At 45.2% G+C, this 922,746-nt stretch carries 787 protein-coding genes, 9 tRNA genes, 3 rRNA genes and 79 pseudogenes (1 of these 878 running past the window's edge); 444 read left to right on the plus strand and 434 right to left on the minus strand.

The features are described from left to right. From coaBC to HFV01_RS20500, 4 genes and pseudogenes are all read right to left on the minus strand, one after another. Window positions 1–998, minus strand: partial view of a bifunctional phosphopantothenoylcysteine decarboxylase/phosphopantothenate--cysteine ligase CoaBC gene (gene coaBC / locus HFV01_RS20485; RefSeq protein WP_006621072.1) — the 5' portion only. 259 nt of this gene lie to the left of the window's left edge; 998 of the gene's 1,257 nt are visible here — the first part of the coding sequence; the start codon lies at window positions 996–998; its stop codon lies off the left edge, out of view. A gap of 135 nt (window positions 999–1,133) precedes the next feature. Beyond that, the gene (isiD, locus tag HFV01_RS20490) at window positions 1,134–1,346 is read right to left on the minus strand and encodes a protein IsiD (RefSeq protein WP_006617626.1); all 213 of its coding nucleotides are present in this window, start codon (window positions 1,344–1,346) and stop codon (window positions 1,134–1,136) included. Window positions 1,347–1,365: 19 nt separating this feature from the next. Continuing rightward, a pseudogene (locus HFV01_RS20495) lies at window positions 1,366–1,761 on the minus strand (zinc ribbon domain-containing protein); the annotation flags it as partial. A gap of 186 nt (window positions 1,762–1,947) precedes the next feature. After that, a complete protein-coding gene (locus HFV01_RS20500; RefSeq protein ID WP_006621073.1) occupies window positions 1,948–2,571 on the minus strand; it encodes an alpha/beta hydrolase in 624 nt (207 codons plus the stop codon). Window positions 2,572–2,873: 302 nt separating this feature from the next. Between HFV01_RS20500 and HFV01_RS20505 the strand changes: the two genes are divergently transcribed. The 3 genes from HFV01_RS20505 (at window position 2,874) to HFV01_RS20515 (ending at window position 6,181) form a co-directional block, all read left to right on the plus strand. After that, window positions 2,874–3,974, plus strand: a complete 1,101-nt coding sequence (locus HFV01_RS20505) for a DUF262 domain-containing protein (protein WP_046319905.1) — start codon at window positions 2,874–2,876, stop codon at window positions 3,972–3,974. A gap of 3 nt (window positions 3,975–3,977) precedes the next feature. Further along, window positions 3,978–4,691, plus strand: a complete 714-nt coding sequence (locus tag HFV01_RS20510) for an MAE_28990/MAE_18760 family HEPN-like nuclease (RefSeq protein ID WP_193520347.1) — start codon at window positions 3,978–3,980, stop codon at window positions 4,689–4,691. Window positions 4,692–4,816: 125 nt separating this feature from the next. Beyond that, window positions 4,817–6,181 (plus strand): SGNH/GDSL hydrolase family protein, encoded by a 1,365-nt coding sequence (locus HFV01_RS20515; protein WP_072053714.1) that lies wholly within the window; start codon window positions 4,817–4,819, stop codon window positions 6,179–6,181. Window positions 6,182–6,298: 117 nt separating this feature from the next. Here HFV01_RS20515 and HFV01_RS20520 read toward each other — a convergent pair. After that, window positions 6,299–7,409: pseudogene (locus HFV01_RS20520) on the minus strand (RNA-guided endonuclease InsQ/TnpB family protein). A 96-nt stretch (window positions 7,410–7,505) separates the two neighbouring features. Next, the gene (locus HFV01_RS20525; protein WP_006621079.1) at window positions 7,506–7,673 is read right to left on the minus strand and encodes a hypothetical protein; all 168 of its coding nucleotides are present in this window, start codon (window positions 7,671–7,673) and stop codon (window positions 7,506–7,508) included. 18 nt (window positions 7,674–7,691) lie between these two features. Between HFV01_RS20525 and HFV01_RS20530 the strand changes: the two genes are divergently transcribed. After that, window positions 7,692–9,605 (plus strand): thiamine pyrophosphate-binding protein, encoded by a 1,914-nt coding sequence (locus HFV01_RS20530; RefSeq protein WP_193520348.1) that lies wholly within the window; start codon window positions 7,692–7,694, stop codon window positions 9,603–9,605. A 117-nt stretch (window positions 9,606–9,722) separates the two neighbouring features. Here the strand turns inward: HFV01_RS20530 and HFV01_RS20535 are convergent, their stop codons facing one another. Then, on the minus strand, window positions 9,723–10,556 hold the full coding sequence (locus HFV01_RS20535; protein WP_193520349.1) for an exosortase-dependent surface protein XDP2: 834 nt from the start codon (window positions 10,554–10,556) through the stop codon (window positions 9,723–9,725). Between the two features lie 289 nt (window positions 10,557–10,845). Further along, entirely contained in the window at window positions 10,846–11,199 is a 354-nt protein-coding gene (gene folB / locus HFV01_RS20540; protein ID WP_008049009.1) for a dihydroneopterin aldolase, read from the minus strand. A gap of 221 nt (window positions 11,200–11,420) precedes the next feature. Between folB and HFV01_RS20545 the strand changes: the two genes are divergently transcribed. After that, window positions 11,421–11,493, plus strand: a tRNA-Arg gene (locus HFV01_RS20545). A 318-nt stretch (window positions 11,494–11,811) separates the two neighbouring features. Here HFV01_RS20545 and HFV01_RS20550 read toward each other — a convergent pair. The 6 genes from HFV01_RS20550 to HFV01_RS20575 all read right to left on the minus strand — a co-directional run bounded on the left by HFV01_RS20550 (window position 11,812) and on the right by HFV01_RS20575 (window position 14,912). Further along, the gene (locus HFV01_RS20550) at window positions 11,812–11,967 is read right to left on the minus strand and encodes a hypothetical protein (protein WP_155839082.1); all 156 of its coding nucleotides are present in this window, start codon (window positions 11,965–11,967) and stop codon (window positions 11,812–11,814) included. Window positions 11,968–12,029: 62 nt separating this feature from the next. Continuing rightward, a complete protein-coding gene (locus HFV01_RS20555) occupies window positions 12,030–12,338 on the minus strand; it encodes a HigA family addiction module antitoxin (RefSeq protein WP_006621083.1) in 309 nt (102 codons plus the stop codon). A 9-nt stretch (window positions 12,339–12,347) separates the two neighbouring features. Continuing rightward, window positions 12,348–12,461: a type II toxin-antitoxin system RelE/ParE family toxin gene (locus tag HFV01_RS20560; protein WP_081587642.1), complete on the minus strand. Its 114-nt coding sequence runs from the start codon at window positions 12,459–12,461 to the stop codon at window positions 12,348–12,350. A 128-nt stretch (window positions 12,462–12,589) separates the two neighbouring features. Next, window positions 12,590–13,168, minus strand: coding sequence for a restriction endonuclease subunit S (locus HFV01_RS20565; RefSeq protein WP_006621085.1), 579 nt, complete (start codon window positions 13,166–13,168; stop codon window positions 12,590–12,592). Then, window positions 13,165–13,698, minus strand: a complete 534-nt coding sequence (locus HFV01_RS20570; protein WP_318286297.1) for a PDDEXK nuclease domain-containing protein — start codon at window positions 13,696–13,698, stop codon at window positions 13,165–13,167. The genes HFV01_RS20565 and HFV01_RS20570 overlap by 4 nt, the downstream gene beginning before the upstream one ends. 47 nt (window positions 13,699–13,745) lie before the next feature. Next, complete coding sequence (locus HFV01_RS20575) at window positions 13,746–14,912, minus strand: Na/Pi symporter (RefSeq protein WP_006621087.1); 1,167 nt, start codon at window positions 14,910–14,912, stop codon at window positions 13,746–13,748. A gap of 212 nt (window positions 14,913–15,124) precedes the next feature. Between HFV01_RS20575 and HFV01_RS20580 the strand changes: the two genes are divergently transcribed. From HFV01_RS20580 to HFV01_RS20610, 7 genes and pseudogenes are all read left to right on the plus strand, one after another. Continuing rightward, complete coding sequence (locus HFV01_RS20580; RefSeq protein WP_048894950.1) at window positions 15,125–16,177, plus strand: IS630-like element ISAtsp4 family transposase; 1,053 nt, start codon at window positions 15,125–15,127, stop codon at window positions 16,175–16,177. A 38-nt stretch (window positions 16,178–16,215) separates the two neighbouring features. Continuing rightward, window positions 16,216–17,225: pseudogene (locus HFV01_RS20585) on the plus strand (IS630-like element ISAtsp4 family transposase). Window positions 17,226–17,357: 132 nt separating this feature from the next. After that, window positions 17,358–17,957: pseudogene (locus HFV01_RS20590) on the plus strand (IS4-like element ISAtsp3 family transposase); the annotation flags it as partial. A gap of 10 nt (window positions 17,958–17,967) precedes the next feature. Beyond that, window positions 17,968–18,381, plus strand: a pseudogene (locus HFV01_RS20595) (HNH endonuclease); the annotation flags it as partial. Between the two features lie 33 nt (window positions 18,382–18,414). Continuing rightward, complete coding sequence (locus tag HFV01_RS20600; protein ID WP_228116494.1) at window positions 18,415–18,735, plus strand: glutaminase; 321 nt, start codon at window positions 18,415–18,417, stop codon at window positions 18,733–18,735. Between the two features lie 152 nt (window positions 18,736–18,887). Then, window positions 18,888–19,763: pseudogene (locus HFV01_RS20605) on the plus strand (IS630-like element ISAtsp1 family transposase). A gap of 201 nt (window positions 19,764–19,964) precedes the next feature. Next, window positions 19,965–20,222 carry a hypothetical protein gene (locus tag HFV01_RS20610; protein WP_006670900.1) on the plus strand — a complete coding sequence of 86 codons (258 nt, stop codon included), beginning with the start codon at window positions 19,965–19,967 and terminating at the stop codon, window positions 20,220–20,222. Here the strand turns inward: HFV01_RS20610 and HFV01_RS20615 are convergent. Next, window positions 20,219–21,095 (minus strand): IS630 family transposase gene (locus HFV01_RS20615; RefSeq protein WP_318285837.1). Its coding sequence is split into 2 segments (ribosomal slippage): window positions 20,219–20,281 and window positions 20,283–21,095, totalling 876 coding nucleotides; the frame shifts between segments, so codons are not numbered across the junction. The two genes, HFV01_RS20610 and HFV01_RS20615, sit on opposite strands and share 4 nt — an antisense overlap. A 141-nt stretch (window positions 21,096–21,236) precedes the next feature. Between HFV01_RS20615 and HFV01_RS20620 the strand changes: the two genes are divergently transcribed. Further along, entirely contained in the window at window positions 21,237–22,331 is a 1,095-nt protein-coding gene (locus HFV01_RS20620; RefSeq protein WP_006621093.1) for a cache domain-containing protein, read from the plus strand. Between the two features lie 62 nt (window positions 22,332–22,393). Further along, the gene (locus HFV01_RS20625; RefSeq protein ID WP_006621094.1) at window positions 22,394–23,014 is read left to right on the plus strand and encodes a PAS domain-containing protein; all 621 of its coding nucleotides are present in this window, start codon (window positions 22,394–22,396) and stop codon (window positions 23,012–23,014) included. Window positions 23,015–23,426: 412 nt separating this feature from the next. Here HFV01_RS20625 and HFV01_RS20630 read toward each other — a convergent pair whose 3' ends face one another. After that, on the minus strand, window positions 23,427–23,639 hold the full coding sequence (locus HFV01_RS20630; RefSeq protein WP_006621095.1) for an Hfq-related RNA-binding protein: 213 nt from the start codon (window positions 23,637–23,639) through the stop codon (window positions 23,427–23,429). 43 nt (window positions 23,640–23,682) lie between these two features. Between HFV01_RS20630 and dapF the strand changes: the two genes are divergently transcribed. Continuing rightward, window positions 23,683–24,546, plus strand: coding sequence for a diaminopimelate epimerase (gene dapF, locus HFV01_RS20635; RefSeq protein WP_006669864.1), 864 nt, complete (start codon window positions 23,683–23,685; stop codon window positions 24,544–24,546). 23 nt (window positions 24,547–24,569) lie between these two features. Beyond that, window positions 24,570–25,715, plus strand: a complete 1,146-nt coding sequence (locus HFV01_RS20640) for a hypothetical protein (protein WP_006621097.1) — start codon at window positions 24,570–24,572, stop codon at window positions 25,713–25,715. Window positions 25,716–25,803: 88 nt separating this feature from the next. Here HFV01_RS20640 and HFV01_RS20645 read toward each other — a convergent pair whose 3' ends face one another. From HFV01_RS20645 to HFV01_RS20655, 3 genes are all read right to left on the minus strand, one after another. Continuing rightward, window positions 25,804–26,871, minus strand: a complete 1,068-nt coding sequence (locus HFV01_RS20645) for a branched-chain amino acid aminotransferase (protein WP_006621098.1) — start codon at window positions 26,869–26,871, stop codon at window positions 25,804–25,806. Window positions 26,872–27,034: 163 nt separating this feature from the next. Then, window positions 27,035–27,976 carry a polyamine aminopropyltransferase gene (speE, locus tag HFV01_RS20650; protein ID WP_006621099.1) on the minus strand — a complete coding sequence of 314 codons (942 nt, stop codon included), beginning with the start codon at window positions 27,974–27,976 and terminating at the stop codon, window positions 27,035–27,037. A gap of 165 nt (window positions 27,977–28,141) precedes the next feature. After that, entirely contained in the window at window positions 28,142–28,354 is a 213-nt protein-coding gene (locus tag HFV01_RS20655) for a hypothetical protein (protein WP_006621100.1), read from the minus strand. An 89-nt stretch (window positions 28,355–28,443) separates the two neighbouring features. On the opposite strand from HFV01_RS20655, the gene HFV01_RS20660 reads away from it, so the two are divergent. The 3 genes from HFV01_RS20660 (at window position 28,444) to HFV01_RS20670 (ending at window position 30,977) form a co-directional block, all read left to right on the plus strand. Then, window positions 28,444–28,857, plus strand: coding sequence for a hypothetical protein (locus tag HFV01_RS20660; RefSeq protein WP_006621101.1), 414 nt, complete (start codon window positions 28,444–28,446; stop codon window positions 28,855–28,857). Between the two features lie 89 nt (window positions 28,858–28,946). Beyond that, on the plus strand, window positions 28,947–29,645 hold the full coding sequence (locus HFV01_RS20665) for an MBL fold metallo-hydrolase (protein ID WP_006621102.1): 699 nt from the start codon (window positions 28,947–28,949) through the stop codon (window positions 29,643–29,645). 567 nt (window positions 29,646–30,212) lie between these two features. Next, window positions 30,213–30,977 (plus strand): sulfite exporter TauE/SafE family protein, encoded by a 765-nt coding sequence (locus tag HFV01_RS20670; RefSeq protein WP_006669866.1) that lies wholly within the window; start codon window positions 30,213–30,215, stop codon window positions 30,975–30,977. 129 nt (window positions 30,978–31,106) lie between these two features. Here the strand turns inward: HFV01_RS20670 and HFV01_RS20675 are convergent, their stop codons facing one another. Then, window positions 31,107–32,591 (minus strand): M16 family metallopeptidase, encoded by a 1,485-nt coding sequence (locus tag HFV01_RS20675; RefSeq protein WP_193520350.1) that lies wholly within the window; start codon window positions 32,589–32,591, stop codon window positions 31,107–31,109. 19 nt (window positions 32,592–32,610) lie between these two features. Further along, the gene (locus tag HFV01_RS20680; protein ID WP_006669868.1) at window positions 32,611–34,194 is read right to left on the minus strand and encodes a M16 family metallopeptidase; all 1,584 of its coding nucleotides are present in this window, start codon (window positions 34,192–34,194) and stop codon (window positions 32,611–32,613) included. Window positions 34,195–34,381: 187 nt separating this feature from the next. Between HFV01_RS20680 and HFV01_RS20685 the strand changes: the two genes are divergently transcribed. The 6 genes and pseudogenes from HFV01_RS20685 to HFV01_RS20710 all read left to right on the plus strand — a co-directional run. Next, the gene (locus tag HFV01_RS20685; RefSeq protein WP_006669869.1) at window positions 34,382–35,008 is read left to right on the plus strand and encodes a TetR/AcrR family transcriptional regulator; all 627 of its coding nucleotides are present in this window, start codon (window positions 34,382–34,384) and stop codon (window positions 35,006–35,008) included. 84 nt (window positions 35,009–35,092) lie between these two features. Beyond that, window positions 35,093–35,182, plus strand: a tRNA-Ser gene (locus HFV01_RS20690). A gap of 570 nt (window positions 35,183–35,752) precedes the next feature. Further along, window positions 35,753–36,829 carry a site-specific integrase gene (locus tag HFV01_RS20695; RefSeq protein WP_006621107.1) on the plus strand — a complete coding sequence of 359 codons (1,077 nt, stop codon included), beginning with the start codon at window positions 35,753–35,755 and terminating at the stop codon, window positions 36,827–36,829. An 820-nt stretch (window positions 36,830–37,649) separates the two neighbouring features. After that, window positions 37,650–38,526 (plus strand): IS630-like element ISAtsp1 family transposase gene (locus HFV01_RS20700; RefSeq protein WP_193520351.1). Its coding sequence is split into 2 segments (ribosomal slippage): window positions 37,650–37,979 and window positions 37,981–38,526, totalling 876 coding nucleotides; the frame shifts between segments, so codons are not numbered across the junction. 18 nt (window positions 38,527–38,544) lie between these two features. Beyond that, window positions 38,545–39,447: pseudogene (locus HFV01_RS20705) on the plus strand (IS4-like element ISAtsp3 family transposase); the annotation flags it as partial. A gap of 7 nt (window positions 39,448–39,454) precedes the next feature. Then, window positions 39,455–39,781: pseudogene (locus tag HFV01_RS20710) on the plus strand (HNH endonuclease); the annotation flags it as partial. On the opposite strand, the pseudogene ltrA (HFV01_RS20715) reads toward HFV01_RS20710, so the two are convergent. After that, window positions 39,744–41,382, minus strand: a pseudogene (gene ltrA, locus HFV01_RS20715) (group II intron reverse transcriptase/maturase); the annotation flags it as partial. The pseudogenes HFV01_RS20710 and ltrA (HFV01_RS20715) sit on opposite strands and share 38 nt — an antisense overlap. A gap of 567 nt (window positions 41,383–41,949) precedes the next feature. On the opposite strand from ltrA (HFV01_RS20715), the gene HFV01_RS20725 reads away from it, so the two are divergent. Beyond that, entirely contained in the window at window positions 41,950–42,171 is a 222-nt protein-coding gene (locus HFV01_RS20725) for a hypothetical protein (protein WP_193520191.1), read from the plus strand. A gap of 163 nt (window positions 42,172–42,334) precedes the next feature. Here HFV01_RS20725 and HFV01_RS20730 read toward each other — a convergent pair. Continuing rightward, a pseudogene (locus HFV01_RS20730) lies at window positions 42,335–42,484 on the minus strand (reverse transcriptase N-terminal domain-containing protein); the annotation flags it as partial. A gap of 562 nt (window positions 42,485–43,046) precedes the next feature. Here HFV01_RS20730 and HFV01_RS20735 point away from each other — a divergent pair. The 3 genes and pseudogenes from HFV01_RS20735 to HFV01_RS20745 all read left to right on the plus strand — a co-directional run bounded on the left by HFV01_RS20735 (window position 43,047) and on the right by HFV01_RS20745 (window position 46,207). Further along, window positions 43,047–43,922 carry an IS630 family transposase gene (locus tag HFV01_RS20735; RefSeq protein ID WP_006669876.1) on the plus strand — a complete coding sequence of 292 codons (876 nt, stop codon included), beginning with the start codon at window positions 43,047–43,049 and terminating at the stop codon, window positions 43,920–43,922. A 165-nt stretch (window positions 43,923–44,087) separates the two neighbouring features. After that, window positions 44,088–45,270: pseudogene (locus HFV01_RS20740) on the plus strand (ISNCY-like element ISAtsp9 family transposase). 60 nt (window positions 45,271–45,330) lie between these two features. Next, window positions 45,331–46,207 (plus strand): IS630-like element ISAtsp1 family transposase gene (locus HFV01_RS20745; protein WP_260378383.1). Its coding sequence is split into 2 segments (ribosomal slippage): window positions 45,331–46,143 and window positions 46,145–46,207, totalling 876 coding nucleotides; the frame shifts between segments, so codons are not numbered across the junction. Window positions 46,208–46,430: 223 nt separating this feature from the next. Here the strand turns inward: HFV01_RS20745 and HFV01_RS20750 are convergent. From HFV01_RS20750 to HFV01_RS20765, 4 genes and pseudogenes are all read right to left on the minus strand, one after another. Beyond that, window positions 46,431–46,922 carry a YajQ family cyclic di-GMP-binding protein gene (locus tag HFV01_RS20750; RefSeq protein WP_006615946.1) on the minus strand — a complete coding sequence of 164 codons (492 nt, stop codon included), beginning with the start codon at window positions 46,920–46,922 and terminating at the stop codon, window positions 46,431–46,433. A gap of 262 nt (window positions 46,923–47,184) precedes the next feature. Beyond that, window positions 47,185–47,688 (minus strand): hypothetical protein, encoded by a 504-nt coding sequence (locus tag HFV01_RS20755; RefSeq protein WP_006615945.1) that lies wholly within the window; start codon window positions 47,686–47,688, stop codon window positions 47,185–47,187. Between the two features lie 102 nt (window positions 47,689–47,790). Next, window positions 47,791–48,849 (minus strand): annotated as a pseudogene (locus tag HFV01_RS20760) (group II intron reverse transcriptase); the annotation flags it as partial. 17 nt (window positions 48,850–48,866) lie between these two features. Further along, a complete protein-coding gene (locus tag HFV01_RS20765; protein WP_108615031.1) occupies window positions 48,867–49,742 on the minus strand; it encodes an IS630 family transposase in 876 nt (291 codons plus the stop codon). A 1,327-nt stretch (window positions 49,743–51,069) separates the two neighbouring features. Here HFV01_RS20765 and HFV01_RS20770 point away from each other — a divergent pair. Further along, window positions 51,070–51,249, plus strand: a complete 180-nt coding sequence (locus HFV01_RS20770) for a hypothetical protein (protein WP_008050473.1) — start codon at window positions 51,070–51,072, stop codon at window positions 51,247–51,249. A 724-nt stretch (window positions 51,250–51,973) separates the two neighbouring features. Here HFV01_RS20770 and HFV01_RS20775 read toward each other — a convergent pair. The 5 genes from HFV01_RS20775 to HFV01_RS20795 all read right to left on the minus strand — a co-directional run bounded on the left by HFV01_RS20775 (window position 51,974) and on the right by HFV01_RS20795 (window position 55,784). Continuing rightward, entirely contained in the window at window positions 51,974–52,225 is a 252-nt protein-coding gene (locus tag HFV01_RS20775) for an RNA-dependent RNA polymerase family protein (protein WP_071829309.1), read from the minus strand. Further along, a complete protein-coding gene (locus HFV01_RS31780; protein ID WP_008056131.1) occupies window positions 52,185–52,406 on the minus strand; it encodes a reverse transcriptase N-terminal domain-containing protein in 222 nt (73 codons plus the stop codon). The genes HFV01_RS20775 and HFV01_RS31780 overlap by 41 nt, the downstream gene beginning before the upstream one ends. 21 nt (window positions 52,407–52,427) lie before the next feature. Further along, on the minus strand, window positions 52,428–52,652 hold the full coding sequence (locus tag HFV01_RS31785; RefSeq protein ID WP_008056133.1) for a reverse transcriptase N-terminal domain-containing protein: 225 nt from the start codon (window positions 52,650–52,652) through the stop codon (window positions 52,428–52,430). Window positions 52,653–52,885: 233 nt separating this feature from the next. Continuing rightward, on the minus strand, window positions 52,886–54,535 hold the full coding sequence (locus HFV01_RS20790) for an IS1634-like element ISAtsp2 family transposase (protein ID WP_193520352.1): 1,650 nt from the start codon (window positions 54,533–54,535) through the stop codon (window positions 52,886–52,888). A 178-nt stretch (window positions 54,536–54,713) separates the two neighbouring features. Then, window positions 54,714–55,784 (minus strand): IS4-like element ISAtsp3 family transposase, encoded by a 1,071-nt coding sequence (locus tag HFV01_RS20795; protein ID WP_006669092.1) that lies wholly within the window; start codon window positions 55,782–55,784, stop codon window positions 54,714–54,716. A 196-nt stretch (window positions 55,785–55,980) separates the two neighbouring features. Between HFV01_RS20795 and HFV01_RS20800 the strand changes: the two genes are divergently transcribed. Further along, window positions 55,981–56,148, plus strand: coding sequence for a hypothetical protein (locus HFV01_RS20800; RefSeq protein ID WP_155839083.1), 168 nt, complete (start codon window positions 55,981–55,983; stop codon window positions 56,146–56,148). A gap of 312 nt (window positions 56,149–56,460) precedes the next feature. Here HFV01_RS20800 and HFV01_RS20805 read toward each other — a convergent pair whose 3' ends face one another. From HFV01_RS20805 to HFV01_RS20815, 3 genes are all read right to left on the minus strand, one after another. Next, complete coding sequence (locus HFV01_RS20805; RefSeq protein WP_006617801.1) at window positions 56,461–57,144, minus strand: GvpL/GvpF family gas vesicle protein; 684 nt, start codon at window positions 57,142–57,144, stop codon at window positions 56,461–56,463. A 146-nt stretch (window positions 57,145–57,290) separates the two neighbouring features. Further along, window positions 57,291–59,063, minus strand: a complete 1,773-nt coding sequence (locus tag HFV01_RS20810) for a hypothetical protein (protein WP_046319943.1) — start codon at window positions 59,061–59,063, stop codon at window positions 57,291–57,293. Further along, window positions 59,056–60,999 (minus strand): serine/threonine protein kinase, encoded by a 1,944-nt coding sequence (locus tag HFV01_RS20815; protein WP_008048920.1) that lies wholly within the window; start codon window positions 60,997–60,999, stop codon window positions 59,056–59,058. The genes HFV01_RS20810 and HFV01_RS20815 overlap by 8 nt, the downstream gene beginning before the upstream one ends. A gap of 109 nt (window positions 61,000–61,108) precedes the next feature. Between HFV01_RS20815 and HFV01_RS20820 the strand changes: the two genes are divergently transcribed. Further along, window positions 61,109–61,414 (plus strand): hypothetical protein, encoded by a 306-nt coding sequence (locus HFV01_RS20820; RefSeq protein WP_006621115.1) that lies wholly within the window; start codon window positions 61,109–61,111, stop codon window positions 61,412–61,414. A gap of 148 nt (window positions 61,415–61,562) precedes the next feature. Beyond that, entirely contained in the window at window positions 61,563–62,048 is a 486-nt protein-coding gene (locus HFV01_RS20825) for a 2Fe-2S iron-sulfur cluster-binding protein (protein WP_006621116.1), read from the plus strand. An 86-nt stretch (window positions 62,049–62,134) separates the two neighbouring features. On the opposite strand, the pseudogene HFV01_RS32165 reads toward HFV01_RS20825, so the two are convergent. The 9 genes and pseudogenes from HFV01_RS32165 to HFV01_RS20870 all read right to left on the minus strand — a co-directional run. Beyond that, a pseudogene (locus tag HFV01_RS32165) lies at window positions 62,135–63,061 on the minus strand (pentapeptide repeat-containing protein); the annotation flags it as partial. Window positions 63,062–63,080: 19 nt separating this feature from the next. Next, a complete protein-coding gene (locus tag HFV01_RS20835) occupies window positions 63,081–63,956 on the minus strand; it encodes an IS630 family transposase (protein WP_108614760.1) in 876 nt (291 codons plus the stop codon). Then, the gene (locus HFV01_RS20840) at window positions 63,940–64,266 is read right to left on the minus strand and encodes a pentapeptide repeat-containing protein (protein ID WP_318285842.1); all 327 of its coding nucleotides are present in this window, start codon (window positions 64,264–64,266) and stop codon (window positions 63,940–63,942) included. The genes HFV01_RS20835 and HFV01_RS20840 overlap by 17 nt, the downstream gene beginning before the upstream one ends. 40 nt (window positions 64,267–64,306) lie before the next feature. Continuing rightward, the gene (locus tag HFV01_RS20845; RefSeq protein WP_006621118.1) at window positions 64,307–64,975 is read right to left on the minus strand and encodes a V4R domain-containing protein; all 669 of its coding nucleotides are present in this window, start codon (window positions 64,973–64,975) and stop codon (window positions 64,307–64,309) included. A 48-nt stretch (window positions 64,976–65,023) separates the two neighbouring features. Continuing rightward, a complete protein-coding gene (locus HFV01_RS20850) occupies window positions 65,024–65,491 on the minus strand; it encodes a bilin-binding protein (RefSeq protein ID WP_006669883.1) in 468 nt (155 codons plus the stop codon). A gap of 75 nt (window positions 65,492–65,566) precedes the next feature. Then, window positions 65,567–65,848: a hypothetical protein gene (locus HFV01_RS20855; protein WP_006621120.1), complete on the minus strand. Its 282-nt coding sequence runs from the start codon at window positions 65,846–65,848 to the stop codon at window positions 65,567–65,569. Beyond that, a complete protein-coding gene (locus tag HFV01_RS20860) occupies window positions 65,848–66,546 on the minus strand; it encodes a V4R domain-containing protein (protein ID WP_006669884.1) in 699 nt (232 codons plus the stop codon). The genes HFV01_RS20855 and HFV01_RS20860 overlap by 1 nt, the downstream gene beginning before the upstream one ends. Window positions 66,547–69,225: 2,679 nt before the next feature. Then, a complete protein-coding gene (locus HFV01_RS20865; RefSeq protein WP_081587645.1) occupies window positions 69,226–69,369 on the minus strand; it encodes a helix-turn-helix domain-containing protein in 144 nt (47 codons plus the stop codon). 199 nt (window positions 69,370–69,568) lie between these two features. Beyond that, a complete protein-coding gene (locus tag HFV01_RS20870) occupies window positions 69,569–70,354 on the minus strand; it encodes an MlaE family lipid ABC transporter permease subunit (protein ID WP_006621123.1) in 786 nt (261 codons plus the stop codon). A 198-nt stretch (window positions 70,355–70,552) separates the two neighbouring features. Here HFV01_RS20870 and HFV01_RS20875 point away from each other — a divergent pair, with 198 nt between their 5' ends. Both HFV01_RS20875 and HFV01_RS20880 read left to right on the plus strand, forming a co-directional pair. After that, entirely contained in the window at window positions 70,553–70,954 is a 402-nt protein-coding gene (locus tag HFV01_RS20875) for a fasciclin domain-containing protein (RefSeq protein WP_006621124.1), read from the plus strand. A 99-nt stretch (window positions 70,955–71,053) separates the two neighbouring features. Then, window positions 71,054–71,224 (plus strand): hypothetical protein, encoded by a 171-nt coding sequence (locus HFV01_RS20880; RefSeq protein ID WP_193520353.1) that lies wholly within the window; start codon window positions 71,054–71,056, stop codon window positions 71,222–71,224. Here the strand turns inward: HFV01_RS20880 and HFV01_RS20885 are convergent. Beyond that, window positions 71,221–71,556: pseudogene (locus HFV01_RS20885) on the minus strand (phage integrase N-terminal SAM-like domain-containing protein); the annotation flags it as partial. The gene HFV01_RS20880 and the pseudogene HFV01_RS20885 sit on opposite strands and share 4 nt — an antisense overlap. Before the next feature lie 328 nt (window positions 71,557–71,884). Between HFV01_RS20885 and HFV01_RS20890 the strand changes: the two are divergent. The 4 genes and pseudogenes from HFV01_RS20890 to HFV01_RS31045 form a co-directional block, all read left to right on the plus strand. After that, the gene (locus tag HFV01_RS20890; protein ID WP_187758751.1) at window positions 71,885–72,565 is read left to right on the plus strand and encodes a GTPase domain-containing protein; all 681 of its coding nucleotides are present in this window, start codon (window positions 71,885–71,887) and stop codon (window positions 72,563–72,565) included. After that, window positions 72,562–73,176, plus strand: a complete 615-nt coding sequence (locus HFV01_RS20895) for a hypothetical protein (RefSeq protein WP_046319947.1) — start codon at window positions 72,562–72,564, stop codon at window positions 73,174–73,176. The genes HFV01_RS20890 and HFV01_RS20895 overlap by 4 nt, the downstream gene beginning before the upstream one ends. Before the next feature lie 47 nt (window positions 73,177–73,223). After that, on the plus strand, window positions 73,224–73,973 hold the full coding sequence (locus HFV01_RS20900) for a hypothetical protein (RefSeq protein ID WP_046319949.1): 750 nt from the start codon (window positions 73,224–73,226) through the stop codon (window positions 73,971–73,973). A 14-nt stretch (window positions 73,974–73,987) separates the two neighbouring features. Further along, window positions 73,988–74,134, plus strand: a pseudogene (locus HFV01_RS31045) (AbrB/MazE/SpoVT family DNA-binding domain-containing protein); the annotation flags it as partial. A gap of 145 nt (window positions 74,135–74,279) precedes the next feature. On the opposite strand, the gene HFV01_RS20905 reads toward HFV01_RS31045, so the two are convergent. Together HFV01_RS20905 and HFV01_RS31050 are read right to left on the minus strand one after the other, a co-directional pair. Continuing rightward, window positions 74,280–74,492: a DUF2283 domain-containing protein gene (locus HFV01_RS20905; protein WP_046319951.1), complete on the minus strand. Its 213-nt coding sequence runs from the start codon at window positions 74,490–74,492 to the stop codon at window positions 74,280–74,282. Continuing rightward, window positions 74,480–74,815 (minus strand): hypothetical protein, encoded by a 336-nt coding sequence (locus HFV01_RS31050; RefSeq protein ID WP_046319953.1) that lies wholly within the window; start codon window positions 74,813–74,815, stop codon window positions 74,480–74,482. The genes HFV01_RS20905 and HFV01_RS31050 overlap by 13 nt, the downstream gene beginning before the upstream one ends. A 145-nt stretch (window positions 74,816–74,960) precedes the next feature. On the opposite strand from HFV01_RS31050, the gene HFV01_RS31055 reads away from it, so the two are divergent. From HFV01_RS31055 to HFV01_RS20950, 8 genes are all read left to right on the plus strand, one after another. Continuing rightward, window positions 74,961–75,059, plus strand: a complete 99-nt coding sequence (locus HFV01_RS31055; RefSeq protein ID WP_318285844.1) for an N-acetylglucosamine kinase — start codon at window positions 74,961–74,963, stop codon at window positions 75,057–75,059. Between the two features lie 59 nt (window positions 75,060–75,118). Further along, window positions 75,119–75,382 carry an AbrB/MazE/SpoVT family DNA-binding domain-containing protein gene (locus tag HFV01_RS20920; RefSeq protein ID WP_006669890.1) on the plus strand — a complete coding sequence of 88 codons (264 nt, stop codon included), beginning with the start codon at window positions 75,119–75,121 and terminating at the stop codon, window positions 75,380–75,382. Next, window positions 75,369–75,764, plus strand: a complete 396-nt coding sequence (locus HFV01_RS20925; RefSeq protein ID WP_006669891.1) for a type II toxin-antitoxin system VapC family toxin — start codon at window positions 75,369–75,371, stop codon at window positions 75,762–75,764. The genes HFV01_RS20920 and HFV01_RS20925 overlap by 14 nt, the downstream gene beginning before the upstream one ends. A gap of 233 nt (window positions 75,765–75,997) precedes the next feature. Further along, on the plus strand, window positions 75,998–76,180 hold the full coding sequence (locus HFV01_RS20930; RefSeq protein WP_006669892.1) for a hypothetical protein: 183 nt from the start codon (window positions 75,998–76,000) through the stop codon (window positions 76,178–76,180). A gap of 2 nt (window positions 76,181–76,182) precedes the next feature. Continuing rightward, complete coding sequence (locus HFV01_RS20935) at window positions 76,183–77,100, plus strand: hypothetical protein (protein WP_318285845.1); 918 nt, start codon at window positions 76,183–76,185, stop codon at window positions 77,098–77,100. Between the two features lie 350 nt (window positions 77,101–77,450). Further along, window positions 77,451–78,062 (plus strand): nucleotide-binding protein, encoded by a 612-nt coding sequence (locus HFV01_RS20940; RefSeq protein WP_006621127.1) that lies wholly within the window; start codon window positions 77,451–77,453, stop codon window positions 78,060–78,062. 6 nt (window positions 78,063–78,068) lie between these two features. Next, window positions 78,069–78,509, plus strand: coding sequence for a hypothetical protein (locus HFV01_RS20945; RefSeq protein ID WP_006621128.1), 441 nt, complete (start codon window positions 78,069–78,071; stop codon window positions 78,507–78,509). Then, window positions 78,502–79,071 (plus strand): hypothetical protein, encoded by a 570-nt coding sequence (locus HFV01_RS20950; protein WP_006621129.1) that lies wholly within the window; start codon window positions 78,502–78,504, stop codon window positions 79,069–79,071. The genes HFV01_RS20945 and HFV01_RS20950 overlap by 8 nt, the downstream gene beginning before the upstream one ends. Window positions 79,072–79,181: 110 nt before the next feature. On the opposite strand, the pseudogene HFV01_RS20955 reads toward HFV01_RS20950, so the two are convergent. After that, window positions 79,182–79,460, minus strand: a pseudogene (locus HFV01_RS20955) (ABC transporter permease); the annotation flags it as partial. Window positions 79,461–79,658: 198 nt separating this feature from the next. Between HFV01_RS20955 and HFV01_RS20960 the strand changes: the two are divergent. The 5 genes from HFV01_RS20960 to HFV01_RS20980 all read left to right on the plus strand — a co-directional run bounded on the left by HFV01_RS20960 (window position 79,659) and on the right by HFV01_RS20980 (window position 83,048). Then, window positions 79,659–80,060, plus strand: coding sequence for a fasciclin domain-containing protein (locus HFV01_RS20960; RefSeq protein ID WP_006621124.1), 402 nt, complete (start codon window positions 79,659–79,661; stop codon window positions 80,058–80,060). 99 nt (window positions 80,061–80,159) lie between these two features. Beyond that, window positions 80,160–81,077, plus strand: a complete 918-nt coding sequence (locus HFV01_RS20965; protein WP_318285847.1) for a hypothetical protein — start codon at window positions 80,160–80,162, stop codon at window positions 81,075–81,077. Between the two features lie 350 nt (window positions 81,078–81,427). Then, complete coding sequence (locus HFV01_RS20970) at window positions 81,428–82,039, plus strand: nucleotide-binding protein (protein WP_006621127.1); 612 nt, start codon at window positions 81,428–81,430, stop codon at window positions 82,037–82,039. Window positions 82,040–82,045: 6 nt separating this feature from the next. Further along, on the plus strand, window positions 82,046–82,486 hold the full coding sequence (locus HFV01_RS20975) for a hypothetical protein (protein ID WP_193520354.1): 441 nt from the start codon (window positions 82,046–82,048) through the stop codon (window positions 82,484–82,486). After that, entirely contained in the window at window positions 82,479–83,048 is a 570-nt protein-coding gene (locus tag HFV01_RS20980) for a hypothetical protein (protein ID WP_006621129.1), read from the plus strand. Before HFV01_RS20975 ends, HFV01_RS20980 begins: the two co-directional genes overlap by 8 nt. Before the next feature lie 110 nt (window positions 83,049–83,158). Here the strand turns inward: HFV01_RS20980 and HFV01_RS20985 are convergent. Beyond that, window positions 83,159–83,437 (minus strand): annotated as a pseudogene (locus HFV01_RS20985) (ABC transporter permease); the annotation flags it as partial. Window positions 83,438–83,635: 198 nt separating this feature from the next. Between HFV01_RS20985 and HFV01_RS20990 the strand changes: the two are divergent. From HFV01_RS20990 to HFV01_RS21040, 11 genes are all read left to right on the plus strand, one after another. Further along, window positions 83,636–84,037 carry a fasciclin domain-containing protein gene (locus HFV01_RS20990; RefSeq protein WP_006621124.1) on the plus strand — a complete coding sequence of 134 codons (402 nt, stop codon included), beginning with the start codon at window positions 83,636–83,638 and terminating at the stop codon, window positions 84,035–84,037. A gap of 99 nt (window positions 84,038–84,136) precedes the next feature. After that, window positions 84,137–86,287, plus strand: coding sequence for an NB-ARC domain-containing protein (locus HFV01_RS20995; RefSeq protein WP_193520355.1), 2,151 nt, complete (start codon window positions 84,137–84,139; stop codon window positions 86,285–86,287). A gap of 55 nt (window positions 86,288–86,342) precedes the next feature. After that, entirely contained in the window at window positions 86,343–87,257 is a 915-nt protein-coding gene (locus tag HFV01_RS21000) for a HindIII family type II restriction endonuclease (protein ID WP_111892303.1), read from the plus strand. Between the two features lie 12 nt (window positions 87,258–87,269). Beyond that, the gene (locus HFV01_RS21005) at window positions 87,270–88,085 is read left to right on the plus strand and encodes a DNA-methyltransferase (protein WP_006621133.1); all 816 of its coding nucleotides are present in this window, start codon (window positions 87,270–87,272) and stop codon (window positions 88,083–88,085) included. 73 nt (window positions 88,086–88,158) lie between these two features. After that, window positions 88,159–88,680 (plus strand): WD40 repeat domain-containing protein, encoded by a 522-nt coding sequence (locus tag HFV01_RS21010; protein ID WP_318285850.1) that lies wholly within the window; start codon window positions 88,159–88,161, stop codon window positions 88,678–88,680. Window positions 88,681–88,739: 59 nt separating this feature from the next. Beyond that, window positions 88,740–89,003 (plus strand): AbrB/MazE/SpoVT family DNA-binding domain-containing protein, encoded by a 264-nt coding sequence (locus HFV01_RS21015; RefSeq protein WP_193520357.1) that lies wholly within the window; start codon window positions 88,740–88,742, stop codon window positions 89,001–89,003. A 57-nt stretch (window positions 89,004–89,060) separates the two neighbouring features. After that, entirely contained in the window at window positions 89,061–89,342 is a 282-nt protein-coding gene (locus tag HFV01_RS21020; protein WP_006621136.1) for a hypothetical protein, read from the plus strand. After that, window positions 89,330–89,674, plus strand: coding sequence for a PIN domain-containing protein (locus tag HFV01_RS21025; RefSeq protein WP_006621137.1), 345 nt, complete (start codon window positions 89,330–89,332; stop codon window positions 89,672–89,674). Before HFV01_RS21020 ends, HFV01_RS21025 begins: the two co-directional genes overlap by 13 nt. Before the next feature lie 14 nt (window positions 89,675–89,688). Next, window positions 89,689–89,868 (plus strand): hypothetical protein, encoded by a 180-nt coding sequence (locus HFV01_RS21030; protein WP_006621138.1) that lies wholly within the window; start codon window positions 89,689–89,691, stop codon window positions 89,866–89,868. Between the two features lie 62 nt (window positions 89,869–89,930). Further along, on the plus strand, window positions 89,931–90,287 hold the full coding sequence (locus HFV01_RS21035; protein WP_438861249.1) for a pepsin/retropepsin-like aspartic protease family protein: 357 nt from the start codon (window positions 89,931–89,933) through the stop codon (window positions 90,285–90,287). Between the two features lie 188 nt (window positions 90,288–90,475). Then, window positions 90,476–90,658: a hypothetical protein gene (locus HFV01_RS21040; RefSeq protein WP_006621141.1), complete on the plus strand. Its 183-nt coding sequence runs from the start codon at window positions 90,476–90,478 to the stop codon at window positions 90,656–90,658. A 192-nt stretch (window positions 90,659–90,850) separates the two neighbouring features. Here the strand turns inward: HFV01_RS21040 and HFV01_RS31790 are convergent, their stop codons facing one another. Next, window positions 90,851–91,069 (minus strand): hypothetical protein, encoded by a 219-nt coding sequence (locus tag HFV01_RS31790; protein WP_006621142.1) that lies wholly within the window; start codon window positions 91,067–91,069, stop codon window positions 90,851–90,853. On the opposite strand from HFV01_RS31790, the gene HFV01_RS21050 reads away from it, so the two are divergent. Together HFV01_RS21050 and HFV01_RS21055 are read left to right on the plus strand one after the other, a co-directional pair. Beyond that, window positions 91,044–91,688, plus strand: coding sequence for a WD40 repeat domain-containing protein (locus HFV01_RS21050; RefSeq protein WP_187758491.1), 645 nt, complete (start codon window positions 91,044–91,046; stop codon window positions 91,686–91,688). The genes HFV01_RS31790 and HFV01_RS21050 overlap by 26 nt on opposite strands. A gap of 65 nt (window positions 91,689–91,753) precedes the next feature. Continuing rightward, on the plus strand, window positions 91,754–91,951 hold the full coding sequence (locus tag HFV01_RS21055) for an AbrB/MazE/SpoVT family DNA-binding domain-containing protein (protein ID WP_348620617.1): 198 nt from the start codon (window positions 91,754–91,756) through the stop codon (window positions 91,949–91,951). A 506-nt stretch (window positions 91,952–92,457) separates the two neighbouring features. Here HFV01_RS21055 and HFV01_RS21060 read toward each other — a convergent pair. Both HFV01_RS21060 and HFV01_RS21065 read right to left on the minus strand, forming a co-directional pair. Then, on the minus strand, window positions 92,458–92,781 hold the full coding sequence (locus tag HFV01_RS21060; RefSeq protein ID WP_006621146.1) for a Txe/YoeB family addiction module toxin: 324 nt from the start codon (window positions 92,779–92,781) through the stop codon (window positions 92,458–92,460). Then, window positions 92,771–93,058 carry a type II toxin-antitoxin system Phd/YefM family antitoxin gene (locus HFV01_RS21065; protein WP_006621147.1) on the minus strand — a complete coding sequence of 96 codons (288 nt, stop codon included), beginning with the start codon at window positions 93,056–93,058 and terminating at the stop codon, window positions 92,771–92,773. The genes HFV01_RS21060 and HFV01_RS21065 overlap by 11 nt, the downstream gene beginning before the upstream one ends. Before the next feature lie 150 nt (window positions 93,059–93,208). Between HFV01_RS21065 and HFV01_RS21070 the strand changes: the two genes are divergently transcribed. The 7 genes from HFV01_RS21070 to HFV01_RS21100 all read left to right on the plus strand — a co-directional run bounded on the left by HFV01_RS21070 (window position 93,209) and on the right by HFV01_RS21100 (window position 95,512). After that, the gene (locus HFV01_RS21070; protein WP_006621148.1) at window positions 93,209–93,421 is read left to right on the plus strand and encodes a hypothetical protein; all 213 of its coding nucleotides are present in this window, start codon (window positions 93,209–93,211) and stop codon (window positions 93,419–93,421) included. Between the two features lie 5 nt (window positions 93,422–93,426). Next, window positions 93,427–93,681 carry a pepsin/retropepsin-like aspartic protease family protein gene (locus HFV01_RS21075; protein ID WP_006621149.1) on the plus strand — a complete coding sequence of 85 codons (255 nt, stop codon included), beginning with the start codon at window positions 93,427–93,429 and terminating at the stop codon, window positions 93,679–93,681. Between the two features lie 198 nt (window positions 93,682–93,879). Next, window positions 93,880–94,062, plus strand: coding sequence for a hypothetical protein (locus tag HFV01_RS21080; protein WP_006621151.1), 183 nt, complete (start codon window positions 93,880–93,882; stop codon window positions 94,060–94,062). A gap of 90 nt (window positions 94,063–94,152) precedes the next feature. Continuing rightward, window positions 94,153–94,353: a type II toxin-antitoxin system HicB family antitoxin gene (locus tag HFV01_RS21085; RefSeq protein WP_006621152.1), complete on the plus strand. Its 201-nt coding sequence runs from the start codon at window positions 94,153–94,155 to the stop codon at window positions 94,351–94,353. A gap of 96 nt (window positions 94,354–94,449) precedes the next feature. Further along, window positions 94,450–94,716: a WD40 repeat domain-containing protein gene (locus tag HFV01_RS21090; protein ID WP_006621153.1), complete on the plus strand. Its 267-nt coding sequence runs from the start codon at window positions 94,450–94,452 to the stop codon at window positions 94,714–94,716. A 254-nt stretch (window positions 94,717–94,970) separates the two neighbouring features. After that, window positions 94,971–95,222: a ribbon-helix-helix domain-containing protein gene (locus HFV01_RS21095; RefSeq protein WP_006621155.1), complete on the plus strand. Its 252-nt coding sequence runs from the start codon at window positions 94,971–94,973 to the stop codon at window positions 95,220–95,222. Continuing rightward, window positions 95,222–95,512, plus strand: a complete 291-nt coding sequence (locus HFV01_RS21100) for a type II toxin-antitoxin system RelE/ParE family toxin (RefSeq protein ID WP_006621156.1) — start codon at window positions 95,222–95,224, stop codon at window positions 95,510–95,512. The genes HFV01_RS21095 and HFV01_RS21100 overlap by 1 nt, the downstream gene beginning before the upstream one ends. Here HFV01_RS21100 and HFV01_RS21105 read toward each other — a convergent pair. After that, window positions 95,482–95,829 (minus strand): hypothetical protein, encoded by a 348-nt coding sequence (locus tag HFV01_RS21105; protein ID WP_006621157.1) that lies wholly within the window; start codon window positions 95,827–95,829, stop codon window positions 95,482–95,484. The genes HFV01_RS21100 and HFV01_RS21105 overlap by 31 nt on opposite strands. 89 nt (window positions 95,830–95,918) lie before the next feature. Here HFV01_RS21105 and HFV01_RS21110 point away from each other — a divergent pair, with 89 nt between their 5' ends. Together HFV01_RS21110 and HFV01_RS21115 are read left to right on the plus strand one after the other, a co-directional pair. Beyond that, window positions 95,919–96,188, plus strand: coding sequence for a WD40 repeat domain-containing protein (locus tag HFV01_RS21110; protein ID WP_006621159.1), 270 nt, complete (start codon window positions 95,919–95,921; stop codon window positions 96,186–96,188). A gap of 59 nt (window positions 96,189–96,247) precedes the next feature. Further along, on the plus strand, window positions 96,248–96,451 hold the full coding sequence (locus tag HFV01_RS21115; RefSeq protein WP_006621160.1) for an AbrB/MazE/SpoVT family DNA-binding domain-containing protein: 204 nt from the start codon (window positions 96,248–96,250) through the stop codon (window positions 96,449–96,451). A 124-nt stretch (window positions 96,452–96,575) separates the two neighbouring features. On the opposite strand, the gene HFV01_RS31065 is transcribed toward HFV01_RS21115, so the two are convergent. The 5 genes from HFV01_RS31065 to HFV01_RS21135 form a co-directional block, all read right to left on the minus strand. Further along, window positions 96,576–96,701 carry a hypothetical protein gene (locus HFV01_RS31065; protein ID WP_257720189.1) on the minus strand — a complete coding sequence of 42 codons (126 nt, stop codon included), beginning with the start codon at window positions 96,699–96,701 and terminating at the stop codon, window positions 96,576–96,578. A gap of 192 nt (window positions 96,702–96,893) precedes the next feature. After that, a complete protein-coding gene (locus tag HFV01_RS21120; RefSeq protein ID WP_006621162.1) occupies window positions 96,894–97,106 on the minus strand; it encodes a DUF2283 domain-containing protein in 213 nt (70 codons plus the stop codon). Further along, window positions 97,094–97,309, minus strand: a complete 216-nt coding sequence (locus tag HFV01_RS21125; protein WP_006621163.1) for a hypothetical protein — start codon at window positions 97,307–97,309, stop codon at window positions 97,094–97,096. The genes HFV01_RS21120 and HFV01_RS21125 overlap by 13 nt, the downstream gene beginning before the upstream one ends. A gap of 112 nt (window positions 97,310–97,421) precedes the next feature. Beyond that, window positions 97,422–97,748, minus strand: coding sequence for a hypothetical protein (locus HFV01_RS21130; RefSeq protein ID WP_006621164.1), 327 nt, complete (start codon window positions 97,746–97,748; stop codon window positions 97,422–97,424). Between the two features lie 96 nt (window positions 97,749–97,844). Beyond that, complete coding sequence (locus HFV01_RS21135) at window positions 97,845–98,012, minus strand: hypothetical protein (protein ID WP_157883424.1); 168 nt, start codon at window positions 98,010–98,012, stop codon at window positions 97,845–97,847. Window positions 98,013–98,175: 163 nt separating this feature from the next. Here HFV01_RS21135 and HFV01_RS21140 point away from each other — a divergent pair, with 163 nt between their 5' ends. The 4 genes from HFV01_RS21140 (at window position 98,176) to HFV01_RS21155 (ending at window position 99,390) form a co-directional block, all read left to right on the plus strand. Next, on the plus strand, window positions 98,176–98,376 hold the full coding sequence (locus HFV01_RS21140) for a type II toxin-antitoxin system HicB family antitoxin (RefSeq protein ID WP_006669828.1): 201 nt from the start codon (window positions 98,176–98,178) through the stop codon (window positions 98,374–98,376). After that, entirely contained in the window at window positions 98,373–98,582 is a 210-nt protein-coding gene (locus HFV01_RS21145; RefSeq protein ID WP_006621167.1) for a type II toxin-antitoxin system HicA family toxin, read from the plus strand. The genes HFV01_RS21140 and HFV01_RS21145 overlap by 4 nt, the downstream gene beginning before the upstream one ends. Before the next feature lie 161 nt (window positions 98,583–98,743). Continuing rightward, entirely contained in the window at window positions 98,744–98,986 is a 243-nt protein-coding gene (locus HFV01_RS21150) for a hypothetical protein (protein ID WP_006621169.1), read from the plus strand. Beyond that, window positions 98,986–99,390, plus strand: coding sequence for a type II toxin-antitoxin system VapC family toxin (locus tag HFV01_RS21155; protein ID WP_006621170.1), 405 nt, complete (start codon window positions 98,986–98,988; stop codon window positions 99,388–99,390). The genes HFV01_RS21150 and HFV01_RS21155 overlap by 1 nt, the downstream gene beginning before the upstream one ends. Window positions 99,391–99,739: 349 nt before the next feature. On the opposite strand, the gene HFV01_RS21160 is transcribed toward HFV01_RS21155, so the two are convergent. Next, on the minus strand, window positions 99,740–99,931 hold the full coding sequence (locus HFV01_RS21160; protein WP_071533523.1) for a phage integrase N-terminal SAM-like domain-containing protein: 192 nt from the start codon (window positions 99,929–99,931) through the stop codon (window positions 99,740–99,742). 236 nt (window positions 99,932–100,167) lie between these two features. On the opposite strand from HFV01_RS21160, the gene HFV01_RS21165 reads away from it, so the two are divergent. The 8 genes and pseudogenes from HFV01_RS21165 to HFV01_RS21200 all read left to right on the plus strand — a co-directional run. After that, window positions 100,168–100,398: an addiction module protein gene (locus HFV01_RS21165; RefSeq protein WP_006621173.1), complete on the plus strand. Its 231-nt coding sequence runs from the start codon at window positions 100,168–100,170 to the stop codon at window positions 100,396–100,398. Continuing rightward, complete coding sequence (locus tag HFV01_RS21170; RefSeq protein ID WP_006621174.1) at window positions 100,395–100,685, plus strand: type II toxin-antitoxin system RelE/ParE family toxin; 291 nt, start codon at window positions 100,395–100,397, stop codon at window positions 100,683–100,685. The genes HFV01_RS21165 and HFV01_RS21170 overlap by 4 nt, the downstream gene beginning before the upstream one ends. 523 nt (window positions 100,686–101,208) lie before the next feature. Further along, a complete protein-coding gene (locus HFV01_RS21175; protein WP_006669830.1) occupies window positions 101,209–101,481 on the plus strand; it encodes a hypothetical protein in 273 nt (90 codons plus the stop codon). Then, window positions 101,478–101,843, plus strand: a complete 366-nt coding sequence (locus HFV01_RS21180; protein ID WP_008048963.1) for a clan AA aspartic protease — start codon at window positions 101,478–101,480, stop codon at window positions 101,841–101,843. Before HFV01_RS21175 ends, HFV01_RS21180 begins: the two co-directional genes overlap by 4 nt. Window positions 101,844–102,144: 301 nt before the next feature. Beyond that, window positions 102,145–102,321 (plus strand): hypothetical protein, encoded by a 177-nt coding sequence (locus tag HFV01_RS21185; RefSeq protein WP_155839085.1) that lies wholly within the window; start codon window positions 102,145–102,147, stop codon window positions 102,319–102,321. A gap of 9 nt (window positions 102,322–102,330) precedes the next feature. Then, complete coding sequence (locus HFV01_RS21190) at window positions 102,331–102,585, plus strand: hypothetical protein (RefSeq protein ID WP_006621177.1); 255 nt, start codon at window positions 102,331–102,333, stop codon at window positions 102,583–102,585. Window positions 102,586–102,599: 14 nt separating this feature from the next. Then, complete coding sequence (locus HFV01_RS21195; RefSeq protein WP_006669832.1) at window positions 102,600–102,980, plus strand: PIN domain-containing protein; 381 nt, start codon at window positions 102,600–102,602, stop codon at window positions 102,978–102,980. A gap of 74 nt (window positions 102,981–103,054) precedes the next feature. Further along, window positions 103,055–103,336, plus strand: a pseudogene (locus HFV01_RS21200) (peptide chain release factor-like protein); the annotation flags it as partial. Here HFV01_RS21200 and HFV01_RS21205 read toward each other — a convergent pair. Beyond that, window positions 103,294–103,503: a phage integrase N-terminal SAM-like domain-containing protein gene (locus HFV01_RS21205; RefSeq protein WP_006669833.1), complete on the minus strand. Its 210-nt coding sequence runs from the start codon at window positions 103,501–103,503 to the stop codon at window positions 103,294–103,296. The pseudogene HFV01_RS21200 and the gene HFV01_RS21205 overlap by 43 nt on opposite strands. 278 nt (window positions 103,504–103,781) lie before the next feature. On the opposite strand from HFV01_RS21205, the gene HFV01_RS21210 reads away from it, so the two are divergent. The 7 genes from HFV01_RS21210 (at window position 103,782) to HFV01_RS21240 (ending at window position 107,111) form a co-directional block, all read left to right on the plus strand. Beyond that, on the plus strand, window positions 103,782–104,945 hold the full coding sequence (locus HFV01_RS21210; protein WP_006669834.1) for a clostripain-related cysteine peptidase: 1,164 nt from the start codon (window positions 103,782–103,784) through the stop codon (window positions 104,943–104,945). A gap of 463 nt (window positions 104,946–105,408) precedes the next feature. After that, window positions 105,409–105,666 (plus strand): hypothetical protein, encoded by a 258-nt coding sequence (locus HFV01_RS21215; RefSeq protein WP_008057534.1) that lies wholly within the window; start codon window positions 105,409–105,411, stop codon window positions 105,664–105,666. Then, the gene (locus HFV01_RS21220) at window positions 105,663–106,070 is read left to right on the plus strand and encodes a type II toxin-antitoxin system VapC family toxin (RefSeq protein WP_006621183.1); all 408 of its coding nucleotides are present in this window, start codon (window positions 105,663–105,665) and stop codon (window positions 106,068–106,070) included. The genes HFV01_RS21215 and HFV01_RS21220 overlap by 4 nt, the downstream gene beginning before the upstream one ends. A gap of 14 nt (window positions 106,071–106,084) precedes the next feature. After that, the gene (locus HFV01_RS21225; RefSeq protein WP_006621184.1) at window positions 106,085–106,249 is read left to right on the plus strand and encodes a hypothetical protein; all 165 of its coding nucleotides are present in this window, start codon (window positions 106,085–106,087) and stop codon (window positions 106,247–106,249) included. 33 nt (window positions 106,250–106,282) lie between these two features. Further along, window positions 106,283–106,426, plus strand: coding sequence for a hypothetical protein (locus HFV01_RS21230; RefSeq protein WP_006621185.1), 144 nt, complete (start codon window positions 106,283–106,285; stop codon window positions 106,424–106,426). Window positions 106,427–106,539: 113 nt separating this feature from the next. Then, window positions 106,540–106,686 (plus strand): hypothetical protein, encoded by a 147-nt coding sequence (locus HFV01_RS32170; RefSeq protein WP_432430809.1) that lies wholly within the window; start codon window positions 106,540–106,542, stop codon window positions 106,684–106,686. Beyond that, complete coding sequence (locus HFV01_RS21240) at window positions 106,683–107,111, plus strand: type II toxin-antitoxin system VapC family toxin (RefSeq protein WP_006669836.1); 429 nt, start codon at window positions 106,683–106,685, stop codon at window positions 107,109–107,111. Before HFV01_RS32170 ends, HFV01_RS21240 begins: the two co-directional genes overlap by 4 nt. A gap of 100 nt (window positions 107,112–107,211) precedes the next feature. Here HFV01_RS21240 and HFV01_RS21245 read toward each other — a convergent pair whose 3' ends face one another. Further along, the gene (locus HFV01_RS21245; RefSeq protein ID WP_193520358.1) at window positions 107,212–108,192 is read right to left on the minus strand and encodes an integron integrase; all 981 of its coding nucleotides are present in this window, start codon (window positions 108,190–108,192) and stop codon (window positions 107,212–107,214) included. 510 nt (window positions 108,193–108,702) lie between these two features. Here HFV01_RS21245 and HFV01_RS21250 point away from each other — a divergent pair. The 6 genes and pseudogenes from HFV01_RS21250 to HFV01_RS21275 all read left to right on the plus strand — a co-directional run. Next, entirely contained in the window at window positions 108,703–109,830 is a 1,128-nt protein-coding gene (locus HFV01_RS21250; protein WP_006621189.1) for a DNA-methyltransferase, read from the plus strand. Further along, on the plus strand, window positions 109,827–110,681 hold the full coding sequence (locus tag HFV01_RS21255) for a NotI family restriction endonuclease (protein ID WP_006621190.1): 855 nt from the start codon (window positions 109,827–109,829) through the stop codon (window positions 110,679–110,681). Before HFV01_RS21250 ends, HFV01_RS21255 begins: the two co-directional genes overlap by 4 nt. Window positions 110,682–110,966: 285 nt before the next feature. Further along, window positions 110,967–111,143, plus strand: a complete 177-nt coding sequence (locus HFV01_RS21260) for a hypothetical protein (RefSeq protein WP_155839085.1) — start codon at window positions 110,967–110,969, stop codon at window positions 111,141–111,143. 9 nt (window positions 111,144–111,152) lie between these two features. Further along, on the plus strand, window positions 111,153–111,407 hold the full coding sequence (locus tag HFV01_RS21265; protein WP_006621177.1) for a hypothetical protein: 255 nt from the start codon (window positions 111,153–111,155) through the stop codon (window positions 111,405–111,407). Between the two features lie 14 nt (window positions 111,408–111,421). Further along, on the plus strand, window positions 111,422–111,802 hold the full coding sequence (locus tag HFV01_RS21270; protein ID WP_193520359.1) for a PIN domain-containing protein: 381 nt from the start codon (window positions 111,422–111,424) through the stop codon (window positions 111,800–111,802). 74 nt (window positions 111,803–111,876) lie between these two features. Next, window positions 111,877–112,158, plus strand: a pseudogene (locus HFV01_RS21275) (peptide chain release factor-like protein); the annotation flags it as partial. Between the two features lie 98 nt (window positions 112,159–112,256). On the opposite strand, the gene HFV01_RS21280 reads toward HFV01_RS21275, so the two are convergent. Further along, window positions 112,257–113,237 (minus strand): integron integrase, encoded by a 981-nt coding sequence (locus HFV01_RS21280; RefSeq protein WP_193520360.1) that lies wholly within the window; start codon window positions 113,235–113,237, stop codon window positions 112,257–112,259. A gap of 206 nt (window positions 113,238–113,443) precedes the next feature. Between HFV01_RS21280 and HFV01_RS32175 the strand changes: the two genes are divergently transcribed. From HFV01_RS32175 to HFV01_RS21310, 7 genes and pseudogenes are all read left to right on the plus strand, one after another. Beyond that, window positions 113,444–113,605, plus strand: coding sequence for a lariocidin/triculamin family lasso peptide core domain (locus HFV01_RS32175; RefSeq protein WP_438861250.1), 162 nt, complete (start codon window positions 113,444–113,446; stop codon window positions 113,603–113,605). 73 nt (window positions 113,606–113,678) lie between these two features. Continuing rightward, window positions 113,679–114,992 carry an asparagine synthase-related protein gene (locus tag HFV01_RS21285; protein ID WP_193520361.1) on the plus strand — a complete coding sequence of 438 codons (1,314 nt, stop codon included), beginning with the start codon at window positions 113,679–113,681 and terminating at the stop codon, window positions 114,990–114,992. A gap of 46 nt (window positions 114,993–115,038) precedes the next feature. Beyond that, the gene (locus HFV01_RS21290) at window positions 115,039–116,769 is read left to right on the plus strand and encodes a bis-aminopropyl spermidine synthase family protein (protein WP_193520362.1); all 1,731 of its coding nucleotides are present in this window, start codon (window positions 115,039–115,041) and stop codon (window positions 116,767–116,769) included. A 371-nt stretch (window positions 116,770–117,140) separates the two neighbouring features. After that, window positions 117,141–117,317 carry a hypothetical protein gene (locus tag HFV01_RS21295; RefSeq protein WP_155839085.1) on the plus strand — a complete coding sequence of 59 codons (177 nt, stop codon included), beginning with the start codon at window positions 117,141–117,143 and terminating at the stop codon, window positions 117,315–117,317. Window positions 117,318–117,326: 9 nt separating this feature from the next. Further along, a complete protein-coding gene (locus HFV01_RS21300; RefSeq protein WP_006621177.1) occupies window positions 117,327–117,581 on the plus strand; it encodes a hypothetical protein in 255 nt (84 codons plus the stop codon). 14 nt (window positions 117,582–117,595) lie between these two features. Next, a complete protein-coding gene (locus tag HFV01_RS21305; protein WP_006669832.1) occupies window positions 117,596–117,976 on the plus strand; it encodes a PIN domain-containing protein in 381 nt (126 codons plus the stop codon). A gap of 74 nt (window positions 117,977–118,050) precedes the next feature. Next, window positions 118,051–118,332: pseudogene (locus HFV01_RS21310) on the plus strand (peptide chain release factor-like protein); the annotation flags it as partial. A gap of 134 nt (window positions 118,333–118,466) precedes the next feature. On the opposite strand, the gene HFV01_RS21315 reads toward HFV01_RS21310, so the two are convergent. Continuing rightward, window positions 118,467–119,141: an integron integrase gene (locus tag HFV01_RS21315; protein WP_438861251.1), complete on the minus strand. Its 675-nt coding sequence runs from the start codon at window positions 119,139–119,141 to the stop codon at window positions 118,467–118,469. A 15-nt stretch (window positions 119,142–119,156) separates the two neighbouring features. Further along, on the minus strand, window positions 119,157–119,417 hold the full coding sequence (locus HFV01_RS32180) for a phage integrase N-terminal SAM-like domain-containing protein (RefSeq protein ID WP_396442770.1): 261 nt from the start codon (window positions 119,415–119,417) through the stop codon (window positions 119,157–119,159). A gap of 15 nt (window positions 119,418–119,432) precedes the next feature. Here HFV01_RS32180 and HFV01_RS21320 point away from each other — a divergent pair, with 15 nt between their 5' ends. From HFV01_RS21320 to HFV01_RS21330, 3 genes are all read left to right on the plus strand, one after another. Beyond that, window positions 119,433–119,696: a UPF0175 family protein gene (locus HFV01_RS21320; protein ID WP_008057519.1), complete on the plus strand. Its 264-nt coding sequence runs from the start codon at window positions 119,433–119,435 to the stop codon at window positions 119,694–119,696. Beyond that, window positions 119,693–120,172: a PIN domain-containing protein gene (locus tag HFV01_RS21325; RefSeq protein WP_006621195.1), complete on the plus strand. Its 480-nt coding sequence runs from the start codon at window positions 119,693–119,695 to the stop codon at window positions 120,170–120,172. The genes HFV01_RS21320 and HFV01_RS21325 overlap by 4 nt, the downstream gene beginning before the upstream one ends. A 212-nt stretch (window positions 120,173–120,384) precedes the next feature. Continuing rightward, window positions 120,385–121,815, plus strand: a complete 1,431-nt coding sequence (locus tag HFV01_RS21330; RefSeq protein WP_006621196.1) for a sulfotransferase — start codon at window positions 120,385–120,387, stop codon at window positions 121,813–121,815. A 190-nt stretch (window positions 121,816–122,005) separates the two neighbouring features. Here HFV01_RS21330 and HFV01_RS21335 read toward each other — a convergent pair whose 3' ends face one another. Further along, window positions 122,006–122,317 (minus strand): hypothetical protein, encoded by a 312-nt coding sequence (locus HFV01_RS21335; RefSeq protein WP_006621197.1) that lies wholly within the window; start codon window positions 122,315–122,317, stop codon window positions 122,006–122,008. Window positions 122,318–122,410: 93 nt separating this feature from the next. Between HFV01_RS21335 and hsdR the strand changes: the two genes are divergently transcribed. The 13 genes from hsdR (at window position 122,411) to HFV01_RS21395 (ending at window position 132,873) form a co-directional block, all read left to right on the plus strand. Next, window positions 122,411–125,797, plus strand: coding sequence for a type I restriction-modification system endonuclease (hsdR, locus tag HFV01_RS21340; protein WP_193520363.1), 3,387 nt, complete (start codon window positions 122,411–122,413; stop codon window positions 125,795–125,797). A 484-nt stretch (window positions 125,798–126,281) separates the two neighbouring features. Further along, window positions 126,282–127,739, plus strand: a complete 1,458-nt coding sequence (locus tag HFV01_RS21345) for a class I SAM-dependent DNA methyltransferase (protein ID WP_046319991.1) — start codon at window positions 126,282–126,284, stop codon at window positions 127,737–127,739. A gap of 19 nt (window positions 127,740–127,758) precedes the next feature. Next, window positions 127,759–128,064 carry a hypothetical protein gene (locus HFV01_RS21350; RefSeq protein ID WP_006621203.1) on the plus strand — a complete coding sequence of 102 codons (306 nt, stop codon included), beginning with the start codon at window positions 127,759–127,761 and terminating at the stop codon, window positions 128,062–128,064. Further along, on the plus strand, window positions 128,064–128,198 hold the full coding sequence (locus HFV01_RS31070; protein ID WP_006669842.1) for a PIN domain-containing protein: 135 nt from the start codon (window positions 128,064–128,066) through the stop codon (window positions 128,196–128,198). The genes HFV01_RS21350 and HFV01_RS31070 overlap by 1 nt, the downstream gene beginning before the upstream one ends. An 83-nt stretch (window positions 128,199–128,281) precedes the next feature. Further along, window positions 128,282–128,524: a hypothetical protein gene (locus HFV01_RS21355; RefSeq protein WP_193520364.1), complete on the plus strand. Its 243-nt coding sequence runs from the start codon at window positions 128,282–128,284 to the stop codon at window positions 128,522–128,524. Continuing rightward, window positions 128,521–128,994, plus strand: coding sequence for a hypothetical protein (locus HFV01_RS21360; RefSeq protein WP_193520365.1), 474 nt, complete (start codon window positions 128,521–128,523; stop codon window positions 128,992–128,994). The genes HFV01_RS21355 and HFV01_RS21360 overlap by 4 nt, the downstream gene beginning before the upstream one ends. Beyond that, window positions 128,994–129,428, plus strand: a complete 435-nt coding sequence (locus tag HFV01_RS21365; protein WP_006621206.1) for a type II toxin-antitoxin system VapC family toxin — start codon at window positions 128,994–128,996, stop codon at window positions 129,426–129,428. The genes HFV01_RS21360 and HFV01_RS21365 overlap by 1 nt, the downstream gene beginning before the upstream one ends. A 45-nt stretch (window positions 129,429–129,473) precedes the next feature. Beyond that, window positions 129,474–129,614 carry a hypothetical protein gene (locus HFV01_RS21370; RefSeq protein WP_193520366.1) on the plus strand — a complete coding sequence of 47 codons (141 nt, stop codon included), beginning with the start codon at window positions 129,474–129,476 and terminating at the stop codon, window positions 129,612–129,614. Next, window positions 129,611–131,068, plus strand: a complete 1,458-nt coding sequence (locus HFV01_RS21375; RefSeq protein ID WP_193520367.1) for a restriction endonuclease subunit S — start codon at window positions 129,611–129,613, stop codon at window positions 131,066–131,068. The genes HFV01_RS21370 and HFV01_RS21375 overlap by 4 nt, the downstream gene beginning before the upstream one ends. 405 nt (window positions 131,069–131,473) lie before the next feature. Next, on the plus strand, window positions 131,474–131,689 hold the full coding sequence (locus HFV01_RS21380) for a hypothetical protein (protein ID WP_006621210.1): 216 nt from the start codon (window positions 131,474–131,476) through the stop codon (window positions 131,687–131,689). 126 nt (window positions 131,690–131,815) lie between these two features. Next, window positions 131,816–132,091, plus strand: coding sequence for a hypothetical protein (locus HFV01_RS21385; RefSeq protein ID WP_006621211.1), 276 nt, complete (start codon window positions 131,816–131,818; stop codon window positions 132,089–132,091). A 285-nt stretch (window positions 132,092–132,376) separates the two neighbouring features. Then, entirely contained in the window at window positions 132,377–132,607 is a 231-nt protein-coding gene (locus tag HFV01_RS21390; protein WP_006621212.1) for a hypothetical protein, read from the plus strand. A gap of 41 nt (window positions 132,608–132,648) precedes the next feature. Beyond that, complete coding sequence (locus HFV01_RS21395) at window positions 132,649–132,873, plus strand: ParE family toxin-like protein (RefSeq protein WP_228116490.1); 225 nt, start codon at window positions 132,649–132,651, stop codon at window positions 132,871–132,873. Between the two features lie 92 nt (window positions 132,874–132,965). Here the strand turns inward: HFV01_RS21395 and HFV01_RS21400 are convergent. Further along, window positions 132,966–133,358 (minus strand): annotated as a pseudogene (locus HFV01_RS21400) (zinc ribbon domain-containing protein); the annotation flags it as partial. Between the two features lie 163 nt (window positions 133,359–133,521). Here HFV01_RS21400 and HFV01_RS31075 point away from each other — a divergent pair. The 3 genes from HFV01_RS31075 (at window position 133,522) to HFV01_RS21415 (ending at window position 134,457) form a co-directional block, all read left to right on the plus strand. Beyond that, on the plus strand, window positions 133,522–133,851 hold the full coding sequence (locus HFV01_RS31075) for a hypothetical protein (protein ID WP_006669846.1): 330 nt from the start codon (window positions 133,522–133,524) through the stop codon (window positions 133,849–133,851). Window positions 133,852–134,067: 216 nt separating this feature from the next. Further along, window positions 134,068–134,307: an antitoxin gene (locus HFV01_RS21410; protein ID WP_006621216.1), complete on the plus strand. Its 240-nt coding sequence runs from the start codon at window positions 134,068–134,070 to the stop codon at window positions 134,305–134,307. 9 nt (window positions 134,308–134,316) lie between these two features. Next, entirely contained in the window at window positions 134,317–134,457 is a 141-nt protein-coding gene (locus HFV01_RS21415; RefSeq protein ID WP_006669848.1) for a PIN domain-containing protein, read from the plus strand. Between the two features lie 232 nt (window positions 134,458–134,689). Here HFV01_RS21415 and HFV01_RS21420 read toward each other — a convergent pair whose 3' ends face one another. Then, the gene (locus HFV01_RS21420) at window positions 134,690–135,340 is read right to left on the minus strand and encodes a hypothetical protein (RefSeq protein ID WP_006621217.1); all 651 of its coding nucleotides are present in this window, start codon (window positions 135,338–135,340) and stop codon (window positions 134,690–134,692) included. A 247-nt stretch (window positions 135,341–135,587) separates the two neighbouring features. Beyond that, the gene (locus HFV01_RS21425) at window positions 135,588–136,601 is read right to left on the minus strand and encodes a FecR family protein (RefSeq protein WP_235677617.1); all 1,014 of its coding nucleotides are present in this window, start codon (window positions 136,599–136,601) and stop codon (window positions 135,588–135,590) included. A gap of 16 nt (window positions 136,602–136,617) precedes the next feature. On the opposite strand from HFV01_RS21425, the gene HFV01_RS21430 reads away from it, so the two are divergent. Continuing rightward, the gene (locus HFV01_RS21430; protein WP_193520368.1) at window positions 136,618–139,422 is read left to right on the plus strand and encodes a CHAT domain-containing tetratricopeptide repeat protein; all 2,805 of its coding nucleotides are present in this window, start codon (window positions 136,618–136,620) and stop codon (window positions 139,420–139,422) included. 221 nt (window positions 139,423–139,643) lie between these two features. On the opposite strand, the gene HFV01_RS21435 is transcribed toward HFV01_RS21430, so the two are convergent. Continuing rightward, window positions 139,644–140,564: a glutaminase gene (locus HFV01_RS21435; RefSeq protein WP_006621220.1), complete on the minus strand. Its 921-nt coding sequence runs from the start codon at window positions 140,562–140,564 to the stop codon at window positions 139,644–139,646. Window positions 140,565–140,722: 158 nt separating this feature from the next. Between HFV01_RS21435 and HFV01_RS21440 the strand changes: the two genes are divergently transcribed. Together HFV01_RS21440 and HFV01_RS21445 are read left to right on the plus strand one after the other, a co-directional pair. Then, a complete protein-coding gene (locus tag HFV01_RS21440) occupies window positions 140,723–141,868 on the plus strand; it encodes a peptidylprolyl isomerase (RefSeq protein WP_008057492.1) in 1,146 nt (381 codons plus the stop codon). 7 nt (window positions 141,869–141,875) lie between these two features. After that, window positions 141,876–142,283 (plus strand): hypothetical protein, encoded by a 408-nt coding sequence (locus HFV01_RS21445; protein WP_006621222.1) that lies wholly within the window; start codon window positions 141,876–141,878, stop codon window positions 142,281–142,283. Between the two features lie 51 nt (window positions 142,284–142,334). Here HFV01_RS21445 and iscB (HFV01_RS21450) read toward each other — a convergent pair. Together iscB (HFV01_RS21450) and HFV01_RS21455 are read right to left on the minus strand one after the other, a co-directional pair. After that, window positions 142,335–143,609 (minus strand): annotated as a pseudogene (iscB, locus tag HFV01_RS21450) (RNA-guided endonuclease IscB). A gap of 567 nt (window positions 143,610–144,176) precedes the next feature. Next, complete coding sequence (locus tag HFV01_RS21455) at window positions 144,177–144,374, minus strand: hypothetical protein (protein WP_231296424.1); 198 nt, start codon at window positions 144,372–144,374, stop codon at window positions 144,177–144,179. A gap of 577 nt (window positions 144,375–144,951) precedes the next feature. Between HFV01_RS21455 and HFV01_RS21460 the strand changes: the two are divergent. The 5 genes and pseudogenes from HFV01_RS21460 to HFV01_RS21485 all read left to right on the plus strand — a co-directional run. Next, a pseudogene (locus HFV01_RS21460) lies at window positions 144,952–145,345 on the plus strand (zinc ribbon domain-containing protein); the annotation flags it as partial. Further along, window positions 145,346–145,561, plus strand: coding sequence for a reverse transcriptase N-terminal domain-containing protein (locus HFV01_RS21465; RefSeq protein ID WP_071776838.1), 216 nt, complete (start codon window positions 145,346–145,348; stop codon window positions 145,559–145,561). A gap of 21 nt (window positions 145,562–145,582) precedes the next feature. Next, window positions 145,583–145,660, plus strand: a pseudogene (locus HFV01_RS21470) (HNH endonuclease); the annotation flags it as partial. 915 nt (window positions 145,661–146,575) lie between these two features. Then, window positions 146,576–147,765, plus strand: a pseudogene (locus tag HFV01_RS21480) (group II intron reverse transcriptase); the annotation flags it as partial. 302 nt (window positions 147,766–148,067) lie between these two features. After that, the gene (locus HFV01_RS21485; RefSeq protein ID WP_006621229.1) at window positions 148,068–148,544 is read left to right on the plus strand and encodes a universal stress protein; all 477 of its coding nucleotides are present in this window, start codon (window positions 148,068–148,070) and stop codon (window positions 148,542–148,544) included. A 75-nt stretch (window positions 148,545–148,619) separates the two neighbouring features. Here HFV01_RS21485 and HFV01_RS21490 read toward each other — a convergent pair whose 3' ends face one another. Together HFV01_RS21490 and HFV01_RS21495 are read right to left on the minus strand one after the other, a co-directional pair. Beyond that, a complete protein-coding gene (locus tag HFV01_RS21490; protein WP_006620154.1) occupies window positions 148,620–148,919 on the minus strand; it encodes a 2Fe-2S iron-sulfur cluster-binding protein in 300 nt (99 codons plus the stop codon). A gap of 144 nt (window positions 148,920–149,063) precedes the next feature. Next, on the minus strand, window positions 149,064–151,130 hold the full coding sequence (locus HFV01_RS21495) for a TolC family protein (RefSeq protein ID WP_006621231.1): 2,067 nt from the start codon (window positions 151,128–151,130) through the stop codon (window positions 149,064–149,066). Window positions 151,131–151,229: 99 nt separating this feature from the next. Between HFV01_RS21495 and HFV01_RS21500 the strand changes: the two genes are divergently transcribed. After that, window positions 151,230–151,415 (plus strand): hypothetical protein, encoded by a 186-nt coding sequence (locus tag HFV01_RS21500; RefSeq protein ID WP_006669854.1) that lies wholly within the window; start codon window positions 151,230–151,232, stop codon window positions 151,413–151,415. A gap of 79 nt (window positions 151,416–151,494) precedes the next feature. Next, entirely contained in the window at window positions 151,495–151,941 is a 447-nt protein-coding gene (locus HFV01_RS21505) for a helix-turn-helix domain-containing protein (protein WP_245394381.1), read from the plus strand. A gap of 70 nt (window positions 151,942–152,011) precedes the next feature. Here HFV01_RS21505 and rimM read toward each other — a convergent pair whose 3' ends face one another. Further along, on the minus strand, window positions 152,012–152,650 hold the full coding sequence (gene rimM / locus HFV01_RS21510; protein ID WP_006621234.1) for a ribosome maturation factor RimM: 639 nt from the start codon (window positions 152,648–152,650) through the stop codon (window positions 152,012–152,014). Between the two features lie 75 nt (window positions 152,651–152,725). Here rimM and HFV01_RS21515 point away from each other — a divergent pair, with 75 nt between their 5' ends. The 5 genes from HFV01_RS21515 to eno all read left to right on the plus strand — a co-directional run bounded on the left by HFV01_RS21515 (window position 152,726) and on the right by eno (window position 157,479). Then, the gene (locus HFV01_RS21515; RefSeq protein ID WP_006621235.1) at window positions 152,726–154,021 is read left to right on the plus strand and encodes a tetratricopeptide repeat protein; all 1,296 of its coding nucleotides are present in this window, start codon (window positions 152,726–152,728) and stop codon (window positions 154,019–154,021) included. Window positions 154,022–154,052: 31 nt separating this feature from the next. After that, window positions 154,053–154,586, plus strand: a complete 534-nt coding sequence (locus tag HFV01_RS21520) for a hypothetical protein (protein ID WP_006621236.1) — start codon at window positions 154,053–154,055, stop codon at window positions 154,584–154,586. 2 nt (window positions 154,587–154,588) lie between these two features. Then, complete coding sequence (locus HFV01_RS21525) at window positions 154,589–154,990, plus strand: ribosomal maturation YjgA family protein (RefSeq protein ID WP_187758472.1); 402 nt, start codon at window positions 154,589–154,591, stop codon at window positions 154,988–154,990. A 171-nt stretch (window positions 154,991–155,161) separates the two neighbouring features. Continuing rightward, on the plus strand, window positions 155,162–156,169 hold the full coding sequence (locus HFV01_RS21530; RefSeq protein ID WP_006621238.1) for a 2-hydroxyacid dehydrogenase: 1,008 nt from the start codon (window positions 155,162–155,164) through the stop codon (window positions 156,167–156,169). Window positions 156,170–156,204: 35 nt separating this feature from the next. After that, complete coding sequence (gene eno / locus HFV01_RS21535; protein ID WP_006621239.1) at window positions 156,205–157,479, plus strand: phosphopyruvate hydratase; 1,275 nt, start codon at window positions 156,205–156,207, stop codon at window positions 157,477–157,479. Between the two features lie 59 nt (window positions 157,480–157,538). Here the strand turns inward: eno and HFV01_RS21540 are convergent, their stop codons facing one another. From HFV01_RS21540 to HFV01_RS31080, 4 genes and pseudogenes are all read right to left on the minus strand, one after another. Next, the gene (locus HFV01_RS21540; protein ID WP_006621240.1) at window positions 157,539–157,907 is read right to left on the minus strand and encodes a DUF3082 domain-containing protein; all 369 of its coding nucleotides are present in this window, start codon (window positions 157,905–157,907) and stop codon (window positions 157,539–157,541) included. A gap of 30 nt (window positions 157,908–157,937) precedes the next feature. Beyond that, window positions 157,938–158,885, minus strand: coding sequence for a 4-(cytidine 5'-diphospho)-2-C-methyl-D-erythritol kinase (gene ispE / locus HFV01_RS21545; RefSeq protein WP_006621241.1), 948 nt, complete (start codon window positions 158,883–158,885; stop codon window positions 157,938–157,940). Window positions 158,886–158,926: 41 nt separating this feature from the next. Next, window positions 158,927–159,751, minus strand: coding sequence for a 16S rRNA (adenine(1518)-N(6)/adenine(1519)-N(6))-dimethyltransferase RsmA (gene rsmA / locus HFV01_RS21550; protein WP_006621242.1), 825 nt, complete (start codon window positions 159,749–159,751; stop codon window positions 158,927–158,929). 605 nt (window positions 159,752–160,356) lie between these two features. After that, window positions 160,357–160,544: pseudogene (locus HFV01_RS31080) on the minus strand (hypothetical protein). A gap of 338 nt (window positions 160,545–160,882) precedes the next feature. Between HFV01_RS31080 and HFV01_RS21555 the strand changes: the two are divergent. Then, entirely contained in the window at window positions 160,883–161,101 is a 219-nt protein-coding gene (locus tag HFV01_RS21555) for a DUF2949 domain-containing protein (protein ID WP_035759814.1), read from the plus strand. 106 nt (window positions 161,102–161,207) lie between these two features. Here the strand turns inward: HFV01_RS21555 and HFV01_RS21560 are convergent, their stop codons facing one another. The 10 genes and pseudogenes from HFV01_RS21560 to HFV01_RS21605 form a co-directional block, all read right to left on the minus strand. Next, window positions 161,208–162,305 (minus strand): pyridoxal-phosphate-dependent aminotransferase family protein, encoded by a 1,098-nt coding sequence (locus HFV01_RS21560; protein WP_006621244.1) that lies wholly within the window; start codon window positions 162,303–162,305, stop codon window positions 161,208–161,210. A 57-nt stretch (window positions 162,306–162,362) separates the two neighbouring features. Next, entirely contained in the window at window positions 162,363–163,253 is an 891-nt protein-coding gene (trpC, locus tag HFV01_RS21565; RefSeq protein ID WP_006621245.1) for an indole-3-glycerol phosphate synthase TrpC, read from the minus strand. A gap of 162 nt (window positions 163,254–163,415) precedes the next feature. Then, window positions 163,416–163,751, minus strand: coding sequence for a photosystem II reaction center protein Psb28 (gene psb28 / locus HFV01_RS21570; RefSeq protein ID WP_006621246.1), 336 nt, complete (start codon window positions 163,749–163,751; stop codon window positions 163,416–163,418). Window positions 163,752–163,932: 181 nt separating this feature from the next. Further along, entirely contained in the window at window positions 163,933–164,925 is a 993-nt protein-coding gene (locus HFV01_RS21575) for a PRC-barrel domain-containing protein (RefSeq protein ID WP_006621247.1), read from the minus strand. A gap of 51 nt (window positions 164,926–164,976) precedes the next feature. Then, window positions 164,977–165,238: pseudogene (locus HFV01_RS32185) on the minus strand (chromosome segregation protein SMC); the annotation flags it as partial. 574 nt (window positions 165,239–165,812) lie between these two features. Further along, on the minus strand, window positions 165,813–165,950 hold the full coding sequence (locus tag HFV01_RS21585; RefSeq protein ID WP_193520369.1) for a hypothetical protein: 138 nt from the start codon (window positions 165,948–165,950) through the stop codon (window positions 165,813–165,815). A 4-nt stretch (window positions 165,951–165,954) separates the two neighbouring features. Then, a complete protein-coding gene (locus HFV01_RS21590; RefSeq protein WP_193520370.1) occupies window positions 165,955–166,092 on the minus strand; it encodes a hypothetical protein in 138 nt (45 codons plus the stop codon). A gap of 75 nt (window positions 166,093–166,167) precedes the next feature. Beyond that, window positions 166,168–166,362 (minus strand): hypothetical protein, encoded by a 195-nt coding sequence (locus tag HFV01_RS21595; RefSeq protein WP_193520371.1) that lies wholly within the window; start codon window positions 166,360–166,362, stop codon window positions 166,168–166,170. Between the two features lie 1,033 nt (window positions 166,363–167,395). Next, complete coding sequence (locus HFV01_RS21600) at window positions 167,396–167,614, minus strand: hypothetical protein (RefSeq protein ID WP_318285859.1); 219 nt, start codon at window positions 167,612–167,614, stop codon at window positions 167,396–167,398. A 168-nt stretch (window positions 167,615–167,782) separates the two neighbouring features. Then, window positions 167,783–168,127, minus strand: coding sequence for a hypothetical protein (locus tag HFV01_RS21605; RefSeq protein WP_193520372.1), 345 nt, complete (start codon window positions 168,125–168,127; stop codon window positions 167,783–167,785). Window positions 168,128–168,657: 530 nt separating this feature from the next. Here HFV01_RS21605 and HFV01_RS21610 point away from each other — a divergent pair. Next, window positions 168,658–168,957 carry a hypothetical protein gene (locus tag HFV01_RS21610; protein WP_048894935.1) on the plus strand — a complete coding sequence of 100 codons (300 nt, stop codon included), beginning with the start codon at window positions 168,658–168,660 and terminating at the stop codon, window positions 168,955–168,957. A gap of 121 nt (window positions 168,958–169,078) precedes the next feature. Here HFV01_RS21610 and HFV01_RS31090 read toward each other — a convergent pair whose 3' ends face one another. Further along, window positions 169,079–169,213 (minus strand): hypothetical protein, encoded by a 135-nt coding sequence (locus HFV01_RS31090; RefSeq protein WP_257720188.1) that lies wholly within the window; start codon window positions 169,211–169,213, stop codon window positions 169,079–169,081. Beyond that, entirely contained in the window at window positions 169,214–172,813 is a 3,600-nt protein-coding gene (gene smc, locus HFV01_RS21615; RefSeq protein WP_193520373.1) for a chromosome segregation protein SMC, read from the minus strand. Window positions 172,814–173,072: 259 nt separating this feature from the next. Here smc and HFV01_RS21620 point away from each other — a divergent pair, with 259 nt between their 5' ends. Beyond that, entirely contained in the window at window positions 173,073–173,705 is a 633-nt protein-coding gene (locus HFV01_RS21620; RefSeq protein WP_046320018.1) for a GNAT family N-acetyltransferase, read from the plus strand. Between the two features lie 45 nt (window positions 173,706–173,750). Here HFV01_RS21620 and HFV01_RS21625 read toward each other — a convergent pair whose 3' ends face one another. Next, a complete protein-coding gene (locus tag HFV01_RS21625) occupies window positions 173,751–175,796 on the minus strand; it encodes an ABC1 kinase family protein (RefSeq protein WP_006621255.1) in 2,046 nt (681 codons plus the stop codon). Between the two features lie 63 nt (window positions 175,797–175,859). Continuing rightward, a complete protein-coding gene (locus tag HFV01_RS21630; protein ID WP_006621256.1) occupies window positions 175,860–176,288 on the minus strand; it encodes a hypothetical protein in 429 nt (142 codons plus the stop codon). A 328-nt stretch (window positions 176,289–176,616) separates the two neighbouring features. Between HFV01_RS21630 and HFV01_RS21635 the strand changes: the two genes are divergently transcribed. Further along, window positions 176,617–177,864, plus strand: a complete 1,248-nt coding sequence (locus tag HFV01_RS21635; protein WP_006621257.1) for a hypothetical protein — start codon at window positions 176,617–176,619, stop codon at window positions 177,862–177,864. Window positions 177,865–177,927: 63 nt separating this feature from the next. Here HFV01_RS21635 and HFV01_RS21640 read toward each other — a convergent pair whose 3' ends face one another. From HFV01_RS21640 to HFV01_RS21665, 6 genes are all read right to left on the minus strand, one after another. Further along, complete coding sequence (locus HFV01_RS21640) at window positions 177,928–178,308, minus strand: response regulator transcription factor (protein WP_006621258.1); 381 nt, start codon at window positions 178,306–178,308, stop codon at window positions 177,928–177,930. 19 nt (window positions 178,309–178,327) lie between these two features. Then, window positions 178,328–179,740 (minus strand): adenylate/guanylate cyclase domain-containing protein, encoded by a 1,413-nt coding sequence (locus tag HFV01_RS21645; protein ID WP_006669861.1) that lies wholly within the window; start codon window positions 179,738–179,740, stop codon window positions 178,328–178,330. After that, window positions 179,730–182,978 (minus strand): response regulator, encoded by a 3,249-nt coding sequence (locus HFV01_RS21650; RefSeq protein ID WP_193520374.1) that lies wholly within the window; start codon window positions 182,976–182,978, stop codon window positions 179,730–179,732. Before HFV01_RS21650 ends, HFV01_RS21645 begins: the two co-directional genes overlap by 11 nt. A gap of 64 nt (window positions 182,979–183,042) precedes the next feature. Continuing rightward, window positions 183,043–184,419 (minus strand): ABC transporter substrate-binding protein, encoded by a 1,377-nt coding sequence (locus HFV01_RS21655; protein WP_008057445.1) that lies wholly within the window; start codon window positions 184,417–184,419, stop codon window positions 183,043–183,045. Window positions 184,420–184,644: 225 nt separating this feature from the next. Then, complete coding sequence (locus HFV01_RS21660) at window positions 184,645–185,175, minus strand: phosphate-starvation-inducible PsiE family protein (protein ID WP_006670944.1); 531 nt, start codon at window positions 185,173–185,175, stop codon at window positions 184,645–184,647. Beyond that, window positions 185,168–185,887: an NAD-dependent epimerase/dehydratase family protein gene (locus HFV01_RS21665; RefSeq protein ID WP_006621263.1), complete on the minus strand. Its 720-nt coding sequence runs from the start codon at window positions 185,885–185,887 to the stop codon at window positions 185,168–185,170. The genes HFV01_RS21660 and HFV01_RS21665 overlap by 8 nt, the downstream gene beginning before the upstream one ends. Window positions 185,888–185,936: 49 nt before the next feature. On the opposite strand from HFV01_RS21665, the gene HFV01_RS21670 reads away from it, so the two are divergent. Further along, window positions 185,937–186,950, plus strand: coding sequence for an AEC family transporter (locus tag HFV01_RS21670; protein ID WP_008057450.1), 1,014 nt, complete (start codon window positions 185,937–185,939; stop codon window positions 186,948–186,950). Here the strand turns inward: HFV01_RS21670 and HFV01_RS21675 are convergent. The 4 genes from HFV01_RS21675 to HFV01_RS21690 all read right to left on the minus strand — a co-directional run bounded on the left by HFV01_RS21675 (window position 186,936) and on the right by HFV01_RS21690 (window position 197,165). Continuing rightward, window positions 186,936–188,099 carry a lactate racemase domain-containing protein gene (locus tag HFV01_RS21675; protein ID WP_035758710.1) on the minus strand — a complete coding sequence of 388 codons (1,164 nt, stop codon included), beginning with the start codon at window positions 188,097–188,099 and terminating at the stop codon, window positions 186,936–186,938. The two genes, HFV01_RS21670 and HFV01_RS21675, sit on opposite strands and share 15 nt — an antisense overlap. 636 nt (window positions 188,100–188,735) lie before the next feature. Beyond that, window positions 188,736–190,784: an SBBP repeat-containing protein gene (locus HFV01_RS21680; RefSeq protein WP_315639493.1), complete on the minus strand. Its 2,049-nt coding sequence runs from the start codon at window positions 190,782–190,784 to the stop codon at window positions 188,736–188,738. 1,019 nt (window positions 190,785–191,803) lie between these two features. Next, complete coding sequence (locus HFV01_RS31095) at window positions 191,804–195,154, minus strand: SBBP repeat-containing protein (protein ID WP_318285861.1); 3,351 nt, start codon at window positions 195,152–195,154, stop codon at window positions 191,804–191,806. 409 nt (window positions 195,155–195,563) lie between these two features. Next, the gene (locus tag HFV01_RS21690; protein ID WP_193520376.1) at window positions 195,564–197,165 is read right to left on the minus strand and encodes a bluetail domain-containing putative surface protein; all 1,602 of its coding nucleotides are present in this window, start codon (window positions 197,163–197,165) and stop codon (window positions 195,564–195,566) included. A gap of 43 nt (window positions 197,166–197,208) precedes the next feature. Between HFV01_RS21690 and HFV01_RS31100 the strand changes: the two genes are divergently transcribed. Next, window positions 197,209–197,340, plus strand: coding sequence for a hypothetical protein (locus HFV01_RS31100; RefSeq protein WP_315664629.1), 132 nt, complete (start codon window positions 197,209–197,211; stop codon window positions 197,338–197,340). A 178-nt stretch (window positions 197,341–197,518) separates the two neighbouring features. Here HFV01_RS31100 and HFV01_RS21695 read toward each other — a convergent pair whose 3' ends face one another. Then, on the minus strand, window positions 197,519–202,216 hold the full coding sequence (locus tag HFV01_RS21695; RefSeq protein ID WP_193520377.1) for a Calx-beta domain-containing protein: 4,698 nt from the start codon (window positions 202,214–202,216) through the stop codon (window positions 197,519–197,521). A 407-nt stretch (window positions 202,217–202,623) separates the two neighbouring features. Next, window positions 202,624–205,263, minus strand: coding sequence for a DUF4347 domain-containing protein (locus tag HFV01_RS21700; RefSeq protein WP_193520378.1), 2,640 nt, complete (start codon window positions 205,261–205,263; stop codon window positions 202,624–202,626). Window positions 205,264–205,361: 98 nt separating this feature from the next. On the opposite strand from HFV01_RS21700, the gene HFV01_RS31105 reads away from it, so the two are divergent. Then, complete coding sequence (locus HFV01_RS31105; protein ID WP_315664639.1) at window positions 205,362–205,487, plus strand: hypothetical protein; 126 nt, start codon at window positions 205,362–205,364, stop codon at window positions 205,485–205,487. Between the two features lie 620 nt (window positions 205,488–206,107). Here HFV01_RS31105 and HFV01_RS21705 read toward each other — a convergent pair. The 9 genes from HFV01_RS21705 to HFV01_RS21755 all read right to left on the minus strand — a co-directional run bounded on the left by HFV01_RS21705 (window position 206,108) and on the right by HFV01_RS21755 (window position 225,629). After that, window positions 206,108–206,245, minus strand: coding sequence for a hypothetical protein (locus tag HFV01_RS21705; RefSeq protein WP_193521338.1), 138 nt, complete (start codon window positions 206,243–206,245; stop codon window positions 206,108–206,110). Window positions 206,246–206,491: 246 nt separating this feature from the next. Beyond that, complete coding sequence (locus HFV01_RS21710; protein ID WP_193520379.1) at window positions 206,492–209,002, minus strand: SBBP repeat-containing protein; 2,511 nt, start codon at window positions 209,000–209,002, stop codon at window positions 206,492–206,494. A gap of 1,056 nt (window positions 209,003–210,058) precedes the next feature. After that, window positions 210,059–212,698 carry a bluetail domain-containing putative surface protein gene (locus HFV01_RS31110; RefSeq protein WP_081587649.1) on the minus strand — a complete coding sequence of 880 codons (2,640 nt, stop codon included), beginning with the start codon at window positions 212,696–212,698 and terminating at the stop codon, window positions 210,059–210,061. A 672-nt stretch (window positions 212,699–213,370) separates the two neighbouring features. Then, entirely contained in the window at window positions 213,371–215,404 is a 2,034-nt protein-coding gene (locus HFV01_RS21730; RefSeq protein WP_318285863.1) for an SBBP repeat-containing protein, read from the minus strand. A 2,470-nt stretch (window positions 215,405–217,874) separates the two neighbouring features. Next, window positions 217,875–220,430 (minus strand): SBBP repeat-containing protein, encoded by a 2,556-nt coding sequence (locus tag HFV01_RS21735; RefSeq protein WP_193520381.1) that lies wholly within the window; start codon window positions 220,428–220,430, stop codon window positions 217,875–217,877. A 535-nt stretch (window positions 220,431–220,965) separates the two neighbouring features. Beyond that, a complete protein-coding gene (locus tag HFV01_RS21740) occupies window positions 220,966–221,193 on the minus strand; it encodes a hypothetical protein (protein WP_193521339.1) in 228 nt (75 codons plus the stop codon). 48 nt (window positions 221,194–221,241) lie between these two features. After that, window positions 221,242–221,469, minus strand: a complete 228-nt coding sequence (locus tag HFV01_RS21745) for a hypothetical protein (RefSeq protein WP_193521340.1) — start codon at window positions 221,467–221,469, stop codon at window positions 221,242–221,244. A gap of 140 nt (window positions 221,470–221,609) precedes the next feature. Continuing rightward, window positions 221,610–221,852, minus strand: coding sequence for a hypothetical protein (locus tag HFV01_RS21750; RefSeq protein ID WP_193521341.1), 243 nt, complete (start codon window positions 221,850–221,852; stop codon window positions 221,610–221,612). A gap of 168 nt (window positions 221,853–222,020) precedes the next feature. After that, the gene (locus tag HFV01_RS21755; RefSeq protein WP_006670282.1) at window positions 222,021–225,629 is read right to left on the minus strand and encodes a Yip1 family protein; all 3,609 of its coding nucleotides are present in this window, start codon (window positions 225,627–225,629) and stop codon (window positions 222,021–222,023) included. A 104-nt stretch (window positions 225,630–225,733) separates the two neighbouring features. Here HFV01_RS21755 and HFV01_RS21760 point away from each other — a divergent pair, with 104 nt between their 5' ends. From HFV01_RS21760 to HFV01_RS21780, 5 genes are all read left to right on the plus strand, one after another. Next, the gene (locus HFV01_RS21760) at window positions 225,734–227,116 is read left to right on the plus strand and encodes a folate/biopterin family MFS transporter (RefSeq protein WP_006621291.1); all 1,383 of its coding nucleotides are present in this window, start codon (window positions 225,734–225,736) and stop codon (window positions 227,114–227,116) included. A gap of 200 nt (window positions 227,117–227,316) precedes the next feature. After that, the gene (locus HFV01_RS21765; protein ID WP_008057326.1) at window positions 227,317–228,795 is read left to right on the plus strand and encodes a carotenoid oxygenase family protein; all 1,479 of its coding nucleotides are present in this window, start codon (window positions 227,317–227,319) and stop codon (window positions 228,793–228,795) included. Window positions 228,796–229,073: 278 nt separating this feature from the next. Further along, window positions 229,074–230,240, plus strand: a complete 1,167-nt coding sequence (gene ribD / locus HFV01_RS21770; protein ID WP_006670283.1) for a bifunctional diaminohydroxyphosphoribosylaminopyrimidine deaminase/5-amino-6-(5-phosphoribosylamino)uracil reductase RibD — start codon at window positions 229,074–229,076, stop codon at window positions 230,238–230,240. Then, window positions 230,237–230,833, plus strand: a complete 597-nt coding sequence (locus tag HFV01_RS21775; protein WP_006621295.1) for a hypothetical protein — start codon at window positions 230,237–230,239, stop codon at window positions 230,831–230,833. The genes ribD and HFV01_RS21775 overlap by 4 nt, the downstream gene beginning before the upstream one ends. A gap of 123 nt (window positions 230,834–230,956) precedes the next feature. Further along, window positions 230,957–232,033, plus strand: a complete 1,077-nt coding sequence (locus tag HFV01_RS21780) for a class I SAM-dependent methyltransferase (RefSeq protein WP_193520382.1) — start codon at window positions 230,957–230,959, stop codon at window positions 232,031–232,033. Between the two features lie 10 nt (window positions 232,034–232,043). Here the strand turns inward: HFV01_RS21780 and HFV01_RS21785 are convergent, their stop codons facing one another. After that, complete coding sequence (locus HFV01_RS21785) at window positions 232,044–232,775, minus strand: SH3 domain-containing protein (protein ID WP_006621297.1); 732 nt, start codon at window positions 232,773–232,775, stop codon at window positions 232,044–232,046. Between the two features lie 207 nt (window positions 232,776–232,982). On the opposite strand from HFV01_RS21785, the gene HFV01_RS21790 reads away from it, so the two are divergent. The 5 genes and pseudogenes from HFV01_RS21790 to HFV01_RS21810 all read left to right on the plus strand — a co-directional run bounded on the left by HFV01_RS21790 (window position 232,983) and on the right by HFV01_RS21810 (window position 238,105). After that, the gene (locus tag HFV01_RS21790; protein WP_006621299.1) at window positions 232,983–234,377 is read left to right on the plus strand and encodes an NACHT domain-containing protein; all 1,395 of its coding nucleotides are present in this window, start codon (window positions 232,983–232,985) and stop codon (window positions 234,375–234,377) included. Between the two features lie 357 nt (window positions 234,378–234,734). Further along, window positions 234,735–235,127: pseudogene (locus HFV01_RS21795) on the plus strand (zinc ribbon domain-containing protein); the annotation flags it as partial. A gap of 18 nt (window positions 235,128–235,145) precedes the next feature. Beyond that, complete coding sequence (locus HFV01_RS21800) at window positions 235,146–236,441, plus strand: glucose-1-phosphate adenylyltransferase (protein WP_035759831.1); 1,296 nt, start codon at window positions 235,146–235,148, stop codon at window positions 236,439–236,441. Window positions 236,442–236,527: 86 nt separating this feature from the next. Next, complete coding sequence (locus HFV01_RS21805; protein WP_006621304.1) at window positions 236,528–236,992, plus strand: AAA family ATPase; 465 nt, start codon at window positions 236,528–236,530, stop codon at window positions 236,990–236,992. A 120-nt stretch (window positions 236,993–237,112) separates the two neighbouring features. Further along, window positions 237,113–238,105 carry a DnaJ C-terminal domain-containing protein gene (locus tag HFV01_RS21810; protein ID WP_006621307.1) on the plus strand — a complete coding sequence of 331 codons (993 nt, stop codon included), beginning with the start codon at window positions 237,113–237,115 and terminating at the stop codon, window positions 238,103–238,105. A 428-nt stretch (window positions 238,106–238,533) separates the two neighbouring features. Here HFV01_RS21810 and HFV01_RS32355 read toward each other — a convergent pair whose 3' ends face one another. Continuing rightward, complete coding sequence (locus HFV01_RS32355) at window positions 238,534–240,543, minus strand: Calx-beta domain-containing protein (protein WP_498366159.1); 2,010 nt, start codon at window positions 240,541–240,543, stop codon at window positions 238,534–238,536. Here HFV01_RS32355 and HFV01_RS32360 point away from each other — a divergent pair. Beyond that, window positions 240,431–241,159 carry a hypothetical protein gene (locus tag HFV01_RS32360; RefSeq protein WP_498366160.1) on the plus strand — a complete coding sequence of 243 codons (729 nt, stop codon included), beginning with the start codon at window positions 240,431–240,433 and terminating at the stop codon, window positions 241,157–241,159. The two genes, HFV01_RS32355 and HFV01_RS32360, sit on opposite strands and share 113 nt — an antisense overlap. Window positions 241,160–241,320: 161 nt before the next feature. Here HFV01_RS32360 and HFV01_RS32365 read toward each other — a convergent pair. After that, window positions 241,321–241,902: pseudogene (locus HFV01_RS32365) on the minus strand (calcium-binding protein); the annotation flags it as partial. A gap of 302 nt (window positions 241,903–242,204) precedes the next feature. Here HFV01_RS32365 and ccmS point away from each other — a divergent pair. Beyond that, on the plus strand, window positions 242,205–242,639 hold the full coding sequence (gene ccmS, locus HFV01_RS21820) for a beta-carboxysome assembly chaperone CcmS (protein WP_006621311.1): 435 nt from the start codon (window positions 242,205–242,207) through the stop codon (window positions 242,637–242,639). 57 nt (window positions 242,640–242,696) lie between these two features. On the opposite strand, the gene HFV01_RS21825 is transcribed toward ccmS, so the two are convergent. Next, on the minus strand, window positions 242,697–243,419 hold the full coding sequence (locus HFV01_RS21825; protein ID WP_006621313.1) for a response regulator: 723 nt from the start codon (window positions 243,417–243,419) through the stop codon (window positions 242,697–242,699). A gap of 454 nt (window positions 243,420–243,873) precedes the next feature. On the opposite strand from HFV01_RS21825, the gene HFV01_RS21830 reads away from it, so the two are divergent. Beyond that, window positions 243,874–244,062, plus strand: a complete 189-nt coding sequence (locus HFV01_RS21830; protein ID WP_006621314.1) for a hypothetical protein — start codon at window positions 243,874–243,876, stop codon at window positions 244,060–244,062. Window positions 244,063–244,260: 198 nt separating this feature from the next. Here HFV01_RS21830 and HFV01_RS21835 read toward each other — a convergent pair whose 3' ends face one another. The 33 genes from HFV01_RS21835 to rplC all read right to left on the minus strand — a co-directional run bounded on the left by HFV01_RS21835 (window position 244,261) and on the right by rplC (window position 265,909). Continuing rightward, on the minus strand, window positions 244,261–245,970 hold the full coding sequence (locus tag HFV01_RS21835) for an ABC-F family ATP-binding cassette domain-containing protein (protein WP_006621315.1): 1,710 nt from the start codon (window positions 245,968–245,970) through the stop codon (window positions 244,261–244,263). Between the two features lie 212 nt (window positions 245,971–246,182). Continuing rightward, window positions 246,183–246,593, minus strand: a complete 411-nt coding sequence (locus tag HFV01_RS21840; protein WP_006621316.1) for a response regulator — start codon at window positions 246,591–246,593, stop codon at window positions 246,183–246,185. Window positions 246,594–246,790: 197 nt separating this feature from the next. After that, on the minus strand, window positions 246,791–247,906 hold the full coding sequence (prfA, locus tag HFV01_RS21845; protein ID WP_006670290.1) for a peptide chain release factor 1: 1,116 nt from the start codon (window positions 247,904–247,906) through the stop codon (window positions 246,791–246,793). Window positions 247,907–248,250: 344 nt separating this feature from the next. Continuing rightward, window positions 248,251–248,502, minus strand: coding sequence for a 50S ribosomal protein L31 (gene rpmE, locus HFV01_RS21850; protein ID WP_006621318.1), 252 nt, complete (start codon window positions 248,500–248,502; stop codon window positions 248,251–248,253). A 195-nt stretch (window positions 248,503–248,697) separates the two neighbouring features. Next, complete coding sequence (rpsI, locus tag HFV01_RS21855; RefSeq protein ID WP_006621319.1) at window positions 248,698–249,108, minus strand: 30S ribosomal protein S9; 411 nt, start codon at window positions 249,106–249,108, stop codon at window positions 248,698–248,700. Continuing rightward, complete coding sequence (gene rplM / locus HFV01_RS21860; protein WP_006621320.1) at window positions 249,108–249,566, minus strand: 50S ribosomal protein L13; 459 nt, start codon at window positions 249,564–249,566, stop codon at window positions 249,108–249,110. The genes rpsI and rplM overlap by 1 nt, the downstream gene beginning before the upstream one ends. A gap of 15 nt (window positions 249,567–249,581) precedes the next feature. After that, window positions 249,582–250,418 carry a tRNA pseudouridine(38-40) synthase TruA gene (gene truA, locus HFV01_RS21865; protein ID WP_006621321.1) on the minus strand — a complete coding sequence of 279 codons (837 nt, stop codon included), beginning with the start codon at window positions 250,416–250,418 and terminating at the stop codon, window positions 249,582–249,584. A 56-nt stretch (window positions 250,419–250,474) separates the two neighbouring features. Next, a complete protein-coding gene (rplQ, locus tag HFV01_RS21870; RefSeq protein ID WP_006621322.1) occupies window positions 250,475–250,825 on the minus strand; it encodes a 50S ribosomal protein L17 in 351 nt (116 codons plus the stop codon). A gap of 103 nt (window positions 250,826–250,928) precedes the next feature. After that, complete coding sequence (locus HFV01_RS21875; RefSeq protein ID WP_006621323.1) at window positions 250,929–251,873, minus strand: DNA-directed RNA polymerase subunit alpha; 945 nt, start codon at window positions 251,871–251,873, stop codon at window positions 250,929–250,931. Between the two features lie 140 nt (window positions 251,874–252,013). Then, window positions 252,014–252,406: a 30S ribosomal protein S11 gene (gene rpsK, locus HFV01_RS21880; RefSeq protein WP_006618077.1), complete on the minus strand. Its 393-nt coding sequence runs from the start codon at window positions 252,404–252,406 to the stop codon at window positions 252,014–252,016. A 90-nt stretch (window positions 252,407–252,496) separates the two neighbouring features. Next, window positions 252,497–252,880, minus strand: a complete 384-nt coding sequence (gene rpsM / locus HFV01_RS21885) for a 30S ribosomal protein S13 (RefSeq protein WP_006621324.1) — start codon at window positions 252,878–252,880, stop codon at window positions 252,497–252,499. A 349-nt stretch (window positions 252,881–253,229) separates the two neighbouring features. Next, a complete protein-coding gene (rpmJ, locus tag HFV01_RS21890; protein WP_006618079.1) occupies window positions 253,230–253,343 on the minus strand; it encodes a 50S ribosomal protein L36 in 114 nt (37 codons plus the stop codon). 502 nt (window positions 253,344–253,845) lie between these two features. Continuing rightward, complete coding sequence (gene infA / locus HFV01_RS21895; protein WP_006618080.1) at window positions 253,846–254,070, minus strand: translation initiation factor IF-1; 225 nt, start codon at window positions 254,068–254,070, stop codon at window positions 253,846–253,848. A gap of 221 nt (window positions 254,071–254,291) precedes the next feature. Further along, window positions 254,292–254,870, minus strand: coding sequence for an adenylate kinase (locus HFV01_RS21900; RefSeq protein ID WP_006621326.1), 579 nt, complete (start codon window positions 254,868–254,870; stop codon window positions 254,292–254,294). Continuing rightward, the gene (gene secY / locus HFV01_RS21905; RefSeq protein WP_006621327.1) at window positions 254,870–256,186 is read right to left on the minus strand and encodes a preprotein translocase subunit SecY; all 1,317 of its coding nucleotides are present in this window, start codon (window positions 256,184–256,186) and stop codon (window positions 254,870–254,872) included. Before secY ends, HFV01_RS21900 begins: the two co-directional genes overlap by 1 nt. Before the next feature lie 52 nt (window positions 256,187–256,238). Beyond that, window positions 256,239–256,709, minus strand: a complete 471-nt coding sequence (rplO, locus tag HFV01_RS21910) for a 50S ribosomal protein L15 (RefSeq protein WP_006621328.1) — start codon at window positions 256,707–256,709, stop codon at window positions 256,239–256,241. 77 nt (window positions 256,710–256,786) lie between these two features. After that, window positions 256,787–257,317, minus strand: a complete 531-nt coding sequence (gene rpsE, locus HFV01_RS21915; protein ID WP_006618084.1) for a 30S ribosomal protein S5 — start codon at window positions 257,315–257,317, stop codon at window positions 256,787–256,789. A gap of 50 nt (window positions 257,318–257,367) precedes the next feature. Further along, window positions 257,368–257,730, minus strand: a complete 363-nt coding sequence (gene rplR / locus HFV01_RS21920) for a 50S ribosomal protein L18 (RefSeq protein ID WP_006621329.1) — start codon at window positions 257,728–257,730, stop codon at window positions 257,368–257,370. 3 nt (window positions 257,731–257,733) lie between these two features. Continuing rightward, window positions 257,734–258,273 carry a 50S ribosomal protein L6 gene (gene rplF, locus HFV01_RS21925; RefSeq protein ID WP_006621330.1) on the minus strand — a complete coding sequence of 180 codons (540 nt, stop codon included), beginning with the start codon at window positions 258,271–258,273 and terminating at the stop codon, window positions 257,734–257,736. Window positions 258,274–258,341: 68 nt separating this feature from the next. After that, complete coding sequence (gene rpsH / locus HFV01_RS21930; RefSeq protein WP_006621331.1) at window positions 258,342–258,743, minus strand: 30S ribosomal protein S8; 402 nt, start codon at window positions 258,741–258,743, stop codon at window positions 258,342–258,344. Between the two features lie 23 nt (window positions 258,744–258,766). Then, window positions 258,767–259,312, minus strand: coding sequence for a 50S ribosomal protein L5 (gene rplE, locus HFV01_RS21935; protein WP_008057353.1), 546 nt, complete (start codon window positions 259,310–259,312; stop codon window positions 258,767–258,769). Window positions 259,313–259,441: 129 nt separating this feature from the next. Then, window positions 259,442–259,798 (minus strand): 50S ribosomal protein L24, encoded by a 357-nt coding sequence (gene rplX, locus HFV01_RS21940; protein ID WP_006670296.1) that lies wholly within the window; start codon window positions 259,796–259,798, stop codon window positions 259,442–259,444. Between the two features lie 3 nt (window positions 259,799–259,801). After that, on the minus strand, window positions 259,802–260,170 hold the full coding sequence (gene rplN / locus HFV01_RS21945) for a 50S ribosomal protein L14 (RefSeq protein ID WP_006621334.1): 369 nt from the start codon (window positions 260,168–260,170) through the stop codon (window positions 259,802–259,804). A 56-nt stretch (window positions 260,171–260,226) separates the two neighbouring features. After that, entirely contained in the window at window positions 260,227–260,475 is a 249-nt protein-coding gene (rpsQ, locus tag HFV01_RS21950) for a 30S ribosomal protein S17 (RefSeq protein WP_006621335.1), read from the minus strand. A gap of 120 nt (window positions 260,476–260,595) precedes the next feature. Beyond that, the gene (gene rpmC / locus HFV01_RS21955) at window positions 260,596–260,811 is read right to left on the minus strand and encodes a 50S ribosomal protein L29 (RefSeq protein ID WP_006621336.1); all 216 of its coding nucleotides are present in this window, start codon (window positions 260,809–260,811) and stop codon (window positions 260,596–260,598) included. A 53-nt stretch (window positions 260,812–260,864) separates the two neighbouring features. Continuing rightward, a complete protein-coding gene (rplP, locus tag HFV01_RS21960) occupies window positions 260,865–261,284 on the minus strand; it encodes a 50S ribosomal protein L16 (RefSeq protein WP_006618093.1) in 420 nt (139 codons plus the stop codon). Between the two features lie 110 nt (window positions 261,285–261,394). Then, entirely contained in the window at window positions 261,395–262,123 is a 729-nt protein-coding gene (rpsC, locus tag HFV01_RS21965) for a 30S ribosomal protein S3 (RefSeq protein ID WP_008057354.1), read from the minus strand. 107 nt (window positions 262,124–262,230) lie between these two features. Then, on the minus strand, window positions 262,231–262,581 hold the full coding sequence (gene rplV / locus HFV01_RS21970; protein WP_006621338.1) for a 50S ribosomal protein L22: 351 nt from the start codon (window positions 262,579–262,581) through the stop codon (window positions 262,231–262,233). 209 nt (window positions 262,582–262,790) lie between these two features. Further along, window positions 262,791–263,069 carry a 30S ribosomal protein S19 gene (gene rpsS, locus HFV01_RS21975; RefSeq protein WP_006617591.1) on the minus strand — a complete coding sequence of 93 codons (279 nt, stop codon included), beginning with the start codon at window positions 263,067–263,069 and terminating at the stop codon, window positions 262,791–262,793. A 152-nt stretch (window positions 263,070–263,221) separates the two neighbouring features. Then, window positions 263,222–264,085, minus strand: a complete 864-nt coding sequence (rplB, locus tag HFV01_RS21980; RefSeq protein WP_006621340.1) for a 50S ribosomal protein L2 — start codon at window positions 264,083–264,085, stop codon at window positions 263,222–263,224. 181 nt (window positions 264,086–264,266) lie between these two features. After that, window positions 264,267–264,578 (minus strand): 50S ribosomal protein L23, encoded by a 312-nt coding sequence (locus tag HFV01_RS21985; protein ID WP_006621341.1) that lies wholly within the window; start codon window positions 264,576–264,578, stop codon window positions 264,267–264,269. Further along, complete coding sequence (gene rplD / locus HFV01_RS21990; protein ID WP_006621342.1) at window positions 264,568–265,200, minus strand: 50S ribosomal protein L4; 633 nt, start codon at window positions 265,198–265,200, stop codon at window positions 264,568–264,570. The genes HFV01_RS21985 and rplD overlap by 11 nt, the downstream gene beginning before the upstream one ends. Before the next feature lie 19 nt (window positions 265,201–265,219). Continuing rightward, window positions 265,220–265,909 (minus strand): 50S ribosomal protein L3, encoded by a 690-nt coding sequence (gene rplC / locus HFV01_RS21995; RefSeq protein WP_006670976.1) that lies wholly within the window; start codon window positions 265,907–265,909, stop codon window positions 265,220–265,222. Window positions 265,910–266,440: 531 nt separating this feature from the next. Here rplC and HFV01_RS22000 point away from each other — a divergent pair. The 3 genes from HFV01_RS22000 to HFV01_RS22010 all read left to right on the plus strand — a co-directional run bounded on the left by HFV01_RS22000 (window position 266,441) and on the right by HFV01_RS22010 (window position 268,387). Beyond that, window positions 266,441–266,578, plus strand: a complete 138-nt coding sequence (locus HFV01_RS22000; RefSeq protein WP_193520384.1) for a hypothetical protein — start codon at window positions 266,441–266,443, stop codon at window positions 266,576–266,578. A 94-nt stretch (window positions 266,579–266,672) separates the two neighbouring features. After that, entirely contained in the window at window positions 266,673–266,972 is a 300-nt protein-coding gene (locus HFV01_RS22005; protein WP_006621346.1) for a putative quinol monooxygenase, read from the plus strand. 17 nt (window positions 266,973–266,989) lie between these two features. Beyond that, window positions 266,990–268,387 carry a hypothetical protein gene (locus HFV01_RS22010; RefSeq protein ID WP_318285872.1) on the plus strand — a complete coding sequence of 466 codons (1,398 nt, stop codon included), beginning with the start codon at window positions 266,990–266,992 and terminating at the stop codon, window positions 268,385–268,387. A gap of 11 nt (window positions 268,388–268,398) precedes the next feature. Here the strand turns inward: HFV01_RS22010 and HFV01_RS22015 are convergent, their stop codons facing one another. From HFV01_RS22015 to HFV01_RS22025, 3 genes are all read right to left on the minus strand, one after another. Then, a complete protein-coding gene (locus HFV01_RS22015; RefSeq protein WP_008057359.1) occupies window positions 268,399–269,841 on the minus strand; it encodes a sensor histidine kinase in 1,443 nt (480 codons plus the stop codon). Between the two features lie 20 nt (window positions 269,842–269,861). Then, entirely contained in the window at window positions 269,862–270,539 is a 678-nt protein-coding gene (rppA, locus tag HFV01_RS22020) for a two-component system response regulator RppA (RefSeq protein ID WP_006621349.1), read from the minus strand. Between the two features lie 132 nt (window positions 270,540–270,671). Continuing rightward, window positions 270,672–271,061, minus strand: coding sequence for a NirD/YgiW/YdeI family stress tolerance protein (locus HFV01_RS22025; RefSeq protein ID WP_006621350.1), 390 nt, complete (start codon window positions 271,059–271,061; stop codon window positions 270,672–270,674). A 145-nt stretch (window positions 271,062–271,206) separates the two neighbouring features. Here HFV01_RS22025 and HFV01_RS22030 point away from each other — a divergent pair, with 145 nt between their 5' ends. Next, entirely contained in the window at window positions 271,207–272,070 is an 864-nt protein-coding gene (locus HFV01_RS22030; protein WP_006670082.1) for a hypothetical protein, read from the plus strand. An 88-nt stretch (window positions 272,071–272,158) separates the two neighbouring features. On the opposite strand, the gene HFV01_RS22035 is transcribed toward HFV01_RS22030, so the two are convergent. From HFV01_RS22035 to HFV01_RS22055, 5 genes are all read right to left on the minus strand, one after another. Beyond that, window positions 272,159–273,322, minus strand: a complete 1,164-nt coding sequence (locus tag HFV01_RS22035) for a cupin domain-containing protein (protein ID WP_006670083.1) — start codon at window positions 273,320–273,322, stop codon at window positions 272,159–272,161. A gap of 97 nt (window positions 273,323–273,419) precedes the next feature. Then, entirely contained in the window at window positions 273,420–273,683 is a 264-nt protein-coding gene (locus tag HFV01_RS22040) for a hypothetical protein (protein ID WP_006621353.1), read from the minus strand. 105 nt (window positions 273,684–273,788) lie between these two features. Then, complete coding sequence (locus HFV01_RS22045) at window positions 273,789–274,112, minus strand: hypothetical protein (protein WP_006621354.1); 324 nt, start codon at window positions 274,110–274,112, stop codon at window positions 273,789–273,791. 88 nt (window positions 274,113–274,200) lie between these two features. Next, the gene (locus HFV01_RS22050) at window positions 274,201–275,526 is read right to left on the minus strand and encodes a hypothetical protein (RefSeq protein WP_193520386.1); all 1,326 of its coding nucleotides are present in this window, start codon (window positions 275,524–275,526) and stop codon (window positions 274,201–274,203) included. 84 nt (window positions 275,527–275,610) lie between these two features. Next, window positions 275,611–275,916: a LapA family protein gene (locus tag HFV01_RS22055; protein WP_006621356.1), complete on the minus strand. Its 306-nt coding sequence runs from the start codon at window positions 275,914–275,916 to the stop codon at window positions 275,611–275,613. Window positions 275,917–275,986: 70 nt separating this feature from the next. Between HFV01_RS22055 and HFV01_RS22060 the strand changes: the two genes are divergently transcribed. Next, window positions 275,987–276,748, plus strand: a complete 762-nt coding sequence (locus HFV01_RS22060) for a peptidoglycan-binding domain-containing protein (RefSeq protein WP_006670086.1) — start codon at window positions 275,987–275,989, stop codon at window positions 276,746–276,748. 176 nt (window positions 276,749–276,924) lie between these two features. Here HFV01_RS22060 and HFV01_RS22065 read toward each other — a convergent pair whose 3' ends face one another. After that, entirely contained in the window at window positions 276,925–277,890 is a 966-nt protein-coding gene (locus HFV01_RS22065; protein WP_006621359.1) for a glycosyltransferase family 2 protein, read from the minus strand. A gap of 429 nt (window positions 277,891–278,319) precedes the next feature. On the opposite strand from HFV01_RS22065, the gene cimA reads away from it, so the two are divergent. From cimA to HFV01_RS22085, 4 genes are all read left to right on the plus strand, one after another. Beyond that, a complete protein-coding gene (gene cimA / locus HFV01_RS22070; protein WP_035759840.1) occupies window positions 278,320–279,945 on the plus strand; it encodes a citramalate synthase in 1,626 nt (541 codons plus the stop codon). 164 nt (window positions 279,946–280,109) lie between these two features. Continuing rightward, window positions 280,110–281,843 carry a biosynthetic-type acetolactate synthase large subunit gene (gene ilvB / locus HFV01_RS22075; RefSeq protein ID WP_006621362.1) on the plus strand — a complete coding sequence of 578 codons (1,734 nt, stop codon included), beginning with the start codon at window positions 280,110–280,112 and terminating at the stop codon, window positions 281,841–281,843. A 383-nt stretch (window positions 281,844–282,226) separates the two neighbouring features. Further along, window positions 282,227–284,311: an elongation factor G gene (locus HFV01_RS22080; protein ID WP_006621363.1), complete on the plus strand. Its 2,085-nt coding sequence runs from the start codon at window positions 282,227–282,229 to the stop codon at window positions 284,309–284,311. 159 nt (window positions 284,312–284,470) lie between these two features. Then, entirely contained in the window at window positions 284,471–286,270 is a 1,800-nt protein-coding gene (locus HFV01_RS22085) for an SLC13 family permease (protein ID WP_006621364.1), read from the plus strand. A 99-nt stretch (window positions 286,271–286,369) separates the two neighbouring features. On the opposite strand, the gene HFV01_RS22090 is transcribed toward HFV01_RS22085, so the two are convergent. After that, entirely contained in the window at window positions 286,370–286,597 is a 228-nt protein-coding gene (locus tag HFV01_RS22090) for a YlcI/YnfO family protein (RefSeq protein ID WP_006670089.1), read from the minus strand. Window positions 286,598–286,997: 400 nt separating this feature from the next. On the opposite strand from HFV01_RS22090, the gene HFV01_RS32190 reads away from it, so the two are divergent. The 4 genes and pseudogenes from HFV01_RS32190 (at window position 286,998) to HFV01_RS22110 (ending at window position 290,713) form a co-directional block, all read left to right on the plus strand. Further along, the gene (locus tag HFV01_RS32190) at window positions 286,998–287,645 is read left to right on the plus strand and encodes an RNA-guided endonuclease InsQ/TnpB family protein (RefSeq protein ID WP_396442611.1); all 648 of its coding nucleotides are present in this window, start codon (window positions 286,998–287,000) and stop codon (window positions 287,643–287,645) included. Then, window positions 287,612–287,896, plus strand: a pseudogene (locus HFV01_RS22100) (zinc ribbon domain-containing protein); the annotation flags it as partial. The gene HFV01_RS32190 and the pseudogene HFV01_RS22100, both read left to right, overlap by 34 nt. A gap of 53 nt (window positions 287,897–287,949) precedes the next feature. Then, entirely contained in the window at window positions 287,950–288,711 is a 762-nt protein-coding gene (rpaB, locus tag HFV01_RS22105) for a response regulator transcription factor RpaB (RefSeq protein ID WP_006621368.1), read from the plus strand. A gap of 133 nt (window positions 288,712–288,844) precedes the next feature. Next, a complete protein-coding gene (locus tag HFV01_RS22110; protein ID WP_006621369.1) occupies window positions 288,845–290,713 on the plus strand; it encodes a glycoside hydrolase family 9 protein in 1,869 nt (622 codons plus the stop codon). Between the two features lie 74 nt (window positions 290,714–290,787). Here the strand turns inward: HFV01_RS22110 and purH are convergent, their stop codons facing one another. The 3 genes from purH to tkt form a co-directional block, all read right to left on the minus strand. Beyond that, window positions 290,788–292,335: a bifunctional phosphoribosylaminoimidazolecarboxamide formyltransferase/IMP cyclohydrolase gene (purH, locus tag HFV01_RS22115; RefSeq protein WP_006621370.1), complete on the minus strand. Its 1,548-nt coding sequence runs from the start codon at window positions 292,333–292,335 to the stop codon at window positions 290,788–290,790. A 145-nt stretch (window positions 292,336–292,480) separates the two neighbouring features. Continuing rightward, entirely contained in the window at window positions 292,481–292,984 is a 504-nt protein-coding gene (gene rnhA, locus HFV01_RS22120; RefSeq protein ID WP_286167525.1) for a ribonuclease HI, read from the minus strand. 304 nt (window positions 292,985–293,288) lie between these two features. Then, the gene (gene tkt, locus HFV01_RS22125) at window positions 293,289–295,298 is read right to left on the minus strand and encodes a transketolase (protein ID WP_193520387.1); all 2,010 of its coding nucleotides are present in this window, start codon (window positions 295,296–295,298) and stop codon (window positions 293,289–293,291) included. Window positions 295,299–295,536: 238 nt separating this feature from the next. Between tkt and HFV01_RS22130 the strand changes: the two genes are divergently transcribed. Further along, entirely contained in the window at window positions 295,537–295,854 is a 318-nt protein-coding gene (locus HFV01_RS22130; RefSeq protein ID WP_318285877.1) for a hypothetical protein, read from the plus strand. 67 nt (window positions 295,855–295,921) lie between these two features. Next, complete coding sequence (locus HFV01_RS22135) at window positions 295,922–296,560, plus strand: transaldolase family protein (protein ID WP_006670093.1); 639 nt, start codon at window positions 295,922–295,924, stop codon at window positions 296,558–296,560. Between the two features lie 37 nt (window positions 296,561–296,597). Here HFV01_RS22135 and HFV01_RS22140 read toward each other — a convergent pair whose 3' ends face one another. The 3 genes from HFV01_RS22140 to HFV01_RS22150 form a co-directional block, all read right to left on the minus strand. Beyond that, window positions 296,598–298,187 (minus strand): polysaccharide deacetylase family protein, encoded by a 1,590-nt coding sequence (locus HFV01_RS22140; RefSeq protein WP_193520388.1) that lies wholly within the window; start codon window positions 298,185–298,187, stop codon window positions 296,598–296,600. Window positions 298,188–298,293: 106 nt separating this feature from the next. Further along, window positions 298,294–298,677 carry a thioredoxin family protein gene (locus HFV01_RS22145; protein ID WP_006621376.1) on the minus strand — a complete coding sequence of 128 codons (384 nt, stop codon included), beginning with the start codon at window positions 298,675–298,677 and terminating at the stop codon, window positions 298,294–298,296. 48 nt (window positions 298,678–298,725) lie between these two features. Continuing rightward, entirely contained in the window at window positions 298,726–299,439 is a 714-nt protein-coding gene (locus tag HFV01_RS22150) for an NnrU family protein (protein ID WP_006621377.1), read from the minus strand. Window positions 299,440–299,561: 122 nt separating this feature from the next. Here HFV01_RS22150 and HFV01_RS22155 point away from each other — a divergent pair, with 122 nt between their 5' ends. The 6 genes from HFV01_RS22155 (at window position 299,562) to HFV01_RS22180 (ending at window position 307,852) form a co-directional block, all read left to right on the plus strand. Further along, window positions 299,562–300,557, plus strand: a complete 996-nt coding sequence (locus HFV01_RS22155; RefSeq protein ID WP_193520389.1) for a LysR family transcriptional regulator — start codon at window positions 299,562–299,564, stop codon at window positions 300,555–300,557. A gap of 61 nt (window positions 300,558–300,618) precedes the next feature. Then, window positions 300,619–301,557 carry a LysR family transcriptional regulator gene (locus HFV01_RS22160; RefSeq protein ID WP_006670096.1) on the plus strand — a complete coding sequence of 313 codons (939 nt, stop codon included), beginning with the start codon at window positions 300,619–300,621 and terminating at the stop codon, window positions 301,555–301,557. Between the two features lie 88 nt (window positions 301,558–301,645). After that, entirely contained in the window at window positions 301,646–303,064 is a 1,419-nt protein-coding gene (locus HFV01_RS22165) for a serine/threonine-protein kinase (RefSeq protein WP_193520390.1), read from the plus strand. Window positions 303,065–303,255: 191 nt separating this feature from the next. Next, window positions 303,256–304,383, plus strand: a complete 1,128-nt coding sequence (locus HFV01_RS22170; RefSeq protein ID WP_193520391.1) for an RNA-guided endonuclease InsQ/TnpB family protein — start codon at window positions 303,256–303,258, stop codon at window positions 304,381–304,383. Window positions 304,384–304,439: 56 nt separating this feature from the next. Beyond that, entirely contained in the window at window positions 304,440–305,840 is a 1,401-nt protein-coding gene (locus HFV01_RS22175; protein ID WP_006670099.1) for an ABC transporter substrate-binding protein, read from the plus strand. Between the two features lie 83 nt (window positions 305,841–305,923). Beyond that, window positions 305,924–307,852, plus strand: a complete 1,929-nt coding sequence (locus HFV01_RS22180) for a hypothetical protein (protein WP_193520392.1) — start codon at window positions 305,924–305,926, stop codon at window positions 307,850–307,852. 22 nt (window positions 307,853–307,874) lie between these two features. Here HFV01_RS22180 and HFV01_RS22185 read toward each other — a convergent pair whose 3' ends face one another. Together HFV01_RS22185 and HFV01_RS22190 are read right to left on the minus strand one after the other, a co-directional pair. Beyond that, on the minus strand, window positions 307,875–308,999 hold the full coding sequence (locus HFV01_RS22185) for an aldo/keto reductase (RefSeq protein ID WP_193520393.1): 1,125 nt from the start codon (window positions 308,997–308,999) through the stop codon (window positions 307,875–307,877). Window positions 309,000–309,007: 8 nt separating this feature from the next. After that, window positions 309,008–309,514: a bifunctional nuclease family protein gene (locus HFV01_RS22190; protein ID WP_006619830.1), complete on the minus strand. Its 507-nt coding sequence runs from the start codon at window positions 309,512–309,514 to the stop codon at window positions 309,008–309,010. 311 nt (window positions 309,515–309,825) lie between these two features. On the opposite strand from HFV01_RS22190, the pseudogene HFV01_RS22195 reads away from it, so the two are divergent. Further along, window positions 309,826–310,534 (plus strand): annotated as a pseudogene (locus HFV01_RS22195) (riboflavin synthase). A gap of 84 nt (window positions 310,535–310,618) precedes the next feature. Here the strand turns inward: HFV01_RS22195 and psaB are convergent. Together psaB and psaA are read right to left on the minus strand one after the other, a co-directional pair. Continuing rightward, complete coding sequence (psaB, locus tag HFV01_RS22200; RefSeq protein WP_006621387.1) at window positions 310,619–312,844, minus strand: photosystem I core protein PsaB; 2,226 nt, start codon at window positions 312,842–312,844, stop codon at window positions 310,619–310,621. A gap of 80 nt (window positions 312,845–312,924) precedes the next feature. Next, entirely contained in the window at window positions 312,925–315,180 is a 2,256-nt protein-coding gene (gene psaA, locus HFV01_RS22205) for a photosystem I core protein PsaA (protein WP_006621388.1), read from the minus strand. A gap of 753 nt (window positions 315,181–315,933) precedes the next feature. On the opposite strand from psaA, the gene HFV01_RS22210 reads away from it, so the two are divergent. Genes HFV01_RS22210 through HFV01_RS22220 form a run of 3 tightly spaced genes read left to right on the plus strand, consistent with a single transcriptional unit; the run spans window position 315,934 to window position 319,632 of the window. After that, window positions 315,934–317,061, plus strand: a complete 1,128-nt coding sequence (locus tag HFV01_RS22210; RefSeq protein WP_193520394.1) for an RNA-guided endonuclease InsQ/TnpB family protein — start codon at window positions 315,934–315,936, stop codon at window positions 317,059–317,061. A gap of 59 nt (window positions 317,062–317,120) precedes the next feature. Beyond that, window positions 317,121–318,689 (plus strand): hypothetical protein, encoded by a 1,569-nt coding sequence (locus tag HFV01_RS22215; RefSeq protein ID WP_193520395.1) that lies wholly within the window; start codon window positions 317,121–317,123, stop codon window positions 318,687–318,689. A gap of 28 nt (window positions 318,690–318,717) precedes the next feature. Then, complete coding sequence (locus HFV01_RS22220; protein ID WP_062945706.1) at window positions 318,718–319,632, plus strand: alpha/beta fold hydrolase; 915 nt, start codon at window positions 318,718–318,720, stop codon at window positions 319,630–319,632. A 1,632-nt stretch (window positions 319,633–321,264) separates the two neighbouring features. Here HFV01_RS22220 and egtB read toward each other — a convergent pair. The 6 genes from egtB to HFV01_RS22250 all read right to left on the minus strand — a co-directional run bounded on the left by egtB (window position 321,265) and on the right by HFV01_RS22250 (window position 326,523). Further along, window positions 321,265–322,527 (minus strand): ergothioneine biosynthesis protein EgtB, encoded by a 1,263-nt coding sequence (egtB, locus tag HFV01_RS22225; RefSeq protein WP_187758184.1) that lies wholly within the window; start codon window positions 322,525–322,527, stop codon window positions 321,265–321,267. Continuing rightward, window positions 322,472–323,290: an ergothioneine biosynthesis protein EgtC gene (gene egtC, locus HFV01_RS22230; protein ID WP_193520396.1), complete on the minus strand. Its 819-nt coding sequence runs from the start codon at window positions 323,288–323,290 to the stop codon at window positions 322,472–322,474. Before egtC ends, egtB begins: the two co-directional genes overlap by 56 nt. A 189-nt stretch (window positions 323,291–323,479) precedes the next feature. Further along, window positions 323,480–324,607 carry a cupin-like domain-containing protein gene (locus HFV01_RS22235; RefSeq protein WP_193520397.1) on the minus strand — a complete coding sequence of 376 codons (1,128 nt, stop codon included), beginning with the start codon at window positions 324,605–324,607 and terminating at the stop codon, window positions 323,480–323,482. 60 nt (window positions 324,608–324,667) lie between these two features. Beyond that, complete coding sequence (locus HFV01_RS22240) at window positions 324,668–325,039, minus strand: hypothetical protein (RefSeq protein WP_235720192.1); 372 nt, start codon at window positions 325,037–325,039, stop codon at window positions 324,668–324,670. Between the two features lie 206 nt (window positions 325,040–325,245). After that, window positions 325,246–325,596: an SH3 domain-containing protein gene (locus tag HFV01_RS22245; RefSeq protein WP_006621395.1), complete on the minus strand. Its 351-nt coding sequence runs from the start codon at window positions 325,594–325,596 to the stop codon at window positions 325,246–325,248. A gap of 96 nt (window positions 325,597–325,692) precedes the next feature. After that, window positions 325,693–326,523 carry an alpha/beta hydrolase gene (locus HFV01_RS22250; protein WP_006621396.1) on the minus strand — a complete coding sequence of 277 codons (831 nt, stop codon included), beginning with the start codon at window positions 326,521–326,523 and terminating at the stop codon, window positions 325,693–325,695. An 18-nt stretch (window positions 326,524–326,541) separates the two neighbouring features. Between HFV01_RS22250 and gcvH the strand changes: the two genes are divergently transcribed. The 4 genes from gcvH to HFV01_RS22270 all read left to right on the plus strand — a co-directional run bounded on the left by gcvH (window position 326,542) and on the right by HFV01_RS22270 (window position 328,989). After that, complete coding sequence (gcvH, locus tag HFV01_RS22255) at window positions 326,542–326,931, plus strand: glycine cleavage system protein GcvH (RefSeq protein WP_006621397.1); 390 nt, start codon at window positions 326,542–326,544, stop codon at window positions 326,929–326,931. Between the two features lie 290 nt (window positions 326,932–327,221). Then, a complete protein-coding gene (locus tag HFV01_RS22260) occupies window positions 327,222–327,989 on the plus strand; it encodes an RNA polymerase sigma factor SigF (RefSeq protein WP_006621399.1) in 768 nt (255 codons plus the stop codon). A 179-nt stretch (window positions 327,990–328,168) separates the two neighbouring features. Continuing rightward, window positions 328,169–328,489: a type II toxin-antitoxin system HicA family toxin gene (locus HFV01_RS22265; RefSeq protein ID WP_006621400.1), complete on the plus strand. Its 321-nt coding sequence runs from the start codon at window positions 328,169–328,171 to the stop codon at window positions 328,487–328,489. 161 nt (window positions 328,490–328,650) lie between these two features. Continuing rightward, window positions 328,651–328,989 carry a type II toxin-antitoxin system HicB family antitoxin gene (locus tag HFV01_RS22270; protein WP_006621401.1) on the plus strand — a complete coding sequence of 113 codons (339 nt, stop codon included), beginning with the start codon at window positions 328,651–328,653 and terminating at the stop codon, window positions 328,987–328,989. Window positions 328,990–329,092: 103 nt separating this feature from the next. On the opposite strand, the gene pirA is transcribed toward HFV01_RS22270, so the two are convergent. The 4 genes from pirA to HFV01_RS22290 all read right to left on the minus strand — a co-directional run bounded on the left by pirA (window position 329,093) and on the right by HFV01_RS22290 (window position 332,123). Continuing rightward, entirely contained in the window at window positions 329,093–329,245 is a 153-nt protein-coding gene (gene pirA / locus HFV01_RS22275; RefSeq protein WP_006669082.1) for an arginine synthesis PII-interacting regulator PirA, read from the minus strand. A 216-nt stretch (window positions 329,246–329,461) separates the two neighbouring features. Beyond that, complete coding sequence (locus tag HFV01_RS22280) at window positions 329,462–330,550, minus strand: phosphotransacetylase family protein (RefSeq protein ID WP_318285879.1); 1,089 nt, start codon at window positions 330,548–330,550, stop codon at window positions 329,462–329,464. Window positions 330,551–330,644: 94 nt separating this feature from the next. Next, on the minus strand, window positions 330,645–331,031 hold the full coding sequence (ebsA, locus tag HFV01_RS22285; protein WP_006621404.1) for a type IV pilus biogenesis protein EbsA: 387 nt from the start codon (window positions 331,029–331,031) through the stop codon (window positions 330,645–330,647). A 78-nt stretch (window positions 331,032–331,109) separates the two neighbouring features. Then, a complete protein-coding gene (locus HFV01_RS22290) occupies window positions 331,110–332,123 on the minus strand; it encodes an RRXRR domain-containing protein (RefSeq protein WP_006621405.1) in 1,014 nt (337 codons plus the stop codon). 435 nt (window positions 332,124–332,558) lie between these two features. On the opposite strand from HFV01_RS22290, the gene HFV01_RS22295 reads away from it, so the two are divergent. The 5 genes from HFV01_RS22295 (at window position 332,559) to HFV01_RS22315 (ending at window position 338,915) form a co-directional block, all read left to right on the plus strand. Further along, the gene (locus HFV01_RS22295) at window positions 332,559–334,175 is read left to right on the plus strand and encodes a glycosyltransferase family 2 protein (RefSeq protein ID WP_006621406.1); all 1,617 of its coding nucleotides are present in this window, start codon (window positions 332,559–332,561) and stop codon (window positions 334,173–334,175) included. Window positions 334,176–334,185: 10 nt separating this feature from the next. Further along, on the plus strand, window positions 334,186–335,331 hold the full coding sequence (locus HFV01_RS22300; protein WP_006621407.1) for an ATP-grasp domain-containing protein: 1,146 nt from the start codon (window positions 334,186–334,188) through the stop codon (window positions 335,329–335,331). 98 nt (window positions 335,332–335,429) lie between these two features. Next, window positions 335,430–336,335: a succinate--CoA ligase subunit alpha gene (locus HFV01_RS22305; protein ID WP_006669086.1), complete on the plus strand. Its 906-nt coding sequence runs from the start codon at window positions 335,430–335,432 to the stop codon at window positions 336,333–336,335. A gap of 63 nt (window positions 336,336–336,398) precedes the next feature. Next, window positions 336,399–337,859, plus strand: a complete 1,461-nt coding sequence (locus HFV01_RS22310) for a DASH family cryptochrome (protein ID WP_006621409.1) — start codon at window positions 336,399–336,401, stop codon at window positions 337,857–337,859. 90 nt (window positions 337,860–337,949) lie between these two features. Next, window positions 337,950–338,915, plus strand: a complete 966-nt coding sequence (locus HFV01_RS22315; protein ID WP_006621410.1) for a cation diffusion facilitator family transporter — start codon at window positions 337,950–337,952, stop codon at window positions 338,913–338,915. An 85-nt stretch (window positions 338,916–339,000) separates the two neighbouring features. On the opposite strand, the pseudogene HFV01_RS22320 reads toward HFV01_RS22315, so the two are convergent. From HFV01_RS22320 to HFV01_RS22330, 3 genes and pseudogenes are all read right to left on the minus strand, one after another. Next, a pseudogene (locus HFV01_RS22320) lies at window positions 339,001–339,144 on the minus strand (IS1 family transposase); the annotation flags it as partial. Between the two features lie 18 nt (window positions 339,145–339,162). Continuing rightward, window positions 339,163–340,027, minus strand: a pseudogene (locus HFV01_RS22325) (IS630-like element ISAtsp1 family transposase). Window positions 340,028–340,039: 12 nt separating this feature from the next. Next, window positions 340,040–340,916, minus strand: a protein-coding gene (locus HFV01_RS22330; RefSeq protein ID WP_260378412.1) for an IS630-like element ISAtsp1 family transposase whose coding sequence is annotated in 2 segments (ribosomal slippage) — window positions 340,040–340,102 and window positions 340,104–340,916 — 876 coding nt in all. Because the reading frame shifts where the segments join, the coding sequence is not laid out codon by codon here. Window positions 340,917–340,979: 63 nt separating this feature from the next. On the opposite strand from HFV01_RS22330, the pseudogene HFV01_RS22335 reads away from it, so the two are divergent. Next, window positions 340,980–341,408 (plus strand): annotated as a pseudogene (locus tag HFV01_RS22335) (HNH endonuclease); the annotation flags it as partial. Between the two features lie 317 nt (window positions 341,409–341,725). Here the strand turns inward: HFV01_RS22335 and HFV01_RS22340 are convergent. Beyond that, a tRNA-Met gene (locus tag HFV01_RS22340) sits at window positions 341,726–341,798 on the minus strand. A gap of 778 nt (window positions 341,799–342,576) precedes the next feature. Here HFV01_RS22340 and HFV01_RS22345 point away from each other — a divergent pair. Further along, window positions 342,577–342,825 carry a hypothetical protein gene (locus tag HFV01_RS22345; RefSeq protein WP_008052010.1) on the plus strand — a complete coding sequence of 83 codons (249 nt, stop codon included), beginning with the start codon at window positions 342,577–342,579 and terminating at the stop codon, window positions 342,823–342,825. A gap of 929 nt (window positions 342,826–343,754) precedes the next feature. Here HFV01_RS22345 and HFV01_RS22350 read toward each other — a convergent pair. Next, a pseudogene (locus tag HFV01_RS22350) lies at window positions 343,755–343,925 on the minus strand (HNH endonuclease); the annotation flags it as partial. Between the two features lie 444 nt (window positions 343,926–344,369). Further along, window positions 344,370–345,246 (minus strand): IS630-like element ISAtsp1 family transposase gene (locus tag HFV01_RS22355; RefSeq protein WP_249432974.1). Its coding sequence is split into 2 segments (ribosomal slippage): window positions 344,370–344,432 and window positions 344,434–345,246, totalling 876 coding nucleotides; the frame shifts between segments, so codons are not numbered across the junction. A gap of 185 nt (window positions 345,247–345,431) precedes the next feature. On the opposite strand from HFV01_RS22355, the gene HFV01_RS31120 reads away from it, so the two are divergent. After that, on the plus strand, window positions 345,432–345,554 hold the full coding sequence (locus HFV01_RS31120; protein WP_318286315.1) for a hypothetical protein: 123 nt from the start codon (window positions 345,432–345,434) through the stop codon (window positions 345,552–345,554). A 77-nt stretch (window positions 345,555–345,631) separates the two neighbouring features. Here HFV01_RS31120 and HFV01_RS22360 read toward each other — a convergent pair whose 3' ends face one another. The 4 genes and pseudogenes from HFV01_RS22360 to HFV01_RS22375 all read right to left on the minus strand — a co-directional run bounded on the left by HFV01_RS22360 (window position 345,632) and on the right by HFV01_RS22375 (window position 348,735). After that, the gene (locus HFV01_RS22360; protein ID WP_006621415.1) at window positions 345,632–346,507 is read right to left on the minus strand and encodes an IS630 family transposase; all 876 of its coding nucleotides are present in this window, start codon (window positions 346,505–346,507) and stop codon (window positions 345,632–345,634) included. Window positions 346,508–346,617: 110 nt separating this feature from the next. After that, window positions 346,618–347,493, minus strand: a complete 876-nt coding sequence (locus HFV01_RS22365) for an IS630 family transposase (protein ID WP_193520398.1) — start codon at window positions 347,491–347,493, stop codon at window positions 346,618–346,620. Window positions 347,494–347,658: 165 nt separating this feature from the next. Further along, a pseudogene (locus HFV01_RS22370) lies at window positions 347,659–348,354 on the minus strand (IS630 family transposase); the annotation flags it as partial. A gap of 309 nt (window positions 348,355–348,663) precedes the next feature. Continuing rightward, window positions 348,664–348,735, minus strand: a tRNA-Gly gene (locus tag HFV01_RS22375). Window positions 348,736–349,671: 936 nt separating this feature from the next. Here HFV01_RS22375 and HFV01_RS22380 point away from each other — a divergent pair. The 3 genes and pseudogenes from HFV01_RS22380 to HFV01_RS31125 all read left to right on the plus strand — a co-directional run bounded on the left by HFV01_RS22380 (window position 349,672) and on the right by HFV01_RS31125 (window position 351,551). Beyond that, a pseudogene (locus tag HFV01_RS22380) lies at window positions 349,672–350,741 on the plus strand (IS4-like element ISAtsp3 family transposase). Window positions 350,742–350,776: 35 nt separating this feature from the next. Beyond that, complete coding sequence (locus HFV01_RS22385) at window positions 350,777–351,025, plus strand: hypothetical protein (RefSeq protein ID WP_008052010.1); 249 nt, start codon at window positions 350,777–350,779, stop codon at window positions 351,023–351,025. A 391-nt stretch (window positions 351,026–351,416) separates the two neighbouring features. Further along, a complete protein-coding gene (locus tag HFV01_RS31125) occupies window positions 351,417–351,551 on the plus strand; it encodes a hypothetical protein (RefSeq protein WP_280949133.1) in 135 nt (44 codons plus the stop codon). Window positions 351,552–351,752: 201 nt separating this feature from the next. Here the strand turns inward: HFV01_RS31125 and HFV01_RS22390 are convergent, their stop codons facing one another. Together HFV01_RS22390 and HFV01_RS22395 are read right to left on the minus strand one after the other, a co-directional pair. Then, a complete protein-coding gene (locus HFV01_RS22390) occupies window positions 351,753–353,822 on the minus strand; it encodes a cation:proton antiporter (RefSeq protein ID WP_006621422.1) in 2,070 nt (689 codons plus the stop codon). A gap of 111 nt (window positions 353,823–353,933) precedes the next feature. Then, complete coding sequence (locus HFV01_RS22395) at window positions 353,934–355,697, minus strand: alpha-amylase family glycosyl hydrolase (RefSeq protein WP_111892552.1); 1,764 nt, start codon at window positions 355,695–355,697, stop codon at window positions 353,934–353,936. 376 nt (window positions 355,698–356,073) lie between these two features. Here HFV01_RS22395 and HFV01_RS22400 point away from each other — a divergent pair, with 376 nt between their 5' ends. Further along, on the plus strand, window positions 356,074–357,492 hold the full coding sequence (locus HFV01_RS22400) for a glutaredoxin family protein (protein WP_006621426.1): 1,419 nt from the start codon (window positions 356,074–356,076) through the stop codon (window positions 357,490–357,492). A 9-nt stretch (window positions 357,493–357,501) separates the two neighbouring features. Here HFV01_RS22400 and HFV01_RS22405 read toward each other — a convergent pair whose 3' ends face one another. Both HFV01_RS22405 and trmD read right to left on the minus strand, forming a co-directional pair. Further along, window positions 357,502–357,855 carry a hypothetical protein gene (locus tag HFV01_RS22405; RefSeq protein ID WP_006621427.1) on the minus strand — a complete coding sequence of 118 codons (354 nt, stop codon included), beginning with the start codon at window positions 357,853–357,855 and terminating at the stop codon, window positions 357,502–357,504. 56 nt (window positions 357,856–357,911) lie between these two features. Next, on the minus strand, window positions 357,912–358,610 hold the full coding sequence (gene trmD, locus HFV01_RS22410) for a tRNA (guanosine(37)-N1)-methyltransferase TrmD (protein WP_006621428.1): 699 nt from the start codon (window positions 358,608–358,610) through the stop codon (window positions 357,912–357,914). Window positions 358,611–358,856: 246 nt separating this feature from the next. Between trmD and HFV01_RS22415 the strand changes: the two genes are divergently transcribed. The 3 genes from HFV01_RS22415 to cphA all read left to right on the plus strand — a co-directional run bounded on the left by HFV01_RS22415 (window position 358,857) and on the right by cphA (window position 363,281). Beyond that, window positions 358,857–359,009 (plus strand): hypothetical protein, encoded by a 153-nt coding sequence (locus HFV01_RS22415; RefSeq protein WP_006669095.1) that lies wholly within the window; start codon window positions 358,857–358,859, stop codon window positions 359,007–359,009. A 594-nt stretch (window positions 359,010–359,603) separates the two neighbouring features. Next, the gene (locus HFV01_RS22420) at window positions 359,604–360,461 is read left to right on the plus strand and encodes a cyanophycinase (RefSeq protein ID WP_006621430.1); all 858 of its coding nucleotides are present in this window, start codon (window positions 359,604–359,606) and stop codon (window positions 360,459–360,461) included. A 132-nt stretch (window positions 360,462–360,593) separates the two neighbouring features. After that, window positions 360,594–363,281: a cyanophycin synthetase gene (cphA, locus tag HFV01_RS22425; protein ID WP_006669096.1), complete on the plus strand. Its 2,688-nt coding sequence runs from the start codon at window positions 360,594–360,596 to the stop codon at window positions 363,279–363,281. A 57-nt stretch (window positions 363,282–363,338) separates the two neighbouring features. On the opposite strand, the gene HFV01_RS22430 is transcribed toward cphA, so the two are convergent. Together HFV01_RS22430 and HFV01_RS22435 are read right to left on the minus strand one after the other, a co-directional pair. After that, the gene (locus tag HFV01_RS22430) at window positions 363,339–364,133 is read right to left on the minus strand and encodes a phycobilisome rod-core linker polypeptide (protein ID WP_006621432.1); all 795 of its coding nucleotides are present in this window, start codon (window positions 364,131–364,133) and stop codon (window positions 363,339–363,341) included. 58 nt (window positions 364,134–364,191) lie between these two features. After that, a complete protein-coding gene (locus HFV01_RS22435; RefSeq protein ID WP_006621433.1) occupies window positions 364,192–364,710 on the minus strand; it encodes a bilin-binding protein in 519 nt (172 codons plus the stop codon). 402 nt (window positions 364,711–365,112) lie between these two features. Between HFV01_RS22435 and HFV01_RS22440 the strand changes: the two genes are divergently transcribed. Further along, entirely contained in the window at window positions 365,113–366,306 is a 1,194-nt protein-coding gene (locus HFV01_RS22440) for a COP23 domain-containing protein (protein WP_006621434.1), read from the plus strand. A 173-nt stretch (window positions 366,307–366,479) separates the two neighbouring features. Here the strand turns inward: HFV01_RS22440 and HFV01_RS22445 are convergent, their stop codons facing one another. Together HFV01_RS22445 and HFV01_RS22450 are read right to left on the minus strand one after the other, a co-directional pair. Beyond that, on the minus strand, window positions 366,480–367,511 hold the full coding sequence (locus HFV01_RS22445; RefSeq protein ID WP_006669097.1) for a C39 family peptidase: 1,032 nt from the start codon (window positions 367,509–367,511) through the stop codon (window positions 366,480–366,482). A gap of 178 nt (window positions 367,512–367,689) precedes the next feature. After that, window positions 367,690–368,124 (minus strand): ferritin-like domain-containing protein, encoded by a 435-nt coding sequence (locus HFV01_RS22450; RefSeq protein ID WP_006621436.1) that lies wholly within the window; start codon window positions 368,122–368,124, stop codon window positions 367,690–367,692. Window positions 368,125–368,574: 450 nt separating this feature from the next. Here HFV01_RS22450 and HFV01_RS22455 point away from each other — a divergent pair, with 450 nt between their 5' ends. The 4 genes from HFV01_RS22455 (at window position 368,575) to cbiQ (ending at window position 372,043) form a co-directional block, all read left to right on the plus strand. Next, window positions 368,575–369,516 (plus strand): hypothetical protein, encoded by a 942-nt coding sequence (locus tag HFV01_RS22455; protein WP_006669098.1) that lies wholly within the window; start codon window positions 368,575–368,577, stop codon window positions 369,514–369,516. A gap of 63 nt (window positions 369,517–369,579) precedes the next feature. Continuing rightward, the gene (locus HFV01_RS22460) at window positions 369,580–370,095 is read left to right on the plus strand and encodes a hypothetical protein (RefSeq protein WP_006621438.1); all 516 of its coding nucleotides are present in this window, start codon (window positions 369,580–369,582) and stop codon (window positions 370,093–370,095) included. Window positions 370,096–370,128: 33 nt separating this feature from the next. Then, window positions 370,129–370,773, plus strand: a complete 645-nt coding sequence (gene cbiM / locus HFV01_RS22465; RefSeq protein ID WP_046320161.1) for a cobalt transporter CbiM — start codon at window positions 370,129–370,131, stop codon at window positions 370,771–370,773. 499 nt (window positions 370,774–371,272) lie between these two features. After that, a complete protein-coding gene (cbiQ, locus tag HFV01_RS22470; protein ID WP_006621440.1) occupies window positions 371,273–372,043 on the plus strand; it encodes a cobalt ECF transporter T component CbiQ in 771 nt (256 codons plus the stop codon). Window positions 372,044–372,058: 15 nt separating this feature from the next. Here the strand turns inward: cbiQ and tsaB are convergent, their stop codons facing one another. Together tsaB and HFV01_RS22480 are read right to left on the minus strand one after the other, a co-directional pair. Further along, entirely contained in the window at window positions 372,059–372,691 is a 633-nt protein-coding gene (gene tsaB, locus HFV01_RS22475; protein WP_006669099.1) for a tRNA (adenosine(37)-N6)-threonylcarbamoyltransferase complex dimerization subunit type 1 TsaB, read from the minus strand. 101 nt (window positions 372,692–372,792) lie between these two features. Continuing rightward, the gene (locus tag HFV01_RS22480; RefSeq protein WP_318285880.1) at window positions 372,793–373,434 is read right to left on the minus strand and encodes a hypothetical protein; all 642 of its coding nucleotides are present in this window, start codon (window positions 373,432–373,434) and stop codon (window positions 372,793–372,795) included. 357 nt (window positions 373,435–373,791) lie between these two features. Between HFV01_RS22480 and HFV01_RS22485 the strand changes: the two genes are divergently transcribed. The 10 genes and pseudogenes from HFV01_RS22485 to HFV01_RS22530 form a co-directional block, all read left to right on the plus strand. Continuing rightward, complete coding sequence (locus HFV01_RS22485) at window positions 373,792–374,373, plus strand: hypothetical protein (RefSeq protein ID WP_193520399.1); 582 nt, start codon at window positions 373,792–373,794, stop codon at window positions 374,371–374,373. An 81-nt stretch (window positions 374,374–374,454) separates the two neighbouring features. Further along, window positions 374,455–374,769 (plus strand): type II toxin-antitoxin system Phd/YefM family antitoxin, encoded by a 315-nt coding sequence (locus HFV01_RS22490; RefSeq protein ID WP_193520400.1) that lies wholly within the window; start codon window positions 374,455–374,457, stop codon window positions 374,767–374,769. A 134-nt stretch (window positions 374,770–374,903) separates the two neighbouring features. Then, window positions 374,904–378,350, plus strand: coding sequence for a CHAT domain-containing protein (locus tag HFV01_RS22495; protein ID WP_318286299.1), 3,447 nt, complete (start codon window positions 374,904–374,906; stop codon window positions 378,348–378,350). A gap of 97 nt (window positions 378,351–378,447) precedes the next feature. Then, a complete protein-coding gene (locus HFV01_RS22500; RefSeq protein WP_193520401.1) occupies window positions 378,448–379,035 on the plus strand; it encodes a hypothetical protein in 588 nt (195 codons plus the stop codon). Window positions 379,036–379,086: 51 nt separating this feature from the next. Beyond that, window positions 379,087–379,260, plus strand: coding sequence for a hypothetical protein (locus tag HFV01_RS22505; protein ID WP_193520402.1), 174 nt, complete (start codon window positions 379,087–379,089; stop codon window positions 379,258–379,260). Window positions 379,261–379,472: 212 nt separating this feature from the next. Continuing rightward, window positions 379,473–379,697 carry a hypothetical protein gene (locus HFV01_RS22510; protein WP_193520403.1) on the plus strand — a complete coding sequence of 75 codons (225 nt, stop codon included), beginning with the start codon at window positions 379,473–379,475 and terminating at the stop codon, window positions 379,695–379,697. Further along, window positions 379,694–380,095 (plus strand): type II toxin-antitoxin system death-on-curing family toxin, encoded by a 402-nt coding sequence (locus HFV01_RS22515; RefSeq protein ID WP_006621448.1) that lies wholly within the window; start codon window positions 379,694–379,696, stop codon window positions 380,093–380,095. The genes HFV01_RS22510 and HFV01_RS22515 overlap by 4 nt, the downstream gene beginning before the upstream one ends. Window positions 380,096–380,199: 104 nt before the next feature. Next, window positions 380,200–383,886: a CHAT domain-containing protein gene (locus HFV01_RS22520; RefSeq protein WP_318285881.1), complete on the plus strand. Its 3,687-nt coding sequence runs from the start codon at window positions 380,200–380,202 to the stop codon at window positions 383,884–383,886. Window positions 383,887–384,064: 178 nt separating this feature from the next. Further along, on the plus strand, window positions 384,065–386,674 hold the full coding sequence (locus tag HFV01_RS22525) for a CHAT domain-containing protein (RefSeq protein ID WP_318285882.1): 2,610 nt from the start codon (window positions 384,065–384,067) through the stop codon (window positions 386,672–386,674). A 274-nt stretch (window positions 386,675–386,948) separates the two neighbouring features. Beyond that, window positions 386,949–387,140 (plus strand): annotated as a pseudogene (locus HFV01_RS22530) (DUF2887 domain-containing protein); the annotation flags it as partial. Between the two features lie 1,633 nt (window positions 387,141–388,773). Here HFV01_RS22530 and HFV01_RS22535 read toward each other — a convergent pair. The 3 genes from HFV01_RS22535 to HFV01_RS22545 form a co-directional block, all read right to left on the minus strand. Further along, on the minus strand, window positions 388,774–390,444 hold the full coding sequence (locus HFV01_RS22535; RefSeq protein WP_006621451.1) for a serine/threonine-protein kinase: 1,671 nt from the start codon (window positions 390,442–390,444) through the stop codon (window positions 388,774–388,776). A 76-nt stretch (window positions 390,445–390,520) separates the two neighbouring features. Next, on the minus strand, window positions 390,521–390,769 hold the full coding sequence (locus tag HFV01_RS22540) for a Ycf34 family protein (RefSeq protein ID WP_006621453.1): 249 nt from the start codon (window positions 390,767–390,769) through the stop codon (window positions 390,521–390,523). A 276-nt stretch (window positions 390,770–391,045) separates the two neighbouring features. After that, window positions 391,046–392,707 (minus strand): AAA-like domain-containing protein, encoded by a 1,662-nt coding sequence (locus HFV01_RS22545; protein ID WP_193520405.1) that lies wholly within the window; start codon window positions 392,705–392,707, stop codon window positions 391,046–391,048. A gap of 206 nt (window positions 392,708–392,913) precedes the next feature. On the opposite strand from HFV01_RS22545, the gene HFV01_RS22550 reads away from it, so the two are divergent. Continuing rightward, window positions 392,914–394,173: a tRNA nucleotidyltransferase/poly(A) polymerase-related protein gene (locus HFV01_RS22550; protein WP_006669105.1), complete on the plus strand. Its 1,260-nt coding sequence runs from the start codon at window positions 392,914–392,916 to the stop codon at window positions 394,171–394,173. Between the two features lie 139 nt (window positions 394,174–394,312). Here the strand turns inward: HFV01_RS22550 and HFV01_RS22555 are convergent. From HFV01_RS22555 to HFV01_RS22565, 3 genes are all read right to left on the minus strand, one after another. Beyond that, window positions 394,313–394,386 (minus strand) — tRNA-Asp (locus HFV01_RS22555). Between the two features lie 69 nt (window positions 394,387–394,455). Then, window positions 394,456–395,643: an esterase-like activity of phytase family protein gene (locus HFV01_RS22560; RefSeq protein ID WP_006669106.1), complete on the minus strand. Its 1,188-nt coding sequence runs from the start codon at window positions 395,641–395,643 to the stop codon at window positions 394,456–394,458. 231 nt (window positions 395,644–395,874) lie between these two features. Further along, window positions 395,875–398,958 carry a type ISP restriction/modification enzyme gene (locus tag HFV01_RS22565; protein ID WP_193520406.1) on the minus strand — a complete coding sequence of 1,028 codons (3,084 nt, stop codon included), beginning with the start codon at window positions 398,956–398,958 and terminating at the stop codon, window positions 395,875–395,877. A 1,525-nt stretch (window positions 398,959–400,483) separates the two neighbouring features. Here HFV01_RS22565 and HFV01_RS22570 point away from each other — a divergent pair. From HFV01_RS22570 to HFV01_RS22590, 5 genes are all read left to right on the plus strand, one after another. Further along, the gene (locus HFV01_RS22570; RefSeq protein ID WP_006621459.1) at window positions 400,484–401,734 is read left to right on the plus strand and encodes a response regulator; all 1,251 of its coding nucleotides are present in this window, start codon (window positions 400,484–400,486) and stop codon (window positions 401,732–401,734) included. Between the two features lie 234 nt (window positions 401,735–401,968). After that, window positions 401,969–402,334 carry a response regulator transcription factor gene (locus HFV01_RS22575; RefSeq protein WP_006617199.1) on the plus strand — a complete coding sequence of 122 codons (366 nt, stop codon included), beginning with the start codon at window positions 401,969–401,971 and terminating at the stop codon, window positions 402,332–402,334. Window positions 402,335–402,344: 10 nt separating this feature from the next. Beyond that, window positions 402,345–402,881, plus strand: coding sequence for a chemotaxis protein CheW (locus HFV01_RS22580; RefSeq protein ID WP_006621462.1), 537 nt, complete (start codon window positions 402,345–402,347; stop codon window positions 402,879–402,881). A gap of 219 nt (window positions 402,882–403,100) precedes the next feature. Then, window positions 403,101–406,475 (plus strand): methyl-accepting chemotaxis protein, encoded by a 3,375-nt coding sequence (locus HFV01_RS22585; protein ID WP_006669108.1) that lies wholly within the window; start codon window positions 403,101–403,103, stop codon window positions 406,473–406,475. Window positions 406,476–406,589: 114 nt separating this feature from the next. Continuing rightward, window positions 406,590–410,741, plus strand: a complete 4,152-nt coding sequence (locus HFV01_RS22590; protein WP_006621464.1) for a hybrid sensor histidine kinase/response regulator — start codon at window positions 406,590–406,592, stop codon at window positions 410,739–410,741. A 1,286-nt stretch (window positions 410,742–412,027) separates the two neighbouring features. Here the strand turns inward: HFV01_RS22590 and HFV01_RS22595 are convergent. The 6 genes and pseudogenes from HFV01_RS22595 to HFV01_RS22620 form a co-directional block, all read right to left on the minus strand. Then, a pseudogene (locus tag HFV01_RS22595) lies at window positions 412,028–412,970 on the minus strand (IS630 family transposase). 452 nt (window positions 412,971–413,422) lie between these two features. After that, a pseudogene (locus HFV01_RS22600) lies at window positions 413,423–413,608 on the minus strand (IS4 family transposase); the annotation flags it as partial. A gap of 16 nt (window positions 413,609–413,624) precedes the next feature. Next, window positions 413,625–414,501 (minus strand): IS630-like element ISAtsp1 family transposase gene (locus tag HFV01_RS22605; RefSeq protein ID WP_318285884.1). Its coding sequence is split into 2 segments (ribosomal slippage): window positions 413,625–413,687 and window positions 413,689–414,501, totalling 876 coding nucleotides; the frame shifts between segments, so codons are not numbered across the junction. 64 nt (window positions 414,502–414,565) lie between these two features. After that, window positions 414,566–415,285, minus strand: a pseudogene (locus tag HFV01_RS22610) (IS4-like element ISAtsp3 family transposase); the annotation flags it as partial. Between the two features lie 18 nt (window positions 415,286–415,303). Next, window positions 415,304–416,180 (minus strand): IS630-like element ISAtsp1 family transposase gene (locus HFV01_RS22615; RefSeq protein WP_260378383.1). Its coding sequence is split into 2 segments (ribosomal slippage): window positions 415,304–415,366 and window positions 415,368–416,180, totalling 876 coding nucleotides; the frame shifts between segments, so codons are not numbered across the junction. 50 nt (window positions 416,181–416,230) lie between these two features. Continuing rightward, a pseudogene (locus HFV01_RS22620) lies at window positions 416,231–416,413 on the minus strand (IS4 family transposase); the annotation flags it as partial. A 307-nt stretch (window positions 416,414–416,720) separates the two neighbouring features. Here HFV01_RS22620 and HFV01_RS22625 point away from each other — a divergent pair. Next, entirely contained in the window at window positions 416,721–416,939 is a 219-nt protein-coding gene (locus tag HFV01_RS22625; protein WP_146743385.1) for a hypothetical protein, read from the plus strand. 342 nt (window positions 416,940–417,281) lie between these two features. On the opposite strand, the pseudogene HFV01_RS22630 reads toward HFV01_RS22625, so the two are convergent. Together HFV01_RS22630 and HFV01_RS31130 are read right to left on the minus strand one after the other, a co-directional pair. Further along, window positions 417,282–418,127, minus strand: a pseudogene (locus tag HFV01_RS22630) (RNA-guided endonuclease InsQ/TnpB family protein); the annotation flags it as partial. A 63-nt stretch (window positions 418,128–418,190) separates the two neighbouring features. Continuing rightward, a complete protein-coding gene (locus HFV01_RS31130; RefSeq protein WP_228116472.1) occupies window positions 418,191–418,307 on the minus strand; it encodes a helix-turn-helix domain-containing protein in 117 nt (38 codons plus the stop codon). 60 nt (window positions 418,308–418,367) lie between these two features. On the opposite strand from HFV01_RS31130, the gene tnpA reads away from it, so the two are divergent. After that, window positions 418,368–418,754, plus strand: coding sequence for an IS200/IS605 family transposase (tnpA, locus tag HFV01_RS22635; RefSeq protein ID WP_172973471.1), 387 nt, complete (start codon window positions 418,368–418,370; stop codon window positions 418,752–418,754). 238 nt (window positions 418,755–418,992) lie between these two features. Here the strand turns inward: tnpA and HFV01_RS22640 are convergent, their stop codons facing one another. Next, window positions 418,993–420,825 carry an AAA family ATPase gene (locus HFV01_RS22640; protein WP_006621467.1) on the minus strand — a complete coding sequence of 611 codons (1,833 nt, stop codon included), beginning with the start codon at window positions 420,823–420,825 and terminating at the stop codon, window positions 418,993–418,995. 1,357 nt (window positions 420,826–422,182) lie between these two features. Between HFV01_RS22640 and HFV01_RS22645 the strand changes: the two are divergent. The 3 pseudogenes from HFV01_RS22645 to HFV01_RS32195 all read left to right on the plus strand — a co-directional run. Further along, window positions 422,183–423,076, plus strand: a pseudogene (locus HFV01_RS22645) (IS630 family transposase). A gap of 514 nt (window positions 423,077–423,590) precedes the next feature. Further along, a pseudogene (locus tag HFV01_RS22650) lies at window positions 423,591–424,466 on the plus strand (IS630 family transposase). Window positions 424,467–425,061: 595 nt separating this feature from the next. Continuing rightward, window positions 425,062–425,355, plus strand: a pseudogene (locus HFV01_RS32195) (response regulator); the annotation flags it as partial. On the opposite strand, the gene HFV01_RS22660 reads toward HFV01_RS32195, so the two are convergent. The 3 genes from HFV01_RS22660 to HFV01_RS22670 all read right to left on the minus strand — a co-directional run bounded on the left by HFV01_RS22660 (window position 425,345) and on the right by HFV01_RS22670 (window position 431,367). Further along, entirely contained in the window at window positions 425,345–429,487 is a 4,143-nt protein-coding gene (locus tag HFV01_RS22660) for a diguanylate cyclase (RefSeq protein ID WP_193520407.1), read from the minus strand. The pseudogene HFV01_RS32195 and the gene HFV01_RS22660 sit on opposite strands and share 11 nt — an antisense overlap. A gap of 144 nt (window positions 429,488–429,631) precedes the next feature. Beyond that, window positions 429,632–430,519: a UPF0104 family protein gene (locus HFV01_RS22665; protein ID WP_318285885.1), complete on the minus strand. Its 888-nt coding sequence runs from the start codon at window positions 430,517–430,519 to the stop codon at window positions 429,632–429,634. Between the two features lie 50 nt (window positions 430,520–430,569). Beyond that, the gene (locus tag HFV01_RS22670; RefSeq protein WP_006621470.1) at window positions 430,570–431,367 is read right to left on the minus strand and encodes a C40 family peptidase; all 798 of its coding nucleotides are present in this window, start codon (window positions 431,365–431,367) and stop codon (window positions 430,570–430,572) included. 34 nt (window positions 431,368–431,401) lie between these two features. On the opposite strand from HFV01_RS22670, the gene HFV01_RS22675 reads away from it, so the two are divergent. From HFV01_RS22675 to HFV01_RS22695, 5 genes are all read left to right on the plus strand, one after another. Then, complete coding sequence (locus tag HFV01_RS22675) at window positions 431,402–432,364, plus strand: serine hydrolase (protein WP_006621471.1); 963 nt, start codon at window positions 431,402–431,404, stop codon at window positions 432,362–432,364. A gap of 186 nt (window positions 432,365–432,550) precedes the next feature. Then, window positions 432,551–434,563 carry an FAD-dependent oxidoreductase gene (locus tag HFV01_RS22680; RefSeq protein ID WP_006669125.1) on the plus strand — a complete coding sequence of 671 codons (2,013 nt, stop codon included), beginning with the start codon at window positions 432,551–432,553 and terminating at the stop codon, window positions 434,561–434,563. A 78-nt stretch (window positions 434,564–434,641) separates the two neighbouring features. Next, the gene (locus HFV01_RS22685; protein ID WP_008057127.1) at window positions 434,642–435,043 is read left to right on the plus strand and encodes a hypothetical protein; all 402 of its coding nucleotides are present in this window, start codon (window positions 434,642–434,644) and stop codon (window positions 435,041–435,043) included. Window positions 435,044–435,227: 184 nt separating this feature from the next. Next, entirely contained in the window at window positions 435,228–436,133 is a 906-nt protein-coding gene (locus HFV01_RS22690) for a DNA-methyltransferase (protein WP_006621474.1), read from the plus strand. Between the two features lie 178 nt (window positions 436,134–436,311). Continuing rightward, window positions 436,312–437,310, plus strand: a complete 999-nt coding sequence (locus tag HFV01_RS22695; RefSeq protein WP_006621475.1) for a homogentisate phytyltransferase — start codon at window positions 436,312–436,314, stop codon at window positions 437,308–437,310. Here the strand turns inward: HFV01_RS22695 and HFV01_RS22700 are convergent. The 6 genes from HFV01_RS22700 to HFV01_RS22725 form a co-directional block, all read right to left on the minus strand. Beyond that, on the minus strand, window positions 437,307–437,939 hold the full coding sequence (locus tag HFV01_RS22700) for a Maf family protein (protein ID WP_006669126.1): 633 nt from the start codon (window positions 437,937–437,939) through the stop codon (window positions 437,307–437,309). The genes HFV01_RS22695 and HFV01_RS22700 overlap by 4 nt on opposite strands. Window positions 437,940–437,952: 13 nt before the next feature. Beyond that, window positions 437,953–438,495 carry a photosystem II reaction center PsbP gene (gene psbP, locus HFV01_RS22705; RefSeq protein WP_006621477.1) on the minus strand — a complete coding sequence of 181 codons (543 nt, stop codon included), beginning with the start codon at window positions 438,493–438,495 and terminating at the stop codon, window positions 437,953–437,955. A 109-nt stretch (window positions 438,496–438,604) separates the two neighbouring features. After that, complete coding sequence (locus HFV01_RS22710; RefSeq protein WP_006621478.1) at window positions 438,605–439,657, minus strand: M23 family metallopeptidase; 1,053 nt, start codon at window positions 439,655–439,657, stop codon at window positions 438,605–438,607. A 122-nt stretch (window positions 439,658–439,779) separates the two neighbouring features. After that, window positions 439,780–440,796 carry a S1 family peptidase gene (locus HFV01_RS22715; protein ID WP_193520409.1) on the minus strand — a complete coding sequence of 339 codons (1,017 nt, stop codon included), beginning with the start codon at window positions 440,794–440,796 and terminating at the stop codon, window positions 439,780–439,782. A 92-nt stretch (window positions 440,797–440,888) separates the two neighbouring features. Then, a complete protein-coding gene (locus HFV01_RS22720) occupies window positions 440,889–441,479 on the minus strand; it encodes a COP23 domain-containing protein (RefSeq protein ID WP_006621480.1) in 591 nt (196 codons plus the stop codon). Window positions 441,480–441,507: 28 nt separating this feature from the next. Beyond that, window positions 441,508–441,975: a helix-turn-helix domain-containing protein gene (locus tag HFV01_RS22725; RefSeq protein WP_006621481.1), complete on the minus strand. Its 468-nt coding sequence runs from the start codon at window positions 441,973–441,975 to the stop codon at window positions 441,508–441,510. A 159-nt stretch (window positions 441,976–442,134) separates the two neighbouring features. Here HFV01_RS22725 and gatA point away from each other — a divergent pair, with 159 nt between their 5' ends. Then, window positions 442,135–443,601, plus strand: a complete 1,467-nt coding sequence (gene gatA, locus HFV01_RS22730) for an Asp-tRNA(Asn)/Glu-tRNA(Gln) amidotransferase subunit GatA (protein ID WP_006621483.1) — start codon at window positions 442,135–442,137, stop codon at window positions 443,599–443,601. 4 nt (window positions 443,602–443,605) lie between these two features. Here gatA and HFV01_RS22735 read toward each other — a convergent pair whose 3' ends face one another. From HFV01_RS22735 to HFV01_RS22745, 3 genes are all read right to left on the minus strand, one after another. Beyond that, entirely contained in the window at window positions 443,606–444,988 is a 1,383-nt protein-coding gene (locus HFV01_RS22735) for an MlaD family protein (RefSeq protein WP_046320181.1), read from the minus strand. A 73-nt stretch (window positions 444,989–445,061) separates the two neighbouring features. Beyond that, window positions 445,062–445,844 carry an ABC transporter ATP-binding protein gene (locus tag HFV01_RS22740; RefSeq protein WP_193520410.1) on the minus strand — a complete coding sequence of 261 codons (783 nt, stop codon included), beginning with the start codon at window positions 445,842–445,844 and terminating at the stop codon, window positions 445,062–445,064. Then, window positions 445,829–446,026: a hypothetical protein gene (locus HFV01_RS22745; protein ID WP_146743248.1), complete on the minus strand. Its 198-nt coding sequence runs from the start codon at window positions 446,024–446,026 to the stop codon at window positions 445,829–445,831. Before HFV01_RS22745 ends, HFV01_RS22740 begins: the two co-directional genes overlap by 16 nt. A 39-nt stretch (window positions 446,027–446,065) precedes the next feature. On the opposite strand from HFV01_RS22745, the gene HFV01_RS22750 reads away from it, so the two are divergent. Further along, entirely contained in the window at window positions 446,066–447,442 is a 1,377-nt protein-coding gene (locus HFV01_RS22750; RefSeq protein WP_006621486.1) for a gluconeogenesis factor YvcK family protein, read from the plus strand. A 6-nt stretch (window positions 447,443–447,448) separates the two neighbouring features. Here HFV01_RS22750 and HFV01_RS22755 read toward each other — a convergent pair whose 3' ends face one another. The 7 genes and pseudogenes from HFV01_RS22755 to HFV01_RS22775 all read right to left on the minus strand — a co-directional run bounded on the left by HFV01_RS22755 (window position 447,449) and on the right by HFV01_RS22775 (window position 453,879). Beyond that, window positions 447,449–448,480, minus strand: a complete 1,032-nt coding sequence (locus HFV01_RS22755; protein WP_035759850.1) for a C39 family peptidase — start codon at window positions 448,478–448,480, stop codon at window positions 447,449–447,451. A gap of 45 nt (window positions 448,481–448,525) precedes the next feature. Next, a pseudogene (locus HFV01_RS32200) lies at window positions 448,526–448,747 on the minus strand (peptidoglycan-binding domain-containing protein); the annotation flags it as partial. A gap of 115 nt (window positions 448,748–448,862) precedes the next feature. Further along, a complete protein-coding gene (locus HFV01_RS31135) occupies window positions 448,863–449,894 on the minus strand; it encodes a C39 family peptidase (RefSeq protein WP_035759853.1) in 1,032 nt (343 codons plus the stop codon). A gap of 45 nt (window positions 449,895–449,939) precedes the next feature. After that, window positions 449,940–450,683, minus strand: a pseudogene (locus HFV01_RS31140) (peptidoglycan-binding domain-containing protein); the annotation flags it as partial. A gap of 128 nt (window positions 450,684–450,811) precedes the next feature. Continuing rightward, window positions 450,812–451,927 (minus strand): RNA-guided endonuclease InsQ/TnpB family protein, encoded by a 1,116-nt coding sequence (locus HFV01_RS22765; RefSeq protein ID WP_318286300.1) that lies wholly within the window; start codon window positions 451,925–451,927, stop codon window positions 450,812–450,814. Continuing rightward, window positions 451,884–452,489 carry an IS607 family transposase gene (locus tag HFV01_RS22770; RefSeq protein ID WP_193521301.1) on the minus strand — a complete coding sequence of 202 codons (606 nt, stop codon included), beginning with the start codon at window positions 452,487–452,489 and terminating at the stop codon, window positions 451,884–451,886. The genes HFV01_RS22765 and HFV01_RS22770 overlap by 44 nt, the downstream gene beginning before the upstream one ends. A gap of 94 nt (window positions 452,490–452,583) precedes the next feature. Further along, on the minus strand, window positions 452,584–453,879 hold the full coding sequence (locus HFV01_RS22775) for a M16 family metallopeptidase (protein WP_006669131.1): 1,296 nt from the start codon (window positions 453,877–453,879) through the stop codon (window positions 452,584–452,586). Window positions 453,880–454,048: 169 nt separating this feature from the next. On the opposite strand from HFV01_RS22775, the gene HFV01_RS22780 reads away from it, so the two are divergent. Then, window positions 454,049–454,411 carry a VOC family protein gene (locus HFV01_RS22780; RefSeq protein ID WP_006669132.1) on the plus strand — a complete coding sequence of 121 codons (363 nt, stop codon included), beginning with the start codon at window positions 454,049–454,051 and terminating at the stop codon, window positions 454,409–454,411. Next, window positions 454,408–455,700 (plus strand): recombinase family protein, encoded by a 1,293-nt coding sequence (locus HFV01_RS22785; RefSeq protein WP_006621492.1) that lies wholly within the window; start codon window positions 454,408–454,410, stop codon window positions 455,698–455,700. Before HFV01_RS22780 ends, HFV01_RS22785 begins: the two co-directional genes overlap by 4 nt. A gap of 58 nt (window positions 455,701–455,758) precedes the next feature. Here HFV01_RS22785 and HFV01_RS22790 read toward each other — a convergent pair whose 3' ends face one another. The 4 genes from HFV01_RS22790 to HFV01_RS22805 form a co-directional block, all read right to left on the minus strand. Beyond that, window positions 455,759–456,367, minus strand: coding sequence for an ExbD/TolR family protein (locus HFV01_RS22790; protein ID WP_193520412.1), 609 nt, complete (start codon window positions 456,365–456,367; stop codon window positions 455,759–455,761). 97 nt (window positions 456,368–456,464) lie between these two features. Next, entirely contained in the window at window positions 456,465–457,385 is a 921-nt protein-coding gene (locus tag HFV01_RS22795; protein ID WP_006621494.1) for a MotA/TolQ/ExbB proton channel family protein, read from the minus strand. A 164-nt stretch (window positions 457,386–457,549) separates the two neighbouring features. After that, window positions 457,550–459,016: a cobyric acid synthase CobQ gene (gene cobQ / locus HFV01_RS22800; protein WP_187757928.1), complete on the minus strand. Its 1,467-nt coding sequence runs from the start codon at window positions 459,014–459,016 to the stop codon at window positions 457,550–457,552. Window positions 459,017–459,043: 27 nt separating this feature from the next. Beyond that, a complete protein-coding gene (locus tag HFV01_RS22805; protein WP_228116471.1) occupies window positions 459,044–459,451 on the minus strand; it encodes an Npun_F0494 family protein in 408 nt (135 codons plus the stop codon). A gap of 159 nt (window positions 459,452–459,610) precedes the next feature. On the opposite strand from HFV01_RS22805, the gene HFV01_RS22810 reads away from it, so the two are divergent. From HFV01_RS22810 to HFV01_RS22820, 3 genes are all read left to right on the plus strand, one after another. Further along, window positions 459,611–460,045, plus strand: coding sequence for a peroxiredoxin (locus HFV01_RS22810; protein ID WP_006669135.1), 435 nt, complete (start codon window positions 459,611–459,613; stop codon window positions 460,043–460,045). A gap of 170 nt (window positions 460,046–460,215) precedes the next feature. Further along, window positions 460,216–462,867 (plus strand): C39 family peptidase, encoded by a 2,652-nt coding sequence (locus HFV01_RS22815; RefSeq protein ID WP_008057162.1) that lies wholly within the window; start codon window positions 460,216–460,218, stop codon window positions 462,865–462,867. 110 nt (window positions 462,868–462,977) lie between these two features. Next, on the plus strand, window positions 462,978–463,712 hold the full coding sequence (locus HFV01_RS22820) for a M50 family metallopeptidase (RefSeq protein WP_006621501.1): 735 nt from the start codon (window positions 462,978–462,980) through the stop codon (window positions 463,710–463,712). A 17-nt stretch (window positions 463,713–463,729) separates the two neighbouring features. Here the strand turns inward: HFV01_RS22820 and HFV01_RS22825 are convergent, their stop codons facing one another. Together HFV01_RS22825 and HFV01_RS22830 are read right to left on the minus strand one after the other, a co-directional pair. Beyond that, the gene (locus tag HFV01_RS22825) at window positions 463,730–465,229 is read right to left on the minus strand and encodes an MFS transporter (protein WP_035758743.1); all 1,500 of its coding nucleotides are present in this window, start codon (window positions 465,227–465,229) and stop codon (window positions 463,730–463,732) included. A 133-nt stretch (window positions 465,230–465,362) separates the two neighbouring features. Beyond that, window positions 465,363–465,638, minus strand: a complete 276-nt coding sequence (locus tag HFV01_RS22830; protein ID WP_008057167.1) for a hypothetical protein — start codon at window positions 465,636–465,638, stop codon at window positions 465,363–465,365. 282 nt (window positions 465,639–465,920) lie between these two features. On the opposite strand from HFV01_RS22830, the gene ltrA (HFV01_RS22835) reads away from it, so the two are divergent. The 8 genes from ltrA (HFV01_RS22835) to HFV01_RS22870 all read left to right on the plus strand — a co-directional run bounded on the left by ltrA (HFV01_RS22835) (window position 465,921) and on the right by HFV01_RS22870 (window position 472,145). After that, entirely contained in the window at window positions 465,921–467,684 is a 1,764-nt protein-coding gene (gene ltrA / locus HFV01_RS22835; RefSeq protein ID WP_193520413.1) for a group II intron reverse transcriptase/maturase, read from the plus strand. A 124-nt stretch (window positions 467,685–467,808) separates the two neighbouring features. Continuing rightward, window positions 467,809–468,039: a preprotein translocase subunit SecG gene (gene secG / locus HFV01_RS22840; RefSeq protein ID WP_006618748.1), complete on the plus strand. Its 231-nt coding sequence runs from the start codon at window positions 467,809–467,811 to the stop codon at window positions 468,037–468,039. Then, window positions 468,027–468,746, plus strand: a complete 720-nt coding sequence (locus HFV01_RS22845; RefSeq protein ID WP_006621506.1) for a hypothetical protein — start codon at window positions 468,027–468,029, stop codon at window positions 468,744–468,746. Before secG ends, HFV01_RS22845 begins: the two co-directional genes overlap by 13 nt. A gap of 99 nt (window positions 468,747–468,845) precedes the next feature. Next, a tRNA-Ser gene (locus HFV01_RS22850) sits at window positions 468,846–468,932 on the plus strand. Between the two features lie 199 nt (window positions 468,933–469,131). Further along, window positions 469,132–469,419: an RNA-binding regulator gene (gene rbp, locus HFV01_RS22855; protein WP_006670612.1), complete on the plus strand. Its 288-nt coding sequence runs from the start codon at window positions 469,132–469,134 to the stop codon at window positions 469,417–469,419. Window positions 469,420–469,834: 415 nt separating this feature from the next. Continuing rightward, window positions 469,835–470,008, plus strand: coding sequence for an Asl3888 family RNA-binding protein (locus HFV01_RS22860; RefSeq protein ID WP_006621508.1), 174 nt, complete (start codon window positions 469,835–469,837; stop codon window positions 470,006–470,008). A 190-nt stretch (window positions 470,009–470,198) separates the two neighbouring features. Next, window positions 470,199–470,525 (plus strand): DUF4926 domain-containing protein, encoded by a 327-nt coding sequence (locus tag HFV01_RS22865; RefSeq protein WP_006621509.1) that lies wholly within the window; start codon window positions 470,199–470,201, stop codon window positions 470,523–470,525. A 30-nt stretch (window positions 470,526–470,555) separates the two neighbouring features. Continuing rightward, window positions 470,556–472,145 carry a bifunctional metallophosphatase/5'-nucleotidase gene (locus tag HFV01_RS22870; protein ID WP_006621510.1) on the plus strand — a complete coding sequence of 530 codons (1,590 nt, stop codon included), beginning with the start codon at window positions 470,556–470,558 and terminating at the stop codon, window positions 472,143–472,145. Window positions 472,146–472,150: 5 nt separating this feature from the next. Here HFV01_RS22870 and HFV01_RS22875 read toward each other — a convergent pair whose 3' ends face one another. Further along, window positions 472,151–473,269, minus strand: a complete 1,119-nt coding sequence (locus tag HFV01_RS22875; protein ID WP_006621511.1) for a TRAP transporter substrate-binding protein — start codon at window positions 473,267–473,269, stop codon at window positions 472,151–472,153. Window positions 473,270–473,557: 288 nt separating this feature from the next. On the opposite strand from HFV01_RS22875, the gene HFV01_RS22880 reads away from it, so the two are divergent. The 10 genes and pseudogenes from HFV01_RS22880 (at window position 473,558) to HFV01_RS22925 (ending at window position 486,025) form a co-directional block, all read left to right on the plus strand. Next, window positions 473,558–474,844, plus strand: a complete 1,287-nt coding sequence (locus HFV01_RS22880) for a Glu/Leu/Phe/Val family dehydrogenase (RefSeq protein WP_006621512.1) — start codon at window positions 473,558–473,560, stop codon at window positions 474,842–474,844. Window positions 474,845–475,421: 577 nt separating this feature from the next. Next, a complete protein-coding gene (locus tag HFV01_RS22885) occupies window positions 475,422–475,790 on the plus strand; it encodes a 2Fe-2S iron-sulfur cluster-binding protein (RefSeq protein ID WP_006670614.1) in 369 nt (122 codons plus the stop codon). 4 nt (window positions 475,791–475,794) lie between these two features. Beyond that, on the plus strand, window positions 475,795–476,325 hold the full coding sequence (locus tag HFV01_RS22890; protein ID WP_006670615.1) for a thermonuclease family protein: 531 nt from the start codon (window positions 475,795–475,797) through the stop codon (window positions 476,323–476,325). Window positions 476,326–476,978: 653 nt separating this feature from the next. Next, on the plus strand, window positions 476,979–477,791 hold the full coding sequence (locus tag HFV01_RS22895) for an inositol monophosphatase family protein (protein WP_006621515.1): 813 nt from the start codon (window positions 476,979–476,981) through the stop codon (window positions 477,789–477,791). A 296-nt stretch (window positions 477,792–478,087) separates the two neighbouring features. Next, on the plus strand, window positions 478,088–478,996 hold the full coding sequence (locus tag HFV01_RS22900) for a J domain-containing protein (RefSeq protein ID WP_006670616.1): 909 nt from the start codon (window positions 478,088–478,090) through the stop codon (window positions 478,994–478,996). A gap of 92 nt (window positions 478,997–479,088) precedes the next feature. Continuing rightward, window positions 479,089–480,324 (plus strand): ATP phosphoribosyltransferase regulatory subunit, encoded by a 1,236-nt coding sequence (locus tag HFV01_RS22905; protein WP_008057191.1) that lies wholly within the window; start codon window positions 479,089–479,091, stop codon window positions 480,322–480,324. Between the two features lie 438 nt (window positions 480,325–480,762). Next, on the plus strand, window positions 480,763–482,739 hold the full coding sequence (locus HFV01_RS22910; RefSeq protein ID WP_193520414.1) for a hypothetical protein: 1,977 nt from the start codon (window positions 480,763–480,765) through the stop codon (window positions 482,737–482,739). Between the two features lie 338 nt (window positions 482,740–483,077). Further along, window positions 483,078–483,689, plus strand: a pseudogene (locus HFV01_RS22915) (IS607 family transposase). Next, complete coding sequence (locus HFV01_RS22920; protein WP_235720291.1) at window positions 483,652–484,761, plus strand: RNA-guided endonuclease InsQ/TnpB family protein; 1,110 nt, start codon at window positions 483,652–483,654, stop codon at window positions 484,759–484,761. Before HFV01_RS22915 ends, HFV01_RS22920 begins: the two are co-directional and overlap by 38 nt. Window positions 484,762–484,786: 25 nt before the next feature. Continuing rightward, the gene (locus tag HFV01_RS22925; protein ID WP_008057195.1) at window positions 484,787–486,025 is read left to right on the plus strand and encodes an LL-diaminopimelate aminotransferase; all 1,239 of its coding nucleotides are present in this window, start codon (window positions 484,787–484,789) and stop codon (window positions 486,023–486,025) included. A gap of 105 nt (window positions 486,026–486,130) precedes the next feature. Here the strand turns inward: HFV01_RS22925 and infB are convergent, their stop codons facing one another. From infB to HFV01_RS22940, 3 genes and pseudogenes are all read right to left on the minus strand, one after another. Continuing rightward, window positions 486,131–489,277, minus strand: coding sequence for a translation initiation factor IF-2 (infB, locus tag HFV01_RS22930; RefSeq protein WP_006670620.1), 3,147 nt, complete (start codon window positions 489,275–489,277; stop codon window positions 486,131–486,133). Window positions 489,278–489,542: 265 nt separating this feature from the next. Next, entirely contained in the window at window positions 489,543–490,658 is a 1,116-nt protein-coding gene (locus HFV01_RS22935; RefSeq protein ID WP_369076552.1) for an RNA-guided endonuclease InsQ/TnpB family protein, read from the minus strand. Next, window positions 490,615–491,223 (minus strand): annotated as a pseudogene (locus HFV01_RS22940) (IS607 family transposase). Before HFV01_RS22940 ends, HFV01_RS22935 begins: the two are co-directional and overlap by 44 nt. A gap of 493 nt (window positions 491,224–491,716) precedes the next feature. On the opposite strand from HFV01_RS22940, the gene HFV01_RS22945 reads away from it, so the two are divergent. Next, window positions 491,717–491,884, plus strand: coding sequence for an FHA domain-containing protein (locus HFV01_RS22945; RefSeq protein ID WP_008050452.1), 168 nt, complete (start codon window positions 491,717–491,719; stop codon window positions 491,882–491,884). 373 nt (window positions 491,885–492,257) lie between these two features. Here the strand turns inward: HFV01_RS22945 and HFV01_RS22950 are convergent, their stop codons facing one another. The 6 genes and pseudogenes from HFV01_RS22950 to HFV01_RS22975 form a co-directional block, all read right to left on the minus strand. Continuing rightward, window positions 492,258–492,524 carry a YlxR family protein gene (locus HFV01_RS22950; RefSeq protein WP_006621525.1) on the minus strand — a complete coding sequence of 89 codons (267 nt, stop codon included), beginning with the start codon at window positions 492,522–492,524 and terminating at the stop codon, window positions 492,258–492,260. Between the two features lie 20 nt (window positions 492,525–492,544). Then, window positions 492,545–493,660 carry an RNA-guided endonuclease InsQ/TnpB family protein gene (locus tag HFV01_RS22955; RefSeq protein WP_228116557.1) on the minus strand — a complete coding sequence of 372 codons (1,116 nt, stop codon included), beginning with the start codon at window positions 493,658–493,660 and terminating at the stop codon, window positions 492,545–492,547. After that, window positions 493,617–494,225 (minus strand): annotated as a pseudogene (locus HFV01_RS22960) (IS607 family transposase). The gene HFV01_RS22955 and the pseudogene HFV01_RS22960 overlap by 44 nt, the downstream one beginning before the upstream one ends. A gap of 104 nt (window positions 494,226–494,329) precedes the next feature. Then, the gene (gene nusA, locus HFV01_RS22965) at window positions 494,330–495,577 is read right to left on the minus strand and encodes a transcription termination factor NusA (protein ID WP_006621527.1); all 1,248 of its coding nucleotides are present in this window, start codon (window positions 495,575–495,577) and stop codon (window positions 494,330–494,332) included. 66 nt (window positions 495,578–495,643) lie between these two features. Next, the gene (gene rimP, locus HFV01_RS22970; protein WP_006621528.1) at window positions 495,644–496,105 is read right to left on the minus strand and encodes a ribosome maturation factor RimP; all 462 of its coding nucleotides are present in this window, start codon (window positions 496,103–496,105) and stop codon (window positions 495,644–495,646) included. 315 nt (window positions 496,106–496,420) lie between these two features. Continuing rightward, window positions 496,421–497,881, minus strand: a complete 1,461-nt coding sequence (locus tag HFV01_RS22975; RefSeq protein ID WP_006621529.1) for a hypothetical protein — start codon at window positions 497,879–497,881, stop codon at window positions 496,421–496,423. Window positions 497,882–497,961: 80 nt separating this feature from the next. Here HFV01_RS22975 and HFV01_RS22980 point away from each other — a divergent pair, with 80 nt between their 5' ends. The 3 genes from HFV01_RS22980 (at window position 497,962) to HFV01_RS22990 (ending at window position 500,365) form a co-directional block, all read left to right on the plus strand. After that, complete coding sequence (locus tag HFV01_RS22980; protein ID WP_006621530.1) at window positions 497,962–498,954, plus strand: glycosyltransferase family 2 protein; 993 nt, start codon at window positions 497,962–497,964, stop codon at window positions 498,952–498,954. 359 nt (window positions 498,955–499,313) lie between these two features. Beyond that, window positions 499,314–499,664 carry a 30S ribosomal protein S6 gene (gene rpsF / locus HFV01_RS22985; protein ID WP_006670624.1) on the plus strand — a complete coding sequence of 117 codons (351 nt, stop codon included), beginning with the start codon at window positions 499,314–499,316 and terminating at the stop codon, window positions 499,662–499,664. A gap of 146 nt (window positions 499,665–499,810) precedes the next feature. After that, window positions 499,811–500,365 (plus strand): Npun_F5560 family protein, encoded by a 555-nt coding sequence (locus HFV01_RS22990; RefSeq protein ID WP_006621535.1) that lies wholly within the window; start codon window positions 499,811–499,813, stop codon window positions 500,363–500,365. Between the two features lie 95 nt (window positions 500,366–500,460). Here the strand turns inward: HFV01_RS22990 and HFV01_RS22995 are convergent, their stop codons facing one another. The 6 genes from HFV01_RS22995 to HFV01_RS23020 all read right to left on the minus strand — a co-directional run bounded on the left by HFV01_RS22995 (window position 500,461) and on the right by HFV01_RS23020 (window position 507,017). After that, on the minus strand, window positions 500,461–502,458 hold the full coding sequence (locus HFV01_RS22995; RefSeq protein WP_193520416.1) for a PAS domain-containing hybrid sensor histidine kinase/response regulator: 1,998 nt from the start codon (window positions 502,456–502,458) through the stop codon (window positions 500,461–500,463). Window positions 502,459–502,495: 37 nt separating this feature from the next. Next, window positions 502,496–503,131 (minus strand): chemotaxis protein CheC, encoded by a 636-nt coding sequence (locus HFV01_RS23000; protein ID WP_006621537.1) that lies wholly within the window; start codon window positions 503,129–503,131, stop codon window positions 502,496–502,498. A gap of 12 nt (window positions 503,132–503,143) precedes the next feature. Then, complete coding sequence (locus tag HFV01_RS23005) at window positions 503,144–503,515, minus strand: response regulator (protein ID WP_006670822.1); 372 nt, start codon at window positions 503,513–503,515, stop codon at window positions 503,144–503,146. 228 nt (window positions 503,516–503,743) lie between these two features. Then, window positions 503,744–504,145, minus strand: coding sequence for a DUF1667 domain-containing protein (locus HFV01_RS23010; protein ID WP_006621539.1), 402 nt, complete (start codon window positions 504,143–504,145; stop codon window positions 503,744–503,746). Window positions 504,146–504,174: 29 nt separating this feature from the next. Next, entirely contained in the window at window positions 504,175–505,440 is a 1,266-nt protein-coding gene (locus HFV01_RS23015; RefSeq protein WP_006621540.1) for an NAD(P)/FAD-dependent oxidoreductase, read from the minus strand. Between the two features lie 149 nt (window positions 505,441–505,589). Then, the gene (locus HFV01_RS23020) at window positions 505,590–507,017 is read right to left on the minus strand and encodes an NAD(P)/FAD-dependent oxidoreductase (protein WP_006621541.1); all 1,428 of its coding nucleotides are present in this window, start codon (window positions 507,015–507,017) and stop codon (window positions 505,590–505,592) included. A 271-nt stretch (window positions 507,018–507,288) separates the two neighbouring features. Between HFV01_RS23020 and HFV01_RS23025 the strand changes: the two genes are divergently transcribed. After that, entirely contained in the window at window positions 507,289–507,906 is a 618-nt protein-coding gene (locus tag HFV01_RS23025; RefSeq protein WP_006621542.1) for a GNAT family N-acetyltransferase, read from the plus strand. On the opposite strand, the gene HFV01_RS23030 is transcribed toward HFV01_RS23025, so the two are convergent. Both HFV01_RS23030 and HFV01_RS23035 read right to left on the minus strand, forming a co-directional pair. Then, complete coding sequence (locus HFV01_RS23030) at window positions 507,896–508,792, minus strand: metal ABC transporter permease (RefSeq protein ID WP_006621543.1); 897 nt, start codon at window positions 508,790–508,792, stop codon at window positions 507,896–507,898. The two genes, HFV01_RS23025 and HFV01_RS23030, sit on opposite strands and share 11 nt — an antisense overlap. A gap of 100 nt (window positions 508,793–508,892) precedes the next feature. Continuing rightward, window positions 508,893–509,678, minus strand: coding sequence for a metal ABC transporter ATP-binding protein (locus HFV01_RS23035; protein WP_006621544.1), 786 nt, complete (start codon window positions 509,676–509,678; stop codon window positions 508,893–508,895). A 106-nt stretch (window positions 509,679–509,784) separates the two neighbouring features. Between HFV01_RS23035 and HFV01_RS23040 the strand changes: the two genes are divergently transcribed. After that, window positions 509,785–510,711 carry a metal ABC transporter solute-binding protein, Zn/Mn family gene (locus tag HFV01_RS23040; RefSeq protein WP_006670824.1) on the plus strand — a complete coding sequence of 309 codons (927 nt, stop codon included), beginning with the start codon at window positions 509,785–509,787 and terminating at the stop codon, window positions 510,709–510,711. 63 nt (window positions 510,712–510,774) lie between these two features. On the opposite strand, the gene HFV01_RS23045 is transcribed toward HFV01_RS23040, so the two are convergent. The 9 genes and pseudogenes from HFV01_RS23045 to HFV01_RS23085 all read right to left on the minus strand — a co-directional run. Beyond that, complete coding sequence (locus HFV01_RS23045) at window positions 510,775–512,793, minus strand: ribonuclease catalytic domain-containing protein (protein ID WP_006621546.1); 2,019 nt, start codon at window positions 512,791–512,793, stop codon at window positions 510,775–510,777. An 8-nt stretch (window positions 512,794–512,801) separates the two neighbouring features. Beyond that, window positions 512,802–513,017 carry a 30S ribosomal protein S18 gene (gene rpsR, locus HFV01_RS23050; RefSeq protein WP_006616668.1) on the minus strand — a complete coding sequence of 72 codons (216 nt, stop codon included), beginning with the start codon at window positions 513,015–513,017 and terminating at the stop codon, window positions 512,802–512,804. A gap of 79 nt (window positions 513,018–513,096) precedes the next feature. Continuing rightward, window positions 513,097–513,285, minus strand: a complete 189-nt coding sequence (gene rpmG / locus HFV01_RS23055) for a 50S ribosomal protein L33 (protein WP_006616669.1) — start codon at window positions 513,283–513,285, stop codon at window positions 513,097–513,099. Between the two features lie 37 nt (window positions 513,286–513,322). Next, entirely contained in the window at window positions 513,323–513,874 is a 552-nt protein-coding gene (locus HFV01_RS23060) for an RDD family protein (RefSeq protein ID WP_006670825.1), read from the minus strand. 125 nt (window positions 513,875–513,999) lie between these two features. Beyond that, window positions 514,000–516,883: ribosomal RNA gene (locus HFV01_RS23065) — 23S ribosomal RNA — on the minus strand. 199 nt (window positions 516,884–517,082) lie between these two features. Further along, window positions 517,083–517,155 (minus strand) — tRNA-Ala (locus tag HFV01_RS23070). Between the two features lie 15 nt (window positions 517,156–517,170). Then, a tRNA-Ile gene (locus HFV01_RS23075) sits at window positions 517,171–517,244 on the minus strand. A 114-nt stretch (window positions 517,245–517,358) separates the two neighbouring features. Beyond that, window positions 517,359–518,847 (minus strand): 16S ribosomal RNA (locus HFV01_RS23080). 557 nt (window positions 518,848–519,404) lie between these two features. Next, window positions 519,405–519,800: pseudogene (locus HFV01_RS23085) on the minus strand (zinc ribbon domain-containing protein); the annotation flags it as partial. A 574-nt stretch (window positions 519,801–520,374) separates the two neighbouring features. Between HFV01_RS23085 and HFV01_RS23090 the strand changes: the two are divergent. Beyond that, window positions 520,375–520,596 carry a hypothetical protein gene (locus HFV01_RS23090; protein ID WP_193520192.1) on the plus strand — a complete coding sequence of 74 codons (222 nt, stop codon included), beginning with the start codon at window positions 520,375–520,377 and terminating at the stop codon, window positions 520,594–520,596. Between the two features lie 290 nt (window positions 520,597–520,886). Here the strand turns inward: HFV01_RS23090 and HFV01_RS23095 are convergent, their stop codons facing one another. From HFV01_RS23095 to HFV01_RS23105, 4 genes are all read right to left on the minus strand, one after another. Next, on the minus strand, window positions 520,887–521,492 hold the full coding sequence (locus tag HFV01_RS23095) for an NF038130 family PEP-CTERM protein (protein WP_318286301.1): 606 nt from the start codon (window positions 521,490–521,492) through the stop codon (window positions 520,887–520,889). Then, entirely contained in the window at window positions 521,446–521,778 is a 333-nt protein-coding gene (locus tag HFV01_RS31145) for a hypothetical protein (RefSeq protein ID WP_318285893.1), read from the minus strand. The genes HFV01_RS23095 and HFV01_RS31145 overlap by 47 nt, the downstream gene beginning before the upstream one ends. Before the next feature lie 491 nt (window positions 521,779–522,269). Next, a complete protein-coding gene (locus HFV01_RS23100) occupies window positions 522,270–523,469 on the minus strand; it encodes an LL-diaminopimelate aminotransferase (RefSeq protein WP_193520417.1) in 1,200 nt (399 codons plus the stop codon). Between the two features lie 48 nt (window positions 523,470–523,517). Next, entirely contained in the window at window positions 523,518–523,847 is a 330-nt protein-coding gene (locus HFV01_RS23105; protein WP_006621552.1) for a thioredoxin family protein, read from the minus strand. Between the two features lie 60 nt (window positions 523,848–523,907). Between HFV01_RS23105 and HFV01_RS31150 the strand changes: the two genes are divergently transcribed. Then, window positions 523,908–524,030: a hypothetical protein gene (locus HFV01_RS31150; protein ID WP_006621553.1), complete on the plus strand. Its 123-nt coding sequence runs from the start codon at window positions 523,908–523,910 to the stop codon at window positions 524,028–524,030. A gap of 879 nt (window positions 524,031–524,909) precedes the next feature. Here the strand turns inward: HFV01_RS31150 and HFV01_RS31800 are convergent. The 3 genes from HFV01_RS31800 to HFV01_RS31810 all read right to left on the minus strand — a co-directional run bounded on the left by HFV01_RS31800 (window position 524,910) and on the right by HFV01_RS31810 (window position 526,751). Then, entirely contained in the window at window positions 524,910–525,548 is a 639-nt protein-coding gene (locus HFV01_RS31800; RefSeq protein WP_006667865.1) for a group II intron maturase-specific domain-containing protein, read from the minus strand. 237 nt (window positions 525,549–525,785) lie between these two features. Further along, window positions 525,786–526,505 (minus strand): reverse transcriptase domain-containing protein, encoded by a 720-nt coding sequence (locus HFV01_RS31805; RefSeq protein ID WP_006621555.1) that lies wholly within the window; start codon window positions 526,503–526,505, stop codon window positions 525,786–525,788. A 21-nt stretch (window positions 526,506–526,526) separates the two neighbouring features. Then, complete coding sequence (locus tag HFV01_RS31810; RefSeq protein WP_006667866.1) at window positions 526,527–526,751, minus strand: reverse transcriptase N-terminal domain-containing protein; 225 nt, start codon at window positions 526,749–526,751, stop codon at window positions 526,527–526,529. 284 nt (window positions 526,752–527,035) lie between these two features. Here HFV01_RS31810 and HFV01_RS23120 point away from each other — a divergent pair, with 284 nt between their 5' ends. From HFV01_RS23120 to HFV01_RS23140, 5 genes and pseudogenes are all read left to right on the plus strand, one after another. Beyond that, entirely contained in the window at window positions 527,036–527,254 is a 219-nt protein-coding gene (locus HFV01_RS23120; protein WP_193521343.1) for a hypothetical protein, read from the plus strand. Between the two features lie 387 nt (window positions 527,255–527,641). Further along, window positions 527,642–528,395: pseudogene (locus HFV01_RS23125) on the plus strand (zinc ribbon domain-containing protein). 195 nt (window positions 528,396–528,590) lie between these two features. Then, entirely contained in the window at window positions 528,591–529,628 is a 1,038-nt protein-coding gene (gene glpX / locus HFV01_RS23130) for a class II fructose-bisphosphatase (RefSeq protein ID WP_006621556.1), read from the plus strand. Between the two features lie 134 nt (window positions 529,629–529,762). Then, window positions 529,763–531,061 carry a glutamyl-tRNA reductase gene (locus tag HFV01_RS23135; protein WP_006621557.1) on the plus strand — a complete coding sequence of 433 codons (1,299 nt, stop codon included), beginning with the start codon at window positions 529,763–529,765 and terminating at the stop codon, window positions 531,059–531,061. A 227-nt stretch (window positions 531,062–531,288) separates the two neighbouring features. Beyond that, a complete protein-coding gene (locus tag HFV01_RS23140; protein ID WP_006621558.1) occupies window positions 531,289–534,015 on the plus strand; it encodes a valine--tRNA ligase in 2,727 nt (908 codons plus the stop codon). Here the strand turns inward: HFV01_RS23140 and HFV01_RS23145 are convergent. Continuing rightward, window positions 533,959–534,186 carry a hypothetical protein gene (locus HFV01_RS23145; protein WP_152344040.1) on the minus strand — a complete coding sequence of 76 codons (228 nt, stop codon included), beginning with the start codon at window positions 534,184–534,186 and terminating at the stop codon, window positions 533,959–533,961. The two genes, HFV01_RS23140 and HFV01_RS23145, sit on opposite strands and share 57 nt — an antisense overlap. On the opposite strand from HFV01_RS23145, the gene HFV01_RS23150 reads away from it, so the two are divergent. Next, entirely contained in the window at window positions 534,185–535,585 is a 1,401-nt protein-coding gene (locus HFV01_RS23150; RefSeq protein WP_006621559.1) for an AAA family ATPase, read from the plus strand. The two genes, HFV01_RS23145 and HFV01_RS23150, sit on opposite strands and share 2 nt — an antisense overlap. Window positions 535,586–535,712: 127 nt before the next feature. Here HFV01_RS23150 and HFV01_RS23155 read toward each other — a convergent pair whose 3' ends face one another. Then, window positions 535,713–535,871: a hypothetical protein gene (locus HFV01_RS23155; RefSeq protein ID WP_006621561.1), complete on the minus strand. Its 159-nt coding sequence runs from the start codon at window positions 535,869–535,871 to the stop codon at window positions 535,713–535,715. A gap of 173 nt (window positions 535,872–536,044) precedes the next feature. Between HFV01_RS23155 and HFV01_RS23160 the strand changes: the two genes are divergently transcribed. Beyond that, window positions 536,045–539,629 carry an AAA-like domain-containing protein gene (locus HFV01_RS23160; RefSeq protein ID WP_006621562.1) on the plus strand — a complete coding sequence of 1,195 codons (3,585 nt, stop codon included), beginning with the start codon at window positions 536,045–536,047 and terminating at the stop codon, window positions 539,627–539,629. Window positions 539,630–540,089: 460 nt separating this feature from the next. Further along, the gene (locus HFV01_RS23165) at window positions 540,090–543,626 is read left to right on the plus strand and encodes a WD40 domain-containing protein (protein WP_006667868.1); all 3,537 of its coding nucleotides are present in this window, start codon (window positions 540,090–540,092) and stop codon (window positions 543,624–543,626) included. A gap of 60 nt (window positions 543,627–543,686) precedes the next feature. Here the strand turns inward: HFV01_RS23165 and HFV01_RS23170 are convergent, their stop codons facing one another. Beyond that, window positions 543,687–544,355 carry an L-threonylcarbamoyladenylate synthase gene (locus HFV01_RS23170; RefSeq protein WP_193520418.1) on the minus strand — a complete coding sequence of 223 codons (669 nt, stop codon included), beginning with the start codon at window positions 544,353–544,355 and terminating at the stop codon, window positions 543,687–543,689. A 136-nt stretch (window positions 544,356–544,491) separates the two neighbouring features. Here HFV01_RS23170 and larC point away from each other — a divergent pair, with 136 nt between their 5' ends. After that, on the plus strand, window positions 544,492–545,733 hold the full coding sequence (larC, locus tag HFV01_RS23175; protein WP_046320228.1) for a nickel pincer cofactor biosynthesis protein LarC: 1,242 nt from the start codon (window positions 544,492–544,494) through the stop codon (window positions 545,731–545,733). 232 nt (window positions 545,734–545,965) lie between these two features. On the opposite strand, the gene uvrA is transcribed toward larC, so the two are convergent. Then, window positions 545,966–548,869: an excinuclease ABC subunit UvrA gene (uvrA, locus tag HFV01_RS23180; RefSeq protein WP_193520419.1), complete on the minus strand. Its 2,904-nt coding sequence runs from the start codon at window positions 548,867–548,869 to the stop codon at window positions 545,966–545,968. Window positions 548,870–548,931: 62 nt separating this feature from the next. Between uvrA and HFV01_RS23185 the strand changes: the two genes are divergently transcribed. The 3 genes from HFV01_RS23185 (at window position 548,932) to HFV01_RS23195 (ending at window position 551,609) form a co-directional block, all read left to right on the plus strand. After that, window positions 548,932–550,026, plus strand: a complete 1,095-nt coding sequence (locus tag HFV01_RS23185; protein WP_006621569.1) for a RuBisCO large subunit C-terminal-like domain-containing protein — start codon at window positions 548,932–548,934, stop codon at window positions 550,024–550,026. 16 nt (window positions 550,027–550,042) lie between these two features. Then, window positions 550,043–550,666, plus strand: coding sequence for a methylthioribulose 1-phosphate dehydratase (mtnB, locus tag HFV01_RS23190; protein WP_006667871.1), 624 nt, complete (start codon window positions 550,043–550,045; stop codon window positions 550,664–550,666). A 313-nt stretch (window positions 550,667–550,979) separates the two neighbouring features. Then, window positions 550,980–551,609: a precorrin-8X methylmutase gene (locus tag HFV01_RS23195; protein ID WP_006621572.1), complete on the plus strand. Its 630-nt coding sequence runs from the start codon at window positions 550,980–550,982 to the stop codon at window positions 551,607–551,609. On the opposite strand, the gene HFV01_RS23200 is transcribed toward HFV01_RS23195, so the two are convergent. Together HFV01_RS23200 and dapB are read right to left on the minus strand one after the other, a co-directional pair. Continuing rightward, window positions 551,606–552,313 (minus strand): DUF8619 family protein, encoded by a 708-nt coding sequence (locus tag HFV01_RS23200; protein ID WP_315664045.1) that lies wholly within the window; start codon window positions 552,311–552,313, stop codon window positions 551,606–551,608. The two genes, HFV01_RS23195 and HFV01_RS23200, sit on opposite strands and share 4 nt — an antisense overlap. 102 nt (window positions 552,314–552,415) lie before the next feature. Beyond that, window positions 552,416–553,243, minus strand: a complete 828-nt coding sequence (gene dapB, locus HFV01_RS23205) for a 4-hydroxy-tetrahydrodipicolinate reductase (protein WP_006621574.1) — start codon at window positions 553,241–553,243, stop codon at window positions 552,416–552,418. Here dapB and HFV01_RS23210 point away from each other — a divergent pair. The 6 genes from HFV01_RS23210 (at window position 553,242) to HFV01_RS23235 (ending at window position 560,123) form a co-directional block, all read left to right on the plus strand. Beyond that, window positions 553,242–553,406, plus strand: coding sequence for a hypothetical protein (locus HFV01_RS23210; RefSeq protein WP_006621575.1), 165 nt, complete (start codon window positions 553,242–553,244; stop codon window positions 553,404–553,406). The genes dapB and HFV01_RS23210 overlap by 2 nt on opposite strands. 22 nt (window positions 553,407–553,428) lie before the next feature. Further along, entirely contained in the window at window positions 553,429–555,900 is a 2,472-nt protein-coding gene (locus HFV01_RS23215; RefSeq protein ID WP_438861252.1) for a CHASE2 domain-containing protein, read from the plus strand. Window positions 555,901–556,011: 111 nt separating this feature from the next. Then, window positions 556,012–557,145 carry a redoxin domain-containing protein gene (locus HFV01_RS23220; protein ID WP_006621577.1) on the plus strand — a complete coding sequence of 378 codons (1,134 nt, stop codon included), beginning with the start codon at window positions 556,012–556,014 and terminating at the stop codon, window positions 557,143–557,145. 66 nt (window positions 557,146–557,211) lie between these two features. Further along, window positions 557,212–558,039, plus strand: a complete 828-nt coding sequence (locus tag HFV01_RS23225; RefSeq protein ID WP_006667874.1) for a nuclease-related domain-containing protein — start codon at window positions 557,212–557,214, stop codon at window positions 558,037–558,039. A gap of 12 nt (window positions 558,040–558,051) precedes the next feature. Next, entirely contained in the window at window positions 558,052–559,026 is a 975-nt protein-coding gene (locus HFV01_RS23230; protein ID WP_187758249.1) for an ABC transporter ATP-binding protein, read from the plus strand. A 65-nt stretch (window positions 559,027–559,091) separates the two neighbouring features. Next, entirely contained in the window at window positions 559,092–560,123 is a 1,032-nt protein-coding gene (locus HFV01_RS23235; protein WP_006621580.1) for an ABC transporter ATP-binding protein, read from the plus strand. Between the two features lie 2 nt (window positions 560,124–560,125). Here HFV01_RS23235 and HFV01_RS23240 read toward each other — a convergent pair whose 3' ends face one another. Further along, on the minus strand, window positions 560,126–560,323 hold the full coding sequence (locus HFV01_RS23240; RefSeq protein WP_006667876.1) for a heavy-metal-associated domain-containing protein: 198 nt from the start codon (window positions 560,321–560,323) through the stop codon (window positions 560,126–560,128). 193 nt (window positions 560,324–560,516) lie between these two features. Between HFV01_RS23240 and HFV01_RS23245 the strand changes: the two genes are divergently transcribed. The 3 genes from HFV01_RS23245 to HFV01_RS23255 all read left to right on the plus strand — a co-directional run bounded on the left by HFV01_RS23245 (window position 560,517) and on the right by HFV01_RS23255 (window position 563,920). Beyond that, window positions 560,517–561,194: a class I SAM-dependent methyltransferase gene (locus tag HFV01_RS23245; protein WP_006667877.1), complete on the plus strand. Its 678-nt coding sequence runs from the start codon at window positions 560,517–560,519 to the stop codon at window positions 561,192–561,194. A 7-nt stretch (window positions 561,195–561,201) separates the two neighbouring features. Then, the gene (lipP1, locus tag HFV01_RS23250; protein WP_006621583.1) at window positions 561,202–562,146 is read left to right on the plus strand and encodes a LipP1 family hormone-sensitive lipase; all 945 of its coding nucleotides are present in this window, start codon (window positions 561,202–561,204) and stop codon (window positions 562,144–562,146) included. A gap of 61 nt (window positions 562,147–562,207) precedes the next feature. After that, the gene (locus HFV01_RS23255) at window positions 562,208–563,920 is read left to right on the plus strand and encodes a DUF262 domain-containing protein (protein ID WP_006621584.1); all 1,713 of its coding nucleotides are present in this window, start codon (window positions 562,208–562,210) and stop codon (window positions 563,918–563,920) included. A gap of 26 nt (window positions 563,921–563,946) precedes the next feature. On the opposite strand, the gene HFV01_RS23260 is transcribed toward HFV01_RS23255, so the two are convergent. The 4 genes from HFV01_RS23260 to HFV01_RS23275 all read right to left on the minus strand — a co-directional run bounded on the left by HFV01_RS23260 (window position 563,947) and on the right by HFV01_RS23275 (window position 568,246). Continuing rightward, entirely contained in the window at window positions 563,947–564,831 is an 885-nt protein-coding gene (locus HFV01_RS23260; RefSeq protein ID WP_006621585.1) for a fructosamine kinase family protein, read from the minus strand. 110 nt (window positions 564,832–564,941) lie between these two features. After that, window positions 564,942–565,838: an AEC family transporter gene (locus HFV01_RS23265; RefSeq protein WP_006667879.1), complete on the minus strand. Its 897-nt coding sequence runs from the start codon at window positions 565,836–565,838 to the stop codon at window positions 564,942–564,944. Window positions 565,839–566,031: 193 nt separating this feature from the next. Then, entirely contained in the window at window positions 566,032–567,303 is a 1,272-nt protein-coding gene (gene iscB, locus HFV01_RS23270) for an RNA-guided endonuclease IscB (RefSeq protein WP_193520422.1), read from the minus strand. 253 nt (window positions 567,304–567,556) lie between these two features. Next, complete coding sequence (locus tag HFV01_RS23275; protein WP_006667881.1) at window positions 567,557–568,246, minus strand: SanA/YdcF family protein; 690 nt, start codon at window positions 568,244–568,246, stop codon at window positions 567,557–567,559. A gap of 263 nt (window positions 568,247–568,509) precedes the next feature. Here HFV01_RS23275 and rrf point away from each other — a divergent pair. Then, window positions 568,510–568,626, plus strand: a 5S ribosomal RNA gene (gene rrf / locus HFV01_RS23280). 68 nt (window positions 568,627–568,694) lie between these two features. Further along, window positions 568,695–569,609 carry a carboxylating nicotinate-nucleotide diphosphorylase gene (gene nadC, locus HFV01_RS23285; RefSeq protein WP_006621589.1) on the plus strand — a complete coding sequence of 305 codons (915 nt, stop codon included), beginning with the start codon at window positions 568,695–568,697 and terminating at the stop codon, window positions 569,607–569,609. 2 nt (window positions 569,610–569,611) lie between these two features. On the opposite strand, the gene HFV01_RS23290 is transcribed toward nadC, so the two are convergent. Beyond that, window positions 569,612–570,802, minus strand: a complete 1,191-nt coding sequence (locus HFV01_RS23290) for a class I SAM-dependent methyltransferase (protein ID WP_006621590.1) — start codon at window positions 570,800–570,802, stop codon at window positions 569,612–569,614. A 201-nt stretch (window positions 570,803–571,003) separates the two neighbouring features. Here HFV01_RS23290 and HFV01_RS23295 point away from each other — a divergent pair, with 201 nt between their 5' ends. After that, complete coding sequence (locus tag HFV01_RS23295; RefSeq protein WP_008057052.1) at window positions 571,004–572,203, plus strand: WecB/TagA/CpsF family glycosyltransferase; 1,200 nt, start codon at window positions 571,004–571,006, stop codon at window positions 572,201–572,203. A 55-nt stretch (window positions 572,204–572,258) separates the two neighbouring features. Here HFV01_RS23295 and HFV01_RS23300 read toward each other — a convergent pair whose 3' ends face one another. Beyond that, a complete protein-coding gene (locus tag HFV01_RS23300) occupies window positions 572,259–573,203 on the minus strand; it encodes a glycosyltransferase family 2 protein (RefSeq protein ID WP_006621592.1) in 945 nt (314 codons plus the stop codon). Between the two features lie 89 nt (window positions 573,204–573,292). Continuing rightward, window positions 573,293–582,763, minus strand: coding sequence for a cadherin-like domain-containing protein (locus HFV01_RS23305; RefSeq protein ID WP_193520423.1), 9,471 nt, complete (start codon window positions 582,761–582,763; stop codon window positions 573,293–573,295). 455 nt (window positions 582,764–583,218) lie between these two features. On the opposite strand from HFV01_RS23305, the gene HFV01_RS23310 reads away from it, so the two are divergent. Together HFV01_RS23310 and HFV01_RS23315 are read left to right on the plus strand one after the other, a co-directional pair. After that, window positions 583,219–585,018 carry an ABC transporter ATP-binding protein gene (locus HFV01_RS23310; protein WP_006621594.1) on the plus strand — a complete coding sequence of 600 codons (1,800 nt, stop codon included), beginning with the start codon at window positions 583,219–583,221 and terminating at the stop codon, window positions 585,016–585,018. Window positions 585,019–585,035: 17 nt separating this feature from the next. Beyond that, entirely contained in the window at window positions 585,036–586,268 is a 1,233-nt protein-coding gene (locus HFV01_RS23315) for a glycosyltransferase family 4 protein (RefSeq protein WP_006621595.1), read from the plus strand. A 36-nt stretch (window positions 586,269–586,304) separates the two neighbouring features. On the opposite strand, the gene HFV01_RS23320 is transcribed toward HFV01_RS23315, so the two are convergent. Then, window positions 586,305–587,420, minus strand: a complete 1,116-nt coding sequence (locus tag HFV01_RS23320) for a glycosyltransferase (protein WP_193520424.1) — start codon at window positions 587,418–587,420, stop codon at window positions 586,305–586,307. A 327-nt stretch (window positions 587,421–587,747) separates the two neighbouring features. Between HFV01_RS23320 and HFV01_RS23325 the strand changes: the two genes are divergently transcribed. The 9 genes from HFV01_RS23325 to HFV01_RS23365 all read left to right on the plus strand — a co-directional run bounded on the left by HFV01_RS23325 (window position 587,748) and on the right by HFV01_RS23365 (window position 598,176). After that, window positions 587,748–588,644 (plus strand): class I SAM-dependent methyltransferase, encoded by an 897-nt coding sequence (locus HFV01_RS23325; RefSeq protein WP_006621597.1) that lies wholly within the window; start codon window positions 587,748–587,750, stop codon window positions 588,642–588,644. A 21-nt stretch (window positions 588,645–588,665) separates the two neighbouring features. Next, window positions 588,666–589,901 (plus strand): glycosyltransferase family 4 protein, encoded by a 1,236-nt coding sequence (locus HFV01_RS23330; protein ID WP_318285899.1) that lies wholly within the window; start codon window positions 588,666–588,668, stop codon window positions 589,899–589,901. A 107-nt stretch (window positions 589,902–590,008) separates the two neighbouring features. Beyond that, window positions 590,009–590,965 (plus strand): glycosyltransferase family 2 protein, encoded by a 957-nt coding sequence (locus HFV01_RS23335; RefSeq protein ID WP_193520425.1) that lies wholly within the window; start codon window positions 590,009–590,011, stop codon window positions 590,963–590,965. A 24-nt stretch (window positions 590,966–590,989) separates the two neighbouring features. Continuing rightward, window positions 590,990–591,943, plus strand: coding sequence for a lysylphosphatidylglycerol synthase transmembrane domain-containing protein (locus HFV01_RS23340; RefSeq protein ID WP_193520426.1), 954 nt, complete (start codon window positions 590,990–590,992; stop codon window positions 591,941–591,943). A gap of 14 nt (window positions 591,944–591,957) precedes the next feature. Then, on the plus strand, window positions 591,958–593,094 hold the full coding sequence (locus HFV01_RS23345) for a glycosyltransferase family 4 protein (protein ID WP_193520427.1): 1,137 nt from the start codon (window positions 591,958–591,960) through the stop codon (window positions 593,092–593,094). Between the two features lie 15 nt (window positions 593,095–593,109). Next, on the plus strand, window positions 593,110–594,354 hold the full coding sequence (locus HFV01_RS23350; RefSeq protein ID WP_008056877.1) for a glycosyltransferase family 4 protein: 1,245 nt from the start codon (window positions 593,110–593,112) through the stop codon (window positions 594,352–594,354). Window positions 594,355–594,359: 5 nt separating this feature from the next. Beyond that, on the plus strand, window positions 594,360–595,505 hold the full coding sequence (locus HFV01_RS23355; protein ID WP_006667889.1) for a glycosyltransferase: 1,146 nt from the start codon (window positions 594,360–594,362) through the stop codon (window positions 595,503–595,505). Window positions 595,506–595,572: 67 nt separating this feature from the next. Continuing rightward, window positions 595,573–596,739, plus strand: a complete 1,167-nt coding sequence (locus HFV01_RS23360; RefSeq protein WP_006667890.1) for a glycosyltransferase family 4 protein — start codon at window positions 595,573–595,575, stop codon at window positions 596,737–596,739. Between the two features lie 159 nt (window positions 596,740–596,898). Next, window positions 596,899–598,176, plus strand: a complete 1,278-nt coding sequence (locus HFV01_RS23365) for a hypothetical protein (RefSeq protein ID WP_231296436.1) — start codon at window positions 596,899–596,901, stop codon at window positions 598,174–598,176. A gap of 30 nt (window positions 598,177–598,206) precedes the next feature. Here the strand turns inward: HFV01_RS23365 and HFV01_RS23370 are convergent, their stop codons facing one another. Both HFV01_RS23370 and rpiA read right to left on the minus strand, forming a co-directional pair. Further along, on the minus strand, window positions 598,207–599,388 hold the full coding sequence (locus HFV01_RS23370) for an aldo/keto reductase (RefSeq protein WP_035758774.1): 1,182 nt from the start codon (window positions 599,386–599,388) through the stop codon (window positions 598,207–598,209). Window positions 599,389–599,467: 79 nt separating this feature from the next. Further along, window positions 599,468–600,181, minus strand: a complete 714-nt coding sequence (gene rpiA / locus HFV01_RS23375) for a ribose-5-phosphate isomerase RpiA (protein WP_006621611.1) — start codon at window positions 600,179–600,181, stop codon at window positions 599,468–599,470. Window positions 600,182–600,451: 270 nt separating this feature from the next. On the opposite strand from rpiA, the gene HFV01_RS23380 reads away from it, so the two are divergent. Together HFV01_RS23380 and HFV01_RS23385 are read left to right on the plus strand one after the other, a co-directional pair. Continuing rightward, window positions 600,452–603,763, plus strand: a complete 3,312-nt coding sequence (locus HFV01_RS23380; protein WP_193520428.1) for a tetratricopeptide repeat protein — start codon at window positions 600,452–600,454, stop codon at window positions 603,761–603,763. A 75-nt stretch (window positions 603,764–603,838) separates the two neighbouring features. Then, window positions 603,839–605,599 carry a serine/threonine protein kinase gene (locus tag HFV01_RS23385; protein WP_006621613.1) on the plus strand — a complete coding sequence of 587 codons (1,761 nt, stop codon included), beginning with the start codon at window positions 603,839–603,841 and terminating at the stop codon, window positions 605,597–605,599. A 34-nt stretch (window positions 605,600–605,633) separates the two neighbouring features. On the opposite strand, the gene HFV01_RS23390 is transcribed toward HFV01_RS23385, so the two are convergent. The 7 genes from HFV01_RS23390 to HFV01_RS23420 form a co-directional block, all read right to left on the minus strand. Beyond that, window positions 605,634–606,830 carry a hybrid sensor histidine kinase/response regulator gene (locus HFV01_RS23390; protein ID WP_006621614.1) on the minus strand — a complete coding sequence of 399 codons (1,197 nt, stop codon included), beginning with the start codon at window positions 606,828–606,830 and terminating at the stop codon, window positions 605,634–605,636. A gap of 64 nt (window positions 606,831–606,894) precedes the next feature. Next, a complete protein-coding gene (locus tag HFV01_RS23395) occupies window positions 606,895–610,686 on the minus strand; it encodes an ATP-binding protein (protein WP_006621615.1) in 3,792 nt (1,263 codons plus the stop codon). Between the two features lie 90 nt (window positions 610,687–610,776). Continuing rightward, entirely contained in the window at window positions 610,777–610,980 is a 204-nt protein-coding gene (locus HFV01_RS23400; RefSeq protein WP_006621616.1) for a DUF751 family protein, read from the minus strand. 106 nt (window positions 610,981–611,086) lie between these two features. Continuing rightward, window positions 611,087–612,151, minus strand: a complete 1,065-nt coding sequence (locus tag HFV01_RS23405) for an ABC transporter ATP-binding protein (RefSeq protein WP_006621617.1) — start codon at window positions 612,149–612,151, stop codon at window positions 611,087–611,089. 36 nt (window positions 612,152–612,187) lie between these two features. Then, window positions 612,188–613,060: a carbohydrate ABC transporter permease gene (locus HFV01_RS23410; protein WP_006621618.1), complete on the minus strand. Its 873-nt coding sequence runs from the start codon at window positions 613,058–613,060 to the stop codon at window positions 612,188–612,190. A 3-nt stretch (window positions 613,061–613,063) separates the two neighbouring features. Further along, on the minus strand, window positions 613,064–613,981 hold the full coding sequence (locus HFV01_RS23415) for a carbohydrate ABC transporter permease (protein ID WP_006621619.1): 918 nt from the start codon (window positions 613,979–613,981) through the stop codon (window positions 613,064–613,066). Between the two features lie 10 nt (window positions 613,982–613,991). Next, complete coding sequence (locus tag HFV01_RS23420; RefSeq protein ID WP_006621620.1) at window positions 613,992–615,305, minus strand: ABC transporter substrate-binding protein; 1,314 nt, start codon at window positions 615,303–615,305, stop codon at window positions 613,992–613,994. Between the two features lie 392 nt (window positions 615,306–615,697). Between HFV01_RS23420 and serS the strand changes: the two genes are divergently transcribed. Further along, a complete protein-coding gene (gene serS, locus HFV01_RS23425) occupies window positions 615,698–616,993 on the plus strand; it encodes a serine--tRNA ligase (RefSeq protein ID WP_006667894.1) in 1,296 nt (431 codons plus the stop codon). Window positions 616,994–617,199: 206 nt separating this feature from the next. Here serS and HFV01_RS23430 read toward each other — a convergent pair whose 3' ends face one another. The 3 genes from HFV01_RS23430 to HFV01_RS23440 all read right to left on the minus strand — a co-directional run bounded on the left by HFV01_RS23430 (window position 617,200) and on the right by HFV01_RS23440 (window position 619,764). Then, the gene (locus tag HFV01_RS23430) at window positions 617,200–617,550 is read right to left on the minus strand and encodes a DMT family transporter (RefSeq protein ID WP_006621622.1); all 351 of its coding nucleotides are present in this window, start codon (window positions 617,548–617,550) and stop codon (window positions 617,200–617,202) included. Window positions 617,551–617,570: 20 nt separating this feature from the next. Continuing rightward, entirely contained in the window at window positions 617,571–619,151 is a 1,581-nt protein-coding gene (locus HFV01_RS31155) for a glycosyltransferase family protein (RefSeq protein ID WP_369076477.1), read from the minus strand. 178 nt (window positions 619,152–619,329) lie between these two features. Continuing rightward, window positions 619,330–619,764, minus strand: coding sequence for a hypothetical protein (locus tag HFV01_RS23440; protein ID WP_006621624.1), 435 nt, complete (start codon window positions 619,762–619,764; stop codon window positions 619,330–619,332). 138 nt (window positions 619,765–619,902) lie between these two features. Between HFV01_RS23440 and HFV01_RS31160 the strand changes: the two genes are divergently transcribed. From HFV01_RS31160 to HFV01_RS23450, 3 genes are all read left to right on the plus strand, one after another. Next, on the plus strand, window positions 619,903–620,646 hold the full coding sequence (locus HFV01_RS31160; RefSeq protein ID WP_318285900.1) for a protein kinase domain-containing protein: 744 nt from the start codon (window positions 619,903–619,905) through the stop codon (window positions 620,644–620,646). Window positions 620,647–620,684: 38 nt separating this feature from the next. Then, the gene (locus tag HFV01_RS23445; RefSeq protein WP_318285901.1) at window positions 620,685–622,412 is read left to right on the plus strand and encodes a WD40 repeat domain-containing protein; all 1,728 of its coding nucleotides are present in this window, start codon (window positions 620,685–620,687) and stop codon (window positions 622,410–622,412) included. A 384-nt stretch (window positions 622,413–622,796) separates the two neighbouring features. Further along, window positions 622,797–625,217: a serine/threonine-protein kinase gene (locus HFV01_RS23450; RefSeq protein WP_006667898.1), complete on the plus strand. Its 2,421-nt coding sequence runs from the start codon at window positions 622,797–622,799 to the stop codon at window positions 625,215–625,217. Between the two features lie 33 nt (window positions 625,218–625,250). Here the strand turns inward: HFV01_RS23450 and HFV01_RS23455 are convergent, their stop codons facing one another. The 3 genes from HFV01_RS23455 to HFV01_RS23465 form a co-directional block, all read right to left on the minus strand. Further along, entirely contained in the window at window positions 625,251–629,261 is a 4,011-nt protein-coding gene (locus HFV01_RS23455; protein WP_193520429.1) for a response regulator, read from the minus strand. Window positions 629,262–629,414: 153 nt separating this feature from the next. Continuing rightward, complete coding sequence (locus tag HFV01_RS23460) at window positions 629,415–630,260, minus strand: hypothetical protein (RefSeq protein WP_193520430.1); 846 nt, start codon at window positions 630,258–630,260, stop codon at window positions 629,415–629,417. A 260-nt stretch (window positions 630,261–630,520) separates the two neighbouring features. Then, window positions 630,521–630,724, minus strand: a complete 204-nt coding sequence (locus tag HFV01_RS23465; protein WP_006667902.1) for a hypothetical protein — start codon at window positions 630,722–630,724, stop codon at window positions 630,521–630,523. 592 nt (window positions 630,725–631,316) lie between these two features. On the opposite strand from HFV01_RS23465, the gene HFV01_RS23470 reads away from it, so the two are divergent. After that, window positions 631,317–632,489 carry an FAD-dependent oxidoreductase gene (locus HFV01_RS23470; protein ID WP_193520431.1) on the plus strand — a complete coding sequence of 391 codons (1,173 nt, stop codon included), beginning with the start codon at window positions 631,317–631,319 and terminating at the stop codon, window positions 632,487–632,489. On the opposite strand, the gene HFV01_RS23475 is transcribed toward HFV01_RS23470, so the two are convergent. The 3 genes from HFV01_RS23475 to HFV01_RS31165 form a co-directional block, all read right to left on the minus strand. Continuing rightward, window positions 632,486–632,962, minus strand: a complete 477-nt coding sequence (locus HFV01_RS23475; RefSeq protein ID WP_006667904.1) for a bifunctional alanine racemase/tRNA (adenosine(37)-N6)-threonylcarbamoyltransferase complex ATPase subunit type 1 TsaE — start codon at window positions 632,960–632,962, stop codon at window positions 632,486–632,488. The two genes, HFV01_RS23470 and HFV01_RS23475, sit on opposite strands and share 4 nt — an antisense overlap. Window positions 632,963–633,012: 50 nt before the next feature. After that, window positions 633,013–633,384 carry a DUF1622 domain-containing protein gene (locus HFV01_RS23480; RefSeq protein ID WP_006621634.1) on the minus strand — a complete coding sequence of 124 codons (372 nt, stop codon included), beginning with the start codon at window positions 633,382–633,384 and terminating at the stop codon, window positions 633,013–633,015. A 335-nt stretch (window positions 633,385–633,719) separates the two neighbouring features. Then, window positions 633,720–633,848, minus strand: coding sequence for a hypothetical protein (locus HFV01_RS31165; protein ID WP_318285902.1), 129 nt, complete (start codon window positions 633,846–633,848; stop codon window positions 633,720–633,722). A gap of 364 nt (window positions 633,849–634,212) precedes the next feature. Here HFV01_RS31165 and ltrA (HFV01_RS23485) point away from each other — a divergent pair, with 364 nt between their 5' ends. The 3 genes from ltrA (HFV01_RS23485) to HFV01_RS23495 all read left to right on the plus strand — a co-directional run bounded on the left by ltrA (HFV01_RS23485) (window position 634,213) and on the right by HFV01_RS23495 (window position 638,019). Further along, on the plus strand, window positions 634,213–635,997 hold the full coding sequence (gene ltrA, locus HFV01_RS23485) for a group II intron reverse transcriptase/maturase (RefSeq protein ID WP_193520432.1): 1,785 nt from the start codon (window positions 634,213–634,215) through the stop codon (window positions 635,995–635,997). A 307-nt stretch (window positions 635,998–636,304) separates the two neighbouring features. Further along, window positions 636,305–637,054: an ABC transporter ATP-binding protein gene (locus HFV01_RS23490; RefSeq protein ID WP_193520433.1), complete on the plus strand. Its 750-nt coding sequence runs from the start codon at window positions 636,305–636,307 to the stop codon at window positions 637,052–637,054. A 2-nt stretch (window positions 637,055–637,056) separates the two neighbouring features. Next, the gene (locus tag HFV01_RS23495) at window positions 637,057–638,019 is read left to right on the plus strand and encodes a threo-3-hydroxy-L-aspartate ammonia-lyase (RefSeq protein ID WP_006621637.1); all 963 of its coding nucleotides are present in this window, start codon (window positions 637,057–637,059) and stop codon (window positions 638,017–638,019) included. Here the strand turns inward: HFV01_RS23495 and HFV01_RS23500 are convergent. The 9 genes from HFV01_RS23500 to HFV01_RS23540 form a co-directional block, all read right to left on the minus strand. After that, the gene (locus HFV01_RS23500; RefSeq protein ID WP_006621638.1) at window positions 638,013–639,755 is read right to left on the minus strand and encodes an EAL domain-containing response regulator; all 1,743 of its coding nucleotides are present in this window, start codon (window positions 639,753–639,755) and stop codon (window positions 638,013–638,015) included. The genes HFV01_RS23495 and HFV01_RS23500 overlap by 7 nt on opposite strands. Beyond that, window positions 639,752–640,849 (minus strand): ATP-binding protein, encoded by a 1,098-nt coding sequence (locus tag HFV01_RS23505; RefSeq protein ID WP_006667905.1) that lies wholly within the window; start codon window positions 640,847–640,849, stop codon window positions 639,752–639,754. Before HFV01_RS23505 ends, HFV01_RS23500 begins: the two co-directional genes overlap by 4 nt. 383 nt (window positions 640,850–641,232) lie before the next feature. After that, on the minus strand, window positions 641,233–641,538 hold the full coding sequence (gene nuoK / locus HFV01_RS23510; RefSeq protein ID WP_174447153.1) for an NADH-quinone oxidoreductase subunit NuoK: 306 nt from the start codon (window positions 641,536–641,538) through the stop codon (window positions 641,233–641,235). Window positions 641,539–641,659: 121 nt separating this feature from the next. Then, complete coding sequence (locus HFV01_RS23515; RefSeq protein ID WP_006621642.1) at window positions 641,660–642,280, minus strand: NADH-quinone oxidoreductase subunit J; 621 nt, start codon at window positions 642,278–642,280, stop codon at window positions 641,660–641,662. Window positions 642,281–642,345: 65 nt separating this feature from the next. Then, window positions 642,346–642,969 carry an NAD(P)H-quinone oxidoreductase subunit I gene (gene ndhI, locus HFV01_RS23520; protein WP_006621643.1) on the minus strand — a complete coding sequence of 208 codons (624 nt, stop codon included), beginning with the start codon at window positions 642,967–642,969 and terminating at the stop codon, window positions 642,346–642,348. Window positions 642,970–643,031: 62 nt separating this feature from the next. Beyond that, window positions 643,032–644,150 carry an NADH-quinone oxidoreductase subunit NuoH gene (gene nuoH, locus HFV01_RS23525; protein ID WP_006621644.1) on the minus strand — a complete coding sequence of 373 codons (1,119 nt, stop codon included), beginning with the start codon at window positions 644,148–644,150 and terminating at the stop codon, window positions 643,032–643,034. Between the two features lie 176 nt (window positions 644,151–644,326). Next, a complete protein-coding gene (locus HFV01_RS23530; protein WP_006667909.1) occupies window positions 644,327–645,502 on the minus strand; it encodes a citrate synthase in 1,176 nt (391 codons plus the stop codon). 105 nt (window positions 645,503–645,607) lie between these two features. After that, window positions 645,608–646,117: a phosphohistidine phosphatase SixA gene (sixA, locus tag HFV01_RS23535; protein ID WP_006621647.1), complete on the minus strand. Its 510-nt coding sequence runs from the start codon at window positions 646,115–646,117 to the stop codon at window positions 645,608–645,610. Between the two features lie 674 nt (window positions 646,118–646,791). After that, window positions 646,792–647,289 (minus strand): HNH endonuclease, encoded by a 498-nt coding sequence (locus HFV01_RS23540; RefSeq protein ID WP_006621648.1) that lies wholly within the window; start codon window positions 647,287–647,289, stop codon window positions 646,792–646,794. Window positions 647,290–647,430: 141 nt separating this feature from the next. On the opposite strand from HFV01_RS23540, the gene alr reads away from it, so the two are divergent. From alr to HFV01_RS23555, 3 genes are all read left to right on the plus strand, one after another. Beyond that, window positions 647,431–648,630: an alanine racemase gene (gene alr, locus HFV01_RS23545; protein ID WP_006621649.1), complete on the plus strand. Its 1,200-nt coding sequence runs from the start codon at window positions 647,431–647,433 to the stop codon at window positions 648,628–648,630. An 18-nt stretch (window positions 648,631–648,648) separates the two neighbouring features. Further along, on the plus strand, window positions 648,649–649,152 hold the full coding sequence (locus HFV01_RS23550; RefSeq protein WP_193520434.1) for a DUF427 domain-containing protein: 504 nt from the start codon (window positions 648,649–648,651) through the stop codon (window positions 649,150–649,152). Between the two features lie 177 nt (window positions 649,153–649,329). Beyond that, a complete protein-coding gene (locus HFV01_RS23555) occupies window positions 649,330–652,110 on the plus strand; it encodes a M16 family metallopeptidase (RefSeq protein ID WP_193520435.1) in 2,781 nt (926 codons plus the stop codon). 81 nt (window positions 652,111–652,191) lie between these two features. Here the strand turns inward: HFV01_RS23555 and HFV01_RS23560 are convergent, their stop codons facing one another. The 3 genes from HFV01_RS23560 to HFV01_RS23570 form a co-directional block, all read right to left on the minus strand. Further along, the gene (locus HFV01_RS23560; RefSeq protein WP_006621653.1) at window positions 652,192–652,548 is read right to left on the minus strand and encodes a hypothetical protein; all 357 of its coding nucleotides are present in this window, start codon (window positions 652,546–652,548) and stop codon (window positions 652,192–652,194) included. 69 nt (window positions 652,549–652,617) lie between these two features. Continuing rightward, complete coding sequence (gene psb35, locus HFV01_RS23565) at window positions 652,618–652,809, minus strand: photosystem II assembly protein Psb35 (protein ID WP_006621654.1); 192 nt, start codon at window positions 652,807–652,809, stop codon at window positions 652,618–652,620. A gap of 985 nt (window positions 652,810–653,794) precedes the next feature. Next, window positions 653,795–658,276: a response regulator gene (locus HFV01_RS23570; protein WP_193520436.1), complete on the minus strand. Its 4,482-nt coding sequence runs from the start codon at window positions 658,274–658,276 to the stop codon at window positions 653,795–653,797. Between the two features lie 401 nt (window positions 658,277–658,677). Between HFV01_RS23570 and HFV01_RS23575 the strand changes: the two genes are divergently transcribed. The 3 genes from HFV01_RS23575 to HFV01_RS23585 are packed head-to-tail and all read left to right on the plus strand — an operon-like array spanning window position 658,678 to window position 661,633. After that, a complete protein-coding gene (locus HFV01_RS23575; protein WP_006621656.1) occupies window positions 658,678–659,199 on the plus strand; it encodes a DUF4330 domain-containing protein in 522 nt (173 codons plus the stop codon). Between the two features lie 15 nt (window positions 659,200–659,214). Further along, window positions 659,215–659,856 carry a phosphoribosylanthranilate isomerase gene (locus tag HFV01_RS23580; RefSeq protein WP_006621657.1) on the plus strand — a complete coding sequence of 214 codons (642 nt, stop codon included), beginning with the start codon at window positions 659,215–659,217 and terminating at the stop codon, window positions 659,854–659,856. A 58-nt stretch (window positions 659,857–659,914) separates the two neighbouring features. After that, complete coding sequence (locus HFV01_RS23585; RefSeq protein WP_006621658.1) at window positions 659,915–661,633, plus strand: helicase HerA domain-containing protein; 1,719 nt, start codon at window positions 659,915–659,917, stop codon at window positions 661,631–661,633. On the opposite strand, the gene HFV01_RS23590 is transcribed toward HFV01_RS23585, so the two are convergent. Next, a complete protein-coding gene (locus tag HFV01_RS23590; protein ID WP_006621659.1) occupies window positions 661,630–662,214 on the minus strand; it encodes a DUF2062 domain-containing protein in 585 nt (194 codons plus the stop codon). The two genes, HFV01_RS23585 and HFV01_RS23590, sit on opposite strands and share 4 nt — an antisense overlap. Window positions 662,215–662,376: 162 nt before the next feature. Here HFV01_RS23590 and dnaG point away from each other — a divergent pair, with 162 nt between their 5' ends. Both dnaG and HFV01_RS23600 read left to right on the plus strand, forming a co-directional pair. Beyond that, window positions 662,377–664,311 (plus strand): DNA primase, encoded by a 1,935-nt coding sequence (gene dnaG, locus HFV01_RS23595; protein ID WP_006621660.1) that lies wholly within the window; start codon window positions 662,377–662,379, stop codon window positions 664,309–664,311. A gap of 153 nt (window positions 664,312–664,464) precedes the next feature. After that, complete coding sequence (locus tag HFV01_RS23600; RefSeq protein ID WP_006621661.1) at window positions 664,465–664,644, plus strand: hypothetical protein; 180 nt, start codon at window positions 664,465–664,467, stop codon at window positions 664,642–664,644. Here HFV01_RS23600 and HFV01_RS23605 read toward each other — a convergent pair whose 3' ends face one another. The 6 genes and pseudogenes from HFV01_RS23605 to HFV01_RS23630 all read right to left on the minus strand — a co-directional run bounded on the left by HFV01_RS23605 (window position 664,645) and on the right by HFV01_RS23630 (window position 672,543). Continuing rightward, the gene (locus tag HFV01_RS23605; RefSeq protein ID WP_006621662.1) at window positions 664,645–669,456 is read right to left on the minus strand and encodes a WD40 domain-containing protein; all 4,812 of its coding nucleotides are present in this window, start codon (window positions 669,454–669,456) and stop codon (window positions 664,645–664,647) included. 112 nt (window positions 669,457–669,568) lie between these two features. After that, a complete protein-coding gene (locus tag HFV01_RS23610; protein ID WP_006667916.1) occupies window positions 669,569–669,751 on the minus strand; it encodes a hypothetical protein in 183 nt (60 codons plus the stop codon). Beyond that, on the minus strand, window positions 669,752–670,867 hold the full coding sequence (locus HFV01_RS23615; RefSeq protein ID WP_318286302.1) for an RNA-guided endonuclease InsQ/TnpB family protein: 1,116 nt from the start codon (window positions 670,865–670,867) through the stop codon (window positions 669,752–669,754). Further along, window positions 670,824–671,432: pseudogene (locus HFV01_RS23620) on the minus strand (IS607 family transposase). The gene HFV01_RS23615 and the pseudogene HFV01_RS23620 overlap by 44 nt, the downstream one beginning before the upstream one ends. 55 nt (window positions 671,433–671,487) lie before the next feature. Then, window positions 671,488–672,057 carry a hypothetical protein gene (locus HFV01_RS23625; RefSeq protein WP_006621667.1) on the minus strand — a complete coding sequence of 190 codons (570 nt, stop codon included), beginning with the start codon at window positions 672,055–672,057 and terminating at the stop codon, window positions 671,488–671,490. A gap of 96 nt (window positions 672,058–672,153) precedes the next feature. Then, window positions 672,154–672,543: a hypothetical protein gene (locus HFV01_RS23630; protein ID WP_006667919.1), complete on the minus strand. Its 390-nt coding sequence runs from the start codon at window positions 672,541–672,543 to the stop codon at window positions 672,154–672,156. A 234-nt stretch (window positions 672,544–672,777) separates the two neighbouring features. On the opposite strand from HFV01_RS23630, the gene gatB reads away from it, so the two are divergent. Next, window positions 672,778–674,262, plus strand: coding sequence for an Asp-tRNA(Asn)/Glu-tRNA(Gln) amidotransferase subunit GatB (gatB, locus tag HFV01_RS23635; protein ID WP_006621670.1), 1,485 nt, complete (start codon window positions 672,778–672,780; stop codon window positions 674,260–674,262). 66 nt (window positions 674,263–674,328) lie between these two features. Here gatB and HFV01_RS23640 read toward each other — a convergent pair whose 3' ends face one another. Further along, window positions 674,329–674,721, minus strand: a complete 393-nt coding sequence (locus HFV01_RS23640; protein ID WP_006621671.1) for a DUF3119 family protein — start codon at window positions 674,719–674,721, stop codon at window positions 674,329–674,331. A gap of 553 nt (window positions 674,722–675,274) precedes the next feature. Here HFV01_RS23640 and HFV01_RS23645 point away from each other — a divergent pair. Both HFV01_RS23645 and HFV01_RS23650 read left to right on the plus strand, forming a co-directional pair. Beyond that, window positions 675,275–677,149 (plus strand): caspase family protein, encoded by a 1,875-nt coding sequence (locus tag HFV01_RS23645; protein WP_046320291.1) that lies wholly within the window; start codon window positions 675,275–675,277, stop codon window positions 677,147–677,149. Window positions 677,150–677,493: 344 nt separating this feature from the next. Next, entirely contained in the window at window positions 677,494–679,752 is a 2,259-nt protein-coding gene (locus tag HFV01_RS23650; RefSeq protein ID WP_006621673.1) for a glycosyltransferase family 2 protein, read from the plus strand. 4 nt (window positions 679,753–679,756) lie between these two features. Here the strand turns inward: HFV01_RS23650 and HFV01_RS23655 are convergent, their stop codons facing one another. The 3 genes from HFV01_RS23655 to HFV01_RS23665 all read right to left on the minus strand — a co-directional run bounded on the left by HFV01_RS23655 (window position 679,757) and on the right by HFV01_RS23665 (window position 682,120). Further along, window positions 679,757–680,284, minus strand: coding sequence for a pentapeptide repeat-containing protein (locus HFV01_RS23655; protein WP_231296437.1), 528 nt, complete (start codon window positions 680,282–680,284; stop codon window positions 679,757–679,759). Window positions 680,285–680,381: 97 nt separating this feature from the next. Continuing rightward, a complete protein-coding gene (locus HFV01_RS23660) occupies window positions 680,382–680,999 on the minus strand; it encodes a CP12 domain-containing protein (protein WP_006621675.1) in 618 nt (205 codons plus the stop codon). 131 nt (window positions 681,000–681,130) lie between these two features. After that, window positions 681,131–682,120: a pentapeptide repeat-containing protein gene (locus tag HFV01_RS23665; RefSeq protein WP_006667921.1), complete on the minus strand. Its 990-nt coding sequence runs from the start codon at window positions 682,118–682,120 to the stop codon at window positions 681,131–681,133. A gap of 186 nt (window positions 682,121–682,306) precedes the next feature. Between HFV01_RS23665 and HFV01_RS23670 the strand changes: the two genes are divergently transcribed. Beyond that, a complete protein-coding gene (locus HFV01_RS23670) occupies window positions 682,307–683,641 on the plus strand; it encodes an MFS transporter (RefSeq protein ID WP_006621678.1) in 1,335 nt (444 codons plus the stop codon). On the opposite strand, the gene HFV01_RS23675 is transcribed toward HFV01_RS23670, so the two are convergent. The 13 genes and pseudogenes from HFV01_RS23675 to hisD form a co-directional block, all read right to left on the minus strand. After that, window positions 683,616–683,753 (minus strand): hypothetical protein, encoded by a 138-nt coding sequence (locus HFV01_RS23675; RefSeq protein ID WP_006621679.1) that lies wholly within the window; start codon window positions 683,751–683,753, stop codon window positions 683,616–683,618. The two genes, HFV01_RS23670 and HFV01_RS23675, sit on opposite strands and share 26 nt — an antisense overlap. A gap of 6 nt (window positions 683,754–683,759) precedes the next feature. Beyond that, complete coding sequence (locus HFV01_RS23680; RefSeq protein ID WP_006667923.1) at window positions 683,760–684,041, minus strand: DUF1830 domain-containing protein; 282 nt, start codon at window positions 684,039–684,041, stop codon at window positions 683,760–683,762. 523 nt (window positions 684,042–684,564) lie between these two features. Beyond that, a complete protein-coding gene (hemW, locus tag HFV01_RS23685) occupies window positions 684,565–685,869 on the minus strand; it encodes a radical SAM family heme chaperone HemW (RefSeq protein WP_006621682.1) in 1,305 nt (434 codons plus the stop codon). 23 nt (window positions 685,870–685,892) lie between these two features. Continuing rightward, on the minus strand, window positions 685,893–686,183 hold the full coding sequence (locus HFV01_RS31170) for an EAL domain-containing protein (protein WP_006667924.1): 291 nt from the start codon (window positions 686,181–686,183) through the stop codon (window positions 685,893–685,895). Next, window positions 686,176–686,388, minus strand: a complete 213-nt coding sequence (locus HFV01_RS31175) for a hypothetical protein (RefSeq protein WP_008056938.1) — start codon at window positions 686,386–686,388, stop codon at window positions 686,176–686,178. The genes HFV01_RS31170 and HFV01_RS31175 overlap by 8 nt, the downstream gene beginning before the upstream one ends. A gap of 11 nt (window positions 686,389–686,399) precedes the next feature. Continuing rightward, window positions 686,400–686,831, minus strand: coding sequence for an EAL domain-containing protein (locus HFV01_RS23695; protein WP_006621685.1), 432 nt, complete (start codon window positions 686,829–686,831; stop codon window positions 686,400–686,402). A gap of 21 nt (window positions 686,832–686,852) precedes the next feature. Continuing rightward, entirely contained in the window at window positions 686,853–687,632 is a 780-nt protein-coding gene (locus HFV01_RS32205) for a response regulator (protein ID WP_006621686.1), read from the minus strand. A 121-nt stretch (window positions 687,633–687,753) separates the two neighbouring features. After that, window positions 687,754–688,893, minus strand: a complete 1,140-nt coding sequence (locus HFV01_RS23705; protein WP_006621687.1) for a hybrid sensor histidine kinase/response regulator — start codon at window positions 688,891–688,893, stop codon at window positions 687,754–687,756. A gap of 140 nt (window positions 688,894–689,033) precedes the next feature. After that, window positions 689,034–690,323 (minus strand): annotated as a pseudogene (gene iscB, locus HFV01_RS23710) (RNA-guided endonuclease IscB). 386 nt (window positions 690,324–690,709) lie between these two features. Next, window positions 690,710–691,350: pseudogene (locus HFV01_RS23715) on the minus strand (group II intron maturase-specific domain-containing protein); the annotation flags it as partial. A 771-nt stretch (window positions 691,351–692,121) separates the two neighbouring features. Beyond that, on the minus strand, window positions 692,122–697,431 hold the full coding sequence (locus HFV01_RS23720) for a PAS domain S-box protein (protein WP_193520438.1): 5,310 nt from the start codon (window positions 697,429–697,431) through the stop codon (window positions 692,122–692,124). A gap of 233 nt (window positions 697,432–697,664) precedes the next feature. Continuing rightward, window positions 697,665–698,096, minus strand: coding sequence for a universal stress protein (locus HFV01_RS23725; protein ID WP_006621691.1), 432 nt, complete (start codon window positions 698,094–698,096; stop codon window positions 697,665–697,667). A 48-nt stretch (window positions 698,097–698,144) separates the two neighbouring features. Continuing rightward, complete coding sequence (gene hisD / locus HFV01_RS23730) at window positions 698,145–699,458, minus strand: histidinol dehydrogenase (protein WP_008056952.1); 1,314 nt, start codon at window positions 699,456–699,458, stop codon at window positions 698,145–698,147. A gap of 322 nt (window positions 699,459–699,780) precedes the next feature. Here hisD and rpsT point away from each other — a divergent pair, with 322 nt between their 5' ends. The 7 genes and pseudogenes from rpsT to HFV01_RS31195 all read left to right on the plus strand — a co-directional run bounded on the left by rpsT (window position 699,781) and on the right by HFV01_RS31195 (window position 712,435). Then, complete coding sequence (gene rpsT, locus HFV01_RS23735) at window positions 699,781–700,098, plus strand: 30S ribosomal protein S20 (RefSeq protein WP_193521303.1); 318 nt, start codon at window positions 699,781–699,783, stop codon at window positions 700,096–700,098. A gap of 193 nt (window positions 700,099–700,291) precedes the next feature. Next, on the plus strand, window positions 700,292–701,098 hold the full coding sequence (locus tag HFV01_RS23740; RefSeq protein ID WP_006621695.1) for a TatD family hydrolase: 807 nt from the start codon (window positions 700,292–700,294) through the stop codon (window positions 701,096–701,098). Window positions 701,099–701,274: 176 nt separating this feature from the next. Next, a pseudogene (gene rpoB, locus HFV01_RS23745) lies at window positions 701,275–704,585 on the plus strand (DNA-directed RNA polymerase subunit beta). Window positions 704,586–704,733: 148 nt separating this feature from the next. Then, window positions 704,734–706,626, plus strand: a complete 1,893-nt coding sequence (locus HFV01_RS23750) for a DNA-directed RNA polymerase subunit gamma (protein ID WP_006621698.1) — start codon at window positions 704,734–704,736, stop codon at window positions 706,624–706,626. A gap of 183 nt (window positions 706,627–706,809) precedes the next feature. Continuing rightward, a complete protein-coding gene (locus HFV01_RS23755) occupies window positions 706,810–710,895 on the plus strand; it encodes a DNA-directed RNA polymerase subunit beta' (RefSeq protein ID WP_006621700.1) in 4,086 nt (1,361 codons plus the stop codon). 367 nt (window positions 710,896–711,262) lie between these two features. Next, a pseudogene (locus tag HFV01_RS23760) lies at window positions 711,263–712,206 on the plus strand (IS630-like element ISAtsp7 family transposase). A 19-nt stretch (window positions 712,207–712,225) separates the two neighbouring features. Continuing rightward, window positions 712,226–712,435, plus strand: a complete 210-nt coding sequence (locus tag HFV01_RS31195) for a hypothetical protein (protein ID WP_071533530.1) — start codon at window positions 712,226–712,228, stop codon at window positions 712,433–712,435. Here HFV01_RS31195 and HFV01_RS23765 read toward each other — a convergent pair. The 3 genes from HFV01_RS23765 to HFV01_RS23775 all read right to left on the minus strand — a co-directional run bounded on the left by HFV01_RS23765 (window position 712,382) and on the right by HFV01_RS23775 (window position 713,631). Next, window positions 712,382–712,540: a hypothetical protein gene (locus HFV01_RS23765; RefSeq protein ID WP_155839091.1), complete on the minus strand. Its 159-nt coding sequence runs from the start codon at window positions 712,538–712,540 to the stop codon at window positions 712,382–712,384. The two genes, HFV01_RS31195 and HFV01_RS23765, sit on opposite strands and share 54 nt — an antisense overlap. Before the next feature lie 12 nt (window positions 712,541–712,552). Next, window positions 712,553–713,089, minus strand: a complete 537-nt coding sequence (locus HFV01_RS23770; protein ID WP_006621704.1) for a thylakoid membrane photosystem I accumulation factor — start codon at window positions 713,087–713,089, stop codon at window positions 712,553–712,555. A 311-nt stretch (window positions 713,090–713,400) separates the two neighbouring features. Further along, complete coding sequence (locus HFV01_RS23775) at window positions 713,401–713,631, minus strand: hypothetical protein (protein WP_006667936.1); 231 nt, start codon at window positions 713,629–713,631, stop codon at window positions 713,401–713,403. Between the two features lie 30 nt (window positions 713,632–713,661). On the opposite strand from HFV01_RS23775, the gene apcA reads away from it, so the two are divergent. From apcA to HFV01_RS23795, 4 genes are all read left to right on the plus strand, one after another. After that, window positions 713,662–714,147 (plus strand): allophycocyanin subunit alpha, encoded by a 486-nt coding sequence (gene apcA / locus HFV01_RS23780; RefSeq protein ID WP_006617276.1) that lies wholly within the window; start codon window positions 713,662–713,664, stop codon window positions 714,145–714,147. Window positions 714,148–714,231: 84 nt separating this feature from the next. Beyond that, window positions 714,232–714,717 carry an allophycocyanin subunit beta gene (gene apcB / locus HFV01_RS23785; RefSeq protein ID WP_006617275.1) on the plus strand — a complete coding sequence of 162 codons (486 nt, stop codon included), beginning with the start codon at window positions 714,232–714,234 and terminating at the stop codon, window positions 714,715–714,717. Between the two features lie 249 nt (window positions 714,718–714,966). After that, window positions 714,967–715,170 carry a phycobilisome linker polypeptide gene (locus tag HFV01_RS23790; protein ID WP_006617274.1) on the plus strand — a complete coding sequence of 68 codons (204 nt, stop codon included), beginning with the start codon at window positions 714,967–714,969 and terminating at the stop codon, window positions 715,168–715,170. Between the two features lie 422 nt (window positions 715,171–715,592). Continuing rightward, window positions 715,593–716,453, plus strand: a complete 861-nt coding sequence (locus HFV01_RS23795; RefSeq protein ID WP_193520439.1) for a hypothetical protein — start codon at window positions 715,593–715,595, stop codon at window positions 716,451–716,453. A 12-nt stretch (window positions 716,454–716,465) separates the two neighbouring features. Here HFV01_RS23795 and HFV01_RS23800 read toward each other — a convergent pair whose 3' ends face one another. Then, window positions 716,466–717,209 carry a phycocyanobilin:ferredoxin oxidoreductase gene (locus HFV01_RS23800; protein ID WP_006621708.1) on the minus strand — a complete coding sequence of 248 codons (744 nt, stop codon included), beginning with the start codon at window positions 717,207–717,209 and terminating at the stop codon, window positions 716,466–716,468. Between the two features lie 335 nt (window positions 717,210–717,544). Here HFV01_RS23800 and HFV01_RS23805 point away from each other — a divergent pair, with 335 nt between their 5' ends. From HFV01_RS23805 to HFV01_RS23810, 3 genes are all read left to right on the plus strand, one after another. Next, window positions 717,545–721,843 carry a helicase domain-containing protein gene (locus HFV01_RS23805; RefSeq protein ID WP_193520440.1) on the plus strand — a complete coding sequence of 1,433 codons (4,299 nt, stop codon included), beginning with the start codon at window positions 717,545–717,547 and terminating at the stop codon, window positions 721,841–721,843. Window positions 721,844–722,243: 400 nt separating this feature from the next. Next, the gene (locus HFV01_RS31200) at window positions 722,244–722,366 is read left to right on the plus strand and encodes a hypothetical protein (protein ID WP_008056966.1); all 123 of its coding nucleotides are present in this window, start codon (window positions 722,244–722,246) and stop codon (window positions 722,364–722,366) included. A gap of 185 nt (window positions 722,367–722,551) precedes the next feature. Next, a complete protein-coding gene (locus HFV01_RS23810) occupies window positions 722,552–722,905 on the plus strand; it encodes a rhodanese-like domain-containing protein (RefSeq protein WP_006621712.1) in 354 nt (117 codons plus the stop codon). 103 nt (window positions 722,906–723,008) lie between these two features. Here the strand turns inward: HFV01_RS23810 and HFV01_RS23815 are convergent, their stop codons facing one another. After that, window positions 723,009–723,212: a hypothetical protein gene (locus HFV01_RS23815; protein WP_006621713.1), complete on the minus strand. Its 204-nt coding sequence runs from the start codon at window positions 723,210–723,212 to the stop codon at window positions 723,009–723,011. A gap of 213 nt (window positions 723,213–723,425) precedes the next feature. Next, a complete protein-coding gene (recR, locus tag HFV01_RS23820) occupies window positions 723,426–724,052 on the minus strand; it encodes a recombination mediator RecR (RefSeq protein WP_006667941.1) in 627 nt (208 codons plus the stop codon). 530 nt (window positions 724,053–724,582) lie between these two features. On the opposite strand from recR, the gene purS reads away from it, so the two are divergent. The 3 genes from purS to HFV01_RS23835 all read left to right on the plus strand — a co-directional run bounded on the left by purS (window position 724,583) and on the right by HFV01_RS23835 (window position 727,068). Continuing rightward, on the plus strand, window positions 724,583–724,879 hold the full coding sequence (gene purS, locus HFV01_RS23825; protein WP_006621716.1) for a phosphoribosylformylglycinamidine synthase subunit PurS: 297 nt from the start codon (window positions 724,583–724,585) through the stop codon (window positions 724,877–724,879). Between the two features lie 2 nt (window positions 724,880–724,881). Next, a complete protein-coding gene (gene purQ / locus HFV01_RS23830; protein WP_006621717.1) occupies window positions 724,882–725,559 on the plus strand; it encodes a phosphoribosylformylglycinamidine synthase subunit PurQ in 678 nt (225 codons plus the stop codon). Window positions 725,560–726,186: 627 nt separating this feature from the next. Beyond that, entirely contained in the window at window positions 726,187–727,068 is an 882-nt protein-coding gene (locus HFV01_RS23835) for an SDR family oxidoreductase (protein WP_006621719.1), read from the plus strand. Between the two features lie 2 nt (window positions 727,069–727,070). Here HFV01_RS23835 and HFV01_RS23840 read toward each other — a convergent pair whose 3' ends face one another. Then, entirely contained in the window at window positions 727,071–728,387 is a 1,317-nt protein-coding gene (locus HFV01_RS23840) for an MFS transporter (protein ID WP_006621720.1), read from the minus strand. A gap of 679 nt (window positions 728,388–729,066) precedes the next feature. On the opposite strand from HFV01_RS23840, the gene HFV01_RS23845 reads away from it, so the two are divergent. The 7 genes from HFV01_RS23845 (at window position 729,067) to HFV01_RS23875 (ending at window position 737,789) form a co-directional block, all read left to right on the plus strand. Next, entirely contained in the window at window positions 729,067–730,875 is a 1,809-nt protein-coding gene (locus HFV01_RS23845) for a fatty acyl-AMP ligase (RefSeq protein WP_006621722.1), read from the plus strand. Window positions 730,876–731,004: 129 nt separating this feature from the next. Further along, window positions 731,005–731,811 (plus strand): aspartyl/asparaginyl beta-hydroxylase domain-containing protein, encoded by an 807-nt coding sequence (locus tag HFV01_RS23850; RefSeq protein ID WP_006621723.1) that lies wholly within the window; start codon window positions 731,005–731,007, stop codon window positions 731,809–731,811. 226 nt (window positions 731,812–732,037) lie between these two features. Further along, window positions 732,038–733,819 (plus strand): fatty acyl-AMP ligase, encoded by a 1,782-nt coding sequence (locus HFV01_RS23855; RefSeq protein WP_006621724.1) that lies wholly within the window; start codon window positions 732,038–732,040, stop codon window positions 733,817–733,819. A 168-nt stretch (window positions 733,820–733,987) separates the two neighbouring features. Then, window positions 733,988–734,452 carry an acyl carrier protein gene (locus HFV01_RS23860; RefSeq protein ID WP_008056980.1) on the plus strand — a complete coding sequence of 155 codons (465 nt, stop codon included), beginning with the start codon at window positions 733,988–733,990 and terminating at the stop codon, window positions 734,450–734,452. Further along, complete coding sequence (locus tag HFV01_RS23865; protein WP_006621726.1) at window positions 734,452–735,774, plus strand: aminotransferase class I/II-fold pyridoxal phosphate-dependent enzyme; 1,323 nt, start codon at window positions 734,452–734,454, stop codon at window positions 735,772–735,774. The genes HFV01_RS23860 and HFV01_RS23865 overlap by 1 nt, the downstream gene beginning before the upstream one ends. Before the next feature lie 57 nt (window positions 735,775–735,831). Then, window positions 735,832–737,406: a B12-binding domain-containing radical SAM protein gene (locus tag HFV01_RS23870; RefSeq protein ID WP_006621727.1), complete on the plus strand. Its 1,575-nt coding sequence runs from the start codon at window positions 735,832–735,834 to the stop codon at window positions 737,404–737,406. Window positions 737,407–737,579: 173 nt separating this feature from the next. Continuing rightward, entirely contained in the window at window positions 737,580–737,789 is a 210-nt protein-coding gene (locus tag HFV01_RS23875) for a DUF6464 family protein (protein ID WP_006667943.1), read from the plus strand. Window positions 737,790–737,795: 6 nt separating this feature from the next. Here HFV01_RS23875 and HFV01_RS23880 read toward each other — a convergent pair whose 3' ends face one another. After that, complete coding sequence (locus HFV01_RS23880) at window positions 737,796–739,406, minus strand: peptide ligase PGM1-related protein (RefSeq protein ID WP_006621729.1); 1,611 nt, start codon at window positions 739,404–739,406, stop codon at window positions 737,796–737,798. Between the two features lie 226 nt (window positions 739,407–739,632). On the opposite strand from HFV01_RS23880, the gene HFV01_RS23885 reads away from it, so the two are divergent. From HFV01_RS23885 to HFV01_RS23895, 3 genes are all read left to right on the plus strand, one after another. Then, window positions 739,633–742,713, plus strand: coding sequence for an AAA family ATPase (locus tag HFV01_RS23885; RefSeq protein ID WP_035759877.1), 3,081 nt, complete (start codon window positions 739,633–739,635; stop codon window positions 742,711–742,713). A 168-nt stretch (window positions 742,714–742,881) separates the two neighbouring features. After that, entirely contained in the window at window positions 742,882–746,874 is a 3,993-nt protein-coding gene (locus HFV01_RS23890) for a transporter substrate-binding protein (RefSeq protein WP_193520441.1), read from the plus strand. A 154-nt stretch (window positions 746,875–747,028) separates the two neighbouring features. After that, the gene (locus tag HFV01_RS23895) at window positions 747,029–747,673 is read left to right on the plus strand and encodes a fasciclin domain-containing protein (protein ID WP_006621732.1); all 645 of its coding nucleotides are present in this window, start codon (window positions 747,029–747,031) and stop codon (window positions 747,671–747,673) included. A gap of 261 nt (window positions 747,674–747,934) precedes the next feature. Here HFV01_RS23895 and HFV01_RS31205 read toward each other — a convergent pair whose 3' ends face one another. Further along, entirely contained in the window at window positions 747,935–748,123 is a 189-nt protein-coding gene (locus HFV01_RS31205) for a hypothetical protein (RefSeq protein WP_006667947.1), read from the minus strand. 134 nt (window positions 748,124–748,257) lie between these two features. Here HFV01_RS31205 and HFV01_RS23900 point away from each other — a divergent pair, with 134 nt between their 5' ends. Both HFV01_RS23900 and HFV01_RS23905 read left to right on the plus strand, forming a co-directional pair. Then, on the plus strand, window positions 748,258–748,734 hold the full coding sequence (locus tag HFV01_RS23900) for a DUF4079 domain-containing protein (RefSeq protein ID WP_006621734.1): 477 nt from the start codon (window positions 748,258–748,260) through the stop codon (window positions 748,732–748,734). A 62-nt stretch (window positions 748,735–748,796) separates the two neighbouring features. Next, window positions 748,797–751,244 (plus strand): ComEC/Rec2 family competence protein, encoded by a 2,448-nt coding sequence (locus tag HFV01_RS23905; protein ID WP_187758754.1) that lies wholly within the window; start codon window positions 748,797–748,799, stop codon window positions 751,242–751,244. A gap of 5 nt (window positions 751,245–751,249) precedes the next feature. On the opposite strand, the gene HFV01_RS23910 is transcribed toward HFV01_RS23905, so the two are convergent. The 3 genes and pseudogenes from HFV01_RS23910 to ilvD all read right to left on the minus strand — a co-directional run bounded on the left by HFV01_RS23910 (window position 751,250) and on the right by ilvD (window position 754,910). Beyond that, window positions 751,250–752,317, minus strand: a complete 1,068-nt coding sequence (locus tag HFV01_RS23910; protein WP_318285913.1) for an RNA-guided endonuclease InsQ/TnpB family protein — start codon at window positions 752,315–752,317, stop codon at window positions 751,250–751,252. A 37-nt stretch (window positions 752,318–752,354) separates the two neighbouring features. Continuing rightward, window positions 752,355–752,930, minus strand: a pseudogene (locus HFV01_RS32210) (IS607 family transposase); the annotation flags it as partial. A gap of 297 nt (window positions 752,931–753,227) precedes the next feature. Next, on the minus strand, window positions 753,228–754,910 hold the full coding sequence (ilvD, locus tag HFV01_RS23920; protein ID WP_006621736.1) for a dihydroxy-acid dehydratase: 1,683 nt from the start codon (window positions 754,908–754,910) through the stop codon (window positions 753,228–753,230). A gap of 319 nt (window positions 754,911–755,229) precedes the next feature. Here ilvD and HFV01_RS23925 point away from each other — a divergent pair, with 319 nt between their 5' ends. The 11 genes and pseudogenes from HFV01_RS23925 (at window position 755,230) to HFV01_RS23975 (ending at window position 771,416) form a co-directional block, all read left to right on the plus strand. Then, a complete protein-coding gene (locus HFV01_RS23925; protein ID WP_006621737.1) occupies window positions 755,230–756,054 on the plus strand; it encodes a pentapeptide repeat-containing protein in 825 nt (274 codons plus the stop codon). A gap of 428 nt (window positions 756,055–756,482) precedes the next feature. Continuing rightward, the gene (locus HFV01_RS23930) at window positions 756,483–756,890 is read left to right on the plus strand and encodes a hypothetical protein (protein WP_006621738.1); all 408 of its coding nucleotides are present in this window, start codon (window positions 756,483–756,485) and stop codon (window positions 756,888–756,890) included. A 438-nt stretch (window positions 756,891–757,328) separates the two neighbouring features. Further along, window positions 757,329–757,700 (plus strand): annotated as a pseudogene (locus HFV01_RS23935) (zinc ribbon domain-containing protein); the annotation flags it as partial. 285 nt (window positions 757,701–757,985) lie between these two features. Then, window positions 757,986–759,815 carry an iron uptake porin gene (locus HFV01_RS23940; protein ID WP_008056836.1) on the plus strand — a complete coding sequence of 610 codons (1,830 nt, stop codon included), beginning with the start codon at window positions 757,986–757,988 and terminating at the stop codon, window positions 759,813–759,815. A 34-nt stretch (window positions 759,816–759,849) separates the two neighbouring features. Continuing rightward, window positions 759,850–761,658, plus strand: coding sequence for a GTPase HflX (gene hflX / locus HFV01_RS23945; protein ID WP_008056837.1), 1,809 nt, complete (start codon window positions 759,850–759,852; stop codon window positions 761,656–761,658). A gap of 121 nt (window positions 761,659–761,779) precedes the next feature. Next, window positions 761,780–763,672, plus strand: coding sequence for a hypothetical protein (locus tag HFV01_RS23950; RefSeq protein WP_193520443.1), 1,893 nt, complete (start codon window positions 761,780–761,782; stop codon window positions 763,670–763,672). Further along, window positions 763,657–764,634 carry an AAA family ATPase gene (locus tag HFV01_RS23955; protein WP_193520444.1) on the plus strand — a complete coding sequence of 326 codons (978 nt, stop codon included), beginning with the start codon at window positions 763,657–763,659 and terminating at the stop codon, window positions 764,632–764,634. Before HFV01_RS23950 ends, HFV01_RS23955 begins: the two co-directional genes overlap by 16 nt. After that, window positions 764,624–765,808, plus strand: a complete 1,185-nt coding sequence (locus tag HFV01_RS23960; RefSeq protein ID WP_193520445.1) for a CoxE — start codon at window positions 764,624–764,626, stop codon at window positions 765,806–765,808. The genes HFV01_RS23955 and HFV01_RS23960 overlap by 11 nt, the downstream gene beginning before the upstream one ends. 41 nt (window positions 765,809–765,849) lie before the next feature. After that, entirely contained in the window at window positions 765,850–766,158 is a 309-nt protein-coding gene (locus tag HFV01_RS23965; RefSeq protein WP_193520446.1) for a nucleotidyltransferase family protein, read from the plus strand. Beyond that, entirely contained in the window at window positions 766,155–768,452 is a 2,298-nt protein-coding gene (locus HFV01_RS23970) for a HEAT repeat domain-containing protein (RefSeq protein WP_318285914.1), read from the plus strand. The genes HFV01_RS23965 and HFV01_RS23970 overlap by 4 nt, the downstream gene beginning before the upstream one ends. Before the next feature lie 2,406 nt (window positions 768,453–770,858). Continuing rightward, the gene (locus HFV01_RS23975) at window positions 770,859–771,416 is read left to right on the plus strand and encodes a Uma2 family endonuclease (RefSeq protein WP_193520447.1); all 558 of its coding nucleotides are present in this window, start codon (window positions 770,859–770,861) and stop codon (window positions 771,414–771,416) included. A 4-nt stretch (window positions 771,417–771,420) separates the two neighbouring features. Here the strand turns inward: HFV01_RS23975 and HFV01_RS23980 are convergent, their stop codons facing one another. After that, a complete protein-coding gene (locus tag HFV01_RS23980; RefSeq protein WP_006667964.1) occupies window positions 771,421–773,823 on the minus strand; it encodes a heavy metal translocating P-type ATPase in 2,403 nt (800 codons plus the stop codon). A gap of 143 nt (window positions 773,824–773,966) precedes the next feature. Between HFV01_RS23980 and HFV01_RS23985 the strand changes: the two genes are divergently transcribed. Beyond that, window positions 773,967–775,301, plus strand: a complete 1,335-nt coding sequence (locus HFV01_RS23985) for a methylglyoxal synthase (protein WP_006667965.1) — start codon at window positions 773,967–773,969, stop codon at window positions 775,299–775,301. Between the two features lie 3 nt (window positions 775,302–775,304). Here HFV01_RS23985 and HFV01_RS23990 read toward each other — a convergent pair whose 3' ends face one another. The 4 genes and pseudogenes from HFV01_RS23990 to HFV01_RS24005 form a co-directional block, all read right to left on the minus strand. After that, window positions 775,305–777,068, minus strand: coding sequence for a hemolysin family protein (locus tag HFV01_RS23990; protein ID WP_006621754.1), 1,764 nt, complete (start codon window positions 777,066–777,068; stop codon window positions 775,305–775,307). Between the two features lie 277 nt (window positions 777,069–777,345). Next, entirely contained in the window at window positions 777,346–778,005 is a 660-nt protein-coding gene (locus tag HFV01_RS23995) for a hypothetical protein (protein WP_006667966.1), read from the minus strand. A gap of 219 nt (window positions 778,006–778,224) precedes the next feature. After that, the gene (locus tag HFV01_RS24000; protein WP_008056859.1) at window positions 778,225–778,449 is read right to left on the minus strand and encodes a hypothetical protein; all 225 of its coding nucleotides are present in this window, start codon (window positions 778,447–778,449) and stop codon (window positions 778,225–778,227) included. A 338-nt stretch (window positions 778,450–778,787) separates the two neighbouring features. Beyond that, window positions 778,788–779,411 (minus strand): annotated as a pseudogene (locus HFV01_RS24005) (group II intron maturase-specific domain-containing protein); the annotation flags it as partial. A 163-nt stretch (window positions 779,412–779,574) separates the two neighbouring features. Between HFV01_RS24005 and HFV01_RS24010 the strand changes: the two are divergent. After that, a pseudogene (locus tag HFV01_RS24010) lies at window positions 779,575–780,644 on the plus strand (IS4-like element ISAtsp3 family transposase). Here HFV01_RS24010 and HFV01_RS24015 read toward each other — a convergent pair. From HFV01_RS24015 to HFV01_RS24025, 3 genes and pseudogenes are all read right to left on the minus strand, one after another. Continuing rightward, window positions 780,640–780,963: pseudogene (locus tag HFV01_RS24015) on the minus strand (group II intron reverse transcriptase/maturase); the annotation flags it as partial. The pseudogenes HFV01_RS24010 and HFV01_RS24015 sit on opposite strands and share 5 nt — an antisense overlap. Window positions 780,964–780,980: 17 nt before the next feature. Next, window positions 780,981–781,856 carry an IS630 family transposase gene (locus tag HFV01_RS24020; protein ID WP_006667970.1) on the minus strand — a complete coding sequence of 292 codons (876 nt, stop codon included), beginning with the start codon at window positions 781,854–781,856 and terminating at the stop codon, window positions 780,981–780,983. A gap of 87 nt (window positions 781,857–781,943) precedes the next feature. After that, window positions 781,944–782,291, minus strand: a pseudogene (locus HFV01_RS24025) (transposase); the annotation flags it as partial. Window positions 782,292–782,348: 57 nt separating this feature from the next. Here HFV01_RS24025 and HFV01_RS24030 point away from each other — a divergent pair. Further along, a protein-coding gene (locus HFV01_RS24030; RefSeq protein ID WP_006668645.1) for an IS630-like element ISAtsp1 family transposase occupies window positions 782,349–783,225 on the plus strand; the annotation gives its coding sequence in 2 pieces (ribosomal slippage) (window positions 782,349–782,678 and window positions 782,680–783,225; 876 coding nt in all). 20 nt (window positions 783,226–783,245) lie between these two features. Here HFV01_RS24030 and HFV01_RS24035 read toward each other — a convergent pair. The 4 genes and pseudogenes from HFV01_RS24035 to HFV01_RS24050 all read right to left on the minus strand — a co-directional run. Then, window positions 783,246–783,776: pseudogene (locus HFV01_RS24035) on the minus strand (IS630 transposase-related protein); the annotation flags it as partial. 67 nt (window positions 783,777–783,843) lie between these two features. Further along, window positions 783,844–784,008 (minus strand): annotated as a pseudogene (locus HFV01_RS24040) (IS630 transposase-related protein); the annotation flags it as partial. Window positions 784,009–784,219: 211 nt separating this feature from the next. Continuing rightward, window positions 784,220–784,966: a hypothetical protein gene (locus tag HFV01_RS24045; protein ID WP_006667972.1), complete on the minus strand. Its 747-nt coding sequence runs from the start codon at window positions 784,964–784,966 to the stop codon at window positions 784,220–784,222. Between the two features lie 27 nt (window positions 784,967–784,993). Further along, the gene (locus tag HFV01_RS24050) at window positions 784,994–785,239 is read right to left on the minus strand and encodes a hypothetical protein (protein ID WP_006667973.1); all 246 of its coding nucleotides are present in this window, start codon (window positions 785,237–785,239) and stop codon (window positions 784,994–784,996) included. Between the two features lie 14 nt (window positions 785,240–785,253). On the opposite strand from HFV01_RS24050, the gene HFV01_RS31210 reads away from it, so the two are divergent. Then, window positions 785,254–785,379, plus strand: coding sequence for a hypothetical protein (locus HFV01_RS31210; RefSeq protein ID WP_006667974.1), 126 nt, complete (start codon window positions 785,254–785,256; stop codon window positions 785,377–785,379). A 129-nt stretch (window positions 785,380–785,508) separates the two neighbouring features. On the opposite strand, the gene HFV01_RS24055 is transcribed toward HFV01_RS31210, so the two are convergent. The 3 genes and pseudogenes from HFV01_RS24055 to HFV01_RS24065 form a co-directional block, all read right to left on the minus strand. After that, a complete protein-coding gene (locus HFV01_RS24055) occupies window positions 785,509–786,000 on the minus strand; it encodes a hypothetical protein (protein WP_228116462.1) in 492 nt (163 codons plus the stop codon). Further along, window positions 785,990–786,256 carry a hypothetical protein gene (locus HFV01_RS24060; protein WP_006667976.1) on the minus strand — a complete coding sequence of 89 codons (267 nt, stop codon included), beginning with the start codon at window positions 786,254–786,256 and terminating at the stop codon, window positions 785,990–785,992. The genes HFV01_RS24055 and HFV01_RS24060 overlap by 11 nt, the downstream gene beginning before the upstream one ends. 180 nt (window positions 786,257–786,436) lie before the next feature. After that, a pseudogene (locus tag HFV01_RS24065) lies at window positions 786,437–786,958 on the minus strand (IS630 family transposase); the annotation flags it as partial. 84 nt (window positions 786,959–787,042) lie between these two features. Between HFV01_RS24065 and HFV01_RS24070 the strand changes: the two are divergent. The 10 genes and pseudogenes from HFV01_RS24070 to HFV01_RS24115 all read left to right on the plus strand — a co-directional run. After that, window positions 787,043–788,350 (plus strand): annotated as a pseudogene (locus tag HFV01_RS24070) (IS1634-like element ISAtsp2 family transposase); the annotation flags it as partial. 34 nt (window positions 788,351–788,384) lie between these two features. Further along, a complete protein-coding gene (locus HFV01_RS24075) occupies window positions 788,385–789,260 on the plus strand; it encodes an IS630-like element ISAtsp1 family transposase (protein WP_193520448.1) in 876 nt (291 codons plus the stop codon). 448 nt (window positions 789,261–789,708) lie between these two features. Next, window positions 789,709–790,242 carry a ParB/RepB/Spo0J family partition protein gene (locus HFV01_RS24080; protein WP_006667995.1) on the plus strand — a complete coding sequence of 178 codons (534 nt, stop codon included), beginning with the start codon at window positions 789,709–789,711 and terminating at the stop codon, window positions 790,240–790,242. 3 nt (window positions 790,243–790,245) lie between these two features. After that, window positions 790,246–790,590: a ParB/RepB/Spo0J family partition protein gene (locus tag HFV01_RS24085; RefSeq protein WP_193520449.1), complete on the plus strand. Its 345-nt coding sequence runs from the start codon at window positions 790,246–790,248 to the stop codon at window positions 790,588–790,590. Between the two features lie 276 nt (window positions 790,591–790,866). After that, window positions 790,867–791,208: a hypothetical protein gene (locus tag HFV01_RS24090; protein ID WP_111891559.1), complete on the plus strand. Its 342-nt coding sequence runs from the start codon at window positions 790,867–790,869 to the stop codon at window positions 791,206–791,208. A 41-nt stretch (window positions 791,209–791,249) separates the two neighbouring features. Continuing rightward, entirely contained in the window at window positions 791,250–791,894 is a 645-nt protein-coding gene (locus HFV01_RS24095) for a lysozyme inhibitor LprI family protein (protein WP_111891613.1), read from the plus strand. A 51-nt stretch (window positions 791,895–791,945) separates the two neighbouring features. After that, entirely contained in the window at window positions 791,946–792,599 is a 654-nt protein-coding gene (locus HFV01_RS24100; RefSeq protein ID WP_146743265.1) for a hypothetical protein, read from the plus strand. 250 nt (window positions 792,600–792,849) lie between these two features. After that, complete coding sequence (locus tag HFV01_RS24105) at window positions 792,850–793,521, plus strand: hypothetical protein (RefSeq protein WP_146743266.1); 672 nt, start codon at window positions 792,850–792,852, stop codon at window positions 793,519–793,521. A 12-nt stretch (window positions 793,522–793,533) separates the two neighbouring features. Next, a complete protein-coding gene (locus tag HFV01_RS24110) occupies window positions 793,534–794,151 on the plus strand; it encodes a hypothetical protein (protein WP_193520450.1) in 618 nt (205 codons plus the stop codon). 56 nt (window positions 794,152–794,207) lie between these two features. Continuing rightward, window positions 794,208–794,783, plus strand: coding sequence for a hypothetical protein (locus HFV01_RS24115; RefSeq protein WP_193520451.1), 576 nt, complete (start codon window positions 794,208–794,210; stop codon window positions 794,781–794,783). A gap of 17 nt (window positions 794,784–794,800) precedes the next feature. On the opposite strand, the gene HFV01_RS24120 is transcribed toward HFV01_RS24115, so the two are convergent. The 16 genes from HFV01_RS24120 to HFV01_RS24190 all read right to left on the minus strand — a co-directional run bounded on the left by HFV01_RS24120 (window position 794,801) and on the right by HFV01_RS24190 (window position 804,581). Continuing rightward, window positions 794,801–795,241 carry a hypothetical protein gene (locus HFV01_RS24120; RefSeq protein WP_193520452.1) on the minus strand — a complete coding sequence of 147 codons (441 nt, stop codon included), beginning with the start codon at window positions 795,239–795,241 and terminating at the stop codon, window positions 794,801–794,803. Window positions 795,242–795,246: 5 nt separating this feature from the next. Further along, on the minus strand, window positions 795,247–795,879 hold the full coding sequence (locus tag HFV01_RS24125) for a hypothetical protein (protein ID WP_193520453.1): 633 nt from the start codon (window positions 795,877–795,879) through the stop codon (window positions 795,247–795,249). A gap of 44 nt (window positions 795,880–795,923) precedes the next feature. Continuing rightward, a complete protein-coding gene (locus HFV01_RS24130) occupies window positions 795,924–796,328 on the minus strand; it encodes a hypothetical protein (protein ID WP_111891575.1) in 405 nt (134 codons plus the stop codon). Window positions 796,329–796,590: 262 nt separating this feature from the next. Continuing rightward, a complete protein-coding gene (locus HFV01_RS24135; protein ID WP_193520454.1) occupies window positions 796,591–798,060 on the minus strand; it encodes a calcium-binding protein in 1,470 nt (489 codons plus the stop codon). A gap of 214 nt (window positions 798,061–798,274) precedes the next feature. After that, complete coding sequence (locus HFV01_RS24140; protein WP_193520455.1) at window positions 798,275–798,427, minus strand: hypothetical protein; 153 nt, start codon at window positions 798,425–798,427, stop codon at window positions 798,275–798,277. Window positions 798,428–798,515: 88 nt separating this feature from the next. Continuing rightward, on the minus strand, window positions 798,516–798,752 hold the full coding sequence (locus HFV01_RS31215; protein WP_318285919.1) for a hypothetical protein: 237 nt from the start codon (window positions 798,750–798,752) through the stop codon (window positions 798,516–798,518). A 5-nt stretch (window positions 798,753–798,757) separates the two neighbouring features. After that, on the minus strand, window positions 798,758–798,904 hold the full coding sequence (locus HFV01_RS24150; protein WP_158536339.1) for a hypothetical protein: 147 nt from the start codon (window positions 798,902–798,904) through the stop codon (window positions 798,758–798,760). Between the two features lie 5 nt (window positions 798,905–798,909). Continuing rightward, window positions 798,910–799,056, minus strand: coding sequence for a hypothetical protein (locus HFV01_RS24155; RefSeq protein ID WP_158536339.1), 147 nt, complete (start codon window positions 799,054–799,056; stop codon window positions 798,910–798,912). A 5-nt stretch (window positions 799,057–799,061) separates the two neighbouring features. Continuing rightward, window positions 799,062–799,208 carry a hypothetical protein gene (locus HFV01_RS24160; protein ID WP_158536339.1) on the minus strand — a complete coding sequence of 49 codons (147 nt, stop codon included), beginning with the start codon at window positions 799,206–799,208 and terminating at the stop codon, window positions 799,062–799,064. Window positions 799,209–799,213: 5 nt separating this feature from the next. Next, window positions 799,214–799,360 carry a hypothetical protein gene (locus HFV01_RS24165; RefSeq protein ID WP_158536339.1) on the minus strand — a complete coding sequence of 49 codons (147 nt, stop codon included), beginning with the start codon at window positions 799,358–799,360 and terminating at the stop codon, window positions 799,214–799,216. A gap of 5 nt (window positions 799,361–799,365) precedes the next feature. Beyond that, complete coding sequence (locus HFV01_RS24170) at window positions 799,366–799,671, minus strand: hypothetical protein (RefSeq protein WP_193520456.1); 306 nt, start codon at window positions 799,669–799,671, stop codon at window positions 799,366–799,368. After that, a complete protein-coding gene (locus HFV01_RS24175; protein WP_108615082.1) occupies window positions 799,601–799,822 on the minus strand; it encodes a hypothetical protein in 222 nt (73 codons plus the stop codon). The genes HFV01_RS24170 and HFV01_RS24175 overlap by 71 nt, the downstream gene beginning before the upstream one ends. Then, window positions 799,794–799,916 (minus strand): hypothetical protein, encoded by a 123-nt coding sequence (locus HFV01_RS31220; protein ID WP_318285920.1) that lies wholly within the window; start codon window positions 799,914–799,916, stop codon window positions 799,794–799,796. The genes HFV01_RS24175 and HFV01_RS31220 overlap by 29 nt, the downstream gene beginning before the upstream one ends. A gap of 187 nt (window positions 799,917–800,103) precedes the next feature. After that, window positions 800,104–801,675, minus strand: coding sequence for an asparagine synthetase B family protein (locus tag HFV01_RS24180; protein ID WP_006621781.1), 1,572 nt, complete (start codon window positions 801,673–801,675; stop codon window positions 800,104–800,106). 12 nt (window positions 801,676–801,687) lie between these two features. Continuing rightward, window positions 801,688–802,557, minus strand: coding sequence for a DUF5715 family protein (locus HFV01_RS24185; RefSeq protein ID WP_006668001.1), 870 nt, complete (start codon window positions 802,555–802,557; stop codon window positions 801,688–801,690). 1,406 nt (window positions 802,558–803,963) lie between these two features. Then, complete coding sequence (locus tag HFV01_RS24190) at window positions 803,964–804,581, minus strand: hypothetical protein (RefSeq protein WP_006621783.1); 618 nt, start codon at window positions 804,579–804,581, stop codon at window positions 803,964–803,966. 511 nt (window positions 804,582–805,092) lie between these two features. On the opposite strand from HFV01_RS24190, the gene pyk reads away from it, so the two are divergent. The 4 genes and pseudogenes from pyk (at window position 805,093) to HFV01_RS24210 (ending at window position 809,540) form a co-directional block, all read left to right on the plus strand. Beyond that, on the plus strand, window positions 805,093–806,871 hold the full coding sequence (pyk, locus tag HFV01_RS24195; protein ID WP_006668003.1) for a pyruvate kinase: 1,779 nt from the start codon (window positions 805,093–805,095) through the stop codon (window positions 806,869–806,871). Window positions 806,872–806,931: 60 nt separating this feature from the next. Next, a tRNA-Thr gene (locus tag HFV01_RS24200) sits at window positions 806,932–807,003 on the plus strand. Window positions 807,004–808,094: 1,091 nt separating this feature from the next. Then, window positions 808,095–809,030, plus strand: a pseudogene (locus HFV01_RS24205) (IS630 family transposase). Between the two features lie 108 nt (window positions 809,031–809,138). Further along, window positions 809,139–809,540: a hypothetical protein gene (locus HFV01_RS24210; RefSeq protein ID WP_006668006.1), complete on the plus strand. Its 402-nt coding sequence runs from the start codon at window positions 809,139–809,141 to the stop codon at window positions 809,538–809,540. 139 nt (window positions 809,541–809,679) lie between these two features. Here the strand turns inward: HFV01_RS24210 and HFV01_RS24215 are convergent, their stop codons facing one another. From HFV01_RS24215 to HFV01_RS24225, 3 genes are all read right to left on the minus strand, one after another. Then, the gene (locus HFV01_RS24215) at window positions 809,680–810,477 is read right to left on the minus strand and encodes an SDR family oxidoreductase (RefSeq protein ID WP_008056706.1); all 798 of its coding nucleotides are present in this window, start codon (window positions 810,475–810,477) and stop codon (window positions 809,680–809,682) included. Between the two features lie 59 nt (window positions 810,478–810,536). Continuing rightward, entirely contained in the window at window positions 810,537–811,304 is a 768-nt protein-coding gene (hdhA, locus tag HFV01_RS24220; protein ID WP_006668008.1) for a 7-alpha-hydroxysteroid dehydrogenase, read from the minus strand. Window positions 811,305–811,479: 175 nt separating this feature from the next. Next, complete coding sequence (locus HFV01_RS24225) at window positions 811,480–811,974, minus strand: hypothetical protein (protein ID WP_006621790.1); 495 nt, start codon at window positions 811,972–811,974, stop codon at window positions 811,480–811,482. Window positions 811,975–812,089: 115 nt separating this feature from the next. On the opposite strand from HFV01_RS24225, the gene HFV01_RS24230 reads away from it, so the two are divergent. Next, complete coding sequence (locus HFV01_RS24230) at window positions 812,090–813,301, plus strand: winged helix-turn-helix domain-containing protein (protein WP_193520457.1); 1,212 nt, start codon at window positions 812,090–812,092, stop codon at window positions 813,299–813,301. A gap of 218 nt (window positions 813,302–813,519) precedes the next feature. Here HFV01_RS24230 and HFV01_RS24235 read toward each other — a convergent pair whose 3' ends face one another. Continuing rightward, window positions 813,520–813,858: a hypothetical protein gene (locus tag HFV01_RS24235; protein WP_006621793.1), complete on the minus strand. Its 339-nt coding sequence runs from the start codon at window positions 813,856–813,858 to the stop codon at window positions 813,520–813,522. A gap of 790 nt (window positions 813,859–814,648) precedes the next feature. Here HFV01_RS24235 and HFV01_RS31225 point away from each other — a divergent pair. After that, complete coding sequence (locus HFV01_RS31225; RefSeq protein WP_006621794.1) at window positions 814,649–815,047, plus strand: hypothetical protein; 399 nt, start codon at window positions 814,649–814,651, stop codon at window positions 815,045–815,047. Between the two features lie 22 nt (window positions 815,048–815,069). On the opposite strand, the gene HFV01_RS24245 is transcribed toward HFV01_RS31225, so the two are convergent. Then, complete coding sequence (locus HFV01_RS24245; RefSeq protein ID WP_006621795.1) at window positions 815,070–815,759, minus strand: GDSL-type esterase/lipase family protein; 690 nt, start codon at window positions 815,757–815,759, stop codon at window positions 815,070–815,072. A gap of 467 nt (window positions 815,760–816,226) precedes the next feature. Between HFV01_RS24245 and HFV01_RS24250 the strand changes: the two genes are divergently transcribed. Next, window positions 816,227–816,496, plus strand: a complete 270-nt coding sequence (locus tag HFV01_RS24250; RefSeq protein WP_006621796.1) for a hypothetical protein — start codon at window positions 816,227–816,229, stop codon at window positions 816,494–816,496. Window positions 816,497–816,562: 66 nt separating this feature from the next. Here the strand turns inward: HFV01_RS24250 and phaC are convergent, their stop codons facing one another. The 4 genes and pseudogenes from phaC to HFV01_RS24270 form a co-directional block, all read right to left on the minus strand. Continuing rightward, entirely contained in the window at window positions 816,563–817,657 is a 1,095-nt protein-coding gene (phaC, locus tag HFV01_RS24255) for a class III poly(R)-hydroxyalkanoic acid synthase subunit PhaC (RefSeq protein WP_006621797.1), read from the minus strand. 87 nt (window positions 817,658–817,744) lie between these two features. Beyond that, window positions 817,745–818,737 carry a class III poly(R)-hydroxyalkanoic acid synthase subunit PhaE gene (phaE, locus tag HFV01_RS24260; RefSeq protein WP_233497828.1) on the minus strand — a complete coding sequence of 331 codons (993 nt, stop codon included), beginning with the start codon at window positions 818,735–818,737 and terminating at the stop codon, window positions 817,745–817,747. A 48-nt stretch (window positions 818,738–818,785) separates the two neighbouring features. Further along, window positions 818,786–819,484, minus strand: a pseudogene (locus HFV01_RS24265) (RNA-guided endonuclease InsQ/TnpB family protein); the annotation flags it as partial. After that, window positions 819,481–819,846: pseudogene (locus HFV01_RS24270) on the minus strand (MerR family DNA-binding transcriptional regulator); the annotation flags it as partial. The pseudogenes HFV01_RS24270 and HFV01_RS24265, both read right to left, overlap by 4 nt. A 565-nt stretch (window positions 819,847–820,411) precedes the next feature. On the opposite strand from HFV01_RS24270, the gene HFV01_RS24275 reads away from it, so the two are divergent. From HFV01_RS24275 to HFV01_RS24285, 3 genes are read left to right on the plus strand one after another with little or no spacing between them, the layout of a single operon-like run. Then, window positions 820,412–822,427, plus strand: coding sequence for a patatin-like phospholipase family protein (locus tag HFV01_RS24275; RefSeq protein ID WP_006668013.1), 2,016 nt, complete (start codon window positions 820,412–820,414; stop codon window positions 822,425–822,427). A gap of 41 nt (window positions 822,428–822,468) precedes the next feature. After that, entirely contained in the window at window positions 822,469–823,482 is a 1,014-nt protein-coding gene (locus tag HFV01_RS24280; RefSeq protein ID WP_006621802.1) for a hypothetical protein, read from the plus strand. 38 nt (window positions 823,483–823,520) lie between these two features. After that, entirely contained in the window at window positions 823,521–824,570 is a 1,050-nt protein-coding gene (locus tag HFV01_RS24285) for a patatin-like phospholipase family protein (protein WP_187757937.1), read from the plus strand. 199 nt (window positions 824,571–824,769) lie between these two features. Here the strand turns inward: HFV01_RS24285 and ftsH are convergent, their stop codons facing one another. Continuing rightward, window positions 824,770–826,680 carry an ATP-dependent zinc metalloprotease FtsH gene (ftsH, locus tag HFV01_RS24290; RefSeq protein ID WP_196797698.1) on the minus strand — a complete coding sequence of 637 codons (1,911 nt, stop codon included), beginning with the start codon at window positions 826,678–826,680 and terminating at the stop codon, window positions 824,770–824,772. A 249-nt stretch (window positions 826,681–826,929) separates the two neighbouring features. Here ftsH and HFV01_RS24295 point away from each other — a divergent pair, with 249 nt between their 5' ends. After that, window positions 826,930–828,399 (plus strand): alpha-amylase, encoded by a 1,470-nt coding sequence (locus tag HFV01_RS24295; RefSeq protein WP_006621806.1) that lies wholly within the window; start codon window positions 826,930–826,932, stop codon window positions 828,397–828,399. A 102-nt stretch (window positions 828,400–828,501) separates the two neighbouring features. Here HFV01_RS24295 and HFV01_RS24300 read toward each other — a convergent pair whose 3' ends face one another. Together HFV01_RS24300 and HFV01_RS24305 are read right to left on the minus strand one after the other, a co-directional pair. After that, a complete protein-coding gene (locus tag HFV01_RS24300; protein ID WP_193520458.1) occupies window positions 828,502–830,613 on the minus strand; it encodes a coiled-coil domain-containing protein in 2,112 nt (703 codons plus the stop codon). Window positions 830,614–830,662: 49 nt separating this feature from the next. Beyond that, window positions 830,663–832,000 (minus strand): TRAP transporter large permease, encoded by a 1,338-nt coding sequence (locus tag HFV01_RS24305; protein WP_008056725.1) that lies wholly within the window; start codon window positions 831,998–832,000, stop codon window positions 830,663–830,665. Window positions 832,001–832,434: 434 nt separating this feature from the next. Here HFV01_RS24305 and urtA point away from each other — a divergent pair, with 434 nt between their 5' ends. From urtA to urtE, 5 genes are all read left to right on the plus strand, one after another. Then, window positions 832,435–833,727: an urea ABC transporter substrate-binding protein gene (gene urtA / locus HFV01_RS24310; RefSeq protein ID WP_008056729.1), complete on the plus strand. Its 1,293-nt coding sequence runs from the start codon at window positions 832,435–832,437 to the stop codon at window positions 833,725–833,727. Window positions 833,728–833,806: 79 nt separating this feature from the next. Continuing rightward, window positions 833,807–834,973, plus strand: coding sequence for an ABC transporter permease subunit (locus tag HFV01_RS24315; protein WP_006621810.1), 1,167 nt, complete (start codon window positions 833,807–833,809; stop codon window positions 834,971–834,973). 71 nt (window positions 834,974–835,044) lie between these two features. Further along, entirely contained in the window at window positions 835,045–836,208 is a 1,164-nt protein-coding gene (gene urtC / locus HFV01_RS24320) for an urea ABC transporter permease subunit UrtC (RefSeq protein WP_046321073.1), read from the plus strand. Between the two features lie 25 nt (window positions 836,209–836,233). Next, the gene (gene urtD, locus HFV01_RS24325; RefSeq protein ID WP_318285923.1) at window positions 836,234–836,971 is read left to right on the plus strand and encodes an urea ABC transporter ATP-binding protein UrtD; all 738 of its coding nucleotides are present in this window, start codon (window positions 836,234–836,236) and stop codon (window positions 836,969–836,971) included. Window positions 836,972–836,976: 5 nt separating this feature from the next. Further along, entirely contained in the window at window positions 836,977–837,729 is a 753-nt protein-coding gene (gene urtE / locus HFV01_RS24330) for an urea ABC transporter ATP-binding subunit UrtE (RefSeq protein ID WP_006621814.1), read from the plus strand. Here urtE and HFV01_RS24335 read toward each other — a convergent pair. The 4 genes from HFV01_RS24335 to HFV01_RS24350 form a co-directional block, all read right to left on the minus strand. Beyond that, on the minus strand, window positions 837,726–838,835 hold the full coding sequence (locus tag HFV01_RS24335) for an NAD(P)/FAD-dependent oxidoreductase (protein ID WP_006621815.1): 1,110 nt from the start codon (window positions 838,833–838,835) through the stop codon (window positions 837,726–837,728). The two genes, urtE and HFV01_RS24335, sit on opposite strands and share 4 nt — an antisense overlap. A 35-nt stretch (window positions 838,836–838,870) precedes the next feature. Further along, entirely contained in the window at window positions 838,871–839,317 is a 447-nt protein-coding gene (gene psbQ, locus HFV01_RS24340) for a photosystem II protein PsbQ (protein ID WP_006668826.1), read from the minus strand. A gap of 128 nt (window positions 839,318–839,445) precedes the next feature. Next, on the minus strand, window positions 839,446–840,234 hold the full coding sequence (locus HFV01_RS24345) for an SDR family NAD(P)-dependent oxidoreductase (RefSeq protein WP_006668827.1): 789 nt from the start codon (window positions 840,232–840,234) through the stop codon (window positions 839,446–839,448). 17 nt (window positions 840,235–840,251) lie between these two features. Further along, entirely contained in the window at window positions 840,252–841,493 is a 1,242-nt protein-coding gene (locus tag HFV01_RS24350) for an FIST signal transduction protein (protein WP_193520459.1), read from the minus strand. Between HFV01_RS24350 and HFV01_RS31230 the strand changes: the two genes are divergently transcribed. From HFV01_RS31230 to HFV01_RS24370, 5 genes are all read left to right on the plus strand, one after another. Then, window positions 841,492–841,689, plus strand: a complete 198-nt coding sequence (locus HFV01_RS31230) for a hypothetical protein (RefSeq protein WP_318285926.1) — start codon at window positions 841,492–841,494, stop codon at window positions 841,687–841,689. The two genes, HFV01_RS24350 and HFV01_RS31230, sit on opposite strands and share 2 nt — an antisense overlap. A 436-nt stretch (window positions 841,690–842,125) precedes the next feature. Then, window positions 842,126–842,350, plus strand: a complete 225-nt coding sequence (locus HFV01_RS24355; protein ID WP_193520460.1) for a Calvin cycle protein CP12 — start codon at window positions 842,126–842,128, stop codon at window positions 842,348–842,350. Window positions 842,351–842,566: 216 nt separating this feature from the next. After that, window positions 842,567–843,133: a DUF3177 family protein gene (locus HFV01_RS24360; RefSeq protein ID WP_006621821.1), complete on the plus strand. Its 567-nt coding sequence runs from the start codon at window positions 842,567–842,569 to the stop codon at window positions 843,131–843,133. A gap of 4 nt (window positions 843,134–843,137) precedes the next feature. Continuing rightward, complete coding sequence (locus HFV01_RS24365; protein WP_006621822.1) at window positions 843,138–843,410, plus strand: DUF7734 family protein; 273 nt, start codon at window positions 843,138–843,140, stop codon at window positions 843,408–843,410. 78 nt (window positions 843,411–843,488) lie between these two features. Beyond that, window positions 843,489–844,892, plus strand: coding sequence for a hypothetical protein (locus HFV01_RS24370; protein WP_193520461.1), 1,404 nt, complete (start codon window positions 843,489–843,491; stop codon window positions 844,890–844,892). A gap of 612 nt (window positions 844,893–845,504) precedes the next feature. On the opposite strand, the gene HFV01_RS24375 is transcribed toward HFV01_RS24370, so the two are convergent. From HFV01_RS24375 to HFV01_RS24395, 5 genes are all read right to left on the minus strand, one after another. Next, on the minus strand, window positions 845,505–846,593 hold the full coding sequence (locus tag HFV01_RS24375; RefSeq protein ID WP_193520462.1) for a coiled-coil domain-containing protein: 1,089 nt from the start codon (window positions 846,591–846,593) through the stop codon (window positions 845,505–845,507). A gap of 42 nt (window positions 846,594–846,635) precedes the next feature. After that, window positions 846,636–847,622, minus strand: coding sequence for a coiled-coil domain-containing protein (locus HFV01_RS24380; protein ID WP_006621826.1), 987 nt, complete (start codon window positions 847,620–847,622; stop codon window positions 846,636–846,638). A gap of 55 nt (window positions 847,623–847,677) precedes the next feature. Further along, entirely contained in the window at window positions 847,678–848,055 is a 378-nt protein-coding gene (locus HFV01_RS24385; protein ID WP_046321084.1) for a hypothetical protein, read from the minus strand. Window positions 848,056–848,132: 77 nt separating this feature from the next. Then, window positions 848,133–848,816: a hypothetical protein gene (locus HFV01_RS24390; protein ID WP_006621829.1), complete on the minus strand. Its 684-nt coding sequence runs from the start codon at window positions 848,814–848,816 to the stop codon at window positions 848,133–848,135. Between the two features lie 39 nt (window positions 848,817–848,855). Next, complete coding sequence (locus HFV01_RS24395; protein WP_006621830.1) at window positions 848,856–849,116, minus strand: hypothetical protein; 261 nt, start codon at window positions 849,114–849,116, stop codon at window positions 848,856–848,858. 225 nt (window positions 849,117–849,341) lie between these two features. Between HFV01_RS24395 and HFV01_RS24400 the strand changes: the two genes are divergently transcribed. Together HFV01_RS24400 and HFV01_RS24405 are read left to right on the plus strand one after the other, a co-directional pair. Then, window positions 849,342–849,689 carry a helix-turn-helix domain-containing protein gene (locus HFV01_RS24400; RefSeq protein ID WP_039932693.1) on the plus strand — a complete coding sequence of 116 codons (348 nt, stop codon included), beginning with the start codon at window positions 849,342–849,344 and terminating at the stop codon, window positions 849,687–849,689. Then, entirely contained in the window at window positions 849,686–850,375 is a 690-nt protein-coding gene (locus tag HFV01_RS24405) for an ImmA/IrrE family metallo-endopeptidase (protein ID WP_046321085.1), read from the plus strand. Before HFV01_RS24400 ends, HFV01_RS24405 begins: the two co-directional genes overlap by 4 nt. Here the strand turns inward: HFV01_RS24405 and HFV01_RS24410 are convergent. Genes HFV01_RS24410 through HFV01_RS24425 form a run of 4 tightly spaced genes read right to left on the minus strand, consistent with a single transcriptional unit; the run spans window position 850,364 to window position 852,788 of the window. Next, complete coding sequence (locus HFV01_RS24410; RefSeq protein WP_193520463.1) at window positions 850,364–851,953, minus strand: hypothetical protein; 1,590 nt, start codon at window positions 851,951–851,953, stop codon at window positions 850,364–850,366. The genes HFV01_RS24405 and HFV01_RS24410 overlap by 12 nt on opposite strands. 25 nt (window positions 851,954–851,978) lie before the next feature. Then, the gene (locus tag HFV01_RS24415; protein WP_006621834.1) at window positions 851,979–852,155 is read right to left on the minus strand and encodes a hypothetical protein; all 177 of its coding nucleotides are present in this window, start codon (window positions 852,153–852,155) and stop codon (window positions 851,979–851,981) included. A gap of 12 nt (window positions 852,156–852,167) precedes the next feature. Further along, the gene (locus HFV01_RS24420) at window positions 852,168–852,371 is read right to left on the minus strand and encodes a hypothetical protein (protein WP_006668837.1); all 204 of its coding nucleotides are present in this window, start codon (window positions 852,369–852,371) and stop codon (window positions 852,168–852,170) included. An 18-nt stretch (window positions 852,372–852,389) separates the two neighbouring features. After that, on the minus strand, window positions 852,390–852,788 hold the full coding sequence (locus HFV01_RS24425) for an MAPEG family protein (protein ID WP_006668838.1): 399 nt from the start codon (window positions 852,786–852,788) through the stop codon (window positions 852,390–852,392). 268 nt (window positions 852,789–853,056) lie between these two features. Here HFV01_RS24425 and HFV01_RS24430 point away from each other — a divergent pair, with 268 nt between their 5' ends. Continuing rightward, the gene (locus HFV01_RS24430; RefSeq protein WP_228116458.1) at window positions 853,057–853,374 is read left to right on the plus strand and encodes a hypothetical protein; all 318 of its coding nucleotides are present in this window, start codon (window positions 853,057–853,059) and stop codon (window positions 853,372–853,374) included. A 70-nt stretch (window positions 853,375–853,444) separates the two neighbouring features. Beyond that, on the plus strand, window positions 853,445–853,948 hold the full coding sequence (locus HFV01_RS24435) for a GGDEF domain-containing protein (protein WP_008056766.1): 504 nt from the start codon (window positions 853,445–853,447) through the stop codon (window positions 853,946–853,948). On the opposite strand, the gene HFV01_RS24440 is transcribed toward HFV01_RS24435, so the two are convergent. Further along, window positions 853,903–855,381 (minus strand): aminotransferase-like domain-containing protein, encoded by a 1,479-nt coding sequence (locus HFV01_RS24440; RefSeq protein WP_035759901.1) that lies wholly within the window; start codon window positions 855,379–855,381, stop codon window positions 853,903–853,905. The genes HFV01_RS24435 and HFV01_RS24440 overlap by 46 nt on opposite strands. Window positions 855,382–855,652: 271 nt before the next feature. Here HFV01_RS24440 and HFV01_RS24445 point away from each other — a divergent pair, with 271 nt between their 5' ends. From HFV01_RS24445 to thrB, 5 genes are all read left to right on the plus strand, one after another. Further along, window positions 855,653–855,940 carry a hypothetical protein gene (locus HFV01_RS24445; RefSeq protein ID WP_006668841.1) on the plus strand — a complete coding sequence of 96 codons (288 nt, stop codon included), beginning with the start codon at window positions 855,653–855,655 and terminating at the stop codon, window positions 855,938–855,940. Window positions 855,941–856,040: 100 nt separating this feature from the next. Continuing rightward, window positions 856,041–856,208 carry a hypothetical protein gene (locus HFV01_RS24450; RefSeq protein ID WP_155839093.1) on the plus strand — a complete coding sequence of 56 codons (168 nt, stop codon included), beginning with the start codon at window positions 856,041–856,043 and terminating at the stop codon, window positions 856,206–856,208. 141 nt (window positions 856,209–856,349) lie between these two features. Further along, a complete protein-coding gene (locus tag HFV01_RS24455) occupies window positions 856,350–860,015 on the plus strand; it encodes a hydantoinase B/oxoprolinase family protein (protein ID WP_193520464.1) in 3,666 nt (1,221 codons plus the stop codon). Window positions 860,016–860,401: 386 nt separating this feature from the next. Beyond that, window positions 860,402–860,653, plus strand: coding sequence for a DUF7219 family protein (locus tag HFV01_RS24460; RefSeq protein ID WP_006621845.1), 252 nt, complete (start codon window positions 860,402–860,404; stop codon window positions 860,651–860,653). Window positions 860,654–860,734: 81 nt separating this feature from the next. Continuing rightward, on the plus strand, window positions 860,735–861,652 hold the full coding sequence (gene thrB / locus HFV01_RS24465; RefSeq protein ID WP_006621846.1) for a homoserine kinase: 918 nt from the start codon (window positions 860,735–860,737) through the stop codon (window positions 861,650–861,652). Between the two features lie 5 nt (window positions 861,653–861,657). Here thrB and HFV01_RS24470 read toward each other — a convergent pair whose 3' ends face one another. Beyond that, a complete protein-coding gene (locus HFV01_RS24470) occupies window positions 861,658–861,996 on the minus strand; it encodes a cupin domain-containing protein (protein ID WP_046321095.1) in 339 nt (112 codons plus the stop codon). A gap of 182 nt (window positions 861,997–862,178) precedes the next feature. Here HFV01_RS24470 and HFV01_RS24475 point away from each other — a divergent pair, with 182 nt between their 5' ends. After that, window positions 862,179–862,739, plus strand: coding sequence for a thioredoxin family protein (locus HFV01_RS24475; protein ID WP_006621848.1), 561 nt, complete (start codon window positions 862,179–862,181; stop codon window positions 862,737–862,739). Between the two features lie 53 nt (window positions 862,740–862,792). On the opposite strand, the gene HFV01_RS24480 is transcribed toward HFV01_RS24475, so the two are convergent. Next, entirely contained in the window at window positions 862,793–863,428 is a 636-nt protein-coding gene (locus tag HFV01_RS24480; RefSeq protein WP_006621849.1) for a vWA domain-containing protein, read from the minus strand. 111 nt (window positions 863,429–863,539) lie between these two features. Between HFV01_RS24480 and HFV01_RS24485 the strand changes: the two genes are divergently transcribed. The 12 genes from HFV01_RS24485 to HFV01_RS24540 all read left to right on the plus strand — a co-directional run bounded on the left by HFV01_RS24485 (window position 863,540) and on the right by HFV01_RS24540 (window position 874,819). Then, window positions 863,540–864,010, plus strand: coding sequence for a DUF8738 domain-containing protein (locus tag HFV01_RS24485; RefSeq protein WP_006621850.1), 471 nt, complete (start codon window positions 863,540–863,542; stop codon window positions 864,008–864,010). Between the two features lie 37 nt (window positions 864,011–864,047). Continuing rightward, entirely contained in the window at window positions 864,048–866,069 is a 2,022-nt protein-coding gene (locus tag HFV01_RS24490; RefSeq protein WP_193520465.1) for a WD40 repeat domain-containing serine/threonine-protein kinase, read from the plus strand. 69 nt (window positions 866,070–866,138) lie between these two features. After that, window positions 866,139–866,417, plus strand: a complete 279-nt coding sequence (locus HFV01_RS24495) for a hypothetical protein (protein ID WP_006621852.1) — start codon at window positions 866,139–866,141, stop codon at window positions 866,415–866,417. A gap of 152 nt (window positions 866,418–866,569) precedes the next feature. Beyond that, a complete protein-coding gene (locus HFV01_RS24500; protein WP_008056779.1) occupies window positions 866,570–866,842 on the plus strand; it encodes a hypothetical protein in 273 nt (90 codons plus the stop codon). A 285-nt stretch (window positions 866,843–867,127) separates the two neighbouring features. Continuing rightward, complete coding sequence (iscB, locus tag HFV01_RS24505) at window positions 867,128–868,399, plus strand: RNA-guided endonuclease IscB (RefSeq protein ID WP_006621855.1); 1,272 nt, start codon at window positions 867,128–867,130, stop codon at window positions 868,397–868,399. An 84-nt stretch (window positions 868,400–868,483) separates the two neighbouring features. Continuing rightward, complete coding sequence (locus HFV01_RS24510) at window positions 868,484–868,741, plus strand: hypothetical protein (protein WP_006621856.1); 258 nt, start codon at window positions 868,484–868,486, stop codon at window positions 868,739–868,741. A gap of 131 nt (window positions 868,742–868,872) precedes the next feature. Beyond that, complete coding sequence (locus HFV01_RS24515) at window positions 868,873–870,459, plus strand: glucose-6-phosphate isomerase (RefSeq protein WP_006668847.1); 1,587 nt, start codon at window positions 868,873–868,875, stop codon at window positions 870,457–870,459. A 120-nt stretch (window positions 870,460–870,579) separates the two neighbouring features. Continuing rightward, window positions 870,580–872,688 (plus strand): phosphate acetyltransferase, encoded by a 2,109-nt coding sequence (gene pta, locus HFV01_RS24520; RefSeq protein ID WP_006621858.1) that lies wholly within the window; start codon window positions 870,580–870,582, stop codon window positions 872,686–872,688. Between the two features lie 107 nt (window positions 872,689–872,795). Further along, entirely contained in the window at window positions 872,796–873,233 is a 438-nt protein-coding gene (locus tag HFV01_RS24525; RefSeq protein WP_006621859.1) for a hypothetical protein, read from the plus strand. Window positions 873,234–873,368: 135 nt separating this feature from the next. Beyond that, window positions 873,369–873,566, plus strand: a complete 198-nt coding sequence (locus HFV01_RS24530) for a hypothetical protein (protein WP_006621860.1) — start codon at window positions 873,369–873,371, stop codon at window positions 873,564–873,566. Then, window positions 873,567–874,445 carry a putative bifunctional diguanylate cyclase/phosphodiesterase gene (locus tag HFV01_RS24535; protein ID WP_008056787.1) on the plus strand — a complete coding sequence of 293 codons (879 nt, stop codon included), beginning with the start codon at window positions 873,567–873,569 and terminating at the stop codon, window positions 874,443–874,445. An 89-nt stretch (window positions 874,446–874,534) separates the two neighbouring features. Next, window positions 874,535–874,819 (plus strand): DUF427 domain-containing protein, encoded by a 285-nt coding sequence (locus tag HFV01_RS24540; protein WP_006621862.1) that lies wholly within the window; start codon window positions 874,535–874,537, stop codon window positions 874,817–874,819. Here the strand turns inward: HFV01_RS24540 and HFV01_RS24545 are convergent. Next, window positions 874,816–875,211: a winged helix-turn-helix transcriptional regulator gene (locus tag HFV01_RS24545; protein WP_438861253.1), complete on the minus strand. Its 396-nt coding sequence runs from the start codon at window positions 875,209–875,211 to the stop codon at window positions 874,816–874,818. The genes HFV01_RS24540 and HFV01_RS24545 overlap by 4 nt on opposite strands. 407 nt (window positions 875,212–875,618) lie before the next feature. Between HFV01_RS24545 and ppsA the strand changes: the two genes are divergently transcribed. After that, window positions 875,619–878,129: a phosphoenolpyruvate synthase gene (gene ppsA / locus HFV01_RS24550; protein WP_006621864.1), complete on the plus strand. Its 2,511-nt coding sequence runs from the start codon at window positions 875,619–875,621 to the stop codon at window positions 878,127–878,129. Window positions 878,130–878,598: 469 nt separating this feature from the next. After that, window positions 878,599–878,835: a hypothetical protein gene (locus tag HFV01_RS24555; RefSeq protein WP_006621868.1), complete on the plus strand. Its 237-nt coding sequence runs from the start codon at window positions 878,599–878,601 to the stop codon at window positions 878,833–878,835. 73 nt (window positions 878,836–878,908) lie between these two features. Here HFV01_RS24555 and HFV01_RS24560 read toward each other — a convergent pair whose 3' ends face one another. Then, window positions 878,909–879,214 carry a ferredoxin-thioredoxin reductase variable chain gene (locus HFV01_RS24560; RefSeq protein WP_006668855.1) on the minus strand — a complete coding sequence of 102 codons (306 nt, stop codon included), beginning with the start codon at window positions 879,212–879,214 and terminating at the stop codon, window positions 878,909–878,911. Between the two features lie 20 nt (window positions 879,215–879,234). Next, on the minus strand, window positions 879,235–879,381 hold the full coding sequence (locus HFV01_RS24565; protein ID WP_155839094.1) for a hypothetical protein: 147 nt from the start codon (window positions 879,379–879,381) through the stop codon (window positions 879,235–879,237). 93 nt (window positions 879,382–879,474) lie between these two features. On the opposite strand from HFV01_RS24565, the gene HFV01_RS24570 reads away from it, so the two are divergent. After that, window positions 879,475–879,846 carry a DUF6464 family protein gene (locus tag HFV01_RS24570; RefSeq protein ID WP_006621870.1) on the plus strand — a complete coding sequence of 124 codons (372 nt, stop codon included), beginning with the start codon at window positions 879,475–879,477 and terminating at the stop codon, window positions 879,844–879,846. Between the two features lie 34 nt (window positions 879,847–879,880). Here HFV01_RS24570 and HFV01_RS24575 read toward each other — a convergent pair whose 3' ends face one another. Continuing rightward, window positions 879,881–881,845 (minus strand): ABC transporter ATP-binding protein/permease, encoded by a 1,965-nt coding sequence (locus HFV01_RS24575; RefSeq protein WP_193520466.1) that lies wholly within the window; start codon window positions 881,843–881,845, stop codon window positions 879,881–879,883. Window positions 881,846–882,204: 359 nt separating this feature from the next. Between HFV01_RS24575 and HFV01_RS24580 the strand changes: the two genes are divergently transcribed. From HFV01_RS24580 to HFV01_RS24605, 6 genes are all read left to right on the plus strand, one after another. After that, complete coding sequence (locus tag HFV01_RS24580; RefSeq protein WP_006668859.1) at window positions 882,205–882,525, plus strand: 2Fe-2S iron-sulfur cluster-binding protein; 321 nt, start codon at window positions 882,205–882,207, stop codon at window positions 882,523–882,525. A gap of 20 nt (window positions 882,526–882,545) precedes the next feature. After that, entirely contained in the window at window positions 882,546–882,740 is a 195-nt protein-coding gene (locus HFV01_RS24585; protein ID WP_006621873.1) for a DUF8621 family protein, read from the plus strand. 6 nt (window positions 882,741–882,746) lie between these two features. After that, window positions 882,747–883,805: a DUF3326 domain-containing protein gene (locus HFV01_RS24590; protein ID WP_006621874.1), complete on the plus strand. Its 1,059-nt coding sequence runs from the start codon at window positions 882,747–882,749 to the stop codon at window positions 883,803–883,805. Between the two features lie 29 nt (window positions 883,806–883,834). Next, window positions 883,835–884,428, plus strand: a complete 594-nt coding sequence (locus HFV01_RS24595) for a CPBP family intramembrane glutamic endopeptidase (protein WP_006621875.1) — start codon at window positions 883,835–883,837, stop codon at window positions 884,426–884,428. A gap of 156 nt (window positions 884,429–884,584) precedes the next feature. Beyond that, window positions 884,585–885,133, plus strand: a complete 549-nt coding sequence (locus HFV01_RS24600) for a methanogen output domain 1-containing protein (RefSeq protein ID WP_006621876.1) — start codon at window positions 884,585–884,587, stop codon at window positions 885,131–885,133. 5 nt (window positions 885,134–885,138) lie between these two features. Further along, entirely contained in the window at window positions 885,139–886,536 is a 1,398-nt protein-coding gene (locus HFV01_RS24605; protein WP_006621877.1) for an ATP-binding protein, read from the plus strand. A gap of 77 nt (window positions 886,537–886,613) precedes the next feature. On the opposite strand, the gene fabG is transcribed toward HFV01_RS24605, so the two are convergent. Then, on the minus strand, window positions 886,614–887,309 hold the full coding sequence (gene fabG, locus HFV01_RS24610; RefSeq protein ID WP_006621878.1) for a 3-oxoacyl-ACP reductase FabG: 696 nt from the start codon (window positions 887,307–887,309) through the stop codon (window positions 886,614–886,616). A 1,121-nt stretch (window positions 887,310–888,430) separates the two neighbouring features. On the opposite strand from fabG, the pseudogene HFV01_RS24615 reads away from it, so the two are divergent. After that, window positions 888,431–888,823 (plus strand): annotated as a pseudogene (locus tag HFV01_RS24615) (zinc ribbon domain-containing protein); the annotation flags it as partial. Between the two features lie 29 nt (window positions 888,824–888,852). Continuing rightward, a complete protein-coding gene (locus tag HFV01_RS24620) occupies window positions 888,853–890,442 on the plus strand; it encodes an SBBP repeat-containing protein (protein WP_193520467.1) in 1,590 nt (529 codons plus the stop codon). Here the strand turns inward: HFV01_RS24620 and HFV01_RS24625 are convergent. The 4 genes and pseudogenes from HFV01_RS24625 to HFV01_RS31240 all read right to left on the minus strand — a co-directional run bounded on the left by HFV01_RS24625 (window position 890,428) and on the right by HFV01_RS31240 (window position 892,568). Continuing rightward, window positions 890,428–891,156: pseudogene (locus HFV01_RS24625) on the minus strand (M48 family metallopeptidase). The gene HFV01_RS24620 and the pseudogene HFV01_RS24625 overlap by 15 nt on opposite strands. Beyond that, the gene (locus HFV01_RS31235) at window positions 891,143–891,295 is read right to left on the minus strand and encodes a hypothetical protein (protein WP_228116456.1); all 153 of its coding nucleotides are present in this window, start codon (window positions 891,293–891,295) and stop codon (window positions 891,143–891,145) included. The pseudogene HFV01_RS24625 and the gene HFV01_RS31235 overlap by 14 nt, the downstream one beginning before the upstream one ends. Before the next feature lie 443 nt (window positions 891,296–891,738). Further along, window positions 891,739–891,906, minus strand: coding sequence for a hypothetical protein (locus HFV01_RS24635; protein ID WP_193520468.1), 168 nt, complete (start codon window positions 891,904–891,906; stop codon window positions 891,739–891,741). Between the two features lie 539 nt (window positions 891,907–892,445). After that, window positions 892,446–892,568 carry a hypothetical protein gene (locus HFV01_RS31240; protein WP_318286316.1) on the minus strand — a complete coding sequence of 41 codons (123 nt, stop codon included), beginning with the start codon at window positions 892,566–892,568 and terminating at the stop codon, window positions 892,446–892,448. 369 nt (window positions 892,569–892,937) lie between these two features. Between HFV01_RS31240 and HFV01_RS24640 the strand changes: the two are divergent. Both HFV01_RS24640 and HFV01_RS24645 read left to right on the plus strand, forming a co-directional pair. Beyond that, window positions 892,938–893,775, plus strand: a pseudogene (locus HFV01_RS24640) (reverse transcriptase N-terminal domain-containing protein); the annotation flags it as partial. Window positions 893,776–893,834: 59 nt separating this feature from the next. Beyond that, window positions 893,835–894,711: pseudogene (locus HFV01_RS24645) on the plus strand (IS630 family transposase). A gap of 134 nt (window positions 894,712–894,845) precedes the next feature. On the opposite strand, the pseudogene HFV01_RS24650 reads toward HFV01_RS24645, so the two are convergent. The 4 genes and pseudogenes from HFV01_RS24650 to HFV01_RS24665 form a co-directional block, all read right to left on the minus strand. Further along, a pseudogene (locus HFV01_RS24650) lies at window positions 894,846–895,779 on the minus strand (IS630-like element ISAtsp7 family transposase). A 111-nt stretch (window positions 895,780–895,890) separates the two neighbouring features. Further along, window positions 895,891–896,103, minus strand: a pseudogene (locus tag HFV01_RS24655) (IS630-like element ISMae25 family transposase); the annotation flags it as partial. 17 nt (window positions 896,104–896,120) lie between these two features. Further along, a pseudogene (locus HFV01_RS24660) lies at window positions 896,121–896,996 on the minus strand (IS630 family transposase). 142 nt (window positions 896,997–897,138) lie between these two features. Then, window positions 897,139–902,703 (minus strand): CHAT domain-containing protein, encoded by a 5,565-nt coding sequence (locus tag HFV01_RS24665; protein WP_193520469.1) that lies wholly within the window; start codon window positions 902,701–902,703, stop codon window positions 897,139–897,141. 108 nt (window positions 902,704–902,811) lie between these two features. Here HFV01_RS24665 and coaE point away from each other — a divergent pair, with 108 nt between their 5' ends. Beyond that, window positions 902,812–903,423 (plus strand): dephospho-CoA kinase, encoded by a 612-nt coding sequence (coaE, locus tag HFV01_RS24670; protein ID WP_193521307.1) that lies wholly within the window; start codon window positions 902,812–902,814, stop codon window positions 903,421–903,423. A gap of 31 nt (window positions 903,424–903,454) precedes the next feature. On the opposite strand, the gene HFV01_RS24675 is transcribed toward coaE, so the two are convergent. The 7 genes and pseudogenes from HFV01_RS24675 to recF form a co-directional block, all read right to left on the minus strand. Continuing rightward, a complete protein-coding gene (locus HFV01_RS24675) occupies window positions 903,455–904,183 on the minus strand; it encodes a biliverdin-producing heme oxygenase (protein WP_006621891.1) in 729 nt (242 codons plus the stop codon). Between the two features lie 172 nt (window positions 904,184–904,355). Beyond that, window positions 904,356–905,033: a 5'/3'-nucleotidase SurE gene (gene surE / locus HFV01_RS24680; RefSeq protein ID WP_006621892.1), complete on the minus strand. Its 678-nt coding sequence runs from the start codon at window positions 905,031–905,033 to the stop codon at window positions 904,356–904,358. Between the two features lie 93 nt (window positions 905,034–905,126). Continuing rightward, the gene (locus tag HFV01_RS24685; RefSeq protein ID WP_193520470.1) at window positions 905,127–905,534 is read right to left on the minus strand and encodes a response regulator; all 408 of its coding nucleotides are present in this window, start codon (window positions 905,532–905,534) and stop codon (window positions 905,127–905,129) included. A gap of 445 nt (window positions 905,535–905,979) precedes the next feature. Next, window positions 905,980–908,580, minus strand: a complete 2,601-nt coding sequence (locus tag HFV01_RS24690) for a PAS domain S-box protein (RefSeq protein WP_006668872.1) — start codon at window positions 908,578–908,580, stop codon at window positions 905,980–905,982. Between the two features lie 252 nt (window positions 908,581–908,832). Continuing rightward, window positions 908,833–909,438, minus strand: coding sequence for a TIGR02117 family protein (locus HFV01_RS24695; RefSeq protein ID WP_006668873.1), 606 nt, complete (start codon window positions 909,436–909,438; stop codon window positions 908,833–908,835). Between the two features lie 197 nt (window positions 909,439–909,635). Next, on the minus strand, window positions 909,636–910,004 hold the full coding sequence (locus HFV01_RS24700; RefSeq protein WP_006621897.1) for a hypothetical protein: 369 nt from the start codon (window positions 910,002–910,004) through the stop codon (window positions 909,636–909,638). 92 nt (window positions 910,005–910,096) lie between these two features. Continuing rightward, window positions 910,097–911,237, minus strand: a pseudogene (recF, locus tag HFV01_RS24705) (DNA replication/repair protein RecF). A gap of 116 nt (window positions 911,238–911,353) precedes the next feature. Between recF and HFV01_RS24710 the strand changes: the two are divergent. The 8 genes from HFV01_RS24710 to hypD all read left to right on the plus strand — a co-directional run bounded on the left by HFV01_RS24710 (window position 911,354) and on the right by hypD (window position 922,675). Continuing rightward, on the plus strand, window positions 911,354–912,976 hold the full coding sequence (locus HFV01_RS24710) for an adenylate/guanylate cyclase domain-containing protein (protein ID WP_008056673.1): 1,623 nt from the start codon (window positions 911,354–911,356) through the stop codon (window positions 912,974–912,976). Between the two features lie 2,571 nt (window positions 912,977–915,547). Beyond that, window positions 915,548–916,531: an alpha-ketoacid dehydrogenase subunit beta gene (locus HFV01_RS24715; protein WP_006621902.1), complete on the plus strand. Its 984-nt coding sequence runs from the start codon at window positions 915,548–915,550 to the stop codon at window positions 916,529–916,531. Window positions 916,532–916,658: 127 nt separating this feature from the next. Further along, the gene (gene secD, locus HFV01_RS24720) at window positions 916,659–918,050 is read left to right on the plus strand and encodes a protein translocase subunit SecD (protein WP_006621903.1); all 1,392 of its coding nucleotides are present in this window, start codon (window positions 916,659–916,661) and stop codon (window positions 918,048–918,050) included. A 57-nt stretch (window positions 918,051–918,107) separates the two neighbouring features. Next, on the plus strand, window positions 918,108–919,100 hold the full coding sequence (secF, locus tag HFV01_RS24725) for a protein translocase subunit SecF (protein WP_006621904.1): 993 nt from the start codon (window positions 918,108–918,110) through the stop codon (window positions 919,098–919,100). Window positions 919,101–919,114: 14 nt separating this feature from the next. Further along, on the plus strand, window positions 919,115–919,513 hold the full coding sequence (locus tag HFV01_RS24730) for a hypothetical protein (protein ID WP_006668879.1): 399 nt from the start codon (window positions 919,115–919,117) through the stop codon (window positions 919,511–919,513). Window positions 919,514–919,827: 314 nt separating this feature from the next. Continuing rightward, on the plus strand, window positions 919,828–920,058 hold the full coding sequence (locus HFV01_RS24735) for a hypothetical protein (RefSeq protein WP_006668881.1): 231 nt from the start codon (window positions 919,828–919,830) through the stop codon (window positions 920,056–920,058). Between the two features lie 312 nt (window positions 920,059–920,370). Then, complete coding sequence (locus tag HFV01_RS24740) at window positions 920,371–921,438, plus strand: amino acid ABC transporter substrate-binding protein (protein WP_193520471.1); 1,068 nt, start codon at window positions 920,371–920,373, stop codon at window positions 921,436–921,438. Between the two features lie 130 nt (window positions 921,439–921,568). Beyond that, window positions 921,569–922,675, plus strand: a complete 1,107-nt coding sequence (hypD, locus tag HFV01_RS24745; RefSeq protein ID WP_006621911.1) for a hydrogenase formation protein HypD — start codon at window positions 921,569–921,571, stop codon at window positions 922,673–922,675. Window positions 922,676–922,746: the final 71 nt, after the last annotated feature.

The raw sequence follows: 922,746 nt of genomic DNA on the forward strand, positions 1-922,746 counted from the left end.
TTTTTTTGTGCCAATTGAGCGACAATATCGGGTACTGTTTCCAAGTCTAGTTGTTGAGGAAGCGATCGCTTAGGTAACTTTTCCGGGTGATAAGCCGTAGGTCGGACATCAGCGACCGCCGCCGCCATAATAGTCAGGTTGGCTGCGGGAAATAATGATAACATTGCCTCGGACATTTGCTGGGCGGTAGTCACACTAACTAAGGTAACCTCTGATAGAGTCTCCACCATCTCCAGATTATTCATGGGACCATGTACCATTGTCACCCGTGCGCCTCGGTGGACTGCGGCTTGAGCGATCGCTATTCCCATTTTACCAGTAGCGGGATTACCAATAAACCGCACCGGGTCTAAATGTTCGCGAGTTCCCCCGGCGGAAATGAGGACTTGTTTATTAGCGAGATCTCGATTTCCTTGGGTATGGAGTAGGGAATAAATATGGGCTAATATTTGTTGAGGTTCTGCCATACGTCCGGCTGCTGACACCTCAACTGATTGGCTGTCGGTATTATTAGGGGTATCGCAGGCGAGAATACCAGGAATGGGAGTAATGCTGTGAAAGCGACTATCTGTTAAAAGTAGTTGCCAATTTCGCGCCACCGCTGGCTGTTTCCACATTTCCCGGTTCATAGCTGGAACCAACAAAATCGGACAGGTGGAAGCCAAAACCGTATTAGTGAGCAAGTTATCCGCCATTCCGGTGGCTAGTTTACTGAGGGTATTGGCGGTTAGGGGTGCAATGACGAAAATATCAGCCCATTGTGCCAACTGAATATGAAGGGGGCGACCGTGGGTAGGCTGCCAAAAGTCGCGATCGCTATAACTGCGATCGCGCGATAAAGTAGCTAAAGTTAGGGGGGTAATAAATTGTTGAGCCGAGTCCGTGACGATAGTACGAACTTCCGCCCCCGATTTTGCCAAAGTGGAAACCACCTCACAAATTTTGTAGGCGGCTATTCCACCAGTTACCCCAATTAAAATACGTCGCCGGTCGGACATAAAAGCTAATAGCTGTATTAGTGATATTTGGTAGGCGCAGAAACCGGGTTTCTCACTAACCGATTTTTCCAGAAACCCGGTTTCTATATACTCCCACCCTGGGGAAATTGTGGTTTTGGGGTATCCTAGAATTCTTTAGGCTTCGTCATAGGCTTCTAAATCCAATAAGTGAATATAAGGTTCAACCAATTCTGGACGCTGGAAAGCGATCGCTCTGAGTAAATGCCAATCCTGCAATCCCTCAAATGCGTTGCTGTAATTATCCACTTCCAAGCGGGAAGCTAACTGAGCCACATCATCTGCTGTCAATGCGGAAATCTTGGGCGAAGATTGAGTCAACATTTCCATCTCGCAATACCTGATACATTTACGCGACATTTTTCCGGTTGTTCCCGGACAATGCGACGATAGCACTATTACCCGTTAAGATAACAGAGGCGGTATCCCGCACAGCTTTTAGAAAGATTCCAAAAGCACCGTTTCAGTCCCGTGGTAGAGTGAACCCGCACTCAGGACATCGGAACACTTTTGAGCCACCTAGCTGGGAATGGACATGACCACAGTGAGTACAGGTTTTGCTGGTGTATTCTTCGGTCACATCTACAACTGTGGTTCCAGTTATTTCCGCTTGATGTCTCAGGGTTAGTTTGAATCGATAATGCGCTCATTTCAGCATGGCGCGGGCAGTCTTAGACCTGATTAGACGCTTCACCTTGGCAACCATATTGGAAGTCTCGAAGGTGGGCAAAAAAATCCGGCTGTGTTATGGGATGGCCAGGGATGCGACCCAATCAACCAAGGGGTTGAAGTCCTCACCGGGTAGTTATTTAGCCCATTTCAGCTATATTTCATACCCGAAGGTCTCGCACCATACTTAGTATTATACCGTATTGCCGTAAAATGTTAACCTAATTTGAGATTAAATCATGCTCTCTTTTATATTAAAGGGTTAATGGTTGTTAGGCAGGGTTTTGATCACAAAACTTTGTATTAACCCCAAAATATCGGGACAAATCTCGTGACCCATGTTGTACTCATGATATTCCACCGTTGCCCCTAATTTCTGGAAACTGTCCCGCGCCTGGTGAGCCGCTCCGAGGGGGACGACCATATCTTGTTTACCGTGAGCCATTAAAATCGGCGGTAGGGGGGTCTGTTGGGGTTCTGGTTTAAAGTGTAAGTAGCCACTGAGTACAATCAGACCAGCGAAACCCATTGTCCGTCCGACATCAAAAGTCATGGCTCCCCCCTGGGAAAAACCGCCTAAAATCGTGCGCTGTGGTGGTATTCCAGTAGTTTGGGCGATCGCGTTTAACCAATCAATTAGTTTTTCCCGGCTTTCCTCAATTCCCTCATATTCCTGAGTTTCTAAGGCGTACCAAGCGCGACCCCCCGGAACTTGTGGGTGAGGAAAGGGAGCTTCTGGGAACTCAAACCAATAATTCGGTAATCTCAACATGGGAGCCAAAAAGGTCAGATCCTCACAATTCGCACCCCAACCATGCAGGAATATGATTAAACCTTCGGGATTTTCCGGGTTTTCTGATTTGACTGTATATGAGTGTAACGACATATTTAATTCTGACCTGTTGGTTTACTTATCGCTATCCTACATGACTTATAAAAAACACTCAAGCCATGGGGATATTTATCACTTAAATAATATCTGATATAGCCAGATATTTCCAGGCATAGCCGGGCGAGCTATATAGTCTACATCCATTGACAATTTAAAAAGTATGTGGTAAATTTCCAGGCAGTCCTAAATTACTGATAAACATAGTGGCAGTTTAACCCCGCAGTGCCAAAATCTGGCATTGGTTGCTAATCATTGATTATCTCTACCATGATGATACACCTATTTTAATTGTCAATATGTCGAATACAGAAGTTATTAATACCGCCAAAGTCGAGTCAGCCGAAAATCAGATTAGGGAAAACCAAAAGCGGATTGACTACAATACCCTTGAATATCCCATTGAGGTATTAGTGGATAAATATTTAACTGGAATTGATGAGGACACCAACGAAATATTTATACCTGACTACCAAAGAGAAATGGCTTGGGATGAGCAGCATCAGTCCAAATTTATTGAATCGATTTTTCTGGGTCTTCCAATTCCCTATATTTTCGTCGCTGATGTTTCCAAAGAAGAAGATGATCAAGATTACTCACGGTTAGAAATTATAGATGGAACCCAGAGAATACGAACCTTAGCTAGATTTATCCATAATCAACTTAAACTTTGTGAACTCCAAAAGTTAACCGCATTAAACGGGTTTCATTTTCGATATTTGTCTCCATCTCGTCAGCGACGATTTCTTAGAAATACTATTCGATTAATTAAATTAACTGAAGATGCTGATGAAGAAGTCCGCCGAGATTTGTTTGAACGGATTAACTCAGGAAGCATTGAACTTAACCAAATGGAAAAACGAAGAGGGAGTCAGCCAGGATTATTTTTAAACTTGATAGAAGAGTTATCAAAGGAGCCAAAATTTATCAGCTTATGTGCTTTTTCGGAAGCATCTATCAAGAAACGTGATCCTCAAGAGTATGTTTTGAGATTCTTTGCTTTTTTAGAAAAATATAAATCTTTTTCGGGAAAGATTCATGATTTTTTAGACGACTACTTAAAGGAGAAAAATGAACAATTAAAGCAACATCAAAATCCCACAGCAGAATTAGAGCGTATGCGCTATGAATTTATGTCAATGCTATCGGTAATAGAAACATACTTTCCTGAGAGTTTGCGAACAGGTAAACATAAAATTAGACCTATAACTCGCATCAAATTTGAGTCTCTATGTGTAGGTGTGGCTTTGGCTTTGCGTGAGCAAAAAGATTTAGTTCTCAAGTCTACAGACTTCTTGAAATCACAAGATTTTAATGAGTATACTAAAAGTGATGCTAGTAGTTCTGGTAATAAAGTTAGCCGTCGAATTGAGTATGTTCGTGACCAGGTTTTGGGTTAATCTATGGATAGTACATTATGGGCATATTTTAATAAACAGTCTGTAGAAGTTAGTCAATACTTTATGTTTCTTAAACGACTGGAGCAAAAAACCACGATGATAGACAATTATAAACTTTGTATTGGTGATATCAATGCCAGCACAATGATTCATAAATATGAACAAATTTATTTTAATACTGATATCGAAAAAACTCTCAAAGCCAATGGTTTTTTATTGCTATATAATTTGGTGGAGGGAACTATGAGGAGAGCCATTGAATATATATTTGATTACCTCGATACTCATCAAGTGAATTTTGATGTTTTGAGACGAGAGATGAAGATAGTGATATTAAAGAATATCCAAAAGCGATCGCCTGCAAAAATTATAGATAAAATTGATAAAATCTCTCTGGATATTATCATTGAAACTTGGAATAATGATGATGTTTTTTCGGGAAATATAGACGCTAAAAAAATCAAAGATGTAGCCCAAACTTATGGTTTTTCGAGTAAAGTATCCCCTCGAAGAACCCAAAATAGTGAGGATTTATTGTCTATAAAGAATCATAGAAATGATTTAGCACATGGTTTAAAATCCTTTAATGATATAGGCAGAGATACCACGGCTAGAGAACTTTTTATCATTAAGAATAGAGTGATAATTTATCTACGACAAATTATCATCAATATCGAAAATTATTTAGCAAATCAAGAATATTTAAAAACCCCGTAAATTAACCCCAGGGTAAAATATCCTGCTATACTGTGTAAGATTTGACATCAGAAGAACGGAATATGATTTGTGATATAATCACCTAAAATCGCTTAGATCTGGGTCTCGGTACTTTTGGTGACGATGTGATCATTATCTCGGAGTTACCACCGGAACAGCTTACTCGTTTTAGCGCTTCTCCCCTGACGGAGGCGATCGCTCTTTTGGAGGGTGATGATTATATCATCAATGATGACCCAGAAGGGCGCATTTTGTTAGGAAACCAGGGTAATGATACTCTCATCGGTCATTCGGGTAATGATACCATCTATGGCGGTCAGGGTAATGATTTGATTATTGGTGGTTCTGGGAATAACATTTTATCAGGCGATCGCGGTTTAGACACCCTCACTGGTGGAGATGGAATTAATGAATTTATACTATCCCAGTCAAGTGCGGATCAGGATCTAATTACCGACTTTAAACCAGGTATTGATAAATTGCGCTTGTTTAGGGGAGCCACCTTTTCAGATTTAGACATTGAACAATCGGATTCATCCACTGTAATTGAGTTCAATGGTGAAACCTTAGTCACCCTCAATAATGTCTCGGCTAATTCGTTAACCATTGATGACTTTATCGAGGCTCTGCACTTCGAGGAAATCTATATATTTGGTGATAGTTTATCCGATACCGGAAACGCTTTTATCGCCTCGGAAGGACAAGTTTTAGCAGGATTACCCTACTTTCAAGGTCGCGCCTCTAATGGGTTATTATGGGTAGATTATTTGGGGGATAAACTGAGTTTAAATCCCGTCAATTTTAGCGAAAAATCTCCCTCAAATGAGGGGATTAATTTTGCCTTTTGTGGGGCTAATACTAGCGGTTTAAATACCACAGAACCGGGATTATTCCCGGGTTTGGAAAATCAATTACAGGCTTTTATTGCTCCTTTGTTAGCATCGGGTCAAACAGCTAATCCTAATGCCTTATATACCCTCTGGGTTGGCGCTAATGATTACTTAGCGGGACGACAGACTGATGGTACTATTCCGGTTAATAATTTAACTGAAGCTGTAACTTCTCTCTATCAGTTTGGGGCGCGGGATTTCCTGATGTTAAACTTACCACCATTAGGAGAATTACCAGTAGCGAGATTTAACCCCCTAGATCCCGTCGATCCAGTTAATTCTTTTGATGCGGAGGAACTGAACCGCCTCAGTGCAGAACATAATCAAGGTTTACGGGAAGCTGTAGACCAATTAAATCAAAACCTACCTGGTGCTAATGTGAGTTTATTTGATGTGGGTGGTTTATTTGAGGATGCGATCGCCAATCCTGAACAATTTGGATTAACCAACGTTACCGACAGTAGTATATCATTTATATTAGGAACCATTGCTGATAATCCAGAGCAGTATTTATTCTGGGATATCCTACACCCCACCACCACCACTCATCAAATTATCGCCAGTGATGTCTATGAGCAACTGCTGATAGATTATCAGTAACTTTCCGATTTCCGCCTCACCCTAACCTCTTGGTGATTTAGCGCCAGTATCCCTACCCCCTATATCTTGTTCAATTGCTTGACACTCCCCGGCGTGAACGCACGGGGATTCTTTGTTCTACGACACGACTTGCTGATGCAGGATTTCTCCAACAACAGTAGAGGACTTGTCTCCCAAAGCGTTGCTCGGCACACCGAAAGTTCCGGTATGCCCTACCGTACTCAATCCTCGACTCCGAATATTTCTAGCTGCGTTTTCATCTCTATCCATTGAGCAACCACACTTACAAACGTGCGCGGATTGTGGATAGTGTTTTCTTCACAATTGCACCGCAGTTAGAGCATTCTTGGCTAGTGTATTGCGGATTTACCGCAACCGTTACGTCTTTCAAATGCTTTAGCAAAGTATTCAAGCCCGACACGGAACTGATACCAAGAAGCGTCGTTGATAGACTTAGCTAAACAATGATTCTGCACCATATTTTTAATTCTCAAATCTTCGTAGGCTATCAAGTCGTTTGACTGAACTACGCACCTTGCCAACTTCACAGCATGGTCTTTACGTTGCCTACTTATTTGGAGATAGTGTTTACCTAGAATCTGTCTAGCTTTGCCTCTGTTTTTTGAACCTTTAACCTTCTTCGATACGCGACGGTGACTACGTTTTAAGGTACGTTCGCATTTTTTCAGGAATTTAGGATTTTCAACGGTGACTCCGTTTGAATCGGTGTAATACTCTTTCAGTCCAACGTCTAAGCCAATGGTATTGCCTGTCGGCGCTGTGTTTTCTTTCCTGTCAACGTTAATACAGAATTGAACGTACACACCATCAGCACGTTTCACCAGTCTGACCCGTTTGAGCTGGCTGACTTGGTAAAAGTGTAAATCGCGTGTACCCTTGATTTTGAGTTTACCAATTCCTTTTTTATCTGTGAAAGTTATTGATTTTCTGTCGTCTGCAAGTTTCCACCCGGTTGATTTATATTCAACTGAGCGACAATCTTTCGGAAACTTCGGATACTCCTTTTTACCGGGAATCTTCTTCTTGCAGTTTTCATAAAATCGAGAGATAGCTGACCAAGCTCTTTCAGCGCTGGCTTGTCTCGCTTGAGAATTGAGTTCGTCTAGCGCCAACAGCTATTGCGGACCAACTGTGCTGTACGAATTGCCTCAGCTACTGCAATGAACTGACTTGGTTTTCCGTAGGTTTTGAACTCAAAAACTAGCATGGGTTTACTTCCTATCTTATACTAACGCCATCAGCACAAAATATTCGATATTGCCACAAAAATTTACAATTAAAGCCGTCCTAGAAGGACGGGGTTTTAGACCCAGTTTCTTGATAACAGACACCCCGTCAAACATAGGCGGGATAATTTGGGACTTTTTTGGGAAATGTGGAGAGTAAGTGCTGAAGTGGGGCCGAAATGTGAAACAATCAAATCAAGGCGATCGCAGTCCTTAGCAACCACGATCGCCCATGAAGTTGACATATCTAAACTGGAATACTCATGACTGTTGCTCAAGCCGTCTTCCCCATTGACTTGGGAGCCTACCAATACCTGAAACTTGACCCAGCCAATAGCACCCTAACCGACGAACAACGAAAGGCCCTGAAAGCTAATATTGAACTGGTCAGAGATGCGATCGTTTTCTTCACCGCCACTGGCGCAGCGCGCGGAGTTGGCGGACACACAGGGGGACCCTACGACACCGCCCCAGAAGTAATGATCCTTGATGCCTTATTTCGCGGTTCCCCCGATAAATTCGTCCCCATTTTCTTTGACGAAGCCGGACACCGCGTCGCTACTCAATATTTAATGTCCGTACTCGAAGGCTCTATGCCCGCCGAACAGCTCCTGAGCTATCGCGCCGCACATTCCAAACTACCCGGACACCCAGAATTAGGACTCACCCCCGGCGTAAAATTTAGCTCCGGTCGTCTCGGTCATATGTGGCCTTACGTCAACGGCGTAGCCATGGCTAACCCCAATAAAACCGTTTTCTGTCTGGGTTCCGATGGTTCTCAACAGGAAGGAAATGATGCTGAAGCCGCTCGTCTGGCTGTCTCCCAACAGCTTAACGTTAAACTGATTATTGATGATAACGATGTCACCATCGCCGGACACCCTTCTGATTATATTCCTGGCTACACAGTCGCCCAAACCCTTATCGGTCACGGTCTGAAAGTCCTAGAGGGAGATGGAGAAGATATTGATAGCCTCTATGGTCTGATCTGCCAAGCTATTAATACAGATGGTCCCGTCGCCGTGATTAACCGTCGGAAAATGTGTGTCGGAATTGAAGGTCTCGAAGGTTCCCCCCACGGTCATGATGTGATTTCAGTCAAGGCGGCGATCGCTTATTTGGAAGCCAAAGGTCGCACCGAAGCGGTTAAATATCTCCAAGGTATCCAAGCACCTAAACAAAACTACACCTTCATCGGTTCTAGTGACGATCTCGGTTCCAACCGTAACGTCTTTGGGGATGCCGTCGTTTCCGTTCTCGCTACCATGACAGATAGCGATCGTAAAGAAAAAGTCCTTTGTGTCGATAGCGATTTAGAAGGCTCCTGTGGTCTACAAAAAATCCGCACCGCCTACCCAGAAATCTTTATCAAAGGCGGTATTATGGAGCGCGGTAACTTCTCCGCCGCCGCCGGGTTTGGTATGGAAAAAGGCAAACAGGGGATTTTCGGCACCTTTAGCGCCTTCTTAGAAATGTGCATTTCCGAAATCACTATGGCGCGCCTGAATTACTCCAACGTCCTCTGTCACTTCTCCCATAGTGGCATTGACGACATGGCTGATAATACCTGCCATTTCGGAATTAATAATATGTTCGCCGACAATGGCTTAGATGACGGTTACGAAACTCGTTTGTATTTCCCCGCCGACGCTAACCAGATGAAAGCCTGTGTCGAAGCCGTATTTTTTGACCCCGGACTCCGGTTTATCTTCTCTACCCGTTCCAAAGTTCCCTATATTCTCAACAGTGACGGAAATCATTTCTTTGGCGACGGCTACAAGTTCATCCCTGGTAAAGATGAGGTCATTCGCGAGGGTACTGCTGGTTATATTGTCAGCTTTGGCGATAGTTTGTACCGTTCCTTAGATGCTGTCGATCGCCTCAAACAAGAAGGTATTGATGTGGGGTTAATTAATAAATCTACCCTCAATGTCGTTGATGAAGATATGTTAGCCAAAATCGGAAACGCTCCCTTTGTCATGGTCGTCGAAGCCTTTAACCGTCGCACTGGACTCGGTAGCCGTTTTGGTTCCTGGTTGCTAGAAGGTGGCTATACTCCTAAATACGCCTATCTTGCTACTCACAAGGAAGGTTGTGGCGGTCTCTGGGAACAGTTCCCTCATCAGGGTATTGACCCCAACGGTATTATGACCAAGGTTAAGGAATTAGTCCGTTAGTCACCAAACAACCTTTTTTCTGGTTAAAAAATATAGGGCGGGTTGATCAAGTTGATCAACCCGCCTTCCTTTAGAGTCTATGCAGCATCAAATCTGAACCTAACCGTTACTGCAATTCTACGCTTTATTTGCTTTCTTGCGAAGGTTGGAAGCAACCAAACCAGCACCAATAGCGCCTAGACCGAAAATCATACCTGGTTCTGGTACAGCAGCACCAACCACTTTCCAGTCTGGTCCATTATAATCTGTTCGCATACGATTATTGCCAGGACCATCCAACTCAGACCATGCAGCACTTACACGAATACCACCAATAGACCTTACTGAGGGCTCAAGTCCTAAATCAGCCAAGGAGACTCCCCGAGAACCGACTTGTTGAACAGAATTTCTGGTATTGGCAATTTCTAGTGTAGTAATTTCAAACCCGGCATCATCCCAGTTGTTCCGTCCAATAGTAAAGGTATTACCCAAACTGTTGCCTAGTCGGTCGATCGCTTGAACTGTTACAGCACTGTTCATGCCACGTTCCCACAAAAACAGGTTATCAACCCGACGATCAAACCAAAGATCGATCGCGAAACTTCCGGTGTCCTCTCCATCGATAATGCTGGTAAGGCTATAATTTCCCAAAGATGTCACAATGTCTTCATTGGTGGGGTTTTCCCTGGATATTCCTATGTTTGCTCGTGGTCCCATATCAGAACTAGCAGCACCTGTGTTACCACCTGTATACTCGTCGTTATGAATGATATTAGCGCGGTTGACAAGGGCAAAATCACTGAAAATATTGCCATCAACCTTAACATAATCCAGCAAGACATCCCCACCCGGATCGTAGGAATCCTGGTTTAATAAGTGGGTCTCGAAGTAAAATGCTTGAGCAGAACCTGCGAATCCTAGACCACCGGCTAGTACACCTAAAAATACTGATAGACTTAGTTTAGTGTTCATAATTTTTACCTCTGGTGTGATAATTTGACTAACTTAGATAACAACTTGGCTGGACTTCGTACTTTCGTACTATTAATGTTGTAGCATCATTTCCCTGGTGTGTCTAATGTAAAACACCTTTTTTACCAAAGATTTATAAATGTATGGCTTTTGTAAAGGTAGCTTTTTAGTTTTGTGACTATGGTCTTGAACGTATGTGTCACAAATCACAGCCTGTTGTGATCTGACACCTAGGGAAAGGTATAACCTGAAAATGGAGTTAACCGACTGCTAATTGCGGTGGTGAATGTTAAGGTCTAGTGATTTCAACTTGAATTTGTCCGCTAAAGTCAGGAATGGGGGGAGCGAGTTTAATTAACTGGATCTGAACCCGCTCAACCTGGGACTGTTCCAGGATAGCTTGAGCGATCGCCTCTGCTAGTCTTTCCACCAGAGCAAATTTAGCCGTTTTTACAATATGCTCAACTGTAGCAATGGTTCCCCGATAGTCCACCGTATCTGCGATCGTATCACTATGTCCGGCAACGCGCAAGTCAAACCACAAGCGCACATTAACTTCAAACCACTGACCTAATACCCTTTCCTCCTGGAGATATCCCGTATAACCATAACTGCGGATACCTTTAATTTCAATTGAGTCCATATTTTTAGCTAACCTTTTTGTCATTGTGATCTTAATTTTCACCCAAAGCGCCACCTATGGTAGAAATATAGGCCCATGACCCAGGAAATTTTAGCGTTGAGGTTCCTGGTATTTGGCGAACCGACCCCCTCCCTGCTATAGGGGATTGATTGCTAAGAGATGAAATTGTCGTTGGGTTGATCAATATTTGCCGAATATATGTTATAGTGAATTTGGTCTTAGGGCATGTAGCTCAGTGGATAGAGCATCAGATTCCGGTTCTGAGGGTCGGGGGTTCAAATCCCTCCATGCTCGTTTTTTCTATTGCCTTATCCTGACGGCGATAGCGGGAATTTACTTAACCCGATAGTCGTACCGTCACACTCAAAATGCACTCCATTCAGTCTTAGCACACGGGACAATTGGTGCATATCCCTTAGCAACAAATCTTAATTATTGGCGGGTTAATCAATAAGCACAACTTAATCAATATGTCAAATATCCATACCTCCCCTCAACCAAACACCGATAGGGTAGTTCCCTTGTGATACCCGTCAATGGCAAGCCTATCGGTTCGTTCGTCACCATTGACTGCTATCACATCGGTCACTTCCCCAATAGTACTTGTTCCGGTTATGGGGGGAGGGTATGATTCAAAGTCAACACGATAGCCGTAGGTAGCCGTAGAGGGGAACCTTCTAAGTAATCAATGTACAAAGATATCAGACCGCCTTTCCGTGGACTATACCTATAGGTAAACCTATGAGCGATCGCGTTGTAGTCGGTCATCTATGCCTCCGTTTTGGGAAAGGTGAGCAGTAAATCGCGGTAATATTCGTATGGCTTTACTGTTAGTCTTGCCGGGAACAAACTTCCATTTTTAATTTTTCTCCGAGTGCATCTTCAGCTACATCCAGATCATAATCCATTTGCAAACCCATCCAAAACCGGGCGGACATATTGAAATAATAGGCTAAACGTAGGGCTGTATCTGCCGTAATTCTACGTTTACCGTGAATAATTTCATTAATTCGACGTGCAGGTACACGCAAGGCTAGAGCAACCTGATTTTGACTCAGATTCATGGGCTTGAGAAATTCTTCTAACAGGACTTCGCCAGGATGTACAGGGGTCAATTTATCTAATTTATTTTTTGTCATGATTCCACCTCAGTGATAGTCAACAATTTCTACATCTGTTGCATCCCCATCTTTCCACCCAAAGCAAATTCTCCATTGGTCATTAATTCGGATACTATACTGACCGATTCTACTGCCTACCAAGCGTTCAACGAGTCACGTTAAACGTCAAGCGCAAATTTCTCAGAAAAAATTCTTTCTTTTCCGAGAGATGGAAGTTGAGCCAGCATGATCGCGTTATTGGATTGGGCGATCGCCTTGTAGTTAGTCATCTATGCCTCCGTTTTAGGAAAGGTGAGCAGTAAATCGCTGTAGTAGTTATATTGTTTTTGGCGATCGCTCAGTTCGGCGGTCAGTTCGGCGGTCAACGCTGTAAAAGTGTCCAAAATCCGCACGATTTCGGCTTGAATGGCAAGGGGTGGGATCGGGATTTCTAATTTAGCCAAATCGGACTTATTGACTGCGGGCACTCCCCCTTCTTTTTTTAGACCTAAAAGCAGATCGCTTTCTGACTGAAGAAAATAGAAAAGATATTTGTTGATGAGTAGAGCTTCATCTGTTGATCGTAGCTTGTAGCATAACGGCCCCAACCAAAACGGGGTCTTTTGATATCCAACATAGCAAATTCCCCCTTGACCTCGATATGGCGTTGTAACTGTGTCGCCTTCGCAATTGCTGCTTGCGGTATATCCAGATCTAGTTGTTCCTGCGTTAATGTAATCATAATCTGTCGCGTTATCAAAAATTTCAGTTGGCTTCTGTCCAGTATTGATCTCAGCAATCTCCCCCAAGGTATTCCACTCCACCGCCGCCCCATCTAACAGCCTCCCCAGGAAATTCCTACCGCTCATCCCACACCTCCATCAAACCCCATCAATTCCCGCTCAATCTCTTCAATACTCGGCAATTGAGTTTGTAACGGAACAGGCAAAGATTCCAATAACTTATATTCCGCAATACCCATAGGCTGGCTTTTATCTCCCAAAGCATACTCAGCCACCACCTTGTCTTTGCTTTTGCACAACAACAAACCGATCGTAACCCCATCCTCTTTAGCCTTCATTTGCCTATCCACCGCCGTCATATAAAACCCCAACTGCCCCAAATGCTCAGGCTTAAACTTGTCCGCTTTCAGTTCAATCACAACATAGCAGTGCAATTTCAGATGATAAAACAACAGATCAATAAAAAACTCCTCCTCACCCACTTGCAGCAACACCTGACGACCCACAAAAGCAAATCCTGCACCCAACTCCAACAAAAATTGTGTAACGTGCTTAACTAATGCCCTTTCTATTTCACGCTCCTGAGCCTCCACGGTTTTACAAGATATTGATTCAAGGGGAAATATCCTAATAAACTTTGGCTCAAAATATACAATTAATTTTGCCTGAGTACTTACATATTCAAGTAAGTGACGGGACTAATCTAACCAAAAAGCTTAGTAACCCCCAAGAAAAATCCAGGAATCACAAAAAATACCCCGATAATGTAAACAAAGGCTAAATATTTTCTCTCACTTGCCATAGAAGCAAATGTTACTGCCAGAAAAATCGGTATCCTGTACATGAAGGAAATACAAAAAATAATCAGAACACCAAAGAAGTTAAAAAGAAAATGAACCATGGCAATTTGTAAAGCATAGACTTCGGTATCTCCCGAAATTGCGGTCGCAGCAAGTATAGCAGTCACAGTCGTGCCAATATTAGCCCCCAGGGTAAAGGGATAAACTTGCTGTAAGGTCATCACACCAGCGGCGGCTAAAGGAACAATTAAACAGGTTGTTGTTGTGGAAGACTGAACCAAAATCGTCATGAACATCCCGGCAGCAATGCCAGCAATGGGACCTCTCCCCACTGCTATTTCGAAAATATCTTTGGCACGACCCACCAGTACAACTTTGAGGAGCTTACTAATAAAATAGATCGCTGATATAATGACAATAACCCCTACAAAGATCAGGAAAAGTCCATCAAAAGGTTCAGGGAAATTGCTGGCTATGCCTCTGAAAAAACCGACCACCGGGCTTGTTGCCGCCCTGACAAAGTTGTAATCTCCGATGCTTAGGGAATAATCGCCAATAAAAAACCGTGCAAGATAGCCCGCCGCAGTTTGGAGGGGATGAAAGAGAATTTCAAGGGGGAGAAAAATAATCACACAGAAGATGTTGAACATATCAAGGATAGTGGCGGCCCCCAGCGCTCGCTTAAAAGCCTCTTTATCCCCCATACTGGCTAGACTCACGAGGGTGCTAGTGAGACTGGTTCCGACATTGGCTCCCATGATGATCGGTACGGCAGTTGCCACGGGTAAGCCTCCCCCTACCAAACCAACCGTAATTGAGGTAACAGCACTGGAAGACTGAGTTAGCGCTGAGGCAAGCGTCCCAACGATCAGTCCTAGGAAAGGATTGGTGGCAAAGGCAAAGATTTCTTCGGCTTGGTCGGCGGTAGCTGTCCTAAAGCCTCGGCTCACCAGTTCAACTGCCACAATAATGATATAAACCAGCACTAACACGGCAATCCATTGGGGCAGTTTGTTGCCTTGAGTTGTCCGTCGATTTTTTTCTGGAACTTGCTCTTGAATATTACTCATAGCTAATATGTGAATAGATTTTATCTCTCATGAAGAAATTAGTCTTTACCTTGAATGCTGCCATAAAAATTCTGATCACTGGTTAATAAAAAACTTAATTTTTGATTAAATTCTGGTTATTTCTTTTATTTGCCGTAGTTCATTAGTCAAACGGATGATATCAAGTTCGCTTAATCGGTTATAATATCAGTGACCAATGCCAAACTTGCGTTATGCCCAGACGAATTAGTATAGCTCCCCACTTAAGTACCGAAGAACTTGGCCGGGCTGATCACCAAGCCCAAGAGGGCTTGGAAAGTCGCCAATATCAAATTATTTGGTTGTTGGCTAAGGGGAAGACCACGGAGGAAGTCCAAGAAATTACGGGCTACAGTCGCATCTGGATTTATGAATTGGTAAAGAGATACAACCAATTGGGATTAAAAGGGCTGGGTGCGCGCCGAAAAGGAAATCCCGGACATCCACCGTTAATTGATGATGTGACTCAAGCTCAGTTATGGCAAGCCCTGCAAGGAACAGCGCCGGATGGGGGACTGTGGAACGGTCGCCAGGTGGCAGACTGGTTGACAGGAGTAACTGGACGAAAAATTAGCCGACAAAGGGGATGGGAGATTCTGCGACAAATGACATTTCGGCTTCGTGTACCGAGACCGGCTCACACCGAAAGTGACGAAGACGAGCAGCAAGCCTGGAAAAAAAAACTGGTAACGGAGTTAGAGGGACTTCGCCGGAGATACCCTGATGCACAGGTGCAATTGTGGAGCGAAGATGAACACCGTCTGGGACTCAAACCGGTGATGCGACGTATTTATGTAGCGGAAGATTGTCAACCACTCGCCCATATTAATTGGAAATTCGAGTGGTTATGGCTATATGGTTTTGTGAGACCGGAAACGGGAGAGACTTATTGGTGGATTATACCTTACGTCAATACAACTCTATTTAGTCGAGTGTTACAGGAGTTTGCTGCCGAATTTAAATTAGGTCCAAATCAACACATTATGTTAGTGGTTGATCAAGCCGGATGGCATATCAGTAAGAATCTGAAAGTACCCGAAGGACTGCATTTAATGTTTCTACCGTCCCATTCCCCGGAACTACAACCAGCAGAAAGACTGTGGCCTCTGGTAGATGAACCCATTGCCAATCGTTCATTTGAGAATCTTGATCAGCTAGAGGAACTCTTGTGTGCTCGCTGCCGAAGTTTGTGGAAACAGCGCGAATTAATTCGAGGCTTGACCAGTTTTCATATCAAGTTCGCTTAATCGGTTATAATATCAGTGACCAATGCCAAACTTGCGTTATGCCCAGACGAATTAGTATAGCTCCCCACTTAAGTACCGAAGAACTTGGCCGGGCTGATCACCAAGCCCAAGAGGGCTTGGAAAGTCGCCAATATCAAATTATTTGGTTGTTGGCTAAGGGGAAGACCACGGAGGAAGTCCAAGAAATTACGGGCTACAGTCGCATCTGGATTTATGAATTGGTAAAGAGATACAACCAATTGGGATTAAAAGGGCTGGGTGCGCGCCGAAAAGGAAATCCCGGACATCCACCGTTAATTGATGATGTGACTCAAGCTCAGTTATGGCAAGCCCTGCAAGGAACATCGCCGGATGGGGGACTGTGGAACGGTCGCCAGGTGGCAGACTGGTTGACAGGAGTAACTGGACGAAAAATTAGCCGACAAAGGGGATGGGAGATTCTGCGACAAATGACATTTCGGCTTCGTGTACCGAGACCGGCTCACACCGAAAGTGACGAAGACGAGCAGCAAGCCTGGAAAAAAAACTGGTAACGGAGTTAGAGGGACTTCGCCGGAGATACCCTGATGCACAGGTGCAATTGTGGAGCGAAGATGAACACCGTCTGGGACTCAAACCGGTGATGCGACGTATTTATGTAGCGGAAGATTGTCAACCACTCGCCCATATTAATTGGAAATTCGAGTGGTTATGGCTATATGGTTTTGTGAGACCGGAAACGGGAGAGACTTATTGGTGGATTATACCTTACGTCAATACAACTCTATTTAGTCGAGTGTTACAGGAGTTTGCTGCCGAATTTAAATTAGGTCCAAATCAACACATTATGTTAGTGGTTGATCAAGCCGGATGGCATATCAGTAAGAATCTGAAAGTACCCGAAGGACTGCATTTAATGTTTCTACCGTCCCATTCCCCGGAACTACAACCAGCAGAAAGACTGTGGCTTCTGGTAGATGAACCCATTGCCAATCGTTCATTTGAGAATCTTGATCAGCTAGAGGAACTCTTGTGTGCTCGCTGCCGAAGTTTGTGGAAACAGCGCTAATTAATTCGAGGCTTGACCAGTTTTCATTGGTGGCCTCAAACCGAGACTTTACTATAATTGATTATCCGGACTTGATATCATTGGTGGCCTCAAACCGAGACTTTACTATAATTGATTATCCGGACTTGATATGACCGGGAATTTGTGGGGCGAGATTGGCTCTCGTATCTTCTCATCGACCCCGAGGTTCCTTTCCGCCTACGCATCCGCCACAGCGAGCTGATTAGTCCTAAGTTAGGAGGAACTCGGCGTAGCGGCGAACGAATATTTGATTCTCTGCGACCCGGAGAATTTCGCCAGCTTTCGGGTCGCCGTTGGGTTTGGGGACGGCAGGTTTACGTCATTGGCTCTCGTCTGGCTGATTCGGGGGAGTTGTTGATTCTCATCACTAACGCTTGCCCCGAAACGGCCCTCCCCGACTATGCTCGGCGTTGGGGTATTGAAAACCTCTTCGGAGCCTTGAAGACTCGGGGCTTCTGTCTCGAATCGACTCACTTTAAGGACCCTGAGCGCTTGAGCCGTTTATTGGCTTTGCTTAGCCTGGCTTTTACTTGGGCTATGAAGGTGGGTTTGTGGATTCACCAAGGTTCACCCATTCCTTTGAAGGCTCACGGACGACGCTCCCAGAGTCTTTTCCGCACTGGCTTCGATTTTCTACGCCGCACTTTCTCTAATCTGCCTTTGTTTTCAGGGCGGTTTCACCAGGCTCTACAACTTTTGTCCTGTACTTAGCAGACATAGAACGGTTAGACTTAGTAATGGGAAAGAAAGGCATGAATCTTGGTTATTCCAAACTAAAGATGGATTCCAACTATGGAAACATAACTGGACTCCAATTGTTAGACACACCCCAATACGCCCCGATGCAACACCCTACGACGGAAACTGGACTTACTGGGCAACCAGAAAAGGACAAGCAATCGACACGCCTAACAGGGTAGCAAAACTACTCAAAAAGCAAAAAGGCAAGTGTAAATGGTGTGGATTGTATGTCGCACCAACAGATATAGTTGAAGTAGACCACATTGTACCTCGAAGCCAAGGCGGAAAGGATGAATACAAAAACCTTCAACTACTACACCGCCACACCCGCGATGATAAAACGGCACTTGACAATGCCAGAGCTGTATCCTTAACAATGGAGCAGTCAGACTAGGAGCCGTATGATGGGAAACTATCAAGTACGGTTTTGAAAGGGAGGGAGAGATGGCGACATCTCTCTCGACCCCTACTCACCTGTGGGATGTATGACGCATCAGGAGAATGGGCTTATCGGGTGGGAATGCCTGCGAAAAGTGGCGTAGGCGGCGGTATTTTAGCCGTGGTACCAGGAAAGTTGGGGATTGGTATATTTTCGCCGCCTTTGGATCCTAAAGGTAATAGCATTCGAGGCGTTAAGGTGTGTGAAGACCTATCACAGGATTTTGGTTTACACCTGTTTAATGTAGCTAAAAGCGATCGCAATTTAGAAGAGTGGATTGCTGGTGGTGATGGTCTACATGACTTCTAACAAGTCTCCACTATCCACAGTGGCAGATGTTAGCCTAACATCCAGGTTAACCTAAGTCTTTTGTCTAAAATTTCTGGCACCAGCAGCTATAGCACAAGACAGAACACTTAGGACGTATAATGGAGAGGACGAGATGACTAAGAAGACCAAAAATGCCAGCCCCCTATAGTTACGACCTCAGACAAAAAGTTATTGATGCCATTGAACTAGACGGTATGCCCAAAACATAAGCCAGTCAAGTTTTCCATGTCAGCAGGAACACCATTAATCTCTGGCTGCAAAGAAAAGCACAGACCGGAGACTTCCTCCCTAAACCTCATCACCGACCTGGCAATAACCACAAAATTACCGACTGGCAGAAATTCAAGGCTTTTGCCCAAGAGCATGGCGACAAAACAGCAGCTCAAATGGCTGAACTTTGGGATGACGACATCTCTCCTCGCACCATATCCAGAGCCTTGAAGAAAATTGGCTTCACCAGAAAAAAAACTTACGGCTACCAAGAACGTTGGAAGCAACAGCGAGAGGAGCTTATGGCTCAGATTGAACAGATGGAGCCGGAAGAAGTGGTCTACCTCGATGAAGCCGGCATGAATAGTCAGGACTCGGATTACCCTTATGGTTACTGCGAGGAAGGAAAACGCTTCCATGCACTCAAATCAGGGAAGAGGCAGGGCAGGGTAAGTATGATAGCCGCATGGTGTCATCAACAACTCTTAGCTCCCTTTAGCTTTGAGGGTTGTTGTAATCGGACAGTGTTTGAGTTGTGGTTGGAGTTCATCTTAATTCCAACATTGAAGCCAGGTCAGACTCTAGTATTGGACAATGCAACGTTTCATAAAGGGGGGCGGATTGCTGAACTGGTGGAGGCAGCTCAATGCCGTTTACTCTATCTACCACCTTATTCGCCAGACCTCAACAAGATAGAGAAATGTTGGTCGTGGCTGAAAGCCCGTATTCGCCACTGCATTGAGCAGTTTGATTCTCTCCATGATGCCATGGATTCCGTTCTCAAAGCTGCGTCCTAACCACCTTGACTAATGCTATATATCCCCGCCCGCACTTTAGTCGGGGCTTTAATACTGTAGGGGAAAACAATTTTTTGATCCCCAGAAACTATCTGATTTAAACTGGCTATTAACCTCGATCAAAACTCACCTTTTCGTCGATTTCGTCTCAGAAAAACCCTACTGATTCCCTTTCTTTTGCCAATTGTGGGAGGGGTTGGTTTGGTAGGATGGATTGGTTATAGCAGTGGACAACAAGCTGTGAATAATGTAGCTACCCAATTACGCAGTGAACTGACCAATCGGATTACCGAAAAGTTATCCTCCTATACGGAGATTCCCAAAACTATTAATCGTTTCAATACTAATGATTTTGCCCATGGTTATCTAAATGTCAGTAACACCTTTGGGGAACACAAATTCTGGCAGAAGATGCAGATTTATCCTAGTTTTAGTTATAGCATTAGTCAAGGTGGTTAGGACGTAACTTTGAGAACGGAATCCATGGCATCATGGAGAGAATCAAACTGCTCACGTGCAGTGGCGAATACGGGCTTTCAGCCACGACCAACATTTCTCTATCTTGTTGAGGTCTGGCGAATAAGGCGGAAGATAGAGTAAACGGCATTGAGCTGCCTCCACCAGTTCAGCAATCCGTCCCCCTTTATGAAACGTTGCATTGTCCAATACTAGAGTCTGACCTGGCTTCAATGTTGGAATTAAGATGAACTCCAACCACAACTCAAACACTGTCCGATTACAACAACCCTCAAAGCTAAAGGGAGCTAAGAGTTGTTGATGACACCATGCGGCTATCATACTTACCCTGCCCTGCCTCTTCCCTGATTTGAGTGCATGGAAGCGTTTTCCTTCCTCGCAGTAACCATAAGGGTAATCCGAGTCCTGACTATTCATGCCGGCTTCATCGAGGTAGACCACTTCTTCCGGCTCCATCTGTTCAATCTGAGCCATAAGCTCCTCTCGCTGTTGCTTCCAACGTTCTTGGTAGCCGTAAGTTTTTTTTCTGGTGAAGCCAATTTTCTTCAAGGCTCTGGATATGGTGCGAGGAGAGATGTCGTCATCCCAAAGTTCAGCCATTTGAGCTGCTGTTTTGTCGCCATGCTCTTGGGCAAAAGCCTTGAATTTCTGCCAGTCGGTAATTTTGTGGTTATTGCCAGGTCGGTGATGAGGTTTAGGGAGGAAGTCTCCGGTCTGTGCTTTTCTTTGCAGCCAGAGATTAATGGTGTTCCTGCTGACATGGAAAACTTGACTGGCTTCTGTTTTGGGCATACCGTTTAGTTCAATGGCATCAATAACTTTTTGTCTGAGGTCGTAACTATAGGGGGCTGGCATTTTTGGTCTTCTTAGTCATCTCGTCCTCTCCATTATACGTCCTAAGTGTTCTGTCTTGTGCTATATGTCTATTGTGGTGACGAAGATGGTAGTTTTTTTGGGGTAGGTAGACTTGACTAAGAAGACCGTTCCCATGTAATTATGGTGTATAGCAATTTCTGGACTGACTTTATGCGCCAGGATTTTGCTTTTGATGAACAAGGAAATCGGACTGAACAAATTGGCACTCTTGAACAACCTTATGATCCACGCCAAAGACCTTGGTATAAAGCCGCTCAGGCTGAAGGTAAGGCTGTGTGGAGTGAGATTTATCTTTCTTTCTCCACCCTATTACCTACCATAACAGCAAGTCTCCCAGTTTATAGTTTAACCGATAGTTCTCTGATCGGGGTTTGTGCAACTGACTTTTTTTTACCCCAAGAAGTGAGTTGGTTTTTGCGAAATTTGGAGATTGGTAAAACTGGGACGGCTTTTATTATGGAGCGTTCCGGTAAATTGGTGGCTACTTCTACGGGAGAACCTACTTTTAAAATTGTTGGAGATGATCGTGAACGATTGTTGGCGATCGCCAGTGAAAATGACGCAGTGCGCTCTACGGCTAATTACCTGAGCGATCGCTTTAATGATCTCAGCAATATTCAAACTGTTGAAAAATTAGATTTTCAGTGGCAGGGTGAGCGACAATATGTTCAAGTTGTGCCATTTCGAGATGGAAATTTGGATTGGTTAGTAGTTGTAACCATTCCGGAATCGGATTTTATGAGCGAAATTAATGCCAGTCGTCAAAAGTCTATTGGGTTAAGTTTCGGGGCGTTAATAATAGCGATCGCTGTCGGAATTTTCACCTCTCGCTGGGTGACTCGACCGATTTTGCGCGTTTCCCATGCGGCTGATGAATTAGCGCAAGGTGAACTAGATCAACAGGTAAAACCTAGCCCAATTATTGAAATCGATCGCTTGGCGAAGTCTTTTAATAGTATGGCACAACAACTGAAACAATCATTTTCTGCCCTCCGCCAAAGTGAAGCGACTAATCGCGCCATTGTTAATACTATTCCAGATTTAATGATTCGCGCTAAGGGGGATGGTAGTTATCTTGATGTGGTGGGTAGTGATCGGCTGGAGGGAGTAGATAGTAGTGGCGACCAATTTTTAACCTCTAATCGATTGCCAAAGGCAATCACTATTCAGGAGTATTTACTCGATAATAATAAACAATTAATTAAGAATATTTAACAAGTATTAAAAACGAATAATTACTAATTTACAAGAATCAAATTATCCAGGATAATAAGTCTGTGAATAAAGAGGTGCAAATTATGGTTTTGTCAGAAGATGAAGTTTTGATTATCGTGCGAGATATTACCGATCGTAAACAAGCAGAAGAAGCCTTGCGTATTGCTGAGGAAAACTACCGCAGCATTTTTGAAAATGCTTTAGAAGGGATTTTTCAATCGTCCCCTCAAGGAAAATTTATTAATGCTAATCCTGCTTTAGCCAAAATTTATGGCTATGATTCTCCTGAAGAAATGATGGCAAGTATTACCAACATTAGTGAGCAGCTTTATGTAGACCAGGAAAAAAGAACCGAGTTTAGATATTTGTTATCTAAACAAAATTCAGTCAAAGATTTTGAATATCGTTGTTACTGCAAGGATGGTAGTATTATCTGGATTCAAATTGATGCGCGTGTTGTGAATGATAACAATGGCAATGTGTTGTATTACGAAGGCATTGTTCAAGATATTACTGAACGGAAGCGCAAGGAGGAGGAACTCAAGCGACAATTGCAAGAGTTGCAAATTGAAATTGATCACAAAAAACGTCAGAAAGAAGTGGCTAGTTTAACTGAGAGTAGTTATTTCCAGGAAGTTCAGCAGGAAATATCTAACGTTAACCTGGATGAATTCTGGAGTTGACAAAAAATTGATAATTATTAACTGTAGGGGCGAGTTATGCTGTCAATTCTCAATTCCCCAGGACGATATTAATCAACCCGCCCCGCCCCACCCGGTCATTAATTATTAATTATTAATTATTAATTATTAATTATTAATTGTCGGAGCGGGTTCTGCTATTACCTCACCTACCCAGGACGATATTAATCAACCCGCCCCGCCCCACCCGGTCATTAATTATTAATTATTAATTATTAATTATTAATTGTCGGAGCGGGTTCTGCGAGTATCTCGCCTACCCAGGACGATATTAATCAACCCGCCCCGCCCCACCCGGTCATTAATTATTAATTATTAATTATTAATTATTAATTGTCGGAGCGGGTTCTGCTAGTACCTCGCCATTAATAAACCCGCCCTCTGGGGAGAGGGGTCAAGATTTGGCTTGTATGTAAGCGATCGCCTCTCGCCAGATCAAAATCGGTTCCCCCTGTGGGGGCTGTAAACAGATACAGTTAGGATCTTGCCAGATGATTTTGCCCTCTAGCAGATCTTTGGTGAGTAATTGAATCTCAACAGTGGGTTTATCCTTGATGTAGGTTTGTAACTTGCGGATGCTTGGTAAATCGGTATTAAACTCAGGCATAATCGATTAGTTATTACTAAAGCAGGAGATTGAGATATCAGTGATGGCAATTGAGTTTACAAAGTATCACGGTTTGGGCAATGATTTTATTCTGATTGATAACCGTCATCAGTCGGAGCCGATTTGTACACAGAGACAAGCTGTGCAAATGTGCGATCGCCATTTTGGTATTGGTGCTGATGGGGTAATCTTTGCGCTTCCCGGTGACGGGGCTAGTGACTACACCATGAGAATATTTAACTCTGATGGGTCAGAACCGGAAATGTGCGGGAATGGAATTCGCTGTCTGGCTAAGTTTATCACTGAGTTGGAAGGAAAAACTGGGACGGCGATCGCTTATAAAATTAATACCGCCGCCGGGGTCATCTGTCCCGAACTTTTAACCGATGGTCAGGTTAAAGTAGATATGGGATTACCACGGCTACTGGCTGCGGAAATTCCCACTACCCTATCTGAAAATAACCTCAAGGTGATCGATGTTCCCCTAGAGGTAGCAGGACAGGTTCTGTCTGTTACCTGCGTCAGTATGGGAAACCCCCACTGCATCACCTTTGTAGATGATGTAGCTAGTGTTCCATTAACGGAGATTGGACCGTTGTTTGAACATCATCCCGCTTTTCCTGAACGAACCAATACAGAATTTATTGAAGTAGTGCGACCAGATTATGTCAAAATGCGGGTTTGGGAAAGGGGCGCTGGTATAACTTTAGCCTGTGGAACCGGGGCTTGTGCTTCTGTGGTGGCGGGAGTGTTGACCCAAAGATGCGATCGCCAAGTAACTGTAGAACTTCCAGGGGGTTGTCTACAAATTGAATGGTCAGCTACAGACCAACGGTTATACATGACTGGACCAGCGCAAGCAGTTTTCCAAGGTCAGTTAACCTTTCCAATCAACAATAATCAATAATTAGGTAAACCAAGGACATTGCTATGGGTGGAGGCATTTATCTCATTCAGGATGATGATCAGCTTGTGGAAATGATGGAACAAGACTATGATTCTGAAGACCAACTTCAGGATCTCCTCGAATCTTATCCGAATTTACTGGCTGGGGATGAGATCGATCGCGCCACCCCTAGACGGTGGCTATTGATTTCCAGGGATGCTATGGTTCCCCCGGAAGAAGAAAGCGGCGGTCGCTGGTCTTTGGATCATTTGTTTATCGATCAAGATGCTATCCCTACTTTGGTCGATATTCGCCGTATCCGTAATACGGAAATGCGCCAAAAGGCGATCGGACTTATGTTGGATTATGCGGCCCATGTTAGTTTTTACTGGCCCATTGAATCGACTATTGCTCAATTTGAGGCTAACTGTCGCGAACAGGGTCGCGATCCAGAACAGGTTTTTGAGGAGTTTCTTGGACCTGATGCTAAAGAAGAGCGTTTTTGGCAAAAAGTGAAAACTAATGTACAGGCTGGTAAAATTCGCCTGGTTTTTGTGGCTGATGAAATCTCCCCCTCTTTGCGTCGGGTGGTGGAGTTTCTCAATAAGCAAACTGATCCGGGGGAAGTCTGGGCGGTGGAAATTAAGCAATATGTCAGTCAGGACGGTTTAAGGACTTTAGTACCTCGCGTAATTGGTCAAACGGCGGAAGCACAACAGAAAAAATCTAGCGCTACTGGGGAACGCAGACGCTGGGATGAGGTGTCTTTTTTTGAGGAATTAAATATCCGCCGGGGAAATGATGAAGCACAACTAGCCCAGAAAATTCACGCTTGGGCGAAACAACAACAGCCGAAAATTGATATTCAATGGGGAACCGGGGATATCTATGGCGGGTTTACGGCTTGGTTTCACCAAAAGGGTCAAAAACCCCATAAGTTATTTAGTGTGGATATTTCGGGTCGTTTGGAAATTTCCTCTAATAAATATGCCTCTCAACCTCCTTTTGATTGTCAGGAAAAATGGGGGGAACTTCGCAATAAGTTTAGTTCTATTGGTTTATCTCTCCCGGTAGAACCGACTGAGTATCGATCGCTAACTTTGCGTCTGTCTACTCTCCAGGATGAAACGGCGCTACAACAGGTTATGGAAACTTTTGATTGGGTCATTAAGGAAATTAAGAAAGCCTGATATCTTTTTCGGATAATCACTAAAGAAGCCCGTTAGGTAACAACCAACGGGCAATTAGCCGGCAATTACGGGGAAAAAGCACCCACTACTATGGTCTACATATCCAATTGTGGATATCTTCTGTTCTCCCGGTTTTTATTTCTTCGAGTTTCTGGAAAACTTGATTGGCTACTTTGCGATCGCTTACCGGAGGTAAAATCATGTCTTCTCCCTGATATCCAATGGTGGAAATATGGGCGATAGTTGCTGCTGTTCCCATACCAAAGGCTTCCGTGAGAGTTCCTTGATGGTAGGCTTGGACTATTTCATCAATGGCGATCGCCCTTTCTTCTACCGGAATGCCCCAATCACGACATAAGGTTAACACACTATCGCGGGTAATTCCAGCTAAAATAGTTCCGGTTAATTTCGGGGTGACAACTACTCCATCAATCACAAATGCTAGGTTCATCGTGCCACATTCTTCGATATATCGGCGATGAATACCATCGAGCCAAATTACATTATCATAGCCTTTCTCTTTAGCTTCTCGGTCTGCTATAAGGCTGGCGGCGTAGTTTCCGGCTACCTTAGCCGCACCGGTTCCCCCTTCAAATGCTCTCACATATTTTTCCGTGACAATCAATTTAACTGGATGAGAATAATAAGCGCCTACCGGACAGGAGATAATGATAAATTTATAGGAATCTGAGGGTTTTAATCCGACCGATTCATCAACAGCAAAGTAAATGGGTCTAATATATAAAACGCTGCCATTTTTATTAGGAATCCAATCATCATCTAACTTAATTAACTCTTTCAATCCATCAATAAAAATGGATTCGGGAATAGCTGGCATACATAACCTTTCGGCGGATTGATTAATCCGTTGATGGTTGGCATCCGGTCGGAATAATAGTGGCTCACCATTGGAGTTTTTATAGGCTTTCATACCTTCAAAAATCGCCTGTCCGTAGTGGAGAGCAGACGTAGCGGGTGATAGGTCTATCGGACCATAAGGGATAATTTGAACATCCTGCCAATTCCCCTGGCTATAGTTAGCCACCAACATATGATCACTGAAGATTTTGCCGAAGGGTATCGGTTCGGTATCTAGTTCTTTAATACGGGATTTTTTGGTAGTCTCAATTCGTAAGTGCAGATGCGGATTGTTCATGATAATTTTTCGTAGGTGGCAAAAGATTGAAATGATGGATTTTTTGAGGGGGGGGAACAGTAGATAGCCGCTAGTTAGTAATTATCTGATTAACTAGGCTGCTTAACTGTTCCCTTGACTAGAAAATCTGGGAATTTATCGCCTCAATTAAAAATTCTTTAGGCTAACTTAACTTGCCTTTGCCAAAGAATTTAGGAGGTTCCGAAAGTGTGTAGACTTCAGTTTCGGCGGCGATCGCCTCTCGTAGATGTCGGGGAAGTTGAAATAGTCCTAACAGGGTAGTACCGTCAAACATCCGCATACCGCCTACAGTATGCTGTTGGAGGATTTCATCTGTTTTCTCCGGTTGAGGATAGGGATCAATGGGGTGTTGCGAGGCGATCGCAAATCCCCAAGGAGCCCCATAGGTGGGGATAAAGCTAGTATAGGATTGAACATGGGGAAACACAGCGTTAACTGTATTGACAATGCGAACGTGAAGATTTAAATTTCCGGGAGCCACCGGGCCAGCTTGAATTACAAATATCCCATCATCAGCTAGGACGCGCTGGATATTCTCAAAATACTCCTTCGTAAACAGTTTAAATGAGGGTCCTTCCTCAATGGGGTCTGATAGATCAGAAATAATCACATCCCATTTTTGGTCGGTGGTATCGAGAAACTCCAACGCATCCCCAACCACTAATTCCGTCCGGGGGTCTTCAAAAGCATTCTGGTGCATTTCTGGCAGATATTCGCGGCACGCCTCCACTACATCCCCATCAATATCAACCATTACCACCCGATCAACAGTTTTCCAGCGCAACACTTCCCGGATAGTCGCTCCCTCGCCGCCACCTAAGACTAAAACCTTCTCTGGTTTACCTTGAATGACCATCCCCGGATGGACTAGGGGTTCATGATACAGAAACTCATCCCCGGTGCAAGACTGCCATTTACCGTCCAGGACTAGGGCTTTGCCATAAGCCCCAGTTTCAACTATGTACATTTCCTGATAGGGGGTTTTTTTATGGGCCAGAACATCGATCACCCCGTGAGCATAAATATCCCAAGGTGTGATGTACTCTGTCATCCAAAAATCAGCCTGAACTTCACTGCCAGCCATAAAATATCCTCCCGGGTGTGATTTGACCAAAAGGGATTATATCCCAAATCCGCATAGTGATCGCTTTGATGTCATCCCCCTAATCAACCACTAAGAAAACACAAGACAGATATATATTTATGTTTTCCGTGGCAATATTCCTGCTCGACTCTAGCCTGAGTTAACTTATGATTGACTATCAGGAAAGTCTGGGATTACCCATTGAGGTGGTGCTGTGCGTTTTTTGCGGACGGCTTCTTCTGCGATATCTAGCATTTGATCTAAAGATGTATTTTCAATAAAACTCGATGCAGAACTCACATATTCCCGGTGGGGGCATTTATCACCCAGAATACAACCATTTTTACAGGCTTCTGCACAATTGATGGTAGTTTCCACAATAGTTTCCTCTCTCTCAAATTCGACAACCTGCCAAAAATTGTAGTATAGCAGTCAGATTGTCGGCTACTCATATAGGACATCAGACCATGAATCGTTTAATATACCAATTGAAATCTTTACCCTGGCGGTGGCTACTTCAAAGCGCCGGGGTCACAGTGGCTATAGTGGCGGCGGTTGAGTTGCTGTTGACTCTGGGTTTAACCTATTCGGCTAGTTTCTCTCAGGCGATCGCCTTCTTGTATTCCCCACCCTTGGGCATAATTATGTTTATCCTGTCGGCGATCGGTATCGGCGCTTTGGCTGTTTATCTCTTGGAACTTTGGGACCAAGATATGATCCTTAATTCCGGCAGTCTCTGGGCTTTGCTTGCCTGTCTACTTCTGGGTTTATGGATTAAATCCTTACTTCCCATACCTGACATCGTGATCACTTTATCACGATTTTCCTTTATTGGCGTTCTCGTCGGCGTTTTCTGGAAAGGAAGACCTTACTTTCGTTAACCCCCACCCATTGACGTTTAGCATTTAATATTTTACTATCTAGTTAAGTATTCACATAATATCTAAATGCAACGGCTAAAGGAGAATCAATGCTATTTCGTCAGCTATTCGACCCGGAAACCAGCACTTATACCTATCTAATTGCTGATACTGTCACCAAGGAAGCAGCCTTAGTCGATCCGGTTCTTGAACAAGTCGATCGCGATCTGAAATTGCTGGAAGAATTGGAATTAAAGTTACGCTATTGTTTAGAAACCCATATTCACGCTGACCATATTACCGGGACGGGGAAACTACGCCAGCTTACCGAATGTCTGGGAATTGTACCCCAAAAGGCTAATGCAGCCTGTGCCGATCGCTACATTGGTGATGGAGAAGTCTTAGAATTAGGGGAGATTAAAATTGAGGCGATCGCTACTCCCGGACACACTGACAGCCATATCACTTATTTGGTAAATGGCGATCGTATTTTAACCGGAGATTCCCTATTAATCCGAGGTTGTGGACGTACTGATTTCCAAAGTGGCGACCCCGGACAACTTTATGATTGCATTGTTCAAAAACTCTTTACACTTCCCGAAAATACTCTAGTTTATCCTGGTCATGACTATCGAGGTCATACAGTTTCCACTATTCAAGAAGAAAAACTTTACAACCCCCGTTTAGCCGGAAAAAGCCGCCAGAGTTTTATTGAATTAATGAATAGTCTCAATCTTCCCGACCCCAAAAAAATTATGGCTGCGGTTCCTGCTAATGAACGCTGCGGAAAAGTTCCCAGTCTTTCCTAAGTCTTTAAGCAAAATCTGGACGGGTTTATCTATCTTTCTAGTAACACACCAAAGCCGACTGGTCAGAAAGGGCGGGTTTATCTATCTTTCTGGGTTTCTAGTGATAGACCAAAGCCGACTGGTCAGAAAGAAAGGGCGGGTTTATCTATCTTTCTGGTGATACACCAAAGCTGACTGGTCAGAAAGGGCGGGTTTATCTATCTTTCTGGTAATACACCAAAGCCGACTGGTCAGAAAGGGCGGGTTTATCTATTTTTCTGGTAATACACCAAAGCTGACTGGTCAGAAAGAAAGGGCGGGTTTATCTATCTTTCTGGTGATACATTAAAGCCGACTGGTCAGAAAGAAAGGGCGGGTTTATCCATGTTTCTGGTGACACACCAAAGCTGACTGGTCAGAAAGGGCGGGTTTATCTATCTTTCTGGTGATACATTAAAGCTGACTGTAGAACCCGCCCCTACAGAGCCCGCGCCGATAATTATTAATTATTAATTATTAATTATTAATTATTAATTGCGTAACCCGCCCCAAATGTTTTTTTGATATTCCCTATTTTCTCATAGATTAATGATTATTTTGATTGTCGGACATCTCCTCGCTATTTGTATTGGTTTGAGTCTGGGTTTAATTGGGGGCGGAGGGTCAATTCTAGCCGTTCCGGTTCTCGTTTATATTATGGGAATAGGGACTAGAGAAGCGATCGCCATGAGTCTAGCCATTGTCGGTTCAGTCAGTTTGCTGGGGATGTTACCCCATTGGCGGCGTGGAAACGTGAATTTTAAGACTTTTGCAGTTTTTACCCCAACAGCCATGGTAGGGGCTTATTTTGGCGCTCGTTTAGCATCTTTTCCTGGGATTACCGATACCATTCAAATGGTCAGTTTTGGGGCGATCGCCTTACTGGCTAGTATATTGATGATTTCCCGCAGTAATCATGTCCCCAAGGCGGTCAGTCCGTCTGTGGGTAAAGACAATTCTCGCTGGTGGTTGATTCCCCTGGGGGGATTAGGCGTAGGTGTAATTACCGGATTTGTCGGGGTTGGGGGTGGATTTGCGATCGTACCAGTATTGGTATTGCTGGGGGGAATTCCGATTAAAGAGGCGATCGGCACTTCCTTATTAATTATCACATTTAACTCTATTGCTGGCATTATCGGCTATTTAGGACAGGTTCCCATCAATTGGTCTCTCACCTTTTCCATGACCATAGCTGCTAGTTTAGGGACTCTCGGCGGCGCTTATTTGAATCAGTTTATTGACGGGAAACGACTACAAAAATTCTTTGGTTTCTTTGTGTTAGGAATTGCGACCGTCGTTTTACTGCAACATTAATAGCATTGAACCCCACCCAGTTAAATTATGCCATCCATAGTTCAGCATTTGGTAGGGGGGGGTGATGACCCTCTCCCAGAGAGAGAGGGAGATTTTTATCAATGAGGAATTATCATGCCTTCAAAATACCTAGGTTTGATTGGGGATAGTAATATCAATCGAGGTAACTTTGACATCCTCATTCAAGCTATTAAGGGGGGGATTAATACTCTTTTGATTACCCACCACTAAAATCACCAGCTTTTCCGGTTGGAGATACTCAGCCGCCACCCTCTGAACATCCTCAATGGTGGTCTCCTCAACTTGACGACGGTAGTTGAAGATAAAATCGGCGGGATAACCGAAGTATTCATAACGCATCAAACGGGAAAGGGTTTGGTCGCCGGAAGCGAAATTAAACACAAAAGAATTAAGGGTTGATTCCTTGGCGTAGTTTAATTCGTCGGCGGTAATGGGTTGGGTGCGTATGCGCTTAATTTCCGATTTCATCGCCTGAATTAATGGAACAGTCGTATCTGAACGAGTTTGACCCCCAGAAATAAATAAGCCGGGATAATCAAAATTAGGACTCCATACCCCATACACAGAATAGGCTAAACCTTGACGCGATCGCACTTCATTAAATAGCCTACCACCAAAGCCATTCATCACACCATTAAGAACCATTAGCGCCGGGTAATCAGGATTATTAGCCTTACCGCCTAAATGTCCCATCTGCACATAACTTTGAGTGAGTTGGGGTTGGTCAATCATAAATACCCCACCCATATTAACCTGATTCACATCAGGAAGGGGAGGATTTATAGCTTGATCGCCAGATTTCCAATCTCCGAACTTTTCAGCAATTAGCGATCGCATTTCCGCTGAATCAAAATCTCCTACAATCCCCAATATCATATTTTTGGGGTGAAAATACTGTTGATGAAACTTGAATAAATCTGACCTAGAAATCTGTGCTAAATGTTCATATTCGACACTGCGAGCGTAGGGACTTGTCTCCCCATAAATTAGCTTTTGAAATTCCCGACTAGCTATGCGTTGAGGGTCATCATTTCGACGAGCGATCGCCCCTCGCATTTGATTTTTCGCTAACGCTAATTGTTGAGAATCAAAAGCTGGTTCCCTAATCACTTCTGCAAATAAACTAAATACCGCATCCAGGTCTTCACTTAATGCACTAAAACCCGCATTTCCCATAGTGTCACTAATTCCCGTTTCTACCGATGCGGCTTTGTATTCCAGGATTTCATTTAACACTTGGGGGGGATGTTTTTTGGTTCCCCCAGCGCGCATTAAACTCCCCGTTAAACTAGCTAATCCTACCTTATTATTAGGTTCAAAACGGCTGCCAGTTTTAAAGATAGCACTTCCCCTAACTAAAGGAAGTTCCCGGTCTTCCATTAAATAAATAACAATGCCATTGTCAAGTTCATAGCGACTGTATTCGGGAAGTGCCAAAGTGCGGAGGGGAGGGAATTCTAGTTCCCGATAATGTTTGGGAACTCCGGCGACTGCGGGGGAATGCCAAACCACTGTCATGACCAGGGTTAGACAGGCGATCGCCATTAGTAATAACCTGGATTTTTTCAATTTCATAGAGGTTGTCAATTGCATATTATTAGGAAGTGGTACATTAATTTTGCGATAAAAGACGACCCACCGTGCGATTTTCCGGGCGGAAAGTAGCCTGGGCGACCCTTTGAATATCTTGGGGAGTGATAGCCGAAATAGCATCCAAAGTTTCAAATAGGTTCCGCCAAGATCCTGTTTTCACCTCATAGTTAACTAAAGCAAAAGCCATCCCCATATTAGAATCAAGCGATCGCAATAAACTCGCCCGCGCCTGAGTTTTTACCCTTTCTAATTCCCGGGGAGAAACCAGTTCATTTTTGAGGCGGTCTATTTCCACTTGTAAAGCCGCCGCCACATCATCCACCGTATGATTAGGGGAAGTTAACGCATAAAACAACATCAAATTCTCATGTTTATTTCCCGGATAACTGCTAATTCCTTGGGCGGCGAGGGCTACCTGTTTTTGTTCTACCAAAGATTGATATAACCGGGAAGTGCGACCACTGCTAAGAATACTGGCGATCGCATCTATAACCACATGGTCTGGGTCACTGATAGCCGGGCGATGATACCCTTCTAAATACCAAGGTTGAGAACGTAGATATTTAGTGATTTCGCGAGTTTCAAGTTGTGGCGGTTCCTTCACATCAAGTTGTGGGGGATGAGGTCGAGATGGATAGCGACCAAAGTAGATTTCCGCCAGTTTTTTAACCTGTAATGGCTCTACATCTCCCACCACCGCTACAGTCAAATTACTCGGTACATAATAGGTATCAAAGAAATCCTGAACATTTGGGCGGGTCATCCTTTGCAAATCCTCTAAATAACCAATCACCGGACGACGATAGGGGTGTACTTGAAACGCCGTTTCAGCGAAAGCCTCCACCATTTGACCCACCGGAGAATTATCAGTCCGCAGTCTTCTTTCTTCAAGAATTACCTCTTTTTCCTTAAAGAATTCTCGGAATACAGGTTCTAAAAATCTCTCCGATTCCAGAGACATCCACAATTCTAACTTATTCGATGGTAGACTGTAGAAATATCTCGTTTCATCAGCAGAAGTCGTAGCATTCATTCCCACTCCCCCCGACTGTTCAACAATCCGCCCAAATTCATTTTGGTTAACATACTCAGACGCTTGTTTTTCCACCTTCACAAATTCCGCCGTCAGTTTAGCTACTTCCTCTGTATTACCCTGATTTTGGGCGACCAGGATACGGTCAAATAGTTGATCTAGTTTATCTAAAAGCGGTTTTTCCGCCGCATAATTACTCGTCCCAATCCGTTTAGTCCCCTTAAAAGCCAGATGTTCTAAATAATGGGCTACCCCCGTTTGTCCTTCCGGTTCATCAACACCCCCAACATCTGCATGAATTAAAAAAGAAACCACTGGCGCTTGATTTCTTTGTAAGACTATAAATTTCATCCCATTATCCAGGCGAAATTCACTCACTTTATCGATAACTCGATCTAAGTAAGGTTGGATAGATGGCGAATTGCTGGGAAGTTCATCAGCTTGGGTTGGCTGTCCAAAAGTAGTCACCCCCAGGACAATTGCTAACAGCAACAGCAGAAATTGTTTTAGCCAAGGGGGTAATCGTTTTTGATGGTGGTTATGTGAAGTCACGAACCAACTTAGATTCATAAAGATTTTTGAGTTTCTGGTTTAGATCATAGTTTCTATATTGACATACTCCCCCGTCAACTGCTATCCATGAAAAATACTATTCGTGAACTACAATGTCTCATCCACTCTTGACTCTGGCGAATTGCCTATCATACCATCAACTCAGGGTTTTGATAATTATCTCCCCCACAGCTTCAATTTATTTATGAACATCTTTAATCAATCTCCACCCCGAGAAGTTGACATACCTACTCGTATCCTGAAAGCGGCGACTAAACTTTTTGCGCGACGTGGCTATGAAGCAACTACTATCAAGGACTTGGCTGCTAAGGTGGGAGTGGCGGAGGGGACTATATTTCGCTACTTTCCTAATAAAAAGGCGATTTTGGTCGAGGTCGTGACTCAGGGATGGGTGGAGATTTTGACGGATTTACTCACAGAATTGAGTGAAGTCGCTAATTATCAAGGGATTTCACAAATTATGCGACATCGGATGATGGGTCTGCATAGTAACGCCGATTTACTGCGGGTTTGTTTCCTAGAAGCGCAGTTTCACCCGGAATTGAGCGATCGCATTCAGTCAGAAATTATTGCTAAAATGACAGACGTGGCTGAGGCTTTCTTTCAAACCGCCATCGAGAAGGGGGTTTATCGTCCCATGAATCCCCGTATCGTCGCCCAGGTATTTTTGGGGATGTTTGCTGTAGCTGGCTTCAGTTATCGCACTATTATTGACCCAGCCGCCTCCCCCAACGATATGCAGGAAATGGCTGAAGGACTCACTGATATTTTTCTCAATGGGATTATTAACCGAGAATCAACGGGCCATTAAAATCTCTGGGAAGGTCGAGCAAATTTTTTGGCGACAAGACTAGACTTATTTTTGAGAATCAGTTATAGTAGAATGATGTCACTGGGAGAGGTGGCTGAGTGGTCGAAAGCGGCAGATTGCTAATCTGTTGAGGGGTGTTCAGCCTCTCCGAGGGTTCGAATCCCTCCCTCTCCGTTCACAATTAACCTGGTGGGGAAAAACCAACAAGGCGATGAGTCTCTTACCTAATGTTTGCAAACAGTTACCCATTCACACCGACAAGTATTTGGGTTAATCCGTTGTCTGTGGCTCCTTCTCAATAAGGCCATAGAAAAAACGAGCATGGAGGGATTTGAACCCTCCATAAAAGCTATAACCCTTATTCTACCGCCATTCTAATGCGCTCAATGGCGATCGCACATTTAGGAGTTAGTGCCAAATGAGTGCAAGTATAAACAGTACACACAGTGGTACATATCAAGGCTTTCAAGACATTCTTGAGTTTTTTAATCTATCCCGCAAACAATGTCCCAAGGGTGTCAGGATTAAACGTAACCGGGGGACAATCCAACTAGACATCACCACTGACCCGGAAACGGGGGGCGTAAACAACGGGGATGTAATTGTCAGTTCACTTCTGAGGGTATCCGCAAGGCTGTTGACAAGGCTTGGCTAGTCCATAAATCCCTTGATGGACAATTCCAGTCAGTATCTGAATGGTTGGACTGGTACAAGGCTACTATCCTTGATGAGTCCAAAGTTCCCATGGAAAACGACTTAATCACTTATCGTCAAGTATTCAAAGACATGGAGGATGATTACTTTAATGGGGTACATCGTAACACCAAGCGAAAACGTTCCCGCGATATGGCTAGTGACCGGAAATCTTTCCGACGTTGCTTCACCCAGGTATTCGATCAAGTCACAGATTGGGATACTTACGTTAGTTGGGAAGGTATCAAAGAAGCACTGTATAGTCCACTACCAGACGGTAACAACCCAGTAGGACATAAAGACTTTAAAGACAGATACTACCGGTTAAAACAGGTAGCAGAACGCGCTGGACGCAAGAAAGCACTGGAGAAATTAGAAAAGATTGACCCTACTCAAACAGTATTTGCTGAATCCCAAAGTATAGACTTGGATACCTTGTTAAGTTTGCTAGACAAGGAACGCAACACTGATTATGGGCGGTCAACAGAAAACCAGGCACGTGATGGTTGGTGCTGGGTGTCGGCAATGTGTGCTTTATACGGGTTGAGACCGTCAGAAGTTGCGGCAGGTCAAAACTTAACCAAAGCCATTACGGTTGACGGTATCACTTTCCCGGCTGTATCTGACCCTAACAACCTTGAGTTAGTGCTGGTTATTGGTGAGTTTACTTACTTTGGTGGTAGCACCAAGACAGGTTGGCGGTTAGCTATCCCAATGTCAAAAGACAAGACTCTGATTAACCGCCTAGGAATTCATAACGTCTGCTTACCTATCACAGAATCCAAAGACCCTAGCAAGTTTAACGATAATCACCGCAAATGGTTAGAACGTCACGATTGGGGATTCACTCAAACTTATGCTTTCCAACACCTTGGTAACCAACTAGGAGAAATGAACGGGATACCACAAGAAATCAGAGCGCGTTCATTTGGTCATAGTGTTGCAGTTAATGACAGCAAGTACAAAAAACGCCGCCACCTGGCTACAGAGTTAGGTATCCTGACACGACATCAAAGGCAACCATTGCCACTAGATATGGGGAAACAAGCCTTAATTAATATCGGTATCAATCCAGATTTACCAGAAGTTAAGGCAATTCTTAGGGCAATATATCAACTCGATGATTAATCCCCAATAAACCCACAACACAATACCCTCTAGGCTAAATACCTAGGGGTTTTTTTTGCACTAACTCCTAAATGTGCGATCGCCCTTGAGTGCACTAGAGTAACGGTAGAATAGGGGTTATAGCCTTTATGAAGGGTTCAAATCCCTCCAGGCTCGTTTTTTCTATGGCGTTACCCTGACGGCGATAGCGGGAATTCACTTAACCCGATAGTCGTACCGTCACACTCAAAATGCACTCCATTCAGTCTTAGCACACGGGACAATTAGTGCATATCCCTTAGCAACAAATCTTAATTATTGACGGGTTAATCAATAAGCACAACTTAATCAATCTGTCAAATACCCATATCACCCCCTAAACCCGACAAGTGATAGGGTAGCTCCCTTGTGATACCCGTCAATGGCAAGCCTATCGGTTCGTTCGTCACCATTGACTGCTATCACATCGGTCACTTCCCCAATAGTACTTGTTCCGGTTATGGGGGGAGGGTATGATTCAAAGTCAACACGATAGCCGTAGGTAGCCGTAGAGGGGAACCTTCTAAGTAATCAATGTACAAAGATATCAGACCGCCTTTCCGTGGACTATACCTATAGGTAAACCTATGAGCGATCGCCTATCCGGTTATCTATGGGTCTGATTCATAATCTCCGGTGAGGGGAAACTATGGGCTATCATCTACCGACTCCAACCCGATACCCCTAAACAACTTTTCAACTGGTGACAATTACCGAGATGGGAATCGATACCCACATATAGCACAAGACAGAACACTTAGGACGTATAATGGAGAGGACGAGATGACTAAGAAGACCAAAAATGCCAGCCCCCTATAGTTACGACCTCAGACAAAAAGTTATTGATGCCATTGAACTAGACGGTATGCCCAAAACAGAAGCCAGTCAAGTTTTCCATGTCAGCAGGAACACCATTAATCTCTGGCTGCAAAGAAAAGCACAGACCGGAGACTTCCTCCCTAAACCTCATCACCGACCTGGCAATAACCACAAAATTACCGACTGGCAAAAATTCAAGGCTTTTGCCCAAGAGCATGGCGACAAAACAGCAGCTCAAATGGCTGAACTTTGGGATGACGACATCTCTCCTCGCACCATATCCAGAGCCTTGAAGAAAATTGGCTTCACCAGAAAAAAAAACTTACGGCTACCAAGAACGTGATGAGCAACAGCGAGAGGAGTTTATGGCTCAGATTGAACAGATGGAGCCACAAGAAGTGGTCTACCTCGATGAAGCCGGCATGAATAGTCAGGACTCGGATTACCCTTATGGTTACTGCGAGGAAGGAAAACGCTTCCATGCACTCAAATCAGGGAAGAGGCAGGGCAGGGTAAGTATGATAGCCGCATGGTGTCATCAACAACTCTTAGCTCCCTTTAGCTTTGAGGGTTGTTGTAATCGGACAGTGTTTGAGTTGTGGTTGGAGTTCATCTTAATTCCAACATTGAAGCCAGGTCAGACTCTAGTATTGGACAATGCAACGTTTCATAAAGGGGGACGGATTGCTGAACTGGTGGAGGCAGCTCAATGCCGTTTACTCTATCTACCACCTTATTCGCCAGACCTCAACAAGATAGAGAAATGTTGGTCGTGGCTGAAAGCCCGTATTCGCCACTGCATTGAGCAGTTTGATTCTCTCCATGATGCCATGGATTCCGTTCTCAAAGCTGCGTCCTAACCACCTTGACTAATGCTATACAAGCGATTACAACGTTTTTTTCGGCAATTCAAATTTGACCGGGCAGAGATTGCCCGTTTCGTCGTTAGCCTCATTGACATTCCCCAACCTTGGACTCTTAGTCTCGACCGCACCTGTTGGTTTTTCGGTCAAACCCATTTCAACATCTTGATGTTGGCAGTCGTCCACGAGGGGATTGCCTTTCCCCTGCTGTGGACGATGCTTGACAAAAAGGGCAATAGCAACAGTGGCGAACGCATGGACTTATTCGACCGCTTCGAGGCACTATTTCCTGACGTGGAGGTGGCTTGTCTGACCGCTGACCGGGAATTTGTGGGGCGAGATTGGCTCTCGTATCTTCTCATCGACCCCGAGGTTCCTTTCCGCCTACGCATCCGCCACAGCGAGCTGATTAGTCCTAAGTTAGGAGGAACTCGGCGTAGCGGCGAACGAATGTTTGATTCTCTGCGACCCGGAGAATTTCGCCAGCTTTCGGGTCGCCGTTGGGTTTGGGGACGGCAGGTTTACGTCATTGGCTCTCGTCTGGCTGATTCGGGGGAGTTGTTGATTCTCATCACTAACGCTTGCCCCGAAACGGCCCTCCCCGACTATGCTCGGCGTTGGGGTATTGAAAACCTCTTCGGAGCCTTGAAGACTCGGGGCTTCTGTCTCGAATCGACTCACTTTAAGGACCCTGAGCGCTTGAGCCGTTTATTGGCTTTGCTTAGCCTGGCTTTTACTTGGGCTATGAAGGTGGGTTTGTGGATTCACCAAGGTTCACCCATTCCTTTGAAGGCTCACGGACGACGCTCCCAGAGTCTTTTCCGCACTGGCTTCGATTTTCTACGCCGCACTTTCTCTAATCTGCCTTTGTTTTCAGGGCGGTTTCACCAGGCTCTACAACTTTTGTCCTGTACTTAACGCACGGACACCAATAGTCAGACATACCCTAGTGAGACCGAACGCAACACCATACGACGGAAACTGGACATACTGGGCAACCAGAAAAGGACAAGCAATTGGAACACCAACAAGGATAGCAAAACTACTCAAGAAACAGAAAGGTAAGTGTAAATGGTGTGGACAATACTTTACACCATCAGACGTAATTGAGGTTCACCATATTGTACCTCGATGCCTAGGCGGAAAGGATGTATACAATAATCTTCAATTACTACACCACCACACCCGCGATGACAAGACAGCCCTAGACAAGGCTAAAGCTGTATCCATAACAATGGAACAGTCAGACTAGGAGCTGTGTGAGGTGAAAGTCTCAAGCACGGTTTTGAATGGGAGGGAATGGAGGCGACTCCATTCTCGACCCCTAATGCGTTGGCGTTGTCTAGTGCCGTCTTATTATCGCGGGTGTGGCGATGTAATAGTTGAAGATTTTTGTATTCACCCTTTCTACCGAGGTTTCGAGGTACAATGTGGTCTACTTCAACTAAATCCGATGGCGCGAAATACTGTCCACACCAAGTACACCTACCTTTTTGCTTTTTGAGTAGTTTTGCTACCCTATTAGGCGTTTCAATTGCCTGTCCTCGTCTGGTTGCCCAGTAAGTCCAGTTTCCGTCGTATGGTGTTGCGTCAGGGCGCACTAGGGTATGTCTGACAATCGGAGTCCAATTATGTTGCCATAATGTGAGTCCATCCTTAGTCTGGAACAACCAAGATTCATGTCTTTCTTTCCCATTGCTAAGTTTAACCGTTCCATTTCTGAAATAGTTTCCTAGCTTATCGTGGCTTGCCTTTCCGCATCTTGATACTGTCCATGCCCGTAACATTAACCCAACTTTGTTGTCCAGTTTATTGAAGGTCTCTGTTGAGACTACCGCTGAATAATAGTTTGACCATCCTCGAATAATCGGGTTTAGTCTGCTAATCAGGGCTGACTGGGGTGCGGTTTTAAGTTGTTTTATTGCACCTTTAATCTCTTCTGTGTGGGCTTTAACTGCTTTATTGCTGGGTTTAATGCAGGTTTTGTGACCGATTAATCGGCTTGTCCTTCCCCCTATTTTCCCAGATTTATATTTCCCAACAGGATATTGCCTAATGGTGAATCCTAGAAAATCAAATCCTGGCTCCTCTGTTTTGCCATTGTACTCAATGGGTTTGAGCGTGTGACAGATTCGGGTCTTTTCAGGTTTTATTTCTAGTCCCACAGGTTTTAACCATTCGGAAATAGCAGTTTTGCACTGTTCAATGATTTCGAGTGATGGGGATATCACTACAAAATCATCGGCGTATCTTATAACAGTAGCCTGCGCTCTGTTTGCTTTCTTAGGATACATTGTCTCTATGAACCTAACCATTCCCAACAGTGCGATGTTGGCGAGTATTGGACTTATTACCCCTCCTTGGGGTGTCCCTGTTTCTGTATCATCGAAAACGCCGTTATCTAGCACGCCCGCTTTGAGCCATTGTTTTAGGTCTCTCTTTAGGCTGCTTGGACAATGAATTTTGGACAGTAGGTAATCATGGTTCACGGTAAGAGCATTTTGCTATATCTGCATCGAGAACATAGTATTGTCCTTGATTTATGGCACTGTAAATTATACCAATTGCATCTTGGGCTGACCGTCCGGGACGGAACCCATAGCTTGTGCCTTCAAATCTCGATTCCCATTCAGGTTCGAGAGCCGATTTAACCAAGGCTTGCCTTGCTCTGTCTTGGATTGTGGGTATTCCTAGAGGGCGTTTTTCATCCCTGCCGGGTTTTGGAATCCACACCCGTCGCAGTGGTTTTGCTTTGAGGTTTCCCTTAATGCTCTCCACAAGTTCAAACCTTTGTCTTGGAGAGATTGCTCTCATTCCATCAACTCCAGCCGTTTTCTTGCCTTGACCCGCTTGGGGGGCGGGTTTATTAAGCTGACTGTTGGGAAGCATGGCTGACCGTGGAACCCGCCCCTACAGCCGCACTGCTAAGAGTCGGGTTATGGTCGAAAGGGAAGTCACCTTCCCCAACTCCACTTCAAAACCGTACTTGAGACTTTCACCTCATACGGCTCCTAATGTAGATACCCTTTTTGTCACTAGGAACAGGGTTACGAACCCCCGCTTTATGATTCCAACTTTGGGAGCTTGGCATACAACTCGTAGTCTTTAAACTCGCTCTCGTCATATTACTCCTACTTGTCGCAGTCTCTATATCTACACCGTGACTAGTGGGCATATCCTAATCATTACAATTAGGCATTGGCTTTCAGTCACATCCTTTCCCCTCAATGGTATACGCTTACACTTTTCACTACTCCTTGTGAGTAATATTGCTCACTTTTTTGATAAGGAGAACCAATGAGGAGTTTAAACGTTCCGTTTATATGGGCATTCCATCTTTAGACTTGTCCTCTCCACCGGGGTACTTAAAAAGGTCTGTGTAGGTGTTTTATGCAAAACCCTACTTTTCCCCTTGCTCTTTTGAGCGCAGCGTGGCAACCTATTACGCTGCTAAATCATTACGATGGTTCAAGCCAGACATTCGGTTTCCCTAGTCATGGATGGTTGGCAGTGGTCGCATTTGGTAGTAGGTTCTACCTCACGCCTTCCGTTCCCCGCTTCAATCCCAGAATCGTGTATCCTGAAATTGGGGGTGGCTATCGCCTTTACTCTCTACTCCCTGATTTCTCAGTTTGTTTATGACCTTGAGTCCCCTGCCTTGCTCAGATTTCTCCAAGCGTCGGGACATATAAACAGTTATGGGATGGTCAGGATACGAGTCCCTTATATTCCACCAAGGGGTGGAAGTCCCACTAGGAGGCTATTTCGGGCATTGCATCCCTATTTCACTCCTAAACGTCTCGCACGCATAATATGACTTTACCAATAGACGTTGCAACCTTCTTGCCTTCGCGTCCTGTCCCGATTTAGCTGCTTGGAATATCCTCTTTTGGAGCTTGAAAACTTTCCTCTGGACTTTCGCCCAAGGGATATTAGGGGTCGAGATAGACCTCACGGTCTATCCCTCCCACTCAGAACCGTACATGAGACTTTCACCTCATACGGCTCCTAATTTGACTGGTTATGGTCGAAAGAGAAGTCACCTTCCCCAACTCCAATTCCAAACCGTGCTTGCGAGTTTCCCAGCACACGGCTCCTGATGTAGATACCCTATTTGTCAGTAGGAACAGGGCTACGACCCCCCGCTTTGTAACCTCAACTTTAGGAGCTATATACAACGTCGTAGTCTTTAAACTCGCACTCGTCATCAAACTCTTAATTGTCGCGGTCTCTATATCCACACCGTGGCTAGTGGGCATATCCTAACCATTACAGTTAGGCATTAGCTTTCAGCCACATCCTTTCCCCTTAAAGGTATACGCTTACACTTTTCACTACTCCACAGGTACATCCTGCCGAGAGCCTAAAAGGGGTTTAAACGTTCCGTTTATACGGGCATTCCATCTTTAGACTTGTCCTGTCCACCGGGGTAATTTTAAAGGTCTGTGTAGGTATAGCACAAGACAGAACACTTAGGACGTATAATGGAGAGGACGAGATGACTAAGAAGACCAAAAATGCCAGCCCCCTATAGTTACGACCTCAGACAAAAAGTTATTGATGCCATTGAACTAGACGGTATGCCCAAAACAGAAGCCAGTCAAGTTTTCCATGTCAGCAGGAACACCATTAATCTCTGGCTGCAAAGAAAAGCACAGACCGGAGACTTCCTCCCTAAACCTCATCACCGACCTGGCAATAACCACAAAATTACCGACTGGCAGAAATTCAAGGCTTTTGCCCAAGAGCATGGCCACAAAACCTCCGCTCAAATGGCTGAACTTTGGGATGACGACATCTCTCCTCGCACCATATCCAGAGCCTTGAAGAAAATTGGCTTCACCAGAAAAAAAACTTACGGCTACCAAGAACGTTGGAAGCAACAGCGAGAGGAGTTTATGGCTCAGATTGAACAGATGGAGCCGGAAGAAGTGGTCTACCTCGATGAAGCCGGCATGAATAGTCAGGACTCGGATTACCCTTATGGTTACTGCGAGGAAGGAAAACGCTTCCATACACTCAAATCAGGGAAGAGGCAGGGCAGGGTAAGTATGATAGCCGCATGGTGTCATCAACAACTCTTAGCTCCCTTTAGCTTTGAGGGTTGTTGTAATCGGACAGTGTTTGAGTTGTGGTTGGAGTTCATCTTAATTCCAACATTGAAGCCAGGTCAGACTCTAGTATTGGACAATGCAACGTTTCATAAAGGGGGGCGGATTGCTGAACTGGTGGAGGCAGCTCAATGCCGTTTACTCTATCTACCACCTTATTCGCCAGACCTCAAGAAGATAGAGAAATGTTGGTCGTGGCTGAAAGCCCGTATTCGCCACGGTATTGAGCAGTTTGATTCTCTCCATGATGCCATGGATTCCGTTCTCAAAGCTGCGTCCTAACCACCTTGACTAATGCTATACTTCACGCCTTCCGTTCCCCGCTTCAATCCTGGGGTTATGATTCCCAAAATTGGGCAGCAATTCTCATTTTGGCGAAAACCTGTTCAAGTCCCCAGCATCCCTGTATCGTAATGACATCTAAGAAACCCAGGAGGGCCAGAGCCGTTGAAAAAGCCAGGTTGCTTTGAGACTCTAGTCGGTTCTTTCCGCCAGTGCTTGTCATCGCTACCGGACAAGCGCCGGGGTAAAAATCGCCGCTATGGAATGGAGGATGCCGCTTTAAGTGCGTGAGCGTGTGTTTTTTACTCAAACTCCGTCGTTTCTGGCTTATCAACGTCTGATGGAGGGGAGTAAAGGCAAGAGCAATGCCCAAAGTCTGTTTGGAGTTCATCGAATTCCCTGTGATCACCAGATTCGGGACTTATTAGATGCCGTGTCCCCAGAGCACCTGTTTCCAGTGTTTGAGGAGATCCTACAAGTCTTGGAAGCCCAGGGGCAGTTAGAAGACTTCCGTTGCCTAGGGGACAGTCTATTAGTCGCGTTGGATGGCACGGAATACTTCAGTTCCGACAAAATTCACTGTCCCCACTGTTCAACGCGCACCCAGAAGTCAGGAAAAACCCATTACTTCCATAGTGTTGTCACTCCAGTCATCGTCTGTCCGGGACAGAATCATGTGATTCCCTTAGTCCCCGAATTTATCGTGCCCCAAGATGGTCATGATAAGCAAGACTGTGAGAATGCCGCCGCCAAACGCTGGCTATCGAGGCAAGAACAATGCTTGAGGGCTTTGAATGTCAAGGTTTTAGGGGATGACCTCTATTGCCACCAACCGTTGTGTCAGCAGTTTTTAGAGCAGCAACTTAACTTCATCGTCGTCTGTCGCCCCGAGTCTCATACTACCCTCTATGAACACCTAGAGGGCATCGAACTCCCGACCCTCACGACCAAGAAGTGGACTGGTCAAGTCGAGAAAACCTATACCTACCGCTATCTCAACGGAGTCCCCCTCAAAGATAGCGATGAGGCCCTGTTGGTTAACTGGTGCGAACTTACTGTCACCACCGCTGATGGCCAGGTAACCTATCACAACTCCTTTGCCACGAATTATCCTCTCAGCGATGAGAATGTAGCCGAGGTGGTTCGGGCCGGGCTGACTCGTTGGAAAGTTGAGAATGAGAACAACAACACTCTCAAGACCAAGGGCTACCATCTCGAACACAATTTTGGCCATGGCAAGCAGCATCTTTCTTCCTTGCTGGCGACCCTCAACATCCTCTCGCTGCTCTTCCACACCCTGCTGGAGTTGCTCGATAACAAGTACCAGTTGCTACGAGCGCACTTATAGCACAAGACAGAATACTTAGGACGTATAATGGAGAGGACGAGATGACTAAGAAGACCAAAAATGCCAGCCCCCTATAGTTACGACCTCAGACAAAAAGTTATTGATGCCATTGAACTAGACGGTATGCCCAAAACAGAAGCCAGTCAAGTTTTCCATGTCAGCAGGAACACCATTAATCTCTGGCTGCAAAGAAAAGCACAGACCGGAGACTTCCTCCCTAAACCTCATCACCGACCTGGCAATAACCACAAAATTACCGACTGGCAAAAATTCAAGGCTTTTGCCCAAGAGCATGGCGACAAAACAGCAGCTCAAATGGCTGAACTTTGGGATGACGACATCTCTCCTCGCACCATATCCAGAGCCTTGAAGAAAATTGGCTTCACCAGAAAAAAAACTTACGGCTACCAAGAACGTGATGAGCAACAGCGAGAGGAGTTTATGGCTCAGATTGAACAGATGGAGCCGGAAGAAGTGGTCTACCTCGATGAAGCCGGCATGAATAGTCAGGACTCGGATTACCCTTATGGTTACTGCGAGGAAGGAAAACGCTTCCATGCACTCAAATCAGGGAAGAGGCAGGGCAGGGTAAGTATGATAGCCGCATGGTGTCATCAACAACTCTTAGCTCCCTTTAGCTTTGAGGGTTGTTGTCATCGGACAGTGTTTGAGTTGTGGTTGGAGTTCATCTTAATTCCAACATTGAAGCCAGGTCAGACTCTAGTATTGGACAATGCAACGTTTCATAAAGGGGGACGGATTGCTGAACTGGTGGAGGCAGCTCAATGCCGTTTACTCTATCTTCCGCCTTATTCGCCAGACCTCAACAAGATAGAGAAATGTTGGTCGTGGCTGAAAGCCCGTATTCGCCACTGCACGTGAGCAGTTTGATTCTCTCCATGATGCCATGGATTCCGTTCTCAAAGCTACGTCCTAACCACCTTGACTAATGCTATACCTACCCGCCAAACCTTCTTTAATGATTTGCGCGCGCTTACCCAGACTGTACGCTGAGACAGTTGGGACCACCTTCTGACCTTTATGCTTGAGGGTCTCGAGTTAGACATCCCACCCGATAGCAGTTGAATTTCCCAAATGAGAATTGCTGTTCTGACGCACCCTACCAGGCGATCGCACCCGATCGCCTGGTAGGATATTAACTATCTGTAATTGGTAAATTGTAGTGCTACGGGGAAATCTTCCTGCTTGAGATATCTAATTATCTCCTGTAAATCATCTTTAGACTTACTAGAAACCCGCACCGCATCACCTTGGATAGAAGCCTGAGATTTTTTGAAATTATCTTTAATAATCTTGGTAATCTGTTTAGCCACATCCTTGCTAATCCCTTTTTTCAGGGTAATTTCTTGGCGGACTCGGTTTCCACTAGCTGACTCAACCTTTCCATAATCAAAAATTTTGAGGGATAGATTACGTTTAGCAGCCTTAGTTTGCATAATCGTATGGACCGCATCAAGAGTAAACTCGCTGTCGGTATTGACAACAATTACCTCATCACCAAGTTCTAGGGTAGTGTTAGTATCTTTCAAATCGTAGCGACTAATAATTTCTCGTTTGGCTTGGTCTAGTGCATTGACCAATTCTTGACGGTCGAAATCGCTGACAATATCGAAAGAAGATGTTGAAGCCATAAGCCTTCGTTGCTATGTAATGTTCTACTGATTTCTTAGGACAAGGATTCTAACCCCAAACATCCAAATATGCAACAATTTTGATAAAAAGCCGTCCCCAGCTAGGCTAAAGGACGGGTCTTTGTATCCAATTTTTCGGTAACAGCAGTCTGATTTTGGCATTGAACAGCAAATCAGGCCTTATGGGGTGAGATAGCTTATATCTCTGAGAACTTGCCCCAATAGATCTATACCAACTAAGTGCCACTGGCAACCTCTGGCTTCAATCCAAATAGAACAAAGTTACCACCTTCCGCTGATTTTCGGCTTCTTCACAGGTCCTCAGCAAAGTATCACTGTCATGAAAAGCAAAACATATCAACTGCTGACACCGGGAAATAATTTCCTGATTGCAGGAGGAACTAGCTTCGGCCAAAGATAAGGTATCTCCAGAGGGATTTTCGACCAAATGGATGACCTGTTCTAGCTGTGACCGTGACTCGCGAGGCTGACGTTCGAGACTTTGAGGTAGAATGACTGTTAAAAGATTAGGATCAGCCCGCATTGCCCCTCTAATGGCGGCTGAGTTAGTCCCGGTTGCACCGGAGGTAATCAGATGGTTTCCCCCCAAAACTAGGGCATAACTCATCATCTCAATCAAATTCTGATGGGTTAAGGGAATATGGCGGGAACCGAGTAAGGCAATGCGCTTGGAGCCGGTTTGCTGAATGGCTGCAAGTTCTTCTAAAAATTCATCTACTCTGGGCAAATTGATGGACTGACTCAAGGATACTCTTATATATTTACCAAGAATTAGGGGTCGAGATAGACCTCACGGTCTACCCCTCCCATTCAGAACCGGACGTGAGACTTTCACCTCATCCGGCTCTTAGTCTGATTGTTCCATTGTTAAGGATACAGCTTTGGCGTTGTTTTTGTCAAGCGCCGTTTTATTATCGTGACAGTGACGGTGCAATAATTGAAGATTCTTGTATTCATCCTTTCCACCTAAGTTTCGAGGTACAATGTGGTCTACTTCAACTCAATCTGATGGTGCAAAATACTGTCCACACCAGGAACACCTGCCTTTTTGCTTTTTGAGTAGTTTCGCTACCCTTGTTGGCGTATCGATTGCTTGTCCTTTTCTGGTTGCCCAATAAGTCCAATTTCCGTCGTATGGTGTCGCTTCTGGGCGTACTAGGGTATGTCTGGCAATTGGGGTCCAATTATGTTTCCACAATTGGAGTCCCTCTTTAGTTTTAAACAACCAAGTTTCATGCCTTTCTTTTCCGTTGCTAAGTTTAACCGTTTCCTGCTGGAAGTAGTTCCTTCACTTTTCATGATTCGCCTTTCCGCATCTTGATACTGTCCATGCCCTTAGCATCTTCCAGACTATATGGTCTAGTTTGTTGAAGGTCTCTGTTGAGACTACTCCTGAATAGTAGTTTGACCATCCCCTTATAATTGGGTTTAGTCTACTTATCAGAGCTGGTTGGGGTGCCGTTTTATGTTGTTTTATTACACCCTTTATCACTTCAATTTGGGCTTTAACTGCTTTGTTACTGGGTTTAATATGGGTTTTGTGACCGATTAATCTGCTTCCTCTTCCCCCTGTTTTCCCAGATTTATATTTTCCTACCGGATATTGCCTGATATTGAATCCTCGAAAATTAAACCCCGGTTCCTCAATCTTGCCGTTATACTCAATAGGATTGAGTGTGTTACAAATTCGAGTTTTTTCGGGTTTAATTTCTAGTCCTACAGGTTCTAACCATTCAGAAATTGCAGTTTGGCACTGTTCGATGATTTTTAAGTCTTTTGAGATGACCACAAAATCATCGGCATATCTTATAAAGTTCACCTGGGTGGTTGTTCCTTTATTGGGATACATTTCTTTAACTAACCTTTCCATTCCCAACAGTGCGATGTTGGCGAGTATTGGATTTATAGCATTAGTCAAGGTGGTTAGGACGCAGCTTGGAGAACGGAATCCATGGCATCATGGAGAGAATCAAACTGCTCAATACAATGGCGAATGCGGGCTTTCAACCACGACCAACATTTCTCTATCTTGTTGAGGTCTGGCGAATAAGGTGGTAGATAGAGCAAACGGCATTGAGCCGCCTCCACTAGCTCAGGAATCCGTCCCCCTTTATGAAACGTTGCATTGTCTAGCACTAGAGTCTGACCTGGCTTCAGTGTTGTAATTAAGATGAACTCCAACCACAACTCAAACACTGTCCGATTACAACAACCCTCAAAGCTAAAGGGGGCTAAGAGTTGTTGATGACACCATGCGGCTATATAGCTCACCCTGTCCTGCCTCTTCCCTGATTTGAGGGCATGGAAGCGTTTTCCTTCCTCGCAGTAACCATAAGGGTAATCCGAGTCCTGACTATTCATGCCGGCTTCATCGAGGTAGACCACTTCTTGTGGCTCCATATGTTCAATCTGAGCCATAAACTCCTCTCGCTGTTGCTTCCAACGTTCTTGGTAGCCGTAAGTTTTTTTTCTGGTGAAGCCAATTTTCTTCAAGGCTCTGGATATGGTGCGAGGAGAGATGTCGTCATCCCAAAGTTCAGCCATTTGAGCGGAGGTTTTGTGGCCATGCTCTTGGGCAAAAGCCTTGAATTTCTGCCAGTCGGTAATTTTGTGGTTATTGCCAGGTGGGTGATTAGGTTTAGGGAGGAAGTCTCCGGTCTGTGCTTTTCTTTGCAGCCAGAGATTAATGGTGTTCCGGCTGACATGGAAAACTTGACTGGCTTCTGTTTTGGGCATACCGTCTAGTTCAATGGCATCAATAACTTTTTGTCTGAGGTCGTAACTATAGGGGGCTGGCATTTTGGGTCTTCTTAGTCATCTCGTCCTCTCCATTATACGTCCTAACTTTCCTGTCTGGTGCTATATTACCCCTCCCTGGGGTGTCCCTGTTTCTGTATCCTCAAATACACCGTTATCCAATACACCCGCTTTGAGCCATTGTCTCAGGTCTCTTTTCAGGCAGCTTGGACATTGAGTTTTGGACAGTAGGTAATCATGGTTCACGGTAAGAGCATTTTGTTAGGGGTCGAGATAAACTTCACAGCCTACCCCTCCCATTCAAAACCGTGCTCGCGAGTTTCCCAGCACACGGCTCCTGATGTAGATACCCCTTTTGTCACTGGGAACAGGGTTACAACCCCCTGCTTTATGACCTCAACTTTCAAAGCTATATGCTTGCGTTAGTCTTTAAACTCGCTTTCGCCATTAAACTCTTACTTATCGCGGTCTCTATATCCACACCGTGATTAGTGGGCATATCCTAACTATTACAGTTAGGCATTAGCTTTCAATCACATCCTTTCCCCTTAAAGGGTTAGGGGTCGAGAGTGAAGTCACCTTCACCCTCTCCCATTCAGAACCGTGCTTGATAGTTTCCCATCACACGGCTCCTGGTGTGGATACCCTATTTGTCAAAGGAGCAGAATCAAGAGACCTGCTTTCTACTTCGATGTTCAGAGCTATATGCACCACGTAGTCTTTAAACTCGTCCTCGCCATTATACTCTTACTGACCGCAGTATCTATATCCTCACCGTGACCTGTGGGCATATCCCCACCATGACAATTGGGCTTTAGCTTCTGGTCACATCCTTCACCCTCTAAGGTTAGGGGTCGAGAGTGAAGTCACCTTCACCCTCTCCCATTCAGAACCGTGCTTGATAGTTTCCCATCACACGGCTCCTGGTGTGGATACCCTATTTGTCAAAGGAGCAGAATCAAGAGACCTGCTTTCTACTTCGATGTTCAGAGCTATATGCACCACGTAGTCTTTAAACTCGTCCTCGCCATTATACTCTTACTGACCGCAGTATCTATATCCCCACCGTGACCTGTGGGCATATCCCAACCATGACAATTGGGCTTTAGCTTCTGGTCACATCCTTCACCCTCTAAGCATGCGCTTACATTTTTCACTACTGCCTTGTGAATAGCATTACTCACTGGTTTATAGGCAGAGCATTAGAGGGGTTACAACGTTCCGATTATATGGGCATTCCATCGTTAGATTTGTCCTCTCCGCCGGGGTACTTTTAAAGGTCTGTGTAGGTAGTCGCACGAACCCCCTACTTTTCCCCTTGCCCTTTTGAGCGCAGCGTGTCAACCTATTTCGCTGCTAGTGTATTACGATGGTTCAAGTCGGACATTCGGTCTTCCTAATCATAGATGGTTGGCAGTGGTCGCGTCTTGGTAGTAGGTTCTACCTCACGCCTTCCGTTCCCCGCTTCAATCCTGGAGTTATGATTTCCAAAACTGGGGGTGGCTATCGCCGTTACTCTCTACTCCCTGATTTCTCAGTTCGTTTATGACCTTGAGTTCCCTGCCTTGCTTAGTTCCCTAAGCGTCGGGACATATAACCAGTTATGAGGATGGTCAGGAGAGGTCTCCTTATATCCAGATTCGGAGCTGGAATCCTCACCGGGTAGTTATTTCGGGCATTTCAGCCCTATTTCATACCCGAACGTCTCGCACCATACGCTTACACTTTTCACTACTCCACGGGTACATCCCGCCACTTGAGAGCCAATGAGGGGTTTAAACGTTCCATCTATGCGGGCATTCCATCTTTAGATTTGTCCTATCCACCGGGGTACTTTTACTTTTAAAGGTCTGTGTAGGTAGTTATAGCAGCCTCCTACTTTTTTTCCCTCGCCCTTTTGAGCGCAGCGTATCAACCTATTTCGCTACTGACGCATTACAATGGTTCAAGCCGGACATTCGGTTTCCCTAATCATGGATGGTTGGCAGTGGTCGAGTGAGAGGTAGGTTCCTCTATTACGCCTTCCGTTCCCCGCTTCAACCCTAGGAGTGTGAATCCTCAAATTGGGGGTGGCTACCGCCGTTACTATCAACCTTACGTTATACTCAAGGGGTTCACAACTTCCCTCTTTTTTTTTCGCTCAGTCTTGACCTTGAGTCTCTCTGCCTTATCTGGTTGTCGAAGCCAGATGTTGAGACACATAGATAGTTATGGGATGGTCAGGGGTGCGAATCCCTTATATTCCACCAAGGGGTGGAAGTACCACTAGGAGGTTATTTCAGGCATTGCAGCCCTATTTCACTCCTAAACGTCTCGCACGCTATATCAGCGTCCAACACATAGTAATCACTATGATTGATACATAGATAAATTCGTGCTATTGCATCTTGGGCTGAACGTCCAGGACGGAACCCATAGCTTGTGCCTTCAAATCTCGATTCCCATTCAGGTTCGAGAGCCGATTTAACCAAGGCTTGCTTTGCTCTATCTTGGATTGTGGGTATTCCCATTCCCGCTTTTTTCATCCCTGCCGGGTTTTGGAATCCACACCCGTCGTAGTGGTTTTGCTTTGAGGTTTCCCTTAATATTCTTGACAAGTTCAAACCTTTGCCTTGGTGAGATTGCTCTCATTCCATCAACTCCGGCAGTTTTCTTGCCTTGATTATCTTGGGGGGCGGGTTTATTAAGCTGACTGTTGGGAAGCATGGCTGACCGTGGAACCCGCCCCTACAGCCGCACTGCTAAGAGTCGGGCATAATATGATTTCACCAATAGACGTTGCAACCTTCTTACCTTTGCATCCTGTCCCGATTTAGCTGCTTGAAATATACTCTTTTGGAGCTTGAATACTTTCCGCTGAACCTTAGTCCATGGGATTGTCTTCCATGCGTTGTTCGTAGTCTTGATTGGTTTTGGTTTCCCAAGCCCTTTCTTTAAACTCGCTATCGCCATCTGTACACCTACTTGACTTTATTCCTTACAATCAAACCGTGACCCGTTAGCATATCCCTACCATTACAGTTGGGCTTTGGCTTCTGGTCACATCTCACCCCCTAATAGGCTTACGCTTACACTTTCACTACTGATTCTCTCGACCAGATAATCAGAGCCTAAAAGGGGTTAAAACGTTCCGTTTATATGGGCATTCCATCTTTAGATCCTACATTCCGCAGGTTGATAGGTAATTAACCGGATGCGTAGTAATAGCGCTCAACGGGTGGACCGAAGAGGTGAATAATCAATCGCCGTTCATCATTGAGATTGCTAATCTGCCTTTGCCCATCGAGATTAACCCAGTGGATTCCTTGAAACTTCTGCATAATCCAGCGAAAGGTCGGTTTAGCGGTGGGTTGTTGGCGTTGGTCGCGCACCGTTTGCTTCTGAGCATCTAGCGCCTGTCGCAGTTGGCGTTCGGCGAGGGTATACACCATAAGGGTTAGGGCCATGATGAGAGCTAAGGCCTCGACCCGCTGCGGCTTTTTGACAAAGACGCTACTGGCAAAGAAGAGGGGGTCTTTGAGGAAGCGAAAGCCTCTCTCGACGGTCTGTTGCCCTTTATATTCGCTCAAGCAGGTCTGAGCCGGCCAGAGGGATTGCTCCAGTTGATTGGTGGCTAGAATAAAGCGACTACGCTGACGGCTAAAGCGGTCTTCCGCCGTGGCGGTCTGCTGTAACGTGGCCTGGAGCCGATAGCCCTGAACTGGGGTGGGTTCGGCGGATTTGGCGGGACGACCGGGGGGTCGCTTGGCCCGCACCGTCTCCAGGGAGACCTGAGTGAGCTGATGCACCTCGAGTCCATCTTGAAACTGCATCAAGGCCTCGAGGGCATCGGGTTTGCAAGCAAAGACCCGCTGGGTCAGCTTTTTCAATTGGCGGTTGAGGCGGTGTTCGAGCTTCTCTAATTCGGGTTGCCAGAGGTCGGCATTGGCTTTGCGGGTTTGGCTTTCGACGAGGCGCCAGCGCTGGCGCACTCCGGCATAGGTCTGCTCAATCTCCCACATCCGGTAATCCTTGGAGTTGCAGGGGACTTCAGTCAGTCGGGTGACATCGCTGTGCACCAGCTCTTGAGCCGCTTTTAGGGTCAGCGGGACCCGTGATAGCCACCCCGTGGTCTCCATCTGCTGCAGATTGGCTGCTGTGTAAAAGGCGGCATCCATCACAACGATACCGTCGCTAGTCCATTGGTCACCAAACGCCTTGAGCACCTCTGCAAACTGCTGAGTATCCTGTTCATTGCCACTGGCAAACTGCAACCATAGCGGCACGCCACCGTCGGCGGCACAGACTAGAGTCATCAAAAACTGTTTCAAATCTGGACGATGGTCTCGGGAATAGCCTCGACACAGCCGAATTGGGCTGGGTTCTGCTGATGTCTCACCGGGGGGAGCTGACTCAAGTCCTACCTCGGATTTCCCCTTCGAGCACCGCTGATACTTCCCTTCTACTGAGATCGAGGTGGCATCGAGATGACGCTGTTGAATATCAATTCCAAATCGTTCCACAGCCTGGAGCGCCACCTGGAGAAAAAATGATGTCGTCCCTTCTGCGTAGAGTTCATCCAACACTCGACCTAAGCGGTCGTCATTCAAGTGACGAGCCTCTACCCCTTCCCCGAGCAGATGAGACACCGCTTTACTCTCAAAAAACTCGCTGAATAAATACAACGGTGCACTGAGAAAGCCTAGGGCGTTCAAAATCATGGCTTTAACCACTTGTCCGGCACTCACATGCTCCAAGCTATGAGGTTCAATCCGCTTATCCGTCAACTCGACCAGGCCAAGTTCGTCAATCACTCCAGCCACTAAACCCAGATGGTCTAAATTTTTAATCTGCATCGCCAGAGCCTACCGCTCGAAGGAACCCTTTCTAGCCTAGACTAGCACCATATCTTTTATTCCCTGTCAACCTGCGGAATGTAGGTTAAAACGTTCCGTTTATATGGGCATTCCATCTTTAGATTTGTCCTTTCCACAGGGGTACTTTTAAAGGTCTGTGTAGGTAGTAGACCGAGCCCTAAGTACAGGACAAAAGTTGTAGAGCCTGGTGAAACCGCCCTGAAAACAAAGGCAGATTAGAGAAAGTGCGGCGTAGAAAATCGAAGCCAGTGCGGAAAAGACTCTGGGAGCGTCGTCCGTGAGCCTTCAAAGGAATGGGTGAACCTTGGTGAATCCACAAACCCACCTTCATAGCCCAAGTAAAAGCCAGGCTAAGCAAAGCCAATAAACGGCTCAAGCGCTCAGGGTCCTTAAAGTGAGTCGATTCGAGACAGAAGCCCCGAGTCTTCAAGGCTCCGAAGAGGTTTTCAATACCCCAACGCCGAGCATAGTCGGGGAGGGCCGTTTCGGGGCAAGCGTTAGTGATGAGAATCAACAACTCCCCCGAATCAGACAGACGAGAGCCAATGACGTAAACCTGCCGTCCCCAAACCCAACGGCGACCCGAAAGCTGGCGAAATTCTCCGGGTCGCAGAGAATCAAACATTCGTTCGCCGCTACGCCGAGTTCCTCCTAACTTAGGACTAATCAGCTCGCTGTGGCGGATGCGTAGGCGGAAAGGAACCTCGGGGTCGATGAGAAGATACGAGAGCCAATCTCGCCCCACAAATTCCCGGTCAGCGGTCAGACAAGCCACCTCCACGTCAGGAAATAGTGCCTCGAAGCGGTCGAATAAGTCCATGCGTTCGCCACTGTTGCTATTGCCCTTTTTGTCAAGCATCGTCCACAGCAGGGGAAAGGCAATCCCCTCGTGGACGACTGCCAACATCAAGATGTTGAAATGGGTTTGACCGAAAGACCAACAGGTGCGGTCGAGACTAAGAGTCCAAGGTTGGGGAATGTCAATGAGGCTAACGACGAAACGGGCAATCTCTGCCCGGTCAAATTTGAATTGCCGAAAAAAACGTTGTAATCGCTGGTAATTTGAGGAAATTTGCACAGGATTTGCGAATACAGTCGCTATTTCCATCAGATTAACCGTCTTTGTTTGGAATAGCGCCATCAGGAACAGGCAGACAAAGTTTAATCTCGCCCCGTGCCAGGGCAAGTGAGGGCGCAAAGTGTCTCGTAATCGGTTAAGCTCGTTCATGAGAGGGAAGTTTGGTTTGTGGTAATTCCGATGTAACCCTCTCACCCCAACTTGGCGCTACCCCCCCACCCCTCGACTTTCACCTCAGCCCGGAGCGCCCCCTTCAGAATTTTCGTCTAGATTCCCTTTTGGCTAAGACTTTCAGCTTTTTTGTCCTGTACTGAGGACCGAGCCTCCTACTTTTCCCCTTACTCTTTTGAGCGCAGCGTTTCAACCTGTTTCGCTGCCCAATCTTTACGGTGGTTCAAGCCAGACATTCGGTTTCCCTAATCTTGGATGGTTAGCAGTGGTCTCGATTCTGGTGTTGGGTTACACCTCGGAGCCTTCCGTTCCCCGCTTCAGTCCTGGGGTTGTGATTCCCTAAACTGGGGGTGGCTATCGCCGTCACTCTCTACTTCCTGATTTCTCAGTTTGTCTATGACCTTGAGTTCCCTGCCTTGCTCAGATTTCTCCAAGCGTCGGGACATATAAACAGTTATGGGGATGTTCAGAGACGAGCCTCTTATATTCAACCAGGGAGTTGAAATCCCCATCAGGCGGTTATTTCGAGCATTGCAGCTCTATTTCATGCCTGAACGTCTCGCACCAACCTTGAAGATTGTAGCAAATCAGGGGCAGTTTTCGGCACTTTCATAATTTATCGCGCTCCAATGAGGTCTGGGTAGAGGGTACATTTTTAAAGAAAATGGTAGGCGGGAACGGCATTTCCCAGACTGAACTCCCATAGGTCGATGTTTTGTTGCTGTTGGGCGACCCACTCGACTAGGGCGACTTCTTGACTGCGGGGAATGAGTAAATAAATGCGTTCTGCGTCTTCGGTAGCTTTACCCTGAACTATGGGATATTTGCTGGCGATCGCATTTATAAAATCCTGCCACTGTTGTTCCTGTTGCTGTTCAAAATTGAGGCGCTGCTGGTGTAGACGTTTTTTCTGCAAAAAATAGTCCCGTCCCTTAGTTGGCGGCGCGGTGGTATCAGAAGATGGCTTCTCCTGGTTGAATGGTTGGGGGATAGCCTCCAGTAGGTACTCAGCCCGACCTGTTAATTTTTCTAATTGCCGAAAATAGCGATCGCCCTCTGTGGTCAGATGTTCGCACAATCTCGCCTCGGAATCAAAACAAGTCCCAAACCGCACAGGTAAAACGGTAGTTTCCTCAAATATCTGACACACAATCCGATCATGGGTCAAAACCGCCCGCATTAACTCTTCCTCATTGTCAGCCGAGAGATTTTCCGCCTGTAGGTTTGGTTCCACCACGGCGGCTAAAGCCCCAGCCTCCAGTAACACTACTGGTTCATAGATTCCCTGAACGGATTTCCAACTAATTGATTGACTCTTAATAAAGGCATATACATACATTTAGAGACACTCCTACCCATCGACAGCTTTTTTATCAAAAATCAGATTTATCCTAGGATATAGGCTCTAAGAAAGCCCCTAGGAGGCATTTTTTGGTGTATGGTGGTGGGCGGGGTAACTATGATATACCGGGCGTGAACCCGCGCCTACTTAACCCACTCCCAAACTAATACCAATTGTGCGAGTCCCGATCGCAAAATTGATTCAGTTATCATGGGTTCTTCCCAATCAATTTCTACCCCATCGATCCATATCCCCAATTCCGGCGACACATCTCGCAGTTGAGTAATAATTGCGTCGCTACAGATACCTACTTGCTGAAACCTTTGACCACCTAAGCATTGTACGGGACTGGGAGTATCGATCGCCGATGCTAGACCGCCATTATCAACTCCAGTCTGGTCAGGCTGCCAATCAATCACAGCACTTTCATCTAATATAGTACCTATCAACCGGGGAGGTTCACGGGTAGCGATATCAATTTCCCAATGATAGCCTGGGAAATCAGCACTTAAAATCGCCACTAATCTAAGGGTTCCTTTATACCATAGTTTACCCGGTTCGAGAACGCGGACAGTAATGCCACCAATAAGTCTAGCGATCGCCGCCGAACCTCTAACAGTATGCCACATCAGAGATTGGATCAACTGACTGAGGCTAACTTGAGGAATCATCACATAGCCATAAGGAGATGATTGGCGATTATCTTGAGATTCTGAGGCGATCGCTTCCACCAAATCCCAGGCTTTGCGAATCAGAAAACGATTAAATATATCTGGGGATAGTTTAGGTTCTGGGGAGGAAACCCGGCGATTTTTACTATGAGAAACCGATGATTGAGCCGGTTCATCCGCCGCCGCAAAATTCTCATAACTTAAACAGAATTTTTCCAGGGGAACCGCTATTTTCTGAATAATTATTTCTTGAAAAGAACGACTAAAAATCATCATATCAGTGAGTTTCAGTTGACTTACCAATAAAAGGTATGGGGTCATTTCCTCGGAATCGTAACTACCTTCCATGGGATCATAATTAACCTCATTAACCTGATGGTTACTCCACTGCATCGAAGGATAATTAACTAAAAATTGAAATCCGAAATCTAATAATAGTTGACCGGGTTCCCAATTATATCCAGGTTCGAGAACTGCAATTGATTGTGATTTCCATAAATCCAGCGCCTCAAATTCTTGATTAATAATATTTTTAAGCTGCTCAAGCAGAGACTTGGCTGAACGAGGAACAGTACATAACTCACAGTCAAAAGACTGCACGATCGCATTATGATGTAAATTAAATTTAGGACTCTCACCCGTAGCCAGGTCTAAATCATATTGACCCTGGGGAGTTTTCAGGATTAAACTAGCTACCAGTCGCAAAACCCCTGGTTTTCTTGTACCTCGAGGGGAAGTTACCATCACCTCAATTCCAGTTAGCAGCGCCATAATATTTTCAGCACTACAGCCTAAGCGCCACAATAATAGGGTTTGCAAATCACCGAGAGTTACAATTTCCGATGGACTCTTATCCGATAAATTCCCGGACTTAGGGTAACTTTTTTCTGTGGTTTTTTGCCCTTCTAAAAAATGATGCCAAATATCCACCAGTTCCTCGGCAACGTAGGGAATCAGACGTTCTTCGGCGGCCAAAGGTGGCTCACTGGCGACAGAGAGGGAATCAGAGTTAATCTCAGCATTAGTCTGTAGGAGAGCATCAGATGATGAATCATTAACTAGCGATCGCAGACTAAATATCAGTTCTACCAACTTTTCCAGACTGTTAATTAAAGCGCCTGTTCCCACACCTTTACCCAAATCTCTGAGACGGGAAACATCAACTTTCACTAAAGTTAACTGTTGGGCGATCGACATATTTTTAGCCGTGGTACTATCGTCGCCATAGATAATTAGATCAGACATCAATGTCCTCCGATAATTCTTGTAAAGGTAAACCTAGACTATCCACTACCTTGATAGAGTACCCTGTTGAGGGAACTAAGGCTAAACCAGTTTGTTTCCAAGGTGCTAAGGCTGTAGCGACAGGACAGTTATACTCAACTAAACGATGACCTGACCAATTAAAAATTTGCATTTTTCCAGGTTCGATCGTCCAACCATAACCCCAGTCTGCCATAAATAAAGCTGTCGGGGGGGATGCTACAGCCACACGAATGACACTGAGAGGTTTAAGATTGATTTGCAGTAGGGTTAAGGGTTGATGCTGACATAAAGCCAGGATCGTATAAGGATGAGGGGTGGCGAATACTTGGTTAACATTGATGGGTAATTTTATGGTTCCCATGGGCGCACCTCGGCGACTGTACATCTGAAAAATAGTTTTCGGTGATGAGGGTTTAGTGTTTGACCAAGTAGCCAATAAATGCCGCCCATCAATAAAGGTTAATTGAGGTAGTATTTGTGTGGAAACGGAAATCACTTTTAGGAGTTTTACCGATGAGTGACCCTTATCGTCGGTGCTATGGTGGGGGTTAGTTAATCCTTTGGTGAGAGAGTAAAATCGCAGTTGACCAGGTACAGCGATCGTTAAATAGTCCCGTTGCCATTCTGGCAGTAGATGTGCCTGTCGGGAAGAGTTCAAATGAGATTGAACTACATCCTGGGATATACTCAGGGTAGTTTTTTTAATATTTGTGCCAGTGTCTTTAAAGATTTGGGGCAGAAACCCTAGAGATTGGGAGTCTGGCTGAGGACTGGAGTTATGCCACCAATGGAGATAATTATTGGTCAAAATATAACACCCATGAGACATGGGATATAAACTAACTACAGATTCTGATACGGTGAAGGATTGAGACTGTTGTTCTGTGTAGGACCAGGCGATCACATTGCTACCTGTGGCACTGTAGAGATGGGTCGGATTTGATGCTAGAAGGGGTTGGCTGTCAGAGGGGGGAGGGTTGTTGAATTTATGGGGGAGATCATAAAATTCCAGGGAGTCGATCGCATTGCTGTCCGGGTCTAGGGAGTCCGCCGCCTCCCCGGTTCTGGTCATCTGTGATGGCAAATACCAGGGAATTAAGCGATCGCCTATTTCTTGCACAGATGGATCAGCCATAGCCGCCTTTAAACTTTCCGCCATAGCGCCGGCGCTCGGAAAACGGCGGGCTGGCAGTTTTTCCAGGGATTTTTGTAATATATTTTGTAGGCACTCCGGCAAAAAAGTAGGCCGTTCAACTCGATGGTTCATGTGCGCCCACATAAGTTCACTAAATAAACCATGAAAGGGGCGATCGCCTACTAATAATTCATACAATACCACCCCCATAGCATATACATCAGATTGAGCCGAGTACATACCATAAAACCTTTCCGGGGCCATATAAGCCGGAGAACCCCCTGGCGATTGACTGGAAGAACCTATATCATGGTGACTGGGTAGACGACGAGCAATGCCAAAATCAGATAGTTTCGGCTGCCATTTACCAGCAACTATCGTCAGGAGTATATTCTCTGGTTTAAGATCACAGTGAATTATGCCCCGCTGATGAGCATAGTCTAAGCCTTCGAGTATCTCTACTATAATCTGTAGACCTTCGAGGAGTCCTAGAGTTTGATCACCCTCAATTAAACCCCGCAAAGTTCCAGCCTCACAGTAGTCCATCACTAGATAGCGCCCGTTTTGGATATGTTCCAAACCCAGACAGGCAGCAATGTTAGGATGCTGTAAACTAATGATATACCAAAGTTCTTGTAGGAACTGATTGGTTGGCGATCGCTCATGGCTCAATTCCTTGAGTGCCACCAATTTACCTTTTTGGCGATCGCTCGCGCAATAAACCTTCCCGTACTGTCCTTGTCCTACCAATCCCAAAATTCTATATTTAGAACGCTGCATAGCTTTAGCTAGTGTCCCCCCAAATCCAATTAAAATAGAAATGAATTTACAGTAAGCTGCTCCCACTTTTTGAATTTGTTCATATACAACCGAAGCTCACAGGATTACTATGTCATCTAAAATTGAGTCTCAACCCAATTCCCAATCAAATTATCCTGCTCCTACTAGAATCATACAATCTAGGAGCCAATATCAATCTTGCCATATTAATGTCCCTGATCTGGAACGACCTGTTCCTGCTATTTCTGTCGGTCAGGAATATTATAGTTTTTTTCGGGCCGTCCCCAACGCTGACAAAACCTTTGAGATTATAGCCAAATTGAGCAACATGGGGGAAAATACAGTTATTACTAGAGTACCCACAGCCTATGTGATTTGGGTCCTTGAACCCCAAGCGTCCCTATGTCAAAGGTAACCACCAGGGGAAAGACAACAGGGAAGGGGTCATTTAATTAAATCTGACACCCGATACCCTGTCAATTAAACCCTTAGTCCAGTGTCAATACACTAGCGCCCAACGCTATACTTTAACTAAATTACAATCAAGACTGAACCACATCATTATGGCTAAAGTTATTCGCCTCGAACCTATCGCTGAGGAGATGGAGGTTAAAACTAATTCTAACATTTTATCTGCTTTGCTTTCTAAAGAACTTCATGTCTTGAAAGAATGTGGCGGTCGTGGAATGTGCGCCACCTGTCATGTTTATATTAAAGATGGCATGGAGAGTCTGTCGCCAGTTAACCGACGAGAACAAAGAACCCTAGAAGTAATTACTACCGCCCAAAAAACATCCCGCCTCGCTTGTCAAGCCCACGTTCTCGGAGAGGGTATTGTCATTGAACTACCTTCCGGGATGTATATTAATGCTATTGAGGATGTGGAGTCTTTAATCGGAAGACGCGCCGAACAGGAACTCCTGCATCCTATTACCGGGGATGTAGTTGTGGAAACTGGTAAACTGATTACCCGCTCGATTATTAATCAACTCAAAGAAACTCAGTTCCAGGTTGGTGAGTATATGTCTCGTACTACAGATGCTAAATAAGTTTACACTTCACAGGGTTTGAGGATTGCCACCCCTCTCCCCCAACCTGGAAACCAGGGAGAGGGTATATTACTCGCAAAAAAACATCATTTTGTCGATGGTTTGTAAACTTTGCCATTGGGGAGGGTAGCCCCAGCCAGTTGAGCGCCTTTGAGTTCAACCCCCGCCAAAATAGCGGCGCGAAGATTAGCTTCTCGGAGGTCAGCCTTAGTTAAATTAGCTCCGGTAAGGTTCGCATCAGTTAAATCAACGCGATCGAGATAAGCGCCGCCTAGGTCAGCATGAATCAAGCAAGCACTTTGCAAATTAGCGCCACTGAGGTTAGCAGCACTAAGATTAGCTTCCATTAACAATGCACCCACTAAAGTAGCTTCACTCAAATAGGCTCCGGCTAGATTAATCCCAGTTAATAATTTTTGGCTCAGGTCCACCCCCCCCAAATCAGCACCACTGAGGTTAACCTTAGTGAGGTGAGCGCCATTAAGACAGATATCTCGCAAATAGGTTTTGCTGAGATTAGCTCTACTGAGGTTGGCTCTAGTTAGGTTAGCTTGATACAAATCAGCTTCTACCAGGGATGCTGAGTTGAGATAGGCATCTGTCAGGTTAGCACCACGCAAATTAGCACGACCAAGATTAGCTTTAGTTAAATCAGCTTCCGTCAAGTTAGCACCCATGAGATTAGCGCGAGTCATTTTGCACTCACTCAGATTGGCGGCGCTAAGGTTGACATCCTTGAGGTTAGCAGAACTTAGATCAGCTTGAAATAAGTCCGCCTCAGATAAATTAGCTTTAATTAAATAGGCACGAACAAAGTTAGCTGATTGTAAATTGCTTTTGGTTAAATTCGCGGAACTGAGATCAGCTTTGTGCAAATTGGTTTTGATAAAAATAGCCTCAGTTAAATCAGCCCAATTTAGATGAGCCGATTCTAGGTTGACACCACTTAAAGTTGCACCTTGTAGATTGGCTCCATTGAGACTAGACCCGCTGAGGTTAGCCCCAGTTAAGTTATAGCATTAGTCAAGGTAGTTAGGACGCAGCTTGGAGAACGGAATCCATGGCATCATGGAGAGAATCAAACTGCTCAATACAATGGCGAATGCGGGCTTTCAACCACGACCAACATTTCTCTATCTTGTTGAGGTCTGGCGAATAAGGTGGTAGATAGAGCAAACGGCATTGAGCCGCCTCCACTAGCTCAGGAATCCGCCCCCCTTTATGAAACGTTGCATTGTCTAGCACTAGAGTCTGACCTGGCTTCAATGTTGGAATTAAGATGAACTCCAACCACAACTCAAACACTGTCCGATTACAACAAGCCTCAAAGCTAAAGGGGGCTAAGAGTTGTTGATGACACCATGGGGCCATATAGCTCACCCTGCCCTGCCTCTTCCCGGATTTTAGGGCATGGAAGCGTTGTCCTTCCTCACGGTAACCATAAGGGTAATCCGAGTCCTGACTATTCATGCCGGCTTCATCGAGGTAGACCACTTCTTGTGGCTCCATCTGTTCAATCTGAGCCATAAACTCCTCTCGCTGTTGCTCATCACCTTCTTGGTAGCCGTAAGTTTTTTTTCTGGTGAAGCCAATTTTCTTCAAGGCTCTGGATATGGTGCGAGGAGAGATATCGTCATCCCAAAGTTGAGCCATCTGAGCTGCGGTTTGATCGCCATGCTCTTGGGCAAAAGCCTTGAATTTCTGCCAGTCGGTAATTTTGTGGTTATTGCCAGGTCGGTGATTAGGTTTAGGGAGGAAGTCTCCGGTCTGTGCTTTTCTTTGCAGCCAGAGATTAATGGTGTTCCTGCTGACATGGAAAACTTGACTGGCTTCTGTTTTGGGCATACCGTCTAGTTCAATGGCATCAATAACTTTTTGTCTGAGGTCGTAACTATAGGGGGCTGGCATTTTTGGTCTTCTTAGTTATCTCGTCCTCTCCATTATACGTCCTAAGTGTTCTGTCTTGTGCTATAGCTCCACTGAGGTTGACTTTACTTAGATTTGCTAAACTGAGATGAGCGCCGCTGAGATCGGCTTCACTAAAATCAGCCCCAATCAGTTGTGCTCTGTTATTGATCTGTGAGGCTCCTACGCCGATGGTAGAGATACTACTACTTTCGGGATGGTTCCTGGTGGTGAGGATAATGCCACGCAGGCTAATTCCTTTAAAGTTTCTCTCTCCTTCTGCATATCGACTGATAAGTTCTGTGGCATCCATAAGTTAGGGCAAAAATCAATCTGGTTTAACCTCCCCTCTGTTATCCAGACTTTTGTTGGCAGAGTTGCCGGAGAATAGTGTCATGGTCTTGATTTTCATCAACCATTGCTTCTGCACCCTTGAGACGATCGCTCAATCCCACAATAAAGCAGTTATAATCTGCCCCTAGGGATTGACAAGTCGTTTGCACACAATGCAAATCACGGCCAGTTAACTGGCTAAAAAATATGCTCAATAACCCCGCCTCTAGGTAGCAAACCGGCCGTTTCCATTCAGGAGCCCCCAGGCTAAAGGGGGAGTGAGTTGTCTTAATCAACAGAAATCCTTGTTGATTATAAGATCCATCTATTTCTAAAGTTCCCCAACCGTGAGTTTTCCAACATTGTTGTAAGCATTGAGTAAATTGTATCATTTCCATACTGCCCAGGGGCTGATGGTAATATTCGGCGATTTCTTCGCAAAATCTAACGTAAAAGTGTTTCCCCCACCAGCGACCACAGTTAAATAGTACCAGACGGGCGGCTTGACCTGTTTCTTGTTCTAAGCCCTTATAAATCGCTCTGACTAGGGTATCCGGTAGGGCTAAAATGCGATCGCCGCGCCGATTTTCTAATAAACCCAGTTCTAAATCACCCCTAACGTAACTATTGAATGCGAAGTAGTTACCGGGGAGTTGAGTTTGTCTAAGCAGTTCATCAATTTCGATCATCGTAGTTCTCCTTATTCTAAGTAATAAGCCATCGCCCGTCTGTAGAGGCTAATCTGAGTGATTCAGTAATGTTTCTTTCGCTAGATTTAGGTAATCTTCCAGGTAAATCATAGCTTTAGGAGAGAGCATTTCTTCCAGCTTACCTTGTAAAAGTTCATAAATTTTGGTTTCAATCGCTTGACTTTGGCGAGTCTTCACAAAACCTCTCAGCCAGTCCAATACATTATTTTTTAGGTACTCCGTATCATCTAGCAACATAGCCATGGCACAATGACGCATAATCAGAATCCAATGTTGTAGAGATTTTTCTACAATAGGCTGTTGTGCATCAGAAAAAGCCGTCTGTAATTTTTCCGCAATAGGTTCAAAAATCGTCGCTTCGCGATCGCGCAAAAATTCGTAGATCTTGAGTCTTTGAGCCAAAGTTGACGTATGGCGTTTAAATTCCTGAAGTTCTTCAGGTTTCAGATAGCGATTTTCAGCTTGAGTCAACAAGCTATTAACATCTGAGGACATAAGTTTTACCTAGGAATTATGGATGTGGAAGTTGGATTATGTGGTCAGATTTTCCCTGATAATTAACTTATAGTTTTAGAACAAATTTACCAGATCGTCGATGGTGACATCATTTTCTGTTTCTGGCGAATTTTCCGCGAAAGAAACCGATGATTTGCTGGGGAAGACTCCCACTTCTGGTGTGCCTTCCCAGACAAACCGATTAAAAAATTCCGCCACAGAAATGCTCAACGTTTCTAAGTCTTCACCCCCCGTATTATTGGGGCTGCTGGAACTTTGGCTAGTTCCTTGCCAGTTAAGATTATTGAAGAATTCCTGAACAGAAATAGATAGCCAGTCCTTGGGTTGGTCAGTCATTATCTTCGCTTTCCATCTTGTAATTTCCGTTGAATGTCGCGGGCTGTTGCTCCTTCGTTAAGCCAGAATGCTGCTGCATCAATGCGATCGGGGTTGCCCAGTAGAAATTTACAGTAAGTTTCCCCCATCGAGTAGCATTGCAGTTCAATGCAACTGAGGGGTTTTTTAACCAGCGTGCTAAAAAATCCCGAAAATAGCCCAGCGTAGATGTGACAGACAGGTTTTCCCACATCTCCGAGACTACGAGCCACAGCCGAGTCGAATAGGTTAATAAAAATGCAGCCATGTTGGCGATCGCTCATATCTACCTCCCATCGTCCCCAACCTTGGGCCGTAAAGGGCCACCACCAGGTTTCTAACAGGAACATGAGGTTAGACTTGCGGATACTACGGCCAAATTCTTCCTCAAACCATTTTTGGAAAAATTCCGCATCTTCTAGTCCCCACTGATGTCCAATCGTGTACATAATCACTGATGAAGCTGGACCAACTTCTTCTTCCAATCCTTCTACCAGACCAATAATAAAATCTTCGCTGGTGAGGATATTGCGGGAGTTATTCCAATCCGTGATCGAACCCGTGGACGATTCCAGGCTAAAAAAATCTTGAAATCTATAATGGTTATGAGCCTTGGGATTATAGCGTTTCAGCAGAGATTCTGTCTGAATTTCGTTGGTAGCCGGGGAAGTTGAGGTCATTTGTATAATACTCCTTTTTAACAGGGGTGGATCCAAAGTAGACTCAAATAAGTTTCTTAATTTTAGGGGATTTTTAGATCCAGTAGGGTTGAAGGAACCGAATACCCATAGCTGGCCAACAGATATCAATCAGCTGATACCCTATCAGTCCCTAGGCTGACCGGAAGTAGATACCCGCCTATTGTTACTGCCATCTATTCTGGCTGATATTCCTGGCTGCGACCCCTAGAGTCATGCTTTGCACCCCAAAGAGCCCCCATAATAGGTCAATTCATCCCTTGACCCCAAGGAATCCTGTTACAGCCTGTTCAGAAATCATCTGATCACCTCTCAAAGTCCCTCTCCCTCTCTGGGAGCCAGATTTAGAAGGAATCCTGTTACAGCCTGTTCAGAAATCATTTGATCACCTCTCAAAGTCCCTCTCCCTTTCTGGGAGCCAGATTTAGAAGGAATCCTGTTACAGCCTGTTCAGAAATCATCTGATCACCTCTCAAAGTCCCTCTCCCTCTCTGGGAGCCAGATTTAGAAGGAATCCTGTTACAGCCTGTTCAGAAATCATCTGATCACCTCTCAAAGTCCCTCTCCCTCTCTAGGAACCAGATTTAGAAGGAATCCTGTTACAGCCTGTTCAGAAATCATCTGATCACCTCTCAAAGTCCCTCTCCCTCTGTGGTAGCCAGATTTAGAAGGAATCCTGTTACAGCCTGTTCAGAAATCATTTGATCACCTCTCAAAGTCCCTCTCCCTCTCTAGGAACCAGATTTAGAAGGAATCCTGTTACAGCCTGTTCAGAAATCATCTGATCACCTCTCAAAGTCCCTCTCCCTCTCTAGGAACCAGATTTAGAAGGAATCCTGTTACAGCCTGTTCAGAAATCATCTGATCACCTCTCAAAGTCCCTCTCCCTCTGTGGTAGCCAGATTTAGAAGGAATCCTGTTACAGCCTGTTCAGAAATCATCTGATCACCTCTCAAAGTCCCTCTCCCTTTCTGGGAGCCAGATTTAGAAGGAATCCTGTTACAGCCTGTTCAGAAATCATCTGATCACCTCTCAAAGTCCCTCTCCCTTTCTGGGAGCCAGATTTAGAAGGAATCCTGTTACAGCCTGTTCAGAAATCATCTGATCACCTCTCAAAGTCCCTCTCCCTCTGTGGTAGCCAGATTTAGAAGGAATCCTGTTACAGCCTGTTCAGAAATCATCTGATCACCTCTCAAAGTCCCTCTCCCTTTCTGGGAGCCAGATTTAGAAGGAATCCTGTTACAGCCTGTTCAGAAATCATCTGATCACCTCTCAAAGTCCCTCTCCCTTTCTGGGAGCCAGATTTAGAAGGAATCCTGTTACAGCCTGTTCAGAAATCATCTGATCACCTCTCAAAGTCCCTCTCCCTTTCTGGGAGCCAGATTTAGAAGGAATCCTGTTACAGCCTGTTCAGAAATCATCTGATCACCTCTCAAAGTCCCTCTCCCTTTCTGGGAGAGGGATTTAGGGTGAGGGCAATGTATTAAGCGACTGGTGAACAAGCTGTATCCAACCAAGGGGTTGAAATTCCTGCCCGGCAGTTTTTAGGCTAAACCCCACCCAGAATAGATAGTATATACACCCTTTTTACTAATTTAACTGAACGCGCCTGATGATGGCTGCCAAGTACCCCACCCTCAACCTAGTAGCGTGGGGTAACAACCCCCAAGAACTAACGCTTTTGATACCAGCGTGTTTCAACTGTCTGGTTAGGCGTAAATTCCGACACTTCCCGCCCTATTTGAAACTCCGCCGACGGCAAAAGGTTTAGACAAGCATTAACAGTGCCGTCATGGAATGTCTCGCATTCAGGAAAAGTCCATTCTCTCTTTCAGGCAGTTAAATCATCTTTGATATATCCACAATTATAACATATTTTATAATTCGGAAATCATCCACCCCTCCAGCCAATTAACAGCAGTAGCGTTAACAGTTCCCATCTACCCTAATCTGTTGGGCAAATTGGCGATTGTTTACCAGGAATTTGATTGGCAAGTATTCGCCACTAATAGCTTGGTTTTTGCACCTTAGTTATCGACTAATTTTAGGCTGGGAATCTCATCGTTTATTCGCGACTTTTTCCTTGATTTTAGCTACCATAATCCTGCCTTTTCGGCGATTATTACAGCCTGGGAATTTTCGACTTAGCCTCCTTTGTCTAATTCTCAAGCGTCTTAATCAACTGTTTCCGGCTTGGAGGTAATGGCAAAAATTTTTCACCCAAAGTCCGCGCCGATTTTCCCCCCATTTAAAGGACCTACAGCCTGTTCAGAAATCATCTGATCACCTGTCAAAGTCCCTCTTCCTCTCTGGGAGCCAGATTTAGGGTGAGGGTAATGTATTAAGCAACTGGTGAACAAGCTGTAATGGGATTTATAATTCCGTAACCATACCGCCTATTGACCCGATGGTGTTTGAGTGACTGTAACGCTTTGGATTTACCCTTCAATTTCTCCATGAGTGACCATTTGAATCCGGGTCATTTTCCGCAATTCAGCTCGCCGTTTTCAGTGATTGAGAAATCTTGAGGAACCCTAAAAGACTGTTGATGTCAGCCTTAATGGTGGAAATTTACTCATACTTTCCAAACATCTAACCTCAGCCGTTTATACATCTTTTAAAGTTGGCGCGAACGGTGGGAAATTAACTTCTGGGAACCATTCATATTGCCTCCTTGGTTTTGACATCGGTAGTTAAGCGCAAAACATGGTTATAGACCAACCGAGAATCACCAAAACATTGGGCGAAAAATGCTTTTTGTGGTGGATTCGGATAGAGCCGAAAACGGTATGCCTTATTACCCATGTCTGATACCTGTACCTCCTCCAACCCATCATAGCATAGCCTATCTATTTGGATTCAAAAAGTTAAGTTAAGTTTTGTCGTCCGAACTGACGTTAATATATTGGTCTGGCATTAATTCTCGTAACCATAGCGCATTCTCCCCGACATTTTCCATAAGTTTCTGATCTAGTTGATGGAGTCTGGCTAAAGCGATCGATATTCAGACCGGGGAAAATGCGACTTTGAATAGTAACCAGGACAAAAAGAAATCCAGAATAAAGATAGCCAGCAGGGACGTGACTACAGCAGTTGTAGTTGATTGTCCGACTCCTTTAGCGCCTCCCGTCGTCGTCAGACCCCAACTGGTTCCAATCACAGCGATCGCCCACCCAAAGACCACCGACTTAATTTCCGCGCTAATCAAATCCCACAATCCCATTAAATCTCGAATCGAATCGAGGAACAGCACCGATGGTATATTGTAAAAACTGGTAGCTATGAGTAACCCACCTGCTAACCCCGTAATCAGACAAATGATGGTCAGTAGGGGAAGCATGAGAGAACAAGCCAGGACACGGGGAATCACCAGATAGTCCACCGGGTCAGTTTTCATAATATACAGCGCATCAATTTGTTCTGTAACTCGCATAGTTCCCAATTCAGCAGCAAAAGCCGAACAGACCCTTCCCGCAATAATCACAGAAGTGAGAACCGGGGTAAGTTCACGGCTGAGAGACAAAGCCAGAATTCCTCCCACCAAGTGACCTGCGCCCAGGGTAATAAATTCCTGTGCCACTTGAATAGTGAACACCATACCCACGAAACTAGCCGTCAGCAGGGCGATAAATAACGATTCTGGACCAACGATCGCCATTTGTTCTAGGGTATTGCGGCGGTGAATTTTCCCCTGTAGGATGTGCAGCAGAACCTGTCCCCCCAAAAACAGCGAGGCGATAAAGCGTTGAGTCCAAATACCAAGGCTAGAACGGGTTTTAGTAGGATTCAAGGAACTGACCAGGGTTGTTGTAGCAAATTGTATACTTCGTGGCTAGTAGCCGTAGTCCGATGATATCATTATATCAAATTTCCTATCATTTCCGCATCCGCCCGTCCCCCGTTGGTGGTTGCCAAGCTGAATTTTAGATCCAATTTAGTCTAGGATTAAGTGGAAATTGTTATTTTCGAGTTGGGGAAATTAGGATAAATGGCGGATATTGTAGATATAGCAGTGAGTGCCGGGTGTTTCACCACCTTGGTGGCAGCGGTACAGGCAGCGGGATTAGTGGAAACCCTGAAAACTCCCGGTCCTTTTACCGTTTTTGCGCCCCATGATGATGCTTTTGCGAAACTCCCCCCCGGAACTGTTCAGACCTTAGTGCAGAACCCACCCCAGTTAGCGCGGATTTTAACATATCATGTGGCTGCTGGCAAGTTCCTGAAGGCAGACCTAGAAAAACTGGATTATTTAACTTCGGTGGAAGGTGCGCCTATTTCTCTGAATTTTACCGAGGGATTTGAGGTTAAAAATGCCACAGTTATCAACCCCGATATTGAAGCAGACAATGGGGTGATTCATGTGATTGATACAGTCATTTTAATGGGGTGATATTCCCAGTTACCAATACCGGAAAAATCCCCGCCCACCCCCCAGGTTTAAGTAGACAATCAAGGCAGTTGTAGTCAGTGCATTCGTGGCAGGATAACCATGGATTTAAATAGGTTGATTAGTTTGAATAGTCCGCTATTGGGGGGAACCGCTTTGTTGGGGTTGGGTGCTATTGTCACCGGAGGGGTAGCCGGTTCGGCGGCGGGGTTAGCAGTTCCCGTGTTAGCCGGATTTTCTAACTTTTTCGCGGGGATGACCGGGAATAATTAGCGAATCCCCAAGCCTTCAGTCCCATCGCCAACGTGAGCAAGGATGTCGTGAACTTCAGGTCGAGAAAAAACTGTCGGCAAGCGTTTGGGGCGTTGGGGTCGCTCGATTGATTCAATATCTGGTAAGTCGAGGTACAGGAGTTGGCGGTAAAGAAAGAGCAGGGCACTGAGGGCAATGTTTTGAGTGGAAGCGGCAATTTTCTGATCGAGAGCGAGGCGGGATAGGTAGGCGCATACTTCTGGTGCTCCCATATCTTGGGGGTGGCGCTTCTGATCAAACAGGATCAAGTCTCGGAGGTAGTACAGGTACGATTTTTCAGTTTTGCGACTGAGATGCCGAAAGCGGGCTGTCTAGCAAACGAGATCGAGGAGTTTAGGTTGCTGTGGTCTTTTCATGACGCTGGCTGCGGGAAAAGTCTCTCAATTGGGGTTTTATCGGGCAGTTACGGGATAACCCCATACTATCGGATAGACCGCAAGCACTTGACAACACCGCCTCAGAAGAAGTTATAATGTAGGTGCGGTCTAGTACACGGTTAGACAGATTAAAGCCCTGGTAAAGACAGTACAAAAAGGTGATCTATGGGAAAGACTCATTTCAAGGAATATCTAAAACTGACCCACTCAAACAATTCTATAGATTTTTGTTTCAGGAGGGGAAGTGCTCTATAAGTTCTGGCTACTGCTCATCATAGTCTTTTCAGTAGGCGTAGGAGGAACTACGGTCGTCTGCAAGTGGGACGACATTAATTACGCCTTAAAAGGAAAAAAAATTGCAGTTTTAGGTGCAAGAGCAGTTGGTAAAACAACTCTTTTAAAGTATCTAGAGAAGGGGATTTTGATTGAGAGGTATAAACAAACTCTCGACAAAGAAGAAGTAGAAAGAACAAGAATTAAACTGGGGGACTTAGACATTCGTCTAAGAAAAACAGACGACGTTTCAGGAGATCAATCTGCATATGGGGGATGGAAAAAATTGTTTGATGAATCTGATTTAATTCTTTATATTGTCCGAACCGATGATTTGTTGAAGCGTGATCCAGCTACAGAGAAGCGTTGTGAGGATGATTTTAAGCAAATACAAGGGTGGATCAAAGAGTCTAAAAGAAGAAAGCAATTCTTTATCGTTGGAAACCATTGGAGTGATGATCCTGAATTTAAGAGTCTTGGTCCTGATCAAATGGGAAATTATGTTGATCGATTTATGGCATTACCAGTAGTTAAGACGATGACTCAACGTGCTGGTGGGGCGGCTACAGTTAAAGTTGCTCTTGGCAGTTTAGCAACAGAACGTGATGCAGACTTTTTGATTACAAGAATTTTTAAGCAGGTGGAGAAATGAAAAAATTATTTTTCTGGGCGCAAAGCCTTGATAATAAAGCTCCCGACTTAATTTGGGAAGATTCTGAAGAATTATCTGATCAACTGCTTCGGCAACAAGTTATTTCTGAAATCTATGAAGTTCCAGGCAGAAAAACAACGTTACCTTCAGCTACCTCAGAGATTACAGTTCGTTTTAGTGATCCTAAATTTGTTGTAGAAGCTTTACCCACTGAAAAAGACCAGGCCAATCGTTCTGCCCCTATTGTAATTTATGGGGAATTACCGAAAGAACTCTCTAACGAATGGATCGAGAGTAGTTGTACCAAAATTAGTGATATTGTTTCTGATAAACTCAATCGTACTTTGAGTAAAGATGCAGTAACAGCAATACAAGGATGGTTTATTGAAATTTTGGAAGCAAAAAAAAAGAAGGTCGAGGTGCAACAGCAAACTATCAGTCTAGTCACGGTCTTTTTCGCTCCGTTGTTAATAGGCTGGCTGCTCCAAACCAAAGAGATTCAACCAAGTCTTTTACAGATGGCGGGATTAATCGCTTTAAACAATTTATTGGTGATGTCACTTCAGACTTTTTTAATCAACAGACCTCGCAGAAAAAACAGGACAATATAAATCAAGGACAGGACGAACGGAATTATTCCAAGCAAGAGTCTAAACAGATGAATCTCGATACCATTCCACCCAGAAAAAGAAGAGCTATTTTAGTTATTTCCCCTGATGAGTTCACTAGATTAGAGTACACCCCTCAAGGCAATGAGCTTATTCTCAATGAGCAAGTTCACCTTTTGGTTATTACAGATAAAGTAGAAGGTTCATTAGCTAATAAACTAGAAAGTAGTGGGCTGTTAGAATCAGGTAGCTTACTCATTCAAAACCCTTATGATCCTTCAGATTATGCCTCCCTTGATAAAGCATCTTCAACTTTTGCATTAGCAAAATACTTCCATTTTACTACTTTATGCGGTTTACTAGGTGCGCGGGAAGTTACGGTGGAACAAATTGAGGTAAAAACTTCAAAGGGTAAACAATTGTTCAGGGGATCTCTCGATAGCCTGTATGCTAAAGGAAATATTGAAGGAAAAAACAAAACCTTTGAGGAAATGCGTAACAATCTCAGAATTAAAAGTAGCTTTGATGGTGGACCACCAGATTTAGAGGCAGCCGATTTGCATCTTCGTCAATATAATCTGCTAAATGATATAGCAATGAAGTCGCTTATAGATCAAAGAAAGGGAAGTAATCCAATTAAGAGTCGGGAATTAACCTTAAGTCTTAGTGAGGAGTCTAGAAAAACTCTAAAAGTTATCTCTGACCTCAAAATACCAATTTATGGGGATCTACAGCCTCAATTGGAACAAGCGAAGAAGGAAACATATGAGTTTACTTTAACAATTAAGGTTTATTTTTAGCTACTATAAACTAAGGAATTTTAATTCAGCCTAACTCCACTTTTATTCCCACAACCTTAAATGAAGTTGCCGGATGTTGGAAATATCAAGGTTCCCCCAAAACCCTAGAAGATATGGAAACTGCCATTGCCCAAGGTATTCAAGAGCAATGGCATGATTAGCATCGATGTGAATTTTCTAGTGAGCAAAACGGGATGCTCCCGCCGTGGGTGGGTTGCTGACTCCTGATCAAGGCAAAGTTAAAAGGTTTGGAGTGATAACTTTAGCCATCATCGGGTAAGCATTGCCAAAGCGATGACCACTAACTTAGATCGCTACTGTTTCAAAGGCAATGCGTATGGGATTATCAGAATGCGGTAAAAAGTTGAGCTTTTCAAACCCAATCACTTGCCCCTGTTGATCCTTCATTAAAATCACCTCATCCCCCGTTTCTTCGGCTTCCACCTCATCTTGAGGATTACCAAACCAGACAACAAGTGTATTGCCGGTGCGGTCATAGAATACTTTTACTTCTGCCATAATTGCTCTCCTTCCTTAATAGCACTGGTTCGATAGGCTGTGATTAAAAATCCTTCTCCATTTAAGCGTCTAGTCACCGCACAGACCCAACGTTTTGTACCATCATTACGGTAGAATAGGTAAACCTGAGCATCAGTCTTACTAAGACGAACTTCGTCTGGGTCGCTTAATGTATTTTGTACGTTGGTCAAGCGGTTGCTCATGATTGGATGCTTAACGGTGACAATAAACTGCCAATACTCGGCAGTTGTGCGAACGGAGAAGCCAAGAGGGGTGACGATTTCAAAGAGGATTTCAGGATTCGATGAGGAATCATCGTTCATATTCTAGCGGTTTTGTCGTCATAGAATATCTCGCTCAATACTAGGATTCAATTCATGATAGGCTGCTTCTAACGATCAGACCCTGGAACTGTGGTGGAACTTAGCAACAGGTAAACCATTAGCCACCTTTACCGGGGAAGGTGCGATGAAGTCCTGTGCCGTTGCACCGGATGGGGTGACGGTGGTGGCGGGGGATAATGTGGGTCGGGTGCATTTTCTGCGGTTGGAGGGGTTGAGGGGTTAAGATCACTGTGGACTATCTAATTTTGTTAGAATTACCGAAATATCTCAACTGATTCACTCATGGAAATTGCCAAAGTCTCCGAAACAGGACAGATTATCATTCCACCAGAAATGCGGAAACTCTATAGCTTGGAGGTGGGGACAGAAATCATCTTGACCGATACAGGAAACGGGATTTTAATTCAGCCCAAACCGCCTTTTCCTCTTACTACTTTAAATGAAGTAGCGGGGTGTTTGAAGTATAACGGTTCACCCAAAACCTTAGAGGATATGGAAGCGGCTATTCGCCAAGGCATTCAGGAGCAATGGCATGATTGCAGTTGATACCAATATTGTAGTTCGGCTTCTGACTCAAGATGATCCAGTCCAATATCAAAAAAGTCTAGAACTTTTTCAAAACCCGGAAATCTTCATTTCCCACACCGTTATCCTAGAAACCGAATGGGTGCTGAGATTTGCTTATAAGTTTAAACGGAATCAAGTTTGTTCGGCTTTACGGAAACTTGTGGGATTACCAAATGTTTACTTAACTAATCCGATGTTAGTTCATCAAGCCCTACTGTGGCATGAAAATGGTTTGGATTTTGCCGATGCTTTGCATCTAGCCCAAAGTCAAGATTGCCAGCAATTCTACACCTTTGATGAAAAATTCATTAAAAATGCCAGAGAGCTAACCAATTGTGAGGTCAAAAAACCAGGGGATTAAGAAGAGATAATAAAAATGGTGGGACAGGTGTATTTTCTGCGGTTGGAGGGGTGGAGGGGTTGAGAAACGGGGTTGCTTAACCCGATGGGAGTGAGGCGGCAAAGGTTAGGGCAGAAACTGAGTTTATGGGATGTGGGTAGAGGGCAAGAAACCAGGTTGCTGGGACGATTTGAGCAAAGCCTCAAGGACAGTCAACCCTATAATGGAGAAGCACATTTTCTGGAGAGGACTCTATGTTACTCAGCGAACTGTTACCTACCGTTAATCAGTTATCTCATCAAGATAAACTTCGACTGATCCACTTTCTCCTCTTGGCAGTCGCTAAGGAGGAAGGGTGTAGCCTAGAACTAACCAGAGAAGTTGACTCAGCGAATGAGTTGCTCCAGCAGCTTGCATCGACTGACGTGGCAGGATAACCATGGATTTAAATAGGTTGATTCTTTTGAATAGTCGGCTATTGGGGGGAACCGCTTTGTTGGGGTTGGGTGCTATTGTCACCGGAGGATTAAGCGGCCCTGTTTTAGCCCTGGGGACTAATGTTACCTATGGCTTAATTGCTAACAACCTAGGCACATTAATAGACCGATTACGCAGCCAGAGTAGCGATGTTCTGCGGAATGAAGATATCGCCAAAGCCGCAGGACGCACGGTAGCCAAAGCCTTGACGGAAAAAATCAGCCCCAAGTATCCCGATATTCGGAAGTCCTTAGATAAATTTGGGGACAATATCGAGGGTTATTGGGTGGAATGGGCGGAACAAGCCCAAACCCTGAACCTGTTTGAAACCCTCCAAGAACAGCAATTATATCAGATTTTCTGCCAACCACCGGAGCAGTTTACCGAGTATCAGGTTCTACCGGAACCGGAATGGCGGGAGGTGGTCACTTGGTTATTCCAACAGGGATGTGAGAGAGGGGTTTTGGGGGATACCCCGGAGAGTTATCAAGATGTCATCACCGACTTGGCGGCGGAATTAGCCGTTAACTTCAATAAACACTTGCGCCAAGTCCTGAAAGACGATGCCAACAACGGCGGGAAAGCCTTTGTGGGGATGTTATTTGACCTCCACGGGGCGACCTTGGCACAAATTGCCGAAATTCGGGAGGTTTTACCCCAACTCGCCACCCGTCAGGATATGCGCCGGATATTAGCCGCCATTTCCCAATTACAAAACCCGAACCCCCCCGCACCCGCCACCCCTTGGCACGGTTTAGGGGCTGTGGATACCGTTCCCCAACCTCCCCCTCATTTTCTCCCCCGTCCTGAAGATATGGCGGCTTTAAAAGAACGACTGTTGACCCCACTTCTCAGGCTCTCTATCCCCTGGGTACGTTGACGACGTTGTTTTCCTTCCCGATGATTATTTCGGCATATTTCACCTATCGCTATCTCGCCCGCCTCCCGCAGGGATAATCAGGGCTGACCCTATCTACACCCAGTCTTTCATAATATCCGAGTTAGACCGCAAGCGCTTGACAACACCCTGCTGATGTCTTATAATCGTTTTGGGTTCTAATACATATAGCAGTCCTAAATGATTTGTCCCTAACCCTCTCCCGTTCTTAGCCGCCGACGGTTGGGGTCCGCCATCGTCTTCCACAACTGATTTAGGATGGCTATAGTTATGCAAATGCACCTAATACTGGCTAGAATTAATAGCTGTATTAAAAAAGCTGGAGGCTCTTCTTGATCAAGTATGTGGTCAACACTCCAAAAGGCGGTGTTGGAAAGACGACGATATCGACCAATCTAGCGCTCATGCTCGCCGCCAGACAGAAAAGAGTGTGGGCATTGGATCTAGCTCAGGGCAGCATAATGACTAGGATACTGTCAAATAGTCCTGTTTTTCAGGGTGGCTCATGCAAGATTGATACACGTGAAGGTCAGCAGCTTCCGATTAATTTTCCTGGGGCGAAAGCTTTTGATTATATGGTCGTCGATACAGACGACTATTGGGAGTACCTAAAAGATCTGTTAGAACAGGTAAATCGAGGATGGCGGCTGATTGCTCCGGTGCCTCCAGATGATGAGCTTGCACTAGATCGCGTTCCGGGTGATCTGAGCATACTTGCAGCAGCCGCCATGTCACAAGACAAGAATATCCCGTTCAAGATAGTTGCCAATAAGGTCACTACGTCCGATCAGAAACAACGACTTTATGAGGCATTACAGAAAACTGGTATTGCATCGCGCCTATCCGAGTACGTTGTACCGCTTGTAGAGGGGCATCCGGGCTCCTTTTATGAGAACTCTGCTTTTGCAAAAGCACTCGATGGTGTATTGAGCGAATTAGGATAAGTCCTTATGATTACAACTGACAGGATACTTAGCAAGCAGCTTCGCAAAGTAGCGGGTGAATCCATGTTCGCGAAATTAGAAGTGTGTCTGCGCAAAGATCGGCTAAACATGGATCTTTTGGAACGTCTACGGAATCCCCTCGACACAAGAGACCCTCGATATGTAATCCAGCGTTCATTTATGTGTGTTAGCTTTTCGGAGTCTCAGCATGGCAAAGCATTCCTGGAAATGATTCATCCAGACTCAGCTTCTTCCGTGCTTAAAGCAGCGAAAGAGGAGCGGAGCACAAAGGACACTTATTTAGTGAAGATCCCTAGATGGCAAATTATGCTTCTTTCCAAATATGTAGAGGAAAAAATCGTCAAATCTAAAGGAGTTGAGGTACTTGTAAACGAAGTTTTGAGCAGGTGTGCTAAGTCTCTTGAGATAGTGATGAACGATGAGTAAGCTTCTTATAGAAGGTCTGGTTAACAAACTGCTGGATTTAACTCCAGTTGAAAAGGAATCCGTTGGCAATAGAATCACGGAGGCTCTTGGCGGCGATCCGACAAAAAAGGCACCCGGATTACCTAAGAGGCGCGGCAATCAAGACGGAGGCATCGATGGTCGAGTGCCAGTCTACCGCAAAGTTGTAAGGATGGAGGCAATGCTAACAGAATCTGGTCGAGAGGAAATCGTGTCGCGAGAAGAACCCGTAATGACTAAGGTGGAAGCTGGAATCACAATTAAATTGGAGGGTCAAACATTTAGTGCCGAGCGTCTCGGAGGGTTCAAAATCGCTTTGGAAAGAGAGAATCTTCGAGACGGTATTATAATCACTGCTAGAGGTTTGTCTCCTGATGCTGCTGTGTACATCGAAAAGCTACATAAAGACACGGTATTTCGGTTTATAGCGCCTACACTTGGTGACTTTTTATCTCAGTCTGTCCCAGACAGCCCTATTGAGTTTGTGTGTGATCCTAATCAAGCGATTAGGAGCGCACTGCAACTTTACCTGGATAACACCTGATGGCAGCGGACGGAAGCCCCTAGTGCTGAGTTCCAGGTTACTTGCCGCCGCTGCATTCCACCGTTAAACCAGTTCATCTAAAAGACGGCGATCGCCTCAATCGCCGCGATGCTGAGAGACAAAGCCAGAATTCCTCCCACCAAGTGACCTGCGCCCAGGGTAATAAATTCCTGTGCCACTTGAATAGTGAACACCATACCCACGAAACTAGCCGTCAGCAGGGCGATAAATAACGATTCTGGACCAACGATCGCCATTTGTTCTAGGGTATTGCGGCGGTGAATTTTCCCCTGTAGGATGTGCAGCAGAACCTGTCCCCCCAAAAACAGCGAGGCGATAAAGCGTTGAGTCCAAATACCAAGGCTAGAACGGGTTTTAGTAGGATTCAAGGAACTGACTATGGTTGCAGTAGCAAATTGTATACCTGGTGGCTAGTAGCCGTAGTCCGATGATATCATTATATCAAATTTCCTATCATTTCCGCATCCGCCCGTCCCCCGTTGGTGGTTGCCAAGCTGAATTTTAGATCCAATTTAGTCTAGGATTAAGTGGAAATTGTTATTTTCGAGTTGGGTAAATTAGGATAAATGGCGGATATTGTAGATATAGCAGTGAGTGCCGGGTGTTTCACCACCTTGGTGGCAGCGGTACAGGCAGCGGGATTAGTGGAAACCCTGAAAACTCCCGGTCCTTTTACCGTTTTTGCGCCCCATGATGATGCTTTTGCGAAACTCCCCCCCGGAACTGTTCAGACCTTAGTGCAGAACCCACCCCAGTTAGCGCGGATTTTAACATATCATGTGGCTGCTGGCAAGTTCCTGAAGGCAGACCTAGAAAAACTGGATTATTTAACTTCCGTGGAAGGTGCGCCTATTTCTCTGAATTTTACCGAGGGATTTGAGGTGAAAAATGCGACAGTTATCAACCCCGATATTGAAGCAGACAATGGGGTGATTCATGTGATTGATACAGTCATTTTAATGGGGTGATATTCCCAGTTACCAATACCGGAAAAATCCCCGCCCACCCCCCAGGTTTAAGTAGACAATCAAGGCAGTTGTAGTCAGTGCATTCGTGGCAGGATAACCATGGATTTAAATAGGTTGATTCTTTTGAATAGTCGGCTATTGGGGGGAACCGCTTTGTTGGGGTTGGGTGCTATTGTCACCGGAGGATTAAGCGGCCCTGTTTTAGCCCTGGGGACTAATGTTACCTATGGCTTAATTGCTAACAACCTAGGCACATTAATAAACCGATTACGCAGCCAGAGTAGCGATGTGCTGCGGAATGAAGATATCGCCAAAGCCGCAGGACGCACGGTAGCCAAAGCCTTGACCGAAAAAATCAGCCCCAAGTATCCCGATATTCGGAAGTCCTTAGATAAATTTGGGGACAATATCGAGGGTTATTGGGTGGAATGGGCCGAACAAGCCCAAACCCTGAACCTGTTTGAAACCCTCCAAGAACAGCAATTATATCAGATTTTCTGCCAACCACCGGAGCAGTTTACCGAGTATCAGGTTCTACCCGAACCGGAATGGCGGGAGGTCGTCACCTGGTTATTCCAACAGGGATGCGAGAAGGGGGTTTTGGGGGATACCCCGGAGAGTTATCAAGATGTCATCACCGACTTGGCGGGGGAATTAGCCACTAACTTCAATAAACACTTGCGCCAAGTCCTGAAAGACGATGCCAACAACGGCGGGAAAGCCTTTGTGGGGATGTTATTTGACCTGCATGGGGCGACCTTGGCACAAATTGCCGAAATTCGGGAGGTTTTACCCCAACTCGCCACCCGTCAGGATATGCGCCGGATATTAGCCGCCATTTCCCAATTACAAAACCCGAACCCCCCCGCACCCGCCACCCCTTGGCACGGTTTAGGGGCTGTGGATACGGTTCCCCAACCTCCCCCTCATTTTCTCCCCCGTCCTGAAGATATGGCGGCTTTAAAAGAACGACTGTTGACCCCACTTCTCAGGCTCTCTATCCCCTGGGTACGTTGACGACGTTGTTTTCCTTCCCGATGATTATTTCGGCATATTTCACCTATCGCTATCTCGCCCGCCTCCCGCAGGGATAATCAGGGCTGACCCTATCTACACCCAGTCTTTCATAATATCCGAGTTAGACCGCAAGCGCTTGACAACACCCTGCTGATGTCTTATAATCGTTTTGGGTTCTAATACATATAGCAGTCCTAAATGATTTGTCCCTAACCCTCTCCCGTTCTTGGCCGCCGACGGTTGGGGTCTGCCATCGTCTTCCACAACTGATTTAGGATGGCTATAGTTATGCAAATGCACCTAATACTGGCTAGAATTAATAGCTGTATTAAAAAAGCTGGAGGCTCTTCTTGATCAAGTATGTGGTCAACACTCCAAAAGGCGGTGTTGGAAAGACGACGATATCGACCAATCTAGCGCTCATGCTCGCCGCCAGACAGAAAAGAGTGTGGGCATTGGATCTAGCTCAGGGCAGCATAATGACTAGGATACTGTCAAATAGTCCTGTTTTCCAGGGTGGCTCATGCAAGATTGATACACGTGAAGGTCAGCAGCTTCCGATTAATTTTCCTGGGGCGAAAGCTTTTGATTATATGGTCGTCGATACAGACGACTATTGGGAGTACCTAAAAGATCTGTTAGAACAGGTAAATCGAGGATGGCGGCTGATTGCTCCGGTGCCTCCAGATGATGAGCTTGCACTAGATCGCGTTCCGGGTGATCTGAGCATACTTGCAGCAGCCGCCATGTCACAAGACAAGAATATCCCGTTCAAGATAGTTGCCAATAAGGTCACTACGTCCGATCAGAAACAACGACTTTATGAGGCATTACAGAAAACTGGTATTGCATCGCGCCTATCCGAGTACGTTGTACCGCTTGTAGAGGGGCATCCGGGATCCTTTTATGAGAACTCTGCTTTTGCAAAAGCACTCGATGGTGTATTGAGCGAATTAGGATAAGTCCTTATGATTACAACTGACAGGATACTTAGCAAGCAGCTTCGCAAAGTAGCGGGTGAATCCATGTTCGCGAAATTAGAAGTGTGTCTGCGCAAAGATCGGCTAAACATGGATCTTTTGTATCGTCTACGGAATCCCCTCAACACAAGAGACCCTCGATATGTAATCCAGCGTTCATTTATGTGTGTTAGCTTTTCGGAGTCTCAGCATGGCAAAGCATTCCTGGAAATGATTCATCCAGACTCAGCTTCTTCCGTGCTTAAAGCAGCGAAAGAGGAGCGGAGCACAAAGGACACTTATTTAGTGAAGATCCCTAGATGGCAAATTATGCTTCTTTCCAAATATGTAGAGGAAAAAATCGTCAAATCTAAAGGAGTTGAGGTACTTGTAAACGAAGTTTTGAGCAGGTGTGCTAAGTCTCTTGAGATAGTGATGAACGATGAGTAAGCTTCTTATAGAAGGTCTGGTTAACAAACTGCTGGATTTAACTCCAGTTGAAAAGGAATCCGTTGGCAATAGAATCACGGAGGCTCTTGGCGGCGATCCGACAAAAAAGGCACCCGGATTACCTAAGAGGCGCGGCAATCAAGACGGAGGCATCGATGGTCGAGTGCCAGTCTACCGCAAAGTTGTAAGGATGGAGGCAATGCTAACAGAATCTGGTCGAGAGGAAATCGTGTCGCGAGAAGAACCCGTAATGACTAAGGTGGAAGCTGGAATCACAATTAAATTGGAGGGTCAAACATTTAGTGCCGAGCGTCTCGGAGGGTTCAAAATCGCTTTGGAAAGAGAGAATCTTCGAGACGGTATTATAATCACTGCTAGAGGTTTGTCTCCTGATGCTGCTGTGTACATCGAAAAGCTACATAAAGACACGGTATTTCGGTTTATAGCGCCTACACTTGGTGACTTTTTATCTCAGTCTGTCCCAGACAGCCCTATTGAGTTTGTGTGTGATCCTAATCAAGCGATTAGGAGCGCACTGCAACTTTACCTGGATAACACCTGATGGCAGCGGACGGAAGCCCCTAGTGCTGAGTTCCAGGTTACTTGCCGCCGCTGCATTCCACCGTTAAACCAGTTCATCTAAAAGACGGCGATCGCCTCAATCGCCGCGATGCTGAGAGACAAAGCCAGAATTCCTCCCACCAAGTGACCTGCGCCCAGGGTAATAAATTCCTGTGCCACTTGAATAGTGAACACCATACCCACGAAACTAGCCGTCAGCAGCGCGATAAATAACGATTCTGGACCAACGATCGCCATTTGTTCTAGGGTATTGCGGCGGTGAATTTTCCCCTGTAGGATGTGCAGCAGAACCTGTCCCCCCAAAAACAGCGAGGCGATAAAGCGTTGAGTCCAAATACCAAGGCTAGAACGGGTTTTAGTAGGATTCAAGGAACTGACTATGGTTGCAGTAGCAAATTGTATACCTGGTGGCTAGTAGCCGTAGTCCGATGATATCATTATATCAAACTTCCTATCATTTCCGCATCCGCCCGTCCCCCGTTGGTGGTTGCCAAGCTGAATTTTAGCTCCAATTTAGTCTAGGATTAAGTGGAAATTGTTATTTTCGAGTTGGGGAAATTAGGATAAATGGCGGATATTGTAGATATAGCAGTGAGTGCCGGGTGTTTCACCACCTTGGTGGCAGCGGTACAGGCAGCGGGATTAGTGGAAACCCTGAAAACTCCCGGTCCTTTTACCGTTTTTGCGCCCCATGATGATGCTTTTGCGAAACTCCCCCCCGGAACTGTTCAGACCTTAGTGCAGAACCCACCCCAGTTAGCGCGGATTTTAACATATCATGTGGCTGCTGGCAAGTTCCTGAAGGCAGACCTAGAAAAACTGGATTATTTAACTTCCGTGGAAGGTGCGCCTATTTCTCTGAATTTTACCGAGGGATTTGAGGTGAAAAATGCCACAGTTATCAACCCCGATATTGAAGCAGACAATGGGGTGATTCATGTGATTGATACAGTCATTTTAATGGGGTGATATTCCCAGTTACCAATACCGGAAAAATCCCCGCCCACCCGCCAGGTTTAAGTAGACAATCAAGGCAGTTGTAGTCAGTGCATTCGTGGCAGGATAACCATGGATTTAAATAGGTTTATTAGTTTGAATAGTCCGCTATTGGGGGGAACCGCTTTGTTGGGGTTGGGTGCTATTGTCACCGGAGGATTAAGCGGCCCTGTTTTAGCCCTGGGGACTAATGTTACCTATGGCTTAATTGCTAACAACCTAGGCACATTAATAGACCGATTACGCAGCCAGAGTAGCGATGTTCTGCGGAATGAAGATATCGCCAAAGCCGCAGGACGCACGGTAGCCAAAGCCTTGACCGAAAAAATCAGCCCCAACTATTCCGACAAGGAATCCTTAGACGATTTCGCTAATCAAATCGAGGAATATTGGCTGCAATGGGCCGAACAAGCCAAAACCCTCAACCTGTTTGAAACCCTCCAAGAACAGCAATTATATCAGATTTTCTGCCAACCACCCGAGCAGTTTACCGAGTATCAGGTTCTACCCGAACCGGAATGGCGGGAGGTCGTCACCTGGTTATTCCAACAGGGATGCGAGAAGGGGGTTTTGGGGGATACCCCGGAGAGTTATCAAGATGTCATCACCGACTTGGCGGGGGAATTAGCCACTAACTTCAATAAACACTTGCGCCAAGTCCTGAAAGACGATGCCAACAACGGCGGGAAAGCCTTTGTGGGGATGTTATTTGACCTGCATGGGGCAACCTTGGCACAAATTGCCGAAATTCGGGACTATTTACCCCAACTCGCCACCCGTCAGGATATGCGCCGGATATTAGCCGCCATTTCCCAATTACAAAACCCGAACCCCCCCGCACCCGCCACCCCTTGGCACGGTTTAGGGGCTGTGGATACGGTTCCCCAACCTCCCCCTCATTTTCTCCCCCGTCCTGAAGATATGGCGGCTTTAAAAGAACGACTTTTGACCCCCAACCATCAAACCCTAGTGATGACGGGACAGGTGCAGAAAGTCGGGTTACAGGGGATGGGAGGACTAGGGAAAACGGTGTTAGCGGCAGCCTTAGGGCGGGATAACGAGGTGCGGCGACAGTTTCCCGATGGGATTATCTGGCTGACGGTGGGGACTAACCCGGACTGTCTCGCCCTGTATCAACGCCTTGCCAACACCTTGGGGGAAACCAACGCCTATCTGGAAGGAGAACCCCAGTGGAATGCCTATCTCTCCAATTTGTTGCGGGAGAAACGCTGTTTATTGGTTCTCGATGATGTGTGGTCACAACGGGAAGCGGAGCGATTTGTGGAGGTGTTGGGGCCGGACTGTCGCCTGTTGCTGACGACGCGGGATGCCCGGTTAATTGCGGGGTTGGGGGCTAATGGCTATGAGTTGGGGATGCTGGATGAGACCCAAGCGCGACAATTATTAGCCAATTGGGCGAGAGTTCATGTCGAAATGTTACCCCCAGAAGCGGAGGCGGTGCGGAAACATTGCGGGAATTTGCCCTTAGCCTTGACGTTGGCTGGGGCGCAAATTGGCATGGGCAACAATTGGGCGGATTTGCTGACGGCGTTGGATGCGGCGGATTTGCACTATCTCGACCCTTCCGAGGGCAGTATCTATAAAGTCCTCAAAACCAGTGTGGAGCAGTTAGCGGCATCCTTGCGACAGGCGTATTTAGACTTAGGGATTGTGGCAGCGGATGTGCAAGTGTCGGAGGCGGCGTTAGTCAAGTTGTGGGGACGGCGGGGGGATATGCCGGACTATCGGTTGCGGCAGTGGTTGACGGAGTTGGCGCAACGGGGGTTAGTGTTTGTGTCGGGGGAGTCGCCCTCGCGGTGGATGTCCTTGCATGACGTGCCGCAGAAGTATTTACGGGAACAGGTGCAGAATCCGGCGACGTTGCATCGAGACTGGTTGCGGAGTTATGGCGGCGGCCAGTTTCCCTGGACGGGGGCGGAGGTGGCGGCAGAGGTTTATCTGTATCGGCAGGGGCTTTATCATTTCCGAGAAGCGGGGGAAATAGCAGCGTTTCGGCGGTTGTTATGGGATTTTGATTGGTTACAAGGGAAGTTAGAGGCAACGGATAGTCGGGCGTTGTTGGCAGATTTTGAGGCGGTGACGGTTGGGGAGAGTCGGGACAGTGGGCTGAAGCGGCTGGAAGGGGCGTTGCGGTTATCGGCTCATGTGTTGGAGAAGGATAGCAGTCAGTTGGCGGGGCAGTTATTGGGGCGGTTGTTGTGATTTTCTCACTGATGTTAAGATAATCATGCAAACAACAGAATTAAGGTGATTTTAAATGACTCAAGTAATTTCAGAAGATGCTATAAAAAGGCGAGAACAGTGGATTCAAAAAATCAAAAATCTGAGCGGAAGATTTGGGGTCAATGTGGAAAGCGTAGAAAACGAATTGAAAAGAGAAATAAAACAATTTGGCTCAGATGTATTGATTGATCATTTGCGACTTTGTGGCAATATTCCCGAAGAATATAAGCATGACTCCAGTGAAGAGAAATTATACTCAAAGTACACGGACAGCCTTTTATCTTTTACATATAACGAAATGGGGCTGACCAGTATTGTTTTAACGGAAAAGTCCAATTCAGCAGACGTTGAAGCAGTTGCGAAAAACTATAGCTTCGTTGCGGACGCTAAAGTCTTTAGACTCAGTAGAACAGCTAAAAATCAAAAGGACTTCAAAATTCAAGCACTGGATAATTGGAAAAGAGGTAAACCCTATGCAATGGTAGTTGCCCCAATTTATCAATTGCCAACTCGAAAAAGTCAAATTTATGAGCAAGCATCAAGTAGAAATGTTTGTATTGTAACTTATTCACATTTGTCCCTATTTGTTAACTATGCAAGAAGAGAAGGTAAATCTAAAGCCGAGGAGTTACTCAACCAAATTTTTACTACAATTCCTGCATTAAATCCTTCTACAAGTGCGGTTGATTATTGGTTGGCTGTAAACAAGACAATTTTGAGTTTTTCAAGTATCATTGATGAGCTTTGGAAATTGGAGAAAGAAGCAGCTACTGAATCGACAAGGATTGCCAAAAATGAAGGAATCAGATTTTTGGCTTCTGAGCGGGAAAAAATCATGAGAATGAACCGTGAAGAAGCTGTGATGGAACTGATTAAAGTTAGCAAAATAGATAGTAAAATTAACAAAATTCAGTCTATTGGTGATAGTAATTTATTTGCAATCAAATAAGGTGAATTAATCATGGTTGATGTTAATCAGATTATTAAAGGAAATTGTATCGAAGTGATGAAGTCCTTTGATGAAAATTCAATTGACTTAACTATCACCTCCCCTCCTTACGATAATTTAAGAAAATACAAAGGATATACTTTTCCTTTTGAAGAAATAGCACGGCAATTGTATCGTGTGACCAAGCCAGGTGGTATTGTTGTTTGGATAGTTGGCGATGCCACTATCAAAGGAAGTGAAACTGGTACAAGTTTTAAGCAAGCTCTTTATTTTAAAGAAGAAATTGGCTTTAATCTTCATGACACAATGATTTTTCAAAAATCTAATCCCATACCACAGATTTATAGGAAAAGATATAATAACATTTTTGAGTATATGTTTGTTTTCAGCAAGGGAAATGTCAAAACCCATAATCCCATAAAAATTGATTGCTTACACGCAGGACTTGAACTCCATGGAACTACTTATAAAAATTATTCTAGAGGCAAGCAAAAGCGGGGGAAAATGGCCCACCCGGTCAAAAATCAAAAGATAAAAGGTAATATTTGGGAATATGTTGTTGGCAAAAAATCAGAAGATCAAGAAGCAAAAGATCATCCGGCTCCCTTCCCTTGTGCCCTGGCTTGTGACCATATTAAATCCTGGACAAATCCAGGAGAAATAGTGCTTGATCCAATGTGTGGAAGCGGGACTACTTGTAGATCTGCATTTCAACTTGGAAGGCAATATATCGGGATTGAAATTAGTCATGAATATTGTGAATTGGCAAGAAAACGGATTCAAAAAATTGAAGCGCAGCCCAGATTACCCATATTGGATTTAGAATAATAAAGCACATGAAAATATATTGAATTGTTCGGTTTTTTCGTTATCCAAGAATACCACCCTGAAACTGTGGGATTTGGAGAGGGGGAGGGAACTGGCTACCCTCAGAGGGCATAGTTGGTCGGTAAATGCAGTAGCGATCGCCCCCGACGGGAAACGAGCGGTCTCGGCATCCATGGATAAAACCCTGAAACTGTGGGATTTGGAGAGGGGGAGGGAACTGGCTACCCTCAGAGGGCATAGTTGGTCGGTAAATGCAGTAGCGATCGCCCCCGACGGGTTCCGAGCGGTCTCGGCATCCATGGATAAAACCCTGAAACTGTGGGATTTGGAGAGGGCGACGGAACTGGCCACCCTCAGAGGGCATAGTAGCGTGGTAAATGCAGTAGCGATCGCCCCCGACGGGAAACGAGCCGTCTCTGCATCGGATGATAAAACCCTGAAACTGTGGGATTTGGCGACAGGGGATGTGTTAGCCACCTTTACCGGGGATGCTGATATGCTTTCCTGTGCCGTTGCACCGGATGGGGTGACGGTGGTGGCGGGGGATAGTGGGGGTCGGATGTATTTTCTGCGGTTGGAGGGGTTGAGCGGTTAATATCACTGTGGACTATCTAATTTTGTTAGAATTACCGAAATATATCAACTGATTCACTCATGGAAATTGCCAAAGTCTCCGAAACCGGACAGATTATCATTCCACCAGAAATGCGGAAAATCTATAGCTTGGACGTGGGGACAGAAATCATCTTGACGGATACAGGCAAAGGGATTTTAATTCAGCCCAAACCGCCTTTTTCTCCTACTACTTTAAATGAAGTAGCGGGATGTTTGAAGTATAACGGTTCACCCAAAACCTTAGAGGATATGGAATCTGCTATTAGCCAAGGCATTCAGGAGCAATGGCATGATTGCAGTTGATACCAATATTGTAGTTCGGCTTCTAGCCTTGTAAAATGCTATTCAAAACATCAAACTATGCTAGACATAACCCTAAACTGGAAACCAGACCCCCAAACCTTGACCCAACTGGTACAGGTCGCCATCCAAGAACAGAAAAGTTTAGAAACTCTCCTCGATGAGGCGATCGCTCAGTATCTACAAGCAAATTTAACCCCTAACCCCCTTTCCCCATCCCCCACTCCCCCCGACCCCTTTCTCACAGGTCTCTATGACGGTAGTGCCGAACTTTCTACCGAAGCAGAAGCCATCCTCACCGCAGAAATTCAATCCGCTTCGGGTTTATCATGGAAAAAATAGGGGCGATCGCTGATACTGGATTTGTAGTTGCCTTGCTCAATCGCAAAGATCGCCAGCACGTTGCTGTTGCCACAATTTATCAACAGCACCCAACCATTGCCCTTCCCCAACCTGCACTAACCGAAATTGCTTATTTATTGGGGCGAGATGCGGGAATTCCTACCGTAGTTCAATTTTTGCGTTCCCTCGACAACAGCCGATTTAAAGTCATTTCAGGGAAAGAGAGTCAACCCTATAATGGAGAAGCACATTTCCCGGAGCCCACTCTATGTTACTCAGCGAACTGTTACCTACCGTTAATCAGTTATCTCATCAAGATAAACTTCGACTGATCCACTTTCTCCTCTTGGCAGTCGCTAAGGAGGAAGGGTGTAGCCTAGAACTAACCGGAGAAGTTGACTCAGCGAATGAGTTGCTCCAGCAGCTTGCATCGACTGAGGCAGTGGTATGGTCGCCGCAAACAGATAGCGCATCTGTTCAGGCTTTGTCGGATCTTCTGGTGGCTGCAAAGGAAGGTAGCATCTAATGCTTGATGGACAACGATATTCATTCACTGAACGCATTGATAGTTTTGGGCGATCTGCCATCATGCCCTATTTACCCTTGACGCTCACGTTAGGCGATCGCTCTGTGGACGTGACTGCGTTGCTAGATACAGGCGCAAGTGTCAATGTTTTGCCCTACGAAATCGGTTTACAACTAGGAGCAATCTGGGAAAATCAGACGGTTTCAATCCCCTTAAGCGGTAATTTGGGTCGGAGCGATTCACGAGGTTTGGTTGTATCTGGTGCGATCGCTCAGTTTCCTCCCGTGCTACTTGCATTTGCTTGGACTGAATCGAGAGATATACCCGTTATTCTTGGACAAATGAACTTCTTTGCCGAGTTCAACGTATGTTTTTATCGACACGAGTCGGCTTTTGAAGTTTGCCCGAAGGATAGATGAAATCAATCAACTTATTCGTGAGGGATTTGTGGTAGTTGCCGACTTAACCTATTCCGAAAAACAACAAGCAAAATTTGTGGCAAAATAGATTGCTTGATAGGCAAAAACTCAAAATATGCCAGCAACAAAGTACCTGTTACAGCAATCAATTAATTGAGACCCTTGCAGAAACTTACGGAAGGTAAACTATGACTCAACAAGTTCCCGAACCCAATGCCGAGTTACTATCCGCCGATGATGTTCATCAAGATGTGATGACCCTAACAACGGCATTAGAACAGCGCCATGCTGAACGCCAAGCCTATCAGATTTTATCCCGACCCGATATCCGTAATTTACGCTCATCGCATCCTATCCAAGGGAATTTGTAGTACAGAAGAGGAAGCCAGAGAACGCGCCCTGAGCATTTTAATCGCTGAAGGTTGAGAAAGCGAGTTTCAAATAGCCATTAGAGACAAACCATTAAAATTAAAGCAATCATTTGGCACGAAAAAGATGTTTGGTGCGGTTCAGTCCCCGCCCTTCCCGGTTGCCACACCTGGGCATCCAGTGAGGAAGAATTGTTAGTTATGCTCGCAGATGCTGTTCAGGGTGGGCTCGAAGTTGCCAGCAAAGAACCAGAAATCACCCCAGAAAAAACTGATTGAATTGTCTTTATGAAGTCCATTAGGGTTAGGGATAATTGAGAGATTTGAGGGTTGATGGTAGCTCCTCAATTCTAGCCAATCTGCATCAACGGCGATCGCACCGGGTGAAATGGCGATCGCACCACGGGAAGCCATGGGAGGACATAGTAACCGGGTAGAAGCAGTAGCGATCGCCCCCGACGGGAAACGAGCGGTCTCGGCATCGTCGGATAAAACCCTGAAACTGTGGGATTTGGAGACCGGGACGGAACTGGCCACCCTTACTGGGCATAGTTGGTCGGTAAATGCAGTAGCGATCGCCCCCGACGGGTTCCGAGCGGTCTCGGCATCCATGGATAAAACCCTGAAACTATGGTATTTGGCGACGGGGACGGAACTGGCTACCCTCACCGGGCATAGTCGCGGGGTAAATGCAGTAGCGATCGCCCCCGACGGGAAACGAGCGGTCTCGGCATCCATGGATAAAACCCTGAAACTGTGGGATTTGGAGAGGGCGACGGAACTGGCCACCCTCAGAGGGCATAGTTGGTCGGTAAATGCAGTAGCGATCGCCCCCGACGGGAAACGAGCCGTCTCTGCATCGGATGATAAAACCCTGAAACTGTGGGATTTGGAGACGGGGGAAGTGTTAGCCACCTTCACCGGGGAAGGTGCGATGGAGTCCTGTGCCATTGCACCGGATGGGGTGACGGTGGTGGCGGGGGATGGGTCGGGGCGGGTGTATTTTCTGCGGTTGGAGGGGTTGAGCGGTTAATATCACTGTGGACTCTCTAATTTTGTGAAAATTACCGAAATATCTCAACTGATTCACTCAGGGAAATTGCCAAAGTCTCCGAAACAGGACAGATTATCATTCCACCAGAAATGCCGAAAATCTCTAGCTTGGAGGTGGGGACAGAAATCATCTTGACTGATACAGGCAAGGGGATTTTAATTCAGCCCAAACCGCCTTTTCCTCCTACTACTTTAAATGAAGTAGCCCGCTGTTGGAAGTATAACGGTTCACCCAAAACCTGAGAGGATATGGAAGCGGCTATTAGCCAAGGCATTCAGGAGCCATGGCATGATTGCAGTTGATACCAATATTGTAGTAAGATATTGGGTGGGGTGGGTTAGGCGCGAGACTATTTTCAGCCAAAATAGTGATCTCAAATCGCGCCGTAACCCACCGGCACCCTCTGTTTTCCCCTAAAATAGCGGTGGGTGCGTCCGCTCTAGTTTTGCTCTAACATCTCGTCAAAAACCCGCACCCACCCTACGAAGAGTGATTTTTAGCTCAACCGTAAGATATTGGGTAGGGTGGGTTAGGCGCGAGATAATTTTCAGCTAAAACAGTGAATCTCAAATCGCGCCGTAACCCACCACCCTCTGTTTTCCTTGACAATAGCGGTGGGTGCGTCCGCTCTAGTTTTGCTCTAACATCTCGTCAAAAACCCGCACCCACCCTACGAAGAGTGATTTTTAGCTAATGTAATGACAATTACATTTTACCCCATTTTGTCTCAAGAGCCATTATTTTCAGTTTAATCTGATTGATAATGATAACGTGCTTGTAAAAAATAAACCTTATTTCCTGTTACTTTGTAAACTAAACGATGCTCTAAATCAATGCGTCTTGACCAAGTATCTGCGGCAATATATTTTAGCGGTTCAGGTTTTCCTAACCCGGTAAACGGTTCACCATCAAGGATATCTGCGACTAAATCTAGGATTTTATCTCCTTTTTTGGGTTCAGTGCGATACCACCAAGCTAAATCTGCTTTAAAATCAGGACTAAATACAGGAAAATAACCTGAAATATGATCGTTAGGGGTTTCATTGGCTTGTTTTTTCTTTTTAGGACTCAATTCCTAACTCCTCTTTTAATTCATCTACCGTTTGAGGAGTTGCGGTGCTATTTTCTGACCATTCTAAAGCACGAAATAAACGTTTTGCATTTTCGGGCGATCGCAGTAAATAGACACATTCTAATAAACTCTCTAGCTCATCTTCGGCAATTAACGCCACATTTTTCTCATTGGGGCGCTTAATGACCACAATCTGACGCTGATCACACACTTCATCCAAAATAGTGGCTAAATTCATTCTCGCTTGAGAATAAGTGGTTTCTTTGCTTAACATCATTTTTGCTAGATAACTTCTACAACATTATTGTACAATACTAAGGGGTTCTTGATCCACTAATTCTGGTAAACTTCGATACTGATTCAGCCCGGCCATAAAATCACAACTGTCCCATCTAACCCCCTGTCAAAATCACTCCTTTTTCAATTTATGATGACCCTTACAGAACTACTCCCAGCCATTAAACAACTTTCACCCCTTGACAAAATTAAACTGATTCGTTTGTTGGCTGAAGAAATGGAATCACGAGAAAAAATTGCCCCTTTAGAACCCGGTAAAGCCTATAATTTACCAACTCCTTACAATAGTTTTGGTGCGGGGGCGATTCTGATGCAGGTCATAGAATCCAGTGATGAGGCTTAATGACAATGCGATTTTTTTACTCTACCACTGATTCATCTCAAAATGAATTTGATAGCCTGCCGCAAATCCCCATGATTATTCGGCGAGAGGGTCATACGGTTGAAGCCATTGGATTAGTTGATAGTGGTGCAACGGTAAACGTTATGCAATTAGATATGGGACAACAATTAGGGGCTGTCTGGGAAGACAACAAGGCAATCATTCAACTGACTGGTAATTTAGGAAAGCAACCCGCGATACCTTTGTTGGCAATGGTTTAAATTGGCGATATTCCACCGATTCAGTTGGTGTTTGCTTGGACAAAAAACCTCGATACATCTCTGATTTTAGGACAAACAAACTTTTTTATGGAATTTGAGGTGTGTTTTTACCGTTCCCGGATGGAATTTGAGGTTAAACCTAAGTTTCTATAAACGGTAGGGCGTGCATAATTCCTATCTGAAACCGGAAGGTAAACTATGACTAAACAAGTTCCCGAACCCAATGCCGAGTTACTATCCGCCGATGATGTTCATCAAGATGTGATGACCCTAACAACGGCATTAGAACAGCGCCATGCTGAACGCCAAGCCTATCAGATTTTATCCCGACCCGATATCCGTAATTTACGCTCATCGCATCCTAGCCGGGGGAATTTGTAGTACAGAAGAGGAAGCCAGAGAACGCGCCCTGAGCATTTTAATCGCTGAAGGTTGAGAAAGCGAGTTTCAAATAGCCATTAGAGACAAACCATGAAAATTAAAGCAATCATTTGGCACGAAAAAGATGTTTGGTGCGGTTCAGTCCCCGCCCTTCCCGGTTGCCACACCTGGGCATCCAGTGAGGAAGAATTGTTAGTTATGCTCGCAGATGCCGTTCAAGGTGGGCTCGAAGTTGCCAGCGAAGAACCAGAAATCACCCCAGAAAAAAAACTGATTGAATTGTCTTTATGAAGTCCATTAGGGTTAGGGATAATTGAGAGATTTGAGGGTTGATGGTAGCTCCTCAATTCTAGCAAATCTGCATCAAGGGCGATCGCACCGGGTGAAATGGCGATCGCACTACGGGAAGCGATGGGAGGACAGAATAACGGGGTAGAAGCAGTAGCGATCGCCCTGGACGGTAAATTTGCTATTTCCAGTTCATGGGATAACACTTTAAAAGTATGGAACTTAGAGACAGGTACAGAAGTAGCTATGTTTCTTGGAGAAGCGGAGATGAGTTCCTGCGCCATTGCACCGGATGGGGTGACGGTGGTGGCGGGGGATGAAGGGGGGCGCGTGTATTTTCTGCGGTTGGAGGGGTTGAGGGGTTGAGAAATGGGGTTGCTTAACCCGATTGGGGTGAGGCGGCAAAGGTTAGGGCAGCCACCGGGTTTCTTTCCCTGCATCCGAATCACCAACCCGACCGCTATAATGGCAAAAAGAAACCTCTGGAAAACAGGATGCCAATCACCTTAAACAAAGGACAAGAAAAATTATCACCCAGTAGGGGCGAAAAATTTTTCGCCCCCAAACCCATCAATTCCATAACCTGATTTCTCAATTAATCTGTATTGAAGTGAGCCACCATGAGTTTATCCCTTACGCCAGAAACTGAACAACGCATTGCCCATACCCTCAATCAGGGACAATACCGTTCCGCTGATGAAGTGATATTAGCCGCCTTAGAACTCCTAGAGAAACGAGAACAATATTTAGCCGAACTCCGCCAGCAAATCGAAATCGGGTCAAGCCAAATTCAACAAGGAAAAGTTACCGATGGAGAACTGGTGTTTAGTCGTCTGCTCAACGGTTTACAGCAACAGATAGAGGATTCCTAATGGGGACTTATTCATTCTCTGATGCTGCTCTAGCTGACTTGGAGACCATTTCTGTATCCCTATCGGAAATAAACCCAGACTTAGCTATTAGATTTTTTGAAAAAGTCCGGGATAAATGCCGTCAGTTTGCTCAATTTCCCAATATGGGCAAAAACTACAGTCACATCAAGACAAATCTCCGAGGTTTGATTGTGGAAAATCACATCATATTTTACTTCCCTCGACCTGACGGTATCGATATTGTTCGCATCATTAATGGTTATCGAGACCTAGAATCATTGAATATCTGAAAATCTACAACCGGGTTTCTCCGATTAGCTTGGAGAAAAACCGGCAACTCCCAGCCACCCGGGTTCTGGGCTGTGGTGGTCGGTTGGCGATCGCCCTGTTGGGGTTGGGGATGGCGGATAAAGGTTTCATCGTCAATACAGCCATAGTATTGCGCCAGGGAATTATCCTCGTTTCCAGAGGTGCTTTCTACTGTGGGTGTTGCTTGTGGAAAAGGCGGCGGAGTTGGCTGTAAAGATTCTACCAAGAGTTTGAGCAATACCCAGCGATCGCCTGGAGGTAAATCTAAGACTTGTTTTGGCAATTGTTGGAAGGTCATTAGGGTTAGCGATAATTGAGAGATTTGATGGTTGATGGTAGCTACTCAATTCTAGCAACTCTGCATCAAGGGCGATCGCACCGGGTGAAATGGCGATCGCACCACGGGAAGTCATGGGAGGACATAGTAACGGGGTAGAAGCAGTAGCGATCGCCCCCGACGGGTTCCTAGCGGTCTCGGCATCCTGGGATAACACCCTGAAACTCTTGGATTTGGAGACGGGGGAAGTGTTAGCCACCTTTATCGGGGAAAGTGGTGCGATGAAGTCCTGTGCGATCGCACCGGATGGGGTGACGGTGGTGGCGGGGGATGGGTCGGGGCGGGTGTATTTGCTGCGGTTGGAGGGGTTGAGGGGTTAATATCACTGTGGACTATCTAATTTTGTTAGAATTACCGAAATATATCAACTGATTCACTCATGGAAATTGCCAAAGTCTCGGAAACAGGACAGATTATCATTCCACCAGAAATGCGGAAAATCTATAGATTGGACGTGGGGACAGAAATCATCTTGACTGATACAGGCAAAGGAATTTTAATTCAGCCCAAACCGCCTTTTCCTCCTACTACTTTAAATGAAGTAGCCCGGTGTTGGAAGTATAACGGTTCACCCAAAACCTGAGAGGATATGGAAGCGGCTATTAGCCCAGGCATTCTGGAGTCATGGCATGATTGCAGTTGATACCCAATCTGGGAAAAAGTTACCATTATGTATGGGTAGACTGGCGGGGTTTCCCTTGAGATGGCTACAGGATTTTGGCTCCGGTCAGAGGAGAAATTGTCGAAATATGGCGAGTTTTACATGGCAGACAAGACCGAGAAGAATGGTTGAGCGATTGATGGCGAGGAAGGATGAAAATAGCTGCAGCCATTCTAACCCCAGATGCGATCGCTTTGTTAATCAGGTTTGGGTGAGAAGGCAAAGGTTAGGGCAGCCACCGGATTTCTGGGGTCTAGGTTGCTGGGACGATTTTATCAAAGCTTTAACCTAATGTTGGGAAATTGTCCCCTGATGTTTCCAGAAGGCAAAATAGTAGATACCAGCCCGAGCCATGACCACAAACTTAGAGTGCTACTGTTTCAAAGGCAATGCGTAGGGGATTATCAGAATGCGGTAAAAAGTTGAGCTTTTCAAACCCAATCACTTGCCCCTGTTGGTCCTTCATTAAAATCACCTCATCCCCCGTTTCTTCCGCTTCCACCTCATCTTGAGGATTACCAAACCAGACAACAAGTGTATTGCCGGTGCGGTCATAGAATACTTTTACTTCTGCCATAATTGCTCTCCTTCCTTAATAGCACTGGTTCGATAGGCTGTAATTAAAAATCCTTCTCCATTTAAGCGTCTAGTCACCGCACAAACCCAACGTTTTGTACCATCATTACGGTAGAATAGGTAAACCTGAGCATCAGTGTTACTAAGACGAACTTCGTCTGGGTCGCTTAATGTATTTTGTACCTCGGTCAAGCGGTTGATCATGATTGGATGCTTAACGGTGACAATAAACTGCCAATACTCGGCAGTTGTGCGAACACAGAAGCCAAGAGGGGGGACGATTTCAAAGAGGATTTCAGGATTCGATCAGGAATCATCATTCATAAACCGATTCGGCGATCGCCACATTCATCGAAAAATTCGCCCCCACATCAAAGGTGGGGTCAATACCAATCAGATCCACCTTCGTCCGCCTCGGCTCATCAATCCCCTCAATCTCCTCCCACACCCACTCCGTCCGGGGCGTAGAAAGCAGATGCAGGTTATGGGGGTCGTCGGTGGGTTGCTGACTCATAAAAACACCAGAGACCGCACAGCCCATTATAGCCCCTTCCCCAACCCGAACCTGACATCCAGCTAAAGCATCGGAATGACTGATAATTTCTTCCCAAGTTCCCTTGATTTCTAGCGGTTTTGCCGTCATAGAATATCTCGCTCAATACTAGGATTGAATTGATTATAGACTGCTTCTAACGATCAGACCCTGGAACTGTGGTGGAACTTAGCAACAGGTAAACCATTAGCCACCTTTACCGGGAAAGCGTTGAGGGGTTGAGAAACGGGGTTGCTTAACCCGATTGGGGTGAGGCGGCAGATGGAGCGATCGCACCGGGTGAAATGGCGATCGTATCCTAGCCAGGGGAATTTGTAGCACAGAAGAGGAGGCCATAGAACGCGCCCTGACCATTCTGATAACTCAAAGTTGAGTGGAGAAAAGAAACCGGGTTTCTTAATCAGATTTGGGTGAGGATGCAGAGATTGTCGCAGAAACCCGGTTTCTGGGATGATCGGTGGGTGATACGTTAATGGATGGGCTAAAATCTTGATTAGATAGCCATTAGAGACAAACCATGAAAATGAAGGCAATGATTTGGCAAGAAGATGATGTTTGGTGCGGTTCAGTTCCTGCCCTTCCGGGTTGTCACACCTGGGCATCGAGTTATGAAGAGTTGTTAGAAATGCTTGCTGATGCGGTTCAGGGTTGGCTAGAAGTAGCCAGTGAACAACAAGAAGTCACCCCAGAAAAACAGTTAATTGAGTTGTCTTTATGAAATCGATTTCGGGGAAAGCACTCTGCAAAATTGTGGAGCAACAGGGTTGGCAACTCAAACGAATCACAGGTAGCCATCATATTTATGCCAAAGAGGGTGTGGCAGTTATTCTGTCGATTCCAGTTGATAGCGATCGAGATTTACCGACTGGAACATTAAAAGGTATTCTCAAAGATGCTGGGATGACAGAGGACGACCTGCAATAAACCTCGGTGGGGTTGAGAAACCGGGTTGCTTAATCAGATTTCGGTGAGGATGCAAAGATTGTCCGAGAAACTCGATTTCTTTCTGCAATAGTCGGTGGGTTGTCGGTGGGTGTGGGAGTGTGATAAAATATATTCGAGGGATAAATTGAGGAAAATCACCGATGCAAATTACCATAGACCTACCGCCCGACCTTGAACAAGACCTCATTCGTAAAGCCACACAATCTAATATTCCCCTGCCTACTTTAATTCTGCAAGTTTTACGCCATCAAATGCAAACGCCACCGATTTCAAATTCTCAATGGTCAGAGGCGATTTTGTCTGATCAAGGAGTCCCTGATTTCCCCGCTTTCGAGTCCTATCGGGATGAATTGCTTCCCCCTCGCGAAGAGAAACTATTTTGATGCAATACCTCCTCGATACCTGTGTCATCAGTGACTTCATCAAAGGCGAACCGGGTACTCAAGGCAGAATCCAGCAAACCGCCCCAGTTAACATTGCTGTTTCCTCAATTACAGTGATGGAACTCAACTATGGTTTAATCCTCAATCCACAGCGGGCAGAAAAAATCAAACCGATTATTCTCAGTTTTCTGTCTTCTGTGACGATTCTCCCTTTCACAACCGCTGAAGCTGAAAAAGCGGCTGAAATTCGTGCCATACTCAAATCTCAAAGACAGCCAATTGGGGCTTATGATGTCTTGATAGCCGCCACTGCACTGCAACATCAACTGATAATGATTACCGCCAACCAACGAGAATTTAATCGCGTTGTGGGTCTTAAAACTGAGAATTGGCGACAGACCTAGATGGGGGTTAGAAACCGGGTTTATTAATCGAATTTCGGTGAGGATGCAAAGATTGTCATAGAAACCGAGTTTCTGTGGTCTAAGTGGCTGGGATGATTTGCTCAAAGCCTTAACCTGATGATCGGCGATCGCCCTCTGGCGTTTCCAGAAGGTAAAAGAGTAGATACAGCACCCCAGGAGCTAGATATGACACTCAACGAACTCTGGTGCTCAGGGATTCATCAACTCAACCCCCCCACCACCAGACCCAGAACTCCAACCCGCTAACTTTCCCAACGAGGGCTATTGGCTGGTTGCGGTCTTTGATCGACACTTCAGGGCGATCGCACCGGGTGAAATGGCGATCGCACTACGGTAAGCCATGGGAGGACGAGGCGCGGACTTCTGGCGTTCCCATCTGTCTGGGGTGGCGTTTTTGGTGAAACAAGATGAAGTCTTGGATGTAATCGAGATAGGAGTTCTCGGTTTTGCGACTGAGATGCCGGGATGGCTTGGCGGAGGCGATCGAGAAGTTGGGACGGTTGAGACACTTCCATGGCAAACTTGCGCTAAAAGGCGACGAAAAGGGGTGTTATCCCGCACCGGCGCGATAATACCCATAATATCGGAGTTAGACCGCCAATGCTTGACAACACCCTCCAGAGGCGAGTTATCCTGCAATTGCGGTCTAGTAAATAGTTAGCCGGCAATGAATCCCTCGAAAGCAGTTTTTGGGGACAGATTACCTAGTTTGATACAATTCATTTAGGATTGAGCCTTCTACGAGGGATTGGGATTATGCGGTCAATTGAGCAACTGACTGAGGAAATATTGTCTCTGCCTAGCGAATCAAGAGCACTTCTGGCAGACAAGTTAGTAGAAAGCTTGGAGTTCGACACTGATTCAGCAATCCAGACATTTTGGGTAACTGAAGCCAAGCGCCGGAGAGATGAGGTAAGAGATGGCTCTGTTCAACCAATTTCAGGCGAAGATGCTTTAGCGCAAGTTAGACGGCTGATTGAGCCATGAGGTATGTATTTCATCCTCAAGCGCTGAATGAATACGCTGAGGCGGTTCAATACTACACAGAGCAGCGAGTTGAGGCGGCTCAAGCGTTCATAAACGCAATTGAGGATACAGTTTATCGGATCGGGGAGTCTCCAACCCGTTATGCTGCAATTGATGAAGATGTTCGGCGGTGTATGGCGCGTAAGTTTCCTTATGGTATTCTCTACACAATTGAGCAAGACTACATTCTGATTTTGGCGGTCATGCATTGCAGTCGTGAGCCTGGATACTGGAAAAGCCGCAAATAATTGAAGTTGTCATCTGCCTAACACTGCACTGCAACGGACGGAATGGAGATCCTGGTTTAGTCCCAAAGGTTATCTGCCGCCGTTGAGCTTCACCGTTAAATCTTATTAAGCTGGGAATGTGATGTTTTTGGAGACAATGCCTACTTTTTAACAACATTGGCAGAATCAGGGAAGTATACCCGCTTTCCAAGAGCGCGATCGCACTATGCTCAATCTACCTGAGAGCCGCGATCATCGATAGAATGGGGATAAAGTTCTGGGTAGAGTGGCAATGACTGAGTTGCTGGATCGTGCGATCGCCTTTGTTACAAGCCTTACCTGAAAGTGAGCAGAATGCGATCATCGTTGGGAACCAGCGATACTGCCCAAGGAGGGAGTGTAAGGCCTGCATCGGGGGCGTAAGTCATCCGTAGAGGCATCTGCCGTTGAGTTGGGAAGCCCCGTCCCCTTATGGGCGGAGTAGTTCACTTGTAAGATATTATGAAGGGGAACAAAGAGATGCCTAGCGATTAGGAGCCAGTGTATGCAAGCAATTCTGTTAAGCCGCGAGCAGGTTGGGCATCGAGCAAAGCAACTGTACGAGGGTGGAATCCGTCAAAAGGTCGAAATTGACGAGAATATTGGCAAGATGGTCATCATCGACATTGAGACAGGTGACTATGAGGTCGATAAGACTGGCTTGCAGGCCTCTCGCAATCTGAGTAAGAAACATCCAAATGCTAGACTCTTTGGCATTCGGATTGGATACAATGTTGCCGTCTCCTTTGGTGGTGTCATGGAGCGTGTTTACAAGTGATTTCTGGGATTTTAACAGATACACACGCAACGGTCGCTCTAACGTTCTTATTACCAAATGGCTCAACTGTTTCTATCGAATTTGTCATCGATACAGGATTCACAGGAGAATTGTGCCTTCCGCTAGAAGCAGTTTCACTGATGGGTTTAACCTTTAGACACGATACTTTTGCAAATTTAGCAGATAACAGCGAAGTATCACTCCCCCTTTACGAAGCGGTTGTCCTTTGGGATGGTACGGAGCGGGATGTTTTGGTCATTGCGACAGGAAGGCGACCTCTGCTTGGAACCGCTTTGTTAGATGAACAAGAGTTGGTGATTCAGTTTATAGAGGGTGGATTGGTGACGATTGACGAGTTGTAAGGGCTTGTCGGTGCGTGACAGTGCAGGCTAACAATTCAAATGCAGCGGACGGACAAAAGCTGCTGGTGCTAAGTTTGAGGTTGTCTGCCGCCGTTGAGCTTCACCGTTAAATCTTATTAAGGTGGGGATGTGATGTTTTTCGAGACAATGCCTACTTTTTAACAACATTGGCAGAATCAGGGAAGTATACCCGCTTTCCAAGAGCGCGATCGCACTATGCTCAATCTACCTGAGAGCCGCGATCATCGATAGAATGGGGATAAAGTTCTGGGTAGAGTGGCAATGACTGAGTTGCTGGAGCGTGCGATTTGCATCAAGATTGGGTCATCAAGCGATGCGTCGTTTTGTATCCAACATGACACCTAATACGGTTCAAGTTGAGCCTCTCATTCCAGAGGACTTAGTACGGGTGCATGAAATTTTGGAACAGTATGCTGATAACCAGCTTGATTTTACCCCCTTGCTTACTAAAAAATAGAGGATTAAAATGATTGTCACACTAGATCTGCCAGCAGAATTAGAAGATGAACTGTCTCTTGAGGCATCCCAGTTAAAGCTACCTATCACAGAGTATATTTTGCGTGTCCTATCGTTTCGCCCGTTTCTTCAAAATCCGCCAAAAACAGGTGCAGAACTTGTTACTTACTGGGAAAATAGCGGAATTATCAACTCTCGTCCTGATATTACCGATAGTCAAGAATATGCTCGCAGATTACGTCGTGAAGCCGAAACCCGTGAGTGATTCTAGGTAGCTCCATGTATTTACTTGATACCGATATTTTTATTGACATTCAAAGAGGCTTTACACCTGCTTTAAGTTGGTTTGTCTCTCTCCAAGAACTGCCCAGTATCCCTGGCTTCGTTGTTATGGAGTTGATTCAGGACGCACAAAATAAGCAACAAGTTCGTAAAGCCTTGCAACTTGTTGCACCACTACCTGTAGTCTGGCCTACTGAAATTGACTGTGCGCGTGCGCTCTCAGATTTCACGGCTTACCATTTATCACATAAAGTGGGATTAATTGATGCTTTGATAGCTGCCTGTGCTGTAGGTCAGGGCTTTACCCTTTGCACCTTCAATACTAAGCATTATCGAGTCATTCCAGGACTAAAAATAGAGCAACCGTATAACCGCTAGGCGCGGGCTAACTTCACCGTTAAATTCTATCAAGGTGGGGATGTGCTGTTTTTGTAGCAATGACTGAGTTGCTTGAGCGGGCAATACAGATCCTGCGGGCGAAGCTCTACGATATTAAACTCCAAGAGCGGCAGGAGAAGGTGACTTCGTTGCGGCGATCGCAGGTGGGGACGGGGGCGCGATCGGAGAAGATCCGCACCTACAATTACAAGGACAACCGGATCACGGATCACCGTTTGGGGCAAAATTTCACGCTGGCAAATATCCTCGATGGGGATATTGATCAGGTGATGGAGGCTTGTATCTCTCAGGATCAGCAGGAGCGGCTGGAGCAGTTGGCCAATGCAACGGAGTAGACGCGGACTTCTGTGACTCCCATCTCTCTGGGGTGGCGTTTTTGGTGAAACAAGATGAAGTCTTGGATGTAATAGAGATAGGACTTCTCGGTTTTGCGACTGAGATGCCGGAAGCGGATGGCTTGGCGCACGCGATCAAGAAGTTTAGGCGATTGAGGCACTTCCATGACAGGACTTGCGCTAAAAGACGACGAAAAGGGGTGTTATCCCGCACGTGCGGGATAACACCCATAATATCGGAGTTAGACCGCCAATGCTTGACAACACTCTCCAGAAGTGAGTTATCCTGCAATTGCGGTCTAATATATAGTTGTACCGCTCAATTCTTGGTAGGGGCAGTACCGAAACGTTACCTGTTGGTATCTAAATGCTAATTTAGTTTCCAATAACCACAAAGCTCAAACTCATCATTATGAAGCGAAGAAGTTTCTGCCAATATGTTGCAATGGGGTCAGCGTCTTTTGCTGGGATTGTGGGCAGAGATTTGACCTTTGCCATGAGTTCTGCGTCTTCTCAAGTCAAGTCACGCCACAAATGGGTCGTTTTGTACTGGATGCCTTATGACAATGACCTTGCACGTTTTGGCGAGCCAATCGTTGAAATGTTAACCAATGGTACACAAAACTCTGAAATAGCCGTAGTTGTTCAATCAGACTATTGGGGTGATCCCCAAATGCGCCGTCGCCAGCTTATTAATGGCACTATCACTGAAGTTGATGTATCAGGAGAAGATAGTAGCGATGCATCTGCTTTTACAGCGTATCTTGATTGGGCAAATCAGACTTTTGAAGCAGAGCATTGGGCAGTCATTGTTATGGGTCACGGAGGAAAGATTAATGAAGTTAGTCCCGACGATCACGGAATAAATCGTCAAACCCGCACATGGATGAGAGTTGACCAGTTTGCAGATGCAGTTAGCACCTTCAATCAATCCGTGCATGGGCGGGTTGAACTGCTCTTCTTTCAAAACTGTAATAAAGCCACGCTAGAAGTCGTATACGAAGCGAGGAATTGTGCTAAGTACACTCTTGCCTCCCAGCTTACTCTTGGTGATCCTAATTACTACTACGAAGGCTTTCTAAATCACCTTGCATCGTCGGCTGATGGGCGTGAAGCAGCCATAGCTATCATGGATTCTGAAAGGGCTGATATGTTTCACACGCTAACTTTAGTGGACAATCAAGCGGTTGAGCGCATTCCAGAGAAGCTCTCAAGATTGCTTCAGCCGATTCTTAACAATCGTTTACTAGCAATTAGCCAATCAGACCTCCCAACCTATCACTACTTTGGTGATCAACATTGTGATGTGCTTGTTCTACTTGGTTATCTCTCAAGGGTTAGTAATCAGGAGCAAAATGAGTTTGCTGAGTTTGCTGAGTTCCTAAGTTCATCAGTTATTGCATCTTACAAAACAGGAGGAGAACTTTATGGCAGTCGTCCCTATAGCAACACTAATTCAGAGGAGTTGTGTGGTTTAAGTTTATATCTTCCAGAAACTAGACAAGATATTTCTCGCTATAGTTCTCTTGCCTTATATCAAGGAGTTGATTTAGTAAGTTTATACAGTAAGTTTATACAGAGGGATAGTTACCACTTGATAAGCGAGTGAAGTATGGTAGAGCGATACAACAATTCTGGTGCAGCGGACTAACAAAGTTGGTTGGTGTTGCGGCAGAGGTTATTGACAGCCGCTGACCAGAACCGTTAAATCCTATCAAGGTGGGGATGTGCTGTTTTTGAAGACAATACCTACCTTTCAACAACATTGGCAGGTTCAGGGAAGTATACCCCCTTTCCAAGAGCGCGATCGCACTATGCTCAATCTGCCTGAGAGCTGCGATAATGGATAGAATGGGTACAAAGTTCTGGGTGAAGGGGCAATGACTGAGTTGCTTGAGGGGGCGATCGCCTAATTGAAAACTTTGCCTGCTGATGAGCAAGATGACGGCACTGTTGCCTAAAGGGGTGATCAACGATGAAACCGGTACCCAGTGGAGCTTGATTCCCCCCATCACCCGTTAACCGTTCAGTGTCAATCCTGCCATAATGCAAGATATGCACCTGGAGGTGAGATGATGGAACAACGAACTCTTGAAGGAACCTGGGAAGAGATTCTACTTTACGCGCCTGAACTGGCTGGACGGCGGGTAAAGCTGACTGTACTATCCTCTGACGATTCTAACTCCCAACACCCAGTTACTCTAGATCAGATCTTGAGAGGGAGGGTAGGACGGATTCGGTTTCAACCATCTAGCTTATCCGCACGTACCAAAGCAGCCTTTGCAGACATTCTGGCGGATAAATACAAGTTACCGAGATTAGACCAGTGACACTCTGTGATGCTTCTGCGCTGATTGCTCTGATTAATCAGGATGATGACAACCATGATCGCTGTGTTAGTGTTCTGCCATCTCTTCCAGCACCTCTAGTCACCACTTGGTCATGTTTTACCGAAGCCATGTATTTATTAGGTCGGTATGGTGAGTGGCCAGCACAGATGGAGTTATGGGGCTACATCGCTGACCAAATCCTTGTGTTTCATTTCTCTGATAAGCCAGAACAGATGCGAATGCAGGCATTGATGGAACAGTATCGGGATATCCCGATGGATCTAGCAGATGCATCTCTAGTGGCTACTGCTGAATCCCTTAATCAGAAACAAATCTTTACTCTTGACAGGGATTTTTATATTTATCGTCTTCCAGGAAATCAACCTTTTGATGTTGTCCCCTGAAATGGCGATGGAATATGCCGAGGGCTAACTTAACCGTTAAATCTTATCAAGGTGGTGATGTGATGTTTTTGGAGACAATGCCTACTTTTCAACAACATTGGCAGGAGCAGGGAAGTCTACCCGCTTTCCAAGAGCGCGATCGCACTATGCTCAATCTACCTGAGAGCCGCGATAATTGATAAAATGGGGATAAAATTCTGGGTGAAGGGGCAATGACTGAGTTGCTTGAGGGGGCAATGCAGATCCTGCGGGCGAAGCTCTACGATATTAAACTCCAGGAGCGGCAGGAGGAGGTGACTTCGTTGCGGCGATCGCAGGTGGGGACGGGGGCGCGATCAGAATCGTTTTTAATATAATCTAGACTATCTGCACTAGAGGGCGATCTATGTTACTGCAAAACCTCAAGGAAGAAGCGGTCAAGTTATCACCGAGCGATCGACTTGCGTTGGTCAGTGCCATCATTGAGTCCTTGCAGAATACCCCAAGTCCAAAGCCTGATCGTTCTGGTGCAATTCGACGGATGCGCGGCTTACTCAAAACAGACCAGCCTGCACCCACTGACGAAGAAGTAGCTGCGATGCTAGAAGAGCGTCGGGTGGAGAATTACCTTCAGTGAGAGTTTTAATCGATACCAATATTCTCCTAGATTTTCTATTGCAGAGAGAGCCATTTTTCCACGATGCAGAACGAATGTTCCAGGCGATCGATTCTGGTCAGATCGTTGGGTATGCCACCGCTACAACGCTCACAGATATTTTCTACATTGCTCGAAGGCACACAGGCAGCATCGAACAAGCACGGCAAGCAGTTTTAGAGACATTGACAGTGATGGAGATCTGCCCTGTGAACCGGGAGGTTTTAGAGGTAGCGTTTAGCTCAGGTTTGGCTGACTACGAGGATGCCATTCAGGTTGCTTGTGCTGTAGCTCAGGGGCTTGATGCCATCTTGACCCGCGATAGTCAAGTTTTTTTAAATTCATCTGTACCTGTGTTATCGGTTCAGGAGTGCTTGCATCGCTTGGAAGAACCCAATAACGATTAGGGGTTTGGGAGGCGAAGATTGCAAGCCTGCCCATTGTCAACAGTTGGGTGGTGGATTTTGTCAACCTCCGGAATGTGGGTTTAAGTCTGTTTCTGAACGCTCACTCACCCAGTTCATCCAAAGGACTGCGAACCCCTCGGCCACCGCGATTAAGAACGTGGGTGTAAATCCTGGTGGTTTTCACATCTTTGTGGCCTAACAGTTCTTGCACTGTGCGAATGTCATAGCCATCCTCAAGCAAGTGGGTGGCAAAGCTATGGCGGAGGGTGTGGCAACTCCCGTGTTTGGTGATACTGGCTTCTTGTTTGGCTTGCTTCATCCTGCGTTGAATGCGATCTTCAGAGAGATGATGACGGCGAACGGCTCCGGAACGGGGGTCACGAGAACGATGAGCGGCTGGAAATACATACTGCCAGCCCCATTCTCGTTGGGCATTGGGATATTTGCGGGCGAGGGCATCGGGTAGCTCAACTTCGCCGTACCCGTCGAGGAGTTCGCGATCGTGGGCGAGTTTGGTGCGGGCAATGTGTTGTTGAAGGGGGAGGATGAGCGATCGGGGCAACATGGTGATGCGATCCTTTTTGCCTTTGCTGTTACGGATGAGGATTTGGCCATGGTCAAAGTCCACGTCGTTAACTCGCAGTCGTAGGCATTCAGTCAACCGCATCCCAGTCCCGTAGAGTAGGCGGATGACTAAGGCCTCCGGGTCATCCCCAACCTTAGCCAGGATTGCCAGGACTTCCGGGCGCGAGAACACAGTGGGCAACCGTTTGGGGTGCTGGGGCCGCTCAATGCCATCAAGGTCTGGCAAGGGAGGGTCAAGAACTTGGCGGTAGAGAAAGAGCAAGGCACTGAGGGCAACGTTTTGGGTGGAGGCAGCCATTTTTTTATCGACCGCGAGGTGGGATAGGTAGGCGCGGACTTCTGGTACGCCCATCTCTCTGGGGTGGCGTTTTTGGTGAAAGAGGATGAAGTCTTGGATGTAATAGAGATAGGACTTCTCGGTTTTGCGACTGAGATGCCGGAAGCGGATGGCTTGGCGCACGCGCTCAAGAAGTTTGGGCGATTGAGGCACTTCCATGACAGGACTTGCGCTAAAAGACGACGAAAAGGGGTGTTAGACCGCACGTGCGCGATAATAACCATAATATCGGAGTTAGACCGCCAGTGCTTGACAACATCCTCCAGGGGTGAGTTATCCTGTAATTGCGGTCTAATAAATAGTTGTACTGCCTGCGTAGTACGGGACTTGACATACTATGCTACCATCTAAGAAGCGCAGTCACCACAACACTTCGTTGGAGCCGACAAACACCGTTAGCCCGACGACGCTGGCTAAGCGTCGTTCGCGGCTCAACTCCGCCGTTAGCTAGACCGGTAGCGAAGGGTAAACCCCCTCCCCCTGATTTATGAATGCCCCGTAGATGGGACTACAAGTGCTGTTGCTGAGTGGTTGCAACTTTGGGGTTGAGTGTAGCTTGACTTTGATGCTGCCCTAGACTAATACATTAGCTCTATCTACTGTATAATCCCCTAAAGGTTTAAAGACCTGTAGAAACACCAGTACTGCTTGAAAGTTCAAGGCTCAAAAATGCGAATAGAGGATGATGCTCCATCACAACCACCAGAGAACCTTCGATTACCACTATTTGGTGATTGTGTCATAGCCAATCAAGACTTTCAAAAGAAATTTGAAAATTATCAAGTCAATGAAAGCATCGCCCCTTTGCTTATGTTGGGAGATGTTCTTGAAGTTATGAAAGAGCTACCCAGTGATTCTTTCGATTGTTGTATGACTAGTCCACCCTATTGGGGAAAAAGAGAATATGACGCAGGCGGAATCGGATTAGAGCCGGATTTCAATACTTATATAGATAACTTATGCTTAGTTTTCTCTGAGGTTCATAGAGTTCTGAAGAAAACAGGCTCTTTTTGGCTCAATATTGGTGATTCTTACTACAACAAAAACTTACTCGGCTTACCGTGGCGTATTGCCTTGAACTTGACAGATAATCAAGGCTGGATTCTAAGGAATAGCGTTATTTGGAACAAAGTAAAAGGAGGACCAGACAATTCAAAGGATAGATTGAGAAATATACATGAAAATGTGTTTCACTTCGTGAAGTCATCAAGATATTACTACGATATAGATTCTATTCGTTCTTCACCCAGAAAGACGAAAGTAGTGAATGGTTCTGTTGTTTCTGCGACGGGTGTCACTGGGGTTCGCTATAAACGAAAAATCGAGCTATCCACTGACCTATCTGAAAATGAAAAACACAATGCTTATCAGGCATTGGAAGAAATTCTCCGTCAAGTTTCTGATGGCATCATTTCTGATTTCAGGATGATTATTCGAGGACAACAAAGAACCACACATTCTGATTCTGAGAAAGTTTCTGGTCGAGCCAAAGAACTCAAGGAAAAAGGATTTTACTTTCTGAAATATCATCCTAAAGGATCTAAACCAAGTGATGTTTGGGAAATTCTTCCAGAAGATGCTCAAAAACGAGAACTTCACTTTGCGCCCTATCCCGTCGATCTTTGTAAAATCCCAATATCTTCCACGTGTCCACCTAACGGGATTATTCTAGATCCTTTTTGTGGTACTGGAACTACGATGCTTGTAGCCCAGCTACTTGGCAGAAAGTCCTGCGGGATAGATCTTTCCCCTCAGTACTTAGAGATAGCGAAAGAAAGAAGCGAAACAATTTTATGAGCAAAATAATTGAGATTTTTGGATATTCAAGAAATCAACCCGAACATATAGATTTGGCCAGTCTTATTCAAGGGCAACATTGTCCATATTTAAAAAGACGTTGTATAAAAGTCCGCAAAAGCCAACCTGATATATCTATAGGCACCTGCTCAGTAGTCTATGGCAAAAATTCTATTCCGGTCATTATTTGTCCTCATAGGTTACTAGAGAGAAAACAGATCTTTATAGACTGCTTACACTTGCTCACCAACCATGAACCTGGAAATGAATTGCATGTTGTTTCAGAAATTTCAATTCCAGGAGGCAATGTAGATTATTTTCTCGTATCTGCCTTAAATAATAAGGTGAAGGATTTCGTTGGCATTGAACTCCAAACACTGGATACAACTGGCACTGTTTGGCCGGAACGCCAACGGTTACTTGAAGAACTTGGAGTTCCTACAGAAGATAACCAAAGTCAATCTAAAAAGACCTTCGGTATGAACTGGAAAATGACAGCAAAAACAATCCTTATACAGCTACATCATAAGATTGAGACTTTTGAGCACATCAATAAAAAGCTTGTTCTTGTAATTCAAGATTGTTTTCTAGATTATATACAGCGTGAATTTAGCTTTTCACATGTTAGTCATCAAGCTCAATTAGGAGATTCTATGCATATTCATGCATATCAGATGACGGAGCAACCAGACCATTCTTTCAGGTTAGCGTTGGGTTGTCGTTTAAGTACAGATGTGGAGGGTATTGCTAGATGCCTTGGTCTTCAAGCAGAGGCGAATATTGAACTTGAGCAAATTGTTAAAGCCTTAGAGTCGAAGTTGTCGGTGAACACCCTTTTTACTCCTATATAACCTCTTGACTAGCTAACACTGCGTTGGTGCGGACGGAACAGAGGTTATCGATGGGAGTCCGATATTATCTGCCGCCGCACAACTTCACCGTTAAATTTTATCAAGGTGGGAATGTGATGTTTTTCGAGACAATGCCTACTTTTTAACAACATTGGTAGGATCAGGGAGGTCTACCCCCTTTCCAAGAGTGCGATCGCACTATGCTCAATCTACCTGAGAGCCGCGATCATCGATAGAATGGGGATAAAGTTCTGGGTAGAGTGGCAATGACTGAGTTGCTGGAGCGTGCGATTTGCATCAAGATTGGGTCATCAAGCGATGCGTCGTTTTGTATCCAACATGACACCTAATACGGTTCAAGTTGAGCCTCTCATTCCAGAGGACTTAGTACGGGTGCATGAAATTTTGGAACAGTATGCTGATAACCAGCTTGATTTTACCCCCTTGCTTACTAAAAAATAGAGGATTAAAATGATTGTCACACTAGATCTGCCAGCAGAATTAGAAGATGAACTGTCTCTTGAGGCATCCCAGTTAAAGCTACCTATCACAGAGTATATTTTGCGTGTCCTATCGTTTCGCCCGTTTCTTCAAAATCCGCCAAAAACAGGTGCAGAACTTGTTACTTACTGGGAAAATAGCGGAATTATCAACTCTCGTCCTGATATTACCGATAGTCAAGAATATGCTCGCAGATTACGTCGTGAAGCTGAAACCCGTGAGTGATTCTAGGTAGCTCCATGTATTTACTTGATACCGATATTTTTATTGACATTCAAAGAGGCTTTACACCTGCTTTAAGTTGGTTTGTCTCTCTCCAAGAACTGCCCAGTATCCCTGGCTTCGTTGTTATGGAGTTGATTCAGGACGCACAAAATAAGCAACAAGTTCGTAAAGCCTTGCAACTTGTTGCACCACTACCTGTAGTCTGGCTTACTGAAATTGACTGTGCGCGTGCGCTCTCAGATTTCACGGCTTACCATTTATCACATAAAGTGGGATTAATTGATGCTTTGATAGCTGCCTGTGCTGTAGGTCAGGGCTTTACCCTTTGCACCTTCAATACTAAGCATTATCGAGTCATTCCAGGACTAAAAATAGAGCAACCGTATAACCGCTAGGCGCGGGCTAACTTCACCGTTAAATTCTATCAAGGTGGGGATGTGCTGTTTTTGTAGCAATGACTGAGTTGCTTGAGCGGGCAATACAGATCCTGCGGGCGAAGCTCTACGATATTAAACTCCAAGAGCGGCAGGAGAAGGTGACTTCGTTGCGGCGATCGCAGGTGGGGACGGGGGCGCGATCGGAGAAGATCCGCACCTACAATTACAAGGACAACCGGATCACGGATCACCGTTTGGGGCAAAATTTCACGCTGGCAAATATCCTCGATGGGGATATTGATCAGGTGATGGAGGCTTGTATTTCTCAGGATCAGCAGGAGCGGCTGGAGCAGTTGGCGAATGCAACGGAGTGAGGTGTGGGGTGTGCCCACCGACCTTTTTGTTTAATCAACGGTTGGGTGGTGGATTTTGTCAACCTCCGGAATGTGGGTTTAAGTCTGTTTCTGAACGCTCACTCACCCAGTTCATCCAAAGGACTGCGAACCCCTCGGCCACCGCGATTAAGAACGTGGGTGTAAATCCTGGTGGTTTTCACATCTTTGTGGCCTAACAGTTCTTGCACTGTGCGAATGTCATAGCCATCCTCAAGCAAGTGGGTGGCAAAGCTATGGCGGAGGGTGTGGCAACTCCCGTGTTTGGTGATACTGGCTTCTTGTTTGGCTGGCTTCATCCTGCGTTGAATGCGATCTTCAGAGAGATGATGACGGCGAACGGCTCCGGAACGGGGATCACGAGAACGATGAGCGGCTGGAAATACATACTGCCAGCCCCATTCTCGTTGGGCATTGGGATATTTGCGGGCGAGGGCATCGGGTAGCTCAACTTCGCCGTACCCGTCGAGGAGTTCGCGATCGTGGGCGAGTTTGGTGCGGGCAATGTGTTGTTGAAGGGGGAGGATGAGCGATCGGGGCAACATGGTGATGCGATCCTTTTTGCCTTTGCTGTTACGGATGAGGATTTGGCCATGGTCAAAGTCCACGTCGTTAACTCGCAGTCGTAGGCATTCAGTCAACCGCATCCCAGTCCCGTAGAGTAGGCGGATGACTAAGGCCTCTGCGTCATCCCCAACCTTAGCCAGGATTGCCAGGACTTCCGGGCGCGAGAACACAGTGGGCAACCGTTTGGGGTGCTGGGGCCGCTCAATGCCATCAAGGTCTGGCAAGGGAGGGTCAAGAACTTGGCGGTAGAGAAAGAGCAAGGCACTGAGGGCAACGTTTTGGGTGGAGGCAGCAGTTTTTTTATCGACTGCGAGGTGAGATAGGTAGGCGCGGACTTCTGGTACGCCCATCTCTCTGGGGTGGCGTTTTTGGTGAAAGAGGATGAAGTCTTGGATGTAATAGAGATAGGAGTTTTCGGTTTTGCGGCTGAGATGCCGGAAGCGGATGGCTTGGCGCACATGATCGAGAAGTTGAGACGGTTGAGGCACTTCCATAGCAAACTTGCGCTAAAAGACGACGAAAAGGGGTGTTATCCTGCACGTGCGGGATAATACCCATAATATCGGAGTTAGACCGCCAGTGCTTGACAACACCCTCCAGTGGTGAGCTATCCTGCAGTTACGATCTAATAAATAGTTATCCTGTTTGGTTGTTGTTAATGTTAGATCGAGGAATAAATTCGCAAACTTGAGGTAACGCTATGGCTAAGAAAGATAAACCTGGAGATGGTACACATGGCAAAGGTGAAAAAGGAATTATGTACGGTGCTGGTTGTCTTACACGACTAGATCCCGTGTCTCGTCCAAGCACCTTTCACTCTTTTCTTGAGCTTCGTAGCATCTTACGTCAGGTTCAAGCTTAAATAAAGAATAGGAGTGGGAAGTATGTACTTCACTCCTGTTCTTTGAATAGGACTATCAAACATACATAAAGAAATGGGCATTGAAATGAGTGACTCTAGCAAAAAGAATGGAAAGCTTATATCTTTACGTTCTCTTTCACTTTTGTTTTCATCAGCATCTCTTTCAGAGGCTTTTATTCCTCAGTCTCTTTTAGTTGGCGAACAAAAGCACTGGCAATGCCCTAAGCCAACTTTTTCAGGTGCTTCAATTGAGGATCTTCAGATTGCGTTTCGAGATTCTATTGCTAGAGCGGTGGGTGACAACCAAAAGGTTGCAGTTGCTGTCTCTGGAGGTATAGATAGCTGCGCTGTTCTCAAAGAAGTGTCCAAATTGTGTAGTAACGAGAAACAATGTTTTGCGATAGTTGGTAACTTGCGTGATGATGCTAATGTCGACTGTTTAGACGTTGCATCTCAACTAATCAAGAACCTCAACATAAAATGTACTATAGTGTCGGTTGAGGAACACGAAGCTTCTAGGGAAGTGATGTGGCATCCAAGTGGACCTAATCTCTGCGCAATACCCCTCATGACGAGGGCAATAGCTGAACGGGCGATCGATTGTGGTGCAGAAATTTTACTAACTGGTGAAGGAGCAGATGGTCTTTTCGGTGCGCCTAAATACCTTCTTCCAATCACGCTGGGTAAACTGAAGCTTCGCAAATCTGGAACTCTTTTTCGTGATATTTATTCTGTTGGGTGGAAACCCCTTGCCTTAGAACTTCTCTCAGGTATCAGTCTTCTTCTACCAAAGAAGTTACAAACTCAAATCTATTGGTCTACTAACTTACCAGAATCGTGTTCTGTTTACGTCCCTGAAATCATAAATCCCAAACTACACCCTTACATTCAAGATTGGACATCTCGATGGATTGCAGAGCGAGTTAACTTTCACTTGGGAAATACCTCCAATTGGGCAGCAGCAGATGCAATAGATGCAATTTTTCCTGATGAACCTTATCCACCTTCGGGTAGTATCGCTGAATACAATCCTTTTCAAGATGCTCATGTCTTTGAGGTGGCAATGAGTCTTCCTTTGGAAGAAAGATATAACGAATCTTTTCAAAAAGCCTATCACCGTCAAAAAGCTATGGTAGTTGAACTTCTTGGTAGAGAGGCGGTATCTATTTTACCTCCTGGGAAGCAGTTTTTTCGTAAAGCATTTAATAGAATGGAAGATAGTCGACCTGTAGATTCTACAATCTGCGAAAAGGTTGGTCTTTTTGTTACTAAGCCAAATATCCCTTATGATGAAAGCTGTGCATCTATACTTATCCGTCATCATATACGTGCAGTGGAGACATGGCTTAAGGGCGCTATTGACAGGGGATACTCTGTGGTAGGGTGAGTTTTACCTTATGTTAGAGAAGATGTAATTAAAAAATGACCAAAAAATGTCAAACTACTTAATTAAAGCAAGGCTTGAGTTGTCATCGAGATGGGGAACTGAGTTTAAGCGTATTCGTGCCCTCATATCATGCCTTACTGAAAGGCAGTGGTGTTCAGTTGAGCAACTCATTCAGGAATCTGCTTTATCCCACAAAACTGTGACTAGTCTGTTACGAGACCTAGAGCCTTGGATTGATAAAAATGGGAACTATATACGCTTTAAAGAGCAATTCACAGATGATGCACGATCTGTTTTTGATTGCGAGTCGTTGTTTGTGAAAAAAATTCAAGATCCTTACGATGCCTTAATCATTGAAAATCAGACTCTACTCGACAGCATTACGGATATTGTTCGGGAAATGCCACTGTCTGACTTGAATCTTGATCATGTATCGGCAACTCCTGAAACCTGTATTAAACGTGCGTTGTTCTTATCCTACACATATGAGATTGCTGATAAAAGAATTTTGTGCCTTGGTGATCATGATCTTACATCAATAGCACTTTCACTTATCTATCCAGATTTGGACATAACCGTAGTTGATATTGATGAGCGTATACTTGACTATATCTATAATGTTTCTCAGCAGCATGGATGGTCTATAAAAACTGCCTTTGCTGACTTTCGGGTTGAACTTCCAAGAAGTTGTTTAGCGAGCTTTGATCTGGTTTTTACTGATCCGCCATATACTTCATCTGGAATCGATTGTTTCCTAAGACGTGGACTTGCGGCCCTCAAGCAAGATAAGTTTTCACGTCTGCTGTTTTGCTATGGATTTGGTGAACAGCACCCTGCAATAGGTCTTAAAGTGCAATCTGTTCTGCCTCAACTTAGGTTAGTATTAGAGGCTTTACTACCTAAATTTAATCGATATTTTGGTGCTCAAGCAATAGGTAGTAGTAGTGATTTATATATCTGCCGACCTACCAAAGAGACGTGGATGACTATCACTAAGTTGCCTAACTCAAGTTCACAAATTTATACACATGGAAGTAGTTCTGAGGAAACGACTTCTGCAGTACTGCCAAAAGAAATTTTAGAAGAAACGTTAAAGATTAGCTTTGACTTAAAACTTACAGATATTACTCTTGTTGGTGAAGGATTGAAAAGCTTACCTTTTGATTTAAATTCTTATCAAGTAGAATTCTTATCTCTAGGTAAATATTTTCAAAGTATGTACTTTAAAAAAGGCAAACCTCCTTTTACAAGAGAACCTCATTCTAACTTAGTTATTGTAAGTCTTTATCCAAGCTATTGGTCAAGTTTGATTCGCTTTTTTCTTATCTCTGTCGCGGAGCGCCTTGTAATTGTCGGTAAATATTCTGATTTTCATGAAACTACACTTGCGAACCAATTTCTAAGAAAGATAGTAGAGAGTAAATATGAATGTAACATTCACAAGATGAATGCTAAGGGTCACAAAAACTTGAGTATTTTAGTTGCAGATAAGATAGAATTATCTAAAACAGATGCATTAAGCTATATCTTACGATATGTCATCGATCATCGATATGCAAAATTAAGAAATTCTTGGAGAGAAGCTTTAATATCTTGGTTTAGTCTTAAAAATATTGAAGTGACAAAGAATCAAGCTCGACAAATAGTAGATAAGTATTTATCTTCTCAACAATGCCCAGGCTATCTATCGGAGTTTCCAATGTTTTTGCTTACAACTCTTATTGCCAATATTAAAGCGTCCATTTCTGAGTTATATTCAACACACATTGTAGACTAGGTTGTGAGTCATGTAGGCTAACACAACGTTGAAGCTGACCCAGCAAGAGTAATCTTTAAAAGTCAAAGTTTGACTGAGGCGGCTCAACTAGACCGTTAAATCTTATCAAGGTGGGGATGTGATGTTTTTTGGAGACAATACCTATATCAATCCGCCATGATTTGTGAAAATTTTGACTCCCCTCCCCCAAGTAGGGGCTGGGTCTCCCTGCCATAGCTACTATACCTTTCAACAACATTGGCAGGTTTAGGAAAGTCTACCCCCTTTCCAAGAGCGCGATCGCGCTATGCTCAATCTACCTGAGAGCCGCGATCATCGATAGAATGGGGATAAAGTTCTGGGTAGAGTGGCAATGACTGAGTTGCTGGAGCGTGCGATTTGCATCAAGATTGGGTCATCAAGCGATGCGTCGTTTTGTATCCAACATGACACCTAATACGGTTCAAGTTGAGCCTCTCATTCCAGAGGACTTAGTACGGGTGCATGAAATTTTGGAACAGTATGCTGATAACCAGCTTGATTTTACCCCCTTGCTTACTAAAAAATAGAGGATTAAAATGATTGTCACACTAGATCTGCCAGCAGAATTAGAAGATGAACTGTCTCTTGAGGCATCCCAGTTAAAGCTACCTATCACAGAGTATATTTTGCGTGTCCTATCGTTTCGCCCGTTTCTTCAAAATCCGCCAAAAACAGGTGCAGAACTTGTTACTTACTGGGAAAATAGCGGAATTATCAACTCTCGTCCTGATATTACCGATAGTCAAGAATATGCTCGCAGATTACGTCGTGAAGCTGAAACCCGTGAGTGATTCTAGGTGGCTCCATGTATTTACTTGATACCGATATTTTTATTGACATTCAAAGAGGCTTTACACCTGCTTTAAGTTGGTTTGTCTCTCTCCAAGAACTGCCCAGTATCCCTGGCTTCGTTGTTATGGAGTTGATTCAGGACGCACAAAATAAGCAACAAGTTCGTAAAGCCTTGCAACTTGTTGCACCACTACCTGTAGTCTGGCCTACTGAAATTGACTGTGCGCGTGCGCTCTCAGATTTCACGGCTTACCATTTATCACATAAAGTGGGATTAATTGATGCTTTGATAGCTGCCTGTGCTGTAGGTCAGGGCTTTACCCTTTGCACCTTCAATACTAAGCATTATCGAGTCATTCCAGGACTAAAAATAGAGCAACCGTATAACCGCTAGGCGCGGGCTAACTTCACCGTTAAATTCTATCAAGGTGGGGATGTGCTGTTTTTGTAGCAATGACTGAGTTGCTTGAGCGGGCAATACAGATCCTGCGGGCGAAGCTCTACGATATTAAACTCCAAGAGCGGCAGGAGAAGGTGACTTCGTTGCGGCGATCGCAGGTGGGGACGGGGGCGCGATCGGAGAAGATCCGCACCTACAATTACAAGGACAACCGGATCACGGATCACCGTTTGGGGCAAAATTTCACGCTGGCAAATATCCTCGATGGGGATATTGATCAGGTGATGGAGGCTTGTATTTCTCAGGATCAGCAGGAGCGGCTGGAGCAGTTGGCCAATGCAACGGAGTAAGGTGTGGGGTGTGCCCACCGACCTTTGTGTTTAATCAACAGTTGGGTGGTGGATTTTGTCAACCTCCGGAATGTGGGTTTAAGTCTGTTTCTGAACGCTCACTCACCCAGTTCATCCAAAGGACTGCGAACCCCTCAGCCACCGCGATTAAGAACGTGGGTGTAAATCCTGGTGGTTTTCACATCTTTGTGGCCTAACAGTTCTTGCACTGTGCGAATGTCATAGCCATCCTCAAGCAAGTGGGTGGCAAAGCTATGGCGGAGGGTGTGGCAACTCCCGTGTTTGGTGATACTGGCTTGTTGTTTGGCTGGCTTCATCCTGCGTTGAATGCGATCTTCAGAGAGATGATGACGGCGAACGGCTCCGGAACGGGGGTCACGAGAACGATGAGCGGCTGGAAATACATACTGCCAGCCCCATTCTCGTTGGGCATTGGGATATTTGCGGGCGAGGGCATCGGGTAGCTCCACTTCGCCGTAGCCGTCGAGGAGTTCGCGATCGTGGGCGAGTTTGGTGCGGGCAATGTGTTGTTGAAGGGGGAGAATGAGCGATCGGGGCAACATGGTGATGCGATCCTTTTTGCCTTTGCTGTTACGGATGAGGATTTGGCCATGGTCAAAGTCCACGTCCTTAACTCGCAGTCGTAGGCATTCAGTCAACCGCATCCCAGTCCCGTAGAGTAGGCGGATGACCAAGGCCTCTGGGTCATCCCCAACCTTAGCCAGGATTGCCAGCACTTCCGGGCGCGAGAACACAGTGGGCAACCGCTTGGGGCACTGGGGCCGCTCAAGGACATCAAGGTCTGGCAAGGGAAGGTCAAGAACTTAGCGGTAGAGAACGAGCAAGGCACTGGGGGCAACGTTTTGGGTGGAGGCAGCCATTTTTTTATCGACCGCGAGGTAGTAAGAGGCGCGGAGTTCTGGTACTCCCATCTCTCTGGGGTGGCGTTTTTGTTGAAACAAGATGAAGTCTCGGATATAGTAGAGTATGGAACTTCTCGGTTTTGCGACTGAGATGCCTAAAGCGGATGGCTTGGCGCACGCGATCAAGAAGTTTGGGCGGTTGAGGCACTGATGAGTGGTCATAAGGAGAAAATTATCATGCAGATTACGATTGAACTTCCCGACGACATAGCCAATCAATTACAACCCGTCAATGTTTCCCGCCGAGTTCTAGAACTTATCGCTGCCGATCACTATCGTCAAGGTCGTATTGGAGCCGCCGAAGTGCGACAAATACTTAACTTTTCCTCTCGTTGGGAAACCTACAAATTTCTTAAGCGTGAGAAAGCTTATTTGCCCTATACTGAAGACGATTTAGAGCAGGATGTCCAAGCGATTCGCAATCTGTTGGCTACGGAATGATTATTGTTTCCAATACCTCCCCAATCAACTACCTGATTCTGATTGGGCAGATCGACTTACTACCTGAATTGTTCCGGCAGGTCATCATTCCCCAAGCAGTTTATAGCGAACTATCTGATACGGAAGCTCCAAACCTTGTCCGAACTTGGATAACAACTCCACCCAATTGGCTCAAAATTCAACCTCAACCTGTCAGCCAAGCTTCGGATACAATCATTAATTTGCTTGATCCTGGAGAACGTGCAGCTATCCTTCTAGCCCAAGAACTGAAAGCTAACTTACTTTTGCTAGATGACATGAAAGCGCGACGCACTGCGATAGACAGAGGTTTGAGCATTACAGGTATCCTCGGAATTTTGGATCAGGCAGCAACCCTAAAGCTCATCGACCTACCTCTTGCCGTTCAAAGCCTTCAAGCTACATCTTTTTGGGCATCTGACAGTTTGTTTCAAAGGTTATTAGACAAGCACACTTAAAGCCTCACTACGTAGACTAAAGTACACCGCTCAACTTGAATCTACATCCTCTGAGATCGGGCTAACAAATCGATGGAGCCGACCGTATCAAGATTATCTGTGGGAAACCGAGGTTATCTGCGGCGGCTCATCTCAACGGTTAGACGCTTCGTTATTTACAAAAGTATGCTGATTAAGTTTGGGCCAGATAATCTTAGAAGATCGGGGGAATTATGGCTTTAGGTATCGCTGTTGTATCATTACTTCTGTTATGTTATTTATATCTCAAATTGAGGGCTGCGGATTGCGCTTTTGTGGAAATGAACCAACGCGATTGGCACATCCATCTCTTGCCGAAACCGTCGTTATTTGCCCGTCTTTTTAATATCATCATTGATAAACGCGGCGCTTCACTTTTGATCACGCTCTTAGAGAAAACAGCCATCGCATCAGCTTTGAAGAAGTCTGTTCGGCAAATGGAAGAGGCCGAAGCCAGTGGACGTGTCCCTGCTATTCTATGTGATGCCGCCGCACGTCAAGCTATGCGGTCGCGATTGGCAAACTACGCGGATGATATGCGCGCCTCTGTCACCCTCAACGCGCTTGCCAAAGTATCCAACTACGCCGGAGCATTGCACTATTTTTCTAATCATGCGGGTTTACTCAAATTAGGTGCAGAAGCGCATAATGAAGTTGTGCGTCAACCCGTCTTCATCGTGTCTATGCCGCGTACGGCTACTACCATTCTCCACCGCACGCTGGCTACAGATACTTCGCGTTGGCGAGCCTTCGACTTGGCGGATATGATTATGCCCTTGCCGCCTATCCCCCGTTCAGACCGCGCGCGCCGTGATCAGTTGGCCGAGAAAGTGCAAAAGAATTTTATCGAGCCACTTAAACGAATTTATCCGGGTTGGTATGAGTGCTTGGAGACAATGCATGCGATGAAACCTAACCAAGTGGATGAAGACTTGGGTATCTATGATTCTGGACTTGGCTTTGGCTACCAAGATACGCTAATGCTTCTTTATCCAGAGCAGCGGGCCCGTGGAATGCCTCTTGAAAGTGCTGAACTGGCTGCCTATCGTTATGCTTGGCTCGATATGGTTATGCGCATTCATCAAACTTTGGAGCCCGATAGCGACAAGACGTGGCTGATGAAAGACCCTAACCACACGGCCTTCCTGCCGCAACTCCGGCAGCAATTTCCGGATGCCCGCTTCATTTTTACCCATCGCCCTCCCCGTGAGATTTTACCCAGTATGGCAAAGTTGTTCGTGGTTTTTACATGTATCTTTGTTGAACCCGGCGCACCGGGAACCACTTCAGCAGAGTGGGGACAGTATGCTTTGGAAAAGACTAACTTTTTCTTGAGCGGGATTGTTGATTACACTAAGGCAAATCCGCCGGATGAAGACCACCGTATCGATTTCTTGTTCTCGGAGTTGGCACCGAATATGGTTGAGTGTATCGGGCGAATCTACGAGATGTGTTTTGATGAAAAACCAACCGCAGAGGCGAAGGCGGCTATGCAGGCTTACCTTGACGATCATAAGCGTGATAAAAAGGGGAATCAACCCCGTTCCTTGCAAGATTTTCACTTGACGGAGGCCAAAATCGCCTTTGAGGAATATAGCAATATGTTCTTAAGAGATAGCGTCTAACAACTCGCTGCACCCGACACGCGCTGCGCGCGTGGTGGCGGCGGAGAGCCGCGCCTTGAAGCTAGTTGACTGGCGGTGGTGCTGGCACCGCACCCGCGCGTGCGGGTGAGCTCGAGGTCGTTAAATCTTATTAAGGTGGGGATGTGATGTTTTTCGAGACAATGCCTACTTTTTAACAACATTGGCAGAATCAGGGAAGTATACCGGCTTTCCAACAGCGCGATCGCACTATGCTCAATCTACCTGAGAGCTGCGATAATCGATAGAATGGGTACAAAGTTCTGGGTAGAGTGGCAATGACTGAGTTGCTTGAGGGTGCGATCGCCTTTGTTACCAGCCTTACCTGAAAGTGAGCAGAATGCGATCGCTTCGCGCTCTGGGATAACTCATGCTCCCGGTCTCCCGATATTCTTGCCAAACTGGCAGATACAGAGATATCGCAGTCGCCAAAGCGATTAAGACATTGCCAATCTTGAGGATCTGTAGGGTGGGCATTGCTCACCTGGCTAGTCGTTAGTGTATATTACGTCCTAATCATCTTGACTATGGCTGTAGTATTATTGTTTGCTTTCATAATATCACATTAAAATAAAGTATGTCAGGGGAATCAGCCAATTTTGAATTTTTGCGATCGCATGACCTTCAGTTAGTACGTCTTGGGGCTTTAGCTGAACGCTATTTCCGAGATGACCCCGGTACTTGCCTGATTAAGTTACGGCAGTTTGCTGAAGTGCTGGCACAATTGACCGCCGCCAAAACAGGTCAGTTTGTTTCTACCGAGGAAGCCCAGGCAGATTTATTGAAACGGTTGAAGTTTCAACGGGTGATATCGCCCGAAGTCGCTGATCTGTTCCATCAGATCAGAATTGCAGGCAATAGGGCAACCCATGAATATATTGGCGATCATAGGTCAGCCCTGACCATGTTAAAGATGGCCAGACAACTGGCTATCTGGTTTCATCGAACATTCAGTGGCAATACCAGCTTTAGGGCGGGTGCTTTTGTGCCGCCGCCGAACCCAACAGATGTAACAGCCGAACTGGCAGCCGAACTTGAACGCTTGCGGATTGCCCTTGAAGAGACCCGCAGCGAGGCAGAAAGGGCAAGGCTGGCAGCCGAAGAACAGGCTAGGGCGGTGCTGAGTGCCGAGGAGAAAGCCCGTCAGGAAGCTGAAAACCGTTCATTATGGGAGCAGCTTGCGGTCGAGTCGGAACAGGCAAGATCAGCCCTTGAAGTTCAGTTAGCCACCCTTCAGGCAGCATCGAAGCAGTTACCCGCCCAACAGACCGCCGCTATTATTTCTCTGGCTGATCGGGCGGCGACCGTGATTGATCTCGATGAAGATGAAACACGGGCAATTATTGATCAGCAATTGCAGGATGCAGGCTGGTTAGCTGATACCCAAAACTTGCGTCATGACAAGGGCGTAAGACCCGTTAAGGGGAAGAATATGGCGATCGCCGAATGGCCAACGGCTAACGGTATTGCTGACTATGCCCTGTTTGTGGGTACAAGCTGTATCGGCTTCATTGAAGCCAAGCGCAGGCGCAAGAATGTTTCTGCTGCCATTGATCAGGCCGAGCGATACGCCAGAGGGTTTCAGGCGGGTGATGGTTTTGCTCCTATTGATGGTAGCCCATGGGGTGAGTTCCAGTTTCCTTTTGTGTTTGCCACCAATGGGCGACCTTATCTCAAACAGATTGAGACCGAAAGCGGGATCTGGTTTCGGGATGTGCGCCAGCCCACCAATCGCCGCCGTGCCTTAGTAGGCTGGTACACCCCGGAAGGCTTGGCAGCGCTGCTAGGGATGGATCGTGAAACTGCCCATGCTCACCTGAAAACCCAGCCCTATCGGTTTGGTTTTCCGTTGCGTCCTTATCAACAACGAGCGATCGCAGCGGTGGAAATGGCCCTAGAGTCCGATCGCCGTGAGATGTTGGTGGCAATGGCCACCGGAACGGGTAAGACAAAACTGGCGATCGCCCTGCTCTACCGACTCTTAACCGCCAAACGGTTTCGCCGGGTTTGTTTTGTCGTCGATCGCAGTGCTTTAGGCAGTCAGGCAGCCGGTGAGTTTCGGACGACCAAGGTTGTCACCGCTAAAGCCTTTGGGGATATTTTCGGGTTACAGGGGTTAGGAGATATTACCCCAGAGTCAGAAACCAAGGTGCATATCTGCACCATTCAGGGGCTAGTGAAGCGGGTGCTGTATGCCAGCGAACCCCGAACAGTTCCCCCCATTGACCAATATGATCTGCTGTTGATTGATGAATGTCACCGAGGCTATCTGCTGGATCGGGAAATGTCCGATGCCGAGCTAAGTTTTCGCAGTCAGGATGATTATATCTCTAAGTATCGTCGAGTTTTAGAGCATTTTGATGCGGTCAAGATCGGATTGACAGCCACGCCAGCCCTGCATACCGTGCAGATTTTTGGTGAACCCGTGTTTACCTACGCTTACCGGGAGGCTGTGATCGATGGGTTTCTGATTGACCATGAACCACCCGTGCAGATTACCACTACCTTGAGTCGGAGTGGGATTCAGTTTCGGGCGGGGGAAGCACTCGATGCGATCTACTCTCCCACCGGGCATCTACAGCGCATTTACGCCCCAGACGATCTCAATTTCGAGGTAGAGGAGTTCAATAAGAAGGTGATCACGATTCCTTTCAATAAGGCAGTTGCCAAGGAACTAGCCAAACATATCGATCCGAACTTGCCCGGTAAGACCTTGATTTTTGCCGTGAATGATGCCCATGCGGATATTGTGGTCGATCAGGTGAAGCAGGCAATGGCTGATTATTACGGCGAGATCGAGGATGCCGCCGTTCGCAAGATTACAGGCAGTGTGGACAAGGTAGGGGATTTGATCCGTTCTTACCGTAATGATGCCATGCCTCAGATCGCGGTCACGGTTGACCTCTTGACCACCGGCATTGATGTTCCGAAGATTACCAATCTGGTGTTTTTGCGGCGGGTGAATAGCCGGATTCTTTATGAGCAGATGTTGGGACGGGCAACCCGCCAATGCCCTGAGATTGATAAAGAAACGTTCCGTATTTTTGATGCGGTTGATTTATATGCCAAGTTACAGACTTTGACCGAGATGAAACCCGTTGTGGTCAATCCTGCCATCAGCCTTGAGCAGTTATTTGATGAGTTTGCTCAGGTTACCGAGGCGGATCACCGTGCTGTCATCCGGGATCAGATCGTGGTTAAACTGCGGCGGAAGTTGGGGCGGTTGGCGGATCAAGCCAGAGATCGCTATGAGGCCGATATCGGGGAAACCCCAGAAGAGACGCTCGAGCGGTTCAGGACTTCCCCGCTGCCCGAGTTGGCGGGCTGGGTGAGCGATCGCCCCGGTATCGGGCGGATTTTGGATTGGAATCCAGAAGGGGGTGAGGGGAGCTTGCTGCCGATTTCTCATCACCCTGATGAGGTTGTTGCCGTGACCCGTGGTTATGGATCGGGGCAAAAACCTGATGATTTTCTCGATAGCTTTACCGCCTATGTGCGGGATAACGTCAATCAGTTGGCTGCTTTAACCGTGGTATTGCAAAGGCCCAGGGAGCTAACCCGCGCCCAGCTTCGTGAATTGCGCCTAGAGCTTGATAAGATGGGCTATTCAGAAACCAATTTGCGCCAAGCGTGGCAGGAAGCCAAGAATGAGGATATTGCCGCCTCGATCATTGACTTTATCCGTCAAGCGGCGCTGGGCGATCCGCTGATTCCCTATGATGAGCGGGTCAAAGCAGCCATGAAACGCATCCTGGCAAAACGAGCCTGGACAGACCCGCAGCGCAAATGGTTAAAGCGGATTGGGGAACAGGTCGCCCGTGAGTTTATTGTTGATCGCGCTGCCCTGGATCAGGAGCCTTTCGGAAATGACGGGGGGTTTAATCGCCTCAACCGTATTTTTGAGGGACAACTGGAAGCTATTTTAGGAGATATAAACGAGGAGTTATGGCGAAGGACAGCTTGATTGCCCTCATCCCCCAGCCCCTTCTGCCAAGCAGGGAGAAGGGGAGCCAATCCCCCAGCTCATTTTCTGCCAAGCAGGGAGAAGGGGAGCCAATCCCCCAGCTCATTTTCTGCCAAGCAGGGAGAAGGGGAGCCAATCCCCCAGCTCATTTTCTGCCAAGCAGGGAGAAGGGGAGCCAATCCCCCAGCTCATTTTCTGCCAAGCAGGGAGAAGGGGAGCCAATCCCCCAGCTCATTCTGCCAAGCAGGGAGAAGGGGAGCCAATCCCCCAGCTCATTCTGCCAAGCAGGGAGAAGGGGAGCCAATCCCCCAGCTCATTTTCTGCCAAGCAGGGAGAAGGGGAGCCAATCCCCCAGCTCATTTTCTGCCAAGCAGGGAGAAGGGGAGCCAATCCCCCAGCTCATTTTCTGCCAAGCAGGGAGAAGGGGAGCCAATCAAAGTCCCTCTCCCTCTTTGGGAGAGGGATTTAGGGTGAGGGAGAGTCAATGAGTACCAGTAACGTAACCCGTGATATTGTCGCGAAACTTTGGAATTTGTGTCATATCCTGCGAGATGATGGCATTACCTATAACGAATATGTCACCGAATTAACCTATTTGTTATTTCTCAAGATGCTGGCGGAGACGGGGCGGGAAGATTGTTTACCGCAGGAGTATCGCTGGAGCGCATTGGATAGCCGCGAAGGGTTGGAGCAGTTGGAGTTTTATCGCCAGCTTCTGCTTGATTTGGGGAATCAGAAGAAGGTTGCTGACCCCGTGATTCTGGCTATTTTTACCGATGCTCAAACCAGACTGAGAAAGCCCACCAATTTGAAATCGCTCACGGATGCTATTGATCGGCTGGACTGGTTTTCGGCACGAGAAGAAGGCTTAGGCAACCTTTATGAAGGGTTGTTGGAGAAGAACGCCGCCGAGAAGAAATCCGGGGCAGGGCAATACTTCACACCGCGCCCCTTGATTGATTGCATTGTCAGGCTGGTGCAGCCCCAGGCGGGCGAGGTTATCCAAGACCCGGCAGCGGGGACGGGGGGCTTTCTGGTAGCGGCGGATCAGTATGTCAAAAACCAGACGGATGACTTGTACACCCTGACCCAGGAGCAGGGGCGTTTCCAGCGTAATGAGGCTTATCGAGGGTTGGAGTTAGTACCCGATACGCACCGTCTTTGCCTGATGAATTTGATGTTGCATGGCATTGAAAGCGTGGTGATGTGTGGGGATAGCCTGTCACCGGATGGGGAGAGTTTGGGCAAGGCTGATGTGATTCTCACCAATCCACCCTTCGGAACCAAGAAGGGGGGCGGACGACCTACCCGATCGGATTTTTCGGTGACCGCAGAAACCTCTAACAAGCAGTTGGCGTTTGTGGAGCATATTTACCGCGCTCTGAAACCAGGGGGCAGGGCGGCGGTGGTGTTGCCGGATAATGTGTTGTTTGAGGATAATACGGGGCGCAAGCTGAGGCAGCAGCTTATGGATTTGTGCGATCTGCATACCATTTTGCGCTTGCCGACCGGGATTTTCTATGCTCAGGGGGTGAAAACTAATGTGCTGTTTTTCACGCGGGGCAAGACGGACAGGGGCAACACGAAGGCAGTGTGGGTGTATGACCTGCGGGCAAATATGATCAGTTTTGGTAAGACGAGACTGCTGACGGTGGCGGATTTTGCCGAGTTTGAAGCGGCTTTTGGGGATGACCCGTTGGGGAAAGCGCCGCGCACTGACCAGGGGGAGGAAGGGCGATTCCGCTGCTTCACCCGTGAGGAGATTGCTGCCCGCAATGATAACCTAGACATTAGCTGGTTGCGGGATACCAGCGATGACCCAGAGGATGACCTAACCGAGCCGGAGGAAATTGCGGAGGCGATCGCTACCCATTTAGGCAACGCCCTGCGGGAAATTGAGATTATGATGGAGGAGTTTAGCAACGGAGCAGATAGCCGATGACTTTACGGCTGCATTGACGATGAAACGTTTATTCGTCATCAATAAATTTACACCCAATGAAGATGATATGGAAACAGATCTGAGTATGCACACAATTCAATTAAGGTCTTATGTGGGCAGTGATGGATTATTACATATTTCGTTGCCTGACTTACAGGATACGGAGGTTGATATTATTTTGGTATATCAGCCAGCAAAACCATTAGTAAAAACATCGTCAAAACGACAATGGTCTCCCGATTTTTTAAGTGTATTTGGAGCTTGGGAAGGTGAGCCACTTGTGAGGGCTGTTCAAGAGGAGGCATCCGAGCGGGAGTCGTTTTAATGTCTTATTTGCTGGATACTAATACCTGCATCAATTATATTAATCGGCGTAGCATGAGCGTTTATCAACACCTCATGGCATTATCTCCCGACGATGTGTATATTTGCGAAGATTGGGAGGCCGAAAATCCATGAAAACCCAAGCTGAGGTGATTTATCTATGAATACAACTCAAGAAGCAATTATTCATTGTTTACGACAACAGAGGAGTTTGATTTATGTCTAAGCGGGGCGATCGCGAGCCTTTAGCCGATCGCCTACTCAAACAACTCGCAACTCTAGCCCCAGATGACCTTGATTTAGTCATTGATTTTGTCAGTTTACTACACCAGAGAAAGCATAGCTCTTTGGGCAAACGCCTACGAGACCTATTTCGAGAAACCCAAGCATTACCCGGTGTAAGCCAGATTACTGAGGAAGATATTGCGGCTGAAATTGAGGCATATCGTAGAGGCGAGTGAAAATTTTAATCGATACAAATGTTTTAGTTTCTGCTGTTTTACGGGATCGTATTCCAGAACAAGTTGTGCTTTATGTTAAAGACATATCGGGCGATCTCAAAACTCGATTTTCAAAAATTCCTGATCAGGAGACTGGTTTATGTCTATCACCAACTTTGCCCCCAAATACACCAACCATTGGAGCGATCGCCATGATGACTAAGATTCAACAAACGAATAAACTGCTAGAGCAGCTAGAAACACTAACTCCTGAAGAGATAAATATGGTAATCGCTTTTGCTGATTTCTTGCACTATAAAAAAAGCCTTCAGTCACCAAAGCAAGTCATTCAGAAGCACCCAGGATCTACCACTCACTTCAGTCCCAAAAACTTGTCTAAACTCCGAGGGATTGCTAAACCTGTATCGGTTTTAGAACAGTCTGATCCTCAGACAGACTATGTTGATTATCTAACGAACAAATACACATAATGCGAGTTTTAATCGATACCAATGTGGTGCTTGACTTTCTACAAGAGCGGGAACCTTTTGTAGAGAATGCAGCGAGAATTTTTCAGCAGATTGATGCTGGGGAAATTGAAGGAGTGATTACCGCTACCACAATCACTAATATTTATTATATTATTCGGAAGTTCGCCGGAGATGGAGTTGCTCGAGACGCGATCGCCCAAATTCTGATCGATCTCACGATCGCCCCTGTGAATCGAGATGTTTTAGAAGGAGCGATCGCTCTACAATTCGCTGATTTTGAGGATGCTGTACAGTATGTATGTGGTATTAGCCATCCTGTAGATGTCATTGTTACTCGTGATGTTACTGGGTTTAGCGCGGCAACCATTCCAGTGGTGCTACCGGAAAACTTTGATGATTTCAAGCTAAGATTGCGGCTGGACGATCCCAGATGATGTTGGCAGAGCGATCGCATTATCGCGGCTAAAGGAAACAACCCCATGAGACAATTACCAATGGAGTTCGAGATTAACCAAAATCGCGCGATCGCCCCTAATCATTTGCGAAATGCTCTGGCAGAAATTGGGGCATATAGTGAGAAGATGGAAGGCGATGAACCGCAAGAGGAGAGAGCAGCGTGAGTGAATTGCCGAAGGGGTGGGTTTTTAGTTCTCTTCTGGGTATTGTCAATCTTCACGACAGTCAGCGTATTCCCTTGAACCAGAAGCAACGTGCTGAACGTCAGGGTGCATATCCATACTATGGAGCTAATGGACAGGTAGATTCGATAGATGGTTTTATTTTTGATGGCAATTACATTCTCTTAGCTGAAGATGGTGGTTATTTTGATCACCCATTTAAAGGCGTGGCCTATGAAGTCTCTGGGCGATTTTGGGTCAATAATCATGCTCATATTCTTTCTCCTTGTAGTGAAATTCCAATAAGGTTTTTATTCTATGTTCTTAATTCACTTGATTGGATGCCTTATGTAGGAGGTTCTACAAGATTAAAATTAACCCAAGAATCAATGCGTAGGGTATTAATCCCCCTTCCCCCACTCAACGAACAACGGCGGATTGTTGCCAAGCTCGATCGCCTCTTTGCCCGTAGTCGTTGTGCCCGTGAGGAGTTGGGGCGGGTGTCTGGGTTAGTTCAGCGCTACAAACAAGCCGTCCTAGCCGCCGCCTTCCGTGGCGATCTCACAGCAGATTGGCGGGCAGAGAATCCTGATGTAGAGCCAGCATCAGAACTTTTAAAGCAAATTCAACTAAATCGAGAACAACAAGTTAATTTATATCGTCGAAATAAAAAATCGAAGAAATCGATAGATTTGTTTGATGCTACTACTGTTCTATATAGTGAAAATAAACATCCAAAAGATATACCAAATACATGGATTAGATGCCATATTGGTGACATTGCAAATGTCTGTAATGGCAGCACGCCATCTAGAAAATCTTCTGAGTATTGGAATGGAAATATCAGTTGGGTGAGTTCAGGCGAAGTCCGTAACAATGTCATTTTGAGGACAAAAGAGGCTATAACTCAACAGGGTTATGATAATTCTTCTGTCCGTATTTTGCCAGTGGGTACAGTTCTACTTGCTATGATTGGCGAAGGAAAAACAAGAGGGCAAACAGCAATTTTAAGAATTGACGCAACAATCAATCAGAATATAGCTGGTGTGATTACTGATCATGGCTTAATCTTATCTGAATATTTGTGGTATTGGTTTCAGTATCAGTATGAATCGACTAGGGAGCAAGGGAGTGGATCCGGGCCTCAGGCATTGAATTGTCAACGTGTCAGAGAGTTACCATTCATAGTTTCTCCTCTTATAGAACAAAAAGAGATTGTTAAGCGGGTTGAAAAGCTGTTCAAAGTGATAGATATCATCGAGCAGGAACATCAAAAAGCCAGCAAACTCCTCGATCGCCTAGAGAAAGCCACCCTATCCAAAGCCTTTCGGGGCGAACTCGTACCCCAAGACCCCAACGACGAACCCGCCGCAGTCTTGTTAGAACGCATCCAAGCCCAACGGCAGACGCAACCCAAACGCAAAGCAAAATCGACCCGCAAACCCAAAGCGAATTGAGGGGGTGCGATCGAGGCTAACACTGCTCAACAGGATGTTTCAGAGCGGGATGAGGATATCCTGGTTAATGAGATTGACCCTGTGTATGGGTGGAGTTCCCAGCCAAGTCATTTGGCATGACGGCAATACTTGACACCAGTTTTTTGTTGAGTTGTTGCCCTAAAACGCCAGCTAACAACCCCTTGGCAGCGGACGCTTGAGATATCTTGATGGGGATCCAAAGGTTATCTGTCGCCGCTTATCTTGGTGGTTGGGTAGCCATACTTTTGGATGCCACACTAAAACGAGGTGCTGGATTTTCGTAAGTAGGTAGACTCAATAGCTGCGAAACCGCCCCAAAAAAAGCACAGCCTTGGGTAAAATAAAGAAGCGATGTGATTTTGTCGTGTTAACTGCTTCTGAAAAATGACAAAACTACTTCAACAGGCGATCGCCCAAATCCAACAACTCCCACCGGACCAACAAGATGCGATCGCCGCTCGATTTTTGGCAGAGGACAACATTGGCAGGCTCAGGGAAGTCTACCCGCTTTCCAAGAGCGCGATCGGGCTATGCTCAATCTGCCTGAGAGCCGCGATAATGGATAGAATGAGTACAAAGTTCTGGGTGAAGTGGCAATGACTGAGTTGCTTGAGGGTGCGATCGCCTAATTGAAAAGCCTGCTGATGAGCAAGATGCGATCGCTCCTCGTTTACTTACTCAGATGCTAGAATAGGGCAGCAACGCGGTTTCATTAGCAATATAGCCATGTCTAAAACAATAGTCGAGCGGCAAGATCTTGTTGAGGTAGTAAATGCTCTGCCTGATGAGGTTTTGGTAGAGTTGGCAAATTTTCTTGACTACTTGCGCTATAAAACGTCTCAGGATAAGAAACCTGATCTTTGTCAACAAAACTTTTTGCTCTCTGTTGCCGGCTTAGGTAAGTCTGCTCAACAGGATGTTTCAGAGCGGGATGAGGATATCCTCCTTAATGAGATTGACCCTGTGTATGGGTGGAGTTCCCAGCCAAGTAATTTGGCATGACGGCAATACTTGACACCAGTTTTTTGTTGAGTTGTTGCCCTAAAACCCCAGCTAACAACCCCTTGGCAGCGGACGCTTGAGATATCTTGATCGGGATCCAAAGGTTATCTGCCGCCGCTTATCTTGGTGGTTGGGTAGCCATACTTTTGGATGCAACACTCAAACGAGGTGCTGGATTTTCGTAAGTAGGTAGACTCAATAGCTGCGAAACCGCCCCAAAAAAAGCACAGCCTTGGGTAAAATAAAGAAGCGATGTGATTTGGTGGTGTTAACTGCTTCTGAAAAATGACAAAACTACTTCAACAGGCGATCGCCCAAATCCAACAACTCCCACCCGACCAACAAGATGCGATCGCCGCTCGATTGTTGGCAGAGTTGCAGGACGAGCAAAAATGGGAAACCAGTTTTGCTACCACGACAGACGAGCAATGGGATCAGATGGCCGCAATGGTACGGCAGGAAATCGCAGCAGGAGAAACTCTTGCCCTTGATGAGGTATTCCCAACACAAAAATGAAATCAAGCGTCACAAAGTCATTTCGCCAGCGGCTAGGTGATTTGCCTGCATCAGTTCAAGAACAAGCCCATAAAGCTTACGCCCTTTGGCAAGAAGATCCTTATCATCCGAGCCTTCAGTTCAAGCGAGTCAGTCAGAAGCAACGGATTTATTCTGCTCGTGTCAGTCTCAATTATCGTGTTTTAGGTTTACTCGAAGGCGACGATATTTACTGGTATTGGATTGGCACACACGATGATTACGATGAATTGCTAAAACGGATTTAGTCAGTAGGATTAGGGTGCGTTAGACGGGATCGATAAGGTGATTAGGGTTAGGGATAATTGAGAGATTTGATGGGTGATGGTAGCTGATACATTTACGCGACATTTTTCCGGTTGTTCCCGGACAATGCAACGATAGCACTATTACCCGTTAAGGTAACAGAGGCGGTATCCCGCAAAGCTTTTAGAAAGATTCCAAAAGCACCGTTCCAGTCCCTGGGTAGAGTGAACCCGCACTCAGGACATCGGAACACTTTTGAGCCACCTAGCTGGGAATGGACATGACCACAGTGAGTACAGGTTTTGCTGGTGTATTCTTCGGTCACATCTACAACTGTTCAGTTATTTCCGCGCTTATGTCTCAGGGTTAGTTTGAATCGATAATGCGCCCATGTCAGCATGGCGCGGGCAGTCTTAGACCTGATTAGACGCTTCACCTTGGCAACCATATTGGAAGTCTCGAAGGGGGGCCAAAAAATCAGGCTGTGTTATGGGATGGCCAGGGATGCGACCCAATCAACCAGGGGGTTGAAGTCCTCACCGGGTAGTCCCCACGCCCATTTCAGCTCGATTTCATACCCGAAGGTCTCGCACCATACTTGGTATTATACCGTATTGCCGTAAAATGTTAACCTAATTTGAGATTAAATCATGCTCCTCAATTCTAGCAAATCTGCATCAACGGCGATCGCACCGGGTGAAATGGCGATCGCACCACGGGAAGCCATGGGAGGACATAGTAACCGGGTAGAAGCAGTAGCGATAAGCCCGTTGGGCATAGCTTCGCTTACCGACCCCGACGGGAAACCATCTTCAACAGGCGATCGCCCAAATCCAACAACTCCCACCCGACCAACAAGATGCGATCGCGGCTCGATTTTTGGCAGAGGACAACATTGGCAGGCTCAGGGAAGTCTACCCGCTTTCCAAGAGCGCGATCGGGCTATGCTCAATCTGCCTGAGAGCGGCGATAATGGATAGAATGAGTACAAAGTTCTGGGTGAAGTGGCAATGACTGAGTTGCTTGAGGGTGCGATCGCCTAATTGAAAACTTTGCCTGCTGATGAGCAAGATGCGATCGCTTCGCGCTCTGGGATAATTCATTCTCCCGGTCTCCCGATATTCTTGCCAAACTAGCAGATACAGAGATAGATTTTCACCGATTTTCTGACAGTTGAAACAACAAAGAGGTCACTTATGCAAAACTCTCGTCATGTTTCCTTACTAACAAATGGACAAGATCAAGTCCTAACCATTCCCCATGAACTTGCCCTATCGGGTACAGAAGTTTTGTTACGCAAAGCAGGTCATCGCTTAATCATTGAACCCATTCCTGCTAATTCTCTCCTTTCTTTGCTAACTACGTTGCCAGACATTACGGATGATTTCCCTAATATAGATGAGGGGTTACTTCCCCTTGATGACATCACACTTTAGTACCACCCAATGACCTATCAATACCTCCTTGATACAAATATCCTGTCAGATTTGGTCAGACATCCTCAAGGTCGGATTTTCCAGCATATTGTAGATGTCTGGGAAGACAGCGTTTGTACTAGCATCATTGTGGCGTGTGAACTACGATGAAGTTAGATAATTGGTTGCTTTGAAAATACAAGATTTGGCATAGGATGTCTTTGGTTTAAGCGAAGAGCATGATTTAATCTCAAATTAGGTTAATTCCTACTGTCTAAGATGGAGTTGGTTGAGGCTATAAACTTAACACTTTAAAGACGACAGATAGTAGTAGACACCCGGTTTCCGAGGTGGCAGGCGAGCCAGGTGCAGAAACCGGGTTTTTTAACTATTCTGGATGAATTTAGCGGAAAAGTACATCTGATCGCATTGTCAGGGTCAGATCTTGTTCTGGGTTAATCACAACGACATCCACCTGACCGCGACCAATGAAGACTCCCGCCAGAGCCCCTAGTCCCGCGCCGCCGAGAACTTCCTCAGTGGCGATCGCTTTATCTCCGAGTACCCCCGCCAAAGCCGCCGCCGCCGCCGCACCCACAGCAGCACCTTTAAGGATATTACCAGCAGAAGGACCACGACGGACGGTTTCCGTGCGGGTGACAACGTTAGAATTAGCATCAAGACGATATCGGCGATTGTTGCTGATAATCACCTCATTAGCCACAAACTGAGAACCACCAGAAGCGGGTCGCAATTCCCCAACAATTTCCGCCCCTGCGGGTATCCAAACCCGTCCTTGGTTAGTACGGATATCTTGGGCGACTACCATAGTCAGAGCGGTCGTTTCTGTGGGGGTGAGAACGATTCTATCAGCTTCTGGGTATTCCACGGGGATAGTTGTTCCGGCGGAAATTCTTTCCCGTTGTAGAGAACCCGGTAATTGTTGGGCGCGCGCTACGGTTTGATGCAGCAATAGAGGGGCTGCTAGTCCAGTAGTTAAACCGAGGGTGAGGAAGATAGATGTAGCAGAACGGTAGAGTTTTTGGTGGAACATAGTTTACATTATCCTCGGGTGTAAATTAATTGATTTGTCTCTATTGACGTGGGTTGTTTGAATTTAGTTCACAATTTCTGGAGAAATTTGTTTAACCCGGACAGTTAAAGTTGGCAAAAAGCTGACGGAAACGGCGATCGCTTAGTTGAGCGACAGGGTAGGTTAATTAGGCTGTACTGGCGGTATTTAGCACATCAGCGCTCACCCTGTCTCTATAGTCTATCTGGGTTAAATATTAACCGAGATTTTAGGGAACAGGCACAGAATATTCTCTTTCTCGGACGGCGGGACCTCTGACCACAATGCGGAAGCGACGAGACGGGGGGAGGTTGGCGATTAAATCGAATTTACCTTCAGAATCCGTGACGATCGCCCGATTATCAATATCAACTATATCCATCGGATCAACTTGTCCTACAATTCTAGCTCTCCTAGGGCTAAGTCGCGTTACCTGAAACACTTGTAAATCAGACAAAGGTGGAGTTAGATCAGGAGCAGTGGGAGGTAGGTTAAGGTTAACTACGGAGGATTTTTCTCTGTTAATTTGGGTTTCTTGTCCCTCTGCGGAAGCGCCCACAATACCTTCAACGGTGCTAATACCCGTTTTACCATCTGGTCCAACATCGACCCCAAAGGAAGTTCCCCTAACTCCGGCGACAGTTACAGGGGTTTCTACTCGAAAAGGGGAGGTTTCCACAGACTCTTCAGAGTTTTGGGAGTCTTGGCTAAATATTCCTTCCCAGTTTAGGGCGGCGATTTCCTGGGGGGGGTGAGAAGCGGTAGAATTACGGAATGGGGCGCTAACAAAACGGGCGATGGAAGACCTAACCCGACCTTTGGAAATAAAAACAACGGTTTCTTGGTTAGGGTCGAGTCCTGGTTGTCCTGATAGGCTTCTAATTTCCAGGGTGGTGTTTTCTGCTAATTCCAAAACACCGATATTGCTATCTACTCGTAAAATAGCGATCGCACGTCTTCCGGTTGTGATCACGTCTCCCACCCCTAAGCGATCGCCAAATTGGGCTGGTCTACCATTAATGGTAACTCTCCCCTGGAGTTCCTCTACCATCAAACTGCGGGTGGCGGTCCGGTCAACCTGGGATAATGGGGAGGTATTAGCGATCGCCGGTTTAATAGCCCCGAAGATACCTAATTCCATCATGGTAATGGCGATCGCCGTCATTCCCGGTATCAGAAAGAAGGCATACTTGAAAAAGTTGTCACCGTTGGGCTTTAGCCAACTCGTCCCTGTTGTTACCATTTTCCTAATTAAATCTATGCTGTCGCTTCAGTTTACGCAATTTACCCGCCGGGTTATCCCCTTAGTTGCTGTGGTCTCCTTAGCTTTAGTCGGATTTACTCCGATTTTAGTTGCCATAGGTGAGGAGGTTACTACCCCAGATCCACGTCTGACAGAGGCTGATACCGCTTTTGCTGCGGGGGTAAAATTAGTACAAGAGGGATCTCCAGAATCTCTACAACAAGCCCTGGTTGAGCTTAACCAAGCCCTAATATTGTATCAACAACTGGGTTTAGGGTCTCAGGCGGCTGAGACTTTCCTGGGTTTGGGATTAGTTTATAAGACCTTGGGGGACTTGCGAGCCAGTTTAGAGGCTTATCAGGAGGCTTTGAGTTATTATCAGAGTAGCGATCGCATTTTGGATGCTGCCTATAGCCTCAACCAAATTGGCAAAATTCACTATGAGTTAGGGAATTATCAGAAAGCAGTTGAAGTCTATCAACAGGCGATTATTTTTTATACTCAAGGGGGAGATCTCCGGGGGAAAGCCTACGCTTTAAATAATTTGGGGGCGGTTTATGAACCTTTAGGGAAGTTTCAAGAAGCCCTGGAAGCCTACACCCAAGCCTTAGAATTACACGAACGGGCTAATAATAGGGTAGGATTGGCTAGTAGTCTGAATAATTTGGGTTTGCTTTATGATGCTTTGGGAAATTTTGAACTGAGTTTAGATTATTATAAGCGATCGCTTAGTTTGTGGCAAGAGTTAAATGATGTCCGTGGCGAAGCTAGTACCCTCAATAATATAGGGTTATATCATGAGTCTCAGGATGATTTCCAGCCGGCTTTACAAAGTTTTCAACAGGCTTTAGGACGATATCAGGAAATTGGCGATCTTCGCGGAGAGGCTACTACTCTTAATAATATTGGCTTTACCTATACTAGGTTGGAAAACTGGAATGCTGCACAACAGTCTTATCAGCAAGCCTTACCTTTATGGGAGGAAATTGGCAACCGTAGCGGACTGGGAAGCACTTTAAATAATATCGGTGTGGTTTCTGCTGCACTGGGAGAGTTTGACCGGGCTTTAGAATTTTATCAGCAGGCTTTAGTTATACGCCAAGAAATTGGCGATCGCTCTCGGGAAGCCCTATCTTTATATCGAATAGCGATCGCCCAGAGGGAATTAGGTAATCAAGATGATTCTTTAATGGCTATTCAAGCCGCTATTGAGATTATAGAAGACTTGCGGACTAATGTAGTTAGCCAAGATTTAAGAACCTCATTTTTTGCATCCAAACAAGAATATTATGAGTTTTATATTGACTTGTTAATGGACTTCCATCAACAAAATCCGGGACAAGGATATGATGGTTTAGCCTTAGCAGTTAGTGAACGAGCAAAAGCGCGATCGCTTTTAGATTTACTAGCCGAAATTTCCGGAGAAGTTCAAGGAGGTATTGACCCGCAAATACTAGCTGAAAAACAACAAATTCAGCAACAATTAGCCGCTGCAGAAGAACGTCGCATTCAACTACTCAGTCAACAACATACAGACTCTCAAAAAACCGCCATTGATAATGAATTAGAACAGCTACTAATTAAATACCGCAGTATTTTCGGTCAAATTCGCGCTACCAGTCCCCGCTATGCCGCCCTAACTCAACCAGAACCCTTAAATTTAGCCGAAATTCAAGAAAGCGTTATCGACAAAGACAGTGTATTGTTGGCTTATTTTGTTGGAGAAAAACGGAGTTTTCTCTGGATAGTTACTCACAACTATATTAGTAGTTATGAACTCCCAGGTCGAGAAGTTTTAGAAGCCGAAACCAAGAGGTTTAGGGATAGTTTCATTTTTGGCAATCTCAGAATTAGACGAACTTTAGCAGAAAATGCTGGTAAAAACTTGGGTCAAATTCTCCTCGAACCCTTATCTAATTATACTGATAAAAGTCGGGTTTTAATAGTACCTTATGGAGTCTTAAACTTTGTTCCTTTTGTCGCCCTCGCTTATCAATCCAGTGATGAAGAATATCGACCATTAATTATTACCAGAGAAGTCGTAACTCTCCCATCTGCTTCCGCTTTAGCGGTTCTGAGAAATGAACTTTTTGGCCGGCAACCAGCAGAAAGATACTTAGCAATTTTGGCAGATCCGGTGTTTGGCACTAATGATGAAAGATTGCATAATAATAATGAGATTACTTCAACTTCTTTGCCTCCTGATTTAGAGCAATCGGCGCGAGAGTCCGGCATCTTATTTGACCGCCTACCTTTTACACAGACGGAAGCCGAACAAATTGTATCTTTATTTCCCGCAGAATCTTTTAGCAAAGAATATGGTTTTGCGGCTACCCGCGAGGTGGCTATCAGTGATAAAATGAGTCAGTATAGAATTATTCATTATGCTACTCATGGGATACTCAACAGCCAAAATCCTGAACTGTCTGGCTTGGTGCTTTCCTTGGTTAATCCTGACGGTCAGCCTGTCAATGGTTTTGTGAGACTACATGATATTTTTAACCTAAATTTACCCGCTGATTTGGTGGTTTTAAGTGCCTGCGAAACGGGTTTAGGGCAACAGGTTAGGGGAGAAGGTTTGGTGGGACTTACGAGGGGATTTATGTATGCTGGCGCGGCGCGTGTGGTGGTGAGTTTATGGAGTGTAGATGACCAAGCTACAGCAGAATTAATGGTGTTATTCTATCGTTATATGCTCGACAATGGTCTCTCCCCCGCCGCCGCACTTCGTCAAGCACAAATTGAAATCTGGCAAAACTCTCAATGGCATTCTCCCTATTATTGGGCGGGTTTTACTATTCAGGGAGAATGGCAAAATTAGCGAGATGGTGGGTACGCGATCGCTTCATAATCACCAACCCAGGAAGTGATGAACCGCGTATTATATTAAGGATTGATGAACTGGTAGCGTCAGACCCTTGTATAATAAGTGTTATGGGAATGAATGAACCTGACGCACCAGATAGTCAATTATGGAATTGTACGCGATCGCTTGCTCATCAAAGACCTAGGAAGTGATGAACTGCGTACCTGATTAAGGATTCAATTAAAAATACTCAGATTAAGCGATCGCACTATTTCTTCAATTAAAAATAAACCGGCTACTGAATTTCCGGTATCATCAAGAGGAGGACTATAACAAGCGATCGCCCCCCAACCGGGAATCACCGATAAAACCACCCCACTGACTCCCGACTTAGTAGGGACTCCCACCCGGACCGCAAATCGACTAGAGGCTTCATATAACCCACAGGTCATCATCAATGCTTTCACCTGTCTACAGGGTTCTATCCAAGTCGGTTGAGGAGGCTGCAATAATAACATCCCCAATTTAGCCAGATCTTCCACTGTGGCAGACAAACAACAAATATGATTGTAAGCATCAATAGCAGTGATCGCATCAGAAATAGTCCCCCGGTGATATAATTCCGTAGTGATGGCATCATTACGAGAATTGGGGGCCGAACGCACAGAATTGAGCGTATCGTGATCCAATTGCAGACAACAGCCGCCCCAATGATTTAACCAATCACATAATACTTGGCATCGTGTTTGTCCATCAGGGCCAGGAAGCAACGCCGATAAAGCGATCGCACCACTATTAATCATAGGATTACGGGGCCAGCCACCATCAGCCTGCAATTGTTCCAGAGAATTGAACGGGTAATCAGAAGGTTCCATTCCCACCTGTGCAAATATGCGATCGCCCCCCAACTCTACCAACATATACAACAACAGAAATGGCTTAACCACACTCATCAGGGAAAATCTCAGATCACCATTGCCTAATAAATAACAGTTCCCCTGGGAATCTAAAACTTGAACTGCGAATGCCTTGGGACAGGCTATGGCTAACTGAGGAATATAGGTCGGTAAACTGCCTTCATCGCTGCGAGACTTAGCAGCTTCAACCCATGTCTCTAGTTGCACCAGGTTTAAACTCAATCTTGCCCGACTATTCATAGGCTTATAGATTAACCAAAACTCTATTATCTATTTTGACTCCGATTTGGGAGAGTTATATAAACCACCAGATTGAGTTTGTTATCTGTTGGCTGCTATAGTTTCTCTGAACTGCGCCGGAATATGGCAAGATGGGTTAGGGAAAAAAATAATAATTTATGCTGAATTTGTCCAAGTCCATAATGAATACCTGTAAACGCTGGCTGAAAACTGGCCTGATTGCCCTATTGCTGTGTGTTCTTTCCGTCGGTCTGAGCGCCGCTTGGTGGGATGGCGGCAATAGTACGCCAAAACGGGAAAGTGTCTTACCTGCTGGTAATGCTATTACTGATGGTAAGGCTCTCCTGCGCTATGCTCTCCCTATTGACAATGAGCCGATTCGCAAATTTCAGGGTAGCCTTGAAGAGATTGCTGATCGCATTAGGGGTAAACGCTGGAGTCCTATTAAGGGAGATATTACCACTGCTGCTAGGATTCTATCTATCAATGAAGGGGATATTTTGGCTAGTATCCCCGACGCGCGCCAAGCTGAAGCTAAGGCTATTATTGAGGAACTCAGAGCCGAAATTGAGCGAATGCGATCGGCTTTGGATGTTAAAGATGGTGAAACACTTCTAGAAACCCGCGCCTCTATGTTGTCTCAGGTGACTCAGCTTCAGGAAATGATGGTTGGAGAATTTCCTTTTGAGGTCCCCGCAGAATATGCCAATATCCCCCAACTCAAAGGCCGTGCTACCGTCAAGATGACTACCTCTGAAGGCGATATTACCCTCGTCGTCGATGGTTATAGCGCTCCGGTAACGGCCGGTAATTTTGTGGATTTGGTGCAACGTGGGTTTTATGATGGGTTGGAGTTTATCCGCTCCGAAGAGTCCTATGTTTTGCAAGTCGGAGATCCACCCGGTCCAGAGGAGGGATTTATTGACCCCGACACAGGCGAATATAGGGCTGTTCCTCTGGAAATTTTGGTGCGTGGGGACGATGAGCCTACTTATGGGATTACCCTAGAGGCGGCGGGTCGTTATCGTGATCAGCCAGTTTTGCCCTTTTCTGCTTATGGAACTGTCGCTATGGCTCGTCCTGAAAGTGACCCGGACGGCGGCTCTTCTCAGTTTTTCTTCTTCTTGTTTGAACCAGAACTGACTCCGGCGGGACTTAATTTGCTTGATGGTCGCTATTCTGTGTTTGGATATGTGACCGAAGGTAAGGAAGTTTTGCGGAATTTGACACAGGGTGATGCGATCGCATCTGCTAAGGTCATTCAAGGGTTAGAAAATTTGGTTCAACCTAAGAAGTCCGCTTAACCAAGCCTTGAAAGTGGCAATTAATAAATTGCCACTACCCACTATTATCGATGATTGTACTCTCTCATCATTTGTGCCAGCTATTATGGCTATTTTAGAATTAGTATCTGTGGCTGCTTTGGGTGTTCTCGTGGGATTATTCCTGTTTAATATCAATTCTAAACGGGAAGAACAACGCCAGCTTGATCATGCTTTTTATCAATTAATTGAATCCCAAGATGGCGAAATTTCTTTAATTCAATTAGCCGCTTTGGCGCGGGTTAGTGCTGATGTCGCTCAAGAATATTTAGACCGACAAGCCGGGGTATTTGCTGCTATTCCTGAGTTTGATCAAGATGGTAATACCTTCTATCGATTTCCCCGCCTACGGCTTCCTAAGCAGTTTCCAGAGCGATCGCCTAATCAGGATTGGTAAAACCCCCACCATAAAATCAGTATATCTATAACCTGGTAATTACCGGAAAACTCAGGAAAATTTATACAAATAGCCATCTCTCCTAAAAACAGGTTTCAAATCTATTGGCTTCACTGAAAACTGAGTTTGGTCAGGTTTGGTTAAAACAAAACTGCCACGACTCGACGGGGTGATTCTACCGATTCCTTATGTCTTATGCTTGGCTATATCCCCGGTAAGCCATCCCTTAATTGGTTTTAATGGGTTATGGCGAATCGGAAGCCTCTTGTTAGGAGCCGCTTTTTGACGACCACCGCGCCCAAAACAAGTAATTAGTAGTGGCTGGTGAGTTTTAATTTTCAACCGGGTCGGGGTGCTTTTCCCAACACAAGCCGCATCTAGCCAATGGGTTTTCGGTAATCCTTGAACCGTCCGATTATATTTTGTTAAACCTCCAGTGCCAATTTCAATGGGTAATCCAGTTAGCTTCAGGCCGTTAAACAATGCCCATCGGGTAGAGTTGACGGCCGCCGCATTTTTCAGGGGGGCCTTGGCCTGAACTAGCAACAGCTTCAAGATTTCGGGTTTGGTATCCAGAAACTCACGGGCCGACTGAGAACCTTTTTTCTGATGGCATTTATGGCAAGCAATAGCCAGATTGCTAACTCGGTCGGAACCACCCTGGCTTTTTGGCTGAATGTGTTCGATTTCTAAAGGGATATTTTTGGCACCACAGTAGGCACACTGGTGTTGCCATTTCGTCAAGAGATATTCTCTCAACTCGTATCCAAACAACACCCCTTGCTGGTATTCAACTCCAGATATTTCCGGGTTGAGCAGCTTTTGGGTGTCAAACCGTACCAACTCCATTGATATGTCCGTTATCGGACATGAGGAAATCAGTCGATTTACCCAGGTCAAGGTGGTTTCAACTCGATGTTTGAGGCTGGGAGCCAACCATCCATCTGGGCGCTTTCTGTTATTGAATCTGGCTTGACGGTAACGAGTTTTTCGGCAACGACGGTGGCGGCGAACCAGGCGACGTGCAGCTAACTTGGCTCGGATTCTATCTCCTCTATGAGCCAATTCAGCCCCCCAGATAACTGTACCTGTCTTCTGACTGACTAAGGCAATACCCGTCACTGATGCCCCTGGGTCTAACTTGACCCGTAATGGTTCATTGCCCGGGTTCTCAACGGTTTTCTTGAGGATAATTGTAAATGGATAAGTCCTAAAGACTGCGGCTAAACCCTGCTTCAAAGGCTTTCTGGCTCTAGCCGGATGAGTGGGACTTAACGGTTGCCCCAGTGTGTCAACCACAAAAACGTAATTTTGGTAATTTGGCATTTAAGCCATCTCCCATATGGGGTAATGTTTGCCTCGGTCATGTTAAAGGGGCTTTTTACGTCTAGCTCACTCGAGATTGCCAATCCACTCATCTCATTCCTTAAAGATAGACGACAGAGCAACAGGCTGGCGTTCACCTGTGGGTGTCATCACCCCCTTAACGTAGGTCTAATCCTAGACCTGCATCTTGCAGACTCTGTGAGGAGTAATTTCCGGCAGGAGCCGGAAATTACCGGATTTTATGCAAGAGTTAATAGCTGGTGGTCAACTGTTCGTTTTTTTTGATAAGTACAACGTTTGGGAAGAAAAAAATGTTATCATGGATACGAAAGGTGCGAAACGTTCGGGCATGAAATAGGGTTGAGATACCTGAAATAACCGCCCGGTAGGGACTTAAACCCCTCGGTTGAATATAAGGAGCGCACTCCTGAACATCCCTATAACTGTTTATATGTCCCGACGATTTGTATCATACGATACCAAATCAAGGCAGGGAACCCAGGGTCAAGGCACATTGTAACAAATCGTAATAATTCTTAACATAATGAGAAAGTTATGATAAAGGTGCTAAGGGTAAAAGCGATAGCCACCCCCAGTTTTGGGACTCACAATCCTAGGACTGAAGCGGGGAACGGAAGGCTCCGAGGTGTAACCTAACACCAGAATCGAGACCACTGCCAACCATCCATGATTAGGGAAACCGAATGTCTGGCTTGAACCATCGTCATTATTGAGTAGCGTAATAGGTTGCCACGCTGCGCTCAAAAGAGCAAGGGGAAAAGTAGGGTTTTCCATACAACACCTACACAGACCTTTTTAAGTACCCCGGTGGAAAGGACAAGTCTAAAGATGGAATGCCCATATAAACGGAACGTTTAAACCCCTTTTTTTTTTAGGCTCTCGGCAGGTACATCTTGTTGAGTAGTGAAAGTGTAATCGTATGCCTTTAAGGGGAAGGGATGTGACTGAAAGCCAATGCCTAATTGTAATGGTTAGGATATGCCCACTAGTCACGGTGTAGATATAGTTACTGCAATCAACAGGAGTTTAACGGCGAAAGCGAGTTTAAACACTACGATGTTGTATTTAGCTCCAAAAGTTGAAGTACAAAAGCAGGGGTTGGTAACCCTGTTCCCGTTGCCAAGGGGTATCTACATCAGGAGCCGTGTGATGCGAAAGTATCAAGCACGGTTTTGAATAGGAGTGGGGGAAGGCGACTTCCCTCTCGACCCCTACCTGCGAGACCTTCGGGTATGAAATAGAGCTGAAATGGGCGTGGGGACTACCCGGTGAGGACTTCAACCCCTTGGTTGATTGGGTCGCATCCCTGACCATCCCATAACACAGCCGGATTTTTGGGCCCACCTTCGAGACTTCCAATATGGTTGCCAAGGTGAAGCGTCTAATCAGGTCTAAGACTGCCCGAGCCATGCTGACATGGGCGCATTATCGATTCAAACTAACCCTGAGACATCAAGCGCGGAAATAACTGAACAGTTGTAGATGTGACCGAAGAATACACCAGCAAAACCTGTACTCACTGTGGTCATGTCCATTCCCAGCTAGGTGGCTCAAAAGTGTTCCGATGTCCTGAGTGCGGGTTCACTCTACCACGGGACTGGAACGGTGCTTTTGGAATCTTTCTAAAAGCTTTGCGGGATACCGCCTCTGTTACCTTAACGGGTAATAGTGCTATCGTCGCATTGTCCGGGAACAACCGGAAAAATGTCGCGTAAATGTATCAGACGGTAAAGGATTCGGGAAACCGAATCTTACTAAGATGTGCGTTTGTTTGGAGAGGTATCAACTGGGCTAAAGTTCAGCGGTACGTCTTTAAGCTCCAAAAGAGGATATACCAAGCAGCTAAATCGGGACAAGATGCAAAGGTTAGAAAGTTGCAACGTCTACTGGTGAAATCATATTATGCCCGGCTCTTAGCAGTGCGGCTGTAGGGGCGGGTTCCACGGTCAGCCATGCTTCCCAACAGTCAGCCTAATAAACCCGCCCCTCAAGCGGGTCAAGGCAAAAAGACGGCTGGAGTAGATGGGGTGATAGCGTGCGAGACGTTTAGGAATGAAATAGGGCTGCAATGCCTGAAATAACCTCCTAGTGGTACTTCCACCCCTTGGTGGAATATAAGGGATTCGCACCCCTGACCATCCCATAACTATCTATGTGTCTCAACATCTGGCTTCGACAACCAGATAAGGCAGAGAGACTCAAGGTCAAGACTGAGCGAAAAAAAAGAGGGAAGTTGTGAACCCCTTGAGTATAACGTAAGGTTGAGAGTAACGGCGGTAGCCACCCCCAATTTGAGGATTCACACTCCTAGGGTTGAAGCGGGGAACGGAAGGCGTAATAGAGGAACCTACCTCTCACTCGACCACTGCCAACCATCCATGATTAGGGAAACCGAATGTCCGGCTTGAACCATTGTAATGCGTCAGTAGCGAAATAGGTTGATACGCTGCGCTCAAAAGGGCGAGGGAAAAAAAGTAGGAGGCTGCTATAACTACCTACACAGACCTTTAAAAGTACCCCGGTGGATAGGACAAATCTAAAGATGGAATGCCCGCATAGATGGAACGTTTAAACCCCTCATTGGCTCTCAAGTGGCGGGATGTACCCGTGGAGTAGTGAAAAAGTGTAAGCGTATGCCTTTAAGGGGAAAGGATGTGATGGAAAGCTAATGCCTAACTGTAATGGTTAGGATATGCCCACTAATCACGGTGTGGATATAGAGACCGCGATAAGTAAGAGTTTAATGGCGAAAGCGAGTTTAAAGACTAACGCAAGCATATAGCTTTGAAAGTTGAGGTCATAAAGCAGGGGGTTGTAACCCTGTTCCCAGTGACAAAAGGGGTATCTACATCAGGAGCCGTGTGCTGGGAAACTTTCACGTATGGTTCTGAATGGGAGGGGATGGTGGTGACTCCATTCTCGACCCCTAACAAAATGCTCTTACCGTGAACCATGATTACTTACTGTCCAAAATTCATTGTCCCAGCATAATCAAACGCAACCTGAAACAATGGTTAAAAGCGGGAGTGCTAGACAACGGTGTATTCAAGGATACAGAAGCAGGGACACCACAAGGAGGGGTGATTAGCCCACTCCTAGCCAACATTGCACTGGATGGGATGGCTAGGTTAATTGAAACAATGTATCCCAAGAAAAAGGGAGTAATACAAGCAACCACAATAAGATACGCCGATGATTTCGTAGTAATATCACCTTCACTCGATATCATTGAACAGTGCAAAACTGCAATTTCCAAATGGTTAAAACCTGTAGGACTAGAAATCAAACCTGAAAAGAAAAGAGTGTGTCATACACTAAACCCCATACAATACGAGGGTAAAACTGAAGAGCCAGGATTCGATTTCTTAGGATTTAATATCAGACAATACCCAGTTGGAAAATACAAATCTGGAAAAACAGGTGGAATGGCAAGCCGACTCATCGGACATAAAACCTGCATAAAACCCAGCAGAAAAGCAGTTAAAGCCCACACAGAAGTGATTAAGGGTGTAATAAAAAACATAAAATAGCACCCCAGTCAACCTTGATAAGTAGACTTAACCCGATAATACGGGGATGGTCAAATTACTACTCAGGGGCAGTTTCAACCGAAACCTTCAGTAAACTAGACCACATAGTCTGGCAAATGTTAAGGGCATGGACAGCTTCAAGATGCGGAAAGGCAAACCACGATAAGTTAGGAAACTACTTCAAACGTGGAAAAATTAAACTTAGCAATGGAAAAGAAAGACAGGAAACTTGGTTATTTCAAACCAGAGATGGACTCACATTATGGCAACATGATTGGACTCCATTGGTCAGACACACGCTAGTTCGCCCGGACGCGACGCCATACGACGGAAATTGGACTTACTGGGCAACCAGAAAAGGACAAGCAATCGATACACCGACAAGAGTAGCCAAACTACTCAAAAAGCAAAAAGGTAAGTGTGCCTGGTGTGGGCAATACTTCACCCCATCAGATTTAGTTGAGGTAGACCACATTGTACCTCGAAGCCAGGGTGGTAAAGATGAGTACAAGAACCTTCAGCTATTACACCGCCACACCCGCGATGACAAAACAGCCCTAGATGAGGCTGATGCTGTGTCCTTAACAGAGGAGCAATCAAACTAGGAGCCGTGTGAAGGGAAACTTTCACGCACACCTTTTAAATTGGAGGGGTAGGTCTATCTCGACCCCTAATTGAATTGAAAATCGGTTATTTTTCCTGCCTCTGTAGGGTTGTTATAGGGTGTACCCGTCTAGTGTTTTCCCCAAGACTTAGTTTCAGAAATCTTATAGATGATGAGTAACGGAGTCGGGTGTGAGATTCCTGTTAAATTGCTTCAGGAAGACGAAAGAGGGAAACAATGAGCCAGAACCCTTGAGCGATAGCCCTTGAGAAGTAGGGTATCAATATCAAAGGGAGTTGAATCATGGCATATCATAGGATTTTAGTAGCGCTAGATAGATCGAATCATAGCGAACTGGTTTTAGAGCAGGCGATGGAACTAGCGCAAAACAACTCAGCGGAACTAATGATTTTTCACCGCCTGGAGGTGAGCGAACCGGACCCCTATGGTTTTAGCGATCTTCATGCGACTAATATTGCTCGTTACTCGCGAATTATGCAGGATCGGCTAGAGAGTGAACTGGACCAGATCCGCAGTTGGCTAACAAGTTGTACTCGTCGTGCTACGGACCAGAATATCACTGCTGACTGGAATTGGAAAATGGGGGATGCGGGGCGGTGCATTTGTCAAATAGCCAAAGACTGGAATGCGGATCTAATCGTGGTAGGACGCAGGGGATACGAGGGGGTAATTGAGGCGTTGCTGGGAAGTGTGAGCAACTTTGTGGTTCATCGCGCCCCCTGTTCGGTTTTAGTAGTACAGAGTAGCGATCGCCATTAAGAAAACATTAAGATCAAACGAAATCAAATAGCGATCGCCCAAATGGGAACAGAGTCCCGGTAAGTTTAAACGGATCTATTTAGGTTTAGTTCTAACACTTACCGGGCCATTAACAGTAGTTTGACAAGCCAAGCGGTAGGTATCAGGTTTTTTCTTGAGCATTCGTTCTTCCACCGGAGTTTTAGGGGAGAGATTTTCCATACCCTCAACCACTTCCACAATACAAGTACCACATTGACCGTAGCCGCCACAGTTGAGGAGTTTTCCCTTTAAGGTATACAAATCAATCTGATTTTCCATCGCTTTGAGTCGGAGATTTGCGCCATCAGCGGCAATAACTTCGCGGTTTTCGTTGACAAAATTGATGTTAGCCATGATGAATTTTTGAATCTAGGAAGGTTAGGTTGACAGAGATTTTGTTGTTATCAGACAAGGCTTTGAGGAAAGGAAGTTTCCCAAAGTGTCTACCAAATAATCCGTTTTTGGGGAAACCGACATCCTTGGACAAGTGAATTGCGGTTAAGGTTGATCTTGAAGGATATTATCGGGGAGATTGCTAACAAATCGCCTCAATTGAGCCAGAGCGCGGTTATAACCAATAATTGCTCTGAGTAACTGGTTTTGGGCGCGAGTGAGGCTAGTTTCTTGGTTAATGACATCAGTTTGAGTACCGACACCAGCTTGGAAACGGAGTCTAGCCAATCGGAGAGCTTCTGTAGCCTCCTCAACGCCTAAGTTAGCAACTCCAATGTTCTCAAAACTAGCTTGTAGGTTAAAGAAGGCCTCTTCAATTTCTCGGCGGATCTGGTTGCGGGTTTGGGAAAAGCGTTCTTCAGCGATCGCTATACCAAGTTCCTGTTGTCTAGCCCTAGACCTAGCCGCACCCCCATCAAAGAAATTCCAACGTAGCTGTAGTTGAACATTATAACCATCAGCCCAACCCTGAGCCGCAAAGCGATTAGCGTCATCAGAAAGCTGTCCAAGAACGTTATAACTAGCGGAACCAGTTAAATTAGGTCGAGTTGCAGATAAAGCCTGTCTGCGTCTTTCTGCAGCTAGATTACGGTTAACTAACTGTGTTTCCAACTCGGGGCGATTCCTATAGGCGAGGATGATAGTTTCATTGAGGGTAAATTCCCAAGTTCCCGCCAAGGATATCGGGTCTGCTGCGACTAAATTGACATTTTGACTGACATTTAATAGGCTAGCGAGATTGCGCCGAGATGTTCTTTGGGTGCTAATAGCGCTAGTCAAATCCTGCTGGGTGCTGGCGAGGGTAACACGAGCCTGTAAAACCTCAAACCGAGTACCCACCCCAGCGCGTTCGAGGGCTTCTGCATCCTCCAAACTTTTTTGAGCATTGCGAACAGCGGCGCGCTGAATTTCGACTTCCGCATCGGAGGCTTGTAGGTTATAGTAGGTTTGGGCGACGCTAAGATAACTTTCTTCAATCACCCGTTCGAGTTCTAACTCTGCGGCTCGCAGTTGCTGTTCGGCTTCTCTAATTCGCGATCCTCTGGCTCCACTTAAACCAAAATCATATTGAATTTGCAGGGAGTTATCAAAGCTGGTAGATCCAAAGGGGATCTGAAAGGAGGTTGTGTCAACTTCACCTCTAGCGGCGGCTTGACGGCGTTGATTGCGAATCCGACGATTTTGGGCGCGGGTGGATATGGTGGCTCCTGCTGTTTCGGAACGGGTCAAGCTGGAGGTGAATGATAGGGAAGGGAACAGTTCTGCTTGAGCAACTCGCAACCCCGCGAGATTTTGCTCAACCTGGAGTTGTAGAACTTGGATTTCTGGGCTGTTGCGCCGCACCAAATCAAATGCTTGTTCTAGGGTAATCGGAACGGTTTCTTCGATTTCTACTTCCCCAGGTTGACTGGGAAAATGCAGGGGGTTAGTGCTGGGTAAAACTATTGAAGGTGGTTCAGTGCGTAAGGTTCCATCTGGATACCTTTGGGGGTATGGCTCGGTAGGGGGTGTCAAGTCAGGGATTTGAATTTCTGGTGTATCTACTTGGGACAGTTGTACTGGTGCTGTCAGATTATTTGCGATCGCAGATTGACCATGAGAATTGTTACTGATAGCCACTTCTTGTGAGGGGCTTTCGGAAGATACCTCTGTGGCGGAGTTTACATCAGTTGAGGGGGCGATCGCATCATGGTTAGGAGACTTAGCCTGATATTTTCCCGGCAAGTCTACTGATTCTAAGGCTAACCCATCATGGTTAGGAGACTTAGCCTCATATTTTCCCAGCAGGTTGGGGGGGGTTTCCATGAACCCGTCGTTACTCAAGGTTTCTCCAATGGTGTCATGGGAAGACAATTCTGGAGTCTGTGGGTCAATTTGACCAGCTACAAGGCTAGTGTCGTTAGGTTCATGGTCAGTAATGGGGGTTTGAGCAGTTGGTGAGGCTACAAATTTGGTTGGTTTTTGCTTGAGAGTTGATTCTTGAGTTAGAGGATGGTCAGATAAGCTATCCTGGGACTCAACAGGCGAAGGCACTGCTTCTCCCTGCCCAACATTGAACAACACAATTGCTCCACTCACTCCCACAGCCATCAAATAGCGAAGAACAGGCATAATTTTTTCAATATAGTCAGTCTGCAAGTCCAGAACTCATTTTAAAGCAAGGTTGAAGTATTACTCGAAAATGCCCAATATTAATCGCCATTTTCGGGAATGATGGTAATTTTCACAGGCCTGGGGGCGTTGTCAGATGGGGCATTGAGGGGTGTTTTCATTAATGCGATCGCTTTTGCCAATCAAAATCTCCGTATTTTTACGGACATTTTAGCAGTGATTGGTGTTCACAATTCAAGAAATGTCCGAGAAATTACTGTTGGTGTTTCTGGGAATTTATCTTAACCTGAATATAGGGGCTGCCAATTAGTTAGCTGTCAGCCTGACTATTACAAAATTGCTCCATCCCACACCTGCTATGATGATGAAACCGATATCGTTCTCCGAAAAAAATTTACAGGATATCCCCCAACTGCTTCGTCAACTCCGGGGAGATTTAGAGTTGTCCCAAGCTGAACTGGCGGAATTTCTGGGTGTATCTGCACAAACTATTAACCGCTGGGAAAATGGACATTCTCAGCCTTCCGCCATCTCGATTAATTTGATGCAACATAAGTTAAGTTCTTTGGATTCTCTCAAAGATGTCAAAACTGTTAAGGCTAATTTATCACAGCCTAGTAATAGTCTACGACAGGCTGATGTAGCCCGCATTCTTAATGTTTCGTTTCAGCGAGTGCAGACTATTAGGAAGCGACATTACATAGAATTTACCTGGGATAATACTATTGATGCTTGGGTGACATCTCGGGAAGAAGTACAGCGCTATATTGACAATAAAGGGAAGCGTCGGAAACGAACAATTGATAATTAATGAATTGAGCACAGCCCTGGAGCCAAGGCCTACTTGGTCTCTAGTATTACCTGATAATATTCGAGGGGGGCTATGTTTGCGATTCGATTAAGCCTTGGGGAGGGGTGATTTCCAAACGGCGATTCTCTAAATCCACAACGGGGACGATATCCTTAACAAAGGGAATTAATACGGTTTTGGGTTGCTTTGCTTTGGTTTGGAAATGGCGCTTGCGACGTTTATTTTGGGGAATTTTCTCTAGTTTAGCTTGTCGTTCTGTATCGGTGGCGAGGTCTTCCTCGGTGGGGGTAAAATTTAACTGGACCTCTAACAAGTCATTTCCGGCGGGGATGACATCAATAACTGTACCGATCATGTCTTGGGTGTCTTGATTAAAGACTTCTAAGCCAATCAGGTCTAATACATAAAACTCATTATCGTCTAAATGGGGGCGCGCGCCATATTGAATGAATAGGCGACTATCCCGCAAGGCTTCCGCTTGTTCGCGGGTTTCCACCCCTACCATTTCAATAGCATAGAGTCCTTTTCCAGGAATAAACCTCCCCCCCAGAAGTTCTACGGGTGATGGTTCATTTTGTCCGGGTTTTTGTAGCCAGCGGGTTCCGGGTTCGATAAATCTTTCCGGGAAGTCAGAATTTGGATATACCCGCATCTCGCCATCTAAACCCTGAGCAGCTACAATTTTACCAATTTCGATCCAATCAGACATCTAGCCAGTCTCCTGAACCCCGACACAACACATGATAAGATTTCAGCATTTTAACCAGCATTGGCTTAGTAACTTATGACGCGGAGTTCTCGACAAGTTCCCATTTTCTCCCTACCGGGGGGAACTATCAAGCATCGTATCCCACAACAACAAGCTAGTTTAGCTGTGATTCCTATTCTACTATCTTTGGGTACGACTACAATTTTTGTGGAACCTCTACAGTGGGACGGGTCTAGGTCGAGTTCCCACATTGTAGCTCAGGCGGTAACTGAGTCGGACTGGGAATTGCGCGATCGTGTTCAAACTGAGGTAGATAGTTCTTTTCGCCGCACTCTGGCTTTATTGAATTTAGTGCTAGTGTTCCTATTTTTGCTCCCAACTATCGCGGGGGTGGGAGTCTGGTTTTTGCTGTCTAAGTTGACGGATCAAGTATTTATTGTTCAGCAAGAAATTGAGAGCCTGAAAGCTGATGCTATTGGTCAAATTGAACAGAGTATTAATGAGGCGAGAAATACTCTCTATCAATTGGAACAAAATACTACTAAGGCTGATGAAGCTATCGAGAGTCTCAAGGTGCAAACTATGATTCAAGTCCCTGAGTCGGAGACTGATGATTCCCTAGTCTCGCCAGTCTCGGAGACTACCCAAAACGCGATCGCTAATAATTCCGCTGGGATATCTGATGATTCTAATTCTCAGACTCCTGAGACGGCTGAGACTTCTGAGGATAAGGAAAAAGAACCGGAAACCCCTAGTCGTGATCGCATCATAGCTGAGGCTCATGAGCTGGCTAAACAGGCAGAAAAGTTATTTTTGTCAAATCAATTAGAATCGGCAGTAGATGCTTATAATCAGGCGTTAAAACTTGAGCCTAATTTGGCGGAAGTTTGGAATAATCGAGGGGTGGTGTTAACCAAACTCAAGCGCTATCAAGAGGCGATCGCTTCCTATGAAAAAGCCATCCAAATTCGCACAGATTATCCTGATGCTTGGAGTAATCGTGGGGTGGCTTTAGGGAAACTTAATTATTATCAAGCCGCGATTTTTTCCTATGACCGGGCGCTCGCTTTAAAACCTGATTATTTAGATGCTTGGAATAATCGCGGTCAAGCCTTGATGAATTTGGAACAGTATGACGAGGCGATCGCTTCTTATAATCAGGCTGCTAAAATTCGTCCTAATTTTTATAAAATCTGGTACAATAAGGCTCGTTGCTATGCCCTCACGGGGAATCGAGAATTGGCGATCGAAAACCTTAAACGCGCCCTGCGGATTAACCCAGATGCCGTGCAAAAGTTTGCTCAACAAGAACCTGATTTTGCCGGCATTTGTCAGGAACAAAGATTTCAACAATTGCTGAAAACTAAATAATTAAAGTTAGGTATTGGGAGATTGACTAAATATGATAAATTTGACTAAAACCTATCTCTATATGGTGGCAGGATGGCTGTTATTGATGGGTTGTTCGGGGGTATCATCCGCAGCTATACCGTCAGAAATTCAGGAATTAAACCCGACAGATATCTGGGCGCAAAATCCCTCTTTTATTAACCGTAACTCCGCGAGTCAACGCTTTTTAATTCAGAAAGAAGTTAACCATACCAGGAAACGGTTAAATCCTTTTTTGAATACATGGATATTGATAGCCGTGTTAATTCCTAGTACCATATCAATCACAATTTTAGTCTGGTTTTTCCGACAAGCACAACAGGTTAAAGCCTGTTGCCAAAACCTAGAAGCCTATAAAGAAGAAATCCTGGAACAGATTAGATATATGACCGAAAATGCTCAGGATATTATTGATGAACTTGATGCTACTGTCAATCTTAGCGAGGTACAAATAGAGGTAATTGCATCCCAGATTCAATCTTTATCTATTGAGGATGGCAGCAACTCTGCTTTTACTGTGGAAACCGAAAATTTAGAAGTTAAATAATCATGAAACGCTATCGCTTAATAATCTTGATGTGTTTAATAATTGTGATTCCCATTGGCTGGTTTAGTAAATTTTATAGCGGGCCATTTGATGGGTGGATTAACGATTCCGTATCCTCGATATTTTATGAGATGTTTTGGGTGTGGTTAGTGGCATTAATCTGGCCGCATCTTTCCCCCATATCCGTAGCGGTGGGGGTATTTATTGTTACCTCAATTTTGGAATTTCTGCAATTGTGGAATCCGCCCATTTTGGCGATGATGCGATCGCATATTATCGGGAAACTCCTATTAGGAACTACCTTTGATTGGTGGGACTTTCTTTATTATGCTATAGGTTGTATCTTGGCGGCTTTAGTATTAATTACTGTCCGAAATAAGATCGGACTCCCAAATCATCAATAATACTATCAAGATTTGCCTACAAAATTTCTGCTCAATAGAGATTTTCTTAATCTTTTTTTAAGTTCAATACCTTGACCTATCCCATATAATACGGTCAAGTAAGCAACCAAGTTAGGGCGATCGCCTGGTAAGCTAGTAGGGACAATTGTTGAAGAGGTTTATAACTTGACTATGAAAGTTGCTGTTTTTGGTAGCCAGCCCTACGATACTAAATTCTTTGATGCGGCTAATGCCCAAGGAGGAAGTCCCCATGAGTTAGTTTACTTTGAAACCAGGTTAAGGGCGAAAACCGCCTCCTTAGCCGCTGGTTTTCCGGTTGTTTGCGTTTTTGTGAATGATGAAGTAGATGCCACCACCCTAAAAACCTTAGCAGCCAATGGCACTAAATTAATAGCCCTGCGCTGTGCTGGATTTAATAATGTTGACCTGAAAACAGCAGAAGAAGTAGGTATTTCTGTAGTTAGGGTTCCAGCTTATTCACCATATTCAGTAGCTGAACATACTGTGGGTTTAATCCTTACATTAAACCGGAAACTGCACAAAGCCTATAACCGAGTCCGGGAAGATAACTTTACCCTGAATGGTTTACTAGGTTTTGACCTACATGGTACTACCGTTGGCGTGATTGGCACTGGCAAAATCGGGATGATTTTCGCTCAGATTATGCACGGTTTTGGCTGTCATCTTTTGGGTTATGATGCCTACCCTAACGATGATTTTATCAAGTTAGGAGATGCCCGATATGTAGATTTGCCGGAACTGTTTTCACAGTCAGATATTATCTCTCTGCACTGTCCCTTATTACCAGAAACCCATCACATTATTAACCAAAATGCGATCGCTCAAATGAAGCGAGGGGTCATGTTAATCAACACCAGTCGCGGACCTCTGGTTGATACAGTTTCTGTCATTGAAGGGATAAAATCCGGGATAATTGGCTACTTGGGAATTGATGTGTATGAACAAGAGGAAACACTTTTCTTTGAAGATTGGTCCGATGAAATTATCCAAGATGATACATTTCAGCTACTCCAATCTTTCCAGAATGTTGTGATTACAGGTCATCAGGCATTTTTTACCCAAAATGCCCTAACTGCCATTGCCGAAACCACCATGGCGAATATTAGTGAATTTGAGGAAGGCAAACCACTAACCAATCCGGTTAAACTACCTCATTAACCATCAAACCATCTTAATCAATTAAGGAGAAATTAATGTACATTGACGAAATTATTGCTGGCGAGATTCTTGATTCTCGTGGGAACCCCACCGTGGAAGCCGAAGTAATTTTAGAGGACGGAACCCGTGGGAGTGCCTTAGTTCCCTCTGGCGCTTCAACGGGAGAAAAAGAAGCAGCAGAATTACGAGACGGCGACCCGAAACGCTATGGCGGCAAAGGGGTTCTAAAAGCCGTTGAAAATGTCAATAATCGTATAGCCCCGGCTTTAGTTGGTATGGATGTCACCCAACAGCGGTTAATTGATTTAACCATGATTGAACTGGACGGCACACCCAACAAATCCCAAATGGGGGCTAATGCAATTTTAGCGGTTTCCTTAGCCGTAGCGCGCGCGGCTGCTAATTACTTAGGAATTCCCCTATATAGGTATTTAGGGGGCAGCAACGCTTGTGTATTGCCCGTTCCTTGCATGAATGTAATTAACGGTGGGGTTCACGCCGACAATACTGTTGATTTCCAGGAGTTTATGATTGCTCCCCATAATGCCCCCAATTTTGCGGAATCTATCCGTATGGGTGTGGAAACTTTCCATAGTCTTAAATCGCTGTTGAAAAAGAAAGGATTAAGCACTGGAATTGGCGACGAGGGTGGATTTGCGCCTAACTTAAAATCTAATGATGAGGCGGTTGAGTGTATTTTAGAGGCGATTACGGCGGCGGGATATAAGCCAGGTGAGGATATTTCCATCTGTCTCGACCCAGCCACTTCGGAATTGTGGAAAGATGGTAAATATCTGTTTTTCAAATCAGATCAATCTACTAAGACTCCTGAAGAAATGGCGGAATTGTGGAAAAGTTGGGCTAATCAATACCCGATTATTTCCATAGAAGATGGTATGGGAGAAAATGATTGGGATGGTTGGAAAGTGCTAACTAATTCCATTGGTGATAAGGTGGAACTGGTGGGGGATGATTTATTCTGTACTAACCCGGCTATTTTGGCAGAGGGTATTCAAGCCGGAATTGCTAATTCAATTCTGATTAAGGTTAACCAAATTGGGACTTTAACGGAAACTTTAGATACAATTGAGTTGGCGAAAAAACATAATTACAAGTGCTTTGTGTCCCACCGTTCAGGAGAAACGGAAGATACTACTATCTCGGATTTGGTGGTGGCAACTTGCACAGGTAAAATCAAAACTGGTTCGGGTTGTCGCGGTGAACGGACGGCTAAATTTAACCAACTGCTACGCATTGAGCGAGACTTAGGAAAGGCTGCTAAGTTCGCGGGTCGTGCTGCCTTTGTGTAAGGTATAATTAAGTAAGGCGAAATCGGTGGAGACCAGGGGTTGACTGTCTCCACTGTTCGCTATTTTTCAGAGGCGGAATTTTTTTGGGTTAATCGGACAAATAAGACTTGGACGGTTAAGGCTAATAAACCCAAAGAGGCGATGGTAAATATTCCGGTAACTAAGGCAGCACCCCCAATTACTAAGGTGCGAATGGCTATGGAAATTTGCAGGGCGGTTCGATTATCGGAATAGATGTTTTGGTTGGCAAAAGTGTGAGCGATCGCTGCTGTTAGGGAATACATGGCGATCGCAAAACCCCCAGAAAACAATCCTCCCATCAGCACCTGAAAGGGGTTGACTGATGATAAATCCGGCGATAAATCACGGCGAGACTGGTCGCCGGAATCAGAAGTAGAAATTGATGATTTTTCAGGCAGATCAGACATAATTGATGCACTCTCAAAAAATAGGCAAGTTTAAGATTCAGCCAAATGAATACCTGTGGAGACAAATTTAGTAGTCCACAATAATAAATTCTGATTAGCGATTTGATTTTGGACAGCATCGGAAACCCGGTCAGCTTCCGCCTGACTCTCCACTAAAGCGAATACGGTCGGACCGGAACCAGACATCATCGCGCCCAAAACTCCTTGTGCGATAAACGCATCTCGCAGGTCTGCGACTTGGGGATATTCAGGTAAAGCGACTTTCTCTAAATCATTGTGCAACAACTGACCAATTTTAGCCCCATCACGTTTCATAATAGCTGCTACCATAGGTCCTGAATGCACCCGTTGCTGACGACTTTTCAGATCATCGGCTTCAGAAATGTATGAACTGCTGAACTGCTGGCGGTAGGTTTGATAAGCCCAAGGGGTGGATATAGCGATATTACGGAACTTAGCGAGGACCACATATAAGTTATCTAAATTCAGCAAGGGTGATAGTACCTCTCCCCGTCCGGTAGCTAGGGCTGTTCCGCCACTGATACAGAAGGGAACATCAGAACCAATTTCAGCGCCTAGGGTTTGTAGTTCATCTTGGGTTAAACCGAGATCCCAGATTAAATCTAAACCGACCAACACCGCCGCCGCATTGCTGGAACCGCCCGCGAGTCCGGCGGCTACGGGTATTCGTTTGTTAATTTCGATTTCGATACCGCCATAACGCGCCATCATATCGGGGAATTGTTTAACCATCAAGGCTGCTGCGCGATAGGCGAGGTTACTATGGTCGTTGGGGAGGCTAGGGTCGTTGGAGCGAATGGTAATGGCATCTATACCAATAGGGTTAATGGTAATGCGATCGCTTAAACTGATAGTTTGCAGGACCATAGCCAGTTCGTGGAAACCATCGGGGCGCGATCCGATAATTTCTAAATACAAATTAATCTTGGCGGGAGCAATTAAGGTGACAGAACGCATTAGTAGTAGTGTAAGGTAACACAAGGCAAGTTTACCATTGATTATTGAGGGGCTAATAGCAAATTACTGAGTTGAACCCATTGTTGTAGGCTGAGGTCTTCTGCGCGGACTTGGGGGTTGATGTCTAATGTTTCCAGCAGTTGGTTTAATGTTTGCGGTTCTACCTGGCTTTTGAGGTTATTGCGTAACATTTTGCGACGGGTAGAAAATCCTAATTTAACTAGGGTCTCAAGAAGTTGGGGGTTTTGGGCGGGGGATGCTATGGGACGAGGACGCAGGCGGACTACGGCTGAATCGACTTTAGGGGGCGGATAAAAGGCTGTGGCGGGGACATGACAGATCCAGTCACATTCGGCTAAATATTGGACTCTGACTGATAAGGCTCCAAAGGCTTTGGAACTGGGTTTAGCACAGAGGCGCGCGCCTACTTCTTTCTGTACCAGTAGCACGATCGCATCAAAGGGTTTAACTGCCGGTTTAGCAATAGTTCCCAGTAACCCTTCGATGATTGGTCCGGTAATATTATAGGGAATATTCGCCACTACCTTATTGGGGTTTTGGAATTTGGGAAATCCGCTCAGGTATCCATTCAGGTCGAAGTTGAGGATATCTCCTTGTAGCAATAGGAAGTTATCGATTTTGCCAAATTTTTTGGCTAGTTGAACACAAAGATCGCGGTCAATTTCCACAGCTACCACTGAGCTGACCTTGGGGAGTAGCCGTTCTGTTAATATACCTGTTCCCGGTCCAATTTCCAAGATGCGATCGCCCAGAGATAGATCCGCAGCTTCTAGGATATGGTTCAGGGTCGCAGGACTGCGTAGCCAATGTTGAGCAAATCGTTTCCGAGGTTGGGGGGAAGGCATAGTTCAGGTAGGTCCACGATACTGCGATGATTAGGATATCAGGAATTAGCCATCAATTGGTTTTTCTTGATTCCCGTGGTCCTAGCCTAGGTCTGAGAATTTGGCGCAATTGCATCAAAGTTTACAGAAATCTCCAAGCCGACATCAAATTTTTACCCAAATTCAGATTTATGTGATATGATGCCGTTCATAGTAGATTGTTTTGTTGGCTTTTCAGTCAACACCTCAGTTCTACAATGGTTAGGTGTGAGAAGCGAGCGGAGGTCCTGGCTGTCCTCAAGTAGCAGCAATAAGCTGTTGTCACCAGAGGTCTGCTCGAGTTGCGCTTCAATCCACAAATTAAGGATGGTCAACTCATTATATGCACGCTTATTGGTGCATGATTCTAGTCAGCACCCCCGGCTGAAGCACGGGGGCTTCGTGCCCCCCTTTCAGGTAGCTGACCAGCTTAAGCCTTAACTGGCTCCGTTCAGAGCAAGAGTTAAAGTTCCCACCCTGGAATGCGTGCTAGTTCCAGGCCCTAGAACCGAATCGTTAAACATCTCTAAGGGGTTAAGGACGTGCGATTTGGATAGTACCGACTCTGAACATTGGCGAAGCAAACATTACCCCGCAAGGGAGTCGGAGCCAACCATAGCTCCATGGAGGGGCAACCATACCCCTCCACCCCGCAAGGGGGTGCTGGCGGCTAAAGCCGCTTGAGTCGGTTTTCCTCTCCGTGATCAATCACGGAGCTTCCAACCCTCCCAGGAGTTTTACGTGATTGATAGGGTCTAACTTCTGTTAGGGATATGGCAAATATCCGACTTAATCAATCAACGGAACCAGTAGCAGAATCAGCCGCTTAATTCGGTTAGTTTGTAGAGCGGAAGATATCAAGATCCTGCTACCTCACCAATGAAAGTCCGCCGTGATTTTCAAATCTTGCGGAATTTAATTAGAGACCGATGTAGGTTCGTAGCAGTGAACCCGGCTTACGGTACTGGTGGGCTTTTACCCCTGGTGCTAAGGGGTGGGTATGCTTTGCGCTAGTTGCTTAATCAACGTATACAACAGCCATAGATTTGGATTTCTTTGCGAAGTCAACAGACAGATCAGGTGGTGTCTACTATCTAGGAGGTGAAACCAAAATTGACACCCACAAAATATGCACAATTTCTGAATTTTTTAACAGAAGAATTATCAATTTCCCAGGCTTCTATTGAGGCGGCACAGAGGGTACATAAGCGGTCAGAAGAGAAACATAAGTATCCTGATCCAAGTCCCCTATCGATGACACTTTGGCAATATGGACTTGTGACCCTTGAACAACTTGAGAAAATCTTTGATTGGCTGGCAACAGCTTATTGAGATCTAAAAGCAGAAACGGGGTTTCTAGGTTTTTGATGGTCTCACCAAGATGGTCATAGAAACCCAGTTTCTGGCTATGATGGCGCTTTAACTGTCAAACTTTATTTTAGTTCAACTGTTGGAGGGTAGTTTCTAAGGCAGCGATCGCACAAAGAATATCGCGATCGCAAACAAAACCCAAATGCCCAATACGGAAGATTTTACCCTTGAGGTGATCTTGTCCTCCAGCCAAAACGATATCAAACTGTTTTCGCATGATAGAGCGCACCTTTTCCGCGTCTATAGACTCAGGAGGGCAAACCGCAGTTATAGCGGGACTAGCAGCATGATCGGGGGCAAATAGGGGCAAATTCAGGCCTTTGACCGCATCCCGTGTCATGGTCATTAAGCGATGATGACGGGCAAAAATATTCTCTAACCCCTCGGCTTTCATCATTTGCAAACTCACCTGGAGTGCATAAAACAGATTAACCGGGGGGGTAAAGGGGTTAGTATTTTTAGCTGCGGTTTTCCGGTATGGTCCCAGGTCGAAGTAATAGCGGGGTAGGTCAGCGGTTTTGTAGGCTTCCCATGCTTTAGGACTGACAGAGACAAAAGCTAGTCCTGGGGGAATCATATAACCCTTTTGGGAACCGGACCCTACCACATCTAATCCCCATTCATCAATAGGAAGATTAACAGCGCCTAAACTGGTGACTGCATCAACAATAATTAGGGCTTCCCCGTGGTTTTTGACGTGGCGGTTGATGGTTTCCAGGTCATTGAGAACCCCGGTTGAGGTTTCGCTGTGGGTGATAATGACTGCTTTAATTTGCTTTTCGGTGTCCGCTTCGAGGACTTCGCGGAATTTTTCGGGGTCTAGGGGTTGTCCCCATTCAGCGGAAATGATTTCTACATTTAACCCGTATGCTGTAGCGACTTCCGCCCAGCGATCGCCAAATTTACCGTTACAACCACATAAAACGCGATCGCCACGTTTGAGGAAATTAATAATTCCGGCTTCCATTGCACCAGTCCCGCTGGCGGTAAGGATTAAGACATCATTTTGGGTTTGGTGTAGCCATTTGAGGTTTTCTTGTACCTCCGCCATAATTTGACTAAAATCACCGCTGCGGTGTCCTATGGGGTGTTTAGCCAGGGCGAGTAATGCTTTTTCGGGTACTGGGGTTGGTCCCGGAATCATCAACATTAACTTATCATCCATTGCGGTATCTATCCGTATTTGTACTAGGTTATGGGGAACTAAATATTCTACTGGCTTTTAAGCTCTAGCTAACATTTGTTGCAGGGCGATTTGAGGATCTGGTTGTTTAACCAGGGATTCCCCGATTAAGACGGCTTCCGCGCCAGCTTGGACTACAATATCTAGGTCGGTGCTTTGATGCAAACCGGACTCACTGACCACCAGGATATTACTGGAGTTGATTTGCGATCGCCGTTTTTCTAATAGGGTGGTTGTGGTGTTGAGGTCTACGGTAAAATCGGAGAGGTTGCGGTTATTTATGCCAATCAGGTTAACTCCATCAAGTGCCAAAACGCGATCGAGTTCCGCGAGGGTATGAACTTCTACCAGGGCAGTCATGGTGAGCATCTTAGCAATTTTGAGAAAATATTGCAGATCCTGGTCAGACAAAATGGCTGCAATTAGCAAAACTGCATCAGCCCCATGTAGTCGTGCTAGATAGAATTGATAGGGGTAGATCATGAAATCCTTGCACAGTAGGGGCAGATCTACGGCGGCGCGGACTTTCGCGAGGTTTTCAAAGCTACCCTGAAAGAATTTTTCGTCAGTTAAAACGGAGATACAGCTTGCGCCGCCAAGTGAGTAACTTTTAGCGATCGCCACACAGTCAAAATCTTCTCTAATTATGCCTTTACTAGGGGAGGCTTTTTTCACTTCTGCGATGACGGCGGGACGGGTAGCCGAGGTTTTTAGCGCCCCCAGAAAATCCCGACAGGGGGGCAAGTCCATCACCCGTTTTCTTAATTCTAGTAATGGTAGGCGATCGCGTTTTTGGCTAACTTCCTTTTCTTTTTGCCAGACTATTTCTTCTAATATATGTCGTGGTTTAGCATCTGGTGTGACTATTTGGTAACTGAGATTGAGGACATCAACAGAAGGGTTAGGAGAATGGCGGCGAATTTCGATCATAGTTTCCGTAAAATTATCATCAGCTATCTAAGAATTATATGTCGAGTCCGCCCATAGTATACTGACATAATTTTAACCAATCACAGTTGGGAGGATAGGGAGGAAAACCCCGCCGCCAAGCTATAGTCATGACGGTGGGAGTTTCCATAACTACCGGATATGTTAGGACTTATTGAATTGTAAACCGTTTTCTTCAGCATAGCGACCCATAAATCGCATAAACCTATCCCACTCTTCAGGGCTTCTCATTAAGTAAGTCGCCTCAATATCGGTAGCTTTACCATTAATGAATTTTCCCTTAACTTCACGAGTGACAATTTCTCCTTCCTCGTCAATCAAATACATCCCAGTAATTTCCTCAGTCGCATCATCAGCCAAAGCCTTGGGATTTTGGAAACGAAATGTAGCCGTTCCTTGGCTACCATCTCGGGAACGAGTCAATCGCACATCTGGGATTACTTCTTCGTCAACTCCCCGTGAAAATTGAATTGAAGCCATAAATAACTATGCAGTCAAATACTAAACATTTGCCAGCTTAACATTTTTCGATCGCCCCTGTCTCCCTAAAAAAACAGACTCTGGCGCTACATAGCTACCACATTTTGCAAAATTTGTCAACCCCCAAATGGGAATCCCACGCCATGACATGATCGGAATATTTAGCGTGGGAGCAGGTTAGTTAGTAGCCGCCGGGTTCTTCCTCATATTCCGGCATTTTCTTTTTGTCAGGAATATTGACACGGGGGGCTTTATAAGGTTTAGGGGTTTCATCATCAGCCCAAGCATCAGACTCCACATCATCCTCATATTCATACTGATATTCTCGGGCATAGAGACGTTCTTGGCGGGGCGGTTCTATCGGCACATATTCCGCATCATCATAATCATCTCGTTCAGCATCTCCCCAGTTATCATCTTCATAATCATCATAAACTGGTTCAGGCTGTCTAACGGGGGGAGGGGCGATCGCCTCTTGCCAGGTTTCTTCTTCTTCCCAGGCTTCCTCAACCGGGGCGGGGGTGCGATATTGTTGTTGTGGTGGTGCTTGAGGAACACCAGTACCCAATTGGTTAGCAGGTTTAACCGTGGGGGGATAATACATTCCTTCTTCTTCGCGGTTCCAGGGTGCTTCACCCAGTCCGAGACGTTCCAGAACACCGACCGTCAACTGTTGAAGTTGATCTTCCGAGCCTTCAAAGACAATTAAGCGGTTCGGACCACTACTAACGATCGCATCTATGGAAAGTTCATAGGTACTAATAACCTGATCTGGAATTTGTGGGAAACCCAGAGAGGCAATAATAATGGATTCGAGCTTACCATCACGGGTATCGAAGCGGAAGCCCCGCACTCGTCCGAGGGGTTCTCCGGTTTCTGTAATTACCTCACTGTTGATCAAATCGCTGTAACCTTCTATATCAACATCATCTTCAAGAACCTGGTCGTTATCCACCAAGATCACGTCGCCGATCTCACAGATCCTGTTGAGATAGATGTATTTAGGGAGTCCAGCCACAGCCAGAAAATTGTCTCGCAACCCCAGGGCTACAATTTCTCGTCGGTCCACATCAACCCACAACTGGCTAACGACTCCTAGTCGCTTACCGCGATCGCGGGTAATCACTTGAGTGCCGAGAAGATCGGAACGTTGGCGGATATGTTCAGATGTCATACTTGGCTAAATTTAATTCCAAACGTAAATATATGTTACCGGGTCAACTTACTACAGTTTGATACCCAGAACCTGAGTATAAGCCCCCCTAGCTTGTGTGACCCCAGGTCTGCTGGGAGGCTTCCATCATTGGGCGACGCAGACTAACCACAATAAACTGGGCTTGTTCTGCTTCTCCTTTAATCATTTTAGCTAATAGTTCCACATTTGCCCCGTCGAAGAACATATCGACCTCATCGAAGGCATAAAATGGGGAGGGTCGGTAAGGCTGGAGGGCTGTTAGGGACTTCTCCCCTCCCGACATATAAGCCATGTAGGTTGGGTGAAACCCAACTACTGGGTAGGTTGGGTGAAACCCAACATCACTGATAGGGTGAAACCCAACATAACTGAGAGATGTTGTTGTTGGGTTCCGTACCTCCACCCAACCTACTAAATAGGCGATCGCCTTACCTCCTGGGTAGGTTGGGTGAAACCCAACATAACTGAGAGATGTTGTTGTTGGGTTCCGTACCTCCACCCAACCTACTAAATAGGCGATCGCCTTACCTCCTGGGTAGGTTGGGTGAAACCCAACATAACTGAGAGATGTTGTTGTTGGGTTCCGTACCTCCACCCAACCTACTAAATAGGCGATCGCCTTACCTCCTGGGTAGGTTGGGTGAAACCCAACATAACTGAGAGATGTTGTTGTTGGGTTCCGTACCTCCACCCAACCTACTAAATAGGCGATCGCCTTACCTCCTGGGTAGGTTGGGTGAAACCCAACATAACTGAGAGATATTGGTGTTGGGTTCCGTTCCTCCACCCAACCTACTAAATAGGCGATCGCCTTACCTCCCCACTGAGAGATGTTGGTGTTGGGTTCCCGTACTCCACCCAACCGACTAAATAGGCGATCGCCTTACCTCCCCACTGAGAGATGTTGGTGTTGGGTTCCCGTACTCCACCCAACCGACTAAATAGGCGATCGCCTTACCTCCCCACTGAGAGATGTTGGTGTTGGGTTCCCGTACTCCACCCAACCGACTAAATAGGCGATCGCCTTACCTCCCCACTGAGAGATGTTGTTGTTGGGTTCCGTACCTCCACCCAACCTACTAAATAGGCGATCGCCTTACCTCCCCACTGAGAGATGTTGTTGTTGGGTTCCCGTACTCCACCCAACCGACTAAATAGGCGATCGCCTTACCTCCCCACTGAGAGATGTTGTTGTTGGGTTCCCGTACTCCACCCAACCGACTAAATAGGCGATCGCCTTACCTCCCCACTGAGAGATGTTGTTGTTGGGTTCCGTACCTCCACCCAACCTACTAAATAAGCTCGCCGCCGAAATGCGATCGCCCTACTCACTTTCGATAAATTCGAGCTGGGTAGGTTGGGTGAAACCCAACATAACTGAGAGATGTTGTTGTTGGGTTCCGTACCTCCACCCAACCTACTAAATAAGCTCGCCGCCGAAATGCGATCGCCCTACTCACTTTCGATAAATTCGAGCTGGGTAGGTTGGGTGAAACCCAACATAACTGAGAGATGTTGTTGTTGGGTTCCGTACCTCCACCCAACCTACTAAATAAGCTCGCCGCCGAAATGCGATCGCCCTACTCACTTTCGATAAATTCGAGCTGGGTAGGTTGGGTGAAACCCAACATAACTGAGAGATGTTGTTGTTGGGTTCCGTACCTCCACCCAACCTACTAAATAAGCTCGCCGCCGAAATGCGATCGCCCTACTCACTTTCGATAAATTCGAGCTGGGTAGGTTGGGTGAAACCCAACATAACTGAGAGATGTTGTTGTTGGGTTCCGTGCTAAATAAGCTCGCCGCCGAAATGCGATCGCCCTACTCACTTTCGATAAATTCGAGCTGGGTAGGTTGGGTGAAACCCAACATAACTGAGAGATGTTGTTGTTGGGTTCCGTACCTCCACCCAACCTACTAAATAAGCTCGGCGCCGAAATGCGATCGCCCTACTCACTTTCGGTAAATTCGAGCTGGGTAGGTTGGGTGAAACCCAACATAACTGAGAGATGTTGTTGTTGGGTTCCGTACCTCCACCCAACCTACTAAATAAGCTCGGCGCCGAAATGCGATCGCCCTACTCACTTTCGATAAATTCGAGCTGGGTAGGTTGGGTGAAACCCAACATAACTGAGAGATGTTGTTGTTGGGTTCCGTACCTCCACCCAACCTACTAAATAAGCTCGGCGCCGAAATGCGATCGCCCTACTCACTTTCGGTAAATTCGAGCTGGGTAGGTTGGGTGAAACCCAACATAACTGAGAGATGTTGTTGTTGGGTTCCGTACCTCCACCCAACCTACTAAATAAGCTCGCCGCCGAAATGCGATCGCCCTACTCACTTTCGGTAAATTCGAGCTGGGTAGGTTGGGTGAAACCCAACATAACTGAGAGATGTTGTTGTTGGGTTCCGTGCTAAATAGGCTCCGCCGTGAAATGCGATTCCGCTCCTACTCACTTTCGATAAATTCGAGCTGGGTAGGTTGGGTGAAACCCAACATAACTGAGAGATGTTGTTGTTGGGTTCCCGTACCTCCACCCAACCTACTAAATAGTCTACGCCGAAATGCGATCGCCCTACTCACTTTCGATAAATTCGAGCTGGGTAGGTTGGGTGAAACCCAACATAACTGAGAGATGTTGTTGTTGGGTTCCGTACCTCCACCCAACCTACTAAATAAGCTCGCCGCCGAAATGCGATCGCCCTACTCACTTTCGATAAATTCGAGCTGGGTAGGTTGGGTGAAACCCAACATAACTGAGAGATGTTGTTGTTGGGTTCCGTACCTCCACCCAACCTACTAAATAAGCTCGCCGCCGAAATACGATCGCCCTACTCACTTTCGGTAAATTCGAGCTGGGTAGGTTGGGTGAAACCCAACATAACTGAGAGATGTTGTTGTTGGGTTCCGTACCTCCACCCAACCTACTAAATAAGCTCGCCGCCGAAATGCGATCGCCCTACTCACTTTCGATAAATTCGAGCTGGGTAGGTTGGGTGAAACCCAACATAACTGAGAGATGTTGTTGTTGGGTTCCGTACCTCCACCCAACCTAACTAAATAAGCTTCTACCCGAAATGCGATCGCCCTACTCACTTTCGATAAATTCGAGCTGGGTAGGTTGGGTGAAACCCAACATAACTGAGAGATGTTGTTGTTGGGTTCCGTACCTCCACCCAACCTACTAAATAAGCTCTACGGCTGAAATGCGATCGCCCTACTCACTTTCGATAAATTCGAGCTGGGTAGGTTGGGTGAAACCCAACATAACTGAGAGATGTTGTTGTTGGGTTCCGTACCTCCACCCAACCTACTAAATAAGCTCGGCGCCGAAATGCGATCGCCCTACTCACTTTCGATAAATTCGAGCTGGGTAGGTTGGGTGAAACCCAACATAACTGAGAGATGTTGTTGTTGGGTTTCGTACCTCCACCCAACCTACTAAATAAGCTCGCCGCCGAAATGCGATCGCCCTACTCACTTTCGATAAATTCGAGCTGGGTAGGTTGGGTGAAACCCAACATAACTGAGAGATGTTGTTGTTGGGTTCCGTACCTCCACCCAACCTACTAAATAAGCTCGCCGCCGAAATGCGATCGCCCTACTCACTTTCGAGGAATTCGAGGAAAGCGCAGGAAAGATTTTTATAAAATTCAGGAAACCATAAAATGAATCCCACCAATCCGCCTATTCCATAACATATTGTTATTATGGTTAATCCTAGCGCTGCATCAGAGGCTCCGGCCGCCTCAAACACCAAATATAAAAATAGACCCGCACAAGCACCCAACATTGCAAAAAAACCAGCGGCCGTCCATAACACAAAAATATTTACTAAAATAGCAAATACCAAACATAAGAAACGTGATAACACAGGGGTTCTTGCCATAAAAACGACTATTCAAACTAAAATTAAAATCGCATTAAAAACCCACATAACATCACCTCAATTGCTGTCTATTATCTTCAATCTACCTGATGATAAAGTTTTCGGGTTTAGCGATATCTAAGTCTCCTCAGACTTCAGTCATAAGACAGAAGAGAATAATATTGAGTCCTCAATTGTTTAGAGATATGTCCAGTATGGTTAATGAATTTGCAATTGTCAAGTATAGTGAAAATTTTTGTGACTTATTGTAAAGTAAAATACATTAAATCACCTTTTAGGAAATGCGATCGCTTTACCTCCCCACTGAGAGATGTTGGTGTTGGGTTTCGTACCTCCACCCAACCGACCCGGTGCGATCGCCTTACCTCTAAAAACACTTACGATAATTTGATACCCAGAACCTGAGTATAAGCCCCCCTAGCTTGTGTAACTCCAATCGTCCGCTGGGAGGCTTCCATCATGGGGCGACGCAGACTAACTACAATAAACTGGGCTTGTTCTGCTTGTCCTTTAATCATTTTAGCTAATCGTTCCACATTCGCTCCGTCCAAGAACATATCCACCTCATCGAAGGCATAAAATGGGGAGGGTCGGTAACGCTGGAGGGCAAAAATAAAACTTAGCGCCGTTAGGGACTTCTCCCCTCCCGACATAGAAGTTAGTCGCTGTACAGGCTTACCCTTGGGGTGAGCCACTAAATTTAGACCGCTATTAAAGGGGTCTTCTGGGTCATCAATTTGTAAATATCCATCTCCCTCCGACAATTCGGCAAAAATGGTTTGGAAGTTTTGGTTAACTGCATCAAAGGCTTCCTGAAAAGCGCGACGGCGGAGAGTCGTAAAGTTTTCAATGCGTAATAGTAGCTCTGTCCTCTCCCCGTGTAGGGTAGCCAATTTTTGGCTTAACTCCTCTAGGCGGGTAGTAGTATGCTCGTACTCTTCCAAGGCTAACATATTCACAGGTTCTAGATCTTCCATCCGCTTGGTCAGGGATTTAATCTCTCGTTGGAGGGTAGCTAGATCCAGTTTTTCGGGAATGGTCGGTAGTGGGTCGGGAAGTTCAGCTTTTTGGGTCTCTAGCTGTTGCTGTTTAATGTTCAGTTGTTCACGCCGTCCCTGTTGGGTTTCCTCAAGTTTCTGGATCTGCCATTCCAACTGCGACTGGGCGGTTTGCATTTCCCGTAGTTGTGCTTCGGCGCGATCGCGTTCTTGTTTGGCGGTTCCCAAACGTTGCTCAACCTGGGAGATGGCTGCGCGGGTTTGGCTAATTTGGCTATTGATGGTGGTGATGCGGTTTTGGGTGTCGGTGATTTGTTGGTTAAGGGACTGTTGCTGCTGCTGGAAGTCGGCGGCGCGGAGATGGTCGGCTGCTAATTTTTCGCCCAGGGCGGCTGTAGTGGTCTCAATGTACCCTAACCGCTGTTGAACCTCTCGCAGAGCCGTTTCTTGGGCTTGTAGGTGCGCTTCTTGTTGGCGGAGGCGAACTTGTATCTGTTGCCATTCCGTGTGGCTGTTGGTTCTTTCCAATTGGGCTAGGGTTTCCCGATCGCTTTGTAGTTGTTGTTCTGCGGCGGGAATGGTGCTATCTAGTGCTGCTAGACGTTCCCTGGCGGTGGATAATTCTTGCTGGGCGGTGTTTAGTTGCGATCGTGTTTGTTCTATGGTGGTGGTGATAGCCACAATTTGCGACTGGACTTGAGCCACCTGTTGGGTAGCCTCTCGCAGATTTTGTTTAGCCTCGATTAATTCCGCAGAACGTTGTTTAACAGTTTGTGTGCCTTCTGTAATAGCTTGATGGCAACGGGTGAGGATACGTTCTATTTCCGCTAATCTTTCTTTGAGAGAGGCGATCGCACCAGTGGCGGCTCTAAGTTGATTATCTGCACTGCCAAAGTGTAGGCTAGAACGGGATGTGCTACTGCCCCCGGTCATGGCTCCACTAGATTCTAACAATTCCCCATCTAATGTCACCATCCGATATTGTCCCAGATAGCGCCGGGCTTGATTTAGGGACTTAAATACTAAGGTTGTGCCAAACACATATCGGAAAATGCCATGATAAGGGCGATCGTATTCAATTAAATTTACCGCCAGGTCTACTAAGCCATCCAGGGAGAGCCGAGTATAAGTTTCCATTCTCTCTGATGATGGTCTGATTTTGTTGAGGGGGAGAAACGTAGCCCGTCCGGCTTTTTGTCGTTTCAACAGGGCGATCGCTTCCGCCGCCACCGTATCATCTTCCACCACTATATGCCCTAATCTACCTCCCGCCGCAATGTCTAGGGCTAGTTGGTATTGAGGCTCTACCCTCCCCAACTGACAGACCAAACCACAGACCCCAGTTAACCCCGCTTTTTGAATCGCCATGGTCGCATAGGTCCCCGCCGCCTCCGCTCGGGCTTGTTGTTCAGCTTCTAGGCGGTCTAGCTTGCGTTGACGTTCCCGCTGTTCTTCTAATAAGCGGTTAAGGGTGTCTTGTTGGACAGACAGATCTTCTTCTACCGCCGTAACTATCCGCGAGAGAGACTCTACCTGAGCCGTCGCCTCGCTAACCCCACTGGTTGCCCTTTGCAGGGTTTGCTGGTGGGTAGTTAATTCCCCTTGTAAAGATTCTAGCGCCTGTTCCCTTTCCTGGGTTTGGCGCGCCAACTGTTCCGCCCTCTCCCGCAGTCTCGCTTGTTCTGTCTTTTGGGGGTTCAGGCTTTTTTGCAAGGCTTCTATTTGGCGGTGTAGGTCCGTCTGTTGTACCATCCAACTTTCCGCTTGGTTGGCTATTTGGTCCGCTTCCCTACGGGTTTGGTTAAGGCTAGTTTCTGCCACATGGCGATCGCTTTCCCGTTGTTGTTCTAACTCGGTTTCCGTCTTTTTTTGGGCTTGCAAATTAGCCAGGGTTTGGCTATGTTCTTCAATAGCCGCTTGAGTTTGTCCGAGCTGCTCACTCGCCTTTTGCGCCGCCGTTTCCAATTCCCGCCGCCTTTGCTGCTGAGAAGCCAATTCCGCTTCCTGGGTAGCCAGGGTAGACTGGAGTTGCAGCAGTTCCTCTTCCCCCATGGCTTTTACTAGAGCGTTTAATGCTTCCAGGGTAGTGGTTGCTTGTTTAATTTGGCTTTGCTGCAACTGGAATTGTTCCGTCAATTCACTATGACTGCGATCGCCTGCTTCTATTTGTTCCCTGTACCGCCAGAGTTGTTGTTGTAGGGTTTGATAGTTTAGTACCGCCCACCAAAGGCTTTTTTCCTGTAATTCAGCTTTGAGTTGCTGATATTTCATAGCTTGGGCGCGGTCCTTCGCTAGGCGATCGCGTTGGCTAATAAGTTCCTGTTCAACTATGCGGCTACGTTCCTCCCGTTCCTTCACTGTATCCAGTTTTTCCCGCGCTAGAACAATTTTGCGATCGAATTGTGCCACTCCCGCCAGTTCGTCGATAATTTCCCGCCTTTCCCTGGGTTTCATCGTGATAATACCCGTCACGTCTCCCTGAAGCACCACGTTATAACCTTCTGGGTAGATCCGCAGACGGTTTAGTTGTTCGTGTAGTTCTGTTTGCGTACAGGGTTCCCCATTAATGTAGTAGGTGGAGGTATAAGTTCCCTGTTTCGTCACCCGCAATTTCCGGGTCACACTCCATTCCCCCTCAGCTACCAGTCCCCTTGCTCCCGTTTCTCCCTCCCCTTCCAGTTCCGTCGGTTCCTCTTCTAGTTCTGCAAATGTTAGGTCTGATAGGTCAAAGGTAACCGTAACCCGAGTTTCTACCGTCGTTTTCCGGCTTTGGGAATTATTCACCAAATCAGGTAATCTTTCCGCGCGCATTCCTTTCGAGGAAGACAGACCTAGCGCGAATAATAGAGCATCAAGAATGTTGGATTTCCCAGAACCATTCGGTCCAGACACCACAGTAAACCCCGGTAGCAGGGGAATTGATGTAGTGCCACCGAAGGATTTAAAGTTGGTAAGTTCCACGCGCTTAATGTGAACCATTGAGGCTGGTTAAGATTGCCAATCAGGTATTATAGGGGTTTACCCATTAGGGTAGCATATATGGTTAGTGGCTTTTTCCGTAATCGTGCTAACATGGGGACCTGTGAAAGGCTAGGAAGGTAGATTATGGAAGATACGGCCCTACTTGATGGGATTATCGGCTTTTTGGCGATCGCTATTTTGGTCGGGGGTCTCATTTTACTGTTTCAAGGGGTTTCTTCGATTAAGTAGGATATCAACTGGGAGTTAATTGATTAGTATGTCCGAGGTCGAGTTCCAACAAATTACCCTCGAAAATCCTGATTTTGCCAAGGCGATCGCACTCTATCAACAGAGTTTTTTACCCCAGGAAATCATCCCCATTCCCATCATATCCCGGTCGCTCAAGTTAGGCAATATTCAACTATGGGGGGGATATTATCAGCAAGAATTTGCCCTGATGTCCATTGTCCATCCTCTGCCAAATTCCGAATTTGTTTTGTTAGGATATTTAGCCACCGTTCCCCATTTAAGAAACATTAAAATCGGTTCTCGGTTTTTAGAGTATATTATCAATGTGGTTCAACAGGATGATAAATCACTTATCCTAGAGGTGGAACATCCAGATTTTGGCGAAAATCGCCAGTTAAAACAGCGCCGCGTTGCCTTTTATCGAAGGTTAGGCGCTAAGATATTTCAGGATATTATCTACATTTTTCCTGCCTTAGATGGCACTACAACCACCGAAATGATGTTAATGATTATCGGCGAAAAACATCATGACAAGTTACCCCAAACCCTTGTACAGCAGTTAATCCGCGACTTATATTCAGAGGTCTATAACTGCAATCCTGATGACTCGATTTTTAATTGGATTGCAGATATAAAACACGACATTAATTTGGTTAGTTAGTCGTCATTGTAATTACCTGTGATAATAGGGCGGGTCAATTAATCATTAATTATCAAACCGAAAGGCGGCGGGGAGAGATAATTGTGGGAAAGGTTTAACCTCAGCGGGTTTAGCCGAATTTCCGTTTTGGGATGCGGGGTTAGATTCATCCGAGGCTAACATCTCTCGAAGGAGACGAGCGATCGCTCTTTGTGCTAAATCTCCCGCGACCTGCTGACTCAAATCTCGGACTTCCGGTTTTCCTAATAAGTTGGGAACCCGCTGGACTAATAGCATGGGGTCGAAACCTTTAGTTTCCTGAAGAATAGCAATAATCCGCTGAACATGATCAAGATTTTTGCTGTCAGTTTCTGATACTGGCTTGACCGGTGTTTTAGTCTTAACCCCCATCCATTGAGCAATAGTCCTTTGTGCTTTAGCGATCGCACTTTGGGAAGCCAAATCAATATTATTAACCAGTTCCCGCGCCAGATTTTCTCGGATAAACTCTCCTCTTTCCGAGAACAGGAAATCTAAAGTCTGATCCAGAACCTTATTGATATCATAATCATCGCTATTTTTAGCATTTTTCAGCAAATTTTCCAAACGATTCCACCGGAAGGAACCATCTTTAAATAGTAGTAGGCGCAGAGAAGTTCGCAACTCTGGCGATGGGTCACTTAACAAGCGTTTGGCTACATAAGGATAGGCTTTGCTGAGAACTTTAAAATTGGGGTCTACATTAATCGCAATTCCCTCTAAAGTTACCAGCGATCGGATAATTAGCGCATAATAAGCCGGAACCTTAAACGGGTACTCATACATCAAAGCCGAAAGTTCATCGGTAATGCTTTTAAAATTCAACTCGGCTACACTAGCACCCAAAGCATTATTAAAAACTTCCCCTAAAGCTGGGATAATCGGGGTTAGGTCAGTGTCAGGACTCAAAAACTCCAGTTTTACATAGTCGTTGGCTAAACCTTCAAAATCCCGATTAACTAGATGCACCACTGCTTCTAGTAGACCATAACGCTGATAGGGTTTAACCTCGCTCATCATCCCGAAATCGAGATAAACTAACTTGCCATCTGGACTAGCCAGCAAGTTTCCGGGGTGAGGGTCAGCATGAAAAAAGCCATGTTCTAGGAGTTGACGGAGGGAACATTGCACCCCCACTTCAATCAAATAACGAGCATCAATTCCCTGAGCCGCAATTTCTTCTAAATTCGTGAGTTTGGTTCCCGTCACCCACTCCATTGTTAGCACCCGCCGTCCGGTATATTCCCAATAGATACGGGGTACATAAATATCTTTTAAATGTCCGTAGAGTTCTTGGAAGCGTTCCGCATTATGACCTTCTTGGTTGTAGTCCATTTCTTCATAAATGCGACTCCCCAACTCATCCATAATCGCTACTAAGTCGCTGCGAATAAATTTCAAGTTATTATTCGCCCAAATTGCCAAAGTTCGCAGAATATAAATATCTAGTCCTATTCTTTCGCACAGGTCAGGACGCTGAACTTTGACGGCTACGGTTTCACCTGTTTTCAGTTTGCCTTTATAAACTTGTCCCAGGGACGCGGCGGCGAGGGGGTCGCGGCTAAGTTCAGCATAGATGTTTTCTGGTCGCGCGCCTAATTCCTCTTCAATAAACCGATAGGCTACTTCGTTGGGGAAGGGGGGTAATTGGTCCTGGAGTTTGGTTAATTCCTCAAGATATAGTGGCGGTACTAAATCAGGACGGGTTGATAAGGCTTGTCCGATTTTGATGAAGGCTGGACCGAGTTCGGTTAGCAGGTTTCGCAGTTGAATGGCTCGTTTTCGCTGATTACGATCGCCTCTAGCAAATCGGCGATCGCTCCAAATTCCCCAATACCAGAATCCTAGTTTCCAGATAATTGACAACAGGCGACCCCAAACCTCAAAAATCCGCGAACGATAATGATTGGCGATCGCTTCGGGGTCATAACGCAATAAGACATCCTCCGAGTTGGCTGGTGTATCTATGGTTTCCGAGTAGTTCACATCAATAGCCTCGGTTTCGAGTGCTTTCGGCGTTAGTGAGTTGGAGTCAGCCTCGGACAATGTAGGCAACACTGGTTTAGCTGTCATGTCAATCTTGGTTAGGGTCTGATGTTGATTGTAAACTATCGTAACAAATTTTCAGCTAAAGTTCTAACCGTGTTGAATTGACTCTCGCATCAATCTATGACATAGATTAAGTAAATGACAACGACTGTTGACGGGAAGCCTAGGAGGAGGTGATTCGGAGTTTGGCCAATCTTTTAAGTCAAAACAGGGACAGCAGGGTGTTGGCATACCGTGAGTGCGGACCGGAATAGGAATTGCACACCTAGCACAGTCGATGATTTCCCATTCTGGTGTCAGCAGTTCTGCTATGGTCTCATTGGTTCCCTCTAGGTAGCAGTCGCCAGACTCTGGACTTAAAATTTGTTCCCAGCACTTCTCAAATTCTCGGCTATAGCGATCGCCTGTAATCGTCGGTAATGGTAGTTGAGTTTGGTTGCCGTTATTCAGGACAACTTTTTTGCCTAACTGAAACCAGTAGGCTAGGTATTGTTTCACTTGGTTTTCGGAAGCCATAATTTTTGTTCCTGGTTGCCCTTCATCGTTGCCAATTGGGAGAATTTCTGACTCCTATTGATTATTTTAGCTTAAAAAAGATGATGTCGGGGAGATTCAAATCTTTAATAATATTTAATTTTTGGCAGGAATGACTAATCATTTATTATCAATACTGTAGCCATATCAATCAGTATTATTGCGGATTAGTTGAACCATATAAGCAGATTGGACTAGGGAATTTTCCGTAATTTCCACATTGTCTAGTTTATGGTATGCGGCTTAAAATAAATTTACTGGCAACAGTAGACAGTTGTTGCTAACAGCCCAATTAACGAGGACTCTTAGGATGAGTACGGCTTTCTCGGTTTTAGACCTAGCCAAACAAGGAGATATTAATGCGATCGCTACATTAATTAAAAACAAACTAGAATCGAAAGGTATTCGGGTAAAGTTTGACTGTGTTCAAGGAGACATTAAGTTATTTTTAGAATCTTCCCAACTGGGAGGAAAAACCGTAGGGGATGCTGTTTATAAGTATGTGGAAGCCAGCAAGTTTAACTTACAGTCTATTAACTATATAAAAATCTATAAGACGAATGAAGGTCGTTGGAAATTAGTTTATCGAGTCGAAGTTGAGCAGAAGAAGACTGACAATGTAATCCCCCTAGGAGCCAACTCCCCTCGGGCTATTACCGCACCACAAATAAACGGTAAGACTTCCGACTTACTCCCTCTGAAACAAGACTTGGAACAGTTACACGAATCTGTCAAAACTGAAATTAACCGTCTGTCTGAAATTTCATCCCAATTAGAAAGAGTGTTGCAGGTATTAGAACCTAAGATTCCTTCACCTGAACCCGTAAAAACCAACCAAGAACCGACCGAATTAATTAACTGGCTAGAAAAACTGGAGATTAAAGTTAACAGTAGTAATCAACCTAGTGATTCAGATGATGTGCTAAATCAACTAGCTGATATCATTGGTAATAACTACCAAAATTTAAGCAGATTACATCAAGCGATCGTCCAGAGTATTTGTAGCCGAAGTCCTTTTCATCTCAACTTATCAAATAGCAGTCAACCAGAGATATCGCAATCGACACAATTATGTAATAAGCTAAGTCGTCTCAGCTTTCTGTCAACCTATCACTATAATAAAAATACTAGAACCATTTCCGGTCAAGTTGACCCCCAAGGACAAATCATCAATTTCTTTAATGGTATTTGGTTTGAGAGGTTTATTTACCACAAAATCACCAATTTATTTAATGAGTATAATCTGAGCTATCAGTGCTTAATTAATCCCAAGCTAGAATTTGCGAATGGAAATGTATTTGAGTTAGATTTTCTATTTTGGGTTAACCAACAAGTTCTCTGGGTTGAATGCAAATCAGGTAAAAATTATAACCCGACTATCAGTACCTATGAGAATCATAGAAATTCCCTAGAATTACCGAAAGAATCGTCGATGATGGTATTATTACAAGCAGATACACAACAAACAGGAGATCTGACTACACTGCGAGGCTTAACCATTGTGAATCCTGATAATTGCATTGATCAAATTAAACAAACTCTCAACTTAGATAGTTAAGAGCAAGTGGGAATCTATTTTTTTTAGTTAGGGGTTAGGTGCTAAAGTCCGCGTGATTAGCGGTTAACACATCCCTAGGATTTCCATGGACTTTTCTAGGACTTCATCAGGGTCAAAAGGCTTAGTCATATACAAATTGGCTCCCACCTTTTCACCCTGTTGTTTATCAAATTCCTGACCTTTAGCAGTGAGCATAATCACAAAAACATCAGATAATCCCAGTTCATTTTTGACGGCGTTACAGACATCAAAACCATTCATTTTCGGCATCATCACATCCAGAAAAATTAAATCCGGCTTTTGTTCTTTGATAATGGCTAACGCCGCCTCACCATTATCAGCAATTAATAATTCTACACCCTCATCTTCTAGTTCTTCCAAAGTTTGTTGAAGCAATAGCCTGATATGAGGTTCATCATCTACAATTAAAATACTTGGTGACATCAGCTTTTCCCTAAACTCCTCAATATAACACTTCAAAGACTTCTATCTTATTTTTTTTACCTTTGAGCTTAACAATACCCACCTCTTTAAAAGAGAAATCATTTTGTGTTGCATCATATATACTACGTCCTACCAGTATTTGTCTACCCTTGGCCAAAGATTGTAATCGAGAGGCCACATTAACCTCATCTCCGATCGCAGTATAATCAACGTGATGGGGTGAGCCAATATTCCCAACCACCACCTCGCCGGAACTAATACCAATTCCGGTATGAAAATTGTCTCGAATCCAATGATTAGAGATTTCTTGTAAGCGATTTTGCATTCCAATGGCGGCTTCTATGGCTCGTTGTTCACAATTAGTCAGACTAGCGGGAGCGCCAAACATACAAACCATCATATCTCCGACAAACTTATTGACAGTCCCCCCATGTTCAAAAATGACATTAACCATCTCTTCAAAATAAATATTCAAATATTCGACAATTTTTTCCGGTGGCAATTCTTCGCACTTAGTGGTAAAATCGCGGATATCAGCAAATAAAATCACTAAATTTTTGCGGCAGTTTTTCAGCAAATTTTCATCTTTGGAGTTAATGACAGCCTCGACTAACTGAGGTGACATATATCTTTCCAAGTTGCTTTTAATCCGTTCTTCCTGCAATCGATATTCATGAAATCGGATATTTTCAATAGCATTAGCCGCCTGAGATGCGATCGCTGTCAATAGCTTTAAGTCACTAGCATTATAGGAGACAGATTGAGTGCTGAATAAAACAATAAACCCCAAAATCCGGTTTTGATGTTTGAGAGGCGAAAATAACAGAGCCGATATTTGGGAAGCCATGAAAGCAAAGCGAAAATCATAAGCAATATTATTAATAATTTCCGGCTGAGTAAAATCAAAAATAGCATCGGCAATTTTCTCAGCCAAGGGATAACTCAGTTGAGAAGATTCACCAGATACTACAATCATTTGACACTGTTGATTTGGTGGATTGTCCTGATTACAAGTCATCACAAAACCGCCAGTAGCTCGAATGGCTTGCATAGCTTCTTCTAAAATCAGTAAAGCCAAAGATTTATTATCCAAAACGGCACTCAATTTTTCCGAAATTCGGTAAAGCAGATTAATTTCCTTGTACCTTTCCAAGGTTTCATGAGCCAAAGTTTTCCGTTCCCATTCTCGATTAACTAAATAAGTGAGGAGGGAAGCGACTGTGGCGGCTTGTCGATCGCCTTCCACCCAACCAATAGATTGATTATGAAGTAAAATCGGATAAGTTTCTGTAGGGAGTGGTTGAAGGTTCCCCAATAGACAATTACCCTCATGGTCAAAAATAGAAATCGAGCCATTATTCAACTTAATCATTTCATCGATAATTGAGGCAATATCAGGAAAACGTAAAATTTGTTTAAGTTTAATCTTCATGGTTGCTACGGGAGTCTTCTAACAAAAATAGAAAGATATTAGCTAGTTCTTTTTCAAACTTAAAACTACGGACTAAATTATACTTTTTGGAAAATTCCGCATTAGCAATAACTAAATCTGGTTTCATGGCTCGAATTTGAGGCAAAAACTCTTCCTCCCCTTGGGTCTGAGATACAAGATAACCTTGAGTTTTTAGGACTTCATTTAAAATCTCAAGGGTAGAAATATCGCGATCGACAATTAACACCCGTTTAGGAGACTCTCCACGAGCAAACAAAGATTTAACTTCTTGTAATAAAGTTTCTTGAGCCACTGGCTTAGTTAGGTATTTATCAACCCCTACCTGATAGCCACGACTAACTGAGTCATCAGCGGAGACAACCAAAATAGGAATATGCTGAGTTTCCGGGTCATGTTTTAAAATAGCTGCCACATCAAAACCATTAATCTCCGGCATAATAATATCAAGAATTACTAAATCTGGTGGATTTTGTTTAATTTGACTAATGGCTTCTCGACCATCTTTTGCCAAGCGGACATTATAGCCTTCGGCATCTAATTCTTGACGCAATAACTCTCTAATACTTGGGTCATCATCCACGATTAAAATAGTCTTTTTCTGTTCTCCTATGGACTGATTATCCTGATATTTTTCATTAGTTAGGTGATTAATTAAAGATTGTAAATCGAGGGTTTTAACAGCGTTTTCAATGTCTTTAACGTCAGGTAAAGGCAAGGTAAAATAAAAGGTACTACCCACTCCCACCTGACTTTCTACCCAAATCGACCCGCCGTGATGCTGGATAATTTCTTGGCAAATTGGCAAGCCTAAACCAGTTCCTTGCGGTTTATTAGTTAGGGTATTACCTACCTGTTTAAACTTCTCGAAAACCTGTTCTCTATCAGCAGCATCAATACCACAACCTGTGTCTTTTACGGACACCTTAATCGCGGACTTGACCGCCATTAATTTTAATGTTACATTACCTGTTTCTGTGAATTTTACAGCATTAGAAATTAAGTTAATAAAAACCTGCATTAATTTATCATTGTCTCCCATAATATCGGGGAGATTTTCGGGAATATTAACAATTAATTTAATTGGCTTGTTATTAAATAAAGAAGTAGTGGCAGATATGGCTCGTTCTACTACTGTTTTGATAGATAAGGGTTCTATATGCCATTCGGTCTTACCAGCTTCCATTTTGGCAATATCAAGCACATCATTAATTAGATTGGTTAATCGTATGCCTTCGGAAACAATAATATCTACATTACTAGCGACTTGATTAACGGCTCTATTGATTTTCTTATCATCAGTTTTAATGAAGGGGAAAATCACATCATCGAGTTTTTTCTGAATCAATTTAGCAAACCCTAAAACAGAGGTTAAAGGTGTTCTTAATTCGTGGGATACGGTGGAGATAAAATCAGTTTTCATCCGATCTATTTCTTTTTCGGCTGTAATATCCCTAAATAATACGACTGAACCAATATATATTAATTCTTCTGAACCTGATGGGGAAGATACCTGTTTAAGTACACCCTTAGCGACGGCTTGACCAATGCGATCGCCTTCTAATTTCACCTCTCCCCCGAAAGCATCCAGAGGTTTAGCTTTAGACTGCAAAAGCAAATCCATCACATCCCCATCAAAGGCTTCGCTGCACAATTTACCGCGTATATCCACATCTCCCAAATCAAACAAATTAGCCAAAGCGGGATTAGTGCGAGTAATTTTACCTTCGGTATCAGTGACTAACAATCCATCAGCAATGTGGTCAATAATTGAAGTCAGATTAGCCAAAGTTTCCTGAAGTTCAACGGTAGCCATTTTCACCCTTTCTTCTAAATATTGATTAGCATCAGATAACTGTTGATTAAACTCTTTGATATCAGTAATCATCTGATTAAAAGTCCGAGCCAAAATCCCAATTTCGTCTTGAGTTAAAACGGGTGCTTGACAGTCAAAGTTGCCATCAGAAACTTTTAACGCAGTCTCAGTAATCGCCAGAATGGGCTGGGTAATTTTCCTGGTTAACAGATAGACAGCAATCAACAGTAAACTGATGGAAGTCAACCCTAGTAACAAGATATCTTTAGCAAGTCGATTAGCGGGAGCAAAGGCTTCTTGTTGTTCCATTTCGGCAATCAAAGCCAAATTTTGCTTCTCTAACCAGGTATATACCCCAATCACGGGAATACCATCATAATTGCGATAAATACCCTCTCCGGTTTCTCCCCGCAAAGCTGCATCAATTCCGGGACTGCTAACAGCTTGGATCAGTTTTTCTTCTCCGATTTGGTGACTAGAAATCAAAGCGCTTTGGCTTTCTAAACGACCGACCAAATAAGTTTCGCCACTGTTTCCTAAACCCGCCCTTTTTCGGATAATTTCATCGATGCTATTCAGGTTCAAATCTAGTGCAATGACAGCTATACGTTGATTTTCTGGGGGTAAATTAATATTGTTGGCTGATTGCACCAATTGTTCTAGGGTAGGGCGATCGGGTTGTCCAGTTACTGGGAGTCCATAGGCATTTTGAGCGTTTTCGATCGCTGTTTGGGTTTGCAGACCCCATATATTATCAATGGAACCATTATAAAACCCTCCGTTAGCCAACAGGGTTTGAATAGCAAGGATATCGTCTAACTCTGGTATATCGAGGGTGGCGCTAGTGGAAGAGGTAGGACGAAAAACGGGGGCGGCTAGGGTGATCATGGGTCGCCCAGTTTTGGTGGAGGTGTAAAAATTAGGACGGACTCGATCGCCTGACTCCATGCTTTCAAAATAGGTAGTGGTATTACCTAGAGGTTGATAGTTTCCGATAATGGTGGGGTCGGTAGAATAGATGATAATTCCGGCGGTAGTCAGTAGGGAAATGCGATCAATTTCGGGTTTGAGGGCGAGGAGGTGAGTTAATTCTTGGTTGATGATCTCTTGGGCTTGGGCTTTTTGGGCTTGTGTGGCGTTGGGGTCTACCAGAATTGCGGCTTGAGTCCTGACGGTTAAGTTACTAGCTGTAGCTAGGGTTTCTCGGCGTTGATTTTCGGCCCATTTGTTGACCTGATGGGCTTTAAGGGAGGTGGCGACTTGCAATCGTTCAAAAACTGATTGTTTCAGGGACTCCCGCGCGCGGATATTAACAGTAAAGCTAACCAGCCCAACGGTGACACCGGAAAGTAGAAAAAAGTAACCCACCAATTTTGACAGTAGGCTTTGATTGAGGAGTTTCATTTGTTTACCTCATGGAGACTCTGGCTATAACCTGATTCGGGTTCCTATGGTGGGCCATAAACTATTATTGCTCCCAATTGGAGAAAATTCCCTCAATTTGAGCGATCGCCCGATCGGCTGCCTGTTCTGGTGAGATACCATCAGCTACAATAGCACGGATCACCTGACCCCAAATATTATCCGATAGCACTTGAGAATAAGCCGGATTAAATGATTGTGCAAATGGCCTAGCTTGCTGATATTGCTGAACAGACGCTGAAATATGCGGATCTTCAGGATTTGTCCAAAATGGATCTTCTAATAGTTTTGGCATTACCGGAAAATAGCGTCCTTGAGCACCCTGGAGATAGGAACCTAAGTTCTCTGGTTGAATTAGATAGGATAGTAGACTTTTGGCTTGTTCCTGATTGGGGGACTCTTTAAATATAACAACCATTTTGACACTGGAAACGGAATTAAGGCGATCGCCATTCAGTGTGTTGGGCCAGTCGATGGTGACTAAATCTTGAAAATAGGTCTGGGTATCCTGACGCTGGGAACCGGGAATTGATAGGGATGGGTTAGCGGTTAAAATTGAATTTCGACTCAGGAAAGAGACGTTATTATCAGGATTTGCCCAATCGATGGCACTAGGGGGAACATAGCCATCTTTATAAAGGTTGGTGTATTCGGTCAAGGCGTTAATCAGACCTTGACGCACCCGGGGTTCCCTAATTTGCAGTTGTCCTGTGGGGCTGATTAATTGTACATTGTGGGCTGTTAAAAATTGCTCAAAGGTGAAGTAGGTATCACTGGCGGCGGGAGACATGGGAAAACCAAAGGCGTAGATATTTTGCTGACCCTGGGAACGTAATTCGTCTTGAATGTCTTTCCAAAATTGCCAAAATCCCTCCCAGTCTTGAGGAATGCGATCGCTACTAAATCCGGCTTGTTCAACTAGGGGTTTCCAGTAGTGAATATGAATAGTTTGCTGGCTGAGGGGGGCGGCATATTTCCCAGTTTGTCGGGTGTGGGAATTCTTGTATGCTACGGATTCCAGGGCTTCGCGATCGTAAATGCTTCGCAGGGGAGTAATTATATCCGATAGATCAACCAGTTGATTATCCCACGCTAAACTAGGGATTAAGGTTTCGACTTTGCCTGTGCTAAATAACAGGTCGGGAGGATTAACTGATGCGATCGCATTATTAGTTTCTCTCAGCATATCTGCGTCACTGTAGAAGGTCAATTCTACCCGATTTCCGGTCTCATTTTCCCACTCTTGGACTAATCTCTGAATCTCTTGAGTTTCTTCTGGATAAAAACCCTGTTGCCACCAAACCCTAAATGGCCTATCCCCAGCACCAGAACCCACAGACGATGGGGATGCGTTACAGGTAACTACCCCTAATGATAAGAAGAACAGAAGACCATATTTAATAAATTCTTGGCGTGTTTGCATGGTAAAATACTACCCACAACTATTGTGTCAAGTTAAATCATAACTATATCCAATTTTACCACGGAATCTATTAAGATTCTCAAGATTTGATCAGTTGACTGGATACCATAGCTGCTGGGGATTATTGCCCATCATTTAGTTAAGTTATCTTCCGAAATATTAAGCTATATAAACATGGATAGTTACATAATGTTAACTTCCTGTCTAATTCCGATAAAATTGATGTTACTCATGTTCTTGGTCTTCTTCTTCATCAGGGCGAGATTTGCGAGACTTGTTAAACCTTTTATTTTTGATGGCAATATCTTCATTCATAGTCCGAATTAACCAATAACTAGCAGCCAAAGCTAAACTCGCACCCGCCAAAGCGATCACATCGATTTTTTGATATTTATTGGTGTCAAAAATGATAATCTTTCGGGATACAGCAATTAAAGCTGTCACCACCACTAACTCAACTTGAACAATATGCTTTTTTAAATAAGCTGTTATATTTTCCAGCAACTCCAAAGCAATTAAAATATTCAAGAATAGCCCAAAAATCTCAATTAAAGTTGCATCAAAAAACCCGGTTGGCTTGGCAGCAAATAAATCCGTTAACAACACCCGAATTAAATCCACCAGAGAAACGATGATTACCAAAATTAAAGCCACGGACAAAATTTTAGAGACGCAATTCTCCACCCAGTGAATCATCCCCAAAAAATTCTCATCTTGAAACTGATTTAAAATTCGCTGCAACTTTTTTTTAAACATTGGGTTTATCCGTGATATAATTTAATTCGGCATTATCTTGGGGTTGATAATCAATCAATTGACGGGCGTTGTCAATGTTCCAAATCCGATTAGTATTGTTAGAAACCCCATAAAAAATCTGAAAACCCAAATCTTGATGATCTAGGGATTTTTGCACCAATTGCGCCAAATCTCTGGGACTACACCAAGTCTTCAAACTGCGATCGCTATTAGGATATGGCAAAAATGAACCAATCCGCAAGCAAATAATCGACATCCCATATTGGTCTACAAAAAACTGCGCCAACGCCTCCCCAAAAGCCTTACCAACCCCATATAAAGAATCAGGTCTCACGACCATTTCCGGGGTGATATGGGACTCTCCCATAACTTCTCGCCACCCGGAAACATGATTACTACTAGCATAAATTAACTGCTTTATCCCCACCCGTCTCGCCGCCTCAAAGACATTATAAGTTCCCGCAATTCCCCCCCGATAGACATCCTCCCAAGGCTGTTGTACGTCTGGGTTACTCGCCAAATGAATTACTCCATCAACCCCGTCCATAGCCTGGGATACTGCTTCAAAATCAGTAATATCGGCTATGATGACATCATCAGCACCAGAAATCGGTTTAAGATCCAAACATCGGAATTGGTAACAGCCAGCTAACAATTCTCGAAGCGATCGGCCAATTTGTCCAGCCGCACCCGTAATCAGAACCTTTCGCATTTCCTTTGTCAACCAGTCAAATTCATTCTGATTCTAACATTAACCTGTCATGATTTTAACTCTATTAGAAAATCCAATTGTTAGATTATACATCAATTTAATTGGCTGGGCTTTACTAGGATTTATTCTCGGCAAAAAACTCCCCGATAGTACATCCAAGTATTTAGGCCAGTTTCTCTATTGGATTGGTGTTCCCCTTGGTATCATTGCCTTTATGCGGGGAGTTGATATCTCTGGATATATTTGGATTTCCCCGATAGCGGGATGGCTTGCTATGTTGGTTGGGGCAGTTTTTGCGCGTTTTTGGATGGAATTAGAAATCAGTGATGAACGTATTAAAGCGATCGCTTCTGGTCTGATTAACCCTCGCGATTTAAAATCAGATCAACCCATCCCAGACACCGCCTGGACTCGACCAACCCAAGGCAGTTTTTTACTAGCTATGATGGTAGGAAATACCTCTTATTTAGGCTTTCCTGTAGTCTTGTCTTTAATCGGTCCTGAATACTTTTTATGGGCAGTCCTTTATAATACCCTCGCCACCAGTCCCGGACTTCACGGCATTGGCTATATGATTTCGGCTAATTATGGGAATAATCCCCTAGCACAACGTCGGAAAAGTCCACTACAAATTATTTTCGGAAATCCGGCTTTATGGAGTTTTGGGTTTGGGTTTTTTTTCCGCCATGTTCCCCTCCCAGACCTGGCAGAAAATGGTTTAAGAACTTCGGCTTGGTCTATTGTCACGTTAGCGATTATTATGATTGGGATTCAACTTAGTCAATTAGGGAAACTGCAAAAATTAAGCCAAGCGTTAATTTGTCTGGCTATTAAAATGATTGTAGTTCCGTTAGTAGTAGGAACAGGTTTGATGTTTTTGGGAGTGACAGGTTTACCGAGATTAGCTATTGTTCTCCAAATGGCTATGCCGCCTTCTATTGCTACGGTAATTTATGCGATCGCCTACGGTCTTGACAAGGATTTATCGGTAGCTACTGTAGCTTTAGGTTCGGTGGGTTTATTAATGACAATCCCGATGTGGTTATGGCTATTTGCGCCTTAAAATTAAATCGGTAGCATGGTAAACAATAGCATCAAATTCTGAGGGGTCTAAACTAGCGGGGTCGCGATAGCCTAAATTAATGCGATCGCACATTTTCTCATCAATATATTCCGATGCCAAAAACACCTTAATTCTCTGTAAATGCTGCCCAACCCTAATTAAATGACTAGCCACTAGGGGATTATTTAACTCTCCCGAATCAACCCAGGTTTTCACCTGTTCAGGAATAGCATAACCGAATTGATTAATAATATCCCCGTGGGTGGCAGAAATCCCCTCAGCCAACTTCCCTCTCACCACCAAAGTTCCCCCATCTCTGACCATATCTGCACAGTTATAAACGGCTTTAGCAGCCTGCCAAAAATCGGCACTTTTGTCATCCACAATAGCCAGCAATTTATCGCAGGGTTCAACAGTTTTTAAAAACAATTTAGCACTAAGTGCGGCCGCCTGACGATAGGAAGATTGTAAATCACCCACAAACACATCGACAATACCAGTGGGAAGGGTAACAAAGTTAACGGAAACGAAAGTAGCCGGAAAGGCTTGAGTAGCTAACTCTCCCACTTGAGCTAATATATCCCTAATTGGGTTATCCACTTTTGCCATAATTTCTTCAGTAGGGAAGAGGTTACTTTTCCAGTGAGTGTAATCAATTATGGCTTGATTAGCAATTCCCGGACACAGATATTTTGTCCCCCCAGAAAATCCCACAACTCGATGAGGAAATACACTCCCCAAACACATGACGACATCCTGATTCATCATCACCCTGTTTAACTTGACAGTGACCCCATCAATCACGCCAATTTCGACTAAATGACTATCATCAAAGGCATTATGATTTAACAGGTTTATCTGTTCAGCCTCTGTGGGGGATATTCCCAATTTATTGAGCATTTCGGTCTCAGTCATCGGTCGATGAGTTCCCAAGGCAAAGATTACGGTAATTTCTGGGGATAAACTTCTGTTAATAAAGGCTAATAATTGGGAAAAAAAGAGGTCAATAGGTGTGGAACGGGTGACATCTTCACAGATAATCAGAAGGCGATCGCACCGTTGATTTATGGACAACAAATAATCGGTTATTGTGCGGACAATAGCATCAACAGAAATCAGACTAACTGTTTCTAGGGTGATAATTTTCATACTCACTTAAATATCAGCAATTAGCGCCATCAAATCATGAAAGTAGGTTGGGTGCAACCCAACACCGTCAAATCATGAAAGTAGGTTGGGTGCAACCCAACACCGTCATCTGATGAAAGTAGGTTGGGTGCAACCCAACACCGTCAAATCATGAAAGTAGGTTGGGTGCAACCCAACACCGTCAAATCATGAAAGTAGGTTGGGTGCAACCCAACACCGTCAAATCATGAAAGTAGGTTGGGTGCAACCCAACACCGTCATCTGATGAAAGTAGGTTAGGTGCAACCCAACACCGTCATCTGATGAAAGTAGGTTAGGTGCAACCCAACACCGTCATCTGATGAAAGTAGGTTAGGTGCAACCCAACACCGTCAATCAACCCCTTCTCTAACCCCTCACCCAACCGCCGCCAAATCACCCATTTCAGCCATCCTTAAAAAAACTCCCAAAATCCCAGTTTTACCCCTTGACAAATCCCGCCACTTGACTTATTATAGAAGCATGGAAATCCGTGGCGACATATATATGCCTAGAAACGGGTCAAGGTTCTAATTAGGCAGTAAATCGAAAAAAGCGATCGCACTTTCAGCCCATCTCATAGACAAGTAGCTAAACGGAAAGCCGCCCAACCATCACCTACCCCCAACCGAAGATATTACCATCTTCTAAACTGACATTAGTAACCCCTTCCAGGACACCCACCAGTTGGTCAGAACCGGCTACATAAATAGCTGTACCACTATGAAAACCGCTGGGTAGTGACCCAATTTCATAGTCATCAGGGCTACCGAGCAAAACCACCATATCCTGATTTACCTGAAAGTCAGTTACTATGCTGTAACCTTCTCCCGGAAGCATTACCAAAGTATCATTTCCCTCGCCTCCCACCAGAGTATCAACACCTTGAGCGCCTCCAAATAGGATATCATTACCCTGGTCTCCAAACAAAATATGATTCCCATTACCTGCTACCAAGGTATCATTCCCCTGACCACCATAAATGGCATCATTGCCGTCGCCTCCAAATAGGATATCATCATCTTTATTTCCCAATAGGATATCATCCCCCTGACCAGCAACTAAGATATCATTACCCTGACCGCCAAACAGAGTATTATCTCCCTGGGAAACCTGGAGCCAATCATCACCTTGAAAACCCAGCAAAGTTTCATCAGAAGCCGTCCCGATAATTACATCATGATGGTCAGTCCCAAACCATTGATTGGGTAAAGGTTGAGTAATAGAGCCTTGATTCTCGGTTGGCAAAACTCCGGTAATTTGAGGCGGGAAACTATCCCAATTAATGACTTGATGAATTTCTGGTCTCCCCGGTGTGTCAGTACCATCTACTATCAACCTGCTAATAAAGGCATCCCGCTCACCACTATTGGTTTGCCCATCTAGGTCGCCCGCAGTCGAGCCCGCCACATAAATAGACCCATCACTACCGGTGGTCAGGGCACGAGCATGGTCATTCAACCTGGTTCCCAACAGGCGCGTCCAGTCTTGAGTACCATCAGGCTGGAACCTGCCGATAAAGGCATCCCATTCGCCACCACTATTGGTTTGCCCGTCTAGGTCGCCCCCAGTCCAGCCCGCCACATAAATCGAGCCATCACTACCGGTGGTCAGGGCACTAGCCGAGTCCGAAGCACTGGTTCCCAGGAGGCGAGTCCAATCTTGAGTGCCATCAGGCTGGAACCTGCTGATAAAGGCATCACCCCTACCACTACCACTATTGGTTTGTCCACCTAGGTTGCCTTCAGTATAGCCCGCCACATAAATCGAGCCATCACTACCGGTGGTCAGGGCATGAGCCACGTCCCCACCACGGGTTCCCAACTGGCGCGTCCAGTCTGTAGTGCCATCAGGCTGGAACCTGCTAATAAAGGCATCAGGCACAAAATAAAAACCACCACTATGGGTTTGTCCGTCTAGGCCGCCAAAAGTCCTTCCCGCCACATAAATAGACCCATCACTACCGGTGGTCAGGGCATGAGCCACGTCCCAAAGCCTGGTTCCCAACAGGCGAGTCCAGGCTTTAGCGCCATTGGGCTGGTACTTAGTGATAAAGGCATCTTCCTCACCACTATAGGTTTGTCCGTCTAGGTCGCCCCGAGTCCTTCCCGCCACATAAATCGAGCCATCACTACCGGTGGTCAGGGCATGAGCCCCGTCACCGTCACTGTTTCCCAACAGGCGCGTCCAGTCTTGAGTGCCATCAGGTTGGAACTTGGTGATAAAGGCATCAGGCCAGCTACCACTATTGGTTTGTCCATCTAGGTCGCCCCAAGTCGTACCCGCCACATAAATCGAGCCATCACTACCGGTGGTCAGGGCATGAGCATAGCGCGAATCACCGCTTCCCAACAGGCGCGTCCAATCTTGAGTGCCATCAGGCTGGAACCTGCTGATAAAGGCATCAGCCCTACCACTATTGGTTTGTCCGTCTAGGTCGCCATAAGTATAGCCCGCCACATAAATCGAGCCATCACTACCGGTGGTCAGAGCAGTAGCCGAGTCCTCCTCACCGCTTCCCAACAGGCGCGTCCAGGCGAACTCTGGCGGCGCGGACATCTGTACTGCTACTGGTTCACCTTCTACCCCACTGAATCCCTGTGAGGGCATGAAATTCTGAGAATCTGATGATTCAAAAATATGGAATATTTCGCTAGTATTGTTCATTAGGGTATCCCCCTCCAATGGAGCCATGGGGATTTCATACCTGGATTGGTATTTACATGGCTAACGACAATTGTACTTGGCTCTCAATATAACCGGCCACCATCAGGGCTAAAAAAAAGCGATCGCACCATTTCCCCACACTCTCTAAAACCCGCTACCAATCAGCAGATTACGCAATCCTAAAAAAACTCTAAAAATCCCAATTTTTGCCTTGACAAATATGGGAGCTTTACTTATTATTAAATCATGGGAAACCGTGCCGACATATATAATGGTTTTTTGAGCCTATAGCTCTGGGTAGGTTGGGTGAAACCCAACAGCGGTGAGATGGTGGTGTTGGGTTCCGTTCCTCCACCCAACCTACTTAAATAGGCTATATAACCGGCCACCCTCATTCTTAAAAAAAGCGATCGCACCATTTCCCCACACTCTCTAAAACCCCCCACTCATCAGCAGCTTAGGCAATCCTAAAAAAACTCTAAAAATCCCAATTTTTGCCTTGACAAATATGGGAGCTTTACTTATTATTAAATCATGGGAAACCGTGCCGACATATATAATGGTTTTTTGAGCCTATAGCTCTGGGTAGGTTGGGTGAAACCCAACAGCGGTGAGATGGTGGTGTTGGGTTCCGTTCCTCCACCCAACCTACTTAAATAGGCTATATAACCGGCCACCCTCATTCTTAAAAAAAGCGATCGCACTATTTTTCCCCACACTCTAAAACCTACCCCGTAAAAGCATCCGAACACCCAAAGGACCTATACTGAGAATACCGGACATCTCGTAAGTAGTTATTTATAATTATTAAGCCAAATTTACGCTCATTAATTCATTTTTTTTGCTTTATCAGTTTAATCATAATTTTATGGTAGTACAGGACACCAGATCTCTTACTTATCTAATTTATTTATTTAGATGCGCCATTAGGAGCCATCTTCATCGGACAAACTGTATTCCAGTGATTTGTAGCTAATCATTCGGGTACAAGCCCGAAACCACTGAACATTATCTAATCACTAAAGTTCCTCATTCGCCCTCACTAATGCAGCACTATTAGGTTCTAATGGTTGTCGTCCGGCTTGTCCGCCATCAGCATTACGAAATACCTGATTAACCAGGGTTCGCAGGTTAGGAGCATTGCTATTTCTAGCGTGGGTAAAATTCTCAGGAGCCCCGATATCCCGTCCGCGTCGGTTCAGCAAGTCAATTTTGTCAGTACCGATTTCCAAGTCGGTAATATGGTCAGGAGCCGCTACCCTCGATTCCCCAAACTGGAACACAAAGATATCAGCACCACGACCACCAGTGAGAATATCTTGACCGGGACCACCGTTGAGGGTGTCGTTACCAGCACCACCGATTAAAGTATCCTGACCGGGACCACCAAGGAGGCTGTCATTTCCTGGACCTCCATCTAAATAATCGTTACCTTTTCCACCGATTAAAGTATCGTGACCCGCACCACCAAGGAGGCGATCGTTTCCCGGACCTCCATCTAAATAATCGTTACCTTTTCCACCAATTAAAGTATCATTACCTGCTAATCCATAGATGGTGTCATGACCAGGGGTTCCTCGTAATAAATCATTGCCACGAGTACCCCTAATTGGTTCTGGTTCCGGTGTGGGTTCTGGTGTGGGTTCTGGTGTGGGTTCTGGTGTGGGTTCTGGTGTGGGTTCCGGTGTGGGTTCTGGTGTGGGTTCTGGTGTGTCAGCACCATCTACTATCAACCTGCTGATAAAGGCATCATAGTCGCCACCGCTATTGGTTTGTCCATCTAGGTCGCCCTCAGTCAACCCCGCCACATAAATCGAGCCATCACTACCAGTGGTCAGGGCATGAGCCTCGTCATTCTCACTGCTCCCCAACAGATGCGTCCAGAGTTTAGTACCATTGGGCTGATACTTGGTGATAAAGGCATCAGCACCACCACTATTGGTTTGTCCGTCTAGGTTGCCCCCAGTCCCACCCGCCACATAAATAGACCCATCACTACCGGTGGTCAGGCCATTAGCCACGTCAAAATTACTGGTTCCCAACAGGCGCGTCCAGGCTTGAGTGCCATTGGGCTGGAACTTGGTGATAAAGGCATCCCGCCCACCACTATTAGTTTGTCCATCTAGGTTGCCTTCAGTATAGCCAGCCACGTAAATCGAGCCATCACTACCAGTGGTCAGGGCATGAGCCTCGTCATCCTGACTGGTTCCCAGCAGGCGCGTCCAAGCTTGAGTGCCATTGGGCTGGAACTTGGTGATAAAGGCATCCCGCCCATTAGTTTGTCCATCTAGGTTGCCTTCAGTATAGCCAGCCACGTAAATCGAGCCATCACTACCAGTGGTCAGGGCATGAGCCTCGTCATCCTGACTGGTTCCCAGCAGGCGCGTCCAAGCTTGAGTGCCATTGGACTGGAACTTGGTGATAAAGGCATCCCGCCCACCACTATTAGTTTGTCCATCTAGGTCGCCTTCAGTATAGCCCGCCACATAAATCGAGCCATCACTACCAGTGGTCAGGGCATAAGCATAGTCATTCTCACTGCTCCCCAACAGATGCGTCCAGAGTTTAGTACCATTGGGCTGATACTTGGTGATAAAGGCATCAGCACCACCACTATTGGTTTGTCCGTCTAGGTTGCCCATAGTCAAGCCCGCCACATAAATCGACCCATCACTACCGGTGGTCAGGGCATGAGCCCGGTCCCCCCACGCGGTTCCCAGCAGGCGCGTCCAGGCTTTAGTACCATTGGGCTGATACTTGGTGATAAAGGCATCATCGAAGCCACTATTAGTTTTTCCGTCTAGGTTGCCCCCAGTCCAGCCCGCCACATAAATAGACCCATCCCTACCGGTGGTCAGGGCATGAGCCCAGTCATTCCCGCTGGTTCCCAGCAGGCGCGTCCAGTCTACCTCCGGGGTAAAGTCTACCTCAAGGGCAGCAGCGAGATTAATCCGATTTTTGATAATGCCATTGCGGTGGTCGGTAATTGGATCTCCGGTGTTGATCAGTCGCTGGAGGAGTTCTTCTGAACTTTCATCGGGGAAGGCTTCACTGAGAACGGCAACTGCTCCAGCGACGTGGGGGGCTGCCATTGAAGTACCTTCCGTGGTCAACCCTCCAACAGTAATCCAAGAACCTGGAGCGAGAAGGTCTAAAAATGCGCTACTATTGGAGTACGAGACAACGCGATCGTAGCTGGCTTCCCGGGTGTTGCCTGATCCATCCGTATAGGATACAGTGGTGTCATAGACTGAGCCGACGGAAATGGCACTTTCAAAAGCAGCAGGATATCCGATCGCATCCCTAAAGCTACGATTTCCAGAAGCTGCTATCGGTAGGATTCCGTTGTTCCTGGCATTGGCGATCGCTAGACCGAGACCAGTTGCATTATCTGGCAGGGGGTTGGTATGTTTGTCCTTGCCTAAACTCATATTGATGGCAACAATATTGTAGGTATTAAGATTTTCGATTGACCAGTTGATGGCACTAACAATGTCGTTGTCAAACATCTTCGGTTCATATTTGCGTTTTTCTTCATTCCAAACTGGTCGAGAAACATCTAGGACAGCAATTTGAGTACCAGGGGCCACTCCAGCTACGATTGCACTGACATTGGTTCCGTGCTCATGATGAGCATCATCTTTCTTATCCTTATCATCTGGGGTAAAATCATAATAAGCAACAATTCGTCCTTGCAGTCCAGGAGCATCGGGATCAGCACCTGTATCCAGTACCGCTACAGTTGTCCCTCTTCCGGTAAAACCTGTTGCTTCGATCGCTCTGGGTTGCCCAATTAAAGGCAAACTTTCGGCTAAGGCTTTTTCATGAATTTGAGGAACGTCTACCCTTAAAACATCCGGATTTTGCAGCAATTCGATTAGGGGATCTACCTGCTCAAATTTGGCAAAGGTAATCGGTAGATTTTCATAGTCATCGAGGATTTCTAAATCTTGGCTGAAGGGGGATAAGATGTCATCTTTCAGTTCCGAGAACAGGCTGGCTCGATAGTTAATTACTTCATCGCTACCAACAGACCAATTCTCTAACTCCATTTTCTCCTCAACGGCTTGCTCGATATCCCTGCTCTCAAAGGAAATCAGGAGTTCCTGTGCTTCTCCATCTATGAGAGCATCTAAGGCGTTTCCTGAAATTTTATCAGCGATCGCACTTAATCTTTCAAGGAGATCATCATCTAAACCTCCGGCCATGGTATGATGGCCAGCTATTCCATATACTAAATCGAAATCTCCACCCAACAGAATAACATTATCAGCTTCTGTTCCGAGCACCTCATCATTCCCATTTTGCCGTAAATTTGGGGTCAAGTCATCTCCGTCTCTATCCGCTAGATTGATAGTTATATACGGCATAATTAACCTCCTGAATCTTTTGCTAGTCAGAAATTGCTGAACTTTTAGCAAAGTTTACCTGGTCAGTGATTGGGGAAACAGAAGCGCGTTTTACATCAAAATTGTTAATACTGTTTACCCATAAATATTCTACTTTGTTGCCGAAATATTGTCAAGTATATAATTGTTAAAAAAGCGATCGCACTATTTCCCCACACTCTCTAAAACCCCCCCACTCATCAGCAGATTAGCCAATCATAAAAAAACTCTAAAAATCCCGATTTTTGCCTTGACAAATATGGGAGCTTGACTTATTATTAAATCATGGGAAACCGTGCCGACATATATAATGGTTTTTTGAGCCTATAGAGAAGTGGGGTTAAATAGCCATTCAACCCCACCTCATCAATCGGAACTTAATTCCCCAGGATTACACTACAAAGAAATCCTCAACCGGAATCTCTCCGAAACCTGGTAAATCCCCTGTATATCCAGTGATGTTGATAACTAAATCATTCGGAGCCTGAAAACCACGAACATTATCATTAATCACTAGATAAGTGCCGCGAATATTAGGATGAGTCGCCATCACTAATGCAGCACTATTAGGTTCTAATGGTTGTCGTCCGGCTTGTCCGCCATCAGCATTACGAAATACCTGATTAACCAGGGTTCGCAGGTTAGGAGCATTGCTATTTCTAGCGCGGGTCAAATTCTCAGGAGCCCCGATATCCCGTCCGCGTCGGTTCAGCAAGTCAATTTTATCAGTACCGATTTCCAAGTCGGTAATATGGTCAGGAGCGGCTACCCTCGATTCCCCAAACTGGAACACAAAGATATCAGCACCACGACCACCAGTGAGAATATCTTGACCGGGACCACCGTTGAGGGTGTCGTTACCAGCACCACCGATTAAAGTATCCTGACCGGGACCACCAAGGAGGCTGTCATTTCCTGGACCTCCATCTAAATAATCGTTACCTTTTCCACCGATTAAAGTATCATTACCTGCTAATCCATAGATGGTGTCATGACCAGGGGTTCCTCGTAATAAATCATTGCCACGAGTACCCCTAATTGGTTCTGGTTCGGGTGGTTCCGTTGGTGGTACGGGTATTTCCGGTGGTGTCGGTTCCGATTCTGGTGGTTCGACTACAGGTATGGGTGGTTCCGGTTCTGCGGGTGGTTCCGGTTCTGCGGGAGACCCAACTATCCAATCTTGTTGGACGTTTTCCGAATCCACCACAACTCGATAATTGGCTGTATCTGTTTTACCGTCTCCATTCCAATCACCGGAAAAAGTTACTGTATAGGAGGTATTTGGATGAACTTCTAAGCTATAACCCCCCGAATCCCAGGTTGTAGTGGTGAATACCTGACTATTATCGTTGGTATTAACTGCTCTAACCGTTAGTCCACCAATACCTTCACCAACTGTATAGAAGTTATCCTCAGTCACAGTATCACTATAAGCCACACCCAGAATAAAGGGTCCCCTGTCACTGGAATAAGCAAAATTCTGGGTAGTCATTACCGAATTATAAGTCCGCCCGGTCGAGGTAAAATCTCCTTGTAGGGAAGCCAGTCCAACCTCCCGGAAATCAGCGTTCATTAAGTTCTGACGATGACCTGTAGTTGACTGAAAAAGTCTTTCATAGTTCCCCTGAACTCTCTCAGTAAAGTCAATATCTCCAGTGCTTCCTGACCAAGAAATATTTTCACCACTCATCGATCGCCCAGAAAAGGGATAACCAGCGATCTCCATACGCTCATGAGGTGTTGTACCATCAATACCATCATGAGAGAAATAGTTATCATCCAGCATAGACTGGCTGTGGGTTTCCGCCGCTGCATTCAGGTTTAGGTTGAATGCTAAAGGTTGTTTTGGTTCAGTGGTAATTGTTCCCGCAGCAATTCCTTTATTGAGATATCCATCCAGATATAGATTAGCTTCACCTTGAGGCGATCGCCGACCACGGTTGATCAATTCCAGCATATATTGGTCTTGAGGAGAAGGATATCTAATAGCCATGTTATTGTCACTCCTTGTGATAGTTGTAAATGATTGATGAGCAATGATTCCCTCATCTAATTTCTATTATATTTTCCCCAAAATGGAACGTCAAGTCCGCATCCCTTCCCAAAGGCGATCGCTTCCTACTACTCTCCTGCTAATCCCCGGCAATCAACAGTTTAGGCAATCCTAAAAAAACTCTCAAAATCTGGGATTTTTCTCTTGACAAATTCTATGACTTGACTTATGATTAGAGAATGGGAAACCGTGCCGACATATATATAAGGGGTTTAAGCACCCACCCCCATTTCTGGGAAGGGGTGGTGGTGAGTAGGTGGGGTTAAAAAATCACCCCAACCCACATTATTTAACTAAATCAACTCAATACTCAATCTGTACTTCGTCCGAGCGCTAACATGGGGATGTACCCGCACATGGTAAATTCCGGGTTCAAGGTCTCGTTGGGTAATAGTTTCTGCCTGAGTATCTGGATTATTAGATTGGTCTATCAACTCACCCAGGCTACCCAACAATTGCAGGTTAGCATTTGCCACTAGGTCATCAAGGTTGATTGTGACAGTACCGGTACGATTCAGTCTGAAGCTGTAATAATCATTGACATCACGCTTTTCTGATTCAATAAAGCCGATTCGGTTCGTCCTAACGATTTCACCAGTAAGGTTGCCAAGCACAAAGGGGTTACCCAAACTATTACCCAGTTCTGGGTCATCGTCATCAAGAATAGTACCCGTAGCTTCACCCCGTTCCAACTCGGCATTTTGTGGGTCACTGAGAATTACCTTAAAGGTTTGATCCGGTTCGATTTTGGTATCTCCAATCACCGGAACTCTGATCACCCTTTCCGTTTCGCCTCGCGGGAAAATTAGCTCTCCGCTAGTTGGTTCATAGTCACTGTCAGCCACCTTAGCCGTGCCATCCTTGGTAGTATAATTAACTCTCACGATTTGGTTACTCGGACGGTCGAGAGTTACCTTAAATTCCGCAAAACTGCGACCGCGATCGCCTTCCAGTATTTGGGTGTCTGCAATGGAGATATTGGCACTAACGAGTCCATCATCATTAAGAATAGTACCCGTAGCTTCATCCCGACCCAAATCGGCATTTTCCGGTTCACTGAGAATTACTTTAAAGGTTTCATCCGGTTCGACTTCCGTATCTCCAATCACCGGAACTCTGATCACCCTTTCCGTTTGACCCCTCGCAAAAACTAGCTCTCCGCTAGTTGGCTCATAGTCTCCATCAGCGACGGTAGCCGTGCCATCAGCCGTAGCATAATTAACTCTCACGATTTGGTTACTCGGACTGTTGAGAGTTACCTTAAATTCCGCAAAACTGCGACCGCGATCGCCTTCCAGTATTTGGGTATCTGCTATAGATATTTCTGGTACATCATCATTAAGAATAGTACCCGTAGCTTGACCCCGACCCAACTCGGCATTTTGTGGTTCACTCAGAATTACCCTAAAGGTTTCATCCGGTTCGACTTTGGTATCTCCAAACACCGGAACTCTGATCACCCTTTCCGTTTCCCCTCGCGGAAAAACTAACCGTCCCGTAGTTCGCTGATAGTCACGGTCAGCCACCGTAGCCGTGCCATCAGCCGTATTATAATCCACCCTCACGATTTGGTTACTCGGACTGTTGAGAGTTACCTTAAATTCGGCAAAGCTGCGACCGCGATCGCCTTCCAGTATTTCGGTATCTGCTATAGAGATTTCTGGCACATCATCATTAAGAATAGTGCCGATCGCTTCATCCCGACCCAACTCGGCATTTTCCGGTTCACTGAGAATTACCTTAAAGGTTTCATCGGGTTCGACTTTGGTATCCCCAATCACCGGAACTCTGATCACCCTTTCCGTTTGACCCCTCGGAAAAACTAGCTGTCCGCTAGTCGGCTCATAGTCTTCATCAGCCACCGTAGCCGTGTCATCAGCCGTAGTAAAATTAACTCTCACCATTTGGTTACTCGGACGGTCAAGAGTTACCTTAAATTCCGCAAAGCTGCGACCGCGATCGCCTTCCAGTATTTGGGTATCTGCTATAGAGATTTCTGGTACATCATCATTAAGAATAGTACCCGTAGCCTGTCGATTAGCTAAAGTCACATTTTGTGGGTTACTCAGGATTACCCTAAAGGTTTCATCCGGTTCGACTTTAGTATCTCCAATCACCGGAACTCTGATCACCCTTTCCGTTTGACCCCTCGGAAAAACTAGCTCTCCCCTAGTTCTCTCATAGTCACTGTCAGCCACGGTAGCAGTGCCATCACCGGTAGTAAAATTAACTCTCACGATTTGGTCACTAGGACGGTTGAGAGTTACCTTAAATTCCGCAAAACTGCGACCGCGATCGCCTTCCAGTATTTGGGTATCTGCTATAGACATTTCTGGCACTATAATATCATCATTAAGAATAGTGCCGATCGCTTCATCCCGACCCAACTCGGCATTTTCCGGTTCACTGAGAATTACCTTAAAGGTTTCATCGGGTTCGACTTTGGTATCCCCAATCACCGGAACTCTGATCACTCTTTCCGTTTGACCCCTCGGAAAAACTAGCTGTCCGCTAGTCGGCTCATAGTCTTCATCAGCCACCGTAGCCGTGCCATCAGCCGTAGTAAAATTAACTCTCACCATTTGGTTACTCGGACGGTCAAGAGTTACCTTAAATTCGGCAAAGCTGCGACCGCGATCGCCTTCCATTATTTCGGTGTCAGAAATCGAAATTTGTGCGATATCGTCATTAATAATTGTACCCGTAGCCACTGCATTAGCTAAAGTCACATTTTGTGGGTCACTCAGGATTACCCTAAAGGTTTCATCGGGTTCGACTTTGGTATCCCCAATCACCGGAACTCTGATCATCCTTTCCGTTTCCCCTCGCGGAAAAACTAACCGTCCCGTAGTTCGCTCATAGTCTCGGTCAGCCACCGTAGCCGTGCCATCAGCCGTAGTAAAATTTACTGTGATAATTTTGTCACTGGGACTGTTGAGAGTTACCGGAAATTCCGCAAAACTGCGACCGCGATCGCCTTCCAGTATTTCGGTATCTGCTATAGACATTTCTGGCACTATAATATCATCATCATCATCATTAAGAATAGTGCCGATCGCTTCATCCCGACCCAACTCGGCATTTTCCGGTTCACTGAGAATTACCTTAAAGGTTTCATCGGGTTCGACTTTGGTATCCCCAATCACCGGAACTCTGATCACCCTTTCCGTTTGACCCCTCGGAAAAACTAGCTGTCCGCTAGTTTCCTCATAGTCTTCATCAGCCACCGTAGCCGTGTCATCAGCCGTAGTAAAATTAACTCTCACCATTTGGTTACTCGGACGGTCAAGAGTTACCTTAAATTCCGCAAAGCTGCGACCGCGATCGCCTTCCAGTATTTGGGTGTCAGAAATCGAAATTTGTGCGATATCGTCATTAAGAATAGTACCCGTAGCCTGTCGATTAGCTAAAGTCACATTTTGTGGGTCACTCAGAATTACCCTAAAGGTTTCATCTGGTTCGACTTTGGTATCTCCAAACACCGGAACTCTGATCACCCTTTCCGTTTCCCCTCGCGGAAAAACTAACCGTCCGTTAGTTGGCTGATAGTCTCGGTCAGCCACGGTAGCCGTGCCATCAGCGGTAGTAAAATTAACTGTGATCATTTGGTCACTGGGACTGTTGAGAGTTACCTTAAATTCGGCAAAACTGCGACCGCGATCGCCTTCCAGTATTTCGGTATCTGCTATAGACATTTCTGGCACATCATCATTAAGAATAGTGCCGATCGCTTCATCCCGACCCAACTCCGCATTTTCCGGTTCACTGAGAATTACCTTAAAGGTTTCATCCGGTTCGACTTTGGTATCCCCAATCACCGGAACTCTGATCACCCTTTCCGTTTGACCCCTCGGAAAAACTAGCTGTCCGCTAGTCGGCTCATAGTCTTCGTCAGCGACGGTAGCCGTGCCATCAGCCGTAGTAAAATTAACTCTCACCATTTGGTTACTCGGACGGTCAAGAGTTACCTTAAATTCCGCAAAGCTGCGACCGCGATCGCCTTCCAGTATTTGGGTGTCAGAAATCGAAATTTGTGCGATATCGTCATTAATAATTGTACCCGTAGCCACTGCATTAGCTAAAGTCACATTTTGTGGGTCACTCAGGATTACCCTAAAGGTTTCATCGGGTTCGACTTTGGTATCCCCAATCACCGGAACTCTGATCATCCTTTCCGTTTCGCCTCGCGGAAAAATTAACCGTCCGTTAGTTAGCTCATAATCTCCGTCAGCCACCGTAGCCGTGCCATCAGCCGTAGTAAAATTTACTGTGATAATTTTGTCACTGGGACTGTTGAGAGTTACCGGAAATTCCGCAAAACTGCGACCGCGATCGCCTTCCAGTATTTCGGTATCTGCTATAGACATTTCCGGGAAAAAGTTGGCAGGATTATCAATGACAATATCTTCATTGGCTTCTACCTCAACCAACCCACCCAAAATCATTACTCGGTCATCTTTATTCCTCAAATAAGTTAGATCAACTTCACTCAATACCTCCCCATTCACTAACCGCATGAATAACTCTCCCTCATCCCCAGGAGAGTCAATTTCATTTAATTGGGAGTCTATATAATGCCCGAATTCCTCCGTAATCACATTTACCAGTTGATCACTGTGAATTATCGCATCCGATAAATATACCGTACCCGTCAGAGAGTCAAAACCGCCATTAACACCATTCATTAGGTCTGATGACACTACTATCATATCTGGGAGTTGGCTACTCTTAGCTAAAGCCTCGATGATAGTTGCACCTAATTCCACATCCGTATATTCACCGAAAGCCGTTTGTAAATCTGCCTCAAAATTAGCTGAGGCGACAAACTCTGTTAATTGTTGGTTAACCTGAGTCAATGCCGCCTCGATTTCTAATGCTGCTGTCAGTGGTTTTACGGATACATCACCTATGAATCCCAGTGAGGGTAAGGGATTCAGATAGTCCGGTGGATCTGGTACTGTCAGACCCAATATTTCGCTAGTATTTTCCATGGTGGCTTACTCCCTAGGTACATAAGGCCATAATCGTTTATGGTAGGGGCAATTCATCAATTACCCCGGTGGCAATGGTGAAATGTGACTAAATATGACGAATGCAATAAGATTGCTATATTTGCCTAGTTCTCCCCGCAATACCAATTTTATTCTACCTCAAATATTATGTCAACTCCGAATCGGGTCAAAAAGGCGATCGCTTCCCACTGATATGCTGCTAATCCCCTGATATAAAACAGTTCTCGACTTGATCAGATTTTCTCTTGACAAATCCGATGGCTTGACTTACCATTAGAGAATGGGAAACCGTGCCGACATATATAATGGTTTTTTGAGCCTATAGAGAAGTGGGGTCAAATAGCCATTCAACCCCACCTCATCAATCGGAACTTAATTCCCCAGGATTACACTACAAAGAAATCCTCAACCGGAATCTCTCCGAAACCTGGTAAATCCCCTGTATATCCAGTGATATTGATAACTAAATCATTCCGGGGCTGAAAACCAGGAACATTATCATTAATCACCAGATAAGTGCCGCGAATATGACGATTAGTTGCCCTGACCAATGCAGCACTGTTAATTCCTAATGGTTGGTCGCCTTCTTGCTCCCCATTGGCATCTTTAAATACCTGATTAATCACAGCCTGTAGACGGCGACCCTTATTATTAGCAGCACGGGTCAATCTCCTGGGGGGATTCATTTCCTCCCCGTCCTGTTTCAGCAGGTCAATTTTATCAGTACCGATGTCAAAGTCGGTAATATGGTCAGGATAAACCCTCCTCTTTGCCTGCATTACCCTCGATTCCCCAAACTGGAACACAAAGATATCAGCACCAGGACCACCAGTGAGAATATCTTGACCGGGACCACCGTTGAGGGTGTCGTTACCAGCACCACCGATTAAAGTATCCCGACCGGGACCACCAAGAAGGCTGTCATTTCCCGGACCTCCATCTAAGTAATCATGACCAAAACCACCCATCAGGGTGTCGTCTCCACCTAGTCCCTTAATGGTGTCGTTACCGTCTAATCCCAATAGCAAATCGGCATCGCGGGTTCCGGTTAAAGTATCATTGCCAGGAGTGCCTCGAATCGGAACAACTGAGTCAGGCGCAGCGGTCTCAAATTTAATGATATAAGAATTACCTCTCGCCGAAACCAGGTCAGCAGTGCCGTCCCCGTTGATATCTATGCGGCTATAAAAACCACCTGTAGCATAGATATTCCCAGCATCATCTACGGCGATACCATTGCCAGAGTCCCAACTACTTCTTCCCCCAATACTTTGTGCCCAAACCAAAGTACCATCACGGTTGAATTTGGCAATATAGGCATCCGTCCTATATTCCGCCGAAACCAGGTCAGCAGTGCCGTCCCCGTTGATATCTATGCTGCCAGAGAAACCACCTGTAGCGTAGACATTCCCAGCATCATCTACGGCGATACCATTGCCAGAGCTGAAATAATCACTTCCCCCAATACTTTGTGCCCAAACCAAAGTACCATCACGGTTGAATTTGGCAATATAGGCATCCTCCCTTCCCGCCAAAACCAGGTCAGCAGTGCCGTCCCCGTTGATATCTATGCTGCCAGAAAAACCACCTGTAGCATAGACATTCCCAGCATCATCTACGGTGATACCACGCCTGCCCCAATAACTTCCCCCAATACTTTGTGCCCAAACCAAAGCACCATCACGGTTGAATTTGGCAATATAGGCATCCGTCCTATATTCCGCCGAAACCAGGTCAGCAGTGCCGTCCCCGTTGATATCTATGCTGCCAGAAAAACGACCTGTAGCATAGACATTCCCAGCATCATCTACGGCGATACCATCGCCAGAGTCCAAACTTCTTCCCTCAATACTTTGTGCCCAAACCAAAGTACCATCACGGTTGAATTTGGCAATATAGGCATCATGGGCATCCACCCTTCCCGCCGAAACCAGGTCAGCAGTGCCGTCCCCGTTGATATCTATGCGGCCAGAAAAATCACCTGTAGCATAGACATTCCCAGCATCATCTACGGCAATACCATTGCCAGAGTCAAAATCACTTCCCCCAACACTTTGCGCCCAAACCAAAGTACCATCACCGTTGAATTTGGCAATATAGGCATCCGTCTCTCCCGCCGAAACCAGGTCAGCAGTGCCGTCCCCGTTGATATCTATGCGGCCAGAAAAATCACCTGTAGCATAGACATTCCCAGCATCATCTACGGCGATACCATTGCCAGAGTCAAAATCACTTCCCCCAATACTTTGTGCCCAAACCAAAGTACCATCACCGTTGAATTTGGCAATATAGGCATCCGTCCCTCCCGCCGAAACCAGGTCAGCAGTGCCGTCCCCGTTGATATCTATGCTGCCATAAAAATCACCTGTAGCGTAGACATTCCCAGCATCATCTACGGCGATACCACCCCTAGAGTACCAATCACTTACCCCAATACTTTGTGCCCAAGCCAAATTGTAATGGAGTACCCCACCATAGGTAGCCATTACCTCTGTAGACAATACTGGAGATGCAGATATCCTCCCAATATTGACACCTAAATTCCAACTGCCACCCCGTTGCTTATTTCCGGTTAAGTTATCGGTAGCTGCTAAGTTACTACCCAGAACTTGGTGCAGGGTGTTGACGAATTTTTGCCCTACTTTTTGGGCGGCTACTTGGCATCCGTAGAGAATCACTTGGCTACCAACACCCAAGGCGTTTCGCCATTTTTTTAACTCAGGAGTATACTTTCCTAGGGTAGCTAGGTTGAGGATACTATTGCCTAAATATAGACATCCCGGAGAACCGTGGCAGAGTAGATGCAGTTGTTCAATTTCGGTTTCTGTTGCTAGAATATCGCTAATTTGTTGCACTCCATCCCCCTGGCTATCTAACAATAGCACCTGGGCGCTGGGAATCACTCCTGCTACTAACAGAGAGTAATCCTCTAGGGCGCTATCGATAATTACCAGTAGTTTGGGCTTAACCGCCTCCCTGGTGGCAGGTTCTGTGCGCTGACTGTAACTGAGCGGTTGACTGTTCATAGGTATTACCTGGAAATTAGTTGCAGATAATTGGATAGGCTCTGAGTAACTCTATCAACTAAATATTCAGAAAATGTGAAGTCTTGAAACGGATATTGATGGCTTCGATTATAACTTACTCTGGGGGGTTGGATGGCTGGAAAATTGTGAATATTTGTCAAGGAGAATTCCCGGTAAATCCCCCGGGTTATCGGTCTGAAGTTAAGAAATGCGATCGCTTTTAATTTTGAGCCTCTACCAGCCGACATATATGGGGATGGGGAGACCGTGGAAAAACCACCCCACGTCATCAATTAATCCCCTATCAACCAACCCCTTCTCTACTCCCTCTCTAAAACCCGCTACCAATCAGCAGATTAGGCAATCCTCAAAAAACTAACAAAATCCCGATTTTTCCCTTGACAAATATGGGAGCTTGACTTATTATTAAATCATGGGAAACCGTGCCGACATATATAATGGTTTTTTGAGCCTATAGCTCTGGGTAGGTTGGGTGAAACCCAACAGCGGTGAGATGGTGGTGTTGGGTTCCGTTCCTCCACCCAACCTACTTAAATAGGCTATATAACCGGCCACCATCATTCTTAAAAAAAGCGATCGCACTATTACCTCACACTCTCTAAAACCCGCTACCAATCAGGGGTGAGATGGTGGTGTTGGGTTCCCGTACTCCACCCAACCTACTTAAATAGGCTATATAACCTGCCACCCTCATTGTGAAAAAAAGCGATCGCACCATTTCCCCACACTCTCTAAAACCCCCTACCAATCAGGGGTGAGATGGTGGTGTTGGGTTCCGTTCCTCCACCCAACCTACTTAAATAGGCTATATAACCTGCCACCCTCATTGTGAAAAAAAGCGATCGCACCATTTCCCCACACTCTCTAAAACCCCGCTACCAATCAGGGGTGAGATGGTGGTGTTGGGTTCCGTTCCTCCACCCAACCTACTTAAATAGGCTATATGACCGGCCACCATCATTCTTAAAAAAAGCGATCGCACTATTTCCCCACACTCTCTAAAACCCCGCTACCCATCAGCAGATTAGGCAATCATAAAAAAACTCTAAAAATCCCGATTTTTCCCTTGACAAATCCCGGAACTTGACTTATCATTAAAGAATGGGAAACCGTGCCGACATATATAATGGTTTTTTGAGCCTATAGAGAAGTGGGGTTAAATAGCCATTCAACCCCACCTCATCAATCGGAACTTAATTCCCCAGGATTACACTACAAAGAAATCCTCAACCGGAATCTCTCCGAAACCTGGTAAATCCCCTGTATATCCAGTGATGTTGATAACTAAATCATTCGGAGCCTGAAAACCAGGAACATTATCATTAATCACTAGATAAGTGCCGCGAATATCGGCATGAGTCGCCCTCACTAATGCAGCACTATTAGGTTCTAATGGTTGTCGTCCGGCTTGTCCGCCATCAGCATTAGCAAATACCTGATTAACCAGGGTTCGCAGGTTAGGAGCATTGCTATTTCGAGCGCGGGTCAAATTCTCAGGAGCCCCGATATCCCGTCCGCGTCGGTTCAGCAAGTCAATTTTATCAGTACCGATTTCCAAGTCGGTAATATGGTCAGGAGCCGCTACCCTCGATTCCCCAAACTGGAACACAAAGATATCAGCACCACGACCACCAGTGAGAATATCTTGACCGGGACCACCGTTGAGGGTGTCGTTACCAGCACCACCGATTAAAGTATCCCGACCGGGACCACCAAGGAGGCTGTCATTTCCTGGACCTCCATCTAAATAATCGTTACCTTTTCCACCGATTAAAGTATCATTACCTGCTAATCCATAGATGGTGTCATGACCAGGGGTTCCTCGTAATAAATCATTGCCACGAGTACCCCTAATTGGTTCTAGTTCGGGTGTGGGTTCCGGTATGGGTGGGAGTGGGGGTTCCGGTATGGGTGGGAGTGGGGGTTCTGGTGTGTCAGCACCATCTATTGTCAACTTGGCGATAAAGGCATTATAGTGGCAACTACCATTGGTTTGTTCACCTAGGTCGCCCCCAGCATAGCCCGCCATATAAATTGACCCATCCCTACCCGTGGTCAGGGCACGAGCCATGTCATCCCCATCCCTACTGCTTCCCAACAGGCGCGTCCAGTCTTTAGTACCATTGGGCTGGAACTTGGTGATAAAGGCATCATCCCTACCACCACTATTGGTTTGTCCATCTAGGTTGCCCTGAGTCGAGCCCGCCATATAAATCGAGCCATCACTACCGGTGGTCAGGGCATAAGCCCCGTCCCAACTACTGGTTCCCAACAGGCGCGTCCAGGCTTTAGTGCCATCAGGCTGGAACTTGGTGATAAAGGCATCAGCATCACCACTATTGGTTTGTCCATCTAGGTCGCCCCAAGTCGTACCCGCCACATAAATAGACCCATCACTACCGGTGGTCATGGCATTAGCACTGTCCCCATCACGGGTTCCCAACAGGCGTGTCCAGTCTTTAGTACCATCAGGCTGGAACTTGGTGATAAAGGCATCCCACCCACCACTATTGGTTTGTCTATCTAGGTTGCCCAAAGTATAGCCGGCCACATAAATAGACCCATCACTACCGGTGGTCAGGGCATTAGCCCCGTCCCTATCACGGGTTCCCAACAGGCGTGTCCAGTCTTTAGTGCCATCAGGCTGGAACTTGGTGATAAAGGTATCAGCATCACCACTATTGGTTTGTCCATCTAGGTCGCCCCAAGTCGTACCCGCCACATAAATAGACCCATCACTACCGGTGGTCAGGGCATTAGCACTGTCCCAATCACCGGTTCCCAACAGGCGCGTCCAGGCTTTAGTGCCATTGGGCTGGTACTTGGTGATAAAGGCATCATGCCAGCCACTATTAGTTTGTCCATCTAGGTCGCCCCCAGTATAGCCGGCCACATAAATCGACCCATCACTACCGGTGGTCAGGGCAGTAGCCCCGTCACTCCACTCGGTTCCCAACAGGCGAGTCCAGGCTTTAGTGCCATTGGGCTGGTACTTAGTGATAAAGGCATCTTGCTCACCACTATAGGTTTGTCCGTCTAGGTCGCCTTCAGCATAGCCGGCCACATAAATAGACCCATCCCTACCAGTGGTCAGGGCATAGGCCTCATCATCCAAACTGGTTCCCAACAGGCGCGTCCAGGCGAACTCTGGCGACCCTGACATCTGTACTGCTACTGGTTCTCCCTCTACCCAGATGATTCCCCAATCATCCTGATTCCTTAACCCGGTGATATCTGCTTCTGTCAAGGCTTCCCCATTCACTAGGCGCATAAATAACTCTCCCTCATCTCCAGGAGAGTCGATTTCGTTTAACTGAGAATCCAGATAATGCCCAAATTCCTCGGTTATCACATCCACCAGTTTCTCACTGTGAATTATCGCATCCGATAAATACACCTTACCCGTCACGGAGTCAAAAGCGCCATCAGCACCATTCATTGATGTAGCGGAAAGCACTATCATCTCTGGTGTGTCTCCCTGAGTGAAAGCCTCAATGATGGTTGCACCTAATTCCACATCGGTAGATGCACCGAAAGCGGTTTGTAAATCTGTCTGAAAATTAGGTGAGGCGAGAAACTCTGTTAATTGCTGGTTAACCTGAGTTAATGCTGCTGTCAGTGGTTCCCTGGATACATCACGGCTGAATCCCTGTGAGGGAAGGGAATTCGGAGAATCTGATGATGCCAAAATATCCGAGATTTCGCTAGTATTATTCATGAGGGTATCCCCCTACAATGTAGCCATGGGGATTTCATACCTGATTGGTATTTACATGGCTAACGACAATTGTACCCCACTCCCTATATAACCTTTCACCAGAATTGTTAAAAAAAGGCGATCGCACCATTTACTGACACTGCCTCCCACGCGAAAAATCCCGGTTTTTCTCTTGACTAATTCGCGAGATTGACCTCTCATGACAAGGGGAAGGCTGGCCGACATATATAGGAGATATCCGGGGAGCGATCGCACCATTTCCCCACACTCTCTAAAACCCCCCACTCATCAGCAGCTTAGGCAATCCTAAAAAAACTCTAAAAATCCCAATTTTTTCCTTGACAAATATGGGAGCTTGACTTATTATTAAATCATGGGAAACCGTGCCGACATATATAATGGTTTTTTGAGCCTATAGCTCTGGGTAGGTTGGGTGAAACCCAACAGCGGTGAGATGGTGGTGTTGGGTTCCGTTCCTCCACCCAACCTACTTAAATAGGCTATATAACCGGCCACCCTCATTCTTAAAAAAAGCGATCGCACCATTTCCCCACACTCTCTAAAACCCCCCACTCATCAGCAGCTTAGGCAATCCTAAAAAAACTCTAAAAATCCCGATTTTTTTCTTGACAAATCCCGGAACTTGACTTATCATTAAAGAATGGGAAACCGTGCCGACATATATAATGGTTTTTTGAGCCTATAGCTCTGGGTAGGTTGGGTGAAACCCAACAGCGGTGAGATGGTGGTGTTGGGTTCCGTTCCTCCACCCAACCTACTTAAATAGGCTATATAACCGGCCACCCTCATTCTTAAAAAAAGCGATCGCACTATTTCCCCACACTCTCTAAAACCCCGCTACCCATCAGCAGATTAGGCAATCATAAAAAAACTCTAAAAATCCCGATTTTTCCCTTGACAAATCCCGGAACTTGACTTATCATTAAAGAATGGGAAACCGTGCCGACATATATAATGGTTTTTTGAGCCTATAGAGAAGTGGGGTTAAATAGCCATTCAACCCCACCTCATCAATCGGAACTTAATTCCCCAGGATTACACTACAAAGAAATCCTCAACCGGAATCTCTCCGAAACCTGGTAAATCCCCTGTATATCCAGTGATGTTGATAACTAAATCATTCGGAGCCTGAAAACCAGGAACATTATCATTAATCACTAGATAAGTGCCGCGAATATCGGCATGAGTCGCCCTCACTAATGCAGCACTATTAGGTTCTAATGGTTGTCGTCCGGCTTGTCCGCCATCAGCATTAGCAAATACCTGATTAACCAGGGTTCGCAGGTTAGGAGCATTGCTATTTCGAGCGCGGGTCAAATTCTCAGGAGCCCCGATATCCCGTCCGCGTCGGTTCAGCAAGTCAATTTTATCAGTACCGATTTCCAAGTCGGTAATATGGTCAGGAGCCGCTACCCTCGATTCCCCAAACTGGAACACAAAGATATCAGCACCAGGACCACCAGTGAGAATATCTTGACCGGGACCACCGTTGAGGGTGTCGTTACCAGCACCACCGATTAAAGTATCCTGACCGGGACCACCAAGGAGGCTGTCATTTCCTGGACCTCCATCTAAATAATCGTTACCTTTTCCACCGATTAAAGTATCATTACCTGCTAATCCATAGATGGTGTCATGACCAGGGGTTCCTCGTAATAAATCATTGCCACGAGTACCCCTAATTGGTTCTGGTTCTGGCGTGGGTTCTGGTGTGGGTTCTGGTGTGGGTTCTGGTGTGGGTTCTGGTGTGGGTTCTGGTGTGGGTTCCGTAAAGAAATCCTCAACCGGAATCTCTCCGAAACCTGGTAAATCCCCCGTATATCCAGTGATATTGATAACTAAATCATTCAGAGGCTGAAAACCAGGAACATTATCATTAATCACTAGATAAGTGCCGCGAATATCGGCATGAGTCGCCCTCACTAATGCAGCACTATTAGGTTCTAATGGTTGTCGTCCGGCTTGTCCGCCATCAGCATTAGCAAATACCTGATTAACCAGGGTTCGCAGGTTAGGAGCATTGCTATTTCGAGCGCGGGTAAAATTCTCAGGAGCCCCGATATCCCGTCCGCCTCGGTTCAGCAAGTCAATTTTATCAGTACCGATTTCCAAGTCGGTAATATGGTCAGGAGCCGCTACCCTCGATTCCCCAAACTGGAACACAAAGATATCAGCACCAGGACCACCAGTGAGAATATCTTGACCGGGACCACCGTTGAGGGTGTCGTTACCAGCACCACCGATTAAAGTATCCTGACCGGGACCACCAAGGAGGCTGTCATTTCCTGGACCTCCATCTAAATAATCGTTACCTTTTCCACCGATTAAAGTATCATCACCTGCTAATCCATAGATGGTGTCATGACCAGGGGTTCCTCGTAATAAATCATTGCCACGAGTACCCCTAATTGGTTCTGGTTCCGGTTCTGGTTCTGGTTCAGACTCATCAATAATAGACCATCGTGATGTATACATGGTATACTCTTGGGTGCCGACTCCTTCATAACCATCAACCAGGATATGATAGGTTCCAGCTTCGAGTCCCTCTAGGCTAATGCTATGGGAACCATCGTTGATGGATGATTTAATCAGAACACCCTCGGCATCATACAGGGATAGGTTCAGCTTGTTATCATACAAAAAAGATTTTTCGGAAGAGACAGATATACCATCATCAGCTTGTCCAGTAGCAGGTATCTCAAACTTGAACCAGTCTGCGTCTCCAGAGTAAATCGTCAGATCATACGAATGCAAGGAAAATTCAGGCAGCAAACCTAAATCCGTCGCTGTTTCAATAGTGTCATTGGGTTCAAAGCGGTCTGGTATTTTTGCCCACGGAGGATCAATAAAAAGGGTATAGTTAGGAATAGTGGCTCCCTTATTACCAGAGACCTGAATATGATAAGTTCCGACTTCTAGTTCCTTTAGGTTAATTTGCTGCCCAGTATCGCTGCTGGTGCCAGTTTTAATTAGAACTCCCTCGGCATCATACAGGGCTAATTTTAGGTGATCACTATGGCGCTGGGCGCTGACAGAGATAGAAGTTGTTCCACTGGCTATATCAAACTTGAACCAGTCTAAGTCCCCATCATGAATGCTCAGATCACGCCAGTTATTATCCAGAACAGGATAACGAGACCAATGCTCCTGCCTACGTCGTGACAGGGAGCCTAAATAAGTGGCTGTTTCTATACTGTCATTGGGTTCAAATCTGTCTAGGCTTGCCTCTAGGGGACCCTCAATGATGAGGTTGTATTCAGGGTTAGTTGCTCCATCATCACCATAGACCTGAATGTGATAAGTTCCGGCTTCTAGTCCTTCTAGGCTAATTTGCATCCCCATGCCAGCAGTATCGCTGCTGTTGACGGTTTTAATTAGAGCTCCCTTAGCATCATGCAGGGATAGGTTCATGTTGTCATTACCGTAGGGTGAACCAATAGAAACAGAATCATAGGTTCCCCCAGTATCAGTCATATTAAATTTGAACCAGTCCAAGTCCTCCGAGTGAATACTCAGACCACGCCAGGCTGGAGGCGTTGGTATTCGGTAGTAGTCTAATGCGCTCCACTCGGATTGTGGATGTAAGGCTAAATCCGTGGCTGTTTTTATGCTGTCATTAGGTTCAAATCTATCTGGGACTGCCTCTAGGGGAGTCCCTATCTCAGTACCGCTCATTAGCGTATCCCCCTCCAATTGAGCAATGGGGATTTCATACCTGGATTGGTATTTACATTGCTAACTACAATTTTAGCTCACTCCCTATATAACCTGCCACCCTCATGGTTAAAAAAAGCGATCGCACCATTTCCCCACACTCTCTAAAACCCCGCTACCCATCAGCAGATTAGGCAATCCTAAAAAAACTCTAAAAATCCCGATTTTTTCCCTTGACAAATGCGGAAACTTGACTTATTATTAAATCATGGGAAACCGTGCCGACATATATAATAGTTTTTTGAGCCTATAGATCTGGGTAGGTTGGGTGAAACCCAACAGCGGTGAGATGGTGGTGTTGGGTTCCGTTCCTCCACCCAACCTACTTAAATAGGCTATATAACCGGCTACCATCAGGGCTGAAAAAAAGCGATCGCACTATTACCTCACACTCTCTAAAACCCGCTACCCATCAGCAGCTTAGGCAATCCTAAAAAAACTCCCAAAATCCCAGTTTTACCCCTTGACAAATCCCGCCACTTGACTTATTATAGAAGCATGGAAATCCGTGGCGACATATATATGCCTATAAACGGGTCAAAGTTCTAATTAGGCAGTAAATCGAAAAAAGCGATCGCACTTTCAGCCCATCTCATAGACAAGTAGCTAAACGGAAAGCCGCCCAACCATCACCTACCCCCAACCGAAGATATTACCATCTTCTAAACTGACATTAGTAACCCCTTCCAGGACACCCACCAGTTGGTCAGAACCGGCTACATAAATAGCTGTACCACTATGAAAACCGCTGGGTAGTGACCCAATTTCATAGTCATCAGGGCTACCGAGCAAAACCACCATATCCTGATTTACCTGAAAGTCAGTTACTATGCTGTAACCTTCTCCCGGAAGCATTACCAAAGTATCATTTCCCTCGCCTCCCACCAGAGTATCAACACCTTGAGTGCCTCCAAATAGGATATCATTACCCTGGTCTCCAAACAAAATCTGATTCCCATTACCTGCTACCAACGTATCATTCCCCTGACCACCATAAAGGGAATCATTCCCGTCGCCTCCAAATAGGATATCATCATCTTTATTTCCCCATAGGATATCATCCCCCTGACCAGCAACTAAGATATCATTACCCTGACCGCCAAACAGAGTATTATCTCCCTGGGAAACCTGGAGCCAATCATCACCTTGAAAACCCAGCAAAGTTTCATCAGAAGCCGTCCCGATAATTACATCATGATGGTCAGTCCCAAACCATTGATTGGGTAAAGGTTGAGTAATAGAGCCTTGATTCTCGGTTGGCAAAACTCCGGTAATTTGAGGCGGGAAACTATCCCAATTAATGACTTGATGAATTTCTGGTCTCTCCGGTGTGTCAGTACCATCTACTATCAACCTGCTAATAAAGGCATCACCGCCACCACTATTGGTTTGCCCATCTAGGTCGCCCGTAGTCTCGCCCGCCACATAAATAGACCCATCACTACCGGTGGTCAGGGCACGAGGCACGTCAGCCTCACCGCTTCCCAACAGGCGCGTCCAGTCTTTAGTGCCATCAGGCTGGAACCTACTGATAAAGCCATCAGCCATACCACTATTGATTTGTCCGTCTAGGTTGCCCCCAGTCCAGCCCGCCACATAAATAGACCCATCACTACCGGTGGTCAGGGCTGATGCCCCCTCATACTCACCGCTTCCCAACAGGCGCGTCCAGTCTTGAGTACCATCAGGCTGGAACCTGCTGATAAAGGCATCAAACTCAGCATAAAAACCACTACGGGTTTGCCCATCTAAGTTGCCCATAGTCTCGCCCGCCACATAAATCGAGCCATCACTACCGGTGGTCAGGGCTGATGCATAGTCAGGTCCCCAGGTTCCCAACAGGCGCGTCCAGTCTTGAGTGCCATCAGGCTGGAACCTGCTGATAAAGGCATCAGCGTCACCACTATTGATTTGTCCGTCTAGGTCGCCATCAGTATAGCCGGCTACATAAATCGAGCCATCACTACCGGTGGTCAGGGCATTAGCCACGTCAAAATTACTGGTTCCCAACAGGCGCGTCCAGGCTTTAGTGCCATCAGGCTGGAACCTGCTGATAAAGGCATCCCCCTCACCACTATTGGTTTGTCCGTCTAGGTCGCCATCAGTATAGCCGGCTACATAAATCGAGCCATCACTACCGGTGGTCAGGGCTAATGCCTGGTCCCAAGCACTGGTTCCCAACAGGCGCGTCCAGGCTTTAGTGCCATCAGGCTGGAACCTGCTGATAAAGGCATCCCATTCGCCACTATTGGTTTGTCCATTTAGGTCGCCATCAGTATAGCCGGCTACATAAATCGAGCCATCAAGGCCAGTGGTCAGGGCTGATGCCACGTCATACTCACCGCTTCCCAACAGGCGCGTCCAGTCTTGAGTGCCATCAGGGTGGAACCTGCTGATAAAGGCATCAGCGGCACCACTATTGGTTTGTCCGTCTAGGTCGCCATCAGTATAGCCGGCTACATAAATCGAGCCATCACTACCGGTGGTCAGGGCTAATGCCTGGTCCCAAGCACTGGTTCCCAACAGGCGCGTCCAGGCGAACTCTGGCGGCGCGGACATCTGTACTGCTACTGGTTCACCTTCTACCCCACTGAATCCCTGTGAGGGCATGAAATTCTGAGAATCTGATGATTCAAAAATATGGAATATTTCGCTAGTATTGTTCATTAGGGTATCCCCCTCCAAGGGAGCCATAAAGATTTCATACCTGGATTGGTATTTACATGGCTAACGACAATTGTACTTGGCTCTCAATATAACCGGCCACCATCATTCTTAAAAAAAGCGATCGCACCATTTCCCCACACTCTCTAAAACCCCCCACTCATCAGCAGCTTAGGCAATCCTAAAAAAACTCTAAAAATCCCAATTTTTGCCTTGACAAATATGGGAGCTTGACTTATTATTAAATCATGGGAAACCGTGCCGACATATATAATGGTTTTTTGAGCCTATAGCTCTGGGTAGGTTGGGTGAAACCCAACAGCGGTGAGATGGTGGTGTTGGGTTCCGTTCCTCCACCCAACCTACTTAAATAGGCTATATAACCGGCCACCCTCATTCTTAAAAAAAGCGATCGCACCATTTCCCCACACTCTCTAAAACCCGCTACCAATCAGCAGCTTAGGCAATCCTAAAAAAACTCCCAAAATCCCAGTTTTACCCCTTGACAAATCCCGCCACTTGACTTATCATTAAAGAATGGGAAACCGTGCCGACATATATAATGGTTTTTTGAGCCTATAGCTCTGGGTAGGTTGGGTGAAACCCAACAGCGGTGAGATGGTGGTGTTGGGTTCCGTTCCTCCACCCAACCTACTTAAATAGGCTATATAACCGGCCACCCTCATTGTTAAAAAAAGCGATCGCACCATTTCCCCACACTCTCTAAAACCCGCTACCCATCAGCAGATTAGGCAATCCTAAAAAAACTCTAAAAATCCCGATTTTTCCCCTTGACAAATATGGGAGCTTGACTTATTATTAAATCATGGGAAACCGTGCCGACATATATAATGGTTTTTTGAGCCTATAGCTCTGGGTAGGTTGGGTGAAACCCAACAGCGGTGAGATGGTGGTGTTGGGTTCCGTTCCTCCACCCAACCTACTTAAATAGGCTATATAACCGGCCACCATCATTCTTAAAAAAAGCGATCGCACCATTTCCCCACACTCTCTAAAACCCGCTACCAATCAGCAGATTAGGCAATCCTAAAAAAACTCTAAAAATCCCAATTTTTGCCTTGACAAATATGGGAGCTTGACTTATTATTAAATCATGGGAAACCGTGCCGACATATATAATGGTTTTTTGAGCCTATAGCTCTGGGTAGGTTGGGTGAAACCCAACAGCGGTGAGATGGTGGTGTTGGGTTCCGTTCCTCCACCCAACCTACTTAAATAGGCTATATAACCGGCCACCCTCATTCTTAAAAAAAGCGATCGCACCATTTCCCCACACTCTCTAAAACCCGCTACCAATCAGCAGATTAGGCAATCCTAAAAAAACTCTAAAAATCCCAATTTTTGCCTTGACAAATATGGGAGCTTGACTTATTATTAAATCATGGGAAACCGTGCCGACATATATAATGGTTTTTTGAGCCTATAGCTCTGGGTAGGTTGGGTGAAACCCAACAGCGGTGAGATGGTGGTGTTGGGTTCCGTTCCTCCACCCAACCTACTTAAATAGGCTATATAACCTGCCACCCTCATGGTTAAAAAAAGCGATCGCACCATTTCCCCACACTCTCTAAAACCCCCTACCAATCAGGGGTGAGATGGTGGTGTTGGGTTCCGTTCCTCCACCCAACCTACTTAAATAGGCTATATAACCGGCCACCCTCATGGTTAAAAAAAGCGATCGCACCATTTCCCCACACTCTCTAAAACCCCCTACCAATCAGGATTAGGCTCCTAAAAAACTCTAAAAATCCCAATTTTTGCCTTGACAAATATGGGAGCTCTTATTATTAAATCATGGGAAACCGTGCCGACATATATAATGGGTTTTTGAAGCCTATAGCTCTGGGTAGGTTGGGTGAAACCCAACAGCGGTGAGATGGTGGTGTTGGGTTCCGTTCCTCCACCCAACCTACTTAAATAGGCTATATAACCTGCCACCCTCATGGTAAAAAAGCGATCGCACCTATCCTCACACTTCTAAAAACCCCTACCAATCAGGGGTGAGATGGTGGTGTTGGGTTCCGTTCCTCCACCCAACCTACTTAAATAGGCTATATAACCGGCCACCCTCATGGTTAAAAAAAGCGATCGCACCATTTCCCCACACTCTCTAAAACCCCCTACCAATCAGGGGTGAGATGGTGGTGTTGGGTTCCGTTCCTCCACCCAACCTACTTAAATAGGCTATATAACCGGCCACCCTCATGGTTAAAAAAAGCGATCGCACTATTACCTCACACTCTCTAAAACCCGCTACCCATCAGCAGATTAGGCAATCCTAAAAAAACTCTAAAAATCCCGATTTTACCCCTTGACAAATCCCGGAACTTGACTTACTATTAAATAATGGGAAACCGTGCCGACATATATAATGGTTTTTTGAGCCTATAGAGAAGTGGGGTCAAATAGCCATTCAACCCCACCTCATCAATCGGAACTTAATTCCCCAGGATTACACTACAAAGAAATCCTGAACCGGAATCTCTCCGAAACCTGGTAAATCCCCCGTATATCCAGTGATATTGATAACTAAATCATTCGGAGCCTGAAAACCGGGAACATTATCATTAATCACTAGATAAGTGCCGCGAATATCGGCATGAGTCGCCCTCACTAATGCAGCACTATTAGGTTCTAATGGTTGTCGTCCGGCTTGTCCGCCATCAGCATTAGCAAATACCTGATTAACCAGGGTTCGCAGGTTAGGAGCATTGCTATTTCGAGCGCGGGTAAAATTCTCAGGAGCCCCGATATCCCGTCCGCGTCGGTTCAGCAAGTCAATTTTATCAGTACCGATTTCCAAGTCGGTAATATGGTCAGGAGCCGCTACCCTCGATTCCCCAAACTGGAACACAAAGATATCAGCACCAGGACCACCAGTGAGAATATCTTGACCGGGACCACCGTTGAGGGTGTCGTTACCAGCACCACCGATTAAAGTATCCCGACCGGGACCACCAAGGAGGCTGTCATTTCCTGGACCTCCATCTAAATAATCGTTACCTTTTCCACCGATTAAAGTATCGTGACCCGCACCACCAAGGAGGCTGTCATTTCCCGGACCTCCATCTAAATAATCGTTACCTTTTCCACCGATTAAAGTATCATTACCTGCTAATCCATAGATGGTGTCATGACCAGGGGTTCCTCGTAATAAATCATTGCCACGAGTACCCCTAATTGGTTCTGGTTCCGGTGTGGGTTCTGGTGTGGGTTCTGGTGTGGGTTCTGGTGTGTCAGCGCCATCTACTATCAACCTGCTAATAAAGGCATCAGTCATACCACTATTGGTTTGTCCATCTAGGTCGCCCCAAGTCGTACCCGCCACATAAATAGACCCATCATTACCGGTGGTCAGGGCAGTAGCATAGTCAGCCTCACCGCTTCCCAACAGGCGCGTCCAGGCTTTAGTGCCATTGGGCTGATACTTGGTGATAAAGGCATCAAACCAGCCACTATTGGTTTGTCTATCTAGGTTGCCCTCAGTCCAGCCCCCCACATAAATCGAGCCATCACTACCGGTGGTCAGGGCTGATGCCCAGTCACTCTCACTGGTTCCCAACAGGCGCGTCCAGGCTTTAGTACCATTGGGCTGGAACTTAGTGATAAAGGCATCCCACCCACCACTATTGGTTTGTCCCTCTAGGTCGCCCCCAGTCCAGCCCCCCACATAAATCGAGCCATCACTACCCGTGGTCAGGGCATGAGCCCGGTCATCCTCACTGGTTCCCAACAGGCGCGTCCAGGCTTTAGTACCATTGGGCTGGAACTTGGTGATAAAGGCATCCCGCCCACCACTATTGGTTTGTCCATCTAGGTTGCCCAAAGTATAGCCGGCCACATAAATAGACCCATCACTACCGGTGGTCAGGGCATTAGCCCCGTCCCTATCACGGGTTCCCAACAGGCGTGTCCAGTCTTTAGTGCCATCAGGCTGGAACCTGGTGATAAAGGCATCCAAGCTACCACTATTAGCCTGTCCATCTAGGTCGCCCTGAGTATAGCCCGCCACATAAATCGACCCATCACTACCGGTGGTCAGGGCATGAGCCTCGTCCCAACCCCTGGTTCCCAACAGGCGCGTCCAGGCTTTAGTGCCATCAGGCTGGAACCTGCTGATAAAGGCATCCCTACCACCACTATTGGTTTGTCCATCTAGGTTGCCCGCAGTCCAGCCCGCCACATAAATAGACCCATCACTACCGGTGGTCAGGGCATTAGCCCAGTCCTCTTCACCGCTTCCCAACAGGCGCGTCCAGTCTTTAGTGCCATCAGGCTGATACTTGGTGATAAAGGCATCACCGCTACCACTATGGGTTTGTCCATCTAGGTTGCCTGAAGTATAGCCCGCTACATAAATCGACCCATCACTACCGGTGGTCAGGGCATGAGCCCGGTCATCCTCACTGCTTCCCAACAGGCGCGTCCAGGCGAACTCTGGCGGCGCGGACATCTGTACTGCTACCGGTTCTCCTTCTACCCAGATGATTCCCCAATCATTCTGATTCCTTAACCCAGTGATATCTGCTTCTGTCAACGCTTCCCCATTCACTAGGCGCATAAATAACTCTCCCTCATCTCCAGGAGAGTCGATTTCGTTTAACTGAGAATCCAGATAATGCCCAAATTCCTCCGTTATCACATCCACCAGTTTCTCACTGTGAATTATGGCATCGGATAAATACACCGTACCCGTCAGGGAGTCAAAAGCGCCATCAGCACCATTCATTGATGTAGCGGAAAGCACTATCATCTCTGGTGTGTCTCCCTGAGTGAAAGCCTCAATGATGGTTGCACCTAATTCCACATCGGTAGATGCACCGAAAGCGGTTTGTAAATCTGTCTGAAAATTAGGTGAGGCGAGAAACTCTGTTAATTGCTGGTTAACCTGAGTTAATGCTGCTGTCAGTGGTTCCCTGGATACATCACCGCTGAATCCCTGTGAGGGAAAGAGATTCGGAGAATCTGATGATGCCAAAATATCTGAGATTTCGCTAGTATTGTTCATAAGGGTATCCCCCTCCAATGGAGCCATGGGGATTTCATACCTGATTGGTATTTACATGGCTAACTACTATTGTACTTGCCTCTCAATATAACCTGCCACCCCATCTGAGCCCCATATTTCCCCACACTCTCTAAAACCCGCTACCCATCAGCAGATTAGCGAATCCTAAACAAACTCGAAAAATCCCTATTTTTCCCTTGACAAATGCGGAAACTTGACTTACTATTAGAGAATGGGAAACCGTGCCGACATATATAATGGTTTTTTGAGCCTATAGCTCTGGGTAGGTTGGGTGAAACCCAACAGGGGTGAGATGGTGGTGTTGGGTGGCGTTCGGACCCCCCAACCTACTCAAATAGGCGATCGCTCCGAATAGTAGGTTGGGTGAAACCCAACAGGGGTGAGATGGTGGTGTGGGGTGGCGTTCGGACCCCCCAACCTACTCAAATAGGCGATCGCTCCGAATAGTAGGTTGGGTGAAACCCAACAGGGGTGAGATGGTGGTGTGGGGTGGCGTTCGGACCCCCCAACCTACTCAAATAGGCGATCGCTCCGAATAGTAGGTTGGGTGAAACCCAACAGGGGTGAGATGGTGGTGTGGGGTGGCGTTCGGACCCCCCAACCTACTCAAATAGGCGATCGCTCCGAATAGTAGGTTGGGTGAAACCCAACAGGGGTGAGATGGTGTTGTGGGGTGGCGTTCGGACCCCCCAACCGACTCAAATAGGCGATCGCTCCGAATAGTAGGTTGGGTGAAACCCAACAGCGGTGAGATGGTGGTGTGGGGTGGCGTTCGGACCCCCCAACCTACTCAAATAGGCGATCGCTCCGAATAGTAGGTTGGGTGAAACCCAACAGGGGTGAGATGGTGTTGTTGGGTGGCGTTCGGACCCCCCAACCGACTCAAATAGGCGATCGCTCCGAATAGTAGGTTGGGTGAAACCCAACAGCGGTGAGATGGTGGTGTGGGGTGGCGTTCGGACCCCCCAACCGACTCAAATAGGCGATCGCTCCGAATAGTAGGTTGGGTGAAACCCAACAGGGGTGAGATGGTGGTGTGGGGTGGCGTTCGGACCCCCCAACCGACTCAAATAGGCGATCGCTCCGAATAGTAGGTTGGGTGAAACCCAACAGCGGTGAGATGGTGGTGTGGGGTGGCGTTCGGACCCCCCAACCGACTCAAATAGGCGATCGCTCCGAATAGTAGGTTGGGTGAAACCCAACAGGGGTGAGATGGTGGTGTGGGGTGGCGTTCGGACCCCCCAACCTACTCAAATAGGCGATCGCTCCGAATAGTAGGTTGGGTGAAACCCAACAGCGGTGAGATGGTGGTGTGGGGTGGCGTTCGGACCCCCCAACCGACTCAAATAGGCGATCGCTCTGGGTACGGTGAGATGGTGGCGTTGGGTTCCGTTCCTCCACCCAACCTACTTAAAATAGGCTCTAAAAATCCCAGGTTTTTCTCTTGACAAATACCGGAACTTGACTTATTATAAAAGAATGGGAAACCGTGCCGACATATATAATGGTTTGGGGAGGGGTTCAGTCTCTCCCGGTAAAATTACCTGAAAGAGAGACGGAATTAACTAGCTAAGACCAGTTCTTTTTGGCGGGTTTAATGTGAGGGACTCCTAATCGAAAATATGTAGGTGCTACTGGTTCAATATCGGGGTCAAAACCACCTACTTGATTAGTCCTGAGCATCCATAAATCAGCCCCTAATTGCAGAAAAATCATGGCGATTTGGTCGTGAACCCAACGAGGTAGAAGAGTTCGCCAACTAGACAAAGCCTTAATCAGAGTGTCGCGGGGTTTTTCGACAGTCAAATCACCTAATTTGGGGGCATTAAATCGCCAGTCTGGGCGTACCTTTCCCATGGGGGTTAAATAATGTTCGAGGGTATTCAGTAAATCGCCTAACTGTTGGAAACGGAGAGTTTGCTCATGATTAGGGTGTTCTCGCATCCATTTAATGATGAGGGGATTTAATTCTAACTCGGCTAAAATTTGCCGCAAAGAGGAATATAAGGCTTGGCTAGAGTCCTGACAACAGGAATTAACGGGACTCACAAAAGTAGTTCCGGTTCCGTCTCCGACACGATAACGCGCAGCCATAATATCTAATTCCTGAATAACGGCATTTAGGGGGGAGAATTTGATGCCATCAAAATCATAATCTTCGGTGAGGGGGCTAAACTTAATTAGAGTTTCGCATAATGGTCGCACACCCAACCATCCCCATTGACGATCGCCTCCATAATGTTCCCAAGCATTCGCCCCAGAAATAATACCATCAGTATTATTAGTATAAATTTGTCGGTACTCGATCGCAAAACGTAACTCCCCCGTTAAAGGGTCTCGTTTCACCGTAGCTACCCCGAAAGCAAAATGCCCAAAATAGATTTTCATTGATGCTAATTCGGCTTTCTTTCCGCCAATACCGCCAAACAGGTGCATCATCAAAGCGCGATCGCCTTCTCGCCATTGAGAAATCGCCATATGATCATCTTCACCCTCATTGTGCGGAGATAATAACACATTTTTCATCTGCCCCTTTTCCGCCTTTAAATTACTCAAATAATCACGCCTAAAGTAATCCAAGCATGGTGTCAGACCGTGAATCACCCGTTGAGGGGAGAGGCGGAACATTTCCCTAGGTGCGATCGCCTGTACCGTAAACCGACCTTGCTTATTTCTCGCCCCATAAATATACCATCCTCCGCTGTTAACCGGAGACTCTTCCACCCCCTGATTATTAAAAGAATAAACCCCATTACGATTAGGGATTACCGTCGGCATATAAACTATCTCCTCATACCCATCAAAATCCCCTGTAGACGGGTTAAAATGCCGAACTTGAAACAGGTCATTGCCCAAGTTTTTGACAAACCTTACCACCCCATAAAACCGCCCGGAAATTTGCATCGGTTCCCGTTGAATATACACCACCGGAACACCCTCCCCAGTATCCTTAATTACCACCGGTTCACGAAGTGCCACAATCATATCATCATCAGGTCTCGCCCCCGCCAAAGACTCCAAAGGATCGACATTTTCCCAACCATCAAGTCGGTGAGGATGAACCTTTCCCTGTCGTTGACTAAGCCGCGCTTGATCAGAGAAATTCACATCCATTTTTAACAATTTCGAGTAGTTTTGCACCCACTGTTCATCACTCCAGCGCAAAATTACTACCTGTCCGATGCGATGTTGATTTTCCGGGTCAGCATGATAAATTTCCAGCCGCACCCCTTTCAGGGTTTCCCGTTCATCTTTACTTGGTAAAATTAACCGACCTATCCAAGTATAATTGGGGTGATATAACTCGGGATTTAACCTTTGTTGAATTGGATAATAACCCACCTGATTAAATAACCCCTGCTTGTAGCGTTCATATTCGCTAATGGTGATAAACTTCTGCGGGTCTAATCCGGTGATTTCCCAATTTTGACAGAGAATACCTGTAATAATTTGCACCGTCTGTTCCAGGTGCGTCCGTCCGTCCGGTAACAGCGCATCCCCCATGGGTCCATCATCGCCATTATGACCTACTGGACCCAAAGAAATCAAGATAATTCTGCCCCGTCTTTTGGCACAATTCCAATTAGAAAGAACGGAAATCGGCCAGCGTCCTGAAAACATAATCGGACCGAGTTTTTCCACATTATCTTTTTCCCCCACTAGGTGATAGAGTCTTTGAATCGCCATAGCCCCGGTATTCCCACTAATTACCCCCGCTAAAGAAATCACCTCAATGGGGGCATTAATATTGTATTTCAGGAAGCTAACCGCACCCATAGACATCTGACCACCCCCACTGTAACCAATCAGGGTAATCGGTTTACCACTACCGAGGGGATAGCCAAAGCTAATTAGACTATTATAAATGACTTGGGCTAATCCTTGGTTTTGAATCGGACCATAACGGGGGTCGGCGGCGATCGCTACAGAAACTACATTGCGGAAATTGATAATAAAAGCGATCGGGTTAGCCGGATTTTTTAGGGATATTGATTCAATGATTTGCCAAATAAACGATAGGGGACGGTCTGAGGTTAGGGGTTTATTGGTGACACTATAAGGCATGATTCCTTTGACGATGAGAATATCATCAGGTAAGGACTCAGCTACCTTATCCAACATATTTTCAACTTGGGGGAGGTATTCATGGGAACCTTGATTGATACCGTCTAGGTACATTACATAACGGGAAATACTGTTGGGGTTCTCGATTTCTTTGACCGGGGTTCCTGTATATTTCAGGGTGCGATCGCCATACCATCCCGCCCACCAACTTAGGGCTTCTAGGGGAGTTAGGAATATCGAAAAGAATAGCGCGATCAAGCCAATAGTCGTCAGGTCGATCGCTAATTGCAAAGTTTGTTCTAACGCATTGTACCAACGACTAAACCAACCTGGGGACTGGGAGGAAATTAACACAAACACGAAAAACCCCGTTAATCCTAATGCGATCAATTGGATCGCCCGGTTGCGTTTGATGGTTTCTGGACTGTGGCGGGTCGCAGCATCCAGTATTACTTCATTACCCACATCATCGATGCTTTCGATATTACCTGATATCACCATTTGTGTGAGTTTTTGGCGATCGGTTACTACCTCGGTTCCCGCCACTAGGTTAGTTAACTTTTGACCCAGAATCATTAACGGACTGCCGATCGTTCGTTGTAAAATCTGCAATAGTACCCAGCCTAACCCTACCGACGAAAAAGTAGCCCAGGTGTCAAAATTGGTTACTGCTTTAATCGCCGTTACTTCCGCTAGTAATGACCAAATCGACAGAAATACACCAATGGGAACGCCAAAATAGGGAAGACCCACTATGAATCGTAAAATTTGCGGCGCGTAGCTTAATCCTAGCGTCGTAATCGTTGCTTGTAGGTTAAGTCCGCTATTAAATATCGCATTGTGAACTAGCCAAATACTCGCCGCCCAAAACCAAAACGTGAACACAAACAAAATCGCGGCCATTCCTAAACTCAGCACAAATCGGAAGGGTCGGACTCGGTTAATAAATAAAACAATCGATTGACCTATCGCCTGGGAGACTCCCGCCACCAACACTATTGTTAGGGCTAGTCCTCTACCTAGGGGTAGGATATTAATTTCTACAAAAGCATCTCGGTTTAGGGACAGCGCCCCTAAGATTAGATGCCACCACTGATCAAATGCCGTTTCCATAGTGATTTATACTGCCTAGACTTAAAGCGATCGCATCATTGTGTCGTTTTTGATTGAACTCGCTATGATATCAATATTGAAATTTCTTAACTTTTGTTTACAAAATGGAATTATCCCCAGTTAGCTTTGGCAATACCAAGGCATGGCTCAAGAAGCATATACTATTTGGCAATGAACCTAACCCAGAATTGGTCGCTATTCTGACCGTGTACTTTGTGCAAGGTATTCTGGGCCTCTCCCGTCTCGCCGTTAGCTTCTTCCTCAAAGATGATTTGGGTATGAGTCCCGCCGAAACCGCCGCCCTATTCGGAATAGTCTCTATTCCCTGGGTGATTAAACCCCTATTCGGCTTTATGTCCGACGGGTTGCCAATTTTTGGATATCGCCGCCGACCCTATTTAATCCTATCCGGGTTAATGGGGACTTTCTCCTGGGTTTACCTAGCTACCTTCGTTGATCATCCCATTACCGCGACAATTGCGATCGCCCTTAATTCCCTATCCGTAGCTATCAGCGATGTGATTGTAGACTCCTTAGTTGTAGAAAGGGCGCGAAACGAGTCTATCAGCAATATCGGTTCCCTTCAATCCCTCTGTTGGGCTTCCTCAGCCCTGGGGGGGTTAATTACCGCCTACCTCAGCGGCTATCTCCTGGAAATCTTTACCTCCGAAACAGTTTTCCTCATTACCGCTACCTTTCCCCTATTGGTGATGGTTGTCGCATGGGCGATCGCTGAAGATAAAATTACTAACATCTCCAATTGGCAAACCGTCAAACACCAAGTCCAACAACTGCGGGCTGCCATCACCCAAAAATCCATCTGGCTACCCACTGCCTTTATCTTCTTGTGGCAAGCTACCCCCACCGCCGACTCAGCCTTTTTCTATTTCACCACCAACGAATTAGGATTTCAACCAGAGTTTTTAGGACGAGTCCGCCTAGTTACCAGTATCGCCGCCCTCCTCGGTATTTGGTTATTTCAGCGATTCTTTAAATCTGTCCCCTTCCGTAAAATCTTCCTAGTCTCAACCCTTCTCTCCGCCGCCCTCGGTATGACCATGTTACTCCTAGTTACCCACACCAACCGCGCCCTAGGAATAGACGACCACTGGTTTAGCCTCGGAGATAGTCTCATCCTCACCGTAGCCGGAGAAATCGCCTATATGCCTGTTTTAGTCCTCGCCGCCCGCCTATGTCCCCCCGGTGTAGAAGCCACTCTTTTCGCCCTATTAATGTCCATCTCTAACCTTTCCCGACTCCTATCCCACGAGTCTGGCGCACTTCTCACCCACTTATTAGGAGTCACCGAGACTAACTTCGATAAATTATGGTTGTTAGTCATTATCACTAACTTAACTACCCTTTTACCATTACCCCTAATTCGCTGGCTACCATCTACCACCGCCGAAACTAACACCCATAACATCCATTCACCCAACCTAGAATCAACCGCAGAATTAGTCCCCGAATTAGTCACCACCGATTAATTAATAACTGGGAATCGGTAATCAATCCCCCTTTCCGACTCCCTCCCCCTCACCTAATCGGCGGGATTTATGCCTGCTATTCTCAACCTATCTTGACCTATCACACATCTTGATATATACTAAATATATCTACTAACTGATGTCTGATATCAATTAACCATAATTTCTCAGTTAATCACCTTAAACCAAATCATTGAATCATGCAAAATACCATATCTGAACCCTCCCAAAATCAACTATCATATAACCCCCAAGAATGGCAAAAAGGCTATTTGTCTCAACCCAATGAATACAACTATACCATCACCAATATTGATGGAGAAATCCCCCCAGACCTGAAAGGAACCCTATTCCGTAACGGTCCCGGTTTATTAGATATCGGTGGCTTACCCATTCATCACCCCTTTGATGGAGATGGCATGATTTCCGCTATCCGTTTTCAGGACGGACAAGCACACTATCAAAATCGCTATGTCCGCACCCAAGGCTATATAGACGAACAACAAGCCAAAACTATTCTTTATCGCGGTGTATTTGGAACCCAAAAGCCTGGCGGTTTTCTCCACAACGCCTTTGACCTGCGGATTAAAAATATTGCCAATACTCAAGTCATTTATTGGGGTGGTAAATTACTCGCCTTATGGGAAGCAGACCTACCCTATCATCTCAACCATCAAACCTTAGAAACTATTGGGCTAGATAACCTTAACGGTATCCTCGAACCCGGAGAATCTTTCGCCGCCCACCCCCGCATTGACCCCAGTTCTAAGTTTAATGGCGGTTCCCCAAGTTTAGTTAATTTTTCCATTAAACCAGGACTATCAACCACTATCCGTATTTATGAACTCGACAGCCATGGTAGCCTCCTACAAAAATACGCCCATACAGTCCCCGGATTTGCCTTTATCCATGATTTTGCCATCACCCCTAACTACTGTATTTTCTTCCAAAATCCTGTAAAATTTAATCCCCTTCCTTATCTGTTTGGACTCTGTGGCGCAGGACAATGTGTGCATTTTCAAACTAATCAACCTACCCGCATCATTGTTATTCCTCGTGACCCCGCACAACGACAAAATATCCGACATTTTGACGCTCAATCTGGCTTTGTTTTCCATCATGCTAATGCTTTTGAACAGGAAAATAAGATTGGCGTTGATTCTATATGTTACCAATCTTTACCAGGGGTTGACCCACAAGCTAATTTTCGCGATACTGATTTTAATGCCTTAGAACCTGGTCAACTCTGGCGGTTTACCCTTGACCTCACTACCGGACAGGTTCAGCGTCAATTAATAGAATCTCGCTGTTGTGAGTTTCCTACTACTCACCCTAATTCTGTCGGTCGCCCTTACCGATATCTCTACTCCGCCGCCGCCCATAATAGCCAGGGAAATGCACCCCTTCAGGCGATTATTAAGTTTGACCTGGAAACCGGTTTGCGTCAACTTTGGACTGCTGCACCACACGGCTTTACCGGAGAACCTGTCTTTGTTCCCCGTCCTCATGCTACCTCCGAAGATGATGGCTGGTTATTGACTCTCGTTTATAATGCACAACACCATCGCTCAGATGTCGTTATTTTGGATGCGAAAAACCTTGAAAAAAATGCGATCGCTACCTTACACCTTCAACACCATATCCCCTATGGCTTACATGGGACCTTCGCCAACATTTAACTGACTTAACATTGGGGCAGCTTTTTTGTATACAATCTTCTTGCCCCCTTCTGGCTCGCCTAATGTTAACTTTTGTAAAAAAAAATTAAGTTTTGTTGCAAAAAATTTTTTTTTGGGGAGGGGGGTTGCTTTTTCGCGGCACTTGCGCTACACTTTTAATATAATGGGATGGTTGCAAAATTTTTATTTTAGGCAGTAGTTCATTATTAAACTTAATACAAATATACTATCATTAATCCTGAGCCCCTGTCAACCCCTTTAACAAAAATTGTCGGCTGATGAATTTACCAAATGCTCAATCTGTCTCAGAATTTGACCGCCAGATGATGCGTAATTGTCTAAATCTGGCAAAGGAAGGGCTAGGAAAAACGGCACCAAATCCCCTAGTAGGTTGTGTGATTGTCCGTGATGACCAAATTATCGGGGAGGGATTTCACCCCGGACCAGGACAACCCCATGCAGAAATTTTCGCCTTGCGGTCTGCGGGAGAATTAGCCAGGGGAGCGACAGTATATGTGAACCTAGAACCGTGTAACCATTACGGAAGAACTCCCCCCTGTAGCGAAGCGTTAATTAAAGCAGGAGTTGCTAAAGTAGTGGCGGGAATGGTGGATCCGAATCCTCTGGTAGGTGGACAGGGAATTGCTAAACTGCGCCAAGCCGGAATAGAAGTAATTGTGGGAGTAGAAGAATCAGCCTGTTTAAAATTAAACGAAGCATTTGTTCATCGGATTATTTATAAACAAACCTTTGGTATATTGAAATACGCCATGACCCTGGATGGGAAAATAGCCACAGATACAGGTCATAGTGCTTGGGTAACAGGTGCGATCGCTCGCCAGGAAGTCCACCGTCTACGGGTCGCCTGTGATGCGGTAATTGTGGGGGGAAATACGGTCAGGCGAGATAATCCTCACTTAACCACCCACGGTCAAGGGGAACCCAACCCGTTGCGGGTAGTCATGAGTCGTAGTTTAGATTTACCATCATCAGCGCGACTGTGGGACACTTCCGAGGCTGCTACCATAGTTTTTACAGAAGTTGGTTCCCGTCCCGATTTCCAAGAACACTTGCGGAAAAAGGGGGTAGAGGTGCTGGAATTTGCACCATTGACACCCGCTAAAGTTATGTCATATTTCTATGAGCGTCAATTTTTGTCCGTGCTATGGGAATGTGGGGGTCGTCTAGCCTCTGAAGCCATAACTCAGGGGTGCGTTCACAAGATTTTGGCGTTTATTGCTCCTAAAATTATTGGTGGACAGGCTGCACCCTCTCCGGTCGGTAATTTAGGCTTTAGTCAAATGACTGAAGCCTTATCCCTAGAAGCAGTAAGCCTGCGAGCGATCGGTTCAGATTACCTAATTGAGGGTTATTTGTCGAATGGCTGGTCTGGAGCCTTACCAGAGGCTTTTCAATTCCAGACTACAGGGAGTAAAGCCCTATGAATGAGGTGGTTATTTTAGGCTTGATGGTCAGCAGCCTCGGTGTGGAAGCCGTCCTCGCTGGAAGCTGGCTATGTCAATTGCAGGATGAACAACAACAAGAATATGAAGAGGAGGAAGAAATCTTGACTCATTATGATTCCGATAATCCTAACACCACCACTATTGCATCATCTCAATCTCAGATATCCTCCCCTAATCATCAAGACTGGGAATATAAAATTGTTCGCGCTCAAAGAGATTTATTTCGGAACCCTAAAACCTTTGAAAAACTTTGTCAGGAAGAGGCGATCGCTGGTTGGGTAATGGTGGAAAAACTAGACGATCGCCGCATTCGCTTTCGTCGTCCTAGCAATTACCAACCATCCCAGTCAGATCAGGTAGCCTTGATTGACCCCTATCGGTCTTCCTATGGGTCTAGTTTTAACTTGATGGGTTTACTAACAGGTTTCGCCTTTTTAATCGCCATTATTCTCCCCGCTTATTTGGGATATATATTGGTATCAACCACCTTAAATACTCGGCTCCCAGAACTACCCATAACCCCCGAAATAACTGAAGATAATGAAAGTGAAGACATCGAAATCCCCAGATAAATCCTATAGATACCATCAGAGTTTAGCACCCCATTAAGTTTATACTTTCGATTTCTGAGAAAATGCGATAATTGGTCTATTCTGCTGTAGGATAGACCATTATTCTATAGTGTTCATCTGGTTATGACTGCAACTAAAAGCCTCGAAACCCTTGGCTGTCTTGGTCAAGTTACCTTAGAAGGTGATCTGGTACGCCTTAAAGGTTGGTCTGCTTCCTGGGGAGGTGGTCTCGTCCTGGATTTTCGTATTAATATTGGTGGCTTAGATGTTCCTGAGTTTCGGGTAGAGAAAGGGTTAATTAGTCAGGATGTCCAACAGTTATTTCCTAGTTTAGATCACGCTGACCAGGCTAGATTTTTAATTTATATCCCCCTAAGTTGGATTCAACAAACAGGTTTATTCAATAGTTTGGTAAGGCTAACTCCTATATTTGCATCGGGAGAAGGTGATGTTTTATTTGGGTTCTTGGAACCTTCGCTTCCGGTTCCCGAAAAAAGCGATCAGGTTGGGGTGGGTGGTAGTTTTAAGTTGGTGGCGGCGGACTTTTTAGGACACTTTGTTAATAAAGCCAATTTACAACCAGCAGAGGCGGTTCTTGATGCGGGTTGCGGGGTCGGTCGCATCGCTTATGGTTTGGCTTATTATCTCAACTCTCAAGCCTCTTATCACGGGTTTGATATTGTTCCCCATTGGATTGATTGGTGTCAGCAAGTGATTAGTGCTACCCGTCCTAATTTTCATTTTGAATGTGCGGATTTATACAGCGATCGCTATAATCCCACTGGCAAAACTCCCGCCGAAAATTTTGTGTTTCCCTACCCTAATAACCAATTTAATTTTGTGCTGTTAACTTCCGTTTTTACCCATTTATATGCAGCCGCCAGTCGGAATTATTTACAACAGATAGCGCGAGTGTTAAAGCCGGGTGGTAGGTGTTTATGCACGTTTTTTCTATTAAATGATGAAACCGAATCCTTGATTAAATCCGGTCGCAGTTCCCGGAATTTTGCCTATGCTGTCGGCGAAAGTTTTATCGATGATCCTGATAATCCCGAAGATGCGATCGCACATTCCGAAGCATTAGTAATGGATTGGATTAAGGATTCTGGTCTATCAGTACAACGCCAAGATTATGGGATGTGGTGTCGTCGGAGTCGTTCCGCTAGTTATCAGGATATGTTGGTGTTGTGCAAAAATTAAAGCATTTACCTCATTCTAATCTCACCAAAAACTCATAGGTAAAACCTCGGAAATTCGAGTCAAGCTCGAAAGTATAGGTTCCCGATTCCGGAATCATTCCCGTCCATTCCGTTAGGTCATCATTAGCATTAACATCATCCCCTAAAAGTTGACCATCTGGAGTGATAATATAGGGGAAAATAGAGTTTTCCGCCGTAACTGTCAGGGTTTGACCTGCTTCAGCTTCCAAGGTATAGCTATGGCTACCACCGCCAATAATTTCACCTTGGATAATAGCTGAATTACCACCCGGTAAAAATTGAATCGGTTGGCGGACATTCGGACAACTGCTATGGGTTCGGTTTTTAGCAACCCATCCCGGAACCGGATCGCTAATTTCTAGCCAACCGTCTTGCTCATTTACTACCGAAATAAAAGTATTATTGGGTAGTTGACCAACAATGTTACCTTCCTGAACTTGAGGCGCGCGCCGTACATTTAAAGGAGGGTCAGGGTCTTGGACAATTGCCATAGTAATCTCGCAGCCAGTTGTCGGGGGTCTCACCACAATTGGTGGCGACTCTATAACCCCAGGTGCTTGACTTGGCGCACTAGGAACCGGGGAATCAGTAACTGTTCCTTGAGGTGAGGCGGCGGGAGTTTCCTGTGAAGATCGCCACTGAATAGCGATCGCTGCTACTATAACTGCTGTCACCAGTCCGGCTACACTGGCAACTATCAATTGCTTGGGTTTGAAGGACATGGGACAGACCTCGCTGGTAGACAAAAATCATCTTCAAAAATTGCAGAGTTCCCAATTCCAAATATATCAAAACTTACCCCCTCTTCCCCAATCCTTCAGGACTCTAACCTAAAACTTAACATGATAATTATCCCTAAAGTCATAGTTCAGTGTATTTTTAACATAACCATTATTTCCTGTCCCGATCGCAAATCCTGACTCTATTCAATGCCTAGATTAACTGGTACTCGGGTACAAGTTCCCAAACGCCATCAATTACTCACCCAAGTTAAACAGGAGGTGAGACAATATCGGCTACAGTCTCCCCATCGCCATGTTCTCACCAAGTTAGCCCAGGAAAAACCCCCCCTACGCATGAGGCGCGCTTGGGATGTGGAAGTGAAAATAGGCAGCCGCCCTAGTGTGAAATTAGCAGCTAATGCCGGAATTATTGAAGTATTCGATCACATTGATGGCCGCCTGTTGATTTTGGGGGGGACTGGTTCCGGGAAAACTACCACCCTGGTGGGACTGGCTAAGGTCTTAGTAGAGAGAGCCTTATCTGATGAACATGAACCTATGCCGATTTGGCTCAATTTATCATCTTGGCGAGTTGAGCAACAGTCTATCTCCGATTGGATGGTAGAGCAAATGCACCTCAAATATGCGATCGCTCCCGAATCAGGACGCTACTGGATGGAACAACTCCAGATTCTCCCCTTATTGGATGGTTTCGATGAGGTCGAAGAACATCATCGGGAATCCTGTATTCAATATATTAATGATTTTTTAGACAGTCATCTCTCCCCCCTACATTTAGTAGTATCTAGCACCGTCAAATCCTATCATCCCTGTCAGGCAAGGTTGCAACTAAATGGTGCAATATTGTTACGTCCCTTGACTAATCGACAGATACACAAGTATTTAATGAATGCTAGAAGTCGGGAACTTTGGCATGACATCGAAGAAGAACCACAGTTATTAAAAATCGCCCAAAAGCCATTATTTTTAACAATGATGACCCTAGCTTATGAAAATATCTTAATCTCATCTTGGAAACATTTAAACACCATTGATGATCAACAAGAGTATTTATTAAAAGCCTATCTGCGCCATCAAATTTCTAGCTTACGCGATCGCCATCATAATAGTGATGCCGGAAAAAACTACAGTTCCGAACAATTCCGCCACTGGCTAACAGAACTCGCCAAACGCCTGGAAAAAGAACAAACTCAAGATTTTATCCTCGATCGCATCCCGAAAACCTGGCTACATACCCGCGAACAAGAACGGGCTTATCATCTGGGTATGAAGATAGTCGAAAGTGGGATTTGGTGGTCAATTATAGCAATCATGATCCTAGCAATCATTTGGCGATCGCTGCCATTGTTAATCGCCGCCATGACCCTAGGAATCATATTAGCCCTCACCTACCAACCGTTGAGCCTAAAATTGGCGATCGAACGCCTGATCTTGCGATTTGTCCTATGGGGAGAAGGAGATGCACCCTGGAACTATGCCCAATTTTTAAATGATGCCACCGGGTTACTGTTGCTCAGAAAAATAGGCTCACGCTACCAATTCATTCATCGCCTACTACAAAAACACCTTGGCAAAACGTGACCAGCCTTACAACACAGGACGTAACTCCTCTACCAGGGCTCGCCTCAGTAGTTGATGATGCCCTGATGTCCCTATTTAGCCCGTCTGACCCAGCCCACCAGAGCGTCTATTTGCCAGTTTTAACTTTGCTACTTGCCAAGATTGCCATCCAGTCGGACACTTAGACTTGGGAGAACTGATGCAGTCGAGAGCATGATTTAATCTCAAATTAGGTTAACATTTTACGGCAATACGGTATAATACCAAGTATGGTGCGAGACCTTCGGGTATGAAATAGAGCTGAAATGGGCGTGGGGACTACCCGGTGAGGACTTCAACCCCTTGCTTGATTGGGTCGCATCCCTGGCCATCCCATAACACAGCCGGATTTTTTGGCCCACCTTCGAGACTTCCAATATGGTTGCCAAGGTGAAGCGTCTAATCAGGTCTAAGACTGCCCGAGCCATGCTGACATGGGCGCATTATCGATTCAAACTAACCCTGAGACATAAGCGCGGAAATAACTGAACAGTTGTAGATGTGACCGAAGAATACACCAGCAAAACCTGTACTCACTGTGGTCATGTCCATTCCCAGCTAGGTGGCTCAAAAGTGTTCCGATGTCCTGAGTGCGGGTTCACTCTACCACGGGACTGGAACGGTGCTTTTGGAATCTTTCTAAAAGCTTTGCGGGATACCGCCTCTGTTACCTTAACGGGTAATAGTGCTATCGTCGCATTGTCCGGGAACAACCGGAAAAATGTCGCGTAAATGTATCAGGTAATTGAAGTGAAACAAGTATTAGCAGTAATTCTAGGTGGCGGTGCGGGCACCCGTTTGTACCCCCTAACCAAAATGCGAGCCAAACCCGCTGTTCCTTTAGCCGGTAAGTACCGTTTGATCGATATTCCGATCAGTAACTGTATAAACTCAGAAATTCTGAAAATCTATATCCTGACCCAGTTTAACTCAGCATCCCTTAACCGTCATATTGCCCGAACCTACAACTTTTCTGGCTTTACAGATGGCTTTGCGGAAGTCCTCGCCGCACAACAAACCAGTGTGACTAACCCCCAATGGTTTCAGGGAACTGCTGATGCAGTGCGCCAATATCTATGGCTCATGGAAGAATGGGATGTTGAACATTTCCTAATTCTGTCCGGTGACCACCTGTACCGCATGGACTATCGGGATTTTGTCCAACGTCATATCGACACAGGGGCAGACATCACCCTATCAGTTTTACCCGTAGACGAAAAACGGGCTTCTGCTTTCGGTTTGATGAAGATTGACGAAAGCACTGGTCGGATTATCGATTTCAGCGAAAAACCCAAGGGAGAAGCCCTAAAACAAATGGCAGTGGATACCAGCAGTTTGGGGTTATCCCCCGAAGAGGCTGCCGAGTCGCCTTACATCGCTTCTATGGGCATCTACGTTTTTAAAAAGGATGTTTTATTTAAACTACTCAAGGATGCCCCAGATCAAACCGATTTTGGTAAGGAAGTGATTCCTGGTGCCGCTAAGGATCATAATGTTCAAGCCTATCTGTTTAACGATTACTGGGAAGATATCGGAACTATTGAGGCCTTTTTTGAAGCTAACTTGGCTTTGACTCAACAGCCACAACCTGCTTTTAGTTTCTACGACGAGAACGCTCCTATTTATACCCGTTCCCGCTACTTACCACCATCCAAGATGCTGGACTGTCAGATCACTGAATCTATTATTGCTGAGGGTTGCATTCTCAAGGAATGTCGCATTGATCATTCTGTGCTGGGGTTGCGCTCTCGTGTCGAGTCCGGTAGTCTCGTTGAAGACACCATGTTAATGGGGTCAGATTTCTATCAACCTTTTGCTGAACGTCAATATGGTTTAGAAAAAGGTAGCGTTCCTATCGGTATCGGTAACAACACTACTATCCGCCGGGCTATTGTCGATAAAAATGCTCGCATTGGTCGCCATGTCCAGATTATCAACAAGGACCATGTTCAGGAAGCAGAACGGGAAGAGGATGGCTTCTACATTCGCGGTGGAATAACCGTAATTTTGAAAAATGCCGTGATTCCAGATGGGACAATTATTTAGGTTTACCTTTTGGGTAGTTCTATGGTTGACTAAGGGAAAGGAGGCTATTTTAACCTTCCTATCATATAAACAATCTGCCCTAGTCCATGTCTAAAATTGTCTTGATTATAGGGCTTCCTGCTAGTGGGAAGTCCTTTATTGCTGAAAGGTTATCTCAAGGGTCGCACTTTCAGCGCTGGGTCTCCACTGATAGAATTCGCCAACGCTTATTTGGTGATGAGAGTATTCAAGGACCTTGGTTGTCAATCTGGGCTCAGGTTCGCGGGGAACTTCAACAGGCCGTTGCTGATATGGTTGATGTTATTTATGATGCAACTAATGTTCAACGCCGTCGCCGCCGAGATTTAATTGCTCAGGTCCGTGGTTTTGGTTTTCAGTCCGTGGTCGGATTATGGGTTAATACTCCCCTGGAGGTCTGTCTAGCACGCAATGAAAGGCGATCGCGTCAAGTTCCTGAAGGGGTGATTCTCCAAATGTATCGCCAACTTACTGACGCGCCTCCTACTCTTAGTGATGGGTTCGATCGCCTCCTTGAGATTCAAAATATATAAATATGCTGCTTTTCCTAGCATCCTCTGCTAGGCTGGATCGAATTAGAGTGAATTTTCAGACCCAAGTTATTGTGCGGACGCACCCAAAAGCACAAAATGAGAACAGTAGGAGACTAGATAATGCCGACGACAGATTATAAAGATTACTATTCGGTTCTCGGCTTAACTAAAAATTCTAGCGCCGATGAGATTAAAAAAGCCTATCGCCGATTGGCTCGTAAATATCACCCAGATATGAATCCCGGTAATAAGGCTGCGGAGACCCGCTTTAAGGAGGTTAATGAGGCTTATGAGGTACTCTCTGACCCCGAAAAACGCCAAAAGTACGATCGCTTTGGTCAATATTGGCATCAAGCCGGAAACTCCGGTTGGTCGGGAACTACTAATAGTGCTAATAATCCTGATGTCAGTGGGTTTGATTTTAGCCAGTTTGCTAGTTTTGATGAGTTTATCAATAGTCTATTAGGACGCGCGGCGGGAAGTCCTGGGGGCGCTGGTAGTCGCTATTCCTATCGCACCAATCAGTCCAAATCACCCGGTTATGGTGGATTTGAGGATTTTACTTCTTCCTCTTCCTCTCCGGGTGGTTCTAATCTTGAGACTAAGGTGACATTGACTCTTAGTGAAGCCTTCCACGGTACTCAGCGCCGTATGGCTGGTGGTGAGGTTTCCATTCCGCCAGGGGTGAAGCCGGGAAGTAAGATTAGAATACGGGGACAAGGACAGGTTGATCCCTATACCCAGCAACGGGGAGATTTATATTTGATTGTCGATATTCAACCCCACAATTTTTTTAAGTTGGATGGCGATAATCTGATCTGCGAAATTCCCATAACTCCCGATGAGTTGGTTTTGGGAGCCTCTATTCAGGTTCCTACTCCTGATGGTATGGTCAAAATGAATATTCCCCCTGGGCTTCGGTCTGGACAGTCTCTCCGACTGAGGGGGAAAGGTTGGCCGAAACCAAAGGGCGGCGGACGTGGTGATCAGTTTGTCAAGTTATTGGTGGTGCCACCTGATGAACTTACTGCGCGCGAGCGTGAATATTATCAGAAAATTGCCGCTAACCGTACTTTTAATCCCCGTAGTAGTTTATCTTCCATCACTCTTTAGATAGTCAAAACTCTACAGCCTCAACTCGATTATAACTCGATTCTCCAAAGGCAAGGGACAACCGGGAAATTAATTAATAATTTTACTAACCATATCCCTCTGGGAGATGATCAACCCCCCCATATCAAGCCTAAGCTATGGGGGAATTGTTGACTATGAGATGCGATCGCTTTTTCAATCAACTTATGCTCACACAAGCACAAACCCTATATATCACATTTTAGGTAATTTGTCAACATCTCATCGGCAAAACTGATGGGCTAGTTTAGCCAGACCAAAACCTGGTTTATACCAGCTAAATTTACCTCTCATTTAAGGCTTTATCTGTCTGTTACTTCAATCAAATTCGGGTGAAATCATGAGGGTGTCAGACATTAATTAATAGTGCTGACATCACCTCATTTCCCCCCAATTTTACCTACTCTATACTAAACCCTCCAGGTAGCTAAGTAGGTATCATTTCCACCCAAAGCATTAGGGTTAATAGCTGTGGGAGTCGTGAAAACCTCAGGTTGAGTAACTGTGCCAAAAATCACGGCTTGACCATTGCGAACCGTAAAAGCATTAACAGTTCCTCTTGAGCCATTGTCACCAGGTTGGGTTAGTGGATTCCAGAATCTCCTGATTGTATAATCTGGAGAAAGTCCCAAAACCGCCATTTCTCCCAAGGTGTAGTTTCCTACTGGTTGACCGTTAATAGTTTTATCACCGCGATTTTGGAGTTGGAATGCGGAAGAACCACCAATATAGACCTGTCCAAATTCATCAGCGGTAATAGAGCTGGGGTTAAAACTATTAGCACCAGTGGCAGTGCGGGTAACAATAAATTGACCGCGTTCGATATCTCCGTTATTGGGATCTATTTTAGCATGAAAAGTAAAGGAACCAGCACCCGCGCCAGAAAAGCTATTAAATTGATCAACATTCACCATAGTTGATAGGTTTTGGGTGATGTCTTGACCATCCCTTTGAAAGACGTTATTTCCGCCATCGGTTTTTCCGAGGAAATAGAGTCCGCCATCTTGTCCAAAGGTAATTCGTTCTCCACGGGTATCAGCACCTAAATTCTGTCCGGTGATTTGAGAGGCGCTATAATCCCAGGTATTCCAGAGTTGATTTAATCCGGTATCAAAGGCGCGTAAAAATGGGGTTTGTAAGTTGCTAGTGACTTGATTAAATCCGGTGACAAAAATGCGATCGCCATTGGGGTCAATAGCAATATCTGCGGGACGGATATCAGTTCCTGTCAGGGTAGTAGTAGCCAGTTGGGTTCCTGTCGAACTCCACAGAGTCACGGTATCGCTACTATTAGTTAGGGTAGCAATAGTACCATTGTTAGCAATAGAAACTCGGTCAAAAATTCCCGTGTCTGACCACAAGATATTTGCCGCCGTACTATCATAAACCCGAATGCCAAAATCACCCACAGCCACGATTTCTCCACTGTCTCGGTCTACATCAAGATGTCGGACATTTCCTCCTAAGTTGGTAATTGATAAAGGTTCTGTATTTCCATCCTCCAAGCGTTTAATCTTACCCACACCGTCAAAGTTTCCAGCAATGATAATAGCCGAATCTACAGGAGAAATCACCGCCGCATTAGCACTATCATTTCCAGGTGTTCCTAGATAGGTTGCGCTTTCAAGTTGTAGGTTATTGGTAGAGTCATTATCAACAATGAACAGAGTAGCGGTTTCTTGGGTTCCCAAGGTCGCACTTCCTGTCAGGTTACTCAGACTCAGAATCACGGTTTCTGTTGGTTCAAAGATGTCATCATCAATAATAGGAATGGTGACCGTTTTCGGTGTGGTATCTCCATCCGCAAAAGTGATGGTAATGGGACTATTAATATAGTCTTCCCCAGCGGTAGCTGTTCCATCAGTTGGGATGACATCAACACTAATTTCGCCAATACTTTCACCAGTTCGTATTACCGTAATTTCGGAGATAGGTGTACCATCTTCATTAACACTGAAAACGGCATCACTAAATTCGATAACTGACGGCTCTACATCGTCATCAATAATACTCACGGTTATTGAATCGCGATCGCCTAAAGTTAAACCACCAGTAGGATTACTCAGCACAATCCTAAATTGTTCCGTATCTTCTACTTGATTATCGTCGATAATCTGGATGTCAATATTTTGGATGGTTTCACCTGGAGAAAAAATTAGGGTTCCGCTACTAGCGATGTAATCTTCTCCGGCGATCGCTGTATCATCTACTGTCGCATAATCTACAGTTACTGTACTACTTGTGTCTCCTGTTCTTTCGACTGTAATTATAATATTACCGTCACTTTCAACAACTTCTATTTCCTCCATAGTAAACCCTACAACTGCAAGTTCGGGTTCCGGTTCTGGTTCAGGCTCCGGTTCCGGCTCCGGTTCAGGAGTCGGTTCGGGTTCGGGTTCCGGCTCTGGTTCTGGCTCCAGCTCCGGTTCTGGTTCGGGAGTTGGTTCAGGAGTCGGTTCGGGTTCGGGTTCCGGTTCCGGTTCTGGAGTTGGTTCCGGTTCTGGAGTTGGTTCAGGAGTCGGTTCGGGTTCGGGTTCTGGAGTTGGTTCCGGTTCAGGAGTCGGTTCCGGCTCCGGTAATGGTTCGGGTTCAGGTTCCGGTAATGGTTCGGGTTCAGGTTCCGGCTCCGGTTCAGGAGTCGGTTCGGGTTCGGGTTCAGGAGTTGGTTCAGGTTCCGGCTCCGGTTCTGGTTCGGGTTCAGGTTCCGGCTCCGGTTCAGGAGTCGGTTCGGGTTCGGGTTCCGGCTCTGGTTCTGGCTCCAGCTCCGGTTCTGGTTCGGGAGTAGGTTCAGGAGTAGGTTCAGGTTCCGGCTCCGGTTCAGGAGTCGGTTCAGGTTCCGGCTCCGGTTCTGGTTCAGGAGTTGGTTCGGGTTCAGGAGTCGGCTCAGGAGTCGGTTCAGGAGTTGGTAAAACTGTCGATTCTGGTGTGGGTTCCGGTGTCGGTGTAGGTTCATCTGAAGGGAAGATGGTAGCCTTGAAACCATCGCTATTTACATTTTTAATAATCGCCAAAAACTCATTAGTAGCGCGGTCTTGAATAATTGTATCGGTCGCATATATACCGGCACCTTGATAAATATTTAAAGATGCAAAAGTAAGATTATCTAATAAACCAATAGAGTCTTTATTAATATCAAAATCCATAATAAAATTGCTGCGGTCAGGGGTAAATCCTCCCGTATTCAAACCCAGATAAAACCAGTTATTTCCTTCTCCACCTGTGAGAGTATCAGAACCCTGATCGCCAATTAGTGTATCATTTCCGCGATCGCCAAATAATAAGTCATCCCCTTTACCACCGTAGAGGAGATCATCCCCTTGACCGCCATAGAGGGTATCATTACCTTGATTTCCAAATAATGTATCATTGTCGCGATCGCCAAATAAGAGGTCATCACCCAGATCACCAAATAGCAGATCATTGCCTTTACCACCTCTAAGGGTATCATCCCCCTGACCGCCATAGAGGGTATCATTACCCTGATTTCCATGTAAGAAATCATTGCCTTGATTTCCGGTAATAATATCATCGCCATCTAAACCATAAACCGTATCATCTCCCCCTAAAGCAAAGATGATATCATCGAATTCTGTACCTAGGATAAAATCCGAGTTATCAGTGGGTTCTGATGAAATTTGACCATTAGTTAAGACAGTTATAGAATTTTGCGCCTGAATACCAGTTGCTGTGGAAATCGGATCAGGAGAAATTCCGGTAGTATCTGACTGAAGATCCGGATTAAAATTAACGTCTTCAAATTCAAAGGCAGTAAAACTCATGGGTGCAAAATGGGTAAGTTTAAATAGCTAAACAGAATAGCGATCGCGCTGAATTCCGTTTTCAACTTGCACTCTATAGATCCGGACAATTAGTGGGCGTAATTTTCCGGTTGAGTTATAGAAATGGGAATGAGTTATGGTTTTTTATGTTAAATACTCAAGCATCTAAGCGGAGTATCAATATTTGGGGCAACCGCGTAACTGTAAATGTAAGCGTGACCATCAATTCCCTAAAACTTAGGATACCCTCCTAGGACGAATAAATATACAATGGATTGAGAAATTAATGGAATTCTAGTCCCATGAATATTACCCCCACCCCTGTAGATCAAAATGGCTGGCAAAAACAACTCGATCACTTTGTGGAAAATCACCATCCGCAACTAGCCGCCTTAGCTTGGGGAGTTCACCTAGAAGGGGAAAGCGAACAGGGAACTTTAGGTATTGACCTCAAGCCAACTCCTCACTTTGTTTTTTGTCCGAAATCAGCCATTGAACTCCTTAACCAAAATGCGGATAATAAATTACAGGAAATCCTGGGAATTATCGACGGATATAAACCAGAGATAGAAGTTTTGATGATTTGCATTAGTCCAAATCGGATTAAGTTAATTTATTTCCAGCCGGAGTTGGCACCGCCGGATTGTTATGCTAGAATAGCCACAGATAAAAGGTCTCTCATGAGCGAACTCGAAAAAGCGATGAGTGAACTAATACAACTGCCAGAAAATATGTAAAGTTGGTGGGGCTAAGTTTGGGGATTTTTCAATTTAATCCTGGTAAATTTTACGCCCCTACAATTCCCAATCAGGACACCTATCAGATTTTGATCCTTGAGGATGCACTGCACAATTGATGCCATCCTGCCCATAAAAATAGTGACATATTTGGCAGGAATGATTTGCCTGCAATTCTTTAGTAAAAAGTTTATATCTATGATTAATTATCCGATAATATTGACGCGCTTGAGGATAATTAGGATTGAATGTTAGGGTATGTTCAAGGGCTTGAATTGCCGACTGATAAAGTTTAACTATTTGGAGTGCATACTTATCTGGTTTACCTTTAGAGATAAAACAGACATCAATAATCTTGACAATTAAGAAAAAATAGTTGAACCAGGCTTGAGCAGAATTAACTGTGGGTTGAGATTTAGCAGCAACTGTCACCCATTTAATCGTCTGCAAAAGTTCTTTAGGTCGCCAGGGTTTACTGACATAGGCTTCGGCGTGTTTAATGCCTTCATACACGGCTAGATTTTGTTCTTTTCCGGTTAAAAATATAACGGGGATATTTTGAGTGTCAGGGTTGGATTTAATCAAACGACAGGTTTTGTAGCCGTCCAGCTTAGGCATCACCACGTCCAACAAAATCACATCTGGACACACCTGCTGTAACTTATCTAAAGCCTCCAAGCCATCAGAGGCGGGTATGACTTCCAAACCACTCCAGGTTAGTTGGTAGGAGAGACATTCCCTTTGGGTGAGGGAGTCTTCAACCAGTAAGACAGTATTCATGACACGAGGGGTCTAGTTTAATAAAAATGGTGCGCTACCTACCTCTACCCTGAATTCCCTATTTAAGAGTTGATCCATGAGTGGTGGTGTAACGCACCCAACTTCTCCGAATACCTATAGTTTACCCAGTTTAGTTCCCTTTACGATCGCTCTTTTACCAATTCCAGCACAGTTGTATCTGATCAATACCAGGTCCACCAGGGAAGCGTAATATTAAATTATGTCGCTTTTCACGCTTTTTTCACAGTTGCCTGAAATAGTAAATAGCTGATGAGGCGAAAACGCTATTATACCATGAAAACTGTGGTTTGAGGTGATTATATGATTAATTTATTGGCTGATTTAGATAGCCGAATTGAGTATTACTAATACTTTCCCAAGAATCCCCCAAAACCATAGGGATCAATTATAATAGGTGTTAATGGCTCATTAAACTATCAAGTGAGGCAACGACATGAAAACACTGAAACTGGAAATTCATAAAGTTTCACCCTGTTTGTTTCAATTACTGCGGGACTATTCGCCTAGGCTGCTGGTGGATGGAATTTTGTTTACAATTGATGGCGATAGTTACGACACACTAATGGTTGCTGACAAAATTAGCAGTTTAGTTGCACCCCCTTGGAGTCTAAAAGAAGTGTAGGATGCCAATGCGATCGCCACCATAGGTAAAAATCACTACAACAGACCCAATTTAACATAACTTAACCTCAGTTGTACTCAAGCGAGGAAACCTGACAGAGCGATCGCATAATTTCAACCCCACCCAATTAATAAACACCCGAAAGCCGAGTTTGATATCCCCCTAAATTGGTCTAGGGGGAATTACAGATTTATAAAACTATCTACCCTTAGCCGCTGCCTTTTTCTGAGCCGCCTTAGCCGCCTTAGCTGCTTTTTTCGCGGCTTTTTCGGCTGCTAACTTAGCTTGTCGTTCCTGTTCTTTTTCCTCAGCCAACTTGTCCAAATAATAGTGATAATCTCCCAGATAAACCCGAAACTCACCATCACGAATTTCCACAATTTTATTGGCCACCTGAGAAATAAAGTAACGGTCATGGGATACCAGCAGAACCGTTCCCTCATACTCCTGTAAAGCTGATTCCATCATTTCCTTAGCCGGAATATCCAAGTGATTAGTTGGTTCATCCAAAATCAACAAATTCACAGGTTGGAGCAACATTTTAGCCAAAGCCAGCCGCGCCTTTTCTCCACCACTCAAAGAACCCACTTTTTTAAAGACAGTTTCACCACTAAATAAAAACCGACCGAGGAGGGTGCGAACTTCCTCATTTTTCCAGTCGGGAACTTCATCATGGATAGTTTCCATAACTGTTTTGGTCAAGTCTAAGGCTTCGGCTTGATTTTGTTCAAAGTAACCCGGAATCACATTATGTTTTCCTAGAGATACACTTCCTTCGCTGGGGGTTTCCAGCCCCATAATCATCCGAAGCAAGGTAGATTTACCGCAACCATTAGGACCCAAAAAAGCTACGCGATCGCCTCTTTCAATTAGCAGTTCTGCCCCCAAAAACAGGATTTTCTCATCATAGGTATGCACCAAATCTTGAATTTTAACCACATCCCGGCCACTACGGGGAGCCTCTGGAAAGTGGAATTTCAGCGTTTTTAAAGAAGCTGTAGGAGCCTCAATTTTCTCAATTTTATCTAACTGTTTTTCGCGGCTTTTTGCTTGGGTACTACGGGTGGCACTCGCCCTAAATCTTTCGACAAATTCCTGTTGTTTTTCGAGTTCCTTCTGCTGACGTTCATAGGCGCTTAATTGAGCAGCCTCAGCTTCCGCCTTTTGTAGCAAATAGGCGGAATAGTTACCCAAATAAGTCCGAGAAACTCCCCGTTCGGTTTCGACAATTTGAGTACAGAGACGGTCTAAAAACTCGCGGTCATGGGAAACAATTACCATGGGGGTAGTTAAACCCTTCAGGTAAATTTCTAGCCATTCTATCGTTTCTAGGTCGAGGTGGTTTGTCGGTTCGTCCAGTAGTAATAAATCTGGTTCTTGCAGAAGAATTTTACCTAAACTCATACGCATTTGCCAGCCACCACTAAAGGCGCTAACTAAGCGATCGCCATCTTCCGAGTCAAACCCCATTTCTGGTAAAATCTTCTCAATTTTAGCTTCTAAGCCGTAGCCATCAAGGGATTCAAATTTCCGTTGGAGTTTATCCAATTTATGGATTAATTCATCCAGGCGATCCGGATCAGCCGTTTCCATTTCTCGCTGAACTTCACCATAAGCTGCATGGGTAGCGTTAGCCTCATTAAAAACCCTCCAAAACTCCTCTCGGACGGTGCGCGCCGGATCAACTTCAAATTCCTGGGTTAAATAGGCGATATGTAGACTTGATGGCTTAATAACTTCCCCGGATGTGGGTTCAACTTCTCCGGCTATAATTTTAAGTTGGGTAGACTTTCCCGCCCCATTTACCCCCACTAAACCAATGCGATCGCCCGGTTTAACTTCCCAGTTAATATCTTTAAGAATAGTACCTGTGGGATAGATTTTGCTAATATGTTCTAGTCGCAGCATCAACAGTCTCCTAGGACGAAAATATGTTCAAGGGTGGGGTCAGGAAATCGTGTAAGGATAGGTTCGACCGTAGATCCATTTCCTGGAAAGATATGGCATCACCCCCCTACACTGTCATCAAAGCCAAAAATTACATACCCGCATTGGATCTTAACAAAAATCAACCATTTCTGGAGTCATGGCTAAACGTGATCAAATTAGGCCTTGGTTGTTTATGGATTTTCTGCACCTTGTCGCTGCTGGTAAACTGCTTTAGCATCTTTAATGGTAGCCTCAAACACTGTGGGGTCCCACGGTTTAGTAATACACTGAAACAATTGCGCCGCCTCTAAATTTTCGCCGGATGCTTCTAGGGTTTCTGGGGAGTATCCACTCAGCAAAATCCGAATTGTGTCGGGAAAACGGGCCACAGTTTTACTGAGGAACTCAAGTCCGGTCATTTCTGGCATACTCTGATCGGAAATTATGATCGCCATTTCCCCTTCAGTTTCCAGTAATTGTAAAGCCGCCGTTGGGCTATCTACTCGAAACACCTGAAATTCGCGGCGAAATATCCGATACAGCAAATCGAGGTTATCGGGTTCGTCATCAACTACCATCAGTTTGAGTTTATTTTTAGCCATTTCTCAACATCAGACTGCACTGTTTGCTATCTCGGAAGTAATGGTGCTGTTTTTCCACTCAACTCTGCTTCCCGTAACACGATCGCAGAACCCCCCAACTAGAAACCGGGTTTCTTGGTTAAATCTTTGATCAGAAACGAAAAACTCTCACATCAACCCGGTTTCTTTCCCCAATCATAAAATAGCGATCGCCATTATTATACAGATGCAGGAGCAGTTGATTCTGCTAATTGTGCCAATCGTTCCTGTTGATCTTGAATGATACACGCTTGGATCAAATCTCCTATTCCCCCTTCTAATACTGGGGCTAACGAGAAATTATGACCCAGACGATGGTCTGTCACCCGATTATCCTTATAGTTATAGGTGCGGATTTTTTCCGACCTTGAACCTGTCCCCACCTGCGATCGCCGCATGGAAGTCACAGCATCCTGTTGTTCCCGCAGTTTAGCTTCGTATAACTTAGCCCGCAAAATCTGCATAGCCCGTTCCCGGTTTTTTAGCTGACTGCGTTCTTCCGTACAGAATACCCGAATACCCGTCGGTTTGTGGAACAAATCAACTGCCGTTTCCACCTTGTTTACGTTCTGACCACCTGCACCTCCGGATCTAGCCGTAGTCATCTCAATATCTTTCGGGTCTATTTGCACTTCCACATCATCAACTTCTGGCATAATTGCCACCGTTGCTGTGGAAGTATGAACCCTCCCACCTGCTTCCGTTACAGGAACTCGTTGGACTCGATGAACTCCCGCTTCAAATTTAAGCTGACTATAAACGCGCGCGCCTTGAATTTCCAGAATCGCCTCTTTAAATCCCCCCATATCAGCCAGGGACTCACTCAGTAGCCTTACCCGCCAACCTTTAGTTTCAGCATAGCGGGAATACATCCGCACCAAATCCCCCGCCCAAATACTCGCTTCATCGCCGCCAGTACCTGCCCTAATCTCTAACATGATATTTTTATCATCATTAGGATCTTGGGGTAGCAGGAGAATTTTCAGGCGTGTTTCCAACTCTTGCAACTTCGTGGTTAGTTCTTCTACCTCCAAAGCTGCCATTTCTTTCATTTCCTTGAGTTCAGGATCATTCCCCGTCTCTCGGAGGATTTGTTTGGCCCCGGCTAACTCCGTCTGAGTTGTTTTCCAATCTTGATAGGCATTAACCACATCTTCCAGGGAAGACCGAGTTTTGGCTACCCGTTGAAATTCATCAGGATCTGTCGCAATTTCAGGATCTGCTAATCGTAAAGTTAACTCCTGAAAGGTTTGCTCAACGGATTTGAGTTTATCTAGTAAATAAGTTTCTGCCATGGCGGTTCGGTTGCCTCTTGTTAGTAGTCGGTTGTCGAAGCATAATTTAGCTTAAATTGTCTTTGTCTCCGTCTTGAACCCCGGGTATAAAGATATCTTAAATATCGGAATTTTGCAGCTTTTTACCATCAAAATTATCGGTAAATGTGGGTGATTTACATCATTAAATATTCGATAATTAGGCGTTGGCATTACCTCCATCACCATCATTAACCCTTACTTAATGGTGGTTTACAACTTATTTTACACTGCTAAATATTAGGGATAAACCGGAAACCAAAAATCGGTCGGTTGCCAGTAGTCAGACGCTACGGACAACAGACGACAAACAATCGACAACCCGGCTATTTTTTCGATTGATCCGCTTCCGTTCCTGTGGCTTGACTCTCATCAATCATGCCATACTTACGCAGGAAGCGTTCAACTCGTCCTTCTGTGTCAATAATCTTTTGAGTTCCAGTATAGAATGGGTGGATTCCAGACCAGATATCAACGTGCAGTGATGGCTGTGTGCAACCAACTTTCATAACGACTTCGCCGTTACAGATTACTTCAGCTTCTGGATACCATTCGGGATGAATATCAGGTTTAGGCATGGTTTAAGCTACCAAGTCAAAATCAACAAATTTTACTTTCTTTCTATTATAGCCATAATTGGCTCGCGACAGGCTGAGTCACAAAACCTAATAAATTGAGATTCTGCACCCACCTGGGGATGGGCAATATTACCACCCCCTGTCTAGGATAGTTTACACGATCGCGCTTGAGTCTGGATTGATAGCCAAAACTCTCTAGCGTTTCGAGTATTGGGGAGCCTTGCGAGCTTTCCGCAAGCCGTATTTTTTCCGCTCTTTAGCGCGAGGGTCACGGGTTAAATAGCCTTCTGCTTTCAGTGGTTGGCGATTATCAGGACTTAACTCGCATAAAGCACGAGCCACACCTAAGCGGATGGACTCCGCTTGACCTGTGAGACCCCCACCTTGGACATTTACCAGAACATCGTAATCATTTTCTAGCCCTAAAGTTTCTAGGGGTGCTTTAGTAGCTGAAAGATAGCTCGTGTTAAATTGCAGATACGATTCGCCCTCGCGACCATTAATAATTACCTGGCCACTGCCCGGAACTAAACGCACACGAGCGATCGCTGATTTCCGGCGACCTGTACCCCAGTAAACTGCCTTACCTGTATCTATAGCCTGCATTATTTACCTCCTGTGGGAATTGTGTCAATTTTCAGCACTTCAGGATCTTGAGCCTGATGGGGATGAGTCGGACCAGAATAAACTTTTAGCTTCGTAAATAGTTGGCGGCCCAAAGCATTTTTGGGGAGCATTCCCTTAACTGCTTTCTCAATAATTCGTTCCGGGACTCGGTTTTGCAGTTGATCAAAAGTCTCTGTCTTCATCCCTCCCGGTCTACCCGAGTGGCGACGATAGATTTTTTGCTCCCCTTTTTTGCCAGTTACTGCCACTTTGTCAGCGTTAACCACGATTACAAAATCCCCTGTATCCATGTGGGGGGTGTAAGTGGGTTTATTTTTGCCACGAATGATTTGAGCAATTTCTGTAGCCAGGCGGCCCAGTCTTTGATCCGCCGCGTCAATGACGTACCATTTTCGTTCAATGGAGTCAACCGGCGGCAGATAGGTTTTAGTCATCATGATCTTGCAGTTCTCCTAAGTTAATGGTGATTGTGGTTCAGTTTTTCCTAGGATAAATTTAGGAAAAGTATCGAACCAGATATCAGGAGTAAAGGGGAAATTCGGATAGCCTACCCGTAGTAGGCACAACCCCTGGGGAGGGGCTGCCGATTTGACAATTTCCCGACGTTCGTTGACCCAGATATCTTGGAAGTTTTCTAGCGATCGCTCCCCCGCCCCCACCTGTACCAGCAGCCCCACCAGTAATCGCATCATTCCATACAGAAATCCGCTCGCTTGAACTTCAATATGAATAAATGCTTCGCTCCGCCAACATTGCACATCCTGGACATCCACCCAAGCATGGGGGCGACTAGAACCAGCTCGTTGGAATGCTGATAAATGGTGATAGCCCAGTAATGGTTTGAGAGCTGCCAACATTAGGCTTTCATCCAACCGCTGATGATAGTAGTGCCAGGTAAACCGACGGATAAACAAGTTAGGTCGAGCATCCGTGTAAAGGCTATAGCGATAGCGTCGCCATTGAGCGTCAAACCTGGCGTGCCAATCCTTCGCTACCGGAGCCGATGCCCTAATCAGGACATCCGCTGGCAATCGGCTATTGAGAATGGTTGCCCACCGATAGGCAGGAATATGGGCTGGGGCATCAAAATGAGCCACCTGGGCTGCTGCATGAACTCCAGAGTCCGTGCGACCTGCTGCATGGAGGGGGACTCGCTCCTGCTTTAAAACCTTGCCAATAGCTGTTTCTATGTCCTCCTGAACCGTGCGCTGATTGGGTTGCCGTTGCCATCCGTGGAAGTGGGTTCCATCGTATTGGATAATCAGAGCAATGCGCTGTTTATCAGTCATTGACAATCCGCCTTCCCTTGAGTTCAGCTTGAGTCACCGGCTCCCTGACAATCGCCTTAAACCAGCTCAATGATTGCCATTTCCGAGTTATCTCCCCGGCGAGGAACCGTTCGCACAATGCGAGTATATCCCCCTTTACGGGAGCCATAGCGCTGGGCTGCTCCTTCAAACAACGCATGAACCAGTTGTTTGTCATAGATATAGCCCATCGCTTGGCGACGAGAGGCGAGTGTTCCATCTTTAGCTAGAGTAATCATCCGTTCTACTTCAGAGCGCACAGCTTTAGCTCGTGCTTTCGTCGTAGTTACACGACCATGACGGATGAGTTCGGTAGTCAGCGATCGCAAAAGGGCTTTTCGCTGGTCCGCAGGTTTACCAAGTTGATGAATACGACAACGATGACGCATGACAAATTATTTAGATAAGTTACTTAGATTTAGTTCCGAAACCAGCCATAAACAGGCACTCACAACTCATTTCGAGCCGTGACCTTCTATGGCACTCACCTACTCAAGATTTAGCTGCTCGCTCCTTAGGTAAAGTAATTCCTAGGCGGTTTTGGAGAGCTTCGATCACCTCTTCAGCAGACTTTTGACCGAAATTTTTGATCTCTAGGAGATCTTCCTCTGTATAATCTCGTAAGTCCGCCACCGAGTTGATTTGCGCTCGTTTTAGGCAGTTATAAGCCCTAACCGAAAGTTGTAGCTCCTCAATCGGGATCTGGCTGGTAGGATCGATATCATCCCTTTGATCGCTCGTAATTGATTCTAGGTTGATATCTTTCAGGGCACCGAATAGATCCACCAAAATCGCAGCCGCTTGACTGATCGCTTCTTGGGGAGTCAAACTGCCACTCGTCCAGATTTCCAACGTCAGCCGATCTTTCTCCAAAGATCCACCATCGCGGGCATCTTCTACAGTGTAGTTTACCTTCCGTACCGGCATGAAAATTGCATCAATTTGGAGAAAATCCAAAGCCGCAGAATCATCCCGATGTCTATCAACCGCTCGATACCCTGTCCCCTTTTCAATCTGACATTCCATCTCCAGAGTTGCCCCCGGGGATAAGGTAGCAATATATTGATTTTTATTGACCACCTCCACTTCCGAGGGTAAATCAAAATGGCCGACTGTTACGGTTGCTGGACCTTGCACCAAGAGACGGCCAATTTGCTTCTGATAGGTATGGCTTTTGAGAACTGCTTCTTTCAAATTCAGCATGATCTCTAGGACATCTTCCCGAACCCCTTCAATCGTTGCAAATTCGTGGTTAACGCCAGCAATTCGGACCGCTGTAATGGCAGTCCCTTCTAAATTTGACAGCAGCACCCGCCTTAGTGCATTTCCAACGGTTATTCCCTGGCCACGATCTAACGGTCCCAGGACAAATTTGCCATACTGACTACGGTCAGTGCTTATATTGGATTCAATACACTCAATCTTAAACTGCGCCACCGATTGACCTCCGTTCGACTCTTACCCCAAAAATTAGACCTAACCCATTACCAATGAAAAATGAAAAGTATCGGGGATGTAACTTCTCATTTTTCAAAACCTGTTACGGCTTTAGTTTGGGCGCACGCCACCAGGCTTTTTTACACCCTACGACGTTTGGGGGGACGACAACCATTGTGAGGAATTGGGGTGACATCACGAATGAGAGTAATTTCTAGTCCCGCTCCCTGCAATGCCCTAATTGCTGTTTCTCGACCTGATCCAGGACCGCTGACCATTACTTCAATTTGGCGCATACCTTGGTCGGACGCTCGACGGCCAGCACTTTCAGCCGCTGTTTGGGCTGCAAAGGGAGTTCCTTTTTTCGCTCCCTTAAATCCTGTAGACCCGGCGGAAGCCCAAGATATTACTTCCCCATTTTGATCCGTAATACTAACAATTGTGTTGTTGAACGTAGACTGAATGTAAGCTACCCCGTTGGGGACATTCCGTTTTTGCTTTTTTGGTCCAGTTTTTTTAGTTTGTCGCGCCATAGTTGTCTCTTTAACGACCTATTGAGTTGATTAACTTGCCTACTGAATAATTGATTAATACAGTTGGCCCATGGAAAGCCTCTCCATAGACTATTTCTTGGAGGCGGCTTTTTTCTTACCTGCTACAGTTCGGCGAACTCCACGCCGGGTTCTGGCATTCGTCCTCGTCCGCTGACCCCGAACCGGTAATCCCATTCGGTGACGACGACCACGATAAGTACCAATATCCATTAAACGCTTGATGCTCATCGCTTCTAAGCGCCGCAGGTCTCCTTCTACTTGGTAGTTAGTTTGGATTACAGAACGTAAAGCTGCTACGTCCGCATCAGTTAAATCCTTAACCCGAGTGTCGGGGTTGACACCCGTCTCCGCTAAGATTTCTTTGGAGCGAGATAATCCAATTCCGTAGATATAGGTCAGACCAATCTCAACACGCTTATCGCGTGGAAGGTCTACTCCGGCTATCCGTGCCACGTTTTTTTCTCCCTAATAATCGTGCTGTGCCAAAATTAATTACAGTGCCGAGTTGTTCTATTTAATCCTGCCAGTGATCAGACCGTGAAGGCTAACTTCACACTTCCTAGCTTAGTGACTGAGCCGCCTCGCGCGGCCATCATAACAGCCATTAAGTGCGTTTGACGAGGGTATCACTGGCTTGGGTTAGTGGGATACTTAATTTAGCTTTCCCGCTACTTTGCTTTTCTTCCCTCTGTGTACAATAGACATCAACAGTTAATATGGGTAGGGTGCGCCAGACCAATTAATAATCATTGAATCTGCGTGCATTCTGCCTCTCTGACGCACTTCACTACCTTCATCATCACTATCCTTGTCTTTGCTTATGTTTGGGATTCGAGCAAATCACCATCACTCGCCCTCGACGGCGAATGACGCGACATTTTTCACAAATTTTCTTCACTGATGCTCTAACTTTCATGTCAACCTCATGGGAGTTGGGAAACCACTAGATTTAGCTGGCCGATTACAATTTTATGGCTCATGAATTTGCCTTACCCTACTGGGGAAGAAAGACAGAGGTGCTGTATCTTTCTATGGTTAGCCTGATTTAGGCTGTTTTCAGCACAAAGTTACTTCGCTACTATGGTGTTACTGGTCGGCGGTACTTTCCCCAGAGTATTATTTGACAACTCAGCCCTACGCGCAGGTAGTCCCCTTGTTGATTTTTAACTCTTAGGTTTTAGTGCTTGAGATTAGCGACCCCCCTATCCCCTAGGAAATTCAACTATTGTCCATAACTTAGTTCCCCGGAAACATGGCTGTTGACCAGCCTGGTTTTTACAGGGGGATGCTAACGCTATATAGAACGACACTAACTACTAATAGTAGTTTACAACAAATTCTTAATTATACCACAGGCTAAAAATTTTCAGCCAGGATTGAGGTAAATCAACCTGGAGCGATTCAGCTATGAGGGGAACCTATTTCTTTTTCAGTCGATAGGTGATCCGACCTTTGCTGAGATCGTAGGGGGTTAATTCTACCTTGACGCGATCGCCCGGTAGAATTTTAATGTAGTTGCGCCGGATTTTACCCGAAATGTGTGCTAGTACATTAAAACCATTATCGAGATCGACTCGAAACATAGCGTTGGGAAGGGACTCGGTAACAGTTCCTTCCATTTCTATTAAGTCTTGTTTAGACAAACTGTTAGTTCCTCAATTCGGTAAATAAACCCCCCAGTAGGCGACTAAAATCATCCAACCAGGCAGAATAGCGTCCGGGCTAGGGCCTGAGCGTGTTAACATATCTTATCAAAATCTGGTAATCATCCATGTCATCAACACAAATGACTAAGCCACGATGGGAACCGCCGGGGGGAGATTTGGTGCCCAGATTGGTGAACCTGGATTCTCCATGCCAATGATTAGCTGGTAATTACCTCTTTTAAACTATCGGTTACTTCTTCCATGGTGCGATCGCCATTGATATGATGCAGTTGGTTACGACTGCTGTAAAATTCAATCAAGGGAGCCGTCTGTTCCCGATAAACCTGAAGGCGATGTAAAATCGTTTCTTCATGGTCATCTTCACGACCTCGCACCAGCAATCGTTTCAGGATGACATCATCTGGAACCTCTAAATTAATGACCCAGACGTGATCTTTATCTGGAATTTTGCCCGTTTTCTCATCAACCGACAACAAATGCTCTTGGACAAACTGAGCCTGGCTGACATTACGAGGGAACCCATCGAGAATCCAACCCGTTTCAGCATCAGGCTCTGATAAACGGTGAGTCACCATATCCAAAATCAGTTGATCCGGAACCAAATCACCCAGATCCATATAGGTTTTAGCCTGTTGACCCAGGGGAGTTTGCTTAGAGACATGATCCCTCAAAATCTCTCCAGTAGAAATGTGAGGAATTTTCATAATCTCAGCCATACGAGCCGCTTGTGTTCCCTTTCCCGAACCAGGCGGCCCCAAAAAAATCAATTCCCGCATTATTTTTTCACCATCCCTTCATATCTTTGAGAAATTACATAGGTCTGAACCTGCTTGGCGGTATCAATAGCAACCCCGACCAGAATCAGTAGAGAAGTAGCACCAAAGCCTCGGAAAGTAGGAACTCTGGTAGCGCTTTCGACTACAGTAGGAATAATTGCTACTAAACCCAAGAAAACCGCTCCCAAAAAGGTTAAGCGATTCAGAACCCGCTCAATATACTCACTGGTGGCGCGACCTGGACGAATTCCGGGAATACTAGCTCCCATTTTCTTCAAGTTCTGAGCCATATCTACGGGATTCATAATTAAAGAAGCGTAGAAATAGCTAAAGAACAGAATCATCAGCAAGTAAAAGGCAATATAGAGCCAAGGAGCAGGTCCTCCGGGACTCAGATAAGTAGAAATTTGTACCAGAACCGGATTATTAGCAAACTGGGAGATAGAAGCCGGAAGAATCAAAACTGCCGAAGCAAAGATAATCGGCATCACCCCGCCTTGATTTAGACGCAAAGGTAGATAGCTACTTTTTTCGCGATAAAGTTTGCGACCCACTTGTCGGCGGGCGGAAACAATAGGAATACGACGGGTTCCCTCTTGTACAAAAACAATCCCAACAATCATTGCTAGGAAAATCAATAACAAGATCACAACTCGTCCTACAATAGCGCTATCACCACTTTGAGCTAATTCAATGGTACTGCCCAATGATTGGGGTAGAACCGCTACGATGTTGATAAAAATGAGCAGGGAAGCGCCATTACCGATACCGCGTTCTGTAATCAGTTCCGATACCCACATGACAAACATAGACCCAGCAGCCAGAGCCAGGACTACTTCAGCCATGACTATGAACTGTGGTTGATTGGGGTTTTGAGCAAAGGGGCTGACCCAAATGGCAATACCAATACTTTGCAAGATAGCCCACCCCAAGGCCACATAGCGGGTAATTTGAGATATTTTCCGCCGTCCGGCTTCCCCTTCGTTTTTTTGCAAATCTTCTAAAGTGGGGAGAGCCGCCGTCATCAACTGCATGATAATGGAGGCGTTAATATAGGGGAGAATTCCCAGAGCAAAAATACCCAGGGCTGAAAATCCACCCCCGGAAAATAGGTCGAGAAAACCGATAAAGGGGGTGTTTTGAATATTTTGGCTAAATGCTTGCCGATCAATGCCTGGGATAGGCAGGAACACGCCCAAACGAACTAGAATGAGCAGACCAATGGTTACGAGAATACGACCCCGTAAACCAGCAGCCTGAGCCATCTGCATGAATGTTTCCTGTGCAGTTGGCGTTTTTTCACGACTGACGACCATGAAGGACTACCTCTTGAAAACACTATTGGGAATGTACAGAGCAAGCTAATGCTTAACCTTCCGGGCTGGTGTTTCTGGCTCCTAAGACTTCACAACTTCCCCCGGCTGCTTCAATTTTAGATCGAGCGCTTTGGGTGAAGGCTGCTGCTTTAACCTGAAGTGCTACATTTAGTTCTCCATCTCCCAAAATCTTGAGCGGTCCCCGGTCAGTAGTAATAATTCCGGCCGCAATGAGAGAGGATAGAGTTACTTCGCTGTTGACACTCAGAGAATCCAGACGACCCACATTAATGGTAGTGTACTGTTTTCGGTTGACCAGAGGAAAGCTTTTTAATTTAGGTAGTCGTCGATAGAGGGGGTTTTGACCTCCTTCAAATCCGGGTCTGGTGCTGCCACCGGAACGCGATTTTTGACCGCGCATTCCTTTGCCACAACTAGCTCCTTGTCCGGCAGAAACCCCACGACCAAGGCGACGGCGACGTTTTTGAGAGCCAGCTTTGGGCTTTGCGTCTTGTAATCTCATGGTTGTCTCAGTGCATTGCAATTGATGGGTTATCAGTGAGAGGCAATTGAGGAATTGCCCCGATGGTCCACTTATGATTAAGCATAAAGCTGTTCGATGGGGATGCCCCGTTCTTTAGCCACATCCGATAGGGTCCGCAATCCTGATAGAGCGTTAATGGTGGCGCGGGCGTTATTCAGGGGATTACTGGAGCCTAGCTGTTTAGCTAGAACGTTTTTAACCCCGGCTAGTTCTAGCACGGTGCGGACAGCACCCCCAGCGATTACCCCTGTACCAGGGGCAGCGGGTCTAACAATGACTTGGGCTCCGCCTCCCACACCATTGGCGGGGTGAGGTAGAGAGTTAGATTTGGTTAGGGGAATCTCGACGACATTTTTGCGGCCATCGGCGACACCTTTTTTGACGGCTCCGATGACATCTGCTGCTTTTCCGACACCGACACCCACCTGGCCTTTTTCGTTGCCGACGATAACAATGGCACGGAAGCTGAGTTTTTTACCGCCTTTAACTACTTTAGTTACACGGCGAATTTGAACAACCCGTTCTTGCCATTCGGATTCTTTTTCTTTGGTGCGAGTATTTTTTTTACGACGTTGCTGTTCTGCCATACTTTTAGTTCCTGATTGTTAAGGGCAATTATAAATTGCCCGTCAGCTTATTAAAATTCTAACCCGGCTTCTCTGGCTGCGTCTGCCAAGGCTTTAACGCGGCCGTGATAGATGTAACCTCCCCGGTCAAATACTACGCGCTCAATTCCTTTAGATAGGGAGCGTTTAGCGATTAATTGACCAACTTTAACAGAGGCATCACAGGTGGCCCCAGTTTTTAAGTCGGCAGTTATTTCGGGGTCTAAGGTAGACGCGGCAACTAAGGTGTGTTGCTGGCTATCGTCGATCACCTGTACATAGATGTGCTTGTGAGAGCGAAACACAGCCAATCTAGGACGCTCTGAAGTGCCTAGGACTTTGCGCCGAACTCGACGGTGACGGCGCTGACGGGAATCGTTACGAGTAAGTTTCATGATCTATTTTTTCCCTGCCTTACCAGCTTTACGTCTGACTTGTTCTCCGGCGTAGCGAATGCCCTTGCCTTTATAGGGTTCAGGGGGTCGCACGGCGCGAATTTTCGCAGCCATGTTGCCGACGAGTTCTTTATTAATTCCGCTAACAATCACATTGGTGTTATTTTCAACGGCTACGCTGCAACCTTCAGGGGGAACCATTTCCACCGGTTTGCTGTAGCCGACATTTAAGATCAGGTTTTTACCTTGAACCTGAGCCCGATATCCCACTCCTTGGATTTCCAGTCGCCGTTCAAATCCTTGGGAAACTCCATCCACCATGTTGGCTACCAGGGTGCGACAGAGACCATGACGCTGACGGGCGACTCGGGATTCATCCCGACGCTTAACGATTAGTGTGTCTTCTTCGAGGGAGAGGATCACTTCGTTGGGTAATACGCGGGAAAGCTCCCCTTTTGGTCCTTTGACTGTGACTTTTTGGCCGTCTAAGGTTAGGGTAACTTTGGCGGGAATCGGAATTGGACGCTTACCAATTCTAGACATAATCCTTGTTTAATGGTCGATGAGCAGTGTTTAGGGGTCTGCGGAGTGCGAGGCTGTGGGTAATGGATTTACCACACATAGCAAAGCACTTCTCCGCCTAAGCCCTGAAGGCGGGCTTCTCGGTCGGTCATTACCCCACGGGAGGTAGAAATGATCGCAATTCCAATTCCACCTAAAACCCGGGGGAGTTCTTTGCGGTTTTTGTAAACGCGCAAACCTGGACGGCTCACTCGTTTAAGGGTGCGGATTGTGGGGGTGCGGGTTTTGGTGTTGTATTTTAGTGAAACCACTAAATGTTTTTTGACACCAACACCTGCTTCTTCAAAGTTGGCAATAAAGCCTTCATCCTGGAGGACTTTGGCAATACTGCGGGTCATTTTGGTGGATGGAATTTCTGTGGTTTGATGCCGCGCCATGCAAGAGTTGCGGATGCGCGTTAACATATCTGCAATAGTGTCGTTCGTCGCCATAGTTGTCTCGTTATTTTACTGCCTCAGTTCTCCCGGAAGGGCATTCCCATTTCTTTAAGTAAAGCACGCCCTTCTTCATCTGTCTGGGCTGTGGTGACAATTGAAATATCCAGACCTCGAATTTGATCGATGCGATCGTAGTCGATTTCTGGGAAGATCAGTTGTTCTTTGACCCCCAGACTGTAGTTACCCCGACCGTCAAAACTTTTGGGACTAATGCCACGAAAGTCTCGAATGCGAGGTAGGGCTAGGTGAATTAGACGTTCCATAAAGGCATACATCCGATCAGAACGGAGTGTCACCATTACCCCAACGGGCATTCCTTGACGGATTTTAAAGCCGGCGATCGCTTTTTTAGCGCGGGTCACTACTGGTTTTTGTCCGGTAATAATCGCCAATTCATTAACTGAAGATTCCAGAGCCTTGGCATTTTGGGATGCTTCGCCCAGTCCTCGGTTAATGGTAACTTTAACAACCTTGGGAACCTGATGGATGTTCTCATATTTGAACTGTTCCATCAATTTAGGAACGATGGTTTCCTGATAGATGGTTTTGAGTGGAGATGTCATAGTTGCTGTCTGTCCTAAATACATTCCCTGGGCTTGGTCAGGGATAATCAAAACGAGTGTTTAACAGAGTCCACCTGTCCAGTCAGGGCTGGTGGGAAACCCGCCCCGGGGGAGAAAGTGTGCCATTGATTAATCAATAACTTCCCCGGTTTTTTTGAGCATTCTGACCTTGCGCCCGTCTTCCGTAAAGGTGTAGGAAATACGACTAGCGACTTTTTCTTTGGTCGAATACAGCATCACATTAGAACTGTGAATAGGAGCTTCAAAGTTGACAATACGGCCACCTTCACCCTCTTGTTGAGGTTTAACGTGCTTGGTACGGACGTTAACATCTTTGACAACTACTTTACTCAATTTAGGTAGAGTGGATATCACCTCCCCAACTTTTCCTTTATCTCGTCCGGCAATTACCTGGACAGTATCCCCTTTTTTGACGTGCATTTTGTAGCCCCGGGGCGGAGCTAATTTGCGCTGACGCTTGGGCATAATTTAGAGTACCTCCGGTGCAAGGGAAACAATTTTAGTGAAATTTTTGTCCCGTAGTTCCCGTGCCACAGGTCCAAATACACGGGTTCCCCTGGGGTTGCCATCCTGGTTAATGATAACGGCTGCATTATCGTCAAAGCGAATACTCATACCGCTATCTCGGCGTAGTCCTTGGCGACTGCGAACAATGACAGCTCGAACGACATCGGATTTTTTGACGGCCATGTTGGGAATTGCATCTTTAACGACAGCGATGATGACATCACCAATAGTGCCGTAGCGACGATTACCCCCACCCAGGACGCGGATACACATAAGTTTGCGCGCGCCGCTGTTATCTGCCACATTAAGTATGGACTGCTGTTGAATCATGGTATTGTCTCTGTAAGCGTAATTTGGGGTTCAAGATAAACAGAAACCGGTGAGAATTACTGGTTATTTTTGTTGATAATTTCAACTACATTCCAGCGTTTAGTGCGACTGAGGGGGCGGGTTTCTCGAATGCGAACCCGATCGCCTTCTTGACAAGTATTATCTTCATCGTGGGCTTTATATCGTTTAGTATTAACGACAATTTTCCCATATTTAGGGTGAGGGGAGCGGTTTTCAATAGCTACCACCACAGTTTTTTGCATTTTATTGCTGACGACTACGCCAACTCTTTCTTTAACTGCCATGATTGTGAGAAATAAGAGATGAATGATTGTTTAGGTAATGGGTAATGGGTAATGGGTATTACTGACCAGTATTTCCCATTTCCTATTCCCTAGGGCCTTAGACTAATGAATTAGGGAATACTAAGCCGGACTTTGATTTGGAAGTTGTCGTTCCCTCTCCACGGTGAGTAACTGTGACAATCGATGTCGTGTGTGTCTAATTTCATGAGGTTTTTCCAAGCGTCCTGTAGCTTTCAGGAGGCGCAGATTAGCGAGTTGTTTTTTAATTTCCAGGATTTGCTCAGAGAGGTCATCATCATTTAACTGTCGGGCTTCTTCAATTTTAGAAAGAGCCATAATTATCTCCTCGGTACAATTAGCGGGCAGTTTTCAGGTCAATGCAATCAGTATTAGGACTGTGAATCTTCCCGTGTGAGAAACTTAGTCTTAATCGGGAGTTTAAAGGAGGCTAGGCGCATAGCTTCGCGGGCGACCTCTTCAGAAACACCTGCAATTTCAAACATGATGCGTCCAGGTTTAACAACAGCGACCCAGTATTCAGGGGCCCCTTTACCGGAACCCATACGGGTTTCTGCGGGACGCATAGTGACAGGTTTATCAGGGAATACACGAATCCAGATTTTCCCACCCCGGCGAATATAACGAGTCATTGCCCGACGGGCTGCTTCAATTTGGCGGGAGGTAATCCAAGAGGGTTCAAGGGCTTGTAGGGCAAAATCACCAAAGTTGATATTGTTGCCGCGAGTTGCCTGACCCCGCATTCGACCCCGCTGTTGTTTGCGGAATTTAGTTCTTCTTGGGCTTAACATGATCGCAAATAGTAGTGAGTGAAGTTAATGAGACAGAGGCGTACCCATGAGGGAGATAAGTGTTAGGTTTTGGGTTATGAACCTATCGAGATCGCGCCTACTAGAACTTTTTATGTATCACTAGACCGGTCATCATACTTTTGCCGTCTGGGTGTACGGCGACTTTTCGGCGCTCTTGTATTAGGTGCGGGGGTTTCTTCCTGACCGGGAATAATTTCTCCCTTAAACACCCAAACTTTGACACCGAGGATGCCGTAAATAGTGAGAGCGGTGCAGTAGGCATAGTCAATATCAGCTCGTAAGGTGTGTAGGGGAACACGACCTTCACGGGTCCACTCAGTCCGAGCAATTTCTGCTCCGTTCAAGCGGCCACTGACCTGGATTTTAATGCCTTCAATGCCAGCTTTTTGGGCGCGGGTAATAGCTTGGCGGACAACTCTACGGAAGGAAACCCGTTTTTCAAGTTGAGCGGCGATATTTTCAGCGATGAGGGTAGCATCAGCATCAACGCGGGACACTTCCACAACGTTAATGCGGATCTGGCGATTGCTGCCCAGTTCTTTCTGAAGTCCTTGGCGGAGGGAGTCAATTCCGGCACCACCACGACCAACTACCACACCCGGTCTAGCGGTTAGCACTTCCAGGTCAATTTGATCAGCTTTGCGTTCAATGCGAACATCTGAGATGCCAGCATTGCTGAGATTTTTCTGAATGTACTTACGGATGGTGTGGTCTTCCTGCAACAGTTGCGGATACTGACTAGCATCGGCAAACCAGCGAGATTTGTGTTCTTGGGTAACTCCAAGGCGGAAACCAATTGGATGTATTTTTTGTCCCATAGCAGCTTAATAATTTAGTCTGTACATAAAACGACCAGATAGGCGCTTATCCATGCAAGGTAAGGGTTTAATGCTTAACCCACTGACCCTGGGGAAGCTAGGAGTTGTTATTGGGCTTCCGCGACGGTCACGGTAATGTGACAGGTGGGTTTGCGAATGGGATAGGCTCGACCTTGGGCGCGAGGGCGGTAGCGTTTAAGGCTTGGTCCGGCATCGGCGAAGGCTTGGGAAACGATGAGAGTGGCGGGGTCTAAACCCTGGTTATGTTCAGCGTTAGCAACAGCCGATCGCAGAACTTTCAAGACAGGAGTACAGGCGCGGTAGGGCATAAACTCCAGGATAATCAGGGCTTCGCGATAGCTACGTCCGCGAATTTGATCAAGTACCCGCCGGACTTTTGATGGGGACATTCTGATGTAACGAGCGATCGCTTTTACTTCTGAGTTGGAACTAGCCATATCTTTCTCCTTGATTCGGGCGTGATGTAGGTGTGGTTTAGGGTCGCTCAACCCAGAAATTGTCAGGGCGCTTTGGACTTGGGCGGGTTTCTCAAAACACGCTTTGGGGAATTAAGGTTACGGGCAGAACCAGCCCCAGCCGCGTTTTTTCCGAAAATACCGCATAATCCGCCGCTACTCCACAGTCCTACAGGCGAACGAAGCGCCGCTTATCGGCGAGCTTTTTTATCACTTTTAGCGTGACCTCGGAATGTCCGAGTGGGAGCAAATTCTCCCAATTTATGTCCCACCATTTGTTCGTTAACAAATACAGGGACGTGCTGACGGCCGTTATGAACAGCGATAGTATGACCAACCATTTGGGGAACAATGGTGGAGGAGCGCGACCAAGTTTTGATCACTTCCTTACGATTGTCAGCGTTGAGTTTTTCGATTTTGACGAGCAGATGATCGGCCACAAATGGACCTTTTTTGAGCGATCGAGACATGGTATATGTTTAGGATTCCAATGGTGATCTAGGCTGTGGGCGGAGGCTACCCATTACCCTTTGGGCAGGGTAGGGGTGGGGGGCTTAGTCCGATTTTCTTTTGATGCCTTTACCAGGAATGCAGCCAGATAGCAGTCTGCAAGGCTTGGCGATTAGCTCTGACGGCCACCTTTGCCTCGTTTCGAGGATTTCCGACGACGGCGAACAATTAAAGCAGTGCTGCGTTTTTTCTTGTTTCTGGTTTTCGCTCCCAGGGCTGGTTTACCCCAAGGCGTAACCGGGCCACTGCGACCAATGGGGGCGCGTCCTTCACCACCACCGTGGGGGTGATCAACAGGGTTCATAACACTACCGCGCACGGTGGGACGTTTACCCAACCAGCGATTACGTCCAGCCTTACCAATGCTGATATTTCTGGCATCCACATTACCCACTTGTCCAATCGTCGCATAGCAACGGGCGGGGATTTTCCGTTGTTCACCAGATGGCAGTTTCAGGGTTACATAATCCCCTTCTTTAGCCATAATCTGAGCCGAGGCTCCGGCTGCTCTCACCATTTGTCCGCCTTTACCGGGAATCATTTCCACGTTGTGGATTGATGTACCCAAGGGAATGTGGGATAGGGGGAGAGCGTTACCCACTTCAATGGGGGCATCAGGTCCAGATATAACCACAGTCCCGACAGCCAAGCCTACAGGGTGGAGAATATAGCGTTTTTCGCCATCCACATAGTTAAGTAGGGCAATTCTGGCGTTACGGTTGGGGTCGTATTCAATCTCAGCGACTTTAGCGGGTACATTATGTTTATCCCGGCGAAAGTCAATAATCCGATATAGTTTTTTATGTCCACCACCTCTATGGCGACAGGTAATCACACCGCGATTATTACGACCTTTAAGGCGGTGTTTAGAGACGGTTAGGGATTTTTCCGGCTCGGATCTAGTAATTTCTGTAAATTCCGAGACAGTATGTTGGCGTGTGCTTGGGGTATAAGGTCGGTAAGAACGAATTGCCATATAGTCGATCCTATGTCTGTTTCTGTGGAAGTTAGAGATCTAGATTTCAGGATAGGGAAAGAAAACTCGATCGCCCTTCATGTCGGTGTTCAATAATTACCAGGGTAAAGGTGGGTTCTCGGTGCCGCTTTTTTTTGATAGTTATTCAGAAGGTGGCACACCCGCGTTTTACCCGACACCATTAAACTTCAGGGAAGAGGACTTTTCTCAAGGCTTCCCCATCTTCCAGGGTAACGATCGCTCTTTTATAGCGAGGTTTGTACCCGACGAAACGGCCGACCCTACGTCGTCGCCGGGGAGGATTCTGGGTATTAACACTCAAAACCTTAACTGGAAATAGCAGTTCAACTGCCGCCTTAATAGTTGGTTTATCCGCCCTAGGATCGACATCAAAAGTAAACTGATTCAACTCCATTTGAATTGTGGCTTTTTCAGTTACAATTGGTCGTCGGATCACATCAGCTAAATCACGGGTTTTAAACTCAGTCACCATAAACCTCCTGAATTTTCGCCAGGGCATTAGCAGTGGTTACTATTTTGTCTGCTGCCAGAACATCATAGACATTCAAGCTATCTGCCAGACAAATTCTAATTTTCGCCACATTCCGACCCGACAAATAGACGTTTTCTTGTTTTTCAGGTAGTACCAGCAGCACTTTAGCTTCTGGTGAAACTCCCCAACGTGCCAAAGCATCTGTCAAGTCTTTAGTTTTAGGACGTGGCAGTTGCGTCACAAATTCTTCCACCACCACGATATCCTCTGCCCTACTCTGAAACGCCGTTCTCAAAGCCAACCGACGTTCTTTGCGGTTCATTTTGACGCTGTAATCTCTCGGTTTTGGCCCAAAGATCACACCACCACCGCGCCATAGTGGAGAACGAATTGAACCTGCCCTTGCCCGTCCTGTTCCTTTTTGTCTCCAGGGTTTACGGCCACCGCCTCGCACTTCTGAGCGAGTTTTGGTGCTGGCTGTTCCCTGTCTGGCTGCCGCCTGCTGACGTACTAAGGCTCTATGGACGATGTGGGAGGCATTTTCTTCTTTAGCAACTTTTAGTTCCAGGGTAGTCTGTCCGACTTCTTCCCCTTCCCAGTTGCGAATTACACAGTCAACCATTTTTCCCCCTGTCTTCTCTCTACTTGCCACCCACCAGGTTGGCTGGTTTGATATTAAGCAAGCCACCGGGTTTGCCGGGGATTGATCCTTTAATTAGCAACAGGTTCCTTTCTAGGTCTATCCGCACGATAGTCAGCTTCCTAGTGGTAATCTGTTTCCCGCCATAACGTCCCGCCATTTTTTTGCCGGGATAAACGCGCCCTGGTGTGGTTCCGGGTCCGATGGAACCTGGTAGGCGGTGGTTTTTGGAACCGTGAGCCATTGGTCCACGTCGGAAGTTATTACGTTTTTGGTTTCCCGCAAAACCCCGACCCATGCTAATGCCCGTCACATCTACCATTTGTCCGAGTTCAAAGGTATCTACTTTGATTTCCTGACCTAGTTCAAAGTTATCGGTACTTTCTAGCCGATATTCTTTAAGGTGACGAACTAAGGGGCTGTTGGATTTGGTTAGGTGTCCCTGTTCAGCATGGCTGAGGTATTTATTAACCTCTTTGTCTGGGGATTTTCGGGTGTTTAATTTCCGGGTTTTGTTAGGAACTTCACCATAACCTAGCTGGATGGCCGTATAGCCATCGGTGGCTTCGGTCTTCACTTGGGTGATTGTGCATGGCCCGGCTTGAACTACGGTGACCGGAATCGCTTTTCCTGTCTCTGCGTCAAATACCTGAGTCATGCCTAGCTTGGTGCCGAGGATACCTACAGACACTTAAACTGGCCTCTCTTTTCTACGCATTACAATAGGGCGGAATTTTCCACTGACTAAATCATGGTTAACCCGCCAGTTAACGATGCTTGTGGCATCATAATTTAAACCCGATTTTGGGCAGGCAAACCGACCGTCTTTCCGGCTCAGGAGCAAGGATAGACGTGCTTGGTTGCCTGGAAGTATTTCAGGCTATCAACTTGTTTAAGCTGTTCCCAGACTGAAGCATAAGCCCCAGTGCGGCCCGATGTCGCTAGGACTTGAGCAGATATCTACTCAGTATCCGTTTCTGTTGCTCAGGGTCAAACTAGCATCAGGTTTGACCCAGTTTACTGTTGGCGCTTGGCAAGTTCGGCGAAGCTGCTGTAGCTTAAAGCCATTGATGTCTTATGAGAAGTTCTCGCTATAAGGTTGTATCTGCTTGGCAGATCCTATAGGTTAGCTATCCCTACTCCAACAGTTATGCTACAATTTGATCACGATTCTTGATTGTATGTGATATCTGTGCTTTCGTCAAGTCTATTTTTAACATTTATGATCTGGCTCTATGACGATCGCATTTTGGGGAATGATAGAAGGGGAGGTGCGTATCCCGAAGCCTTTGGGGAAAACAGCCGACCTTCTGCTGGGGGGGGATGCTATTTAAGGTTCGCCGATCTTGGCGACGGGTGAGCGCTAACTATCACCCCTAGTACAAGCTATCTTAGAGACCAAAGCGGCTTTGTGGGTAGCTTTGGGTAAGTCTTAACTATAAGGAACGCTGGCCATGAGTCAATTAACAGTTGTCGCGAGAATCAAAGCTAAAGCCGGAGTAGAAGAGACAGTTCATCAGGAGTTACTGAAACTAATTCCGCTGACTTTAGCTGAAAGTGGATGTCTAAATTATGATTTACATCGGTCGATTGATGATCCGACTTTATTTTTGTTCTATGAGAATTGGGAAAGTCGTTTGTTGTGGGAACAACACATGGCGACGGAGCATATTAAAATATTCCGGGAAAATACAGAAGGTTTCATCGAAAAGCTGGATATTGATTTATGGACGCTTGAGGGTAATCTAGGATGAAGTCGTTTAAATCTGTTTTGACTAGTTGTCTAATTCCAGCCATGGCTTTGCTGACGGGAAATGTCGCGATCGCTCAGACTGTGGAACCGGAGCAGTTGACCATTGCTGGCGATCGCACCACCAAACAAGTCCGCCAGCTTTATATTAGAACCGATAGCGCCGTCAGAGATTTACAGGTGCTTCCGTTTGACCTGAATGGAACTAATGGGGTATCGGTGTTTCCTGGGGCAGCCATCGCCGCCGGAGAAATACAGCCAATTCTGGGTAAGGCGAATGAGGTGATTGTACCCGTGGTGTTTAATTTACGCCAGGCGACTGATAGTGGTGAATTTGTGGGAACTGTGCGCCTAAGTTACTCTGGGGGACAACTGGCGATTCCGGTGACGTTAAGGGTTAAGGATCATTGGTTTTGTCCGCTGGTAGTGCTGGTATTTTGGACAGTATTAGGAATTCGCATCTCTGCTTATCGCGACCAAGGACGACCGAGAGATCAGATTTTGATGCGGGTAGGACAGGTTTATGCTCAGATGGAGGAAGACCCAGATCTTGAGAAGGCTAAGGCGTTTAAGGGTCGCATCAATGCTTATTTAGTTGAAGTGAAGATGGAACTTCAGGGGGAACGCTGGGAAGAGGCGGCGCTGATTATTGATCGCGCTGAGGGAACTTGGCGACGTTGGGTGATGGGAAGGTCTGATTGGTTGGCGCAGTTTGAATATAGCGATCGCCTCAAGCAGAAGTTAGAGGATTATGATGCTACCACTACCTTTGTGCGGATGGTAAGCTGGGATTTGGATGATGCTCTGAACACTGCGCCAGAGTTGGAAGGTCCGCCTCAATTGCGCGAGGAGTTGGAGGCGATCGCCAAACAAATTAACAGTTATGTTCCTTTAAAAAAGGATATTGAGGAACTACAAAAACGCCTCCCCGTTGAAACTGATGATGACCAAAAGCCTCTGGCTGCAATTATTCGCCAACTCGATCGCCAGGTTGACCGTTTAACCCCCATGGAGTTACAAAAAGATGAAACTGTCGGTCGTCAGTTAGAACAGCTAAAGGTTCAGGTAGATGAACAAAGTCTGGCTGAGTCGGATTTGGTTTCTAAAGGATTAGGATTTATGTCCGGTTTGTCTTTAGTGGCTCTCCCTCCGGCTACTCATTACAACGCTTCTTGGAGTGAACAAGCAGCCTCGGCTAATTTGCGGATTAGAGCCTTTGTTTGGAGGAGTTATCTGTTGGCGGTGGTGCTATTAGCCGTAGCCGGTTTTACTGAGTTATATGTGGCAAATTCGACTTTTGGCGCTAACCGTTCTCGGGACTATTTTACTCTCATGGCTTGGGGTATTGGGGCGGAAGCGACCAGGGATGCGATCGCTAAGGTGGTTCAGAGTTGGGGTTTACCCGGCTTGAAGTCTTAGGAGTTACTCAATTAGTGGATCCGGGGCAATTTTATCGTAAATTTAGTACCTTCATTTAGGGTACTAACTACGCTAATTTCGCCCCCATGAGCCTCGACAATTTGTTGGGCGATCGCTAATCCTAATCCCCAACCACCGGAGGCTTTAGAACGCTTTAAATCCGCTCGATAAAATCGCTCAAACACATGAGGCAATGCTTCAGCCGCAATGCCAATTCCAGAGTCTTCCACCTCGAATATAGCATATTTTTCCGAGTTGTGCAAGTTAATTTTAATAATTCCTCCGGGGGGAGTGTAGCGACTAGCGTTGCTGAGAAGGTTGGTGATCACTTGTTTTAATAAACTGCGATCGGCTAATACCCAAACGGGGGTTAATGGTAGGTTAGTTATTAATTCTAATGATTGACTTTTGAGGGGAGTTATCCACTCCGAGGCGATCGCCAATAGCAGTTGATTGACATTGACTTTTTGTATAGACTCAGGTGCTAGTAAGCCTTCATGTCTGGCGAGAAATAATAAATCACTGACCAAGGAACTCATCTGTTTAGTAGTTTTGACGATGTTTTCCAGTCTTCGATGTAACGATGGGGGGATTTCATCCACATCATCTAATTCTAGTAAAGCCACCTGAGCATTACTTAATACAGCCGCTAAAGGCGCTCTTAATTCATGGGAAGCATTAGCGGTAAATCTTTGCAGTTGGTCACAAACATTTTCCAAACGTTGATTGGTGACTTTCAAGTTAATTTGTCTCTGGGATAATTCTTGTTCTAAGTTAGAGAAAAGATGAATAGTAAACATAGTAGCGATCGCACTAATTACCCCAGAAAAACATAAGAAAATCCAGGTTAATTGTCGATACTCATCTCGATGTTGGATGCGTTCAATTAGTAGCTTTTCTTCATTTTCGGCAAAGATATCAATAGCTTGACGTGCTTGATTCATCGTTTCTTGACCTTTAGCCAGCCAATCATATAAAGACTCGATGGGTACTAAAGTATCATTTTGTCCGCGAATCCTAATTAATTCTTGTTGGAGGATTATTTTTTTTTCAAAATTAGCGATATTTTCATCAATATAAAACCTGACATCTTCCAAGTATTCTGATTGTTCAGCATTGTCTTGTACCAAATCTTGTAAAGTGTCTAAAACTCGAGGAATTCTACTTTTAGCATGATGATAACGCTCTAAAAACTCATCTCGTTGAGTCAGTCCATATCCCCTCACCCCCGTTTCCGCATCAAGTAAAGCGTTTAAAAGTTGTTTAGTTTCTAATCTAACATTCTGGGTATGTTGTACCCAAGCCTCGTCTTCAATTATGTGAAATTTCAACCAAGAAAAGGCTAACAATACTATCAATAAACAACTCACGGGAATCGCAATAATTGCTGTACCCCGCCATTTAATCGGTAGAGATAGCCAACGTTTTTGGAGTTTGGTAATTAGCTTAACCATAGATATATATTATTTAATCTTTAATCTGTCCGAGGCTCGAGACGATAACCCATACCATAAACCGTTTCAATCCAACTGTCAATTTCTATGGCTTTCAGGGTTTTACGCAGTCGTTTAACTCTCGCTACTACCGCATTGCTTTCCGGTTCTTCTCCCCATTCCCAGAGTGCTTGTTCTATTTGATTATGAGTGAGAACTTGGTGGGGGTGACGCATCATATATTCTAAGAGTTGAAAGTCGCGACTTTTCAGCTTTAAGCTATCATTCCCCCATGTTAAAATCATAGTATCGAGATTTAATGATAATCCTTTGACTGCTAATATATCCCCCACCCAAAGAGGCGATCGCCTTCTTAAAGCTCTAATTCTAGCTAACAATTCTTGTAGGTCTACTGGTTTAACTAAATAATCATCTGCGCCAGCGTCTAGTCCCATAACTTTATCAGCCGTCGTATCTTTAGCTGTCAGCATTAACACTGGTGATGTTTTCCCCATTTGGCGATAATTTTTACATAAAATAATACCATCTTCTCCCGGTAACATCCAATCTAAAATCAACAGATCATACTCGGTTTCATTCATTAACCACAAGGCGGTTGTGCCATCTTCTACCCCATCAACAATATGTCCATAACGAGTTAAAGCTGCATGAATTGGCTCCCGTTGTTCTGGATCGTCTTCTACCAATAAAATCCGCATTTTTACTTATACCAAAATAGACCATATATAGTTATTATATTAATAGCTAAATTTTGGCAGCCATGTCAAGCCGTCCCCTCCCGGTGAGGGAGAGGACAGGAATTCACGGTAATTAATGCTTATGAACTGTTGTTATCGAGAGCTTTGGGAAGCAGAATTCCGTCTTCTGTAACCACCTGACCAAGGTGGGGGACCCTGTGGATCGCGAATAAAAATCACTTCGCCATTACTGCGAGTAATAGTGAAAGCATCAAAGTCATAGTCATCATATTTACCTGTGACTGTGACCTGTTCTCCGGGTTGTAAATTCAGTTGATGATGGCGCATGGGTCCAGCATCAACAATAATTTGTCCAGTTCCGTCGTCTAAGATAAAGTCATTACCTACAACACTGCGAATTGTACCAGATATAGTCACTCCTGAATGACGCTGCAAATCTTGAATAGAAACTTGTGCATTCACGGCTGGAACCCCTATGGTTAACAGTGCAGAAGTTAGTAAGGCTGTAATGGTTGGTTTCATAAAATTTAATGGTGGTTAACTCCATTACCCTACATAGTAAACTGCAAATATGACCAAAAAATGACAGCGGCTAATTGGTGATCAGCATTACAGTTATGATTAACTTGGGTGATAATATTAACTATACCTACGGGATGATTGAACTATGGCTAAAATTGCTAAAATTGGCTCGGTTTTGGGAGTTGATGAACAAGGCTTTATTATTCGGAAAGCTAATATTGACAAAATTGTGGAACCTTGGCGATCGCTAGTTGATGAAATTGTCACAGCTTATCTTAATCATTGGTCTGACCAAGTTCATAACATTTATATTCGCGGGTCTGTCGCTGTAGGACAAGCTATTCCCTTCATTTCTGATGTTGATAGTTTCGCCGTGGTTTCCGGGAATTATCAAGACTGCGATCGCCATTGGTTTGATGGTTTTAATCAGCACGTTAGACCAAAATATCCCTTCTGTAAGGGAGTCGAATTGTCACCTATTTCAGGCGATCGCTTACGGGATTTTGATGATTATGGTTATGGGGGTTTGCGAATGCTAATTGTCACTCAAGCCGCCTGTGTTTACGGACAAGATATCTCCCCAGAATTGCCAAAGTTTAAGCCTGATATCGATGCGGTTAGTCATGCTTTTGATTTGTCCGAAGATATCCAGGAAGTCAGTTTTGACCTATTATATACAACCCCTCAAAAGCCACCTAATGAACAAACTGCTTATGTTCATAAACTCGGTCAGTGGATTATGAAAAGGATCCTCCGGTCTGGCTTAGAAATTGTCATGGAACGTCATCAATGTTATACCCGTGATTTATATCCTTGTTATCAGATTTTTTCCGAATATTATCCCGCACAAAAAACACTCATGTATCAAGCCTTAAATTGGTCAATTAATCCCCTTGATTCACCCCAGGAAATTGTCGATTTTTTGGCAACTTTTGGTTCTTGGTTGGTCGCCGAAATTGATCACGTTTATCCTCCCCAAATTTCCGATGATTTCCTCTTGACAAACTAGCCGACTTGCTCTATTATATTATCATGGGAAAATGTGCCGGCATATATAATGGTTTTTCAAGCCAAAAGCAGTGATTAATAAACGCCGTTTATGGATGGGAGATAACCAGCAAAATTCCAGCTTTAACCAAACGCGACAGTAGGGGAACAATTTCTGTATCCCAGTCAAAATCTTGTAACCATTGTTGTATGTCTAAGCCACTAAATTCTGTGGATGTAAAAATTTTCTCTAATATATGTTGGTCAAGTCCGGTCAGAGATATTTTCTTACCCCCAGTTTTAATTTCAAATTTACCCGTGGGAGTTAATTGCGTAATATAGACGGGTTGTTGAGGACGATAGAATTTAGTTTCCTGACCTTGGGGGAAGATATCATAGCCAATTTGACTGGGAAAGCCTAATTGTAAGTCGGGTTGTCCTTGTAAAAGTTGTTCATCTAAATAGCGATTAATTAAATCCTCTGACTCTAATATCTCTAGCCAGTTTTGGACTAGGTTTTGTAGATGTTGGCGACAGTTTTCTCGATGGGATTTATTTAATAAAGGTAAATTTTTGCGCCATTGTGGATGTTGTTGCAATTGACTGGTTAACCAATCACTAAAATCAATACCAGTTTGACAGTCAATTCCTAGGGTTAAATGCAAAGAAGGTTCATCAATTGCGATCGCATAATGCCAATGTCCACGGGGTATATAAAGCAGATCGCCAGGGTTAATAATTGCGTCTATATAGGGTTGAGTATCAGGGGGAGAAAACTGGGAAGATCGATTTTCACTCAGGGGATAAATAAAGGTATCTGAAAAAACTCGCCAGTGTTTTCTACCGGAAATTTGCAGGATGAAAACTTCGTGGGAGTCGTAATGACAAGCAAAGCCTTGATGTCCGGGAAATGAACAATAACTATTGACTTGGCTACGATGTCCGATTTCTATGCGTAATAAGGCTACCATTTTGGCGATCGCTTCTATTTTTTCATGAAGTCGATCTATAATGAGAGTAGCACCTTCCTGACATTGTTTAATTATCTGTTCATTGTTGGTAATTTCTGGCAAAGTTTCCCCAGTTTTAGCTAATCTAATTTCTGGGTGTTTTAAGGGATAATAGTTGAGTAAATTATTGAGTTTTTGCCAGGAAAACAAATCGGCAAATTTTTGATGATTAGCACCCGGAATTAGCACAGATTTTTCAGTCCAATATTTATCGAAAAATTCGCTAATTGGTAAAGGGTGTAATAATTCGGTTAAGGTCTGCATTGATAGATAGAAAACGAGATTTTACTAACCTTATGGGGGACGATTAATCCCCCTAAGTATAGCCGCCATTGACAACAGTTAAAGGCTGATTATTTAGTTAAGACCATCTGCGACGACGGTTACGGGAAGCACTACCCCTATCATTATCATAGTCATAATCGACATCATTATCCCGATCTGAATCAGCTAGTAAATTAGCATCCTCCCCAGGTAGTAGGATATTCGGTAGGTCTTCAATGTCTATCTGAATCCGATTTACGAGGGTTGATGATGGGGAATTTATCGCAGCTTGACCAGCTTCAGCAAAACCGATAATAGCGGCAAAGGATAACAGGGTCGCAATTTTCCAGGAAGGTTTCATCGAAGCATCTCCTAAAGAGTTAAATTTGAGTATTGAGATGGTAATTTATGATTACCATAAGTATAGCCTAAATTTACAAATTTATCAATGTTTATCAAGTGGTGACTATCTTTGACGACGACCAGCATTAGGACGGTTAACACGGCGGGGAGTTTGACCATTAAAACGACCAGCATTAGGACGACGAACTCGGCGGGAATTCCGACCTCGATCATTGTCATAATTAAAATCGCGATCGCTATTATTAAAACGATTTGCTAGTAAATTAGCATCCTCCCTAGGTAAGATATTGGGTAGGTCTTCAATGTCTATCTCAATCCGATTTACGAGGGTTGGTGATGGGGGATTTATCGCAGCTTGACCAGCTTCAGCAAAACCGATAATAGCAGCAAAGGATAACAGGGTCGCAATTTTCCAGGAAGGTTTCATCGAAGGATCTCCTAAATTAATTAAATCAATGTTTTTTGTGTTCAATGAAAAACCGGGATTGGTTTATAGATGAGAGTGGCTGAAACTATTAGTTAAAACGACGAGATCTACCGTGGTCATAGTCAAAATCAGGCCGATCATAATCATAATCGCGATCGCCTACTGTTGGGGATGTCCTATTACCCGGATTTAAGGGGGGGTTAGGAATGTTATTAATTGGCGCAAATCCGGGATTATTAATATCAGTAATTTCCATCTGAATACGATTGGATAATACCGGAGTTACGGGAGGAATAGAAGCCGGTGGAAAAGCCATCATTGGCTGTAATGGTAGAACCGCCGAACCGTCCAGACGGGTCAAACTGTAAGCATCAAAATCATAGTCATCAAAATTGCCAACAATGGTTAATATTTCTCCCGGAATTACACTTACCATTCCTTCCCCTTGAGGAATAGCATCTACCAAAATCGGTCCGATATCACTTTGGAAGAAAAAGCTATCCGGTTCAGTTTGGCTAATTACTGTACCTGAGAGAGTCAGAAATTCTGGATTTACGGGAGGAATAGAAGCCGGTGGAAAAGCCATCATTGGCTGTAATGGCACAACCGCCGAACCGTCCAGACGGGTCAAACTGTAAGCATCAAAATCATAGTCATCAAAATTGCCAACAATGGTTAATATTTCTCCCGGAATTACACTTACCATTCCTTCCCCTTGAGGAATAGCATCTACTAAAATCGGTCCGATATCACTTTGGAAGAAAAAGCTATCCGGTTCAGTTTGGCTAATTACTGTACCTGAGAGAGTCAGAAATTCTGGAGTTACGGGAGGAATAGAAGCCGGTGGAAAAGCCATCATTGGCTGTAATGGTAGAACCGCCGAACCGTCCAGACGGGTCAAACTGTAAGCATCAAAATCATAGTCATCAAAATTGCCAACAATGGTTAATATTTCTCCCGGAATTACACTTACTATTCCTTCCCCTTGAGGAATAGCATCTACCAAAATCAGTCCGATATCACTTTGGAAGAAAAAGCTATCCGGTTCAGTTTGGCTAATTACTGTACCTGAGAGAGTAGTTAATCCGACACCTGTTAAAGGGTCTATATTAGGTGGTACAGTCATGGGGGGAATGTTAGATAAACCTAACACCGTAGACCCATCAGGACGGATAATATTGTTAGTGTCGATTTCGCGACCATTCCATTCTCCTACTTGGAGAGTGATGATTTCTCCAGGCATTAAACCAAGTTGCCATGCGGGGAGAGGGGAGACATCAACAATGACTTCTGAACCGTTGATAGGATAGAATAGAAAGTCATCGCCGTTATCAATTAGGCTACCGACAGTCCCAGAAACCATCGCACCAGGAATAAAGTTGTGATCAAGGGGGAATAACTCGCTAAAAGCCATCTCGGTTGTTTCTTTCTTGGGGGTTGAAATATACCTTATTAAAGAAAGATGACCTAAATATGACAATTGGGAAATTTGGAGAGTTTACCTTTGATGATAGATAAATATACCGATCGCACCAGCAATTAAGCCGATCGCCAAGCTGAAGGCCAAAACTACCCCTACAGGTATGTTAATTGACTCGAATATCATAAACTGTAGGGAAACCGGGGTGGCATTTTGGACCGATAATATAGCAACGGCGGCGATCGCCACTGCGAGAATGAGGTTGGTCGTGAAGGGAAATAGTGCTTTCATGGTAATTTGGGTAGCAGTATAGCAACAAAAAGGCAGAAATATTCCGGGGGCGGTCGGTGGAAGTTTGCAGAAGACTTCCAGGGTTTCAGTCACCCGATCGCGATCGCCTGTATTGCTGAGGGTTTAAACTGAATCATATTATACAAACCGTGAGGCTAGACCAATGGTAGATTGGCGCAACTATACGAACCGAGAACTACGTTTTGTTCTTTATGGCTTGGGCTATGGTGTCCCAGTCAATAATGATTCTCCCACAGATGCGATCGCTCAACAAGGCATTCGCGCCTTCCAACACGATCGCAATTTGGTTGTTGATGGAATTGTCGGAGACAAGACCCAAGCCGAGATGGCTGCCATTGTCAGTAGTCTGCATAATCATCTTAATATTGTAGTGCGGCCGAATCCTCCCTTACCCGGAAATCAGTTTTATGGTCCGAAAACTACCGCCGCCGTTAAGGATTTTCAGAAAAGGTATGATTTACCCGTAACTGGGGTGGCTGATACCTATGTCCGCGATAAGTTAGAGGATACAGCCTATTGGTGGGAAAATCGACCCCAACCAGATCCAGTTAAGCCTATTTATTTACCTAAAGATTTTGCCGAGACAATTAAAGGCTTAGGATATGCTAATATTTCGTCATTTCAGCGAGATTATGATATACCTCAAACCGGGACAGCTAACCCAGAAACCCAGGAAATTTTAGCGAAAATTGTTCGGAATCTTCAGCACAACTTAAACTTAATCTTCCAACCTCGTCCTCTGATTCCTTACAGCGAGATTTATGATCATCGGACTGAGGAATATGTGGGTAAGTTTCAGCAGCAGTTAGGATTACCCATAACTAAAACTGCTGATTTGTCACTGCGTAAGCGTTTGGATCGTTGGGCGAGAAATAAGTGGCTGTTAGGATCAGTCAGTTATTAAATATCACCCGATCAGGTCATGCGATCGCATGATGCCCCACTTCCGACCATGTTAGATGATTAAATTAGCAAGAATCCATTATAACCTCAAGTAATTCACAAGCTGCCTTGGTTTGGGCAGCTTTTTTTGGGGATTCCATTATCCCCACCCTCTCCCAGATGGAATTTAACCAACCTTTATTCATGATCAACAATGCCATAGGTATCTCGAATTAGATAGAGAGGTCTTCTTTTGACTTCCGCATAAATTCTGCCTAAGTATTCGCCAATTACGCCTAAACTAATAAGTTGGACTCCTCCCATAAATAGAATGGCTACCATTAAGGAAGCGTAACCGGGAACATCAATGCCAAAAATCAAAGTTCTGATGATTAAAAATAGGGCGTAAAGAAAAGCCGCCAATGAGATAAATAATCCCATGTAACTCCAGACTTTTAGGGGGAGGGCGCTAAAAGAGGTAATCCCTTCGATCGCCAAATTCCACAATTGCCAATAGTTCCATTTTGTCCGACCTTTATATCTCGGTAAGCGGTCATATTCTAGGGCGGTTTGTTTAAACCCTACCCACGCAAATAAACCTTTCATAAATCGATGAGTTTCGGGGATTTGTTTTAAGGCTGCCACTACCTGACGATCCATCAGTCGAAAATCTCCAGTATCTTGGGGAATGCGAACCGGAGTCATCTTTTGCATAATTCGATAAAAACCATTGGCGGTTATCTGTTTAAGCCAGGTTTCTCCCTGTCGCGATCGCCTTTTGGCGTAAACTACATCATAACCTTCTCGCCACTTTTCCAGCATTTCTACAATTAATTCCGGTGGGTCCTGTAGGTCAGCATCAATAGGAATGACCGCTTCACCTTTAGCATGATCTAAACCCGCCGTTAAAGCGATTTCTTTGCCAAAATTCCTTGACAGGTTAATCACTTTAATGTTATGATTGGAATGGTGATGTTTAATGAGTTTGGCGAGAGTATCATCCTGACTGCCATCATTAACACAGATAATTTCATAGGTAATCTGCAAAGGTTCAATCACAGCCAGCAACCTAGATAATAAGTAATCGAGGTTAGGTTCTTCGTTGTAGCAGGGAGCGATAATTGAGAGTTGAACTGTGGTGGGTTTTGCTGATGGTGGCAACACGGTAAAAATAAATTGATATTAACTAAAATTGTATTAATTAAGTGGTGCGTCAGGGTATAATTATCCGGTAGTAGATTGATCTAGTCGGGTTCTGACGCTACGGGAAAGCTGTAATTTTTCGGGGTAATGGCGACTACAGCTTGTTCACCAGTCGCTTAATACATTGCCCTCACCCTAAATCCCTCTCCCTCTCTGGGAGAGGGACTTTGAGATGTGATCAGATGATTTCTGAACAGGCTGTAACTGGGTTAGTGGTTACGAGGAGGAGGGGGACAGTCCAAGGACCGACGGGGTGATCAAATGTGAAAATAAGATTAGATATTAGACCAATGGGGTAAATTGGGGACATACTAGAGAGCGGAGGGAAAGAGCGATCGCATAAAATACCACCGCATGGTTGAAAACAGCACCAACTACCAAAGACAGACTATGAGTAAGCAACTTTGGATTTATGATACAACCCTACGAGACGGAGCCCAGCGCGAAGGACTCTCTCTCTCCCTAGAAGATAAACTCCAGATAGCGCGGAAACTAGACCAACTAGGTATTCCGTTTATTGAAGGTGGTTGGCCAGGTGCTAACCCGAAAGATGTGCAATTGTTTTGGCGACTGAAGGAAGAACCCCTCAGCCAAGCGGAAATAGTGGCTTTTTGTTCGACCCGCCGCCCCCATACCAAAGCAGCAGAAGATCCTAGCCTCAAACCGATTTTATCAGCCGGAACCATCTGGATTACTACCTTTGGCAAATCTTGGGATCTCCACGTTACGGAAAGCCTCAAAACCAGCCTAGAGGAAAACCTGGCAATGATCCAAGATACAATCGAGTTTTTCCGCAGCCAAGGGAGGCGGGTAATTTATGATGCTGAACATTGGTTTGATGGCTATAAAAACAACCCAGAATATGCCCTAGAAACCCTAAAAGCGGCTGTAGCCGGGGGGGCAGAATGGTTAGTGCTATGTGATACTAATGGTGGTACACTGCCCCACGAGGTAACAGCGATCGCCAAAACCGTAGTTACAGCCCTAGCCAATTGGGGTGAAACCTCAGTACAGGTAGGCATTCACACCCACAACGACTCAGGAACCGCCGTTGCTAATGCTTTAGCAGCAGTCATGGAAGGCGCTACCATGATTCAAGGGACCATTAACGGTTATGGGGAACGGTGCGGCAATGCCGATTTGTGTACTTTGATACCTAATTTACAGTTAAAATTAGGCTATTCTTGCATCGCCAATGAACAATTAAGTAAACTGTCGGAGTCTAGTAGATTTATTAGTGAGGTGGTGAATCTAGCTCCAGATGACCATGCCCCGTTTGTGGGATTATCAGCTTTTGCCCATAAGGGGGGGATTCATGTTTCGGCAGTGGAACGCAACCCGTTAACCTACGAACATATCGCCCCGGAAGAGGTGGGAAATAAACGGCGAATCGTGATTTCTGACCAGTCGGGATTAAGCAATGTTTTGGCGAAAGCGCGGAACTATGGTATTAACCTAGAACGGGATAATCCAACCAGTAGGCAACTTTTGCAACAGTTGAAAGAATTGGAAAATCAAGGTTATCAATTTGAGGCGGCGGAGGCGAGTTTTGAGTTATTGATGCGGTCAGCTTTGGGGACTCGGAAACAGTGGTTTGAAATTCGCGGTTTTCAAGTGCATTGTGACAAGTCAAGTATGGCGACCTGTAACTCCCTAGCTACGGTTAAGGTAATTGTAAGCGATCGCGAACTTTTAGAAGTAGCCGAAGGTAACGGACCCGTCTCCGCCTTAGACGCAGCCTTGCGGAAAGCCCTGCAAAATTTCTACCCAGAAATAGCCGAATTTCAACTGCGCGATTATAAAGTGCGGATTTTAGATGGTAAAGCCGGAACTTCTGCCAAAACTCGTGTATTGGTAGAGTCTAGTAATGGTCATCAGCGTTGGACTACCGTAGGAGTCTCTACTAACATCCTAGACGCATCCTATCAAGCCGTCGTAGAAGGTTTAGAATATGGCTTAATGTTGCAACAGCAAACCCCATCCAATTCAGTTATATTAGCGGAATCCTCACTGTAAAATAGCAGTGATAATCAGCTAGGGATGGCATTATTGGCATAGCATAAAATGGCAATAATGGCAAGAGTATTAATCAGAAATTGTCACAAATATAAAAAATTGATGACAATTGCTCAGGTAATCCCAACCATAATTTATCCTAGGCATCAGAGATGGAGAATGTTATGCAGGACCAAAAACAAGCCGTAAAAAGAGTAACAGGAGCCTTTGCCCTGATTGATAGCCTGCGCCGCCACGGTGTGCAGCATATTTTTGGCTATCCAGGAGGTTCAAACTTACCCATTTACGACGAAATATATAGAGCCGAACAAGCCGGGGAAATCAAACATTATCTGGTGCGGCACGAACAAGGAGCGGCCCACGCTGCCGATGGATATGCCCGGAGTACCGGAAAGGTGGGGGTATGTCTAGCCACTTCTGGACCGGGAGCCACCAATTTAGTGACAGGTCTAGCCACTGCTTATCTCGATTCTGTCCCGGTGTTAGCCATTACCGGACAAGTCCCCCGCAGCGCCTTGGGAACAGATGCGTTTCAGGAAATTGATATTTTTGGGATTACCCTACCCATTGTTAAACATTCCTATCTAGTCCGCGAACCTTCGGAATTACCGAGAATTGTGGCTGAGGCATTTCACCTAGCCAGTAGTGGCAGACCGGGACCTGTGTTAATTGACATTCCCAAAGATGTGGGTAATGCTCAAATTGATTATATTCCGGTAGAACCAGGGTCAGTGCGACGGGTGGGATATCGTCCCACGGTGCGGGGAAATCCTCGACAAATTAATCAGGCTTTACAGTTGATTTCCGAAGCTACTAAACCCCTCCTATATGTGGGGGGAGGTGCAATTATGGCGGGGGCTCATGCTGAAATCGCCGAATTGTCGGAACGCTTCCAAATACCAGTTACTAGCACTTTGATGGGAAAAGGTGCTTTTGATGAAAATCACCCCCTATCTCTGGGAATGCTGGGAATGCACGGAACCGCCTATGCTAATTTTGCGGTGAGTGAATGTGATTTGCTGATCGCGGTGGGGGTTCGCTTTGATGACCGGGTGGCGGGTACTGGAGATCAATTCGCCCATAGCGCTAAGGTGATTCATATTGATATTGACCCGGCGGAAGTGGGCAAAAATCGCACTACTGATGTTCCTATTGTGGGAGATGTGCGACAGGTTTTGGGGGATATGCTACAACGTAGCTATCAGTTGGGAACGGAAATTAAGCCGGAACAAACCCAGGAATGGCACTCGCACCTTAATCAATTGCGTAACCAATACCCCCTGACGGTTCCTCACCCGGAAGATGGTATCTCTCCTCAAGAGGTGATTGTGGAACTTAGCCATCAATGTCCTGATGCTTTCTATACTACTGATGTGGGTCAGCATCAAATGTGGGCGGCGCAATTCGTCAAAAATGGCCCCCGACGTTGGATGACTAGCGGCGGTTTAGGGACTATGGGTTACGGTTTACCTGCTGCTGTGGGGGTTAAGGTGGCTCATCCTCATGATACGGTTATCTGTATTAGCGGTGATGGTAGTTTCCAAATGAATATGCAAGAATTGGGAACTATTGCTCAGTATGGTATTGGGGTTAAGGTGATTATTCTCAATAATGGCTGGTTGGGAATGGTGCGCCAGTGGCAACATATGTTTTATAATGACCGCTATGAGGCTACTAACCTGGAAGATGGAACCCCAGAATTTGCCCGGTTAGCTGATGTTTATGGCATTGAGGCTATGACAGTCCGCCAACGGGAAGATTTACCAAAGGCGATCGCTAAAGCTCTATCTCACAAGGGTCCGATGATCCTAGATGTTCGGGTTACCCGTGATGAGGACTGTTACCCGATGGTAGCCCCCGGTCACGATAACAGCGACATGATGGGTTTATCCAGTTAGTTGCTCTAACCCCTCACCCCCCCTTAGTGCTTTATGGGGGGGTATTCTGTCTGAGAGCAAATCTTACATTAACCTTAAAAAACGCCATATTGATTTACAAAAATTCGCAAAAATTAATAATGTTTTGTTTGATTAACTAGGTGTAAAATTGGTGACAAAATATCCTAAATTAAAAGGTAGTTCACTCTCAATCCCTAACCGGAAGTATCTATCCTAATATGAGCCGGAGACTAAGGGAAACTGAGAGCAGCAAAGTCCCACGGTATCCCGGTTGTGAATTGTTGAAAAAATATTAAGTTTCCGAGAGATGATTTCTCGTTCAAAAAATCACAATTGCCACCGTGTTATAATGATTGATTTATCCGGTTTCAGGAGAGCGTCAGATGACAAATAATGTTGCATCAGAAAATCGTAATGTCGCGATTGTCGGCCCCTATTTGAGTGGCAAAACAGCGCTGCTAGAAAGTCTGCTGTTTGCGACGGGAACGATTACCCGTAAAGGTACGGCTAAAGAAGGCAATCGGATCGGGGATAGCGTAGCTGAGGCTCGCGATCGCAATATGAGTGTAGAAATCAATGCCGCTTATACTGAATATGGCGGCATTAACTTTACCTTCCTCGACTGTCCAGGTTCGGTAGAATTTGCCCAAGAAACCTATAACGCCCTGATGGGTGCAGGATTAGCAATAGTGGTTTGTGAACCGGAACCATTACGCATCCTCACCCTATCCCCGTTATTCAAATTTTTGGATGATTGGGAAATTCCCCATATTGTGTTCATTAATAAAATGGATCGGGCTTTCTCTGATGAAGAAGGCTGCACCCTCAACTTTTTAGAGTTATTAAATGCCCTGAAAACTGTATCGAGTCGCCCCATAGTTCCCCAAGAATATCCGATCGCCAAAGGTTCAGAATTAATTGGTTTTATCGATTTGGTCACAGAACAAGCCTATAACTACCATCCTGGTGCCGCCTCAGATCCGGTTCCCATGCCGGAAGAACTAAAAGACCTGGAACACGCCGCCCGCCAGGAGATGTTAGAACAATTATCTAACTTTGATGATCACCTTTTGGAAGAACTTCTCGAAGAAATTGAACCGCCCACGGAGGAAATTGTCAAAGACCTAAAAATGGAATTGGGCGCGGATTTGATTGTTCCCGTATTTTTCGGAGCGGCTGAATTAGAATATGGAGTGCGATCGCTTCTTGATGCCCTAGTCCGAGAAGCCCCAGAACCCAGCTTAACCGCCGAACGTCGGGGACTCAAAGGAACCAGCGATATCCCGATCGCCCAAGTCCTGAAAACCTTTTACACCCCCCAAGGTGGTAAACTCTCCCTAGTGCGAGTCTGGCAGGGAGAACTTACCGAGGGCATTGTTCTTAATGGTATACGCGCAGCCGGAATGTACCGTCTGCTGGGACAACAAACCCAGGGCGTGCAAGTTGCCAAAACCGGGGAAATTGTCGCCTTGGCGCGTATGGAAGGCATCAAAACCGGGGATACTTTGACCGCTCAACCCGATCGCCTCAAAGCACCGTTACCGAAAGCCCAGGTTTTGCCACCAGTATTGGCATTTGCGATCGCCCCAGAAAATCGCAAAGATGAAGTAAAACTCAGCGCCGCCCTCACCAAAATGATCGAGGAAGATCCCTCTCTAACTTGGGAACAAAACACCGACACTCACCAGGTTATCCTCTGGGGACAGGGAGAAATTCACCTAAAAGTAACCCTCGATCGCCTACGCCGCAAGTACAACTTACCCATAGTTACCTCGCCGCCTCAAATTCCCTATAAAGAAACGATCCGTTCTAATACCAACTCCCACGGGCGCTACAAACACCAAAGCGGCGGACATGGACAATTTGGTGATGTTTATTTAGATATTACCCCCTTACCTCGCGGTGAAGGTTTTAACTTTAGTGAAACCATTGTCGGCGGCGCGGTGCCAAAACAATACATTCCCGGCGTGGAAATGGGCGTGCGAGAATACCTCCAACAAGGTCCCCTAGGGTTCCCCGTCGTTGATGTTTCTGTCACCCTGACTAATGGTTCCTATCACTCTGTGGATAGTTCCGAACAGGCTTTTAAACAAGCCGCCAGGCTGGCTATGCAAACGGGTATGGCTAAATGTAACCCCACTTTGCTTGAACCTATTGTTACGGTGGAAGTATGCGCCCCTAATGACTTTACCTCTCAACTGTTCCAATTGATTACTACTCGCCGTGGTCAAATTTTGGGCTATGAACCTGTGGCTGACTGGAAAGGTTGGGATCAGGTGTCGGCTTATTTACCACAGGCGGAAATGCAAGATCTGATTGTAGAATTGCGATCGCTAACTATGGGGGTCGGTTACTTTAACTGGAAATTTGACCATTTACAGGAAGTCCCCGAACAACTAGCCCAAAGAGTTTTAGCTACTGTTGCTGATGATAGCAATGGCGGCGGAAATAGCAAATCCAAAAATTAACTCATTGTAGCCCCCAGCCTTTAACCCAAGGGACGATCTACTGATCGTCCTTTTTCGCAGGTCTAGGGTTATTCACTCCCCTATACCTGACACCTGTTCTAATTGGCTGTATGATCAAACGTTACCTTTGTGAACAGCCACCTTACCATATCTTCACCCATGGAAGTTTTTCTTACTCTGTCTATAGTTGTTCTCGCCCTGATTAGTTTTATAGTTGAATGGCTACCGGTAGATTTAACGGCGATCGCTGTTACAGTTTTATTAATGTTCCTGGGTTTAGTCACTCCCGAACAGGGAATTTCTGGCTTTGGCAATTCAGCCACCATTACCGTTATGGCTATGTTTATCCTCAGCGCCGGAATTACCCGCACCGGAGTCATTCAAATTATACGCGATCGACTAATTAAATGGGGAGGAAACGGCATCAATCAACAGCTTTTTGTGATGGTTGGCTTAGTCGCACCCATTTCAGCCTTTATTAATAATACCGCCGTTATCGCTATTTTTCTACCCATCATCGAAGATTGGTGTAAACAGCAAAAAAACTCACCCTCTCAATTCCTGATTCCTCTTTCTTACGCTTCAATTCTAGGGGGAATGATTACCGTAATTGGCACATCAACTAATATCCTCGCTGGTGGCATCTCTGAACAATTAGGTTATGAGAACTTTCATATTTTCCAATTTACCAGTGTCGGATTATTAACCTTTATCATTGGTTTATTATACATTTCCTTCGTTGCCCCCAAACTTCTACCCAAACGAGAATCACGCATGAATAGTGGCATCGATAACAGCTATGATTTGCAGGAATATCTCAGCGAAGTAGTCGTCACTAATACATCCAGCTTAGTCGGACAAACCCTCCGCCAAAGTGAAATTCAACGCAAATTTGACCTAGACGTATTAGAGTTAGTTCGCAACAAAATTCACCTCCCCCAACCCGTAGCCGATAAAGTCTTAAAACCCGGAGATATTCTGATTATTCGTAGCACCCGTGAAGATTTACTCAAAATTAAAAACGAAAGAGGTTTAGATCTTTTACCTGATGTCAAATTTAGGGAACAATCCCTAGAAACAGTCCTGAGTTCTGGAGAAGAAAAAATCGCCGAAGTCTTGATTTTATCCAACTCCCGTCTAATTGGTACTACCCTCAAAGATTTACGCTTTAGACAGCGGTATAATGTCACCGTATTAGCCATACGTCGCGGTGCCGAATTAGTCCAAGGACGCTTAGGAAAAATCAAACTCAGATTTGGTGACTTATTATTAGTCCAAGGCCCAAAACAGAGTTTTATTGGTTTACAAACCACTAGGGAACTGTTAGTCTTAGAAGAGAGAGAGCTCGAAAACTTACGCACCGATAAAGCTGCGATCGCCATTGGCATTACTTTAGGCGTAATTGCACTAGCAGCCTTTAACATAGTTCCCATTTTAGTTAGTGCTTTAGCCGGAGTGATTTTGATGGTCGCCACTGGATGTCTAAAACCCGGTGAAATGTATGGTGCTGTTCGTTGGGATGTAATTTTTCTATTAGCCGGATTAATTCCCCTAGGAATTGCTATGGAAAATTCCGGCGCAACTGAATGGCTGGCTAATAATTTAGTGTCTGTCGGGGGTCATCTTTCCGGGTATTGGGTGTTAACATTTTTCTTTATCATCACAGTTTTATTAACAGAAATTCTCTCCAATAATGCCACCGTAGTACTCATGATTCCCATTGCTGTCCGAGTAGCTGAAACCCTGCAATTAAATCCCTATGCCTTTATGTTTGCAGTCACTCTCGCCGCTTCCTGTAGCTTTATGACCCCCATTGGCTACCAAACTAATACCATGGTTTATAGTCCCGGAGGTTATAAATTCTCCGACTTTACACGAGTTGGCTTTCTTCTCACCCTCTTAATGACCATTGCTGTTCCTTCATTGGTCATCCTATTTTACGGTCTTTACCCTAGCTGATAATCCCTCAAATTAGGAAACATCAAACCCAAAAATTTGGCAGATGAAAACCGCCCAGAATCACCCGATTTGAGCAGATTAAAATGGCTCATGGTAGGTCTAATCATCTGAATGGGATTCTTCCCCCAACTGTTCCAATTTAAATTCTAAGGCCGATAGTCTGACTTCTAATTGATCAAGTTTTTCCTGCTGAGGTGATATTCCCAGATAGGATCTCAAGGCATCAATGACCAGATCGGACTTGGATTGTCCAGTGATTTTTACCCGCGCCATGAGTGCTTCGTGTACCTCAGAAGGAATCCTGACACCTAGGAATGGATTGGGCATAGTTTCAATAAGATTACATTTTTGACAATGAATGCCAATAGTGTGTTAATGATATCAGTCTCTTGCTACACTGCCTCTCATTAACCCAACGGCGTGGTGTGGGACTTCTTTTGACATCGAGTTAAAAGAATCTTGGTCTTATATGTTAATTTCTTAACAGTAAAGCTAAGACCCCCATTCTTGTAAATGGTTTTTTGTAAAGTTTTTTTGCGTAACCCAAAGTTCTGTAAAGAACCTTAAAGATAAATTGATAACATTACGAAAATCTATGTTATCATCGGAAATCATCGGTTTCCAACCCCGTGCTTCCAGCACGGCTGTACCTTTGAGACAGAAATAGAGGTAGTTGTAGTGAGAAGCTATGTACCTGACTCAAAAGAACCAGATACGAGGACTTCAAGTGCAAGAGTTTAAGGCCTTGCGGGAACTCTGCCGACTGAGTAAAAATCTCTACAATGTAGGACTTGACACTCAATGGCAGTATTACTTCCAGGCTCGGAAACACCTTCCCTACGAGTCCAACTATCACTACTGTAAGGGAAACGAGAACTATAAACGCTTGAATACCGATATAGCCCAACAAACTCTTAAAGTAGTCGATCGCACTTTTCGGAGCTTCTACCGTTTGAGCCAGGCCCTCAAAGAGGGGACCTTTCCACAGAAAGTTAGACTCCCTGACTATCTGCCCAAAGACGGTTATTTTGTCCTGATTATGCCGAGGGTTCAAATCAAGGACGGAAAGTTTAGAGTTCCCGTGTCTCGCGACTTGGGCAACTTGCGGGGCGAAATTTGGATTCCTTTCCCGGAAAGAATCGCTCCCGATACTCTCCAGGAAGTTCGGATTCACCCTCGATATAATGCCCGTTTTTTTGAAGTCGAGTTTATTTACGAGGTGGAAGAAACTCCCGTTCCCACGGAACCCGATACGGCTCTAGCGATCGATATGGGACTGGACAATCTGGCTACTTGCGTCAATACCAACGGGGCATCCTTTATCGTGGATGGCAAAAAGAGGACGCCTCATTTTATGAGTTCCGTCGTCAACTAGGTTACAAGGCAGAACGTTATGGTTCAAAGTTGATTATTGCCGATAGATTTTATCCATCCAGTCAACTGTGTTCTAATTGCGGTTATCGTCAAAAAATGCCCCTAGTCCGTCGGACTTTTGAATGTCCAAACTGTGGCCTGAAGATTGATAGAGATTTGAACGCCAGTAGAAATTTAGAAAAATCGCCTGGTTCCGACGATTACACTTGTGGACGGGGTGCTGCCGACAGTCCCGGACGAAGCAAGAAATAAACATCAAGATCCGGCTATGTCCGGTTTTGTTTAAGTTTTATAGAGCAGTAAACATGACCATAAAAGCACGAGTTGACGAACGGCGCAATCCTGAAAAAATCCTCATTGCCGATGATGAATCTGCAATTCGACGTATTTTGACAACCCGTCTGTCAATGGTCGGTTACAGTGTTGTCGCAGCAGCAGATGGTTTACAAGCTATTGAAATGTTCGATCGCGAAAGTCCAGACCTGGTAGTTTTGGATGTGATGATGCCAAGGCTTAACGGTTATGGGGTTTGTCAAAAAATTCGAGCGATTTCTGATATCCCCATCATTATGTTAACCGCCTTGGGAGATGTCGCCGATCGCATCACTGGTTTAGAATTGGGGGCTGATGATTACTTAACTAAACCCTTTTCTCCCAAAGAATTGGAAGCCCGCATTCATGCTATCCTGCGTCGGTTCAAAGATAACGCATCTTCCCATGATCTAAGTCCTGAAGTTATCCAAGTTGACACCCTCCGCATTGACACCATTAAACGACGGGTTTACAAAGGCGATAAATTGTTGCCCCTAACATATATCGAGTTTAACTTGCTCGAACTGTTGTTTAAGCGATCGGGTGAGGCGGTTTCTCGTTCGGAAATTCTGCAACAATTGTGGGGTTACACCCCCCGCCGCATTGCTGATATGCGCGTTGTTGATGTTCATGTGGCTCGCCTACGAGCTAAAATTGAGACTGATCAGCGTAACCCGGAGTATATTCTCACGGTTCGCGGTATTGGCTACTCTTCCCAGCGACTCGCAGCAGTGGAAGAAGCAATTGGCGCATAATTAATATCAATCCCCGAAAAGAAAATCAATTTGAATCAAACTTAACAATAACCCATTCTGGCTATATCATAACCAGGGTGGGCTTTAATTTCGAGAAGTGATAAGATCGAATTAGGGTGAATTGGTGAGCTAAATGCTAAGGTGGTTTGTCTGTTTCCTGCTAACTATTGCTTTGATAGTAGTCATCAGCGATGCTGACCTTTCGAGTCAGCCCAATATCAGAGCTGATATAAAACCCGGACAATATATCAAAGTTGATCAGTTTGGCTATCGTCCCCAGGATCATAAAGTCGCTGTAATTACTACTCCCGAAGTGGGTTTTAATGCCCAGGAATCGTTCTCACCAGGAACTACCTACGAAGTTTGGGATGCTAATTCTCATCAACAAGTTTATGGGGGTCAAATTCAGCCTTGGTTGGATGGTAACATTCATTATCAATCAGGCGATCGCGCTTGGTGGTTTGACTTTTCCCCGGTCAATAAACCCGGCTCCTATTATATCATAGATTCCGAAAATCAACAACGTTCTTTTGAATTTGAGATTAGGGATGATGTCTATAAACAGGTTCTGATAACTGCTATGCGTACCTTTTTTTATCAGCGTAGTGGCTTTCCTAAACAACCCCCTTATGCTGACCCTAGATGGACTGATGGTGCGGCTTTTTTAGGACCCGGACAGGATACAGAAGCTCGCTATATTTATGACCCAGATAATCCGGCTTTAGCTCGCGATATGCGTGGCGGTTGGTTTGATGCGGGAGATACTAATAAATATGTAACTTTTGCGACTCCGGTAATTCATCAACTTTTGGATGCTTACTCCCACAATCGGGAGATTTGGACTGATGATTTTAACATTCCCGAATCGGGGAATAATCTCCCAGATATTATAGATGAAATTAAGTATGAAATTGATTGGTTAAAACGGATGCAGGATGATGATGGGGGAGTGTTTATTAAACTGGGTACGATTGATCATAATAATCCAGAGCTTCCTAGTCTTGATAAACGTCCCCGTTATTATGCTCCTAAATGTTCTTCTGCTAGTATCTCGACGGCGGGAATGTTCGCCCATACGGCGTTAGTTTTTCGGGAATTTCCGCCTCTGAAGGACTATGCAGAAGACCTGCAAAATAGAGCGATCGCTGCTTGGGACTGGTTTCAATCTAACCCAAAACGGACTGATTGTGATTCCCAGACGATTAAATCTGGGGATGCAGATAGAACCGAACGGGAACAAAAAGGGACAACTGTAACGGCGGCGGTTTATTTATTACAACTGACCGGAGACACCAAATATAATCAATATATAAGTGCCAATTTAACGGAAACTCAACCCTTTAAAGATGATACTTGGTCGAGGTATAACCCCCATGAAGGGGATGCCCTATTATTATACACTAAACTAGCCAATGGCGATAAAAATATCCAACAACAAATAAGCGATCGCTTTCGGGAAATGGTGCTAAGTAATAAGGCCTCCTACGGTAATTCTGACCTCGACCCCTACCGTGCTTATATGAGCGACCCTCAATATCATTGGGGTAGTAACCTAGTGGAATCCAACTATGGTAATACCAACTACGATGTCTTGTTGTATGAGGTAGACCCAGACCACGCGGACAGCTATAAAATCCGAGCCTTAGACCATCTCCATTATCTCCACGGTGTCAACCCATTAAGCATGGTTTATTTAAGCAATATGTATGAATACGGAGCGGAAAAATCCGCTAACAAAATGTATCATCAGTGGTTCGGCGGCGGCATTTATGATCATGCTTTAAACTCTCCCAGCGGTCCGGCTCCTGGCTATTTAGTAGGGGGACCAAATCAATATTATACTGGTTCATCTAAACCCCCTGTTGGTGAGCCTCCCATGAAGGCATATTTTGATGAAAATGACCCCCGCCAAAAAGCCTGGGAAATTACGGAACCTGCTATTTATTATCAAAGTGGCTATATCAAACTTTTGTCTAACTTTGTCAGTTCCCCTAGCCAGTAAATTCCCTCACGCCTAACCCCTCCCCATTGTTGGGAGAGGGGAGTTTAGATGTACATCAATGGGGAATGGCTATTTTAATGGAGAAAATGACGCATTCCGGTGATTACCATGACCAGACCTAATTCATTAGCGGCATTAATGGAATCTTGATCTCGCATACTGCCGCCGGGTTGAACAATAGCCTCAATACCAGCAGCAGCAGCGGTCCTTACTGAGTCATCAAAGGGGAAGAAACCATCACTAGCAAGGAATCCGCCCTTAGCATCTTCTCCGGCTAGTTCTAGGGCAATTTTAGCGGCTCCTACGCGATTCATTTGTCCGGCTCCCACCCCTAGAGTTGTGCGGTTTTTGGTGACAACGATCGCATTAGATTTAACGTGCTTGGCAATTTTCCAAGCAAACAATAACTCAGCCAATTGTGCCGAGGTAGGTTTCTTTTCGGTGACTAATTGCCAATGGTCAGGGATATCGATTTCATCATCACAGGTCTGCACCAAAAAACCCCCAGCAATTAGCTTAATAGTTTCCTTGGGACCAGAAACTAAATCGGGCAAAATCAACACCCGCAAATTAGCCTTTTTCCTGAGAATAGCCTCGGCTTCTGGTTCACAACCGGGGGCGACAATACACTCTAAAAAAGTTTTGGTCATGGCTGTAGCGGTCGCCGCATCAATGGGACGGTTGAGCGCAACAATACCCCCAAAAGCAGAAACGGAGTCCGCAGCAAAAGCCCGTTGATAAGCCTCCGATAAACTATTAGCGATCGCCGCCCCACAGGGGTTAGTATGTTTCAGAACAGCCGCCGCCGGTTCATCAGTAAACTCGCAAATAATCCGTCTAGCGGCTTCCAGGTCCACCAAGTTATTGTAACTGAGGGGTTTTCCCTGCAAAATTTTACCCGCCGACCAGCCATTAGGGACAGTTCCGGTTTGATACCAGGCGGCGGGTTGGTGGGGGTTCTCGCCGTAGCGGAGGGCTTGTATTTGGTTTCCGGCGACAGTGTAGGTGGTGGGGAGGGGATTAGTTTCGGTGGTGTTTTGATGTTCTAAATAATTAGCGATCGCCCGATCATAAGCCCCAGTATGACGGAAGGCTTGTAAAGCGCAGCCTTGACGAAATTCTAAACTCGGTTCGCCGCTGCTGTTTCGCATTTCTTGGAGATAGTCCCCATATTGGTTAGGGTGACAAAGGACGGTCAAATGGGCGAAATTTTTAGCAGAAGCCCGCAGTAAGGTTGGGCCACCGATATCAATTTGTTCGATCGCCTCTGGTAGGGTAACGTTTTCGGATGCAATAGTTTGTTCAAACGGGTACAGATTAACCACTACCAGGTCAATAGGGCGGATCTCATGCTGTTGTAATTGTTCCACGTCCTGGGGAATATCCCGACGCGCGAGGATACCGCCATGAATGCGAGGATGCAGGGTTTTGACTCGTCCCCCCAGAATTTCAGGAAATCCGGTATAGTCAGAAACCTTAGTCACAGGTAGTCCCGCCTCTTGGATAGCTTTAGCAGTTCCCCCACTACTAATCAGGTCAAAGCCAAATTCTTCCACAAGCGATCGGGCTAAGTCAATCAGTCCAGTTTTGTCAGATACACTTAATAGGGCTAAACGGGCCATTTTTCCAAGATTTACAAAGCAACTTCCCTATCTTAAAGTCAACAGACCATTCCAGTTCAAGAAACTATAGCCAATTGATTAGCCAATTATCGGCAATTTCTACAGAGTAACCACGAGATTAAATTAAGATTACACTAAGATCACATTAACTCATAGAATCGATGTCTTGAGGTTGGGGTGGGTTTTCGTATCCTGCATCTGGCGGTAAACTATCTCTATGAGTAGCTTCTACAGCAAGACGATCGCAAATTTCATTTTCGCGATCGCCTGCGTGACCCTTAACCCAGACAAACCGGACTTGATGTTCCTCGCACAAACCTAATAATTGCGCCCACAAATCGGGATTTTTCGCCCATTCCTTCTGATTACGTCGCCATCCATTCTTTTGCCAACGTTTAGCCCATCCCAGGGTCATAGCATCTACGAGATATTTAGAATCACTATAGAGGGTCACAGAACAGGGAAATTTGAGGGCTCGTAAGGCGGCGATCGCTGCCATCATTTCCATGCGGTTATTAGTAGTTAGTCGGAAGCCTCCCGATATTTCCTTCCGGTGACTACCACACATCAACACAGCCCCATATCCTCCCTTCCCAGGGTTCCCGCTACAGGCTCCGTCCGTATAAATTGTCACCTTAGTTATGCCCATATTCATAATAATTGATTATATAATTTATTCCATCATAAATCATATCATTGTCGGTTTGGTCAGTTCACAATTTATCTAAACCATATCTAAAATATGTATGATTAATCGCTCTGTATAATCTTCCCTGCCCTATTCCATATTTTATCAGTGTTAATCAATCAATACTCACGGGTAGAAATAAAAAAACAAGGGTACAAACAATGTTGCACCCTTGCCGATTAAGACGGTAGGGTGCGTCAGACCGCGAGAATGTTGATGATGAAATGCTGACAAACTCTTCTGACTGACGCACCTAGGTAATTAATTAACCAAGAAGTTCCTTAGCTTTCGCCACCACATTATCAACGGTGAAGCCAAATTTCTCCAATACCACACCGCCAGGAGCAGACGCGCCGAAGGTGTCAATACTGATAGTAGCACCTTCATCAGTCACATAGCGACACCAGCCAAAGCTAACACCGGCTTCCACCGCCAAACGCTTCTTAACAGAGGCAGGGAAAACGGACTCCTTGTAAGCAGCATCCTGCTTCTCAAACAGTTCCCAACTAGGCATAGAAACCACGCGGACTTTTTTACCCTCTTCCCGGAGTTTAACCGCCGCATCAACACAGAGGTAAGTTTCTCCACCAGTACCAATCAGAATAATATCAGGGGTACCATCACTGTTATCACTAAGGACATAAGCACCCTTAGCCACATTGTCGATGGAACTACCTTCCAGGTTAGGCAGATTTTGGCGAGAGAATGCCATCAAAGTGGGATAGTGACGGTTTTCGATCGCCACCTTATAGGCTCCAGAAGTCTCATTACCATCAGCGGGACGAATGACAGTCAAATCAGGAATCAACCGCAGAGAAGCGATATGTTCAACGGGTTGGTGAGTCGGACCATCTTCACCCAAAGCAATAGAATCATGAGTCATCACCCACAGCACGGGAGCTTCCGACAGAGCCGACAAACGGATAGAATTACGCATATAATCGGTAAACACCAGGAAGGTCGCGCCATAGGGAATCAGACCCGAACGGTGCAGAGCGATACCATTACAAATGGCTCCCATAGCGTGTTCACGCACCCCAAAGCGGAGGTTACGATTTTGGTATTGACCCTTTTGGAAATCTCCCAAACCTTTGAGTAAAGTCTTATTAGAGGGAGCCAAATCAGCAGAACCGCCAACCAATTCAGGAAGGACTCCAGCGATCGCATTTAGAGTCACACCGGACTGGTTACGGGTTGCATCAGCCTTAGTTTCCGGGGTATAGGTAGGCAGAGATTTTTCCCATCCTTCGGGAAGTTTCCCACTCAGCAAGCGTTCGAGAGTCGCCGCCTCTTCAGGATACTTAGATTTGTAGGTTTCCAAAGTGGCTTTCCACTCATCCTCATAATTCGCACCCCGCTCGACTGCTTTGCGGAAATGCTTAATTGCATCATCAGGAATCACAAATTCAGGATAACTCCAACCCAGATGATCGCGGGTAGCCTGTACTTCTGCTTTACCCAAAGCGGCACCATGAACGTCATGGCTGTTAGCTTTGTTGGGAGAACCAAAACCGATGGTGGTGGTAACTTTAATCAAGGAAGGCTTATCAGTGACGGCCTTAGCTTTTTCAATGGCAGTGGCGATCGCCTCCAAATCTGTATTACCATCAGCAACGTGCTGAACGTGCCAGCCATAGGCTTCAAAGCGCTTGGCTACATCTTCTGTGAAAGATATATCCGTAGAGCCATCAATGGAAATATGGTTATCATCATAGAAGGCGATCAGCTTACCGAGGCCCCAGTGTCCCGCCAAAGAACAAGCCTCTCCAGAAATACCCTCCATGTTGCAGCCATCGCCTAGGATGACATAGGTATAGTGGTCTACCACAGTACAATCAGGCTTGTTAAAACGCGCGGCTAGATGAGCCTCAGCCAAAGCCAGACCCACAGCGTTAGCAATACCTTGTCCTAGGGGTCCGGTAGTTACTTCCACCCCTTCGGTGACGTGGTTTTCTGGGTGTCCTGGAGTTTTCGACCCCCACTGACGAAATTGTTTAATATCATCGATGCCGACGCTATCATAGCCCGTCAGATGCAGAAGGGCATAATGTAGCATACAGCCATGACCGGCGGATAGGACAAAGCGATCGCGGTTAAACCATTTAGGGTTTTTGGGGTTATAACGCATAAAGCGATCCCAGAGTACAAAAGCCATCGGGGCCGCACCCATAGGAAGTCCGGGGTGGCCTGAGTTCGCTTTCTCTACTGCGTCAATAGCTAAAAAACGAATTGAGTTAATGCAGAGTTGTTCAAGTGATTGAGTTGCAACAGCCATAGTTGTATTTTTCTATATAATCGCTCTAAAGTGTGAGTGCCGGAGTAGAGAAACCAGATGATAATGGTTCTATTTTCAGAATGGCTCTGGAATCGCCCTCAGACTACATCTGAGATCATCTCATTTTGAGGGACTATCAGGCAAGGGACTTTCTAGTGAATTACCCGACGCTGAATCGAAGATTACAGCCCGGGCTTCCTACCCACCAAACCAGGAGATAGCAGTTTTTACTCTACTATTGGGTCTTACGGTTTGGCGATCGGCTTTCCCCCACGTCCCACAGGTCATCAACATGGAAGTACAAATGCTGGTGTTTGTGTTTAGCTTGGTTGTCGCTATTTACTGCCATGTCGGGTGCATCTATCATACCATCAAGGATGTATCTCATACCATCAACGATGTATCTATCAATTTTGGGGACATCGTAGCTGACCCTATCGGCGTGGCGGCGCGGCTTGTCGGGGGGGGGTGGTATTTACTCAGCCAAACGGCCAGCGGACCCTACCAGTCTACCCTGGACACATCCCGGAGCGATCGCCACTTGCCATTGTGGTAATTTCCATAGATATTGTCGGAGAGTCTCGGTCAAAACTGGTAATCGGTTAAATTATTAAACAGAAATCATGGCTTTATATCTCGATTCTGCTATTCTGTCGGAAGCTGAAGCAGCTAGTCAATGGGGGTGGGTGAAAGGAGTCACCACTAATCCCACTTTACTGGCTAAAAGTGACCTATCCCCAGAGGCAACTTTAAAAGGACTTAAACAACTGTTCCGGGGGGAGATTTACTATCAGTTAACTGCCTTAGATTTTGAGAATATGCTGGAGGAGGCTTGGGCAGCTTATAATATTTTGGGAGAACAAACAGTTTTAAAAGTTCCAGCCACTAGCTTAGGCTTTCAAGTAGTGGCTCATCTATCGCCTAAAATTGCCTGTTCTGTGACGGGGATTTATAGTGCATATCAAGCGGCTGTCGCCCAAGAAGCGGGGGCAAAATATGCGATCGCTTATGTCAACCGCGCCACCAGATTTTTAGGAGATGGAATCACCCTAGTTAAAGATATGGCTGAAATTCTCGCCGGAAGTGAAACCAAAATTCTCGCCGCCAGCATCAAGTCCCCAGAGGAAGCCGTCGCCACTCTCAAAGCTGGTGCTTATCACCTCACCCTACCCTTGGATATTCTGCAATCTTTAACCACCCATGAACTCTCCAATAAAACTGTACAAGAATTTCACCAAAATGGTCGTGGTTTACTCAGTTAATCGGCTAGGGTACAGCCCTCACCCAGAGGGCGTTACATTATCTTCGGTTAGCGTGAGATACTCCTACTGTACCGCAAAAATCATCGGCAGAAAATTGAGGATTATTAACCCCCAAACCCGATAAATCACTAGATATTAAAGCCGTGTCAACTGACTCGTTAGCCGACCATTTGGGAAAGTCACCTTTTTGATAGGTAGCAATTTGTTCTGGGGTGAGTAAATCCATAAAATCCGCCAATTCTCGATAGGTGATACATTTAACTTCTGGCTGACCACAAACGGCTTCAGCAAAGCGAAACATAGCATTCCAATAAGCGCCATTATTCCAGGCGGAAAAATGATGACCGATGTGAATAGGGGCGCGATTTCCTGTATAGTTAGCTTGAAAATAGTTTAGATAGGTTTGGAAAGTATCTTCTTCGTAGAATTGAGCATTAGCAGGGTTAGGCTTGGCTTGAGAATGAGCATAATAAAAATTATAGTCCATTGACAAGACATTTTTACGGGTTTTAGCGGTAGTTAAACTAGCGAGGGGGAAATTCCAGATGCCGTTTTGTTTTTGTGGCCAGTAGTTAGATTGAGCGACTTTACTGGTATCATAACGAAAACCTTTTTTTTGTAGGGTTTGATATAAACCAGGACCCTGACCCAATTCGGGGGCGCGAAATCCTTGAATGGCGGTTTTGTCAAAGGCGAGACTACCTTCTAGGTTATTAATTTGGTGGGATTGAAAAATAAACTTATCAAAATAGTTAAATTCTCGCGTCCAGTCCGCCTCAGTCCAGCGACTACCATTAAAATGACCTACTGCATGGGAGGCAATTTCATGACCTTCTTGATAGGCTAAATTTAGCTGTTCTAGGCGTTGTTTAACTTCTGGTGGGGTTCCTCCCCAACCGATCGCCGAATGACCGACCCGGTGACCGCCAGGTGGTTGATAAAGTTGGCGATCGCCAGTATTGACAAAATAGACAGCACTGATAAAATAAGTAAAGCGGAGGGGGATATTTTGAGCAGCCTTATCTTTAGCAAAGTGGCGAGATTTTTTCCATGCTTCCAGGGAACGGGAACCGTCAAAAGCCAGCAAGACAAATTGAGGAGGGCGACTAGGGAGATTAATCAAGCCTGCTTGACGAATTAAACTTAATAAAAAATGTGAATCCCAACGATTAGATAAGCAGGAATTACCGCCGCCTTCTTGTTGACAAGCAGTAATTAAATCTTGAGGAAACGGCCCCAATGAGTCATTGGCTTCCATACAATAACCAGTAATGGCGTTAAGATGAGAACCATAGGGACAGATATTATTTCCGTATGCTTGGCGAAATAATGTTTCTGACCATTGGTGATTAAAACAGGCGGAACCGCCGCCCCATTGGAGGCATTTATTAATCATGTTTTGGGTGATAGGTCCGGCAGCCATCTCACCATTAGAGCAGAAAAAGCCGCCCTGCTGATTAACGGTTTTTAGTTCCCATTTAACTGGGGTTTCTGGGTTGTTATGGGGTACAGTTGATGGGGATATAGGGGATAAATCAGATGATAAATTATTGACATTGTGGCAGGCAGTCAGGACAAATAAGAGGCTAAAACCGGATAAAGTTTTGGGAAACAGAGGGGTAAACATAACGCAATTGAATCTCACCTTCAAGAAAAAAACCGGATTTCCGATAGCCATGTATAAGAAACCCGGTTAAATTTGTTTCGACAAATTGTAGATTTTGACAACCCCATTAGGCTTCCAACTGGAGATATTCAGGGGTTTTCAAAGGACGGGTGTAGCAGTCATGTTGATAGTTAAGCATGAAACCATTAAGGGTATTGAGTAGGTCTTCGCGTCTGAGTAAGTGTTCAATGCGGTAGAGTGGTTCTCCTTGATTAAAGAGAATTAGGGTAGGTAGATTCTGAAGTCGATAGGTACTGGCCAGCTTTAAATTCTGGTCAGCATTAATACCAAATACCTGAACCTGACCTGTCCACTGTGTCTGGAACTGTTCCAATTGTGGGACAATAAGTTTGCACAGGCCGCACCAGGGAGCCCAGAAGTGAACGAGAATAGGTGTAGAAGCACTCAAGACCTCTTTGGAAAATTGCTGCTCACTGACCGATAAAAGCATGATGGCTCTAAATTTTATTAACGAACATTTTATATCTCTGGGATCATGCTACCAGCCTACGTTACCTGTGACACGAATTAATAGTGGATGAGCTTTCCAAAGTAGGATAATGAAAACCCCAACCCCCAGATAAGCGGGACGGAGGAATTCCTGTATAACGAGGGTTTGCCGTCCCTGGATAATTGCCAAAAAGGGAATTACGGAGGTTTGGGATTTGAGGGTTTCAAAGGATTCGCCAAAACGGGCTTGTAAACGCCGATCGCCGTGCCAGACTCCAAAAAGGTGATGTAAAACCAAACCAATGGAGGTGAGGAGGGTAAAGGTGGTACCAATCCAGAGAGTATGGGCAATACACCAGATCACCTGTCCGACCATTTGGGGATGTCGGGTAATACGGATAATGCCAGTTTGATGAAGATGGACTTCTGGTTTAGCGATCGCAGCAATTTCCAGTAGATTGAAAGTAGAGGGGTATAAAAACAGAAAGGAGATAGCCGAGAGGACCCAAACGATAGGTTTAACGGCGGGTACACCCTGAACTTGCCAGAGTTGTAGGCCATCATAGCGGTGATTAAAGAAATAGATAATCAAGACCACAGCCAGGGATAAACTGACGAGGGCGAAAAAAATGCGATACAACCGGGGACCGATGACCTGTTCGACAACAGGGCGGAGGGCGGCTAGACCACTATGGGCGATCGCAAAGCATAGAAGTAGCCCCACCATAACAAAATGGCTAAGACTGAGCCATTGATCAGACATTTTGACCTCTTCAACGGATAATAAAGTTAGCTCCAATACAGATCATCTCGCAGTATGCTCAAAGAAGACGATCCTCAGCTACCTAATTCTCGGATCTTTTGTCTGCCGATGAGGTTAACACCATGTCCGATCTTCCATTCACTTTAGATCAGTTACGCATTTTGCAAGCGATCGCTTCCGAGGGAAGTTTCAAGCGAGCCGCCGATCGCCTATATGTATCCCAACCTGCGGTCAGCTTGCAAGTGCAGAACCTGGAACGCCAATTAAATGTACCCTTATTTGATCGGGGAGGTCGTCGCGCCCAACTGACAGAAGCGGGTCATCTATTATTGAGTTATGGGGAAAAAGTGCTTTCCCTGTGTCAGGAAACCTGTCGTGCGCTAGAAGACTTACAAAACCTGCAAGGAGGAACCCTAATTGTCGGTGCTTCCCAAACTACGGGAACCTATTTGCTACCTCGGATGATTGGGATGTTTCGCTCCAAATATCCCGAAGTAGCGGTACAACTTCATGTTCACTCTACCCGTCGCACGGCTTGGAGTGTGGTGAATGGACAAATTGATTTAGCGATCGTCGGGGGGGAGATCTCCCCGGAATTGGCGCAGTCATTAGAGGTAATTCCTTTCGCAGAAGATGAACTAGCTCTAATTATGTCGGTTTCCCATCCCCTCGCCACACAGGAGATTATCGAACATGATGATTTATACGAGTTGAAGTTTATCAGCCTTGATGCTCAATCGACTATCCGCAAAGTGATTGACCAGGTATTGAGTCGGTCTGGGATTGATACCAGTCGCCTCAAAATCGAAATGGAACTAAGTTCTATTGAAGCGATCAAAAATGCGGTGCAGTCTGGTTTGGGGGTGGCCTTTGTTTCCACATCCGCCATTGAGAAAGAGTTACAAATGGGAGTATTGCAAATTCCTAAAATTGATCGAGTCACCATCACACGGATGTTATCAGTGATTTATAACCCCTTACGCTATAGATCCAAAGCAGCATCTGCATTCATGCAGGAGATTTTACCCAATTTCTCTAGTACACAACTCCCACCGGAAAACTTAGAGATTTCTGTTGTGGAGGTTAACGAACCTACCTCAGAACAGATGCCCTTGTAAACTGTAGTGGGGGGTTCGACTTCCAACACACTAGCACATCGAATAGCACTTTTATTTACTGATGTCAGACGTTCCGTTTACCCTGGATCAATTACGAATTCTCAAGGCGATCGCCTCTGAAGGGAGTTTTAAAAGAGCCGCCGATAGTCTCTATGTCTCCCAACCTGCGATCAGCCTACAAGTACAGAATTTAGAGCGACAATTAAATGTTCCCCTGTTCGATCGCGCTGGTCGTCGCGCTAAACTTACCGAAGCCGGACATTTACTGATTAGTTATGGGGAAAAGATACTTTCCCTATGTCAAGAAACCTGTCGTGCGATCGAAGACTTACAAAACCTACAAGGGGGAACCCTAATTGTCGGTGCTTCCCAGACTACCGGAACCTATCTCCTACCGGGGATGATTGGGATGTTTCGGCAAAAATACCCAGATGTGGCCGTGCAACTTCATGTCCACTCTACCCGTCGCACCGCTTGGAGTGTTGCTAACGGACAAATTGACTTAGCCATCATTGGGGGAAAGATCCCGCCGGAATTGCAGGACTGTCTCAAGGTTCAGCCTTATATTGAGGATGAACTAGCCCTGGTTTTACCTGTATTTCACCCCTTGGCTGAAAAAGACTTTATTCAAAAGGAAGACCTGTATAACCTAAAGTTTATCGCCCTAGATGCTCAATCGACTATTCGCAAGGTGATTGATCAAGTCCTCAGTCGCTATGATATTGATCCGCGTCGCTTACGGATAGAAATGGAACTTAACTCCATTGAGGCTATTAAAAATACTGTACAAGCCGGACTGGGAGCCGCTTTTGTTTCTACCTCGGCTATTGAAAAAGAGATCCAAATGGGGATGCTGCATCGGGCTACCATTGATTCAGTAACGGTTAAACGGATGTTATCAGTAATTGTTAATCCTAATCGCTATCAATCCAAAGCCGCCGAAGCCTTCAGCCGTGAGATCTTACCCCTATTTTCTCATTCTGATCCGCAGATTAATTGACCATCAGGTGCATTTTTGCCAAAATCCTAGGGTAGCCGCACTTTTTTAGTGAAAATAAACTCAGGCGATAAGCCCAACCTAACTTCCGATGAAAATCTACTGTACTCGCCCCGGTTGTCCCAAGCCAGAAAACTTATATCCTGACCTTGATGATCATGCCAACCTCAAAACAGTACAACAGAAGTATTGTATCACCTGCGGTATGCCCCTGATTTTAGATGGGCGCTACCTCACGGAACGTCTATTGGGTCAGGGGGGGTTTGGGGCGGCGTTTTTGGCGCGCGATCGCCGATCGCCAAGTTTACGCACCTGTGTTGTTAAGCAGTTTCTCCCCGCCCGAGACTTGGGCCCCCAACAATTAGCGATCGCCCAAGAATTATTTGAACGGGAAGCCCAGGTTCTCGATCGCCTCGGACACCAACATCCTCAAATCCCCAATTTGTTAGCCTATTTTCCCCTGGAAGCAACAGGTTGGCAAACTCGCACCCCTCAGCAATTTTTCTATCTAGTTCAAGAATATATCGACGGTCAGAACCTGGAACAGGAACTATCAAGCCGGGGTCTGTTTTCCGAAACGGAAGTGCTGGAAGTAATGCGGGAAATTCTGAATATCCTGGAATTTGTCCACGGGGAAGATGTCGTCCACCGCGATATTAAGCCCTCTAATATTATGCGCGATCGCTCTGGCACTCTCCATTTGCTCGATTTTGGCGCGGTTAAGGAAGTCACCCAAGCACCAGGAAATAAATCCACCAGAATCTATTCTGCCGGATTTGCTCCCCCAGAACAAATGCGAGGTCGCAGTGTATATCCATCTACCGATTTATATGCTTTGGCGGTCACAGCAATTATGTTATTAACAGCCAAAGACCCTAAAGATTTGTTTGATAACTACAGCAATGCTTGGATTTGGAAAGATCAGGTGACAATTTCTGATTCCCTGGCTAATATTCTTGACCGGATGTTACAACCTACCCCTAGCGATCGCTTTGGAGCCGCTACCGAGGTATTAACAGCCCTCAATGCCATGATATCGCGGCCACCGCCACCGCCACCTCCTCCCGTAGTTCCTGCGCCTTCTGTAACTCCTCAAAGCGCCCCAGTGTCCGCACCAGTAGCTACTCAAATTCAACCGCCAACCCCCACCCTCAGGCGGCCTTTTTCCATCCTGGAAATTCTAGCCTCAGCAGCATTTACCGGCTTTGAGGGGGGATTACTGGTGATGGTGTTGTCGTCGTTGTTAGATACAATACCTTTGATTTTGGGGATTGCTGGCTTCCTGTTAGCGGGGTTACTATTAGCTCAAGTGCGCCGTTGGGTAGAAAAATGGGATCTGCTGATTATTGCTGGGATATCTTTTGCGATCATTTTTTGGGTTGGCACTGGACCCGGTAATCTTGAAGTTACCCAGGTCATCATTTTACCAATATTGACAGCACTATCAGCCGTCGCCGTAACTGCCCTATTTCGTCTAATTTACGGGATTCTCAAACGGCTCATTTCTTGAGTTGAACTACAACAAAAACGGGATTGGAGCCAGAATTTAATCCAAGATTTGCTTGACATCTTATGACAATAAGGTACAATACCCCCAAAGATTCGCAACTCAATAATGAGTATACGGTCAAACCCCAGACCATGCCAAATTTCCCTGACGACATACTCATCAAGTCGGATTCTTCATGGTAAAATCCAATCATGCCTTACAAAGCTTTCCGGACAAAACTAAAACTCAATGACCGTCAAGCCACCTTGATGGCCAAACACGCGGGTTATGCTCGGTTCGTGTTTAATTGGGGATTACACTTATGGAGGTCAGCTTATGAAGAGGGACTCAAGCCTAATATCAACTCCATTAAAAAGGTTTTTACTCATTATGTGAAACCTCAATATCCTTGGATGTCCGAATTGTCTTCTAAAGTTGATCAATATGCCTTCATTAATCTAGGGGATGCCTTTAAGCGCTTCTTCAAGGGAATAAGCAGTTATCCTAAATTTAAGAAGAAAGGCCACCATGATAGCTTTACCCTTGACAATTCCGGAAAGCCATTCAAGTTGTCAGGAACTCGCCATAAGCTGCCTTTTGTGGGCTGGGTTTCTACATTTGAGGCTCTACCCGAAAGTTGGGTTAAGAAAGTCACTATAACGCGCCAAGCAGGTGACTGGTATATGAGCTTTTTCGTAGAAATCACACCAGAAATCACACCGAAATTCCGAGAGAGAATCGGGGTAGACCTAGGAATTAACAATTTGGCGACTTGCTCCGATGGGACCCAATTCTCTAATCCCAAGGCTTATAAAGCAACGACCAAAAAACTAGCTCAATTACAACGTCATTTAAGTCGCAAAGTCAAAGGCTCGAAAAATTGGGCCAAATGTCTCTTAAAAGTTCAAAAGCTACATCAAAGAGTAGCAAACATTCGGCGGGACACCATTCATAAAATAACTACTTTCTTGGCTAAGAACCACAGCCAAGTCGTCATTGAAGATTTGAATGTGTCAGGTATGCTGAAAAATCATGGTTTGGCGGGTTCTATCGCTGATGCTTCATTTTATGAGTTCCGTCGTCAACTAGGTTACAAGGCAGAACGTTATGGTTCAAAGTTGATTATTGCCGATAGATTTTATCCATCCAGTCAACTGTGTTCTAATTGCGGTTATCGTCAAAAAATGCCCCTAGTCCGTCGGACTTTTGAATGTCCAAACTGTGGCCTGAAGATTGATAGAGATTTGAACGCCAGTAGAAATTTAGAAAAATCGCCTGGTTCAGACGATTACACTTGTGGACGGGGTGCTGCCGACAGTCCCGGACGAAGCCAGAAATAAACATCAAGATCCGGCTATGTCCGGTTTTGTTTAAGTTTTATAGAGCAGATTTGATCATGTCTCAAAAGAACGAAACAGCCATTCTGATTGTAGCCTTGCTGCTTACCGGAGGATTATTAGCCGTGGGGTATTTTGCCTTTACCCAGTGGCAATCACAAACAGAGGCAGGTATGACAACATCTCCCACTTCCCCAACAGCTAGGAATGACTCCCGACCTAGGGCGATTAGTGGTGGGCAACAGTTATTGGTTGCCAGCACAACTTCCCCCGCTAAACAAGAGGGAATTGAGGCGATCGCTGCCGGAGATTATTCTAGGGCTGTTTCCCAGTTGGAAGCCTCCCTACAGCAAAATCGCAATGATCCAGAAGCCCTAATTTATCTCAATAATGCCCGCATTGGTGCTGGACAGTCCCATACAATAGCCGTTTCTGTTCCTATCACTACCGCAGAAAATGCAGCCCAGGAAATCCTGCGGGGAGTAGCCCAGGCTCAAAATGAAGTTAACCAAGCCGGGGGTATTAACGGCGTTCCCCTGCGGGTGCTGATTGCTGATGATGCTAATAACCCTAGTGTCGCTGAACAAGTGGCTCAGTCTCTAGTCGCAGATGACCAGGTTTTGGGAGTCGTGGGGCATTTTGCTAGTGATGTGACTTTGGCTGCATCCCCCATTTATGAAAGGGGTCAATTGGTGGCGATTTCTCCCACCAGTACCTCGATGCAGTTATCTAGGGCGGGGAATTTCATTTTTCGGACTGTTCCCAGCGATCGCTTTACCGCTAATACCCTGACTAAATATATGGTAGATACCCTGAATCTGAACCAGGCGGCTATTTTTTATAACCAGGATAGTAGTTATAGTCGTTCCCTCAAAGATGAGTTTACTACCGCTTTATATGGAGATGGCGGCGCAGTCGTCGCAGAGATTAATCTGGCTGAGGGGAATTTTAATAGCTTTGATGCCGTAGAATCAGCTACGCGACAGGGTGCAGAGGCGATCGTATTATTGGCTAATACCGAAACTGTTAGTCAGGCTTTACAGGTGGTGCGTGTTAATGCTAGAAACTTACCTGTGTTGGGGGGAGATAGTCTCTACAGACCTGAAGTTTTACAGGTCGGAGGCGATAGTGAAGGCATGGTGGTCGCTATTCCCTGGCATATTCTTAGCCACACTAATTCCGCGTTTCCAGACGCGGCGACTCAGTTATGGGGTGGTGATATTAACTGGCGGACTACTATGGCTTATGATGCCACTAAAGCCTTGATTGCTGGTATTTCTGGAGATTCTAGCCGCCAGGGAGTCCAAAGGACACTATCAGAACCCGGTTTTTCCCCTAAGGGGGGTGGCGGAAATATCCGTTTTTTACCTTCTGGCGATCGCAACCAAGCCGCAGAATTGGTTAAGGTTGAACCCGGAAGGCGATCGGGATTGGGTTATGATTTTGTGCCACTTCCTTGATGTTAACCCCGTGCGTTTTTCGGTATAATTTACTGATAGCATAGTTTGGGCATAGTCATCAATAACAAACAAGGAGATGGGGGTTGTTTGGTCGCCAACTGATTTCTTTTCTATCATTATCTGGGTTCCGACCAAAATCTGATCTCGACAGAAAGGTTTGGCGATCGCATTTTCGGCTATTCATTGATAGGGCGATCGCTATCTTAATTCTCGCCAACCTCAGCTTAGTAGTTTTTGACTTTATCTACCTCAAAAACCGCCATTTATATATACGCATCGATGATTATCGCCAACAAATATCTAACACTCCCCAAAGGCAATATTTACAACTCGTAGATAATCTCCAGATCATCCTAGAACAGGAAGGCTTAAACTCTCCCCAAGTTGACCCTATCTTATCCGAAATTAGACAATCTAGCATCGAAATTCTCATAAAACAACCACCATTTCGGGTTCAAGACTCCCACGGAACTTTAGCAGTTATTAATAACCGACTCCGGGAACATCTCAACACCGATGACCTAGAAACAGCCATCAATACCTTTTGGAGTCGAGCATATTTCACTGATAATGGTTGGGAAAATTCCCTGAGATTTTTTAATATCAATTTACGACATCTATTTACACTATATGAACCCCAATTAAGCTATGATATAATTAAGGGAGTCGAAGCCTATCGACCCTCCCAAAGCTATCTGATGATTGTAGCAGACCTGAAAGCCATCTTAGAATATGAGGGTTTAGAATCCCCTCAAGTTGAACCCTTATTACAGCAGCTTCAGCAACTCAGCACTGAGATGATAGACCGCAGTTATATCCCCCAAATTGACAACACTTTAGGGTTAATCACTCATATCAAATATAGGATGGTCGAACATATCCACAGTGGCGATCCATCCACGACTAATCACTTAACACCCACCTTAAAATTTTTGTATTCAATGAGGGTATTAAGTATCCTCGCACCCGAAGTTATTTGGGTAGATCAGTCCTCAAGAGAAGCCTTGAGAACCTTCTGGAGTCTTGATAACTTCAGCCAAAAAGGATGGGAAACAGAACTAGATTTTTTTGACAGTCAAATAGCTAGTTTAATGCGTCAGATGTATTTCCGCCACCTGGGAATAAATGGCGAATTTATCGACCGTTTTTGGCTAGTTGATTTCCCTTGGGTAATCGTTTTTTGGCTGATTTTTCTCGTGGAACTCTCCTTTATTCGTCGTCGCCATCCCCAACTAGGGTTATGGCCATGTATTAGGATGATCTGGTATGACCTATTTTTACTGATTGGGGTTATTCGCCTAATTCGGATAATTCCAGTTATCATTCACTTAGAAAGAGCCAAATTACCTAATATGGCTACACTGAGGGCTCAAATTAAACTCAAAGTTATTGCTAGTTTTGGGAATGAATTAATCCAGGTAGTAGTTAACCAAAGCATTAGCCAACTCAAAGCAACTGTCAGCAGCGGAAAACTGCGAAAAATGATTTTTAAATCTCAACAAAAATCGATGAGTATCACCAAGCCAGAGAGTCCGAGTCAAGTCAAAGTAATTAGCCAACAATTATTAAAAGTTACTGCTTGTCATGTTTTACCAGAAATTCAACAGGACTTAGAAGCCTATCTTCATTATCAGGTCAGTCAGTCTGTTAAACAATCAGGAATTTATCGCCGTTTACAGAAAATTCCGGTGATTCGGAAACTTCCTGAACAGGTGAGTGATAATCTGGTCAAACGCATCGCCGCCATTATCTCCCAGCAGCCACTAAAATCCTATTATGCCTCACAAAATAAACAACCAGATCCCATCGCGCAAGAATTGCAACAGCGATTAGTTAACCGTTTTTTAGATGTGTTACGTTCCGAACTCAAAAATAATGAGACTATCCAAGAAGTAGAATATATTTTAATTGACTTTTTAGACCAAGCCAAAATCAATAACGTTGAATCCGCACCACCGGACCCCGACACTCCGGCGCTAAAACCGGCGAACTTCCCAGATGAATTTGACTAAAATCAGATGTTTGCAATATTACCTAAGATTCCCACAAACGTCGCCCTTTAGATCCTCCCAGTCGTTGGTGAGTGTCTCGCAACAGACGGGGAATATCTAAATTTTCAGGACAGCGGGGTAAACAGTCGCCGCAGTCGGTACATCGATCGCCTCTACGTCCAGGAAACCAATGTCCGGCATTCTCAAACATACCATAGCGATACTTACCAAATTCCGTCATATTGTAGGCGATCGCCAAATTTCGCAATCTCAGGACTTCCGGGATATTAATCAGTTCAGGACATGGTAAACATTCATAACACTGTTTACAGGTATCGGTTGCTAATGTTTCCTCTAAGGCGGTTTCCAGAGCCATGAGGGCGCTTTGTTCCGACTCCGTGAGGGATTCTACAGAATCCGCTACTTGCAGCGGTAAATCCAATTCTTGCGGGTTAGCGGCTCCTAAACTGAGGGTAGTAATGCGGCGATCGCTCAATAGGAATCGATAATTCAAGTGCAGGGGTGAAAATGGATCGCATAGCTGAGTTAACTTAGCTGGGGGGGTGTAGAGTCTTCCCCCTTTATCGGCTGGGGAAATAATGAAAATCCCCATATCCTTTTGAGATGCTAGGGTGATGGCGGGAGCATGGCGCTGGAAAAAATAGTAATAATGGAGATTGACAAACTCAAAGCGATCGCTATTAATGGCTTCCAGAATCACCTCAACCGGAGCATGGGTCGAGAACCCCAGATGTCTGACCCGTCCATCTGCAATGGCTCTGTCAATACCCACAATACCAGCGATCGCCTCCGTGAGATGTTCGGGGGTATTAATACCATGAATCGCCAAACCATCGAGATAGTCAAGATTCAGCCTAGTTAGGGAATCATCGATCGCCTTTTCTAAAGCATCAGGATCAGACATGGGTGGGATCTTGGTAGTAATATAAAGCTGCGATCGCTCCACAGGTAGACCACCCAGCCAACTCGCTCCCAGATACTCCTCACTTTTGCCATAACCTTTGGCAGTCTCTATATGGTTAATTCCCATAGAAACTGCCCTTTCTATGGTTTGGTGGGCATTTTCCGGGGATGCTAAATAGCGCATCGTCCCCAGGGAAAATACTGATAGGGATAAATTGGTTTTACCAAAGCGTCGATAACGCATGATTTTAGTTATTGAGCTTCGTCTTTGCGAAAATCGGCTCGTCTAATCAACTCTTCTGGACTCAGGTTAGCGACAAAATCGCGAAAGGCGCGTCTTTCGGCTTCGTCAGCATCACGATCAACAGGGATAGAAGCATCAGCGATGACTTCTTCCATGACCCAGATGGGGCTATCGGTACGCAGTGCAATGGAAATAGCATCAGAAGGACGCGCATCAATTTCTTTACGATTCTCCCCTTGACGTACAATCAAGACAGCATAAAATGTATTGTCTTGGAGGGAGTGAATCACAATCCGCTCTAAAACCATATCCCAGGTTTCCATGAGATTGACAAATAAATCATGGGTTAGGGGTCGGGGGGGTTGATGGTTTTCCAAAGCGCCGATTATCGATTTAGCCTGATCCTGACCGATAAAAATAGGTAAGGCTCGTCGCTCAGACGCATCTCTGAGTAAAACAATAGGGCTGCGTGTGGTAGCGTCTAGTGCAATTCCGGCGACTTTCATTTCAATCATCGGTTCAGCCTCGATAAAATACGATAGACAAACAACAAGTGGTTAGACCCGCCAGTAAGAATCCAGCAATTCCAGTATGCCTTGATTTTTACCCGAATTGACGACAATTGCTCCGAAATTGTGGACAGCCCGGATGTGAATATGGTCAAACAATGCCGCATAATTAACTGGTGTTAGCCTAAAAATCTAGGTGTAATGGGGATTCTAGCTTACCGGGAAGGTAATCGCTAGGGGTTTTGGTGGTCATGGGAATTACCACCTCGGTGATTGGTTTTGTTTGTTTAACGTTCACTTGATACGGGAAAAAAGTTATGTTTACCGGATTAATTCAGGCCTTGGGGACGATTGAGAGTTTGGGGCGATCGCGTTTTCAGATCGATTGTCAGGTGGGTGCAATTGATCTGATTTTGGGGGATTTGGCGATCGGTGATAGTGTCGCGGTTAATGGGGTTTGTCTAACAGTGGTGGAAATTATGCCCCGTGGCTTGGTGGCGGAGGCTTCCCCGGAAACTTTGGGTCGGACTACTTTGGGTAGTAATTTAAATGGTTATGTGAATTTGGAGGCTTCCCTGCGTGCGGGAAGTAAGTTGGGAGGACATTTTGTTACGGGTCATGTTGATGCGATCGCCACTCTCGAGGCAGGCGGTGTCTGTGGGGAATTCCTGGGAAATGCGTTTTGTTCCCCCCAGTGATGCTGGTCTGTGGAATCAACAGATTGCTCCCTATTTGGTTGCTAAGGGTAGTATTGCTGTTAATGGGGTGAGTCTGACTATTTCCGAATGCGATCGTCATAGTCGTTGGTTTGCAGTCGCTGTTATCCCTCACACCTACCAAAATACTAATCTTTGCACCTTGGAAACTGGTAGTTTAGTCAACTTGGAAGCCGATATTTTGGGTAAATATGTCGCCAAACTTCTCAGTATAAATTCCACCGATTCCCTGAATATTTATCATCAGCAATCTCTCACAGCCACCCCAGAAATTACCCCAGAATTTCTCAGCGAACATGGTTTTAATTAGTCCATCAATTAATTATTAGTCAAAAAAAAGCCCCCCACCAATGGTGGAGGACTTGCAACTAATTACCTAACATTAGGGTTCAGTTTAACCGAACTTACCAGCAGTTGAGGCAATTAGGAAGGCTGCATAGGTGAGGATATAGCCAACCGTGAAGTGAGCTAAACCAACAACGCGAGCTTGAATGATGGACAGAGCCACTGGCTTATCTTTCCAGCGAACCAGGTTCGCCAAAGGAGTGCGCTCATGAGCCCAAACAATGGTCTCGATGAGTTCTTGCCAGTAACCACGCCAGGAAATCAGGAACATGAAACCAGTTGCCCAAACCAAGTGTCCGAACAGGAACATCCAGGCCCAAACAGAGAGGTTGTTAGTTCCGAAGGGGTTGTAACCATTGATTAACTGGGAAGAGTTCAACCACAGATAATCGCGGAACCATCCCATCAAGTAGGTAGAAGATTCGTTGAACTGAGCAACGTTACCTTGCCAGATACCCAGGTGCTTCCAGTGCCAGTAGAAGGTTAACCAGCCCAGGGTGTTGAGCATCCAGAACATAGCTAGGTAGAAGGAATCCCAAGCGGAGATGTCGCAAGTACCGCCACGGCCGGGGCCATCACAAGGGAAGGCATAGCCGAAGTCTTTTTTGTCGGGCATCAGCTTGGAACCACGAGCATCCAACGCACCTTTGACCAGAATCAGGGTGGTGGTGTGCAGACCGAGAGCGATCGCATGGTGAACCAAGAAATCGCCAGGGCCGATGGTTAGGAACAGAGAGTTAGTGCCGGAGTTGATGGCATCCAGCCAGCCAGGCAACCAAACGTTACCGTAGTTAGGCCAAGCAGTGGTGGCAATGCTTTCAGGATTGGAAAGCAGCACATCCATTGCATAAACCGCTTTACCATGAGCAGCCTGAATGAACTGAGCGAACACAGGCTCAATCAGGATTTGCTTTTCAGGAGTACCGAAGGCGACCACAACATCGTTATGGACATAAATGCCTAAGGTGTGGAATCCGAGGAACAGAGACACCCAGCTCAGGTGAGAGATGATTGCCTCTTTGTGATCCAAAACGCGAGCTAAAACGTTACCTTTGTTTTGCTCAGGATCATAGTCACGAACCAGGAAGATAGCGCCGTGAGCAAAAGCACCGACCATTAAGAAGCCAGCAATGTACTGATGGTGCGTGTAAAGAGCAGCCATCGTGGTGTAGTCCTTAGCAATGAAAGCATAAGGAGGAATGGAGTACATATGCTGGGCAACCAGGGAGGTGATTACACCCAGACAAGCCAAGTGCCATCCTAACTGGAAGTGGAGAGAGTTGTTATAGGTCTCATAAATGCCTTGGTGAGGCATATTAAAAGGACCTTCGAGACGACGACCAAAGAAGTCTTTGGCATCGCACATTTCTTTGATGCTGTGACCGATTCCGAAGTTAGTCCGGTACATATGACCCGCAATGATGAAAATCACTGCGATCGCCAGATGGTGGTGAGCCATATCGGTCAGCCACAGGGACTCGGTTTGGGGATGAAATCCACCTAAGAAAGTCAGAATTGCAGTCCCTGCACCTTCAGAAGTACCGAACACATGACGAACGGTGTCAGGATTCTGAGCGTAAACTCCCCAGTTACCAGTAAAGAAGGGAGCCAAACCCGCCGGGTGAGGCAGAGTGCTCAAGAAGTTATCCCAACCCACGTGCTGTCCGCGAGATTCGGGGATAGCGACGTGAACCAAGTGACCAGTCCAAGCCAAGGAACTAACACCGAACAGACCTGCCAAGTGGTGGTTCAAACGAGATTCAGCGTTTTTGAACCAGGACAGACTGGGGCGGTACTTGGGTTGCAGGTGCAACCAACCAGCAAACAGGAACACTGCAGCCAGTAAAAGCAGGAAGATAGAACCTTGGTAGAGGTCTCCATTGGTCCGCATCCCGATGGTGTACCACCAGTGGTAAACACCAGAGTATGCGATATCAACCGGGTTAGAAGCGCCAGCTTGGGTAAATGCGTCAACAGCGGGTTGCCCAAATTGGGGGTCCCAAATGGCGTGAGCGATGGGACGTACATTTAAGGGATCTTTGATCCACTGTTCAAAATTGCCTTGCCAAGCGACGTGGAACAGGCTGCCAGAAGTCCAGAGAAAAATGATGGCGATGTGTCCAAAGTGAGAGGCAAAAATCTTTTGGTAAAGATTCTCCTCGGTCATTCCATCATGAGTCTCAAAATCATGGGCTGTGGCAATCCCGTACCAAATCCGACGAGTGGTCGGATCTTGAGCCAAATCCTGGCTAAATTTTGGGAATTTCGTTGCCATAAGTCCTAACTAAATGGTGTTCTCATTAAGTCCGCCCTGGGAAATCGAGGTAGTTACCCCGATTCCCGAGCGAAGAACCCTCATCCTACGGAGATGATGCGGGCGAGGAAGAATGCCCAGGTGGTGACAATTCCCCCCAGAAGGTAGTGAGCTACTCCCACCGCACGACCCTGAATGATGCTCAGAGCGCGAGGTTGGATGGCTGGAGCCACTTTGAGCTTGTTGTGTGCCCAAACAATAGACTCGATTAGTTCTTGCCAGTAGCCACGGCCACTGAACAGGAACATCAGGCTGAAAGCCCAGACAAAGTGAGCCGCCAAGAACATCAAGCCGTAGGCTGAAAGGGCTGACCCATAGGAGTTGATTACCTGAGAGGCTTGCGCCCACAAGAAATCACGCAACCATCCATTAATGGTAATAGCACTTTGGGCAAAATTGCCATTGGTAATGTGACTAATCGTGCCGTCAGAGGCGACGGTTCCCCAAACGTCAGACTGCATCTTCCAACTGAAGTGGAAAATCACAATTGACAGGGAGTTATACATCCAGAACAAGCCAAGGAATACATGGTCCCAACCAGATACTTGGCAGGTGCCGCCACGACCAGGGCCGTCGCAGGGGAAGCGGAATCCCAACTCGCTTTTATCGGGAATTAGGCGAGAACTGCGGGAGTACAGAACACCTTTGAGCAGAATTAAAACGGTCACGTGAATGGTGAACGCATGGATGTGGTGAACCATGAAGTCCGCCGTACCCAATGCGATCGGCATCATTGCGACCTTGCCACCCACAGCAATTACATCACCGCCAAAGGCAGGACTAACGCTGGCGAGTGCATTGGGGGCTGTATTGCCCGGTGCTAGGGTGTGCAGGTTTTGCACCCACTGAGCAAAGATAGGTTGCAGTTGAATTCCTGTGTCAGAGAACATATCTTGGGGACGACCAAAGGCACGCATGGTGTCGTTATGGACGTACAGCCCAAAGCTATGGAAGCCCAGGAAGATACAAACCCAGTTTAGATGAGAGATGATGGCATCCCGATGACGGATTACCCGGTCTAGCAAGTTGTTAACATTCTTAGCCGGATCGTAATCCCGCACCATAAAGATGGCAGCGTGAGCACCAGCACCCACAATACAGAATGCTCCAATCCACATATGGTGAGTGAACAGAGACAGTTGAGTGGGGTAGTCTGTTGCGATATAGGGATAGGGAGGCATGGCATACATGTGGTGAGCCACAATGATGCTCAAGGAACCCAACATCGCTAAGTTAATAGCTAGTTGAGCGTGCCAAGAAGTTGTCAGAATTTCATAGAGCCCTTTGTGACCTTCTCCAGTGAAGGGGCCTTTGTGAGCTTCTAATAATTCCTTCATGCTATGGCCAATACCCCAGTTCGTCCGGTACATATGACCGGCAATGATGAATAGAACTGCTAGAGCTAGGTGGTGGTGAGCTGTATCGGACAGCCACAAACCGCCAGTCTGAGGATTTAAACCACCCTTAAAGGTTAGGAAGTCTGCGTAAACTCCCCAATTTAAAGTGAAGAATGGGGTTAGTCCTTGCTTAAAGCTGGGATACAGTTCCGCCATCAAGCTGGAGTTCAGAATGAACTCATGGGGCAAGGGGATGTCTTTAGGAGCCACCCCGGCATCTAGCAGCTTGTTAATTGGCAAAGACACATGAATTTGGTGTCCAGCCCAACCCAAGCAGCCTAAGCCCAATAGTCCAGCTAGGTGATGGTTCATCATCGACTCCACATTCTGGAACCATTCCAGTTTGGGAGCACGTTTATGGTAGTGGAACCAACCAGCGAACAGCATTAGACCCGCCATCACCAATGCACCGATCGCTGTGCAGTAGAGTTGGAACTCGTTGGTGATACCGGAAGCTCGCCATAATTGGAACAATCCAGAAGTGATCTGGATGCCCTGGAAGCCACCACCTACATCGGCATTCAAAATTTCTTGGCCAAAGATGGGCCATACAACTTGTGCGCTCGGTTTAATCCCTGTTGGGTTTGTTAACCAAGCCTCGTAGTTGGAAAACTTCGCGCCGTGGAAATATGCACCACTCAGCCAAATGAAGATTACTGCCAGATGGCCGAAGTGAGCGCTAAAGATTTTGCGCGAAATATCTTCTAAATCGCTGGTATGACTATCGAAGTCGTGAGCGTCGGCGTGCAGGTTCCAAATCCAGGTTGTCGTACTTGGACCTTTGGCAAGATCGCGGCGAAAATGACCGGGTTTTCCCCACCTTTCAAAAGAGGTAGGAGTTGGGTCTTTGTCTACCGTGACCTTGGCTTTTACCTCCCGCTCTGGAGGACTGATGGTCATTTAGACTCTCCTCTCCGTATCACAAATAACAAAATATTGTTGCAGATTCTGAAACGGGATTTTTAAGCCCCTTCATCATCCTTCACAAAAGTTTAGAGTGTTCTTAACCTTTGTTGGGGGCAACAACAAACCCTTAGTTTTGCCTTGGGCATTTAAAGGCATATTATAACGACAACTGTAGCTGCTGTCTACAACAGTTTTTGATTCTGCCGTCAGCTGCTGCTGTCTGTAAATTGTATATCATCTTTCCGAGTCACATGGGGGAGTCGGTAACAATAATTAAGAATTCCTAAAACCCCTATAAAATCTTGGATTTAGCCCATATCAGCCGAAAAACTCTGTAAAGATCTGCATTGAACCGTTACAAAACTTAAAATTTGCTGCCATCAACTACTTTTATATACAGTTGGTAGCGGGACCAGTCGCTGGATCATGGCAGCTCCTGGACATAGATAAAAATGTTAAGGATAATCAGCATTTTATCAATATGTGTTTGACATATATATTAAGGATCGGATCTGTTTTGGGCTATAGTTGCATACAATACGGTTTCTTTGCACGATTTGGGTTTTAGGAGCCAGAATTTAATCCAAGATTTGCTTGACATCTTATGACAATAAGGTACAATACCCCAAAAGATTCGCAACTCAATAATGAATATACGATAATGAATATACGGTCAAACCCCAGACCATGCCAAATTTCCCTGACGACATACTCATTAAGTCGGATTCTTCATGGTAAAATCCAATCATGCCTTACAAAGCTTTCCGGACAAAACTAAAACTCAATGACCGTCATCGCACCTTGATGGCCAAACACGCGGGTTATGCTCGGTTCGTGTTTAATTGGGGATTACACTTATGGAGGTCAGCTTATGAAGAGGGACTCAAGCCTAACGTCAACTCCATCAAAAAGGTTTTTACGAATTATGTAAAACCTCAATATCCTTGGATGTCTGAATTGTCTTCTAAAGTTTATCAATATGCCTTCATTAATCTAGGGGATGCCTTTAAGCGCTTCTTCAAGGGAATAAGCAGTTATCCTAAATTTAAGAAGAAAGGCCACCATGATAGTTTTACGCTTGACAATTCCGGAAAGCCATTCAATCTGTCAGGAACTCGCCATAAGCTGCCTTTTGTGGGCTGGGTTTCTACATTTGAGGCTCTACCCGAAAGTTGGGTTAAGAAAGTCACTATAACGCGCCAAGCAGGTGACTGGTATATGAGCTTTTTCGTAGAAATCACGCCAGAAATTACACCTAAATATCGAGAGAGAATCGGGGTTGACCTAGGAATTAACAATTGGGCGACTTGCTCCGATGGGACCCAATTCTCTAATCCCAAGGCTTATAAAGCAGCCACCCAAAAACTAGCTCGATTACAACGTCATTTAAGTCGCAAAGTCAAAGGCTCGAAAAATTGGGCCAAATGTCTCTTAAAAGTTCAAAAGCTACATCAAAGAGTAGCAAACATTCGGCGGGACACCATTCATAAAATAACTACTTTCTTGGCTAAGAACCACAGCCAAGTAGTCATTGAAGATTTGAATGTGTCAGGTATGCTGAAAAATCATTGTTTGGCGGGTTCTATCGCTGATGCTTCATTTTATGAGTTCCGTCGTCAACTAGGTTACAAGGCAGAACGTTATGGTTCAAAGTTGATTATTGCGGATAGATTTTATCCATCCAGTCAACTGTGTTCTAATTGCGGTTATCGTCAAAAAATGCCCCTAGTCCGTCGGACTTTTGAATGTCCAAACTGTGGCCTGAAGATTGATAGAGATTTGAACGCCAGTATAAATTTAGAAAAATCGCCTGGTTCAGACGATTACACTTGTGGACGGGGTGCTGCCGACAGTCCCGGACGAAGCAAGAAATAAACATCAAGATCCGGCTATGTCCCGTTTTGTTTAAGTTTTATAGAGCAGTTTATTTAATTGTGTCTGTGAACAAGTTCTGGTGGACTCCCATCAAAAAACTGCTGACTATTTTACTCGTCGCAGTAATCACGTTTCATATGACTGGGTGTGGTGACTCTGAAGCCACCGATCCATCAATTACCCAGACTCCATCATCAGCGAAAACTGTTAAGCAGAGTATTTCGGAAGTATCACCCCCAGATATCATTCAAAAATTACACCCAGCCCTCGATCGCTATCAACCTCAAGTCCAAATTCTTAGTCCTCAACCCGACCAATTGCTAGAGGATAATAATGTCACAGTCCAACTACAAGTTTTGGACTTCCCCACCTTCCGAGACGAAAAACTAGGTGATGGTCCCCACTTACATTTAATTATTGACAACGACAGCGATCGCGATATTTACAATCCCACGGAACCGATTATCCTATCAGACCTCAAACCAGGAACCCATACCCTGCGAGTTTTTGCGGTCTATCCCTGGGGCGAAAGTTTCAAAAATGATGGTTCAAGTGCGATCGCCACATTTCACATTTACACCAAAACCCCCAATAACAACCCAGATCCCAACCTTCCCTTACTTACCTATAACCGTCCCCAAGGAACCTATGGTGCTGAACCCATTTTGCTGGACTTCTATTTAGACAACGCCCCCCTACATTTAATCGCCCAGGAAGATCCAGAAGATGAAATCATCGATTGGCGTATCCGCGTCACCGTCAACGGCGAAAGTTTTATTATCGATCGCTGGGAACCCATATATTTAAAAGGATTCCAACCCGGTAAAAACTGGGTACAACTGGAATTTTTAGGCGAACTCGGAGAACCCCTTAATAACGTCTACAACAACACCGCGAGAGTTCTCACCTACGACCCCAAAAACCAAGATACTCTATCTAAACTGATTCGCGGTCAATTATCCCTATCCCAAGCTAGAAGTTTAGTTGATGCGAACTATACCAGTCCAACTTTAGCCCCCTCTCCTGAAATTGAGGAAATATCAGAACCTGAACCTATAGTTGAGGAACAGGAAGTCTCAGAACCCGAACCTATAGTTGAGGAAGAGGAAGTCTCAGAACCCGAACCTATAGTTGAGGAACAGGAAGAGGAAATATCAGAACCTGAACCTATAGTTGAGGAACAGGAAGAGGAAATATCAGAACCTGAACCTGTAGTTGAGGAAGAGGAAGTCTCAGAACCTGAACCTATAGTTGAGGAAGAGGAAGTCTCAGAACCTGAACCTGTAGTTGAGGAAGAGGAAGTCTCAGAACCTGAACCTGTAGCCCCAAGGGAACCTTTACCCCCAGAAAATCCCACATCAGAAAGTTCCGAACCAGTAGCCGGAAACCAATTACAGAAACTTGGGCAAAACTTGGAACTACCCAAATCTTCCAATAACGACTCGGAAACGCCAATTTTAGAGAAAATTAAAAACTTTTTCAGCAGCTTTGAGATTCCCGGATTAACTAAAATAGAAACGAAACCGGGGACTCCAGCCGCCTTACCTAAAATTGTGCGAGACCAACCAGAAACTGAAACCAGGGAAGCACCTGTAACCGAGAGCGAATCAAGCGATCGCTTCAAGTAAACCGCCGCCATAAACATCACTTACTATCATGATTATGAGTAATTCCCAACCGACTCAAAAACCCATAGAATACTACCAATGGCGTGGGTATCAATGCGCCTATGAATTTCATCCCTCATCTTCCGAAAAATCCGCAGATATTCCCCTACTATTAATCCATCCTATTGGAGTAGGATTATCTCGGCGTTTTTGGTATAGATTTTGTGATAAATGGCAGGGATATAATAACCCCATATATAGCCCAGACCTGCTGGGGTGTGGGGAAAGTGATAAACCAGCAGTAGCTTATCAAACCACAGACTGGGCGGAACAACTACAGTGTTTAATTGAAACAGTAATCAAGCAGCCAGTGATTTTAGTAGCACAGGGTGCTTTATTACCAGTGGCGATCGCCCTCAGTAAAACATACCCAGAAAGTGTGCGGGGAATAGTGTTATCAGGTCCCCCAGCTTGGCGAGTCATGACCGAGGCTTCATCACCCACTAAACAGCGTCTATTGTGGAACCTATTTTTTGATACCCCAGCTGGGCGACTCTTTTGGAATTATGCTTGTCGGGAACAGTTTTTACAGTCTTTTTCAATTAAACAATTATTTGCTGAAGCCAAAGATGTTGATCGCGAATGGTTAGACCTGTTAGCAATAGGTTCAAAAGACCCCAAAAGTCGCTATGCAGTCTTTTCATTTTTAGCAGGATTTTGGCGACAAGACTATACCCAAGACATGGCAAATTTGACTCAGCCGACCCTGGTGGTGTTTGGCGAAAAAGCCTCTAGTATTAGTCGCAGTGGGAAGTCAGAAACAGTAGATAATCGTGGGCAATTCTACGAAAAAGGATGGAAAAAATCCAAGTCTATAGTAATTCCGGGTCGTAATGTTTTACCATACGAAAAAACCGAAAGTTTTGTCAAAGTTACCCATGATTTTGTCAATAATATAAATTAATTCATCCACCCCTATAAGTTGGGGGCGGGTTTATTTAGACCGCCATTAATCACCACAATTCACGATGGTTGGGGGCGGGTTTATTTAGACCGCCATTAATCACCACAATTCACGATGGTTGGGGGCGGGTTTATTTAGACCGCCATTAATCACCACAATTCACGATGGTTGGGGGCGGGTTTATTTAGACCGTCGTTGAATACCAAATTGACGGCGGAACCCGCCCCTACATTGCCATTATACATGGTTGGGGGCGGGTTTATTTAGACCGCCATTAATCACCACAATTCACGATGGTTGGGGGCGGGTTTATTTAGACCTTCGTTGAATACCAAATTGACGGCGGAACCCGCCCCTACATTGCCATTATACATGGTTGGGGGCGGGTTTATTTAGACCGCCATTAATCACCACAATTCACGATGGTTGGGGGCGGGTTTATTTAGACCTTCGTTGAATACCAAATTGACGGCGGAACCCGCCCCTACATTGCCATTATACATGGTTGGGGGCGGGTTTATTTAGACCGCCATTAATCACCACAATTCACGATGGTTGGGGGCGGGTTTATTTAGACCTTCGTTGAATACCAAATTGACGGCGGAACCCGCCCCTACATTGCCATTATACATGGTTGGGGGCGGGTTTATTTAGACCGCCATTAATCACCACAATTCACGATGGTTGGGGGCGGGTTTATTTAGACCTTCGTTGAATACCAAATTGACGGCGGAACCCGCCCCTACATTGCCATTATACATGGTTGGGGGCGGGTTTATTTAGACCGTCATTAATCACCACAATTCACGATGGTTGGGGGCGGGTTTATTTAGACCGTCGTTGAATACCAAATTGACGGCGGAACCCGCCCCTACATTGCCATTATACATGGTTGGGGCGGGTTTATTTAGACCGTCATTAATCACCACAATTCACGATGGTTGGGGGCGGGTTTATTTAGACCGTCGTTGAATACCAAATTGACGGCGGAACCCGCCCCTACATTGCCATTATACATGGTTGGGGCGGGTTTATTTAGACCGTCATTAATCACCACAATTCACGATGGTTGGGGGCGGGTTTATTTAGACCGTCGTTGAATACCAAATTGACGGCGGAACCCGCCCCTACATTGCCATTATACATGGTTGGGGGCGGGTTTATTTAGACCGTCATTAATCACCACAATTCACGATGGTTGGGGGCGGGTTTATTTAGACCTTCGTTGAATACCAAATTGACGGCGGAACCCGCCCCTACATTGCCATTATACATGGTTGGGGGCGGGTTTATTTAGACCGCCATTAATCACCACAATTCACGATGGTTGGGGGCGGGTTTATTTAGACCTTCGTTGAATACCAAATTGACGGCGGAACCCGCCCCTACATTGCCATTATACATGGTTGGGGGCGGGTTTATTTAGACCGCCATTAATCACCACAATTCACGATGGTTGGGGGCGGGTTTATTTAGACCTTCGTTGAATACCAAATTGACGGCGGAACCCGCCCCTACATTGCCATTATACATGGTTGGGGGCGGGTTTATTTAGACCGCCATTAATCACCCAATTGACGGCGGAACCCGCCCCTACCCAATTATTAATTATTAATTATTAATTATTAATTATCAATTATTGCTTCTGGCGCAACGAAACCCGGCAAAAATTTCGCGGACATGGGGATAATACCAATTGCGAAAACTGCAACGCATAGCCCAGGGACGAGTTATCCAACTACCACCGCGCAAAACTTTATGTTGGTTATCAAAATAAGTTTCGGAATAACCACGATAGGGATAAAACTCAAATCCTTCATAACCCATAAAATTACTGCTAGTCCACTCCCACACATTACCCAATAAATCATAAACTCCAGCGGCGCTAACTCCTGAAGAATACCTATCCACGGGGGTAGTTAGGGGTTGATTAGTAATATTTTTTCCCAGGGAGTTACAGTTACAATTTTCGGGTGTAGGGGGTTCTTCACCCCAAGGATAAGTGCGTTTTTTTCCAGCTTCCCTATCCCAACTAGCGGCTTTTTCCCACTCGGCTTCTGTGGGAAGTCTCTTCCCGACAAAATTACAATAGGCTTCGGCTTCATACCAACTCACACCACAAACGGGGTGATTATCTAAACTGGGGTTATCAGTCCAATAAAGAGGTTGTTGGTAATGGTTATGTTTAAGCCACTCCCAACCATCATTAGACCACCATTTAGCTTTATGATAGCCTCCCGCCTCGATAAATTGGCGATATTGACCGCAGGTGACGGGGTAAGTATCAATCCAATATTGATCTAAATAACAACTATGAAGGCGGCGTTCATTATCCATTGCGTCAATGGCTTGATTTCCCATGGTCAACTCTCCGGCGGGTATTTCGACCTCGGAAACTGACAACATAGGAACATCAGAAAATAGGGAAAAATTGCTGTTTTGTACCTCAAATCTATATAATTGTAGGACTATGGCGATGGTTTCTCCGTGTTGCGATTCATGTTGGACAATAAACCGCCATAGCCTTTCCTGTGTTTCTATCGGTGCGGTTTCTAAGTATTTGATAACTTGGGTTCTCACCAAGGATAAATACTCTAAAATAAACTCTAGGGAAGGAAGCTGAACTCGTTGATTTTTGGGGAGACCATCAGCGGTGAAAAGTTGCCTATATTCTGGATATAATGGTTGATGGCCGGCACATTCTTCTAATAGCCAATAGGCTTCGGTAAAGGCTATATGCCCTAAATGCCAACCTACAGGGCTAAAGTCTGGGTGAGGCTGGGCACAGAGGGTTTCTCGATCAATTCTTTCAATGAGTTTTAAGGTGCCGAGACGGCATTCATGCAGGGCGTGATAAATGGTCTGTTTGAGTGAGGGGGTGGATATGGATATCACAATCTTCTCCGACGCTAATTATACTTTGTTCTGGGCAAAGATGCCACTTTCCTGGAAATAAAGGTTCCGAAGCAATGATAACTGATTCTGGGAAGTTGGGATGATTCTTTAACCAGTAAAGACTGGGAGGAATACCTGCTACAGCATAGCGGGAAGCTACGATTTGCTTTCCATCACAAATAATCATATTAGCCAGAACTCGCACCTGCATTGTATGGGCGATTTTGTTAATGGTATATAATGTTTGTTCTAAGGCGGATATTATGCCAGCTATTCCTTGACTTTGTAGGCTATCTTTAAACAGGGCAAATAAATGCTCTGAGTCGGTGTTTCCTTCTATGGAACGATAGCTTGTATCTGTGAGGCGATCGCGAATGGGTTTATATAGAGTTTCTCGGAAATCCTGAATATAACCATTATGGATAAACATCAGTTTTCCTGACTGGAAAGGTTGACAGTTATTCAAGTTGACGGCTTGACCAGGAGTGGCGCTGCGAACATAAGCTAAAATTCGCCCTGACTCAATATAGCGACTGAGAGGAGTTAAGTTTAAATCACTCCAAATTGGCTGAATATTACGATATCGATAGGGTTCGGTGTCGGCGGTGGGATGATACCAACCAATCCCAAAACCATCGGCATTTAGCAAGGCTTCCCGCATTTCCTTGGGTTGGTAACTTTGCACAATTAAGGAATGTTCAGGCTTGCACAAAATTTGTTCAAGTTGAATCGGAGATCCGATATAGCCCAGTAAACGACACATAGTTAATAATTCAAGGATAACCAGTAAAAATCACACTAGAGACAGGTCATGCTGTCATCTTTCATTGCTCACTAATTAGACTGATTAACAGTCTGATTAATGCTCTCCCATACCACGATAAAACTCAGCCATCTGATTATAGCATGATTCTACATCACCAGTCAAGTATACCATTCTAATTGTCATTGTCTATCGCTTGACTTGTGGATATTTCCATTCGTATGTATTGGGGAACACAAAGTTGGTCATAGAAACGGAGATACTGGGTTCTAAAGACCGAACATGATGCCACCAACCCACGGGAATAAAAATTGCCTCTCCGGGTTCTAAAATAAATTCAATGGGGATCACATTTTGAAATAATGGATATTTCTGATAGTCAGGATTTTCTAAATCTACTTCGCTGAAAACCCCTATATGGTTATACAAAAACGGTGTTTGATAGGGAGGAATAATTCTGATTAATTTACGACCAGAAACTTGCGCTAATAATAAATTAACTGGGTCGTGATGCAAGGGGGTAACAGTTCCGGCTGGTCCATACCAGAAGAAGATACAACCTGATGTTTGTGTCGGGTCTAAATACTCTGTGAATATTTCCAGGTCATTTAACAATCCTTTAAGTTCAGGACGGTCTAAGTTTCTATTATTAGCGACCATATAGTAGTCGTTGGTTTGTTTACCGGAAACAACCCAATCAATATAATCAGCAAATCGCACAGTTTTTTGATGGCGCTGTAGGTTGATTTCATAGTCGGGGTCGGCTTCTCTTCCTGCTTGAATTTCGACCATGGCTTGTCCATAATTCTGTTTAAGATATTCTGGAGTCCATAATTCTAATGCCCGCCAGTTTTTGATAATATCAGTTAAAATTAAGGGGGTATTTCGGGAATAGTAACTCTCCAAAAATTCCGACCGAGATACCCAGGGTTTGCGATCAATGCTTGGAGATGCTTCTGAAAGAGACGCTAATTGACTCTGAATGGTCAGCATTGACTCGACTTTTTGCAAGAGTTGCACAAACTGCTTTCCGGCTTGTAAATATGGGTGATTGGTGGCTTGGTTAACTGCCTCTAAAGCTAGTTTTACGTCGATGCCTTGTTCTACCATTTTCTCGACTAAAACATGATCGGGAAATTCCAGGAGTTTATTGACGGCTATCCACTGTTGCCAATGGTCAGATAATTTGGGTAATGGGGGTTGATTATTGACGGGAAGAGGCTGTTGATGCAGCCACTCTAAGCTAACTTTTTGGTCGGCGTGTATGGTGATATTAAGGGGAGGTAAGGTAATTTGTTTAATTTCCGGTTGATTCATCACTTTATATGGAGTTGCAAGGGTGGAATTTATCTATCAATTTTGTCGGGATTTTTAGGATTAATTATTAGTGGTATCAAATCGCCAAAATTGACGACTACTCCACAGAAAAGCTATGCCAAAGCTGAGGTTAAGCAAACCAATCATGGCGTTTCCCCACCCTATTAATTTCATGGTGAAACCGATCGCGATCGCCATGGACAGAATAGCTAAGGTAATCCATCCAAATCGTGCTAAAATAGGATGGAGCGTATCGGTTTGAGGTTCTCTGATCCAGTCAACTAGGCGATCGAACAGGACTTGACCCGTAAATAATCCGATAGTCAGGGAAACCATCGCCCATAAAGCGTGCCATTCATCTAAGAATAGCAGATAGGGCAGGTGAAACCATAGAATTGCACCGATCGCTAATAAACCCATACCTGCGACCATCCAAATGATACCAGCTATCCACGCTGGTGGGATTATTGGAGATGAGGGATTTTCCATAGTTTAGATCTATTTCCAAAGCCAGACCGACCCAGACAGCCAGTAAGACACAGCCAGCCTGGGAAGTTGTGATCAATTATAGATTAAGGTAACTATTCAGGCGGGCAACCATAAATAGTTGCCCTTACCTGTTAGGGATTATCTGGAAACTAGCATTTTAGGTAATTTTCCCAAACATATCCTTCCATGACAGGGGTATAGATATAAACCCACTTACCATCAGGCGATCGTTCCCACACTTCCACCTCAACACCATCCGGGAGACTGCCAATAATTCTACCACGAGGGGTAGCCCGAACATTCAGGGGAGTATCAGTCGGATCAGCGACAATACAGACGCGGGCGATTGACCTCTGATCTGCTTGTGTCTGGCTACTGCTTTCATCCCGATACCTTTGCCAAATCGACTCTCTGGCTACCGCCACACTATGGCTAATAGTCAGCAGAGAAACAACCCCTAAAAATAATAATCCTATTCCAATCCGCCGCCATTTACTCATGGTTCAACACTCCTTCTGTAGGTTAATGAAGCGGTAAATGCACCTGGAAAAGGATTCAAAACTGAACATCTGAATTATAAATCAAATCTCCCCAAATTAATCATCTGATTTTTTGGATAACATTTCGGCAAATTTGAGCAAGGTTGACCCATAGCGATCGCCAGCGACCTCCAGCAAATCATTATGACCAGCCCCCTCAACCCAGAGAGACATTCTCGGGCCGTCAAAACCATAATAAAGCCTCTGTCCGTGGTCAAAGGGAATCACCCGATCGCGATCGCCATGTATAATCAAAACCGGAACCTCGACATTTTGAAGATTAGCCAAATTGGGGAAACGGTCAAAAGGAAAAATAGGAATCCGCGTTACCACCCGGAATGTACTAATAAAACCACTTTCAATCACCAACCCCCCCACTAATTCCCGCGCCGCCAGGTGGGTTGAGGGACCACTACCGACCGATCGCCCGTAGACAATAATACGCTCAGGGGGAACCTGTAAAACTTGGGTAAGATGGTAATAAGCGGCTTCTATGGCTTGATAAGCGCCCGCCACCGAGGGTGTGGCGCCACTAAGCCCATAACCGGGATAGTCATAGGCGAATACAGAAAAACCGATATCCCGTAGATTTTCCAGGCGAGACCGAATATCCCCCAAATCTTCAGCATTACCGTGGCTGTAGAGAATGGTATACTTAGCGGTGGGATTGGGAAGATACAAAGCAGCAATGGGTACTCCGTCAGCGGTCGTCAGGAAAGTGAGATCCTGGGTTTTCTCATAACTGGGGGGACGAGGCAAAAAAATCAGGCGATCGCTTTTAAAATATGCCCAAACACCCACTATTATATAAATCGCCAAGATTGAAGTAACTATCCGGCGCAGAGAAAAGTCTCCAATAACCCATTTTTTGATTTTGGCATTATTCATAGATGATGAGGACCATAAATGACCATGGAATTTCCCGACGACCTCAAATATTTAGATAGCCACGAGTATGTGCGTCTTGATGGCGAAATTGCTACCATTGGTATTAGCGCCTTCGCCGTTGACCAATTAGGTGATATTGTGTTCTTAGAATTGCCCGATGTCAATGATGCCTTAGAGAAAGGCGAAACCTTTGGTAATGTGGAATCGGTCAAAGCCGTTGAGGAACTCAAGGCTCCCGTTAGTGGTACAGTTGTGGAACGTAATGATGCGATCGTAGAAGCACCGGAAGAATTAGCCGATGACCCCTATGGAGAAGGCTGGCTGCTGAAAGTCCGCATAGGCGATGAATCAGACCTTGATGATGCCCTATCTGCTGATGAATATAGGGCCTTAGTCGAAGGGGAATGAATCTGCCAAAAACCTACCTACCTAGTCTAAGACTGCGGGGCAGAACTTGCAATTTTTCCCATTTGGATTTAGACTGCCCTATCAAATAGAACATTAGCATGAGTTTTCATTGTCTATGCTGTGGCTATGGCGATCGCCTTTGCGTAAGTCATGCCAGATCAATCCCTAGGATTTGGTTTCTGAAAACTGCGACATTGAAAACGGTTTTCGCTTGCCATTTAGTTCTAACTGGGTTATAATCAATACAGCCCAACCTATACCCCTGCTTTAACCTAATTCAGGATCTCGCCATGCAGACCACAGTTAGTAACCAACTCAAATCTGAAAGCCTGGAGTTGCTGCGCGAGTACCAGCACTCCCCGTCTAACAGTGTCCGTAATCAACTTGTCCAAATCAACATTGGATTGGTCCGTAAAGAAGTCCACCACTGGCTCAACCAATGTACGGAAAGCTATGATGATTTGTTACAGGTGGGCTGTATTGGCTTGATTAGAGCCATAGAAAGGTTTGATATGTCTAAAGGTCATGCCTTTAGCTCCTTTGCTATTCCCTACATTCGCGGGGAAATTCAGCACTATTTGCGTGATAAGAGTCCCTCCGTCCGAGTTCCCCGTCAGTGGCTAACTCTACTGCGTAAAGCCACCCCATGTATTCAAGATTTACAAGTCAAGTTGGGACGCAAGCCGACCGATGCGGAAATAGCCTCAGCCCTAGAAATTTCTGTAGAGGAATGGAACCAGGTTAAACTTGCTTCCCAAAATAGATCTCTGTTGAGTTTAGACGCCCCCATTCAGGACGAAGAAGAAGGATCAACCAGCCTTGGTGATTTAGTTCCAGATACTCGTTACCGCAGTTTCCAACTAGCCCAAGAAGATCAAATTCGTCTCCAGCAAGCACTGGGACATTTAGAAGACGGGACTCGCAAAGTTTTAGAGTTTGTGTTTCTCTATGACCTCACCCAAAAAGAAACAGCGGAAAAATTGGGAATTAGTGCGGTTACAGTCTCTCGGCGAGTTAAACGGGGTTTAAGCCTGCTCAAAACCATGATGAATGGCTGATCCGATTCTGTATAGGTAGCCTGCATAGGTAGCCCCAAATAATTCACAAAAGCCCGATCCATTGCGTACCGGGCTTTTTTCGTCAATGGGGAATGGTGGTTTTGCGGTTTTCTCAGCGTACCCCTTGACAACTGATATCAGTTAATGATATCAATTAACTGTTATCAACATCGGTGATAATGCAGACACTTCCTCCAAAGACTAATCAATATCGAGAACTCCAAGTGGTAGGTGGGTTAAATGGGAAACATCGTCGCACTTTTAAGGCAATTTACACAAACCCGGTTCGGTCAGATATTGTCTGGACTGATGTTGAAAGTCTGTTTATAGCGCTGGGCGCGATCGCCCGCGAAGGGAGAGGATCTCGGGTACGGGTGGCCTTGAACGGTGTCAAAGCTGTTTTTCACGAACCACACCCGGAAAAAGAGATGGGTAAGGGTGCTGTTAAAAGCGTCCGGGAATTTTTAGAAAACGCGGGAGTTGCCCCCATGTCTGACTAAGATATCTATTAGAAAGGGGGTAACGAGCAATGTTACCCCTACCCAAAGTGACTCCAAAATATACTAACCAGTCCAGCCATTGCCGGATCGTGCCACAGAATTCTACAGATTATCCTAGAAACTTAATTTTACCATTTAGACGGTCAAGAACTGAGGGAAATATGCTGACATATAAGGGTTACAGTGGTCAAATTGAAGTTGATATAGAAAACGGCATCCTGTTTGGTCGCGTCTTGGATATTAGGGATACGATTACTTTTCAGGGAAAAACTGTTGAGGAAGCGAGTCAAGCCTTTCGTGACTCGGTTGATGATTATCTGGAGTTTTGCGAAGAGTTAGGGGAAAAACCTGATAAGCCTTTCTCTGGAAAATTGCCGTTTCGGACGACACCGGATCTACACCGAAAAATTTTTCTGGCGGCGGCTTCGGCGGGAAAAAGCATTAATGCTTGGATGGAAGAGGTTATAAAAGATGCAGCTAATCGTACTTTCCAGAACTAATGGAAGTTTTTGATCAGATAGCGGAAACCCTCTCCCGGCTCTCTCCCAGAGTGAGAGGGGGCCAGAGAGGGATTTTGATGATCCATTCAGGGGTTCAAGGTTGCTACATTTGGCGCATTTCAGCTTCAAGCATTCGGACTAAATTTTCATCTCCCTTGGCTCTAGCTACCTCAAGTCTATATTCCAGACGTTTTTGGATGTTAGCGCGATGGGTTTGGGATAGCTGGTTGACTTCTTTTCTAAAATCTTTGTTCATGATAAGCGGTTTTGATGTCAAGTTTATGGTTTAATCCTGCCTCCTCTATTATTATATCTCTATTCAACGGAGAATCAGCGATCGCCTCCCGAAAAATTTAATGTTTCGTAACCTAGGACACAGTTTTTGAACTGGCAAAATGTATGAGGGTGGTTATCGGTGACGGGCAAGAGGCGATGGGACTGGGTTGCGGCTCGACGATCGCCGGATAGTGTGCTATTGAAGCAGTTGGAGCAATCGGGTAGTATCGAATTTTTCCGCCATAATTTGGGTCATACAGTCAACCTTAACCCGATCATGGATACGGACGCGACCAAAAGCGCGATCGATGCTTTCCACGGTGGTGAGAGTATCGAGGTCAACACACAAAATGGGAATCTCCAACTCTTCAGCGCGGGTAATCACAATTTGAGCTGGGGGAAGTTGACCGGTGAGAATCAAGCAATGGGTAGACTGTTCCAAAGCGGCCATTTGAATATCAGTGCGATCGCCGCCTGTCACCACCGCCATATTATGTGATTGGCTAAAATACTTCATGGCGGAACTAACATTCATCGCCCCCACACTGAGAGTTTCCACAATCAAATCCAAACGTTCGTGACCACAAACCACCTGGGCTTCAAGCTGCGCCACCAACTCGCGCACCGTGACACTACGAAGCAGCGCATTTCTAGGAAGGATACCCAAAACCGGAATCCCCGCATTTTCCAGAAAAGGCTTAATCTGAGTTTCGACCTTAGCAACCTGTTGGTCGGTGACATCATTAAGCACAATTGCGATTAAGCGATCGCCCAAACGTTCTTTCGCCGATAGTACCTCATCCAAGAGACTATGGGAGTGACAACGAACCACCAACATAACCGCCGTATCCAAAACCTCAGCCATGCGGGGTACAGATAAATTAAAAAGACTCCCCTCCTGTAAAGTTCCGGGACCCTCAAGCAACACCAAATTCCCAGCAATTTGCTGGAGATAGTGAGTCAAAGCCTGGTGATAATAATTTAGATCTTGATGATATAGATGTTTATCAATTGTTACCTGATCAAGCATTAAGATAGGCGATCGCATATAAACTTCCGAAAGCCCCAAAGTCTGAGCAATAAAGTCACAATCAGCATCAACTTGATGATCACAATCATCATCAAAATCAGTTCCCAAAGGTTTCCCGTAAGCAATATCAAACCCCAGATTCCGCAACTGAGGTACTAAACCGAGGGTGACAGCAGACTTACCACTAGAAGGCTCAATTGATCCAATTAATACATACTTGACGGGTTTAGCCACACCAGTAACTCCTAAACTCATGAACTCGGACTTAATTTTGACAATGTAGCGCACAGATGTTGTCTATAACCAACACCCCACCTAGACTAACTATCTTAACTTGAGTCTATCTATTTCATTCCATGTGTAGCAATTTTTTATAAAATTCCTGTGAAAAATCAATCACATGATGATGCTTGAAACTGTAGACCACCTGAATCAAGTGCTTCATAAACTCATAATTGGGCATCATCACTTCATAAGTTAGATCAGCATTATGCTCAAACATCACCCGACATCGAGTAAGGTCAGCCGGAAGCATAGAAGTATTCCAGGTGGCCACAAAAGGAATATCCTCACCCCCCTCGATTTTCCGTGCCCCCTCCAAACTCTTGTGTTGGTAGAGGCTCATAGACCAAGGCAAATATCGCCGTCTCTTTTCATCATAATAGGGTAGATAAACCACCAAGTCCCGTTTTTCAGCCTGTTTGAGGTCTTTGAGAATAGCAGCCGAATCACTCATCAGAAACCTCCGGGAGCTTGGAAACCCAGTGTCTTTAGACCTGGGAGGAAAAGTGACTCGTGCGGCTTTAGCCGCCTACTAGCTTGCAGCATATTGAAATCTCCATGAATTGAATGACAAGAACTTGATATCTGAAGGCTTCGCGTTTGGGCACAATCGCTTACCTGTTTCCAGAGAATGTAGACTCACTCGCCCTTTCGACGCACCGCCGATGTAGACAATGCCATATTTGGGATGCTTGGCGATTCCACCTCGCTTAAACCCTTCTGAAATCGTCCCACCATAAGGTGAACGAGTTCCGCCTTTACTGGGTTGAAATCGATGCAACTGTCTACGGTGAAATCGGAGCGGAATCACTACCATCAGTTCGTTGTTATCGGGTTGCTCGTGCCCTTCGGTGTACCAGTTTGCTAAGACCCAACTATCAACACAGTGAGCAGAAAACTTATCTGAAAGCTTCTGCTTTGATTTCTTGAGTCCTAACTGATTCCGAAGTTCTGCGGTTTCGTGTCCCTTCAGAGTGTGAAGAATTGCAATTCGCTCTAGCTCTGAGTAGAACCACTTCTTGCCCACTTCCATCGGACTGAATAAAACATTCCACTGGCCACAGTTCTTGAACGTCCGCGCTTTGATGTCTTCGACAACAAAGGCAGTAACCGGGAATAACTTGGTGAGCCAGTGACAGATTCGTAATTTCCATTGCCATCGCGCTTTCGTGCTAGGTGGGATTCCGCCTCGCTTACGATTTGGGCAATTCTTCCGGCAAGGAGTATTACGGTATCTTCGCGCTCTCCGAGCATTGCGCTTCGCTTCGACGGCATTCTTGACCCAATCCACTGCATGAGCCTGGATATTGAGATAGGTTCTCGTTCTTGACTTCACCGTAAAGCCTTCACGCTTTGAACCTGGAGCCATCCCAACCGCAAGAGGTTGAGTGAATCGTGATGATGGCTCTACATTCAGACGGGCACACAGTACGCCTTTCTTGTAGAACAAGGTTGCTTTGCCTGACTTGTTCCACCGAATTGCTCGGTTCAAGGTCGTGGGCATTAGTGGACGCTGATTTATATCGACAACTGGTACAGATTGCATGGCGGTAAGCCGTTAATGTACATCTCTTCGACGCTGACGACTCAAGGGACTAGGGATTAGAGAAGTGTCTCTAGTGTTGGTTGCGCTGCCACGCGCTAAGTCGTTCAGTTTGCCTTGTGGCGTAGTCTAGTCCTCGTGTTTAACCTGAACTTGCTCTATGGCTTGAGCTTATTCAAGCCCCGTCTCTTTAGAGCGGGGTACATGACAATTAAATTCCTGCTCATTGTATCACTCCATCTTAGCGGTTCTGGGAAACTCGGTATAGAGGTTAAGGGGGTAGAGGTTAAGGGGAATTGGTTATGAGCGTTGTCCCACCCCATCGGGCCAACCACCTGGTCTGGCAATTATTCCGTGGGGAGCAAATTCTTGGATCAATGGCTGCAAAAAGGTGAAATACTGCACAATGATAGAGAACAATTGAAGTCAAATTTATCAATGCCAGAGAAATCTTGGCTGAACCGTCAGCGTCAACATCAAACCAGTAGAGGTGCAACGGAGTTATTTGATATGCACCATAACCATCGTGATTCGGGAGTTACAGACTCCAATAGTCAAAATTATAGATTCCCTCCGGGGATTAGGCGTTTTCGTCTTCTTTCCCGTCGGCGGGGATGGGGGGGGTCTCAACCCCAGAAACCTGAGCAAGCTAATAAACTTAATATCCCCCCAGAATGTTATCAGAATCGGCGAGGCAAAGCAGCGATCGCCCTAAGCCTGATTTGGAGTCTGATGATTATCGGGCACTTGATTTCCTGGGGATATTGGTTAATTCTGGGATTAACTGGGTTATTAGTAATTCAAGCTATCCGCATTGTGTGGGCTGGCCACCGTGGGTTAGATATTAACCCGGAACATAGGCCAGAAGAATTGCCCTTTGTCTCCCTACTGGTGGCTGCTAAAAATGAAGAGGCTGTGATTGGCAATTTAGTCAAGAATCTCTGCGCTCTCAACTATCCTAGTCATTGCTATGAACTGTGGGTGATTGATGATAATAGTAGCGATCGCACTCCCATAGTTCTCCAGGAATTAGCCAAAGAGTATCAACAACTGCACATTCTGCACCGAGACGAAAACGCCACTGGTGGCAAATCGGGCGCACTCAATCAAGCCCTACCCCTCACCCGTGGTAAAATACTAGGGGTTTTTGATGCCGATGCTACTGTGGACTCAGATCTGCTACAACAGGTGATTCCCAAATTTCAGGCGGAACAAGTGGGAGCCGTTCAACTCCAAAAGGCGATCGCCAATAGCAACTTCAACTTTTTAACCCGTTGTCAAGCCTCAGAGATGGCTTTAGATGCCTTTTTCCAGAAACAGCGAGTAGCTGTGGGCGGTATTGGGGAACTGCGGGGAAATGGGGAGTTTATTCGTCGCGCCGCCCTCGAAAGCTGTGGCGGATGGTGTGAACAAACCATTACCGATGATCTCGATTTAACCATTCGTCTGCACTTAGACCATTGGGATATCGAATTTCTGGATACTTCCGTCGTCTTTGAAGAAGGAGTTACCAATTGGGTCGCCCTCTGGCATCAGCGGAACCGTTGGGCTGAGGGAGGATATCAAAGATATCTCGACTATGGGAAATTCATCATCGCTAACCGTATGGGAGTTGGCAAAACCTTTGATTTATTCGGGTTTTTGATTACCCAGTACATCTTACCCATGGCTGCCATTCCCGATTTATTCATGTCATTGATTCTCCGTCGCCCCCCCATTACCAGCCCCCTGACTCTATTAGCAGTTAGTCTGTCGCTGATCGGAATGTTTATCGGCTTGCGGCGTACTGTTAGCCGTGGAAATATGCCATCCCAGAAAACTAATTCACCTGATAACTTAACCACAGATGGCGATCGCCAAGCGGCTACCGAGTCATTAGGCAAATATTATCCCCCACTTTCCTACATGACGACATTGTTCCAAACCCTGCGTGGTACCGTGTATATGTTTCATTGGTTCATTGTCGTTGCCAGTGCCACGGCCCGGATCAGTGTGCGTCCCAAACGCCTGAAATGGGTGAAGACGGTTCATCAAGGAACCCTAAACCATCAATGAGGAACCACCCATGGATTTGCTAGAGTACCAAGCTAAAACCCTATTTCGTCAGATGGCAATTCCCGTATTGCCTTCCCAGAGAATTGATTTTGCTCATGACCTCAAAGGATTAACCATCCCCTATCCTGTGGTTCTCAAATCCCAAGTTCGGGCTGGGGGACGGGGAAAAGCTGGTGGTATCAAGTTTGTGGAAAATACCATTGATGCAGTGGCTGCGGCTCAATGTATTTTTAATCTGGCTATTCAAGATGAATATCCCCAAGTCCTACTGGCTGAAGCTAAATATGATGCCGATCAAGAAGTATATCTGGCGGTGATTCTTGATCCGGTGACTCGCCGCCCCCTATTATTGGGGTCTGTGCAGGGGGGAGTTAACGTTGAGGCTACCATGTTCCATATTCAAAAGGTCGTCGTAGATCAGGAATTTTCCCCTTTTTATGCTCGCCGTCTGACGGTGAAAATGGGATTACAAGAACACCATGTCCTATCTGTCAGTAACATTTTGGAGAAAATGTATCGGCTATTTGTCGAGAAAGACTTAGATTTGGTGGAAATTAACCCCCTGGGGATTAGTTCCACGGGCGAGTTAATGGCTCTTGATGGGAAGGTGGTCGCTAATAATCAGGCTTTGGAGAGACACCCGGATTTAGTTCTGTTGGTTAATGAACAATGTTCAGATACTAGCGCAATTGAGCCAACGGATTTACCCACTAATCAACCCAATTTTGTCGAACTTGATGGCAATATTGGTATCATCTGCAATGGGGCTGCTTTAACTATGACTACCCTAGATCAGATTATAGCAACTAAGGGAAAACCTGCTAATTTCTTCAACTTGGGAGGAGAAGATCATTTTGACCTGACCGAAACACTGTTGCAGAATTTCTATGAGGGACTAACATTGGTCATGGCATCCGATCGCATTAAAGTCGTGATGATTAACTGGCTGGGACACCAGACTACTACTGATCAACTGGCTGAGGCGATCGCCAACTTTTTACAGCGCCAAAATCAGAGCAATACTCTCCCGCATTTTGTCCTACGTTTGCAAGTCACTGAACCAGAGAGTAACCTAGCTAAATTTGCTGATTTACCTGTGGAAATTGTGGCAAATTTCGATGATGCGGTTAAACGAACCGTCGCTTTATCTCGGTAGGTAAGGGTTCAGAAATAATCTCCTGTAGATAGAGGCTGTTTACTGAACCCGCCCGGACATAGCTGCATGGTTTCTGATTAATTATAGCTTGAAAAAATATGAATTTAACTCCAGATAGTAAAGTCATTATTCAGGGGTTGAGGGATTCTGAACCTTCCCTAAAGGCAGCCCTCAATATGAAAGCATATAGCACTAATATCGTCGCCTGTGTCAGCGCCGGAAGAGGTGGGGATATCATCCATGAAATCCCATTTTTTGACCTAGTAGAACAGGCTCAAGCCGCCGTAGGACCTGTAGATACTAGCGTCATTTTGGTTCACCCTTATGACGTTCTTGATGCGGCATTAGAGGCTATTGATGCCGGAATTAGACAGCTTGTAATTGTTACTGAAGGAATGCCACCCCTCGATATGGTGCGTTTGGTCAGAAAGGCGGAAGCCACCGAAACTTTAGTTGTCGGTCCTAATTGTCCTGGTATTATTGTCCCCGGTAAACTATTATTGGGAACCCATCCTCCTCAATTTTATACCCCCGGTTCTATTGGCTTAATTAGTCGCAGTAGCACCCTCACTTATGAAGTCGCTCAAGCCTTGACTGATGCCAAATTGGGGCAGTCTATTAGTGTCTGTATTGGTAGTGATTTAATTGTCGGTTCCTCCTTTATTCAATGGCTCCAGATTTTAGATGAAGATGACCATACAGATGCCATTGTTTTGGTGGGAGAAGTTGGCGGCTCTAGTGAAGAAGAAGCAGCCTCTTATATTGCCGAAACTATTGATAAACCCGTGGTAGCTTATATTACCGGTCTCCATACTCCTAAAGCTCAATTGATTAGTCATGCTAGTACAATTATCACTTCCAGATTTACCCAAGACCTTCACCCAGGGACGGCTCAGAGTAAAATTTCCGTATTTGAAAAAGCTAAAATCCCCGTGGCTTCTAGTCCCTATCACCTGCCTGAGTTATTGAAAAAGTGCCTTAAAAAAAATCGCGCCTCTAAGTAAATCTCCAACGGCTTTAGGATGATGTATAATAGGAGAAAATGTCAACTTTTAACTAGCAATTAAATGGCTGCTAATCCTCAAAAAATCATCCTATGGTATCGGCATGATCTGCGGTTACATGACCATGAACCCCTAGATTTGGCTACCTCCACTCAAGCGCAAATTATCCCCCTCTACTGTTTCGACCCCAGACAGTTTGCCAAAACTTCCTTTGGTTTCCCGAAAATGGGGGGATTTCGGGGTAAATTTCTGTTAGAAAGTGTCGCGGATTTACGCCATAATTTGCAAAAAATTGGTAGTAACTTATTAGTAAGAATAGGTGAGCCAGAAACGGTTATATTTGACCTGGTTAAACAATTAAATATTGATGCGGTTTATTACCATAAAGAAGTTACCACCGAAGAATTAGCAGTAGAAAGGGCATTAGAGAAAGCCTTAACCCCCCTGGGAGTTGAGGTAAAATCTTTCTGGGGAGCCACATTATATCATCCCAAAGAATTACCCTTTCCCATTGAAAAACTACCGGAACTTTTTACCAACTTCCGTAAACAGGTCGAGAAAAAATCAATTATTTACCCGCCATATACCCCCCCTAAGCAATTACCGACATTCCCAGATATTGAACCAGGAGAAATCCCAACTTTGGCGGAACTTGGTATCACAAAATTACCCTTTGATAGCCGGGCTGTCTTGGATTTTGTCGGTGGAGAAACGGCGGGTTTAACCAGATTAAATGATTATTTTTGGCAGCGAGATTGTCTCAAAAACTATAAACAAACTCGTAATGGGATGTTAGGCTCTGATTATTCGTCGAAATTTTCTCCCTGGTTAGCTAATGGTTGTCTATCTCCTCGATGGATTTATCAACAGGTGTGCGATTATGAACAACAACGAGTTAAAAATGATTCCACTTATTGGCTGGTTTTTGAATTATTATGGCGGGATTATTTCCGGTTTATTTGTCTGAAACATGGGCGTAAGGTGTTCTATAAATCGGGTTTACAGGGTGTCAAAATTCCCTGGGGAGAAAATTGGCAACAGTTCCAGAGTTGGTGTGATGGACTGACGGGGTTTCCCCTGGTAGATGCGAATATGCGAGAGTTGGCTGCTACGGGGTTTATGTCTAATCGAGGACGGCAAAATGTGGCGAGTTTTTTAACTAAGAATTTGGGCATAAATTGGCAAATGGGGGCGGAGTGGTTTGAGTCTCTCCTGATTGATTATGATGTCTGTAGTAATTGGGGTAATTGGAATTATACGGCGGGGGTGGGTAATGATGGCAGGGGATTTCGCTATTTTAATATAGCTAAACAGTCCCAGGATTATGACCCGATGGGGGATTATGTGAAACATTGGCTACCAGAATTAGCGTCTATTCCTCATGGTAAGGTTCACTCTCCCTGGCGTTTATCTAATCAAGAACAGATCAGGTTTGGGATGCGTTTGGGGGTGGATTATCCCTATCCTATGGTGGATCTGCAAAGGTCGGTAGAAGCTAATCGCCGGATTTATGAGAAATCCTGACAAATGACCTGAAATAACTATGGGATTGGTGTGAATTAAAAAAAAGTCAAAATGGAGGGTATACAGTCGGTGAGTTGTGATTGCTGTGAAATGGTGAGGTTTTCCAAGTCGCCCCAAAAGTTGCGCCTGTTGGGGATAGCTTTAATTTCGATCCTGGGTTTTGCTGGGGTAGAGGCGGTGGTGGGATGGGTTAGTCATAGTATGGCTTTGACGGCTGACTCTGGTCACATGGCGGCGGATGGGTTGGCGATCGCTTTAGCGATTTTAGCGGCTTCTGTGGCGCGACGTTATCGGGGAATTGAGGTCTGGGCGGCTTTGTTGAATGGGGTGGGACTTTTGGTAATGGCGATCGCCATTGGTCTGGAGGCGATCCGACACCTACAAAATCCCCCGGAAACCATTTTGAGTTTACCTATGTTGGTAGTTGCGATCATTGGTTTGGGGGTCAATGGCTTTAATATCATGCTGTTGCACCGAGATGGTCAACAGGACCTGAATATGCGGGGGGTTTTGCTTCATATCTTAGCTGATACCCTCAGTTCTGTTGGCGCTATTGTGGCAGCGATCGCTATTTGGTTAACAGATTGTACTTGGGCTGATGGTGCCGTCGGTTTGGGGGTGTCGGTGTTGGTGGGTTTGGGTTCGCTACCTGTGATCCGCCACAGTTTGGCGATTTTGTTAAATATATCTCCGGTGGGGGTAGATCGGGAGTTAGTCCGAGAGGCGATCGCCAACTTTCCGGGAATTGTAGCCGTCGAAGATTTGCTGATTATAGCGATCGCACCAGGTTATTATGCCGTGGAAGCCACCCTAAAAGTAGATATAGACCTAAAACAAGGCGATCGTTTACTCACCCAAATTCAGGCTACCCTCAGCCAAAAATTCGGCATTGACGATATTCGCTGCCAACTAGATCAGGTATTATCTCCCCCAAAACTGGGTTTCTGGGAAATAGGACAGACCAGCCTCGCATCGATAATCAGCCCAGTCCAGGTAAATCAGCCCCTAGGAGTGAAAGAAATGCAGATCCCTCTCGACAAACGTTTGCACCAGTAGCGATCGATCCAAATACTTATCAGAAAAATTAGGTTTTCAACCCCGTCCTTGTAGGACGACTTTCTGTGAAAATATTAGGGTAGTGCTAAAGAGGTAATGATGCCTTGTAGTGATGGATAAAATACCAAATGCCACCAATGTGATTCTGCAAACACTTGGAAAAGGACAAGGTCTTGGGTACTAAGCGAGACACTCGTTGTCTCAAGGTATTGTTAAACCTTTCGATGTATAGCATTAGTCAAGGTGGTTAGGACGCAGCTTTGAGAACGGAATCCATGGCATCATGGAGAGAATCAAACTGCTCAATGCAGTGGCGAATACGGGCTTTCAGCCACGACCAACATTTCTCTATCTTGTTGAGGTCTGGCGAATAAGGTGGTAGATAGAGTAAACGGCATTGAGCTGCCTCCACCAGTTCAGCAATCCGCCCCCCTTTATGAAACGTTGCATTGTCCAATACTAGAGTCTGACCTGGCTTCAATGTTGGAATTAAGATGAACTCCAACCACAACTCAAACACTGTCCGATTACAACAACCCTCAAAGCTAAAGGGAGCTAAGAGTTGTTGATGACACCATGCGGCTATCATACTTACCCTGCCCTGCCTCTTCCCTGATTTGAGTGCATGGAAGCGTTTTCCTTCCTCGCAGTAACCATAAGGGTAATCCGAGTCCTGACTATTCATGCCGGCTTCATCGAGGTAGACCACTTCTTCCGGCTCCATCTGTTCAATCTGAGCCATAAACTCCTCTCGCTGTTGCTCATCACGTTCTTGGTAGCCGTAAGTTTTTTTTTCTGGTGAAGCCAATTTTCTTCAAGGCTCTGGATATGGTGCGAGGAGAGATGTCGTCATCCCAAAGTTCAGCCATTTGAGCTGCTGTTTTGTCGCCATGCTCTTGGGCAAAAGCCTTGAATTTTTGCCAGTCGGTAATTTTGTGGTTATTGCCAGGTCGGTGATGAGGTTTAGGGAGGAAGTCTCCGGTCTGTGCTTTTCTTTGCAGCCAGAGATTAATGGTGTTCCGGCTGACATGGAAAAGTTGACTGGCTTATGTTTTGGGCATACCGTCTAGTTCAATTGCATTAATAACTTTTTGTCTGAGGTCGTATAGCACTAGTCAATACGGTTAGGACGCAGTCTTGAGAACAGAATCCATGGCATCATGGAGAGAATCAAACTGCTCACGTGCAGTGGCGAATGCGGGCTTTCAACCACGACCAACATTTCTCTATCTTGTTGAGGTCTGGCGAATAAGGCGGAAGATAGAGTAAACGGCATTGAGCTGCCTCCACCAGTTCAGCAATCCGCCCCCCTTTATGAAACGTTGCATTGTCCAATACTAGAGTCTGACCTGGCTTCAATGTTGGAATTAAGATGAACTCCAACCACAACTCAAACACTGTCCGATTACAACAACCCTCAAAGCTAAAGGGAGCTAAGAGTTGTTGATGACACCATGCGGCTATCATACTTACCCTGCCCTGCCTCTTCCCTGATTTGAGTGCATGGAAGCGTTTTCCTTCCTCGCAGTAACCATAAGGGTAATCCGAGTCCTGACTATTCATGCCGGCTTCATCGAGGTAGACCACTTCTTCCGGCTCCATCTGTTCAATCTGAGCCATAAACTCCTCTCGCTGTTGCTCATCACGTTCTTGGTAGCCGTAAGTTTTTTTTCTGGTGAAGCCAATTTTCTTCAAGGCTCTGGATATGGTGCGAGGAGAGATGTCGTCATCCCAAAGTTCAGCCATTTGAGCTGCTGTTTTGTCGCCATGCTCTTGGGCAAAAGCCTTGAATTTTTGCCAGTCGGTAATTTTGTGGTTATTGCCAGGTCGGTGATGAGGTTTAGGGAGGAAGTCTCCGGTCTGTGCTTTTCTTTGCAGCCAGAGATTAATGGTGTTCCGGCTGGCATGGAAAACTTGACTGGCTTCTGTTTTGGGCATACCGTCTAGTTCAATGGCATCAATAACTTTTTGTCTGAGGTCGTAACTATAGGGGGCTGGCATTTTTGGTCTTCTTAGTCATCTCGTCCTCTCCATTATACGTCCTAAGTGTTCTGTCTTGTGCTATACTTCCAACAAGGAACGGTTAAACTTAGCAATGGGAAAGAAAGACATGAATCTTGGTTATTCAAGACTAAAGATGGATTTCAACTATGGAAACATAATTGGACTCCGATTGTCAGACATACCACAATACGCCCTGATGCAACACCATACGACGGAAACTGGACTTACTGGGCAACCAGAAAAGGACAAGCAATCGACACGCCAATTAGGGTAGCAAAACTACTCAAAAAGCAAAAAGGCAAGTGTACCTGGTGTGGGCAATACTTTACCCCATCAGACCTAATTGAAGTAGACCACATTGTACCTCGAAGCCTCGGTGGAAAGGATGAATACAAAAATCTTCAGCTATTACACCGCCACACCCGCGACGATAAGACGGCACTTGACAAGGCCAACGCTGTGTCCTTAACAATGGAGCAGTCAAACTAGGAGCCGTGTGAAGGGAAACTTTCACGCACGGTTCTGAATGGGAGGGGATGGAGGCGACTCCATTCTCGACCCCTAATCGGGGACTTGAACAGGTTTTCGCCAAAATGAGAATTGCTGGGGGGTGATATGGGTATTTGACAGATTGATTAAGTTTTGCTTATTGATTAACCCGTCAATAATTAAAATTTGTTGCTAAGGGATATGCACTAATTGTCCCGTGTGCTAAGACTGAATGGAGTGCATTTTGAGTGTAACGGTACGAATATCGGTTTGAGCGATATCACGCGATAGTAGTCAGGATAAAGTATTGTCAGGAATGCGCCCTACTGGAATCGAACCAGTCTGAAGGCGAATTATGAGTTCGCTGCCTCCCCAATCGGCCAAGGGCGCACAAATCGGTAGGGGTCGAACGGGAAGTCACCTTCCCGAACTCCCATTAAAAACCGTGCTTGATACTTTCGCATCACACGGCTCCTGATGTGGACACCCTTTTTCATAGGAACAGAGTTACTACCCCCTGCTTTCTTACTTCAACTTTTGGAGCTTTATGCACCACGTAGTCTTTCAACTCGCTCTCGCCATTATACTCCTACTAATCGCAGTATCTATATCCACACCGCGACCTGTGGGCATATCCCAGCCATTACAGATGGGCATTGGCTTCTGGTCGCATCCTTCACCCTCCAGGGGTAGGGGTCGAGAGTGAAGTCACCTTCACCCCCTCCCATTCAAAACCTTGCTTGATAGTTTCCCATCACACGGCTCCTGATGTGGATACCCTTTTGTCATCGGAACAGGGTTACTACCCCCTGCTTTCGTACTTCAATGTTCAGAGCTTTATGCAGCACGTAGTCTTTCAACTCGTTCTCGCCACTACACTCCTAATAATCGCAGTATCTATATCCACACCGTGACCTGTGGGCATATCCCCACCATGACAATTGGGCTTTAGCTTCTGGTCACATCCTTCACCCTCTAACCATGCGCTTACATTTTTCACTACTGCCTTGTGAATAGCATTACTCACTTGTTTATAGGCAGAGCATTAGAGGGGTTACAACGTTCCGTTTATATGGGCATTCCATGGTTAGATTTGTCCTCAGAACCGGGGTAGTTTAAAGGTCTGTGCAGGTAGTCGTAAGAGCCCCCAACTTTTCCCCTTGCCCTTTTGGGCGCAGCGTGTCCACCTATTTCGCTGCTAGTGTATTACGATGGTTCAAGCCGGACATTCAGTTTCCTTAATCATGGATGGTTGGCAGTGGTCTCGATTCCGGTATTAGGTTACACCTCGGAGCCTTCCGTTCCCCGCTTTAGTCCTAGGGTTGTGAGTCCTAAAACTAGGGGTGGCTATCGCCGTTACCCTCTGCTCTGTGATTTCTCAGTTCGCTTAGGACCTTGGGTTCCCTGCCTTGCTTAGTTCCCTAAGCGTCGGGACATATAAACAGTTATGAGGATGGTCAGGAAAGGTTTCCTTATATCCCAACTCGGGGCTGGAATCTTCACCGGCTAGTGATTTATGGCATTTCAGCCCTATTTCATACCCTAACGTCTCGCACCTTGCGCTTACACTTATCACTACTCCGCAGGTAAATCCTGCCATATGAGAGCCTAAGAGGGGTTACGACGTTCCATTTATGTGGGCATTCTATCCTTAGATTCGTCCTTTCCACCGGGGTACTTTAAAGGTCTGTGTAGGTATAGCACAAAATTATCCTACATCTTGAAGATGGCTTGTTAAAACCTCTTCTTTTTCCCCTTGTCCTTTTAGACGCAGCGTGTCAACCTATTTCGCTGCTTCATAATTACGATGGTTCAAGCCAGACATTCGGTTTTCCTAATCATAGATAGTTGGCAGTGGTCGAGTAGGAAATAGGTTTTTCCATTACGCCTTCCGTTCCCCGCTTCAACCTAAGGGTGTGAATCCTTAAATTGGGGGTGGCTACCGCCGTTACTCTCAACTTTCTGCTATATTGGGGTCATAACTCCCTCAAACAGTCCGTATATTGACCCTGAGTTCCCTGCCTAGTTTGGATTCTCATCTCCAAACGTTGGGACGCATAAATAGTTATGGGATATTCAAAGAGTTTCAGCCCTCTTTTATTCAACCAAGGGGTTGAAATCCCACTAGGAGCTTATTTCAGGCATCTCAGCCTTATTTGGTCTCCTAAACATCTCGCACTTAGTGGTTTATGATAGCATAGCACATCGAGAGTATGCAAGACTCAAACCCAAAGTCCTAATTGGCCATTACCTGCTAAGGACATTGACAAGTAGGGGTCGAGAGAGATGTCGCCATCTCCCCCTCCCATACAAAACCGTACTTGAGACTTTCACCTCATACGGCTCCTAATCTGATTGTTCCATTGTTAAGGATACAGCGTTGGCGTTATCTAGCGCCGTCTTATCATCATGACAGTGGCGGTGTAATAATTGAAGGTTTTTGTATTCATCCTTTCCACCAAGGCTTCGAGGTACAATGTGGTCTATTTCAATTAGATCAGATGTGGTAAAGTATTGTCGGTAGGGGTCGAAAGGGAAGTCACCCTCCCCAACTCCCATTCCAAACCGTACTTGAGACTTTCACCTCACACGGCTCCTGATGTGGACACCCCTTGTCATGGGAACAGGGTTACGACCCCCTGCTTTGTAACTTCAACTTTCAGAGCTGTATACAACCACGTAGTCTTTAAACTCGCTCTCGTCATAATACTCCTACTAATCGCAGTATCTATATCCACACCGCGACCTGTGGGCATATCCCCACCATGACAATTGGGCTTTGGCTTCTGGTCGCATCCTTCACCCTCAAAAGGGTAGGGGTCGAAAGGGAAGTCACCCTCCCCAACTCCCATTCCAAACCGTACTTGAGACTTTCACCTCATAGGGCTCCTGATGTGGACACCCCTTTGTCATGGGAACAGGGTTACGACCCCCTGCTTTGTATAGCACTAGTCAATAAGGTTAGGACGCAGCTTTGAGAACGGAATCCATGGCATCATGGAGAGAATCAAACTGCTCACGTGCAGTGGCGAATACGGGCTTTCAGCCACGACCAACATTTCTCTATCTTGTTGAGGTCTGGCGAATAAGGCGGAAGATAGAGTAAACGGCATTGAGCTGCCTCCACCAGTTCAGCAATCCGTCCCCCTTTATGAAACGTTGCATTGTCCAATACTAGAGTCTGACCTGGCTTCAATGTTGGAATTAAGATGAACTCCAACCACAACTCAAACACTGTCCGATGACAACAACCCTCAAAGCTAAAGGGAGCTAAGAGTTGTTGATGACACCATGCGGCTATCATACTTACCCTGCCCTGCCTCTTCCCTGATTTGAGTGCATGGAAGCGTTTTCCTTCCTCGCAGTAACCATAAGGGTAATCCGAGTCCTGACTATTCATGCCGGCTTCATCGAGGTAGACCACTTCTTCCGGCTCCATCTGTTCAATCTGAGCCATAAACTCCTCTCGCTGTTGCTCATCACGTTCTTGGTAGCCGTAAGTTTTTTTTCTGGTGAAGCCAATTTTCTTCAAGGCTCTGGATATGGTGCGAGGAGAGATGTCGTCATCCCAAAGTTCAGCCATTTGAGCTGCTGTTTTGTCGCCATGCTCTTGGGCAAAAGCCTTGAATTTTTGCCAGTCGGTAATTTTGTGGTTATTGCCAGGTCGGTGATGAGGTTTAGGGAGGAAGTCTCCGGTCTGTGCTTTTCTTTGCAGCCAGAGATTAATGGTGTTCCGGCTGACATGGAAAACTTGACTGGCTTCTGTTTTGGGCATACCGTCTAGTTCAATGGCATCAATAACTTTTTGTCTGAGGTCGTAACTATAGGGGGCTGGCATTTTGGGTCTTCTTAGTCATCTCGTCCTCTCCATTATACGTCCTAAGTGTTCTGTCTTGTGCTATAGTTTGCAAAGACTCCTACTTTTCCCCTTACCCTTTTGGGCGCAGCGTATCAACCTGTTTCGCTGCTTACTGGTTACGATGGTTCAAGTCGGAACATTCAGATTTCCTTAGTCATGGATGGTTGGCAGTGGTCGCCTTTGGTAGTAGGTTCTACTTCACGCCTTCCGTTCCCCGCTTCAGTCCCAGGGTTGTGAATCCTAAAACTGGGGGTGGCTATCGCCGTTACTCTCAACGCAATTGTTAAGGAATCATTAAGATTTCTAATTTAGCGTTTTGACCTTGAGTTCCCTGCCTTGTTTTGTATAGCATTAGTCAAGGTAGTTAGGACGCAGCTTTGAGAACGGAATCCATGGCATCATGGAGAGAATCAAACTGCTCAATGCAGTGGCGAATACGGGCTTTCAGCCACGACCAACATTTCTCTATCTTCTTGAGGTCTGGCGAATAAGGTGGTAGATAGAGTAAACGGCATTGAGCTGCCTCCACCAGTTCAGCAATCCGCCCCCCTTTATGAAACGTTGCATTGTCCAATACTAGAGTCTGACCTGGCTTCAATGTTGGAATTAAGATGAACTCCAACCACAACTCAAACACTGTCCGATTACAACAACCCTCAAAGCTAAAGGGAGCTAAGAGTTGTTGATGACACCATGCGGCTATCATACTTACCCTGCCCTGCCTCTTCCCTGATTTGAGTGCATGGAAGCGTTTTCCTTCCTCGCAGTAACCATAAGGGTAATCCGAGTCCTGACTATTCATGGCGGCTTCATCGAGGTAGACCACTCCTTCCGGCTCCATCTGTTCAATCTGAGCCATAAACTCCTCTCGCTGTTGCTTCCAACGTTCTTGGTAGCCGTAAGTTTTTTTTCTGGTGAAGCCAATTTTCTTCAAGGCTCTGGATATGGTGCGAGGAGAGATGTCGTCATCCCAAAGTTCAGCCATTTGAGCGGAGGTTTTGTGGCCATGCTCTTGGGCAAAAGCCTTGAATTTCTGCCAGTCGGTAATTTTGTGGTTATTGCCAGGTCGGTGATGAGGTTTAGGGAGGAAGTCTCCGGTCTGTGCTTTTCTTTGCAGCCAGAGATTAATGGTGTTCCTGCTGACATGGAAAACTTGACTGGCTTCTGTTTTGGGCATACCGTCTAGTTCAATGGCATCAATAACTTTTTGTCTGAGGTCGTAACTATAGGGGGCTGGCATTTTTGGTCTTCTTAGTCATCTCGTCCTCTCCATTATACGTCCTAAGTGTTCTGTCTTGTGCTATATATTTCTATACCAAACGTTGGGACATATAGCATTAGTCAAGGTGGTTAGGACGCAGCTTTGAGAACGGAATCCATGGCATCATGGAGAGAATCAAACTGCTCAATGCAGTGGCGAATGCGGGCTTTCAACCACGACCAACATTTCTCTATCTTGTTGAGGTCTGGCGAATAAGGTGGTAGATAGAGCCAACGGCATTGAGCCGCCTCCACTAGCTCAGGAATCCGTCCCCCTTTATGAAACGTTGCATTGTCTAGCACTAGAGTCTGACCTGGCTTCAGTGTTGGAATTAAGATGAACTCCAACCACAACTCAAACACTGTCCGATTACAACAACCCTCAAAGGTAAAGGGGGCTAAGAGTTGTTGATGACACCATACCACAATCATGCTCACCCTGCCCTGCCTCTTCCCGGATTTGAGGACATGGAAGCGTTGTCCTTGCTCACAGTAACCATAAGGATAATCCGAGTCTTGACTATTGATGCCAGCTTCATCGAGGTAAACCAACCCTTCCGGCTCCATCTGTTCAATCTGAGCCATAAACTCCTCTCGCTGTTGCTCATCACGTTCTTGGTAGCCGTAAGTTTTTTTTCTGGTGAAGCCAATTTTCTTCAAGGCTCTGGATATGGTGCGAGGAGAGATGTCGTCATCCCAAAGTTCAGCCATTTGAGCGGAGGTTTTGTGGCCATGCTCTTGGGCAAAAGCTTTGAATTTATGCCAGTCGGTAATTTTGTGGTTATTGCCAGGTGGGTGATTAGGTTTAGGGAGGAAGTCTCCGGTCTGTGCTTTTCTTTGCAGCCAGAGATTAATGGTGTTCCGGCTGACATGGAAAACTTGACTGGCTTCTGTTTTGGGCATACCGTCTAGTTCAATTGCATCAATAACTTTTTGTCTGAGGTCGTAACTATAGGGGGCTGGCATTTTGGGTCTTCTTAGTCATCTCGTCCTCTCCATTATACGTCCTAACTTTCCTGTCTGGTGCTATATAAACAGTTGTGGGATGGTCAGGGTACGAGTCCCTTATATTTCACCAAGGGGTGAAAGTCCCACTAAGAGGTTATTTCAGGCATTGCAGCCTTATTTGACTCCTAAACGTGTCACACTTGCATTGTCCAGTACTAGAGTTTGACCTGGCTTCAATGTTGGAATTAAGATGAACTCCAACCACAACTCAAACACTGTCCGATTACAACAACCCTCAAAGGTAAAGGGGGCTAAGAGTTGTTGATGACACCACGCCGCCATATAGCTCACCCTGCCCTGCCTCTTCCCTGATTTGAGGGCATGGAAGCGTTGTCCTTCCTGGCAGTAAGCATAAGGATAATCCGAGTCTTGACTATTGATGCCAGCTTCATCGAGGTAAACCACTTCTTCCGGCTCCATCTGTTCAATCTGAGCAATAAACTCCTCTCGCTGTTGCTCATCACGTTCTTGGTAGCCGTAAGTTTTTTTTCTGGTGAAGCCAATTTTCTTCAAGGCTCTGGATATGGTGCGAGGAGAGATGTCGTCATCCCAAAGTTCAGCCATCTGAGCTGCGGTTTTGTCGCCATGCTCTTGGGCAAAAGCCTTGAATTTTTGCCAGTCGGTAATTTTGTGGTTATTGCCAGGTGGGTGATTAGGTTTAGGGAGGAAGTCTCCGGTCTGTGCTTTTCTTTGCAGCCAGAGATTAATGGTGTTCCGGCTGACATGGAAAACTTGACTGGCTTCTGTTTTGGGCATACCGTCTAGTTCAATTGCATCAATAACTTTTTGTCTGAGGTCGTAACTATAGGGGGCTGGCATTTTGGGTCTTCTTAGTCATCTCGTCCTCTCGATTATACGTCCTAACTTTCCTGTCTGGTGCTATACATCAGGAGCCGTGTGCTGGGAAACTCGCAAGCACGGTTTTGAATTGGAGTTGGGGAAGGCGACTTCCCTTTCGACCATAACTGCTTATTGATTAACCCGTCAATAATTAAGATTTGTTGCTAAGGGATATGCACTAATTGTCCCGTATGCTAAGACTGAATTGAGTGCATTTTGTGTGTAACGGTGCGACTATCGGGTTAAGTGTTTCACTATGATCGCAGTAAGAATAAGGCTTAAAAAATAAGCGGACGATGGGACTCGAACCCACTATGTTTAGCTTGGGAAGCTAACATTCTACCACTGAATTACGTCCGCAATGGTTAGCTATTAATCTCTAGGTAGGGGTCGAAAGGGAAGTCACCTTCCCCAACTCCCATTTCAAACCGTGCTTGCGAGTTTCCCAGCACACGGCTCCTGATGTGGATACCCTATTTGTCAAAGGAACAGAGTTACTACCCCCGGCTTTCGTACTTCCATGTTCGGAGCCTTATGCAGCAAGTGGTTGAGCCTTGCTTTTGCGCCAATGTACTCCTACTCATCGCAGTATCTATATCCACACCGTGACCTGTGGGCATATCCCAACCATTACAGTTAGGCATTGGCTTCTGGTCACATCCTTCACCCTCTAAGAGGTAGGGGTCGAGAGTGAAGTCACCTTCACCCCCTCCCATTCAAAACCTTGCTTGATAGTTTCCCATCACACGGCTCCTGATGTGGATACCCTTTTGTCATCGGAACAGGGTTACTACCCCCTGCTTTCGTACTTCAATGTTCAGAGCTTTATGCAGCACGTAGTCTTTCAACTCGTTCTCGCCACTATACTCCTAATAATTGCAGTATCTATATCCACACCGTGACCTGTGGGCATATCCCCACCATGACAATTGGGCTTTAGCTTCTGGTCACATCCTTCACCCTCTAACCATGCGCTTACATTTTTCACTACTTCCTTGTGAATAGCATTACTCACTTGTTTATAGGCAGAGCATTAGAGGGGTTACAACGTTCCGTTTATATGGGCATTCCATCGTTAGATTTGTCCTCAGAACCGGGGTACTTTTAAAGGTCTGTGTAGGTAGTCGCAAGCTCAGTACAGGACAAAAAAGCTGAAAGTCTTAGCCAAAAGGGAATCTAGCCGAAAATTCTGAAGGGGGCGCTCCGGGCTGAGGTGAAAGTCGAGGGGTGGGGGGGTAGCGCCAAGTTGGGGTGAGAGGGTTACATCGGAATTACCACAAACCAAACTTCCCTCTCATGAACGAGCTTAACCGATTACGAGACACTTTGCGCCCTCACTTGCCCTGGCACGGGGCGAGATTAAACTTTGTCTGCCTGTTCCTGATGGCGCTATTCCAAACAAAGACGGTTAATCTGATGGAAATAGCGACTGTATTCGCAAATCCTGTGCAAATTTCCTCAAATTACCAGCGATTACAACGTTTTTTTCGGCAATTCAAATTTGACCGGGCAGAGATTGCCCGTTTCGTCGTTAGCCTCATTGACATTCCCCAACCTTGGACTCTTAGTCTCGACCGCACCTGTTGGTCTTTCGGTCAAACCCATTTCAACATCTTGATGTTGGCAGTCGTCCACGAGGGGATTGCCTTTCCCCTGCTGTGGACGATGCTTGACAAAAAGGGCAATAGCAACAGTGGCGAACGCATGGACTTATTCGACCGCTTCGAGGCACTATTTCCTGACGTGGAGGTGGCTTGTCTGACCGCTGACCGGGAATTTGTGGGGCGAGATTGGCTCTCGTATCTTCTCATCGACCCCGAGGTTCCTTTCCGCCTACGCATCCGCCACAGCGAGCTGATTAGTCCTAAGTTAGGAGGAACTCGGCGTAGCATGAACGAATGTTTGATTCTCTGCGACCCGGAGAATTTCGCCAGCTTTCGGGTCGCCGTTGGGTTTGGGGACGGCAGGTTTACGTCATTGGCTCTCGTCTGTCTGATTCGGGGGAGTTGTTGATTCTCATCACTAACGCTTGCCCCGAAACGGCCCTCCCCGACTATGCTCGGCGTTGGGGTATTGAAAACCTCTTCGGAGCCTTGAAGACTCGGGGCTTCTGTCTCGAATCGACTCACTTTAAGGACCCTGAGCGCTTGAGCCGTTTATTGGCTTTGCTTAGCCTGGCTTTTACTTGGGCTATGAAGGTGGGTTTGTGGATTCACCAAGGTTCACCCATTCCTTTGAAGGCTCACGGACGACGCTCCCAGAGTCTTTTCCGCACTGGCTTCGATTTTCTACGCCGCACTTTCTCTAATCTGCCTTTGTTTTCAGGGCGGTTTCACCAGGCTCTACAACTTTTGTCCTGTACTTAGAGTCGCAAGGACCCCCAACTTTTCCCCTTGCCCTTTTGGGCGCAGCGTGTCCACCTATTTCGCTGCTAGTGTATTACGATGGTTCAAGCCGGACATTCAGTTTCCTTAATCATGGATGGTTGGCAGTGGTCTCGATTCCGGTATTAGGTTACACCTCGGAGCCTTCCGTTCCCCGCTTTAGTCCTAGGGTTGTGAGTCCTAAAACTAGGGGTGGCTATCGCCGTTACCCTCTGCTCTGTGATTTCTCAGTTCGCTTAGGACCTTGGGTTCCCTGCCTTGCTTAGTTCGCTAAGCGTCGGGACATATAAACAGTTATGAGGATTATCAGGAGAGGTTTCCTTATATCCAAACTCGGGGCTGGAATCCTCACCGGCTAGTGATTTATGGCATTTCAGCCCTATTTAATACCCGAACGTCTCACACCTTGCGTTTACACTTATCACTACTGCCTTGTTGTGGGCTGAGTCTTAGAGGGGTTACAACGTTCCATTTATACGGGCATTCTATCGTTAGATTTGTCCTTTCCACCGGGGTACTTTTAAAGGTCTGTGTAGGTAGTACAGACAAACTCCTACTTTTCCCCTTGTTCTTTTGAACGCAGCGTATCAACCTATTTTGCTACTTAGTGATTACGATGGTTAAAGCCGGACATTCGGTTTCCCTAATCATAGATAGTTGGCAGTGGTCGCTTCTGGTAGTAGGTTCTACTTCACGCCTTCCGTTCCCCGCTTCAACTGGGGTGTGAATCCCAAAATTGGGGGTGGCTATCGCCATTACTCTCTACTCCCTGATTTCTCAGTTTGTTTATGACCTTGAGTTCCCTGCCTTGCTTAGATTTCTCCAAGCGTCGGGACATATAAAAAGTTATAGGGATGGTCAGGAGTGCGCTCCTTATATCCAACCTAGGGGTTGAAGTCCCTACCAAGTAGTTATTTTAGGCATCTCAACCTTATTTCATACCTGAACGTCTCGCACACCTGAGAGTCATTGTAGCAGGTTCCTCGCCAAAAATCAAGAGTGTGGTTCACCAAATAGGATAAAGGAACAGGTCAAACTCTTAATCATTTCCGTGGTGACATCACTTACAGCCAGACCCCCAGCGGTGCGACGACGCATCGATCGCAATACCACCAAATCAAAGGACTGAGAGGCTTTCAGAAGCGCATCAGATACATTGTCATGGACTAAGACCTGAATATCAGATTTGACCTGGGGTCCTGATGCTAGAATTGTGGATAATTCCGACTCCAACTCATTCACCTGTTCCCTAGAAGTGCGGCGATCGCAAACTTGCAATAACATTACCTCAGCTTGGTTACTATCAGCAAACAGTTGAGCAAACCGAATAGTTCTAATCGCCTGGGGGGTGATATTTTTAACCGGAACCAAAATCCGATGAATGTCAATAGGTGCTTCCAATAGCTTTAAGACCGCTACCGGACAATGGGAAGACCAAAATACATTATCAATCAAGTTCCCCAAAAGTCTGGCTCGTAAGCTAGTGTTATAATTCCAACCAATCACAATTAAACTCGCGTCAAATTCCCTAGCGGTGCGGCTAATTCCTTCAGCAATATCATCATCAATGCGGAGTCTTGTTTCAGTTTTGACACCAAACTCCTGAGCCACTTGTGCGGCTTTTTCCAAAAGGCGATCGCTCTGACGCAAGGTAACATCTAACTGAGGTTCATCCATTTGTAGATGAGCTTGGGTAATTGTGATCGGGACCACTAAACCCGACTCATGACGCGCCAATAAACCCGCCATTTCCACTAAATACCGCACCGACATAGGGTTAGATACAGCCACAATAACTGTAAATTTATTCCCGGGATTTTCTAAGCCTATTTCTGATTTTTTTTGAGGTATCCAAGCCTCATTGGGTGCTTGTAAATTAGGTTTAGGGATAGATAATCGACTCCCAAAACGAGCGGTTAATATTGGTCCCAAAACTGAAGTGACCAACATTAGCACAATCACCGTATTAAAGACTTGCTCAGATATCAACCCTACCCGCACAGAGGCTAAGGCAGCGGCGAGGGTAGCAGCCACCTGGGGAACGGATAAAGCCCACATAGTCATCGTTTCGTTCCAGTTATAACGAAACAGTAATTTCATCCCAGTAGCAGCCATTAACTTACTACCTAGTAAGCCTAAAACAATAGCTAAAGTTAAGCCAATACCAGTTGTTAAACTTTGAATAAAAGCCGGAACATCAATGAGTAATCCCATCCCCACAAAGAAAAAGGGAATAAATAGGGTACTACCTACAAACTCCACTTTTTCCTCTACCGGACTATGACCGATCACATCATTAACCGCCAAACCTGCTAAAAATGCACCGACAATTTGATCAACATTGATAATTTGTGAGCCTACAGAGACCAAAAAAACTGCCAGCATGACAAACAGAAACTGATTACTTTCTTCATTCCCTGTACGCCTAAAATATTCTTTTCCAGCCCAATCTAAACCAAACAGAACTATAGCAGTATAAATCCCTAAAGCTGCTAATTGTACAATTATGGAAGTCGCCGAAAAATCTCCCCCATGAATGGAAATACAAATAGCCAGCACCAATAAAGCGGCAATATCAGTAAAAATAGTGGCTCCAATAGTGACGACTACTGATTCATTGGCAACTACTCCTAATCGTGCTACAATAGGATAACCTAATAGGGTATGGGAAGCTAGTAGAGAACCAATCAAAATTGATGCGTTTAGACTGTAGCCAACTGATAAACCAATTGCAGTTCCTACGGTTAATGGAAAAGCAAAGGTCATCAACCCAAAAGATAGGGATCTATTTCGTTTGCGTCTAAACTCTTCTAGGTCAATTTCTAAACCCGCGACAAACATCAGGTAAATTTTGCCGATATCCGAAAGAAATTTCATAATTTCGGAGTCAGGAGACAAAACTTGCATTCCGTTGGGTCCTAATACTACTCCCGCAAATAATAAACCCACCAAACCGGGGAGTCGAAGACGCTCGAAAATGGGAGGAATGGTTAAACTGACTAGGATCAGAATTGTAAATGGGACTATGGGACTCTCTGGAATCAGGTTGAGAAATTGTTCCATATCAACTGTTAAGCAAGTTAGGCGGGTTTTAGGTGGGTTTTGTTAGGTTATCACAGATTGCACCATTAACTCTCAAAATTGTGAGCGATCGCCAACTATCATCAACCTCTGCTAGAATTTGTTAGTAATCCACACCGCTTGATAGGGTTGTAATATGTATTTAGAGTAAATGTCGGTAATAATCTCCCCACTGATTAAATCTAACCAAGGATCGATACAGATCAGGTTGACATCTCTTAAATTCAGTTGTTGGGGTTTATCGGTCAAATTAAAGATACAGAAAATGCTTTGGTCTCTGGTCATACTTTGTCGCCAAAACCCAAATAGCGATCGCTTCAATTGTAGGGTGTATTGAGTAGCGTTAGGATGAAAAGCACCCTGTTGGCGACGGATTTTAATGCGCCGACAGATTTCGCGGAATACAAGCGATCGAGGAGAATGGGGGTCCTCTAAATCCTTTTGTAAATCCTCAATCTGCCACTTATAGCGATTGATTGACCGATTCATTCCCGTCTGTTGTAACCTTTCATAATCATTGGGAGTAGCCAATAAACTATGAATATAAAATGCGGGAATCCCTTCTAAAGACATCATCAGAGTTTGGGAACAAATAAATCGCTGAATTTGCCAGGTATCCTCTCCCTTAACTGTGCCTTTCATCGCATCAAATAAGGAAATATTAATTTCATAGGGACTCTCACTACCATCTGGCTTTTTCCTCATGCTAATTTTACCGCCAAATTTCTCCATAGTCGTCAACAGGCTTTGATATTCCTCATCGGAAAGTAAACCCTCGGCGGGACGTAAACCAATGCCATCATGGGAAGCCGTAAAATTAAAATAAGCACAGCCTAGGGGTGCCGGTGGCATACTCATCATCCAGGTTCTGAGATGGTCTGATTTACCCTGAAGCATCGCATTTAACAACAGTGGCGGCAAGCTGAAGTTATAAATCATGTGCGCCTCATTTCGATTGCCAAAATAGCTCAGATTTTCCCGGTTTGGTACGTTAGTTTCCGTAATCACAGCTACTTCTGGATCTATCATATTTACCAGTTCCCGCAGTAGTTTAATAATCGCATGGGTTGGGGGTAAATGAATGCAAGATGTGCCGATTTCTTTCCACAGAAAACCCACGGCATCTAGGCGAATATATCTGGCTTTGGCGCTGACTATATAAAATCTGATGATTTTTAAAAACTCAATTAAGACATCAGGATTGGCAAAATTAACATCAATCTGATCTTCGCTAAAAGTCGCCCAAACGTGCTTTTCTCCATCAACAGTCTCTACTTTGACTAATACTGGACTGTTGCGGGGTCTGACAACTTCTGATAGGTTTTTGCCCGGTTCAACCACTATAAAATAATCACAGCCTGGTTTTTTCCCGGCTTGGAATTGTTGGAACCAATCGTGCTTACTGGAAACATGATTAAGCACTACATCTACCATTAAGTTAAATTGACGAGCAATGGTTTTGATATCTTCCCAGTCTCCGAGTTGAGGATTAACGCTTAAATAGTCACTGACCGCAAATCCATCATCGGACGTATAGGGAAAAAAGGGTAAAATATGCACACCGGTGATGGTATCTTTCAGGTTTTCTCCTAAGAATTTTGCCAAAACTTCTAGGGGTTTTCGGTCAGTATGACGGCTGTAAATACTATCCCCATAGGTGATTAATGTCACGTTGTTTTCTGTCCATTTGTTGGGGTTTTCATAGCCAGTGGGAATATATAAATTTTCGCCAATTACGGCAAATAGACGGTCTAAAATACTCGGAATTGTGGCGGGTTCGTAAGCGATTTCTAGCAAGGGCTGGAGGCGCATACAAAAATATTGATAATCACTATAAGTCGATCGCGTGGGTTTCATATTGTTTCCTCTGTGGATTCGATTGTTGAGAGCAATTAGCCAGTATACAGTAGATGATTAAATATCAACTTAATTCTCCTGGGGCTGAGGATATTGAGAATTGCGCCTAGGTTAAGAAAGGTTAAAATTTAGCATTTTAACAGTAAATTAAGTTATAGTAAATGCAGAGAACAGTCAGTGCAAATTTGCGTCAAGTTCTTAGTAGATGCTTTGGCCTGATCATGCTACCGTTTGTAGTAGGCTAACTATCCCCAGCTTTTAAGCATAACCGATTTTTCCATAATCGTCTAGGGGGATCAGCAATTTTGGTTGAAGCGTCCGCCACTTGAGGAGCGATCGCCATTTGAAGCATTGATCAATTAACAGGCTAAGTCTTATGTTGAGGAAAAACTGGTTGCGTCCAACTCTCATCTTCTGTTTCTCCCTATTACTGGGAATACTAACCGTAACAGCCGGAGCGATATCCGCCAATGATGGGACTTCCGTAGATGTGTTATTTTTTACCAGCGAAAACTGTCCCTATTGTCGTCAACAAAAAGCCTTTTTACTCCCCGTAGTCGAAGCGAATGACAATATCAGCCTAACCATGGTTGATGTTGACAACCAGCCGGAAAAATTCCAAGAATTTCTTGATGAGAATAACATCAGTAGTCGCGCGGTTCCCCGAACTATAATTGGTGATAAATCCTTTATCGGTTTTTCTCCAGACCCAGGAGAGTTGGAATTTATCCCATCCTATCAGGCTTATATAGGCTATCAGAACCAAATTATTAATGCTATTCAAGCCGAGTTAGGAACTGCTGTGATCATTCCCGGTCAAACGGTTAATGTACAGCCGACACCCACTACAACGCCTCCACCACAAGGTATACCTGTCTGGGTTTTATCATTTTTACCCCTAGCTTATGTAGTCACCTACCCAATTTTCAGCATTAAAGATAAACCAGTCGAAACGAAGAGATTATGGTTGGGGGGGCTAACCGGTGTAATTATGGTTAGTCTATTTTTGGCGATCGCATTTACCCCAGATGCAGTAATTAGAGGATTTGCTGCGGCTTTACCCTTTCCCCTATTTGTATTTATCATCGCCTTAGCAGACGGCTTTAACCCCTGTGCTTTTACAGTGTTAATTATCCTATTATCCCTGCTGACCTATACTAAAAGTAGGCGAGATATGGCGATAGTAGGTTCCACCTTTGTGGTGACATCAGGAGTCATGTATTTTGTGTTTATCATGGCTATGGTATTAGTGGGCTCAATTTTCATCGATAGATATGGTCAAATAGTGATGATTATATTGGGTGCTGTGATCACCATTGCTGGTTTAATTAACATTAAAGACTTCTTTTGGTTCAAAAAATCTGTGTCTCTGTCTTTATCCCAAGAACAGCAAATTGAGATTACCAAAAAAGCCCGAAACATCGTCAACCAATTACAATCAGCTAAAAGCGATCGCCGAAAATTTGCCGCCGCCTTATTGGCTACAGTTTTATTAGCAATTTTCGTCAACCTAGTAGAGTTAGGATGTACAGCCATTTTACCCACTGTATATATGGCAACCCTAGTCAACTATTGTCAGACTAATGTTTTACTGTGTTATAGTCTCTGGACGGCTTTTTATGCTGTAGTCTATATTCTGCCGCTATTGGGGATTCTCATCAGTTTTATTTACTCTTTTTCATCCTATCGTCTAACCGAAGAAAAAGGGCGATTACTGAAACTATTTGCGGGAGCCTTTATGGTATTCTTTGGATTAGTGATGATTGCTAAACCCGAATTACTGGTCTTAGGATAGAGCCACCCGTCAATATACCACCGTACAGAACAAAAACTTAACGCGATCGCCCAGTTTTTGTTTTAACTCATCTAGGGAGGCTGCATCACTCACCAAATTCCCGCCTTTGAGGGCTACCCATCTACCTCGGTAGCCCTGGCGGTTTTGGACAACCCAGTTAAAATTCAAAGACATCTCAGGGTTAGGTGGTAAGCGGTGAAACTCCAAGGTTTTCGGTCCAAAAAGCTGCATATATCGTTTAATTTTGTCCGAGTTAGGATAAGACTTAAACGCTTCGCAGGCTAAATCTGCGGCTTGATGGAAATTATCCTGACTCAAAGCGCGATCGATGGCGGTAATATATTGCTCAGGTGAGTGATTCATGGGATTTCACAGATAGTTGCGATCGCCTTTAAGAGAGGGTTAGGGGTTTTGTCAGTTCAATTTTCCGGCTTAGGAAGTTCCAGACCCGATAACAGGTCAGGACGGCGCTGTTGTGTGCGTTGAAGTTGTTGTTCTCGTCGCCATTGTTGAATATCAGCATGATTACCAGAGAGCAAAACATCAGGGACACGCATTCCCCGAAACTCAGCCGGGCGGGTATAGTGGGGATAGTCTAGTAGTCCATCCTCAAAACTCTCCGCCTTGAGGGATTCAACCTTACCCACAGTACCCGGTCGCAGGCGCACCACACCATTAATCAAAGCCAGGGCTGGAATTTCGCCCCCAGTTAGGACGAAATCACCCAAAGACACCTCGCGAGTCACCAGGTGCATGACCCGCTCATCGATGCCTTCGTAGTGTCCACAAATCAAAACCAGTTGGTCATAACCAGTAGCCAAATCGCGAAATAGTCCCTGGTGCATAGTTTCCCCCTGGGGGGTCAACATAATCACCTCTCGTCGGGGAAGAGAGGGAAGGGACTCAACCGCCGCAAAAATCGGCTCAGGTTTCAATACCATTCCCACCCCGCCGCCGTATGGTTCATCATCGACCCGTCGGTGCTTGTCGAGGGCAAAATCCCTAGGATTAGTGCAGTAGACCGCCGCGATCTGGCGAGCTATTGCTTTAGCTAGAAGTCCTGACTGTAGGGGGCTAGAGAAAAATTCAGGGAACAGAGTAATAATGTCAAATCGCACGGAACCTCAAACCAAGCCAGTAACTGTATGATTAACCCTCCAGCCACCGTACCTGCTATGGTAGGTGCTTGTTTCCCAGAATTGCTCCTGAGAGATACCTCGACAGGCAGCAAAACCAGTAGATCTGACGACTGACTGATGCCAACCGTTCCCAGAGTTAGCAGGCTCGGGCAATGCCTGACTTTTACTCTCAATCGGTCGCTTGCTGGGAGCTGATAGAAGCATTGTAGCAAATTGGTACCGACTATGGCTGAAAAAGATGGGCGCGTCATACTTTTAGCCACAGCCATTAGACAACTTGAGCCTTACTGGCAACCAACCAAAAAGATAAAAACAGATGTGATCCGTGAACAAGAACAGACTCCTTGTTATAAAATCGGGCAGCGGGGCTTGGTGTAACACCCTCGATCCCGAAAATCTGGGAAAGTCCGGTGGGTCTGGTGGGTCTAAAGAATTGTTTAAATCCGTATCAAAATATACTAAAATGCTAATATTTGCGCTAATTTGGTAATTTTTCCTGGCAGCATCTGTGTGCATTTCCGGCAAAAGGAGATTAAGCGAGGGTCTGCCAAGCAAATAGAATCTGGTGTGATCACCTTCAAGTCCAAATTTATCCGGGTTCCCTGACAGGATTTAAGTTAAATTGGCTATTAAGCAAATGTTAAGTTCGAGCATCTCTAAGTCAAGAGATTCGGGAATCCGGGCAGGTGATGGGGTGAATCGAGAAAGAACCATAACCCATTGGGAAACTAGCCAGATTCTTGGTCAAATTGGGTAAATATCCTCTGGTTAGGGCGATAGTTAGTGTCACTCACCTAAAACCGAGGAGGGCAACTTCACAAGAGACAAAGTTTTGCTGTCCCCTTTTATGCCAAATTTATGTCAGAAGGCAGTGAAGTCAAACCAGACCCGGAAAAGGGTGGTGGTGCAGAATCTGGAGTCCGCCAAAGAAGCCCGCTAAGTTGAATTCATGCCTATCATGAGGAGAACAATATGCAGCAGTTGACATCTCAAGCCCTTGAACAAATGATTAATCCAAAAACTCAAACCTCAATTTTAGTCATTGGAGGAGCCGAAGATAAGATTCATGGACGTGAGATTCTGCAAACCTTTTTCAGTCGTGCTGGGGGGGAAAATGCCCAACTGGCAATTATTCCCTCAGCCTCCAGAGAACCGAGTATTCAAGGAGAACGCTACCAAAAAATTTTTGAGAATATGGGAGCGAAGACCCTGAAAGTGTTTGATATTCGGGAGCGACATCACTGTGAAGATCCACAATGGCACGATTATTTAGAGGATTGTACAGGGGTGTTTATGACGGGAGGAGATCAGTTAAGGCTGTACAGTTTGTTGGCAGATACGCCCCTAATGGAGAAAATTCGGGTAGCAGCTAGGGCGGGTAAAATAGCCCTGGCGGGAACCAGTGCCGGGGCGGCGGTGATGAGCCATCACATGATCGCTGGGGGGGGTAGTGGGGAATCTCCTAATCGATCGCTAGTGGATATGGCTACCGGGCTGGATATTCTACCGGATTTGATCGTAGACCAACATTTTCATAATCGCAACCGCTTCTCTCGTCTAATTAGTGCGATCGCCGCCCATCCCGATAAAATGGGGATTGGCATTGATGAAGACACCTGCGCCATGTTTGAAGGAGAAGGGCGAGTGCGGGTAATTGGTAAGGGAACCGTGACCATAATAGATGCTAAAGATCTATCCTATACCAATGTAGCCCAGGCGGGGGCTACGGACCCACTGAGCTTATTTAACCTGCGGGTCAATATTCTCTGCCACGGTGACAGTTATAATATGCGAACCCACACCGCCTTCCCAGCAGCAGCCAGCTTATAGTTCGGATTGCTGTATCATATTCAGGTCGCAAAACTGTTCGCATTGAACAGTTTTGAGGTCTTTGAAGTTTGACATTGAATAACACAGAGACTTGTCACCAAAATAATTCCTGGATCACCCACCGAGACAGATATGAAAATTCTTAGAATCCAAACTCTCAGAGGTCCTAACTACTGGAGTATCAGACGACACAAGCTGATCGTAATGCGTCTTGACCTAGAAGAATTATCAGAACGCTACTCCTCAGATATTCCCGGATTTTATCAAGGTTTAACCTCCGTTTTGCCTAGTTTAGTAGAGCATTGTTGTTCTCCGGGAGTGCGGGGTGGCTTTCTCAGTCGGGTGGAACGGGGAACATTAATGGGTCATATTATTGAGCACGTGGCGCTGGAACTGCAACAACTAGCCGGAATGCCTGTGGGGTTTGGTCGGACGCGGGAAACCTCCACGGCGGGAGTGTTTCAGGTGGTCTATGAATACGAAAATGAACAGGCGGGCCGATATGCAGGGCGGGCGGCGGTGCGTCTGTGTCAGAGTATTGCCGAAACTGGCAGTTATCCGGCTGAAGAACTCACTCAAGACCTCGAAGATCTCAAGGAATTAAAAGCCCAAGGGTCCCTCGGTCCGAGTACGGAAGCGATCATCAAAGAAGCGGAATTTCGCCACATCCCCTGGATGCAACTAAACGCTCGCTTTATGATCCAGTTTGGTTATGGTGTCAATCAAAAGCGCATCCAAGCTACCCTCACCAGTAGCACTGGTATTTTGGGGGTGGAACTGGCCTGCGATAAGGAAGGCACTAAACAAGTGCTGCGGGATGCGGGGATTCCTGTACCACGGGGGACGGTAATTCGTTACTTTGAAGACCTCAGTGATGCGATCGAGGATGTGGGGGGCTATCCCATTGCTATTAAACCCCTAGATGGCAACCATGGCAGAGGTATTACCCTAGATGTGACTCGTTGGGAAACGGCTCAGACAGCCTATGATGCAGCCAGTGAAGCCTCAAAAACCCGTAGTGTGATTATTGAGCGATTCTACAAAGGTCGAGATCATCGGGTTTTAGTCGTCAATGGTCGGGTGGTAGCAGTTTCGGAAAGAGTCCCCGCCCATGTGGTTGGTAATGGTAAATCCACCATTGAGGAATTAATCGAGGAAACTAACAAAGACCCTCGCCGGGGAGATGGACATGATAACGTCCTCACCAGAATTGTGGTTGATCAAACTGTGCTTTCTATGATTGAGGAAGCCGGATATACTATCGATTCAGTCCTACCAAAGGGGGAAGTTTGCTTTTTGCGGGCTACGGCTAACCTCAGTACGGGGGGCAGTGCTATCGATCGCACTGATGAAGTCCACCCAGAAAATATCTGGCTATTTGCTCGGGTTGCCAAAATTATTGGCCTAGATGTGGCCGGAATTGATGTAGTTACCCCAGATATTTCTAAACCCCTGCGGGAGGTGGATGGGGTGGTTGTGGAAGTCAACGCCGCCCCAGGATTTAGAATGCACGTCGCCCCCAGTGAAGGCCTACCGCGTAATGTGGCCGGGGCGGTGATGGATATGCTATTCCCTGGGTCTTCCCCTAGTCGGATTCCCATTCTTTCCGTCACGGGGACTAATGGCAAAACTACCACCACTCGTCTGTTAGCCCACATTATGAAGCAGACGGGTAAAGTAGTTGGTTATACCACCACCGATGGCACTTATATCGGCGATTATATGGCTGAACCGGGGGATAATACGGGACCCCAAAGCGCTCACCTGATCCTCTGTGACCCCACCGTAGAAGTCGCCGTCCTGGAATCGGCGCGGGGGGGAATTTTGCGATCGGGTCTGGGTTTTGATACCTGTGATATCGGTGTCGTCCTCAATGTCGCTGCTGATCACCTGGGTTTAGGAGATATCGATACCATTGAACAAATGGCTAAGGTCAAAAGTGTGGTGGCTGAGGCAGTTAGCGATCGCGGTTATGCTATCCTTAATGCTGATGATCCCCTAGTGGCTGCCATGTCGGAACGGGTGAAGGCTCAAGTGGCTTATTTCTCCATGAATCCCGATAATGAGATTATTCTGCGCCATACGGAAGCCGGAGGATTGGCCGCCGTCTATGAAAATGGCTATCTGTCAATTCTCAAGGGTGATTGGACGCTGCGAATTGAACAGGCGGTAAATGTTCCCCTCACTATGGGCGGTATGGCTCCGTTTATGATTGCTAATGCTTTGGCTGCTTGCGCCGCCGCTTTTGCTCAAGGGGTGAAAATTGAGCATATTCGCACCGCCTTGGCTACTTTCATTGCGTCGGCTGACCAGACTCCTGGACGCATGAATCTCTTTAATATGGGCAGTTATCATGCTTTGATCGATTATGCCCATAATCCCGCTAGTTATGAAGCCTTGTCTGGGTTTGTCAATAACTGGCCGGGGCCTCGGATTGGGGTGGTAGGAGGTCCAGGCGATCGCCGTGATGAAGATTTTGTGACTCTGGGTAAATTGTCCGCTAAGATGTTTGACCGGATTATTGTTAAGGAAGATGATGATACCCGAGGACGACCTCGCGGAGATGCAGCCGTTCTGATTACTCAGGGTATTGAAGAAGTCCTTTCACCGGTTCCCGATCCTCGGGTTAAGCATGAGACGATCCTTAATGAGACAGATGCCATTAATCTCGCCCTAGACCAGGCTCCCAAGGAGGCTCTGGTGGTGATTTTACCTGAGAGTGTTAATCGGGCGATCGCTTTAATTAAAGCGCGTAATCCCATCCTCGATACCAACCCAGAAGGCGCTAATTTGAGCGTCGCTAATGCCGAAATCAGTTAACAGGGAGCTCCGGGGTATCCACCGGCGGTGCGTCAGGTGACGCACCCTACTACCCTACTATTCACCGAGTAAAACGGCATCTTCTGGAGTCATAAACTCTAACACCTGTTGTCGAATCGCATTTTCCATACGTTTGCGAGATATTCGCTGTTCGGGAATGCGGTTGTCAAACAGAATTTTAGAAATTGTCTGAATACACTCCATAATTTTTTCCGCCTCCGTTTCGTTCATCATTCCCAGCGCCGTTGGAGATGGTTGCGGGTCTTCCTGTGGCGGCGTTGGTTCAGTTTTCGCTACCTCACTCTCACTATCAGAGTTAATATGTAGCTTTTGTTGATAGTGATTCGGAATACCCCAGCCGCGCTGTCCGGGGTGTTCATGTCCGAGGCGCTCATTTTCTAAGTATTCAGTCGCCGACTGATACAAAGCCTGTTCACGCCAGTAGGGAACAGTAAAATAGCCGAAGCATTTACGATATTCCTCTGAGTCCACCATATCCGAAACCAGTGCGCCTACACCATGTCGCAGCAGAATATTATCCCAATGGTGGATTTCCTCATCTCCGTGGGGTGTGCGCCCTAAAAAATGCTTACAGGCATTTTCGATAAACTTCAGGTTAGAACTATTTTCGTAGAAATGTTCTAAATAAACAGGTCGCACTACTAAACTTTTCAGGAAGTGGCGGATTCCTAGTTTACCTTTTTTGAAGTCTCTTTCTAAATCCCATAATTGCTTGCGTTCCGATTCGTAGGGCTGACGTTCTAAGACTTGCTGATAGATTTTACTGAGAACAAATGTGCGCTCTTCAACGGACGCATTATGGGTAGTCGTGATGGTTTCATGTAAGGGCATAGTTTCCGCTCCTATTATGCTTTAATCGCATCCAAAAATCACATCCAAAAAATACTAACTAACCTTTAGCACTCGCCGCGCCCCGTTGTACTGTTGCCATCAACTTAGGTGGAATGTCTAAGACTTCCATAATGATATCCATGTAAGGTTTCAGTAGTTGATTGCAAGTGCTGGGAAGTTTCTCCTGCATGGTTTCTTCCAAGCAGTGATAGGCTTTTAGACAGGCGACGTTTTTCTGATAGGCAGACAGAATATTAGCTAACCACAGCATCAAAGATTCCCGAAAATAGCGGGGGTCATCCCGTAACATAGCCACCGACATTAAGCAAATCGCCATGTTCATATCGTAAATACAGCGCTTGGAGTGTTGCTGCATTACTTCCGGGTGAATTAGCATAAACTTTTTCAAGGCAATCTTGATAAGTTCCGGTGATTTCGCCCGCAGAATTTCATAGGTTTTTGTCCGCGCCGGCAGGGTTTGAATATATTGATGAAAAGGTTTTAGTTCTGCGTCGCTTAGATAACGCCCATCTGCCTGGATCATTAACTCTTCCCATGCCAAATTAATTGTCGGCATTTTTGTTATCCTCTCACTCTGAATCGGCTATTGACTGTACACTTACTATTGTATACTGTCTTTTTAGAAGTGTGATGCTGACCCCAGACAAAAATCAACAAAACTCAGCAATTCGACATTATGGATAAATGATGCACATTTTGGCAGTTTTGTCAAGTGCGGAGAAGCGATCGCCACTGGTACATCGCCACTGATTCAGGGTAAATATTGAGTGGGATTACCTATTTAGTGATTTAGTTGGCTAGAATGGGAATGATGGGAATGTGCCACAATGGAACAGAGGGGCGGCGATCATGCGTCAGGGTTGGTACAGCCATTAGGAAATAGATAATTGCTGGTGAGGTCGTCAGTAGTGATAGGCTCGACTTGCCTTTCTATGTGAAAAGTGTTCGGAGAAAAACTATGAATATTACCAGTCTTAAACATTGGTCTGTAGGCACAGCAGCGTTAGGCATTCTGGCTCTGCATAGTGTCGCACCCAGTCTAGCTCAGTATTATCCCTTCTATAGCTTTTTTAACCCCATGTCTTCCTACTACGAGTCAGAAGACGATTTAGGGTTAGCAGAGGTTATAGGTAAACAGGACAGATTGAGGACACTGGGGAAAGCCTTACAAGACACCGGTTTGAGCCAACAACTCCAGGGGGAAACTTACACCATTTTAGCGCCAACAGACGCAGCTTTTGCTAATCTGCCCCGTGAAATGCGCGATCGCCTTTTCCGGCCAGAAAATCAGGGAATGCTGCGAGAGATTTTAAACTATCACGTTGTCGCTGGTCGCATCACCCAGCAGCAGGTAGAATCCGGGGAAATCACGACTCGGCAAGGGAACACTGTTCGCATTAGTGGCAACCCCAGAGACCAAAAACTAATGCTTAACGAGGCTAACGCTGATCAGTTACCAATTCCCGGTCCTAATGATAGTGTAATTGTAGTGATTGATCGAGTTTTGTTACCCCCCGGACTCATTCCCCTAGGAATCCAAAGCACAAACCCCCCCCAGGAAACAACTCAGCCGATACCAACTAATGATAATTCCTCTAACCAGGCTATGGTCAACCCTCCCCCAGTTTCCAGAACTCAGTTTATCTGTGAACAAGGGCCAGACGGTTTACCTACCACCTATGCAGTCACACCCAGAGGAAGGGTTCCTGTGATTAAATGGTATTCGGACTATTTCAGTGGTTCCGGCTATACCTCTGAACAACGCTGTCGGGAAGTTTCCGCGCGGTTCCAAAACTTTTACAGTTTGGGTTGGTTAAATTACATTACCCACGGCATAGTTAATCGCCAAAATGTCGTATGTGTGGCTAGTGACAATGCCATTCCCTGTTCAGGCGATCGCGTTTTATTCACTCTCAAACCCGGCTCAGACCCTGTGACTACTGTACAACAGCTTTTTAATGTTCGTGCCGGAGCCAGTAGTCCCCTATTTGAAAGCGAAGACGACAGCGGCGTGTATATTGACTTTAACAATTTTCTGGAAGCCACCCCAGTAGAAGGCACATCTACTCCCGCTACCCCATCTACTCCCGCTACCCCATCTACTCCTGTCACCCCAGGAAATAATCCCCCTTCTGGTGGACCAATTTGGTAGTCGTGAAGACCGAGGCACAGAAAACCGGAATTTCTAGTGATATTTTGTGCTTCAATTACAGCCTGTTCAGAAATCATCTGATCACCTCTCAAAGTCCCTCTCCCTCTCTGGGATCCAGATTTAGGGTGAGGGCAATGTATTAAGCGACTGGTGAACAAGCTGTATCCCTAAAATTATGGGGCAATAAAGTGAACCCAAAAATTGCCGTCAGGGAGGCACAGCCGCCGGATTAAAGAGTAAGAATAGGTTAGATATGCGCCACTTAAATCAGTACGATATCCACTAGAGAACCATTCGCCATAGGGGTCGTGAACTATGAACCCAGAGCTATTATAACCTACTACTGGCATGATGTGACCAAAGGAGGTAAAATAACCATGAATTACCGTAGGTTTTCCTTCCGCCAACCATTCTTTCACATCATCAATAGTCGCGTTAGTGGTGAAGTAGTCTTTACAGCCATACTCTCGGACAATTTTGGCTAAATCTTGGGGACTGTGGCGGCTATAGCCCTTATTGAGAGCATATTCATATAACTCATCTTCAAATTGACCATAACTAACCCGACGACGAGCCTGATAATAGCTGAGACACATAGCGATCGAGGTAACATTACATGATCCCGTAGGATTAAACCAGTTATCGAGTTGAGAAAAATAGGGAAAGTTCCGCAATCTCACTTCCGCTGGTAATAACTTGGGATAAACTAACTTTTTCCCCTGATATATTTCCCCGTGTTTATCAAAAATATACCAGATTGAATGCTGTTTAAAAGTTTCACTTCTGAGAGCAACTCTGATGTGATTTCGGTCTGGTTCAAAGGCTAATAACTGAAATTCTTGCCCAGCTTTAGCACCTTGTTTTTCCGATTCACTTAATTGAGCAGAATCAACGGGTCTCAGCTTCAGAATTGTATCCCTAGTGATTTTCAGGATGGGTATATCTGTGCGAATATCCTCTGGTTTCGTGTTCAGTAATTTTGGGGCGGTGATAGTTCCCAAAAAACCGCTTTCCCGACATTCTAACAACGCTTGAAAACGGTGCATAGCCGCATTTGACTTGGGGCCATAAATGCCATCGACAGGGGGATCAAGTAAGTTCAAACTCACCAAAATATTTTGAATCTGACGGGTGAGTTCTTCATCTGTGGCGATATCTTTGACATCGTAACGTTTATCTGTATTGACGATATCCTGGAGTTTCATCGTGGGTATTTATCTCAAATGGGATAGTAGGGTTATGGCCATCTTTTGGGTCTAGCTCAAATTAATCATAACATCAAAATCTTTCCCAGAGTCTTGATCATAGTTCAGCCTAGGTGGTTGAGAGGAATTAGACCGCCTAGGCTATTAATTGCTATAGTTTCACCGGGCCGACATAACCTCAGCTATAATCGCGTAACATCTTGCGAATTTCGATGCTGTGTAGTTCTTCCTGACCAATCATAGTGCGAGCATACTCTTCTAGGTAAATACTGGCATTTTCTACGGTTTCCAGTAGTTCTTTATACAAAGATAGAGCTTTTTTCTCATGGTTGAAACTTTCCGCCAATAAATCCTGTACCGAATGCTGATAAGTTTCCTCAATGGGAGCAATTTTTTGGCTGGGATGTCCTTCTAATCCTGTGAGAATTTCCCCCGCTTGTTGAGCATGGGTGAGGGACTCGGTAGCTTGAGCTTGAAAAAACTGCACAATGGGTAAACGATTGGGTCCGGTCACCATTAAGGAATAGTGAGTGTATCGAACCACCCCAGCTAACTCAAATTCCATGATGGAGTTAAGTAGCTCAATGGTTTTGTCCTGGTCAAGGTCTCTCATAATTTTCTATTAGTCTGTGAATCCCGCTTGACATCCTTCGGCCCTGAAAGGGACTGGGTTTGATAACTTCCCCAACCCCCATGATTACCATAACGATTATAGGACATTATGGCACGAGTTAACATTTGCTGCTAGTAGGTTGAGATGGCATTAGGGATATTCAGCTTAATTTATACCATGAAAAACGAAATTTGTCAAGGGGTAAATCGAAAAATTTAATCAGGGTCGGAGTGGTTAAGCAGTCCGGTTTATGGGAATTGTCAAACTTTCATAAATCCCGGAAATATGGGCGCGTTAATCGAGAATTATTGAACCTTAAATATCTGGCAAGCCTCAACCAAACCAGAAATTTACCCCCCCTAGTAAGATAATGTGATATTGGGGGCAATAATTAAGAATCACAGAATTGATAAATATGCCCCCCAAGGGCATTGTCAAATCAGACAATTTATGATTATGGAAAATCTGAGTGGTTTTAGGTATAATGTTGGTGGCAAACCCGACCATTGGTGTAATATGAACAAACAGTTGGGCAGATTAGGCAATATATTATTGTTGAGTATGATCGCATTATGTGCTTGTGCTGACACCGATAACCTACAGAGTCAAACATCAGAAACCCCTCCCTCCGAAACCACTGCTATACAGCCAGGGTCGGCGGAAATTGGGACTATGGAATTTCGCGCCAATGGAGAAGATTTGCTCCGGGAAGGTTGGGTGAGTAAAGATGGTTGGCAATTGTCATTTAATCATGTTTATATAACCTTTGCCAATGCCCAAGCCTATCAAACTTTAATCCCCTATAATCCCCACGCGGGAGTAGAACCCCTAGCCCAACAAATCATCAGTTTAGTAGAATTTAAAACCGTGGATTTAGCAGGAGGTGACCAGAGTGCAGAAACCATTTTAGTTAATCAAGTCCCCGCACCACCGGGGCGCTATAATGCGATTTCGTGGCAAATGGTTCCGGCGGTAGATGGTATGGCTGCGGGTTATTCATTAATGCTAGTGGGGAGGGCATCAAAAGATGGTCTAACTGTACCATTTAACCTGAGATTTAATCAAGAAATGGCGTTTACTTGTGGTGATTATGTGGGAGAAAAACGCAAAGGTATTTTGCAGCCAGGGAGTCGCGCCAACCTAGAAGCCACCTTTCATTTTGATCACTTATTTGGAGACCGAGAAGCGGAAGCGGAGGCGGCGATTAATACTCGTGCATTAGGTTTTGAACCCCTAGCAGCGATCGCCACTTCCGAGGGTGTAGATGCCAATTTAGATACACTCAGAGAACAACTAGCGACCGAGGACTATCAGAGAATCATGGAAATTTTACCGAATTTAGCCCATGTGGGTGAGGGTCACTGCGCCGAAAAGCAGATGCAAAGAGATTGATAAACTCCCACGGAATTAGGGTAAATTATCAATTACTTATTGTTGAATAATCAGGAGGATTTCATGAACTGGAAACTTTGTATATCCCTACTATTTTGGACGATCGCCATACCGGAATCAGCGATCGCCCATGGGGTCATAGTCCAATCTCAAACCACCTCAGCCATAAAAATTAATGCCACCTACGACACCGGGACACCCATGGCTAACGCCGAGGTGAGAATTTACACCCCCCAAGACCCCACTACCCCTTGGATGACCGGAAACACCGACGAAAATGGTCACTTTGTCTTCATTCCCGACCACGATAATAGCGGTTTGTGGGAAGCCACCGTCCGTCAAGCAGGACATGGGGCGTTAATTGCCATTCCCGTGAGTCCCCCAGGGGAACAGGTATCTCACAGCAGCGAAAATGCGATCGCTTCCAATTCCGCATCAAACCCCGTACAGAAATGGGTAGCCGCCGCCGCCGTAATTTGGGGATTTATCGGCACCGCCCTATTTTTTACCCGATTAAAACCCTCTGATGAGACGGGAGACAACAGCCCCCCTATAACCTCTCAAGAATCCGAAAACTAACCCACCATCAAACCTGACAAATATCATTAAATCATGCACATTTCCGAGGGGATTATTCCCGCGCAAACTTGTTTAGCTGGTTATGGAATCACCGGTTTATTAACCTGGTATTCTCTGCGTCAAATCAACCGACAAGCCAACCCCACCGCCAACATTCCCAAAGCCTCCCTTTTAACCGCCGCCTTTTTCGTCGCTTCCTCCATACATATCCCCATCCCTCCCGCCAGTGTTCATCTAATCTTAAATGGTCTACTGGGGGCGATTTTAGGATATTATGCTTTTCCGGCTATTTTAATCGGCTTAATATTCCAGGCGATTATATTCGGACATGGGGGATTAACCACCCTGGGAATTAATGCCATAATTATGGGAATTCCAGCTATAATAGCCGCCCTAATTTTTCAAAGTAGACATCGATTTAGTCAGCGTTTTAAACCTACCATCAGCCTAAATTTATTCGGGTTTGTAGCAGGTGCGTCTAGTGTAGGTTTGTCAACCATCTTATTTTTGACCATCCTGATTACCAATCTTCCCTCGACCCTGGAAAGTGAAGCCGAAAAAGCTGCCATTATCGCCCTAATTATCGCCCATATTCCCCTGATGTTTATTGAGGGAGTATTTACCGCCATGGTAGTTAATTTTCTGAATCGAGTCAAGCCAGAATTATTAACCCAATAACCCCTATTATAACTTGTTTACCAGTCGCTTAATACATTTCCCTCACCCTAAATCCCTCAGTCGCTTAATACATTTCCCTCACCCTAAATCCCTCAGTCGCTTAATACATTTCCCTCACCCTAAATCCCCCAGTCGCTTAATACATTTCCCTCACCCTAAATCCCTCGGTCTCTTAATACATTTCCCTCACCCTAAATCCCTCAGTCCCTTAATACATTTCCCTCACCCTAAATCCCTCAGTCCCTTAATACATTTCCCTCACCCTAAATCCCTCAGTCGCTTAATACATTTCCCTCACCCTAAATCCCTCAGTCGCTTAATACATTTCCCTCACCCTAAATCCCTCAGTCGCTTAATACATTTCCCTCACCCTAAATCCCTCTCCCAGAGAGGAGAGGGACTTTGAGATGTGATCAGATGATTTCTGAAGAGACTGTATTGATGGGGGAGTCTGAATAACCCCCCTTAACTCACCCTTCCTAAACCGGAGAGATTAACCATGAAATTTAGGATCGATGAGTATGCTAATCTCGATTCATTTATTCATAGATGGAACCCCCAATCAAAACTAATTGGATTGGGAATCTTAATGTTTGCTTTTGCTAATGTTCAACAACTCTGGCTAGTCCCCCCCATGTTGCTAGTCACATTAACATTATACACCATATCCAAACTGCCGCTATCCTTTTTAGGCGATCGCCTACAATATCCCGGACTGTTTATATTGGGGGTAGTTGGCTTATTGCCATTTATTTCCGGTCAGACCGTCTTATGGTCTTGGGGTCCCCTGATTATTCGCCAGGAGGGAAGTCTAGCCGTTTTGCTAATTGCTAGTAGATTTTTAGCCATTTTCACCACCGGAGTTGTCTTGCTGGGGACCTGTTCATTTATCACCCTAATTAAAGCCATGCGATCGCTTGGTTTATCCCCCATTTTAGCCGATATGTTATTAATATCCTACCGATATATATTTGAACTCAGCCATCAGTTGCAAATGATGAAACGCGCCACCATATTAAGAGGTTTTCAACCCCACCAATTCAGTCGTCGCAATTTGCAGATTTACGCAGCCTTAGCCGGGAGTTTATTAATTCGTAGTTATCAACAGTCGGAACAGGTCTATAAAGCCATGCAATTGCGAGGTTATGGCATCCCCGACAAAACCCATAAACCGTGGGAGTTTTTGACCGACTTGCCTAGTGCGATCGCCCTGGGAATCAGTTTAATTTTAGCCACCCTATTTGTCACCCTTTCCACCATCTCCACTTAACCGCAAATGGTCGGATTAATCCCCTTTCAAATTCTGAACCGGATGCTGTCCATAAAATGGTAAAGCATCCGACCAGTGGGGGCAATTTCCCTGTTGCCATAACAGAGTAGCCAATCCCAATATAGCACAACTTGTCTGTCCTAGTCCACCCGTCAGCGAGATTTTTTCTAATGGTTTTTCTTCTTGAGATAACCGCATTTCCCACTGTGAGGCAGACATGACACTATCAGGCAATTTGGTCACCAAACCCTGGGCAGAAACCTGATAAATAGCCACAAATAATTCTCCCCGTTGTGCCGGCATTTCTAGGGCAATATTCCCCGAATAATCCCCCGCTAAATTATAGGCAGCCGCCGCCAAAGTAGAAATCGCAAACAGGGGAATATCTAACTGTTGTGCGAGGGTTCTCGCCGTCACCACTCCCAAGCGAGTCCCCGTAAAACTTCCCGGACCCCGCGCCACCGCTATTAGTTGTAAATCCGCCCAAGTTTGAGGGGGCATAAATTCCGATATATGTTGATGGAGTTGGGTTGATAAATCCCTCCCCAAATGCCAAGTTTGGCAGCGCACAGGTTCCCCAAACTTCCCCATAGCTAAACCCAATTCGGGGCTACTGGTATGGATAGCGAAACCATAGTTTTTTGCCATTAGTGTACCTTGTGTAACTCACTGATATTATGCTATCCTAATAGGTGTCAGTTTCCCCATACAACCCATGGAAATCCGGTTAACCAAACCCAGGTCAATCATTAAAGTTCTTTCGGACCCGGTTCTGGACTCAGAATAATCACATATTCTCCCCCTTTGCTTTGCTGAATAATCACCAGGGGAGGGCGCACATTAGGGGGGGCATTTTCTGGTAATGATGGGAAAATATAATATTGACTGTCTCGGTCAATTAACAGTCGCCAGATGCTGGAGTTATCCGCCTGGGTTTTGTCGTTATAATCTCGCTGTAGTAACATCTGATAAAGTTCTAAATCCCCGATAAATCGAAAATTTCCCACTACTGGGTCATCAGTCAAGTCGTAGATTTTGCGACCTAGGGGAAGCTGATTTTCTGGGGTAATTATAGTTACCACAGGCAACATGGATGTATGGTTATGGGCATCTCGAATCGCGTCTAGGTTTCCCTGGGTTTGACCTAGATAAAATAGACCCGCCAAACACCAACCCGCAATCACCAATTCATTGACAAAGTTTTTATCATAGTTAATGGGTTGGAAATCCGGCAAAGCATTCAAAGTGCGAGTCGCGCGAGAGTGGTGCTGTTTGATGCTTATTTTTAACAGATAATGACGGCTGGTGTTCATGAAATTCGCGAATTTGCCGCTACTCCATTCCAGTAATTTGAGACTCAGAAAAATTAGCAGAAAGGTAGCGATCGCCACCCGAAAAGTGCGCCAGAAAGTAGACCAATCGCCCCCCGACAAATGCCCAAAAAATACCTAAATCGGGGCAATAAAAAACGATTTTATCGGCAAATCTAACGTGGTCACTTCTAGTTTAAAAAAGGCGAAATATGCCCAGCGGTAAATCCAGCCCGTAAAATACAAGCCGACTCCTAAGATAGTTAATAAACTGGCTAATTTACTAAACATTAAACCTCCGTTTATCGCCAATTGAACCCAGAACCATGGGGGGTAGGGGAATGACTACTTAGCCAATGTCAAGGGGGAAGTTTCCGAAAAAGGGTCGAGTCAGCTTGAAGATGTTAGTATTAAATCATATCGTCTCTCACTCCTGCCATGAGAACTCCTCAACTGATGATTTGCCTATCCCTAGCTGGTCTGACGATCGCCACGGGTGACATTCAACCAGCGATCGCACTCCCGGTGCTGGTAGCCCAAAACCAACCACAAAAGCGACCGATTCCGTTTTCCTTGCCACTCTCCGCGACGGTGATTCTGGTTGATGGCGGTCAACGCACCGGTCAACTGGTTGAAATTAAGCCAGAATATCTCATTGTAACACGAGGTGAGAGTCGCCGTCAAGAAGCGATCGCCAATGTTGCCCGCGTGGAATTTGGGGAGGATATTTGGTGGCCGACTTCCGACGGTCGGATAGTGACGGCTGGCGGCAACGATGATCACATTCTGGGAAACCCCCGACGCTTCCGGGTGCGGGTGGATGGATTAGTTTGGGAAGATGCGGATAAAGGCCTTTTGGCGATCGCACCAGAAGCGGTTATCGCAGTAGATGATCAACCCGGCATTCCCAGGGGGATGAGGAACATAATTTATATTCGTTATATGGTGACTGCCATAGAATTTGACCCCCAGAATGCCGAGTTAATTATCACGGCACGATTGCGATCGCCTTCCGAATAGTTATGGGAACTGGGATGATAATTTTAACTAAACTTGAATGCGATCGTTGCTTGATTAATTGCATCAATAGGAGGCGCAAATATGTATCACATTGATTTATCCGATGCCCACCTAAATCTATCGGAATTGGTGGAAAAAGCCCTCAGCGGACAAGAGGTTTTTATTACCAAAGATAATCAACCCCTGGTCAAGCTGGTTTCCGTTTCCCCGCCCGAAAAATTGTCAAACCGTGAACCGGGAACTGCCGAAAACCTGGTGCAAGTCTGTGATGATTCCTGTTGGGAAAGCCAGGAGTTGGTGACATCTTCTAAGTTAAATCAACTTGAAGAAAAGCTGGAATATTTGAATCAAGTCTTTGACCAATTCAAGAAAATGGTAGCCGATTTGAGGGACTGAACTTGATGCGGTTACTGCTGGATACTCACGCTTTTATTTGGTATGTCGCCGACTCTGAAAAACGCAGCTTTCCGTCGGTGGGGTGTAACGCCGCGAAACCCAACATCGATTTCCCATTAATAGTAGGTGGTGCAATGAAAAGATTAATGATTGGTTCTCTATTAGGAGTAACAATGCTAGTGGCGACTCCCGCCATATTCCCAATTCTGACACAGCGCAGTTATGCCCAAACCTCCCAGACTCAGGCGGCACAACTGCAACAACTGATTGATTTGGGATTTCAGCAAACTCAGCAAGGGCAACCTTTACAAGCCATAGAAACACTTAAACAAGCCCTAGCTATTGCCCAAAGTATCCAAGGTCGAGAAGACGAAGCATTCGCAAATCTTCTTCTGGGTTTCAACTATTATCATATCGGCAAACCCCTGGAAGCCTTAACATACTTACAGCAAGCATTACCCATTATGCGGGAAGTGCGCGATCGCACCGGGGAAGCCACTACTCTCAATAATATCGGTGCAGTTTACAGCGATATGGGTCAACCGCAGGAAGCCTTAACATACTACCAGCAAGCATTACCCATATTGCGGGAAGTGAGCGATCGCACCGGGGAAGCGGCGACTCTCAATAGTATCGGTGGACTTTACCACGATATCGGTAAACCCCAGGAAGCGTTAACATACTTCCAACAAGCATTATTTATCACGCGGGAAATAAGCGATCGCAGACAGCAAGCCACTACCCTCAATAATATCGGTGCAGTTTACGGCGCTATCGGTAAACCCCAGCAAGCGTTAACATACTTGCAGCAAGCATTACCCATTAGGCGGGAAGTTAGCGATCGCGCCGGGGAAGCCAATACCCTCAATAGTATCGGTGGAGTTTACCACGCTATCGGTAAACCCCAGGAAGCCTTAACATACTACCTGCAAGCATTACCCATTAGGCGGGAAGTGAGCGATCGCGCCGGGGAAGCCACTACTCTCAATAATATCGGTGAAGTTTACCGCACTATCGGTAAACCCCAGGAAGCCTTAACATACTACCTGCAAGCATTACCCATTAGCCGGGAAGTGAGCGATCGCAGGGGAGAAGCCACTACTCTCAATAATATCGGTGGGGTTTACCACGATATCGGTAAACCCCAAGAAGCCTTAACATACTACCTGCAAGCATTATCTATGACGCGGGAAGTGAGCGATCGCAGGGGAGAAGCCACTACTCTCAATAATATCGGTGGGGTTTACCACGGTATCGGTCAACCCCAGGAAGCCTTAACATACTTGCAGCAAGCATTAGCCATTATGCGGGAAGTGCGCGATCGCGCCGGGGAAGCAGTTACTCTGAGTAATATCGGTGAAGTTTACAGCGCTATCGGTCAACCCCTGAAAGCCTTAACATACTACCTGCAAGCATTACCCATTAGGCGGGAAGTTAGCGATCGCGCCGGGGAAGCCAATACCCTCAATAGTATCGGTGGAGTTTACCACGATATCGGTCAACCCCAGGAAGCCTTAACATACTACCTGCAAGCATTATCTATTAGGCGGGAAGTGAGCGATCGCGCCGGGGAAGCCAATACCCTCAATAATATCGGTGCAGTTTACCACGGTATCGGTAAACCCCAGGAAGCCTTAACATACTACCAGCAAGCATTACCAATATGGCGGGAAGTGAGCGATCGCGCCGGGGAAGCGACTACTCTCAATAATATCGGTGGAGTTTACCGCGCTATCGGTAAACCCCAGGAAGCCTTAACATACTACCAGCAAGCATTACCCATTAGCCGGGAAGTGAGCGCTCGCGCTACGGAAGCCAATACTCTCAATAATATCGGTGCAGTTTACCGCGAAATAGGTAAACCCCAGGAAGCGTTAACATACCTCCAGCAAGCATTAGCCATTAGCCGGGAAGTGAGCGCTCGCGCCGGTGAAGCCAATACCCTCAATAGTATCGGTGCAGTTTACAGCCAAATAGGTCAACCCCAGGAAGCCTTAACATACTACCAGCAAGCATTACCCATTATGCGGGAAGTAAATTATCTCCGTGGGGAAGCAGTTACTCTCAGTAACATTGGTGCAGTTTACCGCGCTATCGGTCAACCCCAGACCGCCATCGAAAACTTGGAAAAATCCGTACAAATTACCCTAGAAATGCGTGCAGGTTTGCAACAGGAAAACCGCGAATCATTCCTAGAAAGTAACCGAGGAACACCCGTCGCCCTTGTGGATCTTCTCATTGACCAAAACCAACCCGACCAAGCCTTTAAATGGTATAACCTCGCCACCACCTTCGACCTCGCCGACTATACCCGCCTGCTCGAGGCAAAAGTTAGTAATCCAGAAGCCCAGAAAATGATTGACCAGTGGAATCAAAACCATCAACGCCTACAATTCCTTTACTCCCAAGTTGACGACAACTGGACACCAGAACTACCTCAACAAATCAACCAATTACAAGCCGAAAATAGCCAACTCGCCGAGGATATCTCCCGCCAATATCCCGAAGTTTCCGAACTCTTTGAAACCACCCCCCAAGATATCGAAACTCTCCAAGCCAATATCGCTCCGGGAACCCTGGTTATTCAACCCGTTTTGTTAACTAATATTCGGAACGTCGAGAATAAAATCGGCATTTTTGTAGTCAGCCGCGACCAAGCCACCCTCGTCCGTACCATTCCCATTAACCCCAGCGAATTTGATGCCATACTCACCGAATATCGCGCCCAACTCGAAAACCACAACCGCGAGGACTACGATCGCAATCAAGAACTACTGTATGATTATCTCATTCGTCCCGTCGAGGCGGATATTGCTGCCTATTCTCCCGACCAAATCGCCATTATTGCCACCGGAAAACTGCGTTATATCCCCTTTGAAACCCTCTATGATAATCAGAGCGAACAATACCTCATTGAAAAATACCCCATCCACTACCTCACCCGCATTTCCGCCACCCGCAATATTCCCAATAACCCCCGAACCTCCACCCAGGTTTTAGCCTTTGGCAACCCCACACCCACCTCCCAAGAACTTCCGGGAGCCGAACAGGAAGCCCGCCAAGTTACCGAAATTTTATCAGGGGAATATTGGCTGCGGGAACAAGCCACCCGCGACCGTTTTTATAACGATTCTGCCCGGTTTAATGTCCTGCATTTGGCGACCCATGGCTGCTTTCAAAAGCCAGGATGTCCCCGCCTAAACTTAGAGGCAAATAACATCTTATTTGCTAATGGTGAAAAATTCAATATTGCTGATGCGGCATTGTTGGGATTAAACCAAACTAATTTGGTGGTTTTAAGTGCTTGTCAAACCGCCATGGAAGCCGAATCAGACGGGCGGGAATTTGCAGCGGTTGCCTACTTATTTGAACGGGCGGGAGCCGATGCCGTGATAGCCAGCCTCTGGAATGCCGAGGATAATAAAACCCTCTTAATTATGACACAATTTTATGAGAATGTCAACCAGGGAATGACCAAAGTTGAGGCATTACGGCAGGCAAAATTAGCCTTCGCCCAAGAAGCGGTACATCCATTTTATTGGTCGCATTTAATTCTGATAGGTGATGGCAGTTCCTTTTAAGGTGGATATCTGCGGCTGAGGGTCGGGAAGTTTCCGAAAAATAGCGGAGTCAGCTTGAAGATATTAATATGAGATTAGATTTGAACGGACACCTACGATGAAAACTCCTCAACTGATGATTTGCCTATCCCTAGCTGGTCTGACGATCGCCACCGGTGACATTCAACCAGCGATCGCACTCCCCGTGCTGGTAGCCCAAAACCAAGCACAAAATCGACCGATTCCGATTTCCCTCCCCACCTCGGCGACGGTGATTCTGGTTAATGGCGGTCAACGCTCCGGTCAACTGGTTGAAATTAAGCCACAATATCTCATTGTAACACGAGGTGAGAGTCGCGCTCAAGAAGCGATCGCCAATGTTTCCCGCGTGCGACTTGGGGGGGATATTTGGTGGCCGACTTCCGACGGTCGGATAGTGCTTCGCGGCAACGGTGACGACGAAGAGAACATTCTCGGAAACCCCCGACGCTTCCGGGTGCGGGTGGATGGATTAGTTTGGGAAGATGCGGATAAAGGCCTTTTGGCGATCGCACCAGAAGCCGTTATCGCAGTAGATGATAAACCCGGTGTTCCGAGGGGGATGAGGAACATAATTTATAGTCGTTATGTGGTGACTGCCATAGAATTTGACCCCCAGAATGCCGAGTTAATTATCACGGCGCAATTGCGATCGCCTTCCGAATAGTTATGGGAACTGGGATGATAATTTTAACTGAACCTCATTGAGGAATGAATCATGGAAAATACCAATATTAAACAAGAAGCCAAACGCCTGATTGATGAACTTCCCGATAATTCGACTTGGGATGACCTGATGTATTCGATTTATGTCAGGCAGGTGGTCGAAGCGGGAATAGCTGACAGTGAAAATGGTAAAGCGGCTTCCCGTAGGTTGGGTGTAACGCAGTGAAACCCAACTAACTTCCCGTCGGTGGGGTGTAACGCCGCTTCCCGTAGGTTGGGTGTAACGCAGTGAAACCCAACTAACACTTTCTAGGATTATATAGCAACCGCCAGAGCGGTTCGGACTGAGCGACTAATTTTAGACCCGCCTTGAAATGAATTTGAAGGCTGATAGCAAAAGTCCACTCAAGTAGACTAAATAGACAAGAGGAGATCATCATGAATTCCGATATCCGTCAAGAAATTATTGACCTAGCCAGAGAACTACCCGATGATGTTTTGCCAGATGTTCTGACATTTTTACGCTTTATAAATGACCGCAAAAAACCAATAATTCCAGATAATGATACTGCCAATAATCAGGCAGATTCGAGTCGTGCGATCGCGGCTTATAAGGCGATCGCTGATAAGTACAAGAATGCGTTGCGGGAATTAGCAAAGTGAACCAACCATTATGGATATCCGAAGAAATTGTTAGATTCATTCATCAAGATCAAATTCAGCAGCATGGTGGTTGTTTGGGGATTAGGGATGAAAATTTGCTTTCTGCGAGTTTAGCAAGACCCCAACATTTATTTGCTTACAGTCAATGTAACTTATTCGATCTGGCTGCTGCTTATGGCTACAGTTTGACTAAAAATCATCCATTTATTGATGGAAACAAACGGACTGCTTTTGCAGTAATGGCAACATTTTTATTGGTCAATGGATATTTGCTTAACGTTCCAGAGACAGAGGTTGTCACTATAATGGAACGCTTGTCAACTGACCAGAAAACTCAGCAATCTTTAGCCGAGTGGTTAGCCCATAATTCCATAATTTCATCTCTGGATGAAACTTGAAATGATAGTGGGGTGTAACGCCGCGAAACCCAACTAACTTCCCGTCGGTGGGGTGTAACGCCGCGAAACCCAACATCGATTTCCCATTAATAGTAGGTGGTGCAATGAAAAGATTAATGATTGGTTCTCTATTAGGAGTAACAATGCTAGTGGCGACTCCCGCCATATTCCCAATTCTGACACAGCGCAGTTATGCCCAAACCTCCCAGACTCAGGCGGCACAACTGCAACAACTGATTAATTTGGGAAGCCAGCAAACTCAGCAAAGGCAACCTTTACAAGCCATAGAAACACTTAAACAAGCCCTAGCTATTGCCCAAAGTATCCAAGGTCGAGAAGACGAAGCATTCGCAAATCTTGGTCTGGGTTTCAACTATTATCATATCGGCAAACCCCTGGAAGCCTTAACATACTTACAGCAAGCATTACCCATATTCCGGGAAGTGAGCGATCGCGCCGGGGAAGCCAATACCCTCAATAATATCGGTGGAGTTTACCACGCTATCGGTCAACCCCTGGAAGCCTTAACATACTACCAGCAAGCATTACCAATTAGGCGGGAAGTGAGCGATCGCGCCGGGGAAGCCACTACTCTCAATAATATCGGTGCAGTTTACAGCGCTATTGGTCAACCCCAGCAAGCCTTAACATACTACCTGCAAGCATTACCCATATTGCGGGAAGTTAGCGATCGCGCCATGGAAGCCACTACTCTCAATAATATCGGTGCAGTTTACCACGCTATCGGTCAACCCCAGGAAGCCTTAACATACTTCCAGCAAGCATTACCCATTAGGCGGGAAGTTAGCGATCGCGCCGGTGAGGCAGCTACTCTCAATAATATCGGTGCAGTTTACGGCGATATCGGTAAACCCCAGGAAGCCTTAACATACTACCTGCAAGCATTACCCATTAGCCGGGAAGTGAGCGATCGCGCCGGGGAAGCCAATACCCTCAATAGTATCGCTGGAGTTTACCACGCTATCGGTCAACCCCTGGAAGCCTTAACATACTTGCAGCAAGCATTACCCATTAGGCGGGAAGTTAGCGATCGCGCCGGGGAAGCAGCTACTCTCCATAATATCGGTGCAGTTTACGGCGATATCGGTCAACCCCTGGAAGCCTTAACATACTACCAGAAAGCATTACCCATTAGGCGGGAAGTGAGCGATATCCGTGGGGAAGCGGCGACTCTCACTAATATCGGTGCAGTTTACCACGCTATCGGTAAACCCCAGGAAGCGTTAACATACTTGCAGCAAGCATTACCCATTAGGCGGGAAGTTAGCGATCGCGCCGGGGAAGCCAATACCCTCAATAGTATCGCTGGAGTTTACCGCCAAATAGGTAAACCCCAGGAAGCGTTAACATACTTACAGCAAGCATTATCTATCACGCGGGAAGTTAGTGATCGCGCCACGGAAGCCACTACCCTCAATAATATCGGTGGAGTTTACGGCGCTATCGGTCAACCCCAGGCAGCCTTAACATACTTCCAGCAAGCATTACCCATATTGCGGGAAGTGAGCGATCGCGCCGGGGAAGCCAGGACTCTCACTAATATCGGTGAAGTTTACCGCGCTATCGGTAAACCCCAGGAAGCCTTAACATACTACCAGCAAGCATTACCCATTAGCCGGGAAGTGAGCGATCGCGCCGGGGAAGCGGCTACTCTTCATAATATCGGTGTAGTTCACCGCGAAATAGGTCAACCCCAGGCAGCCTTAACATACTTACAGCAAGCATTACCCATTAGGCGGGAAGTGAGCGATCGCGCCACGGAAGCAGCTACCCTCAATAGTATCGGTGTAGTTTACAGCGCTATCGGTAAACCCCAGGAAGCCTTAACATACTACCAGCAAGCATTACCCATTAGGCGGGAAGTGAGCGATCGCGCCGGTGAAGCGGCTACCCTCAATAATATCGGTGCAGTTTACCGCGATATCGGTAAACCCCAGGAAGCCTTAACATACTACCTGCAAGCATTATCTATCACGCGGGAAGTGAGCGATCGCGCCATGGAAGCCACTACCCTCAATAATATCGGTGGAGTTTACAGCAATATCGGTCAACCCCAGGAAGCCTTAACATACTACCAGCAAGCATTACCCATTAGGCGGGAAGTGAGCGATCGCGCCGGGGAAGCCACTACCCTCAATAATATCGGTGGAGTTTACAGCGATATCGGTAAACCCCAGGAAGCCTTAACATACTACCAGCAAGCATTACCCATATTGCGGGAAGTGAGCGATCGCGCCGGTGAAGCCGGGACTCTCAGTAATATCGGTGCAGTTTACCGCGATATCGGTCAACCCCAGACCGCCATCGAAACCTTGGAAAAATCCGTACAAATTACCCTAGAAATGCGTGCAGGTTTGCAACAGGAAAACCGCGAATCATTCCTAGAAAGTAACCGAGGAACACCCGTCGCCCTTGTGGATCTTCTCATTGACCAAAACCAAGCCGACCAAGCCTTTAAATGGTATAACCTCGCCACCACCTTCGACCTCGCCGACTATACCCGCCTTATCGAGGCAAAAGTTAGTAATCCAGAAGCCCAGAAAATGATTGACCAGTGGAATCAAAACCATCAACGCCTACAATTCCTTTACTCCCAAGTTGACGACAACTGGACACCGGAACTATCCCAACAAATCAACCAATTACAAGCCGAAAATAGCCAACTCGCCGAGAATATCTCCCGCCAATATCCCGAAGTTTCAGAACTCTTTGAAACCACCCCCCAAGATATCGAAACTCTCCAAGCCAATATCGCTCCCGGAACCCTGGTTATTCAACCCGTTTTGTTAACTAATATTACTAACGTCGAGGATAAAATCGGCATTTTTGTAGTCAGCCGCGACCAAGCCACCCTCGTCCGCACCATTCCCATTAACCCCACCGAATTTGATGCCATCCTCACCGAATATCGCGCCCAACTCGAAAACCACAACCGCGAGGACTACGATCGCAATCAAGAACTACTGTATGATTATCTCATTCGTCCCGTCGAGGCGGATATTGCTGCCTATTCTCCCGACCAAATCGCCATTATTGCCACCGGAAAACTGCGTTATATTCCCTTTGAAACCCTCTATGATAATCAGAGCGAACAATACCTCATTGAAAAATACCCCATCCACTACCTCACCCGCATTTCCGCCACCCGCAATATCCCCAATAACCCCCGAACCTCCACCCAGGTTTTAGCCTTTGGCAACCCCACACCCACCTCCCAAGAACTTCCCGGAGCGGAACAGGAAGCCCGCCAAGTGACGGAAATTTTATCAGGGGAATATTGGCTGCGGGAACAAGCCACCCGCGACCGTTTTTATAACGATTCTGCCCGGTTTAATGTCCTGCATTTAGCGACCCATGGCTGCTTTCAAAAGCAAGGATGTCCCCGCCTAAACTTAGAGGCGAATAACATCTTATTTGCTAATAATGAAAAATTCAATATTGCTGATGCCGCCTTGTTGGGATTAAACCAAACTAATTTGGTGGTTTTAAGTGCTTGTCAAACCGCCATGGAAGCCGAATCAGACGGGCGGGAATTTGCAGCCGTTGCCTACTTATTTGAACGGGCGGGAGCCGATGCCGTGATAGCCAGCCTCTGGAATGCGGAGGATAATAAAACCCTCTTAATTATGACAGATTTTTATGAGAATGTCAACCAGGGAATGACCAAAGTTGAGGCATTACGGCAGGCAAAATTAGCCTTCAGCAAAGAAGGGATACATCCATTTTATTGGTCCCATTTAATTCTGATAGGTGATGGCAGTTCCTTTTAAGGTGGATATCTGCGGCTGAGGGCAGTACATTGACGACCGACCAAACCCATATTATTGGGGGAGAGGTGCTTGATAAGGTGCTAGGAACTATGCTATAATTTCCCCAGGGGGGAGAAGGGGATTGCCACCCCATATCAACTGGTAAATTAACCTGAATAAACTTAGATTAGGTGGTGCTATGAAAAGATTAATGATGGGTGGTTTATTGGCAGTAACAATGCTAGTCGCGACTCCGGCGATATTCCCAATTCTGACACAGCCGAGTTATGCCCAAACCTCGGAGACGGAGGCGGAAGAGTTGCAAAAACGGCTGGATTTGGGATTTCAGAAAAGTCGGCAAGGGCAACCTTTACAAGCCATAGAAACCTTTAAACAAGCCTTAGCTATTGCCCAAACAATTGCCAGTCGAGAAGGGGAAGCATTCGCCTACTTTGGTCTGGGTTTCAACTATCATCATATCGGTCAACCTCAGCAAGGGTTAACATACTTCCAGCAAGCATTACCCATTATGCGGGAAATAAGCGATCGCACCGGGGAAGCGGCGACTCTCAATAGTATCGGTGGACTTTACCACGATATCGGTCAACCCCAGGAAGCGTTAACATACTTCCAACAAGCATTATTTATCACGCGGGAAATAAGCGATCGCAGACAGCAAGCCACTACCCTCAATAATATCGGTGCAGTTTACCACGCTATCGGTCAACTCCAGGAAGCCTTAACATACTTCCAGCAAGCATTACCCATTAGGCGGGAAGTGAGCGATATCCGTGGGGAAGCGGCGACTCTCACTAATATCGGTGCAGTTTACCACGCTATCGGTCAACCCCAGGAAGCCTTAACATACTACCTGCAAGCATTACCAATTAGGCGGGAAGTGAGCGATCGCGCCGGGGAAGCGGCTACTCTCACTAATATCGGTGCAGTTTACCGCGATATCGGTCAACCCCGGGAAGGGTTAACATACTTCCAGCAAGCATTATCTATCACGCGGGAAATAAGCGATCGCGCCAGGGAAGCGGCTACCCTCAGTAATATCGGTGAAGTTTACCGCGATATCGGTCTACCCCAGGAAGGGTTAATATACTTCCAGCAAGCATTATCTATCACGCGGGAAGTGAGCGATCGCGCTACGGAAGCCACTACTCTCCATAATATCGGTGCAGTTTACGGCGATATCGGTAAACCCCAGGAAGCCTTAACATACTTACAGCAAGCATTACCCATTAGGCGGGAAGTGAGCGATCGCGCCAGGGAAGCGGCTACCCTGTATAATATCGGTTTAGTTTACCGTGATATTGGTGAACCCCAGAAAGCGATCGACAACTTGGAAAAAGCCCTCCAAATCACCCTAGAAATACGAGCCGGGTTAGCACAGGAAAACCGCCAACAATTCCTACAAAATAACCGAGCGATATCCGTGGCTCTGGTGGATCTTCTCATCGACGAAAACCGACCCGACCAAGCCTTTAAATGGCATCACCTCGCCACCACCTTCGACCTCGCGGACTATAGCCACCTTATCGATGCCCAAGTTATTAATTCACCCGCCCAGAAACTGATTGACCAATGGAATGAAAACCATGAACGCCTAAAATTACTTTACGCCCAAGTTGACGACAACTGGACACCGGAACTATCCCAACAAATCAACGAATTACAAGCCGGAAATAGCCAAATCGCCGAGGATATCGCCCGCCAATATCCCGAAGTTGCGGAACTCTTTGAAACCACCCCGCAAGACCTGGAAAATCTCCGGGAAAATATCGCCCCCGGAACCCTAGTTATTCAACCGATTTTGTTAACAAATATCAGCGAAGTTCCCGATGCGATCGCCCTGTTTATGGTCAGCCGCGACCAAAAAGCGATCGTGAAAAAAACCCCGATTAACCCCAGCGAATTTGATGGCATCCTCACCGAATATCGCGCCCAACTCGAAAACCACAACTCCGAAAATTTCGATAGAAATCAAGAACTCCTGTATGATTATCTAATTCGTCCGATAGAGGCAGATATTGCCGCCCATTCTCCCGAAAAACTCGCGATTATTGCCACCGGAAAACTGCGTTATATCCCCTTTGAAACGCTGTATGATAATCAAAGGAACCAACACCTAATTGAAAAGTACCCCATCCACTACCTAACGAGGATTTCCGCCCGTCGCCAAGTTCGCAGCAACACCACCTCATCCCCCCGTGTTTTAGCCTTTGGCAACCCCCAACCCAGCCCCTTTGATACCCCCGGAGCGGAACAGGAAGCCCGCCAAGTTACGGAAATTTTCTCAGGGGAATATTGGGTGAGGGAAGAAGCGACCCGCGACCGTTTTCAGAACGATTCTCCCCGGTTTAATATCCTCCATTTAGCCAACCCAATCTGCTTTCAAGCCAACGGATGTCCGGGGCTAGGTTTAGGGGCAAATCAGATATTATTTGCCCATGGAGAAACCTTCAATATTGCGGATATAGGATTGTTAGGATTAAACCAAACCAACTTGGTAGTTTTAAGTGGTGGTTTTCCAACCGGGATGGAAACCGAATCAGAGGGCGGCGGATTAGTAGCGATCGCCTACTTATTTGAACGGGCGGGAGCCGATGCCGTGATAGCCAGCCTCTGGAATGCGGAGGATAATACAACCCTCTTAATTATGACAGAATTTTATGAGAATGTCAAGCAGGGAATGACGAAAGCCGAAGCCTTACGGCAGGCGAAATTAACCTTCGCCCAAGAAGGCATACATCCCTTTTATTGGTCGCCATTAATTCTGATAGGTGATGGCGGTTCTTTTTAAGGTAGATATCGGCTGCTGATGCTGAGGGGAAAGGGGCAAGGTGTTAGCAGTCGGAGCCTGACACCTTATACATACAATCACAGAGAAAACATGATGATTGTCTTATGGGTAGCTGTCCTGAAGGTCGCCACGGGTGATAGAGCGATCGCACCGAGAGAGGCATTTATGAGAGGTGCTGCCAGGTTAAGGAGTAGGCTATAATCAAAGCCCAACTGCCAAGGAGACTAGGGCAAATCAAGGCAGTGGAACGCCAATTATCGAGGGATTATCCCCTGTGAAAACAGATAGTATATTCTACCGAATTTTCCAACAGTACCCCCGCAGTTTTTTTGAGCTGCTGAACCGTCCACCGGAAGAAAGCGATCGCTATCAATTCACCTCTGTGGAAGTGAAACAACTAGCCTTTCGCCTCGACGGAGTATTTCTGCCGACGACCCCAGAAGGCGATCGCCCATTGCCCATTGCCTTTCCAGAAATTAATCAACGGGGCAGCATTAATTATTAATTATTAATTATTAATTATTAATTATTTTGTCCTCTAGCAATTAGGGACGCGCGTCCAAGTGATGGGCGAGGCGATCGCCCATTGCCCATTGCCTTTCCAGAAATTAATCAACGGGGCAGCATTAATTATTAATTATTAATTATTAATTATTAATTATTTTGTCCTCTAGCAATTAGGGACGCGCGTCCAAGTGATGGGCGAGGCGATCGCCCATTGCCCATTGCCTTTCCAGAAATTAATCAACGGGGCAGCATTAATTATTAATTATTAATTATTAATTATTAATTATTTTGTCCTCTAGCAATTAGGGACGCGCGTCCAAGTGATGGGCGAGGCGATCGCCCATTGCCCATTGCCTTTCCAGAAATTAATCAACGGGGCAGGATTAATTATTAATTATTAATTATTAATTATTTTGTCCTCTAGCAATTAGGGACGCGCGTCCAAGTGATGGGCGAGGCGATCGCCCATTGCCCATTGCCTTTCCAGAAATTAATCAACGGGGCAGCATTAATTATTAATTATTAATTATTAATTATTAATTATTTTGTCCTCTAGCAATTAGGGACGCGCGTCCAAGTGATGGGCGAGGCGATCGCCCATTGCCCATTGCCTTTCCAGAAATTAATCAACGGGGCAGGATTAATTATTAATTATTAATTATTAATTATTAATTATTTTGTCCTCTAGCAATTAGGGACGCGCGTCCAAGTGATGGGCGAGGCGATCGCCCATTGCCCATTGCCTTTCCAGAAATTAATCAACGGGGCAGGATTAATTATTAATTATTAATTATTAATTATTAATTATTTTGTCCTCTAGCAATTAGGGACGCGCGTCCAAGTGATGGGCGAGGCGATCGCCCATTGCCCATTGCCTTTCCAGAAATTAATCAACGGGGCAGGATTAATTATTAATTATTAATTATTAATTATTAATTATTTTGTCCTCTAGCAATTAGGGACGCGCGTCCAAGTGATGGGCGAGGCGATCGCCCATTGCCCATTGCCTTTCCAGAAATTAATCAACGGGGCAGGATTAATTATTAATTATTAATTATTAATTATTAATTATTTTGTCCTCTAGCAATTAGGGACGCGCGTCCAAGTGATGGGCGAGGCGATCGCCCATTGCCCATTGCCTTTCCAGAAATTAATCAACGGGGCAGGATTAATTATTAATTATTAATTATTAATTATTAATTATTTTGTCCTCTAGCAATTAGGGACGCGCGTCCAAGTGATGGGCGAGGCGATCGCCCATTGCCCATTGCCTTTCCAGAAATTAATCAACGGGGCAGGATTAATTATTAATTATTAATTATTAATTATTAATTATTAATTATTTTGTCCTCTAGCAATTAGGGACGCGCGTCCAAGTGATGGGCGAGGCGATCGCCCATTGCCCATTGCCTTTCCAGAAATTAATCAACGGGGCAGGATTAATTATTAATTATTAATTATTAATTATTTTGTCCTCTAGCAATTAGGGACGCGCGTCCAAGTGATGGGCGAGGCGATCGCCCATTGCCCATTGCCTTTCCAGAAATTAATCAACGGGGCAGGATTAATTATTAATTATTAATTATTAATTATTAATTATTCCGGTTTGAAAACAGTGGTATAGATAGAAACATCCCAGCGATAATGATACCAAAAAGGTCGTTACGAACCCATCTGAATTGCAGGAACTCTAGCACCAAGAATAACCCGACAACCATGGCAAAAACTTGCTTTTCGTCAACCTCATGATATGGTTTTATCCAGTTTTTAAACATGATAAATATTGGAGCAATTAGCAGTGATAAAAATGGGGTAAACACTATAAAGTTGTTGCTAAAAATATAGGCAACCATAGCCATAGTTAATGTGTCCATCCAGAACTGTTTGCTTTGGATTCTTTTTCGCCAATTTTCACTGCTAATTAACTTATGGCAATACTGCTTAAACCGCAGGCGCTGATTTTTGCGTCTGGCTTTTGGGTCTAATTTAAGCACTATTTGCCATTCAGGAACCCCACGATTTTGGACTCTGCCTAATAACTTAACCCGGACAATATTCTTGAGGTTTAATTGAGTTAATTCAGTGGCGATCGCCTTAGCTATTTGGGGATAATCCACCTGTTGTTTGTCGGCACGATTAATGACAATAGTTAACTTAGACTTACTAATCCGATTAACTTGCACCTTAACTTGATAGGATTGTAGAGCCTTTTGCAGAACCTCAGTGATTTGTGGTTCTTCCTGGGGGAGTGTACTAGGCTTTATTGGCTGTTTAATAGTGGTTGGATTAGTGGCGATCGCCACAAAACCAGTTTCCGGTTCCGGCGTTAAACCCGGCATAGCCTCAATATATTTAGGAGTGGGGTGCAATTTCAGCAGTAACGCCGCCGCCGAATGAAAACGCTTGCTTGTTGCCCCGGCCAACATTCTATCTAAAATATCAGCTAATTCGTCACTAACAGGACTTTTTAAATAACTACGCCAGCCCCAATTTCCCTCATGACTATCAAACAAATCAAAAGGGGTAACACCCGTCAACAAATGAATACAAGTCACCCCCAAACTATAAATATCACTAGCAAATACAGCCTTTCCCATCAACTGTTCAGGAGCCGTATAAGCAGCGGAACCAATCAGAGTCCCCGTCTTTGGTAATAGCCCCCCTGTCACCAATTTAGCCGCCCCAAAATCCACCAAAACCAAGCTATTTTCCGAGCCTTTACTGCTACAGCGGCGACGGATAATATTTTCCGGTTTAATATCTCGATGAATCACCTTATGGCTGTGAATAAACTGTAACACAGGCAATAATTCATCCAGAACCTGATAAATTTTATTTTCCGTAAACGGACCCTTGAGCATCAATTCTTGAGCCAGGTTATGACCCTCTATAAACTCCTGAACCAAATATTGATAGGGTTCCGACTCAAAATAAGCCACCCGGTTAGGGATTTGGGAATGTTCCCCTAAAATCTCCAGTTGCTGGGCTTCCTGACGAAATAAATCCGCCGATCGCTTGGCATTATTTCCCTGGGGAAAAAACTGTTTAATCGCGACCTGTGGATGGTTGGGTGTCAGTTGATCAACCGCTAAAAATGTGCGACCGAATCCCCCTTGTCCCAGGAGTTCCAGCGCAGCATAACAGCTATTGGCTGACCCCCCAATTGGGGCCGATAGTTTGACAGCAGCGCCACAGTGTTGGCACGACTCCCCCTCACCTGGGTTTTGGGGATTTGGACAGTGGGGATTAAAACAGTAACTCATAATCTGAGGATGTTAAAAAAAATTAAAGATGGGGGTGACTATTGACCCCCAATGGTTAATGGCTGTCCGCTGGTGATTAGGTGGGGATGGGCTCTCCCGGTCGCAATTTTGACCATTTTCCGGTTTCTTGTTTAAAACTTTCACAGCCAACTACATCCCATTCCATCTCGATGCTATCTTCTGTGGTGCGGATATTAACGTTGATGCTGGGTTCAACGGGGTCAAAGGTGGGATTGTCGCTAACATGGCGTTCCTGATGCTGTGTTTCTACGGCGTGGTAGGTGATACAGCGATCGACATAGTAACAGTTAACACAAATACACATATTCAAAACCCTCTGTATATTTTCAAAAGGATTGACTACTTGATTTCCCTTTCTGCTAATTTAGCTTATATTAATCGATTCTTGCTGATGGTGCTATTAGTCTCGCCTACTGTTATCCTGGTCTAGGCACTATCTCAGGCACTTTGGCGTCCACAGATGACTGTTACGGCTGTTTCTGACTCAGACTGGGGGATGATACTGGCTTAACCCCCCTCAGTACAATTTTACCCGATCTCGAACCTGATGCCAATTTCTGGGAATTTCATGGGGATGGGGTTAGTATTTAAAGTTAAATTCTGAACTCATAGTATAGCGATCGCGTCCAGCTTTTTTGGATTCATACAGTGCTTGATCTGCTGCCATAAACAGGGTCTCTGGATGATAATCACTGCTAGGAATTATGCTGGCAATTCCTATACTTATCGTTACTACCGGATGCTGAGAATCTACAGATTTAGGCACTCCAGAAGCTATAGCTAATTCTTTGACCGCGAGGCAAATTTTTGCCGCCACAAACATGGCTCCCTTCCCATCAGTTTGGGGTAGAAGCACCACAAACTCTTCTCCACCATATCTAGCTAATAAATCATTGGGACGTTGTAAATTCTGTTGAATAGCTTGGGCTATTTTTTGTAAACATACGTCTCCGGCTAGATGACCAAAAGTATCGTTATATAGTTTAAAGTAATCTATATCGCAGACAATTAATGCCAGGGGATTATGTTTGATAGCCATACATTCCCATTCCATTTTAAAAGCCTTCTGGAATTGTGAGCGATTAGCCACCTTAGTGAGTTCATCAACATAAACTAAATTTGATAAATATTGGTTATCACGTTCCAATTGTTCTATATAAATAGAACTAGGCACTTGGGGGGATATCGGTTTATAGCTAAAGTAAACACGATACAAATCACCAGCCAAAATATAATTATTTCCTAGGCTTTTAATTATCCCTATACTCTCTAAGTAATAGGCTGATATTGGCTCAATTTTTAAGGCTGTTTTGGCGGTGATTAACTGCTGAATCATTTCCACTAATTCTGGCTTTTTTTGAATTAATATCCAGATTTTTTTCAGATAATTTTTATAAATACCTGCATCGGTAGAAGCTCGATGAAAAAAATCATCAAATTTTGTTTGATGCTCATATAAATAATGAAAAGCTAGATGAATTAAATAGGGATGTCCACCGACCAAGCAGGTTAATTTGTGTAACTGATTTTCGGTTAAAGTGAGTTGGTATTTGTCGGCTAGTTCTCCCACTTGCTGATGCGTAAACTCAGGTAAATCAATCAATACACCTACATTAAAGGGAGATTGATTAATCCCTAAAGAAACATAAACTTCTGTGGAATGAACCAAAACCAGGCGCAATTTCTGCCAAATTGTTGACTGTGCAGATTTCTCATGCCAAAATCGCAATAATGGCATAAAGTTCATGAAGATTTGGGGATACTCAAACAGCAAATTAACCTCATTAAAAACCAATAAAAAAGGTCGGTTAATTTGGGCAATTAAGTATTCTTCAAAATACATCGTGCAGCTCACTTTGTCGCCGATGTCTTCATCCCAATAATCATTAATATTATAGGCTATTCCTAACTGTCTGGTGACATTACTACATAACCAACGAAAAAATTTGGTCGAACTTTCAAAAATCCCTAAATCCGCTTGCTGAAAGTCAATTAAGACGGTACTATATCCTAAACTGTTGGCGTGGTTAATCAACCTTAGCATTAACGAACTTTTGCCCATTTTTCGGGGTGCTTTAATTCGCATAACACTACCAGGTTGGGTTATTTGCTGATAGGCTATAATTTCGATGGGGGGACGCTCCACATAAAAAGCAGAATCCAGAGACAGCGGACTATCAGGACATGGGAGACAACCAAGAGGATTACTGAATTCTAATTCTGGCGGTATAGCTTGATCCATTTTCCCTCAAAATATTTTTGGTCTCATGGTATTGTATAGTATTAACCCAAATCCTGAGCTTTGTCAAAAATAGTCCCTTTCGGCAACATCAAGAAAGTTACCTGGGAAAGTTATCGTTATCTGAACACTTGAACTGGGTGGACTTTGGTAATTTGATTGACTATTTGCGATCGCGGATTCTTCTATAGATAGGTATTGCTTGCTATATGTCTGCTGCTATTACATCCCCATTATCTCCCGAAAACTGGCCGTTTGGTTTAGAAAATCTACCCGAATCAGCTTATTTAGTCGGGGGTGCGGTGCGGGATGCCTTATTGAGTCGCGCCGTGGGTGATTTGGATTTAGATTTTGTGGTGTTGTCGGAAGCAGTAAACACAGCCAAAACCATCGCCTCCCATTATCAAGCCGGATTTGTGTTGTTAGATGCGGAGCGACAAATTGCTAGGGTAGTATTCCCAGGGGTAACAGTAGATTTTGCTCAAGCTGAGGGAGGAAGTTTAGAGGTAGATCTAGGGCGGCGGGATTTTACAATTAATACGATCGCCTATCATCCCATAACCAAAACTTTTTTCGACCCCTATCAGGGACAACAAGACTTAAAACAGGGTCTGATGCGCATGATCAGTCGGGAAAACTTAGCTGATGATCCCCTGCGGTTGCTGCGGGGATATCGACAGGCGGCGCAGTTAGGCTTTGTGATTGAACCGGAAACTAAACAGACGATCGCCGATTTAGCCAGTTTATTACCACGGGTAGCAGCAGAACGTATCCGCACTGAGTTAGGATATTTACTCAATACCCCCTTGGGAGTGCCGAAATTAATTGAAGCCTGGAAAATCGGTCTGATCTCCCCCTGGTTTAGCAGTTTGGGAGATAGATGCGATCGCCTCAAAAATCTTGATCACGTCGCCGCCGCCGTCTCACAAACCTATCCACCATTAGCCAAACCCTTGAGGGAGTCGGTGCGGGAAACCATTAAAATGTCCCAACTCGCGATCGCCAAATTAGCCACCATGACCAGCGAGGATCGGGACCAAGCCGAAGCCGAGTTAATTACCCTCAAATATAGCCGAGTTGAGATCCGGGGAGTTCTGGCTTTACTAGGAACCTTTCAGCAACTACAACCCACCCCCATAGCCGATCTATCCATACGCCAACAATATTTTCTATTTGCTAATGTGGGGGAATTTTTCCCCGCCTTAGTAGTCCTGTCCATAGCCGCCGGAGCATCACTACAGGAGTTTACTACCCTAATTAACCATTATCTGAATCCCGATGATGCGATCGCTCACCCCCAACCCGTCATTAGCGGGAAACTCTTAATGGCAAAATTGGGACTCTCTCCCAGTCCCTTATTAGGGGATCTACTCCAAGAGATACAAATTGCTAAGGCTGAGGGTCAAATATCCACCCGTGAAGATGCCATAGCGATCGCATCCCAGAAAATGCTTGAATTAAACCTATAATAAGCGCGATCGCATTGATGATTTTATCCCCAGCCATCGCCCATTGCCCATTGCCTTCCCAGAAATCAATCAACGGCGCAGCATTAATTGTTAATTATTAATTGTTAATTATTAATTGTTAATTGTTAATTATTTATAACGGGACTGACGGGGCTCGAACCCGCAACTTCCGCCGTGACAGGGCGGTGCTCTAACCAATTGAACTACAGTCCCCTATGGTAGACCCTGATTTGAAGTCTTCGTAGTTAGTGCTTCGTTTTAAGCACAAAATCTATTATCAGCTTAATTCCCGGTTTTGTCAACCCCTGAACCGAAAAAATTTTCTATCCACTCCCAGACCCTTTGCTGATAGGGTTTCGCCGGATATTCGGGGTCGATCGCAAAAACTACGATCCGGGTGTGTAGTAGCGGGTGGAAATTGTTGTCGCTGACCATGATTAGCGATCGCCTTCCGTCCGGGAGAGTTGGCCCAAAAGTCATCCCCTCCAGATTATCCCAGATTACCTCAGCCTGTATCTCTGGGGGAATCAATACCGGAGTTTTGCTAACCGGGGTAATTCCCTCTAATTGGTTTCGCAGGCTGTCCAAGGACCTAATATCCGTCGCTTCCTTCACCGATACCTCAAACAGGCGGATCACAAATCCCCGGTCTAGGGAAAATGACCTTTCCATAGCCAGCGATCGCCTCTCACTCACAGCCAGCAACTCCACCAGTCCGTTAAGCTGTAACGTCTCAGACATCAGGGAACTACCCGCGATCGCTTCTGTCATATACAGAAACTGACCATCTACTAAACCCGTCTCCAAATTATAGCGAATTATCCGGCTAGGGCTTCCTTCCTTAACCGTCGCCGCCGGTCCGTCTTGAATTAAAGCATTTTCCGTAGCTGTAAATAGAGTTTTTCCGTCCGGGGTTAGGGTCAGGCTTTCCGTAGCCAGATTATTTCTCACTCCTATATTAGGATTATCTGGCGAAAACAATTGTTTTGGGATGGGTAATTCACTTAGTTGGCGACCCGACTCTAGGGAAAACTCCTTGATAAACGGAGGATAACCCGCCGCTATATTTCCTTCCGAAGCAATCCAAACCGTTTCTCCCGTAAAAGCAATTCCTTCCGGGTCTAAACTATACAATGGGAAGGCTTCCCCGTTGGCGTCTAATATCCGCCTTACTCCTATTACTTCCACCCCTTCTAATTGGAAAGGGTCCCCACTCCAGTGCAATTTCAGCGTGTAAAATCTCGCGTCACCGCGATCGCCTTGGGAGTCCGACACCGCATAATATACATCTTTTTGCCGGTTATAAGTTATTCCCGACAGTCCCCCCACTTCTGTATCCTCAAATCGGAAACCTGTGGGAATCGTGACCGCACCCAAAAACGATGTTAATTCCTGAATGCGATCGGGGGATGGTGGGGTAATTCCTACTTCGATTAATCCCACTGTTACGGTCAGCGGTAATATGGTCATCAGCGAACACTTCAGCCACCACATCAATTTGCGCCAGTCCCGTCAACGGGTAAACTTCCTAGGATTTTCGCGGGTAGATATTTCGGGAATCTTCCCCTCTGTGGGCAATCTCAAAACAGGCTGATTTTTACCCCCCCTTTTAACCTACCAGCCATGGTGATATTTGTCAAGGGTTCCCCCCAGGTTTCCATAACTCACCGATATGGCTGGGGGTAGACGATCATCTTTTCCTTATTCCAGGGAGGGTAATTGATTGACAATATCCACCGTTTCTAAGCTAACTGTAATCACCTGACCAATTAACCTCACAATATATTGTTCATCGTCTAAGCGGTTGGGGTCATTTTCAATACCACTGCGTTTATCTATTTTAACCTGATAGCGGTCAATAATCCAATCTAAAGCTGATCGGTTCCCCAGGCGATATGCAAACACTTTCGGGGGAATACCCGCCAAGGTCAGAAACTCGTTATAAATTAACTGGGTTTTATCTTTACTCAGTTTCATCTTTTCCACCCGCCAATTTAACGCGACCTCATCATTTTCGATAAATTCCAGCCGATATTCCGGTTGCTTTTCATAGTTTAGATGAATTTCCGCTAGACGTTTTCCCGCTTTGGCAAAACTCTCAAATTCCGGGGCGTAGGGAATGCGCGGTAATTCCCTTTTCAGGTTGTCCGCGTATTTTTCCCGATACCTGGGATGGTGTAACAAACCATATATATAATAGAAAATATCCCATTTACTGATAGCCCGGTTTTCGTATTCTTCCCGAAAAGCATCTAACGCCCAGTCCGTGATGTTTTCCTGGCGGTTATTTCCGTCTTCGTCATAGCTGTAGAAAGGGAAACAACGTGCGCCACCTGTCCCTGGACTTAACATATTTAAATCAACGATCATATTACTTATCATCGCTGTAAAAGATTTTTCTGAACCTAACCCAGTTACACAAATCACCCGATTCTCTTTCTCTGTCTCCGGGGTGGGGAATATGTAGGGAAATTGACCGCGACGATGAGTTAAAACTTCATCGAAATATAAAAACTGAAAACAAAATGGACGATATAGAGAATTTCTTACGTTTTCGGGGATAAACTGCGTAGTTATATTGGCTTTCAGACATTCTTTAAGGCGACTACTCCATTTAATTTTCGTATCATCAGATATAACAAAATCATCGAGATTAACTGATGGATCTTGACAATCATGCCATTTCCTGGTTTGTTCATTATAGGTGGCGATCATCCTTTGAATATTGGCGGCTAATTCATCAGGATTAAAGTTATACGCCCAAACATCGCGATTGGTATTAACTCCCAAGCTAAACAACTTAAAAATCGCCCCCGTCGCGTCTCCTTTGGCGGCTTTGGTTTCCTTAGTCCCCATGGGGATAAAGGTTTCAAAATCCGCGTGCAACCCTGCGGTTAACCAGGTATGTTTTTTGTCCGGTTTAATCTCTTCCCAGTCTACCCCACCCAAATGCTGACATTTTTCTAAATAATCGTATTTTTCCTGTTTCCGCCAAAACTCACCCACCGCTGCATAATAAATTTTACCCGGAGATTTGTTACCTTCCTTCTTTTTAATCAACAGGTTAATACTCACCCCTACTTTGATATCAAAAACATTATAAATCGGTTGATTGCTGGCATTTTTTCTGATATTACCCCCCAAATCTAAAATATAAATTGCGTCAAAATCTTGGGCTAAATGCTGCCGCATTCCATCAAAAGCGATCGCATCAATAAAGCTGTTATTGCTGACAAATGCCACAATTCCCTCATCTTCAATCCTATCAGCCGCCCAGCGAAATGCCTTAACGTAGGGGTCGGAAAGTTTATTTTTATTAGTCGCTTTCGAGTCTTTCGCATAAGTTTCCGCCACCCGTTGATCAACTCCTCCCGTTTGGCTATATTTGCGGTTTTTGTTATTGTCGTTTTCATTTTGCTGCGCTGTATTATAGGGAGGGTTGCCAATGACCACAAAAATGGGGGAACTTTGCTGCTGCTTGACCCGTTGGGTATTTTGGGGAGTAAATAAATCGAGTTGTGATGCTTCTTGCACCGAGAAAGTATCCACCAAACAAATCCCGTCAAAAGGCTGATATTGTCCGGTTGCCGTCAAATATTCATGCTCAATATTCATCGAAGCGATATAATAGGGTAATAACATCACCTCATTGCAGTGTAACTCCTGCTGATACTTATGAGATAACGCAGTTTTTCTAATCTCCCGCATTATCCGCATAATAAAGTTACCCGTCCCCACAAACGGGTCAAGAATATGCACCCCTTTATCACTCAGAGATTTCTTAAACTCCGTGCGGAGAATCTCATCAACACTTCTCACCATAAAATCGACAATACTCTGAGGCGTGTAAACAATCCCATGGGTATCGGCGACATTGACCGCAAACCCTTGGAAAAACCTTTCATAAACCGTGTTTAAAAAATGCTGCTTTTCGCTATACTCAGTAATAGTAGCCGCAGCCTCTTCTAAGGCGCGATAAAAATAATCAACATCTCCCAGAAAATGAGCGCGACTAAACGACTTGGAGGTTAAAGCCTCGATCACCTTCTCAATTTCCACCGCGATAATATTGCGCCGGGTAAAATCGGGGTTATTAAAAATCTGTCGGAAAATCCTTTCCGTGAGTAAATGCTGAATCAGCATCTCTTCCACAGCCGCATCAGAAATATTAGGATTAATCGACTGACGGCACAGGTTACTAAACCCTTGAAAAGCCCCAATAAACTGGGGATTAGTTTTGCGTTGACTCTCGATTAAATCAACCAGTTTTTCCCCCAACCCGCGCACTTTCTCGCCAAATTCGGCCGCGGCTTTCTCCCAATTTTCGATTTGGGGTGGGCGATATTCAAAAAACAACTTTAGACTTTCGACCAAGGCTTCCGGTTTGGTGATATCCTGGTCATAGACTTGTTTTCCCCCTTGCCAAATAATCACCCGGTCAGGGGACTGAAAAATAATGTTATCTTTGGGGTAGCCTTTGGCAAATTTCTTTTGTACTTCTTTGGGTAAGTCGTCGGCGGTGTCTTTAGCTTCCCAAATGCCATGTTTTAGGGTATCATCTCGGACAAATAACCCATCAACTTGAATCCGTTTTTTGGCGGTCAACTTCAGGCTGTTTTCCTGTACCAAAATCCAATTAAACTGCTGACAACAGGAAGTTAACAAATCGGCAAAAGCGACTTTAACCGCCCCTTCATTAGCCGCCCCCAACTTCTGGAAGTTTTGTAATGTTTGGTAATAGGACTTTACCGCCTTGTGGGAAGGTTTCAGATTCAAAGTAGCCATAAGCAATTAATAATTAACAATTAACAATTAACAATTAACAATTCTTGATTATTGCCGGGGGGCAAGTGATGGGGTATTACCCAGAGGAGGTCAAGTCCTGGGAGAACCCGCGTCCACCATTATCAATGGAATAATTAATTATTAATTATTAATTATTAATTATTAATTATTCACAATTCTTGATTATTGCCGGGGGGCAAGTGATGGGGTATTACCCAGAGGAGGTCAAGTCCTAGGAGAACCCGCGTCCACCATTATCAATGGAATAATTAATTATTAATTATTAATTATTAATTATTAATTATTCACAATTCTTGATTATTGCCGGGGGGCAAGTGATGGGGTATTACCCAGAGGAGGTCAAGTCCTGGGAGAACCCGCGTCCACCATTATCAATGGAATAATTAATTATTAATTATTAATTATTAATTATTAATTATTCACAATTCTTGATTATTGCCGGGGGGCAAGTGATGGGGTATTACCCAGAGGAGGTCAAGTCCTGGGAGAACCCGCGTCCACCATTATCAATGGAATAATTAATTATTAATTATTAATTATTAATTATTAATTATTAATTATTCACAATTCTTGATTATTGCCGGGGGGCAAGTGATGGGGTATTACCCAGAGGAGGTCAAGTCCTGGGAGAACCCGCGTCCACCATTATCAATGGAATAATTAATTATTAATTATTAATTATTAATTATTAATTATTCACAATTCTTGATTATTGCCGGGGGGCAAGTGATGGGGTATTACCCAGAGGAGGTCAAGTCCTAGGAGAACCCGCGTCCACCATTATCAATGGAATAATTAATTATTAATTATTAATTATTAATTATTAATTATTAATTATTCACAATTCTTGATTATTGCCGGGGGGCAAGTGATGGGGTATTACCCAGAGGAGGTCAAGTCCTGGGAGAACCCGCGTCCACCATTATCAATGGAATAATTAATTATTAATTATTAATTATTAATTATTAATTATTCACAATTCTTGATTATTGCCGGGGGGCAAGTGATGGGGTATTACCCAGAGGAGGTCAAGTCCTAGGAGAACCCGCGTCCACCATTATCAATGGAATAATTAATTATTAATTATTAATTATTAATTATTAATTATTCACAATTCTTGATTATTGCCGGGGGGCAAGTGATGGGGTATTACCCAGAGGAGGTCAAGTCCTAGGAGAACCCGCGTCCACCATTATCAATGGAATAATTAATTATTAATTATTAATTATTAATTATTAATTATTCACAATTCTTGATTATTGCCGGGGGGCAAGTGATGGGGTATTACCCAGAGGAGGTCAAGTCCTGGGAGAACCCGCGTCCACCATGATCAATTGTCCATTATACATTATCCACCACGATGGATTGAGTTAATTCACTATTTATGCTATCCTAACGAGAGTGTAAGACAGTAATGTTGCCCTTACCCTCCTCAATCCCATTAATTGAGTTGTATGAGGACATTAAAAAAATTTAAGCGATCGTCAGGAGGCCAAGCGGCTTCATGCAAGGCTCTTTAAATGAAATCGATATCCGCAGTATATTGCAGTTGGTCGAAGTCGGTCAACGCACCGGTCAGTTAATGGTGGAAGCCTATAGCCCCGCCGCCTCGGTAGTTTCGGAAAAATATAGCGATCGCTTGAAGAGTCACTGCTGGCTAGTTTTTTGCTCCAACGGTAGAATTGTCTATGCTGGGGAAAGCGAGGGTAGCCTGAAAAGACTGCGGGACTACCTGTACCGCTACAAGTTAACAGAAGTCCTCAATGAGTTAGAAGTGCCGTCAATTACGGCAGTTAACGCGCCCGAATACGGCTATTTGTGGGTGCTACTAGAACAAAACGCGATTACCCCCACCCAGGGGCGCAGCATTCTCCATGGGATGATTTCCGAAACCCTATTCGACCTTCTCAGCCTTCACCACGGGGCTTTTAACTTTGAAATGGGTTCACCCCTAGCACCGCAATTAATGACTTTACAAATCAACACGGTGTTACCTAAAATTATGAAACAGGTGCAGGAGTGGAAAACTTTTCACCCCCATATCCAATCCCCCAGTCAGTGCCCCCTCATTTTAGACCCAGACAAACTTAGACAAGTAGTGCGTCCCAATGTCTTTGAAACTTTAACCCGTTGGGCGGACGGAAAAACGACTTTCCGACAAATTTCCCGTTATTTGAACCGAGATATTGTCGCAGTCACCAAGGCGATCTATCCTTTTTTACAACAGGGTTTTGTGCAACTGCGCTTTCGGCCGACCGAACCAAGTCCGTACCCCCGTTCTCAGTTCGAGAGTAAGGTTCCCCGCATTGTCTGTATTGATGACGATCGCGTAATTCGGGAGACAGTAGAGTTAATCTTAACGGAGCATGGCTACGAGGCGACGGCTATAGGTCATCCCCTGAAGGCATTAAGTCAAGTGTTCCAACTGAAACCAGATCTGATTTTATGCGATATCGCCATGCCGGAACTAAATGGATATGAAATTTGCGCGATGTTGCGAAGTTCTAGTGCTTTTCGGGAAACTCCGATTATCATGCTAACAGGCATTGATGGATTTATCGATCGCCTCAAAGCCCGAATGGTGAGAGCGACCAATTATCTGACCAAACCGTTTAGCAAGAGGGAGTTACTGACGCTGGTAGAAAACTATGTGGGTACAGCCGACGGTCATTCCCGGAAGCTAGAAAGTCAACTCGCCGAGACTTTTTCCCATAAGTGGCCTTCTCTTGACTCGGAGGAGTCTTATTCGGTCTGATTTCAAAGTGTAATCAATAGGTGGCGAACTTAGGTATACTTGAGATTAAATCCATTCGCATTAAGGATTTGATCAAATCAACTCTGCGGGTGGAATATCGCGGTTGCAATAAAGCCAATGGCTTGTAACTGGAATGTCTCGGAGCTGAGGGTTGGCCGAATTATATTGGAAATGCCCCAGTCCCTCCGCGCCCTGCCTCAGTTAACTTAGAACCCAGCAACTCAGCAAGATAGTATGAATACAATTATGGTTGTAGAAGACAGTGTGACACAACGGGAGATGATCTCAAATCTCCTGAGAGAAAGTGGCTTAAAAGTCGCGGTAGCAAGCGACGGTGTAGAGGCACTAGAACAAGTTCAACAAATCTCTCCCGATCTAGTGGTGTTGGATATTGTAATGCCTCGCATGAATGGCTACGAACTGTGTCGCCGTCTCAAGTCTGATCCGAAAACTCAAAAAATTGCCATTGTGATGTGTTCTTCCAAGGGAGAGGAGTTCGATCGATATTGGGGCATGAAACAGGGGGCAGATGCTTATATCGCCAAACCATTTCAGCCGACTGAACTGGTAGGGACGGTTAAACAGCTATTAAGGGGGTAGGTGAGGGGTAATGGTTGGAAGTCCCGATTTTATCACGGGTCAAGGTGCAGACGGCTCCGAGTTTCAGGAGCTAGAAACCCCAGAGGGTGAGTTGCATCTGCGTTTTTTTGTGGCATCGGGTGCCGAATTTGCCTTGCCCGCTATGGGTATCAAAGAAGTCCTATCTCAATCAATTGACCGCATTACTCCCATTCCCAATGTATCATCCCTACTGTTGGGGACTCTCAACTTGAGGGGACGAGTGGTTTGGGTGGCTGATCTAGGACAGTTTTTGGGAGATACAATGCAATTAAACACCGATCGCACGGAAATTCCCGTAATTGCCGTAGAAGACCAAGATACTATGTTGGGTTTAGCAGTAGAGTCGATAAACAATCTGACGGCTATGGACTGGCTACCCATAGAAAAAATGAGAACGCCAGTTCAGGTTCCCGATAGCATGGCTCCCTATATAAAAGGGGAGTGGGTTCTGGAGGATTCACCAGATAAACCTTTGCGCCTGTTAGACCAAATTGCCGTTTTGCGATCGGCTCGGTGGGCAGTATAAATAAGCTGTATACAAGGTGATTGAACCAATACAGCTATCTGCATCACTATAATATAACTAATTGTGGCTCAGGATGATTACAATTGAGGGGGTTGTGGTCATCATCAGTCCAACATTTGCCCAAGCAGTAATCAAGATACTAACTAAGCTAATACAGTTGTTTTAAGTTTTAAATGTAATTTTTGCGGTAACTTTATAGAGTCGTAAGGGGAATGGCCAATGACAGCAAGTGCAGAATATCTGCAGGAGTACCAAAAAACTGAGGCAGCCTACACAGATGGAAAATTGGACGAGGCGGCTACTTTAGTCTATAAATTAGTGGAAGACTACCCGGAAGACCCATTCGCTCGCCTCCTGTGTGGTCACATTTACTACGGTTTACAACAATACGATGTGGCACGGGAACAATATGAGGTGGTCCTTAGCCTGACGGAAGACCCGGCACTGGTGGAACAGGCGGAAGACTACTTGACAGAAGCTAGTCAATTCTGCGAGGACTCGGAGACCGGTTCGTCTTTGGGAGATATTAGCTTGGATGATGAGTTTGATGATGAGTTTGATGATGCTCAAGAAACTATCCTAGAGGATTTGAGCTCGGTAGGTGATGATGCTAACGGTTCCCTCGATTTTGATTTGGAAGAAGAACTAGATCTAAATGCGATCGATGAACAATTAGATGAGTTGGAAGAATTAACGGCAGCATCCCAACAACTAGGGAAATATCCCCAAAAACCCTCGGCAACTATAGAAACCCTGGATGATGCTCTGGATTTGTATGATGACGAAGATATGGGCATGGAAGAAATAGATATATCGTCAGCCTTGGATGATTTAGATGAACTAAGTAACCTCGAATTTGAGGAAGGAACAGAGGAAAACTTAGAGGCGATCGACGACGACCTCGGGGACTTAGATAGATCTGCAGATGAACTAGAGCCGGAAAATTTGAATGGTAAAGCCAGTGTAGGGGGTGAAGAACTAAATGACTCCCTAGAAGATGAATTTGACTTAGAAGAAGATAACTTTAATCCCCTAGAATTAGAAGCTAATCCCCTGGTAGATGATTCCAACTTCGACCTAGATGATGAGGTAGACCCGGACCTAACCAACCCGTTAAATAACCCCTTTGCTCAGGGGCAAGAAACTGACGAGGAAGAAGAAGACCCTGACTTGAATTTTGACCTAGAAACATCAGATCCCTTTGTGATGGACGAAGAGGATGAACTGGTGTTGACGGAAGGATTAGATCCAGAAGACCCCATGAGTGGCTCCCTCGAACAACTATCAGAAGACTTGTTTGAGGAAGATTTAATCGATGATTCCCATAAAGACTCCCCCGGGACAAATACCCCTGGGGTGACTCAAGAACATCAAGACAGTTTGGATGATTTGGATGACGATTTCAGCCTGACAGATCTACCTTTAACTGATGGGCCGATAACTAATGAACCGATAGTTGATAATGTTGCCGAAGAAATTAAACCGCCGGATTTGGGCGATGTGCAGGATGAACTGGATATCGGAGAACTGGAACTAGAGGAGGATGATATTTTTTCTCCCCTAGAAGATATGGCTGATGCTAGGCATCAAACTGTGGCAGAAACTAACGGTAATGGTAACGGTAAAGGATTGGTGAAACCTGATCAGATCAGCCTGAATAAGACCCCAAATAATAATTTAGATGAGGAAGAAGAAAATTTCTCTGATTTCAATCTGGATGGGGACAAAATTAATGATTCAGTATCTGAGGAGTTGGAACTGGATGATATCCCGGATACGTTTGACCTCGATAGCCTGGAAGAGTCAACTGTAAGCAATGGGACGGCTAATGGTGCGATCGCCCACAACAAGACAAATCAAACCTCTGGTTCTCAAGTCAACGAATTTTTAGAGGATTTTGAAGAGTTTGATGATGTAGAGGGTTTTGGGATTCCAGATGCGGCGGGATATGCTTTTATGCCCGATAGCGCTGACTTGGATGATGATGACCTCGATAGTAATTTCCTGGGAAGGTCTAGCAGTATCCCAGATAACGATAGCTCGGCGATCTACGAGGATGATGTGTTCAATACTCCCACAGAAAGGGAGGCGATCACGGCATTTTCTAACCTATCAGAAGACTCGGTTGATACTAATATTTCGGTAGAACAGGGCTCATTTGCCTTCCTGGAAAATAAGCCGCTCAGATCTAAGTCTTTTTATATAGCATTGGGGAGTGGGTTAGTAACTTTGATTGCTGTGGCTGTGGCTACTAATATTGCTACTAAGGTTGCTGCTAGTAGTTATCAAGGGGAAGTGGTTAACTATCTACGCCGCTCAGGTTGGTTGATGACTATTGTGGCTGGGGCTAGTAGTTTTGGGACGGCTTTTGCTATGGGCCGTATTACCAGCCAACAGCTAGAGAAGGCGACTGGCGACCTGCAAAAACAGTTTGATGCGATCGCACGAGGAAACCTTAATGCCCGTGTGAATGTCTACGCGGAAGATGAACTGGGGCAAATGTGCGCTAAATTTAACTACATGGCTCAGTTCATTGAAAGCACCACCAGGGAAGCTCAACGGAAGGCGGAAGAACAGGAGGAGGCTAAGGAAAACCTCCAGCGTCAAGTGATTAGACTCCTAGATGATGTGGAAGGGGCGGCGCGAGGAGATTTGACTGTGAGCGCTGAGGTGACTGCAGACGTGCTGGGGGCGGTAGCAGACTCGTTTAACCTGACAATTCAGAACCTGCGGGAAATTGTGGTTCAGGTGAAACAAGCGGCTCGTCAGGTGAGTCGTGGAGCGACGGATAGTGCGAGTTTTGCCAAAGATGTGGCTGGGGATGCTTTGCGACAAGCGGAGGAATTGGCCGCGACTCTTAATTCGGTGCAACTGCTGACTGATGCTATTCAACGGGTAGCAGATAGCGCCAAGGAAGCTGAGGAAGTAGCCAGGACGGCGGCGGCTGTAGCAACTAAGGGTGGTGAAGCGGTAGAAATGACTGTGGCTGGTATCTTGAAAATTAGGGAAACAGTGGCAGAAACGACGCGAGATGTTAAGCGTTTGGCTGAATCTTCTCAGGAAATCTCGAAAATTGTCGCAATCATTTCTAATATTGCTTCGCGGACTAACTTACTGGCTTTGAATGCTAGTATTGAGGCGGCTAGGGCGGGAGAAGCAGGCCGTGGTTTTGCTATTGTGGCTGATGAGGTGCGACAACTGGCGGATAAGTCGGCTAAGTCCCTCAAGGAAATTGAACAAATTGTAATGCAGATCCAAAGCCAAACCAGTTCTGTAATGATGGCAATGGAGGAAGGAAACCAGCAAGTAATTGAGGGGACCCGTCTGGCGGAACAAGCGAAGCGATCGCTTGATGATATCATCCAAGTAACCAATCGTATTGATGTTTTGGTGCGATCAATTACGGCTGATACGGTGGAGCAAAACGAAACAGCTAGGGCGGTGGCTGAAGTAATGCAGGCGGTAGAACTAAGCGCCCAAGATACATCCCAAGAAGCCCAAAGGGTCGCCAGCGCCCTCAGTAACCTGGTAGGAGTAGCACGAGATCTGCTAACTTCGGTGGAAAGGTTCCGAGTAGATCCTTCGGAACATTAATAGCCAAAGTTCCTAGTCAAAGATTAATGAACCCTCGTAAAATGTGATTTTCTGAGTAAGTGTCTGAGTTTTAAAAAAATAATATTGTCCATTTATTTATACTATTAAAAAGCCATGGAACCAGAACAACAACAACGGATAATGGGTTACTTTATTGAGGAGGCGAGAGACCACCTCAATACCATAGAACAGGGCTTGCTGAATCTGCAAAGTACCATTGAAGACCGAGAACTATTATATGAGGTGTATCGGGCGGCTCACTCGGTGAAAGGGGGAGCAGCTATGCTCGGTCTTCATAGTATCCAAAAAAGTGCCCATCGCCTGGAAGATAACTTTAAAGCGTTGGAAAAAATAACGGAACAATCTCATATTGAGGTTGATCAACAACTAGAATCGCTATTTTTACGAGTATTTGATACCCTGCAAGCTTTAATAGATAATCTGTCGGGTCCCTATGGACTGACAGAGGAAACTTCCCAAAGCCTGTTAACGGAAGTTGAGCCGGTTTTTGAAGCACTAAACTATAATTTAAAAAACCTATCGGAACTAAATGGTGTAGTGGCGGAAGGTGCTACTAGCGTCCCGAAAACAGCCCCGGCTCAGGCTCCAGTGGCGGTGAAGGTTGCTCCGAAAGTGACAGTTAAGGCGATCAATAGTGCGGAAGAACTTTTCTTTTGTGGTGATGTAACTTCACGGTTGCGGGAAATGCTGGATTTGTTTAAAAAGTCGGATAATACCGCCAATAGAAACCGCTTAATTGAAATTTGTCGGGAATTGGCTAGGGGTGGAGAAACTTTTGATAAAATGCACTGGGTGCAATTTTTAGACACTGTAGAAAAGGCGATCGCTTATGGGGCAAATAGCTATAAAACTCTGGCTCCGGTGGTGATTACTGGCATGAAACAGGCTCAGTATTTAGCGCTAAGTAATAGAGAAAGTGAAATAGTGGTAGATTCGGAGTTGTCAAAATTACTGCCTCCTGTAGATAATGGGAATGGGAATGGTAAGGGAATTTTAACGGCTGATGATGAATTTTGGTCGGAATTAGATTTAACTACGAACTCGGAAGTAGAAGAAACTGATGAGATTGATTTGGAACCGGAGAAGACATCAGAATCAATACTAGATGATTTCCCATTGGTTGATTATGTGGAGATGGAAAAAGAACACAGCGGCCACCCGCCAGGGCCGCAAATGCAACCGGAAGAGTTGAAAAGTTTGGCGGATCTGTTTGAGGTGGTTGATCGTCATGGGGGCGGTATTGAAGATGCTTGGGAAGAGGAAAGGCTGCTCGAAGAAGCTGATAAACTTTCCGACTTGAACAGTGATACAGAAGATTTTGACAGCTTTTTTAGCAATGAACCGCCGTCTAATGAAAGCAACTTTAAGCCGGTTTCTGATGATGATGACGATTTAACTAGCCTCCTGTTAGAAGAACTAGAATCAAGCGATCGACCGACCCCAGAAAATTCTCCAGCCGATTCTAAACCTGTCAAGAAAAGTAGTAATGATGACCCGGATAATTTTATCCAACAGTTGTTGGAACTTGATGATGAGGAACAGGAAACAACTGTCGCGCCTGAAAGTTCAACAGGGATTGGTCAATCATTAGATACCCCGGATCCTTGGGAGAGTGATAATCAAGATGGGGGGACTGATGGGGATCTTGATTGGTTTGAGGTGTTAGCCCGTGAGGATAACAACAATGGCAAATTAACCTCTAGTGTAGACACTATTGCTGAGGACAAACAGGTTCAAACGCCACCTGAGTCGAAGTGGGATGATAGAACTGCAGATTTGTTTGATTTTGATGATTTGTTTGGTAGTAGCGACACGGAGGAAACCGTAGAGTGCGTTAGCTTGGGTAGCAAAAAAAACACTGGGAAAACCGACCAACTGGGTAACGCACCGAAAACTGAAAGCACACCATTACCAGCCTCGTCGCAGACAACTGACAACATAACCACGACTCCAGATGTGGGGTTAGATAGTGATTGGGAAGATGATTTGAGTCTCCTGGATGATTTGCTAGGGTCTACGGATGATCAAAATACGACTGATGATGATAATGCTGATGATGGGGTGCTATCTGATCTCGATCGCCTTTTGGGTGAAACAGCACCGCCAGGGGCGCAATCGAGTACCTGGGAAGAACAGAGGGCTCGATCCTGTGAGGATGATGAGTTCAAGGAGTTGGCTGAACTGCTGGAAGAACCCATAGCCGCCCAATATAGCCCGTCTTATCAAAAATCTCAAACTACTAAGTTTGATCCGATCGCTAAAGTTCCGGTGAAAGAATTGGATAATCTCAGTAACCTGATTGGGGAACTGGTGGTTAACCGCAATAGCCTGGAACAAGACCAAGAAAGGATGCGACAGTTTTTAGATAACCTGCTGGATCAGGTGTCGCTGCTAAGTGATGTGGGTCAGCGGATGCAGGATTTCTATGAGCGATCGCTGCTGGAAATTTCCCTATTGTCTAATCGGCAAAAATCAGCTTCTTTCCACGGAAGTTATCATGGCGGTGGTGATGAACACCCGACTAGATCAGATCCTAACACTTTTGACTCCACAGAACTCGATCGCTTTACCCCCTTCCACACACTCTCTCAAGAAATTATTGAGTTGGTGGTGCGGGTGCGAGAGTCGGCCGCTGATATTGAATTCTTGGTGGAAGAAGCAGATCAGGTGAGTCGCCAACTGCGCCAAGTAACTAATCAGTTACAGGAAGGCTTGAATAAAGCGAGAATGGAACAGTTCGCCGGGGCAACCGATGGCCTGAAACGTCCGGTGCGGGATCTGTCGATTAAGTGTGGTAAACAGGCGGAATTGGTGGTGGAAGGTCGAGATACCCTCATAGATAAAATGCTTTTGGGTAAACTGCGCGACCCTCTCACTCACTTGGTAAATAATGCGATCGCTCACGGTATCGAATCCCCAGAAGTCCGTAAGGCGGCGGGTAAGTCGCCCACGGGTCAGATTACCATTAAGGTTTTCCACCAAGGCAACCAAACGGTGTTATCGGTTTCTGATGATGGGGCGGGAATTAATGTGAATCGGGTTAAGGAAAAAGCTATACAGAAGGGTTTATTGACCCTGGAATCCGCTTCAAATCTGCCAGACCATGATACATACAATTTGCTTTTCCTGCCGGGTTTTACTACCCAGGATCAGGCGGGTGATATTGCAGGTAGAGGGGTTGGTATGGATGTGGTGCGGACGAATTTGGCGGAAATTCGAGGCAATATTACTACCGATTCGGTATTGGGAGAGGGAACTACCTTTACGATCCGCCTCCCACTCAATATGAGTATCTCCCGGGCGCTTTGTTGTATTAGCGATCGGGCTCGGATTGCTTTCCCTATGGATGGGGTGGAGGATATGATCGATGTGCCTCGTGAGCAAATTAAAACAGGACCAGACGGTAAACAGACCCTAGAATGGCGGGGTTCGGTGCTGCCTTTCCGCCACCTGCGAGAATTACTTACCTATAAGCGCCATTTGGGTCGCGGCGGTGTTTATGGTGCGAATATCGAAGAGGATATGATTTCTGTGATTGTACTACGGGCGGCGCTTAATTATCTGGCTGTTCAAGTTGATCAGGTTTTGGTAGAACAGGAAATCGTAATTAAACAGCTTGAAGGTCCGGTACCTAAACCTATTGGTATCGCCGGGGCGACTGTTTTGGGGGATGGTCAAATTGTGGCGATCGCCGATGTTTTAGAATTAATTGACCTGGCTACTGATCGGGTACGCCGAACTGTAGAAACCATGAGATGGGATGATAATCTCCCCAGTGAACCCATAGATGCTCCCGCCTCTAAAACTGAGCCGACTGTGCTGATTGTTGATGATTCGATTACAGTGCGATCGTTGTTGTCTATGACCTTTGAAAAATCCGGCTATCGGGTTGAAGAAGCCCGCGACGGTAAGGAAGCCTGGGAAAAACTTAAATCTGGCTTACCCTGTGATATCGTCTTCTGCGATATTGAAATGCCCCGTATGGACGGCTTGGAACTTCTCTCGCGAATGCAGAAAGACCCACAACTCGAAGGTCTACCTATTGCTATGTTAACTTCTAGGGGCGCTGACAGACACCGCCAGATGGCTTATCAATTAGGCGCGAGAGGCTATTTTACTAAGCCTTACCTAGAAGAACAATTACTCGAAGCGGCGGGGCGAATGTTACGCGGTGAAATTGTCGGGAAACCAGCAGGCGCTAAAGTGAAGCTGGGGGCGGGCGATCAGACTCGAGCTGTGTGCTAGTCGTGCTGGTGTTTGGGTCCTATGGTCTGTGTGCGAGTGGTGCTGGTGTTTCCGATAGGCGGACTTGCACCTGCCGCGTGGTGGCGCGTGTTCTGTGCTGTTTGTGGGGTGCATGGTCTTAGGCGCATCGTCGTCGGTGGGGTTTTTAAAGTTGATTTGTGGGAATTATGGCTGATCGCGGAACCCGCAAGGGCGGGTTTTCAAAGCCTACCTGCGGGAATTATGGCTGACTGCGGAACCCGCAAGGGCGGGTTTTCAAAGCCTACCTGCGGGAATTATGGCTGACTGCGGAACCCGCAAGGGCGGGTTTTCAAAGCCTACCTGCGGGAATTATGGCTGACTGCGGAACCCGCAAGGGCGGGTTTTCAAAGCCTACCTGCGGGAATTATGGCTGACTGCGGAACCCGCAAGGGCGGGTTTTCAAAGCCTACCTGCGGGAATTATGGCTGACTGCGGAACCCGCAAGGGCGGGTTTTCAAAGCCTACCTGCGGGAATTATGGCTGACTGCGGAACCCGCAAGGGCGGGTTTTCAAAGCCTACCTGCGGGAATTATGGCTGACTGCGGAACCCGCAAGGGCGGGTTTTCAAAGCCTACCTGCGGGAATTATGGCTGACTGCGGAACCCGCAAGGGCGGGTTTTCAAAGCCTACCTGCGGGAATTATGGCTGACTGCGGAACCCGCAAGGGCGGGTTTTCAAAGCCTACCTGCGGGAATTATGGCTGACTGCGGAACCCGCCCCTACTACCACCCGCCCCTCTTCTACCAGTCTTGTAGCCGTACCGTGCAAAGGGCAGAGCTGTGTGCGAGTGGTGCTGGTGTTTGGGTCCTATGGGGCGGGTGTATATAGTTGGCTGGAATTAATAATTAATAATTAATAATTAATAATTGGTGTATGGGGTTGGCTGGTTTTTCCTCTGTTCGCTGGGTCTCTGGGCGTTTCGCTGCCAATGCATGGTCTGTGTGCGAGTGGTGCTGGTGTTTCCGATGGCTGATCGCGCACCCGCGGGCGGGTGTATATAGTTGGCTGGAATTAATAATTAATAATTAATAATTAATAATTAATAATTGGTGTATGGGGTTGGCTGGTTTTTCCTCTGTTCGCTGGGTCTCTGGGCGTTTCGCTGCCAAGGCATGGTCTGTGTGCGAGTGGTGCTGGTGTTTCCGATGGCTGATCGCGCACCCTGGGGGCGAGTGTATATAGTTGGCTGGAATTAATAATTAATAATTAATAATTAATAATTAATAATTAATAATTAATAATTAATACAGGCTTTATCTCAATCATTAAGCACAGCAACAACACTTGGTAAACCAGTTATTCAAACACTGTAAATCCACAAGGCTTACCGCCACTTCTACCAATCTCACTAATAATTCCATGGTCTCCGTCCTGAACTTGCACACTAAACTTTTGAGCTGTGACCACATCATCTCTATCGGGTTAAACTCAGGGGAATACACCGGCAGATATTCTACCCTGGCTCCTACTGACTCTATCATTTCTTTGACTTCTTCTCGATGATGAGAATTTCAGTTATCCATTACCACTACATCTCCTTTTTTTAATTTTGGCAATAAATCTAACTTGATGAATTGGAGAAAATCCTCTTTTTTCATGGACCCTTCTAATGTTTGAGTCGCTACCACTCCGGAGAGCTTAATTGCACCAATTATTGTCATTTTTTGACCTCGATAGGATTTCCGCAGTTCATAGACTTTTTTCCCTTTCGTCGCTCTGGCTAACGGTCTGCTCATCCCTACCCATAACCCACTGTCATCAATAAACACAAGCTTTTCAGGAGCTACATCTCTAATTCTTTACCAATAATCTACTCGCGCTTTCTGTACTTCTTCAGTTACTACTTTTTCGCTCCTGTATGTTTTTTTTGAGACTTATATCGTGCTGCTTTAAAAATCTATCTATCATGGTCGTACTGACATTTATGCCCAGCTTGTCTCTGAGCTTATCACTATATTGCCATAAGGTCAGGTCGGGGTGGGCTTCTACAATATCTATCACGGCTTCCTCATGCTGAGATCAAATGCTTTTCTTTTTAGTGCCACACTTACGAGGAGATAAGTCTCCCGTTAATCGATACTGTTTGACCAGTCGCCTTACCGTGTCTGGACTCACCAAAAAGCGCTTCGCTACTTTTCGGATAGAAGTGTCTCCTTTTTCATAGGCTTCTACTATCTTTTTCCGAAAATCTAAAGAGTAACGGCTCATGGTAGTTGGTTGTGATAACTTATACAATAGCCATACATTATACCGTACTTTGTGTTTTGTGTAAAGGCTGTAATTGGTGTATGGGGTTGGCTGGTTTTTCCTCTGTTCGCTGGGTCTCTGGGCGTTTCGCTGCCAAGGCATGGTCTGTGTGCGAGTGGTGCTGGTGTTTCCGATGGCTGATCGCGCACCCGCGGGCGGGTGTATATAGTTGGCTGGAATTAATAATTAATAATTAATAATTAATAATTAATAATTGGTGTATGGGGTTGGCTGGTTTTTCCTCTGTTCGCTGGGTCTCTGGGCGTTTCGCTGCCAAGGCATGGTCTGTGTGCGAGTGGTGCTGGTGTTTCCGATGGCTGATCGCGCACCCTGGGGGCGAGTGTATATAGTTGGCTGGAATTAATAATTAATAATTAATAATTAATAATTAATAATTGGTGTATGGGGTTGGCCTAAGTACAGGACAAAAGTTGTAGAGCCTGGTGAAACCGCCCTGAAAACAAAGGCAGATTAGAGAAAGTGCGGCGTAGAAAATCGAAGCCAGTGCGGAAAAGACTCTGGGAGCGTCGTCCGTGAGCCTTCAAAGGAATGGGTGAACCTTGGTGAATCCACAAACCCACCTTCATAGCCCAAGTATAGCATTAGTCAAGGTGGTTAGGACGCAGCTTTGAGAACGGAATCCATGGCATCATGGAGAGAATCAAACTGCTCACGTGCAGTTGCGAATACGGGCTTTCAGCCACGACCAACATTTCTCTATCTTGTTGAGGTCTGGCGAATAAGGCGGAAGATAGAGTAAACGGCATTGAGCTGCCTCCACCAGTTCAGCAATCCGTCCCCCTTTATGAAACGTTGCATTGTCCAATACTAGAGTCTGACCTGGCTTCAATGTTGGAATTAAGATGAACTCCAACCACAACTCAAACACTGTCCGATGACAACAACCCTCAAAGCTAAAGGGAGCTAAGAGTTGTTGATGACACCATGCGGCTATCATACTTACCCTGCCCTGCCTCTTCCCTGATTTGAGTGCATGGAAGCGTTTTCCTTCCTCGCAGTAACCATAAGGGTAATCCGAGTCCTGACTATTCATGCCGGCTTCATCGAGGTAGACCACTTCTTCCGGCTCCATCTGTTCAATCTGAGCCATAAACTCCTCTCGCTGTTGCTCATCACGTTCTTGGTAGCCGTAAGTTTTTTTTCTGGTGAAGCCAATTTTCTTCAAGGCTCTGGATATGGTGCGAGGAGAGATGTCGTCATCCCAAAGTTCAGCCATTTGAGCGGAGGTTTTGTGGCCATGCTCTTGGGCAAAAGCCTTGAATTTTTGCCAGTCGGTAATTTTGTGGTTATTGCCAGGTCGGTGATGAGGTTTAGGGAGGAAGTCTCCGGTCTGTGCTTTTCTTTGCAGCCAGAGATTAATGGTGTTCCGGCTGACATGGAAAACTTGACTGGCTTCTGTTTTGGGCATACCGTCTAGTTCAATGGCATCAATAACTTTTTGTCTGAGGTCGTAACTATAGGGGGCTGGCATTTTTGGTCTTCTTAGTCATCTCGTCCTCTCCATTATACGTCCTAAGTGTTCTGTCTTGTGCTATAAAAGCCAGGCTAAGCAAAGCCAATAAACGGCTCAAGCGCTCAGGGTCCTTAAAGTGAGTCGATTCGAGACAGAAGCCCCGAGTCTTCAAGGCTCCGAAGAGGTTTTCAATACCCCAACGCCGAGCATAGTCGGGGAGGGCCGTTTCGGGGCAAGCGTTAGTGATGAGAATCAACAACTCCCCCGAATCAGCCAGACGAGAGCCAATGACGTAAACCTGCCGTCCCCAAACCCAACGGCGACCCGAAAGCTGGCGAAATTCTCCGGGTCGCAGAGAATCAAACATTCGTTCGCCGCTACGCCGAGTTCCTCCTAACTTAGGACTAATCAGCTCGCTGTGGCGGATGCGTAGGCGGAAAGGAACCTCGGGGTCGATGAGAAGATACGAGAGCCAATCTCGCCCCACAAATTCCCGGTCAGCGGTCAGACAAGCCACCTCCACGTCAGGAAATAGTGCCTCGAAGCGGTCGAATAAGTCCATGCGTTCGCCACTGTTGCTATTGCCCTTTTTGTCAAGCATCTTCCACAGCAGGGGAAAGGCAATCCCCTCGTGGACGACTGCCAACATCAAGATGTTGAAATGGGTTTGACCGAAAGACCAACAGGTGCGGTCGAGACTAAGAGTCCAAGGTTGGGGAATGTCAATGAGGCTAACGACGAAACGGGCAATCTCTGCCCGGTCAAATTTGAATTGCCGAAAAAAACGTTGTAATCGCTGGTATAGCATTAGTCAAGGTGGTTAGGACGTAGCTTTGAGAACGGAATCCATGGCATCATGGAGAGAATCAAACTGCTCACGTGCAGTGGCGAATACGGGCTTTCAGCCACGACCAACATTTCTCTATCTTGTTGAGGTCTGGCGAATAAGGCGGAAGATAGAGTAAACGGCATTGAGCTGCCTCCACCAGTTCAGCAATCCGTCCCCCTTTATGAAACGTTGCATTGTCCAATACTAGAGTCTGACCTGGCTTCAATGTTGGAATTAAGATGAACTCCAACCACAACTCAAACACTGTCCGATGACAACAACCCTCAAAGCTAAAGGGAGCTAAGAGTTGTTGATGACACCATGCGGCTATCATACTTACCCTGCCCTGCCTCTTCCCTGATTTGAGTGCATGGAAGCGTTTTCCTTCCTCGCAGTAACCATAAGGGTAATCCGAGTCCTGACTATTCATGCCGGCTTCATCGAGGTAGACCACTTCTTCCGGCTCCATCTGTTCAATCTGAGCCATAAACTCCTCTCGCTGTTGCTCATCACGTTCTTGGTAGCCGTAAGTTTTTTTTCTGGTGAAGCCAATTTTCTTCAAGGCTCTGGATATGGTGCGAGGAGAGATGTCGTCATCCCAAAGTTCAGCCATTTGAGCTGCTGTTTTGTCGCCATGCTCTTGGGCAAAAGCCTTGAATTTTTGCCAGTCGGTAATTTTGTGGTTATTGCCAGGTCGGTGATGAGGTTTAGGGAGGAAGTCTCCGGTCTGTGCTTTTCTTTGCAGCCAGAGATTAATGGTGTTCCTGCTGACATGGAAAACTTGACTGGCTTCTGTTTTGGGCATACCGTCTAGTTCAATGGCATCAATAACTTTTTGTCTGAGGTCGTAACTATAGGGGGCTGGCATTTTTGGTCTTCTTAGTCATCTCGTCCTCTCCATTATACGTCCTAAGTATTCTGTCTTGTGCTATAATTTGAGGAAATTTGCACAGGATTTGCGAATACAGTCGCTATTTCCATCAGATTAACCGTCTTTGTTTGGAATAGCGCCATCAGGAACAGGCAGACAAAGTTTAATCTCGCCCCGTGCCAGGGCAAGTGAGGGCGCAAAGTGTCTCGTAATCGGTTAAGCTCGTTCATGAGAGGGAAGTTTGGTTTGTGGTAATTCCGATCTAACCCTCTCACCCCAACTTGGCGCTACCCCCCCACCCCTCGACTTTCACCTCAGCCCGGAGCGCCCCCTTCAGAATTTTCGGCTAGATTCCCTTTTGGCTAAGACTTTCAGCTTTTTTGTCCTGTACTGAGGGGGTTGGCTGGTTTTTCCTCTGTTCGCTGGGTCTCTGGGCGTTTCGCTGCCAAGGCATGGTCTGTGTGCGAGTGGTGCTGGTGTTTCCGATGGCTGATCGCGCACCCGCGGGCGGGTGTATATAGTTGGCTGGTTTTTCCCGTGGCTGATCGCGCACCCGCCCCTACTAAGCTTGCCTTGGGGTTCTCGAAGATTAGAAAACCAGACAACCGCACTTCCCACCGGGCAATAGCCTCTAAAAGACGACTAACTAAACGGGGATGCGATCGCCTAAGTATCCAAAAACCAGACAACTGCGTTTCCCACAGCCAACCCACCCCAAACTACGACTCGCTCAAACGCGACACCTACCACCACTAAAGCGATCGTCAGCCCTGCATATGCTGTTTCCTCTGTGTGAGCCTGTCGCCTTCCTTCCCAACTGCAAATAGTTGCACTTTAGGAAACAGAGGACTGTATTGACATCCGCCTATCCGTCCCGGCGTGCGCTAACGGGGATTCCATCTATTTCAACAAATCAAAGATTGACAATTGTTGAAATGCTGGACGGGTTGACGCTTCATTGAGATGTGCTTTCTTTACAGAAAGTCTGACCCTCTCTCCACATCCGTTTAAAGTCTCCAAATGCCCTCCGGCGACCTTAATATTAATCGCAGCGTTAACATCTCTATCATGAGATGTGCCACAATTTAAACAAGTCCACTATCTCATATTTAATTCTTTTTTGCCACCGCGAAAACCGCAGCCAGAACCGGTTTGAGAAGTGGGAATCCATCTATCAATGACACGAAAATCACGCCCGTACATAACAGATTTAACTTCTAGCATTGTTCTCAAACTGCGCCAACCCAAATCCGAAATAGCACGGGATAGTTTTCGGTTTTTCATCATCCCTGAAACCTTTAAATCTTCCAAGACTATCGTTTGGTTTTCACGAATAATCCGAGTTGACAATTTCTGAAGAAAATCGTTTCTGGTATCAGAAATCTTGGCGTAAAGTTTAGCTAATTTCTTTCTAGCAACTTCCCTTCTTTGACTGCCTTTCTGTTTCCTCGACAAATTACGTTGTCATCTTCTTAAACGCTTTAGTTGTTTCTTTAAAGGCTTAGGACATTTAAGTTTATCACCATTGCTTAATGTGGCAAAATCAGTGATTCCTAAATCAATTCCTACAGAATTTTGGTTTTCCGGTAAGGGTTGAGGATTAAACTCAACAACAAAACTGACAAAATACCTATCAGCACTGTTTTTGATTAAGGTAGCACTAGAAGGTTTTGTGGGTAACTCTCTACTCCAGACTACTTTAATATCACCAATTTTAGCGATGTAAATGTAATCGGAATTAAGGTGTTTAAAACCATTATCCATAAACCTAGCGGATTGCTTAGATTTACGCTTTTTAAACTTGGGAGGTTTAACTTTCTTACCTTTTCTTTGTCCTTTACAGGATTTGAAAAAGTTAGAGTAAGCCTGCTCTAAATCTCTTAAATACTGTTGTAAGGGAATAGAAGAAACTTCTCCCAACCAGATTTTCTCCTCGGTTTTTTTGAGTTCTGTAAGTCTTTGAGAAAGTTCCTTGAACTTAGGCTTTTTGTGACCCGCACGGTATTGTTATTGACAATATGCTAAGGCATCGTTAAATATTACCCGACAGCATCCGAACAATTGAGACATCAATCTCTTTTGTTGGTCTGTTGGGTAAATTCGATATCGATATCTTAGCTTCATACTGTCAAATTGTATTGGTCTGTATTAACTATAGCGAGGAGTCTGGTAGATGTCAACCCTTTGACGAAAAGAGCGTCTGTTTCGGATTTAAAGATTCATTTGGTCTGTGTGACTAAGTATCGTCGCCAAATCTTGACAGTGGAGAGCCGGATGTTAATCCTGAAGTCTTTTCGAGAAGTGGCTGAAAAAATGAATTTTCAAGTGCTGGAATTTAATGGGGAGTCAGACCATATTCATACCTTAGTTGAATACCCTCCTCAACTCTCTATTTCTGTCATAGTAAATGCTTTAAAAGGAGTTGACAGTCGTAGATATGGGCAAGCCAGATTCCCTAAACCCTACGGAAAAGAATCTTTATGGTCGCCTAGTTATTTTGTATCTTCAATCGGTGGCGCACCATTAGAGGTTCTGAAGTCTTACATTAAAAACCAAGAAAAGCCGTCGTAGAACGACGGGGTTTTAAACCCAAAATTTTCGATAAAATATTCAAACCTATAGAGTCCAACCCTACCAATTCCCAGTCAGGGGACGGAAACATTACTGCGTACCAGGTTTTAGTGGTCTGTCCTCATTGCGTCCAATTTAGCGCTTAGCGAGTTCTGGCGTACGGGCGACCCGCCGCTTGTGCAGTTCTTTAAGCAGAGGATTAGGGCAATTTATAAATTGCCCCAAAGCGTAGGTTGAACTAAACTGTACGTTGCTGGCTTAAAGCTTCATAAGAAGCTTGGAAATCATCAACAGTAATCTTGATCGCAGCAGTATCTGTTTCACCTTGAGACCTAAAACGGCGAATTGCTCCTACAGCGGCTTGATTGCAGAGTAATACTAAATCTGCACCATTCCAACCTTCTGTTATCTTAGCCCAATGTTCCAAGTCCACATTTAACAGAGGTCTGCCCTGATTGTAAACTTGTAAAATCTTGAACCGACTATCTAAATTTGGTAAATCTACCTTCAATTGTAAATCTAACCGTCCTGCACGTAACAAAGCAGGGTCTATGGCATCAGGACGATTGGTAGCCCCAATTACCAAAATGTTAGACCCCGATTCTAAACCATCTAACTCCGTCAGTAATTGCCCCACTACCCTGTTACTTACCCCAGAATCACCAGTGTAAGTTCCCCGTGCTGGAGCTAATGTATCCAGTTCATCGATAAATATTACACAGGGATCTGCTTGTCGGGCTTTAGCAAATAATTCTCTTACCGCCTGTTCACTGGCTCCCACCCAACGGCTGAGTAAATCTGGTCCATTAATACCAATAAAGTTAGCTCGGGCTTGAGAAGCCACAGCCTTGGCTAATAATGTTTTACCAGTACCGGGAGGACCCCACAACAGTATTCCTTTGGGCGCTCTGGCTTTTGTTTCTTTGTAGAGTTCTGGGTACAACAAAGCCCCTTCCACAGATTCCCGCAAGGTCTGTTTTATGGTTTCCAAGCCGCCAATATCTTCCCATTCCACATGAGGAACTTCAACTTCCATGCTACGAAGTACTGCTGGTTTGATTTCCTTGAGAGCCTGCAAGAAATCGGATTGCTCTACCGCGATATCTTCTGGAATTTGCATATCAATGGAAGGAACCTGACGGCGTAAAGCTGTGTATGCGGCTTTTTGACAGACAGCTTTTAAGTCAGCCCCCACAAATCCCACGGTGTGATCGGCAATAAACTCCAGATCAACTGAATCATCTAAGGGCATAGCACGAGTCAGAACTTCCAGGATTTCTTTGCGCCCATTGATATCTGGAACTCGAAACTGAATTTCTCTGTCGAATCGTCCAGGACGGCGTAGAGCTGGGTCAAGATGATCAGGGCGATTAGTAGCCCCCAGTAAAATCACGCCTTTGTTCTGGGAGAAACCATCCATGAGGCTCAATAGTTGAGCAACTAAACGCTTTTCTACTTCCCCTTCTACTGCACTACGGTTTGGGGCCAAGCTATCGATCTCGTCAATAAAGATAATACAGGGAGCATTTTTGGCAGCTTTTTCAAAAATTGCCCGCAGTTTTTGCTCTGCTTCACCATAATATTTGGTGATGACTTCAGGGCCAACAAGGGCAATGTAGTTAACCCCCAGTTCTTCAGCTAACGCACGAGCTGTGAGTGTTTTGCCAGTACCGGGGGGACCAACTAATAATACCCCATGTGTAGGTTCAAGTCCTAACTTAACTAGCAGGTCAGGGCGTTTTAAAGGAATAGCAATCAGTTCTTTGAGTTCTTTGAGTTCTTGGTTTAATCCCCCAATATCTTTGAGAGTTATACCTAAATTAGGTTCAGGTTGTACATTGGGGTCAGATGCACCTGTATTACGAGGGGGGGAAGAAGGTGTACGAATGGAACTAGTACCAACATTACTAGTTGTATTATTAGGACGGGGAATGTTACCGGTTCTGGGAATACTGCTTAATGAGCGTGAGTTAAACTGATATTCAGTTTTAATTTCTCCATTTTCAACTTTTTCCTCTAGAGCTTTTACTAACTCTAGCAACTGCTCAAATCCCTTGAATAAATCACTCATAAAGTCCCTCAAAAGTCAATTAATAAAATACATTATAGCAGTCTTGACTGATATCTCCCTGTCTAATGATACGGTTGAACACAATTCCCGCATAGTGCATATTAAGAATTTTTAAATTATCTAAAAATCTCTCAGTTTCTGCTAGACACATTGGTTCAGCTTAGATTCCAGTGACTATCGGAAATGCGATCGCGTAGCGTGTGCGTAGCACGTATCGCCTTACCTTTAACCCAAGCAGGGGTCGAGAACGGAGTCGCCTCCATCGCCTCCCATTCAAAACCGTGCTTGCGAGTTTCCCAGCACACGGCTCCTGATGTAGATGCCCATTGTCATTGGCACAGAGTTACTACCCCCTGCTTTGTCCTTCTTTGTTCAGAGCTATATGCAGCACGTAGTCTTTCAACTCGCTCTCGCCGTAATACTCCTACTTATTACAGGATTTACATCTACACCGTGGCACGTCTGCTTATCCTTATTATTACATAAGGCATTTGCTTCTTGCAACATCTCTATCCCTCTAGGGGTAGGGGTCGAAAGGGAAGTCGCCTTCCCCAACTCCCATTCAAAACCGTGCTTGATAGTTTCCCATCACACGGCTCCTGATGTGGATACCCTATTTGTCAAAGGAACAGAGTTACTACCCCCTGCTTTGTCCTTCTTTGTTCAGAGCTATATGCAACACGTAGTCTTTCAACTCGCTCTCGCCGTAATACTCCTACTTATTACAGGATTTACATCTACACCGTGGCACGTCTGCTTATCCTTACTATTACATAAGGCATTTGCTTCTTGCAACATCTCTATCCCTCTAGGGGTAGGGGTCGAGAGTGAAGTCGCCTTCCCCAACTCCCATTCAAAACCGTGCTTGATAGTTTCCCATCACACGGCTCCTGATGTGGATACCCTATTTGTCATTGGCACAGAGTTACTACCCCCTGCTTTGTCCTTCTTTGTTCAGAGCTATATGCAGCACGTAGTCTTTCAACTCGCTCTCGCCGTAATACTCCTACTTATTACAGGATTTACATCTACACCGTGGCACGTCTGCTTATCCTTACTATTACATAAGGCATTTGCTTCTTGCAACATCTCTATCCCTCTAGGGGTAGGGGTCGAGAGTGAAGTCGCCTTCCCCAACTCCCATTCAAAACCGTGCTTGATAGTTTCCCATCACACGGCTCCTGATGTGGATACCCTATTTGTCATTGGCACAGAGTTACTACCCCCTGCTTTGTCCTTCTTTGTTCAGAGCTATATGCAACACGTAGTCTTTCAACTCGCTCTCGCCATTATACTCCTAATAATCGCAGTATCTATAGCACAAGACAGAGAAGTTAGGACGTATAATGGCAAGGATATCTACAGAAGACCCAAAAGGCCAGCCCCCTACAGTTACGACCTTAGACAAAAAGTTATTAATGCAATTGAACTAGACGGTATACCCAAAACCGAAGCCAGTCAAGTTTTCCATGTCAGCAGGAACACCATCAATCTCTGGCTGCAAAGAAAAGAACACACCGGCGACTTCCTCCCTAAACTTAATCGCCCACCTGGTCATAGCCACCAAATTACCGACTGGCACAAATTCAAGGCTTTTGCCTAAGAGCATGGCCACAAAACCTCCGCTCAAATGGCTGAACTTTGGGATGACGACATCTCTCCTCGCACCATATCCAGAGCCTTGAAGAAAATTGGCTTCACCAGAAAAAAAACTTACGGCTACCAAGAACGTGATGAGCAACAGCGAGAGGAGTTTATTGCTCAGATTGAACAGATGGAGCCGGAAGGGTTGGTTTACCTCGATGAAGCTGGCATGAATAGTCAAGACTCGGATTATCCTTATGGTTACTGCGAGGAAGGACAACGCTTCCATGCCCTCAAATCCGGGAAGAGGCAGGGCAGGGTGAGCATGATTGCGGCATGGTGTCATCAACAACTCTTAGCCCCCTTTACCTTTGAGGGTTGTTGTAATCGGACAGTGTTTGAGTTGTGGTTGGAGTTCATCTTAATTCCAACATTGAAGCCAGGTCAGACTCTAGTATTGGACAATGCAACGTTTCATAAAGGGGGGCGGATTGCTGAACTGGTGGAGGCAGCTCAATGCCGTTTACTCTATCTTCCGCCTTATTCGCCAGACCTCAACAAGATAGAGAAATGTTGGTCGTGGTTGAAAGCCCGCATTCGCCATTGTATTGAGCAGTTTGATTCTCTCCATGATGCCATGGATTCTGTTCTCAAGACTGCGTCCTAACCGTATTGACTAGTGCTATATATCCACACCGTGACCTCTGGGCATATCCCAACCATTACAGTTGGGCATTGGCTTCTGGTCACATCCTTCACCCTCTAAGGGTAGGGGTCGAGAGTGAAGTCACCTTCCCGAACTCCCATTCAAAACCGTGCTTGATAGCTTCCCATCACACGGCTCCTGATGTGGACACCCTTTTTGTCTGATGAACAGGGTTACTACCCCCTGCTTTCGTACTTTAATGTTCAGAGCTTTATGCAGCACGTAGTCTTTCAACTCGTTCTCGCCACTACACTCCTAATAATCGCAGTATCTATATCCACACCGTGACCTGTGGGCATATCCCCACCATGACAATTGGGCTTTAGCTTCTGGTCACATCCTTCACCCTCTAAGGTTAGGGGTCGAAAGGGAAGTCGCCTTCCCCAACTCCCATTCAAAACCGTGCTTGATATAGCACCAGACAGGAAAGTTAGGACGTATAATGGAGAGGACGAGATGACTAAGAAGACCCAAAATGCCAGCCCCCTACAGTTACGACCTCAGACAAAAAGTTATTGATGCAATTGAACTAGACGGTATGCCCAAAACAGAAGCCAGTCAAGTTTTCCATGTCAGCCGGAACACCATTAATCTCTGGCTGCAAAGAAAAGCACAGACCGGAGACTTCCTCCCTAAACCTCATCACCGACCTGGCAATAACCACAAAATTACTGACTGGGAAAAATTCAAGGCTTTTGCCCAAGAGCATGGCGACAAAACAGCAGCTCAAATGGCTGAACTTTGGGATGACGACATCTCTCCTCGCACCATATCCAGAGCCTTGAAGAAAATTGGCTTCACCAGAAAAAAAACTTACGGCTACCAAGAACGTGATGAGCAACAGCGAGAGGAGTTTATGGCTCAGATTGAACAGATGGAGCCACAAGAAGTGGTCTACCTCGATGAAGCCGGCATGAATAGTCAGGACTCGGATTACCCTTATGGTTACTGCGAGGAAGGAAAACGCTTCCATGCCCTCAAATCAGGGAAGAGGTAGGGCAGGGTGAGCATGATTGCCGCATGGTGTCATCAACAACTCTTAGCCCCCTTTAGCTTTGAGGGTTGTTGTAATCGGACAGTGTTTGAGTTGTGGTTGGAGTTCATCTTAATTCCAGCACTGAAGCCAGGTCAGACTCTAGTGCTAGACAATGCAACGTTTCATAAAGGGGGACGGATTCCTGAGCTAGTGGAGGCGGCTCAATGCCGTTGGCTCTATCTACCACCTTATTCGCCAGACCTCAACAAGATAGAGAAATGTTGGTCGTGGTTGAAAGCCCGCATTCGCCATTGTATTGAGCAGTTTGATTCTCTCGATGATGCCATGGATTCCGTTCTCAAAGCTGCGTCCTAACCACCTTGACTAATGCTATATGACCTTGAGTTCCCTGCCTTGTTTGGGGGTTCAATCCAAACGTTGGGACGTATAAACAGTTATGGAGAATGGTTCGAGGCTCCGACCTCTTATCCAGACTCGGGGCTGGCTTCCCCACTAGGAGGTGATTTCAGGCATAACAGCCTTATTTGGTCTCCTAAACATTTCGCACTCTCTACTCATTGTTATCATGGGGTCATAACTTCCCAATCAAAACAGTTTGTTTTATGACCTTGAGTTCCCTGCCTTGTTTGGAGAGGTTGAGTTCCAAACGTCGGGACATATAAACAGTTATGGGGATGGTCAGAGACGAGCCTCTTATATCCAGACTCGGGGCTGGATTCCCCACAGGGTGGTTATTTCAGGCATCTCAGCCTTATTTCATACCCGAATCGTCCGATACGAGGCAGCAAGACGTATAGCCTTACCTTTCCACCCCATGAAGGGAAAGCCATCGCTTAATCCAAAGATTGGCTGACTGTTCTCAAACAGGGGAAACAACAACCCAACAACAAACCGCCCACCCTGTAGGGGCGGGTGCTGAGATACGCCGCGCAAAAAACCAGCCAACTTTTTCTGTGATATTGAAATGCCTCGTATGGACGGCTTGGAACTTCTCTCCGGAATGCAGAAAGACCCACAACTCGAAGGTCTACCTATTGCTATGTTAACTTCTAGGGGGGGGCTGACAGACACCGCCAGATGGCTTATCAATTAGGCGCGAGAGGCTATTTTACTAAGCCTGCGCCTGTACGATGAACTGGAAGCCGCGGGGCGAATGTTACGCGCGTACTTTGTGGGAAACCGGCGATCGCTAAAGCATAATTTAGGGGCGGGTTGCCGTAAGTTTCTCATGATTATGGAATAATCACAACCCGGTTGCGTCCGTCTGCTTTGGCGCGGTAGAGAGCAGCATCAGCCGCCTGGATTAGGTCTATACCTATACTACCATGCTTGGGAAAGGCTGCCACACCGAAGGAGGCGGTGATACTGCCTAAATGTTGACCACCACTGGCTACTACAAGGGAGGCGATCGCCTCTCTAATTTGTTCAGCCCTCATGGAAGTATTTTCTAGGGAAGACCCCGGCAAAATTAGGGTCATTTCTTCACCCCCATAGCGACAAGCAACATCATATTCTCGCACCTTCTGTTTCAGCAGTTCTCCCACTTTTTGTAATACATAATCCCCCGCATCATGACCGAATGTATCATTAAAATGCTTAAAATTGTCTATATCCATCATGATGACCCCAATGGGGTGCTTTTGCCGTTGGGCGCGGGCTATTTCCTGACTCAAATATTCCTCTAAATAGCGACGATTAAAAAGTCCGGTGAGAGGGTCACGGATGCTCTGATGTTCCAGAGTGGCGCGGAGGTTTAAATTGGCGATCGCCATCCCTATCTGTTCCGCCACCGTATGAGCAAGCTGCTGTTTACCCTCAGATAAAGCCGTCGCCGAATCTGTACTTAGATAAAACAAACCCAAAGTCTCTCCCTGAGCCATCATCGGAACACACAATGTGCAAGATAGGGTAGAACTTACCTGAATATGTCGGCAAGAAATACCCCCTTTTTCATGATTACATAAATGTACCCTTCCCCGGCGCAAAGCCCAACAATCTTTCGGCACAAAAACCGAGACTGAGGTGCATTCTTTTCCCCAAGAAGAAATCATTTCCAGCGAGTCCCGGGAAGCCGCCATCAAAAAAATTCCGCCAGCACATTCTGGGAAAAGGGGTTCTAGCAAATAGCTAATCGCTTCACAGGCTTCTTGTACAGTCAAAGCCGCCTGCATAAAGTCGCTAATTTCACTCAAAAGCAACATTTCTGCATGGCGTTGATCTAGTTCATTGATCCGATTATTCAATTGTTCGTTTGCTAGACTTAGGGCTTTTTCCGATTGTTTAATTCCGGTGATATCACGGAAAGTAACCGCGAAACCATCCCCTAATTTGACCGAAATATTTTCAAACCAAAAGTCAATGCCATACTGGTTATAATAAAACTCTTTTTTCACGGATTTTTCCGATTCTACCACTTCCACATAGTGTTCAAATAAGCCACTTTCTTGATACTCTGGCAATTCCTCCAGTAACCTTTTCCCAATTAACTCATCTGCTGATTTACCGACTACTTTACCAGCGCTAGGATTCACCAATAACCATTCAAAATCAATAATCTTACCCTGTTCATTCCGAACCGAACGAAACGCCATAATCCCATATTCGGAACTATTCAGAATCCCACTAAGCTGCATTTCCGAAGTTTTTAAGGCTTCTTGAATACTCACCAGTTGACTAATATCAGTTAATAAGCTAATAGCCCCCACAAAGTTACCCTGGTTATCTAACTGATGCGTAGTAGAAACGATCGCCCACAAAGCCGTCCCATCTCGGCGTTGAAATTGACAGGTATGCTGTTCCTGAATACCTTGCTTTCTCCTTTCCAGGTAGTTGAGGGCTTCAAGTTGGTCTTCAGAGTTCAAGAAGTCCATTAACCCCATACCTAGCATTTCCGATGGAGTATAACCCAGCATATCTGCCATTCGCTGATTCACAAAGGTAGTTTTAGCGTCCCCATCAATTATCCACACCCCCTCTAGGGTAGTTTCAATAATGCTGCGATAACGCGCCTCGCTTTCTGCAAGTGCAATTTCGGAGTTTTTGCGATCGCTAATATCAATATGACAGCCTACCATCCTCTTCGGATTACCATCGTCGTCCCACTCAATCACCTGTCCAGAACACACCACCCAAACCGTGGAACCATTCTTGTGGCGATATCGAAGTTCGTTGTAGTAGGGGATTTTACCACGACTTTTTATATGTTTTTCAAACATATCGAATACTCGCGGTAAATCTTCTGGAACAATCAGTTTTTGCCAACTTTCCGGTACGTTGGGGATTTCGTGATCCTCATAGCCAAACATACGCTTAAAGCCGGGACTCATATATTCTTTATTACCAGGAATATCCCAATCCCAATATCCCGCTAGGATGATATCTAAAATATTATCTAATAGTTTCACTTCCCGGCTAATAGATTCAGCCTGTTGTCGCATAGCTTCCGCGCGGATATGTTCCTGTTCTAATTCTTTTTGTAGGGTGATGTCTTGGATAGTTCCATCAGATATAATGGGCTGATTATTATCATCATAAATAGTCTGGCAATATTCTTGTGCATACTTAATCCTACCATCATTGAGTAAAATCCGGTAACTCACACTATAAGACTGGCGATCGCATAGATGTTGGTTATACATATCATTGACTAAATCGCGATCTTGAGGATGTACAAGGCTGATAAATTCCTGGTGGGTATAGCTAAAGTTTTCCGGTTCAATTTCAAAGAAAGCAAACACCTCCTCAGACCATGATAATGTCTGGGTTTTATGATTGAGATTCCAAGTTCCAAGTCCGGCAATTTTTTGAGCTTTCCGCAGTTGATTTTCCGTTTTTCTGAGTTCCGCTTCTACCCTAGTTTTTTCCTGTAATTCTACCTGTAATTTTTGATGGATAGTGGCTTGTTTAAGGGCGATCGCTAATTGTACAGCTAACGCTTGTAGTAGTTCCACTTCTTCTGTTTTCCATTGGCGTGGATGTTCACTTTCAGTAACATTAAGCAGACCCCAAAGTTGATCACCACACAGCAGAGGTAGTAAAATTTTAGCGCGGGTATGAAGGCGGATCAGCATCTCTCTATGGCAGTCCGTCATTTCTGTGGTATAAATATCCGACACTACCCTAGTCTTTCCTAGGCGATAAATCTCCGCTTGGTTTTCCTGAAAACAGGTATCTGCGATGCGTTCTCCCATCAAAGAAAAAGGCGAATTAGTAGACTCTGCGACAACTACCGTTTCCCAATTATCGCCAAACTGCCAAATATTAACGCGATCGCATTTTAGCACCTGTCGCACTTGGTCAACAGTCGTATCCAAAATGGTCTGTAAATCTAGGGATGAGCGAATTTTCGTCGCTAATTCTGATATTAACTTTTCGCCTTCAGCCCGCTTGCTTAATTCAGCAGTACGCTGTTTAACCTGTGCTTCTAATTCAGCCGCCCGATTTTCTAAGAGTTTGAATTTTTCCGATTCTAGCCGCGATACCTTTTCCTCGAGCAACTCCGCCAATTTGTAGAGTTCCAACGGATTCAAACATTGCAGCAAACTGCTTTGGGTGACTATTCCTAATAGTTCACCCCTTGACCCCGTGACTATCACCCGCCCCAGGCGGCGCTGTTCCATTAGTTGCTGAACTTCCCATAAATTCTCCTGTGGTTTAATGGTAAATAACGGGGAACTCATCATATTTTCAGCCCGGATATTTTCCCAGTTTAAACTCAAGGATTGAAACTGCACTAAATCTCTCTCGGTCAAAATTCCTACGGGAATTGGCATAGCATGATCACCATGACCCTGAGTTTCCACAATTACCACACAACTCACCCGTCTTTCCGACATTAACCGGGCTATTTCTAACATGGTCTGATCACAGTTAGCAGATACAACATTGCGGGTCATCACTTCCGAGACTAACCGCAACCGTAATAAGTCAATGGGGCGCATCAATTTTCGCAGACTCTCATGGGTCACCAGTCCCACTAAGCGATCGCTATCATCAACTATAGGTAAATGTCGAATGCGGTGCTTTTGTAGTAAGTTAATTGTAGTCAGTGAGTCAGTAAGTTCTGATTCCCGTACAGTAATTACAGAGGGAGTCATTACTTCCTGAATTAGCAACTCTTCCAGATTTTGCTGTTGGGCGGCTAGACCCACAATATCGCGCTGTGTCAGGATGCCAACCACCATTAGGTCTTGCAACACTATTACACAAGTTAAGTGGCTGTATAGGTCTGGTTCTGACTCGGATATTGATATATTATCAGTCATCTGGCACTGAAGGCGGACACCACTCATACAGGCGATCGCTTCCATGACGGTTAAATCACCTGATACTACCAAAGGATCTCGAATTATCGCTGATTTGACTTCTGGTTGCATAGCTGATCTCAAGAAAATTTCACTGGGGAATATGTTTTGATCTAATCAAGACACAAACTAGACTAAAGTTGAGCTGACCAGATTATATAATATTTATGGTTAGATTACCATCAGCATTGATAATTAACCCACAACCAGAGCAATTTACCTTGAGTTTCTACTTTTTTCATCTCCAGCCGCCCAAGCCGCAGCCGCCGTTTCTGCCGTAATACTAACTACCCGATAAAAAGCGATCGTCCCCAATAAAATACCGGGGGCGATCGAGCTTTCTAATAATCCCAAAGCTGTAGCTTCAAACACTCCCAAACCTCCCGGAGCGCCCGGAACCACCAACCCTAATAACCAGGCTAAACTAAAAGCACCAAAAACCCTCGGCACTTCCAGCCAATTAAAATACCCCATAGCCACCAGAGTTATCATAAACCCAATGCCCCGTAAACCCACAAATCCCAACTCTCCTAACAAAGGCTTAATCGGATAGCGTTGTAGTTGTATAGGTGTAGATGGTTTTTCCTCTGTATTCGCCAAATTATTCGACCTTAATTTAACTCTTCCTAACCACCCCAAAACCGGATTTAAAATCCCCGGATTAACAGCACCTAAAACCACAATTAGACATAAAATTTGCAACCATAAATGAGCAGTATTGATAGTTATCAAAGCTATCAATAAAGCCGCTGCCGCCATCAATAACGGCTCTAGTAAAACACTTAAAGTTGCTATACCTAAAGCTATATCCGCATTTTTAACAGCTATAATACGCCCATAAAAATGCCAAATATTACCAGGAATATACTTAGCAATATTAGTTTTCAAATAAATCTGTAGTCCCCGGCGATAATTAATCCCCGCATCACCCACAGATTGAAACTCCCTTAAAATCAATAACCAGACCCAGGCAGACCATAAATGAGCCAGAAAAGTGACTGCCAAAGCCATGGCTAAACATCCCCAACTTTTGCCAGTAATTTGCAGTGATGCCACCTCTCGCCAGTGGTTTTTAATAGCCGTAGCCAGGAAAAATAAAGTCATGCCCAAAACCAGCCAGCGTAACCAAGGTTTACACCGAGATATATAGGATTTCAAAACTTAACCCTCTGTCTATGAAACCTACCAAAAGCATCAAAAGGATAGCTAGAAACTACCCGACCCACGCCGATAAAATGTTCGGCATAATATTGACTAACCGGATTATTTGCGTGGTGCCACAACTCATCATAACCAATGCCATTGTTACCATGTTCCGGGCCGGAACTATGTATATATTGACCATCACCCAAATAAAGACCGACATGAGTAGTTTTAGATGTTGTACCAAAAAAAACTAAATCCCCTGGCTGCATTTCCCAGATAACTGGTGGTATAGGTTGAACAAACGCCTGTTGTTGATAAGCGTCTCTGGGTAGCCAAATACCCTGTTGAGAAAAAGCAGCTTGTATCAAACCGGAACAATCATAATTAGGTCCGACCGTCCCTCCCCATAGGTAAGTATTACCAATTTTTGCAGCTTGGTGACAAAATGCGATCGCCTTATTTATTGCCTGATTAATCGTTTCGGATGATATAATTGTACGGGGTAATGGTGATGGAGGCTTTAGCAAATGTTCAACATCCCCCGCAGCCAACCAACCCGGGTAATCATCCTCCCACAATTGCACAGGTATAGCTGAAATATTCTCAGCCGTGTTAACCTCAAACAGGCGCAGGTGTCGTCCAGTAGCCGCCTGAGTTGCCAGAGTGCTACACTCAGGAGAATCATAAATATTCAGATCACCTTTGCATTTATACTCAACTGGGAGTAGCTTTAGTGACACTGTAGCATCAGTGCCAACAACTGTCGCCACCTTCCCCAAAATATCCGATAATCCATCAACGACCATATTTGTCACCAATATTGAAAACTAATTTCCTGTTATGGCATTTTTCCATCCAGACCCAAAGATACAAACTCTTGGCACAAGCATTATAGAGGCAACCCGGAGTAAATTTCCAGGACTAAGCGCCAATCAAATAGCCATGACCTGGGTAATTTATGACCCGCCAGTTTCTGTGAATACCGGAGGCGCACTTACTCCCGAAGAATTTTGGAAATATCCTGTTAGGGGGTTTGCATATCGGGGAATTGAACGCATTTATCCAGCCAGTGTAGTTAAACTATTCTACTTGGTGGCTGTTTACGAGTGGGTGGAAAAGGGTATGTTGCAAATCTCTCCCGAGTTAGAACGTGCCATTAAAGATATGATTGCACATTCTAGCAATGATGCTACCAGTTTAGTAGTGGATGTATTAACTGGAACCACCAGCGGTCCCGAATTATCACCCGGTCCCTTCGAGACTTGGAAATATCAACGAAATATCATTAATCGCTATTTTCAATCCCTGAATTGGCCGGAACTTGAATCAATTAATGTCAATCAAAAAACCTGGTGTGATGGTGCCTATGGTAGGGAAAGAGCCTTTTTAGGGGAACTGATGGAAAACCGTAATATGCTGACAACTAATGCCACAGCCAGGCTAATACATAGCATTGTCGGAGGTGTAGCAGCATCTTCGGAAGCCTCTCAAACAATGATGCAATTGATGCACAGAAATCTTGAGCCAGCAGCCTTAGCAGAAGACCCCGAAAATCAGGTTAAGGAATTTTTAGGGGAGGGACTACCTGAGAATGCTAAGTTATGGTCAAAGGCGGGCTGGACTTCTCAAGTTAGACATGATGCAGCTTATATTGAAATTCCCGATTTACTACCGTATTTATTAGTAGTTTTTACCGAGGGTAAATCCCAAAGTAAAAACCCGGAGATTTTACCCTATATTTCTCAATTAGTGGTAGCTGCCATGAAAGATAGCATAGGCGACTGGCTACCCCACCAACCCTAAACCCCAACCATAAGTGCGTCAGACCTGAACATCTCAGGTGAAAGTTATCATGGCTCTCTCTGACGCATCTTACCAATTTTGGTCAAGGGAATATATAATGGTTGAAATTGTCAATTTATCCGTCTGAGGTATCCTACCAATTGACGCACTCACGCGCAATGATCAGGTTTTATATGGTAACATATTATGAAGATTATTAAAACTGCGTTTTATGTAAAAATTGCCTTGGGTCTAGTGGCTTCGGTGTTCAGTCAGCAAGTAGCGGAGGCGAGTTTACCCAGGACTACAGATACTCAAGAAACTTGTGATATTTTAGTGTTTGGTGGCGGACTAGCAGGCGCAGCCACAGCCTATGAGGCATTATTAGCAGGTCGGACAGTTTGCTTAACGGATATTACTGACTGGGTAGGGGGTCAAATTTCCTCCCAGGGAACCTCGGCTTTGGATGAACGCGCCACACAACGATCGCTATTATTTTTCCCGCGAGGATACCTAGAATTGCGCGATCGCATCAAAGAAAAATATGGGATTTTGAACCCTGGTGCTTGTTGGGTAAGCGAGTCTTGTTTCCGACCTTATGACGGTCACGCCATTTTATTATCAATGCTACAAGATGCGGCAAAACAGGGTAAAGGTACTTTAAAATGGTTTCCTAATACTGTTCCCAAATATGTAGAAATAGCAGATAGACAAATTCTCAGTGCGATCGCCATTCAACATCAAGCCGCCCCCGGTACACCCCCCCTAAATAGCGAACCCCTATCCCAAATTATTGAAGATGCTTACAGTTGGGAAGACTCACCCCGCCTCACGAAAACCATTATCGAATTTCTCCCCGCCAATACAGATAAACAAACCGCTAACTGGTACGTGGTAGAAGCCACAGAAACCGGGGAAATTATCGGAATGACCAATATTCCCCACAACTTGGGTATAGACCCACGCAACCCCCTAGAACCCACCTCCTCCAGCGTCACCGGAGACCCCTATTGCACCCAGGGTTTCACCTATACCTTCGCCATGAAAGCCCTCGCCGAGCCAGAACCCATCGAAAAACCACCATTTTACGAACGCTATGCGCCCTACTACAGCTATGAATTGCAGCGATTAGCTAATTTTACCCTAGTGTTTACTTACCGTCGCATTCACAGCGAAAACCCAGAAGGACCTTTTCACCCCGACCCACGCAGGTGGACTATTTATCCAGGGGATATCTCCATGCAAAACTGGACTTGGGGCAATGATTACCGTCCGGGAACCTCTCAGGACAATTTAATCCTAACTCCCCGACAACTAGCCGCCAGCGGGCAGCTAGAACCCGGAAATTGGATGGGCGGACTACGGGTGCAGTCCTTGCAATATGGCGAAGAAAATGCCAAAGGTTTCTTTTATTGGTTAGTCAAGGGGACTACTGATTCTCAATTGGGCGATGGTGTGAAAAATAAGTACCCACTACATCGATTTTTGAGAGGATTTGATCAGCCCATGGGAACCGCCCACGGACTCTCTAAGTTTCCCTATATGCGAGAGGCGCGACGGATTATTGGTCGCCCTTCCTTCGGTCAACCTCAAGGGTTTATGATTTGGGAAACTGATATTTCTCGTAATGATTTTGCCGGGGATTTTTACCGGGAAAATCTCTCGGAATCAGAATTTAGGGAGTTATGGATGGCTTTGGCTGGGTTGGAATTACCAGCTTTAGTCGCTAGAAATCAAACCGTTGAACAGACTTCCCGCAGAGGAAGATCTACCATTTATCCTGATACGGTGGGTATTGGACATTATGCGATCGATTTTCACCCCTGTATGACTTTAAGCCCCCACGAAACTCCCGGAAATACTGAAAGAGAGGGAGAACGTCTCGGACAAGGACAGGCTTACCCCTTCCAAATTCCTCTCCGGGCTATGATTCCCCAGGAAATTGATAATTTATTAGTGGTGGGTAAAAGTATTGCTACTAGCCATATTGCGGCGGCGGCTTACCGGGTGCATTCCTTTGAATGGTCTTCGGGTGCGGCGGCGGGAATGACGGCGGTTTTTGCTTTTGATAATGATGTTTTTCCCTATCAATTAGTGGCGGATTTACCAAGGCGATCGCCTTTACTAGATGAGTTACAATGGTTCATCCAAGAAAATGGTAATCCTATCGCATTTCCCCGCACTTCCATTTTTAACCGTTCTTGGGAAAATTGGAGATAATTTTTGACATTTGACTAGAGTTAACTACTAGCATTAACTCGGTAATAATGCTTAAACAATGAATCTAAAACTGATCAGATGAAGGAGATTATAGTTCACCAAGTAGATATTACACACTACCGATTAGTAGAACTCTGCCAACTTGCTGATCAAGCCAAGCCTTTCTACCAATGGGTAGAAAAAAACGCCAAAAAGATAACAGGTTCTCATAAAGAACTCAACGAGATTATGATGTCAGCCACCCGAGATGAAATGGCATCTATTATTTATGCTTGCTACGCAGAACCGGAAGAAAAGCGTCCTTTACTCTTTGATGGTATTGGCAGAGTTTACCCCCACCCAAAAGCCTGCTTTTACTTTTTTGCCTGGATGATTAGAGATGCACCTCAGCAGAGGTTAGCACCCCTAATAAGTCGATGGAAAAAGGAGGTCATGCACATTTATTTACTCGGGATATTATGGGGGCTGTACAGGACTTAAAATCATCGGGAAGTCCATGCTATATTATAGTGGTTATCATCGCCAATAACTGGTCAATATCAGAAATAACAACCATTACCAATCAAATGGACATGGTTTTTCATTTTAATTTGAATCCTCTTTTGTGGTTTTGATGAAGCCAGTCAAATTAAGTTAAATAAGTATATACAAGGTGTTTTAGATAATGGATAATCTCATCCATATTATTAATAAAGTTCTGTTGGGGGATATCCGCACTGTATCTGTAATTATTCCTGATAATTCTATCCAAGCCATAATTACTAGCCCTCCCTATTTTGGGCATCGAAATTACACCGGAAAAGATGGCTGTGCCAACGAGATAGGTAGAGAAGCAAATGTAACCGATTATATTAATAATCTGGTCACCTGCTTTGAAGTGGTAAAACCCAAACTAAAAAATAATGGTTTGCTGTGGCTGAATTTAGGTGATACTTATCGGAATAAACAACTTGAGGGTGTTCCTTGGCGGGTGGCATTTGCTCTCAAAGATAGGGGTTGGATTCTCCGCAGTGATATTATTTGGAAAAAGCCAAATGCTATGCCATCCTCTGTGAAAAATAGACCAACTACTGACCATGAATATATTTTCATGTTTTCTAAAAACACTGATTATTATTATGATGCTGATGCCATTAGGGAACCTCATATCACATTTACCGAACAATCAAAAATGAGAGGCGGTAGGAATCATTTTGGGAAACGAAATAGCACCCCAGAAAATGGCAAAAACTCCGGTAATCAGAATTTGCATGATGGTCGATGGGACCAAGCATTTCACCCCAAAGGAAGAAACAAGAGAACTGTTTGGGAAATACCCCTCGGTAAGTTCAGGGATGCACATTTTGCGGTTTATCCAGAAGATTTAGTTAAAATATGTCTACTGGCATCAACTCGTCAAGGAGATCTGGTTTTAGACCCATTTACTGGTTCAGGTACTACCGGAGTTGTTGCTATTAAGCATGACAGAAAGTTTATTGGCTGCGAACTGGTCAAGACCTATCAAAAAATGGCTCAAAATAGAATTGATGAAATTATTATTCAACCCAGCCTGTTCACGCTGCCCAATTAATTAATATTAATAATCTCCTCAAAATTATGGTGGTATGCTATACTATCCATCTAGGTGATTAAGATGCTGCTAAACACTATCACAATTACCTGATTTTGTGGGTGGGATACCATGGAAAATCTCACCAATTAACTCTATTGCATATTAACGATTAATTGACCATCAGTTTAACTCAATTATGAATCAGACTTCCTCGACTACATTACCAAAAGTTACTGGAAACTCGGTTCAGAAAAATGCGCCTTGGCTGTATGCTTTCTGGAAGTTTTCCCGACCACATACCATTATCGGAACCAGTCTCAGTGTGTTGGGGTTGTTTACGATCGCATTTAGTGATCAACTTAATCCTACTACATGGGAAAATCCCCTTTTTGTCCCCACCAATTTAATCATCCTGCTGATTAGTTGGATAGCCTGTCTGTGTGGGAATATCTATATTGTCGGTCTTAATCAATTAGAAGATATCGAAATAGACGTAATTAATAAACCCGATTTACCTTTAGCGTCTGGGGTATATTCTCGCCGCCAGGGTCAAATTATCGTAGCCACTACAGGGATATTGGCGGTTATTTTAGCCGTGGTTGGGGGGCCTTTTTTGGCAGCTACTGTTGGGATTAGTTTAATTCTCGGCACCGCCTATTCCCTCCCTCCCATACGCTTAAAAAGATTTCCAGTTTGGGCGGCATTATGTATATTTACAGTCCGGGGGGTGATTGTCAACCTGGGGCTGTTTTGTCATTTTAGCCAGCAGTTATCAACCCCCCAATTATGGCAAATTCCGGTAATACCCCCGACGGTTTGGGTGTTAACCCTATTTATTTTGGTGTTTACGTTTGCTATTGCCATTTTTAAGGATATCCCCGATATTGAAGGCGATCGCCAATATCATATTACCACCTTTACCATCCGCCTCGGAACCGTAGCCGTATTTAATCTAGCTAGGGGAGTAATCACCATCTGTTATTTAGGGATGATGGCGGCGGCTTTCCTAGTTTATGAAAGTTTAAACCCAGTATTTTTAGTGATGACTAATCTGATATTACTGAGTTTTATGTGGTGGCAAAGCACCAGTGTAGACCTAGGGGAAAAACAAGCGATCGCCAATTTTTACCAACTCTTATGGAAACTGTTTTTTCTGGAATATATACTATTCCCCATCGCCTGTTTATTAGGTTAATTCCAAAAATTAGTGATGCCATACCCCAACTCGCGCAGCATTGACCGCAGCAGAGGTAAACTCAGACCAATCACATTAGTATGACAGCCATCTAACCTATCAACAAAAGCCCCCCCTTTCCCTTCAATCGCAAAACATCCCGCACAGTTCAAAGGTTCTCCGGTCTCCACATAAGACCGGATTTCCTCCTGATCAACAGTCGCAAAATGCACATGAGTTATGCGAGATAAAACCAAAAGTTTGGGTTTATTCAAATCCAGTAAAGCATGACCAGTATAAAGCTGTCCGACATTACCACTAAGATTTTGCCAACGGGCGATCGCTTCTAGTTTATCAGCAGGTTTCCCGTAAATTTCACCCCCCATTACCAACACCGAATCACAGCCCAAAATTAGCGCATTTTTGCCGTTTGCCAAATAGCTATGGGGATGGTCTTTTAACCGTCTCCCCACAGCTTCCGCTTTGGCTTTAGCGAGTTGTTCTACCAATGCAGTCGGATCATCAATCTGAATGCTAGACTCATCAAAATCACTGTTAATTACTACTGGCTCAATTCCCACAGTTTTTAAGAGTCTATGTCTGGCTGGGGAAGCAGAAGCCAGGACGAAAGTGATAGCTGAGTCCACCATATCAGAATCTCCGTTAATAAACAGTAAACGATCGCACCACTTGTTCTAACAGAGTTTTGCTTTTTTGCCAACGCTGTTCACTGGTGGATATATTCAAGGTAAACAACTTACCCCGACTGATAGCAATACTAGCGAAATCATGCCGTTTTTGCTGATTAGGAAGAGTCACAGCATATTCCAGTAAATAGTAAGTATTATTGGTGGATTCTCTTTTCCCAGCATTCACCAACTCGGCTGTCCGACCCGAACCTTCTGGGGCGATCGCATTTTTACTGAGAGTATATCCCACCTCTGTGGGAGTGCCAATTTCCTCTAAACTATCACCCCTAGTCACAGAACTAATCACCACACTAACATTTTCGGTGGAGTCGATCATATCGTGAAAAACCACATCGGGTCCATTAGAGACCCTCACCTCCACCCAACCGTTAGGGTAAAGAAACTCATAGCCATCTGCTGTGTCCACAAAACTTTTTAGACCTCCCCCGGTGGCTACACATCCCCCCAGGGTGAGACTAACAACAACTAGGATAATTGATGCAATTCGTTTGAACATTGAAACACATTTCCATTACTGCAAAATCGATGCTTGATCGAGTCTTGAGCGACTCTGACAGCGATCGACAGTATAACCATTGTCCCATTAATCGGCTGTTTAACTCTGGTTAGGTCAAATTTAACTCAACCTGTCGTTGCACATTTATTAAAACTCGATCGCCACGGGTAAGGCTGTATTCAGCTTTCCAGACTCCTGGAAGTAGACTAGCGCCAGAATTTCTTTGTCCCACATAGCCGACCCAGGTGAGACTGGGAGATTGAATGCGGTCATTATGGTCAACTACCACATTACCTCTGGGGTCAATCATCCGATATTTCACCTCATCCCCCGCTAAAATACCATAGGCTTGTACCCAGAATAATAGGGCGGGAATTTGTGCGGACAAGACGGTTTCTGAATGCTTCCCATCCCAAAGTTGGTCCATGTCGGGGGGTTCTGTGGAAAATCCCGCCCTAATTAAACCTGTGGGATTATACCCAGAGGGTTGATTCCAAATCGGATCTAAGCTAATCTGACAACCGGGTGAGGAGGTCGGACCGACAAAAGGATCAACTACCTGTCCTTGGTGGGTAACGGTGATGTGAACATGGGGAAAGGAGGTTAAACCGGATGTTCCCACCATTCCTAACACTGTGTCAGTATTGACGCGATCGCCTGATTTAACCGCCACACTACCCCGCCGCAGGTGACAATATTGAGTTTCCCAACCTTTTCCGTGGTCAATAACTACCCCATTACCGCATTCTTGACCCTCTACCCTTGACCTTTCCGCAGGATGTCTAATTCGCCGATCTTCGACTCCATCACGGACTCTTAATACCTGACCAGAGGCTGATGCAAATACGGGGACTCCTTTGGCCATCATTCTTTCATCGGGAATGGCAAAATCTGTTCCTTTATGACCATCATAGGTTTGACGACCACAGCCAAAATCTACGGCTTGGGGACTCGGATCGCGATCGGTGTATAAAATCACTAAACAATCTTTATTTAATTCACATTTCAGCGGTGGAGACAAACTCACACTATCTGTGGCGATCGCCACTGTATCCGGTTCGGAATTAAGGCTGAAACTGATTGACGGAGGAACACAACCTATCAGTAGTGATAGTCCTAACCCCAACATAAATAAGCATAGATATCGCAGGTGTTTGAGCATTTGTCAGATGTTGGATATGTCTTATATGTGTCGTTAGTAATTATAGCAAATCCCTAATCGGGTTAGCCTTACTCTTTACGCAGTCGCCAGCCACCAGAAGATATGTGGGTAATTTTCTCCAGTTATTGGGTAATTTCTGGCAGTAAAAACCACGGAAAATCAGGATAGTTAAATTCCCATAATATGGCATTAATTTCAGTAATATATAAATGGGTAGTTGGGGAAAATTCCGGTGCTAATTCAGTCAAGCGATCGCTAGGAATGGCAAAAGCTAGATGTCTCATTTGTTCCCGTAAATCTGGGGGTGGCTGTTCACCATCATCATAAATATAGGGGTCTCCCCACAGGGGATAAGCGTGCATTCCATTAATACCGACTACCTTTCCCCAACGGTCTAACAGGGGGCCGCCACTCATGCCTTTTTGGATCGGATTAGTATAGCCAATTTGATAACCGTTTTTAAAGGGTTTTTCGGGAATTAAAGAGACTCTCCCTCTGGTTAAATTCAATCCTTTATTTCTGGTGGGAGGGTATTTTTGATCCGGGAATTTGGCGAGGGATGATTTGGGATTAAATAGATGATCTAATGATGGCTTGGTGTCTATCAGTTTGCCATGATTATTGTGAAAGTTAATGGGTTGAATATTATCGGCATCTATCGGAAATGGAAAACCCGCCCCAAATACTTTATCACCGGGTGAGAGAGTAGCGGAAGGATGGAAAGAAGCGATCGCATAATTTTGAGGTTTACCCTGAAACTGAATCAGGGCTAAATCTTGTCCTTGTAAGGAATAATTCTTGAGTAAATCGGCTTGATAAATCTGACCATCAGGAGTTTGGATTAAATAGGGAGATTCCTCGGTATTGATGACATGATCATTAGTCAAAACCGTATATAAATCACCTTCTCTTTTAATAATAATTCCCGACCCCCAAGCTGACCCAGAAATAATTTTGACTGTAATTGATTCAGCGATCGCCTTCAACTCTTGAGGGCTACAAGGTCGGGATTCACCCTCGCCACATACCGGATTAGTAGAGCAAGTAATGGCGGGTAACTTATTAGGTAGAAAAAAATAATCTAAATGATGCTGCCAAATTCCCGAAAAATTAGCAATTAAAAAAGGCAGTAATAGCATATAAATCCTCATCAAAAACTGCCATGATTAATTATTCCTGCCCCCTCCTCACGCCCAGGACCCCTCAACTAAGGAGGCAGAAGGATCAGCATTTAATCAGAATTAAAAGTAATTTGCTGATCTAGGTATTCTTGGAAATCCAAATATAGACGGGAATCAGTTTCCGACAAAGGACCAGCATTAGCATTAGCTTGTAGAGCAAAAAGCTGTCGGATAGTGCGGCGAGCATCTTGATTAGGTTTGAGAGTAAATAGAACCCCCAAACAGGGACCATCCTTAGCATCAGAAACACAGATAACTGGCTGTCGATTAACAGTTCCTGTAGTCACATAATTAAGTAATCCGCGCTCATAGAACTCCTGAAATTTAGCCGAAACTTGGCGACAGCGAGTTTGTGGCACATAACCAGCCTGATTAAAAACCAAAGAAACCCAACGAATTACGGGAAAAGTACCCCGCGAGTTGCGGACAAAAGTAGTAGGGACATCATCATCACTACGTCCACAAAAAAACTCTTGTTCCACTACTGTATTATATCGCTGATGTGGCTGATATAGCTGATGTCGATGGCGCGGAAACTGTGTGATTTCGGTTTCTTCAGCGGCTGTGCCATTAGAAACAAAGAAAGAAGCGATCGCCATCGCTCCTCCCGTGGCTAAATTAAATAGATATTTTGGTTTCATTGTCCTTAGAACCAGATAACTGAATAGATCAAAATTCCGAACCAGAATTGTTCCGTTGCTTCCAATTGATCCCTAATCGTTTGAGATAGTCCCACCCCCGCTGGGGCCAAACGTGCTGGCGGCCAGTGCGTTCAGCAATCCACTGGGCTACCTTGGGGCCAGACCAGGGTCCCCCATCAGGAGCCGGACCTTGCAAAGCCTGCTTGAGTTCCTTTTGCTGTGATTTAGTCAAAAGCGATCGCGCCACAGGGGGCTGGCGATCGCGACTACGGTTTCTCACCGAAGGTGGGCCCTCGTGGTTATAACGTCGGATAATCTCTTTGGCGTAGTCGTAATTTAACCCCACAACCTCTGCCGCCTGTTTGATCGTCCAACCGCTGCCAACCAAATGAAGAAGATGCCACCGACGCGACTCAGTAGTATCTCTAGCTTGTCGGTAACGGTTTTTGAGATCATCAACCGATAAATGGGGTTCAATATGAGCCTTTGGTGGCATACCTCCTCATCTCATCATCCACAACACTGCTTGATCTATCGTCAGTTTGGCAAAATTTCCGGATCAAACAAAAATTTAGCGATCGCCACTGATCAGGTAGTAAAGTGTTACCAATTTTTCGCTAAACTCAAATATTAGAACTAAAACAGAGGAGACCGCATGGCATCGATCTGCGAGTTGCACCAACAACTGGTAAATAAAGAACGCTCTGCTGTGGAAATCACCACCGAAGCGCTCGATCGCATTAATAAACTAGAACCCACACTTAAAAGTTTTCTGTGTATTACCGCAGATCGAGCCTTAGAACAAGCCCGACAGGTCGATGCTAAAATTGCAGCCGGAGACGAAATCGGATTATTAGCAGGCATTCCCATAGCCGTCAAAGACAATATGTGTACGGAAGGGATTACCACCACCTGTGGCTCGAAAATTCTCGCGAACTTCGTGCCTCCCTATGAGTCCACTGTGACCACCAAACTCATAGAAGCCGGAGCAGTTATACTCGGAAAAACCAACCTAGATGAGTTTGCGATGGGAAGTTCCACCGAAAACTCAGCCTTTCAAATCACCGCTAACCCTTGGGATATAACCAGAGTTCCCGGAGGGTCCTCTGGCGGGTCAGCAGCAGCCGTAGCAGCCAACCAGGCAGTAGTTGCCCTTGGTTCGGATACAGGGGGTTCCATTCGTCAACCAGCCTCATTCTGTGGAGTTGTAGGCATGAAACCCACCTATGGGCTAGTATCCCGCTATGGGTTGGTAGCTTATGCTTCTTCGTTGGATCAGATTGGCCCCTTTGGTCGCACGGTCGAAGATGCGGCGATTTTGCTAAATGCGATCGCTGGTTACGACCCCAAAGACTCCACCAGTCTTAACGTAGAGATCCCCAACTATAGCGATTTTTTAAAGCCCTCCCTCAAACCCAGAAGCAAAATCAAAATTGGGGTAATTAAAGAAACCTTCGGGGAAGGCTTAGATCCCGTAGTAGAACAAGCCGTTACTAAAGCGATCGATGTCCTGCAAAGCCTAGGCGCAGAAATTCAGGTCATCTCCTGTCCTCGGTTCCGCTATGGTCTACCCACCTACTATATTATCGCCCCCAGCGAGGCTTCCGCTAATCTCGCCCGCTATGACGGGGTTAAATATGGTTTCCGCACTCCTGATGCTGATAACCTGATTGAGATGTACGCCAAAACCCGCGCCGAAGGCTTTGGGGCGGAAGTCAAACGTCGGATCATGGTAGGAACCTATACTTTGTCTGCTGGTTACTATGATGCCTATTATCTGAAAGCCCAAAAAGTCCGCACCCTGATTAAACAAGATTTCGATCGCGCTTTTACTCAAGTAGAGGTCCTAGTTTGTCCTACCTCTCCCACCACCGCTTTTAAAGCCGGAGAAAAAACCTCTGACCCCCTGAGTATGTATCTTTCCGACCTGATGACAATTCCCGTCAATTTAGCCGGTTTACCCGCGATCAGCGTTCCCTGTGGATTTGACAGTCAGGGTCTCCCCATTGGAATGCAGTTAATTGGCAAAGTTCTCGGCGAAAGTCGTCTGTTTGAAGTCGCCCATGCTTATGAACAAGCCACCCCTTGGCATAAGCATAACCCAAACATACCCAGCTCATAGTTAACTATTCCCCATAAATCTCTACTGAGGAAGTGCTGTCAATAGTCCACCGGGGAGAATTAGCGGCGGTGTCTGGTGAACTGACCAAAGCCCATAAATCGGATATATCTGAATCGATTTCTGAGAATAGCAGTTTCATGGTTTTTTCATCCCCCGCGTCCGCCGCTTGACTGAGGGGGGCTAGGGTTTCGGCAACAGCGGTTTGGCGTTCTAACTCCTGGGTGGAGGCGAGAATATTACCCAAGCCGTTGATGATCCTCCGTAAACTATCGCGCAATCTCGGATCTCCTGTCAAATCTTCAATATCTGCGGTCACTTTCTGCATATTTTGCAGGGTGGAACGGGCCGAGTCTAGGGTTTGTTGCAGTAAGATTATATTATCCGGGTTGTTGACACTCTGAGAAACATCTCGCAAGTTCTCCGAGGCGATCACGGCATTGGCTGATAAGGTTTCCAGATTGGTTAATAGTTCCCCCTGTTCAAATCGGGCTATAACTGGGGTTAGTGTAGCGATCGCTACACTCAATTCCTGGCTGGTTTCATTAATATTATTTAAGGTCATCAGCAAAGTGGAGCGATTGGTAGCAACCAGGGCATTTACCTCTTGAGTTAAGGCACTTATATCACCAGTAACCTGGTCTAAGGAATTAGCCGACTGCAGTGCTGCTCCGCTGACTTCCTGCATGGAGCGCTCTAGCTGATCGGAAAGTTGAGTCATTTCCGAGGAAAATAAGTTCATGTTTTGATCCACGGATGCACTGAAATTACCCAACTCCAATTTAGCTATATCAACTAATTGCCCCATTTTGGTGGTCAGTTGGGTGGCTTCGGCGGCGGCGAGGGCGGTATTTTCCACCGCAGCATTTAGATTAGCAAATAATTCCGGGTTGCCATAGAGTTCCCCTAAATCAAGCATAGTCTCCATGAGGCGATCGGGGCTAATACCCGGTAAACCTTGAACCGAACTCTCATGGCACAAAATATCTGACGAGGGACAGTCAGCAGCAATGGGGTTAGCAGCCACCAGCTCAGGAGTTAAGACTATATTGGGGATGATATCAATATATGTTTCATTCAGAAAACCCGTCTGATTGACCAAAACTTGGGAATTTCGTGGCATTACTAAATCGGTAGATTCAATATTTAGCAACACCTCCACCCCATTAGACTGGGGTTGAATTCTGGTAACCCGCCCGACTCTTACCCCCCGATATCGTACAGGTACGCCAATTTGAAGACCAGTAGCACTAGGAAATTCTGCCCGAATTTGGTAACTCTGCTGACCAAGACTGATCCCCCGCAGCCAAAAAGCTGTGGCCCCAAATAGCCCCACTCCCAATATAATCAACAAACCGACTGATCCTTCACGGACACTTCGCGATCGCATAATTCATCCTCTCATCTGTCTGTCCCATCTTCATAATGTTAGGCTAACTTAACAAATTTCAGGATCCCATCAGCTAATTGACCACCTGAATGGGTCCGCTTACACTGCCCGTAAAAAACTGTCTCAGCGCCGGATTGGTGGACTTGTAAGCCTCCTCAATTGACCCTTGCCATTGAATTTGACCTTTATACAAAAAAATTACCTGGTCTGTGGTTCTGCGGATTGTACTATCTTGGTGTGTCACCATCACATAGGTGCTGCCACCCCCGTCCCGCTTTTGTAGGCTGCGAATCAAATCTTCAATCACCGTTGAAGCGATCGGATCTAAACCGGCGGTTGGTTCGTCATACAGTATAACTTCGGGATTATCACTTGGGGTTTCTGGGTTGGGCATAATGGCTCTGGCGAAACTCACCCGTTTTCGCATTCCTCCAGATAATTCTGCTGGATAGCGATCGCAAATATTAGGCAGACCCACCATTTCTAGCCTTTCTTCAACTAATTGACGAATAGTAGCCGGGGAAAGTCTGCTGTGTTCATACAAGCGAAATCCCACATTTTGTTGAACATTAAGAGAGTCAAACAAAGCCGCATTCTGAAACACCATCCCAATACCAATCGGATCACTAAGATCATCCACCCAACCCCGTCGCAGTTGTCCCTTGACATATACTTCTCCAGCATCAGGAGGTAATAACCCCGCTATAATCCGCAAAATCGTTGATTTTCCCGTCCCAGAAGGACCGATAATTCCCAACGCTTGACCAGGATAGATTTTTAGATCTACCCCATCTAAAATCACATTGGAACCAAAGGCTTTAGAAATTGCTCGCAGTTCAATTAGTGGCTCAGACATATTAGATTTGGATTCGGTTCCCGGACATAGTTATCAATCAACCCGCCTGTAATACACAAGCTATGGCACATATACAAGATATACTGCCATTCCCAATTTGCCATAGACTCTTCCCTATGCACCATATCCATATAACTAGAAATGGCGAGATACAGGCTATCATCTCGAATTAGGTTTGCCAAAATTTAACCACCACAGATTTTTATTGAGGTCTATTATCAATGTCGATTATTTCCCTTAGATTGAAACTGCGTCGCCTGTTCAAACTCCGACTAAATTGGAGTCGCTCAGGCTACCGTTCCTCCTCACGAATAGGACAGTGGTTCAAATGGTTAGCCCCCGGTTTGCTAGTCAAACGGTGGTTACTTATTAGCGCCGGAGGGGTATTGTTGACCAGTTTGGGGTTAGCTATCTGGACAGGAATGACCCCAATTTTCTATATTTTGCAACTGCTCAGGGGATTTCTGGAATGGATTACCCAAATTATCCCTAACTCGGTTTCTGGACCGTTGCTAATTTTGGCGGGTTTACTATTCGTTTTTTGGGGTCAGAGTCGCAGCTTTAACTCTATTACCCAGGTATTCACCCCGGAAGGTGATCAGGAATTGGTCGATCGCCTCCTAGCATTGCGCCGCCTCAACCGAGGTCCGAAAATCGTAGTTATTGGCGGCGGCACGGGTCTATCAACCCTGCTGCGGGGTTTAAAAGATTACAGCGCTAATATCACGGCTATTGTTACCGTAGCGGACGATGGTGGCTCCTCTGGGCGCTTGCGTCGCGAAATTGGAGTATTACCCCCAGGAGATATTCGCAACTGTTTAGCGGCTTTAGCTGATGAGGAAAAGCTATTGACCGAATTATTCCAATACCGATTTCGGGCTGGGGATGGTTTGACAGGTCACAGTTTTGGTAATTTATTTCTCACGGCTATGGGAGAGGTGACCGGAGACCTGGAAAGGGCGATCGCAGCTAGTTCTAAGGTCTTGGCTATTCGCGGTCAAGTCCTACCCGCTACCCTCAGCGATGTTCACCTGTGGGCTAAATTAGAAGATGGTCGTCGTATTCATGGAGAGTCCAGTATTACAGAAGCTAGGGGTAAAATTGTCAAAATTGGTTGCACACCTGCCAACCCCCCAGCCCTTCCTAAAGCTATTAATGCCATTCAAGAAGCAGATTTGATTATTATCGGACCTGGTAGCCTCTACACTAGCGTTATCCCCAATTTATTGGTCCCAGAAATTACGGAAGCGATCGCTCAACGCCAAGTCCCCCGCATCTATGTTTGTAATGTCATGACCCAACCGGGAGAAACTGATAACTACAGCGTCGCCGACCACATTCGGGCGATCGATGACGCTTGTGGCCATCAACTATTTGATGCTGTCCTAGTGCAAGGAAAAGTCCCCCCGGCTCAAGCATTAATCCGCTATGCTCAAGAAGACTCTCACCCAGTTTTTATTGACCGGGAAGCCGTCAAGGAATTAGGGCGAAGAATGGTATTAACCAATATCATTGAAGTTGATAGCGACACTGGCTATGTCCGCCACAACTCCAAACGACTCGCCCAAGTCCTCCTACGTTGGTATAGCAGAGTTTAGACAATTTTACTTCGAGATAAAATGCACCCAAAAACTGCCATCAGGGATACACACCCGCCGAATGAGTTGATAGGAGTAGTGTAAATAAGCACCACTTAGATCCGTTCGATATCCACTGGAGAACCACTCCCCATAAGGGTCATGGACGATAAACCCATTTTGGTCATAGCCTACCACGACAATAATATGCCCAAAGGAGGTAAAGTATCCGTGGATAACGGCAGGATAACCCGCAGCTATCCAGTCCTGTACATCCTCAATTACCGCATTTTCGGTAAAATAATCCCTAGCACCATAGTCTCGCACAATGCGGGCTAAATCGTAGGGACTATGGCGACTATAGCCCTTATTGATAGCATAGCGATACAGTTCATCCTCAAATTGACGATATCTCGTATCACGGCGGGGAATATTAAAATACTCCAAACACATGGCTAGGGAAGTGACATTACAAGCGCCTGTGGGGTTGTAGAAATTATCTAATTGTGATTTGAAGGGGACATTCAGACGATGGCTAGTTGGTAGGGTTCTGGGGTAGGTTTGGGTTCCTCCCTCGTAAACTTCCGCATGACCACCCCAAATATACAACACAGAATAACCGCCAAAGGACTCATTACGCAAAGCTATCCTTAAATGCGCCCGGATCGGATCATAAGCCAAAACTGAAAATTCCCGTCCCGCTGAAATGGAAAATTTCTCGGAGTTGTTCAGTTGAGAAGAGGCGATCGGTCTCACCTTCAAAACTGTATCTCTGATGACTTTTAACATGGGAGTAGTTACCGGGAGGTCAGAAACCTTAGCTTCAATTAATTTTTTGGCAGTATCTGAACCAATAAATCCCGGTTCAGAGCATTCCATTAACTGCTGAAAACGATGCAGCGCCGCGGTTGACTTCGGACCAAATATCCCATCTGCTGGCGGGTCTAGCAGCCCTAAATCAATCAGCCGGATTTGAATTTGACGGCTCAAACCTGCATCAGCATTAATTTCCTTCACATCATATCGGATATCTGTACCCAGGAAGTTCTGTAGCCTCATATTTCCCTGGCGATTCACACTTTTTGTTTCTATCAGTTTTTTGGCGGTATCTGTGCCGAGAATGCCACTGGGTTCGCTACAGTTCATTAACTCCTGAAAACTCCGAAAAGCCGCCGTTGAATTGGGGCCGAATATGCCATCAACTGGCGGCGCTAGGAGTCCTAAATCAATCAGTCGAGTTTGAATTTGACGACTCAGAGCTTCATTATCATAAATGGCTTTGATATCATATTGAGTATTAGTCCCCACAAAGTCCTGTAGTCTCATGTCTATAGTTATAATTTTGGTGTTTTGTACAAGTTTTTTGGCTGGCTATGTACTCGACAACTCCACAGGAGTTACGCAATTCCTATGGAGTTGGTAAAGTCGGGTTTAAATTATCTCACCTGGAGATGAAATGCACCCAAAAATTACCATCAGGAATACATACCCGCCGAATGAGTCGATAGGAGTAGTGTAAGTAAGCACCACTTAGATCGGTTCGATATCCGGTTGAAAACCACTCCCCATAAGGGTCATGGACGATAAACCCATTTTGGTCATAGCCTACCACGACAATAATATGCCCAAAGGAGGTAAAGTATCCATGGATAACGGCAGGATAACCGGCTGCGATCCAGTCCTGTACATCCTCAATCACGGCATTTTCGGTAAAATGATCCCTAGCACCATAGTCTCGGACAATGCGAGCTAAATCGTAGGGATTATGGCGACTATAACCCATATCCAGGGCATAGCGATATAGTTCATCCTCAAATTGACGATATCTCAAATTGCGACGCGGAATATTAAAATATGCCAAACACATGGCGATGGAAGTGACATTACAAGCGCCTGTGGGGTTGTAGAAATTATCTAATTGTGACTTGAAGGGGACATTCAGACGACGGCTAGTTGGTAGGGGTCGGGGATGGGTTCTGGTCCCTCCCTCGTAAACTTCCACATGGCCAGCCCAAATATACAAGATGGAATAACCACCAAAGGACTCATTACGCAAAGCTACCCTTAAATGCGCCCGGATCGGATCATAAGCCAAAACTGAAAATTCCCGTCCGGCTGGAATGGAAAATTTCTCGGAGTTGTTCAGTTGAGAAGAGGCGATCGGTCTCACCTTGAAAACTGTATTTCTGATGACTTTTAAAATGGGAGTAGTTACGGGGAGGTCAGAAACCTTAGTTTCAATGAGTTTTTTGGCAGTCTCAGAACCAATAAATCCGGGTTCAGAGCATTCCATTAACTGCTGAAAACGGTGCAGCGCGGCGGTTGACTTGGGACCGAAGATTCCATCGGCGGGCGGGTCTAGCAGCCCTAAATCAATGAGCCGGATTTGAATTTGACGACTCAAACCTGCATCAGCATTAATCGCCTTCACATCATATCGGAGATTGGTTCCCAGGAAGTCCTGTAGCCGCATATTTCCCGGACGACTAACAGTTTTGGTTTCTATCAGTTTTTTGGCGGTATCTGTGCCGAGAATGCCACTGGGTTCGCTACAGTTCATTAACTCCTGAAAATTCCGAAAAGCCGCCCTTGATAAGGGGCCGAATATGCCATCAGCTGGGGGCGCTAGGAGTCCTAAATCAATCAGCCTAATCTGAATTTGACGACTCAGAGCCTCATTATCATAAATGGCTTGGAAGTCATATCGAATATTAGTCCCTACAAAGTCCTGTAGTCTCATATTTTCCCGTCGAATAGTGGTGGTTTCTATCAGTTTTTTGGCGGTTTCAGAGCCTAAAATACCAGATTCACTGATGTTCATTAACTCCTGAAAGCGTCTGAATGCGGCGGTTGATAAGGGGCCGAATATGCCATCAACTGGCGGTTCTAGGAGTCCTAAATCAATCAGTCGAGTCTGAATTTGACGGCTCAAACCTTCATTATCATAAATGGCTTGGATTTCATATCGAATATTAGTTCCCAGGAAATCCTCAAGCCTCATGTTCGGGGGCCGCATAGTGGTAGTGTCTAGGAGTTTTTGGGCAGTTTCAGTGGCCAGAATACCAGATTCACTGATGTTCATTAACTCCTGAAATCGTTTGAATGCGGCGGTTGATAAGGGGCCAAAAATACCATCGGCTGGGGGATCTAGGAGTCCTAAATCAATCAGACGAGTTTGGATTTGACGACTCAGAGCTTCGTCATCATCAATCTGTTGTATATCATATCGAGTATTGGTTCCTAGGAAATCTTGTAGTCTCATTTTGGGTGCTAGGTCACAAAATCACTGCAATTGTACATGGTTTGTTGACCCCCCCTACAAATAATTCATTATTTGATACAAAATATCAGAGGGGGTCGAGATTTAGAAGGGGATATCAACTGATACATTTACGCGACATTTTTCCGGTTGTTCCCGGACAATGCAACGATAGCACTATTACCCGTTAAGGTAACAGAGGCGGTATCCCGCAAAGCTTTTAGAAAGATTCCAAAAGCACCGTTCCAGTCCCTGGGTAGAGTGAACCCACACTCCGGACATCGGAACACTTTTGAGCCACCTAGCTGGGAATGCACATGACCACAGTGAGTACAGGTTTTGTTGGTGTATTCTTCCGTCACATCTACAACTGTGGTTCTAGTTATTTCCCCTTGATGTCTCAGGGTTAGTTTGAATCGATAATGCGCCCATGTCAGCATGGCGCGGGCAGTCTTGGATTTGATTAGACGCTTCACCTTGGCAACCATATCGGAAGTCTCGAAGGTGGGCAGAAAAATTATGCTGTAGTTGTGAGTCAAGTAGTGAGCAATTTGTTTGTGGGCTTCATCAACTAGATTGCGGATTTTGGTTCTCATTCGTTGAGCCGCTTGCCTCATCCGTCGCCTTCTTGAACGACAGGGTTCCTTGGCGATTCGGCTGATCAAATCATCCAAATGTTGACATAGCCTAGTAATGCGTCCAATATCCTCGGAGCCAAATTCCAGAAATCGTGAACCATCAAACCCGGTCATAAAAGTTCGGACGCCCGGGTCTAATGCAATCACGCCATTCGCTTCAGTTGGGGTAACGGCAACTGGTTCAGGGAAAATCGCCAACCATCGACCTTTGGTAAACACCAACTGAGTCCCTTGCCCGCAAGTTTTAGGGATGGGTTCGGAAACCATGAAAGTTAATCCTTTCGTGAGTCTTGGATACCAACTCCCTGAAGAGAAATTAGCATCGTTAAACTTGATGGCTTGAGAACTATCCCGACAGCTCCTAAACCTGGCGCCAGGACTGGCTGAAAAGGCGAGATAGGCATCAAAGATAGCATTCTGCCGAATATGGCCGGGTGTTTCTGTGACCCATGCAGGCAAGTCGCTCTGCATCACTTTATTGCGTAACTTTAACTTGCTTAGTCGTTTACCACTCCGGGATAATGCAATTGCTTGGTTGTAGCAATACCGACAAGCAGCCAGCCATTTACGCCAGACTTGATTTAGCTCGGGGCTGGGGTAAATCCGGATCTTCTTTGACCTGAGTTTTGTATTTACTCCGTCGGTATAATCTGGAGCTAAAGCAGTGGAGGAGGGCGAGGATGTCCTCAACCATTTCTGGTTCTGGACTGAGACTTGTCTGGTTGAGAACCATGAGTGAACACCTGTTTTGCTCACAGAGCCATCGAAACAAGTCAAATCCCCATATTGCCAATCGGTCTGGGTGGGCAACGACAACCATGCCGACATCTCCTGACAAATGATGTCCCAGTAAGGCCAGCATTTTCTTTCCCTTGAAGTTGAGCCCGCCTCCGATTTCTGAGACGACTTCTGCTTCGGGGTAGAGGTTGGACAGTGCGGCCACCTGTCGGTTGAGGTCTGACTGCTGGGCGCGGCTACTAACTCTGGCATAGATAACGACTTTGCGTTTGTCACTGCCTGATTTGGCAGTATATGACTCAACGTTGTATCGTCGTTGCCCAGCAGGGGTTCTGATGGTCTCGATTGAGCCATTGGAGTCCCATCTGCGGAGTGTTCTTTCATGGACTCCAAGGATTTGGGCGGCTTCCTTGGGTTTGACATATCTGGCAATAGGTTTATCCTCAACCCTTCTCGCTTATTATACCGTATTGCCCTAAAATATTAACCTAATTTGAGATTAAATCATGCTCCCGGTTTCAGTTTCGTTAGGGGGTATGAGGTTTCAGGATAACTACCCCATAGGCTTGGGGTAATAAATATTGGCGGATGGCTTGTTGTAATTGTTCGGCATTGAGGGATTGAATTTGGCTGGGATATTCTAAAGCTAGGTTCACATTTCCGACGATCGCCTGATAGTAACCATACAAATTAGCGCGATCGCTTGGTGTTTCACTACCAAAAATAAACCGATTGGCTACTTGAGTCCGTACCCTGGTCATTTCGGTGGGGGTGATTAATTCCCTGTGGAGTCGGTTAATATGTTCTGCGATCGCCGCTTCGGCTTCGGCTAAGTGTTCGACCCGCAACCGAGCGGAAATATAAAATACTCCCTGTAGCCTCTGGGTCATATTGCTGCAACTAATCCCAGACACTAAACCCCGCTTTTCTCGTAAATCCTGCACTAGGCGGGAGGTACGACCTTGACCTAAAATTGTAGCCAAAACATCCAAAGCATAGGTTTCTGAGAGTTGATTGAGTCCGGGAACCCGCCACACCATCATTAATCGAGCTTGCTGTAAGCTATCATCTATGATTTCGTGGCGGACAATTTCACTAAATCCTGACTCTGGGATCAGATGATGCAGATCTACTTCTGGGGGAAGTTCAGGAGGTGTCTGTAATGGGATAGACTCGGCTACTGTTCCAATTAAAGTCTCTACAGGTAAATTTCCCACAACTGCGATCGTGGTTTTTTGGGGACAGTAATGGCTGCGATGAAAATCTCGCATTTGCTGAGGAGTTAACTGTTCAATAGCGGCTGCTGGTCCTAGTACAGACCGACGATAGGGGAGACGCTTAAAGGCTGTTTCCATGGTCCGCTGAAATGAACGACGCGCGGGGTTGTCTTCAGATCGCCGGATTTCTTCTAATACTACTAGCCTCTCTCGCTCAAAGGCATCATCGGGAATAATTGGGTTAAATACTACTTCAAGCTGTAGGGGGGCTAGGGTAGCAAAGTCGGCGGGAGCGCTGGTAACATAATAGTGGGTGTAGTCCTGGCTGGTGGCTGCATTGGTTAAAGCGCCTCGTTGTTCGATGAGTCTTTCAAATTCCCCAGCTTTGAGGTTGGGAGTCCCTTTGAACACCATGTGTTCTAAAAAGTGAGCCATCCCGTTGATCGGGTCGGGTTCGACAGCGGATCCAACATCAATCCAAACATTCAAGTTCACGGCTTCAACGGGTAACTGTTCTGCCACAATGGTGAGACCATTTGATAATTTGTAGATGGTGGGAGCGTTTAGTGAGCGGGTGATATTTGATTCAAGTAGGATAGAAGTCATTGGATCTTTAGCCCTGTGGTCTTTTCCCTATCTATCTTAATGGGGTTATAGCAGAGTTACGGGGATTTGGTGATAATTTGGTTGATACTACAGGAGTTTATGCGATCGCCCGATCGCATACTACCAACCACAGGTCAAACACAACAATTATCGATAATTGCTCCCAACTATGAACATCACCAAACCTCTACACGCAGCCATTTTAGTCTCGGACTTGGCAAAATCTCAGCAATTTTATAGCCAGATCTTACAGTTAACTGCTGTCGATCGCCCTTTGAATTTCCCAGGAATATGGTATCAGATTGGTGATTGGCAAATTCATCTAATTGAATCTGAACAAGTAATTGGCGATCGAGTCAATGAAGCCAAATGGGGACGCAACCGACATCTAGCTTTCGCTGTGGCTGATTTGGCGATCGCCAAAGCACAACTCACCCGCCATAATTACCCGTTTCAAATGAGCGCTTCCGGTCGTTCAGCCCTTTTTGTGGCTGACCCTGATGGTAATATTATCGAATTGAGTCAAATATGAAAATTCTCGCCTATTCTTATACGGAACCGCTGTTAGAACCGCCGCCAGATCCGACGATTTGGGGATGGGATATTGATGGGATTTATCAAGATTTTGGCGATCGCCAACAACTAGAGCAAATGCTAGAAGATTGTCAACAACTACCACCCCCCAACTATTTATTAATCCAACGCTATGAAGAATTGGGTAACTCTGTCCTAGAAGTTAGCGATCGCCTCCGCCAACTCCAACACTTAAACATCCAAGTTATCGCCATTGAATCCGACCTAAAATCCTCCGATATTTCCCGTGTAGATTTAATCAAATTTATCTCGGAAATTCAACAAAGTTACCACAGCCGTTGTATCCGCCAAGGACACGCGCGCAACCGTTTAAAAGCCATTCCTCCCCCCGGAAAAGCACCCTATGGCTACCGTAGAGGAAAGGACCGCTACACCATCGATCGCAGCACCGCACCTGTAGTTAAAGACTTTTTTGAGCATTTTTTACTGTACGGTTCCCTACGCGGCGCAGTTCGGTATTTACACAAGCGATATCATAAAAAAATCTCCGTAACTACCGGGAAGCGATGGTTAATTAACCCCGTTTATCGAGGGGATTTAGCTTATCAGAATGGCGATATTATTTCTAATACTCATCTTCCGATTATTTCCCGTGAAGAAGCCGCCCAAATCGACAGGTTATTACGACGCAACCAGCGCCTCCCACCTCGCACAGCCAGCGCCCCCCGTTCTTTAGCTGGTTTAGTAATGTGTAGTGAATGTGGTTCAGGGATGACCATTAGCCGGGTAACTACACATAACAAAAAGCGAGAATATCTATATTTAAGACCTCTAAAATGTCCGCGTTTAACTAAGTGTAAATCCCTTAATTATCATGATATTTTATCGGCTACCATTGACCGAATTTGTACCGACCTACCCCCAGCAGTTGCCCAATTACAGATTCCAGATTTAGACCTATTTAAGCAGCAGATTTATGATGAAATAGCCCACAAAAAAGACATCATCAATCAACTGCCAACTCTGCAAAACACAGGAATCTTAGACAGGGAAACTGCCACCATTAGGGAATATAAATTGCGCCAAGAAATCGCCCAACTAGAGAATCAATTATCCCAACTTCCCCCAGTGAATTTACAAGCCACGGCTCAAGCGGTTTCTATCCGCCAATTTTGGCTAGATTTATCAGAAACGGAGAGGCGATTTTATCTGCGGGAGTTTCTGCAAAAAATCCAAATTATTCGCGATCGCCACCACTGGCATTTACAACTAAATTTTATTTTTTAACCCCCCAATGTATCTACTGTAATAGCCGTGGCTGCTGACCGGAACAATGATCGATTTTTCAATTGTCAGGAAGTAGAGGGGAAGTGGGAGAAGTGGGAGAAGTGGGGGAACCCGGAGGCGACAATAAAGGACTCCCTGGCTGCATTTCATTAAGCGGCTGAGAGGGGAGGAAAGGATTAATAGGAGGTTCCACCCCATTATTAGGTGTCAGTACATCAGGGGCTAATAAACCCTCAGAATCAACCGGAGAGGGCATTTCCTCAGAACTCGGTAAAGTAGCCAAAGCAACGCGATCGCCTCCCACAGCCCGCATTTTATCTAAAACCTGTACAACATCATTATAACGGGCATCTTTAGGGGCATACAGCACCACCAAACCACTAGGATTCCACCTTAAAAAACGTTCCAAAGCCCGCTGCATTTGTTGAGAATTAACCCGTTGCTGGTCAATATAAGTATCCCCTCGAATATCCACCCCAACCACCAACATTTTTTGCATCTGAGTTTCACCAGTCCCCGCCCGTGGCAAATCCACATTGATCGCCTGTTGTCGGGTAAGCTGTAGGGCTGCCAAAATAAAAAACGTCAGAATACAAAAAACCACATCAATCAGGGGTAGCAGTTCAATGCGCCCCTCATCAACCTGATAATCTATGTTAACTTTCATCAATCTGCCTCCGTGGATAGTCCCACCAAAAAGGGTGTTTGTTAGTATCTTGGTATCAATGACAAAGGTTTAATTTGCTCTGGTCGTGTTGTTGATATTATTCAAGCTCTCCTTTTTGATGTTTATCATCATCAGCCAAGCGAGAATTACCCTTAATCACAGGTTTAATTAAAGTATTTTGTTCAGCTACCGACCCAGGGAATTCTGATTGAGAGGGAGTTTCCTCATCCTCAGATTCTGAAGGTAATTTGATTAAAGGAGTTTCCTCATCCTCCGACCCCTCCTCATCCGGTAGCTTAATTAAACTACCTTTTAGGGGAAAATCCTCCTGGGGTTCTTCCGCCATCAAAGAGGAATCATTAGCCTCTCCCGGAAGCAGCATCTGAGCTTTAACCTCTGGCCAATCCTGGCGATAGAGTAATTCTAATTCATTTCCGGCTTTTCGGAAGACCTTAACTTGGCTAAAGGAAAAGCCTTGAAACAGGCGATAGAAAGCCAGACTGATAATAGCCACAATCAGGCCTGTAGCTGTACTAATCAGGGCTTCTCCAATTCCCAGGGTGACATCAGCAGCCGAAGAAGTACCAATATCTCCCAGGCGGATAGAACCCAAAGAATTAATCAGACCCAAAACTGTTCCCAACAAACCTAACATAGGGGCGAGGGCAATTACCGCCTCTAGGATTTTATCGCCCCGTCGCATAGAAACAAATTCCTCCTCAGCGGCGGCTTCCAGGGCGAGACTAAATAATTCAGGGTCTGGGGTAGCGAGTTTAAGGGGGGCATAAAAAAACCTTCCCATGGGGCGATTATTGCTTTGTTTGGCAATCTGATAAGCCATTCCCCACTGTCCCCTCCGGGCGACATCCAAAACCCGGTTGACAATTCGGCGTTCACGGGTGAGGGTATTTCCCCAAAACCACAGTCTTTCAATAATGGTACTAATGGATAAAATTGATAATACCATTAGGGGCCACATGGCTGGGCCGCCTCTCTCCAAGATTTGTTGAATATCCATATAACCTATTGTCCTTCAGATCTCCCATTAGCCAAGATTGACGAAAAAATTATCTGTTTTCCATAAACCAAAGCAATCTCAATTTTAATCGCCTTGGGACAAGTGACAAGGGGGGGAAGACAAATTCCCCCGAGAAACCCGATTCCGGGTCGCCCCCCACCATGTCAACCGAGAATGGTACTCAGGTCTAAATATTCTTCGACCACATCAGCTAAGGTATCCAGCATCAGATCTCGTTGTTCGCGATAGTTAGGAATCCCGGTGGGTAAGGTTCCTAATCCCCTTGGTTTTCGGAGATGATTTAACCAAGACCTACGCCAGGGACTATTATCAAATATGCCATGCAAATAGTGACCCCAGACGGATCTATTGCTGCTGACTACTCCTAAATCGTGATCGTCAAATAGGGGTACTGTCTCCCGTTTGTCCCAAATTTGAGTCCGCCCTTGGTGGATCTCATAGCCTTCTACGGGAAATCCGATTTCTGGATAATTCGATGTTACCAACCGCTGGCGGGAGACTTTGTCTGATAAAAGTATGGTTTTGATGGGAAGTAAACCTAAGCCGGGAAAGTCTCCGATTTTACCCTCTAAGCCACGGGGATCAGATACCTGTTGTCCTAGCATCTGATACCCCCCACAGATACCCATGACCTGACCGCCTGCTTCTACATAATCCTGAATTTGAGAAGCCATGCCACTTTTTTGCAGGGCTAGTAGATCAGCAATGGTGGTTTTAGAACCGGGGATAATTACGGCATCGGGATGTCCTAGGGGTTGATTGAGTTCGACATATTGGACTTTAACGGTGGATTCGGCATCTAAGGGGTCAAAATCGGTAAAGTTAGAAATCCGAGGAATCTTCACTATGGCGATGGTTATATCAATATTGTCGGAACGAGAACGGCGTTCCAGTAAACTGAGAGAATCTTCTGCTGGCATGGCGATATCTACCCAGGGAATTACTCCGAGGACGGGGATTCCGGTGTATTTCTCTAACCACTCAATACCAGAATCGAGCAGCGATCGCATACCGCGAAATTTGTTAATCACAATGCCCTTGATTAAGGCTCGTTCCTCTGGGTCTAGCAATTCTAGGGTTCCCACTACATGAGCAAAAGCCCCCCCACGGTCAATATCAACTATCAATATGGTGAATGCTTGCAGGTATTGCGCGACTCGCATATTGGTTAAATCTCGGTGCTTGAGATTGATTTCCGCCGGACTTCCCGCGCCCTCACAGACAATTACATCAAATTCCTTTTTCAGATAATCCAGACATTTAGTGATGGTATCCCACCCGGTATCAAAGAATTTCTCATAATATTCGGTAGCTTTGAGGGTGGCGAGTGGTTTCCCTTTCAGAATTACCTGAGAGGTCATATTTCCCTGGGGTTTTAACAAAATTGGGTTCATGGCTACATTTGGCACTAAACCCGCCGCCCAGGATTGTACGGCTTGTGCATAACCCATTTCTGCGCCGGTGGGGGTGACGTAGGAGTTTAAAGCCATATTTTGCCCTTTGAAGGGAACTACCCGCAGATTTTGACGACGTAGAATCCGACATAGGGCGGTGACGAGCATGGATTTTCCGGCATGGGATGTGGTTCCAACCACCATGATTGCTTTCATTTCGGGATTTTGACCAGAGATGCTAATTTATAGGGGAAGGCGTAACCAACGCCTCAGGGCATTACTGAGGCGATCGCTCCATGATGGGGGTTTGCTGTTATTTATATCATCGGCTAGTCGTTCTGCTACTTTTCGCCCCAGGGGAGTCAGTCGAAAACTATCGGTGATTCCCTGACCGTCTACTTCTCGCCTCAATACTCCGACTTGGATTAGCCATAAAAGGGCGTTTTCGGCTCTCAATTCCGGTAGAGGCGATCGCGTATATCCTAACTCTACACCCCGATTTCCGCTAATGGCACTCAGTTTAACGCTTTGGTCAATGGAATCGGTTAAAAGTTTGATTTGAAATGGAGAACAGCGGATGGCTCGCTGGGCTCGGGCGATCGTCCCGCTAGAATATTCTATCGACTTGGAAACCGAATTAGGGGCACTCATGGGTTGATGGGCTTTCCTCATGGCTGGTTTTGAGTATATTATCCTCCACCAGTAGACCCAAATTTTGATCGGATTGTGTAATTGATTGCAAAATATCTTAAAATAACTTCACAAATAGACAAAGCATATCAAACTCGTTTTCAGGAGGACAACCATAACATGGCTTTATCTGCTGGTACTAAGGCCCCCGCATTTACCGCTAAAGATACCAACGGGAATACGGTTTCCCTCTCTGACTTTGCTGGGAAAACTGTTGTTCTCTACTTCTACCCCAAGGATGACACCCCTGGTTGCACTAAGGAAGCCCAAAGTTTCCGGGATAACTACGAAAACTATCAAAGCCGGGATATGGTGGTTCTGGGTGTAAGCACTGATGACGAAGCCTCCCACAAGCTGTTTACCGAAAAATATGGCTTACCTTTCCAACTTTTGGCGGATACCGATGGCGCTATTACCAAAGCCTATGATGTAGATGGCGGCGGTTATGCCAAGCGTGTTACCTATATTATCAATGGCGAGGGTGTCATTGACTATGTTGATGACAAGGTGAACACCTCTACCCACGCTCAGGATATTCTTGCTAAAGTCAATTAGTGCGATCGCTAATTCAAAAAATATCCGTTTTTAACGATGAGCCACCTGTAGAGTTTTCTAGGGGTGGCTTTATTGGTGCGCCACTGAGTTATGCTAACCATTGTGGGATGTGTAATGTCAAATGCACCCTTAGACACCCTACGGTTATTACCCCTACGGTTTTTAGGAAGATGAGTGAAACTATCCTGAGCTATCTTGGTCCCAACGATATTATCATCGATCAACCTGTCGTTTTGATTGGTAACTACGCTAGTCAATACATTGATACGATTTCGGTTATGGCTGAGGATCAATATCCTTTACCTACCCAACTAAGTCCTCGATTAGGGATTTGGTTTATTCCCATGCCTAAAGGCTTTAATACCGCTGGAAAACGCTGGTTAAGAGTTCAAGGCAAAGACCAATCTGGTAAGGTTGTCGCTGACACTTGGGCTGAGTTTACTGTAGGTCATACTGGGCTTAATGTCGGTTTATCTACTCAGTTAATCGTCTTACAAAATACATCATTGAAACATCAAGCGATCGCCTCTGATAGACTAACCTCAGAGCAGAAATATGATTTAGAAATTGGCGAAATTTTAGCAGTTGATAGCTACGAACTGCAAAATGATCACTTTTATATTGAATTAACTAATCCCCTGGGTGATTTAGGGCGTTCTGGTTATTTATATCGGTCACATATTTTGCTGATACAAGGGGCTCAAATTTTATGGTTTAATCGAGATGATATACCCCCAAACCCTCCGGGAACCAAACTAATATGGGTCACTCATGATACAGTGCTTAAACGTAGTCCTGATGATAGATCCCAACTGCCGGAAAATGCCATCTATCCCCTCAGCCAAGGGAGTAGTTATCTAGCCCTAGGTTACGCCTGTGTAGCTGATCATTTTCGGGTAACACTCACCGAGTCACTTCCCGGTTATGGTCATGTAGGCTACCTGTATCGCTACCATTTGCAAATGTTTCAGGGAGACCGTGAAATCACCTTTGATCATAATGCCATTACCCTAACCATTATCAATACCACCCTGTTTAAAAAACGCCCCATTGACTCAGCTTATTTATCTCCAGAAGAACAAGTTACCCTTCCCGCCGGAATGATTTATGGGGTACAAAGTTATACCACTGAAGACGGACATCTAAAAGTAGCCTTAACTGAAAATTTCCCGGGTTTTGGTAATACCGGTTATTTCTTTCCTAATTTTGTGCAATTAAACCGGGCTACAGCTTCCTATTCTCCGACTCCTAGCCTTACCTATGAAGGCCCCCCAGAAGTGTTAATAAATACACCTGTGGTTCTGAAGGGTCAATTTGATGGTCAACAAGCGATCGCTGTTTCTTTAGTAGCCGAAGATCGTTATCCTTTAGAAGTAGTTATAAATCGACAAGCCGGAACCTGGACAGTTAATTTAGAAGCCGGATTTAGTGAACCCGGATATCGATGGCTGCGCCTTAAAACCACAGATGATCAAGGTCAACTGGTAGCCAGTCAAATTATCAATATTACCGTCAGTGAAAACGCCATGACCGTAGGGGAATCTCTACAACTTGATGTTATAGAAGATACCCTATTTAAAGTATCACCTATCGATTCTAATTTACTCGGTTCTGAACAACAAGTCACCGTCCCCGCTGGTCAAACATTTAAAGTGAGCAAATATGGTCTAGTAGATGGTCACTTAAAACTATTGTTAGAAAATGGGATTCCTCCCATTGGTTCCTTTGGCTATTTTTTCCGGGGTCATGTTCGGCTACGGAAAGGAAGCACCACCTTAGCCTTTGACATGGAGGAAGTTCCCGACACTAATATTAGCGCTCAAATGCTAGTGACCACCACTACCCGAATTAAGGCGCAACCGATTGATTCTGCCAATTTAGCACCTGATCAATTTGCTGAGTTACTGTTAGGACAAAACTTTGCTATTCGCGGATATGCTTCCTTTCAAGGTCATTTCCGGGTCACACTAGACCAATCTATCCCCGGTTTTGGTAATGTGGGTTATGTTTATTGGCAGCACGTCAGTTTATTGCGAGATGGAAAAGCGATCGCATATAACCCCGATGCTATTACCATGACCATGAGGGAAACAACCGTCCTCAAAAAACGCCCCGTAGACTCAGGACAACTAGCAGAATCAGAAAAAGTTACCCTTCCTCTGGGTCGGGTTTATGGTGTTAGTAGCTACAGTACAGATCAAAGCCATGTCCGAGTCGCCTTAACTGAAGAATTGCCGAATTTTGGTAATACCGGTTATATATTTCCCAAGTTTGTCAAGTTTCAACGGGGGGGAAAAGTTTTTGATCCGACTCCCCCACAAGTGCTAATCAATGTTCCCTATTTTTCCCAGCGAGATAATCCCCGATTTTATTGGTCTACTTGTAATGTTACCTGTATCGCCATGGTCATGCACTACTATGGTGTGCGTTCTAAATGGGGTGGACAGTTAGAAGATGAACTCTTACAGTGGTGTTTTGATTATGCTGGACAAGGTTCTCAAACTAACCATAGTGTTTTATCAGCCTTAATTCGCGCCTATGGTTTTCAAGGCAGTTTTAGCACAACTCGCCGCTGGTCTGAAGTTCGCAACGAGTTGATTAATAGTCGTCCGGTCGTATTAGCCGGAGATTTTACTCCTTCCGGTCATATTGTCACCGTTATTGGTTACAACCGATATGGCTATATCGTTCATGACCCCTGGGGAGATGCTTACACTGGCTATTCCAACACCGAGGGTCGCCGCCTTCCCTATTCTTATAGCTATCTTAATCGAGTTTGTGGACCAGATGGCAATGTCTGGGCGCATTTCATCCGACCTTAGCTCAATGACCCTCTTTTTTGACCCTGGGGCGACTTGACTGGATTTCAGGCTAAAATATAATCACGGCTAAGATCTGGTTTAGCCCCCGGTCTACAAAAGAGGGATAATTTATGTCTGATTTTCAATACTCATCATCATCTAAAATTGGGGTGCTTGGGTTAGTTGTTGCTGCTATTGCTACCATTATCTTATGGCAATTTTACTGGGGAAATTATGTCTTATATCCTTTCTCCATTTTGGCTACATGGTTTCATGAAATGGGTCATGGATTAACTGCTATTTTACTGGGAGGAAATTTTCATAAACTCTTACTTTTTCCTAATGGTTCTGGTCTCGCATATAATTCCGGTAACTTTGGTTCTTTAGCCAGAGCATTAATAGCAATGGGTGGTCCTTTGGGTCCCGCTGTAGCAGGTGGAATCTTAATATTATCTAGTCGTCGTTATCAAACAGCCCACTGGTGTTTAATGGCTTTAGGTTCGATTATGTTGCTATCGGTTTTATTATGGATTAGGACTTTGTTCGGAGTTTTTGCTATATTATTATGGGGGTTATTAATTTTATCCATTGCCTTTCAAACACCCCAAAAAATCCAGGCTTTTACTGTACAATTCATGGGAATGCAAGCCATTGTTAGTACCTACCACCAAAAACATTATTTATTTGGCAGTAGTTGGGTTAACATCAATGGTCAAAATTTGGTCTCTGATACTGCTATAATTGCCCAATACTTGTTTCTACCTCAATGGTTTTGGGCTGCCTTAATTATGGTTATTTCTACTGCTATTTTCTGGTGGAGTCTGAAAATAGCCTATGGTTCTGATGAATCAATCATCAATAATTAACCATTGATTACCCATACTCACCGCTCATTTTTGGAAATATACCACGTTAAATTACCTGCGAGTACAGATAGTATAGCTAAAGCCAAGAATACAGAAGACAGACCGAATAAGGTTTCGGTAATACCCGCCAAAGCGAGGGGTAGTGATAGGGCAATATTAATGGCGTTGTTTTGTAAGCCAAACACCTTACCACGCATTTCTTCTGGGGTTTCGGCTTGGATGGTTGTTTGCATGGGAATTCCTACCATTGCACCAAATACGCCTAGCAGCGAAATTAACCCTAAAGCGGGTGCTAGTTGCTGACTAAAAAATGCTAAACCCACCAAACAAATAGCCATGCCAATTGAGCCCAATAGTGCGATTCTAAAGTGGGAAAATTGGTGTCCGATATGACCTAAAATAGCTGCACCAATTGCCATTCCCAAGCCCGCCGCAGCCAGCAAAAAGCCAAATTGTGATGATTTGAGGTTAGGAATCAACTCCGCCACCCGAACGGCTAAAACAGCCAAGGCGGCAAAGATGGAAAATAAAATGACTAATTGCAGTAAAGCATTACGGACTCCATGATGATCTCGTAGATAGCGCATCCCCTCGCGTAAATCTTCGAGGATGTGGGGTTGTTCTTGTGAGCTAACATTTTGTTGTTCGCCAGTTTTCATCAATAGTAATAGTAAACCGGCGATCGCATATCCACTACCGACAATCAACTCTTTACCCACAGGTAATTGACTCCCCAGCCTTTCTAGCAAGGTATCGGCTAAAGCTAACAGCGGTTCCCCCACCGCAAAACCGACAATCACAGAAGCCATCATTGTAGTTGTATATAGGGAATTAGCAGATAGTAAATGTTTCCGTTCAACAATTAAAGGGATAGCCGCCTGTTCTGCGGGGGCAAAAAATTGAGTGAGAGTCGAGACTAAAAAGGTAATCAGTAATAGCAAACAGAACCCCAAGGGGAATTTGGTAAATTTCATTCCCTCAGATAGCCACAGAAGAATCGGGAGGATAAGAACCAACCCACCCCGCAGCAAATTTGTTAACACTAACACCATTTTTTTCGGCCAGCGGTCTACATAGACCCCGGCTCCTGCCCCAAATAATACAGCAGGAATGGTAAAGGCAATCATTACCGCCGAGACCCAACCGCTAATACTCTGGTTAGCCTGTTGAAACTCAGTGGAGATGACAGCAATCATTAGGACTAGGTAGACTTTATCGGCTAGTTGAGAGAAAACCTGTCCACTCCACAAGGCGAGAAAATTGCGATTTCTCAAAACTGGTAAAAATCCCCGTTCCTCTGGCTCAGGGGGAGGGGGGTCTGAGTTGGGCGGTGTCGGCGCACTAGGCTTTTTACCAGCAGTCTCTGACGAACTGTAGGAGTTACCTGTTGAACTTGAATTGTAGTCTGTGTAATCTACGGGTGTGCTTAGGTCTAAGCCGTTTCTTGTTTCCCAGTCATCCATGGAGTTGATCTGTTTAATGTTAAGATACTGAAAGCGTGCCAGACGTTCAGGCATGAAATAGGGCTGCAATGCCCGAAATAACCGCCTGGTAGGGAATTCAGCCCCTTGGTTGAATATAAGGAGCGCACTCCTGACCATCCCTATAACTGTTTATATGTCCCAATGATTAGTATCATACGATAAAAAATCAAGGCAGGGAACCCAAGGTCAATACACTCTGTAACAACTCGTAACAACTCTTAACATAACGAAATGGGACGACACAGAGATGAGGGTAACGGCGATAGCCACCCCCAGTTTCAGGACTCACACCCCTGGGATTGAAGCGGGGAACGGAAGGCGTGAAGTAGAACCAACTACCAGACGCGACCACTGCCAACCATCCATGATTAGGGAAACCGAATGTCTGGCCTGAACCATCGTAAGTAGATTGTAGCGAAATAGGTTGATACGCTGCGCTCAAAAGAGTAAGGGGAAAAGTAGGAGAATCCTTTCACTACCTACACAGACCTTTAAAGTACCCCGGTGGAGAGGACAAATCTAAAGATGGAATGCCCATATAAACGGAACGTTTTAAGTCCTCCTGGACTCTGAGAGTATGGTCGATACCTCAGTAGGGATAAGTGTAACCGCAAGTCCTAGAGGATGTGAGATGTGACCAAAAGCCAAACGCCCGGTTGTAATGACAGGGATATGCTAACGGGTCACGGTTTGATTGTAAGAATAGAGTCTAGTAGGAGTCAAAATGACGAAATCGAGAGAAAGTAAGGGATTTGGGAAACCAAAACTTACAAAGACTACGAATGTATGGAGAAGTATTAACTGGGCCAAGGTTCAGCGATACGTCTTTAAGCTCCAAAAGAGGATATTTCAAGCAGCTAAATCGGGACAGGATGCAAAGGCTAGAAAGTTGCAACGTCTATTGGTGAAGTCATATTATGCCCAGCTTCTAGCAGTGCGACGAGTGACTCAAGATAATCAAGGCAAAAAGACAGCCGGTGTCGATGGAATGAGAGTAATCTCCCCAAGGCAAAGGCTTGAACTTGCTGAGAATATTAAAGGAAATCTCAAAGCAAAACCGCTGCGTAGGGTGTGGATTCCAAAACCTGGAAGGGATGAAAAACGCCCTCTGGGAATACCCACCATCCAAGATAGAGCAAGGCAAGCCTTGGTTAAGTCGGCTCTCGAACCTGAATGGGAATCGAAGTTTGAAGGCACAAGTTACGGATTCCGTCCTGGACGGTCCGCCCAGGATGCGATAGCACGAATCTATCTGTGTATCAAACACAGCAGTTATTTTGTGTTAGACGCTGATATAACAAAATGCTTTGACCGAATAAACCATGATTATCTACTGTCCAAAATTCATTGTCCAAGCAGCTTGAAAAGAGACCTGAAACAATGGCTTAAAGCAGGGGTGCTAGATAACGGTGTATTCGAGGATACAGAATCAGGGACACCCCAAGGAGGGGTAATAAGTCCAATACTCGCCAACATCGCACTGTTGGGAATGGAGAGGCTAGTTAAGGAAATGTATCCAAATAAAGGAACAGCCATTCAGGTGAACCTTATAAGATACGCCGATGATTTTGTAGTTATATCAAAAGACCTTGAAATCATTGAACAGTGCAAGACTGCAATTTCTGAATGGTTAAAACCTGTAGGATTAGAGATTAAACCTGAAAAGACTCGAATTTGCCACACGCTCAATCCCATTGAGTATAATGGCAAGCCTGAAGAACCCGGGTTTGATTTTCTAGGATTCAATATCAGGCAATATCCGGTAGGAAAATATAAATCTGGGAAAACAGGGGGAATGGCAAGCCGATTAATCGGTCACAAAACCCACATCAAACCCAGCAAGAAAGCAGTTAAAGCCCACACTGAAGTGATTAAGGGTGCAATTAAACAACATAAAACTGCACCCCAGTCAGCCCTGATTAGCAGACTAAACCCAATCATAAGGGGATGGTCAAACTACTATTCAGGGGTAGTCTCAACAGAGACCTTCACAAAGCTAGACCACATAGTTTGGCAAATGTTGCGGGCATGGACAGAATCAAGATGCAGAAAGGCAAGTTACGATAAGCTAGGAAACTATTTCAGACATGGAACGGTTAAACTTAGTAATGGGAAAGAAAGGCATGAATCTTGGTTATTCCAGACTAAAGATGGATTCACATTATGGAAACATAATTGGACTCCAATTGTCAGACATACCCTAATACGCCCGGAAGCAACACCATACGACGGAAACTGGACTTACTGGGCAACCAGGAAAGGACAAGCAATCGACACGCCAAATAGGGTAGCAAAACTACTTAAAAAGCAAAAAGGCAAGTGTACCTGGTGTGGGCAATACTTTACCCCATCAGATATAGTTGAAGTAGACCACATTGTACCTCGAAGCCAAGGCGGAAAGGATGAATACAAGAACCTTCAGCTACTACATCGCCACTGTCACGATGATAAAACAGCTCTTGATGAAGAGAGGTTGTTGTACTCTTAACAGAGAGGCAGTCAGACTAGGAGCCGTATGAGGTGAAAGTCTCATGTACGGTTCTGAATGGGAGGGGGTGAAGGCGACTTCACTCTCGACCCCTAATCGAAACGCACGGAATTGATGACGAACTATGGCTCTTACTGATATATTACAGGCAATCTGGTCACTCTCGGCCCTAGGGTTGGTGATTTTGGTACTCCTGCACAGTCCCAAGGGTGATGGTATTGGGGGAATTGGTGGACAGGCGCAACTGTTTACTAGCGCGAAAACAGCGGAAGTTACCCTAAATCGCATTACCTGGATACTAGCAATTGTGTTTATGGGGTTAACCACGATTTTAAGCGCTGGTTGGCTTGGATAGGGATTTTGGGGTTGGTGAGGGTTCGGCTAATAGGATTGAGTCTATTTACGATTTTCCTGATCGTAGTTTACGGTTGGCGATCGCCTGCTGTTGATCTGTCAATCCCGTTTGATTCCCATCCCCTCCCCCCATCTCTGGAACAATGGCAAGATCCTACGGACAGTGGTGATTATTTCGACCAGATAGCGCCACCTACATTTGGTCATCTGGTCTGGTCTAGTTTTCCGGTTCGTGTCTATATTGAATCCCCAGAAGATCCAGGGGCTGAAAATTGGCGGGATCTGGTCTTAGATGCAGTGATGGACTGGAACCCCTATTTACCGATAGAAATTATTGAGGATAGCGATCGCGCCCAGGTCCAGATTTTTCGCCGTCGCCCTCCCCTACAACCAGGAAGGCTGCGGGCTAGTTCTGCGGAAGCCAGATATCAGCTTTTTAAACGGATTACTGGGAATGACTCTTATATTTTAGTCCATCGCTTTACTATTTGGCTGAGTCCTACCCAAAGCGGCAAGTATATTACCGCCGCCACTCGCCACGAATTTGGACACGCCCTGGGGATTTGGGGCCATAGTCCCACGGCAACTGATGTGATGTATTACTCCCAGGTTCGGGAACCTCCCCCGATCTCGCCCCGTGATGTGAATACGCTGCGACGTATTTATGAACAACCCACTCAACTGGGTTGGGCTCAAATGAAGGTCTAGCGTGTATCTCAACAAATTTGGCAAAGGGTATTGTCAAATCATATAGGCTTCTGCTAAGATACATATCTTGTGAGTAAAACTAAAAAATGCGACGGTTTTGGAGAGGTGGCCGAGTGGTTGAAGGCGCAGCACTGGAAATGCTGTTTAGGGGTGACTCTAACGAGGGTTCGAATCCCTCCCTCTCCGTTCGCTAACTCATGCGATCGGGATAAATCAAGGTGAGTTCCTTAGCTGAACCCTGGTGGTGCTAAGATATGATCTAAGAACAGTTGATTCGGTGGTAAAGTTTGTTGTTGATCTTAGCTGGTTATTTCCGTAAGGTATTAGCAGACGTTCCTCCCGGGTCTGTCGTCCCCTCGTTTATCAATGATTTTGGAGGAAACAAATGTCAATCTATGTAGGGAACTTATCCTATGATGTCACTGACGAAGATCTAAAAGAAGTCTTCGCAGAATATGGCACGGTGAAACGGGTTCATCTTCCCACCGATCGCGAAACTGGAAAGTTTCGTGGTTTTGCGTTTGTGGAAATGAATACCGAAGAAGAAGAAATTCATGCGATCGAAGAACTTGATGGTGCTGAGTGGATGGGACGAGAAATCCGAGTTAACCTAGCTCGTCCTCGGGAAGATAAGAAACCGTCTGATAGAGGGGGCCGCAAACCACGATATTAGAAAGTCCTTTGACCCGAAAAGCGATCGCCTGTCCGTGACGGCAGCGATGGGGATGTAGGCGGTTCGCAGTCCTAAACACGGCGAACTAGCGTAGCCAAATTAAGTACGGAGAACCATCTACCCAAGGAAGTATTCTAGTCTCGGAGCCATCCCGGCACAGTAAGTCACTACTGCCATGCTCGCCGCCTGCCTAAACAACTGACAAGTAATGGGAAGATGCAGAGCGTAGCTATATGGCTAGGCGATCGACTCGGAAACCAAAAAAACCAAAGTAAGCCCAATAGCTGCCAAGGCTGGAGGGCTTAGAGGGATACTTGAATGTCCCGCTGTCCCCCGTTTGAGGGTAGGCAGGAATCCCCATACTTTTAGTATTGGGGAAGTTCAAGCACAACTATGTCTTTATGAGGTAATCGTGATGGCCAAGCGTCGTAATTTAAAAAAAGAAAAGGCTGAACGCAACCTGGCCAATGCACGCCAGTATCGTAAGAGATTCAACCCCCACTCAGCTCGTAATAAGCGCTTCAACCGCAACGATCGCCCGTCTGAGGGTGAGCAAACATCTTCAGAACAAGATTCTAAGGCTGAGTAGGTGATTAGGTTGGTGATAACAACAGTTATACAAATAACTTTGATTGTTGATCACGCTTCCCAAATGTATTGGAAAGCCCAGTTTAAACCTGATTGTTTGGACAAGGTTCCAGACTAACTTAAACCCTTCCCTAGTCCTTGGGGAAGGGTTGTTTTATGGCTGATGATTCCTAAAATTGAGGCAAAAATCAATGAAAGCTAAACTCTATGATAGAATTGAAACGGTAATAGAAATAAAAGCCCATTTTGGTCGCCAAATTATCCCCAAGGGAACTGTCGGAACAGTTGTAGAATGTTATGAAAATCCCCAAGAAAGTTATTCGGTAGACTTAACTATGGGGGGTGAGTATGAAAACCTGATTCTTAACCCGGAACAATTTATGGTGATGGGAGAAACCTCTGATGAAAGTAATTTAGGCACTCTCTTTGGCGGGACTAAATACGAAGTACCCCAAGCGGTTTTAGATGCTTCTGTAGCGCCCCAATCTCAGCCAGATTCGCCAGAATTAAAGGTATAATAAAACTGCACTGATAATCTAGTCATAATCATGAAGTGGGCTGTACGCTTGTATGGGATTTTATTTGTGGGAGCAATTTTTGTAGGAATTGCCTTTCATGATGCTTTGGTAAACTCACAGGATTTTAGCCTAAGATTATTACATACAAACGACCATCATGCTCGCCTAGAATCGGTGGAAGTTGGGGATAACTTGTTAGGTGGTATTGCGCGACGAAAAACCCTAATTGATACACTCCTGGCTGAGAATGAAACGACAACCCTATTGCTAGATGCGGGGGATATTTTCCAGGGAACGCTGTATTTTAATAAGTATTTAGGTCAAGCAGATGTTCCCTTTTATAATCAAATGAATTATGCGGCTGTGGCGATCGGAAATCATGAATTTGACCGAGGACAGGAAACCTTGGCGGAGTTTATTAGAAGTTCGGCGTTTCCGATGATTTCCTCTAATCTGGAAATTGATGTCAACTCACCGTTGTCTGATTTAATCAAATCTTGGATTATTGTTCATGTCAATCGTGAACAAATAGGTATTTTGGGGTTAACGACACCAGACACGGAGGTTTTGTCTAGTCCTGGGGAAGGTATTAAGTTTCTTGATCCGATCGCCGCTGCCAAAAAAACAGTTAAAATTCTCAGAGGTCGTGGTGTAAATAAAATCATCGCCCTGACTCATTTAGGCATTTCTGAGGATATTAAATTAGCCCAACAAGTGGATGGAATTGATCTAATTGTGGGGGGACATTCCCACACTCCCCTAGGAAATATACCAGGTGCGACTCAACCTTATCCTTTGGTAGAAACTTCCCCTAATGGGGATAATGTGTTAGTGGTGACTGATTGGGAATGGGGGAAATATTTGGGGGATTTACAAGTTGTTTTTGATGGTAGAGGTCATCTAATATATTGGTCTGGTTCTCCTCATGCTGTGGATGAAAGTATTATTCCTGACCCGGATTTTGAAGCGCAATTGCAAGTTTTCCAAGCCCCCCTGGAAGAATTACGAAATAAAGTTATTGGTCAAACTGATACTGTACTAGATGGCGATCGCCGAAATATTCGCTCTATTGAGACCAACTTAGGAAATCTAATTGCTGATGCAATTCTGGCAAAAATGCAGCCAGACGGTGCCGAAATAGCGATTGTTAATGGGGGAGGAATTCGAGCCAGTATTCCGGCGGGGAATATCACCCTTGGTCAAGTTATGGAAGTTCTCCCCTTCGGAAATACGATCGCTCGTTGTGACTTCACCGGAAATCAGATAAAAAAACTGTTAGAACATGGTGTTAGTGGAGTAGAAAAGGGAGAGGGAAGTTTTCCGCAAGTGTCTGGAATTCAATTGATGTGGAATCCAGAAGCGCCCATAGGTTCGCGGATTATGTCAGTTAATGTCATCAGTCCTGATGGTAGCATGAAACCCCTAGAAGATGATGTTAGTTATCGGGTAGTTACCAACACTTTTTTAATGACAGGCGGCGATGGTTACGAAATTTTCAAACAGTCTAATAATCAGGTAGATACTGGTTTTTTACTGTCAGATGTTGTGGCTGATTATATAAGCGATCGCCCCCTGATTAATCCCCCAGTAGGCGATCGTATCATCAAAGCACCTCTTTAACCTTGCTACAACCCTTCTAAAATAGGTGTTGACACAAAATTACTGAAAGCAAACTCACCCACAGCGTGCCACTGTCGGATGCTATCTCGAAACTGTTTCCAGGGTTCATAAATATCTCGGAAAGAGGAATTACGAATAGCCATATCCTCCAGTAAATCCGTAGTTGCAGCCAGAGAAGCCTGTAAAATTTCTGGGCTAAAAGCCTTTAACTGAGTCCCCCCATCAATCAACCTTTTCAACGCTTGAGGGTTCTGGACATCATACTTAGCTAAAGTTTGAATATTAGCCGCCGACGCTGCTGTTTTCAGAATTTCCTGATACTCAGTCGGCAACCTATTCCAAGCCGTCAAATTAATCTGCAAATCAAAACTAGATCCCGGTTCCCACCAACCCGGATAATAGTATAACCTCGCCGCATTATTTAAGCCTAACTTTTCATCATCATAGGGACCAACAAACTCCGCCGCATCAATAGCCCCCCTTTCCAAAGCCAGGAAAATTTCTCCTCCCGGTAAAACCTGAACATTCACCCCCAAGCGGGAGAGAACCTCGCCACCCAAGCCAGGAATCCGCATTTTTAACCCATTTAAATCAGCGATATTATTTACTTCTCTTTTAAACCATCCCCCCATCTGAGCCCCAGAATTTCCGGCCGGAAAAGCAATAGTATTAAAATCGGCATATAGCTTATTCATCGCCTCAATACCGCCGCCATGATATAGCCAAGCCATCTGTTGCTGCGTATTAAGTCCGAAGGGAACACAGGTGCCAAAAGTCAAAGCCGGGTTTTTACCGATGTAGTAATAACTCGCCGTGTGACCACATTCGACAGTTCCCTGTTGAATAGCATCCAACACCTGTAACCCCGGCACAATTTCCCCCGCCGCAAAAGTTTGGATAGTAAATCGTCCGTCTGTTAGTTTACTGACCAATTCCGCGATTAGTTCAGCAGCGCCATATAGCGTATCTAGGGAAGTTGGCCAACTTGTAGCCATTTTCCAGCGTACCCGTGGTAAAGAGTCACTTTGAACAGCCGGACTTGTATTTTGGGGATTACAGGCAGCCAAGGCGGCGGCGGTGGCCACTCCAGTGGCAGCATAACCGAGGATATTTCGACGTTTCATAATTTTTGCTTACTTTCGGTGAGAGAAATTAGGCCAGTAGGCTTGAGTATTTCATCTAATTTTAAACCCAACGGGTTCACTGAGTCAGTTTTTGCTGATTTTTCATATCACCTAATTTAAAACTGTAACAATTTTTACATAATTTTGTATTTATCGATTTTTTTAAGTTATGGTACAGATATGAGGGAATATAGCTGGGGATCAAGAAGTTGGTCAGAACAGATCGCTGTACTGTCTAGCTTCTGGCTTCAGCCTGAACAATTAATTAATAAAGAGGTTTAATAAATTATGGTTGTATCATCCCAGGTAGCGACTACATCCCCAACTCCGGCTTATATTTGTCCATTCGATCGCACCTGTAGCTATTTAAACCAAGCGGCTGCGGAACTAGGTATGGACCCAAATATCTTGGTGATTTTAGAACATCCCCGGAAAGTCGTCACCGTTTCCATTCCGGTTAAATTAGACAATGGAAAAGTACAAATCCTCGCCGGACACCGGGTGCAGCACTGTGATGTCCTCGGTCCCTATAAAGGCGGAACCCGATATCATCCCACTGTTAATCTGGGAGAATTGTCAGCCTTAGCCATGTTGATGACCTGGAAATGTGCCCTATTAGGGATTCCCTACGGTGGCGCTAAAGGTGGGATTGCTATTGACCCCGCGCAATATAGCGTAGGGGAACTGGAACGCCTCACCCGTCGCTACACTAGCGAATTGATTAAAGATATTGGTCCGGCGATCGATATCCCCGCACCAGATATCGGCACATCCTCACGAGAAATGGCTTGGATGATGGATACCTATTCTATGAATATGGGTCATGCTGTCCTAGGTGTCGTCACCGGAAAACCCCTATCTATTGGCGGTTCAAAAGGTCGAGATATGGCGACCGGACGCGGGGTGATGATTACTGTCAGAGAAGCCTTATTAGAGAAAGGACAAACCCTAGAAGGTGTGACAATTGCTATTCAGGGATTTGGAAAAGTCGGCGGCGCAGCGGCACAACTCCTTCACGAAGCCGGGGCTAAAATTATTGCTGTTTCTGATGCCTTTGGCGGCGTTTTTGATGCTAATGGCTTGGATATTCCGGCTTTGCAATCTCATGTGAATAACCAGAAAACTGTTGTCGGTTTTCCTGGTAGCGATAGCATTAGTAATGCTGAATTACTCACCCTTCCCTGTGATGTCTTGATTCCTGCTGCTTTAGAAGACCAAATTACTGAAGATAATGCCGATCGCATTCAGGCGAAATTAGTGGCAGAGGCTGCTAATGCTCCCATTACCCTCATCGCCGACCAAATACTCGAAACGCGGGGGATTACTGTCTTGCCAGATATCCTCGCTAATGCGGGTGGTGTCGTGGTTAGCTATCTGGAATGGGTGCAAGGTCAATCTTTCCTTTTCTGGGATGAAAAACGGGTGAATCGGGAAATGGAAAAACTACTCCGTAATGCCTACCACCGCGTTAGCCAACATTCCCAACAACGGTCTGTCTCTTTGCGGCTTGCTGCCTATACTCTCGGTGTCGGTCGGGTCTCACAAGCCATGAAAGATAGGGGACTCTATCCATAAGATAATTAACAATTAATAATTAACAATTAATAATTGTTAATGTTGTCGGGGCGGGTTCCACGGTTAGTTATAGTCATCACCGATCATCTTAATAAACCCGCCCTATCTATCCCCAACAATGGATAATGTTGTCGGGGCGGGTTCCACGGTTAATTAGATTACCCACCGACCACATTAATCACCCCCCCAGAAGATCCGCAAATTAATGGATAATGGATTAATTGTCGGGGCGGGTTCCACGGTTAGTTAGATTGCCCACCGACCACATTAATCAACCTCCCAGAAGATCCGCAAATTAATGGATAATGGATTAATTATTCATTATTAATTATTAATTATTAATTGTCGGGGCGGGTTCCACGGTTAATTAGATTACCCACCGACCATCTTAATAAACCCCCCAGAATACCCGTAAATTAATGGATTAATTATTAATTATTAATTATTAATTATTAATTGTCCGGGCGGGTTCCACGCTTAGTTAGTGAGTGGGCGGTTGTCTGTTGCCTGTTGGTTGTTGGTGGCTAAAATATCCTATGATAGGAGGGGTTGTGAAAAAAATCCAAGAACTGATATTATGTCCGCCTATCATACAATTCGTATTCACGATCGCCAAAGGGATAAGTCCTACTGTGTGCAAGTTCCAGAGGATCGCTATATCCTCCCATGTGCAGAAAATCAGGGTTCAGATTTACCCTATTCCTGTCGCAATGGTGCCTGTACAACTTGCGCGGTGCGGGTGATCTCAGGGGAGTTGTATCAGCCGGAGGCGATGGGATTATCTCCAGAACTCCAAAAAGAAGGATATGCTTTGCTCTGTGTGAGCTATCCCCGTTCAGACCTGGAAGTGGAAACCCAGGACGAGGATGAAGTCTACGAACTCCAGTTTGGTCGCTACTTTGGTAAAGGTAAGGTGCGATCGGGGCTCCCCTTAGATGAAGATTAGTCTAATGCCATTGAGATTGATGCTTACCGGACTGTTACTCCTGTTGTGTTGTATCGTGGGGGTTGGGTGTTCTGAACCGCCGGAAATGCCCACAGGTATGACTGTCAGAGTAGAACGGGTGGTTAGTGGTCAGACTATAGAAATTGTCAGTCCTACCGATAATATTCCCAAGTTACAGCGGGTAAGACTGATTGGCATTAATGCGCCAGACCTAAGACAAGACCCCTGGGGAATGGAAGCTAAACGAAGGCTAGAGCAGCTTTGTCAGGGACAGCAGGTGCTATTAGAATTTGACCAAATGGAAAGCGATCGCTATGATCGCCTATTAGCATATATATGGCGCGATCAAATTCTGATTAATGAGGAATTGGTTAAACAAGGTTACGCCCTCGCCCAAGCTGGAATTTACAACAACAAATACAGCCAACGCCTTGACAATGCCCAACGGTGGGCTAGAATCATGGGGTTAGGTATCTGGAACCCAGAAGAACCCATGAGATTTACCCCCGCTGAGTTTCGTCAACAACAGTCCTGACTGAAAAAGAGCCGACAGTCTGGGGGTAGGCGGAAATTAATCAATTTCAGATTCCCCATTTGACACTCCCCGCTCTGAAGAGACGGGGATTCTTGGCTCACCGAGACCACTTAAACTAGATTCCTGGCGTCGTCTAGCCCAGAGGTGGGACTCTCCCCAAGCGTTACTTTCGGTATGCCCTACCGTAGTTGCATTTCTGCCAATCCTGTTTAGATTGAAGCAAATATACCTCAAAAACTGATTTGTCTAGTTCCTGTGAATCTTTTACCTGCTCGAAGGAGGAAGCTAGAACAATGCAGCCAAACCCCATAGATTCAATGGTCAAGGTTCAGTGTACGCCTTGAGGCAACAAGGTTTTTTAAGTGGTTGGTTACCTTTATCCACGCTCAATCGGTGTAGCATTTATCTAGTAAGCGTGTCAAGTCAAACAGCCATGTTGTTCGAGAGTTGATCAGGTCTTGGGCTGACGGGCACTAAAGTACCCGTGTCGCCTTTCATCCTTGCTCTCTTGAGACAAGGTTTTCATGCTCCAGTGCTGTTCGTATAATCAAAACTTGTCCCCAGACACAGGCTTTCCCTACTATGGGAATTATGATTGATTAATCGGGTTATCGTGTTATCTGTGAGCTGAAACTGATGGAATTTTTGCCAAAATGACTCAAGAACCATTACAAACATTTTTGGATGTGGCTACCCTAGCAGCAACTGCGGGGGGTACAGTCTTAAAGTATTACTGGGGTAATTTACAAGATATTCAAGAGAAAGGACGCTCAGGAGATTTAGTCACAGAAGCCGATAAAGCCTCAGAAGCGGCAATTTTGGAGGTTCTCAAGCGCCATGTTCCCGGTCATGGTATCCTTGCGGAAGAGTCTGGTAGTTTAGGGGATACTAGCAGTCGCTATTTGTGGGCGATCGACCCCCTCGATGGTACCACTAACTATGCTCATCAGTATCCAGCATTTGCTACCTCGATCGCTCTTTTGATTGATGGAGTCCCCCAGGTCGGTGCGGTATATAATCCCTTTCATGATGAATTATTCCAGGGTGCGACTGGTCATGGTGCTACCTGTAACGGTACACCGATCAAGGTCTCTCAAACCAATTCACTAGATCAAAGTCTATTGGTGACAGGGTTTGCTTATGACCGTCGCGAAACCCCCGATAATAATTATGCGGAATTTTGTTATCTGACTCACCTCACTCAGGGAGTCAGGCGTGGTGGGTCGGCTTCTGTAGATTTAGCCTATGTCGCCTGCGGACGTTTAGATGGTTATTGGGAGAGAGGACTATCTCCCTGGGACTTGGCGGCGGGGGTGGTCTTAGTCCAAGAAGCTGGGGGAAAGGTGACAGCCTATGATGAGAGTCCTTTTGAAATTCAATCTGGGCGAATTTTAGCTACCAATGGTTTCCTACATTCTAGCCTTAGTAAAGCCCTGTTAGAAACACCCCCCTTATCTTCCTGGTAGCCTCTGACTCCCACAGCAGAATCACCAATCAGTCAGAAAATATGTCAAAATAAGATGGAGCAGCAGTTGGGCTTGAGTGAATTGCGGTCAGACGTACACACAGATACCGCGATCCGGTTATCTCTGTGGGCTTAATTAGCTAATCATCCGTAATTGTGTCAGGCTTAACTGTTATGCTTTCCAGTTGAGGGTTATTGGAATATCCTCGATATGGTTGCATCTAGTTATCATCCCATAAATATCACTGAAAATTAGAACTTAACTTAGCATTTCTCAGATACCAAAAGGCGAATACTATGTCATTTCAAATTAATCAAGGATTATTCCAGCTTGGAATTACGGACAATTATGCTATTTTAGGTGTTAAAATAGATGCTGATTTTAATGCTATTCGCAAACAATATATGAGGATTGCGCGTCGTTTGCATCCAGATACTTCTGCTTTTCAGGAAGCGGAAGAACAAGAAATTGGTAAGGAATTATTGGCGAAATTGGTGAGTCCGGCTTATAACAAGTTTTCTAAGGATGATGAGAAACGAGAATATGAGTTGTTAATCCAAACGATCGCCGCTCGCATTAAACAAGACCCCAACAGTATTCAAATCTCCACAGAATCAGCGAAAAAACTACAGACCATAGGTGATTTTAATCAAGCATATGAAACCAGTTTACAAGAATTGGTCGAAAAACAGTATGAATCGCCGAAACAAGCCCTGGCTAGAATTGGGGAAATTAGCGAACTGAATTTAGTGTATTTAATGCGATCGCGCCCAGGTAATGCAGCCGCTACACCCACGCCGCCACCCCCACCAGCAGAAGCTAAGTCAGAGGAAGCGCCGCCACCCCGACCAGCGAAAACATCTTTTGTGGATAAGGCTTGCGATCGCGCGGTCCAGTTAATGCAAACTAGCAACTATGCTAAAGCTATTCTGGAACTAAAAGACGCGGTAAAACGGGAACCATCACACCCCCGTTGTCATGGTCTATTAGGGTTGATTTATGTGAAACAAAATCAGCCTAAATTAGGTACACCCCATATTAAAAAAGCCCTAAGTATTGATCCCAATCAGCCGGAAGCGATCGAAGCCCAACAACTAATTCAGAAAACCGCTACCACCTCTAGTGTCAAAGGTAAAAGCAAAAAGTCAGGTTCAGGAAGCGGCGGTTTATTAGGGCGACTATTTGGCGGGAGTAAGAAAAAATAAATGCCACCATGGTGAACAAATCGACTCAATTGGAGGTAAGCTGTAATAATCTGTAAGCCGTCCCCTAATTTTGTACTACTTTTTTTAATCCCATGATTCATCAACCGCCACCGGGTGCGCGAGATCTACTTCCTCTCGATGTAGCCCAAAAAATTTGGATTGAACGCCGACTACAGCAAGTATTCCACGGCTGGGGCTATCATCGCATTATCACCTCTACCCTGGAAAGGCTTGATACCCTTATGGCTGGGGGGGCGGTACAACGTTCAACAGTCATACAATTACAAGATGCAGAAAATGAAGGTTTGGGACTGCGCCCGGAATTAACCGCTTCTATTGCTAGGGCGGCGGTTTCTCGCATGGCGGGGAATGACCACTGGCCGCAACGTCTGTACTACAATGCTAATATCTTCCGCAAGGGTGGAGAGACGGGACATGGTACACAGTTAGAATTTTATCAGGCGGGAGTAGAATTACTTGGGGCTGATGGGGTCCGCGCTGACTCGGAAGTTTTACTACTGCTATGGGACTGTTTGCGATCGCTAAACTTACAAAACCCACAGTTTATCCTAGGGGAAGCTGGATTAACGCGATCGCTTTTATCTCCCTTTCCGCCACCCTTACGCGATCAGGTTCGACAAGCGATCGCTAATCTCGATAGAATTACTCTGGAAACCCTTTCCATGTCGCCAGAATTGCGACAACGGGCTTTATTCCTCTTTGACTTGCGCGGTCGTCCTGAAGACGTTTTAGCCAAGGTTTCCCAACTAGACCTAGACCACAGCCAAAGATCTGCCCTCAACAACCTAAAATCCTTAATTGATGGTCTCAATCAATATCAGAAATTGCGACCAGATACTCTATCTCCTATGTCTATCACCCTAGATCTCAGTCTGATTCAGACTTTTGACTACTACACAGGCATTGTCTTTATTGTAGTCAGTGATAGTCATTCGGGTTCACGGGTATTAGGTCGCGGCGGACGTTATGACCAGCTTTTAGGACTTTATCATCCCCAGGGAGAAACTAAACCCAGTATTGGCTTTTCCCTCACCATTGAGGAACTGCATCAGGTATTATTAGACATGGGAGAGCTTCCCTCTGATATTCCCTCCGGTGATTGTTTGGTGGTTCCCAAAACCCCCCAAGCTGAAGCCGCCGCCTTTGCTTATGCACAAGATTTGCGTCAGTCCCCCGATGCACAGGTACAAATGGAATTGAGTATTTCCGATGATTTACTCGCCCTCCGAGAGTCCGCCCGTCGCCGGGGAATTACCCAAATAGCTTGGGTAGATGAACAAGGTAATCCTACCTTAGAAGCCATCTAATTTCAGTTTACATGACACCCACAATTAATAATTAATAATTAATAATTAATAATTAATAATTAATGACCGGGTGGGGCGGGTTTATTCATCTGGTCGTGGGGAATTGAGAGTTGACAGCAGTCGGGTGGGGTGGGTTTATTCATCTGGTCGTGGGGAATTGAGAGTTGACAGCAGAACCCGCCCCGACAATTGTCAATTGTCAATTATCCATTAATTCCCTGGTGGGGTGGGGCGGGTTTATTCATCTGGTCGTGGGGAATTGAGAGTTGACAGCAGAACCCGCCCCGACAATTGTCAATTGTCAATTATCCATTAATTCCCTGGTGGGGTGGGGCGGGTTTATTCATCTGGTCGTGGGGAATTGAGAGTTGACGGCAGAACCCGCCCCGACAATTGTCAATTATCCATTAACCGTCATATTTTCAGGTATTAGTTGTTATGCTGACACCAAACAGTTATCCTCTGAATCGTCGCTATTTTCTGGGTTCGATCGCTCTAGTAACTTTGGGTTTGTTGACCAAAGATTTAATTAATCCACTGAGTGTTCAAGCGAATAGCCAAGGATTAGGCAACAGCAACATTTCCTTAGAAACTTATCATATTTTTGTTCCTTATACCATCGCTCGAAATGGGGGAAAGCAGATAGTTACTCTGCGATCGGGAGATGACTTGTCCGTGAAAATTCCCGCCAAGATTGAAGATAACCAAGAGATGACTATCAAGGGGGGCGGTTTTGAGGGTAAAGATATTACGCTTGTGTTGCATACTTTGTATGACAAAAGAACTCAAATAGACGATAAAATTTATCAAGAACTTGGCCAAAATGTCAAATTTATTCTCCCCGGCTCAAGCCGCTCAAAATGTAAGTCAGTATATGAGCAAATTGAGGATGGTGAGTACGTTAAGGATCTGAGCGCTTTAAATTTGTTGGATTATGCGATCGCTTCTTCTAAGCTGGACAGCACCATTCAGGCTCGCTATCAACTTGCTAGTACCAATTCCCGTTTAGTGGGACTTCAGCAAGCCATTGACTCTACTTTAAACGAGTCTACACTCAGTCCAGAAGAGCAGAAAATAATTAAAGGAACTTTTGCTTATGTGCGTGCTAATGAACCATGTCCTGACTTTAACGCTCTCACCGCTTTAGATGCAATTGTGGTGGGTTCAGATTTGCCATCAGAAATTCAGGGAACTTACTCTTTAGCAAGTGCCCAATCAAGGGCTTTAACCGTTGATCTGATTTTAGTCAACGAGATTTGGCAAAGTCCCCAACTATCCTCAAAAACAAAAGAAAATTACCTGTCAATTTATCAGGAGGTACGCGACGGCAATACGGTGGAAGATACAAGAACCTTAAAAGCCTTAGACTCCTTTATCGCTCAAGCGAATATTCCAGATAATGCTAAAATGGTTTACCAGGCTGCCCGCCAGCAGGATTTAGAAAACATTGTGAGCCAGAACAATTATGATGTGCTTTCACTGGTTAAACCAGCAAAAAACGCTGCCAAAATAGGATCGGCGATCGTCCCGGTATCTGTAAATGCCTTGAGCGCAAGTGGAGTGTCAGCAGGTACGGGGACTCTGATTAGCACGTTATCTGGAGGGGCTGCTACTAATGCGGCGTTAGCTGCTTTGGGTGGTGGTTCTGTGGCTGCTGGAGGTTTGGGAATGCTTGGCGGGTTAGCCGTAGCTACTGGAGGAGCAGCCCTGATCGGAGCGGCGGGAGTTGTCTCGATCGCATTAGTCTCAAAAATGGATGGTGAAGACAAAAAAAATCTGGGAATTGCGATCGGAACAGGCACAATTGCTGGCGCTACAACTATTTTGGGCGCTTGGACTGCAGCCACTGCTTTGGGAGTAGCCGGAAGTTTATCCGGTGCAGCCGCAACTACTGCAATTATGGCGGCTCTGGGTGGAGTTAGTGTGATGACTGGCGGTGCGGCAGCGGTTGCGTTCGGTACAGCATTTTGGGTTTGGTCATCCATGAAAAAGGGCAAGAAACGGGATCAATCAGTGCTTGAGCAGCTAGAAACTCTATCCTACATCTATACTGAAGAAGAAATCCCCAGTCGTATCGGAGAATTTGTGCAAAATCAGGTACAGTCTCAGTATAAATTTACTAATGGTTTTTCTGCTCCTAATATTCCCTTGGATAGGCTATCAAAGGCTTTAGAAAAATGGCTATATCTCAAGGATAACGAAAAAGTTATTGCCCTGATAGATACCAGTGGCTTTATGTCTACCCAAGGAATTGCCTTTACTGATGACAGAATTCTCTGGAACCATCACTATGTTAAGTACCAAGATTTAGACAAATCCTGGGGAGATTTATTGGAAATGTTACCCCAGGAATCAGATCGGCGTATTTTGACTAAATTTTTGCGAGAAATTAGTAAACAATATGCCTCAGTTTAAGTCTCTATGAATCTCCGTAGTTAACAGCAGGCGATACAGTTAAGATGGTGCGTCAATTATGGGGAGGTGTCTTGACCTCCATATCTGCCAGGTTTGACGCACCCTACAGGTAATTATTTGGGGGTTAAATTAGCCTAAAATAACCGTGAATTATTCCGAGGTGTCTTGACCTGGATATCTTGTCGGTTGGAAGGACCCTAGAAAGACTGTGTTGAAAAATAAGCGATCGCACGTCCCCCCTAGGCGGTAAGCTGTTGGAGAGCATGATTTAATCTCAAATTAGGTTAATATTTTAGGGCAATAGGGTATAATAAGCGAGAAGGGTTGAGGATAAACCTATTGCCAGATATGTCAAACCCAAGGAAGCCGCCCAAATCCTTGGAGTCCATGAAAGAACACTCCGCAGATGGGACGACAATGGCTCAATCGAGACCATCAGAACCCCCGCTGGGCAACGACGATACAACGTTGAGTGATATACTGCCAAATCAGGCAGTGACAAACGCAAAGTCGTTATCTATGCCAGAGTTAGTAGCCGCGCCCAGCAGTCCAACCTCAACCGACAGGTGGCCGCACTGTCCAACCTCTACCCCGAAGCAGAAGTCGTCTCAGAAATCGGAGGCGGGCTCAACTTCAAGGGAAAGGGAAAGAAAATGCTGGCCTTACTGGGACAAGTCTTGTCAGGAGATGTCGGCATGGTTGTCGTTGCCCACAAAGACTGATTGGCAATATGGGGATTTGACTTGTTTCGATGGCTCTGTGAGCAAAACAGGTGCTCACTCATGGTTCTCAACCAGACAAGTCTCAGTCCAGAACCAGAAATGGTTGAGGACATCCTCGCCCTCTTCCACTGCTTTAGCTCCAGATTATACGGACGGAGTAAATACAAAACTCAGGTCAAAGAAGATCCGGATTTACCCCAGCCCGGAGCTAAATCAAGTCTGGCGTAAATGGCTGGCTGCTTGTCGGTATTGCTACAACCAAGCAATTGCATTATCTAGGAGTGGTAAACGACTAAGCAAACTGAAATTACGCAACGAAGTGATGCAGAGTGACTTACCCGAATGGGTCAAAGAAACACCCTGCCACATTCGGCAAAATGCCATCTTTGATGCCTATCTCGCCTTTTCAGCCAGTCCTGGCGCAAGGTTTAGGAGCTGTCGTGACAGCTCTCAAGGGATTAAGTTCAATAATACTAATTTCTCTTCAGGGAGTTGGTATCCAAGACTCACGAAAGGATTAACTTTCATGGTTTCCGAACCCATCCCTAAAACTTGCGGGCAAGGGACTCAGTTGGTGTTTACCAAAGGTCGATGGTTGGCGATTTTCCCTGAACCAGTTGCCGTTACCCCAACTGAAGCGAATGGCGTAATTGCATTAGACCCGGGTGTGCGAACTTTCATAACTGGGTTTGATGGTTCACGATTTCTGGAATTGGGCTCCGGAGATATAGGACGCATCACTCGGTTATGTCAACATTTGGATGATTTGATGAGCCGAATCGCCAAGGAACCCTGTCGTTCAAGAAGGCGACGGATGAGGCAAGCGACTCAACGAATGAGAACCAAAATCCGCAATCTAGTTGATGAAGCCCACAAACAAATTGCTCACTACTTGACTCACAACTACAGCCTAATTTTTTTGCCCACCTTCGAGACTTCCGATATGGTTGCCAAAGCAAAGCGGAAAATCAGGTCTAAGACTGCCCGCGCCATGCTGACATGGGCGCATTATCGATTCAAACTAACCCTGAGACATCAAGGGGAAATAACTGGAACCACAGTTGTAGATGTGACGGAAGAATACACCAGCAAAACCTGTACTCACTGTGGTCATGTGCATTCCCAGCTAGGTGGCTCAAAAGTGTTCCGATGTCCTGAGTGCGGGTTCACTCTACCCAGGGACTGGAACGGTGCTTTTGGAATCTTTCTAAAAGCTTTGCGGGATACCGCCTCTGTTACCTTAACGGGTAATAGTGCTATCGTCGCATTGTCAGGCAATAGCCGGATAAATGTCGCGTAAATGTATCAGTGTTTGCACAGTAACGATGACAACTATTAACGATAATTACCTGAAACTCAAAGCTGGCTACCTATTTCCAGAAATCGCCCGGCGGGTTAATACCTTTGCGGAAGCTAACCCCGACGCACAAATAATTAAACTGGGAATTGGTGATGTCACGGAACCTTTACCAGAAGCCTGCCGAACTGCTATGATTAAAGCGGTCGAGGAAATGGGCGATCGCTCTACATTCAAGGGCTATGGACCAGAACAGGGTTATAGCTGGTTGCGCGAAAAAATTGCCCAACATGACTTTCAAGCCAGAGGCGGCGATATTGACGCGGAGGAAATCTTTATCTCTGACGGTTCCAAATGCGACACTGGGAACATTCTGGATATTTTTGGCAAAGATAACACCATTGCCGTCACAGATCCAGTATATCCCGTCTATGTAGATACCAACGTCATGGCAGGAAATACCGGACCCGTGAATGAGCGTGGGGAATATGAGGGGTTGCTATACCTTCCCATTACCGCCGAGAATAATTTTACCGCCGAAATTCCCAGCGATCGCGTCGATTTAATTTATCTGTGTTTTCCCAATAACCCCACAGGCGCTACAGCCACCAAAGAACACCTGAAAAAATGGGTTGATTACGCCCGCGCCAACCGTTCAATTATCCTATTTGATGCCGCCTACGAAGCCTTTATTACCGACCCCAGCTTACCTCACTCCATCTATGAAATTGAAGGCGCTCGTGAATGTGCGATCGAATTCCGTTCCTTCTCCAAAAATGCTGGTTTTACCGGCACTCGTTGCGCCTTCACAGTCGTTCCCAAAACATTAATGGCAAAAACATCCTCCGGGTCTGATGTCGAGCTGTGGAAGCTGTGGAACCGCCGCCAGTCCACCAAATTTAACGGAGTTTCCTACATTATACAACGGGGAGCCGAGGCAGTGTATTCCCCAGCCGGACAATCCCAAATCCAACAACTCGTAGATTTCTACCTAGAAAACGCCCAAATCATTCGCGAAAAATTGACCGCAGCCGGACTCACAGTTTATGGTGGTGTCAACGCCCCCTATGTATGGGTCAAAACCCCCAGCGGTCTATCAAGTTGGGACTTTTTTGATAAATTACTGCAAACCTGTAATGTAGTAGGAACACCAGGTTCCGGTTTTGGTGCAGCCGGGGAGGGATATTTCCGCATTTCAGCCTTTAACAGTCGTCAAAACGTAGAAGCCGCCATGGAACGCATCACAGACAAGTTTAAAGCCCTCTGAAATTAGTTCACAGCAGAAACCCCGGCTTATTAAATAAACCGGGGTAGCCTGCGCCAGACCCTCATTACTGGCGCACCAATAATCTCTAGCTAACCAACAAAGTCCCTAGCGGGAGAGAGTCCGACGCTTAGTGACCATTCGATAGGCTTCAATAGAGTCGCCCTCATTCCAGTCATTGAAATTTTCAGCCGCAATACCACATTCATATCCGGCATTAACTTCCTTCACATCATCTTTAATCCGCTTGAGGGAGTCAAGGAAGCCATCATGGACTGTCTGTCCACCACGATGAACTCGGATTTTGCAGTTACGAATCAGCTTACCAGACTGAACATAACACCCAGCCACACGGGAACGACCCACAGGGAAAATAGCCCGCACTTCCGCTTGACCAAGAGGTTCTTCCACCAATTCCGGTTCTAGCATACCCTCCATCGCTGCTTCAATATCATCGAGGAGGTTATAGATAATGTTGTACTCACGAATATCTACACCCGCGCGGTCAGCCGCTTGGCGTGCGCCACTAGCCGTAGTAGTATTAAAACCAATCAGGACCGCATCACTAGCCGCTGCTAGGTCAATATCAGTTTCTGTCACCTCACCCGGCGCTGCTAACAGCAGTCGCAGTTGTACCTCCTTCTGGGGTAATTTCTTCAGGGCATTAACTATAGCCTCTACAGACCCCTGAACATCAGCTTTCAGAATAATATTGAGGTCTTTAAGTTCTCCCTCCTGAACCCTAGCCGACAAAGCACTGAGACTAACTCGACCCTGGAGTAAGCGAGACTGTCGAGCTGTATTCGCGCGTTCCGAAGCCAAAGCTGCTGCCTCTTTTTCGCTCTCAAACACCTCAAACTCATCTCCCGCCGCCGGAACATCCCGCAAACCCAAAATCTCAACAGCAAAGGAAGGGCTGGCATTCTCCACCCGTTGACCATGATCATCAATCATAGCCCGAACCTTACCTAGAGCCGAACCTGCTAAGATCACATCTCCTACCCGCAGAGTCCCATTCTGTACTAACAGAGTAGCCACCGGGCCGCGCGCTTTATCTAGGTTAGCCTCAATCACCGTACCCTTAGCCATACGGTTAGGATTAGCATAGAGGTCCTCAACTTCCGCCACTAACAGCAACATCTCTAGGAGAGTGTCGAGATTTCCGCCATTAATAGCACTAACTGGAACCATAATCGTATCACCGCCCCACTCTTCAGGAACTAAACCATATTCCGTCAGTTCCTGCTTAACTCGGTCCGGTTGAGCCGACTCCTTATCCATTTTGTTAATGGCAATTACCATTGGCACACCCGCCGCCTTAGCATGGCTAATAGCCTCCACCGTCTGAGGTCGCACCCCATCATCAGCAGCTACCACCAGAATAGCAATATCAGTAACTCTCGCTCCCCTGGCTCGCATAGCTGTAAAGGCTTCGTGACCAGGAGTATCTAAGAAAACTACCTGTTGAGTCTCGCCGGACTCATTTTGCACATCAACATGATAAGCACCAATATGCTGGGTAATGCCTCCCGCTTCTCCCTGGGCTACCTTAGTTTTGCGAATAGAATCGAGTAGGGTAGTTTTTCCGTGGTCAACGTGACCCATAATCGTTACCACTGGCGGACGGCGTTGGAGATTATCCAAATCTTCCGCATTGAGGATATTATCAGGTTTTTGAGCCGCTGATTTCTGCTCCTCGGTTACCACCGTAACCTCTAATTCTTCACAAACCATCGAAATAGTTTTGAAATCTAGGGTTTCTGTGATATTAACCGCAATACCACGGGAGAACAGACGCTTGATAATTTCGGTTTCCGCAATTGACAGAGCATGGGCGAGTTCCTGAACCGTCATCGGTCCTTGAACCACTAAACGCTCCACCTTTTCTGGTAATGCTGGTGTAGGCGCGCGCCGAGAAGCAGCCGCCCCGCTACCACTACCACCACTACCACCGGAATGGCGAGATGGTGCTGATTTCTTTCGTCCCTGATTAGAGACTGCAGCCAATTTTCCGCTTCCCGAAGCAGTTTTAGCCTTGGGAGGTCGAGCCAAGGATATACTCAGAGCCTCGGACTCGGAGCTATCAGTGGTCAGGCTATCAAAATCATCATCGTCCTCATCGTCAATCAGAGGCTTAATCCGGGGGCGCTTGACCTTGGCTTTACCTGCCTTACCACCCTTTTCATCAATATCATCATCATCATCATCCACAGAACTCGCACGCTTAGGTGAAGTCATGGGTTGAGGCCGCTTCAGCGTTAAACCGCGTTTGGGGCGCTTAGAATCCAATAGACCATCATCTTCAGGTATAGCCCCGATATCGCTATCATCCTCGATGATTTCAGTCGGTTCGGTTTTAATGGCTACGCTTGGTTGTCTCGAAGGTGGTGGTTGCAGTTCCGGCATCGACCTGGCAGGTTTCACCGTAGAAACCCGCTTTTTCACCTCTCTAACCTCTTGGTTATCAGAGGTAACTGGCCGTTTTTTATGTTTGGAAGCTACTGGTTTATCAGCTTTATCAGCTTTATCAGCGCTTTTCTCCACGGGACCGCTCCCGGACTGACTGGGTTTGGGAGTGGGCTTATTCTGTTTTAAAACGGGCTTACGAGACGGTTGCGGAGATTTACTAGCCGTCGGTACAGGTCTGGCGGGTGGCCCTACTAAAGTGGGCGATTCTTCCTCAGTTGTAACTGAGCTGGTCGAAGTAGTCGATTTAGGCATCTTGGCGATCGCTTTTTCGGGTCTATTAGCCCCGCTGACATCATCAAAGGCTGTGTTAATTCCAGAAGAGGTAACTTCCACAGGGAGTTGGCGGGGGGGTTGGGGGGAATTATTGGGTTTTGGCAATTCGGATATATTGGTTTCGGAACTGACAGATGATTCGGACAAGTTAGGGGGTTTGGGGGGAGTGGCAACGGATGCAGCAGGAGGCTCAGGCTGGGGTGAGTCTGCCGGTGATGGTTGATTTTCTGGTCTGATGAGGTTTGGCCTGCGAATTTCTAAAATCTGTTGTTTTTTCTTGTCCACAGCACCACCAGCATGGGACTGATGGGCTGCATCAGGATTTTCATCAGACCATGCGGAAATGGGATGACTGGCAACGTATTTCTGGATCCGTTCAGCATCTGATTCCGTAATCGTACTGCTATGGCTTTTGACAGAGATATTCAGCCGTTCACAGACGGCTAAGATGTCTTTGTTCTCCAAATTTAACTCTCGTGATAGTTCGTAAATTCTGACTTTGACGTTGTTCATCCACTCTTGCCTCTTCGTACCAACCCGTTTTTAATTATATTGACATTATTTTAGGGGTGTTACCAACTGCGATCGCCTCCACTGGGTTACACTGTACCACTTTTGATCGCGATCGCGATCGGCACTAGATCAACTCACCCTTGTTTACGACAGAAACAGTTTAAGCCTTGAACAGAACATAATCCTAATTAGGCCCGCCCTCATACCCCTATTTGCCACCTGGGAAACTCTTGTTATTGACTTATGCTGTGATCACCTGATACATTTACGCGACATTTATCCGGCTATTGCCTGACAATGCGACGATAGCACTATTACCCGTTAAGGTAACAGAGGCGGTATCCCGCAAAGCTTTTAGAAAGATTCCAAAAGCACCGTTCCAGTCCCTGGGTAGAGTGAACCCACACTCCGGACATCGGAACACTTTTGAGCCACCTAGCTGGGAATGCACATGACCACAGTGAGTACAGGTTTTGCTGGTGTATTCTTCCGTCACATCTACAACTGTGGTTCCAGTTATCTCGGCTTGATGTCTCAGGGTTAGTTTGAATCGATAATGCGCCCATGTCAGCATGGCGCGGGCAGTCTTGGATTTGATTTTTCGCTTGGCTTTGGCAACCATGTTGGAAGTCTCGAAGGTGGGCAGAAAAATTATGCTGTAGTTGTGAGTCAAGTAGTGAGCAATTTGTTTGTGGGCTTCATCAACTAGATTGCGGATTTTGGTTCTCATTCGTTGAGCCGCTTGCCTCATCCGTCGCCTTCTTGAACGACAGGGTTCCTTGGCGATTCGGCTCATCAAATCATCCAAATGTTGACATAGCCTAGTAATGCGTCCTATATCCCCGGAGCCCAATTCCAGAAACCGAGAGCCATCAAACCCAGTTATGAAAGTTCGGACACCCGGGTCTAATGCAATTACGCCAGTAGCTTCAGTTGGGGTAACGGCAACTGGTTCAGGGAAAATCGCCAACCATCGACCTTTGGTAAACACCAACTGAGTCCCTTGCCCGCAAGTTTTAGGGATGGGTTCGGAAACCATGAAAGTTAATCCTTTCGTGAGTCTTGGATACCAACTCCCTGAAGAGAAATTAGTATTATTGAACTTAATCGCTTGAGAACTATCCCGACAGCTCCTAAACCTTGCGCCAGGACTGGCTGAAAAGGCGAGATAGGCATCAAAGATAGCATTCTGCCGAATATGGCCGGGTGTTTCTTTGACCCATGCAGGCAAGTCGCTCTGCATCACTTCGTTGCGTAATTTCAGTTTGCTTAGTCGTTTACCACTCCTAGATAATGCAATTGCTTGGTTGTAGCAATACCGACAAGCGGCCAACCATTTACGCCAGACTTGATTTAGCTCCGGGCTGGGGTAAATCCGGATCTTCTTTGACCTGAGTTTTGTATTTACGCACTCCGTATAATCGGGAACTGAAGCAGTGGAGGATGGCGAGGATGTCCTCAACCATTTCTCGTTCTGGACTGAGACTTGTCTCGTTGAGAACCATGAGTGAGCACCTGTTTTGCTCACAGAGCCATCGAAACAAGTCAAATCCAAACCTTGCCAGTCGGTCTTTATGGGCAATGACAACCATGCCGACATCTCCTGACAAATGATGTCCCAGTCAGGCCAGCATTTTCTTTCCCTTGAAGTTGAGCCCGCCTCCGATTTCTGAGACGACTTCTGCTTCGGGGTAGAGGTTGGACAGTGCGGCCACCTGTCGGTTGAGGTCGGACTGCTGGGCGCGGCTACTAACTCTGGCATAGATAACGACTTTGCGTTTGTCACTGCCTGATTTGGCAGCAGTATATCACTCAACGTTGTATCGTCGTTGCCCAGCGGGGGTTCTGATGGTGTCGATTGAGCCATTGTCGTCCCATCTGCGGAGTGTTCTTTCATGGACTCCAAGGATTTGGGCGGCTTCCTTGGGTTTGACATATCTGGCAATAGGTTTATCCTCAACTATTCTCGGTTATGGTCGAAAGAGAAGTCACCTTCCCCAACTCCACTTCAAAACCGTGCTTGCGAGTTTCCCAGCACACGGCTCCTGATGTAGATACCCTAATTGTCAATAGGAACAGGGCTACTACCCCCCGCTTTGTGACCTCAACTTTGGGAGCTAAATACAACACGTAGTCTTTAAACTCGCTTTCGTCATCAAACTCTTACTTGTCGCGGTCTCTATATCCACACCGTGACTAGTGGGCATATCCTAACCATTACAGTTAGGCATTGGCTTTCAGTCACATCCTTTCCCCTTAAAGGTATACGCTTACACTTTCACTACTCCGCAGGTACATCCTGCCACTTGAGAGCCTAAAAGGGGTTTAAACGTTCCGTTTATACGGGCATTCCATCTTTAGACTTGTCCTCTCCACCGGGGTACTTTTAAAGGTCTGTGTAGGTATTGATAAGATTATCCTACTTTTCCCCTTGCCCATTTGGACGCAGCGTATCAACCTATTTCGCTACCAAACTATTACGATGGTTCAAGTCGGAACATTCAGATTTCCTTAGTCATGGATGGTTGGCAGTGGTCGGATTTTGGGAATAGGTTTTCCCTCACGCCTTCCGTTCCCCGCTTCAGTCTGACGGGTTGTGATTCCTAAAACTGGGGGTGGCTATCGCCGTTACTCTCAACTTCCTGCTATACTAGGTGGGTCACTACTTCCACCGTTCAAACGTTCTGTCTTGACCTTGGGTCTCCTGCCTTGCTTAGATTTCTCCAAGCGTCGGGACATATAAACAGTTATGGGATGGTCAGAGATGCGACTCCCTATATTCCACCAAGGGGTGGAAGTCCCACCATGCGGTGATTTCGGGTATTGCAACCTTATTTCATGCCTGAACGTCTCGCACCTTATTATCTTATTATACCGTATTGCCCTAAAATATTAACCTAATTTGAGATTAAATCATGCTCCTTACTAATTCCAGATTGTGGGTTGATGGCTGTACAATAATTCCAGTTCCTATGCTACACTAGCCACCCGGCTGCGAGTCCGTAGCTAAACGCTGCCACAGGATTTGAAATACTTTTTCCGGCACCGGAGCCCTTAATGCTCGTCCGAGTCGATTTTTCTTCTGAGCAACCATCAGACATTCAGCCGTTTGACAAACATAAGCTGAACGACCCATGCCTTGATCTAATTCTACCTGATGAGATGGATAGACTCTGACCAATCGCCAGAACTCCTGTTTAGCAGCCAGGCGGCGACAGGTAACACACCGCCTAAGATGATCTACCATAATTTAGCATCCTGATACATTTACGCGACATTTATCCGGCTATTGCCTGACAATGCGACGATAGCACTATTACCCGTTAAGGTAACAGAGGCGGTATCCCGCAAAGCTTTTAGAAAGATTCCAAAAGCACCGTTCCAGTCCCTGGGTAGAGTGAACCCACACTCCGGACATCGGAACACTTTTGAGCCACCTAGCTGGGAATGCATCTGACCACAGTGAGTACAGGTTTTGCTGGTGTATTCTTCGGTCACATCTACAACTGTGGTTCCAGTTATCTCGGCTTGATGTCTCAGGGTTAGTTTGAATCGATAATGCGCCCATGTCAGCATGGCGCGGGCAGTCTTGGATTTGATTTTTCGCTTTGCTTTGGCAACCATGTTGGAAGTCTCGAAGGTGGGCAGAAAAATTATGCTGTAGTCATTAGTCAAGTAATGAGCAATTTGCTTGTGGACCTCATCCACTAAATTCCGGATTTTAGTTCTCATTCGTTGAGCCGCTTGCCTCATCCGGCGTCGCCGTGAACGATTAAGTTCCTTGGCGATTCTGCTCATTAAATCATCCAAATGTTGACATAACCGAGTAATGCGTCCCATATCTCCGGAGCCCAATTCCAGAAATCGTGAACCATCAAACCCGGTCATAAAAGTTCGGACGCCCGGAGCTAATGCAATCACGCCAGTAGCGTCAGTCGGAGTGATGGCCACAGGTTCAGGAAACACCGCAAACCACCGCCCCTTGGCCAAGACTAATTGAGTCCCTTGAACACAAGTTTTAGGGATAGCTGAGGAAACCATGAAAGTTAATCCTTTCGTGAGTCTTGGATACCAACTCCCTGAAGAGAAATTAGCATCGTTAAACTTGATGGCTTGAGAACTATCCCGACAGCTCCTAAACCTTGCGCCAGGACTGGCTGAAAAGGCGAGATAGGCATCAAAGATAGCATTCTGCCGAATATGGCAGGGTGCTTCTTTGACCCATGCAGGCAAGTCGCTCTGCATCACTTCGTTGCGTAATTTCAGTTTGCTTAGTCGTTTACCACTCCTAGATAATGCAATTGCTTGGTTGTAGCAATACCGACAAGCGGCCAACCATTTACGCCAGACTTGATTTAGCTCCGGGCTGGGGTAAATCCGGATCTTCTTTGACCTGAGTTTTGTATTTACTCCGTCCGTATAATCGGGAACTGAAGCAGTGGAGGATGGCGAGGATGTCCTCAACCATTTCTGGTTCTGGACTGAGACTTGTCTGGTTGAGAACCATGAGTGAACACCTGTTTTGCTCACAGAGCCATCGAAACAAGTCAAATCCCCATATTGCCAATCAGTCTTTGTGGGCAACGACAACCATGCCGACATCTCCTGACAAATGATGTCCCAGTAAGGCCAGCATTTTCTTTCCCTTGAAGTTGAGCCCGCCTCGGATTTCTGAGACGACTTCTGCTTCGGGGTAGAGGTTGGACAGTGCGGCCACCTGTCGGTTGAGGTCGGACTGCTGGGCGCGGCTACTAACTCTGGCATAGATAACGACTTTGCGTTTGTCACTGCCTGATTTGGCAGCAGTATATCACTCAACGTTGTATCGTCGTTGCCCAGCGGGGGTTCTGATGGTCTCGATTGAGCCATTGTCGTCCCATCTGCGGAGTGTTCTTTCATGGACTCCAAGGATTTGGGCGGCTTCCTTGGGTTTGACATATCTGGCAATAGGTTTATCCTCAACTCTTCTCGCTTATTATACCGTATTGCCCTAAAATATTAACCTAATTTGAGATTAAATCATGCTCCTATTTGTAACATCCCCAAAACCCCCTATACCTGAATTTCAGATGTTTCTGTAGCTTCCATATCCAAACTTTCCGCTTCCGATACTTCCGCAGTTAGTTGTCCCTGAAACCTTCTAGCCTCCATTTCATCTTCCGCCGCCGCATCATACTTAGCAGCATCTTTAATATCAATTTTCCAACCCGTCAAACGTGCAGCCAATCGGACATTCTGCCCTTCCTTACCAATAGCCAGACTCAATTGGTCTTCCGCTACCAGCACATGGGCTCGACGTTCCTCTGGGTTCACCAGCCGCACTTCATCCACACGAGCCGGACTCAGAGCATTAGCAATATAAATTGACGGGTCAGGAGACCAGCGGATCACATCTATTTTCTCTCCCCGCAGTTCATTAACTACCACCTGAATTCGAGATCCCCGCGCGCCAATACAAGCTCCCACCGGATCAACATCTCTGTCCAAAGTATCAACCGCAATCTTAGTTCGTGGACCCACATGATTCGAGGGTGGGTTGGCTTCTCTAGCCACAGCCACAATTCTCACCACTTCGTCCTCAATTTCTGGCACCTCATTCGCAAACAGGTACACCACTAACCCCGCATCAGACCTAGACACAATCAATTGAGGACCACGCTGGGAACCCTGGGAAACGCGCTTCAGATATACCCGAAAAGTGGCATTAGCCCGATAGTTATCCTTGGGTAATTGTTCTCGTTTGGGTAATTCTGCCTCAACTTCTGGCTGTCCATAAACACTACTTACAGCCATAATCACCGACTGGCGCTCAAATCTCAGTACCCGAGCCTGTAGGACGGTTCCTTCATGTTCGGCGAACTCATCCTGAATCATCTTCCGCTGTTTGTCCCGTAACTTCTGAGCCAAAACCTGTTTGGTTTGAATGGCAGCCATGCGCCCAAACTCATTCTGCTCTGGGGTAACATCTAAAGTTACTGTATCTCCCAATTGAGCTTCTGGGGCGACTTCCTGCACATCCTTCAGGGAAATTTGATGGTCTTGGTTACTGGCTTGTTCCACAATAGTTAGGTTTTTGGCTAAAACCCTAAATCCCTCTTCCTCAACATCGAGTTCTACATCAAAATTATCGAAGTAGTCCTCACTAAATTGGGTGTCAATCTGAACCGTGCGCCTATAGCGTTCATACCCTTTCAGTAAGGCTTCCCGCAGAGCCTCTTCTACCGCCTGTTTCGGTAGGTTGCGCTCCGTGGAAATGCTCTCAATCATATCTTTGAGCCCGGGTAAACTTACCATTGACATAATGATTTGTCCTCGTAATTAGTTAAATACACAAATTGAGATTAGCTTGTTTCCTGAGAGTCGGCTTTATTCCCCCTCCTCTAGCAGGACTTCCGTGATTAAGGAATTGGGGATAGAGATTTGTCGCCCTTTCTGATTGATATGGACTGCCATCTCGTCGCGCCCCACCAATTTTCCACTTTGCTGTTTGTGTCCTTTGTAGGGTTCGGAGGTGGTGACTGTTACCGGAAATCCTTTGAAGGAGATAAAATCGCGATCGCAACTTAGGGACCTCGATACACCGGGACTCGATACTTCCAGAATATAAGCATCGGGAATTACATCTACCGCATCGAGTTGTTCTTCGAGGGCTCGACTCATCCGCTCACAATCTTCTAAACTGGTGTCTTGCTCCAAATTACGGATATCAACCCGCAGTACAGGAGGCTTCTGGTTAGTGTAAAACATTGCCCCCACGACTTCTAACCCCAGAGGCTTGGCGACTGGAGTGGCTAGGTCGATGATTTTGGGAATTAGGGGGTGAACCATAGTCAGATTTGATGTTAAAACGCTACAATTAGGCTCTATTGGGGTTTGTACCTCAGCCTAGGGTTACGGAAACCTGGAGATCATCCTTTACCATAAACCTCACCTGGTAGTAGGGCTATGGAAATGCTGCCACTAAAAAAAGTGGGTGTCACCCACTTGTAGATGAAACTGTATCTCCCACAAGAAGCTGAGGGCTGACCCGCAGCTTAACTTCCTTATCTATTACTCTAGCTCACAATTGAACTATTGGATGATCACCACTCCATAATTCCCTGTGGCTAGGCTATCTAGGAGTGGGGGAGGGGTCTGATCGCCTCAGTCGGACTCGTAAACAATCAATCCCTCTAATTTGCGCCTTTCCTGGATTGAGGCTAGAACTTGCTCGAAGTTTTCTTCGTCCACTCGATGTATATAATTCAGTTTAATTTCTTCTAATAGATCTACCAGTAAATATTCAAACTGCTGCATTTGTTCCCCTTCAATTTCCTGCCATAATACTTTGCCAAAGTCCCGCACCAGTTGCTCTGTTAGTTGGCTTCCCTTCCGGTCCGACATCGCTTTACGGATCGCTTCATAGGCACTATTTGGACCCTCCGTGGCTAATTGGGATAGTTCCCCGATCAGGCGATCGCTTAATTCTTTCGCCAGATTCTCAAATCCTGGTACTTTTTTAAACCTTTCTACCACCGGGGAATTTTTGACTACACTCTCCACATTATAACGAATTAGTGCCTCTATATCTGAATCTAGTTGTGGGATAACCTTATCAACCACTACCTGAATTAATTGATTAGAAATAAATTCGATTTCATTCAGGTTATTAATATTCATATACCGCTGCTGTTGTGATTGAGCGATCGCCTTACCAATATTACCTTCTCTCAGTTGGTCTTGCACTTGATTAATAAATTGGATAATCACCGCTTCCGTTAATTCCTGCGATCCCGATGACACTAAACCTCGGCTGGCAAATGCTCTGAGTTTCTCCAACTTAATTAATCCCGTTTGGTCTAAACGAATAGTTACCGGAATAATCCTTAATAATCTTGCCGTTGGCAGCGGAACAAACATTAAGATATCGTACCAACGCCAGAGCATCGCATCTAGCCAAGTCACCGTGTTAAATTTACTGCTGACTACCCTAGTCCGAATCAGAAATTCCACTAAAAAGAAGATCACAAACGGAAAATCAATTCTCCAGAAATCGTTGACAAAGTTACCGGTTTCTGATAAACTTCGAAAATAATTAGCCTCCATGAACGGCTTGATCTCACTCTTAAACCAGCCTATCTCCTGTGGAAATCCATGATCGGCTAAATATTCAACAGTCCAAAAAGTAGAGAATGCTTGCTTAGAAGAATCGTCCGGGTTGGGAGCGCGATCGCGCATTCGATTTTTAATAGTCTCTAAAGCACCACTTTGATTGGCGATCGCAAAAGGGTTAGTATCAACCATTTCTATACTTTGCTGTCGCAGACTCGTCAGAATCACCTCTACTTCCGGTGATTGTAGTCCCGTCTCCACCACCTGGTTATTAAGAGCTTCTACAGTTTCTATATATCTGACCGTGTCCCGGTGGGGTTCAATCCCCATAATCGGATCATACAGTTCCGTTAACTCTCGAAAATAACGGAAATAAAAGTCGCGCCAGGGTATATAACTAATATTAAATAAAACTAGGGCATAGTTGACAACCGCTATCATTGACAGACCTCGTTCGATCCACAGACCGACCGGGTGGTTTTTATTAATCGCTCTCGGTTTTTTCATAGTCATAGACTCAATCGGTTCTGTTGACAACAACTCACTCTAGTTAAAATTTCAGTAATTGACGAATTGATTTTATTGATAATCTCATGTCTGAATCTTATCCCCGTATCAGTGTTGTGATCCCAGCTTACAACTGTGAACAGTATATTGCCGAAGCCATTGATAGTGTACTGGCTCAAACTGAGACTGATTATGAAATCATAGTTGTTGATGATGGTTCTCAAGACCAGACTCGCTCAGTAGTAGCCAACTATGACAGCCAAGTTCGCTATGTTTATCAGGATAATCAAGGGGTTTCCGTGGCGCGAAATCATGGTCTGAGTTTGGCTAGGGGTGAGTTTATCACTTTTCTCGATGCCGATGATTACTTTTTTCCCGATACCCTCCAAAGCCAACTCGCTGTATTTGATGCTGACCCCGAATTGGCGATCGTCCATAGTGGTTGGCGCAGGGTTAACCAAACTGGCGAAATGCTGATCGATGTTCAGCCTTGGGAAATGGTCGCTGAGTTGAATTTAGAGAATTGGTTGCGCTGGAAGCCTTTGGGGACTATGGGAACTTTGATGTTCCGCCGCCAGGCTTTGGATACCGTCGGAGGGTTTGAACCTGGGTTGGCTCATGCGGAGGATGTCGATTTGATTTTGCGTTTGGCCTCCAGCGGGTATCGCAGCGCTTGGCTGAAGCGATCGACTGTGTGCTATCGTCAGCACGATCGCAATACTATGCGAGATGGTATCTCTCAAGCCAAGTCTATTAATTATGTCCTCGATAAATTTTTTAATTTGCCAGATATACCCTTGGAAATTCAAGTAATTGAGGACTGGGTTCGCTATAGTACCTTGGTCTGGAGTTCCTGGTATTTATACCATACTGGGTTCAATACTGAGATGGTCGAATATTTACAGCGCTCATGGTCTTATAGTCCTTTTCTACCTATTGAAACCGTCATTAATTGGGTCGAAAGTTTTACTCAGTATTCAGAAAGTGTCGATGCTATTTTCGATGTCGATCATTTATCTACATCTCCTGAGTGGCAAAACTTATTAAAATGGGTCATGAGTAGTCTCCAATACCCCTAGACCCTATCTCGTCCTCGGAAATTATGTTAAGTTTTGTAAAACTTGTCAAAAAGTCCCCCCAGCCCTCCCAGCCGGGGGGTTGCTTTTACGGTTGACTTATGCTATTGTCTTAAATAATGGAAACATTTTAAAAAAATTTATTTGGGGTTATAATTCCATTATTTTACAGTATACCCAAATCATACCATTAGTTCCCGGCGCTTGTCAACCCCCGACCGTGATTTGGCTGAACAATTTTAAAAAAATTGAATAAAAAATCAACTTTGCTGTTGATTGTATTGTGCAGGGAACTAATGTAGAATGTATAGATCCTTGCTTCTGGGTAGAAGCCTGAATTGTCCATAAGGAGTATCATTAGAATGAAGCCTTTTATTTACGAAACCATGTATATCCTGCGCTCTGACTTAAATGAGGAGCAGCTAGAGGCGGCGCGAGCCAAATATCAAGACATCCTGCGGGAACATGGCGCACAAAATCTTGAGGTGCAAAATTTGGGTAAGCGTCGTTTAGCTTATGATATCGACAAGTATCGCGAAGGCATTTACATCCAGATGAACTATGAAGGTGGCGACAGCGACCAGATTAAAGTCATGGAAAGAGCCATGCGTATAGGTGGGGATGTAATTCGTTATCTGACGATTAAACAAGATGTCACCCCATCTGCTGTCCAAGTCGAAGCCGAACCAGAAGCCGAACCCCAAGAGGTGTAAAGCTCAAGTCAGGTCAGGAGTTGGTGACGGTTAGCCGTGCCAATTCGCGACCCGGGGATACTCCTTTTGTCTCTCTCTTGCCGATTGGGTGGAATTGGGAGTATTTTAGGGGGCATATTGGAAGTTTATAGGAGCCATTGGTTATCATGAGCCAGAAAAATAATCCCAACTCCCAGGAACTCACAGCAGAAGTCGCGCGGCTGAGTGAAGAGTTAAAAATGCGAGATCAACTGGTGCAGCAGTTATCTCAAGAATTATTCCGTCTGGTGAAGGGAAATGCTAATTTAGCGCCAGATCCAGAAATGGCCGAGCGACACCAGGCTCAGATGAAGTCCTTGCGGGAACAACTCCAGCAAGTAGAGGAACAGGTTAAGTTTTATCAAGACCAGATCAATGAGCGGGATCTGGAAGTTTACCAACTTAGACAGTCTGTCCAGGAGTTAACCGATCGCTCTCGAATGCTGGAACAGGTAGTTCAAGAATTACCTGGAGTCTACCGCCAGAAGTTTTCAGAACGCCTCGAAGAGGTCATGGAAAGGGTGGAAAAACTGCAACGGGAAAATCGGCAACTGCACGCAGAACTACAAAGTGTTACCTATCGTCTGGCTCAAAAGAGTCGCCGTCCCGGCAATTTAGATCTGCCAACTTTTCAGCCAGGAACTCAGACTGTAATCGAGTTTCCTAGTTTAGGGAAGGCATGATTTTTTCCTGAGTCAGGGTCAAACCTCGTCAAACTTAGGGGTCGGTTCTAGGGAGCATCGCAGAACAAACCCCTTTATTTTTATGAATCAAGTGCCTAGGGTTTTGGGGGACTAGAATTAAGGCATTTTTGCAGCACTTCTAATAACTCCTGTGTGGTGAAAGGTTTTGCTAAAAATATATCAACTCCTAACTCAGCTATATCTTTGGCTATATCTACTGAAAAGTAACCGCTAATTCCGACAATTTTAATTTGAGGATTCAGGGATTTTAGCTCCCTAATAGTAGTTTTGCCAGCCATAACAGGCATCATAATATCGATAACCACACAGTCAATTTGCTCTAAATATTGACGGTATATTTTAATCGCCTCAACTCCATTACTTGCTACCAAAACTTGATATTGAAAACTCTCTAAACTCGCTTTAGTAATTTCTCGGATAGGTTCTTCATCATCAACCACTAAAATTAGTTGACCCTGACCTGTAATTAATTCTAAATGCTCATAAACCGTAGTTTCTGTGTCCTCTGAGGCGGGTATATAAACTCTAAAAGTAGTTCCGCAACCCATTTGAGTATCAACGTCAATAAAGCCATTATGACCCTTAACTATACCTAGGACTGTGGATAGTCCTAAGCCACTACCTTTAGCAAATTCTTTGGTAGTAAAAAACGGTTCAAATATCCGGTCTAAGACTTCTTGGGTAATGCCAGTTCCCGTATCAGAGACGGTAATCATTACATAACAACCTTCCCTCGCATCAAGGTTTAAACGAGCTTCTTTTTGGTTTAAAATAACATTACTAGCTGATAGTGATAAATTCCCCCCGCCTGGCATGGCATCTCGTGCGTTGACACAGAGATTCATTAAGATTTGATGTAGTTGGGTGGGGTCGCCATAAACTGTCCAGAGTTCCTTAGAAACATTGGTGCTAACATTGATAGATTTGGGGAATGTCTCCCTGGCAATATCTGCTACTTCACTAATTAAGTGTCTGACTTGAAAAATCTCTAGTTTCCCTTCAAAGCCTTTGGCGAAGGAAAGAACTTGCTTAATTAAATGGGCTCCCCGTTTGGTGTTATTTTCAATTAACTTGAGCATTTTATTTTGTTTTTCTTGGTCAAGTCCTAATTGAAACATTTGCACGGAGGCGAGAATCGGTGTCAAAATATTATTGAGGTCATGGGCTATGCCACTGGCTAGGGTGCCAATGCTTTCTAGTCTTTGCGCTCTCAGTAGTTGGATTTCTAGTCTCTTGGTTTCGGTAATATCTGAGAGAACACCGACTATTTCTTCAATGTGACCAGAGGCATCACACACCAGCTTCATTTCGTCTCGTAACCAACGATAACTGCCATTTTTATGGCGGAAACGATATTCGGTGGTTAGGTGATTTAATTTGAGAATTTGTGAGCAACGATGATGGATTTTGGGGCGGTCATCAGGGTGAATGCGATCGCTCCAAAAATTGAGGGTATTAATCCATTCACTAGGTTGATATCCTAGTTGAGTTATGAGATTATCACTGATAAATTTAGGGGGATAGTCATCGGTGGGATAACAAGTATAAATAATCGCCGGACTCGATGCTAATAAATGTTCAAGTTGAATCTGAATAGAACTTAATCTCGCTTCGGTTTGCTCAAGTTTAGTGATTTTTTGTTGTAGTTCTGTTTCTCGAATTACCCGTTCGGTAACATCAGCAATTACAGTAATAGTTCCGCAAATTTCTCCCGCTTCAATTAAGGGAGCAATACGGACGCTTTGTTGCATTGGGGATAAAGAATGACTGCCAATATTTGCCGGAATATTAATGAGATAGGAATGGAGGCGCTGAGACAGGAAAGCTACTTGACCTTGGAGAGCTTGTTCATAAAATCGATGGATTCCTCGTTCTTTCATGTCAGGATAAAGGCTGAATAAATGACACCCAATTAAATCTTGGGCTGACCTACCACTGTGGATTTCTAGCCAATGATTCCAACTGAGAAATTCTAATTTATTATTAGTAGTAAAAATGCCCTGTTCTGCAAAGTTATTGAGCCATTTTAACAAGGCGTGACTATGGGAAAGATGGATATTATGATCTAACATAATTAGGTAAATCCCATATTTAATAGTAATTGGTGGATTACCGAGTCAGAGATGGCGCTACAGCCTCATCTGCCCAACTGTCTATCAACTCCAATAATTTCTCTAAGGAAACTACACCCAATACCAGCACTAGATAGCCGTTTACGGAGTCTTCACGCATTTTAAAGGAGGTATACATTACCATGGCATAGCGGACTTCTTCCTTGCCAATAATCAGAGAATGAATCAGTCCATCTAGGGCTTCTAGGTAAAGGCGCGGTACCGAAAAGGAAATCTGAATTTCTAGTAAATTTCCGAATACACTTAAACAGGAGTTAAGTAGGATATTGCCAATTTCTGTTAGCACTTCTCCGGCGGGAACGTCAAGGCGATCGCTTGATGGGCTACCCTCTGGGGACACTAAACGGGACAACATTACCGCCCCTTCATAGTTTAATAATAATAGAGCATTTCCCGACACTGGCCCGGTGAAAATCTGCTGTACTGTGGCAATTTCACCATTAACAAAACTCGCCAGTTTAGCCGCTAATTCTTCAATAGGATGAATAGAAACTTGAGGAACATCAAGCAAAATGCGATGACCCGTTAGCTGTGATAAAGAATTGGCAGTGCGAGCAAAACCAATATTAATTAACTCAGTTAGAGCATCTTTTTGCTTTTCGGTCAGGATCATCGCAGCACCTCCCTAGGACTGTGATATAGTAATGAGAGCTTGATTTACCTGGTCGAGAACACTTTGAGCCATAAAAGGCTTGGTAATGTAGCCCACAGCCCCAGCGGCTTGAACTGCAGCGCGAGTCATTTCCTGAGCATCAGCACTGGCAATAATAACCCTAGCTGTGTTATCCATTGCCATGAGTTTTTCTAAAACTTCTGTCCCCTGCATATCTGGCATAGCCAGATCAATTAAAACCAGGTCTGGTTTATCGATAAAGTAGCGTTCCAGCGCAGCTAGTCCCCCTGTAGCTTCAATGACTTCGTGTTTATCTGTTTCTAAGATACCACGCATAATCCTACGGGAGAGACTAGAATCATCAACGATTAAAATTTTAGCCATTGCCAAGTCTCCCAAGCCCTGCGGTTGATTACGGTGGAGTATAAACAGGATCTATATTTAGTCTCCTACAACATATATAGTAACAGGAAACTATGGGTTTTCTAAAATTTTTGTACAAATTTTAACAATCTAGTTAACTACTAGGTGATCTGCTAAAATAGATGATACGAGAACTTATACAAGGTGCCGAAACACCTTGTATAAATCAATTTTAGTCGATTTTGACCATCAATTGGGAGCAGTAGGCATATCTCGTGATGCCACCACATCGACACCTAAATCAAGAACATTAGATAAGATGGTATCGCCGATATGAATCGGGGCGGTAACATTCACTTGCCGCAATTGCTGACATAATTCTATCACTTTTTCTTTCGGTATGGCTGCGGTAGTTTTTACGGGTAATTTTGCCCAAATACCATTATTAACTCGCACTGTAGTTGTCACCATGCGACGGGGTTCGGTGTGTTCCTGTTTGGCATATTCTTCGCCTCGCTTACAGGTGAAGCCTCGCACTTCGACGATGTAGCCATTATCTTCCTCAACTTCTAGGCGACATCCCAAAGGACAACCAATACATAGATAATGAGAAATGGTGGTTTCTGAGGTGGTTTCTGTGGTTTTAGTCATGGCTTATTTCTCCTCAAAATTTGCTGGATTTACTCAAGGGGGAGGATATCAATTGTTAAAGCCTCTCCGTGGAAGTTCTGCAAAAACCGGGGTTTGACTTTCAGGTTGACCATTTCGGCGGGGAATACATACCGGAGTTTTTTCTCGTATATATCCCCAAGTTTTAAAATGCTTTCCTTGAGAGGACGACGCACTCGCATATAAACGGTATGATCCCGATCGCTCGAAATGGTTTGAGGTACACAATAGGCGACATTTTCACCAGGAATTAAACGGATATTATCGGTAGGTGGGCGATTTTTAGTTACATATAATCCCGCATTTCGACCAGCTAAAATGGCTTCTTGGCTGACAAAATCAACTAGATCATGAATGTGGACGACATTACCACAAGCAAAAACTCCATTCATAGAAGTTTCCATGGTGCTGCTAACCACTGGACCACTGGTAACCGGATCAATTCGCAGTTGTAATTGACGAGATAGTTCGTTTTCGGGAATTAATCCAATCGATAATAACAGGGTGTCGCAGGGAACATACCAGCTTTGGTCGGCGAGGGGTTGTAGATGTTCATTAACTGGCGCGACGGTGACTCCTTCAATGCGATCGCGTCCATGAATTTCTACTACTGTGGTAGATAGATATAGGGGGATATTAAAGTCCTGTAAACATTGCACAATGTTCCGGTTTAATCCGTTGGCGTGGGGCATGATTTCAAATACTCCCGCCACTTCTACCCCTTCCAAGGTTAGCCGTCTCGCCATAATTAATCCGATATCCCCAGAACCCAGAATTACGGCTTTATTTCCAGGTAGAAATCCTAGTAAATTTACAAATCTTTGGGCTAACCCGGCGGTTAAGACTCCTGAACAGCGGGTTCCGGGGGTGCGAATAGCGCCACGAGTCCTTTCTCTCGCACCCATGGCTAAGACGGTGGCTTTGGCGGAAATGACGTGCATTCCGTGGTTTCCAGACATTAATTTAACTCGCCGATCGCCATCTATATCTAAGATATAGGCATCTGCTATAATGTCTATATCCTGGGCGATCGCTTGTTCTAAAAAACGTTGAGCATATTCAGGTCCGGTCAATTCTTCTTTAAAGTGTTGGAGTCCAAAACCGGGGTGAATACATTGCAATAAAATGCCTCCCGCTTCCTTTTCGCGATCGACAATTAAAATTCGTTCAGCGCCAGACTCTTTCGCGCCTAACGCCGCCGCTATCCCAGCGGGTCCGCCGCCAACAACTACTACATCATAGTTGCTATTTAGGTGCTTAATACTCTCGGTAATCATGATAATTTTTCAATGGCTAACAACAAACACAGACTAAATTTGGGGCGGGTTATATAGTCAATTTTTGTCGGTAGTAAGTAACCGACATTAACCCGCCATTTTTAGGCACAATAAGCTATGGGTTGTAATCAGTGTTAATTAGTGGGTATTTATGAATGCTGTTCACGCACTACCCAGGTATCGCCGCCACGTTTGGTAATTTCGGTCATGGGAATGTTATATTCCTGGGATAAAAGTTGCATACAGCGTCCTGTACAAAATCCCCCCTGACAGCGACCCATTCCCGCGCGGGTGCGGAATTTAATGCCATCTAATGTTTTTGCGCCTCGGCTGATCGCATCCAGAATTTCACCCTCGGAAATTAACTCACACCGACAGATAATTCGACCATAGCTAGGGTTTTGGTTGACCAGTGCAATTTGTGCTTCTGTAGAAAGAGAGGCGAAATGAATGGGTTTAGTAATTGAGGGAATAAAGCTATCTTTGGGGGCTAAGGATAAGCCTTCTTCGTGTAAAATATCCCTAACCATAGTGGCGATCGCTGGTGCTGCGGTTAGTCCTGGTGATTGAATTCCCGCCACGTTAATAAAGCCAGGTTTCGCCGTAGTCCCGATGATAAAATCTTCTCCGTCTACTACCGCGCGGAGTCCCGCAAATTCAGCTATACAGTCCCTAGGACTAATTCCTGGGACGGTTTGGGTAACTGCATCAAAAACTTTTTTTCCCCCTTCGTGGGAGGTGGTTAAATCGGTCTTATCGTCCACCATTTCGGCGGTAGGACCCACCATTAAAGTCCCGTCATAGGTGGGGATGACTAAGATACCTTTAGAAACGGGAGTAGGACAGGGAAAAATTACTCGTTTGACCAGTCCAATTAATCGCTTATCGAGGAGATATTCCTCTCCTTTACGGGGTTTGATGGTAAAGGTACGCACTCCCGCAAATTCAGCGATCGCATCTGCATATAGTCCAGCCGCATTAATCACAAAACGAGTATTAAATTCCCCTCTGGGGGTATGGATTACCCAGTGATGATCAGGGGTTTGATTAATGGCTGTAACTTTACAATTGGTAAAGAGATTTAAGCCGTTTATACAGGCATTTTCAATTAGAGCAAAACAAGCCTCGTAGGGATTAACCACCCCAGTTGTCGGCGCATATAAAGCAGCGATCGCCTCTGATGTTAGGTGAGGTTCTTCTTTTCGCAGGCGTTCCCGTTGCCAAATTTCTAAGCCAGGAACTCCTTTAGCTTCCCCCTGTTTTTGCAATTTTTCTAGTGTGGGTATTTGGTCTTCTGCGAAAGCGACAGTAAGTTCTCCAATGCGTTTAAAACCAAACCCTAATTCTTCGCAGATGGTATCCCACATTTGGTTTCCTTCCCATTCTAGCCTACCTTTCAGCGTATTAGGGGAACTGTGATGTCCACCGTGAATAATACCGCTGTTGGCTTTGCTGGTTCCGAAACCCACTTCTGCTTCTGATTCAATTAGCGCAACTCGAATCGCATACCGCATCAATTCTCGCGCAATGGTGCATCCGGTTACACCACCACCGATAATGATTGCATCATACAACATGATCCTATCCTGTAAGTGTTTGCTTGTCGGTCATACAGTGTTTAATCAATTGAAATTGTTAGTCAATCAAACTGCTCAATCTGGTTAAGCGGTGGACATCAGTTTCTGGCTGCTACAGCCGCGATCGCATGGATCTGTAAACTGAATCCTCTATCTTCAGTGTAAGGACAAATTGATGATTTGTCATCCGTATTTAGGTTAAGTATTTTTAAGCGCCATTATTCAACTATGGTATAATTAATCCGGCAAAATTCATCAATGGACAAGTTGAATGAGCATTAATTTTACACAAATTAACTCTGGGAATGAACTTAAATCAGCCATGGCTAAAGGTCTTTATACTACTGTCCATGAGTGTTTTTCTGCTCCCCCTTTTAACGAAAAAGTAACCCCAGAAAAAGTCAATTTTTACTTTCAAAAATATATTGAATCCGGGGTTTTATACTTGGCTTATTCTGACTCAAACCCCATGGGATTTATTGCGGCACTCCCCTTAGCTGAAACCGCCAATATAGGAGAGTTAGAATTTTTTGAGACTTGGGGATATATGAATAACCAAAAAGTTCATCTAAATTCTGATTTATTCACTCAGCAAACCGGACTCAGCATTGATAAATTATACTATGTCGCTGATTTAGGTGTAGCCATTAATTACCGTCAGCAAGGTATCGCCACAGGACTGTTTAAAACCTTATTTGGTCATTTATCAGATCACATTGGTTATATCTTGAGAACTACAGCCAACCCTGAATATGCTTATTTACCTGAGTTTTATCAAAAGTTGGGGTTTAAAATGATACCAATTAGCCAAAGTGTTGAGTATTATCATTTTAAAAATGAATTAATCCAGGATAGCCGTTTAATTTTAGTGAAATTACCTAACGATTAATTAAATTTTTGATTTCCTTTAAAAGTGGCGGTTCTTTGGATATCTTAACCGGGTGGGTTAGCAGTCCTTCACTAGGGCTAAATAAAAACGCCATTAGGAATAAACCAGAAGCCACCAAGACAATGGCTGGACCGGAAGGCAAGTTATAGAAATAACTCAGATACATTCCACTCATGCTAGAACCCACGCCAATTAACACCCCTAAAATCATCACATTATGCAAACGATTAACCAATAAATAAGCGGTGGCTGATGGTGTAATTAATAAGGATAAAACTAAGATGACTCCTACGGCTTTGAGACTGGCGACAATAGTTAAGGAAATTAACATCATTAACCCTAAATTTAACAGGTTCACAGGTAAGCCAGCCGCCTCCGCGCCCTGGGGGTCAAAGGTATAGAACAATAATTCTTTATAAATGAGGAAGACGACCAATAAGACAATAGCAGCAATAATCATTGTATCCCGGACATCGGAGGCTGTAACTCCCAAGATATTGCCAAAGAGAAAATGATTTAAGTCGATTTTATTGTCTTTTTGAATGATGGTAATTAGAGTAATCCCCAAAGCAAAAAAGCCGGAAAAAACAATCCCCATGGCTGCGTCTTCTTTGATTTTGGAGTGGGTGCGGATTATTTCGATTAATACTGTACTGAATACCCCAGCGATAAACGCACCTACAAAAATATTAAACCCTAAAATAAAGGCGATCGCTAATCCAGGTAAAACGGAATGGCTGATGGCATCCCCTAATAAAGCCAGCCGCTGCACCATTAAATAACTACCAACCACGGCACAAATTAACCCCACCAATATAGCAATAGTGAGCGATCGCTGCATGAAACCATATTGCAAAGGTTCTATTAATATTTCCCAAACTATCATGTTGATACTGTCTCTTATATCTTCAGAACCTGGATTTTTGTGGATGGATATACAGGGCAAAAAACCGGGTTTATCCTCAATAGATAATTCTCCAACGCCATTAAGCTGCATTGTCTGAGAAAAACATGACCCTACCACCATAAGCATGATCAAGATTTTCCTGAGTTAAGACAGCTTCCCTAGTTCCGGCGGCGATTAGTTCTTTGTTTAGCAGAATTAAGTCATCAAAATTGGTAATGGATTTACCTAAGTCGTGATTAACTACTAACACAATTTTGCCGGAAGCTGCTAACTCCCTGAAAATACTAAAAATCACATTTTCAGTTTTTTGATCAATACCCGCAAAGGGTTCATCAAAGCAGAAAACTTCCGCCTGTTGCGCTAAAGATCTAGCTAAGAAAACCCGTTGCTGTTGACCTCCTGAAAGTTGACCAATAGGACGCGCACTATAGCTTTCCATTCCTACCCGCTGTAAGGCTTGGGTAGCCAAGCGACGACTGACTCCCGAAAAGCCTCTAAACCAACCAGTTTGGCGGACTCTTCCCATCATTACTACATCCCAAACTGTGGCGGGATAGGTCCAGTCTATCTGCGATCGCTGGGGGACGTAGGCGACGCGGTGGCGTTGTTGACTCAGGGGACGTTCACCGAAAATGGCAGGGCTTCCTGTGGCAGGAATCAGCCCCAAAATAGCTTTTAACAAGGTACTCTTACCCGCACCATTGGGTCCAATAATTCCGGTTAGCCGTCCTGGGTTCACCTGTAGATTAATGTCCCGCAGTGCTTCAATCCCTCGGTACTGTACCCCCAGGTTACTGATGATAATACTCATATCGGCTGAAACCTGCTTAATAAAGGAGTTGTGGGCAATTTTGAGAGTATCCATAACTATGATTTGCGATCGCTTTATTTCAAGTTATGTCAAGAATAGCACAAAAATGAAAGAAATATGAAATAATTTATGAAAACAAAATGAAAAGGACTAAGTACAAATGGCTAGACCAATGGCTAAGGGGTTAGGTGTAGTTGGGTTATTGTGTGGGTTGTTGCTGGGGGGTTGTCAGTCGCCGTCGGTGGTTTCTACTGGGGATGAAATGCCGAAAGTGGTATCTACTACCACTATTATTGCCGATTTAACTGAAGCGATCGCCTCTGACCAAATTCAACATACCAGTCTTTTACAGCCGGGGGTAGATCCTCATATTTATGAACCTGTCCCCCAGGATAGTATAGCCTTAGAAAACGCTGACCTAATTCTGTATAATGGTCATAATTTGGAACCAGGTTTAATTAGGTTAATTGAAGCGGTGGGAGAAAGGGCCATAAGAGTGGCAGTTGCTGAGTTTATCACTCCCTTAACTATTGAAGAAAATGGAGAGGTAGAACCGGATCCCCATGTGTGGGGAAATGTGGAAAATGCGATCGTCATGGTTGAGGTAATTCGGGATGAATTAATAGCACTATCCCCAGATGATCGGCAGATATTTATGGATAATGCGGAACAGCTTATTGAGGAGTTGGAAAAACTCCATATTTGGATTGGTGAACAAATTGCCACAATTCCTAGCGATCGCCGTTATCTGGTCACCACCCATGATGCTTTTCAATATTACGCCGCCGCCTATGGTTTAACTGTACCCGGAACCTTAATAGGTATCAGCACCGAAGAACAACCTAGCGCCCAAACTGTGCGGAATTTAGCAGAGGAAATCCGCCGCCTAGGAATCCCTGCTATTTTTGCAGAAACTACACTTAATCCCCAATTAATTAGGGCGGTTGCGGAAGAAGCCGGGGTGGAATTAGCCCCCCAAGAATTATATTCAGATTCTATTGGCGCACCTGGTTCCGAAGGGGATAGTTATGTTAGGATGATGCAAGCCAATACTAGGGCGATCGTAGAAGCCCTCGGCGACAACTAATTTATTAGGGCAGGTAGGGGCAGGTTTCTAACCCGTCTCCGCCTGCTGCTGGTCGCTATTCTCCTAAACCGCTGGTTCCGTGGCTGGGCTAATAATTTCCTGGAATTGAATCACGTCTTGGCGTGGGTCAGAATGGGTCACTTTGACCTCAAAGCGATCGCCAAGTTCTATATCACGGTTAAAGCGCATTGGTAACTCTAACCCTAATTCCTCCAGCATGACCAAACCTAAATTACTATCCTCGCGCAACCACCGCAGCAAAATAGCTTCCCAGACCTCATCAGTTTGACGACGCAAATATTCCAAACTCCAATAGCGGTTAGTCTCCCGTTCCACCTTCGAGGCTTCTTTCACCGCCGGACCGAGACTCATCACCATTTCCTGCATTTGTTCCACCGAAAAAGGTGGATCATCTCCCCGCAAATGAGCCTTAATCTGGAAGTGAGCCAAGAGATCGCTATAACGCCTAATGGGGGAAGTCACCTGCGTATAAGTTTCCAGGGCTAAACTTGCATGGCGAGCTGGAGTTAAGCTAACCTCACTGCGAGGCATATAACGACGCAATGCACAGGCTCTGACCGCTCCGGCTGGTAGTTGCAGCAGCTCCTCTTCTGGGGGTAGTTCCGGTTGAGGCTGGCTGCGATAGGGTAATGCTAAATTATGCTCTTGACCATAGCGAGCCGCTACCTCCCCAGTCAAAATCATCATTTCTGCCACCATTTGGCGAGACAGAGAATCATCAAGGAGTTTAACAATGACCTCATCCCCCTCCACCTTGATCATCGATTCTGGCATATAAATACTAATAGCCCCTTGGGAGGAACGCCATTGTTGGCGACGTTTGGCTAACTGTCCTAAAATCTCGATTTCTGGTTCAGCCTTAATACCCAAGTGCAGCATCTCATCCACGTCATCATAGGTGAGGCGGTAGGTAGGTTTGATGATGCTCGTATGAATGCTATAATCCTTCAGGCTGCCATCCTCATTCAGCACTACCCCGAAGCTCAAGGCACAGCAAATTTTACCCTGTACCAAACTCATCGGCCCCGTGGCTAGTTCTGGGGGGAACATGGGAATCATCCCCGTCGGTAGGTAAACGCTGGTCGTCCTGCGCCGCGCTTCTAGGTCTAGTTCATCTCCCGGTGTAATTAGACGAGTAGGGTCAGCAATGTGAATCCAAATTTTTTGGGTTCCGTCTTCCAGGAATTCTAGGCTAACTCCATCATCAATTTCGCGGGTGCTTTCGTCGTCAATGGTGTAGACCTTCAGATGAGTTAAATCGAACCGATGACCTTGATCCGGGTCAGGTTGGGGAGATTGCAAATAATATTGAGCCACGTCTAGCACCTTTGCGGGAAACTGGGTTGGGATCTGACTGCGCCATAGGGAAAGATTCTCATGCAGACTCCATATCCCCAAGTCTACCAACAATTGAAAAGAGGCACTGGGAGTTTGAGGGCGATTAAGACTGCTTAGGGTTTCTAAGGCGGGTCCGGTATGGGATGCTTCCTCCCCATAAAGAGCAAAACGTTCTAAAGCATCAAGGCGAGTGCGATCGCTCCCCCGCCATTCTACCACCTCTCCCGCTAGACATTGTTCAACTCGCTGCCAAAACAGTTGGGTTTCCTGTTCCCGTTGCTGTTCAACTTCCTGTTGATGTTTGATTTCTGCTACCTGGTTGGGAGGGCGAGGTTCATAGCGATCGCCCTTCTGTTTAAAGTAGAGTTTATCATTGCATAGCAACAGGTGGCTGGCATAACACTGGGCTGGAGTTTCCTCCGAAAATAGCAACAATGCCATTCCTTTGGGGTCTACTGTTTCCCCCTCTTCAATCAAAATCTCCCAGGCTATCTCTAAACTAGCTGGATCTAGATAGGGTTGTATTTCTTCATAAAAAGAGGGAATATCAGCAGGACGATAAGTCGTTCCCCCTACCTCATAGGTAATTTGTCTGGGATGAACGGTATGGGAATTTCCCTGGTCATCAACTAAGATCCAGTGCTTTTTTCCTTCAGGGCGATCTACCACAGCGAGACGGCGCTCCCCATGATGACGGAATTCAACTAAGGTTCCCTTTTCCACCAATTCAATCAGCCTTCTTTATTGACAAAGGGCAGCATGGCTAAAATTCTAGCCCGTTTGATCGCTTTTGTCAGGTCTCGTTGTTGTTTACAGGTTAAACCGGTAATGCGGCGGGGTAGAATTTTGCCCCGTTCGGTCATAAACTTTTTCAACAACTCGATGTTTTTATAATCAATGGGGGTTTTGGGATCAATGGGCGAAACTTGGCGACGGAAATAGCTCATGGGCTTTGACTCCTGTTAGTTTAATGGATGATTCTATGTCGATGGGGATGACTACTCTCCCACCAGTCATCTGAAAGCACTATTTGATTTCTTTGTGAACCGTATGTTTGTTACAGTGGGTGCAGAATTTCTTGAGTTCCATTCTGCCAGTTGTATTCCGACGGTTTTTGGTCGTTGTATACCGTGACACACCCTTAGAACGCTTATCGGTATTGGTGCGACACTCAGTGCATTCCAGCGTGATTACAATGCGAACACCTTTAGCCATAATCCTAAAAGATTTCTTAATAAAGCACAATCATCTATTATTTCAGGTATTGCTGCATTTTGTCAATCCAATTTTTGACTCTAATATCCAGAGAATAGCCTCGCTGAACACCAATAACGATGGTTTCGCCCAGGCGATCGTGAAAAGTTTGCGGGTATTGAGCCATATCAAAAAGCACAGTTCCACCATCAGCGATCAGGGGAACTAATAATAACACAACTCCGGCATGGCCTGAAGCCAGACTGCCTAATCCATTTAGGGCCAAGAATACAAAAAACCCTAGGACCCCCTCGCGCTTAGATAATTCTAGCAATTGCGGTGTTCGGTGGAATCGTGTATCAATTACCCTCATATTCAAAGCCCAGCGCCCCAAGCTCTGTCCGTAGTTTCGATAAACGACAAACACCCGTGAGGCTATCCAAAGCAGCATAAATACCAAAAATCCGACTAAGCCACTAAGCCCTAATAAACCAGTAATCAACAACACTAGAAATGCGTCAATCCCTAATGCGATCGCCCGACACCAAGTTGGAACCCTTGGAAAAGCAGGGGCTACTAACTCAGATAACTCAGACCTTTCAGAACTCATGGTGAATACCAGATTATCAAAAGACAAAGCCTCAATCAAATCAAGAAAGAGGCAGAGTCATCATATTAAATTGTAGTGTAGAAACCAAACCCTAAAGGCTGCATAGAGAAAAAGCGAGTGTAAAAGAGGTCAAGCCCTCGGTCTGTTAGTGTGCCTCGGCTACATCCATTACTGGACTTCCACCTGACATCTATTAACGGGTAATCTTCCCGTGACCTTACCTGGCTAACCCAGTGAGAGCACTCATCTTGAGGTGGGCTTCCCACTTAGATGCTTTCAGCGGTTATCCGCTCCGCACATGGCTACCCTGCGTATACCGTTGGCACGATAACAGGTACACCAGCGGTGCGTCCTTCCCGGTCCTCTCGTACTAGGGAAGGCTCCTCTCAATGCTCTTACGCCTGCACCGGATATGGACCGAACTGTCTCACGACGTTCTGAACCCAGCTCACGTACCGCTTTAATGGGCGAACAGCCCAACCCTTGGGACGTACTACCGCCCCAGGTTGCGATGAGCCGACATCGAGGTGCCAAACCTCCCCGTCGATGTGAACTCTTGGGGGAGATCAGCCTGTTATCCCTAGAGTAACTTTTATCCGTTGAGCGACGGCCTTTCCACGCAGCACCGTCGGATCACTAAGGCCGACTTTCGTCCCTGCTCGACTTGTAGGTCTTGCAGTCAAGCTCCCTTATGCCTTTGCACTCTACGGCTGATTTCCAACCAGCCTGAGGGAACCCTTGCGCGCCTCCGTTACCATTTAGGAGGCGACCGCCCCAGTCAAACTGCCCCCCTGAAACTGTCTCTTTCCCGGATAACGGGAAAAGGTTAGAATTCTAGCTTCGCCAGAGTGGTATCTCACCGATGGCTCAGAATCCCCCACAAGGAATTCTTCACAGCCTCCCACCTATCCTGCGCAAGCGAAGCCCGAACCCAATTCCAGGCTACAGTAAAGCTTCATAGGGTCTTTCTGTCCGGGTGCAGGTAGTCCGTATCTTCACAGACAATTCTATTTCGCCGAGTCTCTCTCCGAGACAGCGCCCAGATCGTTACGCCTTTCGTGCGGGTCGGAACTTACCCGACAAGGAATTTCGCTACCTTAGGACCGTTATAGTTACGGCCGCCGTTCACCGGGGCTTCGGTCATCAGCTTCAGATTACTCCTAACCGACTTCCTTAACCTTCCGGCACTGGGCAGGCGTCAGCCCCCATACATCGTCTTGCGACTTAGCGGAGACCTGTGTTTTTGGTAAACAGTCGCCTGGGCCTCTTCAGTGCCACCTACCTTTCGGCAGGCACTCCTTCTCCCGAAGTTACGGAGCCATTTTGCCGAGTTCCTTAGAGAGAGTTACCTCGCGCCCCTTAGTATTCTCAACCACCCCACCTGTGTCGGTTTCGGGTACAGGCATTTACAGTTTAAGATGTATAGGGCTTTTCTAGGAAGCCTGATGACTATCACTTCCCCGCCGTAGCGGGTCGGACTCGTGCCTCAGCTCAGTCTGTTTTCACCAGACCTCAACACCTCGAACACTTGCACCGGTAACCAACATCCGGATGACGAACACCTACTTCGTCCCCCTTCATCAACTGCAAACGGTACGGGAATGTTAACCCGTTGTCCATCGACTACGCTTTTCAGCCTCGCCTTAGGTCCTGACTAACCCTCCGCGGACGAGCCGTCCGGAGGAACCCTTAGGGTTTCGGGGTGTGGGATTCTCACCCACATTTTCGCTACTTAAGCCGACATTCTCACTTCTGATTCGTCCACACCTGCTTGCCGCTAGTGCTTCACACTACTACAGAACGCTCCCCTACCAATAGTTGCCTATTCCACAGCTTCGGTACACTACTTAGCCCCGTTCATTTTCGGCGCAGGAGCGCTTGACCAGTGAGCTATTACGCACTCTTTTAAGGATGGCTGCTTCTAGGCAAACCTCCTGGTTGTCTGGGCACTCCCACCTCCTTTATCACTTAGTAGTGATTTGGGGACCTTAGCTGGTGGTCTGGGCTGTTTCCCTCTTGACGATGAAGCTTATCCCCCACCGTCTCACTGGTTGAGTGTTCCCCTGGTATTCAGAGTTTGTCTCGATTTGGTACCGCTCTCGCAGCCCGCACCGAAACAGTGCTTTACCCCCAGGTTTAAACCTCAACCGCTGCGCCTCAACGCATTTCGGGGAGAACCAGCTAGCTCCGGGTTCGATTGGCATTTCACCCCTAACCACACCTCATCCGCCGATTTTTCAACATCGGTCGGTTCGGACCTCCACTTGGTTTTACCCAAGCTTCATCCTGGACATGGTTAGATCACCCGGGTTCGGGTCTACAAATTATGACGTAACGCCCTATTCAGACTCGCTTTCGCTTGGGCTGCAACCTATTCGGTCTTAACCTGCCATAACTTGTAACTCGCCGGCTCATGCTTCAACAGGCACGCGGTCAGACGTTTAATCGTCCTCCCACTGCTTGTAGGCTAACGGTTTCAGGTTCTATTTCACTCCCCTCCCGGGGTTCTTTTCACCTTTCCCTCACGGTACTGGTTCTCTATCGGTCACACAGGAGTATTTAGCCTTACCTCGTGGTCGAGGCAGATTCACACGGAATTTCACGGGCTCCGTGCTACTCGGGATACAGTCGAGCCGTTTTGGCTTTCGACTACAGGACTTTCACCTTCTCTGGTGCAGTATTCAACTGCTTCGTCTAGCCTCGGCGGTCTCTGATGACTGTCCCACAACCCCAACGGGAAATCCCATTGGTTTAGGCTGTTTCCCGTTCGCTCACCACTACTTGGGAAATCGCTATTGCTTTCTCTTCCTCCGGCTACTAAGATGTTTCAGTTCACCGGGTTCGCTCATACTCGCCTATGGATTCAGCGAGCTGTTTCTGGGTTGCCCCATTCGGACATCTTCGGCTCAAAGCTTTGCTTCCAGCTCCCCGAAGCCTTTCGTGGGTCGCCACGTCCTTCATCGCCTCTGTGTGCCTAGGAATCCACCGTTAGCCCTTTGTAGCTTGACCTACATTGGAATTGTCTTTACGACGTTTTCCTACACCATTATGCTTTTCTCTATGCAGTTTTCAAGGTTCTGACTGGAACTTATGTCCAGCTATCTAGTCCTAGATTAACATCTACAGACTTAGGAGCTGTACAGTCACCAACTCTCAATTTCTCAATTCAAGACTACCTCACCCCAACTAGCACCTAATTCTAGGAGAGTGGAGGTAAGCGGACTCGAACCGCTGACTTCTGCCGTGCAAAGGCAGCGCTCTACCAACTGAGCTATACCCCCAGTTTGGGGTGGATGTGGGCCATCCTGGACTTGAACCAGGGACCTCACCCTTATCAGGGGTGCGCTCTAACCACCTGAGCTAATAGCCCATAACACGAACCCTAAAGTTTGAAAGCTCTCTGACCGCCCCATCCGACCTAAGGATGACCTCAAGACTCGGCTATTATTATCATCGCACGATGTCCTGAAGTAGGTCTCCCTAAAAAGGAGGTGATCCAGCCACACCTTCCGGTACGGCTACCTTGTTACGACTTCACCCCAGTCATCAGCCCTGCCTTCGGCATCCTCCTCCGCGAACGGTTAGAGTAACGACTTCGGGCGTGGCTAACTTCCATGGTGTGACGGGCGGTGTGTACAAGGCCCGGGAACGGATTCACCGCAGTATGCTGACCTGCGATTACTAGCGATTCCTCCTTCATGCAGGCGAGTTGCAGCCTGCAATCTGAACTGAGGAGAGGTTTACGGGATTGGCTCAGACTCGCGTCTTGGCTACCCTTTGTCCCCCCCATTGTAGTACGTGTGTAGCCCAGGACGTAAGGGGCATGATGACTTGACGTCATCCCCACCTTCCTCCGGTTTGTCACCGGCAGTCTCCCTAAAGTGCCCAACTGAATGATGGCAACTAAGGACGAGGGTTGCGCTCGTTGCGGGACTTAACCCAACATCTCACGACACGAGCTGACGACAGCCATGCACCACCTGTGTTCCGGCTCCCGAAGGCACTCTCGGCTTTCACCAAGATTCCGGACATGTCAAGCCCTGGTAAGGTTCTTCGCGTTGCATCGAATTAAACCACATACTCCACCGCTTGTGCGGGCCCCCGTCAATTCCTTTGAGTTTCACACTTGCGTGCGTACTCCCCAGGCGGGAAACTTAACGCGTTAGCTTCGGCACAGCCCGGGTCGATACAGGCTACACCTAGTTTCCATCGTTTACGGCTAGGACTACTGGGGTATCTAATCCCATTCGCTCCCCTAGCTTTCGTCCCTCAGTGTCAGTTACGGCCCAGCAGAGCGCTTTCGCCACCGGTGTTCTTCCCGATATCTACGCATTTCACCGCTACACCGGGAATTCCCTCTGCCCCTACCGTACTCTAGCTGTTCAGTTTCCACTGCCTTTCAGTAGTTAAGCCACTGTCTTTGACAGCAGACTTGAACAGCCACCTACGGACGCTTTACGCCCAATCATTCCGGATAACGCTTGCCTCCTCCGTATTACCGCGGCTGCTGGCACGGAGTTAGCCGAGGCTTATTCCTCAAGTACCGTCATTGTGTTCTTCCTTGAGAAAAGGGGTTTACAACCCAAGAGCCTTCCTCCCCCACGCGGTCTTGCTCCGTCAGGCTTGCGCCCATTGCGGAAAATTCCCCACTGCTGCCTCCCGTAGGAGTCTGGGCCGTGTCTCAGTCCCAGTGTGGCTGATCATCCTCTCAGACCAGCTACTGATCGTCGCCTTGGTGAGCCTTTACCTCACCAACTAGCTAATCAGACGCGAGCTCATCTCCCGGCGATAAATCTTTTACCTTTCGGCTCATCCGGGATTAGCAGAAGTTTCCCTCTGTTGTCCCCGACCGGGAGCCAGATTCTCACGTGTTACTCACCCGTCCGCCACTAGCTCCGAAGAGCCCGTTCGACTTGCATGTGTTAAGCAGACCGCCAGCGTTCATCCTGAGCCAGGATCAAACTCTCCGTGTTGTCGGCACTAAGACCGATTTTTTGGATTTCACGAGTTCAGCTTGCTTTTTCTGAACTCCTGGCTTATACTGTGGCTAACTCTCAGGTAAACCTGAGTAGTAGCCGATAAATTCATTGACCTGGGGTGGTCATTAAGCTTTCAAACTATTAGTTTTTCTAGGTTCGGGCGCGTTCCGGTTCGTTGCCTCCCCTTCGAGCGCATTTACCAATGTATATTACCTAACTAGGTTTGTCAACCCTTTTTTCAAAAAAATTTTGACTTTTTTTCAGTGACACCCCAAAAACCCCACTGCACAAGGGTTTTACCTAAAAAAGTTTTTTGGAAATCTGGGAGAGTTGAAGGTGACGGAGCGGATAACTAAGGACGCGGGGACGTGGGGCTAGGTTGTCTGATAGTCTCGAATGTAAGGACCACATGATAAGGGGCCATATTATGGGACGGGTGACTTATATATAGAGGTGGCAACAGGCCCAGAAGATGGCACTCCCCAGGATACGGACAAGTTAAAAGCCCAAGTGGTAGAGAAAAAGACTCTGATTCAAGTCAACTGATACATTTACGCGACATTTATCCGGCTATTGCCTGACAATGCGACGATAGCACTATTACCCGTTAAGGTAACAGAGGCGGTATCCCGCAAAGCTTTTAGAAAGATTCCAAAAGCACCGTTCCAGTCCCTGGGTAGAGTGAACCCACACTCAGGACATCGGAACACTTTTGAGCCACCTAGCTGGGAATGCACATGACCACAGTGAGTACAGGTTTTGCTGGTGTATTCTTCCGTCACATCTACAACTGTGGTTCCAGTTATTTCCCCTTGATGTCTCAGGGTTAGTTTGAATCGATAATGCGCCCATGTCAGCATGGCGCGGGCAGTCTTAGACCTGATTAGACGCTTCACCTTGGCAACCATATTGGAAGTCTCGAAGGTGGGCCCAAAAATCCGGCTGTGTTATGGGATGGTCAGGGATGCGACCCAATCAACCAAGGGGTTGAAGTCCTCACCGGGTAGTCCCCACGCCCATTTCAGCTCTATTTCATACCCGAAGGTCTCGCAGGTAGGGGTCGAGAGGGAAGTCGCCTTCCCCCACTCCCATTCAAAACCGTGCTTGATACTTTCGCATCACACGGCTCCTGATGTAGATACCCCTTGGCAACGGGAACAGGGTTACCAACCCCTGCTTTTGTACTTCAACTTTTGGAGCTAAATACAACATCGTAGTGTTTAAACTCGCTTTCGCCGTTAAACTCCTGTTGATTGCAGTAACTATATCTACACCGTGACTAGTGGGCATATCCTAACCATTACAATTAGGCATTGGCTTTCAGTCACATCCCTTCCCCTTAAAGGCATACGATTACACTTTCACTACTCAACAAGATGTACCTGCCGAGAGCCTAAAAAAAGGGGTTTAAACGTTCCGTTTATATGGGCATTCCATCTTTAGACTTGTCCTTTCCACCGGGGTACTTAAAAAGGTCTGTGTAGGTGTTGTATGGAAAACCCTACTTTTCCCCTTGCTCTTTTGAGCGCAGCGTGGCAACCTATTACGCTACTCAATAATGACGATGGTTCAAGCCAGACATTCGGTTTCCCTAGTCATGGATGGTTGGCAGTGGTCGCATTTGGTAGTAGGTTCTACTTCACGCCTTCCGTTCCCCGCTTCAATCCCAAGGTTGTGTATCCTGAAACTGGGGGTGGCTATCGCCTTTACTCTCTACTCCCTGATTTCTCAGTTTGTTTATGACCTTGAGTCCCCTGCCTTGCTCAGATTTCTCCAAGCGTCGGGACATATAAACAGTTATGGGATGGTCAGGGATGTGAATCCCTTATATTCCACAAAGGGGTGGAAGTCCCACTAGGAGGCTATTTCGGGCATTGCATCCCTATTTCACTCCTAAACGTCTCGCACCCATACTTGGTCTTGTAGCGCATCGCCCTAATTGGTTCAACTAATCTGCGATTAAATTAAGCTCTCTACCACCGGGCTAGTGTTTAAAATGATATGGATGCTAGTTGTAGCTAACAGGAAGCTAATTAGCTATTTTTCCGAGACTTGCGGGAAGAGGCTGCAAACAAACCGCCAACAGCCATCAGACCTAACATAGTGGAAGGTTCAGGAACAGAAGGCACGTCACCTGTAGGAATGAAGACTTTGTAAAGACCGTTGTGGGAAGTTCCATCAGTGTACTCAGTTAGTCCAGTAGCAGTAGCACTGAAACTCCACAGATAATCAACTACTCCGTCATATTCATACCTGAGAACTTCACTAGCCTGCCAACCTGCAAACCAGTCTCCGTAGACATTACCTAAGTCCATATGTCCGGCTAAACCGATTTCAATGCCGTTTCGATCGCTTTCAATGTAGGAGATGTTGGGGTCGCTGGCGCGTTCAAAGCCATACATACCGAAAAACGCATTAAAGGCATTTCTTCTACCGATTCTTCCTAAATCAGGTTGGTAGTTGTCCAATAACTCACCAAACCAGCGGTTAGCTAAGTTGTCAGAGCCATATTGGTTCGTGAAGCCACCATCAGCAGTTGTGAACCAATCGAAGGCGTTGAGGCTACTGATAGTCAGGGTTTGGCCGTTAACTTCACCAATCAGGCTGGTCCTTGCACCACCATAGTAAAGATGAGTTATACCTCCACCCGTTCATACTTTGATCATTAATGTGACTGCTGGAGAACAATTCAATGTTACCGCCGGGGGTTCCGTCTAGCCTCCGCAAAATGTCGTCGATGTTTGCAGAAGGGTTGGCATAGGTTTGGTCAACTACACCGTCACCAGTAGTGTCTCGGGCATCGTAGAGGATATAGTCGTCACCTTCGATTCTGAAGTTTTGGGCTAAGACAGGAGCGGCGACCATTGCGGTCATACCTGCGGCAAGGGAGGCACTAACTAAGAATTTGTTGATAAGTCCAGCCATGATTGAAGTCTCCTAAAGTGAATGGTTGAGGGTTGAGTTAGTCCTTTTGGGGAAGCTGTAATCAGCTTTACCGGAAAAGGGATTGTCTTTAATTATGATTAGTTTTTCGTAGATGACACCGCTTTTTTCATCGGTTTTGCGCTTTTAAGTTAGGGCGCAGAGTCTTTAATATAGACATAAATTTAAGGTCTGCTGTTTTTTGACTCTGTGTTTATTATAGTTGACGGTCTCGGAAAAGTCTATAAAGGTTCTGTAAAGTTATCGTGATTTTATATAAAGTTATTGCCAAATTTGATGTGGTCTAAGATGGGTCTGATGATGGTTAAAAATACTCCGTATTTATACGGAAAATTACAGGGTTTTGGGGGTGATGTTTAAGAGATTGATCCGTATATTTAAGGGAGCCGGACTCGATGAAACCCAGACCAGTGCTGGGAATTGTCGAGAACCGGCTCCTATAATGAGTTGTGGCAAGTTAGGTATTAGCTGGCTTAGGGCTGGTGGGACTGCAAGAATTGGGCAATCCTGTCTACGGCGACTTTTAAGACTTCTGGGGGATGGACGAGAGCAAAGCGGACATATCCTTCGCCGGATTTACCAAAGCCAACGCCGGGAGATACGGCGACTCCGGTTTGTTGGACTAATTGGGCGCAGAAGCGGATAGAATCTTGACTCCAGGGTTGGGGGAGTTTTGCCCAAATGTAGAGGGTGGCTATGGGGGTAGGTACATCCCAACCGATGTCATGGAGGGCTTTAACAAAGACATCGCGCCTTTCTCGGAAGGTATCAACGGTGTGGCTAATTAATTCCTGGGAGCCGGTTAAGGCAGCGATCGCTCCATTAAGAATACCACGATACTGATTAAAGTCGATCGCGGCCTTGACCTGTCGCAGAGCGAGAATCAACTGAGGATTTCCGACGGCGAAACCGATACGGAAGCCTCCCATATTATAGGACTTGGAAAAGGTAAAAAACTCTATGGAGACGGTTTTCTGGGGGTCTGCTTGCAAGATCGAGGGGGCAATGGCATCATTATTGAGGGCATTGCCTTCTGGGAAGACAAAATCCCCGTAGGGGAAATCATGAACGAGGACGAGATCATTTTTTTGACAAAAGGCTACGGCTTCCTGAAAAAATGATAAGGGAGCGATCGCCGTTGTGGGGTTATGGGGATAACTCAAGACCATCATTTTGGCTTGAGCCAATACGGCTTCGGGAATTTCCTCAAACTTGGGCAGAAAGCCATTTTCGGCTAACATAGTCATCGGATAAATTTGCCCCCCGGCTATATATACTCCCCCAGCGTGGGAAGGATAGCCTGGATCTTGCAAGAGGGCAAAATCTCCGGGGTCCAGAATAGCTAAGGGTAGATGTCCTGTCCCTTCCTGACAGCCTATGAGTTGCAGAACTTCGGTTTCCGGGTCAACGGGTACGCCATACTTTTGAGTGTACCAGTGAGCGGCGGTATCTCGAAAATCCTTAGTATTGCGGAATAAGGCGTAACCGTGGGTTGTAGTATCGTCGAGGGAGTCCCGAATGCGATCGATAATGTGATTAGCCACAGGTACATCGGAAGAACCCAAAGACAAGTCAATGAGATCTTGTCCGGCGGCCAATGCTTTGGCTTTGGCTCGATCCATATCAGCAAATACATTAGACCGTAGAGGTTCTAGTCGCTTAGAAAATTGCATAGCATTCAACTCCGACGCAAACGGGACTCAATAAGAGATTTACAGATTCTACAGGTGAGGGTCAATCCACTCAATTAGCTTGTTTTTGGTAATTGCTCCCTCTAGGGAGGCGATAATTTCTCCGCCCATAAATAGCCTCAAGGCTGGGACCCCTTCCACTTGACAGAGTTTAACTGCTTGGGGGTTGAGGTCAACTTCTAGTTTAACTACTTTTAGGCGATCGCTGTAAGTATTTGCTACGGCTTGGACGGAGGGGGAAACCAGACGACAAGGACCACACCAGGGAGCCCAGAAGTAGGCTAAAGTCGGCTGTCCAGTATTACCCAGGACTTCGGTTTCAAATTGGGAATCTTGAATGACAATGACGTTGCTACTCATTAAATCTGCTCGGCTAGTACCACTTCCTGATCACTAATTAGATTACCATAGTGCAAAATTGTGACGAGGGCAGTCCTGAATGGGGGTGCGATCGCCAAAATGCAACAAAATTTAACTTTTGAGGGGGACAGAAGGGTGGGAGAGTCGGCGGAGGGTGATTTACCAAAGATCCTGGGTCACTAGCCCGGTCGCTTCGGTTTTGCTCAACAAGCCTTGTAGGACGGCTTTTTATGTTATACTATTTTGTCTGTGCGAAACGTTTAGGAGTGAAATAGGGCTGCAATGCCTGAAATAACTTCCTAGTGGGACTTTCACCCCTTGGTGAAATATAAGGGACTCGTACCCTGACCATCCCATAACTGTTTATATGTCCCAACGCTTGGAGAAATCTAAGCAAGGCAGGGAACTCAAGGTCAATCCCATTTTAAGAAATCGCAATATACCGTCCAAGTATACCTAGGAGGAGTATTAAACCCACTTGGGGCGATTATGGGATAGAGTAACGGCGATAGCCACCCCCAATTTGAGGATTCACACTCCTAGGGTTGAAGCGGGGAACGGAAGGCGTAATAGGGGAACCTACCTCTCACTCGACCACTGCCAACCATCCATGACTAAGGAAATCTGAATGTTCCGACTTGAACCATCGTCAATAGTAAGTAGCGAAATAAGTTGATACGCTGCACTCAAAAGAGTAAGGAGAAAAGTAGGAGTCTGAGCACGCTACCTACACAGACCTTTTTAAGTAACCCGGTGGATAGGACAAGTCTAAAGATGGAATGCCCGTATAAACGGAACGTTTAAACCCCTTTTAGGCTCTCAGTAGTGTTGTGTCTATTGAGTAGTCAAAAGTGTAAGCGTATACCTTTAAGGGGAAAGGATGTGACTGAAAGCTAATGCCTAACTGTAATGGTTAGGATATGCCCACTAGTCACGGTGTGGATATAGAGACTGCGGTAAGTAGGAGTCCTACGGCGAAAGCGAGATTAGGGGTCGAGAGTGAAGTCACCTTCATCCCCTCCCATTCAGAACCGTGCATGAAAGTTTCCCTTCACACGGCTCCTAGTCTGATTGTTCCATTGTTAAGGATACAGCGTTGGCGTTGTCAAATGCCGTTTTATCATCATGACAGTGGCGGTGTAATAGCTGAAGGTTTTTATATTCGTCCTTTCCACCGTGGTTTCGAGGTATAATGTGGTCTACTTCAACTAAATCCGATGGTGCAAAATATTGCCCACACCAAGAACACCTGCCTTTTTGCTTTTTGAGTAGCTTTGCTACTCTATTTGGCGTGTCGATTGCTTGTCCTTTCCTGGTTGCCCAGTAAGTCCAATTTCCGTCATATAGTGTTGCGTCAGGGCGTATTAGGGTGTGTCTAACAATCTGTGTCCAATTATGTTTCCATAGTTGAAGTCCGTCCTTAGTCTTGAATAACCAGGATTCCTGTCTTTCTTTCCCATGGCTAAGTTTAACCGTTCCTTTATGGAAGTAGTTTCCTAGCTTTTCATAGCTTGCCTTTCCGCATCTTGAGATTGTCCATGCCCGCAACATTTGCCAGATTATATTGTCTAGCTTACTGAAAGTCTCCATTGAGACGACCCCTGAGTAGTAATTTGACCATCCACGAATAATCGGGTTTAGTTTACTAATCAGGGCTGATTGAGGTGCTGTTTTATGTTGTTTAATTACACCTTTTATCATTTCTGTGTGGGCTTTGACTGCTTTGTTACTGGGTTTGATGTGAGTTTTATGACCGATTAATCGGTTTGTTGTCCCACCTATTTTTCCAGATTTATATTTTCCTGCTGGGTATTGCCTGATATTGAATCCGAGAAAATCCAACCCTGGTTCTTCAGTTTTGCCATTATACTCAATGGAATTGAGTGTATGACAGATTCGAGTCTTTCCAGGTTTAATCTCTAATCCTACAGGTTTTAGCTATTCGGAAATTGCAGTTTTGCACTGTTCAATGATTTCTAGTGATGGTGATATTACTATGAAATCATCGGCATATCTTATTAGGCAGGCTTTGACAGCCTTACCTTCTTTCTTAGGATACATTGTTTCAATTAGCCTAACCATTCCCAACAGTGCGATGTTGTCTAGGAGTGGGCTTATTACCCCTCCTTGGGGTGTCCCTGCTTCTGTATCCTCAAATACACCGTTATCCAAAACGCCTGCTTTGAGCCATTGTTTAATATCTCGTTTTAGGCTGCTTGAACAATGAATTTTGGACATTAGGTAATCATGGTTTATTCGGTCAAAACATTTCGCTATGTCTGCGTCTAACACGAAGTATTTACCCTTGTTGATACTTGAGTAAATTCGTGCTATTGCATCATGGGCGGATCGTCCAGGACGGAACCCGTAGCTAGTGCCTTCAAATCTTGACTCCCATTCGGGTTCAAGTGCCGACTTGACCAAAGCTTGCCTTGCTCTATCTTGGATTGTAGGAATACCTAGTGGGCGTTTTTCATCCCTTCCAGGTTTTGGAATCCATACTCTCCTAAGTGCTTTTGCTTTGATGTTTCCCTTAATGTTCTCGACGAGTTCAAACCTTTGTTTTGGAGAGATTGCTCTTACTCCATCAACTCCAGCCGTTTTCTTGCCTTGATTATCTTGGAGGGCGGGTTTATTAAGCTGACTGTTGGGAAGCATGGCTGACCGTGGAACCCGCCCCTACAGCCGCACTGCTAAAAGCCGAGCATAGTATGATTTCACCAATAGACGTTGGAACCTTCGTGCCTTCGCGTCCTGTCCCGATTTAGCTGCTTGAAATATCCTCTTTTGGAGTTTGAAAACTTTTCGCTGAACTTTCGCCCACGGAATTGCTTTCCATGCGTTTTTCGTAGTCTTGATTGGTTTGGGTTGACCAAATCCTTTCTTTAAACTCGCTTGCGCCATATATGCTCCTACTTGGCTCTATTCTTGGCAATCAAACCGTGACCCGTCTGCATATCCCTACCATTACGGTCGGGCATTGGCTTCTGGTCACATCTCATCCCCTAACAGGCTTGCGCTTACACTCATCACTTCTGATTACCTCGACCAGATAATCAGAGCCTGGAAGGGGTTACAACGTTCCGTTTATATGGGCATTCCATCTTTAGACTTGTCCTCTCCACCGGGGTACTTTTAAAGGTCTGTGTAGGTAGGTTTAATAAATCCCTACTTTTCCCCTTACTCTTTTGAGCGCAGCGTATCAACCTATTTCGCTGCTTACTAGTGACGATGGTTCAAGTCGGAACATTCAGATTTCCTTAGTCATGGATGGTTGGCAGTGGTCGCCTTTGGTAGTAGGTTCTACTTCACGCCTTCCGTTCCCCGCTTCAGTCCCAGGGTTGTGTATCCTAAAACTGGGGGTGGCTATCGCCGTTACTCTCAACGCAATTGTTAAGGAATTTTAAGATTTCCGATTTTTGCATTTTGACCTTGAGTTCCCTGCCTTTGTTTTGTATATTTCTATACAAAGCGTTGGGACATATAAACAGTTATGGGGATGGTCAGGAGTACGCTCCATATATTCAACCGAGGGGTTAAAATCCCCACCAGGCGGTTATTTCGGGTATTGCAACCCTATTTCATGCCTGAACGTTTCGCACTTTAAAGACTACGTATGTCATATAGCTCTGAAAGTTGAAGTCATAAAGCGGGGGGTTGTAGTCCCGTTCCTACTGACAATAGGGTATTCACATTAGGAGCCGTGTGATGTGAAAGTATCAAGCACGGTTTGGAATTGGAGTTGGGGAAGGTGACTTCCCTTTCGACCATAACAGGCGGGTTGTCCCATATAAATGATTGTACTGGAGTTTAAAGCCAAAGGGAAGTCAAATCACGTGCATTGCCATTGATGAGGCGATCCGAACTGCTCAGTCCATCGGCAATAAAGCGATCGGTTTCTGGATGGATAATTCAGGAATTGGGCAGAATAATTTGTATGGTCTAGGGCAAAACACGCTCGAGATGAATTTCCTTTTGCTAAAAACTTAAACTCCAGCGCCTGTCAAGCGTCCATTGAAAGAGCATATTCGGCAATAAGGAGGTTCTACGAGAACTGCCGGAAAGCCATTCGAGGAAAGAAAGGTTTTCCCAAGTTCAAAAAGAACAGCCGTTCAGTTGAATACACAACTTGTGGTTGGAAGTTATCAGAAACTCGTAATCAAATCACCATTCCCGTCGATTAATGATGCAAGTTGGTATCAGTTCAGGAAGCTAGAGTATTTTGGGGTGAAGTTTGGCAAGGTGACGGTTGCGGTTAACCCGGCTTATACTTCCCAAGAATGCTCTAACTGTGGTGCAGTGGTCAAAAAAGCCCTATCCACTCGAACTCATGTTTGTCAATGTGGGTTAAACTTGGCTCGGGATGGGAATGCTGCGCTCAACATCCTGTTCGCGCAGCGTTGCGCAGCAAAGTCAGCCTTGTGTACGCTAGGGCAAGCGCGAAGGGTCTTATACCCGAACGCTTCAGGAGATTCGACCTATACTATGGCTGGAGCAATCCTGTCAAAGCAAGTTGGGTCTATGAATGAAGAATCCCCTCGCCTTTAGGCAGGAGAGTGTCAAGATTTGTTAAGATTATTAAGAGGATTTCAATTCCCTGCATATAGGCTCTCAATAACCTGATAGACTTGAACACTGGGAGTGCTTAGGGGCGGGTTCACAAATAACCGGTTGCAAATAGAGGCTGTTTACTGAACCAGCCCCTACCATCAGGCAGTCTCAGATGTTGGGAGGATAAAACTCGTGGATAACGCTATTGGTTTAGAGATTATTGAGGTAGTCGAGCAAGCGGCGATCGCTTCGGCTCGATGGATGGGTAAAGGCGAAAAAAATACCGCCGACCATGTGGCTGTGGAAGCCATGCGCCAACGGATGAATCAAATTCATATGCGCGGTCGTATCGTCATCGGTGAAGGGGAGCGCGATGAGGCTCCTATGCTCTACATTGGTGAAGAGGTAGGTATCTGCACCCAGGAAAATTCGGCGACCTTTTGTAACCCAGAAGAATTGGTAGAAATTGACATCGCCGTTGACCCCTGCGAAGGAACTAACCTGGTAGCCTACGGTCAAAATGGCTCGATGGCTGTGCTGGCTATTTCTGAGAAGGGGGGACTTTTTGCGGCTCCTGATTTCTACATGAAGAAACTAGCAGCCCCTCCGGTAGCTCGTGGTCATGTTGATCTTAACAAATCAGCTACAGAAAACCTCCAGATTATCTCGGACTGCATGGGTCGCGCGGTTGAGGAATTAGTGGTTGTGGTTATGGATCGCCCCCGCCACAAGGAACTGATTAAGGAAATTCGGGAAGCTGGTGCTAGGGTTCGTCTGATTAGTGATGGGGATGTGTCCGCAGCTATCTCCTGTGCTTTCTCTGGAACTAACATTCATGCTCTGATGGGTATTGGTGCGGCTCCTGAAGGGGTGATTTCTGCTGCTGCTATGCGCTGTCTGGGGGGTCACTTCCAAGGACAATTGATCTACGACCCAGAAGTCGTCAAGACTGGTCTGATCGGTGAAAGCAAGGAAAGCAACATCGCTCGCTTGAAAGATATGGGGATTGAAAATCCTGATAAGGTCTATAATGCAGAAGAACTGGCTAACGGCAGAACTGTTCTATTTGCGGCCTGTGGTATTACTTCTGGTACTCTGATGGAGGGGGTTCGCTTCTTCGGTGGCGGCGCTCGGACTCAGAGCTTGGTAATTTCCTCTCAGTCGAAAACGGCTCGCTTTGTAGATACTATCCATATGTTTGAGAAGCCGAAAAATATTCAGCTTCGCTAGTTTCCAGTCGGGAAACGGGATCAGGGAAATTGCACAGATTTTGTGAATTTCTGTGGGCTGAAAGCAGAAACACCGGAGATGGCTGAAACCTGATCCCATGCACTAATAAAAAAACCGAAACACTAAACCGTTTTATGAATATTGCAGTCGTAGGTCTTAGTCACAAAACGGCTCCAGTTAACGTCCGTGAACAACTCAGTATTCCAGAACCTCAGATAGAAGGGGCGATCGCGCATTTGTTGAGCTATCCTCATTTGGAAGAGGTGGCGATTCTTAGTACCTGTAATCGCTTGGAAATCTATTTGGTCACAGTTGAGGCTCAACCGGGAATTAGGGAAGTGACTCAGTTTCTGTCGGAGTCGAGTCAACTACCCCTGGCTGAACTGCGTCCCCATCTATTTACGCTTCTCCATGATGATGCAATTATGCACCTAATGCGAGTGGCGGCGGGATTGGATAGTTTGGTTCTGGGAGAAGGACAGATCCTCGCCCAAGTTAAGCAAACTCACAAGTTGGGTCAGCAATACAAGGGAATAGGGCGCATTCTCAATCGTTTATTTAAACAAGCGTTGACGGCTGGGAAACGGGTGCGGACAGAAACTAGCATTGGTACCGGGGCGGTTTCTATTAGTTCTGCGGCTGTGGAATTGGTGCAGATGAAAGTTCAGGATATGTCTGATTACCGAGTGGCTATTGTTGGGGCGGGTAAAATGTCTCGCCTATTGGTACAACATCTGCTCTCTAAGGGGGCTAACCACATCTCTATTATAAATCGTTCGTTAAAGCGATCGCAAGAGTTGGCGGGTCAATTTAGAGAAGCGGATTTGAACTTGTGTCCTCTGTCGGAAATGATGGCTGTTGTGGCTAATTCCGATATCGTCTTTACTAGCACAGGTGCGACGGAACCGATTTTAGATCGGGCTAAATTAGAGACTACTTTAGCGCCTAACCAGTCTCTAATGTTGGTGGATATTTCTGTTCCTCGGAATGTGGCGGCTGATGTCACGGAGTTACCAGGAATTCAGGCGTTTAATGTGGATGACTTAAAGGCGGTGGTAGCCCAAAACTACGAAAGCCGCCGCCAAATGGCGCAGGAGGCGGAGGTTCTTCTTGAAGAAGAGGTGGAAGCCTTTGATGTCTGGTGGCGGAGTTTGGAAACGGTTCCGACCATTAACTGTCTGCGCGATAAGATTGAAGGCATTAGAGAACAGGAACTGGAAAAAGCCCTATCTCGTTTGGGATCGGAATTTGCCGAAAAGCATCAGGAGGTTATTGAAGCCCTGACTAGGGGTATTGTCAATAAAATTCTCCATGATCCTATGGTACAATTGCGATCGCAGCAGGATATTGAAGCCCGCCGCCGGGCTATGCAAACCCTGCAAACTCTCTTTAACCTTGACCCAGAAGCTATATCTGGTCAACAATACAGTTAGACTATCAACGGATTCAGTCCCCCCCGTCCTCCATAAAAGGGGTTTGGGGTGGGTCTGGGCTGGTCACACCACAGGAAAAACAGGCTCTACAGCCTTGAATAGTAGCGGTTACGATGACCGCCAGGGGCGAGAATAACTAATAATCTAATCAACTACTGTAATTTATGCCTTGATGTGGCAAAATATTTAGGAACGAGTAATCAGCTTAAACTGTCGATTAATCTGCTATGACTGCAACTATTCCCACACTAGCGCCCCAATACGACCCTTTCTCCACCGAAGCCAAATGGCAGCAATACTGGGAACAGAAGCAGGTCTTTAAAGCAGACCCTAACCATCCAGGTGAACCCTACTGTATCATGATTCCCCCCCCCAACGTGACGGGAAGTCTCCACATGGGTCACGCTTTCAATAATTCCCTGATTGATGCGTTAATTCGCTATCATCGGATGCGCGGTTATAATACGCTATATTTACCGGGAACTGATCACGCTAGTATAGCAGTACAGACTATTTTAGAGCGACAATTGCGAGAAGAAGGTAAAACTCGCTATGATTTGGGCAGGGATAAGTTTTTAGACCGGGCTTGGCAGTGGAAACAAGAGTCCGGTGGTACAATTGTTAATCAATTGCGACGTTTGGGGGTGTCCTGTGACTGGACTCGTGAACGGTTTACGCTGGATGAAGGATTATCAAAAGCGGTAATTGAAGCCTTTGTGCGTTTGTATGAAGATGGCTTAATTTATCGGGGTGAATATTTGGTGAATTGGTGTCCCGCTAGTGAGTCGGCGGTGTCGGATCTGGAAGTGGAAAATAAGGAAGTTAATGGCAATTTATGGCATTTTCGCTACCCTCTGAGTGATGGTAGTGGGTTTGTGGAAGTGGCGACTACTCGCCCGGAAACTATGTTAGGTGATACGGCTGTGGCGGTTAATCCTAAGGATAAACGCTATCAAAATTTGATTGGTAAAACTCTGACTTTACCAATTATGAATCGGGAAATTCCTATCATTGGGGACGAGTTAGTTGATCCAGAATTTGGGACGGGTTGCGTTAAGGTTACTCCCGCCCATGACCCCAATGATTTCGAGATGGGAAAAAGGCATAATTTGCCGATGATTAATATTATGAATAAAAACGGTTCTTTGAATGAAAATAGCGGACCGTTTGTCGGACAAGATAGGTTTGTGGCGCGGCGAAATGTGGTGAAACGCTTGGAAAGCGAAGGGTTTTTGGTGAAAATAGAAGACTATAGCCATTCTGTACCTTATAGCGATCGCGGAAAAGTTCCGGTTGAACCGCTATTATCTACTCAGTGGTTTGTCAAGATTAGACCGTTGGCTGATCGCGCTTTGGTATCTTTGGATAATCAACATAGCCCGAATTTTGTCCCCCAAAGATGGCAAAAAGTCTATCGTGACTGGTTGGTGAAATTAGAAGATTGGTGCATTTCTCGTCAACTGTGGTGGGGACATCAAATTCCGGCTTGGTATGCGGTGAGTGAAACTGGGGGAGAAATTACTGATCATACTCCTTTTCTGGTGGCGCGGACAGCAGCAGAAGCACAGGAAAAAGCGATCGCCTCCTTTGGAGAAGGGGTAAAACTTCAGCAAGATCCCGATGTTCTCGATACCTGGTTTTCCTCTGGTTTGTGGCCGTTTTCGACTTTGGGATGGCCGGAAAAAACCCCCGATTTGCAAACCTATTACCCGACGAATACTCTGTCTACTGGGTTTGATATCATCTTTTTCTGGGTGGCTAGAATGACGATGATGGGGGGATATTTTACCGACCAAATGCCTTTTCAAACCGTTTATATCCATGGTTTAATCCTGGATGAAAATGGCAAAAAGATGTCGAAATCAGCGGGAAATGGTATCGACCCCTTATTGTTGATTGATAAATATGGGACTGATGCGCTGCGTTATACTTTAATGCGGGAAGTGATCGGCGCAGGACAGGATATCCGTTTAGAGTATGACCGCAGCAAGGATGAGTCGCCGTCGGTGGAGGCTTCCCGGAATTTTACTAATAAACTCTGGAATGCCGCCCGGTTTGTGTTGATGAACCTGAAAGGACAAACTCCCGCACAATTGGGAACACCGAATTTGGAGGAGTTGGAATTAAGCGATCGTTGGATTTTGTCTCGGTTTAACCAAACTGTCAAGCAAACTTGTGATTATATGAATGCTTACAGTTTAGGGGAAGCCGCCAAGGGCTTATATGAGTTTATTTGGGGTGATTTTTGCGACTGGTATATTGAATTAGCCAAGTATCGTTTACAGGGAGATGGCGGCGTTTCTCAGAAAGTAGCCCAGCAGGTACTCGCCTACATTTTAGAAGGCATTTTAAAGCTATTACATCCTTTTATGCCACACATTACCGAGGAAATTTGGCACACCTTAACCCAAACCGGGGAACAAGATTGTTTGGCGGTGCAGACTTATCCAGTATTGCAAGAACAGATGATCAGTTCCGACTTAGAAACCGATTTTGATTTAATTATCGGCACAATTCGCACTCTCCGAAATTTGCGCGCCGACGCTGATATTAAACCCAAGGTGAAAGTTACCGCGATTCTGCAAAGTGAAAATGCCAAAGAAAGGGAGATTTTGCAGCGGGGAGAGGTCTATATTAATAAAATTGCTGGGGTGGATAACTTGGTGATTACAGAAGCCCTAACCGGAAATGAAGGTCAAACTATCGCCGGGGTAGTCGGGACTATTCAAGCCTTAATTCCTTTGGCTGGGGTAGTTGATTTACCAGCCTTGAAGCAACGAACCGAGAAGAAATTGGCAAAAATTCAGAAAGAAATTGACAGCTATACCAAGCGTTTAAGTAATCCTAATTTTGTCGATAAAGCCGACCCGCAGGTTGTACAGGGGGCGCGAGATGCTTTAGCAGAAGCTGAGAAACAAGCAGAAATTCTCCAAAGCCGTTTGAGTGGTTTCTAGGGTTTTCCTAACTGTGGGGAATTTTCCCCACTGACCATCATCTATGTACTCAAAAAGTATTTGGGAGTTCCAAATATTGTTAACAGATGCAATCTCCGAGCCATATCCTCCCAATACCCCTACCATAGCAGAGTCATAAAAATCTAAAACTCTCACACTTAAATTATTCATGAAAATCAAGGTTCAAAATTTAGGTGTTATCAAACAAGCCGAACTCGAGTTAGGAGATCTCACGATTATTTGTGGGGAAAATAACTCTGGCAAAACCTATGTTACCTATGCTTTGTTTGGATTTTTAGCTACATGGAGAGATGGCTTTGAAGTGGAAATTGCCAATGATATTATTGACCAGATTTTAAATCAAGGATTGGCGACGATCAACCTCCTAACTGATATTGATTCCCCAGAAAAAATCCTATCCCAAGCCTCCGAAGCCTACGCAGACAGTCTGGGGGAAATCTTTGGGACAAACCGAGCCAGGTTTGCTCAGACAACCTTTGAAGTTTTTTTAGATTTCAATAGAGATTTTTTTGATGATGTCTATGAAACCAATATAGGAGCCAGAGGCTCTGATCAGCAAATCTTTTCACTAATCAAACCTGTAAATAGCCCAGAATTGACGGTTACACTCCTAGCCACAAAGGAAAATCTGAATTTTCCTCGACAAATCATCAGGAAAATTATTAGTGATTCAATTAAAAATATCCTGTTTTCTCGATTTTTTCCGCGTCCTTTTATCGCCAGTGCGGAAAGAACAGGTGCGGCTATTTTTCGGAAAGAACTCAATTTTGCCCGTAATCGTCTCCTAGATGAACTGAGCCAAGTTGAAGGGGAAAAAGATAGGTTTCAACTGCTGCTTTCTAAGGGGTATGGAGATTATGCGTTGCCGATTCATAAAAATGTTGAGTTTCTGCGTAATTTAGAGGGAATATCTAAACGCAGCAGTAATTTAAGCGAAATCAATCCTGGTATTTTAGACGATTTTGATGATATTATTGGCGGTCGTTATGTGGTCACCAAAAATGATGAACTCTATTATATTCCTACGGGCAATAAAAAAGCTCAGTTAACGATGGATCAAAGTTCTAGTGCGGTTCGTTCGTTACTGGATATTGGCTTTTATTTAAAACATATTGCCAAAATCGGCGAATTACTAATTATTGATGAACCTGAACTAAATTTGCACCCGGAAAACCAACGTCGAATCGCTCGTTTAATTGCTCGGTTGATCAACAGTGGCATCAAAGTATTGATTACGACCCACAGTGATTATATTGTCAAGGAATTGAACACCCTAATCATGCTCAATTCCGATAAACCCCACATTCAACAAATTGCCGAAAAAGCAGGCTATAAACAAGATGAAATTCTCGCGGCTAGTCGTGTTAGAGTTTATATGGCGGAAGAAGCCCTTATCCAATTACCCGGTAAATCGAGGCGGAGTCGCTGTCAAACGTTAACCGTAGCGACAATTACACCGGATTTCGGTATGGAAATTTCCAGCTTTGACACTGCCATTGAAGCCATGAATAAAATTCAAGAAGCGATCGTCTGGGGAGAAGGGTTTTAGTGTGGGAGGTAGATTATCGAATTCTGTCAGAGTTAATTGATGAATCAGCACAAATTAAAGCGATCGCTCTATCCTATAACAATAGACGATGACAATATAAAAGAAATACCGAAGCACTATTTATCGGTTAAGTATCAGCAAGAAATTTATTTCCGAGTGTTCTTAGAAAAAGCATAATTTGAGATGCGATCGCCTCAATACCAGTAACCTCAAATACTTGACGACAGAATGGAGGTTGTGCTATACTCAGAGAAATCGCTTCCAGGGACTTATTGTAACTACACACCCAAAAAAACCGTAAACCCTATATATATCGTGAAATCTTAATATTTTGTGGCTAAAATTTAAAATAGCGATGCACGAGTGTTTGAGGATTTGGCTATTGACAAAATCGACATTTTATGCAATGAGCATTTGATAGGCGAATAATTAACTATAATCCATCATCGATGTAATGTCATGAGACTTGGGTACGAATCAATTTATCAAGTCGGTGGTAGCCTTCATAGGGACTCACCGACCTATGTAGAGAGGGCGGCGGATAGGGAACTCTATCAAGCCTTGAAATCCGGGGAATTTTGCTATGTTCTCAATAGTCGCCAAATGGGTAAGTCGTCCCTGTTGGTGCGGACTTCCCATAGACTACAACAGGAGTCGCTGAAGTGTATCAGCTTAGATATGACTTGTATTGGTAGTGAAAATGTGACACCTTTACAGTGGTATAAAGGGATTTTAACATTTTTATGGACAGGTTTTAAGCTAACCAGTAAATTTCCGCTTAAAAGTTGGTGGAATGAACGAGAAGACCTATCCTTATTGCAGCGTTTAAGTCAATTTATTGAAGAGTTATTAAAACATTTACCCGACCAAAATCTGTTTATATTTGTGGATGAAATAGACAGTATTTTAAGTTTACCATTTCCGGTGGATGATTTTTTTGCTTTCATCCGTTATTGTTATAATGAAAGGGCTGTTAATCCCGAATATAATCGGATTACTTTTGCGATTTTTGGAGTGGCTACACCTTCGGATTTAATTAAAGATAAAAATCGCACGCCGTTTAATATTGGTAAAGCTATACAGTTATCAGGATTTACGTTAAAGGAAGCTGAACCCTTAATGACAGGTTTAATGATGCCGGGTAAAAATTCTCGTCGTCTGCTGAAGAGTATCTTAAATTGGACGAGAGGACAGCCTTTTTTAACTCAGAAAATTTGTAATATTTTATATATGGAGATATTGAAAGGAGGTAAACATAAGTTATGGAGGTATAAAACAGAGGAAAAGATAATCTCGAAAATTGTTCAAGATTACATTATTGATAATTGGGAATATCAAGATGAACCGGAACATTTAAGGACTATCTGTAATCGATTATTGCACAATCAAAAAAATCTGGCGAATTTGCTAAGTCTTTATCAGCAGATTTTAATAGGTATAATAATTGAGGCTGACGGTAGTTCAGAACAAACGGAATTAATCATGTCTGGCTTGGTGGTTAAGTACCACAATTGTTTGAGGTTGAAAAACAAGATTTATAAAAGCATTTTTAATCAGGGTTGGGTGGACAAAAAGTTAGGTAATTTACGACCCTATTCCCAAACTCTTGAAGCCTGGGTGCTTTCTGGTAAAACTGATGAGTCTCGACTGCTGCGAGGACAGGCTTTAGAAGATGCTCACAAATGGATGGTGGGTAAGGCTTTAAGTCCGGTAGATTATCAGTTTTTAAATGCTTCGGCTGAATTGGAACAACTCCAAGTTAGACAGCAACTAGAAATTGAGCGATCGCAAGCTATTGCTAACCAATTACAAGAACAGCAAAAGAGATTATTGCAGGAACGAAAAAATGCTAAAAAACAAAAAGTTTTCCTGGGTATTTTCGCTGTTGGCTTTGTGATAAATTCCTTGTTAGTATTTCAGACATTTAATTTGTATAGGAAGGCTTCAATCAATGAAAAACAAGCTAGAATTAACGAAATTGTGGCTATTATCAATTCTGCCAACACTTTATTCAGCCAAAATTATCACCTGGATGCTTTATTGTCGGCTTTAGCAGCACACCGAAAAATTGAAACTATCCAATCAGCTAATCCCGAAATTATTGAGAAAGTTAAAGACACGGTTAGCCGCGCATTTTTCCGCGCTGATGAGTTTAATCGTATTGTAGCCCATCAAAATATGATTTGGCGAGTTACGTTCTCTCCTGACGGTCAATATATCGCTACTAGCAGTAATGATAGAACTATTAGACTCTGGGATATAAGCGGTAATTTATTACGGGTTTTTGAGGGTCATGCAGGGGACATTTTTGATGTGGCTTTTTCGCCAGATGGTCAATTTTTAGCCTCAGCTAGTTTAGACAAAACGGCTAAAGTCTGGACTCTTGATGGTAATTTAGTTACTACCCTAAATCTCCATGAAAATGGTGTCAGAGCGATCGCTTTTTCTCCAGATGGTCAAACCATAGGAACAGCCAGTCAAGACAAAACAGCACAACTGTGGCGACGGGGTGACCAGGGATGGACTGATGCTTATCTTTACCTGACTTTAACAGGTCATGATGATGCTGTAGAGGCGATCGCTTTTTCTCCAGATGGTCAAAATATCGCCACCAGCAGCAAAGACCACACCGTGAAACTATGGGGAATAGATGGCAGTCTAGTTAATACCTTTAGGGGACACCAAAACCCCGTCTGGGATGTGGTATTCTCCCCTGATGGGAAAACTATCGTTTCCGGTAGCAATGACGGTACAGCCAAAGTGTGGGGACTTGATGGCAGTCTGATTACTACTTTACCCTCCCAGGAAGGTTGGGTTTGGTCTGTGGCTATTAGTCCTCCCGATAGCATTATCCGCCGTTTAGGTATCGCTTTTGCTACCGCTGATTTAGCTAATAATATTAAGCTGTGGGATATAGATGGTAATTTGTTATATACCCTAGAAGGTCATGAACAACAGGTCTGGAATGTTAGCTTTAGTCCTGATGGTAAAACTCTGGCTTCGGTAAGCAATGATAACAGTCTTCGACTCTGGAGTTTTGACCACCCTAGCCTGACGATTTTGAGGGGACATAATCGAGGTATTTTAGATGCGGTATTTTCTGAGGATGACAGTTTTGTGGTAACTGGTAGTGATGATAAAACTCTCAAAATTTGGCGACCTAATGGGGAGTTATTACAGACTATTCCTACTAGCGATGGGGGAGTTTTGTCGGTCAGTTTTGATTATCACAATCAGATTTTAGCTACTGGTAGCTATGACAATATTGTTCAACTGTGGCAAATTTCACCTGATGGAACCAACATAACTTTACTCAACACTTTAACTGAACATACTGGACCTGTTTGGTCGGTGGCTTTTAGTCCTAATGGTGAATTTCTGGTGAGTGGTGGTGGTGATGGCACTATCAAACTTTGGAATAAAGATGGAGTTTTGCAAAACAGTTGGTCTTCACAAGGACAGACTATCCGCACAGTTGCTATTAGCCGAGATAGTCAGTTAATTGCTTATGGTGGTAGTGGTGAAACGGTGCAAATTTGGGGAGTTGATGGTAGTCTTAAACGGGAACTAAGTCAATACCACACCGGAACTATATTAGGCTTAGATTTTTCTCCTGATGGTCGCTTTTTGGCTTCGGTAGCTGAGGATGATATGGTGAAAATTTGGGATGTTAATAGCAATTTAATTAACAGTTTTAAAACTTATCATAATGATATTGTATCTGATGTTAATTTTTCCCCAGATAGTAAAATACTGGCGACGGTGGGAACAGATGGAAGTGCGAAACTATGGACTGTTAGCGGTGAAAAATTGGCGGTTTTTAATGGTCATCGCACCCGTCAAACTAGGGTTTTGTCGGTGAGTTTTAGCAATGATGGTAAAAAGTTAATTTCTACTGATACTGATGGGGTGGCTATTCTATGGAATCTCGATAATTCTATTAATTATCAATCGGTGAAAAATTATGCTTGTGAATGGGTGCGCGATTACTTACCAATTAATCCCGATACTCCAAATGGCGATCGCCAAATTTGCCAAAATTAAATAGATTCTTTGGGACTCTCACCCACAGCCTTTAAACACCCCCAAAAAATAACTTTTACTAATAACTTCATCAAGATAGTTTTGATTTTCCAACTCATGTTAAGATTTAATACAATTTAATTGATAACTCCTCTGAAATACTTGACGACAGCATGGGGGTTTTGCTATACTCATATAAATTGCAATAAAGGCATTCTTGTGACTACACGCAAAAAAAAAGCTGGAAACCCTATATATATCGTGAAATATTAATATTTTTTGGTGAAATTTTTAAATTGCGATGCACGAGTTTTTGAGGATTTGGCTAGGGCAAAAAATTAGCATCTTGACAAAATAGGCGTTTGGTGAATCGGATGTTTTCTTTACCAAAATTTAAGATAGAGCTGTTGATGATTTGAGCCATTGTAAGAGTAATTGTAAGAGTCAGATAATTATCATAATTGGCTATAGATTTTTAACTATGATAACTGAATATCGGTCAATTTATCAAGTCGGGGGTAGTCTGCATACAGACTGTCCTAGCTATGTTAAGCGACAGGCAGACACAGACTTATATGAAGCCTTAAAACGGGGAGAGTTTGCTTATGTTCTCAACTCTCGTCAGATGGGAAAATCGTCTCTGTTAGTGCAAACCCGCCACCGTTTACAAGCAGAAGGAATACGTTGTGCGACCTTAGACATGACGGTTATTGGTAGTGAAGATGTCACCCCAATGCAGTGGTATAAGGGAATTTTTGTAGAACTTTGGCGCGGGTTTGGGTTATTAAAATCTATGCCATTTAAAATCTGGTGGCAAGAACAAGGCGAACTTTCATTGGTACAAAAATTAAATCAGTTTATAGTGGAAGTTTTACTGCCTACATTTAACCAGGATAAATTTTGCATTTTTGTTGATGAAATAGACACTATTTTAAGTTTGCCATTTCCGGTAGATGATTGGTTTGCCTTTATTCGATTTTGTTATAATCAACGGGCAACTGAACCAGCATATCAGCGGCTAAATTTTGCGATTTTTGGGGTAGCTAATCCCTCCGACTTAATTAGAGATCGCACCCGAACACCTTTTAATATTGGCACAGCGATCGCACTTTCGGGGTTTACCCTAGAGGAAGCGAAACCCCTACAACAGGGATTAAATGTTCCCGGTTTTAATGACCAAATTTTGCTGGAAGAAATTTTAAACTGGACGGGAGGACAGCCATTTTTAACTCAGAAGTTATGTTATCTGATTTATTCCCAACATTATTACGGTGTAACTTCCCCAAATCTTGCTGATATATTATCGGAAAAACAGTTGATCAAAGACTTGGTAATTGACCAGATAATCACCAATTGGGAGAAACAGGATGAACCGGAACATTTACGAACCATTAGAAATAGAATAATTAGCAATTCTCAAATCTCGTCAAGATTATTAGGGATTTATCAGAAAATACTCCTAGAGACAGAAATACCCTTTGATGGTAGTCGGGAAGAAACGGAGGTTTTGCTATCTGGATTAATTGAAAAATCCGGGAATATGTTAAAAGTAAAAAATCCGATTTATGAGCATATTTTTAATTTAGAATGGACTCAATTACAGCTAAATTTACTACGTCCCTATTCCCAAAACTTTGAGGCTTGGATAGCTTCTCATCAAACTGATGACTCTCGGCTTTTACGAGGTCAAGCGTTATTAGAAGCGCGGACTTGGGCGTTAGGTAAAAGTTTAAGTGATGGTGATTATAAATTTTTAGCAGCCTCGGAAAAATGCGATCGCGCCGCTATGCAACAGGCTTTAGAAGCGGAAAAATTAATCGCGGTAGAAGCGAGACTTTTAGAAGAATATAAAAACTCAAGACTACAGCGACGACTGTTAACGACGGTGGTTTTATCGTTATTCTTCTCCCTAGGATTAGCTGGTTTAGCTTACTCCCAATATCGTCGAGCGATCGCCAGCTACGAAATCACCAAAGTCCGAGAAATTGAAGCCCTAATTTCCGCCACAGAGGGTCAGTTTTTATCAAACAATAACCTGAATGCTTTAGTTAATGCTGTGCGGGCAAAAATCAGGCTAAAGGATGTCCAAAACGTAGAAGATCATCTCCTAAAAAAAGTCAATGCCGTTCTGAGTCAATCTGTTTATGGGATGAATGAATATAATAGTTTTGGTCGTCACCAAGACCGAGTTTGGGCTTTAAATTGGACGGAAGATGGGGAACAGATAGGAATTATTTCCCGCGCCAATTATCCCCATACTGACGGAAGGGAGGACATCGACAAAAATAATCAAGTTTTAATTTTTAATCGACGGGGTAAACTACTTAATATTATCGATAACTTTACCTATGAATTACGAACCCTTTCTTTTTTCCCAGACGGCTATATAGCCACAGGAGACAGCAATGGGGAAGTCAGAATTTGGTCAAATCAAGGTAAGTTGGTGTTCACGTTTTCCGCCCATGAGGAAGAAATATTGGATCTGATAATTTGGGGTCAAGACACCATAGCCACTACCAGCACTAAGGGTTCTATAAAACTTTGGCGCAGGGATGGGACTTTACTCAATGAATTTGTGGGTCATACTAAATCGCTGACAAAGATAGCCTTTTCTCCAGACGGTAACCGCCTAGCTTCTGCGAGTAATGATGGCAGAGTAAAACTGTGGGAAATAGGAGGGGAGTTAGTAGCTAGTTTTGAACATTCTCAACAAGCTGTGGAGGCTTTAGCTTTTTCTCCTGATGGTCAGTATATAGCGGCGGGAGGTCAGGATAGACAACTGAAATTATGGTCTATTAATGAAAGGTCTGCCATTGTACTCGGAGAACATCAGAATAGTATTAGAACTGTGGCTTTTTCTCCTGATGGTAATATAATTGCCTCTGGGAGTTGGGATAGAAGTATTCGTTTATGGAGTCCTGACGGTAGACACCTGCAAACTTTCGCTTCCCATACTGCGCCTATGACCCAACTTTCCTTTAGTCCTGATGGTGAAACTCTGGCTTCTGCTGACTTCCATGGGGAGGTTAAACTCTGGAAAGTTAAGAATCGGTTTTTTACTGTGCTATCAGGACATCAAGACAATGTGCGGGCGACAGTTTTCACTCCAGACCATCAGCAAGTTTTCTCTAGTAGTTGGGGTGGAGAGGTTTATCGGTGGGATATGCAGGGTAATTTACTGGGAAGCCTAGAAGGTCATGATCAGGGTGTAATTGGTCTGGCGGTTTCTCCTGATGGTGAAATTTTGGCGACGAGTAGCTGGGATGAAAGTATTCGCCTCTGGAATATGGAGGGAGAGTTATTAAAGGTTATTAATAATGCTCATTCTATGGGGGGAAATCAACTAGCTTTTTCGCCAAATGGTGAGGTTATAGCCTCGGTGGGAAATGATAATAAGGTGAAGTTGTGGAGTCGAGTGGGGGAGTTTCTACGGGAGTGGGAATATTCGGAATCCATTACGGGAATTGCCTTTAGTCCTGATGGTAAAATGGTGGTTACAGGTAGCGAGGATACGGAAGTCAGAGTTGTATATATAGACGGGTCTGGGACGCGGTTAATTGGTAATCATCAGGGTAGTGTTTGGGGGGTGGCTTTTAGTCCCCAGGGTGATATGATTGCTTCTGCTAGTACAGATAACACGCTCAGATTATGGTTTTTAGATGGTAGAGAACCGATAGTTTTGCATCATCAGGGGACTGTTGATAAGGTGGCTTTTTCACCAGATGGTCAGATGATTGCTTCGGCTAGTTGGGATGGCACTATTCAACTTTGGACTAATGAAGGGGTGAAAATAAGAACTTTGATCCGACATCAAGGGTCGGTGCGGACTGTGGCTTTTAGTAATGATGGAAAATGGATGATTTCTGGGGGAGATGATAATCAAGTCATTATCTGGAATTTGGCTGAGATTATGAATTTAGATGAGTTGAGTTATGCTTGTTATGTCATCCAAGATTACCTGGATTATTACCCGGAATTAAAGGATGAGGAAAGAAATTTGTGCGATCGCATTAATTAAAGTTTATTAATTAAAGTTTGATGAAAGTTTAACCTAGCCCCTAAAATTGGGGCTATTTAGCTATTCTTCTGGCAGATCCCAATCAGCGATCGCCTCCCATCCTTTTCCGCGCCGCACCAACACAGGATCATCAGCACTTAAATCAATAATTGTGGAAACTTGATAATCCAAATCAGCGCCATCATCAACAATAATATCAACCAAATTCTCCAAAGCATCAAAAAGCTGAACCTTATCATACTCTTGGGGAATTTTTTTAATTAAGGCGGAGGGTTCATCTTCTTCTTTAATATGTGCAGAAGTGGAAATTACTGGGTTTCCCAGAGATTCCAAAATAGCTAAACACACGGGATGATCAGGAACCCTAATTCCGGTAGTTTTGCGCTTAGGTGACATCACCAATTTCGGCACCAGTTTAGTGGCGGGAAGTACAAAAGTATAACTCCCCGGAATCAATCTTTTGATGGTGCGATAGGCGGCATCAGTAACTATGGCATAATCGGCAATATTAGATAAGGATGAACAGAGAAAGGTGAGAGGTTTATCATTGGAAATCTGCTTAATTTGTCGCACCTTTTGCACGGCAGATTTAACGGTGAGGTCGCAACCGATCGCATAAACGGTATCGGTAGGGTAAAGCATGACTGCCCCACGCTTGAGGGCATCCTTAATTTGTTCAATGGTGCGTTTTTGGGGATTTTGGGGATGAATTTCGTACAGAGTAGCCATATAATAAAGTCCATGAACTAGAATAATGATCGAACCATTAAAAGTTTAAAGTCAGAATGACGATCCGATCATGCCCAATTTTTGAGTAAAATAACTTTAAACTCAAATCGATATCACTCAAACCAGACGGCGGAAAATGATCAATATAGCCTACCTTCAATGTCCCACTGGAATAGCTGGGGATATGTGCCTCGCAGCGTTAGTTCATGCCGGGGTTCCCCTGGAGTATCTCACGACACAGCTAGAAAGGCTGGGAATGGCTGAAGAATATCGGCTATGGGCTGAAAAGGTAACTCGCCAGGGTCAACAAGCCACGAAGGTTCATGTAGACCTGACCAGCCACGATCATCACACTCGCCACCTACCAGACATTGAAGCCATTATCAAGGCGGCAAAACTTCCCCCAAGGGCAGCAAACATGAGTTTAGCGGTATTCCGCAAGCTGGCGGAGGCGGAAGGGGCGGTTCATGGTATTGACCCGGAAAAAGTACATTTTCACGAAGTGGGGGCGACAGATGCGATCGTGGATATTGTCGGAACCTGTTTGGGGTTGGACTGGCTAAAAATCGATCGCCTCTATTGTTCTGCTTTTCCGGTAGGTGGTGGCACATTCCGGGCAGCCCATGGAATTTTACCAGTACCTGCCCCTGCTGTTCTGAAACTCTGGGAAATGCGTAGTGTTCCAGTTTATAGCAATGGCATTGAACGAGAATTAGTTACCCCAACGGGGGCGGCGATCGCTGTAACTTTGGCTACAGAATTCGGACCGCCACCGCCGATGATTCTGAAACGGGTGGGACTGGGGGCGGGTTCGTCAAATTTTCCCATCCCTAATATTCTCCGCCTCTGGTTAGGGGAAACTGAGGATACAGATAAACCCAAGGCGGAAAGTCATGGTTTGGCGGGGACTTTCCATAATCATGATGAGGAAATGGTGGCAGTATTAGAAACTCAAATTGATGACCTTAGCCCCCAAGCGATCGCCTATGCTTCTCAGGCTTTATTATCGGCGGGGGCGGTGGATGTTTTTGTGCAACCTGTGACCATGAAAAAGTCTCGCCTCGGAATATTATTAACTGTGATTTGTCACCCGGAAGCTGTGGATACTTGCCGGAATATTCTCTTTGCCGAAACTACTACTTTAGGGATTCGTCAAAGTTGGCAATGTCGCACTATTCTTGACCGCGAATTACAGACGGTTGACACTGAATATGGTTTAGTCAGAATTAAGGTGGCTTTTTCAGGCGATCGCGTTATTAATGTGCATCCTGAATATGAGGACTGCGCTACCCTCGCCCAACAGCATCAAATCCCCTGGCTAGATATTCATCAAAACGCCTTACAACATTGGCAGTTAATACAACAAAAATTATCATAAAAGAAACCCCAGAATCAAAGAAACCCGGTTTCTCTGTATATAGGAAATCAACCCTAAAATCAAAGAAACCCGGTTTCTCTGAAGAAACCGGGTTTCTATGTGTATAGGAAAGAAACCGGGTCTCTATGTATATAGGAAAGAAACCCCAGAATCAAAGAAACCCGGTTTCTCTGAAGAAACCGGGTTTCTCTGTGTATAGGAAAGAAACCGGGTTTCTGTAACTCGGTTTTTTTTAGGAAGTTGTTAACAGTTGTTTTAAATAAAATCCGGTGTAGGAATGGGGGTTATTAGCAATATCTTCGGGTGTTCCGGTGGCGACAATTTGACCACCGCGATCGCCTCCTTCTGGTCCCAAGTCCACCACCCAATCAGCACAACGAATCACATCTAAATTATGTTCAATGACCATAATAGAATTACCCTTATCAACCAACCTTTGTAAAACATTCAATAACTGATGAACATCATAAAAAGATAATCCCGTAGTTGGTTCATCAATTAAATACAGAGTTTTACCAGTAGCGCGTTTTGACAATTCGGAAGCCAATTTAACCCGTTGTGCTTCTCCCCCAGAAAGGGTAGGCGCAGGTTGTCCTAACTGAATATAACCCAAACCGACATCAACCAAAGTTTGCAGCCGAGTGGTAGCGCGGGGGATATTTTCAAAAACCTTTAAAGCCTCGTCAGCGGTCATATTCAAGACATCAGCGATAGAATAGCCCTTATATTTAACCTGGAGAGTTTCCCGGTTATATCGTGCGCCTTTACATACCTCACATTGCACATAAACATCAGGAAGAAAATTCATTTCAATCACATTTACCCCCTGTCCGCCGCAGGCTTCACAGCGTCCGCCTTTAACATTAAAAGAAAACTGTCCTGGCTTATATCCCCTAGCTTTCGCCTCAATGGTTTCTGCAAACAGTCCTCGGATAATATCAAATACTCCCGTATAGGTAGCGGGGTTAGATCGCGGAGTGCGTCCTATGGGAGATTGATCAATGACAATGACCTTATCCAAAGCATCTAATCCCTGAATTTTATCTAATTTTTTAGGAAAGGCAATTTTCCCGTAAAAATGATGTTGGAGGGCGGGATATAATAACTCATTAATTAAGGTAGATTTACCGGAACCTGATACCCCAGTAATACAGACTAATTTACCGAGGGGTAATTCGACATCGATATTTTGCAGATTATTACAATGGGCGTTTTTGAGAAATAGCGATCGCCCATTTCCGGGACGGCGGCTGGGGGGAGTTTCAATTTTTTTGCGTCCAGAAAGATAAGCACCCGTGAGGGATTTTTGAGTAGTTAATAAAGTTTTTAAATCCCCTTGGGCGACAATTTCTCCGCCATTAACTCCCGCCCCAGGACCGATATCAACCAACCAATCAGCGGCGCGGATAGTTTCCTCGTCATGTTCAACTACAATCAAGGTATTGCCTAAATCTCGCAACTTGATTAAGGTATTTAATAGTCTGCCATTATCCCGTTGATGTAAGCCAATACTAGGTTCATCTAAGACATATAAAACACCGGTTAAACCCGCGCCAATTTGAGTAGCCAATCGAATCCTTTGGGCTTCTCCGCCGGACAAGGTAGAAGCGGATCTAGCGAGGGTTAAATAATCCAAACCGACATCTATCAAAAACTGTAATCTTGCCTTAATTTCGCGTAAGACTAAATCCCCGATTTGGGCTTGGCGATCGCTCAATTGTAGCTGATTAATTTTATCCAAACAATCCCGAATGGAAACCTCGGTTAAATCTGCTATATTATACTGTCCCAAATAGACAGATAGCGCCTCTGGCTTCAATCGTTTACCGTGACAGACTTCGCAGGGTTGGTCAACCAAATAAGGGGCTAATTTCTGCTTTTGTGCTTCGGAACCTGTCTCCTCATATTGTCGGAGTAACATGGGAATTGCACCGAGATAGGGGCGGTAATAACTGCGATTTTCTCGGTAGCGGGAATCAGTTTCTATTAAAATGGGTTCATCACTCCCATAAAGAATAATATGCTGTTGTTCGGGTGTCAGTTTTTTCCAGGGGGTAGAAATCTCAAAATCGAAGGCTTGGGCGACACTATGAAGTAGGGATAAATAAAAGGAATTGTCCTTGTCTGACCAAGGGGCGATCGCATTATAAACAGGTTGTGAAGGGTCAGGAATAATCAATTCTGGGGAAAAAGTCCGCCAGTGTCCCAAACCATGACAAGCGGGACAAGCGCCATAGGGAGAATTAAAAGAAAATAGGCGGGGTGAAAGTTCTTCCATAACCGCCCCATGTTCAGGACAAGCAAAGTTTTCGGAAAATACCAATTGTTGCGGTTTGGGGAATTGTTCTTCTGGTGATATACTGAGGTTATCCAAAATCTGAATAATAGCAACACCTTCCCCATGGCGTAAACAGGTAGTTAGGGAATCAACTAAACGTTCCTGTAACCCCGGTTTCACAATAAGTCTATCAATGACAATTTCAATATCATGGACATGATTTTTGTCTAAGTCTATATGGTCAGACAATTCGAGAATTTCCCCATCAATTTTGACCCGGACAAAACCTGAAGATGCTAAACTAGATAAGAGTTTGCGATGAGTGCCTTTTTTCCCTCGGACAACAGGCGCAAGAATAAGGAATTTAGTGCCTTCAGGAAGTGCCATAACTTGATCGCACATTTGGTCAATAGTTTGGGGGGCAATATGGCGATCGCATATAGGACAATGAGGGGAACCCGCCCGACCAAATAATAAACGTAAATAATCATAAATTTCGGTAACTGTTCCCACGGTAGACCGAGGGTTATGGGAGGTGGATTTTTGGTCAATAGAAATAGCGGGACTCAACCCCTCGATCGCATCAACATCGGGCTTATCTAATTGTCCTAAAAATTGTCTCGCATAGGCACTAAGGGACTCGACATAACGCCGTTGTCCTTCAGCAAAAATGGTATCAAAAGCTAGGCTAGATTTCCCAGAACCTGAAACGCCAGTAAATACAATCAGGCGATCGCGGGGAAGTTCCAGATTGAGATTTTTCAGGTTATGCTGTCTCGCCCCGATAATTCTAATAGTGTTCAGACTAGCCGGGGATATGGTAGATTGGAGATCGGAAAATTTCGCAGGTTTAGCCATTAGGTTAAGGTAGGATAATCAATAATCAGAGAAGTGATAATTTGAGGGCTAGGAACTTATCTATGGTTAGAAGTATTGAGGTAGACTATCGATTTCCCCCGGGAATAGATCCAGAACGTCAAGGGAAAGTAATCGCCATTGGACAAACAGCGGGAACTTGGGATGCACGTTTTCAGCACCGGGAAGAGGTGATGCGATCGCATTTAGGAGAGGTGATCAATATCCAAACAGATGATCAAAAATATAGCATTGTTACCGTTGCTTTTCCAGAGGCTAACGTAGAAAACGATATCCCCAGCCTACTAACCATGATTTTTGGCAAATATTCCATGGCGGGTAGTGGAAAGGTAATTGCTGTCCGGCTGGGGGAAAATTACGGGAAACGCCCCAAACTAGGAATTACAGGAATTCGCGATCGCCTAGCAGTCCCCAACCGACCCCTAATTATGGCGATTTTCAAACCCGCCTTGGGGTTGTCCGCCGCCGACCACGCGGATATTTTGGAACAGGTGGCCTTTGCCGGATTAGACCTAATTAAAGATGATGAAATCCTCCCAGACTTGCCCACAGCGCCCACTCTCGAACGCTTAAAGGCCTGTCGGACCGTGTTAGATAGGGTGAGAAGCGAAACGGGTCGCAACGTCCTCTATGCGGTAAATATCACCGGTTCTGCGATCGCCCTGATCGAAAAAGCCAGGACCCTAGTTAAGGCCGGCGCAAATGCCCTATTATTAAATGTTTTAACCTACGGATTTTCGGTATTGGAGGCGATCGCCACTGACCCGGAAATCAATGTTCCGATTTTTGTGCATCCTGCCTTTGCTGGTAGCCTCTGTGCATCACCGGATCACGGTTTGGCTTATTCTGTGGTTTTGGGGACTCTCATGGCCCATGCGGGGGCGGATGCGGTTTTATATCCCGCCCATTATGGTAGTTTACCTTTTGACCCCACCGAAGAAGCCAAAATTCGGGATACTTTGCGATCGCGTAATGTTTTCCCAGTCCCTTCTGCTGGTATCCATGCGGGGATTATTCCCCAGGTATTAGCTGACTATGGCAATGATGTTATTCTCAATGCCGGAACTGGTATCATGGATCATCCAGACGGTCCCGCCACTGGTGTGAAAACCTTTACAGAATTAATAGTTAATAATTGATAATTAATAATTGACAATGAATACAGACCCCCGTGAATCTTTAATGGAAGCATCTCGCCAATTTTATCAGCTAGGATGGATGGCTGGGACCGCTGGCAATTTGTCCGCTAGGGTTGAAGATGGCAGTTTTTGGATTACTGCTAGTGGTAAACAAAAGGGGAAATTGGTAGCTGATGATTTTGTGCGAGTGAGTCTCACGGGGGAATTGTTGGAAACGCCCAATCCTGAGAATAAACCCTCAGCGGAAACCAGTATCCATCAGGCGATTTATTCCTGTTTTGCTGAGGCTAGAGCCTGCTATCATGTCCATTCCGTGGAAGCGAAATTAGTGACTAATTTGGTGGAAGGGGAAAAATTGCCTTTACCTCCGATTGAGATGTTAAAAGGTTTGGGGGTGTGGGAGGAAAATCCCCAGGTGTTTATGCCAGTTTTTCACAACCATTTACAGGTTCCCAAAATCGCTCAGGAAATAAGCGATCGCTTTCACCGAGAGACCCCCCAAGTCCCGGCTTTGTTAATTCGTAATCATGGCGTGACTGTCTGGGCTAATTCCGCCGCCGAAGCCGAAAATCATGTAGAATTAGCCGAATATATTTTCAGATATATTGTAGCAGCCCGTCAGGTAGGCATCAAGTTTTAAAATCCGAGTATTTGGGAGGCAAATAATCGGGGTAATTATCAGCAAATCAAGAACCGATCAAGAGAAAGCGCGATCGCCATTTGTGAAGTACCCCACCCCGCCACCAATCCCATTTTACCCTGAGAAACCTAATTTCTGCCATACTTGACCATGGCCAGCTATTTCCTGAGTCAAGTTAGCCTGGAACTGCCCTAAATCCCAAATCTTTGATAAGATACCCCCATAACCGATAATAAACAGGCGCAACCAGCGCAACTGTGGTTCTGGCTAACACCGGAACCAATTATAGGACACCCAACAGCGGCGAGTCAGGATGGAATGGCATATCACCGATGCCCAAAGTTTGGGTATCATCGATCGCGAAATCGGTACTCATGTGTTTTCACCCGCAGAGTACGAAATTGTCCGGCGGGTGATTTACACCACAGCCGATTTTGAATATAAAAGCCTTGTGCGCTTTTCAGACCAAGCCCTGCAAGCCGGAGCAGCGGCCCTAGCTGCCCGTACTACAATTATAGTAGATGTACCCATGGTGCAGGTGGGTATCACTCCCCAAATTTTGTCAACCTTTGCTAATCCAGTGTACTGTTCCCTGGACACAGTGACCCGACCCCAACGGGAAAAAAGTCGCACGGCTTGGGGTATTCAAACCCTAGCCAAACGTTATCCAGAGGGAATTTTTGTGATTGGTCAGGAACAAACGGCCCTATCAGCCTTAGTAGATTTAATTGAGGCTGAGGAAATTAAACCCGCCTTAGTGATTGCTACGCCATCGGGGTTTGTGGGGGCGGATGTAGCCAAATCGCGCTTAAATGATTCTATGGTATCTCATATCCGTATAGACGGCCGCAAGGGTAGTTCAGTGGTCGCTGTAGCCATAGTTAATGGCTTGGTAGACCTAGCTTGGCAAGCCTACGGGAGAAATGAGTCAGGGGGGAATTAATCATAAGCCTGCTGACGGGGAGAAGGACTCCGACGAGGCGATCGCGATTGGGGACGACCATAACGCGATCGCATCTCCCGGGTAATTTCCATAAACATATCCCGCCGCAAATAGGGATATGACCCCACCCAAATATTTTGGCTAGGAATATACACATCAGACACCTCATTAATGCTGCTGAGGTCATCCAGGTAGGAAGTTACCAACATCACCGCCACCTGACCCCGACTCAGTCGTTTATGGTTGCGGTTAAGGGGGGCTTCAATTTTCACCACAAACCCGGTTTTATCCCCCACTTCTACATTAATCCGCCGCTCTAAGTTTTCAATGATAATTAAATCACCTTTAGAGTTAACCGATTCTTGCTCATTAGTCACCGCTTCCGAAATATAATAATCCAAAACTTTGCCCTGCCAAAATCCACAATAGGGATATTTGCGAAACTGGCGATTTCGTATACTAGCATCCCAAATGGGACCCCACAGCCAGTACAAAGCAAACATCACCAAAGGAATTAACAAAATTTGCCTGCCTTCAAATTGTACTGATAATTCCACTAAGGCGAAAATCAACGTCCCCACAGCGGAGACTAACAATCTTCTGATGAATTGTGATGGCTTCCCCCAACAGTGTTGATACTGTTCGCTAGTAGCCACAGCCGGAACCAGTTCATGGAAAGTTTGACGGGTGAGTGGAATTAGCATATAATTAGCACCATAAATGAGCATAGCCTAATCGAAGCCAGGGCGGGTAGTAATTAATCATCCATTATCCATTATCCATGATTAATTATCGATTATCCATGATCAGAGAATTTTCTCTAATCCATAAACCAGACTTTTCAGTGATAAGACTTGACGAATTGCCAGCAAGACACCGGGCATATAGCAACCGCGATCGGTGGTATCATGGCGGAGGGTATAAATTTGACCAGCCGCCCCAAAAATTACCTCTTGGTGAGCAATCAAACCGGGTAAACGGACACTATGAATGCGGATTTGTTCATCAGCGATCGCACCTCTAGCACCGGGTAATTGTTCCGTTTCTTTAACTTGGCTTTGGTTATAGGTTTTCCCGAACTCTGCCAGCATTTGCGCGGTTTTAACCGCCGTGCCGCTAGGTGCATCAGCCTTTTGATTATGGTGTAACTCAATAATCTCTACATGGTCAAAATATTGAGAAGCAGCGATCGCCGCCTGTTGTAAAAGTACAATGCCGATGCAAAAATTAGGGACCAATAAACATCCCATGCTGGCTTTATCAGCAAATTCGGCTAAATCCTGAATTTTGGCTTCACTTAACCCAGTAGTCCCCACCACCGGACGGACACCATAGGCGATCGCCGCCCGAATATTGTCATATACTGAGTCTGGGTGGGTAAAGTCCACCATCACGGCTGGCTGCTTTTCCTGAGCCGCCATAACCAGCATTCCTTCGCGATCGTTTGTAATCGGGATCTCTAAAGGTTCAATCCCCGCGAGACTTCCAGCATCTTCATTCAGATAAGCCGGATTTTTATCAATGGCCCCCAACAGCGTCATATCCTGTGCAGCAGCCACCGCTTTGACCACTTCTCGACCCATTTTACCGCCAGCACCATTGACCACCACTGGAATTGGAAATTGACCTACCATGACTTTAAACCAGAAATATCCTTTATTAGACTATCAAACCATTTTGTGTCTATCCAGGCTAGAGAACTGCCCCATCGAAATTGGTATGATAGAATCAGGTAGTCCATTTCTGCTGATTAATGCTGCGTCACAACTCTGGTTCCCAATGGTCACCGCTATCTAAATGGCGATTGCTAGTCTTACGGATGACTCCGCCATTGTGGTTGATTATCAGCCTCACCAGCACCTTATTATTAACTGGTATTAAACTCAGGGGAGATTTGCAACCCGTAGAATTGAGGTTGTTTGACGGGTTAGTTCGCCTCCGACCCGAATCCGAACCTGATGACCGGATTTTGATTGTCGCTATTACTGAATCAGATATTGCCGCCCAAGAACAATGGCCCATGTCTGATGCCGTATTAGCCCAAGTTTTAGCTAACCTACAACAGCATCAACCCAGAGCGATCGGTTTAGATATATATCGGGATCTACCTCACCCACCCGGTAGCGCCGAACTAAGTCAACAGTTCCAGGCTCCTAATATATTTGGGATTACCAAAATTGGCAACCCCGACAATCCCACTATTCCCCCCCCTCCTCAACTACCACCCAAGCAAATTGGCTTTAATGACCTAATTCTCGACCCAGACGGAGTAGTGCGCCGCCAACTCTTATTTGCTGAATCTCAGGGAAACACCTTTTTTTCCCTGGGTTTACGATTAGCACTACATTACCTAAAATTTGAGGGTATCGAACCCCAAAATTATCAGCAAAACCCCGAATATATGGAGTTAAATAATCGGGTATTTGTGCCGTTAAGGTATCATCATGGGGGCTACTCCAATATTGACGATCGCGGTTATCAAATCCTGCTCAACTATCGGGGAGTTCAACCCGCACCCGTCGTCACCTTGAGCGAAGTTTTGGCCGCTACAGTTTACCCAGATTTAATCACTGATAAAATTGTCTTAATCGGAGCCACCGCCCCCAGTATTAAAGACGAATTTTTTACCCCCTATAGTGTCAGAGAATCAACCGCACCCAAAATGCCAGGGGTTTTTATTCATGCCAATATAGTTAGTCAGATTTTGGGGGCAGATTCTGGCAATTCTCCGGCTAATAATTTATTCTGGTTTTTGCCTCAGTGGGTAGAAATTATCTGGTTGACTCTTTGGGGAATTGGCGGCGGTTTTCTGGCTTGGCGTATCCACCATCCAGGAATGCAAGGATTGTACTTTTTCCTGGGGATATTCACGATTTTTGGCGCTACCTACGTCCTGTTTTTATTCAATGCTTGGATTCCCCTAGCCTCTCCGGTTTTAGCCCTGACTTTAGCCGCTACTGGGGTGATTGCTTATAAACAAATTCATAACTTCCTGCATGATTCCTTAACCGGATTGCCTAATCGTTCCCTATTTCTCGATCGCACTCAACAAGCGATCGCCAAGTCTCAACGGAATAAATCTATCTGTGGCGTATTATTTATTAATGTCGATAATTTCCGCCTAATTAATGACAGCTTAGGAGATTTAGCCGGAGATCAACTGCTCATCCAATTGGTAGAAAGACTCAAAAACTCCGTTCTATTAGGGGATACTATAGCACGTTTAGGCGCTGATGAATTTGCCATTTTGCTGCGGAATTTAAAATCAGTAAATAATGCCACAATCGTCGCTGAACGTATCCAAACAGCCTTACTTTCTCCCTTTATTCTCAATGGTCATGAGGTATTTAAAACCGTGAGTATTGGCATTGCTTTAGCCGATACAGCCGAAACTCGCGCCGAAGATTTACTCCGTAATGGTAATACCGCCATGCTGCGGGCGAAGTCTCTCAAAAATATTCGATATCAAGTATTTGAACGCACTATGCAGGTCGGTGGTTTGGATCGCCTGCAATTAGAAACTGATCTGCGTTTAGCCGTAAGCCGTGGGGAATTTGTCATGTATTATCAACCTGTAATTTCCCTAAAAACTGGCGAAATTGTCGGCTTTGAAGCCTTAGTGCGTTGGCAGCATCCTCGTCAAGGTTTGGTGACACCAGAACGGTTTTTAAAAGTCGCTAAAGAAACCGGATTAATTATTCCTATTGGTCGCTGGGCTATGCAAGAGGCTTGTCATCAATTGGCAATTTGGCAGCAGTCCCTAAAATCAGATTGTCAGATTATTGTGGGCGTTAATTTATCAGGCAGACAGTTTATTCACCCTGATTTAGTTGACGAAATTAAGGGAATTATTCAAGATTCAGGTATTGACCCCAGTGGCTTACGATTGGAGATGACAGAAAGCGTGATTATGGATGATGTCGAAGCTACTATTCGCCTACTTCATCAGTTGAAGAATTTGCAAATCAAGTTAAGTATTGATGATTTTGGCACCGGGTTTTCCTCCCTAGGTTATTTACCTCGTTTTCCCGTGGATGTCCTGAAAATTGACCGCTCATTTATTGCTCATATTGGGGAAGCCACCGAGGTGGAAAATTTGGCAATTGTCAGAACTATTTTGATGTTGGCACAAGCCTTAAATTTAGATGCGATCGCCGAAGGAGTAGAAACCTTTGAACAATTGGAACAATTGCGATCGCTCGGTTGTGAATATGCTCAAGGTTACTATTTCCAAAGACCTATATCTGCTGACCATGCTACACAATTCTTTACATCTCATCCCCATTGGTAAATACCTTTTCGGGAACCAATCCCTTAATCTTTACGTCAGTGGATAGGTTGATTTTTTGACTACCTATTTGATTTAGGTCACAAATATCTAGGAGTTTAGTATTTTGATGTCATGGTTCATTCTGCTTCTATTCTCACCGTAGGCGATCCTGCCCCCTGGTTCAGTTTGCCCGACTCCAACGGCAAAAATATTGTTCTCCGTTCCCATGCTGGGAAACCAATTCTGTTAGTATTTTATGCAGGGGATCAAATCTCAGAATGCGAAAAAATCGCTTGTCGATTGCAGGATATTATGTCAATGTGCGATCGCTTTGATCTTCAGATTTTTAGCATCAGTCTCAACCACCCCTCAACTCGCAAAACCTTCGCCGAAAATCATCACCTTACCTATTCCTTACTCTCCGATTTAAAAGGAGAAGTTAGCACCAGATACGGAGCCTATATTTGCGACGGAAAAAATAGCAACACCATCGTTTATAACCGTGTCGCTTTCCTGCTCGATCCCGGTCTTCGCATTCTCAAAATTTACCCATTACATCCCCTCGAAGAATTTACCCAAAAATTCCTAGGAGAAATTCAAGATTTAGTCGCCCAAGAACCTCCTCGACTCATTGAAATGCAGGCTCCTGTCTTGCTAATTCCTAAAGTTTTGGATTTACGTTTATGTCGGGAACTGATCAAGATTTGGGAAACTCAAGGTAATGATGAATCCGGGTTCATGAAAAGAGAGGGAGAAAAAACCGTCGGCTACGTTGACCCCAGTTTCAAGCGACGGCGCGATCACTTTATACAGGACGGACCTGTTAAAAATTACATCGATTCTATTATGCAGCGGCGGGTATTTCCAGAAATTCTGCAAGCCTTTCAATTCCAACTAACTCGCCGTGAATGCTACAAAATAGGCTGCTATGATAGTGAATCAGGGGGCTTTTTCCGACCCCATCGAGACAACACCACTGGGGGAACATTGCATCGGCGATTTGCGATGACTATTAACCTTAATACTGAAGAATACGAAGGGGGTTGTTTAAGATTTCCTGAACACGCACCCCATTTGTATAAACCTGCCACAGGAGATGCTATCATATTTTCATGTTCTACCATGCACGAGGCTACTGATGTGACATCAGGGCGACGTTTTGCCTTGCTTTCTTTCTTCTATGGTGATGAAGATGCCGAAAGACGCAATGCTTACGAAAACCGGGTCAGAAATGATTACAGTCGTGTCATTAAGCTGAATGCTTAATTAAGCATCATTTGGGGGGCTAACTTAGCTCCCTATTTGATCAAGTTTAATCAGGGTGATCATTATATGAAAGTTCTAAAACAGTCCCCATCTCTGAAAGCCAAATTTAAACAAAATATTAATCGCAAAGTATCCAGCCAACGGGAGGAAGCTAGTCAGGCTTGGGGTGGTGGTTTCTTGGGGATGATAGGCGCAGGAGTATTTGAATTTAAACAAATCCGAAATCAAGTTAAGGGTAGTTTAGGGGAAAATTTAATTGCTCTGTTGCTGATGACATTTCCTGACAATTGGGTATTATTTAAAAATGCTCTGATTCCTGCTACTGCTGGCAGTTTAACAGAAATTGATTTGCTATTGATTGGGAACCGAGGTATTTTTTTAATTGAAGTGAAAACCTGGAAGGGTTCCTTGGCGGGAAATCAAGATAACTGGAAACGGCGCGAGGGTTCCCAGTGGGTTCCTGTATCTAACAGTCCTACTTCCCAAAGTCTCTATCATCAACAGATGTTTCAGCGGTGGATTTTTTCAGAAATCCCTAGCTTACCTACTGATTGTATCACTGCGCCTGTGGTTTTTCCTATAGCTAAATGGGTGGGGGCTAAAAATTGTTCTGTGCCAGTTTTAACCAGTATGACAGATTTGATATCCATGATCTGGAAATCTCCCGAATATCTGACAGATGAACAGGTTTTTAGGATTAGTAAACATATCCAAGAATATGAATTGTCACCCGTATCTAAACCGCAACCGCAACCGCAACCAGAAACCAAGCCTAAGCCTAAGCCTAAGCCTCGCAATTCTCAACCGGAAACGGAAACGGAACCGGAACCCAAGCCTAAACCCAAGCCTAAACCTAAGCCTAAACCTAAGCCTAGGTTAAAAAAAGATATGTAAAATCAATTGTTGATGATGACCTCACCACTGCTACAAGTTAACAATTTAGAAACTCGTTTTATTACTAATGATGGGGTAGTTAAGGCTGTTAATGGCATTTCCTATCATATTAATGCTGGGGAAACTCTTGGCATTGTCGGGGAATCTGGCTCGGGAAAAAGTGCCGGGGTGTTATCAATTTTGCGGCTAATTTCTGACAATTCTGGCGGGATTACCGGGGGGGAGATTTGGTTTGAAAATCAGGATTTACTTAAATTAAATAAATCGGCATTAAGAAAAATTCGGGGTAACCATATTTCCATGATTTTTCAAGACCCGATGACGTGCTTAAATCCGGTTTTAACTATTGGTAAACAAATTACGGAGGCTATACAATTACATTGCGGCGCGACTAAATTAGAGGCAGAAAAACAGGCGATCGCACTTTTAGAAAAGGTGGGTATATCACCAGCCAAACGCCGACTTGGTAGCTATCCCCATCAATTATCTGGGGGAATGCGACAGCGAGTTATGATGGCGATCGCTTTAGCCTGTCATCCCAAATTATTAATTGCTGATGAACCGACAACCGCTTTAGATGTCACTGTCCAAGCCCAAGTTATTGAGATGATTCAACAGTTGCAAAATGAAATGGGAATGGCGGTAATTTGGATTACCCATGATTTAGCACTTTTGGCGAGATTTGCCGATCGCATTTTAGTCATGTATGCAGGTCAAATTGTCGAAGAAGCGCCCGTTAATCAACTCTATAAGCATCCTCGTCACCCCTACACAATGGGATTGTTAAAAAGCCTCCCCCGTCCTGACTGCGACATGGGAGAGACTCTCGCGGCTATCCCAGGGACTCCCCCAGATTTGATTAACTATCCTCAAGGTTGCCCGTTTGCGCCTCGATGTCAATATGCGATCGACCGTTGTTTTCAGGAAGATCCGGTTTTAGAATTAGTTGCCACCCATCATCAAGTCGCCTGTTGGGTTAAACCATGACTTGACAAAAGGATGATTTTATGCTAGTTAAAATCTATCTATTTTCTTGGAATGTTTGAGACCTGATGGTTGCCAAAACACAGCCCAGTAACCCAGAAACCGATACCCTATTAAGGGTTGATAATTTGCAGGTACACTTTCCGGTCACTGGGGGGATATTTCGACAGAAACAGGTAGGGATAATTAGGGCAGTAGATGGGTTAACATTTGCCATAAAACGGGGTGAAACTCTTAGTTTAGTTGGGGAGTCTGGCTGCGGGAAAAGCACCACAGGTAAAGCGATTTTACAGCTTCAACCTCCCACAGGTGGCCGGGTTTATTTTAATGATATTGAACTGACTAAATTAGAACCCGAAAAGTTGCGAGTTATGCGCCGCCAAATGCAGATAATTTTCCAAGACCCCTACGCCTCCCTAAATCCGCGTATGACCATTAAAAAAATCATTGGGGAACCCCTATTAATTCATGGATTAGCTAAGGGTGAATCCCTGATTCATCGAGTGGAAGAGTTATTAGAATTAGTGGGACTAAATCGGCAATTTATTAATCGTTATCCCCACGAGTTTTCGGGTGGTCAAAGACAGCGAATAGCTATAGCTAGGGCTTTAGCGGTTGACCCGGATTTTTTGGTCTGTGATGAACCGATCGCCTCTTTGGATGTTTCTATTCAAGCACAGGTAGTGAATTTAATGCGATCGCTACAAAAACGCCTAAATTTAACCTATCTATTTATCGCCCATGATTTAAGTGTAGTCCGCTACATTTCCAGTCGGGTAGCAGTCATGTATTTAGGTAAAATCGTCGAAATAGGGGAGTGCAATTCTGTCTATGATTATCCCCTTCATCCCTATACTAAAGCCTTACTTTCTGCTGTCCCTATTCCTGACCCAGAAATCGAAGCCAAACGGGAAAGAATTATCCTGAAAGGAGATGTTCCCAGCCCTTTATTACCCTCCTGTGGATGTCGATTTTATAGCCGCTGTCCTTCCGCGCATTTAGTTGGCGATCGCTGTCGGGTCGAGGAACCCCAATTGCGAGAAATTAATCCCGGACATTTTGTTTCCTGTCATCTATGGGATTCCCAAAACCCTCCATAACCCTAGGATTCTGTAGTGTGACCAGCTTTAGCGATCGCCGCCTTTAGCGCCGCCTCAGAAGCCGTTGCTTCCACAGTCACCACCTTTGTATTTAAGTCAATATTGACAGTAGCATCACTATCAACACTATGAATAGCCTTGGTTACACTGTTAGCACAAGCATCACAAACCATTGAAGAAACCGTAAGTTTTATGGTCATAACTAGCCTCGCAAAATACTCGCAAAATACCTGTATAGTATAGCATTACCCTAGGATTTTACCATTGTCTTGACAGAAATATCCTGAAATCGAGGTAAATATCATAACCTGATACCCGCCGAATCACACTAATAGGCTATAATGGTAAATATCCACCCCTAATCAATGTTAAATTCTAGTCTTAGGTCACATCATGTCCCTAGTTCCTCCTAATGATATCAGACAAAAAATTCGAGAAATGGTCGAAAATTCTCAATCCCATCCTACCGCATGGTTTGAAACCCTTTATGCTGAATCCCAAGGCGACCCATCCTTGATTCCTTGGGCTACCTTAGCGACTCATCCCCAACTAGAAAAATGGCTAGAAAATCAGGCAATTGAGGATAATAATCAAACCGCTTTAGTGTTAGGTTGCGGGTTAGGAGATGATGCAGAAGCCTTAGCAGATTTTGGCTTTCAGGTGACGGCTTTTGATATTTCTCCAACAGCGATCGCTTGGTGTCGCCAAAGGTTTCCTAATTCTCAGGTTAATTATACAGTCGCGGATTTATTAGACCCCGATCCTAACTGGCTAGAAAAGTTCGATTTTGTACTCGAATCTCGGATTACTCAATCCATGCCTTTGGAAGTCAGATCCCAAGCAATTAAGGCGATCGCCAATCTGGTAGCCCCCCATGGTATTTTATTGTTAATTACCCGATTTCGTGACACCGAAGCCGCACCGGAAGGCCCCCCATGGCCTTTGTCAGAGGCAGAATTATCGGCATTTAAAACCTGCGGCTTGACCGAAATCAATCGCCATAAATTTGTCGCCGAAAACCGTCCTGATGCCCAGCAATTATGTATTGAATATCGGAAAGATGTTTTTTAATAAATAGATGAACCATTCAGTTAATCCCGAAACCCAATCATTTCTCAATCATGTATTGGCAGCTAATCACCCCCCAATTAGTGCCATGGAACCCGCCGAATTGAGAAACCTTAATAAGATGTTTGTTAAAGCCAGTCACCCACCGGAAGCGATCGCCAAAGTCGAAAATCGCACCATTGCGGGTCCCGCTGGAGAATTACCAATCCGCATTTACACCCCCAAGGGAAATCAACCTTTTCCGGTTCTAGTTTATTTTCACGGTGGCGGTTATGTAATCGGTAATTTAGACATGGTAGATAGTATTTGTCGCAGCCTCGCCAATGGCGCAGAATGTGTGGTTATATCAGTAGACTATCGCCTAGCACCAGAACATCCATTTCCAGCCGCCATTGAGGATGGTTTGACCGCGACTGAGTGGGTTTTTAATCAGGCTAAAACTTGCAACTGGGATAGCGATCGCATTGCGGTGGGGGGAGAAAGTGCGGGGGGAAATTTAGCGGCGGTGGTAGCCTTAAAACGGCGAGATCAAAAACTAGCCCCCCTAGTTTATCAATTGTTAATTTATCCCATAACTCAGATAGAAATTGATAGCGAATCTCGCCGCCTATTTGCGGAAAATTACTTTCTGAGAACGGATGATATTAAGCATTTGTGCAGTTTTTATATCACCAACCCTGCCGATAAAAATAATCCATATTCTTCCCCCCTGTTAGCGGAAGATTTATCAAATTTGCCTCCCGCTTTGATTATCACGGCGGAATTAGACCCCCTACGCGATGAGGGACAGGCTTATGGCGATCGCCTCCAAAAAGCCGGAGTTCCCGTGAAAATATCTTGCTATCCAGGAACCATTCATGCTTTCATTAATTTAGCCGGATTTATCAGTCAAGGACAGGAAGCACTAGCCGAATGTGCGATCGAATTAAAACAGAGATTTTCCCATAAAAGCTAATCCCATTTATTCTGCGCCAATTGACCCGAATTTAATCATCAGCCAGAGGTGATAATTAATCATGGCAACCCTAAATTTCCACACCACCAACACCACCTTCCGCCAACTTCTGGGTAATGGCTTAATCTATCATGTACCTCCCTTTCAGCGTGACTATTCCTGGGGAAATGACGAATGGGACGACCTGTGGCAAGATCTGACTGCTTTATTTGAAGAAGATAGCGAACCCGCTCATTATATGGGCTACCTCGTGCTACAATCATCTGATAGCAAACACTTCGATATTATTGATGGTCAACAACGAATGACTACCATCAGTATTATGATCCTGGCTGGTTTGTCTTATTTACAAGATTTAGTTAAGGCGGACTTGGATGCACTCAACAACAGTCGCCGCCAATACCAACTGCAAAATAGCTACATTGGTTATGTCGATCCCGTCACCCTCATTCCCCAATCAAAACTCAGACTAAATCGCCATAATGATCGTTTTTATCAAACCTACTTGGTTCCCCTAGAACCCCTCCCCCAACGAGGTCTAAAAGCCTCCGAACATCAACTACGCCAAGCATTTATTTGGTTTAAAGACAAAATCAGAGTCCGACTGGGAAATCAATCTGATAGTGGACAAAATTTTGCGGCTTTTATTGATTCCCTAGTAGACAAACTCTTTTTTACTGTGATCACCGTTACAGATGAATTGAACGCTTTTAAGGTTTTTGAAACTCTCAACGCCAGAGGGGTGCGTCTTTCCGCCACTGATCTACTCAAAAACTATGTCTTCTCACTAATTAATAACGCAGATACTCATGAGCTAGAAATGCGTAGCCTAGAAGATAAATGGGAGAGGATTGTTGGTTTATTGGGTAGTGAGAGTTTCCCGGAATTTCTGCGTATTTTTTGGAATAGTCGCCATAGACTTGTCCGTAAATATGATCTGTTCAAAACCATTCGACGACAGGTGAAAAGCCGTAAAGATGCCTTTGGCTTAGTCCGCAGTTTGGAGCATGATGCTGGAGTTTATGCGAGTCTTGGAGACCCATATTATGCCAGTTGGAAACCCGAGGAAAAACAAGCATTAAAGCAACTGTTAATGTTTCGTGTGCGTCAGCCTTTGGCAATACTTTTAGCTTGTTATCATCAATTTTTTGACAACGATAGAGATGCCTTTACCCGCATCCTGAAAGCGATCGCTGTGATTTCATTTCGCTATAATGTTATTTGCAACTTGCAGACCTATGAACAAGAACGTTTGTATAATGAGATTGCTGTGAAGGTTTCCCATGGTCACTATAAGACTGCTGAGGAAGTTTTGGCGGCGCTGGGTGTTGTGTATCCAGATGATAATCAGTTTAAGGGAGCTTTTACTGAAAAAGAACTCCGCACTACCGACACCCGCCATAAGAAAATTGTCCGCTATATTCTCTTTGAAATTGAGAAACAGCGCTCCGGGAAAGCGTTTGATTTTGAGAGTTCCACCTATAATTTAGAGCATATTCTCCCGGAAAATCCCTCGGATGCCTGGGCTTATATCGAGGAAAGTAAACAGGAACGCTTAATCTACCGCCTCGGTAATATGACCCCCCTCGAAGCGACTAAAAACCGTGAAGTTGGGAATCAGGATTATGGGACTAAGCGGGATGTTTATGCGGAGAGTGATTTTCAAATTACTAAAGCGATCGCTGAACATTATGATACCTGGGATGAACATAAAATTGAGTCTCGGCAAAAGCGATTAGCTGCCATAGCTGCTGGCATTTGGCGCATTGGGTAAATTGACAAGATCAGCGACTAAATTCTTTAACGTAAAATTTGCTGAATCATCTGATTGGCTTGGGAACCATAACCGCCACCAAATAGGTTAAAATGATTCAAAATATGGTAGAGATTGTAAAGAATTTTGCGGCGAGAATAACCGGAGTCTAAAGGGTAAACTTGATTATAACCCTGATAAAATGCGGGGGAAAATCCGCCAAATACTTCGGTCATGGCGATATCAACTTCTCGATCGCCAAAATAGGCAGCCGGGTCAAAAATGACTGGTTCTCCATCATTGGTAACAGAGGCATTACCCCCCCATAAATCCCCATGAACTAAAGCAGGTTTAGGGTGATGACCGGACAACAATTCTGGTATTTTGTCAAGTAGGCGATCGCTATTTTCAAACGATCCTCCCCGCCGTCTAGCGAGTTTCAGTTGATAACCAATGCGATGATCTCGCCAAAATTCTCCCCAGTCAGTCGTCCAGGTATTAATTTGGGGAGTTGATCCGATAGTGTTGTTGATATCCCAACCAAATTGCTGAGATCCGGGATAGTCTCGCGGGGGAGTCCACTGGTGTAGTCGCGCCAATTGTCGCCCCATTTTCTCCATAGCCTGAGAATTGCTACGACCCCCTAGCTCTAACCATTCTAGGACGATATAAGCAGAATTGCCAGCAGTACCCCAACAAATGGGTTTAGGGACGCGAATAGTTTGGGTTTCCCACATTTGTTTAACTCCCAAGGCTTCCGCTTCAAACATGGCAACTTGAGAGGCGCTATTGAGTTTCACAAAATAGCTGCGATCGCCATGAGTAAGGCGATATCCCTGGTTAATGCAGCCGCCACCTACAGAAGTAGGGTTGTTGGCTTTAAAGGTTTGGGAGGTAGCAGTGGTTATGTGTTCGCAAATTTGATTCCACATGGTAATTTTTAGCGATCGCTTTCAGTCTATATTTTAGATCAACTGTGACTCAGCTCTGAATAACCCATTGGGATTATGGGAATTTCTGCCATGAAATCGAGGAGCAGATTTTAGGCGATCGCCTTAATTCCCCATAACACCAAAGGCAGAGTTAGGAATGATAATATAGTAGAAACTACCACCACGCGAGCGGTGCGTACTTGGTCGCCGCCAAATTCATTAACCATCAGAAAAGCCGTGATAGCTGTTGGCATAGCACTCTGTAAAATTAACACCTGTAAATCTAAATCACTCAGTCTTAATAATGAACCGACACTATAGGCAATAATCGCACCACCGATTAATCTGAGAAAACTGGCTCCCACTTCATAAAGGCTAATTTTCCACTGACTTTCGGCAATTTCTAAGCCCAACAATAACAAGCCGAGGGGAATAGCCGATTCCGCCACCAAATTCAATCCCTCATCAATATTAAAAGGTAATTTTATCGGAAGTGCGTAAAGTACCAAAGCCGCGATAATTGACCAAAATAGCGGTAATTTGAGGGTAAATTTTAAGGACGATTGCCAACCTCCCCCTTTGATGATAGCTGGCGCTGTGATTAAAACCACTAAATTCCAGGCGATTAAATAAACAATCGCCCTTTCTAGTCCGGCTTCTCCTAAAGCTAAGAGGGTGACAGATAACCCCATATTGCCAACATTTGATAGGGAGGTGGTGGCAATTAAACTTTTTTCCGTTGACCGAGACAGGTTTAAATAACGTGCGATCGCCCAAGCTACCAAACACAATAATATATAAGTCAAAATAAACCCTATCCCCATTCCCGCCATATTTTGGGGGGTCAGAGTGGTTCTATATAGTGTGTCAATAATCAGTATGGGAAACAGAACATACAGCAGCAAACGGGAGATGGTTTGGCGATCTATGATCAGGGTTTTCCCGGCAATAAAACCAATCAGAACAATGCACCCAACGGGGATAACAGCAGAAAATAAAGCAATCATCAAAGGTAGTAAAGGCTGCAAAAAACAGCCAGATCTGATCTGACTGCTATACTTTGGCGATAGTCTAACGCAACTTTCGACAATTGGGGAAGGTTAATGGGTGATTCACGTAAACCTCTTGGGAGCGTGGAAGCCCCGTGTCTTTAGACCGGGGAGGAAACGCGACAGGGGGACTTTAGTCCCCGTCAATCTTTCAAGCATAGGCGTAACCATCCTTCCTGTGAATGGGTTGGCAGTATTTGTGGCTGATGCCTGCCACCCGTACCGAAGCGGTGGTAATATCAAAACTACCAGACGCACGGCAGAGAACCCGTCCTAGATATGAGCCAATTTTCTTCCCCGCTGTGACCAGTGCCGTCACCATGTCGCCAGTCTGAAAGCCTTTATGAATTTGCCTCCTGGAGCGGTGACGATTCGGGAATCCGTACTTATTCGTCCCGCACATCTGACGGGTTCCATGCCCCTTTGCTAAAATCAGCAACGGTTTTGAAGTCAGAACTTCGAGTGATTCGACTGGTCCAACACAGGCAGCATCAAGCCAGTGAGCTTTAGGTAGGTTGAGCCTCAGTCGATTGAACTTCGTTTGTCCGCCCGTTCCTGTGGTAACTGGGAGTCCTGTTGCTTTCAGAGCCTTGAACAAGGCCCATCGGGTCGAGTTAACGGCAGCCGCATCTTTAAGGGGTGATTTGGCCTGCCTGAGAAGACGACTCAGGACATCAGGCTGGCCCGATAAAAAATCCCGAATGTCCCCATTGCCTTTGGCTTGATTGCATGAGTGGCAAGCCATCGTCAGGTTAGAAACCCGGTCAGAGCCACCCTTAGACCGAGGCTGGATCTGCTCAACTTCAAGTGGTACATTTTGAGCCCCACAGTAAGCACAGGTTCTGCCCCACTTTTCCAACAGGTATTCCCTGATTTCATAGCCTTGTAATTCTCCCTGCTGATACTCAACACCTGATATCTCAGGGTTTTCCATCAATTGCAGGTCGAACCGTACTAGCTCTTGGGTAATGCGGCCAACTGGGGCAAGTCTACGAAATCGGTGAACCCAGGTCATTAGAGTATCTACTCGATGCTGCAAGCTGGGAGCTAACCAACCCTTGCTCCGAGTCCGATTCAAGAACCGAGCTGGTCGATATCGGGTCTTGCGGTTTCGTCGAGAACGTCGGAGTTGACGACGAGAGAGCAATGCTTCTTTAATCTGCTGTCCTCGGTGCTGCAACTCGGCAGCAAAGATAATATGATTCCCTTGCTTTAAGGCAATTCCAGTGACTTTAGAGCCTGGGTCTAATTTGAGTTCGAGGGGTTCAGGATTAGCGTCAACCTCCTTGTTTAGAATAATGGTGAATGGGTAGCGTCGAAATACCGATGCTTTCCCGGCTTTGAGCAGTGATCGTGCCACCCCTGGCTTGCACGGTGTCAGGGGCTTGCGGTTGGTATCTAAAACGAAAATATGGTTAGACATTGTTGCGTCTGTTCTGATTGCTCGTAACGTTTGCTTCGCCAAGGTTCAGAGTCGGTACTTTCCAAATCGCACTGTCTTAACCCCTTAGGACTGTTTAACGATTTGGTTCTAGTGCCTGGAACTAGCACGCATTCCAGGGTAGGAACTTTAACTCTTGCTCTGAACGTAGCCAGTTAAGGCTTAAGCTGGTCAGCTACCTGAAAGCGGGGGGCACGAAGCCCCCGTGCTTCAGCCGGGGGTGCTGACTTCGTCATTAATACATTCCCTCAAAGGGTCCTAGGAAGGTGGGTTTAGGGCGAAGAATATGGACTTGGACAACAGCTTTGACAACGGCTAGAAGTTCTCGCCGGGTATAGAATCGCATGGAATCATCCCGAAATTTGCCCCAGTCCGGTGTCCCAAAACCGATCGCATCAATCCCTAAACGATTGCATATATACACCGCACGGGGTAGGTGATATTGTTGGGTGATTAGTACCGCCGTCTCGATGCCAAAAATTTCCCTGGCGCGATAACAGCTTTCGTAGGTACTAAATCCCGCATAGTCCAGGCGAATGTCGTTTGCGGGAACTCCTTGGTCGATCGCATATAGCTGCATGGCCACTACCTCATTATATTCGGGAGTGCCATTGTCTCCGGTCATTAAAATCTTTTCAACCCGTCCCAGTTTGTACAGGTCGATCGCCCCCTGAATGCGATCGGCTAACATCGGTGTAGGGGTTCCATCCGCCCAAAGTCCCGCCCCAAACACGATCGCCACCGGTTTGTCAGGAACATCGGCGATCTCAGTGTAGCGGCGAGTTTGGGTGATCAAGTTAATATATAAGTTCAGCACAAATGGCGTAAGCAGTCCGCCAATAACTGATAACACCAATAATAAACGCCAGTGTAGTATTAACCATTTGGGCAACATAGTTTCAATCTGAGCGTAGCAGTTCAACATTTTACCAAAAAATTGCCGTGGCCGGGGAGCCTAGCTAATTTTTATAATTTACCCTCCCAGGGGCCTAGTTTCAGCAACATTGCCTAAATATAAACTATTCCCAGATACCTGGAAAATCCCACACAGAGAGGTTTGGCAACAAATTTGCCAAAAATTTGGTGAAAGGGGTTGACATATATCCGATAACCTACTACTATTATTAATTGTGCGAGGGAAACAAGCGAGAGCGACTTTCCAGCAACCTCGAAAGATTTTAAGTCTTTCCTGGTGTCTATGGCTCAGTGGAACCACACCGATCCATCCCGAACTCGGATGTGAAACGCTGAAACGGCGAAGATACTTGGCGGGTAGCTGCCTGGGAAAATAGCAAGATGCCAGGATTAATATAAACTATAGCTTCCTTCCAGTGATAAACGGAGGGGGGCTTTAGTTTTTAAGGAACAATAGCATGATTAAACCCAAATCAGCAATCTTACCGCCCTGGATCGTCCTAGACCCTCAGCTAAAACAGTGGTTAACTGAAGATATTGGTAGGGGCGATCGCACTACTGATGGTTTGTTGAGGGGGGAAAGTTTATGGGGAACAGCGCATTGGTCCGCGAAAGCGCCAGGAATTATGGCGGGGTTAGCAGTGGCGGCGCGGGTTTTTCAACTGTTAAGCGATCGCCTTGAGGTGACACCAACGGTGAAAGATGGCGATCGGTGCGATCGTGGACAAGTAATCCTACAATTAGAAGGACCCCTAGATGCTTTGTTGATGGGGGAAAGGGTAGCCCTAAATTTGGCGATGCGACTGAGTGGGGTAGCCACTTCCACCCGTGAATATGTGGATGCGATCGCTGATTTACCGACTCAACTGGTGGATACCCGCAAAACTACCCCAGGACTGCGACTGTTAGAAAAATATGCCGTCCAAGTCGGGGGGGCGAAAAATCATCGCATGGGACTTGATGATGCGGTTTTGATTAAAGATAATCATATTTTGGCGGCTGGGGGTATTGAAAAAGCGATCGCCCTAATTCGCGAAACTATGCCTTATCCTCTGACCATTGAGGTGGAAACCGAAACTATTGAACAGGTGAAAACGGCGGTAAATGCGGGGGCGGATATTATCATGTTAGATAATATGTCCGTAGCTATGATGCAAGAGGCGATCGAGATGATTCGCCAGTATAATAGCCGCATTAAAATTGAGGCATCAGGAAATATTACCCTACAAACTATTCGCCAAGTTGCCGAAATTGGTGTTGATTATATCTCCACTAGCGCTACTATTACCCGTTCCCCCTGGTTAGATATCAGCATGAATTTGGGACCCGGAAACTTGGGGATTAATGACCCTTCCAAAATTAGAATGATTTAACCTCAAACATCACAGCGCACTTGACAGGATGTTAAACCCAGAGCCTGTAGCATCTGGGTGATTTCCTGTTCATAAATAGGGTTCATGATAATCACCACATCTGGTTTATAGTCTACTAAAAATGCAGGGGGGACAATTTTTTGACCAGTTCCCGCTACATACATTCCCTGTTTGCGAGGGTTAATATCAACAACATATTCAATTGCTGTCTTGGCTGCTTTCATAAAGTTTAAGAATGTCACACCTTTGGAACCACTGCCCCAAATGACCACCCGCTGGCCTTGGTTAACCAGATCACCTAGTTTTTGTTCCCACTCTGATAACTTATCCTCAAACTTTTGTGAAAATTCAGCAATGCTGTTAGCTAACTGATTAACCTGTTCGGTTTCCGGTTTAATCGTGCGATCGCTATTAAGACTAGGCTGCGCTTCCAGACATAAAAATTGCCCTCGGAATTCTTCGGTTATTTGTTTAACCTCAAAACCACAGGATGAGAAAGCATAGGCTAAACTGACGGGCGCAAAATAACAGCAATGTTCATAAATAATATCCCAAACTGCCAGATTATCAAAAATATCTAAGGCATTAGGAACCTCAAAGAAAATCCCGGTTTCTGGTTTATTTCCCACTATTTGTGCTAGGGATTTTAGCAGGTTTGTGGGGGTGGGTATGTGTTCTAATGTGTGGCGACAGCAGATAAAATTTCCTTGGTAATCAGCATATTTTTCCGAATATAAATCCCGAATAAACTGGAGGCGATCGCCCAATTTTTCATGGTCAGGTAAAGGCACATAAGTCGGGTCAAAACCGATGCCGCGATTGTTCCCCAATTCACACAACAGCGTCAGAAATTCCCCTTTACCACATCCGATCTCAATAATAGTCTTTTCCTGTAAATTGTAGGTATTGATTAACCTTTCAGCTAAATTCTGAGCATACTGCTGAAACCGAGGGGAAAAATCCAGAGCATTTTCATAGACTTGCGTATATTCTAAACGTTGTGGGTCAAAAGCTATATTATCAATAAAACCGCAATCTTCACAGAAAGCCAGTTTCAAGTCCCCACGATTACAATTAATAGCCCCATCACGATCCGACCATAGGATATTACAAAAAACCGGAATATCCAACATTTCCCAAAATACCTGGCGATGTTCCGAACCGCATACCGGACAGATAGGTGTTTCTAACATAGTTATAGGTGCTAATATTTACCTACTAACATATCATTGTCCTGGTGATTTGCCTAGTAACGTTTCCCCAAGATACAAATCACAATGTAAGTTAATCAAACTTGACTTGCCAAACTGCTATAGAGTCGAGTATACTTGTAGTAAACATATTGCTCTATTTTTTGTTGAACAACTTATTTATATTAAAGTTATATAAAAACTATGAGCTTACCTATTCGCCAAGTGAAAGTTGTAGGATCTTATATTACCGCTCTCCAGTTCAGAGACCAAATTGAAACTATTTTGGAGTGGGGTTCTCGGCGACAAAGCCGGGTCGTTTGTGTGGCAAATGTTCATATGCTCATGGAAGCCTATTGGAATCCTGTATTTGCTCGGATATTAGAAAATGCTGATATGGTAACTCCTGACGGAATGCCTCTAGTCTGGATGATTCGGCAAGTAGGTATTCCTCAAGACCGAGTGGCAGGAATGGATATGCTCCTGAGTTTGTGTAACTTAGCACCCTTATATAATGTCAGCGTTTTTTTCTTAGGTTCTAAACCAGAGGTTCTGGAAAAAATGCAAACCAAAGTCCTCAATGAATTTCCCCATTTAAAGGTCGCGGGGTTTAAATCTTTGCCATTTCGCCCCCTGACTCAAGCCGAAGATGACGCATTAATTAAAGAAATTAACAATAGTGGGGCGGGGTTAATATTTGTTTCTCTGGGATGTCCTAAACAAGAAAAATTTATTCATCAGCATCGAGGCAAAATTCGGGCTGTGATGATTGGAATTGGGGCGGTGTTTCCCGTTTATGCAGGTTTTCATAATCGCGCCCCAGAGTGGGTGCGAGAGTCCGGCTTAGAATGGTTTTACCGATTAGTTCAAGAACCTAATCGTTTGTTTGGTCGCTATGCTAAGACTATTCCGCCGTTTATTTTATTAGCAACTAAACAACTATTAACTGAGTATCATTGGTTAGACCGGGTTAAAAAACAATACTCGGAAATTCCTAGTAATGTATTAATTGAAGCGCCCAGGGGTTTAGTCTATCGACCTGTGGGGCGTGTCTTACAAAGGGCGGGTTTACTTTCTCCAGATCAAGTACAGATGGTTTTACAAACTCAGCGAGCCGGAAAAAACCTGCGTTTTGGAGACATTTTAACTTCCCAAGGTTTACTGAAACCGGAAACCATAGAGTTTTTCACAGAGCAGTTACCTGAATTAGCTATTCACAGAGAACAGCATCCTTTAGGGTACTATTTAAAATCAGCGGCTTTATTAAATGAACATCAAATTCAGATAATTTTAGAAAAGCAACATAAAACCGGACTGAGGTTTGGAGAAATGGCAATTAGTAAGGGATGGGTTAAACCGGAGACCGTGGACTTATTTTTGGAGTTTATGGAACCGGAAATGTAATTAATAGGTTATGGTCATTAAAGGTGTAAAGTCTTTGATGGCTTGCTCAAATAAATTAAGTATTTTGGGTTTTTGGGAAAAATACACTAGGCGCTTGGACAGCAGCTTGCATCAACTCCCAACCCAGCCTTTTCCACTTCCACGAGACCCACCTACCCATTTGACCATAGCAATATAGCTTTTCGGAAAATGTGATAGGAACCCGATTAATCACTTTGATATATTGAAATAAAAGCGTCCAATTGGTGAGTGAAAACTTTCTAGTTGTCTGAGAGTTATACCAATTCAAAAGAGCCAAACTACCAGCATCTTTGCGGATGGCTCGTGAGGTTTGGGAATGCTCCCTATAAAAGAAAAGAGGTTGAGGAATTTCATAGAACTCGCCTCTAAGTGCGAGTTCAGCAGCCAAGGGTAAGTCAGCCCATATATAATCTCCAATTAGCTGAGTTTTTCTCAGTTCATCAGTTCTCATTAAGCCAAATACCATGTGTCCTGGCATATACTTACGTTGTTGCCAAAGGTCATGATATTGTTTAAATCGCTCCGTGGGTTTTGGCGATCGCAAATTGAGAATATCAGCATGAGATTTGAGCGGATTTCCTTGTTCATCAATCCAGTATTCTTGAGGGTAACACAAAACAGCAGACGGGTGACTATCCAAGGCTTCTACACAGCGTTCTAAAAACTCGGGAGCATATAAATCATCGTGTGCTGCCCACTTAAAATATTCAGCGGTAGACAATTCAAAAGTTCGATTATAATTTTTAGCGGCACCCAAATTTTCTGGATGGCGATAGTAACGGATACGTTTATCCCTAGCCGCATAATCTCGGCAAATTTCCTCAGTCCTGTCCGTGGAAGCATTATCACAAATAATCAGTTCAAAATCATCAAAAGTCTGAGACAATAGACAATCTAAAGTTTCCTGTATAAAATTTTCCCCATTGTAGACAGGCATACCAATGCTAACGCGGGGATGAGGAGGATAAGTTTGTACCATATTTTACCTGTAGCCTCTCATGTGAATAAAAGTTGAATAAGCAGATCTCAACTCAACCGTCAATCAACCATCAATCCTCCTTTTCAGGATTACACATAAACAAAAGAGGAACTATTTAAACTGATATTGTTCATTCCTTGCACAATACCAATAAGTTCATCAGTAACATCGCCTTTATAGAAGATAGCCAACCCATTAGGTAAGCCTTGGGGACTATCTGCGAGGCGATAATCTTCTGAGCTACCGTGAAGCTGAATCACATCATTATCAAAATCAGTAATCAGAGCATAATCTTGCCAACCGGGTTGGTCATCAATGCCATCATCATAGTACACAGAATTACTGTCACCTAAGACAAATGTATCAAAACCGCCATTTCCTGTCAATATATCTATTTGTCCGCGTCCAGGATTAGAGGAATTGGGGTCTGTTCCATTCAGCCAATCATCGCCTTGAGTACCAACTATGGTATTAACGGGAACCCGATTTAAAGAGGTAGAACTATAGTAGCCAGGAAGTCCCACAGTTCGTCTGGTTTCCAGGTTCTGAATTTCCTCTACTCCGACAGCGGGTAAAGGCTCACCCTTGAAAGATCGGAAACTGGCTGCGACATAGCTTAGAGAGGATTCATTATTAATAAAAACGGGGATATCTCCAAATTCTCCATGGAGTATATAAGCGCCCAAAACTTCAGTTTTTCCACCATTAACAGTCTCAACTAATGTCCCCTCATCCTCAGTTTTGTAGCCAAGAATCCACAAATTACCGCCATCATTCTTAATTCGGGGAGTGTGAATAGTCTCGGGATTAATTTGACGAGCCCAAACATTTTGATTAGTGAAAGACCAAGGACCGCCACTGATATCTTCAATATATAAATCCCCAGTTCCTTGACTGGTGTTAAAATACTGATTAATAATCATATTGGACATAACCATAGTCCGATCGCTGTCTTGAACAAAGGTAATATTTGGAGCTTCCAAACGCTCCACAGAGACGACATCGGTAGTGCCATCAGCGACAGTAATTGTGCCACTACCTAGAATAGTAGCTTCTGTGCCAATAAAGCGCTGTAGATTATTTCTTAACTGAAGATTACCACCAATATTCCATACCCCATTAGGTAGGTAAACGGTACTAGCACCAGAATCGATCGCCGCCTGAATTGCCAGGGTATCATCAATGCCATCATTAGGCAAACCACCAAAAGCCAAAGGACTGACCCAATCAGACAAATCATCCCAAGGGACTACGGGAGTTGGCAAAACTTCCAGTTCAAAAGCCTGAGTGGGAGCATCAAATAGGGTATTAAAGCCACCACGCGCCATCCACTCAGCCACATAACCATCAGGTTGAGACAAGTTACCTCGTCCATTATCATCCTGTAGAATAGCCAGTTCATAACCAGAGGTATTGAGATTATTAACATACATCCCTTTTTGATTATGAATAGCAGGTTGAGTGGCGGCTGCACCGACCCCAGTTAAGTTAGCATCCATAATCGTAAAATCACTGGAACCATCAGGCATATTCCAAATGACGGGAACGGCATTAGTGCTTTCTAAGTCTCGCACAAACAGAGTTTGATTAAAATTCTGCCAACCATAAACATTTTGATTAACAAGTTTAACGCCTTCGAGTGTTTGAGTAGCGGTAGGATTCCAAGTCCGAATACCGACATCAAATCCGACGACTTCGACATCCTTAACCAGTAGAGGTCCATTTTCATCGGTGGCGAGATCAAGACCGATCGCACCTTGTCCATCACGGGAAACTATGCGAACATTATTGAGAGTTCCCTGGTTGTTTGCTATAAAATTAATAGCGATCGCATCTGGGTTTCCCTGACCCACATCAACAGTCAAATCCCTGATACTATTGCGGAACCTTTGAGCGGGTGGATTTCCGGTATCAATAACCGCAGTATCAAAACCCAAATTATCTTGAAGTCTAATAATAGTGCCATCACGGCTTTCCCCCTGAAGAATATTGCGCTTTTCACTGCCAGGGTATGCAATCCTTCCACTAACATCATAAACCCCATTAGGGAAGTAAATAATCCGATTTTGACCAGCATTCTCATTAATAGCTTGCTGAATAGCAGCAGTATCATCTATACCATCATTAGGAATCGCTCCATAATCCCTAACATCAACCACACCTGCATCAGCCGGGAAAACAATATTTTGAGTCGGTGTATTAGCGCTAAAATCAACGGTAAAACTACCCAAAGTGGCAGTTGGGATAAAATTACCTGCCATATCACTAACAGCATTGGGTTCCATGATGACGGTATAAGTTCCGCCGTCGGAGACATCCCAAACGCCGCCAGAAGGTGTAATTTGATAGGTAGCATTCCGGGTGTTTCCATTTTCCTCACCGTAGACACGCACCAAACTAGCCAGTTGCTGAACCCCTAATGGTCCTATAACCCGGATATCGGCATCATCTAAAGTAGATTCTTGAATTTCCCAGTCATCAGAGTAGCTAACCGTGAAAGCATATCCGGTATCACTACCCAAGATAGGAGTCAAATCAGGAGCCAGTAAAGCCGCCGTTGGGGGTGACAGGTCTGGGGTATCTTCTGGGATAATAGGAGCGGCTGTATTGAAGAAGTAATCGACCTGGCTGGTAAAGGTAGGAGATGATGAACTTCCGGCATTTCCCGCAAATAACCCCACCTGTTGCACTTGTAAGGCTTGGGTAAAACTCCCGGCGGTCGTCCAAGTTGAACCATCTGGGGAATAGTTGAGAGTCCAGACATCCCCAGTGCGGTTAACTTTCAGGTGTCGCGCTTGTCCGGGTTCTACCCCCATACGAATCATTGACCGGGAACCACCGTTACGGGTTGAAGCTGCAAATAAGGCTAAACCTGAATTAGTCTTAAAGACATCAAACCTGACCCAGTTATTATCATCTTGCTCTACCAAAATCCCCTGTATTTGCTTATCTAAGGCGGGGTCGGCGGCAAATTTGATTTCTAACTCAAAATCTTCATTTTGAGCCGGCTGCATGAGTCTGGCGGCGCTACGGTTGCTATTCCACATATCAGTACCACCAGGGACTGATAGTTCTACATAAGCATCTGGTGTACCTGTTCCGGTGAGTAGGTAGGAACTGTTATTGTTGGGACTGATAAAATTCCAGCGGGGGTCTAGGCTATTGCTGTTGAAGTCGTCGGACTCAAAGGCTAAGTCTAACTCGGAAACGGTTAGGGAGACGGTAGCTGGGTTAGAGATAGCGCCATCATTATCCTCTACGGTATAAGTAAAGCTATCCGTACTGGTAGATGAACCGTCATGGCTATAGGTGATGGTTCCGTTAGGGTTAACGGTGATATTACCGTAGTTGGGAGAGTCAACTACGGTGACGGTATCTGGGACTAAAACACCATCGGGGTCGCTATCGTTATTGAGGACGTTAATGGTAACGGTGTTACCTATGAGGACGGTGGCGTTATCATCGTTAGCGGTGGGGGGTTGATTTTCCTCGATAGTCAGGAAGACGGTAGCTGAGTTGGAGATAGCGCCATCATCATCCTCTACGGTATAAGTAAAGCGATCGCTATTGGTAGATGAACCGTCATGGCTATAGGTGATGGTTCCGTTAGGGTTAACGGTGATATTACCGTAATCTGGTAAATCAACTACGGTGACGGTATCTGGGATTAAAACACCATCGGGGTCGCTATCGTTATTGAGGACATCAATGGTAACGGTGTTTCCGGTTTTGACGGTGGCGTTATCATCGTTAGCGGTGGGGGGTTGATTTTCCAGTTGTTCATCTTCTGGAATAACAGGCGGTTCATCTTCGGGAATCACAACCTGACCATCTTCTGGAATAATAGGAGCGGCCGTATTGAAGAAGTAATCGACCTGGCTGGTAAACGTAGGAGATGATGAACTTCCGGCATTTCCCGCAAATAACCCTACCTGTTGCACTTGTAAGGCTTGGGTAAAACTCCCGGCGGTCGTCCAAGTTGAACCATCTGGGGAATAGTTGAGAGTCCAGACATCCCCAGTGCGGTTAACTTTCAGGTGTCGCGCTTGTCCGGGTTCTACCCCCATACGAATCATTGACCGGGAACCACCGTTACGGGTTGAAGCTGCAAATAAGGCTAAACCTGAATTAGTCTTAAAGACATCAAACCTGACCCAGTTATTATCATCTTGTTCTACCAAAATCCCCTGTATTTGCTTATCTAAGGCGGGGTCGGCGGCAAATTTGATTTCTAACTCAAAATCTTCATTGGCGGCCGGCTGCATGAGTCTGGCGGCGCTACGGTTGCGATTCCACATATCAGTAGCACCAGGAACTGATAGTTCTACATAAGCATCTGGTGTACCTGTTCCGGTGAGTAGGTAGGAACTGTTATTGTTGGGACTGATAAAATTCCAGCGGGGGTCTAGGCTATTGCTGTTGAAGTCGTCGGACTCAAAGGCTAAGTCTAACTCGGAAACGGTTAGGAAGACGGTGGCTGGGTTAGAGATAGCGCCATCATTATCCTCTACGGTATAAGTAAAGCTATCCGTATTGGTAGATGAACCGTCATGGCTATAGGTGATGGTTCCGTTAGGGTTAACAGTGATATTACCGTAGTTGGGAGAGTCAACTACGGTGACGGTATCTGGGACTAAAACACCATCGGGGTCGCTATCGTTATTGAGGACGTTAATGGTAACAGTGTTTCCAGTGCGGACGGTGGCGTTATCATCGTTAGCGGTGGGGGGTTGATTTTCCTCGATAGTCAGGAAGACGGTAGCTGAGTTGGAGATAGCGCCATCATCATCCTCTACGGTATAAGTAAAGCGATCGCTATTGGTAGATGAACCGTCATGGCTATAGGTGATAGTTCCGTTAGGGTTAACGGTGATAGTACCGTAATCTGGTAAATCAACTACGGTGACGGTATCTGGGACTAAAACACCATCGGGGTCGCTATCGTTATTGAGGACGTTAATGGTAACAGTGTTTCCAGTGCGGACGGTAGCGTTATCATCGTTAGCGGTGGGGGGTTGATTTTCTTGGATAGTCAGGGAGACGGTGGCTGGGTTAGAGATAGCGCCATCATCATCCTCTACGGTATAAGTAAAGCGATCGCTATTGGTAGATGAACCGTCATGGCTATAGGTGATAGTTCCGTTAGGGTTAACGGTGATAGTACCGTAATCTGGTAAATCAACTACGGTGACGGTATCTGGGACTAAAACACCATCGGGGTCGCTATCGTTATTGAGGACGTTAATGGTAACGGTGTTTCCAGTGCGGACGGTAGCGTTATCATCGTTAGCGGTGGGGGGTTGATTTTCTTGGATAGTCAGGAAGACGGTAGCTGAGTTGGAGATAGCGCCATCATTATCCTCTACGGTATAAGTAAAGCTATCCGTACTGGTAGATGAACCGTCATGGCTATAGGTGATAGTTCCGTTAGGGTTAACCGTGATAGTACCGTAGTCTGGAGAGTTAACTACGGTGACGGTATCTGGGATTAAAACACCATCCGGGTCGCTATCATTGCTTAACACATCAATGACAACAGATTGGCTTGGCTGTACTCTGGCTGTATCATCATTGGCTATGGGTGGCTGATTTCCTAGGGAGACATCTTCCGGGACAATGGGAGCCGCCATATTGAAAAAGTAATCGACCTGGGTGGTAAACATTGCTGGTGAATTTCCAGCATGACCCGCAAACAACCCCACTTCTTGGACTTGTAAATCACGGATAAAACTGCCAACTGTGTTCCAATTGATACCATCTCCAGAAGATTTGAGAGTCCATAAGTTTCCTTGTCGATTTACATTCAAATATCGAGCTTGTCCAGCAGCCACGGAACCAGAAACCATCACACGGGAACTACCATTAGTCGTAGAAGCAGCGAATACTGATAAACCTGACCCGGTTTGAGATACATTAAACCTTAACCAGTTCCGCTCATCTTGCTCTACCAAAATTCCTTGCATTTGTTTGGATACAGTGGGGTCGGAAGCGAATTTAATTTCTAATTCAAAATCTTCGTTGGCGGCGGGTTGCATGAGTCGCGCCGTGGTCCGATTTTGATTCCATAGATCAGTTTGAGCGGGAACAGAAAGTTCTAAATAAGCATCACTTGTTCCGGTTCCAGTTAAAGCATAGGAGGAATTGGCTAGGGGTTTAATAAAATTCCATTCTGGCTTGAGGGTGCTGCTATTAAAATCATCGGAGTTGAAGGCTAAATCTAATTCCGAAATACCCAGAAATACAGTGGCTTCATTGGAGGTAGCGCCATGATTATCTTCGACGGTATAAGTAAAGCGATCGCCACTGGTATAGGAACCATTATGATTGTAAGTAACTACCCCATTTTGAATACTAACAGTGCCGTGATTTGGTTCAGTAACGATAGTTACAGTATTCGGCATCAAGCTACCGTCAATATCTTCATCATTACTGAGAACTCTAATATTAACACTATTTCCTTGGCTAACTCTAGTGTGATCATTATTGGCGATCGGTGCGAGGTTAGGTCGCTCTTCTCCATAGGGAACAACTGTAACATCACCAAAAGTGGCATCATAATAGTGAGCAACTAGCAGCAACGAACCATGAGACAAGGCTCTGATGTCTGATGATGATTTAAAGGATTTACGATCCCATTCTGTGGGTTCCGGTTCGCTTTCCTCCCAAACTTTAAAGCTATAAATACTACCATCATCCACAGTTTGCGATCGCATCTTGAAATTGTAGGTATTCCCCGCTTCCAGCGTGATATTTCTGCCACTATTAAAGAACGTTGTTCCTTCTAAAGACAAGCCACTGCTCATGTGATAAAAACCAATTTCCCCATGGGTGCGCCACTGAACATAAGGCTGAGTCCCACCATCAGGTTGATGTCCTTTCCATCGCATTAACAGACCGATTATCCCATTAGTATTAGTTTCATGAATCGTAATGGGAACAGTGGCTTCGTAGTCATCCCATCCAATGTCACCAATAGCAATTAAGCGGTCATAACCTGTTTCAGCCGTGCGGACTCCATCATCTGTTAAAGTCCACAGACCATCTACTACTTGTGCTACATCGTTAATTTGATCAACTTCACTCCAGTCAATGGAATAAGTTTTCGGCCAAGCATTTCCTAATTCATGTTTAATAGTGACAGATTCGGTAGCAATATGACCCAGTGTATCAACTGCTGTAATAACAACTATATCATCCTGATCAGATGCGGGGTTGAGATCTGTGTAAGCAATTTCAACGTTAAAGTCGCCATTTCTTGATAAACGAGGATTCCTGGGTTGACCATGAACATTAAGACGAAGAGGAATTTCTGGTCCTCCATTGAGTGAGTAGCTTAGAGAAGATATACCGTCTGGGTCGAAAGCGTAACCAAGGATATTGACCCAAACTAGAGGCTTACCAATATGACCAAAACTCTGTTCTGAACCATACCAGATATCAAGAACGGTGGGATTTGGGTCTGCTGATGGTTCTTGAATGGTGATGCTAACATTGGCTAGGTTGGAGATAGCGCCATCATCATCCTCTACCGTATAAGTAAAGCTATCCGTACCGGTAGATGAACCGTCATGGCTATAGGTGATAGTTCCGTTAGGGTTAACGGTGATATTACCGTAATCTGGTAAATCAACCACCGTCACCGTATCCGGGACTAAAACACCATCCGGGTCGCTATCATTACTAAGGACGTTAATGGTAACAGTGTTTCCGGTGCGGACGGTAGCGTTATCATCATTGGCTATGGGTGGCTGATTTTCCTCGATAGTCAGGAAAACGGTGGCTTCGTTAGAGGTAGCGCCATCATCATCCTCTACCGTATAAGTAAAGCGATCGCTATTGGTAGATGAACCGTCATGGCTATAGGTGATAGTTCCGTTAGGGTTAACCGTGATAGTACCGTAATCTGGTAAATCAACTACCGCGACGGTATCCGGGATTAAAACACCATCCGGGTCGCTATCATTATTGAGGACGTTAATGGTAACAGTGTTTCCGGTGCGGACGGTAGCGTTATCATCATTGGCTATGGGTGGCTGATTTTCCTCGATAGTCAGGAAAACGGTAGCTTCGTTAGAGGTAGCGCCATCATCATCCTCTACCGTATAAGTAAAGCTATCCGTACCGGTAGATGAACCGTCATGGCTATAGGTGATAGTTCCGTTAGGGTTAACCGTGATAGTACCGTAATCTGGAGAGTCAACTACCGCGACGGTATCCGGGACTAAAACACCATCGGGGTCGCTATCATTATTGAGGACGTTAATGGTAACAGTGTTTCCGGTTCTGACCGTCGCGTTATCATCGTTAGCGGTGGGTGGCTGATTTTCAATTGGTTCTGGAGTAACAACCTGACCATCTTCTGGAATAATAGGAGAGGCTGTATTAAAAAAGTAATCGACCTGGGAGGTAAACTGAGGAGATGATGAACTGTCAGCATTAGCCGCAAATAACCCCACCTGTTGGACTTGTAAGGCTTGCGTAAAACTCCCAGCCGTAGTCCAACTCACACCATCAGCGGAATAGTTGAGAGTCCAGACATCCCCAGTGCGGTTAACCTTCAGGTGTCGCGCTTGTCCGGGTTGTACCCCCATACGAATCATCGACCGGGAACCACCGTTACGGGTTGAACCCGCAAATAAGGCTAAATCTGAATTAATTTTAAAGACATCAAACCTGAGCCAGTTATTATTATCTTGCTCTACCAAAATCCCCTGCATTTGCTTATTTAAGGCGGGGTCGGCGGCAAATTTGATTTCTAACTCAAAATCTTCATTTTGAGCCGGCTGCATGAGTCTGGTGGCGCTACGGTTGGCATTCCACATATCAGTAGCACCGGGGACTGATAGTTCTACATAAGCATCTGGTGTACCTGTTCCGGTGAGTAGGTAGGAACTGTTATTGTTGGGAGTGATAAAATTCCACCAGGCGTTGAGGCTGTTGGTGTTGAAGTCGTCCGACTCAAAGGCTAAGGTGTGGCTGTAGGTTGCCATTGTGACTGGGGAAAATATGGAATTGGTATCGATAGGGTTTCCTATGTTGATCTGAAAATCCCAGTCTCCCCCCAATTGGTGATTACCTGTGGGGGTAGTTGAGGCGGTAATATTGGCTCTTGTAAGTTGATGCAGTTGTTTAAGGAAGGTTTCCCCCTTAGGTCCGGCGGCGACTTGGCAACCATAGAGGATAATAGAGCTATCGTGCAGTTTATCGTTTAAGGTTCCTAGGTGTTGGCTGTAGTGGGGGAGGGTTTCTGAGGTTAGTTCCACATTCCCCAATTTCAGACAACCTGGTGAGCCATGGCAGATTATATGAATTTGTGCGATCGTATTATATTGGTATAGGGTCTCCGCTATCTGTAGGACACCATCTCTGTTGGGGGACAAAATTATGACATCTGCCACCGCGCGAAGGCCACTAATCAACTCCCGATAATCTTTAACCCCGGAGTCAATTATTACTACCTGTTGACCAGTTTTAAGCGTTTCGGATACTCTGAACGCCGAGAATAGCCATTCCAAGGGGAAGGACTTTGAGTTAATATCGGTGGCTGTGGGGTTAATCATGGGTGAGTTGCTAGGAACCTAAAAAGCTGATGGCAAGCTGCCTGAACAATAGCTAAAGCCCCAGTCTCAACTGACTGATGGGCTTAATTTCTTAGATTTTGTCATATATCCGTGAAAATACGGAGTAGTTTACAGAATCTTTACTTAAAAGTTTAAATAAGGGTGCTGATTGTAAAGCTAGGGTGAAATGTAACCAGACCTTCTGGCTTGACCCCGGAGAGTAAGTTAGCCAAGAGGTTACTGTAGCCTAGTATGATACATCAGTAGTTAGTCAGACAGTCTGAGCGACCACCGTACTGGTATAAGTAGAGTTGAGGAGACTTTACATAACATTTATTATTGCTATAGTTAGGGTAAAGTCCATATAATGGGTGGCTATCATCTGGGGTATCATGGTACTGGTCTATTTTGGTCATTAAAAATATCCAAGGCACTGGGAGTCAAATATAGCGACAATGCAGAATTTTATAAATCGGTTTTTTTTCATTCTTCCGGCTTCCCCAAAACAGTTAGTAATTTTAGTAATTTTATTTGTAGTCATGTCAGTGCTGGAAGCATTTGGGATTGGCATGATAGGACCTTTTTTGAATTTAGCTAGTCATCCCAATTTAGTCAATGAAAGTGAATTTGTAGCCTCTATATATGCTGGCTTAAATTTAACAGAAGCATCCCACGGTATAGCATTATTGGGATTGTTTATTATTGCTTTATTTGCTATTAAATCTTTCTTAAACTGGCAGATTAAAACCTATGTATTTGGGTTTTGTCTGAAAGTTCGTGGGAAATTGTGTGAAAAATTAATCCAAGAATATCTGTCTGTTCCTTATACTTTCCATTTGTCGAAGGATAGTGCTGCGGTCATTCAATGTATAATTATTTATACCCAGGCTTTTGCACTAGATATTCTTATGCCTATACTCAATTCGGCTGCCAATTTAATGATTATTATAGCTTTGAGTGGATTGCTATTGATGACCAGTCAATTGGTGGTAATTGTTTTAATATTTCTGTTTTTACCTTTAATTTTAATCCTGAATGCTTTTAAAGATAAAATTAAATACTGGGGTAAGCGTGTTAGTTATGCTGATGAATCGATAATTCGTATTGTTAATCATAGTTTAGGGGGGATTAAAGAAACTAAGGTAATTGGCTGTTCTGGCTTTTTTGAAGAACAACTGAGTGAGCAATCACGGGAATATATAGAGGCGGGAACTTTCTTACTTTCTTTTCAAGTTGTCCCCAGAATATTAGTTGAGGCAATTCTCATTTTATTTTTAGTGGGAATCACATCAACTATGATTCTACTGGGACAAGATATTGATGGATTTATTCCGGCATTAAGTATATTCGCTTTGTCATCAATTCGTTTACTACCAGCTATTTCTAATTTGAGTAAAGATGTGAGTAAATTGCGGAGTATGACCTATGTATTAGAAAGATTAAGTCATGATTTACGAGAAATTGAAACTCTCAAAAACAGCGAAGTTTCAAATCGCACCGTAGTTACAAAAATCAGTCAATTAGCTGACCATAAATTCAAGAATAAAGATTTTGGTCAGATTATTTTTGACGGTGTAACTTATCAATATCCTGGTTCTGAATCGCCAGCCATTTCCGACGTTTCTTTGTCGATTAGGAAGGGAGAATCGATTGCTTTTATTGGTCAGTCTGGAGCCGGAAAGACTACGTTAGTTGATATCATGCTGGGGTTATTAATACCCCAAGGTGGTGATATTAAAATTGATGATATTTCTATTTATAATAATTTGCGATCGTGGCAAAATATGATTGGCTATATTCCCCAGTCTATTTTTTTAATGGCAGATACAATAGAGAGAAATATTGCTTTCGGGGTGGCTGATGATTTAATTGATCATAAACGTCTACAACAGGCTTTAGAAATGGCTCAACTTATGGATTTGGTCAAAGAACTTCCCGATGGAATAAATACCATGGTCGGGGAAAGAGGAGTGCGCCTTTCTGGGGGTCAACGCCAACGGATTGGTATTGCTCGCGCTCTTTACCATGAACGGGATATTCTGGTGTTAGATGAGGCGACTTCGGCGTTAGATAATGAGACGGAAAGTTTGGTCACTGAGTCTATTAAATCTCTGAGTGGAATTAAAACTATGATTATGATTGCTCATCGTTTGACGACTATACAACATTGCGATCGCCTTTATGTCATGGAAAAAGGCCGCATTGTTAGGTCGGGGACTTATAACGAAATTGTCCTAGGAAATATTCAATCATAACCCATGGAAATACACAGATGAAACCAGTAATTCTCAGTTCAACTGATGTCGAAGGCGGTGCGGCTAGAGCCGCGTATAGAGTACATCGAGGTTTAATTTCTATGGGGGTTGAATCTCGAATGTTGGTGCGGGGAAAATTTAGTGGCGATCGCACTGTTATAGCCGAAAAAAGTATCATCACTAAACTAGGTCCTGGTGCTAATAGTATCCCCCTGAGACGCTACCCAAAACGCGATCGCCTGCTTTTTTCTCCTCAATGGTTCCCCGATGTCATAGCTAGTAGAGTAACTAAAATTAACCCAGATGTGGTAAATTTACACTGGGTTTGTAATGGCTTTATCCAGATTGAAACTTTGGCTAAATTGAACAAACCCTTAGTGTGGACTCTTCAAGATATGTGGCCTTTAACTGGGGGTTGTCATTACAGCGAGGGATGCGATCGCTACCAAAATTCCTGCGGTCAATGTCCGCAACTGAAAAGTGGTCGCGATCGGGATTTATCTCGACAGGTTTGGAAACGGAAATTTAAAGCCTGGAAAAATCTCAACTTAACTATTGTAACTCCTAGTAGTTGGATGGCGGATTGTGTGCGTTCAAGTTCCTTATTTGGACAGCGGCGAGTAGAGGTGATTCCCTTCTGTCTGGATACCCAAATTTATCGACCTATAGAAACGAAAATCGCCCGACATTTACTGAATTTACCCCAGGACAAACAACTGGTTTTATTTGGGGCGATCGCTGCGACTGCTGACCCCAGAAAGGGTTTTAATTTGCTACTTCCGGCGCTGCAAAAGCTGAGTCAGTCAGGGTGGCAAAATCAGCTTGAATTAGTAGTTTTTGGATCTGCGGAACCGGAAAACCCAGTAGATTTAGGTTTTCCAGCTAATTATCTAGGCAGTTTCTCTGATGATATTGCTTTGGCTTTGGTCTATTCTGCCGCCGATGTGATGATTGTTCCATCCTTGCAAGAATCCTTCGGACAAACGGCCTCTGAAGCCTTAGCCTGTGGTACTCCGGTGGTGGCTTTTAATGCTACTGGACTCAAGGATATTGTTGATCACCAAGTTAATGGTTATCTGGTCAAACCCTATGAAATTGATGATTTAAGCGAGGGGATTAAATGGGTATTAAATGATAGCGATCGCCTGCAAAAACTCAAAGAAAAAGCCAGAGAAAAAGCTATACAAGTATTTCCCCTAGGAAGACAAGCCCAGCAATATTTATCACTATTCCATCAGATTATCACCTAACCTAATTGTAGGATGAATTACCACTAATAATTAGGATCAATTGCGGCAATCAAGTCCTAAAATTTTCAGATATTCTTGGGTTGCTATTTTCTGGCTAAACTGTTCTAGCCATGAGGTGTTTACAGTCGGGGTGTTACCTTCAATGGTGGCTAAAATCGCCTCTGCCATTGCTGTAGCATCGCCCACCGGAACTAGGGAACCATATCGACCCTCTGCTAAAATTTCTGCGGCCCCACTTTTACAATTAGTGGAAATTACCGGAGTGCCAACCGCCATAGCTTCAATTAAAACTGTTGGTAAACCTTCCCAGCGAGAAGATAACACAAATACTGCAGCATTTGCCATATAAGGATAGGGATTATCAGCATATCCTAATAGGGCGGCATCATCTCCTAAACCATGATCTTGGATGAGATTTTCGAGGCGATCGCCATCAGGTCCCCAACCTAAAATTCCTAGGCGCACTTGTCGCACTTGTCGCACTTTAGCAAAGGCTTTAATTAAGGTGGGAAAATCTTTTTGTGCTTCCAGTTTTCCGACTCCTAAAATTACTGGAGGTTCCCCCGGTTGAAACCAAGGATGATCTAAAGTTTCTCCAGCTTTTTGCCATAGTTCCGGCGTGATAACTGGGTTATAAATATATTGAATGCGATCGCTATTTAAACCCGTACTTTTAGCTAAGTTCTCAGCCGCCCCTTGAGAAACAGCTACAATTCCATCCGCCCATGGGTAGAAATAGCGAACAAACAAAGGCAGCAAAATTTTTCTAAGTTTAGTAGTATGTTGTATTGCCTCCGAAAAAGTATTATGTTCAGACACCACCACGCGGGTGGAAACTCCCCCTAGACGTTTTGCCCAAACCGCAATTTCATTAGCATAATGGAGGGCAGAAAGTAGGGACTTAGGCTGTGATTCCTGCAAATAATTTCTCAGGGCAAAAATAGTACCCAAAACCCCGGAAGCCCCCAAATCAACTATCCTTATTTCTGGTGGTACTTTTTCCAAGTGAGGCCCCCAGCCTTTACCCAAAACTAAGTCTACTTTCAAGCCTTCTGCAATCAAACCACGACCCAGATTTAGCATAACCCTCTCCGCACCACCTCCGCCGATATAACGAAGGAAAAGTGCCACATCGGGCTGAACTACAGCCATAGTTAATAATTCCCAACAATGCTTTAATTATTCTATAATAATTAATATTGATTTGATTGTTAAATATTTATGATTAACTTTAATTATTAAAAAAGCAACTATATATTAGTTATTGATAACTATCAACAGATGACTTCCGATGAAAACCGTGCCATAATCTACATCAAATTTTATGATAACCGCGCCTAGTATCACCCCGACAATAAGTAGAATTTATGCCTAGTTTGAGTCTAAACTAGGCTAAGATAAACATCTAAATTTCAGAAATTTATTTAATGTTTATCGTATTTTACCCAATTCGTATCACCTCAATTTTACCTATTAGTTATGACTGCTAAAACTAACACCAATACAACTCAGGTTTCTACTCCCAAAACTGATGCTAGAGATAGTCGCACCTGGGAGCAAATTCGAGAACATTATGAAATTGAACAAGAACTAGCCCGCCAGTTAATGAATTCTACCAGAGAGGAACGCATGGGTGGGCATTTATACACTCAGGTATATAATCAACTCTTCCAAAAAGTCCCGCATCATCCTCAACTTACCCGAAAATCTAGCCCCGAAATTCAAACTTGGATTGTTAACCAGCGTCTGCAATTATTAGCCCGTTTTCTTAACCCAGAAATCACCTATTTAGAAATAGGTCCTGGTGATTGTAGTTTATCCATAGAAGTCGCTCAACGAGTCAAACGAGTTTACGCAGTTGATGTATCAACTGAAATTACTAAACTACCGAATATTCCCGATAATATGGAAATTTTTATTTCCGATGGTTGTAATATTCCCGTCCCTAAAAATACAGTTAATTTAGCCTATAGTCATCAATTAATGGAGCATTTACATCCTGATGATGCCCTAGAACAGCTTGAAAATATCTACAATACTTTAGCTGCAAATGGTAAGTATATTTGTATCACACCTAATTGGTATTCAGGTCCCCATGATGTTTCTCGCCACTTTGATCAGCAAGCTACTGGCTTTCATTTAAAAGAATATAAACTCAGTGAAATGTATGATATTTTTAAGAAAGTAGGTTTTTCTAAGATAATTTGGGTGAAGTCTAACGGCAAAATTTACTTAGAAATTCCCATCAATAGTATATCAATTAATGTGATTAAGTTGGTAGAATATTTATTAAACATTTTTCCTTATAAATTGAGACAAAAATTAGCCAACACCCCCCTGTTATTTAGAGGTATGACTATCATCGGATATAGATAAATTTAGGGGGATAAAATAACCGTGAAAAATTACCCACAAAAATTGATGCTGTTTGACCTTTCGATTCGAGGTCATCATCCCAGTTATATTCGTCATTTAATTGAATATTGGCAAATCCATAAAATCCCCAAAAATCTGGAAATTGTGGTGTCTTGCCGATTTCTGGATGAACATCAGGATGTAGTTGAATTGAGTCAAGGTGATCATCATCAAGACATCCATTTTGTGCCAATTACCCAAGCCGAAGAAGAACATCTTAACTCCCGAAAATCTAAGTTAAAAAGACTAAGTCGCAATTTTAAAGAGTGGGAAATTTTCTGCAAGTATGCCACCAACTTGAGACCAGATCATTGTCTGATTATGTATTTTGATACCTGTCAAATTCCCCTAGCCTTTGGGGCAAAATCACCCTGCAAATTTTCGGGGATTTATTTTCGGCCGACCTTTCACTATCACCAATTAGATCATTACGATCGCACTTGGAAAAATTACCTGCAACAGTTACGCGAAAAAATAGCCCTAAAACGCATTTTGGCTAATCCTCAACTCCAAACAGTTTTTTGCCTTGATCCTTTCGCCGTCCCCCAACTTAATCAGTTTCCTAAGTTTCCGAGTCAACCTAAAGCTGTCTACCTTCCTGATCCGGTCAAATTGGATAATTTCAAACCAATTATAATAGATGATTGGCGCAAGAGTCTCCAAATTGATTCTCAGCGGCGAGTATTTTTATTATTTGGTGCTTTAACAGCACGTAAAGGCATCTATCAGCTACTGGATAGCATTGCTAGTTTACCAGCAGATTTGTGTCAAAAACTGTGTATTCTCCTGGTAGGAGAGTCTAGCATTGCTAATTCCCTAGACAGCCAAATTAGCGAAATTTGTCAAACTAAGCCCATTCAAATTATTAGATATTATCAATTTGTGCCGGAGTCAGAAGTTATGGCTTATTTTCAAATTGCCGATGTAGTTTTAGCACCGTATCAGCGCCATGTGGGGATGAGTGGTATTCTCTTATTGGCGGCGGCAGCTAACAAACCTGTACTATGTTCTAATTATGGATTAATGGGAGAAATGGTGCGACGGTATCATCTGGGATTAACTGTTGATTCTAGCCAACCCCAAGAAATTGCTAAGGGATTAATTAAGTTTTTAGAAATTTCTAATCCCCTGGAATTTGGCGATCCGGTGCAAATGCAAAATTGGGTTAAACAAAACTCAGCATCCGAGTTTTCACGGATTATTTTTGAAAAAGTCTAGTTAAGATGGCTCGGCTTGATCAGTCAGGTGAAATCAATATATGCTATGGTTATTTGACTTTCACTTATATTTAAGTTGAGGCATAAAAATAAAATCAAGATCAAACTATGACCAAGCTAATTATTCAAATCCCCTGTTTTAACGAAGCACCAAATCTCGGACTTACCCTATCAGAACTTCCTCGCCAAATTCCCGGCATTGATTGTGTAGAATGGCTAATTATTAATGATGGTAGCTTTGATAATACTGTAGAGGTTGCCAAAGCCTGTGGTGTTGATTATGTGGTAAATTTTGACCATAATCAAGGTTTGGCTAAAGCATTTATGGCAGGAATTGAAGCATCCTTAAAAGCCGGAGCCGATATTATTGTTAACACCGATGCCGATAACCAATACTGCGCCCAAGATATCCCCAAACTCATCGAACCAATTTTATTAGGTTATGCAGAAGTCGTCATTGGAGCCAGACCCATTGAGAATATTCAACACTTTTCTCCTGCTAAAAAGTTCTTACAAAAACTCGGTAGTCGTGTTGTGCGACTTGCCAGTAGCACTAAGATCGCCGATGCTCCCAGTGGTTTTAGAGCTTTTAGTCGCAAAGCAGCCATGCAGCTTAATGTTTTTAATGAATATACTTATACCTTAGAAACCATTATTCAAGCAGGTCAAAAAGGTGTCGCTCTTACATCCGTACCTATCCGTACTAATTCCTATTTACGACCTTCGCGATTAGTTAAAAGTATTCCTTACTATATCCAGCGGTCAATTTTTACCATTTTTAGAATTTTCATGACCTATAGACCGCTGCGATTATTCACTTTTCTAGGAAGTTTTCCCCTAAGTTTAGGATTGATATTATGTATACGTTGGTTAGTGCTATTTGTAGGAGAACCTACCCGCGCTCGCGCTCCCAGTTTAATTTTAGCAGCCATCCTAATTTTAATTGGTTTTCAATTGTGGATGTTCGGTCTAATTGCTGATTTAATGTCAGTCAATCGAAAAATGCTAGAAGATATTCAACTTCGCTTGCGGAGGATGGAATATGACCATCACAAAGAAAACTAAATTTTAGCCAGAGTATTCTAATCTATGAAGCGATTTATTTCCATTGCTGTTAGCATTATAATCCTGTCAATTATTTATTCTAAAATTGACCTCCAAGGATTAGCAGATATCTTGATAAATTCCCATCCTTTTTGGATGCCTGTCAGTTTGGCTATGGTAATTCCTATTACTTTATTTACCGCTTGGCGACTACAACAACTTATGCCCAAAAGCACCTATCTCGGATTTTGGGAAGCTAATCGCCTGATTCTAGCTGCTAGTGTTTTAAATATGGTTTTACCCTCAAAAATGGGAGATATTGCTAAAGCGTATTTTATGCGAGAACGGGGACATTTAAGCGGTTCTCTTTCCCTTTCATTGGTGGTATTTGAGAAATCATGTGATTTACTATCTTTATTGTTATGGTGTGTATTCGGTCTATTTTTATACCATCGAAAAGATTTGATTTTTCTGACAATGACTTTGGGTGTAACCACGGGTTTAATTATCGGAATTTTGATTTTGAGTTCTCGGAATTTTGCAGATTTTTTGTTTTTCATTTTAGAGAAAATTACTCCGAAAACTATCGGAAAAAAAATCGCAAAGTTGCAGGAATCTTGGACAGCAATGCACGAACATTTTTGGAGTGATAAGCGCCAGCTTCTCAAAATTAGTGCTACTTCAATTTTTATTTGGTTTTTGCATTTACTACAAATTTGGTTTTTTATCCTTGCACTTAATGCCTGGGTTCCTTTTATTACGAATCTTGCTCTCTCTCCCTTAGCTATTTTAGCTGGATTAATGCCTTTAACTTTTGCGGGGGTGGGTACGAGGGATGCAGCCTTAGTGATTTTCTATGAACCTTATTTTAATGCTACAGTGGCAGCAGGGTTAGGGTTATTATGCACTGCTCGCTACTTTCTCCCGGCTGTAGGAGGCTTGCCATTTTTAAGCCAATATTTAACTACAGTCAGAAATCTGAAACAATCTGATATATAGAAAATCTAAAAATCATGAAAAATCTCCGTGTGGCTTGGTTACTTACTTCGGCTTTTTACTACTGGCAGCCTTCCCTAAGTTGCTATAGTAAACAATTCCCGGATACTACGGTTTTCACCAGTCGCTGGCATGGTTTCGCACCGGGACTAGAGGATAGTTTTCGAGTGGAAATTTTAGGCGATCGCCAAATTATTTCCATCAAAAAATCTACCAATAGCTATGGGGATAATTTTACCTATCTTCCCCTAAATATTGTTAAGCGATTACTCAAGTTTAAACCAGATTTAATTTTTTCTAACTCCTTTGGCGTGTGGACAATTTTAGCAATTTTATTTAAACCTATAGGACGTTGGCGAGTTGTCATCGCCTACGAAGGAAGTTCTCCCGGTGTAGACTATCGTAACTCCCCCCTACGTCTAGCTATTAGACGAGTTATGGTGAAAGCCGCTGATGCTTGTATTACCAACTCTCACGGCGGCAAAAATTATCTAATAGAGGTTCTAAATGCCCAAGAAAATCAAGTTTTTGTTCATCCCTATGAAGTGCCTTGGGTGCAGTCCATGGGTACTCCTGATCCGCATTTGAAATCCACATCTTCTCAACAGCTAACCTTTTTATTTGTGGGGGGAATTATTCCTCGCAAAGGCCTGAGCTATCTTTTAGAAGCCTGTGCTATACTACAACAACAGGGAGAAACCAATTATCAGTTATGGGTGGTGGGTGATGGCCATCAACGACCGGAGCTAGAAACTTTTTGTCAACAAAATCAACTCACCAATTATGTGCGTTGGTTCGGTCGGGTAGAATACCATCAATTAGCCACTTATTTCACCCAAGCTGATGTTTTTGTCTTACCAACTTTGGAGGATACTTGGGGAATGGTAGTATTAGAGGCAATGGTTTTGGGGCGACCTGTTTTGTGTTCTGAATTGGCGGGAGCATCTGAATTAATTACTGATGGAGAAAACGGTTATTGTTTTCATCCCCAACAGCCGAAATATTTAGCAGAATTGATGGCCAGGTTTATTCAAAATCCCGAATTAGCTAAGTTAATGGGAATGCGATCGCAAAAACTAATGGATAATTACACCCCAGAAGCCGCAGCTAATTTTCTCAATCAGGTTACATCTTTTATATTTCCGAATTACTAGACCAAAGGAGGAAGCGTGGAACCTTTAAATATTCTAATTTCAGCCTACGCCTGTCGTCCAGGAGAAGGTTCAGAACCAGGCTTGGGTTGGAATCCCATTCAGGAAGTAGCAAAATATCATAATGTTTGGGTTCTCACCCGACAAAATAACCGCCCAACCATTGAAGCCGAACTCAAGCAAAACCCCATAATTAAACTACAGGTAATTTACTGCGAACCTCCCTCCTGGGTGCGGCCAGCAAATCTCAAACAAAGGGTAGTTTACCTGCACTATTATTTATGGCAAATAGCAGCTTATTTTGTTGCCAAACAACTCCAGGAAACCATCACTTTTGATGTAGTGCATCATGTCACCTATGAGCGCCACTCAACCCCCAGTTTTTTAGCACTTCTTCCTATACCTTTTTTATGGGGACCTGTAGGCGGTGGAGAATCGGCCCCCAAAGCCTTCTGGCTAGACTTCGGTTGGCGGGGAATTATGTATGAAATAATGCGAGATATAGCCCGAAATTTAGGAGAATTAGACCCCTTCGTTAAACTCACCGCGCAACGCAGTGTTTTAGTCTGGGGAACCACAGCAGAAACCACCCAGAGACTCAGAAAATTAGGGGCGAAAAATGTAGAGGTTTTATCTCAGTTAGGATTATCTGATTTAGAAATCACTCAACTCAGCCAGTTGGCTGACTCTCAACCTCAAGGGGTTAAATTTATCAGTATCGGCCGTCTGTTACACTGGAAAGGGTTTCATCTCGGACTCAAAGCCTTCGCCGAAGCCAAATTGCCTCCAGATGCCGAATATTGGATCGTCGGAGATGGGCCAGAACGTCGCCGACTTGAAACCCTAGTTCAAAATTTGGGAATTGCCAACCAAGTTAAATTCTGGAATCAGTTATCCAGACCGGAAACCCTCAAAAAACTATCAGAATGCTTGGGGTTAGTTCATCCCAGCTTACACGAGTCTGGGGGCTTAGTTTGTGTAGAAGCAATGGCGGCAGGTCGCCCGGTTATTTGTTTAAATTTAGGGGGACCAGCATTAATTGTTTCTGAGGATGCAGGCTTTAAAGTTGAGCCAAATAACCCCGATCAAGTTATCAATGATTTAGCTAATGCCATGACTATTGTAGCTAATGATAAGCATCTGTGGAAACAAAAAAGCGATCGCTCTCGCGCCAGAGTTAAAAACTTGTATAGTTGGCAAAACAAAGGGCCAGAACTAGCTAACTTATATGAAACAATCCACAATTCTCATAATTCGGTATAATTACAGTGAATATCATTATTTTTAATAGTCTACTGCTTCCTCCCTCCCAAACCTTTATCCGAGATCCCGCCGAAAAACTTGAGAAATTTACCCCTTATTATGTAGGTTGTCGGCGGGTTAAGGGGTTAGATTTACCTGAAAAACGTACTTTAGTTATTAATCAAGGAAAGCCTATAGATAAAGTAGCAGAACAGCTTTTTAAAATCACTGGATTTGCGCCGGAAATTTATGGGAAAGTCCACCAATTAAATCCCCTGCTGATTCATGCTCAATTTGGCTTGAGTGGGGCGCTAATGTTGCCTTGGGTGGTGCGGCTAAAAATTCCGCTTATTGTCCATTATAGGGGCGCTGATGCCACGGTAAAGGAACAATCATCTCGCTATAGCTCCCTCAACCATTGGGTTTATTTTCAGCGCCTAGCAACCTTGAAACAACAGACCACATTATTTTTAACTGTTTCTAAGTTTATTGAAAAAAAACTGCTAGAACAGGGATTTCCACCCGATAAAATTCAGACCCATTATCATGGTGTTGATGTTCATCAATTTACGCCTGATTTGGCTATTAAACGAGAGCCAATTGTTTTATTTGTAGGTCGGCTAACCGAAAAAAAAGGCTGTGAATATTTAATTAAAGCTATGGCTAAAATACAATCCCAACAACCTGCTCTCAAATTAGTGATCATCGGTGATGGCCCCCTACGAACCGCCCTCGAAACCTCCGCCGCCAATACCCTCAAAAATTATCAATTTTTGGGTGTACAATCTCCAGAAATAGTCAAAAATTGGATGAACCGCGCCCAAATTATGGCGACTCCCAGCATCACCGGAACCCAGGGAGACTCAGAGGGTTTACCGAATGTGGTTTTAGAAGCACAGGCGATGGGTCTCCCTGTGGTCAGCACCTACCACGCAGGTATCCCAGAAGCGGTGATTGATGGAGAAACTGGCTTTCTTTGTCCAGAAAGAGATATAGATGGTTTAGCTAACTCAATACAGCAATTATTAACTAATTTGGAAATGTGGCAAAAATTTAGTCAACAAGGACGAAAATATATGCAGTCCAATTTTAATCGCGATCGCCAAACGCGAAGATTAGAAGAAATTTATACAACCGTTTTAGCGCCGCCTGAATTAGGGAAAGGAACATAGCCAGCATAATGAGAAAGTTTACGGTATAATGACTATAACAATTTACTGAGGTACTAACTCAATCTCAATGCGTATTTTGTCTATTCATAACAATTATCAAATTCGAGGCGGGGAAGACGAATCAACCCAAGCCGAAGCTAATTTGCTCAAAGCAAATGGTAATCAAGTTGATATTTATCAAGATAGCAATGAGCGAGTTGCCAGCCTTAATCGAGTACATTTAGCTTCTACAACCATTTGGTCTACAGAAGCCTACAAAATAGTTAAACAAAAGTTGCGAACCCACCCCACAGATATTGTTCATGTTCAAAACTTTTTCCCCTTAATCTCTCCATCAGTATATTATGCGGCTAAATCTGAGGGAGTCCCAGTAGTTCAAACCCTCCGAAATTACCGATTAATTTGCCCTAATGGATTGTTTTTTCGCTCCGATCGCATTTGTGAAGACTGTCTAGGTAAATTTGTACCCTATCCCGGAGTTATTCACGCCTGTTACCGAGAAAATCGAGCCGCCAGTGCCATCACTGCAACCATGTTAACCCTACACCGTATGGCTCGCACTTGGGTAAATCAGGTAGATATATTTATTACTCTCAGCCAATTTGCTCGCCAGAAATTTATTGAAGCCGGGTGGTCAGAAGACCGAATAATAGTTAAACCTAACTTTGTCTATCCCGATCCAGGAGTCGGCAGTGGGGAAGGGGGATATGCGCTATTTGTAGGTAGATTATCTGTAGAAAAAGGCTTAGATGTGCTGATTGATGCTTGGCAAAATCTCCGTCAACCAGTACCCTTAAAAATTGTGGGGGATGGTCCTTTAGTCCCCCGTGTCCAAGCCGCTGCTGAGAAATTACCTCACATTCAATGGTTAGGACGTAGACCCCTCCCAGAAGTGTATAAATTGATGGGAGAAGCCATGGTTTTAATTTTCCCTTCTAAATGGTATGAAACCTTTGGTAGAGTCGCTGTAGAAGCCTTTGCTAAGGGTACTCCTGTAATTGCTTCTAACTTAGGTGCGATCGCCGAATTAGTAGAAGATGGTCGCACGGGACTGCGATTTAAACCCAGCGATCCCATCAGTCTTGCCGAACAAGTTGAATCCCTAATTTCCCATCCTGAAAAACTCCCTCAAATGCGCCGAGAAGCCAGGGCAGAATTTGAAGCCAAATATACAGCACAACAAAATTATGAGCAACTGAAATCAATTTACCAGTTAGTTTTGAGTAAACCCTAGTAGATTACATGATTAATGGAAACATACCCCAATCAATCAAGATTAATTAAACCTAAAAAGGGATATATTAAACTCTCGACACTGACTCTATTTGCCTTCATTTGCGCATTTTTTTCCCGCGTACTTCAGCTTTTAAAATTTCCCTCGATTGTTAACTTAGTGCATCTGGCAATAGTTCCCTGGCTGTTTGCTTTTGCTCTGTGGAAAACCAAGATCAAAGACCGACAACAAATTACCATCATTAAAGAAATGGTAGTGGCTCTATTTATTTTTCTGATTATTTCCGTAGCCAGTGCCTTATTAAATGCCGCTGGTTTAATTAATATTGCCGTTAATTTCTTGTTGTTATGTGAACATTTTTTATTTATTGTTATTATTCTGACTGTCCCGATTACTTTGGACAAGTTAAACCAATTGCGTGGCTATATTGTTTTTGCATCCTTCACTAATCTAGCATTTGCCTATGTGCAACAGTATGTTCTGCATCTCCATCTACGCCAGGGATTAGAAGACAATATCAAAGGTGTTTTTATTGCCCAAGGTGCGGGTCATGTCATCGGTGCTTCTGTATCATTAACCTTTGGGATTTACTATTTTTTGGCAGCTAAAAATCTGCCTATATGGTTGCGGGCTGCCGTGGTATTAGCAACTTTTTGGCACATGGTTATTTCTGATGCTAAACAGGTAATTTTAGTGTTTGGTATTGCTGGGGGATTTCTGCTATTAACTAAATTTAAAAATATGGCTGATGCTATTAAATTTGTAATTATTTTTGGGATATTATCTTATGTGTTTTGGTGGGCGATTCATAATGTACCTGAGATGAGTGCTTTTCAAACTTGGATGCGGCCGGAAATTTATGGGCCGGAAGGAGAAGCTACTTTACTGAAATCTGCTACTTTTCGCATTGTTCCGGCTTTCTATGAGTCTCCCCTTCATCCTTTGCTAGGCTTAGGTCCTGGTCACACTGTAGGAAGACTAGGAGGCTGGATGCTACGGGAATATGCGTTTATTTTAAGACCCCTTGGGGCTACTTCCCACCCCGCTACTAATACCATTTGGCAAGCGGTAGGAGCTAGTTGGTTAGGAGATCAATCGAGTATGTTTTCTCCCCTGTTTGGTTGGGCGGGAATTTGGGGAGATGTCGGCTTTTTGGGACTGGCATCATTTTTGTATATTTGGTTTGTGGTTTGGCGTAGACTCTGTTTTGATGATATTTCTAAGTTTCTGGTTTTATGTCCCTTGTCTTTTGGGTTGATTTTTACTCAGATGGAGGAACCAGGTTATATGATTTATCTGGCTTGTATTGTGGTTTTGCGATGGCAAGAATATCACTTTAGTCGTCAATCTACTGAGATTCCTCAACCGCCACGATTAACTATTAAGACTCTTCTGAGACCTCAAGTTTTACTCCGCGCTTTATTGCTAATAGGATAGTGGGGTAATTATTACGGGATTATGATTAACTTAACTTTGAGATAATCTGGGGACTGATTGACCGCCTAGCAGTTGATGGGTTTCTCGCAATAATTGGGGGATTTTATCGGCGTGGGGACTATTTTTTAAACAGTCACTTAAATCTACTTGGTCAATAGTGGCGGCGTTTTGTCCGGGGAACCAATGACCACCATTTCCCAGTAAGTTATAGCGCATTTTACCATATTCGGTCATATCGTATGCGATCGCTAAATTTCTTAACCAGAGAATGATGGGAATATTAATATTATTGGGTGTATCTTCTGGGTTAGGTAAACCCTGATTCCATGTCTTGAACCAATCTTCCCCTAGGGCTTCTATGGCGGTTTTCTCTAACTTTTCTAAAATGGGGGGTAAGATTTCATCCCAACGGTCTAGGAGGTCCATAGCCTGTAAATGTTCATCAAAATCTGTAGGTTTCGATGCGCCTAAACTGAGGGTATGAACTTGGGGATAAGATAAACAAAATAAGTTGTTAAATACAATGGGACTAATGGGAGAACATAGGTCTACTAACTTTTGAGGCGGATCATATAATTTCCCCCCTTTATCAGAAGGACTGATGATAAACACTCCCATATCATGACGGTTGGCGGCTTCAATGGCGCGCCAATTTAGTTGATTGATATAATACCAGTGTAGGTTAACATAGTCGAATTTATCAGTAGCGATCGCATTAACAATAACATCCGTTGGCCCGTGGGTGGAAAACCCAATAAATCTGACTTTTCCTTCTTTTTGCAATTCTTGAGCGACTTCTAAACAGCCACCGGGTCGAATCGAATATTCTAACAGTTCCGGGGTATTAATCCCATGTAGACCCAATAAATCCACATAGTCTAACTGTAAATATTTCAGAGATTTGTCAAAGTCACGGCGAAACTCAGCCGGGTCTGGTTTCGGGGAAACTTTGGTTTGAATAATTAGCCTTTCGCGGGGTAGTTTTGGTAAAATCCAACCCAGTTGCATCTCCGATGTACCATAACCCCTAGCGGTTTCAATATGGTTAATTCCCGACTCTAGGGAACGGCGAATTACCGCTTCTAAATTCCGCTGACTTTCGGGGGGTATTTTTTCAGGAGAGGCATCTTGCCACTGATATTGATACCGCATTCCACCACAGGATAATACAGGCATCGGCAGTTCAGTTCGTCCAAACCTTCTATAGTGCATCATCAGCTATTTATATGGCAACAATTAGGGGAAACAGAAACCAGCGTTTGGGTTTCTATCCCCCAGTTTTTTTTGAGGATTAGGAAATCTCGCGGACAACAGGTTGACCGTCTTTGATTTCTCCCACTAGGATAACATCAGCCACACCGACAAACAAACCATTTTCTAAAACCCCAGGAATATTGTTGAGGGTTTTTTCTAATTCGGCGGGATTATCGATCGCATCAAATTTGACATCAATCACCATATTTCCCTGGTCTGTAATCACAGGTCCAGCTTTTTTGACTCCCATTCTCAGGGTAGGTTTACCCCCAAGTTTGGTAATGGCTGCCATTACCGGAGTCATCGCCATTGGCATAACTTCCACGGGTAATAAAAATGTAGAACCCAGACGATCTACGATTTTAGAACCATCTACAACTACAATAAACTGATCTGCTAAACAGTCTACAATTTTTTCGCGAGTGTGAGCGGCACCACCACCTTTGATTAAATTTTTGTGAGGATCAACCTCATCAGCACCATCAATGGCGATATCAATATGGTCAATTTCATCTAAAGTGGTGAGGGGAATGCCATATTCCTTGGCAAGTACAGAGGCTTGGAATGAGGTGGGAACGCCTTTAATATCTTTGATTTCCCCACTTTTGAGGCGTTCTCCTAAAAATTGAATTGTGTATGCTGTGGTTGACCCCGTTCCCAGTCCGACAATGGAACCGGACTTAACCCGGTCTGCTGCCGCTTTGCCAACCTGTTGCTTCATTAACTTAACGGGGTCTTGTTCTGGACTCATGCTAAATACTCCTAAAGGACAGTTTTGGATAACTGTAGTTTGATCAACAATTTTTACTTTATCGCGTTTTGTACCTTGGCAAACATCATATTTGAGTCAACACCAAAATTATCTGGGGTTGGATAAGTCGCCCTGGTGTTGTATTATATCATAGCAGAGCGGTGGTTTGAATAAGTGATAATTTGGGGTAACTGTTGGACGGTTGCCAATTCTACCTAATACGCTGACAGATTATTATTAGTTGTATCAACACGCATTTGAGGAAAGTTAGTGAATTCAGAGCAGATTAAGGTTTATTGTTGTCAGGGCCAGGTTTTTTTTAGTCGGGGTGATTATCCAGCTAGTATTGAGGCTTATATGAAGGCTTTAGAACTGGATATTAAAAATGCCGATGTTTATATCATGTTGGCAGAATCATATATTTATAATCAGGAAATTGATGCAGCTATTTCGGCTTTAGAAAAGGCTTTAAAATTACAGCCTGATTTGGCTGGGGCTTATATGCGAGTTGGCAATGCTCTGCAAATGTGTAATTGTCTGGATTTGGCTATTTGGGCTTATACTCAAGGGTTGGAAATTGAGCCAAATTATAGCATAGCTTATAGTAATTTGGGTGGTGTTTATTATCAGCAACAGAGATGGCATGAGGCGATTAATTGTTATCAGAAATGCCTGGGAATTGATCCTGATTTTGCGATTGTTCATTGGATGCTAGGAAATGCTTTGATTAAATCAGGGGATATGGCGGGCGCTATTACCTGTTATCAGCGGGCGATTAACCTACAAGACAGACCGGATTTTTATCGCAAACTGGCGGAAGCGCTAGAGAAAAATGGTCAGATTAATGAGGCGATCGCCAATTATAAAACCGCCCTCAAACTTGATGCTAATAATAGTGATATTATCGGGAAAATTGCCGAATTAAAATCCCGGCTAGAAACTCCGGTTTCCGGGTCTATCAGTGAATCGATGAATTTTATAGAAGATGCTACCGATAGTTTTGATGAACAGGGGGTAGATTTTTCGGGTCAAGTCTTAGAAGGGGAATTACACTATCAGGAAGAAACCCAGGAATCAGAGGATTTAGTTACCCCTCCCACTGAACAGTTATTAATTCAAGCAGATGCAAAATTTTGGGCACAAAAGCCGATAAATCCCAGGGTATTATCCTTACAAAAACAAGCAGAATTATATTTATCTCAGGGCAAATTAGAGGAAACTGTTGCCACCTGTCAGCAAATCTTAAAACTCGATCCTAATTTTTTATTTGTCTATGTAGTCCTGGGTAATGCCTTACATTTTCAAGGCAAAATATCCTCAGCCATTCGCGCCTACAATCAAGCCTTAGAAATTCATCCCGATTTTGCGGAAGTTCATGCTAATCTAGCGACCATGTATCTGCAAAATGGGCAGGTAAATGAAGCGATCGCCGCTTATCAAAAGTCCATTGAGATTAAACCGGACTTGGCGGCGGTACATTGGAATTTAGGGAGAGTTTATCAACAATTAGGAAATACAGAAGCCGCCATTAATTCCTGGAAAATCGCCTTAGAATTAAAACCCGATTTAGTAGAAGCCGACTTTCACTTTGAGTTAGGCAATATTCTGGCGCGACGGGGTGAATATGAACCAGCGATCGCCAGTTATCAACGGGCAATTTCCCGGAAACCCAATTGGGCGGAACCCTATGCTAATATCGGCTGTTTACGGGTGCAGCAAGACCGCTTAAAAGAGGCTTTAGACCAGTTACAAAAAGCCATTGCTCTCAGCCCCAAAATGCCGGAACTGTATCTACACACCGCCCGCATTTTTACCAAACTCCGCCGCCACCAAGATGCCATTAATCACTATCAAAAAGTAATTGAACTCCAACCCAATTTTCCCGATGCCTATGCTAATTTAGCGAATATGCAGGCAATCCTTGGACAACTACCAGAGGCGATCGCTAACTATCAAAAAACCCTACAATTAAAACCAGAATGGGCAGAAGTTTACTGTCGTCTCGCCCATATTCAAAAACAAAAGGAACCCAAAGAAGCCGTAGCCAACCTAGAAAAAGCGCTGGAACTTAAACCAGATTTTGCCGAAGCCTATCAACAACTCTGTGATCTTCTCAGCCATTCCACCAATTTAGGAAAAGCCAGAAAGGTAGCCGATCGCTACTGGGAAAACTGCGGTAAAACTCTACCCGTCCTATGCGCGATCGCCTATATTTTTTCCTATACTCAATCAGGCGCTTGTGAACAGGCATTAGCCAAACTCGAACACTTAGAAACCATCTGCAATAACAGCATGGAAACCCTCACAGAAATCGAAATCAGGCTAATTTATGAAATCATTTTATTTACAGTTCCCCACCTCCGGGATAACTTAGAAGGAAACGCCCAATTTTATCAGATAATTTGTCAATCTTATTACCAAGAACCCATAGCCACTCCCCCGTCTATTTATGCCGAACCGCGTTCCCCTTTAAAAATCGGTTTTCTTTCCAAACATTTTCGCCGCCATTCCGTGGGTTGGTGTGCCGAAGGAGTCATCAAAGAAATGTCCGCAATTACCCCCCATATTAATTTATATATTAGTGGCATACTGCACCCCGATGAGGTAACAGCCAGATATGAACAAACCGTCGCTAAATGCTATTGGCCGAAATCCTATCCCAATGGTTTTGCCTCCGCAGAAGAATTAAGTCAAGAAATCCGAAGCGATCGCATTGATGTATTAGTTGATCTCGACTCAGTAACCATTCCTGTAAACGTGCAAGTTTTGCATAAATCCCCCGCCCCAGTTTGTGTAACTTGGTTAGGATTTGATGCCCCCTATCTCACCAGTAACCATTATCTAATTTGTGACCAACATACTCACCCACCCGGAATAGAAAAACATTATCTCGAACGCCTAGTTAGGCTACCAGATACCGCCGTAGCCATAGCCGGACTTCCCACCCGTCCCGTAGATAGAAACATGGTGAGACAACAGTTAAATATCCCCCCAAATGCCGTAGCTTATCTATGCGTTGCGCCGGGGCGAAAAACCAATGGGGAGATGATCAAAGCCCAGGTTAATATTCTGCGATCGGTTCCCAATAGTGTATTAATTCGCAAAGGTCAAGGGGATGCCCAACTACTGCGAGAAATGTATAACCAAGCCTGCGAAGACCTAGGAGTTGACATCAATCGTTTAATCTTTTTAGGACTCACCAAAACCGAAGAAGAACACCGGGCGATTTATAAAGTTGCGGATGTCATGTTAGATTCCTACCCCTACAATGGAGGAACCCATAACCTAGAGGCATTATGGTCAGAATTACCCGTAGTCACCAGGTCAGGTAGACAGTATTTATCGCGGATGGGTTATGCTTTCCTAAAATCAGTTAACCTTGATATAGGTGTAGCTTGGAGTTGGGAAGAATACACCCAACTAGGGATTGAATTTGGTCAAAATGCCACATTAAGACAGCAAATTAGTAACCATTTAGCCAGAGTTAAACAACCAGAAACTCTCGCCCCCTTGTGGAATCCTAAACAGTTAGCCATTCAAATGTATCGAACCTTTGAACAATTAAGGCGCGTGACTAATTAGGAACATCTCGCCCAGAAACGTTATCATGGACGATAGCACAATTAACTGTTGAGTTGGACCACTAAGGTCGCTATCGTGGAACATCCCGTTTCATCTACTGTTCACTGTATTAACCCCAAATGCCCTAAACCCCATGGCCAGCCTTGGGGTAATAGGTTTTGTCAAAGTTGCGGTGCGCCATTGCAACTCAACGATCGCTATATTCCCTTAAACAGTCTAGGAAGTGGCGGCTTTTCCAGGCTGTACACCATTTGGGACTTGAAAACCCAATCCGAAAAAGTCCTGAAAGTCCTCGTGCAACCCGACCCCAAAGCCCTAGAATTATTTGAACAAGAAGCCAGAGTTTTGGCATCCCTACAGCATTCGGGAGTCCCACGGGTAGTCCCAGACGGCTATTTTTTCCTACGAAGACGCAACCGTAACCCCTTACAACTTCCCTGCTTAATCATGGAAAAAATTAACGGCCTTACTCTCGAGGAAATTCTCGCCGAATATCCCCAAGGCTGTCCTGAAGAGTTGGTCATGCTGTGGCTGCATCAGGCTTTGGATATTTTGCGGGAGTTACACAAACGGGGAATTGTACACCGAGACCTGAAACCGTCTAACCTGATGTTGCGTTTACCCCACCCGCAAACCCTCGACTACAGCCAGCTTGCGGATAGTCCCTTGGTGATGATTGACTTTGGCGGCGCGAAACAAATTGGGACTTTAGTCCATAGCGATCGAGAAACTACCCCCAGAAGCCACACCCGCCTAGTTTCTCCCGGTTATAGTCCCCCGGAGCAAATAGTTGGGGCCGCCATAACTCCGGCCACCGATTTTTATGCTTTGGGGCGAACCTGTATCCACCTGTTAACGGGTCTGTTTCCCGCCGAACTTGAAGACCCCATGACCGGAAAATTGCAATGGCAACATCGGGTGGCCGTGACTCCCGGCTTTGCCGAATTACTTGATTGTATGGTCGAAAATGATGTGAATGAGCGCCCCCAAAATGCTGATGATATTCAAACCTATCTATTCCGCATCGCCAGGATGAAAAGGCATCCCCGCCGGATGATGTCCTTTCCTCAACTGTTTCTTGATGTCATCAAAACTGCATTAATTGAAGTCGATCGCATTATCTGGGGGGGATTGAAATTGGTTGGGCGCAGCCTCCTGGCTATATCTCAGGCTATCACCGAAACCCTTTGGCAAATCGGGTTGGCTAGTTCAGGAGGAATGCTGGGGGCGGGGTTAGGGTTAATTTTAGCCTATCAATCTCCCCTCGGTCAAATATTAGGGGATTTACTCAAGCCTTCTTTACCCCTGTTGTTTAGTCATCTATCTAACAATTTGGGCGCGGAAATTATAGTGTTAAGTTTAGCCGGATTAGGCACAGGTTTAGGCTTGACCGATGGCGCAGGTTTTCAGCAACGCCGTCACTATAAATGGGCGGGCGTGATGGGTGTATTCGGATATTTAACGGGGGGGTTACTGTGGCGCATTATCAGTACCATCTCCCTAGTGCCAGGGTTTGGCAATTTGGCTATGGCGAGATGGTTTTGTATAGGAATGACTACCGTGATTTTAACCTGGGGATTGGATTGGAAAAGCCATCGCTCGGTTTATGCGATCGTTTCCGCCAGCGCCACCAGCGCTATTTTTTGGGGTTTAGCTAACTTGAATATCCTGCCCATTTATCTATTACAATTTCCCCAAGTCAGTCTGATAGCCGAGTGGGTACAGTTCAGGTATGCTATTACTTTTGTGGGTTTATTGGGCTGCACTATAGCTTTATCTTTGGCAGTAATTCACTATACAATTATCCCGATTTTACGCCTGATAGGATGGAAATAGACATCAGCAATAATCCCCCCGCTGAGAGAATTGTTTATCTGTATAGTTTATCATCAAATATAGGTAAAGTAAACCAGAATGTTGCCCCTTCCTTCGGAGTGGCGATCGCCCCGATTTTACCACCGTGGGCGTTGATAATTTGCCGACACAAATATAAACCCAAACCTAACCCTTGAATATTCCCCACAGTTCGCCCCCGTTTATATAAATCAAAAATCCCCTCTAATTCCTGTTCACTCATACCATTACCATTGTCTTGAACAGTGCATCGGACTAACTTAACCCGGGTATTTTTAGGGGAGATAACTTCTGTAATCAACTCCGCTGACAGAGTGATGATAATACCAGGAGGATTATATTTAATCGCATTAGATAACAGATTATCAAAAACCCTCCATAGCTGATTAGGGTCAGCGTTAACCGAGGGTAAATTTTCCGATATTTGATTATTAATTGCCGCCTGTTCTTTTTGTAAGATTAGCTCTAATTCCAGGGATAATCTGTTAGTAAAGTGACGCAAATTTAAGGATTGACAATTTAAATGAATCCCCTTTAATTCTATATTGCTGGTTTGCACTAGGGAATTAATCAAAGCCAATTGGCGAGTGCAACTGTTAGCCATACGCTTTAAAATTGATGGGGCTACAGGTAATTCATCATAATTTTCTGGTATTTTTTTGAGGAGATTTTGCAGCACCATTAACATTCCAGTAACCGGATTTCGTAAATCATGGGACATCGCATGAATATAAATTCGCAGGGCAGATTCTATCTTTTGGCGCTCCCTAATTTCTCGCTCTAATTGCTGATTTTGGGTGATTAATTGCTGTTTTTGTTGACTAATGGTTAATTGAGTTCTCACCCTAGCCAATACTTCCTGAACATGAAAGGGTTTAGTAATATAATCTACCCCTCCCACATCAAAAGCTAATACCTTATCCATAGTATCACTCAACGCACTCAGAAAAATAATAGGAATCTCCCGAGTTGTCGGGTCATCTTTTAAATATTTAGCTACCTGATAACCGTCTAATTCTGGCATCATAATATCCAGTAAAATTAAATCAGGTGTTTCCGCTTCTACAGCCTGTAGCGCCCGCTGACCATTGATAGCCTTACGGACTTTATAGCCCTGTTCTAGCAACATTTGGGAGAGGAGGCGGAGGTTCTCGGGAATATCATCAACAATCAAAATATCCGGTTGAAACTCGGAACTAATATCACGACTCATATTCGCAATCCCTATAATAAAACTATTACTATGACCCTAGGGCAGCATCGGATCTGCTTTCCGATCAAATCAAAGTTTTCGTAACATCATTTATTGTATCTAATCGAAAATTATTTACCAACTCCGTGAGAGTGGCCACTAATTCCGTTTCCGATTCGGGAATTTCAGTAATTAATTGGAATACCTCCGCATCATCCCCAGAAATTGCCGCCTTATGAAGCCGTTTTAGCCAATCAAAAGACATAACCATTAAAGCCTGCGGTGTCAGCGCGCGCAGTGATTGAGAAGAGACGCTAGGGGGGTTAGGTTCCATCAGATAACGGTAGCGCAGACCTAAATGAATTGCCATTTTTTCCAGTAAATCAGGATTCTGAAAAGGTTTGCGTAGGATATCATCACAGCCAGCATTGATAATATCTACCTCCTGTTCACTTAGGGCGCTGGCGGTGAGAGCAATTATTTTAACTGTATCACCAAAGGGGCGCGATCGAATTTGGCGGGTCGCCTCATAGCCATCCATAATTGGCATCCGCATATCCATCCAAATTAGTTGGGGTTTATGACTTTCCCAAGTGGCGATCGCCTCCCGACCATTTTCTGCTTCCAAAACCTCAAATCCTAAAGTTTCTATAATTCTAGCTACCAATAGTCGATTTTCTGGCACTTCATCCACTACCAAAATCCTGTAATTTTGACCATCAGATTCAATGGCAATTTTCCGGCTACACATAGGAGTAATAATCAACGGCTGGACTGTAGCTAAATCTAAGGGAATCTCAAAAATAAATTTACTCCCCACACCCATAGTGCTATCAACTGTAATATCTCCTCCCATCAACTGCACAAATTTTCGACTAATTGGCAATCCTAACCCGGTTCCTTCCTGAGAATATTTACCCGTTTCTGTTTGCACAAAAGCATCAAATAAAGCATCGATTTCCTGGGGGGAAATTCCTGGGCCTGTATCTTCAACTATAAACTGCATCAGTACAGTATTAGAATCTGTATGAGCTTCTTTAGGTGTCGGTAGAGTCTTAGTGTATAATGTCACTTCCCCGGCGGTCGTAAATTTAATAGCATTGGCGAGTAAATTGATTAAAACTTGTCGCAGCTTTTTCTCATCACCTAACAGATACCGAGGCAAATCTAAGGGGCGATTAATATTTAATACAATATCTTTATGGGCAGCTTTTAACTTAAACATTTCCTCCAGGGTTTCCAGAAGCCTATGCAGGTCAAAATGATTCATTTCTAAAGTGATTTTTCCCGCTTCAATTTTGGATAAATCCAGAATATCATTAATGAGTTCTAGGAGGTGTTCACCACTGCGATTAATAATTGCTAATTCCTGGGAACCTTCAGCAAATATGGGGTTATCAGACATCAATTGACTAAACCCCAGAATCGCATTAAGGGGGGTTCTTAATTCATGGCTCATATTCGCTAAAAATGTACTTTTGGCACGGTTCGCAGCATCGGCGGCGCGTCTGGCTTCTTCTAGGGCAATATTTTGGGTAGCTAGTTTCAGTCTTTGTTGTTTTTCTCGTTCTAATAAATTGGCTTGGGCGAGGGCTATTCCCATTTTAGCAGCTACTGATTCTAAAAGGTCGATTTCTTCATCTGTCCAGGTGCGACTGTTGCTACATTGACTTAGATAAATTGCGCCGTTGGGTTGACTGCGATAGGATGTGCGAATAGCTAAAAGAGATTGGATCTCAAATTGCTGGCAAAACTCTAAGGCTCCTTGTAGGTTTTTATCTGTGTTAATATTTTCGTGAGTGATGGCGATATCCTGACTAAGAATCCTATCAATATAGGGATAATCTTCGAGGGGATATTCCTGATTTAAAATCGGGGGATACTCGCATTTTAAATATTCGGCAACGGCTTTAATTTGGGGTGTGGGGCTAGATAAATAAGTGTAAATCGTACAGCGATCGACTCCGAAAGTTTGACCAATACGGTTGGCTGCAGTTTGAAAAATTTGCTGGGGATCTAGGCTAGATCTGAGTTCCTCCGTGATTTGTCGCAGCAGTCTTTCCCTCTCAAATTGGCGGCGGAGAGCTTCTTCCGCTCGACGGCGATCTGTGATATCATTACTGCTAGAAAGTAGACATTCTTGGCTGTTTAAATTAATGATATCTGCCGAAACTAATCCGCTTCTAATCTCGCCATTTTTAGTTCTAAATTCTAGTTCAAAGTTGCGGACTTGACGATTTTGGGCTATAAGATCTAACATCTCTGACCGTTGCTCAGAATATACCCATAGGTTGAGTTCGTCCAGGGTGCGATTGATAATTTCTTCCGCATTGTATCCGGTGACTAGGCAAAAACTTTCATTAACTTCTAGGTGAATACCATCATCAAGACGACTAATTGTAATGGGGTGAGGGGCTGCATGAAAGGCTGTCGAAAATTTTTGTTCTGACTCCCTAAGTGCAGCTTCTGCAGCTTTACGTTCTCGGACTGCGGCTTCGGCAATTTTAACTTTTTGCTCGAGTTGTTGAGTACGTTCGGCAACTTTTTGTTCTAATCTATAGGAGTATTCCTGAAGTTGACTATAGGAAAGTTTTAATTGTCCCCGCATTTGTTTAAAAGACCTAGCCAGGGTGCGGAGTTCTTGAGTGCAACTATTTCCAACTTTCTGATTCCAGTTACCCCTAGATAGGGCGTTAGCCGCTTTTGCTAAATCGATAATGGGGCGAGTAATCCACTCTCCGGTCATCCATCCTATGGCGATCGCTACTGCTAAAGCAATCACCGATAATCCCATGGTAAGGCGGGTATTATTTTGGATATTTTGCATAAAATCGGCTTCGGGAATCACCACCACAATCAACCATGTTAAACCTCGTTCATCCCGAAAAGGTAGCAGTTTTATATATTGAGTTTCACCATTAAATGGGATTTTTCTAAAATAAGAATTATCGATGCGATCAAATCTATCAAATTCATCTTTTAAATATTTACTGATTTCTTGAATTAAAGGGTTTGCACTAACTAAAGCAGCCTTTCTAATTATGCGATCGTCTTCCTGTGTAAACAGGGGTTCTGAGGTAGAACTTGCTACTAATAAACCTTCATGATCAATAATAAATGCCTTTCCCATTTCTCCCATATCTAAACTATTCAAAACTTGACCAATATAAGACAGACTGATGACAATACTCATGACTCCATCAGCTTCCGTGGAATCAGGGGAAGAAGAAATAATTTGACTAGCACTAATTTGCAGAATTGGGGGGGGTTCAAACCGGGTATAAATTGGGCTCCAAACAGGTTTATCAGTGCCGATCGCCACCCGATACCAGGGTCGTAGACGAGGATCATAATCGGGATCAATATAATCTGGTGGTTGCCTATTAATTGCCTCTAAGCTATTGTAGCGATATAAATCAAAGTTGGTAGATGCCCCAGCAATTCCTACTTGTAATTGACCATCTTTAGTGCGGGAAGTTGAGCGATATTCTCCCTGTTCATTACCAATAGAAATAATATCAATTGATTCAAAAAACTTGGCTTTTCTCCAGAAATACAATTCCCATCCTGATAAATCTTCAATATCTAATAATCCCAAAGCTACCGCATCTTGGATATCCTGACCTACTATAAAAGGAATTTCTAAGTAGTGAGTTATATTTTCTTCAATGCGATTTACAATTTCGACAATCAACCGATGGGCTAAATCATCAACGGCTTTCTGTCCGTTTTTGAAAGACAGATATCCCACGACACCAACAGTGGCAAAAATTTGGACTACAAAAGGGATAACTAACAGTCCCCGCAGCGATATTTTAGAGGATATCCCGGTAATTAAGCGACGACGGATAGACCACATTTTGGGGATACGCATCATAGCTAGGTGAGTGATTATATGATATAATAGGGGAAGTTGAGAGCTAATTTTAGTCCCAACTTCCCTATCTATAAACTATCAGGTTTTAGCCTAAACTGCATTCAAGCCTAACATTCCTTTGAGGGTAAAGTAGGTAAATAAGAAGACACTTATCAGTAAACCTAACAGGGCGATCGCTGTCACGGGACGGTTTAAAAGAGGTTTGAGACGTTCAAACAGGAAATAAAAAATCCCCAGAGTAAAGGTGATCAGGTAGCGGGGATAGCGGGATACATTCTGAAAAAAGTCTTGCATAGGTTAATCTAATTAAATGGCTAGGGAGTGACATCAGTATACCATTATAATTAATTAACTGGGCAACTGTTGCTAGTTGCCCCTAGGGATGTCGTCAAAAATTGGGTTAATTTAGGCGATCGCCTGATTCGAGATCAAACCAGTGCATCTGTTTTCGAGATAGGCTTAATTTTACCTGTTCACTTTCCCAAAGTAGGTCAGCCGGAATCACCGCCCGCAGAGTTTGTTCAGAGCCGTTAATGCGGACACTCAAAAGTTTTTCTTTCCCCAAGTCTTCAATTAAATAGACCTGTCCTTCAACTAGATCGGCATCGGCTTCTTCTCCTAAAGATACATCCTCTGGACGAATCCCAAAAACCACAGCTTTTGGGGAAGTTTGTAAATAAGGTAAAGTTAAACCAAACTCTCCTAAAATTGCCTGATTGTCGTGACAGTCTAAGGTTAATAAATTCATTTGAGGACTCCCCACAAATCCGGCTACAAACCGATTAGCCGGCTGCATATAAATCTCAGTAGGAGAGGCTAACTGCTGCAAATACCCATCATAAAGTACCGCAATTTTACTAGAAAGAGTCATGGCTTCCGTTTGGTCATGGGTGACATAAACCACAGGTTTTTGTTGAGATTCAAATAACTGTTTGAGGTCGGCGCGGACTTGTTCCCGCAACAGCGCATCCAAATTACTCAGAGGTTCATCTAACAGGAAAACATCAGGGTTACGCACTAGCGATCGGGCTAAAGCCACCCGCTGACGCTGACCCCCCGAAAGTTGTCCGGGTTTACGCTCTAATAGATGTTGAATTCCCAAACGGTTCGATACATCATTAACCCGTTTTTCAATTTCTATGCTATCAACTTTCCGCAATTTCAAAGAGGTTGAAATGTTTTCATAAACCGTCATGTGAGGATATAACGCATAACTCTGAAATACCATCGCCATATTGCGTTTACCAGGGGGAATATTGGTTAAATCTTCTCCCCCTAAAATTACCTGACCCTGGGTGGGTTCATCTAACCCAGCAATCATCCTTAATAGGGTTGATTTCCCACAACCAGAGGGACCCAGAAGAGTGAGAAACTCCCCATCATTAACATTAACACTTACATCTTTAACGGGGATGACATTATGAGCGAATTGTTTACGCAGGTTTTTGAGTTCTAATTTAGCCATGATTTCGATAATTACAGAACAGTGATTGAGGTGATTTTAGCCTTTGACAGCGCCGGCTGTGATTCCTTGAACAATACGACGTTGGAACATTAACACTAAAATAACCAGGGGAATAGTTCCAGTTACGGTAGCAGCAGCAATAGGACCATAGGGGATTTCAAAAATAGATGCACCTCCAATTTGTGCAACGGCTACCGGAATGGTATACATTTCTTCGCGGCTGATAAAGGTGAGAGCAAAAATAAACTCATTCCAGGCGAAAATAAAGGTGAGAATTCCGGTGGTTACTAAAGCAGGTATGGTCATGGGTAGAACTATCTGTAACAGCATCCCAACGGTTCCATATCCGTCAATTTTGGCGGAGTCTTCTAGGTCTTTTGGTAGTTGTTGGAAAAAACTTCTCAAGACCAAAATTGTCAGGGGTAAATTAATGGCAGTGTAGGGGATAATTAGGGCGATGTAGTTGTTACCTAATCCCATAAATTTGACAATTTCCAGCAACCCTAAAAATAGGAGAACATAGGGAAACAAACTGATAATTAGGACAAAGCCGAGGATCACATTTTCTCCGGGTATTTTTAATCTAGTTAGGGTGTAGGCGGCGGGGGCCCCAACTCCTAAACATAGAAAGGTTGAAATGAGCGAAACTAAAGCACTATTAAACACATAGCGCAGAAAGTGCCAGCCTAAACTTTGATAGTGTTGAAAGGTGAGTTGATCCAGACTGGGAAAATAAACATTGGGAATGGTGGAAATAGATTCATTGGTTTTTAAAGAAGTTAGCAACTGCCATAACACGGGCGCTAGACAAAATATGATGGTGAGAATCACACCTATCCACAGAAAAATCCGACCCCAGTTGATTTGGCTTTTGCTATCAGTTTCTGAGGATTGATTAGCAACGGTCATTGATTATTTACCTCCCATAACATTTAAGCGAGTTCTTGATAGGAAAAAGGCAGCGATCGCCACAGCTAAAATCAGCAGTAAAAAGGTGACTACAACTAAGGCAGCACCATAGCCAAAATCCAGATATCGGCGCACCGTAGCATAGATATAAATAGACACGGTTTCTGTAGCCCCACCGGGTCCCCCGCCAGTCATGACTTGCACCAAGTCAAAAATACCAAATGCTTGGGCAAACCGAAACAGTAAAGCAATGATAATTTGAGGCATAACTAAGGGGATGGTAATTTGCCAAAAACTCTGCCACTGGTTAGCGCCATCAATAGCATGGGCTTCGTATAAATCACTAGAAATCGACTGCAAACCAGCTAGGAGAATAATGGCAATAAAAGGGGTGGTTTTCCACACATCAGCGATAATCATAGCTAACATGGCGCGGGTAGGATCGCCTAGCCAAGTAATGGGGCTATCAATGAATCCTAAGCGGGTCAGAATATCATTAACTACCCCATACTGATCATTAAAAATCCACGCCCAAGCTAACCCCATCACGGCTGTAGGTAACGCCCAAGGAATTAGGGAAGATGTGCGGACAAAACCTCGCCCAAAAAAGGCTTGATTTAGCACTAATGCGATGCCCATACCAATCACCAATTCTAAGAAAATAGAGATGATGGTAAAAACGCTAGTATTCCACATGGTTTGCCAAAATCGACCATCTCCAATTAGGCGCTGATAGTTGGATAATCCCGCAAAAATTGGTTGTAATTGAGTGCCTAAATTATTGGTAAATAAACTCAACCAAAATGCCCTACCTATCGGATAAATAAACACAAAGCCAAGAATTATCAAAGCTGGTGCTATTAAGATCCATCCGGTGAGTTTCTCTTGGCGTTCCATCTGATTGTTAATTCTTTCATTCATGATTAATTAGTTATCGATTCAACAAGGCGCGGGTTTCATTGGAGGCAGCTTGCATGGCTTGTTCTGGGGTTCTGCTTCCGGTTAGGGCGGCGCTGAGATACCGTTGCAAAATATCAGAAGCCTGGGCATATTGAGCGATCGGAGGCCTTAAAACTGGGTTCTGCACTACTTCCAATAAGTTGGGAAGATAGGGAAACTTCTCGACTAATGGCGGGTCATTAAATAGAGATATTCTGGAGGGAACATAACCAGTTTCTAAAAAATATTTGCGCTGAACTTCTGGTTTATTAAAGAAGTTGATAACCGCCCAGGCTTCGTCTTTATGGCGAGAAGTGGAGGCAATGCCAAATCCCCAACCTCCTAAACAAGCACCACTATTTTTACCGGGGGCGTGTACCATTGGTTTAATGGCAAAATTTCCGGCTATGTCTGAGTTGGAGGCGAGGGAATAAACATAAGGCCAGTTTCTTAAAAAGGCAGTATTACCACTTTCAAATAGGCGGCGGGTTTCTTCTTCGGCGTAGGTGGTAACTCCAGGGGGAGAAATGTTTTTGGTAATGGTATCTCGGAGAAATTGCACAGCGGCGATCGCTTCCGGTTTATCTAACCCGACTTCTTGGGTATCTGGGTCGATCCAAAATCCTCCAGAACCTTCTAAAATTTCGGTAAACATAGCCGATAAACCTTCATATTGTCTACCTTGCCACAAATAACCCCATTGGGCTAAATCTTCTTCTTGTAGCCTTTGGGATATCTCTATTAATTCATCGAAAGTGTCCGGAGGTTCTGCGCCAATTTTTTCTAATAAATCAGTCCGATAATACAGCATTCCTCCGTCTGTACGGAAAGGCATTCGGTAAAGTTTATCTTGATAGCGTCCCCCGTCAATATCCCCTTCTAAATACGCCTGTAACTGTCCTGGAGTCACCCGATTCGATAAATCAGATAACCACCCGGCTGCTGCAAACTTTTGTACCCAAACGATATCCATATAAGCGAGATCGTAGGGAGAATCTCCGAGTAAAAAAGCCGAGGTATATAGGTCTTCGACTAAATTGGTGTTATTGGGGCCGCTGATGACTTCTAGGCGGATATTTTCGTGGTTTTCATTAAAGTCTTTAACCAGGGGTTGCCATTGGGCTGCTTCCAAGGCTTGGACTAACACCCTCACGGTTACGGGTTGTTGGCTAAAGGCGGGAATAATAACGCACAATACCGCTAATAAACTGGCGATCGCTAATCCCAAATTTCGCCAAAATCTCGAATATTTTAGATGAAGTAAGCGGCTATTGATTTGACGATTAATTCTGTGTTTCTGTAACATTACTAAATTTTTGCAATTGACAACCGGAAACAATCCCTATATCTGGAGATAGACCTGATTTACCCTGGTATCAAATGCAGGTTAGAGTTCACTTGGGTTATGATTATACAAATTTTTGAGGATTATGGCAAGGCAACTTTAGATTACTTAATATTTAGGGGGTGGCCATCGGAAAATTTCTGTATAATCTGACACACATCAGATTGATTGATGCTATTAATCTTTAAGGTAAGATAATATCACCTAATTAAAAAATATTTTTAGCCATTAATTATCATCTGGCGATCGCTGACCCAACCACTAGAATAAAAATTAGATTGACTTATAGACACGAGGCTAGTAAAATCTTCTGAAGATTAATTAATCAGACCTTGATAATTTAGGAAAGACCAGTGTTAGACATTAAACTGATTCGGGAAAATTCACAAGAGATTCAACAACGCCTCAACCGTCGAGGAAACTATGACCTAGAAGCCATCTTAGAATTAGATGAAAAACGGCGGGAACTTGAACAGCAACGCATTCAACTAGAAACCCGCAGCAACGAGATCGGTAAACTTGTAGGAGAAAAAATCAAATCTGGAACCGACCCCAAAGGGCCAGAAATTCAAGCATTGAGGGAAGAAGGACAGCAAATCAAGTCCCAGTTAAGTGACTTAGAACCCCAAGAAAAAGACCTAGAATCGCAAATTACTAGCCTATTACTTCCTTTACCAAACCTTCCTAGTGACACCACCCCAGAGGGAAAAAGTGAAGCCGAAAATGTGGAAGTACGCCGCTGGGGAGATGAATATAAACTCCAAAATGCCGAGATTTTACCCCATTGGGAAATCGGAGAAAAGCTAGGAATTCTTAACTTTGAACGAGGGGTAAAGATTGCCCAAAGTCGTTTTGTTAGCTTAGTGGGGGCTGGCGCGGCATTAGAACGCGCATTAGTTCAATTTATGCTGGATACCCACACAGCTAATGGCTATTTAGAAGTTATACCACCCCTGCTAGTGAATAGTATATCTTTAACTGCTACAGGTCAATTACCTAAATTTGCGGAAGAAAGTTTTAAATGTGCTGATGACGATTTATGGTTAATTCCTACTTCAGAAGTTCCGGTAGTTAACCTATATCGTGATGAAATTTTAGAAAGTGAACAACTCCCCATTTATCACTGTTCATTTACTCCCTGTTTTCGGCGGGAGGCGGGAAGCTATGGAAAGGATACCAGAGGTCTAATTAGACTGCATCAGTTTAATAAAGTGGAATTGGTGAAATTAGTACACCCAGAGACTTCGGAGTTAGAACATGAAAAATTAGTGGCGGATGCTGAAGGTATTTTACAGGCTTTAAAATTACCCTATCGTGTGATAGAATTGTGTACGGGAGATTTGGGATTTGCAGCAGCTAAATGTTATGATTTAGAAGTATGGCTACCTTCAGCAGGAACTTACCGAGAAATTTCGAGTTGTTCTAATGTTAAAGATTTTCAAGCCAGACGTGCCAATATTCGGTTCCGGGAAGCCAAAGGCGACCCCAAGAAAAAGAAAAAGAAAACGGAGTTTGTTCATGCTTTAAATGGTTCGGGATTGGCGGTTGGACGAACTATGGCTGCCGTTTTAGAAAACTATCAGCAGCCGGATGGAAGCGTTAAGGTTCCGGAGGTTTTACAGCCTTATTTGGGGCGAGAGGTTTTGTAAAATTTGGCTGGTATGTTAACTTAAAAAAAAGAGTGGGGTTTTGCTTAGGCTTAACCCCAAGATAAAAATTAACTTGTTTCTGAATATCAGCTATTGGTAAAATTTGGTTAGTGAATTGTAAAGATCACCATGAATTTTAAAACACGAATTAGCGAATTTACAGGTTCAATTAATTCTTTAACCATAATCTCAACCATAGACATTCTTCAGCGAGACATAATAATGATACCAGTAAAAATTAGGGAAAGTCCGATCCACTGATTCAAATCAAATCTTTCACCAAATAGTAAATTTCCGGCGATCGCAATTAAAGTAAAGCTAATTCCGGCAAAAATTGGATAAGCAGTCGAAACCGGAAGCTGATCTAATGCTTTCGCAAATAAAATCACATTAACTCCATAGACCATAATGCCACCGATAAACCAGGGAGAAAGCAACAGAGTTAACAAACTTGGATCGGTAGCTACCAGTCGCGATTTTTTTAACAGCAGACTACCGACACAGTTATTAATTGCTGCCAAAATCAAAAATCCCCAACCACTTAAATAAAAATTCATAGGATACCATTTAACCTAATTTATTCTAGCCATTTAGTGTTAATGACTCTGCCGCCAGAGTAATAACCTACTTCCCCAGGTTGAATCCTGTCTTTTATTTGAATGCGAAAAGATTGCATAGTCTGAAAATCCACATCAGAAATTATAAAGTTTTGGGTTTCTAATCTTTGGTCAAAGGGAATATGCACATTCATAAAATAAGTACCGGGTGATAATAGTTTAACCCAGTATTCTCGATCGCCAATGCGGTTAATATTTAAAGCATTCGAGGGATTAATCAAATTGTTAAATGTGGCATTGTTGAGTAATTCAATTTCTGACTCTGCAAAAAGTTGGCCAGCAGCATATAAGCCATTGCGATAAATATAGACTCCATTTAAGTTGTCTGGTATATTAATTAAAAACATTCTGCGTCCTTGGATTTCCTGATCAATGCTTTCAATTACTTGTTTAGCTATGTTCCCGGCTAAATTCCAGTTTTGATTAAAGCTATACAAATAATAAGATAAAATGATTGATATAATCATGAATTGAATAGCTAAAAGTACACGAAATCTAGCCAGAGAAACACCAATAACTAATACCAATAAAATCACCAAAAATGCCGATGGTAAATATAGGAGTCTTTCCCCTTCTGTATTGGACAAGGAAATGCGAATATTAATCACAGGTAATAAAGAAGTGCCAAATAATCCTAACAAAAGAATTGCTAATTTTGCAATTAATATATAAACCCCTTGTCGGCACAAACAGACGACCACAAAAGTACAAATAATGGTCATGAATATGGCAAAAAATATCACCCAGTTTTCTTCTGGAATATTAGGAAGTGGGGGAATGATAATTCTGAGGCTAGAAGCCAAACCTCGCTGGATAATGTCAAGATTAAAGTTGGTGTGAACCCCGCTTCCGTAGCCTCCTAAAAATTGTCTAATTCCCAAGTATCTTAGCCCCAAATAAATTGGCAAAACCGAGGCATACATTAGCGGCAAATATAGTATTTTTAATAAATTAATATAATTGTTTTTATTCAGGTAATTATATAATTCATATAACAATACTAATCCTGGGTAAATAATGACTGATTCTTTGGATAGTAAACCCAGAAAAAATAGGATATATGATATAAAAAATAATCGGTTATTGTCGGTTTCTTTATATTTAAGATAACCACAAAATGCCGCCAAGCCAAAGCAAGTAGCGACGAGATCGGATCTGGCTGATATCCAGGTAACAGCTTCAACATGACTATGAAGAATAATGAAAATAAAGCCGGAGACTAGGGAGAAAATATTAATTAATTTTCCGGCTAGATCTGCACCCCTAAACAACAGCCGAGACATTGCATAAACCAGAAAAGCATTTAAGCCATGGAAAAATAAGTTGGTGAGGTGATAACCAAGGGGGTTCAGTTCCCACAGTTGATAATCAGCAAATAGAGTTAGGGAAATTAGGGGACGAAAAAACACATCTGGTGGGGTTGTCCAGACACCAAATACACCTCTGGTTTTGATTTGATAAATCCAGTTAAAATCATCCGATAAGAAAAAAGAGTTGATGATGTTTCCATAGGCGATCGCTGTTAAAATCCAGCCAGAAATTAAAGTGATTGCGTGCCATTTTAACCAGGAATCCGTCTGGTTTTGGGATTTTATCATTTTGTTTAAAACCAATTAGAACTTTATTTTAACATCAAATTTATGGTCAGTATACCCATAAAAATTGACGGCAAATTACCCCGATAGCCAGCTATTAAGATATTAATAGTTCCAGCCAATTCTACTGACTAAAATTAATAGAAAATCGCTGTCCTTCGATAGTTCCAGCCACAAAAATAGAACTAATCTCATTGTGGGAATTATAGCGAATATTGGCAGTTCCGATAACTCCGGGAATTGTCGCCCCAGTAATTGTCATCTCCAAACCAGAAGCCGTTTCGCGGGCTATATTACCCGTTAACTTGACCGGATTTTCCCGACTATCCCAAAAGGTTAGTTCAGCATTACCACTGCTATCAACATTAATAGAGGCGGCGGTAATAGATTCTTGAAAGCGACTATTAACGGAATAAATCCCACTACCAGTTTGACTAAGTTGCAATTCTCGGCGGGTAGTTTGGGCGCGCGCCATAGGTGTTGGCATCACGGTTAAAGACCCAGGGGATACCCCTACCAAAATTCCTAGCATAATTAGCCAAAATCGGTGAATATTCATGGTTATTTTTTTCTGCAAAACTTACCCAACAAGCGATCGCCATTAGGGACAGAACCCCTAATCATCAGATCCATTTATTGACCACTATCTGTCAATCTATTTTATACTGCATCAACCTCAAATGATAAAATTTGCGGTATGATATACAATTTAGCACTGGTAGGACATCAGATGATTGACCAACTTTTAGATGGACGGTATCAGATCCTAGAGATAATCAGGTCGGGGGAATTTGGGAGTACCTATCTAGCCAAAGATACCCGTCGCCCTGGGGAACCTATATGCTTTGTCAAGCATCTACGATTTTTGGTAGAAGATCCCCAATTATTTAAGAATACTTACCGTCGCTTTCAACAGGAAGCCGAGGTTCTAGAAAAGTTATCCCACCACGACCAAATCCCCCAACTGCTGGCTTATTTTGAACAAAACCAGGAATTTTATCTGGTCGAATCCTATATAAATGGACAGTCCCTAGCCCAGGAAATTTTACCCGGTCAACCTTTATCAGAAAATTCGGTAATTGCCATCGTCTCAGAAGTTCTAGAAATCCTGAATTTTGTTCATGATCAAGGAGTAATTCACCGGGATATTAAACCTAGTAATCTGCTGAGGCGGGATGCAGATCAAAAAATTATGTTATTAGATTTTGGGGCGGTTAAAGAAATTGGTTTTCACCAAAATAATAATCCTCCTACGGCGAGAATTGGCACTTTAGAATATATGCCCATCGAGCAATTCGAGTGTAATCCTCGCTTGAATAGCGATATTTATGCCCTGGGAATGATTGCTATTCAAGCATTAACTGGAATGGCAGCTTATGAATTACGAAAAATCGAGAAAATCATCCGACCAATGCTGGGGAATTATTCTGGCGAGATTTAGCCATTGTTAGTCCTGAGTTTGCCGAGATTATCGATCGCATGGTTAAACCAGACTACCGAGAAAGATATCAGTCAAGCGAGGTAGTTTTGGCAGATATTAATAATCTCAGTAATCCTTCTCAAACTGATGCCAATAAACTCGAAAGATACCGAGAAGAAGTTAAGCGCATCGGCAATTATGAAGGGGAAATATCAGTAGTAGGTCGCCAAATTTTAGAAGAGCTACGAGTGAGTTTACAAATCTCCGAACCCCAAGCCAAAGCCATGGAAGACGAGATTCTTAATCCTTACCGTCGAGATCACCAGAAAGGCGATCGCTATCAACAAGCCCTGACCGAAGCCATTATACAGCAATATCCATTAGCCAAGAAAACCAGAGCAGAATTAGACCGACTGCAAAAAATGTTGGGAATTTCTGATCAGGATATGGCTATCATTGAAGCCAATATTTTACAATACCCGTTAACCAGAGAAACCAGAGAAGAATTAAGGCGACTTCAGCAGTTATTAGGTCTTTCCGATGATCATGTAGCTTTGATAGAGGCTCAAATTTTACCGGAATCTTGGTTAAATCAGATTTTAAGCAAATTAAATCCCGATCGCGATCGTCTTCTGTCCTGGCGTTGGGGATTTGTCATTAGTGGAATTATCATAGCTATTATCGGTTTAGGTTGGGGATTATATCAATATAATAACTGGATACAATCCCGAGCACAAGCCGATATTAAAGAACAACTTGATACCGAAAAAATTGACTATATTCAGTCATTATTAGCCGCCAATAACTATCAAGATTGTATTACCGCTGCCCAAACTTTTCCAGAGTCTTCACCTCAGTATGCTGTCGCCCAGGAGTTACTCAGCCAATGTCAAGATGTGATTAGCTGGAAACAAGCAAAAGTTAACACATTCCCCATTCATACAGCCGCCGTCCAGTCAGTTGCTGTCAGTCCTGATGGCAGGATAATTGCTAGTGGCAGCCGAGATAACACCACCAGACTTTGGCATATAGAAACCGGGGAAGTGCTGCAAAATTTTGTAGGCAATTCATCAGCTATTCTCTCCGTAGATTTTAGTAACGATGGCTTATCATTAGCAGCCGGAACTCAACTATCTCAGGTGATAGAATGGAATCTGGAAACCATTGAATGGTATCCCCCATTAGTCGGAGGCTCTCCCATTGAAGCTATACAAATTAGCCCTGATAATAGAGCGATCGCCACCGGAAGTGCCGATGGTAATGTGCGAGTGTGGAATCGGAGAACTGGGTTAATTTTATATAACAACAATCAGCATTCGACTATTGTGTATTCCGTCGCCTTCACCCCCAATGGTCGTTGGTTGGTTACGGGTTCAGGGGATGGCAATATTCATATTATTGATTGGCAGATAGATCAGTTACGCCATAGATTCCCAGCACATACCGGAGAAGTGCGATCGCTTGCGATTACTCCTGATGCTCTGCAAATTATCAGTGGTGGTACAGATAACAATATCAAAATTTGGAACCTAAGAACAGCAGAAGAAGTGATAACTTTAACAGGTCATAGAGGCGCAGTTCTTTCCGTAGCTGTCAGTCCAGATGGGACACAAATTGCTAGTAGTAGTCGGGATAGAACCGTCAAAATTTGGAACTTAAAAACTGGGGAATTACTTAATACTTTAACTAACCCTCAAGCCGTAGTTAATTCTCTAGTTTTTGGTATTAACTCCGCCACCTTAATCGGAGGCACTCAGGATGGAACAGTTGTAGTCTGGCAGCGATAATCTGGCGTTATGGGGGGGTTCACCATCAGGATTTTAGCCCTGGGGGGGGGGTGGCAACGACAGACCATTACCCGTAGGGGTATCCAGTCCCCTATACCATCTGAATTGTTGCCGGAAACCCAAGCATTGAAGAGGATTGTAGGCTGCCAAACTTTTTGGTATAAGTCTCTCAAAAATTTGCCACAATTTTAGATGTAAATTTTCTCATCAATATGATATTGTAGTAACAGAACTAGTATATTTGAGATAATCAGAACATCAGAGCGTCTACTTACTACATATCTATCTGAGTCTACTAGACCCGGATAAACTATCGGAAAACGGTTGTAACAATTATAGTGTTACTGTCTACCGGTTGAATTTACATCAGTATTTATATGGATCATGATTGACCAACTTTTAGACAGACGGTATCAAATCCTAGAAGTTATTGAGTCTGGGGATCTAGGTAGTACGTTTTTAGCAAGAGACACCCGTCGCCCAGGGGAATGCCTCTGCTTTATCAAACATTTGCGACTTTTGGTAGAAGATATCAAGCTGCTGAATATTGCCCGTCGTCGGTTTCGCCAGGAAGCCAAGATTCTGGAAAAATTATCTAGACATGATCAAATTCCGCAACTTTTAGCTTATTTTGAGGAAAACGAAGAATTTTATCTAGTGGAGTCTTACACTCCTGGTCATCTCCTCTCTGATGAATTTTGGCCCGGTCATCCCCTATCAGAAAACCTGGTAATTCAGATAATTTACGATGTCCTAGAAATCCTGACTTTTGTCCATAGATTCGGAGTAATTCACCGAGATATTAAACCTAGTAATTTACTCAGGCGAGACTCGGACGGAAAGTTAATGCTATTGGATTTTGGGGCGGTTAAAGAAATTAGTTTTAGCCAAAATCATAACCCCCCCACAGGTCCGATTGGAACCATAGAATATATGCCTATTGAGCAGTTCGAGTGTAACCCCCGCCTCAATAGCGATATTTATGCCGTGGGTATGGTCGCTATTCAAGCCTTAACCGGACTTCCTAGTTATGAATTATCACAACTGCGAGAAAATTATCATACTAACCCAGGACAGTTGTTCTGGAGGCATTTAACTATTGTTAGTTCCGAATTTGCCGACATTATAGATCGCATGGTGCAGTTGGACTATCGGGAAAGGTATCAATCGGCGGAAGAGGTTTTAACTGCTTTGCGAACCATGGGCGATCGCAGTCCCACCGATTTTAGTAAACTCCAAACTTACCGAGAAGAAATACAACGCTGCGCTAGTCATAAAGGTGATATTTCCGTAGTTGGTAGGCAAATTTTGGAGGAACTGCGAGTCACTTTAGAAATATCCAAGGAAGAAGCAGAAGCCTTAGAAGATGAAATACTTAATCCCTATCGTAAGTATCGTGAGAAGGGAGAACGTTACGAACAGGCATTAATAGCAGCAGTTAAACAGCAATATCCTTTTAGTGCTGAAACGCAAAGTGAACTAGATAGACTCAAGGAATTGTTAGGTATTTATGATGAAGATGTCGAGGTGATTAAATCTCATGTCTTACCCAAATCTGGGTGGAGTAAAATCTTAGATATCTTTGGAGATAATCCCCGTACTGAAGTGGCTAATAAACAGCCTAAATCATCCGTCGCTTTTCGTCCGCGCCCGTCTTTTTGGTTGGTGATTGGGGGTATTTCTTTGGCGATCGCTATGTTACTTTTCCTGTTGTATCAATATCAAAGATGGCAACAGTTACAACTAACCAGAGCCAATCAACAACAACTTTATAGCCAACAGTTTGAGACAGTCGCCGATTTGGTACAAGCGGGAAACTACCAAGGTTGTATTACCCAAGCCCAACAAATTCCCGAATCTTCTAGCTATCATCCCCAAGCACAGACAGTGCTTGAACAATGCCAAAGTGTGGTTAATTGGAAACAGGCAGACCTAACGACTTTGGCAGGTCATACAGCCCCTGTAATGTCAGTAGCAGCTAGTAATGATGGAGAAATAATTGCTAGTGGCAGTCGGGATAATACTATCAAACTCTGGAATACACAAACCGGGGAAAATATCTCCACACTCACCGGAGATGGATCGGCTATTCTGTCCGTCAACTTTAGTAGTGATGGCATTGAATTAGCATCAGGGACGGAATTTTGGCGGATTCTGGAATGGAATTTACAAACCCGAGAATTGTATTTACCATTGGAACACTCAGCCCCAATTTTGACAGTACAAATTAGCCCTAATAATAGAAATATTGCTTCTGGCAGTGCTGATAATACTGTGCGAGTTTGGGATCGCCGTACCGGACAAGTTTTGTATAACCATACTCAACACTCAGAAACAGTTTATGCGCTGGCTTTTAGTCCTAATGGTCGCTGGCTGGTGACGGGTTCAGGCGATCGCACTGTTCATGTTATTGATTTAGAAATGCGTGAGTTACGCCACCGTTTACAAGGACATAACGGAGAAGTCCGAGCCGTGGCTATTACTCCTGATGGTCAAAATATCATCAGTGGTAGTAGTGATAATACCATAAAAATTTGGGACTTACAAACCGGACAAGAAACCATAACCCTCACAGGTCATCAAGGGGAAATTCTCTCCGTAGCCGTCAGTCCCGATGCCTCTCAAATTGCCAGTAGTAGTGGCGATCGCACTGTCAGAATTTGGAACCGAGCCACCGGAGAGCTACTGAATACCTTAACAGATATTCCCGCCGTCATTAACTCCGTATTTTTCCTTAATGATGACACCTTAATAGGAGGCAGTCAAAACGGAACCGTTGCTATATGGAGGAGACAGCAATCATGAAAAGACTACCCATTGATGATGGGCTATCAACTATCAACTTAATCCTTGATATATGGCAGTTAACTTAGCTTCTAGTTCCGGCGATTTTGCCGTGAAATGAATGTAAAAATGACCTGGTTCTGCTGGATATTCTAACACCTTAGCATAGACATCTTCCGCACCAGAACCGCACATATCACTACTAAAATTCAGCTTAATGTTAGTCATAGGTAAAGGTAAATAAGCCTCATCCTCTGACTCAGCTTGAACCTTAGCTTCCCGCGCCGACAATTCCACAATAGTACCAGAAAAGACATTTTCCCCGACGTGCTTTCCTTCCAAAACCGTATATTGTAAAGAGATGGGTTCTGGTAGGACCACAAATAACTCTTTTTCCCTTTTTAAATACAAGTTATAAGGTACACCCACTCCTCCCAATTCATAAATGGTAATCGGTTTTTGTACCCCCTTGGGTTGCACCTGTTTTTCTCCGGTAATTCTCGCCATTCTCCCTACCGCTTCTAGGGTAGATTCAGAAATCAGAATTTGTCCCCCCGTGGTGTAAGATTCAATCCGATAAGTTAAATTAACATTCTTACCCACCACCCCATATTTAGTTCGTTTTTCTGAACCAATATTACCAACTACCACCTCTCCCGTATGCACCCCAATTCCCATCTCTAAATTAGCATAACCCCAAGCCTTCATAGTTTGGTTAATTGACTCCATAGCCAACTGCATAGCCACCGCACAGGCGATCGCTCGCTGCGGGTCATCTTCCCGGACATTAGGCGCACCAAATAGCACCAAAATCCCATCACCCATAAACTCATCAATGGTCCCATTATAATGAGTAATAATATCCGCCATAGTTGACAGATAAAAATTCAGAATCTTGACGACTTCTTCAGGATTTAAACGTTCAGAAGTTGCCGTAAATCCTCGCAAATCCGAAGTTAAAATCGTGATAGTCCGTCGTTCTCCCCCCAACTGCAAACGCTCATGACTTTCTAGCAAATTTGCCACCACTTCATCAGTTACATATCGCCCAAAAGTCTTGCGGATATGAGCCTTTTCGGTGCGTAGTTTTTTAATGCGAATGTGGGTTTTAATCCGCGCCAGCAACTCCTCTTTATTCAGCGGTTTAGATAAATAATCATTCGCGCCTAATTCCAGTCCCACCACTAAATCAGAAATCCTATTTTTCGCGGTTAACATCATAATTGGCAGTTGATGAGGTGGCCAATCTTCCCTAATTTTTTCCGTCACTTCATAACCAGTCATGCGAGGCATCATCACATCCAATAAAATCAGATCGGGAATAAAACCGGACTCTAAAATTTTCAGGGCTTCCATACCATTAGTAGCCTGAGTAACAGCATAATTTTCCAAATAAAGATAATTCGCCAAAACCTGTAAATTAATCGGGTCATCATCAACAATCAGAATTTTAAACTGATTGTTATCTGGAGCCAACTTAGACCCCGCCATAGATTGATTATTTTCAGTTTCTGGTATAGCAGCATCCCACAATACATCAGCATTCACCAGCGCCGCCTCATTAACCAGTAGTGAGTCCGCCTTAGCAGTAGTTTCTGGTATTTCCTCACTGATAGGAAGAGTAAAGGAAAAAGTAGAACCCGACCCCACCACCGAATCTAACCATATTTTACCCTGGTGTAATTCCACCAACTGTTTAGTGATGGCTAAACCCAAACCCGTGCCGCCATATTGTCGCGCCGTTGAACCATCACCCTGTTCAAAGGATTCAAAAATACGATGATGTTTTTCTGGGAGAATACCAATACCAGTATCAGAAATATTAATCACAGCCATGGAGTTATTCGCGTCTGTATCTAACACCGAGGCGGTAATTTTCACAGTTCCCGAATCGGTAAACTTAATGGCATTACCAATTAAATTATACAGAATCTGTTGGAGGCGATTTTCATCAGCATTAACCGCCGGAAAATCATCAGGTATTTCATTAATTAACTCAATATCTTTATTGCCAATCAGAGGTTTACTTAGCACTACAACAACTTCGACAATTTCCCGCAGACCTAAAGGTTGCAGTTGTAGTTCTAAGGTTTGATGGCGCAATTTGGAGAAGTCAAGAATATCATTAACTAGAGTAGATAAACGATGTCCACTTTTAGCAATCATAGACAAGTTTTGGCGCTGAAGTTCTGTTAAAGGTCCCGCGACACCATCCAGCATTGATTCCGACAAGCCAATCATACCATTAAGAGGAGTACGCAGTTCATGGGATGTATTAGCGAGAAACTCATCTTTGAGTTCATCCATACGCTTGAGAGCATCGTTTTTCTCTTTCAATTGCTTGGTAAAGTTTTGGCGTTCAATCTCGGCTTGTCGGCGCTGAGTAATATCTTCAAAAACTCCAATTCCATAAACAATATCTTCTTCACTATCAAAAATTGGTGTAGCCATCAGGGAACAGCAAATAGTTTGATCTGGGTGACGAATTTCGATATTTTCAATGGGAACAGTTTTGCCTTTTAATGCCCTAACTAACGGCAATGCTTTGGTGGGATAAAGCTGGTCTGTGCTACTTAAATATAAATGATTTATCTCGGCAAATTCTTCTAAAGAAACCTCTGGGATATGTTCAGCCCTGAATAATTTTTTTAACTTTTGATTGGCATAGTATATCTTGCCATGTTTATCATAAACTAAAACGCCAACTGGCAAGGCTTCTAGGAATTGTTTAAGCCAATATTCTCGGTCAGAAAGCTGGCGATTTAATGCTTCACTGAGGCTGTTTTGGGCTTCTAATTCACTAAAAGATTGCCGAATTTGTGCGGCCATTTGATTAAAAGATTCAGCTAATTCTCCGACTTCTTGACAACGGGAAATATGGACGGTATGTTCCCAATCACCTTGGGCAAATTTCCGGGCTGCTTTATTTAAGTTAACTATCGGTCTAGTTACCCGACTAGCCATGAATATACCGATACAAATCGTAATAGCTAAAGCCACAAGAGATAGCATAAAAGTGATTTTGGCATTATGATTAATTCTGCCCATAAAATCTGACTCTGGCATGACGACGACAATCAGCCAATTTAACCCCCATTTATCCTGATAACGCACGACATCAAGAAACTGCTTTTCTCCGTTGATATAAAAGCTACTTTGATGGCTGGTTTTAATCTGGCTTAAATGTTCAAAATTTTGGCTAAAATATGCTGCTGTGCCGCTAATTATGGGGTGATTAACCTGGGAAATATGCAGGCGTTGGGCTACATTTTGATCATCCATTGTATAGGGGGGAAAATTAGTGGAGGAAGCCACTAATAAACCGGAGGATTCCACAATAAAAACTTCCCCATTTGGGCTAACTTCCAAACCTCCCAAAAAATCATTAATTAAAGTTAGCACAAAATCCACCCCAATCACGCCGATCAATTGACCTTGACTGTCAGAAAGTGGATGGGATGCAGTAATCCCTAATTTACCATTGGGAAAGGCATAAATTGGACTCCAATTTGGTGCATTTAAGGCGAGAGTTTTAGTGTACCAAGGTCGGATTCGCGGGTCATAGATAGTTTGATTATAAAAATCACCTCGCGCGCCTTCTGGTGTGATCATATAATATAAGCGATTCGGTGATTCTTCGACACTTTTGGCTCGAAAAGAACCATCAGATTCCCGACTCACATAAATAAATTGCCCTTGTTCATTGCCAATATAGACAGCATAGACATTCTCAAAAAGTTGTATAATTCTCCATAAGAATTTTTCGGATCTTTCAATATCATCAAAGCTAATATCTCCTTGAATAGTATCTTTAATCAGAATTTCAGATAAAAGATGGGGACGTTGTAACAATTTGGCTAGATTACTTTTGACGCGATTAGTTGCTTGCTCACTCAGTTGGTTAGCTATATCCATAACCGCCTGCTGACCGTTGCGCCAAGATAGATATCCTGTGACTCCCACTGTGGCGAATAGCTGAAGCACAAAAGGAACAATAATTATCTGTTTGAGAGGGACTTGCTCAAATAGGTTAGAGGTTCTCTGCTTTAATAATTTGATTAACATAGGTTCAGATTACAAAGGGGTGAAATCACAGTATGGATGATCAACTCTGATTGATTACTCATCATCCCAGTTAGTTTTGAGGTGGCTACCCTCGATGATTCGATGAACCCCAAATTATGGCTACAAGATGTCATTGGCATGATTTTTTCCCGGTTATTGAGGGTCGGAAAGTTCCATAACGCCAGGTTTCAAGGGAGTAAATATAATCATATCAGATCCAATGACGGCATTACGAGCTAAAAGCTGACGATCGCGATCTCGGATTTCCAGACGAGTAAAATCGAGCGATCGCACTTGCTTAAATAATTGATTAGCCAAACGACTTTGATATTTAGATTCTAGCTGATACCATCGATCGCTAACCTCAACTTCTAATAAACTCCCGGCAAAATTCGCTTTAACTGACCCAATAAAATCCTCGCCATAGGCTGTAGTTAGTTTAGCAAGGCGATCGCGAATTGAGTTGGTTAAAGAAGGTTCCACAGTCAAAGTAGAAGCAATCAAACCCACAGGTTCCGCCGCCTTCGGGGTAATTAGTTCTGGAGGTAAACGACCCGGCTCTATTTCGGTTTCCGGGTTCGGGGGTTCGCCTTCAGGAACTTCTGGGGTTTCTGGTTCGGCTTTGGGTTCGGTTTTCGGTTCGGAAATAGTTTCCGCAGTGACGGGGACCTGTGGCGGTGTCTCGGTTGTGGTCACTGGTGGGATGTCCTCAACTCTCTGATAATTGGTAGCGGTTTCCGGTCCAGACTTCGAGAACAGCAGCAGTCCTACACCAAATATGACTAATAAAATTGCACCCCACCACCAAACATAACCACGGCGACGACGGGGAATTTGAGGGTCGGCTTCCAATTGGTCAATGGTGCCTTCCAAAATTTTAATGATTTTCCGTAATAATGCGATCGCCAAATCCCGCCAAGGGTGACGTTGAGACCTAGGCGGTGGTGAATAGGGTAATGGTCGCTTGGGTTCAGAAGACTGCGATCGTTCCGTGGACATATTGGAGTTTCCATCAAGGCTGCTGCATAGTAGCTATCGCTCAATTTACCTTAGCGATCGCCACTTAATCAATTTTCTGGAAAATTTGCCAATACCCTCGTGATTAGTTGGAGTTGATGATTTTGCTCATGGAGTGATATGGTCATGACCCTGCGAGGGTATATTGCAGCCTTTGTGTAGATAGAAACCGGATTTAGCCAAAAGGTATCGTATATACAAATATACAAGTTAGGCATTTTACTGCCTTTTAGTCGGAAAAACTAAGCCAGCACTGGCATTTCTAGGTTAGTTTCCTCAAAACTCAGAGCCACAAGGGGGCTAGATATCCGACTTGCAGATCGTTGGAGACTTACTATAAAAGACAGGTTAGGCATTTCTTCGTGGCAGTGTTGGCAGTACCAATAAATTCGGTTATGGTTGATATGCCTTAACATAGGTGAACCACAGCAAGGACAGGTACTCATAATTTAAAACTCCAAGTTGATCAAAGTTGATGGTTAACGCGGATTTATTAAGCTCTGTTTACCCAGTCTAGGTAGCCTTTGTGAATAAGTTGTGAAGTATTATCTACATTTTCTGATGCGCCATATTACCGATCGCAATTGCTAATTGATTTCAAAATATGCTAACAAGATTTGTATTCAATTACACCAATCTATCAATTTCCCTATTCCCAAAAATTTCTGGTACATTCGCGATCGCTCACTGTTATAACATTATACACAAATTGCCTGGAATTAAGTTAAGGAAAAACTAAATCTATCCTATCAACAGGTTAAAATCCCTGATCCCCGCATGACTCTGGGAGGCTATGGCCTGGGGGTTACAGTAGAAAATCAGTGCTTAACTGTCTACCTAGCCAACATTCCCCCAACCACATAGCGATCGCTATCTTTAGAAAAATTTAATCAAGTTTTTTTTATCGAGTTATGGTAAAATATTATGGGTGTCGGAATCATGGATTTGGGCAGCCAACTCGCTGATATTTAACCTAGTTTTGCTGGGGATTAATATCAATAAAACATGAAAATCAACGGAGTTTCCCTTAGTTAAGCGATGTTTTCTGTTACCCCTGTTAAGGACCTGGTACTAATTGGAGGGGGTCACAGCCATGCGATCGCTCTCAAAGAATTAGCCATCAATCCTATTCCCAGACTACGCCTCACCCTAATTTCTGATGTGTACCATACTCCCTATTCGGGGATGCTACCGGGATATATAGCCGGACTATATAAGTTTAACGATTGTCATATAGATGTGCAAGCCTTAGCCAATTTGGCGAAAGCCAGACTATTGATAGATCGCGCCATTGGTTTAGACCTACAAACGAATCAAGTCCTGTGCGCCAACCGTCCCCCCGTCCCCTTCGATATCCTATCCATAGATATAGGTAGTACCCCCAACACTATCACGGTCCCCGGTGTCCAACAACAGGCCATTCCGGTGAAACCTATTGCTAAATTTCTGAACCACTGGGATAAAATTGTGGAAACGGTGAGGGAAAACCGGACGCAGAAAATGCGATTAGCAGTGGTTGGCGGCGGCGCGGGGGGAGTGGAATTAAGCCTAGCCATATTTTCCCGTCTCCAACAGATTTATGGTCTCGACAGCACACTACCAGAAAATCACCTAGAGTTACATCTATTTCAAAAAGGCGATCGCCTAATTCCCCAACACCACCGGGAGGTTAGTCAGCGTTTGCAAAAACTTTTCAGCGAGAGAGGTATCAAACTACACCTAGGGGAAACCGTGACGGAAATCGAAGGAAAATCCCCCCATACTATTCATTGTCAATCAGGATTAACCCTAAAATGCGATCGCCTGTTTTGGGTGACACAAGCCAGCGCCGCCACCTGGTTAAAAGACGCAGGACTAGCGACGGACGAACAAGGATTTATCCTAGTTAACGATTACCTTCAGTCTATCTCTCACCCTGATATTTTCGCGACTGGAGATATCGCCACCATGTTAAACCATCCCCGACCCAAAGCCGGAGTTTTCGCGGTCCGTCAAGGAAAACCCCTGGCGGAAAACCTGCGACGCAAAGCCAACCAACAACCCCTACAAGCCTATCGACCGCAGAAAGAATTTTTAATCCTAATTAGTACAGGGGACCAACAGGCGATCGCCTCACGCGGCTGTTTTCGTCTGGGTCCCCATCCCCTAATTTGGCAATGGAAAGACCATATTGATCGGCAATTTATGAGCCACTTTACCCAGCTTGGTTAAACCGGGTCAATTAACCCATCCAATTCTATCACCAACTCCCCCATGGGAATCAATTTAATTTGGCGATCGCCTTGGGGAGTATGACTCAAAATAATCTGCAAATAATCAGCCGGACGATAGGGGAGACGTTCGGACCACTCCACCGCCACCATACCCGGTTCCACCTCCACCCCCTCCCAATACAATGAAATATTCAACCCCTCAATTTCCGACTCATTCAGGCGATATAAATCCAAATGATACAGAGGAAGCCGTCCGCTTGTATACTCATTAATCAAAGTAAAAGTCGGACTATCCACTGATTCGGAAATCCCCAAACCTTTAGCGATACCTTGCACTAAAGTAGTTTTACCTGTCCCTAGATTACCCTCTAGCAGAATTAAACTATTAGCACCAAGCGATCGCCCCAATTTCACCCCCACAGCTTGGGTGGCGATCGCATCAGCCAGAGATAATATAACCGCATCATTCATCGGCTCACTCCTTGCTCAATTCTACTAATTCACCCACCCAGAAAACTCCTTTATTTGTTTCCATGATTTTTTTTAAAGTCAAACTCCTTCTCAAGTTCCTTATTCAGGAAATAGTTTAAAAACGTCCTAATCACAGCAATCACCCCCAATTTAATTAGAGTTTCCTCCGTCGGCGCTACCGTAGTCGCCAGAATATCAGCCCCCAGTTGAAATTCTAGGGCTAATGCCAACCACACCCCAAACCTAATCCGTAACTCAATAAACAGAAACTCATCATATTTAAATTGAGAAAATCGAATCGCCAGTTGTCCGGTTTTCGCCACGCCAAATAACACACAAAAAACCGAAATGGTCTCTAATAAAAACTTCGCCAAATCAACTAGCAGTTTGAGTCCAGCCTCAGCCGTATATAACCATTCCATAAGCTTTTCATGCTAGGTAGAGTGACCCCGGCTATGTTAGTAGTGCCAGCCAGATCAGAATCAGCGATCGCGATTTGGGCAAGGCTACCACTAGACAGACCCACCGGGTTTCAGGTTATTATATATATAGAAGTGCGAGACGTTTAGGAGTCAAATAAGGCTGCAATGCCTGAAATAACCTCCCAGTGGGACTTTCACCCCTTGGTGAAATATAAGGGATTCGCACCCTGACCATCCCATAACTGTTTATATGTCCCAACGTTAGGTATAGAAATATACAAAACAAGGCAGGGAACTCAAGGTCAAAAACGCTAAATTAGAAATCTAATGATTCCTTAACAATTGCGTTGAGAGTAACGGCGATAGCCACCCCCAATTTTAGGATTCACAACCCTGGGATTGAAGCGGGGAACGGAAGGCGTGAGGGAAAACCTATTCCCAATAATCCGACCACTGCCAACCATCCATGACTAAGGAAACCTGAATGTTCCGACTTGAACCATCGTCATTATAAAGTAGCGAAACAGGTTGACACGCTGCGCTCAAAAGAGTAAGGGGAAAAGTAGGAGTCTTTCTATACTACCTACACAGACCTTTTTAAGTACCCCGGTGGAAAGGACAAGTCTAAAGATGGAATGCCCATATAAACGGAACGTTTTAACCCCTTTTAGGCTCTGATAATCTGGTCGAGAAAGTCAGTAGTGAAAGTGTAAGCGCAAGCCTATTAGGGGGTGAGATGTGACCAGAAGCCAACGCCCTATTGTAATGGTAGGGATATGCTGACGGGTCACGGTTTGATTGCAAGGATAGAGCCGAGTAGGAGTCAATATGACGAAATCGAGAGAAAGTGAGGGATTCGGTAAACCGAGACCCACCAAGACTACGAATGTATGGAGAAGTGTCAATTGGGCTAAGGTTCAACGGTACGTCTTTAAGCTCCAAAAGAGGATATTCCAAGCAGCTAAATCGGGACAGGACGCAAAGGCAAAAAGGTTGCAACGTCTATTGGTGAAATCATACTATGCCAGGCTCTTAGCAGTGCGACGAGTGACCCAAGATAACCAAGGCAAGAAAACGGCTGGAGTTGATGGAATGAGAGCAATCTCACCAAGACAAAGGTTTAAACTTGTTGAGAACATTAAAGGAAATCTCAAAGTAAAACCACTGCGACGGGTGTGGATTCCAAAACCTGGTAGGGATGAAAAACGCCCCCTGGGAATACCCACAATCCAAGACAGAGCGAGACAAGCCTTGGTTAAGTCGGCACTTGAGCCCGAATGGGAGTCAAGATTTGAAGGCACGAGCTACGGGTTTAGACCAGGAAGGTCAGCCCACGACGCAATTGGTAGAATCTATGCTGCCATAAAGTTAGGACAATACTATGTTCTCGATGCTGATATAGCGAAATGTTTTGACCGAATAAACCATGATTACCTACTGTCCAAAATTCATTGTCCAAGCAGCCTGAAAAGAGACCTAAAACAATGGCTCAAAGCAGGTGTGCTAGATAACGGTGTATTTGAGGATACAGAAGCAGGGACACCCCAAGGAGGGGTTATAAGTCCACTCCTAGCCAACATCGCACTGGATGGAATAGCTAGGTTAATTGAAACAATGTATCCCAAGAAAAAGAACAGGGTACAAGCCTCTGTGATAAGATACGCCGATGATTTCGTGGTACTATCCCCATCACTCGAAATCATTGAACAGTGCAAAACTGCAATTTCCAAATGGCTTGAGCCTGTTGGACTAGAAATTAAACCCGAAAAGACCCGAATCTGCCACACGCTCAAACCAATTGAGTATGAGGGAAAAACAGAAGAGCCTGGGTTCGACTTTCTGGGATTCAACATCAGGCAATATACAGTAGGAAAATACAAATCTGGGAAAACAGGTGGGACAGCAAGTCGAGTAATCGGTCATAAAACCCACATCAAACCCAGTAAGAAAGCAGTTAAAGCTCATACAGAAGTGATAAAAGGTGTAATTAAACAACTCAAAACAGCACCTCAATCAGCCCTGATTAACAGACTAAACCCGATAATCCGGGGATGGTCAAATTATTACTCAGGGGTCGTTTCAACAAAAACCTTCATTAAACTAGACCATAAAATCTGGTTAATGATACGAGCATGGACAGAATCAAGATGCGGAGAGGCAAGTTACGAAAAGCTAAAAAACTACTTCCACAAAGGAACGGTTAAACTTAGCAATGGGAAAGAAAGACATGAATCCTGGTTATTCATGACCAAAGAGGGATTCCAGCTATGGAAACACAACTGGACTCCGATTGTCAGACATACCCTAATACGCCCTGACGCAACACCATACGACGGAAATTGGACTTACTGGGCAACCAGGAAAGGACAAGCAATCGAAACGCCAAATAGGGTAGCAAAACTACTTAAAAAGCAAAAAGGCAAGTGTACCTGGTGTGGGCAATACTTTACCCCATCAGATATAATAGTTGAAGTTGACCACATTGTACCTCGAAGCCAAGGCGGAAAGGATGAATACAAGAACCTTCAACTATTACACCGCCACTGTCACGATGATAAAACGGCGTTAGACAACGCCAATGCTGTATCCTTAACAATGGAACAGTCAGACTAGGAGCCGTGTGAGGTGAAAGTCTCAAGCACGGTTTTGAATGGGAGGGGGTAGAGGCGACTCTACTCTCGACCCCTAATTTCTGGGAATCAAGTGCCAGCCAAAATTGGACTCCCCCCTGAACCCAGGGGAAAGATTGACCCCGACAGTGACAGTTACCCAAATGTCATATTGATACCAAACTGCCACTATCCAATAGGTCATAATTAAATGGAAGCCCAATTTTTTTGCCGATCATGTCACAACTACCAGTAAAGTTTTAAAGACCGTGCCAGTAAGCAGTCGCTAATCTTCAGATCGAGAGTCATCAATGATCACTTCTAACTTAAATTGGACGAACTTAGCCAAAAGCAAAAGCCTAATGGCTGAACGCAACCATGATCCCAAAGCGATCGCGATTTGGGCCTGTGGGATTGAAATGATTTATCAATCTGGACGGCAAAGTTTTAAAGTCCTCAAAGGCATTGACCTGCAAGTTCGCTCTGGGGACATACAACTTTTGATGGGACCAAGTGGGTCTGGTAAAACCACATTACTCTCAATTTTAGCCGGACTTCTCACCCCCACAGCCGGGCGAGTCATGTTGTTAGACGAAAATATTACCCAAATGTCTCGCCAACAGTTGGCACAGTTTCGGCTAAGGAATATTGGCTTTATTTTTCAGGGGTTTAACTTGTTTCCAGCACTCACGGCCGCGGAAAATGTGGAAGTTGCCCTAAATATCAAAGGCATTCGTGGACGGAGAGCGCGTCAGGAAGCCCAAATACGGCTCGATCAAGTGGGTTTGGCTGATAAGAAGCATTTGCGACCCCGTGACCTTTCTGGGGGGCAAAAACAGCGGGTAGCGATCGCTCGCGCGTTGGCGGGAAGTCCTAAACTGATTATGGCTGATGAACCTACAGCAGCCTTAGACTCTAGCAGCGGTCACGCGGTTATTGATGTCTTGCGGAAGTTGGCTAAGGAAGACGGCGCGACGGTGTTAATGGTGACTCACGACCCCCGCATCATTGATGTGGCCGATCGCATTCTACATCTCGAAGATGGCAAAATTCAGCACTAACCATGGATAGCCAGTTACCAGTTAACTTTAACGCAGTTGCTGCCGCCTCCGCACGTCTCCAGGGCTACATTAAGCCCACCCCAGTGGTTACATCTACCACCGTGAATCGACTAACTGGGGGGACGGTTTTTTTTAAGTGCGAGAATTTCCAACGTACCGGATCATTTAAGTTTCGTGGTGCTTTCAATGCCCTATCTTTGCTAGATCCGAAACGGCAACAGGGCGTGTTTACCTATTCCTCCGGCAATCACGCCCAAGCGATCGCACAAGCCGGGTCAATTCTAGGAATCAACACCACTATCATTATGCCAGACAATGCCCCCGCTGTCAAGCGATCGGCTACAGCCAATTATGGCGCGGAAATTGTCCTGTATAATCCCTCGGAAGTAGTGCGAGAAAAATATTGTCAACAACTAGCCGAGGAAAGAAATGCTACCATTATTCCCCCCTATAATCATCCCGATATTATCGCCGGACAGGGAACTACAGCATTAGAGTTAATTGAGGATGTAGGAGAATTGGATTTATTGTTAGTTTGTTGTGGCGGCGGTGGCTTGCTTTCCGGTTGTGCGATCGCTACTCGCCAACTTTCTCCGGCTTGTCAAATTATCGGCGTTGAACCCGCTTTAGCAGACGATGCTACCCGGTCATTTAAGACTAAAATTCTCCAGACTATTCACAACCCCCAAACTATTGCTGATGGCGCGAGAACACCTTATTTGGGAAGTCTCACCTTTCCGATTATCCTAGAGACTGTTGATGATATGGTAACGGTTTCCGAAACTCAAATTATTGAGGCGATGCGGTTTTTATGGGAAAGGTTAAAATTGGTGGTAGAACCCACCGGAGCATTAGCCACAGCCGCTTTACTTTCGGGAATTGTCCCCGCTGCTAATCGTCGTGTTGGGGTGATTATTAGTGGCGGTAATGTGGATTTAAAAGAGGCGATCGCTTTATTTCAATAATTGGGTAGGTTAAAATCAGGATCGCTTTTTAATAAACCTTCAAACTGAGCAGCCGTCAGGGGGGGACTGAAAATATAACCCTGAATTTCATCACATAAATTGTCATAAATAAACGCCAGTTCTTCTTCCGTTTGTACCCCTTCCGCCACCACCTTTAAGTTAAGTTGTTTGGTCATCATAGTAACCGCCTTCACAATAGCTTGAGTTTTCGGATTTTTATCAACATCCTTCACAAAGCAACGGTCTAGTTTCAAAGTATCAAAACGAAACTTATTTAAATAGTTAAGAGAAGAGTAACCCGTCCCAAAATCATCAATGGCAATTTTTAAACCCAGAGAATTTAATTCCTTTAACTTCCGGATAGATAACTCCTCATTTTTCACCAAGATACTTTCGGTTAACTCTAGTTCCAAATAAGCCGGATCTACCCCTTCACTTTGTAAAATTTCCCTTAAATGGTGGCAAAAATCAGGATGATTAAACTGATCAGCTGAAACATTAATCGCTACCGGAATTAACAGGCCTAAATTTGCCCAATTTTTGATTTGATTACAAGCCGTTTTAACTACCCATTCTCCAAGAGCTTGAATTAAACCTGTTTCTTCAGCCAAAGGAATAAATAACGCCGGTGGGACTAGACCATTATTGCGCCTATTCCACCTCAGCAAAGCCTCAGCACCCACAATTTTACCAGTTTTTAAGCAGACTTTTGGCTGATAATAAAGTTGTAACTCATTCCTGGCGATCGCTTTTTGCAAATCCGCTTCTAAAGCCAGACTATCCGCTGAGATCACCTGTAAACTATCTCGATATACTGTACAGCGGTTTCCTCCATAACTGCGACTCGAATTTAAAGCAATTTGACTATTTTTTAACAGCGAATCAATCTCCTGACCATGAAGAGGATACAGAGCAATTCCCATACTAGACATAATCACAATTTCATGACCCCTAATTAATAAGGGTTCAGCCACAGCATCCCTGAGTAGTTGGGCTTGCTCATGGACTTGATTTTCCGAGCCAGTGAACTCACCAATAATCGCAAACTCTCCACTGGTCAAATAAGCTACAGTCCCCTGATTATCCATAGCTTTAACCAGTCTTTCTCCCACCGCTTTAAGTAGTGCTTCCGCCGACTCATAACCAAGGATGTCATTAATCCGCTTAAATCTATCTACACTCAAACAGACAATGGGAATTAATCCCGAATCGTAACTTGGTAAATTCTCTAAAATTTGTTCAAAGCGATCGCGCAAAGCCAAACGATTCGGTAAATTAGTGATTCCGTCCCAGTCCAACAGTTGATTCAGTGGTGATTCTGTAGATACAATTTGACTCTGATTATTTTGATAATACCGTTGCATATTGGAATATTTTTCTAAACGCACGGTAATTGATCGCATTAGCTCCGCTGCTGAACAGGGTTTAGTAATATAATCATCAGCACCCAACTCCATAGCCTTGCGGGTATTCATGCGATCGGCTAAAGCCGTCATAAAAATAAACGGAATAATTGCCGTTTTCGGGTTCTGTCGAAGCTGTGCGAGAACCCCATAACCATCAAGTATCGGCATCATCACATCACACAAAATCAGATCAGGTTGCTCCTGTTCAGCCAGTTTAACACCCCGCAGACCATCGGTAGCTTCCAACACTTGGAAATTCTCAAATGTTAGCAGTTCCACCAAGTTCTCTCTGACCAATCTTTCATCTTCAATAATCAGAATTTTTTTCATTCCTCTAATTTAGATGGCAAGATAACTGTACAAGTTGTTCCTATTCCTTCTTCACTTTCCACCCGAATTTCACCAAGCTGTAAATCTACCGCTTTTTTCACCAAAGGCAACCCCAGTCCTGTTCCTGATATATTCCCCACATTGCTACCACGGTGAAACGGCTCAAATAGGTGTTTGAGATCCAACTTAGGAATGCCAATACCTGAGTCCTTAATCATCAAGATAACCCGATCATCCTCACAAGTCAAGTCTATTTTAATATCCCCCCCCGCCTGGGAATACTTAATCGCGTTAGAAATCAGGTTAGTTAGTATTTGTGAGATTAAATACTCATCAAGTCTGGTATCCGGGAAACTGCTAGGACAGGTAAAAATTAAATTGTGTTTATCCGTGGTTAGTTGAATTTCCGCAATTAAGTTAGCGCAAAACTCTTTCAGATTCACCACCACGGGATGGGGGATTAACTTGCCAGATTCCGCTTTTTCAATGATGAGAATATCATTTAAAAGTTCTGTCATTTGCTGGATTCCTACCCTGATTCTCTGAAAATGGGTGCGTTTTTTGTCATCGGAAATTCTCTGACTATAACTTTCTAATAATCCAGCCGAGAAAGAAATAGTAGTTAAGGGAGTCCTTAACTCATGGGAAATTGTCGTAATTAAACGAGTTTTTAGGTCTTGAAATTCTGCCTGTATTTGGTCTATTTGTGCTTGGGTCTCATCCCGCCAATCATCATTGTCACTTTGCAGAATATCAAGCTGTTCTTGGAGTTGATAAACTGATTGATATAATATGGGATTGTTCAGAATTTGTAAAAGTCGGTAACTCGAAATTAATCCCAATAAATGATTTTCGTCATTAACTACGACACAAAAATCAGTTTTAGCATTATTAAATAATGAAATTAGGCTAGAGATATTCGGCAAATGTGACTTTTTGAAGACCAGTGGTAATTCCTTCATTACTTCTGCCACTTTAGTCTCATTTAGATCTATTTTTTTCGACACGACATCGACTACCTCCTTGGCGCTGAATGAACCAATCGGGGTACTGTCATTGACAACCAAAACAACTTGTGCGTCCAACTCCTTCATTAGAGCGATCGCATCAATTATTTTAGTCTCCGGTCCAACAATAATAGGTGAAGTATCTATAATAATTTTCTCTGATGATAAGAGTGCTAAGTGAAACTGAACCCACTAGCCATCAAAGCCAGGGTTTTCCGAGTTCAACAACTCCCCCTCACTGAAAGGGTTTACCATATTCAGTTATCGGGAACCCGTTGACCCCAATTGGCAATTGTGCTAGACCCTGGGAATACCCTGATAGCTCAAGGGATTCCTGCACTACAACATTCTAGCACAATGAAAATAAGATCTTACTTCTGCGATCGCCCCTCTCGTCTTAGAGTCCACCACCAAAAAAGCCTAATTTCCTTAGAAACCAGGCTTTCAATGATTAGTTTGAGTTAGGAAGACTACCACTTTAACAAGTTAAACTCTTCCATATCGACCGTATCACGGTTACGATAAATTGTCAAGACGATCGCCAAACCGACCGCCGCCTCCGCCGCCGCCACGGTAATGACAAACACCGCAAAAACTTGACCCTTAATACTCCCAGAGTCCAAATAGTTAGAAAACCCCATCAAATTGAGGTTAACAGCATTAAGCAGTAACTCAATAGACATGAGAACCCGGACCGCATTACGGCTAGTAATCAATCCATAGATACCAATACAAAACAAAGCCGCCGCGACCAATAGAAAATATTGAAGTTGCAATTCCATAAACAATTTTTAAGATTTCCAAGTGTCTGTGTAATGCCATCGGGATCACCACAGCGAAGGCCTAACCCAGGGTTAAATAGCCTCGCTGTAGATTAACCGATCGCTACTCTAGCCATTATTCGGAGGAATCCTCAGAGCTACCAGAAACGGAGACCAGTTCCCGGGGGCGCTCGGTGAGCATTAAAAGAGGTGTAGTTGTAGTTGGCGCGTTAGAAGCATCGGGGAGAAAATCCCGACGAGCGAGAACAATAGCTCCCACCATAGCCATTAGCAAGAACACAGAAGCTAACTCAAAGGGTAGCAAAAAGTCAGTAAAGAAATGTTCACCAATAGCGATCGCCGAACTTTCAATGGTCACCACTGTAGTCGTAACCGACCATGGCGTTGATAACACCATAGTAGACAACAGAGCAAATAAGCCCACACAGACCACAGCCGTAGCAATTTGGCGCAGCCCAGCATTAGGTAAAACCCGAAAATCCTGTTGTTTGTTAACCAACATGATCCCAAACAGGATCAAGACATTAACAGAACCGACATAAATCAAAACTTGAGCCGCAGCCACAAAATCCGCATTGAGTAGGAGATATAATCCAGCCATGCTCATAAACACGCCTCCCAGCAAAAATGCCGAGTAAACGATATTTTTGAGCAAAACCACACCCAAAGCGGAGCCAATCATCATGATGGTTAGCAGGCCAAAGGAAACGACCTGAACCCCTTCTGCTAAATTCACGGGCATATCCTAGAGTTATCAAAGTTTGGGTAATGGAGACATTACCCCTGCCAAAGTTATTAAAATCAGGCTTTTTCTGCCTTAGCTTGGGATTCCCCATCCCGTTGTTGTTCCATCTTATCGAGAATTTCCTCTGGACGCAAACCAGAACGACGGGAATTTGGGGGAAGATCGTGGGGGTCCATAACTCCCTTGGGTAAATAGGCAAGTTCCCGCAGGGGAGTCACCATCGGATCATCAGTCACCTTGTAGGGTAACCGTCCCAGTGCCACACTATCATAGTTCAACTCATGGCGATCGTAAGCCGCCAGTTCGTATTCTTCCGTCATTGACAGACAATTAGTCGGACAATATTCGACACAATTACCGCAGAAGATGCAAACGCCAAAATCGATGCTGTAGTGTTTGAGTTTCTTTTTCTTAGTTTCCCGGTTAAATTCCCAGTCTACGACGGGGAGGTTAATGGGGCATACCCTGACGCAGACCTCGCAGGAGATGCACTTATCAAACTCAAAGTGAATGCGACCCCGGAACCTTTCGGAAGGAATCAGTTTTTCATAGGGGTATTGAACAGTAATGGGTCGCCGCTTCATGTGGTCAAAGGTGACAGATAGACCCTGACCGATATATTTAGCGGCTTGAATGGTTTCCTTGGCGTAGTCGCCAACTTGGTTAAGAAACTTGAGCATAGTGTTTTCGGAGTGTCTTAGCTTGGGTTAACTTAAGTTTAGGGATTAGCCCCCTTTAATATTTATCCCCCAAAAGCTATGGGAAATGCTAGTTTTAAGGCGGCTGTTAGCAAAAGATTTACCAAAGCCACGGGGAGTAAGAATTTCCAACCCAGGTTAAGCAGTTGGTCAATACGAACCCTAGGGACGGTCCACCGGATCAGAATAGCAGTAAATACCAGTAGATAGGCTTTCAGGATAGTCATGGTAATGCCGAGACTGGCGGTTAGCACCTGTAACCAAGGGGTGGTTTCACTCACGCCCAAAAGTCCTGCGATCGCCACGACGGGAATCGGAAAATTCCAACCCCCAAGGTACAAAACTGATACCAACAGGGCAGATAGTACCAGGTTGACATAGGAAGCCAGGTAATACAGAGCAAATTTCATCCCGGAATATTCCGTCTGATATCCAGCGATCAACTCTTCCTCAGCTTCTGGTAAATCAAAAGGTAATCTTTCACACTCAGCCAAAGCGGCAATACAGAAAATCGCAAAACCCACAGGTTGTCGCCAGACGTTCCAACCCAGGATGCCATAGCCGGACTGTTGTTGCACAATATCAAGGGTACTGAGGCTATTAGACATCATCACCACGGCCAACACGGCTAGGGCGAGGGGAATTTCGTAACTGATGGACTGAGCGGCGGCCCGTAGCCCTCCCAGTAGGGAGTATTTATTATTGGAAGCGTAGCCGGACATCAGTAGACCAATAGGCTGAATACTCGATAGGGCGATCCACAAAAATATTGCTGTCCCCAGATTAGCGATCGCCAAATTTTGTCCAAACGGCACAATCAGGTAAGACAAAAACACCGGAATCGACACAATAATCGGGCCGAGAGTAAATAATAGCGGATCTGCCTTAAACGGGACAATATCTTCCTTTAGCAAAAGTTTCAGGCCATCTGCCAGGGGAGCCAAACTCCCCATCGGGCCAATATATTCGGGTCCGATACGTTGTTGAGCGGCGGCGGATATTTTTCGTTCCAACCAAACCGATCCTAATACTCCTACGGTAGCACCAACTAGCATTAATCCCATGGGAAATGGCATCCACAGAATTTTAGCCACCCCTGTTGGTATACCCAAATCTAGGAGGACTTGAATGAAACTTCCTTGTATATCAATTCCTGGATTCATATATTATTCGCATTCAAAACGGCTGCAATTCCCCTGATCAGTATAACCGCTGGAGGGACTCAAATCTTCACGAGCGGGGGAAATTTTCACCGCCGGGGGAATTTCTGCCCCCAAAAAAAGGAAATGGGGGGGGCTATTGCCCTTTCCCCCAATCCCAATCTGTAGTGGTTCAATACCTATTTAATCACTGGACCTTGCAGGTCGATCGCACAGTTGCGGTCATGAATGGGGATATAAGTTTCCGCATGATTTCCCGTGTAGATCTGGGTGGGTCGATAAATGCGGTTCTTGACCAATTGTTCTTTCCAGTGCGCTAACCATCCAGCTACCCGAGCGATCGCAAAAATCGGAGTAAACAAGTCCGAGGGAATACCCAATTTCCGGTACACCAAACCAGAATAGAAGTCCACATTGGCATAAATACCCTTATGTCCCAACCGTTCCTGAACCACCTTTTCTAATTCCACCGCCACTTCATAGTATTGGTCGGAACCAAACTTCTCAAACAGTTGCTCTGCCAAATTCTGAAGAATAGTTGCCCTCGGGTCTTTGACTTTATACACCCGATGACCAAAGCCCATAATTTTGGCTTTTTTCTCCATCAAGCTATCTAGGTAGGGCCGGACATTTTCCACAGAACCAATTTCTTCGAGCATTTCCAGAACTTCCTCGTTAGCACCCCCGTGCAGTGGACCTGCTAAAGTTCCCACCGCCGACGCGATCACCGCATAGGGGTCAGTTAACGTCGAAGCTGTCACCATTGCCGAAAATGTCGAAGCGTTGATGGTGTGTTCTGCATGGAGAGTTAAGCACACATCAAAAACACGAGCTGCTAACGGGTCCGGTTCCATTTCACTCAGCATATATAGGAAGTTGGCGGAGTAGTCCAAATCGTCCCTGGGTTGTACCGGATCATTCCCTTTCCGCATCAGTTTAAAAGCTGCTACCATCGTCGGAATTTTCGCCAGCAGTCGCACTACCGCTTGGCGAATGTACTCGGGATTATCTAAGGCGCGACGGGAGTAGAACAGCCCTAAAGCAGCCGCTGAGGTTTGCAGAGCATCCATGGGGTGACCGGTTTCGGGAAAGCATTTCATCATGTCCCGAATCCGATATTTAATCCGACGGTGATAGCGGATTTCATGCTCAAAATCTGCGAGTTCGTCTTTCGTTGGCAGTTTTCCCCAGATCAACAAATAGGCAGTTTCCAAAAATGTGCTTTGTTCAGCCAACTGCTCGATGCTGATCCCTCGGTATTCCAGGAGTCCTTTTTGTCCATCAACGTAGCTGATGCTTGACAGCGTAGCGGGAACGCCCTCTAAACCGGGCTTAAACTCACTCGTTGTAGTCATAGGAGCTTTTCTATATGTGTAGAATGTACAGGTATTACATTACCAGACACATTGAAACAAACGCCATTTTAAAATAATTAATTAACAAATGGCTGTTAATAAAAGTTAACGTTCATTTAGTCCCAACAAAAATTTAGGAGCTGTCAACCAAAACAGACGGGAATTCCCTTGTATCATACCCTGTTTGGGAATTTTGATTCCAATTATACCAGCTTTTTTCACGATTAAAACATCTGCAGATTTTTGCCAGATTAGATATTCTGCCCAATTGCCTAAATCCGGTTGGTGTCCGACTAGCGCCCAATCCTTATCCCTAGTTTTGTCATGGTTTCCGTACCAATCTAACCATTGTTGAATGTCACCATCAGGGGCTAGGGCTGGCAAGATTTCTAACCGGGAACTCAGTCCGGTTGATTGGAGAATTTCGGCGGTTTGTCTGGCGCGCACAAGAGGACTGGAAAGTATACAATGAAACTGAATTTTGAGCTGTTTCAGTGTAAGGGCTACTTGACGGGTTTTGCGATCGCCTTCTGGGGTGAGGGGACGTTGTTCGTCCTTTTGGTAAGTACCGCGATCGGCGGCGATTCCATGACGAATTAAATATAAGTTACTCATCTCAAAATTCCCGAATTGATTGCTAAAGATACATTGAACGTGGAAAAATCTGGCTATGGCCCAAAATTTCCGGGTATGCGACAATCTTCCAGAGGGCGGGTTAATTAATCTTGTCGCCCCCTCTTCCTTCTGTAATTAACGGGGGGTATCAGAGGGCGGGTTAATTAATCTTGTCGCCCCCTCTTCCTTCTGTAATTAACGGGGGGTACAGCCTGTTCAGAAATCATCTGATCACTTCTCAAAGTCCCTCTCCCTCTCTGGGATCCAGATTTAGGGTGAGGGCAATGTATTAAGCGACTGGTGAACAAGCTGTATCAGAGGGCGGGTTAATTAATCTTGTCGCCCCCTTCTGTAATTAACGGGGGGTATCAGAGGGCGGGTTAATTAATCTTGTCGCCCCCTTCTGTAATTAACGGGGGGTATCAGAGGGCGGGTTAATTAATCTTGTCGCCCCCTTCTGTAATTAACGGGGGGTATCAGAGGGCGGGTTAATTAATCTTGTCGCCCCCTTCTGTAATTAACAGTAGAACCCGCCCCTACATTTATTATTGGTATTATTGGGGTAGCTGGAGTATTTAGCCGCCGTGGGAAGATCTGGCTGGCCATTTTCCCAACTGTCGGTCACAAGACCTCCCCTATACAAAAACCCCTGGGTATCATTGTATCCAGGGGCTTCACAAGCCAATCATATATTTTTGCCATTCTTGGTTCATGCCACTTTTGAGGTGTCGAGTCACCTCAAAATAAAGGCTGCTGTAAGGCTTTCGGGGGGGATGTCTCAAAGGCATTCCGGCTTCCTTCGGGGTGCGACAGCCCTTTTTGACATTACAGCGCATACAAGCGGTTACCAGATTTTCCCAAGTATCACCCCCTTGGCGCGATCGCGGAATCACATGATCAACAGTCAATTCATCCCCCTTATAGCCACAGTATTGACAAGAGTGGCAATCGCGCTGCAAGATATTCCTTCGGGTTAATGGAATTTCTTTATAGGGGACTCGGACATAATGACGTAATCGGATCACAGTTGGGAGGGGAAAATCTGGTAGCAGATACTTACCATTATGCTCAACTTGTTCCGCCTTTTCCTTCAACAATAAGACCACCGCCCGCCGCCAAGTCGTGATATTGAGCGGTTCATAGGAGGCATTCAACACCAGAACATTGCCCATACTAATAAATTGCTGCGATGTAATGATTTTGACCCGATATTATCATATATTTAAATTTTTGGCCTGGGTCGGGAAATCCCCAGACGATATTGGTATCTAATTGGTATCTGTGTATTTTAACTTTCGCGCTAAGGAATGATAATGGTTAGCAGGAAATCTGAGCCACTAGCCCAGGACGATCGCACCTATACCTATGAGGGTGAATGTGAACATCGTGCTTGGGTAGAAGTAGACCGCTGGGCGATCGCCAATAACGTCAAACAGATCCGCCACCTACTATCCCCGGAAACTAGGTTGATGGCTGTAATTAAAGCAGATGCCTATGGTCATGGGGCGGTGAGTGTGGCTAAAATTGTGTCTGAAATTGGGGTTGACGATTTCGCGGTGGCTACCATTCCCGAAGGTATTGAATTGCGGCGCTTAGGTATTCAACAGCCTATTTTAGTGCTGGGGGCTGTTCATACTTCTGATGAGATCAAGGCGATCGCCCATTGGGGACTACAACCCACTTTATGCACGCCGACTCAAGCCCTACTTTTCTCGGAAACTCTCCAATCAATTAAGCGATCGCTACCCGTTCAACTTAATATAGATACCGGAATGTCACGGCTGGGGACTTGGTGGGAACAAGCCCTAGAATTTGTGCAACTGGTGCGGGGATTACCTAATTTGGAGATTTCTGGCATATATTCCCACTTCGCCACCGCTGATATTCGCGATCGCACCATTATGGATCAGCAACATTGGCGCTTTCAACAGGTCTTAGCCCAAATTCAGGAACATACAACCCTCTTCTCTATCCCTACCGTCAAACCCTGTTTACATCTAGCCAACTCCGCCGCCACCTTAACCGACCCAGCTTTACATTATGATATGGTCAGGGTCGGCTTATCCCTTTATGGATTATATCCCGCCCCTCATTTGCGATCGGTCGTCAATCTTCAGCCCGCCATGAGTATTCGCGCCCGTGTTACCCAAATCAAAACCATTGAAGCTGGGTGCGGCGTTAGTTACGGATATAAATTTATCGCCAAACAAAAGACTCCCATTGCAGTTGTGGGTATTGGCTATGCTGACGGAGTACCCCGCCACCTGTCTAACCAGATGAAAGTCCTAATTCGCGGTCAATTCGTCCCCCAAATTGGCGCAATCACAATGGATCAGTTAATGTTAGATGTAACTGCTATTCCTGATTTACAGGTCGGAGAAGTGGTCACCCTTTTGGGAAGCGATCGCCATCATAGCATTTCCGCCGATGATTGGGCGGAACAGTTAGGCACGATTTCCTGGGAAATCCTCTGTGGATTTAAACATCGCCTTCCTCGGATTCTTATTAATTAAACCCTGAAACCACAAAACATGAGTTTTTTTAGACCATCACCGATTACCCCTGGTCCCGGACAAGAATCAGTTTGGGACTATCCCCGTCCCGCCAAATTGGAGGATACCAATAAACACCTGCGGATTATTTTTAATGGCATTACTCTCGCTGACTCCCGCAACGCTAAACGGGTTTTAGAAACTAGCCACCCCCCAACATACTACATTCCCGGCGATGATATTCAACTTGAATATCTTGTGGAAACTTCCCGCCGCACTATGTGCGAATGGAAGGGAGTTTGTGTTTATTATGATGTCATTGTCGGAAATAAACGAGTATCTAATGCCGCTTGGCGTTATGTGCAGCCAACTCCCAGTTTTGTCGATATCCAAGACTGTTACAGCTTCTATGCTAGTCTCATGGATGAATGTTATGTTAATGATGAGTTAGTGCAATCTCAACCCGGAGATTTTTACGGCGGTTGGATTACTCAAGATATTGTCGGACCTTTTAAAGGTGGGGCGGGGACAATGGGCTGGTAAATCCTTAATCATTTCACCTGAACACCGCTAGAGAGAACAGTTAATAACTATCCCTCTGGCGGTCATTAAATAACCCCAAATCTCCGAGTATATATGAATCTTGAGATAGCCATGATTACCAGTATCATTAGCCATAATTAGTTAATCCTGTATGGCGCGAGATTCAACCAATTTTTAATGGTAACTAACCCTTTAAACCAAGTGATTTTAAATCCATCCTTTCCACCCAATTTAACCACAGAAGCCACCACCATTCACCCCAGCCAAAACGTGACTCAAACCATCCTAGAAAATGGTCTGACCGTTTTAACCAAACCCGTCCATACCGCCCCAGTTGTGACAGTCCAGGTATGGTATAAAATCGGCTCACTAGACGAACAACCGGGGGATAATGGTATCGCGCATCAACTGGAACACATGATGTTTCAAGGTACTACTACCCGCCCTATTCAATATGGTAGTTTATTAGAAACCTTGGGGGGAGATTTTAATGCTTTTACAGGTTATGACCAGACAGCATATCATAATACTGTGGAATCTAATGCCTTAAAAAGCGTTCTCATTTTGGAAGGCGATCGCCTCAAAAATGCCCTGATTTCTCCAGAGCAACTTGACAAAGAAAAAGGAGTAGTTATCTCCGAGTTACAGGGATATGAAAATAGCGCCCAATATCGCCTCAGTCGCGCCGTCATGGAAGCCGCCTTTCCTCATCATCCCTACGGTTTAATGATTGGTGGAACTAAAGCCGATGTCGAAACTTTCACGGTCGATCATGTGCGTTCTTATTACCATCTCAATTATCGCCCTGATAACGCGGTTTTAATTGTGGTTGGTGACTTTGACCCCGCATCAATCCTCACCACAATTCAGGAAATCTTTGGCGGCATTCCTAACCCGGATGAACCTCCCACCCGTGTACAGCGCGGACAAATTCCCAGTACCTTTCCCCCCCAGATTTTACCATCAAATCAACCGATTATTCTACAGGAACCGGGAGCCGTCCCCTTCAGCCTAGCAATTTATCCAATCCCCGCCATTAATCATGATGATATTCCCGCCCTGAATATCCTGGATTATATTTTAGATAATGGTGGTCGTAGTTCTCGGATTTATCAAGAATTAATCGATAGTGGAATTGCGACGGATGCTGGCAGTACAGTAGTTAATTTAAGTGCGGGAGGTTGGTTAGAAATGTGGGGAACTACCACTAACATCAAATCTCTGAACCGCCTCGATAAAGCCTGGCAAAAAATGATTGTCAAACTACAACAAAAATTGGTGACTACGGAAGAACTTGATCGCGCCAAAACCCAAATTATTGCTAGTTCCATCCTGGAAAATCGTGATCTGACCAGTCAAGCCATGCAATTAGGTTTAGACTGGACAACAACGGGGAATTATCGCTATACAGAAGATTATCTAAAAGCGATCGCCAAAGTCACAGCAGCAGACGTGCAAAAAGTCGCCCAAACCTATCTCAAACCAGAATATCGCACCCTGGGAAGATTTGAACCCACCCAGACCCAAACCGAGTCAACAACAGACCCAAATGCTCTTAATTCCGCCGCCACTAAAGTTAATATCCAAACGAACGGTCATCATCGCATTAGTGAACCCCCAGACCCAGCAGCCATCAGCCAATATCTGCCAGAAATTCCCCCCGCGAAAGTTCACACCATCACGCCGCCGGAGTCTTTCACCCTAGATAATGGGATGCGAGTGTTATTACTAGCGGACAATAGTACCCCATCGATATCAATTCGGGGATTTGTGAAAGCCGGGGAAGAATTTGACCCCCAAGGTCGGGAAGGGTTAGCCCTACTAACTGCGGAAAACCTAATGAGTGGAACAGTCAGTTATAATGGGCAATCATTAGCCCGTCGTCTGGAAAATCGAGGCGCAAATCTCGAATTTACTGCCGCCACGGAAGGGGTAGATATTTCGGCTTCCGCTCTCAGTGGTGATTGGCTTCTGGTTTTGGAAACGCTGGCTGATGTATTGCAAAATCCCACCTTTCCCCAAAAATGGTTAGAACTGACCCGCCAACAACAGATATCTGAGTTACTAGAATCTGAACAGAATCCCGCCTATGTGAGCCACCGCGCCCTACAAAAGCAGCTTTATCCCAAAAACCACCCGCTGCATAGTTACCCCACCCAGAACAGCCTCAGAGCCATCTCTCGTGATGAGATTAAGAATTTCCAGAGGACTTATTATCGCCCTGAGCGGACAGTTTTGGTAGTAGTCGGAGATTTTGATTTAGGGTTGATGCGATCGCAAATCGAAACCGAATTTGGCTCCTGGAAAAACCAAACCACCGCCCCGGAAAATCCTTGGCCGCCCGTTTCCCTACCCACCAAATTTGTCTGGCTACAGGAAGAGATACCCGGTATAGTGGAGTCAGTCACCGCCATGGGATATCCTAGCATAGACCGCCACGATTCCCGCTATTATGCAGCCCTAGTTCTTAATCACATCCTAGGGGGTGGCACTTTGTCAAGTCGCCTAGGACTGGAATTGCGCGATCGCCACGGACTCACCTATGGGGTGTATAGTTGGTTTAATTCCGGGTGGCGTTGGGGTTGTTTCACTATCGAAATGCAAACCGCACCGGAAAACGCAGCATTAGCAATTGAGAAAACCCTCGCCCTACTCAAACAAGTTCAGCAACAGGGAGTTACCCCCGCCGAAGTAGAAACCGCTAAACATAATATAATTTCGAGCGATCGTGTAGCTTTAGGAGATCCTGAGTTTCTCGCTGGTGTAATTATGTGGAATGAAATCTTCCAATTTACCCCCACAGAACTTAATCAATTTTACCAAAAAATTGACGCGGTGACTCCCTCATTAGTTAACCAAGTCGCCAGGGAACTTATCCACCGCGATCGCATAATTGTTGTCACTTCCCAACCCGCCATTACCAAACCTTTTGTCGGGCGCGTCAACAGCCCCAAATAGACCAGTTTTTGAGGGTGCGTCCTGGTGATGACGCACCCCGTAAATACCTAATCAATCATTGATTATCCTAGTAGTGGATAATTATATAATTCCGGTTCCCTTACCTCGGCTATCTTCAGACATAGTTAATTTACCTTCTTCGTCAGTTTCATTAACTTGTTTAAGGGTTTCGAGTCGTTTCGCTTTATCAGCTTGTTCTTGTTCCCGTAAATCACCAGGTTCCTCAATGTACATTTCTGGTTCAACCGCAAAATTATCTAATAGCCCTTCTCGACTCATACGATAACCACCCGTAGTATCTGTGGTTCCCTCTGCTGCGTCAGGAGTCTTTTTAAAGTTGTCCCCCTCCCTTTCCATGCGGGCGGCTGTTTCCGCTGACATGATGTTGCGATCGTAGTTATCACCTACTGTGGCTTGATTATTTTTTTGAGTTGCCATAATTTAATTTTCTCCAATTTTGTGCTACAATTGCTTAGTTATCTTGTGTTACTGGGTCAATGAATCACCCTATTTATTAATGTTGGGAACTATGTCGGGGCGTTCTTTATCCTCCCAACCGACAGGACGCTTAGAGTTATACCAAGCAATAGAACCAATAGAAGCTGCTGCAATAAACCCTACTACCAAGGATAAAGTAGCAGCCACTGGAAAATGAGGCGCATTTGTTGCCACTTCACCTAGAACTAAATTAATATCCATAAACAGATATTTTCCTCACAAATCAGCATTAACCCCATACTATCGGTTCATCTCTATCGAGTCTTCTACCTGTAGTCGTACATTAATCATCAATTGCATCATCCTAAAGTTCAATACCAATCATTCCTAGGGTGGTGCGTCAGATATCAAACCGTTTCGGCTGAGAAACCCGGTTTCCTGACCTCTGTGGGAGAAACCTTTCTTCGAGAAACCAGGTTTCTTTGAGAAACCGGGTTTCTTAACCTCCGTGAGAGAAACCGGGTTTCTTAACCTCTGTGGGGGAAATCTGTCTTCGAGAAACCCGGTTTCTTTGAGAAACCGGGTTTCTTAACCTCTGCGGGGGAAACCGGGTTTCTTAACCTCTGCGGGGGAAACCGGGTTTCTTAACCTCTGCGGGGGAAACCGGGTTTCTTAACCTCTGCGGGAGAAACCTGTCTTCGAGAAACCCGGTTTCTTTGAGAAACCGGGTTTCTTAACCTCTGCGGGGGAAACCGGGTTTCTTAACCTCTGCGGGAGAAACCTGTCTTCGAGAAACCCGGTTTCTTTGAGAAACCGGGTTTCTTAACCTCTGCGGGGGAAACCGGGTGTCCTGACCTCTGCGGGAGAAATCTGTCTTCGAGAAACCCGGTTTCTTTGAGAAACCGGGTTTCTTAACCTCTGCGGGAGAAACCGGGTGTCCTGACCTCTGTGGGGGAAACCTGTCTTCGAGAAACCCGGTTTCTTTGAGAAACCGGGTTTCTTAACCTCTGCGGGAGAAACCGGGTGTCCTGACCTCTGCGGGAGAAATCTGTCTTCGAGAAACCCGGTTTCTTTGAGAAACCGGGTTTCTTAACCTCTGCGGGGGAAACCGGGTTTCTTAACCTCTGTGGGGGAAACCTGTCTTCGAGAAACCCGGTTTCTTTGAGAAACCGGGTTTCTTAACCTCTGCGGGGGAAACCGGGTTTCTTAACCTCTGCGGGAGAAACCCTACTATAATTGTTAATTGTTAATTGTTAATTTCTTTGCGGAGGGCTGTTTCCACCCGTTGCCATTCAGCCATAGTTTCAGCAAAGCGTTCAACCGCACTACCAGTAACAAAACATTCTACTTCTGGGCTGTCACTTTCCATCCCCGCACGTCCCATATATTCAAGTTCCTTGCAAAACTCAGAAAATCTCAAGGCTCCCAATTGTGCGCTACTAGATTTTAACGTATGGGCGGACTCTTTTAAACCTTTAGCATCTTGGGCATCAATAGCTTTACGCATACCATCAATATGTTGGGGTGATTCCTGTAAATAGGTAGCAATTAGCAAATCCACAAAAGGATCATCTTCATCATCATATTCCCTGAGATTTTCCAAAACTTGATGATCTATGGGGCTATTATCGGTCATTAATTCTTCCTCGACAGTATGATTATTGAGCATTTTATGTCCATTAGTTTCAGTAACATCAACAACCATAACCTGTCCATTGGGACTACCCCCATTTGTACTTTGTTGAGGGACGGTTGTAGATTTAACCCGATATCCATTTTGAGCAGATATCTCATGAACTTCAGTTACCGTCGGAGAAATCGGATGACATTTAGCTAAGGCTTCGGCTAAAGCCTCTCGGCGGACAGGTTTAGTAATATAATCATCCATGCCTGCATTCAAACACATTTCGCGATCGCCTTGCATAGCATTAGCAGTCATCGCAATAATTCTAGGTTTCCGTGGACCCATATCGCTACCATCTGAGTAAGCCGCACAGATATGTTTAGAAGCCTCCAAGCCATCCATTTCCGGCATTTGTACATCCATCAAAATTACATCATACTGTTGTCGATTTAAGGCATCCAAAACCTCCAAGCCATTACCAGCAATATCAGCGCGATACCCTAAACGTTGTAATAGTTTAATCGCGACTTTTTGGTTAGTGACATTATCTTCAGCCAATAAAATCCGCAAATTGGCATGAGGTTGAGGAATTGCCGGGTCATAGCCAGACTCAGCATTCTTAATATGATAGTGTTTTTCAATAGTCTGGCTATCAGCAAAAATCTGCATCAGGGTATTGTAAAACTGAGATTGTTTGAGAGGCTTGTTAACCAATCCCGCTACATTAACACCCTGGGCTTCTAGTCGTCGCAGTACCTCGGTATTGCTGGCATAATTAAACATGACTAAATTAAAGGGTTTTTGGCGGTATTTACCAGCAATCATCTGTTTTTCTAATTGGCGAATTCGACTCGCCAGGGTTGCCTCATCCATATCTGGCAAATTGATGCCCAAAATAATTAAATCCAATCCGGGGTTATCATGCAAAACCTTTAAGGCATCAGCGCCAGTTTTGACGCGCACGGGAACCATACCCCAAGATTTAACCTGACGGATAAGCAGTTTTTGATTAATGTCGTGATGTTCAACAATTAACACTTTCTTACCATGAAGGAAATCATCACTAAATTCTCCCAAATCGGGGGTATTAAATCCGCTACAAACTATGGTAAAATAGAAGATAGAGCCAGGTCTGAACACCTGTGGGCGCACAAAGTCGGGGGGAGGATTTCCGGCGACACTAGATATCAAAGATGAGGTTTCATCGTGATATTCATCGAGCAAATTGACCCAACTAGCCACCCACATTTTCCCATTCATTAATTGACTCAACCGCTGAGAAATTGCCAAACCTAAACCAGTGCCTCCATATTCCCTGGTGGTGGAAGCGTCAACTTGAGAAAAGGCTTTAAATAGGCGATCTATCCGGTCGGGAGGAATGCCAATTCCGGTATCTCGGACTTCAAATTGCAGGACGTAATGACTTTCAGTAAAATCAGAATCATCAGATTTTTTGACATCTTTTTTAGCATCGGGATGGGTAGCTTTCACTGCTAAAATTACCTCGCCTTCGGAGGTAAACTTAATAGCATTACTGACCAAATTAACCAACACTTGACGCAGGCGAGTGACATCACCCAGGATAGTTTTAGGAGTGGAAGGATCTATGATATAAGCTAACTCTAAACCCTTTTCGGCGGCGCGCCCAGACAGCAATTCTAGACACTCTTCGAGACAGTTACGGAGTTTAAAAGGTTGCTTTTCTAGTTCGAGTTTACCAGATTCAATTTTGGAGAAATCTAGGATATCATTAATAATGGTTAAAAGGGCATCGCCACTGGTGCGGATAGTTTCGACAAAATCTCGCTGTTCGGGGGTTAATTCCATATCTAATAGTAACCCGGTCATGCCAATTACTGCATTCATAGGAGTGCGGATTTCGTGGCTCATGGTTGCCAGAAATTCACTTTTAGCACGACTAGCAATTTCGGCGGCGAGTTTGGCTTCTTCTAAGGCTTGATTTTTGGCTTCGAGGGCGCGATGGCTTTTGACTTCGACTTCTAGTAATTTGGCTTGGGCGATGGTAATTCCTACTTGGGAGGCGACATCTTCGAGAAATTCGATTTCGTCTCGGTTCCACTCGCGCATTTGTTGGCATTGATGCAACATAATAATGCCATTGGGTTCGTCTTGATAGGAAGTGCGAACGGCTAACATGGATTTTAAGGCCATGCGACGACAGAGGGGAATGGAAGATTCCAGTAAAGGTTCGGAAAAAACATCGGTAGATGCGATCGCTCTATCAGAGGTGAGGAGTGCTTCAATATAGGGATTATAAGATACAGAAATTTCCAGCTTGAGGGTAGACTCATAGCCAGTTTCTAGGTATTCTGCCACACAGGTTAGGTGTGGGTAAGGTTCGGGAATATAGGTATAAATAGAACAGCGGTTAACAGCAAATACCCGACCAATTTGGCTGGCGGTAGTTTGAAATACTTCTTGGGTTTCCAGTTTAGAGCGAACTTTATGGGTAATTTCTTTAAGTAATACTAGATGCTGATTTTGTTGCTGAAGTGCTTGCGCCGCCTGTTCGCGAGCAATTTCACTACCAATATAGGTAGCCATGAGTTTCAGGATTTCCTTTTCAATGGCTCGAAATTTTGAGCGGGGCTGATAACTCAGGAAACTGAGGGTTCCATAGTCTCTACCACTGACGGTGACTTTTACGCCTAGATAGGCTTCAAAACGGCGCACAGCGTAGGCTGGGTGGTCTTTCCAGGGGGAATTCTGGAGTGATTCGATACCTACTACCTCATCAGACCCGGCGGATTCTCCTTCTAAGGTTTGATGGAGGGCGAGGGTATCGCCTTTGGCAAATCCGAAGGTCAAATTTTCAGGAATACGGGTGGCGATCACTTCATAGCGCCCCCCCCAGACGCGCCCTAGCAGTCCTATTTCCACACCAAAGCGATCGCATCCCATTTGTAAAAGACGGGTGATACGGGTATCAAAATCGGCGTTAGAACCAATAGTTGCTTCATAAAGCTGAGTCATCGCCTCGGATCTTTCTTGCAATTCGTTGGGCCAGGTGCATTGTGGGGGGACAGACGGGACCGGAACCCTCGGCGGATTTTTAACTTCTGGCCGGGACTGAACTTGCTGGGCGAGTTTAGCTAGGGCGGCGTGCATCGATTGGGGACGCAATGCACCCATAAGGATGGTGCTAGGGGACATAACGCTGATGGGATAGTTGCGCTCATCCATCACTACTAGGGGTAGTTGGTGATAGTATTTCCCCAGAACTCTTAGGGCGGCTCCTAGGGTAATGCGCGATCGCACAATTACGGCTGGGTTATTACAGATGCTATGGGCTGGGGTTGTGTAAAAATCCACCCCTAAAGCTACCAGGGTGAGAATATCTTGGCTGGTGACAACTCCCACTAATTTAATCGCCTGTTTATCGGAATTGGGTGCTGATGTGTTCTCTGGGGGGGGGACGGTTTCGGTGACAACTACAGATGGCACTCTGTACCTGGACATTAACTTAGTTATATGGAAAATCGAGGAGGAGGAGGGGGCGTGAACTAGCCTAGATGTCTGATTGCTGGCAATTTGACTCAGTTGGATTACGTCTTCTGGTACAAAGGTCTGTTGGGACTGAGGAGCGACGGACGAGGGACTACGACCATTGGTAGAATAGGATAATGACTGAGGCTTTTTCTGGCTTTTATTGCTCCGAGATAGACAGAGGAAATTTTCCGGACAGATCATCCCGGTGACTTCCCCCTGATCATTGACAATGGGTAAATGGTGGATCTGGTTTTGCTCCAAGTAAGCAAACAGGGTAAAGATATCGGTCAGGTCCGACTCTTTGGCGCTAATCACAGACCGAATCATAATCCGAGAGATGGGAAACCCACAGAGGCGATCGTTAATTGAGCAAAGTTCCACGATATCCTGGACTGTAAAAATCCCCACCAATACAGAATATACTTCCTGAAGAGTGGTGTTCTCACAACTAACAACTTTTTCCGGTTTTTCTACAATCAATACATAGCTTGACCTGTTGCTACTCATCAGCAAAATGACATCTTCGACAAGAGTATCTGGCTTGGTCGTCAGGGGTTTGCGGTTGATTGCTTGAAAAATGGAGGGAATAAACATGGGACAGCTTCTGGTGATTGGGATTGGAGAAGGTGAGATCGGGAGTGATGGAACATCATTGACTCAAAATGACAAGGGGGCTTAGTGGTTGGGGGGGGGTAAAACCCCCTTTACTATCTCCAGGATAAATTGTATTTGGGGTAAATGTCTGATCTATTTTCCCTTGCATCAGCCAAAATCTATATAAAATAAGGATTAGGGCTACTTTCAGGGAATCTGAGGGTCATAAATTTCAGCTTACTGATCAGGCTACATCTCCCTTAGAGATTTCCCCCCTACTACTATTGTCAACTTAACCGCCTAGTATTCCCAAATAATCCCTAGTTGGGATCGTTGATGGTCAATGGTATGCTGGGGAATAACTTAAACTCAAGGTTATACACTGCCCACTATCTGCTTATATGGCTATTTTGGATTCTAAAGGTCGCTTATTCGGAAAGGTGAGCATTCTCGACCTCGGCGCTGCGACTGTCATTTTGTTGGTGATTGTCGGAATTTTCTTTTTCCCGGGAACTTCTGGGTCGGTGGCTCAAATTGGGGTCACGACTAAACCCGTGGAAGTTGATGTGATTGCTTTGGGGATGCGCGGACGTAATCCCCAGGATTTTCTCAAGGCGGGAGAAAAGACTAATCTGATTATCCGTAACCAACCCTATGGACAGGTAGACATTAAAGCGGTTGAGTTCCTACCTCGGACTATCCCAGTTACCCAACCTGATGGGAGTTTGAGGGCATTACCTGACCCAACGGCTGATTTTATTTTCAGTAACAATATTTTGCTCACTTTGGAGGGCCAGGGTCAAGTTACTAATACGGGTCCGGTTTTGGGTAATGTCAAAATTCGCATTGGTAATACGGTAGAACTAGAGGGCAATACCTACAATTTTAATGCCAGTGTGGTTGATATTCGGGTTCAGGATTAATGGTGGGTTGATTTCATGCGGATTAAAATTTGTGGCATAACCCGACTAGACCAAGGACAGGCGATCGCCTCTTTGGGGGCGACTGCTTTGGGGTTTATTTGCGTTCCGGCTTCCCCTCGCTATATTAGCCCCGACCAAATTCGGGCGATTACCTCTCACCTACCAGACAGGGTAGACCGGATTGGGGTTTTTGCTAATGCCACTTTTGAGCAAATTTGGGAAACTTTCCATCAGGCTAAATTAACCGGGGTACAACTTCATGGCGATGAATCCCCCTTATTTTGCGATCGCCTACGACAAGAACTTCCCCATGGCGAGTTAATTAAAGCTATCCGGGTTAAAAACCCACAATCTCTCAGCCTAGCTGACAGCTTTATTCCCCATGTAGATGCTTTGCTGCTAGATGCCTATCATGGTCAGCAGTTGGGGGGGACTGGTCTCACCATAGATTGGCAATCTTTGGGTGAGTTCCGCCCCGCCATACCCTGGTTTTTGGCGGGGGGACTTAATCCTGATAACATTATTAATGCTCTCAGTTGCCTACACCCTGACGGTATAGATTTGTCTAGTGGAGTAGAGCGATCGCCTGGAGACAAGGATATGGCTAAAGTTGCTCAACTATTTGAGAACACAAGATTTGCTATAACTCCTGATTAGATTGTATCATTAATCAACAGACAAAAACAACTATACCCCTCCGGGGAATGAGTATCTAATGACTACTGATCAACCCCTTGGTTCTGTGATTCAAGGTTCTTTGACAAAGGGACTGGAAGTGCGACTACACGCCGATGTTTCCGTCGAGGACATGAGAGTTGGTAAGTTTTTGGTAGTCTATGGAATGCGATCGCATTTCTTTTGTTTACTAACTGATGTCTGTCTAGGAACCTCTAGCCCCCGTATTCTTAGCAATCCTCCTCTACCGGAAAATGATTTTCTCCAAGCTGTGTTAGCCGGAAATAGCACCTATGGAACTATTGAACTTAGTCCCATGTTAATGCTGAATCGGGATGTCTGCGATCGCTATGATATTCAACTCAAGGTTAACGGAAATGGTAACGGTGCCGCCTCTTTTCAACCTAACACCAACACCGAAGAGTTTGAACTACTCCCCGTTAAAACTATCCCCACCCACTTCTCTCAGGTCTACGAAGCTAAGGAACGAGATTTTCGGGTGATTTTTGGCTGGGAAGATGACCCCCAACGACGTAATTTTGCGATCGGGGAACCTATTGATATGCCAGTTCCCGTCTGTCTTGACCTCGATCGGTTTGTGGAACGCAGTAACGGTGTTTTTGGGAAATCGGGAACCGGAAAATCTTTTTTAACCCGGTTATTATTATCGGGAATTATCCGTAAACAAGCGGCGGTTAACTTGATTTTTGATATGCACTCTGAATATGGTTGGGAGGCTGTATCGGAAGGTAAACAATTTAATACGGTTAAGGGATTACGACAACTTTTTCCGAATCAAGTAGAAGTCTATACTCTTGACCCAGAGTCTACCCGCCGCCGAGGAATTCGAGACGCTCAAGAGTTGTATTTGAGTTACAATCAGATAGAGGTAGAAGATTTAAACTTAGTTCAACGGGAATTAAATCTCTCGGAAGCTGCTTTAGATAACGCTAATATTCTCTGTAGTGAGTTTGGTCAGGATTGGATTTCCCAACTGTTGGGGATGACTAATGAAGAAATCCAAATATTTTGCGATGAACGCCGGGGTCATAAAGGGTCGATTATGTCCCTACAACGGAAGTTGATGCGTCTGGAAAATTTGAAGTATATGCGGGCTAGTTGTCCGTTTAATTATATCGATCGCATTCTTCAGTCTCTGTCCGCTGGAAAGCACGTTATTGTTGAGTTTGGTTCCCAGTCGGATATGTTATCCTATATGCTGGTTACCAATATGATGACCCGCCGCATTCACCAGTCCTATGTCCGAAAAGCTGAAACATTTTTGGCTTCTAAAAATCCTAGCGATCGCCCTCAACCTCTGGTTATTACCATCGAAGAAGCTCATAGATTTCTCGATCCAGCCGTAGTTAGGTCTACTATTTTTGGCACTATTGCTAGGGAAATGAGAAAGTATTTTGTCACCCTATTAATTGTCGATCAACGTCCGTCAGGAATTGACTCGGAGGTGATGTCTCAAATAGGGACTCGTATCACCGCTTTATTAAACGATGATAAAGATATTGATGCGATTTTTACTGGGGTTTCTGGTGGTCAAAATTTGCGATCGGTTTTGGCAAAACTAGACTCTAAACAACAGGCTTTAGTTTTAGGTCATGCCGTCCCTATGCCTGTGGTAATTCGCACTAGACCATACGATGAGACATTTTACCGCGAAATTGGGGATATAGCTTGGGAAGAAATGCCGGACGAGGTAGTTTTTGAAGCCGCCGCGACCGCTTTAGATGACCTGGGATTTTAGCGACGCTGCGATCGCTTTTGTTGCCAATATCGGAATAAAGGCACACTCACAGTATAAATGGCGATCGCTGCTATCAATCCCATCACAGTCGATCCTAACAATAAAACCGCCGCCAATTCTGCCCCAGTTTCTACAAGTTCACTAAAATCTTTAACTGATTGTAGATTGACATGATCAGTCATTAGCGAAAATTGATGAATTCCTAGCAGCCACATCCCGAATTTCAAGTTAAAAAAGAATAGGGGAACATAGGTGAAGGGATTACTCACCCAAGTTCCCGCCACCGCTAGGAGTTTATGACCTCGTAAAATAACCGCAACAGCCACCCCGATAATTGCTTGAAACCCAAAAAATGGAAAAAAACCAGCAAACACACCCGCCGCCAGACCCCTCGCCAAATATTCTGGTTGTCCTCGCAGACTGATTAACCGCAGATATCCTAACCTTAACCACCGCCACCAATATACCCATCTTCCTTTCTGCGGCGGATATTCAGATAATCGATACACAGATAATTTCTCCTTGCTGCCATTTCTGCCATTTAAATTTTGATTATACAACTTATCCACATTTTTGGGCATGATTTCATGTAATCATTGACAATTGCTGATTTTTCGGTGCATTCCTGAACCTATGAATTATGGCGGGTTCGGGGGTTGCCTCTTGCTAAATTACACCGAATATGCTATAATAGCTGCGAGCAAAAAGCGACATTAATTTAGATTATAAAATATCCCAAATATATGTCAAGTCCCCGTATTCATTCCGATACAATTCAGGAGGTTAAAGACAGAGCAGATATTTATGATATCATCTCGGAAAAAGTGGTGCTTAAACGCCGTGGTAAAGACTTTGTGGGTCTGTGTCCATTCCATGAAGAAAAAAGCCCAAGTTTTACGGTGAGTCCTAGCCGACAGATGTACTACTGCTTTGGTTGTGGTGCGGCGGGAAATGGCATTAAGTTTTTAATGGAGTTGGATAAATCCTCCTTTGCTGATGTAGTTTTAGACCTCGCGCGACGGTATAATGTTCCGGTAAAAACGGAATCGCCTGAACAGCATCAGGAGTTCCAAAAGACCCTTTCCTTGCGGGAAAAACTCTACGAAATTTTAGCGATCGCCACCAGTTTTTATCAACACGCACTCCGCCAACCCCAGGGAGAAGCAGCTTTAGAATATCTGAAATTTTCCCGTCGTCTGGGAGAGGAAACTATCCAGGAATTTCAGCTAGGTTATGCACCAGCGGGGTGGGAAACCATTTATGGTTACTTAGTAGAACAAAAACATTTTCCGGTAGAATTAGTCGAAAAAGCCGGGTTAATTGTTCCCCGAAAAGCCGGGAATGGTTATTATGATCGTTTCCGCGATCGCCTAATTATTCCCATTTATGATATCCAGGGAAGAGTGATTGGTTTTGGGGGTCGAAGTTTAGGAGATGAACAGCCTAAATATCTAAATTCTCCCGAAACCGAATTATTTGATAAAGGCAGAACTTTGTTTTGTTTAGACCGAGCCAAAAAGGCTATATCCCAACAAGATATGGCTGTAGTTGTCGAGGGTTATTTTGATGCGATCGCTCTCCATGCAGCCGGGATTAATTATGTGGTAGCATCCCTAGGAACTGCACTTAGTATTAATCAAATTCGTCTGCTGCTACGCTATACAGAATCCAAGCAAATTATCCTCAATTTTGATGCAGATGCAGCCGGAACTAAAGCCACCGAGAGAGCCATAGGAGAAATTGAAACTCTCGCCTATCGCGGGGAAGTAAACCTGAGAATTTTAAACCTTCCCAATGGCAAAGATGCCGATGAATATCTATATATTCACACCCGCCATGATTATCAGGATTTACTGGAAAAATCACCCTATTTTTTAGAATGGCAAATCCATCAAATTGTCGGCGGTAAAAGCATCGAAAATGTCGCCGAATCACAGAGAATAGCCACAGCCATGGTGGAATTACTCCGCAAAGTCCAAGATTTAAACCAACGGACTGCTTACATTCAATCATGCGCGGAAATTCTCAGCCAGGGTCAATCACGGTTAATTCCCATGTTAGCCGATAGTCTGCGAAAACAGATTAATAAACCCCTAGTACAAAATCAGCAGAATAAAGCCTCTGATTCCAGGAAATCAGATCTTATTATTTCGGCTCAACGTGACCGGACTCTGTTAGAAAAAGCCGAAGGTTTGTTACTGCGAATTTATCTACACTGTCCAGAGTATCGACAGGAAATAATTAAGGCTTTGGAGGCAGAAAATTTAGAATTTAGTTTAACCAATCATCGTTTTTTGTGGATAAAAATTTCGGAAATCGAGTTAAGTTTACAGGAACAGAAACCCAGAGAAGATATTGATTTGATTTCTCAACTACAAAACTTCGACCGGGAACATTCATCGGAAATCTCGGAAGTCTCTCATTTATTCTACTTAAACGAAAAGACGATTAATGATATTGAACGTCCTAGTATTGGGATTCGCGCCGCTACAGCTTCCCTAGAATGGGTGCTATGTGAAAAACGCTATCTTCAATATTTAGACAAGTGGAAAAAAACTGATATTAAACTTAATTTAGAATTAGCCGAATACTATCAGCAGCAACTCTACGCGGAACAAAAACGTATGAAAGAGTTAGAACAACTACGCATGGTTAAGTTTTCCGAGTTGACTTTTTAATGTAGTTTGGGAAAACTGACCTAGCCTGTCCCTAGTTAATTAACAATGGTCTGATCAACCGGATTAATTCTAAGAAAATTCTCATAAACTTATGGCTATCCTGATAGGGATAAAAGCTGATGTATAGGGAAACGTAAACCCCTGTACTAAACTATGTTAGCTAAAACTATCATCCTATCTATTTATGCGATCGCAGGTATTTTGGCCATGACTCCCATGGTATTAGCCAGCGAATTTACAGAGGATCACCTATCAGAAGAGATAGCCGAAGCCGCCTCCAGAGAGGAAGCGGAAGCCGATCGCGTTCAGCAAACCAGACCCCCCAGAGGCTAATCAATTACAAATATTAGGATTAATCGCCGGGTTATTATTATGACGATTTAAATAATTTTGAAGGCGATCGCAAGCCTGATCCAGTAAATAATCAACCTGGTTAAAATTGCTATAATCCAACTCCCAAAATACCATGCGGTTGTCAGCATCAGTAGCCACCAACATTTGGTCATCAGCACTAAAATGCACCGATAAAACCGGTTTAATTCCCACTTCCAGAGTCGTGATTAACTGACCAGAACGATCCCAGAGTTTCACCGTCCCATCCTGACTCGCGGAAGCCAGTATCTCCCCAGTTGAATTAAAACTCAAATCAAACACCACCCGGTTATGTCGTCCTATGGTAGTAGTTGTAATTGGTTTCCAGTCCGAGGTTTCCCACAATTTCACCGACCCATCCCCCGTCCCCACAGCCAGCAGAGTTCCATTAGGACTAAAAGCCACCTTAGAGAAGTGACTACCCTGGGAAAGGTCGCGAATTAAAGAACCGTTAATATCCCAAATTTTAATAGTATTATCACCCACAGAAGCCATGATTTGAGCTTGTTGATTAAAACTAATATCATTAATTCTATCCGTATGTCCAATCAGAGTAGTTTGTAATACTCCATTGATATCCCATAACCGAATGATTTGGTCATCACTAACCGAAGCAATTTTTTGACCATCAGGACTAAAACTCACCGTCCACACTGGGAAATCATGGTTGATAGTCCTTAAAACATCACCTTCTGTATTCCAAATTTTCACCGTTTTATCATTACTAGCAGAAGCAATCAGTTGACTATCAGGACTAAAGCTGATATTATTAACAGTATCCGTATGTTCATCAAACATTAGCCTAATATTTAGGGAATTAGTCTCCCATACTATCGCCATATTATTGCTGGAGACTGAAGCTATTAACTCACTATTCGGACTAAAAACAGCGTTATAAATATCCCTAGGAGATTGCCAGACTCTGGGGAGGTTTTGTAGTCCCCAAAAACGGATAGAACCATCAGCACTGGCGGAAATTAGCGTTTGACTGTCGGGAGCAAAAACCGCATGATTGACAGTATTTCTATGACCCCGGAGAGTAGAAACCAAAATTCCCTCATAGTTCCAAAGTTTGATAGTTGTATCGGTGCTGGCTGTCACAATCAGGCGACCATTTGGACTAAAATTAACGCTATTTACTGATTTTTCATGACCTGTTAAAGTTTGAGATAATGTCCCATCGAGGTTCCACAGTTTCACCGTATTATCATTACTAGCAGAAGCCAAAATTTGAGAATCTGGACTAAATTTAACACTCCAAATGGCTTGGTCATGACCCTGAAAACTGGTGATTAACTCCCCCTGACGATTCCATAATTTAATTACCCCCATTTCATCAGAGGAAACAATCAACTGTTCATCTGGACTAAAACTGACCGACAAAACCTCCGCTTCGTGTCCGGTTAATATGGCTATGGTGTCACCGTCACGGCTCCACAGACGAATAGTTCCATCTTCACTAGCGGAGGCTAACTGCTGACCATCTGGACTAAAACTCAGCCATTGTATATCTCTGGTATGTCCTATTAGGGTATTAATTAAAGTTCCATCAGGTCGCCAGAGTTTGATATTTTCATCTTCCCCCGCTGAAGCTATAATCAATTCTTGACCGGAGGAATTGGGACTAAAAACCACGCGGCGAATTTTGCGTTTATTGGCTAACCAACTTCCTATTAATTCTCGATTTTGGTTCCAGATCCTGATTGTACCATCTTGATCGCCTGATACTATTTGATCACCAGTAGGGTTAAAACTGAGGCTGAGAATACCGCCAAAAGATTCAGATAGGCGATCGCGTTCTCTAAAGATATTATTGACTTCCCACAGAGAACTAGCGGTGCGGCGTTCAATTTCCGTAACGGGTTGGCGTTGCAGAATTCTACCTGCTTCCATAGCAGTTAGGGAGGCTTTCAGTTGATCCGTTTCCCCTTTTAACAAAGCCAAATATTCATAATTAAACCTGGCTAATTTTAGTTGTTTTTCCTGGGTTTTAGTATTGTGCCACAGCATTAATACGGCTATTGATAATAAACTCAACCCTATACATAATCCAATCGTATTAACCAGCCTTTTCCTCAAAACTTGATTGATTTCGGTGATTTCGGCTTCAGCTTCCTGTCTTTTTTGTTTCTCATTTTGCAGCTTATAAACTAATTCACTACTCCGTTGTTCCCGAATAAAAGATACTAGATAATCATGGACAAGCTGATAACGTTCCTCTGGAATTTCTGGGAGTAAACAGACCAACCCGGATAACACGAATATTTTTAAGACTGTATCTAGTTGATCCGTGATTTTTAGGTTATCCGCCAAACTTTGTAAATCTCTATTCAAAGCATACCGAGTTTTTAAGGGTCGGTTGTTATATTCATCTGTGAGTAAATATAAGACTAATTCGGCGATGTCTTTATTTTCCTCGCCACAGTCTGCCACTACTTCCTCTAAATAACTCTCTACTAACCGCCTTTTCGGTCCTTGGAGGCGATATTCTTCCAAGGTGGTGATTTGATTGGTGTAAAGTTGAGAACCGACAATTTGTAGTTCAATGGGTCGGACTTCTCCCGACTCTCCTGCTAATTCTTGCACCAGTTGTTTAATTAATTCCGGTTCCAAGATAAATTGAGTTTTGGCGGTTAAATTTTTGATAACTGAGGCGGCATCTTCCGGGATGAAATTACCCAAATAATAGAGAATATTTTTATCTAAAATATTGTCGTTAACCGCATCAAAGTATTTTAAACGATTTCCTTCTAGTAGGTGGTGTAAATAGTCCTGACGCAGTGCAAAAATAGTCTTGATATAGGGAATATTCAAACATTCCCGTAAAAATTGATAAAATTCTTCTCGCTTTTGGGGTTCCTTGGTAGCTACGAAAAACTCTTCAAACTGATCGAAAATAATAATCATCATTAAATTTCGATAATTCAGAACCTGGAGTTGGTCTAAAATTTCGGTCGGGTTAGTTAAAAATCCTGAGTCTAATTCAGAGTTATCTAATTGAGATAAAGCTCTGGCGATCGCATTACTGAGTCCCCCCACCCAATTAGTATAAGTTTTTTGATAAATCGGGAGAACTCGCCTGGCTTGAATCAATGTATTTTTATGTCTCAGTTGGGGAATGAGTCCCGCTTGCAATAGAGAACTTTTCCCGACTCCTGACTGTCCATAAATTATGGTTAATTTATATCTGTCTTCCCCCAGCCGCTTCATTAATTGGTCAATATCTTGCAATCTTCCCGAGGCGGTCATTTCCGAATTAATTAAAGTCCTATCTTCAGATTGGGGATAACTGGGATTAGTAATTAACTGGCTTTGCTGTAATGCACCCGCACCAATAAAAGGCCGAAAACTAAACTGTTGTTCGATTTCCCGCTGTTGCTGTTTCACTTGATAGGCGGCGAGATATTCACCCTGTCTAAAATAGCTGTAATGTAACTGTTTAAAAATTTTAATATATAGTTCTGGATCATAACAAGGTTTGGTCAAATTCTTGGCTTGTTTAAAAGTAGCGATCGCCTCTTCATGTTCTCCCAAACCCTGTTGAGATCTCCCGAAACACAGCAAATACCATCCCCAATGATAAGAACGTTCCCAATCCAACTTTCGTAAATATTCATAGTTCCGGATCTCCTTCCCCTCCTTAACCTGGGAATTTTGCGATAAATTACTGTTGATAATTTCCAGAGATTTCTGTATAATATACTTAGCGGTTTTAAAGTTACCATTAGCTAATTGTACTTCCGCCAAAAAGTGGTAGGCGCGCGCTGTCCTAAAGGAATGGGACTGATTTTGATGCAAGTCCAAGGCCCAATTAGCCACTTCATCCAACTCTGACCAATTTTCCAAATAGTGTAATATTTCCCCCAAAGCATTAATAAACTTTGCCACCAAATCCGGTCGATCAGCCGATTCAAATTCCTGTAAAGATTGCCGATAATAATCCTTGGCTTTGGCGCAGGCTTCCCACTTTTCCCCCCGGTTCATCATCCCATAGTAACGCCACCAGAAACCCAAATAAAACAGAACATGACCACAGCCTAAGCGGTTGTTAGTCTGCTGCCACAATGTTAAACTCCGTTGGTAATGCTGCAATGCTTCCTGAGTAGTATGATCAGCAATTCGACCCAGTATCAACTCTAAACTAGCTTCTAAATCCTGATCAAGAGTTACTCCCCGCCGTTGGAGGTCCTGTTGTGCGGATTCTAGTTCATTGCGTAGGGGAGAACCGCTTTCTAACTCCAGGGTAGCCTCATCTAAAAAAATAGTTGCGCCACTATCGAGTAACTGTTCTAAAATCTGATTACTGGTCTGTTTCAGGAAGTCAATGAGATGATCAGTTTCAACCTCGAAGTGAATTGTAGTTGCAAAACTATGAAAATCTGGGACTAAGCGAATCATCATCGACACCAATTGATCGCTTACCCACAAAATCAACGGAAACTCAAAATTGCGGAATTCCTCCCGCATTTGATTAGTCGCCTTGAGTACCCCCTGCAAATTATTCACCGACTCCAAGCCAAACACCATCAAAGCTGATGGCATTTCCCCCTGTAGGGTATCAAAAATGGTCGTATAGAGAGTTTTAGCCTTGGGGTCCAAAACTAATTCTTGAATGGGAACAGGACAATCTACCCGCAACTGTTGCACAATAGTTTCCCGAACGGAACGATAATTGCAACAGGCAAGAATCAGCGAAAAATCACCCTGGAGGCGAGTAATACTGCGGATTAGGGTTCTGATCGCGTCTTGGTTAGCCTTTTCCCCATCGTACATTTTCAAATTCCATGATTGCTTGGTCAACCTGGCACAGGTTCTGCATGGCGCGATCGCACATCAAGCTATTTAGCCGGGGAAAAGCGCCAAAACCATCTTAGCCTAGTTTCCCCTAAGCGATCGCATTAAACTCCTCACTTACCAACCGTCGCAGGATCTCAGTTACTTCTGCAGCCATACGAGCATCTAGCCGGACTGATTCCTGATTATAATCTTGAAAATTAGCGATGGGAATAGATCCTCGCAAAGTCATCGAGATGCTTCGTAATCGAGAAGGTTCTCTAGCCTGATACATTTACGCGACATTTATCCGGCTATTGCCTGACAATGCGACGATAGCACTATTACCCGTTAAGGTAACAGAGGCGGTATCCCGCAAAGCTTTTAGAAAGATTCCAAAAGCACCGTTCCAGTCCCTGGGTAGAGTGAACCCGCACTCAGGACATCGGAACACTTTTGAGCCACCTAGCTGGGAATGCACATGACCACAGTGAGTACAGGTTTTGCTGGTGTATTCTTCCGTCACATCTACAACTGTGGTTCCAGTTATTTCCCCTTGATGTCTCAGGGTTAGTTTGAATCGATAATGCGCCCATGTCAGCATGGCGCGGGCAGTCTTGGATTTGATTAGACGCTTCACCTTGGCAACCATGTTGGAAGTCTCGAAGGTCGGCAGAAAAATTATACTGTAGTTATGAGTCAAGTAGTGAGCAATTTGTTTGTGGGCCTCATCCACTAGATTGCGGATTTTGGTTCTCATTCGTTGAGCCGCTTGCCTCATCCGTCGCCTCCTTGAACGACAGGGTTCCTTGGCGATTCGGCTCATCAAATCATCCAAATGTTGACATAACCGAGTGATGCGTCCTATATCTCCGGAGCCCAATTCCAGAAATCGTGAACCATCAAACCCAGTTATGAAAGTTCGGACGCCCGGGTCTAATGCAATCACGCCAGTAGCGTCAGTTGGGGTAACGGCAACTGGTTCAGGGAAAATCGCAAACCATCGACCTTTGGTAAACACCAACTGAGTCCCTTGCCCGCAAGCTTTAGGGATGGGTTCGGAAACCATGAAAATTAATCCTTTCGTTAGTCTTGGATACCAACTCCCTGAAGAGAAATTAGCATCGTTAAACTTGATGGCTTGAGAACTAGCCCGACAGCTCCTAAACCTTGCGCCAGGACTGGCTGAAAAGGCGAGATAGGCATCAAAGATAGCATTCTGCCGAATATGGCAGGGTGTTTCTTTGACCCATGCAGGCAAGTCGCTCTGCATCACTTCGTTGCGTAATTTCAGTTTGCTTAGTTGTTTACCACTCCTAGATAATGCAATTGCTTGGTTGTAGCAATACCGACAAGCAGCCAGCCATTTACGCCAGACTTGATTTAGCTCCGGGCTGGGGTAAATCCGGATCTTCTTTGACCTGAGTTTTGTATTTACTCCGTCCGTATAATCGGGAACTGAAGCAGTGGAAGAGGGCGAGGATGTCCTCAACCATTTCTGGTTCTGGACTGAGACTTGTCTGGTTGAGAACCATGAGTGAGCACCTGTTTTGCTCACAGAGCCATCGAAACAAGTCAAATCCAAACCTTGCCAGTCGGTCTTTATGGGCAATGACAACCATGCGGACATCTCCTGACAAATGATGTCCCAGTAAGGCCAGCATTTTCTTTCCCTTGAAGTTGAGCCCGCCTCGGATTTCTGAGACGACTTCTGCTTCGGGGTAGAGGTTGGACAGTGCGGCCACCTGTCGGTTGAGGTCTGACTGCTGGGCGTGGCTACTAACTCTGGCATAGATAACGACTTTGCGTTTGTCACTGCCTGATTTGGCAGCAGTATATCACTCAACGTTGTATCGTCGTTGCCCAGCGGGGGTTCTGATGGTCTCGATTGAGCCATTTTCGTCCCATCTGCGGAGTGTTCTTTCATGGACTCCAAGGATTTGGGCCGCTTCCTTGGGTTTGACATATCTGGCAATAGGTTTATCCTCAACTCTTCTCGCTTATTAGACCCTATTGCCCTAAAATATTAACCTAATTTGAGATTAAATCATGCTCTCCAGTCTGGCTAGGAAGCCGATCTATAAACTGCACAAAAGCCACTAATGTGGTTTCAATGCTGTTGCGAAGTTGACTAGGGCCATGTCCCAACTTCGATAGGATTACCGGAGCATAAATCATGTCGGTCAATCCTAAAGCATCTAAGGCAACATCTACAAATCTAGCCGTATCCTGACCCAAAGCTGGAATCACATATTTAAGGGTTTCCCAAGTCACCCCCGGCAGTCGAGCCGATGGGGTAAGATGATAATGCCATCTTACCATAGAAATTATCCGAGTTAGATCATAGGCAGATAACAGATTATCACCTCGCGGAGTATCATCCACGGCAGATAATAGCACCTTTTTGGTTTTGGCATCCACCAATCGCGGATTTTGAATAAACGCATCCTCCCCGTAGTCCCCGCGAAATTCTAGGTTTTGATTACCTGTGATTTCTATTAGCCAACGTTCTAAACCAAAACGGGACTCAAATCGCTTTAACATCCCTGAAAAGGCGTTATAAGTCCCAATTTGTCTTCTGTAGCTGACCACATCAGCCATAGCATCAATAAAGGAAAAATCCGGCTTTTTACCTTGAGGATCTCGAAATACCCAGTTCTTAATCTGAGCATCGGGAAATTTAGTATTTACCTGGGATCATATATTTAAACCTGCTATAATTTTGGTGGTACTCCCAAACTGGACTTTCTCCAGGGCATTTTTTCCCATCCACATAGTTTGCAATTGGTCATCAACAAACCGACCTACACAAACGCAGGCCTGTAGAATATCGGGGTCCAAGAAGTTCAGGTGGGTGGTGTTGATTTGGGGAACTTTTCCTCGATTAGGATAGGGGCTAAAATCCATGGGTTTCTGTTCCAAGTAAATTGGATAGTTGGAAAGTTCGGCTTGATATGGGGAATTCTCAATCCCTCTATCCAAAAAGGCTAATTGGCTGGCATTCGCCTCCTGGTCTAGTTCTATCTGGAGGAACTTCTCGAAAACAGCAGCCCGGTTTTTAGCTTGTGCGAGCAAGGTCTGGTTCATTGTCTATGGTGGGTTGTGCATTTTCTCAAATGCGATCGCGTTTTCGATAATATCATTGCTGGTATCAGTTACAGCCTGTTCAGAAATCATCTGATCACCTCTCAAAGTCCCTCTCCCTCTCTGGGATCCAGATTTAGGGTGAGGGCAATGTATTAAGCGATTGGTGAACAAGCTGTAAGATCAGATAAAATGTAGAATCAAATTATTGTTGCTCAATTGCTACACAAAGCGCCTATGTCTACTCTAGCACCAGTAAAAACAGAGTACGAGGCTGTCATTGGCTTAGAAACTCACTGTCAGCTTAGTACCCAAACTAAAATCTTCTCTAACTCCTCTACCGAATTTGGTGCTGATCCTAACACCAATATTGATCCTATATGTCTAGGGCTGCCGGGAGTGCTTCCGGTTTTAAATCAAAAGGTATTAGAGTATGCGGTCAAGGCGGCGCGCGCCCTCAATTGTGAAATTGCGCCCTATAGTAAGTTCGATCGCAAACAATATTTTTATCCAGATCTGCCTAAAAATTATCAGATTTCCCAATTCGATCTACCTATTGCTACTAATGGCTGGCTGGAAATTGAAATTGTTGATGAGAACAATAATCCTATCCGTAAACGCATAGGTATTACCCGCCTCCACATGGAAGAAGATGCGGGAAAACTTGTCCATGGAGGTAGCGATCGCCTGGCTGGTTCTACCTATTCTATGGTAGACTTTAACCGGGCAGGTATTCCCCTAGTCGAAATCGTTTCGGAACCTGATATCCGTTCGGGTTTAGAGGCGGCTGAGTACGCCCAAGAATTGCGCCGCATTGTCCGCTATTTAGGCGTTAGTGATGGGAATATGCAGGAAGGTTCCCTACGTTGTGATGTCAATATTTCTGTGCGTCCCGTCGGTCAAAAAGAATTTGGTACTAAAGTTGAAATTAAAAACATGAACTCCTTTAGTGCCATTCAAAAAGCGATCGACTACGAAATAGAACGCCAAATTGCCGCCCTAGAAGCCGGACAATCTCTTATTCAAGAAACCCGTCTCTGGGAAGAAGGCAGCCAACGCACTATCAGCATGAGAAGTAAAGAGGGTTCGAGTGATTACCGCTATTTTCCAGAACCTGACCTTCCTCCTATTCAAGTATCAGCGGAACAATTGAAACAATGGGAGTCGGAATTACCAGAACTTCCCGCCCAAAAACGACACCGTTACGAGACGGACTTGGGATTATCTCCCTATGATACCCGTGTCTTAACGGACGATCGCACTGTGGCGCAATATTTCGAGGCTACAGTCGCAGCAGGTGCAGATACTAAACAAGCGGCTAACTGGTTAATGGGGGATATTACGGCATATCTGAAAAATGAAAAACTGGCAATTACTGACATTCCCCTTAAACCCGCAGAACTAGCGGAACTAATTAATCTGATTGGCGAAAATACCATTAGTGGTAAAATCGCTAAAGATATTCTGCCGGAACTTTTGGCTAAGGGTGGTTCCCCCAAACAAATGGTGGAGAAAAAAGGCTTAATTCAGATTTCCGATACAGGGGAATTAGAAGCGATTATCGATGAAGTTATAGCTAGTCATCCCCAGGAAGTTGAAAAGTTTAAGGCTGGTAAAACTAAGCTAAAAGGTTTCTTTGTGGGACAGGTGATGAAGAAAACCCAAGGACGCGCCGACCCGCAGTTAACCAACAAGTTAATCTCTCAAAAACTCGAAGGTTAGTTAGTTCTTGTCAGCAGCCCTATCTCCCTCCCACGGGGAGGGTTGCTACACCCCCCCCTAAATCAACTACCGATTAATCGTGATTTTTTCTTCTAAGCAAGAACGCAGCATTCCGGCGTTAAATAGCATGGGTAGAAAATGGATACTATTAACTTCCCGAAAATAGAATAAAATCGGTATAGGCGACCAGAAAATCTCCCAGTTTGTCCATTCTCGATAGGGAAAACGCCGAATCATCTTACCTGAACGATATATATCTAAATCTGTGGGGGTAAACTGTAGGCGTATGGTGGCTGTCTGAATGGCTAGGAATAGTCCAAACAAAGACACGGGAAGGGCTACCCATTTCAGAATCAGAAATAAGGGGATTGAACTAAGTACCAACACCACGGGAATGACGTAACTGGGGGGAAGTTCGACTATCGGAGGTAGTTGGCTGGTTTCTGAAGTTGTGGTCATAAGTGCTTTATAATTGATTTTTGAGAGTTTTCTATGACAATTTCTAGGTATATGCACAAAATGTCGATTTTGTCAAGCGGTGATTTTTTGGCCCTCTGGCGATCGCCTAAAACTCGTGCATCGTGAATTTTAAATTGTGGCGACAAAATAATCATACCAGCGACGCAGTGGGGGTTTCAGCGATTATTTTTACAAATAGACACAGTAAGCCCTTGGATGCGATTATTTTTAGAGTAGCACAACCCCTATAAACTCGTCAACAATTTGAGAGAGATTCTCAATAAAAATTTAACAATTCTTAACGTCGATTGAAAATCAAAAACTCTTTGGCGAAAGATATTAGTAAAATTTAACTATTTAGTTTTGTACAATAGACTTTTGAGTGGGGGATGATCGACGGATATTGTCGTATGATCCAGTCAAGGTAGAACAACAGTAGTTATTATTGGTGGTTATGGGGTTTTGGAATCAGGTATTGAGCCATCAAAAGTCTTTAAGTGCCGTCTGTAGCGTCTAAGCAGCAAGTTAAAGCTATCAAATTGAGGTAAGTTAGATGAAACATTATGTTTGTGTGACGATTGGGATTAACCAGTATCAATTCCTGCAACCCCTAAGTTACGCCCAAAGGGATGCAGAAGCTCTCAATCAGTTCTGGGCTGAAGATGCTGGTTTTGCGAGCGATCGCTGTGTGTTGATCACGGATACATCCCCGGAAACGTGGGATATGCCGACTTATCCAAGCCGGGGAAACCTGTTAGACTGGATGGAAAGTATCTGTCGAGAACAACTACAGGCGGAAGATACCCTATTTTGCTTTTTTAGTGGCTATGGCATTCATCATAAAGGGCAAGATTATCTAATACCTATTGATGGCAGCCCAGAGAACCTGGAGGAAACGGCTATCCCGATCAGCCTACTGTTTAAGCATTTAAACAATGCACCTACGGATAATATATTACTGCTGTTGGATATTAACCGGACTCAGGGAGTACAGGTAGGCGATCAGATTGGAGGGGAGACGATCGCCTTATCGGAAAAATTTAGGATTCCCACGATCTTATCTTGTCGTCCTGACGAAGTATCTCGGGAAACCTCCTCCTTACGACATGGCTTTTTCACCGCCGCCCTATTAGAAGGCTTGAAATCAGGAAAGTGTCAGACTCTGGCTGATTTGAAATCATTTTTAGGCGATCGCCTTCCCGAATTGACCGATCAACATTTACGACCCTTACAAAACCCAGTATTTGCGATCGCCACCGCAGAACAAGCCCAATTGCGACTCAAACCGGAACCAGCCAAAGCCATGGCGGCGGCGGGAAACCATCAGAGCAATTCTGCGGTCAATAGCACTTTTGCGCCCAAGCAAAATGGCAGCCACCCGTCAGCTTTACCTAATCTGAAGCTGTCTTCACCGTTCAAAACCGCCCCGGTAAGCCAACCAGACCCCAGTGAAAACCCCACAGAACCATTAAATCACGATCCGGCTTCTGAATCTTCCCCAGAAGCAGCAGACCCCAGCCAAAAGACCAATGAACAGCCCCAGGAAGAAATTATGTCAGACAGATCATTCTTTCAACAGCTTATTATCTGGAGTGGTGCGATCGCTGTACTACTGTTATTGGGAGTTTTCTATACTAACCGATCCCTATTCGTAGGTTCGCAACCCTCTACCACTCCCTCTTTACCTCCTATGGAGTTATCCCAACCACCCACCCCGGAAACTACCGACCCCACAGAAACAGAAGCCCTAACGCCGCCAGAAGCTGTAGTTGGGGATGATGTTCCTGAAACCCCTGCGCCGACTCCTGCTAACGGTGAACAGCTTTTACAGCAGGCTAGAATGATAGTTCAAAATACCTCCGCTTCTCGTTTGAGTCAGGCGATCGTCCAAGCTAATCAAATTCCGAATAATGACCCACTTTATCCTGAAGCACAATTAGCTATTGAACGCTGGAGTCAAATGATTCTCGATATCGCAGAAGGACGGGCGGCTATGGGGAATTGGTCGGAAGCGATCGCCGCAGCATCTTTAGTCCCCGAAACTAAACGCCCTATTTATGAACAGGCGCAATTGCAAATTCAAAATTGGCAACAGCCTCTCACACAACTGCGCGAGAATCAAGCTAAAATTGAGGCGGCTCGCTCTCAAATTCGGCCGGGACAGGCTTCGACCTATAGTAATGCGATCGCTGCTGTCTCTACCATTGGTCCGGAAGAATTGGGTTATGACCAAGCCACGGAAGCGATCGCTCGCTGGAGTGGTGAAATTTGGAAACTCGCTCAGTCTCGCGCTCAAAATAATCAATTTGAGTCCGCTATTTCGGCAGCCGTTTTAATTCCAGAGGGAACCCCACCATATACGGCGGCTCAACAGGCGATCGCTCAATGGCGAGCCAGAACACCAAATCGAAACCAGACACAGAATTGATCCGTTAATCCCCCAAGCTAAAATATGTCTCTGGTGAGAGGGCAGACAACACTTGTCTGCCTTATTTTATAGATGGGAACATACCATTAATCATTCATTATCCAATTCTGAGCCAAATTTCAGATAACTATTCCCGAAAACTCAGAAATAGCAGCTTTACTGAACCTATCGACTTAATTACCCGATTCAGGATAATTGCATCTTCTCCATAGTCCTAGGTGGGATTTGCTAGTTGACACAAAATTGTTAAATAATGTTAACATATAAACCAATGCTCACCTATTCTGATTTTTTGCACTCTCCTGAAAATCTTTAAATATTTAACCAGAGCCGGAGCATTTTCCATGACATCAGGGTTTATTTATCAGTCTATTAAACGCTATTTCCGAGTTATTAAACGCCCCAATACGCCTACTTTGTGGGCGTTTGGTGTGATGGGCTGTTTCAGTGCGATCGCTTGGGGTTGGGTGTCTGACCAGCCGCTAATCAGGGATTTTTTTCAGCTACTATATTTCCAGCAAAAAAATCCACCGATATGGTTGCAATTGCCGTATATTCCGAGTAGTTATTTATGGTTGCCCACCATTTTATTAAGTGCGATCGCCTTCATTATTACCAAGATTTACCCTAAACCAACAGCCAGATCAAGGGCGATAATTGTCGCCATAATTTTAGCATTAACTATCCGTTATCTACTATGGCGATCGCTCTCTACCCTCAACCTCAGCGACCCCCTAAATGGTTTATTTAGCCTCACTCTAATGGGTCTCGAAATTTACATTATTGGTGCCAACATAATTCAAGTTTACTTAATTGTAAATAGCACCGATAGAAGCAGCCAAGCCGACCAACTCCAACAGTCAGTTATTCAACGAAAATTCACCCCAACCGTTGATATTTTAATCCCCACCTACAACGAACCCTTATTTATTCTTAGGCGCACAGTTATCGGCTGTCAAGCCTTAGACTATCACCCCCAAAAAGTCTACCTTTTAGATGACACAAACCGCCCCCAAGTCAAACAATTAGCCCAAGAATTAGGCTGTCATTATCTCACCAGACCTAATAACCTTCACGCCAAAGCTGGGAACCTTAACCATGCTTTGAAATTCACAAATGGCGAATTAATTACAGTATTCGATGCCGATTTTATTCCCACCAAAAATTTCTTAACTAGAACAGTAGGATTTTTTCAGAACCCTAACACCGCCTTAGTTCAAACCCCCCAAACCTTTTACAACCCCGACCCAGTATCCCGCAATTTAGGATTAGAAAATATCATTACTCCCGAAGAAGAAGTATTTTATAGACATATACAACCCCTAAAAGATGGTGCGGGTAGTGTAGTTTGTGCGGGGACATCATTTGTAGTTAGACGCACAGCATTACAAGCCATTGGCGGGTTTGTTACCGAGTCAATTAGTGAAGACTATTTTACCGGAATTACCCTAGCCAGCAAGGGATACAAACTCATTTATTTAAATGAGAAATTAAGCGCAGGTTTAGCCGCACAAAGTATCACCGACCACCTTAATCAAAGAATGCGTTGGGCGCGCGGTACATTACAAGCCTTTTTTATCAACTCTAATCCTTTAACCATACCCGGTTTAACCCTCAGACAAAGATTAGCACATTTAGAAGGGTTGCTACATTGGTTTACTAGCATTTCCCGGATTTTTATCCTGTTAATGCCTTTGGCTTATCGGTTTTTAGGTGTCATTCCTATCAAAGCTAGTATCGGCGATTTTATTTACTTTTTCATGCCTTATTATCTGGTGTCTCTCCTGGCTTTTGCTTGGTTAAACCAAAAATCTCGGTCAGCCTTCCTGTCAGAAATTTATGCCATTTTCCAATCTTTCCCCATGGCATTAACTGTAATTCAAGTAATGATTAACCCTTTTAAAGGTGGCTTTAAAGTTACTCCCAAAGGCAAAAAACAGCAAAAATTTACCTGTTCCTGGAAATTGGCATCACCTATTATATTGCTATTAATAGCCACAATGGTCAGCCTATTCTGGAATTATCCACTCTTAGCATCAAATGTTGATAATTACCCCGGATTTAATTTGGGTATCATCTGGAGTATTTATAACTTAGTAGTTTTAAGTGTTTCTCTCCTAATTGTCATAGATGCACCACTACCAGATATCTATGACTGGTTCCAATTGCGTCGGTCTGTCAAACTCCAGATTTCTGACCAAGTGCTATGGGGAATAACTCGTCATATTTCCGAAGTCGGCGCAGAAATTATGATAACAGAACCCGCCGCCGCCTCTATCCTTCATCAAAACAATGGCGAAAAATCGGAATTTTTGCCTTTACAAATGGAAATTATTGATGTACAATTAAACTTAGGGGGGAGGATTACTGATACTCAATGGGTCGGTGAATTTCCCACTATTCGGGTTGAGTTTGAAGCCTTGACAGTATCGCAACATCGACAACTGGTGGAAATGCTGTTCTGTCGTCCCGGACAATGGCAGAATTTGTCAACTCCCGGAGAATTGCGATCGCTATGGTTATTGTTGAGGGTCTTACTCAAACCCAAGTTGATATTTGACCGGAAACCACGCATAACAGCGATCGCAGTTCATCAACATTAATAGATCATCGATTATTGCACTGGACTCGCTGACTTTCTGTATGGGTGCTACGTTCAATAGTCCTCACATTCATTCCTGGGCTATAGATGGTAGCAGCATCCCCAAGTCTCGCACCATCTAAATTAGCCCCATCCAGATTAGTTCTGCTGTCGATGATAGCCCCACTCAAGTCAGCACGACTTAAATCAGCATTACTCAAATCAACCCCACTCAGGTTAGCATCAACAAAATTGGCAAAATTAAAGTTTCCCCCCGATAAATTAGAATTACTCAAATTGCTACAGGTGAAAAAAGCACCCGTGAAGTCCGCATCACTCAGATTAGTATTAGTCAGATTAGCCTGTCGTAATTGCGCGTTGCGGTGAGACTGATTACTCATATCCGCCCCTTGTAGATTGCAACCCTGACAAGAAGAATACTCGCCCCTCAAAAACGCATTCGGATCCGTAGTGTTAAACTGAGCCATCAGTGGTTTAGCACTCCAAGCAGACATTAACAGAACCGAAATCCCTAACAGTCTAGTTTTGTTCATCAGTCCAGTCATACCTAATTACATAAACTCAGTCAGGCGCTGACATGGGGGGAGTTTATAGAACATCTACCCCCCCAATGTCAACTTTAATAGTCCTTTAGTTGTCGTAGACCCTAGCTTCAACAGCTTCTGGATTTTCCTCGCAGTAAACCTCAAAAGCAGTTTTTTCAATCCGTTCTGATCTTTGATGTGCCGCTTCAGCCTGAAGTTCCTCAACAATATCCCAAGCCGCCGCACATTCACGGGAAGTAGCACCTTTTTCCGCACAGGTAGCCCTAGCGTCTTCGATCGCCTGTTCTATGCGATCGGCCAGGACAATACTCTTAGGCTTCTCTACAAAGTCACCCTTACTCAGGATATCAGTTATAGAAACAATCCCCAACAGTTCTTCTTGAATCACCGGAGCGCGGCGAATACCAGTCTGAGCAAATAACCGCGCCACATATTCCACCCCCAAATCAGGGTTAATAGAGATACAGGGCTTAGTCATAATCTCATAAACCCGCATCTTTTTCGGATCTTTACCGTAAGCCGTCACCTTGTAAATCACATCCGTCTCCGTCACAATGCCATAAGCATCCTGTTCGTGGCGACGTTGAACAATCAGCGCCCGCAAACACAGATCATTCATTTGTTTCACCGCTTCTGCTACCGTAGCCGACCCCCGAATCGTCACTACATCGGTCGTCATAATATCTTTAGCTTTTAGCATCATCGCAGGTTCTCCATAACTTGATACACTCTTATAGCTTGCCTTGTTATGGCTTCAAAAGAAAGAATTGTTTTAACCCCCGTTTTCTGCTATAATGAGAGATAGATCTATTAAATTTTTGCCTTATGTCAAGTTCACTCGTGAATACAGCCATCTGGCATCACCGCCCCCATCAATATAGCATCAGTCCAACTCACACCGTCAAGAATCGCCCCCCGAAAATTGGCACCCCGCAGATTCGCCCCAGATAAATTAGCCCCAGTTAAGTCCGCTTTCCACAGATAAGCATTCCGCAGATTAGCATAGCTAAGATCAGCCCCGCCAAGACGAGCCAGGTTAAGATTAGCCCCCGTCAAATTACTCCGTACCAAATTACCACCTTCCAGATTAGCCCGCATCAGCACAGCATCAGCCAGATTACTCCCCCACAGAATCACGTCAGTTAAATTTGTGCCGTGGAGAATAGCACCCTCCAGATTAGCCCCCGTCAAATTCGCCGACCTCAGATTAACAGCAGTCAAATCAGCCTTTTGTAAGTTAACCCCCCGCAGATTAGCCTCAGACAGATCTACCCCATTCAGGTCCATCCCCCCTAAATCCACATCTACCAAATGACAATAACTCAGATTAGCACTGGTGAGACGAGCCTTAGTTAAAACCGAACAGCTTAACCTCCCATGACTGAGATTAGCCCAACTCAAATTCGCCTCAGTCAAATTAGCCGACCTAAGATTAACCCCGCTCAAATTCGCCCCACATAGATTAACCCCGGTCAAATTAGCCGACCTAAGATTAACCCCTTGCAAAATCGCACCACTCAACTTCACCCCACTGAGGTCAGAATGCACCAAAAACGCACCCCCCAGGTCAGCCTTAGTCAAATCAGCATTGGTCAATATAGCCCGTCCCAAATGAGCAAAAGTTAAATTACTCCTATATAGGAACGCATTAAACAAATTAGCATCTTCTAAAAACGCCCTACTCAAATCCGCCCCAGCTAGGGAAGCCCCCCCTAGGTTAATTCCTTGAAGATTACAGCGAAATAATTTCGCACCAATTAGATTAGCCTTCCTAAAGTCGCGATCGCCCACCTTATAGCGACTTAATAACTCCTTAATATCCACCTGTACCACTCCTATTCACGATCAGCTACATCACTGCCAATCATTTGGACAATAGATATTTCCACCGTAAACCCTCCCAGATGGGATAACTTTAACCTATATTTAAGTTGCATCAATTACAGCAATATATTACCTTTCCGTCAGTAAGGTATAAAAACTCAATTCCTCCTTGGCACTTTAAATCCTATGAATGATACCCCAGAACTCAACGATCGCCGCCAGATTTTCGGTTGGATCATGTATGACTGGGCTAATTCTGCCTATGTCACCACCGTTGTGGTAGCCGTTCTCCCTGCTTACTTTGCGGCCGTCGTCGTCCCCCCCGGCGGAGTCACCATAGCCGGAATTAACTATAGCGCGACCGCCTTATGGGGATTTGTCAGCAGTTTGGCTGCCTTCTTAGTGTTTATGGTAGCCCCTATTATGGGGGCAATTTCCGACTTTTCCGCATCCAAAAAGAAATTTTTAATAATTTGTGCTTACACAGGCTGCCTAGCCGCTAGTCTATTGTTTTTTTCTGGCAAAGGAGACGTCTGGCTAACGCTCATTCTCTTTATTATAGCCCAGATTGGCTTTGTTGGGGGCAATATCTTCTATGATGCCTTCCTCCCCCATATTGCATCAGAAGACAAAATGGACTGGGTTTCTGGTCAAGGTTTTGCTTGGGGATATATAGGCGGTGGCTTGCAATTAGCCTTATCTTTAGCTTTGATTGCTGGACATGAGACGATTGGTATTTCCGCCGAATTAGCAGCCAGACTCGCCATTTTAATGGCAGCAGTTTGGTGGGGTGGTTTTTCGTTGATCACGTTTTTTAACCTGAAAGAAGCCCAAACCTTTGAGGAAATTCCCCCGGAATATCAACATTTACCACCCTGGCGCGCTTATATCAAAGTCGGAATTGTCCGAACCATTGTCACCGTCAGGAAGGTGCGTTTATTTAAGCATTTGCTAAGGTTTCTGATTGCTTACATGATTTATAACAATGGCATCCAGACTGTGATTACTATGGCTACTATCTACGGGGCGGAGGAGTTGGGTTTTTCCCCAAATGTTCTCATGATTACCCTATTGGTAATCCAGTTTGTCAGCTTTTTCGGGGCTTTGGGCTTTAGTAAACTCGCCGAATTCACTACCTCGAAAACAGCGTTAATGATTTCGTTGGTGGGATGGTCTATTGTAGTTATCTATGCTTATTTTATGGACAGCCCCACTGAGTATTTTATCTTGGGGGGAATTGTCGGATTGGTTTTGGGCGGGTCCCAGTCCCTCAGTCGTTCCTTCTATGGGTCGATCATTCCACCTTGGGCGGCGGCTGAATTTTATGGGTTTTACTCAGTTTTTAACAAAGGTTCGGCGATTTTCGGACCTTTACTATTTGCTGTAATCCTCCAGGTGACGGGAACAGCACGCAATTCTATTCTGGCATTAATTGTGTTTTTTATAGTTGGTTTAGTCGGTCTATATTTCGTAGATGTTGAACAGGCTAAACAAGCTAGAAATATTCAGCATTTAGAATAGCGATCGCCTGCATATTTTTCCTGGCTAAAAATACCAAACCTGGAGAGTTGGCAACCCTAGTTATAGGCAGCGAAACTCCTCCAGGTTCTGGCTGATTATTGGCAGTTTTCATCAACTTCTAGCTGGCAAATTTAAGGTCTTCGCCTTCGTCTACAATCAAATGCAAACATAAAAGTTTTTGCATCAAAATAGGCTTGCCTTTACCCGCATGATAAATTTCCAATTCCGCATCTGATGGCGATTCAAATAAAAATCTTTCTCCGGGGAAAACAATATGCTCTAAATACCAGTTATCAATATTAGAAATCCGAGCAATCTCGACTTTTGGGCTATCGTTATAGTAGCAACAAAGTTGTTTACTCGTCTGATGGTTATTCAATTGATATAAGTTTGACATCATGGTTAAATCCTCTGGGAACTAAAAAAAGTTTGTCGATACTGACTTTGTTAAACTTGATCCCTGACCCCAACTTGATGAGGGACCAAATTCTCAGATTAAGCCAAATTGCTAAAAATCCGTGGACCATGAAACTGATAATGCTTCTCCCCTGATGAGAATGACCTAGGCTAATTCTCCCTTCCATCTATGTTAGATCTACGGGAAACCAACCCCGATCGCTATTTCCGGGATCTTCGCCGATTTGGGGCGAGTTAACCCACGGAGGTTTAGCTCTCGGTTCGGACCTTAGCCGTTGTGTGTGTCCATCATCTTAAAAGATTGCATCAAATCAGAGTCTCCATTTTAATTATTTCTAAAGAATAACAACAAGGCCAGAGTTAGCTAGTCTATCTAATGGCTTACTTTTAAGTATGATGGATCTGGGTAAATAAGTGTCGCGATCGCTATCACTGACTGATGATGTTTATTATCACATCCCATTGGTTCGCGATATGTTTTGATTTCTGTCATATCCCCAGACCACTCAGACTGCACTTGTCCCGATCGCCGTGGAAGTCTCGGAAAGCTGCAAGTGGCCAAAAAGCTCGGCTAAAATGGTATTGGAGAATAAAAACCCCTCCGGGTCTGTCAGTCGTAGGTGAGGGGTCGCTGGCTGGTCGGGTTCTTCCTGAGTAGAAACTACTTCCACCCAACCCCGATCGCCTAATGGTTTGAGAATATCAGTAATTTGACTTACAGCCTCTTGGCCAAATTGCTGTTGCAGCCTCACCAGATCCACACCACTAGCTAACCGTAGTCCCAGCATCAGGGTTTCTAAGAGTATATCCGATCCTAAAATAATCGCGATCGCCTCTGTTGGGGCGGGTGCAAGATCAGCACTATGAAAAACCTGCAAACTTTCGCTCACCCCCCCGGAGGACTGTAGCCACTGATAATAGCGATCGCGGGTTCTCGGTCTGGTCAGTCGATAGCCCCCCACATAACTCGCCGCCCCCATACCAAAGCCATAGTAAGGTTGATTGTGCCAATAAACCAAATTATGGCGACATTCAAACCCAGGTCGCGCATAATTGGAAATCTCATAATGTTTAAACCGGGAAGTCAGGCATTTTTGCGCCTGTCGGTAGAGGTTGGCTGTAGTTTGATCATCAGGAAGGGGAAACTCTCCCGGCTTATAGTAGCGACCAAAAGCGGTTTGAGGTTCCACAATCAGATCATAATGGGAAACATGAGCAGGATTAATGCTCAAAACCTGATCTAGGGATTCTTGCATCATTTCTGGGGTTTGATGGGGTAAACCAGAAATCAGATCAATACTGAAGTTCACAACACCCACTTGATTAATTAAATCGATCGCCCTCCAAATATCCGCCACAGTATGCGATCGACCACAAAGCCTTAATAAATCATCCTGAAACGCTTGTACACCCACACTCACCCGATTGGCCCCCGCCGCCACAAATCCCTGTAATTTCCCTAAATCAAAAGTCCCAGGGTCCATTTCCACGGAGATCTCAGCATCACTCGCAATTCCCAAGTTATCGCTAATGGTTTTGATGAGGCGATCGAACTGCTGAACCGATAACAGAGAGGGAGTCCCCCCGCCAAAAAACACCGTTTTCAGTGGCGGTCCGAAATGCCTTTGATTGAGAATTTCCGATCGCAGAAAATCTACATACTCCTCCATCATCCCAGAATTTTCCCCATGGCGGCGATCGCCTACCACAGACACGGCAAAATCGCAGTAGTAACAGCGGCGACGACAAAAGGGAATATGTACATAAGCCGCAGTGGGGGTTTCAGTATTTATACAAGATTCATTTAGCATTAATTAGCGCGCCTGGGACAATTTTAAAATATTCGCCTCAATATCTGATGCAGGTAGGGGCCTAGAAAATAGATAGCCCTGACCAAAGGAGCTACTAGCTCCTGAAGATACTCTAACACCTCCCTTGTTTCGATACCTTCGGCGATCGCACCATTACCCAATTGATTACTCAATGCTACAATCGTTTGCACTACCTGATGATTCCGACTTCCTGGCTGCATTTGGTTCACAAAAGATCTATCTATCTTTAAAGTGTCAATGGGGAAACGGTGCAAGTAGCCTAAAGAAGAGTAACCTGTACCAAAATCATCCAAACTGATCCCAATTTTTCGCGTTCGCGTAGCGTGTGCGTAGCACGTATCGCAATTTTGATGTTAGGGCGATCGCCATTTCCGGATTATCCATTAATGCACTTTCGGTAATCTCCAACTTGATGGCCTGTGGGTTCACTCCCGTATTAGCCAGAACCCGATCTATATCTACCAACAGCGTAGAACTGGCAAACTGACGCACCGACATATTAACACTCATCATGCAAAGAATGGATAACCCTGTTGATGCCACTTGTTTAGTTGTTCACAGGCTTGTTGTAGCACCAATAAACCCACCTGCACCACTAAACCCGTTTCCTCCATACAGGGGATAAACTCTCCCGGTGACACTAAACCTCGCTGGGGGTGTTGCCAACGCACTAATGCTTCAAAACCCACCACCTTCTCTGTAGCCAGCCTCACAATAGGTTGGTAATAAGTGATCAACTCTTGTTGTGCGATCGCCCTTTGTAAATCCGTTTCCAGAGTCAGCCGTTTAAGTGTAGCCGCCGTCATTTCTCGGTTAAAGATTTGATGGCAACCTTTTCCCCGCCCTTTGGCTTTGTACATTGCCGTATCCGCTGCTTGTAATAGGGCTTCAGCATTAGAGTTTACTTCCGTATCTAGGGGAATTCCCATACAAACAGACATAAAAATATCGCAATTTTCTACCTAAAAAGCCTGGATAAATGACCCCATTACTCCATTAATCCAATCTGTTAATTCTCCGGTTGCGGAAATGTTTTTCAGCCCAAAGCAAAACTCGTACTCTCCCACTCTACATAGTAGATCTCCGGGGCGCAGATGTTTTTTAAGACGTTCTGCGATCGCTCTCAGTAGTTGATTTCCCACCTGGTAACCAAAAGCACCATTAACTAGTTTGAATTGGTCACAGTCGAGATAGGCGATCGCATAATTTTCCCCGCTGCTGTCAACGTAGCTATCCGATAGTTTGTGTAATAACTGCGCTCGACTTGGTAGCTGCGTTAGCGTATCTTCATCTATTAGCCTTTGTAACTGAGCCGTGCGTTCTTCAACCATCAGTTCCAATTTCGTGTTAAAATCGGCTAAAAGTTGATATTGTTGCTTAATTCTGAGCATAGAGCGAATCCGTGCCAGCAATTCTAAGCCATTAACAGGTTTCGCAATAAAGTCATCTGCTCCCGCCCCCAGACATTCAGCTAGACTCTCTGTAGAAGATAATGCCGTCACCATAATAATCGGTGTTCCTTTCCATTCACCCATAGCTTTAATACGGCGACAAACCTCAATACCGTCCATAACTGGCATCATTACATCCAGTAAAATTAGATCCGGTTTGATTACATTAATTACTGAAAGTGCATCTTGTCCACTATAAGCATAGTGTAAATGATAGTTTTCATCAATCAAACAAGTTTCAACTACATCAAAATTATCTGGATCATCATCCACAATTAAAATTGAGAACATCGGTAGATTTTCCTTAGCAATTCAACAACTATCTATGGTTCCACGGCATCTAGTTTCACTATCTTAATATAAATATGATACGTTGTAACGTGACAATAGGGTTATTTGTATTATTTAATAGCTAATGAACAATCGGTAAAGTAATATATATCATCGTTTCTTGATTGTATATGCTATTAATTTGTATGGTTCCTCCCACCAATTCAACAATTTTATCCACGATTTTTAAACCAACACCCAGGCCTTGTTGCTCATAGCTTTTGCGTTCAAACTGCATAAAAGCACCGATTTGATTGATTTGCTCTTCCGTCATCCCACGCCCCAAATCATGAATCCATAGCCCTAGTTTTTCCCCTTCAGTGATAATCTGAGAGCGAATCGAGATGGGTTTCCCCGGCTTGGAGAATTTCAAAGCGTTGTCAATCAACTCATTTAAAATAATCGACAAATACCGCTCTGATATCGCCACGGTAGCCGGTTCTATATCCAACTTAAAATCATCATAGCGTTGGCTATCCGGTGCATATTTTTTGCAGATAGGTTCCACAAAATACAAAGATAACATTGTAGACCCGGGCGGAACTTCTTTTTCCTCGCTACTTATCAGTTCCAATTCCAAATAAATTAGGAATCTTTTGACTAAATTTTCCAGGCGACAGGCTGATTGATACGCCAACCTTAACATCTCCACTGTTTCCGACATCTCCACATCTTCTATATCCTTCAGATCCTCCATCACCAGGGCGAGCATTCCTAAAACACCATTTAGAGGGGTATTTAGTTCGTGGGAGAGACTAGAGGCTAAATTACCCCGCAGTCTGACCAGAGTTTTTTCGAGTACTTGAATTGTATTCTTCTGCACATTAGACAAATGAGAAATTTGGTCATATTGTTGCTTAATTCTCAGCATTGAATGGACACGAGACCGTAATTCTAAAGCATTAACGGGTTTCCCGATAAAGTCATCCGCTCCCGCTGCGATACATTTAGCTAAACTTTCTTTAGAAGATAATGCCGTCACCATAATAATAGGTGTAGATTGCCATAGTGGCATAGCTTTAATGCGGCGACAAACTTCAATCCCATCAATAGCTGGCATCATCACATCCAGCAAAATCAAATCTGGCTGGATTAATTTGAGTGCGGAAATTCCCTCCTGTCCACTAGCAGCATAATGTAGCTGATAGTCTTGATTACTCAAAAAGGTTTCAATCACATCAAAGTTGTCAGGTTCATCATCAATAACTAAAATAGATAACATTTGTCGATAGTCCTTAGCAAGTCTAAAATCCCAAATTTGATGACTTTTCTTAGTTCATTTAGTCATGAGTTTATAAATATTGCTCAATACTCATTTACTCATCAGTTACTCTACCCGGCAGTATATCTATAACCTGGTAATTACCGGAAAACTCTGGAAAATTTATACAAATAGCCATCTCTCCTAAAAACAGGTTTCAAATCTATTGGCTTGACTGAAAACTGAGTTTGGTCAGGTTTGGTTAAAACAAAACTGCCGCGACTCGACGGGGTTATTCTACCAATTTCTTATGTCTTATGCTTGGCTATATCCCCGGTAAGCCATCCCTTAATTGGTTTTAATGGGTTATGGCGAATCGGAAGCCTCTTGTTAGGAGCCGCTTTTTGACGGCCACCACGCCCAAAACAAGTCATTAGTAGTGGCTGATGAGTTTTGATTTTCAACCGGGTCGGGGTGCTTTTTCCCACACAATCAGCGTCATCTAGCCAATGGGTTTTCGGTAGTCCTTGAACCGTCCGATTATATTTTGTTAAACCTCCAGTGCCAATTTCAATGGGTAATCCAGTTAGCTTCAGGCTGTTAAACAATGCCCATCGGGTAGAGTTGACGGCCGCCGCATTTTTCAGGGGGGCCTTGGCCTGAACTAGCAACCGCTTCAAGATTTCGGGTTTTTTTTCCAGAAACTGCTCGACTGCCTGAGAACCTTTTTTCTGATGGCATTTATGGCAAGCAATAGCCAGATTGCTAACTCGGTCGGAACCACCCTGGCTTTTTGGCTGAATGTGTTCGATTTCTAAAGGGATATTTTGGCCACCACAGTAGGCACACTGGTGTTGCCATTTCGTCAAGAGATATTCTCTCAACTCGTATCCAAACAAAACCCCTTGCTGGTATTCAACTCCAGATATTTCCGGGTTGAGCAGTTTTTGGGTGTCAAATCGTACTAACTCCATTGATATGTCCGTTATCGGGCATGAGGAAATCAGTCGATTGACCGAGGTCAAGGTGGTTTCAACTCGATGTTTGAGGCTGGGAGCCAACCATCCATATGCGCGCTTTCTGTTATTGAATCTGGCTTGACGGTAGCGAGTTTTTCGGTAACGACGGTGGCGACGAACCACGCGACGTGCAGTTAACTTGGCTCGGATTCTATCTCCTCTATGAGCCAATTCAGCCCCCCAGATAACTGTGTCCCGACTCTGATTAACTAAGGCAATACCCGTCACTGATGCCCCTGGATCTAACTTAATCCGACTAGGTTCATTGACCGGGTTCTCAACGGTTTTCTTGAGGATAATTGTAAATGGATAAGTCCTAAACACTGCGGCTAAACCCTGCTTCAAAAGCTTTCTGGCTCTGGCCGGATGAGTGGGACTTAACGGTTGCCCCAGTGTGTCAACCACAAAAACGTAATTTTGGTAATTTGGCATTTAAGCTATCTTCCAGATGGGGTAATGTTTGCCTCGGTCATGTTAAAGGGGCTTTTTACGTCTAGCTCACTCGAGCTTACAAATCCACTCATCTCGTTCCTTAAAGATAGACGACAGAGCCACAGGCTGGCGCTCACCTGTGGGTGTCATAACCCCCTTAACGTAGGTCTAATCCTGGACCTGCATCTTGCAGACTCTGTGAGGAGTAATTTCCGGCAGGAGCCAGAAATTACCGGATTTTATGCAAGAGTCTGGTTTCACGATCGCTTAATCACCCCCCAGGAATCCCCGACTATATCCTGGCAAACCATTAGGGGTCGAGAATGGAGTCGCCTCCATTCCCTCCCATTCAGAACCGTACATGAGACTTTCACCTCATACGGCTCCTAGTCTGACTGCTCCATTGTTAAGGAACAGCTCTGGCATTGTCAAGTGCCGTTTGATCATCGCGGGTGTGGCGGTGTAGTAGTTGAAGGTTTTTGTATTCATCCTTTCCGCCTTGGCTTCGAGGTACAATGTGGTCTACTTCAACTATATCTGTTGGTGCGAAATACAATCCACACCATTTACACTTGCCTTTTTGCTTTTTGAGTAGTTTTGCTACCCTGTTAGGCGTGTCGATTGCTTGTCCTTTTCTGGTTGCCCAGTAAGTCCAGTTTCCGTCGTAGGGTGTTGCATCGGGGCGTATTGGGGTGTGTCTGACCAATGGAGTCCAGTTATGTTTCCATAGTTGGAATCCATCTTTAGTTTGGAATAACCAAGATTCATGCCTTTCTTTCCCATTACTAAGTCTAACCGTTCCATGTCTGAAATAGTTTGTTAGCTTTTCGTGGTTTGCCTTTCCGCATCTTGATACTGTCCATGCCCGTAACATTAGCCAGGTTATATGGTCTAGCTTAACGAAGGTCTCTGATGAGACGACCCCTGAATAGTAATTTGACCATCCCCGAATAATTGGGTTTAGTTTGCTTATCCGGGCTGATTGAGGTGCTGTTTTAAGTTGTTTTATTACACCTTTAATCACTTCTTATATGGGCATTCCATCTTTAGATTTGTCCTCAGAACCGGGGTACTTTTAAAGGTCTATGTAGGTAGTGCAACAAGACTCCTACTTTTCCCCTTACTCTTTTAAGCGCAGCGTATCAACCTATTTCGCTACTTAATTAGTTCTGATGGTTCAAGCCGGACATTCGGTCTCCCTAATCATGGATGGTTGGCAGTGGTCGCATCTGGTAGTAGGTTCTACTTCACGCCTTCCGTTCCCCGCTTCAATCTGACGGGGTGTGATTCCTGAAACTGGGGGTGGCTATCGCCGTTACTCTTTCCCACAATCGCCCAAGTGGTTTTAATCCTCCGTGTTATATAGTTGAGTATTGCGATTTTCTTTGTGGAATTAACCTTGAGTTCCCTGCCTTGCTTTCGCTTTGGGACATATAAACAGTTATAGGGATGGTCAGGTGTGCTATCCTTATATTCAAACAAGGGGTTTAAATCCACTCCAGGCAGTTATTTCGGGCATTGCAGCCCTATTTGATGCCTGAACGTCTCGCACTGTTACCATAATTATAACCTTTAGATGGTAGCTAACTAAAGATTTTCCTGAGAAATTCGCCGATCGCTTTTCAGCCCTAGGGTGGTCAAGTTCACCTACCTAATAGTAAATCCTAGGTTAGACGTTGGACGTGGGGAATAGCCAACATCAGGGTCTTCCGCTCGCTTTGTGAGACGACATAGATCTACAGATTTTCCGGACAACTACTTCCACCCAGTAGGGTGGCCCTGATCCTGATGATAATGCTTAGACGGCATCAGTTTTCTGATGCAGGGCATCTTCAGAAGAATTTAGGAGATCTTGAATCGTCATGGTTAACTGTTTTAATCTCACTGGTTTACTCAAGTATTCATTAGCCCCCGCTAGTAAACAGGCCTTCCGATCGCTTTCCATGGCCAAAGCCGTTAAGGCAATGATGGGCGTTGTCGCTAACTCTGGAATCTCCCGAATCCGTTTCATCGCCTCTAGTCCATCCATTCCCGGCATTTGAATATCCATCAATATCAAATCAGGAGATAAAGCCACAGCCTGATTAATTGCCTCCTGACCATTTTTCGCCAACTCAATCCGGTAGCCTTTCGCGGTTAAATAGCTGGAAATCGTGCTGATATTCGCTTCATTATCTTCCGCTAAAAGCAGCAAAGGCGCTGCATTTGGGGTTGATGGCGTTTCCACATCATTAGGGTTTAAATCCGCCTCCGAGTCCATCCGTTGGGGAATCATCACAGAAGCCTGATAGGGTAAATCGATACTAAAACAACTACCCACCCCCACTTCACTGGTTAAACCCACCCGACCGCCATGCAATTCTACAATTTGTTTTGTCAAGGCCAAACCCAAGCCAGTTCCTTGATATTGGCGATTCAAGGCGCTGTCAATTTGCATAAACGGTTGAAACAGCTTCTTGATATTTTCTGGGCTGATACCAATGCCAGTATCTCTCACCGAAAACCGGAGATATGGGCTTTCTCCCTCCGCTTCTCTTGGTGGGGGCAATATCACTTCTAAGGTGATGCTTCCCCCTTCTGGGGTAAATTTAACCGCATTATTGAGCAGATTAATTAATACTTGACGGATGCGCCGTTCATCGAGTATAATATCAGGCAAATTTAAGGGCAGATTAACCGAGAGTTGAATCCGTTTTTTCAGGGCTTGCTGTTTGATGAAGGCGATACTGGATTTACACAGAGGCGCGATCGCCGTGGGGGAACATTCTAACTCTACCTGACCCGATTCTATCTTCGCCACATCTAAGATATCATTAATCAAAGCCAGCAGGTGAGAGGCGCTCCGTTCCACGGTTTGCAGGGCTTTCAGTTGTCTGTCATTCACGGGACCGAACACCTCCTCATGTAGCCCTTCCGTCATGCCTAAAATGGCATTGAGGGGGGTGCGGAGTTCATGGCTCATATTAGCCAGAAACTCATCCTTGAGACGGGTAGCGCGGATTAGTTCCTGATTGCGTTGAGTAAGCTGTTGTTGCGTCTGTTGACGTTCTCTGAGTTCCTGTTGCAACTGCTCAAACAGATTAGACTGTTGAATAGCGATCGCCAACTGGAACGAGAATTGCTGCGCCAAATCAATATCCGACTGTTCCCAATGGCGGGGGCCGTCACATTGATGAATGCACAACAGTCCCCATAAGACATCTTGACAGATAATCGGTATCACTAAGTTAGCCCGCACCTGAAACTGAGATAAAATATCTACATGGCAGTTTTCTAAACCGTCGTGGTGGATATCATCCGCCACATAATAACGTCCTTGAGCGTAGAGACTGGCATAGTTTTCCCCAAAACAATGGTCATGGACGGGGATAGCCAGCACCGAGGGGAAGTCATTAACCACTGACTCCGCCACAAACTCACCGTCGTCATAGCCAGAGTCGGGGTAAAATTTGAAAATACCCACTCGGCTCCCTTGCAGACAGTTGCAAATCTCTCGAGAGGCGGTGTCAAAAATGGTGGGTAAATCCAGGGATTGACTGATGCGTTGATTCGTCTCCCGCAAGAGCCGTTCTCGTTGCGCTTGCTGCTCAATGGTTTGTTCGGCTTTTTTGCGATCGCTAATATCCGTATGAGTGCCGATAAACCGCAGTGGTCGTCCCTCAGCATCCCGTTCCACCATGCGCCCTTGGGCTAAAATCCAGCGATAGGAGCCATCTTTACAGCGCAGACGATGTTCATTGCGATACAACTCCGTTTTTCCTTGAATATGTCGCTCCACGTCCTGGTAAACTTGGGCTAAGTCGTCAGGATGAACCCGACTTTGCCACTCCGTCAACCGGTTCTCAATCTCATGCTCCTGATAACCCAGCATGGATTTCCATTGTTTATTGAACCAAAGTTCCCCCGTCTGCATCTTCCAATCCCAGAGTCCTGTATTCGCCGAAGCCAGACCCAGTTCTAAGCGCAGTTTACTTTCTTGCAGAGCCTGTTCTGCTTTGGTGCGTTCCTGAAGTGCCGCTTTCTGGGCGCTAATATTCACCACCACACAAACACAACTCCCGTCAGTTTGAGATAACATCGCCACCCCAATTAACACAAATACCAAATGTCCATCTTGATGGCGATAGGCTTTTTCAAAGGGGTGAATAAATCCAGATTGGCGTAGATGTTCGATCGCCTGCAAATCCAACTCTCGATATTCAGGGGGTGTGATTTCTGCCCAGTTGATTAAACCCATAGGCCGTTGGGCGCGGCTATAGCCCAACATCTCTAAAAAGCGATCATTAGCCTCGATGATGTCTCCGGCAAAATTGGTAAACATCATCCCCACTACGTTGGAGTCAAACACCCGCCGAAAACGAGTTTCACTGGCTTGTAAGGCGGCTTCAGCTTGGCGGATGTCGGTGATATCTAAATTCACCCCAATCATGCTGATGGGCTGACCCGCTTCATCCCGGACAACTAACCCAGAGGCTTTAATATAGTGGAGGCTGCCATCGGGATGCAGAACGCGAAATTCGGTGTTATAGTCGGCTTCCCCTAAAATGGCTCTCTGGAGGAGGTCTTCGGTAGCTTGGCGATCGTCGGGATGAACGCCATGAGACCAAACCTCGTAAGGGACTACGGATTCTGAGTTGGGACACTCTGAAGGATAATCAACCCCATAGAGGGCATACATCTGCTCATCCCAAGTAACTCGATTTTGGCGAATATCGAAATCCCAAAAGCCGATGTTTCCCGAATATAAGGCAATTCTGAGCCGTTGGGAGAGTTGGGAAATTTCGGCCTCGGCTTGTTGGCGTTTGGTCATATCCCGGGCGACCCAAATCACCCGGCGATCGCTCATGGGAGAAATACTGGCTTCAAAATAGATGCGGCGATCCTCCAGGTCGATTTGATACTCAAACGACACGGTTTTTCCGGTGGTTAAGGCTTCCAGAATCGGCAATTGAGAACGCGATTTTGCTTCTTCTTGAAATAGACAATTGAGGGTTTGATCCAGAATCTCGGTGGCTTGAGGCTCGAGCATTTGGTGGCGGGTGGGCATCACATTCACCTTGCGCGCATCGGGGGCAATGATTAAAACCAAATCCCCCATGGCTTCAAAGACGCTGCGTAACTCGGTTTCACTGGTGCGTAGTTTTTGCTCAAAGGCGGCGCGATCGCTAATATCCCGGAATATCCCTTGCACAACATAGGTCTTGCCTACTTTAATCAGGCTTCCTGAGATATCAACGGGAATTTCTGAACCATCGGCCTTCAGAATCCGGGTATCCAACACCCAAAGCTGTTTTTCCTTAATAATCCGCTCAAAACTGCTAAAAATGCGGTCTAATTCCTCGGGGGGATGGAGTTGGCTGATATGTAGGGGCGATCGCTCTAGGCTCAGTCCGCTGAAATCGTCGCGGGAGTAGCCGAATAAGTCCTCGGCGGCGCGGTTGGCTTCGATCAGGTAGCCTTCAGGGGTCGCTAGGAGAATGGCATCGGTTGCTCCTTCCATAAGGCCCCGATAGCGGGCTTCCCGAGCCTGTAACTCGGCGGTGCGTTGCTCAACTCGGCTTTCGAGTTCAGTATTTAAAGATGCTAGGGCGAGTTGAGCCTTTTGGCGCTGCCTAATCTCGTTCTGGAGTTGTTCATGTTGGGTGGCTTGTTTGAGGGCGATCGCCAATTGAATCGAGAGCGCCTGCAAGAGTTGGATTTCCCCGGTTTGCCAATCTCGCGGCTGATCTCGGTGACTGGCGATCATCAACCCCCAGAGGCGATCGTCTACCACAAGCGGCACCATCAGCTTGGCTCGGATATCAAAGCTCAATAATAGCTCCTGATGGCACAGGGTCATGGAGTCATCATAAATGTCTCGCACCACCCGCACGCGACCTTGGCGATAGGGTTCGAGCCACTCTCGAGTCACACAGGGGTCATTGGCTTGACTGTGCAGCACCGAACGACCACCGGCCATAATCGATTCGGCAATGACGGAACCGCTCAAATCGTCTTCAAACTTGTAGATAATCACGCGATCGCAGCTCAACACCTGCCGCACTTCATCCACCGCCGTCTGGAGAATGGTGGCTAAGTCCAGGGAATTGCGAATGGTTGTGGAAATATTCAGCAGCAGGCGATCGCGCTGGGCCTGAGTTTGAATCCGCTGAGTTTGTGCGGCCACCTCCTCTTGTAGTTCCTGGTTGCGACGTTCCCACAACGCCAGTTTTTCGGCTTCTAGGCGGTTGACTTTTTGTTTGAGGTTTTCTGCCAAATTATAGAGTTCAATGGGGTTAAACGCCCGTAGAAGGGTGGTTTGGGTGACGATTCCCACTAGGTTCCCCCGTTCTCCAGTGACCACCACCCGCCGAATCCGCCGTTCCTCCATCTGTTGCTGGGCTGCCCACAGAAACTCATCCGGTCGCACTGTAAACAGGGGAGAACTCATCACCTCTTGGGCGCTGGTTTCCCTGATCGCACCACCGACAGCCTGGAATTGCACAATATCCCGCTCGGTGATGATTCCCACAGGACGCTCTATGGGTGGGTTGTCGGCCGGATCGAACTCGGTGATAATCACGCAACTGACTCGGTTTTGGGTCAATAACTGAGCAATATCTAGCAGGGTGCGATCGGGGGGTGATGTCACCACGTCCTGAGCCATTACTTCCCCCACTGACCGCAACCGCATCAAGTCCACCGGACGGGTCAGCCTTTGTAGGCTTTCGTGGCTAATCAAACCGAGCAGGCGATCGTGGTCATCGACAATGGGTAAATGGCGCAAGCCACGCTTTTGCAGAAAGTCAATGATCGCAAAAATATCAGTTAGTTCCGACTGCTGTAGGGTGATAACCGGTTGGCTCATTACCTCGCCTACCAACAAACTTTGCAGGGGTTGCTGTTGGGCTGCCAGACGCACAATATCCCGCTCGGTGACAATACCGACAATGCGATCGCTTTCTGTGACGACTATAATTGAACTGCTGTCTGATTCACGACTGGGATTACTCATCAAGGCGATCGCCTCTTCCACTGTCGCTTCGGGGGAAATAGTTAACACATTAAGGGCGATCGCGGTTTTGGGGTCTATGGTGGTTTCCGTCGGACTCTGATTGTAATCAACCATCAGCGCAAGGATCTAGGGATGTTTAAACCCAGCATAACCCCGAAGTTCGGAATTTGTCGATCATGATCATGATAGCTTTCTAGTTCCGCCCTCAAGTATGCAGCTTTCGCGCTCATCAACCGCTCCAGTAAATCGCTATCCCCTAAATATTTTCGACCTGTTTTTATGGGCAAAAAAAACCGGTTAGCTAGTTAAAAAAGTCTCCGCTAGTCCGGCATTTCACACCATGGTTATTACACCTTTTCTTTCACTACCAAAACTGAACAATTAGCATCGGCTACCACTTGGGAACTAACGGACCCTTGTAATACTCGGCTAAGTCCAGTTAATCCGCGACTACCAATAATAATCAAATCAGTTTTATAGATATTAGAAAGCCGGATAATTTCTTCCGCTGGATCTCCCTGGACAATTTCCACATCACTGGGAACAGCTAACTGTTTCTGATAGCTGCGTAGATAATTCTCGATATCCCAATAGGCTAACTCTTCTGATGAGCTAGGATGGGGGCGATCGGCAATTGGATCTACATCAGGCCCTGTAGTTGAAACCACATGGGAGAATATCACATGGGTTGTGGTTTCCAATTGTAGTTGCTTTAAGGCATTCATCATTATCTCCATAGAAGGGGAATCATCAATAGCAACCAAAATTGTCCTCAGCATTGGCAACTTCTCCTCACATTAAGCTGACATAGAAATCAGCAACACCCGCTAAAAATCCCCATCTCCCTGATTTTTCGTCCGCAGACGAACAGAATCTGCATGGGATGGTAGCCCTTCTGCAGTAGCCAAAATATTAACAGCATTTGCGACTTTTTGCAGCGCCTGCGGAGAATATTCAATCAAACTGGAGTGTTTCATAAATACTTCCACCCCTAAAGCGGAAGCATACCTAGCCGCACCTGAAGTGGGTAGGGTGTGGTTAGGACCTGCTAAATAATCTCCCACGGCTTCCGGGGTCGAACAACCTAGGAAAATTGCCCCCGCATGGCGAATGTGTTCTAATAGTTCCCACGGCTCCTCAACTTCTAGCTCTAGGTGTTCGGGAGCAAATTCATTAGATAACTGAGCGGCTGCTTCTAGGGAGTCCACCACCACCACTAAGCCATAGTGAGCGATCGCCTTTTCCGTCATAGTTCGGCGCGGGTGATGCTCAAGCTGTCGTTCCACCTCAGCCACCACCTGACGAGCCAAAGCCGAGTCTGTCGTCAACAAAATCGCCGCCGCCATTGTATCATGTTCTGCCTGAGCCAGCATATCCGCGGCCACATGAACAGGGGAGGCGATACTATTGGCAATAATTAGCACCTCAGACGGTCCCGCCAGCGAGTCAATACCGACAGTACCATAAACCAATTTTTTCGCCAGCGTTACATATATATTACCCGGACCTGTGATCACATCAACTTTCGGCACAGTTTCCGTACCATAAGCCAAAGCAGCGATCGCCTGAGCGCCACCTACCCGATAAATTTCCTGGACTCCAGCTTCCTGAGCCGCCACCAAAATCGCCGGACTAATCTTATTATCAATGCCTGGGGGAGTTACCATCACAATGCGAGGCACTTTAGCCACATTAGCCGGAATAGCATTCATTAAAACCGTACTGAGATAGCACGCTTGGCCTCCCGGCACATATAAACCCGCCCGGTCAACAGGGGTGTATCGTTTACCTAAAACCACATTATCATCGCCAAACTGAACCCAAGACTTAGGAACACGCTGGCGGTGAAATGCCTCAATCTGTTTTTTTGCTAACCGAATTGCATCGAGAAGTTCGCAATTAACCTGTTGATAAGCGACATCCAACTCCGAAGCACTGACCCGCAACTGTTCCAGGGTCAGAGTTTTGTGGTCAAATTCTTGGGTGTAGTGCAGCAGTGCTTTATCCCCTTGTCGCTTCACGGTTTGCAGAACTTCTCGCACCGTAGCTTCTTTATGGATAACAGTATCATCATGGGTACGACTGGCGATGCGTCGCAGTTCTGATTGTGCTTCAACCCACTGAGTAATAATTCGCAGCATGGTGATTAGGAGTGCAAACCGTAGAAGTTACTAGCCAAAACGCAAGGGAATTGAGCAACCCGGATGGGGCTAAATTTCTTTTATACCTAATTAAGCCGAACCAGGTCAGCCTAACTTTCAGTATAACCCGCGTTTGTTATATAGTGTAACGCGGATTCACAGACTCTGCCTGACTCCGAGATCTTCAGCCCTCATCTGGACTTTTGCGCCCCCGTATTGGCAAAATAAAAATTTAATGCACAAATTCCCCTATTGACGTGCTATATTGGTATTTCTGGAAATCTTGATTATCAAAGATCCGCGTAGTCCTACACCGGAAGCCATGGCCAACATCAAATCTGCCATTAAACGAGTCCAAATTGCTGAACGCAATCGGCTGAGGAATAGAACCTATAATTCAGCCGTCAGGACTCTCATGAGAAAATATTTTGCCGCTGTTGAGCAATATGCGGCTGATCCCAGCGATGAAGCGTTGCAGGAAGTCCAGCAGCGGATGTCAGCAACCACCAGTAAAATCGATAAAGCCGTTAAGGTAGGTGTTCTGCACCGGAACAATGCGGCACGGAAAAAATCGAGATTAGCTCGGTTCTTGAAACGACACCAGCCTAATTCTAGCGCCCAGGAAGCGACAGCCTCCTAGGGGGAAACCTCGTGCCGTCCGCGAGTATGTCAGCAAGTCGCACTGAAGTGAGGGGTTGAAAAACCTATAACTTCAGTGGATGGCTATGCTAAATGGGATATCCCAGAAAACGGTGATCACCAAAAATCCAACAGTGTTGGCTAAAATATTAGCCGAAAGGCTGGGAACTATGCTGAAGGACAGATAGCACCAGATGCAGCTAATTGATACTCACGTTCACATTAACTTCAAGAGTCTGGCTACAGACCTCGGAGGTATCCGGCAGCGATGGCGGTCTGCTGGAGTGGTGTCTTTGGTACACTCCTGTGTTCATCCAGGGGAATTTGCCGAAATCAGGGCGATCGCCGACCAAGTAGAAGAACTATCCTTTGCCGTAGGGTTGCACCCTCTGGATACAGAGAAATGGACAGAAACCACAGCCAGTGAAATTAGGACTCTAGCTGAATCTGATCCGAGGGTAGTAGCGATCGGGGAAACGGGGTTAGACTTTTATAAGGCTAAGGATGAAGCCCGTCAAAAGGAAATTTGCCAAGCCCAACTGGAAATAGCTCGCCAACTAAATAAACCCGTAATTATCCACTGTCGAGATGCAGCCGCCTCGATGGTGGAACTGTTGCGGGATTTCTTCGATGATAAAGATCATGGTCCCGTGCGAGGTGTTATGCACTGTTGGGGTGGAAGTCCTGAAGAAATGCAATGGTTTTTAGACTTGGGGTTTTACATTAGTTTCAGCGGAACGGTAACCTTTAAAAATGCTACCCAAATTCAGGAATCTGCTCGTCGGGTTAGTAGCGATCGGCTATTGATTGAAACTGACTGCCCCTTTCTAGCTCCGGTTCCTCGACGAGGTAAACGGAACGAACCCGCCTTCGTGAAATACGTTGCCGAAAAAGTATCCGAACTCCGGGGTGTATCCCTAGAAACTCTGAGTCAGCAGACTACTAAAAATGCCTCGGAATTATTTGGCTTGTCCGTCATTCCTAGTAAACTAACCCCCTAATCAAACAAATCAACTCCCAAATTTCCCCAATGGCCCGACGAGCCATTGAGCAATTGCCCAGAGGTGGGGATATATCGATACTCAATGGGGGCGATGATGTGGTAGGGGTAACCCTGATTTCGCCTAACCCTAACATACCAGCAGACCTTGAACATCCCAGCAGACCTGTAGAAACCATGATAAACACAACCCAATACGAATCCGCATTTGAACTTCCTGATTTAATTGAAATTCAGCGATCGAGTTTTCGTTGGTTTTTAGAAACCGGGCTAATTGAAGAATTAGAAAGTTTCTCGCCCATCAGTGATTATACAGGGAAACTAGAACTGCATTTCTTAGCCAGAGATTACAAGCTGAAACAGCCCAAATATGACGTAGACGATGCCAAACGGCGGGATAGTACATACTCCGTGCAGATGTACGTCCCTACCCGACTAATTAACAAAGAAACCGGGGAGATTAAGGAGCAGGAAGTTTTTATCGGAGACCTGCCCTTAATGACCGAACGTGGCACGTTTATTATTAACGGAGCCGAGCGAGTTATTGTTAACCAAATTGTGCGGAGTCCGGGGGTATACTACAAATCGGAAATCGATAAAAACCAACGACGTACCTATAGCGCCTCCCTCATCCCGAACCGAGGCGCTTGGTTGAAATTTGAAACCGATAAAAATGATCTAGTTTGGGTAAGAATTGACAAAACTCGCAAACTGTCGGCTCAGATACTTCTGAAAGCCCTAGGATTGACGAATAACGAAATATTTGACGCATTGCGGCACCCAGACTACTTCCAAAAAACCATCGAAAAAGAAGGGGAATTTAGCGAAGAAGATGCCCTGATGGAGTTGTATCGAAAACTGCGACCAGGGGAACCTCCCACCATCACCGGGGGAGAACAACTTTTGCAGAATCGCTTCTTTGACCCGAAACGCTATGATTTGGGTCGGGTAGGACGGCATAAACTGAACCGGAAACTAAGGCTAAGTGTGCCAGATAGCACCAGAGTCCTAACTCCCACTGATATTCTATCGGCGATCGACTACCTGATTAACCTAGAATACGACATCGGCGAAACCGATGACATTGACCACCTGGGTAATCGTCGGGTGCGTTCAGTAGGGGAACTATTGCAAAACCAAATCCGAGTAGGTTTAAACCGTTTAGAAAGAATTATTCGGGAACGGATGACCGTTGGCGATGCCGAAACCCTAACCCCCGCCTCCCTAGTGAACCCGAAACCTTTGGTAGCAGCCATCAAAGAATTTTTCGGGTCTAGCCAACTGTCCCAATTTATGGATCAAACTAACCCCCTAGCGGAATTAACCCATAAACGGCGTTTATCTGCCCTAGGTCCCGGTGGCTTAACACGAGAACGGGCTGGCTTTGCTGTGCGTGATATTCACCCAAGCCACTATGGTCGTATCTGTCCCATCGAAACCCCAGAAGGGCCGAACGCGGGTCTAATTGGCTCCCTGGCTACCCACGCCCGGGTTAACCCCTACGGCTTCATCGAAACCCCTTACTATCCCGTAGAAAATGGACGAGTGCGCCGAGATTTGTCTCCGGTGTATATGACGGCTGACGAGGAAGACGATTTACGGGTAGCACCAGGAGACATTAGCTATGACTCCGAGGGATATATCCTCGGCGACCTAGTTCCGGTGCGTTATCGTCAGGACTTCACCAAAACCAGCCCCGACCAAGTGGACTATGTAGCGGTTTCCCCGGTGCAAATTGTCTCGGTAGCTACCTCCCTAATTCCCTTCCTAGAACACGATGACGCTAACCGTGCGCTGATGGGTTCCAATATGCAGCGCCAAGCAGTTCCGCTGCTGCGTCCTGAACGTCCGTTTGTAGGAACGGGACTAGAAGCCCAGGCGGCGCGGGACTCAGGTATGGTGATTGTATCTCGTACTGATGGAGAAGTCAGTTATGTGGATGGCGCGAAAATTCGGGTGATTGACCCGGAAGGTTGGGAAATCGAATATGAACTGCAAAAATACCAACGGTCTAACCAAGATACCTGCTTAAACCAGCGCCCCTTAGTCTATGAAGGCGACCAAGTAGTGGCAGGTCAGGTGTTAGCTGATGGTTCCTCGACGGAAGGGGCAGAATTGGCTCTGGGTCATAACGTTTTAGTGGCCTATATGCCCTGGGAAGGCTACAACTATGAAGACGCAATCCTAATTAGTGAACGTCTGGTTTATGACGATGTTTATACGTCAATCCATATCGAAAAATTTGAGATTGAGGCGCGACAAACCAAACTAGGACTGGAAAAGAAATTACCCGCGAAATACCCAACGTCGGGGAAGACTCCCTGCGACAACTGGACGCTTCCGGGATTATTCGCATTGGCGCTTGGGTAGAGTCGGGAGATATTCTGGTAGGAAAAGTTACCCCGAAAGGAGAGTCGGACCAACCCCCAGAAGAAAAACTGCTGCGGGCTATCTTTGGAGAAAAAGCCAGGGATGTGCGGGATAACTCGCTGCGGGTTCCTAATGGTGAAAAAGGGCGGGTGGTCGATGTGCGGGTGTTTACCCGAGAACAAGGCGATGAACTGCCCCCAGGAGCTAATATGGTGGTGCGGGTCTATGTGGCACAAAAACGTAAAATTCAGGTGGGAGACAAAATGGCGGGCCGCCACGGTAATAAGGGGATTGTCTCGCGTATTCTTCCCATTGAAGATATGCCCTATCTCCCTGATGGTCGGCCAATGGATATCGTCCTGAATCCCCTGGGTGTGCCTAGTCGTATGAATGTAGGTCAAATCTTTGAGTGTTTGATGGGATGGGCGGGAGAAAACCTGAAACGGCGGTTTAAGGTGATCCCGTTTGATGAAATGTTTGGTCAAGAAATGTCCCGTGAGACAGTCCACAGTAAACTTAAAGAAGCCCGCGAAAAACTCAAAAAGGATTGGTTATTTAGTGAGGAATACCCAGGCAAAACTATTGTTTATGACGGCCGCACGGGAGAAGCCTTTGACCAACCGGTAACGGTGGGTATCGCTTATATCCTCAAGTTGGTTCACTTGGTGGATGATAAGATTCACGCCCGGTCTACTGGTCCTTATTCTTTGGTGACTCAACAGCCGTTGGGTGGAAAGGCACAACAAGGCGGTCAGCGGTTCGGAGAAATGGAGGTGTGGGCATTGGAAGCGTTTGGGGCAGCTTATACTTTGCAAGAGTTGCTAACGGTTAAGTCTGATGATATGGCAGGCCGTAATGAAGCTCTAAATGCGATCGTTAAAGGCAAAGCTATCCCTCGACCAGGTACGCCAGAATCGTTTAAAGTGCTGATGCGGGAGTTGCAATCTTTGTGTTTGGATATTGCAGCTCATAAGGTGGAAACTAACAAAAAGGATGGTGCTAGTAAAGATTTGGAGGTAGACCTGATGGCTGATGAGCCTCACCGGGTCAGAACACCTTCTAAGCCTACATACGATTTGAGCGTCATTGATGACGACGATCAGGGTAACCGGTTGTAGGTCAATTCATCTGCTGGGGCGGGTTCAGAAATTGGGTAGGTGGACTTGATGGCTGATTCGGAAAGCATCACCTACAAGCACCTGCCCCTCTCCGCGCACCCGCGACGATGGAACGGTTTTTTGTGTTAGCATTCAATGTACAAGAATTATGCCTAAGATAGAGCAACGTTTTGATTACGTTAAAATTGGGTTAGCGTCTCCAGAACGCATCCGACAATGGGGAGAACGTACTTTACCCAACGGTCAAGTGGTAGGGGAAGTTACCAAGCCCGAAACTATTAACTACCGTACCCTCAAGCCGGAAATGGATGGGTTGTTCTGTGAGCGTATTTTTGGACCGGCTAAGGACTGGGAATGTCACTGTGGTAAATATAAACGAGTTCGACATCGGGGGATTGTTTGCGAACGTTGCGGGGTAGAAGTTACAGAATCGCGGGTGCGACGACATCGCATGGGCTTTATTAAACTGGCGGCTCCGGTGACTCATGTTTGGTATCTCAAGGGTATTCCTAGCTATATGGCGATTTTGCTGGATATGCCTCTGCGAGATGTGGAACAGGTGGTTTATTTTAATGCCTATGTGGTATTGAATCCGGGGAATGCTGATAATCTATCCTATAAACAACTGCTGCTGGAAGAACAATGGCTGGAAATTGAGGAGCAGATTTACGCAGAAGAAGGCGAACTGGTTGGGGTGGAAGTGGGTATTGGCGCTGAGGCGATCGCCCGTTTATTGGAAGATATCCCCCTAGAAGAAGAAGCGGAAAAATTGCGAACGGATATTGCTAACGCTAAAGGTCAAAAACGCGCCAAGCTGATTAAGCGACTGCGGATCATTGATAACTTTATCGCCACCAGTTCTAAAACGGAATGGATGGTTTTAAATGTGATTCCGGTAATTCCCCCGGATTTGCGACCGATGGTTCAGTTAGATGGGGGTCGCTTTGCTACTTCTGACCTAAACGACCTCTATCGACGGGTGATTAACCGTAATAATCGCCTGGCTAGGTTGCAGGAGATTTTGGCGCCGGAAATTATTATCCGCAATGAAAAGCGAATGCTACAAGAAGCGGTGGATGCCTTAATTGATAATGGTCGCCGCGGTCGGACTGTGGTGGGTGCTAATAACCGACCTTTGAAATCTCTCTCGGATATTATTGAGGGTAAACAAGGCCGCTTCCGTCAAAACTTGCTGGGAAAACGGGTTGATTATTCGGGGCGTTCTGTGATTGTGGTGGGTCCGAATTTGAAAATGCACCAGTGCGGACTACCTCGGGAAATGGCGATCGAACTTTTCCAGCCTTTTGTGATTCATCGCCTGATTCGTCAGAATTTGGTTAATAACATTAAGGCGGCGAAAAAGTTGATTCAACGCGGCGATCCGAGTGTTTGGGATGTGTTAGAAGAGGTGATTTCTGGACACCCAGTTATGCTTAACCGTGCGCCAACTCTCCACCGCCTGGGAATTCAGGCTTTTGAACCTATGCTGGTGGAAGGAAGGGCGATTAAATTGCATCCCCTGGTCTGTCCGGCTTTTAACGCTGACTTTGACGGTGACCAAATGGCTGTTCACGTTCCTTTGTCTATTGAGGCTCAGGCGGAAGCGCGTTTGTTGATGTTGGCTAGTAATAATATTCTGTCTCCGGCTACGGGAAGACCTATTGTTACTCCTTCTCAGGATATGGTTTTGGGTTGCTATTATCTGACTGCCAAAAATCCGAAGGCGGTGCGAGGAAAAGATCGCTATTTCAGTAACCTGGAAGATGCTTGCGTGGCTTATACTCACGGTTTGCTGGATTTACACGCTGAGATTTGGGTGCGTTTTGATGGGGAGGTTGACCTAGATGAACCTGAAGAAATTGACGGAGAGGAAAAGTCGGCTGATGGAAGCAATCTGACGAAATTATACAGGGGTCAAAAAAGTGGCAATTTGACCAGGAGAGTTCGAGAAGATAAGGACGGTAACATGATTTCCCAATATGTGCGGACAACGGCTGGTCGAATTATCTTCAATAAAACCGTGCTAGATGCTCTGGTTTAACAATGATTAAAGGCAGATATGATGTCTGCCTAGAGGGGTAAGGGCGGGGGACTACGCGGAGCCATAGCCAAGGTTAATGCCGTGAACCCGCCTCTCCCCAAAAAACGCCTCGCGAGGGGAAATTCCTGGGGAAAAAATCAGGACTACGGCTTTAAAAATTTTGCACTTTGAATGTGAACTGCTATGTCTGACAATAAAAAAATCTTCCGCAACCGAGTTATCGATAAAGGTCAACTGAAAAAATTGATGACCTGGGCTTTTATGAATCATGGGAGCGCGGTCACGGCTCAAGTAGCTGATGAGTTGAAGGATTTGGGATTTAAATATGCTACGAGAGCGGGGGTTTCAATTAGTGTTGATGACCTGCAAATTCCGCAGTCAAAAAAGGATTTATTAGAGGAGGCAGAAGAGGAAATTCGGCGCACAGAACGGCGATACACGAAGGGAGAAATCACGGAAGTAGAACGTTTTCAAAAAGTAATTGATACCTGGAACGGTACGTCGGAGGCTCTGAAGGATGAAGTAGTGCGGAATTTCCGCTCGACAAATCCCCTGAACTCGGTCTATATGATGGCGTTCTCTGGTGCGCGGGGTAATATCTCCCAAGTCCGTCAATTGGTGGGAATGCGGGGTTTGATGGCTGACCCTCAAGGGGAAATTATTGACCAGCCGATTAAAACTAATTTCCGGGAAGGATTGACGGTAACAGAATATATTATCTCGTCTTACGGGGCGCGGAAAGGATTGGTAGATACGGCGCTGCGGACGGCAGATTCGGGATACTTGACCAGACGGTTGGTGGATGTGTCTCAGGATGTGATTCTGCGGGAAATTGACTGCGGTACGGAACGGGGAATCACTCTGGGAGATATGACGGACGGCGATCGCATTTTGATTCCCCTCAAAGACCGCCTTATGGGTCGCGTCTTGGGTGAGGACGTAAAAAACCCAGAGACCGGGGAAATTATTAGCTTTGGAGAAATCCGCGCTGTTCGCAATCAAGTCGTTTGTGATGACCTAGCCTCCGCTATCTGTAATGCTGGGGTGAAAAAAGTTTTTGTGCGATCGCCTCTAACCTGTGAGGCGAACAGATCCGTATGTCGCCACTGCTATGGCTGGAGTTTGGCTCATGCGGAAATGGTAGACTTAGGAGAAGCGATCGGTATTATCGCGGCTCAGTCTATCGGGGAACCGGGAACTCAGTTGACTATGCGGACCTTCCACACCGGAGGCGTATTTACCGCTGAAGCGGCTGGGTTTCTCCGCGCTCCCTTTGATGGGACTGTTAAATTTCCGAAAACTCTCCGTCTGCGTGCTTTCCGTACCCGACACGGGGATGACTCCTTCCTGGCTGAAAGCAACGGTTATCTCACGGTGGAAGGGAAAGACGGGAACAAGCGCATTAACATCAGCCAAGGCTCTACGGTGGTGGTTCACGATGGACAAGCGGTTAACGCCGACCAAGTCCTGGTGGAAATTATGGCTGGGGGACGAACCGCTCGCAAAACTACTGAAAAAGCCACTAAGGACGTAGCAACAGATTTAGCCGGAGAGGTTAAGTTTGCTGACGTTGTACCAGAAGAAAAACTCGATCGCCAAGGAAATATGACCCGCATCGCTCAACGGGGTGGCTTGCTGTGGGTCTTAGCCGGAGAAGTTTATAACTTACCCCCCGGCGCAGAACCAGTGGTCAAAAATGGCGATCGTGTGGAACCAGGTAGCGTCCTGGCTCAAACTAAACTGCAAACCGAACATGGCGGTATTGTCCGCATTACCGATGATAATGACATAGACCCCGCCACTGTAGCCACAGAAACACTCGCTGATGGTATGATCACCACCTCCTCCGGTGAGGAAAATGCTCTACCACGGGAAATTGAAATTATCACCGCCTCTGTACTTTTAGACCAGGCTTTGGTACGTCTCCAATCAGAGTTGGGACGGGAACAATATGTGATTGAAACTAACAGCAATCACCGTTTCTCCCTCAAAGTTACACCCGGTAGCAAGGTCGAAAATCATGAAGTGATCGCGGAATTGATGGATGATAGCTACCGCACCACTACTGGCGGGATTATTAAATACGCTGGCGTGGAAGTTGCTAAACGCTCCAAAGGTAAACAAGGCTATGAGGTGACTTCTGGGGGAACCTTATTATGGATTCCTGAAGAGTGTCACGAAGTGAATAAGGACATCTCTCTGTTAATCGTTGAAGATGGTCAATATGTCGAAGCCGGAACAGAGGTAGTTAAAGATATCTTCTGTCAGAGTAAAGGGGTCATTGAAGTTACCCAAAAGAACGATATCCTTCGCGAAATTGTCGTCAAACCAGGGGAATTGCATCTGGTCGATGACCCCGAAATGGTAATGGCGATCGATGGTCAAATTAAAAACGCCGGAGAAGAAGTTATACCAGGAGTTACAGCCACAGAACTTAATTATGTTGAGTATGTGGAATCTCCCGAAGGTCCCGCCTTGCTATTGCGTCCCGTCGTGGAATTTCATGTTCCAGAAACTCCCCCAGTTCCCTCCCAGGAATCCCTCAATCAGTCTATCTCTCTCCAAGCAGTACAACGTCTATCTTATAAAGACGGCGAGCGAGTTCGGTCTGTCGAAGGAGTCGAACTGTTGCGTACTCAGTTGGTAATTAACATCGGTACCGAAGCGCCTCAGTTGGCTGCTGATATCGAGTTGATTCCCGATGAAGATAATCCTGAGATTATGCGCCTCCAATTGGTGATTTTAGAGTCTTTGGTGATTCGGCGCGATATTATCGCTGACTCCACCCAAGGTAGCACCCGGACTCGCTTACTGGTCCATGATGGTCAGGAAATTGAACCAGGCGCAGTCGTCACTCGCACCGAAATTCTCGGTAAAGATGGCGGTGTCGTTGGCGGTATTCGCTCCGGTGCTGAAATTCTCCGTCGCTGTCTCATTGTTCGTGACACCGATATGATGACCATTCAACTACCCGATGGTGTCACTCCTACTGTTAAAGTCGGTCAACTGGTAGTGGAAGATTCCGAAATTGCACCTGGAGTTAAATTGTCCCAGTCTGGCCAAGTTGTGGCTATTAACCAGGATGACTCGGAAACATCAATAGTTCTCCGTATTGGAAGACCCTATCGCGTTTCCTCCGGCGCGGTTCTGCATTTGAGCGATGGCGATTTGGTCCAACGGGGTGATAATTTGGTGCTTTTGGTTTTTGAGCGACCCAAAACTGGGGATATTATTCAGGGTCTACCTCGTATTGAGGAACTTCTGGAGGCTCGTAAACCTAAAGAGGCTTGTATTTTGGCTAAACAACCCGGTACGGCTCAGCTGGAGGTTTTTGATGATTTGGTCCAGTTGCGCGTGATTGAGTCTGGCGGCGCTGCGACTGAGTATCCCCTTACTCCTGGTCAGACAGTTATTGTCTCTGATGGACAAACCGTTGATGTCGGACAGCCTCTCACTGATGGTCCGGCTAATCCTCATGAAATTCTGGAGGTGTTCTTTAACTACTATCTGGAACAGGATGGGATGGTTTATGAGGCGGCTCTCAAGAGCTTCCAAAAGTGTCAGATTTTCCTGGTTAATGAGGTTCAATCGGTTTATCAATCTCAGGGTATTGATATTTCCGACAAGCATATCGAGGTGATTGTCCGTCAGATGACCTCTAAGGTTCGCATTGATGATGGCGGTGATACTACTACTCTTCCAGGAGAGTTGACGGAACTTCGTCAGGTTGAACAGGTCAATGAGGCTATGTTTATTACTGGCGGCGCTCCCGCTCGCTATACTCCTGTTCTGTTGGGGATTACTAAGGCTTCTCTCAATACTGACAGCTTTATCTCCGCCGCTAGTTTCCAAGAGACTACTCGCGTCTTAACTGAAGCTGCTATTGAGGGTAAGTCGGACTGGTTGCGAGGTCTCAAGGAAAATGTCATCATCGGACGACTAATTCCTGCTGGTAGCGGTTTTAATGCTTATGAAGACCCGGTTTTGGCGGAAGAGTCGGTTATGGATGAGGAACCTTACAGCTACCTCGAAGATGATGTTAATAATGATGATTTGCGGGAAGATGTAATTCTTGATGACCACTCGGCTCGCGCCTACAGTGACCAGGCTATGTTCTCTGATGACCTCGTAGATAATGAGGATGATGAGGATAATGAGTTTGCTATCAATGATGATTCTGATAATTTCCCTTTAATTGATGACGACGATGAAGAACCTTTCTCGTCTGCTATCATCACTGATGACATCCTTGATGACGACGATTTCTAACACCGTGCCTAATTAGGCAATAAACAAGAGTAGAGACAAAGCGTACCTTGTCTCTACTTTTTTGTTACGGAAGTTATGTTAAGTTTTGTAACGAAAAATTAACAAATGCTGCAAAAATTTTTTTTTGGGGGGAGTGGTTGCTTTTTGCGGGGAGTTATGGTATACTGCTAAATAATTCAGATATTGGAAATTTTAATAATTTAACACAAATTACAATTATAAAAAAGTATATCTTGATGATATAGCATTAGTCAAGGTGGTTAGGACGCAGCTTGACTAATGCTATACCCGATGATACAGCCTTTACACAAAACACAAAGTACAGTATAATGTATGGCTATTGTATCAGTTATCACAACCAACTACCATGAGCCGTTACTCTTTAGATTTTCGGAAAAAGATAGTAGAAGCCTATGAAAAAGGAGACACTTCTATCCGAAAAGTAGCGAAACGCTTTTTGGTGAGTCCAGACACGGTAAGGCGACTGGTCAAACAGTATCGATTAACGGGAGACTTATCTCCTCGTAAGTGTGGCACTAAAAAGAAAAGCATTTTATCTAAGCATGAGGAAGCCGTGATAGATATTGTGGAAGCCCACCCCGACCTGACCTTATGGCAATATAGTGAGAAGCTCAGAGACAAGCTGGGCATAAATGTCAGTACGACCATGATAGATAGATTTTTAAAGCAGCACGATATAAGTCTCAAAAAAAAACATACAGGAGCGAAAAAGTAGTAACTGAAGAAGTACAGAAAGCGCGAGTAGATTATTGGTAAAGAATTAGAGATGTGTCTCCTGAAAAGCTTGTGTTTATTGATGAAAGTGGGTTATGGGTAGGGATGAGCAGACCGTTAGCCAGAGCGACGAAAGGGAAAAAAGTCTATGAACTGCGGAAATCCTATCGAGGTCAAAAAATGACAATAATTGGTGCAATTAAGCTCTCCGGAGTGGTAGCGACTCAAACATTAGAAGGGTCCATGAAAAAAGAGGATTTTCTCCAATTCATCAAGTTAGATTTATTGCCAAAATTAAAAAAAGGAGATGTAGTGGTAATGGATAACTGAAATTCTCATCATCGAGAAGAAGTCAAAGAAATGATAGAGTCAGTAGGAGCCAGGGTAGAATATCTGCCGGTGTATTCCCCTGAGTTTAACCCGATAGAGATGATGTGGTCACAGCTCAAAAGTTTAGTGTGCAAGTTCAGGACGGAGACCATGGAATTATTAGTGAGATTGGTAGAAGTGGCGGTAAGCCTTGTGGATTTACAGTGTTTGAATAACTGGTTTACCAAGTGTTGTTACTGTGCTTAATGATTGAGATAAAGGCTGTATAGTCAAGCTGGGGACTGATGGCATTACGGTTTTTTTAGTCTGGCAATTAATGAAGCAAAACCAGAAACTGATATCAGAGGTTAACTCCAGAGACAACGAATTAATGAAGCTGATTTACACAATCCTAAATCAATATAGGCAGTACCCAACAGGATTAAGCGATCGCACTAGCCGGATTAACCGTCCCAGGGGAGAAAGCAAGGAGTAAGTTATCAGACTGACCCAATGGAAGGTAGCCTACTGGGAAAATGGACAAAACAAGTACAAATTCCCAGTTAGGACAAAAAAGCGATCGCATTAAGTCCCTTGACACCAATCTGGACTTCTACAATTCCAAGACAAAGGTGAACGCTTCACTATTAATCTCATTAACGGGTTTGCGTCGCAGTTCTACAGATTTCTCACGGGGTAATAAGTCGAATACTTCCCGGAATACATCATCTACCTTTTCATAGGCGACTAGCCCCACCTCATCTAACACGACATCTCCTGATTGGTCAATTATCACTGTTTGGGGAACATATCCTCGATAGTAATGACCCGGTTCCGTGGGAGGTAGGGACGAGTCCATGGGGATTGAATCAATATTAACTGGGATAAAGTCCGCAGCCCTTCCGTAATACTCTTGTAGTTGCGATACTGTTGTCGAAAATACTTTGCAGTCGCGGCTGTCGTCCAGGAAAAAAACTAGCAATGCTGGTTTATGGAGTCTCAAAGACTGGGACAGTTCAACTCGTGGCGGCACCAGAGACCCATTACCGCCATAAAGAGCAAAAATGTTGCCATCAAACTTATCATCGTCAATATTTGCTAAAGCTGGACCAGTTCCCAGGGGAAATGTTAGCAAGGCAGCTAAGGCCATGATTAGTAAGCCCCTGGGTATGAGTCGGAGGTTGAATGTTATTGGGTTGGAGTTCAGCACTGTCATCAGTTAATTGAGAGTCCTAGCTTTCGGAATTGTTACAATCTTTTAACGACATTTTACAACAGCGATCGCCAAGATTATGACCCGAATATTCAGCCAGTATCGGGAAAATCACCGCCGGATTTGGCCATTTACCTCAGTCCCTCGTCCCTAATTATTAAGTTTTTCCCCATGAAATGTTAAAAACTATTACAAATATACTAATAATGTGAACATAATGCCTCAAAATACATTTCGAGGTAGTCATGTCATGAGGTTTCATTTGGGGGACCAAATAGGGACACCCGAAACTCGTGGCGGCGTATAATCAAATACGCCCGATCGCGATCGATAAATGACTCGGCAATCTTGGTAATAGCCAAAAGTTGCCTGCTCAGGAGAAGTTGCCTGCTAACCGCCACCTGTGGCAGGTTAAATGGTACTTCCCAAAGCTGAGGAGCCACGACACCGGGCTGACCGAAAGTCGTAGGCTTCATCATGAACACATTAGCTAAACCCTGTGGTAGAAAATGAGTATCGTTACCAAATCCATCGTCAATGCAGACGCTGAAGCGCGTTATCTGAGCCCTGGTGAATTAGATCGGATCAAATCCTTTGTTACCTCTGGCGAACGCCGGGTTCGGATTGCTGAAACCATGACAGGTGCTCGTGAGCGCATCATCAAGGAAGCAGGAAACCAACTTTTCCAAAAACGTCCTGATGTAGTCTCTCCCGGTGGAAATGCCTACGGTGAGGAAATGACTGCCACCTGCCTGCGGGATCTAGACTACTACCTGCGTCTGATCACCTACGGAATTGTTGCTGGCGATGTTACCCCCATTGAAGAAATCGGGGTTGTAGGTGTTCGCGAAATGTACAAATCTCTTGGTACTCCCATCGAAGCAGTAGCTGAAGGTGTACGGGCTATGAAGAGTGTAGCCACTTCCCTGCTGTCTGGAGAAGACGCAGCCGAAGCAGGTGCTTACTTCGACTACCTAATTGGTGCAATGTCATAAGCACTGGCGATTATCTCTTATTAATCGACCAAGATTCATCTAAACAATTCCTAGATCAAGCGACCATTAGCAAACGAAACCATCATGCAAGACGCAATCACTTCCGTAATCAACTCCTCTGACGTTCAAGGTAAATACCTGGATGCTAGCGCTATCCAAAAACTGAAAGCCTATTTCGCTACTGGTGAACTGCGCGTTCGTGCAGCAACCACCATCAGCGCTAATGCAGCTAACATCGTTAAGGAAGCAGTTGCTAAGTCTCTGCTGTACTCCGATATCACCCGTCCCGGTGGTAATATGTACACCACTCGTCGCTATGCTGCTTGCATCCGTGACCTGGACTACTACCTCCGCTATGCTACCTATGCTATGCTGGCTGGCGATCCTTCCATCCTGGATGAGCGTGTACTCAATGGCCTGAAAGAAACTTATAACTCTTTGGGTGTACCCATTGGCGCTACCGTTCAAGCTATCCAAGCTATGAAAGAAGTTACTGCTGGCTTAGTTGGTGCTGATGCTGGTAAGGAAATGGGCATTTACTTTGATTACATCTGCTCTGGCTTGAGCTAAGACTGCTCACAGAGGAAGCTAGAATGTAGTCATCCCCTTTGGAAATACTACAGTCTTGGTTCTTCAATTCCTATAAACTTAGGGCCAGGGAAGTCTGAAGTGAGTGCTAGACCGCCAAAGGCTTGTCTGTATCATTGATAAGTTTTAGCGAGCTAGTATTGGCTTATGACTCCCGGCCTTTAGTCATTTGATAAATATTACTGTCAAATACTGTCAAAATTGCTGACTTAACTCAGGAGCAAGATAATCATGAGATCTTTCAAAGTAACAGCTTGCGTTCCCAGCCAAACACGGATTCGCACTCAGCGTGAGTTACAAAATACCTATTTCACTAAGCTGGTTCCCTATGACAACTGGTTCCGGGAACAGCAACGGATTATGAAAATGGGTGGAAAAATTGTCAAAGTTGAATTAGCCACTGGGAAGCCGGGAACTAATACAGGACTGCTGTGATCATAGTGGAAACGCCAACCGCCTTGGCGGTGTGGCGTGTTTAGTTCACCCGCTCAATTTCGCTACAATTGCGATCGGGTGTATATATGCCAATAGCAATCAGCGCTATATATCTAAAAATTAATTTAACTTCATCTTTTTGGACACTTGTGGCTAGGTGGGCTTGTATATTGATGGCCCCGTTTCTCACCACCACGAGTGGCTTTTCTGCTTGTATAATTAGAGAAATACACTTGACCAACAGAACTAATCACCTATCACGAGTAGATATAAGGGGTGCGTTTGGTCACTTATTCGCTCAAGTCCAGGAAACTGCTAGATCCGAAATACCTTCGAGGAATCCCTGTCCCCCGGCTTAAATAGTCAATATTTAAATGTAAAATTCCCCTGGGGAAGTATGTCAACCTTATTGATGATTGCTGATGGATAATAGTACAAATTTCGTTGAATCTATATTAGCACAAACTCCTTCCGAAAATCCTACCACTAATCTGAGTAATAAAGTCACCTCAGAAATGTTGTGGATGGGGGCTACAGGTTTGATGCTAATAATACTGATTGTAGTCTCAGTCATTTATAACTCTAAAAACAAAGGTCTTGCCAAGCAGTTGAAAATGGAGACCTTTAGAAATAAAGAACTCCATAAAAAATATAAATTAGCCTTGGCGACTATTTCTAAAATGGAGAAAAACCCAGACTTAATTCACTCCAGGGAATTTAACCTTGATTATCTCAGGATGAGAATGTCTGAGGATGTTTTCCATTATGCCATCATTGTTCAAATTAAGATGAAGGTCAAGCAGCAAATAGCTGTGGCTCTGCGACCTACACAGGCGGCTGTGGGAGAAAAAAGTAATGCTGGTCAAGGTCGCCAAGTTGATTCAATTTTTGATGTTGAATACGACACAGGAGACTCTGAACATAGCAAAAAACGGGTATTATTTCGGATACAAATTAGGTTGATGAAATTACCCACGCAAGCAACTTCAACGACTATTAATCAGATTATTGACTGCTTGGAAACCTATTTGAGTCCCTCGGATGACCATGATAATTGGCAACCGACAATTCAGGGGAGAATTGCCCATATTGAATGGGACCAAAAAGCCAAACCTACTCCCCTATTAGTGTTAGAACAATCTAACGAAGGCATGAATGTTACGTTCCGTACTAATAGGAAACTCCCGGAAAGTCAGGGTAAAACTCCCTTACCAGCATCAGGTCGCAACAAGTCTAAACGCCGTAAAACTACTTCGAGTGGTAACACTCATTTTACCCCTTAACTGTGGCTGGTCTCAGTCTTCAGGAGTATCAAATAAAACTGTGGTCATATAGCGTTCTGCCCATTCCTCGCCAAAGGCTTTTTCGAGGACGCGCCTGGTCTTATCGTTTTGCTGTTGTTGTTGACAGTAGTGGCGTTGAGCGTTGATCATGTGAATTTGTTGCTCTGGGGAAACTGGAGTTTGAGCGATCGCACTTTGACAGTGTAGTTCCATATAAGTCTCAACCCGACTCAGAAACAGGTTTTCCTCTTGCTCATTTGCCGGACGCACAAACAGACAAAACTCGGAAAAAATATCCCCCCAGGCGGGAATATCACGGGGTTGAGAAAAATGATTTTGGGGTAATTCTTGCAGGACTCGGTGATAATTTTCGGGTAAAGTGCGATCGCCATTCATGGGCGACAAATCCACAATCGCCGCCCCAATTCTACCACGTCCCCCCACCAAATCCGTACCAAACATAGGCAGAGCATAGGAACTGCGGGGAAACATCACACAATGGAGAATATCCAAACCACTACCCACCTTAGCCAATTCCAAGTGCATCTTACGAAACTGTGGAGTTTGATAGCAGCGATTTTCAATAGTCAACCTTTCCCCTTCTAATCGCCCCTCAATATATCCTAAATCATCAGGCAGATGATAGGGTTGCAGATCCAAATACTGACCCCACAGGCGTTCAATACTGTTCGCCAATCTACGAATTAACGGGTGTTGTTGTTCCCGCAAAGAATTTTGGTTGTAAGTTGATTGCATTCTCAAACCTAATTAAAACAGCCGTTCCCAAAAAAGCAAGTTATGAATATTGTAAGTCCCCCTGAACAACTATGTGCATCAGCCAGGAAGCGTCGGCCCAATTATTTCAGTGAACCCGCCACAGCCCAATTTATGTTAAAGGGAGACAAGCGACAGCAGTTTCTGAAACCATACCCCTGCTTAGGTTTCAGCCTATCACCTTAGACCTGAGCCGGAATGTTTCGGATACTGATACGGTTATTATCACACAATTAGTGGGTATCTGTAAGTATAATTAGTTAGATTTGCTGTAATTCGTTTGCACTCCCTGGGTTAATTGGAAATCCGCAAGACCTATGTATATTTACACTACCCCCAGGTTTGATCAACAAGCCAAACAATTTGGTATTCAGGGTCAGATTGCAGAATTAGTGGTAGCCATTCAGACCCAGGGCAGTTCTGCTGTCCATGCCTATTTTAACTGGAATTATCCCTATCTGAAGCGGCCTGTCCGTAATCTGAGACTGCTAGGGAAAATCTTTCCTTTTAAGAATGAGCGAGTATTGTGTTTACTGGATGTTTTGACTAGGGGGGGTAATGAATATGAGTCTTTTCTGCAAAACCCCGAAGACTACGGGAAAAAGCATTTAGACCCTCTAGTTTATTATACTGACCTGGAAAATAGTATCAAAGGCCAAAAAGAAAGACAAAAAGGGCCTTTACGTCCAAAATTTTTACCAGAAATCTATCACGGTTGGCTACAACGACCTACCTGGACTCGCAACACAGACGATCGCATTATTTGTGAAGGTGAGGTCTGGATCAAACAATTTCAGCAGCAGGAAACTCGCGACCAATGGCAGAGTTATGGTGAAATTGTCCTAGCCATTGTCGAAGGACAGGAGGAAAAACAGGACACTCCATGGCCAAATTTATACTTAACCCGTAAACCAGACAGTAGTAATTATGTCCTCTATAGCCATTTAGAGACAGCCGACGGCTTACCTCGTCGGGTAGTGTTCTTAGTAGCCAGTTTTGATAGTCCACCTCAACCAGGCGATATTGAGGCGGTGCTACAACAGACCCGTCTGTTAACTCTCGACTTTCCCCAGGGTATTTTTTCCACACCCATTACATTTGATATTCTCTCCCGTTATACCCGTCGCGCTTATCCAGATTATTTAGTTCTAGACCCAGCACTTTGGCTAGAACTCGAAGCAGATAATGGTATTAATTTAGCCCTTTCTGTGGAAGAAGAAAGAATTTTACATGAACTTTCTAGCCCGGATTCTGAAAATTCTCTACCGTTATTTATTAATGGTCGCGCGGGCAGTGGCAAATCAACCATGTTGGTTTATTTGTTTGCTGAATACTGCGATCGCTACCGGAAAATTTATGCTCAAACACTCCCCGAAAAAGTGATCAAACCACTATTTTTGACTTATAATGAACGTCTGTTAACTCGCGCTAAACAAGGGGTAGAAAAGCTGCTGATAACTAACTATAAGTTCATGCTAAACAGCAGTAATCTGGAGAAAATGCCCCCATTAGAACCTTGCTTTCAATCCTTTCAAGATTTTCTAATTAATTTACTTCCTCCAGAAGAAAGCGACAAATTTGATCGCGATCGCTATATCTCCTTCTACGACTTCCGCCAACACTGTACCCATCGCCAAAAACGCTACTCTCCCGAATTATGCTGGCATATTATCCGCACATTTATCAAAGGCTATAGCCTCGTCACTCAAAACGATGAATACATGACCCCAGAGGATTATGATGATGTTCCTCGCCGAGAAAAAACCATTTCCTCAGAAGTCTTTGATGCCATTTATAGACAGGTATGGCCATGGTACTATAAACTAACCCATGATGGTGGCTATTGGGATGACCAAGACTTAATCCGGCGAGTCCTGCAAGTCCAAGGTGATAACCTCCCCAAATATACAGCCATTTTTTGTGATGAAGCCCAGGATTTCACCAAGTTAGAACTATTGCTAATCGTCAAACTCTCTCTATTTTCCGACTCAGTTATGTATCCCCCCATTCCCAGTTTACCCTTTGCCTTTGCGGGGGACCCATTTCAGACCCTTAACCCCACCGGATTTCGTTGGCAAAGCGTCAAAGCCACATTTTTTGATCAGGTAATTTCTCACCTAGATCCTGACCAAAAACTCAATCTAGGAATGTCATTTTATGAACTAGAATCTAATTACAGATCCAGCCCAGCCATAGTCAAAATGACCAATTTAATTCACCTATGGCGGCATCTAGTTTTTAAAATTCCCCAACTCAAACCCCAGGAAGCATGGCAACCGATCGCCAATGCTCGTCATCCCCAAAAATTCATCTTTGGTCAGCGTAATTTTTCCGTGAATGACCTCAAACGCCACATCGAAAAATCGCCCATTTTCATTGTACCATGTGAAGCCCACGGCGAACTAAAATATATTAAAAACGATGAATTTTTATCCTCCTTATATCCCCTAGCCAGCGAAACGAATCCCCCCAAAAATGTGTTAAGCGCCATTCAAGCTAAAGGCTTAGAATTCCCCCTAGTAATTTTATATAAATTTGGCGAACAGTTTGCCAAGGAATTTGGGCGATCGCTTTGGGATTACATCAACTTAGACCAAGAACATCCCTTAGAATTAGAGTATTTTTTCAATAAATTGTATGTAGCAGCCAGTCGAGGAATCACTAACCTAATAGTCATTGATACAGAAGCGGGAGACCGTCTCCTCTGGCAATATGCAACCACAGACTCGTTGCACCAATCTACATACCAACTAGAACAATGTTTAGCTGCATCAGACGATCGCCAAATTTGGTACGGCTATATAGGCGGTTTAAATTGGGGGGATAGTCTCGAAAATCTCGATCTCGATCACCGGGAATTACAAGCCCAAGAATTTGAAGAAAATGGGCGAATGCAGAAAGATCCAGTTTCCCTGCGACGGGCTAAACAGTTTTATCTCGAACTCGGAAAGGAACAAGAAGCCCTACTATGTGAAGCCTGGGCTCTGAGATTCGATCGCCGATTTCGAGAAGCCGGGCTATTGTTCTATCGCCGTGGTGAAAACGACGCAGCCTGGGAATGTTTCTGGCATGGTCTATGTTGGCAAGCCCTACTCGACTGGTATCACCAATTCCCTGAATCAAGACCAGCAGAACGTCCCCTAGTCCAATTTATGGCAACCCCCACCAAAACCTTAGCTGTGGTCTTTGCATTTACCCTGTTTTTAGAAGAAGTCCTAGCCCAAAAATCTACTACCGACCCGGGAAAAGTCAGTTTATCCAATTATGTAGGATCAAATGCCAGTACCCAGTATAGTTCTGGGCGCCCCCACCTCGGTTCTCGCACGCCGGACCACAACCGCAAACCCTGGAAAGCCGCCATTTCTGAATATGCCAGCAGAATCAAACGTTTGATGGCCGAAAAGCGATTATCTCCCCCTGTGTGGCAAAGATTTGGTGATGTATTGGAAGCCTTAGATGAAGCCAAATATGATGGCCTCCTAGATATTGCTGGGGAATGCTTCTATCGAGCCAAAAACTTGCGGCGGGCGGTCCGCTGTTGGCAGCGTTGTGGGTCTACTGACCGACGGGAATATAATATTGCTTTAGCTGATGTATTAGGCTTCCCAGAAGGTTTGGCTTATTTGGAACGAGCCGGAAATAGCGATCGCATTATTGCTGAATGGGAACGCGCCGGTCGTCCCGTCACCGCCCAGTGGTTAAAATATGGCGAATGTGTTAGACGCGCTTTACTTGCACAAAATCGCTACCGTGACTGGGTAGAATATTTGATGCGCTCCCGACAATGGTCTGATGCGATCGCCGCCTTAGAAGAGTGTTCTCCATCCGAAATCAAGAGCTTACAGTTTGAGTTAATCCGACAACTGGCTCGCTCTAATTTGACCCCACAACAGGTCCGCATTGCTCGCTCTCGCTATATGACCCTCATAGACCAAGTATTATCTAATTCCGATTGGAAAACCTATCTAGCAGTTCCCGAAGTCGGCATAGTCCTCGAAAGAATTGGCGATTTGGTGCGGACTTTACGATTTTATGAGCAGTTTGTTCAAGCCGAAAACCTGCATTTAAAGGTGTTTGCTCGACAACGTTGGATTGTTAATAAAATTAAACAGCAAAATTATGCGGCCAACGTTGACACTAGGCGGGCTGTCGCTATTCAGGAGGAGATTAACCGCAAAGCCTCTGATTGGAGGATTGATTTAGACGCTTTACCTACCGATCTGCCACCCATAGACCGTTTGACAGTCCATAAATCCCAGCAAGCCGCTATCAATCTTGTCCAAGGGTTGCCCCCTGGAGTGCAGCTAAATCTTTCCTCTTCCGATGGTCATGCTTATAGTTTCCGTATTGATTCCATTGAAGTGCGGGTCGTTAAACGCGATCACCTCCTCAAGGCGACAATTACCGATCTGCATACTCTCAATTTGCTACAAATCGAGGTTGATAGTCGCGGCGGTAGGGTCTGTATTGGCAATATGTTTGTCGAAGCGGATGATGGTCAGCGTCTTTTGTTTCAAGGTCCTGTTACTGGCTGTAGTGGCGCGATTATCTATCGTCAGAGTCCCCCATTGGTTCAACTAAAGTTACCCAATCACCCTGATACTATTGTTTTTTAGCAATTTGTTATCTTTGGGCGTGCATCACATCCCTAGGGGCGGGTTCTCCCATCCATCCTCTATTTCACCAGAGTCTTCATAACCCGCCCCTATAAAGTTACCCAATCACCCTGATACTATTACTATTATTTTTTAGCAATCTGTTATCTTTCCGCGTCCATCACCATCCGTAGGGGCGGGTTCTCCCATCCATCCTCTATTTCACCAGAATCTTCATAACCCGCCCCTATCCTAGTTTTTCCCGTAGCTTGTCCGATGCGAAGCACCCTACGCGGGTGCAGCAGTCTTATCCTGTGTGCTGTGGCTGGCTTTAGCACCGGGGCGGGTGTAGCAGTCTTATCCTGTGTGCTGTGGCTGGCTTTAGCACTGGGGCGGGTGTAGCAGTCCTATCCTGTGTGCTGTGGCTGGCTTTAGCACCGGGGCGGGTGTAGCAGTCCTATCCTGTGTGCTGTGGTGGCTTGGGGCGGGTGCAGCAGTCTTATCCTGTGTGCTGTGGCTGGCTTTAGCACCGGGGCGGGTGTAGCAGTCCTATCCTGTGTGCTGTGGCTGGCTTTAGCACCGGGGCGGGTGTAGCAGTCCTATCCTGTGTGCTGTGGCTGATCGCGCACCCGCCCCTACAGGGCCCGCCTCTACAACTTTTCGGCAACCTTCTCCAGAATCTGCCATAATTATTGAAATTGATACAGGAACTAAAAATACCTTAGTTATATGTCGGTTCAATTTTTTTACTTACCTGAAATTGATGTCAAGACCGTTGCTGATTACCTACAAAAGCCTACCCAAGAGGTGCAGCTTATTGATGTTCGAGAACCTCAAGAATTGGCGATCGCTAGTATTGATGGTTTTGTCAATTACCCCTTGAGTGAACATCAGCAGTGGTCAGAGTCCATTTTCTCTGAACTTGACCTCCATAAGGAAACTTGGGTAATGTGTCATCATGGCAGACGTTCAGCCCAAATGGGTCAGTGGCTCATTCAACAGGGTTTTACTAATGTTAAAAATATTACCGGGGGCATTGATGCTTACTCTGTAATCGTTGATGATACCGTACCCCGCTACTGATTTCGCAGAACAAAAAGAGTCCGCGCTATGCGGACTCTCCTGGGATAAACAGAAGGCTGTCGAGTTCATTCTGTTGATCGACTCGATTTATTCATACCGTTACTTATATTTCGTCTACTAGCCGGACCCGTCCCCGCCGAATTGAGTACAATAGGCGATCTATGGATCGTAGTTCTTCTTTTTCTAAGGATTCATCTAGTACCGCTGCCATTAGACCATAGCGATCGGCTTTAGTCAGCGCTCTGGTTTCAGTTACCGATGCAGTGATTTCGGAGAGTGCGCCGGGAAGTAGTTTGACTGGAGACATAAGTGCGTTTTGAACTCGACACTTTTATCATCCTCCATTTCTCAGATTAGATCCGTGATCTGCTCTCCCACCATCAGTGATTATACAGATGTAATTTGGTGAGTTAAAACACTTATAGCTGGTGATAACTGTCACAGTTACATCCAATAGGTTTCACTTATAGCTGCTCTAATCACAACTTATCTTTAAACACTAGAAATCTCAAACCCTTAATTAATCTAACTCCCGTCTCCCTTCTAACGCCCGCGCTAAGGTCACTTCATCAGCATATTCTAAATCTCCACCCACAGGTAAACCAAAAGCAATACGAGTTACCCTCGTAAAAGGCTTCAGTAATTGGCCTAAATATAATGTCGTCGTTTCCCCTTCCACGCTTGGGTTAACCGCGATAATCACTTCCTTAACCTGTTGTTGACTAACCCGCCTCACTAGGGGTTGAACTGTTAGTTGTTCTGGTCCAATTCCATCCATCGGGGAAATTACTCCCCCCAAAACATGATACAATCCTCTATATTCACGAGTCTTCTCTAACGCAATTACATCCCGTGAGTCGCTAACTACACATATCGTTTCGCGATCGCGTTGCGGATTACGGCAAATTTCGCAAACAGGTTCCGCTGACAGGTGAAAACATACCTGACACAAACCTACCTGTTTTTTCGCTTCCAACAACGCCCTCGCTAAAGCCTGTACTTCTTCCTCTGGCCGTTTGATAATATGAAGGGCAAGTCTTTGGGCAGTTTTGGGGCCAATACCGGGCAGCCTCTGGAACTGTTCGATTAGACGGGCTAAGGGGCGTGTGTAAACCGTTGTTTTTCCTCCATTTATGCGCTCACACAATAGTATATCCCCTTACCAGTGGGAACCGAATTATGTTAAGTTTTGTAACAAAAAATTAATAAATGTTACAAAAAATTTCTGTTTTGGGGGTTCCCTTGCTTTTTGGGTTGACTTATGGTATTATTTTAGAAAATGGAAATATATTCAATTTTTTTATTTTTGCAAATATCCAATTATATAAAAATATGTCAATAATATAGCATGAGTTCCCGTCGCCTGTCAACCCCCCCCAGCCACCCTGGCTGTACATTTTTTTAAAAATTGAACAAAAAATCAACCATAAAGCCAAAAAAAATCCACCGACGCGGTGGCGGTGGAACTACAAAGGATGATGGTGTGAGGAGCGAGTTACTAAACTTGCTTGCTTACAGTGTTAAGAATAGTCAGGCCTTGTTACAGCCCTGTGTCATGTGTATGAAGATTTTGTGACACCTGCCAGAAGCCAACTAGAGTCTTGTTGCAGTTGATAATTCGTAGATGTTTCTTGTGATCCGGGTTTGGTGGATAATAAGATTTGTTAGTTAAGCAGTATGGGTAGTTTTGTGGCACAAACATTTCAAGCTAAAGTTTACGTCACCCTTCGTCCTTCAGTGTTAGACCCAGCCGGGACGGCGGTTCGTTCCGGCGTTCAGCAGATGGGATATCAAAATGTCGAACAAATCCGAATTGGTAAATATATAGAGGTGACACTCCAGGCGGCGGACGAAGCGGAAGCAGTCCAGCAAATTGATCAAATTTGCGATCGCATTTTAGCCAACCCGGTCATCGAAACCTATCGTTTTGATTTAACCCCCCTATCGGAAACTGCAACCACTACAGCCCATTAGATATGAAATTTGGTATCCTAGTTTTCCCTGGTTCTAACTGCGATCGCGATGTCGCCTGGGTGACACAGGGACTTTTAAACAAACCCACCCGCATGGTGTGGCACCAAGATACAGACCTTTCTGATATTGATGTGGTAGTCATTCCCGGCGGGTTTAGTTATGGTGATTATCTGCGCTGTGGTGCGATCGCCCGTTTTTCTCCCATTATTCGCGCTACTATTGACCATGTAAATGCTGGTAAATTCGCGATCGGTATCTGTAATGGTTTCCAAGTTTTAACCGAAGCCGGACTTTTACCTGGGGCTTTGGTTCGCAATCGGGATCTGCATTTTATTTGCGATCGCGTTCCCATCAGAGTTGTCAATAATAAAACTCCCTGGACTAGAAAATATCAACCTAATGAGGTGATTACTCTTCCTATTGCTCACGGTGAGGGTTGTTACTATGCCGACGAAAAAACTCTGGCACAATTAGAAGATAATAACCAGGTCGTGTTCCGCTATGAAGGCGATAACCCTAACGGTTCTCTCAATAATATTGCCGGAATTTGTAACCAATCCGGTACTGTGGTCGGTATGATGCCTCACCCCGAAAGAGCTGCTGACCCTATGTTGGGTAATACTGATGGCATTAAAATGTTTGAAGCTGTATTACAACAAGTAGTTAGGGCTAGGGTTTAGTTATCAATTCTCAATTCTACTTTAATGGCGGGTTCCACAGTTAATGAAACTTACTGCGATATTAACAAACCCGCCCCCCTCACCTATCCCCTTATATCATCGAGCATAGTTAAGTTTTGCTGATAGATAAATTTCCAAGGTTTTGAATTTTAAAAGTATGTTAAGAATTGTTAAAATTTTATTGAGAATATCTCTCAAACACTTGACGAATTTATAGGGGTTTTGGTATGCTATAAATAATCGCATCCAAGGGCTTCTTGTGTTTTTACGCCAAAAAAGAGGCTACAACCCTTATTATATCGCGGATTATCAATATTCTCTGGCTAAAACTTAAAATCACGATGCACGAGTTTTGGGGCTAAAATGGACGGCTCAAAATCTGGCTATTGACAAAAACGCCATTTTGTGCGTTATGGCTCATCTGGCGGTTAGGGGCATAAAAAACTAAGTAATTTTCCCCATATCAATGAATGGAAAATAAATGATGATTTAGTATTGACAAACCCTGGAACTTGACCTATTATAGAAGCATGGGAATCTGTGGCGACATATATATAGGATTATCCCCAAAAGTATCGACCACTAGGCGGGAAGATAACAGAAGCAAAAGCCATACAATAAAAAGCGATGATTCCAAAACTGTTAGTCACAGGTGCGAGCGGTTTCTTGGGTTGGAATATATGCCAGGTAGCCAAATCTGAATGGGAGGTTTACGGAACGTATAATTCCAGTCCGGTGACAGATAGTGGTGTCAAATTTATCAAAACTGATTTGACGGTATTAGGAGACTTAAAGCAGGTATGGGAAGAAATAAAACCTGATGCGGTCATTCATGCAGCGGCGGCTTCAAAACCGAATTTTTGCGAAGAGAACCCGGATATATCTCATAAAATTAACGTGGTGGCGGCTGGGGATATGGCGAGTTTGTGCGGCGCGGCGGGAATTCCTTATGTGTTTACTTCGACTGACCTAGTATTTGATGGTTTAAACCCTCCGTATCGAGAAACTGATCTAGTTTGTCCGATTAACACTTATGGGGGACAGAAAGTGAAAGCGGAAGGGGAAATATTAGCCAGATATCCGAAAGCTGCTATCTGTCGAATGCCTTTAATGTATGGGATAGCCTCGCCTCATGGGGGTAGTTTTATCCAGGGATTTATCAAAACGCTAAAATCGGGAAATTGCCTCAACCTGTTTGAGGATGAATTTCGCACGCCAGTTAGCGGCACGACTGCGGCTAGGGGGTTACTGTTAGCGATTGAAAAAAAGGTTAATGGGATATTACACCTAGGGGGAAAACAGAGGATATCTCGCTATGAGTTTGGCTTGCTAATGGCGCAGGTGCTAGATTTACCAGCGGATAGAATTACGCCAGGAAAGCAACAGGATGTTAAATCGATCGCACCCCGTTCTCCCGATACATCCCTAGACAGTTCCCAAGCGTTTGATTTAGGATATGAACCCCCTTCAATTATGGAAGAGTTGGCAGCATTACGGGGTCTAGTTTAAGGTTAACTAGAAACTACATTAGCAGAATGAGCGATCGCATCAGGAACCTCAGCTTCCAAACGACGGAGACGAGGACTGCGATAGGCAATAATGACGGCAGCAATATTAATTATACCGACCCCACACAAAAGCAAAGCACTTCCCCGTCCGGGTCCCATACCGATAATATGTCCGACTCGATCTGCCAATATTCCCCCAGGCTGCATCATGGGTTCAAAAATGCCATCAACCAAAGGTCCGACGCTGAGTTGTGTTACGACTAACAAGGATTTTTCAAATAACCCTTGTAAAGCGAAAACTCGTCCTTGCAGATATTGGGGAACTTTGCATTGCCAGATAGTTTGGTTGCTGCTGATGACAATGGGCTGGGAGAATAGATAACCAAATCCGCCAATAGCTGCTAAAAATAGGGTAGGTTGAAATCCTCCTAAACATAAACAGAGTCCCTGTAGGGCGACAAACAACAGAATTCCATTAACTTGGCGTTTTAATCCTCCCCAGGCGCTGACTACTAGGCTACCGAATAACATCCCGCAACCACTAATAGATAACACTATCCCCAATTGGGAACTAGATGCAAAACTGAGAATAATCGGCCAGAAAAGAACCTGGATCATTCCTTCTGTTAGATAAATGACTGCAAAAAATAGCATTAACCCTAACAGTCCCGGACGCGCGGCTACATAATCCCACCCGGAGCTAATTTCTCCCCAGATCCGTTCAAAGTTAACGGTTTTGCGATCGCTTGATGCGACTGGTTTCGGATCGGGAAGCCTCACACTCAGCAGAGCAATGGTGGCTAGTACATAGGTGGCAAAATCAAAGACTAATACCCCCTGCAACTGGACAGCTTCTACTAAAAATCCGGCAATGGTCGGACCCAAAATTCTAGCCAGCGCCCGCGATATCTGTACCATGCCGTTAGCTCGACCTAAATGCTGTTTGGGAACAATTTGGGCGATCGCTGCCATGTAAGCTGGAATATGGAAGGCGTTAGCGACGGAACTGATGCTAACGGCTATGTAGATGTGCCAAATTTCCAGGCTGCCGGACTGTAACAGGATCATCATCCCTATTGCTGTCACACCTGTGGTAGAATCAGCTATTAGCATCACCCAACGTCGGTTCCACCGATCTACTAGCACCCCTGCTATAGGGGAAATTAGCAGATTGGGTAGATAGGCTAACACCATGATCAGAGCAAACAGGGTTAGGGAACCTGTGGTCTGATAAGCCCACACCCCTAAAGCGAAGTCTGTGATGTATGTGCCGACTACGGAGATAATTTGTCCTAACCAGATTCGCAAGAAGATTTGCATAGTCTATTGATTTATCGAAAAATGGGCAGATGCGGGAAACACAAAGTCAGCCAGCAAATAGTAATAGCTTCCCTTAGTCCCTGTCAATCAAGTGGGTTTCTCATTGCCTCGCATTTATTGACAACGATTTCCCTATTGTCGGCTTTTTCGGTAACTTTGGGGACTATTCAGGAATAAAAAAGCTAATACTGACCTGAGATGAACTATGGTGTTGGGATAAGGGCGATAAGATTAAGTTCTGGTGAGGCTTTTATGGCAATTTTTCCGATTTCTAAATGATATCGAAGGGGTCCCGGCTCTCAAAAGCCATATATATGTCGGCACAGATTCCCACAATAAAATTGTATGTCAAGTGCCGAGGTTTGTCAACTGTTTAAAGGTTAATTAAATGCGGGGCGCGTCCAACCCCAGCGTTATCGGTAGCGATCATTAAGCGATCGCCATCAAGTTCTGTAGGGGGGGGTTAAAAACTAGCAAAGACCCATGAAAATTCGGGTCTTTAATTCTTGGGATATGAAGATATCGGCCAAATTTCTATATATATGCGGCCACAGATTCCCATGCTTATATAATAAGTCAAGCCCTAATATTTGTCAATAGAAAATGGAGAATTTGGGTAAAAATGTGAGGGAAGTTAAAGGGGGGGTAGGAAGTGGCAAAATGTGGTTTGATCAAAAAGATGGGATATGCAAGCCAAATGACTGAGTATCAAACGTTAGTAGACCTACTGCGCGATCGCGCCGAAAAATTAAGAGACCAAAACGCCTATACATTTTTAGCGGACGGAGAAACGGAGTCGGGGCGCTTAACCTATAGGGAACTAGACGAACAAGCGAAAGCGATCGCCACAGAAATTCGTCGCCACGTCCCCCCCGGAACCCATGTATTAGTAGTGTATCCCTACACCACCGGACTAGAATTTATCGCGGCTTTTTTTGGGTGTCTGTATGCGGGGGTAGTAGCGGTAACGGATAACCCACCCCGGTCTAGCCAAGGATTAGGAAAACTGCAAGAACGCATCGAATTATCAAACGCTACAATAGCCCTAACCAGTAAACCCTTGTTATCCCATATACAAGGACTATTAAAAAAAGTGCCGGAATTAGCGCCCAAATTCGAGCAACTCCCCTGGATAACTACAGACAGTCTAAACCCGAAGCTAGGAGAGTCCTGGTCTCCCCCAGACATCAACCCGGAAACCCTAGCATTTCTGCAATATACTTCGGGTTCTACGGGAACACCAAAAGGAGTAATGGTGACTCACCAAAACGTCCTACACAACTCGGAAATGATTTATCAAGCCTTTGAACACAGGGGGGAAAGTCAAGGCTTGATCTGGCTACCCCTATTCCACGATATGGGACTTATTGGGGGAGTCATTCAACCGCTATATGGTGGTTTTCCGGTAACGTTAATGTCTCCGGTGGCGCTAGTACAGAAACCCATGAACTGGTTAAAAGCCATATCTCGGTACCAAGCGACGACCAGCGGCGGGCCGAATTTTGCCTATGATTTACTGTGGCGACAGGCGACCCCTAGTGAGATCAAAAAATTGGATTTAAGTAGCTGGGAGGTGGCATTTTCTGGGGCTGAACCTGTCCGCGCCGAAACTTTAGAGAATTTTGCCAAAACGTTCGCGGAGTGTGGTTTTCGACGATCGGCTTTTTATCCCTGTTATGGTATGGCGGAGACGACTTTATTTATTTCTGGGGGTCGAAAAGCAGATCTTCCGGTGATTCGCTATGTCGATCGCACGGCTTTGGAGGAAAATAAGGTGGTAGCTGTGGAGAGTGATCATCGGTCGGCGAAAGCTGTGGTTGGCTGTGGTCATGGTTGGCTAGGGGATGAAATTGTCATTGCTAACCCGGAAACCCTAACCCGTTGTGCTGAGGGAGAAGTAGGGGAAATTTGGCTGCGCGGCGCGGGTATTGGTTTGGGTTATTGGAATAACCCAGAGGAAAGCGATCGCACGTTTAAGGCTAAATTAGGTAATCAGGGTGGGTTTCTGAGGACGGGTGATCTGGGGTTTTTGGAGAATGGGGAATTATTTATTACGGGTAGGATTAAGGAGATGATGATTCTCTGGGGTCGCAACCATTATCCCCAACATATTGAACAAACTTTAGAAACCTGTCATGATCAGTTACGTCCGGGCTGTGGGGCGGCTTTTTCGATTGAAGTGGAGGGGGAAGAACGTCTGGTCATCGCCTACGAGGTACAACGGCAATTTCTGCGAAAGCTGAATGTCGAGGAGGTTATTGGCGCTATCCGTCATGCGATCGCTGATCAGCATCTAGCGGATGTTTTTGCGGTAGTATTACTGAAAACTGGAACTCTCCCGAAAACTACCAGCGGTAAGGTCCAACGCCAAGTCTGTGGCCGTCAGTTTCTCGCGGGAACTCTGGAGGTGGTCGGACAATGGCAATGTCAGGAGTTGCAACAAAGCAATATTTCTGACCTGGTGCGCCGGGAACAAGTTAACAGTTAATCAACAAACATCAAGCAGCTTTGGCCAGGGCATCGCAACCGGATCTCTTTGGTTGCCCCTGGTCTTGTATAATTAAATATACCTGTATTACTATATGGGTGATTAATCAAATAAGGAAAAGTGCTATTTATGACTGAGGTAGGGTTACAGAGCAATTTTAAAGATAAACTGCGAAATTTCTTAATTTATGGCATTGGCGAACCGATATTAAGAGGCTTAGAAACATCGATTGGTAAATATTCCAAAATTGGAGATACGGCATTTTTTGACGCTGCCAAATACCCGGAACATTTCCAATGGGTTGACCTGTTAGAAAGGGATTGGCATTTAATCCGCCAGGAGGTAGACGAACTGTTAAAATATCGGGATAATTTGCCTAATTTTCAGGATATTTCGCCGGATCAAGCCTATAATACGAGTACGGATAATTTATGGAAAACCTACTGTTTATATGGCTATGGAGTTAAATCTGCTGAAAGTTGTGATCGCTGTCCTGAGACCACCAAAATCATCCAAAAAATCCCAGGTTTAAAAACGGCATTTTTCTCTATATTACTGCCGGGCAAACATATCCCGGAACATCGGGGACCATACAAGGGGGTAATTCGGTGTTTGTTAGGTTTAAAAGTGCCGGAACCCCGGGAAAAGTGCCGTCTGCGAGTAGGGGATGAAATCCGGCATTGGGAAGAGGGAAAATGTATGTTATTTGACGATTCATTTCCCCATGAAGCGTGGAATGAAACGGATGGAATTAGGGTAGTGTTATTCTTGGATATTGTGCGACCTTTAAAGTTTCCTTGGTCGGCGGTTAATGAGTTATTGATTAAACTAATTGCGGCTTCTCCATACATTCAGGAAGCGACGGCGAATCAGAAAAAATGGAACGATCGCCTAGACCAAGTATGGCAGAGAGATCCACAAAATTCCCGACAGTAACCCGGGGTAATTTATAGCCAGTATAATGATTAATCAAAAAACGGCGTAAACTTGAAGCGGGCTATAAGCCTGTAGACTCTAGGGATGTAATTATAGTCCCTAGGGTCAGCCGGAAAAGATGATGTCAGCATCCAATCAACAAAAAAGTTGCCAAAAAATTAAAATAGGTTATATTATCCAAGAGACCGGAAACTTTTTCGCTTACTCAATCACTTATTAAGACTTAATGACTGCTTTCCAACATCCGTTTGATGCAGCAACGTTAATGGAAATATTAAAGGGTCGAGCCATCCATCAACCCCATCAAGTTGCTTATAAATTTTTAGTGGATGGAGAAACTGAAACCATCAGTTTAACCTACCAAAAGTTAGACAGAATATGTCGAGCGATCGCCGCCCATCTCCAAAGCCTCAGCCAACCGGGAGAGAGAGCCTTACTACTATATCAACCGGGCATAGATTATATTACGGCATTTTTTGGCTGTTTGTATGCAGGTATAGTACCAATTCCGGCCTATCCGCCGCGCCCCAACCGCTCGCTGTCGAGGATTATGGGTATCTTAGAAGACGCGGACTCTCACCTAGCCCTAACCACAGAATCTGTGCTACCGAGTCTACAGCGGCAATTTGGGGAGGTTTGGGAACTACAGAAACTGAACTGGGTTGCCACAGATAAGGTAGCCGAAAGTTGCAGCGATCGCTATGAGGACCTAAGCATCAACCCGGAAAGTTTAGCGTTTCTCCAATATACATCAGGTTCAACGGCTACCCCCAAAGGGGTGATGATCAGCCACCAGAACCTGATGCACAATTCGGGCTGGATTTATGAGAAATTCGGTCACAACCAGGACAGCATAGGGATGATCTGGCTACCACCCTATCACGATATGGGGTTAATTGGGGGGATTATCCAGCCCCTATATGGAGGATTTCCGGTGGTGTTAATGTCTCCGCTAATGTTCCTCCAACGTCCTATCAGGTGGCTAGAAGCAATATCAAGACATGGTGCGACCACCAGCGGCGGGTCAAACTTTGCTTATGACTTGTGCGTGCGCCGAGTCACACCAGACCAAATAGAAACCCTAGACCTGAGTAGTTGGGATTTAGCATTTAATGGGGCGGAACCGATATCCCATGAAGTGTTAGAAAAATTTGCGCGGACGTTTGCTAGTTGTGGATTTAATCCCCAGGCTTTCTATCCCTGCTATGGTATGGCGGAGGCTACCCTAATCGTCAGTGGCGGCGATAAAACTCAACTACCGACGTTGAAAACGATTCAAGCATCATCCCTAGAACAACATCAGGCGATCGCCACCAACGGTCACGCCGAGAATACTCGCACAGTAGTAGGCTGTGGCTCAAGTTTGGAAGATCAGGCGATCGCCATTGTGGACCCATCCACGGGGATACCCTGTGAACCCGGACAGGTAGGAGAAATTTGGGTATCAGGACCAAGTATCGCCCAAGGTTACTGGAATCGACCATCAGAAACCGAGTCCATCTTTAGTCAATATCTAGCCACCACCGGAGAAGGACCATTTTTGCGGACTGGAGATTTAGGCTTCATCGAAAACGGCGAACTATTTATTACTGGTCGCCTGAAAGATGTAATTATCATTAACGGCCGCAACCATTATCCCCAAGACATAGAATGGACGGTTGAACAAAGTCACCCCTTAATCCGTCCTAGTTGTGCGGCGGGATTTTCCGTAGATGTGGGGGGGGAAGAAAGGTTAGTGGTGATTGCAGAAGTAGAACGCTACTATTGGAAACGGCAATCTAGTCCTCGTCGTGAAACCTCAACCAATGTTTCCAGGGAGGAATCCTTCAGCACTAAGGACCTAATTCAATCAATCCGGCGTGCGGTTTCCCAAAATCATGATTTGCAAGTTTATAGTACCCTGCTACTCAAACCTGGAACCATTCCCAAAACATCAAGTGGTAAGATCCAACGTCATGCTTGCCGTGCTGGTTTTCTAGCGGGGACTTTGGAGGTAGTCGAAGACTAAACTTATTCTGCCCGTTAGAGGTAATAACAGAAACAGCAAAGGATTGATCAGATCGGCTTCGTGGCACAATAACCGTCTAGGTGCGATTTAAGATTCACCGCCGACGGGCTGCCTAATCTGCCCCGGAATCTTGCATAGCCAGCCTAAAATGTGATGGAGGAGTGAATAGTGCAAGTGTTGAACCACTCTTGGAATGGAAAAGATATTGACCAACTGGGTAGCCAACCTAAATCGCCAAATTCTGTGGGTTTATCCCCTGATGCGGAAGCGATCCAAGGCTGGTTAATTACCCAAATGGCTGAGAGATTGGGGTTAAATCCAGATGACATTGATATTGATGAAGACTTTGCCAATTATGGCCTTAATTCTATTGAGGCGGTTAATTTATCTGGAGACCTGGAAAATCAATTTGGACGTAGACTTCCCCCGACGTTACTGTGGGATTATCCGACTATTAAGGCGATCGCTGATTATCTAGCCCAGGATACCACCCCTAAAGCGACAACCAACAGCAGTGGTCAGTCTGTGAGTCCACAACAGGCACAACAACTGCTAGAAAGACTCAATCAAATGTCCGATGCCGAGGTAGAGTCCCTGCTGAATTCAATGTTGTCTGAACAGGAAAATCATTAATGACCAATATATCCGATCGCACCGCTAACCTTTCACCACAACAAAAACGGGATCTGCTTGCCGAATTGTTGCGCCAAAGAGCCACCAGCCAAACCTTACCAGATATTCCCCCGGAATACTATCGGTTTGAACTGTATCCAGAATACCTGAAAATTAAACAGCAACAGCAGGAAATTGCAGCCTTGGGCATTAATAACCCCTTCTTTGCCCCCCAAGAAGGTATCGCCAGCAATACCACGATTATTGACGGTCGTGAGTTGATTAACTATGCTACCTATAACTATTTGGGGATGTCTGGTGATCCGATAGTTTCCCAAGCTACGAAGGATGCTATAGACCGCTATGGTACATCGGCTTCCGCCAGCCGCCTGCTTTCGGGGGAAAAACCTATTCATCGGGAGTTAGAAAAGGCGATCGCCAATTTTATCGGCACCCAAGACAGCATCGTTTATGTTGGCGGTCATGCTACCAACGTCACCACCGTTGGCCACCTGTTTGGACAAAATGACCTGATCCTTCATGATGTCCTCAGCCATAATAGTCTATTACAAGGCTGTTTACTTTCGGGAGCCACTACTATTGCTTTTCCCCATAATGATTGGGAAAGCCTGCACCAAATTCTCAAAGACCGCCGCCACCGTTATAGACGCACTTTAATCCTGATAGAAGGCATTTATAGCACCGATGGTGATATTCCCGATCTACCCAGGTTTATTGAGTTAAAACAACAGTATAAAGCCTTTCTGATGGTGGATGAGGCCCATTCAATTGGGGTATTAGGTCAACATGGCCGAGGGCTTAGTGAACACTTTGGCGTTGACCCCAATGATGTAGATTTGTGGATGGGAACCCTTAGTAAATCTTTCGCCAGTTGTGGGGGATATATTGCGGGGTCTAGTGCTTTAGTGGAATACTTGAAATATACGGCCCCCGGTTTTGTCTACAGCGTGGGTATTTCGCCACCTAACGCGGCATCGGTTCTGGCTTCAATTAATGTGTTAATATCAGAACCAGAACGGGTGCAAAGACTACGCGATCGTGGTCAATTGTTCCTGAATCTCGCTAAACAACATAATCTCAACACAGGAACCAGCAAAGATTCGCCCATTATTCCGATTATTGTGGGCGATTCCCTGGCTTCTGTGCAACTGTCCCAAAATCTGTTTCATCGGGGTATTAACGTCCCATTTATGTTCTATCCTTCCGTTCCTCAAAATGCAGCCCGTCTGCGTTTTTTTGTTACCTGTCAGCATACGGAAGAACAAATTTATCAAACGGTGGAAATTCTCACCGAAGAAATTGCACAAATGGCGGTTTCTTAGAACCCTCATATATCATGAAATTCCCATCTCTAGTTTATCCTTAATCTGGTGCATTCCATGAGAGTCTTACTGGTTTATCCAATTTTCCCAAAAAGTTTTTGGTCTTTTGAAAAAACCTTAGATTTAGTCGATTGCAAGGCTCTATTACCGCCTTTGGGTTTAATCACAGTAGCGGCTATTCTCCCCCAAGAATGGGAATTTAAGCTGGTCGATCGCAATGTGCGAGCCGTCACGGAAGCAGAATGGGAATGGGCAGAATTAGTGATTTTGTCCGCCATGATTGTTCAAAAAAATGACTTCCTCGACCAAATTCAGGAAGCCAAAAAACGCGGCAAAATTGTAGCAGTTGGGGGTCCTTTCCCGACCGCACTACCCCACGAAGCTGAAAAAATGGGGGCTGATTTTCTAGTGTTAGATGAGGGAGAAATTACCCTCCCTATGTTTGTAGCAGCCCTGGAAAGAGGGGAAACAAGTGGGATATTACGCGCCGCTAATGGCGAAAAACCTGATGTAACTACTACCCCAATTCCTAGGTTTGATTTGTTGGAAAAACAAGCCTATGATATGATGGCTTTGCAATTCTCCAGAGGCTGCCCGTTTCAGTGCGAATTCTGTGATATTATTGTGTTATATGGTCGCAAACCTCGCACCAAAGCACCGGAACAGTTACTGGCGGAACTGGATCGCCTCCTAGAACTAGGATTTACTCAAACTATCTTTTTGGTTGATGATAACTTCATTGGGAATAAACGCAATGTCAAATTGCTGCTTCCGGCGTTGAAAGAATGGATGGAAAAAAATAACTATCCCTTCCGTATGATGACAGAAGCATCAGTTGATCTCGCCCAAGACCAAGAATTAATGAACATGATGGTAGAGGCTAATTTCTATGCGGTTTTCCTGGGAATTGAAACCCCGGACGAAGGTAGTCTCGCGCTGACTAAAAAATTCCAAAATACCCGTAATTCCCTAGTTGATGCTGTGGATAATATTACTAGGTCTGGACTGCGGGTAATGGCTGGTTTTATTATTGGCTTTGATGGTGAAAAGTCTGGGGCTGGCGATCGCATTATCCAATTTGTAGAAACTACGGCTATTCCAGTGGCTATGTTTAGTATGCTACAGGTTCTCCCTAATACAGGATTATGGCATCGTTTAAAGAAAGAAGGGAGACTGCTGGAAGCATCAGAAACCGCCAATATTAACCAGACTACTCTGATGAATTTTATTCCTACTCGTCCCATTGAGGAAATTGCACAGGAATATATAGACGGTTTTTGGAAACTCTACGATCCGCAAGTGTTTCTCGATCGCACTCACCGCTATTATCTGAAACTAGGCGCACCTCGTCGCCAAAAAGCTGGGGGAAGAACCCTAAGCTGGAAAACTATAAAAGCCTTGTCAATTCTGATATGGCGACAGGGAGTAGTCCGTAAGACTCGCTGGACTTTTTGGATTTATCTACTGGATATTATCCGCAAAAACCCGGATGTGGTGGAAATGTATCTAGTCATGTGCGCTCACTTTGAACACTTCTACGACTACCGCCAAGAAGTGCGCCAGCAAATCGAATCACAACTGGCTGAATATGTCAAGAAAAAACAGGAGTTAGAATTGGTAAAAGTAGCTTAACTCGAATCCGGCGGGTTGGGGTGGTAATCAAAAAACCTATCTCTTAACCCGCTTGGCGTAACCTCTCGCTGAGACTCTAAGATACCTGGGTGCTTTTGTGATCAAAAACACAAGCGGATAGGATAAGATATAGATACAATCTATAATCATGAACATTTACGCAAAGCTGGGCGATGAACAACCTAGGTATGGAAAGAATGCGGCTACAGTCCCATCGACAAATCAAACGGTTTATAGAACATCACGAACAGCGTTATAACCTGCTATCAAAGACGGTTAATAAACAGGCGACCTGTAAATTTAACGCTAACTCGGCATTTTTGTTATGTGCTGTTAATCCTACAGGTTGCTGTTCTAGCTGTGATCATTATCAGCCTAAATAACGCTAACTAATAAATAGATCCTGATAAATGTTCACAGACTTTTCCCAGGTTTGGGGATAGGTCTAGTGTGTCTTCTGACTGTTCGATCGCCTGAGTTTCTCGATCTAAAACGGCGACAATGCGATCGTAGATTTCCTGTGCTTGTGTGGGAGAGTCACCAATACAGGTTAAACCCAGTTTCCCGAATTGAGACAAACAGCCGATTAAGTGAAATACGGTTCCGGTTTCTGTTTTATTGTTAAAATGCAGATGATATTGGGCGATAATATCCATTAAATCATTGGGTAAAAGACCGCGATAATGATGGCTATGAAGATTATCTGAGGCAATATAATATTTAGGTTGTTTATTCTGGCTGTAGAATAAGCCAGTATGGCGATCGTATTCGCCATTAGTTAATAATTGGAGGGTCATAAATGGATGAGTTGTGCCACCCCGACGCAGGTTAATTTCAATGGCTTGTAGTTCCCATTGTGCCTCTGGTGGCTGTGGTTGACGAACGGCAATACAATCTAAACCAAATCTTTCGAGGGCTCCTTTTTGGGCTAAGATTTTACCGACTTTTTCACCTAATTCTTGCAGTTGTAATCGATAGGCTTGGTCAGCGGGGAAACTACAACCCTCAAAAATTTGACCATCTGGACCCCCCAGAATTTGGTCATGGGTAGATAGAACTTCGACCTCCCCGGAAGGGTAAATCTGACATTGAACACTAGGCGATCGCTTAATGTCTCCCTCGATAAAGGCTTCGACAATTGCGCCTAATTCAGGGATTCTGCTACGGAAACTAGACCAGGTTTCATGGCTGGCTTGAAAACTTAAATTCACCAAGCGATCGCTAATTTTTGCGACCCTTTGATGAGGGGGAATGTCGCCAAGTCCTTGGAGATTAAGGATAGCATTGCCTTCTCCAGAAAAGCCCTCATTTAGCTTAATTACTGCTCGTTTTAACTGGGGTTGTCGTTCCCATAAAGCGTTAACTTCTGCGGCTAAAGCTGTTTCATTCCAGACTAATTTACTGCCGTCTGGGTGGGGAATATTGGCTTCTGCGAAAATCTGGCGACTGCCGCTTTTGGTTCCCCAATGGGCTAAATCGGGGTCAGAAGCCCAGAGGGGAATTTGTAATTTAACTGATAATTTTCGTTCCCATTGAGTAGAGTTAAAGCAGACCATATAGGTGCGGTTAGGTCGCAGGACTTGGCGTATTCTTTCGACTAACCGGGGACGTTCTAGGATTTTTTCGGTGAGGGAGCGATTAGAGGAATCGTAGGTAGAAAATAATAGTAGGCGATCGCGCGCGTGAGAAAAGGGAATTCCGGGCATTAAATGCAGATAATAGTCAATAACGCTGGGGTGAAGGGGTTGGGAAGTTACATAAATTAATCTAACTCTAGGATTTCGTAAACGAGTCAGAGAAAACAGAAATCTCTCCTCATACTGATGAACTCCGGGAATTTTCTGCAATTGCTGCTGATCTAAGGTGAGGGATGGAATCACTAATACATCAAAATCATCAAATCCCAGGTTTCCCCCTTGACTGAAAGACTCTCGGAGTTGATGTTGCAATGCTTGAAACTGATCTACTATTCCCTGTGGCGATCGATAATCTCCTGTCATAATCGCTGCCCACAATAACAATATTACGATTTTAGCAGGTTGTTTGACCTCAGAGCGACACCTTTGGATTTGCTGATCTCGTTCTTAGCAATGGTTGGAGAAAAGCTAGTGACACAATTAATATGAGCAGATTGGTCTAGGTTAACCAATAGGATTGATTGGTGCTATAATTATGGGAGCTTCGCTCAAACTGATATCAAACGGAATTTCATCTGAATATCGCGATATGATCCCACAGAAACTCACCCTGAAGAATTTTCTCAGTTATCGCGACGCCAGCCTAGATTTTAGTGGCTTGCACACTGCCTGCATTTGTGGACCGAATGGGGCGGGTAAGTCTTCGCTGTTAGAGGCGATCGCCTGGTCGATTTGGGGTCATAGTCGGGCGGGGACGGAAGATGATTTAATTCAAATTGGCGAAACCCAAATGCGGGTGGATTTTATCTTTATTAGTCATGGTAACTTATACCGGGTAATTAGGACTCGTCGCCGTGGTCAGTCGGGGACTCTGGATTTTCAAATCGCACCATTAGAACCGGACAAAAAAGCGGAGCAAATTAAGTTTACTGCCCTCAGTCAAGGGGGAGTCCGTAGCACACAACAAAAGATTTTAGAACATCTGCGCCTAGACTACGATACTTTTATTAATTCTGCCTATTTGCGTCAGGGAAAAGCTGATGAGTTTATGTTAAAACGTCCCAGCGATCGCAAAGAAGTGTTAGGCAGCTTACTCAAGTTAGATGAATATGATACTTTAGTGGAGAAAGCTAAAGATATCTCGAAGGAATATAAATTCAAGATTGAGCAATTAGAACAAACTTTAACTATCGGAGAGTTGGAGACACAAAAACTGCCGGAAATAGTGGCTCAAATGACTCAGTTAGAAGCTACCCTTGGTAAACTTCAGAAACAACAAGAGTCTGAGCAAAAGCAACTGCAAGCCTACCGAGAACAACAACAATATCGCCAAACCTGTGAACAACTATTAGAGGGACAGCGACAACAATATCATGGGATTAAACAAGAATGCGATCGCCTTCAACAGGAAATTATCGTCACCCAAACTCAACTACAACAATTAGATTGTATTCGGCAACAACAGGAAGAAATAAACGCTGGGATTGTGGAATTTCAGACCCTACAGGCTACAGAAGAAACGATGAGTTTACAGTTTCAAACTCACCAAAAAATTCAACAGCAACTCCGGGAACTTCAGCAGCAACAACAGGATAAAATCCACCAATTACAACGGGATAAAGATACGATTGAAACTCGCCTGGAATCTCTCCATAAACAGGAACAAGAATATCAAAAGGTGCTGGTTGAACAGCCGGAAGTCGAAGCAGGAATGGCTCAACTGTTTCAGGCTCGTTTGCGCCTGAATGAGTTAGATAAACTACAAATTGAAGTTACCCCTATCCTGCAAGAACATCAACGTATACAGGGGGAAATAGACCGCGCTCAAGCGCGTCTTAGCGCCCGTTTTGATGAACTATATACGTCGATGCACAAAATGCAGAACCGCCTGGAAAATAACCGCCCTAAATTAGAACAAGAGTTACAAAATCTCCATCAAACTATTGAGGAAATTGAGAAGAAACGCACTTATCAAAATCGGGTCACAGCTAAGGGTCAGTCACGCCATAACCACTTGGAAAAATTGGCTCATCAACAGCAGGAGTATGAGTCGAAATTAGCGGAATTAGACAAAAAGATGGAAATGTTAGGGCGTTCTTTTAGTGAGGAAAATAGGGGGGACTCTGCGCCTGTTTGTCCCCTATGCGATCGCCCTTTAGATGAACATCACTGGAATTTGGTAATGGGTAAACACCAAAACCAACAACAGGAAATTCGCGATCGCCTGTGGATAATTCGGGAAGATTTGGCGCGTTCCGAACAGGAAATAGCTGCGTTACGGGTTGAATATACAACCTTACAAAGGCAAATCTCTAATTATGAAGAATTGCGAGAACAACGAGGTCAACTACAAGCACGCTTAGAGGGTTTCGGTAGTGATGAATTGCAGCTACAACAGTGGGGAGATGAAGCTAGTCAAATTGAGCGATCGCTATCTGATGGTAGTCACTCCGCGACGCTGTATCAGCAACTGCAACAACTAGATCTGCAACTGCAAGAACTAGATTATAATGAACAAAGCCACGCTCTGGCTAGGAATGAAGAAAAGCGCTGGAGATGGGCAGAAATGAAGCAAATACAAATTCGGGATTCCCAACAAAAACTAGGGCAACTACAAGCCGACAAACCGCCAATGGTGGCACAATTACAGTCGGCATTAGACCAGATAATTTATCTACAAACCGCCTCGGAATTACAGCAGAGGATTATTCAGCTCAAAAAACAGTTAAATGAGAGCGGTTATAATTTGGAAGACCATAATCAAGTCCGGGTGCGGTTGCGTGAGGCACAGCAATGGGTGAGGAAAGCAGAACAGTTGAAAGTGGCGGAAAGTCAGTATCCACAAATTCAACAACGGCTGACTGAATTACGACAATTAAATCAAGTGCGATCGCAGGATTTATCGGGGGTAAAATCACAGATACTACTCTTAACTAAACAGTTGGAAGATACACCAAATCCTAGGTTATATATTAGTAACCTAGAAGGGAAAATAAAACAGCAGCGACAACAACTTGATCAATATTTAAGTCAATTAGGAAAGCTGCAACAACAACGAATCCATTTAGAAAATCTGAGCCAGCAGCAAAGCCAGCAAAAACAGGAATTATCGGAATATCGTCACCAAGCCCTAATTTATAAGGAATTAGCCCAAGCCTTTGGGAAAAATGGTATTCAAGCACTGATGATTGAAAATGTGTTACCGCAATTAGAAGCCGAAACGAATCAAATTTTAGCGAGGCTGTCGGCGAATCAACTCCATGTCCAGTTTGTTACCCAACGGAGTGGACGCAGTGGCAGCGCGAAACGGAAAAAGGCTAAGTTAATTGATACACTGGATATATTAATTGCTGATGCCAGGGGAACTAGACCCTATGAAACCTATTCTGGCGGCGAGGCGTTTAGGATTAATTTTGCGATTCGATTAGCCCTAGCTAAATTATTAGCACAAAGAGCGGGATGTGCGCTACAAATGCTGATTATTGATGAAGGGTTTGGTACCCAAGACGCGGAAGGATGCGATCGCCTAATTGCTGCGATCAATGCGATCGCCCCAGATTTTTCCTGCATTTTAGCTGTCACCCACATTCCCCACCTGAAAGAGGCATTTCAAGCCAAAATAGAAGTCACTAAAACCGCTACCGGATCACAATTACATCTATCTGTTTAAGATCATGATTGGCCAATATTTGAGGAGCAAGGGGTGGAACTAGAGCATATTATGCCATAGTTGGTTAATATAGTTATATGAGACTAGCTAGACCCCGGCCCGAAAATTGGGTGCAGCCAGGTCGGAGGTTCCCTTGATATCAATTTTATAAACCGTTAAGCAGTAGCTATGCCAGGTGTACGAGTCGGGATACTGCATTCTTTGAGTGGGACAATGGCAATTAGCGAAGCGCCCCTCAGAGATGCCGAGTTGATGGCCATTCGAGAAATTAACCGAAGTGGAGGAATTCTCGGAAAGTTTATTGAACCTGTTATTGAAGATTGTCAATCAGATCCGGCTTGCTTTGCTCAGAAAGCCAAAAATCTAATTCAGGACAAACAGGTTGTCACCCTCTTTGGGTGTTGGACTTCAGCCAGTCGTCAGGCTGTCAAACCCGTTTTAGAAGAATTAGGGGTGGGGTTGTGGTATCCCGTCCAATACGAAGGACTAGAAGACTCCCCCAACATTTTTCACACAGGAGCCTGTGCTAATCAACAGGTTGAACCTGTCGTTTCCTGGTTGTTGGAAAATATTGGCAAGCGCTTTTATTTGCTCGGTTCTGATTATACATTCCCCCATACGGTGAGTAAACTGATCAAAATTCAGCTTCAGCAAAATGAAGGCTATGTGGTGGGTCAAGCATATCAACCCTTGGGGGCTAAGGATTTTAGGTCGATTATTGCGCGTATTGTGCGAGCGAAACCTGATGTGGTGTTTAATACGCTTACTGGTGATAGCAATATAGCATTTTACCAACAATTTCAAGCGGCAGGTTTAAACGCGAAACAAATCCCCATTTTGGCTATTTCTGTTTCGGAAACGGAACTGAAAAGCATTGGGAATGCGGCGACGGGTCATCTGAGTTGTTGGAGTTATTTTCAGAGTTTAGATACTCCCGAAAATCGTCGGTTTGTTCAACATTTTCAGGCGAGATATGGAAGCGATCGCGTTACTAGCGACCCCATAGAAGCCGCCTATAGTCAAGTTTATCTATGGAAACAAGCCGTAGAGTTAGCCGAATCTTTCGACCCGGAAAGGGTACGAATTGCTACCTATGGTCAAAGTTTCTCAGCCCCCAGTGGCATTATCCGCATGGAACCCAACCATCATATTAGGAAATTATGCCGCATTGGTAGGGCTAAATCTGATGGTCAGTTTGAGATTATTTACACCAGTCCCCATCGCATTAAACCCTTGCCATGGTTAGGGTTTGAAGCCAATAACTTTAATGCTTCCGAAATTGTGATTGGCTTACTTGCTGAAGTTAGCCAAAGTACCGAACGCGCCGAAAAACTCAAACAAAAAACCCGCGAATTAGAAGAAACCAGAAAGCAACTTGAACAAGAAATCGAAATCAGGAAACAGGTAGAATCCCAACTGCAATTGGTTAATGAAGGCTTAGAAAATATCGTCGCGGAACGCACCGCCGCCCTACGAGAATCCAACACTCAACTACTGCAAGAAATTGTCGAACGCACTAGAGTTGCGGAGGCTCTAAGAATGGCTAATGCTAGACTGCAAGCGGTGTTAGAAGCTGTACCTGGCACGGTTTCTTGGATTAGTAGGGATTTACGCTATTTGGAAGTTAATCAATCTTTGGCAGACTTATTTAAATTGCCACGAGAAACTTTTGCTAATCAACATATTGGCTTTTTGGGAACCAGTTCCGAATTTAATGACTTTGTAACTGACCTATTTAATCGCCCGGAAAAAGAAGCCCATCGCGAGGTGCGGACTCATGTGGACAATCAAGAACGCCATTATCTAATTGTGGCTCAGAAATATGATAATAATCAAGCTGTATTTGTGGTGGGAATTGATATTACGCAACGTCGCCAAGCTGAGGAAGAACTCCGCCAAGCTAATATGCGTTTACAAGCGGTTTTAGCAGCGGTTCCTGGTACGGTTTCCTGGGTGACATCAGACCTGCACTATATCGAAGTTAATCAAAAATTAGCTGATTTATATGGCTTACCCAGAGAAGATTTTTCTAATCAACATATTGGTTTTCTGGGTAGGGGTTCTCAGTTTCAGAATTTTATACAATATTTCTTTGAAAGTCCCGAATTAGAAGCATATCAAGAAATATCATCTTCCCTAGAAAATGAGGAATATTATTATCTGATTGCTGCCCACAAGTATAATAATAATCAAGCGGCTTTTGTGGTGGGAATTGATATTAGCGATCGCAAACGTGCAGAAGCCGCATTAAAAACGACTCAAGACCAGTTAGAAGCTGTGTTAAATGTCGTCCCAGGAACAGTATCTTGGATTGATTCTAACCAACGTTATTTAGGGGTTAATCAATATCTAGCCCAAACCTTCGACCTCCCCGCCGAGGCATTTATTGGTCAGCACATCGGTTTTCTGAAAGCTAGTCCGGAATTTAATGACTTTGTGGAAGACTTCTTTAATAGCGGTAGTTTTGAAGCCTATAAAGAAGTGACATCTTATATTAAAAATGAACCCAGAGATTACCTAATTGCCGCCCGGAAATACAACAGCGGTAGTGCCGCCTTTTTTGTAGGTATTGATATTACGGATCGTCGGCGCGCAGAAGAAGCCTTAAAACAGGCAGAATCCAACTATCGTAGCATTTTTGAAAATGCCCTAGAAGGAATATTTCAAACTACCCCAGAAGGTCGTTATATCAGCGCTAATCCCGCCTTAGCCAGGATTTACGGCTACGAATCCCCGACCATATTAATGACCAATTTAACCGATATTCAATCCCAACTGTATATCGACCCCAAGCGCCGCCAGGAATTTGTTTATCTCTTAGAAAGCCAAGGTTCCGTAGTAGATTTTGAGTCCCAAATTCGACGGATAGATGGTCAAGTTCGTTGGATTTCGGAAAATGCCACCGCCGTCCGTAGTCCCCAGGGAGAAATTCTTTATTATGAAGGAACTGTCGAAGATATTACCGATCGCAAACTAGGACAAATCGGCCTCCAACAAGCCAAAGAGGAACTAGAAAAGCGGGTCGTCGAACGCACCGCCGCCTTACAAGAAGCCAACCATCACCTAATCAGAGAAGTGGCCGAAAGACGAAGGATAGAAGCAGCCTTACGAGCCTCAGAAGCCGAATTGCGAGCCTTATTTGCAGCCATGACCGACGTGATCGCGGTTTTTGATGGAGAGGGACGCTATAAGAAAATAGTCACCACTAACGCGGAAGTAGTCTATACACCTAGTAGCGATTTACTCGGAAAAACAGTATTTGACATATTTCCGACCCCCCAAGCACAGCTTTTTTACGAAAATATCCAGAAAGTCCTTCAAACCGGACAAACCATCAACCTAGAATACAGTATGCAATTAGCACCCCCAGAACCCGGGCAGCAAGGCCCTGTTAATATCTTACCCTCTGCTGCTGATGCCGATCTGGTGTGGTTTGCTGCCACAGTTTCCCCCATGCCAGACAATAGTGTAATTTGGGTGGCTCGTAATACTACCGAGCGCCGCCGGGTTTTAGATGCTTTGCGGGTTGAACAACAAAAATCCGAGCGGCTGCTATTGAATATTTTGCCTCACTCTATTGCGGAACGTTTAAAACAGAGCCCCCATTCTATTGCGGAACGCTTTGAGCAAGCAACAGTCATGTTTGCAGATTTGGTCAATTTTACCGGGTTTTCCGCACAGATATCCCCCACGGAATTGGTGGATTTACTCAATGATATATTTTCCTGTTTTGATGAACTCGCTCAAAAACACCAACTCGAGAAAATTAAGACTATTGGGGATTCCTATATGGTAGTCGGAGGTTTACCCACCCCTAGAGAAAACCATGCAGAAGCGATCGCTCAGATGGCTCTAGATATGCAGCGAGAAATTGTCCGTTTCCGTCGCCAAGACGGCGAACCCTTCAATTTACGCATTGGGATGAATACCGGACCTGTGGTAGCCGGGGTAATTGGCACTCGTAAATTTATCTATGACCTGTGGGGGGATGCCGTCAATGTCGCCTCCCGTATGGAGTCTCAAGGCGAAGTGGGAAGAATTCAGATCACCGCCGCCACCAAAGCGCTACTCAACGATAATTTTATTTTTGAGGAAAGGGGTGTAATTGATGTAAAAGGAAGAGGCAAAATGATGACATTCTGGCTCAAAGACCGTCGTTAATCCTCACCACCCCATACTAAAGGGCAGGGGATAGCGGGCATGGTTAAGCAAGAATTAGCATGGGACTTGACGGCCAGTAAACTTGTGTTAAGATAAGTTAAATTAAGTCAAGATTATTTGAACAGTTCTGTAGAAAACTCTCTAAAGGAAAACTATGACTTTGATGGCTAAACGGCTTTTGATCCTGTTAGTGACCCTAGGTGGTACAGCATTCTTGGCGGCTTGTGGCGAACCTACTGCCACCGAAACCCAAGGCGAACCCACCGAACAAATTGCCGAAACCAGTGAGCCTGTAGCCACTGAAACCGTTTCTGATGAAACCATCGAAGCCCAAGCAGAACCCGCCGGGGAAGAAATGACTGCTGTAGTTGACTCAGACCCCACAGAAACCATTGTTGGTATTGCTAGTGGTGACGACCAATTCAGCACTCTAGTAGCTGCTTTAGAAGCAGCCGAATTAGCCGAAATCCTTTCTGGTGAAGGACCTTTCACCGTTTTTGCTCCCACTGACGAAGCATTTGCGGCCCTACCGGAAGGCACTGTTGAAGAACTTCTCAAACCCGAAAATCGCGATCAACTGGTTCAAATTCTTACCTATCACGTTGTCCCCGCCCAAGTTCTGTCTGCTAACATTACTGATGGGTCTGTGGAAACCGTTGCCGGAATGCCCTTAACTATTACTGTTATGGACGGCACTGTAATGGTGAATGAAGCCAGTGTCATTCAATCTGACATTTTGGGCAGCAATGGGGTGATTCATGCTGTTGACACCGTAATCTTGCCGGGTGTGGTCGAATAACTTTTAACTTGGCTTGATGTCAGCACCCCCGGCTGAAGCACGGGGGCTTCGTGCCCCCCTTTCAGGTAGCTGACCAGCTATAGCCTTAACTGGCTCCGTTCAGAGCAAGAGTTAAAGTTCCTACCCTGGAATGCGTGCTAGTTCCAGGCCCTAGAACCGAATCGTTAAACATCTCTAAGGGGTTAAGGACGTGCGATTTGGATAGTACCGACTCTGAACATTGGCGTTCGCGCAGCGTGCGCGTTAGCGCAAGCGCAAACATTACCCCGCAAGGGAGTCGGAGCCAACCATAGCTCCATGGAGGGGCAACCATACCCCTCCACCCCGCAAGGGGGTGCTGGCGGCGGTCAGCCGCTTGAGTCGGTTTTCCTCTCCGTGATCAATCACGGAGCTTCCAACCCTCCCAGGAGTTTTACGTGAGTGTTTAACTCTAGACAAGGTTTCGCTCATACCATACTTATGAACCCGCTCTTATTAGTGAATAGTAGGGGCGGGTTTTCAGTTAATCAAAGATTGATAACGGCTCAACAAACATTTATAATATCGGGATTGATAGCGCATAGAGAAGAGAACCAGAGCCAGTTATGGACATCAGAGGCTTATTAGAACCGATCGCCAATTTTTTTGCTAGTTTAGGAGTTCCCGAACCTATTGTTCATTGGGGACACCCCCTGATGATGGGAATTGTAATTTTTGTGATGGGTAGTTTTGTCGGTTATACTGGCTGGCAGGGACGTTTAGCCACAGACCAAGAGGCGGCGATCGCTTCTCGGTCTAGTCACCGAAAACTTGCCCCTTTTATGACCCTATTTATGGCTTTGGGGTTTAGCGGCGGGCTACTATCCTTAATTATGCAGGGACAACCAATTTTTGAAAGTCCCCATTTTTGGACCAGTACCGCAGTTTTAGGCCTATTAGGAATTAACGGCGCTATTTCCCTCAGCAAATTTGGCGGCAACCAAGACCAATGGCGCAAGGCTCATGCTTATATTGGCAGTGTCGCCCTATTAATGATGGTCATTCACACCGTACTCGGTCTAAAATTGGGACTATCCATTTAGCAAACAATCAGGGTTGGTTCCTAATCCCAACCCTAACCGGTCCTCCATCACTTCCCGGATAGATGAACCAAACCGCTGCGATCGCCCTAGGATTAGCCTATATTGTCGGATTACTAATGGCGAGCTTTAGCTGGGGAGGATATTCTCTCCTCGCCCTAGGAGTCGGAATGGCAATTATGACAACCATTTGGCAATATAAACTCCGTGGCCGTCTGATTAAGCCAAATTCTCCGACTACTACAAACCGCCGTCAAAGGCAACGTAGACAAAGGACATCTGATCCAGATAGGTTGACAGTCCCCCGACCTCCTATCCCTAGAAGCCTTTGGCTAGTAGCTGGATTAATAGGTTTCCTCGCTACCCTATATTTTCAACTACAAACTCCACAACCAGGGCCTCATGACATTAGCAGATTAATTGTCAGCGGTGGTAATGCCGAAAACCTGGTAATCACCGTCTGGGGAAGGGTGATTAGTTCTCCACGGGTCACTCGTTCAGGAAATGTCCAGTTTTGGCTACAGGCTAACCTTGTTAACCAGATTACCAGTAATGATCAGAACAGCCCGGTTCAGGTTAACAAAACAGTTACAGGTAAACTTTATGTTACCGTACCCATTCTACAAGCCACAGGATTACAAGGCAACGAAACTGTTTCTGTGACCGGAACTTTATATGCACCAAAATCCCCTTTAAATCCTGGTAGCTTTGATTTTAAAGCCTATCTCGCCAGACAAGGGGGGTTTGCGGGAATGTATGGTCGCCACCTCTCTATTAACACTACCCCTAGGTGGGGACTGTCTAGGGTGCGACAGCGAATTGTCAGGGCTAAGGTTCAGGGTTTGGATGTTACCAAAGGCACACTATTATCAGCCATGGTTTTGGGGCGGCGGGCTGTGGATATCTCCCCAGAAATTAGCGATCGCTTTGTGCGAGTTGGTTTAGCTCATACTTTAGCCGCTTCTGGGTTTCATGTCTCTTTACTTCTGGGCGTAGTCCTAGCTTTGACAGCCCGCTGGTCTCCTAAGTTGAGATTGGTTTTTGGTGCAACTATCCTATTGTTATATGTCGGATTAACTGGGGGTTCGGCTTCCGTACTGCGGGCGGCTTTAATGGGGTTAGCTGCGTTGGTGGGTGTCGTCATGAAACGACAGGTGCGACCCTTGGCTGTGTTATTAGCTGTAGCCGTTTTCTTATTGTTATGGAATCCTCTATTGATTCAAGACTTAGGATTTCAATTCAGCTTTTTGGCAACTCTGGGGCTATTGGTGACTGTACCACCTTTGATGCGATCGCTACAATGGCTTCCCCCAGTAATTGCTAGTTGTATAGCAGTTCCTATCGCCGCCACCGTTTGGATTCTTCCCCTGCAAATTTATGTGTTTAATTTGGTATCACCATTCAGTATTTTTGTCAATATTTTGGTGGTGCCTTTTATTACAGTCATTACCCTGGGAGGAATGCTAACTGCATCGGTCGCGATCATCTCGCCCTGGGCGGCTGCCGCTCTAGCCACCGCTTTATATTACCCCCTAGAAGGGTTAATTTATATAGTCGAATTTTTTAATGATTTACCTGGCAATTCCATCGCTGTAGGCAGTTTATATATGGCACAATTAATCGGTTTATATACCATTAATATATTGCTCTGTTTATTGCCGATACTCCTACCGGAAAAAGTTGGTAAAACTGACCAGAAGAAGAAAACCAGAAACCATAGCCGATTTTATGCCGTTATCGCTGGTATATTAATGGCGATCGCCATCATCACTTTACCCATGGCTTATGCTCAATTTACCCAATTTCGAGTCACCGTTTTAGCTACCGCCGAAAAACCTATTCTGGTCGTGGAAGATCGCGATCGCGTTTTGTTAGTAAATGCCGGGGATGAACGCACCGTTAAATTTACCGTTTTGCCCTTTTTACTAAGGCAGGGAATTAATCAGATTGATTGGGCTATTCTCACTCACCCTCAGCTAGGCTTGACTATCGGTTTCCCACATATTTTAGACACTTTACCAATTCATAAATTCTATGATACTCCCGCTTCTAAGAATGCTTACCAAGTGAGCGCCCAGGCTATTCAAAATAAAATTGTTAGCGCCCAAGGACAATATCTAACTCTGCCAGTTCAGCAAAATTTGGATTTAGGAGAAACTCAGGTTACACTGATTAATGCTGAGGTTCCCCTGGTGGAATTTATGATCAGCGATCGCCGCTGGCTACTCATGGGAAATATCCCCAAACAACAACAATCACAGTTGTTACAACAGTATGATTTATCCCCCGTTGATGTCCTCTGGTGGTTGGGTAACGATTTGAATGCTCAACTACTAGAGACCCTCAAACCCCAAGTGGCGATCGCCACCACTGATACCCTCAGTCCGGAAACATCTCAAATGCTCGAAAATCTTAACATTCAACTATTTTGGACTGGGCGAGATGGCGCACTACATTGGACACCACAGCAGGGCTTTTCCCCTAGCATTACCGCCGACCAAACCGTTGACTGATACATTTACGCGACATTTATCCGGCTATTGCCTGACAATGCGACGATAGCACTATTACCCGTTAAGGTAACAGAGGCGGTATCCCGCAAAGCTTTTAGAAAGATTCCAAAAGCACCGTTCCAGTCCCTGGGTAGAGTGAACCCACACTCAGGACATCGGAACACTTTTGAGCCACCTAGCTGGGAATGCACATGACCACAGTGAGTACAGGTTTTGCTGGTGTATTCTTCCGTCACATCTACAACTGTGGTTCCAGTTATCTCGGCTTGATGTCTCAGGGTTAGTTTGAATCGATAATGCGCCCATGTCAGCATGGCGCGGGCAGTCTTAGACCTGATTAGACGCTTCACCTTGGCAACCATATCGGAAGTCTCGAAGGTGGGCAAAAAAATTAGGCTGTAGTTGTGAGTCAAGTAGTGAGCAATTTGTTTGTGGGCTTCATCAACTAGATTGCGGATTTTGGTTCTCATTCGTTGAGCCGCTTGCCTCATCCGTCGCCTCCTTGAACGACAGGGTTCCTTGGCGATTCGGCTGATCAAATCATCCAAATGTTGACATAGCCTAGTAATGCCTCCAATATCCCCGGAGCCCAATTCCAGAAATCGTGAACCATCAAACCCGGTTATGAAAGTTCGGACACCCGGGTCTAATGCAATCACGCCAGTAGCGTCAGTTGGGGTAACGGCAACTGGTTCAGGGAAAATCGCCAACCATCGACCTTTGGTAAACACCAACTGAGTCCCTTGCCCGCAAGTTTTAGGGATGGGTTCGGAAACCATGAAAGTTAATCCTTTCGTTAGTCTTGGATACCAACTCCCTGAAGAGAAATTAGCATTGTTAAACTTGATGGCTTGAGAACTATCCCGACAGCTCCTAAACCTGGCGCCTGGACTGGCTGAAAAGGCGAGATAGGCATCAAAGATAGCATTCTGCCGAATGTGGCAGGGTGTTTCTTTGACCCATGCAGGCAAGTCGCTCTGCATCACTTTATTGCGTAACTTTAACTTGCTTAGTCGTTTACCACTCCGGGATAATGCAATTGCTTGGTTGTAGCAATACCGACAAGCGGCCAACCATTTGCGCCAGACTTGATTTAGCTCGGGGCTGGGGTAAATCCGGATCTTCTTTGACCTGAGTTTTGTATTTACGCACTCCGTATAATCGGGAACTGAAGCAGTGGAAGAGGGCGAGGATGTCCTCAACCATTTCTCGTTCTGGACTGAGACTTGTCTGGTTGAGAACCATGAGTGAGCACCTGTTTTGCTCACAGAGCCATCGAAACAAGTCAAATCCAAACCTTGCCAATCGGTCTTGGTGGGCAATGACAACCATGCGGACATCTCCTGACAAATGATGTCCCAGTCAGGCCAGCATTTTCTTTCCCTTGAAGTTGAGCCCGCCTCCGATTTCTGAGACGACTTCTGCTTCGGGGTAGAGGTTGGACAGTGCGGCCACCTGTCGGTTGAGGTCTGACTGCTGGGCGCAGCTACTAACTCTGGCATAGATAACGACTTTGCGTTTGTCACTGCCTGATTTGGCAGCAGTATATGACTCAACGTTGTATCGTCGTTGCCCAGCGGGGGTTCTGATGGTGTCGATTGAGCCATTGTCGTCCCATCTGCGGAGTGTTCTTTCATGGACTCCAAGGATTTGGGCGGCTTCCTTGGGTTTGACATATCTGGCAATAGGTTTATCCTCAACTCTTCTCGCTTATTAGACCCTATTGCCCTAAAATATTAACCTAATTTGAGATTAAATCATGCTCCTTTTTGTGACACTCCTAGGTAATCATACCGTAGGGTGCGTCAGACACCGAGAATTATCATCAACACCCGATAATTGATTTCTGACGCACCAGACACCGAGAATTATCATCAAAGCCCAGATAATTGATTGAGGTGCGTAGCGCCGATAATGATTCGGTGAGGATGTAGATAGCCTGCTTCTGACGCACCCTACGAAAATGATTAAGTCGAACCTAGGTTACAAATTTACATCCGTGACCGCGCCGCGACTGCTAGTGGATACCAACTTAGCATACTTAGCTAGGACTCCCCTCGTATAGCGAGGTTGACGAGGCTGCCATTCCTCCCGTCGCGCCTGTAATTCCTCATCAGAGATATTAATTTGTAATAGGCGGGCTTTAGCATCAATAGTAATACTATCGCCCTCCTTCACTAAGGCGATCGCACCTCCGACCGCCGCCTCTGGAGCCACATGACCCACAACCAGACCATAGGTTCCCCCTGAGAAGCGACCATCAGTAATCAGCCCCACAGAATCCCCCAAACCAGCCCCAATAATCGCCGAAGTAGGAGCCAGCATCTCCCGCATTCCCGGCCCCCCTTTCGGGCCTTCATAGCGGACGATAATCACATCTCCCGGATTAATTGAACCCGCCAGAATTGCCTCAAGACATTCCTCCTCCGACTCAAACACCCTAGCCGGTCCAGTAATTTGAGGATTTTTGACCCCAGTAATTTTAGCCACAGACCCCTCCGAAGCCAAATTACCCTTGAGAATAGCCAAATGTCCTTGAGCATACATAGGATTATCCCAAGGGCGAATCACCTCCTGGTTAGGGTCAGGTTCAGCCGGGATATCAGTCAACTGTTCCGCAATAGTTTTACCAGTAATCGTCAAAGCATCGCCATGTAACAAGCCATGTTCCAACAACATTTTCATCACCTGGGGAACTCCCCCAGCTTGGTGAAATTCTGTAGTTACAAACCGACCACTAGGTTTCAGGTCGCACAATACCGGAACCCGTTGTCGCATAGTTTCAAAATCATCCAGAGTTAGTTCTACCCCCATAGAACTGGCGATCGCCAGTAAATGTAGCACCGCATTAGTAGAACCCCCCACAGCCATAATCACCGCCATAGCATTTTCAAAAGCATCACGGGTGAGAATTTGGCTCGGTAAAATCTGTTTCCGAATCGCCTCAGCCAATACAAACGCCGATTGTTCAGTGCTTTCCGCTTTCTCCGCATCTTCAGCCGCCATAGTCGAAGAGTACATCAAACTCATCCCCATAGCCTCAAAAGCTGACGACATAGTATTAGCCGTAAACATACCACCACAGGAACCCGCCCCAGGACAAGCATTGCGTTCAATCCCCAGTAATTCCTCATCAGGGATTTTCCCCGCGCTATGTTGTCCCACCGCTTCAAAGGCGCTAACCACAGTGAGGTCACAGCCATTATAGTGACCCGGTTTGATAGTTCCCCCGTAAACGAAAATTGCCGGAATATTCATGCGAGCAATGGCAATCATCGCCCCAGGCATATTTTTATCACATCCGCCAATAGCTAACACCCCATCCATACTCTGACCATTACAGACAGTTTCTATGGAATCGGCAATTACATCCCGCGACACTAGGGAATATTTCATCCCCTCCGTACCCATAGAGATACCATCACTGATAGTAATCGTTCCAAACAGTTGGGGCATAGTTCCCGATTGTCTCAGGGCCGCTTCTGCCCGTAATGCTAAATCATTTAAGCCCATATTGCAGGGAGTAATGGTACTATAACCATTAGCAATGCCCACAATGGGTTTATTGAAATCCTCATCGCCAAAGCCTACAGCCCTTAACATAGCCCGGTTAGGGGTTCGCTGATTGCCCTGGGTAATTGCTTTACTTCTCAAATTATCTGACATCCCTGGTTTCCTGTTTCTAGTAAATCTTGGGGGGTTGACCTATTTTCTCTGGTATCTTTCCCTAACGATCCTATAATTTACCAGGTTAGTGATGCCTAAGCGATCGCTAATTGGGGACAGGATGTGGGGGTTACCCCTCAAATTATGAACTATCACCACCAATGTGCCGTTTTCAGGAGATGATTATTACATACAGGGTATAACTACGCGGTTGGACATATAGTGCGGAAAGTAGGGAAACTTGTTGAAATCATAATTCTGAGGGATTTTAGCCCTCAGTTGTTTAATACTGCAATACTGATGATGAGGTTAATTAAACATGGAGGTTGAGGAGCTACTCAAACAATATGCCGCCGGAGAGAGAATGTTTCGGTCTGTTAACCTGGTTGGGGTCAATCTCAGTGATATGGATCTGCGGGAGGTTAGCTTTATCCGGGCTAATCTCGAAAATACTAGCTTCATTAATACTAATCTGAGTGGCTCTAATTTCCGTGAGTCTAAATTGATGGGCGTGGATCTCACTGATGCTCAACTCGCTGATGCTAACCTGATTAGCGCTAATTTAACTGATGCTAATTTTTCTAGGGCTAATCTAACCGGGGCTAGTATGCGGGGGTCTATCTCCAAAAATGTCACCCTAAATATGGCTAATCTTACTGATGCTAATTTGGCTGAGGCTAATTTTACAGAGGCTAATTTTATTGGCGCTCATCTAGTTAACAGCACTTTGATCCGAACTAATTTGTTAAAAGCTAATTTGAGTGGTGCTAACTTGGATGGAGCTAATCTCACTAATGTGATTATGCGCGATTCTACCCTTGAGGGTGCTAATTTATCTAATGCTACCCTCAGTGGCGCGATGCTGATGGGAGCTAATTTTCATCGAGCTGATTTGAGTCGGGTTACTATGGTGGGGGCTGATTTAACTGATGCTAACCTCAGTGAGGCGAATCTACGGGCGGCTAATGTCAGTTGGACCAGTTTAAGGGGGGCTAATATGAGTCGCGCCCGACTTTATCGCACTAAACTCAATTGGTCTAATCTTAGTGGCGTTAATTTGATTGAGGCTGTCATGTTGGACACGGTACTCTACCGCGCTAATTTGCGTGATGCTGATTTGCGGGGCGCTATTTTACCTGATTAATTAGCCTTTAGGGCGAGAATCCCGCAATAATTAGGGGAATTAATATCAGGGCTGTTAACACCACTGTTACTGTGATCGGATCTATCTCGGGCTTTGGTTGCGGATTGCTCATGATTATTACTTAGTGCTACAGGACATCAAAATTAGTGTTTCTGACTCACCCTTGGTTAATTAGTCTAACTTAGAGATAATCGGCTTGGTATACTCAGAATTGATGGAGGTCATTATAGCATAGTGTATCAAATTTGTATATATTTATGCTCCATAAGTTCTGATGGAAATCCGGCTCTATACCATGATCAATATGGGTGAATTGCCATTGAGGTTTGAGAAACTATTGCTGATGTTAATATTTGTTAATGTGGCTAGAGTGAACCCGACAGAGTATGCTACAAGGTTGAATTAATTTGTGGTGAGGAGTAATTCCAATGCAGTGGACAAATAGGTTGAATTTCATTGCCGCTACCCCAACTATTATTGGTATAAGTGTTTTAGGAGTTGCTGTTCCTAAAGCCTTGGCTGATATTGTCTGTCGGGGAACTATTTTCCGGACCGACGCAGATAACCTATCTTTTTCTGTTCCCTGGAGTCCTAATACTGGCTTTGAACAGGAAGTAGAGTTTCGTAATGCTCGGACGGGTGCGGGTATCGCTCAATCTTCCCGTTTACAATTCGATCGCAGAAATGATCAAGGTCAACGGGTTTATCGTGGCAATGTCAGCGGTATGGCTAGTGTCACTTTAATTGATTTGGCAGAGTTTCAACCTAGACCCGGAACTAAAGTTTCCGTATCCTATGATGGTCAATGGGGACGCGGAACCTGTTCTGGTCTTTAGTATCTTCGATCGCTTAATGTGCCTTATCCTCATCTCTGTGGCAGATATTCCGAAGTTGACAGGGACGTGATCAAACTTAACAATAGGTGTCACTTGACAATTCAGGTTATGGTGTTCTGTGCTAGAAATTAGGTAGAGATTTCCCGCTGCGGTGCTGAGGTAAAAACCTAACCCGTAAGTTAAGAGGGAAGTCTTGTATCTGCTATGATACTTCGTAGCCCAGAGACTCTGGGTGGTAATGCCTGTGGAGCTTAATTTAATCGCAGATTAGTTGAACCAATTAGGGCGATCCGCTACAATACCAAGTATTGTGCGAGACCTTCGGGTATGAAATAGAGCTGAAATGGGCGAAATAACTACCCGGTGAGGACTTCAACCCCTTGGTTGATTGGGTCGCATCCCTAGCCATCCCATAACACAGCCTGATTTTTTGGGCTCACCTTCGAGACTTCCAATATGGTTGCCAAGGTGAAGCGTCTAATCAGGTCTAAGACTGCCCGCGCCATGCTGACATGGGCGCATTATCGATTCAAACTAACCCTGAGACATAAGCGCGGAAATAACTGAACAGTTGTAGATATGACCGAAGAATACACCAGCAAAACCTGTACTCACTGTGGTCATGTCCATTCCCAGCTAGGTGGCTCAAAAGTGTTCCGATGTCCTGAGTGCGGGTTCACTCTACCACGGGACTGGAACGGTGCTTTTGGAATCTTTCTAAAAGCTTTGCGGGATACCGCCTCTGTTACCTTAACGGGTAATAGTGCTATCGTCGCATTGTCCGGGAACAACCGGAAAAATGTCGCGTAAATGTATCAGGTATCGGAACGGGGCAACAATGTTGGGAGGCTTAGGCCACTTGTACCAACGAACTGCTAGGGAAGACCAAGGAAACAGGAATGCCTTATCGCAAGGTAAGGAAGCCCTCATCGTAATCTTGGATTCGATGACGGGAAGATGTCAGAATAAATTGGTTATATTATAGACCTGGGCTTCGCGAAGGCGAATCTAGGGTGTATAAAATAGCGAGGGGAGGTTTTGATCTCCTCGTTGCGAAACCTTATCAACCAAGTTATCCGTGTGAGGAGAGAGAGAGTGTCGAAACGATCATTAAATCTTTGGCTGCTCAGTCCAGCAGTATTGGGAGCTAGTCTATTAGCCTCTCTACCTGCGGTGGCGGAAATTTCGGCTACTGAGACAGGAGAAACAGAATTAACGACAAACAACGCTATCACGATCGCATCTATTGAGGATGTCACAGCCGAGTTACCCCAGCAACTAGCTCAAGTTCCGGTTAACCCCCATGCTGGCGGTGTATTTTCCCAAGGTAACTCAGTCGCGGACCGTGGCACAGAAATTCCCCTCGCTGACCTAGATGCTCCCAGTTCCGATGGGAATACGCTAAATCAGCTCAATCAATACGGTAGAGAAGGACAAAGCCGGAGACAGTCTCAGGTGACTTCCGTTTCTCAGTTGTCCGACGTACAGCCTACAGATTGGGCATTCCAAGCACTCCAGTCTTTAGTTGAGCGCTATGGTTGTATTGCAGGTTATCCAGATGGGACATTCCGAGGAAACCGTGCCTTAACCCGTTTTGAATTTGCGGCGGGGGTTAACGCCTGTTTAGAAAGGGTTAACGAATTAATTAACGCCGCCACAGCCGACCTAGTGACTCGGGAAGACCTGGCGAAAATGCAGCGACTGATGGAAGAGTTCGCGGCGGAACTAGCCAGCATTCGCGGACGGGTAACCGTGTTAGAAGCTCGTACTGCGGAATTGGAAGCTAACCAATTCTCCACCACTACCAGGCTGCATGGGGAAGTCATCTTTTGGCCGGGTGATAGCTTTGGCGATCGCGCTAGACATAACGTGGCAGGAGGTCCCTTTAGCCGCCGCAATAGTGACCCGACCCAAACCTATCTTGGCTATCGAGTTCGCTTAGACTTCGATACTAGCTTCACCGGACAGGATCTGTTAAAAACCCGTTTACAGGTTTACGACAATCCCAACCTGAGCGACTTCGACCTAACCAATAGCCTGATGTCTCGGACTCCCTTTGATGGGACTTCCAACGGAGTAGAGCTAGATGATTTATACTATCGTTTCCCAGCTTTCAATGGCAGGGCGCAAATCTTTATCGGTGCTAACAGCCTCGATTTAGATGACACCATGGAAATTCTGACCCCCTTTAATAGTGAAGGTACAGGCTCAATTTCCATGTTTGGTCAGCGCAACCCTGCCATTTTCCGGGGTCCAGAAGGAGCCGGGGTAGGGGCTAACTTCGCCTTTGGCGATCGAGACCGTTACCGATTGAATCTGAGTTATTTAGCTGGTAACGCATCGGATGCTACTGCTGGGAATGGCTTATTCAACGGTAGTAATACAGCATCGGCTCAGTTTGTGTTTGAACCGACGGAAAAACTGGGATTTGCGGTAGAATATGCCCGCAAGTATTTCACTAACGGCGGTGTAGAGGTAGCTGGCGGGACTGGTAGCTGGATTGCCGATCGCCCCTTTGGTGATAATGCGACCACCAGTGATAACCTAGGTTTCCAATTCAATTGGCGGCTGGCTAACAGCTTCCAATTAGGAGGTTGGTTCGGTGCTACCTGGGCTAACCAACAGAATAATGGCAGTGATAGCGCGACCATTCTCAACTGGGCGGTAACTCTTGGTTTCCCCGATTTACTGCGAGAAGGCGACACAGGCGCATTAATTGTGGGAATGCCTCCTAAAGTGACCTCCCATGACAGACCAAGCCTAGAAAATAGTGATACTTCACTGCACATTGAAGCCTTCTATCACTTCCCCTTCAGCGAGTATATTTCCATTACTCCCGGAGGATACTTCATCACCAATCCCGGTCATAACGATCGCAATGCCACCATTTTCGTAGGAACCCTGAGAACTACATTCCAGTTCTAACCCCAGTTCCATTCAGATATTAGCAGATTGAGTTTTGAGCGACCCCATATCGGTTCTCAAAACTCATTTTTTTGTTATATTTTGGGGAAATGTTAAGCAACCAAAAGGAGCGCCTATCGAAACCATACACGGAAACCTGCAAGGTCTCAAACCGAGTCAGCTTAAACAACTGCAACGCCTGTACCATCAAAAACTACCAGGCGATCGCATTACTACTTCAGAATTTGCCCAGCGACTCGCCGGGGTAAGTACAGACATCAAAGAGCCAGTCTGCGCCTATATAAACCGTCGTGGGCAGGTGATTAGGGTGGGAGTAGGCACGGTCAGTCAGACCCGCATTCCTGCCCTAGAATTGCCCCGCTATGGTAATGGTCGCCTCAGTGGTATTCGGTGTATAGCCACCCAGTTAAAATCTGATGTACCTAGGGAGTCAGTCTTAACCGCCATGGCTATGCAACGGTTAGATGTTTTGGCGATTTTGACCCTGACCGGAAGCGGGTTTGAACGTCGTGGGGGGGGTGGGACAGGTTATGTGAAAGAAGCCTATCTCGCCCATTTGTTACCCCAAGGGGAAGGGGAAAACCAGACCCAACTTGATAGTCCTCTGGCTCCAGTACCCTATTATGTTTCATCCCCCATGAGTCTTGATGTTCTCTCTAACCAAGATTTCCTGGATTTGGTAGATGGACTAGAAGCCGAATTTCAGCGGGAATTTGTCGCCCTTGATGTCAACTCTGACCAAGATAGGGTGCTATTGGTGGGGGTACAAACTGACAAAATTTCCACCCAGAGATTTGAAGAAGGGTTAGCCGAATTAGCCCGCCTGGTGGATACTGCGGGGGGTATTGTCCTGCAAACTCTTCGCCAAAAGCGATCGCGTCCCCATCCCCAAACGGTAGTCGGAGAGGGAAAAACCCAGGAAATTGCCCTGGCGGCGCAAACTCTGGGGGCGACCTTAATTGTTTTCGATCGCAGTTTATCTCCGGCGCAAGTCCGTAATTTGGAAACCCGCATTGGAGTCCGAGTAGTCGATCGCACGGAAGTTATCCTAGATATTTTCGCCCAACGCGCCCAGTCTGGGGCGGGAAAATTACAGGTTGAACTCGCGCAGCTAGAATACAGTCTACCGCGTCTCACCGGAAGGGGTCAGGCTATGTCTCGGTTAGGTGGCGGTATTGGTACTCGTGGACCTGGGGAAACTAAACTAGAAACCGAAAGACGGGCCATTCAGCGGCGCATCGCCCGCCTTCAGCAGGAGGTTAACCAACTACAGGCCCATCGCGCCCGTCTCCGCCAACGTCGCCAACGCCAGGAGGTTCCTACATTGGCTATTGTGGGTTATACGAATGCGGGTAAGTCTACTTTGCTTAATGTTCTCACCGCTTCGGAAATTTACGCCGCTGACCAATTATTTGCTACTCTCGACCCCACTAGCCGCCGCCTAACTATCCCCGATGCGATTACGGAAGAACCCCAAAATATTGTAATTACTGATACGGTGGGGTTTATTCATGAATTACCCCCAGCTTTAATTGATGCTTTTCGCGCTACTTTAGAGGAGGTGACTGATGCTGATGCCCTGCTGCATTTGGTAGATTTATCTCACCCAGCGTGGCAGGCACAAATTCAATCCGTGATGGAGATTTTAACTCAAATGCCGATTACTCCCGGTCCGGCTTTATTGGCTTTTAATAAAATCGATTCTGTGGATGGGGAAACTCTCCGTTTTGCCCAAGAAGAATACCCCCAAGCTGTATTTATTTCGGCTGCTAATGCCCTCGGTTTGGAAACTCTCCGCCGCCGCATTGCACAGTTAATTGATTATGCGATCGCTAATCAATAAGAGACTTCCAGAAACCCGGTATCTCCCAGAAACCCGGTTTCTCCCAGAAACCGGGTTTCTTTTCCCAGTGTCTTTTCCCAATTGTGGTATCATCGGAATACTTCCTAATCAGTAGTTACTTATGACCATTGGGCGATCGCTTCGTCGTGTAGCGATTTGTAGCGGAATTTATGTTGGGGCTTCCGTCTTATTACCGGAGTTGGCTATCCCGGTCGGTTTTTTATCGACTGAGAAAGGTCAAGACATATTGACCAAAGTGGGCGAAATGATTAGCGGTGTGACGGCGGGTAATACGGCTAATGCAATTGATAACTTTGACCGAAGCAGAGGTTCTGATTACGTTAGGCTAGAGAATGAGGATTTAATTCGCGTTTGTGGAAAGGCGATCGCGCAAATTATTCATTTGGCTGCCGAACAGTATAATAACCGCAATTTCAAAGATTATAATCAACGCTATTCTAAACATCTGAAAATGATAGCCGCCCAAGCTACCGAAAAATGGGTAAAATTGGCGCGTTTTGAATTTGATCAATCTAAATATAAACAGTTAACCGAGGGAGAAATCCCCTTAATTCTTACCCCCACAGAAGAAGGGTTAACCCAAGCGGAAATTTTGACCGTTGAAGAGTGGCGGGATATTTTAGCCAAATTAGATTTAAAGGCGGTAGACTCAGACAAAGGCGTTGATTTGCCGGGTTATGTGCGCCAATATGTAGCAGAATTACTGCATAAAGAATTTCCGCGAGTCTTACGAGAAGCATTAAAACAGGACTTTAAGGCAGATGGGAAAGCCTTTGCTGGGTTAATGATTCAACTGATTACTGGCATTAGTCAAGAGTTGGATAAACAGGGTGAAATTGCCCTAATTTCCTTGGCAAAAATCGAACAGATAGAACAGCAGTTAAACGGAACCGAACAGGAGATCCAGGAATTATTTATCGATATTTCTGACCGGATGCAAACCGGGTTTGAGCAACTTTGCCATGAATTCGGACTTCTTGAGACCAACATTAACAAAAACCTGCAAACAATCCGAGAATCACTGGTTGAGATTAAAGAAGATACAACAGTTATCCGACAAGATACTACAGAAATCAAAGAATCTCTGGCATCTATGCAGGATGAATTTACGAAGCGTATGTTGGATGAACTTAGTAAGGTACGGCAGGATATTCAAAGCCTTAATCAACCTCACCCTAGGGAAACTACCGAGGAGAAACTACTTAAAGCATTGCTGAATTTAGATTATGATAAACAGGCGAATTTATTTAAAGAGTTTGTGGACAATCATCAAATCGGAGCTTGTTTAGTTCACGGTTCGCGTGAAACTGCACCCCGTTGGTTGCTCAATCGTTTGATTCGCCATGTTCCCAACGGCAAGACATCTACCAACCGCAACGCATCTGATAGTAATTATGTTAATTTTGTAGCAAAAATCAGTTTTGTTTCCCGGAGTTATGCTTACTCCTTAGACAATTTTTTAAAAGCAATTAGTCGTGAATTGAAAATGGTAGAAACCAGTTCAGTTACAGACATTCATCAAAAAATTTTGGAATTATGGCAATCTCAAACGCTGATTTTAATTTTTACAAATCCTGACAAGGTTGAAGAATCTGATCTTGAGGAATTTTTGCAAGAGTTTTGGCAACCATTAGCCCAGTTGGCTCGTCAGAGAGGGACAACTCATGAAAACTACAGTTTACTTTTATTCTTGCTAGATGAAGATGGATGTACCAATCATTGGAATATTGCTTATACTCAAGAACCGACCTCAGATTTAATTCCCCACGCTCTGATTAAATTGATGGATATACAACCCATAACACGCCGACAATTATCAATTTGGCTAGAGTCATTTTGTGGCGCTGAAAAACTACTCGAATATACTGATAATTTAGTTGGTGAGATTATTGGAGACAGTCAAAATGGACTTCATAAAGATATCTTGAAAAAAATCTGCTCTCTCTGTAAAATTGAATTGGAGGACTATGTATCAACATGGATGAAATATTAACAACACCCACAGAAAACTTACGCTATACCGGAAAAAAGCATCCTCCTAAAGACCATAAGGAGAATGGACAGCGAGTTTATCCCTATTTACCCAGTGATGAACTTGTGGAAGCCGTTAATTTAGCCATTACTTTACAGCGTCCTTTGCTGCTGCAAGGTGAACCCGGTTGTGGTAAAACTAAATTAGCCCAAGCTGTCGCCTATGAGTTGGAATTACCCTATCTCTGCTGGACGATTAAATCCACCAGTCGCGCACAAGATGGCCTCTATACCTATAATAACTTAGCCAGACTGCGGGACTCTCAATTACTGGGGTTAGGTCAAATTACTGACCCGCAAGAAAAACGGCGGGTTAAAGACCCTAAAACCTATGTAGAATTGGGTAAACTTGGGGAGGCTTTTCTCAGCGATAAACCTACCGTTTTATTGATTGATGAAATTGACAAGGCGGATATTGATTTCCCCAATGATTTATTATTGGAGTTAGACGAAAAACGCTTCTCTATACCCGAAACGAAAAAGGAAAAGACGGCTAGACATTCTCCGATTATCTTTATTACCAGTAATCAGGAACGAGATTTACCCGATGCTTTTTTAAGGCGCTGTTTATTTCATTATATTGAGTTTCCCAAAAAAGAACGGTTAATTGAGATTATTATGGCTCGGGTTTTTGGGGTTACACAAGATAAATCAACGATTCCTGAAAATGAAAATGAGTTGATTGAAGCAGCGGTGGATAAGTTCCAGGAGTTGCGGGAATTTTTGCGGGAGGAAAAAGGAGAAAGAGGTAAAAATATCAGTACCAGTGAGTTGATTGATTGGTTTGAGGTCCTGCGTAAATATCCTCATGATGAGGTGCTGAAAAAGTTACAGGGTCCACTTCCCTATTTAGGGGTTTTACTGAAAACTTGGGATGACCACCGACTTTATTTAAGCAAATCTAGGGGGAAGGATGAAAGTTAATGATTTACCCCTGCGAGAGTTATTTGACAAGCTGCGTCAAGCGGGTTTTGTGTTGGGGATTGATGAATATGAACTGCTGTTAGAAGCCTTGATGAAAGGGTTTGGCATTGAGGATGAAGCGGCGTTAAAAAGACTCTGTAAAACTTTGTGGGTGAAGTCGGTTGAAGATGAAAAAATTTTCAATTCTTATTTTGAGGAGGTGATGTCTCAACCCCTTGAGAATCCATTGGTCACAGTCGAGAAACCTACTCCCGCCAAACCAGCGATTCCTACTACACAGCCGCAGGTAAAACAGGTAAAAACGACACCCACATTACCTCCAAATGATGAGAGGGTATCACCGGATAAATTACCCCCGCCTGAACCACGCCGTGACGAACCCCCACAGCCACCAACTCAGCCATCTTCGGAAGCTGAAAAATCAGAACCTGATGAATCTGAATTTATGTTGCCAGAGGTGGCGGTAGAAATGGATGATGAGGTACAGTTACTGAAAACCATAACCAGTGAACAGTTTTTTTTATCTTCGGATTATTTGCCGTTAACCAAAAGGGAAATGAAACAAACTTGGCGTTATTTACGGCTTCCGATTCGCGAGGGGCCATTGGTTGAATTAGATGTGACGGCAACCATAGAAAAAATTATCCGGGATGGGTTTTTCTTGGAACCCGTGTTAGTCCCCCGACGCAGGAATCTGGTTGAGTTGGTTTTGCTGTTGGATATTGATGGTTCAATGGTGGCTTTTCATCCTTTGGGGGATAGACTGAAAGACACTGCGACGCGGGGGGGAAAGTTGGGTGCATCGCGGGTTTATTATTTCCATAATTGTCCGGTGGATTATGTTTATGGGAAGCCGGGATATTCTGAGGCGGTGAGGGTGGAGGATATGTTGAGCGGATTATCTGCCAATCGCGCTTGTATGCTCATTTTTAGCGATGCTGGCGCGGCACGGGGGGGATATAGTGAAGATAGGTTACAATTGACTGAGAGATTCCTGCGGCAGTGTCAGCAACACTTACGTTATCTGGTTTGGGTGAATCCTGTGCCGAGAGAACGGTGGGCAAGGTCCACGGCTGGGGAAATCGCTAAGTTAATCCCGATGTTGGAATGCGATCGCCTTGGGTTACAAAATGCCGTTAAGGTGTTACGGGGAAATCCAGTGAGTCAGTCATAAATCCTAGCATTTTTTCATCTAATTGTCAAGGGTATTATTGTATGAAACTCAAAGATGAATTACAACAAAGACGAGATGAAATTTTAGCGGTTGCACAACAGCATGGGGCGTTCAATGTGCGGATATTTGGGTCGGTGGCGAGGGGGGAAGAACAGGAGGATAGTGATATTGATTTCTTGGTGGAAATGAACAGTAATTGCAGTTTATTGGATAGAATTGCCTTAATCCAAGATTTAGAGGACTTGTTAAACCGAAAAGTTGATGTCACGACGGTTAAAGGTTTACGGGATTATTTGAGAGAACGGATTATCAATCAGGCGATTAGTTTGTCAGATTTGGGCAATCATTGAATGATGAAAATGGACGGCATATCATGGAACTAGAAGCGGCTAAACGTCGGATTAATGCTTTTCAGAAAAGGTTTGGGGAGCCTCACCTTTTGTTTGCTTATCATGCCGCGTTACCGTTGGCGATAACTCCCGATTTGCTGTATCAGATTTTGGCGAATTTTCGGCGGGATATTCAGGGGGAATTTATCGAGATTCCTTGGATTGCGGTTTCGGATTTAATTCTCTCCAGTTTGTGTGATGAGGTGGGGCATGAATTGTATGAAATGGATGCGACAGTCCGCCAAGAATTGTTAGACCAGTTGAAAGCTAATCCTCGATTTACAGGGCAACGCCTGAAGGAAGTGGCGTGTTTTTTATTGCAGTATGTGCAGAAAGATTTAAACAGTCAAGATAGTTATGACCGGGAGTTTGCCGAGTCGCAAAGTTGGGCGGCTTGGGCTTATGCCAAACCTCAGAAATCAGTGGAGTTATTGGCGGCGGCTTTCCGGCGGGCATATCAAGAAAATCCTAGGGATTTGATGCGACTTTCGACGCTGACGGAGATGATTCATCAACCGATTACAGAGTTTGACCGCCTGCTAATTTTTGCCAGGGCAATGGGGCATTATCGACGCAAGAAGTTTGAAGAAGCAAAGGCAGGGATCGCCCAGTTACCGCATGAGGGCGGGGTAGTTTCTGTGAGTGACAAGATTAAGATTCCGATTCCCCGCGAGTTGTTACCTGTTATTAAGACGGTTGAGGATGAAGAAATCGCTAAGTTGCTTGGAGTTATTGAAAATACTCAGGATGAAAATACCCGTAGGGAGGCGATTGAGAGTTTAGGGGAAATCGGTGTCGGAAATCCTGAAGCGATCGCCACGTTAGTTCAAGTTATTGAAAATACTCAGAATGAATATATCCGTAGTCGGGCTGCTAATAGTTTAGAGAAAATTGACCCAGGAAATTATCAAGTTATTGCCGGGTTAGTTCAAGTTATTGAAAATACTCAGAATGAATATATCCGTAAGCGGGCGGCTGAGAGTTTAAGAAAAATCGATCCCGGAAATCCTCAAGCTATTGCCACGTTGGTTCAAGTGATTCAAAATACTCAGGATCAAGATAACCGTTGGCGGGCGGCTGAGAGTTTAGAGAAAAGTTTAGAAAAAATCGGTGTCGGAAATCCTCAAGCGATCGCCGCGTTGGTTCAAGTTATTGAAAATACTCAGGATGAAGATACCCGTAGGAAGGCGATCGCAAGTTTAGAAAAAATCGGTGTCGGAAATCCTCAAGCGATCGCCGCGTTGGTTCAAGTTATTCAAAATACTCAGGATGAAAAGACCCGTAGGGAGGCGGCTGAGGGTTTATGGAAAATCGACCCCGGAAATCCTGAAGCGATCGCCGGGTTGGTTCAAGTTATTCAAAATACTCAGTATGAACGTACCCGTAGGCAGGCGATCGCACGTTTAGGGGAAATCGGTGTCGGAAATCCTGAAGCGATCGCCGGGTTGGTTCAAGTTATTCAAAATACTCAGGATGAAGATACCCGTAGGAAGGCGGCTGAGAGTTTAGGGAAAATAGACCCCGGAAATCCTCAAGCGATCGCCGGGTTAGTTAAAGTTATTGAAAATACTCAGGATGAATATACCCGTAGTCAGGCGATCGCACGTTTAGGGGAAATCGGTGTCGGAAATCCTGAAGCGATCGCTGGGTTGGTTCAAGTTATTCAAAACACTCAGTCTGAATATACCCGTAGTCAGGCGGCTGAAAGTTTAGGGAAAATAGACCCCGGAAATCCTGAAGCGATCGCCGCGTTGGTTCAAGTTATTCAAAATACTCAGTCTGAAAATACCCGTGGTCAGGCGGCTGAAAGTTTAGGGAAAATAGACCCCGGAAATCCTGAAGCGATCGCCGCGTTGGTTCAAGTTATTCAAAACACTCAGTCTGAATATACCCGTAGTCAGGCGGCTGAAAGTTTAGGGAAAATAGACCCCGGAAATCCTGAAGCGATCGCCGCGTTGGTTCAAGTTATTCAAAATACTCAGTCTGAAAATACCCGTGGTCAGGCGGCTGAGAGTTTAGGGAAAATAGACCCCGGAAATCCTCAAGCGATCGCCGGGTTAGTTAAAGTTATTGAAAATACTCAGGATGAATATAACCGTATGCTGGCGGCTAAGAGTTTAGCAAAAATCGACCCCGGAAATCCTCAAGTTATTACTGGGTTGGTTCAAGTTATTCAAAATACTCAGCATGAATATACCCGTAGGCAGGCGATCGCCACTTTAAGAAAAATCGACCCCGGAAATCCTCATCTGTAAATCAAGTCGCTTTCACCCTTCACCGGACTTCCGAAACCCGGTGGCTTGTTGAGACTCTTAGAAACCCGGTTTCTCTAAGAAACCGGGTTTCTTTTCCCAGTAGCAGGGCGATCGCCACTTTAAGAAAAATCGACCCCGGAAATCCTCACCTGTAAATCAAGCCGCTTTCACCCTTCACCGGACTTCCGAAACCCGGTGGCTTGTTGAGACTTTTAGAAACCCGGTTTCTCTAAGAAACCGGGTTTCTTTTCCCAGTAGCAGAGCGATCGCCACTTTAAGAAAAATCGACCCCGGAAATCCTCACCTGTAAATCAAGCCGCTTTCACCCTTCACCGGACTTCCGAAACCCGGTGGCTTGTTGAGACTCTTAGAAACCCGGTTTCTTTTCCCATTTCTTTTCCCAGTAGCAGAGCGATCGCCACTTTAAGAAAAATCGACCCCGGAAATCCTCACCTGTAAATCAAGCCGCTTTCACCCTTCACCGGAATTCCGAAACCCGGTGGCTTGTTGAGACTTTTAGAAACCCGGTTTCTTTTCCCATTTCTTTTCCCAGTAGCAGGGCGATCGCCACTTTAAGAAAAATCGACCCCGGAAATCCTCACCTGTAAATCAAGCCGCTTTCACCCTTCACCGGACTTCCGAAACCCGGTGGCTTGTTGAGACTTTTAGAAACCCGGTTTCTCTAAGAAACCGGGTTTCTTTTCCCAGTAGCAGAGCGATCGCCACTTTAAGAAAAATCGACCCCGGAAATCCTCATCTGTAAATCAAGCCGCTTTCACCCTTCACCGTACTTCCGAAACTCGGTGGCTTGTTGAGACTCTTAGAAACCCGGTTTCTTTTCCCATTTCTTTTCCCAGTAGCAGAGCGATCGCCACTTTAAGAAAAATCGACCCCGGAAATCCTCACCTGTAAATCAAGCCGCTTTCACCCTTCACCGGACTTCCGAAACCCGGTGGCTTGTTGAGACTTTTAGAAACCCGGTTTCTTTTCCCATTTCTTTTCCCAGTAGCAGGGCGATCGCCACTTTAAGAAAAATCGACCCCGGAAATCCTCACCTGTAAATCAAGCCGCTTTCACCCTTCACCGGACTTCCGAAACCCGGTGGCTTGTTGAGACTCTTAGAAACCCGGTTTCTCCCAGAAACCGGGTTTCTTTTCCCAGTAGCAGAGCGATCGCCACTTTAAGAAAAATCGACCCCGGAAATCCTCATCTGTAAATCAAGCCGCTTTCACCCTTCACCGGACTTCCGAAACCCGGTGGCTTGTTGAGACTTTTAGAAACCCGGTTTCTCTAAGAAACCGGGTTTCTTTTCCCAGTAGCAGAGCGATCGCCACTTTAAGAAAAATCGACCCCGGAAATCCTCATCTGTAAATCAAGCCGCTTTCACCCTTCACCGGACTTCCGAAACCCGGTGGCTTGTTGAGACTTTTAGAAACCCGGTTTCTCTAAGAAACCGGGTTTCTTTTCCCAGTAGCAGAGCGATCGCCACTTTAAGAAAAATCGACACCGGAAATCCTCATCTGTAATCAAGCTCCGCCTTCACCTCCGGACTTCCGAAACCCGGTGGCTTGTTGAGATTCTTAGAAACCCGGTTTCTCTAAGAAACCGGGTTTCTTTTCCCAGTAGCAGAGCGATCGCCACTTTAAGAAAAATCGACCCCGGAAATCCTCATCTGTAAATCAAGCCGCTTTCACCCTTCACCGGACTTCCGAAACTCGGTGGCTTGTTGAGACTCTTAGAAACCCGGTTTCTCCCAGAAACCGGGTTTCTTTTCCCAGTAGCAGAGCGATCGCCACTTTAAGAAAAATCGACCCCGGAAATCCTCACCTGTAAATCAAGCCGCTTTCACCCTTCACCGGACTTCCGAAACTCGGTGGCTTGTTGAGACTCTTAGAAACCCGGTATCTCCCAGAAACCGGGTTTCTTTTCCCAGTAGCAGAGCGATCGCCACTTTAAGAAAAATCGACCCCGGAAATCCTCACCTGTAAATCAAGCCGCTTTCACCCTTCACCGGACTTCCGAAACCCGGTGGCTTGTTGAGACTTTTAGAAACCCGGTTTCTCTAAGAAACCGGGTTTCTTTTCCCAGTAGCAGAGCGATCGCCACTTTAAGAAAAATCGACCCCGGAAATCCTCACCTGTAAATCAAGCCGCTTTCACCCTTCACCGGAATTCCGAAACCCGGTGGCTTGTTGAGACTTTTAGAAACCCGGTTTCTTTTCCCATTTCTTTTCCCAGTAGCAGAGCGATCGCCACTTTAAGAGAAATCGACCCCGGAAATCCTCACCTGTAAATTAAGCCGGTTTCACCCCAGGGGTAAAATTATGTTATCATGGGAGAGTGTGGTCGGTCACGCTTTGAGATATAGCCCATCAATAAAATTCCTATTTGGGTTAGGGGAAAAAATATGGTACTGTCAACCATCAAATGGAGTTTAGACGATTATCATCACATGATTAAAACCGGGTTGCTGGTGGGTCGTCCCGTAGAATTCCTAGCCGGAGAAATTGTCGAAATGCCCCCAGAAGGTGAATCTCATGCCTTTTTTAGTCGCGCGGCTGGATCTTATCTTACTCGTATTTTAGCCGATCGCGCTTTAGTCAGTCCAGCCAAACCCATTACTCTCCCCAATAACTCCGAACCCGAACCAGATATCGCTATTGTTGCACCTTTGGGTCGGGAATATCTCAATCATCACCCCTACCCCGAAAATATTTTCTGGGTGATTGAATATGCGGACAGCAGCCTACTGAAAGATAAAACAGTGAAATATCATATCTATGCTGAGGCTGGTATTCCAGAATATTGGCTGGTGAATTTACAAACGGGAGAGTTGATTATTCACCGGGAACCGAGACGACGGGAATATGGTTCTAAAATTACCCTCACTTATGGAGAGGTTTCCCCCGTGGCTTTTCCTGATATTACTATTCCCGTGGAGGCGATAATTTCAGCGGTTATATAACCAGCTATTCCGGCTGGGATTTTATTGATGGGGGAAAATCGGCGGGGGTGAATTGGCGACGTAATAGTAGGGAATTGGTGACTACACTCACGGAACTAAAAGCCATAAATGCCGCTGCTACCGAGGGACTGAAAACTATACCAAAACCTGGTAGCAGGACACCCGCCGCCATGGGTAAACCGATGGTATTATAAGCAAAAGCCCAGAACAGATTTTGGCGAATTTTGTTGAATGTTTGTTGACTCAACCGAATAGACTCCACTACGTCACCGAGTGCGTCTCCCATGAGTACAATATCAGCAGTTTCGATCGCCACATCAGTTCCGGTTCCCAAAGCGATCGCTACATCAGCCTGAGCTAAAGCCGGAGCATCATTAATGCCATCCCCCACCATGGCTACCCGGTGTCCTTGCTGTTGGTAAGCAGCGATCGCCTTAGCCTTATCTTCCGGTCGCACTTCTGCCAGCACCGACCCCTCAGACAATTGTAGCTCCGAAGCGATCGCCTCGGCTACCGAAAAGCGATCGCCTGTGAGTAGAACTACATTTAACCCCATTTTCTGGAGCCGTTCCACCGTCATTTTAGCATCAGACTTGAGGCGATCGCAAATACCAATCACCCCCACCAACTCATCACCCACAGTCACATATACCACCGTTTCTCCTGGTGGAATTATCGATAACACCGACTCCGACAAAATCACCCCACAGCCGCTCAAACCTTCTGCACTACCCACCCAAACTCTCTCTCCATCGACCATAGCAGCCGCACCCAGCCCCGTCTGAGTCACAAAACCTTCGGCATCTATAATAGGCAGGTTACGCCCTTCTAAGGCTCTACAGATGGCGGTAGCGATAGGGTGATGGGTTCCCTGTTCCACCGCCGCGGCCAATTGCAAAATCCGGTCCTCACTAAAGCCGTGAGACAAACTAACGCAGGTAGTCACCTGGGGAGAAGCCGTCGTCAAAGTTCCCGTCTTATCAAAAACCACAGTGTGGAGTTGGTGAACCCTCTCTAGGATATCACCACCTTTAATCAATATACCTCGTTCCGCACCGATCGCAGAACCCACTAAAATAGCCGTAGGGGTAGCCAGTCCCAAAGCACAGGGACAAGCAATCACCAAAACAGCGATCGCCAATTTGAGACTCAATAGCAAAGGTGCATCAACCGCCAAATTCACCCCTCCCGAGGTCATCACCTCCGGCCAAATTTTAGTGCCAATTGTGTACCAAAAAATGAGAGTCAGCGTCGCCAAACCCATGACCAGATAAGTAAAATATCCCGCCACCTTATCCGCCAAAAATTGAATCGGTGCTTTGCGAGTTTGAGCCGTTTCTACTAAACTGATAATTTGGGCAACAGTAGTTTCTTCTCCCGTGCGAGTTGCCGCAATTATCAGCCCTCCCGACTGGTTTAAAGTTCCCGCAAAAACCATTAAATCCCGTTGTTTAGTCACTGGGAAAGACTCTCCCGTGAGCATCGACTCATCAACCGTACTACTCCCCATAATCACCCTACCATCAACGGGGATTTTCTCACCCGGAAAAACCTTAACCAAATCCCCCACCCGCACCTGTTCCGCCGGAACCTCCACCGTCGGAGATGACCAGGCGATCGCCGAATTTTCCTGAGTTAGTTCAGGTAGTTGTGTCGAGAGAATCACCTGAGCCGTTGTCGGTTGCAAACCCCACAAAGCCTCAAAAGCCCTAGCCGCCCTAATTCTTGCTTGTTGTTCCAGGGTTTTTCCCAGCAAAATAAACCCCAACAGCATCACAGGTTCATCAAAGAAACACTCCCAACCCAACCGAGGAAATAACAGAGCCACCAAACTCGCAGTATAGGCGCTAATAGTCCCCAATCCCACGAGGGTATTCATATTAGGAGCATTTCGCGCCAGACTACGCACGCCATCCACTATAAGCGATCGGCCTGGGAATAGTAAAGCCAAAGTGGCTAACCCCCAGTGAAACCAAATACTACTCACTAGGGGAAGCCCTCCCCAAGCTATATGATGAAAGTGACCTATTCCCGACAGAAAAATCAGCACCCCACAAATAATCACCCGCCCAATTTGGTCGCGCATTTCTTGGCGGTGACGTTCCTCAAAAGTCAGCTTTTGGTGAGCCGCAGACCCATAACGCAGTTGACTATTAAACCCCGTTTCTGTTAAAATATCGGCCAGTTTTTGTGGATCGACTGTACCGGGTTCACATTCAACCGTCGCCACTTCCGTGGCTAAGTTAACCCGAACAGCAATCACCCCCTGCTGCTGGTTTAGTTGACGTTCTACCGCCATCACACAACCAGCGCATTTCATTCCCCCAACATCCAAAATAATCGTCTGTGTGGGTAGGGTAGTCGAGGTTAACTGCTGCTCTGATGTAGTTTGGGGATTTAATTGCATAGATATGGATACCCTAGATATCAGCTAATTTTGAGTTTTTGGGGGAGAAACAGCCCGAAACCATCACGGGAATTGGTGAAACTTATCCCCAAATAATTGATAATTGTTGACTGTCTACTTTTAACTGTCAACTATAATCCCCCATGTCTACAACCATCGCCCTAATCGCCCATGATAGCCAACGAGAGGAACTGGTCAGCTTTGTAGAAGAGAATACTGTGGCTTTGTCCTTCTACGAACTAATCGCCCCAGAAAGGACCGCCCAATATCTCCTACAGGGAACGGGAGTAGAGGTGCAGGTGTTATCATCTCTCCATCACGGAGGAGATATTGAACTAGCCTATCGCATCCTACAGGAAACAGAAATCGCCGCTGTAATTTTCTTCCTCGATCCTGGTTTTAACTTATCCTCCCCCGAAATTCAAGTATTGATTCGCGCTTGTAACCTGCAAAATGTACCCCTAGCCACCAACCGCGCTACTGCTAGGGCTATGTTAAGCGGTCTCACCCGTAGTCGGTCGGCTTGTTTAATTTTTAACCCGGTTTCCGGGACGGGGAACTCCCAACAGGACTTGGTTTTGATTCGACAATTGTTAGAACCCCATATATATCTCAAGGTATCCTTCACAACTCCTACCATTAGCGCCGAACAGTTGGCTCAGGAAGCCGTTGAATCCGGGGTGGATATCGTTATTGCTTCTGGAGGGGATGGAACCGTCTCGGCGGTCGCTGGTGCGGTGATGGGAACAGATATCCCTCTGGGTATCATTCCGCGCGGGACGGCTAATGCTTTTTGTATGGCTATGGGAATTCCTGGGAATATTCGCGGCGCTTGTAATAATATTATCGCTGGGTTAATTCGCACAGTTGACATTGCTACCTGTAACGCGCGCCCTATGATTCTATTGGCTGGAATTGGTTATGAAGCCGAAACCATTGATAAAGCTGATCGGGAAACTAAGCAGCGTTGGGGCGCTCTGGCTTATATAATGGCGGGATTACAACAACTCGATGAGCAAGTCCTTTTTGATACGGAAATCGAGATTGATGGAACTATCAGCCGAGTTCGTTCTGGTGCTGTCACTATTGCTAATGCGGCTCCGGCTACCTCAATTTTAGCTCAAGGTTTGGGAGAGGTTATCCCTAATGATGGGAAGTTAGAGGTGTTGATTTTTGCTGCTAATCAAAACGAAAATCAGAAATTTACTAAAGTTAGGGCGATCGCTGGTATGGTAGAATTGTTTGGGTCGGCTTTGCTGAAAACCGGAACCCAGCGCGATCACATGATTGGGTTACGCGCCACTAACGTTAAGGTGAAAACTGAACCCCCTCAAAAAGTTGTCCTAGATGGTGAAATTATCGGGACTACACCCATAGAAATTCAATGTATTCCCAACGGGTTAAAGATTCTCGCACCGTCCGTTATTCCGCAAACCAGTGACCAGAACACTGAAACCTCAGAAAAGGCTGAGAGTTAACAGTTACCTCCCCCTCTCCTCTCCTTCTGTATCCTCAGAGTCCGAAGACTCCCAAAGTTCTGCGATCGCATCATCAACCTGGCTATTTTCTAAGGGGGAATTATCGGATATTTTGGGGGTATCATTATCGGGTGGGGGGGTGATTTCATCCATAGCCGTTAAACTATCGGCTTCCCTATCCTCATCGGCTTCCCTATCCTCAGAGTCTCCCGACTCCAACAGTTCCGCAATGGTATAATCAACCTCGCTTTTTTCTGATGGGGAATTATCCGATATTTTGGGGGTATCATTATCGGGTGGGGGGGTGATTTCATCCATAGCCGTTAAACTATCGGCTTCCCTATCCTGAGAGTCTGGCGACTCCAAAAGTTCCGCAATAGTCAGTTCAGCATCTGATGTAGTTTTAGGTCGCAACTGAGAGATTTGGATTTGTTCCAAACGGGGACCCTCGACTAACACCACCTTAAATTCTAGGTTGTGGTAGGTCAAGACTTCCCCAACGGCGGGGATTTTTTGCAGTTGATAGGTGAGAAAACCCCCCAAAGTTTGATACTCTTCATTTAAGGGTAAATCCAAATTTAACAGTTCGTTAACTTCCTCAACATCCAACTGAGCCTGGACTAAAAAAGTCTGGTCATCGACAAACTTAATATCCCCATCTTCCCCTTCGGCTAATTCCGAACCATCCCCAATAATTTCGGAGATTAAATCGTCAATGGTTACCAGTCCGGCTGTACCGCCAAACTCATCTACCACAATAGCCATTTCCTGTTGCGATCGCTGTATTAGGGGTAATAATTCACTGAGTAACATTTGCTCAGAAACAAACCGAGCCGCGCGAACCCAGGTTAAAATAGGTGTCTCCTCATCAAGCTGTCTTTCCGCTAAAGGTTTGGCTAAATCCCGAAAGTCTAAAATCCCCAAAATATCATCTAAGGATTCCCCCGTAATAGGGTAACGAGAATGGTTAGAAACTGCCATTTCTTCTAGGAGGTTTTGAAAGGTGGCGGTATGAGGAAGCGAGACAATACTGGTGCGAGGAATCATCACCTCTTCAGTGAGTACATCCCCAAATTCAAACACATTATTAAGTAGCTGTCTTTCCTCAGCTTCTAAACCCATGGATTCACTAGATGTAGTGATAATTAGCTGCAATTCTTCTGGGGTTACGCGGGTGTAAGGTTGTCCGGTGTAGTTAATTCCCAACAGACGCAATAACAGCCGGGTAGACTGATTTAAACACCAGACAAATGGCTTAAAAATTCGAGCGATCGCCAAAGAATAAGGGGCCCACATTCTGGCTATCTGTTCAGGATATAATAGCGCCAGAGATTTGGGGACTAATTCCCCCAGCACAATTTGCAGATAAGCCAGCATAAAAAAGGTGACAATGGAAATAGACAGGGAATGAGCCAGCCACCCTTGGAATTGGTATAAAGGAATTTGATTAAGTATCTGGCGAATCACCACCGCCATAGTTGATTCACCAATCCAACCCAAAGCCAGACTCGACAGCGTAATCCCAAATTGGGTAGTAGACAGCAATAAATCTATGCGTCTTTGTAATTGCTGAACCGTGATAGCAGGTAAATCTCCTTCATCCACTAACTGGCTAATTCGCGATCGCCTTACCGACACCATCGAAAATTCAGCCGTCACAAAAAAGGCATTAACAGCAATCAGCAAAAACACCGATAATAATCGCCCAAAAATATCCTGAGCCGTCAGCGTTAATCCTGATAAATCACCCAAGGAACTTGTATCCATACAATTAATAATTAATAATTAACAATTAATAATTATTAATTACAGCTTTTGGGGGAATCATGCCATAGGCTTTCACTCGTCCATCTCTCCCCCTGGGTGAGGGATTTAGGGATATGATGCTGGAGAAACTATCACTATATTTCATGCTTATTGTTGTGTTTATCGGATGTGCTTATCGGAAGCATAACAATTATTAATTGTTCATTATTAATTATTAATTGTTCATTGTTCATTGTTCATTGTTCATTGTTCATTGTTCATTGCTCATTGTTCATTGTTATTGTGCCACAGGAATACCCGACATTTGTAATTGCAAATTTTGTTCTGGATAGTCCGTTAAACTGATAGCCAGTTCCTGAACATTATCTAGCAAAGCCGTAGAGATAGCAATAGTTCCAGTATAAGTTTGAGTCCCTGGTGGTAGTTGACCAGGTAGAGAATCTACACTAGCACTTAAAGCACGTCCCTGGTCATCAGTTACATTCAGGAAACTATAAAGAAACCGCACTGATTGATCACTTTCGTTTTTGAGATTGACATTTAGCTGTAAAGAATTGCTGCGGCGTTGGGTGGAGGTGATTTCCATAGTGACACCCCCATCACTGCTAACAATAGGAAATGTAACTTGGTTAGTGGTTTCCGATCGCGCCTGATCCTCTTCTTTGGGTTTCTCCTGGGTTTGGGGTTGAGGAGGTGGGGTATCCGGATCAACACCCCCGGCTGCTATGCGTTTTTTGACTTGAGCGATAATATCTTCTTCTCTGAGGAGTTTTACTCCCTCTTGACGGGAAGATGAGTTATTAATGCGATCGCTAATGTTGCTGGGTCGCACGTCTGGCTGAGTGATTTCCTTGAGTGCATCACGACCGAGTTTATATCCTGTCGAAGAACTGAAGATACCCGCTCCAAACATCATAACCAGCAGTACAATTGTCATGATTACTGTTGAATTCAAGCTGATCTCCTGTGATACTATATATACTATGTGCGAGACGTTCAGGCATGAAATAGGGTTGTAATACCCAAAATAACCGCCTGGTGGGGACTCCAACCCCTCGGTTGGATATAAGGAGCGCACTCCTGACCATCCTCATAACTGTTTATATGTCCCGACGCTATGGTAGATAACTATTATAGCAAGGCAGGGAACTCAAGGTCATAAACCAACTGAGAAATCAGGGAGTAGAGAGTAACGGCGAAAGCCACCCCCAGTTTTGGGAATCATAACCCCAGGATTGAAGCGGGGAACGGAAGGCTCCGAGGTGTAACCCAACACCGGAATCGAGACCACTGCCAACCATCCATGATTAGGGAAACCGAATGTCCGGCTTGAACCATCGTAAATACAGAGTAGCGAAATAGGTTGACACGCTGCGATCAAAAGAGTAAGGAGAAAAAGTAGGAGGTTACCATTACTACCTACACAGACCTTTAAAAGTACCCCGGTGGAAAGGACAAATCTAACGATGGAATGCCCGTATAAACGGAACGTTTTAAGTCCTCCCGGACTCTAACTATCTGGTCGAGGTAGTTAGTAGTGACAAATGTAAGCGCAAGTCCTAGAGGATGTGAGATGTGACCAGAAGCCAACGCCCGGCTGTAATGGACGGGAAATGCTAACAGGTCACGGTTTGATTGTAAGATTAGGGGTCGAGAGTGAAGTCACCTTCATCCCCTCCCATTCAGAACCGTGCATGAAAGTTTCCCTTCACACGGCTCCTAGTCTGATTGTTCCATTGTTAAGGATACAGCGTTGGCGTTGTCAAATGCCGTTTTATCATCATGACAGTGGCGGTGTAATAGCTGAAGGTTTTTATATTCGTCCTTTCCACCGTGGTTTCGAGGTATAATGTGGTCTACTTCAACTAAATCCGATGGTGCAAAATATTGCCCACACCAAGAACACCTGCCTTTTTGCTTTTTGAGTAGCTTTGCTACTCTATTTGGCGTGTCGATTGCTTGTCCTTTCCTGGTTGCCCAGTAAGTCCAATTTCCGTCATATGGTGTTGCGTCAGGGCGTATTAGGGTGTGTCTAACAATCTGTGTCCAATTATGTTTCCATAGTTGAAGTCCGTCCTTAGTCTTGAATAACCAGGATTCCTGTCTTTCTTTCCCATGGCTAAGTTTAACCGTTCCTTTATGAAAGTAGTTTCCTAGCTTTTCATAGCTTGCCTTTCCGCATCTTGAGATTGTCCATGCCCGCAACATTTGCCAGATTATATTGTCTAGCTTACTGAAAGTCTCCATTGAGACGACCCCTGAGTAGTAATTTGACCATCCACGAATAATCGGGTTTAGTTTACTAATCAGGGCTGATTGAGGTGCTGTTTTATGTTGTTTAACTCAGTACAGGACAAAAAAGCTGAAAGTCTTAGCCAAAAGGGAATCTAGCCGAAAATTCTGAAGGGGGCGCTCCGGGCTGAGGTGAAAGTCGAGGGGTGGGGGGTAGCGCCAAGTTGGGGTGAGAGGGTTACATCGGAATTACCACAAACCAAACTTCCCTCTCATGAACGAGCTTAACCGATTACGAGACACTTTGCGCCCTCACTTGCCCTGGCACGGGGCGAGATTAAACTTTGTCTGCCTGTTCCTGATGGCGCTATTCCAAACAAAGACGGTTAATCTGATGGAAATAGCGACTGTATTCGCAAATCCTGTGCAAATTTCCTCAAATTACCAGCGATTACAACGTTTTTTTCGGGAATTCAAATTTGACCGGGCAGAGATTGCCCGTTTCGTCGTTAGCCTCATTGACATTCCCCAACCTTGGACTCTTAGTCTCGACCGCACCTGTTGGTCTTTCGGTCAAACCCATTTCAACATCTTGATGTTGGCAGTCGTCCACGAGGGGATTGCCTTTCCCCTGCTGTGGACGATGCTTGACAAAAAGGGCAATAGCAACAGTGGCGAACGCATGGACTTATTCGACCGCTTCGAGGCACTATTTCCTGACGTGGAGGTGGCTTGTCTGACCGCTGACCGGGAATTTGTGGGGCGAGATTGGCTCTCGTATCTTCTCATCGACCCCGAGGTTCCTTTCCGCCTACGCATCCGCCACAGCGAGCTGATTAGTCCTAAGTTAGGAGGAACTCGGCGTAGCATGAACGAATGTTTGATTCTCTGCGACCCGGAGAATTTCGCCAGCTTTCGGGTCGCCGTTGGGTTTGGGGACGGCAGGTTTACGTCATTGGCTCTCGTCTGGCTGATTCGGGGGAGTTGTTGATTCTCATCACTAACGCTTGCCCCGAAACGGCCCTCCCCGACTATGCTCGGCGTTGGGGTATTGAAAACCTCTTCGGAGCCTTGAAGACTCGGGGCTTCTGTCTCGAATCGACTCACTTTAAGGACCCTGAGCGCTTGAGCCGTTTATTGGCTTTGCTTAGCCTGGCTTTTACTTGGGCTATGAAGGTGGGTTTGTGGATTCACCAAGGTTCACCCATTCCTTTGAAGGCTCACGGACGACGCTCCCAGAGTCTTTTCCGCACTGGCTTGGATTTTCTACGCCGCACTTTCTCTAATCTGCCTTTGTTTTCAGGGCGGTTTCACCAGGCTCTACAACTTTTGTCCTGTACTTAGGTTGTTTAATTACACCTTTTATCAGTTCTGTGTGGGCTTTGACTGCTTTGTTACTGGGTTTGATGTGAGTTTTATGACCGATTAATCGGTTTGTTGTCCCACCTATTTTTCCAGATTTATATTTTCCTGCTGGGTATTGCCTGATATTGAATCCGAGAAAATCCAACCCTGGTTCTTCAGTTTTGCCATTATACTCAATGGAATTGAGTGTATGACAGATTCGAGTCTTTCCAGGTTTAATCTCTAATCCTACAGGTTTTAGCCATTCGGAAATTGCAGTTTTGCACTGTTCAATGATTTCTAGTGATGGTGATATTATAGCATTAGTCAAGGTGGTTAGGACGCAGCTTTGAGAACGGAATCCATGGCATCATGGAGAGAATCAAACTGCTCAATGCAGTGGCGAATACGGGCTTTCAGCCACGACCAACATTTCTCTATCTTGTTGAGGTCTGGCGAATAAGGTGGTAGATAGAGTAAACGGCATTGAGCTGCCTCCACCAGTTCAGCAATCCGCCCCCCTTTATGAAACGTTGCATTGTCCAATACTAGAGTCTGACCTGGCTTCAATGTTGGAATTAAGATGAACTCCAACCACAACTCAAACACTGTCCGATTACAACAACCCTCAAAGCTAAAGGGAGCTAAGAGTTGTTGATGACACCATGCGGCTATCATACTTACCCTGCCCTGCCTCTTCCCTGATTTGAGTGCATGGAAGCGTTTTCCTTCCTCGCAGTAACCATAAGGGTAATCCGAGTCCTGACTATTCATGGCGGCTTCATCGAGGTAGACCACTTCTTCCGGCTCCATCTGTTCAATCTGAGCCATAAACTCCTCTCGCTGTTGCTTCCAACGTTCTTGGTAGCCGTAAGTTTTTTTTCTGGTGAAGCCAATTTTCTTCAAGGCTCTGGATATGGTGCGAGGAGAGATGTCGTCATCCCAAAGTTCAGCCATTTGAGCGGAGGTTTTGTGGCCATGCTCTTGGGCAAAAGCCTTGAATTTCTGCCAGTCGGTAATTTTGTGGTTATTGCCAGGTCGGTGATGAGGTTTAGGGAGGAAGTCTCCGGTCTGTGCTTTTCTTTGCAGCCAGAGATTAATGGTGTTCCTGCTGACATGGAAAACTTGACTGGCTTCTGTTTTGGGCATACCGTCTAGTTCAATGGCATCAATAACTTTTTGTCTGAGGTCGTAACTATAGGGGGCTGGCATTTTTGGTCTTCTTAGTCATCTCGTCCTCTCCATTATACGTCCTAAGTGTTCTGTCTTGTGCTATAGATATAGCACTAGTCAATACGGTTAGGACGCAGCCTTGAGAACAGAATCCATGGCATCATGGAGAGAATAAAACTGCTCAATACAATGGCGAATGCGGGCTTTCAACCACGACCAACATTTCTCTATCTTGTTGAGGCCTGGCGAATAAGGCGGAAGATAGAGTAAACGGCATTGAGCCGCCTCCACCGGTTCAGCAATCCGCCCCCCTTTATGAAACGTTGCATTGTCCAATACTAGAGTCTGACCTGGCTTCAATGTTGGAATTAAGATGAACTCCAACCACAGCTCAAACACTGTCCGATTACAACAACCCTCAAAGGTAAAGGGAGCTAAGAGTTGTTGATCACACCATGGGGCCATATATAGCACAAGACAGAACACTTAGGACGTATAATGGAGAGGACGAGATGACTAAGAAGACCAAAAATGCCAGCCCCCTATAGTTACGACCTCAGACAAAAAGTTATTGATGCCATTGAACTAGACGGTATGCCCAAAACAGAAGCCAGTCAAGTTTTCCATGTCAGCAGGAACACCATTAATCTCTGGCTGCAAAGAAAAGCACAGACCGGAGACTTCCTCCCTAAACCTCATCACCGACCTGGCAATAACCACAAAATTACCGACTGGCAAAAATTCAAGGCTTTTGCCCAAGAGCATGGCGACAAAACAGCAGCTCAAATGGCTGAACTTTGGGATGACGACATCTCTCCTCGCACCATATCCAGAGCCTTGAAGAAAATTGGCTTCACCAGAAAAAAAAACTTACGGCTACCAAGAACGTGATGAGCAACAGCGAGAGGAGTTTATGGCTCAGATTGAACAGATGGAGCCGGAAGAAGTGGTCTACCTCGATGAAGCCGCCATGAATAGTCAGGACTCGGATTACCCTTATGGTTACTGCGAGGAAGGAAAACGCTTCCATGCACTCAAATCAGGGAAGAGGCAGGGCAGGGTAAGTATGATAGCCGCATGGTGTCATCAACAACTCTTAGCTCCCTTTAGCTTTGAGGGTTGTTGTAATCGGACAGTGTTTGAGTTGTGGTTGGAGTTCATCTTAATTCCAACATTGAAGCCAGGTCAGACTCTAGTATTGGACAATGCAACGTTTCATAAAGGGGGACGGATTGCTGAACTGGTGGAGGCAGCTCAATGCCGTTTACTCTATCTACCACCTTATTCGCCAGACCTCAACAAGATAGAGAAATGTTGGTCGTGGCTGAAAGCCCGTATTCGCCACTGCATTGAGCAGTTTGATTCTCTCCATGATGCCATGGATTCCGTTCTCAAAGCTGCGTCCTAACCACCTTGACTAATGCTATAGCTCACCCTGCCCTGCCTCTTCCCTGATTTGAGGGCATGGAAGCGTTGTCCTTCCTGGCAGTAACCATAAGGGTAATCGGAGTCTTGACTATTCATGCCAGCTTCATCGAGGTAAACCAACCCTTCCGGCTCCATCTGTTCAATCTGAGCAATAAACTCCTCTCGCTGTTGCTCATCACGTTCTTGGTAGCCGTAAGTTTTTTTTCTGGTGAAGCCAATTTTCTTCAAGGCTCTGGATATGGTGCGAGGAGAGATGTCGTCATCCCAAAGTTCAGCCATTTGAGCGGAGGTTTGATCGCCATGCTCTTGGGCAAAAGCTTTGAATTTATGCCAGTCGGTAATTTTGTGGTTATTGCCAGGTGGGTGATGAGGTTTAGGGAGGAAGTCTCCGGTCTGTGCTTTTCTTGGCAGCCAGAGATTAATGGTGTTCCGGCTGACATGGAAAACTTGACTGGCTTCTGTTTTGGGCATACCGTCTAGTTCAATTGCATCAATAACTTTTTGTCTGAGGTCGTAACTATAGGGGGCTGGCCTTTTTGGTCTTCTTAGTCATCTCGTCCTCTCCATTATACGTCCTAACTTTCCTGTCTGGTGCTATAGGTTGAGGGAGGAAGTCTCCGGTCTGTGCTTTTCTTGGCAGCCAGAGATTAATGGTGTTCCGGCTGACATGGAAAAGTTGACTGGCTTATGTTTTGGGCATACCGTCTAGTTCAATTGCATTAATAACTTTTTGTCTGAGGTCGTAACTATAGGGGGCTGGCATTTTGGGTCTTCTTAGTCATCTCGTCCTCTCCATTATACGTCCTAACTTTCCTGTCTGGTGCTATAGTAACCCAGTACACTCTAACAGACTGAGCCTCTGGGGATTTTGGTAGGCAATCGTAGGGGGTTGTCGCGATCGCACCCCCACCCGGTTTCTGTTCGCGATGGGTCCCCCTCTCGATTGCCCGGACAACAAACTGATGCCAGGTCGATCACGCCTCTTTACTTCCGGTAAAACTGCTACGAGTGTCAGCCTGCCCAGATTGCACTTGAGTAGCCCCCAACCCGCACAACTGCCGGAATCGTCGCATGGCTTTAGACTTGGGAAGGCATTTAAACATCTCATCAAAGGGTACGATCCGAGTGAGCAGCCAGCCTCGTTCGCGGGAACCAAAACCGAACTTATCAAACACCCGGTGGTAACAATCAAACTCTGGAAGGTTTAGGTAGCCTAACATCTCCTGCTCTACCATCGCCTCCGACTGATGCCACATACAAATCTGTTGGGCTAGTCGGGCAGTCACTACACTAATGCCAGTTCCTTCACCCGCCGCGATCGCTTTCGCATATTCATTGTCAAACTTGGTTTTAACCCCTTTGGGAATTTCCCAACTACCTTGGGAAGTCCAGCCACAAGCCCAACCCCACCAAGCTGGCAGTTTGCCCGGATCTAGCCTCCCAGCTTCTTTCAGTGGTTTAACTTTAGCCTTGGCGGGAAATTCATAGACCAGCCGCGACTTGGCTTGGTTTATGACTTGAGTGCGGCGCTTGGTAAAGGACTGAATATCTCTCAGGCATTGCTCAATTTTGGCAACCGCTGGCGGCCGCTCCCGTACCCAATACCGGCGATCGTAATTGGTTTGGTAGTGCTGAAAGTAAGTAATCACCATGATGAGGGCATCATAGGGGTCAGATTTGTTGGAAGTTCCCCCATAGCTTTTCCGACTGTCTTTAATCATGGTTTGATCCGCTTTCAAGACTGGGATTCATTCCCGATGGAGAGAGTCAATCCAGAATTTGCTATAAGTTCCGGTCGGCTCTAATACCACGACAGACGGCTCCAAAGACACCAGAAACTGGATAGACTTCGCGTTCGCTTCCAGTTTTCGGTGACACTCAGCAAATGCTGGGGAGTCGAAAAAATCCCGCACGGCACCGGTTGGCATGGATTCCAGCCACACGGCATCGCACCACGACGAACTAACGTCAAGGCCTACTATTAAACTATTCATTTTTCCTGTTAAGTATGGTGGAAAATCACTCCCAAGAAGCTGTTACGGCTTTCGCCCATTCTATCCGGGGGAGTAAACTCGCTTCGACTGCTGGGGTTGGAACCCAGCTAGAAATGATTGCTGACTTCTGCCCCCAGTAAAAACTTGGGGAGGTTTCCCTCCCGTTTCCAGGTGGGGGGCTAGTCATCAATGCGGAGGGAATCACCCGGTTATCCGCGACTTCCCCCCAGCGGCGGGAGGAAGTTTCGTCCTTTACCGGTCAGGACTCATCAGGCGGTGAAATCTAGATCTTCTAATTCAGCGAGTGCATCCTCCAAAGCTACATAAATTCGGCCATGGCAGTATTCAAGGTGTTTTGCGTAAGCCTCCGGCTCATTGATTAAGGAAGTGTTAGACGCAAAATCGATAACTGTTAAATTGATAATGGTGTTCTCAATCTTTGCTTTAGTGTGAACTAAACAGTCCATAAGCGAGTTTACATTGACTACTAAGTGGACCCATGAGGAAGGGGAATGTTTATCCTCATTGTCGGTAAGATTCTCGCTGTAGTTGTTGGCTTCTACTTTCACAGCCCGTGCTAACTGTTCCAAGTAGTTGCTGATGTTTTCCCTGGTTAAGGGTTCGTTGGGATTCTGGACTTGGGCTTTTAACCACAGAGAGGAAACCTGTACGCTAATATTTTCAATGGACTTTAAGACTTCCTCTTTTAGCTGTTTGGTGTATTGGGTTTGTGGGTTTCGCTGGTTTGTGCTATTCATCATCAGAGCCTCCAATTTTTTCAATGAGTTGGGGAATGAGTTTTCCGGCTTCCTGGGTGTTGGTAACAAATTTCTCTAGTTTGTTGAGAAATTGCTTTTGGGCGTAAGGTTTAGTGAGTTTGTCGCTAAAGCAGTAGCTAAAAATCTGGTCGATGTCATAGTAAAGTTTCCTCACCATGTAGCTGATATCTAAGATTTCTTCCTTAAACCCTGGCAGTCGCCTCAATTGTTCGTCCAGATGGTCGCGGTCATTGGTCACAATTTTTTAGCCTCCTTTAATCCTTGAGTGGTTAGGTCTTTGATTAGTTGTAGATAACCAATCACTTCGGCTAGATGTTCTGGCTTTTCCCTCGAAAAACCATCAAGGCGAACATTAATCCTCTCGGCGTAATCTTCAATGCTGGCGGCGATACAGCCTTTATCTCAATCATTAAGCACATTAACAACACTTGGTAAACCAGTTATTCAAACACTGTAAATCCACAAGGCTTACCGCCACTTCTACCAATCTCACTAATAATTCCATGGTCTCCGTCCTGAACTTGCACACTAAACTTTTGAGCTGTGACCACATCATCTCTATCGGGTTAAACTCAGGGGAATACACCGGCAGATATTCTACCCTGGCTCCTACTGACTCTATCATTTCTTTGACTTCTTCTCGATGATGAGAATTTCAGTTATCCATTACCACTACATCTCCTTTTTTTAATTTTGGCAATAAATCTAACTTGATTAATTGGAGAAAATCCTCTTTTTTCATGGACCCTTCTAATGTTTGAGTCGCCACCACTCCGGAGAGCTTAATTGCACCAATTATTGTCATTTTTTGACCTCGATAGGATTTCCGCAGTTCATAGACTTTTTTCCCTTTCGTCGCTCTGGCTAACGGTCTGCTCATCCCTACCCATAACCCACTTTCATCAATAAACACAAGCTTTTCAGGAGCCACATCTCTAACCTACATTCCGCAGGTTGACAGGGAATAAAAGATATGGTGCTAGTCTAGGCTAGAAAGGGTTCCTTCGAGCGGTAGGCTCTGGCGATGCAGATTAAAAATTTAGACCATCTGGGTTTAGTGGCTGGAGTGATTGACGAACTTGGCCTGGTCGAGTTGACGGATAAGCGGATTGAACCTCATAGCTTGGAGCATGTGAGTGCCGGACAAGTGGTTAAAGCCATGATTTTGAACGCCCTAGGCTTTCTCAGTGCACCGTTGTATTTATTCAGCGAGTTTTTTGAGAGTAAAGCGGTGTCTCATCTGCTCGGGGAAGGGGTAGAGGCTCGTCACTTGAATGACGACCGCTTAGGTCGAGTGTTGGATGAACTCTACGCAGAAGGGACGACATCATTTTTTCTCCAGGTGGCGCTCCAGGCTGTGGAACGATTTGGAATTGATATTCAACAGCGTCATCTCGATGCCACCTCGATCTCAGTAGAAGGGAAGTATCAGCGGTGCTCGAAGGGGAAATCCGAGGTAGGACTTGAGTCAGCTCCCCCCGGTGAGACATCAGCAGAACCCAGCCCAATTCGGCTGTGTCGAGGCTATTCCCGAGACCATCGTCCAGATTTGAAACAGTTTTTGATGACTCTAGTCTGTGCCGCCGACGGTGGCGTGCCGCTATGGTTGCAGTTGGCCAGTGGCAATGAACAGGACACTCAGCAGTTTGCAGAGGTGCTCAAGGCGTTTGGTGACCAATGGACTAGCGACGGTATCGTTGTGATGGATGCCGCCTTTTACACAGCAGCCAATCTGCAGCAGATGGAGACCACGGGGTGGCTATCACGGGTGCCGCTGACCCTAAAAGCGGCTCAAGAGCTGGTGCACAGCGATGTCACCCGACTGACTGAAGTCCCCTGCAACTCCAAGGATTACCGGATGTGGGAGATTGAGCAGACCTATGCCGGAGTGCGCCAGCGCTGGCGCCTCGTCGAAAGCCAAACCCGCAAAGCCAATGCCGACCTCTGGCAACCCGAATTAGAGAAGCTCGAACACCGCCTCAACCGCCAATTGAAAAAGCTGACCCAGCGGGTCTTTGCTTGCAAACCCGATGCCCTCGAGGCCTTGATGCAGTTTCAAGATGGACTCGAGGTGCATCAGCTCACTCAGGTCTCCCTGGAGACGGTGCGGGCCAAGCGACCCCCCGGTCGTCCCGCCAAATCCGCCGAACCCACCCCAGTTCAGGGCTATCGGCTCCAGGCCACGTTACAGCAGACCGCCACGGCGGAAGACCGCTTTAGCCGTCAGCGTAGTCGCTTTATTCTAGCCACCAATCAACTGGAGCAATCCCTCTGGCCGGCTCAGACCTGCTTGAGCGAATATATAGCACAAGACAGAACACTTAGGACGTATAATGGAGAGGACGAGATGACTAAGAAGACCCAAAATGCCAGCCCCCTATAGTTACGACCTCAGACAAAAAGTTATTGATGCCATTGAACTAGACGGTATGCCCAAAACAGAAGCCAGTCAAGTTTTCCATGTCAGCAGGAACACCATTAATCTCTGGCTGCAAAGAAAAGCACAGACCGGAGACTTCCTCCCTAAACCTCATCACCGACCTGGCAATAACCACAAAATTACCGACTGGCAAAAATTCAAGGCTTTTGCCCAAGAGCATGGCCACAAAACCTCCGCTCAAATGGCTGAACTTTGGGATGACGACATCTCTCCTCGCACCATATCCAGAGCCTTGAAGAAAATTGGCTTCACCAGAAAAAAAACTTACGGCTACCAAGAACGTTGGAAGCAACAGCGAGAGGAGTTTATGGCTCAGATTGAACAGATGGAGCCGGAAGAAGTGGTCTACCTCGATGAAGCCGCCATGAATAGTCAGGACTCGGATTACCCTTATGGTTACTGCGAGGAAGGAAAACGCTTCCATGCACTCAAATCAGGGAAGAGGCAGGGCAGGGTAAGTATGATAGCCGCATGGTGTCATCAACAACTCTTAGCTCCCTTTAGCTTTGAGGGTTGTTGTCATCGGACAGTGTTTGAGTTGTGGTTGGAGTTCATCTTAATTCCAACATTGAAGCCAGGTCAGACTCTAGTATTGGACAATGCAACGTTTCATAAAGGGGGACGGATTGCTGAACTGGTGGAGGCAGCTCAATGCCGTTTACTCTATCTACCACCTTATTCGCCAGACCTCAACAAGATAGAGAAATGTTGGTCGTGGCTGAAAGCCCGTATTCGCCACTGCATTGAGCAGTTTGATTCTCTCCATGATGCCATGGATTCCGTTCTCAAAGCTGCGTCCTAACCACCTTGACTAATGCTATATAATAATTAACAATTAATAATTAATAATTAATAATTTTAGCCATGTAGGTTGGGTGAAACGCAGTGAAACCCAACATCATTTACAGATGCTGGCGTTGGGTTTCGTACCTCCACCCAACCTACTCAAATTGGGCGATCGCTTCATTTTTTCACACTGAGAGATGGTGGCGTTGGGTTTCGTGACCTCCACCCAACCTACTCAAATTGGGGGAAAAAGGCCATACTAAGAGATGGTGGCGTTGGGTTTCGTACCTCCACCCAACCTACTCAACTTGGGGAAAAGGCGATCGCTCATCTAGCCATTTGTGCTGGATGCGTGGGAAGGGGAGAGTGACTGGAAACCCGGGTGCTAAATTGCATAAATTTCTCGATCCGAGCCGATAACTATTTTAGGGAAACCCGAAAACCACTGCACTACCAAAGGACCGATGAAAACTCTACCAAACTATCAAATCCGAACATTTGGCGATCGTCGTCAAATTCCCATCAAGCAAATCGTGATCTCGAAAGTGCAACCGAGAAAGTATTTTAGTGAGCAAGGCATCAATAAACTGGCTGCCAGTATTAAAAGCAGTGGCATCCAGCAAGATTTGATTGTGCGTCCCATTGGGGGGGATAAGTATGAGTTGGTAGCGGGGGAGCGTCGCTATCGAGCGGCTCAAATTGTGGGACTTGAGACGGTACCGGCTCAAGTTAAGGAGATGAGCGATGCTGAGGCTTTGCAGTGCGCTTTGACTGAGAATATCCAGCGGGAGGATTTGAACCCGATTGAAGAAACCGAGGCGATTTTGCGGCTGTTGGCTATCAACTTAAATGACTCAGTGGAAAAGGTGCGATCGCTACTGCACCGAATGAAAAACGACGCTAAGAAAAAAGTAACTACCCATAGCGCTATGGGTACATCGGAAGCCGAAATTGTCAAATCCACATTTGACTCTCTGGGTCGAATGTCGTGGGATTGATTCGTGAGCAATCAATTACCACTGTTGAAACTGCCACCGGAAATTCTGAAAGCTCTGGGTGAGGGCGATATTGATTACACCAAAGCGAAGGAAATAGCCAAGTTAAAGTCCGAGGAGGAAAGGTTGGCGCTACTGGAAAAGGCGATCGGTCAAAAATTGACCCTGAGACAGGTGCAGAAATTGGTGAAGGAAACGAAAGTATCAGAACTGCCAGACCAATTGGAAACTGAGATCTCCGACCTGGCCAAACAATTCCGACGTTCAAAGGCTAGTCTATCCCCTCAAAAACGTTCTGAAATTGAGGGACTGCTGAAACGGTTGAAGTTACTGCTTTATGAAGAAAATTGAAAATTTTTGAGGATTTATTTTCCCATACGGTATAAAAGTAGTAGGTAGGAAAAAGTTAAAATCAGACTCACAGAAATCAACGCTAGATTCATCGACACAATTGTTCAACATGAACAGAATAGTTCAGTATTTTTGGTAACAGAGTTTATGGTAGGGAGGAGAGAAAAGCAGATGACATAATATAGGGTTGATTTTTCCAAGCAAAATTAACCAAAAATAACCAAGTTACAACTTGGCGGGAGGACATATATATTTGATTATAGGGATGTATAAATCATGAAAACTTTAGTTCATAAAATTGTGGCAACTACGGTGAGCATTAGTTTATTGCTACCAACCGCATCAGCCTGGGGTAGACCCCCAGCATTGAGATGGTCTTTTCGCTCTCATCAAATGAGTATTGATGGGTGCTTGGATAAAGCCGCTCGGGTTATGCGACAAGAAGGGTTGAGAAATGTCAGAAGAAATAGGGAAGGTCGCTATGTGTCGGGTTTACTTGATAATTATGCGATCGATATTCGTTGTGGCTCACAAGAATGGGTTGTTATTGCTACAGGCTACGATAATGATGGTACGGCATTGTGGAGAAATCGATTGAGGGAAGCGATGGAAAGATAATTACTGGTTCTAAGTCGTAAAAATCTAGGATAGTTAATTCAATGTTAAACAAATGTTATCTATTCGGTGCTTTAATTTGTACGGGGACTTGGTTGGGATTTATCGAGGCAAATTCTCAAGTTAAAGCGCAGTCTCGTTGCGAGGGAATGAATACTCAAGCTGATCTTAATGCTTGTGCTATAGAAAGATATAGAAATGCAGATGCTCAACTTAATTCTACCTATCAAAGATTAACTTCTATGATTTCTGCTGACCGCAGACAAAAGTTAGTTCAAGCTCAATTGTCCTGGATTCAATTTCGAGATAATCATTGTTCATTTGTGTCGTCTACTACTCGTGGCGGAGGTGGCGGATCAATGTCTCCAGTCATTGTTTACAGTTGCCTAACCTTATTAACACAAAATCGCACTAACGATTTTAATCACTATATTCAAAGTCAGTTACCTAAGCCTTTAAATGCGAATAACCTTGGACAGAGTGAACGAGCAATTAATAGGATTTATCAAGGATCCATGAATCACCTTTCAGGAGAAGCTAGAACCAATTTACAGAGATCTCAAAGTTCTTGGTTAAATTTTCGTAATCTAAACTGCCAATTTGAAGGAACCTTTGCCTCTGGTGGTCAAAATTTGTGTTTAACGAGAATGTCTCAAGAAAGGCATGAATCCCTGTCTAAAAATTTTTAGATTTTGCGAATTTTAATTAATGAATAAAATTACCTGATTTTATCAAAATTATTGATATTAATCGCCATTAAAGCCAACTATAATATGTTCAAAACAATTATATTATTAAAACTCTCTTTAGTAGGGACTATATGGCTACTACAACAAACGACCCATGCTGGTTCGATTGGGCCTATTGCGAGGTTGATTACATCCAATAGTCTTTATGAATGTCAGACCGATGGAGCTTTTGAAATCATTTTGGGTAATTCTAATATGTCGCATACTTCAGGATCGTTTTCAATGATTTGCTTAAATACCGATGACACAGCACATTGGATTCTTGAATCAAGTATAGCTTGTGAAGAGAGAGCTTGTGATTCAACATTTTTAAGTGGCTTTTTTGGCTTTCATTATAATGTGGGTTCAACAGTTAACAGAACACAAGTTCCAATTGCTGTTTTAGGAAAAAATTGCCAGTTTCAACCGAATCGCTCTGAGCAAGGAAATGGATGGCTATGTGAACAGCTTATCACTCAAGATGCAATGACTATCACTACAAGAGGTGAAAATGAGCGAATGTATATCCGAGATTTTTTGAACCGCTATAGTCTGGAGCATTTTCAACTGATTAGCTCTGGCATCATTCCTGCTGATGCAGAACAAGCTAATCTCTTGAGAACAAGTCGCAAAAAATGCTATGGTTCCAGCCAATTCTGTCGTTAAGCCTTTCAAAACTAGGAGGAGTAAACCATAAGTCAGATTGTACTAACAGTTAGCCATTTATTCGCTTCCAAGAAAAAAATAAGGTAGTGCGACTCCATACAGGAACTTCTTATAAAATCAAGGTTTCGTGTAAACAAATTGACTGTTACAACATCTGAAAATTTTTCTATTTTATAAAAGGAATGTTCAAATCATGCTAACCTTATTTAGGTTTCTAAAGTCTGGGATCAGCCTAAGTTTAGGATTACTTATGGCACTTTTCATGAGTTGGGAGTTAGGATGGGCGCGAACAGCTAACGCCACCAATTTACTAGCTGGGAAAACAGCTTTTGATCATGCCATTCAGGCAGTGGGTGGAATCCGCAGAGGACAAGTTTCTTACCTCGAGTTCTCCGAGCAGTTTAATTCAGATCTTCATAGAGCAATTCGAGAGCGTTTTCAGCAGTTTCTTGAGGGTTCCAACTCGACAATTACTTACTCCTATGCAGAATTTGACCTCAACAATGATGGACGGAATGAAGCCTTTGTTAAAGTGAATAGCTCATTTGCTGCTGGATCCGGTGGGGTTCATACTTTGCTATTTCAATTCAACCAAAATAACTATGAACTAATTCACGTTTTTTTTCATCAAGTTTCTTTGGTTGTTTTACCTAGTCAAACATCAGGATGGCGAGATATTTTGGTTGTCCCAGGTAAAATTTTTACACCCAATTATGGTGCATTTTACTACCTTTGCTCCTACAATTCTAGTTTGGGAATATCAAGTAGTATGGTCAACTTAAATTCTGTAAACAGTTCTAATTATTTAGAATCTTTAAGACGCTATGAGAACTGTCAAAATGTTCAGCAAAACTCTACAGTTAATGGAGTTGTAATCCATACGGGAGGATTTAATATCCAGTATCCTGAGTTTGAGTTGTAAATCTATAATCTGATGTTTTATAAAATTTTTACTTCAACGTTCATTGGGCTTTCTTTATCACTTTTATCTCTTCCTGTAGTTGCTAATGAATGTAGTCCTAGACAAATACAGCCCGCTTCAGAAACACGACAAATTGTCAATCAAGAATACCGTTTACGATTTGAGATTCCGATAAATTATCAGGCTTCATTAAATCGCCATGATCACCACTTAATTATTGAAATTAAAAATCCAGGAGATGTGGCATTTGAAGCCTGCATAGATGAACATGGTCGGTCCGGTAACTCTCGTTATGTAGCAACAAATGTATTTATTCTAATTTCAGATTTGCCTGGAAATATGGTTGATTCGGATGATTTACTAACCTATGTAAACTCAAGAGCAAATCATAATAATGAACAGACTGTTTTGGAACGAATTACCATTCACAATCAGGAGGTAATTATTGTAAGTGAAAAGTTTGGAGGGAATAGGTCAAGGTTTCCTGAAACAAACCGCTATGCTTACATTTTGCATCCGAATGGACAGCACCTGATCCGCATTCGCGCTTGGCAACTAGGGACCGGTGATGTTGATGCAGTTGATTTAGAAATCCAAAAACTTATCCTGTCCACCTTATCTTTTTTTTAGGAAGTTATCGCGCTCTCAATAATTTTGTAAAACTTGATAACCATAGAATTGATATCATGAAAAATTTATTTCAGAAAATTATCGCAACTCCAGTGGGTATTAGTTTGTCCCGACCTAGTTCACCCCTTTGGAGTAGGCCAGCGATTTGGGGATTAAAACTTTCTATAGTCATCTTGATGAACCTTAGTCTTCTAATTCTTAGGAGTTCAGTAAGTTTAGCTCAGATAGCAGAAATTCGCGCCTTATTACCGCAACTCCGGCGAGAAACTAATGTCAGAATATTTTTGCCCAGAGAGTTAACCATACCAGGACCGCGTATTTATGTGAATGGTCAAGGAGACGCAAATGGCTACAGAATTAGTCTAGGCACTCATCCACAATGCCGAGGAGAAACGGCTTGTTTTACGGGTCTCTTATCCGCCACCCGAGGTGAGAGTCCTCCGACCGATGATCGTTTCAAACAAGTCCCTTTATCGCGAGGAATTACGGGTTACTATTTTGCTCATCCTCGTCGAATTTCAATTCTTTACTGGGTGTATGACGGGGTCTTATATGGAATTCAATTGAAAGTCGATAAAGAGACGGTCATTGATATCGCCAATTCAGCCATTGAAGAAACCCTGGGGAATTAAATGGATTCATAGGACGTTTATGGACATAATCGGTCAAAATAATGTACGCTTCCCCCGGATACCGTCGCATAGTCATCGCGATCGCCCCGAAGTTGCACCCACCAGTCAGGATTGGGAACATAGTCCTCTCCACTATTCGCTCCCACGCGCCGAGTCGAACAGATAGCGAAATGGCGAGAGGTTCCAGAAAACGCCACATAGGCTTGCGGTGTGTCATAGTCGCGAAATTGCTGAAACTCAAATAGAGCCGTATTGGCTAGGCTACCATCCCTGAGACGAATGGTCTCAACTTCACTAATGCGGACGGCTCTAACGCGGCATCCTGTACCGCATCCGAAAACGAAGGGTTCGCTGTCACGGCTTGGGGTTTGGGCGATCGCGATCGTAGCCATAGCCAGTCCGGCCAGACTGATGAAACTGCAAAGCAACGAAGTTTTAAGCTCGATGTAAGGTTTCATGGTAATTAGTTAGAGTCAATCCTCAATGAAGACATAATAATATCCATGACTTCTAAGTTAATCGGATCGATTTCGTACCCGTAGTCTCCGGTCGAAATAGTAATTATATATTGTACATTCGGATGAATTAGCTTGGCATATCGATAGCGCTCAGGATAAATTGTTTGTACTGTATAAATAACCGCATCTTCTCCAGCAATCTGACTAAAACTCGCATCGACAATCTCCCCTTGAGTACGAGCCATATATGATTGAAGTCCCCGGAAAATATCCTGGACATCACGGATACGTCTAGGACGCAGCCCAATACTAACTATGACATCAGAAACTTGGTGTCCTGCTCCCCTCATCCGATTACGAATTGCACAGTCAAGAAACGCCACATCAGTTGGATTCCGAACAAAAATATATAACTGCTGAGGGGAGCGCGTCTCACGCCGAAGTTCAGTCCTGTAGTTGGCAGGAATCTCAAATCGCAAACCATATTCCCGGTTCGTGATTTCACGACGAGCTTGGGATGGCTGCTCTTGGTTCTCATTGGAACACGGATCCGAACGTTGAGCCTGTACCGGGGTCACGACGAGGAGACTGAGGCTCATCAGCGAGAGGATTGTAGGAATTTTTAAGTAATATCTCATAGCAATTTACTCTAACTCAATAACCGGAGTCATCTTGACCGATTTTAACGCCAACAGACTGAGTTATTATTGACATTGACACATCGGAATGTTGGAATTCCATTACTTTCAGCTCGCCGCCGGTCAAGTGGAGCCAACGTAGCCGCATCTCGAAAACCCCATTCTCCACAGACTCCATCAACACCAACCTCTGGACAAGGACGCTCTCCCCGTCCCTGTACGCCAAAGTTAATCGCCGTCCTGACACCATCTTCCCATTCTAGGACTGTGCCACCACCGCCAGCCCAGGAATGACCGGAATAGGTACAACGTTGGCGTTCTTCAAGTCGTCCATTCCTAAAAAATAAGCACTCTCCCCTTGTCGGTTCTAATCGTCCGGCTAGGGCGGGAAGATGACCTATGACTAAAGAGAAGATGGGCAACGAGATAAGCAAGGAGTTGAGTTTCATGATAGTCAAGGTAGAGTAACCGTCAAAAAACAGACCTAAGAAAGAGTTTCCTGTGACTCAGTAATTCTGCAAAAAACACGGTTTACTTAAATTACTTCAGACAACCTACATTTTTTTAACCTGAATATCTGCTCCTCAAGATAAGATGATCGTCAAGGGAAATAGCTAAATTGGCAGTGATGCGAGTTAGGATGGGTCTCAACATCCCGGAATCCATGAAATGTTGAGACCCCTATCCTCTTGAATATGTCAGGAATACAGCTTAGGGAGTAGCATTGAGCCTTAAACTATACCGTGTATCTACATTCCTATTTGCTTGTGGAAACACTCGAACAAAATAAGTACCCGCACCCAATGAACGAGTGATAGAATCATCCGTCGTTCCAAAGTTATCCGACCTGGTAATTCGATCGCCTAACTCCCAAGAACCATCCAACTTTTGTTGACCGACATATAACTCAACGTCTGCATTCTGACGCATTCCAAAAAGATCCAAATTGAAATCACGAACTCCAGCTAGAGTGAAACGATAGTAATCATTACGGTCAGCTGTTCCCACAAAATCTTGAAAGTTACGTTCTCCTTCTAAAATTCCTAGATCCAAGGCTGCAGAAGCTGTATTTCCTGCTTGATCAACAATTCCGGTTGGAGTGGCTTCAAAAGTTAAGCTATACCGTGTATCTACATTCCTATTTGCTTGTGGAAACACTCGAACAAAATAAGTACCCGCACCCAATGAACGAGTGATAGAATCATCCGTCGTTCCAAAGTTATCCGACCAGGTAATTAGATCGCCAATTTCAACGGATCCATCTGGTTTTGGGTCGCCAATATACAACTCAAGATCTGCATTTTGGTCCATGCCAAATAATGTCAGTTCAACATCATGAACTTGATTGAGTGTAAAGCGGTAATAATCATTAGAATCAGTAGTTCCCACAAAATCTCGGAAAGTCTGAGTTCCACTAAATACTCCCAGATCCCCAGCAGTTCCTGGTGTATCACCTGGTTCAACTGAAATTGGTGGCATTGGTATAGGAGGTAGAGGCGGTGTTTCTTGTCCAGCAGTGATAAAATCATTGCTGTTGATAGAAGAAGACATAACCCCATTCAAAACTGCCACAACTTCACCACTGCGGACAATCTCCGTATTAGCACCAGCACCTCGAACCTCTAAATCATTAAAGGTAAGACCTGTAGGAAGACGCAATTTATCGATACCGGGCTGGAAGTCGGTAATTATATCCCGGTCAGCACCCGAGGATTGTAGGATAAACTGGTTTGCGCCGCCACCACCAGTTAAGGTGTCTAATCCTTTGTCACCAGAAATAATGCTGTTTCCAGGACCTCCGATAATCACATCATTACCCGCGCCACCATACAGGCTATCGTTTCCAGGTCCTCCAATCAGGGTGTCATTACCAAAATTGCCAAATAGGATATTGTTACCATTACCAGCTTCTAGCAAATCATTATCTTGACCACCAAAGATGGTATCATTACCGTTCCCGCCAATAATGGTGTCATTACCTTGGTTTCCGTAAATAATCTTTGCGTCATTGTCGTTAACAAGATAATCGTCTCCTTCCAGAAGTGCGATCGCATTCTGGAAAGGTGAAGCGCTGAAATGAGCTAGTTGTTCTGCTGCAAGCTGAGACACGATGATAAAATCGTTGCCGGGTGTAGCGATACCCAAGTCTAGTCCATTCTCAGTAATAATATCGGAAAGCATAATACTCGGTCCTTAACGATTCGAGAATTTACTTAGTGTGACTCATGAATTTTGATTGGTCAAGTCTACTGTGAATTATTGTGAAGCACAATGTATCAAACCGCCTCATTGATACTATTCCCCAGAAGCGATCGCCTCCCAAAACACACCTCCCAAACAGCACACCCGTTCACTTTGGGTGTTCACCTGCTTTCCCAAACCACACTCGCAGAAATTATCGGGAAAAAGGCGATCGCCTCATTTTTTCGCACTGAGAGATGGTGGTGTTGGGTTTCGTACCTCCACCCAACCTACTCAAATTGGGAAAAGGCGATCGCCTCATTTTTTCGCACTGAGAGATGCTGGCGTTGGGTTTCGTGACCTCCACCCAACCTACTCAAATGGGGGAAAAAGGCGATCGCCTCATTTTTTCGCACTGAGAGATGGTGGTGTTGGGTTTCGTACCTCCACCCAACCTACTCAAATTGGGAAAAGGCGATCGCTTCATTTTTTCGCACTGAGAGATGGTGGCGTTGGGTTTCGTGACCTCCACCCAACCTACTCAAATGGGGGAAAAAGGCGATCGCTTCATTTTTTCGCACTGAGAGATGGTGGCGTTGGGTTTCGTGACCTCCACCCAACCTACTCAAATTGGGCGATCGCCTCATTTTTTCGCACTGAGAGATGGTGGCGTTGGGTTTCGTGACCTCCACCCAACCTACTCAAATTGGGCGATCGCCTCATTTTTTCGCACTGAGAGATGGTGGCGTTGGGTTTCGTGACCTCCACCCAACCTACTCAAATTGGGCGATCGCCTCATTTTTTCGCACTGAGAGATGGTGGCGTTGGGTTTCGTGACCTCCACCCAACCTACTCAAATTGGGCGATCGCCTCATTTTTTCGCACTGAGAGATGGTGGCGTTGGGTTTCGTGACCTCCACCCAACCTACTCAAATTGGGCGATCGCCTCATTTTTTCGCACTGAGAGATGGTGGCGTTGGGTTTCGTGACCTCCACCCAACCTACTCAAATTGGGCGATCGCCTCATTTTTTCGCACTGAGAGATGGTGGCGTTGGGTTTCGTGACCTCCACCCAACCTACTCAAATTGGGCGATCGCCTCATTTTTTCGCACTGAGAGATGGTGGCGTTGGGTTTCGTGACCTCCACCCAACCTACTCAAATTGGGCGATCGCCTCATTTTTTCGCACTGAGAGATGGTGGCGTTGGGTTTCGTGACCTCCACCCAACCTACTCAAATTGGGCGATCGCCTCATTTTTTCGCACTGAGAGATGGTGGCGTTGGGTTTCGTGACCTCCACCCAACCTACTCAAATTGGGCGATCGCCTCATTTTTTCGCACTGAGAGATGGTGGCGTTGGGTTTCGTGACCTCCACCCAACCTACTCAAATGGGGGAAAAAGGCGATCGCCTCATTTTTTCGCACTGAGAGATGGTGGCGTTGGGTTTCGTGACCTCCACCCAACCTACTCAAATTGGGCGATCGCCTCATTTTTTCGGACCGAGAGATGCTGGCGTTGGGTTTCGTACCTCCACCCAACCTACTCAAATTGGGCGATCGCCTCATTTTTTCGCACTGAGAGATGGTGGCGTTGGGTTTCGTGACCTCCACCCAACCTACTCAAATTGGGCGATCGCCTCATTTTTTCGGACCGAGAGATGCTGGCGTTGGGTTTCGTACCTCCACCCAACCTACTCAAATTGGGGAAAAAGGCGATCGCTTCATTTTTTCGCTCAAATGGGGGAAAAGGCGATCGCTTCATTTTTTCGCACTGAGAGATGGTGGCTACTCAAATTGGGCGATCGCCTCATTTTTTCGCACTGAGAGATGCTGGCGTTGGGTTTCGTGACCTCCACCCAACCTACTCAAATGGGGGAAAAAGGCGATCGCCTCATTTTTTCACACTGAGAGATGGTGGCGTTGGGTTTCGTACCTCCACCCAACCTACTCAAATTGGGCGATCGCTTGATTTATCCCCAACACTGATTCAACTTATATGCTGGAAATACCCGGCATTCAGAAACCAGCGGTTAGGGATTTGTGCTAAGATTTTATCTGGCTATTTGTGAGGAGCGATCGCCATTGAAATAATCCCGTTCTCAGGGATGCTTTTACCCCCTCCAGGAGCAATTCAAGGCGACTGTAATCTGGGGAAAATTGGGTGGCGGCGATGGCGCGATCAATCTGATAGTTATTCTCCCTCAAAATGGCGGAAAAATCTTTTTTCAGGTGGTCGTGGAGTCTGTAGCCTTGGCGATCGTAATTCTCGCGGAAAAACCATTTATATCGTCTCACCCATTCGTGAAGTCCACTGGAGTGAGAGAGGGGATTTTTGCGGCGCTTGATGATGTACTCGGGGAGTTCGTCTTGAAACGCTTGTCGCAAACACCACTTTTCAATTCCGTCCTTAATTTTCCAGGCTTGGGGGGTGTTCAATGCCAGGTCGATAACCGGTGTTGCCAAAAACGGGACGCGAGTTTCCACGCCCCAAGCCATACTGCATCGATCTACCCGCTGTAGCTCGGTGCGGTGCAGGTTCATTAACTTGTAAAAAAACAGATTTTGTCGTTCCGGTTCGCTTAGGTCTAAACTATACATTTCATAGCCTCCAAACAATTCGTCACTTCCATCTCCAGCCAGGACAACTTTGATGCCATATTCCCTAATTTTTCGGAATAATTGCAGGCTGATTACCGCATTAATAATATCGCCATATTCGGTTAATTCTGACTCGCGAATAGCCACCTTAATTTCCTCCAAACTAATATCTTTGGGATGGAGAGAAATCACTACCTGTTTGATGCCGCGTTCCCTACAGAATCGGCGGGAAATATCCACGTCCTCACTGCCCTCGCAACCGACCGTAAAAGCGGTGACTTGGGGATGATTTTGGATAGCCTGACTCAAAACGATGGAACTGTCTAATCCGCCACTGTAAATTACCCCCAGCGGAAGGTCGGTTTGGGTTCTTGATCGGATCGCAGAAGTAATGGTGGTTTTCAGTTGGGGTAAAAACTCGGAAAGCTGGGGGGGTGAGGGTTTAAATTGCGGTCGGAAATAGGGCAGTTCTGGGCGATCGCTCCATTCCAAGCAGCCGGGAGATAAAACTTGAATGGGTCGGTTCAGGAAGGTCAGGGCTTTGATGGTGGAGGCGAGATACAGGAAATCGCGATCGCGGACGTAGTACAGAGGAATAATTCCCACCGGATCGCGGGCAAAAAATACTTGATTTTTGCTTAAATCTATGATAGCAAAAGTGAATTGACCTTCAAATAAATTCAGACAATTTTCCCCGTACTCTTCAAAGGCATATAAAATCGTTTCCGTATCACCATTAGTTTGGAAGGTATATTTATCTTGCAGTTCCGAACGCAAGGCGGCAAAATTGAAAATTTCCCCATTGAAGACAATCAGCTTGTCCCCTGTGGCGTTAAAAATCGGTTGTTTAGATGCTTCGCGATCAACAATTTTCAGTCGTCTAGTTCCCGCTGCTACTTGGGGATGAAAGAAAGTTTCTGTCACCTCTCCCCGAGATTTCATGGTCTCTAGCATCCTGCTCAGTTCGGCTTTTTTGCGGTCTGCTTGTTCTCCAAAAATGACGGCTATTCCACACATGGTAGTTTCTAATTATTGTTGGTAAGTATCGAGACTATTTTGATAATATTTTATCCACTTAGGGTTGAGGCAAATATGCCAAACTTGTTGTTCGTTAATCACATTCAAAACTGACCTACTTTGGTAATCTTCTAACACTTGCTCGATCGCGTCAAATAATTGGCGATCGTTGCGATAATACCATTCCCGTTCGATGTCGGCAGCATATCCGGTGCTGTGGGTAGTCCTCGGCGAGGCCCAGTACCCTAGACTCGCCAAATGTTTTTGATGTTCTAATGTTCTAATTATACTATTAATTTGCAGGTAAATTGATTTCCCGACTTCCCCCTCCACCCGATCGCAAATTTGGTTCAACAGCGCGATCATCTCCAACTTACACTCGGTCACTTTCATTCCCACAGTTCCCCCCGCCGGGTGATTTCGCCATACTCGCATTCGCCTTTGAATGCCATTTATCAAACGATACATTCCCCCCTCTCGCAGGGGTGTAAAGGAAAATTTCAGGAGATAACAGGAGGGAGATCTGGTCAAGTCATAGAGTTGGGGGTCTGTTTCCAGGGAGCCAGAGTTTAGATACCTAGGAAAGTCTGCATACCAACGCAGTTCTACTTGTTGTTGCAAAAGAATATTAATGCAAACTCTGAGCCGATCAGGATTAGTGTAGTTTTCGGGAAACAGCCGGGATAGTTCTTGCAAATCCCACTGGAAATTTTCGACTTCTAGATCACCAATTATGCCATAATCTTCCCGTTCTACAGTCATAAATTTGCGGGAAATGATCAGTAACTCTTGCTGGGAAGATACGGACTGGAGGCGATCGCGAAATTCCCGGACTCGCTGGCGGTAATTATAGCAGTCTGTCGGGGATATCTGGGCCGACATCTTCTCCAAGTTGGGGGCATAAAATTTTGAGTTCACAGCAGTTAGGAGTTTATGGGATCGGGAACATATATCATTTCCAGATATAGCACGTTATTTTGGCCGCTGTCAATCGATTAAGCTACTCAATGCCACACTAGACGAATTTTCATTTTTTCGATCATACATACATAATCTGCCATAATCTACTTTTTTGGAGCAGCAAAAATTAACGCCTTATTATGCCTAATTTTTGACTAGCTTACCACAGACACGGGTATAAACTGGGGCTGTCGGTTTTGGCGGATGAAAAATCTATCCTCATTCAAGACACGATGATGTTCACCACCTCCCAATCAATAAGATCTATTCTTTCGCGCTATAATCTCCAGTAGTGATCTATGTAGGTTGGGTGAAACGCAGTGAAACCCAACATCATTTACAGATGCTGGCGTTGGGTTTCGTACCTTCACCCAACCTATAATAATTAACAATTAATAATTAATAATTAATAATTTTAGCCATGTAGGTTGGGTGAAACTCCGTGAAACCCAACATAACTGAGAGATAGTGGCGTTGGGTTTCGTGACCTCCACCCAACCTATAATAATTAACAATTAATAATTAATAATTAATAATTTTAGCCATGTAGGTTGGGTGAAACTCCGTGAAACCCAACATAACTGAGAGATGGTGGCGTTGGGTTTCGTACCTCCACCCAACCTACTATAATAATTAATAATTAATAATTAATAATTAATAATTTTAGCCATGTAGGTTGGGTGAAACTCCGTGAAACCCAACATCATTTACAGATGCTGGCGTTGGGTTTCGTACCTCCACCCAACCTACTATAATAATTAATAATTAATAATTAATAATTAATAATTTTAGCCATGTAGGTTGGGTGAAACTCCGTGAAACCCAACATCATTTACAGATGCTGGCGTTGGGTTTCGTACCTCCACCCAACCTACTATAATAATTAATAATTAATAATTAATAATTAATAATTTTAGCCATGTAGGTTGGGTGAAACTCCGTGAAACCCAACATCATTTACAGATGCTGGCGTTGGGTTTCGTACCTCCACCCAACCTACTATAATAATTAATAATTAATAATTAATAATTAATAATTTTAGCCATGTAGGTTGGGTGAAACTCCGTGAAACCCAACATCATTTACAGATGCTGGCGTTGGGTTTCGTACCTCCACCCAACCTACTATAATAATTAATAATTAATAATTAATAATTAATAATTTTAGCCATGTAGGTTGGGTGAAACTCCGTGAAACCCAACATCATTTACAGATGCTGGCGTTGGGTTTCGTACCTCCACCCAACCTACTCAAATTGGGCGATCGCCTTTCTCATTTTCTCCTACTCCTTAAAAGCATCGTGTTGGGTTTTACCTACTGTATAGTTGCTAATCTATCCTCATCGTAGACATGATCAGGTTCATCACCTGTAAATCAATCACATCTATTCTTTCCCCATAATCACCCGCCGCAATACTAATGATATATCGTCCATTAGGATGGATTAGCCGCGCATACCGATAACGCTCAGGATAACTCGTTTGCACTGTATAAATTACCGCATCCTGTCCCGCAATAGTCCCAAAATTAGACTCTAAAATCTGGCTGTAACCGCCTCCAGCCGCATCGCGTAAAATATCACGAACATTACTGATATTGCTAGGACGTGGTTCAATCGTAACTCTCACGTCGGAAACTTGGTGTCCATAGCCTCTCATTCCTTCCCTTCTTGCACATTCCAAAAACTCGACATCAGTAGGGTTACGAACCGCAATAGATAACTGTTGTCTATGTCCCGTCTCACTTCGTAGTTCCGTGTAATAATTAGCCGGAATATCAAAGCGCAAACCATATTCACGGTTAATAATTTGGCGGCGACGTTGGGAGGGTCGTTCTTGGTTATCATTAGAACAGGGTGATGGACGCTGCGACTGCGCCGGAGTCGCTAACAAGACGTAGCTACTCATTAACCAGATTACTGCATAAATGCCTAAATTGAGCTTCATTGTCTCGAATTTTACCAATCATTAAGTTTCCGGGGCTAATCTTCTTTGTCCGTTCGGTGAAACTACGGTGAAACCGATTTTTTCCGTCAGAGATGGTGGTGTTCTGTTTCACAGGGACAAACATACTACAATTGTACTTGGAGAGATGCCCAAAACAAGATTTATCTCTGGGTGAGGCCCCTACAGTAACTCACGGGTTCCCCATAGTTAAGGGTTGAATCCCGGTCAGAAAGCACCACTAGAGGCGCGAAACGGTCATTTTTATCAATAGACACCACAGGGGGAGAAGGGAGGTTCGCGCGGGCAAATAACGAGCCTAGAGCAGGCGCTACCTAGACCTAGCCTGTCCGGCGCTAGGACCGATTCATATACTCTCGCAGTCAGATTCTAGGGGGGTTTTGCGATAAATATGTCACGATCATGGTTAAATTTTCTTAAAAGTTATTCTAGCCGCACACCTATTTTGTGCGCCAAACTAACAACTATCAACGCCTGGGACTGAGTTAACGTTATGCGATCGCCAAACTTAATACATAGAACCAAAATTGTGGCCACCATTGGACCTGCGACCCAAAAACCTGATGTACTCAAGGCGTTGATTGAAGCGGGAGCCACGACTTTGCGCTTGAATTTTTCCCACGGTAGCCATGAAGACCACCAGCGCAGCATTCGTTTGATTCGTCAGGTATCCTTTGAATTGAATAAGCCTGTAGGTATTCTTCAGGATTTACAAGGACCCAAGATTCGCTTAGGAAAATTCGAGCAGGGGTCGATCAGATTGAACCGAGATGATCATTTTATCCTCACCAGCCGTCACCTTCCTGGAACTCATGAGATCTCCTCTGTTACCTACGAACCTCTCGCTGATGAGGTCCCCGATGGCGCGACGATCCTTTTGGATGATGGTAAGGTGGAGATGCTGGTGGAAAAAGTAGACCGAGACAAGGGAGATCTACACTGTCGGGTAGTCGTCGGTGGTGTCCTCTCCAATAGTAAAGGGGTTAATTTTCCGGGGGTCTATCTCTCCATTAAAGCTATGACGGACAAAGACCGGCGCGATTTGATGTTTGGCTTAGATCAGGGGGTCGATTGGGTGGCTCTCAGTTTTGTCCGCAATCCCCAGGATGTCTTGGAAATTAAAGAATTGATTGCTAGTGCGGGTAAGGATGTTCCCGTGATCGCCAAAATAGAAAAACATGAGGCGATCGAACAAATGGAGGAGATTTTAGCTCTGTGTAATGGTGTGATGGTGGCGCGGGGTGATTTGGGGGTGGAGTTACCTGCTGAAGATGTGCCACTTTTGCAAAAACGCTTGATTGTGACGGCTAACCGCATGGGAATTCCGGTGATTACTGCTACTCAGATGCTTGATAGTATGGTGAGCAATCCTCGTCCGACTAGGGCGGAAATTTCTGATGTGGCTAATGCTATTCTTGATGGTACTGATGCGGTGATGCTGTCTAATGAAACGGCTGTGGGTCAGTTTCCGGTGGAAGCGGTGGCGACTATGGCTAGAATTGCTAACAGGATTGAACGAGATGGGATTACTCGTAATGTTCTCAAGGTGGAGGATACGGGGCGATCTATTCCTAATGCGATTAGTCAGGCTGTTAGTCAAATTGCGATTCAGTTAGATGCGGCGGCGATTATGACTTTGACTAAAACTGGCGCTACGGCTCGCAATGTCTCGAAGTTTCGACCCCAAACTCCGATTTTGGCGATTACTCCCCATGTGGAGGTGGCGCGTCAGTTGAGTTTGGTTTGGGGGGTTAAACCGCTTTTGGTTTTGGATTTACCTTCTACGGATCAGACTTTCCAATCGGCGGTTAATGTGGCGCGGGAAAATGATTTTGTCGCTGATGGGGATTTGGTGGTGACTACTGCTGGGACTTTGCAGGGGGTCGCGGGTTCTACGGATTTGGTTAAGGTGGAAGTGGTGACGGCGGTCCTCGGTAAGGGAACTGCTATCGGTCAGGGAACTTTTACTGGTCGCGCTCGTGTGGTTAACCAGCCTTCTCAGGTGGGTGATTTTAACCCTGGAGAAATTTTGGTGGTTTCCCAAACTAATGCGGATTTTGTGGAGGTTATGCGTAAGGCGGCTGGTGTGGTGACGGAAGCTGATAGTTTGACTAGCCATGCGGCGGTTATTGGTTTGCGCCTCGGGGTTCCGGTGATTGTTGGGGTGAAAAATGCTACCCAGGTGATTCGTGATGGGGTGATTCTTACTTTGGATATGCAGCGGGGTGTGGTTTACTCGGGCGCAACTGCCTCGACTCCTGATCCTGTATAATCAGCGTTGACAAGTTTTTGGCTGGCGATCGCTCAATTATATGTTATAATGGGCGACTGTGCCGATGTAGCTCAGTGGTAGAGCACTCGATTCGTAATCGAGCGGTCGCGGGTTCAAATCCCGCCATCGGCTTTTGAAGCAATCTCTTATCCTGACTGCGATTATCGGAATTCACTTAACCCGATAGTCGCACCGCACCGTTACATTCAAAATGCACTCCATTCAGTCTTAGCACACGGGACAATTGGTGCATATCCCTTAGCAGCAAATCTTAATTATTGACGGGTTAATCAATAAGCACAACTTAATCAATCTGTCAAATATCCATATCACCCCCATAACCGGACGCTGATAGGGTAGTTCCCTTGTGATACCCGTCAATGGCAAGCCTATCGGTTCGTACCTCACCCTTGACCGCTATCACATCGGTCACTTCCCCAATAGTGCTTATTCCGGTTATGGGGGGAGGGTATGTTTCAAAGCCAACACGATAGCCGTAGGTAGCCGTAGGGGGGAACCCGCTAAGTAATCAATGTACAAAGATATCAGACCGCCTTTCCGTGGACTAGACCTATAGGTAAACCTATGAGCGATCGCCTATCCGGTTATCTATGGGTCTGATTCATCATCTCCGGTGAGGGGAAACTATGAGCTATCATCTACCGGCTCCAACCCGATACCCCTAAACAACTTTTCAACTGGTGACAATTACCGAGATGGGAATCGATACCCACATAATTCTCAGCAAGTCTCCAATCTTTGTTGGCAATCACCCCGTGCGGAAACCGATACCAACATAATCAGTTCACCCCCAAAATCTTAGTCGTAGGTTGTAGGTAAAGCTATCTGTTAGGGGTAAAGTAGTTCTGGGTAATATCTGGACATGATAGGGTGAGCATTCATATAAACCCGTTACAGGCGTGTTGTAACGGGCTTGTATTCAAAAAATACATAGACACCCCCTACAGTCAGAAACCATAGGGGGCTATTAAGTTATTGAGTTAGGGGTTATCTGTTAGCTGTTAGGGCTTACGCCAACCATCATCATCAATATCATCTCTGTTGATTGGGAGATGGGGTGATTGCTTTTTATCTTCTAACTGTTTTTTACAAACTATCTGATCTAACGAATTTTTCAAAAACTCAAATAATACAGCCTTTACCCAAAACACAAAGTACAGTATAATGTATGGCTATTGTATAAGTGATCACAACCAACTACCATGAGCCGTTACTCTTTAGATTTTCGGAAAAAGATAGTAGAAGCCTATGAAAAAGGGGACACTTATATCCGAAAATTAGCGAAACGCTTTTTGGTGAGTCCAGACACGGTAAGGCGACTGGTCAAACAGTATCGATTAACGGGAGACTTATCTCCTCGTAAGTGCGGCACTAAAAAGAAAAGCATTTGATCTAAGCATGAGGAAGCCGTGATAGATATTGTAGAAGCCCACCCCGACCTGACCTTATGGCAATATAGTGAGAAGGTCAGAGAAAAGCTGGGCATAAATGTCAGTACGAGCATGATAGATAGATTTTTAAAGCAGCACGATATAAGCCTCAAAAAAAACATACAGGAGCGAAAAAGTAGTAACAGAAGAAGTACAGAAAGCGCGAGTAGATTATTGGGAAAGAATTAGAGATGTGGATACTGAAAAGATTGTGTTGATTGATGGGGTTATGGGTAGGGATGAGGAGACCGTTAGCCAGAGCTACGAAAGGGAAAAAAGTATATGAAATGCGGAAATCCTATCGAGGCAAAAAATGACAATAATTGGTGCAATTAAGCTCTCCGGAGTGGTGGCGACTCAAACATTATAAGGGTCAATGAAAAAAGAGGATTTTCTCCAATTCATCAAGTTAGATTTATTGCCAAAATTAAAAAAGGAGATGTAGTGGTAATGGATAACTTCAATTCTCATCATCGAGAAGAAGTCAAAGAAATGATAGAGTCAGTGGGAGCCAGGGTAGAATATCTGCCGGTGTATTCCCCTGAGTTTAACCCGATAGAGATGATGTGGTCACAGCTCAAAAGTTGAGTGTGCAAGTTCAGGACGGAGACAATGGAATTATTAGTGAGATTGGTAGAAGTGGCGGTAATCCTTGTGGATTTACAGTGTTTGAATAACTGGTTTACCAAGTTTTATTACTGTGCTTAATGATTGAGATAAAGGCTGTATATTGGGTTTCACCCTCGTTTCACCCAACCTACAAATGTTGGGTGAAACCCAACCTACCAAGAGCGATCGCTTATTTAAGTAGGTTGGGTGGAGGTAACGGAACCCAACACCACCATCTCTCCGTTATATTGGGTTTCACCCTCGTTTCACCCAACCTACAAATGTTGGGTGAAACCCAACCTACCAAGAGCGATCGCTTATTTAAGTAGGTTGGGTGGAGGTACGGAACCCAACACTACCATCTCTCCGTTATATTGGGTTTCACCCTCGTTTCACCCAACCTACAAATGTTGGGTGAAACCCAACCTACCAAGAGCGATCGCTTATTTAAGTAGGTTGGGTGGAGGTACGGAACCCAACACCACCATCTCTCCGTTATATTGGGTTTCACCCTCGTTTCACCCAACCTACAAATGTTGGGTGAAACCCAACCTACCAAGAGCTAAAGAGACAAGGTTTTCATGCTCCAGTGCTGTTCGTATAACCTAGCCACACATAACCCCCCTGGGCGGACGGCATCTCCCCCGACTTCTGCAACCGTGGGAACGGCGGGACTCAGCCCATGTTTTGGTTGTTTGCCGGGGGTGAAAAAGGGTCCAAATTTTCATCTGGAATCGCCCCCTCGGATTTATTCGGGCTTTAGGCGGACCCGCTTGCCACCGCCGGAGACTTGCAAGGTCTGGCCGCTCACCCAGGACCCCGCCGGTGAAGCCAGCCACAGGAAGGCGTTGGCAATATCCTGGGGTTTGCCAGCCCGCCCGGTCAGGTTGTCGGGGTGAGCCAGGGCGTACTGAGCCTGTTCATCTAAACCCGCCTCCGCGTAGCCCGGGGTGATGACTGTACCGATCAGCACCGTGTTGATGCGGACCTGCTTGGCAAAATAGTGGGCTAAACCCAGCATCATGTGGTTGAGTGCGGCTTTGGCGGCGGAGTAGGCGATGAAGTCAAAAGCGGGCAAGACCCCCACCAGGGAACCGGAGTTGGTGATGGTGGCATTTTCGGCTTGCAGGAGATAGGGGCGGCAGGCGGAGGTCATCCGCATGGCTGACAGGGTATTGAGTTTGTAGCTTTCGACCATCTCTTCCAAGGGAACGTCGAGGGGGTCGTCGTAGGCTTTGCCCCAACCGACGTTATTGACCAGGGTTGAAATGCCACCGAAGGCTTCGACGGTTTTGGCGACGCAGGCTTGGATGTCTGCCTCGACGGTGACGTTGCAGCCGATGCCCAATGCTTCATTGCCAGTTTCGGCTTGAATAGCGGCTGCGGTAGCCTGGGCTTTTTCTCCGTTCAAGTCGGCAATCATCACCTTCGCCCCGGCACCGGAAAAGGTTTTGGCGATCGCTTCCCCGATGTTTTGAGCGCCGCCAGTGACGATCGCCACATGGTTATTCATCCGAAAGTCGGCGAAGGAATCAAAATTGCTCATGGTGGTCTCCTTTTGGGGTTTAAATACTTTGAAATACAGTCAGTTTCTCAGGCGAAAAATTAATCCAATTCCTGAACGCCGCCGCCGCTGACGGTCAGCACTTGCCCGCTGATCCAACTGGCTGCGGGGGAACAGAGAAACAATGCCGCATAGGCGATATCCTTGGGTTCTCCCAACCGCGCCAAGGGGGTATGTTTGAGCATGACTTTTTCGACTTCGGGGGTCAGCACCTTCGCCAGCGCGTCGGTTTTGATGGCACCGGGGGCGATCGCATTCACCCGAATTCCCTTGGGTCCCAAATCGAAGGCGATATTCCTGGTCAGGTGGCTGACGGCGGCTTTGGAAGAACTGTAAGATGCCATGTTGATATTCTTATTTTCCGCCGACATCGAAGAGATATTTAAAATCGCCCCCTGTCCGGCTGCTTCCATGTGGGGGGCGCACAATTGGCACAGATGAAACACGGAAAATACATTGATTTTGTAAGCCCAAATAAACGTATCCATCGGCATATCGAAAGGTTGAGGACCGCCCCCCCCGGCATTGTTGATTAGCAGGGTAATTTTGCCAAAAGCGTCGAGGGTAGACTGGACCAAATTTTCCAAGTCGGAATCCTTGGTGACATCGCAAGGCACGGCTATAGAGCGACCGCCTTTTTCCTTGATGCCGTCGGCTACTGCTGTGGCCGTTTCTTCTTTTAAATCACTGACGACCACCGCCGCCCCAGCCTGGGCAAATAATTCGGCAATGCCCCGACCGATACCGGCACCGCCCCCCGTGACAATGGCGACTTGATCCTGGAGTCCGAAGGTTTCCAAAACTGTCATACTTGCAAAATCTCCACAATATTAAATACTCGTCATATCCCATCCGAATTATCAACCTGAAAACATGGGGGAGAGAGTCTTCAATCGGGCGTAAAAATAATCAAAATTAACCCTTTCTCCCGCCAAATATCCCTCTCCTGCTCGCTAGTTTTCGAGGGCTAATGAAACGGCTCTACTACTCGTGCCGCAGCATGGCTTTCATGACCGCCGCATTGATAAACCAAGAGGCAATCCCGGCAATGATACCCAAGATGATGGCACCGACTAATGGTGTCACGGGAATCGTTCCCAAAAACTTTTGTAAAAAGAGGGCAAACAATGTCACCGTACCGAAGGCAAACAGAGAATAAAATAGGATAGTTCTCACCCCAAAAAATAAAAAGGGTCGGTTTAAAAGTTCGGGGAATGGAACTGAGAAATCTTTGGCTTTTTTGCCGAATGTAAAAAAGGCGATCGTTCCTAAGATGAGCGACAGCATGAATGCCGTCATCACCCCCGTCGAGAAGACCGTTTTTTCATGGGCTGATATCGTGTCAACGGTCAGAGGTATCGTCTCTTTTCCTCGAAACATAAGCCAGCCGATCACGCCGTTGATGATGGCGTTGATTACACCGCTCGTTACGGCATTCTTTTGAATGAAATCATTGGCCTGATGTGAGGCGGGAACCATAGAGTCACTCTGACCGATTTAACTACACCCGAATAATATATGATCGAAATCTGAAAAGTTTGTGTAATGTGGGAGGTATGCTCCCGCCGATTTACCCTGAGCCGGACACCAAACCATGAGAATTCTGCTCACCTCCCCGGACACAACCCTACAGAACCAACTGCATCAAGACTTATCTCGCCAAAACTTTGTCGTCGATGTGGCCACCGATGGCGAGGAGGCTTGGGAATTGATCCAGGCATTTATGTACGATGCGGTTTTGCTGGAGTTGCTGTTACCCAAGTTGGATGGAATTGCCTTCTGTAGTCGGTTGCGGGATGTGGGCAACCCGGTGATCGTTTTGCTGATGTTGGAGCCTTCCGATGCGGAGACTTGTATCGAGGGTTTAGATAGCGGCGCGGATACTTGTTTGGTGAAACCCATTCGCATCCCAGAACTGCTGGCTCATCTCCGGGCTCTGGCGCGGCGGAGCCTGCGTCGGGCTAGTCCCCTGCTCACCTGGGGGCCCATGTCTCTCAATCCCGCCTCCGGGCAGATCACCTGCTGCGGTCAAATTTTGAAAGTCAACCGCAAGGAATATCAAATTCTGGAGCTATTTTTGAGGCATCCCCGGCAAATGTTTTCTCGCGACAAAATTGGCGATCGCCTCTGGACATTGGACGATGAATTGCCCACCGATGCCACCATCAACAGCCACATCCGCAGCATTCGCCGTAAACTCGAACAGGCGGGAATTAACAATTTGATTCAAACCCACTACGGTCGGGGATACTGTCTCGATCCGGTTTACAACATTGAAACCCAGTCCGCCAAGGGATTATCCGATCCCCCGAAAGAGATGCTCGATTCCATGGCCGCCAACATCTGGCAAGAATTGATGGTGGCGAATGCCCGCCTGCACGGAGAAATTGAGCATCGCAAACATATTGAAGCTCGACTGCGGCGATCGGAAATGATGTTGCGAAATGCTCAACGAATGGCTCATGTCGGGTGTTGGGAGTTCGATGTCGAAACTCGCGAAACCTATTGGACGGAGGAACTTTTTCTCATCCATGGCCTCGATCCGAATCTGCCGGCTCCCAAACCCGAAGAAGTTTCGGCCCTGATTCACCCCGACGATCTCCCACTCCACGAGGAGGCGATTCGGATTCCGGCACTGCAAAGAAAAGCCTTTGAAGTGAACTTACGCATCATTCGAGCCAACGATGGGGAAATTCGCCATATCAACGCCCGAGGCGGTCCGGTTTTCGATCGCTCTGGTCGGGCGATCAAGTTGACGGGAACCACCTTCGATGTAACCCGATGGCTCCGCTACCCAGTTAAGTAGGTTGGGGGTCGCTACGAAACCCAACGCCACCATCTCTCTCCCTGTTGGGTTTCACGGAGTTTCACCCAACCTACCAAGCTACATCGAACATGGTAAATTGTGTTACCCTTGATAAGGGCGATCGCGTTCCGGTTTCACCCCAGCAACAAGTGTTGGGTGAAACCCGAGCCACAAGTGTTGGGTGAAACCCGAGCCACAAAGGGCGATCGCTTTTTCCGTCACAACTGACCCAGGGAATCTTTAAGTACCAATTTCAATTCCTTGGTAATTGGCAGCCAATCAATTTCACGGCATAACTTCGACGGACTTTCACCATCTTGGAGCCGTTGCCAATAAACTTCCACTAGAAGCGTTTTTAAACCATATTTAGTCAATGCGTCCGATGCTAGTCCAATGATTCCTAATAATACAATTCCGCCCAGCATCCCACCAGGTCCTAGCATTGCTAAAGCCGCTGTGATCGCGGCGGCTCCCGTCAGTCCTGTAGTCGCCATGGTAATTAACAGAACCACTGCTGGTAAACCCACACCTGCTAATTTTCTTACGATTTCATCCATGAGATGTCACTCCCAAATCTTCTTGGTTATTAATGACTAACTCCACAGGCGATCGCTATACTTAAAGTTCCCTAATTCCTAGCATTAATAAATACTCTCAGAATTTAGATAACTTCCGCCATCAGTCAAACAATCACCCGCCAAGTTAGCTTGAAGTACATCATCTCCCGCTTCTCCCATAGCTTCTGATTGGAGCCGTGCGCCGCCACAGGACTAGACCACAAGGGGGAAATCTGCCATTTTCCCTGGGATTAACACTCTCTGGGGGTTCCACAGTCATAATTACACTGACAATTTGCCGATACCAGCGCCATATTTTCGCGGTTGTGTCAATGAATTAGAGAATCTCGGCTGAGTTATTAGCATGGAAAATTTATACTCTGATTCCAGATTACATTTTTGACTACATTTTGCCAATATGTATTTTCACTGAAATTTCCGGGGTTGTTTGTGGGGTCTGTTTCCGTAAATTTACTGAGGATAAACCGGGATTGTCAGGGATTGGTAAAATGCTGAAGTGGCTAGACCTGTCATGGTATAACTTTTTTGCCGAAAGGGAAGTGTTGCACATTAAATAGAACTTTTTGATATCTACTTAATTTTACTGGGAATTGATAATGTCATGATATCTTGACAGTTTAGCCAGATCTATGGTGGGGGTTGTGATGACGGACGGGGAAGGCTGGATCACAATGTCAGCCAAAGATCGGGTTTCAACACCTGAAATTGGTAGAATCAGGTATTCAATCTCAGATAATGATGGTATAATTACTCACCAGACGAAACAGAATTGACGTTTATAGATTTTGAGAGTAGCGATCGCCACTACCTGGGACGGCGACTGGTGGGGTGGTGGTTGCTGAGACTGATCATAAGCAGTAGGTGCTTACCCGCTGCGAGTTGTGGTTATTTTGTTGTTTTCACCGTTGAGGGAATCATGAGCAAAAATTGGTTTGAAGACTATCAGCAACAATGGCTGGATACCTGGAAAAATAGTTGGGACAGTATCAAGGATCTATCTAATACTTCTGAGGCTATGACGAAGGCGTTAGATTTTCAACAAGAAACTGTCAATGGGACTCTGAAAATACAGCAGGAAGCCCTGGAAACTATCGCCACTGCTCAAAAACAGTGGTGGGATAGTTATTTTGATTGGGCTAAACAGATACCTCTGGTTACCAATAAATAACCAGAAGTTGGGGGGGTTGGGTTTAACCTAGGTTGGCGATGGGCTCCCAATTCTGAACGTCTTTCAGTAAACTTTGGTAGCCTTGAACATTGGGATGTAAACCGTCGGAACTCAGTTGCGATCGCACCCAATCTTCCCCACGAGACAGCCACAGGTCGAATATATCTAAATAGGGGATATCCCGGACTTCGCAGCCTCGCCGTGTGGCTTCTTTGTAGGCGTATTGGTCCGCGTGGTTGTAGTACATACAGCCTAAAAAGGGCATTTTGCTTTCGTCAACGGGAGGCATTCCTACGAAGATGACTGGACAGAGGCTTTGGGCCCTTTCCAGAAGGGTGGCGACATGGATGCGAAATGCGTCGAAATCTGTGAGCGATCGGCCGTTGGGTCTTCCTAAGCGGGGGGTGTCATTGAGTCCTACTGATAAAATAATTAGGTCTGGTAGGCGGTTTCTTAATTCTCCCCGTTGCCGAAATTCCTGCTCGAGACGCTGGGTAACTTGGGCGACGGTATTACCACGAATCCCTAGGTTGTAAAGCGCATGACCGCCCTTCTCTGGAGACATCCACTCGCGTCGCAATTGTTCTACCCAACCTCCGCCGACTGGATCTCCGAATCCATAAATCAGACTGTCCCCCAAAGCGATAATTCTTAGGGGGGTCTGTTTCGTATGGGTGGGCGCAAACTTGGTTGTTGCAACTGCTTGTATCATGGGATGCTGCTCTCCTAAGTTGGCAGTGGTCTTTACCTGGATGGTAGTGTTTTAGCAATCTACTGTAACACAGCTTAACATAATAAAACTTAATAAAAAAGTTCTTGGTGAACTGATGTGGCTAAAATCCCTCAGCAGTGGTATCTCAAACTACAATTTATGTCTGGGGATAGATTGTTGTTGGCGATCGCTTCTAAAGATTAAAATTCGGTTAATATTCCGTAAACTAAGATCCTCCCTAGCGCTTAGGTCGGCGGCTTTTTGAGAATACCTGGGGTCAATTGATGGGAAAAATGAGATTTTGTTACAAATCTATAGATTAGCTAAAAAGCATCAATTTTGAGCAAATTATCTTATAATTTAGGGTAGTGTTTCCCAGGCTTTAGGAAACGACTGGCCGGGAATCGCTATGGAGTCAATCAGAGTCAGATTTGATTGGCGAGAAGTAATTTACTGGTTTATGCAATATGGATACTAAGCTTTTTGAAGATTACCAAAAGCAAATGGTAGACTTGCAGAAAAAATGGTTTGACACTTGGATGGAGGGTTTTCCGGGTTGGAAGCCTCCCTCTAATTTATCAGAGGGTTTTGAACAGACTCTGAAATTGCAGGAGGAAATGGTTAAGTCTTATCTGGAGACACAAAAGCAGACCACCCAAATGATGCTGGATGCTCAAAAACAACTCTGGACAGAGTATTTTAATACTATGCGTAAAACTGCCGAGAGTGTGAAGTAAGGCATCAAAAAAGCGGAAGGGGGTAGATTGTTTTTGTCAACCCCCCCTAATTAGCCGCTAATCAAATTACTCTCGCACTTTTAACCAATCAACAATGGTTGGGGGTAGGTCTCGCTGTACTTTACCACTGACATACATACCGATATGACCTACAGGGAAGGATTTGGCGGTGTAGTCCTCACTGCTGATGTATTCCTCTAAGGCTAGGGAAGAGGAAGGGGGGACTAGGTGATCTTTCTCGGCGTAGAGGTTGAGAACTGGCATGGTAATATTGCTTAAATCTACCCGAGAATCACCAATCATTACTTCGCCTTTGATTAGTTTGTTTTCCTGATAAAAATCTTTCAGGAATTGGCGATAGGTTTCTCCGGCTTGGTCGGGACTATCAAAAATCCATTTTTCCATGCGGAGGAAGTTTAGCAGTTTGTCGCGACTTCCCATGATTTCGGGTAAATCGAGATATTTTTGATATCCTAATTGTAGGGGTTTTAACATCAGAAACTCGATGTTTAAATAGTCGCCGGGAATGTTACCTAAAGCCTCAACCATGAGGTCAACATCTATGGCTTCCGGTCCCAATGTACAGCCTCCCCGCGCATTTAACAGGGTATTTGGCATATCAAAGTTGACTGGCGCAACCATGGTGATGAGGTTTTGCACTTTTTCGGGATATAGGGAACTGTAGCAGAGGCTAAAGGTTCCTCCCTGACAAACTCCTAGGAGGTTGATTTTATCGAGTTCATAGTGATCGCGCAGAAAATCAACACAGTTATTAATATAACCGTTGATGTAATCATCTAAGGTTAACCAGCGATCGCTACGGGTAGGATATCCCCAGTCAATCAAATAGACATCTAATCCCAAACTGAGTAAATTAGCAACTAAGGAACGACCCTCTTGCAAATCTACCATAAAGGGACGATTGACTAAAGCATAAACAATTAGCAGGGGTACAGAAAGGGTTTTTTTGACTTTGGGTTCAAAACGATAAAGGGTGACTTTATCTTCCTGATAAACTGCTTCTTTGGGTGTGACCCCAACGATAATTTCTTCCTCCCGTAAACTGCTAAGGTTGTCCATACCATGAACAATTTTTTCGGTGAGGTCTGCATATTCCTGGGTTAAGTCTTCTAAACCCATTTGTAAGGCGAAAGGTAACATAGCTTGATGTCCTCCAAGCAAAGACATATTAAATTGGATCACGAATTGAGTCAGACTGTTGAGACAAATATTAGGAGTAACTTTCTCTCAACTTACTTCTTGAATTGACTCGGGTTTGGGTGAAGATGCTGTCATGGTGGATATCTGTTTTTTGAGAGATTTAACCTCTTTGCGGAGTTCGTAAATGATTTTGTGCATTTCGTCAATTTCGCTGCGGAGGGGGAGATTGAGCGATCGCATAGAAATCTCCATCAACTTTTGTTGTTCTAGTCGATAGGCGTTGAGGGAGTTAATAAACCTTCCCCTAATTTTGAGTTTATCTTCGGAACAGAAAGTTTCCTCAAATACATCATCTATAGCCACACTCCATAACTGCTGAAACTGCCGCCAAGTTTCGACTTTTTCGCCTTTGCTAACTCCCGCCGCTAATTTTTCGATTAACTTCTCAAAGGCGCGGACTTGGATATCTGCTAAAACTACCTGATAATCATTACTAGCGCGATAAAAATTTATCCAAGCCTGAAAATGACTCATCATGGTACTATTCAACTCGCGACTAATACCAAACATCGGACTTTGTAGCAGGGTTCCTAGGCTGGGTTGATACAGTTGTTCCCAGTAGAGGTTATTTAACTCGATTAATGCTTCACTTTTACCCATCATGGCTTCACCCATGGGAACCATAGCCGCGCCGCTGTAGTTCATCCACATTTGGTTAAACTTCTGCATTTGTTCCATGTAGAGTTTCCCCAGGGTCGTGCCGCTTCCGGTCATCTTAGTGGGAACACTCATATATTGTTCCATTTGCTGGCGAATTTGCTGGGAGTAGTTTTCTAGGGTTTGTTCCCAATTCGCACCAGATTCAACTTTTGGTAATATATCTTTCCAGGCTTCAAAGGAAAATTGTAGAAAACGCATCAATGAGGCCTGATTTTTTGCCATTTGTTCGGTTATTCCCCCGGAGTGGGACTGGCCATTTTTATCGGTGTCAGATACTCCTGACCCACTCATCAGATCAAACCAGTTTTTCCAGATGTCATTTCCGGTCTGAGTCCAGGTGTTTACCCATTGATTGGCCATTTCGTTCCACGGATTTGTTTCGTTTTCCATTGTCTATACCTGATACATTTACGCGACATTTATCCGGCTATTGCCTGACAATGCGACGATAGCACTATTACCCGTTAAGGTAACAGAGGCGGTATCCCGCAAAGCTTTTAGAAAGATTCCAAAAGCACCGTTCCAGTCCCTGGGTAGAGTGAACCCGCACTCAGGACATCGGAACACTTTTGAGCCACCTAGCTGGGAATGCACATGACCACAGTAAGTACAGGTTTTGCTGGTGTATTCTTCCGTCACATCTACAACTGTGGTTCCAGTTATTTCCCCTTGATGTCTCAGGGTCAGTTTGAATCGATAATGCGCCCATGTCAGCATGGCGCGGGCAGTCTTAGACCTGATTAGACGCTTCACCTGACTGGCCATATCGGAAGTCTCGAAGGTGGGCAAAAAAATTAGGCTGTAGTTGTGAGTCAAGTAGTGAGCAATTTGTTTGTGGGCTTCATCAACTAGATTGCGGATTTTGGTTCTCATTCGTTGAGCCACTTGCCTCATCCGTCGCCTCCTTGAACGACAGGGTTCCTTGGCGATTCTGCTCATCAAATCATCCAAATGTTGACATAGCCTAGTAATGCGTCCTATATCCCCGGAGCCAAATTCCAGAAACCCAGTTATGAAAGTTCGCACACCCGGGTCTAATGCAATTACGCCATTCGCTTCAGTTGGGGTAACGGCAACTGGTTCAGGGAAAATCGCAAACCATCGACCTTAACTATGCCGACATCTCCTGACCAATGATGTCCCAGTAAGGCCAGCATTTTCTTTCCCTTGAAGTTGAGCCCGCCTCCGATTTCTGAGACGACTTCTGCTTCGGGGTAGAGGGTGGATAGTGCGGCCACCTGTCGGTTGAGGTCGGACTGCTGGGCGCGGCTACTAACTCTGGCATAGATAACGACTTTGCGTTTGTCACTGCCTGATATGGCAGCAGTATATCACTCAACGTTGTATCGTCGTTGCCCAGCGGGGGTTCTGATGGTCTCGATTGAGCCATTTTCGTCCCATCTGCGGAGTGTTCTTTCATGGACTCCAAGGATTTGGGCCGCTTCCTTGGGTTTGACATATCTGGCAATAGGTTTATCCTCAACCCTTCTCGCTTATTATACCGTATTGCCGTAAAATGTTAACCTAATTTGAGATTAAATCATGCTCTTCGTGTGAAGCTGTAATTTTGGCTTCTCCTGTTCTGGCGTTCCCTCAAACATGAAACTGAGAACAAAAAAGGCTACCCAGATTTTAGCTTCTTCTTTGGTAATTGTAAATCGAACTGGGCTTTTTATCCACAACAAAACCGATTAATTTTATGGGTCATTCGTTTGGGGGAAATGTTAAAATTTTATAAAGGTTTTGTCAGGGGGTTGAGTCCTTTGGAGAAATTCTATAAAATAATAAGGTACAGCCCCAAAAAAATTCACCTATAAAATTGGGAGGTTTACCCGTTTAGCATCAACTACATAGCGCGATACAAAGGATTCAAAAAATACGGGCGTTGGCGTTCAAACAACCGCAAACGTTAGCTTTGGGCTGTATTGTGGTGAAGTGATCATCATGATGAGAAAAGAGAGTTGATGTGACCGAAACCAATTCAAACTGGAGGTTGACTAAAGAATTATTCACCCATTACTAGGAAGCGAAAAAATGAAGAAGCGGAAAAAAGGTAAAATTGCGATCGCCTGTCAAGGAGGGGGAAGCCACGCGGCATTTACGGCGGGAGTTTTAAAGAGATTTCTGCAAAGTGATGTATGCGATCGCTATGAAATTGTGAGTTTAAGCGGCACCTCTGGCGGCGGTTTATGTAGTCTACTAGCTTGGTATGGTTTAGTCAAAAATCAACAGGAAACGGCGAGAGAACCCTATCACCAATTAATTGATTTTTGGGAAGATAACTCAGCCAACCATCTTTGGGAACAATACCTAAATTATTTAACGGTTCAATCCTGTAGATTTTACGATAAGGGGATTATTCCTAGCTACATTTCTAATCCCTATACCTGGGGAGGAGTTCAGGAATTTTGGCAATCTGTCACGCCGAGACGAGAATATTTAGACCTGAAGAAACTGCTGGAAAAGCACATCAATTTTTCGCAACTTCCTAGGCTGATTAATAGTAGCAGTCCCCGATTATTTCTAGGTGCGGTTAATGTGATATCTGGGGAATCAAAAATCTTTGACTCTCGCCAAAACGAAATTGAAATTGATGCCATTCTCGCCTCGGCGGCTATTCCCACCCTATTCAAAGCTGTGGAAATTGGGGATGCTGCTTATTGGGATAGTTTATTTGCAGAAAATCCGCCAATTTTATCCCTAGTAGATGAACAAATTATTCCCCCGGAACAATGGCCGGATGAATTATGGGTTATACAGGTCAACCCTCGCGCCTGTGACAGTATACCTAGGACTACGCCAGAGATTTTAGATCGGCGAAATCAACTATCAGGGAATCTTTCTCTGTATCAAAGTTTAGAGTTGATCGAAAAAACTAATCGCTGGTTACAAAAGGGGTTTTTAAATGGAGATCTAGCGGGAATTAGTCCGGTGCAAGTTCGCCAGTTAGAAATTAAGCGATCGCATTTAGAAGGATTAGACTATGCCTCTAAATTTGACCGGCATCCTAGTTTAATTAACCACCTGATATCGGTGGGATTTGCACAGGCTGATTCTTTCGTAGAACCCTTGTTAAATGCCAGAGATTTAGAGGATATACTTTACCCAGAAAGTCGGGTTAATATCAATTCAGATATTCCCGAATCTGACCCAGCGATTTTATGGCAAATTGGCACATCTTCCAAACGGCTAAAGGTTTCTCCCCAAGGTGTCTGGACTCCCGAATATAACTATTATATCGGTAGTGATGCTGACCCGATTAAATACCCTAGCTTACCGACAATTATAACTGCTCCTGATGCGGAAAAACCGCCGGGAGTGGCATCAACAGATTGCCTGAATATTCACTTCCGCCTGTATAGGGATTATCAGGAAGGGGAATTAACTTTATCTTACCACCGCGATGGTTTGGGAGAGGATTGGTTATTCCTAGATGGTATCCTATTAATCCGCATTTGGGGTGCAGGAGAAAATCAGAAACGTCAAACTGAACTACAACTTGGCAGCCTGAGTGAAGGTGAACATACGATAACTTTAACTACTGCTAAAGGTAAGGGTAAGCATCGTATTTATGAGTTCAAATTGGCGGCGGGTGTCTCATCGGCAACTGTGTCAGAAACTCCTGTATCTTTGGGGGGTGAAACTTCCCAGAAGACGGTAACCAGTCAGCCATTGCTGGCGGAACTTCCCGACAGTTTAGATGGTTTAAATTTTGCCGTCACTACTTCCGAGGATAGGTCAAAATTGTGCCTGGAAGTAACCAATAGTTATCTGAATGCAGATGTTCTGGATTTTCGGGTAGTTGCAGCGGAGGTAATTAGTTCGCCAGGTGAAAGTGTGCAAGTTTTGGAAGAGGGAGAATTTCTCTCTCTGGGAAACCTACCCGCTAAGGATAGTGAACCATCTAAGCTGACGGGAGAAATTATCCTAGATGCTGAAGATGAACCGGCTAAAATAGAAACGGTGAAAATACAATACTCTGGTCGGGTTTCGGTGAGTGGTCGAGGTCGCGATCGCTTAAAGTTGATGGTAAATAAGGGAGATCATTAACCCTAAAATACCTGGTAAAATACCTCGAAGAGGATGGCGATATGAGTCAGAAAAATACAATCAATAAAGTTGACCTGGTGGTAATTATCGATACCCGTTCCCCACTGCGTGATGATGCTGATACTATCAGTAAGGTGGCGGAAGACGTGATCGAAAATGTCAGGGAAAGCTATCCCTGTGATTTGCAGATTACCTGGTTGGGAATAGAGGGAATTTGGCACGGAACCCCCTTTAGTCGTACCCTGCGTAATTATTTAATTAATGGTGGGGTAAATGAGTCCGAATTGACTGGGTTAAAGGTTACCCGTAGTAATGGAAGGAATGACCCGGCGCGGCGGGATGGCGCGGGAGCGATCGCCGATGTATGTAATCACTTTGACTGGCGTTTAGGCGCAAATAGGGCGATTTTTTATCTGGGAGAATTGGGGATTTCATCGGATAATGAATCACTAAATTTAGACCAGTGGGAAAAAGCGATCGCCGCCGCTAAGTCTGCCGTGGTGACAGTTCATAGTTATCGACAATCTTCGGGAGATGATGTAGCCATCAGCACACAAACGGGGGGATTATCATTTAGTCATCCCCTAGATAATCAGGGTTGGTCGTCGGCTTTATTATCGGTCGTAGCGGCGAGTTTTACGCCAGAATCTTACCTAGAAATAGATAAGTATGCTCCCTCTTTTGAGTTGATTTGTTCTCAACCTAGCCTAGGTGCAAATCAGGTGGAAACTGCGGCGATCGCTGTTACCAATAAGTACAGTAACATCACCTTTCGGGATGTGACCGTGTTCTTGTCCGCCGTCACCATTGATGAACGGACTCCTGTACCCAATTTACCTGACGAAATTCCCCCCATTCTCTTACAGCCAAATACCCCGATTTATTTTGGCGATATCAACCCCTATAACCCAGATATTGAACCTGTCCCCACCACCACTATTCGCCCTATTCAGATTGAAACCAGAGGCTCTGTAAGTGGGGAGTTTTGGCTAAATATTGACTACAGTTATTCCGCTGAATTTTCAGTCAACAAACAGGAAAAAATTGTAGTGTAAAATCGACCAGCTTTTTGTAATTAATTGTAAGGTGTATTATGAGCAAAAAAAATATTGCGATCGCTTGTCAAGGTGGCGGTAGTCATACAGCTTTTACTGCTGGTGTTCTCCATGACTTACTACTAGAGGGAGTTCACGAAGAATACAATATTACCGAATTAAGCGGCACTTCTGGCGGCGCGATCTGCGCTACCGCAGTTTGGTATGGTTTACTCAAATATGCAGCCGGTTCAAAAGAACCCCCCTATAAATGGTTAGTCAAAATTTGGGAAGATAACTCTACTCAAAGTGTCTGGGAAAAAAGTTTAAATAACTTTGTCATTAACACAGTCCACTTGCAGGATTCTGGCATAATTCCCAGCTATCCCCCCAATCCTTATGCTAATCAATGGATTGTGGATTTTCTCACCATGATATCTCCCCGCAAAGAGTATATTAACCTGCGAGAACTCCTAGAAAATCACATTGATTTTGATGAAATTAAAACCCTAGTGAATTCATCGAGTCCCACCCTATTGTTAGGTGCAGTCAATATTCTATCTGGTGATTTTAAAGCCTTTGATTCTCGCAAAGGGGAAATTATCGTAGAAGCCGTGATGGCTTCTGCTGCTATTCCTAATGTATTCCCAGCCGTTCATATTGGTCAAGATGCTTACTGGGATGGTCTATTTTCTAAAAATCCCCCAGTTACCGAATTTTTGACAGAAAATATGGTCAGAAGACCTGACGAGATTTGGATTATTCAAATTAACCCTAAAACCCGTGGTTCTGAACCCAAAACCGCCCAAGATATCCTAGACCGACGCAATGAATTAGCCGGGAATCTGTCCCTGTATCAAGAAGTTAATTTCATTGAGTTAGTTAACAAGTGGATTCGGGCGGGAATTTTTGAGGGGACACCATTAGCTGATAAAATTAAACCCATTGATATTCGCTGGATCAGTATGAGTCATGACCTAGCCGAAGAACTTGATTATTCTTCTAAACTCAACCGGGATGATGCTTTCATTCAGAAATTGATGAGTAATGGTCGCCAGCAAGCCGGACAGTTTTTGCGGATTCTGCGGGGTGTTCCACAACCAGCATAGAATCAGCACAAAAAATGATTAAGGGCTGGTGGGGAAGGGGATAGACTCCCCCCCTACCGCCCCCTAACAACTGTTTGGTAGTTGATACAGCCTGTTCAGAAATCATCTGATCACCTCTCAAAGTCCCTCTCCATCTCTGGGATCCAGATTCAGGGTGAGGGCAATGTATTCAGCGACTGGTGAACAAGCTGTATGTAGCTTATTTGTTTAGAATAATCGCCATTTGCTTTTCAGGAAGAGGAGTATATTCCGAGACTAGGCGGCGGAACTCGTCCCCCTCAATGGTTTCCTTTTCTAGGAGAACTTCTACCAACTGGTCTAGCAAAACTCGGTGTTGACGGATAAGGCGGCAGGCTTGATCATAACAGCGAAAGGCGATCGCTCTAATTTGATGATCAATCTTAGTCGCCACTTCCTCAGAATATTCCGATTGACTAGGAAAGCCTCGCCCCAAGAATACCTGTTCTCCGGGACTTTCCAAAGCCACCAATCCCAAATCAGACATACCATAACGAGTCACCATTTCCCGCGCCAAATTACTGACCATCTGAATATCATTACTAGCGCCAATAGTCACCTCTGCTTCACCAAATACTTCCTGTTCAGCAGCCCTTCCCCCCAAAGCAATAGTAATTTGATCAATCAACCAAGCGCGGGTATACAGACCACTATCAACCATATCCTCATTAAACATCTGTTGAGCAAAACCGCCAATTCCTCCAGACCGGGGAATAATTGTCACCTTATTAAGAGGATCAGAATTTTTCAACAGAGTCATCAGCAAAGCGTGTCCCACCTCATGATAAGCAATCAGTCGCTTTTTCTTGCTGTCGAGAAGGGGAGTTAAAGCCAAACCAATAGTAATGCGGTCAATAGCATCATCAATTTCTAAGAGGGTAATCGCTTCCTTGCGTCGTCTAGCCGTTAAAATCGCCGCTTCATTAAGTAAATTAGCCAGATCCGCCCCTGCTAATCCTGGTGTTCTGCGGGCGATCGCCTCTAGGGAAACATCATCAGCCAGCTTTTTATTGCGCGCATGAACCTGTAAAATCCCTAAACGGCCATTGTAACCAGGTAAATCAACAATCACCTGTCGGTCAAACCGTCCCGGACGCAATAGGGCTGTATCCAACACATCAGGGCGATTAGTGGCTGCAATCACAATAATTCCCGGATTACCCTCAAATCCATCCATTTCCGTCAGTAATTGGTTAAGGGTCTGTTCCCGTTCATCATTACCGCCGCCAATTCCCGCCCCCCGTTGGCGACCGACAGCATCAATTTCATCAATAAAAATCAGACAGGGGGAATTATCCTTAGCCTTTTTAAAAAGATCCCGCACCCGGGATGCACCGACCCCCACAAACATCTCCACAAATTCCGAACCAGAAATGCTGAAAAACGGAACCCCCGCTTCCCCCGCTACAGCCTTAGCTAACAGGGTTTTCCCAGTTCCCGGAGGTCCCACCAATAGCACCCCCCTAGGAATTTTCGCACCAATGGCGGTAAACTTTTCCGGGGATTTTAGGAATGTGACCACCTCTTGCAATTCTTCCTTAGCTTCTTCAATACCAGCCACATCATCAAACAGAATCCCGGTTTTCGCTTCCATTTGGAACCTAGCCTTAGATTTACCAAAATTCATCGCATTTCCCGAAGACTGGGAAGACCGCCGCAGAATCATCAGCAGAAATGCTAAGACCGCCACAATCACCAAAACATTGACCACTAAACCCATAGCCACGCTATTGTCTGCCGAAGGTCTTACCTCATAGTCTACCGGGTTTGCCCGCAGCGCGGCCATCAGTTCCGGGTTATGGTCAAATAGTGCCACATACCTAATCTGTTGTCCGTTGGCTTCGTCTGTGAATGTGACTTTAGCAAGTTGTCGTGATGGGTCTTCTTGAATTCTGATGACCTGTCCCGCTTCGATTTTCTGCAACAAGTCTGTATAACTCATCGACCCAGAATCACGATTAGCCAAAGCTGGAGTCCCCAAAAGGATACTTTGGGAAATCACCCAACCTCCCAAAATCCGCCACAAATGCTTTTTGGACATGGCTGATGATTTAACTGGTTGTCCCAATCTGTTGATCCAGGAACTTTTCATATTCACATTTACCTTTGCTGTTGCTGTATCTTTGAATCTAACCATTACTGTATAGTTTAGCCTGAGATTATGTTAGCTGCCCCCCACCTCAGCCATGATTAGGGGGAAAGTCATCGGGTTGGAGGTTGTTCTCTCCCCTGTCCTCACACCAGCCGGCAACTTGGGGCTTTGTCTGGTATTCTTATCGGTTTCGGAAAACCATCCTATAATTGAAATATATTTTTTGGGACTCAGACAGGAGAAATTTAGATGATTAATGGCGTAATCATGCAATACTTCCATTGGTACATCGATCCCGATTTGATTTTATGGAATCAACTTAAAGAAAACGCCCAAGAATTAGTCGATGCTGGTATTACCGCCCTCTGGCTTCCCCCAGCTTATAAAGGGAAGAAAGGTAAATCTGATGTGGGCTATGGTGTTTATGATTTGTATGATCTGGGGGAGTTTGATCAACAGGGAACTGTCAGAACCAAATATGGCAATCATCAACAGTATTTAGATGCTATTCATGCCGCCCAAAGTGCCGGGATTCAGGTTTACGCTGATGTGGTGGTTAATCATCGCATGGGGGCTGATGAAACTGAGGTGGTTAAAGCTACTCCTTTTGCTATGAATAATCGGATTCATCCGATTGGGGAAATGCGAGAGATTAAAGCCTATACTCATTTTACTTTTCCCGGTCGTCAAGGCAAACATTCTGATTTTCAATGGCATTGGTGGCATTTTGATGCGGTTGATTATGATGATTTTACTAAAGATTCCTCGAATATTTATCTTTTGGAAGGTAAGGTTTTTGATGATTATGTGTCGTTGGAAAAGGGGAATTTTAACTATTTAATGGGTTGTGATCTCGATTTCCAAAGTCGAGAAGTTAGGGACGAAATCACTAACTGGGCTAAATGGTATCTTGATACTACGGGGGTTAATGGTTTCCGCCTTGATGCCATTAAACATATTTCGGCTTGGTTCTTCCCAGAATGGATAGAAACCCTAGAAAATCACGTCGGTAAAGACTTGTTTATGGTAGGGAAATATTGGTATAATGACATTGATACTCTACATTGGTATGTAGATACGGTGGGGGGTCGAATGTCTGTGTTTGATGTTCCCCTACACTATAAGTTTTATTATGCCAGTAAGTCGGGGGGTAACTTCGACATGAGAACTATTCTCGATCGCACTTTTATACAGGAACGCCCCATTAATGCGGTCACCTTTGTAGAAAATCATGATTCTCAACCTTTACAAGCCTTAGAAGCACCCGTTGAACCTTGGTTTAAACCGTTGGCTTATGCGATTATTCTGCTGCGACGAGAAGGTTATCCCTGTATTTTCTATGCTGACTATTATGGCGCAGAATACGAAGATTATGGCAAAGATGGTAACAGTTATAAAATTGTTTTACCCTCCCACCGTTGGATAATTGATAAGTTATTATATGCGCGACATCATTACTCCTACGGGGAACAATACGATTACTTCGACAACTACAATGTCATCGGTTGGACTCGTTTAGGTGATGAAGAACACCCCCAAGGTATGGCTGTGATTATGAGTGATAACATTCCTGGTCAAAAATGGATGGAAGTTGGTAAACCTAATGCTAAGTTTATTGACCTGACAGAACACATCAAAGAACCTGTTTATACCAATGAATGGGGATGGGGTCACTTTTCCTGTGACGGGGGTTCTGTATCTGTTTGGGTACAGGAATAAAAATCACTGATTTCTGATGACTTAAATTAACTGGAAAACCGCCGCCAGGATATTTGGTCACCCTCCATATAGTCCTGGCGGATGCTACAATCAGATGATGGGTTAAAAGGTTTCCCAGTCGATTGCTGCTACTGCTACAGGTGCTGGGGGGGAAGCTGGAACTGGTGAGACTTGAACCGCATGATTTGTCAATTCCTGTGGCTTTTCTTGTAGTTGCGATCGCAATTGCTCCAATTCCTCTTGAGTCTGTTGTTGTTTACTGTGGGAGGACTCTAATACCTGCATGGTTTCCTGAAGTTGAGCGTGACACTTCTCTAAAAGTCCCTCCGTCTCCTCTTTTTGCGATCGCAATTGTTCCAATTCCCCTTGAGTCTGTTGTTGTTTACTGTGGGAGGACTCTAATACCTGCATGGTTTCCTGAAGTTGAGCGTGACACTTCTCTAAAAGTCCCTCCGTCTCCTCTTTTTGCGATCGCAATTGCTCCAATTCCTCTTGAGTCTGTTGTTGTTTACTGTGGGAGGACTCTAATACCTGCATGGTTTCCTGAAGTTGAGCGTGACACTTCTCTAAAAGTCCCTCCGTCTCCTCTTTTTGCGATCGCAATTGCTCCAATTCCTCTTGAGTCTGTTGTTGTTTACTGTGGGAGGACTCTAATACCTGCATGGTTTCCTGAAGTTGAGCGTGACACTTCTCTAAAAGTCCCTCCGTCTCCTCTTTTTGCGATCGCAATTGTTCCAATTCCCCTTGAGTCTGTTTGTGTTGACTGTGGGAGGACTCTAATACCTCCATAGTTTCCTGAAGTTGAGCGTGACACTTCCGTAAAAGTCCCTCCGTCTCCTCTTTTTGCGATCGCAGTGTTTGCAGATTTTGTCGCGCCTCGTGTAACTCAGCCTTAGTCTTATCAACTTCCTCAGCCGCTTCTTTTTGCATAAACTGAGCCTGTTTCAACTCCTCAGTCTTATTATTCAGCTTGTCTTTAGTTTCCTGTAACTCCTGTTGGACAGACCCCAGTTGTGCTTTTTCCTGTTGCGCCTGTTGAGCCTGAATATGAGCCTGTTCTAGTTCCTCTAATACCTCATCAAACTTCAACTGACCCTGCTGTAACTCCTGCTGAATGCTAGTAAATTTCTCTTTAGTTTCCTGTAACTCCTGTTGGACAGACCCCAGTTGTGCTTTTTCCTGTTGCGCCTGTTGAGCCTGAATATGAGCCTGTTCCAGTTCCCCCAATACCTCATCAAACTGACACTGAGCCAGGTCTAACTGTTCAGTAGTGCTGGTTAGCTGACCTTGAATAGTCTGTAACTCTTTTTGTAGGGACTCCAGTTGTGCTTTTGACCCTTGCGCCTCCTGAATTTGAGTCTTAGCCTTTTCTAGCTCCTCAGTAGTGCTAGTTAGCTTGGCTTGAGTTTCCTGTAACTGCTGTTGGACCGACTCCAGTTGTGCTTTTGACCCTTGCGCCTCCTGAATTTGAGTCTTAGCCTGTTCCAATTCCCCCAAAACCTGATTTAACTGAGAATTGACCCGTTCCAATTCTTGCTTGCTCTCCGTATCCGAGGCTGTTTCCTGCTGAATTTGATGTAACTTAAAATGGGTTTCCTCAAGTTCCCCCAATACCTCATCAAACTGACAGTTGACCTTTTCTAACTCCTCAGTAGTGCTAGTTAGCTTGGCTTGAGTTTCCTGTAAATGCTGTTGGACCGACTCCAGTTGTGCTTTTGACCCTTGCGCCTCCTGAATTTGAGTCTTAGCCTTTTCTAACTCCTCAGTAGTGCTAGTTAGCTTGGCTTGAGTTTCCTGTAACTGCTGTTGGACCGACTCCAGTTCCGCCTTGTCCGTTTCCCCCTGCTGAATTTGAGCCTGAACCTGGTCTAACTGGGTGCGAGTCGTGTTCAAACTATCTTGAGTAGTCTGTAGCTCTTGTTGTAGGGACTCCAGTTGTGCTTTTTCCGCTTCCTGCTGGTGAATTTGAGCCTTAGCCTGCTCCAATTCCGCCAAAACCTGATTTAACTGAGACCGGACCGCTTCTAATTCCTGTTGACAGTCAGTATCATAGGCTGTTTCCTGCTGTGGAATTTGGGTCTGAGCCTGTTGGAGTTCCCCGGATACCTGTTCAAACTGAGACTGGACTCGTTCTAATTCCTCCCAAACATCACGCAATTCGGATTTAGTTTGCTCGAGTTCTTGTTGTAACTGTTCCTGAGTGGGTTTCGCCATAATGATTATCTAATTGCACAAATAAGGAATTTTGCTAACTATATGTATTCTAACGGCCGATGTTCTGAGCCAGATCTGGCAAAAAGTTGACCAGGGAGGGAAAGACGACTATCAACCCTAAAACGATAAGCTGTAGGGTGATGAATGGAATCACACCGTGATAAATGTCTTCGGTGCTGATAGACGCAGGAGCCACACCCCGTAGGTAAAATAGGGCAAAGCCAAAGGGAGGGGTGAGGAAGGAGGTTTGTAAATTAGCGCCTAATAATACCCCGAACCAGACTAAATCCATATTATAGCTTTGAGCAATGGGAAGTAAAAGGGGAACTACGATAAAGACGATCTCGAAAAAATCGATAAAGAATCCCAACAGGAATACGATTAACATGGAGATGAGCAAAAAGCCGATTTGACCCCCAGGAAGATTGAGGAACATATCTTTAACTACGTTGTCTCCCCCTAGTCCCCGAAATACTAAACTAAAAGCTCGTGAACCTATCAGGATAAATATTACCATACTGGTGGTTCGTAGGGTGGCATCACAAGCGCGATATAGGTTGTCTCTGGTCAGTTGACGGTTAAAAGCGGCTAGGATAATTGCTCCGACACATCCCACGGCTCCGGCTTCTGTGGGTGTGGCTATGCCAAAAAATATACTTCCCAAGATTAACAAAATCAGTAATATGGGCGGAATTAATACTTTGATGATTCGCTGTTTGAGACCGGGTGCTGTGATGACTTCTGTGGGTAAGGCGGGGGCGAGATCCGGGCGTAACCAGGAGGCGATCGCTACATGAATAATAAAGGCGGTGGTCATTAATAATCCGGGAATTACTGAGCCAATAAATAGGTTGCCAACGGAAATTCCTAATTGATCTCCTAGGACTACTAAGACTACACTGGGGGGGATGATTTGCCCTAGGGTTCCTGATGCTACAATTACTCCGGCGGCGAGTCTGGGATTATAGCTGTAGCGTACCATGGTGGGGAGGGAAATTAAGCCCATAGCTATGACGGTGGCGGCGACTACTCCGGTGGTGGCGGCTAGGAGTCCTCCTACTATAATTACTGCGATCGCTAATCCTCCCCGCATTCTTCCGAATAATATTCCCATGGTTTCTAACAGGTTTTCCGCTATGCCTGTTTTTTCTAGCATTGAACCTAGGAAAATAAAATAGGGAATTGCCAGCAGTGTAAAATTGTTCATAATCCCAAATATCTGCTGTGGCATGGCTGACCATAAAATGGGGTCAAATACTCCGAAAATTATGCCAATTAGGGTGAAAATTAAGGCGACACCACCCAGGGAAAAAGCCACCGGATAGCCTAATGCTAACACTATTAAAGCCACGATAAACATGGCAATACTCAACCATTCAACATTCATGCGATCGCTATTTAGCTGAAAATGTCCACAACCAGAAACAAAACTTTTGTATAGTATCATATTCCGGTAACACATACTTGTTAACCTCCATAACTGATGATTAGCCCCCAATGCTCACTTTTGACCGGAAAACTGTATTAATAGCTACATTTTTTGCGGTTGACTTAGCCTAGGATACACGACTAGCCTTAAAGTTAAGTAAAAGTTAAGACCATTTCTCTGTCACCAAGTTAGCTAAGGGTAAATGCTTAATTAAGTCTATGGGCTTGAGTAGATTTATCCATGGTAAAACTAAGCTTGGTGGTATGTAATCGGTCTTAAATTTACTCAAGTAGCATCAACTCTCGGAAATTGGCTAGTAATTAAAAATAAATTGTCAAACTTGTGAGAATTTCCGGCTTCGATTAGTTCCCGTTACAACTGGTAAAATTGATATGATAAACAGAAGATTAGGGCGACGCAAGTTTTTATTGTATGGATCGGCTACCTTGGGTGCTAGTGTACTCTTAAAAGCCTGTGGTACTCCCTCGGAAGATGCCACAACTCAAACTACAGGCGATACGATTAAGGTGGGTATTCTCCACTCTTTAAGTGGAACTATGGCAATTAGTGAAACCACGGTTGTGGAAGCGGAAAAAATGGCGATCGCTGAAATAAATGCAGCCGGAGGTGTGTTAGGAAAACAGATTGAAGCAGTAGTTGAAGATGGCGCTTCTGACTGGCCGACCTTTGCCGAAAAAGCCGAAAAACTCATTGACCAAGACCAAGTGGTTACCGTTTTTGGTTGCTGGACTTCTGCCAGTCGTAAAGCAGTTAAAGATGTGTTTGAATCCCGGAACCATATGTTATGGTATCCCGTGCAATATGAAGGTCAGGAATGTTCTCGGAATATTTTTTATACTGGGGCTGCACCCAATCAACAAATTGAACCAGCGGTCGATTGGCTATTAGAAAATAAAGGTCGAGAGTTCTTTTTGGTCGGGTCTGACTATGTGTTCCCCCGCACAGCCAACACCATTATTAAAGAACAGCTTATGGCTAAAGGTGGCACTACCGTCGGGGAAGATTATCTACCTTTAGGAAATACAGAAGTTACCGGAATCATTACCAAGATTAGGCAGGCATTGCCCAACGGTGGAGTTATTTTTAATAGCCTAAATGGTGATAGTAATGTCGCTTTCTTTAAACAGCTACAGGGTTCAGGATTAACACCGGATTTATACCCGGTTATGTCCGTGAGTATCGCTGAGGAAGAAGTGCGACAAATCGGCCGAGAGTTCCTCATTGGACACTATGCCTCTTGGAACTATTTTCAAACTGTAGAGACCCCAGAAAATCAGACTTGGGTGGAGGCATTTAAGGCTAAACATGGTCAAGACCGGGTTACTAATGACCCCATGGAGGCTGCTTATACTATGGTTTATCTGTGGAAACAAGCAGTTGAACAAGCCGGGACAGCGGACGATTTAGAAGCCGTTAGGGCGGCGGCAATAGGTCAGCAATTACAAGCCCCCCATGGGTTAGTAACTCTTAATCCTAATCATCACTTATCTAAGACTGTGAGAATTGGTCAAATCCGTGATGATGGTTTATTTGATATTATCTGGTCTTCCGATGGTCCGGTTGAACCATTACCCTGGAATCAGTATGTTCCTAGCACCAGGGGTTATGCCTGCGATTGGACTGACCCCGCCCGTGGCGAAAGATTCCGAATGGAAGGGGTTTAAAGGTTCCTAAATTAAGGGCAACTCGGAAGGGTTGCCCTTTCCTAAATAGCCTGAATCTATGTTGTTTAAATCTTGAAAAATGCAAGAACTTGCGATCGCTTTTTTTAATGGCATCAGTATCGGTTCCGTCTTACTCCTGGCGGCTTTAGGACTCTCAATCACCTTTGGATTAATGGGGGTAATTAATCTCGCCCACGGAGAGTTAATGATGCTGGGTGCTTATGCCACATTTGTTGTGCAGAATATCTTTAGACCCCTGGGAGAACCCCTGTTTAATTTCTATATAATCCTGGCTATTCCCGTCGCCTTCATTGTCGCCGCTTTAGTCGGGTTCTTCTTAGAAAGAGGCGTGATTCGATACCTATATGGCAGACCTTTAGAAACCTTATTAGCCACTTGGGGGGTTAGTCTAATTCTACGCCAATTTGTCCGTAGTGTCAACTGGCAAATGGTAATTGGTTTGGGCTTATTTTGCCTCTTGTTTTTTGGGGGGTTATTCTGGGTTAAGCGTCGCCAGGACTGGGAGAAAATTCGCAATTGGGCTATGGGGGTTTTGTTAGTCTTATCTATCGGAATTTCTACAACCGCTAGTATTCTGATTGGTAACGCGGCTGGACAAGTTTTGACTCGACCCTGGTTTAGCGCCCGAAATGTCGATGTGACCGCCCCCGCTTGGTTACGAGGAGGGTTCGCCCTAGGGAATTTTCAAGTTCCTTATGCGCGGGTATTTATTATTATTCTGGGGTTGGTATGTTTGGGGTTGATTTACCTATTTCTTAATCGCTCTAATTGGGGTTTAAGGATTAGGTCAGTAACTCAAAATCGCCAAATGAGTGCTTGTCTGGGTATCCCTACAGACCAGGTTGATGCTTTGACATTTGCCATGGGTTCGGGACTGGCTGGGGTAGCAGGTTGTGCGATTACTTTATTGGGTTCAGTTGGACCGAATACCGGACAAAATTATATCGTTGATACCTTTATGGTGGTGGTAGTTGGTGGGGTGGGAAATTTGCTGGGGACGGTGTTAGCCGCTTTAGTTATTGGTAGCTTAATTTATTTGATTGGTTCGGGAACATTGGCGTTCTTATTATCCTCTGTGGATGTTCTACAGCCTGTGGTCGATTTCTTGAGTTTCTTTGCGACAACCAGTATGTCTAAGGTGTTAGTCTTTGCGCTAATTATTGCCTTTTTGCAAATTAAACCTGCGGGCATTTTCCCGCCTAAAGGCAGAACTGCTGAGTTGTAGATTGGGATTTGCGAACACTTTAAAAATCAACATTTTATCCATGGTTAATTAAGGTTAATTGGGTCATATATATGAATCAGGAAATCGGTAGGGTCGCCCAACAAAAACAGAAGCAACAACAGCGACTCATTGAAATTGGGGTAATAATAGCGATCGCTATTATTTTGGGTGTGATAATGCCTTTAGCTTTGCCAGCCTTTAGATTAAAGCTATTGGGGCGTTTCTTATCCCTATCTATTGTCGCCCTCGGTATTGATTTAATCTGGGGATATACAGGGCTGCTAAGTTTAGGACATGGCATCTTTTTTAGCCTGGGAGGATACGCCCTGGCTATGTATTTACAGTTACAGCTTCCCGAAGGTCGAATCCCCGACTTTTTTATGCTCTATGGAGTTGAACAACTCCCCTGGTTTTGGGAGCCATTTTATTCGTTTCCGTTTACCCTAGTTGCCATCTTTTTGATTCCCGGTATCGTGGCGGCAATATTGGGATATTTGGTATTTCGTAACCGCATTAAAGGGGTTTACTTTTCCATCCTCACCCAGGCAGCTTTGCTGGTATTTTTTCATCTGTTTAACGGTCAACAAAAATATATCAACGGAAGCAATGGACTCAAAACAGATACCACTATGATTTTTGGGACTCAGGCGGGTTCCCCCGCCGCCCAACTGGTATTTTATGAATTGTCTATTCTGTTGATTATTTTAATTTATTTACTGTGTCGGTGGCTGACCAGTGGGAGGTTTGGGCGTTTATTGGTAGCCATTCGAGATGATGAAAATCGGGTGAGATTTTCCGGCTATGACCCCACGGGGTTTAAGGTTTTGGTCTTTGCTATTTCTGGGGCGATCGCCGGAATTGCTGGGGCATTATATACTGTTCAAAGTGGTATTATCACCCCTAGTTTTATGGAGGTAGCCTTTTCTATTGAAATGGTGATTTGGGTCGCCGTTGGTGGTAGGGCGACTCTGGTGGGGGCGATTTTGGGAACTGTCTTAGTTCGCCTCGGTCAAACCTTCCTCAGTGAACAATTCCCCCAAGTTTGGCTGTTTTTTCAAGGCGCATTATTCTTAATTGTGGTGACAGTTCTCCCTAGTGGTATAGTGGGATGGTTACGGACAGATGGTTGGGAATATATGCGATCGCTATTAGGTTTCCGACAGCCCATAATGACCTACCCTCAACTAGAAGAAGACCCAGAATTGCAACTAGAACGCGAAGAACTTGAGAGTTAATATTGAGTGGATTAATGGACTGGAAATGAACATCTTAGAAATCGAAAATGTTACCGTCAATTTTGATGGCTTTAAAGCCCTCAATAACCTTAACTTTAGCATGAAAGCTGGGGAATTGCGGGTAATTATCGGCCCTAATGGTGCGGGAAAAACCACCTTTTTAGATACCATCACCGGAAAAGTTCAACCCACCGAAGGACAAGTTAAATTTAAGGGGCGGAATTTACGAAATATCCCCGAATATAAAATCGCCCGGCTAGGAATTGGTCGCAAGTTTCAGACTCCCAGAGTTTATCTAAATTTGACGGTAGCCGAAAATTTGGATCTGGTGGTTAATCAAAATAAAAATGTGTTTACCACCCTATTTCGTCGCCCTATTTCTGGGGAAAAACGAACGATGGCGGGACTGTTGGAAACGGTGGGTTTAGCAGCCAAAGGAGATTTAAAAGCGGAATTTTTAGCCCACGGTGAAAAGCAGCGCCTAGAAATTGGTATGCTAGTCGCCCAGTCCCCCGATTTATTATTAGTTGATGAACCGGTGGCGGGACTAACTGATGAGGAAACGGAAAACGTCGGTAATTTATTGTTAGCCTTAGCGGAAAGCCACTCAATTATTGTGATTGAACATGATATGGAATTTGTCCGACAAATAGCGCGTCAGGTGACAGTATTACATCAAGGTTCGGTTTTGTGTGAGGGAAATATGGAACAGGTGCAAAATGACCCCAGAGTGATTGAGGTTTATTTAGGAAAAGAGGAGTAAGTAAAATGACATCAACTCAAGCGGATATCCAACCCCATATTATCCCATCAAACCTAATGTTACAGGTTTCTGGTGTGAATGTTTATTACGGAGAAAGCCACATTTTACGCGATGTTGATTTAAGTGTTCCGGTCGGGGAGATGGTTTGTCTAATTGGTCGTAATGGTGTGGGAAAAACTACCTTATTAAAAACCATCATGGGACTACTCAAACCCCGCACCGGACAGGTAAAATTTGCCGATGTTCCCATTACCCAAATTCCCACCCACAAACGGGCTAAATTAGGCATTGGTTATGTTCCCCAAGGGCGAGAAATTATCCCCCGCGTCACGGTGCAGGAAAATCTCCTGTTAGGCTTAGAAGCCTCTGGGGAAGTCGGGAGAGGTAAAAGAGAAATACCAGAGGATATTTTTGATTTATTCCCAGTGTTAAAAACTATGCTGTCTCGTATGGGGGGAGACCTTAGCGGTGGTCAGCAGCAACAGTTAGCGATCGCCAGGGCGTTAATGGGAAAGCCACGTCTATTAGTCTTAGATGAACCCACAGAGGGCATTCAACCTTCAATTATCCTAGAAATTGAAGCAGCGGTGCGGCGGATTATTGAAACTAGGGGAATTTCTGTGCTATTGGTGGAACAGCATTTACACTTTGTCCGCCAAGCCGATCGCTATTATGCCATGCAAAAAGGCGGAATAGTTGCCTCTGGCTTAACCGAAGATCTCAGCGCGGAACTAATTAAAGAGTTTTTGGCGGTCTAAATGCCACCATTAATCATCTGACGTATTTCTAAAGCAGTTGCTGGGGCTAATAACACGCCGTTGCGGTAGTGTCCCGTAGCGAGTAGGACATTACCAAAACCCGCCAAAGGACCGATAACGGGGGCGGGTCTACCTTCGGGACGGGGCCTTAGCCCATGCCATTGGTGGATAATTTCCCCTTGGGCGAGGGCGGGACAAATAGCGATCGCCCTTTCCAGAAGAAAATCAACTTGTTGTAGTTGCGGTTGGACTTCCCCGCTGGGGTCTGGAAATTCCACGGTTGCACCCACCCAATATTCAGAACCCCCCAAAGGTACAATATGCACATCATCTCCTGTAATCACAGGTTGGGGATGATTACCCCCCAAAGGTTCACGAAAGCGGAACTTGAGGGCTTGTCCGAGGACGGGTTTAATGGTTAACCCAGAGGGCAAAGATTGGCTCTGAAGTAGGGGTGTAGTCCCCAAACCCGCCGCCACCACCACCCAGTCAGCCGGAAGGCTTCCAGAGTCAGTATTTAGGCGCTGACAGAGTTTCTGACCATGACCCAACTGGGTAATTTCCCAGCCCTCGACATTAACACCAAAGTTAAATGTAGCCCCATTTTTTTGGGCGGCTTCGACCAAAGCCTTAGTTATGGTTGTGGGGTTAACTTGACGATCGCTTGGGGAATATATAGCCCCTGTGACTCGCGAACAATCAATCTGGGGATAATGCGATCGCACAGTTGGCTGATCCATTAACTCCAGATGAAAACCTTGTTCACGGCGGATAGTAGCTAATTCCTGCCAACGATGCCAATTTTCCCCCTCAAACCCTAACATCAAAATCCCTTGGCGGTTAAAAGGAATGGCATACCCATTACAGGCTTCCAATTCAGGAATTAGGGTTTCATAGCGAGCCATACTGTCGCGCCGTAAAGCCCAAGCCCGCCCCTTGGTTTTGTGACTGATGACCCCCATTAATACCCCCAAAGCGGCGGCGGTTGACTGGGTAGCGGGTGGATGACGATCTACCACGGTGACGGTTAACCCGGACACCAGACTAAGTTCATAGGCGATCGCCGCCCCGATAATGCCACACCCGACAATCACAACCCTAGTCATAAGCCACCATATACCCTTCCCTAACTACCTATTCCCTAAACTTGGGGAAATTTGCTCAAAAACAAATCCAGGTCTTTCAGGGCTTCCTGATAGCTGATAGCAGCCTGTTGGCGATCGGCTTTAGCCGCCGCCTCACTCATATCCTGTAAATGCTCAAACACCTCGCGGGACAACTTGCGGGCTTCTGGTTGTTCATTGGGAAGTAGGTTGCGAACTACATAGTTCATTTCCTGAAGTACAGTACCAAAGGGACCGTGAGCAAAATTATCGATATTGATCCAGTCACCCTTTTGGATATAACCTGCCAGTTCTGTGGTGGAGCGATCGCGTATAGCCGCGATATTAGACTTATACTCCTGGATTTTTTCAAGCTGAATACTGCTATAGCTGGGAGGTTCCACCGCCACAGGAGAACTGCAACCCACCACGAAGGCGGTTACAAATGCCAAAACACAAGCCAAAATTGAACGATAACGCTTCATAACCAAAATTGTTTTTTTGAAATCTGCTCCGATTTGCACAAAGCACAAACGGTTTAACAAACCATTGTGGCAGAAAACATCTACCACAGCTTATTGAATTGATAAATTAGGCTAAACACAGGGTCAAGCTACCCTTTGGGTCGGAATTGCTTTTCTACCAAACTGGCTATGATATCTCTGGGCATTAACCGAGGTAAGTTGACAATAATCTGATTAGAGATGCCTCCGGTCACCAGGGTAGAGTCTTTTTTGTCTAAGCTAGAGAGGGTTTCCTTCACCACTTCGGCGGCGCTGGCATAATTGTTACCAGAGCTTTTCATGGACTGGGGAAATTCGGCATTTTCAAAAAAATTCGATTCTGTCGGGCCAGGACAAAGGCATAAAATCCGCACCCCTGTATCCTGATTTTCTGCCCATATAGCCTGACTAAAGTTGACCACAAAGGCTTTAGTGGCAGAGTATACAGACATATAGGGTAGGGCTTGATATCCGGCGATCGATGATACATTGACGATCGCCCCAAAGCGGCGGGCTTTCATCACCCCCAGGAATAGATAGGTCAACTCTACCAGGACGGTAACATTGAGTTGCACCATTGCCAATTGTTTAGTGAGCGATCGCTCATCCAAAGGTCCATAGTCCCCAAACCCGGCATTATTCACCAGCAGATCCACCGTCTCAGGTCCCCCCGCCACCTGGTCAAAGATTACCTGTCCGGCGTTGGCTTCGGTGAGGTCTTGGCTGATTACCTGGACTTTTACCCCATATTGGGATTGTAACTCCCCGGCTAAGTTTTCCAGTTTATCTTGCGATCGGGCTACCAAAACCAGATCGCCCTTTTGGGCTGCTATTTGTCTAGCAAAGGTTTCACCAATACCGAATGAAGCCCCTGTTACTAACGCTTTTTTGATTTGCATGATGTGATCTTCAAATATTACGGTTGACGCAGAATGCCAAACACACAAGTATACCCATGCAAAAATGTAGCATTTCCCACGGGTCCGATTTCACCATTACAGAAAAATCCCGTTAGGGGTATTTTAAAATACTCCCGAAACAGATTCGAGTCAAAATCTGGCTGACCATAAAGATTTTCTCCCCGTCCCAAACAGGAAAATATCAGCGCCCCTTCCGTGGCCACTGGTGCCGTCGTTTCTGTCAGCTTCTGGTGACCACTTAGCAAGCCTTTCAAGTCTTCCGCAGAAGTGCGACTATCGCGCAAATGAAACTGAATGCGTTGTCCTGGTCTAACGCGATCGCCTATAGCCATAGCCCCCACTCTGGGGTCAACTCCCATCAAATTACGAATTAAAAAATCCCCCGATTCTAATTTAGCTTTAAACTCATCGCGCGCCACACCCACAAATAACGAATTTTGAGCCAGTTTGCGGTCATCTTCCCCCAATTCCGCTATCAATTCCTGTAGTGCTTCTAAAGGCGCAACTTCACGGCGATCGTTAATATTCAGACCATCAGTTTCCGAACATTTCTCCACCGTCAAGATAATATTTCTTTCCCCTTCACTCACCCGATAAGGCTCCCCAATGGGACGACATCCCTGGGCGACAATAGTTTCCAAGACAATATTTCCCGTTAAGGCCACTCCCACAGCTTCAGCAGAGTACATCTCGCCGTTACAAAATACAGCCGTCGCCCGACCCATCATCCCAGAACTAGCTAATCCTCCCACTTTCGGCGATGCTGGATAGGCATAATCTAACCCTTGGAGTAGATCATTAATCTTCCCATAAAACGGGTCAATCAACAAAATAAATTGAGGGTCATTTTGGGGATGAACCCCAATTAATTCTACCCAGTCCTCTGGGGGGTTATCTAAATCAGGTAGATCATTGGTATTTAGATGAAACGGACAAATATCAACCCCCGGAAGATGGGCTAAACATAAGCCTAATGCGGGTTTACCCTCGATTTCTTTGACCTGTGTTTCCGTCTGCATACCAACTATACCGCCACCTGTACAGCCAATTAGCACCCGCACCGAAAGCTGTTCCGCTAATAATGGCATGAGTCTGGGATAATCACTGCTAAACGCCGAAGAGATAAACACCAAACCTAGATCTGGCGAAGATTTCAGCGATTCTTGACATTGTTTAACTACCTCCGTCACTGCTGCTTCTAACGATGGACGAGTGGAAATCGCGCTGACCCACTCCATGGGTCCTGTTGTATTTATCATTATCCTAAAGTTGCTATCACGTAAAACTCCTGGGAGGGTTGGAAGCTCCGTGATTGATCACGGAGAGGAAAACCGACTCAAGCGGATGACCGCCGCCAGCACCCCCTTGCGGGGTGGAGGGGTATGGTTGCCCCTCCATGGAGCTATGGTTGGCTCCGACTCCCTTGCGGGGTAATGTTTGCGCTTGCGCTAACGCGCACGCTGCGCGAACGCCAATGTTCAGAGTCGGTACTATCCAAATCGCACGTCCTTAACCCCTTAGAGATGTTTAACGATTCGGTTCTAGGGCCTGGAACTAGCACGCATTCCAGGGTAGGAACTTTAACTCTTGCTCTGAACGGAGCCAGTTAAGGCTATAGCTGGTCAGCTACCTGAAAGGGGGGCACGAAGCCCCCGTGCTTCAGCCGGGGGTGCTGACTTGATTTATGGTGGGTTACGAGAAATATTAAAAGATTACTTCCGATTTTGGGTTGACGCTTTCGAGTGATCTATTACAAACTATGGGCAGCCTAAATCGATCTGATGTAGGGAACTATCTCAATGATTGCCTGCTATGATAGTTGATTGGGTCAGGCTTTTGGTAAAATTGCTAAGATTGGACAACAGGTTATATGAACAACGAAATTAACGAAGCCATCGAACAAGGACGGGAAGAAGCCCGTAACATCTGTGATATCCAAGGCGGAACCTCCCCAGAGTGTGCCGCGGCTTGGGATGCTGTAGAAGAACTTCAGGCGGCGGCTGCTCATAAAAAGCAAAAACCCCAGAAAAGCTCTTTTGAGGTTTATTGTGACAATAACCCAGAAGCCGCAGAGTGCCGGCTTTACGACGATTAACTGCCCCTGGTTTACCTAACTCCCCTAGCCTTGGCTAAATCGCCATGCTAGGGGGCATCCTTGACCCATAATGGGTCATATTTTTTCGGTTTTGGGAAAACTGACCGAAATTGTCTTGGGTCGCTCCTGCACTGTCTCAGCACTCTCTATCAAAATATAATGTTAAACCCCATATCCATAGCTGCTACTCCGTCAAGTCTGGAGACTTGGGTTTGGATGGATTACAGACTCGCGGTTATATTTACGATTATCCTTCCCCTAATTTTACTGATTTGGGCTCTCGTCAAAAAGCTGGAAGCTATTACTCACCTGTTGATTATCTATTGGCGGGTCGCTAGTCTGTTGATGATTACCCTTTATCTGATGATCGCCGCTATCCCCATAGGTTTTATTTGTGCGATCGCTTCTCGTATCCTCATTCCAATTAGTTTATGGTTTTGGGTCGATCTCAATGAGGAAATCGAGGATATGCAGCCTTCCCCCTTAAAATTGACCCTCACCAGTTGGCGATGGGCTATTACTGTTTATAATGCGATCGGGGCCTTGATTTTTCTCCCTTCCCTCCGATGTGCTTTTTTAGGCGCTGAGGATTTATTGGCTGACCCCGGCTGTAGAATTTGGCTTGACCCCCCTTGGATGTATAAAGAGATTTTTCATCCCGGTTGGAATCCCCCATTTTTGGGCTTTTTGGCAATTGTCGGCCTCTTAATTTATGTCGGATGTTTTGCCTATTTTGTTGTCATTCGTCTCGGAAGACAGGGACGTTCTGCTACCGGAAATTAATCTGATGCAAGATACCTTGGAAAATTACACCAAAAAACATCCTGGGGAAGTTTTGCTCGTGCGGGTCTCCGTTGACGGCGAATTAGATGAGATTGCCATTTTTAAGGGTTTTTCTAGTTCTCTCATGCGACCTACTGCTTTTGACCCGGATATTCCCGTTTTACCTGACCATGCCGAAATTTTGGAGATAGATCGCCTCGTCAGTCCCTATGACCCCGCCAACCCTAAATATATTCAACGAGGATTGACTTGGGATACAATGCAAAGCCTACTCTAACCACTTTTTCCCACTTCCATGATCACCCCGCACCATCACCTTGTTATCATTGGATGATCGAGCAGGCAATCAGGGGCTATGCAAAATCAACCTTCCATTAAACAAGCTAGGCTGGGTGATCCGGAGGCGATCGCATCCGTAATTCAACACCTCCTCCCCCTTGAGGATACCACTGTTTACACCCAGCTCAAAAATGATTATCTCGAAATCACCCTAGAATCTCCAGAACTTCCTCCTCAGGATTATTCCGTTCATTTACTTAAACAAATTGTTAGTAAAATTCAGCCTCAGCATATTACCAACATTGTCGTTCAAGGTCGAGAATTAGGGCAATTTAACCCCGCATGGACTCAATGTATTGACATCACTCAAACCCCCCCTCATAAACCACCCAAGCTATCAGCATATCGCTTTAAATGGCCGCGATGGTTCCCTTATCCTAGTTCCTGGTTAAGGGCAACTTGCTTATTTTTATGGGCTTTTATTGTCTTGACTATTTTCGCGCGATGGGGGGGCTTTTGGAGTTCTTTTATCTATGACATATCAAATAATCATCACCTAGCATTGTTGATTTTAGCCATTAGCTTAATTGCAGCAATTGCCGTTTTTTCCTATAGCCATCATTTCATAACATCCGCTTTTAAAACACCTCGAAAATTCTCGAAATATCCCGGTTCACAGAGTATTTGGGAAGGCATACTAGCTGTAATTGTCTTATTGATAGCTACATTAATCTTTCTGATAGTTGTTGTGCCTTTTTATCCTGAAAGCTGTTCCATATACAGCTCTTATTGTCATGTAAGATATTGGGAATCAGCCGAATTGGTAGTTAGTTCAGGTATGTTAGTTTCCTTTATTTCAACCCTGTATTTATATCAGGCGGAATTCTTAATCAGAAAGCACATTTCTCGCCAACAAATCTTAAAATTTGCCTCCATTGCCGCCGTTTCATGTATCATTATGATTAGCTTGCCCATAGGTTATAGGAACTTGGCATACATCAAAGGTATAGTGACCGATATTGTCGCCAATTCCCAAAGTCTAATCGCTACCACAACCCAACCAGCAGCAGAACCCCTAATTAATTCCGAACCCGCACTACAAGTAGAGATAGACGCACCCACAGAACCCGCACCACAAGTAGAGATAGACCCACCCACAGAACCCGCACCACAAGTAGAGATAGACCCACCCACAGAACCCGCACCACAAGCAGAGATAGACCCACCCACAGAACCCCTAGTTAATTCAGATCCTTTTGGTGAAGCCGTCCGCAAAGCCATAGAAGCAGCCAATTTAACCCAAACTGCTCAATCAAAACAGGACTGGGAAACCATAGCGCGAAATTGGCAGCTCGCCAGCCAACTCATGCAGGAAGTCTCCTTTGATGACCCTAATTATCTAACTGCTCAAGATCGGGCTGTTCTCTATTACAATAACTACAATTACAGCCAGACCATGGCCACTCAAGCCACCAATTAATCAACTCTTTAACTACCCTCTCCCCGTATTATCATGTAGGGGCGGGTTCCGCTGTCAATTATACTTCCCAACCAGAAGATTAATAAACCCGCCCTCCACCTAGGGCTGTCAATTATACTTCCCAACCAGAAGATTAATAAACCCGCCCTCCACCTAGGGCTGTCAATTATACTTCCCAACCAGAAGATTAATAAACCCGCCCTCCGCCTAGGGCTGTCAATTATCTATTATCAATTATTAATGTAGGGGCGGGTTCCGCTGTCAATTATACTTCCCAACCAGAAGATTAATAAACCCGCCCTCCACCTAGGGCTGTCAATTATACTTCCCAACCAGAAGATTAATAAACCCGCCCTCCACCTAGGGCTGTCAATTATACTTCCCAACCAGAAGATTAATAAACCCGCCCTCCGCCTAGGGCTGTCAATTATACTTCCCAACCAGAAGATTAATAAACCCGCCCTCCACCTAGGGCTGTCAATTATACTTCCCAACCAGAAGATTAATAAACCCACCCTCACCCACCATTATTAATTATTAATTATTAATTATTAATTATATCTCCATATAGTAGGCGGGTTGATTCATGTTAGTTAACCCGCCCCTATGGGACTATTTACCCTTTTGTTGATTTTTCGCCTGTTCTAAGGCGATTTCTTTCATGGCTTGGAATGAATTGGCATTAGAGGAACCTTCGATCGCTTTCACCGCCAAATCTTGAACTTGTTTTAGGGCGGAGTCTAGTTGTTTGGAGATGCTTTGAATGCGATTTTCTTGATTGCTAATGGTTTCGCTGAGGGATTTAACTCGCAGTTCGTAGAACTGTTTTTGCCCTTCCACTTCTTTACCCCATAAATCCGCCTTGATTTTAGCTTGATAATTGCCGATATTCCGCCCCATTTCCTTACCTTTTTTAATGGCATCTTCTAGGTTTTGCTCAAATTCTGCCACCTTAGTTTTAACTTCTAAGTGTTCTTGTTCTCGTTGAGCGATCGCCGTTTCTTTTTCTAACCATTCTTGCTGCTTTTGCTGTTGCAATTCCTCAAGCTGTTGGTAGAGTTCCGCCTGATTTTGTTGATATTGTTCTTCGTCTAAGTCTCGCTCAAGCTGGAGGTTATATTGATAACTTTCCTGGTCACGCTCCCGGTTTTTAGTCTCCGTCTGATTGCGTTCTTTAACTAACTGTTGATGTTCTTCTTTTTCCTTCTTCCAGGTGGCTTGTTGTCCTTGCCATTCCTGTTCTAAAGTCTCCTGGCGATCGCTTAATTCCTCCTCAAATTCTTTAAAACTCTGATGATACTGCTCAATTAAAACATCTAAAGTATCATCACTTATTGACTCAATATTATGCAGTTCTAGCAAATGCTGTTCCGCCTCTGCTACCCCATTTCGTAATTCTTGCAGTCGGGTAGCTTCTGAGGTTAACTGGTCTGATAATTCACTAATTACCCCCCCAAAACTTGACTGAAGTATAGTTAAGTTATCTAGGGTAGATTGCAATTTTGACTTATTAAACTTAGGAGGTTGTGCGGGTGGTGTAACCGTCTTCACGGGTGTAGTTGCTGGGGGTGTAGGCGGCGGTGGTGGCGCGGCGGCGGGGGATTTACTAATCTCTGCTTTCAGAGCTTCCTGTTCTTTTTGCAGTTCATGATAGGCTGCTAAAATTTCGGCTTTTGTGTTGCGATCGCTAATTTTTGCCATGATAATTAATCTCCGCTTTATCCTAGTTTAGTTTCTCATCAATTATTGATTGTTACGATTCCCAGAAAACGCTCTCATTGCCAAATCTTGAGCCTGTTTCATGGTTTCCTGTAACTGTGCCGACAAATTCGTGATTTGTTCATTTTGTCGCTCAATAGTTGCTTCTAAAGATGCCACTTGCAATTCATATCCCTGTTGATTAGATTCCCATTCCTTAGCCAACAGATCCGCCTTCACTTTTGCCTCGCGAGTAGCTTCTTGAATCGCCTCTTCTTTGGCTTTATTTAAAGCCTGTTTTAACTCTTCCTTAAAGGTCGCCACCCGTTGGCGATCGCTCTCAAATTTAGCCTGTTCCGCATTCAACACTTTTTCCCTTTCCCGCCAATTTTTCTCATGTTCTTTAGTCGTTTCTTCAATTTGACGTTCTAAGCGACGTTTCGCTTCCTCATATTGATCAGTTTCAATTTGTCGCTGTCGCTGTAAATTATAGCTATAATCTTCCGCTTCCTGCTGACGATGTTTCGCCGTATTTTCTTGATATTCAGCCGCAGCAGTCTCAAAGTCCTCTTGTTCTTTTTCCCATAACTTCCGTTCCCTAGCTATCTCTTTTTCCAGGCTTTCTTGGCGTTGGCTGGCTTGTGTCTCTAGCCGGTTCATCTTTTCTTGATGTTCTTGCGTTACCAGATGCAAAACATCAGCCACCATCCGAATTTTCTGGAGTTCTTCCAGTTGCTGAGATTGAATACTAATGCCGCGTTTAATAGCATCTAATTTCGCAGATTCGGTTTCCAGTTTTTCCGAGAGTTCCGTGATTACACCACTAAAATCTAGCTGTAAATCTGCTAATCCTTTCACCAGGCTATCAACCGTATAAGTCGCCGCCTGTTCCAGAACCTGTTTCCGTTTCTCCCGTTCGGCTTGTTCTTCTTTCGTGGCTACCTTGGAAACTATATTTTGGCGATCGCTAATAATTTTAGAGAACGCCGCCATAATTTGAGACTGGGTTTCTAAAGATGCTAATTTGCTCATTATTTCACCTCAAATGCTAATTTTAGAGTCAGAAAATACCCCAAAAATGGCTAACTTAACTCTCTTGGGTATCGACAAATCTCCGGATTTTAGCGATACTTATATCTGAGTTGTTTTGATGCTCACTTCTAGCGGGTTTATCCGGGTTTAAAGTTGCTAAAATGGCGCGACAATTGGGGCAGCGATTACCTTCCCAGCAATAGCAACCATCCATTAATCCGATTAGCAAAGACTTCAAACGTTGATTTTCTTCGAGAACAGCCTGATAGTTTGTCTGAATTGATTTTACCACAAAACTAATATGTTGCAAATCATCAGATAGACTGGAGATATCTTCTAGGGTATGATTTCGGAGGCGATCGCTTAAACTCAAGTTTTCCAGCAGTTGACGTTCCCACAAATCCTTTCGCGTTAACCGGACTACATTTTTCATCAGATACCCTCTAAATTTCAACTGGCTAACCCTCCCCTCGGTAAGAGGAGAGTTAAGCTATCCATCCGATTCAATCCCTAAGACACTGCTACCGGAACTTGTTGATCATTAACCGGAGGTAACATCATCTCATTGTCGCGATCTGAGGGAGAATGAGCCGCCATTAAACAAGCCACTTCATGGGGTGACAAATTATCCAAACAGATCATTTGTCGGGTTCCTTCCAAATCAATCATACGGGACAGGTTAGCCGGATCAGCTAAAACCGCCGCCGCCTGTTCTAAAATCGACCAATCACTACGTTCTACCCAAGACCACTTTAAACTATAGTAATTAATCGGTTTTACCACTCCATTTTCATCCGGTTTCTGACCAGAATGGCGGACAAATTCCGGCACAAAAATCCCCATAGCAGGTTCTACACCTTGGCTTTGTACAGAAGCCACCAACCGGTTAAAATCACTGAGAGAGCGACTTTTAATATAAGTGACCAATACAACACCTTGGGGGAGTTCTCCCGATTCAGCTACAAACCAAATTTGTCCCCATAATGTGTTGTTAGTTTGCCCTAAACTGCCAAAAAATTTGCTAAATTTGATAATCGTCATCGAGCATTTAGAGCCATATTCTTCATCTCCAATCATCCATTTTCCCGATTGGCAATTATTACGGACAGCGATCGGCATTTCCGGCACTAGCATCGCTTCTTTGTGCTTACTTCCAAATACAGAAATTGTGGGTTTTTCGTTAGTTTTATTCATGGTTTCTACAACTCGTGAAAATGTGGACAAAATCAGCGTTTAGCGAATCACAGAAACTGTTTTTTCTGGTTCGGGATAAGTAGATAATGGTTGGGGTTGTGCTTTCAAAATCTTTAAGGCGGCGATCAGTTTCTCTAAAGTCTCCGTGTGAGCGGCAGTAAAATGAATGCTAAATCCTGTACCGTCGCGCGTATAACCCGGACAGACTAGGGACGCTGAACCTAGTTCCTCATGGGTGGCAATATAGAGCCAGTCGTGATCATTTAGTTGGTAATGGGTATCAGTCCAAGTCCTGAGCATGGGATCTGTCCTCCGGTTCGCCATTTCACCCAACATCTGGAAGCCTTAGACTCTACATCTATGGCATGATGTGGTTTTATTGACAGTTGAGCGCTATCAGTAGAGCCTTGGCAGTTGATGCTTTGTTCAACTACATCTATACTAACAAGTGTTGATGGTTTCGTCAAGTTATCAGTTGAAATTTTGTTCAAGGTGTCTTATAATAGAGACCAGGAGGACAATGCCGTGGACGAAACACAAACTTTTGGTAAATTGATCCGTCAGGCTCGCAAGGATAGGGGCTACTCCCAGCGAGAACTGGCGGGGTTGCTTGGTGTGGACTTTACCTATCTATCAAAGCTAGAGAACGATCGCGCTGATTATGCTCCCAAAGAGGAGGTAATCCGGGGTTTAGCGCGAAATTTGGGCATAGATGAGGAGGAGTTAATCTTTTTGGCGGGACGCATTCCCCACCATTACGAGAATTTCCTCAAACAGAATAACCGGGAGATCACAGCGCTATTTCGACGACTTCAGGAAAACCCTAATTTTGCTAAACAGGTATTTGATGCAGCTTCGGGGAAAGATCAGTGAGTATTCTCAAACCCTATCGCTTTTATGCGAAAGAATCTATTGAACGTCGCGCTGATCAGATTCTTCAGCGCATGGCGGCTACCCCTAATTTTGCTCCTCAGTGGCCTTTTGAGTCGAGTTTGGTGGCGGACTTTTTAGATTTGGGGGTAGTATGGGATTACATACCAGCGGACGAACAAGGGGCGATCGCCGCCCGCATTATTCCCGCCGCTAGACAAATTGAGATTAACGAAGAGATTTTAGAAAAACCCCAAGGGTTTATCGAGTCTACGATCGCCCATGAAATCGGACACTGGGTCCTTCATATTAATCAGGATGAGGTGGACGGGGTAGCTCGACAGTTAGAATTGAATCTGGGAAATTACGGTTGGTCATCCTCAACAGCCCAGGAACCATTTGTCTGTCGCAGTGGTGCGGTTTCCTCTCAAATTGCTTCCATTGAATGGCAGGCTCAATATTTTGCCAGTTGTCTGCTGATGCCTCGTCATATTTTGGAGGAAAAGCGATCGGGTCGCGATCTCAGTAAGTGGTCTCATCTCTACAGTATTAGGGATGAGTTGGGGGTGAGTATTTCTAATCTGACTAACCGCCTACAAGATTTGGGTTGGATTACTATTCCCAAAGGTCAGCGCCAAATTTATCTGGGAGAAGCTGATTTAAACAAGCAACAACGCTTATTCGGTTAAGCTGGGTAGTTTCAACATCACCCCAGCAATCAACCAGTAATAAACGGCAACGGGGTCGGTATCGAGAGGATACCAGTAGGGGTTGTAACCGATAATGATAATAAAAATCCAGAAGACAATACCATCATTTCTCAGATGAGAATTGCGGACTTGATGATAAGATTTGAAACCTTCGATCATCAGGGTGGTTACCAATATTAAAAAGGCGATCGCTCCTATGATGCCTAATTCGTAGATGAGTTTAGAATAATAGGTTTCTAGTAGCCGTGTGCTACCTAGACTGCGGGTGGCATTAGTCCCTCGTCCGAGTCCATTACCTAATAAGCCTCGGCTATTTCTGAGAGTCCACTGAGTTTGATCTATGACAAATTCGGGAGGGGGGGATGCTATCCAGCGTCCGGTAAAACTTTCAATTCGTCCCTCGGCTAGATTAGGAAATATGACGAGGGTAGTTAACAAAAATAGTCCGATGGCTAAAAAGCTAATTAATAATCGCTTCCAACGAGATATATGACTGGTGGCAACCATTAATAATATCAGCACCACAGGTACGGCCAAAAAAGCGGTTCTCTGACCTGAGATGACGGCATTTATCATGATTAAGAATAGGGAAAATCCGCCAGTTATCTGCCAAGTGATTTTCGGGTCATTGAGGGCAGTTAGAAAAGCAAAAAAGGCACTGGAAATTAAAAACCATGTCCAATGCCACGGCGAGACAAAGGTTCCTGGAAGTCGGATAAAATTGGCTTCTGGTAGGTAGCCTAAAGAACCCCCAACTAGACACTTGCGCTGTAGGTTGGCTGTTAGTAAAAGATGGGGTTCTAAGCCGCTATTGTCAGGACAAACACCTGTGATGACTAACCAAAATTGAGCGATACCTAGCAGACAACATACTATGGCTAAAACTACCTGTAAACGATTGAGGAAATAGACATCTTGACTTTTACGGATCAGGTAATATCCACAGGTGATTAGGGGGATATATCCGATTAAGATGGCTAATCCGAAAATCCCCATAACTATGGGAATTCCCCTAGGGTCATCACTAAAATGTTGCCCTCCATTGACGATAATTAGGTTAATTAAAGCAATCCCTACAAAGATTAATAGCGGGATTTTGAGATGTTTATTAATCAGAATTGCTTTGCCTTCACGAATTAAGACAACCAGCATTCCTAAAAGGGCGGGAATGTAAAATAATATATTTTTTAGTAAGTGAAAAATAGGTCGATCATCCCCTACCCAATAGGCGATCGTCCCCGCCAAAGGTAAATAAATCAGTAAACCCCATAATCCTTGGCGGGGATATCGGTAGGATAAAGCCGCACAGAAAATGGTGATAATTACATAAATAATCGCGATCGCCCCTAGGTCATTTCCAAACATGACCATAGCGACAATTAATGATAAAACACTCACCCAACCCAGATAGGGAACTAAGCCTGATGTGTGATTAAATAAAGATTCGGAGTCGGTGACTGTAGGTATCTCGTTTTCTTCCTCTGTGAAAGCGGAGGAATGAGGGGGAGATTCATTTTGATACTGTAATGATGAAGGATGATTGTTGGGTTCTGACATGGATGCACTTTACCCTTACTAATTGTCACCCTGATTCAAATTCGATCGCCCAAATTTGACAAATTCGTTGCTGCTTTTGGGACGGTAGTTGATGGTAGACACTAAGTATCTCTTGGTGGGTGAAATCAACAATTAGGGCAGATATTTGGTTAGGATTTTTAGTCCTGACCAAGGCAGATTTTAATTGTTCGAGATCAGCCATTCGTTAATTAAGTTATTCAGATGGGGAATTGGGGGACTCCGAGGGTAGCGGTAAACTGGTTAAGTCCGTTGGCGGGTTGACTGTCCGATCGCCCTCGGAATTGGGACGCGGGTTCATATCCTCGGATTCTAGGGTTTCGGTAAATTCGGTTAATTGTTGAAAGAGGCGATCGCTGATCCTAAACATGATCGGATCTTCTGGCTGATTCTCTGCCATGTCCTTGACTCCACGAATTTAGATCAGTTGTTTAACCAAGGGGATGATAATTCCGATTAGAGACCCCCCCAATAGGGAAAATAAGCATAAGATACTGACCCCAAAGCCAATCATCCGCTTTTCCGCCGCCTGATAGTATCCCCACGCATAGAGAATGCGCCCAACTATCCATACTGCCCCCAAACCCGCAGCCACTAAGGGACTGACAAACTCAGAAAACAGCCACAACGCTGGAAGGAACATAATTAACTGTTCTAGGGTATTTTGCTGTACCCGCAAAACTCTTTCAAAGTTGGGATCGCCTGTCATGTCAGGAGGCATAACCTTATATTTCATTCTAGCTCTACCTACGTTGATGGTGACAACCAGGTATAGGATAAGCGCAGATGCAGTGATTAGGCTTGGCCAAGGTGACATAGATTGATTGCCTCGTGAGTATCTACCACAATATTAACCTGCTTCGCCATTTTGGGTGGGAATTTCTCCGTATCTACCCTCAGACAGGTTTTTAGCCCATTGTGATCACAGTCACATAAATTTGGTCAAATGATCACAATCATTCAAACTAGCCGATCACGAGACTTTTTCAGGATTATCACGGTATCGGCGGATAGTCGTCACGGCAATCTTACGGCAGATCGTCAATAATCGATATTGTTGAAACCGAGAGATAGGTAAGTTAACCGTGATTCTGAACCCACAACTATTAAATCTTATTTCCATCGAAAAGTCAAGATATTTCCAGGAAATTAATCTGAAGTCCAAGCTGGAAGTCATCTTCACTAAAATGGTCAGCAAGTTGGGTTTAAATAATCACCAAAACTTGCATCATGAACATCCCCATTTTTCGAGGAACTATCAAGATAATACTACCATGAATATTGACATCCTAAATCGCCCAATAGTTCAGGACATTTTAGTTGATAGTAATACCATGGAGAATATTGATCAATATCCCATTAACATCCTCCACAATATTGCTCTAGCGGAAACTGTATCGTAAGATTTACTATCAAAATATCAGGATTCGGCAGCTACAGCAAGAAAACAGAAAGCTGAAAGAACTAGCTTTTTTGGATGATTTAACGCAATTAGCAAATCGACGTAAGTTCTATCTTTATATGGAACATACTTTACCAAGCCAAAAAGGACAACCCATCTCTTTAATTCTCTTAGACATAGATTTTTTCAAGCCCTACAATGATAATTATGGTCACTTAGCGGGAGATTTATGTCTGCCAAGAATTGCCAAAGCTATTCAAGAAGCTATCACGGCTTCTCATAAGCAAAAGCCCTACTTAGCCGCCCGCTACGGTGGTGAAGAGTTTGCGATTATCCTACCGGGTCTTAAATTAAAAGAAGCCCTGAATGTAGCGAACCAAATTCGCCTGAAGGTTTTGGCTAAAAATATCCCCCACTGTGGGTCTGAGATTGGTTCATGTATTACCCTTAGCGCGGGAGTTGCCAGTCAAATTATTGGGGATGATTTATCACCAGAAGACCTGATATTAAGTGCAGATAGGGGATTGGATCAAGCGAAAAATAGCGGGCGTAACCGAGTTTTATCAGAGTCTTGATTGGCAATTAGTTCTCCTAAAGTTTTCATAGCCATATCTATTTTGGGAGACCAAAGTAAACCACAATTTAAGCGAAAGCAGTTTTGATAGTTTCCTGATGCAGAAAACATGGTACCAGGAGCAATGCTAATTTGGCGTTGGTAGGCTTCTTGGTAAAGTGCGATCGCATCAAAATGGGGTGGAAGTTCTACCCATAAGACGTGACCTCCTGTGGGGCGCGTTACTTTAGTTTCTGGGGGAAAATAATCACAAATTGCCTGAGTCATTCGTAAAACCTGTTCCCCATAAGCCCGTCGTAGGTGTCGGAGATGGCGGTCATAACCTCCATTGGCTAAAAAGGCAGCGATCGCTAATTGATTAGCTGCCGCTGTGACAATGTTAGTAAACAATTTGAGTTGTTCGACGGTGTTTTGATAACGACCAGCGACCACCCAACCTACCCGCAAACCGGGAGAAATGGTTTTACTACAAGAAGAGCAATATAAAACCAAACCCTTTTTATCAAACGCTTTAATCGCCTTCGGACGCATCTCATCAAAACCTAAATCTCCATAAACGTCATCTTCCACCAAAGGAATATCGTAGCGTTCCAGAATTTCCACTAAGGCTTTTTTCTTGCTATCTTCCATACAGCTTCCCAGGGGATTACTAAAATTGGAAACGATCGCACAAGCAGCCACCTGACCTTGACTCAGGGCGTTTTCCAAATCTGGTAATGATAAGCCGGATCGCGGGTGGGTGGGAAGTTCCAAGGCTTTTAGGTGTAGAGATTGCAAAATTTCTAACAATCCATAATAGGATGGGGACTCGATCGCCACTGTGTCCCCCGGTTTTGTGATCGCGCGTAGAGATAAATACATCCCCTCTGTCGTCCCATTCACAATCAAAATTTGGTCTGGGGTGAGGGAACAACCCGCATCCATTAATCTCCTGGCTACTTCATCGCGTAAAGGTTCCAACCCTGGTAGCGCGTTATAGGAGTGACAGACTTCTGGGTTTTGACGCATTACCTGTCCCATCAGTCGATTTAATGCGGCGAGGGGGAATAGTTCCGGGTCAGGGACGGCGGCACCGAGTTTAATCATTCCTGGTTCCCGTAGGACTTTATTGATCTTAAAAGCTATTGAGGTATCTACGTTACAGGCTAGTCCCGGAGGGGCTGAGGAGGTGGGTTCTGCGGGTGGAAGTGACAGAATATGGCGAACATAGTACCCCGACTGAGGACGCGCGACAATTAGCCCTCTGTCTTCGAGGAGGCGATAGGCTTCTAATACTGTAGTGATGCTAACACTCATCTGTTGGTGCATTTTGCGGACTGAGGGAATGCGCGAGCCTGGTTTCAGGGTCCCTTCTTTAATGAGGGACTGAATGCGGTTGGCTACCTGTTCATACAAATTCACTCCGGGAGACTTTTCCACGGGTCTGGCTTTCATGGTCATACCTCCAAATCCCTTACAAGGATACAGTTGCTGATTTTCTTACCATAACAGTTGCCAAAAATTAAACTGTTATGGCTACAATTCATCATAACTGCATCTGTTATTTTTGGCTGAGGTAGGTCATACTTTTTATAGAGTGATCGAAATTTACTTATTTTGGCGATCGCTTATTTATGTGAACCGCGATAAATAAGGGAGTTTAAAGTTAGCATCTCCTCTACTTTATGGTTTGTTACAACTGAATATTCATGGAGGAATTGTGGCGATGAAATCAACGGAACGAACTGCTTGTAGTACCATGCCATTGACGGGTAATGCTTTGGTGAATTATTCCGGCATTTACCCCACAAAAGGTATTGTTAATTGGTGGCAAAAAATACCTAGTTTATTGTATAATTTTCTGCTGGGTGGCGGGGATATCAGAATCTCTGAAAGTTATGATCAAGATGGTGATTTAGTCTGGGATGTTTATGACCCTTTCACTCGGCGCAATCAACGTTTTTATACGGAACAAGATGTCAGAATTTGGTTAGAATCCCGCTATTCTAAATAATCCGGGGTTTATTTGTCAACCCAATATCTGAGGGATATCTATTGAGTCTGTCAGTAGGTTAGACCCTACTTATACCCAATTTTTGATTCAGGGGGTTTTTATGGTGAAACAACAGAATTGGCAAAATCATCGGTTATTATCCCGATCGCATCTTTGGGGCGATCGTCTCATCAAACTGATACACAATACCATCGAATTTAGTCTCTTTTATGGTGAATATATAGTCATACCTCCCGACCAAAGACTAAAGCAACTGTCTCATAAATAAGACCAGATCACCTAACCCCCTAACCACCCTCTCCCAGAAGGTGAGAAGGTGGTGGGGGCTGATTTCTGTATTGATTGAGAATGGCTATATAGAATGGGACTAGAGTAACTGTCAACAATTCACATGATTGGGGATTATTCAATGGCTGAAAACTTAGTAAATAAATATCAATTTTGGGTAGATAGAGGCGGTACATTTACAGATATTGTCGCGCGCAAACCAGACGGTAGTTTAGTGACCCATAAACTCCTATCAGAAAATCCTCAACGTTATCAGGATGCTGTGGTAGCTGGTATCAAAGAAATTTTAGGAATTGGTTTGCATGAACCCATCCCAGAAAATTGTATTTCTGAGGTAAAAATGGGAACCACAGTAGCAACCAATGCACTCCTGGAACGCCAAGGCGATCGCACTGTGTTAATCATCACCAAAGGCTTTAAAGATGCTCTCCGCATTGGCTATCAAAATCGCCCCGATATTTTTGCCCAAGAAATCATTTTACCATCCCTGCTATATGAAAGGGTAATCGAAGCAGAAGAACGCTACAGCGCCCAAGGGGAAGAACTGCAACCTCTCCAATTAGAACCCTTAAAAATCGCCCTAAAAAAGGCTTATCAAGACGGAATTCGCAGTTGTGCGATCGCCCTAATGCACAGCTACCGCTACCCCAAACACGAACAACAAATCGCCGAAATCGCCGCCGAAATTGGCTTTACCCAAATTTCCGCATCCCACCAAATTAGCCCCCTCATGAAGCTAATCAGCCGGGGAGATACCACCGTAGTGGATGCTTACCTCTCACCCATTTTAAGGCGTTATATTGATAAAGTTGCCCAGGAATTATATGGCAACCAGCCCCCAAAAGATGCAGTATCTAGCCCGCCGCAAAACCTGCCTAAATTAATGTTTATGCAGTCCAATGGTGCTTTAACTAACGCCCAAAACTTCCAAGGAAAAGACAGCATTTTATCAGGACCTGCTGGCGGCATTGTCGGCGCAGTGAAAACCAGTAAACAGGCAGGTTTTGACAAAATTATCACCTTTGATATGGGTGGAACATCCACAGATGTCGCGCATTATAATGGCGAATATGAAAGACAATTTGAGACCGAAATTGCGGGAGTCAGAATGCGAACGCCTATCCTTTCTATTCATACTGTAGCAGCCGGGGGAGGTTCAATTTTATGCTTTGACGGTTTCCGCTATCGTGTCGGTCCAGAGTCTGCGGGTGCTGATCCAGGTCCCGCTTGCTATGGTGGTGGGGGACCTTTAACAGTTACTGACTGTAACGTAATGTTAGGCAAAATTAGACCCGAATTTTTCCCCCAAGTATTCGGACCCCAAGCCAATTCACCCCTTGACCCAGAAGTAGTTAAAGCCAAATTTAACCAGTTAGCCGCAGATATTACTCAAGCCACCGGAGACCCTCGCCAACCGGAAGAAGTGGCGGCGGGTTTTATTGCGATCGCCGTAGAAAATATGGCTAATGCGATTAAGAAAATATCCCTACAGCGGGGTTATGACGTATCCGAATATACCCTCTGTTGCTTTGGCGGCGCAGGAGGTCAACACGCCTGTGCGATCGCAGATACATTAGGCATTACACGGGTGTTTATTCATCCCTACGCTGGCGTTTTATCTGCCTATGGCATGGCCCTAGCAGATGTAGGTAACATCCGCGAGAAAGCCATAGAAGCCACGCTAAACGAACATTTATTAGCAGATATCACCCCAGTTTTAGCCGATTTAGAAACCGAAATGCGATCGGAACTTGACCCCCACAATTCCCCCAACGACATAGTTTTTTATCGCGCTAATTTAAAATATCAGGGGACTGACTCCACCCTAACCGTCCCATTTTCTCCCCAAGTCGAACCCATGAAAGCCGCCTTTGAAACCGAACACCGCACCCGTTATGGTTTTGTCAAAGCCGACAAAAAATTAATAGTTGAATCTGTATCCGTCGAAGTAGTCCGCCAGATGGAAAATCCCCCGGAAACCATATTATCTCGTCGAAATGATCAACCCCCATCTCCTATTGCTACCGTCCCTATGTTTGCTAATCAGAAATGGCAACAAACCCCCGTATTTCCCAGAGAGATTTTACAGCCAGGAGATGAAGTAATCGGACCTGCGATTATTCTTGAAGCCACCGGAACTAATATTATAGAACCAGGTTGGTCTGCCCAATTAACCGAACGCAATCACTTAGTTTTAGCCAAAATTTCCCAGCCCCAAACCTCCCCCATTGACACCAATACCTTGACCAATAAACCAGATCCCGTGCGTCTGGAAATTTTTAAAAACCTGTTTCAGTTTATCGCGGAACAGATGGGAATTACCCTACAAAATACGGCATCATCAGTTAACATTAAAGAACGCCTAGATTTTTCCTGTGCAATTTTTGATGAATTGGGGGAACTCGTAGCTAACGCTCCCCATATTCCTGTACATTTAGGCTCTATGGGAGAAAGTGTCCGCAGCCTAATTAAAGCCAAAGCCGAAACTCTCAAGCCGGGGGATGTTTATATGCTAAATAATCCCTATGATGGCGGGACTCACTTACCTGATATTACCGTCATTACTCCAGTGTTTGATACCGCCGGATTAAACATTTTATTTTATGTGGCATCTCGCGGTCATCATGCTGACCTGGGAGGGATAACACCCGGTTCTATGCCGCCCCATAGTCAAACAGTATTGGAAGAAGGGATTTTAATCGATAATTTCCAGTTGGTTGATAGTGGCAAATTCCGAGAAGCAGAATTGCTGAAATTATTAACTCATCATCCCTACCCGGCGCGGAACCCGGAGACTAATATTGCTGACCTACAAGCACAAATTGCCGCTAACGAAAAAGGGGTGACGGAATTACAGAAAATGGTCGCACAATATGGGTTAGCCACAGTCCAGGCTTATATGAAATTTGTCCAGGATAATGCTGAGGAGTGCGTGAGAAAGGCTATTTATGTTCTGCGGGATGGTCAGTTTATTTATCCTCTGGATAATGGGGGAGTTATTCAAGTCGCGATTAGCATTAATCGCCAAAACCGCAGCGCTAAAATAGATTTCACCGGAACTTCTCGACAATTGGAAAGTAATTTTAATGCGCCCCAGGCGGTTTGTAAAGCGGCGGTTTTGTATGTATTTCGGACTTTGGTGGCTGATAGTATTCCCCTCAATGCTGGATGTCTAAAACCTTTGGAAATTGTCATCCCTCAAGGCTGTATGCTTAACCCCAAATTTCCGGCGGCTGTAGTAGCGGGAAATGTCGAAACTTCTCAGGCTGTGGTTGATGCTTTATATGGCGCTTTGGGGGTTATGGCGGCTTCCCAGGGAACTATGAATAATTTGACCTTTGGAAGCGATCGCTATCAGTATTATGAAACCATCTGCGGCGGATCTGGCGCAGGTCCAAATTTTCACGGGACCGACGCGGTACATACTCACATGACTAATTCTCGCCTAACTGATCCAGAAGTGTTAGAATGGCGTTATCCAGTTCTGATCGATGCTTTTGCTATTCGCCCCCACAGCGGCGGCGGCGGAAACTATCGCGGTGGTAATGGTATTATCCGCCAAATTCGATTTTTGGAGGAAATGACTGCCACTATCCTATCGGGACATCGCATCATTCCACCTTTTGGTATGGCTGGGGGTGAACCGGGTATGGTGGGGCGTAATTCCATTACTCGCCAAAATGGGACTGTTGAAGATCTCGGTAGTACGGCGATCGCCCTTATGGGTATAGGGGATGTGTTGACCATCCAAACTCCCGGCGGCGGGGGATATGGTGCGCCACAATAACCTATAATAGGCTAGAAACCTCTTTGACCATGGGGAGTTTGTCTAAACCCATAGACATATTGACTCCCCTTTTGGTATCGCCTAACATATAATACATAATGCTATATGATCTTCAGCTAAGTTGACCCGGATTTAGTTAATCATTTAATCGGATTGAGTCAGTATAAATACTGGTCAAAAATATAATCCTTTCCCTTGTATAACCCGCCTGAAATACTATAATCACCACGGTCAGACTTAAACCCAGATACCCCCTAAGTGTCAGTCCTTGATTTTCATTAATGATATTACTAGCACCTAAAAATGTAGCCAGAATAGCATTTTTTTTGAGGGAGTTAGTAGTAGCTTTCCCCCAGGATACCAACTAACATATTCAGCCTAAATATATGAACGAAAAAGACGAATTTCTTTACCCCAAAACCCGTTATCGTGGAGAATTTAGCCCCCAAAATATGATGTTTAACTCTAACCTCCAAGAGTTTGCACATAAGGTGAACTATATCTGTGGGTTAGAAACCAATGGTAAACTGAGTTCCGAAGTGGCTTACCAAAGAATCAAACAACTCTGGAAAGAATTAAAAGAGTCCAAAAAGAATCTTAATATTGGCGAAAATTCAGCCAACCAAGACCCAGAATAACTAGCCATGGTCTGCATAACTACAAGCCAGGGATAAAATCCCTAATTTTCCCACAAAATTAGCCCATATTCATCATTTTCAATGTCTCACCCAATTACCGTTACCGTCCCCGCCACCACCGCCAATATTGGACCAGGGTTTGATTGTATTGGTGCAGCCCTCAGCCTATATAATACCCTAGAATTTTCGCCTTTAACAGATACAGAAAAACCCCACCAAATTACCGCCGAAGGACTAGAAAGCGATCGCGTAGCCACAGACGATCGCAACTTAGTTTATCAAGCCTTTCTCAAATTCTACCATCACATCAATCAAACTCCCCCTCCCGTCAAAATTCACATCAAACTAGGAGTCCCCCTCGCCAGAGGTTTAGGAAGTTCAGCCACAGCAATTGTCGGGGGTTTAGTGGGTGCAAATACCCTAGCCGGAAACCCCCTAACTCCAACAGAAATTATGGAAATGGCGATCGCCATAGAAGGACACCCCGACAACGTAGTTCCCGCCCTGTTGGGGGGCTGTCAGTTATCAGTAGCCGACCATAACCACCGCTGGCAGATCTGCGAAATTCCTTGGCATCAAGATATAGTCCCCGTCGTCGCTATTCCCGACTTTGAACTATCCACCGCCGAAGCCCGCAGCGTCCTCCCCTCCCATTATACCCGCGCCGATGCCATTTTCAACACCGCCCACCTAGGTTTATTAGTCCGAGGCTTAGAAACCGGACAGGGAGACTGGTTGCGCGTGGCTATGGCTGACAAAATCCATCAGCCCTACCGCCAATCTCTGATTCAGGGTTATGATACCGTCAGACAAGCCGCCTTAGATGCAGGCGCTTACGAATTAGCCATTAGCGGGGCAGGACCGACCCTTCTAGCCCTCACAGACCCCCCCCACACCCACTTATGTGTATCTGCTATGAGGGAGGCTTGGAGGGGCTATAACATCGGGGTAGATGTGCGATCGCTTGCAATTGATACCCAAGGCGCTAAAGTCACTTAATTTCCCTACTCATTACCAGCCGAAAGAGTCAGTAAAAATGCCAGATTTTCCTCAGTTTTCAGGGCGTGGGGTGCGTTGGCTTTCATAAATACAAACACTCCCGCCTCTAAGGTAATCTCTTTCCCCTCCAGAATTAAAATTCCGCGACCTTCCAAAACGTTAACCGTCGCGTTTTTGGTAGCTGTATGTTCCGAAATTTCCGTGCCAGCCCCCAAACAAAATAGGGTATATTGACAGTGAGCATCTTTCAGCAAAACCCGGCTAACAATTCCCCCCTCCGCATATTGGATATAATCATCCAACTTAATAGCCGTTGAAGTATTTAGGGATATGATATCGCTCATAATAGCTCTCTCCATTTTATGGGTGGCTATTTGAGATCATATCACATTCGCTTCATGTCAACTTACCCCCCACCCCCAAACATCCTAGTTATCAGTCATGGCGTTACCTAACCTGAGTCGAGAATGATCCGCTATAATGATAACAGATGTTATCCAATAGTAGAAATTAGGAATCTTGAATCATGGCTTTAACAGCATCAACCATGTTAAGTTTGGGGACGCGCGCCCCAGATTTTCAACTCCCAGACGTGACCTCTGGGGAAATGATATCCGTCGATACATTTAAGGATAAAAAAGCCTTGCTAGTCATGTTTATATGTTGTCACTGTCCCTTCGTTAAACATATTCAAGATGAACTAGCCCAATTAGGACGTGATTATCAACCCCTAGGAATAGGAATAGTTGCCATTAGCGCCAACTCCATCAAAACCCATCCCCAAGACGGACCCGAACACCTGAAAAACCAAGCGGAAACAGTAGGTTTTTCCTTCCCTTACTGCTACGATGAAACCCAAGAAGTAGCCCAAGCCTATACAGCAGCCTGTACCCCCGATTTCTTCTTGTTTAATAGCGATCGCCAATTAGTCTATCGCGGTCAATTAGATGACAGTCGCCCCGGGAATAACTTACCCGTCACCGGGGCAGATTTGCGGGCGGCTTTAGATGCCATTATCGCCGACAAACCCATCAACAGCGACCAAAAACCCAGTATTGGTTGCAATATCAAATGGCATCCGCAATAACATCAATCAAGGCAACCCCAATGGTTGCCTATTTCCAGGAAATCCCCTCAAATCTAATCAGTAATTGCCCGCAATAGAACATCCGTCAAACTAATCTCTTCCATATCTTCCAAACTCACTGTATCACAAATATTGTAACGAGCGCCCGCCGCCGTTAACTCATCATCAAGCACCTTAAAAAACGCCGTAGCCTCTTCACTAGAGCCCACCCTAATCATTTCCACAGCCAACTCTTCCTCATGGGTTAATTGATTGGAAGCATTAATCAAGATGCGTTTAACCTCCAATAACGTATTAATAATCTCCCCACCCGTCACCACAAAAATAGTTTCACCATTAGGCTGTGATTGTTCCGTCGCCCGTCTAGCAAAATAACTATCAGTGGCATCTTTGAGAACCGAGGCTAAATCAGCTTTTCCGGCTGGTTTATGATTCTCAAAAACCTCTCCCACATGGTCAGAAGTAATGCGATCGTAGCGCTTAAACTCTTCAGCAAATAAATATAAAGTAATCCCATCCGGGTCAAAATGTTCGCAATAGGTTGCCAACTCTAAAATCGATTGTCGCATTAACTCCCAGCGAGACTGCCCCTTTTTATTGCCAGCCATTGCCATACTCTCGCTGACATCCACAATTAAGGTATAATCCCGTTTTTCCAGGACTGCACCCCCCTCTAATAGTACATCCATACATCAAACCCCCACAATTGTACTTAATTTAATACTGTATCATTTCCTTCCCATAATTATTAAGCTATAATATTTCCAAGCGTCATCATCTAGTTTTTGCGAGTCCTAGTTATGAAACCTAAGCCCCAGGATTCTGCCAACCAAGACCAGCCAGACCGACCCATCTACCTACAACCTCCCCGGGTCATCTTCGCCCTACTGATAGGCGTGTTAGCCCTAGTCGCCTATGTGGTTTTAGTCAAAACCGACTCTCCTACTCCAGACCCCATTATGGTAGAAAACCCTGAAGCCGTGATGATCATGGATGAAACCTCCCAAAATTTAGCCGATCTCCCCCCGGAAATTACCACCAAATTGCGCCAAGATGTCATCGATCGCACTGGAAGTTCCCCAGATGAAATCGAAATCCTCGCCGCCGAAAGACATACTTGGCCAAATACCTGTTTAGGACTCGCCCAGCCAGACGAATTATGTGGTCAAATGTTAGTAGATGGCTGGCGGGTCCGAGTGTCTGATGGTCAGCGCCATTGGCTTTACCGCACCAATCATAATGGTCAAACCTTCCGCTTAGAAACAGAATAAAAACCCCAACCTAGTCCCCTGGTAATTATTTTCTACCATGAGTTATTGCCTCAATCCCCAATGTTCTCATCCCCAAAATCCAGATGATGCTAAATTCTGCCTCACCTGTGGTGCCAAACTGTTTCTACGGGAGAGATACCAGGCTATAAAACCTATTGGTCATGGCGGATTTGGGAAAACATTTTTGGCAGTTGATCACGATAAACCCTCCCATCCCCCCTGCGTCATTAAGCAATTTTTCCCGCAAACCCAAGGGGTAGAAACCACTCGCAAAGCGGCGGAATTATTCCACCAAGAAGCCCAGCGTCTCGATGAACTAGGAAAACATCCCCACATCCCAGATTTGCTGGCACATTTTCAACAGGACAATAATCAATATTTAGTCCAAGAATATATTAACGGCCCCAATTTAGAAGACTTAGTAATTAGCCAGGGAACTTTTAACGAAACTCAAATAATTCAACTACTTGATGAACTCTTGCCAGTTTTAGAATTTATACATCAAAATAAAGTCATTCATAGGGATATTAAACCCGCCAATATTATTCAATCTCAAACATTAGTAAATAGCTCGACATCGGGTAAGTTGGTATTAGTGGACTTTGGGGCGGCGAAAGTAGTACAAAGCACCAACTTATCAGGACCAGGAACTATTATCGGCAGTCCTGAATATGTGGCTCCAGAACAAACTAGGGGTCAAGCCATATATGCTAGTGATATTTATAGTTTGGGGGTGACTTGCTTATATTTACTCACCCAAATCTCGCCCTTTGACCTCTATGATATTCACCAAGATAAATGGGTTTGGCGAGATTATTTACAGGAAAATACGGTTAGTAATAAACTGGGCTTAGTTTTAGATAGAATGGTGGCTTCCCTACCTTCCCAGCGCTATAATTCCCCGCTGAATGTACTGAGGGCACTGCATCCTAGTGGACTACCCCCGACGATTCTGCACAACATTAATATTAATAACTTTGATAATACGGCACTCCCTAGCCCGGCTGCATCGGTGAGAGTACCGCGGCCACCACTGCCCCCACCGCCACCACGGACAGCTAGAACCAGTCAGCAAATCACCCCACCACCGACGGCTAGAACTTCTCAGCCACCCACCCCACCAAAACCTAGCCGTGTTCAACCTCAACGGTCATCACCTAGCTGGAAACTGCTACATACGCTGACAGGACACCGTAATCAAGTCACCTGTGTAGCTTTCTCTCCTGATCAGGAAATACTGGCCAGCAGTAGCCAAGATCTGACTATAGAAATTTGGAGACTGAAAAATGGGAAACGTTGGTACACGCTAACTGGTCATGAAAATTGGGTAACATCGATCGCCTTTTCCCCGAAGGAAGAGATTTTAGCTAGTGGTAGTCGCGATCAGACTGTGGAAATTTGGGATCTCAAAAAAGGTAAACGCTGGTATACGCTCATTGGTCATCAAGATGCTGTGGAACAGGTGGCCTTTTCCCCCCAGGGAGATATTCTAGCCAGCGCCTCCCGGGACAAAACCATACAAATTTGGGATCTCAAAAAAGGGAAGCCTTCCTACACTCTCTATGGTCATAGCGATCGCATTTATGGACTCGCCTTTTCCCCAGATGGTCAGACCCTAGCCAGCGCCTCTAGGGATAAAACTGTCCGCCTGTGGAACCTACAGCAAAGAAAAGAATTAGGAAGCCTACCCCGTTGGTCTGACTGGGTGAGAACCGTTGCTTTTAGTCCTAACGGTCAAATGTTAGCCGGAGGATGTCGGGATGGTTCCATCGGTCTATGGCATCAACAAGACCAGACCTGGAAGCTGTGGCGTACCCTGCGGGCTGATGATGCGGATATATTTGCGATCGCCTTTAAACCCGATAGTACAGAGTTAATTACTGGCAACAGTAAAGGCCAAATCGACATTTGGCAACTGGGCGACGGCACATTATTAGAAACCATCGCCGCCCATTCAGCAGACGTATTATCCCTAGCATTTAGTCTTGACGGCAAAACCATAGCTAGTGGCGGATCTGACCGACTCGTGAAGATTTGGTATCACGCCGCCCAAACTTGATATTGATTAGAAAATATAATACAATTGTTAAATAAAAATTAAGTTTTGTCACCTAGGTAACAAAAATCAATGCACAAGGATTATTATGGGCTACTGATATCAACCCTCAGTTTCCGTCACCGTTGGAAGTGGCAGATCATCCTGCCCTACGGTGACCATCTAACTTCCAATAACGACTACTCCACTCCAGAAGAGGCACTGCTTGGGGGCAAGTCCTGGATTGATAAGGAAACAGCATTTAATGCCCTAAATAGCTGTCTAGCACAGTTTTACAGTTCAGGGTTGATTAATCCTCCTGAATATCAGAACTTGATGGATTCATTGCGGGGTATTACCCAAAGGTGCTAAGGGCCTTGCCAGTTTCCTGATGCAGTTTTTATAGTTAATTGTTAATTGATGCTCCCACTACAATATAATTCAAGAACTACTCAGGTAGTGTGGGCATCTAGTTTGGGCTGATATTATGATCAACTTTCATAGTTTTCTGCTAGATTGAAATCATGGAAAGGGAGGCAAGAGTCATGATATCTTTGAGAAAAAAACTACACCGTTTAATAGAAGGAATATCAGACGAGGACCTGAAAACTGCCTGGGAGTTTCTGACCCCCCTCTATGAGGATGCTTTCATGCTCAAAGCCATTGATAATGCCCATCAAAAATTAAGGCCAGGAGATGCCTTGACGAGAGAAGAAGCCCTACAAGTGCTGTATTTTGATTATGGGCGTGTCCCCCTAGCCCCCCATGGATTGAATCCCGATATAGAAAGCATTTGATATTGGTTATGTCGTCAGCACCCCCGGCTGAAGCACGGGGGCTTCGTGCCCCCCGCTTTCAGGTAGCTGACCAGCTTAAGCCTTAACTGGCTACGTTCAGAGCAAGAGTTAAAGTTCCTACCCTGGAATGCGTGCTAGTTCCAGGCACTAGAACCAAATCGTTAAACAGTTCTAAGGGGTTAAGACAGTGCGATTTGGAAAGTACCGACTCTGAACATTAGCGTTCGCGCAGCGTGCGCGTTAGCGCAAGCGCAAACGTTACGAGCAATCAGAACAGACGCAACAATGTCTAACCATATTTTCGTTTTAGATACCAACCGCAAGCCCTTGACACCGTGCAAGCCAGGGGTGGCACGATCACTGCTCAAAGCGGGGAAAGCATCGGTATTTCGACGCTACCCATTCACCATTATTCTAAACAAGGAGGTTGACGCTAATCCTGAACCGCTCGAACTCAAATTAGACCCAGGCTCTAAAGTCACTGGAATTGCCTTGAAGCAAGGGAATCATATTATCTTTGCTGCCGAGTTGCAGCACCGAGGACAGCAGATTAAAGAAGCATTGCTCTCTCGTCGTCAACTCCGACGTTCTCGACGAAACCGCAAGACCCGATATCGACCAGCTCGGTTCTTGAATCGGACTCGTCCCGAAGGTTGGTTAGCTCCCAGCTGGCAGCATCGAGTAGATACTCTAATGACCTGGGTTCACCGATTTCGTAGACTTGCCCCAGTTGGCCGCATTACCCAAGAGCTAGTACGGTTCGACCTGCAATTGATGGAAAACCCTGAGATATCAGGTGTTGAGTATCAGCAGGGAGAATTACAAGGCTATGAAGTCAGAGAATACCTGTTGGAGAAGTGGGGCAGAACCTGTGCTTACTGTGGGGCTCAAAATGTACCACTTGAAGTTGAGCAGATCCAGCCTCGGTCTAAGGGTGGCTCTGACCGGGTTTCTAACCTGACGATGGCTTGCCACTCATGCAATCAAGCCAAAGGCAATGGGGACATTCGGGATTTTTTATCGAGCCAGCCTGATGTACTGAGTCGTCTTCTCAGGCAGGTAAAATCGCCGCTTAAAGATGCAGCAGCCGTTAACTCGACCCGATGGGCTTTGTTCAATGCTTTGAAAGCAACAGGACTCCCAGTTACCACAGGAACGGGCGGACAAACGAAGTTCAATCGACTGAGGCTCAACCTACCTAAAGCTCACTGGCTTGATACTGCCTGTGTTGGACCAGTCGAATCACTCGAAGTTCTGACTTCAAAACCGTTGCTGATTTTAGCAAAGGGGCATGGAACCCGTCAGATGTGCGGGACGAATAAGTACGGATTCCCGAATCGTCACCGCTCCAGGAGGCAAATTCATAAAGGCTTTCAGACTGGCGACATGGTGACGGTACTGGTCACAGCGGGGAAGAAAATTGGCTCATATCTAGGACGGGTTCTCTGCCGTGCGTCTGGTAGTTTTGATATTACCACCGCTTCTGTACGGGTGGCAGGCATCAGCCACAAATACTGCCAACCCATTCACAGGAAGGATGGTTACGCCTATGCTTGAAAGATTGACGGGGACTAAAGTCCCCCTGTCGCGTTTCCTCCCCGGTCTAAAGACACGGGGCTTCCACGCTCCCAAGAGGTTTACGTGAATGTTGAAGTTCGTTATGCACGCTCTTTTTTACAAGACTTAACTGCCTTAGACACGGATGCCTATTGGCGAGTTTATCAAATCGTTTTCGTCAAGTTTCCCCAAATTAATCGCTTACAAGAATTACCGGAATTTCGTGCGGTGGGTTCGACTGGTATTTTTTATCGATTCACCATCGATCGCTATTTAATCGGCCTAGAGATGACGGGCCAAATCGTCAAGTTTCTGAGAATTCTGCCTAAACCCCATGTTTAAGTTTTGAGAACTGTTGTAGAATATGTGCTGATAGATAAGGCTCTATCAATGAATTGCGGAAGGGTAAAAGCGGTTAAACCCTCATAGATGTTCTGGACTGGCAACTTGTACATAACGGGGAAACAGTGATTATGGATGCCATTACACTCTGGCAAAGATACCAAGACTGGCTGTACTACCACGAAGAAATAGGACTGTACCTCGATATCAGTCGGATTAGGTTTGATCAGGCTTTTCTGGAAGCCATGAAGCCCAAGTTTGACGGGGCATTTCGAGACATGGAAGCCCTCGAAGGTGGGGCGATCGCTAATCCAGATGAACAGCGAATGGTAGGCCATTATTGGCTGCGAAACCCGGAGTTAGCACCTACTCCCCAAATCAAACAGCAAATTATCGACACAGTTAACAAAATAGAAACCTTTGTCGCTAAAGTCCATAAGGGTGAGATTAAACCCCCCCAAGCCGAAAAATTTACAGATTTACTCTCCATTGGTATTGGAGGATCAGCCCTAGGACCACAATTTGTGGCTGATGCTTTAGCCCCAGATTACCCACTGATCAACATCCACTTTATTGATAATAGTGACCCCGATGGCATAGATCGGATTCTGCAACGACTAGGCGATCGCCTAAAGAGTACCCTAATCTTAGTAATTTCCAAATCCGGCGGCACCCCAGAACCCCGTAACGGCATGATGGAAGTTAAACAAGCCTTACTCAAGCAAAACCTCCACTTTCCCGATCAAGCGATCGCCACTACCCAAATCGGTAGTAAACTCTACCAAGAAGCCACCAGCCAAGGATGGTTGGAAACCTTCCCCATGGAAGACTGGATCGGTGGTCGCACCTCGGAAATGTCAGCCGTAGGACTACTTCCCGCCGCCCTACAAGGCATAGATATTCATGCCCTACTCCAAGGGGCTCAAACCATGGATATAGCCACCCGCCAACCCGACATCAAAACCAACCCCGCCGCCCTGCTGGCCCTATGTTGGTATGCCGTCGGAGGTGGCCGTGGTCAAAAAGATATGGTAATTCTCCCCTACAAGGACAGACTCATACTCTTGAGCCGTTATCTGCAACAATTAGTCATGGAATCCTTGGGAAAAGAAAAAGACCTAGATGGAAACATCGTCAACCAAGGTATCTCCGTCTACGGTAACAAAGGTTCCACAGACCAACACGCCTACGTCCAACAGCTTCGAGATGGGGTTCCTAACTTCTTCGCCACCTTTATCGAAGTCCTACGCGATCGCCAAGGACCATCCTCAGAAATCGAACCCGGAGTCACCGCCGGAGACTATCTCTCAGGCTTCCTACAAGGCACACGAGAGGCTCTATACGACAACCAACGAGACTCCATTACCGTAACTATTACCGAAGTAAATCCATACACTGTAGGCGCTCTAGTCGCTCTCTATGAACGTGCTGTCAGTCTATATGCTTCCCTAGTCAACATCAACGCCTATCACCAACCGGGAGTCGAAGCCGGGAAAAAAGCCGCCGCCCAGGTTCTAGAGTTACAACACCAAAGTTTACAAGCCTTACGCAGCCATAGCCAAGGTATTTCTATCTCCGACTTAGCCACCAAAATAGATGCCCAGGAACAGGTAGAAACCCTATATAAAATCCTGCGTCACCTAGCAGCTAATGACCGAGGAGTAGAATTGAGCGGAGACCCCAGTAAACCCGGCCAACTGATCGCCAAATGGCGCTAAACTTAACCCACTAGCGCCCAATCCATAATTCCTATTCACCCGGTCTTTCTCCCCCCACAGATCGGGTAAGTTTTCATTGGTGTAGCATGGGAGGGCAGGACATAACTAGGAGTGAAAGGAATGGCTGAGAACCTCTACATTGCTACCATTGAACCCGGGAGTGGCAAATCCCTAGTCGTACTCGGAATCATAGAATTGCTTTCCAAACGAATTCAAAAATTGGGATTTTTCCGTCCCATTATTCGTAGTCACACCACTCCTGACAGAGATATCCAATTAGTTCGCAGTCGCCTACACCAAGCCCTACCCTATGAATCTTACTATGCTCTCACCCACGAAGAAGCTCAAAATTTGATTGGTGAGGGTCGCTATGATGAAGTCATTAAGCAAGTCATCGAAAAATATAAAGCCGTTGAGCAAGATTGTGATTTTGTAGTCTGCGAGGGAACCGATTTTACTGATATCGCTTCCGCCTTCGAGTTTGATTTTAACGTCCGATTTGCTAACCACCTAGGTTGTCCCATTTTGATTGTAGCCAGCGGTAGCGGTAAAACCCCCAATCAATTAATGAGTGCCTTACTAGCCGAACGGGAAGCCTTTATTGAAGAAGGTTGCGCGATCGCCGCTACTGTAGTTAACCGTGTCGATAACCACAATGTTCCAGGAATTATGGAACAGTTGACAACTCTCTGGAAATTTCCAGATCCCCTATTTGTCATTCCAGAAGAACCCATTTTAGCTAAACCCACAGTCGCCGAAATTGCCCAGAAACTCGGCGGTCAACAAATCTATGGCCCATCCGACGATCGCCTTAACCGCGAGGTTTTTGATTTGCGCGTCGCCGCCATGCAAGTTCCCAATTTCCTCAAATACCTCAAAGAAGGTAGCCTAATTATTACCCCAGGCGATCGGGCTGATATTATTCTCGCCTGCGCCGTCGCCGCTACTTCCGAGAACTATCCTAATATTGCCGGAATTATTCTTAGTGGCGGTCTGGAACTACCAGCCACTATCCAAAGCCTCATCGATGGATGTCCCCATTGGGCAGTTCCCATGATCACAGTTAAGACTGATACCTACGAAACTGCCATGAATGTAGACCGGGTACATGGTGCTATTACCCCAGACAACGATCGCAAAATTGCCTCAGCTTTGGGGTTATTTGAAACTCATGTCAACTTGGGTCAAATTGAGGAGCGCATACAGGTTTCCCGTCCCTCTCGCATGACTCCGATCATGTTTGAGTATCAATTGATTCAAAGGGCTAAAGCTAATCGACAGCATATTGTTCTACCCGAAGGACGCGAAGATCGGATTTTACAAGCCGCTGAGATTTTGTGGCGGCGGGGAGTCGCAGATATTACCTTATTAGGTTCAGAAGCAGAAATTCGCGGACGTATTGCCGCCCTCGGTTTGAATTTATCCCAAGTCCAGATTATTGATCCGGCTAGATCCCCCTGGTATGAAGACTATGCTGAAACCTATTTTAATCTCCGTAAACATAAGGGTATTGCTAAAGACGGGGCCTATGATGTCATGCTCGATGTTAGCTATTTTGGTACCATGATGGTTTATAAGGGACACGCTGATGGTATGGTGTCGGGAGCAGTCCATACCACAGGTCACACGATCCGCCCCGCTTTGGAGTTTATTCGCACCATTCCCGGTACTTCTATTGTCTCTAGTGTCTTTTTAATGGGGTTGGAAGATCGGATTTTGGTTTATGGCGACTGTGCCGTAAATCCTAATCCTAATCCTCAACAATTGGCTGATATTGCTATCAGTTCCGCTTTGACTGCTCAAATGTTTGGCATTGAACCTAGGGTGGCTATGTTGTCTTATTCTACTGGAGAATCCGGACAGGGTGAGGATGTCGAAAAGGTTAAGCAAGCTACCATCATCGCTCGTCAACTGCGCCCCGACTTGAAAATTGAAGGCCCGATCCAGTATGATGCTGCTATTGATGAGAGTGTCGCTAAAACTAAGCTACCTGATAGCCAGGTGGCTGGTCGTGCCACGGTTTTTATTTTTCCCGATTTGAATACCGGGAATAATACTTACAAGGCTGTACAGCGATCAGCTAATGCTGTGGCGATCGGACCAATTTTGCAGGGATTGAAAAAACCCGTTAATGATTTGAGTCGCGGTTGCACCGTCACTGATATTGTCAATACCGTAGCAATTACTGCTATTCAAGCGAATCTAGGCACACATTGTCACTCCCATTAATTCCATAAACACTGGACATTGTAGCATCTCAGATAGAATACTGTTAATGGGTAAGACTCCATAATGGTGAGCCATCCTGGTTTCACCATAACAGAGTCTATGCTCTGATGTTTACCTTGTCAATGGCTTTGACCATGAATATACATACATTAACCAAAGACCTCCCTCGTCGAATAGTCCTTAGTTACGCTGTTATTGGCGCGGTCTGGATACTCATTTCTGATCAGGCTATAGAAACTATTATTGGTAATTATAGCCAGTTTACTTATCTGACTACTTTCAAAGGCTTAATATTTATGGCTATTACCAGCCTTTTATTATATCAGCTTCTCCAAAAATATCAGCGATCGCTTCAGGAAATGAACCATAAAATGGCATCCAAAAAAACCATGCAATTACTGATAATTTTAAGCAAAATTACCGAATATATTAAGTTACAAAAGCAACTGAGAAGCTACATTGAATATGACTCTTTGACTAAACTGCCTTGGCGGTCTTTCTTGTTAGATAAACTGGAGTCTTTATTAAAACAAACTCACCCATAAAATCATACATTTGCAGTTATTCACCTTGATGTTGTCCATTTCAAATCCATTAAATATACCCTGGGATATGAATTCTCATAACAGCTATTAATCGCTATCACTAACCGCCTGACTACCTATCTTCCTGATGCCGTCATGATTGCTAGAGTCGGTATGGCTGATGAGTTTATCATTCTCTGGGAACAGGTAGGAGACTTGGAATCAGCCCATCAAATTCTCAATTATATTAGCCATCTGTTTATTCAACCATTTAATCTCTCAGAACATGAACTTTTTAAACAGGTAAAAATGGGGTTGGCTTTGAGTTATGACTGTGGGGAAAATCCCGAATAAATGTTACAAGCAGCAGAATTAGCTGTGCATCAATGTCGCCGTTCCCCCAATACAAGTTATACGATATTTAATCACGAATTTAAAGCCTATGCTAGTCGTCAGCTAGAGTTGGATAATCAAATGAGACGAGACTTTAATGACCGTAAGTTTCAGCTTTATTATCAACCAATTTTCGGCGCTGAGACCCTCAAAATAGTCGGCTTTGAATCCCTGATTAGATGGTATAATAACACTCAGCTTATTTCTAACTTTGAATTTATTCCTTTGGCGGAAGAAACCGGTTTTATTATTCCCTTGGGAACCTGGGGATTTGGTCAGGCTTGTTGGCAATTTCAACAGTGGCGATCGCAATTTCCCCAGGTCGCCTCCATGTTTATTAACATTAATGTTTCCGTGATACAACTGATGCAGCCCAATTTATTAAGCCAAATTGATCATATCTTAAAAGTTACTGAAATTCCCCCCCAACAAATTCAACTCGAAATTACCGAAACCGCCTTAATGAATAATGCCGAAGATATTACCGACATCTTAAAACAAATCAAATCCCGTAAAATTAACCTATGTATAGATGATTTTGGCACCGGGTATTCATCTTTAAGCTATCTCCACAATTTCCCCTTCGACACCATTAAGGTTGATAAATCATTTATTAGCGGTATGGAACGAGATCAGAAAAGTGTTGAAATTGTCAGAACGATCGCCTTAATGGCCAACTGTTTAGATATCAACTTAGTAGCTGAAGGGGTCGAAACCCAAGGTCAACTCAGACAACTACAAAACCTCAAATATCAAACCATCCAAGGATATCTACTCGCTCAACCCATGTCCGTAGCCGCACTCGAAGACTATCTCCAGCGCCAACATCATAATTGTTGAAAAGAAGCAGGTTAGAAGTTATCCCCTCACCAACCATCAAAAACTATGTATAATTAAGCCATCACAAAACTTGAGTTTAGGAAAATTTTATGGCCAAAGCAATTTGGAATGGGGTCGTTATTGCCGAAAGCAATAATTGTGAAGTCGTCGAAGGCAATCAATATTTCCCCCCAGACTCCATTAAAAAAGAATACTTCCGAAATAGCGACACCCACACCACCTGTGGCTGGAAGGGGGTCGCTAGTTACTATACCCTGGAGGTGGGAGGCGAAGTTAACAAAGATGCTGCTTGGTATTATCCTAGCCCATTACCCGCTGCCCAGAAGATCCAAGGTTATATCGCCTTCTGGAGAGGCGTAAAAGTCGAGGTTTAACTACCTCCGACTACCTGTTCATCAGATAACCAAGCTTCTCCTGCCTCTTGTAGGGCATCAATGACTGGCTTGATATTTCGTCCCCTAGGTGTGAGAGAATATTCTACCCTAGGGGGTATTTCTGGATAAACCTTTCTTTCTATCATACCATATTTTTCTAATTCCCTCAACCGAATTGTCAAGGTTTTCGTACTAATCGGAAGTGCTTCCTGTAGTTCATGAGTACGGCGGTTATCTATCAAAAGTTCCCGCAAAATTAGAAAAGACCACTTACTATTAATTCTATCCAATATATATTCTATAGGACAAGGCTGTTCGGTCTCAGTAGAGTTTTCCGAACCAGTTGACATTGGGCCTGTTTGGGAGTTTTCGCAATGTTTTGTAACTTTCATTTTAACAAATTTTAAGGTTTACTTTAGTGGTTACCAACCGCCACAGCAGTTTTAAACTTTTTTAATAAGCGGCTGTATCTCCATCATAGCAATATTTTTGTACTTTGGGTAACTAAGGTAACTTTAGTAAACTATATTGTAATTTTTATAGAAAGTAATACTCTATAAACAGAGGGAAAAAAAACCCTCTGTGACGAAAACAATCTCAGCCTGTAGATCGACAGTCAAACCAAAATTAACTAAGTCTAAATGCTGAGTTTTGGAGCAATAAGGTTTCCCATACCTGTTGCCAGATGGTCTATTTGCATGAAAATCAGAGTATCAGTAAGACTGAATATTCTGGAAGTGTAGAAAGATTTGGCTGTACTCTCTACCAGACTGTTATTCAAGTTTGGAGGAATTTCATAATGGTTGAAAATAAAGAAAAAGCATTCGTACTGTGGTTTGAGGAAGTAGGAATTGTCGATGTTCCATTAGTAGGTGGAAAAAACGCATCCCTAGGGGAGATGATACAACAGCTAGGCTCCCAAGGGGTTAGCGTTCCCACAGGGTTTGCGACCACAGCCTATGCTTATCGCTACTTTATCGAAAAAGCGGGCTTAGAAGTCAAACTACGCGAACTGTTCTCAGATCTAGATGTGGAAGATATGCCCAACCTGCGGCAGCGGGGTAAGCAGGCTCGCGCTTTGATCTTAGATACCCCCTTCCCTCCAGAACTTGAAGAAGCAATTGTTAGTTATTACAGAAAACTGTGTGAACGTTACGGGACTTCAGCAGAATTCTGTGAGAAGTTCGATTCAGATTATAAGGAAGAATGCAAACGCTATGCCAGTGATATTGACGTAGCGGTGCGGTCTAGTGCTACAGCAGAAGACTTGCCTGATGCGAGTTTTGCAGGTCAGCAAGAAACATACTTAAACGTTTATGGGGAAGATACAGTCTTAAAATCTTGCCATAAGTGTTTTGCTTCCATCTTTACAGATCGGGCGATTTCCTACCGGACAATTAAAGGCTTTGATCACTTCGATGTTGCCTTGTCGGTGGGTGTACAGAAAATGGTTAGGTCTGACCTAGCTTCCTCCGGTGTCATGTTCTCAATTGACACAGAAACGGGCTTTAAGAATGCTGCCCTAGTGACAGCGGCCTATGGTTTAGGGGAAAACGTGGTACAAGGTGCAGTTAACCCTGATGAATACTTTGTATTCAAGCCTACTCTGAAACAAGGATTCCGTCCTATCCTAGAGAAGCGCTTAGGCACAAAAGAACTGAAGATGGTTTACGACATTGGTGGCACGAAACTCACCAAAAACGTAAGCGTCCCAGTTTCCGAACGCGAGAAGTTCTGTATTACAGATGATGAAATCCTGAAGCTGGCTGAATGGGCGGTTATCATCGAAAATCACTACTCAACAGTTCGTGGGTGCTATACACCTATGGATATTGAGTGGGCGAAAGATGGTGTCACGGGTGAACTGTTCATCGTCCAAGCACGTCCAGAAACGGTACAATCCCAAAAATCGGGCAGTGTCCTGCGGTCTTACAAACTCAACGGAACTAGCAACGTGCTATCTCGCGGTCGTGCAGTTGGCGAAATGATCGGTCAGGGTAAAGCACGGGTAATTATGGATGTTCACCGGATTGATGATTTCCAACCGGGAGAAGTATTAGTTACCAACAAGACTGACCCCGACTGGGAACCGATTATGAAGCGTTCCAGTGCTATTGTCACTAACGCTGGCGGTCGGACTTGTCACGCGGCGATTATTGCTCGTGAAATGGGTATTCCGGCGATCGTTGGTTGCGGAGATGCTACGGAAGTGGTCAAGACCGGACAAGACATTACAGTTTCCTGTTCGGAAGGGGAAGAAGGACGGGTGTATGAAGGGTTAGTGCCCTTTGATGTGAACGAAACTGTTCTGGACAACTTACCTAAGACCCGCACTCAAATTCTGATGAATGTGGGGAACCCAGAAGAAGCCTTTGGTTTGGCATCTATTCCCTGCGATGGTGTAGGTTTGGCTCGTCTTGAGTTTATTATCGCTAATCATATTAAGGCTCACCCCTTGGCGTTGCTCAAGTATGACCAACTGGAAGATGAATCAGTTAAGCGGGAAATTGGCGAACTGACCAAACTCTATGATCATAAGCCGGACTTCTTTGTTGATAAACTGGCTCATGGTATTGGCACGATCGCAGCGGCTTTCTATCCGAACCCAGTGATTGTGCGGATGTCGGACTTCAAGAGTAACGAATACGCCAACCTGTTAGGTGGTCGTCAGTTTGAACCCAAAGAAGAGAACCCGATGATCGGCTGGCGGGGTGCATCCCGTTACTACGACCCCAACTACCGGGAAGCCTACGGTCTGGAATGTGTGGCTCTGAAACGGGTGCGCGACGAAATGGGTCTGACCAATGTGGTGCCGATGATTCCTTTCTGTCGGACTCCTGATGAAGGCCGCAAGGTGTTGGCTGAAATGGAGAAATATGGCCTGAAACGAGGCGAAAACGGCCTCCAGGTTTATGTGATGTGCGAATTGCCGAGTAATGTCATCTTTGCTGATGAGTTCGCTCAAGTGTTCGATGGCTTCTCCATCGGATCGAACGACTTGACCCAGTTAACTCTAGGCTTGGACCGTGACTCCGCACTGGTGGCTCATATCTTTGACGAACGCAATGAGGCGGTACGTCGGATGGTCACGATCGCCATCAAAGCAGCTAAGAAATATGGTCGCAAGATTGGTATTTGTGGTCAAGCGCCTAGTGACTATCCAGAGTTTGCTCGGTTCTTGGTTGAGTTGGGTATTGACTCGATGAGTTTGAACCCCGACTCTGTGATTAAGACCATCCTCGACATTGGCAAGATGGAAGAGTCTGGCGTTTTGGTTGATGATATCATGGAAGTCGCTCAGGCTAAATAGAGTTCCGTTTAGGATACTAAGTAACTTCTGAGTTCTAATTTAAAACTGCTCTGGTGAAAGCCGGGGCAGTTTTTTTTCGCTCACCCACCCCAGGAGAAACCCGGTTTCTGGGAGAGTTTCTCCTTCCCCAAGGGATGGCTGGTGAGAAACCGGGTTTCTAAACTCTCACCCACCCCAGGAGAAACCCGGTTTCTAGGAGAGTTTCTCCTTCCCCAAGGGATGGCTGGTGAAAAACCGGGTTTCTAAACTCTCACCAACAGGTTGACAAAAAATCTAGGCGGTGATATGATGTGGAGGCTATTTCTAACCGAAAGTAACTCGGTTCTATGAATCGGTGAAAGAGAAATTAAAGACAGGTAAAGGGGTCATATTAAAGCTGTTTGTAGCCATCGGTTTAGCGATCGCCTGGATTTTACTAACAGCGACCCCTGCTTGATGTACGGAAAAGTCAACCTTAGCCAGAAAGATTATGCACTCCAACTGGGAACACATAATTCCACAAGCGCCGCCACCCCCAGGGGAAATCATAGAAGCATTAGAAGCCACGACGACAACACGGGAATTTTATCAGGAAGTCGAATATCGTGAGGACTTCGATCGCTATTGCCAGTGGTATTATGAGACAGCCAATCGCCACCGTCAAGAGATGCAGAAAATGCTAGGTGATTTTAACCTGCTGGGGTGGTTTTTGCGGGGTCGCCACTAAAGCTGCCGGGGTGAGGGACTCAAGAAACGGTCAACTGATGTCTCTTTGTCCCCAATAGTTCCCCAGATAGTTTCTAACTCTCCTCAATCACTTCTAACTCCTCCTCTCTGAAGTGAACCTTAAACTTGGGGTTAAACTGTACTATAACAGGCAGATTAGGGGTAATAGGTCTACCATTCCAGTCTGTTAGGATGGATACAATTTCCCCCTCCAATCCCTTAGCATCAGAAGGTTGATTGCGGTGTTCGGGATTGACATAGATAATCACTGACTCTTTGACGCGAACACGATCGCCGACTTTCATAAATTCCAACTCATGTATTTCGGTAAAAATGCCTACAGAAGTGGCTGCGATAGTTGTGCGACCACCCAGCGACACTCACTAGAACAGACAGTTTTTTATCTTGACATGAAATAGGCAAATCTCAAACTCCCGGCGGGGAAAATCACAGTTCCCGATCGCCTGAAATCATCGATAATTGGGGATTTCCGGGAATTATTCGGGTCAGTGGGGAAGCGGGAGGGACTACCTAAGACCCTTGACATTTTGCCAGAAAAGTGGACCAATCTTGGTTCAGCTTCTGGGGGTATATTTTAAGATACAATTGGGCAGGTGTTTTGTGAAAATTGGGGAAATTCATGGAATCATATTCACTACCAACAGAAGTAATTTTAACCGAGCCGCGTAAGTCCCTAGGAAATGTGTGTTTTGATTGGACTCCCCAACCTGGCCATTATTTGGTTTTAGAGGGTCAAACCTATGCAGTTTTGGAACGCCGACACCGTTATCATTTAAAATCAGGTCGTTACCGCCTAAGTAAAATTGCTCTATATGTACAGTCGGCTGAAGAACCCCAGGAGAAGAGTTTAGTCAATGGACATTGGGTAATAGGGGATGCTAGTTGTCGGTTTAATGCGCGATCGGAGTTATTTCGCTGTGCGGTAAATCCCCAGGGACCCTGCGATCGATGTCGCTTTTATGAGTCCCTGGAAGAAACACCCCCCGGATAATGACGGCGAAATCAGAAGCGGTCAAAAACGGAGACTATCCCGCAAATAAATTCAGGTCTGCTTGATATTCCTGTGGGGATATTAAACGCCATTTTTGGTCTTCCATCAACTCTAAAACGTGGTGATGATATTGCAGTAAACTCATCCGGTGTCCGACACTAACGTAAGTAGTGTTCATCTGGTTGAGTTTTTGATACAGCAACTCCTCATTTTTCATATCAAGGGCGCTGGTAGCTTCATCAAGGATAGCATAGCGAGGTTGAGTGAGCAACAGACGAGCAAAGGCGAGGCGTTGCTGTTCTCCGAGGGAGAGAACATTAGCCCAATCCAATTCTACATCAAAGCTACCAACACGATCGCTTAAATCACCCAGATTAACGAGTTTCAAAACGGATTCTAATTCGGTGTCGTCGATGTTTAGATGGGAGTTAGGATAGAGTAATTGTTCTCGCAGGGTTCCCAGAATCATATAAGGACGCTGGGGGAGAAATAGCATTTCGCTAAGTTCCGGACGCACTAGCACCCCAGTTCCCGATCGCCATAAACCCGCGATTCCTCGTAATAGGGAACTTTTCCCTACTCCACTTTGACCAACAATTAATAAACCCTCACCGGGTGCTAACTCTAGGGATAAATCCCGCACCAATGTTTTCTGATAGTTAGGAGTTTCTAAGGTGAGATTTTTCACCGCCAAAGGAGAGTCTACCATGAGGTCAATTTGAGGTTTCCCTGTGGGGGTGCGATCGCTCACTTCCAGGGCTTCGGAGAACCCAGTCAAACGATTAATACCCGCCGCAAATCTACTCAAGGGTTCAATTTGACTGACCACAATCGAAAAAGCGCTTAACACTTGAGAAAAGGCAAAACCCGCCTGGGTAATATCTCCAAATCTGATTTGTTCGGAAAAATACAGAGGAGCCATAATCAGAGAGGGTAAAATAATCACAAGATAGCGATACCCAGTAGTGAAATAATCTACATTTCTCTGCCAACCAATCAGGAGGTTAAAATTATTAAAGGCTTGGAAAAAGCGTTTTTTAACTTGCTCTGATTCGCGGTCTTCTCCCTGATAAAAGGCGATAGATTCGGCATTGTCGCGGACATGGACTAAGCCATAACGGAAATTTGCCTCCAGTTTAAGCTGATTAAAATTGAGGGTAATTAAGCGCCGACCTAATAAGACTGTGACCCCTGTACCAAATACGGCATAAATTAACAGGAACAGGGACAATTGTTTAGAAATCGACCACAGAATACCCGTGAAGGAAATTACATCAATTACCGCGCCTAAAATAATCAGTAAAAATCGGAGGCTAGTAATCGTAAAAGCCTGAATATCCTCAGAGATACGTTGGTCAGGGTTATCGATATCTTTATGGGAGTCTATTTCATAGTAGGAGCGATTCTGAAAATAATTATCCAGAAATCGATTAGTTAACCATTTCCTCCAATAGTTCCCGAGGCGATCGCGTGTGTAACCATAGAGAACCACGATGGGAGTACCCACGACAAAGACACCAGCATAAACAAACAGAAACCGCCAAAATTCCTCCTCATTTCTCTCGGAGAGAGCGGTCATAAAAAAGTTTCCCACATAGCTAATAATGACATTTAAGCCACTAACAGCCAGAGAAATAAATAGCAGGACACTCAAAAAAGCCCAAGGTTGCCAGCGAGTCAACCATTGACGGCGATACCAGTAGAATACCATGGCGGGTACAAGCAGCATCAAAGCCACGACTATAATAGAGGGAGAATAAATCACCCCTTGTATAGTTTCCAATAAGCCGGGAGCGATGCGATTAAAAAACTCAGGAAACAGCATTTGACTAGCGAAAGTAACGGCGGTGACCAACACAAAAGCGACCCCAAACAAGAAAACCAGCAGCAGCAACATCAATAACAAAAAAACCCTGCCACTACCAGGTCCTAGGGGATAAAAAAACGGTTGTGCGATGCTGAGAAATCGTCTCCAAAGTTGACTATCAAATCGATTCATCTGTTAATGCTAGACCAATTATTGAACTTGAATGGGATAACCCGGGAGCCATACCCAGATTAGGTAAGAAGGTCAAAGCACAATCGAGGGAAGGCAGGTTAAACTTATAGGTTATAATGACCAAAAGTAGATCTACAAGGTTTCTGACTTTTACCCTAAAAGTTTAGAACAAAAACCGGGAATTAATCTATCATACAGAACAATAATTGCCGATAAACTTGCAATAGAGGAAGTTAACCCGGCGGGCGCTATTATCCTGAATGGTGAGGTGGGGCAAATAATCGGAGATCTATTTCCCCCGGTCATTGTAAACTATAAAATTGATTGTTCAAAATTGTGGAAGGAGTATTAACCCAATCATGTCTAACACCTATAGGGTGGAGATTCACCACGAGGGCCAAATTCACGAGATTGATGTGCCGTCGGATAAGTATATCCTGCAAGTAGCGGAAGAGGCGGGGTTTAGTTTACCAAATTCCTGCAATGCTGGAGTTTGCACTACCTGTGCTGCTAAAATCCTGGAAGGAGAAGTTGATCAGAGTGAGGGTATGGGGTTGAGCCCCGATCTGCAAGCACAGGGCTATGTATTGCTGTGTATAGCCCATCCGCGCTCAGATTTGAAGGTGGAAACCGGAAAGGAAGAAGAGGTCTATCAGCGCCAATTTGGTGCAAGTTCATAGGATTTTTGAATTGACGAGAAATGACTACCCACTTTATTACTGCTGAAATAGATTTAACTGAATCCCCAAAGGCTTTACAAGAAGCGATCGCCACCGAATTAGAAAGCCGGGGCGAACCCCTGCGCTGGGCGATTACCAAGGTGGATACTGACCGCCAAATCGCCCATGTAGAAGCAGTTGTCACGACAGGCGACCATCCCGGTCAGCCTCAATAGACAATCATGGCTCGCCCCTTTACTGTGGTAATGATAGTCCCTACTGGAATAGGGGCGGATTTGGGTGGCTATGCGGGGGATGCCTTACCCATTGCTCGATCGCTATCTGGAGTCTGTGATAGGTTAATCACCCATCCCAACGTCCTTAACGGCGCTCAGTTGTACTGGCCTATACCTAATGCCCTCTATGTGGAAGGATATGCCCTAGACCAAATGGCCGCGGGGTGTTGGGGACTCCAACCCGTCCACAGTAACCGAGTGGGACTATTACTCGATCGCGGTATGGAACCAGAATTGCAACTGCGACACCTACAGGCCGCCGATGGCGCTAGAGCGACTCTGGGCATCAATATGACTGATTATGTCATTACCGATGCTCCCCTCAACGTAGAGCTAAGAATAGCCCCCTCTGGTGCTTCTTGGGGAACCATTGGCAACCCAGATAGTTTACTGCGGGGGGCAAAACAGTTGATCGATAAAGCGGGAGCGGAAGCGATCGCAGTGGTGGCTAGATTTCCCGATGATGAAGGCAGTGTGGCTCTCAGCCAGTATCGACAGGGACAGGGTGTTGATCCTCTCGCCGGAGCCGAGGCTATTATTAGCCATCTCATTGTCCGACATTTTCGCATCCCCTGCGCCCACGCTCCCGCTCTGTTACCTTTACCCCTAGACCCCCATTTATCACCCCGTTCGGCGGCGGAAGAAATAGGCTATACATTCCTTCCCTGTGTATTAGCCGGGTTGAGTCGTGCGCCCCAATATGTCCAGTCTCGGTTGACAGCACCTGATAGCATCTGGGCTAATCAAGTTGATGCGGTGGTAGTTCCAGAAACGGCCTGTGGTGGTAGTGCTATCCTGAGTTTTGCTAATAGTGCCAAACTGATGATCACCGTAGCCGAAAATCGCACCACTATGGCAACCCCCCCAGAGGCGATCGGTATTAAGACCGTCCCGGTAAAATCATATTTAGAGGCGATCGGAGTTTTGGTAACATGGCGACAGGGAGTTAATCATCAAGCCCTCAGACCAAATCTAACAACTCTCAACCGACTGCACACCCCTTAACAGAACCATACTCCAGCCCTAATATCATCGTGGAAAAAATCCCCAATCAGCCAGAATTTGAATCCTTTACCCGTACCCAAATTTTAATCGCCATGGGGGGGACAGCCCTATTGTTGCTAGTCATTGCTAAAGTCGTGTCTTTCTTTGGTGATTTTTATATCTTACCTGTGGAAATCACCACTTTGGGCATAATTCAAGGATTAGCGATCGGTGTAGGAATTACTGGGGCTAGTGCAATTCTCTATCGTCTTTGGCCGGCTTATAGTCGCAGTGCCGATATTTATTTAAAACTAATTCTCACCCCCTTAATCTGGCCAGATTTAATTTGGTTGGGATTGCTTCCCGGTCTCAGTGAAGAGTTACTATTTCGGGGTGTAATTTTCGCAGCCATTGGGTTGAATCCCCTGGGTTTAGTCGTTTCCAGCATCTTTTTTGGCTTACTCCATTTCAGCGGTTCTCAACAGTGGCCTTACATTATTTGGGCTACCCTAGTGGGAGTAATTTTAGGCTATAGTGCCTTAGCTACAGGCAACCTTGTCGTGCCCATTGTGGCTCACATTTTTACTAATTTTATATCCGGTTTTCTCTGGAAGTTTAAATATATCGGCAGTTCCCATACCTAAAACATTCATCAACCCCCTAATCATAATCAATCTCTGTTCCTCCAGCCACCCGGTCAGCATAAATATCTCAGCGGTGGACATATACAAGTTATTTATGCGATAATCTCCCTAGGGTCACGTCAATAAGCACATCAGTCTTAACCAAATCACAGGAATATGAGTAATCTTACCCATTCATCCCCTGATAACAACCAATCTTTCACGGAGTTAGATATTCCCCTGGAACGAGATATTTTTCTCCGTACCTTAATCAGAGAACTCGCTGGGACACTGGAAAACGTTGTCGGCTTACAAGAAGCATCCGGTTTTATCAGCGTTGTCGGTCAGTCAATGGGTAGAGCCATTGAGCAAGATTATAAATCAGCCCTGCAACTTTCTCAACTCTCCCGTTCACAAGTCGCTCAAGTGTTGGTAGACCTCAAGCGACGCATTAACGGCGATTTTTATGTCATTGAAGAAGACGACGAAAAAATAGTTTTTGGGAATCGAGTTTGTCCCTTTGGAGATAAGGTCTTAAATCGTCCTTCTATGTGTATGATGACCTCTAATGTATTTGGGTCAATTGCTGCGGATAATCTCGGTTATGCGAAAGTAGAATTACAGGAAACTATTGCTCAAGGTCATTCAGGCTGTCGAGTAGTTGTGTATCTTCAACAGACGGAAGATGCCGAAGATGCCGAAGGTCGGGAGTATTTTGGAATATAAGAAAGATGACACCGGAACAGTTTTTAGAGGTGGCTTCTGTATTGCCAGAGCCGTTAATTTTGGCTACAGTTAGCGGTGATATTTTGGCAGCAAATCGTCCGGTTGCTAAACTTCTTAATTGTCGCAGTAAAGACCTACGAGGTAAGAATTTATTAGAAATTGTTGAAAACCCCCATGATTCAGTTCTTGAATATTTAAAAACCTGCGCCAGAAATCGTCAATTCTCCTTCGGTTCCTTAAATTTTATCCTCCCCAATGATGAGCATTTAAGCTGTCGTGCGGAGGGTGCGGTAATTCAACCAGCTTCCCATGAATCTCCGGCTTTGATTTTACTGCGTTTACAAAATAGTGCAGCCGCCAATTTAGATTTTGCCGTCTTAAATCAAAAAATTGATCAACTCAGCCAAGAAATTCACCATCGGAAACAAGCCGAAGCCGCATTATCCCTGAAAAACCAGGAATTAGAAGAGGCATTTCGTCAATTAAAAAATACTCAACTTCAGTTAATACAAACGGAAAAAATGTCCAGTCTCGGTCAATTAGTAGCCGGGATAGCTCATGAAATTAATAACCCGGTTACCTTTATTGATGGCAATTTGGTTCATGCTGAAGAATATATTGAGACTTTATTGCAGCTAGTCCAAATGTATGAAACAGCATATCCAGACTCATCGCCAGAAATTGAAGAGTTTAAAGCAGAAATAGATCTGGATTTTGTGGTAGAGGATTTAGAGAATTTGTTAGATTCCATGCGTAAAGGGACTCAACGGATTTTAAAGATTGTTAAATCCCTACGCAATTTCTCGCGGTTGGATGAGTCGGGGTGCAAAGCGGTGGATATTCACGAAGGTATTGAAAGCACTTTAGTGATTTTACGCGATCGCTTAGAAACTTCCTTACAATCTGGTAAAATCGAGGTAATCCGAGACTATGGAAACTTACCTTTAATAGAATGTTATCCAGGTCAACTTAATCAGGTATTTATGAACTTGATTAGTAATGCGATCGATGCTTTAGTAGAATCCGACCAAAAACCACCCCCAGACCGCAACTCCCCACATTATAGCCAAATTATAATTTCTACCCAACTCATTGATCACAAGTCTATTAGGATTTCCATTAAAGATAATGGCTCAGGAATTTGTGACCAAGTTTGTCCTCACATTTTTAACCCGTTTTTTACGACCAAACCTGTCGGGAAAGGTACGGGATTAGGGTTATCAATTAGTTATCAGATTATCACCCAACTGCATCAAGGTCAATTGATTTGTCGGTCAACCCCCCACCAAGGAACAGAATTGGGAGTAGAGATTCCTATTCATCAAACCCCCGTTAAAAGTAGCAGGTCAGACCCAGAAAGGTTGGTAGAGGTTGACATTTTGGATATGGCTCAAAAAACCTAGGTGGTGCTGGTGCGTCAGAATATATCCATCTGGGTGGGTTTGGATATGGTCGCTTCTGACGCTACGGGAATGTAGGCTTAAATGTTGCCGTAGACGGGAATAGCAGCACCGCGTAGGTCTTTGGCGGCTTCTGAAGCTAAGAAGCAGATCACCTCTCCTAGAGATTGGGGTGTTACCCATTGGTGAGCGTTATCACTACCCATGGCTTCGCGGTTGCTGGGGGTGTCAATGACGCTGGGAAGCACACAGTTGGCGGTGATATTGGTGTTTTTGGTTTCATCTGCGATCGCTTTAGTTAAAGCCACTACCGCCGCCTTAGAAGCACAGTAAGCCGCTAATTGTCCGGCTGGGTCTATAGCACCACGACTCCCTACCGTCACGATTCTACCGTAGTTATTTTGTCGCATTTTAGCTAGGCTGTGCTTGCATACAAGGAATGTGGTATTTAAGTTAAGGTCTATGTCTTGTTTCCAGCTATCATAGCTATATTCGTGGGTAGCCCCCATGGAGAAACCCCCCACTAGATGAATCAGAACATCAACCCGACCCATATCATTAATCAGTTTACTAACCGCGTTTTCGTCCGTGAGATCGACCGCCACAAACCGAATTTGCTCAAAGTCCGTCGGGGAAAGGATACCTTTAAGGCGATCGACTTCTGCTTCACTGCGATAGGGTATCGTGACCTTAGCTTTTTGGTTAAGCACTAGGGGGGTCACTCCTAAACCTAGTCCCCCAGTTCCGCCAGTGATTAGTACCTGTTTATTATTCATCTGGATAATTGATAATCGGCTTTCAATTAACTTTAATGGTTTTCTGGTTGCAGATCTAGGCTCATACAAATCTTGGCGGTGGCTAAAAACCCCATCCTAGGGCAGGGAAAATTTACCATAGACCTCTGATTATACCATATATAGTGGCACTGTTTCCCATTATCCTAGGATACGTCAAGTTAGGAGATTTGTCAAGAGGAATTATGATAAATGTGTAACAATTATTAATTGTTAATGGCGGGGGCGCGCCTCCCCTGTAAATTCTGAATTACTCACGACTTTATGAATAAAGCCGCCCGGTGCTACAGATTAGCAGCTTGCCAATCTGGGTAGGTGAGATTATACGAACAGCACTGGAGCATGAAAACCTTGTCTCAAGAGAGCAAGGATGAAAGGCGACACGGGTACTTTAGTGCCCGTCAGCCCAAGATCTGATCAACTCTCGAACAACATCGCTGTTTTACTTGACACGCTTACTAGATAAATGCTACACTGATTTTAGTAGTGCCAGGTAACCAACCACTTAAAAAACCTTGTTGCCTCAAGGCGTACACTGAACCTTGACCATTGAATCTATGCGGTTTGGCTGCATTGTTCTAGCTTCCTCCTGGCAGCAGGTAAAAGATTCACAGGAACTAGACAAATCAGTCTTTGAGGTATATTGGCTTCAATCTAAACAGGATTGGCAGAAATGCAACTACGGTAGGGCATACCGAAAGTAACGCTTGGGGAGAGTCCCACCTCTGGGCTAGACGACGCAAGGAATCTCGTTTAAGTGGTCTCGGTGAGCCAAGAATCCCCGTCTCTTCAGAGCGGGGAGTGTCAACAGGCGAAATTGCCGCAAAATCTCAGCAGTAAAAATCGCCTCAATTCATTGAGGGGGATACCCAGATGATTGAGTCATCGAATGATATAAATCCTGTAACCGATGATAGGGAATTAATCTCGGTAGGAGCATGATTTAATCTCAAATTAGGTTAACATTTTACGGCAATACGGTATAATACCAAGTATGGTGCGAGACCTTCGGGTATGAAATAGAGCTGAAATGGGCGTGGGGACTACCCGGTGAGGACTTCAACCCCTTGCTTGATTGGGTCGCATCCCTGGCCATCCCATAACACAGCCTGATTTTTTTGCCCACCTTCGAGACTTCCAATATGGTTGCCAAGGTGAAGCGTCTAATCAGGTCTAAGACTGCCCGAGCCATGCTGACATGGGCGCATTATCGATTCAAACTAACCCTGAGACATAAGCGCGGAAATAACTGAACAGTTGTAGATGTGACCGAAGAATACACCAGCAAAACCTGTACTCACTGTGGTCATGTCCATTCCCAGCTAGGTGGCTCAAAAGTGTTCCGATGTCCTGAGTGCGGGTTCACTCTACCACGGGACTGGAACGGTGCTTTTGGAATCTTTCTAAAAGCTTTGCGGGATACCGCCTCTGTTACCTTAACGGGTAATAGTGCTATCGTCGCATTGTCAGGGAACAGCCGGAAAAATGTCGCGTAAATGTATCAGAACAACTGCTAACAGTACAGATGCTAACAGTACAGATTTCAACGCCACCAGAGTTCAGCCAGACCTGGCTACTGGAAACCAGTTATGGAACTGGTGGCAATGCCCTCACCACCGGCCTTGATGGGTCTATTTATATAACAGGTTCTACTAGAGAGGACCTGAATGGAGAAATCAATCAGAGTGGTACTGATAGCTTCATTGTCAAATATGAACCCGATGGGACTCTGGTATGGACAAGACTGTTGGGAGGTAATTATTCTAACTCTTATGGCAATGCCCTCACCACCGGCCTTGATGGGTCTATTTATATGGCGGGTTGGACTCGGAGTGACCAGATTGTAGAAATTCCTCGACAGCCATACGAAATTCCCAGTAATGAAAACGATGTATTTCTCGCCCGGTATGAACCCGATGGCAGCCAGGTATGGACAACCCGGTTAGCAAGCAATAGGTCGGAAATAGCCCATGCCCTCACCACCGGCCTTGATGGGTCCATTTATGTAGCTGGCTTTACTAGGGGCGACCTAGGTGGGGAAATAAATAATGGTGGCACGGATGCCTTTATCAGCAAATACGAACCCGATGGGACTCTGACATGGACAAGGCTGTTAGGAACCAGTAATTGGGATGGTGCCAGAGCCCTCACCACTGGCTTTGATGGGTCTATTTATATGGCGGGTGAGACTTGGGGCGACCTGAATGGGGAAATTAATCAGAGTGGTGCTGATGGCTTTATTGCCAAATACGAACCTGATGGGACTCTGGTATGGACGAGACTGTTGGGAAGCAATGGTTGGGGGGCAGCCCATGCCTTGACCACCGGAATTGATGGGTTTATTTATGTCGCTGGTCTAACCGAGGGCGACATCAACGAGGAAATTTTTAGTCGTGGCGGAAATGCCTTAATCAGCAAATACGAACCGGAGGATGGGGCTCTGGTATGGACAACACAGTTGGGAACCCCTAATGCTGACCAAGCCAATGCCCTCACCACCGGCCTTGATGGGTCTATTTATATGGCGGGTTGGACTCAAGGCAACCTGGCTGAGGAAATGAATCGTGGTTACTCCGATGGGTTTATCGCCAAATACGAAACTGATGGCGCTTTGGCGTGGACAAGGCTGTTAGCCAGCAATGACCGGGACACAGTTAATGACCTCACCACGGGAATTGATGGGTCTATTTATATGGCCGGAAATGCCTTTGTTAGGGTGATAGTCGATGGGACTGTAGCGGAACCTGTACCGCCGCCACCGGAATTTATCGACCCATTGTTACCTCTCAACGGTGATTATATTCCCATAGCGGGCGACTTTAATGGTTCGGGAATCACAGATATTCTCTGGTATGCTCCCGGTCCTGACCCGGATTTTATGTGGTACTTTCATGCAGATGGTAGTTATGGGAGTCGTTTGTTCATGATTAATGGTTATTATATTCCCATAGCGGGCGACTTTAATGGTTCGGGAATCACAGATATTCTCTGGTATGCTCCCGGTCCTGACCCGGATTTTATGTGGTACTTTAATCAAGATGGTAACTATGACGGTTTTCAGTTGACCGTTGATGGTCATTATGCTCCGGTTCCGGCAGATTTAGAAGTCTTCTAAGGGTTCCCGGTTCAGAATATCTCGATATTGTCGCCATGGGGGAAGATACTCGTCCATATAAGCCTGAAAACGGTGATTATGATAACGTTCTAAGAGATGTACTAACTCATGAACTACCACATATTCCAAGCACTCTATGGGCTTTTTTGCGAGTTCTAAATTTAGCCAAATGCGGCGCTGAGTGATATTACAACTCCCCCATTTAGTCCGCATTTTCTTAATCCCCCAATCGGTCACATTTTCCCCGATAATGGGTTGCCATTTATTCAGCAATTGTGGTATAATATCATGGAATTTTTGCCGATACCATTCGGCTAAAACTTGGGCGCGATTGTCCCGAGAAGTTCCGGGATTAACGAATAATTGCACTATCCGAGAATTGGGAATTTTAAGTTCATGTTTCCCTCGGCGTTCTATGAATTCTAAGCCGTAGCGTTTACCGAAGATATAATGAGTTTCGCCGGATACCATTTATCGCGGGGATTGACGGGGTTGGGCGGCGAATTTTGCCTGGTGTTTTTTAATCCAAGATAGGCGGGAGATAATCGCCAGTCGGATATTATCATCAGTGAAGTGAAGCGGCGCAGCTACCCGCACCCGACCCTCTGGGGGATAGACTCCAATATGCAGATTTTTAATCGATTTGCGAATCACTTGCACGGGAATTTGAGCAATGGTTATCTGGTAATCTGTGGGAGATTTACTGGTAGTCATGTTGCTGTTTAATTAACTCTAAAATGGTGTCAACGGGTAGGTCTACTTTAGCATCAACTAGGACGGCATTAAGGGCATTTTTTACCTCGATTTCTGGGAAACGGTTGCCAATCCAGTTGTCTTTTTTGGTGGTGATCACGACCTGATCAATCTTGAGGCCTAAGGCTTCATTTTTGCCTAGTGGCGTGACATTGCTAAAATAGGGTATTGAGTGCGAGACGTTCAGGCATGAAATAGGGTTGCAATACCCGAAATAACCGCCTGGTGAGGATTTCAACCCCTTGGTTGAATATAAGGAGCGAACTCCTGACCATCCTCATAACTGTTTATATGTCCCGACGTTTAGTATAGAAATATACGTGCGAAACGTTTAGGAGTGAAATAGGGCTGCGATGCCCGAAATAACCTCCTAATGGGACTTTCACCCCTTGGTGGAATATAAGGAATTCATATTCCTGACCATCCCATAACTGTTTATATGTCCCGACGCTTGGAGAAATCTAAGCAAGGCAGGGGACTCAAGGTCATAAACAAACTGAGAAATCAGGACGTTGAGAGTAACGGCGATAGCCACCCCCAATTTCAGGATTCACAACCCGTCAGATTGAAGCGGGGAACGGAAGGTTCCGAGGTGTAACCCAACACCAGAAACGAGACCACTGCCAACCATCCATGATTAGGGAAACCGAATGTCCGGCTTGAACCATCGTCAATATAAAGTAGCGAAATAGGTTGACACGCTGCGTTCAAAAGAACAAGGGGAAAAGTGGGGGTTTGTATATACTACCCAGAAGCAACGAAAGTTGTGCACAGACCTTTAATGTACCCCGGTGGATAGGACAAATCTAAAGATGGAATGCCCGTATAAACGGAACGTTTAAACCCCTTTTAGGCTCTCGACAAGTACATCTTGTTGAGTAGTGAAAGTGTAATCGTATGCCTTTAAGGGGAAGGGATGTGACTGAAAGCCAAAGCCTAATTGTAATGGTTAGGATATGCCCACTAGTCACGGTGTAGATATAGTTACTGCAATCAACAGGAGTTTAACGGCGAAAGCGAGTTTAAACACTACGATGTTGTATTTAGCTCCAAAAGTTGAAGTACAAAAGCAGGGGTTGGTAACTCTGTTCCCGTTGCCAAGGGGTATCTACATCAGGAGCCGTGTGATGCGAAAGTATCAAGCACGGTTTTGAATGGGAGTGGGGGAAGGCGACTTCCCTCTCGACCCCTACCAAAACAAGGCAGGGAACTCGGGGTCAAAACGCAAAATTGGAAATCTTAATGATTCCTTAACAATTGCGTCGAGAGTAACGGCGATAGCCACCCCCAGTTTTGGGAATCACAACCCCAGGATTGAAGCGGGGAACGGAAGGCGTAAAGTAGAACCTACTGCCAGACGCGACCACTGCCAACCATCCATGACTAAGGAAATCTGAATGCTCCGACTTGAACCATCGTAATTATTTAGTAGCGAAACAGGTTGATACGCTGCACTCAAAAGAGAAAGGGAAAAAGTAGGGTAATTCTATCATCACCTACACAGACCTTTAAAAGTACCCCGGTGGATAGGACAAGTCTAAAGATGGAATGCCCATATAAACGGAACGTTGTAACCCCTTTTAGGCTCTAACAATCTGGTCGAGAAAGTTAGTAGTGAAAGTGTAAGCGTAAGCCTATTAGGGGGTGAGATGTGACCAGAAGCTAATGCCCGACTGTAATGGTAGGGATATGCTAACGGGTCACGGTTTGATTGTAAAGAATAGAGTCTAGTAGGAGTTACTATGACGAAAGCGAGTTTAAAGAAAGGTTTTGAGAAATCGAAGCCAATCAAGACGTGCGTTTGTATGGAAACAAATTCCCTGGGCGAAAGTTCAGAGAAAAGTTTTCAAGCTCCAAAAGAGGATATTTCAAGCAGCTAAATCGGGACAAGACGCAAAGGCACGAAGGTTGCAACGTCTACTGGTGAAGTCATATTATGCCCGACTCTTAGCAGTGCGGCGAGTGACCCAAGATAATCAAGGCAAGAAAACAGCCGGTGTCGATGGAATGAGAGCAATCTCTCCAAGGCAAAGGTTTGAACTTGTTGAGAACATTAAAGGAAACCTCAAAGCAAAACCACTGCGACGAGTGTGGATTCCAAAACCCGGTAGGGATGAAAAACGCCCCCTGGGAATACCCACAATCCAAGATAGAGCGAGGCAAGCCTTGGTTAAATCGGCTCTCGAACCTGAATGGGAATCGAGATTTGAAGGCACTAGTTATGGGTTTAGACCGGGTAGGTCTGCCCAAGATGCAATAGCACGAATTTTTCAGAGTATTAACAAAGATGAATACTATGTGTTAGACGCGGATATAACGAAGTGTTTTGACCGAATAAACCATGATTATCTACTGTCAAAAATTAATTGTCCAAGCAGCCTGAAGAGAGACCTGAAACAATGGCTCAAAGCGGGTGTGCTAGATAACGGCGTATTCGAGGATACAGAAGCAGGGACACCCCAAGGAGGGGTAATAAGTCCACTCCTAGCCAACATCGCACTGGATGGTATGGAAAGGCTAGTTAAAGAAATGTATCCGAATAAAGGAACAACCACCCAGGTCAACCTAATAAGATATAGCACAAGACAGAACACTTAGGACGTATAATGGAGAGGACGAGATGACTAAGAAGACCCAAAATGCCAGCCCCCTATAGTTACGACCTCAGACAAAAAGTTATTGATGCCATTGAACTAGACGGTATGCCCAAAACAGAAGCCAGTCAAGTTTTCCATGTCAGCAGGAACACCATTAATCTCTGGCTGCAAAGAAAAGCACAGACCGGAGACTTCCTCCCTAAACCTCATCACCGACCTGGCAATAACCACAAAATTACTGACTGGGAAAAATTCAAGGCTTTTGCCCAAGAGCATGGCGACAAAACAGCAGCTCAAATGGCTGAACTTTGGGATGACGACATCTCTCCTCGCACCATATCCAGAGCCTTGAAGAAAATTGGCTTCACCAGAAAAAAAACTTACGGCTACCAAGAACGTGATGAGTAACAGCGAGAGGAGTTTATGGCTCAGATTGAACAGATGGAGCCGGAAGAAGTGGTCTACCTCGATGAAGCCGGCATGAATAGTCAGGACTCGGATTACCCTTATGGTTACTGCGAGGAAGGAAAACGCTTCCATGCACTCAAATCAGGGAAGAGGCAGGGCAGGGTAAGTATGATAGCCGCATGGTGTCATCAACAACTCTTAGCTCCCTTTAGCTTTGAGGGTTGTTGTAATCGGACAGTGTTTGAGTTGTGGTTGGAGTTCATCTTAATTCCAACATTGAAGCCAGGTCAGACTCTAGTATTGGACAATGCAACGTTTCATAAAGGGGGACGGATTGCTGAACTGGTGGAGGCAGCTCAATGCCGTTTACTCTATCTTCCGCCTTATTCGCCAGACCTCAACAAGATAGAGAAATGTTGGTCGTGGCTGAAAGCCCGTATTCGCCACTGCACGTGAGCAGTTTGATTCTCTCGATGATGCCATGGATTCCGTTCTCAAAGCTGCGTCCTAACTACCTTGACTAATGCTATAATTAAATAACCTTGTAGGGTGCGTCAGACCAGGCGACACCGATAAGAACCGGAGAACTGATAAACTGACGCACCAGGTATCTAATTACAGCCTTTCTCTCAATCATTAAGCACATTAACAACACTTGGTAAACCAGTTATTCAAACACTGTAAATCCACAAGGCTTACCGCCACTTCTACCAATCTCACTAATAATTCCATGGTCTCCGTCCTGAACTTGCACACTACACTTTTGAGCTGTGACCACATCATCTCTATCGGGTTAAACTCAGGGGAATACACCGGCAGATATTCTACCCTGGCTCCTACTGACTCTATCATTTCTTTGACTTCTTCTCGATGATGAGAATTTCAGTTATCCATTACCACTACATCTCCTTTTTTTAATTTTGGCAATAAATCTAACTTGATGAATTGGAGAAAATCCTCTTTTTTCATTGACCCTTCTAATGTTTGAGTCGCTACCACTCCGGAGAGCTTAATTGCACCAATTATTGTCATTTTTTGACCTCGATAGGATTTCCGCAGTTCATAGACTTTTTTCCCTTTCGTAGCTCTGGCTAACGGTCTGCTCATCCCTACCCATAACCCACTTTCATCAATAAACACAAGCTTTTCAGGAGCCACATCTCTAATTATTTACCAATAATCTACTCGCGCTTTCTGTACTTCTTCTGTTACTACTTTTTCGCTCCTGTATGTTTTTTTTGAGACTTATATCGTGCTGCTTTAAAAATCTATCTATCATGGTCGTACTGACATTTATGCCCAGCTTGTCTCTGAGCTTATCACTATATTGCCATAAGGTCAGGTCGGGGTGGGCTTCTACAATATCTATCACGGCTTCCTCATGCTTAGATAAAATGCTTTTCTTTTTAGTGCCACACTTACGAGGAGATAAGTCTCCCGTTAATCGATACTGTTTGACCAGTCGCCTTACCGTGTCTGGACTCACCAAAAAGCGTTTCGCTACTTTTCGGATAGAAGTGTCTCCTTTTTCATAGGCTTCTACTATCTTTTTCCGAAAATCTAAAGAGTAACGGCTCATGGTAGTTGGTTGTGATCACTTATACAATAGCCATACATTATACCGTACTTTGTGTTTTGTGTAAAGGCTGTAAATAACCTTGTAGTGGCATGACACGCTTAAAATAGTGCATTAGTTTGAGGAGGACGAGACCTCCTCAAACCTTGGGTAAAGATGACGCAGAGTCACTCGTGCATCTTCGGTCGTAAATTGCCAACTCACTTGGGCTCGCTTCTCATTACGCTCTTGCTGCCACGCCACTACTTCGCGTTCGAGCTTCTCGGCACTTTCTAAACGTCGCTTCAAACACTGTTGGCTCAACACCGATAACTCAGTCTCAGCTATAGCATTAGTCAAGGTGGTTAGGACGCAGTTTTGAGAACGGAATCCATGGCATCATGGAGAGAATCAAACTGCTCAATACAATGGCGAATGCGGGCTTTCAACCACGACCAACATTTCTCTATCTTGTTGAGGTCTGGCGAATAAGGTGGTAGATAGAGCAAACGGCATTGAGCCGCCTCCACTAGCTCAGGAATCCGTCCCCCTTTATGAAACGTTGCATTGTCTAGCACTAGAGTCTGACCTGGCTTCAGTGTTGGAATTAAGATGAACTCCAACCACAACTCAAACACTGTCCGATTACAACAACCCTCAAAGCTAAAGGGGGCTAAGAGTTGTTGATGACACCATGGGGCCATATAGCTCACCCTGCCCTGCCTCTTCCCTGATTTGAGGGCATGGAAGCGTTTTCCTTCCTCGCAGTAACCATAAGGGTAATCCGAGTCCTGACTATTCATGCCGGCTTCATCGAGGTAGACCACTTCTTGTGGCTCCATCTGTTCAATCTGAGCCATAAACTCCTCTCGCTGTTGCTCATCACGTTCTTGGTAGCCGTAAGTTTTTTTTCTGGTGAAGCCAATTTTCTTCAAGGCTCTGGATATGGTGCGAGGAGAGATGTCGTCATCCCAAAGTTCAGCCATTTGAGCGGAGGTTTGATCGCCATGCTCTTGGGCAAAAGCCTTGAATTTTTGCCAGTCGGTAATTTTGTGGTTATTGCCAGGTCGGTGATGAGGTTTAGGGAGGAAGTCTCCGGTCTGTGCTTTTCTTTGCAGCCAGAGATTAATGGTGTTCCTGCTGACATGGAAAACTTGACTGGCTTATGTTTTGGGCATACCGTCTAGTTCAATGGCATCAATAACTTTTTGTCTGAGGTCATAACTATAGGGGGCTGGCATTTTTGGTCTTCTTAGTCATCTCGTCCTCTCCATTATACGTCCTAAGTGTTCTGTCTTATGCTATAGATACCTGGTGCGTCAGTTTATCAGTTCTCCGGTTCTTATCGGTGTCGCCTGGTCTGACGCACCCTACTATATATTATTACCAAGGGCTACCAATAAGAGTAAACCCAGCCCAGTAAAAAGGATGAGATAAATCAACAGGGTTTTGTTTGGCTAATTCTTGGGGGACTGGAGTTGATATATCACCGCGACGAGTGTTCATGTTAGTCTGACTAAGTAGGTAACCATTTTCTAAACGTACCTGACCATTTAACATCGCTAATTGAGACTGTCGGAGAGCTTCTGCTTTAATGGGAGTAGCAGTTAGAGCATTATAGAATGTCGTCATTAATCCCAAAGTTCCCGCATCACTAACATACCATAAACTAGCCATAGCCGACTTCACCCCAGCTTGAACAGCTAGTCCAGCAAATCCCAATTCCGCTTTTTCATCCCCCACAGCCGTAGTACAAGCACTCAATACCAATAATTCTACCGGAGGTTGATTTAGTCGTAACTCTCGCAGTTGATTTAACCATAGCTTTTGGTCCCAAAATTGAATATAAGAACGGTCAGCACCCCCAGATACAAATTCTCCATGAGTTGCTAGGTGAACAATTTTATATTCTCCCTGTTCCCTTTGGGATTTCAGATTAGCTATGGTAAATTCCTCATTTAAAAAGGCTTGACCTGGCCAAATATTGCCAACAATCAAATCTAATTCTAGGGGAACTGCTGGTAAAGGATCTAGGTTAGAATTAGGAAACTTAGAAGCACCCATAGCCAAAACCCTAGCATTTTGCAGGTTAACATAACTGGTATCAGTTAGACTGAGGCTAGGAATCAGACTGAGGCTATAGTTTTCTATTAGGAACTGTTCCCCGTCATATAATGCGGCTAGGGGGAGGGTACGCAAACCAGCATCCATTGAGAAAATTAGGATATCAATGCCATGTTTTTCTAACTCCTGTTTGATGGGTTCAATTAACCAATTATATAATTGTTGTCCTGATTCTTTATACTGAGTATCTTGGAAATTTTGGGGGGTGCGAATTTGATGGCTAAATTGTCGCGCTACTTGTAGGAGTTCCTCACGATTAACCGCCACGCTTTTAAACACTGCTTCCCCATTGGGTAAAAGCAATCTTAATTCTAGTATTTCAGGTTGTATGGACACATAAATAATTGCGGGTTTGTAGTTGGTGATGCGGACAATATCGCTGAGGGTTTGACGGATACTTTGGTCATCTACGGTGTTTTTACTGAGATTATAGCCGAAATAGTTGAGAAATTCCCGACCTCGGAATGAATCAATTTGCAACACTGAGGAAACTAAGGGAGAACGAGCCATTTGGTCAGTAGGTACGGTGGTTGGTTCTACCTGAACTACGAGGTTTCCAGCCTGGTCTATGTCGGGGTTGGCTTCGGTGTTGGAATTGATTAGGGGTGACTCTGCATCATGATTGGAGTTACCGGAGATATTCTGATCACTGTCGGAGGTGTTAGAGTTACTGTTGCTTAAATTTTCGGGGATACTAGAAACAGAATATCCGGTGGTTTCTACATCAGATAAATCTTGATTTTCAGTGGTAATTTCTGGTTGGTTAACGGTGGTTTGTCTAATTGAGTTTTGCTCAAAATTATTGCCGACAATTGTAGTATCTGCACCAGCGGTTAATTGACCATCAGTAATAGCTCCAGCGGTCCCATTTTGACTAGGATCACCAATAACTAGAGGGGTGGAAAAAGCGGGTAATCTAATTGTCCCGCTACCTGTTGAACCGATAGTAGAGATACTTGCTTCTACATCATTCATGGCTTCAAAGGTATCTGTAACTCGGAAAAATCGAGAGGTGTCAATTATTAGGGAACCTCCCCGCAATTGGGCTTCGGTATTAATTAGGGAGACTTCAATATCATTCTCGCTCGTTAGCCTGACGGAACCCGCATTTCCCTCGGAGGAATTGGTGTTAATAGCACCTAGAAAAATCTGGTCTTGTGCTTGTACTACTATAGACCCTCCGGCGGTGGAACCGGAGGTGTTAAGATTACGGCTTTGTACTCCTCCTTGGCGGCTGGTAATGGTAATATTTGCGCCTGTTCCTGAGTCGGTAGCGGTGCTGATATCACCTGTGTTAATATTTCCCAAGGCGGTGATATTAATGCTACTGTCGAGGCTGTCAGGGGATGCTATTTGCAGATTTCCGGTGGTAATGGTTCCGCGATCGCTATTTAAACTCATACCACGTCCGGCGGTGATATTTCCGGTTTGGATATCATCCCGACCTACGAGACTTAAAAAGGTTGCATCCCCCAAAATATTGCCATCAACTGTAATTTGTCCCCGCTGACTGCTGAGGTCAATTGTCCGAAAAGCCAGATTATCTAAACTTGCATTAGAACGAAGTTCTCCGGTCTGAATATTCCCTTGAGACCGTATATTAATATTACCTCCCGACTGCAAATTCCCGGTAATCACCTCACCTCTAGCACTATTAATGTATATATTTAATCCACTGCTATTAATGTCACGAATGCGGATATCACCATCAGCTTGTAAGGAGATGGAAGCATCACCAATTCCGGTAATATTTCCCTCAGCTATAATTTGACCTAAATCACTGGAAGATTGTAATAAGACGGGACTGGTAAAGGTGATATCTTGAGCTATTTCTATGATACTATTTCCATCAGGACTACCAATAATAATCCTTTCAAACCCCGGCGCGAAAGCGTCTATATCTGATAACTTGATATCCAAACCAGTGGTATTTTCCTCACTTCCTAAAGTCATGATTTGACCGGAATGGCTGGATTCTAATCGTAAAGAACCGCTACCACGAACTGAATGAGAACCACCGACTAAATTAATTTCGGAACCTCGTAATAAAATATTGCCTTGATTAGAGCCATTTGGGAGGGTGTGGATTCCCTCTATTTGGATGATATCCGATTGACTAATTACGCTAATATCTCCACCTTCTGTCACGAGATTTCCGAGAATAATCTCATTTTCCGCCTCTAAGGTTAAGCTAGAATTCCCTACACCTCTAATGGTGGGTAAACTTTCATCACCAGTGGCGATAATTCTACCTTGAGGCGATCGCATCATCACGGGGTCTTGAAACCTGAGATCTCCCTCAATATAAATAGTCCCCTGAGAATCAGACCTACCAATAATAATCTCGGAAAACCCCCTAGTAATTTGTGACAATTCCAAGCTGTTAAAATTCAGAGATAAAGGGTCTCCTGTTGGCGAAGAGTTAGCAGAGAGTCCCGAGTTTCTACCTAACCTAATATCTTGGGTTGGTGAAGCAGGTTGTAATAAGAGAGACCCACTCCCGGAAAGACCACCATTAAGATTAATAGTATCTCCCGTCAACATAATATTACCCCCTGTAGTATCAGGAGATAGTAGACCATCCCAAACCCCGGTGGAGATAGCACCCACACTAATTTCTATACCAGCATCCAAAGTAATATTACCACCAGATTGCCGTCCGCGCGAGTCGATCGCACCTAAATCCATACTCTCGCTAGTGGTAATCAAGACATCGCCTCCCTCACCCCTAACGGAGGAGGTAATAATCCGAGATGGTCTCGTCCGATTATTAGTATCATCCATAATAATCCGACTACCTTCGCTAATAATAGACACATCACCACCACCCCGAAAGCCAGAAGTATTGATACCCTCTAAAAAAATCTCCCGACTGGCTTCTAGTTGGATATTTCCCCCGACTCCGGTTGTATCAGTCGCCTGGGAAGATAGGGGACCGGTGAAAATTTGCCGACCACTATTAATAGTAATATTACCGCCGGAAAATCTCCCGTCTGTTTTCAGATTATTAGTAGTAATTGAACCCTGGCTACTACGGAGAGTAATATCACCGCCTGTATTGTCACTATTAGCAGTAGATATAACCCCGGTATTAATCTGACCAATACCACTAGCAGTTAGATTAACATCTCCGCCACTGGTTCTAATATTCCCGGTAGCAATATTGACACCAAAAATATTGAGATTACCACCTCTAGTTAAGATAGTATCGCCACTGTGCATGATAAAAGAACCCTGACCATCTCCGTTAGCATCAGCGCGGAAAGTAACGGTTCCGGTGGTAGTTCTCAAGTCGAGTTTTTGGTTAGATAACTGGTCGATGCGAATATCATTTCGTGCTTCCAGAGTAATATCAGCATCAGCGGCTAAATTTTCCAAGGTAGTTTGGGAGAGGGTATATTCTGCTGGTCCTTGGTCAGCGGTGACTACACCATCAAAGTCGATATTATTATTGGGAGAGGCTTCGGAGTCTACAATCCTGATATTTAAAGGGTCTAAAAGTAGGGTTCCTAAGTTACCATCTCCGCCGCGCAAATTGACACTACCATCAACGCTGAGAGTTTCGAGACCGGAGATTTCTACAAACCCTCCCTGGTGTTGTCCTTGTGCGGAAATATTGCCGGAAAATTGGGTATGTCCGTCAGACCAAATAATAATCCTGCCGCCATCTCCGTTAGTGGTGGCGTTGGCTGCTAGGGTAGAATTATCATCGATGAGGGTATAGATGGCATTAGGAACAGTACCCTGTCCGAGGTAATCACCTCCAATTCTAATTGTACCGCCGTTATCTGGTGCGGAGGCGCTGATATTCGCACCCCAAATTCCGATGCGATCGCCAAAAATGTTAATCTGGGGGGAATGGTTAAAAATAGTGGAGTCGGTGTCGATGGTTCCCGACACAGCCACAACTCCAGGATTAGGAGTAATGGGGGTATTAGAACCAGTTAGTTGTATGCGACCATCAGCTAAAATATTGACTCCGGTGGCATAATTTTCGTCCCCTCCGGTGAGTAGTTCCGGCAAGGATAGGGGGGTAAGATTAGTTGATAATCCATCAGGGGAGGCGGCTGGACTAACTTCTAAACTGAGAAGGTGTCCGGCTTGGGAAATGCGGAGGATATTTTCACCTTCGACCGCCGCCATGGTAATTTCTCCCCCAGGAGCTACCAGTGACCCGGTATTGATGACAGTTCCCCCCAGTAGGGTGATTTGTTCTCCCTGGGTAACGGCGAGTTCTCCGGCGTTGACAATGCTACCAGGATTAGTCCCAAAGGCGAAGGCGTTGGGAGTGCCGACTAGGGTGCTATAATCATTTGCACCGATCGCACTCATCCAGCGATCGCCAAAACCGATACCAGAAGCGGTAGTAGCGGTAAAGGAACCTGGAACATCTAACCGCGCACCCGCACCGAATAAAATCCCGGCTGGGTTGATTAAAAACAGGTTAGAAGCGCCGCCTGTGACCTGCAAAAGTCCGTTAATGCGGGAAGCATCCCCACCCACCACACGGGTGAGGATGTTTTGGATTTCGGGAGTGGCAATAAAGTTAGCCACAGCGCCGGATTCTACGTTAAAGTGTGTAAAACTGTGGAACAGATTACTCCCATTTCCCGAAAGTTGTCCCCCAGTGATGTTGGTCTGGTTTCCCTGTTGATGGGTAATGGTGTTGGTGCTGTTGGGTTCGGGTACAATTGGTTGAGCGATCGCTCTGTTATACCGGATATCGAAAAAGTTTTGTGGTATAATGGAGAGGATATCCAGAACCATCAAACTGGCACAGGAAACCGGGATCAGCACTAACTGCAGATGGTGTACTGGGTTCATAATTATCTCCTCCCCTTCCCTAACTGGTTACAAGTTTATGATATCCTCCCTTTTCGCACCCCATTTTCACTTCTGTAGTGGTAGTTGTAGTATTTGATTGGCTCACTCATGCGGTTAATTGGCTTGACAGGCGGTATTGGTACGGGGAAAACCACTGTTTCTAACTATTTGGCTGCTACCCATAAACTACCGATATGGGATGCGGACATTTATTCTCGCCTAGCGGTAGAGCCTAACTCACCTGTTCTCAATACTTTGGCGGTTCGCTACGGCTCAGATTTACTATATCCCGATGGTAGCTTAAATCGAGGCAAGTTGGGGGATATTATCTTTAATAGCTTAACGGAAAGGCAATGGGTAGAAAGCCAAATCCATCCTTTTGTGCGCGATCGCTTCCTGGAAAAACGCCAAGAACTAGAAAAACAGTCTCATTTACCAGAAGCTACGGCGGTTTTAGCCATTCCTCTGTTATTTGAAGCGAATATGACTGATTTAGTCACGGAAATTTGGGTGGTGTACTGTTCACCGTCTACCCAAAAACAGCGACTTATCCAGCGACATGGATCTTCCCTAACTCCTACACAGATCCAAGCTAGAATTGATAGCCAAATGCCTTTGAGCGAAAAATGCGATCGCGCGGATGTGATCATATACAATGATGGTAGTCTACAGCACTTGTATCAACAGTGCGATCGAGCCTTAAAAGGGGAAGGGGTTTAACTCAGAGTTGACCCCACCCCTGCTTATGGCGTTAGTTCACCGAGTCAGTAGCGGTCGCTAGTTCTGTGGAACCTTTACCGCGTCGGCGAGTTAAGCTATTAAATAGCATAATTCCGATCGCTTTTACCAAATTGCCTTCGAGTTCATTAAACATTTTCATGTTCATTCCGAAAGCGGCGTTAGCTTCCTCCACAATGCGATCGGCTGTTTCCTGGTCAATCGGCAAATCATTCATGATCTGACGGTAATTGTTCTTAAATTCCTTCTCATCAGGAATTTCGTCAAACTCATAAAACTGAGTTCCTTGACCGTCCGATAAATTCATCGCTGTTTGAGCAATACCTTTCAGGATTTGTCCCCCCGAAAGGTCTCCCAAATAACGGGTGTACAGGTGAGAAATCAACAAAACCGGATCTTGCTCAGAAATCTCTCTAATTCTAGCCACATAAGTCTGAGCCGCTTCGGAAGGCTGAACTTCCTCCCGCCAGTTGCTACCATAGTAGAACAATAAATCCTGCTCAATAGCAGACTTGCGGTTTAACTCAGGAAAATATAGTTTCGAGAGGACGGGGTGATTTTTATGGCGATCCATTTCCTCTTCCATTGCCGTATAGACAAAGTAGAGATTCCCGGCTAATTTCCGATAGGAGGTTTTCTCAACTGTCCCTCTTAAAAAGCATTTGATAAAACCCACATTTTCCGCCATGGTGTGGGACTTTTTGGTTCCTTCCCGCAACTGGGTGGCTAGATTAACACTCATAGTAAATTTATTTGATCTGTTAACGAGATTTTACAGCAGATGTATTATCTTGGGGAAACGGCTGATTATACCGCCCGATTTTCTACCTTAAACCTATTTGCTTAAAAATAGTGTTAAGAATTGTCACAGATAGTAGACAGGAGAGATTGAGAGTACCAGAAACCGCTGTTGCTTAGAGGAAAATTTGACTAATAGCAATTTTGCCGCTGAAACAAACATCTACATCTGTACCAGGGGTGCGATCGCGTTGACCATAATCTCCGATATATTGGTATTGTTCCCCATTCACCTGATATTTAGCCGGAAGCGGGTCACAGGAGGGAGTACAGAAGACCATTTCCGGGTCTGGTTCTTCTGGCTGTAGATAGGGGAGATTGACATTCCAGAAACTGCGCGGTAAACAAGGTTGATTAAGCAGGTTTTCCAAGACGGCTTGGGTGAGGCGAGTCGCGCGTTCCCAGTCGGCTGGTTTACCGCCTTTTCGATACTGAGAAATAGCAATAGCCGGAATGCCATGTATAGCGGCTTCTCTAACAGCGGCTACAGTCCCAGATATGTAGGTATCAACACCTAAATTACCCCCGGCATTAATCCCTGAGAGAACCCAGGACAAATCTGGACATAAATGGCTAATGGCCAGGCGAACACAATCGGCAGGAGTTCCAGCGATCGCATAATGAGTGGGAGAACGGCGTGATATATTAATGGGGGTAGCGGTGGTGACTTGATGACCACAGCCGGAAAGGTGATCGCGGGGAGCGACCCAAAGGCAGGGACTCTTTACAGCGGCCGATAAGGCTTTAATTCCAGGTGCATCAATTCCATCATCATTAGTTAATATAATCGTCATATTTAGGAAGTCCGGTTGCCGTCCCTACATTTTAACCGACAAGTGCCGATCCGGTTTCCGGTTTCCCGATTAAGATTTTTCTATAAAATGAGATTAAGCAACGTATGGGATAAAAATTGAGCGATATGCAGATTTTCTGCTCAGGTCATTAAAGATGGTTTTAATCAAATTATTGACGTTTTTCGCAGTAGTCACATAATGATTTCGTGCTAATTGAAAACCGAGGGAGAGAGAACTAACCGCCGATTCTGATTGAATTAGGATGACGGGAATATCAGCGGTTTTCTGATTCTGCTGTAGCCGATGAATAAATCTATAGGTATTGCGATCGCTCAAATTTAAACTACTGATAATGAGATGCGGTTTGATTTCTTTAGCGATTTGCACCGCCCAGTTCCCGCCTTCTGCACAGATAATATTAAACTGCTCCAAGGCGATCGCATCCTCTAAAGTTGAGTTAAAATCCTGGTTTTCTTCCACCCATAAAATATCAAATATCATAATTTTGTCCCCACAGTGTATTAACTAGGAATAGTGCGACACCGATTCAATCCGATAAATCTAGTTTGATAATTTCACACAATCCCATCAATGGAGGAAATCAAGAACAGGTGACAGGGAGAGGAGGATTAATGATCCAATCATCAATTATCGACCCCACGACCCCAGGTTATTGACCAATGACTTTTTACTAACCAGTCCCATAACAGTCCGGTAACCAGCCATCAGACTTTTAGTTCCCCCAGAGTCCCTTACTGAATGACCTCCCGTACAACTACTTACCAAATATAAACAGCAATTGTGAAGATTATGTGATCAACAACCCAATTTTCCGATGAATATGTTAGAGTTGGGGCATCAGGCTTTTGTTTAAGATACTCTAGCCATTAGCCGGAGGGATGCGGAACTGCCCAAACTCCCCGGCTTGGCTATATTGATACAGGTTCTAGGTGTTATATTCGCTATGTATGGGGATCTGAATACAGAACTCCGAACCCACACCTGGTTCTGATGTGCAGTTTAACTTCCCTTTGTGCAAATCGACGACAATTTGATAGCTAACGGATAGACCCAACCCAGTCCCCTGACCCACAGGCTTAGTGGTAAAGAATGGGTCAAAAATGCGCGATCGCAACTCTTCAGGTATACCCACTCCATTATCAGCAATGCGAATAAATGCCAGGTTATTTTTAGTTAAACCAGTAGTAATTGTCAGTGTAGGTTCCTTAGCAGATTGCTGACATTCGGAGCTTTTTAGGGCATCAATAGCATTATTAAAGATATGCAAAAACACCTGATTTATCTGGCCAGCATAGCATTCAACTTTAGGCAAATCACCGTAATTTTTAATCACCACAATTTCCCGCTCTCCAGGTAAGGGTCGGAGGCGACTTGTCAAGACCATCAAAGTGCTATCAATCCCCTGATGAAGGTCTATTTCCTTAATTGCCGACTCATTCAATCGGGAAAAACTTTGCAGGGAGTTAACAATTTCCTGAATCCTTTTAGCACCATTCTGAATGGAATTAATCAACTGAGGAATATCAGTAATTAAAAAATTGAGATCAATCTCTTCGATTAATTCTGTAATTGCCAATGGTGGTTCTGTATAATATTGTCGATAGGATTCAATTAGCAACAGTAAATCCTGGGTATATTCTTCCAGGTGAGGCACATTACCAACAATAAATCCCACGGGATTATTAATTTCATGAGCCACCCCGGCCACCATTTGTCCCAAGCCAGACATTTTCTCGCTCTGAATTAGTTGGGTTTGGGTGCGTTTGAGTTTAGTTAAGGCTTTTTCTAGTTTCTCGGTCTGTTGTTGGAGGTGAATTTCCGCCCGTTTCCGCTCAGTAATATCCATAATCGTCCCAAACAGGCTGACAATTTGGTTATCGTGATTCAAAATGGCTTTAAACTTAATATGAACATAGCTAACTGAGTTTTCATCCTTGATAATTCTGGCTTCTGCCTGACAAGTAGTTCCATTATTGCGAGTTTCTGCTAGGGCTTTCTCAACCAATGGTCTATCTTCGGGGTGATAGCATTGCAGACATTGCTCTACGGAAGGTATACCCAAGGTCTGGTCTAAGCCCAAAATCCTAAATACCTCATCAGACCAAGTAAGTTCCCCAGTATCGATATCCAATTCCCAATTACCAATATGGGCTAATTCCTGGGCTTCCTGAAGATCGGAGGTGATTTCCCGCAGGCTGGCTTCGGCTTTTTTCCGGGATGTAATATCATTTAAAGATGCTACAGCACCCAAAACATTACCCCGACCATCTTTGATAGCACTAGCACGCAGTAACACCTGAAAGACACGGTTATTTTTAGCGCGGTGTTCGACTTCACCCACCCAGTTTTTGCCTTGGCTAATGACCGCAAAAATTTGTCGGGGAATTTGCGGGTCAGTATAAGCGCCAGATATCCCCCCAAATACTTGGTTAAATTCTTCTGGGGTTTCACACCCAAACATCTCAGAAAAGGCGGGATTTTGATAAAAGTGATTCCACTGTGCATCAGCCATAGCGATCGCATCACTAGAGCTTTCCACAGCCTGTTTATAAAGCATTAAGGTAGCTTCAGCCTGTTTGCGTTCGGTAACATCACGGCAAATACACACCACCCCAGCGGCACTTTTAGTTACAGACATCTCCTGGATGAAGAAACTACCATCTTGGCGACGACTACGGAGTTCTCCTTGCCATTCATTTTCAGCAGCAAAGACGGGAGAGACTTCTCGCCGGATATATTCTATCTCATCCCCATCATATAATTCCTGCCAAGTTTTGCCTAAAATCTCTTCAGCTTGGCTGTAGCCGAACATTTCTAAATAAGCACGGTTAACATAGGTAAATACTCCCTCGGAATTTTGTAAGGCGATACCGTCGGTGCTGGCTTCAATGGCGGCGAGTCGCTGTTTGAGTAGTTCCTCTTGTTGTAGGCGATCGCTAATATCATCTAATATTCCCAACACTCCAACTATATTTCCCTGGTGATTATCAAGGGGAATTTTGGTAGTTTCGACCAGAATTTCTTTTCCTTGGACTAGGTGGCGGGTTCCTCTGACTTTGATTTGAGGCGATTTTGAGGATATAACTTGGCGATCGAATTCCTGATACAATTTAGCCTCTTGAGGAGTCCAAGGTAAATCATCATCAGTTTTACCCACAATTTCTCTGGGGTCTTGTAATCCGACTTTCTCCGCAAATTGACGGTTACATCCCAAGTAAACAGAGTTACAGTCTTTCCAAAAAACGGCTTGAGGAACATAATCAATTACCATCTGTAACAGGTGGTCACAATTTATGGAATTGGAGTGATTGGCAATCACATTAATTTTCTGCTGCTGTAATTTTTGCCTCAGACTGTGATTTTCCTGTTGCAGTTGGACTACATGACGACGTAATTCGGCAAGTTCCCCTTGCAGATGGTTGGTCGGTTCCACTTCTGAATAATCACAATCACAAGAATTATTGGATAAGCTATCGTTAACGGTCAAGTATACACCATTACTGGACCAATTTTCATTGTCGGACATTTGATTTTCCCTTGATGTCATCGGCGACTTAAATTTGCAACCACTTTCTCTAGCATCTGGTCTTGAGGAAATTATAGCTTGAGTCCTGAAAAAATACAGTTTTTCTGAGATAAAACCAAAATATTTTTTTTGCCAAGTATCCCCTGGTGGGGCATCCCCAAATTAATGCCGAGATATACCCGCTAGTTTTAACCAAAACATCATCTTAATCGGACAACATTTAACTTTTATCTACCCTAGGAGGTAGGTAATTTAACAATTGCTTCTAGCTTTCGGGAGTAGCAAAATGGGTAAGCTAGGGTGGCGTGGGGTTTGCACCCGGGCGGTCCGTAATGCTTCTGCTATCCATGTATTGCAATGTCTGAGGAGGGAATAAACACCTTGGGCTTCATAAAAACTGTCTCTGATACCATAACCATAGCCGATTCTGATGGGATTTCCGGCGGAGTCAAGTTTAAAGGAATTTTGCAGAAAATCGACCAATTTTAAGTAATTATCCTCACTGATATTAAGGGGTTGTAAATCTTGTGCTACTGGGAGGGTCTGATATACTTGAACTCGCAAAACTGATGGAGTAGGTATAAATAATGCTTTCAGGGCGGTTGTTAATTGTAAATCCGCGAAGGTCGGAGATTCTAGGTAAACTTGGCGATCGCCCCAACCCATGGCTAGATATCGATAATTGCCAGAGGTTTGTCTCCCAACTTCTGATAAGTCGATAAACTGATGCCAGTCAAATACGGAGGTTTCCACTGGCACCAAGATATCTGTATGTAATATATTTCCGGTTATATAAATGGTTATATCACAACTTTTTTGCGAGGGTAAAATCCAGAAATAAGGCAAAAATAATGGCATGATTAAACATATCAAAAATGCCAGGATGGTGATAATTTTATATTTAGCTTTTGCGGGGAATTTTAGCTTAGATATAATCTTCACTGTGAAGGGGTTGATTGAGGGGCAAGGTGATTAAGGATGGAGGGGCGCGAAAAAGGGGTGCGAGTAAATCACACCCCATAATTGTACTGTCCTAAACTGGAATTGAGGTCAAGTTATTTGACAGCAACCACTTCTGATTCGGTGGGCTGTTCGGCTTCGATCGCAGTATTTTCGGTAATGATGTCATCATTAAGATCCAGGGAACCGCCAGGGGCTTCTGGGTGTTGGGTAGAAATAGCCATCCGGCGATAGGCATAAGCCCCACCAGCGGCAGCCAACCCAGCGACACCAGCAATGGCTGCGATCGCTTTATAGTCGGATTTAAAAAGGCTCATATTATGCCAGAAAGAGGTCAACTTAGTAGTTGCAGCCCCTTCATTAGCTTGACCTTTGCTGCTGAACACACAAGCGGTAGTCGCAGTAGCAGTCAAGGAAATGGTGGCGATCGCCATAGCAGATGCTAATACAGAAAGTCGCTTCATGTTGAATCAGTATGATAATAGTGGTCTACAAAACATTAGATAGATATGTTAGCAGCTAATTTTGATTTTGGGTGGTATCAAATTTGGCAAAATCAGAAAAAATCAGTAATTTTACCTTGTTCCACCATGAGAATTTGGCTTTGTTGCAACCACTGATGGTCAAAAGCGCCTAAATGGGTAGTAGTAATCAGAGTTTGAAATCGCTCAGAGATGGCTTGTAGAAGCTGATTTTGGCGATGGGGGTCAAGTTCTGCTAGTACATCGTCCAACAGAAGTAAAGGGGGTTCACCGATGACGGACTCAATGAGTTGCAATTCCGCCAACTTGAGGGCTAAAACCAAAGTCCGCTGCTGACCGGATGATCCATATTGGCGGGCGGGAGTTTGGTTAATGGTAAAAATGACATCATCACGGTGTGGACCCACTAGAGTCAACCCTTGAGAACGTTCGGCGATCGCTCTGGTGCTAATTTTGGTCAAAAATGCCTGTTGTACCTGTTCAGGAGGCCACCGAGACCACCTCTGTTGTTGTTTAGAAGGGGGTTCAATGTTAGGCTGATAGGTGATATTCAGGGTTTCCCTACTGCCACTAATACTTTGATGCCACATCCGCGCTAAAGGTTCGAGCCTTTCAATAACGCGATCAGCGGCGACGGAGTACCCGCGCCCCAGCCACTGCCAATTGAGCATCCCAAACGGCTAATTCTTCCGGGGTAGTTCCTGCCATGGGTCCCCGTTTTAACAAAGCATTACGTTGTCGCAACACCCGGTTATATTGATCTAACATATAGGCATAAACTGGTTCTAGTTGAATCAGAAGCCGATCAAGCCAGTGGCGGCGTTCAGCGGGACTACCGCGCACAAGATCCAAATCCAGACTAGAAAACTGGACAACATTAAGGATACTGAGAAAATCAAGATGACGTTTGACCGATTGACCATTGATGGCAACTGTTCGGCGACCTTGACTCCTCAAAGTCAAAGCCAGGTCAAGTGTACCACTATCACGCTCAAGGGTAGCAGTAATTTGGGCGATCGCATGATTGTCCAAAACCAGATCGCGATCGCGGTTAACCCGATGACTTTTGAGGGTAGACAGCAATTCGACGGCTTCGAGTAGATTGGATTTGCCTTGAGCGTTGTTGCCCACTAAAATAGTTTTGGGAGCATCAAACGCCACGTCTTGAGCTTCGTAGTTGCGAAACTGTCGGAGATGTAGCGTTTTCAGATACATAGAGTCAGGAGAAAAAAAGATCCGGTCTTAATTGTCTCATCTAACCAGATAAATTCTTTCTGCTGCCACATCAGGGACGATCTTCACTATGTTATCTTAACTAAACTTGAGCAAACGTGCCATATCTAATCTATAACCCCGATACATCGAGTCCGGTCACTTATGAGTTAATGCGCGGTGTCAATACCATCGGGCGTAGCCGGGATAATACTATCTGTATTACAGATATGAGTCTGTCCCGACAACACGCCGTGATTGAGGTTCAGGACAACCGGGTAACTGTGAGCGATCGCAACAGCAGTAATCATGTGTTTGTCAATGAAGCCATGATCCAAAATTGTCAACTCAAAGATGGAGATGTACTCCGCTTAGGGAGGGTGGTGTTAAAATTTGTCGCCTCCGGTGTCACCTCCTCCCAAAAGTCTCCCCGTATTGAGCGATCGCCCACGGCTGTAGTTACCCAGTTTTCTCCCCGTTCAGATATGATTGGGATGCAGGATTTATTGGAACCCGAAGAACGAGATCGTCACTCAGTTCTTAATCTGCGGTCATCCGATACCCATTTACGAGCCGTAGATAAACTCAAAATATTATTAGATGTTAGCCAACAATTATCATCTCCAGAATCCACGAATAAACTACTTGATAAAATCCTAGATTTACTGTTTAAAATTATGGGGGTTGACCGCGCGGCAATTTTATTAGTAAATAACAAAACTAAAGCAATCGAAGAAAAAGCAGTTCGTTATCGTTCTCAAGTGTTAGAGGATGAATATTTTTATAGTAAAAGTATTACTAATACAGTCCTAGAAACTGGGAACGCCATCTTAACTTCAGATGCCCATGTAGACGAGCGTTTTCAGGATTGCGAGTCAATTATTTACCAGGGTATTCATGCTTCCGTGTGCGTTCCTCTCAAACCCAGAGACAAAGTAATTGGGGTTTTATATGTAGATAATCTATCGATGTCTGATGTTTATTCTAATGAAGATGTGGAGTTTTTAAGCACTTTAGCCAATCAAGCGGCTATTGCGATCGACAACGCCGAACTGCGCAAAAAAATGCAGGAAGAAGCGGTAATGCGTAACAAACTAGAGCAATTTTTTGCTCCGGCGGTGAGTCGCAAACTACGGGAAGAAGGCAAACTAGAAATTATCGAAGCTGAAGTTACCGCCTTATTTTCTGATATTACTCGCTTTACGCAAATGTCTTCTCGCCTGGAACCCCGCCAAGTAATATCTATGTTGAATGAATACTTTAAAGTCATGGTAGAGGATATTGTTTTCCCCTATCAAGGAACCTTAGAAAAATATATCGGTGATGCTTTAGTAGCCGTTTGGGGCGCTCCCTACGCCCGCAAAGATGATGTGGAAAGAGCAGTTAAAGCAGCCATTGATATGCAATGGGCTGTCCGCCGCATGAACGATCGCTGGACTAAGGATTATGCGGAACCTTTGCAAATTCACATAGGCTTAAATACCGGACTCGTAGCGGCCGGAAATATAGGTTCTGAGCGATTAATTCAATACGCCCATATTGGTGATACTATGAACGTTGCCAGCCGCATTTGTAGTGCCGCCCAAGCCGGAGAAATTATGATTTCGGCAAGTACATTTAAGCAACTGGGCGACCATAGTTTCCCCCTGGAAAAAATGCCCCATATTCGAGTGAAAGGTAAGGATCAAGCCCTCCAGCTTTACCGTCTTCATTGGGAAGAAGTTCATACCATTTCCCTATAATCTGGCGACTATTACCCGTTGATATGACCGGGGACGAACTCACAAAGCGCCTATATCCCCCCTATTAGGGCGATCGCTTTCAGTGGGCTGGTGGGAATCGTGGGTTAGGGCGATCGCTTTCAGTGGGCTGGTGGGAATCGTGGGTTAGGGCGGGTGCAGCTAGTTGGCTGGTTTCTCCCGTGGCTGCTCTAGCACCCGCCCCTACTGGCGGTGGGAATCGTGGGTTAGGGCGATCGCTTTCAGTGGGCTGGTTTCTCCCGTGGCTGCTCTAGCACCCGCCCCTACTGGCCGTGGGAATCGTGGGTTAGGGCGGGTGCAGCTAGTTGGCTGGTTTCTCCCGTGGCTGCTCTAGCACCCGCCCCTACTGGCCGTGGGAATCGTGGGTTAGGGCGATCGCTTTCAGTGGGCTGGTTTCTCCCGTGGCTGCTCTAGCACCCGCCCCTACTGGCCGTGGGAATCGTGGGTTAGGGCGGGTGCAGCTAGTTGGCTGGTTTCTCCCGTGGCTGCTCTAGCACCCGCCCCTACTGGCCGTGGGAATCGTGGGTTAGGGCGGGTGCAGCTAGTGGGCTGGTTTCTCCCGTGGCTGCTCTAGCACCCGCCCCTACTGGCGGTGGGAATCGTGGGTTAGGGCGATCGCTTTCAGTGGGCTGGTTTCTCCCGTGGCTGCTCTAGCACCCGCCCCTACTGGCCGTGGGAATCGTGGGTTAGGGCGGGTGCAGCTAGTGGGCTGGTTTCTCCCGTGGCTGCTCTAGCACCCGCCCCTACTGGCGGTGGGAATCGTGGGTTAGGGCGGGTGCAGCTAGTGGGCTGGTTTCTCCCGTGGCTGCTCTAGCACCCGCCCCTACTGGCCGTGGGAATCGTGGGTTAGGGCGGGTGCAGCTAGTTGGCTGGTTTCTCCCGTGGCTGCTCTAGCACCCGCCCCTACTGGCGGTGGGAATCGTGGGTTAGGGCGGGTGCAGCTAGTTGGCTGGTTTCTCCCGTGGCTGCTCTAGCACCCGCCCCTACTGGCGGTGGGAATCGTGGGTTAGGGCGGGTGCAGCTAGTGGGCTGGTTTCTCCCGTGGCTGCTCTAGCACCCGCCCCTACTGGCGGTGGGAATCGTGGGTTAGGGCGGGTGCAGCTAGTTGGCTGGTTTCTCCCGTGGCTGCTCTAGCACCCGCCCCTACTGGCCGTGGGAATCGTGGGTTAGGGTTAGGGTTAGGTTAGGGCGATCGCTTTCAGTGGGCTGGTTTCTCCCGTGGCTGCTCTAGCACCCGCCCCTACTGGCCGTGGGAATCGTGGGTTAGGGCGGGTGCAGCTAGTTGGCTGGTTTCTCCCGTGGCTGCTCTAGCACCCGCCCCTACTGGCGGTGGGAATCGTGGGTTAGGTTTAGGGTTAGGTTAGGGCGGGTGCAGCTAGTTGGCTGGTTTCTCCCGTGGCTGCTCTAGCACCCGCCCCTACTGGCCGTGGGAATCGTGGGTTAGGGCGGGTGCAGCTAGTGGGCTGGTTTCTCCCGTGGCTGCTCTAGCACCCGCCCCTACTGGTCGTGGGAATCGTGGGTTAGGGCGGGTGCAGCTAGTGGGCTGGTTTCTCCCGTGGCTGCTCTAGCACCCGCCCCTACTGGCCGTGGGAATCGTGGGTTAGGGCGGGTGCAGCTAGTGGGCTGGTTTCTCCCGTGGCTGCTCTAGCACCCGCCCCTACTGGCGGTGGGAATCGTGGGTTAGGGCGGGTGCAGCTAGTGGGCTGGTTTCTCCCGTGGCTGCTCTAGCACCCGCCCCTACTGGCGGTGGGAATCGTGGGTTAGGGCGGGTGCAGCTAGTTGGCTGGTTTCTCCCGTGGCTGCTCTAGCACCCGCCCCTACTGGCGGTGGGAATCGTGGGTTAGGGCGATCGCTTTCAGTGGGCTGGTTTCTCCCGTGGCTGCTCTAGCACCCGCCCCTACTGGCGGTGGGAATCGTGGGTTAGGGCGGGTGCAGCTAGTTGGCTGGTTTCTCCCGTGGCTGCTCTAGCACCCGCCCCTACTGGCGGTGGGAATCGTGGGTTAGGGCGGGTGCAGCTAGTTGGCTGGTTTCTCCCGTGGCTGCTCTAGCACCCGCCCCTACTGGCGGTGGGAATCGTGGGTTAGGGCGGGTGCAGCTAGTGGGCTGGTTTCTCCCGTGGCTGCTCTAGCACCCGCCCCTACTGGCCGTGGGAATCGTGGGTTAGGGCGGGTGCAGCTAGTGGGCTGGTTTCTCCCGTGGCTGCTCTAGCACCCGCCCCTACTGGCCGTGGGAATCGTGGGTTAGGGCGATCGCTTTCAGTGGGCTGGTTTCTCCCGTGGCTGCTCTAGCACCCGCCCCTACTGGCGGTGGGAATCGTGGGTTAGGGCGGGTGCAGCTAGTGGGCTGGTTTCTCCCGTGGCTGCTCTAGCACCCGCCCCTACTGGCCGTGGGAATCGTGGGTTAGGGTTAGGGTTAGGTTAGGGCGATCGCTTTCAGTGGGCTGGTTTCTCCCGTGGCTGCTCTAGCACCCGCCCCTACAGAGTCGCGCCTACTCTATATTTGTGTCGCCTTCCCTGGTTAAAATAATTAATCCACTATACTCGGATAATCTTCATGGCACAGACTCTACTTTTTAATGCACTGCGTCAAGCCACTGACGAAGAAATGGCTCGCGATCCTGCTGTATTGGTTCTAGGGGAAGATGTAGGTCACTATGGTGGTTCCTACAAAGTGACCAAAGACTTGCATAAGAAATATGGGGATCTGCGAGTTCTCGATACCCCCATTGCTGAAAATAGTTTCACAGGGATGGCAGTTGGTGCCGCTATGACCGGACTGCGACCCATAATCGAAGGGATGAACATGGGATTCCTGCTGCTGGCTTTCAACCAAATTGCTAATAATGGTGGAATGCTGCGCTACACTTCCGGGGGTAACTTTAAAATGCCTTTGGTAATTCGTGGACCCGGCGGGGTGGGTCGTCAATTGGGAGCCGAACACTCTCAACGCCTAGAGTCCTATTTCCAAGCGGTTCCGGGTCTAAAAATTGTCGCCTGTTCTACGCCCTATAATGCTAAGGGTCTACTCAAATCGGCAATTCGGGATGATAACCCGGTTTTGTTCTTTGAGCACGTCCTGCTGTATAACCTCAAGGAAGATCTACCGGAAGAGGAATATTTGGTTCCTATTGACCAGGCGGAAATTGTGCGATCGGGTAAAGATGTCACGATTCTTACCTACTCTCGGATGCGCCATCATGTAATGCAGGCGGTTCCGGCTATGGTGAAACAGGGTTTTGACCCAGAGGTGATTGATTTAATTTCCCTCAAGCCTTTAGACCTGAATACCATTGGCGAGTCGATTCGGAAAACTCACCGTGTGATTATTGTGGAAGAGTGCATGAAAACCGGGGGAATTGGGGCGGAACTGACGGCCTCGATTAATGATAATTTCTTTGATGAACTTGATGCTCCTGTGTTGCGGCTTTCCTCCCAGGATATCCCTACCCCCTATAACGGGATGTTGGAAAGGTTGACGATTGTACAGCCGGAACAGGTTCTGGAGGCGGTTCAGAAGATGTTATCCCACCAGGTATAGCTTAATGGGTTCCGCGTCTGGACTTCTGGGTTGAGTTGGGGTGAAGTTCCATGGCTTTCCTGGTAGTTCGGCGTGGGATCGGATTTTAATGATAAAATGAGTCGTTATCCCTGATTTTGAATTCAGTATGCGAAAACAGCGATCGCTCCTTTTCCTGATCTTACTCCTGGTCATCACTTCCCTGATTATTTTGGTCCGGGTTCCTATTCGCCTGGGACTAGACTTGCGGGGTGGTTCTCAACTCACAATTCAGTTGCAAACCTCCGATGATGTGCCACGCATTGATGAGCGGGTTTTGGAGGGGGTTCAGAGTGTCATCGAAAACCGTGTCAACGGTTTGGGTGTTTCTGAGGCTGTGGTGCAAACTGTAGGAGATGATCAGATTCTGGTGCAACTCCCCGGTGTCAGTGACCCAGAACAAGCGGAACGGGTTTTGGGAGGGACGGCTCAGTTGGATTTCCGGGAGCAAAGACCGGGGACTGAGGGAGAGCTTTTTGCGGAAATACAGGTTAATCGAGCATTAGATGCTGATTTAAGACAGGCGATCGCCACCGGAGACGATGATAGACTCGAACAACTCCTCCAACAACTCAATGAAAGTAATCAGGCGATCGCCTCATTCTATAAAGAACCCATAATTCGCGGCCAGCAGCTACAAGATGCCTTCCCCCAACCCACTCAAGGGGGGAATGGTTGGGAAATTGTCCTGCGCTTTAATAGTGAAGGCGGCAGAAATTTTGCTGAACTTACCAAAAACTTAGCCGGGACAGGACGCACCATTGGCATCTTTTTAGATGACAGTCTGTTAAGTTCTCCCACCGTTTCCGTGGAATTTGCCGATACCGGAATTACCGGGGGAAGTGCCGTAATTACCGGCAATTTTAGCGCCGCCGAAGCTAATGATCTCGCCGTACAATTGCGAGGGGGAGCGCTTCCGGTTCCGGTGGAAATTGTCGAAAACCGCACCGTCGGTGCAACTCTGGGACGTGATAGCATTCAGCGCAGTATTTATGCCGGCAGTGGCGGCTTGATTTTGGTGCTAATTTTTATGGTGGCTTATTATCGCCTACCAGGAGCGATCGCTGATGTGGCTTTGGTGGTTTACGCCTTATTTACCCTAGCCATTTTTGCCCTCTTGGGAGTTACCCTTACCCTACCGGGAATTGCTGGGTTTATCCTTAGTATCGGTATGGCTGTTGATGCTAACGTCCTGATTTTTGAACGCACCCGGGAAGAACTCCGAGCCGGAAAAACCCTCTATCGTTCCGTCGAGTCTGGTTTTTATCGGGCTTTTGGCAGTATCCTGGATGGAAATGTTACCACTGGTATTGCTTGTGCCGCTCTGTTCTGGCTGGGAACTGGACTGGTGAAGGGATTTGCCCTTACCCTCGGTTTGGGGGTGGCTGTGAGTATGTTTACCGCTGTTACCTTTAGCCGCACTCTCATGTTTACCGTGATTAGTTTACCTGAGTTCCGCAAGCCTGAATTGTTTTGTCCAAATCTCCCTAAGACTAATTAGGTTTGATGGTTTTCTCAACTCTTGTGTTGCCCCTAAATTATGGCTTGATCTGAAACTATGACTTTTAGTGTGACAAAACGGCGATCGCTTTGGTGGATGATTTCGGCGGCGGTTATCCTCGCCGGAATAGTGGCGATGTTAATTTCCTGGACTAATCCTGATATTGGCTCACCCATACGCCCCGGACTAGACTTTGTGGGAGGAACTCGCCTCCAGTTGGAACTTGATTGCACTGTTCCCGGTAATTGTGATGGCCCCATTGAGATTGACCAGGTGCGGGAAGTTTTGCAGGCTCAGGACTTGGGTAGCAGTTCCATTCAACTTTTGGATAAAGACCCCATTCAACGCGATCGCCAAATTGTTTCCGTTCGCACTAAAAACCTCAATGTTGATGAACGAACTCAGCTAGAAGCCGCCTTGCGAGAGGCGATCGGAGTTTTTGACCCCCTCGCTACCCAAATCGACACCGTGGGACCAACTCTCGGCCGTCAAATCTTTATTTCTGGACTCCAAGCCTTACTCGTCGCTTTCGCCGGAATTACCGTCTATCTAACTTTCCGGTTCCAGTTTGACTATGCAGTATTTGCATTTGTCGCCCTATTCCATGATGTTTTTCTGACTATGGGGATATTCTCCATTTTCGGTCTGGTTTTTGGCTTAGAAGCCGATACCCTATTTTTAGTAGCCCTCTTGACAATTATCGGGTTTTCTGTTAATGACACCGTGGTAATTTACGATCGCATCCGGGAAATCTTGAAACAAATGCCCGACGCTTCTACCGGGGAAGTCGTTGATAATGCCGTTAACCAAACCTTGGCGCGCTCTATCAATACCACAGTTACCACCATCCTACCCCTGTTTTGCATTTTCCTGTTTGGCGGGGAAACTCTCAAATATTTTGCCCTCACCCTGATTATAGGTTTTATTGCAGGTTCCTACTCTAGTATTTTTATTGCTAGTACCCTCCTGGGTTGGTGGCGCGATCGCAAAGCGTCTAAGTCAACCATCGTCCCTAATGATGAACCTCAGCCAGTGTCTAGGGAAAAATAAATAATTACAGTCCCATGTCCTATCCTGAACCCTCATTAGATGATCCAGTCCTGAAAACTCAAATGAAACGACTCCATGAGTTGATAATTTGGAGTCGCTGGCTGGTGATTATCCTATTATGGTTGGTTATTGGCTCACTGAGTTTGTGGGGAATGCGATCGGACATTTCCCTACTCATGGAACATTTTACCTGGGCTACAGTCCGCCACGGCCTATTTCATAATCGCCTATCTGCGATCGGTTTAGGTATATGTGTAGGCATGACTACCAGCACCTTACTTTGGCAAAGTCGCAACATTCTTATGGGTTTCCCCCTTCGTTATCGCCAACGCCTAGAAAGACAAGTCCTCAAAATTCGCCAACAGGGTTCGACTCATCCCCTGTGGCGGTGGGTAATTAATAATTATAAATAATTAGCCTCCATAACTGAGCAGATCAGCTACCACTAGAAGACTCTCTGAGAATTATCTGCCATAAGTTTGTATAAATTATTACAATTAACCCTTTATGTCAAGTTATGCTTCAGTTGGTTAAGAGATTTGTAAATCATGTGAAATCTTGTGTAATTTGATGTTTGATCAGGCGAATTTGAGTTATGGTTGAGACTATAAAGAAAAAATAAAGGCGGCCACCACAAATTTAAGATTAGTGTGAACAGGCTGCATATCTAAGACGCTCACCCACTCCCGGCTTTGGGGAGAAAATGAACAAACCATAAGGAGGTCTTATGACTCCAACAATGCTCCGTCAACTTTGGTCTTTAGTTGAAAATACCCAACCTTCACATTTAGTTAGTCTGGATGATGATAGCCTGGTTCAGTGCTTGATGGGTCGCCTAAAGAGTCAGTCAAGCATCAATGGTCAGGAGGTGGATATGTTGGATGAGTATATCAACTCTCGTATATCTCTAATTCGTGACCTAGCCGAGGCTCGTCTGTCTGGGGAATCAATGGCTTAATATTCAATAGGGACGGAGTATAGTGTGCGATCGCTCTATATATTACCCCCCCACAATTTCCCCGAAGATCGCGATATATAGCCAATTTATGTCAAACTCCCTTGAAATTGTCCACGAACGATATCGCCAAATTAAGGTAAGTTTATGAAAATTGTCAACTCCCTTCTCAGGCTGTTGTAAGGTAGTCCTGTAGTAGGATGGCAAATTAATTGGGCTCTCCCTCTTCTCCTAAGTCTCCCTCATAGGTGCAAACCTTAATATTGGGTGGCTTAGTGGCGATATGTAAACCGATTCAAAGACAATTCAAAAACTATGCGTAAACAGGGTTTTCTATTATTGGTAAGTTGCTTGTCAGCCTTATCACTCACAGCTTGTGAACCCGGAGGATCTCCAGGTTCTGACGGACCAGCCGCCGGAGGCAGCGGTCAAAGTCGCCTAAATGTTGTCAAAAACCGAGGAGTCCTCATTTGTGGGGTAGATGGTGGTATTCCTGGCTTCAGTTTTGTTGATCAGAGTGGCGAATACTCTGGCTTAGATGTAGATGTCTGTAAAGCCGTAGCAGCAGCCTTATTTGATGACCCTAATGCAGTTCAGTATCGGAACTTAGATTCCACAGAACGTTTTGAAGCCATGAGAGCCGGGGAAGTAGATATGCTTTCGCGCAATACTACCTGGACTCTCAGCCGTGATACATCTGTAGGGATGGAATTTGCCCCTACCACATTCCATGATGGTCAGGGTATGATGGTTCGCGCAGATAGTGGAATTACCAGCTTAGAAGATTTTCAGGATCGCGCCGTCTGTGTAGAAGCGGGAACTACCACCGAACTTAATCTTACTGATAATATGCGCGAACGGGGTATCACCTTTGAGACCGTGACATTCCAACAGGCTGACCCCGCCTATGCGGCTTATGCTGAGGGTCGTTGTGAAGGTATGACCTCTGATAAATCTCAACTCCTCGCTCGTCGCAGCACCCTTCCCAACCCCAATGATCATATTATCCTGGATGTTACTATGTCTAAGGAACCCCTCGGACCTGTAACCCTCAATAATGACTCAGCTTGGTTTGATACCGTCAAATGGGTGACATTTGCTTTGTTTGAAGCCGAAGAACTAGGAATTACTCAAGCTAATGTCGAAGAAATTGCCCAAACTAGCGAGAATCCTACCATTCGCCGTTTTCTTGGCGTGGAAGGGGATTTAGGTACAGGAATGGGTTTAACTAATGATTTTGCTGCTAGGGTGATTAGGCACGTCGGAAACTATGCGGAAGTTTACGATCGCAATTTAGGCGCAGGTTCCCAGTTTAATCTTCCTCGCAATGAAAATGAGCTATGGACTAATGGGGGTTTACTCTTTTCTCCACCATTCCGTTAATGACAAAAATTAGGTGAAGGGTAGGATCTTATTAGTTGAGGCGGTTTTTTCGACTACCAAAACTGATCCACCTTTCATCTATCATGGTCAAGCTGAATAACATCACAGCAGCTTATGGGGACATATCAAGATGAAATTTGTGGATGAGTATCGGGATTTGGAATTGTCCCAAAAATACGCTCAGGCGATCGCATCTATTACTAGCCAACCCTGGACAATCATGGAAATTTGTGGGGGACAAACCCACTCCATTGTTAAATATGGCATTGACAAGTTATTACCTGAACAAATTACTTTAATTCATGGCCCTGGATGTCCCGTCTGTGTGACTCCCATTCACATGATTGATCGCGCTGTTGAAATAGCCACCCTTCCTAATACTATTCTCTGTTCCTTTGGGGATATGTTACGAGTCCCTGGAACCGAAAAAGACTTGCTTTCAGTTAAGGCTATGGGGGGAGATATTCGCATCGTTTATTCCCCTTTAGATAGTTTAAAAATTGCTCAGAATAACCCCGACAAACAGGTGGTATTTTTGGCGGTCGGCTTTGAAACTACAGCACCCGCTACAGCTATGGCGGTTTATCAAGCCAAAGAACTCTCAATTGAGAATTTTTCGATGCTGGTTTCTCATGTGTTAGTTCCTCCGGCGATCGCGGCTATTTTATCTAGTTATAACTGTCTAGTACAGGGGTTTTTAGCGGCTGGTCATGTTTGCACAGTGATGGGATACACTGAATATGAGCCGATTGTAAAAAAATATAATATTCCCATTGTTGTGACTGGTTTTGAACCTGTAGATATTCTTCAGGGGATTTATCTATGTATTAAACAGCTAGAAGAGGGACAAGCTACATTAGAAAATCAATACACTCGTTCGGTACAAAGAGAGGGAAATAAGACGGCACAAACCATTATATCACAAGTATTTGAAGTAGTCAATCGTCAATGGCGCGGCATAGGAGAAATTTCCGAAAGTGGTTTAGGGTTGCGATCGCCCTACGCGGAATTTGACGCAGAAAATCGGTTTAATTTGTCACCGCCACAACCGGATAATTATAGCGAATGTATCAGCGGTGAAATTATGCAGGGAATCAAAAAACCCCATCAGTGTCCCGCCTTTGGAAGCCGCTGTAAACCAGAACATCCCCTCGGTGCGCCCATGGTTTCTTCGGAAGGCGCTTGCGCCGCCTATTATCGTTACCGCCACCAGGGAGAAACCGAGTTATTACAGTAGGGTGCGTCAGACACCAGAAACCATCAGAAAAACCCGATAATTTATTTCTGACGCACCAGAATACTTGTTCG

The sequence above is a fragment of the Limnospira fusiformis SAG 85.79 genome (genome assembly GCF_012516315.1).
In the GTDB taxonomy this organism is placed as follows: Bacteria; Cyanobacteriota; Cyanobacteriia; order Cyanobacteriales; family Microcoleaceae; genus Limnospira; species Limnospira fusiformis.

Excerpts from the sequence above, each read along its gene's own strand:
- isiD (WP_006617626.1), bottom strand. The coding sequence starts at position 1,346 with ATGGAAATGTTGACTCAATCTTCGCCCAAGATTTCCGCATTGACAGCA.
- HFV01_RS20500 (WP_006621073.1), bottom strand. The coding sequence starts at position 2,571 with ATGTCGTTACACTCATATACAGTCAAATCAGAAAACCCGGAAAATCCC.
- HFV01_RS20505 (WP_046319905.1), top strand. The coding sequence starts at position 2,874 with ATGTCGAATACAGAAGTTATTAATACCGCCAAAGTCGAGTCAGCCGAA.
- HFV01_RS20510 (WP_193520347.1), top strand. The coding sequence starts at position 3,978 with ATGGATAGTACATTATGGGCATATTTTAATAAACAGTCTGTAGAAGTT.
- HFV01_RS20525 (WP_006621079.1), bottom strand. The coding sequence starts at position 7,673 with ATGTCAACTTCATGGGCGATCGTGGTTGCTAAGGACTGCGATCGCCTT.
- HFV01_RS20530 (WP_193520348.1), top strand. The coding sequence starts at position 7,692 with ATGACTGTTGCTCAAGCCGTCTTCCCCATTGACTTGGGAGCCTACCAA.
- HFV01_RS20535 (WP_193520349.1), bottom strand. The coding sequence starts at position 10,556 with ATGAACACTAAACTAAGTCTATCAGTATTTTTAGGTGTACTAGCCGGT.
- folB (WP_008049009.1), bottom strand. The coding sequence starts at position 11,199 with ATGGACTCAATTGAAATTAAAGGTATCCGCAGTTATGGTTATACGGGA.
- HFV01_RS20550 (WP_155839082.1), bottom strand. The coding sequence starts at position 11,967 with ATGACCGACTACAACGCGATCGCTCATAGGTTTACCTATAGGTATAGT.
- HFV01_RS20555 (WP_006621083.1), bottom strand. The coding sequence starts at position 12,338 with ATGACAAAAAATAAATTAGATAAATTGACCCCTGTACATCCTGGCGAA.
- HFV01_RS20565 (WP_006621085.1), bottom strand. The coding sequence starts at position 13,168 with ATGAGCGGTAGGAATTTCCTGGGGAGGCTGTTAGATGGGGCGGCGGTG.
- HFV01_RS20575 (WP_006621087.1), bottom strand. The coding sequence starts at position 14,912 with ATGAGTAATATTCAAGAGCAAGTTCCAGAAAAAAATCGACGGACAACT.
- HFV01_RS20580 (WP_048894950.1), top strand. The coding sequence starts at position 15,125 with ATGCCCAGACGAATTAGTATAGCTCCCCACTTAAGTACCGAAGAACTT.
- HFV01_RS20620 (WP_006621093.1), top strand. The coding sequence starts at position 21,237 with ATGGTGTATAGCAATTTCTGGACTGACTTTATGCGCCAGGATTTTGCT.
- HFV01_RS20630 (WP_006621095.1), bottom strand. The coding sequence starts at position 23,639 with ATGCCTGAGTTTAATACCGATTTACCAAGCATCCGCAAGTTACAAACC.
- dapF (WP_006669864.1), top strand. The coding sequence starts at position 23,683 with ATGGCAATTGAGTTTACAAAGTATCACGGTTTGGGCAATGATTTTATT.
- HFV01_RS20640 (WP_006621097.1), top strand. The coding sequence starts at position 24,570 with ATGGGTGGAGGCATTTATCTCATTCAGGATGATGATCAGCTTGTGGAA.
- HFV01_RS20645 (WP_006621098.1), bottom strand. The coding sequence starts at position 26,871 with ATGAACAATCCGCATCTGCACTTACGAATTGAGACTACCAAAAAATCC.
- speE (WP_006621099.1), bottom strand. The coding sequence starts at position 27,976 with ATGGCTGGCAGTGAAGTTCAGGCTGATTTTTGGATGACAGAGTACATC.
- HFV01_RS20660 (WP_006621101.1), top strand. The coding sequence starts at position 28,444 with ATGAATCGTTTAATATACCAATTGAAATCTTTACCCTGGCGGTGGCTA.
- HFV01_RS20665 (WP_006621102.1), top strand. The coding sequence starts at position 28,947 with ATGCTATTTCGTCAGCTATTCGACCCGGAAACCAGCACTTATACCTAT.
- HFV01_RS20670 (WP_006669866.1), top strand. The coding sequence starts at position 30,213 with ATGATTATTTTGATTGTCGGACATCTCCTCGCTATTTGTATTGGTTTG.
- HFV01_RS20675 (WP_193520350.1), bottom strand. The coding sequence starts at position 32,591 with ATGCAATTGACAACCTCTATGAAATTGAAAAAATCCAGGTTATTACTA.
- HFV01_RS20680 (WP_006669868.1), bottom strand. The coding sequence starts at position 34,194 with ATGAATCTAAGTTGGTTCGTGACTTCACATAACCACCATCAAAAACGA.
- HFV01_RS20685 (WP_006669869.1), top strand. The coding sequence starts at position 34,382 with ATGAACATCTTTAATCAATCTCCACCCCGAGAAGTTGACATACCTACT.
- HFV01_RS20695 (WP_006621107.1), top strand. The coding sequence starts at position 35,753 with ATGGAAAACGACTTAATCACTTATCGTCAAGTATTCAAAGACATGGAG.
- HFV01_RS20735 (WP_006669876.1), top strand. The coding sequence starts at position 43,047 with ATGCCAGCCCCCTATAGTTACGACCTCAGACAAAAAGTTATTGATGCC.
- HFV01_RS20750 (WP_006615946.1), bottom strand. The coding sequence starts at position 46,922 with ATGGCTTCAACATCTTCTTTCGATATTGTCAGCGATTTCGACCGTCAA.
- HFV01_RS20765 (WP_108615031.1), bottom strand. The coding sequence starts at position 49,742 with ATGCCAGCCCCCTATAGTTACGACCTCAGACAAAAAGTTATTGATGCC.
- HFV01_RS20770 (WP_008050473.1), top strand. The coding sequence starts at position 51,070 with ATGGTTCAAGTCGGACATTCGGTCTTCCTAATCATAGATGGTTGGCAG.
- HFV01_RS20775 (WP_071829309.1), bottom strand. The coding sequence starts at position 52,225 with ATGAAAAAAGCGGGAATGGGAATACCCACAATCCAAGATAGAGCAAAG.
- HFV01_RS31780 (WP_008056131.1), bottom strand. The coding sequence starts at position 52,406 with ATGCTTCCCAACAGTCAGCTTAATAAACCCGCCCCCCAAGATAATCAA.
- HFV01_RS31785 (WP_008056133.1), bottom strand. The coding sequence starts at position 52,652 with ATGGCGATAGCGAGTTTAAAGAAAGGGCTTGGGAAACCAAAACCAATC.
- HFV01_RS20790 (WP_193520352.1), bottom strand. The coding sequence starts at position 54,535 with ATGCAGATTAAAAATTTAGACCATCTGGGTTTAGTGGCTGGAGTGATT.
- HFV01_RS20795 (WP_006669092.1), bottom strand. The coding sequence starts at position 55,784 with ATGAACGAGCTTAACCGATTACGAGACACTTTGCGCCCTCACTTGCCC.
- HFV01_RS20805 (WP_006617801.1), bottom strand. The coding sequence starts at position 57,144 with ATGTATGTATATGCCTTTATTAAGAGTCAATCAATTAGTTGGAAATCC.
- HFV01_RS20810 (WP_046319943.1), bottom strand. The coding sequence starts at position 59,063 with ATGTCTGATCTAATTATCTATGGCGACGATAGTACCACGGCTAAAAAT.
- HFV01_RS20815 (WP_008048920.1), bottom strand. The coding sequence starts at position 60,999 with ATGCAGCGTTCTAAATATAGAATTTTGGGATTGGTAGGACAAGGACAG.
- HFV01_RS20820 (WP_006621115.1), top strand. The coding sequence starts at position 61,109 with ATGTCATCTAAAATTGAGTCTCAACCCAATTCCCAATCAAATTATCCT.
- HFV01_RS20825 (WP_006621116.1), top strand. The coding sequence starts at position 61,563 with ATGGCTAAAGTTATTCGCCTCGAACCTATCGCTGAGGAGATGGAGGTT.
- HFV01_RS20835 (WP_108614760.1), bottom strand. The coding sequence starts at position 63,956 with ATGCCAGCCCCCTATAGTTACGACCTCAGACAAAAAGTTATTGATGCC.
- HFV01_RS20840 (WP_318285842.1), bottom strand. The coding sequence starts at position 64,266 with ATGGATGCCACAGAACTTATCAGTCGATATGCAGAAGGAGAGAGAAAC.
- HFV01_RS20845 (WP_006621118.1), bottom strand. The coding sequence starts at position 64,975 with ATGATCGAAATTGATGAACTGCTTAGACAAACTCAACTCCCCGGTAAC.
- HFV01_RS20850 (WP_006669883.1), bottom strand. The coding sequence starts at position 65,491 with ATGTCCTCAGATGTTAATAGCTTGTTGACTCAAGCTGAAAATCGCTAT.
- HFV01_RS20855 (WP_006621120.1), bottom strand. The coding sequence starts at position 65,848 with ATGACTGACCAACCCAAGGACTGGCTATCTATTTCTGTTCAGGAATTC.
- HFV01_RS20860 (WP_006669884.1), bottom strand. The coding sequence starts at position 66,546 with ATGACCTCAACTTCCCCGGCTACCAACGAAATTCAGACAGAATCTCTG.
- HFV01_RS20865 (WP_081587645.1), bottom strand. The coding sequence starts at position 69,369 with ATGGGTAATAAGGCATACCGTTTTCGGCTCTATCCGAATCCACCACAA.
- HFV01_RS20875 (WP_006621124.1), top strand. The coding sequence starts at position 70,553 with ATGGCGGATATTGTAGATATAGCAGTGAGTGCCGGGTGTTTCACCACC.
- HFV01_RS20880 (WP_193520353.1), top strand. The coding sequence starts at position 71,054 with ATGGATTTAAATAGGTTGATTAGTTTGAATAGTCCGCTATTGGGGGGA.
- HFV01_RS20895 (WP_046319947.1), top strand. The coding sequence starts at position 72,562 with ATGAAAAAATTATTTTTCTGGGCGCAAAGCCTTGATAATAAAGCTCCC.
- HFV01_RS20900 (WP_046319949.1), top strand. The coding sequence starts at position 73,224 with ATGAATCTCGATACCATTCCACCCAGAAAAAGAAGAGCTATTTTAGTT.
- HFV01_RS20905 (WP_046319951.1), bottom strand. The coding sequence starts at position 74,492 with ATGGCAGAAGTAAAAGTATTCTATGACCGCACCGGCAATACACTTGTT.
- HFV01_RS31050 (WP_046319953.1), bottom strand. The coding sequence starts at position 74,815 with ATGAACGATGATTCCTCATCGAATCCTGAAATCCTCTTTGAAATCGTC.
- HFV01_RS31055 (WP_318285844.1), top strand. The coding sequence starts at position 74,961 with ATGAAGTCCTGTGCCGTTGCACCGGATGGGGTGACGGTGGTGGCGGGG.
- HFV01_RS20920 (WP_006669890.1), top strand. The coding sequence starts at position 75,119 with ATGGAAATTGCCAAAGTCTCCGAAACAGGACAGATTATCATTCCACCA.
- HFV01_RS20925 (WP_006669891.1), top strand. The coding sequence starts at position 75,369 with ATGATTGCAGTTGATACCAATATTGTAGTTCGGCTTCTGACTCAAGAT.
- HFV01_RS20930 (WP_006669892.1), top strand. The coding sequence starts at position 75,998 with ATGTTACTCAGCGAACTGTTACCTACCGTTAATCAGTTATCTCATCAA.
- HFV01_RS20935 (WP_318285845.1), top strand. The coding sequence starts at position 76,183 with ATGGATTTAAATAGGTTGATTCTTTTGAATAGTCGGCTATTGGGGGGA.
- HFV01_RS20945 (WP_006621128.1), top strand. The coding sequence starts at position 78,069 with ATGATTACAACTGACAGGATACTTAGCAAGCAGCTTCGCAAAGTAGCG.
- HFV01_RS20950 (WP_006621129.1), top strand. The coding sequence starts at position 78,502 with ATGAGTAAGCTTCTTATAGAAGGTCTGGTTAACAAACTGCTGGATTTA.
- HFV01_RS20960 (WP_006621124.1), top strand. The coding sequence starts at position 79,659 with ATGGCGGATATTGTAGATATAGCAGTGAGTGCCGGGTGTTTCACCACC.
- HFV01_RS20965 (WP_318285847.1), top strand. The coding sequence starts at position 80,160 with ATGGATTTAAATAGGTTGATTCTTTTGAATAGTCGGCTATTGGGGGGA.
- HFV01_RS20975 (WP_193520354.1), top strand. The coding sequence starts at position 82,046 with ATGATTACAACTGACAGGATACTTAGCAAGCAGCTTCGCAAAGTAGCG.
- HFV01_RS20980 (WP_006621129.1), top strand. The coding sequence starts at position 82,479 with ATGAGTAAGCTTCTTATAGAAGGTCTGGTTAACAAACTGCTGGATTTA.
- HFV01_RS20990 (WP_006621124.1), top strand. The coding sequence starts at position 83,636 with ATGGCGGATATTGTAGATATAGCAGTGAGTGCCGGGTGTTTCACCACC.
- HFV01_RS20995 (WP_193520355.1), top strand. The coding sequence starts at position 84,137 with ATGGATTTAAATAGGTTTATTAGTTTGAATAGTCCGCTATTGGGGGGA.
- HFV01_RS21000 (WP_111892303.1), top strand. The coding sequence starts at position 86,343 with ATGACTCAAGTAATTTCAGAAGATGCTATAAAAAGGCGAGAACAGTGG.
- HFV01_RS21005 (WP_006621133.1), top strand. The coding sequence starts at position 87,270 with ATGGTTGATGTTAATCAGATTATTAAAGGAAATTGTATCGAAGTGATG.
- HFV01_RS21015 (WP_193520357.1), top strand. The coding sequence starts at position 88,740 with ATGGAAATTGCCAAAGTCTCCGAAACCGGACAGATTATCATTCCACCA.
- HFV01_RS21020 (WP_006621136.1), top strand. The coding sequence starts at position 89,061 with ATGCTAGACATAACCCTAAACTGGAAACCAGACCCCCAAACCTTGACC.
- HFV01_RS21025 (WP_006621137.1), top strand. The coding sequence starts at position 89,330 with ATGGAAAAAATAGGGGCGATCGCTGATACTGGATTTGTAGTTGCCTTG.
- HFV01_RS21035 (WP_438861249.1), top strand. The coding sequence starts at position 89,931 with ATGCCCTATTTACCCTTGACGCTCACGTTAGGCGATCGCTCTGTGGAC.
- HFV01_RS21040 (WP_006621141.1), top strand. The coding sequence starts at position 90,476 with ATGACTCAACAAGTTCCCGAACCCAATGCCGAGTTACTATCCGCCGAT.
- HFV01_RS21050 (WP_187758491.1), top strand. The coding sequence starts at position 91,044 with ATGGCGATCGCACCACGGGAAGCCATGGGAGGACATAGTAACCGGGTA.
- HFV01_RS31790 (WP_006621142.1), bottom strand. The coding sequence starts at position 91,069 with ATGGCTTCCCGTGGTGCGATCGCCATTTCACCCGGTGCGATCGCCGTT.
- HFV01_RS21065 (WP_006621147.1), bottom strand. The coding sequence starts at position 93,058 with ATGATGTTAAGCAAAGAAACCACTTATTCTCAAGCGAGAATGAATTTA.
- HFV01_RS21070 (WP_006621148.1), top strand. The coding sequence starts at position 93,209 with ATGATGACCCTTACAGAACTACTCCCAGCCATTAAACAACTTTCACCC.
- HFV01_RS21075 (WP_006621149.1), top strand. The coding sequence starts at position 93,427 with ATGCGATTTTTTTACTCTACCACTGATTCATCTCAAAATGAATTTGAT.
- HFV01_RS21080 (WP_006621151.1), top strand. The coding sequence starts at position 93,880 with ATGACTAAACAAGTTCCCGAACCCAATGCCGAGTTACTATCCGCCGAT.
- HFV01_RS21085 (WP_006621152.1), top strand. The coding sequence starts at position 94,153 with ATGAAAATTAAAGCAATCATTTGGCACGAAAAAGATGTTTGGTGCGGT.
- HFV01_RS21090 (WP_006621153.1), top strand. The coding sequence starts at position 94,450 with ATGGCGATCGCACTACGGGAAGCGATGGGAGGACAGAATAACGGGGTA.
- HFV01_RS21095 (WP_006621155.1), top strand. The coding sequence starts at position 94,971 with ATGAGTTTATCCCTTACGCCAGAAACTGAACAACGCATTGCCCATACC.
- HFV01_RS21100 (WP_006621156.1), top strand. The coding sequence starts at position 95,222 with ATGGGGACTTATTCATTCTCTGATGCTGCTCTAGCTGACTTGGAGACC.
- HFV01_RS21105 (WP_006621157.1), bottom strand. The coding sequence starts at position 95,829 with ATGACCTTCCAACAATTGCCAAAACAAGTCTTAGATTTACCTCCAGGC.
- HFV01_RS21110 (WP_006621159.1), top strand. The coding sequence starts at position 95,919 with ATGGCGATCGCACCACGGGAAGTCATGGGAGGACATAGTAACGGGGTA.
- HFV01_RS21115 (WP_006621160.1), top strand. The coding sequence starts at position 96,248 with ATGGAAATTGCCAAAGTCTCGGAAACAGGACAGATTATCATTCCACCA.
- HFV01_RS31065 (WP_257720189.1), bottom strand. The coding sequence starts at position 96,701 with ATGGCTGCAGCTATTTTCATCCTTCCTCGCCATCAATCGCTCAACCAT.
- HFV01_RS21120 (WP_006621162.1), bottom strand. The coding sequence starts at position 97,106 with ATGGCAGAAGTAAAAGTATTCTATGACCGCACCGGCAATACACTTGTT.
- HFV01_RS21125 (WP_006621163.1), bottom strand. The coding sequence starts at position 97,309 with ATGATCAACCGCTTGACCGAGGTACAAAATACATTAAGCGACCCAGAC.
- HFV01_RS21130 (WP_006621164.1), bottom strand. The coding sequence starts at position 97,748 with ATGACGGCAAAACCGCTAGAAATCAAGGGAACTTGGGAAGAAATTATC.
- HFV01_RS21135 (WP_157883424.1), bottom strand. The coding sequence starts at position 98,012 with ATGGTCAGGGCGCGTTCTATGGCCTCCTCTTCTGTGCTACAAATTCCC.
- HFV01_RS21140 (WP_006669828.1), top strand. The coding sequence starts at position 98,176 with ATGAAAATGAAGGCAATGATTTGGCAAGAAGATGATGTTTGGTGCGGT.
- HFV01_RS21145 (WP_006621167.1), top strand. The coding sequence starts at position 98,373 with ATGAAATCGATTTCGGGGAAAGCACTCTGCAAAATTGTGGAGCAACAG.
- HFV01_RS21150 (WP_006621169.1), top strand. The coding sequence starts at position 98,744 with ATGCAAATTACCATAGACCTACCGCCCGACCTTGAACAAGACCTCATT.
- HFV01_RS21155 (WP_006621170.1), top strand. The coding sequence starts at position 98,986 with ATGCAATACCTCCTCGATACCTGTGTCATCAGTGACTTCATCAAAGGC.
- HFV01_RS21165 (WP_006621173.1), top strand. The coding sequence starts at position 100,168 with ATGCGGTCAATTGAGCAACTGACTGAGGAAATATTGTCTCTGCCTAGC.
- HFV01_RS21170 (WP_006621174.1), top strand. The coding sequence starts at position 100,395 with ATGAGGTATGTATTTCATCCTCAAGCGCTGAATGAATACGCTGAGGCG.
- HFV01_RS21175 (WP_006669830.1), top strand. The coding sequence starts at position 101,209 with ATGCAAGCAATTCTGTTAAGCCGCGAGCAGGTTGGGCATCGAGCAAAG.
- HFV01_RS21190 (WP_006621177.1), top strand. The coding sequence starts at position 102,331 with ATGATTGTCACACTAGATCTGCCAGCAGAATTAGAAGATGAACTGTCT.
- HFV01_RS21195 (WP_006669832.1), top strand. The coding sequence starts at position 102,600 with ATGTATTTACTTGATACCGATATTTTTATTGACATTCAAAGAGGCTTT.
- HFV01_RS21205 (WP_006669833.1), bottom strand. The coding sequence starts at position 103,503 with ATGGAAGTGCCTCAATCGCCTAAACTTCTTGATCGCGTGCGCCAAGCC.
- HFV01_RS21210 (WP_006669834.1), top strand. The coding sequence starts at position 103,782 with ATGGGGTCAGCGTCTTTTGCTGGGATTGTGGGCAGAGATTTGACCTTT.
- HFV01_RS21215 (WP_008057534.1), top strand. The coding sequence starts at position 105,409 with ATGATGGAACAACGAACTCTTGAAGGAACCTGGGAAGAGATTCTACTT.
- HFV01_RS21225 (WP_006621184.1), top strand. The coding sequence starts at position 106,085 with ATGCCGAGGGCTAACTTAACCGTTAAATCTTATCAAGGTGGTGATGTG.
- HFV01_RS21230 (WP_006621185.1), top strand. The coding sequence starts at position 106,283 with ATGACTGAGTTGCTTGAGGGGGCAATGCAGATCCTGCGGGCGAAGCTC.
- HFV01_RS21245 (WP_193520358.1), bottom strand. The coding sequence starts at position 108,192 with ATGGAAGTGCCTCAATCGCCCAAACTTCTTGAGCGCGTGCGCCAAGCC.
- HFV01_RS21250 (WP_006621189.1), top strand. The coding sequence starts at position 108,703 with ATGCGAATAGAGGATGATGCTCCATCACAACCACCAGAGAACCTTCGA.
- HFV01_RS21255 (WP_006621190.1), top strand. The coding sequence starts at position 109,827 with ATGAGCAAAATAATTGAGATTTTTGGATATTCAAGAAATCAACCCGAA.
- HFV01_RS21265 (WP_006621177.1), top strand. The coding sequence starts at position 111,153 with ATGATTGTCACACTAGATCTGCCAGCAGAATTAGAAGATGAACTGTCT.
- HFV01_RS21270 (WP_193520359.1), top strand. The coding sequence starts at position 111,422 with ATGTATTTACTTGATACCGATATTTTTATTGACATTCAAAGAGGCTTT.
- HFV01_RS21280 (WP_193520360.1), bottom strand. The coding sequence starts at position 113,237 with ATGGAAGTGCCTCAACCGTCTCAACTTCTCGATCATGTGCGCCAAGCC.
- HFV01_RS32175 (WP_438861250.1), top strand. The coding sequence starts at position 113,444 with ATGGCTAAGAAAGATAAACCTGGAGATGGTACACATGGCAAAGGTGAA.
- HFV01_RS21285 (WP_193520361.1), top strand. The coding sequence starts at position 113,679 with ATGGGCATTGAAATGAGTGACTCTAGCAAAAAGAATGGAAAGCTTATA.
- HFV01_RS21290 (WP_193520362.1), top strand. The coding sequence starts at position 115,039 with ATGTCAAACTACTTAATTAAAGCAAGGCTTGAGTTGTCATCGAGATGG.
- HFV01_RS21300 (WP_006621177.1), top strand. The coding sequence starts at position 117,327 with ATGATTGTCACACTAGATCTGCCAGCAGAATTAGAAGATGAACTGTCT.
- HFV01_RS21305 (WP_006669832.1), top strand. The coding sequence starts at position 117,596 with ATGTATTTACTTGATACCGATATTTTTATTGACATTCAAAGAGGCTTT.
- HFV01_RS32180 (WP_396442770.1), bottom strand. The coding sequence starts at position 119,417 with ATGACCACTCATCAGTGCCTCAACCGCCCAAACTTCTTGATCGCGTGC.
- HFV01_RS21320 (WP_008057519.1), top strand. The coding sequence starts at position 119,433 with ATGCAGATTACGATTGAACTTCCCGACGACATAGCCAATCAATTACAA.
- HFV01_RS21325 (WP_006621195.1), top strand. The coding sequence starts at position 119,693 with ATGATTATTGTTTCCAATACCTCCCCAATCAACTACCTGATTCTGATT.
- HFV01_RS21330 (WP_006621196.1), top strand. The coding sequence starts at position 120,385 with ATGGCTTTAGGTATCGCTGTTGTATCATTACTTCTGTTATGTTATTTA.
- hsdR (WP_193520363.1), top strand. The coding sequence starts at position 122,411 with ATGTCAGGGGAATCAGCCAATTTTGAATTTTTGCGATCGCATGACCTT.
- HFV01_RS21345 (WP_046319991.1), top strand. The coding sequence starts at position 126,282 with ATGAGTACCAGTAACGTAACCCGTGATATTGTCGCGAAACTTTGGAAT.
- HFV01_RS21350 (WP_006621203.1), top strand. The coding sequence starts at position 127,759 with ATGAAACGTTTATTCGTCATCAATAAATTTACACCCAATGAAGATGAT.
- HFV01_RS31070 (WP_006669842.1), top strand. The coding sequence starts at position 128,064 with ATGTCTTATTTGCTGGATACTAATACCTGCATCAATTATATTAATCGG.
- HFV01_RS21355 (WP_193520364.1), top strand. The coding sequence starts at position 128,282 with ATGTCTAAGCGGGGCGATCGCGAGCCTTTAGCCGATCGCCTACTCAAA.
- HFV01_RS21365 (WP_006621206.1), top strand. The coding sequence starts at position 128,994 with ATGCGAGTTTTAATCGATACCAATGTGGTGCTTGACTTTCTACAAGAG.
- HFV01_RS21370 (WP_193520366.1), top strand. The coding sequence starts at position 129,474 with ATGAGACAATTACCAATGGAGTTCGAGATTAACCAAAATCGCGCGATC.
- HFV01_RS21380 (WP_006621210.1), top strand. The coding sequence starts at position 131,474 with ATGACAAAACTACTTCAACAGGCGATCGCCCAAATCCAACAACTCCCA.
- HFV01_RS21385 (WP_006621211.1), top strand. The coding sequence starts at position 131,816 with ATGTCTAAAACAATAGTCGAGCGGCAAGATCTTGTTGAGGTAGTAAAT.
- HFV01_RS21390 (WP_006621212.1), top strand. The coding sequence starts at position 132,377 with ATGACAAAACTACTTCAACAGGCGATCGCCCAAATCCAACAACTCCCA.
- HFV01_RS31075 (WP_006669846.1), top strand. The coding sequence starts at position 133,522 with ATGCTCCTCAATTCTAGCAAATCTGCATCAACGGCGATCGCACCGGGT.
- HFV01_RS21410 (WP_006621216.1), top strand. The coding sequence starts at position 134,068 with ATGCAAAACTCTCGTCATGTTTCCTTACTAACAAATGGACAAGATCAA.
- HFV01_RS21415 (WP_006669848.1), top strand. The coding sequence starts at position 134,317 with ATGACCTATCAATACCTCCTTGATACAAATATCCTGTCAGATTTGGTC.
- HFV01_RS21420 (WP_006621217.1), bottom strand. The coding sequence starts at position 135,340 with ATGTTCCACCAAAAACTCTACCGTTCTGCTACATCTATCTTCCTCACC.
- HFV01_RS21425 (WP_235677617.1), bottom strand. The coding sequence starts at position 136,601 with ATGGTAACAACAGGGACGAGTTGGCTAAAGCCCAACGGTGACAACTTT.
- HFV01_RS21430 (WP_193520368.1), top strand. The coding sequence starts at position 136,618 with ATGCTGTCGCTTCAGTTTACGCAATTTACCCGCCGGGTTATCCCCTTA.
- HFV01_RS21435 (WP_006621220.1), bottom strand. The coding sequence starts at position 140,564 with ATGAATAGTCGGGCAAGATTGAGTTTAAACCTGGTGCAACTAGAGACA.
- HFV01_RS21440 (WP_008057492.1), top strand. The coding sequence starts at position 140,723 with ATGCTGAATTTGTCCAAGTCCATAATGAATACCTGTAAACGCTGGCTG.
- HFV01_RS21465 (WP_071776838.1), top strand. The coding sequence starts at position 145,346 with ATGTATCAGACGGTAAAGGATTCGGGAAACCGAATCTTACTAAGATGT.
- HFV01_RS21485 (WP_006621229.1), top strand. The coding sequence starts at position 148,068 with ATGGCATATCATAGGATTTTAGTAGCGCTAGATAGATCGAATCATAGC.
- HFV01_RS21490 (WP_006620154.1), bottom strand. The coding sequence starts at position 148,919 with ATGGCTAACATCAATTTTGTCAACGAAAACCGCGAAGTTATTGCCGCT.
- HFV01_RS21495 (WP_006621231.1), bottom strand. The coding sequence starts at position 151,130 with ATGCCTGTTCTTCGCTATTTGATGGCTGTGGGAGTGAGTGGAGCAATT.
- HFV01_RS21500 (WP_006669854.1), top strand. The coding sequence starts at position 151,230 with ATGATGGTAATTTTCACAGGCCTGGGGGCGTTGTCAGATGGGGCATTG.
- HFV01_RS21505 (WP_245394381.1), top strand. The coding sequence starts at position 151,495 with ATGAAACCGATATCGTTCTCCGAAAAAAATTTACAGGATATCCCCCAA.
- rimM (WP_006621234.1), bottom strand. The coding sequence starts at position 152,650 with ATGTCTGATTGGATCGAAATTGGTAAAATTGTAGCTGCTCAGGGTTTA.
- HFV01_RS21515 (WP_006621235.1), top strand. The coding sequence starts at position 152,726 with ATGACGCGGAGTTCTCGACAAGTTCCCATTTTCTCCCTACCGGGGGGA.
- HFV01_RS21520 (WP_006621236.1), top strand. The coding sequence starts at position 154,053 with ATGATAAATTTGACTAAAACCTATCTCTATATGGTGGCAGGATGGCTG.
- HFV01_RS21525 (WP_187758472.1), top strand. The coding sequence starts at position 154,589 with ATGAAACGCTATCGCTTAATAATCTTGATGTGTTTAATAATTGTGATT.
- HFV01_RS21530 (WP_006621238.1), top strand. The coding sequence starts at position 155,162 with ATGAAAGTTGCTGTTTTTGGTAGCCAGCCCTACGATACTAAATTCTTT.
- eno (WP_006621239.1), top strand. The coding sequence starts at position 156,205 with ATGTACATTGACGAAATTATTGCTGGCGAGATTCTTGATTCTCGTGGG.
- HFV01_RS21540 (WP_006621240.1), bottom strand. The coding sequence starts at position 157,907 with ATGTCTGATCTGCCTGAAAAATCATCAATTTCTACTTCTGATTCCGGC.
- ispE (WP_006621241.1), bottom strand. The coding sequence starts at position 158,885 with ATGCGTTCTGTCACCTTAATTGCTCCCGCCAAGATTAATTTGTATTTA.
- rsmA (WP_006621242.1), bottom strand. The coding sequence starts at position 159,751 with ATGCCTTCCCCCCAACCTCGGAAACGATTTGCTCAACATTGGCTACGC.
- HFV01_RS21560 (WP_006621244.1), bottom strand. The coding sequence starts at position 162,305 with ATGGATGATAAGTTAATGTTGATGATTCCGGGACCAACCCCAGTACCC.
- trpC (WP_006621245.1), bottom strand. The coding sequence starts at position 163,253 with ATGATCGAAATTCGCCGCCATTCTCCTAACCCTTCTGTTGATGTCCTC.
- psb28 (WP_006621246.1), bottom strand. The coding sequence starts at position 163,751 with ATGGCTTCAATTCAATTTTCACGGGGAGTTGACGAAGAAGTAATCCCA.
- HFV01_RS21575 (WP_006621247.1), bottom strand. The coding sequence starts at position 164,925 with ATGACATCTGAACATATCCGCCAACGTTCCGATCTTCTCGGCACTCAA.
- HFV01_RS21610 (WP_048894935.1), top strand. The coding sequence starts at position 168,658 with ATGGTTAATCCTAGCGCTGCATCAGAGGCTCCGGCCGCCTCAAACACC.
- smc (WP_193520373.1), bottom strand. The coding sequence starts at position 172,813 with ATGGTTCACATTAAGCGCGTGGAACTTACCAACTTTAAATCCTTCGGT.
- HFV01_RS21620 (WP_046320018.1), top strand. The coding sequence starts at position 173,073 with ATGTCCGAGGTCGAGTTCCAACAAATTACCCTCGAAAATCCTGATTTT.
- HFV01_RS21625 (WP_006621255.1), bottom strand. The coding sequence starts at position 175,796 with ATGACAGCTAAACCAGTGTTGCCTACATTGTCCGAGGCTGACTCCAAC.
- HFV01_RS21630 (WP_006621256.1), bottom strand. The coding sequence starts at position 176,288 with ATGGCTTCCGAAAACCAAGTGAAACAATACCTAGCCTACTGGTTTCAG.
- HFV01_RS21635 (WP_006621257.1), top strand. The coding sequence starts at position 176,617 with ATGAGTACGGCTTTCTCGGTTTTAGACCTAGCCAAACAAGGAGATATT.
- HFV01_RS21640 (WP_006621258.1), bottom strand. The coding sequence starts at position 178,308 with ATGTCACCAAGTATTTTAATTGTAGATGATGAACCTCATATCAGGCTA.
- HFV01_RS21645 (WP_006669861.1), bottom strand. The coding sequence starts at position 179,740 with ATGAAGATTAAACTTAAACAAATTTTACGTTTTCCTGATATTGCCTCA.
- HFV01_RS21650 (WP_193520374.1), bottom strand. The coding sequence starts at position 182,978 with ATGAAACTCCTCAATCAAAGCCTACTGTCAAAATTGGTGGGTTACTTT.
- HFV01_RS21655 (WP_008057445.1), bottom strand. The coding sequence starts at position 184,419 with ATGCAAACACGCCAAGAATTTATTAAATATGGTCTTCTGTTCTTCTTA.
- HFV01_RS21660 (WP_006670944.1), bottom strand. The coding sequence starts at position 185,175 with ATGTTTAAAAAAAAGTTGCAGCGAATTTTAAATCAGTTTCAAGATGAG.
- HFV01_RS21665 (WP_006621263.1), bottom strand. The coding sequence starts at position 185,887 with ATGCGAAAGGTTCTGATTACGGGTGCGGCTGGACAAATTGGCCGATCG.
- HFV01_RS21670 (WP_008057450.1), top strand. The coding sequence starts at position 185,937 with ATGATTTTAACTCTATTAGAAAATCCAATTGTTAGATTATACATCAAT.
- HFV01_RS21675 (WP_035758710.1), bottom strand. The coding sequence starts at position 188,099 with ATGAAAATTATCACCCTAGAAACAGTTAGTCTGATTTCTGTTGATGCT.
- HFV01_RS21680 (WP_315639493.1), bottom strand. The coding sequence starts at position 190,784 with ATGAACAATACTAGCGAAATATTCCATATTTTTGAATCATCAGATTCT.
- HFV01_RS31095 (WP_318285861.1), bottom strand. The coding sequence starts at position 195,154 with ATGCCGTATATAACTATCAATCTAGCGGATAGAGACGGAGATGACTTG.
- HFV01_RS21690 (WP_193520376.1), bottom strand. The coding sequence starts at position 197,165 with ATGGCTATTAGATATCCTTCTCCTCAAGACCAATATATGCTGGAATTG.
- HFV01_RS31100 (WP_315664629.1), top strand. The coding sequence starts at position 197,209 with ATGATTCCCTCATCTAATTTCTATTATATTTTCCCCAAAATGGAACGT.
- HFV01_RS21695 (WP_193520377.1), bottom strand. The coding sequence starts at position 202,216 with ATGGAAAATACTAGCGAAATATTGGGTCTGACAGTACCAGATCCACCG.
- HFV01_RS21700 (WP_193520378.1), bottom strand. The coding sequence starts at position 205,263 with ATGAACAGTCAACCGCTCAGTTACAGTCAGCGCACAGAACCTGCCACC.
- HFV01_RS31105 (WP_315664639.1), top strand. The coding sequence starts at position 205,362 with ATGGCTTCGATTATAACTTACTCTGGGGGGTTGGATGGCTGGAAAATT.
- HFV01_RS21705 (WP_193521338.1), bottom strand. The coding sequence starts at position 206,245 with ATGATGGTGGCCGGTCATATAGCCTATTTAAGTAGGTTGGGTGGAGGA.
- HFV01_RS21710 (WP_193520379.1), bottom strand. The coding sequence starts at position 209,002 with ATGAATAATACTAGCGAAATCTCGGATATTTTGGCATCATCAGATTCT.
- HFV01_RS31110 (WP_081587649.1), bottom strand. The coding sequence starts at position 212,698 with ATGAGCGGTACTGAGATAGGGACTCCCCTAGAGGCAGTCCCAGATAGA.
- HFV01_RS21730 (WP_318285863.1), bottom strand. The coding sequence starts at position 215,404 with ATGAACAATACTAGCGAAATATTCCATATTTTTGAATCATCAGATTCT.
- HFV01_RS21735 (WP_193520381.1), bottom strand. The coding sequence starts at position 220,430 with ATGAACAATACTAGCGAAATCTCAGATATTTTGGCATCATCAGATTCT.
- HFV01_RS21755 (WP_006670282.1), bottom strand. The coding sequence starts at position 225,629 with ATGGAAACGGCATTTGATCAGTGGTGGCATCTAATCTTAGGGGCGCTG.
- HFV01_RS21760 (WP_006621291.1), top strand. The coding sequence starts at position 225,734 with ATGGAATTATCCCCAGTTAGCTTTGGCAATACCAAGGCATGGCTCAAG.
- HFV01_RS21765 (WP_008057326.1), top strand. The coding sequence starts at position 227,317 with ATGCAAAATACCATATCTGAACCCTCCCAAAATCAACTATCATATAAC.
- ribD (WP_006670283.1), top strand. The coding sequence starts at position 229,074 with ATGAATTTACCAAATGCTCAATCTGTCTCAGAATTTGACCGCCAGATG.
- HFV01_RS21775 (WP_006621295.1), top strand. The coding sequence starts at position 230,237 with ATGAATGAGGTGGTTATTTTAGGCTTGATGGTCAGCAGCCTCGGTGTG.
- HFV01_RS21780 (WP_193520382.1), top strand. The coding sequence starts at position 230,957 with ATGACTGCAACTAAAAGCCTCGAAACCCTTGGCTGTCTTGGTCAAGTT.
- HFV01_RS21785 (WP_006621297.1), bottom strand. The coding sequence starts at position 232,775 with ATGTCCTTCAAACCCAAGCAATTGATAGTTGCCAGTGTAGCCGGACTG.
- HFV01_RS21790 (WP_006621299.1), top strand. The coding sequence starts at position 232,983 with ATGCCTAGATTAACTGGTACTCGGGTACAAGTTCCCAAACGCCATCAA.
- HFV01_RS21805 (WP_006621304.1), top strand. The coding sequence starts at position 236,528 with ATGTCTAAAATTGTCTTGATTATAGGGCTTCCTGCTAGTGGGAAGTCC.
- HFV01_RS21810 (WP_006621307.1), top strand. The coding sequence starts at position 237,113 with ATGCCGACGACAGATTATAAAGATTACTATTCGGTTCTCGGCTTAACT.
- ccmS (WP_006621311.1), top strand. The coding sequence starts at position 242,205 with ATGAATATTACCCCCACCCCTGTAGATCAAAATGGCTGGCAAAAACAA.
- HFV01_RS21825 (WP_006621313.1), bottom strand. The coding sequence starts at position 243,419 with ATGAATACTGTCTTACTGGTTGAAGACTCCCTCACCCAAAGGGAATGT.
- HFV01_RS21830 (WP_006621314.1), top strand. The coding sequence starts at position 243,874 with ATGAAAACACTGAAACTGGAAATTCATAAAGTTTCACCCTGTTTGTTT.
- HFV01_RS21835 (WP_006621315.1), bottom strand. The coding sequence starts at position 245,970 with ATGCTGCGACTAGAACATATTAGCAAAATCTATCCCACAGGTACTATT.
- HFV01_RS21840 (WP_006621316.1), bottom strand. The coding sequence starts at position 246,593 with ATGGCTAAAAATAAACTCAAACTGATGGTAGTTGATGACGAACCCGAT.
- prfA (WP_006670290.1), bottom strand. The coding sequence starts at position 247,906 with ATGGCAGAAACTTATTTACTAGATAAACTCAAATCCGTTGAGCAAACC.
- rpmE (WP_006621318.1), bottom strand. The coding sequence starts at position 248,502 with ATGCCTAAACCTGATATTCATCCCGAATGGTATCCAGAAGCTGAAGTA.
- rpsI (WP_006621319.1), bottom strand. The coding sequence starts at position 249,108 with ATGCAGGCTATAGATACAGGTAAGGCAGTTTACTGGGGTACAGGTCGC.
- rplM (WP_006621320.1), bottom strand. The coding sequence starts at position 249,566 with ATGATGACTAAAACCTATCTGCCGCCGGTTGACTCCATTGAACGAAAA.
- truA (WP_006621321.1), bottom strand. The coding sequence starts at position 250,418 with ATGACTGATAAACAGCGCATTGCTCTGATTATCCAATACGATGGAACC.
- rplQ (WP_006621322.1), bottom strand. The coding sequence starts at position 250,825 with ATGCGTCATCGTTGTCGTATTCATCAACTTGGTAAACCTGCGGACCAG.
- rpsK (WP_006618077.1), bottom strand. The coding sequence starts at position 252,406 with ATGGCGCGACAAACTAAAAAAACTGGACCAAAAAAGCAAAAACGGAAT.
- rpmJ (WP_006618079.1), bottom strand. The coding sequence starts at position 253,343 with ATGAAAGTTAGAGCATCAGTGAAGAAAATTTGTGAAAAATGTCGCGTC.
- HFV01_RS21900 (WP_006621326.1), bottom strand. The coding sequence starts at position 254,870 with ATGCGGGAATTGATTTTTTTGGGGCCGCCTGGTTCGGGAAAGGGAACA.
- secY (WP_006621327.1), bottom strand. The coding sequence starts at position 256,186 with ATGGTCGTCAGTCGTGAAAAAACGCCAACTGCACAGGAAACATTCATG.
- rplO (WP_006621328.1), bottom strand. The coding sequence starts at position 256,709 with ATGAGATTACAAGACGCAAAGCCCAAAGCTGGCTCTCAAAAACGTCGC.
- rpsE (WP_006618084.1), bottom strand. The coding sequence starts at position 257,317 with ATGGCAGAACAGCAACGTCGTAAAAAAAATACTCGCACCAAAGAAAAA.
- rplR (WP_006621329.1), bottom strand. The coding sequence starts at position 257,730 with ATGAAACTTACTCGTAACGATTCCCGTCAGCGCCGTCACCGTCGAGTT.
- rplF (WP_006621330.1), bottom strand. The coding sequence starts at position 258,273 with ATGTCTAGAATTGGTAAGCGTCCAATTCCGATTCCCGCCAAAGTTACC.
- rpsH (WP_006621331.1), bottom strand. The coding sequence starts at position 258,743 with ATGGCGACGAACGACACTATTGCAGATATGTTAACGCGCATCCGCAAC.
- rplE (WP_008057353.1), bottom strand. The coding sequence starts at position 259,312 with ATGACATCTCCACTCAAAACCATCTATCAGGAAACCATCGTTCCTAAA.
- rplX (WP_006670296.1), bottom strand. The coding sequence starts at position 259,798 with ATGCCCAAGCGTCAGCGCAAATTAGCTCCGCCCCGGGGCTACAAAATG.
- rplN (WP_006621334.1), bottom strand. The coding sequence starts at position 260,170 with ATGATTCAACAGCAGTCCATACTTAATGTGGCAGATAACAGCGGCGCG.
- rpsQ (WP_006621335.1), bottom strand. The coding sequence starts at position 260,475 with ATGGCAGTTAAAGAAAGAGTTGGCGTAGTCGTCAGCAATAAAATGCAA.
- rpmC (WP_006621336.1), bottom strand. The coding sequence starts at position 260,811 with ATGGCTCTTTCTAAAATTGAAGAAGCCCGACAGTTAAATGATGATGAC.
- rplP (WP_006618093.1), bottom strand. The coding sequence starts at position 261,284 with ATGTTAAGCCCAAGAAGAACTAAATTCCGCAAACAACAGCGGGGTCGA.
- rpsC (WP_008057354.1), bottom strand. The coding sequence starts at position 262,123 with ATGGGACAAAAAATACATCCAATTGGTTTCCGCCTTGGAGTTACCCAA.
- rplV (WP_006621338.1), bottom strand. The coding sequence starts at position 262,581 with ATGGCTAGTTCCAACTCAGAAGTAAAAGCGATCGCTCGTTACATCAGA.
- rpsS (WP_006617591.1), bottom strand. The coding sequence starts at position 263,069 with ATGTCTCGATCGCTCAAAAAAGGTCCATTTGTGGCCGATCATCTGCTC.
- rplB (WP_006621340.1), bottom strand. The coding sequence starts at position 264,085 with ATGGCAATTCGTTCTTACCGACCTTATACCCCAAGCACACGCCAACAT.
- HFV01_RS21985 (WP_006621341.1), bottom strand. The coding sequence starts at position 264,578 with ATGGTGACTGAGTTTAAAACCCGTGATTTAGCTGATGTGATCCGACGA.
- rplD (WP_006621342.1), bottom strand. The coding sequence starts at position 265,200 with ATGGTTGACTGTGTAATTCGCAACTGGGAAGGGGAAGAAGTCGGACAG.
- HFV01_RS22000 (WP_193520384.1), top strand. The coding sequence starts at position 266,441 with ATGATCTGGCTCTATGACGATCGCATTTTGGGGAATGATAGAAGGGGA.
- HFV01_RS22005 (WP_006621346.1), top strand. The coding sequence starts at position 266,673 with ATGAGTCAATTAACAGTTGTCGCGAGAATCAAAGCTAAAGCCGGAGTA.
- HFV01_RS22015 (WP_008057359.1), bottom strand. The coding sequence starts at position 269,841 with ATGGTTAAGCTAATTACCAAACTCCAAAAACGTTGGCTATCTCTACCG.
- rppA (WP_006621349.1), bottom strand. The coding sequence starts at position 270,539 with ATGCGGATTTTATTGGTAGAAGACGATCCAGAACAACGGGAGCCAATT.
- HFV01_RS22025 (WP_006621350.1), bottom strand. The coding sequence starts at position 271,061 with ATGAAACCAACCATTACAGCCTTACTAACTTCTGCACTGTTAACCATA.
- HFV01_RS22030 (WP_006670082.1), top strand. The coding sequence starts at position 271,207 with ATGGCTAAAATTGCTAAAATTGGCTCGGTTTTGGGAGTTGATGAACAA.
- HFV01_RS22035 (WP_006670083.1), bottom strand. The coding sequence starts at position 273,322 with ATGCAGACCTTAACCGAATTATTACACCCTTTACCAATTAGCGAATTT.
- HFV01_RS22040 (WP_006621353.1), bottom strand. The coding sequence starts at position 273,683 with ATGAAACCTTCCTGGAAAATTGCGACCCTGTTATCCTTTGCCGCTATT.
- HFV01_RS22045 (WP_006621354.1), bottom strand. The coding sequence starts at position 274,112 with ATGAAACCTTCCTGGAAAATTGCGACCCTGTTATCCTTTGCTGCTATT.
- HFV01_RS22050 (WP_193520386.1), bottom strand. The coding sequence starts at position 275,526 with ATGGCTTTTAGCGAGTTATTCCCCCTTGATCACAACTTTATTCCTGGT.
- HFV01_RS22060 (WP_006670086.1), top strand. The coding sequence starts at position 275,987 with ATGGTAGATTGGCGCAACTATACGAACCGAGAACTACGTTTTGTTCTT.
- cimA (WP_035759840.1), top strand. The coding sequence starts at position 278,320 with ATGAGTAAGCAACTTTGGATTTATGATACAACCCTACGAGACGGAGCC.
- ilvB (WP_006621362.1), top strand. The coding sequence starts at position 280,110 with ATGCAGGACCAAAAACAAGCCGTAAAAAGAGTAACAGGAGCCTTTGCC.
- HFV01_RS22080 (WP_006621363.1), top strand. The coding sequence starts at position 282,227 with ATGACAAATAATGTTGCATCAGAAAATCGTAATGTCGCGATTGTCGGC.
- HFV01_RS22085 (WP_006621364.1), top strand. The coding sequence starts at position 284,471 with ATGGAAGTTTTTCTTACTCTGTCTATAGTTGTTCTCGCCCTGATTAGT.
- HFV01_RS22090 (WP_006670089.1), bottom strand. The coding sequence starts at position 286,597 with ATGCCCAATCCATTCCTAGGTGTCAGGATTCCTTCTGAGGTACACGAA.
- rpaB (WP_006621368.1), top strand. The coding sequence starts at position 287,950 with ATGACCATAAAAGCACGAGTTGACGAACGGCGCAATCCTGAAAAAATC.
- HFV01_RS22110 (WP_006621369.1), top strand. The coding sequence starts at position 288,845 with ATGCTAAGGTGGTTTGTCTGTTTCCTGCTAACTATTGCTTTGATAGTA.
- purH (WP_006621370.1), bottom strand. The coding sequence starts at position 292,335 with ATGGCCCGTTTAGCCCTATTAAGTGTATCTGACAAAACTGGACTGATT.
- rnhA (WP_286167525.1), bottom strand. The coding sequence starts at position 292,984 with ATGGGCATAACTAAGGTGACAATTTATACGGACGGAGCCTGTAGCGGG.
- tkt (WP_193520387.1), bottom strand. The coding sequence starts at position 295,298 with ATGGCTGTTGCAACTCAATCACTTGAACAACTCTGCATTAACTCAATT.
- HFV01_RS22135 (WP_006670093.1), top strand. The coding sequence starts at position 295,922 with ATGGCTTTATATCTCGATTCTGCTATTCTGTCGGAAGCTGAAGCAGCT.
- HFV01_RS22140 (WP_193520388.1), bottom strand. The coding sequence starts at position 298,187 with ATGTTTACCCCTCTGTTTCCCAAAACTTTATCCGGTTTTAGCCTCTTA.
- HFV01_RS22145 (WP_006621376.1), bottom strand. The coding sequence starts at position 298,677 with ATGCTTTTATCGGTCAGTGAGCAGCAATTTTCCAAAGAGGTCTTGAGT.
- HFV01_RS22150 (WP_006621377.1), bottom strand. The coding sequence starts at position 299,439 with ATGTCTGATCAATGGCTCAGTCTTAGCCATTTTGTTATGGTGGGGCTA.
- HFV01_RS22155 (WP_193520389.1), top strand. The coding sequence starts at position 299,562 with ATGTCCGATCTTCCATTCACTTTAGATCAGTTACGCATTTTGCAAGCG.
- HFV01_RS22160 (WP_006670096.1), top strand. The coding sequence starts at position 300,619 with ATGTCAGACGTTCCGTTTACCCTGGATCAATTACGAATTCTCAAGGCG.
- HFV01_RS22165 (WP_193520390.1), top strand. The coding sequence starts at position 301,646 with ATGAAAATCTACTGTACTCGCCCCGGTTGTCCCAAGCCAGAAAACTTA.
- HFV01_RS22170 (WP_193520391.1), top strand. The coding sequence starts at position 303,256 with ATGCCTTACAAAGCTTTCCGGACAAAACTAAAACTCAATGACCGTCAA.
- HFV01_RS22175 (WP_006670099.1), top strand. The coding sequence starts at position 304,440 with ATGTCTCAAAAGAACGAAACAGCCATTCTGATTGTAGCCTTGCTGCTT.
- HFV01_RS22185 (WP_193520393.1), bottom strand. The coding sequence starts at position 308,999 with ATGCGTTATCGACGCTTTGGTAAAACCAATTTATCCCTATCAGTATTT.
- HFV01_RS22190 (WP_006619830.1), bottom strand. The coding sequence starts at position 309,514 with ATGATTGAAATGAAAGTCGCCGGAATTGCACTAGACGCTACCACACGC.
- psaB (WP_006621387.1), bottom strand. The coding sequence starts at position 312,844 with ATGGCAACGAAATTCCCAAAATTTAGCCAGGATTTGGCTCAAGATCCG.
- psaA (WP_006621388.1), bottom strand. The coding sequence starts at position 315,180 with ATGACCATCAGTCCTCCAGAGCGGGAGGTAAAAGCCAAGGTCACGGTA.
- HFV01_RS22210 (WP_193520394.1), top strand. The coding sequence starts at position 315,934 with ATGCCTTACAAAGCTTTCCGGACAAAACTAAAACTCAATGACCGTCAT.
- HFV01_RS22220 (WP_062945706.1), top strand. The coding sequence starts at position 318,718 with ATGATTATGAGTAATTCCCAACCGACTCAAAAACCCATAGAATACTAC.
- egtC (WP_193520396.1), bottom strand. The coding sequence starts at position 323,290 with ATGTGTCGTTTACTGGGCTATATCGGATCTCCGATTCAACTTGAACAA.
- HFV01_RS22235 (WP_193520397.1), bottom strand. The coding sequence starts at position 324,607 with ATGAATCAACCGGAAATTAAACAAATTACCTTACCTCCCCTTAATATC.
- HFV01_RS22240 (WP_235720192.1), bottom strand. The coding sequence starts at position 325,039 with ATGGTCGCAGGTATGGGTTTATTAGCGATCGGTGCAATTCTATGGTTT.
- HFV01_RS22245 (WP_006621395.1), bottom strand. The coding sequence starts at position 325,596 with ATGAGTAAATGGCGGCGGATTGGAATAGGATTATTATTTTTAGGGGTT.
- HFV01_RS22250 (WP_006621396.1), bottom strand. The coding sequence starts at position 326,523 with ATGAATAATGCCAAAATCAAAAAATGGGTTATTGGAGACTTTTCTCTG.
- gcvH (WP_006621397.1), top strand. The coding sequence starts at position 326,542 with ATGACCATGGAATTTCCCGACGACCTCAAATATTTAGATAGCCACGAG.
- HFV01_RS22260 (WP_006621399.1), top strand. The coding sequence starts at position 327,222 with ATGCAGACCACAGTTAGTAACCAACTCAAATCTGAAAGCCTGGAGTTG.
- HFV01_RS22265 (WP_006621400.1), top strand. The coding sequence starts at position 328,169 with ATGCAGACACTTCCTCCAAAGACTAATCAATATCGAGAACTCCAAGTG.
- HFV01_RS22270 (WP_006621401.1), top strand. The coding sequence starts at position 328,651 with ATGCTGACATATAAGGGTTACAGTGGTCAAATTGAAGTTGATATAGAA.
- pirA (WP_006669082.1), bottom strand. The coding sequence starts at position 329,245 with ATGAACAAAGATTTTAGAAAAGAAGTCAACCAGCTATCCCAAACCCAT.
- HFV01_RS22280 (WP_318285879.1), bottom strand. The coding sequence starts at position 330,550 with ATGAGTTTAGGAGTTACTGGTGTGGCTAAACCCGTCAAGTATGTATTA.
- ebsA (WP_006621404.1), bottom strand. The coding sequence starts at position 331,031 with ATGAGTGATTCGGCTGCTATTCTCAAAGACCTCAAACAGGCTGAAAAA.
- HFV01_RS22290 (WP_006621405.1), bottom strand. The coding sequence starts at position 332,123 with ATGCAATCTGTACCAGTTGTCGATATAAATCAGCGTCCACTAATGCCC.
- HFV01_RS22295 (WP_006621406.1), top strand. The coding sequence starts at position 332,559 with ATGCCAGAGAAATCTTGGCTGAACCGTCAGCGTCAACATCAAACCAGT.
- HFV01_RS22300 (WP_006621407.1), top strand. The coding sequence starts at position 334,186 with ATGGATTTGCTAGAGTACCAAGCTAAAACCCTATTTCGTCAGATGGCA.
- HFV01_RS22305 (WP_006669086.1), top strand. The coding sequence starts at position 335,430 with ATGAATTTAACTCCAGATAGTAAAGTCATTATTCAGGGGTTGAGGGAT.
- HFV01_RS22310 (WP_006621409.1), top strand. The coding sequence starts at position 336,399 with ATGGCTGCTAATCCTCAAAAAATCATCCTATGGTATCGGCATGATCTG.
- HFV01_RS22315 (WP_006621410.1), top strand. The coding sequence starts at position 337,950 with ATGGTGAGGTTTTCCAAGTCGCCCCAAAAGTTGCGCCTGTTGGGGATA.
- HFV01_RS22360 (WP_006621415.1), bottom strand. The coding sequence starts at position 346,507 with ATGCCAGCCCCCTATAGTTACGACCTCAGACAAAAAGTTATTGATGCC.
- HFV01_RS22365 (WP_193520398.1), bottom strand. The coding sequence starts at position 347,493 with ATGCCAGCCCCCTATAGTTACGACCTCAGACAAAAAGTTATTGATGCA.
- HFV01_RS22390 (WP_006621422.1), bottom strand. The coding sequence starts at position 353,822 with ATGGAACAATTTCTCAACCTGATTCCAGAGAGTCCCATAGTCCCATTT.
- HFV01_RS22395 (WP_111892552.1), bottom strand. The coding sequence starts at position 355,697 with ATGAAACCCACGCGATCGACTTATAGTGATTATCAATATTTTTGTATG.
- HFV01_RS22400 (WP_006621426.1), top strand. The coding sequence starts at position 356,074 with ATGTTGAGGAAAAACTGGTTGCGTCCAACTCTCATCTTCTGTTTCTCC.
- HFV01_RS22405 (WP_006621427.1), bottom strand. The coding sequence starts at position 357,855 with ATGAATCACTCACCTGAGCAATATATTACCGCCATCGATCGCGCTTTG.
- HFV01_RS22415 (WP_006669095.1), top strand. The coding sequence starts at position 358,857 with ATGGCTGAAAAAGATGGGCGCGTCATACTTTTAGCCACAGCCATTAGA.
- HFV01_RS22420 (WP_006621430.1), top strand. The coding sequence starts at position 359,604 with ATGCAGCAGTTGACATCTCAAGCCCTTGAACAAATGATTAATCCAAAA.
- cphA (WP_006669096.1), top strand. The coding sequence starts at position 360,594 with ATGAAAATTCTTAGAATCCAAACTCTCAGAGGTCCTAACTACTGGAGT.
- HFV01_RS22430 (WP_006621432.1), bottom strand. The coding sequence starts at position 364,133 with ATGCCCTTACATGAAACCATCACGACTACCCATAATGCGTCCGTTGAA.
- HFV01_RS22435 (WP_006621433.1), bottom strand. The coding sequence starts at position 364,710 with ATGCCGACAATTAATTTGGCATGGGAAGAGTTAATGATCCAGGCAGAT.
- HFV01_RS22440 (WP_006621434.1), top strand. The coding sequence starts at position 365,113 with ATGAATATTACCAGTCTTAAACATTGGTCTGTAGGCACAGCAGCGTTA.
- HFV01_RS22445 (WP_006669097.1), bottom strand. The coding sequence starts at position 367,511 with ATGAAACTCCAGGATATCGTCAATACAGATAAACGTTACGATGTCAAA.
- HFV01_RS22450 (WP_006621436.1), bottom strand. The coding sequence starts at position 368,124 with ATGAGAGACCTTGACCAGGACAAAACCATTGAGCTACTTAACTCCATC.
- HFV01_RS22455 (WP_006669098.1), top strand. The coding sequence starts at position 368,575 with ATGATTATGGAAAATCTGAGTGGTTTTAGGTATAATGTTGGTGGCAAA.
- HFV01_RS22460 (WP_006621438.1), top strand. The coding sequence starts at position 369,580 with ATGAACTGGAAACTTTGTATATCCCTACTATTTTGGACGATCGCCATA.
- cbiM (WP_046320161.1), top strand. The coding sequence starts at position 370,129 with ATGCACATTTCCGAGGGGATTATTCCCGCGCAAACTTGTTTAGCTGGT.
- cbiQ (WP_006621440.1), top strand. The coding sequence starts at position 371,273 with ATGAAATTTAGGATCGATGAGTATGCTAATCTCGATTCATTTATTCAT.
- tsaB (WP_006669099.1), bottom strand. The coding sequence starts at position 372,691 with ATGGCAAAAAACTATGGTTTCGCTATCCATACCAGTAGCCCCGAATTG.
- HFV01_RS22485 (WP_193520399.1), top strand. The coding sequence starts at position 373,792 with ATGAGAACTCCTCAACTGATGATTTGCCTATCCCTAGCTGGTCTGACG.
- HFV01_RS22490 (WP_193520400.1), top strand. The coding sequence starts at position 374,455 with ATGTATCACATTGATTTATCCGATGCCCACCTAAATCTATCGGAATTG.
- HFV01_RS22495 (WP_318286299.1), top strand. The coding sequence starts at position 374,904 with ATGAAAAGATTAATGATTGGTTCTCTATTAGGAGTAACAATGCTAGTG.
- HFV01_RS22500 (WP_193520401.1), top strand. The coding sequence starts at position 378,448 with ATGAAAACTCCTCAACTGATGATTTGCCTATCCCTAGCTGGTCTGACG.
- HFV01_RS22505 (WP_193520402.1), top strand. The coding sequence starts at position 379,087 with ATGGAAAATACCAATATTAAACAAGAAGCCAAACGCCTGATTGATGAA.
- HFV01_RS22510 (WP_193520403.1), top strand. The coding sequence starts at position 379,473 with ATGAATTCCGATATCCGTCAAGAAATTATTGACCTAGCCAGAGAACTA.
- HFV01_RS22520 (WP_318285881.1), top strand. The coding sequence starts at position 380,200 with ATGAAAAGATTAATGATTGGTTCTCTATTAGGAGTAACAATGCTAGTG.
- HFV01_RS22525 (WP_318285882.1), top strand. The coding sequence starts at position 384,065 with ATGAAAAGATTAATGATGGGTGGTTTATTGGCAGTAACAATGCTAGTC.
- HFV01_RS22535 (WP_006621451.1), bottom strand. The coding sequence starts at position 390,444 with ATGAGTTACTGTTTTAATCCCCACTGTCCAAATCCCCAAAACCCAGGT.
- HFV01_RS22540 (WP_006621453.1), bottom strand. The coding sequence starts at position 390,769 with ATGTGTATTTGTGTTAACTGTTACTATGTCGATCGCTGTATCACCTAC.
- HFV01_RS22545 (WP_193520405.1), bottom strand. The coding sequence starts at position 392,707 with ATGGATCAAGCTATACCGCCAGAATTAGAATTCAGTAATCCTCTTGGT.
- HFV01_RS22550 (WP_006669105.1), top strand. The coding sequence starts at position 392,914 with ATGTCTGCTGCTATTACATCCCCATTATCTCCCGAAAACTGGCCGTTT.
- HFV01_RS22560 (WP_006669106.1), bottom strand. The coding sequence starts at position 395,643 with ATGACCATATTACCGCTGACCGTAACAGTGGGATTAATCGAAGTAGGA.
- HFV01_RS22565 (WP_193520406.1), bottom strand. The coding sequence starts at position 398,958 with ATGGCTACTTTGAATCTGAAACCTTCCCACAAGGCGGTAAAGTCCTAT.
- HFV01_RS22570 (WP_006621459.1), top strand. The coding sequence starts at position 400,484 with ATGCAAGGCTCTTTAAATGAAATCGATATCCGCAGTATATTGCAGTTG.
- HFV01_RS22575 (WP_006617199.1), top strand. The coding sequence starts at position 401,969 with ATGAATACAATTATGGTTGTAGAAGACAGTGTGACACAACGGGAGATG.
- HFV01_RS22580 (WP_006621462.1), top strand. The coding sequence starts at position 402,345 with ATGGTTGGAAGTCCCGATTTTATCACGGGTCAAGGTGCAGACGGCTCC.
- HFV01_RS22585 (WP_006669108.1), top strand. The coding sequence starts at position 403,101 with ATGACAGCAAGTGCAGAATATCTGCAGGAGTACCAAAAAACTGAGGCA.
- HFV01_RS22590 (WP_006621464.1), top strand. The coding sequence starts at position 406,590 with ATGGAACCAGAACAACAACAACGGATAATGGGTTACTTTATTGAGGAG.
- HFV01_RS31130 (WP_228116472.1), bottom strand. The coding sequence starts at position 418,307 with ATGAAGCTAAGATATCGATATCGAATTTACCCAACAGACCAACAAAAG.
- HFV01_RS22640 (WP_006621467.1), bottom strand. The coding sequence starts at position 420,825 with ATGAGTGATTTATTCAAGGGATTTGAGCAGTTGCTAGAGTTAGTAAAA.
- HFV01_RS22660 (WP_193520407.1), bottom strand. The coding sequence starts at position 429,487 with ATGCAACCAGAAGTCAAATCAGCGATAATTCGAGATCCTTTGGTAGTA.
- HFV01_RS22665 (WP_318285885.1), bottom strand. The coding sequence starts at position 430,519 with ATGACTTTATTTTTCCTGGCTACGGCTATTAAAAACCACTGGCGAGAG.
- HFV01_RS22670 (WP_006621470.1), bottom strand. The coding sequence starts at position 431,367 with ATGGTCGTTGATGGATTATCGGATATTTTGGGGAAGGTGGCGACAGTT.
- HFV01_RS22675 (WP_006621471.1), top strand. The coding sequence starts at position 431,402 with ATGGCATTTTTCCATCCAGACCCAAAGATACAAACTCTTGGCACAAGC.
- HFV01_RS22680 (WP_006669125.1), top strand. The coding sequence starts at position 432,551 with ATGAAGATTATTAAAACTGCGTTTTATGTAAAAATTGCCTTGGGTCTA.
- HFV01_RS22685 (WP_008057127.1), top strand. The coding sequence starts at position 434,642 with ATGAAGGAGATTATAGTTCACCAAGTAGATATTACACACTACCGATTA.
- HFV01_RS22690 (WP_006621474.1), top strand. The coding sequence starts at position 435,228 with ATGGATAATCTCATCCATATTATTAATAAAGTTCTGTTGGGGGATATC.
- HFV01_RS22695 (WP_006621475.1), top strand. The coding sequence starts at position 436,312 with ATGAATCAGACTTCCTCGACTACATTACCAAAAGTTACTGGAAACTCG.
- HFV01_RS22700 (WP_006669126.1), bottom strand. The coding sequence starts at position 437,939 with ATGGTGGACTCAGCTATCACTTTCGTCCTGGCTTCTGCTTCCCCAGCC.
- psbP (WP_006621477.1), bottom strand. The coding sequence starts at position 438,495 with ATGTTCAAACGAATTGCATCAATTATCCTAGTTGTTGTTAGTCTCACC.
- HFV01_RS22710 (WP_006621478.1), bottom strand. The coding sequence starts at position 439,657 with ATGCTCAAACACCTGCGATATCTATGCTTATTTATGTTGGGGTTAGGA.
- HFV01_RS22715 (WP_193520409.1), bottom strand. The coding sequence starts at position 440,796 with ATGCTATTACTGCCTTTTTTAATTGCTAATTTTTCGGGAATTTGGCAG.
- HFV01_RS22720 (WP_006621480.1), bottom strand. The coding sequence starts at position 441,479 with ATGAAACCAAAATATCTATTTAATTTAGCCACGGGAGGAGCGATGGCG.
- HFV01_RS22725 (WP_006621481.1), bottom strand. The coding sequence starts at position 441,975 with ATGCCACCAAAGGCTCATATTGAACCCCATTTATCGGTTGATGATCTC.
- gatA (WP_006621483.1), top strand. The coding sequence starts at position 442,135 with ATGGCATCGATCTGCGAGTTGCACCAACAACTGGTAAATAAAGAACGC.
- HFV01_RS22735 (WP_046320181.1), bottom strand. The coding sequence starts at position 444,988 with ATGCGATCGCGAAGTGTCCGTGAAGGATCAGTCGGTTTGTTGATTATA.
- HFV01_RS22740 (WP_193520410.1), bottom strand. The coding sequence starts at position 445,844 with ATGTCTGAGCCACTAATTGAACTGCGAGCAATTTCTAAAGCCTTTGGT.
- HFV01_RS22750 (WP_006621486.1), top strand. The coding sequence starts at position 446,066 with ATGTCGATTATTTCCCTTAGATTGAAACTGCGTCGCCTGTTCAAACTC.
- HFV01_RS22755 (WP_035759850.1), bottom strand. The coding sequence starts at position 448,480 with ATGAGGCTACAGAACTTCCTGGGTACAGATATCCGATATGATGTGAAG.
- HFV01_RS31135 (WP_035759853.1), bottom strand. The coding sequence starts at position 449,894 with ATGCGGCTACAGGACTTCCTGGGAACCAATCTCCGATATGATGTGAAG.
- HFV01_RS22775 (WP_006669131.1), bottom strand. The coding sequence starts at position 453,879 with ATGACTTCTATCCTACTTGAATCAAATATCACCCGCTCACTAAACGCT.
- HFV01_RS22780 (WP_006669132.1), top strand. The coding sequence starts at position 454,049 with ATGAACATCACCAAACCTCTACACGCAGCCATTTTAGTCTCGGACTTG.
- HFV01_RS22785 (WP_006621492.1), top strand. The coding sequence starts at position 454,408 with ATGAAAATTCTCGCCTATTCTTATACGGAACCGCTGTTAGAACCGCCG.
- HFV01_RS22790 (WP_193520412.1), bottom strand. The coding sequence starts at position 456,367 with ATGAAAGTTAACATAGATTATCAGGTTGATGAGGGGCGCATTGAACTG.
- HFV01_RS22795 (WP_006621494.1), bottom strand. The coding sequence starts at position 457,385 with ATGGATATTCAACAAATCTTGGAGAGAGGCGGCCCAGCCATGTGGCCC.
- cobQ (WP_187757928.1), bottom strand. The coding sequence starts at position 459,016 with ATGAAAGCAATCATGGTGGTTGGAACCACATCCCATGCCGGAAAATCC.
- HFV01_RS22805 (WP_228116471.1), bottom strand. The coding sequence starts at position 459,451 with ATGAGTGCCCCTAATTCGGTTTCCAAGTCGATAGAATATTCTAGCGGG.
- HFV01_RS22810 (WP_006669135.1), top strand. The coding sequence starts at position 459,611 with ATGGCTTTATCTGCTGGTACTAAGGCCCCCGCATTTACCGCTAAAGAT.
- HFV01_RS22815 (WP_008057162.1), top strand. The coding sequence starts at position 460,216 with ATGAGTGAAACTATCCTGAGCTATCTTGGTCCCAACGATATTATCATC.
- HFV01_RS22820 (WP_006621501.1), top strand. The coding sequence starts at position 462,978 with ATGTCTGATTTTCAATACTCATCATCATCTAAAATTGGGGTGCTTGGG.
- HFV01_RS22825 (WP_035758743.1), bottom strand. The coding sequence starts at position 465,229 with ATGCCTGAACGTCTGGCACGCTTTCAGTATCTTAACATTAAACAGATC.
- ltrA (WP_193520413.1), top strand. The coding sequence starts at position 465,921 with ATGACGAAATCGAGAGAAAGTAAGGGATTTGGGAAACCAAAACTTACA.
- secG (WP_006618748.1), top strand. The coding sequence starts at position 467,809 with ATGGCTCTTACTGATATATTACAGGCAATCTGGTCACTCTCGGCCCTA.
- rbp (WP_006670612.1), top strand. The coding sequence starts at position 469,132 with ATGTCAATCTATGTAGGGAACTTATCCTATGATGTCACTGACGAAGAT.
- HFV01_RS22860 (WP_006621508.1), top strand. The coding sequence starts at position 469,835 with ATGGCCAAGCGTCGTAATTTAAAAAAAGAAAAGGCTGAACGCAACCTG.
- HFV01_RS22865 (WP_006621509.1), top strand. The coding sequence starts at position 470,199 with ATGAAAGCTAAACTCTATGATAGAATTGAAACGGTAATAGAAATAAAA.
- HFV01_RS22870 (WP_006621510.1), top strand. The coding sequence starts at position 470,556 with ATGAAGTGGGCTGTACGCTTGTATGGGATTTTATTTGTGGGAGCAATT.
- HFV01_RS22875 (WP_006621511.1), bottom strand. The coding sequence starts at position 473,269 with ATGAAACGTCGAAATATCCTCGGTTATGCTGCCACTGGAGTGGCCACC.
- HFV01_RS22880 (WP_006621512.1), top strand. The coding sequence starts at position 473,558 with ATGGTTGTATCATCCCAGGTAGCGACTACATCCCCAACTCCGGCTTAT.
- HFV01_RS22885 (WP_006670614.1), top strand. The coding sequence starts at position 475,422 with ATGTCCGCCTATCATACAATTCGTATTCACGATCGCCAAAGGGATAAG.
- HFV01_RS22890 (WP_006670615.1), top strand. The coding sequence starts at position 475,795 with ATGCCATTGAGATTGATGCTTACCGGACTGTTACTCCTGTTGTGTTGT.
- HFV01_RS22895 (WP_006621515.1), top strand. The coding sequence starts at position 476,979 with ATGACTCAAGAACCATTACAAACATTTTTGGATGTGGCTACCCTAGCA.
- HFV01_RS22900 (WP_006670616.1), top strand. The coding sequence starts at position 478,088 with ATGTCATTTCAAATTAATCAAGGATTATTCCAGCTTGGAATTACGGAC.
- HFV01_RS22905 (WP_008057191.1), top strand. The coding sequence starts at position 479,089 with ATGATTCATCAACCGCCACCGGGTGCGCGAGATCTACTTCCTCTCGAT.
- HFV01_RS22910 (WP_193520414.1), top strand. The coding sequence starts at position 480,763 with ATGCTGACACCAAACAGTTATCCTCTGAATCGTCGCTATTTTCTGGGT.
- HFV01_RS22925 (WP_008057195.1), top strand. The coding sequence starts at position 484,787 with ATGACAACTATTAACGATAATTACCTGAAACTCAAAGCTGGCTACCTA.
- infB (WP_006670620.1), bottom strand. The coding sequence starts at position 489,277 with ATGAACAACGTCAAAGTCAGAATTTACGAACTATCACGAGAGTTAAAT.
- HFV01_RS22950 (WP_006621525.1), bottom strand. The coding sequence starts at position 492,524 with ATGGTAGATCATCTTAGGCGGTGTGTTACCTGTCGCCGCCTGGCTGCT.
- nusA (WP_006621527.1), bottom strand. The coding sequence starts at position 495,577 with ATGTCAATGGTAAGTTTACCCGGGCTCAAAGATATGATTGAGAGCATT.
- rimP (WP_006621528.1), bottom strand. The coding sequence starts at position 496,105 with ATGGTTCACCCCCTAATTCCCAAAATCATCGACCTAGCCACTCCAGTC.
- HFV01_RS22975 (WP_006621529.1), bottom strand. The coding sequence starts at position 497,881 with ATGACTATGAAAAAACCGAGAGCGATTAATAAAAACCACCCGGTCGGT.
- HFV01_RS22980 (WP_006621530.1), top strand. The coding sequence starts at position 497,962 with ATGTCTGAATCTTATCCCCGTATCAGTGTTGTGATCCCAGCTTACAAC.
- rpsF (WP_006670624.1), top strand. The coding sequence starts at position 499,314 with ATGAAGCCTTTTATTTACGAAACCATGTATATCCTGCGCTCTGACTTA.
- HFV01_RS22990 (WP_006621535.1), top strand. The coding sequence starts at position 499,811 with ATGAGCCAGAAAAATAATCCCAACTCCCAGGAACTCACAGCAGAAGTC.
- HFV01_RS22995 (WP_193520416.1), bottom strand. The coding sequence starts at position 502,458 with ATGTTAGATCATAATATCCATCTTTCCCATAGTCACGCCTTGTTAAAA.
- HFV01_RS23000 (WP_006621537.1), bottom strand. The coding sequence starts at position 503,131 with ATGATCCTGACCGAAAAGCAAAAAGATGCTCTAACTGAGTTAATTAAT.
- HFV01_RS23005 (WP_006670822.1), bottom strand. The coding sequence starts at position 503,515 with ATGGCTAAAATTTTAATCGTTGATGATTCTAGTCTCTCCCGTAGGATT.
- HFV01_RS23010 (WP_006621539.1), bottom strand. The coding sequence starts at position 504,145 with ATGACTAAAACCACAGAAACCACCTCAGAAACCACCATTTCTCATTAT.
- HFV01_RS23015 (WP_006621540.1), bottom strand. The coding sequence starts at position 505,440 with ATGATTACCGAGAGTATTAAGCACCTAAATAGCAACTATGATGTAGTA.
- HFV01_RS23020 (WP_006621541.1), bottom strand. The coding sequence starts at position 507,017 with ATGTTGTATGATGCAATCATTATCGGTGGTGGTGTAACCGGATGCACC.
- HFV01_RS23025 (WP_006621542.1), top strand. The coding sequence starts at position 507,289 with ATGAGCATTAATTTTACACAAATTAACTCTGGGAATGAACTTAAATCA.
- HFV01_RS23030 (WP_006621543.1), bottom strand. The coding sequence starts at position 508,792 with ATGATAGTTTGGGAAATATTAATAGAACCTTTGCAATATGGTTTCATG.
- HFV01_RS23035 (WP_006621544.1), bottom strand. The coding sequence starts at position 509,678 with ATGGATACTCTCAAAATTGCCCACAACTCCTTTATTAAGCAGGTTTCA.
- HFV01_RS23040 (WP_006670824.1), top strand. The coding sequence starts at position 509,785 with ATGGCTAGACCAATGGCTAAGGGGTTAGGTGTAGTTGGGTTATTGTGT.
- rpsR (WP_006616668.1), bottom strand. The coding sequence starts at position 513,017 with ATGAGCTATTTCCGTCGCCAAGTTTCGCCCATTGATCCCAAAACCCCC.
- rpmG (WP_006616669.1), bottom strand. The coding sequence starts at position 513,285 with ATGGCTAAAGGTGTTCGCATTGTAATCACGCTGGAATGCACTGAGTGT.
- HFV01_RS23060 (WP_006670825.1), bottom strand. The coding sequence starts at position 513,874 with ATGAGTTCTGAAAGGTCTGAGTTATCTGAGTTAGTAGCCCCTGCTTTT.
- HFV01_RS31145 (WP_318285893.1), bottom strand. The coding sequence starts at position 521,778 with ATGGCTGGACTTATCAACAAATTCTTAGTTAGTGCCTCCCTTGCCGCA.
- HFV01_RS23100 (WP_193520417.1), bottom strand. The coding sequence starts at position 523,469 with ATGCAATTTTCTAAGCGACTAGAACCTCTACGGTCTAATGTATTTGCT.
- HFV01_RS23105 (WP_006621552.1), bottom strand. The coding sequence starts at position 523,847 with ATGAGTAGCAACGTCATTGTCATTCAAGATTCCCAATTTGAAACCGAA.
- HFV01_RS31800 (WP_006667865.1), bottom strand. The coding sequence starts at position 525,548 with ATGATAAAAGGTGTAATTAAACAACATAAAACAGCACCTCAATCAGCC.
- HFV01_RS31805 (WP_006621555.1), bottom strand. The coding sequence starts at position 526,505 with ATGCTTCCCAACAGTCAGCTTAATAAACCCGCCCTCCAAGATAATCAA.
- HFV01_RS31810 (WP_006667866.1), bottom strand. The coding sequence starts at position 526,751 with ATGGCGCAAGCGAGTTTAAAGAAAGGATTTGGTCAACCCAAACCAATC.
- HFV01_RS23135 (WP_006621557.1), top strand. The coding sequence starts at position 529,763 with ATGAATATTGCAGTCGTAGGTCTTAGTCACAAAACGGCTCCAGTTAAC.
- HFV01_RS23140 (WP_006621558.1), top strand. The coding sequence starts at position 531,289 with ATGACTGCAACTATTCCCACACTAGCGCCCCAATACGACCCTTTCTCC.
- HFV01_RS23150 (WP_006621559.1), top strand. The coding sequence starts at position 534,185 with ATGAAAATCAAGGTTCAAAATTTAGGTGTTATCAAACAAGCCGAACTC.
- HFV01_RS23145 (WP_152344040.1), bottom strand. The coding sequence starts at position 534,186 with ATGAATAATTTAAGTGTGAGAGTTTTAGATTTTTATGACTCTGCTATG.
- HFV01_RS23160 (WP_006621562.1), top strand. The coding sequence starts at position 536,045 with ATGAGACTTGGGTACGAATCAATTTATCAAGTCGGTGGTAGCCTTCAT.
- HFV01_RS23165 (WP_006667868.1), top strand. The coding sequence starts at position 540,090 with ATGATAACTGAATATCGGTCAATTTATCAAGTCGGGGGTAGTCTGCAT.
- HFV01_RS23170 (WP_193520418.1), bottom strand. The coding sequence starts at position 544,355 with ATGGCTACTCTGTACGAAATTCATCCCCAAAATCCCCAAAAACGCACC.
- larC (WP_046320228.1), top strand. The coding sequence starts at position 544,492 with ATGATCAATATAGCCTACCTTCAATGTCCCACTGGAATAGCTGGGGAT.
- uvrA (WP_193520419.1), bottom strand. The coding sequence starts at position 548,869 with ATGGCTAAACCTGCGAAATTTTCCGATCTCCAATCTACCATATCCCCG.
- HFV01_RS23185 (WP_006621569.1), top strand. The coding sequence starts at position 548,932 with ATGGTTAGAAGTATTGAGGTAGACTATCGATTTCCCCCGGGAATAGAT.
- mtnB (WP_006667871.1), top strand. The coding sequence starts at position 550,043 with ATGAATACAGACCCCCGTGAATCTTTAATGGAAGCATCTCGCCAATTT.
- HFV01_RS23195 (WP_006621572.1), top strand. The coding sequence starts at position 550,980 with ATGGAATGGCATATCACCGATGCCCAAAGTTTGGGTATCATCGATCGC.
- HFV01_RS23200 (WP_315664045.1), bottom strand. The coding sequence starts at position 552,313 with ATGCTAATTCCACTCACCCGTCAAACTTTCCATGAACTGGTTCCGGCT.
- HFV01_RS23210 (WP_006621575.1), top strand. The coding sequence starts at position 553,242 with ATGACTTTAAACCAGAAATATCCTTTATTAGACTATCAAACCATTTTG.
- dapB (WP_006621574.1), bottom strand. The coding sequence starts at position 553,243 with ATGGTAGGTCAATTTCCAATTCCAGTGGTGGTCAATGGTGCTGGCGGT.
- HFV01_RS23215 (WP_438861252.1), top strand. The coding sequence starts at position 553,429 with ATGACTCCGCCATTGTGGTTGATTATCAGCCTCACCAGCACCTTATTA.
- HFV01_RS23220 (WP_006621577.1), top strand. The coding sequence starts at position 556,012 with ATGGTTCATTCTGCTTCTATTCTCACCGTAGGCGATCCTGCCCCCTGG.
- HFV01_RS23225 (WP_006667874.1), top strand. The coding sequence starts at position 557,212 with ATGAAAGTTCTAAAACAGTCCCCATCTCTGAAAGCCAAATTTAAACAA.
- HFV01_RS23230 (WP_187758249.1), top strand. The coding sequence starts at position 558,052 with ATGATGACCTCACCACTGCTACAAGTTAACAATTTAGAAACTCGTTTT.
- HFV01_RS23235 (WP_006621580.1), top strand. The coding sequence starts at position 559,092 with ATGGTTGCCAAAACACAGCCCAGTAACCCAGAAACCGATACCCTATTA.
- HFV01_RS23240 (WP_006667876.1), bottom strand. The coding sequence starts at position 560,323 with ATGACCATAAAACTTACGGTTTCTTCAATGGTTTGTGATGCTTGTGCT.
- HFV01_RS23245 (WP_006667877.1), top strand. The coding sequence starts at position 560,517 with ATGTCCCTAGTTCCTCCTAATGATATCAGACAAAAAATTCGAGAAATG.
- lipP1 (WP_006621583.1), top strand. The coding sequence starts at position 561,202 with ATGAACCATTCAGTTAATCCCGAAACCCAATCATTTCTCAATCATGTA.
- HFV01_RS23255 (WP_006621584.1), top strand. The coding sequence starts at position 562,208 with ATGGCAACCCTAAATTTCCACACCACCAACACCACCTTCCGCCAACTT.
- HFV01_RS23260 (WP_006621585.1), bottom strand. The coding sequence starts at position 564,831 with ATGTGGAATCAAATTTGCGAACACATAACCACTGCTACCTCCCAAACC.
- HFV01_RS23265 (WP_006667879.1), bottom strand. The coding sequence starts at position 565,838 with ATGATTGCTTTATTTTCTGCTGTTATCCCCGTTGGGTGCATTGTTCTG.
- iscB (WP_193520422.1), bottom strand. The coding sequence starts at position 567,303 with ATGTCTAACCATATTTTCGTTTTAGATACCAACCGCAAGCCCCTGACA.
- HFV01_RS23275 (WP_006667881.1), bottom strand. The coding sequence starts at position 568,246 with ATGTTGAACTGCTACGCTCAGATTGAAACTATGTTGCCCAAATGGTTA.
- nadC (WP_006621589.1), top strand. The coding sequence starts at position 568,695 with ATGATTAAACCCAAATCAGCAATCTTACCGCCCTGGATCGTCCTAGAC.
- HFV01_RS23290 (WP_006621590.1), bottom strand. The coding sequence starts at position 570,802 with ATGTTAGAAACACCTATCTGTCCGGTATGCGGTTCGGAACATCGCCAG.
- HFV01_RS23295 (WP_008057052.1), top strand. The coding sequence starts at position 571,004 with ATGAGCTTACCTATTCGCCAAGTGAAAGTTGTAGGATCTTATATTACC.
- HFV01_RS23300 (WP_006621592.1), bottom strand. The coding sequence starts at position 573,203 with ATGGTACAAACTTATCCTCCTCATCCCCGCGTTAGCATTGGTATGCCT.
- HFV01_RS23305 (WP_193520423.1), bottom strand. The coding sequence starts at position 582,763 with ATGATTAACCCCACAGCCACCGATATTAACTCAAAGTCCTTCCCCTTG.
- HFV01_RS23310 (WP_006621594.1), top strand. The coding sequence starts at position 583,219 with ATGCAGAATTTTATAAATCGGTTTTTTTTCATTCTTCCGGCTTCCCCA.
- HFV01_RS23315 (WP_006621595.1), top strand. The coding sequence starts at position 585,036 with ATGAAACCAGTAATTCTCAGTTCAACTGATGTCGAAGGCGGTGCGGCT.
- HFV01_RS23320 (WP_193520424.1), bottom strand. The coding sequence starts at position 587,420 with ATGGCTGTAGTTCAGCCCGATGTGGCACTTTTCCTTCGTTATATCGGC.
- HFV01_RS23325 (WP_006621597.1), top strand. The coding sequence starts at position 587,748 with ATGACTGCTAAAACTAACACCAATACAACTCAGGTTTCTACTCCCAAA.
- HFV01_RS23335 (WP_193520425.1), top strand. The coding sequence starts at position 590,009 with ATGACCAAGCTAATTATTCAAATCCCCTGTTTTAACGAAGCACCAAAT.
- HFV01_RS23340 (WP_193520426.1), top strand. The coding sequence starts at position 590,990 with ATGAAGCGATTTATTTCCATTGCTGTTAGCATTATAATCCTGTCAATT.
- HFV01_RS23345 (WP_193520427.1), top strand. The coding sequence starts at position 591,958 with ATGAAAAATCTCCGTGTGGCTTGGTTACTTACTTCGGCTTTTTACTAC.
- HFV01_RS23360 (WP_006667890.1), top strand. The coding sequence starts at position 595,573 with ATGCGTATTTTGTCTATTCATAACAATTATCAAATTCGAGGCGGGGAA.
- HFV01_RS23370 (WP_035758774.1), bottom strand. The coding sequence starts at position 599,388 with ATGCACTATAGAAGGTTTGGACGAACTGAACTGCCGATGCCTGTATTA.
- rpiA (WP_006621611.1), bottom strand. The coding sequence starts at position 600,181 with ATGAGTCCAGAACAAGACCCCGTTAAGTTAATGAAGCAACAGGTTGGC.
- HFV01_RS23390 (WP_006621614.1), bottom strand. The coding sequence starts at position 606,830 with ATGAGTCGTGATATTAGTTCCGAGTTTCAACCGGATATTTTGATTGTT.
- HFV01_RS23395 (WP_006621615.1), bottom strand. The coding sequence starts at position 610,686 with ATGATGCGTATCCCCAAAATGTGGTCTATCCGTCGTCGCTTAATTACC.
- HFV01_RS23400 (WP_006621616.1), bottom strand. The coding sequence starts at position 610,980 with ATGCAAGACTTTTTTCAGAATGTATCCCGCTATCCCCGCTACCTGATC.
- HFV01_RS23405 (WP_006621617.1), bottom strand. The coding sequence starts at position 612,151 with ATGGCTAAATTAGAACTCAAAAACCTGCGTAAACAATTCGCTCATAAT.
- HFV01_RS23410 (WP_006621618.1), bottom strand. The coding sequence starts at position 613,060 with ATGACCGTTGCTAATCAATCCTCAGAAACTGATAGCAAAAGCCAAATC.
- HFV01_RS23415 (WP_006621619.1), bottom strand. The coding sequence starts at position 613,981 with ATGAATGAAAGAATTAACAATCAGATGGAACGCCAAGAGAAACTCACC.
- HFV01_RS23420 (WP_006621620.1), bottom strand. The coding sequence starts at position 615,305 with ATGTTACAGAAACACAGAATTAATCGTCAAATCAATAGCCGCTTACTT.
- HFV01_RS23430 (WP_006621622.1), bottom strand. The coding sequence starts at position 617,550 with ATGAATTTTTATTTAAGTGGTTGGGGATTTTTGATTTTGGCAGCAATT.
- HFV01_RS23440 (WP_006621624.1), bottom strand. The coding sequence starts at position 619,764 with ATGAATATTCACCGATTTTGGCTAATTATGCTAGGAATTTTGGTAGGG.
- HFV01_RS31160 (WP_318285900.1), top strand. The coding sequence starts at position 619,903 with ATGATATACAATTTAGCACTGGTAGGACATCAGATGATTGACCAACTT.
- HFV01_RS23445 (WP_318285901.1), top strand. The coding sequence starts at position 620,685 with ATGGTTAAACCAGACTACCGAGAAAGATATCAGTCAAGCGAGGTAGTT.
- HFV01_RS23450 (WP_006667898.1), top strand. The coding sequence starts at position 622,797 with ATGATTGACCAACTTTTAGACAGACGGTATCAAATCCTAGAAGTTATT.
- HFV01_RS23455 (WP_193520429.1), bottom strand. The coding sequence starts at position 629,261 with ATGTTAATCAAATTATTAAAGCAGAGAACCTCTAACCTATTTGAGCAA.
- HFV01_RS23460 (WP_193520430.1), bottom strand. The coding sequence starts at position 630,260 with ATGTCCACGGAACGATCGCAGTCTTCTGAACCCAAGCGACCATTACCC.
- HFV01_RS23465 (WP_006667902.1), bottom strand. The coding sequence starts at position 630,724 with ATGAGTACCTGTCCTTGCTGTGGTTCACCTATGTTAAGGCATATCAAC.
- HFV01_RS23470 (WP_193520431.1), top strand. The coding sequence starts at position 631,317 with ATGTTTTCTGTTACCCCTGTTAAGGACCTGGTACTAATTGGAGGGGGT.
- HFV01_RS23475 (WP_006667904.1), bottom strand. The coding sequence starts at position 632,962 with ATGAATGATGCGGTTATATTATCTCTGGCTGATGCGATCGCCACCCAA.
- HFV01_RS23480 (WP_006621634.1), bottom strand. The coding sequence starts at position 633,384 with ATGGAATGGTTATATACGGCTGAGGCTGGACTCAAACTGCTAGTTGAT.
- HFV01_RS31165 (WP_318285902.1), bottom strand. The coding sequence starts at position 633,848 with ATGGTTGGCAGTGGTCGGATTATTGGGAATAGGTTTTCCCTCACGCCT.
- ltrA (WP_193520432.1), top strand. The coding sequence starts at position 634,213 with ATGACGAAATCGAGAGAAAGTGAGGGATTCGGTAAACCGAGACCCACC.
- HFV01_RS23490 (WP_193520433.1), top strand. The coding sequence starts at position 636,305 with ATGATCACTTCTAACTTAAATTGGACGAACTTAGCCAAAAGCAAAAGC.
- HFV01_RS23495 (WP_006621637.1), top strand. The coding sequence starts at position 637,057 with ATGGATAGCCAGTTACCAGTTAACTTTAACGCAGTTGCTGCCGCCTCC.
- HFV01_RS23500 (WP_006621638.1), bottom strand. The coding sequence starts at position 639,755 with ATGAAAAAAATTCTGATTATTGAAGATGAAAGATTGGTCAGAGAGAAC.
- HFV01_RS23505 (WP_006667905.1), bottom strand. The coding sequence starts at position 640,849 with ATGAAGGAGTTGGACGCACAAGTTGTTTTGGTTGTCAATGACAGTACC.
- ndhI (WP_006621643.1), bottom strand. The coding sequence starts at position 642,969 with ATGCTCAAGTTTCTTAACCAAGTTGGCGACTACGCCAAGGAAACCATT.
- nuoH (WP_006621644.1), bottom strand. The coding sequence starts at position 644,150 with ATGAATCCAGGAATTGATATACAAGGAAGTTTCATTCAAGTCCTCCTA.
- HFV01_RS23530 (WP_006667909.1), bottom strand. The coding sequence starts at position 645,502 with ATGACTACAACGAGTGAGTTTAAGCCCGGTTTAGAGGGCGTTCCCGCT.
- sixA (WP_006621647.1), bottom strand. The coding sequence starts at position 646,117 with ATGAGTAACTTATATTTAATTCGTCATGGAATCGCCGCCGATCGCGGT.
- HFV01_RS23540 (WP_006621648.1), bottom strand. The coding sequence starts at position 647,289 with ATGGGCAATGTTCTGGTGTTGAATGCCTCCTATGAACCGCTCAATATC.
- alr (WP_006621649.1), top strand. The coding sequence starts at position 647,431 with ATGGTTAGCAGGAAATCTGAGCCACTAGCCCAGGACGATCGCACCTAT.
- HFV01_RS23550 (WP_193520434.1), top strand. The coding sequence starts at position 648,649 with ATGAGTTTTTTTAGACCATCACCGATTACCCCTGGTCCCGGACAAGAA.
- HFV01_RS23555 (WP_193520435.1), top strand. The coding sequence starts at position 649,330 with ATGGTAACTAACCCTTTAAACCAAGTGATTTTAAATCCATCCTTTCCA.
- HFV01_RS23560 (WP_006621653.1), bottom strand. The coding sequence starts at position 652,548 with ATGGCAACTCAAAAAAATAATCAAGCCACAGTAGGTGATAACTACGAT.
- psb35 (WP_006621654.1), bottom strand. The coding sequence starts at position 652,809 with ATGGATATTAATTTAGTTCTAGGTGAAGTGGCAACAAATGCGCCTCAT.
- HFV01_RS23570 (WP_193520436.1), bottom strand. The coding sequence starts at position 658,276 with ATGTTTATTCCCTCCATTTTTCAAGCAATCAACCGCAAACCCCTGACG.
- HFV01_RS23575 (WP_006621656.1), top strand. The coding sequence starts at position 658,678 with ATGGCTATTTTGGATTCTAAAGGTCGCTTATTCGGAAAGGTGAGCATT.
- HFV01_RS23580 (WP_006621657.1), top strand. The coding sequence starts at position 659,215 with ATGCGGATTAAAATTTGTGGCATAACCCGACTAGACCAAGGACAGGCG.
- HFV01_RS23585 (WP_006621658.1), top strand. The coding sequence starts at position 659,915 with ATGACTACTGATCAACCCCTTGGTTCTGTGATTCAAGGTTCTTTGACA.
- HFV01_RS23590 (WP_006621659.1), bottom strand. The coding sequence starts at position 662,214 with ATGCCCAAAAATGTGGATAAGTTGTATAATCAAAATTTAAATGGCAGA.
- dnaG (WP_006621660.1), top strand. The coding sequence starts at position 662,377 with ATGTCAAGTCCCCGTATTCATTCCGATACAATTCAGGAGGTTAAAGAC.
- HFV01_RS23600 (WP_006621661.1), top strand. The coding sequence starts at position 664,465 with ATGTTAGCTAAAACTATCATCCTATCTATTTATGCGATCGCAGGTATT.
- HFV01_RS23605 (WP_006621662.1), bottom strand. The coding sequence starts at position 669,456 with ATGTACGATGGGGAAAAGGCTAACCAAGACGCGATCAGAACCCTAATC.
- HFV01_RS23610 (WP_006667916.1), bottom strand. The coding sequence starts at position 669,751 with ATGTATCAGGCTAGAGAACCTTCTCGATTACGAAGCATCTCGATGACT.
- HFV01_RS23625 (WP_006621667.1), bottom strand. The coding sequence starts at position 672,057 with ATGGCTGATGTGGTCAGCTACAGAAGACAAATTGGGACTTATAACGCC.
- HFV01_RS23630 (WP_006667919.1), bottom strand. The coding sequence starts at position 672,543 with ATGAACCAGACCTTGCTCGCACAAGCTAAAAACCGGGCTGCTGTTTTC.
- gatB (WP_006621670.1), top strand. The coding sequence starts at position 672,778 with ATGTCTACTCTAGCACCAGTAAAAACAGAGTACGAGGCTGTCATTGGC.
- HFV01_RS23640 (WP_006621671.1), bottom strand. The coding sequence starts at position 674,721 with ATGACCACAACTTCAGAAACCAGCCAACTACCTCCGATAGTCGAACTT.
- HFV01_RS23645 (WP_046320291.1), top strand. The coding sequence starts at position 675,275 with ATGAAACATTATGTTTGTGTGACGATTGGGATTAACCAGTATCAATTC.
- HFV01_RS23650 (WP_006621673.1), top strand. The coding sequence starts at position 677,494 with ATGACATCAGGGTTTATTTATCAGTCTATTAAACGCTATTTCCGAGTT.
- HFV01_RS23655 (WP_231296437.1), bottom strand. The coding sequence starts at position 680,284 with ATGAACAAAACTAGACTGTTAGGGATTTCGGTTCTGTTAATGTCTGCT.
- HFV01_RS23660 (WP_006621675.1), bottom strand. The coding sequence starts at position 680,999 with ATGATGCTAAAAGCTAAAGATATTATGACGACCGATGTAGTGACGATT.
- HFV01_RS23670 (WP_006621678.1), top strand. The coding sequence starts at position 682,307 with ATGAATGATACCCCAGAACTCAACGATCGCCGCCAGATTTTCGGTTGG.
- HFV01_RS23675 (WP_006621679.1), bottom strand. The coding sequence starts at position 683,753 with ATGAAAACTGCCAATAATCAGCCAGAACCTGGAGGAGTTTCGCTGCCT.
- HFV01_RS23680 (WP_006667923.1), bottom strand. The coding sequence starts at position 684,041 with ATGATGTCAAACTTATATCAATTGAATAACCATCAGACGAGTAAACAA.
- hemW (WP_006621682.1), bottom strand. The coding sequence starts at position 685,869 with ATGCTAAATGAATCTTGTATAAATACTGAAACCCCCACTGCGGCTTAT.
- HFV01_RS31175 (WP_008056938.1), bottom strand. The coding sequence starts at position 686,388 with ATGTCGGTGCGTCAGTTTGCCAGTTCTACGCTGTTGGTAGATATAGAT.
- HFV01_RS23695 (WP_006621685.1), bottom strand. The coding sequence starts at position 686,831 with ATGTCTGTTTGTATGGGAATTCCCCTAGATACGGAAGTAAACTCTAAT.
- HFV01_RS32205 (WP_006621686.1), bottom strand. The coding sequence starts at position 687,632 with ATGTTCTCAATTTTAATTGTGGATGATGATCCAGATAATTTTGATGTA.
- HFV01_RS23705 (WP_006621687.1), bottom strand. The coding sequence starts at position 688,893 with ATGTTATCTATTTTAGTTATTGATGATGAACCTGACAACTTTGATGTG.
- HFV01_RS23720 (WP_193520438.1), bottom strand. The coding sequence starts at position 697,431 with ATGGTTGATTACAATCAGAGTCCGACGGAAACCACCATAGACCCCAAA.
- HFV01_RS23725 (WP_006621691.1), bottom strand. The coding sequence starts at position 698,096 with ATGCTGAGGACAATTTTGGTTGCTATTGATGATTCCCCTTCTATGGAG.
- hisD (WP_008056952.1), bottom strand. The coding sequence starts at position 699,458 with ATGCTGCGAATTATTACTCAGTGGGTTGAAGCACAATCAGAACTGCGA.
- rpsT (WP_193521303.1), top strand. The coding sequence starts at position 699,781 with ATGGCCAACATCAAATCTGCCATTAAACGAGTCCAAATTGCTGAACGC.
- HFV01_RS23740 (WP_006621695.1), top strand. The coding sequence starts at position 700,292 with ATGCAGCTAATTGATACTCACGTTCACATTAACTTCAAGAGTCTGGCT.
- HFV01_RS23750 (WP_006621698.1), top strand. The coding sequence starts at position 704,734 with ATGCCTAAGATAGAGCAACGTTTTGATTACGTTAAAATTGGGTTAGCG.
- HFV01_RS23755 (WP_006621700.1), top strand. The coding sequence starts at position 706,810 with ATGTCTGACAATAAAAAAATCTTCCGCAACCGAGTTATCGATAAAGGT.
- HFV01_RS23770 (WP_006621704.1), bottom strand. The coding sequence starts at position 713,089 with ATGGCCTTAGCTGCCTTGCTAACATTTCCCCTGGGAACTGGTCCAGCT.
- HFV01_RS23775 (WP_006667936.1), bottom strand. The coding sequence starts at position 713,631 with ATGATGAAGCCTACGACTTTCGGTCAGCCCGGTGTCGTGGCTCCTCAG.
- apcA (WP_006617276.1), top strand. The coding sequence starts at position 713,662 with ATGAGTATCGTTACCAAATCCATCGTCAATGCAGACGCTGAAGCGCGT.
- apcB (WP_006617275.1), top strand. The coding sequence starts at position 714,232 with ATGCAAGACGCAATCACTTCCGTAATCAACTCCTCTGACGTTCAAGGT.
- HFV01_RS23790 (WP_006617274.1), top strand. The coding sequence starts at position 714,967 with ATGAGATCTTTCAAAGTAACAGCTTGCGTTCCCAGCCAAACACGGATT.
- HFV01_RS23795 (WP_193520439.1), top strand. The coding sequence starts at position 715,593 with ATGGATAATAGTACAAATTTCGTTGAATCTATATTAGCACAAACTCCT.
- HFV01_RS23800 (WP_006621708.1), bottom strand. The coding sequence starts at position 717,209 with ATGCAATCAACTTACAACCAAAATTCTTTGCGGGAACAACAACACCCG.
- HFV01_RS23805 (WP_193520440.1), top strand. The coding sequence starts at position 717,545 with ATGTATATTTACACTACCCCCAGGTTTGATCAACAAGCCAAACAATTT.
- HFV01_RS23810 (WP_006621712.1), top strand. The coding sequence starts at position 722,552 with ATGTCGGTTCAATTTTTTTACTTACCTGAAATTGATGTCAAGACCGTT.
- HFV01_RS23815 (WP_006621713.1), bottom strand. The coding sequence starts at position 723,212 with ATGTCTCCAGTCAAACTACTTCCCGGCGCACTCTCCGAAATCACTGCA.
- purS (WP_006621716.1), top strand. The coding sequence starts at position 724,583 with ATGGGTAGTTTTGTGGCACAAACATTTCAAGCTAAAGTTTACGTCACC.
- purQ (WP_006621717.1), top strand. The coding sequence starts at position 724,882 with ATGAAATTTGGTATCCTAGTTTTCCCTGGTTCTAACTGCGATCGCGAT.
- HFV01_RS23835 (WP_006621719.1), top strand. The coding sequence starts at position 726,187 with ATGATTCCAAAACTGTTAGTCACAGGTGCGAGCGGTTTCTTGGGTTGG.
- HFV01_RS23840 (WP_006621720.1), bottom strand. The coding sequence starts at position 728,387 with ATGCAAATCTTCTTGCGAATCTGGTTAGGACAAATTATCTCCGTAGTC.
- HFV01_RS23845 (WP_006621722.1), top strand. The coding sequence starts at position 729,067 with ATGGGATATGCAAGCCAAATGACTGAGTATCAAACGTTAGTAGACCTA.
- HFV01_RS23850 (WP_006621723.1), top strand. The coding sequence starts at position 731,005 with ATGACTGAGGTAGGGTTACAGAGCAATTTTAAAGATAAACTGCGAAAT.
- HFV01_RS23855 (WP_006621724.1), top strand. The coding sequence starts at position 732,038 with ATGACTGCTTTCCAACATCCGTTTGATGCAGCAACGTTAATGGAAATA.
- HFV01_RS23865 (WP_006621726.1), top strand. The coding sequence starts at position 734,452 with ATGACCAATATATCCGATCGCACCGCTAACCTTTCACCACAACAAAAA.
- HFV01_RS23870 (WP_006621727.1), top strand. The coding sequence starts at position 735,832 with ATGAGAGTCTTACTGGTTTATCCAATTTTCCCAAAAAGTTTTTGGTCT.
- HFV01_RS23875 (WP_006667943.1), top strand. The coding sequence starts at position 737,580 with ATGAACAACCTAGGTATGGAAAGAATGCGGCTACAGTCCCATCGACAA.
- HFV01_RS23880 (WP_006621729.1), bottom strand. The coding sequence starts at position 739,406 with ATGACAGGAGATTATCGATCGCCACAGGGAATAGTAGATCAGTTTCAA.
- HFV01_RS23885 (WP_035759877.1), top strand. The coding sequence starts at position 739,633 with ATGATCCCACAGAAACTCACCCTGAAGAATTTTCTCAGTTATCGCGAC.
- HFV01_RS23890 (WP_193520441.1), top strand. The coding sequence starts at position 742,882 with ATGCCAGGTGTACGAGTCGGGATACTGCATTCTTTGAGTGGGACAATG.
- HFV01_RS23895 (WP_006621732.1), top strand. The coding sequence starts at position 747,029 with ATGACTTTGATGGCTAAACGGCTTTTGATCCTGTTAGTGACCCTAGGT.
- HFV01_RS31205 (WP_006667947.1), bottom strand. The coding sequence starts at position 748,123 with ATGAGCGAAACCTTGTCTAGAGTTAAACACTCACGTAAAACTCCTGGG.
- HFV01_RS23900 (WP_006621734.1), top strand. The coding sequence starts at position 748,258 with ATGGACATCAGAGGCTTATTAGAACCGATCGCCAATTTTTTTGCTAGT.
- HFV01_RS23905 (WP_187758754.1), top strand. The coding sequence starts at position 748,797 with ATGAACCAAACCGCTGCGATCGCCCTAGGATTAGCCTATATTGTCGGA.
- ilvD (WP_006621736.1), bottom strand. The coding sequence starts at position 754,910 with ATGTCAGATAATTTGAGAAGTAAAGCAATTACCCAGGGCAATCAGCGA.
- HFV01_RS23925 (WP_006621737.1), top strand. The coding sequence starts at position 755,230 with ATGGAGGTTGAGGAGCTACTCAAACAATATGCCGCCGGAGAGAGAATG.
- HFV01_RS23930 (WP_006621738.1), top strand. The coding sequence starts at position 756,483 with ATGCAGTGGACAAATAGGTTGAATTTCATTGCCGCTACCCCAACTATT.
- HFV01_RS23950 (WP_193520443.1), top strand. The coding sequence starts at position 761,780 with ATGACCATTGGGCGATCGCTTCGTCGTGTAGCGATTTGTAGCGGAATT.
- HFV01_RS23955 (WP_193520444.1), top strand. The coding sequence starts at position 763,657 with ATGGATGAAATATTAACAACACCCACAGAAAACTTACGCTATACCGGA.
- HFV01_RS23960 (WP_193520445.1), top strand. The coding sequence starts at position 764,624 with ATGAAAGTTAATGATTTACCCCTGCGAGAGTTATTTGACAAGCTGCGT.
- HFV01_RS23965 (WP_193520446.1), top strand. The coding sequence starts at position 765,850 with ATGAAACTCAAAGATGAATTACAACAAAGACGAGATGAAATTTTAGCG.
- HFV01_RS23975 (WP_193520447.1), top strand. The coding sequence starts at position 770,859 with ATGGTACTGTCAACCATCAAATGGAGTTTAGACGATTATCATCACATG.
- HFV01_RS23980 (WP_006667964.1), bottom strand. The coding sequence starts at position 773,823 with ATGCAATTAAATCCCCAAACTACATCAGAGCAGCAGTTAACCTCGACT.
- HFV01_RS23985 (WP_006667965.1), top strand. The coding sequence starts at position 773,967 with ATGTCTACAACCATCGCCCTAATCGCCCATGATAGCCAACGAGAGGAA.
- HFV01_RS23990 (WP_006621754.1), bottom strand. The coding sequence starts at position 777,068 with ATGGATACAAGTTCCTTGGGTGATTTATCAGGATTAACGCTGACGGCT.
- HFV01_RS23995 (WP_006667966.1), bottom strand. The coding sequence starts at position 778,005 with ATGACAATTGTACTGCTGGTTATGATGTTTGGAGCGGGTATCTTCAGT.
- HFV01_RS24020 (WP_006667970.1), bottom strand. The coding sequence starts at position 781,856 with ATGCCAGCCCCCTATAGTTACGACCTCAGACAAAAAGTTATTGATGCC.
- HFV01_RS24045 (WP_006667972.1), bottom strand. The coding sequence starts at position 784,966 with ATGATTAAAGACAGTCGGAAAAGCTATGGGGGAACTTCCAACAAATCT.
- HFV01_RS24050 (WP_006667973.1), bottom strand. The coding sequence starts at position 785,239 with ATGAATAGTTTAATAGTAGGCCTTGACGTTAGTTCGTCGTGGTGCGAT.
- HFV01_RS31210 (WP_006667974.1), top strand. The coding sequence starts at position 785,254 with ATGGTGGAAAATCACTCCCAAGAAGCTGTTACGGCTTTCGCCCATTCT.
- HFV01_RS24055 (WP_228116462.1), bottom strand. The coding sequence starts at position 786,000 with ATGATGAATAGCACAAACCAGCGAAACCCACAAACCCAATACACCAAA.
- HFV01_RS24075 (WP_193520448.1), top strand. The coding sequence starts at position 788,385 with ATGCCAGCCCCCTATAGTTACGACCTCAGACAAAAAGTTATTGATGCC.
- HFV01_RS24080 (WP_006667995.1), top strand. The coding sequence starts at position 789,709 with ATGAAAACTCTACCAAACTATCAAATCCGAACATTTGGCGATCGTCGT.
- HFV01_RS24090 (WP_111891559.1), top strand. The coding sequence starts at position 790,867 with ATGAAAACTTTAGTTCATAAAATTGTGGCAACTACGGTGAGCATTAGT.
- HFV01_RS24095 (WP_111891613.1), top strand. The coding sequence starts at position 791,250 with ATGTTAAACAAATGTTATCTATTCGGTGCTTTAATTTGTACGGGGACT.
- HFV01_RS24105 (WP_146743266.1), top strand. The coding sequence starts at position 792,850 with ATGGCACTTTTCATGAGTTGGGAGTTAGGATGGGCGCGAACAGCTAAC.
- HFV01_RS24110 (WP_193520450.1), top strand. The coding sequence starts at position 793,534 with ATGTTTTATAAAATTTTTACTTCAACGTTCATTGGGCTTTCTTTATCA.
- HFV01_RS24115 (WP_193520451.1), top strand. The coding sequence starts at position 794,208 with ATGAAAAATTTATTTCAGAAAATTATCGCAACTCCAGTGGGTATTAGT.
- HFV01_RS24120 (WP_193520452.1), bottom strand. The coding sequence starts at position 795,241 with ATGAAACCTTACATCGAGCTTAAAACTTCGTTGCTTTGCAGTTTCATC.
- HFV01_RS24125 (WP_193520453.1), bottom strand. The coding sequence starts at position 795,879 with ATGAGATATTACTTAAAAATTCCTACAATCCTCTCGCTGATGAGCCTC.
- HFV01_RS24130 (WP_111891575.1), bottom strand. The coding sequence starts at position 796,328 with ATGAAACTCAACTCCTTGCTTATCTCGTTGCCCATCTTCTCTTTAGTC.
- HFV01_RS24135 (WP_193520454.1), bottom strand. The coding sequence starts at position 798,060 with ATGCTTTCCGATATTATTACTGAGAATGGACTAGACTTGGGTATCGCT.
- HFV01_RS24175 (WP_108615082.1), bottom strand. The coding sequence starts at position 799,822 with ATGAAGCGATCGCCTTTTCCCCCATTTGAGCGAAAAAATGAAGCGATC.
- HFV01_RS24180 (WP_006621781.1), bottom strand. The coding sequence starts at position 801,675 with ATGTGTGGAATAGCCGTCATTTTTGGAGAACAAGCAGACCGCAAAAAA.
- HFV01_RS24185 (WP_006668001.1), bottom strand. The coding sequence starts at position 802,557 with ATGTCGGCCCAGATATCCCCGACAGACTGCTATAATTACCGCCAGCGA.
- HFV01_RS24190 (WP_006621783.1), bottom strand. The coding sequence starts at position 804,581 with ATGAAGCTCAATTTAGGCATTTATGCAGTAATCTGGTTAATGAGTAGC.
- pyk (WP_006668003.1), top strand. The coding sequence starts at position 805,093 with ATGCGATCGCCAAACTTAATACATAGAACCAAAATTGTGGCCACCATT.
- HFV01_RS24215 (WP_008056706.1), bottom strand. The coding sequence starts at position 810,477 with ATGAGCAATTTTGATTCCTTCGCCGACTTTCGGATGAATAACCATGTG.
- hdhA (WP_006668008.1), bottom strand. The coding sequence starts at position 811,304 with ATGACAGTTTTGGAAACCTTCGGACTCCAGGATCAAGTCGCCATTGTC.
- HFV01_RS24225 (WP_006621790.1), bottom strand. The coding sequence starts at position 811,974 with ATGGTTCCCGCCTCACATCAGGCCAATGATTTCATTCAAAAGAATGCC.
- HFV01_RS24230 (WP_193520457.1), top strand. The coding sequence starts at position 812,090 with ATGAGAATTCTGCTCACCTCCCCGGACACAACCCTACAGAACCAACTG.
- HFV01_RS24235 (WP_006621793.1), bottom strand. The coding sequence starts at position 813,858 with ATGGATGAAATCGTAAGAAAATTAGCAGGTGTGGGTTTACCAGCAGTG.
- HFV01_RS24245 (WP_006621795.1), bottom strand. The coding sequence starts at position 815,759 with ATGATACAAGCAGTTGCAACAACCAAGTTTGCGCCCACCCATACGAAA.
- HFV01_RS24250 (WP_006621796.1), top strand. The coding sequence starts at position 816,227 with ATGGATACTAAGCTTTTTGAAGATTACCAAAAGCAAATGGTAGACTTG.
- phaC (WP_006621797.1), bottom strand. The coding sequence starts at position 817,657 with ATGTTACCTTTCGCCTTACAAATGGGTTTAGAAGACTTAACCCAGGAA.
- phaE (WP_233497828.1), bottom strand. The coding sequence starts at position 818,737 with ATGGCCAATCAATGGGTAAACACCTGGACTCAGACCGGAAATGACATC.
- HFV01_RS24275 (WP_006668013.1), top strand. The coding sequence starts at position 820,412 with ATGAAGAAGCGGAAAAAAGGTAAAATTGCGATCGCCTGTCAAGGAGGG.
- HFV01_RS24280 (WP_006621802.1), top strand. The coding sequence starts at position 822,469 with ATGAGTCAGAAAAATACAATCAATAAAGTTGACCTGGTGGTAATTATC.
- HFV01_RS24285 (WP_187757937.1), top strand. The coding sequence starts at position 823,521 with ATGAGCAAAAAAAATATTGCGATCGCTTGTCAAGGTGGCGGTAGTCAT.
- ftsH (WP_196797698.1), bottom strand. The coding sequence starts at position 826,680 with ATGAAAAGTTCCTGGATCAACAGATTGGGACAACCAGTTAAATCATCA.
- HFV01_RS24295 (WP_006621806.1), top strand. The coding sequence starts at position 826,930 with ATGATTAATGGCGTAATCATGCAATACTTCCATTGGTACATCGATCCC.
- HFV01_RS24300 (WP_193520458.1), bottom strand. The coding sequence starts at position 830,613 with ATGGCGAAACCCACTCAGGAACAGTTACAACAAGAACTCGAGCAAACT.
- HFV01_RS24305 (WP_008056725.1), bottom strand. The coding sequence starts at position 832,000 with ATGAATGTTGAATGGTTGAGTATTGCCATGTTTATCGTGGCTTTAATA.
- urtA (WP_008056729.1), top strand. The coding sequence starts at position 832,435 with ATGATAAACAGAAGATTAGGGCGACGCAAGTTTTTATTGTATGGATCG.
- HFV01_RS24315 (WP_006621810.1), top strand. The coding sequence starts at position 833,807 with ATGCAAGAACTTGCGATCGCTTTTTTTAATGGCATCAGTATCGGTTCC.
- urtC (WP_046321073.1), top strand. The coding sequence starts at position 835,045 with ATGAATCAGGAAATCGGTAGGGTCGCCCAACAAAAACAGAAGCAACAA.
- urtD (WP_318285923.1), top strand. The coding sequence starts at position 836,234 with ATGAACATCTTAGAAATCGAAAATGTTACCGTCAATTTTGATGGCTTT.
- urtE (WP_006621814.1), top strand. The coding sequence starts at position 836,977 with ATGACATCAACTCAAGCGGATATCCAACCCCATATTATCCCATCAAAC.
- HFV01_RS24335 (WP_006621815.1), bottom strand. The coding sequence starts at position 838,835 with ATGACTAGGGTTGTGATTGTCGGGTGTGGCATTATCGGGGCGGCGATC.
- psbQ (WP_006668826.1), bottom strand. The coding sequence starts at position 839,317 with ATGAAGCGTTATCGTTCAATTTTGGCTTGTGTTTTGGCATTTGTAACC.
- HFV01_RS24345 (WP_006668827.1), bottom strand. The coding sequence starts at position 840,234 with ATGCAAATCAAAAAAGCGTTAGTAACAGGGGCTTCATTCGGTATTGGT.
- HFV01_RS31230 (WP_318285926.1), top strand. The coding sequence starts at position 841,492 with ATGGGTCCTGTTGTATTTATCATTATCCTAAAGTTGCTATCACGTAAA.
- HFV01_RS24350 (WP_193520459.1), bottom strand. The coding sequence starts at position 841,493 with ATGGAGTGGGTCAGCGCGATTTCCACTCGTCCATCGTTAGAAGCAGCA.
- HFV01_RS24355 (WP_193520460.1), top strand. The coding sequence starts at position 842,126 with ATGAACAACGAAATTAACGAAGCCATCGAACAAGGACGGGAAGAAGCC.
- HFV01_RS24360 (WP_006621821.1), top strand. The coding sequence starts at position 842,567 with ATGGATTACAGACTCGCGGTTATATTTACGATTATCCTTCCCCTAATT.
- HFV01_RS24365 (WP_006621822.1), top strand. The coding sequence starts at position 843,138 with ATGCAAGATACCTTGGAAAATTACACCAAAAAACATCCTGGGGAAGTT.
- HFV01_RS24370 (WP_193520461.1), top strand. The coding sequence starts at position 843,489 with ATGCAAAATCAACCTTCCATTAAACAAGCTAGGCTGGGTGATCCGGAG.
- HFV01_RS24375 (WP_193520462.1), bottom strand. The coding sequence starts at position 846,593 with ATGGCAAAAATTAGCGATCGCAACACAAAAGCCGAAATTTTAGCAGCC.
- HFV01_RS24380 (WP_006621826.1), bottom strand. The coding sequence starts at position 847,622 with ATGAGCAAATTAGCATCTTTAGAAACCCAGTCTCAAATTATGGCGGCG.
- HFV01_RS24385 (WP_046321084.1), bottom strand. The coding sequence starts at position 848,055 with ATGAAAAATGTAGTCCGGTTAACGCGAAAGGATTTGTGGGAACGTCAA.
- HFV01_RS24390 (WP_006621829.1), bottom strand. The coding sequence starts at position 848,816 with ATGAATAAAACTAACGAAAAACCCACAATTTCTGTATTTGGAAGTAAG.
- HFV01_RS24395 (WP_006621830.1), bottom strand. The coding sequence starts at position 849,116 with ATGCTCAGGACTTGGACTGATACCCATTACCAACTAAATGATCACGAC.
- HFV01_RS24410 (WP_193520463.1), bottom strand. The coding sequence starts at position 851,953 with ATGTCAGAACCCAACAATCATCCTTCATCATTACAGTATCAAAATGAA.
- HFV01_RS24415 (WP_006621834.1), bottom strand. The coding sequence starts at position 852,155 with ATGGCTGATCTCGAACAATTAAAATCTGCCTTGGTCAGGACTAAAAAT.
- HFV01_RS24420 (WP_006668837.1), bottom strand. The coding sequence starts at position 852,371 with ATGGCAGAGAATCAGCCAGAAGATCCGATCATGTTTAGGATCAGCGAT.
- HFV01_RS24425 (WP_006668838.1), bottom strand. The coding sequence starts at position 852,788 with ATGTCACCTTGGCCAAGCCTAATCACTGCATCTGCGCTTATCCTATAC.
- HFV01_RS24440 (WP_035759901.1), bottom strand. The coding sequence starts at position 855,381 with ATGAAAGCCAGACCCGTGGAAAAGTCTCCCGGAGTGAATTTGTATGAA.
- HFV01_RS24445 (WP_006668841.1), top strand. The coding sequence starts at position 855,653 with ATGAAATCAACGGAACGAACTGCTTGTAGTACCATGCCATTGACGGGT.
- HFV01_RS24450 (WP_155839093.1), top strand. The coding sequence starts at position 856,041 with ATGGTGAAACAACAGAATTGGCAAAATCATCGGTTATTATCCCGATCG.
- HFV01_RS24455 (WP_193520464.1), top strand. The coding sequence starts at position 856,350 with ATGGCTGAAAACTTAGTAAATAAATATCAATTTTGGGTAGATAGAGGC.
- HFV01_RS24460 (WP_006621845.1), top strand. The coding sequence starts at position 860,402 with ATGAACGAAAAAGACGAATTTCTTTACCCCAAAACCCGTTATCGTGGA.
- thrB (WP_006621846.1), top strand. The coding sequence starts at position 860,735 with ATGTCTCACCCAATTACCGTTACCGTCCCCGCCACCACCGCCAATATT.
- HFV01_RS24470 (WP_046321095.1), bottom strand. The coding sequence starts at position 861,996 with ATGAGCGATATCATATCCCTAAATACTTCAACGGCTATTAAGTTGGAT.
- HFV01_RS24475 (WP_006621848.1), top strand. The coding sequence starts at position 862,179 with ATGGCTTTAACAGCATCAACCATGTTAAGTTTGGGGACGCGCGCCCCA.
- HFV01_RS24480 (WP_006621849.1), bottom strand. The coding sequence starts at position 863,428 with ATGGATGTACTATTAGAGGGGGGTGCAGTCCTGGAAAAACGGGATTAT.
- HFV01_RS24485 (WP_006621850.1), top strand. The coding sequence starts at position 863,540 with ATGAAACCTAAGCCCCAGGATTCTGCCAACCAAGACCAGCCAGACCGA.
- HFV01_RS24490 (WP_193520465.1), top strand. The coding sequence starts at position 864,048 with ATGAGTTATTGCCTCAATCCCCAATGTTCTCATCCCCAAAATCCAGAT.
- HFV01_RS24495 (WP_006621852.1), top strand. The coding sequence starts at position 866,139 with ATGCACAAGGATTATTATGGGCTACTGATATCAACCCTCAGTTTCCGT.
- HFV01_RS24500 (WP_008056779.1), top strand. The coding sequence starts at position 866,570 with ATGGAAAGGGAGGCAAGAGTCATGATATCTTTGAGAAAAAAACTACAC.
- iscB (WP_006621855.1), top strand. The coding sequence starts at position 867,128 with ATGTCTAACCATATTTTCGTTTTAGATACCAACCGCAAGCCCTTGACA.
- HFV01_RS24515 (WP_006668847.1), top strand. The coding sequence starts at position 868,873 with ATGGATGCCATTACACTCTGGCAAAGATACCAAGACTGGCTGTACTAC.
- pta (WP_006621858.1), top strand. The coding sequence starts at position 870,580 with ATGGCTGAGAACCTCTACATTGCTACCATTGAACCCGGGAGTGGCAAA.
- HFV01_RS24525 (WP_006621859.1), top strand. The coding sequence starts at position 872,796 with ATGTTTACCTTGTCAATGGCTTTGACCATGAATATACATACATTAACC.
- HFV01_RS24530 (WP_006621860.1), top strand. The coding sequence starts at position 873,369 with ATGATTGCTAGAGTCGGTATGGCTGATGAGTTTATCATTCTCTGGGAA.
- HFV01_RS24535 (WP_008056787.1), top strand. The coding sequence starts at position 873,567 with ATGTTACAAGCAGCAGAATTAGCTGTGCATCAATGTCGCCGTTCCCCC.
- HFV01_RS24540 (WP_006621862.1), top strand. The coding sequence starts at position 874,535 with ATGGCCAAAGCAATTTGGAATGGGGTCGTTATTGCCGAAAGCAATAAT.
- HFV01_RS24545 (WP_438861253.1), bottom strand. The coding sequence starts at position 875,211 with ATGAAAGTTACAAAACATTGCGAAAACTCCCAAACAGGCCCAATGTCA.
- ppsA (WP_006621864.1), top strand. The coding sequence starts at position 875,619 with ATGGTTGAAAATAAAGAAAAAGCATTCGTACTGTGGTTTGAGGAAGTA.
- HFV01_RS24555 (WP_006621868.1), top strand. The coding sequence starts at position 878,599 with ATGCACTCCAACTGGGAACACATAATTCCACAAGCGCCGCCACCCCCA.
- HFV01_RS24565 (WP_155839094.1), bottom strand. The coding sequence starts at position 879,381 with ATGTCAAGGGTCTTAGGTAGTCCCTCCCGCTTCCCCACTGACCCGAAT.
- HFV01_RS24570 (WP_006621870.1), top strand. The coding sequence starts at position 879,475 with ATGGAATCATATTCACTACCAACAGAAGTAATTTTAACCGAGCCGCGT.
- HFV01_RS24575 (WP_193520466.1), bottom strand. The coding sequence starts at position 881,845 with ATGAATCGATTTGATAGTCAACTTTGGAGACGATTTCTCAGCATCGCA.
- HFV01_RS24580 (WP_006668859.1), top strand. The coding sequence starts at position 882,205 with ATGTCTAACACCTATAGGGTGGAGATTCACCACGAGGGCCAAATTCAC.
- HFV01_RS24585 (WP_006621873.1), top strand. The coding sequence starts at position 882,546 with ATGACTACCCACTTTATTACTGCTGAAATAGATTTAACTGAATCCCCA.
- HFV01_RS24590 (WP_006621874.1), top strand. The coding sequence starts at position 882,747 with ATGGCTCGCCCCTTTACTGTGGTAATGATAGTCCCTACTGGAATAGGG.
- HFV01_RS24600 (WP_006621876.1), top strand. The coding sequence starts at position 884,585 with ATGAGTAATCTTACCCATTCATCCCCTGATAACAACCAATCTTTCACG.
- HFV01_RS24605 (WP_006621877.1), top strand. The coding sequence starts at position 885,139 with ATGACACCGGAACAGTTTTTAGAGGTGGCTTCTGTATTGCCAGAGCCG.
- fabG (WP_006621878.1), bottom strand. The coding sequence starts at position 887,309 with ATGAATAATAAACAGGTACTAATCACTGGCGGAACTGGGGGACTAGGT.
- HFV01_RS24620 (WP_193520467.1), top strand. The coding sequence starts at position 888,853 with ATGCTAACAGTACAGATTTCAACGCCACCAGAGTTCAGCCAGACCTGG.
- HFV01_RS24665 (WP_193520469.1), bottom strand. The coding sequence starts at position 902,703 with ATGAACCCAGTACACCATCTGCAGTTAGTGCTGATCCCGGTTTCCTGT.
- coaE (WP_193521307.1), top strand. The coding sequence starts at position 902,812 with ATGCGGTTAATTGGCTTGACAGGCGGTATTGGTACGGGGAAAACCACT.
- HFV01_RS24675 (WP_006621891.1), bottom strand. The coding sequence starts at position 904,183 with ATGAGTGTTAATCTAGCCACCCAGTTGCGGGAAGGAACCAAAAAGTCC.
- surE (WP_006621892.1), bottom strand. The coding sequence starts at position 905,033 with ATGACGATTATATTAACTAATGATGATGGAATTGATGCACCTGGAATT.
- HFV01_RS24685 (WP_193520470.1), bottom strand. The coding sequence starts at position 905,534 with ATGATATTTGATATTTTATGGGTGGAAGAAAACCAGGATTTTAACTCA.
- HFV01_RS24690 (WP_006668872.1), bottom strand. The coding sequence starts at position 908,580 with ATGTCCGACAATGAAAATTGGTCCAGTAATGGTGTATACTTGACCGTT.
- HFV01_RS24695 (WP_006668873.1), bottom strand. The coding sequence starts at position 909,438 with ATGCCATTATTTTTGCCTTATTTCTGGATTTTACCCTCGCAAAAAAGT.
- HFV01_RS24700 (WP_006621897.1), bottom strand. The coding sequence starts at position 910,004 with ATGAAGCGACTTTCTGTATTAGCATCTGCTATGGCGATCGCCACCATT.
- HFV01_RS24715 (WP_006621902.1), top strand. The coding sequence starts at position 915,548 with ATGGCACAGACTCTACTTTTTAATGCACTGCGTCAAGCCACTGACGAA.
- secD (WP_006621903.1), top strand. The coding sequence starts at position 916,659 with ATGCGAAAACAGCGATCGCTCCTTTTCCTGATCTTACTCCTGGTCATC.
- secF (WP_006621904.1), top strand. The coding sequence starts at position 918,108 with ATGACTTTTAGTGTGACAAAACGGCGATCGCTTTGGTGGATGATTTCG.
- HFV01_RS24730 (WP_006668879.1), top strand. The coding sequence starts at position 919,115 with ATGTCCTATCCTGAACCCTCATTAGATGATCCAGTCCTGAAAACTCAA.
- HFV01_RS24735 (WP_006668881.1), top strand. The coding sequence starts at position 919,828 with ATGACTCCAACAATGCTCCGTCAACTTTGGTCTTTAGTTGAAAATACC.
- HFV01_RS24740 (WP_193520471.1), top strand. The coding sequence starts at position 920,371 with ATGCGTAAACAGGGTTTTCTATTATTGGTAAGTTGCTTGTCAGCCTTA.
- hypD (WP_006621911.1), top strand. The coding sequence starts at position 921,569 with ATGAAATTTGTGGATGAGTATCGGGATTTGGAATTGTCCCAAAAATAC.